Annotated in this window: 714 protein-coding genes, 7 tRNA genes, 3 rRNA genes, 12 pseudogenes, 4 CRISPR repeat arrays and 2 riboswitches (2 of these 742 running past the window's edge); of the genes and pseudogenes, 450 read left to right on the top strand and 286 right to left on the bottom strand. The window is 73.5% G+C overall.

What is annotated here, in order from left to right; translation table 11 throughout:
* The 4 genes from ACVWNX_RS09835 to ACVWNX_RS09820 form a co-directional block, all read right to left on the bottom strand.
* A protein-coding gene (locus ACVWNX_RS09835; RefSeq protein ID WP_454413517.1) for a multifunctional oxoglutarate decarboxylase/oxoglutarate dehydrogenase thiamine pyrophosphate-binding subunit/dihydrolipoyllysine-residue succinyltransferase subunit crosses the window boundary here: on the bottom strand, positions 1–875 show its 5' portion. Its footprint begins 2,932 nt before the window's first position; 875 of the gene's 3,807 nt are visible here — the first part of the coding sequence; the start codon lies at positions 873–875; the stop codon falls past the left edge of the window.
* Between the two features lie 408 nt (positions 876–1,283).
* Positions 1,284–2,465, bottom strand: a complete 1,182-nt coding sequence (locus ACVWNX_RS09830) for a HAMP domain-containing sensor histidine kinase (RefSeq protein ID WP_454413516.1) — start codon at positions 2,463–2,465, stop codon at positions 1,284–1,286.
* 248 nt (positions 2,466–2,713) lie between these two features.
* Positions 2,714–3,454: a response regulator transcription factor gene (locus ACVWNX_RS09825; protein WP_454413515.1), complete on the bottom strand. Its 741-nt coding sequence runs from the start codon at positions 3,452–3,454 to the stop codon at positions 2,714–2,716.
* Positions 3,455–3,567: 113 nt separating this feature from the next.
* Positions 3,568–4,320: a spermidine synthase family protein gene (locus tag ACVWNX_RS09820; RefSeq protein ID WP_454413514.1), complete on the bottom strand. Its 753-nt coding sequence runs from the start codon at positions 4,318–4,320 to the stop codon at positions 3,568–3,570.
* Between the two features lie 320 nt (positions 4,321–4,640).
* On the opposite strand from ACVWNX_RS09820, the gene lon reads away from it, so the two are divergent.
* A complete protein-coding gene (lon, locus tag ACVWNX_RS09815; RefSeq protein ID WP_454413513.1) occupies positions 4,641–7,073 on the top strand; it encodes an endopeptidase La in 2,433 nt (810 codons plus the stop codon).
* 111 nt (positions 7,074–7,184) lie between these two features.
* Here the strand turns inward: lon and ACVWNX_RS09810 are convergent, their stop codons facing one another.
* Positions 7,185–7,982, bottom strand: coding sequence for a lysozyme (locus ACVWNX_RS09810; protein WP_454414695.1), 798 nt, complete (start codon positions 7,980–7,982; stop codon positions 7,185–7,187).
* Between the two features lie 602 nt (positions 7,983–8,584).
* On the opposite strand from ACVWNX_RS09810, the gene ACVWNX_RS09805 reads away from it, so the two are divergent.
* Positions 8,585–9,142, top strand: a complete 558-nt coding sequence (locus ACVWNX_RS09805) for a MarR family winged helix-turn-helix transcriptional regulator (protein WP_454413512.1) — start codon at positions 8,585–8,587, stop codon at positions 9,140–9,142.
* A 171-nt stretch (positions 9,143–9,313) separates the two neighbouring features.
* On the opposite strand, the gene ACVWNX_RS09800 is transcribed toward ACVWNX_RS09805, so the two are convergent.
* On the bottom strand, positions 9,314–10,090 hold the full coding sequence (locus tag ACVWNX_RS09800) for a protein phosphatase 2C domain-containing protein (RefSeq protein ID WP_454413511.1): 777 nt from the start codon (positions 10,088–10,090) through the stop codon (positions 9,314–9,316).
* Positions 10,091–10,484: 394 nt separating this feature from the next.
* On the opposite strand from ACVWNX_RS09800, the gene ACVWNX_RS09795 reads away from it, so the two are divergent.
* The 5 genes from ACVWNX_RS09795 to ACVWNX_RS09775 all read left to right on the top strand — a co-directional run bounded on the left by ACVWNX_RS09795 (position 10,485) and on the right by ACVWNX_RS09775 (position 16,783).
* Complete coding sequence (locus ACVWNX_RS09795) at positions 10,485–13,700, top strand: sensor histidine kinase (RefSeq protein ID WP_454413510.1); 3,216 nt, start codon at positions 10,485–10,487, stop codon at positions 13,698–13,700.
* 92 nt (positions 13,701–13,792) lie between these two features.
* The gene (locus tag ACVWNX_RS09790) at positions 13,793–14,329 is read left to right on the top strand and encodes a roadblock/LC7 domain-containing protein (RefSeq protein WP_454414694.1); all 537 of its coding nucleotides are present in this window, start codon (positions 13,793–13,795) and stop codon (positions 14,327–14,329) included.
* Positions 14,330–14,331: 2 nt separating this feature from the next.
* Complete coding sequence (locus ACVWNX_RS09785; protein ID WP_454414693.1) at positions 14,332–14,760, top strand: DUF742 domain-containing protein; 429 nt, start codon at positions 14,332–14,334, stop codon at positions 14,758–14,760.
* Positions 14,741–15,376: a GTP-binding protein gene (locus tag ACVWNX_RS09780; protein WP_454413509.1), complete on the top strand. Its 636-nt coding sequence runs from the start codon at positions 14,741–14,743 to the stop codon at positions 15,374–15,376. Before ACVWNX_RS09785 ends, ACVWNX_RS09780 begins: the two co-directional genes overlap by 20 nt.
* A gap of 150 nt (positions 15,377–15,526) precedes the next feature.
* Positions 15,527–16,783 (top strand): styrene monooxygenase/indole monooxygenase family protein, encoded by a 1,257-nt coding sequence (locus tag ACVWNX_RS09775; RefSeq protein WP_454413508.1) that lies wholly within the window; start codon positions 15,527–15,529, stop codon positions 16,781–16,783.
* 120 nt (positions 16,784–16,903) lie between these two features.
* Here ACVWNX_RS09775 and ACVWNX_RS09770 read toward each other — a convergent pair whose 3' ends face one another.
* On the bottom strand, positions 16,904–18,187 hold the full coding sequence (locus ACVWNX_RS09770; protein WP_454413507.1) for a C40 family peptidase: 1,284 nt from the start codon (positions 18,185–18,187) through the stop codon (positions 16,904–16,906).
* Between the two features lie 103 nt (positions 18,188–18,290).
* Complete coding sequence (locus tag ACVWNX_RS09765; protein WP_454413506.1) at positions 18,291–18,578, bottom strand: hypothetical protein; 288 nt, start codon at positions 18,576–18,578, stop codon at positions 18,291–18,293.
* Between the two features lie 391 nt (positions 18,579–18,969).
* Here ACVWNX_RS09765 and ACVWNX_RS09760 point away from each other — a divergent pair, with 391 nt between their 5' ends.
* Complete coding sequence (locus ACVWNX_RS09760) at positions 18,970–19,890, top strand: ADP-ribosylglycohydrolase family protein (protein WP_454413505.1); 921 nt, start codon at positions 18,970–18,972, stop codon at positions 19,888–19,890.
* Between the two features lie 104 nt (positions 19,891–19,994).
* Here the strand turns inward: ACVWNX_RS09760 and ACVWNX_RS09755 are convergent, their stop codons facing one another.
* The 4 genes from ACVWNX_RS09755 to ACVWNX_RS09740 form a co-directional block, all read right to left on the bottom strand.
* Positions 19,995–21,479, bottom strand: a complete 1,485-nt coding sequence (locus tag ACVWNX_RS09755) for a penicillin-binding transpeptidase domain-containing protein (protein ID WP_454414692.1) — start codon at positions 21,477–21,479, stop codon at positions 19,995–19,997.
* A gap of 56 nt (positions 21,480–21,535) precedes the next feature.
* Positions 21,536–22,957, bottom strand: a complete 1,422-nt coding sequence (locus ACVWNX_RS09750; protein ID WP_454413504.1) for an FtsW/RodA/SpoVE family cell cycle protein — start codon at positions 22,955–22,957, stop codon at positions 21,536–21,538.
* Between the two features lie 49 nt (positions 22,958–23,006).
* A complete protein-coding gene (locus tag ACVWNX_RS09745) occupies positions 23,007–23,501 on the bottom strand; it encodes an SH3 domain-containing protein (RefSeq protein ID WP_454413503.1) in 495 nt (164 codons plus the stop codon).
* A 496-nt stretch (positions 23,502–23,997) separates the two neighbouring features.
* Entirely contained in the window at positions 23,998–24,606 is a 609-nt protein-coding gene (locus ACVWNX_RS09740) for a TetR/AcrR family transcriptional regulator (RefSeq protein ID WP_454413502.1), read from the bottom strand.
* 95 nt (positions 24,607–24,701) lie between these two features.
* Here ACVWNX_RS09740 and ACVWNX_RS09735 point away from each other — a divergent pair, with 95 nt between their 5' ends.
* The gene (locus ACVWNX_RS09735) at positions 24,702–25,622 is read left to right on the top strand and encodes an alpha/beta fold hydrolase (protein WP_454413501.1); all 921 of its coding nucleotides are present in this window, start codon (positions 24,702–24,704) and stop codon (positions 25,620–25,622) included.
* Positions 25,623–25,840: 218 nt separating this feature from the next.
* Here ACVWNX_RS09735 and ACVWNX_RS09730 read toward each other — a convergent pair whose 3' ends face one another.
* Positions 25,841–27,097 (bottom strand): ATP-binding protein, encoded by a 1,257-nt coding sequence (locus ACVWNX_RS09730; protein ID WP_454414691.1) that lies wholly within the window; start codon positions 27,095–27,097, stop codon positions 25,841–25,843.
* A 71-nt stretch (positions 27,098–27,168) separates the two neighbouring features.
* Positions 27,169–28,029, bottom strand: coding sequence for a hypothetical protein (locus ACVWNX_RS09725; RefSeq protein ID WP_454413500.1), 861 nt, complete (start codon positions 28,027–28,029; stop codon positions 27,169–27,171).
* A 352-nt stretch (positions 28,030–28,381) separates the two neighbouring features.
* Here ACVWNX_RS09725 and ACVWNX_RS09720 point away from each other — a divergent pair, with 352 nt between their 5' ends.
* Positions 28,382–29,191, top strand: coding sequence for an NERD domain-containing protein (locus ACVWNX_RS09720; RefSeq protein ID WP_454413499.1), 810 nt, complete (start codon positions 28,382–28,384; stop codon positions 29,189–29,191).
* 76 nt (positions 29,192–29,267) lie between these two features.
* On the opposite strand, the gene ligD is transcribed toward ACVWNX_RS09720, so the two are convergent.
* On the bottom strand, positions 29,268–30,155 hold the full coding sequence (ligD, locus tag ACVWNX_RS09715) for a non-homologous end-joining DNA ligase (RefSeq protein ID WP_454413498.1): 888 nt from the start codon (positions 30,153–30,155) through the stop codon (positions 29,268–29,270).
* A 66-nt stretch (positions 30,156–30,221) separates the two neighbouring features.
* On the opposite strand from ligD, the gene ku reads away from it, so the two are divergent.
* Entirely contained in the window at positions 30,222–31,241 is a 1,020-nt protein-coding gene (gene ku, locus ACVWNX_RS09710; protein ID WP_454413497.1) for a non-homologous end joining protein Ku, read from the top strand.
* 46 nt (positions 31,242–31,287) lie between these two features.
* Here ku and ACVWNX_RS09705 read toward each other — a convergent pair whose 3' ends face one another.
* The 3 genes from ACVWNX_RS09705 to ACVWNX_RS09695 form a co-directional block, all read right to left on the bottom strand.
* Complete coding sequence (locus ACVWNX_RS09705; protein WP_454413496.1) at positions 31,288–31,761, bottom strand: NUDIX hydrolase; 474 nt, start codon at positions 31,759–31,761, stop codon at positions 31,288–31,290.
* Positions 31,762–31,795: 34 nt separating this feature from the next.
* Positions 31,796–33,232: a hypothetical protein gene (locus tag ACVWNX_RS09700; protein ID WP_454413495.1), complete on the bottom strand. Its 1,437-nt coding sequence runs from the start codon at positions 33,230–33,232 to the stop codon at positions 31,796–31,798.
* A gap of 62 nt (positions 33,233–33,294) precedes the next feature.
* Positions 33,295–33,516, bottom strand: a complete 222-nt coding sequence (locus ACVWNX_RS09695) for a hypothetical protein (RefSeq protein WP_454413494.1) — start codon at positions 33,514–33,516, stop codon at positions 33,295–33,297.
* A 191-nt stretch (positions 33,517–33,707) separates the two neighbouring features.
* Here ACVWNX_RS09695 and ACVWNX_RS09690 point away from each other — a divergent pair, with 191 nt between their 5' ends.
* Positions 33,708–33,932, top strand: coding sequence for a hypothetical protein (locus ACVWNX_RS09690; protein ID WP_454413493.1), 225 nt, complete (start codon positions 33,708–33,710; stop codon positions 33,930–33,932).
* A complete protein-coding gene (locus tag ACVWNX_RS09685; RefSeq protein WP_454413492.1) occupies positions 33,916–34,242 on the top strand; it encodes a hypothetical protein in 327 nt (108 codons plus the stop codon). Before ACVWNX_RS09690 ends, ACVWNX_RS09685 begins: the two co-directional genes overlap by 17 nt.
* A 33-nt stretch (positions 34,243–34,275) precedes the next feature.
* Here ACVWNX_RS09685 and ACVWNX_RS09680 read toward each other — a convergent pair whose 3' ends face one another.
* From ACVWNX_RS09680 to ACVWNX_RS09640, 9 genes are all read right to left on the bottom strand, one after another.
* Entirely contained in the window at positions 34,276–34,815 is a 540-nt protein-coding gene (locus ACVWNX_RS09680) for a TetR/AcrR family transcriptional regulator (RefSeq protein WP_454413491.1), read from the bottom strand.
* A 157-nt stretch (positions 34,816–34,972) separates the two neighbouring features.
* Positions 34,973–35,494, bottom strand: coding sequence for a YybH family protein (locus tag ACVWNX_RS09675; RefSeq protein ID WP_454413490.1), 522 nt, complete (start codon positions 35,492–35,494; stop codon positions 34,973–34,975).
* A 112-nt stretch (positions 35,495–35,606) separates the two neighbouring features.
* Positions 35,607–37,148 carry a hypothetical protein gene (locus ACVWNX_RS09670; protein ID WP_454413489.1) on the bottom strand — a complete coding sequence of 514 codons (1,542 nt, stop codon included), beginning with the start codon at positions 37,146–37,148 and terminating at the stop codon, positions 35,607–35,609.
* 351 nt (positions 37,149–37,499) lie between these two features.
* Positions 37,500–38,138: a hypothetical protein gene (locus ACVWNX_RS09665; protein ID WP_454413488.1), complete on the bottom strand. Its 639-nt coding sequence runs from the start codon at positions 38,136–38,138 to the stop codon at positions 37,500–37,502.
* The gene (locus ACVWNX_RS09660; RefSeq protein ID WP_454414690.1) at positions 38,135–40,297 is read right to left on the bottom strand and encodes a SulP family inorganic anion transporter; all 2,163 of its coding nucleotides are present in this window, start codon (positions 40,295–40,297) and stop codon (positions 38,135–38,137) included. Before ACVWNX_RS09660 ends, ACVWNX_RS09665 begins: the two co-directional genes overlap by 4 nt.
* 538 nt (positions 40,298–40,835) lie before the next feature.
* Entirely contained in the window at positions 40,836–41,438 is a 603-nt protein-coding gene (locus ACVWNX_RS09655) for a carbonic anhydrase (protein WP_454413487.1), read from the bottom strand.
* Between the two features lie 846 nt (positions 41,439–42,284).
* On the bottom strand, positions 42,285–42,944 hold the full coding sequence (locus ACVWNX_RS09650) for a response regulator transcription factor (RefSeq protein WP_351241080.1): 660 nt from the start codon (positions 42,942–42,944) through the stop codon (positions 42,285–42,287).
* Entirely contained in the window at positions 42,847–44,454 is a 1,608-nt protein-coding gene (locus ACVWNX_RS09645; RefSeq protein WP_454414689.1) for a sensor histidine kinase, read from the bottom strand. The genes ACVWNX_RS09650 and ACVWNX_RS09645 overlap by 98 nt, the downstream gene beginning before the upstream one ends.
* Positions 44,455–44,501: 47 nt before the next feature.
* Entirely contained in the window at positions 44,502–45,005 is a 504-nt protein-coding gene (locus tag ACVWNX_RS09640) for a hypothetical protein (protein WP_454413486.1), read from the bottom strand.
* A 524-nt stretch (positions 45,006–45,529) separates the two neighbouring features.
* Here ACVWNX_RS09640 and ACVWNX_RS09635 point away from each other — a divergent pair.
* Positions 45,530–46,642: a DUF5954 family protein gene (locus ACVWNX_RS09635; RefSeq protein ID WP_454414688.1), complete on the top strand. Its 1,113-nt coding sequence runs from the start codon at positions 45,530–45,532 to the stop codon at positions 46,640–46,642.
* A 262-nt stretch (positions 46,643–46,904) separates the two neighbouring features.
* Here ACVWNX_RS09635 and ACVWNX_RS09630 read toward each other — a convergent pair whose 3' ends face one another.
* Positions 46,905–48,449 (bottom strand): DHA2 family efflux MFS transporter permease subunit, encoded by a 1,545-nt coding sequence (locus ACVWNX_RS09630; RefSeq protein ID WP_454413485.1) that lies wholly within the window; start codon positions 48,447–48,449, stop codon positions 46,905–46,907.
* Positions 48,450–48,699: 250 nt separating this feature from the next.
* On the opposite strand from ACVWNX_RS09630, the gene ACVWNX_RS09625 reads away from it, so the two are divergent.
* Positions 48,700–49,314, top strand: coding sequence for a MarR family winged helix-turn-helix transcriptional regulator (locus tag ACVWNX_RS09625; protein WP_454413484.1), 615 nt, complete (start codon positions 48,700–48,702; stop codon positions 49,312–49,314).
* A gap of 135 nt (positions 49,315–49,449) precedes the next feature.
* On the opposite strand, the gene ACVWNX_RS09620 is transcribed toward ACVWNX_RS09625, so the two are convergent.
* Entirely contained in the window at positions 49,450–49,776 is a 327-nt protein-coding gene (locus ACVWNX_RS09620; RefSeq protein ID WP_454413483.1) for a hypothetical protein, read from the bottom strand.
* Between the two features lie 240 nt (positions 49,777–50,016).
* A complete protein-coding gene (locus ACVWNX_RS09615; protein ID WP_454413482.1) occupies positions 50,017–50,445 on the bottom strand; it encodes a hypothetical protein in 429 nt (142 codons plus the stop codon).
* 346 nt (positions 50,446–50,791) lie between these two features.
* On the opposite strand from ACVWNX_RS09615, the gene ACVWNX_RS09610 reads away from it, so the two are divergent.
* Complete coding sequence (locus ACVWNX_RS09610; protein WP_454413481.1) at positions 50,792–51,391, top strand: hypothetical protein; 600 nt, start codon at positions 50,792–50,794, stop codon at positions 51,389–51,391.
* A 61-nt stretch (positions 51,392–51,452) separates the two neighbouring features.
* On the opposite strand, the gene ACVWNX_RS09605 is transcribed toward ACVWNX_RS09610, so the two are convergent.
* Complete coding sequence (locus ACVWNX_RS09605) at positions 51,453–52,094, bottom strand: DUF1326 domain-containing protein (RefSeq protein WP_454413480.1); 642 nt, start codon at positions 52,092–52,094, stop codon at positions 51,453–51,455.
* A gap of 415 nt (positions 52,095–52,509) precedes the next feature.
* Between ACVWNX_RS09605 and ACVWNX_RS09600 the strand changes: the two genes are divergently transcribed.
* The 3 genes from ACVWNX_RS09600 (at position 52,510) to ACVWNX_RS09590 (ending at position 54,841) form a co-directional block, all read left to right on the top strand.
* Positions 52,510–53,238: a DUF4352 domain-containing protein gene (locus tag ACVWNX_RS09600; protein WP_454413479.1), complete on the top strand. Its 729-nt coding sequence runs from the start codon at positions 52,510–52,512 to the stop codon at positions 53,236–53,238.
* Between the two features lie 575 nt (positions 53,239–53,813).
* Positions 53,814–54,257, top strand: a complete 444-nt coding sequence (locus ACVWNX_RS09595; protein WP_454413478.1) for a GntR family transcriptional regulator — start codon at positions 53,814–53,816, stop codon at positions 54,255–54,257.
* 2 nt (positions 54,258–54,259) lie between these two features.
* Entirely contained in the window at positions 54,260–54,841 is a 582-nt protein-coding gene (locus ACVWNX_RS09590) for an HD domain-containing protein (protein ID WP_454413477.1), read from the top strand.
* On the opposite strand, the gene ACVWNX_RS09585 is transcribed toward ACVWNX_RS09590, so the two are convergent.
* Together ACVWNX_RS09585 and ACVWNX_RS09580 are read right to left on the bottom strand one after the other, a co-directional pair.
* Positions 54,829–55,302: an NUDIX hydrolase gene (locus tag ACVWNX_RS09585; RefSeq protein WP_454413476.1), complete on the bottom strand. Its 474-nt coding sequence runs from the start codon at positions 55,300–55,302 to the stop codon at positions 54,829–54,831. The genes ACVWNX_RS09590 and ACVWNX_RS09585 overlap by 13 nt on opposite strands.
* Positions 55,299–56,069, bottom strand: a complete 771-nt coding sequence (locus ACVWNX_RS09580) for a helix-turn-helix domain-containing protein (protein WP_454413475.1) — start codon at positions 56,067–56,069, stop codon at positions 55,299–55,301. Before ACVWNX_RS09580 ends, ACVWNX_RS09585 begins: the two co-directional genes overlap by 4 nt.
* A 708-nt stretch (positions 56,070–56,777) precedes the next feature.
* On the opposite strand from ACVWNX_RS09580, the gene ACVWNX_RS09575 reads away from it, so the two are divergent.
* The 18 genes from ACVWNX_RS09575 (at position 56,778) to ACVWNX_RS09490 (ending at position 68,364) form a co-directional block, all read left to right on the top strand.
* A complete protein-coding gene (locus ACVWNX_RS09575) occupies positions 56,778–57,026 on the top strand; it encodes a DUF6284 family protein (protein ID WP_454413474.1) in 249 nt (82 codons plus the stop codon).
* Positions 57,023–57,382: a hypothetical protein gene (locus ACVWNX_RS09570; protein WP_454413473.1), complete on the top strand. Its 360-nt coding sequence runs from the start codon at positions 57,023–57,025 to the stop codon at positions 57,380–57,382. The genes ACVWNX_RS09575 and ACVWNX_RS09570 overlap by 4 nt, the downstream gene beginning before the upstream one ends.
* Entirely contained in the window at positions 57,379–58,476 is a 1,098-nt protein-coding gene (locus tag ACVWNX_RS09565; protein WP_454413471.1) for a hypothetical protein, read from the top strand. Before ACVWNX_RS09570 ends, ACVWNX_RS09565 begins: the two co-directional genes overlap by 4 nt.
* 122 nt (positions 58,477–58,598) lie before the next feature.
* Positions 58,599–58,796: a hypothetical protein gene (locus tag ACVWNX_RS09560; RefSeq protein WP_454413470.1), complete on the top strand. Its 198-nt coding sequence runs from the start codon at positions 58,599–58,601 to the stop codon at positions 58,794–58,796.
* A gap of 93 nt (positions 58,797–58,889) precedes the next feature.
* Entirely contained in the window at positions 58,890–59,108 is a 219-nt protein-coding gene (locus ACVWNX_RS09555; protein ID WP_454413469.1) for a hypothetical protein, read from the top strand.
* Between the two features lie 14 nt (positions 59,109–59,122).
* A complete protein-coding gene (locus tag ACVWNX_RS09550; RefSeq protein WP_454413468.1) occupies positions 59,123–59,512 on the top strand; it encodes a DUF6251 family protein in 390 nt (129 codons plus the stop codon).
* 82 nt (positions 59,513–59,594) lie between these two features.
* Positions 59,595–60,017: an NUDIX domain-containing protein gene (locus ACVWNX_RS09545; RefSeq protein WP_454413467.1), complete on the top strand. Its 423-nt coding sequence runs from the start codon at positions 59,595–59,597 to the stop codon at positions 60,015–60,017.
* A 75-nt stretch (positions 60,018–60,092) separates the two neighbouring features.
* The gene (locus ACVWNX_RS09540) at positions 60,093–60,323 is read left to right on the top strand and encodes a DUF6257 family protein (RefSeq protein ID WP_454413466.1); all 231 of its coding nucleotides are present in this window, start codon (positions 60,093–60,095) and stop codon (positions 60,321–60,323) included.
* An 88-nt stretch (positions 60,324–60,411) separates the two neighbouring features.
* Complete coding sequence (locus tag ACVWNX_RS09535; RefSeq protein ID WP_454413465.1) at positions 60,412–62,490, top strand: cell division protein FtsK; 2,079 nt, start codon at positions 60,412–60,414, stop codon at positions 62,488–62,490.
* 148 nt (positions 62,491–62,638) lie between these two features.
* Positions 62,639–62,884: a hypothetical protein gene (locus ACVWNX_RS09530; protein WP_454413464.1), complete on the top strand. Its 246-nt coding sequence runs from the start codon at positions 62,639–62,641 to the stop codon at positions 62,882–62,884.
* Positions 62,885–62,908: 24 nt separating this feature from the next.
* Positions 62,909–63,097, top strand: a complete 189-nt coding sequence (locus ACVWNX_RS09525) for a hypothetical protein (protein WP_454413463.1) — start codon at positions 62,909–62,911, stop codon at positions 63,095–63,097.
* Positions 63,094–63,234, top strand: coding sequence for a hypothetical protein (locus ACVWNX_RS09520; protein WP_454413462.1), 141 nt, complete (start codon positions 63,094–63,096; stop codon positions 63,232–63,234). Before ACVWNX_RS09525 ends, ACVWNX_RS09520 begins: the two co-directional genes overlap by 4 nt.
* Before the next feature lie 20 nt (positions 63,235–63,254).
* A complete protein-coding gene (locus ACVWNX_RS09515) occupies positions 63,255–63,737 on the top strand; it encodes a hypothetical protein (protein WP_454413461.1) in 483 nt (160 codons plus the stop codon).
* A gap of 92 nt (positions 63,738–63,829) precedes the next feature.
* Positions 63,830–64,732, top strand: a complete 903-nt coding sequence (locus ACVWNX_RS09510) for a bifunctional DNA primase/polymerase (protein WP_454413460.1) — start codon at positions 63,830–63,832, stop codon at positions 64,730–64,732.
* Positions 64,729–65,031, top strand: coding sequence for a hypothetical protein (locus ACVWNX_RS09505; protein WP_454413459.1), 303 nt, complete (start codon positions 64,729–64,731; stop codon positions 65,029–65,031). Before ACVWNX_RS09510 ends, ACVWNX_RS09505 begins: the two co-directional genes overlap by 4 nt.
* Complete coding sequence (locus tag ACVWNX_RS09500; protein WP_454413458.1) at positions 65,028–66,422, top strand: DNA primase family protein; 1,395 nt, start codon at positions 65,028–65,030, stop codon at positions 66,420–66,422. Before ACVWNX_RS09505 ends, ACVWNX_RS09500 begins: the two co-directional genes overlap by 4 nt.
* A gap of 299 nt (positions 66,423–66,721) precedes the next feature.
* A complete protein-coding gene (locus tag ACVWNX_RS09495; protein WP_454413457.1) occupies positions 66,722–66,916 on the top strand; it encodes a helix-turn-helix transcriptional regulator in 195 nt (64 codons plus the stop codon).
* The gene (locus ACVWNX_RS09490) at positions 66,913–68,364 is read left to right on the top strand and encodes a tyrosine-type recombinase/integrase (protein WP_454413456.1); all 1,452 of its coding nucleotides are present in this window, start codon (positions 66,913–66,915) and stop codon (positions 68,362–68,364) included. The genes ACVWNX_RS09495 and ACVWNX_RS09490 overlap by 4 nt, the downstream gene beginning before the upstream one ends.
* A gap of 151 nt (positions 68,365–68,515) precedes the next feature.
* Here the strand turns inward: ACVWNX_RS09490 and ACVWNX_RS09485 are convergent.
* A tRNA-Arg gene (locus ACVWNX_RS09485) sits at positions 68,516–68,587 on the bottom strand.
* Between the two features lie 254 nt (positions 68,588–68,841).
* Here ACVWNX_RS09485 and ACVWNX_RS09480 point away from each other — a divergent pair.
* The 26 genes from ACVWNX_RS09480 to ACVWNX_RS09355 all read left to right on the top strand — a co-directional run bounded on the left by ACVWNX_RS09480 (position 68,842) and on the right by ACVWNX_RS09355 (position 98,704).
* Positions 68,842–69,327: a response regulator gene (locus tag ACVWNX_RS09480; RefSeq protein ID WP_454414687.1), complete on the top strand. Its 486-nt coding sequence runs from the start codon at positions 68,842–68,844 to the stop codon at positions 69,325–69,327.
* 95 nt (positions 69,328–69,422) lie between these two features.
* Complete coding sequence (locus ACVWNX_RS09475) at positions 69,423–71,138, top strand: DALR anticodon-binding domain-containing protein (RefSeq protein ID WP_454413455.1); 1,716 nt, start codon at positions 69,423–69,425, stop codon at positions 71,136–71,138.
* 17 nt (positions 71,139–71,155) lie between these two features.
* Complete coding sequence (gene lysA / locus ACVWNX_RS09470; RefSeq protein ID WP_454413454.1) at positions 71,156–72,547, top strand: diaminopimelate decarboxylase; 1,392 nt, start codon at positions 71,156–71,158, stop codon at positions 72,545–72,547.
* 199 nt (positions 72,548–72,746) lie between these two features.
* Positions 72,747–74,048, top strand: a complete 1,302-nt coding sequence (locus ACVWNX_RS09465) for a homoserine dehydrogenase (RefSeq protein WP_454413453.1) — start codon at positions 72,747–72,749, stop codon at positions 74,046–74,048.
* A gap of 6 nt (positions 74,049–74,054) precedes the next feature.
* On the top strand, positions 74,055–75,113 hold the full coding sequence (gene thrC, locus ACVWNX_RS09460) for a threonine synthase (RefSeq protein WP_454413452.1): 1,059 nt from the start codon (positions 74,055–74,057) through the stop codon (positions 75,111–75,113).
* A 739-nt stretch (positions 75,114–75,852) separates the two neighbouring features.
* Entirely contained in the window at positions 75,853–76,770 is a 918-nt protein-coding gene (gene thrB / locus ACVWNX_RS09455; protein WP_454413451.1) for a homoserine kinase, read from the top strand.
* Positions 76,771–77,144: 374 nt separating this feature from the next.
* A complete protein-coding gene (rho, locus tag ACVWNX_RS09450; protein WP_454413450.1) occupies positions 77,145–79,166 on the top strand; it encodes a transcription termination factor Rho in 2,022 nt (673 codons plus the stop codon).
* Between the two features lie 240 nt (positions 79,167–79,406).
* On the top strand, positions 79,407–81,377 hold the full coding sequence (locus ACVWNX_RS09445) for a trypsin-like serine protease (RefSeq protein WP_454413449.1): 1,971 nt from the start codon (positions 79,407–79,409) through the stop codon (positions 81,375–81,377).
* 119 nt (positions 81,378–81,496) lie between these two features.
* Positions 81,497–82,594 (top strand): LCP family protein, encoded by a 1,098-nt coding sequence (locus tag ACVWNX_RS09440; protein ID WP_454413448.1) that lies wholly within the window; start codon positions 81,497–81,499, stop codon positions 82,592–82,594.
* 378 nt (positions 82,595–82,972) lie between these two features.
* The gene (gene rpmE, locus ACVWNX_RS09435; RefSeq protein WP_454413447.1) at positions 82,973–83,188 is read left to right on the top strand and encodes a 50S ribosomal protein L31; all 216 of its coding nucleotides are present in this window, start codon (positions 82,973–82,975) and stop codon (positions 83,186–83,188) included.
* 187 nt (positions 83,189–83,375) lie between these two features.
* Positions 83,376–84,452: a peptide chain release factor 1 gene (gene prfA, locus ACVWNX_RS09430; RefSeq protein WP_454413446.1), complete on the top strand. Its 1,077-nt coding sequence runs from the start codon at positions 83,376–83,378 to the stop codon at positions 84,450–84,452.
* Positions 84,453–84,513: 61 nt separating this feature from the next.
* Positions 84,514–85,395 carry a peptide chain release factor N(5)-glutamine methyltransferase gene (gene prmC, locus ACVWNX_RS09425; protein ID WP_454413445.1) on the top strand — a complete coding sequence of 294 codons (882 nt, stop codon included), beginning with the start codon at positions 84,514–84,516 and terminating at the stop codon, positions 85,393–85,395.
* 50 nt (positions 85,396–85,445) lie between these two features.
* Positions 85,446–86,093: an L-threonylcarbamoyladenylate synthase gene (locus ACVWNX_RS09420; protein ID WP_454413444.1), complete on the top strand. Its 648-nt coding sequence runs from the start codon at positions 85,446–85,448 to the stop codon at positions 86,091–86,093.
* Positions 86,090–86,743 (top strand): arsenate reductase/protein-tyrosine-phosphatase family protein, encoded by a 654-nt coding sequence (locus ACVWNX_RS09415; RefSeq protein ID WP_454413443.1) that lies wholly within the window; start codon positions 86,090–86,092, stop codon positions 86,741–86,743. Before ACVWNX_RS09420 ends, ACVWNX_RS09415 begins: the two co-directional genes overlap by 4 nt.
* 90 nt (positions 86,744–86,833) lie before the next feature.
* A complete protein-coding gene (locus tag ACVWNX_RS09410) occupies positions 86,834–88,201 on the top strand; it encodes a serine hydroxymethyltransferase (protein ID WP_454413442.1) in 1,368 nt (455 codons plus the stop codon).
* 156 nt (positions 88,202–88,357) lie between these two features.
* On the top strand, positions 88,358–89,797 hold the full coding sequence (locus ACVWNX_RS09405; protein WP_454413441.1) for an MraY family glycosyltransferase: 1,440 nt from the start codon (positions 88,358–88,360) through the stop codon (positions 89,795–89,797).
* A 523-nt stretch (positions 89,798–90,320) separates the two neighbouring features.
* A complete protein-coding gene (locus ACVWNX_RS09400; RefSeq protein ID WP_454413440.1) occupies positions 90,321–90,758 on the top strand; it encodes a hypothetical protein in 438 nt (145 codons plus the stop codon).
* A gap of 222 nt (positions 90,759–90,980) precedes the next feature.
* Entirely contained in the window at positions 90,981–91,802 is an 822-nt protein-coding gene (gene atpB / locus ACVWNX_RS09395) for a F0F1 ATP synthase subunit A (RefSeq protein WP_454413439.1), read from the top strand.
* A 74-nt stretch (positions 91,803–91,876) separates the two neighbouring features.
* On the top strand, positions 91,877–92,116 hold the full coding sequence (locus tag ACVWNX_RS09390) for an ATP synthase subunit c family protein (protein WP_383783703.1): 240 nt from the start codon (positions 91,877–91,879) through the stop codon (positions 92,114–92,116).
* Between the two features lie 39 nt (positions 92,117–92,155).
* A complete protein-coding gene (locus ACVWNX_RS09385) occupies positions 92,156–92,701 on the top strand; it encodes a F0F1 ATP synthase subunit B (protein ID WP_454413438.1) in 546 nt (181 codons plus the stop codon).
* Positions 92,702–92,706: 5 nt separating this feature from the next.
* Entirely contained in the window at positions 92,707–93,522 is an 816-nt protein-coding gene (locus tag ACVWNX_RS09380) for a F0F1 ATP synthase subunit delta (RefSeq protein WP_454414686.1), read from the top strand.
* A 115-nt stretch (positions 93,523–93,637) separates the two neighbouring features.
* Complete coding sequence (gene atpA / locus ACVWNX_RS09375) at positions 93,638–95,233, top strand: F0F1 ATP synthase subunit alpha (RefSeq protein ID WP_454413437.1); 1,596 nt, start codon at positions 93,638–93,640, stop codon at positions 95,231–95,233.
* Between the two features lie 20 nt (positions 95,234–95,253).
* Complete coding sequence (locus ACVWNX_RS09370) at positions 95,254–96,171, top strand: F0F1 ATP synthase subunit gamma (protein ID WP_454413436.1); 918 nt, start codon at positions 95,254–95,256, stop codon at positions 96,169–96,171.
* The gene (gene atpD, locus ACVWNX_RS09365; protein ID WP_454413435.1) at positions 96,171–97,613 is read left to right on the top strand and encodes a F0F1 ATP synthase subunit beta; all 1,443 of its coding nucleotides are present in this window, start codon (positions 96,171–96,173) and stop codon (positions 97,611–97,613) included. The genes ACVWNX_RS09370 and atpD overlap by 1 nt, the downstream gene beginning before the upstream one ends.
* A 108-nt stretch (positions 97,614–97,721) precedes the next feature.
* A complete protein-coding gene (locus ACVWNX_RS09360; RefSeq protein ID WP_454413434.1) occupies positions 97,722–98,096 on the top strand; it encodes a F0F1 ATP synthase subunit epsilon in 375 nt (124 codons plus the stop codon).
* 128 nt (positions 98,097–98,224) lie between these two features.
* Complete coding sequence (locus tag ACVWNX_RS09355) at positions 98,225–98,704, top strand: DUF2550 domain-containing protein (protein ID WP_454413433.1); 480 nt, start codon at positions 98,225–98,227, stop codon at positions 98,702–98,704.
* 486 nt (positions 98,705–99,190) lie between these two features.
* Here ACVWNX_RS09355 and ACVWNX_RS09350 read toward each other — a convergent pair whose 3' ends face one another.
* From ACVWNX_RS09350 to ACVWNX_RS09340, 3 genes are all read right to left on the bottom strand, one after another.
* The gene (locus tag ACVWNX_RS09350; protein WP_454413432.1) at positions 99,191–101,026 is read right to left on the bottom strand and encodes a glycosyl hydrolase family 18 protein; all 1,836 of its coding nucleotides are present in this window, start codon (positions 101,024–101,026) and stop codon (positions 99,191–99,193) included.
* Between the two features lie 618 nt (positions 101,027–101,644).
* Positions 101,645–102,295, bottom strand: coding sequence for a response regulator (locus ACVWNX_RS09345; RefSeq protein ID WP_454413431.1), 651 nt, complete (start codon positions 102,293–102,295; stop codon positions 101,645–101,647).
* 4 nt (positions 102,296–102,299) lie between these two features.
* Positions 102,300–103,736 carry a sensor histidine kinase gene (locus ACVWNX_RS09340; RefSeq protein ID WP_454413430.1) on the bottom strand — a complete coding sequence of 479 codons (1,437 nt, stop codon included), beginning with the start codon at positions 103,734–103,736 and terminating at the stop codon, positions 102,300–102,302.
* Between the two features lie 195 nt (positions 103,737–103,931).
* Here ACVWNX_RS09340 and ACVWNX_RS09335 point away from each other — a divergent pair, with 195 nt between their 5' ends.
* On the top strand, positions 103,932–104,591 hold the full coding sequence (locus tag ACVWNX_RS09335) for a hypothetical protein (protein WP_454413429.1): 660 nt from the start codon (positions 103,932–103,934) through the stop codon (positions 104,589–104,591).
* Between the two features lie 663 nt (positions 104,592–105,254).
* Here the strand turns inward: ACVWNX_RS09335 and ACVWNX_RS09330 are convergent.
* The 3 genes from ACVWNX_RS09330 to ACVWNX_RS09320 form a co-directional block, all read right to left on the bottom strand.
* Entirely contained in the window at positions 105,255–105,827 is a 573-nt protein-coding gene (locus ACVWNX_RS09330) for a cob(I)yrinic acid a,c-diamide adenosyltransferase (RefSeq protein WP_454413427.1), read from the bottom strand.
* A 94-nt stretch (positions 105,828–105,921) separates the two neighbouring features.
* On the bottom strand, positions 105,922–106,680 hold the full coding sequence (locus ACVWNX_RS09325; RefSeq protein WP_454413426.1) for an ABC transporter permease: 759 nt from the start codon (positions 106,678–106,680) through the stop codon (positions 105,922–105,924).
* Between the two features lie 159 nt (positions 106,681–106,839).
* Positions 106,840–107,622 carry an ABC transporter ATP-binding protein gene (locus tag ACVWNX_RS09320; protein ID WP_454413425.1) on the bottom strand — a complete coding sequence of 261 codons (783 nt, stop codon included), beginning with the start codon at positions 107,620–107,622 and terminating at the stop codon, positions 106,840–106,842.
* A 97-nt stretch (positions 107,623–107,719) separates the two neighbouring features.
* Between ACVWNX_RS09320 and ACVWNX_RS09315 the strand changes: the two genes are divergently transcribed.
* The 4 genes from ACVWNX_RS09315 (at position 107,720) to ACVWNX_RS09300 (ending at position 113,718) form a co-directional block, all read left to right on the top strand.
* Complete coding sequence (locus ACVWNX_RS09315; protein ID WP_454413424.1) at positions 107,720–108,439, top strand: TetR/AcrR family transcriptional regulator; 720 nt, start codon at positions 107,720–107,722, stop codon at positions 108,437–108,439.
* 525 nt (positions 108,440–108,964) lie between these two features.
* Positions 108,965–109,813: a 3-hydroxyacyl-CoA dehydrogenase family protein gene (locus tag ACVWNX_RS09310; RefSeq protein ID WP_454413423.1), complete on the top strand. Its 849-nt coding sequence runs from the start codon at positions 108,965–108,967 to the stop codon at positions 109,811–109,813.
* Between the two features lie 432 nt (positions 109,814–110,245).
* Positions 110,246–110,569, top strand: a complete 324-nt coding sequence (locus ACVWNX_RS09305; protein WP_454413422.1) for an STAS domain-containing protein — start codon at positions 110,246–110,248, stop codon at positions 110,567–110,569.
* A gap of 239 nt (positions 110,570–110,808) precedes the next feature.
* Positions 110,809–113,718: an ATP-binding protein gene (locus ACVWNX_RS09300; protein WP_454413421.1), complete on the top strand. Its 2,910-nt coding sequence runs from the start codon at positions 110,809–110,811 to the stop codon at positions 113,716–113,718.
* Between the two features lie 341 nt (positions 113,719–114,059).
* Here ACVWNX_RS09300 and nucS read toward each other — a convergent pair whose 3' ends face one another.
* Positions 114,060–114,731: an endonuclease NucS gene (nucS, locus tag ACVWNX_RS09295; protein WP_454413420.1), complete on the bottom strand. Its 672-nt coding sequence runs from the start codon at positions 114,729–114,731 to the stop codon at positions 114,060–114,062.
* A gap of 211 nt (positions 114,732–114,942) precedes the next feature.
* Between nucS and ACVWNX_RS09290 the strand changes: the two genes are divergently transcribed.
* Positions 114,943–115,335: an SCO5389 family protein gene (locus ACVWNX_RS09290; RefSeq protein WP_454413419.1), complete on the top strand. Its 393-nt coding sequence runs from the start codon at positions 114,943–114,945 to the stop codon at positions 115,333–115,335.
* Positions 115,336–115,422: 87 nt separating this feature from the next.
* Here ACVWNX_RS09290 and ACVWNX_RS09285 read toward each other — a convergent pair whose 3' ends face one another.
* Positions 115,423–116,451, bottom strand: coding sequence for an LLM class flavin-dependent oxidoreductase (locus tag ACVWNX_RS09285; protein WP_454413418.1), 1,029 nt, complete (start codon positions 116,449–116,451; stop codon positions 115,423–115,425).
* 216 nt (positions 116,452–116,667) lie between these two features.
* On the opposite strand from ACVWNX_RS09285, the gene ACVWNX_RS09280 reads away from it, so the two are divergent.
* Entirely contained in the window at positions 116,668–117,000 is a 333-nt protein-coding gene (locus ACVWNX_RS09280) for an ATP/GTP-binding protein (RefSeq protein WP_454413417.1), read from the top strand.
* A gap of 213 nt (positions 117,001–117,213) precedes the next feature.
* Here the strand turns inward: ACVWNX_RS09280 and ACVWNX_RS09275 are convergent, their stop codons facing one another.
* From ACVWNX_RS09275 to mce, 7 genes are all read right to left on the bottom strand, one after another.
* Positions 117,214–118,071 carry an ABC transporter permease gene (locus tag ACVWNX_RS09275; RefSeq protein WP_454413416.1) on the bottom strand — a complete coding sequence of 286 codons (858 nt, stop codon included), beginning with the start codon at positions 118,069–118,071 and terminating at the stop codon, positions 117,214–117,216.
* On the bottom strand, positions 118,071–119,294 hold the full coding sequence (locus ACVWNX_RS09270) for an ABC transporter ATP-binding protein (RefSeq protein ID WP_454413415.1): 1,224 nt from the start codon (positions 119,292–119,294) through the stop codon (positions 118,071–118,073). The genes ACVWNX_RS09275 and ACVWNX_RS09270 overlap by 1 nt, the downstream gene beginning before the upstream one ends.
* Before the next feature lie 247 nt (positions 119,295–119,541).
* Positions 119,542–120,312: an ABC transporter permease gene (locus tag ACVWNX_RS09265; RefSeq protein WP_454413414.1), complete on the bottom strand. Its 771-nt coding sequence runs from the start codon at positions 120,310–120,312 to the stop codon at positions 119,542–119,544.
* A 1-nt stretch (position 120,313) separates the two neighbouring features.
* Positions 120,314–121,366 (bottom strand): ABC transporter ATP-binding protein, encoded by a 1,053-nt coding sequence (locus ACVWNX_RS09260; RefSeq protein WP_454413413.1) that lies wholly within the window; start codon positions 121,364–121,366, stop codon positions 120,314–120,316.
* 187 nt (positions 121,367–121,553) lie between these two features.
* Positions 121,554–122,489: a coiled-coil domain-containing protein gene (locus ACVWNX_RS09255; RefSeq protein WP_454413412.1), complete on the bottom strand. Its 936-nt coding sequence runs from the start codon at positions 122,487–122,489 to the stop codon at positions 121,554–121,556.
* Between the two features lie 610 nt (positions 122,490–123,099).
* Positions 123,100–126,957: a polarized growth protein Scy gene (gene scy / locus ACVWNX_RS09250; protein WP_454413411.1), complete on the bottom strand. Its 3,858-nt coding sequence runs from the start codon at positions 126,955–126,957 to the stop codon at positions 123,100–123,102.
* A gap of 1,026 nt (positions 126,958–127,983) precedes the next feature.
* On the bottom strand, positions 127,984–128,448 hold the full coding sequence (gene mce, locus ACVWNX_RS09245) for a methylmalonyl-CoA epimerase (RefSeq protein ID WP_454413410.1): 465 nt from the start codon (positions 128,446–128,448) through the stop codon (positions 127,984–127,986).
* A 158-nt stretch (positions 128,449–128,606) separates the two neighbouring features.
* On the opposite strand from mce, the gene ACVWNX_RS09240 reads away from it, so the two are divergent.
* Positions 128,607–129,830 carry an acetyl-CoA C-acetyltransferase gene (locus ACVWNX_RS09240; RefSeq protein ID WP_454413409.1) on the top strand — a complete coding sequence of 408 codons (1,224 nt, stop codon included), beginning with the start codon at positions 128,607–128,609 and terminating at the stop codon, positions 129,828–129,830.
* Positions 129,831–129,981: 151 nt separating this feature from the next.
* A complete protein-coding gene (meaB, locus tag ACVWNX_RS09235; RefSeq protein ID WP_454413408.1) occupies positions 129,982–130,941 on the top strand; it encodes a methylmalonyl Co-A mutase-associated GTPase MeaB in 960 nt (319 codons plus the stop codon).
* A gap of 63 nt (positions 130,942–131,004) precedes the next feature.
* On the opposite strand, the gene ACVWNX_RS09230 is transcribed toward meaB, so the two are convergent.
* Complete coding sequence (locus tag ACVWNX_RS09230; protein WP_454413407.1) at positions 131,005–131,775, bottom strand: PepSY domain-containing protein; 771 nt, start codon at positions 131,773–131,775, stop codon at positions 131,005–131,007.
* A 141-nt stretch (positions 131,776–131,916) separates the two neighbouring features.
* Here ACVWNX_RS09230 and ACVWNX_RS09225 point away from each other — a divergent pair, with 141 nt between their 5' ends.
* Entirely contained in the window at positions 131,917–132,582 is a 666-nt protein-coding gene (locus tag ACVWNX_RS09225) for a response regulator transcription factor (RefSeq protein WP_454413406.1), read from the top strand.
* Complete coding sequence (locus ACVWNX_RS09220) at positions 132,579–134,111, top strand: sensor histidine kinase (RefSeq protein WP_454413405.1); 1,533 nt, start codon at positions 132,579–132,581, stop codon at positions 134,109–134,111. The genes ACVWNX_RS09225 and ACVWNX_RS09220 overlap by 4 nt, the downstream gene beginning before the upstream one ends.
* Before the next feature lie 448 nt (positions 134,112–134,559).
* Here ACVWNX_RS09220 and ACVWNX_RS09215 read toward each other — a convergent pair whose 3' ends face one another.
* From ACVWNX_RS09215 to ACVWNX_RS09200, 4 genes are all read right to left on the bottom strand, one after another.
* Positions 134,560–135,036, bottom strand: coding sequence for a MarR family winged helix-turn-helix transcriptional regulator (locus ACVWNX_RS09215; RefSeq protein WP_454413404.1), 477 nt, complete (start codon positions 135,034–135,036; stop codon positions 134,560–134,562).
* A gap of 94 nt (positions 135,037–135,130) precedes the next feature.
* Positions 135,131–135,925 (bottom strand): AIM24 family protein, encoded by a 795-nt coding sequence (locus ACVWNX_RS09210; RefSeq protein ID WP_454413403.1) that lies wholly within the window; start codon positions 135,923–135,925, stop codon positions 135,131–135,133.
* Positions 135,922–136,572 carry an AIM24 family protein gene (locus tag ACVWNX_RS09205; RefSeq protein ID WP_454413402.1) on the bottom strand — a complete coding sequence of 217 codons (651 nt, stop codon included), beginning with the start codon at positions 136,570–136,572 and terminating at the stop codon, positions 135,922–135,924. The genes ACVWNX_RS09210 and ACVWNX_RS09205 overlap by 4 nt, the downstream gene beginning before the upstream one ends.
* Positions 136,572–137,210: an AIM24 family protein gene (locus tag ACVWNX_RS09200; protein WP_454413401.1), complete on the bottom strand. Its 639-nt coding sequence runs from the start codon at positions 137,208–137,210 to the stop codon at positions 136,572–136,574. The genes ACVWNX_RS09205 and ACVWNX_RS09200 overlap by 1 nt, the downstream gene beginning before the upstream one ends.
* A 298-nt stretch (positions 137,211–137,508) precedes the next feature.
* On the opposite strand from ACVWNX_RS09200, the gene ACVWNX_RS09195 reads away from it, so the two are divergent.
* On the top strand, positions 137,509–137,853 hold the full coding sequence (locus ACVWNX_RS09195; protein WP_454413400.1) for a DUF3817 domain-containing protein: 345 nt from the start codon (positions 137,509–137,511) through the stop codon (positions 137,851–137,853).
* Between the two features lie 21 nt (positions 137,854–137,874).
* On the opposite strand, the gene ACVWNX_RS09190 is transcribed toward ACVWNX_RS09195, so the two are convergent.
* A complete protein-coding gene (locus tag ACVWNX_RS09190; protein ID WP_454413399.1) occupies positions 137,875–139,119 on the bottom strand; it encodes an RNA-guided endonuclease InsQ/TnpB family protein in 1,245 nt (414 codons plus the stop codon).
* A 29-nt stretch (positions 139,120–139,148) separates the two neighbouring features.
* On the opposite strand from ACVWNX_RS09190, the pseudogene ACVWNX_RS09185 reads away from it, so the two are divergent.
* Both ACVWNX_RS09185 and ACVWNX_RS09180 read left to right on the top strand, forming a co-directional pair.
* A pseudogene (locus tag ACVWNX_RS09185) lies at positions 139,149–139,328 on the top strand (toxin-antitoxin system HicB family antitoxin); the annotation flags it as partial.
* Positions 139,329–139,412: 84 nt separating this feature from the next.
* A complete protein-coding gene (locus ACVWNX_RS09180) occupies positions 139,413–139,709 on the top strand; it encodes an MTH1187 family thiamine-binding protein (RefSeq protein WP_454413398.1) in 297 nt (98 codons plus the stop codon).
* Between the two features lie 79 nt (positions 139,710–139,788).
* Here the strand turns inward: ACVWNX_RS09180 and ACVWNX_RS09175 are convergent, their stop codons facing one another.
* Positions 139,789–140,826, bottom strand: coding sequence for an aldo/keto reductase (locus ACVWNX_RS09175; RefSeq protein WP_454414685.1), 1,038 nt, complete (start codon positions 140,824–140,826; stop codon positions 139,789–139,791).
* A gap of 245 nt (positions 140,827–141,071) precedes the next feature.
* Here ACVWNX_RS09175 and ACVWNX_RS09170 point away from each other — a divergent pair, with 245 nt between their 5' ends.
* Positions 141,072–141,458 (top strand): hypothetical protein, encoded by a 387-nt coding sequence (locus tag ACVWNX_RS09170; RefSeq protein ID WP_454413397.1) that lies wholly within the window; start codon positions 141,072–141,074, stop codon positions 141,456–141,458.
* Between the two features lie 104 nt (positions 141,459–141,562).
* Here ACVWNX_RS09170 and ACVWNX_RS09165 read toward each other — a convergent pair whose 3' ends face one another.
* The 4 genes from ACVWNX_RS09165 to ACVWNX_RS09150 form a co-directional block, all read right to left on the bottom strand.
* Positions 141,563–142,624 carry an NAD(P)/FAD-dependent oxidoreductase gene (locus tag ACVWNX_RS09165; protein ID WP_454413396.1) on the bottom strand — a complete coding sequence of 354 codons (1,062 nt, stop codon included), beginning with the start codon at positions 142,622–142,624 and terminating at the stop codon, positions 141,563–141,565.
* Between the two features lie 118 nt (positions 142,625–142,742).
* On the bottom strand, positions 142,743–143,756 hold the full coding sequence (gene sigJ, locus ACVWNX_RS09160; RefSeq protein ID WP_454413395.1) for an RNA polymerase sigma factor SigJ: 1,014 nt from the start codon (positions 143,754–143,756) through the stop codon (positions 142,743–142,745).
* Between the two features lie 46 nt (positions 143,757–143,802).
* Positions 143,803–144,801 carry an ArsR/SmtB family transcription factor gene (locus ACVWNX_RS09155; RefSeq protein WP_454413394.1) on the bottom strand — a complete coding sequence of 333 codons (999 nt, stop codon included), beginning with the start codon at positions 144,799–144,801 and terminating at the stop codon, positions 143,803–143,805.
* A 242-nt stretch (positions 144,802–145,043) separates the two neighbouring features.
* Positions 145,044–145,178, bottom strand: coding sequence for a hypothetical protein (locus ACVWNX_RS09150; protein WP_454413393.1), 135 nt, complete (start codon positions 145,176–145,178; stop codon positions 145,044–145,046).
* Positions 145,179–145,387: 209 nt separating this feature from the next.
* Between ACVWNX_RS09150 and ACVWNX_RS09145 the strand changes: the two genes are divergently transcribed.
* The 8 genes and pseudogenes from ACVWNX_RS09145 to ACVWNX_RS09110 all read left to right on the top strand — a co-directional run bounded on the left by ACVWNX_RS09145 (position 145,388) and on the right by ACVWNX_RS09110 (position 154,225).
* A complete protein-coding gene (locus ACVWNX_RS09145) occupies positions 145,388–146,662 on the top strand; it encodes an MFS transporter (RefSeq protein ID WP_454413392.1) in 1,275 nt (424 codons plus the stop codon).
* A gap of 20 nt (positions 146,663–146,682) precedes the next feature.
* A complete protein-coding gene (locus ACVWNX_RS09140; RefSeq protein WP_454413391.1) occupies positions 146,683–147,189 on the top strand; it encodes a MarR family winged helix-turn-helix transcriptional regulator in 507 nt (168 codons plus the stop codon).
* Between the two features lie 169 nt (positions 147,190–147,358).
* Positions 147,359–147,685, top strand: a complete 327-nt coding sequence (locus ACVWNX_RS09135; protein WP_454413390.1) for a DUF3817 domain-containing protein — start codon at positions 147,359–147,361, stop codon at positions 147,683–147,685.
* A gap of 91 nt (positions 147,686–147,776) precedes the next feature.
* A complete protein-coding gene (locus ACVWNX_RS09130) occupies positions 147,777–149,477 on the top strand; it encodes an acyl-CoA mutase large subunit family protein (protein ID WP_454413389.1) in 1,701 nt (566 codons plus the stop codon).
* A 226-nt stretch (positions 149,478–149,703) separates the two neighbouring features.
* Complete coding sequence (locus tag ACVWNX_RS09125) at positions 149,704–150,678, top strand: tetratricopeptide repeat protein (protein WP_454413388.1); 975 nt, start codon at positions 149,704–149,706, stop codon at positions 150,676–150,678.
* A 692-nt stretch (positions 150,679–151,370) separates the two neighbouring features.
* A complete protein-coding gene (locus ACVWNX_RS09120; RefSeq protein ID WP_454413387.1) occupies positions 151,371–151,988 on the top strand; it encodes a DUF6230 family protein in 618 nt (205 codons plus the stop codon).
* A 199-nt stretch (positions 151,989–152,187) separates the two neighbouring features.
* Positions 152,188–152,599, top strand: a pseudogene (locus ACVWNX_RS09115) (DUF6114 domain-containing protein); the annotation flags it as partial.
* A gap of 195 nt (positions 152,600–152,794) precedes the next feature.
* Positions 152,795–154,225: a hypothetical protein gene (locus ACVWNX_RS09110; RefSeq protein ID WP_454413386.1), complete on the top strand. Its 1,431-nt coding sequence runs from the start codon at positions 152,795–152,797 to the stop codon at positions 154,223–154,225.
* A gap of 114 nt (positions 154,226–154,339) precedes the next feature.
* Here the strand turns inward: ACVWNX_RS09110 and pyk are convergent, their stop codons facing one another.
* The 3 genes from pyk to pta form a co-directional block, all read right to left on the bottom strand.
* Positions 154,340–155,770 (bottom strand): pyruvate kinase, encoded by a 1,431-nt coding sequence (gene pyk, locus ACVWNX_RS09105; RefSeq protein WP_454413385.1) that lies wholly within the window; start codon positions 155,768–155,770, stop codon positions 154,340–154,342.
* Between the two features lie 273 nt (positions 155,771–156,043).
* Entirely contained in the window at positions 156,044–157,270 is a 1,227-nt protein-coding gene (locus ACVWNX_RS09100) for an acetate kinase (protein ID WP_454413384.1), read from the bottom strand.
* 71 nt (positions 157,271–157,341) lie between these two features.
* The gene (gene pta, locus ACVWNX_RS09095) at positions 157,342–159,441 is read right to left on the bottom strand and encodes a phosphate acetyltransferase (RefSeq protein ID WP_454413383.1); all 2,100 of its coding nucleotides are present in this window, start codon (positions 159,439–159,441) and stop codon (positions 157,342–157,344) included.
* Between the two features lie 338 nt (positions 159,442–159,779).
* On the opposite strand from pta, the gene ACVWNX_RS09090 reads away from it, so the two are divergent.
* On the top strand, positions 159,780–160,805 hold the full coding sequence (locus ACVWNX_RS09090) for a 6-phosphofructokinase (protein WP_454413382.1): 1,026 nt from the start codon (positions 159,780–159,782) through the stop codon (positions 160,803–160,805).
* 253 nt (positions 160,806–161,058) lie between these two features.
* A pseudogene (locus ACVWNX_RS09085) lies at positions 161,059–161,430 on the top strand (carboxymuconolactone decarboxylase family protein); the annotation flags it as partial.
* 47 nt (positions 161,431–161,477) lie between these two features.
* Here the strand turns inward: ACVWNX_RS09085 and ACVWNX_RS09080 are convergent.
* A complete protein-coding gene (locus ACVWNX_RS09080; RefSeq protein WP_454413381.1) occupies positions 161,478–162,608 on the bottom strand; it encodes an epoxide hydrolase family protein in 1,131 nt (376 codons plus the stop codon).
* 102 nt (positions 162,609–162,710) lie between these two features.
* Here ACVWNX_RS09080 and ACVWNX_RS09075 point away from each other — a divergent pair, with 102 nt between their 5' ends.
* Complete coding sequence (locus ACVWNX_RS09075) at positions 162,711–163,202, top strand: MarR family winged helix-turn-helix transcriptional regulator (protein WP_454413379.1); 492 nt, start codon at positions 162,711–162,713, stop codon at positions 163,200–163,202.
* 67 nt (positions 163,203–163,269) lie between these two features.
* Here the strand turns inward: ACVWNX_RS09075 and ACVWNX_RS09070 are convergent, their stop codons facing one another.
* The 7 genes from ACVWNX_RS09070 to ACVWNX_RS09040 form a co-directional block, all read right to left on the bottom strand.
* Complete coding sequence (locus tag ACVWNX_RS09070; protein ID WP_454413378.1) at positions 163,270–163,596, bottom strand: MazG-like family protein; 327 nt, start codon at positions 163,594–163,596, stop codon at positions 163,270–163,272.
* Positions 163,597–163,721: 125 nt separating this feature from the next.
* Positions 163,722–164,186 (bottom strand): hypothetical protein, encoded by a 465-nt coding sequence (locus ACVWNX_RS09065; RefSeq protein ID WP_454413377.1) that lies wholly within the window; start codon positions 164,184–164,186, stop codon positions 163,722–163,724.
* Between the two features lie 2 nt (positions 164,187–164,188).
* Positions 164,189–164,482 carry a hypothetical protein gene (locus tag ACVWNX_RS09060; protein WP_454413376.1) on the bottom strand — a complete coding sequence of 98 codons (294 nt, stop codon included), beginning with the start codon at positions 164,480–164,482 and terminating at the stop codon, positions 164,189–164,191.
* On the bottom strand, positions 164,479–164,997 hold the full coding sequence (locus ACVWNX_RS09055; RefSeq protein ID WP_454413375.1) for a hypothetical protein: 519 nt from the start codon (positions 164,995–164,997) through the stop codon (positions 164,479–164,481). Before ACVWNX_RS09055 ends, ACVWNX_RS09060 begins: the two co-directional genes overlap by 4 nt.
* A complete protein-coding gene (locus tag ACVWNX_RS09050) occupies positions 164,994–165,461 on the bottom strand; it encodes a DUF6302 family protein (protein WP_454413374.1) in 468 nt (155 codons plus the stop codon). The genes ACVWNX_RS09055 and ACVWNX_RS09050 overlap by 4 nt, the downstream gene beginning before the upstream one ends.
* A complete protein-coding gene (locus ACVWNX_RS09045) occupies positions 165,458–165,886 on the bottom strand; it encodes a hypothetical protein (protein ID WP_454413373.1) in 429 nt (142 codons plus the stop codon). The genes ACVWNX_RS09050 and ACVWNX_RS09045 overlap by 4 nt, the downstream gene beginning before the upstream one ends.
* Before the next feature lie 192 nt (positions 165,887–166,078).
* Positions 166,079–167,281, bottom strand: coding sequence for a helix-turn-helix domain-containing protein (locus tag ACVWNX_RS09040; protein WP_454413372.1), 1,203 nt, complete (start codon positions 167,279–167,281; stop codon positions 166,079–166,081).
* Positions 167,282–167,551: 270 nt separating this feature from the next.
* Here ACVWNX_RS09040 and ACVWNX_RS09035 point away from each other — a divergent pair, with 270 nt between their 5' ends.
* Both ACVWNX_RS09035 and ACVWNX_RS09030 read left to right on the top strand, forming a co-directional pair.
* Positions 167,552–167,866 carry a hypothetical protein gene (locus ACVWNX_RS09035; RefSeq protein ID WP_454413371.1) on the top strand — a complete coding sequence of 105 codons (315 nt, stop codon included), beginning with the start codon at positions 167,552–167,554 and terminating at the stop codon, positions 167,864–167,866.
* A gap of 17 nt (positions 167,867–167,883) precedes the next feature.
* The gene (locus ACVWNX_RS09030) at positions 167,884–168,465 is read left to right on the top strand and encodes a GNAT family N-acetyltransferase (RefSeq protein WP_454413370.1); all 582 of its coding nucleotides are present in this window, start codon (positions 167,884–167,886) and stop codon (positions 168,463–168,465) included.
* 82 nt (positions 168,466–168,547) lie between these two features.
* A CRISPR array of direct repeats spans positions 168,548–169,918; the repeat unit is 29 nt; unit sequence GGGACCACCCCCGCACGCGCGGGGAGCAC.
* A 465-nt stretch (positions 169,919–170,383) separates the two neighbouring features.
* On the opposite strand, the gene ACVWNX_RS09025 is transcribed toward ACVWNX_RS09030, so the two are convergent.
* The gene (locus tag ACVWNX_RS09025; protein ID WP_454413369.1) at positions 170,384–171,802 is read right to left on the bottom strand and encodes a cation:dicarboxylate symporter family transporter; all 1,419 of its coding nucleotides are present in this window, start codon (positions 171,800–171,802) and stop codon (positions 170,384–170,386) included.
* 343 nt (positions 171,803–172,145) lie between these two features.
* Between ACVWNX_RS09025 and ACVWNX_RS09020 the strand changes: the two genes are divergently transcribed.
* From ACVWNX_RS09020 to ACVWNX_RS08985, 8 genes and pseudogenes are all read left to right on the top strand, one after another.
* On the top strand, positions 172,146–173,900 hold the full coding sequence (locus tag ACVWNX_RS09020) for a sensor histidine kinase (RefSeq protein WP_454414684.1): 1,755 nt from the start codon (positions 172,146–172,148) through the stop codon (positions 173,898–173,900).
* Positions 173,897–174,574, top strand: a complete 678-nt coding sequence (locus tag ACVWNX_RS09015; RefSeq protein ID WP_454413368.1) for a response regulator — start codon at positions 173,897–173,899, stop codon at positions 174,572–174,574. The genes ACVWNX_RS09020 and ACVWNX_RS09015 overlap by 4 nt, the downstream gene beginning before the upstream one ends.
* Before the next feature lie 299 nt (positions 174,575–174,873).
* Positions 174,874–175,758 carry an NAD(P)-dependent oxidoreductase gene (locus ACVWNX_RS09010; RefSeq protein WP_454413367.1) on the top strand — a complete coding sequence of 295 codons (885 nt, stop codon included), beginning with the start codon at positions 174,874–174,876 and terminating at the stop codon, positions 175,756–175,758.
* A 238-nt stretch (positions 175,759–175,996) separates the two neighbouring features.
* Positions 175,997–176,485, top strand: coding sequence for a MerR family transcriptional regulator (locus tag ACVWNX_RS09005; RefSeq protein WP_454413366.1), 489 nt, complete (start codon positions 175,997–175,999; stop codon positions 176,483–176,485).
* The gene (locus tag ACVWNX_RS09000) at positions 176,482–176,814 is read left to right on the top strand and encodes a thioredoxin family protein (protein ID WP_454413365.1); all 333 of its coding nucleotides are present in this window, start codon (positions 176,482–176,484) and stop codon (positions 176,812–176,814) included. Before ACVWNX_RS09005 ends, ACVWNX_RS09000 begins: the two co-directional genes overlap by 4 nt.
* Positions 176,815–177,045: 231 nt before the next feature.
* Positions 177,046–177,837 (top strand): VOC family protein, encoded by a 792-nt coding sequence (locus ACVWNX_RS08995; RefSeq protein ID WP_454413364.1) that lies wholly within the window; start codon positions 177,046–177,048, stop codon positions 177,835–177,837.
* A 166-nt stretch (positions 177,838–178,003) separates the two neighbouring features.
* Positions 178,004–178,441 (top strand): annotated as a pseudogene (locus ACVWNX_RS08990) (serine hydrolase); the annotation flags it as partial.
* 359 nt (positions 178,442–178,800) lie between these two features.
* A complete protein-coding gene (locus ACVWNX_RS08985) occupies positions 178,801–181,053 on the top strand; it encodes a HelD family protein (RefSeq protein ID WP_454414683.1) in 2,253 nt (750 codons plus the stop codon).
* A 95-nt stretch (positions 181,054–181,148) separates the two neighbouring features.
* On the opposite strand, the gene glgB is transcribed toward ACVWNX_RS08985, so the two are convergent.
* The 5 genes from glgB to ACVWNX_RS08960 all read right to left on the bottom strand — a co-directional run bounded on the left by glgB (position 181,149) and on the right by ACVWNX_RS08960 (position 190,687).
* Complete coding sequence (gene glgB / locus ACVWNX_RS08980) at positions 181,149–183,854, bottom strand: 1,4-alpha-glucan branching enzyme (protein WP_454413363.1); 2,706 nt, start codon at positions 183,852–183,854, stop codon at positions 181,149–181,151.
* 328 nt (positions 183,855–184,182) lie between these two features.
* On the bottom strand, positions 184,183–185,769 hold the full coding sequence (locus tag ACVWNX_RS08975; protein WP_454413362.1) for a maltokinase N-terminal cap-like domain-containing protein: 1,587 nt from the start codon (positions 185,767–185,769) through the stop codon (positions 184,183–184,185).
* A 210-nt stretch (positions 185,770–185,979) separates the two neighbouring features.
* Positions 185,980–187,746, bottom strand: coding sequence for a maltose alpha-D-glucosyltransferase (treS, locus tag ACVWNX_RS08970; RefSeq protein ID WP_454413361.1), 1,767 nt, complete (start codon positions 187,744–187,746; stop codon positions 185,980–185,982).
* The gene (locus tag ACVWNX_RS08965; RefSeq protein WP_454413360.1) at positions 187,743–189,755 is read right to left on the bottom strand and encodes an alpha-1,4-glucan--maltose-1-phosphate maltosyltransferase; all 2,013 of its coding nucleotides are present in this window, start codon (positions 189,753–189,755) and stop codon (positions 187,743–187,745) included. The genes treS and ACVWNX_RS08965 overlap by 4 nt, the downstream gene beginning before the upstream one ends.
* Positions 189,756–189,928: 173 nt before the next feature.
* Positions 189,929–190,687 carry a helix-turn-helix domain-containing protein gene (locus ACVWNX_RS08960; protein ID WP_454413359.1) on the bottom strand — a complete coding sequence of 253 codons (759 nt, stop codon included), beginning with the start codon at positions 190,685–190,687 and terminating at the stop codon, positions 189,929–189,931.
* A 191-nt stretch (positions 190,688–190,878) separates the two neighbouring features.
* On the opposite strand from ACVWNX_RS08960, the gene ACVWNX_RS08955 reads away from it, so the two are divergent.
* On the top strand, positions 190,879–192,069 hold the full coding sequence (locus ACVWNX_RS08955; protein WP_454413358.1) for a cytochrome P450: 1,191 nt from the start codon (positions 190,879–190,881) through the stop codon (positions 192,067–192,069).
* 66 nt (positions 192,070–192,135) lie between these two features.
* Here ACVWNX_RS08955 and ACVWNX_RS08950 read toward each other — a convergent pair whose 3' ends face one another.
* Together ACVWNX_RS08950 and ACVWNX_RS08945 are read right to left on the bottom strand one after the other, a co-directional pair.
* Positions 192,136–193,161: an electron transfer flavoprotein subunit alpha/FixB family protein gene (locus ACVWNX_RS08950; RefSeq protein WP_454413357.1), complete on the bottom strand. Its 1,026-nt coding sequence runs from the start codon at positions 193,159–193,161 to the stop codon at positions 192,136–192,138.
* A gap of 135 nt (positions 193,162–193,296) precedes the next feature.
* A complete protein-coding gene (locus ACVWNX_RS08945) occupies positions 193,297–194,082 on the bottom strand; it encodes an electron transfer flavoprotein subunit beta/FixA family protein (protein ID WP_454413356.1) in 786 nt (261 codons plus the stop codon).
* 171 nt (positions 194,083–194,253) lie between these two features.
* Here ACVWNX_RS08945 and ACVWNX_RS08940 point away from each other — a divergent pair, with 171 nt between their 5' ends.
* From ACVWNX_RS08940 to glgP, 3 genes are all read left to right on the top strand, one after another.
* On the top strand, positions 194,254–195,048 hold the full coding sequence (locus tag ACVWNX_RS08940; RefSeq protein ID WP_454414682.1) for a TetR family transcriptional regulator: 795 nt from the start codon (positions 194,254–194,256) through the stop codon (positions 195,046–195,048).
* 169 nt (positions 195,049–195,217) lie between these two features.
* On the top strand, positions 195,218–195,622 hold the full coding sequence (locus tag ACVWNX_RS08935; RefSeq protein ID WP_454413355.1) for a Zn-ribbon domain-containing OB-fold protein: 405 nt from the start codon (positions 195,218–195,220) through the stop codon (positions 195,620–195,622).
* Between the two features lie 288 nt (positions 195,623–195,910).
* The gene (glgP, locus tag ACVWNX_RS08930) at positions 195,911–198,532 is read left to right on the top strand and encodes an alpha-glucan family phosphorylase (protein WP_454413354.1); all 2,622 of its coding nucleotides are present in this window, start codon (positions 195,911–195,913) and stop codon (positions 198,530–198,532) included.
* Positions 198,533–198,624: 92 nt separating this feature from the next.
* Here the strand turns inward: glgP and ACVWNX_RS08925 are convergent, their stop codons facing one another.
* Positions 198,625–200,688, bottom strand: coding sequence for a M4 family metallopeptidase (locus ACVWNX_RS08925; RefSeq protein ID WP_454413353.1), 2,064 nt, complete (start codon positions 200,686–200,688; stop codon positions 198,625–198,627).
* Positions 200,689–201,274: 586 nt separating this feature from the next.
* On the bottom strand, positions 201,275–201,694 hold the full coding sequence (locus tag ACVWNX_RS08920; protein WP_454413352.1) for a Dabb family protein: 420 nt from the start codon (positions 201,692–201,694) through the stop codon (positions 201,275–201,277).
* Between the two features lie 188 nt (positions 201,695–201,882).
* On the opposite strand from ACVWNX_RS08920, the gene ACVWNX_RS08915 reads away from it, so the two are divergent.
* Entirely contained in the window at positions 201,883–202,575 is a 693-nt protein-coding gene (locus ACVWNX_RS08915) for a TetR/AcrR family transcriptional regulator (RefSeq protein WP_454413351.1), read from the top strand.
* Positions 202,576–202,741: 166 nt separating this feature from the next.
* Here the strand turns inward: ACVWNX_RS08915 and ACVWNX_RS08910 are convergent, their stop codons facing one another.
* The gene (locus ACVWNX_RS08910; protein ID WP_454413350.1) at positions 202,742–204,616 is read right to left on the bottom strand and encodes an ABC transporter ATP-binding protein; all 1,875 of its coding nucleotides are present in this window, start codon (positions 204,614–204,616) and stop codon (positions 202,742–202,744) included.
* Complete coding sequence (locus ACVWNX_RS08905) at positions 204,613–206,511, bottom strand: ABC transporter ATP-binding protein (RefSeq protein WP_454413349.1); 1,899 nt, start codon at positions 206,509–206,511, stop codon at positions 204,613–204,615. The genes ACVWNX_RS08910 and ACVWNX_RS08905 overlap by 4 nt, the downstream gene beginning before the upstream one ends.
* A 778-nt stretch (positions 206,512–207,289) precedes the next feature.
* Between ACVWNX_RS08905 and ACVWNX_RS08900 the strand changes: the two genes are divergently transcribed.
* The 6 genes from ACVWNX_RS08900 to ACVWNX_RS08875 all read left to right on the top strand — a co-directional run bounded on the left by ACVWNX_RS08900 (position 207,290) and on the right by ACVWNX_RS08875 (position 213,617).
* A complete protein-coding gene (locus ACVWNX_RS08900; protein ID WP_454413348.1) occupies positions 207,290–208,495 on the top strand; it encodes a L,D-transpeptidase in 1,206 nt (401 codons plus the stop codon).
* Positions 208,496–208,882: 387 nt separating this feature from the next.
* Positions 208,883–210,187 (top strand): L,D-transpeptidase, encoded by a 1,305-nt coding sequence (locus ACVWNX_RS08895; protein WP_454413347.1) that lies wholly within the window; start codon positions 208,883–208,885, stop codon positions 210,185–210,187.
* A 164-nt stretch (positions 210,188–210,351) separates the two neighbouring features.
* Positions 210,352–211,119 (top strand): enoyl-CoA hydratase/isomerase family protein, encoded by a 768-nt coding sequence (locus tag ACVWNX_RS08890; protein ID WP_454413346.1) that lies wholly within the window; start codon positions 210,352–210,354, stop codon positions 211,117–211,119.
* A 404-nt stretch (positions 211,120–211,523) separates the two neighbouring features.
* Entirely contained in the window at positions 211,524–212,027 is a 504-nt protein-coding gene (locus tag ACVWNX_RS08885) for an ATP-binding protein (RefSeq protein ID WP_454413345.1), read from the top strand.
* 492 nt (positions 212,028–212,519) lie between these two features.
* Positions 212,520–212,732 carry an EF-hand domain-containing protein gene (locus ACVWNX_RS08880; protein ID WP_454413344.1) on the top strand — a complete coding sequence of 71 codons (213 nt, stop codon included), beginning with the start codon at positions 212,520–212,522 and terminating at the stop codon, positions 212,730–212,732.
* A gap of 207 nt (positions 212,733–212,939) precedes the next feature.
* Positions 212,940–213,617 (top strand): NADPH-dependent F420 reductase, encoded by a 678-nt coding sequence (locus ACVWNX_RS08875; RefSeq protein WP_454413343.1) that lies wholly within the window; start codon positions 212,940–212,942, stop codon positions 213,615–213,617.
* A 106-nt stretch (positions 213,618–213,723) separates the two neighbouring features.
* Here the strand turns inward: ACVWNX_RS08875 and ACVWNX_RS08870 are convergent, their stop codons facing one another.
* The 6 genes from ACVWNX_RS08870 to ACVWNX_RS08845 form a co-directional block, all read right to left on the bottom strand.
* Positions 213,724–213,981: a hypothetical protein gene (locus tag ACVWNX_RS08870; RefSeq protein ID WP_454413342.1), complete on the bottom strand. Its 258-nt coding sequence runs from the start codon at positions 213,979–213,981 to the stop codon at positions 213,724–213,726.
* 119 nt (positions 213,982–214,100) lie between these two features.
* Entirely contained in the window at positions 214,101–214,448 is a 348-nt protein-coding gene (locus ACVWNX_RS08865; RefSeq protein WP_454413341.1) for an SCO4225 family membrane protein, read from the bottom strand.
* A 61-nt stretch (positions 214,449–214,509) separates the two neighbouring features.
* A complete protein-coding gene (locus ACVWNX_RS08860; protein ID WP_454413340.1) occupies positions 214,510–214,863 on the bottom strand; it encodes an SCO4225 family membrane protein in 354 nt (117 codons plus the stop codon).
* Positions 214,864–215,112: 249 nt separating this feature from the next.
* Positions 215,113–215,670 (bottom strand): GH25 family lysozyme, encoded by a 558-nt coding sequence (locus tag ACVWNX_RS08855; protein ID WP_454413339.1) that lies wholly within the window; start codon positions 215,668–215,670, stop codon positions 215,113–215,115.
* Between the two features lie 302 nt (positions 215,671–215,972).
* Positions 215,973–217,088: an Acg family FMN-binding oxidoreductase gene (locus ACVWNX_RS08850; RefSeq protein WP_454413338.1), complete on the bottom strand. Its 1,116-nt coding sequence runs from the start codon at positions 217,086–217,088 to the stop codon at positions 215,973–215,975.
* A 218-nt stretch (positions 217,089–217,306) separates the two neighbouring features.
* Positions 217,307–218,020, bottom strand: a complete 714-nt coding sequence (locus tag ACVWNX_RS08845) for a GNAT family N-acetyltransferase (RefSeq protein WP_454413336.1) — start codon at positions 218,018–218,020, stop codon at positions 217,307–217,309.
* A 160-nt stretch (positions 218,021–218,180) separates the two neighbouring features.
* On the opposite strand from ACVWNX_RS08845, the gene ACVWNX_RS08840 reads away from it, so the two are divergent.
* A complete protein-coding gene (locus ACVWNX_RS08840) occupies positions 218,181–218,522 on the top strand; it encodes a VOC family protein (RefSeq protein ID WP_454413335.1) in 342 nt (113 codons plus the stop codon).
* Between the two features lie 65 nt (positions 218,523–218,587).
* Here the strand turns inward: ACVWNX_RS08840 and ACVWNX_RS08835 are convergent, their stop codons facing one another.
* The 6 genes from ACVWNX_RS08835 to gcvT form a co-directional block, all read right to left on the bottom strand.
* Positions 218,588–218,980 carry a type II toxin-antitoxin system VapC family toxin gene (locus ACVWNX_RS08835; protein ID WP_454413334.1) on the bottom strand — a complete coding sequence of 131 codons (393 nt, stop codon included), beginning with the start codon at positions 218,978–218,980 and terminating at the stop codon, positions 218,588–218,590.
* The gene (locus ACVWNX_RS08830; RefSeq protein ID WP_454413333.1) at positions 218,977–219,249 is read right to left on the bottom strand and encodes a hypothetical protein; all 273 of its coding nucleotides are present in this window, start codon (positions 219,247–219,249) and stop codon (positions 218,977–218,979) included. The genes ACVWNX_RS08835 and ACVWNX_RS08830 overlap by 4 nt, the downstream gene beginning before the upstream one ends.
* A 187-nt stretch (positions 219,250–219,436) precedes the next feature.
* Positions 219,437–220,804 (bottom strand): L-serine ammonia-lyase, encoded by a 1,368-nt coding sequence (locus ACVWNX_RS08825; RefSeq protein ID WP_454413332.1) that lies wholly within the window; start codon positions 220,802–220,804, stop codon positions 219,437–219,439.
* A gap of 432 nt (positions 220,805–221,236) precedes the next feature.
* On the bottom strand, positions 221,237–222,505 hold the full coding sequence (gene glyA, locus ACVWNX_RS08820; protein ID WP_454413331.1) for a serine hydroxymethyltransferase: 1,269 nt from the start codon (positions 222,503–222,505) through the stop codon (positions 221,237–221,239).
* A gap of 21 nt (positions 222,506–222,526) precedes the next feature.
* On the bottom strand, positions 222,527–222,907 hold the full coding sequence (gene gcvH, locus ACVWNX_RS08815) for a glycine cleavage system protein GcvH (protein WP_454413330.1): 381 nt from the start codon (positions 222,905–222,907) through the stop codon (positions 222,527–222,529).
* Between the two features lie 337 nt (positions 222,908–223,244).
* Positions 223,245–224,360 (bottom strand): glycine cleavage system aminomethyltransferase GcvT, encoded by a 1,116-nt coding sequence (gcvT, locus tag ACVWNX_RS08810; protein ID WP_454413329.1) that lies wholly within the window; start codon positions 224,358–224,360, stop codon positions 223,245–223,247.
* Between the two features lie 178 nt (positions 224,361–224,538).
* Positions 224,539–224,632, bottom strand: a riboswitch (glycine riboswitch).
* A 555-nt stretch (positions 224,633–225,187) separates the two neighbouring features.
* Here gcvT and ACVWNX_RS08805 point away from each other — a divergent pair.
* The 14 genes from ACVWNX_RS08805 (at position 225,188) to ACVWNX_RS08740 (ending at position 240,765) form a co-directional block, all read left to right on the top strand.
* The gene (locus ACVWNX_RS08805; RefSeq protein ID WP_454414681.1) at positions 225,188–225,955 is read left to right on the top strand and encodes an AAA family ATPase; all 768 of its coding nucleotides are present in this window, start codon (positions 225,188–225,190) and stop codon (positions 225,953–225,955) included.
* Between the two features lie 174 nt (positions 225,956–226,129).
* Complete coding sequence (locus ACVWNX_RS08800; protein WP_454413328.1) at positions 226,130–226,945, top strand: enhanced serine sensitivity protein SseB; 816 nt, start codon at positions 226,130–226,132, stop codon at positions 226,943–226,945.
* Between the two features lie 443 nt (positions 226,946–227,388).
* A complete protein-coding gene (locus ACVWNX_RS08795; RefSeq protein WP_454413327.1) occupies positions 227,389–228,171 on the top strand; it encodes an enhanced serine sensitivity protein SseB C-terminal domain-containing protein in 783 nt (260 codons plus the stop codon).
* Positions 228,172–228,548: 377 nt separating this feature from the next.
* Positions 228,549–229,550: an ABC transporter permease gene (locus tag ACVWNX_RS08790; RefSeq protein WP_454413326.1), complete on the top strand. Its 1,002-nt coding sequence runs from the start codon at positions 228,549–228,551 to the stop codon at positions 229,548–229,550.
* A gap of 62 nt (positions 229,551–229,612) precedes the next feature.
* Positions 229,613–231,394 carry an ABC transporter substrate-binding protein gene (locus ACVWNX_RS08785; RefSeq protein WP_454413325.1) on the top strand — a complete coding sequence of 594 codons (1,782 nt, stop codon included), beginning with the start codon at positions 229,613–229,615 and terminating at the stop codon, positions 231,392–231,394.
* A 70-nt stretch (positions 231,395–231,464) separates the two neighbouring features.
* The gene (locus ACVWNX_RS08780) at positions 231,465–232,463 is read left to right on the top strand and encodes an ABC transporter permease (protein ID WP_454413324.1); all 999 of its coding nucleotides are present in this window, start codon (positions 231,465–231,467) and stop codon (positions 232,461–232,463) included.
* Positions 232,460–233,557 carry an ABC transporter ATP-binding protein gene (locus ACVWNX_RS08775; protein WP_454413323.1) on the top strand — a complete coding sequence of 366 codons (1,098 nt, stop codon included), beginning with the start codon at positions 232,460–232,462 and terminating at the stop codon, positions 233,555–233,557. The genes ACVWNX_RS08780 and ACVWNX_RS08775 overlap by 4 nt, the downstream gene beginning before the upstream one ends.
* Positions 233,558–233,571: 14 nt before the next feature.
* Positions 233,572–234,870 carry an ABC transporter ATP-binding protein gene (locus ACVWNX_RS08770; RefSeq protein WP_454413322.1) on the top strand — a complete coding sequence of 433 codons (1,299 nt, stop codon included), beginning with the start codon at positions 233,572–233,574 and terminating at the stop codon, positions 234,868–234,870.
* Between the two features lie 487 nt (positions 234,871–235,357).
* On the top strand, positions 235,358–236,020 hold the full coding sequence (locus ACVWNX_RS08765; protein ID WP_454413321.1) for a trimeric intracellular cation channel family protein: 663 nt from the start codon (positions 235,358–235,360) through the stop codon (positions 236,018–236,020).
* 175 nt (positions 236,021–236,195) lie between these two features.
* Entirely contained in the window at positions 236,196–236,525 is a 330-nt protein-coding gene (locus ACVWNX_RS08760; protein WP_454413320.1) for a PadR family transcriptional regulator, read from the top strand.
* A gap of 2 nt (positions 236,526–236,527) precedes the next feature.
* Entirely contained in the window at positions 236,528–236,938 is a 411-nt protein-coding gene (locus ACVWNX_RS08755) for a DUF1048 domain-containing protein (protein ID WP_454414680.1), read from the top strand.
* A 202-nt stretch (positions 236,939–237,140) separates the two neighbouring features.
* Positions 237,141–238,367, top strand: coding sequence for a serine hydrolase domain-containing protein (locus tag ACVWNX_RS08750; RefSeq protein WP_454413319.1), 1,227 nt, complete (start codon positions 237,141–237,143; stop codon positions 238,365–238,367).
* 165 nt (positions 238,368–238,532) lie between these two features.
* Positions 238,533–239,393: a thioesterase family protein gene (locus ACVWNX_RS08745; protein ID WP_454413318.1), complete on the top strand. Its 861-nt coding sequence runs from the start codon at positions 238,533–238,535 to the stop codon at positions 239,391–239,393.
* A gap of 208 nt (positions 239,394–239,601) precedes the next feature.
* The gene (locus ACVWNX_RS08740; RefSeq protein WP_454413317.1) at positions 239,602–240,765 is read left to right on the top strand and encodes a cysteine desulfurase family protein; all 1,164 of its coding nucleotides are present in this window, start codon (positions 239,602–239,604) and stop codon (positions 240,763–240,765) included.
* A gap of 145 nt (positions 240,766–240,910) precedes the next feature.
* On the opposite strand, the gene ACVWNX_RS08735 is transcribed toward ACVWNX_RS08740, so the two are convergent.
* On the bottom strand, positions 240,911–241,648 hold the full coding sequence (locus tag ACVWNX_RS08735) for an N-acetylmuramoyl-L-alanine amidase (protein ID WP_454413316.1): 738 nt from the start codon (positions 241,646–241,648) through the stop codon (positions 240,911–240,913).
* A 60-nt stretch (positions 241,649–241,708) separates the two neighbouring features.
* Between ACVWNX_RS08735 and mnmA the strand changes: the two genes are divergently transcribed.
* Positions 241,709–242,830 carry a tRNA 2-thiouridine(34) synthase MnmA gene (mnmA, locus tag ACVWNX_RS08730; RefSeq protein WP_454413315.1) on the top strand — a complete coding sequence of 374 codons (1,122 nt, stop codon included), beginning with the start codon at positions 241,709–241,711 and terminating at the stop codon, positions 242,828–242,830.
* Positions 242,831–242,984: 154 nt separating this feature from the next.
* Here mnmA and ACVWNX_RS08725 read toward each other — a convergent pair whose 3' ends face one another.
* Positions 242,985–243,323 carry a DUF427 domain-containing protein gene (locus ACVWNX_RS08725; protein WP_454413314.1) on the bottom strand — a complete coding sequence of 113 codons (339 nt, stop codon included), beginning with the start codon at positions 243,321–243,323 and terminating at the stop codon, positions 242,985–242,987.
* A gap of 49 nt (positions 243,324–243,372) precedes the next feature.
* Between ACVWNX_RS08725 and ACVWNX_RS08720 the strand changes: the two genes are divergently transcribed.
* The 5 genes from ACVWNX_RS08720 (at position 243,373) to ACVWNX_RS08700 (ending at position 250,564) form a co-directional block, all read left to right on the top strand.
* Positions 243,373–243,912: an LOG family protein gene (locus ACVWNX_RS08720; RefSeq protein WP_454413313.1), complete on the top strand. Its 540-nt coding sequence runs from the start codon at positions 243,373–243,375 to the stop codon at positions 243,910–243,912.
* A gap of 104 nt (positions 243,913–244,016) precedes the next feature.
* Complete coding sequence (locus ACVWNX_RS08715) at positions 244,017–244,709, top strand: SDR family oxidoreductase (RefSeq protein WP_454413312.1); 693 nt, start codon at positions 244,017–244,019, stop codon at positions 244,707–244,709.
* A gap of 168 nt (positions 244,710–244,877) precedes the next feature.
* Positions 244,878–245,897, top strand: a complete 1,020-nt coding sequence (locus ACVWNX_RS08710) for a methionine synthase (RefSeq protein ID WP_454413311.1) — start codon at positions 244,878–244,880, stop codon at positions 245,895–245,897.
* A gap of 17 nt (positions 245,898–245,914) precedes the next feature.
* Positions 245,915–248,119, top strand: a complete 2,205-nt coding sequence (ligA, locus tag ACVWNX_RS08705; protein WP_454413310.1) for an NAD-dependent DNA ligase LigA — start codon at positions 245,915–245,917, stop codon at positions 248,117–248,119.
* 261 nt (positions 248,120–248,380) lie between these two features.
* Positions 248,381–250,564 (top strand): putative bifunctional diguanylate cyclase/phosphodiesterase, encoded by a 2,184-nt coding sequence (locus ACVWNX_RS08700; RefSeq protein WP_454413309.1) that lies wholly within the window; start codon positions 248,381–248,383, stop codon positions 250,562–250,564.
* Between the two features lie 366 nt (positions 250,565–250,930).
* On the opposite strand, the gene ACVWNX_RS08695 is transcribed toward ACVWNX_RS08700, so the two are convergent.
* From ACVWNX_RS08695 to ACVWNX_RS08685, 3 genes are all read right to left on the bottom strand, one after another.
* On the bottom strand, positions 250,931–251,536 hold the full coding sequence (locus tag ACVWNX_RS08695) for a GNAT family N-acetyltransferase (RefSeq protein ID WP_454413308.1): 606 nt from the start codon (positions 251,534–251,536) through the stop codon (positions 250,931–250,933).
* A 132-nt stretch (positions 251,537–251,668) separates the two neighbouring features.
* Positions 251,669–251,872, bottom strand: a complete 204-nt coding sequence (locus tag ACVWNX_RS08690; RefSeq protein WP_454413307.1) for a DUF397 domain-containing protein — start codon at positions 251,870–251,872, stop codon at positions 251,669–251,671.
* Positions 251,869–252,405, bottom strand: a complete 537-nt coding sequence (locus tag ACVWNX_RS08685) for a DUF5753 domain-containing protein (RefSeq protein ID WP_454413306.1) — start codon at positions 252,403–252,405, stop codon at positions 251,869–251,871. The genes ACVWNX_RS08690 and ACVWNX_RS08685 overlap by 4 nt, the downstream gene beginning before the upstream one ends.
* A 575-nt stretch (positions 252,406–252,980) precedes the next feature.
* On the opposite strand from ACVWNX_RS08685, the gene ACVWNX_RS08680 reads away from it, so the two are divergent.
* The 15 genes and pseudogenes from ACVWNX_RS08680 to ACVWNX_RS08610 all read left to right on the top strand — a co-directional run bounded on the left by ACVWNX_RS08680 (position 252,981) and on the right by ACVWNX_RS08610 (position 269,134).
* Positions 252,981–253,127 (top strand): albusnodin family lasso peptide, encoded by a 147-nt coding sequence (locus ACVWNX_RS08680; RefSeq protein WP_454413305.1) that lies wholly within the window; start codon positions 252,981–252,983, stop codon positions 253,125–253,127.
* 53 nt (positions 253,128–253,180) lie between these two features.
* Positions 253,181–254,905, top strand: coding sequence for an albusnodin/ikarugamycin family macrolactam cyclase (locus ACVWNX_RS08675; RefSeq protein WP_454413304.1), 1,725 nt, complete (start codon positions 253,181–253,183; stop codon positions 254,903–254,905).
* Between the two features lie 267 nt (positions 254,906–255,172).
* On the top strand, positions 255,173–255,511 hold the full coding sequence (locus tag ACVWNX_RS08670; RefSeq protein WP_454413303.1) for a lasso peptide biosynthesis B2 protein: 339 nt from the start codon (positions 255,173–255,175) through the stop codon (positions 255,509–255,511).
* Positions 255,512–255,522: 11 nt separating this feature from the next.
* Positions 255,523–255,684, top strand: a complete 162-nt coding sequence (locus ACVWNX_RS08665) for a hypothetical protein (RefSeq protein WP_454413302.1) — start codon at positions 255,523–255,525, stop codon at positions 255,682–255,684.
* Positions 255,685–255,696: 12 nt separating this feature from the next.
* Positions 255,697–255,939 (top strand): annotated as a pseudogene (locus ACVWNX_RS08660) (GNAT family N-acetyltransferase); the annotation flags it as partial.
* 127 nt (positions 255,940–256,066) lie between these two features.
* Positions 256,067–256,523: direct repeats of the CRISPR family, unit length 29 nt; unit sequence GGGACCACCCCCGCACGCGCGGGGAGCAC.
* 434 nt (positions 256,524–256,957) lie between these two features.
* Positions 256,958–257,254: an Asp-tRNA(Asn)/Glu-tRNA(Gln) amidotransferase subunit GatC gene (gene gatC / locus ACVWNX_RS08655; protein WP_454413301.1), complete on the top strand. Its 297-nt coding sequence runs from the start codon at positions 256,958–256,960 to the stop codon at positions 257,252–257,254.
* 5 nt (positions 257,255–257,259) lie between these two features.
* Complete coding sequence (gatA, locus tag ACVWNX_RS08650; protein ID WP_454413300.1) at positions 257,260–258,762, top strand: Asp-tRNA(Asn)/Glu-tRNA(Gln) amidotransferase subunit GatA; 1,503 nt, start codon at positions 257,260–257,262, stop codon at positions 258,760–258,762.
* A gap of 56 nt (positions 258,763–258,818) precedes the next feature.
* The gene (locus ACVWNX_RS08645) at positions 258,819–258,998 is read left to right on the top strand and encodes a hypothetical protein (protein ID WP_454414679.1); all 180 of its coding nucleotides are present in this window, start codon (positions 258,819–258,821) and stop codon (positions 258,996–258,998) included.
* A gap of 15 nt (positions 258,999–259,013) precedes the next feature.
* Positions 259,014–260,525, top strand: a complete 1,512-nt coding sequence (gatB, locus tag ACVWNX_RS08640; RefSeq protein ID WP_454413299.1) for an Asp-tRNA(Asn)/Glu-tRNA(Gln) amidotransferase subunit GatB — start codon at positions 259,014–259,016, stop codon at positions 260,523–260,525.
* Between the two features lie 432 nt (positions 260,526–260,957).
* Entirely contained in the window at positions 260,958–263,309 is a 2,352-nt protein-coding gene (locus ACVWNX_RS08635) for an MMPL family transporter (RefSeq protein ID WP_454413298.1), read from the top strand.
* Positions 263,310–263,409: 100 nt separating this feature from the next.
* A complete protein-coding gene (locus ACVWNX_RS08630; RefSeq protein WP_454413297.1) occupies positions 263,410–263,970 on the top strand; it encodes a GNAT family N-acetyltransferase in 561 nt (186 codons plus the stop codon).
* A gap of 187 nt (positions 263,971–264,157) precedes the next feature.
* Positions 264,158–264,805 carry a hypothetical protein gene (locus ACVWNX_RS08625; protein ID WP_454413296.1) on the top strand — a complete coding sequence of 216 codons (648 nt, stop codon included), beginning with the start codon at positions 264,158–264,160 and terminating at the stop codon, positions 264,803–264,805.
* 229 nt (positions 264,806–265,034) lie between these two features.
* Complete coding sequence (locus ACVWNX_RS08620; RefSeq protein ID WP_454413295.1) at positions 265,035–265,259, top strand: hypothetical protein; 225 nt, start codon at positions 265,035–265,037, stop codon at positions 265,257–265,259.
* Between the two features lie 323 nt (positions 265,260–265,582).
* Positions 265,583–268,834, top strand: coding sequence for a helix-turn-helix transcriptional regulator (locus tag ACVWNX_RS08615; RefSeq protein WP_454413294.1), 3,252 nt, complete (start codon positions 265,583–265,585; stop codon positions 268,832–268,834).
* 69 nt (positions 268,835–268,903) lie between these two features.
* The gene (locus ACVWNX_RS08610; protein WP_454413293.1) at positions 268,904–269,134 is read left to right on the top strand and encodes a DUF6191 domain-containing protein; all 231 of its coding nucleotides are present in this window, start codon (positions 268,904–268,906) and stop codon (positions 269,132–269,134) included.
* A gap of 280 nt (positions 269,135–269,414) precedes the next feature.
* On the opposite strand, the gene ACVWNX_RS08605 is transcribed toward ACVWNX_RS08610, so the two are convergent.
* Together ACVWNX_RS08605 and ACVWNX_RS08600 are read right to left on the bottom strand one after the other, a co-directional pair.
* Positions 269,415–270,581 carry a PQQ-dependent sugar dehydrogenase gene (locus ACVWNX_RS08605; RefSeq protein WP_454413292.1) on the bottom strand — a complete coding sequence of 389 codons (1,167 nt, stop codon included), beginning with the start codon at positions 270,579–270,581 and terminating at the stop codon, positions 269,415–269,417.
* 134 nt (positions 270,582–270,715) lie between these two features.
* Entirely contained in the window at positions 270,716–271,741 is a 1,026-nt protein-coding gene (locus ACVWNX_RS08600; protein WP_454413291.1) for an aldo/keto reductase, read from the bottom strand.
* Between the two features lie 194 nt (positions 271,742–271,935).
* Between ACVWNX_RS08600 and ACVWNX_RS08595 the strand changes: the two genes are divergently transcribed.
* The 6 genes from ACVWNX_RS08595 (at position 271,936) to serA (ending at position 283,115) form a co-directional block, all read left to right on the top strand.
* Positions 271,936–272,922: a 2-hydroxyacid dehydrogenase gene (locus tag ACVWNX_RS08595; protein WP_454413290.1), complete on the top strand. Its 987-nt coding sequence runs from the start codon at positions 271,936–271,938 to the stop codon at positions 272,920–272,922.
* A gap of 444 nt (positions 272,923–273,366) precedes the next feature.
* Entirely contained in the window at positions 273,367–277,164 is a 3,798-nt protein-coding gene (locus ACVWNX_RS08590; protein WP_454413289.1) for a putative bifunctional diguanylate cyclase/phosphodiesterase, read from the top strand.
* A 243-nt stretch (positions 277,165–277,407) separates the two neighbouring features.
* Complete coding sequence (locus ACVWNX_RS08585; protein ID WP_454413288.1) at positions 277,408–279,279, top strand: acetolactate synthase large subunit; 1,872 nt, start codon at positions 277,408–277,410, stop codon at positions 279,277–279,279.
* 40 nt (positions 279,280–279,319) lie between these two features.
* The gene (gene ilvN, locus ACVWNX_RS08580) at positions 279,320–279,844 is read left to right on the top strand and encodes an acetolactate synthase small subunit (protein ID WP_454413287.1); all 525 of its coding nucleotides are present in this window, start codon (positions 279,320–279,322) and stop codon (positions 279,842–279,844) included.
* 234 nt (positions 279,845–280,078) lie between these two features.
* On the top strand, positions 280,079–281,077 hold the full coding sequence (gene ilvC, locus ACVWNX_RS08575; protein WP_454413286.1) for a ketol-acid reductoisomerase: 999 nt from the start codon (positions 280,079–280,081) through the stop codon (positions 281,075–281,077).
* Between the two features lie 433 nt (positions 281,078–281,510).
* Positions 281,511–283,115 (top strand): phosphoglycerate dehydrogenase, encoded by a 1,605-nt coding sequence (gene serA / locus ACVWNX_RS08570; RefSeq protein WP_454413285.1) that lies wholly within the window; start codon positions 281,511–281,513, stop codon positions 283,113–283,115.
* Positions 283,116–283,193: 78 nt separating this feature from the next.
* On the opposite strand, the gene ACVWNX_RS08565 is transcribed toward serA, so the two are convergent.
* A complete protein-coding gene (locus tag ACVWNX_RS08565; RefSeq protein ID WP_454413284.1) occupies positions 283,194–284,924 on the bottom strand; it encodes an MFS transporter in 1,731 nt (576 codons plus the stop codon).
* A gap of 149 nt (positions 284,925–285,073) precedes the next feature.
* On the opposite strand from ACVWNX_RS08565, the gene ACVWNX_RS08560 reads away from it, so the two are divergent.
* Positions 285,074–285,694, top strand: coding sequence for a TetR/AcrR family transcriptional regulator (locus ACVWNX_RS08560; RefSeq protein WP_454413283.1), 621 nt, complete (start codon positions 285,074–285,076; stop codon positions 285,692–285,694).
* A 101-nt stretch (positions 285,695–285,795) separates the two neighbouring features.
* Here ACVWNX_RS08560 and ACVWNX_RS08555 read toward each other — a convergent pair whose 3' ends face one another.
* Positions 285,796–286,176 carry a MerR family transcriptional regulator gene (locus tag ACVWNX_RS08555; RefSeq protein ID WP_454413282.1) on the bottom strand — a complete coding sequence of 127 codons (381 nt, stop codon included), beginning with the start codon at positions 286,174–286,176 and terminating at the stop codon, positions 285,796–285,798.
* Between the two features lie 63 nt (positions 286,177–286,239).
* Here ACVWNX_RS08555 and ACVWNX_RS08550 point away from each other — a divergent pair, with 63 nt between their 5' ends.
* Positions 286,240–287,154 carry an NAD(P)-dependent oxidoreductase gene (locus ACVWNX_RS08550; RefSeq protein WP_454413281.1) on the top strand — a complete coding sequence of 305 codons (915 nt, stop codon included), beginning with the start codon at positions 286,240–286,242 and terminating at the stop codon, positions 287,152–287,154.
* Positions 287,155–287,232: 78 nt separating this feature from the next.
* Here the strand turns inward: ACVWNX_RS08550 and ACVWNX_RS08545 are convergent, their stop codons facing one another.
* The 4 genes from ACVWNX_RS08545 to ACVWNX_RS08530 all read right to left on the bottom strand — a co-directional run bounded on the left by ACVWNX_RS08545 (position 287,233) and on the right by ACVWNX_RS08530 (position 291,399).
* Entirely contained in the window at positions 287,233–288,342 is a 1,110-nt protein-coding gene (locus ACVWNX_RS08545; RefSeq protein ID WP_454413280.1) for a hypothetical protein, read from the bottom strand.
* Positions 288,321–288,899 (bottom strand): hypothetical protein, encoded by a 579-nt coding sequence (locus ACVWNX_RS08540; protein WP_454413279.1) that lies wholly within the window; start codon positions 288,897–288,899, stop codon positions 288,321–288,323. The genes ACVWNX_RS08545 and ACVWNX_RS08540 overlap by 22 nt, the downstream gene beginning before the upstream one ends.
* On the bottom strand, positions 288,887–289,501 hold the full coding sequence (locus ACVWNX_RS08535) for a hypothetical protein (protein ID WP_454413278.1): 615 nt from the start codon (positions 289,499–289,501) through the stop codon (positions 288,887–288,889). Before ACVWNX_RS08535 ends, ACVWNX_RS08540 begins: the two co-directional genes overlap by 13 nt.
* Before the next feature lie 437 nt (positions 289,502–289,938).
* Positions 289,939–291,399, bottom strand: coding sequence for a PucR family transcriptional regulator (locus ACVWNX_RS08530; protein WP_454413277.1), 1,461 nt, complete (start codon positions 291,397–291,399; stop codon positions 289,939–289,941).
* Between the two features lie 199 nt (positions 291,400–291,598).
* Between ACVWNX_RS08530 and ACVWNX_RS08525 the strand changes: the two genes are divergently transcribed.
* Both ACVWNX_RS08525 and pruA read left to right on the top strand, forming a co-directional pair.
* Positions 291,599–292,525, top strand: coding sequence for a proline dehydrogenase family protein (locus ACVWNX_RS08525; RefSeq protein ID WP_454413276.1), 927 nt, complete (start codon positions 291,599–291,601; stop codon positions 292,523–292,525).
* 44 nt (positions 292,526–292,569) lie between these two features.
* Positions 292,570–294,201, top strand: a complete 1,632-nt coding sequence (gene pruA, locus ACVWNX_RS08520) for an L-glutamate gamma-semialdehyde dehydrogenase (RefSeq protein ID WP_454413275.1) — start codon at positions 292,570–292,572, stop codon at positions 294,199–294,201.
* A gap of 266 nt (positions 294,202–294,467) precedes the next feature.
* Here pruA and ACVWNX_RS08515 read toward each other — a convergent pair whose 3' ends face one another.
* The 3 genes from ACVWNX_RS08515 to ACVWNX_RS08505 all read right to left on the bottom strand — a co-directional run bounded on the left by ACVWNX_RS08515 (position 294,468) and on the right by ACVWNX_RS08505 (position 296,964).
* On the bottom strand, positions 294,468–295,169 hold the full coding sequence (locus ACVWNX_RS08515; RefSeq protein WP_454413274.1) for a nitroreductase family protein: 702 nt from the start codon (positions 295,167–295,169) through the stop codon (positions 294,468–294,470).
* Between the two features lie 185 nt (positions 295,170–295,354).
* Positions 295,355–295,960, bottom strand: a complete 606-nt coding sequence (locus tag ACVWNX_RS08510; protein WP_454413273.1) for a dihydrofolate reductase family protein — start codon at positions 295,958–295,960, stop codon at positions 295,355–295,357.
* Positions 295,957–296,964 carry a metalloregulator ArsR/SmtB family transcription factor gene (locus ACVWNX_RS08505; protein ID WP_454413272.1) on the bottom strand — a complete coding sequence of 336 codons (1,008 nt, stop codon included), beginning with the start codon at positions 296,962–296,964 and terminating at the stop codon, positions 295,957–295,959. Before ACVWNX_RS08505 ends, ACVWNX_RS08510 begins: the two co-directional genes overlap by 4 nt.
* 276 nt (positions 296,965–297,240) lie before the next feature.
* Between ACVWNX_RS08505 and ACVWNX_RS08500 the strand changes: the two genes are divergently transcribed.
* From ACVWNX_RS08500 to ACVWNX_RS08465, 8 genes are all read left to right on the top strand, one after another.
* A complete protein-coding gene (locus ACVWNX_RS08500; protein WP_454413271.1) occupies positions 297,241–297,834 on the top strand; it encodes a GNAT family N-acetyltransferase in 594 nt (197 codons plus the stop codon).
* A gap of 100 nt (positions 297,835–297,934) precedes the next feature.
* Entirely contained in the window at positions 297,935–298,921 is a 987-nt protein-coding gene (locus ACVWNX_RS08495; protein ID WP_454414678.1) for an IS481 family transposase, read from the top strand.
* Between the two features lie 573 nt (positions 298,922–299,494).
* Positions 299,495–299,629: a hypothetical protein gene (locus ACVWNX_RS08490; protein ID WP_454413270.1), complete on the top strand. Its 135-nt coding sequence runs from the start codon at positions 299,495–299,497 to the stop codon at positions 299,627–299,629.
* A gap of 83 nt (positions 299,630–299,712) precedes the next feature.
* Entirely contained in the window at positions 299,713–300,753 is a 1,041-nt protein-coding gene (locus tag ACVWNX_RS08485) for a 3-isopropylmalate dehydrogenase (RefSeq protein ID WP_454413269.1), read from the top strand.
* Between the two features lie 444 nt (positions 300,754–301,197).
* Positions 301,198–302,283 (top strand): branched-chain amino acid aminotransferase, encoded by a 1,086-nt coding sequence (locus tag ACVWNX_RS08480; RefSeq protein WP_454413268.1) that lies wholly within the window; start codon positions 301,198–301,200, stop codon positions 302,281–302,283.
* Positions 302,284–302,724: 441 nt separating this feature from the next.
* The gene (locus tag ACVWNX_RS08475; protein WP_454413267.1) at positions 302,725–303,951 is read left to right on the top strand and encodes a TolB-like translocation protein; all 1,227 of its coding nucleotides are present in this window, start codon (positions 302,725–302,727) and stop codon (positions 303,949–303,951) included.
* Between the two features lie 487 nt (positions 303,952–304,438).
* A complete protein-coding gene (gene cimA, locus ACVWNX_RS08470) occupies positions 304,439–306,040 on the top strand; it encodes a citramalate synthase (RefSeq protein ID WP_454413266.1) in 1,602 nt (533 codons plus the stop codon).
* A 68-nt stretch (positions 306,041–306,108) separates the two neighbouring features.
* Positions 306,109–307,524, top strand: coding sequence for a hypothetical protein (locus ACVWNX_RS08465; protein WP_454413265.1), 1,416 nt, complete (start codon positions 306,109–306,111; stop codon positions 307,522–307,524).
* A 462-nt stretch (positions 307,525–307,986) separates the two neighbouring features.
* On the opposite strand, the gene ACVWNX_RS08460 is transcribed toward ACVWNX_RS08465, so the two are convergent.
* Entirely contained in the window at positions 307,987–308,592 is a 606-nt protein-coding gene (locus ACVWNX_RS08460; protein WP_454413264.1) for a YceI family protein, read from the bottom strand.
* Between the two features lie 314 nt (positions 308,593–308,906).
* Here ACVWNX_RS08460 and ACVWNX_RS08455 point away from each other — a divergent pair, with 314 nt between their 5' ends.
* From ACVWNX_RS08455 to ACVWNX_RS08435, 5 genes are all read left to right on the top strand, one after another.
* The gene (locus ACVWNX_RS08455) at positions 308,907–309,668 is read left to right on the top strand and encodes a hypothetical protein (protein ID WP_454414677.1); all 762 of its coding nucleotides are present in this window, start codon (positions 308,907–308,909) and stop codon (positions 309,666–309,668) included.
* A gap of 231 nt (positions 309,669–309,899) precedes the next feature.
* On the top strand, positions 309,900–313,802 hold the full coding sequence (locus tag ACVWNX_RS08450) for an endo-alpha-N-acetylgalactosaminidase family protein (protein WP_454413263.1): 3,903 nt from the start codon (positions 309,900–309,902) through the stop codon (positions 313,800–313,802).
* Positions 313,803–313,951: 149 nt separating this feature from the next.
* Positions 313,952–316,456 (top strand): polysaccharide lyase 8 family protein, encoded by a 2,505-nt coding sequence (locus tag ACVWNX_RS08445; RefSeq protein WP_454413262.1) that lies wholly within the window; start codon positions 313,952–313,954, stop codon positions 316,454–316,456.
* 154 nt (positions 316,457–316,610) lie between these two features.
* The gene (locus tag ACVWNX_RS08440) at positions 316,611–318,230 is read left to right on the top strand and encodes an acyl-CoA carboxylase subunit beta (protein WP_454413261.1); all 1,620 of its coding nucleotides are present in this window, start codon (positions 316,611–316,613) and stop codon (positions 318,228–318,230) included.
* A 46-nt stretch (positions 318,231–318,276) separates the two neighbouring features.
* A complete protein-coding gene (locus ACVWNX_RS08435; protein WP_454413260.1) occupies positions 318,277–318,489 on the top strand; it encodes an acyl-CoA carboxylase epsilon subunit in 213 nt (70 codons plus the stop codon).
* A gap of 145 nt (positions 318,490–318,634) precedes the next feature.
* Here ACVWNX_RS08435 and ACVWNX_RS08430 read toward each other — a convergent pair whose 3' ends face one another.
* The 9 genes from ACVWNX_RS08430 to ACVWNX_RS08390 all read right to left on the bottom strand — a co-directional run bounded on the left by ACVWNX_RS08430 (position 318,635) and on the right by ACVWNX_RS08390 (position 330,330).
* A complete protein-coding gene (locus tag ACVWNX_RS08430; RefSeq protein WP_454413259.1) occupies positions 318,635–319,162 on the bottom strand; it encodes a DinB family protein in 528 nt (175 codons plus the stop codon).
* A gap of 107 nt (positions 319,163–319,269) precedes the next feature.
* A complete protein-coding gene (locus tag ACVWNX_RS08425; RefSeq protein WP_454413258.1) occupies positions 319,270–319,851 on the bottom strand; it encodes a GTP-binding protein in 582 nt (193 codons plus the stop codon).
* Positions 319,832–320,413: a DUF742 domain-containing protein gene (locus ACVWNX_RS08420; RefSeq protein WP_454413257.1), complete on the bottom strand. Its 582-nt coding sequence runs from the start codon at positions 320,411–320,413 to the stop codon at positions 319,832–319,834. Before ACVWNX_RS08420 ends, ACVWNX_RS08425 begins: the two co-directional genes overlap by 20 nt.
* Positions 320,414–320,566: 153 nt before the next feature.
* Positions 320,567–320,980, bottom strand: coding sequence for a roadblock/LC7 domain-containing protein (locus tag ACVWNX_RS08415; RefSeq protein ID WP_381842007.1), 414 nt, complete (start codon positions 320,978–320,980; stop codon positions 320,567–320,569).
* Between the two features lie 10 nt (positions 320,981–320,990).
* On the bottom strand, positions 320,991–324,386 hold the full coding sequence (locus ACVWNX_RS08410) for a sensor histidine kinase (RefSeq protein WP_454413256.1): 3,396 nt from the start codon (positions 324,384–324,386) through the stop codon (positions 320,991–320,993).
* Positions 324,387–324,738: 352 nt separating this feature from the next.
* On the bottom strand, positions 324,739–325,317 hold the full coding sequence (locus ACVWNX_RS08405; protein ID WP_454413255.1) for a GTP-binding protein: 579 nt from the start codon (positions 325,315–325,317) through the stop codon (positions 324,739–324,741).
* Entirely contained in the window at positions 325,298–325,708 is a 411-nt protein-coding gene (locus ACVWNX_RS08400) for a DUF742 domain-containing protein (protein ID WP_454413254.1), read from the bottom strand. The genes ACVWNX_RS08405 and ACVWNX_RS08400 overlap by 20 nt, the downstream gene beginning before the upstream one ends.
* Positions 325,709–325,859: 151 nt before the next feature.
* On the bottom strand, positions 325,860–326,273 hold the full coding sequence (locus ACVWNX_RS08395) for a roadblock/LC7 domain-containing protein (protein WP_030787430.1): 414 nt from the start codon (positions 326,271–326,273) through the stop codon (positions 325,860–325,862).
* Between the two features lie 10 nt (positions 326,274–326,283).
* Positions 326,284–330,330, bottom strand: a complete 4,047-nt coding sequence (locus ACVWNX_RS08390; RefSeq protein ID WP_454413253.1) for a sensor histidine kinase — start codon at positions 330,328–330,330, stop codon at positions 326,284–326,286.
* A gap of 611 nt (positions 330,331–330,941) precedes the next feature.
* Between ACVWNX_RS08390 and ACVWNX_RS08385 the strand changes: the two genes are divergently transcribed.
* The 8 genes from ACVWNX_RS08385 (at position 330,942) to ACVWNX_RS08350 (ending at position 334,562) form a co-directional block, all read left to right on the top strand.
* Positions 330,942–331,124, top strand: a complete 183-nt coding sequence (locus ACVWNX_RS08385) for a hypothetical protein (RefSeq protein ID WP_454413252.1) — start codon at positions 330,942–330,944, stop codon at positions 331,122–331,124.
* 211 nt (positions 331,125–331,335) lie between these two features.
* On the top strand, positions 331,336–332,133 hold the full coding sequence (locus tag ACVWNX_RS08380; protein ID WP_454413251.1) for a fumarylacetoacetate hydrolase family protein: 798 nt from the start codon (positions 331,336–331,338) through the stop codon (positions 332,131–332,133).
* The gene (gene gltX, locus ACVWNX_RS08375; protein WP_454413250.1) at positions 332,126–333,601 is read left to right on the top strand and encodes a glutamate--tRNA ligase; all 1,476 of its coding nucleotides are present in this window, start codon (positions 332,126–332,128) and stop codon (positions 333,599–333,601) included. The genes ACVWNX_RS08380 and gltX overlap by 8 nt, the downstream gene beginning before the upstream one ends.
* 438 nt (positions 333,602–334,039) lie before the next feature.
* Positions 334,040–334,111 (top strand) — tRNA-Gln (locus ACVWNX_RS08370).
* 21 nt (positions 334,112–334,132) lie between these two features.
* Positions 334,133–334,205 (top strand) — tRNA-Glu (locus ACVWNX_RS08365).
* Between the two features lie 87 nt (positions 334,206–334,292).
* Positions 334,293–334,365, top strand: a tRNA-Glu gene (locus ACVWNX_RS08360).
* Positions 334,366–334,396: 31 nt separating this feature from the next.
* A tRNA-Gln gene (locus ACVWNX_RS08355) sits at positions 334,397–334,468 on the top strand.
* Between the two features lie 21 nt (positions 334,469–334,489).
* Positions 334,490–334,562: transfer RNA gene (locus tag ACVWNX_RS08350), tRNA-Glu, on the top strand.
* Between the two features lie 89 nt (positions 334,563–334,651).
* On the opposite strand, the gene ACVWNX_RS08345 is transcribed toward ACVWNX_RS08350, so the two are convergent.
* Positions 334,652–335,356 carry a MerR family transcriptional regulator gene (locus tag ACVWNX_RS08345; RefSeq protein WP_454413249.1) on the bottom strand — a complete coding sequence of 235 codons (705 nt, stop codon included), beginning with the start codon at positions 335,354–335,356 and terminating at the stop codon, positions 334,652–334,654.
* 83 nt (positions 335,357–335,439) lie between these two features.
* Here ACVWNX_RS08345 and ACVWNX_RS08340 point away from each other — a divergent pair, with 83 nt between their 5' ends.
* Positions 335,440–335,925, top strand: coding sequence for a DUF4188 domain-containing protein (locus ACVWNX_RS08340; protein WP_454413248.1), 486 nt, complete (start codon positions 335,440–335,442; stop codon positions 335,923–335,925).
* 75 nt (positions 335,926–336,000) lie between these two features.
* Here the strand turns inward: ACVWNX_RS08340 and ndgR are convergent, their stop codons facing one another.
* Positions 336,001–336,717, bottom strand: coding sequence for an IclR family transcriptional regulator NdgR (gene ndgR / locus ACVWNX_RS08335; RefSeq protein WP_352341376.1), 717 nt, complete (start codon positions 336,715–336,717; stop codon positions 336,001–336,003).
* Positions 336,718–336,904: 187 nt separating this feature from the next.
* Between ndgR and leuC the strand changes: the two genes are divergently transcribed.
* From leuC to ACVWNX_RS08315, 4 genes are all read left to right on the top strand, one after another.
* Positions 336,905–338,335 carry a 3-isopropylmalate dehydratase large subunit gene (gene leuC / locus ACVWNX_RS08330; protein WP_454413247.1) on the top strand — a complete coding sequence of 477 codons (1,431 nt, stop codon included), beginning with the start codon at positions 336,905–336,907 and terminating at the stop codon, positions 338,333–338,335.
* Between the two features lie 5 nt (positions 338,336–338,340).
* Complete coding sequence (gene leuD / locus ACVWNX_RS08325) at positions 338,341–338,934, top strand: 3-isopropylmalate dehydratase small subunit (protein ID WP_454413246.1); 594 nt, start codon at positions 338,341–338,343, stop codon at positions 338,932–338,934.
* A 292-nt stretch (positions 338,935–339,226) separates the two neighbouring features.
* Positions 339,227–339,454, top strand: coding sequence for an SCO5555 family protein (locus tag ACVWNX_RS08320; RefSeq protein WP_454413245.1), 228 nt, complete (start codon positions 339,227–339,229; stop codon positions 339,452–339,454).
* Positions 339,455–339,624: 170 nt separating this feature from the next.
* Positions 339,625–340,302 carry an HU family DNA-binding protein gene (locus tag ACVWNX_RS08315; RefSeq protein ID WP_454413244.1) on the top strand — a complete coding sequence of 226 codons (678 nt, stop codon included), beginning with the start codon at positions 339,625–339,627 and terminating at the stop codon, positions 340,300–340,302.
* 323 nt (positions 340,303–340,625) lie between these two features.
* Here ACVWNX_RS08315 and ACVWNX_RS08310 read toward each other — a convergent pair whose 3' ends face one another.
* Positions 340,626–340,829 carry a hypothetical protein gene (locus ACVWNX_RS08310; RefSeq protein WP_454413243.1) on the bottom strand — a complete coding sequence of 68 codons (204 nt, stop codon included), beginning with the start codon at positions 340,827–340,829 and terminating at the stop codon, positions 340,626–340,628.
* 9 nt (positions 340,830–340,838) lie between these two features.
* Positions 340,839–341,540: a 2-phospho-L-lactate guanylyltransferase gene (cofC, locus tag ACVWNX_RS08305; RefSeq protein WP_454413242.1), complete on the bottom strand. Its 702-nt coding sequence runs from the start codon at positions 341,538–341,540 to the stop codon at positions 340,839–340,841.
* A gap of 394 nt (positions 341,541–341,934) precedes the next feature.
* Between cofC and ACVWNX_RS08300 the strand changes: the two genes are divergently transcribed.
* From ACVWNX_RS08300 to ACVWNX_RS08290, 3 genes are all read left to right on the top strand, one after another.
* Entirely contained in the window at positions 341,935–342,744 is an 810-nt protein-coding gene (locus ACVWNX_RS08300; protein WP_454413241.1) for a lysophospholipid acyltransferase family protein, read from the top strand.
* Complete coding sequence (locus ACVWNX_RS08295; RefSeq protein WP_454413240.1) at positions 342,741–343,751, top strand: NAD(P)H-dependent glycerol-3-phosphate dehydrogenase; 1,011 nt, start codon at positions 342,741–342,743, stop codon at positions 343,749–343,751. The genes ACVWNX_RS08300 and ACVWNX_RS08295 overlap by 4 nt, the downstream gene beginning before the upstream one ends.
* A gap of 118 nt (positions 343,752–343,869) precedes the next feature.
* A complete protein-coding gene (locus tag ACVWNX_RS08290; protein ID WP_454413239.1) occupies positions 343,870–345,021 on the top strand; it encodes a D-alanine--D-alanine ligase family protein in 1,152 nt (383 codons plus the stop codon).
* A gap of 76 nt (positions 345,022–345,097) precedes the next feature.
* On the opposite strand, the gene ACVWNX_RS08285 is transcribed toward ACVWNX_RS08290, so the two are convergent.
* Positions 345,098–345,586, bottom strand: coding sequence for a DUF3515 domain-containing protein (locus tag ACVWNX_RS08285; protein ID WP_454413238.1), 489 nt, complete (start codon positions 345,584–345,586; stop codon positions 345,098–345,100).
* Between the two features lie 19 nt (positions 345,587–345,605).
* A complete protein-coding gene (locus ACVWNX_RS08280) occupies positions 345,606–345,839 on the bottom strand; it encodes an Lrp/AsnC family transcriptional regulator (protein ID WP_454413237.1) in 234 nt (77 codons plus the stop codon).
* 251 nt (positions 345,840–346,090) lie between these two features.
* Between ACVWNX_RS08280 and ACVWNX_RS08275 the strand changes: the two genes are divergently transcribed.
* Together ACVWNX_RS08275 and thiD are read left to right on the top strand one after the other, a co-directional pair.
* Entirely contained in the window at positions 346,091–347,056 is a 966-nt protein-coding gene (locus tag ACVWNX_RS08275) for a thiamine-phosphate kinase (RefSeq protein WP_454413236.1), read from the top strand.
* Positions 347,057–347,179: 123 nt separating this feature from the next.
* Positions 347,180–348,052 (top strand): bifunctional hydroxymethylpyrimidine kinase/phosphomethylpyrimidine kinase, encoded by an 873-nt coding sequence (gene thiD / locus ACVWNX_RS08270; protein ID WP_454413235.1) that lies wholly within the window; start codon positions 347,180–347,182, stop codon positions 348,050–348,052.
* 316 nt (positions 348,053–348,368) lie between these two features.
* On the opposite strand, the gene ACVWNX_RS08265 is transcribed toward thiD, so the two are convergent.
* Positions 348,369–349,409: a helix-turn-helix transcriptional regulator gene (locus ACVWNX_RS08265; protein ID WP_454413234.1), complete on the bottom strand. Its 1,041-nt coding sequence runs from the start codon at positions 349,407–349,409 to the stop codon at positions 348,369–348,371.
* 63 nt (positions 349,410–349,472) lie between these two features.
* Here ACVWNX_RS08265 and ACVWNX_RS08260 point away from each other — a divergent pair, with 63 nt between their 5' ends.
* Entirely contained in the window at positions 349,473–350,660 is a 1,188-nt protein-coding gene (locus ACVWNX_RS08260; protein ID WP_454413233.1) for an epoxide hydrolase family protein, read from the top strand.
* A gap of 108 nt (positions 350,661–350,768) precedes the next feature.
* On the opposite strand, the gene rpmB is transcribed toward ACVWNX_RS08260, so the two are convergent.
* Complete coding sequence (rpmB, locus tag ACVWNX_RS08255) at positions 350,769–350,954, bottom strand: 50S ribosomal protein L28 (RefSeq protein WP_003957616.1); 186 nt, start codon at positions 350,952–350,954, stop codon at positions 350,769–350,771.
* Between the two features lie 255 nt (positions 350,955–351,209).
* On the opposite strand from rpmB, the gene ACVWNX_RS08250 reads away from it, so the two are divergent.
* The 9 genes and pseudogenes from ACVWNX_RS08250 to mutM all read left to right on the top strand — a co-directional run bounded on the left by ACVWNX_RS08250 (position 351,210) and on the right by mutM (position 361,558).
* Positions 351,210–353,345: a DAK2 domain-containing protein gene (locus ACVWNX_RS08250; protein WP_454413232.1), complete on the top strand. Its 2,136-nt coding sequence runs from the start codon at positions 351,210–351,212 to the stop codon at positions 353,343–353,345.
* A 159-nt stretch (positions 353,346–353,504) separates the two neighbouring features.
* Positions 353,505–355,778, top strand: a complete 2,274-nt coding sequence (gene recG, locus ACVWNX_RS08245) for an ATP-dependent DNA helicase RecG (RefSeq protein ID WP_454413231.1) — start codon at positions 353,505–353,507, stop codon at positions 355,776–355,778.
* An 82-nt stretch (positions 355,779–355,860) separates the two neighbouring features.
* On the top strand, positions 355,861–356,463 hold the full coding sequence (gene rsmD / locus ACVWNX_RS08240; RefSeq protein ID WP_454413230.1) for a 16S rRNA (guanine(966)-N(2))-methyltransferase RsmD: 603 nt from the start codon (positions 355,861–355,863) through the stop codon (positions 356,461–356,463).
* Positions 356,464–356,489: 26 nt separating this feature from the next.
* Positions 356,490–356,984, top strand: a complete 495-nt coding sequence (gene coaD / locus ACVWNX_RS08235; protein ID WP_454414676.1) for a pantetheine-phosphate adenylyltransferase — start codon at positions 356,490–356,492, stop codon at positions 356,982–356,984.
* A gap of 213 nt (positions 356,985–357,197) precedes the next feature.
* Positions 357,198–358,088: pseudogene (locus tag ACVWNX_RS08230) on the top strand (ATP synthase subunit B family protein); the annotation flags it as partial.
* 844 nt (positions 358,089–358,932) lie between these two features.
* Positions 358,933–359,586, top strand: a complete 654-nt coding sequence (locus ACVWNX_RS08225) for a YceD family protein (RefSeq protein ID WP_454413229.1) — start codon at positions 358,933–358,935, stop codon at positions 359,584–359,586.
* Between the two features lie 2 nt (positions 359,587–359,588).
* Complete coding sequence (rpmF, locus tag ACVWNX_RS08220; RefSeq protein ID WP_006139588.1) at positions 359,589–359,762, top strand: 50S ribosomal protein L32; 174 nt, start codon at positions 359,589–359,591, stop codon at positions 359,760–359,762.
* 7 nt (positions 359,763–359,769) lie between these two features.
* Entirely contained in the window at positions 359,770–360,603 is an 834-nt protein-coding gene (gene rnc, locus ACVWNX_RS08215) for a ribonuclease III (RefSeq protein ID WP_454413228.1), read from the top strand.
* Between the two features lie 82 nt (positions 360,604–360,685).
* On the top strand, positions 360,686–361,558 hold the full coding sequence (gene mutM, locus ACVWNX_RS08210; protein WP_454413227.1) for a bifunctional DNA-formamidopyrimidine glycosylase/DNA-(apurinic or apyrimidinic site) lyase: 873 nt from the start codon (positions 360,686–360,688) through the stop codon (positions 361,556–361,558).
* 199 nt (positions 361,559–361,757) lie between these two features.
* On the opposite strand, the gene ACVWNX_RS08205 is transcribed toward mutM, so the two are convergent.
* The gene (locus ACVWNX_RS08205) at positions 361,758–363,338 is read right to left on the bottom strand and encodes a CAP domain-containing protein (protein ID WP_454413226.1); all 1,581 of its coding nucleotides are present in this window, start codon (positions 363,336–363,338) and stop codon (positions 361,758–361,760) included.
* A 137-nt stretch (positions 363,339–363,475) separates the two neighbouring features.
* Between ACVWNX_RS08205 and ACVWNX_RS08200 the strand changes: the two genes are divergently transcribed.
* The 4 genes from ACVWNX_RS08200 (at position 363,476) to ACVWNX_RS08185 (ending at position 369,844) form a co-directional block, all read left to right on the top strand.
* A complete protein-coding gene (locus tag ACVWNX_RS08200; protein WP_454413225.1) occupies positions 363,476–363,757 on the top strand; it encodes an acylphosphatase in 282 nt (93 codons plus the stop codon).
* A gap of 380 nt (positions 363,758–364,137) precedes the next feature.
* Positions 364,138–364,347, top strand: a complete 210-nt coding sequence (locus ACVWNX_RS08195) for a hypothetical protein (RefSeq protein ID WP_454413224.1) — start codon at positions 364,138–364,140, stop codon at positions 364,345–364,347.
* A 319-nt stretch (positions 364,348–364,666) separates the two neighbouring features.
* Complete coding sequence (gene smc, locus ACVWNX_RS08190; RefSeq protein ID WP_454413223.1) at positions 364,667–368,242, top strand: chromosome segregation protein SMC; 3,576 nt, start codon at positions 364,667–364,669, stop codon at positions 368,240–368,242.
* Positions 368,243–368,431: 189 nt separating this feature from the next.
* On the top strand, positions 368,432–369,844 hold the full coding sequence (locus ACVWNX_RS08185) for a sugar porter family MFS transporter (RefSeq protein WP_454413222.1): 1,413 nt from the start codon (positions 368,432–368,434) through the stop codon (positions 369,842–369,844).
* A 350-nt stretch (positions 369,845–370,194) separates the two neighbouring features.
* Here ACVWNX_RS08185 and ACVWNX_RS08180 read toward each other — a convergent pair whose 3' ends face one another.
* Positions 370,195–371,427, bottom strand: coding sequence for a GNAT family N-acetyltransferase (locus ACVWNX_RS08180; RefSeq protein WP_454413221.1), 1,233 nt, complete (start codon positions 371,425–371,427; stop codon positions 370,195–370,197).
* A gap of 810 nt (positions 371,428–372,237) precedes the next feature.
* On the opposite strand from ACVWNX_RS08180, the gene ftsY reads away from it, so the two are divergent.
* Positions 372,238–373,449, top strand: coding sequence for a signal recognition particle-docking protein FtsY (gene ftsY / locus ACVWNX_RS08175; protein ID WP_454413220.1), 1,212 nt, complete (start codon positions 372,238–372,240; stop codon positions 373,447–373,449).
* A 74-nt stretch (positions 373,450–373,523) separates the two neighbouring features.
* On the opposite strand, the gene ACVWNX_RS08170 is transcribed toward ftsY, so the two are convergent.
* A complete protein-coding gene (locus tag ACVWNX_RS08170) occupies positions 373,524–374,192 on the bottom strand; it encodes a bifunctional DNA primase/polymerase (RefSeq protein ID WP_454413219.1) in 669 nt (222 codons plus the stop codon).
* A 471-nt stretch (positions 374,193–374,663) separates the two neighbouring features.
* Between ACVWNX_RS08170 and nsdA the strand changes: the two genes are divergently transcribed.
* The 22 genes and pseudogenes from nsdA (at position 374,664) to ACVWNX_RS08060 (ending at position 397,329) form a co-directional block, all read left to right on the top strand.
* A complete protein-coding gene (gene nsdA, locus ACVWNX_RS08165) occupies positions 374,664–376,145 on the top strand; it encodes a transcriptional repressor NsdA (protein WP_454414675.1) in 1,482 nt (493 codons plus the stop codon).
* Positions 376,146–376,385: 240 nt separating this feature from the next.
* On the top strand, positions 376,386–377,750 hold the full coding sequence (locus ACVWNX_RS08160) for an ammonium transporter (RefSeq protein ID WP_454413218.1): 1,365 nt from the start codon (positions 376,386–376,388) through the stop codon (positions 377,748–377,750).
* Positions 377,747–378,085: a P-II family nitrogen regulator gene (locus ACVWNX_RS08155; RefSeq protein ID WP_454413217.1), complete on the top strand. Its 339-nt coding sequence runs from the start codon at positions 377,747–377,749 to the stop codon at positions 378,083–378,085. The genes ACVWNX_RS08160 and ACVWNX_RS08155 overlap by 4 nt, the downstream gene beginning before the upstream one ends.
* A 63-nt stretch (positions 378,086–378,148) precedes the next feature.
* The gene (locus tag ACVWNX_RS08150) at positions 378,149–380,656 is read left to right on the top strand and encodes a [protein-PII] uridylyltransferase (protein WP_454414674.1); all 2,508 of its coding nucleotides are present in this window, start codon (positions 378,149–378,151) and stop codon (positions 380,654–380,656) included.
* Positions 380,657–380,927: 271 nt separating this feature from the next.
* Positions 380,928–382,469, top strand: a complete 1,542-nt coding sequence (gene ffh, locus ACVWNX_RS08145) for a signal recognition particle protein (protein ID WP_454413216.1) — start codon at positions 380,928–380,930, stop codon at positions 382,467–382,469.
* Between the two features lie 757 nt (positions 382,470–383,226).
* On the top strand, positions 383,227–383,823 hold the full coding sequence (locus ACVWNX_RS08140; protein WP_454413215.1) for a hypothetical protein: 597 nt from the start codon (positions 383,227–383,229) through the stop codon (positions 383,821–383,823).
* 609 nt (positions 383,824–384,432) lie between these two features.
* On the top strand, positions 384,433–384,852 hold the full coding sequence (gene rpsP, locus ACVWNX_RS08135) for a 30S ribosomal protein S16 (RefSeq protein ID WP_454413214.1): 420 nt from the start codon (positions 384,433–384,435) through the stop codon (positions 384,850–384,852).
* Positions 384,853–384,856: 4 nt separating this feature from the next.
* The gene (locus ACVWNX_RS08130; protein ID WP_040247777.1) at positions 384,857–385,093 is read left to right on the top strand and encodes an RNA-binding protein; all 237 of its coding nucleotides are present in this window, start codon (positions 384,857–384,859) and stop codon (positions 385,091–385,093) included.
* A gap of 223 nt (positions 385,094–385,316) precedes the next feature.
* Positions 385,317–385,919, top strand: coding sequence for a ribosome maturation factor RimM (gene rimM, locus ACVWNX_RS08125; RefSeq protein WP_454413213.1), 603 nt, complete (start codon positions 385,317–385,319; stop codon positions 385,917–385,919).
* Positions 385,919–386,740: a tRNA (guanosine(37)-N1)-methyltransferase TrmD gene (gene trmD / locus ACVWNX_RS08120; protein ID WP_454413212.1), complete on the top strand. Its 822-nt coding sequence runs from the start codon at positions 385,919–385,921 to the stop codon at positions 386,738–386,740. Before rimM ends, trmD begins: the two co-directional genes overlap by 1 nt.
* Positions 386,741–386,874: 134 nt before the next feature.
* Positions 386,875–387,225, top strand: coding sequence for a 50S ribosomal protein L19 (gene rplS / locus ACVWNX_RS08115; RefSeq protein ID WP_454413211.1), 351 nt, complete (start codon positions 386,875–386,877; stop codon positions 387,223–387,225).
* Positions 387,226–387,547: 322 nt separating this feature from the next.
* Positions 387,548–388,300, top strand: coding sequence for a signal peptidase I (lepB, locus tag ACVWNX_RS08110; protein WP_454413210.1), 753 nt, complete (start codon positions 387,548–387,550; stop codon positions 388,298–388,300).
* Positions 388,293–389,349: pseudogene (gene lepB, locus ACVWNX_RS08105) on the top strand (signal peptidase I); the annotation flags it as partial. The gene lepB (ACVWNX_RS08110) and the pseudogene lepB (ACVWNX_RS08105), both read left to right, overlap by 8 nt.
* Complete coding sequence (lepB, locus tag ACVWNX_RS08100) at positions 389,276–390,238, top strand: signal peptidase I (protein WP_454413209.1); 963 nt, start codon at positions 389,276–389,278, stop codon at positions 390,236–390,238. The pseudogene lepB (ACVWNX_RS08105) and the gene lepB (ACVWNX_RS08100), both read left to right, overlap by 74 nt.
* Before the next feature lie 140 nt (positions 390,239–390,378).
* Positions 390,379–391,143 (top strand): signal peptidase I, encoded by a 765-nt coding sequence (gene lepB, locus ACVWNX_RS08095; RefSeq protein ID WP_454413208.1) that lies wholly within the window; start codon positions 390,379–390,381, stop codon positions 391,141–391,143.
* Positions 391,144–391,190: 47 nt separating this feature from the next.
* Positions 391,191–391,727 (top strand): NUDIX hydrolase, encoded by a 537-nt coding sequence (locus ACVWNX_RS08090; RefSeq protein WP_454413207.1) that lies wholly within the window; start codon positions 391,191–391,193, stop codon positions 391,725–391,727.
* Between the two features lie 55 nt (positions 391,728–391,782).
* A complete protein-coding gene (locus tag ACVWNX_RS08085) occupies positions 391,783–392,091 on the top strand; it encodes a DUF2469 domain-containing protein (RefSeq protein ID WP_073793326.1) in 309 nt (102 codons plus the stop codon).
* Positions 392,092–392,379: 288 nt separating this feature from the next.
* The gene (locus ACVWNX_RS08080; protein ID WP_454413206.1) at positions 392,380–392,742 is read left to right on the top strand and encodes a YraN family protein; all 363 of its coding nucleotides are present in this window, start codon (positions 392,380–392,382) and stop codon (positions 392,740–392,742) included.
* Entirely contained in the window at positions 392,742–394,364 is a 1,623-nt protein-coding gene (locus tag ACVWNX_RS08075) for a YifB family Mg chelatase-like AAA ATPase (RefSeq protein WP_454413205.1), read from the top strand. Before ACVWNX_RS08080 ends, ACVWNX_RS08075 begins: the two co-directional genes overlap by 1 nt.
* A complete protein-coding gene (gene dprA / locus ACVWNX_RS08070; RefSeq protein WP_454413204.1) occupies positions 394,361–395,512 on the top strand; it encodes a DNA-processing protein DprA in 1,152 nt (383 codons plus the stop codon). The genes ACVWNX_RS08075 and dprA overlap by 4 nt, the downstream gene beginning before the upstream one ends.
* A gap of 225 nt (positions 395,513–395,737) precedes the next feature.
* Positions 395,738–396,574: an RNA polymerase sigma factor WhiG gene (gene whiG, locus ACVWNX_RS08065; RefSeq protein WP_454413203.1), complete on the top strand. Its 837-nt coding sequence runs from the start codon at positions 395,738–395,740 to the stop codon at positions 396,572–396,574.
* A gap of 197 nt (positions 396,575–396,771) precedes the next feature.
* Positions 396,772–397,329, top strand: a complete 558-nt coding sequence (locus ACVWNX_RS08060) for a TetR/AcrR family transcriptional regulator (protein WP_454414673.1) — start codon at positions 396,772–396,774, stop codon at positions 397,327–397,329.
* Positions 397,330–397,349: 20 nt separating this feature from the next.
* Here the strand turns inward: ACVWNX_RS08060 and ACVWNX_RS08055 are convergent, their stop codons facing one another.
* A complete protein-coding gene (locus ACVWNX_RS08055; protein WP_454413202.1) occupies positions 397,350–397,829 on the bottom strand; it encodes a peptidoglycan DD-metalloendopeptidase family protein in 480 nt (159 codons plus the stop codon).
* 863 nt (positions 397,830–398,692) lie between these two features.
* Here ACVWNX_RS08055 and rpsB point away from each other — a divergent pair.
* From rpsB to ACVWNX_RS08010, 9 genes and pseudogenes are all read left to right on the top strand, one after another.
* Positions 398,693–399,610, top strand: coding sequence for a 30S ribosomal protein S2 (gene rpsB, locus ACVWNX_RS08050; protein ID WP_454413201.1), 918 nt, complete (start codon positions 398,693–398,695; stop codon positions 399,608–399,610).
* Between the two features lie 157 nt (positions 399,611–399,767).
* The gene (gene tsf / locus ACVWNX_RS08045; protein WP_454413200.1) at positions 399,768–400,604 is read left to right on the top strand and encodes a translation elongation factor Ts; all 837 of its coding nucleotides are present in this window, start codon (positions 399,768–399,770) and stop codon (positions 400,602–400,604) included.
* Positions 400,605–400,779: 175 nt separating this feature from the next.
* Complete coding sequence (gene pyrH / locus ACVWNX_RS08040; RefSeq protein ID WP_454413199.1) at positions 400,780–401,565, top strand: UMP kinase; 786 nt, start codon at positions 400,780–400,782, stop codon at positions 401,563–401,565.
* 187 nt (positions 401,566–401,752) lie between these two features.
* Positions 401,753–402,310 (top strand): ribosome recycling factor, encoded by a 558-nt coding sequence (frr, locus tag ACVWNX_RS08035; RefSeq protein WP_454413198.1) that lies wholly within the window; start codon positions 401,753–401,755, stop codon positions 402,308–402,310.
* A gap of 311 nt (positions 402,311–402,621) precedes the next feature.
* A pseudogene (locus tag ACVWNX_RS08030) lies at positions 402,622–403,677 on the top strand (phosphatidate cytidylyltransferase); the annotation flags it as partial.
* A gap of 303 nt (positions 403,678–403,980) precedes the next feature.
* Complete coding sequence (gene rlmN / locus ACVWNX_RS08025) at positions 403,981–405,087, top strand: dual-specificity RNA methyltransferase RlmN (RefSeq protein ID WP_454413197.1); 1,107 nt, start codon at positions 403,981–403,983, stop codon at positions 405,085–405,087.
* Positions 405,088–405,381: 294 nt separating this feature from the next.
* Positions 405,382–406,473 carry a thiamine ABC transporter substrate-binding protein gene (locus ACVWNX_RS08020; RefSeq protein WP_454413196.1) on the top strand — a complete coding sequence of 364 codons (1,092 nt, stop codon included), beginning with the start codon at positions 405,382–405,384 and terminating at the stop codon, positions 406,471–406,473.
* Positions 406,474–406,622: 149 nt separating this feature from the next.
* On the top strand, positions 406,623–408,233 hold the full coding sequence (locus ACVWNX_RS08015; protein WP_454414672.1) for an ABC transporter permease: 1,611 nt from the start codon (positions 406,623–406,625) through the stop codon (positions 408,231–408,233).
* Positions 408,233–409,303: an ABC transporter ATP-binding protein gene (locus ACVWNX_RS08010; protein WP_454413195.1), complete on the top strand. Its 1,071-nt coding sequence runs from the start codon at positions 408,233–408,235 to the stop codon at positions 409,301–409,303. The genes ACVWNX_RS08015 and ACVWNX_RS08010 overlap by 1 nt, the downstream gene beginning before the upstream one ends.
* A gap of 84 nt (positions 409,304–409,387) precedes the next feature.
* Here the strand turns inward: ACVWNX_RS08010 and ACVWNX_RS08005 are convergent, their stop codons facing one another.
* Entirely contained in the window at positions 409,388–409,789 is a 402-nt protein-coding gene (locus ACVWNX_RS08005; RefSeq protein ID WP_454413194.1) for a VOC family protein, read from the bottom strand.
* A gap of 309 nt (positions 409,790–410,098) precedes the next feature.
* Between ACVWNX_RS08005 and ACVWNX_RS08000 the strand changes: the two genes are divergently transcribed.
* Entirely contained in the window at positions 410,099–411,289 is a 1,191-nt protein-coding gene (locus tag ACVWNX_RS08000; RefSeq protein ID WP_454413193.1) for a serine hydrolase domain-containing protein, read from the top strand.
* 78 nt (positions 411,290–411,367) lie between these two features.
* On the opposite strand, the gene ACVWNX_RS07995 is transcribed toward ACVWNX_RS08000, so the two are convergent.
* From ACVWNX_RS07995 to ACVWNX_RS07980, 4 genes are all read right to left on the bottom strand, one after another.
* Positions 411,368–412,561 (bottom strand): hypothetical protein, encoded by a 1,194-nt coding sequence (locus ACVWNX_RS07995; RefSeq protein WP_454413192.1) that lies wholly within the window; start codon positions 412,559–412,561, stop codon positions 411,368–411,370.
* Positions 412,543–413,325: an ABC transporter ATP-binding protein gene (locus ACVWNX_RS07990; protein ID WP_454413191.1), complete on the bottom strand. Its 783-nt coding sequence runs from the start codon at positions 413,323–413,325 to the stop codon at positions 412,543–412,545. The genes ACVWNX_RS07995 and ACVWNX_RS07990 overlap by 19 nt, the downstream gene beginning before the upstream one ends.
* Before the next feature lie 236 nt (positions 413,326–413,561).
* A complete protein-coding gene (locus ACVWNX_RS07985; protein ID WP_454413190.1) occupies positions 413,562–414,956 on the bottom strand; it encodes an aspartate aminotransferase family protein in 1,395 nt (464 codons plus the stop codon).
* Positions 414,941–415,438, bottom strand: a complete 498-nt coding sequence (locus ACVWNX_RS07980; protein WP_454413189.1) for an Lrp/AsnC family transcriptional regulator — start codon at positions 415,436–415,438, stop codon at positions 414,941–414,943. Before ACVWNX_RS07980 ends, ACVWNX_RS07985 begins: the two co-directional genes overlap by 16 nt.
* A gap of 196 nt (positions 415,439–415,634) precedes the next feature.
* Between ACVWNX_RS07980 and ACVWNX_RS07975 the strand changes: the two genes are divergently transcribed.
* The gene (locus ACVWNX_RS07975; RefSeq protein ID WP_454413188.1) at positions 415,635–417,074 is read left to right on the top strand and encodes a gamma-aminobutyraldehyde dehydrogenase; all 1,440 of its coding nucleotides are present in this window, start codon (positions 415,635–415,637) and stop codon (positions 417,072–417,074) included.
* Positions 417,075–417,266: 192 nt separating this feature from the next.
* Here ACVWNX_RS07975 and ACVWNX_RS07970 read toward each other — a convergent pair whose 3' ends face one another.
* The 5 genes and pseudogenes from ACVWNX_RS07970 to ACVWNX_RS07950 all read right to left on the bottom strand — a co-directional run bounded on the left by ACVWNX_RS07970 (position 417,267) and on the right by ACVWNX_RS07950 (position 423,276).
* On the bottom strand, positions 417,267–418,454 hold the full coding sequence (locus ACVWNX_RS07970) for a serine hydrolase domain-containing protein (RefSeq protein WP_454413187.1): 1,188 nt from the start codon (positions 418,452–418,454) through the stop codon (positions 417,267–417,269).
* A gap of 207 nt (positions 418,455–418,661) precedes the next feature.
* A pseudogene (locus tag ACVWNX_RS07965) lies at positions 418,662–418,958 on the bottom strand (hypothetical protein); the annotation flags it as partial.
* Between the two features lie 172 nt (positions 418,959–419,130).
* Positions 419,131–420,264 (bottom strand): AraC family transcriptional regulator, encoded by a 1,134-nt coding sequence (locus ACVWNX_RS07960; protein WP_454413186.1) that lies wholly within the window; start codon positions 420,262–420,264, stop codon positions 419,131–419,133.
* 238 nt (positions 420,265–420,502) lie between these two features.
* Positions 420,503–421,549 carry an AraC-like ligand-binding domain-containing protein gene (locus ACVWNX_RS07955; RefSeq protein ID WP_454413185.1) on the bottom strand — a complete coding sequence of 349 codons (1,047 nt, stop codon included), beginning with the start codon at positions 421,547–421,549 and terminating at the stop codon, positions 420,503–420,505.
* Positions 421,550–422,244: 695 nt separating this feature from the next.
* Entirely contained in the window at positions 422,245–423,276 is a 1,032-nt protein-coding gene (locus ACVWNX_RS07950; RefSeq protein WP_454413184.1) for an adenosine deaminase, read from the bottom strand.
* A gap of 592 nt (positions 423,277–423,868) precedes the next feature.
* On the opposite strand from ACVWNX_RS07950, the gene ACVWNX_RS07945 reads away from it, so the two are divergent.
* Positions 423,869–424,390, top strand: a complete 522-nt coding sequence (locus ACVWNX_RS07945) for a DUF4190 domain-containing protein (protein WP_454413183.1) — start codon at positions 423,869–423,871, stop codon at positions 424,388–424,390.
* Positions 424,391–424,420: 30 nt separating this feature from the next.
* On the opposite strand, the gene ACVWNX_RS07940 is transcribed toward ACVWNX_RS07945, so the two are convergent.
* Entirely contained in the window at positions 424,421–424,702 is a 282-nt protein-coding gene (locus ACVWNX_RS07940) for a hypothetical protein (protein ID WP_454413182.1), read from the bottom strand.
* Positions 424,703–425,137: 435 nt separating this feature from the next.
* Here ACVWNX_RS07940 and ACVWNX_RS07935 point away from each other — a divergent pair, with 435 nt between their 5' ends.
* From ACVWNX_RS07935 to ACVWNX_RS07900, 8 genes are all read left to right on the top strand, one after another.
* The gene (locus ACVWNX_RS07935) at positions 425,138–426,661 is read left to right on the top strand and encodes a gamma-aminobutyraldehyde dehydrogenase (protein ID WP_454413181.1); all 1,524 of its coding nucleotides are present in this window, start codon (positions 425,138–425,140) and stop codon (positions 426,659–426,661) included.
* A gap of 240 nt (positions 426,662–426,901) precedes the next feature.
* The gene (locus ACVWNX_RS07930) at positions 426,902–428,143 is read left to right on the top strand and encodes an ABC transporter substrate-binding protein (protein ID WP_454413180.1); all 1,242 of its coding nucleotides are present in this window, start codon (positions 426,902–426,904) and stop codon (positions 428,141–428,143) included.
* Between the two features lie 192 nt (positions 428,144–428,335).
* Complete coding sequence (locus tag ACVWNX_RS07925) at positions 428,336–429,502, top strand: ABC transporter ATP-binding protein (RefSeq protein WP_454413179.1); 1,167 nt, start codon at positions 428,336–428,338, stop codon at positions 429,500–429,502.
* On the top strand, positions 429,499–430,455 hold the full coding sequence (locus tag ACVWNX_RS07920) for an ABC transporter permease (RefSeq protein WP_454413178.1): 957 nt from the start codon (positions 429,499–429,501) through the stop codon (positions 430,453–430,455). Before ACVWNX_RS07925 ends, ACVWNX_RS07920 begins: the two co-directional genes overlap by 4 nt.
* Positions 430,455–431,255, top strand: coding sequence for an ABC transporter permease (locus ACVWNX_RS07915; RefSeq protein ID WP_454413177.1), 801 nt, complete (start codon positions 430,455–430,457; stop codon positions 431,253–431,255). The genes ACVWNX_RS07920 and ACVWNX_RS07915 overlap by 1 nt, the downstream gene beginning before the upstream one ends.
* 85 nt (positions 431,256–431,340) lie before the next feature.
* Positions 431,341–432,759, top strand: a complete 1,419-nt coding sequence (locus ACVWNX_RS07910) for an NAD(P)/FAD-dependent oxidoreductase (protein WP_454413176.1) — start codon at positions 431,341–431,343, stop codon at positions 432,757–432,759.
* Positions 432,760–432,977: 218 nt separating this feature from the next.
* Entirely contained in the window at positions 432,978–433,442 is a 465-nt protein-coding gene (locus ACVWNX_RS07905; protein ID WP_454413175.1) for a hypothetical protein, read from the top strand.
* Between the two features lie 450 nt (positions 433,443–433,892).
* Positions 433,893–435,725 carry a chitinase gene (locus tag ACVWNX_RS07900; protein ID WP_454413174.1) on the top strand — a complete coding sequence of 611 codons (1,833 nt, stop codon included), beginning with the start codon at positions 433,893–433,895 and terminating at the stop codon, positions 435,723–435,725.
* A 158-nt stretch (positions 435,726–435,883) separates the two neighbouring features.
* Here the strand turns inward: ACVWNX_RS07900 and ACVWNX_RS07895 are convergent, their stop codons facing one another.
* Together ACVWNX_RS07895 and gabT are read right to left on the bottom strand one after the other, a co-directional pair.
* Positions 435,884–436,525 carry a phosphatase PAP2 family protein gene (locus ACVWNX_RS07895; RefSeq protein WP_454413173.1) on the bottom strand — a complete coding sequence of 214 codons (642 nt, stop codon included), beginning with the start codon at positions 436,523–436,525 and terminating at the stop codon, positions 435,884–435,886.
* Positions 436,526–437,083: 558 nt separating this feature from the next.
* Entirely contained in the window at positions 437,084–438,418 is a 1,335-nt protein-coding gene (gabT, locus tag ACVWNX_RS07890; protein ID WP_454413172.1) for a 4-aminobutyrate--2-oxoglutarate transaminase, read from the bottom strand.
* Positions 438,419–438,780: 362 nt separating this feature from the next.
* On the opposite strand from gabT, the gene ACVWNX_RS07885 reads away from it, so the two are divergent.
* From ACVWNX_RS07885 to ACVWNX_RS07835, 11 genes are all read left to right on the top strand, one after another.
* Positions 438,781–441,252, top strand: coding sequence for an ATP-binding protein (locus ACVWNX_RS07885; RefSeq protein ID WP_454413171.1), 2,472 nt, complete (start codon positions 438,781–438,783; stop codon positions 441,250–441,252).
* 101 nt (positions 441,253–441,353) lie between these two features.
* Positions 441,354–443,123 carry a PucR family transcriptional regulator gene (locus tag ACVWNX_RS07880; protein ID WP_454413170.1) on the top strand — a complete coding sequence of 590 codons (1,770 nt, stop codon included), beginning with the start codon at positions 441,354–441,356 and terminating at the stop codon, positions 443,121–443,123.
* Positions 443,124–443,357: 234 nt separating this feature from the next.
* On the top strand, positions 443,358–444,803 hold the full coding sequence (locus ACVWNX_RS07875; protein WP_454413169.1) for an aldehyde dehydrogenase family protein: 1,446 nt from the start codon (positions 443,358–443,360) through the stop codon (positions 444,801–444,803).
* A 321-nt stretch (positions 444,804–445,124) separates the two neighbouring features.
* Entirely contained in the window at positions 445,125–447,062 is a 1,938-nt protein-coding gene (locus ACVWNX_RS07870) for an acyl-CoA dehydrogenase family protein (RefSeq protein WP_454413168.1), read from the top strand.
* A gap of 107 nt (positions 447,063–447,169) precedes the next feature.
* The gene (gene dxr / locus ACVWNX_RS07865) at positions 447,170–448,447 is read left to right on the top strand and encodes a 1-deoxy-D-xylulose-5-phosphate reductoisomerase (protein ID WP_454413167.1); all 1,278 of its coding nucleotides are present in this window, start codon (positions 447,170–447,172) and stop codon (positions 448,445–448,447) included.
* Entirely contained in the window at positions 448,444–449,745 is a 1,302-nt protein-coding gene (locus tag ACVWNX_RS07860) for a M50 family metallopeptidase (RefSeq protein WP_454413166.1), read from the top strand. Before dxr ends, ACVWNX_RS07860 begins: the two co-directional genes overlap by 4 nt.
* Positions 449,746–449,919: 174 nt before the next feature.
* Positions 449,920–451,077 carry a flavodoxin-dependent (E)-4-hydroxy-3-methylbut-2-enyl-diphosphate synthase gene (gene ispG, locus ACVWNX_RS07855; protein ID WP_454413165.1) on the top strand — a complete coding sequence of 386 codons (1,158 nt, stop codon included), beginning with the start codon at positions 449,920–449,922 and terminating at the stop codon, positions 451,075–451,077.
* Between the two features lie 597 nt (positions 451,078–451,674).
* Positions 451,675–452,550: a siderophore-interacting protein gene (locus ACVWNX_RS07850; protein ID WP_454413164.1), complete on the top strand. Its 876-nt coding sequence runs from the start codon at positions 451,675–451,677 to the stop codon at positions 452,548–452,550.
* A gap of 652 nt (positions 452,551–453,202) precedes the next feature.
* Positions 453,203–454,051, top strand: coding sequence for a GNAT family N-acetyltransferase (locus ACVWNX_RS07845; protein ID WP_454413163.1), 849 nt, complete (start codon positions 453,203–453,205; stop codon positions 454,049–454,051).
* A 94-nt stretch (positions 454,052–454,145) separates the two neighbouring features.
* Positions 454,146–454,736 (top strand): GNAT family N-acetyltransferase, encoded by a 591-nt coding sequence (locus tag ACVWNX_RS07840; protein WP_454413162.1) that lies wholly within the window; start codon positions 454,146–454,148, stop codon positions 454,734–454,736.
* 123 nt (positions 454,737–454,859) lie between these two features.
* Positions 454,860–456,557: a proline--tRNA ligase gene (locus tag ACVWNX_RS07835; protein WP_454413161.1), complete on the top strand. Its 1,698-nt coding sequence runs from the start codon at positions 454,860–454,862 to the stop codon at positions 456,555–456,557.
* Between the two features lie 608 nt (positions 456,558–457,165).
* Here the strand turns inward: ACVWNX_RS07835 and ACVWNX_RS07830 are convergent.
* From ACVWNX_RS07830 to ACVWNX_RS07820, 3 genes are read right to left on the bottom strand one after another with little or no spacing between them, the layout of a single operon-like run.
* The gene (locus ACVWNX_RS07830) at positions 457,166–458,095 is read right to left on the bottom strand and encodes an aminoglycoside phosphotransferase family protein (RefSeq protein WP_454413159.1); all 930 of its coding nucleotides are present in this window, start codon (positions 458,093–458,095) and stop codon (positions 457,166–457,168) included.
* A gap of 29 nt (positions 458,096–458,124) precedes the next feature.
* A complete protein-coding gene (locus ACVWNX_RS07825) occupies positions 458,125–458,595 on the bottom strand; it encodes a ferritin-like domain-containing protein (RefSeq protein WP_454413158.1) in 471 nt (156 codons plus the stop codon).
* On the bottom strand, positions 458,592–459,122 hold the full coding sequence (locus ACVWNX_RS07820) for a hypothetical protein (RefSeq protein ID WP_454413157.1): 531 nt from the start codon (positions 459,120–459,122) through the stop codon (positions 458,592–458,594). Before ACVWNX_RS07820 ends, ACVWNX_RS07825 begins: the two co-directional genes overlap by 4 nt.
* Positions 459,123–459,297: 175 nt before the next feature.
* On the opposite strand from ACVWNX_RS07820, the gene rimP reads away from it, so the two are divergent.
* From rimP to ACVWNX_RS07780, 8 genes are all read left to right on the top strand, one after another.
* A complete protein-coding gene (gene rimP / locus ACVWNX_RS07815) occupies positions 459,298–459,828 on the top strand; it encodes a ribosome maturation factor RimP (RefSeq protein ID WP_454413156.1) in 531 nt (176 codons plus the stop codon).
* A gap of 2 nt (positions 459,829–459,830) precedes the next feature.
* The gene (gene nusA / locus ACVWNX_RS07810; RefSeq protein ID WP_454413155.1) at positions 459,831–460,826 is read left to right on the top strand and encodes a transcription termination factor NusA; all 996 of its coding nucleotides are present in this window, start codon (positions 459,831–459,833) and stop codon (positions 460,824–460,826) included.
* Positions 460,827–460,954: 128 nt separating this feature from the next.
* Positions 460,955–461,242 (top strand): YlxR family protein, encoded by a 288-nt coding sequence (locus ACVWNX_RS07805; protein WP_454413154.1) that lies wholly within the window; start codon positions 460,955–460,957, stop codon positions 461,240–461,242.
* A 145-nt stretch (positions 461,243–461,387) separates the two neighbouring features.
* On the top strand, positions 461,388–464,516 hold the full coding sequence (gene infB / locus ACVWNX_RS07800) for a translation initiation factor IF-2 (protein WP_454413153.1): 3,129 nt from the start codon (positions 461,388–461,390) through the stop codon (positions 464,514–464,516).
* Between the two features lie 199 nt (positions 464,517–464,715).
* Entirely contained in the window at positions 464,716–465,009 is a 294-nt protein-coding gene (locus ACVWNX_RS07795) for a DUF503 domain-containing protein (RefSeq protein ID WP_454413152.1), read from the top strand.
* 100 nt (positions 465,010–465,109) lie between these two features.
* Positions 465,110–465,592, top strand: coding sequence for a 30S ribosome-binding factor RbfA (rbfA, locus tag ACVWNX_RS07790; protein WP_454413151.1), 483 nt, complete (start codon positions 465,110–465,112; stop codon positions 465,590–465,592).
* Positions 465,589–466,494 (top strand): tRNA pseudouridine(55) synthase TruB, encoded by a 906-nt coding sequence (gene truB / locus ACVWNX_RS07785; RefSeq protein WP_454413150.1) that lies wholly within the window; start codon positions 465,589–465,591, stop codon positions 466,492–466,494. The genes rbfA and truB overlap by 4 nt, the downstream gene beginning before the upstream one ends.
* A 208-nt stretch (positions 466,495–466,702) precedes the next feature.
* Positions 466,703–467,650, top strand: a complete 948-nt coding sequence (locus ACVWNX_RS07780) for a bifunctional riboflavin kinase/FAD synthetase (RefSeq protein WP_454413149.1) — start codon at positions 466,703–466,705, stop codon at positions 467,648–467,650.
* A 258-nt stretch (positions 467,651–467,908) separates the two neighbouring features.
* On the opposite strand, the gene ACVWNX_RS07775 is transcribed toward ACVWNX_RS07780, so the two are convergent.
* The 7 genes and pseudogenes from ACVWNX_RS07775 to ACVWNX_RS07745 form a co-directional block, all read right to left on the bottom strand.
* On the bottom strand, positions 467,909–468,886 hold the full coding sequence (locus ACVWNX_RS07775; protein ID WP_454414671.1) for an ABC transporter ATP-binding protein: 978 nt from the start codon (positions 468,884–468,886) through the stop codon (positions 467,909–467,911).
* 566 nt (positions 468,887–469,452) lie between these two features.
* Positions 469,453–470,406: pseudogene (locus tag ACVWNX_RS07770) on the bottom strand (ABC transporter ATP-binding protein); the annotation flags it as partial.
* Positions 470,403–471,341 (bottom strand): ABC transporter permease, encoded by a 939-nt coding sequence (locus ACVWNX_RS07765; protein WP_454413148.1) that lies wholly within the window; start codon positions 471,339–471,341, stop codon positions 470,403–470,405. The gene ACVWNX_RS07765 and the pseudogene ACVWNX_RS07770, both read right to left, overlap by 4 nt.
* A complete protein-coding gene (locus ACVWNX_RS07760) occupies positions 471,338–472,384 on the bottom strand; it encodes an ABC transporter permease (protein WP_454413147.1) in 1,047 nt (348 codons plus the stop codon). The genes ACVWNX_RS07765 and ACVWNX_RS07760 overlap by 4 nt, the downstream gene beginning before the upstream one ends.
* Positions 472,377–474,290 (bottom strand): ABC transporter substrate-binding protein, encoded by a 1,914-nt coding sequence (locus ACVWNX_RS07755; RefSeq protein ID WP_454413146.1) that lies wholly within the window; start codon positions 474,288–474,290, stop codon positions 472,377–472,379. Before ACVWNX_RS07755 ends, ACVWNX_RS07760 begins: the two co-directional genes overlap by 8 nt.
* Before the next feature lie 465 nt (positions 474,291–474,755).
* The gene (locus ACVWNX_RS07750) at positions 474,756–477,923 is read right to left on the bottom strand and encodes an SCO5717 family growth-regulating ATPase (protein ID WP_454413145.1); all 3,168 of its coding nucleotides are present in this window, start codon (positions 477,921–477,923) and stop codon (positions 474,756–474,758) included.
* A 629-nt stretch (positions 477,924–478,552) separates the two neighbouring features.
* Positions 478,553–478,939, bottom strand: coding sequence for a DUF397 domain-containing protein (locus ACVWNX_RS07745; RefSeq protein ID WP_454413144.1), 387 nt, complete (start codon positions 478,937–478,939; stop codon positions 478,553–478,555).
* Between the two features lie 520 nt (positions 478,940–479,459).
* On the opposite strand from ACVWNX_RS07745, the gene rpsO reads away from it, so the two are divergent.
* From rpsO to ACVWNX_RS07720, 5 genes are all read left to right on the top strand, one after another.
* The gene (rpsO, locus tag ACVWNX_RS07740) at positions 479,460–479,747 is read left to right on the top strand and encodes a 30S ribosomal protein S15 (protein ID WP_147994107.1); all 288 of its coding nucleotides are present in this window, start codon (positions 479,460–479,462) and stop codon (positions 479,745–479,747) included.
* 470 nt (positions 479,748–480,217) lie between these two features.
* The gene (locus ACVWNX_RS07735) at positions 480,218–482,434 is read left to right on the top strand and encodes a polyribonucleotide nucleotidyltransferase (protein ID WP_454413143.1); all 2,217 of its coding nucleotides are present in this window, start codon (positions 480,218–480,220) and stop codon (positions 482,432–482,434) included.
* Positions 482,431–483,810 (top strand): M16 family metallopeptidase, encoded by a 1,380-nt coding sequence (locus ACVWNX_RS07730; protein WP_454413142.1) that lies wholly within the window; start codon positions 482,431–482,433, stop codon positions 483,808–483,810. Before ACVWNX_RS07735 ends, ACVWNX_RS07730 begins: the two co-directional genes overlap by 4 nt.
* Positions 483,811–483,845: 35 nt before the next feature.
* Positions 483,846–484,598, top strand: coding sequence for a 4-hydroxy-tetrahydrodipicolinate reductase (gene dapB, locus ACVWNX_RS07725; protein ID WP_454413141.1), 753 nt, complete (start codon positions 483,846–483,848; stop codon positions 484,596–484,598).
* 4 nt (positions 484,599–484,602) lie between these two features.
* Positions 484,603–485,055 (top strand): hypothetical protein, encoded by a 453-nt coding sequence (locus tag ACVWNX_RS07720; protein WP_454413140.1) that lies wholly within the window; start codon positions 484,603–484,605, stop codon positions 485,053–485,055.
* A gap of 82 nt (positions 485,056–485,137) precedes the next feature.
* Here ACVWNX_RS07720 and ACVWNX_RS07715 read toward each other — a convergent pair whose 3' ends face one another.
* Together ACVWNX_RS07715 and ACVWNX_RS07710 are read right to left on the bottom strand one after the other, a co-directional pair.
* Positions 485,138–485,695, bottom strand: a complete 558-nt coding sequence (locus ACVWNX_RS07715) for a hypothetical protein (RefSeq protein WP_454413139.1) — start codon at positions 485,693–485,695, stop codon at positions 485,138–485,140.
* Positions 485,696–485,903: 208 nt separating this feature from the next.
* On the bottom strand, positions 485,904–486,152 hold the full coding sequence (locus ACVWNX_RS07710; RefSeq protein WP_454413138.1) for a hypothetical protein: 249 nt from the start codon (positions 486,150–486,152) through the stop codon (positions 485,904–485,906).
* Between the two features lie 269 nt (positions 486,153–486,421).
* Here ACVWNX_RS07710 and thyX point away from each other — a divergent pair, with 269 nt between their 5' ends.
* The 8 genes from thyX (at position 486,422) to ACVWNX_RS07670 (ending at position 496,818) form a co-directional block, all read left to right on the top strand.
* Entirely contained in the window at positions 486,422–487,162 is a 741-nt protein-coding gene (thyX, locus tag ACVWNX_RS07705) for an FAD-dependent thymidylate synthase (RefSeq protein ID WP_454413137.1), read from the top strand.
* 195 nt (positions 487,163–487,357) lie between these two features.
* A complete protein-coding gene (gene dapA, locus ACVWNX_RS07700; protein ID WP_454413136.1) occupies positions 487,358–488,257 on the top strand; it encodes a 4-hydroxy-tetrahydrodipicolinate synthase in 900 nt (299 codons plus the stop codon).
* Between the two features lie 159 nt (positions 488,258–488,416).
* Positions 488,417–490,102, top strand: a complete 1,686-nt coding sequence (locus ACVWNX_RS07695) for a ribonuclease J (RefSeq protein WP_454413135.1) — start codon at positions 488,417–488,419, stop codon at positions 490,100–490,102.
* Between the two features lie 504 nt (positions 490,103–490,606).
* Positions 490,607–492,134, top strand: a 16S ribosomal RNA gene (locus ACVWNX_RS07690).
* 325 nt (positions 492,135–492,459) lie between these two features.
* A 23S ribosomal RNA gene (locus ACVWNX_RS07685) occupies positions 492,460–495,587 on the top strand.
* 93 nt (positions 495,588–495,680) lie between these two features.
* Positions 495,681–495,797, top strand: a 5S ribosomal RNA gene (gene rrf / locus ACVWNX_RS07680).
* The 16S, 23S and 5S rRNA genes sit together here, the layout of an rRNA operon.
* 120 nt (positions 495,798–495,917) lie before the next feature.
* Complete coding sequence (locus ACVWNX_RS07675; RefSeq protein ID WP_454413134.1) at positions 495,918–496,625, top strand: DegT/DnrJ/EryC1/StrS family aminotransferase; 708 nt, start codon at positions 495,918–495,920, stop codon at positions 496,623–496,625.
* Between the two features lie 120 nt (positions 496,626–496,745).
* Positions 496,746–496,818, top strand: a tRNA-Thr gene (locus ACVWNX_RS07670).
* A gap of 80 nt (positions 496,819–496,898) precedes the next feature.
* Here ACVWNX_RS07670 and ACVWNX_RS07665 read toward each other — a convergent pair.
* A complete protein-coding gene (locus ACVWNX_RS07665) occupies positions 496,899–499,592 on the bottom strand; it encodes a SpoIIE family protein phosphatase (protein WP_454413133.1) in 2,694 nt (897 codons plus the stop codon).
* A gap of 261 nt (positions 499,593–499,853) precedes the next feature.
* Between ACVWNX_RS07665 and ACVWNX_RS07660 the strand changes: the two genes are divergently transcribed.
* The 9 genes from ACVWNX_RS07660 (at position 499,854) to ACVWNX_RS07620 (ending at position 515,162) form a co-directional block, all read left to right on the top strand.
* Complete coding sequence (locus ACVWNX_RS07660) at positions 499,854–505,346, top strand: HAMP domain-containing protein (RefSeq protein WP_454414670.1); 5,493 nt, start codon at positions 499,854–499,856, stop codon at positions 505,344–505,346.
* A 261-nt stretch (positions 505,347–505,607) separates the two neighbouring features.
* Positions 505,608–506,285 carry a response regulator gene (locus ACVWNX_RS07655; RefSeq protein WP_454413132.1) on the top strand — a complete coding sequence of 226 codons (678 nt, stop codon included), beginning with the start codon at positions 505,608–505,610 and terminating at the stop codon, positions 506,283–506,285.
* A gap of 511 nt (positions 506,286–506,796) precedes the next feature.
* Entirely contained in the window at positions 506,797–509,565 is a 2,769-nt protein-coding gene (locus ACVWNX_RS07650; RefSeq protein ID WP_454413131.1) for a DNA translocase FtsK, read from the top strand.
* A gap of 474 nt (positions 509,566–510,039) precedes the next feature.
* Positions 510,040–510,900, top strand: a complete 861-nt coding sequence (locus ACVWNX_RS07645; protein WP_454413130.1) for a helix-turn-helix domain-containing protein — start codon at positions 510,040–510,042, stop codon at positions 510,898–510,900.
* 125 nt (positions 510,901–511,025) lie between these two features.
* The gene (gene rimO, locus ACVWNX_RS07640) at positions 511,026–512,531 is read left to right on the top strand and encodes a 30S ribosomal protein S12 methylthiotransferase RimO (protein ID WP_454413129.1); all 1,506 of its coding nucleotides are present in this window, start codon (positions 511,026–511,028) and stop codon (positions 512,529–512,531) included.
* Positions 512,528–513,421 carry a CDP-diacylglycerol--glycerol-3-phosphate 3-phosphatidyltransferase gene (gene pgsA, locus ACVWNX_RS07635; protein ID WP_454413128.1) on the top strand — a complete coding sequence of 298 codons (894 nt, stop codon included), beginning with the start codon at positions 512,528–512,530 and terminating at the stop codon, positions 513,419–513,421. Before rimO ends, pgsA begins: the two co-directional genes overlap by 4 nt.
* A complete protein-coding gene (locus ACVWNX_RS07630; RefSeq protein ID WP_454413127.1) occupies positions 513,418–513,939 on the top strand; it encodes a CinA family protein in 522 nt (173 codons plus the stop codon). The genes pgsA and ACVWNX_RS07630 overlap by 4 nt, the downstream gene beginning before the upstream one ends.
* 109 nt (positions 513,940–514,048) lie before the next feature.
* On the top strand, positions 514,049–514,423 hold the full coding sequence (locus ACVWNX_RS07625; protein WP_454413126.1) for a helix-turn-helix domain-containing protein: 375 nt from the start codon (positions 514,049–514,051) through the stop codon (positions 514,421–514,423).
* 268 nt (positions 514,424–514,691) lie between these two features.
* Positions 514,692–515,162, top strand: a complete 471-nt coding sequence (locus tag ACVWNX_RS07620) for a Dps family protein (protein WP_454413125.1) — start codon at positions 514,692–514,694, stop codon at positions 515,160–515,162.
* 351 nt (positions 515,163–515,513) lie between these two features.
* Here the strand turns inward: ACVWNX_RS07620 and ACVWNX_RS07615 are convergent, their stop codons facing one another.
* Positions 515,514–516,308, bottom strand: coding sequence for an Fpg/Nei family DNA glycosylase (locus ACVWNX_RS07615; RefSeq protein ID WP_454413124.1), 795 nt, complete (start codon positions 516,306–516,308; stop codon positions 515,514–515,516).
* Positions 516,309–516,477: 169 nt separating this feature from the next.
* Positions 516,478–521,241 carry an ATP-dependent helicase gene (locus tag ACVWNX_RS07610; protein WP_454413123.1) on the bottom strand — a complete coding sequence of 1,588 codons (4,764 nt, stop codon included), beginning with the start codon at positions 521,239–521,241 and terminating at the stop codon, positions 516,478–516,480.
* Between the two features lie 258 nt (positions 521,242–521,499).
* On the opposite strand from ACVWNX_RS07610, the gene ACVWNX_RS07605 reads away from it, so the two are divergent.
* The 3 genes from ACVWNX_RS07605 to ACVWNX_RS07595 are packed head-to-tail and all read left to right on the top strand — an operon-like array spanning position 521,500 to position 523,564.
* A complete protein-coding gene (locus ACVWNX_RS07605; RefSeq protein ID WP_454413122.1) occupies positions 521,500–522,366 on the top strand; it encodes an AraC family transcriptional regulator in 867 nt (288 codons plus the stop codon).
* Positions 522,363–523,250 carry an AzlC family ABC transporter permease gene (locus tag ACVWNX_RS07600; protein ID WP_454413121.1) on the top strand — a complete coding sequence of 296 codons (888 nt, stop codon included), beginning with the start codon at positions 522,363–522,365 and terminating at the stop codon, positions 523,248–523,250. The genes ACVWNX_RS07605 and ACVWNX_RS07600 overlap by 4 nt, the downstream gene beginning before the upstream one ends.
* Positions 523,247–523,564 (top strand): AzlD domain-containing protein, encoded by a 318-nt coding sequence (locus ACVWNX_RS07595; RefSeq protein WP_454413120.1) that lies wholly within the window; start codon positions 523,247–523,249, stop codon positions 523,562–523,564. Before ACVWNX_RS07600 ends, ACVWNX_RS07595 begins: the two co-directional genes overlap by 4 nt.
* Before the next feature lie 21 nt (positions 523,565–523,585).
* Here ACVWNX_RS07595 and ACVWNX_RS07590 read toward each other — a convergent pair whose 3' ends face one another.
* Positions 523,586–524,581, bottom strand: a complete 996-nt coding sequence (locus ACVWNX_RS07590; protein ID WP_454413119.1) for a hypothetical protein — start codon at positions 524,579–524,581, stop codon at positions 523,586–523,588.
* 79 nt (positions 524,582–524,660) lie between these two features.
* On the opposite strand from ACVWNX_RS07590, the gene ACVWNX_RS07585 reads away from it, so the two are divergent.
* Together ACVWNX_RS07585 and ACVWNX_RS07580 are read left to right on the top strand one after the other, a co-directional pair.
* The gene (locus ACVWNX_RS07585; protein WP_454413118.1) at positions 524,661–524,855 is read left to right on the top strand and encodes a DUF3046 domain-containing protein; all 195 of its coding nucleotides are present in this window, start codon (positions 524,661–524,663) and stop codon (positions 524,853–524,855) included.
* A gap of 372 nt (positions 524,856–525,227) precedes the next feature.
* A complete protein-coding gene (locus ACVWNX_RS07580) occupies positions 525,228–526,394 on the top strand; it encodes an AI-2E family transporter (protein WP_454413117.1) in 1,167 nt (388 codons plus the stop codon).
* A gap of 157 nt (positions 526,395–526,551) precedes the next feature.
* Here the strand turns inward: ACVWNX_RS07580 and ACVWNX_RS07575 are convergent.
* Positions 526,552–527,274 (bottom strand): annotated as a pseudogene (locus ACVWNX_RS07575) (class I SAM-dependent methyltransferase); the annotation flags it as partial.
* A 370-nt stretch (positions 527,275–527,644) separates the two neighbouring features.
* Between ACVWNX_RS07575 and recA the strand changes: the two are divergent.
* The gene (gene recA / locus ACVWNX_RS07570; RefSeq protein ID WP_454413116.1) at positions 527,645–528,763 is read left to right on the top strand and encodes a recombinase RecA; all 1,119 of its coding nucleotides are present in this window, start codon (positions 527,645–527,647) and stop codon (positions 528,761–528,763) included.
* 3 nt (positions 528,764–528,766) lie between these two features.
* On the top strand, positions 528,767–529,753 hold the full coding sequence (gene recX / locus ACVWNX_RS07565) for a recombination regulator RecX (protein ID WP_454413115.1): 987 nt from the start codon (positions 528,767–528,769) through the stop codon (positions 529,751–529,753).
* Between the two features lie 204 nt (positions 529,754–529,957).
* Here recX and ACVWNX_RS07560 read toward each other — a convergent pair whose 3' ends face one another.
* From ACVWNX_RS07560 to ACVWNX_RS07525, 8 genes are all read right to left on the bottom strand, one after another.
* Positions 529,958–530,479: a rhodanese-like domain-containing protein gene (locus tag ACVWNX_RS07560; protein ID WP_454414669.1), complete on the bottom strand. Its 522-nt coding sequence runs from the start codon at positions 530,477–530,479 to the stop codon at positions 529,958–529,960.
* Positions 530,470–531,015 (bottom strand): cupin domain-containing protein, encoded by a 546-nt coding sequence (locus ACVWNX_RS07555; RefSeq protein WP_454413114.1) that lies wholly within the window; start codon positions 531,013–531,015, stop codon positions 530,470–530,472. Before ACVWNX_RS07555 ends, ACVWNX_RS07560 begins: the two co-directional genes overlap by 10 nt.
* Before the next feature lie 125 nt (positions 531,016–531,140).
* Positions 531,141–531,212, bottom strand: coding sequence for a putative leader peptide (locus ACVWNX_RS07550; RefSeq protein ID WP_454414668.1), 72 nt, complete (start codon positions 531,210–531,212; stop codon positions 531,141–531,143).
* A 263-nt stretch (positions 531,213–531,475) separates the two neighbouring features.
* Positions 531,476–533,437: an FAD-dependent monooxygenase gene (locus ACVWNX_RS07545; protein ID WP_454413113.1), complete on the bottom strand. Its 1,962-nt coding sequence runs from the start codon at positions 533,435–533,437 to the stop codon at positions 531,476–531,478.
* 382 nt (positions 533,438–533,819) lie between these two features.
* Positions 533,820–534,830, bottom strand: coding sequence for an amino acid ABC transporter permease (locus ACVWNX_RS07540; protein ID WP_454413112.1), 1,011 nt, complete (start codon positions 534,828–534,830; stop codon positions 533,820–533,822).
* Positions 534,827–535,474 carry an amino acid ABC transporter permease gene (locus ACVWNX_RS07535; protein WP_454413111.1) on the bottom strand — a complete coding sequence of 216 codons (648 nt, stop codon included), beginning with the start codon at positions 535,472–535,474 and terminating at the stop codon, positions 534,827–534,829. Before ACVWNX_RS07535 ends, ACVWNX_RS07540 begins: the two co-directional genes overlap by 4 nt.
* Before the next feature lie 157 nt (positions 535,475–535,631).
* On the bottom strand, positions 535,632–536,543 hold the full coding sequence (locus ACVWNX_RS07530; RefSeq protein WP_454413110.1) for a glutamate ABC transporter substrate-binding protein: 912 nt from the start codon (positions 536,541–536,543) through the stop codon (positions 535,632–535,634).
* Positions 536,544–536,665: 122 nt separating this feature from the next.
* Positions 536,666–537,442: an amino acid ABC transporter ATP-binding protein gene (locus ACVWNX_RS07525; RefSeq protein ID WP_454413109.1), complete on the bottom strand. Its 777-nt coding sequence runs from the start codon at positions 537,440–537,442 to the stop codon at positions 536,666–536,668.
* A gap of 599 nt (positions 537,443–538,041) precedes the next feature.
* Between ACVWNX_RS07525 and ACVWNX_RS07520 the strand changes: the two genes are divergently transcribed.
* On the top strand, positions 538,042–538,737 hold the full coding sequence (locus ACVWNX_RS07520; RefSeq protein ID WP_454413108.1) for a response regulator transcription factor: 696 nt from the start codon (positions 538,042–538,044) through the stop codon (positions 538,735–538,737).
* A gap of 9 nt (positions 538,738–538,746) precedes the next feature.
* Positions 538,747–540,153, top strand: coding sequence for a sensor histidine kinase (locus ACVWNX_RS07515; RefSeq protein ID WP_454413107.1), 1,407 nt, complete (start codon positions 538,747–538,749; stop codon positions 540,151–540,153).
* 22 nt (positions 540,154–540,175) lie between these two features.
* Here the strand turns inward: ACVWNX_RS07515 and ACVWNX_RS07510 are convergent, their stop codons facing one another.
* Positions 540,176–541,171 (bottom strand): TAXI family TRAP transporter solute-binding subunit, encoded by a 996-nt coding sequence (locus tag ACVWNX_RS07510; protein ID WP_454413106.1) that lies wholly within the window; start codon positions 541,169–541,171, stop codon positions 540,176–540,178.
* 421 nt (positions 541,172–541,592) lie between these two features.
* Between ACVWNX_RS07510 and ACVWNX_RS07505 the strand changes: the two genes are divergently transcribed.
* The 3 genes from ACVWNX_RS07505 (at position 541,593) to ACVWNX_RS07495 (ending at position 544,741) form a co-directional block, all read left to right on the top strand.
* On the top strand, positions 541,593–542,261 hold the full coding sequence (locus ACVWNX_RS07505) for a polysaccharide deacetylase family protein (RefSeq protein WP_454413105.1): 669 nt from the start codon (positions 541,593–541,595) through the stop codon (positions 542,259–542,261).
* Positions 542,262–542,387: 126 nt separating this feature from the next.
* The gene (gene miaB, locus ACVWNX_RS07500) at positions 542,388–543,893 is read left to right on the top strand and encodes a tRNA (N6-isopentenyl adenosine(37)-C2)-methylthiotransferase MiaB (RefSeq protein WP_454414667.1); all 1,506 of its coding nucleotides are present in this window, start codon (positions 542,388–542,390) and stop codon (positions 543,891–543,893) included.
* A 110-nt stretch (positions 543,894–544,003) separates the two neighbouring features.
* Entirely contained in the window at positions 544,004–544,741 is a 738-nt protein-coding gene (locus tag ACVWNX_RS07495; protein WP_454413104.1) for a class III extradiol dioxygenase subunit B-like domain-containing protein, read from the top strand.
* A gap of 70 nt (positions 544,742–544,811) precedes the next feature.
* On the opposite strand, the gene ACVWNX_RS07490 is transcribed toward ACVWNX_RS07495, so the two are convergent.
* Both ACVWNX_RS07490 and ACVWNX_RS07485 read right to left on the bottom strand, forming a co-directional pair.
* A complete protein-coding gene (locus tag ACVWNX_RS07490; protein WP_454413103.1) occupies positions 544,812–545,171 on the bottom strand; it encodes an antitoxin in 360 nt (119 codons plus the stop codon).
* Between the two features lie 123 nt (positions 545,172–545,294).
* Positions 545,295–545,576 carry a hypothetical protein gene (locus ACVWNX_RS07485; RefSeq protein WP_454413102.1) on the bottom strand — a complete coding sequence of 94 codons (282 nt, stop codon included), beginning with the start codon at positions 545,574–545,576 and terminating at the stop codon, positions 545,295–545,297.
* Between the two features lie 180 nt (positions 545,577–545,756).
* On the opposite strand from ACVWNX_RS07485, the gene miaA reads away from it, so the two are divergent.
* The 5 genes from miaA (at position 545,757) to hflX (ending at position 553,604) form a co-directional block, all read left to right on the top strand.
* A complete protein-coding gene (miaA, locus tag ACVWNX_RS07480) occupies positions 545,757–546,695 on the top strand; it encodes a tRNA (adenosine(37)-N6)-dimethylallyltransferase MiaA (RefSeq protein WP_454413101.1) in 939 nt (312 codons plus the stop codon).
* A gap of 107 nt (positions 546,696–546,802) precedes the next feature.
* Positions 546,803–547,321, top strand: a complete 519-nt coding sequence (locus ACVWNX_RS07475) for a hypothetical protein (RefSeq protein ID WP_454414666.1) — start codon at positions 546,803–546,805, stop codon at positions 547,319–547,321.
* Positions 547,322–547,968: 647 nt separating this feature from the next.
* The gene (locus ACVWNX_RS07470; protein WP_454413100.1) at positions 547,969–550,113 is read left to right on the top strand and encodes a RelA/SpoT family protein; all 2,145 of its coding nucleotides are present in this window, start codon (positions 547,969–547,971) and stop codon (positions 550,111–550,113) included.
* 112 nt (positions 550,114–550,225) lie between these two features.
* Positions 550,226–551,830 (top strand): M1 family metallopeptidase, encoded by a 1,605-nt coding sequence (locus ACVWNX_RS07465; protein ID WP_454413099.1) that lies wholly within the window; start codon positions 550,226–550,228, stop codon positions 551,828–551,830.
* Between the two features lie 262 nt (positions 551,831–552,092).
* Entirely contained in the window at positions 552,093–553,604 is a 1,512-nt protein-coding gene (gene hflX, locus ACVWNX_RS07460; protein ID WP_454413098.1) for a GTPase HflX, read from the top strand.
* Between the two features lie 130 nt (positions 553,605–553,734).
* Here hflX and ACVWNX_RS07455 read toward each other — a convergent pair whose 3' ends face one another.
* Positions 553,735–554,955: a trypsin-like serine peptidase gene (locus ACVWNX_RS07455; protein ID WP_454413097.1), complete on the bottom strand. Its 1,221-nt coding sequence runs from the start codon at positions 554,953–554,955 to the stop codon at positions 553,735–553,737.
* 319 nt (positions 554,956–555,274) lie between these two features.
* Between ACVWNX_RS07455 and ACVWNX_RS07450 the strand changes: the two genes are divergently transcribed.
* From ACVWNX_RS07450 to ACVWNX_RS07420, 7 genes are all read left to right on the top strand, one after another.
* Complete coding sequence (locus tag ACVWNX_RS07450; protein ID WP_454413096.1) at positions 555,275–555,736, top strand: DUF4259 domain-containing protein; 462 nt, start codon at positions 555,275–555,277, stop codon at positions 555,734–555,736.
* Positions 555,737–556,033: 297 nt separating this feature from the next.
* A complete protein-coding gene (locus ACVWNX_RS07445; protein ID WP_454413095.1) occupies positions 556,034–556,252 on the top strand; it encodes a hypothetical protein in 219 nt (72 codons plus the stop codon).
* A 421-nt stretch (positions 556,253–556,673) separates the two neighbouring features.
* Positions 556,674–558,035, top strand: coding sequence for a diaminobutyrate--2-oxoglutarate transaminase family protein (locus tag ACVWNX_RS07440; protein ID WP_454413094.1), 1,362 nt, complete (start codon positions 556,674–556,676; stop codon positions 558,033–558,035).
* Positions 558,036–558,477: 442 nt separating this feature from the next.
* Positions 558,478–560,388: an IucA/IucC family protein gene (locus ACVWNX_RS07435; RefSeq protein ID WP_454413093.1), complete on the top strand. Its 1,911-nt coding sequence runs from the start codon at positions 558,478–558,480 to the stop codon at positions 560,386–560,388.
* A 65-nt stretch (positions 560,389–560,453) separates the two neighbouring features.
* A complete protein-coding gene (locus ACVWNX_RS07430) occupies positions 560,454–561,299 on the top strand; it encodes a GNAT family N-acetyltransferase (protein WP_454413092.1) in 846 nt (281 codons plus the stop codon).
* 151 nt (positions 561,300–561,450) lie between these two features.
* Positions 561,451–563,454 carry an IucA/IucC family protein gene (locus tag ACVWNX_RS07425; protein ID WP_454413091.1) on the top strand — a complete coding sequence of 668 codons (2,004 nt, stop codon included), beginning with the start codon at positions 561,451–561,453 and terminating at the stop codon, positions 563,452–563,454.
* 100 nt (positions 563,455–563,554) lie between these two features.
* The gene (locus ACVWNX_RS07420) at positions 563,555–565,579 is read left to right on the top strand and encodes an ATP-dependent DNA helicase (protein ID WP_454413090.1); all 2,025 of its coding nucleotides are present in this window, start codon (positions 563,555–563,557) and stop codon (positions 565,577–565,579) included.
* A gap of 155 nt (positions 565,580–565,734) precedes the next feature.
* Here ACVWNX_RS07420 and lexA read toward each other — a convergent pair whose 3' ends face one another.
* Positions 565,735–566,520 carry a transcriptional repressor LexA gene (gene lexA, locus ACVWNX_RS07415; protein WP_454413089.1) on the bottom strand — a complete coding sequence of 262 codons (786 nt, stop codon included), beginning with the start codon at positions 566,518–566,520 and terminating at the stop codon, positions 565,735–565,737.
* An 821-nt stretch (positions 566,521–567,341) separates the two neighbouring features.
* On the opposite strand from lexA, the gene nrdR reads away from it, so the two are divergent.
* A complete protein-coding gene (nrdR, locus tag ACVWNX_RS07410) occupies positions 567,342–567,875 on the top strand; it encodes a transcriptional regulator NrdR (protein WP_454414665.1) in 534 nt (177 codons plus the stop codon).
* A 165-nt stretch (positions 567,876–568,040) separates the two neighbouring features.
* Positions 568,041–570,941: a vitamin B12-dependent ribonucleotide reductase gene (locus tag ACVWNX_RS07405; RefSeq protein WP_454413088.1), complete on the top strand. Its 2,901-nt coding sequence runs from the start codon at positions 568,041–568,043 to the stop codon at positions 570,939–570,941.
* A gap of 154 nt (positions 570,942–571,095) precedes the next feature.
* Here the strand turns inward: ACVWNX_RS07405 and ACVWNX_RS07400 are convergent, their stop codons facing one another.
* On the bottom strand, positions 571,096–571,593 hold the full coding sequence (locus ACVWNX_RS07400) for a diadenosine tetraphosphate hydrolase (RefSeq protein ID WP_454413087.1): 498 nt from the start codon (positions 571,591–571,593) through the stop codon (positions 571,096–571,098).
* 145 nt (positions 571,594–571,738) lie between these two features.
* Positions 571,739–572,278 carry a TerD family protein gene (locus ACVWNX_RS07395; RefSeq protein WP_454413086.1) on the bottom strand — a complete coding sequence of 180 codons (540 nt, stop codon included), beginning with the start codon at positions 572,276–572,278 and terminating at the stop codon, positions 571,739–571,741.
* A gap of 245 nt (positions 572,279–572,523) precedes the next feature.
* Here ACVWNX_RS07395 and ACVWNX_RS07390 point away from each other — a divergent pair, with 245 nt between their 5' ends.
* From ACVWNX_RS07390 to ACVWNX_RS07365, 6 genes are all read left to right on the top strand, one after another.
* On the top strand, positions 572,524–573,129 hold the full coding sequence (locus ACVWNX_RS07390; RefSeq protein ID WP_454413085.1) for a YdbC family protein: 606 nt from the start codon (positions 572,524–572,526) through the stop codon (positions 573,127–573,129).
* Positions 573,130–573,262: 133 nt separating this feature from the next.
* The gene (locus ACVWNX_RS07385) at positions 573,263–573,922 is read left to right on the top strand and encodes a histidine phosphatase family protein (RefSeq protein WP_454413084.1); all 660 of its coding nucleotides are present in this window, start codon (positions 573,263–573,265) and stop codon (positions 573,920–573,922) included.
* A gap of 12 nt (positions 573,923–573,934) precedes the next feature.
* The gene (locus ACVWNX_RS07380; RefSeq protein ID WP_454413083.1) at positions 573,935–574,876 is read left to right on the top strand and encodes an ADP-ribosylglycohydrolase family protein; all 942 of its coding nucleotides are present in this window, start codon (positions 573,935–573,937) and stop codon (positions 574,874–574,876) included.
* Between the two features lie 614 nt (positions 574,877–575,490).
* Positions 575,491–576,900: a DUF4153 domain-containing protein gene (locus ACVWNX_RS07375; protein WP_454413082.1), complete on the top strand. Its 1,410-nt coding sequence runs from the start codon at positions 575,491–575,493 to the stop codon at positions 576,898–576,900.
* Between the two features lie 52 nt (positions 576,901–576,952).
* Positions 576,953–577,654: a ribonuclease HII gene (locus ACVWNX_RS07370; protein WP_454413081.1), complete on the top strand. Its 702-nt coding sequence runs from the start codon at positions 576,953–576,955 to the stop codon at positions 577,652–577,654.
* Positions 577,655–577,723: 69 nt separating this feature from the next.
* Positions 577,724–578,368: a hypothetical protein gene (locus tag ACVWNX_RS07365; protein ID WP_454413080.1), complete on the top strand. Its 645-nt coding sequence runs from the start codon at positions 577,724–577,726 to the stop codon at positions 578,366–578,368.
* 270 nt (positions 578,369–578,638) lie between these two features.
* Here the strand turns inward: ACVWNX_RS07365 and ACVWNX_RS07360 are convergent, their stop codons facing one another.
* The gene (locus ACVWNX_RS07360) at positions 578,639–579,280 is read right to left on the bottom strand and encodes a hypothetical protein (RefSeq protein WP_454413079.1); all 642 of its coding nucleotides are present in this window, start codon (positions 579,278–579,280) and stop codon (positions 578,639–578,641) included.
* A gap of 556 nt (positions 579,281–579,836) precedes the next feature.
* The gene (locus tag ACVWNX_RS07355; RefSeq protein WP_454413078.1) at positions 579,837–582,017 is read right to left on the bottom strand and encodes a RecQ family ATP-dependent DNA helicase; all 2,181 of its coding nucleotides are present in this window, start codon (positions 582,015–582,017) and stop codon (positions 579,837–579,839) included.
* A gap of 134 nt (positions 582,018–582,151) precedes the next feature.
* Here ACVWNX_RS07355 and ACVWNX_RS07350 point away from each other — a divergent pair, with 134 nt between their 5' ends.
* The 6 genes from ACVWNX_RS07350 (at position 582,152) to ACVWNX_RS07325 (ending at position 591,229) form a co-directional block, all read left to right on the top strand.
* Positions 582,152–583,660: a DUF4192 domain-containing protein gene (locus ACVWNX_RS07350; protein WP_454413077.1), complete on the top strand. Its 1,509-nt coding sequence runs from the start codon at positions 582,152–582,154 to the stop codon at positions 583,658–583,660.
* A gap of 321 nt (positions 583,661–583,981) precedes the next feature.
* Positions 583,982–584,731, top strand: coding sequence for an NUDIX hydrolase (locus ACVWNX_RS07345; RefSeq protein ID WP_454413076.1), 750 nt, complete (start codon positions 583,982–583,984; stop codon positions 584,729–584,731).
* 167 nt (positions 584,732–584,898) lie between these two features.
* Positions 584,899–586,902 carry an ATP-binding cassette domain-containing protein gene (locus ACVWNX_RS07340; RefSeq protein ID WP_454413075.1) on the top strand — a complete coding sequence of 668 codons (2,004 nt, stop codon included), beginning with the start codon at positions 584,899–584,901 and terminating at the stop codon, positions 586,900–586,902.
* A 163-nt stretch (positions 586,903–587,065) separates the two neighbouring features.
* Positions 587,066–587,947 carry a FadR/GntR family transcriptional regulator gene (locus ACVWNX_RS07335; protein ID WP_454413074.1) on the top strand — a complete coding sequence of 294 codons (882 nt, stop codon included), beginning with the start codon at positions 587,066–587,068 and terminating at the stop codon, positions 587,945–587,947.
* A 760-nt stretch (positions 587,948–588,707) separates the two neighbouring features.
* Entirely contained in the window at positions 588,708–590,246 is a 1,539-nt protein-coding gene (locus tag ACVWNX_RS07330; protein ID WP_454413073.1) for an RNA polymerase sigma factor, read from the top strand.
* A 131-nt stretch (positions 590,247–590,377) separates the two neighbouring features.
* Positions 590,378–591,229 (top strand): S1 family peptidase, encoded by an 852-nt coding sequence (locus ACVWNX_RS07325; protein ID WP_454413072.1) that lies wholly within the window; start codon positions 590,378–590,380, stop codon positions 591,227–591,229.
* Positions 591,230–591,406: 177 nt separating this feature from the next.
* Here the strand turns inward: ACVWNX_RS07325 and ACVWNX_RS07320 are convergent, their stop codons facing one another.
* Positions 591,407–591,637, bottom strand: a complete 231-nt coding sequence (locus ACVWNX_RS07320) for a DUF7455 domain-containing protein (RefSeq protein ID WP_454413071.1) — start codon at positions 591,635–591,637, stop codon at positions 591,407–591,409.
* 447 nt (positions 591,638–592,084) lie between these two features.
* Here ACVWNX_RS07320 and ACVWNX_RS07315 point away from each other — a divergent pair, with 447 nt between their 5' ends.
* The gene (locus tag ACVWNX_RS07315; protein ID WP_454413070.1) at positions 592,085–594,208 is read left to right on the top strand and encodes a DNA gyrase/topoisomerase IV subunit B; all 2,124 of its coding nucleotides are present in this window, start codon (positions 592,085–592,087) and stop codon (positions 594,206–594,208) included.
* A 101-nt stretch (positions 594,209–594,309) separates the two neighbouring features.
* Here the strand turns inward: ACVWNX_RS07315 and ACVWNX_RS07310 are convergent, their stop codons facing one another.
* Positions 594,310–595,020, bottom strand: coding sequence for a response regulator (locus ACVWNX_RS07310; protein ID WP_454413069.1), 711 nt, complete (start codon positions 595,018–595,020; stop codon positions 594,310–594,312).
* Between the two features lie 505 nt (positions 595,021–595,525).
* Here ACVWNX_RS07310 and ACVWNX_RS07305 point away from each other — a divergent pair.
* Positions 595,526–595,786 carry a hypothetical protein gene (locus ACVWNX_RS07305; RefSeq protein WP_454413068.1) on the top strand — a complete coding sequence of 87 codons (261 nt, stop codon included), beginning with the start codon at positions 595,526–595,528 and terminating at the stop codon, positions 595,784–595,786.
* A gap of 129 nt (positions 595,787–595,915) precedes the next feature.
* Here ACVWNX_RS07305 and ACVWNX_RS07300 read toward each other — a convergent pair whose 3' ends face one another.
* The 8 genes from ACVWNX_RS07300 to ACVWNX_RS07265 form a co-directional block, all read right to left on the bottom strand.
* Complete coding sequence (locus ACVWNX_RS07300) at positions 595,916–596,590, bottom strand: response regulator (protein WP_454413067.1); 675 nt, start codon at positions 596,588–596,590, stop codon at positions 595,916–595,918.
* Complete coding sequence (locus ACVWNX_RS07295) at positions 596,587–598,227, bottom strand: ATP-binding protein (protein WP_454413066.1); 1,641 nt, start codon at positions 598,225–598,227, stop codon at positions 596,587–596,589. The genes ACVWNX_RS07300 and ACVWNX_RS07295 overlap by 4 nt, the downstream gene beginning before the upstream one ends.
* 96 nt (positions 598,228–598,323) lie before the next feature.
* Positions 598,324–599,259 (bottom strand): sucrase ferredoxin, encoded by a 936-nt coding sequence (locus ACVWNX_RS07290; protein WP_454413065.1) that lies wholly within the window; start codon positions 599,257–599,259, stop codon positions 598,324–598,326.
* Positions 599,260–601,061: 1,802 nt separating this feature from the next.
* Entirely contained in the window at positions 601,062–601,394 is a 333-nt protein-coding gene (locus ACVWNX_RS07285) for a hypothetical protein (RefSeq protein WP_454413064.1), read from the bottom strand.
* Between the two features lie 939 nt (positions 601,395–602,333).
* Positions 602,334–603,605, bottom strand: coding sequence for an AAA family ATPase (locus ACVWNX_RS07280; RefSeq protein WP_454413063.1), 1,272 nt, complete (start codon positions 603,603–603,605; stop codon positions 602,334–602,336).
* A gap of 612 nt (positions 603,606–604,217) precedes the next feature.
* Entirely contained in the window at positions 604,218–605,069 is an 852-nt protein-coding gene (locus ACVWNX_RS07275) for a helix-turn-helix domain-containing protein (RefSeq protein ID WP_454413062.1), read from the bottom strand.
* Positions 605,070–605,100: 31 nt separating this feature from the next.
* The gene (locus ACVWNX_RS07270) at positions 605,101–605,847 is read right to left on the bottom strand and encodes a DUF6879 family protein (RefSeq protein ID WP_454413061.1); all 747 of its coding nucleotides are present in this window, start codon (positions 605,845–605,847) and stop codon (positions 605,101–605,103) included.
* Positions 605,848–607,256: 1,409 nt separating this feature from the next.
* Positions 607,257–608,966: a recombinase family protein gene (locus tag ACVWNX_RS07265; RefSeq protein ID WP_454413060.1), complete on the bottom strand. Its 1,710-nt coding sequence runs from the start codon at positions 608,964–608,966 to the stop codon at positions 607,257–607,259.
* Between the two features lie 62 nt (positions 608,967–609,028).
* Between ACVWNX_RS07265 and ACVWNX_RS07260 the strand changes: the two genes are divergently transcribed.
* Positions 609,029–610,156 carry a CobW family GTP-binding protein gene (locus ACVWNX_RS07260; RefSeq protein ID WP_454413059.1) on the top strand — a complete coding sequence of 376 codons (1,128 nt, stop codon included), beginning with the start codon at positions 609,029–609,031 and terminating at the stop codon, positions 610,154–610,156.
* Between the two features lie 27 nt (positions 610,157–610,183).
* Here ACVWNX_RS07260 and ACVWNX_RS07255 read toward each other — a convergent pair whose 3' ends face one another.
* The gene (locus tag ACVWNX_RS07255) at positions 610,184–612,637 is read right to left on the bottom strand and encodes a DNA gyrase/topoisomerase IV subunit A (protein WP_454413058.1); all 2,454 of its coding nucleotides are present in this window, start codon (positions 612,635–612,637) and stop codon (positions 610,184–610,186) included.
* Positions 612,638–612,946: 309 nt separating this feature from the next.
* On the opposite strand from ACVWNX_RS07255, the gene ACVWNX_RS07250 reads away from it, so the two are divergent.
* The 4 genes from ACVWNX_RS07250 (at position 612,947) to ACVWNX_RS07235 (ending at position 618,087) form a co-directional block, all read left to right on the top strand.
* Positions 612,947–614,308, top strand: a complete 1,362-nt coding sequence (locus ACVWNX_RS07250; protein ID WP_454413057.1) for a M16 family metallopeptidase — start codon at positions 612,947–612,949, stop codon at positions 614,306–614,308.
* A 23-nt stretch (positions 614,309–614,331) separates the two neighbouring features.
* On the top strand, positions 614,332–615,699 hold the full coding sequence (locus ACVWNX_RS07245) for a M16 family metallopeptidase (protein ID WP_454414664.1): 1,368 nt from the start codon (positions 614,332–614,334) through the stop codon (positions 615,697–615,699).
* 326 nt (positions 615,700–616,025) lie between these two features.
* Positions 616,026–616,187: riboswitch (cyclic di-AMP (ydaO/yuaA leader) on the top strand.
* 13 nt (positions 616,188–616,200) lie between these two features.
* On the top strand, positions 616,201–616,989 hold the full coding sequence (locus ACVWNX_RS07240) for a M23 family metallopeptidase (protein WP_454413056.1): 789 nt from the start codon (positions 616,201–616,203) through the stop codon (positions 616,987–616,989).
* 369 nt (positions 616,990–617,358) lie between these two features.
* Entirely contained in the window at positions 617,359–618,087 is a 729-nt protein-coding gene (locus ACVWNX_RS07235; RefSeq protein WP_454413055.1) for a GntR family transcriptional regulator, read from the top strand.
* A gap of 428 nt (positions 618,088–618,515) precedes the next feature.
* On the opposite strand, the gene ACVWNX_RS07230 is transcribed toward ACVWNX_RS07235, so the two are convergent.
* The gene (locus tag ACVWNX_RS07230) at positions 618,516–618,797 is read right to left on the bottom strand and encodes an HPr family phosphocarrier protein (protein ID WP_454413054.1); all 282 of its coding nucleotides are present in this window, start codon (positions 618,795–618,797) and stop codon (positions 618,516–618,518) included.
* Positions 618,798–619,012: 215 nt separating this feature from the next.
* On the opposite strand from ACVWNX_RS07230, the gene ACVWNX_RS07225 reads away from it, so the two are divergent.
* The 4 genes from ACVWNX_RS07225 (at position 619,013) to ACVWNX_RS07210 (ending at position 624,998) form a co-directional block, all read left to right on the top strand.
* A complete protein-coding gene (locus tag ACVWNX_RS07225; RefSeq protein ID WP_454413053.1) occupies positions 619,013–622,207 on the top strand; it encodes a bifunctional acetate--CoA ligase family protein/GNAT family N-acetyltransferase in 3,195 nt (1,064 codons plus the stop codon).
* A 248-nt stretch (positions 622,208–622,455) separates the two neighbouring features.
* Entirely contained in the window at positions 622,456–623,043 is a 588-nt protein-coding gene (locus tag ACVWNX_RS07220; RefSeq protein ID WP_454413052.1) for a DUF5998 family protein, read from the top strand.
* The gene (locus ACVWNX_RS07215; RefSeq protein ID WP_454413051.1) at positions 623,043–624,230 is read left to right on the top strand and encodes an alkaline phosphatase family protein; all 1,188 of its coding nucleotides are present in this window, start codon (positions 623,043–623,045) and stop codon (positions 624,228–624,230) included. Before ACVWNX_RS07220 ends, ACVWNX_RS07215 begins: the two co-directional genes overlap by 1 nt.
* Before the next feature lie 99 nt (positions 624,231–624,329).
* Positions 624,330–624,998 carry a thymidine kinase gene (locus ACVWNX_RS07210; RefSeq protein ID WP_454413050.1) on the top strand — a complete coding sequence of 223 codons (669 nt, stop codon included), beginning with the start codon at positions 624,330–624,332 and terminating at the stop codon, positions 624,996–624,998.
* A 55-nt stretch (positions 624,999–625,053) separates the two neighbouring features.
* Here the strand turns inward: ACVWNX_RS07210 and ACVWNX_RS07205 are convergent, their stop codons facing one another.
* On the bottom strand, positions 625,054–625,848 hold the full coding sequence (locus tag ACVWNX_RS07205) for a VOC family protein (protein WP_454413049.1): 795 nt from the start codon (positions 625,846–625,848) through the stop codon (positions 625,054–625,056).
* Positions 625,849–626,037: 189 nt separating this feature from the next.
* On the opposite strand from ACVWNX_RS07205, the gene ACVWNX_RS07200 reads away from it, so the two are divergent.
* Positions 626,038–626,865, top strand: coding sequence for a sulfurtransferase (locus ACVWNX_RS07200; protein WP_454413048.1), 828 nt, complete (start codon positions 626,038–626,040; stop codon positions 626,863–626,865).
* Positions 626,866–627,157: 292 nt separating this feature from the next.
* Here ACVWNX_RS07200 and sepH read toward each other — a convergent pair whose 3' ends face one another.
* On the bottom strand, positions 627,158–628,177 hold the full coding sequence (sepH, locus tag ACVWNX_RS07195; RefSeq protein WP_454413047.1) for a septation protein SepH: 1,020 nt from the start codon (positions 628,175–628,177) through the stop codon (positions 627,158–627,160).
* 485 nt (positions 628,178–628,662) lie between these two features.
* Here sepH and ACVWNX_RS07190 point away from each other — a divergent pair, with 485 nt between their 5' ends.
* On the top strand, positions 628,663–629,634 hold the full coding sequence (locus ACVWNX_RS07190; protein ID WP_454413046.1) for a hypothetical protein: 972 nt from the start codon (positions 628,663–628,665) through the stop codon (positions 629,632–629,634).
* Positions 629,635–629,652: 18 nt separating this feature from the next.
* Here the strand turns inward: ACVWNX_RS07190 and ACVWNX_RS07185 are convergent, their stop codons facing one another.
* Both ACVWNX_RS07185 and ACVWNX_RS07180 read right to left on the bottom strand, forming a co-directional pair.
* Positions 629,653–630,963, bottom strand: coding sequence for a D-arabinono-1,4-lactone oxidase (locus tag ACVWNX_RS07185; protein WP_454413045.1), 1,311 nt, complete (start codon positions 630,961–630,963; stop codon positions 629,653–629,655).
* Positions 630,932–632,167 carry an MFS transporter gene (locus ACVWNX_RS07180; RefSeq protein ID WP_454413044.1) on the bottom strand — a complete coding sequence of 412 codons (1,236 nt, stop codon included), beginning with the start codon at positions 632,165–632,167 and terminating at the stop codon, positions 630,932–630,934. The genes ACVWNX_RS07185 and ACVWNX_RS07180 overlap by 32 nt, the downstream gene beginning before the upstream one ends.
* A 288-nt stretch (positions 632,168–632,455) precedes the next feature.
* Here ACVWNX_RS07180 and ACVWNX_RS07175 point away from each other — a divergent pair.
* Together ACVWNX_RS07175 and ACVWNX_RS07170 are read left to right on the top strand one after the other, a co-directional pair.
* Positions 632,456–633,589, top strand: a pseudogene (locus tag ACVWNX_RS07175) (ferrochelatase); the annotation flags it as partial.
* A gap of 62 nt (positions 633,590–633,651) precedes the next feature.
* Positions 633,652–634,467 carry an inositol monophosphatase family protein gene (locus tag ACVWNX_RS07170; RefSeq protein WP_454413043.1) on the top strand — a complete coding sequence of 272 codons (816 nt, stop codon included), beginning with the start codon at positions 633,652–633,654 and terminating at the stop codon, positions 634,465–634,467.
* A 407-nt stretch (positions 634,468–634,874) separates the two neighbouring features.
* Here ACVWNX_RS07170 and ACVWNX_RS07165 read toward each other — a convergent pair whose 3' ends face one another.
* Positions 634,875–635,054 carry a hypothetical protein gene (locus tag ACVWNX_RS07165; RefSeq protein ID WP_454413042.1) on the bottom strand — a complete coding sequence of 60 codons (180 nt, stop codon included), beginning with the start codon at positions 635,052–635,054 and terminating at the stop codon, positions 634,875–634,877.
* Positions 635,055–635,479: 425 nt separating this feature from the next.
* On the opposite strand from ACVWNX_RS07165, the gene ACVWNX_RS07160 reads away from it, so the two are divergent.
* From ACVWNX_RS07160 to ACVWNX_RS07145, 4 genes are all read left to right on the top strand, one after another.
* Positions 635,480–636,133, top strand: coding sequence for a response regulator transcription factor (locus ACVWNX_RS07160; RefSeq protein WP_454413041.1), 654 nt, complete (start codon positions 635,480–635,482; stop codon positions 636,131–636,133).
* 5 nt (positions 636,134–636,138) lie between these two features.
* Positions 636,139–637,383: a sensor histidine kinase gene (locus tag ACVWNX_RS07155; RefSeq protein ID WP_454413040.1), complete on the top strand. Its 1,245-nt coding sequence runs from the start codon at positions 636,139–636,141 to the stop codon at positions 637,381–637,383.
* A gap of 397 nt (positions 637,384–637,780) precedes the next feature.
* Positions 637,781–638,077, top strand: a complete 297-nt coding sequence (locus ACVWNX_RS07150) for a DUF4193 domain-containing protein (RefSeq protein ID WP_351243711.1) — start codon at positions 637,781–637,783, stop codon at positions 638,075–638,077.
* Between the two features lie 13 nt (positions 638,078–638,090).
* Positions 638,091–639,098 (top strand): hypothetical protein, encoded by a 1,008-nt coding sequence (locus ACVWNX_RS07145; protein WP_454413039.1) that lies wholly within the window; start codon positions 638,091–638,093, stop codon positions 639,096–639,098.
* 97 nt (positions 639,099–639,195) lie between these two features.
* Here ACVWNX_RS07145 and ACVWNX_RS07140 read toward each other — a convergent pair whose 3' ends face one another.
* Positions 639,196–639,654: a DUF3093 domain-containing protein gene (locus ACVWNX_RS07140; protein ID WP_454413038.1), complete on the bottom strand. Its 459-nt coding sequence runs from the start codon at positions 639,652–639,654 to the stop codon at positions 639,196–639,198.
* A 148-nt stretch (positions 639,655–639,802) separates the two neighbouring features.
* Between ACVWNX_RS07140 and ACVWNX_RS07135 the strand changes: the two genes are divergently transcribed.
* The 8 genes from ACVWNX_RS07135 to ACVWNX_RS07100 all read left to right on the top strand — a co-directional run bounded on the left by ACVWNX_RS07135 (position 639,803) and on the right by ACVWNX_RS07100 (position 647,583).
* On the top strand, positions 639,803–640,387 hold the full coding sequence (locus tag ACVWNX_RS07135) for a PaaI family thioesterase (RefSeq protein ID WP_454413037.1): 585 nt from the start codon (positions 639,803–639,805) through the stop codon (positions 640,385–640,387).
* Positions 640,384–640,929, top strand: a complete 546-nt coding sequence (gene dut / locus ACVWNX_RS07130) for a dUTP diphosphatase (protein WP_454413036.1) — start codon at positions 640,384–640,386, stop codon at positions 640,927–640,929. Before ACVWNX_RS07135 ends, dut begins: the two co-directional genes overlap by 4 nt.
* A gap of 1 nt (position 640,930) precedes the next feature.
* A complete protein-coding gene (locus tag ACVWNX_RS07125) occupies positions 640,931–641,704 on the top strand; it encodes a DUF3710 domain-containing protein (RefSeq protein WP_454413035.1) in 774 nt (257 codons plus the stop codon).
* 195 nt (positions 641,705–641,899) lie between these two features.
* The gene (locus ACVWNX_RS07120) at positions 641,900–642,571 is read left to right on the top strand and encodes an ABC transporter ATP-binding protein (RefSeq protein WP_454414663.1); all 672 of its coding nucleotides are present in this window, start codon (positions 641,900–641,902) and stop codon (positions 642,569–642,571) included.
* 318 nt (positions 642,572–642,889) lie between these two features.
* Entirely contained in the window at positions 642,890–645,433 is a 2,544-nt protein-coding gene (locus ACVWNX_RS07115; RefSeq protein ID WP_454413034.1) for an ATP-binding protein, read from the top strand.
* An 85-nt stretch (positions 645,434–645,518) separates the two neighbouring features.
* Positions 645,519–646,202, top strand: coding sequence for a response regulator (locus ACVWNX_RS07110; RefSeq protein ID WP_454413033.1), 684 nt, complete (start codon positions 645,519–645,521; stop codon positions 646,200–646,202).
* Between the two features lie 163 nt (positions 646,203–646,365).
* Positions 646,366–646,770, top strand: a complete 405-nt coding sequence (locus ACVWNX_RS07105) for an OB-fold nucleic acid binding domain-containing protein (RefSeq protein WP_454413032.1) — start codon at positions 646,366–646,368, stop codon at positions 646,768–646,770.
* 3 nt (positions 646,771–646,773) lie between these two features.
* Positions 646,774–647,583, top strand: coding sequence for a DUF3159 domain-containing protein (locus tag ACVWNX_RS07100; protein ID WP_454413031.1), 810 nt, complete (start codon positions 646,774–646,776; stop codon positions 647,581–647,583).
* A 227-nt stretch (positions 647,584–647,810) separates the two neighbouring features.
* Here ACVWNX_RS07100 and ACVWNX_RS07095 read toward each other — a convergent pair whose 3' ends face one another.
* The gene (locus tag ACVWNX_RS07095) at positions 647,811–648,491 is read right to left on the bottom strand and encodes a potassium channel family protein (protein ID WP_454413030.1); all 681 of its coding nucleotides are present in this window, start codon (positions 648,489–648,491) and stop codon (positions 647,811–647,813) included.
* Entirely contained in the window at positions 648,491–649,159 is a 669-nt protein-coding gene (locus ACVWNX_RS07090; RefSeq protein ID WP_454413029.1) for a potassium channel family protein, read from the bottom strand. The genes ACVWNX_RS07095 and ACVWNX_RS07090 overlap by 1 nt, the downstream gene beginning before the upstream one ends.
* A gap of 458 nt (positions 649,160–649,617) precedes the next feature.
* On the opposite strand from ACVWNX_RS07090, the gene ACVWNX_RS07085 reads away from it, so the two are divergent.
* Both ACVWNX_RS07085 and ACVWNX_RS07080 read left to right on the top strand, forming a co-directional pair.
* Positions 649,618–651,819, top strand: a complete 2,202-nt coding sequence (locus tag ACVWNX_RS07085; RefSeq protein WP_454413028.1) for an APC family permease — start codon at positions 649,618–649,620, stop codon at positions 651,817–651,819.
* A 277-nt stretch (positions 651,820–652,096) separates the two neighbouring features.
* Positions 652,097–653,425: a class I SAM-dependent RNA methyltransferase gene (locus ACVWNX_RS07080; RefSeq protein WP_454413027.1), complete on the top strand. Its 1,329-nt coding sequence runs from the start codon at positions 652,097–652,099 to the stop codon at positions 653,423–653,425.
* A gap of 113 nt (positions 653,426–653,538) precedes the next feature.
* Here ACVWNX_RS07080 and ACVWNX_RS07075 read toward each other — a convergent pair whose 3' ends face one another.
* The 14 genes from ACVWNX_RS07075 to ACVWNX_RS07010 all read right to left on the bottom strand — a co-directional run bounded on the left by ACVWNX_RS07075 (position 653,539) and on the right by ACVWNX_RS07010 (position 688,953).
* Complete coding sequence (locus ACVWNX_RS07075) at positions 653,539–654,408, bottom strand: alpha/beta fold hydrolase (RefSeq protein WP_454413026.1); 870 nt, start codon at positions 654,406–654,408, stop codon at positions 653,539–653,541.
* Complete coding sequence (locus tag ACVWNX_RS07070) at positions 654,405–659,153, bottom strand: amino acid adenylation domain-containing protein (RefSeq protein ID WP_454413025.1); 4,749 nt, start codon at positions 659,151–659,153, stop codon at positions 654,405–654,407. The genes ACVWNX_RS07075 and ACVWNX_RS07070 overlap by 4 nt, the downstream gene beginning before the upstream one ends.
* Before the next feature lie 86 nt (positions 659,154–659,239).
* A complete protein-coding gene (locus ACVWNX_RS07065; protein WP_454413024.1) occupies positions 659,240–659,464 on the bottom strand; it encodes an MbtH family protein in 225 nt (74 codons plus the stop codon).
* A gap of 121 nt (positions 659,465–659,585) precedes the next feature.
* Positions 659,586–661,310 carry an ABC transporter ATP-binding protein gene (locus ACVWNX_RS07060; RefSeq protein WP_454413023.1) on the bottom strand — a complete coding sequence of 575 codons (1,725 nt, stop codon included), beginning with the start codon at positions 661,308–661,310 and terminating at the stop codon, positions 659,586–659,588.
* Entirely contained in the window at positions 661,307–663,118 is a 1,812-nt protein-coding gene (locus tag ACVWNX_RS07055) for an ABC transporter ATP-binding protein (RefSeq protein WP_454413022.1), read from the bottom strand. Before ACVWNX_RS07055 ends, ACVWNX_RS07060 begins: the two co-directional genes overlap by 4 nt.
* The gene (locus tag ACVWNX_RS07050; protein WP_454413021.1) at positions 663,115–664,350 is read right to left on the bottom strand and encodes an MFS transporter; all 1,236 of its coding nucleotides are present in this window, start codon (positions 664,348–664,350) and stop codon (positions 663,115–663,117) included. Before ACVWNX_RS07050 ends, ACVWNX_RS07055 begins: the two co-directional genes overlap by 4 nt.
* 103 nt (positions 664,351–664,453) lie before the next feature.
* Positions 664,454–665,458, bottom strand: coding sequence for an ABC transporter substrate-binding protein (locus ACVWNX_RS07045; RefSeq protein WP_454413020.1), 1,005 nt, complete (start codon positions 665,456–665,458; stop codon positions 664,454–664,456).
* A gap of 64 nt (positions 665,459–665,522) precedes the next feature.
* Positions 665,523–666,332, bottom strand: coding sequence for an SDR family NAD(P)-dependent oxidoreductase (locus ACVWNX_RS07040; protein ID WP_454413019.1), 810 nt, complete (start codon positions 666,330–666,332; stop codon positions 665,523–665,525).
* Positions 666,319–672,546 carry an amino acid adenylation domain-containing protein gene (locus ACVWNX_RS07035; protein WP_454413018.1) on the bottom strand — a complete coding sequence of 2,076 codons (6,228 nt, stop codon included), beginning with the start codon at positions 672,544–672,546 and terminating at the stop codon, positions 666,319–666,321. Before ACVWNX_RS07035 ends, ACVWNX_RS07040 begins: the two co-directional genes overlap by 14 nt.
* Positions 672,547–672,595: 49 nt before the next feature.
* The gene (locus ACVWNX_RS07030; RefSeq protein WP_454413017.1) at positions 672,596–673,771 is read right to left on the bottom strand and encodes an acyl-CoA dehydrogenase family protein; all 1,176 of its coding nucleotides are present in this window, start codon (positions 673,769–673,771) and stop codon (positions 672,596–672,598) included.
* Positions 673,764–679,889: a type I polyketide synthase gene (locus ACVWNX_RS07025; protein WP_454413016.1), complete on the bottom strand. Its 6,126-nt coding sequence runs from the start codon at positions 679,887–679,889 to the stop codon at positions 673,764–673,766. The genes ACVWNX_RS07030 and ACVWNX_RS07025 overlap by 8 nt, the downstream gene beginning before the upstream one ends.
* Positions 679,886–681,244, bottom strand: coding sequence for a SidA/IucD/PvdA family monooxygenase (locus tag ACVWNX_RS07020; protein WP_454413015.1), 1,359 nt, complete (start codon positions 681,242–681,244; stop codon positions 679,886–679,888). Before ACVWNX_RS07020 ends, ACVWNX_RS07025 begins: the two co-directional genes overlap by 4 nt.
* A 79-nt stretch (positions 681,245–681,323) precedes the next feature.
* Positions 681,324–687,971, bottom strand: a complete 6,648-nt coding sequence (locus tag ACVWNX_RS07015) for an amino acid adenylation domain-containing protein (protein WP_454413014.1) — start codon at positions 687,969–687,971, stop codon at positions 681,324–681,326.
* 109 nt (positions 687,972–688,080) lie between these two features.
* The gene (locus ACVWNX_RS07010) at positions 688,081–688,953 is read right to left on the bottom strand and encodes an aspartyl/asparaginyl beta-hydroxylase domain-containing protein (protein WP_454413013.1); all 873 of its coding nucleotides are present in this window, start codon (positions 688,951–688,953) and stop codon (positions 688,081–688,083) included.
* A gap of 644 nt (positions 688,954–689,597) precedes the next feature.
* Between ACVWNX_RS07010 and ACVWNX_RS07005 the strand changes: the two genes are divergently transcribed.
* On the top strand, positions 689,598–690,263 hold the full coding sequence (locus ACVWNX_RS07005) for a GNAT family N-acetyltransferase (RefSeq protein WP_454413012.1): 666 nt from the start codon (positions 689,598–689,600) through the stop codon (positions 690,261–690,263).
* A 482-nt stretch (positions 690,264–690,745) separates the two neighbouring features.
* Here ACVWNX_RS07005 and ACVWNX_RS07000 read toward each other — a convergent pair whose 3' ends face one another.
* The 3 genes from ACVWNX_RS07000 to ACVWNX_RS06990 are packed head-to-tail and all read right to left on the bottom strand — an operon-like array spanning position 690,746 to position 693,857.
* The gene (locus ACVWNX_RS07000; RefSeq protein ID WP_454413011.1) at positions 690,746–691,624 is read right to left on the bottom strand and encodes an ABC transporter ATP-binding protein; all 879 of its coding nucleotides are present in this window, start codon (positions 691,622–691,624) and stop codon (positions 690,746–690,748) included.
* The gene (locus tag ACVWNX_RS06995) at positions 691,621–692,781 is read right to left on the bottom strand and encodes a FecCD family ABC transporter permease (RefSeq protein ID WP_454413010.1); all 1,161 of its coding nucleotides are present in this window, start codon (positions 692,779–692,781) and stop codon (positions 691,621–691,623) included. Before ACVWNX_RS06995 ends, ACVWNX_RS07000 begins: the two co-directional genes overlap by 4 nt.
* The gene (locus ACVWNX_RS06990) at positions 692,778–693,857 is read right to left on the bottom strand and encodes a FecCD family ABC transporter permease (RefSeq protein WP_454413009.1); all 1,080 of its coding nucleotides are present in this window, start codon (positions 693,855–693,857) and stop codon (positions 692,778–692,780) included. Before ACVWNX_RS06990 ends, ACVWNX_RS06995 begins: the two co-directional genes overlap by 4 nt.
* 438 nt (positions 693,858–694,295) lie before the next feature.
* Between ACVWNX_RS06990 and ACVWNX_RS06985 the strand changes: the two genes are divergently transcribed.
* The gene (locus ACVWNX_RS06985) at positions 694,296–696,434 is read left to right on the top strand and encodes a DUF2075 domain-containing protein (RefSeq protein ID WP_454414662.1); all 2,139 of its coding nucleotides are present in this window, start codon (positions 694,296–694,298) and stop codon (positions 696,432–696,434) included.
* Positions 696,435–696,491: 57 nt separating this feature from the next.
* Here the strand turns inward: ACVWNX_RS06985 and ACVWNX_RS06980 are convergent, their stop codons facing one another.
* The gene (locus ACVWNX_RS06980; RefSeq protein WP_454413008.1) at positions 696,492–696,620 is read right to left on the bottom strand and encodes a DUF6408 family protein; all 129 of its coding nucleotides are present in this window, start codon (positions 696,618–696,620) and stop codon (positions 696,492–696,494) included.
* A gap of 255 nt (positions 696,621–696,875) precedes the next feature.
* The gene (locus ACVWNX_RS06975; protein ID WP_454413007.1) at positions 696,876–698,747 is read right to left on the bottom strand and encodes a DNA/RNA helicase domain-containing protein; all 1,872 of its coding nucleotides are present in this window, start codon (positions 698,745–698,747) and stop codon (positions 696,876–696,878) included.
* A gap of 544 nt (positions 698,748–699,291) precedes the next feature.
* Between ACVWNX_RS06975 and ACVWNX_RS06970 the strand changes: the two genes are divergently transcribed.
* Positions 699,292–700,893: a cellulose binding domain-containing protein gene (locus ACVWNX_RS06970; RefSeq protein WP_454413006.1), complete on the top strand. Its 1,602-nt coding sequence runs from the start codon at positions 699,292–699,294 to the stop codon at positions 700,891–700,893.
* A 60-nt stretch (positions 700,894–700,953) separates the two neighbouring features.
* Here ACVWNX_RS06970 and ACVWNX_RS06965 read toward each other — a convergent pair whose 3' ends face one another.
* The 4 genes from ACVWNX_RS06965 to ACVWNX_RS06950 form a co-directional block, all read right to left on the bottom strand.
* Positions 700,954–702,048 carry a DNA alkylation repair protein gene (locus ACVWNX_RS06965; protein ID WP_454413005.1) on the bottom strand — a complete coding sequence of 365 codons (1,095 nt, stop codon included), beginning with the start codon at positions 702,046–702,048 and terminating at the stop codon, positions 700,954–700,956.
* A 138-nt stretch (positions 702,049–702,186) separates the two neighbouring features.
* Complete coding sequence (locus tag ACVWNX_RS06960; RefSeq protein ID WP_454413004.1) at positions 702,187–702,495, bottom strand: hypothetical protein; 309 nt, start codon at positions 702,493–702,495, stop codon at positions 702,187–702,189.
* 5 nt (positions 702,496–702,500) lie between these two features.
* Positions 702,501–703,421 carry a serine hydrolase domain-containing protein gene (locus tag ACVWNX_RS06955; RefSeq protein WP_454413003.1) on the bottom strand — a complete coding sequence of 307 codons (921 nt, stop codon included), beginning with the start codon at positions 703,419–703,421 and terminating at the stop codon, positions 702,501–702,503.
* A gap of 155 nt (positions 703,422–703,576) precedes the next feature.
* Entirely contained in the window at positions 703,577–704,377 is an 801-nt protein-coding gene (locus tag ACVWNX_RS06950; RefSeq protein WP_454413002.1) for a TetR/AcrR family transcriptional regulator, read from the bottom strand.
* Between the two features lie 283 nt (positions 704,378–704,660).
* Here ACVWNX_RS06950 and ACVWNX_RS06945 point away from each other — a divergent pair, with 283 nt between their 5' ends.
* The 3 genes from ACVWNX_RS06945 to ACVWNX_RS06935 all read left to right on the top strand — a co-directional run bounded on the left by ACVWNX_RS06945 (position 704,661) and on the right by ACVWNX_RS06935 (position 708,656).
* A complete protein-coding gene (locus ACVWNX_RS06945) occupies positions 704,661–706,892 on the top strand; it encodes an MMPL family transporter (RefSeq protein ID WP_454413001.1) in 2,232 nt (743 codons plus the stop codon).
* A gap of 277 nt (positions 706,893–707,169) precedes the next feature.
* Positions 707,170–707,538, top strand: coding sequence for a hypothetical protein (locus ACVWNX_RS06940; RefSeq protein ID WP_454413000.1), 369 nt, complete (start codon positions 707,170–707,172; stop codon positions 707,536–707,538).
* A complete protein-coding gene (locus ACVWNX_RS06935) occupies positions 707,535–708,656 on the top strand; it encodes a coiled-coil domain-containing protein (RefSeq protein WP_454412999.1) in 1,122 nt (373 codons plus the stop codon). Before ACVWNX_RS06940 ends, ACVWNX_RS06935 begins: the two co-directional genes overlap by 4 nt.
* 57 nt (positions 708,657–708,713) lie before the next feature.
* Here ACVWNX_RS06935 and ACVWNX_RS06930 read toward each other — a convergent pair whose 3' ends face one another.
* From ACVWNX_RS06930 to ACVWNX_RS06910, 5 genes are all read right to left on the bottom strand, one after another.
* On the bottom strand, positions 708,714–709,478 hold the full coding sequence (locus ACVWNX_RS06930; RefSeq protein WP_454412998.1) for a nicotinamide mononucleotide transporter family protein: 765 nt from the start codon (positions 709,476–709,478) through the stop codon (positions 708,714–708,716).
* Between the two features lie 149 nt (positions 709,479–709,627).
* On the bottom strand, positions 709,628–710,116 hold the full coding sequence (locus ACVWNX_RS06925) for a riboflavin kinase (RefSeq protein ID WP_454412997.1): 489 nt from the start codon (positions 710,114–710,116) through the stop codon (positions 709,628–709,630).
* Entirely contained in the window at positions 710,109–710,642 is a 534-nt protein-coding gene (locus ACVWNX_RS06920) for a flavin reductase family protein (RefSeq protein WP_454412996.1), read from the bottom strand. Before ACVWNX_RS06920 ends, ACVWNX_RS06925 begins: the two co-directional genes overlap by 8 nt.
* A gap of 35 nt (positions 710,643–710,677) precedes the next feature.
* Positions 710,678–712,024 (bottom strand): NtaA/DmoA family FMN-dependent monooxygenase, encoded by a 1,347-nt coding sequence (locus ACVWNX_RS06915; RefSeq protein WP_454412995.1) that lies wholly within the window; start codon positions 712,022–712,024, stop codon positions 710,678–710,680.
* 41 nt (positions 712,025–712,065) lie between these two features.
* Positions 712,066–712,986 carry a ribokinase gene (locus ACVWNX_RS06910; protein WP_454412994.1) on the bottom strand — a complete coding sequence of 307 codons (921 nt, stop codon included), beginning with the start codon at positions 712,984–712,986 and terminating at the stop codon, positions 712,066–712,068.
* Positions 712,987–713,111: 125 nt separating this feature from the next.
* Between ACVWNX_RS06910 and ACVWNX_RS06905 the strand changes: the two genes are divergently transcribed.
* From ACVWNX_RS06905 to ACVWNX_RS06890, 4 genes are all read left to right on the top strand, one after another.
* A complete protein-coding gene (locus ACVWNX_RS06905; protein WP_454412993.1) occupies positions 713,112–714,110 on the top strand; it encodes a LacI family DNA-binding transcriptional regulator in 999 nt (332 codons plus the stop codon).
* A gap of 734 nt (positions 714,111–714,844) precedes the next feature.
* Positions 714,845–720,511 (top strand): DEAD/DEAH box helicase, encoded by a 5,667-nt coding sequence (locus ACVWNX_RS06900; protein ID WP_454412992.1) that lies wholly within the window; start codon positions 714,845–714,847, stop codon positions 720,509–720,511.
* Positions 720,512–720,516: 5 nt separating this feature from the next.
* Positions 720,517–722,805, top strand: coding sequence for a hypothetical protein (locus tag ACVWNX_RS06895; RefSeq protein ID WP_454414661.1), 2,289 nt, complete (start codon positions 720,517–720,519; stop codon positions 722,803–722,805).
* Positions 722,806–722,973: 168 nt separating this feature from the next.
* Positions 722,974–728,868, top strand: a complete 5,895-nt coding sequence (locus tag ACVWNX_RS06890; RefSeq protein WP_454412991.1) for a hypothetical protein — start codon at positions 722,974–722,976, stop codon at positions 728,866–728,868.
* Between the two features lie 141 nt (positions 728,869–729,009).
* Here the strand turns inward: ACVWNX_RS06890 and ACVWNX_RS06885 are convergent, their stop codons facing one another.
* Positions 729,010–729,912, bottom strand: a complete 903-nt coding sequence (locus ACVWNX_RS06885; RefSeq protein WP_454412990.1) for an AfsR/SARP family transcriptional regulator — start codon at positions 729,910–729,912, stop codon at positions 729,010–729,012.
* A 400-nt stretch (positions 729,913–730,312) separates the two neighbouring features.
* Between ACVWNX_RS06885 and ACVWNX_RS06880 the strand changes: the two genes are divergently transcribed.
* The 3 genes from ACVWNX_RS06880 to ACVWNX_RS06870 all read left to right on the top strand — a co-directional run bounded on the left by ACVWNX_RS06880 (position 730,313) and on the right by ACVWNX_RS06870 (position 733,895).
* A complete protein-coding gene (locus tag ACVWNX_RS06880; protein WP_454412989.1) occupies positions 730,313–732,541 on the top strand; it encodes an MMPL family transporter in 2,229 nt (742 codons plus the stop codon).
* 92 nt (positions 732,542–732,633) lie between these two features.
* On the top strand, positions 732,634–733,740 hold the full coding sequence (locus ACVWNX_RS06875; RefSeq protein ID WP_454412988.1) for a metallophosphoesterase: 1,107 nt from the start codon (positions 732,634–732,636) through the stop codon (positions 733,738–733,740).
* The gene (locus ACVWNX_RS06870) at positions 733,728–733,895 is read left to right on the top strand and encodes a hypothetical protein (protein WP_454412987.1); all 168 of its coding nucleotides are present in this window, start codon (positions 733,728–733,730) and stop codon (positions 733,893–733,895) included. The genes ACVWNX_RS06875 and ACVWNX_RS06870 overlap by 13 nt, the downstream gene beginning before the upstream one ends.
* Here the strand turns inward: ACVWNX_RS06870 and ACVWNX_RS06865 are convergent.
* The 10 genes from ACVWNX_RS06865 to ACVWNX_RS06820 form a co-directional block, all read right to left on the bottom strand.
* Entirely contained in the window at positions 733,873–735,585 is a 1,713-nt protein-coding gene (locus ACVWNX_RS06865) for a sensor histidine kinase (protein ID WP_454412986.1), read from the bottom strand. The two genes, ACVWNX_RS06870 and ACVWNX_RS06865, sit on opposite strands and share 23 nt — an antisense overlap.
* Positions 735,582–736,358 (bottom strand): response regulator transcription factor, encoded by a 777-nt coding sequence (locus tag ACVWNX_RS06860; protein ID WP_454412985.1) that lies wholly within the window; start codon positions 736,356–736,358, stop codon positions 735,582–735,584. Before ACVWNX_RS06860 ends, ACVWNX_RS06865 begins: the two co-directional genes overlap by 4 nt.
* 304 nt (positions 736,359–736,662) lie before the next feature.
* Positions 736,663–738,456 carry a CotH kinase family protein gene (locus tag ACVWNX_RS06855; protein WP_454412984.1) on the bottom strand — a complete coding sequence of 598 codons (1,794 nt, stop codon included), beginning with the start codon at positions 738,454–738,456 and terminating at the stop codon, positions 736,663–736,665.
* Positions 738,456–739,139 carry a DUF4956 domain-containing protein gene (locus ACVWNX_RS06850; RefSeq protein ID WP_454412983.1) on the bottom strand — a complete coding sequence of 228 codons (684 nt, stop codon included), beginning with the start codon at positions 739,137–739,139 and terminating at the stop codon, positions 738,456–738,458. The genes ACVWNX_RS06855 and ACVWNX_RS06850 overlap by 1 nt, the downstream gene beginning before the upstream one ends.
* Positions 739,136–740,032, bottom strand: a complete 897-nt coding sequence (locus ACVWNX_RS06845; RefSeq protein WP_454414660.1) for a polyphosphate polymerase domain-containing protein — start codon at positions 740,030–740,032, stop codon at positions 739,136–739,138. The genes ACVWNX_RS06850 and ACVWNX_RS06845 overlap by 4 nt, the downstream gene beginning before the upstream one ends.
* 506 nt (positions 740,033–740,538) lie before the next feature.
* Entirely contained in the window at positions 740,539–741,297 is a 759-nt protein-coding gene (locus tag ACVWNX_RS06840) for an iron ABC transporter ATP-binding protein (RefSeq protein WP_454412982.1), read from the bottom strand.
* A complete protein-coding gene (locus ACVWNX_RS06835) occupies positions 741,294–742,457 on the bottom strand; it encodes an iron chelate uptake ABC transporter family permease subunit (protein WP_454412981.1) in 1,164 nt (387 codons plus the stop codon). The genes ACVWNX_RS06840 and ACVWNX_RS06835 overlap by 4 nt, the downstream gene beginning before the upstream one ends.
* Entirely contained in the window at positions 742,450–743,412 is a 963-nt protein-coding gene (locus tag ACVWNX_RS06830) for an ABC transporter permease (protein ID WP_454412980.1), read from the bottom strand. The genes ACVWNX_RS06835 and ACVWNX_RS06830 overlap by 8 nt, the downstream gene beginning before the upstream one ends.
* 71 nt (positions 743,413–743,483) lie before the next feature.
* Positions 743,484–744,479 (bottom strand): ABC transporter substrate-binding protein, encoded by a 996-nt coding sequence (locus ACVWNX_RS06825; RefSeq protein WP_454412979.1) that lies wholly within the window; start codon positions 744,477–744,479, stop codon positions 743,484–743,486.
* A 173-nt stretch (positions 744,480–744,652) separates the two neighbouring features.
* Positions 744,653–745,069 (bottom strand): hypothetical protein, encoded by a 417-nt coding sequence (locus ACVWNX_RS06820; RefSeq protein WP_454412978.1) that lies wholly within the window; start codon positions 745,067–745,069, stop codon positions 744,653–744,655.
* A gap of 170 nt (positions 745,070–745,239) precedes the next feature.
* Between ACVWNX_RS06820 and ACVWNX_RS06815 the strand changes: the two genes are divergently transcribed.
* Positions 745,240–746,091, top strand: a complete 852-nt coding sequence (locus tag ACVWNX_RS06815; RefSeq protein WP_454412977.1) for a metallophosphoesterase family protein — start codon at positions 745,240–745,242, stop codon at positions 746,089–746,091.
* Positions 746,088–746,753: a 4'-phosphopantetheinyl transferase family protein gene (locus ACVWNX_RS06810; protein WP_454412976.1), complete on the top strand. Its 666-nt coding sequence runs from the start codon at positions 746,088–746,090 to the stop codon at positions 746,751–746,753. Before ACVWNX_RS06815 ends, ACVWNX_RS06810 begins: the two co-directional genes overlap by 4 nt.
* A 104-nt stretch (positions 746,754–746,857) precedes the next feature.
* On the opposite strand, the gene ACVWNX_RS06805 is transcribed toward ACVWNX_RS06810, so the two are convergent.
* From ACVWNX_RS06805 to ACVWNX_RS06790, 4 genes are all read right to left on the bottom strand, one after another.
* Positions 746,858–747,016, bottom strand: a complete 159-nt coding sequence (locus ACVWNX_RS06805; protein ID WP_454412975.1) for a hypothetical protein — start codon at positions 747,014–747,016, stop codon at positions 746,858–746,860.
* Positions 747,017–747,163: 147 nt separating this feature from the next.
* The gene (locus ACVWNX_RS06800) at positions 747,164–748,417 is read right to left on the bottom strand and encodes an oxygenase MpaB family protein (protein WP_454412974.1); all 1,254 of its coding nucleotides are present in this window, start codon (positions 748,415–748,417) and stop codon (positions 747,164–747,166) included.
* Between the two features lie 126 nt (positions 748,418–748,543).
* The gene (locus tag ACVWNX_RS06795) at positions 748,544–749,626 is read right to left on the bottom strand and encodes a polyprenyl synthetase family protein (RefSeq protein WP_454412973.1); all 1,083 of its coding nucleotides are present in this window, start codon (positions 749,624–749,626) and stop codon (positions 748,544–748,546) included.
* A 227-nt stretch (positions 749,627–749,853) separates the two neighbouring features.
* Complete coding sequence (locus ACVWNX_RS06790) at positions 749,854–750,393, bottom strand: hypothetical protein (protein WP_454412972.1); 540 nt, start codon at positions 750,391–750,393, stop codon at positions 749,854–749,856.
* A 1,193-nt stretch (positions 750,394–751,586) separates the two neighbouring features.
* Here ACVWNX_RS06790 and ACVWNX_RS06785 point away from each other — a divergent pair.
* The 14 genes from ACVWNX_RS06785 (at position 751,587) to ACVWNX_RS06720 (ending at position 770,670) form a co-directional block, all read left to right on the top strand.
* On the top strand, positions 751,587–753,458 hold the full coding sequence (locus tag ACVWNX_RS06785) for a non-ribosomal peptide synthetase (protein WP_454412971.1): 1,872 nt from the start codon (positions 751,587–751,589) through the stop codon (positions 753,456–753,458).
* Positions 753,459–753,460: 2 nt separating this feature from the next.
* The gene (locus tag ACVWNX_RS06780) at positions 753,461–756,550 is read left to right on the top strand and encodes a condensation domain-containing protein (RefSeq protein WP_454414659.1); all 3,090 of its coding nucleotides are present in this window, start codon (positions 753,461–753,463) and stop codon (positions 756,548–756,550) included.
* The gene (locus ACVWNX_RS06775; RefSeq protein WP_454412970.1) at positions 756,547–756,900 is read left to right on the top strand and encodes an acyl carrier protein; all 354 of its coding nucleotides are present in this window, start codon (positions 756,547–756,549) and stop codon (positions 756,898–756,900) included. Before ACVWNX_RS06780 ends, ACVWNX_RS06775 begins: the two co-directional genes overlap by 4 nt.
* 17 nt (positions 756,901–756,917) lie before the next feature.
* Positions 756,918–760,400 carry a thioester reductase domain-containing protein gene (locus ACVWNX_RS06770; RefSeq protein WP_454412969.1) on the top strand — a complete coding sequence of 1,161 codons (3,483 nt, stop codon included), beginning with the start codon at positions 756,918–756,920 and terminating at the stop codon, positions 760,398–760,400.
* A 125-nt stretch (positions 760,401–760,525) separates the two neighbouring features.
* Positions 760,526–761,353, top strand: coding sequence for a 3-hydroxyacyl-CoA dehydrogenase family protein (locus ACVWNX_RS06765; protein WP_454414658.1), 828 nt, complete (start codon positions 760,526–760,528; stop codon positions 761,351–761,353).
* On the top strand, positions 761,350–761,616 hold the full coding sequence (locus ACVWNX_RS06760) for an acyl carrier protein (RefSeq protein WP_454412968.1): 267 nt from the start codon (positions 761,350–761,352) through the stop codon (positions 761,614–761,616). Before ACVWNX_RS06765 ends, ACVWNX_RS06760 begins: the two co-directional genes overlap by 4 nt.
* Positions 761,609–762,799 carry an acyl-CoA dehydrogenase family protein gene (locus tag ACVWNX_RS06755; RefSeq protein ID WP_454412967.1) on the top strand — a complete coding sequence of 397 codons (1,191 nt, stop codon included), beginning with the start codon at positions 761,609–761,611 and terminating at the stop codon, positions 762,797–762,799. The genes ACVWNX_RS06760 and ACVWNX_RS06755 overlap by 8 nt, the downstream gene beginning before the upstream one ends.
* Positions 762,796–763,815 carry a 3-oxoacyl-[acyl-carrier-protein] synthase III C-terminal domain-containing protein gene (locus tag ACVWNX_RS06750; RefSeq protein ID WP_454412966.1) on the top strand — a complete coding sequence of 340 codons (1,020 nt, stop codon included), beginning with the start codon at positions 762,796–762,798 and terminating at the stop codon, positions 763,813–763,815. The genes ACVWNX_RS06755 and ACVWNX_RS06750 overlap by 4 nt, the downstream gene beginning before the upstream one ends.
* Before the next feature lie 2 nt (positions 763,816–763,817).
* Positions 763,818–764,927 carry an HAD-IIIC family phosphatase gene (locus tag ACVWNX_RS06745; protein WP_454412965.1) on the top strand — a complete coding sequence of 370 codons (1,110 nt, stop codon included), beginning with the start codon at positions 763,818–763,820 and terminating at the stop codon, positions 764,925–764,927.
* Positions 764,924–766,552 carry an AMP-binding protein gene (locus tag ACVWNX_RS06740; RefSeq protein WP_454412964.1) on the top strand — a complete coding sequence of 543 codons (1,629 nt, stop codon included), beginning with the start codon at positions 764,924–764,926 and terminating at the stop codon, positions 766,550–766,552. Before ACVWNX_RS06745 ends, ACVWNX_RS06740 begins: the two co-directional genes overlap by 4 nt.
* A complete protein-coding gene (locus tag ACVWNX_RS06735; protein WP_454412963.1) occupies positions 766,536–767,777 on the top strand; it encodes an MFS transporter in 1,242 nt (413 codons plus the stop codon). Before ACVWNX_RS06740 ends, ACVWNX_RS06735 begins: the two co-directional genes overlap by 17 nt.
* Positions 767,778–767,804: 27 nt before the next feature.
* Entirely contained in the window at positions 767,805–768,872 is a 1,068-nt protein-coding gene (locus ACVWNX_RS06730) for a MupA/Atu3671 family FMN-dependent luciferase-like monooxygenase (RefSeq protein ID WP_454412962.1), read from the top strand.
* Positions 768,869–769,861: a 3-oxoacyl-ACP synthase III family protein gene (locus ACVWNX_RS06725; RefSeq protein ID WP_454412961.1), complete on the top strand. Its 993-nt coding sequence runs from the start codon at positions 768,869–768,871 to the stop codon at positions 769,859–769,861. The genes ACVWNX_RS06730 and ACVWNX_RS06725 overlap by 4 nt, the downstream gene beginning before the upstream one ends.
* Positions 769,858–770,670: a thioesterase II family protein gene (locus ACVWNX_RS06720; RefSeq protein WP_454412960.1), complete on the top strand. Its 813-nt coding sequence runs from the start codon at positions 769,858–769,860 to the stop codon at positions 770,668–770,670. The genes ACVWNX_RS06725 and ACVWNX_RS06720 overlap by 4 nt, the downstream gene beginning before the upstream one ends.
* A 94-nt stretch (positions 770,671–770,764) precedes the next feature.
* On the opposite strand, the gene ACVWNX_RS06715 is transcribed toward ACVWNX_RS06720, so the two are convergent.
* Positions 770,765–771,682 carry a helix-turn-helix transcriptional regulator gene (locus ACVWNX_RS06715; protein ID WP_454412959.1) on the bottom strand — a complete coding sequence of 306 codons (918 nt, stop codon included), beginning with the start codon at positions 771,680–771,682 and terminating at the stop codon, positions 770,765–770,767.
* A gap of 206 nt (positions 771,683–771,888) precedes the next feature.
* Here ACVWNX_RS06715 and ACVWNX_RS06710 point away from each other — a divergent pair, with 206 nt between their 5' ends.
* From ACVWNX_RS06710 to ACVWNX_RS06690, 5 genes are all read left to right on the top strand, one after another.
* Positions 771,889–772,725: a class I SAM-dependent methyltransferase gene (locus tag ACVWNX_RS06710; RefSeq protein WP_454412958.1), complete on the top strand. Its 837-nt coding sequence runs from the start codon at positions 771,889–771,891 to the stop codon at positions 772,723–772,725.
* A gap of 222 nt (positions 772,726–772,947) precedes the next feature.
* Positions 772,948–773,088 (top strand): hypothetical protein, encoded by a 141-nt coding sequence (locus tag ACVWNX_RS06705; protein ID WP_454412957.1) that lies wholly within the window; start codon positions 772,948–772,950, stop codon positions 773,086–773,088.
* 235 nt (positions 773,089–773,323) lie between these two features.
* Positions 773,324–774,475, top strand: coding sequence for a nuclear transport factor 2 family protein (locus ACVWNX_RS06700; RefSeq protein ID WP_454412956.1), 1,152 nt, complete (start codon positions 773,324–773,326; stop codon positions 774,473–774,475).
* A 200-nt stretch (positions 774,476–774,675) separates the two neighbouring features.
* A complete protein-coding gene (locus tag ACVWNX_RS06695; RefSeq protein ID WP_454412955.1) occupies positions 774,676–776,325 on the top strand; it encodes an MFS transporter in 1,650 nt (549 codons plus the stop codon).
* Positions 776,326–776,393: 68 nt separating this feature from the next.
* Positions 776,394–777,698 carry a sugar ABC transporter permease gene (locus ACVWNX_RS06690; RefSeq protein WP_454412954.1) on the top strand — a complete coding sequence of 435 codons (1,305 nt, stop codon included), beginning with the start codon at positions 776,394–776,396 and terminating at the stop codon, positions 777,696–777,698.
* A gap of 31 nt (positions 777,699–777,729) precedes the next feature.
* On the opposite strand, the gene ACVWNX_RS06685 is transcribed toward ACVWNX_RS06690, so the two are convergent.
* Together ACVWNX_RS06685 and ACVWNX_RS06680 are read right to left on the bottom strand one after the other, a co-directional pair.
* Positions 777,730–778,944 (bottom strand): GDSL-type esterase/lipase family protein, encoded by a 1,215-nt coding sequence (locus tag ACVWNX_RS06685; RefSeq protein WP_454412953.1) that lies wholly within the window; start codon positions 778,942–778,944, stop codon positions 777,730–777,732.
* A gap of 174 nt (positions 778,945–779,118) precedes the next feature.
* On the bottom strand, positions 779,119–780,381 hold the full coding sequence (locus tag ACVWNX_RS06680; RefSeq protein WP_454412952.1) for an acyl-CoA dehydrogenase family protein: 1,263 nt from the start codon (positions 780,379–780,381) through the stop codon (positions 779,119–779,121).
* 178 nt (positions 780,382–780,559) lie between these two features.
* Here ACVWNX_RS06680 and ACVWNX_RS06675 point away from each other — a divergent pair, with 178 nt between their 5' ends.
* Positions 780,560–782,419: a CoA transferase gene (locus ACVWNX_RS06675; protein WP_454412951.1), complete on the top strand. Its 1,860-nt coding sequence runs from the start codon at positions 780,560–780,562 to the stop codon at positions 782,417–782,419.
* Positions 782,416–784,242: a class I adenylate-forming enzyme family protein gene (locus ACVWNX_RS06670; RefSeq protein WP_454412950.1), complete on the top strand. Its 1,827-nt coding sequence runs from the start codon at positions 782,416–782,418 to the stop codon at positions 784,240–784,242. Before ACVWNX_RS06675 ends, ACVWNX_RS06670 begins: the two co-directional genes overlap by 4 nt.
* Positions 784,243–784,391: 149 nt before the next feature.
* Here ACVWNX_RS06670 and ACVWNX_RS06665 read toward each other — a convergent pair whose 3' ends face one another.
* The 4 genes from ACVWNX_RS06665 to ACVWNX_RS06650 all read right to left on the bottom strand — a co-directional run bounded on the left by ACVWNX_RS06665 (position 784,392) and on the right by ACVWNX_RS06650 (position 787,209).
* Positions 784,392–785,264 carry a metal ABC transporter solute-binding protein, Zn/Mn family gene (locus tag ACVWNX_RS06665; RefSeq protein ID WP_454412949.1) on the bottom strand — a complete coding sequence of 291 codons (873 nt, stop codon included), beginning with the start codon at positions 785,262–785,264 and terminating at the stop codon, positions 784,392–784,394.
* Positions 785,162–786,088, bottom strand: a complete 927-nt coding sequence (locus tag ACVWNX_RS06660) for a metal ABC transporter permease (RefSeq protein WP_454412948.1) — start codon at positions 786,086–786,088, stop codon at positions 785,162–785,164. The genes ACVWNX_RS06665 and ACVWNX_RS06660 overlap by 103 nt, the downstream gene beginning before the upstream one ends.
* Positions 786,085–786,720: a metal ABC transporter ATP-binding protein gene (locus ACVWNX_RS06655; RefSeq protein ID WP_454412947.1), complete on the bottom strand. Its 636-nt coding sequence runs from the start codon at positions 786,718–786,720 to the stop codon at positions 786,085–786,087. Before ACVWNX_RS06655 ends, ACVWNX_RS06660 begins: the two co-directional genes overlap by 4 nt.
* A gap of 204 nt (positions 786,721–786,924) precedes the next feature.
* Complete coding sequence (locus ACVWNX_RS06650) at positions 786,925–787,209, bottom strand: hypothetical protein (protein ID WP_454412946.1); 285 nt, start codon at positions 787,207–787,209, stop codon at positions 786,925–786,927.
* Between the two features lie 918 nt (positions 787,210–788,127).
* Here ACVWNX_RS06650 and ACVWNX_RS06645 point away from each other — a divergent pair.
* The 5 genes from ACVWNX_RS06645 to ACVWNX_RS06625 all read left to right on the top strand — a co-directional run bounded on the left by ACVWNX_RS06645 (position 788,128) and on the right by ACVWNX_RS06625 (position 792,260).
* Complete coding sequence (locus ACVWNX_RS06645; RefSeq protein WP_454412945.1) at positions 788,128–789,375, top strand: ATP-binding protein; 1,248 nt, start codon at positions 788,128–788,130, stop codon at positions 789,373–789,375.
* Positions 789,372–789,776: a roadblock/LC7 domain-containing protein gene (locus ACVWNX_RS06640; protein WP_454412944.1), complete on the top strand. Its 405-nt coding sequence runs from the start codon at positions 789,372–789,374 to the stop codon at positions 789,774–789,776. Before ACVWNX_RS06645 ends, ACVWNX_RS06640 begins: the two co-directional genes overlap by 4 nt.
* Positions 789,773–790,147 (top strand): DUF742 domain-containing protein, encoded by a 375-nt coding sequence (locus tag ACVWNX_RS06635; protein ID WP_454412943.1) that lies wholly within the window; start codon positions 789,773–789,775, stop codon positions 790,145–790,147. The genes ACVWNX_RS06640 and ACVWNX_RS06635 overlap by 4 nt, the downstream gene beginning before the upstream one ends.
* The gene (locus ACVWNX_RS06630; protein ID WP_454412942.1) at positions 790,122–790,712 is read left to right on the top strand and encodes a GTP-binding protein; all 591 of its coding nucleotides are present in this window, start codon (positions 790,122–790,124) and stop codon (positions 790,710–790,712) included. Before ACVWNX_RS06635 ends, ACVWNX_RS06630 begins: the two co-directional genes overlap by 26 nt.
* A gap of 153 nt (positions 790,713–790,865) precedes the next feature.
* On the top strand, positions 790,866–792,260 hold the full coding sequence (locus tag ACVWNX_RS06625) for a cytochrome P450 family protein (protein ID WP_454412941.1): 1,395 nt from the start codon (positions 790,866–790,868) through the stop codon (positions 792,258–792,260).
* 231 nt (positions 792,261–792,491) lie between these two features.
* Here ACVWNX_RS06625 and ACVWNX_RS06620 read toward each other — a convergent pair whose 3' ends face one another.
* Positions 792,492–793,925 carry a helix-turn-helix domain-containing protein gene (locus tag ACVWNX_RS06620; protein ID WP_454414657.1) on the bottom strand — a complete coding sequence of 478 codons (1,434 nt, stop codon included), beginning with the start codon at positions 793,923–793,925 and terminating at the stop codon, positions 792,492–792,494.
* Between the two features lie 682 nt (positions 793,926–794,607).
* On the opposite strand from ACVWNX_RS06620, the gene ACVWNX_RS06615 reads away from it, so the two are divergent.
* The 6 genes from ACVWNX_RS06615 to ACVWNX_RS06590 all read left to right on the top strand — a co-directional run bounded on the left by ACVWNX_RS06615 (position 794,608) and on the right by ACVWNX_RS06590 (position 800,416).
* The gene (locus ACVWNX_RS06615; RefSeq protein WP_454412940.1) at positions 794,608–795,957 is read left to right on the top strand and encodes a M64 family metallopeptidase; all 1,350 of its coding nucleotides are present in this window, start codon (positions 794,608–794,610) and stop codon (positions 795,955–795,957) included.
* Between the two features lie 444 nt (positions 795,958–796,401).
* Positions 796,402–796,809, top strand: a complete 408-nt coding sequence (locus ACVWNX_RS06610) for a pyrophosphohydrolase domain-containing protein (protein ID WP_454414656.1) — start codon at positions 796,402–796,404, stop codon at positions 796,807–796,809.
* Positions 796,810–796,943: 134 nt separating this feature from the next.
* Positions 796,944–797,327, top strand: coding sequence for a cell division protein SepF (locus ACVWNX_RS06605; protein ID WP_454412939.1), 384 nt, complete (start codon positions 796,944–796,946; stop codon positions 797,325–797,327).
* Between the two features lie 421 nt (positions 797,328–797,748).
* Positions 797,749–798,945, top strand: a complete 1,197-nt coding sequence (locus ACVWNX_RS06600; protein ID WP_454412938.1) for an AAA family ATPase — start codon at positions 797,749–797,751, stop codon at positions 798,943–798,945.
* Between the two features lie 74 nt (positions 798,946–799,019).
* Positions 799,020–799,334 carry a nucleotide pyrophosphohydrolase gene (locus tag ACVWNX_RS06595; protein WP_454414655.1) on the top strand — a complete coding sequence of 105 codons (315 nt, stop codon included), beginning with the start codon at positions 799,020–799,022 and terminating at the stop codon, positions 799,332–799,334.
* A 614-nt stretch (positions 799,335–799,948) separates the two neighbouring features.
* Positions 799,949–800,416 carry a DUF6099 family protein gene (locus ACVWNX_RS06590; protein WP_454414654.1) on the top strand — a complete coding sequence of 156 codons (468 nt, stop codon included), beginning with the start codon at positions 799,949–799,951 and terminating at the stop codon, positions 800,414–800,416.
* 475 nt (positions 800,417–800,891) lie between these two features.
* On the opposite strand, the gene ACVWNX_RS06585 is transcribed toward ACVWNX_RS06590, so the two are convergent.
* On the bottom strand, positions 800,892–801,815 hold the full coding sequence (locus tag ACVWNX_RS06585; protein ID WP_454412937.1) for an LLM class F420-dependent oxidoreductase: 924 nt from the start codon (positions 801,813–801,815) through the stop codon (positions 800,892–800,894).
* A 501-nt stretch (positions 801,816–802,316) separates the two neighbouring features.
* On the opposite strand from ACVWNX_RS06585, the gene ACVWNX_RS06580 reads away from it, so the two are divergent.
* Complete coding sequence (locus ACVWNX_RS06580; protein WP_454412936.1) at positions 802,317–803,087, top strand: phosphotransferase enzyme family protein; 771 nt, start codon at positions 802,317–802,319, stop codon at positions 803,085–803,087.
* A gap of 434 nt (positions 803,088–803,521) precedes the next feature.
* Here ACVWNX_RS06580 and ACVWNX_RS06575 read toward each other — a convergent pair whose 3' ends face one another.
* Positions 803,522–806,149: a polynucleotide kinase-phosphatase gene (locus ACVWNX_RS06575; protein WP_454412935.1), complete on the bottom strand. Its 2,628-nt coding sequence runs from the start codon at positions 806,147–806,149 to the stop codon at positions 803,522–803,524.
* Positions 806,146–807,723 (bottom strand): 3' terminal RNA ribose 2'-O-methyltransferase Hen1, encoded by a 1,578-nt coding sequence (locus ACVWNX_RS06570; RefSeq protein WP_454412934.1) that lies wholly within the window; start codon positions 807,721–807,723, stop codon positions 806,146–806,148. The genes ACVWNX_RS06575 and ACVWNX_RS06570 overlap by 4 nt, the downstream gene beginning before the upstream one ends.
* 500 nt (positions 807,724–808,223) lie before the next feature.
* Here ACVWNX_RS06570 and ACVWNX_RS06565 point away from each other — a divergent pair, with 500 nt between their 5' ends.
* Both ACVWNX_RS06565 and ACVWNX_RS06560 read left to right on the top strand, forming a co-directional pair.
* The gene (locus ACVWNX_RS06565) at positions 808,224–808,829 is read left to right on the top strand and encodes a hypothetical protein (RefSeq protein ID WP_454412933.1); all 606 of its coding nucleotides are present in this window, start codon (positions 808,224–808,226) and stop codon (positions 808,827–808,829) included.
* A gap of 249 nt (positions 808,830–809,078) precedes the next feature.
* Positions 809,079–809,804 carry a class F sortase gene (locus ACVWNX_RS06560; RefSeq protein ID WP_454412932.1) on the top strand — a complete coding sequence of 242 codons (726 nt, stop codon included), beginning with the start codon at positions 809,079–809,081 and terminating at the stop codon, positions 809,802–809,804.
* On the opposite strand, the gene ACVWNX_RS06555 is transcribed toward ACVWNX_RS06560, so the two are convergent.
* The gene (locus tag ACVWNX_RS06555) at positions 809,788–812,214 is read right to left on the bottom strand and encodes an FtsX-like permease family protein (protein ID WP_454412931.1); all 2,427 of its coding nucleotides are present in this window, start codon (positions 812,212–812,214) and stop codon (positions 809,788–809,790) included. The two genes, ACVWNX_RS06560 and ACVWNX_RS06555, sit on opposite strands and share 17 nt — an antisense overlap.
* Entirely contained in the window at positions 812,208–813,155 is a 948-nt protein-coding gene (locus tag ACVWNX_RS06550; protein WP_454412930.1) for an ABC transporter ATP-binding protein, read from the bottom strand. Before ACVWNX_RS06550 ends, ACVWNX_RS06555 begins: the two co-directional genes overlap by 7 nt.
* 268 nt (positions 813,156–813,423) lie before the next feature.
* On the opposite strand from ACVWNX_RS06550, the gene ACVWNX_RS06545 reads away from it, so the two are divergent.
* From ACVWNX_RS06545 to argF, 4 genes are all read left to right on the top strand, one after another.
* Complete coding sequence (locus ACVWNX_RS06545) at positions 813,424–814,680, top strand: sensor histidine kinase (RefSeq protein ID WP_454412929.1); 1,257 nt, start codon at positions 813,424–813,426, stop codon at positions 814,678–814,680.
* A 191-nt stretch (positions 814,681–814,871) separates the two neighbouring features.
* Positions 814,872–815,507, top strand: coding sequence for a response regulator (locus tag ACVWNX_RS06540; protein WP_454414653.1), 636 nt, complete (start codon positions 814,872–814,874; stop codon positions 815,505–815,507).
* Between the two features lie 92 nt (positions 815,508–815,599).
* Positions 815,600–816,841: an arginine deiminase gene (locus tag ACVWNX_RS06535; RefSeq protein WP_454412928.1), complete on the top strand. Its 1,242-nt coding sequence runs from the start codon at positions 815,600–815,602 to the stop codon at positions 816,839–816,841.
* Positions 816,842–817,049: 208 nt separating this feature from the next.
* The gene (argF, locus tag ACVWNX_RS06530; protein ID WP_454412927.1) at positions 817,050–818,072 is read left to right on the top strand and encodes an ornithine carbamoyltransferase; all 1,023 of its coding nucleotides are present in this window, start codon (positions 817,050–817,052) and stop codon (positions 818,070–818,072) included.
* Between the two features lie 62 nt (positions 818,073–818,134).
* Here the strand turns inward: argF and ACVWNX_RS06525 are convergent, their stop codons facing one another.
* Together ACVWNX_RS06525 and ACVWNX_RS06520 are read right to left on the bottom strand one after the other, a co-directional pair.
* A complete protein-coding gene (locus ACVWNX_RS06525) occupies positions 818,135–818,908 on the bottom strand; it encodes a S1 family peptidase (protein ID WP_454412926.1) in 774 nt (257 codons plus the stop codon).
* A gap of 313 nt (positions 818,909–819,221) precedes the next feature.
* Positions 819,222–819,671, bottom strand: coding sequence for an ATP-binding protein (locus ACVWNX_RS06520; RefSeq protein WP_454412925.1), 450 nt, complete (start codon positions 819,669–819,671; stop codon positions 819,222–819,224).
* 551 nt (positions 819,672–820,222) lie between these two features.
* On the opposite strand from ACVWNX_RS06520, the gene ACVWNX_RS06515 reads away from it, so the two are divergent.
* From ACVWNX_RS06515 to ACVWNX_RS06480, 8 genes are all read left to right on the top strand, one after another.
* Entirely contained in the window at positions 820,223–821,416 is a 1,194-nt protein-coding gene (locus ACVWNX_RS06515) for an alanine racemase (RefSeq protein WP_454412924.1), read from the top strand.
* A gap of 109 nt (positions 821,417–821,525) precedes the next feature.
* Positions 821,526–822,905, top strand: a complete 1,380-nt coding sequence (locus ACVWNX_RS06510) for a diaminobutyrate--2-oxoglutarate transaminase (RefSeq protein ID WP_454412923.1) — start codon at positions 821,526–821,528, stop codon at positions 822,903–822,905.
* Positions 822,902–824,500, top strand: coding sequence for a pyridoxal phosphate-dependent decarboxylase family protein (locus tag ACVWNX_RS06505; RefSeq protein WP_454412922.1), 1,599 nt, complete (start codon positions 822,902–822,904; stop codon positions 824,498–824,500). The genes ACVWNX_RS06510 and ACVWNX_RS06505 overlap by 4 nt, the downstream gene beginning before the upstream one ends.
* Entirely contained in the window at positions 824,497–826,287 is a 1,791-nt protein-coding gene (locus ACVWNX_RS06500; protein ID WP_454412921.1) for an IucA/IucC family protein, read from the top strand. Before ACVWNX_RS06505 ends, ACVWNX_RS06500 begins: the two co-directional genes overlap by 4 nt.
* Positions 826,284–827,654: a lysine N(6)-hydroxylase/L-ornithine N(5)-oxygenase family protein gene (locus ACVWNX_RS06495; protein ID WP_454412920.1), complete on the top strand. Its 1,371-nt coding sequence runs from the start codon at positions 826,284–826,286 to the stop codon at positions 827,652–827,654. The genes ACVWNX_RS06500 and ACVWNX_RS06495 overlap by 4 nt, the downstream gene beginning before the upstream one ends.
* A complete protein-coding gene (locus ACVWNX_RS06490) occupies positions 827,651–829,075 on the top strand; it encodes a hypothetical protein (RefSeq protein WP_454412919.1) in 1,425 nt (474 codons plus the stop codon). The genes ACVWNX_RS06495 and ACVWNX_RS06490 overlap by 4 nt, the downstream gene beginning before the upstream one ends.
* Positions 829,072–830,880, top strand: coding sequence for an IucA/IucC family protein (locus ACVWNX_RS06485; RefSeq protein WP_454412918.1), 1,809 nt, complete (start codon positions 829,072–829,074; stop codon positions 830,878–830,880). The genes ACVWNX_RS06490 and ACVWNX_RS06485 overlap by 4 nt, the downstream gene beginning before the upstream one ends.
* Positions 830,877–832,238, top strand: a complete 1,362-nt coding sequence (locus tag ACVWNX_RS06480) for a glutamine synthetase family protein (protein ID WP_454412917.1) — start codon at positions 830,877–830,879, stop codon at positions 832,236–832,238. The genes ACVWNX_RS06485 and ACVWNX_RS06480 overlap by 4 nt, the downstream gene beginning before the upstream one ends.
* Positions 832,239–832,415: 177 nt before the next feature.
* On the opposite strand, the gene ACVWNX_RS06475 is transcribed toward ACVWNX_RS06480, so the two are convergent.
* A complete protein-coding gene (locus ACVWNX_RS06475; RefSeq protein ID WP_454412916.1) occupies positions 832,416–833,369 on the bottom strand; it encodes an ABC transporter substrate-binding protein in 954 nt (317 codons plus the stop codon).
* A 995-nt stretch (positions 833,370–834,364) separates the two neighbouring features.
* Between ACVWNX_RS06475 and ACVWNX_RS06470 the strand changes: the two genes are divergently transcribed.
* The 11 genes from ACVWNX_RS06470 (at position 834,365) to cas2e (ending at position 848,552) form a co-directional block, all read left to right on the top strand.
* Positions 834,365–835,162, top strand: a complete 798-nt coding sequence (locus tag ACVWNX_RS06470; RefSeq protein ID WP_454412915.1) for an ATP-binding cassette domain-containing protein — start codon at positions 834,365–834,367, stop codon at positions 835,160–835,162.
* Positions 835,159–836,442: a DUF7224 domain-containing protein gene (locus ACVWNX_RS06465; RefSeq protein WP_454412914.1), complete on the top strand. Its 1,284-nt coding sequence runs from the start codon at positions 835,159–835,161 to the stop codon at positions 836,440–836,442. Before ACVWNX_RS06470 ends, ACVWNX_RS06465 begins: the two co-directional genes overlap by 4 nt.
* Positions 836,412–837,050 carry a hypothetical protein gene (locus ACVWNX_RS06460; RefSeq protein WP_454412913.1) on the top strand — a complete coding sequence of 213 codons (639 nt, stop codon included), beginning with the start codon at positions 836,412–836,414 and terminating at the stop codon, positions 837,048–837,050. The genes ACVWNX_RS06465 and ACVWNX_RS06460 overlap by 31 nt, the downstream gene beginning before the upstream one ends.
* A 231-nt stretch (positions 837,051–837,281) precedes the next feature.
* A CRISPR array of direct repeats spans positions 837,282–838,126; the repeat unit is 29 nt; unit sequence CGGTTCACCCCCACCCGCGTGGGAAGCAC.
* A 144-nt stretch (positions 838,127–838,270) separates the two neighbouring features.
* A complete protein-coding gene (locus tag ACVWNX_RS06455) occupies positions 838,271–841,228 on the top strand; it encodes a CRISPR-associated endonuclease Cas3'' (protein ID WP_454412912.1) in 2,958 nt (985 codons plus the stop codon).
* A 544-nt stretch (positions 841,229–841,772) separates the two neighbouring features.
* Positions 841,773–843,431, top strand: a complete 1,659-nt coding sequence (gene casA, locus ACVWNX_RS06450; RefSeq protein WP_454412911.1) for a type I-E CRISPR-associated protein Cse1/CasA — start codon at positions 841,773–841,775, stop codon at positions 843,429–843,431.
* 135 nt (positions 843,432–843,566) lie between these two features.
* Complete coding sequence (casB, locus tag ACVWNX_RS06445; RefSeq protein WP_454412910.1) at positions 843,567–844,298, top strand: type I-E CRISPR-associated protein Cse2/CasB; 732 nt, start codon at positions 843,567–843,569, stop codon at positions 844,296–844,298.
* A gap of 101 nt (positions 844,299–844,399) precedes the next feature.
* A complete protein-coding gene (gene cas7e / locus ACVWNX_RS06440) occupies positions 844,400–845,548 on the top strand; it encodes a type I-E CRISPR-associated protein Cas7/Cse4/CasC (protein ID WP_454412909.1) in 1,149 nt (382 codons plus the stop codon).
* The gene (gene cas5e, locus ACVWNX_RS06435; RefSeq protein ID WP_454412908.1) at positions 845,545–846,471 is read left to right on the top strand and encodes a type I-E CRISPR-associated protein Cas5/CasD; all 927 of its coding nucleotides are present in this window, start codon (positions 845,545–845,547) and stop codon (positions 846,469–846,471) included. Before cas7e ends, cas5e begins: the two co-directional genes overlap by 4 nt.
* Positions 846,468–847,166 (top strand): type I-E CRISPR-associated protein Cas6/Cse3/CasE, encoded by a 699-nt coding sequence (gene cas6e, locus ACVWNX_RS06430; protein WP_454412907.1) that lies wholly within the window; start codon positions 846,468–846,470, stop codon positions 847,164–847,166. The genes cas5e and cas6e overlap by 4 nt, the downstream gene beginning before the upstream one ends.
* 89 nt (positions 847,167–847,255) lie before the next feature.
* Complete coding sequence (gene cas1e / locus ACVWNX_RS06425) at positions 847,256–848,176, top strand: type I-E CRISPR-associated endonuclease Cas1e (protein WP_454412906.1); 921 nt, start codon at positions 847,256–847,258, stop codon at positions 848,174–848,176.
* A 61-nt stretch (positions 848,177–848,237) separates the two neighbouring features.
* A complete protein-coding gene (gene cas2e, locus ACVWNX_RS06420; protein ID WP_454412905.1) occupies positions 848,238–848,552 on the top strand; it encodes a type I-E CRISPR-associated endoribonuclease Cas2e in 315 nt (104 codons plus the stop codon).
* Positions 848,553–848,674: 122 nt separating this feature from the next.
* A CRISPR array of direct repeats spans positions 848,675–850,595; the repeat unit is 29 nt; unit sequence CGGTCCACCCCCGCTCGCGCGGGAAGCAC.
* A 545-nt stretch (positions 850,596–851,140) separates the two neighbouring features.
* Here the strand turns inward: cas2e and ACVWNX_RS06415 are convergent.
* Together ACVWNX_RS06415 and ACVWNX_RS06410 are read right to left on the bottom strand one after the other, a co-directional pair.
* Positions 851,141–852,670 (bottom strand): helix-turn-helix domain-containing protein, encoded by a 1,530-nt coding sequence (locus tag ACVWNX_RS06415; protein WP_454412904.1) that lies wholly within the window; start codon positions 852,668–852,670, stop codon positions 851,141–851,143.
* Positions 852,671–853,052: 382 nt separating this feature from the next.
* Positions 853,053–853,583, bottom strand: coding sequence for an SgcJ/EcaC family oxidoreductase (locus tag ACVWNX_RS06410; protein WP_454412903.1), 531 nt, complete (start codon positions 853,581–853,583; stop codon positions 853,053–853,055).
* 330 nt (positions 853,584–853,913) lie between these two features.
* Between ACVWNX_RS06410 and ACVWNX_RS06405 the strand changes: the two genes are divergently transcribed.
* The gene (locus ACVWNX_RS06405) at positions 853,914–854,576 is read left to right on the top strand and encodes a TetR/AcrR family transcriptional regulator (protein ID WP_454412902.1); all 663 of its coding nucleotides are present in this window, start codon (positions 853,914–853,916) and stop codon (positions 854,574–854,576) included.
* 341 nt (positions 854,577–854,917) lie between these two features.
* Here ACVWNX_RS06405 and ACVWNX_RS06400 read toward each other — a convergent pair whose 3' ends face one another.
* On the bottom strand, positions 854,918–855,523 hold the full coding sequence (locus ACVWNX_RS06400) for a hypothetical protein (protein WP_454412901.1): 606 nt from the start codon (positions 855,521–855,523) through the stop codon (positions 854,918–854,920).
* Between the two features lie 247 nt (positions 855,524–855,770).
* The gene (locus ACVWNX_RS06395; protein ID WP_454412900.1) at positions 855,771–856,649 is read right to left on the bottom strand and encodes a TioE family transcriptional regulator; all 879 of its coding nucleotides are present in this window, start codon (positions 856,647–856,649) and stop codon (positions 855,771–855,773) included.
* Positions 856,650–856,748: 99 nt separating this feature from the next.
* On the opposite strand from ACVWNX_RS06395, the gene ACVWNX_RS06390 reads away from it, so the two are divergent.
* Complete coding sequence (locus tag ACVWNX_RS06390; protein ID WP_454412899.1) at positions 856,749–857,942, top strand: erythromycin esterase family protein; 1,194 nt, start codon at positions 856,749–856,751, stop codon at positions 857,940–857,942.
* Positions 857,943–858,072: 130 nt separating this feature from the next.
* Here ACVWNX_RS06390 and ACVWNX_RS06385 read toward each other — a convergent pair whose 3' ends face one another.
* Positions 858,073–858,534: a DUF1801 domain-containing protein gene (locus tag ACVWNX_RS06385; protein ID WP_454412898.1), complete on the bottom strand. Its 462-nt coding sequence runs from the start codon at positions 858,532–858,534 to the stop codon at positions 858,073–858,075.
* A gap of 584 nt (positions 858,535–859,118) precedes the next feature.
* Between ACVWNX_RS06385 and acnA the strand changes: the two genes are divergently transcribed.
* The gene (gene acnA / locus ACVWNX_RS06380; protein WP_454412897.1) at positions 859,119–861,833 is read left to right on the top strand and encodes an aconitate hydratase AcnA; all 2,715 of its coding nucleotides are present in this window, start codon (positions 859,119–859,121) and stop codon (positions 861,831–861,833) included.
* Between the two features lie 177 nt (positions 861,834–862,010).
* On the opposite strand, the gene ACVWNX_RS06375 is transcribed toward acnA, so the two are convergent.
* A complete protein-coding gene (locus tag ACVWNX_RS06375; protein ID WP_454412896.1) occupies positions 862,011–865,376 on the bottom strand; it encodes a GH92 family glycosyl hydrolase in 3,366 nt (1,121 codons plus the stop codon).
* A 504-nt stretch (positions 865,377–865,880) separates the two neighbouring features.
* On the opposite strand from ACVWNX_RS06375, the gene ngcE reads away from it, so the two are divergent.
* From ngcE to ACVWNX_RS06360, 3 genes are read left to right on the top strand one after another with little or no spacing between them, the layout of a single operon-like run.
* On the top strand, positions 865,881–867,332 hold the full coding sequence (ngcE, locus tag ACVWNX_RS06370; RefSeq protein ID WP_454412895.1) for an N-acetylglucosamine/diacetylchitobiose ABC transporter substrate-binding protein: 1,452 nt from the start codon (positions 865,881–865,883) through the stop codon (positions 867,330–867,332).
* A 50-nt stretch (positions 867,333–867,382) separates the two neighbouring features.
* Positions 867,383–868,312, top strand: a complete 930-nt coding sequence (locus tag ACVWNX_RS06365; RefSeq protein WP_454412894.1) for a carbohydrate ABC transporter permease — start codon at positions 867,383–867,385, stop codon at positions 868,310–868,312.
* Positions 868,312–869,226, top strand: coding sequence for a carbohydrate ABC transporter permease (locus tag ACVWNX_RS06360; RefSeq protein WP_454412893.1), 915 nt, complete (start codon positions 868,312–868,314; stop codon positions 869,224–869,226). The genes ACVWNX_RS06365 and ACVWNX_RS06360 overlap by 1 nt, the downstream gene beginning before the upstream one ends.
* A gap of 84 nt (positions 869,227–869,310) precedes the next feature.
* On the opposite strand, the gene ACVWNX_RS06355 is transcribed toward ACVWNX_RS06360, so the two are convergent.
* A complete protein-coding gene (locus ACVWNX_RS06355) occupies positions 869,311–869,988 on the bottom strand; it encodes a response regulator transcription factor (RefSeq protein ID WP_454412892.1) in 678 nt (225 codons plus the stop codon).
* A 444-nt stretch (positions 869,989–870,432) separates the two neighbouring features.
* Between ACVWNX_RS06355 and ACVWNX_RS06350 the strand changes: the two genes are divergently transcribed.
* From ACVWNX_RS06350 to ACVWNX_RS06320, 7 genes are all read left to right on the top strand, one after another.
* Positions 870,433–871,653, top strand: coding sequence for an ROK family transcriptional regulator (locus tag ACVWNX_RS06350; RefSeq protein ID WP_454412891.1), 1,221 nt, complete (start codon positions 870,433–870,435; stop codon positions 871,651–871,653).
* A gap of 122 nt (positions 871,654–871,775) precedes the next feature.
* Positions 871,776–872,894, top strand: coding sequence for a substrate-binding domain-containing protein (locus tag ACVWNX_RS06345; RefSeq protein WP_454412890.1), 1,119 nt, complete (start codon positions 871,776–871,778; stop codon positions 872,892–872,894).
* 25 nt (positions 872,895–872,919) lie between these two features.
* Positions 872,920–873,708, top strand: a complete 789-nt coding sequence (locus ACVWNX_RS06340; RefSeq protein WP_454414652.1) for an ATP-binding cassette domain-containing protein — start codon at positions 872,920–872,922, stop codon at positions 873,706–873,708.
* Between the two features lie 209 nt (positions 873,709–873,917).
* Positions 873,918–875,228 carry an ABC transporter permease subunit gene (locus tag ACVWNX_RS06335; protein WP_454412889.1) on the top strand — a complete coding sequence of 437 codons (1,311 nt, stop codon included), beginning with the start codon at positions 873,918–873,920 and terminating at the stop codon, positions 875,226–875,228.
* A gap of 128 nt (positions 875,229–875,356) precedes the next feature.
* Positions 875,357–877,267 (top strand): 1-deoxy-D-xylulose-5-phosphate synthase, encoded by a 1,911-nt coding sequence (gene dxs / locus ACVWNX_RS06330; RefSeq protein ID WP_454412888.1) that lies wholly within the window; start codon positions 875,357–875,359, stop codon positions 877,265–877,267.
* A gap of 169 nt (positions 877,268–877,436) precedes the next feature.
* Positions 877,437–878,963 (top strand): amino acid permease, encoded by a 1,527-nt coding sequence (locus ACVWNX_RS06325; protein WP_454412887.1) that lies wholly within the window; start codon positions 877,437–877,439, stop codon positions 878,961–878,963.
* Positions 878,964–879,022: 59 nt separating this feature from the next.
* Entirely contained in the window at positions 879,023–879,388 is a 366-nt protein-coding gene (locus ACVWNX_RS06320; RefSeq protein WP_454412886.1) for a PIN domain-containing protein, read from the top strand.
* A gap of 43 nt (positions 879,389–879,431) precedes the next feature.
* Here ACVWNX_RS06320 and ACVWNX_RS06315 read toward each other — a convergent pair whose 3' ends face one another.
* The 5 genes from ACVWNX_RS06315 to ACVWNX_RS06295 all read right to left on the bottom strand — a co-directional run bounded on the left by ACVWNX_RS06315 (position 879,432) and on the right by ACVWNX_RS06295 (position 886,123).
* Positions 879,432–881,561, bottom strand: a complete 2,130-nt coding sequence (locus tag ACVWNX_RS06315; RefSeq protein WP_454412885.1) for a 3-hydroxyacyl-CoA dehydrogenase NAD-binding domain-containing protein — start codon at positions 881,559–881,561, stop codon at positions 879,432–879,434.
* Positions 881,558–882,778, bottom strand: coding sequence for a thiolase family protein (locus ACVWNX_RS06310; protein WP_454412884.1), 1,221 nt, complete (start codon positions 882,776–882,778; stop codon positions 881,558–881,560). The genes ACVWNX_RS06315 and ACVWNX_RS06310 overlap by 4 nt, the downstream gene beginning before the upstream one ends.
* 276 nt (positions 882,779–883,054) lie before the next feature.
* The gene (locus ACVWNX_RS06305; protein ID WP_454412883.1) at positions 883,055–884,356 is read right to left on the bottom strand and encodes an HRDC domain-containing protein; all 1,302 of its coding nucleotides are present in this window, start codon (positions 884,354–884,356) and stop codon (positions 883,055–883,057) included.
* A 77-nt stretch (positions 884,357–884,433) separates the two neighbouring features.
* Positions 884,434–885,096, bottom strand: a complete 663-nt coding sequence (locus ACVWNX_RS06300; RefSeq protein ID WP_454412882.1) for a LuxR C-terminal-related transcriptional regulator — start codon at positions 885,094–885,096, stop codon at positions 884,434–884,436.
* Positions 885,097–885,451: 355 nt separating this feature from the next.
* Positions 885,452–886,123 carry a DUF3000 domain-containing protein gene (locus ACVWNX_RS06295; RefSeq protein ID WP_454412881.1) on the bottom strand — a complete coding sequence of 224 codons (672 nt, stop codon included), beginning with the start codon at positions 886,121–886,123 and terminating at the stop codon, positions 885,452–885,454.
* Positions 886,124–886,226: 103 nt separating this feature from the next.
* Here ACVWNX_RS06295 and hemE point away from each other — a divergent pair, with 103 nt between their 5' ends.
* Positions 886,227–887,303: a uroporphyrinogen decarboxylase gene (gene hemE, locus ACVWNX_RS06290; RefSeq protein WP_454412880.1), complete on the top strand. Its 1,077-nt coding sequence runs from the start codon at positions 886,227–886,229 to the stop codon at positions 887,301–887,303.
* 188 nt (positions 887,304–887,491) lie between these two features.
* Here the strand turns inward: hemE and ACVWNX_RS06285 are convergent, their stop codons facing one another.
* Complete coding sequence (locus tag ACVWNX_RS06285) at positions 887,492–888,877, bottom strand: FAD-dependent oxidoreductase (protein ID WP_454412879.1); 1,386 nt, start codon at positions 888,875–888,877, stop codon at positions 887,492–887,494.
* Positions 888,878–889,107: 230 nt separating this feature from the next.
* A complete protein-coding gene (locus ACVWNX_RS06280; protein ID WP_454412878.1) occupies positions 889,108–890,184 on the bottom strand; it encodes a DUF4349 domain-containing protein in 1,077 nt (358 codons plus the stop codon).
* A 239-nt stretch (positions 890,185–890,423) separates the two neighbouring features.
* Between ACVWNX_RS06280 and hemG the strand changes: the two genes are divergently transcribed.
* Complete coding sequence (gene hemG, locus ACVWNX_RS06275; RefSeq protein WP_454412877.1) at positions 890,424–891,899, top strand: protoporphyrinogen oxidase; 1,476 nt, start codon at positions 890,424–890,426, stop codon at positions 891,897–891,899.
* 5 nt (positions 891,900–891,904) lie between these two features.
* A complete protein-coding gene (hemQ, locus tag ACVWNX_RS06270; RefSeq protein WP_454412876.1) occupies positions 891,905–892,633 on the top strand; it encodes a hydrogen peroxide-dependent heme synthase in 729 nt (242 codons plus the stop codon).
* Between the two features lie 45 nt (positions 892,634–892,678).
* On the opposite strand, the gene ACVWNX_RS06265 is transcribed toward hemQ, so the two are convergent.
* The 5 genes from ACVWNX_RS06265 to ACVWNX_RS06245 form a co-directional block, all read right to left on the bottom strand.
* Entirely contained in the window at positions 892,679–894,364 is a 1,686-nt protein-coding gene (locus tag ACVWNX_RS06265; protein ID WP_454412875.1) for an alpha/beta hydrolase, read from the bottom strand.
* Positions 894,365–894,717: 353 nt separating this feature from the next.
* Positions 894,718–895,593, bottom strand: coding sequence for a TIGR04222 domain-containing membrane protein (locus ACVWNX_RS06260; protein ID WP_454412874.1), 876 nt, complete (start codon positions 895,591–895,593; stop codon positions 894,718–894,720).
* Positions 895,594–896,257: 664 nt separating this feature from the next.
* Complete coding sequence (locus tag ACVWNX_RS06255) at positions 896,258–897,658, bottom strand: MbnB/TglH/ChrH family RiPP precursor modification enzyme (protein WP_454414651.1); 1,401 nt, start codon at positions 897,656–897,658, stop codon at positions 896,258–896,260.
* A gap of 361 nt (positions 897,659–898,019) precedes the next feature.
* Complete coding sequence (locus tag ACVWNX_RS06250; RefSeq protein WP_454414650.1) at positions 898,020–898,787, bottom strand: DUF4142 domain-containing protein; 768 nt, start codon at positions 898,785–898,787, stop codon at positions 898,020–898,022.
* Positions 898,788–900,343: 1,556 nt separating this feature from the next.
* Complete coding sequence (locus ACVWNX_RS06245) at positions 900,344–901,150, bottom strand: peptidyl-tRNA hydrolase (RefSeq protein ID WP_454412873.1); 807 nt, start codon at positions 901,148–901,150, stop codon at positions 900,344–900,346.
* A 159-nt stretch (positions 901,151–901,309) separates the two neighbouring features.
* Between ACVWNX_RS06245 and ACVWNX_RS06240 the strand changes: the two genes are divergently transcribed.
* Both ACVWNX_RS06240 and ACVWNX_RS06235 read left to right on the top strand, forming a co-directional pair.
* On the top strand, positions 901,310–902,338 hold the full coding sequence (locus tag ACVWNX_RS06240; protein WP_454412872.1) for an ATP-binding cassette domain-containing protein: 1,029 nt from the start codon (positions 901,310–901,312) through the stop codon (positions 902,336–902,338).
* Positions 902,335–903,003 carry an ABC transporter gene (locus ACVWNX_RS06235; protein WP_454412871.1) on the top strand — a complete coding sequence of 223 codons (669 nt, stop codon included), beginning with the start codon at positions 902,335–902,337 and terminating at the stop codon, positions 903,001–903,003. Before ACVWNX_RS06240 ends, ACVWNX_RS06235 begins: the two co-directional genes overlap by 4 nt.
* 225 nt (positions 903,004–903,228) lie before the next feature.
* On the opposite strand, the gene ACVWNX_RS06230 is transcribed toward ACVWNX_RS06235, so the two are convergent.
* The 3 genes from ACVWNX_RS06230 to ACVWNX_RS06220 all read right to left on the bottom strand — a co-directional run bounded on the left by ACVWNX_RS06230 (position 903,229) and on the right by ACVWNX_RS06220 (position 905,340).
* The gene (locus ACVWNX_RS06230) at positions 903,229–903,447 is read right to left on the bottom strand and encodes a hypothetical protein (protein WP_454412870.1); all 219 of its coding nucleotides are present in this window, start codon (positions 903,445–903,447) and stop codon (positions 903,229–903,231) included.
* Between the two features lie 139 nt (positions 903,448–903,586).
* Positions 903,587–904,471: a polysaccharide deacetylase family protein gene (locus tag ACVWNX_RS06225; protein ID WP_454412869.1), complete on the bottom strand. Its 885-nt coding sequence runs from the start codon at positions 904,469–904,471 to the stop codon at positions 903,587–903,589.
* Positions 904,472–904,650: 179 nt separating this feature from the next.
* Positions 904,651–905,340 (bottom strand): alpha/beta fold hydrolase, encoded by a 690-nt coding sequence (locus ACVWNX_RS06220; protein ID WP_454412868.1) that lies wholly within the window; start codon positions 905,338–905,340, stop codon positions 904,651–904,653.
* 126 nt (positions 905,341–905,466) lie between these two features.
* Between ACVWNX_RS06220 and ACVWNX_RS06215 the strand changes: the two genes are divergently transcribed.
* Complete coding sequence (locus ACVWNX_RS06215) at positions 905,467–906,630, top strand: LacI family DNA-binding transcriptional regulator (RefSeq protein WP_454412867.1); 1,164 nt, start codon at positions 905,467–905,469, stop codon at positions 906,628–906,630.
* Between the two features lie 135 nt (positions 906,631–906,765).
* Here the strand turns inward: ACVWNX_RS06215 and ACVWNX_RS06210 are convergent, their stop codons facing one another.
* The 4 genes from ACVWNX_RS06210 to zapE form a co-directional block, all read right to left on the bottom strand.
* Complete coding sequence (locus ACVWNX_RS06210; RefSeq protein ID WP_454412866.1) at positions 906,766–908,364, bottom strand: alkaline phosphatase PhoX; 1,599 nt, start codon at positions 908,362–908,364, stop codon at positions 906,766–906,768.
* A 384-nt stretch (positions 908,365–908,748) separates the two neighbouring features.
* Complete coding sequence (locus tag ACVWNX_RS06205; RefSeq protein ID WP_454412865.1) at positions 908,749–910,287, bottom strand: SulP family inorganic anion transporter; 1,539 nt, start codon at positions 910,285–910,287, stop codon at positions 908,749–908,751.
* A gap of 313 nt (positions 910,288–910,600) precedes the next feature.
* Positions 910,601–911,134 (bottom strand): hypothetical protein, encoded by a 534-nt coding sequence (locus ACVWNX_RS06200; RefSeq protein WP_454412864.1) that lies wholly within the window; start codon positions 911,132–911,134, stop codon positions 910,601–910,603.
* Positions 911,135–911,872: 738 nt separating this feature from the next.
* Positions 911,873–912,970: a cell division protein ZapE gene (gene zapE, locus ACVWNX_RS06195; RefSeq protein ID WP_454412863.1), complete on the bottom strand. Its 1,098-nt coding sequence runs from the start codon at positions 912,968–912,970 to the stop codon at positions 911,873–911,875.
* 37 nt (positions 912,971–913,007) lie between these two features.
* Here zapE and ACVWNX_RS06190 point away from each other — a divergent pair, with 37 nt between their 5' ends.
* The 4 genes from ACVWNX_RS06190 (at position 913,008) to msrB (ending at position 916,442) form a co-directional block, all read left to right on the top strand.
* On the top strand, positions 913,008–913,832 hold the full coding sequence (locus ACVWNX_RS06190; RefSeq protein WP_454412862.1) for a pyrimidine reductase family protein: 825 nt from the start codon (positions 913,008–913,010) through the stop codon (positions 913,830–913,832).
* A 133-nt stretch (positions 913,833–913,965) separates the two neighbouring features.
* Positions 913,966–914,439 carry an indole-3-glycerol phosphate synthase gene (locus ACVWNX_RS06185; RefSeq protein ID WP_454412861.1) on the top strand — a complete coding sequence of 158 codons (474 nt, stop codon included), beginning with the start codon at positions 913,966–913,968 and terminating at the stop codon, positions 914,437–914,439.
* A 141-nt stretch (positions 914,440–914,580) separates the two neighbouring features.
* The gene (gene murC, locus ACVWNX_RS06180; protein ID WP_454412860.1) at positions 914,581–915,966 is read left to right on the top strand and encodes a UDP-N-acetylmuramate--L-alanine ligase; all 1,386 of its coding nucleotides are present in this window, start codon (positions 914,581–914,583) and stop codon (positions 915,964–915,966) included.
* A 68-nt stretch (positions 915,967–916,034) separates the two neighbouring features.
* Positions 916,035–916,442: a peptide-methionine (R)-S-oxide reductase MsrB gene (gene msrB / locus ACVWNX_RS06175; protein ID WP_454412859.1), complete on the top strand. Its 408-nt coding sequence runs from the start codon at positions 916,035–916,037 to the stop codon at positions 916,440–916,442.
* Positions 916,443–916,622: 180 nt separating this feature from the next.
* On the opposite strand, the gene ACVWNX_RS06170 is transcribed toward msrB, so the two are convergent.
* Positions 916,623–918,698 carry an APC family permease gene (locus ACVWNX_RS06170; protein WP_454412858.1) on the bottom strand — a complete coding sequence of 692 codons (2,076 nt, stop codon included), beginning with the start codon at positions 918,696–918,698 and terminating at the stop codon, positions 916,623–916,625.
* 317 nt (positions 918,699–919,015) lie between these two features.
* Here ACVWNX_RS06170 and ACVWNX_RS06165 point away from each other — a divergent pair, with 317 nt between their 5' ends.
* Complete coding sequence (locus ACVWNX_RS06165; RefSeq protein WP_454412857.1) at positions 919,016–921,373, top strand: terpene synthase family protein; 2,358 nt, start codon at positions 919,016–919,018, stop codon at positions 921,371–921,373.
* Positions 921,374–921,764: 391 nt separating this feature from the next.
* On the top strand, positions 921,765–922,746 hold the 5' portion of the coding sequence (locus ACVWNX_RS06160; RefSeq protein ID WP_454412856.1) for a M24 family metallopeptidase. It continues 146 nt past the right edge of the window; only the first 982 of its 1,128 coding nucleotides appear in the window; the start codon lies at positions 921,765–921,767; the stop codon falls past the right edge of the window.

Here is a 922,746-nt window from a genome sequence, read left to right as displayed (position 1 = left end):
AGCTTGTTGTCCCGGGCGCGGCGGACGATGTCCTCGTACGCCTGCCAGAACTCGAAGAAGTTGAGCGTCTCGGCCTTCTTGATGGCCGCGACGACGAGCTGGCGGTCGCCGTTCGGCTTCACCAGGTCGATCGCCAGCCCGAGGTTGACGTGCTCGGGCTTGACCAGGGTCGGCTTGCCGTCCTTCACCGTGAAGGAGTTGTTCATCGACGGCATGGCCTTGACGGCCTGCACCATCGCGTACCCGATGAGGTGCGTGAAGGAGATCTTCCCGCCCCGGGCGCGCTTGAGGTGGTTGTTGATGACGATGCGGTTGTCGAACAGCAGCTTCACCGGGACGGCGCGCACGGACGTGGCCGTGGGCAGCTCCAGGGAGGCGTTCATGTTCTTGGCGACGGCGGCCGAGGGCCCCCGCAGCGTCACGAACTCGGGGCCCGAGGGGGCCTCGGCGGCGGGTGCCGGAGCGGGCGCGGCGGCCTTGGCCGGAGCACCCTGTGCGGTGGTGCCCGGGGCCGGGGCGGCCGGAGCCCGTACGGCGGGCGCGGCCGGGGGGGCCGCGGCGGCCTTCGGAGCCGGGGCGGGCGGGACGGCCGCGGCCGGGACGACGGGCTGGGCCGCCTCCGTGACCGGGGCGGTGGTCTCCGCCGGGACCGGGGTCGCGGCTGCGCCCGGCTTGTAATCGGCGAAGAAGTCCCACCAGGCGCGGTCTACCGAGTCCGGGTCCTGGAGGTACTGCTGATAGATCTCGTCGACGAGCCACTCATTGGCACCGAACGCCACGGCGGGGTCCTTGCCCTGCCCGGGGTGTTCGGTCGTGGGTGCACCTCCCGGCCGGGGGCTGGGGGAGCTCGAGTTACTGGGGGACTGTGGCGACACGGCGGCAACCGCCCTCTTCCGCTTCACAAGATGATGGACAGCGGGAATCAAGGCTACGCCTTGCGGGGCCAGGAGTGCAGGCGGGACGGGTGATCCGTCGCGTAAGTCACACTGGAACCCGTGTTTCGGGGAGGGGAATGGCGGGAAACAAGCGGGGTTCCCTGTCATCAGTGGGGCAAACGCGCACGTCAGGGCGCGGCAGGTCGACCCGTGAGGCGCTCGGAGCGCCCTGGGTGACGGCTCTCGTTCGTACTGGATCGTGTCAGCACGTCGGATGCTCGGCAGCGTCCGGAATCCGATCGATTCGGTTCCGGGCGCGACCGGAATGGACGGGAAGACCCACGGAACCGCTCCCACGAGCACGGGGAGGGGACCGTTGGACCTGGCCTGTCGCCCCGAACCCTAACGTCAACCGGGGCCACGGGACAGCCCCGGAAGGATGACCTGGATCCGGCAGCCCCGCGAGGACTCGGCCACCCCGATCCGTCCCCCGTGCAGTTCCACCGCCCAGCGGGCGATGGCGAGCCCCAGTCCGGTGCCGCCGTCGCTGCTCCCCGGCCCCGGGGGCGGCGGCACCGGGGACCCCGGACCGCCGCCCGCCGGGTCGGTGTACGGCCCCCGGTTGAACCGCTCGAAGACCCGGTGCCACTCCGACTCGGGGATGCCGGGGCCCTCGTCCACGACCTCCAGGGTCAGCGACTCGGGCCCCTCGCCGCGCCGCGCCCGGACGGTCACCCGGCCGTGCGGGGGGCTGTGCTTCACCGCGTTGTCGATCAGGTTGGCGACCACCTGGTGGATGCGTTCCGGATCGGCGTGCGCGGTCAGCTCGGGAGGGGACACGTCGAGGTGCAGATGGACGTCCGTGCGGGTGTGGCTGCCGGAGCCGGAGGCGATGCCCGCGCGCGCGGAGGAGACCATGTTGGCTTCCTTCAGCACCCCCGACAGATACGGCCACACCTCGAAGCGCCGGGTCCGCAGCGGCACCACCCCGTTGTCCAGCCGGGAGAGGTCCAGCAGGGTCTCCACCAGCCGCCCGAGCCGTTCGGTCTGCTTCAGGGCGGTGCGCATGGTCTCCGGGTCGGCCGCCGAGACCCCGTCCACCACGTTCTCCAGCACCGCCCGCAGCCCCGCGATGGGGGTGCGCAGCTCGTGCGAGACGTTGGCGACGAGTTCCTTGCGCTGGCGGTCCTGGGCCTCCAGGTCGTCGGCCATCCGGTTGATGGTGGCCGCGAGGTCGCCCAGTTCGTCGCCCCGGTCGTGGCCCCGGACCCGCCGGGTGTAGTCGCCGTGCGATATGGACCGGGCGACGGTGTTCATCTCGTCCAGCGGCGAGGTCAGCGAATGCGCCACGAACTGGGTGAGCAGCAGGGTCGCGATCACCGAGAACACCGTGATGAACCGCAGCTCGGTCTCGGTGCGCACGGCGATCATCAGCAGTCCGGTGGTGATGAACACCGAGACCACGACCAGGGTGCCGAGCTTGGTCTTGATGGAGAACGGGCGCAGTCCGCGCGCGGCGGGGGCGCGGTGGCCGTCCGCCGGGCCGCCGGGGCGGTCCGTGGTCCGGTCCTCCGAGGTCCGGCTGTCCATGGTCCGGCTGTCCGCGATCCGGACGTCCGTCGTCCGGTCGTCCGGGGCGGGGTGCCGGTCTCCGGGGCCCCGGAGGCCGGGGGGAGCGTCCCGGGCGGCGGCGGGACGGCCGGGGCCGTTTGAGGGGCGGTCGGGTCCGGCGGCGGGACGGCCGGGGGCTTCCGGGGGGCGGTCGGGTCCGGCGGCGGGGTGCCCGGGGCCGTGGGGCGGCCGGGCGGGGCCGTCGGGGGTCCGGGCGGCGGGCCCGCTCACGGCGTCGGGGTCTCCAGCGCGTACCCGACCCCGTGGACGGTCCGGATGCGCTCGGCGCCGATCTTGCGGCGCAGGGCCTTGATGTGGCTGTCGACGGTCCGGGTGCCGGAGGCGTCCGCCCAGTCCCACACCTCGGCCAGCAGCTGTTCCCGGGAGAGCACCGCGCGCGGGGTGTTCGCCAGGCACACCAGCAGCTCGAACTCGGTGGGCGTCAGATGCACGTCCGCGCCCCGGATGCGCACCCGGCGCTGGGCGTGGTCGATCTCCAGCTCCCCGAGGCGCAGCGAACCGCCGCGCGGGGTGGTCGCCGCGAGGGCGGCCCGTTCGACCCGGCGCAGCAGCACGTGCACCCGGGCGGCCAGCTCCCGCATCGAGAACGGTTTGGTCATGTAGTCGTCGGCGCCCACGCCGAGCCCCACCAGCATGTCCGTCTCGTCGTCGCGGGCGGTGAGCATCAGCACCGGGACGGGGCGCTGGGCCTGGACCCGGCGGCAGACCTCCAGCCCGTCGAAGCCGGGCAGCATCACGTCGAGGATCAGCAGGTCGGGCTGCCACGCCTGGGTGGTGTCCACGGCGGTGGGCCCGTCGCCCGCGGTCTGGACGAGGAAGCCCTCGGCGCGCAGCCGGGCGGCGATCGCCTCGACGATCGTGGCGTCGTCCTCCACCACGAGCACCCGCCGCTGCGCGCCGCCGGGTACCGGGGCGCCGCCTTGCTGGGTGGTGTGTGTCTGCTCCATCGCCCGCCCCTGACTGAGCTGTTCGGAATCCGTGGGGTGAACCCATGGCTGTGCCCGGCGCCCCGGTGATCGGCGCGCCGGTGTGCAGACTAAGGGCACGGAGCGCGCCCCGGCTATCCAGCTCTGACGGCGAGGTGGACGACGTCCGGAACGCCCCTCGCGACGGCGATTTCATGGGTACGGACCGCTTGGAACCCCGAATTCCGCAATGTTCCTTCGAAATCGGCGGAGGGTTGCGCGGACCACACCGCGAGCACTCCGCCGGGTCGCAGCCGCGCCCGGCACAGGGCGATCCCGGTGGGCGCGTAGAGCCCGCCGTTGTCCTCGGTGACGGTCCAGTCGGGTCCGTTGTCGATGTCGAGGCAGAGGGCGTCGTAGCTCCGGTCCGTGGCGCGCAGGTGCTCCAGGAGCCCGGTGTGGAGGACCTCGGTGCGGGGGTCGGCGAGGGCGGTGCGGGTGAGGGGGGAGAGCGGGGCGCCTTCGCGGTGCCAGCCGATGACGGCGGCCTCGCGCTCGACGACGGTGACCCGGCCCCAGCGGGGGTCGGCGGCGGCGTGGGCCAGGCTGAAGCCGACGCCGAGCCCGCCGACGAGGACGTGGCCCCCGGGCGCGGCGCCGCCGTCCGCGAGGGCGTCGGCCGCCGCGTCCACCAGGAGGCGTTCAGAGCGCCCGTCGGAGGTGTCCATCAGGAAGCAGCCGTTGGCGATGATCTGGAGCAGATCGCCGTGGCGGCGCAGGACCACCTCGCCGTGGGGGCCGGTGCGGCGGTCGAGGACCTCCGGGGCGTCCGTCGGTCCCGCCGGGGCGGCCGTCGGGGCGGCACTCGGGAGGGTCGTGGGGGCGGTGGTGGGGTGCGGATGCGGCATGGGGGGCATTGTCGTGGGCCCGGCGCGGCGGATGGCGTGATCCAGCCGGTCGCGGAAGGGCTCCGGCGTGTCCCCGGAGGTCGGGGGAGAGGGCTCCGGAGCTGTTGCCGGAGGTTGGCGGAGGGGGTTCCGGAGCGGTTCCGGAGGTCGGGGAAGAGGGCTCCGGAGCGTGTCCCGTCGCGCCCGGGGAAGGAGGCTCCGCGGCGGTCCCGGATGTTTGCCCTGAGCGAACGGCGGGCCGTGGGCGGGGGAGCGGGAACAATCGGGGAGCCCCGCGCATTGAGTCGGCATAGCTCAACTTGAATGCCGAAGGGGAGATCATGGCTGCTGAGTCTGTTGGTTCCAAGGGCACCGCACTGTCGCTGCCGGTGCTGCCCCTCGACGACGAGGTGGTGCTGCCCGGCATGGTCGTCCCGCTGGACCTCAACGACCCCGACGTCCGCGCCGCGGTGGAGGCCGCCCAGGCCGCCGCCGGTTCCGCGCCGGGCAAGCCGCGGCTGCTGCTGGTCCCCAGGATCGACGGCACCTACGCCGGAACGGGCGTGCTCGGCACCGTGGAGCAGGTCGGACGGCTCGCCGACGGCGACCCCGGCGCCCTGATCCGGGGCCGGGAGCGGGTCCGCATCGGCGCCGGGACCACCGGACCGGGCGCCGCGCTCTGGGTCGAGGGCTTCCGTATAGAGGAGAGCGCGCCCGACCCGCTGCCCGGTTCCGTCACCGAACTGGTCACCGCGTACAAGGCCCTCGCCACCAGCTGGCTGCGCAAGCGCGGCGCCTGGCAGGTCGTGGACCGCGTCCAGCAGATCGAGGACGTCTCCCAGCTCGCCGACAACTCCGGCTACTCCCCGTTCCTCACCGTGCAGCAGAAGGTCGCCCTGCTGGAGACCGCCGACCCGGTCGCCCGGCTCAAGCTCGCCACCGAACAGCTGCGCGAGCACCTCGCCGAGCAGGACGTGGCCGAATCCATCGCCAAGGACGTCCAGGAGGGCGTCGACAAGCAGCAGCGGGAGTTCCTGCTCCGCCGCCAGCTGGACGCGGTCCGCAAGGAGCTGCGCGATCTGAACGGCGACCCGGACGGCGAGGCAGAGTCCGACGACTACCGGGCCCGCGTCGAGGCCGCCGACCTGCCGGAGAAGGTCCGCGAGGCCGCGCTCAAGGAGGTCGACAAGCTGGAGCGGGCCAGCGACCAGTCCCCCGAGGGCGGCTGGATCCGCACCTGGCTGGACACCGTCCTGGAGCTGCCCTGGAACGAGCGCACCGAGGACCGCTACGACATCGCGGGCGCCCGGGCCGTGCTGGACGCCGAGCACGCGGGCCTCGCGGACGTGAAGGACCGCATCACCGAGTACCTCGCGGTGCGCAAGCGGCGCGCCGAGCGCGGCCTCGGGGTGGTCGGCGGACGGCGCGGCGGCGCGGTGCTCGCCCTCGTCGGCCCGCCCGGCGTCGGCAAGACCTCGCTCGGCGAGAGCGTGGCGCACGCCATGGGCCGCTCCTTCGTCCGGGTCGCCCTCGGCGGCGTCCGGGACGAGGCGGAGGTCCGCGGCCACCGGCGCACCTACGTCGGCGCGCTGCCCGGCCGGATCGTCCGCGCGGTCAAGGAGGCCGGGACGATGAACCCGGTGGTCCTGCTGGACGAGATCGACAAGGTCGGCTCCGACTTCCGGGGCGACCCGGCCGCCGCCCTGCTGGAGGTCCTGGACCCGGCGCAGAACCACACCTTCCGGGACCACTACCTGGAGGTCGAGCTGGATCTGAGCGATGTGGTCTTCCTGGCCACCGCCAACGTCCTGGAGGCGATCCCGGAGGCGCTGCTGGACCGGATGGAGCTGGTCCGCCTCGACGGCTACACCGAGGACGAGAAGGTCGTCATCGCCCGGGACCACCTGCTGCCGCGCCAGCTGGAGCGGGCGGGCCTGGCCGCCGGGGAGGTCACGGTCGACGAGGGCGCGCTGCGCGCGCTGGCCGGCGAGTACACCCGGGAGGCCGGGGTGCGCACCCTGGAGCGGGCGATCGCCCGGCTGCTGCGCAAGGTCGCCGCCCGGCACGAGCTGGGCGAGCGGGAGCTGCCGTTCGCCGTCACCCGGGAGGAGCTGCGCGGGCTCATCGGACGGCCGCACCACGTGCCCGAGTCCGCCCAGGACCCGGCCGAGCGCCGCACGGCGGTGCCCGGGGTCGCGACCGGACTGGCCGTGACCGGCGCGGGCGGTGACGTCCTCTACGTGGAGGCGTCGCTCGCGGACCCGGAGACGGGCGCGGCGGGACTGACCCTCACCGGCCAGCTGGGCGACGTGATGCAGGAGTCGGCGCGGATCGCGCTGAGCTTCCTGCGCTCGCGCGGCGCCGAGCTGGAGCTGCCGGTCGGGGACCTCAAGGACCGGGCCGTGCACGTCCACTTCCCGGCGGGCGCGGTCCCCAAGGACGGCCCGAGCGCGGGCGTCACCCTGACCACCGCGCTGGCCTCGCTGCTCAGCGGACGGCAGGTGCGGCCGGACGTGGCGATGACCGGCGAGGTCTCGCTGACCGGCCGGGTGCTGCCGGTCGGCGGGGTGAAGCAGAAGCTGCTCGCCGCCCACCGGGCCGGGATCACCACCGTGGTGATCCCCAAGCGGAACGAGGCCGATCTGGACGACCTGCCCGCCGAGGTCCTGGCGAAGCTGGACGTCCACCCGGTGACGGACGTCCGCCAGGTCCTGGAACTGGCGCTCAGTCCGGCGACCCACCGGGCCGCCCCGGCGGTCCCGGCCGCGGCCTGACCCCCGGCGTCCTCCGAAGGCGCCCCTCACGTCCGGAACCCGCCCTCCCCTTCTTCTCTCCCGGGGAGGACGGGTTCCGGCCCGTCCGGGGTCATGCCCCGGACGGAGGGGTCAGCCGGTGGCCAGGGCCTGGACCCGGTCCAGGGCCCCGTTGAACCGGTTGTGGTCCCCGACGAGGGGACCGGTGGAGGTGTACTGCCACATGGTGTGGGTCGCCCAGCCCGCCGGGAGGGGGCCGGGGGCGGCGGCGTAGCGGGCGATCCACAGCGGGTTGACCGCGCCGAAGGCGGGGGAGCCGCCGGTGCACTGGGTCCACCAGTTGGTGGCGGTGTAGATCACCGCGTCCCGGCCGGTGCGCTGGCGGTAGCGGTCCAGGAAGTCCCGGATCCAGCCGGTCATCTGGGCGGGCGTCTTGCCGTAGCAGGCGTCGCCGTACGGGTTCCACTCGATGTCCAGCACCCCGGGCAGGGTCCGTCCGTCGCCCGACCAGCCGCCGCCGTTGTCGGCGAAGTAGTCCGCCTGGACGGCTCCGCTCGTGGTGTCCGGGGTGGCGAAGTGGTACGCCCCCCGGATCATGCCGACGGCGTACGAGCCGTTGTACTGCTGCGGGTGGTACGGGTTCTTGTAGTACGTGCCCTCGGTGGCCTTCACATAGGCCCAGCGCACCCCGCTGTCCCACAGGGCCGGCCACGCCACGTTGCCCTGGTGGCTGCTGACGTCGACGCCCTCGGTCTGCGCCACCCGCGTGGACCGGTTCTCCGGCACGGCTTCCGGGCCGGCGCCCCCGTCGTGGGCGAGCACCCCGATGCCCATGTGCGCGGAGCCGCGCGGCGGCACGGTGGGAAGGGCGGGGACAGGGGGGACAGCGGGAACAGCGGGGTCGCCCGGTACGGCGGGTTCACCGGGCACACCGGGTTCGCCGGGCGGGACGGTGATCCCTGGGCCGGTGGTGCCGACAGCGCCGGTGATGCCGGTGACGCCCGTAGTGCCGCTGGTGTCCGTGGGGGGAGCGGGAGGCGTGGAGCCCAGCGGCGCGGTGGGGTCGGTGTGGAGCGTCGGGTCCACAGGCGCGGTGGGGTCCGTGTGGAAGGTGTGGTCGGGAGGAACCGGCGGCGTCACCGGGACGGCGGACGCGGCGGTGGTGACGGTCGGGTCCCCGGGCGCCGGGCCGTCCTCGGCGACGGCCGTGGCGGCGGGCAGCAGTGTTCCTATCGTCAGGAGCGCGGTGAGGAACGGCCGCCGGGGCAGCGGCGACCGGAAGGGGCGTCCGGAGCGGTCGCCGGTCCGGGAGCGGGACGTGGTGCGGGTTCGGTGCACGGGGGCCTCCGTCGGCCTGGGGAACGCGGGCTCGGATACCAGGACTACGGCGCCCGGCGCCGGGGCGCGCGTCGGAGACGGCCGGTCGCCGGACGGGGAACACCCCTTCGGCGGGACTGCGAAATACTGGGGGGACCGGGCGGCGGAGCCGTCCGGGGGAGCAGCGGGGACCACGGGAACGGGGAAGACGGGGCATGGACACGGACGTGGACGAGGTCCGGGACGGAACGGGTCCCGGCCGTGACCGGGCGGACGGGACGGGCGGCGCGACGGGCCCGGCCGGGGAGCCCGGACCGCCCGGCGGGGATGCCGCCGACCTGGTACGGGTGGAGTTCCTGGCGCTCGAACGGGAACTGACGGTGTTTCTGCGCCGGGCCCGCGCCGCCTCCGGGGAGATCGCCCGGGCGGTCCATCCGGAGCTGGAGCCGGGGGCGTACGGGCTGCTGGTGCGGCTGGACGAGAGCGGGGCGCTGCGGGCGACCGACCTCGCCGGTTACGTGGGGGTCGGCAAGGCCACGATGAGCCGACAGCTCAAGGTGCTGGAGTCGCTGGGCCTGGTGAGCCGGGACCCGGACCCGGCCGACGGCCGGGCGTCGTTGATCCGTTTGACTGACGCGGGACGGTCCCGGGTGCACCGGGTCCGGGAGGCACGGCGGGCCCGGTACGTCAGCCAGCTGGCCGACTGGGCCCCGTCCGAGGTCGCCGAACTGGCCCGACTGCTGCACCGCCTCAACAGCTCGACCTCGGTCTAGCCCCGGTCGCGGTCCTGGCTCCAGCCCCGGCCCTGTCCCTGGCCCTGTCTCGGGCCGCGCTTCCCGGACCCGGCGCACCCGGGCCTACCCATCGGTGGGGTCTCCGCCCCGCACGGCCCGTGCCGTCCTGAGGAACCGTGACGTCCGGCGGCGCCCCCGCCCCGGGAGGGGTCAGAGCACCGCGTACACGGCCGTCGCGTCGTCGTGGCGCTTGCCCCGGGCGGGCTCCGGCCCGGCGTTCTCCGCCGCCCGGACCCGGTCCACCAGTGCCTGGGGTCCCCGTTTGGCGAGGAGGTCGTGGCACTCGGCCCAGTCGCCGAGGCCGAACCGTTCCACCCAGCGCGACGCCCCGTCGGTGAGCGCGGCCAGGGAGCGCACCGTCTCGCGGGGCAGTTCCCCGGTGAGCGCCCGGGCCGTGACCCCGGGGTCGGCGGCGGCGGTGAAGAAGCCGCCCTCCTTGTTGCGGAGCAGGGTGTCGGTGGCCTCCACGGAGCGGAGGACCTCGCGGGGCGCCCGGTCCAGCCGGTCGTCCAGGACGGCCTCGACGCCCCCGTCGACGCGCTCCAGGAGCAGCACCGAGTCGGACAGCACCAGGTACTCGACCCTCGTGCGGTCCCACCGGGCGAGGACCACCGTCGCCTGGGGTGTTCGCACGTGAGAAAGGTCACACGTCTGACGGTGCGCGTCCGCGGTCCTACGGATCGCGTGCGAAAGCACCTCCCGCAGCGTCAGATCTCCTCGCGAAACGGACAGTTCGCCGAGGGTGCCGCCGAGGCGCGCGGTGAACCAGGGAACCCCGTGCAGGCATCCGTCGTCGCCCGGCGGCGGAGTGACCCCGTCCAGTACGACCAGCGTTCCGCCTTGTCCGGAGGCCGGGGCCGCCGTCGAGACGAAGTCCTCGTTGGGCCGGTCGGGGTTGCCGGGCGCCGTGGCGATTTCCATCCGCATCGGACCAGTCTGCACGAGCGCCCACCGATGCCCATGAATCGGTGGCGGGGGTGACGCAGAGGTGAACGAAGGTCAACGGTCCGCCGGTCGTCCGCCGGGGGATCCTGACTGGTTTGCGGAGGAATGGTGTGTTCCGTCGAGACGTGGTGGGGCATCCTGCCAAACGCCGCCGATCACGTCCAACCGACCCACCGCGCACCGGGGGTGACGCGTGCCACGGGAACTTGCCGCTCAACTCCCGGTCGATGTTCACTCCTTCGGGTGGCGGGTCCGGTGATGCGCGACCACTCCCCACCAGCGCTGGAATGGTCAGGTTCCGAATCCGGCGGAACCGGTGGCTGACGGTCCGTCATCCGGACCCATGAGTGCCGGAACCATGGGTAGTCGACTCAGAATGCGAGCACCGGTGCAGAAGATGCGGCCTCGGCGCAAAGGCGGGCGGACGGCCCCGGAGCAGAGCGCGGTTCCGTCCCCGTCCGGTCCACCCGGCACGCCCGGGGGGCCCTCCGGCGTGCCCGGCCCGCCGCCGTCCGCGACCCCGCCGACCGGTACCGGTCCGGACGGCGGCCCCGCCGGTCCGCCGCCGTCAGGGGGACCCGCCGTCCGGGGGAACCCTCCGTCCGCCGACGGGGCGCCCCGCAAGCGCCGCGCCCGGGTCCGCAACCGGCTCCTCGTCTCCGTCACCGTCGTCGCGGCGGCCGTCGCGGGTGCCGGGGCCCCCGCCCTGCTCACCGCCTCCACCGACCTCCGGGACGCCCAGCGGCTCGTCACCGCCGCCGAACGCGCCCGCGAGGGCAGCGCCCTCGCCCACGCCCTCGCCGCCGAACGCGACGAGATCATCGCCTTCATCGCCGCCGGACGCCCCGAGGGCGAGGGACTGTCCGAACAGCGCGCCGCCCGCGTCGACCGGCGCGTCCAGGAACTGCGCGCCGACGCGCCCCCCGCGCTCCGCGCCGACCTGGACGCCGTCACCGCCGCCCGCCGCGCCGCCCTCACCGGCGAGGGCGGCGCCCTCAAGGCCCACGAGGCGTACGCCCGGGTCATCACCGAACTCCACCGGCTCGCCGAGGACGTCGCGGCCCGCACCCCGCCCGTCGCCGCGCCCGGCGCGCGGTCGCTGGCCGACCTGGACCGGGCCGTGGAGCAGACGTCCGCCGCCCGGGGGCTGCTGCTCGCCGCGCTCGCCGTGCCCCGTTCGACCGCCACCCGGATCAACCCCACCACCGGACTCACCGAGACCGTCCCGCACGAGACGGCCCGGGACGCGGCCAAGCGCCTGGAGCTCAGCTCCGCCGCCCAGCGCGCCCACCACCGCTCCACCGCCGCGCTCGCCGACTTCCGGGACGTGGCGCCGTCGGCTGACCTGGACTCCTACGAGGCCACCGTCAACGGCGCCGAGGTCACCACCGCCGAGCGCCACCTCAACCGGCTCACCGACGAGGCCCGGCTCAGCACCGCCGACCTCGGGCTCGACGCCGGGAAGGTGGCCGCCGCGCTCACCTCCCGGGTCGATCTGATGCGGAGCGCCGAGGCGTCCCTCGCCAAGGCGCGCGCCGACCGGCTGGCGGAACTCCGCGACGACGCCGTCACCGATCTGGAGATCCGGGTCGCCGTGGTCGGCGCCCTGCTGCTGATCGCCGTGGGCTTCTCCATGGGCATGGCGCGCTCGCTGACCCGGCCGCTGGCCGTGCTGCGGCTCGGCTCGGCCCGGGTCGCCGCCGACCCGGCCGTCGAGGAGCCGGTGAAGTTCACCGGACGGAACGACGAGTTCGCCGAGGTCGTCCGGTCGGTGAACGCCCTCCACGCGCACGCCGTCGCCCTGCACGAGCGGCTGACCACCCTGGAGGGCGACCGCAAGCACCTGGTCGGGGAGCGCCAGGCGATGGCCGACCGCACCGCCGAGCTGCGCGCCGAACTCGCGGAGGCGTCCGCCCACCTCTCCCGGGTCCGCCAGGGCATCCAGGGCACCTTCGTCAACCTGGCCCTGCGCACCCTCGGACTGGTGGAGCGTCAGCTCGCCGTCATCGAGGGGCTGGAGGAGCGCGAGCAGGACCCCGAGCGGCTCGCCACTCTCTTCCGCCTCGACCACTTCGCCACCGTCATGCGCCGCCACAGCGAGAACCTGCTGGTCCTCGCCGGGGCCGACCACGGCCACCAGCACCCTGGCCCGGTCCCGCTGGTGGACGTGGCGCGGGCCGCGGTCAGCGAGATCGAGCGGTACGAGCGGGTGCGCATCACCTCCCTGCCGCCGCACACCCACCTCGCCGGGTTCGCCGCCGACGACCTCAGCCATCTGCTCGCGGAACTGCTGGAGAACGCCACCTCGTTCTCCCCGCCGGACGCCACCGTCGAGGTCTCCGGCTGGCTGCTGGAGAGCGGCGAGGTGATGCTCTCGGTGCAGGACGAGGGCATCGGGATGACCGCCGAACGGCTGCGCGAACTGAACCTCCGGCTCTCCGGCTTCGACCCCGAGGACCAGAACGCCGGGCCCGAATCGGGCGACGGGCTGGGCCTCGGGCTGTACGTGGTCGCCCGGCTCGCCCACCGGCACGGCGTCCGCGTCCAGCTGCGCGAACAGCAGCAGGGCGGGGTCACCGCCGTGGCCGTGCTTCCCAAGGGGCTGCTGGCGGCCGAGCCCGCCGACACCCTGGCGGCCCCGCCGCCCGCGCCCCGGACCCCGGGGGGCGGACCCGCGCTGCGGCTGCCCGGCTCCGAGGCCGAGGCCAACGCGAACGTGCTCGGGGAGCGGAGCGGTCAGGGCGACCCCCTGATCGCCGCCGCCGAGCGGGCCGTCCGCGAGGCGGAGGACGGGGGGACCGGCCCGGGGAACGGGGAGACCGGTGGGACGGCGGCCGGGCGTCCGTCCGAGATCACGATGGAACTGGCGCTCCCGCCGGAACCGGAGCCCGAGCTGGGACCGGGGAAGACGGCGGGGGCCGCATCCGGGCCCGCGTCGGACACCGCCGCCGGGACCGGCGTCGCGGCGGACGGCACACCGCCCCCCGGGGCCGGCGCCGCCGAGGACGACAGCCCGACGGCCGGTGCTCCAACGGCCGGTACTCCGATCGTCAGTACTCCTACCGTCAGTACTCCGACCGTCGGTGCTCCGGCGGCCGGGACCCCGGCGGGGAGCGTCCCCACCGGCTACCCCCCGGCGGCCGACGAGGCCGGGCACCACGCCCGCGCCCATGACGAGGCACCCTCCGCGCCGTCCGCCCGGGCGGTCCCGCCGGAGGCGACGGCGCCCGGGGCGGCGCACGACGCGGCACCCGCGCCCCTCGGCGCGGAGGAGCTCCCCGTCGCGCCCCCCACACGCCCGGCCGACGGGGGCGACCCGTCCGCCGTTCAGGGGGACGCGCCCCGGCGGACCCGGCTGACCGCCAAGGGCCTGCCCAAGCGGACGCCTAGGATCAGTGAGCCCGTCACCGTGGCCCAGCCCAGAGGAGGGGGCGTCGACGCGGACGCCCTGCGGCGCAAGCTCGGGGGCTTTCACCAGGGGGCCGCGGCCGGTCGCCGGGACGTCGCCGTCGAGATCGGCGGCGCACCGGAGGAACCGACCGGACGCGGAGCGGAACCACAGGGGGACACAGTCGAGGAGGGAAGCAGTTGACTGCGCCCAGCAGTACATCGCCCGGTACCAGCACCCCGTCCCGCACCGCGCCGCCGAGCGCCGCGCCGGACCGTTCCACCACCGGACGGGGGCTGAGCCGCGAGGCCCGGAACCTGCGCTGGCTGCTGGCCAACCTGGTCGAGGAGGTGCCCGGTCTGCTGTCGGTGGCGGTCGTCTCGTCGGACGGACTGCTGCTGCTCTCCTCCGACCCCGAACGGGCCGAGGAGGCCGCCGGAGCCGACCGGCCCCGGGGCCCGCGCGGTTCGTCCGCCGACCTCGCCACCATCGTCTCCGGCCTCGGCAGCCTCACCCTCGGCGCCGCCAAGCTGATGGACGGCGGCGGGGTCAAGCAGACGGTGATCGCCATGAGCGAGGGCAGCGTGCTGGTGATGTCCATCAGCGACGGCTCCCTGCTCGGGGTGCACGCCACCCCGGACTGCGACATGAGCGTCGTCGCCTACCACATGGCCCTGTTCGTGGGCCGCGCCGGACACGTCCTCACCCCCGAACTCCGCAGCGAGCTGCGTCAGTCGGTGGAGGCGCTGGCCCAGGGCGGGGAGACCCCCGAGGTGCCCCGGCCGCGCGGGCCCCAGGAGACCGGTTCCCCGACCGCGGGGAGCGCCCAGTGACCGTGCCCGGTCCCTCGACCCCCGCCACCACGACGCCCTCCGGCAAGTTGCCGGTGCGCGGCGCCGACAAGCGCCCCGCGCGGGTGCGCCCCTACTCCCTGACCGGCGGCCGGACCCGGTTCGGACACGTCCTGCTGGTCGAGACGTTCGTGGCCGCCCTGGAGGCGCCCGAGGAGCGGCGGGAACTCCCCAACGGCTCGCTGGCGACCCGGGTGATGCCGGAGATGCGGGCCATCGTGGAGCTGTGCCGCCGGATGCGGACGGTGGCGGAGATCTCCGCGCTGCTGAAGATGCCGCTCGGCGTGGTCCGGGTGCTGCTCAGCGACCTGGCGGACCAGGGCAAGATCCGTGTATATGGAACCGGCCAGGGCCAGGGCCAGCCGGACCGCGCGCTGCTGGAAAGGGTGCTGAGTGGACTCCGTCGTCTCTGAACCGCTGCCGTCCGCCCTCGCAGACGACGACGGCGAATCCCTCAAGGCGTGGCAGAGGGACCGCACCCGGGCGCCGGTCGCCACCAAGATCGTCATCGCGGGCGGCTTCGGGGTCGGCAAGACCACCCTGGTCAAGGCGGTCTCCGAGATCGAGCCCCTCCAGACGGAGGCGCTGATGACCGAGGCCAGCGCCGACACCGACGACCTGTCCGCCACTCCGGAGAAGACCACCACCACGGTCGCGATGGACTACGGGCGCATCACCCTCGACGACGACCTGGTCCTCTACCTGTTCGGCACGCCCGGACAGCAGCGGTTCTGGTTCATGTGGGACGACCTGGTGCGCGGAGCGATCGGCGCCGTCGTCCTCGCGGACACCCGGCGGCTGGAGGACTGCTTCCCCGCGCTCGACTACTTCGAGAGCTGCGGGCTGCCCTACGTGGTGGCGGTCAACCACTTCGACGGCAGCGAACGGTTCGACGAGGAGGACGTGCGCGACGCGCTCACCGTCCCCGCGCACGTCCCCGTCCTGATCATGGACGCTCGGGAGCGGATATCCGCCGTAGAAACGCTGCTGGCCGTCGTCCGTCAGGCCCTGGAGTTCAGCCCGGCCTAGCCGGTACACCTCCCCCGCGGTGCCGGCGGACCGACCGTCCGGCGCCCGGGGGACACCTGTCTCCGGGCGGATCCGGCGGGCCAACCCCCCGCTCCGTCCCGGACGTTCCGCTCCCAGAGGTTCGACCAGGTTCGACAGGAGAACGCGCGTATGCGGAGAATACTGATAGTCGGAGCCGGTCAGTCCGGTCTTCAGCTCGCCCTCGGCCTCCAGTCCCGGGGGTACGAGGTCACCCTGATGTCCAACCGCACGGCCGACGAGATCCGTTCCGGTCGTGTCATGTCCACTCAGTGCATGTTCGACACCGCGCTCCAGCACGAGCGCGACCTCCAGATCAACTTCTGGGAGTCCCAGGCCCCCCGGATCGAGGGCCTCGGCGTCTCCGTCGCCGGACCGCCCCCCGAGGGCGCCGACGACGGCCCCCGCCCCCGGGTCATCGACTGGCTCGGACAGCTCGGCGGCTACGCCCAGTCCGTCGACCAGCGGGTCAAGATGGCGGGCTGGATGGACACCTTCGCCCAGCGCGGCGGACAGCTCGTCATCCACGGCGCCGCCGTCTCCGACCTCGACTACTTCTCCCGCGCCTACGACCTCGTACTCGTGTCAGCGGGCAAGGGCGAGCTCGTCTCGATGTTCGCCCGGGACCCCGAGCGCTCCCCGTACGGCGAACCCCAGCGGGCGCTGGCCGTCGCCTACGTCCACGGCCTCGGAGTCCGGCCCGAGCACCCCGGACAGGACGCGGTCCGCTGCAACCTGGTGCCCGGGGTCGGCGAACTCTTCGTGATGCCCACGCTCACCACCTCCGGCCGCGCCGACATCCTCTTCTGGGAGGGCCTGCCCGGCGGGCCCCTGGACGTCTTCAAGGGCGTACGGGACCCCTCGGAGCACCTCGCGCTCACCCTGGAGCTGATGGAACGGTTCACCCCCTGGGAGTACGCCCGGGCCACCAAGGTGGAACTGACGGACGCCCACGCCACCCTGTCCGGGCGGTACGCGCCGACGGTCCGTCACCCGGTGGGACGGCTGCCCGGCGGGGGAGCGGTGCTCGGCGTCGCGGACGTGGTCGTCGCCAACGACCCGATCACCGGCCAGGGCTCCAACTCCGCCGCCAAGTGCGCGGCCTCCTATCTGGAGTCGATCGTGGAGCACGGGGACGCCGAGTTCGACGAGACGTGGATGCGGAGCGCGTTCGACCGGTACTGGGAGACCGCGAGCCACGTCACCCGGTGGACCAACGCGATGCTGGCGCCGCCGCCGGAGCACGTGCTCAACCTGATCGGCGCGGCCGGTCAGCTCCAGCCGGTGGCCGACCGGATCGCCAACGGGTTCGACGATCCGTCCGACTTCGACCACTTCTTCTTCGAGCCCGACAAGGCGGGCGCGTACCTGGCGGAGGTCAGCGGCTGACCTGACTGCTCCTCCCGGTGGCCGGGCCGCGCGCCCGGCCACCGGTGCCGTACCCACCGGTGCCGTACCCCGCCGGGCCGCCGGAGCCCGGGGCGGCCGTCCGCCGGGGGCGGGGTGCCGTCAGCCGTCGGCGGGCGCGGTGGCCGAGCCGTCGTACCCCGTGTCCGAGCCGTCCCGGGCGCCCTTTGGCAGCACCGGGGGCGTGTACCGGGCGAGCGGTCCGGCGGACGGATCGGGGCGCACCGCGCCGAGCACCGGGTTCGCCGTGACGGGGGAGACCTTCACCCGGCCGCCGGGCCGGGGCGCGTGCACCACCGAGCCGTCGCCCAGATAGATCCCGACATGGGTGGCCCCGGGGAAGTAGACGACCAGGTCACCCGGGCGCAGCGCGTCCAGCGGCACCCGGGTCAGCGTCCGCCACTGCTCCTGGCTGGTGCGCGGCAGGGTGGTGCCCGCCACCGCCCAGGCCCGGGAGGTGAGCCCCGAGCAGTCGAAGGTCCCGGGCCCCTCGGCACCCCAGACGTACGGCTTGCCGATCTGCGCCACCGCGTACCGCAGCGCCGCCGCCCCGCCCGCCGAGGGGGCGCGCGACGCCGCCGGTGCGCCGGGCGGGCCCGCGGCGGGCGGCCCGGCGGCGGGGAGCCCCCCGGCACCGCTCATGGATCCGGTCCCGGTCCCGGCCTCGCCTTCGACCCCGGCTTCGCCTCCGACCTCGGCCTCGCCTCCGGCTCCGGTTCCGGTCGCGGCGGCGGTCTCCAGCCGGGCCAGTTCGGCCAGCTGGCCGGCGGTGAGGGAGGCCAGCAGCTCCTCGACCTCGTCCAGCCGTTCGTCGACCTCCTCCCGGGCAGCCCGCCGCCGCTCGGTGAGCACCTGCTGCTCGTCCAGGGCGGCCCGGGCCCGTCCGGCCAGTACGGCGGTGTGCCGCTCGTCGGCGGCGAGCCGCTCCACCGTGGCGGTCCAGTGCCGGGCGGCCCGGTCCAGGGCGTGCCGTTCGGCGAGCGCCCGCAGCGGGTCACGGCCCGTCAGCAGCCTCAGGTACGGGGAGAGCGCGTCGCCGTCGCGGTACTGGCGGCGGGCCAGCAGCCCGGCGGCGTTCCGGCTCGCCCGCAGCGCGCCCCGGGCGTCCGCCAGCCGGGTCTGGAGGGAGCCGACCTCGCCCCGGCGCCGGGTCAGCAGCTCCTCGGTGGCGTGGAAGCGGTCCGCCGCCGCCCCCGCCTCCCGGTACAGCCGCTGAAGGTCCGTCAGCAGGGCCGAGACCGGGCGCTCCGGCGGGGCGGGCAAGGCGAGCGCGGCGCCGGACGGACCCCAGGGCGCGGCCAGTGCCACCGCCGCGAGGACGGTCACCGCCGCCCGGGCCGCCCGGCGCCGACGGGCGGGAGCCCGGTGGGGAAGGGGTCCTGACATGCCGTCACCTCCGCCTCGGGGGTGCCCCGCGCGCCCCGCAGGGGGAGCCTGCGGGCGCCCGGCGCTCCGCGCGCGGCGGACTGGGCGGAACGGAGCAGTCCCGTCACCCGGAGTCGGTACCGGGGTGCGGGCGCGGCTTGCTCCACGGCCACCGGGGGCCCACCGGGCCGCCCTCGGGGTCGTACTCGTACTTCCAGCCCCGGTGGAGCACCAGCCGACGGCCGCCCAGGACGGAGACCCGCCGGTAGACCAGGACGGTCGGGGGTCCGCCGTCCGGGCCGGGGACCGGCACCTGGTAGACCTTCGGGGGATGGCCGGTCGGCCCCACCAGGACCGGGATGACCCGGCCGTCCAGGGGACCGCCGACGAACGGGGTGTCTTCGCTGCGCACGTCACGCAGTGTCCCATCCGTCCGGTTCGACGGCGCGGACCCGTCCGGGCCGGAGGCGCGTGCCGGTCCGGTGCGGAGGTGTGGACCCGTCCCGTGGACCCGTCCCGTCCTGGGTGCCGCACCCGTCCCGCTCCGTACGCGCCCCCCGGGCCGCGTGCCCCGGCGCACGCGCCCTCTCCACGGGCTCGTCCCGCCCAACGCGTCCGCCCCCGCACGCCGTTCGGCCCCACCGCTCCCCGCGCCCCCTTCCTCACCAGCCGTGACCGTCCGCGCACCTGAACGGAGGACGTCTGCCAGGGAAAGGGAATCCGACGCCCACATGTCGGCAAGGCTTACGGAAAGCCGGGCAAAGGACCGCGCTCCCGGGGTGATCAACTGGCACCATGACGCCATGAACGAAGCCCTCGCCCCCGCGGACCGCCGTGCCGCCGCACACGACAGCATCGACGCGCTCGCCCTCGGGGACGCGTTCGGCGAGCGCTGGCTGCCGCCGCTGAGGGAGCCCGGACAGGCCGTCGAGGAGATCCGGGGCCGCCGTATGCCGCGCGAGCGGGAGTGGCGCTGGAGCGACGACACCGCGATGGCGCTCGCCGTGCTGCGGGTGATCGAGGAGCACGGGGAGATCGCCCCGGTGGCCCTCGCCGCCGCCTTCGGCGCCGACCACGCCGCCGACCCCGACCGGGGCTACGGCGCCGGGATGCGCGCGCTGCTGCCCCGGCACGCCGAGCGGCCCGAGGCGTGGCGGGAGTCCGCCGCCGCGCTCTTCGAGGGCGGCAGCCTCGGCAACGGGGCCGCGATGCGGGTCGCGCCGCTCGGCGCCTGGTTCTCGGACGACCTCGACCGGGCCGTCGAACAGGCCGCCCTGTCCGCCCGGGTCACCCACGCCCACCCCGAGGCCGTCGCGGGCGCGGTCGCCGTCGCGGTGGCCGCCGCGCTCGCCGCCCGGGCCCGGCTGACCCTCGCGGCGGTCGCCGAGCGGGTCCCGCCCGGCGCGGTCCGCGACGGGCTGCTCGCCGCCGACCGGCTGCCGTTCGCCACCGAGCCCTGGAAGGCCGCCGAGGTGCTCGGCAGCGGGGCGCGCTCCCGCGCCGACGACACCGTCCCGTTCGCGCTGTGGACCGCCGCCCGGCACCCGGACGACCTGGTCGCCGCGCTCTGGGCCACCGCCGAGGGCCTCGGCGACGCCGACACCACCTGCGCGATCACCGCGGGCGTGGTCGGCTCCCGCACCGGTACGGCCAGCGTCTCCGAGGCATGGCTGAAACGGCGCGAGGCCCTCCCGGAGTGGGCCACCCGGGGCACGGCGGGCTGAACCTGACGGTGCCGTTCCCCGTGGACATCGACCTCACCGCGATCCACCCCCGCCGCCCCGGTCCGGGCCGGGCGGCGGACGGGACGGCGTAGCGCGCCGGGGGGTCAGCCGGGGCCGTCGGCCCGTGCCGTGGCGGAGGACAGGACCGCCTCCATCACCGACCGGGCGATCGGGGCCGCGTCGCCGCCGCCGCTGATCTCGCCCCGGACCGCCGAGGCGTCCTCCACCACCACCGCGACCGCGACCTCCGGGCGGGTCGCCCCCTCCGACTCGGCCCAGGAGATGAACCAGGCGTAGGGGACGCCCGTGTTGCCGACGCCGTGCTGGGCGGTGCCGGTCTTGCCGCCGACCGTCGCGCCCGGGATCGCCGCGCGGGTGCCCGTGCCCTCCTCGACCACCCCCGTCATCAGCTCCCGCAGCCGCTGCGCCGTGCGCGCGTTCATCGCCTGGCGGGAGCGGCGCGGCGGGGCCGTGCGGAGCGGGGTGCCGTCGGCGGTGGTGGTGCGGTCGACCAGGTACGGGGTGCGCAGCGTGCCGCCGTTGGCCACCGCCGACGCCACCATCGCCATCTGGAGCGGGGTCGCCCGGGTGTCGAACTGGCCCACCGAGGAGAGCGCCAGCTGCGCCCGGTCCATCCGCCGGTCGAAGGTGCTGGTGGCCACCGCGAACGGGATCCGCAGCCCCGGCTCGTTGAAGCCGAACTCCCGGGCCGCGCCCACCATCCCGGACAGTCCCACCCGGGTGCCGAGCCGGGCGAACACCGTGTTGCACGACCAGGTGAACGCGTACCGCAGGGTGGCGTCCGCGCAGCCGTCCACCTCGTTGGTGAGGGAGGTGGTGGTGCCCGGCAGCCGGTAAGGGTCGGGGGCGCCGGTCGGTTCGTCCAGATCGCGGACGGCACCCGACTCCAGCGCCGCCGCCGCCGTGACCACCTTGAACGCCGAGCCCGGCGGATACGTCTGACGGACCGCCCGGTTCAGCATCGGCTGGTCCGGCGAGGCGTTCAGCTCCCGCCACGCCTCCCCGGCCTCCGGGCCGGTGCCGGACAGCGCCCCGGGGTCGTACGACGGCGAGGACACCAGGGCGAGGATCCGGCCGGTCTCCGGCTCCAGGGCGGCCACCGCGCCCTTGCGGCCCGCCAGTCCGGTGTACGCGGCCCGCTGCGCCGCCCCGTCCAGGGTGGTCTCCACCCGGCCGCCGGGGCTGCGGGACCCGGTCAGGTCGTGCCAGAACGGCAACGGCGCCAGCATCGGGTCGCTGCCCGACAGCACGGCGTCCTCCGCGTGCTCCAGGAACGTCGTCCCGTACACCTGGGAGGAGAAGCCGGTCACCGGGGCGTACAGGGGGCCGTCCCGGTAGACGCGTTCGTACCGCAGGTGCTCGCGGGTGTCCACGGAGCCGGTGACGGACCGTCCGTCCACCAGGATCTCGCCGCGCGGCCGGGCGTAGCGGTCGATCGCGGCGCGGCGGTTGGCCGGGTCGTCGTCGAGCGGGCCCGCCTCGACGAGTTGCAGCCGGGCCGTGTTCACCAGGAGCGCGGCGAGCAGCGCCAGACAGCCGAGGGCGGTGTGCCGGGCGCGGCGCCGCATGGCGAGCGGCGCGCGCGGGGTGCCGACCGGGCGGTGGCCGGGGGGCGCGGGCGCGGTCACCGGACGGGCTCCGGGGCCTGGTCCGGGGTGGCGTCCGGCGGGGGGGCCGGGACGGGGTCGTCGGGCGGGGGCGGTCGCCGGGCCGAGTCGCTGAGCCGGATCAGCAGGGCGACGATGATCCAGTTGGTGACGACGGAGGAGCCGCCCTGGGCCAGGAACGGCATCACCATGCCGGTGAGCGGGATCAGTCCGGTGACCCCGCCCGCGATCACGAACGACTGGAGGGCCACGATCGAGGCGAGGCCCACCGCGAGCAGCAGCCCGAACGGGTCCCGCAGCCGGAGCCCGGCCCGGAACCCGCGCTCCACCAGCAGCGCGTACAGCAGGAACAGCGCGCAGAGCCCGGCGAGTCCGAGTTCCTCGCCCGCCGTCGCCAGGATGAAGTCCGACTTGGCGGCGAAGCCGATGAGGACGGAGTCGCCCCGGCCGAGCCCGGTGCCGGTCAGCCCGCCCGCCGCGAACGAGAACAGCGACTGGGCGAGCTGACGGGGGCCCTCCCCGGCCTCGATGGAGGCGAAGGGGCTCAGCCAGTCCTCGATCCGGGCGTGCACATGCGGTTCCAGATGGCCGACCGCCGTCGCGCCCGCCGCCGCCAGCAGCAGCCCCACCACGATCCAGCCGGTGCGGCCGGTGGCCACGTACAGCAGGACCACGAAGAGGAAGAAGAACAGCAGCGAGGTGCCGAGGTCGCGTTCGACGACCAGGACGAGGACGCTGAGCGCCCAGACCGCGACGATCGGTCCGAGCACCCGGCCGGTCGGCAGCTGGAGCCGCCACACCCGGCGGCCGGTGCAGGCGAGTGCGTCCCGGTGGGCGGCGAGGTAGCTCGCGAAGAACAGCGCCAGCAGGACCTTGGCGAACTCGCCGGGCTGGAAGGAGAGTCCGCCGAACCGGATCCAGACGCGGGCGCCGTTCACGGCGGGGAAGAAGACCGGGACCACCATCAGCACCAGGGCCGCGGCCATGCTGAGGTACGCGTAGCGCCCGAGGACCCGGTGGTCGCGCAGGACCAGGACGACCACGGTGAACAGGGCGATCCCGACGGCGGACCAGACGAGTTGGGCGGGAGCCGCGAGGTCGCCCGGGGTCTCCAGGTCCAGCCGGTGGACCAGGACCAGGCCCACCCCGTTGAGGAGGACCGCGATCGGCAGCAGCAGCGGGTCCGCGTACCGGGCGCGCAGCCGGACCGCGCCGTGCGCGAGCAGGGCGAGGGCGCCCAGCCCGGCGCCGTGGCGCAGCAGCCCGGGCGGGACCTCGCCGGTCCTGCCGAGGCCCGCGGCGCAGTGGCCGAGGACCGCCAGCAGGACCGCGGGGACCAGCAGGGCCAGTTCGGTGCCCCGGCCCGCCGGGCGGCGGACGGCGGTGGCCGGGCCGGTGGGCGGGGCCTGCGCCGTCGTTCCCGTTCCCGTTCCGGTCATGCCGGGAACGTAGCAAGTCGACCGGTGGATGTCGCGTTATGTCAGTTCATCAGCAGTAGTGCGGCACTTTGCCGATGTTGTCGATGTAGTGGGCGGCGCCCCAGGCCCAGGTGCCGTCCGTCAGCAGGTACCAGAGGTCGTTGCCCTCCACGCGGTCGCCGCGCGTCTTGCAGTAGATGCTGACGATCGCCCCGTGCGGCTCCTTGCGCAGCACGCGGCTGCCCCGGGTGGGGGAGTCCCTCAGCAGCAGTCCGCTCCGGGCGGTGATCCGGCCCTTGTAGTAGTGGTGGCGGTCTTCGTTCCCGGTGGCGGCGCCCTGGGGCGCGGTGGACGCCGCGCCCGGTGCGCCGGTGGTGACGGGCGCGTCCGGCGCGGGGGTCGTGGTCGTGGTGTGCGTGGCGCCGGTCGGGCTCGTGGCGCCGGTGGTGACGGCCGTGGCGTTCGCGTCGTCCGGCGCGGCGGTGGCGGGGACGGCTGCGGCGAGCGCGAGGGCGACCGCCGCGGCGGCTATCGCGGTGGCGCGCGCGGGCGTGCGGAGGCTCATGGGGCTCCTCGGGTGGGGGGTGGATACCGGTTTCACCCTAGGAAGCGGGGGCGGGCCCCGCGCGTTGCGTTCCGCCATCGGGTGGCGTCCGGCGCGGGGCCGGGTGCCCCGGGGCCGCGCGGCCGGGTCGTCCGCGTCCCGGGGAGGCGTCGGTACCGGCCCCGGCGGCTGGGGGTGGGGCCTTGGGGCGCTGGGTTGTCCGGGGCGCGGGGGCACCGGCGGCGGGGCCGTCCGCGTCCCTCCGGGGCGTCGATACCGGCCCCCCCCGGCGGAGGGCGGGGCCTTGGGGTCCGGGCCGTCCGGGGTGAGGGGGGCGCCGGTGGCCGGGCCGTCCGCGTCCCCCCGGCGTCGATGCCGGCCCCCGGTGGAGGGCAGGGTCTTGGGGCGCCGGGCTGTCCGGGGCGCGGGGACACCGGTGGCCGGGCCGTCCGGGTGTTCCCGGGGGCGGGCGCGGACCGGCCGCGCCTCAGAGCGCGGGCGACCGGGCCGCCCCGCCTCAGGGGCGGACGACCAGGCCGTCCAGGAGGCGTTCCAGGGCGGCGGTCATCTCCACCCGGGCCGCCTCGGGGTCCTCCGCGTGGGCGACCTTGAGCGCCGCCTCGTCGAGGGCGCCCAGCAGCAGATGGGCCAGCGGGGCGGCGGGCTGCCGGGCCAGCGCCCCGGCGGCGATCGCCGCTTCGAGGGCCGCGGTGACCACGCCGAGCCCGTACTCCTGGCCGATCTCGCGCCAGCGGGCCCACCCCAGGACCCCGGGGGCGTCCAGCAGCAGGATCCGTTCGGTCTCCGGCGCGGCGAAGGCGTCGAGGAAGGCGCGCGCCCCGGCCCGCAGGGCCGCCACCGGGTCGTCGGCTTCCGCCATGGCCCGCCCGGCGATCCGTTCGGTCACCTCCGCCTCCACCGTCCGCACCACGGCGTCGAACAGGTCGGTCTTGTCGCGGAACTGGTGGTAGAGCGCGCCCCGGGTGACCCCCGCCGCCCGGACGATCTCCTCCGTGCCGACGCCCGCGTAGCCGCGCTCGCCGAACAGCCGTCGGGCGGCGGTCACGAGCGCGGTCCGGGTGGCCCGGGACCGCTGGGCGTGCTTGCCGGTGTTGGCGGATTCCATCCGACCCCCTTGATTTCCGTACAGCGTGCACGCATTCTACGTACCGACAGCACGTACAGACAGTCTGTATGTGAATTTGGATGAGGGGTCGCGCCGTGCCGCAGATCGCACTTCCGCAGGGGACCGTCCACTACCGGGACACCGGTACGGGTGAACCGGTGGTCTTCCTCCACGGCTATCTGATGGCCGGGGAGCTCTGGGACCCGGTCGTCGACCTGCTCGCCCCGGGGCTGCGGTGCGTCGTCCCGGACCTGCCGCTCGGTGCCCACCGCACGCCCATGGACCCCGGCGCGGAGCTGGACCTCCCGGGCCTCGCCCGGCTCGTCGCCGACTTCCTGGACCGGCTCGACCTGCGCGGGGTGACCCTGGTCGGCAACGACTTCGGTACCGCCGTCGCCCAGAACGTCGCGGCCCGGTACCCCGGGCGGATCGGCCGTCTGGTCCTCACCGGCGGCGAGTGCTTCGACAACTGTCCGCCCGTCTGGTTCAAGACGATCGTCCCGGCGGCCCGGGTGCCCGGACTGCTCGGACTCGCCTACCGGACCCTCCGGCTGCGGGCCGTGCGACGGCTGCCCTTCGCCTACGGGCTGCTGACCAAGCGTCCGCTGCCGCACGACCTCATCGACCGCTGGGTGGCGGCGTTCGGCGCCGATCCGGGGATCCGCCGCGACTGCGAGAAGGCCACCCTGGGGTACGACCCGGTGCCGCTGAGGGCCGCCGCCGACCGGCTGTCCTCCTTCGACCGGCCCACCCTGGTCGCGTTCGCGCCCGAGGACCGGATCTTCCCGTTCGCGCACGGGGAGCGGCTCGCGGAGCTGATCCCCGGGGCCCGGCTGGAGGCGGTGCCCGACAGCCGCACCTGGCTGATGCGGGACCAGCCCGGGCTGACCGCCCGGCTGATCGGGGACTTCGTCCGCTCCACCGGGACGGGTGCCGGGGGCGCGACCGGTGCCGCGACCGGGACGGGGACCGGTACCGGAGCGGTTCCGGGGCGGTGGTCGTCGGATCCGGCCTGACCGGACCCGGACCCGGGCCCGTCGGACCTGGCCTGACCAGACCTGACCAGGCCAGGCCGGACCGGGTTCGCCGGGCCCGGTGCCGTCGGGGTTCCCGTCCCGAGGGGCCCGTTTCCGACGGGGCACCCGGCCCGGTTCCGTCACCGTCACGGCGCCCCGTTCGGTTCCGCCCGATCCCGGCCCCGACCCCGTCGCGCCCGTCCGGTCCCGGCCCGGCCTCAGCCCTCCGGCAGGACCAGGGTCGCCACCGCGCCGTGGTGCGGGGCCGGGGCGTTGGCGAAGGAGAGCCGGGCGCCCAGCGCGGTGGCCTGGCCCAGGGCGATCGTCAGCCCGAGCCCGTGGCCCTTGGCGCCGCCCTCGGTGCGGAACCGTTGCGGGCCGTGCTGGACCAGGTAGTCGGGGTAGCCGTCGCCGTGGTCCCGGACGGTGATCCGGGGGCCGTCCACGGTGACCGTCACCGGACCCCGGCCGTGGGTCAGCGCGTTGGCCATCAGATTGCCGAGCACCCGCTCCAGACGGCGGCGGTCCGTCTCCACGCAGACGTCCCGGACGACGACCACGGCGACCGGGCCGGTCTCCTCCTCGGTGCGCGCCCCGGCGCCCCGGGCGACCCGTTCCGCGAGCGGGCCCAGCCGGTGTTCGCCCAGGTCGGGGCGTTCGCCGCCGGAGTCCAGCCGGGAGATCTCCAGCAGGTCCTCGGTGAGGGTGCGCAGCGCGGCCACCCGGTCCCGCACCAGTTCGGTCGGGCGGCCCGGCGGCAGCAGCTCCGCCGCCGCGTGCAGTCCGGTCAGCGGGGTCCGCAGCTCGTGCGCCACGTCCGCCGTGAACCGCCGTTCGCTCTCCAGCTTGCCCTGGAGCGAGGCGGCCATGGAGTCCAGCGCGGCGGCCACGGCGGCGACCTCGTCCTGGGCCCGGGCCGGGTGCTTGGTGCGGGGGTCGTCGACCCGGGCGTCGAGGTCCCCGGCGGTGATCCGCCGGGCCACCCGCGCGGTGGCGTGCAGCCGCCGGGTCACCCGGGTCACCGCGAACGCGCCGACCAGCAGGGTCGCCCCGATCGCCAGCGCGGAGGAGCCGAGGATCGCCCGGTCCAGCCCGGCGATCGTGCTCACCCCCTGCGAGTAGTCGACCGCCACGGCGATGACCCGGTCGCCCTCCGCCGGACCGGCCGCCCACATCGTGGGGCGCGGGGAGCGGTCGCCGACCATGGTGCCGCGCTCTCCGTCCAGCGCCAGCCGCCGCAGGGTGCGCGGCAGCTCCGGCGGGTCCAGGGCGGCCCCCGGACCGAGTTGTCCGCCGTCCTCGTACGCCCGGGTCGCCGCCGTCAGCAGGGTCAGCGCGCGTTCCCGCGCCTGGCCGACCGTCTGGTGGGTCACCGAGGCGTGGACGAGCACGCCCAGCAGCGCGGCGAGGGCGCAGCACATCACCGTGATGAACACCGCCGCCTTCCACGGCAGCGAGGCCGTCCACGAGCGCAGCCGCCGTACCGCGCCGCGCCCCGGGCCCTTCGGACGGACCGGGCGCGCGGGGGACGCGGGGCGCGACGGGCTCACGAGGCGCTCCCCGGGAGGGAGGACGACGGCGGGGCGACCGGCGGTGCCGTGCCGGACGAGGAGGGGAACGGGGGCGCGGCCGGGGCGGCCACGGACGGGGAGGGCGCCGGGGACGGCCGGGCCGGGGACGGGCGGGGCGGGCCGGAGGGGGTGGCGCCGTCGGGTCCGTCGCCGTTGTCGTCCACCCGGAGGAACTCGTCCTTCGTCGGCAGCACCGCCCGCTGGTGCCGGTCCCAGGACCACACGGTCCGGTACTCGTAGCCGGGGATGCCGGACACCGCCCGGATGACCAGGTCCCGCCCCGCGAGCTGCACCCCGGTGACCGCGTCGGAGGTGTGCATGACCTGGGTGAGCCCGCCGCCCTCCTGGGAGAAGACGCGGACCGCGAGCTGTCCGTCCGGCAGCCGGACGCCGATGATCGCCTCGTCGCGGTCGTCGCCCGTCAGGTCCCGGTACTGGGGCGTCAGCACCGGGCAGTCCCCCCGGCCCGCGCCGCCGCGCTCGCACCGGGCGATCCGCCCGGCGGTCTCCCCGTCCAGGGCGCCCGGACCGGTGGAGCCGTCCGGGGTCCGGGCGGCCTGGGCCTTCAGCAGGGTGACGGGATCGAGGCGGCGCAGGTCCCCGCGAGGGACGGTGACGCCCTCCACGGCCTCCGTGGCGGCCTCGCCGTAGTCGAAGGCGGGCGTCGAGGCGGGGGGCAGATCCGGCCACAGCCGGGTCGGGGCCACGGCGGTCGGGGTGGCGCCCGCGCTCTCCAGGCCGCCCGGGTCGCCGCAGCCCGCCAGCGCCGCCCCGGCCAGGCCCAGGGCGGCGGTCAGCCGGACCGCGCGGGACCGGCGGACTCTGCGGTGGGACACGGGGCGCACTCCTGCGAACGGACGAACGGGACTCACTCCTTCAGTCCGCCACGGTACGGGACCCCGCGCCGGACTCCTCAGCGTGGACGTTCCCCCCGGCCGCTGACACGTTCCGGCCACCTTCGTGGTTCCCGCTCCGGCGGGAGGGCGCGTCGCGGGGGCGCGCGGTCCGTCCGGGCACCCTCCACACGCTCCGGTGAGCGGTACGCGGCACGGACCGTACCGCCGCCCTCCGCTCCACCCCCGTCCGCCCCTCCCGATCCCCTGGATGGCCGGTTCCCGCCCCTGCCTCCGGCCGGTGCCTTGCGGCCCGCGTTCCCCGCCTGCTCCCATGGGGCGACGGGGGTGAGCCATGACCGGTCTGCGCGTGGTACCGACCCGGCGCCACGGCCGGAACCTGCTCCACGTCACCCTTCCGTCCGGCCGCACCCTCGCCTGGTACGACCACGACAGCGCCCGGGTGACGGTCCTCAGCACCCCCGACACGGACGCGGTGCTCACCGCCCTGACCCCGTATCTGAGCGGCCGGGTCACCATCGGTCCGCCGCCCGTCCCCACCGCCGCGGACCTCGCCCGGCTGGCGCTGCACCCGGACGACGACCTCGCCCCCAACCGCCCCGGCGAGGCCCTGCGGATCGCGCTGGACCGGGACCCCGCGCCGCCCCGGCTCCTGGCCCGTACCGACCCCCGGCGGGCGGCGCTCACCGCCGAGGAGGCCACCGGCGCCGCCCTGGACGCCCTGGAACCCGGCGGCTGGCGGGTGCTGCACTCCGTGCCGCTGCCCGGCGGGGACCGGCTGCCGCATCTGGCGATCGGCCCGGCGGGACCGTTCGCGGTGCACGTCCTGGCCGTCCGGGGGCGGCGGGTCAGGATCGCCGATCCGGAGGTGACGGTCGGCCGGGCCGCGCCCCGGCCGCTGCTGGGGGCGGTCCGCTCCCTCGCGGAGCGCGCCGCGCACGCGCTGACCGCGCACGTCACGCCCGTCCTCGTGGTGGTCGGGGCCACCGACGTCACCGGGCCACCGGCCGCCGGTGACGTCCGGGTGCTGGGGGACGCCGCCGGGCTCGCTGGGCTGGGCCGCGCGGGCGGGGTCCTCAAGCCGGAGGAGGTGGCGGCGCTGTACGCCACCGCCCGGGACCGGGGCGCCTGGCGTCACCTCTGAGCGGGGCCGTCCGTCCGGCGCCCGCCGGTCCGGGGCGGGTCCGTCCCGGGCGGGGCCCTCGTGAGGTGGCCGTACGTCAGGAGTCCGGCAGCGCTCCGGCCCGGTCCGGGTCGTACAGGGGCGCCAGCAGGTCCCCGTACCGCTCCAGCCGCCCCGCCAGGTCGTCGGCCCGGACGACCAGATCGGCCGGGTCCCGGCACGCCTCGGTCTCCGCCCAGGTCAGCGGCGCGGAGACGGTCGGCTCGGGCTGGGCGCGCAGGGTGTAGGGAGTGGCCGTGGTCTTCGCGGCGGCGTTCTGGCTGAAGTCCACGAAGACCTTGCCGGGCCGTAGCGCGCGGGTCATCCGATGGGTGACGAGCGCCGGTGCCGCCCGCTCGGCGGCCACGGCGAGCCGTCGCGCGTACGCGCTGACCTCGGCGGACGGGGTCGGCTCCAGTGCCACCAGCAGATGCAGCCCCTTCGCCCCCGAGGTCTTGACGTACGCCTCCAGCCCGTCCGCGGCCAGCCGCTCCCGTAGCCACAGGGCCACCTCGCAGCACTCCACCACCGTCGCGGGCGGCCCCGGGTCCAGATCGAACACCAGCCGGTCGGCGCGGGCGTACGCGCCGTCCCGCCACTGCGGGGTGTGGAACTCGGTCACCAGGTTCGCCGCCCACATCAGCGAGGCCAGGTCCTGGACGACCACCTGCCGCTGCCCGCCGTCCGAATGGGGGACCTCGGCGGTGCGCACCCAGGAGGGCGTCCCCGGCGGCACGTTCTTGGTGACGAACCGCTGGCCGTCCGGCCCGTCCGGGTACCGCAGGAACGACACCGGACGGTCCCTGAGCTGGGCGAGCAGCGGCCCGGCCGTGGTCGCGTAGTAGTGCAGCAGCTGCCCCTTGGTGAAGCCGCTCGCCGGGTACAGCACCTTGTCGAGGTTGCTGAGCGTCAGCCGTCGCCCCTCCACCTCGGTGATCGGCGTCATACGATGAGACTGCCATGAAACGGTACGAACCGGTCAGGTGGCACCGGCTCCCGGAAGGCGGCGGACGTGCGCTCGATCTGGAACGGCTCCCTCGCCTTCGGCCTGGTCAGCGTCCCCGTCAAGGTCATGGGCGCCACCGAGAGCCACGCGGTGTCCTTCCGGCAGATCCACACCGAGGACGGCGGCCGGGTCCGCTACCGCAAGGTGTGCGAACTGGAGGACGAGGAGGTCTCCGCCGCCGACACCGTCCGGGGCTACGAGATGCCGGACGGCACGGTCGTCGTCGTCACGGACGAGGACCTGGCCGCGCTGCCGCTGCGCACCGCCAAGACCATCGAGGTCGTCTCCGTGCTGCCGGCCGACCGGATCGACCCCCTCCAGATGGACACCCCGTACTACCTCGCCGTCCACGGCCCGGACGCGGGCAAGCCGTACGTCCTGCTCCGCGAGGCCCTGCGGCGCACCGGCACCGTCGCCCTCGCCAAGTTCGCCCTGCGGGGCCGCGAACGGCTCGCCATGCTGCGCCCCCTGGACGACGTCCTCTGCCTCCACGTGCTGCTGTGGCCGGACGAGATCCGCGCCACCGACCACATCGCCCCCGAGGGCCGGATCACCGTCAGGGACGCCGAACTGGACCTGGCGGACGCCCTGATGGACACCCTGGGCGAGGTCGACCCGGACACCTTGCACGACCACTACCGGGCCGCGCTCGACGAACTGATCACCGCGAAGCTCTCCGGCGACCTCCCCGCCCCGGCCCGCCCCGGGGAACCGGTGGGCGCGGAGGTGATCGACCTCGCGGCGATCCTGGAGCGGTCGGTGGCGGCGGCCCGGGAGAAGTCCGCCCCGAAGGCGAAGAGGGCGAAGAAGGCCGCGAAGGGGACGGCTCCCCGGAAGGCGGCCGGGAAGACCGCCGCCGCGAAGAAGACGGCGAAGGGCACGGTGAAGACCGCCAAGTCCGCGACGGTTGCCAAGTCCGCCAAGTCCGCCAAGACCGCCAAGACCGCCGAGTCGGCCGGACCCGCCAAGTCCGCCGGGAAGGCCGCGGCGGCCAAGAAGGCCGCGCCCCGCAAGCGCAGCGCCTGACCCGGGAGGCGGGGAGGCGTCCGCTCAGGGCTGGCTCGGCGCCGGCTCAGTGCTGGAGCAGCCCGCCCACCGGGACGGGCGGTACGTGGCCGGTCGGCGGGCGGGTCCGGGCCAGGGCGAGGCCCACGTCCACCAGGGTGGACCGGCGCAGGGCGGTGACCTCGGGGAGCGGGGTCCACACGGCCTCCGCGACCTCGTCGCCCGGCCGGGGACGCGATGGGCCGTCGCTGACGCGGACCTCGTAGAAGACCCCGACGTTCTGGTGCTCCGGTCCGCCGGGGACGGCGCGTTCGGCCGCCGGGACGATCCGCGAGTCCACGCCCAGCAGCCGTGCCACCTCCGCGTCGTGGCCGGTCTCCTCCGCGACCTCCCGCACCACCGCGTCGAACGGGTCCTCGCCGTGCTCGACCCGCCCGCCCGGCAGGGTCCAGGTGCCCACCCCGTCCGGCGACACATGACGGGCCAGCAGCACCCGTCCGTCCACCACGCACACGGCGTACGCCGCCAGTCGGAAACTCATCCCGGGACGGTATCCCACCCGCTCCCGGCGCCCGTCAGGTGTCCAGCACCGGGTTGCGGTGCCGGATCACCTCCCAGCCGTCCGCCCGGTCGACGGCGGGCCGCTTGCTCTCCCCGCACACCACCATCGCCGCCAGCACCGCCGCCAGCGACAGCCCGCACAGCGTCCAGGACAGCGCCCGGGTGGACGGGGTGAGCAGCACCGGCAGCACCAGCGCCCACGCCAGGGCCAGCGTCCCCAGCCAGGGCAGCCGGGCGGGCAGCAGACCCGCGTCGGTGCGCGCCGCCACCGGCCGCACCCGGCGGTCGGCGGAGGTCTCCACCGAGGTGTTGCCGAGGACCGCCTCGAAGGTCCGCCGGTTGAGGAAGAGCCAGAGGGCCTCGCCGTCGTCGGTGACGAACACGACGGGCTGGCCCCCGGACAGCGTCCGCCACCGCTCAGCGCCCATCAGCCAGCCGGGCCGTCCGGCCAGTTCGACGGCGAGCGAGGCCGAGGCGGTCGGGTGGTGGTGCATCGGACTGACGTCCACGACGGTGCCGTCCGCGCACTCCAGCCGCAGCCAGTGCGACGTCTTGACCTCGGTCCTGCCCGGCTCGGAACCCACGGTGGTGTACTCGTCCCGGACACCCGTGACGACCTCGGCGCGTATCGCGGGGACCCGGTCGGCCCGGGCGACGTCCGCGCGCAGGAACCGGGCCGAGGGGTCGCGGCGCGCCCCGGTGCCCGCGAAGAACAGGGCGAGCAGGGCGAGGAAGGCGGAGACGACGGCCGCCTGACCGCCGCCGGACGCGGTGGGCGTGCGCTCCAACCAGGGGCCGTAACCCCCGGCGTACAGCGCCACGTTGCCCGTCTCGTCCACGAAAGCGCCCAGTTCGGGGGCGTCGGGCGCGTAGAGGACGGTCACCTCCCAGGGGGACGCCATCGGGCCGAGCAGGACGCCCCGCACGGTGAGCGACAGCTCCGTGCCCGGCTTCCGGCCCGGTATCAGGACCTTGGCGTCACCCCGGTAGTGGATGTTCCGCCAGGCCCGGCCGTCCGGGCGTAACCGGTAGTCGTCCCGAGGGGAGACGTGACCCTGGACGGTGCGGGCCCCGGCCTCCTGGATCGCCGCGATCAGACGCGCGTGGTCCCCGTCGGGGCGGGTGCCCAGCTCGACGTAGGCCGCCGGGACGAAGGCGAGCAGCGCGAGGATCACCCGGCTCAGCACCACGTCGGGCACCCGGTGCGGCAGCCGTCGCGGAGGCGCGGGCACCTCCGCCGGGCCCGTCGGGGCGGGCCGGGGCCGCCGGTTCGCCCGGACGCCCGCCGCCACCCAGCCCGCCGCGCACAGCAGCGCGGCGCCGCTCAGCACGGCGACGTCCACGCGCGGGACGCCCGCGCCGGACCGGAACAGGGAGCCGAACACCGTCAGCGCGGTCAGCAGCAGCGCCGCCCCGCCCCACAGCCGCGTCCCCCAGGTCACTCTTCCCATGAAGATCCCCCATGACGAATCCTCCCGCCGCCCGGCTCCGTCCGTCCGGTCCGGGCGTGCGCTCAGCCGCGTCCTTCGCCGCCGCCGTTCCTGATCCACGGCCAGACGGCGAAGCAGACGACGGGCGGGCCGATGAGCATGGTCAGTACCCAGAGGCCCACGCTGGCGGGCGAATACACGTAGTAGTGCCAGTCGGTGGGGAGCAGCGCCGAGGGCGCGAGCACCGCGAGCAGCAGGACCGTCCAGGTCCCCAGGACCGCTCCGGCGAGGCGTGCCACGACCATCGCCCCCACCTCGTTTCTCCGGTCAGCTTTCGAACGGAACGTCGAACAGGGCCCACCGTAGTCGGCACCTCTGACAGGCCGCCCGGGAGGGTGCCGGACCCGGGCGGCGCGGGACGCGGGGCGTTAGCTCGTCCGGGTGGTCCGTTCCCCGGTGGCCTCCGCCGCGCCGGTGCGGGGACTAGGAACGCGGTATGGCAAGCGGAGACCGTCACCAGAAGAAGGACGTCGAGGCGGCGCTGAAGCGGGCGGAGGCGGCGGGCCTCAAGGTGACGCACAAGAAGAGTGGCCACACCTGGGGATACGTCGTCTGCTGCCCCTGCGACGATCGGCTGGGCATCTCATGCACCCCCAGGAGTACCGGAACCGAAGCGAAGAGGATCTATGAGTTCGTCCGTGAACATGAACGATGCGTCTGAACGCGACTGGCACTTCAACCTGGTGCTGGACGCCCCGCTCAGCGAGGAGCAGATCCGCACCCTGGACCACCTCGACCGCTTCCACCACGGAGACATGGGGCTGGCCGAGAGGCCCGGGTACTCCCGGTTCATCTGTGCCGTCCGGGCCGCCTCCCTCACCGGGGCGATCGCGGACGCCCTGGGGCGTTTCGAGGACTTCCCGGGTGTGCTGGTCCGCAGCGTGGAGCTGAACCCGGTCGCGTTGAGCGAGAACGGGATGGCGACCCCGGCCGTCGTGCCCGCGCCGCCCCCGCTCGCCGAGGTGCCCTGAGGGGTCCGTCCGCCCGCCGGGCGCCCGGCGGGGTCAGCGCAGCAGCGCCGCCGCGATCGCCTGGGCCCGGTACGCGGGCCGGGCGTCGCGTTCGCGCAGCGCGGTGACGATCGCCCCGTCGATCAACAGCAGGAACTGCCGGGCGAGTTCGACGGGTCGGGGGGCGCCCGCGATGGTGAGCAGCCCGGTCAGGTACCGCACCACGTCGTCCTTGTGGTCGGCGGCGACCCGGTGCGCGGCGCTGTCCGGATCGGCGCTCTCGATGATCGTGTTGATCGCCGCGCACCCCCGGAAGTCCGACTGCGCGAACCGGTCGGCCAGGGCGTCGAACACCGTCAGCGGATGACCGCCGCGCACCGCGACGTCCCGCGTCAGCCAGTCGAGGAACCGGGTGCCGTACGTCTGGAGCACGGCGACGACCAGCTCGTCCTTGCCCGCGAAGTGCCGGTAGAACGAGGCGCGGCCCACGCCCGAGGCGGTGAGCAGCCGCTCCACCCCGACCGCGCGAACCCCTTCCGCGTAGAACAGTTCCTCGGCGGCGGCCAGGAGACGTGCGCGTGCGTGCGTCGGCATGTACCGACTTTAGCCGCGCGCGCGTTCCCGGCGCCGCGCGTCAACCGGACGCGCTCGGCGTCCCCGCCGCGCAGGGGACCGGACTCCGTACGGGGGACCGGGAGGCAAGCCTGCTTCGGGCCCGTGCACGGTGGTGTCCGCGTCGGACCGGAGACCTTCAGCCGCGTCCGGGGGCGAAGTCGTCCAGGCCGTTCTCCCGGGTGTTGTGGGCGGCCCGGATCAGCCAGCGGCCGTCCCGCCGCACCATCAGCAGGGTGACGAGCCCCCGGCGGTCCTCCGGCTCCCCGGCGCCCGGGAGCCGGTGCTCCGGCCAGCTCCAGACGGTGTGGACGAGGGCCACGTCCGGGGCGACCGCCTGGACGCCGACCACCTCCTGTCCGTAGTTCGCCTTCTGGGCGAGGACCTCGGGGGGCACGTCCTTGTGTCCCGCCACGTTCGCCTCGCGGGAGGTCCACCACAGCCCGCGATGGGTGATGAAGTCGGAGTCCTCGGTGAAGAGTTCGCCCCAGGCGTCCATCTCGTGGCGCTTCCACAGATCGGTGTAGACGTCCAGGGTCTTCCTGATGTCCCGCTCGTCCTGCTCATCCCGTTCGTTCCGTTCATCTCGCTCGGCCCGGGCCGTCGTGGCGGTCATGGCGGTGTCGTCCCGGGTGTCCGTGCCCGTGTGGGGGATGTCCATACCGGCAGCCTGCTTCCTCGACCCCGGTTGAGGTCAACCCGGCCGGGCCCGGCCGACGGAGCCTCCCGGGAAGGCGCGTTGGGCACCGCCACCGCCACCGCCACCGGCGCCGTCACCGTCCGTCGGCGGCCCCGGAACCGCCGGACGGGCTCCCGAACGCCCGCAGCACCCCCGGCAGGGCGGCCCGCACCGAACCGTTGTGGTCGGTGTCCCCGAGGTCCGTGAGACGGTGGTCGGCGCCGTGCGCGGCCAGTTGCCCGGCGCAGTGCTCCGCGTGGTCGATGACGACGTCCCGGTCGCCCCGGGCGTGGAAGAGGTGGACGGGGACGTCCGGCCGCCAGTCGCAGGTGGAGTCCAGTTCCGTCAGCCGTCGGCGCAGCTCGCCGGTGGGGTGGCGGACCCGGTCGAGGAACTCCGGGGTGAACAGCTCGCGGGAGGTCGCGGGCAGCGCGGCGGCGATCCGGGCCGTGGTGTGGTGCCCGTCGAACAGCTCCTCCACCACCGTGTCGTAAGGGGCGCGGAACACCTCGCCGGGACTGTCGTACAGCCCGTACATCCGCTGCCAGGCGGTGGCGAAGTAGGCCAGGTACAGCGAGGAGCGGACCACCCGGTCGTCGGCGGCGGCCGCCTCGAAGGCGCTCAGGTGGAACGGGCCGCCGACCGGGGCCAGCGCCCCCGCCCGGAAGTACCGGTCGGCGCCGCCCTCCAGCGCCCGGCCCAGCATCATGGTGGCGGGCCCGCCCTGCGAGAAGCCGCCGACCCGGACCCGTCGCCGCAGTTCACGGCCGTCGTCCCGGCGGACGGACGCCCGCGCCGCCCGCAGCCCGTCGAGCGCGGCGGACACCGTCGCCTCCGGGTGCCCGTACGGATGGAATCCGGGGCCCTCGCCCAGCCCGAGGTAGTCGGGCGCGGAGACCGCGAACCCCGCCCCGGCGAACAGGAACGCCACCGCCCGGTCCGTGGCGCGGTCGTTCACCGAGGCCACGTCGCCCCGGTACACCGTGGTGCCGTGCAGCCAGGACACCGTCCGCAGCGCCCGGGGGCCAGAGGTGTCCCGCCTAGGCACCACGACCAGCTGGCTGGCGGTGGTGGGACGGCCCCCGGCGTCGACCGTGCGGTACACCACCCGGTGGGCCCGCACCCCGTGGCGCACCCGGTCCGTCGCGAAGCCCGCCTCCCTGACGCGCGCCGCGACCCGCTCGGCGTCGAGGTCCGCCACCAGGGTGGCCGAGACCACCGTGCCGCGCGTCCGGTCGGCCCACGGGTCCTTCCCGTCCTCCCCGGTGGTGGCGGGCCGGTCCCCACCGGCGGTGACCGTGGCCGGTGGAGTGGCGGGCGTGGCGTGGCCCGGGGCGCTCAGCAGGGTCACCGCGCAGAGCAGGGCGAGCGCGGCGGGGACGGCCAGCCGTGCGGCGGCCCGGGCTCCGGTCCCGGTGGTGGCCGTGGACCGGGAGGCCGCCCCGGTCGTGATCGCGGCACCGGCCCTGGTTCCGGTCCCGGCACCGGACCCGGTCCCGGCCATGGGCGTCGTCCCGTACGGGGTGGCGGTCCCGGCGGCGGGCGCGGTCCCGGACGAGGAGCCGGTACGGGTATGAGCACGGGCACGGGCACGGGCATGGGCATGGGCACGGGTACGGAGGGGGATACGGGTCATGGACGGGACTCTGCCCGGTCCGGTCCCCGTCGCGCAGTGCGGTGGACCCGCCGGTGGAGCGGGGGTTCTCCCCCTCCGCCGACCCGTGGGGGACCCGTCGGACGGTGGGTCCCGCGGAGGTCGGCGGAGCACGGCGGCCCCCGGGTACCGGCGGGCCTCGGAACGCGCCGATACCCGGCAACAGAGGGCCCCGGCAACAGAGGGTCCCGGCAACAGAGGGCCCCGGGAGCAGACGGCCCCGGGAACAGAGGGGCGCCGGAGCCCCCATGGGCCAAGGGGGCTCCGGCGCGGGCCGGTCGGTCGGCGGTTCCGACCGGCGGGGAAAGGGCACTTGAGCGGAGGAGGATCCGCTCAACCCCCTCGTGCCGCTTTGGCTTCGGCTTCCGCCGCCGCCTTGCGGGCCTCGACCCGGGCGGCGGCTCCGGCGCGGTCCCGCTTGGGCAGCGGGGTCGCGGGACTGTCCCCGGGGACCTGACCGGCCGGGGCCGGGTGGTCCCGGGCCGGTTCGTCCGGGGTCGCCGCCGGACCGGTGGCGGCCGGTCCGGCGGCAGTCCGGGCGGCGGGCCGCACCGGGTCCGTGGCGTGCGGGCCGCCCGCGACCGGGGTCGCCGTCGGGGCGGTGCTCCGCGCGCCGGTGGACGCGTGGTGGTGGTGGCGCGGCCCGCCGGGGGCCGGGGCCTCCGCCGGGGGGTGCCCGGCGGAAGCCTCGTGGTGGGGGTGCGCCGAGCGGACCGGCTGGTCCTGGTCCGCGTCGGCGGGGTGGGCGTGCGCCGGGTGCGGCGCGGTGGACCGGGCGTACGCGTGGGAGTGCGTCGGCCGGGGTCGGGGGGACGGGACGCCGTTCAGGGGGGCGGCGGCGGTGCCGTCCTCCTTGAGGTGCGGTCGCAGCTCGGGGCAGGTCTCGTCCTCGCACGCGGTCAGGAACGTGTGCAGCGAACGCAGTAGCTGGAACAGACCGTCTTCTTCGTCGGCCGTCAGCTTGATCCTCATCGCCTGCTCCCCTCCCCGTGGGACTGGCCCGCCCACTCGTCTCCGGGACCCCAGTGACCGTTCTGGGCGGCCTCGCCGTACACCGGCTGCTGGCCCGTCGAGTCGTGTGCCGGGAACTGCTGGGTCTGGTGCTGCGCCTGCTGCGCCGGAGCCGGGTAGCCGGGCGTCTGCGCCGGGTACGGCTCCTGGTACTGGTAGTGGTGGTGGTAGTGGTGCACCTGGCTCGGGTGGGTCTGACCCGGGTGGGCCTGGCCGGGGTGGGTGGCGTAGACCGCCGGGTGCTGGCCCGTGTGGGCCTGGCCCGGGTGGTACTGCAGGTGGTGCTGGGCCTGGTGCGCCGCGTGCTGCGGCTGAGGCTGGGCCTGCTGGTGCGCGGGCTCCGGCTGCGGCATCGGGACGTGCCCGCTGTGCTGCGGGTGCGGCCGGGCGTGCGAACCGGTGTGGTGATCGGAGTGGCCGTGTCCCTGGTCGGCGGCGAACCGCTGGACCGCCTCCTGGTAAGGACGGGACCGCTCGTGGGTCGGCGGCAGGGTGTCGGTGAAGTCCGCCGCGGAGGCGGCCTGGTGGCCACCGGGGTAGGCGCCCGGTCCGGCGTTCTCGCCCACGCCGGTCCCGACTCCGACCCCGACGCCCACGCCGACCCCGCTGCCGGGGAGTTCCGCGGTGACCTCGACGTCGGTGTGCTCGTCCAGGCTCCGCGCCGGCTCCGGCTCGGTGACGTCACCGGGCTTGACGCCCGGCTCGGGCAGTCGGATGTCCACGTGGAGGGCGCCCGCCTTCTTGCGCTGCTCGCCCCACTCCTCGATCTGGCTGCGGCAGGCGAGGTCCAGATGGGCCAGCCGGGTGGCGTCCACGTGCACCCGGGGCTTGTCGGAGATGGCCTCCAGGGCCTCGATCAGCCGGGGCAGCCGCAGGAAGGTCGCGTTGCCGCGCAGCTCCAGCCGTCCGGTGTCGCCCTTGACGGTCTCCTTGATGCTCATGTGCGACATCCGCAGCGCCACCAGGACGACGGCGAGCGCGAGACCGGCGAGCACGCCCTCCAGCAGGTTGGCGAAGAAGATGGCGGCCGTCGTGATGATCATGACGATGCCCTCGCCGCGGTCCGTCTTCCACATCTTGACGAACGCGGGAGGGTTGAACAGCTTCCAGCCCGCGTGCAGCAGCACACCGGCGAGGACGGCGATCGGGATCAGACCCAGCAGACCGGGCAGCAGCAGACCGAAGCCCAGCAGCCAGACACCGTGCAGGATGCGGGACAGCTTGGTCTTGGCGCCCGCGTTGACGTTGGCGGCGCTGCGCACGATCACCGCGGTGAGCGGCATCGCGCCGAGCGCTCCGGAGGCGGCGTTGCCGACGCCCTGGGCGAACAGCTCGTGGTTGTACTTGGTGCGCGGGCCCGTGTGCATCCGGTCCACGGCCGCCGCGCTGAACAGCGACTCGGCCGAGGCGATCACCGTGAAGGTGATGATCATGACGAGGACCGCGGGGTCGAAGATGTGCGACAGCGCGGCCGGGGTGGTGAAGTTGATGGCCTCGATCATGTTGCCGAACTCGACCTTCTTGACGTCGAATCCGGGCATCGCGCCGACGACACAGCCCAGGATCACCGCGATCAGGGGCGCGGGGACCTTGTTCAGCGGCGCGGGAACCTTGTACCAGACGAAGCAGAGGATGATGGCCATCAGACCGAGGGCCAGCGCCGCGACCTTCTGCGGGCTGCCCGCGACGGCCGTCGCCAGGTCACCGAGGCCGCCGACGTTCTTCAGCGGGGTGCCGAGCTGCTTGGAGTCCACCAGCGCGTACATCTGGCTGAGGATCAGCGGCAGACCGATGCCCGCCAGCATGCCCTGGACCACCGAGAGCGAGATGGACTGGAAGAGTCCGCCCGCCTTCAGCACGCCCAGGACCATCTGGATGATGCCGCTCATCAGCACCACCGGGCCGAGGAGTTCGACGCCGTGCTTGGTGGTGAACTCCAGGACCAGGACGGCCAGACCGGCCGCCGGGCCGGAGACCTGGAGATTGCTGCCGGGCAGGAAGCCCACGATCAGACCACCGATGATGCCGGTGATGATGCCCAGGGCGGCCGGGACGCCCGAGGCCGCCGCGACACCGATGCAGAGGGGGAGCGCGACCAGGAAGACCACGATCGACGCCATGAAGTCGGTGCCGATGGAGTCCTTCATCGACGGCTCGTCGCTCGCCATCCGGGGACCGCCGGTGCCGTCCTGGGGGGAGTCGGTTCCGGAGCCGGGGCTCCGACGCGCATGGCGTCCCGTACTTCCTTCGCGTATTCGGTCAGTTGACACAGCGATCGTTCCTTTCGCCGCATCCGGGCCGTCGGCCGGGGGGCGCCATGGGGGAGCGCGGACCTGACGACCTGGTGCGTCCGTGGGGGGTTGGGGTGAGGGAGCGGAACCCGTGGGGGGCGGGTCCCGGGGACCGGCGCGGAGGCCGGTTCACAGGGGTTGGCGTGCGGGTGGGTCGGGGTGAACCGGTACGGGACGGGGACACGGTCCGCGCGCGAGTGCTGTCCGGGCCGTACGCACGGGGGACGTGGTCCGTCCCGTACCGGGGTGCGGGGCGTGGGAGCCCCGCCGGAGCCGGGCCGTCCCGGGGGTCCTGACGGTCGGGTGAGCGGCCTGAGCCCTGGCCGGTCGTCCGTCCGCCGGGTCCGGAAGCGGCCCGGCCCCGCGCTCAGTGGCGGTGGAACGCGCCGTCGTTCTCGTCCAGCTCGTGGATCTCACAGGTGTCGACCCGGTAGAACCAGCCGTGCAGCCTCAGCCGGCCGTCGGCGATGCCCGCGTGCACCTCGGGGTAGCCGCGCAGCGTCTCCAGCTGGGAGGCGACGTGCGACTGGACGAAGCCCGAGAGGGTGGGGTCCTCGGGCGGGGTGCCCAGCATCGGGGCCAGGCCGGGGCGGGCGAAGGAGACCCACTCGGCGACGCTCGGCAGGGCGGTCAGGTCCTGCTCCTGGGCGACGGCCGCGATGGCACCGCAGTGCGAGTGGCCGCAGACGATGATGTCCTGGACCCGCAGCACCTCCACCGCGTACTGGACGGTGGCGGCCTCGCCGGACTGCCGTCCGGGGCGGTACGGCGGGATGATGTTGCCCGCGTTGCGCAGTTCGAAGACCTCCCCCGGCGCGGAGCCCAGGATGTTCGAGGGCACGATGCGCGAGTCGGAACAGGTGATGAAGAGGGTCCCGGGGCTCTGACCGGCGGCGAACTGCCGGTACGTCTCGCTCTCGGGTGCCACACGCTGCTGGAAGGTGCGTGCGTTGTCGAGAAGTTTCTTCATGGCATGCTCCTGGCTGAACCAGCGGCCGGGGCCTGTGAAAGGCTATGGCCGCTGCGGGAGTTGGGACATCCGGGGGTGGATGTCTTGGCCCGGAAGCATGCGGGTAGGTGATGAGTCAGCCGTGAGATCGCCGTGAGAGACCTCTCACCGGGCCGACAACGATGTCAGAGCGCCCTGCCGCCCACCTGAGCTGGTGCGGACATCCCCTGTCCGGCGGTGGGTGATCTCGGGTGATTCCGGTGTTGTGCCTGGTGGGGCCATCGATATCGGCGGGGCGGGCCCGGCACCGGGGCGGATGGGGCCGGTGGGGCGCGGCGACAGCACGGTGGCGGGGCGGCGGGGCCTTCGGCGGAACGGCCCCGTGGGGGACGGGGCCGTCGGGAGGGACGGCCCCCCGCCGGGGTCACCGGGTGGGGGCCGCTCCGGTCCGCCGTGGTCCGCCGTGGTCCGCCGTGGTCCGGAGGCCCGGGGCGCCGGTGGGGAGGGCGCCGGACCCGGTCGGTGCCGGGTCCCGGGGAGGGGGTGAGGGGCGGGCGGGCCCTGGAGGGGGTGGGGTTCGGGTCCCGCCGTGGGGGTGGGGTCGAAGCGTCAGGGGTGAGGGGGTGTGGGGTCGTGGGGGTGGCTGGTCTTTCCTGGGGGAAGTCGTCGGTCGGGGTCGGGACGGGGGCCGGGAGCGCGGTGGGGGTCGCGGTCACTGGCCGGGGGGGGGTGGGGAGAGGGCCGAGGGGGTGAGAGGGTCGAGGGGGGTGTGGGGGTTCGGGCGGAGGGGGGAGATGAGAGGGCGGCGAGGGGAGAGGAGAAGAAGATGAGAGAACGGGACGCGCTGCCGCGGGGGTTCCGGAGCGGTCAGGCCCGGAGCCGGTAGCCGACGCCCCGGACCGTCTCCACCCGGTCGGGGCCCAGCTTGCGCCGTACGTAGCGGACGTACACGTCGACGATGTTGGACCCGGGGTCGTAGTCGAACCCCCAGACCCGGCTGAGGAGCTGCTCACGCGTCAGCACCTGGTCGGGGTTGCGCATGAACACCTCCGTCAGCGCGAACTCCCGGGCCGACAGCTCCGCCACCCGCCCGTTCACATGGACCCGCCGGGTGCGCAGGTCCAGGACCAGGTCCCCGGCCCGCAGCAGCGAGCCCTCCGGACCGCCCTCGGCGCGCAGCCGCAGCCGCACCCGGGCGAGCAGCTCCTCGAAGGCGAACGGTTTGGAGACGTAGTCGTCCGCGCCGCCCTCCAGACCCGCGACCACGTCGGAGACGCTGTCCCGGGCGGTGAGGATCACCACGGGCAGGGTGACCCGCAGTTCGCGCAGCTTGCGCAGGACGGTGAGACCGTCCACGGCGGGCAGCCCCAGGTCCAGGATCATCAGATCGCAGTTCCCGGCGCGGGCGTGCTCGTACGCCGACAGCCCGTCACCCACCACGGAGGTGGCGAATCCATATCCCCTTAAGCCTCTTTCCACGAAAGAGGCGATTCCCGCCTCGTCCTCCGCTATGAGAATCCGGTGCATGGTGTCCTTCCTCCCAGGGGTAGTACGCCGGCAGATCCAGGACGAACCGGGCTCCTCCGGTCTGGGCGTCCTCCACCCAGGCCGTGCCGCCGTGTCCTTCGGCGATCTCCCGGACGATGGCGAGTCCGAGCCCGATGCCCGTCCCCGCCCGGCCGGAGCCCGACTTGCCCGCCGCGCCGATCAGATTGGCCTGGGCGAACCTGTTGAATATCCGTTCCTTGTCCATCGGTCCGACGCCCGGCCCGGTGTCCCGGACCCAGAGCAGGACCCGGTCGTCCCGGATGGTCGAGCCCATCTCGATGAGGTCGCCGTCCAGAGTGTGCCGTACCGCGTTGGAGGCGAGTTGGATCAGGGCCTGGGTGAGGCGCTGGCCGTCCACCAGGACCGTCTCCTCCGAGACCGCGGCGACCCGCCAGTGCCGGTTGCCCAGCGCGCGGGCCTTGGCGACCACGTCGACGATGAGATCGGTGAGGTTGGTCTCACCGATGCTCAGGAAGTCGGGCCGCTCGGCCTTGGCGAGGGTCAGCAGGTCGTCCACGATCCGGCTCATCCGGTCGAGTTCGTCCAGGACCAGGGCCCGGGTGGCGGCCCGCTCCTCGGGACCCAGCTCCCGGGGCCCGCCGTTCCACGGGGACCAGGCGTCCAGCACCGGGACCTGCCCCTCCCAGGCGGGCCCGCCCGGGGTGCCGCCCCGGACGCCGCCGCCGGTCGCGGTGACCCCGTCCATCAGCTCCAGATGGCCGCGCACCACCGTGATGGGGGTGCGCAGTTCATGGCCGACCTCGTCGAGGAAGCGCCGCTGGGCGGTGAACGCCTGCTCCAGCCGGTCCAGCATCCGGTTGAAGGTGTGGGCGAGGGCGGCGACGTCGTCGTGCCCGGTCACCGTCAGCCGCTGGGTCAGATCGGACTCGCTGATCCGCGCGGCGGTCTGACGGACCAGCCGCACCGGGGCGAGCACCCGTCCGGCGACCACCCAGCTGGCCAGCCCCGCGAAGACCAGCGCGCCGAGCCCGGTGGCCAGCAGCATCTTCGCCAGCCGCCGCTGCTCGACCAGTTGCCGGTCGCGGAACTCGATGAGCACCAGCCGTACGTCCTGGGGGTCGCCCTTCACCCGGACCGGGACCACGCCGTAGCGGACCCGGCCCTTCTCGGTGTCGAGCCAGCCGGTCTGGGTCTTCGAGTTGTCGAGCGCCGCAAGTTGCCGGACCACCTCCGGCCTGTTGTCCAGCCGGAGCGGCGGGGTGACGGAGCTGCGGCGGTCGGCGCGCCCGTCCACGATGCTGAAGAACGTCTCCTCGCGGTTGGGCAGATTGGTCGTCATGAACCGGGTGAGCAGCACCGAACCGTCCGTCCAGCGCTGCCCGTTGTTGTCGGTGTGCTTCGCGAAGTGGCGGAGGTTCGCGACCTCGCGCTGCAGCTGTTCGTCGAGCTTGGCGTCGAGCTGGGCCTGCCAGACGACGATCAGCCCGACGGTGGGCGCCGCGATGGCGGCGCCCACCAGGAGCATCATCCAGCCCACGATCCTGGACCGTGCGCTGGCGGTGTGCTTACGCACTCCTAATCGTCCCCTCCTTCTCCGGAGTCACCGATGCTCACGTCGTCGTCGCCCTCGGATTCCTCGTTGCCGTCCTGTTCCTCGCGTTCGTCCTCGTCCTCCTCCTCGTGCTCGTCGTCTCCGGGCTCTTCGTGGTCGTGGGAGCTGTGCGGCGGTACGGGGGTCGGGACGGGCGAGCCGCCCGGGGGTCCGGTGGAGGCGGGGGGCGGTTCGGGTCGCTCCGGGGCGGGCGGCGGTGCCTGGGTGGGCAGGGCTGGCGCGTGGGGAGTGGCCTTCACCCGGGTGCCGGTGGGGGTGGGCAGGGGGGTCTTCGGGCCCTGGGGTGAGATGGGGGGCGGCGAGACCGTCTGCGAAGGGGTGACAGTGGTTCCGGGCTCGCGGACGTCGATCACGGGCCCCAGGTCAAGGGGCTCGCCTCCGTCCACCAGGGCCCGTCCGGCCACCATGCCGGCACCCGCGAGGGCTGCCACCACCGTGATCGCCAGATTGGCCTTCCTGAGTCTCATAGGGAGAGTGTCCAGTCCAATCAAACAGGTGACGGAAAAGAGGAGAGGATTCTCATGTCGTATGCGGCTGAAGTGGACTTTGGGTCATCAGGGGAGAGAGTTTCGGTCGTCGTGGGCGATGTTTTCGGCTGCCGCGCACCCCTGCGGCAGGCGCGCGACGTTGGGAGATACGTGGTGAGCGAGGTATCCGTTCAGTAGGGGCACGCGGGGGCGCGTGAGGAGTACAGGGGGCGGACGTTGATCTACTTCACGCCGGAGCGGGCGGGGAACGGGCCAGGCTTTCGAGCGGATTTGGAGGGATTCGCCAGCGCCGTTGTGAGAGGGCGCTCACCCGTTGTTCGAGCCCCGGCGGACCACCTCCACGAGGGCGCCCGGAGGGCCGTCGCGCGCCCCGGCGCACCCGGTGCGGAGCGTCCGGAGCGGTGGACGACGGATCGGTCTGGACGTGCACATGGCGAACAAGTCCGGTCAGTTGTGCAGATACGGCGGGCCCGGGCGCCCCGCGTCACGACAATGTGCGCATGATGGGCGACGACTGGAAGCGACGACTCGACCGGATCCACCAGGGTCTGGTGCAGCGGGACGACCCCACGGAGTGGGTGACCGAGGCGGACGCGGTGGAGGCGTCCTACCGTTATCCGAACCTCCTCCTGAGGGGCCCGGTCTTCGGGATCGCCGTCGGGGACCCGGACGGCGCCGGGGGCCACCGCTGGAGCCTGCTCTCCTCGGTGACCGACGGCCGCCCGCAGGAATCCCGGGACGCGCTCAACTCCCATCTGTGGTTCCACGCCAAGGACGACACCGACGACCCCGCCGAGCGGCGCGAACTCCTCGCCGCCGTCGCGCTGCTGGAAACCGAACCGGTCAACGAGGTGACCGCCCTCGGCCGCCGCTTCCGGATCGTCCGCGCCGACCAGTTCGCCCGGGGCGGCGAGAACGGACTCGAACCCCCGCGCCCCACCGACCCCGAACCCGCCGACGCCTCCTGGGAGTTCCAGGGCGGGCTCCCCGACCCGGAGGAGGGCGTCGTCCTGGACCCGGCCGCCGACCGGGGACTGATGGCGGCGGCGCTGAAACTCGCGCTGCGGGACTTCAGCTACCAGGGGGACTTCTTCTCCGACGACATGCGCGAGGACAGCGAACGGGCCGTGCTCACCCACCCCGAGGTGGCGCTGCTGCCGGTCGGGTTCTCCGTGGCGGAGCGCCAGGGCGACCGCTGGCGCCCCCGGGCCGGTCTGCTGTCCACCCCGCACGACGCCCGTCGGATGCTCTACGACGGGCTCAGCGACTTCTGGCCCCGGATGATGCGCCTCACCCCGCAGAAGAAGGCCGCCTACGCCCGCGCCGCGAAGCGGTTCCGCTCGGAGCGGCGGGCCGACGAGGTGCGGGTGGTGGGCGACCACTTCCGGATCTGCCGGATCGAACGGATGGTCCGCTGGGGCAGCGACGGCCCCGAGGGCCCGCGCCCCTCCGACACCGACACCCACGGCCCCGAGCAGATGCACCTCCGGATGGACGAGGACGGCACCATCCACTACGAGACGGACGGCGGCCCGGAGTCCGGGACGGACGGGGACCCGGAACCGGACGGCGGTCCGGAAACGGACGGGGGCCCGGAGCCCGAGCGGAAGTCCTGAACCCCGGATGCCCGGTACCGCTCCCTCGGCCCCGGGCCCTCAGCCTTGAGCCCGGGGCCCGGTGCCGTCTCGGTCCCGAGCCCCGGGGCGTCTCAGCCGCGAGCCCGGGTCCCGACTCCAGAACCCCTCCTACCTCTCCCGCTCTGTCCATCCCGTCCGTTCCGTCCGTCAGGCTCCTGTGACGCGGTCCCGGCCTCCTGAACGCGGAAGGTCCAGGAGGCCGGATACCGGATACCCGGGAGCCCGGGACGGGTTCCCGGGCTCAGCCCCGGTGCTCCGGTGGCCCGGCGGCCGGCTGGGGCGGGCGGACGCGGAACGGGCCGGGCAGGGCGAGGGCGGCGGGGACGGCGGCCAGGGCGAGGGCGACCACCACCGCGTACGCCCCGCCGAAGGCCCACGACGGGTCGCCCGCCGCGCCCGCCAGCCGGTGCTGGAGCACCACGGCGGCCACCGCGATGCCGAGGGCCCCGCCGAGCTGGTTGAACACGAACAGCGCGCTGGTCGCCCGGGCGGCCCTGGCCTCGCCGACCGCCCGGTACAGGAAGGCCATCGTCCCCGGGGCGGTGAGCCCGATCCCGAAGCCGGTCACCCCGAGCGCGACGGACAGCCGGCCCGTTCCGGTGCCGGGTCCCGCCAGGGCGAACACCAGGGCGCCCAGCGCGGTCACCGCCATGCCCACCGCCGAGGTGAGCCGCGCGGTCACCCGGTCGGCCGTCCGTCCCGAGACCACGGCCCCCACCGCGCCGAGCACCCCGGAGGGGATCAGCAGCAGTCCCGCGCGCAGCACCCCGGAGTCCCGTGCCTGCTGGTGGTAGAGCGGGGTCAGGAACAGCAGCGCGTTGGCGACCGCGCCGACCAGGAACATCAGGACGACGGCCAGCGCGAAGCCCCGCTCGGCGAACATCCGGACGTCGATCAGCGGGGTCACGGAGGCGCGCAGCGCGTGCACCGGGTACGCGACGAGCAGCGCCGTCCCGCCGACGAGGGCCGCCAGCACCCCGGGTGAGGCGGCGTCACCGCCGTGCGCCGCGCTGGTCAGTCCGTAGACGAGCGCGGCGAAGCCGGGGGAGAGCAGTGCCAGACCCACCACGTCCAGCCGCTGGCCGGGATCACCCCGGTGCGGACCGGCGGGCAGGGCGCGGACCGCGAGCAGCAGCGCGGTCGCTCCGAGCGGGAGGTTCACCAGGAACATCCAGCGCCAGTCGACGAGGTCGACCAGCGTTCCGCCGACGACCGGCCCCAGGACCGGCCCCAGGGTGAGGGGCAGGGAGATCAGCGCCATCGCCCGGGCGACCCGGGCGGGTCCGGCGGCGGTGGCGAGGACGCTCTGCACCACCGGCACGATCATCCCGCCGCCGAGGCCCTGGAGGACGCGGAACGCGATCAGGGACTCCACGCTCCAGGCCAGTCCGGCCAGCAGCGAACCCAGGACGAACACCGACACGGCCACCAACCACATGACGCGGCCGCCGTAGCGGTCGACGGCCCAGCCCGCGAAGGGGGTGGCGACGGCGACGGCCAGCAGGTACCCGGCGGTCACCCACTGGACGGTCGGCAGCGGCGCGCCGAACTCGTCGCTCAGGGTGCGCATCCCGACGTTGACGACGGTCTCGTCCAGCAGCGCCAGCAGCAGGGCGAGCAGCAGGACGGCCGCCATCCGCAGGAACGCGGGGTCGAGCCGGTCGTTTCCGCCGCTCCCGCCGCTCCCGCCGCGTCCGTCGTCTTCGGGTTCCGGCCGGGGGCGGGGAACCGGGGGCGGGTGCGGCGCGCCTCCGGTCGCGGGGGAGCGGGAGGTTCCGGGTGCCATGGCGTACCGCCTCGGTGTCGGAGGGCAGGGGGGAGCGGCGCGGGAAGCCGCGCTCTGAGATCCGCTCTTACGATAGATGCGAATGCGTGTGCATGCATCTAGTTGGGAAAAGTTTGGGAGCCTGACAGTGAGCGAGCCTGGAAAGCTGAGGATCTGTAGACGTCACCGGAGGTGCTGCGGTTGATAGCCCTGCCCCCCATGTATGCGTAAGCATGTAACGGCTCAAGGGGGTCCTATAGTGGGCGGCACGGTGACGGAGGGAGCGGGGATGGTGGTCGACGGCCCTGCCGGACGGCTCGACGAGTTCGGGCGCTGGCGACGGCTGACGTTGATGGTCGGGCAGCTGAACTCGGCGCTGGAGCGGGTCCTCGCCGCCGAGTTCCAGGTGTCCCTGCCGGAGCTGCTGGTCCTGATCGAGCTGCGGCACGGCCACACCCGGGGCACCCGGGTGCAGGAGTTGTCCGCGGCGGTCGGGCTCGACCAGTCGTCCATGAGCCGACTCGTCGGCAGGCTGGAGAAGAAGGGGCTCACCACCCGGGTGAGCTGTGAACACGACCGGCGCGGCGTCTACTGCCAGCTGACGCCCGCCGGGGCCGAGCGCGGGGAGCGGGCCGAGGCGCGCTGCCGTACGGAACTGGCCGGACTGCTCGACCTCGCCGCCTTCGACGACCGCTGGGCCGCGCTGGTCGCCCGGCTGCGCCACCAGCCGGGCCAGCCGGGAGCGGTCGTCGGGGAGGCCGACGGCGACCGGAGCGCTGGGAGCGGCGGAACCGACGGGGACACGGAAGAGGGCGGGGAGCCGGAAGGGGACGGGGACCCGGAAGGGGACGGGGACCCGGAAGGGGACGGGCCGATCGCTGGTTGAGCGACCCTCGCTTCACACCGGGCGCCGTTGTCCAGGGCCGCCCGCCACGCCCCCGTTCCGCTGGTCGGACCGGAAGCCGCAGGGGCCGAGGTGCCGCCGCCCCACCTCCTCACCACCGCTGTGGGCGGCCCCTCCTCAGGTCACCCACCGCCAGCGGCCGCCCCGGAAGGAGAGGACGAGCCCGTTCTCCCGCAGATGGAGGACGTCTTCCTCCCCGTCCCACTCCATGCGCATGACCTCGTCCGGCCGGTCCCGGCCGAGCGCCCGCCGCCACCCCGGCCGACGGGGACCGCCCGGGGTGTCCAGGGCGAGGGACTCCACGTCCTCCAGCACCAGCGTGACGGGCCCGAGCGGGCGGTACGGCTCGGTCGCTGACTCCGTGTACGCCAGGGCGAACGCCAGCTCGACCCGGACCGTGGCCCCGGTGGGCGTCACGGTCAGCCCGACCCCCTCGGACTCCACGTCCAGCTCCCCGGTACCGGGGATCCGCCATCCCCTCACCTCCCGCCCGGACCGCCCTGGTTCGTCGTCGAGGACGGGCTCACAGCCGTGCCACACGGGACGACCTCTCAGGAAGGGGAGGGGAGGGGGACGACGCCGAGAGGAAGGGGAAGGGGAAGGGCAAGGGGAAGGGGGAAAGCGGCCGGGTGCCCGGGGAACAGGGCGGGCTCCGGAACGGTCCGGCGCTCCGGCGCGCGCGGCTCAGCTCACCCCGCCGATCACGCACCGGCCCTCGGTGGCCGCGGCGGCGAAGAACGGCACGAGGTCGTCCAGGTCCTGGTCCTCGCGCCGGACGTCCCAGTCGGCGGCCCGCACCGAGCGGCTCCAGTGTTCGCGCGCGAGCCCTGCGGCGACCTCCCGCACCTCGGCCGTGCCGAGGGTGAACGCGGGCCCGTACCGGAACCCGAACCCGTCGACGACCTCGCATCCGCGTCCGGTCGCCCGCGCCAGCCACGGGTAGGCGGCCTCCCAGACGGGGGAGTCCCCCTCCACCCGCGCCCGGTCCTCGGCGAGTTCGATCAGCGAACGGTAGTCGTGCCCGAACGAGTCCCCCACCGGGCGGAACCCGTCGGGTGCCGGACCGCCGCCCCCGCCGAAGAACACGGCGTCGAGCACTTCGTGCCGGATCAACGCCTCCGTCAACAGGGACGGCCGGACTTTCACGAGACTCAGCCACATGGACACGGTGACGCTCTCCCCCTCACACGGTCGGGCGGCCGGGACCGCCGCCGTCGGCCGTGCCGGGCCGCCCCGGTTCCGAGGACCGTACCTGAAGCGGCACGGCGGGCGGTCCTCCGTCCACGGGGCCGCGCCCGGCCTCCTCCCGCAGGTCGGCCGCCCTGCCGCCCCGCGTACCGCAACGGCCCGCCGCGCGCCCCCGGCCTCTTGCGATCCGCCCTCTCCCGGCGCACGGTTGTCGGGGAACGGAACGCTGCTCGGCACCCCCGGGTGCCCCGAGGGGGAGGGCGGTACGACCATGGGGACGGTGTCCCGCTGGGCGGGGGAAACCTTCGGTGACGTGGCGGACCGGCTGGCCGCCCTGATCCCCGCGAGCCTGGCCCGGGCCCATGCCAGGGCGCGCGACGGCCACGAGGGCGTGCACACCCAGACCCTGGAAGCGTACGGACACGGGCTCTACGCCGCTCAGTACGAGGAACTCGCCGTCAGTCTGGCGGCCCTCCCGGAAGCCGTCCCCGTACGGCTCCAGGGACGCACCCTGGTGGTCGTCCGGGACCGGGTGATCTACCCGCTGCGCTACGCGAAGCGGGACGTCCCCGTGACGGCGGCCCGGCTGCGCCGCACCAAGGGCTTCCGGGCCGACCTGATCCGCCGTCATGGACCGGAGCCCCTGCAACAGGAACTGGACCTGGGCCTCGACGAGCCGGAGCCACCGGACCCCCATCCGGACCTCGCCCTGCTCCCGGACGACGTGCGCCTCGTCCTGGTCGCCTACGCGTGCTCGATGGCGGACGGGGTGATGCGCGCGGAGTGGGGCTCGGCGGAACTGCGCCGGGAGGACCGGTACCTCGTCTGGCACCACCACGAGCCCCTGTATCCGGCCCCTTCGAGGAGCTAGCGCCGGGCCCGTCCCGTCCCGCCCCGTACGGGCAACGGGTGCGGGAACGGACCCGGTCGGGTCACGCGTCGGGACGCCAGTCGAACGGGAAGTGCTTGCTGGAACCGCCGCGGTATGCGCGGGAGAAGTCGAACCCCTCGGCGCGGTCCGCGCTCACCACGCCCCAGGTGGCGATCTGTCCGGGGCCCACCTCCGCCCCGGGCGCGTTGACGAGCTGGACCCGGCGGGTGGGGTCCGAGGTGGGGCCGGTCAGCGCGACGGCGCCGACGTCCACCCGGTCGGGGACGGTGGCGCCCCAGTACGCGAGGTCCGGCGCGGCCTCGAACCGGACCGGGGCGTAACGCACTTCGCGCACCTCGCTGATGAGCGAACCGAACTTCCCGGGCCAACCGCCGACGTTCCCCCGGAAGATCGTCTCCAGCGCGTCCCGCTGCTCCGACGTCCCCTCGGCGTCGATGTAGAACATCACCGACATCGTGGCCCCGGGGTCGTCCACCCACATGTTCCCGGCGAACTCACCGAGCGCCACGACGCCCAGCCCGTCCAGCCGCACGTCCCCGAAGTGTCCCTCGTGGACCTGCCACACCAGTGTGAACCGACAGGCCCCACCCGTCGGAGCCTGCGCGAACGTACAGGGACAGGGCATCGAACAACTGCACACGTCGAACCACTCGCCCTTGAGGTGCCAGTCGGTCCCGCTCATCGGCGCTCCCTTCTCTCTATACCCTAGGGGGGTATCTGATCCCGAAAGGGAGGCTAAATCTCCTCCCGCTGCCCTGTCAAATACCCATGGGGGGTATTGAGTTGGGTGAGGTGGATGTGGTGAGAGTGAGGTGAGTGGCGATCGATGAGCCCCAGGATCAGCCGCGAAGCTGTCAGCGCCACCCGGTCCGACGCCTCCCGCGTCCTCCCGGTCCTCGCGCGTGCAGCCGGCTCCGGTGACCGCCCTTCCGCGCCGCGCTCGTTGCCGCCCAGGTGCCCGGCAGGCGCGCCGGTAGGCGGGAGTCGGGAGTCGGGAGGCGGAGCCGTGCGGGAGCGTCAACGGGGGATCCGCGCGATGATTGTCTACCCGTGAACTCCCGGCCCATCCCGGGTTCGCACCTCAGGAGTCCCCTGCCATGATCCCGCCCAAGCCCGCCGACGCCCCGGCTCCCCCTCCGGCCCCCGCGCCCACCGGACCCCGGTTGTCCCGCCGCGCGGTTCTGCTGCTCGCCGCGTGGACGGTCGTGGTCGCCGGGGTGTCCTCCGGCGTCACCGTCGCCCTCGTGGGCGACGACAGCAGCCCGGACGCGATGCCCGCGACGGAGTCCAGCGCGTCACCATGGCAGGACACCCGGACGTATCCCGAGGATGCCGGGCGGGAGACGGAAGGGCAGCCCAGCGCCTCTCCCACCGTCGAGAGCCATGCGATGGGGAAGAAGGTCAGGAGCGGCGGCGCGACCGTGGTCGTCGAGAAGGTCCGCGAGTCCCCGACGGTGGTCATCGACGACTTCGACGGGACCAAGACCCTCAAGGCCAGCGAGGGCGCGAAGTACGTCACCGTGGAGACCACCGTCTACAACGACGGCGACGAGTCCTTCGACCCCGTCTGCGGTGGCGGGATCTCGCAGGGTCTCGTCGACGCCGAGGGCAGGACGTTCGACGTGATCGAGAACGTGTACCAGATCAAGGAGAACCAGAAGGCCAAGGCGTGCGGCGAGGAAGTGCAGCCCGGGTTCAAACGGGACGCGCACTTCGTCTACCGGATTCCGGCTGACGCCAAGCCCGCGCTGTGGAAGTTCTCCGGCTCCCAAGGAGCGGACGACGACCTGGCCCTCGTCAAGATCGCCGGTTCCGTTTCCCGCTGACGGCCCACCCCGCGCCCCTTCGTACGGCCGGGCGGCCCTGACGACGTGCAGGGCCCCCGCGAGGCGGCCGGGAAACCGTCGGGCCGGCGCGGGCGGTCCGCGTCGAGTTGCTGACCGTTCGGGACGGGCCGTCCGCCCCCGTCCCAAACGAACGGTCCAGCTCTCGACAACCCGGCACGACCCGACGCGTATGCGTCCGGAGAGACGAAGAAGCCCCCGACCCGCATCGCTGCGGATCAAGGGCTTCTCTCGGCACTTCTCGCGAAGTGCCCCCGGCAGGATTCGAACCTGCGCACACGGCTCCGGAGTGATCGTGCCGATCGTTTCCCGCACCATCTCTGACCTGGGCGGCAAGCCGACGACGAACTCCGGGAAGCTCAGGTGTGTCGGAGGTGTGTCGCGACGGTCCTCCGCTCTCGCTGGGACCCCGGCACCGTGCGAGGCCCCTACCGCTGGCAGAAGGCCACGGCCGCGTCGTCGCCGGACTTGTGCCGGGACCACCGTTGCCCGGTCGGGTCGGTTGCCTCCGCCACGTGCGACCCTGGCAGCAGTCGTCACTCCCGGAAGGAGGTGCCGTGCCGGAGGCCAGCCCGCGCGGAACCTATCTGCTGATCGCCGAGGCACTGCGGAAGGACATCGAGAAGGGGCTCGACGGAGACCCGCTTCCGTCCGAAGCCGCTCTCATGCGGACGCACGACGTCTCGCGCAACACCATCCGGCGCGCGCTCAAGATCTTGGAGGCGGAGAAGCTCATCACCTCTGTCCCCGGTGTCGGCTGGCGGGCGTCCAGCACGCCTATCAGGCCGCTCGTGGACCGCATGACCGATCTGATCACGGGAGATTCGCTGGCGGTGGGCGATACCTACCCGTCGGAGTCGAAGCTGCGCGAGCGCTTTGACGCATCCCGCACGGCGGTCCGACACGCCCTCGCTCAGATGGAGGGAACGGGCCTGCTGGCTACGGTCCACGGCAAGGGCCGTACCGTTCGCGCTCTCCCGACGAACCTGGAGGATACGTAACCTTGGCAGCCGTGGGGCTTACCGCCTGGGCGTACTCGCTCTCCGAATTGATGCTGTCCGACCCGTTGCCGCGCCGCTGGGCACACTCCCTCGGTGTCGCCCGGCGGGCCCGTTCCCTGAGCCCGATCCTCGGACGCGATACTGAGCTTCTGGAAGCCGCCGCCGTCCTGCACGACGTCGGTTACTCCCCCCCCATCGCCACGACAGGCTTCCACCCGCTCGACGGCGCCCGGTTCCTCCGCGACCAGGAGGGTGCTGACGAACGGGTCGTACGGCTCGTGGCCCATCACTCCTGCGCGCTCTTGGAGGCCGAGGAGCGTGGGCTCAGGCATGAGCTGGAGTCCGAGTTCGAGCTGGAGCGCCCGGAGCTGGTGGACGCGCTCATCGTCTCCGATATGACCACGACCCCGTACGGCGAGCACACCACGCCGACAGCCCGCCTGAACGAGATCGTGGAGCGCTACGGACCGGACACGATCGTTGGCCGTTTCATCCAGCGGGCGGCGCCGGAGATCCATGCCGCGCACGAGCGAGTGGAACTCCGAATGGCTTCCGCCGTAGCCCGCAGTCATCAGCCGATGTAGGGCTCCCGCCGGTTCTCGTCCAGGCCGTGCGTGATGCGGAGGCGCATGGAGGGATGGATTTCCAGGCCATCGAGGTCCGCAGGGTCCACCCAGCGGACCTCTTTCGATTCGCTGCTGGTCCGGAGAACGCCCCCGACCGGGTGGGCCCTGAAGCAGATGGAGAACTGCTGCCGAACCTCGCCGTCGTCATAGGCGAGGACGTGATCCGGGTCGGTGTAGAGCCCGACGATGTTGTCGACCTCGACGTGGATTCCGGTCTCTTCCTCGACTTCACGGACGGCTGTTTCTCCGATCCGTTCGCCAATGTCGTGGCCGCCGCCGGGAAGCGCCCACAAGCCGTTATCCGTCTTGTGGATCAGAAGGAGGCGCCCGTGGTCATCACGGACCACGACCGTCACGGACGGCACCACCGAGTTGGCCTCGGGCGCCATGGGGTCACGGAAGTAGTCGATCCGGCTCATGCGCCCGATCCTCCCAGGTCGGTGTGCGAGGAAATGGGACGGGCGCTTTCCCAGACGCGTTCGACGCTCTCCGCGTAGGCATCGAACAACTCCCCTCCTGCAACGCGCTGAAGGTGCAGGACAGGCGCCATGTACGCGCCCACGCCGTACAGGTGCCCGTTCGCGAGCATCACGTCATCGGCACGGTAGATCGAGTTGTAGAGCGTGGTGGAGTGCAGCCTGAACTCCACACCAGGAAGCCTGAACAGCGGCGCATAGTTGACCAGCGCGTTGCGAATCTTGCTCGCCATCGCGCCGCCGATGCCCTCGTCCTCGCCTCGGACAGCGACGGCCGCCGAGACGGGATCGCCGAGCATGAACCGGATTCGTAGGCCATCGGCTGATTTCTCCTTCACGACCTGGTGGAACGCAGCATCTTCGGTGAGCCAGAGGCCTGAGTAGACCAGCACGTCAAAGTGCCGCGTGGCACCGGCGTAGAGCTGCGGCCACAGTTGGTTCGGCACGACGGAGCGGTGCGGGTAGAGCTGGACCAACTCCGCGTTACCTGCCTTGGTGACCTCTGCCGATGTCCGTTCCTGAGGCCAGAGGTAGGACACCTCCCGCCTGAGAAGGGATGCCGTCGCGTACTTGTACCGGCGGTACGGCTGGCGCTGGGGCTCGTTGACCCAGCGCTCCACGGTCTTCGCCGATACCCCCAGGCGCTCCGCAATCTGATCCAGCGTCATGCCGCTCTCGACGATCGCGCCGCGCAACCGCTCGTTGGCCATGCCGTGCTCTCTCCCTGAGGGACGACTTGGGACGACTTCACCGTAGCCAAGACGTCCTGGAGTTGGGCAAGCGCGGAGTTCATCGTCGTGCCTGATCAAGCCACGCTTTAGGTACCTCAGGGCGGCGGGCTCGCGGAGCCGAAGGAAGTGAAGGACTTGACACCGCGTACCGCCCGCTCCATTCTGAGGTACAGGTACTACATGTACCTCATGAGGTGGCTCGCGGAAGCGGGCTGCTTCGACAGCGCGACAAGGGGCCCGGGACAGAGCGGGCCGAGGGTCCCGGATCCCTGGTCAACCGGAGGGCAAGACCGAAAGGTCACCGTCTCGCATGCCTACAACGGGAGCTCGTGTTCCTGAAGGCGAGACACCTGCACGACCTGCACATGTCCGACCTGTTCCGGGAGGTTGATGTGTACCAACGAAGAAGACCGTGGGGCCCCCGTTGCTTGACCAGCACGGCGGCCGTGCCCACAGCGTCCCCCTGATCCGTCGCTTCGGCGCACCGGGCCAGCCGGTGATTTGCGGATGTCAGGTCACCTGCGCAGCGGTGCTGCGGCCGGTTGCCTCCCTCGCCCGTCCGGGCCCCTTCTACGGGGGTGCGTACGGGCGGGGCTGAGGGGAGCCGGATGGTTCCCAACGGCATGAACCCCCGGGGCGGCCACCCCGGGGGTTCGTCGGGCCGTTCCTGTCTCGAAGGGACAACCCATGAACATCATCCTCCCCGTGTCGAGTGCGGGGCTCGCATTCGACGGTGAGCCGTCGGACGCGGAGCTGGACGCGATTGACCGTGAGCTGCCGCTGGTCCTCGCGGAGGTGGACCACCTTGACGCCGTGATCAGCGTCCTGGACCGGCCCGTCACCGAGCTGGACGACCGGCGTATCCGCCGGGCCGCCCGCCGCGTCCTCGACGCCCGCCGCGCCCTGACCGCCAGCGTCCCGAGGGAGGCGGCATGACCACCACCCTTGCGGTGCTGGATGGTCTGTCCGTGCCGCTGCGGGCCCTGCGCCTGCTGTCCGCCGACCACCCGGCCCTCCCCGCCCCGACCGTGTCGGTGTCCCCGGTCGTGCCGGACCGGCTGGAGCTGGCCTTCCACACGGGCAGGTACGGGCCCCCGCCGATGTCCGCGTTCGAGACGTGGCGGGAGGAACTGGGGATCTCCCCGGACACCGTCACCCACCGGGTGCTGGCCAGCGGCACGTGGGTGCTGCACGCCGCAGGCGAGTACGCGGGCGCCCAGGTCGAACTGGCCGCGTTCGCCGACGTCTCCCCCGACGACGTCCCTTCCGGGGACGTCGGGGAGGCGGGATGACGGCCGGGACGGATTACCGGGCGGAGCGGCGGGCTGATCACGCCGCTGAGGCGGAGCAGCGGCGGTTGGACGCCGCCGCTGCCGATGCCCGGCGTGCTGAGCGGGAGCGGGCCGCCGATCAGCGGGCCGCCCGGCTGCGGGAGGAGCGGCGGGCCGAGGGGGCGCGGGAGCGGGAGGACCGTGCCGCCGCCCGTGCGGCGCGGCGCCGGGCGCGGGCGGGGCAGCTCACGCCGGAGAACGTGTACCGGCGGGGGACGCTGGCGCTGGTGGTCGCGTCGGGGCTGGCTTCGCTGCCCGCCCAGGTGCTCCACTTCGTGCACATCTCCCCGATGCTGCTGCCGCTGCCGTTCGCGCTGGAGGGCGCGGCGTGGGTGATGGCGGCCGGTGTCGCCTACGCCGACGCACGCGGCCTGCCCGGTTGGGTGAGGTGGCTTCTTCGGGGGCTGGTGCTGGCGGCGGCCGGGTTCGCCGCCAGCGTCAACTACTCCTACGGCATCCACCTGGAGGGCCTGTCGTCCTCGGACGCCCAGGCGGCCGGGGTCGGGCTCGCGGCGGTGACGCTGTTCGGCCCGCTCCTGTTCGAGGTGCGGCAGTGGGTGTCCACCCTCGCCGCCCGCGACGGAACCGACCGCGCCGCCCGGCGCCACGCCGCCGCCCGCCGTCGGCACCACCGCCAGGTGCACCGGCTGGCGGTCCGGCTCGTGTCCGCCGCGCCCCACGGAACGCTCACCGCCGAGGACGCGTGGGCGCACGCGTGGGAAGTGGTCCACGGACCCACCGCCCCAGGCATGACACCCGACCTGGTCCACCGCGCCCGGAAGTCCGCCACCCGCCTCGCCGAGGCCCGCACACCCGGCCCCGACGAGATCGGACAACGCGTCCGCGCCGGACTCGGCCCTGAGCCGTTCGTGCTGCCGCCACTGGCCGACGTCGTCCCGATCCGGACCGTAAAACCGCAGGTCACTTCCCAAATGCCCCCCAAGGCTGAAGGGAAGAAGCCACGCCCGCCGCGCCGCCGCAAGGGCGACACCCCCACCTACCACCGCGCCGCCCGCACCGCCGCAGCGGACACCGCCCGCCGCACCCCCGCCTGACTGGCTTCTGCCCGTCACACACAGCCCCGGCAGCACGCCGCGACGGCCCCGGACCGAATCCGGCCCGGGGCACTCGGGACACCGGCTCCCGGCGTCCCCCACCCACCCGGAAGGAACCCGCAATGTTCGGTAAGCGCAAGCGCGAGACGACCACCCCGGCCATCCCGACCGCACAGTCCGACCAGTACCGCCTGAAGGACAGCGGCCGCCAGGTCACCCTCCTGGAACACCTCGGCGACGGGGACGTCCGTATCGCCATGGACAGCGGCAACGTCACCCGGGACGACATCGTCAGCGCCCGCGACATCACCCCCGCCTGACCCAGCAGGCCAGCCCCCGTCCAGCCGCGGCGGCGCCGGATCGAATCCAGCCGGGGGCACCCCGCAACGCCCGCCCAAGCCTGAGGAGACACCGTGTCCACCAACCAGCCGCAGCAGGGCTCACACCAGTACGTGCTCACCCTGGACCTTCCCGGCAGGGCCATGTCCACCTGGACCGGCACCCTGACCCCCGGCACCAACGACACCCGCCACGACGTGTACCGGTGGCTGCGCGACCAGATCACCGCCGACAACCCCACCTTCACGACCGGCACCGTCACCTTCTTCTCCCTGGAGCCCAACCAGCTCTGAAAGGAGCAGCCACCATGACGAACCTCCCCGAGGTGCCCCGGGTCGTGCAGCTCCCCGACGGCACCCACACCTACACCCACCCCCACCACCTCCCCGCCCCGCACCAACCCCCGTCCGCGCCGCAGCCGCTGCCGCAGGTGGTGCACATCCACCAGGCGCCCCCGGACCGGACGGTTCAGCGGGTCGCGCTCGGCTCGGGTATCGGGGCGGGGGCGGTGGGTGCGGGGGTGTACTTCGGGCCGCTGCTCGTCGGCGCCCTCACCGCCATCGCCGCCAACCTGGCCCTGCTCGCGTTTCTCGCCGTGGCCCTCGCGTGGGGCGTCGTCACTGTCGTCCGCTCCATCGGCGGACCCGAGGGCACCACCGCCGCGAAGAACCTCGGCACCCTCCGCCGCAAGGGCTGACGGCTGCCCGCACCGCCCCCGGGACCACGGTTCCGGGGGCGGTAAGGGGAGCCGGGACAGCCCCGGCCCGAAGGGGGCATAGATGACTGAGACCGAGACGTTCGAGACCATCCGCCTGACCTCCGATGTCGTCGCCGTCGACCCCGCCGGACGCGTGCTCCTCATCGAGCGGGGCTGGGCCCCGTACGAGGGCTGCTGGGCGCTGCCCGGGGGGCACGTCGACCAAGGGGAGACGTCGCTTGAGGCGGCCGGGCGGGAACTGGCCGAGGAGACCGGAGTCCGGGTGGACCCGTCCGCTCTGCGGCAGATCGGCGTGTGGGACCAGCCCGGCCGCGACCCGCGCGGACGGTACGTGACCATCGCCTACCTCGCCACCGTGCCGGACGGCACGACCGCGATCGCCGGGGACGACGCCCGCGCCGCCCGCTGGTGGCCGCTCACGGCCCTGCCCCCGCTGGCGTTCGACCACGCCGACATCATCCGCGCCGCCGTCGCCCACCGCTGACGGTTGCCCGATCCGCCCGACCCCGTTCGGGCGGTGAGGGGAGCCGGGACAGCCCCGGCCCGGAAAGGGCCGAACATGCCGCACCCCAACCCGAACCAGCGCCGGTCCGACGTGAAGCTGACAGCCGGTGAGAAGGCCGGCCTCGCGTGGCTGGTCGCCCGGATGGCCAAGCGGGGCCTCGCGGACCCCGACCGGACCGGCACCGGCACGGTCGACCTCTCCGACCTCCAGCGCAAGGCCGACCGCATCTACGAACGCGCCGCCCACCGCGAGGACACCAACCGCAGGCGCGCGAAGAGGAAGTAGCCACCCCCCGGGGACGGCGATGCCTTGGCCGGACGGCCGTCCCCGGGGGTCTGCCCTCCCACTCTTCCGAGCAGCAGGAGCATCCAGCATGACAAACACGCCCACGGCGGCGCACCTGCGTCCCGTGCCTGACATAGACGATGACGGCGGGACGTCCGCCGTGCCGGTCGCGGTGGACAACCCGCTTCTGCCCGGTCCGGGCGTCACGGTGGAGAAGCGTAGGCCGGTGCTGGCCGGGTGGCTGACGAACCGCCGGGACTTCCTGGCGACCGCCCGCCACACGGGTGCGAACCTCGGCTACGCCGCCCTGTACCACGGTGTCCGTGCCCCGGTGTATGCCGGTCGGCTCGCGCTGATGGCACCGCGGGGAGCGTGCCGGTTCGTCGCGTCGACCAACCGGTGGGTGTGGGACCGCGAGGCCGCGCCCCTGCGTGACCACGCGGTGCGTGCCGAAGACGTCGAGGAGTACATGCGTCTGGCGAGGCTGCGGGCCGGTCGTATCCGGCTGCGCGGTCTGGTCACCCTCGTCGCCGCCGTGTTCGGCACGGGGTTCGCCCTGTGGCTGTACGTCGTCGCCCCCGCGTTCCTGTACGCGTTCGCGGCGGGCGGGGTCCTGCTGCTGGGCGCGGCGGGGCAGCAGCCCGACGCCCCGGTCGTCGGCCCGGCCGTGCTGAAGACCGAGGTGCAGAAGCTCACCGGGTCGATCGTGCTGCGCGGACTCGACTCGATCGGCAACTCGCGGGTGTCCGCCGCCATCAAGAAGGGCGGCGACATGAACGGTCTGCGGTTCACCAGCGAGATCGTGCGGGACGGCCCCGGCTACCGGGCCGACCTCGACCTGCCCTACGGCGTCACCCCGGACGACATCATGGACGCCCGCAAGCCCCTGGCCTCCGGTCTGCGCCGCAAGGTCGGCTGCGTGTGGCCCTCCCCGGACCCCGCCGAGCACGACGGGCGGCTGGTCCTGTGGGTCGGGGACAAGCCGATGAACGAGACCACCAAACCCGCGTGGCCGCTGCTGAAGACCGGGACGGTGGATCTGTTCCGTCCGGTGGTGTTCGGCAACGACCAGCGCATGCGGGACGTCGCCGTCACGCTGATGTTCGCGGCCGTCGTCGTCGGCTCCGTCCCCCGCATGGGCAAGACCTTCCTCATGCGGCTGCTCCTCCTGATCGCCGCCCTCGACCCACGCGCCGAAGTCCACGCGTTCGACTTCAAGGGCACCGGCGACTTCGGCGCCCTGGAACCCGTCTGCCACCGCTACCGCGCCGGGGAAGAGGACGACGACATCGCCTACGTCGTCCAGTCGCTGCGCGAACTGAAAGAGGAGCTGCGGCGGCGGGCGAAGGTCATCAAGTCCCTGCCGCGCTCGCGCTGCCCGGAATCGAAGGTCACCCCCGCCCTCGCCGACGACAAGTCCCTCGGGCTGTGGCCGATCGTGGTCGGGTTCGATGAGTGCCAGGTGCCGTTCGAGCACCCCGAGCACGGCGCGGAGATCGAGGCGATCTGCACCGACCTGGTCAAGCGGGGCCCCGCGCTCGGCATCGTGACCCTGTTCGGAACCCAGCGCCCCGACGCCAAATCACTGCCCACCGGGATCAGCGCGAACGCTGTCCTGCGGTTCTGCCTGAAGGTCATGGGCCAGCCCGCCAACGACATGGTGCTGGGCACCTCGATGTACAAGTCGGGATACCGGGCAACCATGTTCTCCCGCTCCGACCGGGGAATCTGCTGGATGGCCGGTGAGGGCGACGACCCGCGCATCGTCGCCTCCGCGTTCGTCGACGCGGTCGCCGCCGAACAGGTCGTGGCCCGCGCCCGCCAGGCCCGCGAGGAATACGGCAACGTCACCGGCCACGCCATCGGCAAGGGCCCCGACAAGACCGCCAGCACCGACATCCTCACGGACGTCCTCGACGTCATGGCCGAGGGCGAGAAGGCCGTGTGGTGCGAACGCATCGCCACCCGCCTGGCCTCCCTGCGGCCCGACACCTACACCGGGTGGAAGGGCGAGAACGTCACCGCCGCCCTCAAGCCCTACGGCATCAAACCCGGACAGGTCTGGAGCACCACCGACGACGGCAAGGGCGCCAACCGGCGCGGCATCGACCGCACCGACATCACCGCCGCCATCACACGCCGTAACACCGACCGGGCCGCCGCCTGACCCCACGCACCCGCTAGACCTAGCGGCCCCGGCCGCTAGGTCTAGCAGCCGCACTAGCGCCCTAAACGGCCCCTGAACAGCCACCTAGCGTCTAGCGGCCCACCTGCGGAAACCCCTGCACCCAGCCCTGGAAGGGGAAAGGCACCCCATGCTCACCGCTAGTGCCCTCATCGCACTCACCACCCTCGCCGGTTACGCACTGTTGTGCGCGGTCGCGCCGTTCGGAACCTGCCGCACATGCCGGGGCTTCGGCCACAAGGTCATCACCGACCGCAAGGGACGCCCCAAGCGCGACAAGCCCTGCCGCCGCTGCAAGGGCCACGGCAAACGCCTCCGCCTCGGCCGACGCCTCACCAACCACACCCGCGCCATCCACGCCGCCGGTACCCGCTGAACCACCCACCGAAGGAGACACCACATGGCCATCACCATCTCCCTCGTCGCCCTCTTCGGACTCGTCCTCTTCTTCCTTCTCCGGGGCGGCTCCCTCACCCCCACCGCCGCCTTCACCGCCACCGGCTTCGGATTCTTCCTCGCCTCCACCGGCGCCGCCGACCCCATCAACCACCTCACCACCACCCTCATCAACACCATCCCCACCCTGTGACAAACCAGAAGAAGAACCCCGGAACCTGCACCCGCGACGACTGCGACAGCGGCATCGTCCCCAACCCCGACTGGCCCGGCGAACTCACCATCTGCAGCGACTGCGACCCGTACTACGAGCCGCCGACCGGCGACTGATCCAACAACGTAAGGAACCCATGACCCGATGGATCGATGACCCGTCGCTGGAACCCCCTGATGGCCACCGCTGGGTGAGGGCCGCGCCGGACGACTGCCCCTCCTGCCCCTGCCACACCGCCCGCACGTGTGAGGCCCTCGCCTGGCACCGTGCCGGACGGCCCTCCTACCCCGACGGCACCCCCTACACCGAGCCCTGCCCCTGCGAGCAGCGAGAGGAGGAACGGGACCTCTCGGTGACCGTCTGGGTGGGCGGCGTCCAGCACGAGGTCACCGCGACGTACCGCCACGGGGCCCTGATCACCGAGCGGATCTGGCAGGGCGTCACCCCCGACCACCAGGAGACGACCGCCCCGGCGCGGCTCGCGATGGCCCTGGTCCACCCCGACATCGGCGGACACGGCATCACGGCCACCGACAGCCTCGGACGCGAGTGGACCCAGCACCCCTACGCCAGCCACGACGGCGTCACCTACCTGATCACCCACCGCCACCCCCAGTAACCCCCCCACCTCACCAACAGCAACGAGGGCGGCCCCCGTCTCGGCAAAGTCCGGGGCCGCCCTCAACCAGCACTGAACTGGAGGACTCCAGCATGACTCAACCGACCCCCCGTCCGCGACCCCCCGCCCGGGTTCCCCGCCTCTTGACCACCGCGCTCGACCTGGGGCGGCGCGGGGTGCCCGTGCTGCCGCTCCGCGCGGGCAAGCTCCCCGTCGGCAACTGCGCCGACTGCGCGGACCTCGAGTGCGGCGGGCGCCCGAACATGCTGACCCCGGGCCCCTGCGGGTGCCCCCGGCCGTGCCACGGGTGGGCCGCAGCCACCACCGACCCGACCATCCTCACGTCACCCGAATGGGTGGCTGTGTGGCGGGAGGCCGGTGCGGTAGCCTACGCCCCCGGCGAAGCCGGGGTGACGGTGGTGGACCTCGACAACGACGAGGCAATCGGCTGGGCCCGTCAGGTGCTCCCTCCGACGCGGACCGTGCCCACCACTCGGGGCCAGCACTGGATCTACCGGGGCACCACACGGTCCTCGAACGCCGTCCGACCCGGCGTCGACATCAAGTCGTTGATGGCCTACGTCCGCTGGATCGCCCCTGGCACCGGCCCCGTCGCCGCTCTCCCGGAGTCCGTCCGCGCCCTCGTCGTCAGGGAAGACGCCACCCCCGCCCGCGACCGGGTGGCCTCTTCCACGCATGCCGCCCGGTGGGACCGGACGGTGGCCACCGGGTGCCGCCACACCGTCGGCTACGTCCGCACCGGCCTCGACACCGGGACACGCAGGGTCCTCGGCCACACCGAGACCGGAGCCGGATCACAGGCGTACGGGGTCGCGAAGTTCCTCGCCGCCCAGCACGCCCGGTGCCCCGGCCCGTGCGGACTCGACCGGATCGGGGACGAGATCGTCGCCGCCGCCGTCACCGTCGGCGTCCCCGAGCCCTACGCCCGCCGCGCCGTCACACGCGGCCTCGCCGCCGCCGGAGCCACCGCGTGACCGCCGACCAGCCCGCGCCCCGGCAGACCGTAGGCGCCCCGGAGAACGCCGTCCGCAAGGGCGTCCCCTCTTCCTGTCGCCCGGACCCGCGCCCGGCGCGGGGCGCCCGCCAGGTCATCGGTGGTCTCCGTATCACCGCCCGGGGGCGCGGGGCGACGCCGACGGCCAGGTCCTGGTGCGTGTGCGGCCGGGACCGGTTCGCCGCCGGTGAGCAGCGCGTCCTCGCCCTCATCACCGACCACCACGACCACACCGCCGCGTGCCCCCGGCATGCCGGGGAAGCCGGGGCCGCCGCATGACCGCTATGGAGGAACTTCCGCCGCCGACCCACCCGATGGCCGTCGCGCGCCGTCTGCTGCCCGACTGGCAGACCGGGGACGGGCAGCTCCTCTACCGGCGCTGGCGCGCGTCGTGGATGCGGTGGACGGGCACGTGCTGGCGGGAGACCGACGAAGCCCAGATCCGCGCGGCGATGTACGAGCGTTTGGAGCACGCCGTCTACCGGGCCCCCGGCAAGGACGGGGAGACGGAGGAACGGGACTGGGCCCCCACTAAGCAGAAGATCAGCAACCTGCTGGACGCCCTCGGCTCGATCGTCCTGCTGCCGACCGAGACCGACGACCCGTCCTGGCTCGGCGACCAGGAAGCCGCCGGGCACGATCACGGCCCCATCGTCGCGTGCGCCAACGGGCTCCTGCGGATCAAGGACCGGGCCCTGCTCCCGCACACCCCCGGGTTCTTCAACATCGTCTCGGTCCCGTTCGCGTACGACCCGGACGCGACCGCACCGACGTGGGACAGCTTCCTCGCCCAGGTCTGGCCCGACGACCCCGCCTCCGTCACCGCCCTCCAGGAATGGTTCGGCTACGTGATCTCCGGCCGCACCGACCAGCAGAAGATCCTGCTCGTCTTCGGCCCCTCCCGCTCAGGCAAGGGCACCGTCGCCCGCGTGCTCAAGGCGCTGGTCGGCAAGGAGAACCTCGCCGGGCCCACCCTCGCCGGACTTGGCACGAACTTCGGACTGTCCACCCTGGTCGGCAAGCCCCTCGCGGTCATCTCCGACGCCCGCCTGTCCGGCAACGACAGCACCCAGATCGTGGAACGGCTGCTCACCATCTCAGGCGAGGACACCATCGACGTGGACCGCAAGTACCGCGAGCAGTGGACCGGGAAGCTCCCCACCCGGCTGGTGATCCTCTCCAACGAACTGCCCCACTTCGGTGACGCGTCCGGCGTGATCGCCAACCGGTTCATCCTGCTCAACACCCGCCTGTCGTGGCTGGGCAAGGAAGACCCCACGCTCACCGACCGGCTGACAGCGGAGATGCCCGGCATCCTCAACTGGGCCCTCGAAGGACTCGCCCGGCTCCGGCGCACCGGCCGCATCACCGAACCGGCCTCCACCCGCGACGCCGTCACCACCATGCGCGACACCGCCAGCCCCACCAGCGCGTTCGTCCGCGAACGCTGCACCACCGGCCCCACCCACCACGTCCCCGTGGACACCCTGTGGGCCGTCTGGCGCGAATGGGCCGAGGACAACAACGTCAAACCCGGCACGAAGCAGGTGTTCGGCCGCAACCTCCTCTCCGTCGTCCCCCAGCTCAGCCTCACCCGACCCCGCGACGGCAACACCCGCGTCCGGACCTACACCGGCCTCGCCCTGCGCCCACCCGGCACCCCCGAGTAGCCCCGCCCACAATCCGCCGGGTCGCGGACCATCGCGGACCACCCCACCTGACCTGCACAAACACCACCCCCCGGAATGGGACCATCGCGGACCATCTACACACGGGCGGTCCGCAGTGGTCCGCACGCCACCCCGCGCAAAACCCCAGGTCAGCACCCGTGGTCCGCGATGGTCCGCGACCCACGACATTGTGGCGCCCACTCACCCCGCATCTTCCTTCGCGCCGCTGCGGCCGGGGTGGCGGGTCCAACAGCACAGCCGTCCCTCTTTGGCTCCCGCAACTGATTGGAGGCACTCTCATGACTGCCCGAGCGATGGACGAAAAGATGACCATCAAGGAAGTCCTGTCTGACCTCAAGATTCCCCTGTCAACGTTCTATCGATGGCGTCAACTCGGGAAAGCCCCCCGCTCGATCAAGCTCCCGAATGGGGATATTAGAATTCGCCGCTCTGAGTATGAGCGTTGGCTTGCCGAGCGGGAGACTACTGCGTGAGTGATAGGCGCGACAACCTGGCCGGGCGTCCACAAGGTTCTGCCCGGCCGGGCTTCACGTTTGATGTGAAGCTGTGGAAGATTGCCGAGACCGGCCGTAAGTCCCGCCCTTGGCGTGTGCGTTGGGTTGTGGCAGGGCGTGTGTGGACGGAAACGTTTTCCACATACCCGCTCGCTGAGAGTCGACGCAACGAAATCTGGCACTCCATGAATCGGCGTGGTGAGCCGTTCGAAATCGACACCGGCCTGCCTGAATCAGAAGTTCGTAACGCGGAAGCGGCTGCGGAGGCGGAGCGGAAGGAAGACCCCACGTGGTGGGAGTTCTCGCGGGAGTTCATGAAACGTCGTTGGCGTACAGCGGCGGCTAAGACGCGAGAGGGGTTCGCTGACAGCCTTGCTTCCGCAGCTCTGGGGATGATGGGAGATCAGCCTGATCCCCCGGACCTGACGGTAGTGCGTCGGGCCATCAGGTGGGCTGTCGTACCGGCTCATGAGAGCGAGGATCCTCCTGCGGAGCTACGGTCGGCGTGTGAGTGGCTCGCTGAAAGCTCTCTCAATCTGTCGGCATTGATGAAGCCCGCAGTCGCCGAGGATGTCCACTATCGAATTGCCTACAGGCTTGATGGGAAGCTTGCGGCAAGGGACACGTACAAGCGACGTCGGCGTAACTTCAATGCGGCGATGGATTACGCGATCAATCGCGGATATATCGATGGGAACCCGGTCGCCGCAATGGAGCGGCCCGCCACTGCTCGTCAGGGGCCAATCGATCCGCGCATCCTGATGAACCCAGTGCAGGCACGTGAGCTTCTGGTCTCCGTTTCCTATGTGGGGTCGGTTCACAGGCATAGGGGGCGACGTCTGGTGGCCTTCTTCGGGTGCATCTTGTACGCCGCCATGCGTCCGGCTGAGGTCGTTGCATTGCGACGGTCTGACTGTGAATTGCCCGAGACTGGCTGGGGTTTGCTCACTCTCCGAAAGACGCGCCCCGTCGCGGGAAAGAAGTGGACCGATTCGGGGGAGCGGCACGACCGGCGAGGGTTGAAGATGCGCGACCCCGACGCGGATCGCCCAGTGCCGATTCCTCCAGTGCTGGTAGCCATGCTTCGGGCCCATCTGAACGAGTTCGGCACGGCCGGGGACGGTCGGGTCTTCCACAACGAGCGGGGTGGTCTGGTGGGGTCGACTTCCTACTACCGGGTCTGGGTTGAAGCGAGGCAGTACGCCTTCCCGGAGCCCAAGCTGCACAGTCCACTGGCGGAGAACCCGTATACCGGTCGGGCCTTCGCCATCACCCAGTGGCTCAAAGCGGGAGTCGCGATCGCTGAGGTGGCACGTCGCGCGGGTACCTCCCCGGAGGTGATCGACCGGCACTACGCGGGCCTCATCGACAACAGCGAGGAGGAGGACAACAAGAAGATCGAGAAGAGCATGGGGGTGGGGGAGTGAGGAGCACGCCGACGGCTGGCAGTGTGTCGGAGGTGTGTCGCGGGCACTGAGAAGGAATGAGAAAGAGCGGGAGTCAGTGAGACTGACTCCCGCCCTTTTTCTTCGGCATCTGCCCTGTTCAGAACCTGGTTCCAGGTGTCTGACCGGCGAGTGCCCCCGGCAGGATTCGAACCTGCGCACACGGCTCCGGAGGCCGTTGCTCTATCCCCTGAGCTACGGGGGCGTTGTCGCTGCCTCAGCGGCGGCGACGGGTAGAACACTACCAGCTCAGACCGGGTGGTCATGAACGGGTTTCGCCGATCCTCCCGACCCGTGTCCACCGCCCCGCCGGACCAGCGTGGACCACCGTGGACCGGCCGCCGGACCGCTGCCGATGCGCGCGTCGCCTCCGCGCGGTGGCCCCGGTCGTCCGCCGGGCCCGGCGGACCCGCCGCGCGTGGCCGTCCGACCCGGTCGGGGTACCCCGGTGGGGTGGAAGTGCGGAAAAGCCGGACGCGGCCCTCCTTGCCCACCTACTCTCGACGTGTGCCAGGCGCCTCGGGCCGGGTGCTTGTTGTGGACGACAACAAGGTCATCCGGCAGCTGATCAGGGTCAATCTCGAACTGGAGGGGTTCGAGGTCGTGACCGCGGCCGATGGTGTCGAAGCCCTCGACGTGGTGCACGAGGTCCGTCCGGACATCGTCACCCTCGACGTGGTGATGCCCCGGCTGGACGGGCTGCGCACCGCCGCCCTGCTCCGTGCCGACCCGCGCACCGAGCATCTGCCGCTGATGATCGTCAGCGCCTGCACCCAGCACGAGGTGGAGAGCGGTCTCGACGTGGGCGTCGACGCCTTCCTCTCCAAGCCCTTCGAGCCCGGCGAACTCGTCGGCATCGTCCGCAGCCTGGTGGCGCGCGGCGGTGATCCCGGCCCCGGACCCGAGGAACCCGAGCCCGCCCCCGTCGGCGGCGAGCACGAGTAGCCGGACGGGCCCCGGTAGGACACCGGGAACTCCGTCCCGTCCCACACCCCGAAACCCCCGCGCACCCCACCTCCCACCTCCCCTACCCTGGTTCCGTGACCCCCGTCGAGCTGTCCCGGACCGTGCTGCGCGCCGTGCGGTCCGCCGTGGACGCCGGGGAACTCGCCGTCGGGGGAACGGGGATTCCCGGACGGATCACCGTGGAGCCGCCCCGGCCCGGCGGACACGGCGACTACGCCACGAACGTCGCGCTCCAGCTCGCGCGCCCCGCCGGACGGCCCGCGTCCCAGGTCGCCGAGGTCATCCGACGGCGACTGTTGGACGAACCCGGCATCGACCGCGTCGACATCACCGGACCCGGGTTCCTGAACCTCACCCTCGACCCCGAGGAACACGGCGACGCCGCCCTCGTCGCCCGGGTCCTCGACGAGGGCCCACGCTACGGCCACGCGCCGGACGCCTTCACGGCATCGGACGTCCCCACCGTGCCGGACGTCCCCACCACGACGGGGGCATTCACCGCGTCGGAGGCCCCCGCCCCACCGGACGCCCCCGTCGAGCGGCACGCCGCCATCGGACGAAGCCCTCTGCCGGACCCCGACGCCTCCGCCGGACGGCACGGCCTCCCCGCCGGACGCGACGGCGCCTCCGCCCCGCCGGACGTCGTCCTCCTCGTCTCCGACGAACTCCGCGCCCGCGTCATCGCGCGGGCCGTGGTGCGGCTGCTCGCCACCCAGGGGGTCCGTGCCGTCCCGCGCGACGAGCGGTCCGCGCCGCCTGATCCCCACCGTGCCGCCAGGCCCACGGACCCCGCCGCACCGACCGGCCCCTTCCCGCCAGTGGCCCCCGACGCGTCGACCGGCCCCCTCCGGCCGTCCGCCCCCGTCCCGTCGACGGCCCCCGGCGAACCGACCGGCCAAGGCGCACCGACCGCCCCCGGTGCGCCGACCACCGCTGGCGCACCGACCTCGCCGACCGCATCCGGTGTGCCAACCACCTCCGACGCGCCGACCGCCCCCGTGCGCACCGTCCTCCCGCGCCCCGTGCCCGTCCGGGGCGTGTCCGGGGAGCCCGCCGCCGAGGACGCGCCCGCCCGCGCCGCCCTGCGCTGGGCCCTGCTGCACCCCGCGCCCCACGACCCGCCCGGTGACCCCGTGGTCCACCTCCCGCGTCGCGAGGGCAACCCGCTCTTCCGGGTCCAGTACGCCCACGCCCGTACCCACGCCCTGCGCCGCAACGCCCGTGACCTCGGGTTCTCGGCCCGGCCGGGGGAGTGCGTGCCCCGCACCACCCCGCACGGCGCGCCCTACGGAACCCACCACGACGCGCGCCGGGACACGCCCCCCGGCACCCGCCACGGCACCCACCGGAGCCCGGACACCGCCGGTCACCCCGACGATCCGGCCCTCGACGATCCGGCCCTCGACGATCCGGCCCTCGACGGTCCGGCCCCCGACGGGCCGGTGGTCCTCGACAGGCCGGTGGTCCTTGACGGGCCGGCGGCCCCCGGCGGCCAGGTCCCCGTCGCCCCCGACGCCACCGCCGCGCGGGACCTCGCGCGGTTGCTCGCCGAGTACCCCCGGGTCCTCGCCTCCGCCGCCCGCGACCACGCGCCCGACCGGCTCGCGCGCCACCTCGTGGACCTCGCCGACGGCTTCCTGCGGTTCCAGGCCGGGTGCCCGGTGCTGCCCGTCGGGGACGAGAAACCCTCGGCCGCCCACCGCGCCCGGCTCGCGCTCGCCGAAGCCGCCGGGACGGTGCTCGCGGGCGGCCTGACCCTGCTCGGCATCGACGCACCCGAACACCTCTGAGAGAAGCGCACGCAGACATGAGTCGTTCCGCCCACCCCGCCGGGCCCCGCCACGCCGACGTCCTCCCCGAGGGCCACTACACTGCCCCGCCCGCCGACCTCAACGCCCTCGACCCCAAGGTCTGGGCCCGTACCGTCACCCGGGACGAGGACGGGACGCTGACCGTCGGCGGGCTGCCCGTCACCCGGCTCGCCGAGGAGTTCGGGACGCCCGCCTACGTCCTGGACGAGAGCGACTTCCGGGCCCGGGCGCGCGCCTGGCGCGACGCCTTCGGGGCCGACGCCGACGTGTTCTACGCGGGCAAGGCGTTCCTGTCCCGGGCCGTGGTGCGCTGGCTGCACGAGGAGGGGCTGAACCTCGACGTCTGCTCCGGCGGCGAACTGGCCACCGCCCTGTCCGCCGGGATGCCCGCCGAACGCATCGCCTTCCACGGCAACAACAAGTCGGCCGCCGAGATCGAGCGGGCGATCAGCGCCGGGGTGGGGCGGATCGTCCTCGACTCCTTCCCGGAGATCGTCCGGGTCGCGCACGCCGCCGACCGGCTCGGGGTGCGCCAGCGGGTGCAGCTGCGGGTGACCGTCGGCGTCGAGGCGCACACCCACGAGTTCATCGCCACCGCCCACGAGGACCAGAAGTTCGGCATCGCGCTGGCCGGGGGACAGGCCGCCGAGGCGGTGCGCCGGGCGCTCAAGCTCGACGGCCTCGAACTCGTCGGCGTCCACTCCCACATCGGCTCGCAGATCTTCGACATGGCCGGGTTCGAGGTGGCCGCCCGCCGGGTGGTCGGTCTGCTCGCCGAGGTCCGCGACGAGCACGGCGTGGAACTCCCCGAGATCGACCTCGGCGGCGGCCTCGGCATCGCCTACACCTCCGCCGACGACCCCCGCGAGCCGCACGAGATCGCCACCGCGCTGCGGGCGATCGTCGCCCGGGAGTGCGAGGCCGCCGGGCTCCGCACCCCCCGGATCTCCGTCGAGCCGGGCCGGGCGATCGTCGGCCCCACCGCCTTCACGGTGTACGAGGTCGGCACCGTCAAGCCGCTGGAGGGGCTGCGCACCTATGTGTCCGTGGACGGCGGGATGTCGGACAACATCCGCACCGCGCTGTACGACGCCGAGTACAGCGTGGCGCTGGTCTCCCGCACCTCGGACGCGGAGCCGGTGCTCTCCCGGGTGGTCGGCAAGCACTGCGAGAGCGGCGACATCCTCGTCCGGGACGCGTTCCTCCCCGCCGACCTGGCACCCGGCGACCTCGTCGCCGTGCCCGCGACCGGCGCCTACTGCCGGTCGATGGCCAGCAACTACAACCACGTCCCCCGCCCGCCGGTGATCGCCGTCGCGGACGGTGCCGCCCGGGTGATCGTCCGCCGTGAGACGGAGGAGGACCTGCTCCGCCTCGACGTGGGCTGACCGGCCCTCGCGGGGGCGGGACCGGTGGTGGGTGACGTCGGTCACCACCGGTACGGCACGGTGCCCGGGACGCCGAAAGATCTGCGTTTCCGGGTACCGCCCGTCATGAAATTGATGTCTCATGATGCGGACAATGGGCAGAAACTCCCGTCCGGTGAGTGAGACTGGACCAACCGTGGAAGACGAGAAGCGAGGTCGGATGATGCGTACGCGTCCGCTGAAGGTGGCGCTGCTGGGCTGTGGAGTAGTCGGCTCAGAGGTGGCGCGCATCATGACGACGCACGCCGATGACCTCGCCGCGAGGATCGGCGCCCCCGTGGAGCTCGCCGGGGTCGCCGTCCGCCGTCCCTCCAAGGTGCGCGCCGGGATCGACCCCGCGCTGGTCACCACCGACGCCACCGCCCTGGTCAAACGGGGCGACATCGACGTCGTCGTCGAGGTGATCGGCGGCATCGAGCCCGCCCGCTCCCTGATCCTGACCGCCTTCGAGCACGGTGCCTCCGTCGTCTCCGCCAACAAGGCGCTGCTCGCCCAGGACGGCGCCGCGCTGCACGCCGCCGCCGAGGAGCACGGCCGCGACCTCTACTACGAGGCCGCCGTCGCCGGGGCGATCCCGCTGATCCGCCCGCTGCGCGAGTCGCTCGCCGGGGACAAGGTCAACCGCGTCCTAGGGATCGTCAACGGCACCACCAACTTCATCCTCGACAAGATGGACTCCACCGGCGCCGGGTACCAGGAGGCCCTGGACGAGGCCACCGCGCTCGGTTACGCGGAGGCCGACCCGACCGCCGACGTCGAGGGATTCGACGCCGCCGCCAAGGCCGCCATCCTCGCCGGGATCGCCTTCCACACCCGGGTCCGGCTCGACGACGTGTACCGCGAGGGCATGACCGAGGTCACCGCCGCCGACTTCGCCTCCGCCCGCCAGATGGGCTGCACCATCAAGCTGCTCGCCATCTGCGAGCGGGCCGCCGACGGCGGTTCCGTCACCGCCCGGGTGCACCCCGCGATGATCCCGCTCAGCCATCCGCTGGCCTCGGTGCGCGGCGCCTACAACGCGGTCTTCGTGGAGGCCGAGGCGGCCGGACAGCTGATGTTCTACGGGCCCGGCGCGGGCGGCGCCCCCACCGCCTCGGCGGTCCTCGGCGACCTCGTCGCCGTCTGTCGCAACAAGCTCGGCGAGGCCACCGGCCCCGGCGAGTCCGCCTACACGCGTCTGCCGGTGAGCCCGATGGGCGATGTCGTCACGCGTTACCACATCAGTCTCGACGTGGCCGACAAACCGGGCGTCCTCGCCCAGGTGGCGACGGTCTTCGCCGAGCACGGGGTGTCCATCGACACCGTCCGCCAGCACGGACGGCCCGACGGGGACGGGGACGCCTCCCTGGTCGTCGTCACCCATCGCGCGCCCGACGCCGCCCTCGGCGGCACCGTCGAAGCGCTGCGCCGACTCGACACCGTGCGGGGTGTCGCCAGCATCATGCGGGTTGAAGGAGAGTAACCAGCAATGACCCACCAGTGGCGCGGAATCATCGAGGAGTACCGGGACCGTCTCCCGGTAACCGATAACACTCCGGTCGTGACGCTCCGCGAGGGCGGCACGCCCCTCGTTCCCGCACAGGTCCTCTCCGAGCGCACGGGCTGCGAGGTGCACCTGAAGGTCGAGGGCGCCAACCCGACCGGGTCCTTCAAGGACCGCGGAATGACCATGGCGATCACCCGGGCTAAGGAGGAGGGCGCGCAGGCCGTCATCTGCGCCTCCACCGGCAACACCTCCGCCTCCGCCGCCGCCTACGCGGTGCGCGCCGGAATGGTCAGCGCGGTGCTCGTGCCCCGGGGCAAGATCGCCCTCGGCAAGATGGGCCAGGCGCTGGTGCACGGCGCCAAGATCCTCCAGGTCGACGGCAACTTCGACGACTGCCTCACCCTGGCGCGCGGGCTGTCCGACAACTACCCCGTGGCGCTGGTGAATTCGGTCAACCCGGTGCGGATCGAGGGCCAGAAGACCGCCGCCTTCGAGATCGTGGACGCGCTCGGGGACGCCCCGGACATCCACGTCCTGCCGGTCGGCAACGCCGGGAACATCACCGCGTACTGGAAGGGCTACGGCGAGTACCTCGCGGACGGCCCGGCCACCCGCACTCCCCGGATGTGGGGGTTCCAGGCGTCCGGCTCGGCGCCGATCGTGCGCGGCGAGGTCGTCAAGGACCCCTCGACCATCGCCACCGCCATCCGGATCGGCAACCCGGCGTCCTGGCAGTTCGCGCTCGACGCGCAGCGGGAGTCCGGCGGGTTCATCGACGAGGTGACGGACCGTGAGATCCTGCGCGCCTACAAGCTGTTGGCCTCCCAGGAGGGCGTGTTCGTGGAGCCCGCCTCCGCCGCCTCGGTCGCCGGACTGCTGAAGGCCGCCGAGCAGGGCAAGGTCGACCCGGGCCAGACCATCGTCTGCACCGTCACCGGCAACGGCCTCAAGGACCCGGACTGGGCGGTCGCCGGGGCTCCGCAGCCCGAGACCGTGCCCGTCGACGCGGAGACGGCCGCCCGCCGCCTCGGCCTGGTCTGATCCCCGCGCCCCCCCATGGTCCGGTGCGCCCCACGGCGCCCGGACCCGGGGGAGGGGAGACGCGGGGAGGCGGGTACCGTCCGGTGCCCGCCTCCGTTCGTCCGCAGTCCGCAGTCCGCAGTCCGCAGTCCGCAGTCCGCAGTCCGCAGCCCGCAGCCCGCAGCCCGCAGTCCCGCGTCCCCGTTCCGCCACTCCACGCCTCCGTCCACGCCTCCGTTGTCCCGTCGGCCGGACTCCGTTCCGCGCCGGGAACCCGTTGCGTGCCGGTGTCCCGTCCGGGGCCGTCCCGTCCCGGAGCGTCCGGCACCGGGAACGTCCGGCGACGGCCCCCCGAGTGGCGGGATTCCGCCGACTTCCGTGCTCCCGGGGTGATTTCGCACCCCTGGACGCCCTCGAATACCCCCGGATACCCCTGGACGCTCCCGGATCGTCTCCGTGTCGTCTCCGGGACCTGTCCGGTTCGCGTCCCGGGCGATGGCCGGTAAGGGGCCCCGGGCGGCTCAGGGCGGGGCGGAACGCCGGTCTTGTCGGGTTCCGCCGGTTCGGGGTGCATGGGGGGCTTGCGACACGCATCGTGCGCCTCCTGTGCGCCCTATGTCGCGACGGAACCTTCCTTCGATAGGCTGTACCGAACCCGTCCGCGCGCATATGCCGCGGCGCCGCCCTCCGTGGGCCCCACGGGTGTCCCCCGCACGTCAGTTCAAGAACCCCCCAGTAGCTCAAGGAGAGTCGTCGAGCGATGGCCGGTCCCGCCTTCCGTGCCGCCGCCGTCCGGGTGCGCGTCCCCGCCACCAGCGCCAATCTCGGTCCGGGCTTCGACGCCCTGGGCCTCTCGCTGGGGCTCTACGACGACGTCGTCGTCCGGGTGGCCGACTCCGGACTGCACGTGGACATCGCCGGTGAGGGCAGTGAGACCCTCCCCCGCGACGAGAGCCATCTGCTCGTGCGCTCGCTGCGCACCGCCTTCGACCTGCTCGGCGGTCAGCCGCGCGGTCTGGAGGTCGTCTGTGCCAACCGCATCCCGCACGGCCGGGGCCTCGGCTCCTCCTCCGCCGCGATCTGCGCCGGGATCGTCGCCGCCCGCGCGGTGACCATAGGCGGGGACAGCCGTCTCGACGACGCCGCCCTGCTGGAACTCGCCACCGAGATCGAGGGACACCCCGACAACGTCGCGGCGTGCCTGCTCGGCGGCTTCACGCTGTCCTGGATGGACGGCGGCGCGGCCCGCGCGATCAGGATGGACGCGGCCGATTCCATCGTTCCGGTGGTTTTCGTCCCCGCGAAGCCCGTGCTCACCGAAACCGCCCGGGGACTGCTGCCGCGCACCGTCCCGCACGTGGACGCCGCCGCCAACGCGGGCCGGGCCGCACTGCTCGTCGAAGCCCTGACCAGGCGTCCCGAGCTGCTGCTGCCCGCCACCGAGGACCGTCTCCACCAGGAGTACCGCGCCCCGGCCATGCCGGAGAGCGCCGCCCTCGTCGAGCGGCTGCGCGCGGACGGCGTCCCCGCGGTGATCTCCGGCGCGGGCCCCACGGTCCTCGCGCTCGCCGACGAACAGGACGCCGACAAGGTCGCCGCCCTCGCGGGCGAGGGCTGGGCGGCCAACCGCCTCGCCCTCGACGACGCGGGAGCGAGCGTGCTGCCGCTTGCCCACTGACCCAGGCTTGCCGGATTTGGAGAGGGGGAATGTTTGTTGGGTCCGGTAGTGTTAATCTCAAGTCTGCACCCGACCCCACCATGACGAGGTGCTTCGTGTCCCTCTCCGGGACGACCATTCTTCCGGGAGCCTCCCAAACCACTCCGCGCGTCGCACCGCGCGGTCTGCGTTAAACGCTCCGGAAATCGGCACCACCCAGCCGCGCGGCACGCGATTCCGTGGCACGGCTCCGGGTAGCGCCACCCAGAAATCTCCTCCGCCGCTTTGGCGGACCACCGCCCCGGCACGGTCCACACCGCACGGGCCACCAGCCGGACAGCACAACCGGTCGCCGAGCCAGACAGGCCGACGTCCGCTCCAGGGAAGGACCCTTCGTGAGCGACACCACCGATCTGATGGGCGTGAGCGCCGACAGCACGGTCGACACCGCTGCCGCGCCCGCCACGGACGCCTCCGCCGCGTCCGCCACCGGTGCTTCCTCCGGGCGGCGCCGTCGCGGCACCGGCCTTGAGGGCATGGTGCTGGCGGAACTCCAGCAGGTCGCCTCGGGCCTCGGTATCAAGGGCACCGCGCGGATGCGCAAGAGCCAGCTGATCGAGGTCATCAAGGAGGCCCAGGCCGGTGGCGGAGCCCCGGCCAAGAGCGCCGACGCCCCCGCCGCCGAGGTCAAGCCCAAGCGCCGCGCCACCTCCAAGGCCCGCACCGTCGAGGCCCCCGCCGCCGACGCCCGGGCCGAGCAGAACGACCACGCCGAGGCCGCCCCCGCCGCCAAGGCCGCGACGGCCACGGCCGAGCCCGCCGAGGCGCCCGCCGCCCGCAAGGCCGTCGCCCAGCAGCAGATCGAGATCCCCGGCCAGCCCGCCAGCGAGGACGCCCCCGCCGGTGAGCGCCGCAGGCGCCGCGCCACCGCCGAGGCCGGCAGCCCCGAGACCGTCACCGCCGAGGTCCGCGCCGAGGCGTCCGGAGACGAGGGCGCCGAGGGCCGGGGCGGCCGTCGTGACCGCCGTGGTCGCGACCGCGACCGCCGTGGCAAGGGCGACGACCAGGGCCAGCAGGGCGGTGGCCAGCAGCGTCAGCAGCAGGGCGGCCGTCAGGACCGCCAGGAGCGCCAGGAGCGTCAGGACCGCAACACCGGTCCGCAGGACGACTTCGACGACGAGGCCGGTGGCCGCCGTGGCCGCCGTGGCCGCTACCGCGACCGCCGGGGCCGTCGTGGGCGTGACGAGATCGGCGGCGTCGAGCCGCAGATCAACGAGGACGACGTCCTGATCCCCGTCGCGGGCATCCTCGACATCCTCGACAACTACGCGTTCATCCGCACCTCCGGCTACCTGCCCGGCCCCAACGACGTCTACGTGTCGCTGGCCCAGGTCCGCAAGAACGGTCTGCGCAAGGGCGACCACATCACCGGCGCGGTCCGCCAGCCCAAGGACGGCGAGCGCCGCGAGAAGTTCAACGCGCTGGTCCGCCTGGACTCGGTCAACGGCATGGCGCCCGAACTCGGCCGCGGCCGCCCCGAGTTCACCAAGCTGACCCCGCTCTACCCGCAGGACCGGCTCCGTCTGGAGACCGACCCCGGGGTGCTCACCACGCGGATCATCGACCTCGTGTCGCCGATCGGCAAGGGCCAGCGCGGTCTGATCGTGGCCCCGCCGAAGACCGGCAAGACCATGATCATGCAGGCGGTCGCCAACGCCATCACGCACAACAACCCCGAGTGCCACCTGATGGTCGTCCTGGTCGACGAGCGTCCGGAAGAGGTCACCGACATGCAGCGGTCGGTCAAGGGCGAGGTCATCTCCTCGACCTTCGACCGTCCCGCCGAGGACCACACCACCGTCGCGGAACTGGCCATCGAGCGGGCGAAGCGCCTGGTCGAGCTGGGCCACGACGTGGTCGTGCTGCTCGACTCCATCACCCGTCTGGGCCGTGCCTACAACCTGGCCGCGCCCGCCTCCGGCCGCATCCTGTCCGGTGGTGTCGACTCCACCGCGCTGTACCCGCCGAAGCGGTTCTTCGGCGCGGCGCGCAACATCGAGGACGGCGGCTCGCTGACCATCCTCGCCACCGCGCTGGTCGACACCGGCTCCCGGATGGACGAGGTGATCTTCGAGGAGTTCAAGGGCACCGGCAACATGGAGCTCAAGCTCGACCGCAAGCTCGCCGACAAGCGGATCTTCCCCGCGGTGGACGTGGACGCGTCCGGCACCCGCAAGGAGGAGATCCTGCTCAGCGGCGAGGAGCTGGGCGTCGTCTGGAAGCTGCGCCGGGTGCTGCACGCCCTGGACCAGCAGCAGGCGATCGAGCTGCTGCTGGACAAGATGAAGCAGACGAAGTCCAACGCGGAGTTCCTGCTCCAGATCCAGAAGACCACCCCGTCGTCCTCCAACGACTGACCGTCGGCCGACGGGACGGCGACCGACCGGTCGCCGTCCCGGTCCGCTGACGGACGCCCGGCCCCGGGCCGCCTCGCGCGGCACCGGGGCCGCGTCGTTCCCGGCCCGCCGGACGGCGCCCCGGGAGGTCCCGACGACGGCGGTTCCGACGGCACCCCGAGCGGTCCCGACCCGTAGCGTTCCGACGGCGTCCCGAGCGGTTTCGGGGGATACGCGACCGCTGGATAGGATCGGCGCGCTGTGGACGTGGACGACGTGGACGTGGTGGACACCGGGCGGGTGGGAGCGGGCGTGGGAACGGGACAGGGCGGCGCGCGACGCCGTCCCCGGACGGGGCGGCTGCTGCCCGCCGTGGCGACCGCGCTGGCCCTGCTCGGCGCCGGGGTCCTCGCCGTCACCGCGCAGGAGGACCCGCCCGGGCCGCCGCCGCTGACCGGGGAGGTCGTCAAACCGCCGCCCGGCGCCGCGCTCGTCACCCCGGCGCCCGCGCCCGCGCCCTCGCCCGGCACCGGCGGCTCCTCCCGAGGCGGTCTGGGCAGCGACAGCACCGCCTCCTGGATGGTGCAACTCGTCTACACCGACCCGGAGTACGGCAGGCACTTCGTGTGCGGCGGCACCCTGGTCGCCCCGGCGAAGGTCCTCACCGCCGCGCACTGCCTGACCGACCCCGCCACCGGGGAACCCCGCGACTGGGCCGCGAACGGAGAGGTCGCCGTCGGCACCGCGCGCGGGGTGACGGCCGCCAACGACGCCCGGTGGGTGGGGGTGCTCCGCGCCTGGACCCATCCCGGCTACGACCGCGCGACGGCCGCCCACGACCTCGCGCTGCTCACCCTGGCCCGCCCGGTCGCCCAGACCACGCTGGAACTGGCCGGACCCGGCGATGACGCCCTCCACCGCCCCGGCACCGAGGCCATCGCCTACGGCTGGGGCGTGACAACCCCCCGCGCCGGAACCGCCGCCGAAGCGTCCGCCGGAGCCCCTGCCGGGACCACGGCCGAAGCCACCTCCGAGGCCACCGGGGCCACGGCCGGACCCACCGCCGGAACGAAGACCGCCGCTGGAACGAAGACCGCCCCCGGAACCACCCCCGGGACGACCGCCGGGACCGCCGTGGTCACCCCGGTCCTCCAGAAGGTCAGCCTGCCGCTGCGCGCCGACGCGGAGTGCCGTACCGCGCTCGGACCCGGGTACCGCGCCGACACCACCCTGTGCGCGGGCGCCTCCCCCGCCGACGCGGCCACCACGAAGGCCCCCACCACGGACGAGACCCCCGCCGACGGCGTCCTCTGCCCCGGTGACACGGGCGGCCCCCTGGTCGCCGGTGGCAAGGTCGTCGGCGTGGTCTCCGGGAGCGCCCGCGACGGGGACTGCCGCACCGCCGGGACGCACCGGGCGTTCGGCGAGGTCGCGGCGGCCCAGCCCGTGCTGCGGCCCCGGATCGACGACGCCGACCCCGCCGCCCGTGACGGCCGCGCCGACCTGGTGCTGCGGGACCGCGAGGAGGGCACCGCCCACGTCATGGAATCCGTCGGCGGGGGCTTCGCCGACCCCGTCGGCCTGCCCGGCGACTGGGACGGCTACAACGTCGTCCTCCAGACGGACCTGGACCGCGACGGCCACCAGGACTTCGTGCTGCGCCGTCCCACCGACGGAACCGTCCTGTGGCGGCACCGCCCGGCCGTGGACGCCCCCTGGGAGGACACCCGGATCGCGCGCGGCTGGGCCGACCGCAGGTTCCTCGCCGTCCCCGGCGACGTGACCGGGGACCGGCTGCCCGACCTGCTGTCGGTCACCGCCGACGGCACCCTCTACGTGTACCCCGGCAACGGCGACGGCTCGCTGGCGGACCGGGTGCGCGCGGGGGAGGGCTACCGGGCCTACAACTCGCTGCGCGGCCGGGGCGACTTCACCGGCGACGGCCGCACCGACCTGTTCGCCCGCACCCGGGACGGACGGCTGCACCTGCTGGCGGGCACCGGACGGGCCGAGGACCCGTTCGCCGCGCCCCGGGCCGTCCGGGACTGGACCGGCTACAACGCGCTCGCCGCCCCCGGCGACGTCACCGGCGACGGACTGCCCGACTTCGTGGCCCGCTCCCGGGCCGGGAACCTGTTCCTCTACCCGGGCACCGGACGGTCCTCCCGGGACGTGTTCGGTCCGCCGGTCCGGCTCGGCGGCGGATTCCAGCGCTACGACCTGATCGGCTGACGGCCCGTGTCCGTCACCCCCGGTGACGGACACGGACGGCCCGGCCGGGCTCGGCCGACTGGTGGACGCCCGGCGCCGGGCCGACCCTGGGGGGAGGACCCCCGAGAGCCGAGGTACGGATGTCCGACGAGAGCCCGGACGGCCAGGACCCCGGGTCCGGCGCGCCGCCCCGCCGGGGCCGCCGCCGGGCCCTGGTCGTCACGGCCTGGACGGTGGCGGGGCTGGTCGTCCTCGGCGGCTCGGGGCTCGGCTACCTCTACGCGCGGCTCAACGGCAACATCCGGGGCGTCGACATCAGCGGCGTCCTCGGCACCGAGCGGCCCGGCGACCGCGACGACGGCTCCCTGGACGTCCTGGTCCTCGGCTCCGACTCCCGGTCCGGGGCCAACGCCGCGTACGGCCGCCCGGACGGCGCGGGCCGCTCGGACACCGCGATGGTCGTCCACGTCCACCGGGGCCACCGGAAGGCCACCGTGGTCTCCATCCCCCGGGACACCCTGGTGGACCGGCCCGCCTGCGCCGACGGCCGTGGCGGTACGGTTCCGGCCGCCGCCTCGCGGATGTTCAACACCGCCTACGAGGTCGGCGGGCCCGCCTGCGCGGTGAAGACCGTCGAGGCGATGTCGGGCCTGCGGATGGACCACTACGTCGAGGTCGACTTCACCGGGTTCACACGGCTGGTGGACACCCTGGGCGGGGTGCCGGTCACCACGACCCGGGCGATCGACGACCCCAAGAGCCATCTGCGGCTCGCCCCCGGCACCCACACCCTCGACGGGGAGCGGGCGCTCGCCCTGGTCCGCACCCGGCACGGCGTCGGGGACGGCAGCGACCTGGGCCGCATCGAGCTCCAGCAGGCGTTCCTGAAGGCACTGGTCGCCCGGATCGACGACCTCGGCCTCTTCTCCGACCCGGTCAAGCTGTTCAAGGTCGCGGACGCCGCCACCAGCGCCCTCACCACCGACTCCGAACTGGACTCGGTGACCCGGCTCGCGGGGTTCGCGGGCACGCTGAAGCACATCGGCGCCGGGGACCTCACCCCGCTCACCCTGCCGGTGGCCTACGACCCGGCCGACCCCAACCGGGTGCTGCCGCTGGCCCGGCAGGACGCCCTGGTCTGGTCCGCCCTCCGCGCCGACCGGCCCGTCCCCGCCGAGGCGACGGAGGGCTCGGCCACCGGCCGTGGGGACGCGGGCCGGGTGATCACCAGCCCCTGAGCGCCGAGGCCCGTCCCCGGCGCGGGTGACGGCCCGGGCCCGTCACCTGGGACCGCCCCGCGACCGCACCCGAACGGCCCGGAACCGAAGCGTTCCGGAACCGCGCCATCACCGATCGGAGCCGGTCCGCGAACGGTCACGAAAGGCCCCCGTCGAGTCGCCCGACGCCACACGGCATCATCCAGCGTCACCCGAGGTCACCCAACGTCACGCACGGGCCCGGGTTGCGGGCCTTCCCGGACCGGTCGGGAATATCCGGTCCCCAGGGCCGGTTTTGGGGGATGCGGCCAGTCCTGGCAGACTGGTACGTCGGCCCCGGTTCACGCCCCGCGCAGCAGGCGCTGGCGACCCGGAGCCCTCCCGAACCTAGGAGACACCTTGAAGCGCGACATCCACCCCGAGTACGTCGAGACCCAGGTCAGCTGCACCTGCGGCGCGTCGTTCACCACCCGCAGCACGATCCAGGCCGGTTCCGTCCGCGCCGAGGTCTGCTCCGAGTGCCACCCGTTCTACACGGGCAAGCAGAAGATCCTCGACACCGGTGGCCGCGTGGCCCGCTTCGAGGCCCGCTTCGGCAAGGCCGCCAAGAAGTAGCGAGCCCCCTGCGCCGGTCCACGGCCGCCCCCGGGCGGGCCGGGACCGGCGTTTTTTCCTGGCGCGGCCCGACCGCCGCCCGGCCCCCGGCCCCGGAGCGGACCCGCCCGGCCCCCCGGGCCCGCCCGCACCCGCCCCCGTGGCCCGCCCCGGCCGCACCCCGCAGCAGCAGATCAGGAGCCCGGAGATGTTCGAGGCCGTCGCGGAGCTCGTCGACGAGCACACCCACCTGGAGCATCAGCTCGCCGATCCCGGGGTGCACGCCAACCAGGCCAACGCGCGCAAGCTCAACAAGCGCTACGCCGAGCTGACCCCGATCGTCACCGCGTACCGCTCCTGGCTCCGGCTCGGCGACGACATCGCCACCGCCCGCGAGTTCGCCGCCGACGACCCCGACTTCGCCGCCGAGGTCAAGGACCTGGAGCGGGAGCGCGAGGCCCTCACCGAGAAGCTCCGGCTGCTGCTGGTGCCCCGCGACCCCAGCGACGACAAGGACGTCATCCTGGAGATCAAGGCGGGCGCCGGGGGCGACGAGTCCGCGCTGTTCGCCGGGGACCTGCTGCGCATGTACCTGCGCTACGCCGAGCGGGTCGGCTGGAAGACCGAGATCATCGACGCCACCGAGTCCGAGCTGGGCGGCTACAAGGACGTCCAGGTCGCCGTCAAGACCAAGGGCGGCCAGGGCGCCACCGAGCCCGGCCAGGGCGTCTGGGCCCGGCTGAAGTACGAGGGCGGCGTCCACCGGGTGCAGCGGGTGCCCGCGACCGAGTCGCAGGGCCGCATCCACACCTCCGCCGCCGGTGTGCTCGTCACCCCGGAGGCCGAGGAGGTCGACGTCGAGATCAACCCCAACGACCTACGGATCGACGTCTACCGCTCCTCCGGCCCCGGCGGCCAGTCCGTCAACACCACCGACTCGGCCGTCCGCATTACCCATCTGCCGACCGGTGTCGTCGCCTCCTGCCAGAACGAGAAGAGCCAGCTCCAGAACAAGGAGCAGGCCCTGCGCATCCTGCGCTCCCGGCTGCTCGCCGCCGCCCAGGAGGAGGCCGAGCGGGAGGCCGCCGACGTCCGCCGCAGCCAGGTGCGCACCGTCGACCGCTCGGAGAAGATCCGCACGTACAACTTCCCCGAGAACCGCATTTCCGACCACCGCGTCGGTTTCAAGGCGTACAACTTGGACCAGGTGCTCGACGGGGACCTCGACACGCTCATCCAGGCGTGCGTCGACGCGGACTCCGCCGCCAAGCTCGCCGCCGCCTGACCCCCCGGGCGCCGACCAGCCCACCGCGCCCGACACCCAGCCCAGCCCCGGAGGACCTCGCGTGCAGCCACCCATTGGGGGTCGCCCCCCAGGCCCCCGCAGTCTGCTGCTCGCTGAAGTGGCCCAGGCCACCCAGCGGCTGGCCGACGCGGGCGTCCCCTCGCCGCGCAACGACGCCGAGGAACTGGCCGCCTTCGTCCACGGAGTGAAGCGGGGCGAGCTGCACACCGTCGCCGACTCCGACGTGGACGCCCGCTACTGGGAGGCCATCAACCGCCGGGTCGCCCGCGAACCCCTCCAGCACATCACCGGCCTGGCCTACTTCCGGTACCTGGAGCTGGAGGTCGGCCCCGGGGTGTTCGTGCCCCGGCCGGAGACCGAGTCGGTGGTCGGCTGGGCCATAGACGCGGTGCGCGCCATGGACGTCGTCGAGCCGCTCATCGTCGACCTGTGCTCCGGCTCCGGCGCCATCGCCCTCGCCATGGCCCAGGAGGTGCCCCGCTCCCGGGTGCACGCCGTGGAGCTGTCCGAGGACGCCCTGGCCTACACCCTCAGGAACGCCGAGGGCTCCCGGGTCCACGTCCACCAGGGCGACGCCCTGACCGCCCTGCCCGAACTGAACGGACAGGTCGACCTCGTCATCTCCAACCCCCCGTACATCCCCCTCACCGAGTGGGAGCACGTGGCGCTGGAGGCCCGCGAGTACGACCCGCAGATGGCGCTGTTCTCCGGCGACGACGGCCTCGACACCATCCGCGGCCTGGAGCGCACCGCGCACCGGCTGCTGCGCCCCGGCGGCATCGTCGTCGTGGAGCACGCCGACACCCAGGGCGGCCAGGTCCCCTGGATCTTCAGCGAGGAGTCGGGCTGGGCCGACGCCGCCGACCACCCCGACCTCAACAACCGGCCCCGATTCGCGACCGCGCGCAAGGCACGCCCGTGACGTCCCGGCCCCCGAACCACATTCCGCACGCGCACGAGGAGGCCCGCTAGATGGCACGGCGATACGACACCAACGACGCGACCGACCGCATCACCGGTCTGCGCGAGGCCGGGTCCGCCGTCCGCCGGGGCGAGCTGGTCGTGCTGCCGACCGACACGGTGTACGGCATCGGCGCCGACGCCTTCAGCGCCGACGCCGTCGCGGAGCTGCTGGACGCCAAGGGCCGCGGGCGCAACATGCCCACCCCCGTCCTCATCGGCTCCCCGAACACCCTGCACGGGATCGTCACCGACTTCTCCGAGATGGCCTGGGAACTCGTGGACGCCTTCTGGCCCGGCGCCCTCACCCTGGTCGCCAAGCACCAGCCCACCCTGGCCTGGGACCTCGGCGACACCCGGGGCACCGTCGCCGTGCGGATGCCGCTGCACCCCGTCGCCATCGAACTGCTGACCGACGTCGGCCCGATGGCCGTCTCCTCCGCGAACCTCACCGGCCACCCCGCCCCCGAGGACTGCGACGCCGCCCAGCGGATGCTCGGCGACGCCGTCTCCGTCTACCTCGACGGCGGCCCCACCCCCGGCATCGTGCCGTCCTCCATCGTGGACGTCACCGGGGAGGTGCCCGTCCTGCTGCGCGCCGGCGCCCTCGACGCGGACGAGCTGCGGAAGGTCGTACCCGGCCTCGAGGTGGCCAATTGACGGCCCCTGAGGGGCGTGGCATAGGCACGCGGGCCGTCGGTACGGGGGACACGTTCCGCATACTCCACGTCAGCACCGGCAACGTCTGCCGCTCGCCCATGACCGAGCGGCTGACCCGGCACGCCCTCGCGGGGCGGCTGGGCGACCCGCTCGGCGGCGGCGTCGTGGTGGAGAGCGCCGGCACCTGGGGCCACGAGGGCGCGCCCATGGAGTCCAACGCCGAGACCGTCCTCGCGGACTTCGGCGCCGACCCCAGCGGCTTCACCGGCCGGGAACTCCTCGACGACCACGTCATCCGCGCGGACCTGGTGCTCACCGCCACCCGCGACCACCGGGCCCAGGTCATCTCCATGGGGCACTCGGCGGGACTGCGCACCTTCACCCTGAAGGAGTTCACCCGGCTGGTGCGGGCCATCGACCCGGCGACCCTGCCCGACCCGCGCGACGAGGGCGTCGTCCAGCGCGCCCGCGCCCTGGTGCGGGCCGCCGCCGCGCTGCGCGGCTGGCTGCTCGCCCCGTCCGCCGACGCCGACGAGGTGTTCGACCCGTACGGGGCGCCGCTGCCGTTCTTCCGCTCCATCGGGGACGAGATCCACGAGGCCCTGGACCCCGTCGTCACCGCGCTGACCGGCGTCAACGCCCGCCGCTGACCGGCCGCCGGGCCGGGCGTCCGGCGGCGGCATACAGTGGAACCGGACGCGCCCCCCGCGCCCGGCGGAGGCCGTCCGACGGAGGCCGTCATGACGGTCGTGCGGCACGATCCCGGCGGCCGGACCGGTCGGACCGGCCGGGCCGCCCCCTCCGACGACCCCCCGCGCGCGGAACCCTCACCCGGGAGCCCCTCACCCGGGGGCTCCACGCCCGGGGGCTCCACGCCCGGGGACCCCTTCCGCGCGGACCTCTTCCGCGAGGACCCGGAGGTGGCCGGAATCCTCGCGGCCGAGCGGGCCCGGCGGCGCGACGGCCTCCAGCTCACCGCCGCCGAGAACTTCAGCTCGCCCGCCGTCCTCGCCGCCCTGGGCTCCGCCCTCGCCGACAAGTACGCCGAGGGCCATCCGGGCCGCCGCTTCCACGGCGGCTGCGAGATCGCCGACGCCGCCGAACGGCTCGCGGCACAACGGGCCCGGGCGCTCTTCGGCGCCGACCACGCGCAGGTCCAGCCGGACTCGGGCTCCGCCGCCGTACTGGCCGCCTACGCCGCGCTGCTGCGCCCCGGGGACACCGTCCTGGCGCTCGGCCCGCACGACGGCGGACACCTCACCCACGGCTCGCCCGCGAACTTCTCCGGCCGCTGGTTCGACTTCGTCCCCTACGGGGTGGACCCCGCCACCGGCCGCACCGACCCGGACGCCCTGCTCGCCCTGGCCCGCCGGACCCGGCCGAGGGCGATCGTCTGCGGCTCCACCGCCGCCTCCCGCCACCCGGACCACGCGGCGTTCCGCGCCGTCGCCGACGAGGTCGGCGCCTTCCTGATCGTGGACGCCGCCCATCCGACCGGGCTGATCGCCGGGGGAGCGGCCCCGAACCCCGTCCCGTACGCGGACGTGGTCTGCGCGACCACCCACAAGGTGCTGCGCGGCCCCCGGGGCGGGCTGCTGCTGTGCGGGGCGGACCTCGCGGAACGGATCGACCGGGCGGTGTTCCCGTTCACCCAGGGCGGCGCCCAGATGAACGCGGTCGTGGCGAAGGCCGTCGCGTTCGGCGAGGCCCAGACCCCCGCCTTCACCGCGTACGCGCACCGGGTCGTCGACAACGCCCGGGTGCTGGCCGCCGCCCTGGACGCGGAGGGACTGCGGATCGCCACCGGAGGCACCGACACCCATCTGATCGTCGCCGACCCGCTCCCGCTCGGCCCCGACGCCCGCACCGCCCGGGGACTGCTGGCCGCCGCCGGCGTCACCCTCGACACCTGCGCCCTGCCCGGCACCGACCGCCGCGCGCTGCGGCTGGGCACCGCCGCGGTCACCACCCAGGGCATGGGCGCGCCGGAGATGGCGAGGATCGCGGTACTGTGTGCCGCGGCGCTGCGCGGCAAGATCGTCGGGACGTCCGTCCGCGACGGGGTCCGCACCCTGGTCCACGGCTTCCCGCCACCCGGGGACCGGTGAGGGCGGGACGGGGTCCGCGCGGGCCGGGACCGGACGGCGGCGGTGGGAGCCGCCCGCCGACCGTGCGACGATGCTCGCTATCCGGCCGTCCCACCCGCCCGCGCCCGGAGCTAGGCTGTGGGGCTGAGCTGGCCGAAGACACTTGTGGGGAAGCCTGTGCGTGAATACCTGCTGACGCTCTGTATCACGGCCGCGGTCACCTACCTGCTCACCGGCCCGGTGCGGAAGTTCGCCATCGTGGCCGGGGCGATGCCGGAGATCCGCGCCCGTGACGTGCACCGGGAGCCCACGCCCCGGCTCGGCGGGATCGCGATGTTCTTCGGGCTCTGCGCGGGCCTGCTCGTCGCGGACAACCTCACCAACCTCAGCGAGGTCTTCACCGAGTCCAACGAACCCCGCGCCCTGCTCTCCGGGGCGGCCCTGATCTGGATCGTCGGGGTGCTGGACGACAAGTACGAGCTGGACGCGCTGATCAAGCTGGGCGCCCAGATGATCGCCGCGGGCGTCATGGTGATGCAGGGCCTGGCGATCCTGTGGCTGCCGATCCCCGGCGTCGGGATGGTCGCGCTCACCCAGTGGCAGTCCACGCTGCTGACGGTGGCGCTGGTCGTCATCACCATCAACGCGGTCAACTTCGTCGACGGTCTCGACGGTCTCGCCGCGGGCATGGTGTGCATCGCGGCCCTCGCGTTCTTCCTCTACGCCTACCGCCTCTGGTTCGGCTACGGGGTGCAGGCCGCCGCCCCGGCGACGCTGTTCGCGGTGCTGCTGGTGGGCATGTGCCTCGGCTTCCTGCCGCACAACATGCACCCCGCGCGGATCTTCATGGGCGACTCGGGATCGATGCTGATCGGGCTGGTCCTGGCGGCGGGCGCCATCTCCATCACCGGCCAGGTGGACCCGGACGCCCTCACCACCGAGGACGGCGGCTTCGGCCAGGTCCGCGAGGCGGTGCACGCCACCGTCCCCGTCTACATCCCGCTGCTGCTGCCGCTGACGATCATCGCGATCCCCGCCGCCGACCTGGTCCTGGCGATCGTCCGGCGCACCTGGCGCGGCCAGTCGCCGTTCGCCGCCGACCGGGGCCATCTGCACCACCGGCTCCTCGACATCGGCCACTCGCACAGCCGCTCGGTGCTGATCATGTACTTCTGGACGGCCCTGATCTCGTTCGGGACGCTCGGGTACTCGGTGAACGCCGCGTCCATGTGGATCGTGCTGGCGGTCGCGGTACTCAGCGCGGTCGGTCTGGTGCTGCTCCTGCTGCCCCGGTTCACCCCCCGGGCGCCCCGCTGGGCGGAGAGCTTCGTCCCGCCCCGGTACCGCCGACGGAAGGTGGTACCGGCCACCGGCGAGAGCGTGGAACCGGCCACCGGACCCGTCGCCGAACCGTCCTCCGAGACCCCGGGAACGGCGGAGACGGCCGCTTCCGGGCCCGGGGCGACGGAGCCCTCGACGGGGTCCGGGACGGCGTCCGCCGCGCCTTCCGTCACCCGTGGCCGGGCGGGGGCGAAGCCGCACGGCAGCACCGCCCTCTCCGAGCGGACACAGACCCCGGCGGCCCCTGCCCGCACCCGCGCCCGCGAGCGCACCTGACCTCTCCACCGGTCCAACTTCCTTCCGCCATACGGCGGTTAGGTGGCCGGAAAGCGTCGATCAGATGGCCGTGGGGTGACCTCCGTCCCGCTCGCGGGCGTTCCGGCGGCCCCGTTCCCCCGTGTGCGCACCGTGCGGGACGGGCCACCCTGTGTGGTCCGTCGAGGCGTGAGGGCGCCCCGGGGCGGTCCCCGAGTGGTGTGCACCGATCACTTTGCGTTGACGGCGAAGGTAAGGATCTGGCTAAGGGGAGACCAAGTCCCGCCAGGCGAAGCGCCCTATTACCAGACAGACCGACCTCGGTGCCGCACAAACGAGCCGGTTCACTCTCATGTGCGACACCTGGCACACTTCACAGGTAAAGACCTCATCAAATAGTTTGTGATACCGTTCACGAGAACCCGGGACAACACCAAGGGGCCGTAGTGCGACGGCCTGTCGGAGTCGAGTTTCTGTCTCGATTTCCGGGTTTACGCTCGTCCATGACGACACCTGCCCCCATCCAGTAAGCGGAGTTGCCGCCATGCCGTCCCAAGACGCACGCACCGTCCTCCATGCCGCCGTACCCACCGCTGCCGTGGGTGCCATCGCCGCAGGCGTCAGCGCCGCGGTCGCCGGGGGCAAGGGAGCGATCGGAGCGGCGGTGGCGACCGTCGTCGTGATCCTCTTCATGGGTATCGGGCTCGTGGTGCTCCTGCGCATCGCGAGGTCCCTCCCGCAGCTGTTCCAGGGCATGGGTCTGATGCTCTACACGACGCAGATCCTGTTGCTCTTCGTGTTCATGGCCACGTTCAAGGACACCGACCTCTTCAACCCGAAGACGTTCGCGGCCACGCTCGTCGCCACCACGCTCGCGTGGATCGGGGCGCAGGCCCGCGCCCATATGAAGGCCAAGATTCTCTACGTGGAACCCGAGGATTCAAAGGCTGAGAAGCCCGCGAAGACCGGTTCCCCGTCGTGAGGGGTAGGGCCGGTATAAGGGCGGGACGGACTTACTGCTATCGTCCGGTGCCAACTGCGGCATCGCGGGCGCGGGCATCCAAGCTGACGCCTGCTCTAGCGCGAGGCTTGATGCCCGACCGCCGCCCCCACACCCGTAACACCAGTCCAGTGCCGTATTGCGGCTGCGCGCCGCGCCGACACAACGAGGTTGCCGTACCTATGCGCCACGAAGGAGCCCGCGGTGAGTGCTGATCCGACGCAGGTGCTCGCCTTCGAGACCGACTGCCACATCTTCGACGGTTGTGGTTTTCCGGCTCCCGGCCTGCACTCGTTCCTGTTCAAGCCCATCTGGGGCGACGCGGACAGCAACCTGTACTTCAACAAGCCGATGCTGCTCGCGATCCTCGGATCGATCATCATCGTCGGTTTCTTCTGGGCCGCCTTCGCCAAGCCGAAGGTCGTCCCCGGCAAGCTCCAGATGATCGCCGAGACCGGCTACGACTTCGTCCGTCGCGGCATCGTGTACGAGACGATCGGCAAGCGCGAGGGCGAGAAGTACGTCCCGCTGATGGTCTCGCTGTTCTTCTTCATCTGGATCATGAACCTCTGGGCGATCGTCCCGCTGGCACAGTTCCCGGTGACCTCGATCATCGCTTACCCGGTGGTCCTGGCCCTGATCGTCTACGTCGTCTGGGTCTCGCTCACCTTTAAGCGCCACGGGTTCGTGGGCGCCTTCAAGAACTTCAGTGGCTACGACAAGTCGCTCGGCGCGGTGCTTCCGCTGGCCATGACGATCGAGCTGTTCTCGAACCTGCTCGTCCGGCCCTTCACGCACGCCGTGCGACTCTTCGCGAACATGTTCGCGGGCCACACCCTGCTGGTGCTCTTCACCATCGCGTCCTGGTACCTGCTCAACGGCATCGGCATCGCCTACGCGGGCGTCTCGTTCATCATGACCCTGGTCATGCTGGCCTTCGAGCTCTTCGTCCAGGCCCTGCAGGCGTACGTCTTCGTGCTCCTGTCCTGCAGCTTCATCCAGGGCGCGCTCGCCGAGCACCACTGAGCGCCCACGCTCCCGGCTCAGAACCCGTCCGGTGGCCAACCCCCACCGGTCCGTAAAGAAAAGGAAGAACTGGCATGTCCCAGACTCTCGCCGCTGTCTCCGGTGACCTCAAGGCTCTCGGCTCCATCGGCTACGGCCTCGCGGCCATCGGCCCCGGCGTCGGCGTCGGCATCATCTTCGGCAACGGTACGCAGGCCCTCGCCCGCCAGCCCGAGGCCGCCGGTCTGATCCGCGCCAACCAGATCCTGGGCTTCGCCTTCTGTGAGGCGCTCGCCCTCATCGGTCTGGTTATGCCGTTCGTCTACGGCTCCTGATCCAGCCGACAGTCAGCCCACTAGACGAAAGGCACTGATATGAGCCAGCTGCTCATTCTGGCGGCCACCGAGGAGCAGAACCCCCTCGTTCCGCCGATCCCTGAGCTCGTCATCGGCCTGATCGCCTTCGTCATCGTCTTCGGCATCCTCGCCAAGAAGCTCCTCCCGAACATCAACAAGGTTCTGGAAGAGCGCCGTGAGGCCATCGAGGGCGGCATGGAGAAGGCCGAGGCCGCCAAGACCGAGGCCCAGAGCGTGCTGGAGCAGTACAAGGCCCAGCTCGCCGAAGCCCGGCACGAGGCCGCGCGACTGCGTCAGGACGCGCAGGAGCAGGGTGCCACGCTCATCGCCGAGATGCGCGCGGAAGGCCAGCGGCAGCGCGAGGAGATCGTCGCCGCCGGTCACGCGCAGATCGAGGCCGACCGCAAGGCCGCCGCGCAGGCGCTGCGCCGGGACGTCGGTCAGCTTGCCACCGAACTGGCCGGCAAGCTCGTCGGGGAGTCCCTTGAGGACCACGCCCGGCAGAGCCGCACCATCGACCGGTTCCTCGACGAGCTCGACGTGAAGGCCGAGGCCGCCCGGTGAGTGCGCTGCACGGAGCCAGCCGTGAGGCTCTGGCCACGGCACGTGAGCGTCTCGACGCGCTGACGGACAACACGTCCGTCGACGCGACGCGGCTCGCTGACGACCTGGCCTCGGTCACCGCGCTGCTCGACCGCGAGGTGTCCCTGCGCCGGGTCATCACCGACCCGGCGCAGTCCGGGGACGCCAAGGCGGGCCTGGTCGGCCGCCTCCTGGACGGTCAGGTCAGCGGCGAGACGGTCGACCTGGTCTCCGGCATGGTGCGGTCCCGCTGGTCGCGTTCGCGCGACCTGGTGGACGGCCTGGAGGAACTGGCGGACACCGCCGACCTCACGGCCGCGCAGCGGGCGGGCACGCTCGACGACGTGGAGGACGAGCTGTTCCGGTTCGGCCGGATCACCTCCTCGGACACCGGGCTGCGCTCCGCCCTCACCGACCGGTCCGCCACGGCGGCCGCCAAGGAACAGCTGCTGAGCACCCTGCTCGGCGGCCGTGCCCGGGCGCAGACCACGCGACTGATCACGCGACTGGTGACCCGGCCCCGGGGACGTAGCCTGGAAGCGGGACTCGAGTCCCTGTCCAAGCTCGCCGCGGACCGTCGTGGCCGCATGGTCGCGATCGTCACCTCGGCCGTCCCGCTGAGCGATCAGCAGAAGCAGCGTCTGGGTGCGTCCCTGGCGAAGCTGTACGGCCGCGAGATGCACCTGAACCTGGACGTGGACCCCGCGGTCCTCGGCGGAATCCGGGTGCAGGTCGGTGACGAGGTCATCAACGGCGCCATCGCCGACCGCATCGACGAGGCCGGCCGCCGCGTGGCCGGCTGAGCAACAGAACAACGTACGTCCGACGGCCCTGGTTGGGCCGTGCAGAAGGATTCCTGGGGGTCGCCCCCAGACCCCCAAAGAACTTCGGGCCCAACAAGGAGAGCAGGGAACCCAGATGGCGGAGCTCACGATCCGGCCGGAGGAGATCCGGGACGCGCTGGAGAACTTTGTCCAGTCGTACCAGCCGGACGCGGCCTCGCGCGAGGAGGTCGGTACGGTCACCCTTGCCGGCGACGGCATCGCGAAGGTCGAGGGACTTCCCTCGGCCATGGCCAACGAACTGCTGAAGTTCGAGGACGGCACCCTCGGCCTCGCGCTCAACCTCGAAGAGCGCGAGATCGGTGCCATCGTCCTCGGCGAGTTCAGCGGCATCGAGGAGGGCCAGCCGGTGCAGCGCACCGGTGAGGTGCTCTCCGTCGCGGTGGGCGAGGGCTACCTCGGCCGCGTCGTCGACCCGCTCGGCAACCCGATCGACGGCCTCGGCGACATCGAGACCAGCGGTCGTCGCGCCCTTGAGCTGCAGGCCCCCACGGTCATGCAGCGCAAGTCCGTGCACGAGCCGATGGAGACGGGCTACAAGGCCGTCGACGCGATGACCCCGATCGGCCGCGGCCAGCGTCAGCTGATCATCGGTGACCGCCAGACCGGCAAGACCGCCCTGGCCGTCGACACCATCATCAACCAGCGCGACAACTGGCGCTCCGGTGACGTGAACAAGCAGGTCCGCTGCATCTACGTCGCCATCGGCCAGAAGGGCTCCACCATCGCGTCCGTGCGACGCGCCCTGGACGAGGCCAACGCGCTGGAGTACACCACCATCGTCGCCGCCCCGGCGTCCGACCCGGCGGGCTTCAAGTACCTGGCCCCCTACACCGGTTCGGCCATCGGCCAGCAGTGGATGTACGAGGGCAAGCACGTCCTCATCATCTTCGACGACCTCTCGAAGCAGGCCGACGCCTACCGCGCCGTGTCCCTGCTGCTGCGTCGTCCGCCGGGCCGTGAGGCGTACCCCGGTGACGTCTTCTACCTGCACTCCCGTCTGCTGGAGCGCTGCGCCAAGCTCTCCGACGAGATGGGCAAGGGCTCGATGACGGGCCTCCCGATCGTGGAGACCAAGGCCAACGACGTCTCGGCGTTCATCCCGACCAACGTCATCTCCATCACCGACGGCCAGTGCTTCCTGGAGTCCGACCTGTTCAACGCCGGTCAGCGCCCGGCCCTGAACGTCGGCATCTCGGTCTCCCGCGTCGGTGGCTCCGCCCAGCACAAGGCGATGCGCCAGGTGTCCGGCCGGCTCCGCGTCGACCTGGCCCAGTTCCGTGAGCTGGAGGCGTTCGCCGCCTTCGGTTCCGACCTGGACGCCGCGTCGAAGGCGCAGCTGGAGCGCGGTCAGCGTCTGGTCGAGCTGCTGAAGCAGGCGCAGTACCAGCCGATGGCCACCGAGGACCAGGTCGTCTCCGTGTGGGCCGGTACCACCGGTCGCATGGACGAGGTCCCGGTCGCCGACATCCGTCGCTTCGAGACCGAGCTCCTCGACTACCTGCACCGCGACGAGCAGGGTCTGATGACCTCCATCAAGGAGGGCGGGAAGATGTCGGACGACACCATCACCGCCATCTCCGACGCGGTCGCGGCGTTCAAGAAGCAGTTCGAGACCTCGGACGGCAAGCTGCTCGGCGAGGACGCGCCTGCCGTCAACGTCTCCAAGTGACGTAGGAAGGGACCTGACTCATGGGAGCCCAGCTCCGGGTCTACAAGCGTCGCATCCGATCCGTCACCGCGACCAAGAAGATCACCAAGGCGATGGAGATGATCGCCGCCTCGCGTGTCGTCAAGGCGCAGCGCAAGGTGGCGGCCTCCGCGCCGTACGCGACCGAGCTGACGCGCGCGGTCACGGCGGTGGGAACGGGTTCGAACACCAAGCACCCGTTGACCACGGAGGCGGAGACGGCGACCCGTGCCGCGGTGCTGCTCCTCACGAGCGACCGCGGTCTGGCCGGCGCCTTCAACTCCAACGCGATCAAGGCCGCGGAGCAGTTGACCGCGCGCCTCGAGGCGGAGGGCAAGGAGGTCGTCACGTACATCGTCGGCCGCCGTGGTGTCGCCCACTACAACTTCCGTGAGCGCAAGGTCGCGGAGCAGTGGACCGGCTTCACCGACGAGCCCACGTACGCGGACGCCAAGAAGGTCGCCGGACCGCTCATCAGCGCGATCGAGCGGGACACGGCCGAGGGCGGGGTCGACGAGCTGCACGTCGTCTACACGGAGTTCGTGTCGATGATGACGCAGAGCGCGATCGACGACAGGCTGCTGCCGCTGAGCCTGGAGGAGGTCGCCGAGGAGGCGACCACCAAGGGCCAGATCCTGCCGCTGTACGACTTCGAACCCTCGGCGGAGGACGTCCTCGACGCCCTGCTGCCGCGGTACGTCGAGAGCCGGATCTACAACGCGCTGCTCCAGTCGGCCGCTTCCAAGCACGCCGCCACCCGGCGTGCGATGAAGTCGGCCACCGACAACGCGGGTGAGCTGATCAACACGCTCTCCCGACTTGCCAACGCGGCCCGCCAGGCCGAAATCACCCAGGAAATCAGCGAGATCGTCGGCGGCACCGCTGCCCTTGCCGACGCGAACGCGGGGAGTGACAGGTAATGACGACGACAGTTGAGACGGCCGTTGCCACGGGCCGCGTCGCCCGGGTCATCGGCCCGGTCGTCGACGTGGAGTTCCCCGTCGACGCCATGCCCGAGATCTACAACGCCCTTCACGTCGAGGTCGCCGACCCGGCCAACGAGGGCGAGAAGAAGACGCTGACGCTCGAGGTCGCCCAGCACCTCGGCGACGGCATCGTCCGCTCGATCTCGATGCAGCCCACCGACGGCCTGGTCCGCCAGGCCCCGGTGACGGACACCGGCAAGGGCATCACGGTGCCGGTCGGCGACTTCACCAAGGGCAAGGTGTTCAACACCCTCGGCGAGGTGCTGAACCACCCCGAGGAGAACGCCAACGTCGGCGAGCGCTGGGCGATCCACCGCCAGGCCCCGGCCTTCGACCAGCTCGAGTCGAAGACCGAGATGTTCGAGACCGGTCTGAAGGTCGTCGACCTCCTCACCCCGTACGTCAAGGGTGGAAAGATCGGTCTGTTCGGTGGTGCCGGTGTCGGCAAGACCGTGCTGATCCAGGAAATGATCATGCGTGTCGCCAACCTCCACGAGGGCGTCTCCGTCTTCGCGGGCGTCGGCGAGCGCACCCGTGAGGGCAACGACCTCATCGACGAGATGGAGGAGTCCGGCGTCCTCGACAAGACGGCGCTGGTCTTCGGTCAGATGGACGAGCCCCCGGGCACCCGTCTGCGCGTGGCCCTCGCCGGTCTGACCATGGCGGAGTACTTCCGCGATGTGCAGAAGCAGGACGTGCTGTTCTTCATCGACAACATCTTCCGCTTCACCCAGGCCGGTTCCGAGGTGTCGACCCTGCTCGGCCGGATGCCCTCCGCGGTGGGTTACCAGCCGAACCTGGCCGACGAGATGGGTCTCCTCCAGGAGCGCATCACCTCGACCCGTGGTCACTCGATCACCTCGATGCAGGCGATCTACGTCCCCGCGGACGACCTGACCGACCCGGCCCCGGCCACCACCTTCGCCCACCTCGACGCGACGACGGTGCTCTCCCGTCCGATCTCGGAGAAGGGCATCTACCCGGCCGTGGACCCGCTGGACTCGACGTCCCGCATCCTGGACCCGCGGTACATCGCGAAGGACCACTACGACGCCGCCATGCGCGTCAAGACGATCCTTCAGAAGTACAAGGACCTCCAGGACATCATCGCGATCCTCGGCATCGACGAGCTGGGCGAGGAGGACAAGCTCGTCGTCCACCGTGCCCGTCGCGTCGAGCGCTTCCTGTCGCAGAACACCCACGCCGCCAAGCAGTTCACCGGCGTCGACGGGTCGGACGTGCCGCTGGACGAGTCCATCGCCGCGTTCAACGCGATCTGTGACGGCGAGTACGACCACTTCCCGGAGCAGGCGTTCTTCATGTGCGGTGGTCTCGAGGACCTCCGCAACAACGCCAAGGAGCTGGGCGTCTCCTGAGCCCCCGTGCTCGGGGCGAGGGGGCCGCGCCCGGCCCCCTCGCCCACGCCTCTACACTTTTGACCCAACACCCGGCACGTCCGCCGGGTGGTGACCCGAGGAGCACCCTTGGCTGCTGAGCTGCACGTCGAGCTGGTCGCCGCGGACCGTAGTGTCTGGTCCGGCGAGGCCACCCTGGTCGTCGCGCGCACCACCTCCGGCGACATCGGCGTCATGCCCGGTCACCAGCCGCTGCTCGGTGTGCTGGAGTCGGGCCCGGTGACGATCCGGACCACGGAGGGCGCCACCGTCGTGGCCGCCGTCCACGGCGGGTTCGTTTCGTTCGCCGACAACAAGCTGTCGCTGCTGGCCGAGATCGCCGAGCTGTCGGACGAGATCGACGTCCAGCGCGCCGAGCGGGCGCTGGACCGCGCGAAGAGTGACGCGGACGCCGCCGCCGAGCGACGCGCCGATGTCCGCCTGCGTGCGGTGGCGGTGCGCTGACCTGGCGCATTGTGTGACATGACTCAGCCGCGGCACGGTCCGGAGACTCTCCGGCCCGGGTCGCGGCTGAGGCGATGCTGGATCCATTCCGCTGTTCCGTTACTGATGAGGCGAGGAGGTCGATGCCGATGCTCCTCGCTCTTCTCGTAGGCGGTGTCGCGCTGGTCGTGCTGGTTGTGGTGGGGCTCTTCGCCTTCGGGCTGCGGCGAAGACTGATCCAGCGGTCGGGGGGCACCTTCGACTGTTCCCTCCGCTGGGACGCGCCCGTTCCCGTCGAGGAGGACGGGGACGGGGAGGGCGCCGCCGACACCTCGGGCAAGGGGTGGGGGTACGGCATCGCGCGGTACAGCGGCGACCGGATCGAGTGGTTCCGGGTCTTCTCGTACGCGCACCGGCCGCGCCGGGTGCTGGAGCGTTCCGCGATCGAGGTCATCGGCCGTCGGGCCCCCGAAGGCGAGGAGGAGCTGGCGCTGCTCTCCGACGCGGTGGTCCTGGCCTGCGCCCACCAGGGCGTCCGGCTGGAGCTGGCGATGAGCGAGGACGCCCTGACCGGCTTCCTGGCGTGGCTGGAGGCCGCGCCGCCCGGACAGCGGGTGAACGTCGCCTAGAGGCTCGTCCCGGCATTCGTCAGACTGACACGAATCACTTCCGCGGGTGGTCCCCGTGGGCCGTCCCCCTCCGCCGCGGCGGTGGCGGGGACGACCCACGGGGACCACTCGTTTCCGCGTCCGGTCCGGTTCCTCCGCGGGTCCTGTCACCTGACGGTCGCCGTCCCCCGCCGGTTCCGCTTCTCCGCTCCGGTGCCAGCTTCCCCGTCAGTGCTTCTCCGCCCTCCGGTCCCTGCCCCTGCCCCGTACCACGGGCCGGACGGCGGGACCTCGTGGACCCGTGGTGCCGGTCGGTGCGGAGCCCTGCCGGTGGTTCCGGCGCGGCCCCGGACATGAGTGTGCCCGGTACGCGCTGGGCGTACCGGGCGGGAAGCCGGGGAGGCGGGGGGCGTTCCTGACTCCCCGGCTTCGTCTCTGCGGCCGGTCTGGGACCGGCCCGCCGTGGCCGGGGGCGCCGATGTGGGACCGGCACCCCCGACGACGGGTTTACTTCAGACCGGCGTCGAGCGCGGTGATGAGCTCGCCGTTGGCGGTGTCGCCGTCAGCGGACCAGAAGAAGGCGCCGCCGAGCTTCTGGTTCTTGGCCCACGCCATCTTGGTCTTGATGGTGGCGGGGGTGTCGTAGCTCCACCAGTTGTTGCCGCACTTGGCGTAGGCGGTGCCGGCGATGGTCCCGGTCGACGGGCAGGTGTTCTTGAGGACCTTGTAGTCCTCGATGCCCTGCTCGTAGGTGCCCTGGGCGGGCCCGGTGGCGGTGCCGCCCGGCGCGTCCTGGGTGACGCCCGTCCAGCCGCGGCCGTAGAAGCCGATGCCGAGCAGGAGCTTCTTGTCCGGAACGCCCTGGGCCTTCAGCTTGCTGATGGCGTCAGCGGAGGTGAAGCCCTCCTTCGGGATGCCGTTGTACGTCGTCAGCGGGGAGTGCGGGGCCGTCGGGCCCTTCGCCGCCCAGGCGCCGAAGAAGTCGTACGACATGACGTTGTACCAGTCGAAGGACGCGGAGGCGCCGGCGTAGTCGGTCGCGTCGATCTTGCCGTTGGCGGAGCCGTCAGCGGTGATCGCGGCGGTGACCAGGTTGTTGGCACCGAACTTGGCACGGGTGGCCGAGGCCAGCTTCTTCAGGGCGTCCCGGCCGCTGGTGTCACAGGTGAGACCACAGGCGTTCGGGTACTCCCAGTCCAGGTCGATGCCGTCGAAGACATCGGCCCAGCGGGGGTCCTCGACCATGTCGTAGCAGGACTGCGCGAAGGCGGTCGGGTTCTGCGCGGCCTGGGTGAAGCCGCCGGACCAGGTCCAGCCACCGATGGAGAAGAGGATCTTCAGGTGCGGGTACTTGGCCTTCAGCTTGCGCAGCTGGTTGAAGTTACCGCGCAGGGGCTGGTCCCAGGTGTCCGCGACACCGTCGACGGACTGGTCCGCCGTGTACGCCTTCTCGTAGTCCGCGTACGCGTCGCCGATGACACAGCGACCGTTCACGACGTTGGCGAACGCGTAGTTGATGTGCGTGATCTTCGCCGCGGTACCGGAGGTGTCCAGGTTCTTCACGTGGTAGTTGCGCCCGTAGACGCCCCACTGGGTGAAGTAACCCATCTTGATCTGCTTGCCGGGGTTGCCGCCCGGGTCGCCACCGGTGGTGCGGACCGCGACGGCGCCACTGACCGGACCGGTCTGGTTGCCGGTGTCACGGGCCTGCACGGTGAAGGAGTAGTCCGTGCCCGCCACGAGCTTGTTGTCCGTGTAGGTCACGTCGCCGGTCGCGGGGTGCGGGACGGTCGCGACCGTCGCACCGTCACGGATGACGTCGTACTCCTTGACGCCCTTGTCGTCCTTCGAGGGCGCCCACGTCAGCTTGGCCGAGGTGTCCGTCACGGCGGAGGCGGTCGGGGTGCCCGGAGCCGTGGGGGGCTCGTCACCCGGGACGACCACGCCGTCACAGGAGTTGCCGTTCAGAGAACAGTTGCTGGGGGAACCCGGGCCGATGCCGTTGAACCCGAAGGTGAGCGACTTGCCCGGGTCGATCGACCCGTTCCAGCCGAGGTTCTTCGCGGTCCAGCGGTTGCCGTTGTTGGTGACGGTGGCGTCCCAGGCCGAACCGACCTTGGTGCCAGTGGGGAAGTCCCACTCCACGGTCCAGGAGCTGAGCGCGGTGGTACCGGTGTTCTTGATGGTCCAACTGCCGCCGAAACCGCTGCCCCAGTCCTGGGTCTTGGTGAAGGTGGCGGTGGCACTGGTCGCCGCAGCGGCCGGCGTAGCCAGGCCGACCATAGCGGCAAAGGGCAGTGCCAGGGTCGCGAGCCCTGCCACAGCCTTGTGTCTGAAGCGCATGCTGCGCCTCCTTGGGATGAGTCCGGTATGTGGGGATGGTGGAACCCAAACCTGCGCCGCCCGTGAGTACGCGCCGTAATGGCTCTCATGGCCATGACACGCTCACCGCAGTGCCGCGAGAATAGAAAGGTCTGGACCATCGGTCAAGAGGTCTGGACCAGAGAGGAGAGGGGTTCGCAGGTCAGGGCGTTGGGAACACCAAGACTTCCCCAACTGACGCCTGCTCACCATCCGTCACACAAGACGGTGATGCCCCCCGGTCTCTTCCAACTCCCGGCTTCGCGACCCACTGTGACACTCCGGGGCGCGCCGCACGCGCCACTTCCGGGTATCGCCCGCCGCCGGGGACCGTACGGAACGCGTCATCCCAGGTCCGGGGCGGTGGGTGGCGCTCGTCACACCGGGGCTGAGGGGGCGCCGGCGCCGTCACCGGGTGTTTCCGTCACCGGCCGTCCCGGTCGGTGACGTCGCGTCGGTTCCGGGCGCCGGCGGGGTGCCGACGCGTCCGGTGGGGGCGTCCGGCGGGGTGGGCGGCGGGGTGCGGTGCGCCTCCGCCGGCCGGGGCGCGGTTCCGGGGCCGGACGCTCACGGTGGGTCAGCGGCGCGGGGCCCGGGACGTCAGCACAGGCCCAGCTCCCGGGCGAGCACCGCCGCCTGCACCCGGCTGCGCAGCGCCAATTTCCCCAACATCCGGCTGACATGCGTCTTGACCGTCGCCTCGGCCATCTCCAGCCGCACCGCGATCTCCGCGTTGGACAACCCCTCCCCGAGGCACCGGAACACCTCCCGTTCCCGTCGGGTGAGCGGGTCCAGCACCGTCAGGTCCGGCGCGGGGACACCGAGGCCGGGGCGGGGGCTGGCGAACTCCGCGATCAGCCGCCGGGTCACCGCCGGGGCGATCATCCCCTCGCCGCGTCCCACGGTCCGCACCGCCGTCAGCAGCTCCCGGGCCTCGCTGTTCTTCAACAGGAACCCCGAGGCCCCGGCGCGCAGCGCCCCGAACACGTACTCGTCCAGGTCGAAGGTGGTCAGGACCAGGACGTCCGCCAGCGACTCCGCGACCACCTGCCGGGTCGCGGACACCCCGTCGAGCACCGGCATCTGCACGTCCATCAGCACCACGTCCGGCCGTAGCTCCCGGGCGAGTTCGACGGCCCGCTGCCCGTTCTCGGCCTCGCCCACCACCTCGATGTCCGGCGCGCTGCCCAGGATGAGGACCAGTCCGGCCCGGACGGCGGACTGGTCCTCGGCGACGAGTACACGGATCATGGGGTCACTCTCCTTGGCCGGACGGGACCGATGGGTCACCCGTGCCGGACGTGTCTCTCGTGCTGGACGTGCCGGACGCGCTGTTCGGGGCGCCCGGCGGGTCGGACGGGCCGGTGGTGCCGTTCTCGGGGCCGGTGGCGTGGACCGGGAAGACCGCGCGGACGTGCCAGACCTTGCCGTCCGCCAGGCAGGCCGGTGCGCCCGGGACGTCGGGGCCGGTGCCGCCGTCGGGACTCCCGCCCCGGCCGGTGCCGTCCGGGCCCCCGCGCACCGCCTCCGGGCCCGCCTGGAAGCTGCCGTCCAGCAGCGCCACCCGCTCCCTCATGCCGATCAGTCCGGCCCCGGAGCCGGGCGCCCGGGGACCGTCCCGGTGCCCGAACGGGCTGATGACCGCCACGGTCAGGGCGTGGGCGTCACGGGCCAGCCGGACCCTCACCCGGCCGGGCGCGGCGTGCTTGAGGGCGTTGGTCAGGGACTCCTGCACGATCCGGTACGCGGCCAGTTCCACCGGCGCGGGCAGCCGGGACCCGTGCGGGGGGCGCGCGTCCTCCAGCGTGACGTCCAGCCCGTTGGCGCGGGCCCCGTCGACCAGCGCCTCCAGCCCGTCGAGGGTGGGTGCCGCCGCGGGCTCCAGATCCCCGGAGGAGTCCCTCAGCAGCCCGATCAGACGGCGCATCTCGGCCAGCCCGGCGACGCTGTTCTCCCGGATGACGCCCAGCGCGGTCCGGCTGGTGGACTCGTCGTCCAGGGAGAGCGCGGCCGTCGAGTGGATGGCGATGGCCGACAGGTGGTTGGCGACCATGTCGTGGAGTTCACGGGCCATCCGGGCGCGTTCGGCGCTCACCGCCTGGGTGCGGTCCATCTCGGCGAGCAGCGCGGTCTGCTCGGCGCGCAGCCGCTCGGCCTCCGCGATCTCCCGGTTGTTGCGGACCAGCACCCCGGTGGTGGCGGGGAAGACGGAGACCACGGCCGTCATCACCCCGATCAGCAACGCCTCGGGGCTGCGGAACCAGGCCAGGAAACCGATCGTGGCCGCCACCGAGATCAGTACGCACCGCACCGGGATGCGGCGGGCGTCCGTGGGCGTGCCGTAGAGGACGGCCGCGTAGACGAGGTCGGTGAACATCACCAGGGTCGCCAGGCTGCCGGTGGTGAACTGGTCGGCGACCAGCGCGAGGGTGCCGATCTTGAGCGCGAGCGACGGCCGGATCTGCCGCTGGGTCTCCATCGCCGCCATCACGATCAGCGGCACCAGGACCCAGGCCCCGCCGAGCGGCCGGTCCGGCTGGGTGTGCAGTCCCAGCGCCCACATCACCAGCCCGCCGAGCAGCCCGGACAGCCCGACGACGTTGCCGAGCCGCTGGGCGTCGGCCGTCAGGAACGGGGGCAGTCGGCGGCTGCGCCGGTTCCAGGGGGCGGGCGAATCGGACGAGGACGGCATACCCCCTATCCAACACGCACCCGGCCGCGCGGTCATCGCCGGACGGTCGGAGCGGGGCGCGGCGGCAGTACACCCAAGGATGCAGTGGCACCTCGGCCCCGGTGACGACGATCCGGGCCGTTCCGGAGCCGAGCATGGGAACAGGCCCGGCGGGGAGCGTCCGGGGTCACACGGGGTCGACGGAGGAAGCGGACCGTGATCGTCACACTGATCGTCATTTGTGAGGTCGGTTTCTGGGTCCTGCTGGGGCTCGGGCTGGTCCTGCGGTACCTGGCGGGGATGCCCCGGCTGGGCGCGGCCGTGCTGCTGTGCGAGCCGCTGCTCGAAGTGGTGCTCCTCGTCGTCACCGCAGTCGATCTGAGCAACGGGGCGGAACCGGACTGGAAGCACGGGCTCGCCGCGCTCTACATCGGCTTCACCGTCGGGTACGGGCACTACATGATCACCCGGGTGGACGCCCGCTTCCAGCACCGGTTCGCGGGCGGTCCGCCGCCGGTCGCGCCCCCGAAGTACGGGCGGGCCCGGGCCCGCCACGAGTGGTCGCTGTGGGTGCGGACGCTGGTGGCCGCCGTGGTGGCCTGCGCGCTGCTCCAGGGCGCCGTCTGGTACGTGGGGGACTCCGGGGACGTCTCGTCGCTGCGGGGCTGGCAGGGCGCGGCCGTCAGGGCCGCCCTCATCCACGGGATCGTCGCCCTCGTCTACACCGTCTGGCCCGCGAAGGCCCCGTCGGGTGGTGACGCGTCCGGAGGCGGCGCGTCCGACCGCGACCCCTCGGACGGCTCCCCGCCGGACGGCCCCCGGCCGGGCGGTCCGGTGGACGGGAAGTCCATGGACGTCGGGTCCCGGAGGGACTGAGGTACCGAGGTGCTCGGACGCCCGGGGAGTGTCTGACGGACACCCCCTGGGGGCCGGGCCCGGGGAACCGGTCCCTCCGGCGGGGGCTCGGGGTGCCCGGCGGTTGTGCCGGGCGAGGGCGTGGAACGAGAGCTTGGGCTCCCAGCGGTAGGGCGAGCGCGGGTCGGAGTGCTCCCGGCGGATCGCCTTCACCACGGAGAAGGAGCCCGTGTCCAGGTCGCGGCGGGGGTCCGCGGAGTGGGGCAGGTCCGGCGCGACGAACCCGTACACGGTGGACGCGAGGAAGCCCTCCCGGTCGAAGACCCGGAGCATGTTCGCGAGGTGCGCGGCCTGCTCCCGCTCGTCCCGCACCACACTGTCCCTCGGTGAGGGGGCCGACCGCGTCGGGCGGAAGTCGCGGGCAAGGGTGACGGAAGGAGGGACGGGCCGGTGGCCGCGCGGACTTTGGACGGAGCGGGCCGTGACCTCCGGAGGGGCCGGGTCCGTTGGCGGGGCCGGGTCGGCTGAGGGGCGCGTCCGTTGCCGCCTGAGGTCGCGTCCGCTGGAGGGGCTGCGGCCTCCGGTGAGGACGCGTCCACCGGAGGGAACCCGGGCCGCCCGCTCAGCCCTCCGTCCGGAGCGGGCCCGGGGGCCCGTCCTCCCTTCCGCCGCCCGGGACGGGCCTCAGCGTTCGCCGCCGGGCACCCACAGCACGTCGCCGTTCTCGGTGTTGGCGACCCGGGCCAGGATGAACAGCAGGTCGGAGAGACGGTTGAGGTAGGTGGCGGTGAGCGGGTTCATGGTCTCGCCGTGCGACTCCAGCGCCGCCCAGGTGGACCGCTCGGCCCGGCGGACCACGGTGCACGCCTGGTGCAGCAGCGCCGCGCCGGGGGTGCCGCCCGGCAGGATGAAGCTGCGCAGCTTGCTGAGCCGTTCGTTGAACCGGTCGCAGTCCTCCTCCAGTCGGTCGACGTAGAACTGCTCCACCCGCAGCGGCGGGAACTCAGGGGCCTCGACCACGGGGGTCGAGAGGTCGGCCCCGACGTCGAAGAGGTCGTTCTGCACCCGGGTGAGGACGGCGACGACGTCCTCGTCGAGGTTGCCGAGGGCCAGGGCGGTGCCCAGGACCGCGTTGGCCTCGTTGGCATCGGCGTAGGCGGCGATGCGGAGATCCGTCTTGGCCGTGCGGCTCATGTCTCCGAGGCTGGTGGTGCCCTGGTCCCCGGTCCTGGTGTAGATGCGCGTCAGATTGACCATGGGTCCAGCGTAATGACGCCCGGCGCGCCCCGTCCGTCCGGTCCGCCTGGTCTGTCCGACCGTCTCCTGCCGTCCGGTCGGGCACTCCGCCCGGTCACGCCCGGCCTTCCCGGAAGACCCGGGTGCCCACCGCCATGGCCACCAGGGCCGTCCCCAGGGCGACCAGCGTCCCGTACAGCATGTCCCCGGTGGCGTACCGCCCCGCGTATCCGTCGCGCACCGCCTCCACCAGGTAGCGCAGCGGCACCGCCCGGGACAGGGCGTCCAGCCATCCGGGGGCGAGGGACATGGGCAGCATCAGCCCCGACAGCAGCATCACCGGAAGGGCCACCGCGTTCACGGTCGGCGCGAACTGGTGGGCCGCCGTGATCCGCAGCGCCAGCGCGTACGACAGCGAGCCCAGCGCCACCGTCAGCACCGCCACGAACGCGAACCCTATGAGCACCCCCGCGAGCGGCGCGCGCAGCCCCATCGCCAGGGCGGCCAGGACCACCAGGACCGATTGGGTGGTCAGCAGCGCGGCGTCCAGCAGCACCCGCCCGAGGAGCAGCGCCAGTCTGCTGACGGGGGTGGCCCGCATCCGGTCGGTCACCCCCTGGCCCTTCTCGACCATCACGGAGAGCCCGGCGAAGGAGGCGCCGAACAACGCCAGCTGGAGCAGCAGTCCCGGGGTCAGCACCCGCCAGGAGTCCGCCCCCTCCCCGAGCGGTAACCCGGTGAGCAGCGGGCCGAAGAGGACGAGGTAGAGCAGCGGCATCGTCAGCCCGAACAGCATCTGGAACCGGGAGCGCAGCAGTTTGCGGGCGTACCGGCCGAAGATCAGCGCGGTGTCGGTGAACAGGGCGGCGGGCACGAGGCTCCTCCGGGAGACGGGAGACGGGAGACGGGAGACGGGAGGCAGGCGGTTGGCCGGGACCAGGGACCAGGGAGCAAGGGGCGAGGGCGAGGGGCCAGTGCAGGGGAGGGTGCGCGGGTGGCGCGGGGCTCGCGCGGGAGATGAGGAGGCGGTTGGTCAGACGGCGAGCGGGGCGGGGTCGCGGGAGAGCGCGGTCCGTCCCGTGAGGGCCAGGAAGGCGTCCTGGAGGGAGGCGTCGATCGATCCGGCGTGCGCCAGTTTGAGCGCGGTCGGGGTGCCGTCCGCGACGACCACGCCCCGGTCGATGACGACCAGCCGGTCGGCGAGGGCGTCCGCCTCGTCGAGGTAGTGGGTGGTGAGGACGACGGTGGTGCCGTGGGTGTCGCGCACCGAGCGGACCAGCTCCCACAGCAGGGCGCGCCCGGCCGGGTCGAGTCCGGTCGTCGGCTCGTCCAGGAAGAGGACTTCGGGGTGGTGGACCAGTCCCATCGCGAGGTCCAAGCGGCGCCGCTGGCCGCCGGAGAGGGCGCCGCAGGGCCGGTCGAGTACTCCCTCCAGCCCCAGTTCGGCGGCGAGCGCGGCGGCGCGGGCCACGGCCTCGTCCCGGCCCAGCCGGTGCAGCCGGGCCTGGGTGACCAGCTCCTCCCGGGCGGTCAGCGCGGGATCGAGGCCGCCGGACTGGGCGACGTATCCCGAGCGGGCGCGGACGCCCGCGGGGTCGGCCGCCAGATCGTGGCCCGCGACGGTGGCGGAGCCGGAGGTCGGCGGCAGCAGGGTCGTCAGCATCCGCAGGGTGGTGGTCTTCCCCGCGCCGTTGGGGCCGAGGAGTCCGAGGATCTCGCCGCGCCGGACGGTGAGGTCGACGCCCCGGACGGCTTCCACCGGTCCCCGGGGCGTGGCGAAGGTCCGGGCGAGGCCGGACGTGGTGATGGCGGTCATGGATCCAGGAAAACAGGGTCCATTGAATTTTGCAATGCCTCCAAGATTGGGGTCACTCGAACGAGGGGGATGCCTCCGGGCTCGCTAGGGTGGCGCCATGGCTGACGCGCGGACGGGCACACCGGGGGAGACGGACACGCCGGGAAGGGCGGAAGCGCCAGGTGGGGCGGAGGGTGCGCGTGAGGGGCTGCGGGAGCGCAAGAAGCGCCGGACCCGGCAGCACATCTCGGACACCGCGACCGGACTCTTCCTCGAACGCGGCTTCGACGCCGTCACCATCGCGGAGATCGCCGAGGCCGCCGACGTCTCGGTCAACACCGTGTACAACTACTTCCCGGCCAAGGAGGACCTGTTCCTCGACCGGGCGCCCGACCTCGTGGACCGGCTCGCCGGATGGGTGCGCGGCAGACACCCGGGGGAGTCCGCCGCGCGGGCCGTCCTGCGGCAGCTGCGCGCGGAGGTCGAGGCGGTCTCGCCCCGGGTCGGACTGGCCGAGGGGTACGACCGGTTCCTCGTCGTGATGGAGGACGCGGCGGCGCTGCGCGCCCGGGTGCACCTGCTGGACCAGCAGATGTTCACCCACCTGGAGCGGACCCTCCGGGAGGAGACCGGCGCCGCCACCGGGGACCGGCTGCCCGGCCTGATGGCGGGGCAGATCGACTGGGTGCACCGCACGGTGATGGAGGTCATCCGCGGCGGGCTCATCGGGGGCGGCACCCCCGAGGCGGTCTCCCGGGACGCCCTGGACGCCCTCGACGACATGGAGGAGCTGCTCGGCGAACGGGTCCTCAACTACGCCGTCCGCGACGAGGGATGACCCGGGTCGCGCGGGAGGGCGGTGAGCGGGCGCGGCGCGCGGCGGTCCGGACGGGGCAAGCGGTGTGATCTCCGTCATTCGGGGCGTGACACGCATCTCTTCCCCTCCACGGGGGCCTTCGGGGCCGCTAAGGTCCGCCGGAAGGGCGCTGTGGTGAGCGCGGGCGGACACCGGGTGACACCGGCGCGCGTCCACGCGACGGACGTCCGGCGGTGCCGGAGGGATCCGGCGGGCGCCGGGTGACCCGGACGCCCCGGCAGGACAGGACGACCGGCGCCGACCGGCGCGGGACGACCGGGGGGAACGACCAACGGCCCCCGGCGGACCGCACGGGAGCGACGGCGCCACCGACGAGACGGCGCCGACGACACGGACGCGGGAGCGGACGGTCGGCCGGCGGCGAGGCGGCAGGCGCGGTCGGCGCGTACCGGGCGCGGACGGCGTACGGAGAGACGAAGGACGCGGACGGCGCGCACAACGCGGACGACGCGGAGAACACACGTCAACAGCGGTGAGGGGTGCAACGTGGCACGGAAGCTGGCCGTCATCGGAGCCGGTCTGATGGGTTCCGGAATCGCGCAGGTGTCCGCGCGGGCGGGCTGGGACGTCGTCCTGCGCGACGTCACGGACGAGGCGCTGACGCGCGGTACCGACGCCATCGAGGCGTCGTACGGCAAGTTCGTCGCCAAGGGCGAGCTGGACGCCGCCGACGCGGGGGCCGCGCTCGCCCGGATCACCACCACCACCGATCTGGACGCGGTGGCCGACGCCGATCTGGTGGTGGAGGCGGTCTACGAGAAGCTGGAGGTCAAGCACGAGATCTTCCGCGCCCTCGACCGGCTCGTCCGGGACGACGCCGTCCTCGCCTCCAACACCTCGGCCATCCCGATCACGAAGATCGCGGCGGTCACCGAGCGCCCCGAACGCGTCGTCGGCACCCACTTCTTCTCGCCCGTCCCGCTGATGCGGCTGTGCGAACTCGTCCGCGGCTACAAGACCAGCGACGAGACCCTGGCCACCGCCCGGGAGTTCGCCGAGTCCGTCGGCAAGACCTGCGTCGTCGTCAACCGCGACGTCGCGGGCTTCGTCACCACCCGGCTCATCTCCGCCCTCGTGGTCGAGGCGGCCAAGCTGCACGAGGCGGGGGTGGCCAGCGCCGAGGACATCGACCTCGCGTGCAAGCTGGGCTTCGGCCACGCCATGGGGCCGCTGGCCACCGCCGACCTCACCGGGGTCGACGTCCTGCTGCACGCCAGCGACAACATCTACACCGAGTCGAGGGACGAGAAGTTCGCCGCGCCCGAGCAGATGCGCCGCATGGTCGACGCCGGTGACCTCGGCCGCAAGAGCGGCCGGGGCTTCTACACCCACTGAGCACCCACGAAGCACCCATCGAGCACCCACCGGGCATCCACCGAGCACTCCTCGGCGAGCACCCACCGAGCACCCGTCGAGCGCTCGCCCAGCAGTACCGGGCGCTCACCGAGCGACCACCGGCACCCCCGCCGGACACCCCTCGGCGCCCTCCGCCGACGCACCGGCCGAACGGCCCGCGCGGTCCCGGCGGAGGGGCGGCGCGGACCCGTGGTCCGGGGGCGGGCGACGCCCCGGACCGCGGCACCGGTATGACACCGCGTCACCCCGGGGATCACCCCTCGGAGTGAATTCGATATCGGTTCGCTTACAACCAGCAACTAGGGTCGCTCACCGGCAGTCAGTTGCAGTGACATAGCCGGACAGCAACGGATCACCCATACGGACCACATCGCCGACCACGGTCACGGCCACGGAACACGGGGAGCGCATATGTACATCAGGGGCGACCACGCCGAGCTGGTCGTCGGGGGCCGCCTCGACGTCCGCAGCGCGGCGGACGCCCGTACGGTCCTGCACGCGGCGGTCGACGACGGCACCGGTGACCTGGTGCTCGACCTGTCCGAGCTCGACTCCTGGGACGCCACCGGCCTCGGCGTCATCATGGGCGCCCACCGGCGCGCGGGCCGCAACGGCCGTCGGCTCGTCCTGCGCGACGTCCCTCCCCAGATGCAGCGGCTCCTGGTGGCCACCCGGCTGCACCGCATCCTCGCCATCGAGGGCGGCATCGGCCTGGAGTCGCTGCCCCGCGTATGACCGCGCGTTCGATTCTCATCGGACTGTGACGTCCACGGCCCCCCGTAGCACGTCCGTTCGGGGATACTGTCGCGAGATCCAGTGCCCCGACCCCCGTCCCGTCCGCCGCCCGTGCGGACGGACCGACGGGGAGGGGGAACCGCGCCCGTGCCGACGCGCCGGGCGCGGGCCGCCGGGCGGGGCGCGGTTCCACGGCGCTCTTGCGCGGTACCACGAGGCTCTTGGGGGGCTGAGGAAGCATGGACCCGACGAACCGGGAACCGGAGCGGCACGGTCAGGACGGCTCCGGCGACCGGACGGCGCGCGGCGCCGGACCCGACCGTCGCGTTCCGGCCACTTCCGGCCCCGACGGCCCCCGGCACCCGGACCCGTCCCACGGGCCCTCCGACAGCCCGCACGACGACGCCCCGTACGACAGCCCGCCCGGCGGTGCGCCCCGGGGCGTGCAGGCCGCCGCGTCCGTCGACGGCCCGCCCCGGCCCTCCGCGCCGCCCGCCCGGCCCGCGCCGCCCGCCCTCCGCAAGCCCGCCGCCCCGCCGGTGCCCGTCGCCCCCCGGGCCCCCGAGCCGATACCCGGCCCCGTGGCCGCGTCCCGTCCCCGGCCGCCCCGCGACCCGCTCACCCCCGACCCCGGCGCCCCGCACACCGCCCGCGGCCCGGTCCGGCTGATCGCCGGGGACCTGCTGCTCACCATCAACCCGGTGGACGGCAGCGAGATCGAGACCTGCCCGCCCGGCGAACTCCCCGGGCCGCCCGTCCGGTACGGCGCCGAGGCCCGCCAGGAGGCCCGTCGCTCCGCCACCGCGCCCGTCCCCTCCGGCCCCGCCCCCGACCGCCCGGTCCTGCTGGAGCGCGAGGACGAGCACGACCGGCTGGTCGAACTCCTCTCCCAGGGCCGCTCGGTACGGCTCGGCGGAGCCGCCGGATCCGGGCGGACCGCCCTCCTCGACGCCGTCGCGGAGGCGTGCGCGGACCTCGCCCCGGACGGCGTCGTCCGGCTCACCGGCTACCGCAGGACCGCCACCGACCTGCTGTACGAGCTGTACGCGGCCGTCTTCGACGGCACCGGCCACCGGCCCGACCGGGCCGCGCTGCTCGACCGCGTCCGGGACATCGGCGCCGTCGTCGTCATCGACGACCTCGCCTTCGGCGGCGGCCCCCTCGACGAACTCCTCGACGCCACCCCCGAGTGCGCGTTCCTCTGCGCGGTGGCCCCCGGCACCCCCGCCCCCTCCGCCGACGCCCCCGTCGACGAACTGACCCTGGCCGGTCTGAGCCGCGCCGCCAGCACCGAACTCCTGGCCCGCGCCACCGGACGCGCCCTCACCGAGGCCGAGACCAACTGGGCCGGAGACCTCTGGTTCGAATCCGAGGGACTGCCCCTGCGGTTCGTCCAGGCCGGGGCGCTGCTGCGGCACCGCGACGCGGCCGTCGCCGCGGACGTGGCGGACGCCGTGGACACCGACGACGAGGCCACGGCCGCCGCCACCGGGACCCCCGGGGACCCGGACCGGGCGGACGACGCCCCCGGCGACCCGGCCCCGCCGCCGCTGCCCTCCCTCGCGGAGGGCGCCGCGCCCGCCGCGCTGCTCGCCGCCGGGCTCAGCGAGGCGGCGCGCGCCGCGCTGCGGTTCGCCGTCGTCCTGGACGGCGAGGTCCCGCACCAGGCCCATCTGCCCGCCCTGATCGGCGACACCCACGCCGACGCCGCGCTCACCGAACTCGTCACCGCCGCGCTGGTCACCCCCGTCGGCGCCCGGCACCGCCTCGCCCCCGGGGTCCGCGCCCAACTGGTGGCCGCCGGATACCCCGACGACGGCACGGACGCCCCCGACGACACCACCGGACGGCACGCCCTGGTCGTCGCCCGCCACTACGCCTGGTGGGCCGGACACCCCTCGGTCGCGCCCCGCCGGGTCGCCGCCGAGGGGGACGCCGTCCTCGCCGCCCTGGCCGCGCTCACCGCCGCCGGGGCGGGCGACGGCCGGGCCGAGCCGCTGGACCCGGCCGCTGACGACGGCCCCAGCGCGCCCGTCGGACTGGCCCGGGCCGCCGCGCCCGTCCTGGCCGCCGGGGGCGACTGGAGCGCCTGGGAGGCCGTGCTGCGCCTCGGCGTCGAGGCCGCCCGGCACACCGGGGAGATCGGCGAGGAAGCGTACTTCCACCACGAGCTGGGCGTCCTCGCGCTCTGCGCGGGCCAGTTCGGGCGGGCCCGCGCCGAACTGGAGGCGTCCGTCGCGATGCGCGCCGCGGTCGCGGACCGGCGCGGAGCCGTCGCCGGACGCCGGGCGCTGGCCCTGCTGACGGACCGCTCCGGCGGACCCGCCGGTCCCCTCGCGGGGTCCGCCACCGCTCCGGAGGACCCGACCGTCCTGGTGGCGCGGTACGGACCGCGTCCGGTGCCGCCCGCCGCCACCCGGGCCGTCCCGCTGGTGCCCGGCGCCCCCGGGACGCCGAAGGCACCGGGCACCGGGGGAGTCTCCGCGCGGCTGCGCGGGCTGCGCCGGACCGTCCTCCAGGGGGCCCGCCGCAACCTCGCCGCGACGGGCGCCGGGGCGCTGCTCGCGGCGGTCCTCGGCACGGTGGTGACGCTGGGGGTGATCTCCGACGACACCGGTTCCCCCGCCGAGCGGGTCAGCCCGGACCCGACGGTCAGCCGGAGCGTGGACGACGCCCCGGACGACGACACCCCCGAGGCCGCCGAGGACCCGGTCGCCCCCGCGACCACCCAGGACACCCGCAACGTGGCCGAGGAGGTCGACCAGCGCACCGGCTCCACCGCCCGGCCGGTCCGACCCGCGCCGACCCCGTCGACGGTGCCCTCCGCCCCGAGCCTCCCGACCAGCCCGGCACCCGGGACGAGCGGGGCGTCCAGCCCCGGGGGGAGGCCCACGGAGCCCACCGGCCGCCCCAGCTCCCCGACGACCCGGCCGGGCACCCCGACCACGCCCGCCTCGCCACCGGTGAGCACCCCGTCGAGCCCCGGACCGACGGCCCCGACCTCCTCGGCCCCGACCCGTCCGACCCGGCCGCCCATCACGCCCCCGACCCGCACCCCGACCCGGCCCTCCACCTCCGACGGCTCGATCGCCCCGTCCGGCGGCGCCCCCGTCGCCGTCCCCGACGAGGCGACGCCCCCGACTCCGTGACGGAACGTCCCGTCGGGGTGCGCACTCCGGCGGGACGTTCCGGACCCCTCCGGGCGGACGGCGCGCCCCGCAGGGGCCGGGCGTCCCGGAACGGGACACGCGGCCTGCGGGAACCGGACGCCCGTCGGAACGCGGAACGCCCGGCCACCGAGGGGTGGCCGGGCGAGGGAGAGACGGGCGGGCGGAGCGGTCCGGCGGCGGCCGGAGCGGTTCCAGGACGGCCGGGGCGGGCGGCGCGGCCCGGGCGGTGGTCACGGAACCGCCGGAGGCGCAGCCCGTCGGAGCGGCCCGGGCGGTCACGGAACCGTCGGACCGCCCCGGCGGCGGAGCCGGTGAGCAGGTCAGAACAGCCGGAGCTTGTCGTCCTCGATGCCGCGCAGCGCGTCGTAGTCGAGGACCGCGCAGCCGATGCCCCGGTCGGTCGCCAGCACCCGGGCCTGCGGCTTGATCTCCTGGGCGGCGAACACCCCGCGCACCGGGGCCAGGTGCGGGTCCCGGTTCAGCAGCTCCAGATAGCGGGTCAGCTGCTCGACCCCGTCGATCTCGCCCCGGCGCTTGATCTCCACCGCGACGGTGGCGCCCTGGGCGTCCCGGCACAGGATGTCCACCGGGCCGATCGCCGTCGGGTACTCCCGGCGGATCAGGGTGTAGCCCTCGCCCAGGGTCTCGATGCGGTCCGCGAGCAGTTCCTGGAGGTGGGCCTCCACCCCGTCCTTGATCAGCCCGGGGTCCACGCCCAGCTCGTGGGAGGAGTCGTGGAGGACCTCCTCCATGGTGATGATGAGCTTCTCGCCCGCCTTGTTCACCACCGTCCACACCGCGCTGTCCTCGCCGGTGCCCTCCTTCAGGACACAGGGCGGTGACATCCAGTTGAGGGGTTTGTAGGCGCGGTCGTCCGCGTGGATGGAGACGCTGCCGTCCGCCTTGACCAGGATCAGGCGGGGGGCGGAAGGAAGGTGGGCGGTGAGCCGGCCGGCGTAGTCCACGGAACAGCGGGCGATGACGAGACGCATGGTCGGCAACGCTACTGGACACCGGGCGCCCGACGCGATTCGCCCTGGAAGGCCCCCGTACGCGAGTGGCCGGTTGTGGCCGCGTTCTTCTGGTGCCGCCCGGCCACGATGCTTACCGTGGACGCGGGAGGTCGCGGAGCGTGCACCCTGCGTAGGCGGACTCCCGCCCTGTCCGTGAACCCCCGGCACCGGGGGTGCGAGAGGAGAACCCATGTCGCTCGACGTCTCACCGGCCCTCCTGGAACAGGCCGAGCGAGGCGAGGTCGACGAAGCCGCCTTCGTCGACTGCGTCCGGACCTCCCTGCCCTTCGCCTGGGAGATGATCAGCTCCCTGGTGGCCCAGCTGAAGGTGGACGGCGGCGCGTTCGCCGACAACCAGACGCCCCCGCCGGACGAGCACGCCCGTGGCCAGCTGCTGCGCGCGCTCGCCAGCGACGCGATTCGCGGCGCGCTCCAGCGGCACTTCGGCGTACGGCTGGCGTTCCAGAACTGCCACCGCGTGGCGGTGTTCCCGCTGGACCCGGCGGTGGACGAGACGCTGGCCCGTTTCACCTCGATCCGCAACCAGCTCCTCAACCAGTCGCCGGAGCTGCGGGACTGCTGACTGATCCGTGCGAACTCGCTGTTCCGGACCGGCACCACCACGACAGGTCCGGAACGGTGAGGGCGAGGCGGCCGGAGCCGCCCGGGGTCACCGCAGCTGGGGCAGCACTTCGGCGCCCAGCCTGCGGACGTTCTCCTCGGTGGCCGCCAGCTCGCCCGACCCCTCCGTCAGCAGGGCGAACCGGGTGATCCCGGTGCGCTCCGAGGTGGCCGCGAGGACGTCGGCGCAGTACTGCGGGGTGCCCACCGGGTGCAGTGAGCACAGCAGTTCCGTGTAGGCGACCGGATCGCGCATCGAGCGGGCCCGGCCGTCGACGGTGACGTGCGCGGCGAGCCCCTGCCGCAGCCAGCCGGGCATCGCCTTGCGCAGGGTTTCGGACGCCTCGGCGTCCCGGTCGGCGATCTGGACGACGCCCGCCGAGACGTGCGCCGCGCCCAGCACCTCCTCCGCCGGGCGGCCGTGGGCGCGGGCGTGGGACCGCCACAGCGAGAGCATCCCGGCCTTCTCCTCGTCGGAGGCGTGCATCCCGAGCAGCATCGGCAGCCCCCGCTCGGCGGCGAGCCGCACCGAGGCCGGGGAGGTGCAGGCGACGACGACTTCCGGTCCCTTCCCGTCGGAGGACGCCTGCGCCGACTGCGGTACGACGTCCACCGGACGGAACTGGAACCGCTCCGTCCGTGCGCCGACCCTGGCCTCCGTCAGCCAGCGCAGCAGCAGATCGAGGGACTCGGGGAAACCGCTCTCGTACGCCTCCAGGCCCGCGCCGAACACCTCCAGGTCGACCCAGGGCCCGCCGCGCCCCACGCCCAGGGAGAAGCGTCCGCCGGAGGCGAGGTGCAGCAGCGCGGTCTGTTCCCCGAGGGCGACCGGGTGGGCCGTCGGCAGCACGCTCACCGCCGTCCCGACCCGGAGCGTCCGGGTGCGTCCCAGCAGCAGCGCGGCCAGGGTGACCGCCGAGGGGCAGGTGCCGTACGGCACGAAGTGGTGCTCCGCGAGCCACACCGAGTCGAGCCCCGACTCCTCGGCGACCTCCGCCGTCCGCACCGCCCGGTGCAGTGCCTCCCCCTGGCCCTGGCCCGGGAACTGGGCCGCCAGTACGAAACTTCCCACGCGCATGCCGTCGCCTCCTCCGCACCGTGTTCCGGTGCTCCCCCTCGTTCCCTCACCCGGCATCAACGCCCCACGCGCGCCGAGGGCACGGCCGAACGGAAGATTGACGGATTGTCGGGGTATTACGGGCCGATGGCGTACCCATGAGACCGCCCCCGGCCCTCCTGGTCGGCGCGTACGCTTGACGGCGCGTCCGTTGTTCCCGAGACCGAGAGGTGCCCCGTGTCCCCGCGCCACAATCGCCCCAAGGGCGGCAAGGACTCCGCAGAGAGGGGCTCCGCCGACGACCACGACCGGTACGGCGGTTTCGAGAGCACCCAGACCTGGCGCGGCGAGGAGTGGTCCGTACGCCATGTGGCGGGTGCCAGTACGGCGGGGAAGACGTACCGGTGCCCCGGTTGCGACCAGGTGATCGGGTCGGGGGTACCGCATGTGGTCGCCTGGCCGCAGTACGCGGGCGTGGACGACCGGCGGCACTGGCACAAGGCGTGCTGGGGGGCCCGCGACCGCCGGGAGAGCCGCGCCCAGCGCGGTCGGGGCACCCCGCGCCACTGAGCCGCGACGCTGACCGGGTGTCCGCGCGCGACGTCCTCGGCGGCACCGGTCCCGTACGCGCTTCACACCCGTGCGCGCGCCTCGCCCCCTCACTCCGTGCCCGGTGGACCCGCCGTCTGACGGGTCCCGCTCTCGTCCCGGTCTCCCGGGTGAAACGGCCGGGGGCCGCCCGGGGAGGTCCCCGGACGGCCCCCGGCCGTGGAGCGTGGACGGTCAGACGTCCCGGCGGTCGAGCAGGGTGAAGGCGCCCGCGACCGCGGCGGCGGTGAGCACGATCAGGAAGACCAGCTGCGAGGTGCCGCTGCCCTCGCCCGGGTTCAGTCCGAAGATCTCCGCCAGGGCGTTGGGGGCGGCGTAGTCGATCATGGTCTCGCCGATCTTCGCCGTGCTGGGGGAGAACATCAGGAACGCGGGCAGGATCGCCGGGACGAGCACCGCGCCGAGCATGGTGGTGATCGCGCCCGCCGAGTGCCGCAGCATCGCGCCGACCGCGACCGACAGCACCCCGACCAGCGAGACGTACAGGGCGCCCTTGAAGACGCTGGGTGCCCAGGAGATCTTGGCGCTGCCCTCGTGCATCCCGGCGGTCACCAGGCCGACGAAGCCGATCGCGAGGACCGACACCGAGAACGCCACCGCGAAGAAGATGATCAGCTTCGCCGCGAGCACCCGCCAGCGCGCGGGGGAGGCGGTCAGCGTGGTGCGGATCATGCCGGTGCCGTACTCGGAGGAGATCACCAGCACGCCCAGGGTGATCAGACAGATCTGCCCCAGGATCAGCCCGAAGAACGCGGGGACGGTGTACGGCACCTCGGAGTAGTTCTCGTTGGTGGTCTCCCCGGCGACCGCCAGGCCGATGCCGACGACCAGCAGCAGGAACACCCCGAGCGTCCACATCGTGGAGCGCACCGACTTGATCTTCGTCCACTCGGAGGCGAGGGCGTGTCCCAGATGGGTGCGGGCGATCGGGATCGGCGAGGTGTACACGCCGCCGGGCTGCGACGGCCATCCGGCGGCCGGGGCCTGGGCCGCCGGGACCTGCTGCTGGGGCGGCGTGGACGGCGTGCTCATCAGGAGACCTCGGGGGTGTGCGTCGGGGCGGTGGCCGGGGGAGCGGCCGGAGCGGCCGGGGGCGCGGGGGCGGCCGGGACCGGCGGGGCGGCCGGGGGCGCGGGGGCGGCCGGAGCGGCCGGGGCCGCGTACGGGTTCGGCTGGGCGCCGGGGCCCGCGGGCGGCTGCGGCGCCGCGAACGGCTGGCCGCCCTGCTGGGGCGGCGGCGGGGCGTACCAGCCGGGCTGGCCCTGTCCGGCGACCGGCATCGCGGGCTGCGGCACCGCGCCGGGCGGCAGCGGCTGCTGGAGTCCGGCGCGCTGGTCGTCGGTGGAGCGGTAGTCGACGACGCCCTGCGTCATCCGCATGTACGCCTCCTCCAGCGACGCCTGGTGCGGGGACAGCTCCCAGAGCCGGACGTCCGCCCCGTGCGCCAGCTCGCTGATCCTCGGCATCTTTAGCCCCATCACCCGCAGCGCGCCGTCCGGCTCGGACAGCACCTGGCCGCCCGCCCCGGTCAGCGCGGCCGTCAGCTTCTCGCGCTGCGCGGGCTCGCCGTCGGGGGTGCGGACCCGGGCGAAGTCGGCGGAGTTGTGCGAGATGAAGTCCCGCACGCTCATGTCCGCGAGGAGCTGGCCCCGGCCGATCACGATGAGGTGGTCGGCGGTGAGGGCCATCTCGCTCATCAGATGGGAGGAGACGAAGACCGTGCGGCCCTCGGCGGCCAGCGACTTCATCAGGTTGCGCACCCAGAGGATGCCCTCCGGGTCGAGACCGTTGACCGGCTCGTCGAAGAGGAGCACCTGGGGGTCCCCGAGGAGCGCCGCGGCGATCCCGAGCCGCTGTCCCATGCCCAGCGAGAAGCCCTTGGAGCGCCTGCGGGCCACCTCCTGGAGGCCCACCACCCCGAGCACCTCGTCCACCCGGCGGGCCGGGATGCCGGAGAGCTGCGCCAGACAGAGCAGGTGGTTGCGGGCGTGCCGTCCGCCGTGCACGGCCTTGGCGTCGAGCAGTGCCCCCACCTGGCGCGGCGCGTTCGGCAGCTGGCGGTACGGGTAGCCGCCGATGGTCACCCGGCCCGCGGTGGGGTTGTCCAGCCCGAGGATCATCCGCATCGTCGTGGACTTGCCCGAACCGTTGGGGCCGAGGAAGCCCGTCACCGAACCGGGGCGCACCTGGAAGGAAAGGTTGTACACGGCCGTCTTGGCGCCGTAGCGCTTCGTCAGGCCGACTGCCTCGATCATGCTCCGCACCCAATCAGCAGGCTCAGGACGACGGGGCAGACGCCCCCCGTAAGGATTAGGAGGATATCCGGGGCTTGACGGTTCCGGCCAAAACGGAACGTTCCGTGGGATGGCCGGAACCCGCTGTAGGGGCCCGGTGGGCCGCCCTCGGGGCGTGCCGGGGGGTCTTCGGGGGCCGTCGGGCGGCGTGCGGGGCCGCGACGCGCGCGGGCCGAGGCGCGCGGGTGCGCGCCCCCGCCGCCCTGGCTCAGGCGTCCCGGCGCTTGAGCAGCAGATATCCGCCCAGCAGGGCCACCACCACCCACACGACCATGATCGTCAGCCCGCCCCAGGGGCCGTAGGGGGTGTCGTCGCCCGGCGGCCGGACCACCTCCATGATCTTGCTGCCCGCCTGGTCGGGGAGGAACTGCCCGACCTTCTTCGTCGCGGACACGTTGCCGAGGATGGCGGAGATCAGGAAGAAGAACGGCATCAGGATGCCGAGCGCCAGCATCGGACTGCGCAGCATCGTGGCGACGCCCATCGAGAACACCGCGATCAGCGTCATGTACAGCCCGCCGCCGATCACCGCCCGCAGCACCCCGGGATCGGAGAGCGCGGCGCGGTGCTCCCCGAGCGCCGCCTGCCCCAGGAAGAACGAGGCGAAGGCGGTGAGCACGCCGACCACCAGGGCGAGCGCCGTCGCCACGGTGACCTTCCCGGCCAGGAACACCCCGCGCCGGGGCACCGCCGCCAGCGAGGTGCGGATCATTCCGGTGCTGTACTCGTTGGAGACGACCAGCACCCCGAACACGATCATCGCGAGCTGTCCCAGGGTCATCCCCGCGAAGCTCACCAGCGTCGGGTCGAACGACAGCCGGTCGCCCGGACTCAGATTGTCGAACTCGTTCCGGGCCAGCACGCTGATCAGCACACCGAGCCCCACCGTCACCACGAACGTCAGCGACAGCGTCCAGACCGTGGACGCCACCGACCGGATCTTGGTCCACTCCGAGCGCAGGACCTGGGCCGCCGCCATCTCAGCCCCCCTCCCCGCCGGAGCGCCGCCAGCCCTCGCCCCACCCGGGCCGGGCCGGTGGCGCCCCGCCCCCGACCCCGTCCCCGCCCCCGACCCCGTCCCCGACCCCGACCCCGTCCCCGCCGCCGTCCCCGGAGCCGGGGACGGCCGGGTCGTGCGCGTGGTACTCCACCGCGCCCGCCGTCAGCCGCATGAACGCCTCCTCCAACGACGCCTGCTGCGGGCTCAGCTCGTGCAGGGTCACCCCGTGCGCCCCGGCCAGCTCGCCCAGCCGCTCCGGTCCGTGCCCGTCCACCTCCAGCACCCCGTCCGCCGCCTCCACCACCGTGATCCCGGCGCCGCTCAGCACGTCGAGCAGCCGTTCCCGGTCGGGGCCGCGCAGCCGGACGTAGGAGCGGGAGTTCTCCCGGATGAAGTCCGCCATCGAGGTGTCCGCGAGCAGCCGCCCCTGCCCGATGACGACGAGGTGGTCGGCGGTGAGGGCCATCTCGCTCATCAGATGGGAGGAGACGAAGACCGTGCGGCCCTCGGCGGCCAGCGACTTCATCAGGTGCCGGATCCAGTGGATGCCCTCCGGGTCGAGCCCGTTCACCGGCTCGTCGAACATCAGGATCCGGGGGTCCCCGAGGAGCGCCGCGGCGATCCCGAGCCGCTGTCCCATGCCCAGCGAGAAGCCCTTCGCCTTCTTCCGCGCCACCGCCGTCAGCCCGACCGCGTCCAGCACCTCCCCGACCCGGGACCCGGGGATGCCGTTGGACTGCGCCAGACACAGCAGATGGTGGTAGGCGCTGCGTCCGCCGTGCATCGCCTTGGCGTCCAGCAGCGCGCCCATCGCGGTGAGCGGATCCGGCAGCTCCTCGTAGGAGTGGCCGTCGATGCGCACCCGGCCCGCCGTGGGGTGGTCGAGCCCCAGCATCATCCGCATCGTGGTCGACTTCCCCGCCCCGTTGGGACCGAGGAAACCGGTGACGGTCCCCGGTCGCACCGTGAACGTCAGCCCGTCGACCGCCAGCTTGTCACCGAACCGCTTCGTCAGACCCTCCAGCTCGATCATCCCCCTACGCTAAGCCGTGGGGTTCGCCCGTGCCTGTTGTGCGGCACGGGCGTACCGGGGCACCCGCCGGCGTCCGCCCCCGGACGCACCCGTGCCCGGCGCGGCCACCTGGGCCGTGCCGGGCACGGGACGGAACTCCCCGCGCGAGGGACGCGGGGGACCGGACGATCGGCTTCCTACGACACGGCTAGCGGGTCTGCTGGGCCGGAACGCCACGCGAGACGGTCTCGTCCTCCACCGGGGAAGCGGCGGCGGCGACCGCCGCGCCCGTGAGGGTCGCCAGCATCTCGCGCACATTGGTGAGCTGCGCGTTGATCGAGTCGCGGCGGTTGGTGAGGGCCGCCAGCTCCCGCTCCGATTCGCTGCGGATGCGGTCCGCCTTGGCGTTGGCGTCGGCCACGATGTCCTCGGCCTGGCGCTGCGCCGTCTCCACGGTCTGACGGGCCCGGCGCTCGGCGTCGGTGCGCAGCTTCTCCGCCTCCAGACGGAGCTGCTCGGCGCGGTGCTCGATCTCGGCGAGACGCTTCTCGGCCTTCGCCTGACGCGACGCCAGGTCGCGCTCGGACTGCTCGCGGCGCTTGGCCAGGTTGGTCTCGAAGTCGGCGGCGGCCTGCGCGGCCTTCGCCCGGGTCTCCTCGAAGAGGGCGTCCGCCTCCTCACGCTTCGACTGCGCGTCCTTCTGCGCCTCGGCCCGCAGAGTGGACGCCTCGCCCTTGGCCTTCTCGACGATCCGCAGGCCCTCGTCCTCGGCCTTCGCCTTGCGGTCCGCGGCGAAGGTCTCGGCGTCGTTGCGCACCTGCTGGGCGGCCGACTCGGCCAGCTCGCGGTGCTGCTCGGCGGCGCGCCGGGCCTCCTCGCGCAGGTCCTTCGCCTCCTCCTCGGCCAGCCGCAGGATCTTCTCTACGCGCGCGCCGAGTCCGGCGTACGACGGCTCGGCGTCGCTGACCTGTGCCTGCGCGTTCTGCGTTTCGAGGTGGAGTTCCTCGATCCGCTTCTCCAGCGCGGTGATCCGGGTCAGGGCACTGTCGCGATCGGAGACGAGCTTGGAGATCCGTTCGTCCACCTGAGCGCGGTCGTACCCACGCCGCACAAGCTCGAAGCCGTAGGGGGAAGTGTCGCTCATGGGGTTCCTGTCGAAGAGACCGGTGAGGTGATAGGGGGAATCCTAGGGGGCGGAACGGCGTGTCATCGAGCGGATACAGTTTTGCCGCGGAGAATGACACCCCTTTTGGGTGGCGGAGCCCATCGGCGGGGCTCCGAGGCACCGTCAACCACAGGAAACAAGGCCGGACATCGGCGGTGCAAGGGCCCGGACGTCACGAGACGGCTTCCCCGGCCGGATCGCGACGAGCCCTCAGCGACCCCGTCCGGCCCGCCCCCGGACCACCGGCCCGGTACGCGTCCGATGACCGGACCGTACGGACCCGCTGACCGGATGTGACCGACCGGCTGCCGGTGGGCCCCGGGCGCGAACGCCTCCGGCCCCTGCCCGGTGCCGAGCCGTCCGTCAGCCAGCCGTCAGCCGACCGGAACGGGACGGGACCGGTACGGGGAACGGACCCGGCCCGACGGAACGGCACCGGGAACCGAACGGAAGCCGACCGGAGGGACGGGACCGGGAACCCGTCGGCCCGGACGCCCTGCCCGCCCGCCCCGGCGGAACGGCCCCCGAGCCCCCGGCGGACGGTCCAGCCCCCGGCGGTCGGAACGCCGCGCGGAACCGACCGCCCCGCTCAGTTGCCTGACGGTTTGCCACCCGACCGGGTGCCCCCGGCCGCCGCGCCCGCCTTCACCCCGGGACCGCCGCCCGCGGGCTTGCCGCCGGGCGGCGCCTCGAACGACTCCAGCGCCTCCAGCACGTCCTGCACCCGGGAGATCTCGGCGTTGATGTCCTGCCGTCGACGCGTCAGGACGTCCAGCTCCCGCTGGCCCTCGTCCACCGTGTGCTTGGCCCGCTGCTCCGCCTCGTCCCTGATGCGTTCGGCCTCGCGGGTCAGCGCGGCCTTCTTCGCGGCGGCCTCCTTCAGCAGGCCCTCGGCCTTCTTCACGGCCGCGATCCGCACCCGGCTGGCCTCCGAGTCGGCCTCCGCCTTCAGCTCCTCGGCCTTGGCGCGCGCCGTGGTCAACTGCTCCTCGGCGGCCTTCACCAGGGCGTCGCAGCGCTCGCCGGTGGAACGCATGGCCTCCGCCGACTCCCGCCGCGCCCGCTCGTGCAGTTCCTCGATCTCGCCGGTGATCCGCTCCCGCAGCTCCTCGGCCCGCTCTCTTATCGCCGTGGCGTCCCGGCGCGCGCCGACCAGCAGCTCGTCCGCGTCGGTACGGGCCCGCTCCACCAGCGAGTTGCCCTCGACGGTGGCCTCCGCGACGATCCGCTCGGCCTCCCCGCGCGCCGCGCCGACCATCGTGTCGGCCTGCTCCTCGGCCTCGGCCGTGGTCTTGTGGGCCTTCGACTGGGCGTCGGTGGCGAGCTTGTCGGCCTCCGAGACGGCTTCCGTGATCAGCGCGTCGACCTGCTCGGCCGCCTCCGAACGCCGCTTGTTGGCGTCCTTGCGGGCCTGGTCCAGCGCCCGTTCGGCGGCGTTCCGGGCCTCGCCCACCACCCGCTCCGCCTCGGTACGGGACTCGGTGCGGGTGCGCTGGGCCTCCGCCCGGACCCGTTCCGCGTGCTGACGGGCCGACGCGACGGTCTCCGACGCCTCCGCGCGCAGCCGCTCGGCCTCGTCGGTCGCCTCCGACACCCGGCGCTCGGCCTCCGCGGTGGCCTCCGCGCGGACCCGTTCGGCCACGGCGGTCGTCTCCGTGCGCAGCCGTTCGGCCTCCCGGGTCGCCTCCCCGACCAGCTGGTCGGCCTGGGCGGCGGCCTCGGAACGGATCCGGTTGGCGTCCTCCCGGGCCTCCGCCCGGGTCCGCGAGGCGTTCTGCTCGGCCGTGGCGATGCTGTTCGACGCCTCGGTGCGGGCCCGCTGGGCGTGCTCGGAGGCGTCCGCCCGGGCGCGCTCGGCCTCGGCGATGGCCTCGGCGACCGTGCGCTCCGCGAGGGCCTTGGCGGCCTCCGTCTCCTCCCGGGCCTCCCGTCGGACGCGGGCCGCGTCCTCCCCGGCCCGCTCGCGCTCCGCGTAGGCGTCGGAACGGACCCGGTCGGCTTCTTCCTGGGCCTCGGTACGGGTGCGCTCCGCCGCGTGCTCGGCGGCGCTGCGCAGCCCCGTGATCTCCTCCTGGGCCTGCTCCTGGAGCCCGGCCACCGCGTCCCGTACCGACTGGGCCTTCCGCTCGGCGCCGCTCACCAGGTCGGTGGCGCGCCGGTCGGCCTCCTCGGTCAGCCGGACCGCCTCGGCCTGGGCCTCCTCGACCCGGCCGCGCGCCGAGGCGAGGAGTTCCTCGCTCCGCTCGCGGGCGCGTTCCCGTTCCTGGTCGGCCTCGGTGCGGGCGGCGCCCAGCAGTTGCTCGGCCTCGCGGCGGCGGCGGGCCGCCTCCTCCTGGGCGGCGGCCAGCGCCTCGGCGGCCTCGGTGGCGGTCCGCTCGGCGGCGGCGGTGGCCTCGGCGCGCAGCCGGTCGGCCTTCTCCCGGGCCTCGACCGTCAGCCGCTCGGCCTCCGCGGCGGCGTCCGAACGCAGCCGGACCGCGATGTTCTCGCCCTCGGCGCGGGCCGTGGAGGCGTCGGCGGCGGCCTCGGTGCGCAGCCGGTCGGCCTCCGCCCCGGCCTGGGCCTGCAGGGCGCGGGCCTTCTCGGTGGCCTCGGCGCGCAGCCGGTCGCTCTCCTCGGAGGTCTCCCGCCGCAGCCGGGCGGCCTCCTCGCGGGCCTCGGTCAGCGCCTGCTCGGCGGCGGTGCGGCGCTCCTCGGCCTCGGCACGCAGCCGGGCCAGTTCCGCGTCGCTCTCCGCGCGCGCGGCGGCGGTGGCCCGTTCGGTCTCCTCGCGCAGTTCCCCGGCCGCCCGTTCGGCGGCGGCGGTGGTCTCCCCGGCCCGCTCGGCGGCCTCCTCGCGGGTGCGCTCGGCCTCCTCGCGGGTGCGCTCCAGGGTCTCCTCGGCCTGTTTGCGCAGCGCGGTGGCGCGCTCGATGGCCTCGGTGCGGACCCGCTCCGCCTCGGTCTGGGCGGTGCCGCGCAGCTCGTCGGCGTCGGTCCGCGACTTGGCGAGGATCTCCTCGGCGGTCTTGGCCGCCTCCTCGATCTGCTGGACGGCCTCCCGCCGGGCCTCGCCCCGGATGCGCTCGCCCTCCGCGACGGCGTCGGCGCGCAACTGCTCGGCCTCGCCGCGCAGTCGACGGGCCTCCTCCTGGAGTTCGACCGTCTTGGCCCGGTACTCCTTGGTGTCGTCCTGGGCCGCGCCCTTGAGCTGCTCGGCGATGTCGTTGGCCTCGCCGCGCAGCCGGTCCGCCTCGGCCTCGGCCTCCTTGCGCAGCCGCTCGGCCTCCTCGGCGGCGGCCTTGGTGGTGGCCTTGGCGTCCTCGGTGGCCTTGGTCAGCACCTCCTCCGCCGTCCGGGCCGCCTTGCCGAGCTGGGAGGCGGTCTCCTCGGCGGTGACCGTGCGGGCCTTCTCGGCGGCCTCCGCGATGATCTTCTCGGCCTCGGCGCGGGCGTCCGCGACGGCCTGCTCGGCCTCGGCGCGGGACTCCTCGGCGTCCTTGGTCGCCTCCGCGACCAGCCGCGCGACCTGCTCCTTGGCGGTGCGGGTGCGCTGCTCGTTGGCGGACTCGGCGGCCGCGAGCCGTTTCGCGGCGGCGTCCTTGGCCTCGGTGAGGGCCTTCTCCGCCCCGGTCCGCGCCTCGCGCAGCGCGGTCTCGGCCTCCGCCATCCGCTCGTCGGCGGCGCGCGCCAGTTCGGTGGCCTGACGGCGTGCCTGATCGGTCTCGGCGGTGGTCGTGGTACGCAGCCGCTCGGCGTGGTCGGTGGCCTCCTGGGCCTGCGCGGACGCCGTGTTCAGCATGCGCTCGGCGTCGGCGCGGGCCCGCCGCAGCAGGGCCTCCGCCTCCGCGCGGGCGGTCTCCGCCTCGGCGGTGACCCGCTGCCGGGCCTCGTCCGCGACCCGCTGCCCCTCGGCGCGGGCGGCGGCCAGCGCCTGCTCGGCCTCGGTGCGCGACTCGTCGAGGAGCCTGCGGGCCTGCTGCTCGGTACGGGCGCGTAGTTGCTCGGCCCAGGCGACGTTCTCGTTGACGTGGGACTCGACGGTGGCGCGGCGCTCCGACAGCTCCTGGTCCAGCTGCTGACGGCGGGACACGGCCTCGGCGTGCAGTTCGGACTGGAGCCGGGCCTGCTGCTCGGCGTGCTCCTGACGCATCCGCTGCGTCTGGGCGCGCACTTCGCGCAGTTCGCGCTCGGTGTCGGTGCGCAACTGCTCCGCCTGCATCTGGGCGTTGCGCATCATCTGCTCGGCCTGGTAGCCGAGGTCGCCGCCGTCGTACGCGGGGCGGGTCGCGAGGGTGCGGCGCGCCTCGTGCAGCTTGGCGCGCAACACCTCGACCTGGTAGCCGCGGTCCTCGGCGTGCTGAACGGCCTTCTCCCGCTCGGTCTTCAGCCGTTCCATCTCGGCCTCGAACCGAGAGAGGTGGTCGACGTCAGCCCGCTCTCGCTCCTGGCGTTCGTAGCCCCGCACAGCGCGGTCCCATCCGTCCCCTGGTCGTAAACCTCTCCAACGAGCACCGTTCATCCGCCCGAACGGGGCCCCCGGGGAATGGTGTCAGATCACCGGCGGAGCCTGGGCGACCGCCCCGACGCACGCCCCGACACCCGGACCCCGGCCATGGCCGCCCCACACGTGGCGGCCGTGGCCAACCCTACCGGCCCCCGTCTCCCTCTTGGCCTGGGCGACGACCTTTTCCCGCCGGGACGCGCGGGGCGCGGCCGGTGCGACGGGGGCGCGCGGGCCCCTCCGGGGCGGGGGAGGGAGGGAGCGCGGAGAGGGGAAAGCGCGGGGAGAAGGGCGGGGAGGGCCTGGTGGCGGGGTGGGCGCGGCGGCCCGTACGGGGCGGGCGGCCCGGGGCGGGGGCGGCCGCGCGGGGCGCCCGGTCCGGGTGCGGACCGGGCGCGCCGTTACCGCCGTACGGGCGGTCCCGGCCGGTCCGGTCCGGGACAGCCGGGGCACGAGGTACGGCGAGGTGGGGCGGTGGCCCGGGTGGGGCTTACGGCGGTGGGGTGCGCGGAGGGACGGCGGTGCCGCGCGGTCCGGCGGGGACGGTATCGCCCGGTGGGGCGTACGGCGGTGGTGCGGCACGGCGGCACGGCGGGACGCTGGCGGGGTACGGCGGTGGTGCGGCACGGCGGGACGCTGATGGGGTGGGGTGTACGGCGCACGGCGGGACGGTGGCGGGGTGGGGGTACGGCTGCACGGCGGGATGGTGGCGGGGTGAGGCGTACGGCGGTGGTGCGGGACGGCGGGACGGTGGCGGGGTGTACGGAGGCGCGGAGAGTCGGTGGTGCGTGGCGGCGGGCGGTGGCGCGCGGAGGCGGGAGCGGTCCGTCGCCGGGCGGTCCGGGCGGGGCGCGCCCAGGGGTACCGGTTCCGGCCCCTTTCCCGTCCTCGTCTCCGTCCTCGCCGTTTCCGTCCGCGTCCCGGGCTCCGCGTCCCCCGGCGCGGGAGGAGCGGGAAGGAAGAAGGAGCCGGGACGGGGGCGGAGGCGGTTCAGTGCGCGGTGCCGTCGTCCTCCGGCCGGTCCCGCCCGGAGGCGGGGGCGGAGGTCACGAGTTCGGTGAGGACGCCGTGGCAGTCCTTGGGGTGCAGGAAGGTGATCCGGGAGTCCATCGAACCGCGCCGGGGCTCGTCGTACAGCACCCGTACGCCCTTGTCGCGGATGAGCGCGGCGTCGCCGTCCACGTCGGCGGTGCCGAAGGCGACGTGGTGGACGCCCTCCCCGTTCTTCGCCAGCCACTTGCCGACGGCGGAGTCCTCCCGGGTCGGTTCCAGGAGCTGGAGGTAGGTGGCGCCGCCGTCGTCCGTGCCGTTGATCCGCAGCATGGCCTCGCGGACGCCCTGCTCCTCGTTGATCTCGGAGTGGTACACCTCGAAGCCGTACGTGGCGCGGTAGAACTCGACCGTCCGGTCGAGGTCGAAGCAGGCGATCCCGATGTGGTCGATGCGCGTCAGCATGCCCCCAGTGCACCGCCTCCCGGACGGTCACGCAACGTGCGCGCCGTCACACGGACCGGGCGGTGACCCCGGGCGCCGCCGCTCAGTACATTTGAGGTGAACCATCGTTCACTCGGTCGTCCCGCCGGACCGGCCGGACTGGAAGGGGCCCGCCCGTCATGTCGCGCACCACCGGTACCACCTCAGTGATCGTCGCGGGCGCCCGGACGCCCATGGGACGGCTCCTCGGCTCCCTGAAGTCCTTCTCCGCCGCCGACCTCGGCGGCTTCGCGATCAGGGCCGCGCTGGAGCGGGCCGGGATCGGCGGGGACCAGGTCCAGTACGTGATCATGGGGCAGGTGCTCCAGGCGGGCGCCGGACAGATCCCCGCCCGGCAGGCCGCCGTGAAGGCGGGCATCCCCATGGACGTGCCCGCGCTCACCGTCAACAAGGTCTGTCTCTCCGGGCTGGACGCCGTCGCCCTCGCCGACCAGCTGATCCGCGCGGGCGAGTTCGACGTCGTCGTCGCGGGCGGCCAGGAGTCCATGAGCAACGCCCCGCATCTGCTGCCCAAGTCCCGCGAGGGCTACAAGTACGGGGCGGTCGAGGTGCTCGACGCGATGGCCCACGACGGGCTCACCGACCCGTTCGAGTCGATCGCGATGGGCGAGTCCACCGAGCGGCACAACACCCGGCTGGGCATCGGCCGCGCCGAGCAGGACGCGCTCGCCGCGCGGTCCCACCAGCGGGCCGCCGCCGCCCGGAAGAACGGGCTCTTCGAGGCCGAGATCGTCCCGGTCGAGGTGCCCCAGCGACGCGGCGAACCGGTGCTCGTCAGCGAGGACGAGGGCATCCGGGACGAGACCACCGCCGAGTCGCTCGCCCGGCTGCGCCCCGCCTTCGCCCCCGACGGCACGATCACCGCCGGGTCCGCCTCCCAGATCTCCGACGGGGCGGCCGCCGTGGTGGTGATGAGCAAGGCCAGGGCGGTGGAACTCGGACTGGAGTGGATCGCGGAGATCGGCGCCCACGGGAACGTCGCCGGGCCCGACAACTCGCTGCACTCCCAGCCCTCCCGCGCGATCCTGCACGCCCTGGAGAAGGACGGCACCGACCTCGCCGACCTCGACCTCATCGAGATCAACGAGGCGTTCGCGGCGGTCGCGTACCAGTCAACGCGGGATCTCGGGGTGTCGGCGGAAAAGGTGAACGTCAACGGGGGAGCCATCGCCCTCGGCCACCCGATCGGGATGTCCGGCGCCCGGCTGGTGCTGCACCTGGCGCTGGAGCTGCGCCGGCGCGGCGGCGGGGTCGGCGCGGCGGCGCTGTGCGGGGGCGGAGGCCAGGGCGACGCGCTGATCCTGCGGGTGCCGGGGCCCGGTGCCACCGCCACCGGGGCCTGAGCCGTACCGGGGCCGGTCCCGTGCGGGGCCGTGTGCGAGGGCCGCTCCGCGTGGGTCCGGCCGTACCGTCGGTGGCGAGAGCGTCCACGGGCCGACGTCCGTGGACGAGCGGTCCGAGTGGTCCGAGTGTCCGAGGAAGGGAACCGCACGCGTGAACCAGGACGTCGCCGCGCTGGTGGCGCAGGCCCGGCAGGGGCGGCCCCGGGCCGTCGCCCGGCTCATCACCCTGGTCGAGGGGGCGTCGCCGCTGCTGCGCGAGGTGATGGCCGCGCTCGCCCCGCTCACCGGCAACGCGTACGTCGTGGGGCTCACCGGCCCGCCGGGGGTCGGCAAGTCCACCACCACCTCGGCGCTGGTCGCCGCCTACCGGCGGGAGGGCCGCCGGGTCGGGGTGCTGGCCGTGGACCCGTCCTCCCCGTTCTCCGGCGGCGCGCTGCTCGGGGACCGGGTGCGGATGTCCGAACACGCCGGTGACCCGGGCGTCTACATCCGTTCCATGGCGACCCGGGGCCATCTCGGGGGGCTCGCCTGGGCCGCCCCGCAGGCCATCCGGGTGCTGGACGCGGCCGGGTGCGACGTGATCCTGGTGGAGACCGTCGGGGTCGGCCAGTCCGAGGTGGAGATCGCGGCGCAGGCCGACAGCTGCGCGGTGCTGCTCGCCCCCGGGATGGGGGACGGCATCCAGGCCGCGAAGGCGGGGATCCTGGAGATCGGCGACCTGTACGTGGTGAACAAGGCCGACCGGGACGGGGCCGACGCCACCGCCCGGGAGCTGAACCACATGCTGGGCCTCGGGGAGGCCCGGGGCCCGGGGGACTGGCGGCCCCCGATCGTGAAGACCGTCGCCGCCCGGGGCGAGGGCGTCGACGAGGTGGTCCGGGCGCTGGAGAAGCACCGCGCCTGGATGGAGGAGCGGGGGGCGCTCCTCCACCGCAGACGGGCGCGCGCGGCCCGGGAAGTCGAGACGATCGCCGTCACCGCGCTGCGGGAACGGCTCGCCGACCCGCACCGGGACCGCCGTCTCCAAGGCCTCGCCGAGGACGTCGTCCGGGGCCGTACCGACCCCTACACCGCCGCCGACGTGCTGACCCGGGAGCTGACCGGCGGCTGACGCCCGGGCGGGGGGTTTCCCCGGGCGGCGGCCACCGGTCGGTCCTGGCCGGACGGGCGTCCGTCAGTCGTCGTCGCCGTCGGTGTCGTCGGCGCCGTCCTTGGCCGGGACGGCCTTGGCGGTGTCGAGGGAGACGGTCCAGTCGCGCTCGTGGGAGCCGCTCACGGTCTCGACGTCCCAGACGGCTCCGGAGGAGCGCTCGGTGTCGAGGTCCAGGGAGGTGACGGGACCCTTGGCGGCGGCGGCCTTCGCGGCGTCCACGGCGCTCACCGGGGCGGCCTTCGCGGCGGCGAGGTCGGCCTTGACCTCGTCCCGGTCGTCGCCGTCGTCGTCCTTGTCGAGGGAGGAGCCGAGCACCTTGCCGTTGCCCGGGTCGATCACCACGGTGTAGACGTCGCGCTTGCCGTCGATGATCTCGACGTCCCAGGCGACCTTGCCGCCGTCCTCCTCCAGGTCCACGGCGACCGCGGTGCCGGAGCGCTCGGCCAGCGCGGCGGTGATCGCGTCGGCGGCGGAGAGCTTCACCCCGGACGGGAGCCGCTCGTCACCGTCGCGGTCGTCGCGGTCGTCGTCCCGCTCGTTCTTGTCGTCGTCGCGGTCGTCCCTGTCGTCCCTGTCGTCCGCGTCGTCGTTCCGGTCGTCGCGCTCGTTCTTGTCGTCCGCGTCGTCGTCCCGGGCGTCCTCGCGGGCCTCGGCTTCGGTCAGCCGGACGCTCGACTCCCGCACCGTGCGGTCGTCGCCTCCGTCGCCTCCGGCGACCGCCACGGCGGTGGCGGTGCCCCCGCCCACCAGCAGTGCGCCGGCGATGGCGGCGATCAGGACCTTGCGCTTCATGGAACCCTCCCGAGTCCGCTGTCGGTCCGCCGTGTTTCCGGCGTCTCCGTCGTTCGTTGACACCAATCTGCGCCAGGCATGCTGAAGCGACGCTGAAGGATGCTGAAGGGATCTTCAGCTTCCGTTTGGGACCCTGTCCCCATGCGCCTTTTGATCGTGGAGGACGAGAAGCGGCTCGCCCTGTCCCTCGCCCGTGGACTGACCGCCGAGGGCTACGCGGTGGACGTGGTCCACGACGGGCTGGAAGGGCTGCACCGGGCCGGTGAGGGCGACTACGACCTCGTCATCCTGGACATCATGCTGCCCGGGATGAACGGCTACCGGGTCTGCGCCGCCCTGCGCGCGGCGGGCCACGAGGTGCCGATCCTGATGCTCACCGCCAAGGACGGCGAGTACGACGAGGCCGAGGGGCTCGACACCGGGGCCGACGACTACCTCACCAAGCCGTTCTCGTACGTGGTGCTGGTCGCCCGGGTCAAGGCGCTGCTGCGCCGCCGGGGCCGGGCCGGGGGCTCCCCGGTGCACGTCCTCGGCGACCTCGTCGTCGACACCGCCGCCCACCAGGTGCGCCGGGGCAAGGACGAGGTGCCGCTCACCGCGAAGGAGTTCGCGGTGCTGGAACAGCTGCTGCTGCGCTCCGGCGAGGTGGTCTCCAAGAGCGAGATCCTGGAGCACGTCTGGGACTTCGCCTACGAGGGCGACCCCAACATCGTCGAGGTGTACGTGAGCGCGCTGCGGCGGAAGCTGGGCGCCTCCCTCATCCGCACCGTGCGCGGCGCGGGCTACCGGCTGGAGGCCGGACGGTGAGACGGCTCTTCGGTTCGGTCCGGGCCCGGGCGGCCCTCGGCGCGACGCTCGTGGTGGCGGTCGCGCTGGTCGCGGCGGGCGCCGGGGTCGTCCTCGCGCTGCGCATCAACCTCACCGACCAGGCGGGCACCGAGGCGCAGGCCGCCGCCAACCGGGTCGTCTCCCAGCTCGCCACCGGCGTCCCGGACGGCGACCTGGACCTGCCCGACGCCGAGGACAGCCCGGTCCAGGTCCTCGACGAGGACGACCGGGTGATCGCCGCCAGCGAGGGCCTGGAGCGGATCAGCGGCACCGGCTCGTCGCAGGTCGGCCCCGAACGGACGCCCGGCTCCGGCGACGGCGGCGACTCCGACGGCAAGGACCACGACGGCAAGGACTCCGGCGACGGGGACTCCGGCGACGGGGACTCCGGCGGCAACGGGGACTCCGAGGACGACCGGGACGACGACGCGGACCCGGAGGGCGACGGGGAACGGGAGCCGGTGGAGGTCTCCGAGGACGTCGACTGGAGCGACGGCTCCGCGACCGTCAACGGCGACACCGCCGAGTACCGGTTCGCCCGGATCACCCTGGACGTGCCGGACCGGGGCGAGCTGCGGGTGTACGCGGGCGGCCCGCTGTCCGCCGAGCGCAGCGCCGTGGGGACGGCGACCACCACCATGCTCATCGGCTTCCCGCTGCTGCTGGTCGTGGTGGCCGGGGTGACCTGGCTGGTGACCCGGCGGGCGCTGCGTCCGGTGGAGGGCATCCGCCGGGAGATGGCGGCGATCACCGCCTCCGAGGACCTGCGGCGCCGGGTCCCGGAGCCGGACACCCATGACGAGGTCGCCCGGCTGGCGCGCACCACCAACGCCACGCTGGCGGCCCTGGAGGAGTCGGTGGAGCGCCAGCGGCGGTTCGTCGCCGACGCCTCCCACGAGCTGCGCAGCCCGATCGCCTCGCTCCGCACCCAGCTGGAGGTGGGCGCCGCGCACCCCGAGCTGCTGGACGTGGCGGGCGCCGTCGAGGACACCGTGCGGCTCCAGCAGCTCGCGGCGGACCTGCTGCTGCTCGCCCGGCTGGACGCGGGGGAGCGGCCCGGGGACGCCCGGCTGGACCTGGCGGCGACGGCCCGCGAGGAGCTGTCCCAGCGGGTGGGCGACCGGCTGCCGGTGACGGAGGACCTCGACCACGCCGAGGTCGCCGGTTCCCGGGGGCAGCTGGTCCGGGTGCTGGGCAATCTGGTCGACAACGCGCAGCGGCACGCCGCGACGGGCGTGACGGTGACGGTGCGGGCGGGGGACGGCGTCGCGGTGCTGGCCGTCGGGGACGACGGCGACGGGGTGCCGGAGGCCGAACGGGAGCGGATCTTCGAGCGGTTCGTCCGGCTGGACGACGCGCGCAGCCGGGACGACGGCGGGGCGGGTCTGGGGCTCGCGATCGCGCGGGACGTGGCGCGGCGGCACGGGGGCACCCTCACGGTGCGGGAGTCGGCGTCGGGCGGGGCCCTGTTCGAGCTGACGCTGCCGCTGGCCCCGTCGTCCTCCTGACCGCGCCGGGGTCCGGGGCGCGGGGGCGCTGTTCGGCGGGCCCGTCCCCCGTCCCTCACGGGTCGTTCCGCGGACGGTGTTCCGTCGGCGCTGCTCCCGGGGACGCCGCGCCGGTTCCGGGGAGGGGGTGCAGGTCCGGGTGACGGTGCTCGCGCGGTGTTCCCCGGACGGTGATCCGGGGCGTCGGTTCCGGGCGGTGTCACCGGCCTGTGTGCTCAGCCGGTGTGCCCAGCCGGTGGTTCCCCGGTGCCTCTTCGGGTGGTGCCACTGGTGGCGCCTCCGGCGGGGCGGACCCGGGCGGGTCCGGGCGGGCCGGGTCGGGGCGGACGGCCGCGGGTGTCTCCCGCGCGGCTGCGGTACCGCCCCGGTGCCGCCCCCGGGCGGGTTGGCCCGGGGGACGGTGAGCGGGTCTGGCCCAGGCCCGCTCTCGCGGTCCGGTCGGCGCGGGTCAGAGCCTGCCGCGCTGGACGCGGAGGTGTTCCGCGATGGGGGTGAGCGCCTTGTGGAGGGTTTCGAGGTCCTCCGGACCGATCAGGTCCATGAAGTGCCGTCGTACGGAGGCGACGTGGTACGGCGCCACCTTGCGCATGGTCTCCAGGCCGTGCTCGGTGAGCACGGCGTACAGGCCCCGGCGGTCGGACTCGCAGTGCTCCCGGCGCACCAGTTCCGCGTTCTCCATGCGGGTGATCTGGTGGGAGAGCCTGCTCTTCGACTGGAGCGTGGAGGCGGCGAGGTCGCTCATCCGCATCCGGTGCTCGTCGGACTCCGAGAGGTTGACGAGGATTTCGTAGTCGTTGATCGTCAGGCCGAACGGCTGGAGGTCCTTCTCCAGCTGGTGCTGTAGAAGCCGGTTGACCTCCAGGTGGGTGCGCCAGGCGCTCTGCTCGGCGTCGGTCAGCCAGGGGGTAGCCGTCTCGGTCTCCATGAATCCTATTCTACCCTAAGAGGTTGAATTGTTAACGAAACTGGGGGATGTGACGCTGCGCACGCGTTCGATGTCACACTCCGCAGACTACCGCTCACAGCCCGAAGCGACGCTGCAGGTCGCCCAGCTGTCCGGGAAGGCGCGGTACCCCGTGCGCCGGTCCGCCCCGCCCCCCGGGCACCCCCGTCTGGTGCGGCACCGCCCCCGTGTCCCGCTCGGCCCTCACCCGCTCGCTGGACTGCAACAACACGGTACCCGCCCCCACGAACTCGAACTGGTGCTCCTCGCCGGACACCCCGCCGACGCCCGTCAGCGCACGTAGACCGCCCATCACCCCCGCCATGTACGCGTGGTCGTAGTGGTGGCACGGCGAGGGGCAGTCCGCCCAGCCCACCAGGGCCTGCGGATCCACCCGCAACGGAGGCTCCAGGAACACCACCGGCCCGTTCGACGCGGCGACGAACTTCCCCGTCCCGATCAGGGTCAGGAACCCGGGCACGATCGACTGCTTCAGCGCGAGACTTGGCTGAAAAGCGAGCAGGTTCCCCGAGCGGATCGTCAGGTTCCCGTCGTCCAGGTCGAAGGAGTTCACGTCGAACGCCCGGTCGGCCAGGAGGAATTTGCCTGATCCTGACGCCACCACCCAGTCACCCGCGTGCAACGGCGAATGGAACGAGGCGCGCACCAGCCGGTCCAGCCGCCCGTGGCCGATCCCGTCGAACCGCATCGTCCCGTAGTAGGCGATCATCTTGCCCTTCTGCAGGAACCACTCGCTCCCCGAGAGTTCCACGCAGAAGGTGTAGGCGTTGACGTTGTCGTCCGACGGCAGCGTCTCCGGGTCGTACGCGACCGGCCCGTCGGGCTTTCCGGATGCCTGCGGTGTGGTCACAGCTTCTCCTCCGACGCCTGGACGTACACCACGCCCAGACCGCTCAGTTCCAGCTGGAACGCCTCGCCCGAACCCCGTCCCACCATGTCCCGCCAGCCCAGTGCCGTCGAGAGGCCGCTGCGCAGCTCGCCCCGGTGCGCCACGTACGCCTGCGGGTCCACGTGCACCGGACGCCCCGGGGCCACCGGCACCTCGATCACCCCGCCGTGCGCCATCACCGCCACCGAGCCCCGGCCCTGGAGCGTGGTGGTGAACAGGCCCTGCCCCGTCATCTGGCCGCGCACCACGCCCATCACCCCGCCCTGCGCGCCCAGGAACAGCGTGCCCTGGCGCAGCGTCCCGTCGAAGGCCAGCAACCGGTCCGCCTCCACGTACAGGGTGTCGTCGGACAGCTCCACCACCTGGACGTGGTGTCCGCCGTGCCCGAACATCACCGTCCCCGAGCCCTCGACCGTCATCAGCGGCGTCGCCTCCCCGGCGACCCGGCGCCCGATCATCGACGTCAGCCCGCCCTGACCGCCGCCCGCGTTCGGGGTGAACGTCACCTCGCCCCGGTAGGCGAGCATCGCCCCGCGCTGGCTGAACAGCCGCCGTCCGGGCGCCACGGTCGCCTCGACCACCTTCGCGTTCACCGCGCGGAACGGCATCAGACGTCCCCTCCGACCGTAGTCCGCTCGCTGGGCTGCACGTACACCAGGCCGTCCCCCTCGAACCGGACCTGGAACGCCTCGCCGCCGCCCTCCCCGACCAGGGTCCGGAACGTCACCCCCGACTGGAACGACTGCCGCAGGTTCCCCTGGTGCGCCACGTACGCCCCCGGGTCCACCGACAGCGGGTACCGGGGGCTCACCCGCAGCACCACCGCCGGACCGTCCGAGGTCAGCGCGGCCTGCCCGGTGCCCTCCACCGTGGTGGTGAAGAACCCGCCGCCCTGGGCCGCGCCCCGCAGCCCGGTGAAGGTGGTCCCGGTGCGCAGTCCCGGGTCGGTGGCGAGCAGGTTGTCCGCCTCCACGTGCAGCGTCTCGCCCCGCAGCCGCACCAGGGTGATCTCGCTCGCCCGGTCCGCGAACCAGCAGGTCCCCTCGCCCGTCACCTCCATCACGGTGAGCTGCTCGCCGGTGAGGCGCCGGGTGACCGCGCCGCGCAGTCCCTCGCCGCCGCCGCTCAGCTTCCGGAAGCCCATCCGGCCGTCGTACGCGACCATCGAGCCGTTCTTCGCCCTGACCGAGTCGCCGGACATGTCGACGGCGAGCACTCTGCTCCCTTGGAGCCGGAACGTTGCCACCCGGGGACCGTAGCCCGCGTCCGGCGCTCCCGGACAGGGGTCCCGGCGCGCGGGCCGCCCGCGCGTGCCCCCGTCCGCCACCGGCGCCCCGTCCGCCCCCTCCGTGGCGCGGGCGAGGCCCGGGCGCGAGGCGGGTGCGAGGCGGGTGTGACGCGATCGTCAGCGTCGGTGGGCACCCCGGGCGGGGAGGAGCCGGACACCGGTGCCACAATGGGCCGAACGCTTGTGCACGCTTTCACAAAGCGTGCGGCGTCGTTCCGCCCCTCCGAAGCCCGAAAGTCCGAAGGTGACCTCCCCCGTGGACATCAAGACCGCATCCGCACTCCGCCGTCTGCGCCTGGTCTCGGCGCCCGAGGCCGTGTCGTTCCTGCTGCTGCTCGTCTGCTCCGTGCTCAAGCGGACCACCGAGTTCAACGCGGTGCCCGCGATGGGCGCGATCCACGGCGTGCTGTTCGTCGTCTACGTGCTCTTCTGGCTGGACGCCTGGAACCGCACCAAGTGGTCGCTCGGCACCGCCGCCCTGTACTTCGTGTGTGCCGTGGTGCCCTTCGGCGGGTTCGTCGCGGAGCGCCGCCTCAAGCGCGAGGCCGAGGACGAGGTCATCGCCGCGCGGGCCCGTCGCGAAGGGGTCGTTGAGGCTTGACATCCTCCCTCTCCCTCAAGCTCAAGGGAGGGGATTCCTGGCTCGGGCTGCCTCTGGGAGCGGCGCTCCCGGGGGTCTTCCGCCGTCAGCGCCAGCCGGGTTGAGACCGGCCCGGACCAGCATCACGCGGGCGGAGTTCTTGTCCCTGGGCGAGACGGTTCCGCATGCGGTGCAGGTGTAGGTGCGTTCGGAGAGAGGTAGTGCGTGCTTGGTTCTCGCTCCGCACGACGCGCAGTCCATGGTGGTGTGCGCGGGGTGTACAAGACGGATGTCCCGTGCGTGTTTGCGGCCCATGTCGATCAGGGCCGCCTTGGTGGCGCCGATCGCCGCGTCCGCGGCCTTGCGGGCCATGGTGGTCTTCGCGAGGAACTTCGGACGGAAGTCCTCGACGGCGATCGCGTCGTGGTCCCGGACCACGGACTTGGCCCATTTGCGGGCGGTGTCCTGACGCTGCCGGGCGACCTTCTTGTGCGCCTTCGCGGTCTGCCGCCGTGCTTCGCGGTAGCCCTTGGAGGCGGCCTGGCCGCGCGCGGGGCGGCGGCGGGCCATCATCCGCTGGTAGCGGGCGAGGCGCTGAGTGGCCTTCGCGCCGTGCCCGGGGTGCGGGAGGTCGTGAGTGTCGGATGTGGTGGTGGCGGTTTCCCTGACGCCCCAGTCCACGCCCAGGACGCGGCCGGTGGTCGGGAGCGGCTGTGCCTCGGCGGCGACGACGAACGAGGCGTACCAGCGCCCCAGGGCGTCCTGGTGGACCCGTACCGAGGTGGGGGCGGCCGGAAGGTCGCGGGACCACACGACCGTCAGCGCGATACCGCCCGCGACGTGGAGGCGGCCGTCTTTCAGGCGGAATCCGCGCCGGGTGTAGTTCATGGTGGGCAGCGCGTCGCGCTTGCGTTTGACGCGGGGCATCCCGGCGCGCTGCCGGACCGGCAGCTTCGCCTTGATGTCCTTCAGCGCCTTGGCGCGGGACCTGGCGAAGTCGCGGATGGTCTGCTGCTGCGGCACCGAGGCACCCTCACGCAGCCACGCCATCGAGGCGCGGGCCTCAGTCAGCATTCTGTCGAGCTGCGCCGGGCCACATGTGGTCTTGCTGGCGGTGTCCCGGTTCGCGGTGTGGACTTTTCGGGACGTGGCAACGCATTCGTTCCAGATCCACCGACAGCGCGCCCACTCGGCCATCAGGCCCGCACGGGCGGTCGACGACACGCGGAGCCGGTAGCTGTACCGGGCGTGCCCGACGTCCCCCGGAACCTTCGATGGTGTCGCCATGACACCACTTTAGCACTGGCAAGCCACCCGGAACCCACTATTCTGAGGTCATGGATGAAGAGAAGCGCATCACGCTCCGCCTGCCCTCCGACCTCCACACATGGCTGGCCGCTCAGGCAAAGTCCGCCCGCAGATCCCTCAACTCCGAGATCGTCTACCGACTGGAAGCCGAGCGCGCCACCATCGCGGCCGACACCGAATCACCCTGACAGTGATCCGGCTTCCCCCGCCCCACTCCGCAGGAATCCGATTTCTCCCCGGTCTGAAGACCGGGGCACCCCTGGAGGAACCTGGTGATCGTCGCGTTCTCCGTCACCCCGCTCGGCGTCGGCGAGGACGTGGGGGAGTACGTCGCCGACGCCGTCCGGGTGGTCCGCGAGTCGGGGCTGCCGAACCGCACCGACGCGATGTTCACCTCCGTCGAAGGCGAGTGGGACGAGGTCATGGACGTCGTCCGGCGGGCCGTCGCGGCGGTCGAGGCGCGCGCTCCCCGGGTCTCCCTGGTCCTCAAGGCCGACATCCGCCCCGGGGTGACCGACGGCCTCACCTCGAAGGTCGCGACGGTGGAACGGCACCTGGCGGAGGGCTGAGCGCCCCGCCCACCGCTCCGCACGACGGCCGCTCCCGGGTTCCGGGGGCGGCCGTCGGCGTGTCCGGGCGCCCCCTCCGCTACCCGGCCCGGCGGGGGGCGGGGCGCGAGCGCTCCCGGGGACGGGCGAGCACGTCGTAGGGGTGCGGCAGCGGACGGTCGCTCGCCGCCGTCAGCCGGGCGTCCTGCTCCGGCGTCAGCTCCCAGCCGCTCGCCCCGAGGTTGTCGGTCAGCTGTTCCGGGGTGCGGGCCCCGATGATCGGCGCCGTCACGCCCGGACGTTGCAGCAGCCAGCGCAGCGCCACCTGGGCGGGGGTGCGCCCGGTCTCGTCGGCGACGGCGCGCACCGCGTCCACGACCCGCCACGTCTCCTCGGTGTCCCGGTCCCGCCAGCTCTCCCGGCCCTGCCGCTCCTGGACGACGGCCTCGCGCGAGCCGACGGGCGCCTCGGTCATGCCCCGCCGGTACTTGCCCGACAGCCAGCCGCCCTGGAGGGGGCTCCACGGGATGACCTCGACGCCCTCCGCCTCGCTCAGCGGCAGCAGCTCCCACTCCAGCTCCCGCGACAGGAGGTTGTAGAGCGGCTGGAGACAGACGAACGGCTCCCACCGGTGGGACCGGGCCACGTCGAGCGCCTTCTGCAACTGCGACGGCGTCACGCTGCTCGCCCCCAGATAGCGCACCTTGCCGTCCCGCACCAGGGTGTCCAGGGTCGACAGGGTCTCCTCGACCGGGGTCTCCACGTCCCACATGTGCGTCTGGTACAGGTCGATGTAGTCCGTGCGGAGGCGGCGCAGACTGCCCTCCACCGCCGCCAGGAGGTGCTTGCGGCTCAGTCCCGAGTCGTTTCCGCCGCCCTCGCCCGTCGACCCGAAGACCTTGGTGGCGATGACGAGTCCGTCGCGGTTGCCCCGGGCCTTCAGCCAGCGGCCCAGGACCTCCTCGGAGGCACCCCGCCCGTAGATGTCCGCCGTGTCGACGAAGGTGCCGCCCGCCTCGGTGAAGGCGTCCAGCATCCGGTGCGAGGTCGCCTCGTCCGCGCTGTCGCCGAACGTCATGGTGCCCAGGCACAGTTCGCTGACGCGTAACCCCGTTCCGCCCAGGAACCGCTTCTCCAGAGGCTGTTGGCGTTCCATCGTTTTGGGCTCCGCTCCCTCGGTGGCTGATGGGGCCACTCAAATACGGTGAGCCGGAGGGGAGCAAGCCGGTTTTTCCGGGGCCCATGCGGCTACCCGGCCGGTCGGGGGTACGGCGTGTCCCCGTTCGGCGGGGGCCGGTTCCGGTCCCGTGGTACACCGGAACGGTCGACCGACCGCGATCCGAACCGGGGGGACCAGCCATGGGCCGACCGAACAGCGCACCGTTGCCGCGTGACACCGGCGTCCTGACCGTCGGGCTGCACCCCGGCGCGCTCGACTACGGCTCCATGCCCGACAGGATCGACGAGGCCGCGCTCACCGCGCGGATCGCCGCCGGGCGGGCGGCCCTGCGGGACGCCGGGTTCGACACCGTCTCCTGTCTGGTCGACGCCGATCCCGAGCGGGCCGAGGCGGCCCTGCGCGAGCGGCTCGGGGAGCGTTCCTTCGGGCTGGTGATGATCGGTGCCGGGGTGCGGATGATCCCCGAGCACACCCCGCTCTTCGAACGGCTGCTCAACGTGCTGATCGAGGAGGCGCCCGGGACACGGGTGTGCTTCAACACCTCCCCGGAGAGCACCCTCGACGCGTTGCGGCGGTGGATCGAACCGTAGGGGGAGGGGGAGGCGGGTGGGACGGCGGGCGGTCGTTCCGGTCGTCGTCCCGGCCGCCCGTCCGTTCCACCTGTCCCTCCGTCCGGCCGTCCGCTGTGGGCGGCTCACGCCGTCGGGGTCACCGCGCGGACGATCGCCGCCTTGGCCAGCCGTCCCAGCGTCCCGGTCAGTACGGTGGTCCGCATCGAGTCGTCGCCGCGCACCAGTTGGAGCATCCCGTCCCGGCGGCCGAGGCTCAGGCACTGCGCCACGTACGAGAAGGAGTACGGCGCGGTGGTCCGTCCGCTCAGGACCCGGCCCAGATAGGTGCCCATCGGCAGGGCGGTGGCGCAGCCCATCCGCAGTTCCCCGGTGCCCGGCAGGGTGACGGCGGCGGCGTCCCCGATCGCGTACACCTCGGGGTGCGACACCGAGCGCAGCCGCTCGTCCACCACGACCCGGCCGTCCGCCGTGACGGCGAGTCCCGCCTCGGCGGCCAGCGGGTGGGGCTCCAGCGACGCCGTCCAGACCACGTGCCCGGCCGGGACCGGACCCCGGTCGGTCTCCACGCCGTCGGCGGTGACGGCGGTGACGGTGCGGTCCTCGTCCAGGGTGACGCCGAGGCGCTCCAGGGTCCGCCGTACGTGGCGCTCGCCCTTCGGGGAGAGCCAGCCGCCGATCCGGCCCGCCGAGACCAGCCGCACCCGGCGGCCGGGGTGCGCCTCGGCCAGTTCGGCCGCCGTCTCGATGCCCGTGGCGCCCCCGCCGACCACGGCGACCGGTCCGTTCCCCGGGGCCGCCAACCGCTGGTGCAGCGCGGCGGCCCGTTCGGCGGGGAAGGCGTGCTCGGCCGCCCCGGGGACCTCGTGGAAGGCGGTGCGGCTGCCGAGGGCGTACACCAGGACGTCGTATCCGACGGTCTCGCCGGTGTCGGTGCTCAGCTTCCGGGCCGCCAGGTCGATCCCGGTGACCCGGGCCCGTACCCGGGTGATCCGGCCGCGGCGGACCAGATCGGCCAGGGCCGGGCGCCGTTCGGGGTGACCGGCCGCCGTCTCGTGCTGGCGGACCCGGTGGAGGAAACGGTCCTCGGGGGCGATCAGGGTCACCGGACGGCTCCTGCCCGCCCGGGTGGCCGCCGCCAGCCCGGCGTAACCCGCGCCGATCACCACGATGCGCTCGCCTGTCATGTCTCCTCCTGTGGTGCGCCGGGCGCGCCGGTGGAGCGCGCTTGCACAAGAGGGACGACGCGGCCGGACGGTGTGTGACGGTGACCCCCGTCACACACCGTCGGCGTCTCCGGCCACCTCACAGATGGGTGAGCTTCTCCGGGTTGACCACGGCGTAGGTCTCGGCGATCAGGCCGTCGACCACGGTGAACGCGAGCACGCCCTGCACCCGGCCCGCGATCGACCAGACCAGCCCGGGTTCCCCGTTGACCAGGGTCGGGGCGATCGTGAGCTCCGGGGTGAGGAAGCGTTCGACCAGCCCCAGCACCAGACGGCCCACCTTGTCCGCCCCGTACACCGGACGGGTGCTCGCGGACACCAGTCCGCCGCCGTCCGAGTGCCAGACCACCCGGGGGTCCAGGACCGTCAGCAGCTTCCCCAGGTCGCCGCCCGCGGCGGCCTCCGCGAAGGCCCGGACCGCCTCGCGGTGCTCGGCGGTCGGCACCGGGCCCCGGTACCCGTCCGCCCGCAGCCGCCGCCGGGCCCGGGAGGCCAGCTGGCGGACGGCCTCGGGGGAGCGGTCCAGTGCGGTGGCGATCTCGTCGAAGCCGATCGAGAAGAGGTCGTGCAGGACGAACGCCGTCCGCTCCGCCGGGGTCAGCCGCTCCATCAGCGCCAGTACGGCGAGCGACACCGACTCACCCAGCTCGGCGTGGTGCGCGGGCTGGTCCTCGTCGCTCAGCAGCGGCTCGGGCAGCCACTCGCCCACGTACGACTCCCGGCGGACCCGGGCCGAGCCGAGCAGGTCGTAGCAGAGCCGGGTGACGACCGTGGTGAGGAACGCCCTCGGCTCCCGCACTCCGGAGCGGTCGACGGCGCGCCAGCGCAGCCAGGCGTCCTGCAGCACGTCCTCGGCGTCCGACAGACTGCCCAGCAGCCGGTAGGCCACCGCCCTCAGATAGCGCCGCTGGGCCTCGAAGGCGGCCAGCCCGTCGGGGTCTTCGGACGCGGCGTGTGGTGCGTCGTGCGCGTGCGGTGCGTGTGGTGCGTCGGGGTCGTCGGGGGTGTTGAGCGCGTCGGGTGCGTGGGGGCCGTCGGGGCCGAGGGGTGCGGGGGGCCCGTCGGGTCTGTCGCCCGGTCGTTCGTCGTTCACCCGGGCACGATAACCGGGGCCGAACGCGGTGCCCAGGGCGCCCCGTTCACCGTCCTGCGGCGAGGAGGGCCTCGCCCAGTGGGGTCCGCGCGTAGCGGACCTGGTGGCCGTGGCGGTGGGCGGTGAGCAGGCCCGCGTCCCGCAGCGCGGTCAGATGCGCGGACACCGAGGACGGGGCGAGCCCCAGACGGCGCGCCAGGACCGTGGTGTTCGCGGGCCCGTCCAGCGCTTCGAGGACGCGCGCCCGGTTCCCGCCCAGCAGCCGGGCCAGCGCCGAGGGCCCCGCCGGGGTCCGTTCCCGCGCGGTCCCCCCGCCCCACAGCGCGCCGAGGCCCCGGACCGGATAGGCGAGCGTCGGCTGCCAGGGCGCGTCGTGTCCGCCGATCACGTCCGGCCAGGAGAAGACGCTCGGCACCAGGACCAGTCCCTGTCCGGTCAGCCTGCGTTCGTGGTCGCCGTGGAAGGCGACGGTGAGGGTCGAGTCCGTCCAGACCAGCCGTCGGTCCAGCTCCCCGAGCAGCGTTCCGAGGCCCACGTCCGCGAGCCGTCGCGCGCGGTACGCGACGTCGGCGTCGAGCAGGGCGCGCAGCCGGGGCCAGTCCGGCTCCACCAGGATCCGCCAGGCCCGTTCCAGCAGGTCCGCCAGCCGGTGCACGGCGCGGGCCGGGTCCGCGAGCAGTTCCCGGGCCAGCGGGGTGCCGGCGGCGCCCGGGGTCCCGCCGAGGGACGCCTCCATCTCCGCGCGGGCCGCCCCGGGGTCGGCGGCCCGCACCCTCGCGATCTCGTCCTCGAACCGGGCCGCCGGGCCGATCGGCGGCGGGCCCAGCCAGTCGGGGCTGTGCCCCCGCCGGGGCATCAGCAGCCACAGCGGACGCAGATCGAGGTGCCGTCCGGCCTCCTCGGCGCGTCGCAGCCAGCGCGGGTGGTAGGCGTGCCGGTCGGGCCGTCCGAGGGTGCGCACCGCCTCCTGGGTCTCCCACAGCGGGGAGACGGCGAACCTCGACGTCAGCAGGTCGTCCGGGGTGAAGTGCAGACGCAACGGCACGGAGGTCTGTCTCCCTGGGCGCGGCGGTGGTGTCGGCCGTTGTCGGCGGTGACGATGGTGACGGGCGGTGTCGGTGGTGTCGGCGGGTGGGGCGCGGGGTGTGCGGGGGTGCGCGGGGTGGGGCCCGGGCGGGGCGGGATGTGCGGGGCAGGACGGGCCGGGCGTGTGGTGCGGTGCGGGCGTGCGGGCCGGGATGGTGCGGGAAGGCGCGTCGGGCCGTTGCCGATTCGGCCCACGCCGAATCAGTATGCCGGGCGGGGGCGGGCGGCCAGGGTGGGGTGCCATGACGTCGCCACCGCCACCACCCCCACCGCCACCACCCCCACCGCCACCACCCCCTTCGCCGCCATCGTCCCCTTCGCCTCAGCCGCCGTCATCCCCTCCGTCGCCGTCGCCGTCGCTGTCCCCTTCGCCTCAGCCGTCGACGTCCCCTCCGTCGTCGGCACCCCCGTCGCCGGGTCTTCCGGAACCGTCCGCCGGGAGTCCGGAACCGTCCGCCGGGAGCCCGGGAGGGACCGCCGGGAGTCCGGAGCCGTCCGGGAGCCCGGGAGGGGCCGACGGGCGCGGTTACCGGGACGTGTTCCGGGTGGCGGAGTTCCGCTGGGTGTTCGCGGCGCACCTGTTCTCGCTGCTCGGCGTCGTCGTCAGCGAGATCGCGCTGACCGTGCTGGTGTACCGGCTGACCGGCTCGCCGTTCCTGAGCGCGCTGGCCTTCGCGCTCGGGATGCTGCCCTATCTGGTCGGCGGGACCCTGCTGGCCGGGATCGCCGACCGCTACCCGGCGCGGCGGGTGCTGGTCTGCTGCGACCTGGTGTGCGCGGCGTGCGCCGCGCTGATGGCGCTGCCGATGACCCCGGTGGCGGCGCTGCTGGCGCTGCGCTGCGCGGTCGCGGTGGTCTCGCCCGTCTTCCAGGGCACCCGGATGGCGACCCTCGCGGACGTCCTCGGCACCGGCGACCGCTTCGTCCTGGGACGCTCCCTGCTGCGGATCGTCTCGCAGAGCGCGGTGCTCGCCGGGTTCGGACTGGGCGGGCTGCTGCTGACCGTGGTGTCGCCGCGCGGGGCGCTCGTCGTCACCCTGGGGACGTTCCTGCTATCGGCCCTGCTGCTGAGGGCGGGCACCCGGCGGCGTCCCGCCCGGACGGGGCGAGGGGGGCCGCTGACCCGGTACTCCCTGGCGGGGGTGCGCGCGGTGCTCGGGCACCGACGGCTGCGCGCGCTGCTGCTGTTCCTGTGGGTGCCGCCGATGTTCGTGGTCGTCCCGGAGTCGCTGGCCGCCGTGTACGCGGACCGGATCGGCGCGTCCACCGCGACGGTGGGACTGCTGATGTGCGCGATGCCCGCCGGGACGGTCCTCGCCGAGCTGTATGTGGGCTCCGCGCTGTCACCGCGTGCCCGGGAACGGATCGCGCTGCCGCTCGGCGCCCTTCTGCTGCTGCCGCTGACCGGGTTCGTCCTGGTGCCCGGGGCGGGCTGGGCGGCGGCCCTGCTGGCGCTGTCGGGGGCCGGGTTCGCGTACACCCTCGGGGCCGACCGGTGGTTCGTGGACGCGGTGCCCGAAGAGTTGCGGGGCCGGGCGATGACCGTGCACACGGCCGGGCTGATGACGCTCCAGGGGGTCGGGATGGCGCTGGGGGGCGCGGCCGCCGAGGTCGTCGGGGTCGGCGCGGTCGTGGCGGGCGCGGGGGTGCTGGGCACGGTGGTGTCCGTACTGCTCGCCGTCGAGGTCCGGCGCTCGGCGCGGGGCGGTCCGGACGGTCCGGAGGCCGGGAAGGGCGGTCCCGGGCGGGGCGGCGGCGCCCCCGCCGGGCGGCGGGGAGGGGCCGGACCGAAGGGCGAGACGGGGCTGACCGGCATATGACCGGCCGGTAGGGTCGGATCGTGCCGAAGCCCCTGAGTCTCGCCTTCGATCCCATCGCCCGCGCCGACGAACTCTGGAAACAGCGGTGGGGCAACGTGCCCTCGATGGCCGCGATCACCTCGGTGATGCGCGCGCACCAGATCCTGCTGGGCGAGGTGGACGCGGTGGTCAAACCGTACGGGCTGACCTTCGCCCGGTACGAGGCGCTGGTGCTGCTCACCTTCTCCAAGGCGGGCGAGCTGCCGATGTCGAAGATCGGCGAGCGGCTGATGGTCCACCCGACCTCCGTCACCAACACCGTGGACCGGCTGGTCCGCTCCGGACTGGTGGAGAAGCGGCCCAACCCCAACGACGGCCGGGGCACCCTCGCCTCCATCACCGACAAGGGCCGCGAGGTGGTCGAGGCGGCCACCCGGGACCTGATGGCGATGGACTTCGGGCTGGGCGCCTACGACCCGGAGGAGTGCGCGGAGATCTTCGCGATGCTGCGCCCGCTGCGGTCCGCCGCCGGGGACTTCGAGGACTAGTCCGGTAGAGGACCAGTCCGGTAAGAGACGGCCCGCGCCCTCGCCACCCCCGCCCCCCGGGACGGGGGTGGCGTCCTTCCGGGGACGCGCGGAGCGCCGCGTTCCGGGCGCCCCGCGCGGGCCCGGACCCGCGCGAAGATCGGGCCCCCGCGGTGGTTACGCTCGGGCCATGAAACAAACCGTGCTGACGCGCTACCGGGTGATGGCGTACATCACCGCCATCTGGCTGCTGGTGTTCACCGTGGCCATCATCCTGAAGTACGGCTTCCAGACCGGCGACACCATGGTGATCTCGCAGATCCACGGTGTGCTGTTCATCATCTACGTGGTCTTCGCCTTCGACCTCGGCACCAAGGCGAAGTGGCCGTTCGGCAAGTTGCTGTGGGTGCTGCTGGTGGGCTGCATCCCGGTGGCGTCCTTCTTCGTGGAGCCGAAGATCAGCCGTGAGACGCGGGCGCTGGTCACGGACCGCGCCCCGGAGCCCGCCAAGGCGTGAGCGCCCTCGGATGACCCCCGCCGGGGCCCTTCGACGGGCTCCCGGCGGTTCACCGTCGACAGATACTAGGACGTCCTAGTAAATTCGAAGCATGGACGCTGACGCCATCCAGGAGGGCCGCCGCCGCTGGCAGGCCCGCTACGACGCCGCCCACAAGCGCGACGCCGACTTCACCACGCTCTCCGGCGACCCCGTGGAGCCCGTCTACGGCCCCCGGCCCGGTGACACCTACGAAGGCTTCGAGCGGATCGGCTGGCCCGGGGAGTACCCCTTCACCCGCGGGCTGTACCCGACCGGCTACCGGGGCCGCACCTGGACCATCCGCCAGTTCGCCGGCTTCGGCAACGCCGAGCAGACCAACGAGCGGTACAAGATGATCCTCGCGGCGGGCGGCGGCGGCCTCTCCGTCGCCTTCGACATGCCCACCCTCATGGGCCGCGACTCCGACGACGCCCGCTCCCTCGGCGAGGTCGGCCACTGCGGGGTCGCCGTCGACTCCGCCGCCGACATGGACGTCCTCTTCCGGGACATCCCCCTCGGGGACGTCACCACCTCCATGACGATCAGCGGGCCCGCCGTCCCCGCCTTCTGCATGTACCTGGTCGCCGCCGAACGCCAGGGGGTCGACCCGGGCGTCCTCAACGGCACCCTCCAGACCGACATCTTCAAGGAGTACATCGCCCAGAAGGAGTGGCTCTTCCCGCCCGAGCCCCATCTGCGGCTCATCGGCGACCTGATGGAGTACTGCGCGCGGCGCGTCCCCGCGTACAAGCCGCTCTCCGTCTCCGGCTACCACATCCGCGAGGCCGGTTCCACGGCCGCCCAGGAGCTGGCGTACACCCTGGCCGACGGCTTCGGGTACGTGGAACTGGGCCTCTCGCGCGGGCTCGACGTGGACACCTTCGCCCCCGGGCTGTCCTTCTTCTTCGACGCGCACCTGGACTTCTTCGAGGAGATCGCCAAGTTCCGGGCGGCCCGCCGGATCTGGGCCCGCTGGCTGCGCGACGTGTACGGCGCCCGCACCGCCAAGGCCCAGTGGCTGCGGTTCCACACCCAGACGGCGGGCGTGTCGCTCACCGCGCAGCAGCCGTACAACAACGTCGTCCGCACCGCCGTGGAGGCCCTCGCGGCGGTCCTCGGCGGCACCAACTCGCTGCACACCAACGCCCTGGACGAGACCCTCGCCCTCCCCTCCGAGCAGGCCGCCGAGATCGCGCTGCGCACCCAGCAGGTGCTGATGGAGGAGACCGGCGTCGCCAACGTCGCGGACCCGCTCGGCGGCTCCTGGTACGTCGAGCGGCTCACCGACCGGATCGAGGCCGACGCCGAGCGGATCTTCGAACGGATCCGGGAGCGCGGGGAGCGGGCCCACCCCGACGGACGGCACCCCGTCGGCCCGATCACCTCCGGCATCCTGCGCGGCATCGAGGACGGCTGGTTCACCGGGGAGATCGCCGAGTCCGCGTTCCGCTACCAGCGGTCCCTGGAGAAGGGCGAGAAGCGGGTCGTCGGCGTCAACGTCCACCACGGCTCCGTCACCGGGGACCTGGAGATCCTGCGGGTCGGCCACGAGGTGGAGCGCGAGCAGGTGCGCCTCCTCGCCGACCGCCGGGCGAAGCGGGACGGGGCCCGGGTGCGGGACGCGCTGACGGCGATGGTCGCCGCCGGACGGAGCGGCGACAACATGATCGAACCCATGCTGGACGCGGTGCGCGCCGAGGCCACGATGGGGGAGATCTGCGACGCGCTGCGCGCCGAGTGGGGCGTCTACACCGAGCCGCCCGGCTTCTGAGCGGCCCGGTGCCGGGTCCGCGCGCCCGCTCCCACGGGGGTGCGCGGCGCCGGCGGTCGGCCGGGGCGACCGGGGCTGACACGGGTCGGCGGGCGGGGCTGACACGGGTCGGGCGGGCCGGGGCGGCCGGGTCGGCGCGGGCCGGGCGGGCCGGGGCTGGTGGGGCTGATGGGGTCAGCCCCCCACCGCTTTTCGTCGTGCCGCGCCCAGGGGGGAGAATGAGCGCATGCAGCCACGGAACATGTCCATGAGCGGGGTCGTCGACCTGGGCGCGGTGAAGGCCGCCCAGGAAGCCAAGACGAAGGCGGAGCAGGCCCGGGCCGAAGCGGCCCGGCAGGGCGGTGCCGGGGCCGTCGGCCCGTCCGCCCTGGTGATCGACGTCGACGAGGCCGGTTTCGAGAGCGAGGTGCTCCAGCGGTCCACCGAGGTGCCCGTCGTCATCGACTTCTGGGCCGAGTGGTGCGAGCCGTGCAAGCAGCTCGGCCCGCTCCTCGAACGGCTGGCGGTCGAGTACAACGGCCGGTTCCTCCTCGCCAAGATCGACGTCGACGCCAACCAGATGCTGATGCAGCAGTTCGGGATCCAGGGCATCCCGGCGGTCTTCGCCGTGGTGGCCGGGCAGGCGCTGCCCCTGTTCCAGGGCGCGGCCCCGGAGGCGCAGATCCGTCAGACGCTGGACCAGCTGGTCCAGGTCGCGGAGCAGCGCTTCGGGCTGACGGGTCTGAACGTCGACCCGGACGCTGCCACGGCCCCCGCCGACGGCCCCGCCGCCGTCCCGGCCGGACCGTACGACGCGCTCCTCGAAGCCGCCGCGCGGGCCCTGGACTCGGGTGACCTCGGCGGCGCGGTGCAGGCGTACAAGAACGTGCTGGTGGAGGACCCGGCCCACCCGGAGGCCAAGCTGGGGCTCGCCCAGGCCGAGCTGCTCCAGCGGGTGCAGGGCGCCGACCCGCAGACCGTCCGCCGGGAGGCCGCGGACCGTCCGGCCGATTCGGCCGCGCAGATCGCGGCGGCCGATCTGGACCTGGTCGGAGGACACGTCGAGGACGCCTTCGGGCGGCTCGTCGACGCGGTGCGCCGGACGGCGGGCGACGACCGCGAGGCGGTGCGGCTGCGGCTGCTGGAGCTGTTCGAGGTCGTCGGCGCCGACGACCCCCGGGTGGCCGCCGCGCGCAAGGCGCTGGCCCGCGCCCTGTTCTAGCCGTCACCTCTTCTCCGCTCCCGCCGTCTTCGTCGTCCCTCGCGTCCCCTTCGGGGTGGTGCCGTCGGGTGCGGGTCCGTTCGGGCAGGGGTCCGACTGGCCGTTCTTCGAAAGGCAGTTCGCACAATCGGTGATCTTCACTGAATCTTGACAAGTCCGGCCACGGTCACCCCGCGTGAGACGTGGCCGGACTTCTGTCATGGTTCGCCCTCGATGGCCGTGTGCGCGCCCCGGGGGTGGCGACCCTCCGTCGTGGAACCGTGCCACCGGCTCGCGGAACGGCCGACTTTCGATTACCTGTGGGTAACGACGCCCCTTGTGCGGGCCGCCCCGATCCACCACGATCGGTCACGCTCGGTCATCCCCCACCGCCCGGCGGCCAGCCCGGGACCGTGACCCTGGGACCCCCGGCCGGGCGGCCGGTGTCCGACCGGTCGGGGCAGACGGTCCTCGCGGCTCGACGGAGTCCGTCCGGCGGAGTCCGTCCGGTGCCCGTGCCGTCGTGGGGCGCGGCCGTGACCGACGCCCGGGACGACCCTGGGCGCCCCGGCGCGGACGGCCTCCTTCCGGTGCGCGCCGCGTCCGCCTTCCCCGTCCGGCTCGTCGCGTCCCCGCGCGTCCGCGCGGACGGCGCGGCCGGGCCCGGCGGACGTGCGTCCGGAAGGGCGGGCGGTACCACGAGGAGGAGAGCGATGGAGTCCGTGGCGCGTGGCGGTACCCGATGGAAGCGGTTCGCCGTGGTCATGGTGCCGGGTGTCGCGGCGTCCGCCGCGATGGGCGTAGCCGTCTCGCAGGGCGCCCTCGCGGCCTCGTTCAGCGTGTCGGGCCAGAAGTTCAAGATGTCCGCCGTCCGGGTCGACGGCACCGGGGTGGTCCAGTACGGCGCGGTCGGCGGCGGGGTGACGGGACGGCACCCCGTGACCGTCATCGGCATGGAGGACGCCCTGATCACCGATCTGTGCCAGTCCGTCGTCGTCCCCGTGGGGATGTTCGGCGACCTCTCGCTGAAGCTCACGGCGGGACGGCCGGGCGGCCCCCGGGTCGAGGCGAACCGGCTCTACGTCGACACCGAGGAGTTCCGGGCCAACGCCACCTACCGGAAGGTCGACATCGGGGTCTCCGTGGACGGCACCACCAAGGGGCCCGGCCCGGCGCCGGGGGACCGCTACGAGCCGGGCTCCTTCGCCCAGCAGGCCGAGTCGGTGGTGTTCACCGACGTCGAGCAGCGGGCCCTGGCCACCAGCGCGGGCACCCTCAAGCTCCCGGGGATGACGATGTCGGTGCACCGGGGCAAGGACGAGTGCTACTAGACGGGTTCCGCCGCCGTTCCCGTCCGCCGTTCCGCCGTTCCGCCGTTCCGCCGTTCCGCCGTTCCGCTGTTCCGTCGTTCCTTCCGTCCGCTGTTCCTTCCTTCCGTCGTCGCATCCGTCCGCCGTCCCGGTACGCGGTCCCGGTCCGTGGTTCCGGTCCGCCGTTCCCGTCCGTCGTTCTCCGAGGAGTCGTACGCCCATGACCGTCCACGCGCACGGAGGGGCGGGCGACCGCCCGGCCGGACGGACCCACGGCTGGCGCCGGTCGTTCTGGCGGTGGCGGGGCGAACGTCCCTTCTGGGCCGGGACGCTGACCCTGCTCGGGGGACTGCCGATCATGTACTTCCCGTACGCCAACCTCACGTTCGGCACGGTGACGATCCGGATGGCGACCACCGCGGGCGCCGGTTCGCTGATCATCGGGGTGCTGCTGGTCGTCCTCGGGCTGACCATGTGGTTCCAACGGCACTCGCGGGTCTTCGCCGGGATCGCGGCCATCCTGCTGGCACTGGTCTCCCTGGTCGTCGCCAACTTCGGCGGTTTCGGCGCGGGATACGCGCTGGCGCTGGTCGGCGGGGCGATGGCCCTGGCGTGGGCCCCCGGCCGTCCCGCCCCGGACCCGCTGGCGACGGCCGCCGGGGGACACCGTGCGGGCTGAGGGGGCGTCCGGCGCTCCGGGCGTTCCCGATGCCCCGGGTGTCCCGGGTGCCTCCGGTGCTTCCGGTTCCTCGGGTGCTTCCGGTGCTCGTGGTGCCGTCCCCTTCCGGGCGCGGACCGGGCCCCGGCACGCCGCCCCCAGGAAACCGTTGCTGACCCGGTTGCACCTGCCCGCCGGGAAGGCGTTCGCCCTCGCCACCATGCCCGCCGCCGTCCTCATGGGCATGGGGCTGACCCCGATCCTCGCCCAGGGCCGTCCCCTCCTGCCGGAGCACCCCTTCCTGGAGGGGCCGCCCTGCGCTCCGGCGGGGGAGGGGGTTCCGGACGGCGCGAACGGCCCCGGTGGCTCCAACCGTTCGGGTGGCTCCAACGGCTCGGGTGGTCCGGGTGCGGAGGGCGGGGCGACGGACCGTGGTCGCTGGAGGGTGCAGGAACGATCCGCCGCCCCGGCGGCCCGGGACGGCCGGGCAGGAGCGGGACGCGTCGCCGTGCCCCGGCCCGTCGCGTCCCCGACGGCTCCCGTCCGCCCCCGGCGCCCCCCGGGCGTCCTCGACCCGATGGCGTCCCGGAACGGGGACCGCGACCCGGTCGATCCACTGGCCGCCCCCTCGGACCGGCTGGCCCCCTCGGACCCGCTGGAGTCCCTGGACCGGCTGGCCCCCTTGGACCCGCTGGAGTCCCTGGACCGGCTGGACCCCCTGGACGATCCCCTGGGCGTCGGTGACGCCGTCCGGGACCTGCTCTCCCCGCTCCGCCCCGGGCGCCCCTCACCCACCCCTGGCCCCACCTCCACCACGGGACCGACCTCCCGCCCCGGACCCGCCCCCACCCCGGACCCGGTCCGGCCCCGTCCCACCGGAGAGCCGGGCGACGGCGGTCGGCCGGGTGGCGACCCCGACCGGCCGGGCGGCGCTCCGGCCCCGGCCCGGGACCCGGGCGGCGACGGGAACAGCGACGGCGCCGGCGACGGCGACAGGGACGGGACCGGGCGCGGGAACGGTGGGCGGGCCGATCGTCCGCGTGCCTCCGCCCCGTCCCCGGACGGCCGGGCGCCCGACCCCTGCGAGGACGACGGCAACGGCGGGAACGACGGGAACGGCGGGAACGGCGACGACGGGCGGCGGACGGCGGACGACGGCGCCGTGGAGCCGGTCCCCGAGGTCCCGGAGCGGCCCTGGCTGCTGGAGGCCAGCTCCCTGGTGCTGCGCGGGCTGGACTACCACGGGGTGGTGGCGCTCAGGACCCCCGACGGCCGCGTCAAACGGGCGCTGAAGTTCACCGTGGACGGCGGGGCGGACATCGGTGACCTGCGCTTGAGCGTGGACGCCCCCGACGGCCTGACGTACCGGGTCCGGGCGGCCCCGGGGTCCACGTCGACCCTGCGCGGCGGACGGGTGACCATGTACACCGAGCGGCTGGAGGGACGGCTCCCCGGGGCGGCGCCGGTGGTCTTCGACCCGGAGCGGCCGCCTCCGTCGGACCTCCCGGTGGCCTCCTTCACCCGGGTCCGGCTGGTGCAGGCCGGGCAGTTCGGCGGCGATCTGACCGTGCCGGGGCTGCGGCAGTCCGTCACCGGCTGAGGGCGGACGCGCGGCGGGAACGCCGGAAGGGGCGCCCCGGGAACGGGGCGCCCCTTCCGAGGCGTTCGGGCGGCGCGGGCCCTCGACGTCAGGGCGCGGCGCGGTCCGGGAGCGTCAGTCGCGCTCGCCGTTGCCCAGGTGGTGGACGCGCACCATGTTGGTGGTGCCGGGGACGCCGGGGGGCGAACCGGCGGTGATGACGACGGTGTCGCCGTCCTGGAACCGCTTCAGCCGCACGACCTCGGTGTCGACCAGGCCGACCATCTCGTCGGTGGTGTTCACGTGCGGGACGATGGAGGCGTCCACGCCCCAGCTCAGCGTCAGCTGGTTGCGGGTGCCCTCGTCGGTGGTGAAGGCGACGATCGGCTGCGCGGCCCGGTAGCGGGAGAGGCGGCGGGCGGTGTCACCGGACTGGGTGAAGGCGACCAGGCCCTTGGCGCCCAGGAAGTCCGCGATCTCGCAGGCGGCACGTGCCACCGAGCCGCCCTGGGTGCGCGGCTTCTTGCCGGGCACCAGCGGCTGGAGGCCCTTGGAGAGCAGCTCGCCCTCGGCCGCGACGACGATCTTCGACATCGTCTTCACGGTTTCGATCGGATAGGCGCCGACCGAGGACTCGGCGGAGAGCATGACCGCGTCCGCGCCGTCCAGGATCGCGTTGGCGACGTCGGACGCCTCGGCGCGGGTGGGGCGGGAGTTGGTGATCATCGATTCCATCATCTGGGTCGCCACGACCACCGGTTTGGCGTTGCGGCGGCACAGCTCGATGAGGCGCTTCTGGACCAGCGGGACCTTCTCCAGCGGGTACTCGACGGCCAGGTCGCCACGGGCGACCATGACCCCGTCGAACGCCGCCACGACGGCCTCCATGTTGGCGACCGCCTGCGGCTTCTCCACCTTGGCGATGACCGGGACGCGCCGCCCCTCCTCGTCCATGACCTTGTGCACGTCGTCGACGTCGGCGGCGTCGCGGACGAAGGACAGGGCGACCAGGTCGCAGCCCATCCGCAGGGCGAAGCGCAGGTCGTCGACGTCCTTCTCGGACAGGGCCGGGACGTTCACCGCCGCGCCGGGCAGGTTGATGCCCTTGTGGTCGGAGATCACCCCGCCCTCGACGACGATGGTGCGCACCTCGGGGCCCTCGATCCCGGTGACCCGCAGCTCGACGTTGCCGTCGTTGATCAGGATCGGGTCGCCGACCGAGCAGTCCCCGGGCAGGCCCTTGTAGGTGGTGCCGCAGATGGTCCGGTCGCCCGGCACGTCCTCGGTGGTGATGGTGAACTCGTCACCGCGGACCAGCTCCACGGGGCCCTCGGCGAAGGTCTCCAGCCGGATCTTCGGCCCCTGGAGGTCGGCGAGGACGCCGACGGGACGGCCGGTCGCGTGCGCCGCCTCCCGGAGGCGGTCGTACCGGGCCCGGTGCTCCTCGTGGCTGCCGTGGCTCATGTTGAAACGGGCCACGTTCATCCCGGCCTCGATGAGCGTCTTCAGTTGCTCGAACGAGTCGACGGCGGGACCCAGGGTACAGACGATCTTGGAACGGCGCATGGGGCTCATCCTATCGGTTTGTTTCAATGCGGAATTTTCCGCCTGGTGGAAGCTACAAATGGGCGGACCTCCGCTCAGGCGTGCCCTGGACGGATGCCTTCCCCGGACGTCCGCCCCGGACGCCGTGGACGCCGGGATGCGCCCGGACGGCGGCCGGACCGGACGGGCGGCGTCCGGGCCGGCGTCCGGGCCGGACGGGCGGAGCGGCCGGGCGGCGGCGGGCCGGACGGGCGCGGGCCGGAAGTCCGGGGCCCCGCCCGCCGCCGCCCCGGTTCAGCCCCGGACCAGCGCGTAGGTCTGCGTGGCGATCTCCAGTTCCTCGTCCGTCGGCACCACGGCGACCGCCACCCGGGACCCCTCGGGCGAGATCAGCCGGGGCCGGTCGCCGCGCACGGCGTTCAGCTCCCCGTCCACCGACAGGCCCAGCTCCCCGAGGCCCTCCACCGCCGCCGCCCGCACCGGCGCCGCGTTCTCGCCGACCCCGGCGGTGAACACCACCGCGTCCACCCGGCCCAGCACCGCGTAGTAGGCGCCGATGTACTTCTTCAGTCGGTGCGTGTAGACGTCGAACGCCAGCGCCGCCGCCGCGTCGCCCTCGTCGATCCGCCGCCGGATCTCCCGCATGTCGTTGTCGCCGCAGAGGCCGACCAGCCCGCTGCGCTTGTTCAGCAGCTCGTCGACCTCGTCGGTGTCCATGCCCGCGACCCGCTTCAGATGGAAGACCACCGCCGGGTCCACGTCCCCCGACCGGGTGCCCATCACCAGGCCCTCCAGCGGGGTCAGCCCCATGGAGGTGTCCACGCACACCCCGCCGCGCACCGCCGACGCCGAGGCGCCGTTGCCCAGGTGCAGCACGATCACGTTGACCTCGGACGGGTCCTTGCCCAGCAGCGCGGCCGTCCGCCGGGACACGTACGCGTGCGAGGTGCCGTGGAAGCCGTAGCGACGGATGCGATGGGCGTCGGCGGTCGCCACGTCGATGGCGTAGCGGGCCGCCGCCTCCGGCATCGTGGTGTGGAACGCCGTGTCGAACACCGCGACCTGCGGCAGATCGGGCCGCAGCTCACGGGCGGTGCGGATGCCGGTGAGGTTGGCCGGGTTGTGCAGCGGCGCCACCGGGATCAGCCGCTCGATCTCCGCGACCACCGCCTCGTCGACGACGGTCGGCTCGGTGAAGTGGCGACCGCCGTGCACCACCCGGTGCCCGATCGCCGCCAGCTCCGGCGAGTCCAGCCCCAGCCCGTCGGCCGCCAGCTCCGCCGCCACCGCCTTCAGCGCCGCCGCGTGGTCGGCGAAGGGTTCCACCCGTTCCCGGGTGACGGCCGCCCCGCCGGTGAGCGGGGTGTGCGCGAGCCGGGAGGTCCGCTCCCCGATCCGCTCCACCAGCCCGGAGGCCAGCCGCGAGCTGTCCCGCATGTCGAGGAGCTGGTACTTCACCGACGACGAGCCGGAGTTGAGGACGAGGACGCGGTGCGGAGCGACGGGAGCGGGAACGGTCACGGATCGGACGCCTTCTGGTGCGGGGACGGGGACGGGGGAGGGGACGGGGACGGGGACGGGAGCGGAGGAGGTCACGGGGCGGGCGCGGGGACGGGGGCGGCGGCCGGAGCCTGGGCCTGGATCGCGGTGATGGCCACCGTGTTGACGATGTCCTGGACCAGCGCGCCGCGCGACAGGTCGTTCACCGGCTTGCGCAGCCCCTGGAGGACCGGGCCCACCGCGATCGCCCCGGCCGAGCGCTGCACGGCCTTGTAGGTGTTGTTGCCGGTGTTGAGGTCGGGGAAGACCAGCACGCTCGCCTGGCCCGCCACCGGGGAGTCCGGCAGCTTGGTCGCCGCCACCGAGGGCTCGACGGCCGCGTCGTACTGGATCGGCCCCTCGATCCGCAGGTCGGGACGGCGCTCGCGGACCAGTCCGGTGGCCTCGCGGACCTTGTCCACGTCGGCGCCCGAACCGGAGGTGCCCGTCGAGTAGGACAGCATCGCGATCCTCGGGTCCACCCCGAACTGCGCGGCGGTCGCCGCCGACTGGATGGCGATGTCCGCGAGCTGCTCGGCGTCCGGGTCCGGGTTGACCGCGCAGTCCCCGTAGACGAGGACCTCGTCGGCCAGGCACATGAAGAACACCGAGGACACGATCTTCGCCCCCGGACTGGTCTTGATGATCTCGAACGCGGGCCGGATCGTCGCCGCCGTCGAGTGCACCGAACCGGACACCATGCCGTCCGCCAGGCCCTCCTGGACCATCAGCGTGCCGAAGTAGTTCACGTCCGTGACCACGTCGTACGCCAGCTCCAGGCTCACCCCGCGATGCGCCCGCAGCTCCGCGTAACGGGCCGCGAACCGGTCCCGCAGCTCGGAGGTCTGGGGGTCGACGAGGTCCGCGTCCGCGAGGTTCACGCCCAGGTCGGCGGCCTTCTTGCGGATGGTCTCCACATCGCCCAGCAGGGTGAGGTCGCAGACCCCGCGCCGCAGCAGCACGTCCGCCGCCCGCAGCACCCGCTCCTCGGTGCCCTCCGGCAGCACCACCCGCCGCCGGTCGGCGCGCGCCCGCTCCAGCAGCTTGTGCTCGAACATCATCGGGGTCACCCGGGTGCTGCTCGGGGCCGACACCCGGCCGCTCAGCTCCTCGGTGTCCACGTACCGCTCGAAGAGGCCGAGCGCGGTCTCCGCCTTGCGCGGGGTGGCCGCGTTCAGCTTGCCCTCCAGCCCGGACAGCTCGGCCGCGGTGGGGAAGCTGTTGCCCGGGACGGAGATCACCGGGGTGCCGGGGGCGAGCCGGGCGGCCAGGGTGAGGATCTGCTCCGGCGGGCGCTCCCCGAGGGTGAGCAGCACGCCCGCGATCGGGGGCGTGCCGGAACTGTGCGCGGCGAGCGAGCCGACGACCAGGTCCGCGCGGTCCCCGGGGGTGACGACGAGACAGCCCGGGGTCAGGGCGGGCAGGAAGTTCGGCAGCATGGCACCGCCGATGACGAAGTCGAGGGCGTCCCGGGCCAGCCCCGAGTCATCGCCCAGCAGAACCGTTCCGCCGAGCGCGGCGGTCACCTGTGCCACGGTCGGCGCCGACAGCGCGGGCTCGTCCGGCAGCACCCAGCACGGCACCGGCAGCCGGGCGGCCAGCCGCTCCTGGACTACCTCGCGGTCCCCGGGCTCGACCCGGTTCACCACCAGGGCCAGCACGTCGCAGCCGAGCGCCTGGTACGCGCGGTACGCGTTGCGGGCCTCGGCGCGCACCGACTCGGCGCTCTGGCCCCGGCCGCCGACCACCGGCAGCACCGACGCCCCGAACTCGTTGGCCAGCCGGGCGTTCAGCGCCAGCTCGTCCGGCAGCTGGGTGGCGGCGAAGTCGGTGCCGAGCACCAGCACGACCTCGTACTCCGAGGCCACCCGGTGGAACCGCGTCACCAGCCGGGACACCAGCTCGTCGGTGCCCTGCTCGGCCTGGATCGTGGACGCCTCGTGGTAGTCCATGCCGTACGCGGTCGCCGGGTCCTGGGTGAGCCGGTAGCGGGCGCGCAGCAGGTCGTACAGCCGGTCCGGCCCGTCGTGGACGAGCGGACGGAAGACGCCCACCCGGTCGACCTGACGGGTCAGGAGCTCCATCACTCCCAGCTCGACGACCTGGCGGCCGTCACCCCGGTCGATCCCGGTCACGTACACGCTGCGCGTCACGCGCGTCCTCCGTTCGGTCGCCGCGCCAGCTTTCGCATGCGTCCGACTCGTGATCGTTCGGGCGCGGTCGGTATATGGTTCTTATTCCCCTCTTGACAATACCTGTGCGTGTCGATAAGACGCCCTCCGGAGTCCCCCCTTCCCTTCCACCGGGCGGACCGACCGCGTGACGGCCGGGCGGACCGCCGTGCCACCGTGCCCCGGTGATCCCGATATCACGAGCGTGGTCCGGACCAATGTGGTGGGAGTGCCCACGGGAAGGGCACCCCGTATGCCACCGTGGAAGAATCAGGGCGGGCACACACCGGACCCCAGCAGCGAGCAGGAGACAGAGCACGATGCGCATCGGAGTACTCACGGCGGGCGGCGACTGCCCCGGTCTGAACGCGGTGATCCGTTCGGTCGTGCACCGGGCCGTCACCCACCACGGCGACGAGGTCATCGGCTTCGAGGACGGCTACGCGGGACTCCTCGACGGGCGCTACCGCCCCCTCGACCTCAACGCGGTGAGCGGCATCCTCGCCCGTGGCGGCACCATCCTCGGCTCCTCCCGGCTGGAGCGCGACCGCTTCCGCGCGGCCTGCGAGAACATCCGGTCGCTCGCCACCGAGATCGGCTTCGACGTCCTCATCCCGATCGGCGGCGAGGGCACCCTGACCGCCGCCCGGATGCTCGCCGACGCGGGCCTGCCGGTGGTCGGCGTCCCCAAGACCATCGACAACGACATCTCCTCCACCGACCGCACCTTCGGCTTCGACACCGCCGTCGGCGTCGCCACCGAGGCGATGGACCGGCTGAAGACCACCGCCGAGTCACACCAACGGGTGATGGTGGTCGAGGTCATGGGACGGCACGCCGGATGGATCGCCCTGGAGTCCGGGATGGCCGCCGGGGCCCACGGCATCTGTCTGCCGGAGCGCCCCTTCGACCCCTCCGACCTGGTCGCGATGGTCGAGGACCGCTTCGCCCGGGGCAAGAAGTTCGCCGTGATCTGCGTGGCCGAGGGCGCCCACCCCGTCGAGGGCACCATGGACTACCAGAAGGGCGAGATCGACCAGTTCGGGCACGAGCGGTTCCAGGGCATCGGCACCGCCCTCGCCTTCGAGCTCCAGCGCCGCCTCGGCAAGGAGGCCAAGCCGGTCATCCTCGGCCACGTCCAGCGCGGCGGCACGCCCACCGCGTACGACAGGGTGCTCGCCACCCGCTTCGGCTGGCACGCGGTCGAGGCCGCGCACCGGGGCGAGTCCGGCAAGATGACCGCGCTGCGCGGCACGGACGTCGTGATGGTCCCGCTGGCCGACGCGGTCACCGAACTCAAGACGGTCCCCAAGGACCGGATGGACGAGGCCGAGTCGGTCTTCTAGCCCGGCCTCCGTACGACCTCGTTCCGTACGACCCCGTTCCCTGCGGCTCCGTTCCGTACGGGCACGCCTTCCGTACGGCCCCGGAAAGCACCACGCCACGGCCCCGTCGCCCCGCCCGGAGCGACGGGGCCGTGGCGTACCCGTCGGACGGGGCGGGGAGGCGGGTGTTTCCCGTGCGGGAGTGTCACATCCCGGAGTCCGCCGGTGTCTTCATGCCGTACGAGCGCACGAGCCCCAGACACAGGGAGACACCATGGCACTCCGGGTACCCAAGGCGGAACTGACCGGCGAGCTGGGCGAGCGGCTGGCCGAGCGGCTCGGCGTCGTCCCCGAGCCGGTGGAGGTGATGCTCCACCACCCCGCCGTGACCGAGTCGGTCGTCGGCTTCGGTGGCGCGGTGGGCGAGTGGGACTCCGTCGACGAGAGCCTCAAGTCCTTCGCGCACATGGCCGTCGCCTCGCAGCTCGGCTGCGGCTTCTGCCTGGACTTCGGCTACTTCCAGGCCCGGAACAAGGACCTCGACCTGACCAAGGCGAGCCAGGTGCCGCGCTGGCGGGAAGCGGAGGCGTTCACCCCGCTGGAGCGGGACGTGATGGAGTACGCCGAGGCCATGACCGACACGCCCGCCGACCGTCACCGGACCGGACCGGTGACAGTCGGCGGCGTACGTCCTCACGGGGACGTACCGTCCCCCTCGGCGAGCCGGACGCCATCGCCCGACGGGTTCCCGAGTCCGAGGAAGAAGTCCCGGACGTCCCCCGCGAACGCCTCCGGCACCTCCATCGCGGCGAAGTGGCCGCCGCGTTCGAACTCCGACCAGTGCCGGACGTCGTACAGCCGCTCGGCCAGCGGCCGTACCGACCGGGTGATGTCGTGCGCGAAGACCGCCACGCCGACCGGTACCGGGCAGGACGCCGGCCTCCGTACGGCGTCGTGGTGCAGCCGCGCGGAGGAGGCGGCGGTGGCGGTCAGCCAGTACAGCGAGACGTCGGTGAGGATCCGCTCGTCGTCGACCGGCGAACGGGGATCGGTCCACTGGGCGAACCGCTCGGCGATCCAGGCGAGTTGGCCGACCGGAGAGTCGGTCAGGGCGTAGCCGATGGTCTGCGGGGTGAGCGCCTGGAGCGCCTGGTACGGCGGACGGTTCGCCATCAGCGCCCTGATCCCGTCGAGCCGTTCCCCGTCGGACGCGGACAGTTCGACGTCCACGCCCGGGACCGGCGGGGTCGGCAGGTAGTTGACGTGCACCCCGACGACCCGGTCGGGCGCCACCGTGCCGAGCGCCAGGGAGACGCCCGAGCCGAAGTCGCCGCCCTGGGCGCCGTAGCGCTCGTAGCCGAGGCGGCGCATCAGCTCGGCCCAGGCCCGGGCGATCCGGACGAGGTCCCAGCCGCGCTCGTGGGTCGGTCCGGAGAACCCGTACCCGGGGAGGGAGGGGATCACCAGGTGGAAGTCGCGGGACAGCGGCTCGATCACCTCCAGGAACTCCAGGAAGGAACCGGGCCAGCCGTGGGTGAGGACCAGCGGGAGGGCGTCCGGCCTGGCGGACCGGACGTGGACGAAGTGGATGTCCTGGCCGTCGATCCGGGTGCGGAAGTGGGGGAGCCGGTTCAACCCGGCCTCGTGCGCGCGCCAGTCGTACCCGGTGCGCCAGTGCTCGGCCAGCTCCTTGAGCCTGGCCAGCGGGAAGCCGTAGTCCCATCCGGCGTCGGCGACCTCGTTGGGCCAGCGGGTCCGGGCGAGACGGTCGGCGAGGTCGTCGAGATCGGCTTGGGGAACGGCGACGCGGAACGGTTCGATCACGGTCTTCACTCCAGGGGACGAATGATTGGCGCGGCAAACGTTTGTGTGGCCAACGGTATACCGGAATCGTAGGTGCGCCAAACGATTAGTTAGACTCGCCCCATGGAGAACCCGCCCGGGACGTCGCCCGAGGAACCGTCCACCCGCTGGAAGGGCAGCTGGGAGGCCCTGCCGGGCTGGCTGCTCGCCCGCACCGCCGCGCACGCCCACCGCCTGCTCACCGAGGGGTTCGCGACCGTCGGCGCCCGTGGCTACCACTACCGGCTGCTGGCGACGCTGGAGGAGTCCGGCCCGGCCAGCCAGGCCGTACTGAGCCGCCGCAGCGGCATCCACGTCAGCGACGTCGTCGCGGCGCTCAACGAACTGGCCGCCGACGGACTGATCGAACGCGCCCCCGACCCGTCCGACCGCCGGCGCAACGTCGTCTCCCTGACCCCGGCGGGCGAACGACGCCTACGACGGCTGGCGGAGTCGCTGACGGAGTCCCAGGAGACGCTGATGGCACCGCTGTCACCGGAGGAACGCCGGGAACTGACCGGGCTGCTGTCCAGACTGCTGGACCACCACGACGGGCGGACGGGGACCGAAGCCTGAACGGTGGCGCGCGCCGTATCCCCCAGCCCCCGCCCTGGCTCGGGAGTGCGGGCCCGGACCTCTGAGGTCAGAGTGACCGCTTGACGACGGCGTCCAGGCGCTGCTGGAAGACCTTCGCCGCGTCCGGAGTGAGCGTGAGCAGCGCCACCATGCTGGACAGCATCACGTCGCACAGCTCGTCCCGCACGTCCTCCCAGGTGTGGGTCCGGCCCTTGCGCGGGTTGGCGTTGGCGGCGCCCATCGCGGCCCGCGCGACCTCGCCGACCTCCTCCTGGACCTTGAGCAGGCGAAGGAGCCGGGCCTGCTCGGGCGTGGCGTTGTCCTTCGCGTCCAGCCAGTCCTTGAGCCTGCCGACCGCCGTCCACGTCTCCTCGCCAACGTTGTTGTCGGTCATGCGGGATCTCTCCTCAGGTCGTGGTGCGGGTACGGAACCCGGCCGGGCGCACCCAGCGGTCCGTTCGCTGTTCGTGGGGGCCCGGAAGCCGCTCGCGTTCGGGGCGGACGGGTGGATCCGGGCGGTCAGGTGACGCGGACCGCCACGGTGCCGATGGCGGCGGCGATCAGCAGGGCGAAGGTCGCGGCCACCACGAGGGTCAGCCGGGGGCGTCGGCGGTGCGGGGTCCGCCGTGCCCCGCGTCCGGGGCGTCCCTCCGTGTCGACCCGGACGCCGAGCCCGGGCCCGGACGGTTCGACGCCCCTCGGGTCGGGGACGGCCGGGGCGGGACCGGACCGGGCGGGCACGGCGGTGGGCGGCGGCTGGGTCCGGTAGGGCCGGACGACCGGCTCGGGCAGGGGGACGACCGGTGTGTGCCGGGCCAGGACGTGCTGGCGGGCCCGCTGTTCCACGGCGGTCAGACAGCCCTCGCACAGGTACACCGGAGCGTGGTGGCCCGCCCATCGTGCGGGCCCCACCCAGGTGACGAGGAGCGACCGGTCGCACCTCCAGCACTCGCCGGTGAGCCACTCGACCAGGACCGTCGTCACCGTCACCTCCCGGCCCGCGTCTCGTCCCGGCACGCGCACGGGCACGCGGCGGGACGCTCGTCCAGGCGGACGTCGACGGCGAAGTGGCCGTCGCGTACGGCCAGTCGCCCGGGCGACCATCCCGCGCACGCGTGCGCGGGATGGTCGAGGATCTTCGCGGCGAAGCACGGCCCGCAGGGCACGGCGCGGACCGGTCGGCGCTCCCCGTGGAAGACCCCGGGCGGGACGACCGCGCGCCGACGGCCCGTGAGCCGCAGACGGGCTCGTTCCCACCAGGGGACCGGGTCCGGCGTCACCGGCCGGACTCCTCGGCTTCGCGCAACCGGTCCAGTCCCCGGGCGACCAGGGCCCGCAGGGAGTCCACCGGGCAGTCGCGCCGCACCACGGGCCCGGCCCAGAACGCCCGGCTCTCCGGCGCCCGGGCCGCCGGGGACAGGAAGAGGTCGAGGCGGGGGACACCGAGGTAACACCCGTCGCCCAGGTGCTCGACCTGGGGCGTCCGGCCCTCGGACGGCCAGCTCCCGCACCCGGTCAGCGCGTAGACCTGCCGCGCGTACCGGTCCAGGAAGACCGGGCCTCCCTCCAGCGCGCGGTGCAGCAGGGCCGAGGCCCGGCGGTCGTCGGCGGCCGACACCGCGACGCGCACCAGGTCGCACGGCACCCGGACCGCGTCGAAGACCCGTCCGCAGGAGAGCAGCGCCACATCGCGCGTGGTCCACTCCGCGTAGCCGGTCAGCGGGTCGTCGGCGGCGCTCAGCAGCCACCGCGCGATCGCGTCCACGCTCTGACCCGACCTCAGCACGGGGCTCATCGGCAGCCCTCCGGGTGCTCGGCCGTGTACGCGGCGACGCCGTCATCGGTGTAACCGAGCGCGCGGGCGCGGACCTCGGGGGCGCGGTCGGGCTCCACGCCCCACTCCACCCGTCCCGTCGCGGGGTCGTCGCCGGGGGCCGGGTGGGTGGAGTGCGGGTGCGGGTGCGGGTGGCGCACCCGTACCCGGGAGAACCCTCCGACCGCCCTGTCCTCGACCTCCAAGGCGTACAGCACCGACGCCAGGAGCCCCCTCGGGACCTGTACGTATCCGCACACCCGTGTGCCGCCGAGCGGCACCGCCAGCCCGCTCCACGGGACTTGCGGGTGACCGGCGTGGGTCCGTTCGAGGGCCATGCCGACGGCCCCGTCGAGCAGGCCCGGATCGTCCAGCCGGGCGGCGAGCTTCGCGCGCTCCTCGTCGAGGGCCCGGCGGAGTCGGTCGTCCAGCGGCGGGCGGCTCACGCGGGCTCTCCGACCGTGACGCTGGTGGACTCGGCGAGGGCGGCGAGGGCCCGCAGGACCAGGGCCAGCCGACGGTCACCGAGACGCCGCAGCCCGCCCAGCGGCAGGGGCGTGCGCAGGGCGATCGCCAGGACGAGGGCGAGGAACGCGGCGTCCTGGGCGGGCAGCCGCTCCAGCAGCGTCGACCGGCGGCCGACCCGCTCCCAGTCGCAGCCCACCTCGCCGTCCCGCGTCACGACGAGCGCGGCGCGGACCGCCTCCCGGCGGACGAGATCCCCGTCCGCGACGAGCGCCGCCACCGCCACCCGGTCCGCCAGACTCTCCCGCCGCGCCCACTCGGTCAGGGCCACGGCGGTCTTCGACGCGGCGCCGCTCCCGTTCCTCTCGGTCAGGGGCCCGGGGGCTTGCTGCAGTTCAGTGTTCAAGGTGTTGTCCTCATGCCTGTTGGGGGTGAGGTGAGCAGCCCGGTCCGGACGGCAACGGCAGCCGGAGCAAGCGGAAGCGGAGGGTGCGACCGCACCCCCGGACCCTCCGTAATCAGGCAACTACAAATCCAAGGGCCCGGCTTTCACGGTTTGTGAAAGCCGGGCCCCGTGACCCCAACACCACTGGTTGGCTTAGTACTTGACGCCCGCCCAGTGGGCATAGCCGAGCAGACTCTCCGGTGCGGACTGCCTGCTCGCCCGGACCAGACCGGCAACCACCTCGTGAACCTGGGGGTTGTACCTGGCGACCTCGGGGGACTGCTTGCGGGCCCTCTGGAGGGCTTCCAGCGCGCCGGCGCCGTTCCCCACCCACATTTCGCTCCGCGCCACCGTGACCGAGAGGCGGGCCCGCCTCGACGCGGGCCACGACGGGGGTGGCGCCACCGTCCTGGCCCGCTTGACGGCCTTGCCCGCCTGGCCGGCGTCCGTGAGGACCCCGACCTCGTGCACCGCGACGTTCGTGGGTCCCCACCCCATCCAGAAGACGTCAGGCTGCTCGCCCGTGCGCGCGGCGATCCGCCCCGCGTCCTTGAGCAGCGCCAGGGCCGTGTCCACGGCTCCGGCCCTGGCGTGGAGAAGCGCGGACCCCAGGAGCAGTTGGCCGCGTACGGGTGCGGTCCACGCGGCTTCGTCCGCACCGTCGAGCGCCTTCATCCCGGCCTCGGTCATCCGCAGCCCGGTCGCGTAGTCACCGGCCTTCATGTGGATCAGCGACCTCTGGTACTGGCGCATGCCCCGCAGGGGAGCCGCCTCCAGGTCGTGGGCCCGCTGAGCGGCCCAGTCGACCCGGTCGAGGGCGATCCGGGCCAGGTTGTGGAACCCGAACCGGATGCCGACGTCATAGGCGCCCCGGTACACCTGGCTCAGCAGCCCCCACAGCCGCTGGTCCGTGCGGAACAGGGCGGCCGCCCGGATCTCCTCGGCCAGCGGGGCGATGCGCTTCGCCATCGTGGAGAAGCCGCCCTCGTCGTGCAGCTTGCCCAGGGCCCGGACGTCTGAGGCCAAGTCCTCGTAGCGGCGGGGTCTGATGTCCTCGTCGGGGTCGAGGTCGTACCAGTCGAGCGCCGTGGTGACGGGCTCCAGCAGTCGGTCGATCCGGTCCTCCCGCAGCTTGTCCCGGTAGGGCTGGCCGTAGAGGTCCTGAGGGTCGACGGACAGGGCCCTGGCGCACGCGGCCACGAAGACCGGCGTCGCCAAACGCTTTCCCGAAGCGACCTTGGTGTAAAGCGAATACGAGACGCCCGCCTTGTCGGCAAGTCCACGCTGCGTCAGGTGACTTGCCTTGCGGAGCTGTTCGATGCGTGCACCAGTACCGATGTCCGTGGACGAAGACATGCCGGACTTCCTCCCGCTTAGTGGCCCCCATCGCAAGGTACCCCCACTTCACGGCATGTGGTATGGAGGGCCACGCCTCCCTGATTCCGCGCGCACAGCCTCGTGACACCGGCTGCACCCGCGACGACCTGCGGAAACTGATCGCGAGGGCGCGGAAGTCCCTCGTTCCGGCTTTCACATTTTGTGAAAGCCCCGGTTGCCCCGCCCGTAGCTCCTCGTCCCGTTGGCTCCTGCCCCAGCACCACGAGGGCCGACGGACCGGCGTGGGTCTTGGCGACCCCCGCAGGCGGGGAGTACGTGGGGTGCCAGGCCGTCCGGCTCCTGGTGCGATCTGCCGCGCTCCAGGCCATCGAACACTTCCGCAACCGAGGCATGTGCCTTGCCCAACTCGCCAGGTCGTCCTCTCCGACCGCCATTACGATCGCACGGCGGGCGCTGCCCTGGTCCCTGCGGCTCATCAAGGGCGGACAGTCGTCCACCCGCACCTGTCGACAACTCGCGGTCGCCCGGAACGACCTCGACGGGTGCAAGGTCAGCACATCGCTACGAGAGACGTTCGACCTGCTCACCCATCACATCGCCTGACCGAGGAGGCATCCCGCATGCCCGGACGCACCACACCCGCCCTTAGCTTCGCGCGCCTCACCGGCCAGACCGCGCCTGAGGTCATCACCGAACTCACGGAGGTCTACGCCCAGGTCTATGACGTGCCCCCGTACATCGGAGACCCGTTCTTCTCGATCGAGACGTTCGGGTCCCGTCTCACGGCCGCGTTCGGGATGGAGGGGTTCGAACTCGTCACGGCGCGCCTCTCGGACGGCACCCTGGCCGGGTACGTCCACGGCGTCACCCTGACCACGGACCGCCCCTGGTGGGTGTCCCTCCACGACGTCACCCCCGACAAGGCGAGGAAGGCCGCCGAGGAGGGGGATGTCTTCTGGCTCCGGGAGCTCATGGTCCTCGCGGAACACACTGGCCAGGGCATCGGCCGAGCCCTCCACGACCAGATGGTCAAAGGCCGTACCGAGTCCTGGACCACCCTCACCTGCATCACCGACAACCAGCCAGCACGCGACGCCTACCCGCGCTGGGGGTACGAGGTCCTGCCCCGGACGATCAAGCACGCCGAGGAGTCACCGGTCTACGACCCGATGCTCCTTCGCCCCGGGTCCTCTCCTCGCTGACGCGGAGCGAGCGGCCGGACCCGGTAGCTCCATGACGGGTGCGCGTGCTCCGGAGCAGCTATGCCGCTCTCGTGTCTCGGCAGGGGCCACCCCCGCACGCGCGGGGAGCACCGAGTTGATCACGATGTAGTCACGGTGGAGGGGGGACCACCCCCGCACGCGCGGGGAGCACCAGCGCGAGCTCTGGCTCGAAATGCAGCCGGGCGGACCACCCCCGCACGCGCGGGGAGCACGGTGCTGAAGGTGACAGCGGGAGGCAGTTCGCGGGACCACCCCCGCACGCGCGGGGAGCACGTGCCCCTCGTGAACGCCGCCGCCTACGGAGCGGGACCACCCCCGCACGCGCGGGGAGCACTCGCGCATGGAACCGCGCGAGGCCCTGACCGCGGGACCACCCCCGCACGCGCGGGGAGCACGACTCCAGCCCGCGCAGTCGGCTCTCGTGGTCGGGACCACCCCCGCACGCGCGGGGAGCACGCGAAGGACCGGTTCATCGCGGGATTCACCGCGGGACCACCCCCGCACGCGCGGGGAGCACATACTTGAACCCTCCCCCGCACTCGCATCGCGAGGACCACCCCCGCACGCGCGGGGAGCACACAGCTCAGACCGAGGAAGTCAGCGTCGACGAGGGACCACCCCCGCACGCGCGGGGAGCACTCCATGGGCCCCCGGTCCACGTGGCGCCGGGGGGGACCACCCCCGCACGCGCGGGGAGCACATCCCGGCAAAGGTCCTCAAGATGGCCGCGAAGGGACCACCCCCGCACGCGCGGGGAGCACCCGATCGAAACCAACCGCGCGACGACCTGCCTGGGACCACCCCCGCACGCGCGGGGAGCACTAGTCGCTCGTGCCGTCGAGCCTCGGCCAGCCGGGACCACCCCCGCACGCGCGGGGAGCACCGCGCCATGGTCATGGACCCGGCCGTGCGGGTGGGACCACCCCCGCACGCGCGGGGAGCACCGCGCCATGGTCATGGACCCGGCCGTGCGGGTGGGACCACCCCCGCACGCGCGGGGAGCACCGGTCAACCGCATCCCGTAGCGATGCCCCGCTGGGACCACCCCCGCACGCGCGGGGAGCACATCTCGGTGATCGTGCGCAGACGGGGCGTCGGGGGACCACCCCCGCACGCGCGGGGAGCACCTCGACAAGGCGCTCACCGGTTCCAGCACCGAGGGACCACCCCCGCACGCGCGGGGAGCACGCGGTCATCGACCGCATGATCGTCGTCTCCCCGGGACCACCCCCGCACGCGCGGGGAGCACCCGGACGGCGCGCAGGCCAGAGCGCCGAACCAGGGACCACCCCCGCACGCGCGGGGAGCACGTCGACGACCAGCTTATGTACGTACAGGGCGCGGGACCACCCCCGCACGCGCGGGGAGCACACCTACGATTTCAATGTCGCATGCTCTGTGGCGGGACCACCCCCGCACGCGCGGGGAGCACTCTTCCTGACCAGCGGTTTTATCTCGCCGTTCCCCGGTTTTTGGCAAGAACTCGAAACTCCGGCATTTCGCCCATCCGTCCCGCCTCGCCCCCGGCGATGCCTAGGACGCCACGTGCCGATCAGTCAGCCGTTCCACCCTATCCCCGTCCCCGTCCCCGTCCCCGAACCGTTTCCGTGGCCATCGGCGGACTGGTGGACCCGTGGGGACCGGTAGACCGGCCAACCTCCAGATCACCCACCGCGCTCCCTTCCCCGAAGCCCCCAAGGCCCCCAACCCGAAGAGCCCCGGACGTCGACCAGCGGACGTCCGGGGCCCAAGAGCCCGCGCGGGGAGGAGAAGGTGCGGAAGGAACGGGGGAGGCGGGGCCGTCAGCCCAGGGTCCGGGACCGGTCCCGCGCCCCGGTCCGAGCCCGGTCCAGGGCCCGGACCCGCGCCCTGTCCCGGGTCCACGCCCGGGCCAGGGTCACGCCGAGACGGACTTCTTGCCGTCCTCGTGCGTGGTGGGGGCGGTCCGGGGGGACGGCACGTCGTCGTCCTCGTCCCCGCCGGACGGCGCTCCGTGGGAGTCGTCCAGCAGCGTCCGCTCGTCGAACGGGATCTCGCCCGCGAGCACCTTGCCGACCCGCTCGCGGTCGACCTCCTTGGTCCACACGCCGATGAGCAGCGTGGCCACCGCGTTGCCCGCGAAGTTCGTGAGGGCGCGGGCCTCGCTCATGAAGCGGTCGATGCCGATGATCAGGCCGACGCCGTCGACCAGCTCGGGCTTGTGCGACTGGAGTCCGCTCGCGAGGACCGCGATGCCGGAGCCGGAGACCCCCGCCGCGCCCTTCGAGGCGATCATCATGAACAGCAGCAGTCCGATCTGCTGGCCGATGCCCATCGGCTCGCCCATCGCGTCGGCGATGAACAGCGAGGCCATCGTCAGGTAGATCATCGTGCCGTCGAGGTTGAACGAGTACCCGGTCGGGACGGTGATGCCGACGACCGGACGGCTCACCCCGAGGTGCTCCATCTTGGCGATGAGGCGGGGCAGCGCCGACTCGGACGACGAGGTGGAGAGGATCAGCAGGAACTCGCGGCCCAGGTAGCGGAAGAGGTGCCAGACGTTGACGCCCGCGACCACCCGGGTCAGCAGACCCAGCACCAGCACCACGAACAGCGCGCAGGTGACGTAGAAGCCGAACATGATCGTGGCGAGCGCCTTCAGGGCGTCCATGCCGGTCTCGCCGATGACGGCGGCGATCGCGCCGAACGCGCCGACCGGGGCCGCCCACATGATCATCGCGAGCACGCGGAACACCAGCCGCTGGATGTGCTCGATGCCGCGCAGCACCGGCTCCCCGCTGCGGCCCATGGCCTGGAGCGCGAAGCCGACGAGCAGCGCGACCAGCAGGGTCTGGAGGACCTCGCCCGCGGTGAACGCGGACACCATGGTGGCCGGGATGATCCCGAGGACGAAGTCCACCAGGCCCTTGCCCGCGTTCTCGGCGGCGGTGTGGCCGACCTCCTTGTCGGAGTCGGTCAGGTCCATCCCGGTGCCCGGGTCCAGCATGTTGCCGACGAGCAGGCCGATCGCCAGCGCGGCGACGGACATGACCATGAAGTAGGCGAGGGCGAGGCCGCCCACCTTGCCGATCTTCGCGGCCTTGCGGACCGAGCCCACGCCGAGCACGATCGTGCAGAAGATGATCGGCGAGATCATCATCTTGATCAGCGCGACGAACCCGGTGCCGAGGGGCTTCAGCTCCTTGGCGACGTCGGGGACGGCGAAGCCCACGGCGATGCCGAGGACCACCGCCACGATGACGGCGATGTACAGGTAGTGGGTGCGGTCCCGTCTGGCGGGCGGCGCGGCGGGCGCGGTGGCGGGGGTGTCGGTCACGGGGGTGCCTTCCTCGGCGACAACGGCGGCTTCGTCGATGGGCGCGGGGCTCTGCGGGAGGCCCGCGCGGGCCGGGAGGTACGTGGGGGATACCTCGCGGCCGACGCGCAGTGCGTGCGGCTCACGTCCTGGGCGGCGGAATCCCGGTGAATATCTCCTAGCCATGTGAGGGCGGTCACGCTTGCGTTCATTGAGTTCACATCGCCGCGACCCGGTCCGGGGACGATGCAGACTGTCAGGCATGCCCCTCGTCCGCGCCGCGCGCGTCCGCGTGCCCGTCGGCCCCGCGCCCCGTCCACCCCGCCTGCCCCGGCCGCGCAGCCTGGCCGGTCAGCTGTTCGCGATGCAGGTCCTGCTGGTCGCGGTGGTCGTCGCGGGCTGCGCGCTGTTCACGTACGTGAGCGACGGGCACCAGGCCGAGGAGGCCGCCCGCCGCCAGGCCGAGGCGGCGGCCCGCGCGGTCGCCGTCGCCCCGGCCGTCCGGGAGGCGGCGCGCGGCGAGGACCCGAGCGCCGCGCTCCAGCCGTACGCGGTGCGGGTGCAGCGCGACACCGGAGTCGACTTCGTGACGATCATCGGGCTGGACGGCATCCGCTGGACGCACCCCGACGCGAGCCGGATCGGCGGCCGGTTCCGGGGCCACATCGGCCCCGCGCTGCGCGGCGAGACGTTCTCCGAGACCCACCCGGGCACCCTCGGCCCCTCGGTGCGGGTGGTGACCCCGGTCCACGCCACCCCCTCCGGCGGCGAGGTCGTCGCCCTGGTCGCCGCCGGGATCACGGTGGAACGGATCAGCGCCGGGGTCCGGGAACAGGTCGTGGCGCTGCTCGGGGTCGCGGCGGGCGTCCTGGTCCTCGGCGGGATCGGCACGTACGTGATCAACGCCCGGCTGCGCCGCAGCACGCACGGCATGAACGCGACCGAGCTGAGCCGGATGCACGACTACCACCAGGCCACCCTGCACGCGGTCCGCGAGGGGCTGCTGATGCTGGACGGGCGGCGCAGGGTCGCGCTGCTCAACGACGGCGGACGGGAGCTGCTGGGCATCGACGGGAACGCGGTCGGCCGCTCCGTCGCCGACCTCGGACTGCCGCCCCCGCTCACCGGCGCCCTGTTGTCGGCCGAGCCCCGGGTGGACGAACTGCACCTGACCGGCAGCCGGGTCCTGGTCGTCAACACCCAGCCGGTCTCCAGCGGCGAGCGGCGCGGCACCGTGGTCACCCTGCGGGACCACACCGAGCTGCAGGCGCTGACCGGGGAGCTGGACTCCGAGCGCGGCTTCACCGAGGCCCTGCGCTCCCAGGCCCACGAGGCCGCCAACCGGCTGCACACGGTGGTCTCGCTGATCGAGCTGGGCCGGGTGGAGGAGGCCGTCGAGTTCGCCACCGCCGAACTCGAACTGGCCCAGGCGCTCACCGACCAGATCGTCGCGGCGGTCGGCGAGCCCGTCCTCGCCGCCCTGCTGCTGGGGAAGGCCGCGCAGGCCAACGAACGGGGCGTCGAACTGCTGGTCTCCCCGGACAGCAGACTGGACGACGGGGTGCTCCCGGACAGCCTGCCGCCCCGGGACGTGGTCACCGTCCTCGGCAACCTCATCGACAACGCGCTGGACGCCGCCCAGGACAGCGGGCCCGCCCGGGTCACCGTCACCGCCCGCGCCGACGGCGGACGGCTGATGCTGCGCGTCCACGACACCGGGGACGGCGTGGACCCGGCGCACGCGGAGGCCATCTTCGACCGGGGCTGGACCACCAAGCAGGAGGCCGGCCGGGGGCTGGGGCTGGCCCTGGTCCGTCAGACGGTGCACCGCCACGGCGGCACCCTCACGGTCAGCGCGCCCCCGGCCGGGGGCGCCGAGTTCACGGCCTCCCTGCCGCTCGCCGCCCCGGCCCCCCGCCCCGGCGGCACGGACGGGACGGACGGGGCGGACGGGACGCGTCCCGTCACGGTCGTGGGCACATCAGCCGCAACCGCGAACGCGGCCGCAACCGCAGCCATGGACGCAACCGCAGCCGCGAGCACAGGCACGGCCGCAGCCGCGAACACAGGCGCGGTCGCAGACGCGAACGCGGCCGTGGACGGGGAGGCGGTCCGATGACGGAGATCCGGGTCCTGGTCGTGGAGGACGACCCCGTCGCCGCGGACGCCCACGTCACCTACGTCCGACGGGTGCCCGGGTTCACGGTGGTCGGCGCGGTGCACACGGCGGCGGACGCGCGGCGGGCGCTGGAGCGGTACCCCGTCGACCTGCTGCTCCTCGATCTGTACCTGCCGGACGGCCACGGGCTGGCGCTCGCCCGCAGCCTGCGGGCGTCCGGGCACCAGACCGACGTCATCGCGGTGACCTCGGCACGCGATCTGGCGATCGTCCGGGAGGGCGTCTCGCTGGGCGTGGTGCAGTACGTGCTGAAGCCGTTCACCTTCGCCACCCTGCGGGACCGGCTGACGCGGTACGCCGAGTTCCGCACGGCGGCGGGGGAGGCCAGCGGACAGGACGAGGTGGACCGGGCGCTCGCCGCGCTGCGCTCCCCGGCCCCGGCGGGGCTGCCGAAGGGCCTGAGCGCGCCCACCCTGGAACGGGTGGTGCGCAGTCTGCGCGACGCGCCCGACGGGGTGACCGCCACGGGCGCCGCCGAGGCGGTGGGGATCTCCCGGATCACCGCCCGCCGCTATCTGGAGCACCTGGCCGCCACCGGACTGGCCGTCCGCAGCCCGCTGTACGGTCAGGTGGGCCGTCCCGAGCTGAACTACCGCTGGGCGGGCGGGAGATGACCCCCGGGTGATCCCTGGGGTGTCCCCTGGGCGTCCCCCAGGGCGTCCCCCGGGGTGTCCCCTCGGGAAGCGATCGCACCTCGGCCTCCTCCTCCCCGGACCCGGACGGCCCCGGGGCCCGGACGGCCCGCCACCCCGGACGGCCCGCCGCCCCGGCGGACCCCGCACGCGAGCACTTACCCACCGGTGAGTAACTGAGGGCGAGGTCCGTATCTGAGGGCAAAGTCCGTACTTGTGGGGGTAGTCGAGGCGGACGAGCATGGGGGCACCGCGAAACGATCTTCCGAAGGGAACCTCCGATGGCCGCCGACAAGACCTCCGTGACCGTGCTGGGACTCGGCGCCATGGGCCGGGCGCTCGCCGCCGCCTTCGTCCGGGCCGGACACCCCACCACGGTGTGGAACCGCACCCCCGGGCGGGCCGCCGACCTCGTCGCCCAGGGCGCCGTCGAGGCCGGTTCCGCCGCCGACGCGGCCCGCGCCTCCGAGCTGGTCGTGATGTGCCTCGTCGACCACCACGCGGCCACCGCCGTCAGCGAACTGGTCGTCGACGTGCTCAAGGGCACCGGCAGGACGCTGGTGAACCTGACCTCGGACACCCCCGAGCGGGCCCGTGAGACCGCCGCCTGGGCGGCCGAGAGGGGCGTCACCTACCTCGACGGCAGCGTGATGGTGCCGGTCGAACTGATCGGCACCCCGGACGCCCTGCTGTTCCACGCGGGCCCCCGGGAGGTCTTCGACCGGCACGCGGACGCCCTCGGCGCGCTCGGCGGGAAGATCGTGCACGTCGGCGAGGAGCCGGGCCGGGCCGCCGCCTACGACATGGCGCTGCTCGACTACTTCTACGCCAGCTTCTCCGGGGTGGTGCACGCCCTCACCCTGGCCGAGGCGGAGGGCGTGGCGCCGGAGGAGATCGCGCCGTTCTTCGGGACCATCACCTCGTTCATGCCGTTCCTCACGGCTGCCTCCGCCACCGAGATCGCCGGTCGGAGCTACTCCGGTGACGCGGCCAATCTGACGATGATGTCCGCGACCGTCGACCACCTGGTCGAGGTCTCGGAGGGGCGCGGACTCGACACCGGAGTCCTGCGCGCCATCCAGTCCCTGGCCCGGCGCACCCTCGCCCAGGGGCGCGGCGGGGAGAGCTGGACGTCCACGGCGGAGGCGGTGCGCGCGGCGGGCTGAGCGCCGGGCCGGGGCCGGAGCGACCACGCCCGGATGCGGCCCGGCCGGGGGCCCGTCCCCCGACGGCACCGGCGGACGGGTCGCCGCCGACGGCCGCCGGGACGGCCGCCGAAGGGCCCCCGGTACGCCCCCGGCCGCCCGCGGAACCGGTGGTGGTGACCCGGCCGCCCCTCCAGAGCCCTCAAGCCCTCACCCTCGCCCTTGCCCTGACGTCGGCGTCAAGGGTTAGCGTCCCGTCATGCGCATCGGCGAACTCGCGGCGCGGGCGGGCACCACCCCCCGGGCCCTGCGGTACTACGAGAGCCGCGGACTGCTGTCCGCGCGGCGCGGGGAGAACGGTCACCGCGTCTACGACGAGGACGATCTGCGGCTGCTGCGGCAGATCCGGGTGCTCCAGGAGTCGGGCTTCGACCTGGAGGAGACCCGTCCGTTCGTGGAGTGCCTGCGGGCCGGTCACGCGGAGGGCGACGTGTGCCCCGCGTCACTGGTCGTGTACCGCCGCAAGCTCGCCGAGATCGACGCCCTGATGGCCGAGTTGTCGGCGGTCAGGGCCCGGGTGGGCGAGCAGTTGGCGCGGGCCGAGCGGGCCCGGGACGAACTGGCCGCCGAGGCGCTGGTTCCGGGTGGGCCGGAACCCTTGTGCGCCGTGTCCTCAGGGATCGCGGGGCCCTTCGGGGCCTTCGGCGGCCCCGGGGGAGCGGCCGGGACGGAGGACGGACAGGGATGATCAGGACCGAGGGACTCGCGGAGGTCACGGACGCGGCGTTCGCGGACGTGGTGCTGGGGGCCGACCGGCCGGTGCTGGTGGAGTTCACGGCGGACTGGTGCCCGCCGTGCCGCCAGATCGCCCCGGTGCTCGCGGCGGTCGCCGCCGAGGAGGCGGACCGGCTGACGGTCGTCCAGCTCGACGTGGACGTCAACCCGGAGACCGTGGCCCGCTACCGGGTGCTGTCGATGCCGACGCTCATGGTGTTCCGCGACGGTGAGCCGGTGTGGTCGGTGGTGGGCGCGCGCTCCAAGCGACGGCTGCTCGACGAGCTGGCGGACGTGGTCTGACCCGGCCCTCCCCGCCGACCGGGACGACCACGCGACCACGGCGGGGGCGGCCGCGCGACCACGGCGGGGGCGGCTCCGCACCGGCACGGAAGGGCCCGCCCGGCCCCACCGGCGGGCCCACGGGCTCGGAAGGACAAGGGCCCGTGGCCGTGCCAGAGTGAGGGACGGGGGGTGACCCCGCGGCCCCCGTCACGGTGCCGCGTCCGCCCGCATTCCTGGAGGGCCCGCGAGATGCCCGAGATCAGCGAACCGTACGCGCCCGGCACCCCGTGCTGGGTGGATCTGATGGCGCAGGACCAGGACGCCGCGATGGAGTTCTACGGTCGGCTCTTCGGCTGGGGCGGCCAGGTCGGACCACCCGAGTTCGGCGGGTACGCCGTGATGGAGAAGAACGGCCGTCCGGTCGCCGGGATCGGTCCGGCGATGGCCCCCGAGGGACAACCGGAGCCCCCGCACGCCTGGACGACGTACCTGGCCAGCGACGACGCGGACGCGACCGCCCGCAGGATCGCCGACGCGGGCGGCGCGCTGCTCTTCGGCCCCGACGACGTGGGCACCCTCGGCCGGATGCTGGTGGCCGCCGACTCGACGGGCGCGGTGTTCGGGGTGTGGGGGCACCGGGACTTCATCGGCGCGGGCGTGGTCAACGAGCCGGGCGCGGTGATCTGGTGCGACTGCAACACCCGGGACCTCCCGGCGGCGGCCGCGTTCTACGAGGCGGCGCTGGGACTGGAGGCCCGGCGGATGGAGGAGGCGCCCGGCCCCTATCTGGGACTCTTCACCGCCGCGCGGCCCGACTACCCGGTGGCGGGGGTGGGGGACATGTCCGAGCGGTTCCCGCCGGAGGTGCCCGCGCACTGGATGACGACGTTCGCGGTGGCCGACCTGGCGTCGACGGTCGCCACGCACACCGCGGCGGGCGGCACGGTGGTCCAGGAGCCCACCAGCACCCCCTGGGGCGAGACGGCCGGGCTCGTCGACCCGTGGGGCGCCCACTTCGGGGTGATCCAGCCCGCGGGCTGACGAACGGTCGCAGGGCCGTCGCTCCCCGGGCCGCTGCTCCCCGCGCCACGGTCCTGAGCCTCCCCGCTGGGACTGCCCCGCCGGGACCGCCCCGCCCGGGACCAGCCCGCCCGGGTCCGGTCGGGGAGGGCCCGACAGGTGAGGCCCCGACCCGGCGGCCACCCGGGTCTACGACGTGACGTCGAACAACGGGTCCCAGTCCTGGGCGGACGGCGACATCATCTCCAGCGCCGCCGATCTGAACCGGTTCTTCCGGGCGCTGCTGGGCGGGCGGCTGCTGCCCCCGCGACAGCTCGCCGCGATGAAGACGACCGTGGCGACCTTCCCGGAAGCACCCGGGTTCCGCTACGGCCTCGGTCTGACCTCCGACCGGACCGGCTGCGGCGTCGAACTGTGGGGGCACGGCGGCGGCTGGATGGGCTCGCACACCATGGCCGCCAGCACCGAGGACGGCCGTCACTCCCTCGCCTTCAACCTGAACGCCGACTGGTACCCGCAGGGGCTGGGCTCCGTCATCGAGGCCGAGTTCTGCGGCACCGAGCCCACCGGGGGCGCGATGTCCGCCGGGGACGCCCGTGCCGGGGTGGTGCCGCCCCTGGACTGACGGGACGGCCTCCGTTCCATGCCCCGGCCGTCTCGACCAGCCGGGCACGGAGCCGGTGCCGAAGGCCGGGAGCCGGTCCGGAAAGAACCGGTCCGGAAAGCGGGGGAGGCCCTGGAAAGCCGCTCGGAGAACAACGGCAGAGCGCATGAAAAAACCCCTCGGAGGAATTGACGTCCGGGGGGTTTCCTGGCGTATATTCATGGGTTCGCGATTCCAGAAATGGGCATCGCAAACATCGCTACTGACGAAAGTCTATCCGGGTGGGAGCTGCATTGTCAAGCAAGGGAATTCCGGACGGAACGGAAACGAACGAAAGGGAACCGCGAACCGAAACGGAAAGCACGACCACGGACCGCGCACTGCGTGCCGAACAGGAATTCCTCGATGGACTCCACACCCGGATCGACACGCTGCGCGCCCACGCCGCGGCCTCCGTCCGGGGCGCCCTCGCCCCGGTCGGCAACGGCCTCCAGGCCCGGCTGGAACGGGACGTCCTGGTCCGCGAGCGCTCCGGGCTGCTGGCCGCGCTGGACGCCGTCGAGGGCTCCCTGTGCTTCGGCCGGATCGACCTCGCCTCCGGCGCCAGCCACCACATCGGCCGGGTCGGGGTGCGCGACGAGGACCCGGCCACCGGCGACCTCGTCCCCGTCCTGGTCGACTGGCGGGCCCCGGTCGCCCGGCCGTTCTACCTCGCCACCGGGCACACCCCGCTCGGACTGCGCCGCCGACGCCACCTCACCTGCGACGGCCGTACGGTCACCGCGCTGCACGACGAGGTCCTGGACCTGGGCGACACCGTCCGCAGCGGCCACGAGGACCCCACCGGGGACACCGTGCTGCTCGCCGCCCTGAACGCCGCCCGCACCGGACGGATGGGCGACATCGTCCGCACCATCCAGGCCGAACAGGACCGGGTGATCCGCGCCCCGCACCGGGGCGTCCTGGTCATCGAGGGCGGACCCGGCACCGGCAAGACCGCCGTGGCCCTGCACCGGGCCGCCTACCTGCTGTACGAGCACCGGGAACTCCTCGCCCGCCGCGCCGTCCTCATCGTCGGCCCCAATCCGGCGTTCCTCCGCTACATCGGGGAGGTGCTGCCCTCCCTCGGCGAGACCGGCGTGCTCCTCGCGACCGTCGGGGAGCTGTACCCCGGCGTCCACGCCACCGGCACCGACACCCCGCGCGCCGCCGAGGTGAAGGGCCGCGCCGCGATGGCGGAGGTGCTCGCCGCCGTGGTCGCGGACCGCCAGGCACCGCCCGGCCCGGCGCTCGCCGTCGAACACGACGGGGACGTCCTCCTCCTCGACGCCGACCTGGTCCGCGTCGCCCGGGAGCGCGTCCGCGCCCTGCGGCTGCCGCACAACGCCGCCCGCGAACACTTCGCGGGCCACGTCGTCAACACCCTCACCGACATGGTCGCGGAACGCGTCGGCACCGACCCCTACGACGGGACCAGCCTGCTCGACGCCTCCGACCTCACCCAGATCCGTGACGAGGTCGGCGCCAACCCCGGGGTGCTGGCCGTGATCACCGCGCTGTGGCCCCCGCTCACCCCGGAGCGCCTGGTCACCGAGTTCCTCGCGGACCCCACCCACCTCGCCCCCGAGGACGCCGACGCGATCCGCCGCGCCCCGTCCACCGCCCCCGACTGGACCCCCGCCGACGTGCCGCTGCTGGACGAGGCCGCCGAACTCCTCGGGGAGGACGACCGCGCGGCCCGCGCCGCCGCCGACCGCGAACGCCGCGAACGGATCGCCTTCGCCCAGGGCGTCCTGGACGTGTCCTACGCCTCCCGCACCTACGAGTTCGAGGACGTCGACGACGAGGACTCCGAGGTGCTCGGCGCGCACGACGTCATCGACGCCGAGCGGATGGCCGAACGCCACGAGGAGGAGGACCACCGCACCGCCGCCGAACGCGCCGCCGCCGACCGCACCTGGGCCTTCGGGCACATCATCGTGGACGAGGCGCAGGAACTCTCCGCGATGGCCTGGCGATTGCTGATGCGCCGCTCGCCCACCCGCTCCCTCACCCTGGTCGGCGACCCGGCGCAGACCGCCGAGGAGGCGGGCGTCGGCTCCTGGGAACGCGCCCTCGCCCCCTACGTCCAGGACCGCTGGGAGCACACCGTCCTCAAGGTCAACTACCGCACCCCCGTCGAGATCATGGAGACGGCGGCCCGGGTGCTGCGCGCCGCGCACCCCGGCTTCGCGCCCCCGGAGTCGGTCCGCTCCACCGGCGAGCGCCCCTGGCTCCGCGAGACGACTCCGGAGGCGCTGGCCGCGACGGTGGCCGCCGCCGCCCGCGAGGCCCTCCCCGCCGAGGGCCGCCTCGCGGTGATCGCCCCCCGCGCCCTCCACGCCGACCTGGCCGCCGTCCTGCCGGACGTCACGGCCGGCGCCGAACCCGATCTGACCCGGCGGACCGTGCTGCTGGACCCGCGCCAGTCCAAGGGCCTGGAGTTCGACACGGTGCTGGTGGTCGAACCGGGCGCGTACCGCACCAGCGACCTGTACGTGGCGATGACCCGGGCCACCCAGTCCCTGGGCCTGGTCCACACGGGCCGCCACCCCCTCCCGTGGCCCCCGGGAACCCTCCGCGACGTCCGGTGAGCGGGGAAGCGGGGCCGCCGGTCACCGCCCGACGGCCCCGCCCCGGTGCCGGTGCCCCGCACCGGTCGCGGGGCGGGGCACCGGCACCGGAGACCTCAGGCGGGCCGCAGCCACACCGTGGCCAGCGGCGGCAGCGTCAGCACCACGCTGGCCGTCCGCCCGTGCGCCTCCACCGGTTCGGGCCGGACCGGTGAGGCGTTGCCGACGCCCCCGCCCCCGTACCGTTCGGCGTCCGTGTTCAGGGTCTCCCACCAGGCCGGGACGGAGCCGGGGACGCCGAGCCGGTAGCCGTGCCGGACGACCGGCGAGAAGTTGGACACCGCCAGCAGCGGTTCCCCCTCCGCGTCGAACCGCAGGAACGCGAAGACGTTGTCCTCCGCCGCGTCCCCGACCACCCAGGCGAACCCCGCCGGATCGGTGTCCCGCTGCCACAGCGCCGGGGCGCCCCGGTACGCGGTGTTGAGGTCCCGCACCAGGTCCCGTACGCCCCGGTGGTCGGGCTCGGCGGCGTACGACGGGTCGAGCAGCCACCAGTCCGGCCCGTGCGCCTCCGACCACTCGGCACCCTGGGCGAACTCCTGCCCCATGAAGAGGAGTTGCTTGCCGGGATGCGCCCACATGAAGCCCAGGTAGGCGCGGTGCCCGGCCCGCCGCTGCCACCAGTCGCCGGGCATCTTCGACACCAGCGCCCGCTTGCCGTGCACCACCTCGTCGTGCGAGATCGGCAGCACGTAGTTCTCGCTGTACGCGTACACCATCGAGAAGGTCATCTCGTGGTGGTGGTACTTGCGGTGCACCGGCTCGTGCGCCACGTACCCCAGCGAGTCGTGCATCCAGCCCATGTTCCACTTGAGCCCGAAGCCCAGCCCGCCGAAGCCGCCCGCGCCGATCAGGTCGGTGGGCCGGGTCACCCCGTCCCAGGCGGTGGACTCCTCCGCGATGGTGACGACCCCGGGCACCCTGCGGTAGACGGTCGCGTTCAGTTCCTGGAGGAACGCCACCGCGTCCAGGTTCTCCCGGCCGCCGTACTCGTTCGGGGACCACCCGCCGCTCTCCCGCGAGTAGTCGAGGTAGAGCATCGAGGCCACCGCGTCCACCCGCAGCCCGTCGATGTGGAACTCCTCGCACCAGTACACCGCGTTGGCGACCAGGAAGTTGCGCACCTCGCGGCGCCCGTAGTCGAACTCCAGGGTCCCCCAGTCGGGGTGCGCGGCCCGCGCCGGGTCCGGGTGCTCGTACAGCGGACGCCCGTCGAACTCGGCCAGCGCCCAGGCGTCCCGGGGGAAGTGCGCGGGCACCCAGTCCATCAGCACCCCGATGCCCGCCCGGTGCAGCGCGTCGACCAGGTGCTTGAAGTCGTCCGGGGTGCCCATCCGCGAGGTCGGCGCGTAGAAGCCGGTCACCTGGTAGCCCCAGGACCCGCCGAACGGATGCTCCGCCAGCGGCATCAGCTCCACATGGGTGAACCCGAGGTCGCTGACGTACGCCGGGAGCTGCTCGGCCAGTTGACGGTACGTCAGCCCCGGCCGCCAGGAAGGCAGGTGCACCTCGTAGACGGAGAACGGCGCCTCGTGGACGGGCCGCGCCCCGCGCCGGGCCAGCCACTCCTCGTCCCGCCACCGGTGCCGGGAGACGTCCACCACCGACGCGTTCGCCGGGGGCACCTCGGTGCGGCGGGCCATCGGATCGGCCCGCTGGGTCAGCGACCCGTCCGGCCGGGCGATCTCGTACTTGTACAGCGCGCCCTCGCCGACGTCCGGCACGAACAGTTCCCACACCCCGCTGGAGCCCAGCGAACGCATGGGGTGCCCGGTGCCGTTCCAGTGGTTGAACGAGCCGGTCAGCCGCACCCCGCGCGCGTTGGGCGCCCACACCGCGAACCGGGTCCCGGTGACCCCCTGATGGGTGAGCACCCGCGCCCCGAGCGCCGTCCACAGCTCCTCGTGGCGCCCCTCGCCGATCAGATGGAGGTCGAAGCCGCCGAGCGAGGGCAGCAGCGCGTACGGGTCCGCCGTCTCCACCTCCGCGTCCTGGTACGCGATCCGCAGCCGGTACGCGGGGACCGCCGGGGCGTCCGGAACGGCCCGGGCGTCCGGGACCGTCGCCGCCCCGGTCCCGTCCGCCCCGGTCCCGTCCGGGCCGTCCGCGCCGGGGACCAGCAGCCCGCTGAAGAACCCCTTCCCGTCGTCGTGGAGCGCCAGCCGACGCCCGTCCTCCGTCACCACGGTGACCCCGAGCGCGTACGGGCGCAGCACCCGGACCGCCGTGCCGCCCGGTACGGGGTGCGCGCCGAGCACCGCGTGCGGGTCGTGGTGCGTCCCGCCGAGCAGCCGCCCCCGCTCGCCCTCCGGCACGGGCAGCGGGTCGTGGACCGGGACGGGCGCGGGGGCCGGGACGGGAGCCGCCGGGACGGAGGCCGCCGGGGTCGCGACGGCCGCCGCCCCGGCCGACGACCGGGAGGCCCCCGCGCCCTTCCCGGCGGCCGGACGCTTCGCGGTCCTCGCGGTTCTCGCGGCGCTCGGGGTCTTCGGGGTGCTCGGAGCGCTCGGAGTCCTCGGACCCTTCCCGGTCCCGGGCTCCTTCGGCTCCTTGGCGGTCTTCGTCGCCTTCGGGGCGGCCCGCGTCGCCTTCGTCGCCTCGGCCGCCTTCGGCGTGCTCGTGGGCGTCGCGCGCTCGGGGGCCCGTACCGCGCTCCTCGTCCGGGGCTTGCCCGTCCGGGCCGGTGCGGCGGCCGGGCCGGTGGCCGTGTCGGCATCGCCCGCAGTGGTCTCAGTGGTCGAAGTGGTGGGAGGACGGGGCACGGGGGTCTCCTGGAGGGGCCGGGTGGGGGCGCGTACGTGGGGGTGCGGGTGGGGACCGGCGGACGGGGACCCGGGGACGGGCCGGGAACGACGGAACGGACGGGTCGGGAACGGAGGCGACGGGATCGGGTGGACCCGGGGAACGGACGGGACGGGCCGGGAACGGAGGCGACGAGGTCGGCCGGACCAGGGCAACGGACGGGACGGGAGCGGACCTGGAGGGGAGGAGGGGATGGGGCCGGGCGGGACCCGACGGACGGGGGTGGGAACGGGCCGGGAACGGGCGGGACGGGATCGGGCGGACCCGACGGACGGGGCGGGGACGGGCTCAGCGGCCGGGACCGGGACCGGGGCCGGGATCGTGGCCGGGGGCCCCGGGCCACGACGGGGGCGGGGCGGGCGCGGCGAGGCGTTCCACCGCGGCGAGCGGGACGGGGAGCCAGTCGGGACGGTGCCGGGCCTCGTACAGGACCTCGTACACCGCCTTGTCCGTCTCGTAGGCCCGCAGCAGCACCGGCTCCTGGCGGGGGTCCCGCCCGGAGACGCGGGCGTACCCGTCGCAGTAGGCGGCGCGGCAGGCGTCGGCCCAGCCCGGGGACCAGGGGCGGTGCTGACGGGCCGCGTAGTCGAAGGAGCGCAGCATCCCGGCGACGTCCCGGACGGCGGGCTGGGGGAGACGGCGTTCGGTGAGCGGACGGGCGGGCTCGCCCTCGAAGTCGATCAGCGACCACTCGCCGTCCGGGCCGCGCAGGCACTGGCCGAGGTGGAGGTCCCCGTGGACCCGCTGGGCGGTCCAGGACCGGCCCTCCGCGCCGAGCAGCGCGAGGGCGTCGAACGCGGTCCGCAGCCCCCCGGCGTACGGGCGCAGCGCGGGGACGGCGCGCGCGGTCTCGTCCAGACGGCGGGTCATGCCCCGGGCCAGCGCCTCGATCCGGTCCCGGCCGAGGGTGACCGGCGGCAGGGCCCGGGCCAGCGCCCCGTGCACCTCGGCGGTGGCCCGGCCCAGCGCGCGGGCCTGCGCGGTGAAGTCCTCCCCCTCGGCGAGCGAGCCGAGCGCGGACTCCCAGCCGTCCCGGGCGCCCTTCAGGAACGGTTGCAGCACCCCGAGCACCAGCACCCCGTCCCGCCGTCCGTCCCGCCCCTCCGCCACCGGTGGCCCGGCCACCGCCCCGCTCGGGATCCCGTCCGTGGTGGTTCCGTCCGCCGGGGGGAGGAACCCGTCCGCCGCAGGGGGTCCGCCGCCGTCGGCCCCCGCGCTCCGGCCGCGCACGTCGGCGAGGAACCAGGCGACGGGCGGCGGGACCCGCCCGCACCCCTCGGTGGCCAGCGCCAGCGGCAGTTCGAGGTCCGGATGGGTGCCGGGCAGGATGCGCCGGAACAGCTTGAGGATGAACGTATCGCCGTACACCAGTGAGGAGTTCGACTGTTCGGCGCCGAGGACCCGGGGGGCGAGTCCGGAGGGGATACCGGCGCGCGCGGTCCGCTCGAAGCGCAGCTCCCCGACCCGGGCCCGCATCCGCAGCGCCTCCAGCAGCAGTTCCGCCAGCCGGGGGTCGTGCAGGGCGTCGTACACCGCGGCGCCGCGCAGCGGGCCCCGGTCGGGGCGGCCGATCAGGGCGGGGGCGAGCCGGGGTGGCAGGACGGGGCGGACGCCCACCAGGAGCTGGTAGCAGTCGGCGGTGGGGCCGTCGGGGGAGGGCTGTTCGGCGCGGACCAGCAGGTGCAGCAGCCGTGGGGAGCCGTCCGGGGGCAGCAGTTCCGTCGCGGAGACCAGGGTGAAGCCGTGCACGGGACGACCCTTGCCCGCGAACCACCGCTGCCGGGGCAGCCAGCTCCGCAGCAGCGGGCCGAGCGACTCGATCAGTCCGGGGCGGGCGACGGGCGCCCGGTCCGCCCGGGTCACGGCCTCCGACATGGGGTCGTTCCTTTCTGGCGGGTCACCGGCGCCGTCGCGCGGGCTCGTCCTGGGGCTTTTCCCACGGGGCTTGCCGCGCGGGGGCTTTCGTGCGGAGGTGCGGTGCGGGGCGTCCGGCCTCCCCGGGGCGGTGCGCGGTGGCGGGGAGGCCGGACGGCCGGCGGCGGCCGACCGGTCCGGTGGGCGACGGCGGTCTCCGGCGGCGGCGGGTCAGTCCGCCGGGCCCGGGACGGAGGGGCCGTCGTCCGCCCCGGTCCGGGTCCAGGCGCCCTCGCGCAGCCGGAACCAGTAGAAGCCGTGGCCCGCGAGCGTCAGCAGGTACGGCAGTTCGCCGATGGCCGGGAACCGCACTCCGCCGGTCAGCTCCACCGGGTGGCGTCCCCCGAACCGCCGCAGGTCCAGCTCGGTCGGCTGGGCGAACCGGGAGAAGTTGTGGACGCACAGCACCAGGTCGTCGCCGCCCCCGTCGCCGCCCGGGGCCTCGCGCAGGAACGCCAGGACGGCCGGGTTGGAGGACGGCAGCTCCTCGTAGGAGCCGAGGCCGAAGGCGGGGTTCTGCTTGCGGATCTGGATCATCCGACGGGTCCAGTGCAGCAGCGACGACGGCGAGGACATGGACGCCTCGACGTTGGTGACCTGGTAGCCGTGGACCGGGTCCATGATCGTCGGAAGGTAGAGCCGCCCCGGGTCGCAGGAGGAGAAGCCCGCGTTGCGGTCGGGGGTCCACTGCATCGGGGTGCGCACGCCGTCCCGGTCGCCCAGCCAGATGTTGTCGCCCATGCCGATCTCGTCGCCGTAGTACAGGATCGGCGAGCCGGGCAGGGACAGCAGCAGGGCGGTGAACAGTTCGATCTGTTTGCGGTCGTTGTCGAGGAGCGGGGCGAGCCTGCGGCGGATGCCGAGGTTGGCCCGCATGCGCGGGTCCTTGGCGTACTCCGCGTACATGTAGTCGCGTTCCTCGTCGGTGACCATCTCCAGGGTCAGCTCGTCGTGGTTGCGCAGGAAGATCCCCCACTGGCAGCCCGACGGGATCGGCGGGGTCTTGGCGAGGATCTCGGAGACGGGGTGGCGGGACTCCCGGCGCACCGCCATGAAGATGCGGGGCATCACCGGGAAGTGGAACGCCATGTGGCACTCGTCGCCGCCCACGGAGTAGTCCCCGAAGTAGTCGACGACGTCCTCCGGCCACTGGTTGGCCTCCGCGAGGATCACCGTGTCCGGGTAGTGGGCGTCGATCTCGGCGCGGACCCGCTTCAGCATCTCGTGGGTGGCGGGCAGGTTCTCGCAGTTGGTGCCCTCCGCCACGTGCAGGTACGGCACCGCGTCGAGCCGGAACCCGTCGATGCCGAGGTCCAGCCAGAACTTCAGGGCCGCGATGATCTCCTCCTGCACGGCCGGGCTCGCGAAGTTGAGGTCCGGCTGGTGGGAGAAGAACCGGTGCCAGAAGTACTGGCCCCGCACCGGGTCGAAGGTCCAGTTGGACGCCTCCGTGTCGACGAAGATGATGCGCGCGTCCTGGTAGCCCTTGTCGTCGTCGGCCCAGACGTAGTAGTCGCCGTAGGGCCCGTCGGGGTCGGCCCGGGACGCCTGGAACCACGGGTGCTGGTCGCTGGTGTGGTTCATGACGAAGTCGATGATCACGCGCATCCCGCGCTGGTGGGCCGCGTCCACGAACTCCACGAAGTCCGCGAGGTCCCCGAACTCCGGGAGCACGGCCGTGTAGTCCGACACGTCGTAGCCGCCGTCGCGCAGCGGGGAGGCGAAGAACGGGGGCAGCCAGAGGCAGTCGACGCCCAGCCACTGGAGGTAGTCCAGCCGGGCGGTCAGCCCCTTGAGGTCGCCGACGCCGTCGCCGTTGCTGTCCTGGAACGAGCGGACCAGGACCTCGTAGAAGACGGCCCGTTTGAACCACTCCGGGTCCCGGTCCCGGTCCGGGGTGTCCTCGAAGGTGTCGGGGACGGGTTCGTTGACGATCATGGTGTGGGTGACCCTCCGATCGGTGAGGACGGTCGCAGGAGCGTGAGGACGTGCGCGGGCGTACGGCCCGGTTCCAGGCGCACGTAGTTCGCCCTGCCCCAGTGGTAGGTCTCGCCGGTGAGCTCGTCGCGCACCGGTACGGGCTCGTGCCAGCCGAGTCCGAGTTGCGGCATGTCCAACGACACCGTGGTCTCCTGGGTGCGATGCGGGTCCAGGTTCACGACCACCAGGACGGTGTTGGGTCCCCCCTCGCCCACGGCGGTCTTCGAGTAGGCGATGATCGCCTCCTGATCGGTGTGGTGGAAGTGCAGATCCCGCAACTGCTGGAGGGCGGGGCTGCGTCTGCGGATCCGGTTGAGGGTGGTGATCAGCGGGGCGATGCCGAGCCCCGCCCGCTCGGCGCCCTCCCAGTCGCGGGGGCGCAACTCGTACTTCTCGGACCGCGCGTACTCCTCGCCGCCGCGCCGCAGCGGACGGTTCTCGCACAGCTCGTAGCCGCTGTACACGCCCCAGGACGGGGAGAGCGTCGCCGCCAGCACCGCCCGCGCCTCGAACGCCGGGCGCCCGCCGCGCTGGAGGTACTCGGGGAGGATGTCGGGCGTGTTGACGAACAGGTTCGGCCGCATCACCGCCGCCGACTCACCGGTCAGCTCGGTCAGGTACTCGGTCAGCTCGCGCTTTGAATTACGCCAGGTGAAGTACGTGTACGACTGCTGGAAGCCGACGGCCGCGAGGGTCCGCATCATCGCGGGTCGGGTGAACGCCTCGGCCAGGAAGACGATGTCGGGATCGGACGCGTTGACCTCCCCGATGACGCGCTCCCAGAAGACCACCGGCTTGGTGTGCGGATTGTCGACCCGGAAGATCCGCACCCCCCGGTCCATCCAGAACCGCAGCAGCCGCACGCTCTCCCGCACCAGCCCGTCCAGGTCCCGGTCGAAGGCGATCGGGTAGATGTCCTGGTACTTCTTCGGCGGGTTCTCGGCGTGGGCGATCGTCCCGTCGGCCCGGTGGTGGAACCACTCCGGACGCTCCGTCACCCACGGGTGGTCGGGGGAGCACTGGAGCGCGAAGTCCAGCGCGACCTCCAGCCGCAGCGCCCGGGCCCGGCGCACGAAGTCGTCGAAGTCGTCGAGGGTGCCCAGATCGGGGTGGACCGCGTCGTGTCCGCCCGCCGGCGAGCCGATCGCCCAGGGCACGCCGACGTCGTGGGGGCCCGCCGACAGGGCGTTGTCGGGACCCTTGCGGTGCGTCCCCCCGATCGGGTGCACGGGCGGCAGGTAGACCACGTCGAAGCCCATGGCGGCGATCGCGGGCAGCCGCTCGGCGGCGGTCCTGAAGGTGCCGCTGACCGGGGGCTCGCCGGGCACCACCCGGGCCCCCTCGGAGCGGGGGAAGAACTCGTACCAGGAGCCGAAGAGCGCGCGTCGCCGCTCCACCAGCAGCGGGGCGGACTCGGACACGGTCAGCAGCTCCCGCAGCGGGTACCGGTCGAGGACGCCGGTCACGGCGGGCGCCAGGGCGGCGGCGAGCCGTCCGGCCGCGGACCGGGAGCGGTCGCGCAGCGCGTCCACGGCGGCGAGCACGGTCTCCCGGCGGCCCTTCGCCTTGGGCACCCCCTTGGCGGCCCGCTCGTGGAGCAGGGCGCCCTCGGTCAGCACGAGTTCGGTGTCGATGCCCGCCGGGACCTTGATCCGCGCCTGCTGGCGCCAGGTCGCCAGGGGGTCGCTCCACGCCTCGACCGCGAAGGTCCACCGTCCCTCGGCGGTGGGGGTGACGGTGGCCCCCCAGCGGTCGGTGCCGGGCGCCAGCTCCCGCATCGGCGTCCGGGTCCCCGCCTTGCCGTCCGGGCCGGTGAGGACCACCCCGGCGGCGACGGCCTCGTGCCCCTCGCGGAACACGGTGGCACTGACCTGGAAGGACTCGTCCACCACGGCTTTCGCGGGCCGACGCCCGTGGTCGACCAGGGGACTGAGGTCCAGTACGGGAATACGTCCGATCGGCGACATCGCGGCATCACCCTGGGGCTCTGGTCCGAGGGACTCCGACTACGGCAGCCCCTCGAATTTATGCGGCTTTTGTCCTCTTTGTATCGGTGGCGGGGGGCTGACGGGCGGCACCCGGGGCTGGCCGCCGCTGCCCGCCGTCCCGCAGTTCACTCGTCCGGGTGTGCGATCCGCCCTCACCCGGGTGAGGGCGGACCGGCGACAGGGGGTCGGTCCTGTTCGTCAGGGGTGCCGAGGCGATCCGTCCGGCAGGGCGAGGGGTCGTCCGTCAGCAGGGGGCGCCAGTGAGCGGCGGACTCCAGCAGGTCCGTGGTGACCCGCTCCAGGAACGTCCCCGTCCTGGCCAGCCGCCGCCCCGCGGCGGTGCCGGCCCCCAGCGCCGCCACCCCCGCCATCGAGTGCCGCACCGCCTCCATCGTCCGCCGCGCGCTGATCTCGATCGACCGGTACCAGGCGTCGTCGTCGACCACGTAGACGTCGCGCCGCCGGGCGTCGCGCTCGCGCCGGACGTACCCCTGGTCGACCAGGAAGTTCACGGCCACCGAGACGGAGGCCGGACTGACCCGCAGTCTGCGGACCAGTTCGGCCGCGGTGCGGCGGCCGTCCTCGGACAGCAGCAGGTCCACGTGCACCCGCGCGGTGATCCTCGGCATCCCCGACCGGACCGCCAGCTCCACGATCTCCCGCTCCGCCGTGTCGACCGGCGGTCCGGCCGGGCGCGGGGGAGCCGGGGTGCCGCGCCGCGCCCGCCGGACCGCCGTCTGGTGCGCCCGCTCGGGCCGGTAGTCACGGGGGCCGCCGTTGCGGCCGACCTCCCGGCTGACCGTCGAGGTCGGCCGGTCGAGCCGTCTGGCGATCTCCGCGTAGGAGAGTCCTCGGGCGATTCCGGTCGCGATGCGCTGCCGGTCCCGCTGGGTCAAACGTCCTCCTGGCATCGCGTCAGTATCGCTTTCGCCGTCATTCGTTGCAATGCCCTATTGCATTCGAGGTCAGTGTCATTGCTTCATTTTCAAGACTCTGACCTGCGGAAACAAATTCCATCGCATTGACGGTCATTCTGGGCCGGGCATAGCCTTCAGGAAGTCGCGAACAAGTGATCGCCCGAGAACGGGAACGGAAGAAGGCCATGAGCGAATTACTCCACACCATCACGGAACTGCCGACCGCGCGTCAGCCCGGCTGCCCTTTCGACCCGCCCGCGGAACTGCTCGACGCCCGTCGGCACGCCCCCCTCAGCCGCTACACCCACATCTGGGGGAAGCGGGGCTGGCTGATCACCGGGTACGACCTCGTCCGGTCGGTCCTGGCCGACCCCCGGTTCAGCTCCCGCAAGGAGGTGATGAACGTCGGCGACTTCGCGCTCGACCCGGCGCCGCCCGGCGAGTTCCTCCTCACCGACGACCCCCTGCACGCGCGCTACCGCGAGCCCCTGGTGGGCAGGTTCACCGCGCGCCGGATGCGTCAGCTCACCGAGCGGGTGGAGGAGGTCACCGTCGGTCTCCTGGACGCCATGGAGGCGGCCGGACCGCCCACGGACCTGGTCACCGCGTTCGCCAAGCCCCTCCCCGCCGTCATCATCTGCGAGCTGCTGGGGGTGCCGTACGAGGACCGGGACTCCTTCCAGGAACAGGTCGAGGCGTTCCTCGGCGTGGAGCCCGACAAGGACAAGCAGGTGGCCGCCTACGCCGAGACCCGGCGCTACCTCGCGGAACTGGTGGTCGCCAAGCGCGCCCGTCCCACCGACGACGTGCTCAGCGAACTCACCCGGGGCGATCTGACCGACGAGGAGTTGACGGGGGTCGCCCTGATCCTGCTGGCGGCCGGGTTCGACACCACCGCCAGCACCCTGGCGCTGGGCACCTTCGCCCTGCTGCGCAACCCGGACCAACTGGCCGCGCTGCGCTCCGAACCCGCGCTCGCCGACCGGGCGGTGGAGGAACTGCTGCGGTACCTGAGCGTCGCCAAGACGTTCATGAGGACGGCGCTGGAGGACGTCGAGCTGGGCGGCCGGACCATCGAGGCCGGTACGACGGTCCTCCTGTCGTACCAGACGGCCAACCGCGACCCCGAGCGCTTCACCGACCCGCAGAAGCTCGACCTCCGGCGGCGGGGCGGCGGGCACCTCGCCTTCGGGCACGGCGCCCATCAGTGCCTGGGGCGCCAACTGGCCCGGATGGAGCTGCGGATCGCGCTGCCCGCGCTGCTCGCCCGCTTCCCCACGCTGAGGCCGGCCGTTCCGGACGACGAGATCGTCCTGCGGCCGGAGAGCGCCGACGTCCACGGGGTGATGAGCCTGCCCGTCACCTGGGACGCGTGAGCACGACGGGGTTCCCCGCGACCGTGGGGCGTCGCGGGGAACCCCGTCGTCCGTGGTCCGGTGTGGTCAGGCTTTGCGGTGGTTGACCTCGTCAGTGAGCTGGGGCACGACCGTGAACAGATCGCCGACCACCCCGTAGTCGACCAGATCGAAGATCGGGGCCTCCGGGTCCTTGTTCACCGCCACGATCGTCTTCGACGTCTGCATCCCCGCACGATGCTGGATCGCCCCCGAGATCCCCACCGCCACATACAACTGCGGCGACACACTCTTCCCCGTCTGACCCACCTGCGCCGCATGCGGATACCACCCCGCGTCCACCGCCGCCCTCGACGCGCCCACCGCACCACCCAACGCGTCCGCCAACCCCTCCACCACGGAGAAGTTCTCCGCCCCGTTCACCCCACGACCACCCGCCACCACCACAGCCGCCTCCGTCAGCTCCGGACGACCCGACACCACCCGCCCCTCACGCGACACCACCCGACCCGACAACCCCGCATCCGAGAACACCACCCCCAACTCCTCCACCACCACAGCCGCCTCCCCACCCGCGACCTCCTCCGCCGGCGCCGCATTCGGCTTCACCACGATCACCGGCACCCCCCGCGACACCCTCGACCGCACCGAGAACCCCGCCGCGAACACCGACTGCACCGCCACCGGACCCCCCACACCCCCCACCACATCCACCGCATCCACAATCACACCCGAACCACACCGCAACGCCACCCGCGCCCCCACCTCACGATTCTCCCCCGACGACGACAACAACACCGCCACCGGACCACCACCGTCAACGTCACCACCAGCAGCACCGTCACCATCACCACCGTCACCGGCGACCACACCCACCGCCGCCACCAACGCATCCACCTTCGGCACCACCAACAACTCCCCGAACACCACATCCTCCGACACCAACACCCGCACCGCACCATGCGCACCCAACACACCCACCGCACCCCGGGCACCCTCACCCACCACCACCGCCACCGGCTCACCCAACCGCCGCGCCACCGTCAACAACTCCAACGACGGCTTCCGCACCACACCACCCACATGCTCCACGAACACCACCACACCAGCCATGACACACCCCTTAAGCAGACGGAACGAACGAGACGAGACGAGACGAAACGAGAGAGGGAAAGCGAAGAGAAGCGAAGAGACGAGATCAGGAAGAGAAGGGGCAGAGAAGCCCCCGCACAGCCGGGAACCCGGGAACTACACGAACTTCCGCGACGCCAGGAACTCCGCGAGCGCCAGCCCGCCCCCGCCCGTGTCCGTGACGACGGTCCCCGCGACCCGTGCCGGACGCTCCGTGATCTCATCGACCACCGTGTACGCGCCCTGAGCGCCCACCAGCGACGCGTCCAGCCCCAGATCCGCCAGACCCCAGGACTCCACCGGCTTCTTCTTCGCCGCCATGATCCCCTTGAACGACTGGTACCGCGCCTCACCCGACTGGTCCGTCACCGACACCACCGCCGGCAGCACCGCCTCCACCACCTCCGACGCCACATCCCCGTCCCGACGCCCCCGCACCACCCCACCCGACACCGACACCTCCGACAACAACGACACCTGAGGCACCCCCAACCGCTCCGCCAGCAACGCCGGCAACACCCCCATCACCCCATCCGTCGACGCCATCCCGCACACCACCACATCGAACCCCACCCGCCGCACCGCCTCCGCCACCACCAACGACGTCCCCATCACATCCGAACCCGCGATCCCCTCATCCTCCACATGCACCCCACGGTCCACCCCCATCGCCAACGCCTTCCGCACCGCCACCCGCGCATCCTCCGGACCCACCGTCACCACCACCACCTCCGCATCCCCCGACGCCTCCCCCAACCGCAACCCCTGCTCCACCGCATACTCATCCAACTCCGACAACAACCCGTCCACCCCCTCACGATCCACCCGACCATCCCCCAGGAACCGCCGCTCACCCGCCGCATCCGGCACGTACTTCACACACACAACGATCCTCAGCGTCACGGCGACTCTCCTAGCGTGGGATGATTCGTCCTCCCACGCTATGGCACTCAGTACCCTCTGTAAAGGTACCTAGTGCCAAATAGGGGTTCGCGGTGTTACGTTCCCGGCATGACCGCAGACACAGATTCGACCGCCGTCGGACCGGGGGCGACCCGCGAGGGGAAGACCCCGATGCGCGAGGCGCTGGCCGAAGCCGCCTTCCAGCTCTTCCTGGAGCGGGGCTTCGAGCAGACCACGGTGGACGACATCGTGGCCCGCGCGGGGGTGGGGCGCCGGTCGTTCTTCCGGTACTTCCCGTCCAAGGAGGACGCGGTCTTCCCGGACCACGAGCGCTGTCTGGAGGACATGCGCGCCTTCCTCGCGGCGCACCCGGACGGTGACCCGGTGGCCAGGGTCTGCGACGCGGCCCGGCTGGTGCTGCGGCTCTACGCGGCGAACCCCGAGTACTCCGTCCAGCGCTACCGGCTGACCCGTGAAGTGCCGGGGCTGCGGACGTACGAGCTGTCGGTGGTCCGGCGGTACGAGGCGACCCTCGCCGGTTATCTGCGCGGGCGGTTCGGCGGCTCCCGGGACGGGGCGCTGCGGGCCGAGATGATCGCGGCGGCCGTGGTCGCCGCGCACAACAACGGGCTGCGGACCTGGCTGCGGGCGGGCGGCGCCGGGGGTCCGGAGGCCGAGGTGGACCACGCCCTGGAGCTGGTGCTGAGGGTCTGGCACGGAGCCGGGGAGGTGACCGGCCGCGCCCCCGCCCCCGTCGCCCCGTCCGCGACCCCGCAGACCCCCGCGCCCGCGACCCCGCCCGCGCCCGGCGACCGTGGCGACGAGCGGACCGGCGGCAACGGCGACGGCGACGACGCCCACGGGGTCGACGACGACGTGATCGTCGTCGTCGCCAAGCGGAACGCGCCGCTGTGGCGCGTGGTCCAGCGGATCGAGACCGCGCTGGACGGCCCGGATGGGCGCTGACCAGCACCCCGCACCCCGCGCCCCGCCCCCCCGGCCCCTCGGCCCGGGGACGGCGCGACGGTCGAGAATACGACACTCAGTGCCTAGTCATTTCGGCACTGAGTGTCATATCGTGCCGATGGTCGACGCGAGCCGATGCGCCACAGTGCCGAGCGCAAGGGGATCCGCCATGCCGCAGTCCGGAACCGACACCACGCCCGCCGCCCGCCCCGCCCTCCAAGGGGAACGGCCCGGCCTCACCTACCAGCGCTGCCGCTGGTGCGCCACGCCCTCCTTCCGGCGGCTGATCTGCCCCGTCTGCTCCTCCAGCGACCTGGAACCCGAGCACGGGACCGGCGAGGGCGTCGTCATCCGCTCCACGGTGGTCCACCGCTACACCCGGCTCGCCCGCAACGAGTCGCTGATCCGGTTCCCCGAGGGGTTCATGTTCCGCTGCCGGGTCATCGGCGCCGAACCGCACCTCGTCTGGGTCGGCGCCCGGGTCCGCTACGTGGCCGACGCGGACACCGACCCGACGGCCGGCGAGGTCGTCGTCGAACTGTGCGACCCCGGGATGCGCGAGGGCTGGAACTGAGCCGACGCCCCACCCCGGCCCGACGGCCCACTCCGGCCCCGAGGGCCCACTCCGGCCCGACGGCCCACCCCGCCCCGCCCCGACGACCCGGTCCGGGCCCGGCCCGCGCCGGATCGGGACGGGCCCGGACGGCCCCGGATGGGTCCGGACGTGTGACCTGCGGGCGGGGCCCTGTGCGCCGTGACCGGCGCGGCGCCCGCGCCGATACCTTCGAGGCTTGACGTGGAGCCGGGCCGTGGACAGCACGCGCGCGGCTCCCCTCCCGCGTTCAACTGCGAAGGTGGAAACGTGAAGGCCATCCGTCGCGTCACCGTCCGCCCCGTGCTCCCCGGACCGCTGGCCGCGCTGAACGACCTGGCCCGCAACCTGCGCTGGTCCTGGCACGAGGACACCCGCGAACTCTTCCGCTCCCTGGACCCGGCGGCCTGGGACGACGCCCACGGCGACCCGGTCCGGGTGCTCGGCACCGTCACCGCCGACCGGCTCGCCGCGCTCGCCGACGACCCCGCGTTCCTGGCCCGGCTCGCCGCGCTCGCCGCCGACCTGCGCGTCTACACCGAGGGCGAACGCTGGTACCGCACCCGCTCCGGCGGCGGCCGGGGCCCCGCCGCCGTCGCCTACTTCTCGCCCGAGTTCGGGATCGCCGCCGCCCTGCCGCAGTACTCCGGCGGGCTGGGCATCCTCGCCGGGGACCACCTCAAGGCCGCCAGCGACCTCGGCGTCCCCCTGATCGGCGTCGGACTCCTCTACCGGCACGGCTACTTCCGCCAGTCCCTGTCCCGGGAGGGCTGGCAGCAGGAGCACTACCCGGTGCTCGACCCCGACGAGCTGCCGCTGACCCTCCTCACCGAGGCGGACGGCGTCCCCGCCCGGGTCGCGCTGGCGCTGCCCGGCGGCCGGAGCCTGCGGGCCCGGATCTGGGTCGCCCAGGTCGGCCGGGTGCCGCTGCTGCTGCTCGACTCCGACCTGGAGGAGAACGACCCCGCCGGACGGGACGTCACCGACCGGCTGTACGGGGGCGGCAGCGAACACCGGCTGCTCCAGGAGATGCTGCTGGGCATCGGCGGGGTGCGGGCGGTGCGCGCGTACTGCCGTCTCACCGGGCACCCCGAGCCCGAGGTCTTCCACACCAACGAGGGCCACGCCGGGTTCCTCGGCGTGGAACGCATCCACGAACACGTCGTCCGGGGGCTCGACTTCGACGCGGCGGTGGAGGCGGTCCGCGCCGGGACCGTGTTCACCACCCACACCCCCGTCCCCGCCGGGATCGACCGCTTCGACCGGGACCTGGTCGCCCGGCACTTCGGCGCCGACGCGGAACTCCCCGGCATCGACGCCGACCGGGTGCTGCGGCTCGGCCGGGAGTCCTACCCCGGCGGCGACCCCGCCGTCTTCAACATGGCCGTGATGGGACTGCGGCTCAGCCAGCGCGCCAACGGGGTCTCGGTGCTGCACGGCCGGGTCAGCCGGGAGATGTTCGCCGGGCTCTGGCCCGGCTTCGACGCCGACGAGGTGCCCATCACCTCCGTCACCAACGGCGTCCACGCCCCGACCTGGGTCGCCCCCGAGGTGCTGCGGCTCGGCGGCCCCGGCCGGGACGACGCCCCGGGCGCCGGGGACGGGCCGGACGACGCCGACGGCGGAGCCGACCTGGACGGCGTCCCCGACGCCGAACTGTGGCGGCTGCGCCGCGCCCTGCGCGCCCGGCTCGTCGGCGAGGTCCGCGAACGGCTCTACCGCTCCTGGCGGCAGCGCGGCGCGGCCGCCGCCGAACTCGGCTGGATCGACTCCGTGCTCGACCCGGACGTCCTCACCATCGGCTTCGCCCGCCGGGTGCCGTCCTACAAGCGGCTGACGCTGATGCTGCGCGATCCGCAGCGGCTGCGGGAACTGCTGCTGCACCCCGAACGCCCCGTCCAGGTCGTCGTCGCGGGCAAGGCGCACCCGGCCGACGACGGCGGCAAACGGCTGGTCCAGGAACTCGTGCGGTTCACCGACGACCCCCGGGTGCGGCACCGGATCGTCTTCCTCCCCGACTACGGCATCGACCTGGCGCAACGCCTCTACCCCGGCTGCGACATCTGGCTGAACAACCCGCTGCGCCCGCTGGAGGCGTGCGGCACCTCCGGGATGAAGGCGGCGCTCAACGGCTGCCTCAACCTGTCGGTCCGCGACGGCTGGTGGGACGAGTGGTACGACCCCGACTTCGGCTGGACCATCCCCACCGCCGACGGGGACGCCACCGGCCCCGAGCGGCGCGACGACCTGGAGGCCCGGGCCCTGTACGACCTGCTGGAGCGGCGGGTCACCCCCCGGTTCTACGAGCGCGGCCCCGACGGACTGCCCGACCGGTGGATCGCGATGGTCCGCCGCACCCTCACCCGGCTGGGACCGAAGGTGCTCGCCGGACGGATGGTCCGGGAGTACGTGGAGCGGCTCTACGTGCCCGCCGCCGCCGCGCACCGGGCGCTGACCCCGGACGCCGCGCGGGACGTGGCCGGGTGGAAGGCCCGGGTGCGGGGCGGCTGGGCGCGGGTCGCGGTGGACCACGTGGAGGCGGTCGGCGCGGCGGGCGTCCCCGAACTGGGGGCGGTGGTGCCGCTGCGGGTCCGGGTGCGGCTCGGGGAGCTGACCCCGGGGGACGTCGAGGTGCAGGCCGTCGCCGGGCGGGTGGACCCCGACGACCGGATCGTGGACGGGGCGGTGGTCCCGCTGAAGCCGGTCGGCGGCGCCGACCTGGAGGGGTGCTGGGGGTACGAGGGGCAGCTCGCCCTCGACCGCACCGGGCCCTTCGGGTACACCGTGCGGGTGCTGCCCGCGCACCGGCTGCTCGGCGCGACGGTGGAACTCGGCCTGGTGGCGGCACCGGTCACCGGGACGGGCCCGGAGGCGGGCGTCCTGATGCGCTGACCCGCGCGCCCGGCCGACGCGAAGGGGGCGGGGAACCGTACGGTTCCCCGCCCCCGTTCCGCGTCGGTCTCGTGGCCTCCCGGCCGCGCGGCCTACGGGAAGGTCAGCTTCCAGCTGTTGATGTACCCGGTGTCCTGCCCGGCGACGTCCTGCACCCGCAGCCGCCAGGTGCCGTTCGCGGTCTCCGAGGAGGCGTTGACGGTGTACGTGGCGTTCACGTTGTCCGCCGAGTCGCTGCCGCTGGAGTTCTTCAGCCGGTAGGCCGTCCCGTCCGGGGCCACCAGGTCGATCACCAGGTCACCGCGCCAGGTGTGGACGATGTCCACGCCCACCGCCAGGTCGGACGGGGCGTTGCCGGTGCGCCCGGTCACGTTCACCGAGGAGGTGACGGCCGCTCCGGCGTCCGGGATCGCGACGTCCGTGGTGTTCTCGAAGACCGTCCCGGTGGGCGGCTCGCCGCCGCCGGGCCGGGCGCCGACCGCGACGCCCGCCCAGGCGTGCTGCACGGCCGCGTACTCGGGGCTCGTGGTGCCGTACAGCTCACCGGCGACCGCCAGCGTCCCGGTGCGGGCCGCCGCGTAGTTGGTGGACGAGGTGAACTTGGTGGTGAGCGCGCGGAACCAGATCAGCGCGGCCTTGTCCCGGCCGATCCCGGTCACCGGCTGCCCGTCGGAGGTCGGGGAGTCGTAGGCGACCCCGTTGACCGTCTTGGCGCCGCTGCCCTCGGAGAGCAGGTAGAACCAGTGGTTCGCCGGACCCGAGGAGTAGTGCACGTCCACCGAGCCGATGCCCGCGTACCAGTAGTCCTTGGAGGAACCGTCCCGGCTGGGGCGGTCCATGTACCGCAGCGGGGTGCCGTTGCCCCGGATGTCGATCTTCTCCCCGACCAGGTAGTCGCCCGGGTCGGCGGCGTTGTTGGCGTGGAACTCCACGGCCGCCGCGAAGATGTCGGAGGTGGCCTCGTTCAGCCCGCCGGACTCACCGCTGTAGACCAGGCCCGCCGTGTTCGAGGTGAGGCCGTGGGTCATCTCGTGCGCGGCGACGTCCAGCGAGGTCAGCGGCTTCTGGTTGTTGGCGCCGTCGCCGTACGTCATGCAGAAGCAGGAGTCCGACCAGAAGGCGTTGATGTACTTGTCGCCGTAGTGGACGCGGGAGTACGCGCCGACGCCGTCGCCCCGGATGCCGCTGCGCCCGTAGACCTCCTTGAAGTAGTCCCAGGTCTCGGCGGCGCCGTACGCCGCGTCGGCGCCCGCGGTGCCGGGGTTGGACGGGGTGCCGTCGCCCCAGGTGTCGCTGTTCTGCGAGAACAGGGTGCCGGTGCCGGAGGTGCCCCGGTTGAGGTTGTTGGTGCGGTGGTTGCCGCGCCCGGCGTCGGCCAGGGTGAAGTTGCCGCCCGCCGCGGTGGTGCCCAGGGTGACCTGGCCGCTGTACTGGGTGTTGCCGGTGCCGTTGACGATGGCCTGCCACTCGTACAGCTTCTCGCCGGTGCCGGCGTCGGTCACCACGTGCAGCTCGTTGGGGGTGCCGTCGTGCTGGAAGCCGCCCACCACGGTCTCGTAGGCGAGCACCGGCTTCCCGGACGCCATCCAGACCACCTCGCGCGGGGCCCGGTCGGCGGAGGTCTTCTTCGAGCCCTCCGCCGCCGCCTCGCGCACCGCCTGCTTCTCGGCCGTGGCGGCCTTGACGGCCGGGGCGGCGGCGATGCCCTTCAGTTCGGAGCGGGACGCCTTGGTGACGCCCTGCCGGGCACCGGACGCGGAGCTGTCGACCACCAGGTCGCCGCCGAGGACGGGCAGCCCGTCGTAGGTGCGCTCGTAGCGGGTGTGCGTGGAGCCGTCCCGGTCCTTGACGACGTCCCGGACGACGAGCTTCTCCTTGGCGCCCAGCCCCAGCTCCCGGGCGGTCGCCGCCGACTTCGCCTGGGCGGACCGGATCAGCCCGGCGCGCTGGGCGGGGGAGAGCTTGGCGGGCAGCGAGCCGGGGTCGGCCTTGGTCGGCGCGTACGGCGCGCGGCCCTCGGGGGCGGCGGTCGCGGCGCCCGTCTGCACGGCGACGGCCAGCAGCGCGGCGACGGCGACGAGCGCGCCCCCGGCGGTGGCGCGGCGACGACGCCGGACGCGGGACGTGGGGGGCGTCTGGGAGGTGGGTCTCAACACGGACTCCTTCTGCGTGGCCGCCGGTGTACGCGGCCGGGGGACCGGGCGGCGGATGGCCGTCCGGGCAGATCGGGGCGGAACCATGTGCGGCCGCGTCCCCGGGTGGGGGCGGGCGGTCGCCGCGCGGTGCGTGGGGGCCCGCGGGCGGTGGTGGCCCGGGTGGGCTGGGGGTCGCTGGGGTGGGGGGAGCCCCGCGTCACCGCGGGTGGTGCCGGTGGACCGGACCGGGTGCCGTACGGTGCCGCCGGGACGAGCGGGACGGACCGTGCGGTACGGCGGCCGAGGGGAAGACTGGCACTCCGGCGACGCACTTGTCAGGAGCGCGTCATTATCTTGGCTCGAAATGGTCCGCTGCCCGGAGGGGCGCGTCCGGTGGGCGGGGCGGTGGCTCCGTGAACGTCCCCCGAGGCCGGTGCGGCAACGGGTGCGTGGGGGACGCGGGACGGGTGGGGGGACGGTCCGGCGGCGGGGGACGGGGCGGGGGAGGTGGCCGAAACGCCATGGGTGCGGACGGGGGCCGGGGCCGTCCGGTGGGTGACCGGGCGGCCCCGGCCCCGGCGTGGGGGTGTCCGTGGAGGGCTCGGGGTCAGCGCACGGCGGCGCCGCCCGACGGCAGCCGGACGTCCGGGATGGCGTCGAGCGCCCGGGCCCACTCGGGGTACCGGGCGCGCTTGGCCAGGTGCAGCGCGGCGATCCGGTCCGCCAGTTCCGGGTCGGGGTCGTCCGACAGCCGGACGCTCGCCAGCCGGGCGAGCCGGGGGATGATCACGTCGTCGCCCCGGAGGTGGACCGGGTCGTGCAGATAGCGCTCCAGCGCGGCGAGGTCCGCGATGCCGACGCAGTAGGCGTGGGTGAAGCCCTCGGCGGGATCGCCGATGTCCCTGCCCACCGCCCCGAACGCGGTCGACTCCACCGCCGCCGTCCGCCGCATCGCGGCCAGCACCTCCTCCCGCTCCGCCGGGGTCGTGCCGTCCCGGAAGCTGAAGCGCAGTATGTGGACGATCATCCTTCGACCTCCTCCGCATGGGTCAACCGGCTTGTGGGGAAAGCTGGTTGGCCCGACTGAATGGTCTGGTCAGTAGAACATAGAAGGACGGTTGATTGAACCCGTGAGTTCAGTTAAGGGTTCGGTCGGGTCCGGTTCCGGAGCCGGGTCCGCAGCCGGACCCCAGGGCGTCGGGCTACCATGCGCGGATGGGGCGGACGACGACGGAACGCGGTGGACGGACGGGTGCCGCGCGGGGCGGGGCCACCGGCGGTGGCGGCGGGCACATCGACAAACGGCGGGCGATCCTCGACGCCGCGTTCACCGTGTTCGCGCGGCGGGGCTACGCCGGGGCCTGCGTCAAGGAGATCGCCGAGGTGGCCGGGGTGGCCAAACCCACGGTCTACAGCCACCTCACCGACAAGGAGAACCTCTTCCGGCACGCGATGGAGACGGCGGCGGAGGCGGTCGCCGAGGAGAACCTGGCCGTCCTGGAACGGCTCCGCGACCCGGGCGAGGACCTGGCGGCCGCCCTGGACGAGGTGGCCCAGCGGCTGTCGCGGATCTGCCGGAGCGAACGGTCCCTCGCGCTGCGACGGCTGACCCACGCCCAGGTGGGCGAGTTCCCGGAGCTGGTGACGGCCGTCCACGCGCGCACGGCCGTGCGGATCGCCGAGACCCTCGCCGACCGGCTGGCCCGGCTCTCGCTCGCCGGACGCCTCGCCCCCGGCGATCCCTCGCACGCCGCCGAGCAGTTGCTGAGTCTGCTCACCGGCCCGCTGGAGCTGCGCTCCCGGCTCGGCACCCGGCGGGTCACCGCCGCCGAGAGCCGGGAGATCGCCACCCGCGCCGTCCGCGTCTTCCTCGCCGCCCACGGCACCGGGGAGCGACCGGCCCCGTAGCCGACGGAACGACGGAAACGGCTGAGACGGAACGATAAAGACTGCGGAGACGATGGAAGGGCGGGTCACCGACCGGTGACCCGCCCCCGTCCTACCCGTGGACGTTCCGTGCCGAACGGGCCACGGGACCGGTGGGACGTGCCCCCGCTCCCGCGCCCGTCCCGCGTCAGCCGACCAGGCTCTCCCGCCAGGCCCGGTGCAGACTGGCGAACGACCCCGTACCGTCGATGAGTTCGGCGGGCGAGCCGTCCTCGATCACCCGGCCCCGGTCCATCACCAGCACCCGGTCCGCGATCTCCACCGTCGACAGCCGGTGGGCGATCACGATCGAGGTGCGGCCCCGCAACACCGTGTCCATCGCGTGCTGCACCGCCCGCTCACCGGGGATGTCCAGCGAGCTGGTGGCCTCGTCCAGGATCAGCACCCCGGGGTCGGCGAGCAGCGCCCGCGCGAACGCGACCAGCTGGCGCTGCCCGGCGGAGATCCGGCCGCCGCGCTTGCGGACGTCCGTGTCGTACCCCTCCGGCAGCGCGGCGATGAAGTCGTGCGCGCCGATCTCCTTCGCGGCCCGCTCGATCTCGTCGCGGGTGGCGTCGGGGCGGCCGATCGCGATGTTCTCCGCGACCGTCCCGGAGAACAGGAACGCCTCCTGGGTCACCATCACCACCCCGCTCCGCATCTCGGGGAAGGTCAGATCGCGCAGGTCCACGCCGTCCAGCAGCACCCGTCCCTCGGTCGGGTCGTAGAACCGGGCCAGCAGCTTCGCCAGCGTGGACTTGCCCGCGCCGGTCGCCCCGACCACCGCGACCGTCTGGCCCGCCGGGATCCGCAGGTCGAAGCGGGGCAGCACCTCGCCGCCGGTGCGGTACGCGAAGCCCGTGCCGTCGAAGACCACCTCGCGGCCCGGACGGTCGGCGTCCCGGGCGGGCAGCCCGTGCGGCTCGACCGGCTCCGCCACCGAGGGGCTCTGGTGCAGCAGACCCGCGATCTTCCGCATCGAGGCCGCCGCCGACTCGTAGGAGTCCAGGAACGTCCCGACCCGGTCGATCGGGTCGTACAGCCGCCGGATGAACAGCACCGACGCCGCCAGCACCCCCAGCTCCAGGGTGCCGCCCGCGACCCGGTAGCCGCCCCACAGCACCATCGCGGCCACGGCGGTGTTGGCGATCAGCCGGGAGAACACCACGTAGCGCGCCATCTCCAGCAGCGAGTCGCCGTTGGCGTCCTCGTGCCGGTGGTTGAGCTCCGCGAACCGCTCGTCGTTGATCCGCTCGCGCCGGAACGCCCGCACCGGACGGATGCCGTTGAGGGTCTCACCGAACTTTACGATCACCCCGGCGATGGCCGAGGAGCGCTCGTTGAACACGCCGGACGCGCGCCGCCGGTAGTACCGCACCGCGAAGTACAGCGGGACGAAGGACAGCACCGCCACCGAACCCATCGCCAGGTCCAGCCAGAGCAGCATCAGCGTGATGTAGGTGGAGGCGACCACCACCCCGATGAGTTCCTGGAGGCCCTCCTCCAGCAGTTCCCGCAGCGATTCCACGTCCGAGGTGGAGCGGGATATCAGCCGCCCCGAGGTGTACCGGTCGTGGAAGTCGACGCTGAGCGCCTGCCCCTGGCGGAAGATCCGGCCGCGCATGTCCAGCAGCACGGCCTGGTTGACGAGGGCGGAGAACCGGATGAACCCGAACTCCGCGACCCCGCCCAGCGAGGCCGCCAGCAGATAGCCGACGGCCACCGCGATCAGCGGTCCGTAGTCGCTGGCGCGGAACGCGGGCACCCCGCTGTCGATCGCGTACGCCGCGATCAGCGGGCCCGCCTGTACGCACGCCTGCTGGAGCAGCAGGGAGAGCGCGGTCAGCACCACCAGCTTGCGGTGCGGGCCGAGCAGCGAGCGCAGCAGGACGCCGGTCGCGCCCCGGGGGATGGGCAGGTCGTCCCGGTCGAACGGGTCCCCGACCGCGGCCGGGATGTCGTCCAGATGGTCCGGTCCGGACTTCCGCTCCGCGGGCCGGACCTGTTCGCTGGTCGTCGTCATCGGGTGGTGCCCCCCTCGTCGAGCCCCTGCGGGCGGTCGTCGCCGGACATCAGATGCCGGTACTCGGCGTTGTCACGGAGCAGTTGGTGGTGGGTGCCCACGGCGGTGATCCGTCCGCCGGACAGCAGCGCCACCCGGTCGGCCAGCAGCACCGTGGACGGGCGGTGGGCGACGACCAGCGCGGTCGTCTGGGCGAGGACCTCCCGCAGCGCGGCCTCGACGGCCGCCTCGGTGTGCACGTCCAGCGCCGACAGCGGGTCGTCCAGCACCAGGAAGCGGGGGTCGCCCACCACCGCCCGGGCGAGTGCGAGCCGCTGCCGCTGCCCGCCGGAGAGGCTGAGCCCCTGCTCGCCGACCTCGGTCGCCGCGCCCTGGGGGAGGTCCGCGACGAACCCGGCCTGCGCGACGGCCAGCGCCCGCTCCAGCTCCGGGTCGGCGGCCCCGGCGGGGAGCCGTTCGTCGGAGGCGGAGCCGTTGCCCATCCGGACGTTCTCCGCGACCGAGGTGGAGAACAGGGTGGGCTCCTCGAAGGCCATCGACACCAGTCCGCGCAGCTCGTCGCGGTCCATGGCGGTGATGTCCCGGCCGTCCAGGGTGATCCGGCCGCCGCTCAGCTCGTGGAGCCGGGGCACCAGCGCGGTCAGGGCGGTCTTGCCGCTGCCCGTCGCGCCGACCAGGGCCAGCGTCTCGCCCCGGCGGATGTGCAGGTCCACGCCGTCCAGGACGGGGACCGAGTCCGGCTCGGCGTCGGGGAAGCGGAAGGTGACGTCCGTGAAGCGCAGCCCGTCCCCGTCGGTGCCGTTGGCGTCCGTGCCGTTCGCGGCGGTGCCGGTGCCGGTGCCGGCGGTGGCCGGGGCGGGGCCGGGCTCCTCCTCCGGGGCGTCCATCACCTCGAAGTACCGGCGGGTGGCCGAGGCGGCCTCCTGGCTCATGGCGATGAGGTAGCCCAGGGACTCCACGGGCCAGCGCAGCGCCAGCGCGGTCGACAGGAACGCCACCAGGGTGCCCGCCGACATCGCCCCGTCGGCCACCTGCACCGCCCCGGCGACCAGCACCGAGCCGAGCGCCAGCTCGGGGAAGAAGGTCAGCGCCGTCAGCAGGACCGCCAGCAGCCGCGCCTTGTGCAGTTCGGTGTTCCGCAGCTTCACGCTCAGCTCGCGGAAGACCCGGGCCTGGCTGCGGTGGCGGCCGAAGCCCTTGATGACCCGGATGCCGAGGACGCTCTCCTCGACCACCGTGGCCAGGTCACCGGCCTGGTCCTGGGCCTGCCGGGTGACCACCGAGTAGGTGCCCTCGAAGCGGTAGGTGATGTAGATCATCGGAAGGGCCGCGACCAGCAGGATCATCCCGAGCCGCCACTCCTGGACCAGCAGCACCGCGAACCCGGCGATGATCGTGACCCCGTTGACCACCAGGAACGTCAGCGGGAAGGCCAGGAACATCCGGATCACCGAGAGGTCGGTGGTGCCCCGGGACAGCAGCTGACCGGACGGCCAGCGGTCGTGGAAGGCGATCGGCACCCGTTGCAGGTGCCGGTACAGGTCCGCCCGCATCGCCGCCTCCACCCGGGCCAGCGGCCGGGCCACCAGCCAGCGGCGGAACCCGAAGAGCACCGCCTCCACGACACCGAGCGCCAGCAGCAGCGCGGCGCCGATCCAGACGCCCCGCTGGTCCCGGTCCGCGATCGGGCCGTCCACCAGCCATTTCAGGACGAACGGGAAGACCAGCGACAGACAGGAGGCGACGATGGCGACGCCCGCGGCGAAAAACCAGCGTGCGCGTACGGGGCGGACGTAGGGCCACAGCCGCAGCAGGGTAGGGATGGCAGGGGAAGCGCTGACAGGTGTCGGCGCGGGCGTCTCCACCGGCTCGGCCGGTGCTTCTATGGTGGGCATCAAATGCGACTTTACGTCCCGGACCTCCCATGCCCCACCGGGTTAACGTCCGCCTTACCCCACCCCCGGACCCCCCTCTGGCCTTGGATTTCGTCCCGTGGGCAACCATCGGGGCGAGGGACGCATCCCAGGCGGTCACCCCGGCCGCCGGCCCTCCGGACCCGTCCCGGGACCCCGCGTCCGTCGTCCGTTTCGCTCGCCGCAACCCCACCCGGGAAACCGTCCGCGCGTGCTGTTCGCACGGTCAGCGGGCACTCGGCGCGTAGTCGGCGGACACCCTCCGGATAGCCGTCCGTCCGCCTTCGCCGGGTCCCGACCGCACGGTCGGCCGGTGCCCGGCGAGCCATGACGCGACGGTACGGGACTGGACGCTGCAGGGGCCCATCGGCGTATGGCCCCTCCCCCCGGCGCCTCAACAGCCGTCAGGGGAGGGCTCGAACGAAACACGATGTGAGGCCAGCGCGTCCATCTACGTACAGCGGCCCGTCGAATCCGACGGATGCAGTACCCACCACTACTGCGAAGATCCCCCCGCACCCTGGGCGACCATCGATCGCTCCCGGATCTGGCCCGCTTCCGCCGAGGTGGCGACCTTTCAACCGTTGAACCTTGTTGCATTCCCTGGGAGAACCCCCGGGAAACAGGGGGTGACCCCATCTTATTGACACGTGCCCGCACCCGTCGTGCCCGGTCCGTACCCCCGGTGTCCCCGGTGTCCCCGTGCCCCGGGTGGCTCGCACGTACGTTTCCCCCGGCGGGCGCCGTCGTTGGGCGGGACGTGATCCGACCCCTGAGACGCGCCCCGCGCGCCGGAGCGGCCCTCGCCGCCGTGACGTCCCTGTCCCTGTTCGCCGGTGCGGCGTCCTGCGGCCCCGAGGGGCTGGCCGGAAAGCCCCGTTCGCCCCGGGACGCGGTCCGGGTGCTGCCCGCCGACGCCCGCCGTGACGTCCCGGTCACCGAGCCGCTGGTCGTCCGGGTGCCCGGCGGACGGCTGGAGTCCGTCCGCGTGGTCCGCTCCCGGGACGCCCGGGACCAGCCCGTCCCCGGCCGGATCTCCGCCGACGGACTCAGCTGGCGCCCCGACGCGCCGCGCCTCGCGCCCGCCGCCGCGTACCGGGTCGACGCCGTCGCCCTCGACGGCCACGGCCGCCGGATCGCCCGGCACACCACCTTCCGCACCGAGGTCCCCGACGAACGGTTCGTCGCCTACGCCGCGCCGGAGAACCGCTCCACCGTCGGCACCGGGGCGATCGTCTCCCTGGAGTTCAGCCGGGAGGTCACCGACCGGGCGGCCGTGGAGCGCGCCGTCGAGGTCACCACCGTGCCCCGGACCGAGGTCGTCGGGCACTGGTTCGGCGCCGAACGGCTCGACCTGAGGCCCGAGCGGTACTGGAAGCCCGGCACCGAGGTGACCGTGCGGCTGAAGCTGCGGGACGTCGAGGCGGCGCCCGGCGTCCACGGCCTCCAGGACCGCGCCTTCTCCTTCACCGTGGGCCGCGACCAGCGCAGCCTCGTCGACGCGGCCGACCGCACCATGGAGGTCCGGCGCGGCGGACGGGTCCTCGCCACCCTCCCGATCACCGCGGGCACCGACGAGTCCCCCACCTACAACGGGAAGATGGTCGTCACCGAGATGCACGAGACGACCCGGATGAACAGCCGCTCGGTCGGCTTCGGCGGCGAGTACGACATCCCGGACGTCCCGCACGCCATCCGCCTCACCACCTCCGGCACCTTCCTGCACGGCAACTACTGGGCGGGCGACGCCTTCGGCCGGGAGAACGTCAGCCACGGCTGCGTGGGGCTGCGCGACGTCAAGGGCGGCAGCTCGCGCACCCCCGCGGGCTGGTTCTTCGACCGGACCCTGATCGGTGACGTCGTCGAGGTCCGCCACAGCGACGACCGCGTGGTCGCGCCGGACAACGGACTCGGCGGCTGGAACCTCGACTGGGCCGCCTGGCGCGCCGGCTCCGCGCTGAGCTGACCCGAGCCCCCGGCCCCGGGCCCCCGGCCCCGGCCCCGGGCGCCGAGCCCCGGGTGCCGGGCCGTTCCGTCGCCCCTCGTTCCCCGTCGCCCCCGCCGTGCCGTCCGGGAGCCGTCCCGGAGCTGTCCGGCGGGGGCACGTCCGTGCGGTCCGGCGGGGCGCGCCCGTGCCGTCCGGCGGGGGCGTGCGCCCCCGGTCCGCCGCGCTCCGCTGTCCGTCCGCTGTCCTCTCGCTGTCCGCCCCCTGTGAGCGGGATCCGCGCAGGTCATCGCAGGTGCGGAAGCCGGGACCGAACGGTGACGTCCGGGGTGCTCCCCGGGGGGCGCGCGATGGCTAGGGTGCTCCCCAGCGCGCGCCAGGCGCGGGGGAGCCGGTCCGGTTGGGGCCGTGCGAGGGGAGAGAACCGTGAAGACCGTCACGAGGGGACCGATATCCGGTGCGGACGGCCGGGGCCGGGGGAGGCCGGGGACACCGGGGAGACAGGGCGGCCATCGCGTCGGGCTCGCCGTGGTGGCGCTCTCGACGGCCCTCGCCCTGGTCACCGGCTGCGCCGGGGGAGGCGGCGGGAAGCCGGACCGGGACGGGGCCGGTGACGCCAAGCGCCCCGGCGGCTCCTCGGCCCGGGCCGACACCGCCCCCTCCCGGGCCCTGGTGCGGATCTCCCCCGCCGACGGCGCCAAGGCCGTCCCCACCCAGGGGCGGCTCAAGGTGACGGCGGCCCGTGGCGAACTCCGCGAGGTGCGGGTCCGGGACGCCAAGGGGAACGCGATACCCGGCCGGATCGCGGCGGACGGCTCCCGGTGGACCCCCGGACGCCACCTCTCCTCCGGCACCACCTACCGGGTGCACGCCGTCGCCGTGGACGCGGAGGGCCGGGAGTCGGCCAAGGAGTCGACGTTCACCACCTTCGTCCCCGAGCACACCTTCGTCGGGATCTTCACCCCCGAGGACGGCTCCACGGTCGGCGTGGGGATGCCGTTCTCGCTGAACTTCACCCGGGGCGTCACCCGTCCCGAGGCGGTGGAACGCGCGATCCGGATCACCACCCGCCCGTCCGTCCCGGTCCGGGGCCACTGGTTCGGCAACGACCGGCTGGACTTCCGCCCCGAGGAGTACTGGAAGCCGGGAACCGAGGTCACCGTGGAACTCGGGCTCGACGGGGTCGAGGGCCGGCCCGGCGTCTACGGCAAGCAGTCCAAGACGGTCTCCTTCACCATCGGCCGCTCCCAGGTGTCGACCGTGGACGCGAAGAAGAAGCGGATGACCGTGGTCCGTGACGGGAAGACCGTCAAGACCCTCCCCATCAGCGCGGGCGCCCCGGCGACCACCACCTACAACGGGAAGATGGTCATCAGCGAGAAGCACGAGGTGACCCGGATGAACGGCGCCACCGTCGGCTTCGGCGGGGAGTACGACATCAAGGACGTCCCGCACGCCATGCGGCTCTCCACCTCCGGCACCTTCATCCACGGCAACTACTGGGCGCCCGACGCCCCGGGCCGCGCCAACGTCAGCCACGGCTGCGTGGGTCTGCGGGACGTGCGCGGCGGCCGGGACAAGACGACGCCCGCGGCCTGGTTCTTCCACCACTCGCTGATCGGGGACGTGGTCGTCGTCAAGAACTCGGACGACAAGCGCATCCAGCCGGGCAACGGACTGAACGGCTGGAACATGCCGTGGTCGAAGTGGTGAGCGGAGCCCGCGGCGGGCGGCCGGACGCACGGGCGACCGCACGGGAGGATGCACGGACGACCGCACGGATGACCGCACGGACGACCGCACGGATGACCGCACGGACGACCGCACGGACGTCCCGGGGGGCGACCCGGACGTGAACGGTCGCTAACCTGCTGGGCATGACCGTACATCTCGAAGTCGCCGACGGCGTCGGCACGATCCGGCTGGACCGGCCCCCGATGAACGCCCTGGACGCCGCCACCCAGGACCGGTTGAAGGAGTTGGCGGAGGAGGCCGCCCGCCGCGACGACGTGCGGGCGGTCGTCCTGTACGGCGGGGAGCGGGTCTTCGCCGCGGGCGCCGACATCAAGGAGATGCGGGCGATGGACCACGCGGCGATGGTGCGCAGGTCCGGCGCCCTCCAGGACTCGTTCACCGCCGTCGCCCGGATCCCCAAGCCGGTCGTCGCGGCGGTCACCGGGTACGCGCTCGGCGGCGGTTGCGAACTCGCGCTCTGCGCGGACTTCCGGATCGCCGGGGAGGGCGCGCGGCTCGGACAGCCGGAGATCCTGCTGGGGCTGATCCCCGGCGCGGGCGGCACCCAGCGGCTGGCCCGGCTCGTCGGTCCGTCCAAGGCGAAGGACCTCATCTTCACCGGTCGTCACGTCCGCGCGGCCGAGGCGCTGGCCATCGGGCTGGTGGACCGGGTGGTCCCGGACGGGGAGGTCCACGAGCGGGCGCACGCGTGGGCCGCCCAGCTGGCCCGGGGGCCCGCCCTCGCCCTGCGGGCCGCCAAGGAGAGCGTCGACACGGGCCTGGAGACGGACATCACCACCGGCCTCGCCGTCGAACGCACCTGGTTCGCCGGTCTGTTCGCGACCGAGGACCGCGAGCGGGGCATGGACAGCTTCGTCCGGGAGGGGCCGGGGAAGGCCGAGTTCCTCTGAGGGGGCCGTCGCCGGGTTCCGCCGTGCCCGGGCGGACGTCGGTCTCCGCTCCGGCGTGCGCTGATGACGTCTCGTCAGAAACCCTTCTCCTGGCGGGAGGAGGGTCCGACGGGATCGCCGTGAACCCTTCCCCGCCCCGTACGGGCGAAAGGGCGGTACCGGGCGCCTCGGCCGTACTCCGATGGTGCGGTCGGTCACGCCGGGGAGCGCGCCGGGGGGACGCCGGGCGGGCCGTCGGTGGCGAGGATATGGCGGGTGGCGGGTCGCCGCAGGTCAGATGAGGTGACCGAAGGCGGGACCGGTTTTGGTCCGTACCAAAGACCTCCAGCGGAAGGGTCGGTTCCGCCCGTGTCAATCCACGGGAACGGCCCCGGCCCCGCCATCGGACGGCCATGATGGGGGGCATGGCGGGGCTGGAGGGCATCGAACAGCCGGGACGGCACGGGGGCGCGACCGCGGCACGATGGTCTCCCGCCGTTCCCGACGAACAGGCCGTGAAGGCCATCGAGTTATGGGGCGACCCCACCGAGGGCGAGGTCTGGTTCCCGTCCCGTCCCCAGTCCGCCGCGCGGGCCCGGCGGCTGGCCCAGATGGTCGTCCTGCGGCGGTGGGGGCTCTCCGAGAAGCTGACCGAGGACACCGTGCTGCTCGTCTCCGAACTGGTGGGCAACGCCGTACGGCACACCGGCGCCCGTCACTTCGGACTGCGCATGGCGCGGCGGCGCGGCTGGATCCGGGTCGAGGTGCGCGACCCCTCGCGCGGACTGCCCTGTCTGATGCCCGTCCGGGAGCTGGACCTGTCCGGGCGCGGACTCTCCCTGGTGGACAAGTTGTCCGACCGCTGGGGGGTGGACCTGCTGCCCCGGGGCAAGACGACGTGGTTCGAGATGCGGGTCTCCGACCGCTGACCGTCCGGCGCCCGCCGGAGCGGCCGGGACGCGCGGTGCCGGGATGCACAGAGGCCCCCGTCGTCACCGTTGTGCGGTATCTCGCGGGGGCCTCTGTGGAGCGCCGGGAACGCTTCGGGGGTGTGGTTCCCGGCTGCTTTCGGAGCGACCGTGGCCCGGGTCAAGGGGGGTCGTGACTCCGACTATGGCAGACCGGTGCGGGGAACCCAAGGGGTGAATAAATGGCAGAAGACTCCAAATTATGACATATCGGATGTGAATCATCGGTGAGATGAGCCACTTGCCTGGTAAACGGTGGGTTGCACGCCCGTGAATGACGAGATCAAGAGGAGCGGAGTGTCCGGTGTGGGGGGATCTGGGGTGGCGCGCCCCCGGTGTCCGGCGCGGGCGGGGCGCCCGGGGCGTCCACGGGGACGCGGCGTGCCGGGCGCGGCGGCCGGGCCGATAATCTGGGCCCCGTCAGACAGGACGAGAACTTAAGGGGTGGACCTGGTGGCGGACATCGAGGCGGCGCGCAAGGCGTTCGACCGGTTCGACGCGGACAACGACGGCTACATCACGGCCGCCGAGTACAAGACCGCGATGGCTCAGCTCGGCGACTGGAACGTCACGGAGGCGGTCGCGGAGGCGATCATCGGCGAGCGGGACACGAACAAGGACAAGCTGCTCTCGTTCGACGAGTTCTGGGCCCACCTCAACAAGTAGGCCCCATCGGGCCGGTCCCGGAGCCTCCTGGCTCCCGGGCCGGCCCTCCGTCGTTCCCGGGCCCGGAGGGCGGGACGGGGTCGGACCGGGGCGGGGCCGGACCGGGACGCGGCGGGCCGGGAAAAGTTCCGGGCGGGCGGAATACCCCACGGGTAAGCGGAGGTTCCCTCCGTGTAAGACTCACCGCATCGACCCAAGGGGTTCGCCATGAAGATCGGCATCATCGGCTCGGGGAACATCGGCAGCCAGCTGACCCGTCGTCTGACCGCGGTGGGGCACACCGTCAGCGTCGCCAACTCCCGTGGCCCGCACACCCTGACGGAGCTGGTCGAGGAGACCGGCGCCACGGCGGCGGCCAGCGCGCCGGAGGCGGTCCGGGGTGCCGAGGTGGTCGTCGTCACCGTTCCCCTGAAGGTCGTGCCCGAGCTGCCGTCCGGGCTCTTCGCGGAGGCCGCCGACGGGGTCGTCGTCATCGAGACCCACAACTACTACCCCCGGGAACGCGACGGTCTGATCGCCGAGATCGAGGACGGTCTGCCGGAGAGCCGCTGGATCGAACGGCACCTCGGCCGTCCCGTGGTGAAGGCGTTCAACGGCACCTACGCCGAGGACATCACCGCCCGGGCCCGTCCGACGGGGGACCCCGACCGGATCGCGGTGCCCGTCGCGGGCGACGACGAGGCGGCCAAGCGGACCGTCCGGGCGCTGATCGACGAGATCGGGTTCGACACGGTGGACGCGGGCGGTCTGGACGACTCCTGGCGCCAGCAGCCCGACACCCCGGTCTACGGACTGCGCGCCGGGGTCGAGGCGGTCACCAAGGCCCTGGCCGAGGCGTCGCCGGAGCGTCCGGCCGCCTTCCGCGCGGACCGCGGCCAGGAGTAGAGGCCGCCCCGCGTCCGGGGCCGGACGCCGCGTCAGACCGTGTCGGGCCGCGTCGGACCGGGCCGGACCCGACCGGATCGGGCCGGACCGTGTCGGGCCGGTCGGGCTACTTCGGGGCCCACAGGGTGTAGGGGGGGTACGTGTCGCACCTGAAGTCGGTGAGGAGCCAGATGCTCACCAGGTAGGTGCCGATGCTCACACAGTGCGTGTACGAGGTGTGCGTCGCGATGGGCACCCACGCCGAAGCGCGCGGCGGGGCGACGGGGGCGGGTGCGGCCTGTGCGGCCGGGGCGGTCAGGGCGGCGGCGGTCACCAGGGCCGCTGCCACGCCCGCGGCGGAGAGCGTTCCGCGTAACGACTTCATGTGCGCGCTCCTTCTTCACCGGAGCCCCGGGGCCGTAGCCCGGGGTCGCTCCGAAGCTTCCCGCCGACCGGACCGGGTGGCAACGGGAAGCGCGCGTTCCCGTTCCGTCCGGCCCGGACTCAGGCGGCCGGGTGCGACAACCGGGCCCGCACCCCACGGGCGAGCGTCCCGAGCAGCGCGGCGTTGACCAGCCCGGCCAGCGCGCCGGTCGCGGTGAACAGCAGCGGGGAGACCCAGGCGAACGAGGAGTCCCAGGCCTGTGCCGGGACCGCCAGGCCCAGGGCGCCGAGCGGGGCCGTGGTCAGGAGCGGGACGACCGCGGCGAACCCCGGGTCGGGCGCGAGGTACGAGGCGTGGAGGAAGAAGCCCAGCGAGGCGGCGACCACCGCGAGGTAGCCACGGGCGGGCCAGTTGTCCGTGGCGAGCGCGAGGAACCTGCGGAGGCGGGGGCGGGCGGCACCGGTCATGTCGTCGTCCTTCGTGAAGCGGCTGGTGGAACGCGGGGCGGAAGGGAGAGGGGGGAGGGGGTCACGCGGTCCGGAGGCCGCGACGGCCCCGGAGCTGGTGGGCCAGGGCTCCGACCACGGCGGCGTTGACCAGGGCGCTCAGCAGGAACCAACCGGCGCCGAGGGCGGCGGACGCCGCCTGGCCGACCAGGCCGCCCCCGGCGACGAGCCCGAAGGGCAGGAAGCCGCCCATCGCGGAGAGCGGGGCCGTCAGCACGAAGGGGAGCATGGCGTGGACGCCCGTCGGGTCGAGGAGCGAGCCCGCGAAGGAGACGGCGACCACCGCGAGGTAGCCACGGGCCGGCCAGTTGTCCGTGGCGAGCGCGAGGAGCGCGCGGGTGCGGGGCAGACGGCGAGGGCGGAGGGTGTGCGGCATTTTCGTTCCCGGGGGTCGTTCCGTGTGGTTCCTCCACTGTGGAACGGACCGCGCGCCGGGACATGAGTACGGGTGCTCATCTCCTGGTGGGGAGCCTGACGGGGGCGGAGCCCCGTCGTTCACCCGGGGAGGCCGGCGTCCGGCCGGGGGCCGCCGGTGGCGCGACGGTGCGAGGCGCCGCGCCACCGGCGGACGGGGCCGTCCGCCGGGTCGCCGGGGACCCGGCGGGCGGACGTGCCGGACGGTTCCTCACACGTCGTTCACCCAGCGCCGGAACGCGGCCTCCGAGGTGAAGTCGCCGACGTTCTTGTCGATGGGGTCGTCGGTGTACTGATGGATCTTCCAGTCGGCCTTGATGCGGGGGGTGCCGGGGACGTTGGTGTAGTCCGCGATCCAGAGTCCGTCCCCGGCGTACGAGGTGTCGTCGTGGTTGAGCCAGAAGTCGCGGTTGCAGTAGAGCAGCACCCGGTGGGTGGGGCGCAGCCGCTTCACCTCCTTGATGAAGGCGTCCTTCTCGGCGTTGCTGGCCCGGGTGTTCTCGCTGGTCCACTCCCAGTCGGCGGCGAGCAGATCGGTGCCCCGGGAGGCGCACTCCTCCACGAAGTACGCGGCCTGCGCCTTGATGTTCCCGGGCCACAGGAAGTGGTAGAAGCCCACCACACAGCCCGCGTCGCGGGCCTGTTTGGCCTGTGCGTACTGCCGGGGGTTGATGTACGAACGGCCCTCGGTCGCCTTCACGATGACGAAGGTCAGTCCGTCGGTGTCGAACGACGACTGATAGGCACTCACGTCGATGCCGCGGATCATGTTCGTCCTTCCCGGACCGGGGTCGTTCGGGCCGGCCCGGCTTCCAGCGTGCCCGTCCTGTGTACCGTGCACGGGCGGTCGCCGTCCGGGCCACTCGAAACGGTGAATTTACCGGAAGGGATGGCATTCACGGCTTTTGTAGTAACCCACCCCTTCGGCGATCTCGCTCCCGAAACGGCGCGCCCGGGGCCGCAGCCTCCCGCACGGCACACCGAAACCCTGACGGCGCACCATGGTTGACACGCTGTCAGGGTCGCGGAGGGGATGGTGGCGGCGGGCTCCGGTCGTCGTCCCGCCCGGGTTCAGCCGCCGGTCCCGGTCCCGGAGCCCGTGAAGGTCAGCACCTCCGAGACGGGCCGCCGGGGTGCTCCCGGCCCCGGCTCCCCGTAGCCGAACCGGATCACCATCTGGACGTGGCTCATCGCGGAGAGCGGATCGCGCACCGCCCAGCGCAGTTCGTCCCACTCCAGGGCCTCGGAGGCGAGGGAGGTGACGAGTCCGTCCAGGGTGGCCTCCAGGAGCACCCGTTCCAGGGCCTGCCCCGCGTGCAGCCAGTCGGAGGGGGAGTCCCCGTGGGTGCCGAGCAGCGCGAGCTGGGGCGTGTGCTCGAAGTCCGCGGTGGGGGGCGGTCCGGTCCGGCCCGCCCCGAAGTCCCGCACCGGGGCGTACCCGGTGCGCGACCGGGGGCCGAAGGCGGCGGCCGGGACGCCGTCCGCGGCGCGGGTGTCCCCGGTCCAGGCGGCCAGCTCCGCGTGCAGCGCCGCGTCGGAGAGCGTCCGCCGCTCGGCCTCGCGGCCCAGTTCCAGCACCGTCTCCCGGTGGAACTCGTCGGGGAACGCCAGCCGGGCGCCCTCCAGCAGCGCGGCCCGGCGCAGGGTGTCCAGCAGTTGCGCGTCGATCGGCTCGTCGCTGAAGGGCGTCCGGGTGGTCCGCCGCCGGCGCAGCGCGGGGTGGAGGTCGGCCAGTTCGTCGTAGGCGTCGGCGGTGCCGTCGTAGGGCTGGCCGGACCGCCGGTAGGTGGCCGTGGTCTTGTGGTACGGCTCGCGGGTCGCGTCGTACAGGGCCCGCCCGCCGTCCAGGGTGAGCTCCGCGAGGGCGTAGGGGTCGGCGCGGTCCGGGAGCAGCCGGGTCACCGGTTTCCATCCGGCGTGGGCCGCCGCCACCCGGAGGTTGAACAGCGCGGCGGCGCACCCCAGATGGGTGGCGCGGCCCTCGGGGTCGGACAGCTCGATCCGGCGGCCGGGGTCCGCCCGTACCTGGATCACGCCCCGGTCCCGGTCGTAACGGAACAGCCAGGGCTGGGCGTTGTGCAGGGAGGGTGCCGTGATCGCGTCGGCGACCAGGGAGGCGATCGCGTCCGGTGTGGGGTCCGCCGGGGCGGAAGGAACGTCTGTCTCTGGTGCGGCGTGCGTCTTCACCGTTACCGCGGCCTCCTCGGGGATCACCCGGTCTGCGGGCTCTCGGTCAGGGACTTCCGGAGCCCGTGGCACCGGCCCCTCCCTCCTCCAGGTTCCCGGCTCCCCGGACGGACCGCGAGGGGGCGAAGGTCCCGTGCCCGGATAAACCCCCGGTCGGGTAAAGGGAGGTCAAAGCCGGTCGGGGGTGGTGCGCGGCGGTCGGCGGTGCCGGGGTGGCGTCACGGTCCGGGGGTGGTGCCCCCGGGGTGCCACATGGCGGTGGTGGTGAGCGGGCCCACGGGCAGCCGTCGCACGGTGGTGAAGCCGAAGCGCCGGTACAGCGCCCTGTTGTCCGGGTCCGCGGTGGTCAGGAAGACCCCGGCGGGTGCGGGCAGGGTGGCCAGGACGTGGTCGAGGAGACGGCGGGCCATACCCCGTCCGCGCTGCTCCGGGACGACGCCGAGGAACTCCAGGGTCCAGGCCCCGGGCGGCACGGCGGCCTCGGCGGCGTCCAGGTAGCGCAGGGTCCGGACCAGGGCGGCGGGACCGCAGCCCAGCGCGGCACGGGCCGCCCACGCCGCCCGGGCCCGTCCCGGCGGCGAGCCGTCCGGTGGCGTCAGCACGGCCGCCGCGACCGGCTCCGCCCCCCGGTCGAGGGTGAGCCGGAGCGCGCCGGGGAGGGTGTCGTGGGCGGCCAGGGTCGCGGCGAACCAGCGGTCCCGGACCCCGGTGGACCCGCCGCAGATCCAGCGGGTCGCGGGCTCGTGGGCGAAGGCGGCGGTCAGCACGGTGCGGACCGCGTGCGCGGAGGCGGAGCCGTTCAGGGCGACCGGGGCGCCGCGCCCGGCCGTGGCGGGGAGGGGCGGGACGGGCCCGGCCGTGGCGGGGAAGGACGGGACGGGTCCGGCCGCCGGGGAGTGGGGCGGGAGGGGCTCGGAAGGGGAGGGATTCATGCCGCCGTATGGTACGGCCTACTGGGGTGCACCACCAGTGCACCCCAGTAGTAAATGAATAGGGGGTCCCGCTGGCCGTCGAACTGCCCCCGGCCCCGGCCCGTCCGGCGCCCGGCTTCCCCCGGGCCCTCGGGGGCCGGGCGCCCCTACGATGGAGGACATGGCCCTGGACCTCTTCGCGGGCATCCCCGTCACCGACTACCCGGCGGCACTGGCCTGGTACGAACGGCTGCTCGGCGCCCCTCCCGCGTTCGTCCCGAACGACACGGAGGCGGTGTGGGAGCTGGCGGAGCACCGGTACGTGTACGTCGAGCACCATCCCGAACGGGCCGGGAACGCCTCGCACACGGTCTTCGTCGACGACCTCGACGCCCGGGTCGCCGGGATCGCCGACCGGGGCCTGGAACCCCGGACCCGCGAGACCTACGCCAACGGCGTGCGCAAGGTGACCTACCGCGACCCGGACGGCAACCGGATCGGATTCGGCGGCGCCCCGCTCTGACCGCGACCGTGACCGTGACCGGGGCCCCGCCCCGGGCGGGTTGGGCCACGACGTGGTCTCGCGGGTCAGACCTTCATGACGCGGACGCCGGGGCCGCAGAGCATGAGGAGGTCTTCGGGGTCCGAGGTCAGGACGGTCACCGGGGCGGGCGAGGAGAGGGCGGTGGCGGCGACGATGGCGTCAAGGGCGTACTTGTGACCATGTAGTCCGGCTGCGGCCAGGAGCTTGCTCGCCTGGCGGGCGATGGCTTCATTGGGCGGGACGATGTTCACGCGGGACACTGCGTAGTCGAAACGGGCCTGGTTGACCTTGGGGTCGCGCGCTTCGACGAGGGTGACGGAACTGGTGACGACGCGAATGTCCATGGCTTCTGCGGCCGTCAGCCACTCGGTGATCTCAGGTGTGCGGCGTACCAGTCCGGACAGACCTTCGCAGTCCAGGACGAGCGTTCCGGTCACGCGGCGTCCGCCGAGTCGGCTGTCTCGCCTAGGAGGATCGCACATTTGGCGTCGACGGCTGACTGGGCGACCGGGCCGTGCTCGGCTTCCGCGTCCTCGATGAGCTCACGCAGTCGATCCCGTTCCAGTTGGCGCTGGATGAGGGACTCGACATAGGCGGACATGCCTCGTTTGCCTGTGCGTGCCTTGAGGGCGGCGATGGTGCCTTCGTGGAGCGAGACCGAAACGGGCCGGACGGGTCCTTCGCCAGGCGCTGAGGAAGTATCCATGGAGTCCATTTTAACAAGACTCTTGTTATTGGGTGAGGTGATTGTTCGGTCTGTTCTGCCCGAGGGAGGGCTCCCTCGGGTCTGTGTCTATCCCGAAGGGCTCCGGGAGCTTTTGCCGCTTGGGTACGGCGAGCCTCAGCGACGACGGAATGCCGAAGCGCTGCTCAGGGCCGACCGGGACGGCGCCTCAGCACTCGATGATGTTCACCGCGAGCCCGCCCCGAGCCGTCTCCTTGTACTTGACGCTCATGTCGGCGCCGGTCTCCTTCATGGTCTTGATGACCTTGTCCAGGGAGACCAGATGGCTGCCGTCGCCCCGCATCGCCATCCGCGCGGCGGTCACCGCCTTCACGCCCGCCATTCCGTTGCGCTCGATGCAGGGGATCTGCACCAGCCCGCCGACCGGGTCGCAGGTGAGGCCGAGGTTGTGCTCCATGCCGATCTCGGCGGCGTTCTCGACCTGCTCGGGGGAGCCGCCCAGCACCTCGGCCAGGGCGCCCGCCGCCATCGAGCAGGCGGAGCCCACCTCGCCCTGGCAGCCGACCTCGGCCCCGGAGATGGAGGCGTTCTCCTTGAACAGCAGCCCGATCGCCCCGGCGGCCAGCAGGAAGCGGACCACGCCCTCGTCGTCCGCGCCGGGCACGAAGTTCACGTAGTAGTGGAGCACGGCGGGGATGATCCCGGCCGCGCCGTTGGTGGGGGCGGTGACGACCCGCCCGCCCGCCGCGTTCTCCTCGTTCACGGCCATCGCGTAGAGGGTCACCCACTCCATCGCGTGCGCCGCAGGGTTCCCCTCGACCCGCAGCTGCCGGGCCGCGCCGGGTGCCCGGCGGCGGACCTTGAGTCCGCCCGGCAGGATGCCCTCCCGGTTCATCCCCCGGGACACACAGGCCCGCATGACCTGCCAGATCTCCAGCAGCCCGTCGTGGATCTCCGCCTCGGTGCGCCACGCCTTCTCGTTCTCCATCATCATCGAGGAGATCGACAGACCGGACTCACGGGCCATCCGCAGCAGCTCGTCACCGGTCCGGAACGGGTACTTCAGCACCGTGTCGTCGAGCTTGATGCGGTCCGCGCCGACCGCGTCCTCGTCGACGACGAACCCGCCGCCCACCGAGTAGTACGTCTTCTCCAGCACGGCCCGGCCCTCGGCGTCACGGGCGCGCAGGATCATCCCGTTGGCGTGGTAGGGCAGGGTCTCGCGACGGTGCAGGACCAGGTCGTCGTCGAAGGAGAACGGGATCTCGTGGGCGCCCAGCAGACTGATCCGGCCCTCCGCCTTGATCCGCTCGACCCGTTCGTCGGCGTGCTCCACGTCCACCGTGCGCGGGGACTCGCCCTCCAGCCCGAGGAGCACCGCCTTGGGCGTGCCGTGGCCGTGACCGGTGGCGCCCAGGGAGCCGTACAGCTCGGCGCGCACGGAGGCGGTGTGGGCCAGCAGCCCGTCGTTCTTCAGCCGCCGCGCGAACATCCGGGCCGCGCGCATGGGGCCGACCGTATGGGAGCTGGACGGGCCGATGCCGATCGAGAACAGGTCGAAGACCGAGATGGCCACGGGAGGACTCCTAGCTGGTGGCCGGTGGACGTCGTTGTCCACCGGGTGGTGCGGACCCGCCGGCCCGGTGGGACCGGGCGGGTCGTCGGGCGGGCGGGGCCGGTGGTGACCGGCGGCCGACCGGGGGTCGGTGCGATCGGGAGGATCGTTTCTGCAAGGCGCTTCGAGGCGTTTCGAAGTGCTTCGAGACCCCTCGGAGCGGCCTCGAAGCCGAGTCGCTTCGGAAGCACTTCGGAAGCACTTCGGAGGGGCTCGGGGGGCTCGTCCGGGTTTCCCCGGCCGGGCCCCGCGTTCCCGAAGGCGCTCGCTCCTTCAAGTGTCACCCGTCGTGGCCGGGACCAGCCGGGGCGACCGGCACGGGCCGGTGGACCGGTGGACCGATGGGCCGGTGCCGCCCCGGCCGGATCGCGGCCGGGGCGGCACCGGAGGGGACTACAGCCCCGGGTACAGCGGGTGCTTGTCGGCCAGGGCGGTGACCCGGGCCTTCAGCGCGGCGGCGACCGTCTCGTCGAACGACGGCTTCAGCGCCTCGGCGATCACGTCGGCGACCTCGCGGAAGTCGTCCGCGGTGAAGCCCCGGGTGGCCAGCGCGGGGGTGCCGATGCGCAGACCGGAGGTGACCATCGGGGGGCGCGGGTCGTTCGGGACCGCGTTGCGGTTCACGGTGATCCCGACCTCGTGCAGCCGGTCCTCGGCCTGCTGGCCGTCCAGCTCGGAGTCGCGCAGGTCGACCAGGACGAGGTGCACGTCCGTGCCGCCGGACAGCACGTTCACCCCGACGGCGCGGGCGTCGTCCCGCACCAGACGCTCGGCGAGGATGCGCGCGCCGTCCAGGGTGCGCTGCTGGCGCTCCCGGAACTCCTCGGTCGCGGCGACCTTGAAGGCGACGGCCTTCGCGGCGACCACGTGCTCCAGCGGACCGCCCTGCTGGCCCGGGAAGACCGCCGAGTTGATCTTCTTCGCCAGCTCCTGGGTCGACAGGATGACGCCGCCGCGCGGACCGCCGAGGGTCTTGTGCGTGGTGGTGGTGACGACATGGGCGTGCGGCACCGGGTTGGGGTGCAGCCCGGCCGCGACGAGACCCGCGAAGTGGGCCATGTCGACCATCAGGTAGGCGCCGACCTCGTCCGCGATCCGGCGGAACGCGGCGAAGTCCAGCTGACGCGGGTAGGCGGACCAGCCCGCGACGATCAGCTTCGGCTTGGACTCCTTGGCGAGCCGCTCGACCTCGGCCATGTCCACCTGGCCGGTGGTCTCGTCCACGTGGTAGGCGACCACGTCGTAGAGCTTGCCGGAGAAGTTGATCTTCATGCCGTGGGTCAGGTGCCCGCCGTGGGCGAGGTTCAGACCCATGATGGTGTCGCCCGGCTTGAGCAGCGCGAACATCGCCGCCGCGTTGGCCTGGGCACCGGAGTGGGGCTGGACGTTGGCGTGCTCGGCGCCGAACAGCTCCTTGATCCGGTCGATGGCGATCTGCTCGATCACGTCGACGTGCTCACAGCCGCCGTAGTAGCGGCGGCCCGGGTAGCCCTCCGCGTACTTGTTGGTGAGCACCGAGCCCTGGGCCTCCATGACGGCGACCGGGGCGAAGTTCTCCGACGCGATCATTTCCAGGGTCGACTGCTGGCGGAGCAGTTCGGCGTCGACGGCGGCGGCGACGTCCGGGTCCAGCTCGTGCAGAGGGGTGTTCAGAAGCGACATCAGATGATCCCTAGTTGTGGGTCAGCCCGCGGAAAAGGCGGTGTAGTCGTCGGCGGAGAGCAGATCGTCCGGCTCGCCCGTGACGCGCACCTTGAACAGCCAGCCGCCCTCGAAGGGCGCGGAGTTCACCAGGGACGGGTCGTCGACGACGTCCTGGTTGGACTCCGTGACCTCGCCGCTCACCGGGGAGTACAGGTCGCTGACCGACTTCGTCGACTCCAGCTCGCCGCAGGTCTCGCCCGCGGTCACCTGCTGGCCCACCTCGGGGAGCTGGGCGTAGACGACGTCGCCGAGCGCGCCGGCGGCGAACTCGGTGATGCCGACCGTGGCGACGCCGTCACCATCGGGAGCCGACAGCCACTCGTGCTCCTTGCTGTAGCGAAGCTGCTGGGGGTTGCTCATGGTGGGAATTCTCCTGTACGCGGGGGAGTGCTGAGGAACGGGACGTCTTGGCATGCGAGACGGACGGCGGGACGCGCGGGGGAACGCGCGCTCCGGCGGCCGTGGACGAGGAGTCCGTGGGCGGATCGGAGTGGTGCGGCGGTGCGGGTGGGCCGTGGGGCGCGTGGGGCGTGAGCCACAGGTGACCGTGGGTCCTACGGGTCCATGGGTCCTGTGAGGTCCGTGGGCTGCGGGGCGACCCGGGACGGGCGGATGCCGGGTGTGACCCGTACCGTCCGTCCGGCGGTGGCCCGCTGCCCGGCGGTGGCCCCGAGCGGGCCCCGCCCGGCCCGGTGGGCTACTTGGCGCGCCGGTAGAAGGGCAGGGCCACGACCCGGTACGGCTCGTGGGTGCCCCGGATGTCCACGCCGACCCCGACGGCGCCCGGCTCGGCGTGCGCGGCGTCCACGTAGGCCATGGCGATCGGCTCGCCGAGGGTGGGGGAGGGGGCGCCGGAGGTGACCTCGCCGATCACCGCGCCGTCCGCGACCACCGCGAACCCGGCGCGCGGCACCCGGCGGCCCTCGGCGACCAGTCCGACCAGCTTGCGGGGCGGGTGGGCGGCGGCCTTGGCGGCGGCGGCCTCCAGCGCGGCCCGGCCGACGAAGTCGCCCTCCTTCTCGAACTTCACCACCCGGCCGAGCCCGGCGTCGAAGGGGGTCAGCGCGGTGGTCAGCTCGTGCCCGTAGAGCGGCATGCCCGCCTCCAGGCGCAGGGTGTCCCGGCAGGACAGCCCGCAGGGCACCAGCCCGACCGGGGCGCCCGCCTCGGTGAGCGCCGTCCACACCCGCTCGGCGTGCTCCGGGGCGACGAAGAGCTCGAAGCCGTCCTCGCCGGTGTAGCCGGTGCGGGCGATCAGCGCGGGGACGCCCGCGACCGTGCCGGGCAGCCCGGCGTAGTACTTCAGACCGTCCAGATCGGCGTCCGTGACCGCCTTGAGGATGCCCGGCGACTCGGGGCCCTGCACCGCGATCAGCGCGTAGGCGTCCCGGTCGTCGCGGACCTCGGCGTCGAAGCCGGCCGCCCGCTCGCGCAGCGCGTCGAGGACGGTCTGGGCGTTGCCCGCGTTGGCGACGACCAGGTACTCGGTCTCCCCGGTGCGGTAGACGATCAGGTCGTCCAGGATGCCGCCGTCCTCGCGGCAGATCATCGTGTAACGGGCCCGTCCGGCGCCGATCGTGCCGATGTTGCCGACCAGCGCGTGGTCCAGCAGCCGCACGGCTCCCGGTCCGGTGACGGTGATCTCCCCCATGTGGGAGAGGTCGAAGAGCCCGGCGCGGGTGCGGACGGCCTGGTGCTCGTCGCGCTCGCTGCCGTAGCGCAGGGGCATGTCCCAGCCCGCGAAGTCGGTCATGGTCGCACCGAGCGAACGGTGCAGCGCGTCGAGCGCGGTACGGCGTGGGGCGGTGCTCATAGAAGGGTGCTCCCAGGGCATGACGGCAGGGCATGACGGCGAGGTGATCCTCCCCATCTGTCATCGGACCTGAGAGGTTCGCCGGGAGCCACGCCGTTGACGGCGGGTCTCTCGCCCGGTTTGCACCTTGGGTGGGACCGCGCGCTCTCCGGCGGCGCGATCCGCTTTTCAGATGTGCCTCGCCCGCGCGGTATCTGGGCCTGAGAGATTCAAGGGAGGGACTTGCTCCTTCGGCGCCCCGGTGTGGCCGGGGGCTCTCCCGCGCGGATTCAAGCGGCCGGTATGCAGTTGGTTGGCGGGCTCATCATTGCACGCATTCGCCGTGGTGGGCAGGGCGGAGTCCGCCGGATCCGGAGGACGGGGCGGGGACGGGGCGCGCCGGACCCGGGAGGGCGCGTCCCGCCGCCCCCGGAATCCAGGCCCCCGTCGGGATCCCGGCGGCGACCCCGACGGGGTTCCCGTGGGGGTGGGGCGCGGCGGCCGGGCCCGGGTGCGCGCCGGGGCGTGCGGAGGCGTTCGGCCGGGGACCGCGACGGCCTCCGCCGGGTGGTCGCGCCCCCGCTCCGGTCCGCCGCTCCCGCCCCGCTGGCCGCTCCGATCCCGTCCCGTGCGGCCCTCCGTTCCCGCCCCGCCCGGGCTCGGGGGCGGCCGACGCGGGTCCGGGGACGGTCCGGCCCGTGCCCGGGACGCGGCCCGGGACGTGGCCCGCCATGTGCCCGGGATTCCGTGACGGTCCTGTGGCGGGATCCGTACGGAAACGCCGTTGTCCGAAATTACCCGCTCTTTACACTCGACGGGGAAGGCTCACGTGACCGACGGAGGGGACGATCACGGTGAACAGGACCAGGGTGTATGTGAGCGCTTCGGGCGTCGCGCTGCCCGAGCAGCCGGGGGCCCGTGCCCGGAAGGCGTGCGGGGGCCGGACCGTCAGGATCGTGCGGGACCTGCGGGAGCGGGCGGGCCGGGGGCCGCGCGCCCTCCGGTTCGCGGCCGGTGACCTCGTGGTGGTCTCCGGGCTCCCCGGCAGCGGCAAGTCCACCTTGATGTCCCGGGCGGTCGACCCCGCCCCGCCGTCCGCCGCCGCCGAGGAGGACGAGGACCCCGACCCCGGCGGACCGCCCGCTCCCGACCGGCCCCCCGCCACCCTGCGGGTGGACTCCCAGGACACCCGGGACCGCTGGGCGGCCCGGATGCCCCCGGCGGTCCCCTACGCCCTGTACCGGCCGCTGGTGCGGCTCGCCCACTTCGCCGGGCTGCGCCGGGCGTTGCGCTCCGGGGCCAGCGTCGTCGTCCACGACTGCGGGTCCCAGGCGTGGGTGCGCCGCTGGCTGGCCCGCGAGGCCCGGCTCCGGGGCCGGGCACTGCACCTGCTGCTGCTCGACGTGGCGCCGGACACCGCGCTCGACGGGCAGCGGTCGCGGGGCCGGGGGGTCTCCCGGTACGCCTTCGCCCGGCACCACCGGGCGGTCGGACGGCTGGTGCGGGACGCGGAGCGCGGAACGCTGCCGCCGGGCTGCGCCTCCGCCGTGCTGCTGGACCGGGCGGCGGCCGACGCGCTCCGGTCCATCCGGTGCGACGGGACGCCGCACGGATAGCCGCCGTCCGGCGCCCGTTCCGTCACCGGCCCTTCTCCCGGGGGACTTTCCCGCACGGCCGCTGCGGCGGGCCGCTCCGGCCGGTGCGGGCACGGGAACGCGGCCCGGGGGCCCGTCGGCTTCGCATAAGGTGCCTGCGCAGACGCAGCGCGGTACCGAGCAGGTGGTTGACGTATGGAGATTCCGGCCCAGGCCCCCCACCCCGCGCCCTCCGGGGCGCCCGAGTCCCCGGTCCCCCCGGACGCCCCCGGTGCGGGGACCGGCTGGCCGGTGAACGAACTGGAGGAGGCGCTCGCCGCCTCGGTGGGGGTGCCGTCCGCCGCCGGGCGGATCATCGAGGTGCTCGGCCGCAGCCGGGTGTGGGTGCCGCTGCCGGACGGCGGCGGTCCCGACAGCGGCACGCTGGACCTGCCCGCCCTGGAGATCGACGGTCAGGGCTACGTCCCGGTGTTCACCTCCGCCGAGCAGTTCCGGCGGGTCGTCGGCGACCGGATGGGCGGCACGGTGGCGCCCGCCGTCGAGTTCGCCCGGGGACTCCCCCCGCAACTGGGCATCGTCCTCAACCCGGACGGGACGGTGGGCGTCCCGCTGCCCCCGGCCGCCGTCGCCGAGCTGTGCCGCGCGGGCCGCACCGTCCTGGACGGTCCGGTCAGCGGCGGGCGGGTCCGGCTCTTCCAGCCCGACTGGAAGGAGGATCCGGTCGACTTCCTCACCGCCGCCGCCGCCGAGTTCGCCGCAGTGCCCGCGGTCACCACCGCCCGCCGCTGTCTGGCGAGCGTGGAGGGCGGAGAACCGGCCCTTTTCGTCGGGGTCGAGCTGGACCGCTGGGAGGACGAGAACCGCGAGCGGCCGCTGGACGCGCTCGGCCGGGCGCTCGGCCGGGTCCCCGTCCCCTGGGGCGTGAACCTGGTCCTCCTGGACGTGGCCCAGGACCCGGTGGCCGACTGGATGCGCGAGCGGGTGCGGCCCTTCTACACCCGCGAGCCCTGACCGGACGCCCCGGCCCGGTGCCCTGACCGGACGCCTCGGCCCGGTTGCCCGGCCCGACCGGCGCGCCGACCAGCGCCGCCGTGCCGCCCCGCCTGCGGCCCGCCGGTCTCCCAGCCCCGCACGCCCCGCAGGCCGGTCCGCCCCGTGCGCAGGTCCGCCGCCCCGCGCCCCACCGCCCCGCCCCGCGCGGAACCGGCCACCAGCGAACGCCCGTCCCCCGTCCGGGACCGCTGGCGCGCGGGGCGGGGCGGGGACGGGTCCGTCCGGGTGACTCCGTGAGCTGTGACGGACCTGGGACCGGCGGGTCAAGTCCGTCCGGGCGGCGGCGCTTAAGCTGGTTCCATGGTCCGGGCGGGGGCCGTGGCGCCCGCCCGGACCATGGCGGGTGTATCGGGTACGGAGCCGCGTCGCGCTGCTCCGACGGGTCGAAGGGGCGGTCAAGGGTGAGTGCGTCGGGCACGGCTGCGGCCGGGCGGATCGAGCACATGCTGCGCCAGGTGACCCCCGGGCGCTATGACGCGTACGAGGCGCTGCTGCAGGCCCTCGCCGACCCCGAGGGCGGCCGGGTCCGGATGCTGCTGTGGCACGGCGCCCCGGGCTCCCCGGACGCCCAGTACGGCAACATGGACCTCGACGGCCTCGGCTACGCCCCCTGCGTCACCTCCGCCCAGGAGCTGTCCGCGAGCGGCTGGAACCGCGCCCACGAGACGCTGCCCGTCACCGAGGTGGCGCGGGCGCTCTACCCCGACCGGTACGGCCTCTGGCTCAACCCGCACGCTCCGGACGGCGGGATCGGCATCCCCTGGCTGGATCTCCGCCGGATCGCCCTGGGGCTGGACCGCCAGCCCGCCGGACCGCTCCGGATCTCCGACCCGGCCATCGAGATCCCCCAGTTCTACGCCGTCCTCGGACAGAACGCCCATCGCACCCCCGCCGTGCGCGCGCTGAACCGGGGGTGGGTGCAGCCCGCGCTCGGCGCCCCCTACCTGGCCATCGGGCTGGACGTGTACGACGCCGGGCCCGAGGCCGTCGAGGCGGTGCGGGTGATGATGCGGCAGTCGATCGGGGCGGTGCCCGAGGGGCTCGCGGTGTCCACGGTGGCCCTGGGCGACGAGTACGACCCCGTCGCGATGTGGCTGAGAGCGAACGCCCGACCGTTCTACGACCGCGAATCGCACGTCGCTCCGGCCGCCCCTACCGCCGGGTACGGTTACCCGCCGCGCTAGCGATTGACTCGTCCTCCCTTGTCGGGCAACAGGTGTTGTGTTCCTGTTGCCCGTTTCCTTTGTCTCTGACGTCCCTTGGGCGGGATGTCTCGTGGTTCTACGCGCGTTTGGCCGAAAAGCTCAACTCCGGCCCGTCCGGGCTGCGTTACCCGCCGTTCGAATAACGGAACCCCACGGACCGCATCACGGTTGCGCATCCATTCAGGACCAGGTCTGGCTACGGATCGCGGCAGCGATGAAGACTCCCGCACCAGAGGTCGCGCGGCCCCGCTCGCCGGGGGTGCCGGTCCTCGCGTACGACGGACCGTCGTACCGTCCGCCCCCGGCGGCAACTACGGGCCGGTCACCGCCGGTTGAGAAGAGGGGTCCCTGCCACGATGACGGCACCATTGCACGAGCCGACCGCCGAAGCGGCCCCGCCCCCCGCCGGGGAGGCCGTGGCGGTCCAGGGGAAAGCGGTGCAGGGGCGCTCGCTCGGGCGCATCGCCTGGGAGCGCCTGAAACGCGACAAACTCGCCCTGTCCGGGGGAGTGGTGGTGCTGCTGCTGGTCCTGGTCGCGGTCTTCGCCCCGCTGATCACCAAGCTGTACGGTCAGGACCCGAACGTCTACCACGAGGACCTGATCGACCCGCTGATGTCCACCCCGGTCGGCTCGCTGGGCGGGATGAGCGGTGAGCACTGGTTCGGCGTCGAACCGGTCAACGGTCGCGACATCTTCGCCCGGATCGTGCACGGGGCGCGGATCTCGCTGCTGGTGGGCTTCGCCTCGGCGCTGGTCGCCGTGGTGATCGGCACGGTGCTCGGGGTGCTCGCCGGGTACTTCGGCGGCTGGCTGGACGCGCTCGTCAGCCGGGCGATGGACCTGCTGCTGTCCTTCCCCCAGCTGCTGTTCATCATCGCCCTGGTCTCCGTGATGCCGAACGAGATGCTGGGACTGACCGGGACCGGGGTCCGGGTCTTCGTGATGATCCTGGTGATCGGCTTCTTCGGCTGGCCCTACGTCGGCCGGGTGGTGCGGGGCCAGACCCTGTCGCTGCGCGAGCGCGAGTACGTGGAGGCGGCCCGCAGCCTCGGCGCGGGGCGCTTCTACATCCTCTTCAAGGAGCTGCTGCCCAATCTGGTGGCTCCGATCATCGTGTACATGACGATGATGATCCCCACCAACATCCTCACGGAGGCGGCCCTCAGCTTCCTGGGTGTCGGCGTCAAGCCGCCCACCTCCTCCTGGGGCGACATGCTCTCCCTGGCGGTGAACTACTACGAGTCCGACCCGATGTACATGGTCATCCCGGGTCTGGCCATCTTCGTCACCGTCCTCGCGTTCAACCTCTTCGGCGACGGCGTGCGTGACGCGCTGGACCCGAAGGGCTCCCGCTGAACTGCCGTACCCCTCAAGCGCCCGTCACCGACGGGCGACGATCACACGGAGGAACCGACATCGTGACTACCCACAGCAGAGGACGGCGCAAGCAGGTCGCGGCGGCGACGGCCGTGGTCGCGGCGCTGCTGGCCACGGCGGCGTGCGGCGGCGGCGACAACGATGGCAAGGGCGGCGGCGGCAAGGCCGCGGGCTTCGACGCGGCCAACAACAAGGTCGCCAACGCCTCCACCAAGAAGGGCGGCACCCTCAAGTTCGCGGGCGCCCAGGACGCCGACTCCTGGGACACCACCCGCGGCTACTACGGCTTCGCGTGGAACTTCATGCGCTACTACAGCCGTCAGCTGGTCACCAGCCAGACCGAGCCCGGCAAGGCGGGCTCCGACCTGACCCCGGACCTCGCCACCGCGCGCGCCGAGGTCAGCGACGACGGCAAGACCTACAAGTACACCCTGAGGGACGGCATCACCTGGGAGGACGGCAAGCCGATCACCTCCAAGGACGTCAAGTACGGCATCCAGCGCGTGTGGGCGCAGGACGTGCTGGCGGGCGGCCCGATCTACCTGAAGGACGTCCTCGACCCCAAGGGCGAGTACCCGGGCCCGTACAAGGACAAGTCCAAGGACAAGCTGGGCCTGAAGGCGATCGAGACGCCCGACGACAAGACGATCGTCTTCAAGCTCCCCGAGGCGAACAGCGACTTCGAGGAGATGCTCGCGCTGACCTCGGCGTCCCCGGTCCGCCAGGACAAGGACACCAAGTCCAAGTACCAGCTCAAGCCGTTCTCCTCGGGCCCGTACAAGTTCGAGTCGTACACCCCGAAGAAGGAACTGACCCTCGTCCGCAACACCGAGTGGAAGCAGTCCTCGGACCCGGTGCGCAAGGCGCTCCCGGACAAGATCACGGTCACCTTCTTCTCCAACGCCAACGAGATGGACAACCGCATCCTCGCGGGCGACTACCACCTGGACATCAACCAGACCGGTCTCTCCCCGCAGGGCCGCATCAAGGCGCTCAAGAGCCACAAGGGCAACCTGGACAACCCGGTCTCCGGCTACATCCGCTACGCGGTGTTCCCGCAGACGGTCGCCCCGTTCGACAACATCGAGTGCCGCAAGGCCGTCATCTACGGCGCCGACCACAAGTCCCTCCAGACCGCGCGCGGCGGCCCGATGGCCGGTGGCGACATCGGCACCAACATGCTCCCGCCCTCCGTCCCGGGCTCCGAGGGCCAGAAGTACGACCCGTACGGCCTCGCCAAGAACGACGGCAAGCCGGACCTGGCCAAGGCCAAGGACGCGCTCAAGAAGTGCGGCAAGCCGAACGGCTTCGACACCACCATCGCGGTCCGCAACAACAAGCCGGTCGAGGTGGCCACCGCCGAGTCGCTGCAGGCGTCGCTGAAGGCGATCGGCGTCAACGTCGAGATCGACAAGTACGACGGTTCGCAGACCTCCGGGATCATCGGCAACCCGAAGATCGTCAAGGAGAAGAACTACGGCATCATCATCATGGGCTGGGGCCCCGACTTCCCGTCGGTGCAGGGCTACGGCCAGCCGCTGTGGGACAGCAAGTACATCCTCGACAGCGGCAACAACAACTTCGCCATGATCAAGGACAAGGCGATCGACGCCAACTTCGACAAGTTCGTCACCGAGCTGGACGACGCGAAGAAGGAGCAGATCGCGACCGAGATCAACCACCAGGTCATGGAGGGCGCGTACTACCTGCCCTTCGTCTTCGAGAAGTTCATCAACTTCCGCTCGTCCGCGCTGACGAACGTCTACACCACGGACGCCTACAGCGGTCAGTACGACTTCATCAGCCTGGGCCTGAAGAAGTAACACCCCCCGGCACACCCGCCGTACGGCACGAAAGGCAGGTGAAGGCCGGGAGCGGTCGGGCCGAAGCGCTGTGCTCGCATACCTCATCAGGCGGTTCATGGCCGCCGCAGTGATGCTGGTGGTCATCGTCGTGGTGGTCTTCGGCATCTTCTTCCTCATCCCCCAGTGGGCGGGCGTCGACCCGGCCACCATGTACGTGGGCAAGCAGTCCGACGACGCGGCCGTGGAGGCCGTCCGCGAGAAGCTCCAGCTGGGCGACCCGATCTACGCCCAGGTCCTGGAGTTCTTCAAGGGCCTGTTCGCCGGGCGCACCTACGCGGCGGGCGGCGAGGTCACCCACTGCCCGGCGCCCTGCTTCGGCTACTCCTTCCGCAGCGAGCAGGCCATCTGGCCGGTCCTGACCGACCGGCTCCCGGTGACCCTGTCGCTGGCCCTCGGCGCGGCCGTGCTGTGGCTGCTGCTCGGCGTCGCGGCGGGCGTGCTCTCCGCGCTCAAGCGGGGCACCCTGTGGGACCGCTCCGCGATGGTCGTGGCGCTCTCCGGCGTCTCCCTGCCGATCTACTTCACCGCGCTGCTCTCGCTCGCCGTCTTCGACCACGGCCTGGGGCTGATCGACGGTCAGTACCAGGAACTCGCCGACGGCCCCGGCGGCTGGTTCCAGGGGATGCTGCTGCCCTGGGTCACCCTCGCCTTCCTGTACGCCGCCATGTACGCCCGCATCACCCGGGCCACCATGCTGGAAGTGCTGGGCGAGGACTACATCCGCACCGCGCGGGCCAAGGGCCTCACCGAGCCGGTCGTCATCGGCAAGCACGCGATGCGCTCCACGATGACCCCGATCCTCACCATGCTCGGGATGGACCTCGGCGCGCTGATCGGCGGCGCGATCCTCACGGAGACCGCCTTCAACCTGCCCGGCCTCGGCCAGGCCGTGCTCAACGCGATCAACGAGCGGGACCTGCCGATCATCCTCGGCGTCACCCTGGTCACCTCGCTCGCGGTGATCGTCGCCAACCTCGTCGTGGACGTCCTCTACGCCGCGATCGACCCCCGAGTGAGGCTCGCATGACCCGATCCCGTACGCCCGGGGCGGCCCTCGGCGAACCCGTCGCCGGGTCCCCGGCGCCGACCGCGTTCCTCGACGTCCGCGATCTCAGGGTGCACTTCCCCACCGACGACGGCCTGGTCAAGTCCGTCGACGGGCTGAGCTTCACCCTGGAGAAGGGCCGCACCCTCGGCATCGTCGGCGAGTCGGGCTCCGGCAAGTCGGTGACCTCGCTGGGCATCATGGGCCTGCACACCGCGGGCCAGTACGGCAAGCGCAAGGCCCGGCTCTCCGGGGAGATCTGGCTCGACGGACAAGAGCTGCTGTCCGCCGACCCCGAGCGGGTGCGCGCGCTGCGCGGCCGCGAGATGGCCATGATCTTCCAGGACCCGCTGTCGGCGCTGCACCCGTACTACACGATCGGCCAGCAGATCGTGGAGGCGTACCGGGTCCACCACAAGGTCGACAAGAAGACCGCCCGGAAGCGGGCGGTCGAGATGCTCGACCGGGTCGGCATCCCCCAGCCGGACAAGCGGGCCGACAGCTATCCGCACGAGTTCTCCGGCGGGATGCGCCAGCGCGCCATGATCGCCATGGCGCTGGTGAACAACCCCGAACTCCTCATCGCGGACGAGCCGACGACCGCCCTCGACGTCACCGTCCAGGCGCAGATCCTCGATCTGATCCGCGACCTCCAGAAGGAGTTCGGCTCGGCGGTCATCATCATCACCCACGACCTGGGCGTCGTCGCGGAACTCGCGGACGACCTGCTGGTGATGTACGGCGGTCGGTGCGTGGAACGCGGCCCCGCCGAGCGGGTGTTCTACGAGCCGCGCCACCCCTACACCTGGGGACTGCTCGGCTCGATGCCCCGGCTGGACCGCGAGGAGACCGAACGCCTCGTCCCGGTCAAGGGCTCCCCGCCCTCGCTGATCAACATCCCGGACGGCTGCGCCTTCAACCCGCGCTGCCCGTACGCGGACCTCCCCAAGGACAACGTCACCCGCACGGTCCGCCCCGAACTCTCCGAGGTCGGCGGCGCCCACTGGGCCGCCTGCCATCTGCCCAAGGAGCGGCGGGAGCGCATCTGGGCCGAAGAGATCGCCCCCAAGCTGTGAGCGAGGACACCACCGTGACGAGCGACGACCAGGGCTCCGCGCCGGTCCCCGCCCCGCGCCCCGGCGGCGCCGCCCTGACGAAGGACGCGGCGCCCGGCGAGGTGCTGCTGAGGGTCAGCGGGCTGCGCAAGCACTTCCCGATCCGCAAGGGGCTGCTCCAGCGCCAGGTGGGCGCGGTCAAGGCGGTCGACGGGATCGACTTCGAGGTGCGCGCGGGGGAGACCCTGGGCGTGGTCGGGGAGTCCGGCTGCGGCAAGTCGACCATGGGACGGCTGATCACCCGGCTGCTCGAACCCACCTCCGGGAGCGTCGAGTTCGGGGACCGGGACATCACCCACCTCGGGGTGGCGGGGATGCGGCCGCTGCGGCGCGACATCCAGATGATCTTCCAGGACCCGTACTCCTCGCTGAACCCCCGGCACACCATCGGCACCATCGTCGGCGCCCCCTTCCGGCTCCAGGGGGTCACCCCCGAGGGCGGGATCAAGAAGGAGGTGCAGCGGCTGCTGGAGGTGGTCGGCCTCAACCCCGAGCACTACAACCGCTATCCGCACGAGTTCTCCGGCGGCCAGCGCCAGCGCATCGGCATCGCCCGCGCGCTGGCGCTGAAGCCGAGGCTGGTCGTCGCGGACGAGCCGGTGTCGGCGCTGGACGTGTCGATCCAGGCGCAGGTGGTCAATCTGCTGGACGACCTCCAGACCGAGCTGGGCCTCACCTACGTGATCATCGCGCACGACCTGTCGGTGGTCCGGCACGTGTCGGACCGGATCGCGGTGATGTACCTGGGCAAGATCGTCGAGCTGGCGGACCGCAAATCGCTGTACTCGGCGCCGATGCACCCGTACACCAAGGCCCTGATGTCGGCGGTGCCGATCCCGGACCCCCGGCGGCGGACCGCCAAGAGCGAGCGCATCCTGCTCAAGGGCGACGTCCCGTCCCCGATCTCCCCGCCCAGCGGCTGCCGCTTCCACACCCGCTGCTGGAAGGCGACGGAGGTCTGCGCCGTCCAGGAGCCGCCGTTCCTGGAGCTGGCCCCGCAGCGGTTCGTGGCCTGCCACCACCCGGAGAACGCGCCCGACCAGGCGCCGGGGGAGACCGTCCGGCTCACCGGGGCCGCCGAGGCGGTGGAGGTGGTCACGGTCGGCAAGGACACCCCGGAACCGTCGGGCACCGAGCCGTCGGGCACCGAAGCGTCCGGCACCGGTCCGTCCGGCACCGAACCGTCCCGGGTGCCGACCTCCACCGGGGAGGCCACGGCGGACCCCGCCACCGACGCGACCGGCCCCGACACGACCGGCACCACCGGCGGCTGAGCCGAACCGCCGCGTCCGGCCCGCGTCCGGCCCGGTGGCCGCCCCTCCCCAGGGGCGGCCACCGGGCTGTTGGTGTGTCCGGGGCGCGGTGGTGCTGGCGCTGGTGCCTGGTACGGGGCGGGGGCGTGCCGTACGGGCGCCCGGGGTGCGTGGGCGCGCGGGTGCGCCGTACCGGTCCGGGCGCGAGTGCGCCGTACGGGCTCGGGGCGTACGGGGGTGTGCCGTACCGGCCCGGAGCGCGGGTGCGCGTGCGGAGCCGGGGCGCGGCCGGGTCCGGCCGCACCCGACCGCACCCGGCGGGGTCGGCCGCGCTCGGCGGGGGTGGCCGCACCCGGCCGCGCTCGGCGAGGGCCGCCGGGCGCCGGTGGCTCCGGTGGGATCCGGCGCGGCGCGGCCGGGCGCGGCCCGGCCCCGTGGCCGGGGTCCGTGCGGGCGTACCGGGATGTCCCGGGCGAAGGGGGTGTCCGGTCCGGGGGAAAATGACCCGGTGCTCCACGATCTCTTCAGCCCCACCGTCCAGCACGTGCTGGACCTCGCCGGAATCTTCGTCTTCGCGATCTCCGGCGCCCTGCTCGCCGTCCGCAAGAACTTCGACGTCTTCGGCATCGCCGTGCTCGCCGAGGTCACCGCCCTCGGCGGCGGGCTCTTCCGCGACCTGGTGATCGGCGCGGTGCCCCCGGCCGCCTTCACCGACCTCGGCTACTTCCTGACCCCGCTGGTGGCAGCGGCCCTCGTCTTCTTCCTGCACCCCGAGGTCGAGCGGATCCAGAACGGGGTGAACGTCTTCGACGCGGCGGGCCTCGGGCTGTTCTGCGTCACGGGCACCACCAAGGCGTACGAGTACGGGCTGGGCCTGACCTCGTCGGCGGTGCTGGGCCTCGCGACGGCGGTCGGCGGGGGAGTGCTGCGGGACGTGGTCGCGAACGAGGTCCCGTCCCTGGTCCGCTGGGACCGCGACCTGTACGCCGTCCCCGCGATCGTGGGCGCGACCATCGTGGCGCTCTGTCTCAAGTACGACGCCCTCAACGGGGTGACCAGCGTGATCGCGGTCGTCACCGCGTTCGCGCTGCGGCTGCTCGCGATGCGGTACCACTGGCGCGCGCCGCGCGCCTGGAACCGCCGCTCGACGGCGGTGGAGGCCACGGAGTAGCCGTGTCCGGCGTCCCGTGGGGCGCGCGGACGCGTGCCGGGCGGGCGGGGCGGGGAGCGGACGGCTCTCCGCCCCGCCCGCCGCTTTGCTATTCGGTCTTGCTAGGTACCACTAGTCAGCGTTACTGTGTACCAGTACTCAATGACGCTGATGAGCGCGGGAGGTGAGGTGTTCCATGGCCAAGCTGGAGACGGAGATGCTCAAGGGCACGCTGGAGGGCATCGTCCTCGCGTCCCTGTCCGGCCGTCCCGCCTACGGCTACGAGATCACGGCACGGCTGCGGGAACTGGGCTTCGCCGGGATCGCCGAGGGGACCGTCTACGCGCTGCTCCTGCGGATGGAGAAGCGAGGGCTCGTGGACGTGGAGAAGGTCCCGTCCGAGAAGGGGCCGCCGCGCAAGGTGCACTCCCTCAACGCTGAGGGACGGGAGTACCTCGAAGAGTTCTGGAGGGCCTGGAGCTTCCTCACGGAACGACTGGACCTGCTCCGCGAAGGGGGAGAGTGACCATGTCCGATGCCGGGGAGAACGGAATCCTCGCGAAGGTGATCGGTCCCAAGAAGCGCTGGCGGGCGTACAAGGCGCGCGTCAAGGAGCTTCCCGGAGGCCACCGCGAGGCGGTCGGGGCGGTCGAGCGGTACCTGATGCACTTCGTCCCGGCCGACGCGGAGAGCAGCGTGTCCATGTTCGAGGACCTGGCCGACCTGTTCGAGCAGGCGGCGGTCGGCGGGACGCCGGTCCGCGAGGTCGTCGGGGAGGAACCGGCCGGGTTCGCGGAGGAGTTCGCCCGCGCCTACACGGAGGGCGGCTACGTCCCCGCCCGGGCCCGCGAGCGGCTGGCCGAGGAGATCGAGCGGGCCGCCGCCGTGTCCGGCGAGGCCGGCTCCTCCGGTGCCGAGGGTGCCGACGGGGCGGTCTGACCCGTCCGCGGGGCGTGCCGTCGCCCCCGTGCGGAGAGGGGCGACGGCGAAGGCGCCCCGGGGGCACCCGCGTCGGTCCCCCGTCCCCCCTCTCCGCCCGCGTTCCGCTGTTCCGTGCCACGGCCGTGGGTCCGCCCCGGCCGCCCTCCGCCGCGCGTCCGCGCGGCGTCGAGGCCCACCGACACGCACGAGGAGAACGACCATGACCGAGAACGGCTTTTCCACGACCGGGCTGCGCAGGCTGCGCGGAGTGCTGGAGCGGCACGTGGAGTCCGGGCGGATACCCGGGCTCGTCGCCCTGGTCAGCCGGGGCGGGCACACGCACGTCGAGGCGCTCGGGACGATGCGCCACGACGGCGGCCCGCCCATGAGCCGGGACACCATCTTCCGCATGGCCTCCACCACCAAGCCGGTCGGCGCCTCCGCGGTGATGGTCCTGCTCGACGAGTGCCGTCTGCGGCTGGACGATCCGGTGGACCCCTGGCTGCCCGAACTGGCCGACCGGCGGGTGCTGCGGCGGGTCGACGGCCCGCTGGACGACACCGTGCCCGCGTACCGCCCGATCACCGTCCGGGACCTGCTCACCTCCACCTGCGGGCTCGGGCTGGACATGACGGCGCGGGACTCCCCGATGATGGCCGAGTTCTTCACGCGGGGGATCTACGGCACGGAGTGGCTGCTGCCGTCCGTGGGGCCGGACGAGTGGATGCGCCGTCTGGGCGGGCTGCCGCTGATGCACCAGCCCGGCGAGCGGTGGCTCTACAACGTCAGCGACGACCTGATCGGCGTGCTGGTGGCCAGGGTCACCGGGCGGTCCTTCGAGGAGTTCCTGCGCGAACGCGTCTTCGGGCCGCTGGGCATGGTCGACACCGGCTTCCACGTGCCCGCCGACAAGATCCACCGGCTTCCGCCGCTCTACGCGCCCGATCCGCTGACCGGGGAGTTCGTCGTGGGGGACGAGGCGGAGGGCGGACGGCACAGCGCGCCGCCCGCGTTCCAGTCCGGCGGCGGCGGGCTCGACTCCACCGTCGACGACTACCACGCCTACTTCCGGATGCTGCTGGACCGGGGCGCGCACGGCGGCGGGCGGGTGCTGTCCCGGCCCGCCGCCGAGCTGATGACCACCAACCGCCTCACGCCCCGCCAGACGTCCGACCTCCAGGACTGGGCCCGCCGGGTCGTCCATCTGTCCCACGGGCAGGGGCAGACCGGCGGCTGGGGCTTCGGGATGACGGTGCGCGCCTACCGCGGCGACTACGCGCCCGTCGGCCAGTTCGGCTGGGACGGCGGAGCCGGGACCACGGTCTACGCCGATCCCCGGTACGGGGTCGTCGGCATCCTGCTCACCCAGACGGGGATGAGCACCCCGGACTCGGCGCGGGCCATCCAGGACTTCTGGACCACCCTGTACCAGGCGATCGACGACTGACCTGCCCGTCGTCCGCCCGGCCAGTCGCCCGCCCGTCCATCCGGCCCGTCCGCCCCGTCCGGACGGGGCGGCGGGGTCGGGGGCGGAGTGCCGGGCACCCGTCCCGGGGTGCCCCCGTCCGAACAAAAGCTACCGCTCAGTAGGTGATTGTTGTACCGTGCCGCCATGGCAGATGCACCGGTAAGGGCAACCGTCGGCACCAGCGAGTTCGACCGCGACACCGCGGTCGTTCCGCGCCCCGGCCACCCGGGCGTCTACGACGCCGACCTCGCCGCGGGCTGGACGATCATCTCCGCCGTCAACGGCGGCTACCTCCTCGCCCTCGTCGGCCGCGCCCTGGCGGACGCCCTTCCGCACCCGGACCCCTTCACCATCACGGCGCACTACCTCACCGCCTCCCGCCCGGGCCCCGCCGTCGTCCGCACCGGGACCGTCCGCACCGGCCGCACCCTCTCCACCGGGCAGGCGTCCCTCCTCCAGTACGACGACGAGGGCCACGAGGTCGAACGGCTGCGCGTCCTCGCCTCCTACGGCGACCTCGACGCCCTGCCCGACGACGTCCGCACCACCGCCGTCCCGCCCGTCCTGCCGCCCTTCGAACGGTGCCCCGGCCCCCGGGACGCCCCCGGCGGCAGCCCCGTCCCCGGCAGCGACGCGCTCACCGAACGGCTCGTCATGGGGCTCGACCCGGCCACCCTCGGCTGGGCCGTCGGCGCCCCCTCCGGGCGGGCCGAGTCCCGTGCCTGGCTGGGCTTCGCGGACGGCCGCGACCCCGATCCGCTGGCCCTGCTGCTCGCCGTGGACGCCCTGCCCCCGACCGCCTTCGAGCTGGGACTGAAGGGCTGGGTCCCCACCGTCGAACTCACCGCGCACGTCCGCCGCCGCCCCGCGCCCGGCCTGCTGAGGGTCGCCGTCACCACACGCAACCTCGCGGGCGGGTTCCTGGAGGAGGACGCCGAGGTCTGGGACAGCGCGGGCCACCTCGTCGCCCAGTCCCGCCAGCTCGCCCGCGCGCCCCTCGGCTGAGACCGGCCGCCGCGCCCCGCGCCGCCCGCCCGGCGCCGCCCGCCCGGCGGGGCCCGTTCCCGAGGCGGACCGGGCCCGGCCCGGGTGAACGGGCCCGAGGGCGACGGATCCCGGCGCGCGGGTCCGGCGAGCGGATCAGGGCGAGCGGGCCGGAAGCGGACCGGGCCGGGGAGAGGGGGCGGGACCGGGCTCGTAGAATCGACGCACCATGGCCTACCTCGACCACGCAGCGACCACTCCGATGCTTCCGGAGGCGATCGAGGCGCTGACCGCCCAGCTGACCGTCACCGGCAACGCCTCCTCCCTGCACGCCGCGGGCCGCCGGGCCCGCCGCGTCGTCGAGGAGGCCCGCGAGACGTTCGCCGCCGCCCTCGGCGCGCGCCCCAGCGAGGTCGTCTTCACCTCCGGCGGCACCGAGGCCGACAACCTCGCCGTCAAGGGCCTGTACTGGGCCCGCCGGGACGCCGACCCGGCCCGGGTCCGGGTCCTCGCCAGCCCCGTCGAACACCACGCCGTCCTGGACGCCGTCCACTGGCTCGGCGAGCACGAGGGCGCCACCGTCGAGTACCTGCCCGTCGACGCCCACGGCCGGGTCCACCCCGACGCGCTGCGCGCGGCGATAGCCGCCAACCCGGCGGACGTGGCGCTGGTGACCGTGATGTGGGCGAACAACGAGATCGGGACCGTCCAGCCGGTCCGTGAACTCGCCGCGGTCGCCGCCGAGTCCGGGGTGCCCATGCACGCGGACGCGGTCCAGGCGGTCGGCCAGCTCCCGGTCGGCTTCGCCGACTCCGGCCTCGCCGCGCTCACCGTCTCCGGCCACAAGATCGGCGGCCCCTACGGCATCGGCGCGCTGCTGCTCGGCCGCGAGTGGACGCCCGTCCCCGTGCTGCACGGCGGCGGGCAGGAACGGCACGTGCGCTCCGGCACGCTGGACGCCCCGGCCGTCGCCGCCTTCTCCGTCGCCGCCCGGATCGCCACCGAGCGCCAGCCGTGGTTCGCCCGGGAGATCGGGGGCCTGCGCGACGAACTGGTGCGCGTGGTGCGCGAGGCCGTCCCGGACGCCGTCCTCGGCGGCGATCCGGTGGACCGGCTGCCCGCCAACGCCCACTTCGCCTTCCCCGGCTGCGAGGGCGACTCGCTGCTGCTGCTGCTCGACGCCCAGGGCATCGAGTGCTCGACCGGCTCGGCCTGCACCGCGGGCATCGCCCAGCCCAGCCACGTCCTGCTCGCCACCGGCACCGACCCGGACCTGGCCCGGGGCACCCTGCGCTTCTCCCTCGGCCACACCTCCACCCGTCAGGACGTGGCCGCCGTCGCCGAGGCGCTCGGCCCGGCGGTGGCCCGCGCCCGTTGCGCCGGACTCAGCTGACCCCATGGACGGCCGGGGCCGTCGCGTCGAGGGCCCCGCGCGAGGGCCTCCGGACGCCGACCGCCCCGCTGCCCCGCTGCCGTCGGCTGTCGGTCGTCGAGGACGGGCCCGGACCCGGGGACGCGTCAGCCCGAGGCGCGGCGCGTCAGCCCGAGGCGCGGGTGGCCTCCGGTGACGCCGAGCGGCCCGGAGCACGGCTCGGCGCCGACTCCAGCCGCTTCACCTCGGCCCGCACCAGCGGCACGTACCGCTTCCAGTCCCAGTGCGGCCCCGGATCGGTGTGCGTGGCCTCCGGCACCTCCACGTGCCCGACGATGTGCTCACGGTCCGGCTCGATGCCGTACCGGACGCAGATCCGCGCCGCCAGCCGCGCCGACGCCGTGTACATGGCGTCCGTGAACGACGAGGGCCGGTCCACCCACCCCTCGTGCTCGATGCCCACACTGCGCTGGTTGTAGTCCCGGTTCCCCGCGTGGTACGCCACGTCCAGCTCCCGGATCATCTGCGTGACGTGCCCGTCCTTGCGGACGATGTAGTGCGCGGCGGCCCCGTGCCCAGGGTCCTGGAACGCCCGCACCGCGCTGTCGAAGCCGCCCTGCGTGACGTGCACCACGATCCGGTCCACCCGGTAGTCGTCGGGACGGTCGGCCCGCCGCCAGTTCGCCGAGGACGCCGCCACCCAGCGCGCCCCGGTGAAGTCCACCGCCCCGTCCACCCGGGGCCGGGACACCCCCGGAGCCCGCCACCACAGCTCCGACAGCTCCTCCCGGAACCCCACCCCCGCGCCGACGACCGCCACCCCGCCGCCGACGAGCAGCGTGCGCCGCCCCAGCCGTGGGCCCTCCCCCGTGGCGGCCGCCCGCCGCTTCCTCTGTTCCGCCATGCGAACCACAACGCGCACGCGCCGGATTCGGTTCCCGGGGCCCCTTACCCTGGAGTGGTGATGACTGAGACCCCGCGGCGTCCCCTCCGCGTCCTGGCCGCCATGTCCGGCGGGGTGGACTCCGCCGTAGCCGCCGCCCGCGCCGTGGAGGCGGGGCACGACGTGACCGGCGTGCACCTCGCACTGTCCGCGAACCCGCAGTCGTTCCGCACCGGAGCGCGCGGCTGCTGCACCATCGAGGACTCCCGCGACGCCCGCCGCGCCGCCGACGTGATCGGCATCCCGTTCTACGTCTGGGACCTCGCCGAACGTTTCCGCGAGGACGTCGTCGAGGACTTCATCGCCGAGTACGAGGCGGGGCGCACCCCCAACCCGTGTCTGCGCTGCAACGAGAAGATCAAGTTCGCCGCGCTGCTGGACAAGGCGCTGGCGCTCGGGTTCGACGCGGTGTGCACGGGCCACTACGCGCGCGTGACCGTCCTCCCGGGCGGCGGCCGCGAACTGCACCGGGCCTCCGACATGGCCAAGGACCAGTCCTACGTCCTCGGCGTGCTGGACGAGCGGCAGCTCGCCCACGCGCTGTTCCCGCTGGGCGACACGGTCACCACCAAGGAGGAGATCCGCGCGGAGGCCGAGCTGCGCGGGCTCGCCGTGGCGAAGAAGCCCGACAGTCACGACATCTGCTTCATCGCCGACGGCGACACCCAGGGCTTCCTCGCCGACCGCCTGGGCCGCGCCGAGGGCGACATCGTGGACGAGTCCGGCACCACGATCGGCACCCACGACGGCGCCTACGGCTACACCATCGGACAGCGCAAGGGCCTGCGCATCGGCCGCCCCGCCCCCGACGGCAAGCCCCGCTACGTCCTCGACATCTCCCCGGTCACCAATACCGTCACGGTCGGTCCGGTCGCCTCCCTCGACGTCACCGCCCTGACCGCGGTGCGCCCCCGCTGGTGCGGGGCTGCGCCCACCGGCCCCGCCCCGTACACCGCGCAGCTGCGCGCCCACGGCGGCGAGACCGAGGTCACCGCGGAGCTGGTCGACGGGGAGCTGCGGGTCAGCTTCGGGGAGCCGGTGCGCGGGGTCGCCCCCGGCCAGGCGATCGTCCTCTACGACGGCACCCGCGTCGTCGGCTCCGCGACCATCGCCACCACCCGCCGGGCCACCGTCGACGCCTGAGCGCCACCGCGCCGCCCTCCCGGACGGTCCCGGGGAGCGGCGCGGACGGCGTGCGGACGGGGTGAACGGACGGCGTCACCGACCGGGTTCCGGGCGGCTCGGCCCCCGGCCCGCCTCCTCCGTCCCGGTGTCCGCCTCAGGTACCGGTGTGCGCTCAGGTACCGGTGTCCCCGGCGAGTTCCGTCTCGTAGAAGCACAGGTGGTCCCGGATCGCGGCGACCTCCGGCAGGGGCTCCGGGTAGGACCACACCAGGTCCGGGGCGTCCGGCAGGGACCAGTAGGAGGCCGTCCCCTTGAACGGGCAGTGGGTGCGGGTGTCCGACGCCGTCAGCAGCTCCAGCCGGACGTCCTCGCGCGGCAGGTAGTACCGCACCGGACAGCCCGTCTCGCGCAGCAGCAGCGGGCGTCGCGACGCGGCGAGCACCACCCCGTCGCGCACCACGCGCACCGGGTCGGTGCCCTCTTCGATCGTGATCGTGTGTCCTCGGCTCATACCGGGTACAGCGTCCGGGGCCGCGCCGTTCTTCCCCTACCGTTGCCCCATGAACATCTGTGTCTTCCTCTCCGCCGCCGACCTCGACGAGCGCTACACCGGCCCCGCGCGGGAGTTCGCCGCGCTCCTCGGCCGGGGCGGCCACACCCTGGTGTGGGGCGGCTCCGACAAGGGCCTGATGAAGGTCGTCGCCGACGGGGTGCAGGAGGCCGGGGGACGGCTGCTGGGGGTCTCCGTGGAGTTCCTGGCGGAGTTCACCCGTCCCGGCACCGACGAGATGGTCATCGCCCGCGACCTCGCGGAACGCAAGGCGCTGCTGCTGGAGAAGGCCGACGGGATCGTGGTGATGGTGGGGGGCATGGGCACCCTCGACGAGGCCACCGACATCCTGGAGCTGCGCAAGCACGGCAAGCACGCCAAGCCCGTCGTCGTCCTCAACACGGCCGGCTTCTACGACGGGTTGCGGCAGCAGTTCCAGCGGATGGACGCCGAGGGCTTCCTGCCGCTGCCGCTGACCGAACTGGTGCTCTTCGCGGACGAGCCGGTGGGCGCGCTGGCCCATCTGGAAGAGGCGTTCGGGCTGGTCTGACCGGGCCCGGAGGCCGCCCCGGGCGGGGACGGGGCCGGGGAGGTACCGGGCCGGGGCCGGGGCGCGGCCGGGGGAGCGGCACCGCCGGGTGCGACGATGGCCCCATGGCAACTCATCTGATCACCGGGGCCGGATCGGGCATCGGCGCGGCCGTGGCACGACGGCTCCACGCGCGCGGGGACGACCTCGTGCTGCTCGCCCGCGACGCCGGACGGGCCAAGGAACTGGCCGCCCTCTTCCCGGGCGCCCGCACCCTGGTCGGGGACCTCGCCGACCCGGACAAGCTGTCCTGGGCGTTCTCCCACCAGACGCTGCCCGACCGGATCGACTCGCTGATCCACAGCGCCGGGGTCATCGACCTCGGCGCCGTCGGCGAACTGACCCCGAAGACCTGGCGCCACCAGCTCAACGTCAACCTGATCGCGCCCGCCGAGCTGACCCGGCACTTCCTGCCCCAGCTGCGCGTCACCCAGGGCCACGTGGTCTTCGTCAACTCCGGCTCCGGGCTGCGCGCCCGGGGCGACTGGTCGGCGTACGCGGCCTCCAAGCACGGGCTGCGGGCGCTCGCCGACGCGCTGCGCGAGGAGGAGCAGGGCACCGGCATCCGCGTGACCTCGGTCTACCCCGGCCGCACCGCCAGCGCCATGCAGGCCCGGGTGCACCAGCAGGAGGGCAAGGAGTACGACCCCGCCCGCTGGAGCGACCCGGACACCATCGCCACCACCGTCCTCACCGCCCTCGACCTGCCCCGGGACGCGGAGATCAACGACCTGTCGGTGCGGCCCACCGCCCACTGACCGCGCCCGGCGCGGCGGCGGAGGCACGGGAGCGGGGCCGGGGCGTGCGGCCGTGAGCGGCGGGGACGTCAGGGGCGGGGACCCGAGGCGGCGGACCGCCCGGACGCGAGAGGGCACGGGAGCCGGGCGCCGCGCACCGGTGACGGCGCGGTCTCGTAGGCTTCCGGGGTGAGCGACAACGACACCACGGAGTTCCGGCCCGGCCCCGCCACCGGCGTCGGTTCCCTGCCCGGTCAGGACGTCCAGGAGGCCGTCAAGACCGTCGTCGGCACCTTCGCCGACGGCCAGGGCACCCCGCACCTGCCGGAACTGCCCGCGCGCGGCCCCGGCGCCGACATGATCGGCCGGACCGCCGGACTGCTCGTGGACCTCTACGCGCGCGTGGAGCCCAGCGGCTGGCGGATCGGCGACCGGCCCGGCCGCGACACCCGCCGCGCCCACGCCTGGCTCCGCCAGGACCTCGACGCCCTGGAGGAGCACACCCAGGGATACCGGGGCCCGCTGAAGCTCCAGGCCGTCGGACCGTGGACGCTCGCCGCCGCCCTGGAGCTGCGCGGCGGCGAGGCCGTCCTCTCCGACCCCGGCGCCTGCCGCGACCTCGCCGGATCGCTCGCCGAGGGGCTGCGCGAGCACATCGCGGAGGTCTCCCGCCGCGTCCCCGGCGCCCAGGTGGTCCTCCAGTACGACGAGCCCTCGCTCACCGCCGTGCTGCGCGGCCGGATCAGGACGGCCAGCGGCTACCGCACCCACCGCGCCGTGGACCGCCAGACCGTGGAGGCCGTGCTGCGCGAGCTGTTCGCCGTCCACGGGGGCCCGGTCGTCGTCCACTCCTGCGCCCCCGACGTGCCCTTCGCGCTGCTGCGCCGCTCCGGAGCCGACGCCGTCTCCTTCGACTTCTCGCTCCTCACCGAACGTGACGACGAGGTCATCGGGGAGGCCGTGGAGGCCGGGACCAAGCTGTTCGCCGGTGTCGTGCCCGGCACCGACGCCCCGTTGTCAGACCCGGCCGGTAGCGTCGGGGGTGTCAGAACGCTGTGGCGCAGGCTGGGGCTGCGACCGGGACTGCTGAGTGACGCCGTCACGCTCACCCCGGCCTGCGGTCTCGCGGGCGCCTCGCCGGAGTACGCCCGGCGGGCCCTCGCCCACTGCGTCCGGGCGGCGAGATCCCTCGCGGACAACCCAGAGTGACGAACGGGAGGACAGACGTGGTCGGCGAAGAGCACGCAGAGACCGAGACCGGGACCGGACCGGTGCCCGCCGGAGCGCGTGAGCGGCACGCACGGCTCGCCGAGGAGATCGAGGAGCACCGCTTCCGCTACTACGTGAAGGACCAGCCCGTCGTCAGCGACGCCGACTTCGACCGGCTGATGCGGGAGCTGGAGGCGCTGGAGGAGGAGCACCCCTCGCTGCGCACCCCCGAGTCGCCCACCCAGCGGGTCGCCGTCGCCTACGAGACGGACCTCGCCGAGGTGCGCCACCGCGAGCGGATGCTCTCCCTGGACAACGCGTTCGACGACGAGCAGCTCGACGCCTGGGCCGAGCGCGTCGCCCGGGACGTCGGCACCCCCGACTTCCACTACCTGTGCGAGCTGAAGGTGGACGGCCTCGCCGTCAACCTCACCTACGAGCACGGCCGTCTCACCCGCGCGGCCACCCGGGGCGACGGACGCACCGGCGAGGACATCACCCCCAACGTCCGCACCATCGCCGAGATCCCGCACCGCCTCCAGGGGGAGCGCGTCCCCGACCTGGTGGAGATCCGCGGCGAGGTCTACTTCCCGATGGCCGCCTTCCTGGAGCTCAACGAACGCCGGGTCGCCGCGGGCGAGAAGCCCTACGCCAACCCCCGCAACTCCGCCTCCGGATCGCTGCGCCAGAAGGACCCCAAGGTCACCGCGACGCTTCCGCTGCACATGGTGGTGCACGGCATCGGCGCCCACGAGGGCCTGGAGATCGACCGCCTCTCCCAGGCGTACGGACTGCTCCACGAGTGGGGTCTGCCGACCGCCCGCCACAACGAGGTCGTCGACTCCCTGGAGGGCGTCCGCGCGTTCATCGCCCACTACGGCGCGCACCGCCACTCGATGGAGCACGAGATCGACGGGGTGGTCGTCAAGCTGGACGAGATCCCCCTCCAGGGACGGCTGGGCTCCACCTCCCGCGCCCCCCGCTGGGCCATCGCCTGGAAGTACCCGCCGGAGGAGGTCAACACCAAGCTCGTCAACATCCGCGTGGGCATCGGCCGCACCGGCCGCGCCACCCCCTACGCCCAGGTCGAGCCGGTCGTGGTGGCGGGTTCCGAGGTCGAGTTCGCGACCCTCCACAACCAGGAGGTCGTCAAGGCCAAGGGCGTCCTCATCGGGGACACCGTCGTCATCCGCAAGGCCGGTGACGTCATCCCCGAGATCCTCGGCCCCGTGGTCGACCTGCGCGACGGCAGCGAGCACGCCTTCGAGATGCCCGCCGAGTGCCCCGAGTGCGGCTCGCGGCTGGAGCCCGCCAAGGAGGGGGACATCGACTGGCGCTGCCTCAACGCCCGTAGCTGTCCGGCCCAGTTGCGCGAACGCCTCTTCTACCTGGCGGGCCGCAAGTCCCTCGACATCGACCACTTCGGCTATGTCTCCGCCGCCGCGCTCACCAAGCCCCTGGAGCCCGCCGAACCGCCCCTGAGGGACGAGGGCGACCTCTTCGACCTCACCATCGAGAAGCTGCTGCCCATCAAGGCGTACGTCCTCGACCCCGACAGCGGACTGCCCAAGCGGGACCCGGAGACCGGTCTGGAGAAGATCGCCACCGTCTTCGCCAACCAGGAGGGCGAGCCCAGGAAGAACGCGCTCGCGATGCTGGAGAGCATCAAGGCCGCCAGGGAACGCCCCCTGGCCCGCTTCCTGACCGGTCTGTCGATCCGTCACGTCGGCCCGGTGGCCGCCGAGGCGCTCGCCCGGGAGTTCCGCTCCGTCGACCGGCTCGCCGCGGCCACCCTCGACGAACTCAAGGCCACCGACGGGGTCGCGGACACCACCGCCGCCGCCGTCCAGGAGTGGTTCGGCGAGGAGTGGCACCAGGAGATCGTCCGCAAGTGGAAGGCCGCGGGCGCCCGGATGGAGGACGCCTCCGCCGGGGAGGACGAGGGCCCCCGTCCCCTGGCGGGCCTCACCGTCGTCGTCACGGGCACCCTCGCCCGCCACACCCGCGACGGCGCCAAGGAGGCCCTTCAGTCGCTCGGCGCCAAGGTGACCGGATCGGTATCGAAGAAGACGTCTTTCGTCGTCGTCGGTGACAATCCCGGATCGAAATATGACAAGGCGATGCAGCTGAAGGTTCCGGTCCTGAACGAGGACGGCTTCGCGACCCTCCTCGAAGAGGGCCCCGATGCGGCCCGGGAAGCGGCCCTCCCGGTCGAGGAGTAGCCGGTCCCGCCGCCCTCGCGGAACGCCCCCGCGCCACCTCGCAAGGACACCCGTTCGGCGCATATCAGATGGTTAGGGGTGGCCCGGTCGCATTCGGGCAACCGCCGCCGACCGCTGCCCCTGGACGGGGTCCGCGGCCTACTGTGGGAATAAGCACCTGCCGTGCCCCCCTGCGTGGCGGGTCGTCAGACGCGGGTTTCGATGGCGGTGCGCGGCGGGCCGACGCGTGGTGCGGGCACCGCCTGCTGTGAGAGGGACGGAATGGAATCGAGCGAGAGGGCCGCCCCGGACGCGGGCGCGCGCGCCCGCCGTATCCCGCGCGCCTGGCTCACCGGCCGCAGACCACCGGCCGGTCCGCCCGTCACCCACGGCGCCCGCCCCTATCCCGAGACGGACCCGGCCGCCGCGCGCGGCGCCTGGTCCCTGCTCGCCCTGGCGGTCGTCCCGTTCGCCGCCGCCGTCCTGGGCCTCGGCGCCTGGAGCGCGATCGGCGGCGACCGGGCGCTGTTCCCCTCCGGCACGGCGGGCTGGTCGCTCGCCCTGCTCACCGGACTGACGGTCGGTCATCTGGTGGCCCTCGGCCGGGGCCGCTGGTGGGGGGCGACCGGTTCCGGCTCCGCGCTCACCCTGGCGGTGCTCCTCCTCTACGGGTGGATCCCCGCGGGCATGGTCAGCCTCACGGTCGTGGTGCTCGTCGGGATCGTCCGCTGGGGCCGCTGGCGACAGGGCTTACTCCACGGCGCGGTGGACATCCTCGGCATCGGCGCGGGAGCCCTGCTCCTCGCCGCCTGCGGGGTCGTCCCCACCGTCGAACGGCCGTGGCGCCCCGAGAGCTGGGACCTCTCCACCGTCCCCGTGGTCACCCTGGCCGCCGCGGCGTACCTGACCGTCACCCGGCTGCTGCTCTGGTACCTCCACACCCCGAACCCGGCGGGCCTGCCCACCATCGCCCGCACCGCGCTGGCCCGGCAGTCCCTGGTGGGTGCCGCGCTGCTCGGGATAGCCCCGCTGATCTGCGTGGTCGCCGTGGCGATGCCGGTGCTGCTGCCGCTGTTCGTCGTCCCCCTGGTCGCCCTGGACTCCACCCTCTGGATCGCCCGCGCCCGCGCCGAGGAGCAACTGCGCGACCCCCTCACCAAACTGCCCAACCGTCAGTGGCTCCTTGAACGCACCTGGGCCGCCATCGACGAAGCCGACCGGATCGGCGCGCGGTCCGCACTCATGCTGATCGACCTCGACCGGTTCCGTGCCGTCAACGACACCCTTGGGCACCTCGCCGGCGACCGGCTGCTCCTCCAGATCGCCGACCGCCTCCGGCTCGCCCTGCCCCGGGGCGCCGAGGCCGCCCGGCTCGGCGGCGACGAGTTCGCGGTGCTCCTGCCCATCGCCGACTCCACCACCTCCGCCACCCGGGTCGCCCGCTCGGTGGTCACCGCCCTCGGCTCCCCGCTCGACCTCGACGGGCTCACCCTCGTCCTGGAGGCCAGCGCCGGACTCGCCGTCTTCCCGGACCACGCCCTCGACGCGGAGGGCCTGCTGCGCCGCGCCGACGTCGCCATGTACCAGGCCAAGCGGGACCGCACCGGGGTGGAGGTCTACGAGTCCAAGCGGGACTCCAACACCCCCGACCGCCTCGGTCTCCTCGGCGATCTGCGGCGCGCCCTGGACACCGGCGACGTCCAGCTCCACTACCAGCCGAAGGTCCGGTTCGACGGCAAGGTCGCCGGACTGGAGGCCCTGGTCCGCTGGGTGCACCCGGAGCGCGGCCGGGTCCCCCCGGACGAGTTCATCGCGATAGCCGAGTCCTCCGGACTGATGCCGCACCTCACCGAGTACGTCCTGGAGACCGCGCTCGCCCAGGTCGCCCGCTGGCGCTCCCAGGGACTCCAGGTCCCGGTCGCCGTGAACGTCTCCCCCCGCGACGTCCACACCCCCGGCTTCGCCGGAGCGGTCGCCGGACGCCTCGCCCGGCACGGGGTCCCCGCCGGGGCGCTCCAGCTGGAGATCACCGAGCACGTCCTGCTGGAGGACCCGCAACGGGCCGCCGACACCCTCGCCGGACTCGCCGGACACGGGGTGAAGATGTCCCTCGACGACTTCGGCACGGGTTACTCGTCCCTCGTCCACCTGCGACGGCTCCCCGTCAGCGAACTCAAGATCGACCGTTCCTTCGTGGCCCGCCTCGCCGTCGACAACGAGGACGCGGAGATCGTCCGCTGCACGGTCGACCTGGCGCACTCGCTGGGCCTGCTGGTCGTCGCGGAGGGCGTCGAGGACGACGAGACCTGGGAACGGCTGCGCGACCTGGGCTGCGACGCGGTGCAGGGCTGGCTGGTCGCCGCGGCGATGCCCCCGGACGAGGCCACGGCCTGGCTGCTCGCCCGGGGCGCCCGGGGCTGGCAGCGCCCCCGGGCCACCACCCTCCCGGCGACCGAGACCGAGTGACCCGCCCCGCCCTACGGCCCCCGGACACCTCACGGGGTGACCGACGGGCCGGGCGGGCACGGACGGCGCCACACACCGACCACCTCGGCCACCGCAACGGCCACCGCCCAGAGGCTCCGACCCGGACGTCCGGACCGTCAGCCGTCAGCCGTCAGCCCCGGTCCGGCCGGCCGCCCGCCCGCCCGCCGACCACCGTCCTCGGGACGGACGACCGCTAACCGCTGGCCTCGGGACGGATGACGTCAGGTCAGGCACCAGCTGCGGAACGCACTCCTGGTCATGCACGACTTCCTGTCCGGACGCCCGTCGGACACCGGCTCCGGGACGCACGATGCCAGCTACTACCGCCTCATCTCCGGACGCCGGTCAGGTACCGGCTGCGGGCTGCGGCTCCCGCCACATCGACCACAGCGTCGGCCCGCCCCCGGGCAGCTCCAGCTCCTCGCGTACGACGAAGCCGAAGTGCTCGTACACCGGGATGTTGGACTCCTTGGAGGACTCCAGATAGGTCGGCAGCCCCGCCGAATCCGCCCGGGCGAGCCCCGCACGCAACAGCGCCCCGCCCTGTCCCCGCCCCCGGACGGCGGGGTCGGCCCCGATCAACGCCAGCGCCCAGTGCGGTTCCCGCGGCGCGTGCCGGGCGGCCGTCTCGACGGCCTCCCCGAACAGCCCGGCCCGGTCGCCGAGGATGTCCCGCAGTCGCCCGATGGTCTCCGCGTCCGGAACGGCCCGCGCCCGCTCCGGCGGAACCCAGAAGGCGACGGCCCCGTCCGTGCGCTCGCACACACCGTTGTGGAGGTACTGCCGAGTGAAGATCGTCTCGAAGTAGGCGGCCATCGACGTCTCCCGCGAGCCGTCCTCGGGAAAGAACCACCGCATCATCGGATCGTCCCCGAACGCCCGGGCCAACACCCGGCCGATCAGCGGGGCATCGACGACGGCGGCCGCTTCGATCATGTGTGTTCGCGACATGCATGCATTCTGCATCTAGCGATCTTCGGGGGGTGGGGCGGGGTGGGGGACGTGCTTCACGTGAGGTGAGCATCTGAACGGCCCCGCCCTGGTTGCCACGGCGGCGAAGGGAGAGCCGTGATCGTCGACGAGTCAGTCGTCGTTCTTCGCCAACTGGACGAGTCCGGTAAAGGCGTGGGCGGTCAGGACGAGATGGGGGCCGTGCGGGTTCTTGCTGTCGCGGAGCAGGTACTCGCCCGTGGCCGCGGCGTGGCGAGGGGCCCACTGAACGCATTCGCCGGCGTTGCCCGCACTGTGGGAAGAACCGGTCCAGTCCGGGATGTGGACGTGGGTCATGAGTAACAGTCCTTCACCAGGGAGTCGAGGAACTCCGCCGTCTCACCCGGCGGTGCGGCCGTTGCTACCAACAGATCATAGGCTTCTTGTGCCCGGGTTACATCGTCCGAGTCGGCCAGGAGATACCCGCGGGGGAAGCCGTCCACGTGCACGATGTCGGCCCCCTCGGAGAAGGACAGGATCCCGAACGGGCTGGGAGCGAGATGGAGCGTTCGTCTCATGGGGACGATCTGAACGCGGTGGCGGGGGGTCTCGGCGAGTGCGCGCAGGTGTCGAAGCTGTTCGCGCATGGTCGCCGCGTCTCCCACGGGGTTGCGCAACGCCGATTCGTTTAGGACCAGCCAGAGGTGCGCCGGTGCTTCGGCGCGGATCAGGATGTGCTGCCGATGGAGTCTGGCCGTGACGAGGTCCTCAAGGTTGGACGGTCGCCCCGAGCGGAGAACCTCCTCAGCGTAGGGGCGCGTCTGGACGATGCCTGGCAGCAGGGTCGGGTTGAAGATGCGGAGGGCGCTCGCCTTGGCCTCCAACTCCACGTACGGCCGGAACCATGAGGGTACGTGCTCTTGACCACGAGTTCCCACAGCCGCACGAAGCGTCCGTTGGAGTGCGGGAACACGAGATCGCAAGCTTCCGCGAACTCTCTGGGAGGTGCGCGGTCACCGCTCTCGACCTTGGCCACCAGCGAGTAGCCGCAGGTGGCCGCCGCGCCCAACTCGGCGCGCTTGATGTGCAGCCGTTCGCGTTCGAGACGCACCTCCCTGCCGAAGTGCTTGAGCGGAGACGTGGTAGGGCCATTCGCGTCGTAGGACTGGTTTTCGACAGTCAAGCGAACTCCCGCGGGGGACATGGACAGTTGAAGTTGTCCAACGTGACTACCTGGTCAGCGTACGCCGCGAACGTCACAGTGGGTTGCGTTCCGTGCACGCAGAAGGACATGGGTGTAGGGCCGGTTCCGTGGAGCCCCCTGCCCCCGCGCTTCGCGACCGCTGACCGGCCACCTCCGGGCAGTGGTCCGAATGAGCCCGACCGGATCTTCCCTTGAGCACGACGGTGGGCGGTTCCACCAGGCAAGGGGTTGTCCTGTCACACGTGGTTGAGGAGGAACCGTATGTCGCAAGAGCCCACTACAGCGGGTGCGGTGGAAGAGGGCCGGGCCCTTGCCGCACCCCTGGTCATCGTTCTGGGAGACGCCGCGGAGCTGACACGTGGCAGTGACCAGAACAGCGTCGAGTCCAAGCAGAACCCGTACGACTGATGAACGATGGAGGCGGCTCCTGCGCGGTACGGGGGCCGCCTCCGCTCCTGGCGGTGAACGGGAAGACCGGGACGGAGGCACGTGAAATGCGTTGGTTCGGCGGGAGCGCGCCCGGCGGGCGGCTCACGGTGATTCCGATGGGAGCGCGTCTGGTGTGGGGCGACCCGGCGCTGTGGGTTTCCACTGACGAGGAGCAGAGGCATGTGAGAGCCCTGGAACGCGGTGCCGCGCGGATCGCCGTGTTCGGTCCGTGCTCCGCTTCGGACCGTGAGGTCATTGACGCCCTGTCCCGCCCTGACCTGGCATCGGCCACCCGCTCATGGGCCGGTTCACACACGGTGGTGCGCACCCGCGTCCCCGGAAGCGTCGAAGTGCTGACCGACGCGGCTGGTGCTTCTCCCCTCTACACGGTGGACACGCCGGGCGGGGTGGTGTGGGGGTCGAGTTCATGGGCTCTGTCGTCGTTGTCCGGTGGGCGGGTGGACACCGAATGGCTCACCACGTTCCTCAGGGACAAGCACGCGACCGCTCCTGACCGTAGCGCGTGGAAGGGCATGAGGCCGGTGCCGGCCGGACACTTGCTCACGCTGGACAGGGCATCCGGATTGTCGCTGCGCTCATGGTGGTCCTCGATCAGACGGTCGCCGACCCAGGCTTCGGCGGCGCTCCGCCGCGCGCTCGGGGAAGGCGTGCGGGTACGAGTGGAGGGGGCTCGCGCCACCACGGATCTCGCAGGCATGGATTCCACCACGCTGGCTCTGCTCGCGGCGAGGCACGGGCGCGTCATCAGCGTGACATCGCATCCGGAAGGGGTGACACACGGTGGGGACCTGGACTACGCGCGAGCGTTGACCCATCCCTGCGTGAACCGGATGTTCTTCCCCCTCGGTGCCCGCCACTTGCCATTCGCTCCGACCGGTGTCCCGATGCCCGCCACGGATGAGCCCGCCCCGTCCACCGCTGTGTGGTCGATGTTCTCGGAGCAACTCCGGGCGATGGCCACGGAGGGTTCCATGTGCCACTTGACCGGTGACGGTGGGGACAATCTGTTCCTGCCCGCCCCTGCCCATCTCGCGGGTCTGGCCAGACGGGGGCGCTGGCTACGGATGCTCGGGGACGCGATGGGCTGGGCACGGCTACGCAGACAGAGCCCCATGCCGCTCATCTCGGCGGCCTTCAGGGGGGAAACCGTCGGCATCGGCCACACGCCAAGGCCGCAACCCCGTTGGCTCAAGCCGCCGCTGCCGCTTGGGGGTCTCTCTGCCGGGGAGGGCGCGGAGACGGTGTTCGTCGGATCCTTCCGGAGCGTGGCGCGATCAGCCCGCGCAGACGTTCAACTCGCGGATTCGCTGGGGATCCGGCTTCACAACCCCTACTTCGACGGTGCGGTTCTTGACGCTGTGGTTTCAGCGCCCGTCGAGCAACGGTTCTCCACCCGCCGGTACAAGCCCATGCTCGCCGACACCTTCGCCGACCTCCTGCCCGAGCCCCACCGTGAGCGAGCGACCAAAGGGCTGTTCGTGGGTGACTTCCACCAAGGCGTGCGTCTCAATCTGCCTCACGTTCTCGACCTCGCGGACGGACGGCTGGCCGCACTGGGCGTCGTCGATCCCGAGCCCTTGCGGGCCGTGATGCGCGGGGCGGCGCTGGGTGCGCAGACGGTCTGGCCGCCTTTGCTCTCGGTGCTCGCTGCCGAAGCGTGGTTGGAAGCGGTGGGGAGAGCGTCGCGTACCGAGTGGACAGAACGATCCGCCCCGGCACCGGAAGGTGAGCGATGAGCCGTACCAACACCGTGGTCGCACTCACCCGTCATGTCTGCGTGCTGATCGACTACGACACGGGACGCACCGAACTGCGCACCGCTTCTGACGAGGCCGCGACCATGGGCGCGACCGTCGTCAGGCTCCCTGATGTCGTCCCCTCATGGGGAACTGCCGAACAGCCGGCAGTCCTTCCCGGTTCGGGGCACGTACCTCTGTTGTGGCGTTTCGGCGTTGTGCCGGTCGTACTGGCCGCTGCGGTGATGCGGACTGTCGGTCCCCGTCGTGGCCGGTTCTCCCGACTGGTGCGACTCGCTGGCGTGGGCCGTGAGCTACCTCCAGCCACGGTGCGTCAGGCTCGCCTACGCTGTGCGCGCGGTTCGCTGGGCCGCCTGGGTCATGCCGATGCGTTGGGCGTGTCTGGAGGATTCGGTGGCCGCCGCGCTGCTGCTGGCGGTTACCCGACGGCGGGCTGAGTGGCGGCACGGGGTCGCCACCGACCCGGTACGGTTGCACGCCTGGATCACCGGTCCGGACGGGGAGCCGGTCGAGGAATCAGCGGACATCGCTTTCTATACCGCCACGTACACACCAGACGGACCGGCCACGCAAGGGCCGGAATGAGGAGTACGACCGTGAGTGACCCGCACGTTCTTCTGTCCGGCGAGACCTTGGCGCTCGGGATGCCCCGGCAGGACATGCTGCCCAAGTACCACGTGTGGGAGAACGACGCCCGGACCATCCTCGGGTACGGCAATCAGTGGGCTCAGTCGTGGGAGGTCCGCGCCGCCGGATAGGGGTACGCGGCAGAAGCCGCACGGCTCACTCTGGACTGGGCGTTCCATCTGGCTGCACTCAGGATGGTGTGGCTGAAGGTGCTGGAGCCGAACGCGGCCGGGATCGCCGCGTACGAGAAGGCCGGGTTCCGTCCGTCCGGGAGACTCCGGCAGTCGGGGTACTGGCTCGGCGAGCCGGTGGACGAACTGCTCATGGACGCGTTGCCCGAGGACTTTCCCGGATCCTCCGCTGTCACCGCCGCTCTCGGCGATTGACGGTTTGGGCGCGGGGACCACTCCCTTTCGAAACCGTCTCCACACACGCGGGGCTTCATGGTTTACCGCGGTAAACCATGAAGCCCCGGTGGGGAGCCGATCTGCTCGTGTCCCTGAACGGCGACCGGGGACCACCCCCGCACGCGCGGGGAGCACTCGCGGTGGTCGAATGCGATGCGGACCTCTCCGGGACCACCCCCGCACGCGCGGGGAGCACGCGTTCTACCGCTGCCCGGACTGTCACCGGCAGGGACCACCCCCGCACGCGCGGGGAGCACACGCCGCCGGGGGAGACGACCAGGTGGTCCACGGGACCACCCCCGCACGCGCGGGGAGCACGTCCAGCCGCGGCGCTTCCGCAGCGCGCGCAGGGGACCACCCCCGCACGCGCGGGGAGCACAATCGGTAGGTGACTGCGCGGCCGTGCTTGAGGGGACCACCCCCGCACGCGCGGGGAGCACTGCCGAGCAGCGCCAGCACGACGACGCCGACAGGGACCACCCCCGCACGCGCGGGGAGCACTCGTTGACTCGTTGACCCCTGGTCGACGCTCTGGGGACCACCCCCGCACGCGCGGGGAGCACTCTTGCCGACCTGCGGTTTTATGGAGCCGACTGCCGGTTTTTGGCAAGAACTTCAAACTCCGGCATTGCGCTCGCATCGCCGATTTCGCGCATACCGACTCTCGCCGTCAAGCGGGCCTCCTTCGCTCTTCCGCACAGGTTAAGACAGTCCTCTCCGGGATGGAGGCGGCTTGCCGCCGTCTCCGCTCCTCCTCCGCCCCCCGTCCCGCGCCCCTGCGGAGAGCCCGCCCGCGCTGGGAGTCCGGCCCCGGCCCCGTCCCGCCGGGAGCGACGGTGCCCACCCCGGGGGGTTCCGGAGCGGGGGGCGTTCGTCGTGTCCGTATGGGAGGTCGTGGCCGGGTGGGGGAGGGGGTGGGGGTAAGGGTTTCGCGGAGAGGGGGGCGGGCCCCATAGGATTGGGCCGAAACCCATCACTCACCCCAGAGGAACGACGCATGCCTGGCATCACGCGCGAGGAGGTCGCCCACCTCGCCCGGCTGGCACGCCTGGACCTGAAGAGCGAAGAACTCGACCACTTCGCCGGTCAGCTCGACGACATCATCGGCGCGGTCGCCCGCGTCGCCGAGGTCGCCGACCAGGACGTCCCGCCGACCTCCCATCCGCTGCCGCTGACGAACGTCATGCGCGCGGACGAGGTCCGTCCGTCGCTCACCCCCGAGCAGGCGCTGTCCGGGGCTCCCGCCCAGGAGCAGCAGCGTTTCAAGGTTCCGCAGATCCTGGGGGAGGACTGATCGCCATGGCCGACAGCAACACGATCATCCGGCTGACCGCGGCCGAGACCGCCGCGCGGATCGCCTCCGGCGAGCTGACCGCCGTCGAGGTCACCGAGGCCCATCTGGCCCGGATCGAGGCCGTCGACGAGAAGGTCCACGCGTTCCTGCACGTGGACCGCGAGGGCGCCCTCGCGCAGGCCCGCGCCGTGGACGCCAAGCGCGCCGCGGGCGAGGAGCTGGGACCCCTTGCGGGCGTCCCCCTCGCGCTGAAGGACATCTTCACCACCGAGGGCGTTCCGACCACGGTCGGTTCGAAGATCCTCGAAGGCTGGATCCCCCCGTACGACGCGACCGTCACCCGGCGGCTGAAGGCCGCCGACGTCGTCATCCTCGGCAAGACCAACATGGACGAGTTCGCCATGGGGTCCTCCACCGAGAACAGCGCGTACGGGCCCACCGGCAACCCGTGGGACCTGACCCGCATCCCCGGCGGCTCCGGCGGCGGTTCCTCCGCCGCCCTCGCCTCCTTCCAGGCGCCGCTGGCGATCGGCACGGACACCGGCGGCTCGATCCGCCAGCCCGCCGCCGTCACCGGCACCGTCGGCGTCAAGCCCACCTACGGCGGGGTCTCCCGCTACGGGATGGTCGCCTTCTCCAGCTCGCTGGACCAGGGCGGACCCTGTGCCCGCACGGTGCTCGACGCGGCCCTGCTGCACGAGGTCATCGCCGGGCACGACCCGCTCGACTCCACCTCCATCGACGCCCCGGTGCCGCCGGTGGTGGAGGCCGCCCGCAACGGCTCGGTGGCCGGCCTGCGGGTCGGCGTCGTCAAGCAGTTCCGCGGCGAGGGCTACCAGGCCGGTGTCGTGCTGCGCTTCGACGAGTCGGTGGAGCTGCTGAGGGAGCTGGGCGCGGAGATCGTCGAGCTGGACTGTCCGTCCTTCGACCTGGCGCTGTCGGCGTACTACCTGATCGCGCCGTCCGAGTGCTCCAGCAACCTCGCCCGGTTCGACGCCATGCGCTACGGCCTGCGGGTCGGCGACGACGGCACCCGGTCCGCCGAGGAGGTCACCGCGCTCACCCGTGAGGCGGGCTTCGGCGACGAGGTCAAGCGCCGCGTCATGCTCGGCACCTACGCGCTCAGCTCCGGCTACTACGACGCGTACTACGGCAGCGCCCAGAAGGTCCGCACCCTGATCACCCGGGACTTCGAGAAGGCGTTCGAGCGGGTGGACGTGATCGTCTCGCCGACGACGCCGACCACGGCGTTCCCGATCGGCGAGCGCGCCGACGACCCCATGGCGATGTACCTCGCGGACCTGTGCACCATCCCGACCAACCTGGCGGGCAACGCGGCCATGTCGCTGCCCTGCGGCCTCGCTCCGGAGGACGGCCTCCCGGTCGGCCTCCAGATCATCGCCCCCGCGATGAAGGACGACCGCCTCTACAAGGTCGGTGCCGCCGTCGAGGCCGCGTTCGTGGAACGCTGGGGTCACCCGCTCCTTGAGGAGGCTCCGTCGCTGTGAGCGCACTGTCCAAGGCCAAGGGCTTCAAGAAGTCCAAGTCCGGCACGTACCTGTCCATGGCCACCACGGCGTTCGGCGCCGTGAGCGTCGCCAAGCAGGCCCGCAAGGCCCGCTCCGAGAACGACACCCTGCGTCTGATCGACGCCGCCGTGTCCGCCGCCGCCATCGTCACCGGCCTGGCGATCCTCTACCGGGAGCTCAAGCGCCTCGGTGACGACGACGTCCTGCTGGGCTGAGAGGGAAGTTTCACCGTGACTGTCACGACCGACCTGGTGGCGTACGAGGACGCGCTCGCGTCGTACGACCCCGTCATGGGCCTGGAGGTCCATGTCGAGCTGGGCACCAGGACCAAGATGTTCTGCGGCTGCTCCACCGAGCTGGGCGCGGAGCCCAACACGCAGACCTGTCCCACCTGCCTCGGCATGCCGGGCTCCCTCCCGGTCGTCAACGCGACCGGCGTCGAGTCCGCGATCAAGATCGGTCTCGCGCTGCACTGCGAGATCGCCGAGTGGTGCCGCTTCGCCCGGAAGAACTACTTCTATCCGGACATGCCGAAGAACTTCCAGACCTCCCAGTACGACGAGCCGATCGCCTTCAACGGCTACCTGGACGTCCAGCTGGAGGACGGCGAGGTCTTCCGCGTGGAGATCGAGCGCGCCCACATGGAGGAGGACACCGGCAAGTCGACCCACGTCGGCGGTGCCACCGGCCGCATCCACGGCGCCTCCCACTCGCTCCTCGACTACAACCGCGCGGGCATCCCCCTCATCGAGATCGTCACCAAGCCGATCACCGGCGCCGGTGAGCGCGCTCCCGAGGTCGCCAAGGCGTACGTCGCCGAGCTGCGCGAGCTGATCCGGGCCCTCGGCGTCTCCGAGGCCCGGATGGAGATGGGCCAGATGCGCTGCGACGTGAACCTCTCGCTGATGCCCAAGGGCACCGAGACGTTCGGCACCCGCAGCGAGACCAAGAACGTCAACTCGCTGCGTTCCGTCGAGCGCGCCGCCCGCTTCGAGATCCAGCGGCACGCGGCGGTCCTCAACGAGGGCGGGAAGATCGTCCAGGAGACCCGGCACTTCCACGAGGACACCGGCTCCACCACCTCCGGCCGGATCAAGGAGGAGGCCGAGGACTACCGGTACTTCCCCGAGCCCGACCTGGTCCCCGTGGCCCCGGCCCGCGCCTGGGTCGAGGAGCTGCGCGCCACCCTGCCGGAGCTGCCCCGGGCGCGCCGCAACCGGCTGCGCGAGGAGTGGGGGATCTCCGAGCACGACATGCAGTCGATCCTCAACGCGGGTGCCGTGGAGCCGATCGCCGCCACCATCGAGGCGGGTGCCGGCTCGGCCGCCGCCCGCAAGTGGTGGATGGGCGAGCTGGCCCGCAGCGCCAACGAGTCCGGGCGCGCCCTGGACGAGCTGCCGATCACCCCGGCGCAGGTCGCCCGGGTCGCGGAGCTGGTCGCCGCCGGTGACCTCAACGACAAGCTGGCCCGCCAGGTCATCGAGGGCGTCCTCGCGGGCGAGGGCGCGCCTGACGAGGTCGTGGAGAAGCGGGGCCTCAAGGTCGTCTCCGACGACGGCGCGCTGACCGCCGCCGTGGACGAGGCCATCGCCCAGAACCCCGGCGTCGCGGACAAGATCCGCGGCGGCAAGGTGGCGGCGGCGGGCGCGCTGGTGGGCGCCGTCATGAAGGCCACCCGTGGTCAGGCCGACGCGGCGCGGGTCAAGGAGCTGATCCTGGCCCGGCTCGGCGTCGAGGGCTGACACCGAGCGGTACGCGCATCCGCCGAGGGGCGGTGACCGGAACTCCGGTCACCGCCCCTCGGCGCGTTCCGGGGGCTGGTCCGGGACCGTCCGGTAGGGGACCGGTCGGGTACGGGTGCCCTCGGCGCCGGTGCTCAGATGTGAGCTTTCGTCCACTTGCGTGAGGAGAGTCACGAATGAGGCAAATGATCTCTTCATCCTGCGAAAGTGTTATCAGCCAGTCCAGCGGCCGGTCCGCGCGCCCAGCGCGCGCCGGGATTCCGCCCCTGGCCCGCGCGTCGCCTCCGCTGACGCGTGCGTTCCTGTGGTCACCCGTTCTCCGCGCGTGGTCCCGGACGGCCCGCCGCCCCTCGTGGCCGGGCCGGTCCCGCGACCCCGGCGGGGTACCGGCGGGTCACGAGAAGACCCGACGAAGCACCCGGGAGCCCAGCGGTGGCAGCACTCGCACGATGGTGTGTCCGACACCGCCTCGCGGCCGTCCTCATCTGGCTGGCCACCCTCGGCGGCACCGCCGCCGCGGCGGTCGTGGCGGGCACCGCGTACTCCAACGACTACGAGGTCCCCGGCACCGAGTCGGGCCGCGCCGCCGAACTCCTCGCCGAAGGCTTCCCCGGCTCCGGCGGCGACAGCGACACCATCGTCTGGCACACCGAGCACGGCACCGTCCGGGCCGCCGACGTCGAGCGGACCATGACCCGCGCCCTGGCGGAGGTCGCCGCCCTGCCCGCCGTCGCCGGGGTCAGCCACCCGTACGAAGACGCGGCGGACGCGACGGGCACCGCCCGCGCCACGGACGACGCGGGCGCCACGGGCGCCACGGGCGCCACCGGCGCGGCGGGCGCGGCGGACTCAGGGGACGCGGCGGACTCCGGGAGCGACGAACGGATCAGCGCCGACGGCCGCACCGCCTACGCCACCGTCACCTTCGACCGGCCCGTCGGCGACCTCACCGCCGCCGACGCCCGGGCCGTGGTGGACACCGCCTCCCGCGCCGCCGCCGACGGCCTCCAGGTGGAGCTGGGCGGCGCCGCCGTCGCCCTCGCCGAACCGCGCGGCGGCCACCTCGCGGAGGCCGTGGGCGTCGCCGTCGCCGCCGTGGTGCTCTTCGTCGTCTTCGGCTCGCTCGCCGCCTCGCTGCTCCCGATAGCGACCGCCCTGGTCAGCGTCGGCACCGCGTACGCGGGAACCGTGCTGCTCGGCCACGTCATGACCGTCGCCGACTTCGCCCCGATGCTCGGGCTGCTCATCGGCCTCGGCGTCGGCATCGACTACGCGCTGTTCATCGTCACCCGCCACCGGCAGGGGCTGCGCCGGGGGCTGTCGGTCGGCGAGGCCGCCGAACGGGCCGTCGCCACCACCGGCCGCGCGGTCGTCTTCGCGGGGGCCACCGTCTGCATCGCCCTGCTCGGCATGCTGGTGCTGCGGCTCGGCTTCCTCAACGGGGTCGCCATCGCCGCCTCGCTGACCGTCGTCCTCACCGTCGCCGCCTCCGTCACCCTGCTGCCCGCGCTGCTTTCCTGGATCGGCCCGCGCGCCCTCGGCCGCCGTGAGCGCCGCCGTCTGGCCGAGCACGGTCCGGTGACCGGCGCGGAGGCCCCGAGCGGGCTCGCCGCCCGCTGGTCCGCCCTGGTGGAACGGCGCCCGAAACTGCTGGGCTCGCTGGCCCTCGCCGCCGTCACCGTCCTCGCGCTGCCCGCCCTCTCGCTCCACCTCGGCACCTCCGACCAGGGCAACAACCCGGAGGGCTCCACCACCCGCCAGGCGTACGACCTCCTCGCCGACGGCTTCGGGCCCGGGGTCAACGGTCCGCTCACCCTGGTCACCGAGGTGCGCGGGGCCGCCGACCGGGCCGCCCTCGACGCGCTCGCCGCCACCGTCCGCGACACCGGGAACGTCGCCTCCGTCGGTCCCGTCACCTACAACGCGGACCGGGACACCGCCCTGCTCACCGTCGTCCCCGAGTCCGCCCCCCAGTCCGAACGGACCAGCGAACTCGTCGACCGGCTGCGCACCGACCTCCTCCCGCGCGCCGAACAAGGCACCTCTCTGGACGTCCAGGTCGGCGGGGTCACCGCCGGGTACGACGACTTCGCGGCGCTGATCATCGGCAAGCTGCCGCTGTTCGTCGGGGTCGTCGTCGCCCTCGGCTGCGTGCTGCTCCTGCTGGCCTTCCGTTCGATCGGCATCCCCCTGAAGGCCGCCGCCATGAACGTGGCCGCCGTCGCCGGGGCCTTCGGCGTGGTCGTCGCCGTCTTCCAGTGGGGCTGGGGCACGGAACTGCTCGGACTCGGACGGGCGGGCCCCATCGAACCCTTCCTGCCGGTGATCATGGTCTCGGTGCTCTTCGGGCTCTCCATGGACTACCAGGTCTTCCTGGTCAGCCGGATGTACGAGGAGTGGCTGGCGACCGGGGACAACCGCCGCGCGGTCCGGGTCGGCCTGGCCGAGACCAGCCGGGTGATCAACTCCGCGGCCGTCATCATGATCGCGGTCTTCCTCGCCTTCGTCCTCAGCGGCGACCGGGTCATCGCCATGTTCGGCATCGCGCTCGCCGCCGCCGTCGCCCTCGACGCGTTCGTGCTGCGCACCCTGCTGGTGCCCGCCCTGATGCACCTGCTCGGCGGCGCCAACTGGTGGCTGCCCCGCTCCCTGGACCGGATCCTGCCCCGCATCAGCATCGAGCCGCCCGAATGCCGTCCCGAGGACCCGCGCGGACGTGCGAGGATTCCCGGGCGACGCGCCGGGCCCGCGCGCACCGGGGCCCCCGTCGACGCGGACGTCTGACGCGGACGTCTGGTCCGCCGGCCCATGGGCCCGGGTGTCCGCTCGTCCACCCGCCATCCGTGCGCGCCGCCCGCGCCGGACCGTTCGAGGAGCACCGCAGATGTACACCAGACCGCTGGGTGACGACGGGGCCGAACTGCGCCCCCTAGAGCCCTGGCACGCCGAGGAGTTCCTCGCCCACGTCGACCGGGGCCGTGACTTCATCGGGCGGTACATCGCCTTCGGCGAGCAGGTCCACGACACCGCCTCCGCACGCGTCCTGCTCCAGGCGTACGCCGACAAGCGCGCCGCCGACAACGGCTCCCTGCACGGCGTCTGGCTCGACGGCACCCTGGTGGGCGGGCTGCTGTTCCGGATCTTCGACGCCGACAGCGGCAACTGCGAGATCGGCTGCTGGCTGGAACCCGCCGCCGCCGGACGGGGACTGGTCACCCGGGGCGCCCGCGTCCTGCTCGACTGGGCCTTCGGGGAGCGCGGGATGCACCGCGTCGAGTGGGTCACCTCCAGCGCCAACGAGCCGAGCCGCCGGGTCGCGGAACGGCTCGGGATGCGACGGGACGGAATCCTCCGCGAGAGCTACCCGTACCGGGGCGTGCGCCACGACATGGAGGTGTGGTCGGTGCTGGCGCCCGAGTGGCGCGCGGCGGAGCGGGACGGCTAGCGGGTCCGCCGCCCGTCCCCCCCCGCTCGCCCGCCGACCGCCCGCCGATGGTCGGCTGACCATCGGCTGACGGGCGGTGGCCCGTACCGGACGGCTGACGGTCGCGATCCCGTGCCGTGACGGCCATGACCGCCGGGACGGAAGCCGTTTAAAGGAACCTCTCAGACGGCGTCCGTACGGTGCCCGCATGGCAACGCAGACCGAGAAGACCGCCGCTCAGACCGGCACCGCCCCCGGGACCGGGGAGGACCGCGCCGACGACGGGTCCACCACCGCCCCCGCCGACAACGACCGGTCCGCCCCCGACCGGGCCGTCCCCGACCGCGGCGACGGAGAGCCCGGGGCCGAAGGGGACGGCGACGGCACCGGGTCCGGGCTGGTGGAGGGCGACGAGCCCGGCGCGGACGACGGCACCGGGCCGTCCGGGCGCGGGGCGTCCCAGGGCGTCGGCGCGGGCGCGGCCGCCGTCGTCTCGGCCGCCCTCGCGGTGGTCTCCCTCAGCGGTGGCTGGCTGGGCACCGTCGCCTCCGCCCGGCAGTCCGTCATCGGACAGCTGGAGGCGGCCGGTTCCGGTGGTGACGTGGCCCGCCAGGTCGAGATCGTCTACGGGGACGCCTGGCAGGCCGCCGCCCTCGTCGGCGGCCTCTTCGCCCTCGTCGCGCTGGTGATCGGCGCGGTGGTCGTCGCCCGGCCCGCCTTCGGCACCCCCGGCCCGGAGCGGGCCCCGTGGATCGCGTCGGTCGCCTGGGCCGGGGTCGTCCTGGGCGCGGTGGGGCTGCTGCTGGCCATCGCCAAGTACACCGACCTGCTGCTGGGCCTGCCCTCCGTCACCTGAGCCCCCGTCCCGGAGAGGGCCCGAGGCGGACCGGTCCCCGAGGCCGACTGGGTCCCCGAGGTCGGCCTGGTCCCCGAGGCCGACCGGGTCCCTAAGGCCGGTCCGAGCCGCCTTAGGTCCTCTCCGGCCGGACCGCCCCCGCCCTAAGGCACCCCGTGCCGCACGGGATGCGGCACCCGCCCGATGCGGGGGCACCCCCCTGACGGCGAGAGTGGAGACGTCGCCGAGAGTGCGACGACCACCACTCACCCAGGGGAACCAGATGTTCGCGTACGAACTGCACCAGCTCCACGCCACCGACCTCCGCCGCCGGGCCGCCCGCCACCGCCTCGTGCACGAGGCGCGGCGCGCCCTCCGGGAACGCCACGCCCGGCGCGGGGGCCCGTCCGGCGGCCAACCCGGCCTTCCCGTCACCCGGGACCGGGGTCCCGACGGCTTCACCCGGGCCGCGTGAACCCCGGGGGCCGCGCACCCTCCCGCGCGGCGAACCGCACCACCCCGGTCGGGGCGTCGCACACCGGCGCCCCGACCGGCGCGTCCGGCCCCGCTCCGGCACTCGCCCCCACGGCCTCCGGGTCTCCCGAGGGGAATCCCGCCCCGGAGCGTCCCCGAGGGCCGACGGGCGTCTCGACGGGCACCTCCGCGGCGGTACCGACGGAGGTGTCGACAGCGACACCGGCACCAGCACGAGCACCTGCACCGGTTCCACCACGAGCACCTGCACCAGCGCCACTACCAGCAGGGATATCCGCTGGGGAAGCCGCGCCCCGCTGTGCGATGCTCGGCGCTGTGGAGACCAGGTCCGTCAGTCCCGTGTTCGTCGGCCGCGCCGCCGAGATGGCCGCGCTGCGCGAGGCGCTGGCCCGCGCCGAGGAGGGCGAGCCGCAGGCCCTGCTGCTCGGCGGCGAGGCCGGGGTCGGCAAGACCCGGCTCATCGAGGAGTTCGCCCGTGCCGCCCGTGACGGGGGCGCCGTGGTGGCCATCGGCGGCTGCGTCGAGATCGGCGCCGAAGGGCTGCCCTTCGCCCCCTTCTCCACCGCGCTGCGCGTGCTGCGCCTCCGCGTCCCGGAACAGCTCGCCACCGCCGCCGCCGGACAGGAGGAGGAACTCGCCCGGCTCCTGCCCGAACTGGGCCGCACCCCCGGCGCGCGCCACGGCGAGGAGGACATGGCCCGCCTCTTCGAACTGACCGTCCGGCTGCTGGAACGGCTCGCTGCCGACCGCACCGTCCTCGTCGCGCTGGAGGACCTGCACTGGGCGGACGCCTCCACCCGCCACCTCCTCGCCTACCTCTTCCGCACCCTGTGCCGAGGCCGGATCATCGTCCTCGCCAGCTACCGCGCCGACGACATCCACCGTCGTCATCCGCTGCGCCCCCTGCTCGCCGAACTCGACCGGCTGCGCACGGTCCGCCGCATCGAACTCGACCGCTTCAGCCGGGCCGAGGTCGGCGCCCAGATGGCCGGGATCCTCGCCGCCGAACCCGATCCCACCCTCGTCGACGAGATCTTCGACCGCTCCGACGGCAACCCCTTCTTCGTCGAGGAGCTGGCCGTCGCCGCCGGGGAGAACCGCTGCCCCCCGCTCTCCGACTCGCTGCGCGACCTGCTGCTGGTCCGGGTGGAGAACCTCCCCGACCACGCGGGACGCGTGGTGCGGGCCGTCGCGGAGGGCGGCTCCACCGTCGGACACGCGCTGCTCGCCGCCGTCGCCGGACTCGGGGAGGACGACCTCATCGAGGCGCTGCGCGTCGTGGTCGGCGCCAGCATCCTCCAGTCCACGCCCGACGGCGACGGCTACCGCTTCCGGCACTCCCTGGTCCGCGAGGCCGTCAGCGACGACCTGCTGCCCGGTGAGCGCACCCGGCTCAACCGCCGCTACGCCGAGGCCCTCGAAGCCGAACCGGCCCTCGTCCCCGCCGACGAGCGCGCCACCCGCCTCGCCAGCTACTGGTACCACGCGCACGACCCCGCCAAGGCCCTGCCCGCCGTCCTCGACGCCTCCGCCGAGGCCCGCGACCGGCACGCCTACGCCGAGCAGTTGAGCCTGTTGGAGAGGGCCACCCAACTGTGGGACGACGCCCCCGGGGAGGTCCGCGCCCGGCTGCGGGCGGGCGACTACATCGGGCGGTACCTGCCCTGCGACCCGGACCCCGCCGCCACCCCCCTCACCTACCACGACGTCCTCGCGGAGGCCGCCGTCGCCGGACGGCTCTGCGGGGAGCGCGACCGCGCGCTGAAGATCACCAAGCGGGCCCTGCGGCTGCTGGAGGACGAGCCCGACGCGCTGCGCGCCGCCTGGTTCTGGGTGCAGCGCTCCATCCTGGTCCAGGCGCTGGCCCGGGGCGACGGCTGGCGGGAACTCGCCACCGCCCAGGACCTCGTCCGCGGTCTGCCGCCCTCCCGGGTGCACGCCGAGGTGCTCACCCGGGTCGCGGCCTGGTCGATGATCCACGAACCCGGCCCGGACAGCCTCGCCACCGCCGAACGCGCCGTCGAGTACGCGCGGATGGTCGGCGTCGACGAGATCGAGCAGAACGCCCGGCTCACCCTCGGCACCCTCCTGGTGGACGCCGGGGAGGTCGAGACGGGCCTCGCGCAGATGTACGCGATCAAGGAGAACGCCCTGGCCCTCGGTCCCGGCGGACTCGGCCGCGTCTTCGTGAACCTGCCGTCCGCCCTGGAAGGCGTGGGACGCTCCCGGGAGGCCGTCGCCATCCTCGACGAGGGCGCCGGGCTCGCCCGCCACTACGGACTGCGCGAGACGGAGGCGTGGATCTGGGGCAACCGCGCCGAGTCCCTCTACACCCTGGGACGCTGGGACGAGGCCGCCCGCTCCATCGAACGGGTCGACCACCCGGGCCACGGCTCCGGCCCCCGGGCCACCGCCGCCGTCTACGCCGCGCACCTCGCGCTCGCCCGGGGGGACGTCGCCGGGGCCGCGCGCCAACTGGCCGAGGCCCGCCGCCGGTACGGGACCCACGACCCGGTGCCGCAGACCTCCACCCTCCTCGCCCTGGTCGCCCTGGGCGTCGCGGCGGGCGAGGGCCGGATCCTGGACGCCCGGACCGAACTCGACGCCGCCCTCGCCGCCGGTTTCCCGCCCGGGACCCAGCGCTACGGCTGGCCCCTGCTGCGCGCCGCCGCCACCGTCGAGGCCGGGGCGCGCGGGCTGGCGGTCGCCGGGCCCGGCCGCGCCGCCGCCGTCGCCCGGATCCGCGAGGCCGCCCGGCGCCTCGCCACCGGCGCCCCCGTCTGGGAGGCCCACGACCACTGGGTGCGCGCCGAACTCCGCCGCGCCGAGGGCCGGGCTACCCCCGCCGACTGGCGCGCGGTCGTCGCCGCGCTCACCCCGCTGGAGCGCCCCTACGACCTCGCCCAGGCCCGCTACCGGCTCGCCGAGGCACTGCTCGGGGCGGGTTCCGCCACCCGGGACACCGCCTCGGGCGGCGGGGCGACGACGGACGCGGCGGACGACGGCACCACGACGGAAGCCGGAAACGGGACGGAAGCCGGGACCGGGACCGGGACCGGGACCGGAGACGGAGACACGACCGGGACCGGTACGGGAGCCGGGGACGGCACCGGGGCGACGCCCGGAAACGTCACCGGGGCCGACGGCGGCGCGCGGTGCGACGGCGGTGACGACCGCGCGCGGGCGGCGGAACTGCTGCGCCAGGTGGCCGCGTTGGCACGGCACCTGGGCGCGGCGCCGCTCGGCGCGGCGGCGGACCGGCTCGCCCAGCGGGCCCGGCTCTCCCTGACCTGCGCCCCGGCCGAGGCGCCCGACGACCCGCTGACCTCCCTCGGCCTCACCAACAGGGAACGGGACGTCCTGCGGCTGGTGGCCGCCGGGCGCAGCAACCGGCAGATCGCGGAGGAACTGTTCATCTCCCCGAAGACGGCGAGCGTCCACGTCTCCAACATCCTCGGCAAGCTGAGCGTCTCCGGCCGGGGCGAGGCCGCCGCGCTCGCGCACCGGCTGCGGCTCTTCCCGCCGGAGCCCCGGGCGGTCGGGGCGGGCGTCTGACGGCGGCCCCCCCCGGGACGCCCCAGCGTTCGCCTACGCTGGACGGACGGACCGACCAGGGAGGGCACCGTGTTCAACCCGATAGAGGAAGTCTTCGCACCCGGTCACCAGCACACCGACGAGGAACGCAAGCGTCTGGAACTCACCCGGGTCGACCTCGCCGACGGCGATCCGGGACGCGGACCGATCGACCTCACCTCCGGCGCGGTCACCATCCGCCCCCCGCGCCCGGCCTCCCCGCCGCCGGACGACCCGGACGGACCGGACCCCTCGGACGATCCGGCCGCCCCGCCCGCCTGACCCTCGGCCGGAGGCCCCCGCCGGACCCGGAGACGGAGGCCCCCGCCTGGCCGGGGACGGGCACGCCCCCTCCGGCCGCAGACGGGACGGCCGCCGGGCCGGAGCGGGAGCCAGCCGCCCGCCCGAACCGCCCGCCCGAACCGCCTGCCCGAACCGCCCGCCCGAACGGCCTGCCCGACAGCCCGCCTGCCCGAACCGGGCGCCCCCGGACTCCCGGGTGACCGGACGGCACGATGGGCGACCGGCCACCCACCGCCCCCGCCCCCGTGGCCGGGCCCGGTCAGCCGACCTTCAGCTCCAGCACCCGGTCGTCGCCCCGCTCGGGCGTCCCCCGGCCGTCCGTCTCGCTCGTGGTGAGCCACAACCGGTCGCCGCCCGCGGCCACCACCGTGCGCAGCCGCCCGTACTCGCCCTTGAGGAACGCCTCCGGCTCCGCCGCCGCCCCCTTCCCGTCCCCGACGGGCACCCGCCACAGCCGCTCGCCGCGCAGCCCCGCCATCCAGACGGTGCCCTCCGCGTAGGCGATGCCGCTGGGGGAGGCGTCCGAGGTGGGCCACTGGGCGAACGGGTCGCGCAGCCCCTTCCCGCCGCCCTTGCCCTCGGCCTCGGGCCAGCCGTAGTTCCCCCCGGGCACGATCTCGTTCAGCTCGTCCCAGGTGTCCTGGCCGAACTCCGCGGCCCACAGCCGTTTCCTCCCGTCCCAGGCGAGCCCCTGCACATTGCGGTGACCGTACGAGTAGACGTAGGAGTCGTCGCCCAGCGGGTTGCCGGGTGCCGGTTCGCCCTCCGGGGTCATCCGCAGGACCTTCCCCGCCAGGGACGTCCGGTCCTGCGAGAGTCCCGTCCGGCCGACCTCGCCCGTTCCGGCGTAGAGCATCCCGTCGGGGCCGAAGGCGATCCGGCCGCCGTTGTGGATCGTGCCCTTGGGAATGCCGCGCAGCACGGTGTCCGGAGCGCCGAGCTGCCGCCCCGAGGGCTCGTTCCCGTCGTACCGCATCCGGACGATCCGGTTGTCCGAGGCGGTGGTGAGGTACGCGTAGACCATCCGGTCCGAGGCGAAGGACGGGGAGAGCGCGAGGCCGAGCAGCCCGCCCTCGCCGCCCGCCGCCACCCCGGGCACCCGGCCCAGCTCCACCCGCGCGCCGGTACGCGTGTCGATCCGCCCGATCGTGCCCTCGTCGCGCGAGGAGACCAGCAGACCGCCGCCGGGCAGCGCGACCGCGCCCCACGGGGAGGCCAGCTTCTCGGCGACCGTGCGGACCACCTCCACCGACCCCTCCGTCCCGGCGGTCTCCGCCGGGGCCGGGGGATCGACCGGGGAGGCCCCGGAGGACGCCGGGCCGGACCCGCCGCGGTCGGCGGGCTCGGCGCCGCCGTCCGGGGAACAGCCGGACGCGAGCAGCAGGGCGGCGGCGGTCAGGGCGGCCGCGCGGACTGGACGTGACACGTTCTCGGTCCCTTCGACGTGACGGGTCGCTCTCGCGCCGGGCCCCGGAAGGCCCCGTCGCCGGGGCAACGAACCACCGGGCGCTCCCGTTCCCGCCGCCCGCGAGGGGACGGCGGGACGGCGGAACAACGGGGTCAGTCCCAGGGGTCCCAGGACTCGCGGACCGGCGGCAGACCCGCGATCTCGGCCCGGTCCGCGTCGTCGAGCCGCAGCGCCGCCGCCCCCGCGTTCTCCGTCACCCACCGCGCCCGCTTGGCCCCCGGCACCGCCACCACGTGCGGACCCCGCTCCAGCACCCACGCCAGCGCCACCTGCGCCGGGGTCACCCCGCCGCGCCCGGAGCCGTCGCCGCCGTGCCGCCGGGCGACCCGGCGCAGCCCGGCCACGATCGCCTGGTTCGCGGCCATCACCTCGGCGGTGAAGCGCGGGTGCATGGCCCGTACGTCGTCCGGCTCGAACCCCTGGCCCGGGGTGAGGGTCCCGGTCAGGTACCCGCTGCCGAGGGGACGCGCGGCGAGGAACCCGACGCCCCGCGCCTCGCACCACGGCAGCAGCACGTCCAGCGCCTCCGGCGACCAGACCGACAGCTCGGCCTCCACCGCCGCCACCGGGAACACCTGCTGCATCCGCTCCAGCTGACGCACCGTCGCCTCGTGCGGACGGCCCCCGGCCCGGCCCGGCGGCCGGGCGCCCACCGCGCACACCCCCAGCGCCCGCACCTTGCCCGCCCCCACCAGCTCCGCCATCGCGCCCCAGGTCTCCTCGACGGGCACCTCCGGGTCGGCCCGGTGCAGTTGGTAGAGGTCGATCACATCGGTCTGGAGCCGTCGCAGCGAGGCGTCGCAGGCCCTGCGCACATACCGGGGACGGCCGTTGGCCACGATGTGCTGATCGCCCACCAGCAGCCCGCACTTGGTGGTGACGAACGCCTCCGCGCGACGCTCCTTGAGGACCCTCCCGATCAGCAGCTCGTTGGTGAACGGCCCGTACATGTCGGCGGTGTCGAGCAGGGAGCAGCCCAGGTCCAAAGCCGTGTGCACGGTGCGCACGGACTCGTCGCCGCGCCGCCGGGAGGCGGAGTACGCCCAGCTCATCGGCATGCAGCCGAGCCCCACCGCGCCCACTTCGAGTGCCGTCGCGCCGATCGTCCTGCGCTCCACCTCGCCGTACCCTCCCGTGCCGTCCGAGCGGCCCCCAAACTAACCTCTGCGCGACCCCGGTCCGCGCCCAGGCCGACTTCAGTGGATCTTCAGCCCGCCCGCGCGTCCCCCGCTCCGCCCGCTGGTCAGGGCCGCTCGGAGCCGCTCGGGACCGGTCCGGCCCGGTCGCCGGGGGAGCGCATAGCCTCGACGCCATGACTGGTGACGTGTGGCTGCCCTACCCGCCGGAAGAGATCGACGGCCTTCCCGACGGCCTCTCCTACCGCTTCTACGACGGCGGGGAGGACGGCGCGCAGGAGTACCCCGCCGACCCCGGGGAGTGCGTCTTCTACGCGGTGCCCTATCTGAAGCGGCCCTCGGTGAAGGTGGGCGCGCTGCCCCTGATGCGCCGTCTGGAGGTCGTCCAGGCGCTCACCGCGGGCGTGGACGACCTCCTCCCGGCGGTGGCGTCCCTGCGGCCCGGCGTCCGGCTGCACAGCGCGCGCGGAGTGCACGACGCCAGCACCGCCGAACTGGCCCTCACCCTGATCCTCGCGTCCCTGCGCGGCGTCCCCGGCTTCGTCCGCGACCAGGACCGGGGACACTGGGGGACCGCCTTCCGGCCCGCGCTCGCCGACCGTTCGGTGCTCGTCCTCGGCTACGGCTCGATCGGCGCGGCGGTCGAGGAACGGCTGCTGCCCTTCGAGGTCGCCCGGGTCACCCGGGTCGCCCGCCGGGCCCGCACCGCCGACCGGGGCCCCGTGCACGGGCTGGCCGACCTGCCCGCGCTGCTGCCGGACGCCGACGTCGTGGTGGTCGTCACCCCGCTCACCGAGAGCACGCGCCACCTGGTGGACGCCCGCTTCCTGGCCCGGATGAAGGACGGCGCGCTGCTGGTGAACATCGCGCGCGGGGCCGTCGTGGACACCGGGGCGCTGCTCGCCGAACTGGCCACCGGACGGCTCACGGCCGCGCTCGACGTGACCGACCCGGAGCCGCTGCCCGGGGACCACCCGCTGTGGCGCGCGCCGGGCGTGCTGATCACCCCTCACGTGGGCGGCCCCTCCAGCGCGTTCGAGCCCCGGGCCAAGCGGCTGCTGGCCGCTCAGCTGACCCGGTTCGCGGCCGGTGAGCCACTGGCGAACGAAGTGCCCGTCACCGGGCGGGGCACCGGCGCACACGGAGCGCCAACAGCGCACTGAGGCGTGTCGAGCACCCCCTGACGGAGCACGCGCCCTCCGGTTCCGCCGCCCGCGCCCCCGCGATGCCGTGCCCGACTCGGTACGGAGGGTGTGAACCTCCGCCGCCTCCGGACCGTCCCCAGAGGAGGAGGTGCTTGCGTTGGTCACGGAGAGTAGAGGAACTATGTCCCTGAGTGACCAGATTGGTGTATCGTCGCCGGGAGGGGCTGCGCCACGCACTGTGCGGCGCGGGGGACGGGACAGTGGAACGCGAGGGGGGCGATCGTTGATGCACGGCCTATGGAACGACCATCCGACACGCAAGGAAATCAGACGGTCCGCGCGCACGCTCACACGCCGACGCCGGTCCGACGGTGACGGCGCCCACCACGCGTCCGCCCGGCCACCCCACCGATGCGGACGCGGACCGCACAGCCGCGCCCGCTCCCGGCCGGGGAGCGACCGGTGAACGCCCCGGGCGCCGTCCCCGCCCGCCGCACCGGCGGCGGCACCGGCCTGGTGACCCAGATCCTGCTGGCCGTCGTCTGCGGCGGCTACGCGACCGGGGCGGCCCTCGACTGGGGCTCGCCCGAACTGGCGCTCGTCATGGGTGACTTCGGTCTGAGCGCCGCCGCGGCCACCGCCGCCGTGTCCTGTCTGCTGTACGCCCGCACCCGCCGCAGCCGGTCCCGCACGGCCTGGTACCTGTTCGCCCTGTCGTCCGCGATGGCGTCGCTCGGCAACGGCGTCTGGGGCTGGTACGAGGTGGTCCTGCGGGTGCCCGTGCCCAGCCCCAGCTTCGCCGACCTGTTCTTCCTGTGCTTCGCCCCGCCCGCCATCGTGGGGCTGCTGCTCCTCGCCAAACGGCCCGTGACCAGGGCCGGATGGATCTGCCTCGGACTCGACACCTGGCTGGTCGGCGGCTCCCTGCTCACCCTCTCCTGGAGCCTGGCGCTCGCCCACACGGCCCGCTTCGAGGGGGAGAGCGTCGCCCACGCGGCGCTCTCCCTCGCGTACCCGCTGCTGGACATCGCCCTGGTCAGCATCGTCCTGGCGCTGCACTACCGCCGCACCGCCGTCAACCGCTCCGCGGTGAACACCGCGCTCGTCGCCCTCGCCGTCACCGTCGTGTGCGACGCGCTGTTCAGCTCGCCGATCCTGCACGCCAGCTACCGCTCGGGGCAACTGCTCGACGCGGGCTGGTTCGCCGGTTCGCTGCTGCTCGCCTACGCGCCCTGGGCCTCCACCGCCGATCCGGAAGGCCCGGCCGACCCCGTCGGACGCCCCGACCGGGCCTCCCCGTGCGCCGGGGCCGACGGGACCGACCAAGGCGCCGGGGCCGACGGGACGGATGGGGCGGATGGGACCGACGGGGCCGGCCGGGCCCCGGGCCCGGCCCGGGCGCCCGGGGAGCGTCCTCGCCCCATCAGGGCCGCCGCCCTGGTGAGCGCGACACCGGGCCCGTCGCGCCCCACCGTGCCCTTCGTGCTCTTCCCGTCGCTCCGGCTGCCGCACCAGCGCGCGGGCACCGACAGCGGCGGTGACGACGGCCCGGTGCCGTCCGGCGCCCCGGCCGGAGTCCCGGTCACCGGAGTCCCGGCCGCCGCCGGACGCCACGAGGGAGCCGCCCGCCACGGCCGCCCGTACGGCGACCCGGGCCAGTGGACCACCGACCGTCCCCGGCGCCGCCCCGCCCACGGCCACGAGGCGTACGGCCACGGGAGCCACGGCCACGCGTCGGTGGACCTCGCGTTCCTCCACGACCCCGACCACGACCGCGACTCCGGTCGTGACCACGGCCCCGACCCCGGCCGCGATTCCGATCGTGACCCCGGCCGTGACCACGGCCGCGCCGACCGGTCGGCCGGGCGGTCCGCCGAGTCCGCCCTCCGGGCCCGCGAGCCCCGTGCCGGCGGACCGGCCCAGGAACCCCCGGCCGCCACCCCGCGCCCCCGGGCCGGGCGGGCGCCAGGGGCCTGGTCCGGCCCGGTGTCCGGACCCGCTCCCGACCCCTGTCAGGACGGTGGGCGCGAGGGGGCCGACCCCCGGCCCACCGCCGGGTCCCTCACCGCCCTCGCGCCCTACCTCGCCGCCACCGTCTGCACCCTCGGCATCCTCTACAACGTCCTCAACGACCGCAGCGTGGACCGCGTGGTACTCGTCACCGCCTGCACGGTCGTCCTCGCCCTCGTGGTCCGCCAGGGCATCATGCTGATGGACAACATCACCCTCACCCGGGAACTCGCGGAACAGGAGAACCACTTCCGCTCCCTGGTCCAGGGCTCCAGCGACGTGATCATGATCGCCGCGCCCAGCGGCGTCCTGCGGTACGTCAGCCCCGCCGCCGCCGGGGTCTACCGGCGGCCCGCTGAGGACCTCGTGGGCAGCGAACTCGCCTCGCTCATCCACCCGGAGGACCTCAGCGGGGTCGTCCACGAGATCCGCAGGTTCCTCGCCGCGAGCCCGGCCGAGGAACCGACCACCCGCATCGAGTGCCGCTTCCGCTCCGGTGACGGCCAGTGGCTGCACGTGGAGTCCACCGTCAACCGCCACCACGGAGGACTGCTGTTCAACAGCCGGGACGTCACCGAACGCGTCCGGCTCCAGGCCCAGTTGCAGCACAGCGCCGAACACGACGCGCTCACCGGACTGCCCAACCGGGCGCTGTTCACCCGCCGGGTCGCCCGGGCCCTCGGCGGCCGTCGCTCGGCCGACCGCGACCCGGGCACCGCCGTGCTCTTCATCGACCTCGACGGCTTCAAGGCCGTCAACGACACCATCGGCCACCAGGCGGGCGACGCGCTGCTGGTCGAAGCGGCCCGCAGGCTCCAGGAAGCGGTCCGCCAGGGCGACACCGCCGCCCGCCTCGGCGGCGACGAGTTCGCCGCCCTCGTCCTCGGTGACGGCACCACCGACCGGAAGGCCCGGGAACACCACCTGGTCGAACTCGCGGACCGGCTGCGCACCCGGCTCTCCCAGCCCTACCCCATCGACGGCAACGACGTCCGGGTCGCCGCCTCCATCGGCATCGCCTTCGCGGAACCCGGCGTCGGGGAGGGTGAACTGCTGCGCAACGCCGACCTCGCCATGTACCGGGCGAAGGCGGCGGGCAAGGGGCGCGTCGAGCTGTACGCCCCCCAGCTGCGGGCCGACGCCGTCCGCCGCACCCAACTGGCCGGACGGTTGCGGGCGGCGCTGGACGACGGCGAGTTCGCGCTGCTCCACCAGCCCGTGGTGCACCTCGCCAGCGGGACGATCGGCGCCGTCGCCGCCCAGGCCCGCTGGAGATCCGGCCAGGGCGTGCTCTTCACCCCGGCCGAGTTCCGGCGCATGGCCGAGGAGCCGGGCGCCGACCGGGCGGCCGAGCTGGGGCGCTGGACCCTGGAGGAGGCCGTCCGCCGGGCCGCCGACCGCTCCCGTGCCGGGCACCCCGTCACCGTGGTCGTCCGGGTCGGCGCCCGCGCCCTGCTGGAACGCTCGCTGCCGCCGAGGACCGTCGAGGAGCTGCTGACCCGGCACGGGCTCCCCTGCGCCGAGCTGATGATCGAGCTGACCGACGGCGATCCCGCCGTGCCGTTCGACGCGCTGGAACCCCGGCTGACCGCCCTGCGCGGACTCGGGGTGCGGATCGGCCTCGACGGCTTCGGCAGCGGACACGCCGCCGTCGCGGCGCTCAGACGGCTCCCCGTCGACGTCCTCAGACTCGACCGGAGCCTGGTGGAGGGGGTCCTCACCTCCAGCCGCCTCCACAAGATCACCAGCGGACTGCTGAGGATCGCCACCGACCTCGGACTGGAGTCCGTCGCCGACGGGGTGGACCTCCCGGAGCAGATCACCGCACTGCGCGCGATGGGCTGCACCCACGGCCAGGGCACGGCGTTCTCCGGCCCGCTGGACGAGCACCGGCTGCGCCGGGCCCTGACGACCGGCCGCTACCCGGTGCCCCCGGAGCCCCCCGACCCCGGCCGGGGCCCGCTGGAGCCCGTCCACGACGGCCGGGAGGCCCATCAGCCCCTGGACGGCGGCATGGACGGGGCGGACGGCCGGAACGGCCTGGGGGCACCCGTACTGACCGGCGGCCGGGGTCCGTCCCGTACCGCCCGCGAACCGCGCGGCGCGCTCGGCCCCGCCCCCCGCGACCCCCGTGGCCAGCCCGGATACGGAGCCCTGGGCCCGGGCGGCCATCCGGGACCGCCGTCCCCCGCGCACTGCCGCACCCCCACCGTCCGCTCACATAATGAGACCCACGTCCCACCCACTTGACAGGGGTTGAGTGCGGGGGAGAGGGTCTGAGCCATGCGCACCCGAATTCTCGTACTTGGACAGCGCGTCGGCTGAAGCCGGGTCGTTCCGACACCTGGCTGACCGCACCGGCGCGCTCCCCTCGCTTGCCTCACGGCACGAGGGGTTTTTTGTTGCACCGGCACCGTGCCGGTCGCCCGACCAGACCGCAGCACTCCGTACAACTCTCGCAAAATCCCCCTCAGCATCGAGAAGAGAATGCCGATGACCGAGCAGGCCACCGGGGCCCACCATCCGCAGCCGCGGCCCCGTTCCGGAGGACAGTCCGTCACCGTCGAGCACGTCACGGGCGCGCAGTCCCTCATCCGCTCCCTCGAGGAGGTCGGGGCGGAGACGGTGTTCGGCATCCCCGGCGGCGCGATCCTGCCCGCGTACGACCCGATGATGGACTCCACCCGGGTGCGGCACGTCCTGGTCCGGCACGAGCAGGGCGCCGGTCACGCGGCCACCGGGTACGCGCAGGCCACCGGCAAGGTCGGGGTCTGCATGGCCACCTCGGGCCCGGGGGCCACCAACCTGGTCACGCCCATCGCGGACGCCCACATGGACTCGGTCCCGCTGGTCGCGATCACCGGCCAGGTCGCCTCCGCGGCGATCGGCACCGACGCCTTCCAGGAGGCGGACATCGTCGGCATCACCATGCCGATCACCAAGCACAACTTCCTGGTCACCAAGGCCGAGGACATCCCCCGGACCATCGCCGAGGCGTTCCACATCGCCGCCACCGGCCGCCCCGGCCCCGTCCTCGTGGACATCGCCAAGGACGCCCTCCAGGCCCGGACCACCTTCAGCTGGCCGCCCGCCCAGGACCTGCCCGGCTACCGCCCGGTGACCAAGCCGCACGCCAAGCAGATCCGCGAGGCCGCCAAGCTGATCACCCAGGCCAAGCGGCCCGTGCTGTACGTCGGCGGCGGGGTCATCAAGGCGGGCGCGACCGCCGAGCTGAAGGTCCTCGCGGAGCTGACCGGCGCCCCCGTCACCACCACCCTGATGGCGCTCGGCTCCTTCCCCGACAGCCACCCGCAGCACCTGGGCATGCCCGGGATGCACGGCTCGGTCGCCGCCGTCACGGCGCTGCAGAAGGCCGACCTGATCGTCGCCCTCGGCGCCCGCTTCGACGACCGCGTCACCGGCAAGCTGGACAGCTTCGCCCCCTACGCCAAGATCGTGCACGCGGACATCGACCCGGCCGAGATCGGCAAGAACCGCACCGCCGACGTGCCGATCGTGGGCGACGCCCGCGAGGTCATCGCGGACCTGGTCCAGGCCGTCCAGAAGGAGCACAGCGACGGTCACACCGGCGACTACACCGCCTGGTGGGACGACCTCGGCCGGTGGCGCGACACCTACCCCCTCGGCTACGACCAGCCCGCCGACGGCTCGCTCTCCCCGCAGCAGGTCATCGAGCGCATCGGACAGCTCGCCCCGGCGGACACGATCTTCACCGCGGGCGTCGGCCAGCACCAGATGTGGGCCGCCCACTTCATCCGCTTCGAGCAGCCCGCGACCTGGCTCAACTCCGGTGGCGCCGGGACCATGGGCTACGCAGTGCCCGCCGCGATGGGCGCCAAGGCCGGACAGCCGGACCGCACGGTCTGGGCGGTCGACGGCGACGGCTGCTTCCAGATGACCAACCAGGAACTCACCACCTGCGCCCTCAACAACATCCCCATCAAGGTCGCCATCATCAACAACGGCGCCCTGGGGATGGTCCGCCAGTGGCAGACCCTCTTCTACAACCAGCGCTACTCCAACACCGTCCTGCACAGCGGCCCCGAGGACCCCCAGGCCGACGGCGTGGCGGTCCCCGGCAAGCCCGCCGGAGGCACCCGGGTCCCCGACTTCGTCAAGCTGGCCGAGGCCATGGGCTGCGTGGCGCTGCGCTGCGAGTCCCCCGACGACCTGGACAAGGTCATCGCGGAGGCCAACGCCATCAACGACCGGCCCGTCGTCGTCGACTTCATCGTCCACGAGGACGCCATGGTCTGGCCGATGGTCGCGGCCGGGACCTCCAACGACACCATCATGGCCGCCCGGGACGTCCGCCCCGACTTCGGCGACAACGAAGACGACTGAGGCCCGGAAGACGTATCGAGGCAGGAAGACAATGACCGTCATGTCCAAGCACACGCTCTCGGTCCTGGTCGAGAACACCCCCGGCATCCTCGCCCGGATCGCCGCGCTGTTCTCCCGCCGGGGATTCAACATCGACTCCCTCGCGGTCGGTGTCACCGAGCACCCCGACATCTCCCGCATCACCATCGTGGTGAACGTCGAGGACCTCCCCCTCGAACAGGTCACCAAGCAGCTCAACAAGCTCGTCAACGTGCTGAAGATCGTCGAGCTGGAGCCCGGTTCGGCGGTGCAGCGCGAACTCGTCCTGGTGAAGGTCCGCGCCGACAACGAGACCCGCTCCCAGATCGTGGAGATCGTCCAGCTGTTCCGCGCCAAGACCGTGGACGTCTCCCCGGAGGCCGTCACCGTCGAGGCCACCGGGTCCAGCGACAAGCTGGAGGCCATGCTCCGGATGCTGGAGCCGTTCGGCATCAAGGAGCTGGTCCAGTCCGGCACGATCGCCATCGGCCGGGGCTCCCGTTCCATCACGGACCGCTCGCTGCGGTCCCTGGAGCGCTCCGCCTGATCCTCCGGCGGGGGCCCACCGGCCCCCGCCTCCAAGCCCTCGTGTGCGCGGGACCCTCCGCGCGCGTGGGGCGGTGGGCCGCCACGGCCGACCGCGGCGACGCGGACGGCTCGCGCGCGTACCACCCCACGCGCGCGCCCGCATCGCGAGACCCCGCCCCTTCCCTTCCCCCGCCCCCCGTACGGTGGGACGCACAACCCGCCGCGACACCGGCAGAAACCAAGGAGAAACCCAGTGGCCGAGCTGTTCTACGACGCCGACGCCGACCTGTCCATCATCCAGGGCCGCAAGGTCGCCGTCATCGGTTACGGCAGCCAGGGCCACGCCCACGCGCTGTCCCTGCGGGACTCCGGTGTCGACGTCCGCGTCGGCCTGCACGAGGGCTCGAAGTCCAAGGCCAAGGCCGAGGAGCAGGGCCTGCGCGTGGTCACGCCCGCCGAGGCGGCCGCCGAGGCCGACGTCATCATGATCCTCGTGCCGGACCCGATCCAGGGCAAGGTCTACGAGGAGTCCATCAAGGAGCACCTGAAGGACGGCGACGCGCTGTTCTTCGGGCACGGCTTCAACATCCGCTTCGGCTTCATCAAGCCCCCGGCCGGCGTCGACGTCTGCATGGTCGCCCCCAAGGGCCCGGGCCACCTCGTGCGCCGCCAGTACGAGGAGGGGCGCGGCGTGCCCTGCATCGCCGCCGTCGAGCAGGACGCCTCCGGCAACGCCTTCGCGCTCGCCCTGTCCTACGCCAAGGCCATCGGCGGCACCCGCGCGGGCGTCATCAAGACGACCTTCACCGAGGAGACCGAGACCGACCTCTTCGGCGAGCAGGCCGTTCTCTGTGGTGGCGCCTCCGCCCTGGTCAAGGCCGGTTTCGAGACCCTGGTCGAGGCCGGTTACCAGCCGGAGATCGCCTACTTCGAGTGCCTGCACGAGCTGAAGCTCATCGTCGACCTCATGTACGAGGGCGGCCTGGAGAAGATGCGCTGGTCGATCTCCGAGACCGCCGAGTGGGGCGACTACGTGACCGGCCCGCGGGTCATCACGGACGCCACCAAGGTCGAGATGAAGAAGGTCCTGGGCGAGATCCAGGACGGCACCTTCGCCAACAACTGGATGAAGGAGTACGAGGCCGGTCTGCCCAAGTACAACGAGTACAAGAAGGCCGACGAGAGCCACCTGCTGGAGACCACCGGCAAGGAGCTGCGCAAGCTCATGAGCTGGGTGGACGAGGAGGCGTAAGCCCCTTCGCCGCGCGCCCGTCCGTGCGCGGGTGCCCGGGGCCGCGCGCCCCGGGACCGCTCCCGTGCGCGGCCGTGCGACCGTGCGCCGGTGCCGCCCGTCGGCACCGGCCCGGGGCGCGGCCGGACCGCCCGGACCCGCTTCCGGGGCCGGAGGAGGGGCCGGATCACACGATCCGGCCCCTCCCGGCGTTCCCGGGCGTCCACTCCCCGGACGACGGCCGGAGCACGGGTGCCGGGACGTTTGTCCAGTCCGGCCAGCCACGGAAGGGTGATCCTTCCGGTGAGGCGGAAAACGTCCCCCGTTCCGCCACTACACTGCACAGCACATACGCGTCAGGCCCACAGCGTCGTGCGTCTTCCACGCGGCAAGCCAACCTCCACCGCCTGCGGCCGTCGGGACGGCCGTCCGCAATGGACTTGTGAGGACTCACGTGAGCACTGCTGCCAACGGCAAACCGGTCGTACTCATCGCTGAAGAGCTGTCGCCCGCGACTGTCGACGCGCTCGGACCCGACTTCGAGATCCGGCACTGCAACGGCGCCGACCGCGCCGAGCTGCTGCCCGCCATCGCGGACGTCGACGCCATCCTGGTCCGCTCGGCCACCAAGGTGGACGCCGAGGCCATCGCCGCCGCCCGCAACCTGAAGGTCGTCGCCCGCGCGGGCGTCGGTCTCGACAACGTGGACGTCTCCGCCGCCACCAAGGCCGGCGTGATGGTCGTCAACGCCCCCACCTCCAACATCGTCACCGCCGCCGAACTGGCCTGCGGTCTGCTGGTCGCCACCGCGCGCAACATCCCGCAGGCCAACGCCGCCCTGAAGAACGGCGAGTGGAAGCGGTCCAAGTACACCGGTGTCGAGCTGGCCGAGAAGACCCTGGGCGTGGTGGGCCTCGGCCGGATCGGCGCGCTCGTCGCCCAGCGGATGTCCGCGTTCGGGATGAAGGTCGTCGCCTACGACCCGTACGTGCAGCCCGCCCGCGCCGCGCAGATGGGCGTCAAGGTCCTCTCGCTGGACGAGCTGCTGGAGGTCTCGGACTTCATCACCGTCCACCTGCCGAAGACGCCCGAGACGCTGGGGCTCATCGGCGACGAGGCGCTGCACAAGGTCAAGCCCACCGTCCGGATCGTCAACGCCGCCCGTGGCGGCATCGTGGACGAGGAGGCGCTGTACTCGGCGCTGAAGGAGGGCCGCGTCGCGGGCGCCGGGCTGGACGTCTACGCGAAGGAGCCGTGCACCGACTCCCCGCTGTTCCAGTTCGACCAGGTCGTGGCCACCCCGCACCTCGGCGCCTCCACCGACGAGGCGCAGGAGAAGGCCGGCATCGCCGTCGCCCGCTCGGTGCGCCTCGCGCTCGCCGGTGAACTGGTGCCGGACGCGGTGAACGTCCAGGGCGGCGTCATCGCCCAGGACGTCAAGCCGGGGCTGCCGCTGGCCGAGCGGCTGGGCCGGATCTTCACCGCGCTCGCCGGTGAGGTCGCCGTCCGTCTGGACGTCGAGGTCTACGGCGAGATCACCCAGCACGATGTGAAGGTGCTCGAACTGAGCGCGCTCAAGGGCGTGTTCGAGGATGTCGTGGACGAGACGGTCTCCTACGTCAACGCCCCGCTGTTCGCCCAGGAGCGCGGTGTCGAGGTGCGGCTGACCACCTCCAGCGAGTCGCCCGACCACCGCAACGTCGTCACCGTGCGCGGCACCCTCGGCGACGGCCAGGAGGTCTCCGTCTCGGGCACCCTGGCCGGGCCGAAGCACCACCAGAAGATCGTGGCGATCGGCGAGCACGACATCGACCTCGCCCTCGCCGACCACATGGTCGTCCTGCGCTACGCGGACCGTCCCGGTGTCGTCGGCACCGTCGGCCGGGTCCTCGGCGAGGCGGGCGTCAACATCGCGGGCATGCAGGTCTCCCGCGCCGCCGCCGGTGGCGAGGCCCTCGCGGTCCTCACCGTCGACGACACCGTCCCCGCCTCGGTCCTGGCGGAGCTGGGCGAGGAGATCGGCGCGGCCTCGGCCCGCGCGGTCGACCTCACCCACTGAGTCACCCTCCCGCCCGCCCCGGTGTGCGCCGGGACGGCGGGGGCGCGCCTTCCCGACGGGCGGGTGCCGGTCGATCCCTCATCCGGATCGACCGGCACCCGCCCGTCGGCGCGTCCGGCCGGTGCGGTCGGCCGTGGGGGTCCCCGGTGCTTCTGGTGATCCCGGCGTCCCCAGCGTCCCTGGTGCTTCCGGTGCTTCCGGTGCTTCCGGTGTCGTCGGTGCCGGGGCCGCCGTCGGCGCGTCCGGGGTTGTTGGTGCCGTCGGTCCGGCCGGGGGCACCCGACGCAGTACGGTCAGCGCGCAGACCGCCGCCAGCAGCAGTACCGCCGTCCCGCCGAGGGCCGCCGCGCGCATCCCGTCCGTGAACGCCCCACGGGCCAGTGCCGTCAGCGCGCCGCCGGTGGCGCCGGGCAGCTCCCCGGCCACGGCGAGGGCCCCGCCCAGCGTCTCCCGGGCCGCCTCCGGCAGCCCGGCCGGGACGGGCCCTCCGGGATCGTCCATCCGGTCCCGGAAGACGGCGGTGCCGAGGGAGCCGAGGAGGGCCATCCCGAGCGCCCCGCCGAACTCCTGGCCCGTCTCCAGCAGCGAGGACGCGGTGCCCGCGCGCTCCGGCGGGGCGGCGCCCAGGGCCGCGTCCGTCATCTGCGCCATCACCGTGACGACCCCGCAGGCCAGCACCCCGGACCCGGCCAGCACCAGCCACAACGCGTCCGTGTCCGCCGTGGCCAGCAGTCCGAAACCGCCCGCCGCCAGCAGGAAGCCGCCGGTGACCACGTGTCCGCGCGGGGTGCCGCGCCCTACCAGCGCGGTGGTCGCGGGCGCCGCGAACCCGATCAGCGCCGAGGGCAGCAGGGACCACAGCGCGGCCTCCACGGCGCTCTTGCCGAGGACGGACTGGAGGTACTGGGTGGTGAAGTAGGCGGAGCCCATCATCGCGAACATGGCGAGCGAGTTGAGGCAGACCGCCGGGCCGAAGCCCCCGCCCCGGAACAGGGCGGGCGGGACCAGCGGCGCGGCGGCCGTGCGCTGCCGGACGACGAAGAGCGCCGCGCACACCGCCCCGGCGAGCAGGGAGAGGGAGGCCGGGGCGGTGAAGCCCTCCGAGGGGATCTCCTTCAGCCCGTAGACCAGCGGGAGCACCGCCGCCATCGACAGCGGCACGCTCAGCGGGTCGAAGCGGCCGGGGGCGGGGTCCTTCGACTCGGGGATCAGCAGGGGCGCCAGCACCAGCAGCAGGGCCATGGCGGGCAGGTTGACCAGGAAGACCGAGCCCCACCAGAAGTGTTGGACCAGCACCCCGCTCAGCACCGAGCCGAGGGCGACCCCGCCGGTCATCACGGCCGACCAGACGCCGATGGCCCGGGCGCGCTGGCCGGGGTCCCGGAACAGGGTCCGCACCAGGGCCATCGTCGAGGGCATCAGGGCGGCCCCGCCGACGCCCAGGAGCGCCCGGGCGGCGATCAGCGTCCGCGCGTCGCCCGCGTAGGCCGCGCACAGCGAGGCCGCGCCGAACGCCACCGCGCCGATCAGCAGCAGCCGTCGGCGGCCGACACGGTCGCCGACCGCGCCCATCGTCATCAGCAGTCCCGCCAGGACGAAGGCGTAGACGTCGAAGATCCACAGGAGTTGGGTGCCGCTCGGAGCGAGGTCGGCGCTGATCGCCGGAACGGCGAAGTAGAGCACCGACACGTCCATGGAGACCAGCAGCAGCGGAAGCATCAGAACCGCCAGGGCGGTCCACTCACGGCGTCCCGCCCGGGGCGGGGGCGGACCGGAGCCCGGGGCGCCGGGCGGCGCGGGAATCGTCATGCGGGGACTGTACGAGCGTATTAAACGTTTGTCTATGACGAGCGTATAGATCGGCTGCCGGAGAGGCCGCCCGATCACGGTCGCGACCGTGGTGACCAGCGGGGGAGCGGGCCGGGGAACGGCCGTGCGGCACCGGTACGCTGCGCGTCATGGGACACCGCGAAGAACTGCTGGAGGGCGCCAAGCGCTGTCTGCTGGCGAAGGGATTCCTCGGCACCACGGCCCGGGACGTCGTCCGGGAGTCGGGGACGAACCTGGCGTCCATCGGCTACCACTACGGCTCCAAGGACGCGCTCCTGGCCCAGGCGTACGTGGAGCTGATCGAGGACGTCAGCCTCGCGTTCGACGAGGCGGGGGAGGGGGACGACGCCACCGCCGCCGGTTCGCTCGCGCGCTTCGAGCGGTCCTGGGAGAACGTGCTGCGCACCTTCACCGAGAACCCGTCGATCTGGCGGCTCGGGCTGGAGGTGACCCTCCACTCCGACCGGCTCCCCGGGGTCCGCGAGCACCTCGTCCGGGCGAGCGGCGCGGCGCGCGGGGGACTCGTCGCGATGTTCCTCGGCGGCCCCGAGCCCGACCCCGCCGATCCGCTCTCCGTGACGGCGGGCGGCTTCTACTCGACGCTGCTCCAGGGGCTGATGGTGCAGTGGTTCTTCGACCCGGGCACCACGCCCACCGCCGCCGAACTCACCGACGGGCTACGGCGGGTGATGGCCGCGGCCCGGGACGACCGGGCCGGTGCGGAGACCGGGGACGGGCCCGGCTCCTGATCCCGCCGGGCTGGTCGGTCCTGGTGCCGGCCCGGGCGGGCGGGGCAGCCGGGCCGGACGTCGCCCGGGGCGTGGGGCGTCCCGCCGGGGCCGACGGGACGTCAGCCCGTCGTGGTGGTGGACGCCTCCGGGTGCGGGGTGCCCGCGATGATGCGGTCCAGGGCGGTGCGGGCGGCCATCAGGTCCTCGATCGAGGCGTCGAGCCGCTCCCGTTCCCTCAGCAGTCCGGGCAGCCAGCCCGAGCAGACGGGCACCGGTCCCTGTCCCTCGTCCACGGTGCAGGGCAGCAGGTCCAGGATCGTCCGGGTGCTGAGCCCGGCCGCCAGCATGGTCCGGATGCCCCGCACGGTGCGCACGTCGGTCTCGTCGTACTCGCGGTACCCGCTGGGCAGCCGCCGGGGTGTCAGCAACCCCTGTTCCTCGTAGTACCGCAGCAGTCGCTGACTGACCCCGGTCCGCTTGGACAAGGCGCCGATGCGCATGGTGACGAGCCCCCTCGGTTCCGCTTGACCCTCACACCGATGTCAGACCCTAGCGTGCGGTCCATGACGACACAGAACACGATTTCCGCGTCCGGACTTCCCGTATCCCTCCTCGGTCTGGGCCCGATGGGGCTCGCCCTCGCCCACGCCCTGCTCGACGCGGGCCGTCCGCTGACGGTCTGGAACCGCACCCCGGGCAAGGCCGACGCCCTGGTGGCGAAGGGCGCGCGGCGGGCGGAGAGCGCCGTCGCCGCGCTGGCCGCGAGCCCCGTCACCCTGATGTGCCTCAAGGACTACGCCACCCAGTACGAGATCCTCGGCGACGCGGACGGCGTCCCGCGCGGCCGGACCCTCGTCAACCTCAACTCCGGGACCCCCAAGGAGGCCGTCGAGGCGGCGGCCTGGGCCGCCGGGCGGGGCCTCGACTACCTCGACGGGGCGGTCATGGTGCCCCCGACGCTGATCGGCGGACCCGGTTCCGTACTGCTGTACAGCGGTTCCCGTGAGGTCTTCGACCGGCACCGGCCCGTTCTCGACGCCCTCGGCGACCCCCGCTACCTGGGCGCCGACCCCGGGCTCGCGGTGCTGTACAACACGGCCCTGCTGGAGATGATGTACACCACCATGAACGGCTGGCTGCACGCCAGCGCGCTGGTCGGTTCGGCGGGGGTCCCGGCGACCGAGTTCGCGGAACTCGCCTTCGGCTGGTTCGCGCCCACGGTGCTGGCCCCCGAGGGCTTCCTCGCCATGGCGCCCCAACTCGACCGGGGCGAGTACCCCGGGGACCTCGGGACCCTGGAGATGAACCTCAACGCGCTCGACCACATCGCGGCCACCAGCGCCGAGCGGGGCGTCGACACCGGCCAGCCGGAGTCGCTGCGGGCGGTCGCGGCGCGCGGGGTCGCCGAGGGCCACGGCCGGGAGAACTACCTCTCCCTCTTCGAGGTCCTCCGCGTGCCCGCCCCGGACGTCCGCTAGTCGGGGCGGTCGGGGCGGTCGGGGCGGTCGGGGCGGTCGGGACTGCGGGCCCGTGGCGCGGGGGCGTATGGCGGGGCGTCAACTGTCCTTGGGCGTAACGGTGTCGGAGTCATCCCGGCGCAGCGCGGTGACCACGTGCCGGAAGAGCACCCGTCCGCCGTCCGTCGTGGCCTCGGCCCGCACCAGGACGCCCGTCGCCGGGTCCACGGTGAAGCGGCAGGTCAGGGACTCGTCCGGGGCCCAGGCGCTGAACGGGAAGGCGCGCAGCGGGCGGACGGTGGCCTCGACGGAGTCCGGCGCGGTGGCCGTGACGCGCGCCAGATGGGCCACGATCCGTGCGGGGGAGAGGAGTTCGGCCAGCCGGGCCGCCGCCGGAGCGGTGCGGTCGGGCGCGTAGTCACCCGTCATCGCCGTCCCGGTGCCGGTGCCGGTGGTGACCGTCCACGAGCGGTCCGGTGAGCCGGGGACGTGGGACCGGTCCCGGTGCGGATCGGCTTCGACGCGGACCTCGGCCGTCAGCCGGACCGGCTCCAGCAGGGTGCGGGCCATCCGGGCCAGGACGGTGCCCGCCGGGCCGGACGGGGGCGCGTCGCGGACGTCCAGCGTCACGGCCCGCGCGGCCGTCAGGACCCCCTGCCCGTCGTGGAGGACGGCGGACCGCAGGAAACCGGTGGCCGGGTCGACCCGCACGGTCAGGGAGCGCGCGCCCGGCGGCAGCCAGGGGTCGGCGGGGTCCGCGAACCACGGGTGCGGGGTGACGGTGAGTTCGACGCACCCGTCGACGGCGCGCGCCCCGGTGACCGCGCCGACGCCCCGCAGCAGCCGGGCCGGGTCGAGCAGCGCGGCCCACGGCTCACCGGGGTCGTCCTCGCGCAGCCGGAGCGGGGAGACCCCGGGGAGCCGGAAGGTCCGTCGCCGCCCCGGCCGCCGGTCCGGGCCGTCCTGTCGTTCGTCCCCGTCCCCGTCCCCGTCCCCGTCCCCGTCCCCGTCCCCGTCCCCGTCCCCGGTGCCGGTGCCGGTGAGGTCGCCGAACCGGCCGCCGAGGTCCGGGGCGTTCGCGCGGGCGGCCTCCTCGATCTCGATCACCGCGTCCACCGGGGTGTCCTCGGCGGCGGTCGCCGCGAGCCGGGACAGCGCCCGCGCGGCGAGTCCCGAGGGGGCCGCGTCTAGCCGGTGGGAAGCTGCCATGAGGCCCAGGTCTCCTCGGCGCCGGGACGGTGGGGTGCCCACTGTACGTACAGGACGCGGTACGGGTGCCCGGCCGGGGGCGCGCCCAGGACCTCGATGGTGTGGGTGCCGTTCCGGTGGTCCGTGATCCGGCAGCCCGGGGACTCGATGCCGACCCCGCAGGCCAGCACCTTCTGCCGCCGGGTGTCCTCGTCCGGGATGCCGGAGCCGTCGATCCGGCTGTGCGCCATGAACGAGGCGTACGAGGGCGGCGCGGCGGCCGTGACCGTGACCTTGACGGGCCGTCGGTCGCCCGCCGGGTCGGGGCGCTCCCAGGTGAGCCGCCGGGGCGGAGTCTCGCCCCGTCCCTCGCTCCATCGTCCCGCCACCAGGCGCAGCACGGAGCCGTCGGTGCCCCGTGCGGACGGCGGGGCCTGAGTGGTGGCGGTGGCGGACTTCGCGGGAGAGGGCTTCCGGGCGTCGGACGTTCCGTCCGGCGGTTGCCCGCAGGAGCCCAGCAGGGCGACGGCGCAGACCGCCGCCGCCCCGCTGGTGAACCGGTGGGTCAGCCGGTGCACTTGATCTCGCTGTCGTTCTGGTTGTAGACGTGCGCCGAGCCGTTGCCCTGCGGTCCCGACACGTAGAAGCGGGCCTGGCCCTTGTAGCGGTACCAGGTGTCCTTCTTGCAGCCCTTGGGGGCCACCACGCGCAGACTGCGGGTGTGGGACTTGCGGCCCTTGCCGGTGGTCAGGTGCTCCCAGCCGTACCAGCGGGACCGGGACAGCGAGCCCTCGGTGCTCAGATTGGGGGCCACCTGGCCGCACTTGGTGTCGAAGTGGACGTTGATGGTGCCGGGGGTGGTGTGCGAGTTGTGCGGGTAGTCCACCGAGGCCCGGCACAGATACGGCAGCCGTGGGGCCGCCGCGGCGAGGGCGCCCGCGGTACCGGGGACGGCCGGGTCCTCCACCAGGTCCTCCGCGCCGTTGATCGCGTCGCCGGTCGGCAGCTCCTGGTCGGGCGTGGTGACGTCGACGACCTCCGTGGTGTCCGTCCCCTCGGCGTCGGCCGGGAGCGGGGCGGAGGCGACGGCCACCCCGCTGACGGTCAGGGTCAGTCCGGTGGCGAGGGCGGCGGCGGACAGGGCGATGGAGCGCAGTCTCGGGCGTGCGGTCGTGGTCATACGGTCCCCCCGTGGGTTCGGAGCGGTGGCGCCGGACGGTGACCGGCGCTCGTTCGTGGGGCCGCTGGCGCGCCCCGGCCGTCACTCTGATCTCCCGGGATCACCGGGCCAAGACCTTTTCGGCCCCAGGAGCCGGATATCGCCAGGGCATGCCTGGGGAGGAACCGGACAGGTCGGTCGTGGAGTTCCGGCCAGATCCCTTGGTGTGCGGGGGAGTCGACTGGTGAAGGGGGGTGGGCTCGAAAAAGTGATGTTGGCGCGTACTCGTCCCTGGAGGGGTGGATTCCGCCATGAGTGGCACACATCCGGACGGGGTCGGTCCGGAGGGAGGGCGAGCGGGGCCGGACGGGCGGACGGGTGGGGCGGGCGTGGTGGGCCCGGGTGGGCGCGCCCGCCGGAGAGCGCCGTCGGTCCGGCTCCAGGCCGTAAGAGACGGCCTAGAGCCGGGCCGCCTTCAGGGCCATGTGGAGCAGCAGCCGGTCCTCGCCGTCGTCCAGGTCCAGGCCGGTGAGCTGTTCGATGCGGGACAGCCGGTAGTACAGGGTCTGGCGGTGGACGCCCAGTTCGGCGGCGGTGCGGGCGGCCTGGCCCGCCCGGTCCAGGTACACCTCCGCGGTGCGCGCCAGCTCGCGGTGCGCGGGTGCGAGCAGCTCACGGACGACCGGGTCGCGCGGGGCGCCGTCCCCCGGCGGGGGCAGCGCGGTCAGCAGCCGGTACGGGCCGATGCCGGACCACTGCGCCACCGGGGCGAACCGGGGCTCCGCGCGGGCCGCGCGGGCCGCCGCGGCGGCTTCCCGCCAGGCGTCCGGCAGCTCGGCGAGGTCCCGGCGGGCGGCGCCGACCCCGGCGGTGGGCGGCCCCGGACTCTCCCCGGTCCGCCCGGCGCCGTCGACCTGTCCGGTGCCGTCCGCCTGCCCGGTCGTGTGCCCGTCGGTCCGTGCGCCCGTGCGTCCGTCGGCGCGTCCACCCGTGCGTCCGTCGGCGCGTGCGCCCGTGGGCCCGGTCGTCCGTCCGTCGGCGCGTGCGCCCGTGGGCCCGGTCGTGCGTCCGTCGGTCCGTCCCGCTGTGCTGCCGTCCGGCCGACCGGTCGTGTGCCCGGCTGCGCGGCCGTCCGTCCGGCCGTCCGGGTGGCCGGTCGTGCCGGGGCGCGCGTTCGTCTCCGCCGTGGTGCGCAGCCGGTCCGCGACGGTCAGTGCCGGGTCCGGCACGTCGGCGGCCCGTAGCCGCACCAGGACGCCGAGGGCCTGCGCGGACGGGCCCCAGGGCACCGCGCACAGCGCCGTCACGGCGGGCAGGGCGCGGGCCGAGGGCAGTGGCGGGACGGTGCCGCCAGGACCGGCCCAGGGGGCCACGCAGACCACCGCGTGCGGGCCCTGGGCACGGGTCCCGAGGGCGGTGCGCAGCGCGGCCACCGCCATGTCCCGCTGCCAGCCGCGCTCCGCCGTCAGCACCGCCCGCAGCTCCCGCGCCAGATCGGCGCCCGCCCGCTCCTCGTCGGCCAGCAGCACCCCGATCCGCTCGGTGACCTCCATCGCGGCGGCCAGCCGCTCCTCGGTCGGGCCCGGGTCGTCGTCCAGCAGCCAGACGTAGCCGAGGACGACACTCCGATGGCGCACCGGCAGACAGATCCGGCCCCGGTTCACGCCCGCCTCGGGGGCCGCCGGGATGCGCACCGGACCGGTGGCCCGGGTGATGCCGAACCCCTCGAACCAGGCGCGGACCGCGGCCGTGGAGCCCCGGGTGAGGATCGAACGGGTGCGGACCGGGTCCATCGCCCGGTCGTCGTCGCTGTCGTGGGCGCCGAACGCGATCAGCCGGAAGTCCCGGTTCTCCAGCGTCGCCGGGGCCCCGAGCAGCGCCGATACCTCGTCGACGAGGTCCTGGTAGTCGCCCTTCACGGGTCCATTCTCCGGCACCCGCGCCGGTTCCTCATACAGATGTCTGAGAATCCGGTCGCGGATGCGTGACAGCTGTAGATGGCCGACGATCGGAGCGATCCCTAGGTTTCACGGTGGTTCTCCTCGCCGTACCCGGACCGTCCGCCCCGTGCTGACCCCCGGGCCCACGGCCTGTCCGTTCTCTCCGTGGAGGTGGCCCGTGCTGGGTCCCGTGATTCTCGCCGCGTCGCGCAGCGACAGGATGCGCCGATTCGTGTCGGCGGCTCCGGGCACCAAGCAGGTCGTCGCCCGGTTCATCGCCGGTGAGACCGTCGACCAGGTGATCCCGATCGTGCGGGAGGCCGCCGAGCGGGGCCTGGAGGTCACCCTCGACGTCGTCGGCGAGGACATCACCACCGTCGAGCAGTCGTACGCCGCCCGGGACGCCTACCTGGAGCTGATCGGCCGCCTCGAGGAGCTGGGGCTCGGCGAGCGCGCCGAGATGTCGGTGAAGCTGTCCATGTTCGGCCAGGCCCTGGAGGGCGGCCACGAGCTGGCGCTCGCCAACGTGCGGCCCGTCGTGGAGGCCGCCGACGCGATCGGCACCACCGTCACCCTCGACGCCGAGGACCACACCACCCTCGACTCGATGTTCGCCATCCACGGCGAACTGCGCCGGGACTTCCCGAAGACCGGCTGCGTCATCCAGGCGTACCTGTTCCGCACCGAGGAGGACGCCCGCCGCCTCGCCGCCGAGGGCTCCCGGGTGCGGATCGTGAAGGGCGCCTACAAGGAGCCCGCCTCCGTCGCGTACCAGGACAAGGCCGAGATCGACAAGGCGTTCGTCCGGATCCTGCGGGTGCTGATGGAGGGCGAGGGCTACCCGATGATCGGGTCCCACGACCCGCGTCTGGTCGCCATCGCCCAGGACCTCGCCCACCGCGCCGGACGCAAGCTGGACGAGTACGAGTTCCAGATGCTGTACGGCATCCGCGGCGAGGAGCACGTGCGCCTCGCCGCCGAGGGCCACCGGATGCGCGTCTACACCGCGTACGGGACCGACTGGTACGGCTACTTCATGCGCCGTCTCGCGGAGAAGCCCGCCAACCTGCTCTTCTTCGCCCGCTCCATCCTCACCAAGGGCTGAGCGCTCCCCGACCCCTCCCGACCCACTTAGGAGACACGGAAACCATGGACGCTGTGACCCAGGTCCCCGCACCGGTCAACGAGCCGGTCCACGGCTACGCGCCCGGCTCCCCGGAGCGCGCCCGGCTGGAGGGCAAGCTCAAGGAGCTGGCCGAGAACCCGATCGACCTCCCCATGACGATCGGCGGCGAGCGCCGGATGGGCGGCGGCGACGCCTTCCAGGTCGTGCAGCCCCACAACCACCGCGCGGTGCTCGGCACCTACCGCAACGCCACCCAGCAGGACGCCCGGGACGCCGTCGACGCGGCCCTGGCCGCCGCCCCCGCGTGGCGCGCGATGTCCTTCGACGACCGCGCCGCGATCATCCTGCGCGCCGCCGACCTGCTCGCCGGACCGTGGCGCGAGACGCTGGCCGCCTCCACCATGCTCGGCCAGTCCAAGACCGCCCAGCAGGCCGAGATCGACACCCCCTGCGAACTGGTCGACTTCTGGCGCTTCAACGTCAAGTACGCCCGTGACCTGCTCGCCGAGCAGCCCCCGGCGAACTCCCCCGGCGTCTGGAACCGTCTGGACCACCGCCCGCTGGAGGGCTTCGTCTACGCGATCACGCCGTTCAACTTCACGGCCATCGCGGGCAACCTGCCGACCGCGCCCGCGCTGATGGGCAACGTCGTGGTGTGGAAGCCGTCCCCGACGCAGACCCACGCCGCCGTGCTGCTGATGCGCCTGCTGGAGGAGGCGGGGCTGCCCAAGGGCGTCATCAACCTCGTCACCGGCGACGGCATCGCCGTCTCCGAGGTCGCCCTGCGCCACCGCGACCTCGCGGGCATCCACTTCACCGGGTCCACCCCGACCTTCCAGTACCTGTGGAAGACGGTCGGCGAGAACATCGCCTCGTACCGCACCTACCCGCGGCTCGTCGGCGAGACCGGCGGCAAGGACTTCGTCGTCGCGCACCCCAGCGCCGACCGCGCCGTCCTCAAGACCGCCCTGACCCGCGGTGCCTTCGAGTACCAGGGCCAGAAGTGTTCCGCGACCTCCCGCGCGTACGTTCCCGCCTCGATCTGGAACGACGGGTTCAAGGAGGAGTTCGCGGCCGAGGTCGACGGGCTCGCCATGGGTGACGTCACCGACCTGTCGAACTTCATCGGCGCCGTCATCGACGAGCGGGCGTTCGCCAAGAACAAGGCCGCCATCGACCGCGCGCGGGCCGCCGCGAACTGCGAGATCGTTGCGGGCGGCACCTACGACGACTCCGTGGGCTACTTCGTGCGCCCCACCGTCGTCGAGTGCTCCGACCCGACCGACGAGGTCTTCACCACCGAGTACTTCGGTCCGTTCCTCGCCGTGCACGTCTACGAGGACGACCAGTACGACGCGATGCTCGACCAGATGGAGTCGGTGTCCGACTACGCGCTGACCGGTTCCGTCATCGCCGGTGACCGTGCCGTCGTCGCGCACACGATGGAGAAGCTGCGGTACGCCGCGGGCAACTTCTACATCAACGACAAGTCGACCGGCGCCGTCGTCGGCCAGCAGCCCTTCGGCGGCGGCCGTGCCTCCGGCACCAACGACAAGGCGGGCGCCCCGCAGAACCTCTCGCGCTGGACGCTGACCCGGGCCATCAAGGAGACCCTGGTCGCACCGACCGACTACACCTACCCGCACATGGGCTGATCCCGGTCCAGGGCGGCCCTCACCCGGCCGCCCTCCCCGGCGGTGGCACCTTCCCAGCCCGGCCACCGCCCCGCCCGCGCGCAGGGCCGCCCCCGGCCCGCGCGCGGGCCCCACGACACCGCCCCGTTCCCCGGTCCCCCAAGCCAGGGTTCGGGGCGGTCTCCATCTCCGGGCGGGTCGGGGGGAGGGGCGGCTCCGGCCGGACCCCGGCCGGAGCCGCCCGCCCGCCCGCCCGCCCCGCCGTCCCGGGCCGTGTCCCGTGACGGTCAGACCTCCACCAGCACCTGGTCCAGCGACTTGCGCACCAGCGACGGGACCACGCAGTCGTCGGCCGGGTAGCCCACCGGGATCACCGCGAACGCCTTCTCGTGCGCCGGGCGTCCCAGCACCTCCCGCAGGAACCCCATCGGGCTCGGGGTGTGCACCAGGGCGGCCAGCCCGGCCAGGTGCAGCGCGGTGAGCAGCATCCCCACCGCGATCCCCACCGACTCGTCCACGTAGTAGTGCTTGCGCCGGGTGCCGTCCGGCCCCACCCAGTAGCGCTGCTGGAAGACGACGATCAGCGCGGGCGCGTCCGTGAGGTGCGGCTTCACCTCGTCGGTGCCCAGCGGACGCAACGCCGCCAGCCACTCCTCGCCCAGCCGTCCGTCGTAGGAGAGCCGTTCCTCCCGCTCCGCCTCCCGCCGGATCAGCGCCCGCACCTCCTGGTCGCGCACCAGGACGAACGTCCAGGGCTGCTGGTGCGCCCCGGACGGCGCGGTGCGCGCGCACGCCACCGCGTCCCGCACCACCTCGGGCGGCACCGGGTCGGACGAGAACATCCGGACCGTCCGCCGCTCCTCCAGCCGCCGCCGTAGCCGGGCGGCCCGGGCCACCGAGACCTCGGCGGGGGGACGTTCGGGCCGGTACGGCTCGGGGCGGTAGGGCTCGCCGTGGGTCGGGGTCCAGCGCTGCGGGGTCTGCGTCATGCCGGGAGTGTGGCGGTGGGGGAGGGGGCCCGGGGAGACAGCGCGGGGCGATAGCCCCGGACTGTCACCCGCGCGTTCCCCCGTCCGCGTGCCCTTGTCGCCGGGCGGCGCCTCCGGGGCCGCCGCCGGAGTGACGGCCGGGAGCCGTCGGTTCCGGGACCCGTGAGCGGGCCCGGACCGAGGGCTCAGCGGACGCGGTCGTAGACCAGGGCTATCTCGCCCAGTGCACCGGTCTCCTGGTGCGCGAGCCGCCACCGGGTGGACGGCAGTCCGTCCTCGAACAGCCGCCGCCCGCCGCCGGTGATCTCGGGGAAGACCATCAGGTACAGCCGGTCGACCAGGTCCGCCGCGAGCAGCGGCCGGATGACGCTGGGGCTGCTGTTGACGAGGATGTCGCCCCCGCCGGCGGTCCGGAGGTCCGCGACGACCTCGGCGGCGGGGGCGTCCACCACCCGGGCGCGTTCCCAGGGAGCCTCGGTCAGGGTGGTCGAGAGGACCACCTTCTCCGTGCCGACCAGCCACCGCGCGTAGGCCCGGTCGCGGGGATCGGCCTCCTCGTCCACGGCGACCGTGGGCCAGTACGTCAGGAACCCCTCGGCGTTGACCCGGCCGAGCAGCGCGGTCGTGGCGCCCTCCCAGATCCGGGTGAGGTGGTTCCGCGCGACCTCGGTGGTCACGTACGGGGCGAACGCGCCGAAGTCGTCGGGCCCTTCGGGGCCGTGGTACCGCCCGTCGAGGCTGAGACCCAGGTTCGCCGTCACCCGGCGTCCGGCGGTGGTGGTGCTGGTCATCCCGTGCTCCTCGGGTCGGCGGAACGCCCGGTGCCCGGGGTCCCTTCGGCGGTAAGGGTGGGGCGGGTGGCGTTCTGAGCGCCGTGGTGGGTTCCGGCTCCGGTTCCGTCGGCGTCTTCGGCGGCTTCGGTGCCGTGGTGGATTCCGTCGGCCAGGACCGCCACCAACCGGTCGAGGCTCTGCCCGAAACCGATCTCGACGCCCGCGACGAAGTCGGCGGACTCCACCGTGGAGTCGGTGACGCGGAAGTCGACGACCAGGTCCGTCACGGGCCCGGCCGGGGTGCCCCCTCCACTTCCGGTGCCGTCGTCGGCGGCGGTGCCGTGCGGTCGGAGGTCGAAGGTGACGTGGGCGGTGAAGGCGGGGGTGCCGTCCGCCAGCAGCGGGGAGAGCCGGTAGCCGAGGCGTTCGCCGGGGCGCGCCTCCTCGACGGTCCCCTCCGCCCGTCCGACCACCCGGTCGTGCCCGTCGACGTCCTCCACGTCGCGGTACTCCTGGACGATCCGTCCGCCCGGCCGGGCCTCGAAGGCCAGCTCGGAGACGCGCAGGTCGTCGGGGGTCCACCAGGCGGCGAGCAGAGCGGTCTCGGTCAGTTGGCGCCAGACCCGGGCGGGGTCCGCCGCCAGCGACCGGGAGAAGGCGAAGACGCGGCCGTCGGCCCACCCCGCCTCCAGGGCGGCGGCCCGCTCCGTCCGCAGCCCCAGCCCGTAGCGGTCGAAGGTCGCGTGCGACCCGCCCGAGCGGTCCACGGTGTCCGCGAGGCCCCCGAGCGCCGCCGCCAGCTCCCGCAGGGGAGCCGACACCAGCGCGTAGACGCGGCGCTGCCCGCTGCGTTCGGAGGTGACGACACCGGCGCGCTCCAGGGTCTGGAGGTGCTTGGTCGTCTGCGGCTGCCGGGCCCCGGCCAGCCGGGCGAGTACGCCGACCGGGCGGGGCCGCTCGGCCAGCAGCGTCACGAGCCGCCAGCGAGCCGGGTCGGCCAGGGCGGCGAGGAGTGCGTCCATGAGAACGAGTATTCGCCACGACGAATATTCGTGTCAAGGAATATATGGGGGGGTGTGACGGCGGGGCGCGGCGCGGTGGTGCGGCCTCCGTCGCCGTCGCGGCTGGGGGCGGGCCCGGGGCCCAGGGTTCAGGGTCGGTGCCGGGGCGCCGGGGGTCCGGTCCGGCCGGGTGGCGGTGGGGCCGGTACCGAGGCCGGTGTCGGGGCGGGTGCGGGCGTGGGTGGCGCGGGGGTTATCCGGGTGCGCGCCCCGTCCCCTGCGGCCGATACTGACCCGATGTCGAGCATCCTCCCCACCGCCCGTCAGGCCGCCCCCTCCGCCTTCCCCGTGCCGGGACTCGCCCACACCGCGCAGCTCACCGAGGAGGAGTTGCGCGGTCTGAGGGCCTTCCTCGACACGGCCTTCGACGGGGACTTCGCCGACGAGGACTGGGAGCACACGCTCGGCGGTCTGCACGCGCTGGCCACCGACGCGCACGGGATCGTCGCGCACGGTTCCGTGGTCCAGCGCCGGGTGCTGCACGCGGGGCGCTCGCTGCGCTTCGGGTACGTGGAGGGGGTCGCCGTCCGGGCCGACGCGCGCCGCCGGGGGCTCGGCGGGCGGCTCATGGCGGCGCTGGAGGAGGTCGTCGCGCGGTCCTACGCGTACGGCGCCCTGTCCGCGAGCGACGCGGGCGCCGCCCTGTACTCGGGGCGCGGCTGGCGGGTGTGGCCCGGCCCGCTGGGGGTCCTCGGTCCGGACGGTGAGCGGCGGCTGCCCGAGGAGGAGGGCACCATGTACGTGTGGTCGCCGCGCCGGGACGGGGGTCTCGGGGAACTGGACCCCGCGCTCCCGCTGCTGTTCGACTGGCGGGACGGGGACGTCCTCTAGGTGTATTGATCACGAGCGTTGTTAACGCTGGTTGGTCTTGATCATGGCGAAGACCTCCGGTGTGGTGGAGGTGTCTAGGCTTCACCACACGGAGGTCTTCGTGTCCCACCGTAATGCCCGGCTGACCGTTCACGGCAGACGGATCCTGGTCGAACGTGTCCTCGCCGGCCGCCCTGTCGCGCATGTGGCCGCGGAGATGGGCATATCGCGTCCCACCGCCCACAAATGGCTCCGCCGCTGGCGGTTCGAAGGAGAGGCGGGCCTGCACGACCGTTCCAGCCGACCCCGCACCACCCCGCACCGCACGTCCGCCACGGTCGAGGCACGTGTCTGCCAGTTGCGGACCAGCCGCAAACTCGGCCCGGCCCGGATCGGCCCGATCCTGGGCCTGCCCGCCTCCACGATCCACCGGATCCTGGCCCGCCACGGCCTGAACCGGCTGGCCTGGCTCGACCGGCCCACCGGCGAACCGATCCGCCGCTACGAACGCGACCGGCCCGGCGAACTGGTCCACGTCGACATCAAAAAACTCGGCAACATTCCCGACGGCGGCGGCTGGCGCATCGTGGGCCGCACGGCCGGAGACCGCAACCGCCAGGCCACCACCGGCCAGCGCAGAAGCAGCACGCCAGTGATCGGCTACAGCTACATCCACTCCGCCGTCGACGACCACTCCCGCCTGGCCTACAGCGAAGTCCTCACCGACGAACGCAGGCACACCGCGATCGGCTTCTGGCAGCGGGCGAACGCGTTCTTCGCCGCCCACGGCATCACCGTCGAACGCGTCCTGACCGACAACGGCTCCTGCTACAAAGCCAAGCTGTTCACCCAGACCCTCACCCCCGCGGCCGGTATCGCCCACAAGAAGATCCGGCCCTACCGGCCGCAGACCAACGGCAAGGTCGAACGCTTCAACCGCACCCTCCTCGAGGAGTGGGCCTACCAGCGGCCCTACACCTCGAACACCGAGCGGACAGCAGCCCTGGCAGACTTCCTCCACACCTACAACCACCACCGCTGCCACACCGCACTCGACGGACACCCGCCCATCAGCCGCGTCAACAACACTCCGGGTCAATACATCTAGGCCGTCGTCCGGCAAGGCTCGTCACGCGGTCGACTCTCGGCCCATCGGCCTGCCGTCCGTTGCCCGTCGCTCCGTTGCCCCGTCGGCCTGCCGGTCGGCCGCCCGTCGTCCGTCGCCCCGCCGGCCCGTCACTCCGCCCTCTGCCCTGGGGCGCTCCCGGGGCGGTCCGCCCAGCCGGGCCCCCGCAGGCCTCCGTCCCGTCCCGGGCCCGGTGCGGCCCGGGGGGCCCGTGCCGCACTGCCCCGTCCCGCCCTCCGGCCGCGCCGTCCGCCTTTTCCTTACCGCTCCTGACCTGCGCGTACGTGCCCACCGTCTCAGATAGTAGGAAGTCCGACTATTTGTAGAGACAGATCAGCGGTCCTCCCTTAGCTTTGTAGGGAGCCGAACGTCTCGCTCGACCGAGCGAACGCGGATGCGAGCCGGTGCCCGAGCAGGCGACCCCTGTGGCCCCGCTCCCCGCCCCTCCGGCGTTCCCGTCGGCGTCCGTCGGCCTCCGGTCCCCGGTCGTTCCCGGGACCGGTCGCCCCGACGGTCCCCGCACCGCACCCTCCGCACGTCAAGGAGCAGTCCGTCATGGCCGAGACCACCATCCGCCGAGTCCGCCACGTCCGCTCGAACGACGCCGAGCGCAAGAACGCCGCCGCCGCCCTCCAGCGCTCCCTCGACCGCCGCGACAACGGTGGCTCCACCGGTCACCGACCCTCGTGACCCCCTGCGGGGCCGCCCCACCTGGGATGTCCACATGTTGGACCCTTGGTGTCATCCCCTGGGACGCGGAGTAGGGTGCGGCCATGTCTCGCAGCATCAATCTCGCAGTGATCCCCGGTGACGGCATCGGCCAGGAGGTCGTAGCCCAGGGGCTCAAGGTCCTCAACGCCGTCCTCCCCGAGGACGTGAAGCTGGAGACCAAGGAGTACGACCTCGGCGCCCAGCGTTGGCACCGCACCGGGGAGACCCTTCCCGACGCCGAACTGGCGGCCCTCAAGGGGCACGACGCCATCCTGCTCGGCGCGATCGGCGACCCCTCGGTGCCCTCCGGAGTGCTGGAGCGCGGACTGCTCCTGAAGCTGCGCTTCGCCTTCGACCACTTCATCAACCTGCGGCCCTCGAAGCTCTTCCCCAACACCGCGACCCCCCTCGCCGGAAGCCCCGAGATCGACTTCGTGGTCGTCCGCGAGGGCACCGAGGGCCCCTACACCGGCAACGGCGGCTCCCTGCGCACCGGGACGCCCGCCGAGGTCGCCACCGAGGTCAGCCTCAACACCGCCTACGGTGTCGAGCGGGTCGTCCGGGACGCCTTCGAGCGCGCCAACGCCCGTCCCCGCAAGAAGCTGACCCTGGTCCACAAGAACAACGTCCTCGTGTACGCCGGGCACCTGTGGAAGAACACCTTCGACCGGATCGCCGCCGAGTACCCGGACGTCACCACCGACTACCTGCACGTCGACGCCGCGACGATCTTCTTCGTCACCCAGCCCGAGCGCTTCGACGTGATCGTCACCGACAACCTCTTCGGTGACATCCTCACCGACCTCGCCGCCGCCGTGACCGGCGGAATCGGCCTGGCCGCCTCCGGCAACATCAACCCGACGGGCGCCTTCCCGTCGATGTTCGAGCCGGTGCACGGCTCCGCGCCCGACATCGCGGGCCAGGGCAAGGCCGACCCGACCGCGACGATCCTCTCGGTCGCCCTGCTGCTGCGCCACCTCGGCCACGAGTCCGAGGCCGCCCGGATCGAGGACGCCGTCTCCGCCGACCTCGCCGAGCGCGACGGCACCCCGCGCACCACCGACCAGATCGGCGACGCGCTCGCCGCCCGCGTAGCCGGCTGACCCGGCGCGCCACACGTCCCGGGCCGAGCCCGGACCCCCGGGGTCGCCCCGGAACGAGAAGCCGCCGGAGCCCGAGGCCCCCGGCGGCTTCTCGTGTGCCGTACCGGAGTCGTCATCGCGGCCCCGGCACGGCCCCTGCACCCCGGTGCCGTCACCGGACCCTGGTGCGGCCCCCGGAACCGGTGTCACCATCGGGCTCCGGGGGCACCCCGCCCCGCACCGGACCGCCCACACCCCCGCGGCCCGTCCGGCGGCCCGTTCCGCTCCGCCGGTTCCCGTTCTCCGCCGCCCCCGCGCGATACTCGAAGCCAGGGGTCGCGCATCCATCGCGTACCCACCCGTACACGGTGAAGCTCGGACGTCCTAGTATCGTCACGCGGCGCCGTGGACGTGCGGACGGACGGGACCCGGCCCCCGACAACCAACGGTGAAGGACAACCAGTCATGACGACGCCCACGATCGAGCTGAAGCCCTCCGCGCACCCGCTGTCGGCGGAGCGGCGCGAGGAGATCCTGCGCAACCCCGGCTTCGGCCGTCACTTCACCGACCACATGGTGACCGTCAAGTGGACCGAGGGCCGGGGCTGGCACGACGCCGAGCTGGTGCCGTACGCCCCGCTCTCCATCGACCCGGCGAACATGACCCTGCACTACGCGCAGACCATCTTCGAGGGCCTCAAGGCGTACCGGCGGCCCGACGGCTCGGTCGCCACCTTCCGGCCCGGGGCCAACGCCGAGCGGTTCCAGGCGTCCGCCCGCCGCCTCGCCATGCCCGAACTGCCCACCGACCTCTTCGTCGCCGCCTGCGACGCCCTCGTCACCCAGGACAAGGAGTGGGTGCCCGCGCACGGCGAGCAGTCCCTCTACCTGCGGCCCTTCATGTTCGCGACGGAGGCCGGGCTGGGGGTGCGGCCCGCCGACGAGTACCTGTTCCTCGTCATCGCCTCGCCCGCGGGCGCCTACTTCCCCGGCGGGGTCAAGCCCGTCTCGGTGTGGCTGTCCGAGGACTACGTCCGCGCGGTCAAGGGCGGCACCGGCGCGGCCAAGACCGGCGGCAACTACGCGGCGTCCCTCGTCGCGCAGAAGGAGGCCGCCGCCGAGGGCTGCGACCAGGTCGTCTGGCTCGACGCCGTCGAGCACCGCTGGATCGAGGAGATGGGCGGGATGAACCTGTACTTCGTGTACGGGGACCGCATCGTCACCCCCGAACTGACCGGCTCGCTGCTGCCCGGCATCACCCGGGACTCGCTGCTCACCATCGCGCGGGACCTCGGCTACACCGCCGAGGAGGGCCGGATCTCCACCGAGGACTGGCGGCGGGACGCCGCGAGCGGTGCGCTGACCGAGGTCTTCGCCTGCGGCACCGCCGCCGTCATCACCCCGGTGGGGACGGTCAAGTCCCGGTCCGGCGAGTGGACCCAGGGCGGCGGGGAGCCCGGTGAGGTCACCATGCGGCTGCGGGGCGCTCTGCTCGCCCTTCAGTCCGGGGCCGCCGACGATCCCTACGGGTGGATGCACGAGCTGGGCTGACGGCGCGGGTCGCCGTACCTGGGCGGTACGGCTCGGTCCGGTCGGTTCGCTCCCGCCTCTTCGGTTTCCGGGTGCGGGGCGTGGGGGGTCGCTCGCGCAGTTCCCCGCGCCCCTGAAGGGGCCTCCGGCCTGGCCGGGTTCCGGCCGATGGCCGTTGGGTCCGGTCGGTTCGCTCCCGCTTCTCCGGTTTCCGGGTGCGGGGCGTGGACGGTTGCTCGCGCAGTTCCCCGCGCCCCTGACGGGGGCTCCGGGGGTGGTTGCCCGTGCCCCTGGCGGGGGCTCCGGGGGTGGTCGCCCCGCGTGGCTGGTGGGGGCTTCGGGGCGGGTAACTTCCTTGCCTTGGTGGCTGGTTCGGTGGTTGACCCGGTTCGGGGTGAAGGGTTGGATCTTTTCGTGGCCTGGGTCCGCCGATCCCGGCCGAGGCGTGCGCGAGGGGGAAGCGTGAAGCTCGTCGTCCGGACCGCGGTCCGTGAGCCGCTGTGGGCGACGGTGGCCACCGCCGCCGTCCTCGCCCTGACGGTGCCTGCCGCCCATGCGACGGGTCCGGGTGCGCCGGGCGTCGAACGGGTCAGCCTCGGCGCCGACGGCAGCCAGCTCACCGAGGCGTCCTTCGGGCCCTCCGTCACCGCCACCGGGGCCGTCGCGTATACCTCGGACGCCCCGGTGCGGCCCGTCGACACCAACGGGCACTCCGACGTGTACCTGGGCACCCGGGCCGTCAGCGTCAACGCCGGGGGCACCGCCACCGGGGACGGCCGCTCCTACGACCCGTCCGTCTGCCGGGGCGGACGGCTCGTCGCGTTCGTCTCCGAGGCGACCGACCTGACCCGCGTCCCGCGCGCCGACACCGCCGCCCTGGTGCATCTGCGGGACGTCCGGGCGGGCCGGACCCTGAGCCTGCCGCGCGTCCACCGGGGGACGCCGCTGACCTCGATGGGCGCCCCCGCGCTGAGCGCCGACTGCCGCTGGCTCGCCTTCACCGCCACCTCGTCCGCCGCCGACGGCCGGACCGTCCAGCGGGTGTACCGCTACGGGGTCAGGAACGGGAGGCTCGAACCCGTCAGCGAGCCGTCCACGACCCGGGCCGCGGGCGCGCCCGCCGTCAGCGCCGACGGGAACCGGATCGCGTACCAGTCCGCCGTGCCGTACCCCGGCGGTCCGGCGCCCGCCGGTGAGGTCCTCGTCCGGGACCTGACGACCGGCGCGCTGGAACTCGCCTCGGCGGCGCGCGGCGGGACGGCGGACGGCGCGTCCACCGTGCCCTCGATCAGCGCGGACGGCACCAGGGTCGCCTTCCAGTCGTACGCGTCCAACCTGGTCCGGGGCGACGTCAACGGTTCGGCCGACGTCTTCGTCCGGGACCTGGCGGCGGACCGCACCCGGCTGGTGCGCGGCCCCGGTCCCGACCACGCCGGGACGGAACCCGCGCTCAGCGGCGACGGGGCGACGGTGGCACACGTCGTCACCCCGCTCGCCGACCCGGCCGCGCCCGCCCGGGTGTGGCGCACCGACCTGCGGTCCGGGAGGTCCGTACCGGTCAGCGCGGGCGCCGCTTCCGGTCCCGCGCTCTCCGCCGACGGGCGGACCCTCGCGTACGAGAGCTGGTCGCCCGACGAGGTGCCCGGCGACACCAACGGCACGACGGACGTCTTCCGCGCCGTCCGGTGAGCCCGATGGCCCGACGGTGAGGTGACGCGGCGGTCCGGCGGCGCGGTGGCACGGTGGTGCGGTGATCCGGCGGTGCGGGCGGTACGGGCGCGGGGGAAGCGGGCGGGGCGCGCCGGGGCGAGGGGCGAAGCGGCGGGGCGCACCAGGCGCGGGGGCGGGTGGGGTGCCGTCCGGCCGGTGAGTGAGGGGGCGACGTCCAGCCAGTGAGACCGTGCCCTCGTCCCGTCGGGAACTGTGGCACACTGCCCGCGTGCTTTCGTTCGCCATGATTATCGGCAACAGGCGCGCCGGTCCGCAGGACCGCTGACCCGACACCATCCGGTGTTCAGCGGCCCCGTGCCCCAGACCCGCGCGCAGACCTCTCGCACCCGCGAGGGGTTTTTTCGTTTCCCGGACCCCAACCCCACCGGAGGCGGACGGCACGCGAGGATGGGGGCAAGTGGAGCCAGTACTTCCGGAGCCACGCACCCGACAGGAGTCACCCCGCATGAGCAGTCAGGCCACAGACGACAGTTTCCACGTCTTCGACACCACCCTGCGCGACGGAGCGCAGCGCGAGGGCATCAACCTCACGGTGTCGGACAAGCTGGCCATCGCCCGGCACCTCGACGACTTCGGCGTGGGATTCATCGAGGGCGGCTGGCCGGGCGCCAACCCCCGGGACACCGAGTTCTTCGCCCGGGCGCAGAAGGAGATCGACTTCCGCACCGCGCAGCTCGTCGCCTTCGGCGCCACCCGTCGCGCGGGCGGCAAGGCGTCCGAGGACCCGCAGGTCCGCGCCCTGCTGGAGTCCGGCGCCCCGGTGATCACCCTGGTCGCCAAGTCCCATGACCGGCACGTGGAGCTGGCCCTGCGTACCACGCTGGACGAGAACCTGGAGATGATCCGGGACACCGTCTCCCACCTGCGGGAACAGGGCCGCCGGGTGTTCCTCGACTGCGAGCACTTCTTCGACGGCTACCGGGCCAACCCCGAGTACGCCAAGGCCGTCGTCCGCACGGCGAGCGAGGCCGGGGCCGACGTCGTCGTCCTCTGCGACACCAACGGCGGCATGCTCCCCGCGCAGATCAACGCGGTGGTCTCCACCGTCCTCGCCGACACCGGGGCCCGCCTCGGCATCCACGCCCAGGACGACACCGGCTGCGCGGTCGCCAACACCCTGGCGGCCGTCGACGCGGGCGCCACCCACGTCCAGTGCACCGCCAACGGCTACGGCGAGCGGGTCGGCAACGCCAACCTCTTCCCGGTGGTCGCCGCCCTGGAGCTGAAGTACGGCCGCCGGGTGCTCCCCGAGGGACGGCTGCGCGAGATGACCCGGGTCTCGCACGCCATCGCCGAGGTCGTCAATCTGACGCCCTCCACCCATCAGCCGTACGTGGGGGTCTCCGCCTTCGCCCACAAGGCCGGACTGCACGCCTCCGCGATCAAGGTCGACCCCGACCTGTACCAGCACATCGATCCCGAGCTGGTCGGCAACCGCATCCGGATGCTCGTCTCCGACATGGCGGGCCGCGCCTCGATCGAGCTGAAGGGCAAGGAGCTCGGCGTCGACCTCGGCGGGGACCGCGAGCTGATCGGCCGGGTCGTCGACCGGGTCAAGGAACGCGAGCTGCGGGGCTACACCTACGAGGCGGCCGACGCCTCGTTCGAGCTGCTGCTGCGCGAGGAGGCGGAGGGCCGGGCCCGCCGCTACTTCCGCACCGAGTCCTGGCGCGCGATCACCGAGGACCGCCCCGACGGCAGCCACGCCAACGAGGCCACCGTGAAACTCTGGGCCAAGGGCGAGCGGATCGTCTCCACCGCCGAGGGCAACGGTCCGGTGAACGCCCTGGACCGGGCGCTGCGGCTGGCCCTGGAGCGGCTCCACCCCGAGCTGGCCTCCTTCGAACTGGTCGACTACAAGGTCCGCATCCTGGAGGGCCGCCACGGCACCCAGTCGACCACCCGGGTCCTGATCTCCACCAGCGACGGCTCCGCCGAGTGGTCGACGGTCGGCGTCGCCGACAACGTGATCGCCGCCTCCTGGCAGGCGCTGGAGGACGCCTACACCTACGGGCTGCTGCGCGCGGGCGTGGAGCCCACGGAGTAGCGCGCGACCGGCCGCCGGGGCCGCCGTCGACGGAGTCACCGGCCCCCGATGGGGGTAGCGTCGAGGACATGGACACCGTGCGGTTCCGAGGACTCCGGGCGCTGGGTTCCGCGCTCGCCCTGCTCACCGCCGTGGTGGCGGCCTCGGTCACCACCACGGCCGGGGCCGTGGCCGCCCCGCCACCCGTGGCGGCCCCCGCCGCGGTGACGGCGATCGACGAGGTCGCCGCCGCCCTGCGCGAGGGGCCCGTCTACGTGGACCCGGCGGCCTCCGGCCAGCTCTCCCGCGCCGACGCCGACGCCCTCGCCCGGAAGATCGAGGACGCGGGCAAGCCGGTGTTCGTCGCGGTGCTCCCGGCGGACCATCCCACCGGGAGCCTCTTCACCGATCTGCGCACCGCGACCGGGATCACCGGGCTGTACGCGGTCCGGCTCGGCGACCGGTTCGACGCCCACGCCGACACCGCCGTGATGTCCCGGACGGCGGTCGGCAACCTGGTCCGCAGCGTCGAGGGCGAGAGCGGGGCGGCCGCCCAGCTCGACGACTTCGTGGACCGGGCCCTGCCCTCGGTCCGGGGCGGGGCGCCCGCCTCCTGGAACACCGCCGCCGCCGACGACGGTGCGACGGCGGTCGCCGTCCTGGTCATGGTCGGCGCGGTCGTCGTCCTCCTCGGCGGCGGTCTGTACGCGGCCGCCCGCCGCAAGCGGCGCCGGCACGAGGAGGCCCGGCGGGCCGCGCTCGACCGGCTGCGGGTGGTGGTGGACGAGGACGTCACCGCCTTCGGCGAGGAACTCGAACGGCTCGACTTCCACCCCGCCGAACCGGGTGCCGACGACGCGCGGCGCGCCGACTACGAGGCCGCCCTCGACTCCTACGACCGGGCCAAGTCGCTGATGGCGGCGGCCCGTGGCCCCGAGGACGTGCGGCCGGTCACCGAGGCGCTGGCGGACGGGCGCTTCGCGCTGGCGTCGCTGGCCGCCCGCCGCGAGGGACGGCCGCTCCCCGAGCGCCGCGCCCCCTGCTTCTTCGACCCCCGGCACGGTCCGTCCACCGGGAACGTCCGGTGGGCGCCGCCGTCCGGCGCCGAGCGCGAGGTGCCGGTGTGCGCGGCGGACGCGGCCCGGCTGCGGGACGGCGAGGAACCCCTGGTCCGCGAGGTGGACACGGTGGGCGGGCGGCGCCCCTACTACGACGCGGGCCCCGCGTACGGGCCCTGGGCGGGCGGCTACTTCGGCGGTGCGCTGCTGCCCGGTCTGCTGGTCGGCACGGCCCTCGGCGGTCTGATGGCCAGCCCCTCGTACGCCGCGGACTACGGCTCGGGGTACGGGGACTTCGGCCCGGACGCCGGGTACCAGGGCGGGGACGTCTCCGGCGCGGAGTTCGACCCCGGTGACTTCGGCGGGTCCGGCGGGGACTCCGGCGGCTTCGGCGGCGGTGACTTCGGTGGCGGGGGAGGGGACTTCGGCGGGGGCGGCGGGTTCTGACCCGCCTGCCCCCTGCCCCCCCCAGATCCGTCCCCCCGCCCCCCCCAGATCCGTCCCCCTCGCCCCCCGGGATCAGTACCTCTCGCCCGCTGGGTCCGTCCGCCCGCTCCCTCCGCCGGTCCGTCCGGTCGCCTCCTCCGCTGGTCCGTCTCCCGTCCGCAGCGGGGGAGACGCGTCCCGTCCAGGGTGGTGAACGCGTTCCGTGTGCCCCGTGGTGAACGCGCGAGCGCCCGCCCTCTCGCTCGGGGGAAGCGGAAGGCGGGCGCGCTCGGAGGGGACCCTCGGGGTCCGGGTGCGGGTGGTGCGGGCTCGGGGCCGGAGACGGCGCTCCGACGGGCCGGGCGGCACCGGGTGGTGCGGGTGTGGTGCCAGGTGGCACCAGGTGGTGCCGGGTGTGCGGGTGGCACCGTGTGGTGTGGCGGTCCGGGCGGCTGGACCGCCGTGACGGTCCGGGCGGCCGGCTCAGGCGGCGTTCTTGATCGCGGAGATGTCGAAGTTCAGCTTGATCTTGTCGGAGACCAGGACGCCGCCCGTCTCCAGCGCCGCGTTCCAGGTCAGGCCCCACTCGGAGCGCAGCAGCTCGGCCCGGCCCTCGAACCCGACGCGCTCGTTGCCGAAGGGGTCGGTCGCGACGCCGTTGAACTCCAGGTCGATGCTGATCGGCCGGGTCGTGCCGAGGATCGAGAGGTCACCGGTGATCCGGAAGTCCTCGCCGCCGAGGTGCTCGGTCCGGGTGGAGCGGAACGTCATCGTGGGGAACTCCTCGATCCGGAAGAAGTCGGAGCCCCGGAGGTGGCCGTCGCGGTCGGCGTTGCCGGTGTCGATGCTGGCCATCTGGATGTCGAGGGCGGCGGCGGACCTGCTGGGCTCGGCGCCGTCCAGGTCCAGGGTGCCGCTGACGTCCTGGAACGCGCCCTTGACGTTGGTGACCATGGCGTGGCGGGCCACGAAGCCGATGGTGGTGTGGGCGGGGTCGAGGCTGTAGCTGCCGGTCAGCGGGGTGAAGTCGGTGGCGGCCGGGGTGGCGACGGCGGTGGTGGACTCGTTCTTGCGGCCGAAGATGCCCATGACGTTGCTCCTGTGCGTAGGGGGTGGCGACCCGGGACGGCCGCTTTGGTTGAACCTTGAACTTTCAACAGGGACGACTCTAGAGGTATTCCGTTCAACTTTCAACTGAGAGCGTGGGGTGTGCGGTGCGTCGCTTTCCGTGACGGTGGCGGTCGGGTCCGTGTGGACCTCCGGGCACCAGCGGGGGCGTGCCGGAGCCCTCCGGAGCCGTCCGGAGGGCTCCGGGGAGGGCTCCGGGGAGGGCCCCGTCCGGCCCCGCCGGGAAAAGGACTCGCTCCCGCGTCGCGAAACGGTCATGCTCCGCACTCATGAGCATCAAGACGACACCGGAATCCCTGGTCAGGGCTGCCGCGCGGGACAACGCCGAGTGGTGTGCCGCGATGAGCCGGACGCACGGAGTGGCGGGGGCGTTCGGGGAACGCGTCTGGACCGCCCCGGTCCGTACCCCGCCCTACTACCCCGACGCGGTCACCCTCGCGCCCGGCACCTCCCCCGACGAGGTGCTCGCCGGGATCGACTCCGGGCCGGGTGCCACCGTCAAGGACTCCTTCGCGGACCTCGATCTGACGGCGGCCGGGTTCCGGGTGCTGTTCGAGGCCCGGTGGATCCACCGCCCCGCGGGCCCGCCCGCCACCGCGCCGCGCCCCGGCTGGGAGGTGGTCGACGGCCCCCGGGCGCTCCACGAGTGGGCGCTGGCCCAGGGCGGGCCGGACGGCGCGGACCTCTTCCGTCCCGCCCTGCTCGACGACCCGGCGGTGCTCGTCCTCGCCGGACGGTCCCCCGGCGGCCGGGTGACGTCCGGGGCGGTGCTGAGCCACGGCGGCGAGGTGCTGGGCGTCTCCAACGTCTTCGCCGACGCCGACGCGGACACCGAGGACCGCGCCGAGGGCGACGCCGGTGCCGGTGCCGGTGCCGAGGGCGGCCCCGCCCCGGCCTGGCCGGGAGCGCTGGCCGCCGCGCACCGGCTGTTCCCGGGCCTTCCGGTGGTCGGCTACGAACACGGCGAGGACCTGGCCGCCGCCCTGCGGCACGGGTTCGCGCCGGTCGGCCCGCTGCGGATCTGGCTGCGCGGCTGACGTCCGGCACGCCCGTCACCGGAACGGCCGGTCCGGACCGGCCGCCCCGGCGACGGGCGGTCGGACGGCCGGACCCCGGCCGGGCGTCGGGCACCCTCCGGCCGGGGCACCGCCCCGACCACCCGCCCCGGGGCGACGACTTGGACTAAACGACGGCGGTACTTGGACTGCTCCCGCCGTGCCGGGTCCCGTCCGTTGACCACGTGTCACCGCCGCCGCTAACCAGTCCCCATGTCCCGAAGAATCCGTACGGCGTGTGCGCTGGCAGCAGCCTCATCCGCCGTCTTCGCCCTGGCGGGCCCCGTCGCCGCCGCGCCCACCGCGCCGGGCACGGCGGCCCCCGTCGCGGCCGACCCCGTCAGCGGTCCCACCCTCCGCTCCGCACGGCTCTCGGTCACCGTGGCCGAGGACTTCCCCCGGGTCCTCGCCTACACCGACCGGGCCACCGGAGCCCGTCTGCTCGGCTCCACCGCCCCCATCACCGAGGTCACCCTGAACGGCGAGCCACGGGCCGTACGGCTCGCGTCCGCCCCGGAGACCGGCCGGACCAAGGCCGCCTACACCCTCGCCTTCCCCGGGCTGCCCGGCGTCGAGATCGACACCGAACTGCGGGTCAGCGGCCGGACCGTCACCTTCCGGGTCACCGCCGTCCGCGACACCGAGGCGTTCCGGGTCGGCACCCTCGACATCCCCGGCCACGACCTGGTCTCGGTGGGCAGCGGGGACGGCGGCGCCGCGACCGCGTTCACCCGGCTCGACCCCGACTCCACCCGCACCGCCGACGTCTTCGCCCGGGTGACCGCCGACACCCCGGCCGACACCGCCCCGCGCGGCGCGGCCTACGCCCTGGTCAACACCGACCGGCTGGCCGCCGCCGTGGAGTCCAACTCGGCCTACGACAAGCCCTCCGGGGCCACCGACGGGGACGACGCCCGCCTCTGGCGCCAGGCCCGCGAGGCCGCCGACGGCTCCACCCGGGTCGGCGTCTGGTCCGGCCAGTGGACCTACCGGGGCGCGGGCTCGTCCACCCCCGCCCGGGGCGAGGACCTGCCCTGGGCCAAGGTCGTCGTCACCCCCGACGCCAACGGGGACCGGACGGTGGACTGGCAGGACGCCGCCGTCGCCTTCCGGACCATCGGGGTGAAGGCGCCCGGCGCCGAACTGACCCCCGACCGGGTCGTCACCCACATCCCGTTCAACTTCGCCAGCCAGGCCACCCACCCCTTCCTGCGCACCCTGGACGACGTCAAGCGGATCTCCCTCGCCACCGACGGCCTCGGCCAGCTCGCGCTGCTCAAGGGGTACGCGTCCGAGGGCCACGACTCCGCGCACCCCGACTACGGCGGGGACGTCAACAAGCGCGCGGGCGGTCTCAAGGACCTCAACGCGCTGCTGCGCGGCGGCGAGAAGTGGGGCGCCACCTTCGGCGCGCACGTCAACGCGACCGAGGCGTACCCCGAGGCGGAGAACTTCAGCGAGGAACTCGTCGACAAGGACCGGCCCGGCTGGAACTGGCTCAACCAGAGCTACTACATCGACCAGCGGCGGGACGTGAACAGCGGGGACCTGGCCCGCCGGTTCAAGCAGCTCCGCGACGAGACCCACCGCAACCTCTCGCTGCTGTACGTGGACGTCTACTACTCCCACGGCTGGATCGCCGAGCGGACCGCCCGCGCCATCCGCGACCAGGGCTGGAACCTCTCCACCGAGTGGGCCGACAAGTTCGAGCGGCAGTCCCTGTGGTCCCACTGGGCCAATGACCTCAACTACGGCGGGGTCACCAACAAGGGCCTCAACTCGAAGATCATCCGTTTCATCCGCAACAGCGAGAAAGACGTCTGGAACGACCACCCCGTCCTCGGCCAGACCATCCTGGAGGACTTCCAGGGCTGGACCGGCGAGAACGACTGGGACGACTTCTACGCCGCGATCTGGGAACGGGACCTGCCCGCCAAGTTCCTCCAGCAGCAGCGCATCCTGCGCTGGAACGACGACGACATCACCTTCACCGGCGGGGTCCGGGGCACCGTCGAGGACGGCATCCGCACCTACTACGACCGGGGCCGCAAGGTCCTCAGCGGCGACACCTATCTGCTGCCCTGGAAGGGTGCGGCACCCGGCCGCGCGGGCAAGGGCGGCAAGGGCGGGGCCGTCGACAAGCTCTACCACTTCAACAAGAAGGGCGGCACGACGACCTGGGAGGTGCCGGGCTCCTCGTACACCGTGTACGAGCTGACCGACAACGGCCGGGTCGAGACCGGTACGGTCCGCGCCCGGGACGGCCGGATCACCCTCACCGCCGAGGCCGGACGGCCGTACGCGCTCTTCGCGCGGGGCGGCGCCCCGAAGGCCGTCGACCCGGCCTGGGGCGAGGGCAGCGGGGTCCGGGACCCCGGCTTCAACGACGCCCGGCTCGACGACTGGCGCACCACCGGACGGGTCGTCCGCGACACCGACGACCACGGCCGCAACAGCGCCGCCCTCAGCGGCACCGGACGGGCCGCCGTCGCCCAGCGCCTGACCGGCCTCACCCCCGGAAAGCGGTACACCGCCTCCGCCTGGCTGGAGGTCGAGCCCGGCGAGGAACGCCGCACCACCCTGAGCGTCCAGGGCGCCTCGGTCTCCCTCGACCGCTCCGCCCTGCGCAACACCGTGGCCGCCAGCGACTGGCACGGCACCTCCATGCAGCGCGCCAAGGTGACCTTCACCGCGCCCCGCGACGGCCGCGCCACCCTGCGCGTCGAGGCGGCGGCCGGACCGGACGCCACGGTCCGGGTGGACGACGTCCGGGTGGTCCGCAACGACCCCGCGACCAAGGCGGGCACCGTGGTCTTCGAGGACTTCGAGGACGTCGACCAGGGCTGGGGCCCCTTCGTCAAGGGCGCCGCCGGCGGGGTCACCGACCCGCGCACCCACATCGCCCAGAAGAACGCGCCCTACACCCAGTCCGGCTGGAACGGAAAGCTGGTGGACGACGTCCTGGAGGGCGGGGAGTCGCTGAAGACCCACGAGGGGAACAAGGGCGGTCTCGTCTACCGCACCACCCCCGCCTCGGTGCCGCTGGAGGCGGGCCGCGCCTACCGGATCGACTTCGACTACCAGTCCAGCCACGCCGACTCCTTCGCCTGGGTCACCGGCTACGACCAGACCGCGGGCGGCTCCGCCAGGTCCGTCGAGACCCGGGTCACCCCGGTGCCCGAACGGCGTGCCACCACCCGCTTCAGCGAGCGGGTCACCGCGGGGTGCGGTGACACCTGGGTCGGCCTGAGGATGCGTCAGGACGCCGACGACAGCGCCGACTTCGTCCTGGACGGCTTCACCGTCACCGACCTTGGCCCGGCCGCCGAACGACCGGCCTGCGCCCAGCTCAAGGTCACGGGCGGCGCCACCCTGGAGCCCGGCGCGGCCAACGAGGTCACCGCCACCTTCACCAGCTTCGAACGGGCCGAGGCGCGCGACCTCCGGGTCGCCCTGGAGCTGCCGGAGGGCTGGCGCGCCGAACCCGCCGGACCCGTCACCCCGGAGCCGGTCGCCCCGGGCGGCGAGACCAAGGCCACCTGGCGGGTCACCCCGCCCGCCGACGCCCCCTACCGCCCGTACCGGCTCACCGCGAAGGCCGAGTACGCGGTGGACGGCGGGAACCGCGCGCTCACCGCCGAGACCACGGTGCGCACCCTGCCCCCGCCGCCCACCGCCGACGCCTGGGCCAGCGACCTGGACTGGACCGAGGCCGACAACGGCTGGGGCCCGGTGGAGCGCGACGGCTCCAACGGCGAGACGGGCACCGGTGACGGCTCCCCGCTGAAGATCGGCGGCGTCTCCTACGCCAAGGGCCTCGGCACCCACGCCCCCTCCAAGGTCCGCTACTTCCTCGGCGGCAGGTGCACCGCGTTCACCGCCGAGGTCGGGGTGGACGACGTGCAGACCAGCCGGGGCAGCGTCCGGTTCCGGGTCCTCGCGGACGGCACCGAGAAGGCCGCCTCCCCGGTGCTGAGGGCCAGCGACTCCGCCTGGTCACTGACCGCCGACGTCACCGGCGCCCGTTACGTCGAACTGCTCGTCGGCGACGGCGGCGACGGCATCGGCAACGACCACGCCGACTGGGGGAACGCCCGCTTCCGCTGCACGGGCTGACCCGTCCCGGTCCACGTCCGGTCCCCGGGCCGGGCGGCGCGCACCCCGCGTCGCCCGGCCCGGTGTGCCGCCCCCGGTACGGGTGACGCCCCGCCGGGTACGGGTGAAGACCCGTACCGCCCCCGCCCCGCCCGGGTACCAGGACCGGTATGACCCCCACCCGAGGGACCTCCGGCCAGCCGGGCCCCGCCCACCCGGCGTCCGTCCGGCAGCCCCCCACCCGTCGGGCCGTCCTGCTCGCCGGAGCCGCGAGCGCCGTCCCGTACGCCCCCCACCGCCCGGAGGAGCGCCCGCCCGCCTCCGCGCCCCCCTCCCCGGTAGCGCCCCCAGCGACCCCTCCCGTCCCCGCCCCGCCCGCCGACCGGTCCGGCGACCCCGCCGCCGACCCGTTCGCCGTGCTGCGGACCCGCTGGCTCGGCCTCGCCCTCGGCACCGGCTACGACCCGGCCGCCGAGCCCTACGCGAGCCGGCTGCGCGCCACCGCCGAGCGGGCCCGGAGCTGGGAGGAGTCCATGGCCCCGGACGCCACCGCGCTCTGGCCGGACCAGCCGTTCGCCCGGCCCGCCGCGATCACCCGCAGCCACACCCGGCTGTGGACGATGACCCGGGCGTACGTCCAGCCCGGCACCGGCCGCACCGGGGACCCCGCCCTGCTCGCCGCCGTGCTGCGCGGCCTCGACCACCTCTCCGACACCGTCTACCACCCGGGCACCGAGCCCCACGGCAACTGGTGGGAGTGGCGCGTGGGCACCCCCCGCCCGCTGCTGGACACCGCGCTCGCCCTGGACGGACATCTCACCGACGCCCGGCGCGCGGCGGTCTGCGCGGCCGTCGACCACTTCGTCCCCGACCGGGCGCTCGGCGAGTACACCGGCACCTCCACCGGGGCCAACCGGGTGGACCAGTGCCGGGTGGTCGCCCTGCGCGGCGTCCTCGGCCGGGACGGCGACCGCCTCGCCCTCGCCCGCGACGCGCTCTCCCCGGTCTTCCCGCACGTCACCGAGGGGGACGGGCTGTACGCCGACGGCTCCTTCCTCCAGCACGGCTCCGTCCCGTACACCGGCACCTACGGCCAGGTCATGCTGGACGGGCTGGCCCGGCTGCTGGTCCTCCTCGACGGCTCCCCGTGGGAGGTGACCGACCCGGCCCGGGGCACCGTCGCCGACAGCGTGGAGCGGACGTTCGCCCCGCTGCTCCTCGACGGGCTGATGATGGACGTGGTCAACGGCCGCGCCGTCAGCCGGGGACTGCCCGCCCCCGGTTCCGACGACGCCGTCCCGCGCGGCGACCACTACCACGGGCACGCCGTCATCGCCTCGATCGCCCTGCTCGCCGGGGCTCCCGGAACGGGGGAGGGGTACGGGGTGACCCCGGCCCGGCGGGACCGCTGGCACGCCCGGATCACCGGCTGGACGGCCCGGGACACCGTCCTGCCGGTGCTCGCCTCGCCCCAGTTCGGCACCGCCGACCTCGCCCGGCTGCGCGCGGTGGCCGCCCGTGGGCTGCCCGCCGCCCCGGAACCCGTCGGGCACACCCTGTTCGCGGCGATGGACCGCGCGGTGCACCGCCGCCCCGGCTTCACCGCCGCCCTCGCCACCGCCTCCCACCGGACCTCGTACTACGAGTGCGGGGCCGGGGAGAACCCGCGCGGCTGGCACACCGCCGCCGGGCTGCTCCAGTGGTGGCCCGCCGGACGCCCGGCCGACCAGTACACCGACTGGTACTGGCCCACCGTGGACTGGTACCGGCTGCCCGGCACCACCGTCTCCACCCTGCGGCTGCCGGACCGGGCGGGCGGCGAGTGGGGCGCCCCCCGGCCCCCGGGCCGCTGGGTCGGCGGCGTCACGGACGGCGTCCTCGCGGCCTTCGGCCAGGACCTGTACGGGCTGGGCTCCACCCTGCGGGCCAGGAAGTCGTGGTTCTTCCTGGACGACGCGGTGGTCTGTCTGGGGGCCGCGATCACCGCCCGGGACGGCGTCCCCGTGGAGACGGTGGTGGACAACCGGTCGCTGGGCGCCGGGGGCACCGCACGGCTGCTCACCGGCCCGGACGGACCCGGCGCCCGCTGGGCGCACCTCGAAGGGCACGGCGGCTGGGTGCTCTCCGGCGGCCCGGAGCTGCGCACCCTGCGGGAGGACCGCACCGGGGCCTGGGCGGACATCAACGAGGGCGGGTCCCCCGAGCGCCGCACCCGCCGCTGGCAGACCCTCTGGCTGGACCACGGCACCGACCCCACGGCGGGGGAGTACGCGTACACGGTGCTGCCGGGGGCGCGGGCCGCCACCGTGGCCGCCCGGGCCGCCGACCCCCACTGGCTGTCGGTCCCCGTCAACGACGGCGACCGGCAGGCCGTCGTGGTCCGGTCGCTGGGCGTGCTGGCCGCGAACTTCTGGCGGGCGGGCGCGGTGGGGCCGCTCGCGGTCTCGGCGCCCGCCGGCGTCCTGGTCCGCGCCCGGGGCGGCACCGTCACGCTGTGCGTGGCCGAGCCGCCGCGTACCGGGCGGCCCCTGGAGGTGGTGTGGGACCGTCCGGTGCGGCGGGTCACGGCCTGCGGCCCGGGGGTGGAGGTGCTCGCCGCCGGACGCGCCCTCAGGCTGCGCGTCACTCCCGGCACCGCGTGCGCCACCCGTCACTGCACGGTGACCATCCACTGACCGTCTTGTAGAGACCCCACAACACCATGGGTCCTCGAACAGGAGGGTCGGAACGGTCATCCGGCGGATCTGTTCGGGGGTACCAGGAAAACGGTCCCGAGACTGTGAGGAGTCAACGGGCGGATTTCCTTGGTCGGCTTCGTATGGTCGCTACATGACCGTTTTGGACGAGACTGGTTCCGCTGGCTCATCGGACGCCTCCGGACTCACGGGGGACGAGCCGACCGACGCGCGCGGTCGGGTGGCCGAACTGAGGGCCATCCGCGAGCTGGCGCTGCGCGGCCCGAGCGAGAAGGCCACCGAGGCCCAGCACGCCAAGGGCAAGCTGACGTCCCGCGAGCGCATCGAGCTGCTGCTGGACGCGGGCTCGTTCCAGGAGGTCGAGCAGCTCCGCAGGCACCGCGCCACCGGCTTCGGGCTGGAGGCCAAGAAGCCCTACACCGACGGCGTCGTCACCGGCTGGGGCACCGTCGAGGGCCGCACCGTCTTCGTCTACGCGCATGACTTCCGGATCTTCGGCGGGGCGCTGGGCGAGGCCCACGCCACCAAGATCCACAAGATCATGGACATGGCGATCGCGGCGGGCGCGCCGCTGGTGTCGCTGAACGACGGGGCGGGCGCCCGGATCCAGGAGGGCGTCTCGGCGCTCGCCGGGTACGGCGGGATCTTCCAGCGCAACACCAAGGCGTCCGGGGTGATCCCGCAGATCAGCGTGATGCTGGGCCCGTGCGCGGGCGGCGCGGCCTACAGCCCCGCCCTCACCGACTTCGTCTTCATGGTCCGCGAGACCTCGCAGATGTTCATCACCGGCCCGGACGTCGTCAAGGCCGTCACCGGTGAGGAGATCACCCAGAACGGGCTCGGCGGCGCCGACGTCCACGCGGAGACCTCCGGCGTCGCGCACTTTGCGTACGACGACGAGGAGACCTGCATCGCCGAGGTCCGCTACCTGCTGTCGCTGCTGCCGCAGAACAACCGCGAGAACCCGCCGCGCACCGTCGCCGAGGACCCGGCCGAGCGCCGCTCCGAGGTGCTGCTCGACCTGGTGCCCGCCGACGGCAACCGCCCCTACGACATGGCCAAGGTCATCGAGGAGCTGGTCGACGACGGCGACTACCTGGAGGTCCACGAGCGCTGGGCGCGCAACATCATCTGCGCCCTGGCCCGGCTGGACGGCCAGGTCGTCGGCATCGTCGCCAACCAGCCGCAGACCCTCGCCGGGGTGCTGGACATCGAGGCGTCGGAAAAAGCTGCGCGTTTCGTCCAGATGTGTGACGCTTTCAATATCCCGATCGTGACCCTGCTGGATGTTCCGGGCTTCCTCCCCGGGGTGGACCAGGAACACGGCGGGATCATCCGGCACGGCGCCAAGCTGCTGTACGCCTACTGCAACGCCACCGTGCCGAGGATCTCGCTGATCCTGCGCAAGGCGTACGGAGGTGCGTACATCGTCATGGACTCCCAGTCCATCGGCGCGGACCTCACCTTCGCCTGGCCCACGAACGAGATCGCGGTCATGGGCGCGGAAGGGGCCGCCAACGTCATCTTCCGCCGCCAGATCGCCGGTGCCGCCGACCCGGACGCCATGCGCACCCGGATGGTCAAGGAGTACAAGTCCGAGCTGATGCACCCGTACTACGCGGCCGAGCGCGGCCTCGTGGACGACGTCATCGACCCCACCGAGACCCGTGAGGTCCTGATCCGCTCGCTCGCGATGCTGCGGTCGAAGCACGCGGACCTGCCGTCCCGCAAGCACGGCAACCCGCCGCAGTAGCCGTCCGTCCCCTGCCCGCCACCCTCACTCCCAGGGAAGTGCACCCATGACGACCTCCGTCACCGCGACCGACCACGGTCTGCTGCGCGTAGAGAAGGGCGATGCCGGACCCGAGGAGGTCGCGGCCCTCACCGCGATCCTGCTGGCCCGGGCCGCCGCCCCGGCCGCCGAGGCCGCGCCCGCGCCGCCCGCCCGTCCGGGCTGGCGCCGTCTGGAGCGCCAGTACGGCTTCCAGGCGCCGCACAGCTGGCGGGTCTGAGCCGCCGGGCCAACAGGCCACGGCAGGCGGGGTCCGACCCGCCCGCCCCTCGCACGCCGTCCGTCGGCCCGCACCGGATCCCGGTGCGGGCCGACGGCGTTCCCGGACCGGGAGCCCCCTCGGGGGCGGGACCCCGCCGGGCGGATCAGACGCCGGTGCGGCCGTCCACCCGTTCGCGCAGCAGGTCCGCGTGCCCGTTGTGCCGGGCGTACTCCTCGATCAGGTGCAGCAGGATCCAGCGCAGCGACACCCGGTCGGTGCCGAGCGCCTCGGCGTTCTCCGGGGAGAGCCGTCCCAGGTCCTCCAGCCGGGCGCCGACGGTCACCGCGCGCCCCCGCCCGATCTCGGCCCGCCAGTCCGCGAGGGCCCGTTCCAGTCCCCGTTCCGGGACCAGGCCGAAGCCGTCGTCCCCGGAGTCCGGGTACACCCGGCCCTCCTCCCGGCCCGCGAACACCCGCTGGAACCAGTTGCGTTCGACCTCCGCCAGGTGCTGCACCAGACCGAGCAGCGTCATGCTGGACGGCTCGGCCGAGGCGGTCCGCGCCTGGATGTCGTCCAGGCCCCGGCACTTGAGCGCCAGCGTCTCCCGCTGCAGGTCCAACCAGCTCTCCAGCATGGTGCGTTCGTCCCCGCTCGGGGGCGGCACCCGGCGTCCGTCGGGAAGGGTAGTCATGCCCCCACCCTCGCACGCGGACGCCCCCGGCACGGCGGGGGCACACGGAAAGAGCCGCGCCGGTACGGGTACCGGCGCGGCTCGTCCGAGGTGAACACGGCCGTGGATCAGCGCAGTCGGGCCATGAGGGCGTGTTCGACGAGGGTGATGAGGGCGCTTTTGGCGTCGGCGCGGTGGCGTGCGTCGGTGGTGATGATGGGGGTGTCGGGGCCGATCTGGAGTGCTTCGCGGACTTCGTCGGGGGTGTAGGGCTGTGCTCCGTCGAAGCCGTTGAGGGCGATGACGAAGGGGAGGCCGCTGTTTTCGAAGTAGTCGACGGCGGGGAAGCAGTCGGCGAGGCGTCGGGTGTCGACGAGGACGACGGCGCCGATGGCGCCGCGGACGAGGTCGTCCCACATGAACCAGAAGCGGTCCTGTCCGGGGGTGCCGAAGAGGTAGAGGATGAGGTCCTGGTCGAGTGTGATGCGGCCGAAGTCCATGGCCACCGTGGTGGTGGTCTTGTCGCCGGTGTGTGTGAGGTCGTCGATTCCCGCGCTGGCGGAGGTCATGACGGCTTCGGTACGCAGCGGGTTGATCTCCGAGACCGCGCCGACGAACGTGGTCTTGCCCACGCCGAAGCCGCCCGCCACCACGATCTTCGCGCTGGTGGTCGACCGGGCGGATCCGCCGCTAGAGCTTGCGAAGTCCACTGAGCACCCTTTCGAGCAATGTCACGTCTGGCTGGCCCCCGGCGTTCTCGTCGCCGCCGGGCTGATGAATGGCGACCAGTCCCGCCTCCGCCAAGTCGGCGACGAGGATCCTGGCCACGCCGAGAGGGATCGTCAGCAGCGCCGAGACCTCGGCGATCGACTTGACCTCACGGCAGAGATTGCAGATCCGCTGGTGCTCCGGCAACTGCCCTTGGAGCTGGTGCGGTTGTGCGGTGGTGCTCACCAACGCCTCGATGGCGAGCTGGTACCGCGGCCTGGTCCGGCCGCCGGTCATGGCGTACGGACGCACGAGGGGGTTGCTCGCGGAGCCCGAGGGCGCCGGGTGGGGCGACCTGCGGGGGTACACGGGGGAAACGCGTGGTGCGTGCGGCTGCCGCGGCGCGTAGGGCGAGGGACCCTGGGGCTGCTGCGGCTGCGGGGAGAAGGACCGCTGCTGCGGCCGGTTGCTCGGGGCGGAGGGGAAGTCGTACCGGTTCCGCGAGCCGTCGCCCGGCTCCTGGCCGTAGGGCCAGCCCGGGGAACCGTCTGGGGATGTCGCCACTTCTTCCTCCTCCTGCTGTGCCGGGCACCCGACCGTGTGGAGCCGTCCCGAAACCTTACGGCCCCGGGACGGACGTCCGCACCGCCTGGCTGTCGGTGAGGGGCATGCCGTCCGGGAAGTATCCCTCTTCTCGGAACGTCCCGTGGACGCCGCTCAGTTGAGCAGGCTGCCCTGGAGTTCGGCGCGCAGGTCCGGGGTGAGCACCGAGCCCGCGCGGTCCACGAGCAGGGCCATCTCGTACCCGACCAGACCGATATCGGCCTCGGGGTGCGCCAGCACGGCCAGGGAGGAGCCGTCCGAGATCGACATGATGAAGAGGAAGCCGCGTTCCATCTCCACCACGGTCTGGTTCACGCTGCCGCCCTCGAAGATGCGGGAGGCTCCGGCGGTCAGCGAGGTCAGTCCGGACGCGACCGCGGCGAGCTGGTCGGCCCGGTCCCGCGGAAACCCTTCGGACATCGCCAGAAGGAGTCCGTCGGCGGAGACCACCACGGTGTGGGACACCCCGGGGGTGTTGTCCACGAAGTTGGTGATCAACCAGTTCAGGTTCTGTGCCGCCTGGCTCATCGGGCTCACACTAACGCTCCTGGTGGTAGCTGCTCCCAGAACCACTGTGGTCGTCCCCAGTGGTCTGGCCGTTCATCTCACTTCCCGCCTGGCGCCCCTGCTGGACGCCCCGGCGCAGGTTGCTGAGCCTGCCCCGGACGTCCTCGGGAGCGCGGGAGACCTGTGGTCCGCCCTGCGGTGTCTGTTGCGCGGCGCCCTCGACCAGATTGGCCTTGGGCACCCGGCGCGGCAGTCCGGAGGAGGTGACTCCGTCGGCCTGGGGCCTGCGGAGCTGTTCGGCGCGCTGCCACCGGTCGTCGTTGGCCGAACGCCAGTCACCGCCGTTCCCGCTCCCGTCGTCCCCCGTCCGCTCGTCACGCGGACCGCCGTGGCCGGTTTCCGACCGCCACCCCGGACCTCCGTCCAGGAGACCGCCGCCGCTCGTCTGAGAGTCACGGCGGGGCAGCCCGGGGCCGGTCAGCGGATGGCCGTCGGGCCCGGTCGGTTCCGGATGGTGGAAGCCTACGCGTTCCCCGGTGTCCGCGTCAGCGGGCCGGAAGGATTCCGGATGCCCCGCTCCGGCCTGCGGAAGGTCCGTCGGGTACGCGTCCGGGGTCCGCCAGTCGGGCTGGTGGGACAGGTCCTCATAAGCACCGAATGGTTCGCGGCCGAATCCGTCCGGATCCTGTCGGTCGGCTTCCGGATGTGACTGTTCCGGGTAGCCCTCGGGGGCCTGAGGAGAGGGGACGCCGTAGGGATCGCCCACGGGGATCCGCTGTCCGTAGCCCTCCGGGACGGGTGTCGGATATCCGTTCGCCCCGGGTGCCCGGTACCCGGACCCGTCCTCCTGGTGGGGGAGGAGCGGCTGGTGGCCCGGGGACCCCGGCACGTCCCCACCGGTTCCCGGAACGTTTCCGCTGGGGGAGCCGGCGAACGGGTCGTGCGGGAGGTCCGTCGTTCCCGGACGGGTTCCGGGGCCCTGGAGGGGGCTTCCGTGCTCCGTGCCGGACGCGGTGCGGTCCACCGGGTCCAGGTCCCGGGCGTCATCGGGGACCCGGGGGTAGCGGCTGTCGTCGAAGCCCAGCTCCGCGGCGGTCCTGGGTCCCGTTCCCGGGCCCCCGGCCGACGGGCCCCCGGGGGAGAACCCGCCCGGACCGCCGCCGGTGAAGCCGGTGGAGGGGGCGGAGGGGACGGACCCGACGGGCCCCGCGGGTCCGGTGGTCCCGACGGGCCCGGTGGTCCCGGGGGACCCGTCCCCCGCGAAACCGCCCGCCGTGCCCGGACCGCCGTCCATCGGGGCGCCCTCGTCCGGCCGTCCGGCGTCACCGTGGGTGAGCGCGTCCGGGAGCATGACCAGCGAGGTCGTCCCGGCCTGTTCGCCGGAGGGCCGCAGCTGGACCCGGATGCCGTGCCGGTCGGCCAGCCTGCCGACCACGAAGAGGCCCATGCGCTCGGAGACCGCGGCGTCCACGCTCGGCGGGCTGGCGAGGCGGTGGTTGATGTCCGCGAAGTCCTCGGGGGTCAGCCCGATGCCCTTGTCATGGATCTCGATCATGATCCGGCCGTCGGGCAGCCGGGTCGCGGTGACCCTGACCTTGGTCTGGGGGGAGGAGAACGCGGTGGCGTTCTCCAGCAGTTCGGAGAGCAGGTGCACCAGGTCGGTGACGGCCCGGCCGGTGATCTCGGCCTCGGCCACCCCGGACAGCTCGATGCGCTCGTACTGCTCCACCTCGGAGGAGGACGCGCGGAGCACGTCGACCAGCGGGATCGGCTGGTCCCAGCGGCTGCCGGGCTCCTCGCCCGCGAGGATGAGCAGGTTCTCGCCGTTGCGCCGCATCCGGGTGGCCAGATGGTCCAGCCGGAACAGGCTCGCCAGCTGGTCCGGGTCGGCCTCGTTGTTCTCCAGCTCGGTGATCAGGGTCAACTGCCCCTCGATCAGCGACTGGTTGCGGCGCGAGAGATTGGTGAAGATCGCGTTGATGTTGCCCCGCAGCAGGGCCTGCTCGGCGGCCAGCCGCACCGCCTCGCGGTGCACCTGGTCGAAGGCGCGGGCCACTTCGCCGATCTCGTCGGTGCTGTGCACCGGGAGCGGCTCCACCCGGGTGTCCACCCGCCCGGGCTCGGCGCGCGAGAGCTGGTCGACCAGCATCGGCAGCCGCTGCTCGGCGATCCCGAAGGCGGCGCCGCGCAGCAGGCTCATCGACCGGCTCATCTGCCGGGCCATCAGCCCGGCCAGCAGGAAGGCGGTGAGCAGGGCGATCACCACGGCCGCGCCGGTGAGGAAGGTGTCGCGCTGGGCGTCGTCCGCGATCTGGGCGGCCTCGTTCACCGCCTTGTCCGCGAGGTCGGCCTCGATGGAGCGGTAGCCCTCGAACTTGAGGGTGGTCACGCCCCACCAGTTGTCGGCGGTGACGCCGTCCCCGGCGAGCCGGGCGCGGGCCGCCCGCCCGGTGTCCGGCAGCGCGGCCATCCGGGCGATCATCTCGGTGGTGGAGGGCGGCGGGGCGTAGGCCTTGCCCCGGGCGTCGGCGGCGTCGGCGGCCTTCTCGGCCATCTTCTCGGCGTCGGCCTCGGCCTTGAGGGTGACCCGCTTCAGGATCTCCATGTCCTCGGGGGTGCCGCCGCCCGCGTACTCGTCCATGGCGATGCGTTCGAGATACGCGTAGCTGCCGATGGCGAGCTTCTGCTCCTCCAGGTGCGCGGCCCGGGGACCGGGCGCGACCAGCAGATGGGTGCCGACCGAACGCTGGAGCGAGACGGACGCCTTGCCCAGCGAGATGGCGTAGACGGTCCGCCCGAAGGTGGTGATGTTGCTGGTGCCCAGCCCGAGTTCGTTGGCGAACTCCATCAGCGGGTGCTGGATCTCGATGTACGCCTCTTCGGTGCGGATCCCGGGCAGCCGGCCCGTGTACGCGGAGGAGCGCAGTTCGGCGAGGTCGCCCTCGACCGCGCGGAAGGTCTCCAGACGGCGCTGGAGGCCGGGGGTGTCCGGCATGTCCTCGGCGGCCCGGTCGAACTCGGCGGCGGCGGCGTCGCTCGCCTTGCGGGCCCGGTCGATGACGGGGTCGTCGACCTTGCCCCGGAGCAGCGGGGCGGCCGTGAGGTCGCGTTCGTCCAGCAGCCGGTTGGCGTAGGTGAGGGAGGCCCGGACCAGCCGGGCGGTGGCCTCGGCGTCCTCGGCCTCGTGCCAGGTGTCCACGGACCCCTTGACCTGGAAGCCGCCCATGACCAGGCCGACCAGGACGGGGATCAGCAGGATGGCGTTGAGCCGGGTGGGCACCCGCCAGTTGCGCGGGGAGAAGCGGCCTCCGGAGGGAGCGGGCGGTTCCGCGCCGGGTCCGTCCGAGGGGGCCGTCGCCGCGCGGGACGGCGGGGTGAAGTTGCCCCGCGCCGACGGCTCGGGACCACTGTTCTTGCCTCGCCTCACTCGACCAACAACCTCTCGGCGCGGCACCGTTCGGTCTGCCGCATCGTCTCCGTGCCGCCCCTGTCTACTGGGCAGTTCAGCGCATTCCAGCACGTGGGGCTGTGCGAATCCAAACAGTCGGAAGCGTTGGTTCCGGAGCGAGGTGACCGCAGATAAAACGGTCATAAAGAGCGAGCCCCGCCAAAAGGCGGGGCTCTGGTGGCGCAGTGGCACCACATGACTGCTGCACGTGGTGATGTCGCCGCAATTCTCTTTCGAAATGTTATGAACACGCTCACTCAGCGTGTCCCACTCCACAGCGGCCTTCCGTTTGCCTACGGCAACTTCCGTAGGCCGGGCACCCTTTGGATCACTACCGCAGTCGGGCCATGAGGGCGTGTTCGACGAGGGTGATGAGGGCGCTTTTGGCGTCGGCGCGGTGGCGTGCGTCGGTGGTGATGATGGGGGTGTCGGGGCCGATCTGGAGTGCTTCGCGGACTTCGTCGGGGGTGTAGGGCTGTGCTCCGTCGAAGCCGTTGAGGGCGATGACGAAGGGGAGGCCGCTGTTTTCGAAGTAGTCGACGGCGGGGAAGCAGTCGGCGAGGCGTCGGGTGTCGACGAGGACGACGGCGCCGATGGCGCCGCGGACGAGGTCGTCCCACATGAACCAGAAGCGGTCCTGTCCGGGGGTGCCGAAGAGGTAGAGGATGAGGTCCTGGTCGAGTGTGATGCGGCCGAAGTCCATGGCCACCGTGGTGGTGGTCTTGTCGCCGGTGTGTGTGAGGTCGTCGATTCCCGCGCTGGCGGAGGTCATGACGGCTTCGGTACGCAGCGGGTTGATCTCCGAGACCGCGCCGACGAACGTGGTCTTGCCCACGCCGAAGCCGCCCGCCACCACGATCTTCGCGCTGGTGGTCGAGCGCGCGCCTGAGTCAGAGCTTGCGAAGTCCACTGAGCACCCTTTCGAGCAGTGTCACGTCCGGCTGGCCACCGGCGTTCTCGTCACCACCGGGCTGGTGGATCGCGACCAGTCCGGCCTCCGCCAGGTCGGCGACGAGGATCCGGGCCACGCCGAGCGGCATGGACAGCAGCGCCGAGACCTCGGCGACCGACTTGACCTCGCGGCACAGGTGGCAGATCCGCTGGTGCTCGGGGAGCAGCCCCATCAGCGCGGCGGGGTCGGCGGTGGTGCTCACCAACGCCTCGATGGCGAGCTGGTACCGCGGCCTGGTCCGGCCGCCGGTCATGGCGTACGGACGCACCAGCGGCTGGTCGCCCTCCTGCCCGTACGGGGCGTGGTGTGAGGCTCCGTACGGATCGTGAGAGGCGGATGGCGGGGTCATGAATCCTCCGGGGACAGCAGGGAGTCTGCGTGCCGTCTGACAGAGCCGGTGGGGGGACCGATGAGCGGCCTGACGGTGGCGAGGTCGGTTCGGTTCGGTCGGCTGGAGTGGGTCGGACGGGACAGACGTGGTGGGAGACGAGAAGGCGGCGTCAGTGGAGCAGACTGCCCTGGAGTTCGGCGCGCAGGTCCGGGGTGAGCACCGCACCCGCGCGGTCGACCAGGAGTGCCATCTCGTATCCGACGAGGCCGATGTCGCACTCGGGGTGCGCCAGTACGGCCAGGGAGGAGCCGTCGGAGACCGACATGATGAAGAGGAAGCCGCGTTCCATCTCCACCACGGTCTGCGTCACGGTACCGCCCTCGAAGATCCGGGAGGCTCCGGCGGTCAGCGAGGTCAGTCCGGACGCGACCGCGGCGAGCTGGTCGGCCCGGTCCCGCGGAAACCCTTCGGACATCGCCAGAAGGAGTCCGTCGGCGGAGACCACCACGGTGTGGGACACCCCGGGGGTGTTGTCCACGAAGTTGGTGATCAACCAGTTCAGGTTCTGTGCCGCCTGGCTCATCGCGCTCAACTTAGTGCTCCTGCTGGTGAGTGGGGCGGGGATGACTGCCGGTCGACGGGCCGTTGCCGGCCTGCCGTCCCTGCTGGATGCCCCTACGGAGATTGGTCAGCCGGCCGCGCACGTCGTCGGGGGCGCGCGAGACCTGGGGTTGACCGGGCTGGTGCTGTTGCTGCTGAGCCGTACCCGCGACGAGGTTGGCGCGGGGGACCCGTCGGGGCAGTCCCGAGGTGGTGACGCCGCCCGCGCTGGGCTGGCGCACCCGCTCGGCCTGCCGGACGAGCTCGTCGTTGGGGGAGGTCCGCCAGGAACCCGGGGCGGCGCCCGGCTCCGGGGCGTTCCGTCCGTCCTGGTCCGCGCCGGAACGCTCCTCGGGGAGCGACGGGTGCTCCGGAGCCCCGGAGGCGGGACGCCCGGCGTCGGACGGCTGCCCGTCGGCCCGCTGGCCACGGAACCAGTCCGTCTCCAGGGTGTCGAACAGCGGGGTCCGGCCGTCGCCCGGGCCCGCGGGCGGCAGCGAGTCGCCCTGGGGCCGGACCGGCTGTCCGGCTCCGGGACCCTGGAAGCCCTGCGGCTGCCCGTACGCCGGACGCTCGTACTGACCGGTGGTGTCGGCGGGGGCGGGCCGCTCGTAGGAGCCGGTGTCCTGCCCGGGCCGTTCGTACTGACCGGTGTCGTGGGACGGGCGCTGGTACGGGCCGTCGTCCTGACCCGGCCGCTCGTACTGACCGGTGTCCTGGCCGGGACGCTCGTACTGACCCGTCTCGTGCGCCGGGCGCTCGTACGCCCCGGTCTCGTGGGCGGTGCGGTCGTACGGACCGGTGGTGCCGGTGGGCGCGGGCCGCTCGTAGGAGCCGGTGTCCTGGCCGGGCCGCTGGTACGGGCCGGTGTCGTGGGACGGCCGCTCGTACTGGCCGGTGTCCTGGCCGGAGCCGTCGTACCCGTCGGTCCGCGCGGGGAGTTCGTACGCCCCGGTCTCGGTGACCGGACGCGGGAACTGCCCGGTGTCCGCCGGACCCTGGCCGTAACCGGGGGCGGACCGCCCGCGGTCGTCGTACCCGGTCGGCTGGACCGCCGGGAACTGGCCGGTGTCGGCGGGCCCCTGGGCGCCGCCCTGGTCCGCCGGAGCGCCGAAGACGTCGGAGCGGACGAAGGGACCGTCCTGGCCCTCGCCGGGACGGGTGAACCCGGAGTCCTGACGCGGGGCCTCGCCCCCGGACCGGGGGAACTCCGGCGTGCCGCCGGGGCCCCGGCCGTCGACCGCCGGAAGGGCGGCCGTCCCGCCGGGGCGCTCGTCGAAGCGCGGGTACGACGGAGCCGCACCGGGCTCCTCGTGACCGCGCGGGGTCTCGCCGTGGGTGCCCGCGCCGGGCAGTTCGGCCCGGGGGCCGCCGCGCGCCGGGAGCTGCGGACGAGGGCCGGGCTGGCCCGCCGGTCCCCGCTCGGGGCGTCCCGGACGGGAGTCGGCCGGACCGCCGGAGCGGTGCCCGAACCCGTCGAACGCGTCACCGCCGGAGAAGCCGTCCTGACGGCCGCCGCCGAAGGGCGCGCCCACGGGCGGCTGACCGCCCTGCGGACGGGCACCGGGCCGCCCCGCGCCGGACGGCTGACCGCCCTGGCCGAAGCCACCGGCACCGGGGGCCGGACGGCCCTGCGGGCCACCGGCTCCGCCGCCGGGGCGGGCCGCCCCGGGCAGCGCCGTGCGGGGACCGCCCGGCAGACCCGGGCCGTTCTGGCCGCCGGGCCGGTTCTGGCGCGCGGCCGGGGCGCCGAGCGAGGCCTGCGCGGTGGCGGGACCGCCACCGGGGAAGCCCGCGGGGGCACCTCCGCCGGGCGCGCCGGGACCGCCCGGCTTGCCGACCGGGCCCCGCTTGCCGCCCTGCGCGACGTCGACCGGGAGCATGACCAGCGCGGTCGTGCCACCGGAGTCGGAGGGGCGCAGCTGGATCCGGATGCCGTGCCGCTGGGAGAGCCGGCCGACCACGAACAGACCCATGCGCCGGGAGACCGAGACGTCCACGATGGGCGGCGAGGCGAGCCGCTCGTTGATCGCGGCCAGGTCCTCCGGGGAGAGGCCGATGCCGGTGTCGTGGATCTCGATGAGCACCCGGCCGTCGGGCAGCGCGTGCCCGGTGACCTTGACCTTGGTCTGCGGGGAGGAGAACGAGGTGGCGTTCTCCAGCAGCTCGGCGAGCAGGTGCACGAGGTCGTTGACGACCCGGCCGGCGACCTCGGTGCCGGGCACCGAGGAGAGTTCGATCCGCTCGTACTGCTCCACCTCGGAGGCGGCGGCGCGCAGCACGTCCACCAGCGGGACCGGACGGGTCCAGCGGCGGCCGGGCTCCTCGCCCGCGAGGACGAGGAGGTTCTCGCCGTTACGGCGCATGCGGGTCGCGAGGTGGTCGAGCTTGAAGAGCGAGGAGAGCTGGTCGGGGTCGGCCTCGCGGGACTCCAGCTCGGAGATGAGCGAGAGCTGGCGCTGGATGAGGCCCTGGGACCGGCGCGAGAGGTTGGTGAACATCGCGTTGACGTTGCCCCGCAGCAGGGCCTGCTCGGCGGCGAGGCGGACCGCCTCGCGGTGCACGTCGTCGAAGGCCGCGGCCACCTGGCCGATCTCGTCCCGGGAGTGCACGCCGACCGACTCCACGGAGGTGTCGACGTCCTGCGGGTCGGCCTCGGAGAGCTGCTTGATCAGCTCGGGCAGCCGGTCCTGGGCGACCCGGGTGGCCGTGTCCTGGAGGCGGCGCAGCGAGCGGATCATGGAGCGGGCCACGACGAACGCGCCGACCAGCGAGACGCCGAGGACGAGCAGGATCAGCGCACCGCTGATGATCGCGCCGCGCTCCGACTCGTTGCGCAGTTCGCGGGCCTTCTGCTCCATCTCGTCGAGCAGCGTCCGCTCGATCTTGGCCATCGCGTCGATCTTGGTGTTGCTCTCGTCCAGCCAGTCCTTGTAGGACCGCGGGTCGACCCGGGCCGCGCCGTCCTTGTCCGGGAGGAGGCGGTCGGCGTAGTAGTCGCTCTCCTTGATGCCCGGTTCCTGGCCGTCGATCGGCCGCAGCAGCTCCGCGTTGTTCTGGTAGAGGTGCTCGAAGGAACGCAGCTCGGAGTCCGCCTTGACGCCCAGGTTCAGGGCGTGGCTGCGGTCCAGCTCGGAGATCTTGGGGCGGGACTTCTTGTTGGGCGGCAGCGAGGCGGCGATGATCGCCCGCTGCATCGAGGAGTACTCCTTGGAGGAGGCGAAGGCCGCGAGCGCACGGGTCCGGTGGACCATCTCCGGATTACTGGTGGCCTGCGCCATGTCCTGGGAGAGCGCGAGCAGCTCTTCGACCAGTCCGTTGTACTCGTCGACGGTCGTCGAGTAGGCCTCCGGGTCCTGGAACGCGTTCGCACGGGTCTTGCTCAGGTTCATGAGCTGCCCGGCGATGGCCTGGACGCTGGCGTTGACGCCCTCCAGACCTTCGCGGTCCCCGGCCTCCTCGACGGCCTTGGTCCCCTGGAGGAAGGCGTCGCGGGCCCGGTCGGTACGCGCCCGGGGGCTCTTGATCTCCAGATCGGTGCCCTTGACCCCGTTGGCGAGGGGACCGGCCGTCTGGTCGCGCTCCTTCTGGAGCGCGGTGGCCAGCTGGATGGCCTGCTTGGTGATGTCCGTCAGCAGCCGCATGTTGTCGAGCCGCTGGATGTCGTCCATCGACTGGTTGATCCGCACCGCGCCCAGCGAGGTGGCCGCGACCACCGGGAGGGCGAGCAGCGACACCAGACGGGTCGAGATGCGCCAGTTGCGGAGCGCTATTCGCGATCCGGGACCCACCGGGTCCTTGGCCTTGGGCTTGGGGGCGGGCGGCGGGGTGCCGCCTGGCCCGGGCGGGCCTCCGGACGGGCCCTGGGGGCCGGTCGGGGCGGGCGCCGCGCCATGGGCGTGGGCGCCGTTGTCGCCGTTGCTCACCACGGACACGGGTCCCGGGTTCTGGGCGTGCTGGGGCGAGGAGCCACGGTCGGTCCCGCCGCGCGGTTCCGGCTCGGCCGGACCGCTGTCATCCCTCTTGAAACGTCCCTGCACTAGCGTCGCAACCTCTGGACCAGGCGTCCCCCCGCGATGCGGTGGGACGGTGTCGGCGTCGTTCGGGGGCCGCGGTGTGCTGCCGCCCCCGGGGGGTGGTCGTGGAGTGACCGGCGCCGTCCTCATTCCGCCGCTCACGTCGGCGCTTCCTTGCGCCCCCCGTGCGCCGGTCTGGTTCCCGCGGCGGTCCGTGGAATTCCAGCACAGTGCCGGACCTCCAACAAGAGCGGAGGGGCAGCCGGTGAGCTCGGTGACAGGGCGTGAGTCGCGGGTCACCTGACGTAGAGGCTTATCCGGTGCAGAACGGGCACAAAGGTACGAGTTGCTGAGGGTGTCAGGGTGTCCCAGTCGCCATGATCGGCAGCGGAATGATCGCTTAGGTTGATGAATGTCCGTTTCGCGGGCACCCGGGTGATCTAGGAAATGCCGGAAATTTCTTTCAACTCGTGAGCAAAATCACACCCTTGCCCCCGCGTTGGACGCCCGTCGGCGGGGAATGGCGCGTTTAGCCTGACGCTTTACAACGATTGCACAAATGACAACCCGCGCGCCGGGAGCGCCCCGTGGCGGCGCGGCGGCGTGCCCGAGCCCAGGACGGGTCCGCACCTCAGATGACGACGACGCAGCGCACCACCGCCAACCCCCGCCGGACGACGCTGGCCCACCTCGAGGACGCCACCGGTCTCGCCCCGTTCGAGGCCCGGACGCACTCCGTCGACCTCCCGGCCCAGACGGCCAACCCGCGGCGCACGATCCTCATGGAGATCCCCGCGCCCGCCACCCCCACGCCGTAACCTCCGCCGCCCCCCACCCAGGGGGGCGCACCCGTCCCGGGAGACCGTCCGACGGGGGCGGCCCGGCACCGCCGGAGCGACGCTCGCCGCCCCGCGCCCCACGGCGCCCCGTCCGGCCTTCCCGGCGCCGGGAGCCGCCCGGACCCCCCGGGGAGCCCGCGTTAGCCTGGACCCCCAACCTCCACCAGCGACAAAAGGGGCCCGAGCCACCGTGCGCATCGCCAGGTTCTCCATCGACGGCAACGTGGCCTTCGGAGCGATCGAGGGCGACGCCCCGCCCGGTTCCACCGACGGCCTGGTCGTCAACATCATCAAGGGCATCCCGTTCGCGGACTTCGAGCTGTCGGGCACCCGCGTCCCCCTGGGCCAGGTGCGCCTGCTGCCCCCCGTGCTCCCGAGCAAGGTCATCGGCATCGGCCGCAACTACGCCGAGCACGCCGCCGAACTGGGCAACGAGGTCCCGGCCACCCCGGTCAGCTTCCTCAAGCCGAGCACCTCCGTCATCGGCCACGGCGACTCCGTCGCCTACCCGGCCTTCTCTCAGGAGGTCCACCACGAGGCCGAGCTGGCCGTGGTGATCGGACGGCTCTGCCGGGACGTCCCCCGGGAGCGGGTCAAGGACGTCGTCTTCGGCTTCACCTGCGCCAACGACCTCACCGCCCGTGACGTCCAGCGCGCCGACGACCAGTGGACCCGCGCCAAGGGCTTCGACGGCGCCTGCCCCCTGGGCCCCTGGGTGGAGACCGGGATCGACCTGGCCACCGCCGCGGACCTCACCGTCCAGTGCACCGTCAACGGCCAGCAGCGCCAGCTCGGCTCCACCAAGGACATGGTCAGGTCCATCGAGGACCTGGTCGTCCACCTCACCGAGGCCATGACGCTGCTGCCCGGCGACGTCATCCTCACGGGCACCCCCGCGGGGGTCGGCCCCCTCAACGTCGGCGACGAGGTCGCCGTCACCATCGAAGGCATCGGCACTCTCACCAACAAGGTGATCCAGCGTGGTTAACGGCCCCGTCCGTGTACGTTTCTGTCCCTCGCCGACCGGCAACCCCCATGTGGGCCTGGTCCGCACCGCCCTGTTCAACTGGGCCTACGCCCGGCACCACCAGGGCACCCTCGTCCTGCGCATCGAGGACACGGACGCCGCCCGCGACTCCGAGGAGTCGTACGAGCAGCTCCTCGACTCGCTGCGCTGGCTCGGTCTGGACTGGGACGAGGGCCCCGAGGTCGGCGGCCCGCACGCCCCCTACCGGCAGTCGCAGCGCATGGACGTCTACGCCGACGTCGCCGCGAGGCTGCGCGCGGCGGGCCACGCCTACCCCTGCTACTGCTCCACCGAGGAGCTGGACGCCCGCCGCGAGGCCGCCCGCGCCGCCGGGAAGCCCTCCGGGTACGACGGCCACTGCCGCGACCTCACCGAGGACCGGCGGGCCGCCTACGAGGCCGAGGGCCGTACGCCGATCATCCGCTTCCGGATGCCCGACGAGCCGATCACCTTCACCGACCTGGTCCGCGGCGAACTGACCTTCACCCCGGAGAACGTCCCGGACTACGGCATCGTCCGGGCCAACGGCGCCCCGCTGTACACCCTGGTCAACCCGGTGGACGACGCCCTGATGGGCATCACCCACGTGCTGCGCGGCGAGGACCTGCTCTCCTCCACCCCCCGCCAGATCGCCCTGTACCGGGCGCTGATCGAGCTGGGCGTGGCCGAGGGGGTCCCCGCCTTCGGCCACCTCCCGTACGTGATGGGCGAGGGCAACAAGAAGCTCTCCAAGCGCGACCCGCAGTCCTCGCTGAACCTGTACCGCGAGCGCGGGTTCCTCCCCGAGGGCCTGCTGAACTACCTGTCGCTGCTCGGCTGGTCCCTCTCCGCCGACCGGGACGTGTTCTCGATGGCCGAGATGGTCGCCGCCTTCGACATCGCCGACGTCAACGCCAACCCGGCGCGCTTCGACCTCAAGAAGGCCGAGTCGATCAACGCCGACCACATCCGGCTGCTCGACGGGAAGGCGTTCGCGGAGGCGTGCGAGCCCTGGCTGCGCGCCCCCCACGCGCCCTGGGCGCCGGAGGACTTCGACCCGGCCGCCTGGGAGGCGATCGCGCCCCACGCCCAGACCCGGCTCACCGTCCTCTCGGACATCACCGCCAATGTGGACTTCCTCTTCCTGAAGGAGCCCGTCCAGGACGAGGCGTCCTGGCAGAAGGCCATGAAGGAGGGCTCGGCCGACCTGTTGCGCACCGCCCGCGCCAAGCTCGCCGACGCCGACTGGGACAGCCCCGAGTCGCTCAAGGACGCCGTCCTCGCGGCGGGCGAGGAGCACGGGCTCAAGCTCGGCAAGGCCCAGGCCCCGGTCCGGGTCGCCGTCACCGGCCGCACGGTCGGACTGCCCCTGTTCGAGTCCCTCCAGGTGCTCGGCCGGGAGCGCGCCCTGGCCCGGATCGACGCCGCGCTCCCGAAGCTCGGGGGCTGACGGGGCGGCGCCCCCGTGTGACCCCTCGCGAGGGCCCGTCCAGCGGTGCGTGACCGCCGGACGGGCCCTCGCGCGTCTCCCGCCCTCCCCGGACCCTCCCGGGCCCACGGGCGGGCGTGACGTTCCGCGACCGCCCGTGCGCCGGGTGGTCACCGGCGGGGGCGTTCCCGGACCGGTGCGGCCGGCCGGCCCCGTCGGCCGCGCCCGGTCGGCCGCGAGCCGTCCGGCCCGGCCCGGGCGCTCGGGCGGTCGCGGTGCCCGCCGGACCGCCCGGATCGCCTCGCTCGCCGAACTCCCCGCGCTACCGCCCGGGGATACCCGTTTTGGAGCGCCGTCCACCTTCGGGTAATGTTCTTCCTGCGCCGCCCGAGAGGGCCGAAGAGGCCCGGCGGGAAGCGCAGTACCGAACAAGGTCCCCGGCAGGGGATTGCGTCACGGTGGCCTATGGTGTAATTGGCAGCACGACTGATTCTGGTTCAGTTAGTCTAGGTTCGAGTCCTGGTAGGCCAGCTCGCAGAGCTCATCTGCAAAGCCCCCGTTGTGTAGCGGCCTAGCACGCTGCCCTCTCAAGGCAGTAGCGCCGGTTCGAATCCGGTCGGGGGTACTGATCCATCCCGCGTGTTCATCGGGTAGCTCCCGTGATCGAGCGGTGACATCACCCGGCCCGCATGGGCCGGGTGGGATCGCCAAGGCCCCCGTTGTGTAGCGGCCTAGCACGCCGCCCTCTCAAGGCGGTAGCGCCGGTTCGAATCCGGTCGGGGGTACGCATTCGGTCAACGATTTCCAGACCGACTGTGGCCTATGGTGTAATTGGCAGCACGACTGATTCTGGTTCAGTTAGTTTAGGTTCGAGTCCTGGTAGGCCAGCTCGCGGACCTCATCCGCAAGGCCCCCGTTGTGTAGCGGCCTAGCACGCCGCCCTCTCAAGGCGGTAGCGCCGGTTCGAATCCGGTCGGGGGTACAGCAGGACGGAGGGCTCCACCCGGTGGGTGGGGCCCTCCTTCGTACGCCCCCCGCCATGTGCGGAGGAGGGGGCGAACCCTCCCCGCCTCAGTCGGCCGCCGCGTCGACCGGCCCGCCGGTCGCCGCCCCGGGCTCCGGCGGGGCGAAGCGACGGTGCGACTCCAGGGCGTCGGCCAGCCGCCGCAGGCTCAGCAGCACCGGCTCGTAGAGCACCGTCAGGGCCACCGCCGCCTCCACCTGCTCCTCCGGCGACGGACGGCCCTCCACGTGGTCCAGATCCGTCACCGCCGTCTCCCGCGCCAGCCGCGCGTACGGCGCCAGCCGCCCGGAGTCCCAGGGGTAGCCGAACCGGTCCAGCCGGACCAGCGCCTCCACCAGCATCCGGAACGCGGGCGCCTGCGGGGAGTGCCCGCCCGGCTCCGTGCCCCCCGACGGCCAGCCCATCAGTTCCAGCAGCTCACCGGCCACCCGGTGGGCCTCCGCCGTCACCGCCGGGTCCGCGGAGTCGTCCCCCGTCCCGTGCGGAAGGGAGCACACCGCCGCCCCCAGCCGGTCGTGGTGGTCCAGCGATGGATCGTCCATCGACGCCAGCACCTCGCGCACCCGGGCCACCGGCACCCGGCCCACCTGGATCATCGCCCGGACCAGCCGCAGCCGCCGCAGATGCCCCTCGTCGTAGTCCGCCTGGGTCGCGCTCAGCCGACGGCCGGGCGGCAGCAGTCCCTCCCGCAGGTAGTACTTGATCGTCGCGGTCGGCACCCCGCCGCGCTCGCTCAGCTCCGCCAGCCTCATTCCCCTTGCGCCCCTTCTTGGAGAGTGGCACTATCCAAGTATTAGATAGTTCAGCTATCCAACCACTGTACGGGGGATGCGTCATGGGCGTGGAACTGATCGAGGGGCGGGTCGCGGCGGACGCCGAGGGGGAGGTCGTCGTCTTCCTGATCGGCATGCGGATCAACCGGTGGCGGGCGGTGCGCGATTGGCTGCCCGCGGCGCGGGCGATGCCCGCGATGATCCGGGAACTGGTCGCGGATCCCGCGTCGGGGCTGCTCGGGCACCAGCGCCTGCGCGGCGGGGCGCGGCTGTTCTACCTCGTCCAGTACTGGGAGTCCCGGGAGAAGCTGCTCGGGTACGCCGCCCGGCCGGACGCGCTGCACCGGCCCGCCTGGGCCGCGTTCAACCGCCGGGTGCGGGACGGCCGGGGGAGCGTGGGGGTCTGGCACGAGACGTACGTCGTCCCGGCCGGGGCCCACGAGAGCATCTACGTGGACATGCCCGCCTTCGGGCTGGGAGCGGTCCACGGGACGGTCCCCGTGGAGCGGCGGGGGAACCGGGCCCGTGAGCGGTTCGCCGCCGGGTGACGGCCGTCCACGCGTGACGAAGGGTCCCCTCGGGCGGCGACGCCCGAGGGGACCCTTCGTCACGCGGCGGGGTCTTCAGCCCGTGCGCCGCAGGGCCTCCGAGAGCCGGGCCGCCGCGTCGATGACCGCCTGGGCGTGCATCCGGCCCGGGTGCCGGGTCAGCCGCTCGATCGGACCCGAGACGGAGACGGCGGCGACCACCCGGTTCGACGGGCCGCGCACCGGGGCCGAGACCGAGGCCACGCCCGGCTCCCGCTCCCCGATGGACTGCGCCCAGCCCCGGCGGCGGACGCCGGACAGGGCGGTGGCCGTGAAGCGGGCCCCCTGGAGGCCCCGGTGCAGCCGCTCCGGCTCCTCCCAGGCCATCAGGATCTGCGCGGAGGAGCCCGCCTTCATGGTCAGCGTGGAGCCCACGGGTACCGTGTCCCGCAGGCCGGACAGCCGCTCGGCGGCGGCCACACAGATCCGCATGTCACCCTGGCGCCGGTAGAGCTGCGCGCTCTCGCCCGTCATGTCCCGGAGATGGGTCAGCACCGGCCCCGCCGTGGCCAGCAGCCGGTCCTCGCCCGCGGCGGCGGCCAGCTCGGCCAGACGCGGACCCAGGATGAACCGGCCCTGCATGTCCCGTGCCACCATCCGGTGGTGCTCCAGGGCGACCGCGAGGCGGTGGGCCGTCGGGCGGGCGAGTCCGGTCGCCGCGACCAGCCCGGCGAGGGTGGCCGGACCGGACTCCAGGGCGCTCAGTACCAGAGCGGCCTTGTCGAGTACGCCGACCCCACTAGAGTTGTCCATGCAACGATATTCGCGTCTCACTCTGTGAAACGCAAGTTCAATTCTCCAGGGAACTTGTCACCCTGTACCCACACGCCGCCCGCCGACCGAGCGGGACCGGCGGTCGCTGTCCGGCACGAGGGGTACGGGCGGCGACGCTCACACACCTAGTTGGGTCGGCCAACGACGGACGACCGGAGGGAAAGCGATGGGTAGGACACTCGCGGAAAAGGTCTGGGACGACCACGTCGTCCGGCGCGCCGAGGGCGAGCCCGACCTCCTCTTCATCGATCTGCACCTGCTGCACGAGGTGACCAGCCCGCAGGCGTTCGACGGGCTGCGGCAGAACGGCCGCCCGGTGCGCAGGCTGGACCTCACCATCGCCACCGAGGACCACAACACCCCGACCCTCGACATCGACAAGCCGATCGCGGACCCGGTCTCGCGCGCCCAGCTGGAGACGCTGCGCCGCAACTGCGCCGAGTTCGGGGTGCGCCTGCACCCGCTCGGCGACGTCGAGCAGGGCGTCGTCCACGTGGTCGGCCCGCAGCTGGGGCTGACCCAGCCCGGGATGACCGTGGTCTGCGGCGACTCGCACACCTCCACCCACGGCGCCTTCGGCGGTCTGGCCTTCGGCATCGGCACCTCCCAGGTGGAGCACGTGCTGGCCACCCAGACGCTGCCGATGGCCCGTCCGAAGACCATGGCCATCACGGTCGACGGCGAACTGCCCGAGGGCGTCACCGCGAAGGACCTGATCCTCGCGATCATCGCCCGGATCGGCACCGGCGGCGGCCAGGGCTACGTCCTGGAGTACCGTGGCGCGGCCATCGAGAAGCTCTCGATGGAGGCCCGGATGACCATCTGCAACATGTCCATCGAGGCCGGCGCCCGCGCGGGCATGATCGCCCCCGACGAGACCACCTTCGCCTATCTGAAGGGCCGCCCGCACGCCCCCGAGGGCGAGGACTGGGACGCCGCCCTCGCGTACTGGCGCACCCTGCGCACCGACGACGACGCCGTCTTCGACGCCGAGGTGGTCATCGACGCCGACGCGCTGTCGCCGTTCGTCACCTGGGGCACCAACCCGGGCCAGGGCGCCCCGCTGTCCGCGAGCGTCCCCGACCCGGCTTCGTACGAGGACGCTTCGGAGCGGCTCGCCGCGGAAAAGGCCCTGGAGTACATGGGGTTGACCGCGGGCCAGCCGCTGCGCGACATCCAGGTGGACACCGTCTTCGTAGGTTCCTGCACCAACGGCCGCATCGAGGACCTGCGGGCCGCCGCCGCCATCGTCCAGGGCCGCAAAGTCGCCGACGGCGTACGGATGCTGGTCGTCCCCGGTTCGGTGCGGGTCGGACTCCAGGCCGTGGACGAGGGCCTGGACAAGGTCTTCAAGGACGCCGGGGCCGAATGGCGGCACGCGGGCTGCTCCATGTGTCTGGGCATGAACCCCGACCAGCTCGCCCCCGGCGAGCGCTCCGCCTCCACCTCCAACCGCAACTTCGAGGGGCGGCAGGGCAAGGGCGGCCGCACCCACCTGGTGTCCCCGCAGGTCGCCGCCGCCACCGCGGTGCTCGGCCACCTGGCCTCCCCGGCCGACCTGGCCGGAGCCGACGTCGCCACCCCCGCAGGAGTCTGAGAGCCATGGAAGCCTTCACCACCCACACCGGCCGGGCCGTCCCGCTGCGCCGCAGCAACGTCGACACCGACCAGATCATCCCCGCCCACTGGCTGAAGAAGGTCACCCGCGACGGTTTCGAGGACGGGCTCTTCGAGGCGTGGCGCAAGGACCCCGAGTTCGTCCTCAACCGTCCCGAGCGGGCGGGTGCCACCGTGCTGGTCGCGGGCCCCGACTTCGGCACCGGCTCCTCCCGTGAGCACGCCGTCTGGGCCCTCCAGAACTACGGCTTCAAAACGGTCGTCTCGTCCCGCTTCGCCGACATCTTCCGGGGCAACTCGCTGAAGAACGGCCTGCTCACCGTGGTGCTCGACCAGAAGGTCGTGGACGAGCTGTGGGCCCTGACCGAGGCCGACCCGCAGGCCGAGATCACGGTGGACCTCCAGGCCCGCGAGGTGCGCGCCGAGGGCGTCACCGCCTCCTTCGAGCTGGACGAGAACTCCCGCTGGCGGCTGCTGAACGGGCTCGACGACATCAGCATCACCCTGACGAACGAGGCCGACATCGCCGCCTACGAGGCGCGGCGTCCCTCGTACAAGCCGCGCACGCTCGCGGTCTGACCCCTCGGGGGAGCCTCCACGGCTCCCCGGGGCGCTCCCCGCGCCCCCTCGGAGCACTCGATGTACCCCCATCCGTCCCACGGTTGGGGGTACATCCGTGTGCGCTTCCGCAGCCCGTCCGCGGGGCCTCCGCCGGACCCGGCGCGGACCGTCAACTCCCCGCCGTCCAGGGCCACAAGAGGCCGAAAGACGCCTTGTGGAACAGCCCTCGGGGATACTGGGAAACGGCCCCGGAGCCGGGTAGTTACCCCCTGGGCGGGCGACAACTCGCCCTAGATGGCACAATCGGTGCATGGATCGCGATGACCAACTCCAGCTCTACGGGGTCGTCGCGGACCGGTTGAAGGAGGCGCACGCCAAGGTGCGCGCACTGCAAGTCCCGGAGGGCGTACGGATGGCGCTGACCCGGAAGCTGCTGGTCATTACGGCCGCGGCCAAGCACGATCTCGCCGATGCGGCAAGGCGTCTGGAGCGATTGAGTGTGGACCTCGACGAGGGTCGTTTCCCTGAAGGCGACTGAGTGGCACCGGCATCGGGCCGTGCCGCGGGCCGACCGCGCGGGCAGCGGTCGAGTTCATTGCGGCACAAGGGTGATTAGCCCGTTTCGTGTTTGATTTGCGGTATATATCTGCCTAACGTGCGAAAAAGCTTGAACGGATACGTTCGGGCAATGTTTCCGAAGGGGAAGACGTGAACAAGGCGCAGCTCGTAGAAGCCATTGCCGACAAGCTCGGCGGGCGTCAGCAGGCCGCTGACGCCGTGGACGCCGTACTGGACGCCATCGTGCGCGCGGTCGTTGCGGGGGACCGGGTTTCGGTCACCGGCTTCGGCTCGTTCGAGAAGGTCGAGCGGCCGGCCCGCTACGCCCGCAACCCGCAGACCGGGGAGCGGGTCCGGGTCAAGAAGACCTCCGTGCCCCGCTTCCGCGCGGGTCAGGGCTTCAAGGACCTGGTGAGCGGCTCGAAGAAGCTCCCCAAGGGTGGCGAGGTCTCCGTCAAGAAGGCCCCCAAGGGCAGCCTGACCGGGGGTACCAAGACCACCGCCAAGGCCGCCGCGAAGAAGGCCACGGCCAAGAAGACGACGGCCCGCAAGACCACGGCCACCGCGGCGAAGAAGACCACGGCCGCCAAGAAGGCCACCACCAAGGCCGCCGCGAAGAAGACGACGACGGCGAAGAAGGCGGCGCCCGCGAAGAAGGCCACCACGGCGAAGACCACGGCGGCCAAGAAGACCACGGCCGCCGCGAAGAAGACGACCGCGGCGAAGAAGACCGCCCCGGCGAAGAAGACCACCGCCAAGAAGGCCCCGGCCAAGAAGTCGACCGCGCGCAAGACCACCGCGAAGAAGACCACCGCCCGCAAGCGGTAGCCACCGGACCGCCACGGTCATCCACGCGCCGGGCCGGACTCCCTCCGGGGAGCCCGGCCCGCGGGCTGTCCGGAGCCCCGGGCCGTCCGGGACGTCCGGGACGGCCGGGACGGCCGAGCCGGTCGAGGCGACCGGGGCGAGGGGGCGGCCGGGGCGAGCCTGGGAGGCGCGTTCGGGCAGACGCGTCCCGGACCGGCGCGGACGGGGCGTGGGCGGCCCTGGAGGGGCCGGAGGGACCCGCGAGCCCGCAGAGCCCGCAGGCCGCGAAGCCCGCGCGGCCGGAGTCCGGAAGCCCCGGCGCCCGTCTCCGGGACGGGAGGGGGCTAGAACGTCTGGAGGGTCACCAGGGTGACCTCGCGGGAGGCGCCCTCGCCGGTGACCTCGATCCGCACCCGCTGCCCCGGCCGGAGCAGCAGCAGCCCGCCCGCGTCGAACGCCCCGGCGCCGAACGGGACCGGGGTCCCGTCGTCCAGCAGGACGCTGCCGCTGCGGGTGTCCGGGTCGTACGTGTACGCGGTGGCTTGCATGAGGGCAGCCTAACGCCGTGGGCCCGGCAGCGGACCCGGCCCCCGGGGCCCCGCCGGATCGCCCGGGACGGGCGCCGGGGACCCCGTGGGCGGCGAGGGCACCGCCCGCAGGGTGTACGGGCCCACCCCCAGCGCCAGCGCGGCGCGCAGATCGGGCCCGGTGTCCACGTCCCGGCGCACCGAGTCGGTGTCCGCCAGCAGCAGTTCCACCGCCCCCGAGGCCCGGTGCCGGTCCCGGGACGTGCCGCCGAAGAGCGGACGCAATTCCGTGCCGGGCGACGCGGTCAGCAGGGTGGTCCCGATTCCCGAGGAGTCCGGGAGGAATGCGCGGGGGAATTGCGCGGCCCGGTCGAGGACCCGGGTCAATTCCCCCGGGCGCAATGCGGGGAGATCGGCGTTCAGCGTGGCCACCGGGGCGCCGGGCCGTTCCCGCCGTACGGCCGCCGCCCCGTGCGCGAGCGCCGCGTTCAGCCCGCCGTGGCGGGGGTCGGGAAGGGTTTCCGCGCCGAGGACCGCCAGTTCCCGGGCGGCCAGCGGATCGTCCGTGACGACCACCACATCCCGGACCGCCCGGCTGGTCAGCGCCGCGGCCACGGTGTCCTGGGCGAAGGCCAGGACCAGCGCGGGCCGGATCGCGTCCGGCACGGCGTCCGAGAGTCTGCTCTTGGCGCGGGCCAAGGGTTTCAGCGGGATGACCAGGGTCCATCGCACACGTGCTCCGTCGCCACACATCGCGTCCATTGTCCCCCGCGTCCCGGCCGCCCCGGACGCGAGGGCGCTCCCTCACCCGTGTGTGCGGGCGGGGCCCGTCGTACCCCGGGCGTACCGTGTCCTCGACACAGCGGCGCCCCGGAGCCACACTTGGGCCCCTGACCTGGCCGGGCCCGGGCCGGGGCGGGTGCCGTCAAGGACGACGGCGGCCGCCCGGGGACGGCGCGGCCACCGCCTCCGCCGGGTCCCTGCCGGCCCCGCGCGGGCGGGACACGGCGGGGCCGGGCAGGACGAGCGGTAACGAGCAAGACGCGATACGACGGAACGGGACGGACGCGGCGAACGCGGCCGGACCGCCCCGCGAGAGCTACGGGAACTACAGGAAGGTGTTCGAGTGTCCCGCCGAAAAGTCGGCTTCTGGTACCGCCTCGCGGCGGTCCTGTGCAAACCGCCGCTGGTGGTGCTGTTCAAGCGGGACTGGCGAGGAATGGAGAACATTCCGGCAACCGGCGGATTCATCACCGTGGTGAACCACAATTCCCATGTGGACCCGCTCGCCTACGCCCACTTCCAGTACGACACCGGCCGCGTCCCGCGTTTCCTCGCCAAGCACGGGCTGTTCCGCAAGGGGTTCGTCGGGGCCGCGATGCGCGGCACCGGACAGATCCCCGTCTACCGCGAGAGCGCCGACGCGCTGAGCGCGTTCCGGGCGGCGATCGACGCCGTCGAACGGGGCGAGTGCGTGGCCTTCTACCCGGAGGGCACCATCACCCGGGACCCCGACCAATGGCCCATGACCGGCAAGACGGGGGCCGCCCGGGTCGCCCTGACCACCCGCTGCCCCGTGATCCCGGTCGCCCAGTGGGGCGCCAACCTGCTGCTGCCCCCGTACGCCAGCAGGCCCCGCCCGTGGCCCCGCAAGACCCACCGGGTGCTCGCCGGACCGCCGGTGGACCTCTCCGCGTACTACGACCGGGAGCCCACCCCGGAACTGCTCAAGGAGGTGACCGCGGTCATCATGGCCGCGATCACCGCCCAGCTGGAGGTGCTGCGCGGCCGGAAGGCCCCCGCCACCCCCTACGATCCGCGTCAGGCGCGCGTCCAGCAGCGTCTGACGTCCGAGTCCGAACGGGCTGTCGCCCGGCGGACCGGACCGGCCGGACCGGCCGCACCGCACCACGACGACCCGGAGGACGGCACGTGACCAGCACCGTGAAGGCGGCCGTCTTCGGCACCGGTTCCTGGGGCACGGCCTTCGGGATGGTCCTCGCGGACGCGGGCTGCGAGGTCACCCTGTGGGGCCGCCGCCCCGAACTCGCCGAAGCCGTCAACTCCACCCGCGTCAACCCGGACTACCTCCCCGGGGTCCAACTGCCCGACGGACTGCGGGCCACCACCGACCCCGCCGAGGCCGCCCGCGACGCGGACTTCACCGTCCTCGCCGTCCCCTCCCAGACCCTGCGCGGCAATCTGGCCTCCTGGGTGCCGCTGCTCGCGCCCGGCACGGTCCTGGTCTCCCTGATGAAGGGCGTCGAACTGGGCTCCGCGATGCGGATGAGCGAGGTCGTCGAGGACGTGGCGAAGGTCGGCGCCGAGCGGGTCGCCGTCGTCACCGGGCCCAACCTGGCCCGGGAGATCGCGGCCCGGATGCCCGCCGCCGCCGTCGTCGCCTGCGCCGACGAGGGCGTCGCCCGACGGCTCCAGACGGCCTGCCACACCGCGTACTTCCGCCCGTACACCAACACCGACGTGGTCGGCTGCGAACTGGGCGGGGCGGTCAAGAACGTCATCGGACTGGCGGTCGGCATCGCGGACGGCATGGGCCTCGGCGACAACGCCAAGGGCTCGCTGATCACCCGGGGGCTCGCCGAGACCACCCGGCTCGGCCTCGCGATGGGCGCCGACCCGCTGACGTTCTCCGGACTCGCCGGTCTCGGGGACCTGGTCGCCACCTGCTCCTCGCCGCTCTCCCGCAACCACACCTTCGGCACCAACCTCGGCAAGGGCATGACGCTCCAGGAGACCATCGCGGTCACCCGGCAGACCGCCGAGGGCGTCAAGTCCTGCGAGTCGGTGCTGGATCTGGCCCGCAGGCACGGCGTCGACATGCCCATCACCGAGACGGTCGTCGGCATCGTCCACGAGGGCAAGCCGCCGGTGGTCGCGCTGAAGGAGCTGATGTCCCGCAGCGCCAAGCCCGAACGGCGCTGACGCCGGGCGCCGGACGGCGCCCGGCGCCCGTCCGGCACCCGCCCTCACCCGGGTGCCGGACGTCCACCCTGCCGCGGGCGCTGACCCACGGCGGGGCAGCGGGTACGCTCGACCCGTTATGAGCAGCGAGACCTCACCCCAGAGCCACAGGCTCCGCAAGCCGCGCGTGGCCGTCGTGTTCGGCGGCCGCAGTTCCGAGCACGGCATCTCCGTCGTCACGGCGGGCGCCGTCATGCGCGCCATGGACCGCGACGTCTACGACGTGCTGCCCATCGGCATCACCCAGGACGGGCGCTGGGCGCTCACCGCCGACGACCCGGAACGGATGGCGATCAGCGACCGCCGGGTCCCGAACGTCGACGAACTGACCGATTCCCCGGAGGGTTCCGTGACCCTCTCGGTGGACCCGTCCAGCCGCGAGGTCGTCTACCAGGAGCCCGGCGCCGTGCCGAAGGTCCTCGGCGACGTCGACGTGGTCTTCCCCGTGCTGCACGGCCCCTACGGCGAGGACGGCACCCTCCAGGGACTGCTGGAGCTGTCCGGGACGCCGTACGTGGGCTCCGGTGTGCTCGCCTCGGCCGTCGGCCAGGACAAGGAGTACATGAAGCGCGTCTTCGTCTCCTTCGGTCTGGCGGTCGGCCCCTATCTGGTGGTCCGGCCGCGCGAGTGGGAGAGCGACGAGGCGGGCGCCCGGCGGCGGATCGCGGAGTTCGCCGGGGAGCACGGCTGGCCGCTGTTCATCAAGCCCGCCCGCGCGGGCTCCTCGATGGGCATCACCAAGGTGGACTCCTTCGAGGGCCTCGACGAGGCGATCGAGGAGGCCCGGCGCCACGACCCCAAGTTCCTCGTCGAGTCGCTGCTGCGCGGCCGGGAGATCGAGTGCGGGGTGCTGGAGTTCGAGGACGGTCCGCGGGCGAGCGTGCCCGCCGAGATCCCGCCCGTCCAGTCCCACGACTTCTACGACTTCGAGGCGAAGTACATCGACTCCGCCGCCGGGATCGTGCCCGCCCCGCTCACCGGGGAGCAGACGGCCGAGATCCAGCGGCTGGCCGTCGCCGCGTTCGAGGCGGCCGGGTGCGAGGGGCTGGTCCGCGCGGACTTCTTCCTCACCGAGGACGGCACGTTCGTGATCAACGAGATCAACACGATGCCGGGCTTCACCCCCATCTCCATGTACCCCCGGATGTGGGAGGCCAGCGGCGTCCCCTACCCGGAGCTGGTGGACCGGCTGGTGCGGGCCGCGCTGCGGCGGCCGACCGGACTGCGCTAGCGGAACGCTCCCGTCCTCCCCGGGAACCGGCCGACCGGGCCCGGGGGAGGGCGGCCCGGGCGGCGGACCCGCCGGTTCAGTCCGCGATGCCCTTGGGCACGGTCGCCAGCACGGCCGGGGCGAGGTCGGTGAGCGGGCCCATCCCACGGTCCTTCCGGGCCTTCGGCAGGGTCACCTCGACGTAGGCCAGACGCAGCGCCGTGGTGAAGCGGAACGACCCGTCGTCCCGCTTCTCCAGCAGCCAGCCCACCCCGTCCACCTCGACGCCGTCCGCCTTCGGATCGGCCATCCGGGCGGGCCGGGGCACCCCGCAGCGCAGTATGATCGCCGGATCGCCCCAGGCCGCGGTCAGCTCGGACGCGGGCGCCGGGTCGGCCCGGTCGAGTCCGTCCACCCGCTTCGGCAGTTCCCCGTCCAGGTCCCGGCAGAGCCGGTCGGCCTCCGGCGCGGGGGAGGGGACCGCAGCCGTCACCGGCCCGCCCGCCGGGGAACAGCCGACGACGGCGCAGAGCAGGGCGAGGGCGGACGGCCCGAACAGACGGGACCGGCGACGCGGAGAGTTCACCGGCCAAGGGTAGACGGGGCTACAGATGGACGACCGGGCAGGTCAGGGTACGGGTGATGCCGTCCACTTGCTGGATCTTCGCGACCACCATGCGGCCCAGCTCGTCCACGGTCCGCGCCTCGGCCCGGACGATCACGTCGTACGGCCCGGTCACGTCCTCGGCCTGGAGCACTCCGGGGATCTTGCTGATGGTCTCGGCGACGGCCGACGCCTTGCCGACCTCCGTCTGGATCAGGATGTAAGCCTGTACCACGGAACCTCCAGGGCGGCCACGAGGATCATGCGGGGGAAAGGGACGCCACGTTATCGCGTCGCCGTGCGCCACGGGGAGACCCGCGGGCGCTGCGGCGCGCACGGGGTGCACACGCGGTGCGGGTTGACGGCCTGGTCCGCCCGCCGCGACGCCCCCGCAACCAGGACAGGGCCGATCCGGCGACCGGCGCGCGGCGCGCGTCCCGCCACCGGAACGCGGGTACGCCACCTCGGCGCGGAAGGGGCAGGACGATGAAGGGCACCGTGGGCGAACTGGGGGAGTTCGGGCTCATCAGGGAACTGACCGCCCGGCTCACCACCACCCCGGCGGTACGGCTGGGACCCGGGGACGACGCCGCGGTGGTGACCGCCCCGGACCGCCGGGTCGTCGCCAGCACCGACGTCCTGCTGGAGCACCGCCACTTCCGCCGCGACTGGTCCACCGCGTACGACGTGGGCCGCAAGGCCGCCGCCCAGAACCTCGCGGACATCGCCGCCATGGGCGCGGTGCCCACCGCGCTGCTCCTCGGGCTGGTGGTCCCCGCCGAACTGCCGGTGACCTGGCCGACCGAACTGATGGACGGACTGCGCGACGAGTGCCAGGTCGCGGGCGCCGCCGTGGTGGGCGGGGACGTCGTCCGGGGCGAGACGATCACCCTGTCGATCACCGCGCTCGGCGATCTGCGCAACCACGAGCCGGTCACCCGCGCCGGGGCCCAGCCCGGTGACGTGGTCGCCGTGACCGGTTGGCTCGGCTGGTCCGCCGCCGGGCACGCGGTGCTCTCCCGGGGCTTCCGCTCCCCGCGCGCCTTCGTGGAGGCCCACCGCAGACCGGAGCCGCCCTACCACGCCGGTCCGGCCGCCGCCGCGCTCGGCGCCACCGCCATGACCGACGTCAGCGACGGGCTGATCGCGGACCTCGGGCACATCGCCGAGTCCAGCAAGGTCCGCATCGACATCCGGTCCGCCGCCGTCGACGTGCCCTCCCAGATGAACGACATCGCGGCCGCCGTCGGCGTCGACCCGCTGCTGTGGGTGCTCACCGGCGGCGAGGACCACGCGATCGTGGCGACCTTCCCGCCGGACGTGAAGCTGCCCGCCCGCTGGCGGGTCATCGGCGAGGTGCTGCACCCCTCCGCGCTGCCCCAGGTCACCGTGGACGGCGCGGCCTGGACCCGGGCGGGCGGCTGGGACCACTTCGGCGACGGCGAGGGCTGACCCCTCCCGGCGACGGACTCCACCGGTCCGCACGGAACGGCGCGCCGCCCCGTCCGGACCACCGCACACCGCGCCCCGCACGGGAACCGGGGCGCCCCGACCGGACCGAGGACGACGATCACCATGACACCACCGCCCGCGCCCGCCTCCCCGGGACCGATACCCCGTCCCGCGCCGCCGCGCGTGCTCACCGTCGCCGGGTCCGACTCGGGCGGCGGGGCGGGCGTCCAGGCCGACCTCAAGACCATGCTGGCGCTCGGCACCCACGGGATGAGCGTGCTGACCGCCGTCACCGCGCAGAACTCCCGGGGCGTCCAGGGCGTCTGGGAACTGCCCGTCGCGGCGGTCCGCGCCCAGTACCGCAGCGTGGTCGACGACATCGGCGTCCAGGCGGTGAAGACCGGGATGCTCTCCTCCGCCGAACTGGTGGAGACGGTCGCCGGACTGCTCGCGGCCACCGACGCGCCCGTGGTGGTGGACCCGGTCGGGGTCTCCAAGCACGGGGACCCGCTGCTCGCCGCCTCGGCGCTGGACGCGGTGCGCCGGGAGCTGCTGCCGACGGCGACCGTCGCCACCCCCAACCTGGACGAGGTGGCCCAGCTCACCGGGATCACGGTGGTCTCGGAGGACGGGATGCGCCGGGCGGCCGACGCGGTGCTCGGCTTCGGCCCGCGCTGGGCGCTCATCAAGGGCGGACACCTCGCCGGGGACGCCGTCGACCTGCTCACCGACGGCGCCGAGGAGCACTGGCTGCGGGCGCCCCGGCTGGACAACCGGCACACCCACGGCACCGGCTGCACCCTGGCCAGCGCCATCGCCGCCCGGCTGGCCCACGGCGACCGGGTGCCGCGCGCGGTGACGGCGGCCAAGGCGTACGTGACCGGGGCGATCGGCGCCGGGTACGCGCTGGGCGCGGGCATCGGCCCGGTGGACCACGGCTGGCGGCTGCGGGACGCGGCGAGGGGCCCCGAGGGGGAGGCCACGGGGCCGGTGTAGGACCCGTCGGCCGGAGCCGGTCGCGCGGTTCCGGCACCGGCCGTTCCCGGCACCGGCCGTTCCGGCACTGGCCTTCCGGCACCGGCCGTTCCCGGCCCCGGACGGGTCGGGTGCCCGGGCGGCCGACGGCTGGTCCGTCCGGCCCCGACACGGGCCCGGCCCCGACACGGGCCCGGCCTCGGCCCCCGGTCGGTCCCCGGCCTCGGCCCGGTACCGGCCCGGCCTCGGCCCCCGGTCGGTCCCGGCCCGTCCCCCTACGGCCCGTCCGCACCCGGTCCGTCAGCCTCTGACCCGTCCGGCTCCGGAGCCCCGACCGCTACTCCTGGACGTCCGCGTCCGGCCCGTCCCTCTCCGGCCCGTCCGCCTCTGGCCCGTCCGGGTCCGGAGCCCCGTCCGGCTCCGGCGCCCCGGCCGCCGCCTCGGCCAGCCGGGCCGAGAGGCCGCGCAGCCGGGCCACCAGCTCTGGTGGCCCGTGCACCGTGAACCGGGCCCCCAGCAGCCCCACCCACAGGGCCAGCTCGTCCAACGAGTCCGAGCCCGCCGTCAGCAGACAGCTCCCCTCGTCCAGCGCCTCCACCGTCGCCGCCGACGGGGACGTCCGCTCCGCCACCCGGGCCGCCGGGGCGTACACGGTGAAGCGTCCCCGGTAGCGGTAGGGGGCGGTGGACAGCCCGCGCGAGGCGTAGTCGGCCAGATCGGCGGCGGGCGGTTCGCGCGGGACGAAACGGGGGCCGTTCGGGACGCGCGGGGTCAGCCGGTCCGCGCGGAAGGTCCGCCAGCCGGACCGGGACGGGTCGTACGCGACGAGGTACCAGCGGCGTCCGGTGGCGACCAGCCGGTGCGGCTCGACCTCCCGCCGGGACACGGTGCCGTCATGGGACCGGTAGTCGAACCGCAGGCCCTCGTGGTCCCGGCAGGCCGCCGCCAGCGCGGTCAGGATTCCGGGGGCGACCGTCGGCCCGCCGTCCGGCACCGCCACCGTCATCGCCCCCAGGGCGCCCACCCGGTGCCGCAGCCGGGACGGGAGCACCCGCTCCAGCTTGGCGAGCGCCCGCACCGAACTCTCCGCGACGCCCTCGACCCCGCCGCCCGCCGTGGCGCGCAGCCCCACCACGACGGCCACCGCCTCCTCGTCGTCCAGCAGCAGCGGAGGCAGCCGGGCCCCGGCGCCGAGCCGGTACCCGGCCACTCCGGCGCTGGCGTGGACGGGGTAGCCGAGGTCGCGCAGCCGCTCCACGTCCCGGCGGACGGTGCGCGGGGTGACGCCGAGCCGGGCGGCCAGCTCCGCGCCCGACCGGTCCCGGTGGTCCTGGAGGAGTGAGAGAAGTCGCAGCAGTCGTGTCGAAGTCGTTTCCACGGGTTCCACTCTGCCCGCCACCTAGGACACATCCTGTCCTCACCCCCGCCTACTGTCCTCCTCATGACCACCGAGAACGGCGCACGGCGCGACCAGCGGACCAACCACCCCGGCACCCACCCCGACCCCGAGAGCGACGGCACGGCGATCCGGCCCTTCCGGATCGCCGTGCCCCAGAGCGAGCTGGACGACCTGCGCGACCGGCTGCTGCGCACCCGCTGGCCCCGGGAGGTCCCCGGACAGGGCTGGCGGCGCGGGGTCCCCGTCGACTACCTGCGGGAGCTGGTCGCCCACTGGGCCGACCACTACGACTGGCGCCGCTGGGAGGCCCGGCTCAACGCCCACCCCCAGTTCACGACCACCATCGACGGCCAGGACGTCCACTTCCTGCACGTCCGCTCGGCCCGGCCGGACGCGCTGCCGCTGGTGCTGACCCACGGCTGGCCCGGCTCGGTGGTGGAGTTCCTGGAGCTGGTCGAGCCGCTGTCCCGCGACTTCCACCTGGTGATCCCGTCCATCCCGGGCTTCGGCTTCTCCGGCCCCACCACGGAGGCGGGCTGGTCCACCGAGCGGATCGCCGCGGCCTGGGCGGAACTGATGCGCAGGCTCGGCTACCGGCGGTACGGGGCGCACGGCGGCGATTTCGGCAGCGGGATCTCCCGCGCCCTCGCCGCGCTCGCGCCGGAGAACGTCGTCGCCCTGCACGTCAACGGCGGCACCACCTACCCCAGCGCCGCCGAGGACGACCCGACCCTCACCGAGCGGGAGCGGGCCCGGGTCCGCCGGATGAACACCTTCATGAACGAGGCGGGCGGCTACCTCGCCGTCCAGTCGACCCGTCCGCAGACCCTCGCGTACGGGCTCACGGACTCACCGGTCGGCCAGCTCGCCTGGATCGCCGACAAGTTCCGCGACATGACGGACCTGGCGAAGGACCTCCCCGACGAGGCGATCGGCCGTGAGGTGCTCCTCACCCATGCCACCCTCTACTGGCTCACCGCCACCGCCGGGTCCTCGGCGGCCCTGTACTACGAGGACGCCCGGAGCTGGGGCGAGCCGCAACCTTTGGAGGTGCCGCTCGCGGTCGCCCAGTTCACCGTCCAGGACATCGCCCTGCGCCGGGACGAGGAACGCCTCAACAACCTCGTCCGCTGGACCGACCACGACCGGGGAGGACACTTCGCGGCGTTGGAGGCGCCGGACCTGCTCCTGGCGGACCTGAGGGAGTTCTTCGCGGACTACCGACCGTGACGGGACCGTCCCGCTAGGAGACCGTCCGCGCACACGAAGAAGCCGGTCCGCCCCGAAGGGTGGACCGGCTTTTCAGCAACCAGCAAGTGGCCGCGCTAAAGCTTTACGTCAGCGCGAGACCTTGCCGGCCTTGATGCACGAGGTGCAGACGTTGAGCCGCTTCGGCGTCCGACCGACCACGGCACGCACGCGCTGGATGTTGGGGTTCCAGCGACGGGACGTACGGCGGTGCGAGTGGGAGATGTTGTTGCCGAAGCCCGGCCCCTTGCCGCAGACGTCGCAGTTGGCAGCCACGGGTCACTCCAAAGACTTCAGATGCACTTACGGTTGAACCCGGCATGCCGGGATCAGTGATCGGGTGGCGGTGCCAGGGGGAAGGCCCGATGTGTATCGGGCAACCGGAGCAGCATACTACGGCCGCGTCGGTAGAACGAAACTACCATGGTCGCCCCGGACCCACCTCGGCCACCGCCCCCGGTGCCGTCCCGTCCCGGTCGTCCCGGGGTCTACGCTGCGTCGCAGTCCGGATGGCCGAAGAGAGGCGAGCAGGTGCCCCAGATCCTCGACGCCGTCACGGTGCGTGCCTGGTGCGCGCGGTCCCTGGAGGCGCTGGGCCGGGCCCGCGAGGAGATCGACGCGATCAACGTCTACCCCGTCGCGGACGGGGACACCGGGACCAACCTCTATCTGACGCTGGAGTCCGCGACCCGGGCCGTGGAAGCGGTGTTCGCCGGGCACGAGCCGGACCTCCCGGCCACCTCCGAGGTGGTGCGCGCGATGGCGCACGGCGCGCTGATCGGCGCGCGCGGCAACTCCGGCACGATCCTCGCCCAACTGCTGCGGGGCATGTCCCAGGTGCTCGCCGCCGACCCGTCGCAACCGTCCGACCCTTCCGCCCGGCCTGCCCCGTCGGCCCTGTCCGGCCCGTCGGCCCCGTCCGGCCCGTCCGGTCCATCGCGGCCGGGCGTCCCGTCGGGCCCGTATCCGTCCGGTGCTCCGGGAGCTCCGGGGGAGCCGGGGCCCCGCGCCGGGGAGCCCTCCGGGGACGGGCCCCGGCTGCGCCGGGCGCTGCGCCGGGCCGCCGAGTCGGCGTACGAGGCGGTGGCCCACCCCGTCGAGGGCACCGTCCTGACCGTGGCCACCGCGGCGGCGGACGCGGCGGACACCGCCGGGGACGACTGCCGCGCCGTGGTGCGCGCCGCGTACCGGGGCGCCGTGGCCGCGCTGGAGGCCACCCCCGGACAGCTCGCCGTCCTCGGCCGGGCGGGCGTCGTGGACGCCGGGGGCCGGGGCCTGGTGGCCGTCCTCGGGGCCCTGGTGGAGGCGCTGACCGGGGAGCGGCCGGTGCCGGTCCCGCCGTCGGGCCCCGCGCGCGCCGGGGCCGTCCCCCTGGAGGGCGCCGGGGCGGACACCGGAACCGGCACCGGGACGGACGGCGGAACAGGCGCCGGAGCGGACGCCGGGGCGTGCGACGAGACCGGTGATCCGGCCGGATCGGCCTACGAGGTGATCTACCTGCTGGAGGCCGCCGACGCCCCCGTCGAACGGCTGCGGGCCCGGCTGGACGCCCTGGGCGACTCCCTGGTGGTGGTCGGCGGGGACGGGCTGTGGAACGTCCATGTGCACGTGCGCACCGCGGGCGACGCGGGCGCCGCCGTGGAGGCCGGGGTGGAGGCGGGCCGCCCCTACCGCATCCGCCTCACCCACTTCGGTGCCGACGACGCGCACACCGCCAGGCCCGGCGGCCCGGCGGCGGACGCCGCCCCCGTCCAGCGGGCGATCGTGGCCGTGGTCTCCGGCGAGGGACTGGCGGAGCTGTACGCCGAGGCCGGCGCGGTGCCCGTGCTCGCCCGCCCCGGGGAGCCCCCGGCCAGCGGGGAACTGGCGCAGGCCGTCGTCCGGTCCCGGGCCCGCGAGGTGGTGCTGCTGCCCAACGACGCCGGACTGCGGCACGTGGCCGCGGCGGCGGCCGAGCAGGCCCGCGCCGACGGGGTGCGGGTCGCGCTCATCCCCACCCGGTCCGTGGTCCAGGGCATCGCCGCGCTCGCGGTCCACGAACCGGGCCGCCGCTTCGACGAGGACGTGGTGGCGATGACCTCCGCGGCCGGCGCCACCCGGTACGGCGAGCTGGCCGTCGCGGAACGGCAGTCCTGGACCATGGCGGGCATCTGCCAGGCCGGGGACGTGCTGGGCCTGATCGACGGGGACGTGGCCGTGATCGGACCGCCCACCGGCCCCGGCCCGGGAACCCCGGACGCGCCCCCGGCCCCGCACGCCGACACCGCCCCGGCCCCGGCCCCGGCCCCGGCCCCGGACCCTGCCCCGGCCCTGGACCCCGGCCCGGTCCCGGGCCCCGCCCCGACCCCGGACCCCGGCACGGACCCCGCCCCGCCCTCCGTCGCCGACGGCGTCCCGGACCCGGCGGGGGAGCCGGAACGGCCCCGGGCGGCGGGGGAACCCACGACGGCCCCCGACCCCGAACTGCTCGCCCGGACCGCCGTCACCGTCCTGGACCGGATGCTCGCGGCGGGCGGCGAACTGGTCACCCTGGTGCTCGGCGACGACGCCCCCGACAGCGTCGCGCGACGGCTGGAACGCCATGTACGGGACGCGCACCTCGCGGTGGACACCGTCGTCTACCGGGGCGGCCGTCACTCGGCGCTGCTCCTCATCGGGGTCGAGTAGCCGACCCGGGCGCGCCGCTGGCCCGCGGCCGGTCCCCGGGGTGACGGGAACGCCTCCCGAAACGAACGAACGCGGACGGAATCGACGGAACCGGGCGAACCCGCCCGCACCGGGGGTGGCGCGGGGCGCGCTGTCAGTGGCGTGGTGTGCAATGGACGGGTGTCCGCGCTCGAAGAACCGCTGAAGAAGGACCTGGGAGCCGCCACCGCGAAGGTGCTCGCCGAGGGGCTCGGCCTGCGCACCGTCGGCGACCTCCTCCACCACTACCCCCGGCGCTACGCCGAGCGCGGCGAGCTGACCCGGCTCGCCGACCTCCCCCTGGACGAGCACGTCACGGTGGTCGCCCAGGTGGAGACCGCCCGGGTGCTCCGGTTCAACGGGGGCAGCGGGCAGCGGCTGGAGGTGGTGATCACCGACGGTGGCGGGCGCCTCCAGCTCGTCTTCTTCGGCCGGGGCGTCCACAAGCCCCACAAGGACCTGCTGCCCGGCACCCGGGCGATGTTCGCGGGCAAGGTCTCCCTGTTCAACCGCAAGCTCCAGCTCGCCCACCCCGCCTACGCCCTGCTGCACCGCGACCCGGACGCCCCGGAGGACGACGGGGAGGGGGCCGCCGTCGACTCCTGGGCGGGAGCCCTCATCCCGATCTACCCGGCCACCGCCAAGATGGAGTCCTGGAAGATCGCCAAGGCGGTGGACACGGTCCTCGCCAAGGCGGCGGAGGCGGTGGACCCGCTGCCCCCCGCGCTCCGCGAGGGCCGTGGCCTGATCCCGCTGCCCGAAGCCCTGCGCCTCATCCACCGTCCGCGCACCAAGGCCGACGTGGAACGGGCCCGGGCCCGGCTGAAGTGGGACGAGGCGTTCGTCCTCCAAGTGGCGCTGGCCCGCCGCCGCCACAGCGACACCCAGCTCCCCGCCACCCCCCGCGCGCCCGGCCCGGACGGGATCCTCACCGCCTTCGACGCCCGGCTGCCCTTCACCCTCACCGAGGGACAGCGGAAGGTCAGCGGCGAGATCTTCGCCGACCTCGCCACCCGGCACCCCATGCACCGGCTGCTCCAGGGCGAGGTCGGCTCCGGCAAGACCCTGGTGGCCCTGCGGGCGATGCTCGCGGTGGTCGACGCGGGCGGACAGGCCGCGATGCTCGCGCCCACCGAGGTCCTCGCCCAGCAGCACCACCGCTCCGTCACCGAGATGATGGGCGAGCTGGCCGAGGGCGGGCTGCTCGGCGGCGCCGACCACGCCACCAAGGTCGTGCTGCTCACCGGCTCCATGGGGACGGCGGCCCGCCGCCAGGCCCTGCTGGACCTGGTCACCGGGGAGGCGGGCCTGGTGATCGGCACCCACGCCCTGATCGAGGACAAGGTCCGCTTCCACGACCTGGGCCTGGTCGTCGTCGACGAACAGCACCGCTTCGGCGTCGAACAGCGCGACGCCCTGCGCGGCAAGGGCCCCGCCGGGGACGACGGCGAGCGGCGCGTCCCGCACCTCCTGGTGATGACCGCCACCCCCATCCCGCGCACGGTGGCGATGACCGTCTTCGGGGACCTGGAGACCTCCGTCCTCGACCAGCTGCCCGCCGGACGCTCCCCGATCGCCAGCCATGTGGTGCCCGCCGCCGACAAACCGCACTTCCTCACCCGGGCCTGGGAACGCGTCCGCGAGGAGGTCGCCAAGGGCCACCAGGCGTACGTGGTGTGCCCCCGCATCGGTGACGAGGCCGACCGGGCCGCGGCCTCCGGCACGGAGGGCGGCGCCAAGGCGGCGAAAGCGGCGAAGGCCGCGGCGGCCCGCGAGGAGGCGGAGGCGACCGCCGACCGGCGGCCCCCGCTGGCGGTCCTGGACGTCGCCGCCGACCTCGCCCGGGGCCCGCTCGCCGGACTCGCCGTCGAGGTGCTGCACGGACGGATGGCCCCCGAGGACAAGGACGCGGTGATGCGCCGGTTCACCGAGGGGCGCACCCAGGTCCTGGTCGCCACCACGGTCATCGAGGTCGGCGTCAACGTCCCCAACGCCACCGCCATGGTGATCATGGACGCCGACCGCTTCGGCGTCTCCCAGCTGCACCAGCTGCGCGGCCGGGTCGGACGGGGCTCGGCGCCCGGGCTCTGTCTGCTGGTCAGCGAGATGCCCGAGGCGAGCGCCGCCCGGGCCCGGCTGGAAGCGGTCGCCGGCACCCTGGACGGCTTCGAGCTGTCCCGGGTCGACCTGGAACAGCGCCGGGAGGGCGACGTCCTCGGCCAGGCCCAGTCCGGGGTGCGGTCCTCGCTGCGGGTGCTCACCGTGCTCGGCGACGAGGACGTCATCGCCGAGGCCCGCCAGGAGGCCACCGCCGTGGTCACCGCCGATCCGGAGCTGACGGCGCTGCCCGGGCTGCGGGTGGCGCTGGACGCGCTCGTCGACGAGGAACGCGAGCGCTACCTGGAGAAGGGCTGACGGCGCGCCCGGCCGCCTCCGGCCCCGTACGCCTATCGTGGGGGTGTCCGCACCGACCGCACCACGAAGGACCCGACCGCACATGACCCGCGTGATCGCCGGGCTCGCCGGAGGACGGCGGCTGGCCGTCCCCCCGGGCAACGGCACCCGCCCCACCTCGGACCGCGCGCGAGAAGGGCTCTTCTCGACCTGGCAGTCCCTGCTCGGCACCCTCGACGGCATCCGGGTGGCCGATCTGTACGCCGGGTCCGGCGCCGTCGCCCTGGAGGCGCTGTCCCGGGGCGCGGCCCACGCGCTGCTCGTCGAGGCGGACGCCCGCGCCGCCCGGGTGGTCCGGGAGAACGTCCGGGCGCTCGGACTGCCCGGCGCCGAGGTCCGCGCCGGACGCGCGGAACAGGTCGCCGCGGGCCCGCCGCCCGCCGCCCCCTACGACGTCCTCTTCCTGGACCCCCCGTACGCCGTCACCAACGGCGATCTTGAGGAGATCCTGCTCACACTCCGGGCCGGGGGATGGCTCGCGGCCGACGCGCTCGTCACCGTGGAGCGCAGCACCCGGGGCGGTGCGTTCCCCTGGCCCGACGGCTTCGAGCCACTCCGGTCCCGGCGCTACGGCGAGGGGACGTTTTGGTACGGTCGCGCCGCCGCCACCAGCGGTACCGCCCCCACGTGCGACCACGCACCATGACCGGACCGGAGAGCGAGGAACCACAGTTGCGCCGCGCCGTCTGTCCGGGGTCCTTCGACCCCATCACCAATGGCCACATCGACATCATCGCCCGTGCCTCCAAGCTGTACGACGAGGTCTACGTCGCGGTGATGATCAACCAGTCCAAGCAGGGGCTGTTCGAGGTCGACGAACGGATCGCCCTGATCCGCGAGGTCACCGCCGAGTACGCCAACGTCCGGGTGGAGTCGTTCCACGGACTCCTGGTCGACTTCTGCAAACAGCGCGAGATCCCCGCCATCGTCAAGGGACTGCGGGCGGTCAGCGACTTCGACTACGAACTCCAGATGGCCCAGATGAACATCGGCCTCTCCGGTATCGAGACCCTCTTCGTCCCCACCAACCCGACCTACAGCTTCCTGTCGTCCTCCCTGGTCAAGGAGGTCGCGGCCTGGGGCGGCGACGTCTCCCACCTGGTCCCCCCGACGGTGCTCGACGCCCTGGTGGGCAGGCTCCGGGAGCGCCGCGAAGCGGGCCGCTGACGACGCCCGGGGCACCGGTGCGCCCCCTGGCGGGGCGCACCCCCGGCGGAGCGCGCCCCCACGCCCGGCGCGCGCCGTCCCCGCGCTGTCCGCCGCTGTCCAGCGGGTGCCGTCCGGCGCCCGGACGGCACCCCGGGCCCGTACAGTCGCCTTGTCCGTCTTCGACCGGGACGCGTCGGGACACGTCGAGGCACAGGGAGTGGCGAGCACACGGTGGACGTGCAGAAGAAGCTGGATGAGATCGTCGCGACCGTCGGCAACGCCCGCTCGATGCCCATGTCCGCCTCGTGCGTGGTCAACCGGGCCGAACTGCTCGCGCTGCTCGACGAGGTGCGCCGGGCCCTGCCCGGTTCCCTGGAGCAGGCCCGCGAACTCCTCGGCGACCGGGAGGGCATGGTCGCCGGGGCCCGCGCCGAGGCCGAGCGGATCATCGACGCCGCCCACCGGGAGCGCGGCTCGCTGATCGCGGACACCGAGGTCGCCCGCCGCTCCCGGCAGGAGGCCGACCGGATCCTCGACGACGCCCGCCGGGAGGCCGGGGAGGTCCGCGCCGAGGCCGACGACTACGTCGACTCCAAGCTGGCCAACTTCGAGGTCGTCCTCACCAAGACCCTCGGTTCGGTCGGCCGGGGCCGGGAGAAGCTGCTGGGCACCGGGACGGGCCCCGGCCCCGACGGACGCGAGGACCCCGACTACGCGGAGGCCCCCGAGCGCAGCCCCGACCCGGAGACCCAGCGCCGCCGCGCCGACCAGTACGTGGACGCCAAGCTCGGCGCGTTCGAGGCGGTGCTCGCCAAGACCCTGGAGGCGGTCGGCCGGGGACGGCAGAAGCTGCACGGCCGGGTCGCGGAGGACGAACTGGGCCTGCTCGCGGACGGCACCGACGCCCCCCGCCCCACCAGCGACGCCGACTACCTGGCCGACCTCGCGGGCCTCGCGCCCGGCGCCCCGGCCGTCCCCCCGCCCCCGCGCCCCGCGCCGCCCCTCCCGACGGAACCCGCCGCCGCGCGGACCCCGTCCCCGGCCGGTGACGGGTACGGGACGGACGGTCCGTACGGCCAGGACGGTCCGTCCGAGCGGGACGGCGCGTACGCCCCGGCCGGCGACGGGTACGGCCGGAACGACGTCCACGCGCGGGACGGCGTCCACGCCCAGGGCGCCGGACACCGCCGGGACGACGTCCACGGCCCGGCCGACGGGTACCACCGGGACGGACCCGCCGACGGACCGGCCGGGACCTACGTCCACGGCCGGGCCAGCACCTACGGCCGGGACGGCATGTACGTGCGGGACGACGTCTACGGGCCGCCCGGCGACGCGGGACGGCCCGTGGCCGCCGCCCCGCACGACCCGCGCACCGTCTACGGCCACCAGGACCCCTACGGCTACCCGACGCCCGGCTACCCGGACCCGTACCCGTCCGCCGGAAACCGGGACGACGGTCACGGGACCGGCCGCTCCCCGTCCACCGGCACGCCCCTGGAGACCCCGGACGGCCCGGGCGCGGCCCCTGACGGTCACGGCGGTCCCGGCCGTCACGGAGGCCCCGTCGTCGGTCACGGAGGGCCGCCCCCGCTCCCGGCGCCCCGCCCCGCCGCCCTCGACGAGGCCAGCCTGTTCGACACCGGCATGATCACCCCCGACCAGCTCCGCCGGTACGAACAGGGCCGCTGACCGGCCCCGCCGCCCGGACCGGGCCCGCCCGCCGACGTCCCCTCCCCGGACCCGGCCCCGTCCGGTTCATCCGGTCCGTCCGGACCCGATCCTCGTCCGCGCCCCCGGCGGACCCCTCCCCGGGCCCCCTCCGGAGCGGGAACGGGGAGCGCGATTGGGACCAGGGGGAAAGGTCCAGTATCCTGGCTCTTCGGTCGTGTGCGTCGAGCGCGCGTCCGTCCCCTTCGCAGCTCGCCGGGCCCTTCCGTGTGGGCACCGACGACCGAAAGCAGTCATGGCCCTGAACGCCCGCCTGGATCATCGCGACCCCCTCGTGTTCGACACGCACGAGCTGGGGCGGCGTCCCGGTGGACTCCAGCGGCTGACCCGCACGGTCGACGCGCCCTCCGGGGACGCCGTCTTCGGTGTCCCCGGGGTCATCGGAGTGCCCGCGGGCGCCCCGGTGCGACTGGAACTCCGGCTGGAGTCGGTCATGGAAGGGGTGCTTGTCACAGGCACCGCCCATGCCACCGCCGAGGGGGAGTGCGTAAGGTGTCTGGAGCCGCTGGAGCTGGAGCTCACGGCGGACTTCCAGGAGATGTTCTCGTACCCCGAGACCGACAACCGGGGCCGTGTGACCACGGAGCCGGAAGACGGTGACGAGGAGGGCGAGGACAGGCTCTTCATCGAGGACGGCCTGATCGGCCTCGAAGCCGTGCTGCGCGATGCGGTGGTGCTCGCACTGCCCATGCAGCCGGTGTGCCAGGACGACTGTCAGGGCCTGTGCTCCGAGTGCGGAGTGCGGCTCGCGGACGACCCGGACCACCAGCACGACGCCGTCGACATCCGTTGGGCGGCACTGCAAGGACTCGCTGACTCCATCCAGGACGGCGAGAAGGACGATTTGAGCGGCGCCGAAGCGGGCGTCGACGAGAAGCAGGAGAAGTAGCTGTGGCTGTTCCGAAGCGGAAGATGTCGCGCAGCAACACGCGCCACCGCCGGTCGCAGTGGAAGGCTGCGGTCCCCACTCTGGTCGCGTGCGAGCGCTGCCACGAGCCCAAGCTGCAGCACATCGCGTGCCCGGCTTGCGGCACCTACAACAAGCGCCAGGTCCTCGAGGTCTGAGCGGCTGGTGAGGGGCACGATGCCAGACGCCAAGAAGAGTGACCCCCGTCAGACCGGGGGTGGCCCGGCGGCTTCGTCCCACACGCTTCTGGAAGGGCGGCTCGGCTATCAGCTCGAGTCCGCCCTTCTCGTGCGTGCGCTGACCCATCGCTCGTACGCGTACGAGAACGGCGGTCTGCCGACCAACGAGCGGCTGGAGTTCCTCGGGGACTCCGTGCTCGGCCTGGTCGTCACCGACACGCTGTACCGCAGCCACCCCGATCTGCCCGAGGGGCAGCTCGCCAAGCTGCGGGCCGCGGTGGTCAACTCGCGCGCGCTCGCGGAGGTGGGGCGCGGTCTTGACCTCGGCGCGTTCATCCGGCTGGGCCGGGGCGAAGAGGGCACCGGCGGCCGGGACAAGGCGTCGATCCTCGCCGACACCCTGGAAGCGGTGATCGGCGCGGTCTATCTCGACCAGGGACTCGACGCGGCCGCGGAGCTGGTCCACCGGCTCTTCGACCCGTTGATCGAGAAGTCCTCCAACCTCGGTGCCGGACTGGACTGGAAGACCAGCCTCCAGGAACTCACCGCGACCGAGGGCCTCGGGGTCCCGGAGTACCTGGTCACCGAGACCGGGCCGGACCACGAGAAGACCTTCACCGCTGCCGCCCGCGTCGGAGGCGTCTCGTACGGCACCGGCACCGGCCGCAGCAAGAAGGAAGCGGAGCAGCAGGCCGCCGAGTCGGCCTGGCGGTCCATCCGCGCCGACGCGGACGCCCGCGCGGCCGAGGCGGCCCGGGCCGCCGAAGCCGAAGCGGTCGAGGCCGAGGGGAACGCCGACACCTCCTCGGCCACCGCCTGACCCGCTTCCCGTGAGCGCCCGCCCCCACCGGGGCGGGCGCTCACGCCGTCCCTCCCCCGACCGCGCCGACCGAGGACCACGCATGCCCGAACTGCCGGAAGTCGAAGTGGTGCGGCGCGGACTGGCCCGCTGGGTCGCCGGGCGGACCGTCGCCGAGGTCGAGGTGCGCCATCCGCGCGCCGTGCGCCGCCACCCCGCCGGAGCGGGGGACTTCGCCCTGCGCCTCACCGGCGAGCGGATCGGGGAGCCCCGGCGCCGGGGCAAGTACCTGTGGCTGCCGCTCACCGACCCCGACGGCGGCACCGGCACCGCGGTCCTCGCGCACCTGGGCATGAGCGGTCAGCTCCTGGTCCAGCCGCAGGACGCCCCCGACGAGCGGCACCTGAGGGTCCGGGTCCGCTTCGACGACACCACCGGCACCGAACTGCGCTTCGTCGACCAGCGCACCTTCGGCGGGCTGAGCCTCCACGACACCACCCCGGACGGCCTCCCCGACGTCATCGCGCACATCGCCCGCGACCCCCTGGACCCGCTCTTCGACGAGACGGCCTTCCGCACCGCGCTGCGCCGCCGCCGGACCACCGTCAAACGGGCCCTCCTGGACCAGTCGCTGATCAGCGGCGTCGGCAACATCTACGCCGACGAGGCGCTGTGGCGCTCCCGGCTGCACTACGACCGCCCCACCGCGACCCTCACCGCCCCCCGGACCACCGAACTCCTCGGCCACGTCCGGGACGTGATGAACGCGGCGCTCTCCGTCGGCGGCACCAGCTTCGACAGCCTCTACGTCAATGTGAACGGGGAGTCCGGGTACTTCGACCGCTCCCTGGACGCGTACGGACGGGAAGGGCTGCCCTGCCACCGCTGCGGCACCCCGATGCGGCGGAGCCCCTGGATGAACCGGTCCAGCTACTACTGCCCGCGCTGTCAGCGCCCGCCCCGCGCCACGGACTGACGCCCGCCCCCCGGTGCGCCCGGCCCCGGACGGGGAACGGGCGCACCCGGTCCACCGGCCGTCGCGACCCGCTTCCGGACCCCGGCTTCCGGACGTCGGAAGCCGGAGTCCGGCGGGCCGGAAGCTCGGAGCGGGAGCCCGGTGGCCCGGAAGTCCGGAGCGGGAGCCCGGCGGGCCGGAAGCCGAAGCGGTCCGGGTGTCAGAAGCCGAAGTTCTGGGTCCACCACGGGCCGCCGGACGCGAAGTGCGCGCCCACGCCCAGCGTGGTGAAGTCGCAGTTCAGGATGTTGGCCCGATGCCCCGGGCTGTCCATCCAGGCGGCCATGACCGCCGCCGCGTCGCTCTGGCCCCGGGCGATGTTCTCCCCGCCCAGCTCCACGCCCGCCGCCTTCGCCCGGTCCCAGGGGGTGTCCCCGTCCGGGTCGGTGTGGTCGAAGAAGCCCCGGGCCGCCATGTCCTTGCTGAAGTCCTCTGCGAGGCGCGCCAGCCCGGCGTCGGCGGTGACCGGACGACAGCCCACCTTGGCCCGCTCCTGGTTGACCAGTGCCAGCACCTGGGCCTCCGGGGTTCCGCCGGAGGGGACCTCGGCGGGGGGCGGGGGCGCCGCCGGGGTGGACGGCGCGGGCTTGGTGGCCGGGGCGGTGGCGCTCGGCGCCGCCTTCGGCGGGGTGGACGGGCGGGTGGTGGGCGCGGTGGTCTTCGGCGCGGGCGCGGACTCCTTGCGGGGGGCGGGCGCGGAGGGCTTCGCCGACGAGCGGGACGGCCGCTCGTCCCCGCTCCGCTCCCGGTCCGCCGCCGCCCGGTCCCCGGCTCCGGCTCCGGCGGAGGGCGTGGCGGGCGTGGGGGAGGAGGGCTTCGCGGGGGCGCTCGGCCCGCCGTCGGCCTCCACCGCGCTCGGTCCGGCGCCGGTCTCCACCCGCTCGGCGGCCCCGCCGCCGTACGAGGTGGGGGAGTCGCCGCCCGGCAGCACCCCGGAGGCCATGGCCACCGCGCCGAACGCCACGGCGGCGGACACCCCGAGCAGTCCGGTGCGCACCGGGGTGGACATCCGCTTGCGGGACCCCCGGCGCGCGGACGCGTCCCCGGCCGGGGACGGGACCAGCGGCAGGGCCGTGGTCGCCGCGGTCGGGTCGTCGTCGGGGGTGTCGGGGAAGGTGCCCGGGACGGTCAGATCGGGGAAGCCGTCGGCGGCGCTCCGGCCCGTCCCGCCCGTGCCCGGCGCGGCGCCGTATCCGGCGAGGCCACGACCGTACGCGGAGGAACCGCCGTACGTCTCGTCGTAGCGGGGGACGGGCGCGGTGTCGTCGTAGTAGGGGGACGGGTACGGGTCGTCGTGGCCCCAGGCGTCACTCCGGTCCCAGGCGTCCTCGTGACCCGTGGGGTCGCCGTGGCCCACCGGGTCGGGGTGGCCGCCGCGCGCGTACGGCTCCGGGTGCCCCGTCGCCAGGGTCCCGCCGCCGTGGGAGGGGACCCCGCCGGAGTGCGGGGCGTCGTCGTACGGGAAGCCGCCGGGGTACGGGGCGTAGGGGCGCGCCACCGGGTTCCCGCCGTCCGGAGCGTCACCCGGGAACGCCGCGCCGGGCAGGTCCCCCTCGGGCCCGGGGTACGGGGCGTACCCGTCGTACGCCGGGTCGGCGTCCGGCGCGTCGGCGCGCAGATAGGCGGCCGACGGAGCGGACGCGCCCTCGCCGGGCGCCGTTTCGGGCCGGTACGGCGTGGTGCCGTCGGTACCGGAAACGGGTCCGGTGGGTCCCGCGGCGGAGCGTCGGTGACGTCCCATGGTCCTGTCCCGGCCTTTCTGTTCCTCGCTGTCAATGCGACTCCCCCATTCGGGTGAGCCTCATTGCGTGGGGACGCTACCCCATGCCACAAGAGGAGGAAGTGCCCAAAGGCCATTTCGCCGGTTACCGTGCGCCCATGAAGGAAGAAGCGAGGCTCACGGCATGGGTACGCGGCCGTGTACAGGGAGTGGGTTTCCGCTGGTACACGCGGGCCAAAGCGCTGGAGATCGGCGGGCTGAGTGGTTTTGCTCTCAATTTGGACGACGGCCGCGTCCAAGTGGTCGCGGAAGGCCCCCGCGACGCCTGCGACACCTTGCTGGAGTGGCTCGACCGGGGCGACACGCCGGGCCGGGTGGACGGGGTGACCGAGATCTGGGGCACACCGCGCGGTGGGTACGACGGCTTCGCGATCCGCTGAGGGAGAGGCCCAGGGCGGCTCCCGGGCGCTCCGGAGGGGAGCGTTCCGGGGGCCGTGCCGCAGGGGAAAGCCGCTGGTGGTTGCCGAGGGGGACGGGCCGTGACAGGCTCGGCGGAGGGGGCGGACCACACGCTCCCGGGGCCCCGAGGACGGTGCCCGGCCGGTCCGTTCCCGGCCCGTAGCGCCCCGGCGGCCCATCGGCACGGGGTGTGATCGTGTTGACCGTCAAACTTTTTGGTGAGACTCTGGAAGCCCCGCGCACCTTACCTGTTTGGCATGCAGAACGGCAGCGAGAACTCAAGAGTGCCAAGCACCGCGGGTGCGAATCCCTCTCGACCCAACCGCTTCGGTCGGTCACTCATTGTGGAGGACCATCCATCATGGCAAAGGCGCTTCTCGGTTACGTCGGCGGCTCCGACCCGCGACTCCTCGCCGAGATGCGACGGCTCCAGCAGCGCGTCCAGGATCTTGAGTCCGAGCTCGTACGGATTCAGGCCGAGAACGACGCGCTCGCGGCTGCCGCTTCTCACGACAGCGAATCGCTCCTCAAGAGCATCGACGTTCCCCAGGCGGAGCCTGCGCTCACCTGACCACTCGCTGAGCACCGCTTGACACGTGGTCGGGCCCGCCCAACAACCGCTATACCGTGATCGCTCGCCCGATCTGCAAGGGACGCTTCGGCGTCCCTTCTGTCATGTGGTCCCCGTTCCGGCAGCCCCCTCCTTCGCCGTTACTTTCTGATGTGCCCTGCACATTCCCCGGTGAAACCGCGATATCCCCGCCGGAGCCCGTCGGCCCCGCCCCGCACCGGGGAACCAGGGGCCCGGAGCCGCCCCCGCGCACCGGGCCGGTAATCCCGGCGCCCGGCCTCACCGGGGCTTCGGCGGGAGGGCGGTAAAGTCCGGGGGCGTGCACCTCAAGGCCCTGACCCTGCGCGGTTTCAAATCCTTCGCGTCCACCACGACGCTGCGATTCGAACCCGGCATCACCTGCGTCGTCGGACCGAACGGCTCCGGCAAGTCCAATGTCGTCGACGCCCTGAGCTGGGTCATGGGCGAACAGGGCGCGAAATCCCTGCGCGGCGGCAAGATGGAAGACGTCATCTTCGCCGGAACCACCGGCCGCCCCCCGCTCGGCCGGGCCGAGGTCTCCCTCACGATCGACAACTCCGACGGCGCCCTGCCCATCGAGTACGCCGAAGTCACCATCACCCGGATCATGTTCCGCAACGGCGGCAGCGAATACCAGATCAACGGGGACACCTGCCGACTCCTCGACATCCAGGAATTGCTCTCCGACTCCGGAATCGGCCGCGAAATGCACGTGATCGTCGGCCAGGGGCAACTCGACTCCGTCCTGCACGCCGATCCCACCGGCCGCCGCGCCTTCATCGAAGAGGCCGCGGGCGTCCTCAAACACCGCAAGCGCAAGGAGAAGGCGCTGCGGAAACTCGACGCGATGCGGGCGAACCTCGCCCGGGTCCAGGACCTCACCGAGGAACTCCGCCGCCAGCTCAAACCCCTGGGACGGCAGGCCGCCGCCGCCCGCCGCGCCACCGTCATCCAGGCCGAGCTGCGCGACGCCCGGCTGCGGCTGCTCGCCGACGACCTCGTCACCCTGCGCGCCGCCCTCGCCGCCGAGGTCGCCGACGAGACCGAACTGAAGCGCCGCCAGGAGGAGGCCCGGGCCGCCCTCACCGCCGCGCTCGCCCACGAGGGACGGCTGGAGGACGAGGTCCGGCGGCTCACCCCCCGCCTCGAACGCGCCCGGCGCACCCACTTCGACCTCTCCCGCCTCGCCGAACGCGTCCGGGGCACCGTCTCCCTCGCGGACGCCCGGATCACCAGCGCCACCACCGCCCCCGAGGCCGAACGCCGGGGCCGGGACCCCGAGGACCTGGAGCGCGAGGCCGCCCGCATCCGCGACCAGGAGGCCGAACTGACGGCCGCCCTCGAAGCCGCCGCGCACGCCCTGGAGGACACCGTCGCCCACCGGGCCGACCTGGAACGGGCGCTGCTCGCCGAGGAGCGCCGGCTCAAGGACGTGGCCCGCGCCGTCGCCGAACGCCGTGAGGGGATCGCCCGGCTCGGCGGCCGGGTCGCCGCCGCCCGCAGCCGGGTCGCCGCCGCCGAAGCCGAGGCCGAACGGCTCGCCGCCGCCCGTGACGCCGCCCGGGACCGGGCCGCCACCGCCCGCCGGGAACACGAACGGCTGCGGACCGAGGTCGACGGCCGGGGCGCCGGGGACGCGGAACTCGACGCCCGCCACGAAGCCGCCCGCACCGCCCTCGCCGCCGCCGGGACCGCCCTCGCCGAGGCCCGCGACGCGGCCACCGCCGCCGACCGCCGCCGCGCCGCCGTCGCCGCCCGCCGGGACGCGCTCGCCCCCGCGCTGCGCGGCGCCGACGGCACCGCCGCCCTGCTCGCCGCCCGGGACGCCCTCACCGGGGTGCTCGGCCCCGCCGCCACGCTGCTCACCGTCGAGAGGGGCCGGGAGGTCCCCGTCGCGGCCGTCTTCGGAGCCGCCGCCGACGCCCTCGCCGTCACCTCGCCCGCCCAGGCCGCCGAGGCCATCCGGCTGCTGCGCAAACAGGACGGCGGCCGGGCCGCGCTGCTCCTCGCCGACGCCCCCGAACCGGCGGGGACGGCCCCCCGCCCCGCCCTGCGCGGCGACTGGCGGTACGCGGCCGACCTGGTGCGCGGCCCCGGCGAACTGATGCCCTCGGTACGGCGGCTGCTCGCCGGATACGTCGTGGTGGCCACCCTGGAGGACGCCGAGGACCTGGTCCGCGCCCATCCCGGGCTCACCGCCGTCACCGCCGAGGGCGATCTGCTCGGGGCGCACTTCGCGCACGGCGGGTCCGCCGGGGCGCCCAGCCTCCTGGAGGTGCGGGCGGCGGTCGACGAGGCCACCGCCGAACTGACCGCGCTCGACGAGCGGTGCGCGGTCCTCGCCGACGAGGAGCGCGCCGCCCGGGAACGGCGCGCCGAACGCACCGCGCTGGTCGAGGAGCTCGCCGCCCGGCGCTCCGAAGCCGACCGGGCCAGGTCCTCGGTCGCCCAGCGGCTCGGCGCGCTCGCCGGACAGGCGCGCGGCGCCGAGGAGGAGGCCGCCCGCGCGGTGGCCGCCGCCGACCGCGCCGGGGAGGGACTGCACCGGGTCCGCGAGGAGGCCGCCGAACTCGCCGAACGCCTCGCCGTCGCCGAGGAGCACGCCGCCCTCGCCGACGAGGACGAGGAGGACGGCGGCACCCACGCCCGCGACCGGCTCGCCGCCGACGGGGCCAACGCCCGGCAGACCGAGATGGAGGCCCGGCTCCAGGTCCGCACCCACGAGGAGCGGGTCAAGGCGCTCGCCGGACGGGCCGACGGACTCGACCGGGCGGCCCGCGCCGAACGCGAGGCCCGCGCCCGCGCCGAACGCCGCGCCGCCCGGCTCCGCCACGAGGCGTCCGTGGCGACCGCCGTCGCCTCCGGCGCCCGGCAGCTCCTCGCCCACGTCGAGGTCTCCCTGACCCGGGCCGAGGGCGAACGGATCGCCGCCGAACGGGACCGGGGGGAACGGGAAGGGGAGCTGACCGGCGCCCGGACCGCCGCCCGCGAACTGAAGACCACGCTCGACCGGCTCACCGACTCGGTGCACCGGGGCGAGGTGCTGGGCGCCGAGAAACGGCTGCGCGTGGAACAACTGGAGGCCCGGGCGCTGGAGGAACTCGGCGTGGAGCCCGCCGCCCTCGTCGACGAGTACGGTCCGGACCGGCCGGTGCCCCCGCCCCCGCCCGCCGACGGCGGACCCGCCGGGGACCCGGCCGGTCCGCGCGACGGTCCGCGCCCCTTCGTCCGAGCCGAACAGGAGAAGCGGCTGCGGGCCGCCGAACGCGCCTACCAGCAGCTCGGCAAGGTCAACCCGCTGGCGCTGGAGGAGTTCGCGGCACTGGAGGAACGCCACCGCTTCCTCGGGGAACAGCTCACCGATCTGCGCAAGACCCGCGCGGACCTGCTCCAGGTGGTCAAGGAGGTCGACGAACGGGTCGAACGGGTCTTCGCGGAGGCGTACCGGGACACCGCCCGGGAGTTCGAGGGCGTCTTCGCCCGGCTCTTCCCCGGCGGCGAGGGACGGCTCGTCCTCACCGACCCGGACTCCCTGCTGACCACCGGGGTCGACGTGGAGGCCCGGCCCCCCGGCAAGAAGGTCAAACGGCTGTCGCTGCTCTCCGGCGGGGAGCGCTCGCTGACGGCCGTCGCCCTGCTGGTCGCGATCTTCAAGGCGCGGCCCAGCCCGTTCTACGTGATGGACGAGGTCGAGGCCGCCCTCGACGACACCAACCTCCAGCGCCTCATCCGCATCATGCGGGAACTCCAGGAGGCGTCCCAGCTGATCGTCATCACCCATCAGAAGCGGACCATGGAGGTCGCGGACGCGCTGTACGGGGTGTCGATGCAGGGCGACGGGGTGTCCAAGGTGATCAGCCAGCGACTGCGCTGAGCCCGTCGGGCGGCGGCCCGGCGCGGGGGAGTACCAGGGCGCCGGGCGGGTACGCGGACCCCGTCGTTCACCCGTTCAGGGGGAGCCCGGGTCCCTCCCGGGGCACCCCGGCCGTCCCCCGGTGGTGGGGGGTGCCGAGCTGTGCCCCACTGGAAGGACTCGCCCGCCCCGTGGCCCCAGGAGTGAGACGTGACCAGTGCGGCGACCCCGCCCCCCGCCCGCGAGGCGCCCCCCGAACACCTCGGCCACGTCGTCTTCATCGCGGCGTCCGCCGCCATGGGCGGCTTCCTGTTCGGCTACGACAGCTCCGTCATCAACGGGGCCGTCGAGGCGATCCGCGACCGCTACGACATCGGCTCCGCCGCGCTCGCCCAGGTCATCGCCATCGCCCTGATCGGCTGTGCGATCGGCGCGGCCACGGCGGGCCGGATCGCCGACCGGATCGGCCGCATCCGCTGCATGCGGATCGCGGCGGCCCTGTTCATGGTGAGCGCCGTCGGCTCGGCGCTCCCGTTCGCCCTCTACGACCTGGCGTTCTGGCGGATCGTCGGCGGCTTCGCCATCGGCATGGCCTCGGTGATCGGCCCCGCGTACATCGCGGAGGTGTCGCCGCCCGCCTACCGGGGACGGCTCGGCTCGTTCCAGCAGGCCGCGATCGTCATCGGCATCGCCACCTCCCAGCTGGTGAACTGGGGCATCCTCCAGGCCGCCGACGGCGACCAGCGCGGCGAACTGCTGGGGGTGGAGGCGTGGCAGGTGATGCTCGGGGTGATGGTGCTCCCCGCCGCCCTCTACGGGCTGCTGTCCTTCGCCATCCCCGAGTCGCCGCGCTATCTGATCTCGGCGGGCAAACGGGACCGGGCCCGGACCGTGCTGCGCGAGGTCGAGGGCGACGACGTGGACCTGGACGCCCGGATCGACGAGATCGAACAGAAGCTGCGCGGCGAGCACAAGCCCACCTTCCGGGATCTGCTCGGCGGCCGGTTCTGGTTCCTGCCGATCGTCTGGGTCGGCATCGGGCTCTCCGCGTTCCAGCAGCTCGTCGGCATCAACGTGGCGTTCTACTACTCGTCGACGCTGTGGCAGTCGGTAGGGGTGGACCCCACCGAGTCGTTCTTCTACTCCTTCACCACGTCGATCATCAACATCGTCGGCACGGTGGTCGCGATGGTCTTCGTGGACCGGATCGGCCGCCGTCCGCTGGCCCTCATCGGCTCGGTCGGCATGGCCGTCGGCCTCGCCCTGGAGGCGTGGGCCTTCAGCTACGACCTGGTGGACGGCAAACTGCCGGAGACCCAGGGCTGGGTGGCGCTGGTGGCCGCCCACTGGTTCGTGTTCTTCTTCGCGATGTCCTGGGGCGTGGTCGTCTGGGTGTTCCTCGGCGAGATGTTCCCCAACCGGATCCGCGCGGCGGCCCTGGGCGTCGCCGCCTCCGCCCAGTGGATCGCCAACTGGGTCATCACCGCGACCTTCCCGTCCCTGGCCGACTGGAACCTGTCCGCCACGTACGTCATCTACGCCTGCTTCGCGACCCTCTCCATCCCGTTCGTGCTGCGCTTCGTCCGGGAGACCAAGGGCAAGACCCTGGAGGAGATGGGCTGACCCCGCCCGTTTCCGGTCCGGCCCCGGGCCGTGACGGGTCGCCCGCGCGATTCCCCGCGCCCCTGACGGGCGCCCGACAGGGGCGCGGGGAACGGCGCGGGCAACATACGACGGGCCGCGCCCGGGAAACGACCCCAGGGCGTACGGCGTGTCCGAAAAGGGGCGCGGGGAACGGCGCGACCAGCCACCACCGGGCCCGCACCCGCGAACGCGCCCCCGGAAGCAGGACCCAGGGGCGCGGGGAACCGCGCGAACGGCCACAGCGGGCCTGCGGACCGGAGGCCCCTTCCGCCATGGCGCGGGGGAGGGGCCGGTGCCCGGTGCCCGGGGACCGGGTGCCGTCGGACGGGTCAGAACTCGTCGGTGGTGTGCGGCAGCAGCGCGGTGCGGGAGGCCGCCCCGAACAGCGCGGCGGCACCCGGACGGTGCTCGGTGAGCAGCCCCGCCCGCAGCAGCGCGGCCGGGTCGGTGCCGCCCAGATAGCAGGCGGCCAGCTCCCGGACGTCCACCGTCAGGTCCGGGGCGTCGTCGGTGCGGACCGCCCGGGCCCGGTGGACGTCCCCGTCCGGCTTCGCCGTCAGCCGGTAACGGCCCGCGTTCCCCGGCACCCCCCGGTCGGTGACCTCCAGGACCAGGTCCAGCGGGGCCGACCAGGTACGGCCCTCCAGCGCGGCCGGGACGTCCGCCAGCCGCACCCACAGCGCCGGGAACTCCCGCACCACGTCGACCTGGTCGCGGTCGGCGAACCGGAGCAGCGGATCGTCCAGCGGACGGCCCCAGGCCCGCACCTTGTCGACCAGGTCGATGGAGACCAGGTACCGCCACAGGGCGGCCGCGACGCGCGGCGACTCGGCCTCCAGCTCGGCCACGTGCGCGGTGCCGCGCCCCTCGTCGTCGCTCTTGGTGCGGTAGACCACGTACCCCGCCGGGGGTTCGCCCGGCTCGCCCAGGGTCACCACCCGGGGCTCTGACATGTCCTCGTCCTCCTCCAGCGTCTCCGGCAGGACGTGGGTGCGCCACCACCACTCGGGGCGCGCGACCCGGCCCGCCCGCTCCCGGCGGGACGCCTCGTGCCGGGCCCCGACGACCTCGTGCGCCGTGGCGAAGGGCACCAGCCGCAGCGGCCGCTCGTCCGGCTCGATCCGCAGGTCGAGGGGATAGGTGGCGTCGATGGTCACCGTGTAGGCGTGGGTCGCGGGCTCGAAGCCGAAGCGCCCGTAGATCGCCGTCTCCGAGACCCACAGCGCCGCCAGCGGTCTGCCCTGGGCGGCGCAGCGCCGCCACAGCTCGTCGACCATGCCGGTGAGGACGCCGCGACGGCGGTGGGTGGGCGCCACCGAGACGAAGGTGACGCCCGCGGCGGGGAGCGAGCCGCCGGGGACGGACAGGTCGAGGTCGTGGGCCGCGAGCAGTCCGACGAGGTCGTCGCCGTCGTAGGCGCCGATCCGCTCGCAGCGGGCGAGCATGTCCCGGTGGACGTCGCGGGTCTCGTCCTCCGGGGTCTTCTCCAGGAAGACCAGGTAGTGCAGGGTCAGGGCCCGGTCCAGATCGGCCTCGGGGATCGTGCGGTACTCCAACGTCATGGCCGCGACGCTAACCCGGGTCCCCGGGGTGGGTCATCGGGTTTTCCGGGGGCGCGGACGCGTCCTTCCCCTCGGGCCGCCGGGGCTCCCCGCCCCGGCCCTGAGCGCGCTTGACGGCTGGTCGCGCGGTTCCCCGCCCCCCCGACGGGGCTGGTCCGTCTGTGACCGCGGCCCGGTGGTGGCTGGTCGCGCCGTTCCCCGCGCCCCTGGCGGGGCGCTGTCCGGGGCCGGTGTTCTGCCTCGGGTCGTGGTGGGTCGCTCGCGCCGTTCCTCGCGCCCCTGACGGGGCTGCCCCTGTGGCTGCGTTCTCGTGTGCGGGTGCGTCTGGGCCGGTCGCGCAGTTCCCCGCGCCCCTGTTGGGCGCCCTACGGGGGCGCGGGGAACTGCGCGCCCAGCCACCACCGGGCCCGCACCCGTAAACGTGCCCTCCGGGCCAGGACCCAGGGGCGCGGGGAACGGCGCGAGCAACCCACCACGGGCCGCGCCCGGGGAACGCCCCCGGGGTGGACGGCGTGTCCGTCAGGGGCGCGGCCACCACCGGGCCCGCACCCGTGAACGCGCCCCCGGGGCAGGAACCAGGGGGCGCGGGGAACTGCGCGGGCAACGCGCGACGGGCCGCACCCGGGGAACGACCCCGGGATGGACGGCGTGTCCGTCAGGGGCGCGGGGAACTGCGCGAACGGCCACGGCGGACCCGCGCTGACCCCACGGCCGGAGGCCCTCGGCGCGCCGGGCCCCGCAGGGACGGCGGACCCCGTCGGGGCCGTCTCACCCCTCCCCGGGGCCGGGTAGTCGATACTGGGGGGCGTTATGGACATCGTCATTCTTGCTGTACTCATCGCCGTGGTGGTGCTCGGAACCATCGGCGGACTGGTGGTCGGCAGCCGCCGCAAGCGCCCGCTGCCCCCGCCGCCCGTCACCCCCGACCTCACCGCCCCCCCGGCCGAGCCGCACGTCGGCGACGAGGCCGAGACCCCCCGGGACGAGCCCCGCCGCACCGTCGACGAGGTCGCCCTGCCCACCGAGGAGCGGACGGCCCCCGCCGGTACGGAGGCGGAGGCCGAGGAGGCGCCCCCGCTGCCCCCGGTCGAGGTGCCGGAGCCGACCGCCGGACGGCTGGTGCGGCTGCGCGCCCGGCTCTCCCGGTCGCAGAACGCGCTCGGCAAGGGCCTGCTCGCCCTGCTGTCCCGGGAGCACCTCGACGAGGACACCTGGGAGGAGATCGAGGACATCCTCCTCACCGCAGACGTGGGCGTGCAGCCCACCCAGGAGCTGGTGGAGCGGCTGCGCGAGCGGGTCCGGGTGCTCGGCACCCGCACCCCCGAGGAGCTGCGCGCCCTGCTGCGCGAGGAGCTGCTGACCCTCCTGGTGCCCGACTTCGACCGCACGGTGAACACCGAGTCGGGGCTGGACACCCCCGGCGTCGTGATGGTCGTCGGCGTCAACGGCACCGGCAAGACCACCACCACCGGCAAGCTCGCCCGGGTGCTCGTCGCGGACGGCCGGAACGTGGTGCTCGGCGCGGCCGACACCTTCCGGGCCGCCGCCGCCGACCAGCTCCAGACCTGGGGCGACCGGGTGGGCGCCCGCACCGTGCGCGGCCCCGAGGGCGGCGACCCGGCGTCCATCGCCTTCGACGCCGTCAAGGAGGGCATCAAGGAGGGCGTGGACGTCGTCCTCATCGACACCGCCGGACGGCTGCACACCAAGACCGGCCTCATGGACGAGCTGGGCAAGGTCAAGCGGGTCGTCGAGAAGCAGGCCCCGCTCGACGAGGTGCTGCTGGTCCTCGACGCGACCACCGGACAGAACGGCCTGGTCCAGGCGCGGGTCTTCGCGGAGGTCGTGAACATCACCGGCATCGTGCTGACCAAGCTGGACGGCACCGCCAAGGGCGGCATCGTGATCGCGGTCCAGCGGGAGCTGGGCGTGCCGGTGAAGCTGGTCGGTCTCGGCGAGGGCCCGGACGACCTCGCCCCCTTCGAGCCCGAGGCGTTCGTGGATGCGCTTATCGGGGAGTAGCCCGGGCGGGGTGCGGCACACCGCGCCCCCGTCGGGCGTCCACCGGGCCCTCGTCGTCGGTGCCCCCGGCCGGTTCAGCGGCGGCTGCGGTGGGCCGCGTAGGCCAGCGCGCCGAGCAGCAGATGGGCCCCGGGCGGCCGGGCCGGGTCCAGCCCGGGCGCCCGCAGCCAGCGCACCGGACCGAGGCCGCCCCGGTCCGACGGCGGCGCGGTGACATGGTCGCCGGGCCCCAGCACGCGCAGGTCGAGGGCGGCCCCGTCCCAGCCGGTGCGGTAGAGCAGCCCGGGCAGATCGGCGGCGGCCCCGGGCGCCACCAGGAACTGGGCGCGGCCGTCGGGGGTCACCGCCACCGGGCCCAGCGGCAGCCCCATCCGCTCCAGCCGCACCAGGGCGCGCCGCCCCGCCGTCACCCCCACCTCCAGCACGTCGAAGGCGCCGCCCACCGGCAGCATCACCGTGGCGCCGGGGAACCGCGCCCAGGCCCGGGTGACCTGGTCGAGGGTGGCCCCGGCGGGGATCACCGGCGCGTGCTCCAGGGGGTGCGCGCCGGGGGCCGGGCAGCGGCGGCGGCCGTCCGCGCCGTCCCGTCCGCAGGAGCAGGCCCCGGCGACGCGCCGGGCGCCGGGCACCACGTCCCAGCCCCGCAGCCCGGTGAACTCCGCCGCCGCGGTGCACTCGCCGGTGCGGCCGCGGCGCCGCGCGCCCGGCCGGATGTCACGGATGCCGCCGATCGTGAAGTCCATGACTCCTCCAACAGGTCCCGCGCGCCGGGGGTTACGACGCCACGGCCGGGCCCGGTCGCGCGGGGACGCGGTGGGCGACCGTCCGATGTCGTCATGCCCCGTCAACACGGGTGTCCGACGGCGTCCGGGAGCACGTCCGGTGGTGTGTACGGATTTCCGCGCCCCGGTACGCGTCTCTCCGCCCCTGCTGGCGGATGCGTGTCAAGTCAAGCGCGGGGAAAGGGAGTCGAGTTCATTCGAAGGGGTGGCGAATGGTGGCGTTTCCGTGAATCGCCTCCCCGAAGGTGTGATCGTCGGATTACTTTCGGTGTGGTTCCCCGACGGAGTTTCCGGCCCGTCGGTTGAGCGGGAGCGGCCCGGTCCCCCGTTCGAAGGGTGACAAGCGCCGGACAAAGCGCTGTGACGCACGGCATGCTGATAGGGCTTGACCAGTAGTAGTGAACACATGGCGTGACGGATGGGGGCGTTCCGGTGGGCGGCAACGGTGAGGGCGTTTCGAACGCGGAGAAGCGCCCGAACGAGATGCTGGGCTCGTGGTTTCTCCGCAGCGGGTGGTCCAAGGGCGAGCTCGCCCGGCAGGTGAACCGCAGAGCACGGCAGTTGGGCGCCAACCACATCTCCACCGACACCTCCCGGGTGCGGCGCTGGCTCGACGGGGAGAACCCCCGCGAACCCATCCCGCGCATCCTCTCCGAACTGTTCTCCGAACGGTTCGGCTGTGTGGTGACGGTCGAGGACCTCGGGCTGCGCACCCCGCACCAGACCCCCTCCGTCGCCGGGGTGGACCTCCCGTGGACCGCCCCCCAGACGGTGGCCCTCATCGGGGAGTTCTCCCGCAGCGACCTGATGCTGGCCCGGCGCGGCTTCCTCGGCGCCTCGCTCGGACTGGCCGCCGGACCCGCGCTGATCGAACCCATGCAGCGCTGGCTCGTGCCCACCCCCGCGGCCCCCCGCGCCGAGCCCGACCCCGGGGGCCCGCCGCGCGGCAACCGGCTCTCCCAGCCGGAGCTGGACCTCCTGGAGTCCACCACCCGGATGTTCCGGCAGTGGGACGCCCAGTGCGGCGGCGGCCTCCGTCGCAAGGCCGTCGTCGGCCAGCTCCACGAGGTCACCGACCTGCTCCAGGAGTCCCAGCCCGAGGCCACCGCCAAACGGCTGTTCAAGGTCGCCGCCGAGCTGGCCGAACTCGCCGGCTGGATGAGCTACGACGTGGGGCTCCAGCCCACCGCGCAGAAGTACTTCGTGCTCGCCCTGCACGCCGCGAAGGAGGCCGGGGACAAGCCCCTCGGCTCGTACGTCCTGTCCAGCATGAGCCGCCAGATGATCCACCTCGGCCGCCCCGACGACGCCCTGGAACTCATCCACCTCGCCCAGTACGGCAGCCGCGACTGCGCCGGGGCCCGCACCCAGGCGATGCTGTATGCGATGGAGGCCCGCGCCTACGCCAACATGGGCCAGCCCGGCAAGGTCAAGCGGGCGGTGCGGATGGCCGAGGACACCTTCGCCGACGCCGAGGACGGCGGCGAGCCCGAGCCCGACTGGATCCGCTTCTTCAGCGAGGCCGAGCTGCACGGCGAGAACTCCCACTCCTTCCGGGACCTCGCCTACGTGGCGGGCCGCAGCCCCACCTACGCCGGACAGGCCGAACCCCTGATGCGGCGGGCCGTCGAACTCTTCTCCCAGGACGCCGACCACCAGCGCTCCTACGCCCTGAACCTCATCGGCATGGCCACCGTCCACCTCCTCCAGAAGGAACCCGAGCAGAGCGTCCACCTCACCGACCAGGCCCTCGCGGTCGCCCGCAAGGTGCGCTCCGAACGGGTGAACACCCGCATCCGCAAGACCGTGGACAACGCCGTGCGCGAGTACGGGCACCTCACCGAGGTCGCGGAACTGACCGAGCGGCTCGCCGCCCAGCTCCCGGAGAACTCCGAGGGCGCCGCCCTGGTCTGAGGCCGGGGCCCGGCACCCGGTCCGGGCCCCGCGTTCCGGGGGTGTTCACCCGCGCGTAACACCCCCGACCCCTTCGTCACTGGCGCGAAACAACGGGTGGCATCCGTGGAAACGGCGCCGCGCGAGTCTCTGGCGCACAAGAGGGCGATCGGGCGCCACCACGGCGCCCCTCGCGGCCCACCCCCTCACGCCACCCTCGGTCCCGCCCTCACGGGACCGTTCCACGACGAGGAGACGCCGATGCCCCCAGGCATCACGCTTGCCGCAGACGCCCCGACGCTGTCTGCCGCCAACACCGGGTTCATGCTCATCTGCTCCGCGCTGGTCCTGCTGATGACCCCCGCGCTCGCCTTCTTCTACGGAGGAATGGTCCGCGTCAAGTCCACCCTCAACATGCTGATGATGAGCTTCATCAGCCTGGGCGTCGTCACCGTCCTGTGGGTGCTCTACGGCTTCTCCGTCGCCTTCGGCACGGACAGCGGCGGCCTCATCGGCTGGTCGTCCGAGTACGTCGGCCTCAGCGGCATCGGTCTCAACGAGCTCTGGGACGGCTACACCGTCCCCGTGTACGTCTTCGCCGTCTTCCAGCTGATGTTCGCCGTCCTCACCCCCGCCCTGATCAGCGGCGCCCTCGCGGACCGGGTCAAGTTCGGCGCCTGGACCCTGTTCATCACGCTGTGGGCGACCGTCGTCTACTTCCCCGTCGCCCACTGGGTGTGGGGCGCCGGGGGCTGGGCCTTCGAACTCGGCGTGATCGACTTCGCGGGCGGCACCGCCGTGCACATCAACGCGGGCGCCGCCGCCCTCGCCGTGATCCTGGTGATCGGCAAGCGGGTCGGCTTCAAGAAGGACCCGATGCGCCCGCACTCCCTGCCGCTCGTGATGCTCGGCGCGGGACTGCTGTGGTTCGGCTGGTTCGGCTTCAACGCGGGCTCCTGGCTCGGCAACGACGACGGCGTCGGCGCGCTGATGTTCCTCAACACCCAGGTCGCCACCGCCGCCGCGATGCTCGCCTGGCTCGGCTACGAGAAGCTGCGGCACGGCGCCTGCACCACCCTCGGCGCCGCCTCCGGCGCCGTCGCCGGACTCGTCGCCATCACCCCCGCCGGGGGCTCCAGCTCCCCGCTCGGCTCCCTCGCCATCGGCGCCGTCGCCGGAGTGCTGTGCGCCATGGCCGTCGGCCTCAAGTACCGCTTCGGCTACGACGACTCCCTCGACGTGGTCGGCGTCCACCTGGTCGGCGGCATCGCGGGCTCCGTCCTCGTCGGCTTCTTCGCCACCGGCGGCGGCCAGTCCGACGCCAAGGGCCTCTTCTACGGCGGCGGCCTCGACCAGCTGTGGAAGCAGCTCGCCGGCGTCGGCGGGGTCCTGGCCTACTCCTTCGTGGTCTCCGCTCTGCTGGCCCTGATCCTCCACAAGACCATCGGCATGCGGGTCAGCGAGGAGGACGAGGTCGCCGGGATCGACCGCACCGAACACGCCGAGACCGCCTACGACTTCAGCGGCGCGGGCGGCGGCACCGTCCCCCGGACCACCCCCGCCCGCCCGACCACGCCCGCCGCGGCCCCCGCGGCCGGCGCGCCCCAGGAGAAGGTGGACGCATGAAGCTCATCACCGCCGTCGTCAAGCCGCACCGGCTCGACGAGATCAAGGAAGCCCTCCAGGCGTTCGGCGTCCACGGCCTGACCGTCACCGAGGCCAGCGGCTACGGCCGCCAGCGCGGCCACACCGAGGTCTACCGGGGCGCCGAGTACACCGTGGACCTCGTCCCCAAGATCCGCGTCGAGGTACTGGCCGAGGACGACGACGCCGACCAGCTCGTCGACGTCATCGTCCAAGCCGCCCGCACCGGCAAGATCGGCGACGGCAAGGTCTGGTCCGTCCCCGTCGACACCGCCGTACGGGTCAGGACCGGGGAACGCGGCCCCGACGCCCTCTGACCCGGCCCCGGCCGGACCGATGACCGTGGGGGAACGAGAGAACGGAGCCGCTGGGTGACCACCGTGGACCAGCACCGCACGACCCCGGAATCCGGCGAGCCCTCCGGGGGCCCGTCACCCAGCGGCTACGCGGCGGCCCGGGTGCGGCTGCTGCACGGCCGGTCACGCACCGGACCCGAACGCCGCGCCGCCCTCTCCGCCCTCACCGACGACTGGCTGGCCGCCCTGTTCGGCGCCGCCGCCGACGACCCCCGGGGCGTCAGCCTCGTCGCCGTCGGCGGCTACGGCCGCGGCGAACTCTCCCCGCGCAGCGACCTCGACCTGCTCCTGCTCCACGAGGGCGGCGACCCCCGCCGGACCGCCGCCCTCGCGGACCGCCTCTGGTACCCCGTCTGGGACCTCGGCCTCGCCCTCGACCACTCCGTGCGCACCCCCGCCGAGGCCCGCCGCGCCGCCGACGACGACCTCCGCGTCCACCTCGGCCTCCTCGACGCCCGGCACCTCGCGGGCGACCCCGCCCTCACCGCCCGGGTCCGGGCCACCGCCCTCGCCGACTGGCGCAACCAGGCCGTCACCCGGCTGCCCGCCCTGCGCGGACTCTGCGCCGAACGCGCCGCCCGCCACGGCGAACTCGCCCACCTCCTCGAACCCGACCTCAAGGAGGCCCGCGGCGGTCTGCGCGACGCCACCGCGCTGGCCGCCGTCGCCGCCTCCTGGCTCGCCGACGCCCCCCGCCACGGCCTCGCCGACGCCCGCCGCCGCCTCCTCGACACCCGCGACGCCCTCCACCTCGCCACCGGCCGCGCCACCGACCGCCTCGCCCTCCAGGAACAGGACCAGGTCGCCGCCGCCCTCGGCCTCCTCGACGCCGACGCGCTGCTGCGCCAGGTCTACGAGGCGGGCCGGGTCCTCTCCTACGCCGCCGACGTCACCTGGCGCGAGGTCGGCCGCGTCGTCCGGGCCCGCACCACCCGGCCCCGGCTGCGGGCCCTCCTCGGCGGCGGACGGAACGCGTCCGGCCCCGCCGACCGGGTCCCCCTCGCCGAAGGCGTCGTCGAACACGACGGCGAGGCCGCCCTGGCCCGCACCGCCCGCCCCGAACGCGACCCCGTCCTCCCGCTGCGCGCCGCCGCCGCGGCCGCCGGGGCGGGCCTCCCGCTCTCCCCGCACGCCGTCCGCCACCTCGCCCGCTCCGCGCCCGCCCTGCCCGTCCCCTGGCCCGCCGAGGCCCGCGACCGGTTCGTCGCCCTGCTCGGCGCCGGGCGCCCCGCCGTCCCGGTCTGGGAGGCGCTGGAGGCGGGCGGGCTGATCGCCCGGCTGCTGCCCGACTGGGAGCGGGTGCGCTGCCGCCCCCAGCGCAACCCCGTCCACACCTGGACCGTGGACCGCCACCTGGTGGAGACCGCCGTCCGCGCCGCCGCCCTCACCCGCCGCGTCGCCCGCCCCGACCTGCTGCTCGTCGCCGCGCTGCTGCACGACATCGGCAAGGGCTGGCCCGGCGACCACTCCACCACCGGCGCCACCATCGCCCGGGACACCGCCGCCCGGCTCGGCTTCCCCGACGCCGACGCCGAGGTCCTCGCCACCCTCGTCCGCCACCATCTGCTGCTCGTCGACACCGCCACCCGGCGCGACCTCGACGACCCCGTCACGGTGAGCACCGTCGCCGACGCCGTCCGCACCACCGGCACCCTGGAACTGCTGCACGCCCTCACCGAGGCCGACGCCCTCGCCACCGGCCCCGCCGCCTGGTCCGCCTGGCGCGCCGCCCTCGTCACCGACCTGGTCCGCCGGGTCGCCGCCCGGCTCGACGGCGCCGCCCCCGCGCCGCCCACCGCCGGACCCCCCGAGCCCACCGCCGAACACGAGCGGCTCGCCGTGGAGGCCCACCGCACCGGCGGCCCCGTCCTCGCGCTGCGCGCCCAGCCCCCGACCGGCCCCGAGGACGCCCCCGGCCCCGCCGACCCGGACGCCGACCCCGAGCCCCTCGGCGTCGAACTGCTCATCGCGGTCCCCGACCGGCCCGGGGTGCTGCCCGCCGCCGCCGGGGTCCTCGCCACCCACCGGCTCACCGTCCGCACCGCCGAACTCCGGGCGCTGCCGCTCGCCGCCGTCCTCGGCGCCGACGGCCCGCCGGACGGGTCCGTGCTCCTCCTCGACTGGCGGGTCGCCGCCCAGTACGGATCGCTGCCGCAGGCCGCCCGGCTCCGCGCCGACCTGGTCCGGGCGCTCGACGGCACCCTCGACGTCGCCGCCCGCCTCGCCGAACGGGACGCCGCCCACCCCCGCCGCCGGGGCGCCCCCGCGCCCCCGCCCCGGGTCACCGTCGCGGACGCCGCCTCCCACCAGGCCACCGTCATCGAGGTCCGCGCCCAGGACGCCCCCGGACTGCTGTACCGCATCGGACGCGCCCTGGAGCACGCCGGGGTACGGGTGCGCAGCGCCCACGCCGGAACCCTGGGCGCCAACGCGGTGGACGCCTTCTACGTCACCGACCCGGCCGGGGCGCCCCTCGCCCGCGACCGGGCCACCGCCCTGGCCCGGGACCTGGAGCACGCGCTGCGCGGATGACCGCGCCGGGGGCGCCCGGCCGACGACCCGGTGCGCCCCCCGGTCCACCGGCGCGCACCGGAGACGGCCCGGGCGCCCCGGCCGTGCCGCGCGCCACCGGGTTCCCGGTACCGGGACACGGGCCACCGGCGACACGGTCACCGCGCCGCCGGCCGACCGCGCTCCGCGTCGCCGTGTTCCGGGCCGTCAGGGAGGGTTCTGCCGGGGGCGTGACCGATTACCCTGGGGGACGACCTGTCCGCCACCTTCGACCCGAGGATTCGCGACCGCCGTGTTCGACACTCTCCAGGATCGCCTCGCAGCGACATTCAAGAACCTCCGCGGCAAGGGTCGCCTCAGCGAGGCGGACATCGACGCCACCGCGCGCGAGATCCGCATCGCCCTGCTGGAGGCGGACGTCGCGCTGCCCGTCGTCCGGGCCTTCATCAAGCAGGTGAAGGAGCGGGCCGCCGGCGCCGAGGTGTCGCAGGCGCTCAACCCCGCCCAGCAGGTCATCAAGATCGTCAACGAGGAGCTGATCGGCATCCTCGGCGGGGAGACCCGCAGGCTCCGGTTCGCCAAGACCGCGCCCACCGTGATCATGCTCGCCGGTCTCCAGGGCGCGGGCAAGACCACCCTGGCCGGAAAGCTGGGCCACTGGCTGAAGGGGCAGGGCCACTCCCCGCTGCTGGTCGCCTGTGACCTCCAGCGCCCCAACGCCGTCAACCAGCTCAGCGTGGTGGCCGAGCGCGCCGGGGTCGGCGTCTACGCCCCCCAGCCCGGCAACGGCGTGGGCGACCCGGTCCAGGTCGCCAAGGACTCCATCGAGTACGCCCGCTCCAAGCAGTACGACATCGTCGTCGTCGACACCGCCGGACGCCTCGGCATCGACCAGGAGCTGATGCGCCAGGCCGCCGACATCCGGGACGCGGTCTCCCCGGACGAGGTGCTGTTCGTCGTCGACGCGATGATCGGCCAGGACGCCGTCAACACCGCCGAGGCGTTCCGCGACGGCGTCGGCTTCGACGGCGTCGTCCTCTCGAAGCTGGACGGCGACGCCCGTGGTGGTGCCGCGCTGTCGATCGCGCACGTCACCGGCCGTCAGATCATGTTCGCCTCCAACGGCGAGAAGCTCGACGACTTCGACGCGTTCCACCCCGACCGGATGGCCTCCCGCATCCTGGGCATGGGCGACGTCCTCACGCTGATCGAGAAGGCCGAGCAGACCTTCTCCCAGCAGGAGGCCGAGCAGATGGCCTCCAAGCTCGCCTCCAGCAAGGGCAAGGACTTCACGCTCGACGACTTCCTGGCCCAGATGGAGCAGGTCCGCAAGATGGGCTCCATCAGCAAGCTGCTCGGCATGCTCCCGGGCATGGGGCAGATCAAGGACCAGATCAACAACCTGGACGAGCGGGACGTGGACCGCACCGCCGCGATCATCAAGTCGATGACGCCGGGCGAGCGCCAGGACCCGACGATCATCAACGGTTCGCGACGGGCCCGGATCGCCCGGGGTTCCGGGGTCGAGGTCAGCGCCGTCAAGAACCTCGTGGAGCGGTTCTTCGAGGCCCGCAAGATGATGTCCCGGATGGCGCAGGGCGGCGGGATGCCCGGGATGCCGGGCATCCCGGGGATGGGCGGCGGCCCGGGCCGTCAGCGCAAGAAGCAGAAGACCGCCAAGGGCAAGCAGCGCTCCGGCAACCCGATGAAGCGCAAGCAGCAGGAGGAGGCCGAGGCCGCCCGGCGCGAGCAGGGCGCGGGCGCGTTCGGCCTGCCCGGCCAGGCCCCGCAGGACTTCGAACTGCCCGACGAGTTCAAGAAGTTCATGGGCTGACACCAGCCTGACCGAGGGGGCGGCCGTCCGGCCGCCCCCTCGGCGTTTCCGGCCACCGGGCCCCCTCGGGTCCGGCACCCGGTCACCTGTACCGGCCGCCCCGGTCCCTCCGGGCTCCCCCCAGGACTCCGCCCCGCCGTGGAACGCTTCCGCGTGACGCCGGACACACCCGGCCCGGCACGACCGCTATCCTGGCCGCTCACCGGGCGTTCCCGCCGCACCGGGCCGAACGCCCGCCCTCCCGCCCCGCCGACGCCACCAGCGTCCCGGAGCCGGTGGCCGTCCCGACCGACGGCCGGGCCTCCGGTCGCCTTCAGGCCGTCTTCCGGCCAACCGGTCGGCCAGGGGAGCGGACGCCGGACCGGCGCCCCGGACCCGGCGCCCGCCACCCCGGGCCCGCCCGAGAGGCGCCGACCCGCGCCCGACCCCGCCCCTCCCGGCCCGCCGCGACCCGGCCGCCGCCCCGCCGACCGTGCGGTACCCGTCCCATGGAGCGGGCGGCATCCCGCCTCCCGATCCGCCCCCGTTCCGCGTCCGGGACGGAACCCGGCACGTCACCCACCCGTCAGACCTCAGGGGCACCCTGCGGCGACCCGCACCCCTTCTCCCCACATATGCGCAGATCAGCACACCCGGACGGGTCCCTGTGGATCGGCTATGGAAACGCCGGGGAACCATGCGAACTGACGGGTACGTGCAAAATATTTGGGATGCCCCGGAATAGGAACACAGAGGCCCCCCGGCTCGTTGTCACGACGTGAGCACGACACCACCAGTTCTCGCCGCAGAGCTGGCAGCCGCGTGGGCCGACATTCAGCGGTACCACCCCGAGCTGCCGGACCTGGCCGCGCCCGAATCACTGATCGGGGAGTCGTCGTCCGCCTGCGGACACGCCCTCTCCTTCGAGCGACTCCTCCACGAGGCAGTCCACGGCATCGCCGCCGCCCGAGGTGTCCGCGACACCTCGCGCGCCGGCCGCTACCACAACCGCAGGTTCCTCGCGATCGCCGAGGAACTGGGTCTCGACCACCCGGAGGAGCCGCATCCCAGCAGCGGCTTCTCCCTGGTCACCCTGAACTCCGAGGCGAAGAAGCGCTACCGCCCGACCATCGAGCGCCTCCAGCGCGCCCTCAAGGCGCACACGGCGGCGACCGAGTCGGACAACGTGGCCCGCACGTTCCGCGGCCCCGCCGCGCGGCACGGCTCCTCCGGGGGCGGCGTCCGCGTCAAGGCCGTCTGCGACTGCGGGCGCAACGTCAGGGTGGTCCCGTCGGTCCTCGCGCAGGCGCCGATCGTCTGCGGGGGGTGCGGGAAGCCGTTCCGCATCCCCGAACCCGTCGCGGTGGCCAGCTGACGGCCACGGCGACCGGATGAGGGCGGACCGCGCGACCGGCGAACGCCGGGCGGGACCGTCCGGAGCGCGCGGGTGGACACCAGGTGACGTGGGGACGTCGCCCGGGGACACCACCGGCACTCCGACCTGACGCAGGGGGCGTCGGGGCTCAGTGGGGGGACCACGACAAGGATTCCGGCGCGCGGTGCGCGCGGGCCCGCCCGACCCGGAAGGGTCCACGGCGGACCCGCTCCCGCCGTTCGCCACGGCGGCCGGTCAGGACGGCCGCGCCGGACCGTCCGCGAGGGCCGCGGACGGTCATCCGGCACCCGGCGGGGCCACGCGGCACCGGCGCCTTCAGGAAGCGCCGGACGATCACGCCGCGGAGGCCGCCGCCGTCGACCGGCGGGCGGCACGGACCCCGTGCCAGCGCCGGTCAGTGCCCGTGCGGGGCGTCCGGAGGCGATTCGGGCGCCCCTTCATGGTGTGGCACAATGGCTAGCTGTACTCGACGGCCGCACAGGAACCCTCTCTCCTCCGGCTGACGCGTCCATCGGGCACTCGGGTACCGCAACCCCACGCGGCGTCCCGCCCGTGCCCACCCCGTCAAGACCAGGAGACACCACTTCCGTGGCAGTCAAGATCAAGCTGAAGCGTCTGGGCAAGATCCGTTCGCCTCACTACCGCATCGTCGTCGCCGACTCCCGTACCCGCCGTGACGGCCGGGCCATCGAGGAGATCGGTCTGTACCACCCGGTGCAGAACCCGTCGCGCATCGAGGTCAACGCCGAGCGCGTCGCGTACTGGCTGGGTGTCGGCGCGCAGCCGACCGAGCCCGTCCTCGCCATCCTGAAGAAGACCGGCGACTGGCAGAAGTTCAAGGGCGAGCCCGCCCCGGCGCCGCTGCTCGTGGCCGCGCCCAAGGCCGAGCGCCCCTCCTTCGACTCCCTCGGCGGCGAGTCGGACGGCAAGGGCGAGGCCATCACGCAGAAGAAGAAGGCTGACAAGAAGGACGAGGCCGCGGCCGAGTCTGAGTCGACCGAGGGCTGACGAGATGCTTGAGGAGGCTCTTGAGCACCTCGTGAAGGGCATCGTCGACAATCCGGACGACGTGCAGGTCGCCTCGCGCAACCTGCGCCGCGGACGCGTCCTCGAGGTGCGGGTACACCCCGACGACCTCGGCAAGGTGATCGGCCGCAACGGCCGCACCGCGCGCGCCCTGCGGACCGTCGTGGGCGCCATCGGCGGCCGTGGCATCCGCGTCGACCTCGTCGACGTCGACCAGGTCTGATCCGCCCGCTGAGCGGGACCGCCCCCTGTTGCGACAGGGCGCGCGGCCCGCTCGCGGCGGCTCTCACAGTGATGGCTGAAGTACTGGGGCCGGGGGTGGACAACCCCCGGCCCCAGGCCGTATCCGGTGCCGTCCGCCGGGCCCCGAACCGTGCGCCGGACCGGCGCGTTCCACCGCCCGTGGGCCCCGCTTCGCGCCCACCCCCTCATCAGGAGCAAGACACGTGCAGCTGGTAGTCGCGCGGATCGGCCGCGCCCACGGGATCAAGGGCGAGGTCACCGTCGAGGTGCGGACCGACGAACCCGAACTGCGGCTCGCCCCCGGTGCCGTCCTCGCCACCGAACCGGCCGCCACCGGCCCCCTCACCATCGAGACCGGCCGCGTCCACAGCGGACGGCTGCTGCTCCGCTTCGCCGGGGTCCACGGCCGCGACGGCGCCGAGGCGCTGCGCAACACCCTGCTCATCGCCGAGGTCGACCCCGACGAGCGCCCCGACGAGCCGGACGAGTACTACGACCACCAGCTCATGGACCTCGACGTGGTCACCGTCGACGGCACCCCGGTCGGCCGGATCACCGAGATCTCCCACCTGCCCTCGCAGGACCTGTTCATCGTGGAGCGCCCCGACGGCGACGAGGTGCTGATCCCGTTCGTCGAGGAGATCGTCGTCGAGATCGACCTCGACGAGCAGCGCGCCGTCATCGACCCGCCGCCCGGCCTGGTGGACGACCGCGCCGAGGTCGCCTCCAGCCGGGACGCCGGGGCCCCCGCCGCGCCGGACGCCCCCGCCACCGCGCCGGACACCGCGCCGGGGGACGACGTCTGATGCGGATCGACGTCGTCACGATCTTCCCCGAGTACCTGGACCCCCTCGACGTCTCCCTGGTCGGCAAGGCCCGCGCCCAGGGACGGCTCGACGTCCACGTCCACGACCTGCGGAACTGGACCCACGACCGGCACCACACCGTGGACGACACCCCCTACGGCGGCGGCCCCGGCATGGTCATGAAGACCGGCCCCTGGGGAGAGGCCCTGGACGAGGCCCTGGCCGACGGCTACGAGTCCGGCGCCCACGGCCCCGCCCTCGTCGTCCCGACCCCCAGCGGACGCCCCTTCACCCAGGAGCTCGCCGTCGAGCTGTCCGCCCGGCCCTGGCTGCTCTTCGCGCCCGCCCGCTACGAGGGCATCGACCGCCGGGTCACCGACGAGTACGCCACCCGGATCCCCGTCTACGAGGTCTCCATCGGGGACTACGTCCTCGCGGGCGGCGAGGCCGCCGTCCTCGTCGTCACCGAGGCCGTCGCCCGGCTGCTGCCGGGGGTGCTCGGCAACGCCGAGTCCCACCGCGACGACTCCTTCGCCCCCGGCGCCATGGCCGACCTGCTCGAAGGCCCCGTCTACACCAAGCCACCCGAGTGGCGCGGCCGGGGCATCCCCGAGGTGCTGCTCAGCGGCCACCACGGGAAGATCGCCCGCTGGCGCCGGGACGAGGCGCTGCGCCGCACCAGCCGCAACCGCCCCGACCTCATCGAGCGCGCCGACCCGGCCGCGTTCGACCGCCGGGACCGGGAGACCCTCTCGATCCTGGGCTGGGCCCCGGGCCCCGACGGCCGATTTGGGCGGACCGCGCCCGACGTGGAAGAATGAGCCGTTGTCGTACGCCGCTCGGCGTGCGCCCCTGCCACAGGGGGACACGACGCCCGCCCCGGCGGGTACGACACCCACTCACCTCCCGAGATTTCCGCCGATGACCTGTGGCATGGGCGAGGAAGCAGACGATCATGTCCCACCTGCTCGACACCGTCGACAGCGCTTCGCTGCGCACCGACATCCCGGCCTTCCGCCCGGGTGACACCGTCAACGTCCACGTGCGCGTCATCGAGGGCAACCGCTCCCGTGTGCAGCAGTTCAAGGGCGTCGTCATCCGTCGTCAGGGCTCCGGTGTCCGCGAGACCTTCACGGTCCGCAAGGTCTCCTTCTCCGTCGGCGTCGAGCGCACCTTCCCGGTGCACACCCCGATCGTCGAGAAGATCGAGCTCGTCACCCGCGGTGACGTGCGTCGCGCGAAGCTCTACTACCTGCGCGACCTGCGAGGCAAGGCCGCGAAGATCAAGGAGAAGCGCGACAAGTAGTCGTCGCGCCGTCCGTTCCCTCCGCCGTGGCACTCAGGTGTCACGGCGGTCCGGGTGACGGGCGTCACGGTGACGCGCGCCCGCGGGTCCACAGCCGTGCCGGATACCATCGGGCACCGTTATGGACACCGCAGCACAGCGATCGGAACGCGACCGTTCCTCCCGCCCTCCGGCGTCCGGGCCCAGCCCGGAACCGGAGGACCAGGAGGGACGGTCGCGTTCCGTTTCCCCCGGGAGCCCCGACCCCGGGAGTCCCGGCGCGTCGCCAGGACCCGCCCCCGACCCGGGCGCCGCGTCCGGGGGCCCGCCGGACGACGGCCCGGTGAACGGTGACCCCGGGGACGGGCGCCCACCGGACGGGAAGGCCGCCGCCCCGGCGGCCGGGGACGGGGAAGCCGGGGACCGGACGGCCCGGGGCGCGGCGGCCGACGACCGGACGGCCGACGGCCCGGCGACCGGGCGGGAACCCCGGACACCGCTCTCCGAGTGGCTGCCCGGCGGCCGGTTCACCCTGGCCCTGCTGACCGCCCCGCTGGTCCTGCTGCTGATCACCACCTTCGTGCTGAAGCCCTTCGCGATCCCCAGCGCCTCCATGGAGCCCCTGCTGCGCTCCGGGGACCGGGTCCTCGTCAACAAGCTCGCCTACCTGGGGTCCGAGCCGCGCCGGGGGGACGTGGTGGTCTTCGACGGCACCGGCTACTTCGGCGACGCGGACTACGTCAAACGCGTCGTCGGCACCGGGGGCGACCGGGTCGTCTGCTGCGACCGGCGCGACCGGATCGAGGTCAACGGGCACGCCGTGGACGAGCCCTACGTGGCCCCCGGCGACAAGCCCTCGCGGGTGCCCTTCGACGTGGTCGTGCCCCCCGGCAGCCTCTTCCTCCTCGGCGACCACCGCTCGGCCTCCAGCGACTCCCGGGACCATCTCGGCTCGCCCGGCGGCGGAATGGTCCCGCTCTCCTCGGTCATCGGCCGCGCCGAATGGATCGCCTGGCCCCCCGGCCGGATGGCGGGCGTCGACCGACCGGACGGTTTCGCCCGCGTCCCCGCCCCGCCGGACCGCGGCCATGGGTAGACGCGGACGCCCCCGCTCCGCCGCCGACCCCCGGCTGCCCACCGGCACCCGGCCCACCGGGCCGCCCGGCCGGCCCGGCCGCGCCGAGCGGCGCAGGCTCGAACGCAAGCTCAGACGACGGCGCCGCCGCTCCGCCCTCAAGGAGATACCCCTGCTGCTCGGGGCGGCCGCGCTGATAGCCCTGGTCCTCAAGACCTTCCTGGTCCAGGCGTTCGTGATCCCCTCCGGCTCCATGGAGCAGACGATCCGGATCGGGGACCGGGTCCTCGTCGACAAACTGACGCCCTGGTTCGGCAAGCGTCCGCAACGCGGTGACGTCGTCGTCTTCAAGGACCCGGGCGGCTGGCTGGGGAAGGAGGACCCGGTCCCCGACGACCCCGTCATCGTCAAACAGGTCAAACAGGGCCTCGGCTGGATCGGTCTGATGCCGTCCGCCGACGAGCGGGACCTGATCAAACGGGTCGTCGCCGTCGGAGGCGACACCGTGAAGTGCTGCGACCCCGACGGACGCGTCACCGTCAACGGCGCCCCGCTGGACGAGCCGTACGTCAATCCCGGCGACAAACCATCCGAAATGACGTTCGAAGTGCGGGTCCCGCAAGGCCGTCTCTGGGTCATGGGCGACCACCGCGCCGACTCCGCCGACTCCCGCTACCACCGTGACGGCACCGCCGACGGCACCATCTCCGAGAAGAGCGTGGTCGGCCGGGCCCTGGTCATCGCCTGGCCGATCGGCCACTGGCGGCGGCTCGACGAACCCGGTGCGTACGCCTCCGTCCCCGATCCGCCGACCGGTCCCGCAGCCCCCGGCGGCCCGGACGCCGCCGTGGCCGTGACAACCGCGTCGCATAGGGTGTCCAGCGCGGATCACAACGGATTGATCCCCCTCCCGACCCCTGCGGAACTCCCGCTCGTTATGGGAGTGGTGGGCCTGCCGCGGACGGGGCGGGCACCGGTACGGACTGAGGAGTGGATGTGGGGGATGTGGCGGTCGGCGCGCGTTCCGGTCACGAGGGTCCCGAGGAGCGTCCCGGACGCCCCGGCGGCTTCCCGCCGGGCCCTGGCGGTCCCGGAGCCGGACCCGGGCAGCGCCGGGACGACGGTCCCGTAGGCGCGGGCGGGGGCGGCGGGGGCGAGGACGTCCCGGAGGACGAGGAGGCGCTCGGCGGCAGGCCGAAGAAGCCGCGCTCCTTCTGGAAGGAACTGCCCCTGCTGATCGGCATCGCCCTGGTGCTGGCGCTGGTGATCAAGACCTTCCTGGTGCAGGCGTTCTCCATCCCCTCCAACTCGATGCAGAACACCCTCCAGACGGGTGACCGGGTGCTGGTGGACAAGCTGACGCCGTGGTTCGGCTCCGAGCCGGAGCGCGGCGAGGTCATCGTCTTCCACGACCCGGACGACTGGCTGGCGGGCGAGCCCGTGCCGCAGACCAACGCCATCCAGAAGGGTCTGAGCTGGATCGGCCTCATGCCGTCCGCCGAGGAGAAGGACCTGATCAAGCGGGTCATCGCGGTCGGCGGCGACACCGTGGAGTGCAAGGGCACCGGCCCGGTCCGGCTGAACGGCGAGCCCCTGGACGAGCCGTACGTGTTCCCGGGCAACACCCCGTGCAGCGTGGACGAGCACGGCGGCCAGTTCAAGAAGAAGGTGCCCGAGGGCATGGTGTGGGTCATGGGCGACCACCGCCAGGACTCCCTCGACTCCCGCTACCACCAGAACGACAGCAACCAGGGCTTCGTCCCCGTGGACGAGGTCGTCGGCCGCGCCGTGGTGGTCGCCTGGCCGCCCACCCGCTGGTCCACCCTGCCCGTCCCCGACACCTTCGACCAGCCCGGGCTGAACGCGGCCCTCGGCGCGGCCCCCGGCGTCCTGGGCCTCGCGGGCGCGGTGCCGATCGTGCTGTGGCGGCGCGCCGCCGTGCGACGGCAGGTCCGGTAACACCCGCTCCGCCAGCGCCCCACGACGGGATCCGGCCCGCGAGCGCCCTACCAGCCGGTAGGGTGCCGCCCGGACCGTCGGCGGGGCGCTTTCGCGCGTCCGGGACCGTACGGACCGGGTCGGCGCGGACGGGGGCGGACATGAGCGGGACCGGGGGAGCGGCGCCGGACGGTGCCACCGGCGGCGGGACGCCCCGACGGGAACCCGGCGCGGTGCTCTCCGGAACGGCCGTCGCCCTCGGCGCCGCGCTGTTCCTCGGGGCCTCCCTCTGGTGCGCCCTGGTCTACCGGCCCTACACCGTCGCCACCGGGTCCATGGCGCCCGCCATCGGGGCCGGGGACCGGGTCCTCGCCCAGCGCGTCGACGGCGCGGCGGTGCGCCGGGGCGACGTCGTCGTCTTCGACCGGCCCGTCTGGGGGGACCTGCCGCTGGTCAAGCGGGTGGTCGCGGTGGGCGGCGACACGGTCGCCCGGGTGGACGGCGGGCTCCTCGTCAACGGCGCCGAGGTCGACGCCGCCTCCCCCGCCGGGCCCCCGGCCGCCGACTTCCCGGCCGTGGTCGTGCCCACGGGACGGCTGTTCCTGCTCGGCGACGCGCGCGGCGACTCCCTCGACTCCGCCAGCCACCTCCGGGACGGGCGCGACGGCACCGTGCCCCGGGACGCCGTGCTGGCCCGGGTCGACGCCGTCGTCTGGCCGCCCGGCCCGGTGACCCGCCCCGCCGCGTTCGCGGAACTGCCCGGGGGGACCTCCCGCCCCGGCCCGCTGCGCCCCCTGCTGACGGCGGCCGGGACGGGCGCGGCACTGGTCCTCGGCGGCGCGGCGTACGGCCCGCTCGCCCGCCGGGCCGCCCGCCGCTCCACCCGGGGCGGGTCCGGGACGCCCCGGAACCGAACCCTGGCGTGACCACGGGTTGGGTACGGTGACCTCATGGGCCGGGAGGGGCGGACACGATGAGCGGCACACCGGAGAACACCCGGGACGTCGATGACGACGACCCGGTGGGACGACCGCTGCGCAGAGTGGCGCGTGTGGTGCTCCTCGATCCGCGCGACCGGATCCTGCTGCTGCACGGCCATGAACCGGACGATCCCGCCGACGACTGGTGGTTCACCCCGGGCGGCGGGGTGGAGGGCGACGAGACCCTGGAGCGGGCCGCGCTGCGGGAACTCGCCGAGGAGACCGGGATCACCGACGTCGAACTGGGCCCCGTGGTCTGGCGCCGCCGCTGTTCCTTCCCGTTCGCCGGGCGCCGCTGGGACCAGGACGAGTGGTACCACCTCGCCCGCACCGCCCAGCCGGTGACCGGCGGTACCGGTCTGACGGAGCTGGAACGGCGCACGGTCGCCGGAGCACGTTGGTGGACGTGCCGGGAACTCGCCGGAACGCGTGAGACGGTGTACCCGACCAGACTCGCCGGGCTGCTGCGCAGGCTGCTCGACGAAGGCCCCCCGGTCACTCCCGAGGTCCTGGACACCGAAATCGTCTAGGACGCCCCGGGGCTGACGCACAATGGGGGGACGCACGGCTGAAGGGGAACATGCCATGAGCGCCGAGGACCTCGAGAAGTACGAGACCGAGATGGAGCTGAAGCTCTACCGGGAGTACCGCGACGTCGTCGGGCTGTTCACGTACGTGATCGAGACCGAGCGGCGCTTCTACCTCACCAACGACTACGAGATGCAGGTGCACTCGGTCCAGGGCGAGGTCTTCTTCGAGGTCACGATGGCCGACGCGTGGGTGTGGGACATGTACCGCCCGGCCCGGTTCGTGAAGCAGGTGCGGGTCCTCACCTTCAAGGACGTCAACATCGAGGAGCTCAACAAGAGCGACTTGGAGCTGCCGGGCAGCTGAGCCCGGAGACTCCGCCTGCGTCCCGGAGACTCCGCGACTCCGCTGAGGCCCTGAGGCCCTGAGGCCCTGAGGCCGTTCGGGCCCCGGGCGATCGTGCGGCCCGCTCCGCCTCGCCCGGCCTGCGCACCACCTCCGCCCCGCCCCTGCCCCGTACGGTCCTGCCGCCCCTTCATCCGGGGCGGAATCACTCGAACGGGTGCCGCTGTTATCCACAGCCGTCCGGTTGTCCACCAAGATCCACAAGGATCGGTGCGGTGCCGGAGCGTGGGTGCCGGAGGTGGTGCCGACATGAACGCACGAGGCGCGCTCGGCAGGTACGGAGAGGACCTGGCCGCGCGGCGGCTGACCGAGGAGGGCTGGGACGTCCTGGCCCGCAACTGGCGCTGCGGCCGGACGGGCGAGGTCGACATCGTGGCCCGCGACGGGGACGTCCTGGTGATCTGCGAGGTCAAGACCCGGCGGGAGCGGACCTTCCAGCACCCGCTGGCCGGAGTGACCCCCGGCAAGGCGGAGCGGTTGCGCGACCTCGCCCAGCGCTGGCTCCAGGAACACGGGGGAGCCCCGCCGGGCGGGGTCCGGATCGACGTGGTCGGGGTGCTGGTGCCCCGGCGCGGGGCGCCCCGGGTGGAGCACGTGCGGGGAGCGGCGTGATGGGCTTCGCGCGGACGGGGGCGGTGGCGCTCGTGGGCGTCGAGGGAGTGGTGGTCGAGGTCCAGGCGGACCTGGAGCCCGGGGTGGCGTCGTTCGCCCTGGTGGGCCTGCCGGACAAGAGCCTGGTCGAGAGCCGGGACCGGGTCAGGGCGGCGGTCGTCAACTCCGGCGCCCCCTGGCCCCAGAAGAAGCTGACGGTCGGACTCAGCCCGGCCTCGGTGCCCAAGGGCGGCAGTGGGTTCGATTTGTCCGTCGCCAGCGCGGTGCTCGGCGCGGCCGAGCGGATCGACCCCCGGGTCCTGGCCGATCTCGTGATGGTCGGCGAGCTGGGCCTCGACGGCCGGGTGCTGCCCGTCCGGGGCGTCCTCCCGGCGGTCCTGGCGGCGGCCGACGCCGGATACCGGCAGGTCGTGGTCCCGGAGCGGTCCGCCGCGGAGGCGTCGCTCGTGCCCGGGGTCGCGGTCCTCGGCGTCCGCAGCCTGCGCCAGCTGATCGCGGTCCTCACCGACGCGCCGGTCCCCGAGGAGGAACCCGACGAGCCCGGCCGTCCCGAGGGGGCCCTGGCCGGACTGCTCCTGCCCGGTCAGGGCTTCGGCACCGGACTCGGCGTCCCGCCGGACCGCCGGGAGCACGTGCCCGACCTCGCGGACGTCGTCGGCCAGTACGCGGCGCGCACCGCGATGGAGATCGCCGCCGCCGGAGGACACCACGTGTACCTCCAGGGACCGCCCGGCGCGGGCAAGACCATGCTGGCGGAACGGCTCCCGGGCATCCTGCCGCCGCTGACCCGTCAGGAGTCCCTCGAAGTGACCGCGATCCACTCCGTCGCCGGGACGCTCCCACCGGACCGCCCGCTGGTCGAGGTCCCGCCCTACTGCGCCCCGCATCACTCCTCGACCATGCAGGCCTTGGTCGGCGGCGGCCGGGGCACGGCCCGCCCCGGAGCGGTCTCCCTGGCTCACCGGGGAGTGCTTTTTCTGGATGAAAGCGCTGAATTCAGCGGGCACGCCCTCGACGCGCTCCGCCAGCCCCTGGAGTCCGGGCACGTGGTGATCGCCCGGAGCGCGGGGGTGGTGCGGCTGCCCGCCAGGTTCACGATGGTGCTCGCCGCCAACCCCTGCCCCTGTGGACGCTTCGGCCAGCGGGGCGCCGGATGCGACTGCCCGCCGTCCGCCGTCCGGCGCTACCAGTCGAGGCTCTCCGGACCGCTGCTGGACCGGATCGACCTCCGGGTGCGGGTCGAGGCGGTGACCCGGGCCGAGCTGGCGGCCCTGGGGGAGCGCGGCGAGAGCACCGAGGCGGTGGCCGAGCGGGTGCTGGCCGCCCGCGCCCGGGCCGCCGCCCGGTACGCGGACACCCCCTGGCGGACGAACGGCGAGGTCCCCGGCCATGAGCTGCGCACCCGCTGGCATCCGGCGCCCGGCGCGCTGGACGGCGCCGAACACCGTCTGGAACGCGGGCTGCTCACCGCGCGCGGACTGGACCGGGTGCTCCGGGTCGCCTGGACGGTGGCCGACCTCGCCGGGCACGACCGTCCGGACGTCAGCGACGTCACCCTCGCCCTGCGACTGCGCACCGGCGCCGTGCCCGGTACCGCACTCGCCGTCGGGCCCCGGCCGTGACCGCCGGGGAGGCGGAGCGGCGGGCGCGGGCCGCCCTGACCCGGGTGATCGAACCGGGCGACGGAACGGGCGGACGCTGGTTGCGGGAGTACGGGGCGGTGGAGACCGCCCGGCGGCTGGGCGGCGGCGGAGGTCCGCTGCCGGGGGTGTCGGCGGTGCGGTGGGCGGGTCTGCGGAACCGGGCCGGACGGATGAGCCCGGACGCCGACCTCGCCCGGGCGCGGGAGAGCGGCGTCCGCTTCCTCTGCCCCGGGGACGCCGAGTGGCCCGCCCAGCTCGACGACCTCGGGGACGCCTGCCCGATCGGACTCTGGGTGCGCGGGCGGCCCAGCCTGCGGCTGTGGGCCCTGCGCTCGGTGGCGGTCGTCGGCGCCCGCGCCTGCACCGAGTACGGGGCGCGCACCGCCGCCGGGCTCGCCGCCGAACTCGCCGCGCGGGGCTGGGTGGTGGTCTCCGGCGGCGCCTACGGGATTGACGGCGCGGCCCACCGGGGAGCCCTCGGCTCGGACGGCGCCACCGTCGCGGTCCTCGCCTGCGGGGTCGACCGCCCCTATCCGCCGGGCCATCGGGCGCTGCTCGACCGGGTCGCGGAACAGGGCCTCCTGGTCGGGGAGTTGCCGCCGGGCGATCACCCCACGCCCAGCCGCTTCATCCTGCGCAACCGGGTGATCGCCGCCCTCACCCGGGGCACGGTCGTGGTGGAGGCCGCGGTGCGCAGCGGCGCGTTGGCCACCGCCCGGTGGTCCGGACGGCTCGGGCGGTTCGTGATGGGCGTTCCCGGCCCGGTGAGCAGTTCGCTGTCGACGGGCGTCCACGCGCTCCTGAGGGATCAGGCCGTGCTGGTCACCGACGCGGCGGAGGTCGTCGAACTCGTCGGTGAGATGGGTCAGCTCGCTCCTTCGCGCCAGTCCCCGCTGATCCCGAGGGACCTGCTGGACACCGTCACGGCACGGGTGCTGGCCGCGCTCCCGGCCGTCGGCACGGCGCCGCCGGGGGCCGTCGCCCGGGAGGCGGCGACCACCGAGGACGAGGCGATCGGCCGACTGTACGAGCTTCACTCCCTGGGGTTCGTCGAACGACACGGCGACGGCTGGCAGTTGACACGCCGAACGCGCGGGACGCCCTCCGGGCCCGGGCACGGAGCGTGATTGACGCCCTGTTTGTCACCCGCACGTGTGCCGTGCCCCTGTGAATCAAGGACCTTGGGGGTGAGGAGGGGTCACCGAGAGCGACGCCCGCGACCCGCGCGGGCCACCAACGGAACGTATCTGCGCACAGATGATCCCAGAGCCTTCGCACACCGCGACACTCCAGTCACGCTACGCTCACGAGGAATCCCACCCAGTTCACGGCAGAACGGCACAAGGCGACGAATGCCCCAGCACACCTCTGGGTCCGACCGGGCGGCCGCTCCCCCCGCCGCTCGCGGGAGCGTGCGGCCTCCCGCCCCCTCGACGCTCGACGAGCTGTGGAGGTCGTACAAGGAGACGGGCGACGACCGCCTGCGCGAGCAGCTGATCCTGCACTACTCGCCCCTGGTCAAGTACGTCGCGGGCAGGGTGAGCGTCGGGCTGCCGCCCAATGTGGAACAGGCCGACTTCGTGTCGTCCGGGGTCTTCGGGCTGATCGACGCGATCGAGAAGTTCGACATCGAGCGGTCGATCAAGTTCGAGACGTACGCGATCACCCGCATCCGGGGCGCCATGATCGACGAACTACGCGCCCTGGACTGGATCCCCCGCTCCGTCCGGCAGAAGGCCCGCAGCGTCGAGCGCGCCTACGCCAGTCTGGAGGCCCAGCTGAGGCGGACCCCGACGGAGAGCGAGGTCGCCGCCGAGATGGGGATCGCGCTGGAGGAACTGCACGCCGTCTTCAGCCAGTTGTCGCTGGCCAACGTGGTCGCCCTGGAGGAACTCCTCCACGTCGGGGACGAGGGCGGCGACCGCCTCAGTCTGATGGACCGGCTGGAGGACACCGCCGCGGACGACCCGGTCGAGGTCGCCGAGGGCCGGGAGCTGCGCCGCTTCCTCGCCCGCGCCATCAACACCCTCCCCGACCGAGAGAAGACGGTCGTCACCCTCTACTACTACGAGGGTCTGACCCTGGCCGAGATCGGTCTCGTCCTCGGGGTCACCGAGAGCCGGGTGAGCCAGATCCACACCAAGTCCGTCCTCCAGCTCCGCGCCAAACTGGCCGGATTCGGTCGCTGACCGCGAACCTGGCCGAAACCAGCCCGCCAGCACCCTTCTGGCGGGGCTTCCGGGTCCGCTGGGGCGTCCGTGACGCCCGGCCGGACCCGCTCCGACGGTCACCGGGGTGGTCCACGACGTGCCGTGAGGGCGACCGGCTCCCGCGTCGGCCACGGCGTCCGTAAAGTGGAGGGGTGCCAAGGATTCGAGCGGCCTCAGTGGCCGAGCACCGTTCGATGCAGCGCGCCGCCCTGCTGGACGCCGCGCGGTCCCTGCTGTCCGAAGGGGGGACGGAGGCGCTGACCTTCCCCGCCCTGGCCGAGCGCACCGGACTCGCCCGGTCCTCGGTGTACGAGTACTTCCGCTCCCGTGCCGCCGTGGTCGAGGAGCTCTGCGCGGTGGACTTCCCCGTCTGGGCCGCCGAGGTCGAGGGCGCGATGGCCCTCGCCGACGGCCCCGAAGGCAAGATCGAAGCCTATGTGCGCCGCCAGCTCGACCTGGTGGGCGACCGCAGGCACCGGGCCGTCGTCGCGATCTCCGCGAGCGAGCTGGACGACGGCGCGCGGGAGAAGATCCGCGCGGCCCACGGCGGACTCGTGACGATGCTCGCGGAGGCCCTGCGCGACATGGGGCACCACGAACCTCGTCTCGCGGCGATGCTGCTCCAGGGCATCGTCGACGCGGCCGCCCGCCGGGTGGAGCTGGGCGCGGCGGAGGCGCCCGCCGCCATCGCGGACGCCGCCGTCGCCATGGCGCTGCGCGGGGTCAACGGCTGATCTCCGGGGACGGCGGCCCGCTACCGGGCCGTCGTCGCCCGCGCCGACCTCGCGGGCGGGGTCAGCGGCAGCAGCCGGGGCGGGTCGCCCCGCAGCAGTCGGGGCGGCAGCAGTGACAGGGGATCGTGGTACGTCCGGCCCCTCAGCAGCCCCCAGTGCAGACACGGGACGGCGCAGTGCGAGCCTGTCCGCTCCACCCGGCCCAGGACCTCGCCCGGGGACACCCGGTCACCCCGGTGCACCCGGGTGGTCACCGGCTCATGGGTCAGCCGCAGCGGGGGCGTCCCCGTACCGCTCAGCTCCACGGTGACCACCCCGCGCCCGGCGACCCGGCCCGCGTGGGACACCCGCCCCGGGGCCACCGCCCGCACCACCCCGTCCGGGCCGGCCGCCAGATCCGCTCCACGGTGACCCGCCGCGTACGGGGTGGGCGGCGGCTCCCAGCCCCGCAGGACCGCCGGGCGGGGGTCCAACGGCCAGCGCACGGCCACGGCGGGCACCCCGTCGACTCCATCATTCCTGTCGGCCCTGTCGGCCCTGTCGGCCCTGTCGGCCCTGTCGGCCCTGTCGGCTTCGGCGGCCCCGTCGGTCCGGGCGGTCCCGTCAACCCGGTCCGTCCCGTCCACCTCGCTCACCCGTTTCACCCTTGCGGAGCCCTCCGTCCTGCTCGCTTCGGCTGTCCCGCCCGCCCCGCCAGCCTCACCGGCCCCCTGGGGCCTCTCCGCTCCGGCGGTGCTCGCCGTCCCGGCGGCGGGGACCCACCCGGCCGGTCCGTCCCGTCCGGTCCCGCTGAGTGCCCCCACCGTCACCCACGCCAGCGGCACGACCAGTGACAGCGCCGTCACCGTCGCGATCGCCGCCCTCGTCGCCCGCGATCCCGCCGCCGCCCGGGCCGTCAGCGCGCGGTGGGCCGACCTCGGTCCGCCCCCGTGTCCTCGCCGCTCGCGCGGCCCTCGCCGTACCCGCCGTGCCCACGGTGCTCGTCGCATTCCGGACCCCCGTACTCCCGCGTTCCGCTCCTCCCCGTCCCGGCGCGCGGGCCCGCCCCGGACGGCCGGGGAAGGGGCCGCCCGGGGCGGGCCGTCGCTTCCCACGGTGCAGTGGCGGGGGCGTCCGCGACGGCCCGGCGGCGGATCTGTGGACAACCGGGCGCTTGTGGACAGGGGCGTCACCCGGAAGGTTCAGGGTCCCGTACACTTCATGTGGCGACCCGGGTCATCGGGTCGACTTCGCACGCCCCGACATTCGCCCCCAGTGTGTGGCGGTGTCCGCGCTTCTCGGTCCTTCGTGGCACAGCGCACCGGGCGTCAGGCGCGCCCGCCGTCCGGCGGACGCACAACCGAGTACCAAGGAGAACACGGCCATGGCCGTCGTCACGATGCGGGAGCTGCTGGAGAGCGGCGTCCACTTCGGTCACCAGACCCGTCGTTGGAACCCGAAGATGAAGCGCTTCATCTTCACGGAGCGCAACGGCATCTACATCATCGACCTGCTCCAGTCGCTGTCGTACATCGACCGCGCCTTCGAGTTCGTCAAGGAGACCGTCGCCCACGGCGGCACGGTCATGTTCGTCGGCACGAAGAAGCAGGCGCAGGAGGCGATCGCCGAGCAGGCGACCCGCGTCGGCATGCCCTACGTCAACCAGCGCTGGCTGGGCGGCATGCTCACCAACTTCTCGACCGTCTACAAGCGTCTGCAGCGCCTCAAGGAGCTTGAGCAGATCGACTTCGAGGACGTCGCCGCGTCCGGTCTGACCAAGAAGGAACTCCTCGTGCTCTCGCGCGAGAAGGCCAAGCTGGAGAAGACCCTCGGCGGTATCCGCGAGATGCAGAAGGTGCCCAGCGCCGTCTGGATCGTGGACACCAAGAAGGAGCACATCGCCGTCGGCGAGGCCCGCAAGCTGAACATCCCGGTCGTCGCGATCCTGGACACCAACTGCGACCCCGACGAGGTCGACTACAAGATCCCGGGCAACGACGACGCGATCCGCTCCGTCACGCTGCTCACCCGCGTGATCGCCGACGCCGTCGCCGAGGGCCTCATCGCCCGCTCCGGTGTCGCCACCGGTGACTCGAAGCCGGGCGACAAGGCCGCCGGCGAGCCGCTCGCCGAGTGGGAGCGCGACCTGCTGGAAGGCGAGAAGAAGGCCGACGAGGCCCCCGCCGAGGCTCCGGCCGCCGAGGCCCCCGCGGCTGAGGTCGCCGAGACCGAGGCTCCGGCCGCCGAGGCCGCCGCCGACGCGCCCGCCGCCGACGAGGCCCCCGCCGCCGAGCAGGGCTGACCCACCCGGCTGAGGACCTGAAGGGGGGACGGCGGAACGGGTTCCATCCCGTTCCGCCGTCCCGCCCATCCGGGTCCGGCTCTCCGTGGCCCGTCCGGCCGTCCGGCCGGGGACCCGGAGACCTCGATCGTCCAGACTTCGAGAAAGACTCAGACTCATGGCGAACTACACCGCCGCCGACGTCAAGAAGCTCCGCGAGCTCACCGGCGCCGGCATGATGGACTGCAAGAAGGCCCTCGACGAGGCCGACGGCGACGTCGAGCGCGCCGTTGAGCTGCTCCGCGTCAAGGGCCAGAAGGGCGTCGCCAAGCGCGAGGGCCGCTCCGCCGAGAACGGCGCCGTGGTGTCCGTCGTCGCCGACGACAACGCCTCCGGCGTCATCCTCGAGCTGAAGTGCGAGACGGACTTCGTCGCCAAGGGCGAGAAGTTCCAGGCCGTCGCCAACGCCCTGGCCGCGCACGTCGCCGCGACCTCCCCGGCCGACCTGGAGGCCCTGCTCGGCTCCGAGATCGAGCCCGGCAAGACCGTCCAGGCGTACGTGGACGAGGCCAACGCCAACCTCGGCGAGAAGATCGTCCTCGACCGCTTCGCGCAGTTCGCCGACGGTTACGTCTCGGTCTACATGCACCGCACCATGCCCGACCTGCCCCCGCAGATCGGTGTCCTGGTCGAGCTGGACAAGCCCAACGCCGAGGTCGCCAAGGGCGTCGCGCAGCACATCGCCGCGTTCGCCCCGAAGTACCTCTCCCGTGAGGACGTCCCCGCCGAGGTCGTCGAGGCCGAGCGCCGCGTCGCCGAGGAGACCACCCGCGAGGAGGGCAAGCCCGAGGCTGCCATCCCGAAGATCGTCGAGGGTCGCGTCAACGGCTTCTTCAAGGACGCCACGCTCCTGGGCCAGCCGTACGCGCTCGACGCCAAGAAGTCCGTCCAGCAGGTCCTGAACGAGGCCGGTGTCACCCTGAAGCGCTTCGCGCGCATCAAGGTCGGCATCTGAGTCCCTGACCGCGATCCGCCGTGGACCCCGCTAGGGTCTACGGAGGTCGCCCGCGTACGGACCGCGTACGCGACGGAGGACCGCAGATCTGACGAGGAGGCCATTGCCGAGCACGGGTTGTCACACACCCCACCGGCAATGGCCTTCTTCGCATGTGCACCACGAGGAGAACCCCATGACCACCCAGGCCGAATCCGGCGAGAAGGGCGCGAAGAGCGCGAAGAACGACGGCGGCCAGGTCGCCGGACGGTTCATGCTGAAGCTGTCCGGTGAGGCGTTCGCCGGTGGCGGGGGGCTCGGCGTCGACCCCGACGTGGTGCACAAGATCGCCCGGGAGATCGCGGCCGTCGTCCGCGACGGCTTCCAGATCGCCGTCGTCATCGGCGGCGGCAACTTCTTCCGGGGCGCCGAACTCCAGCAGCGCGGCATGGACCGGGCCCGCTCCGACTACATGGGCATGCTCGGCACCGTGATGAACTGCCTCGCCCTCCAGGACTTCCTGGAGAAGGAGGGCATCGACTCCCGGGTGCAGACCGCGATCACCATGGCGCAGGTCGCCGAGCCGTACATCCCGCTGCGGGCGGTGCGCCACCTGGAGAAGGGCCGGGTCGTCATCTTCGGCGCCGGCATGGGCATGCCCTACTTCTCCACCGACACCACGGCCGCCCAGCGGGCCCTGGAGATCGACGCCGAAGCCCTGCTCATGGGCAAGAACGGCGTCGACGGCGTCTACGACTCCGACCCCAAGGCCAACCCGGACGCGGTGAAGTTCGACTCCCTCGGCTACGGCGAGGTCATCACCCGGGACCTGAAGGTCGCCGACGCCACCGCGATCACCCTGTGCCGCGACAACCGGCTGCCCATCCTCGTGTTCGAACTCCTCGCGGAGGGCAATATCGCGCGCGCGGTCAAGGGTGAGAAGATCGGCACTCTGGTCGGCGACCAGGGCGCCCGGGCCTGACCCGCCCCACCGGCACAACCGGTCCGTGCCCGCACGGGTACCGCCGCGGGGGGTTCCTCCCGGGGGTCCGAGTGGCACGGACAGGGGATGGACAAAGCCCTGACGGTCGGACACCGTGCAGGGGACAGACGCGACGCGGCCGGCCCGTCACCGAGCCGGGCCTACTCAAGACACGCAGGAGCAAGTGGTGATCGAAGAGACCCTCCTCGAAGCCGAGGAGAAGATGGAGAAGGCCGTCGTGGTCGCCAAGGAGGACTTCGCCGCGATCCGCACCGGGCGTGCGCACCCGGCGATGTTCAACAAGATCGTGGCGGACTACTACGGCGCGCTGACGCCGATCAACCAGCTCGCCTCGTTCTCCGTGCCGGAACCGCGCATGGCCGTCGTGACGCCGTTCGACAAGAGCGCGCTGCGCAACATCGAGCAGGCCATCCGCGACTCGGACCTCGGCGTCAACCCGAGCAACGACGGCAACATCATCCGGGTGACCTTCCCCGAGCTGACCGAGGAGCGCCGCCGCGACTACATCAAGGTCGCCAAGGGCAAGGCGGAGGACTCCAAGATCTCGATCCGCGCGGTCCGCCGCAAGGCCAAGGAAGCGATCGACAAGCTCGTCAAGGACGGCGAGGTCGGCGAGGACGAGGGCCGCCGCGCCGAGAAGGAGCTGGACGACACCACGGCGAAGTACGTCGCCCAGGTGGACGAGCTGCTGAAGCACAAGGAAGCCGAGCTGCTCGAAGTCTGATGAACGACTCTTCCTGGGGAGCGCCCCGGCGGGCCGGACAGGCCGGGTCCGGGCTCCCGACCGATCAGGGGCCCGTCACCGGGCCCGGCCCGGGGCCGACTCAGGACCACGGGCCCGCCCACGGGTACGGGTACCGACCCGCCCACGGGGGTCCGGCCGCTCCGGCTCAGGGGCTCGGTCCCGCTCCGGCGGGGTTCCCGTCCGGCGCGGGCCCGTCGCCCGCCCCGGCGGCGGCCTCCCGGCAGGCCGGGACGTACGCTCCCGCGACCCTTCCGGCGCCCGGCGCCGCCACCTCCGGCGGCGGTCGAGCGGCGGCACCGGCCGCGCCTGCGTACGATGCGCATGATCTCGTGCGGTCAGGACAGACCCAGCCCATGCCGGTCGTGCCCGGCGTGCCCGTCGGTGGCGGGGGACCGGACGACCGGGCAGCCGCTTCGCCGGGCGGCGGTCCCGGCGACCCCGGCGCCCGCCGGATCCCGCACCAGACGGCGCCGCAGATGCCACAGGAGCCCATGCCCAGCGCACCGCAGCCGCCCCCCGCACCGCGGAAGAAGAGCGCGGGACGTGACCTGGGCGCGGCCATAGGGGTCGGCGTCGGGCTCGGCGCGGTGATCGTGGCCTCGCTGTTCGTGGTCAAAGAGGTGTTCGTCGGGGTCCTCGTCGCGGCGGTCGTCGTCGGACTGCGGGAGCTGACCAGCCGCCTCAAGGAACGCAAGGGCATCGACGCCCCGCTCGTCCCGCTCGCGGTGGGCGGCGCCGCCATGGTCGTCGCCGGGTACGCGGGCGGCACCGAGGGGGCGTGGGTGGCGACCGCGCTGACCGCGCTGGCCGTCCTCGTCTGGCGGATGACCCGGCCTCCGGACGGCTACCTCAAGGACGTCACGGCCGGGGTCTTCGCGGTCTTCTACGTGCCGTTCCTGGCGACGTTCGTGGCGCTGCTGCTCACCGCCGACGACGGTGCCTGGCGGGTGCTGACGTTCCTGGTGCTGACCGTCGTCAGCGACACCGGCGCCTACGCGGTCGGCTGGCGCTTCGGCACCCACAAGCTCGCGCCGCGGATCAGTCCTGGCAAGACCCGGGAGGGCCTGTTCGGGGCGATCGCCTTCGCGATGGCCGCGGGCGCGCTGTGCGTGGAGTTCCTCATCGACGGCGGCACCTGGTGGCAGGGGCTGCTGCTGGGCCTCGCCGTCGCGGTGAGCGCCACGCTCGGCGACCTCGGCGAGTCGATGATCAAGCGGGACCTCGGCATCAAGGACATGGGCACGCTGCTGCCCGGCCACGGCGGCATCATGGACCGCCTGGACTCGCTGCTGCCGACCGCTCCGGTGGTCTGGCTGCTGCTGGTGGTCTTCGTCGGATCCGGCTGAGCGGACCGCGTGGGGCGGTGACCCGCGCGCACGCCAACGGAAGGCCCGCCGTCCCGGACGGCGGGCCTTCCGCCGTTCCCGGCGCCCGTGATTCCCCGGGAGGGCGGGCCTCCCCTCGTCTCCGGTACCCGCGTCCCCGCGCGTCGGGCCTCGCGCCCGGTTTCCGGCACCCGCGGTTCCGGGCCGCCGTGGGGCCGTCCGGGGCCGTCCGGGAGCGTCCGGGACCGCCCGGTCGGGCGGGTGAACGGGGTCCTCCCGTTCGATTCCGGATCGCCGGGCTCCGTCTGCGACACTGGAGTCACCATGCCCAAGCCCGGAGAACTCACTTTCGTCGCCCCGCGCGGAGCCAAGAAGCCCCCGCGGCACCTCGCCGACCTGTCGCCCGCCGAGCGCAAGGAGGCCGTCGCCGCCATCGGCGAGAAGCCGTTCCGCGCCAAGCAGCTCTCGCAGCACTACTTCGCGCGGTACGCCCATGACCCCGCCCAGTGGACGGACATCCCGGCCGGGGCCCGCGACCGGCTGCGGGAGGCGCTGCTGCCCGATCTGATGTCCGTGGTGCGGCACATCAGCTGTGACGACGACACCACCCGCAAGACCCTGTGGCGGCTGTTCGACGGCACCCTCGTGGAGTCGGTCCTGATGCGCTACCCGGACCGGGTCACCATGTGCATCAGCTCCCAGGCCGGGTGCGGGATGAACTGCCCGTTCTGCGCCACCGGCCAGGCCGGACTGGACCGCAACCTGTCCACGGCTGAGATCGTCCACCAGATCGTGGACGGGGTCCGCGCGCTGCGGGACGGGGAGATCCCCGGCGGCCCGGCGCGGCTGTCCAACATCGTCTTCATGGGCATGGGCGAGCCGCTGGCCAACTACAACCGGGTCGTCGGCGCGATCCGGCGGCTCACCGACCCGGAGCCGGACGGCCTCGGCCTCTCCCAGCGCGGGATCACCGTGTCGACGGTCGGGCTGGTCCCCGCCATCCACCGCTTCGCGGACGAGGGCTTCAAGTGCCGTCTCGCGATCTCCCTGCACGCCCCCGACGACGAGCTGCGCGACACCCTCGTCCCGGTCAACACCCGCTGGAAGGTCCGCGAGGTCCTCGACGCGGGCTGGGAGTACGCGGAGAAGTCCGGTCGCCGCATCTCCATCGAGTACGCGCTGATCCGGGACATCAACGACCAGGCGTGGCGCGGTGACCGGCTCGGACGGCTGCTCAAGGGCAAGCGGGTGCACGTCAACCTGATCCCGCTGAACCCCACGCCGGGCTCCAAGTGGACGGCGTCCCGTCCCGAGGACGAGAAGGCGTTCGTGGAGGCCATCGCCGCCCACGGGGTGCCGGTGACGGTCCGGGACACCCGGGGCCAGGAGATCGACGGTGCCTGTGGACAGCTGGCGGCGTCCGAACGTTAGAGCGGTAGTCTTGTCCCGTACGCCCGCATAGCGGCCCGTACGCGGCGGGCGTCTCCTCACCGGGACGACCGCGTCACCCAGACAACTGCATTTTCCGACAGGGGAGCGCCACAGCGCTGAGAGTGCGGCAACCGGCTTCGGCCGGAGGGCCGCAGACCCTCTGAACCTCGCCCGGGTCATTCCGGGTAGGAAGTTCGGTCACCACTCAAGCTGTTGCGCCCTGCCCGCGCCCCGCTCCCGGGGTCGCGGGCGGGGCCGCGTCTCTTCCTGGTCCGTTCCAGGAGGAACCATCACGTGAGCACCACCAAGAAGGTCACCGCCGCCGCCCTCGCGGCCGGGCTGGGCATCGCCGCCCTCTCCGGCTGCGCCGGGAGCGAGGAGGACGCGCACGCCGACGGCGGGCCCAAGACGGTCACCCTCGTCAGCCACAGCTCGTTCGCCGCCTCCAAGGAGGTGCTGGCCGAGTTCGAGAAGGAGTCCGGCTACACCCTGAAGGTCCTGGAGGACGGGGACGCGGGCGTGGCCGTCAACAAGGCGATCCTCACCAAGGGCAACCCCCAGGGCGACGTCTTCTTCGGCATCGACAACACCCTGCTCTCCCGTGGCCTCGACAACGAGCTGTTCGAGCCGTACGAGGCCCACGGCGCCGACAGCGTGCTGCTCGCCAAGCGGCCCCTGCTCGACAAGCAGGACCGGGTCACCCTCGTCGACACCGGGGAGATCTGCGTCAACTACGACAAGAAGTACTTCGCGGACAAGGGGCTCACCCCGCCGGAGACCTTCGAGGACCTGGTCAAGCCCGCGTACGAGAACCTCCTCGTGGTGGAGAACCCGGCCACCTCCTCGCCCGGGCTGGGCTTCCTCATGGGCACCGTCGCCGACCGGGGCGGCGACGGCTGGGCCGACTACTGGAAGAAGCTGCGGGACAACGGCGTCAAGGTCGTCGACGGCTGGGACCAGGCGTACAACGAGGAGTTCTCCGGCTCCGCCGGTGGCAAGAAGGCGGGCGGCGACCGTCCGCTCGTCGTCTCCTACGCCTCCTCGCCGCCCGTCGAGGCGATCTACTCCGACCCCAAGCCCGCCGAGGCCCCGACCGGGGTGTCCACCGGCACCTGCTTCCAGCAGGCCGAGTACGCCGGGCTGCTCGCGGGGGCGAAGAACCCGGAGGGCGGCAAGGCCCTGCTGGACTTCCTGAGCGAGCGGACCTTCCAGGCGGACATGCCGCTGAACATGTTCGTCGACCCGGTCCACCAGGACGTCAAGGTGCCCGAGGACTTCGCCGCCTACGCGGTGAAGGTGCCCGCCCCGCTGACGATGGACCCCGAGCGGATCGCCGACAACCGTGACCAGTGGGTCAAGCAGTGGACCTCGCTCGTCGTGAAGTAGGCGGCGGCGCCGACCCGGTGGAGGACCGTCCCGGCGTCCCCCGGGACGGTGCCCCCGCCGCCACGGCCGTCCCCTCCGCCACCGCTCCCGCCGCCTCCGGGCCGCGGGGGCGGGCGGCGCGGCGGGCCGCCGTGCTCCGGGGCGCGCTGATGGCGCTGCCGATGGCGTTCTTCGCGCTGTTCTTCGCCTATCCGGTGGCCGCGATCGTCACCCGGGGGCTGCGCCCCGACGGCGCCTGGCGCCTCGGCGGGATCGGCGAGGTGCTGGCGCGGCCGGAGATCCGCGAGGTGCTGTGGTTCACCACCTGGCAGGCGCTCGCCTCCACCGCGCTCACCCTGGTGATCGCGCTGCCCGGCGCCTACGTCTTCGCCCGGTTCGCCTTCCCCGGCAAGCAACTGCTGCGGGCCGTGGTCACCGTGCCGTTCGTGCTGCCCACCGTGGTCGCCGGATCGGCGTTCCTCGCCCTCCTCGGACGCGGCGGACTGCTGGAGCGGACCACCGGCACCCGGCTCGACACCACCGTGTGGGCGATCCTGCTCGCCCACGTCTTCTTCAACTACGCCGTCGTCGTGCGGACCGTCGGCGGACTGTGGGCGCAGCTCGACCCCCGGCAGGAGGAGGCCGCCCGGGTGCTGGGCGCCTCCCGGCTCACCGCTTGGCGGACCGTCACCCTGCCCGCGCTGCGGCCCGCCGTCGCGGGCGCCGCGCTGATGGTCTTCCTCTTCACCTTCACCTCCTTCGGCGTGGTGCAGATCCTCGGCGGCCCCGGGTTCTCCACCCTGGAAGTGGAGATCTACCGCCAGACCTCCCAGATCTTCGACCTGTCCAGCGCCGCCGTCCTCACCCTGGTGCAGTTCGCGGCCGTCGGACTGGTCCTCGCCGTCCACGCCTGGACCGTGCGGCGCCGGGAGAGCGGACTGCGGCTGGTGGACGCCTCGCTCACCGCCCGCCGGCCGCGCGGCGCGGGCCAGTGGGCCCTGCTCGCCGGGGTGCTCGCGACCGTCGCCGGGCTGATCGTGCTGCCGCTCGGGGTGCTGGTCGCCCGCTCCTTCCAGGACACCGACGGCGCCTTCACCCTCACCTACTACCGGGCGCTGACCTCGGCGGAGGGCGGCGCGTTCCTGGTGCCGCCGATCGACGCCATCGGCAACTCCCTGCTCTACGCGCTCGCCGCGACCGCCATCGCCCTGGTCGTCGGAGGGCTCGCGGCCGCCGCGCTGACCCGGCGCGCGGGCCGGTTCGCGCGCGGGTTCGACGCGCTGCTGATGCTGCCTCTCGGGGTGTCGGCGGTGACCGTCGGCTTCGGCTTCCTCATCACCCTCGACGAGCCTCCGCTCGATCTGCGGGCCTCCTGGTGGCTGGTCCCCCTGGCCCAGGCCCTGGTCGGGGTGCCGTTCGTGGTGCGCACGATGCTGCCCGTGCTGCGGTCCGTCGACGGACGGCTGCGGGAGGCCGCGGCCGTGCTCGGCGCCTCCCCGGCGCGCGCCTGGCGCGAGGTGGACCTCCCGCTGGTCCGGCGGGCGCTGCTGATCGCCGCCGGGTTCGCCTTCGCGGTGTCGCTGGGCGAGTTCGGGGCCACGGTCTTCATCGCCCGCCCCGACGAACCGACCCTCCCCGTCGCCGTCGCCCGGCTGCTGGGCCGCGCCGGGGAACTCAACTACGGCCAGGCCATGGCCCTCTCGACGCTGCTGATGGTGGTGTGCGCCGTGTCGCTGCTGCTCCTCGAACGCCTCAGGACCGACCACGCGGGGGAGTTCTGATGACCGCGCACGCCACGAAGACCACCACGGCCGCCACCGGGGCGGTGCCCGCGCTGCGGCTCGACGCGGCGACCGTCCGCTTCGGGGCCAGGACCGCCCTGGACGGCGTCGCCCTGGAGGTCGCGGAACGGGAGATCGTCTGCGTCCTCGGCCCCAGCGGCAGCGGCAAGTCCACCCTGCTCCGGGCGGTCGCCGGGCTCCAGGACCTCGACGCGGGCCGGGTCCTGCTCGGCGGCCGGGACCGCACGGGCGTCCCCGCGCACCAGCGGGGCGTGGGGCTGATGTTCCAGGACCACCAGCTCTTCGGCCACCGGGACGTGGGCGGCAACGTCGCCTTCGGGCTGCGCACGCGCGGCGCCGGACGGGCCGAGCAGGAGGCCCGGGTGGCGGAGCTGCTGTCGCTGGTGGGGCTGCCCGGGGCGGCGCGCCGGGCCGTCGTCTCGCTCTCCGGCGGCGAACAGCAGCGGGTCGCCCTGGCCCGGGCCCTCGCCCCGAGCCCCGGGGTGCTCCTCCTCGACGAGCCGCTCGGCCAGCTCGACCGCACCCTGCGGGAACGGCTGGTGGAGGAGTTGCGGGAGTTGTTCCGCGCGCTGGGCACCACCGTGCTCGCGGTCACCCACGACCAGGGCGAGGCGTTCGCGCTCGCCGACCGGGTGGTGGTGATGCGGGACGGCGCGGTCGCCCAGACCGGGACCCCGCTGGAGGTGTGGCAGCGTCCGGCCGACGAGTTCGTCGCCCGGTTCCTCGGCTTCGGCAACCTGGTCCGGGGCGAGGTGTCCGGCGCCGTGGCGGTCACTCCCTGGGGCCGGGTGCCCGTGCCGGAGGGGACGGCGGCGGGGGAGCGGCTGGTCCTGGTCCGTCCGGCCGGGGTCCGGCCGGTCGACCCCGGGACCGGACCGGTGTTCGAGGTGGCGGCCCGGACCTTCCGGGGCACCCACGTCGCGCTGCGGCTGCGTCCCGGGGGCGACGGCCCGCCGCTGGAGGCGGCGTGCGGACTGCGGGACGCGCCGGAGACCGGCAGCCGGGTCGGGGTCGTCTTCGATCCGGCGGAGACGGTCGTCCTCGACTGACCGGCGCCCACCCGCATTCACCCCGAGCCCACCCGCGTCCATCGGCGCCCATCGGGCCGAAGGGCCGGGACGGGCCGGACCGGCTCAGAGCGCGGACTCGTCCATCCAGATGACCTCCCAGGTGTGGCCGTCCGGGTCGTCGAAGGACCGGCCGTACATGAACCCGTGGTCCTGGGTGTCGCCCGCCGGGGAGCCGCCCCCGGTCAGCGCGGTGTCCACCAGGGTGTCCACGGCGGCGCGGCTCTCCGCGCTCAGCCCCAGCAGCACCTGGCTGGTCCGGTGGGCGTCCGCGATCTCCTTCTTCGCGAACGTGGCGTACCGCTCGTGATCGAGGAGCATCACCACCAGGGCGTCGTGGACCACGACGCAGGCCGTGTGCTCGTCGGAGAAGGTGGGGTTCAGCGCGTAGCCGAGCCCGGTGTAGAACCGCTTCGACGCCTCCAGGTCGGAGACGGGAAGGTTCACGAAGAACATCTGCCGCTGCATGGGGTGCCCTGCTCTCTCGTCGCGCGTTTCGCCTTCGCCCCTCCCACGGTGCCGCCGGGGGCGCGCCGCCGCTCGGGGAGCGGGCGGCGGGCCGCCGGGCGGCGGGTCGTGGGCCGTTCGAGGGGTAGACGGCCGTCCGGGGGAGAACTCATCGGCGTTCCACGGACTTCTTTCCGCGCGTCCGGAGCGGTCGGGCGCGGTGCGCCGGTCGCACGGACGTCCGAGGCCGTCCGGTACCGTGCGCCGGGCGGTGCCGCGAGGCACCGGCGCACCGGCACGGACCGTGGACCCCGACCGAGAGGCCGCCCGATGACGACCGACTCCGCCCGCCCCGACCCCGCCACCGGCTCCGGGCTGGCCGATCTGCTGCGCCCCCGGGTCGCCGAGGGCTCCCTCCCCGGGGCGGTGGCCCTGGTGGCGCGCGGGGGACGTACCGAGATCGCCGTGGTGGGGACGGCCGACGCCGGGGGCACCGTCCCGCTGGCCAGGAACAGCCTCTTCCGGATCGCCTCGCTCACCAAGCAGGTCACGGCCGCCGCCGTGCTGGCCCTGGTCGAGGACGGCGTCCTGACCCCGGACGCCCCCGTCGCGACCTGGCTGCCGGAGCTGGCGTCCCCCGTGGTGGTGCGCGACCCGTACGGTCCGGTGGACGAGGTGGTGCCCGCCGTCCGGCCGCTCACCGTCGCCGATCTGCTGTCCTCCCGCGCGGGGTACGGCTTCGCCTCCGACTTCACGCTGCCCGCCGTCACCCCGCTGATCACCGAGCTGCGCCAGGGGCCGCCGGACCCCGGGCTGACGCTCACCCCCGACGCCTGGACGGCGACGCTGGCCCGGCTGCCGATGCTCGCCCAACCCGGGGAGCGCTGGCTGTACAACACCTCCTCCGACCTCCAGGGCGTGCTGGTCGCCCGGGCCTCGGGCCGTCCGCTCCCCGACTACCTGGCGGACCGGCTGTTCGCCCCGCTGGGGATGACGGACACCGCGTTCCACGTCCCGCCGGACCGTCACCACCGGTTCACCCACCAGTACCGTCCCGCCGAGGACGGTTCGCTGGTGCCGGTGGACGCCCCGGACGGGACGTGGGGCCGTCCGCCGTCCTTCCCCTCGGGGGCCGGGGGGCTGGTCTCCACCCTCGACGACTGGTGGACGTTCTGCCGGGCGCTGCTCGCGGAGGGGACCGCCGCCGACGGCCGCCGGGTGCTCTCCGCGGAGTCGGTGCGGCTGATGCGGACCGACCACCTCACCGCCGCCCAGCGGGAGGACGGCGCGCTCTTCCTGGAGGGCCGGGGCTGGGGGTACGGGGCCGCCGTCGACCTGCCGTCGGACGGCGCCCCGTGGAACGTGCCCGGCCGCTACGGCTGGTCGGGCGGCACCGGGACGACCGCGCACATCGTGCCCGCCACCGGGACCGTCGCCATCCTGCTGACCCAGGTGGAGATGACCGGCCCCGAGGCCCCGCCGCTGATGCGCGACTTCTGGACGTACGCGGCCGCGTTCTGAGCCCCGGCCACGGGCCCGGCGCGCGCCGTCCGGTCCGCGCCGTGCGGTCCGGTGGAGCGGGGCTCCGGTCCGGTCGGCTCAGCGGGCCAGTGGCGCGGCGGCCAGTTCCGCGATCGCCCAGGTGAGCGGGGCGAAGAGGAGGAACAGGGCGAGCGCGCGCAGCGCGGCCGCCGCGCGCAGGGCGGTGACGGGCGCCCCCTGGCGCAGCAACGCGCCGGTGATCCGGGCCCGGGACTGCCGGGCCTCGACCGCGGCCAGCGCCAGCGCGGCGACCGCGCACCCCACGACCAGCCCCGCGCCCAGGGCGCTCAGCGGCCCGGTGTCCGGCTCGCCGCCGGTGTACAGGACGGCCGCCGCGTAGGCGCCCGACGCCACCGCGCACACCACGCCGAGGGGCCGGCCGATCCGCCGGGCCTCCCGTTGCAGCACCCGTCCGGCCAGCAGCCGTACCGGGCCCGGCCGCACCGCCTGGAGGGCCCGGCCGCACAGCCGGGTCAGTCCGGGGCCCGCGAGCGCCAGCCCCACGGCGGTCAGCGTCCAGCCGATCAGGACGCTCAGCGAGCCGCCCGCCAGCCCGCCGGGCAGCCGCAGCCCGGGGGAGGGCGCCGAGCCGCCCGTGTACGCCTCGATGGTCAGGCCCACCGCGAGCAGGGTGACCCCCCAGGGCAGATCGGTGGGGGTGGCCGGGGGAGTGCCGTCGGTGTCCTCCGGGTCGCCGGGCCCGTCGGGCCCGTCGGGGTCCTCGGCGTGCGCGGCGGCCGGGTCCGCCGGGCGCAGCAGCAGCGCCGTGGTGACGGAGGCGGTGAGGGGCACCAGCGCGAGCAGGGTGAGGACGGCCGCCAGCGGCAGCTCCCAGCCGGCGGCCAGCAGCTCGGCGGCGCCGCCCGCGAACGGCAGCGGGGCGAGGTCGCCCCGCAGGTACAGGAAGACCACCAGGGCCACCAGGGATCCGGCGGCGGTCGCCGCCGCCGTCGACACGGCCGCGAGGGCCGCGCGCCGGGCCGGGCCGAGGCCCACCGCCGACATGCCTCGCCGGGGCCGGGTGGCCGGGTCGGTGCGGGCGACGGCCACCGCCAGGTACGCGGTGGCGGCGAGCGGGGCCGCGCACCAGGCGAGCCGCAGCGAGGAGCCGAGGGCGGCGGCCGGGTGTCCCAGCGCGTAGCCGAAGGTGCACAGCAGCAGCAGTCCGGTGCCCGCCGAGGCGGTGGCCACCAGCAGCCGCCGGGCCTGGACCGAGGGGTCGGCGCCGCGGGCTAGACGGAGAGCGAGCACGCGGCCCGGCCTTCCGGTTCGCCCGCCGCCGGGCGGGCGGCGGGGGAGAGCCGTCCGTCGACGAGGGCCACCACCCGGTCGGCGAGGGCGGTGGTGGCGGGGTCGTCGGTGGCGAGGACGACGGTGATGCCGTGCGAGCGGGCGGCCGTGGTCAGGGTCCGCAGGACGTGCGCCCGGTCGGCGCGGTGCAGGGGGGCGGTGGGTTCGTCGGCGAAGACCACGGACGGCTCCCCGACCAGGGCGCGGGCGAACGCCACCCGCTGGCGCTGGGCCCGGAGCAGGGCGTGCGGACGTTTGCGGGCCAGGTCCGCGATGTCGAGGCGGGCCAGCCACTCCAGGGCGGCGGCCTTCGCCCGCCGCCGGGGCGCCCGGGCGAGCATCAGGGGCAGGGCGGCGTTCTCCCAGACGGTCAGCTCGGGCACCAGACCGGGCCGGGGGTCGATCCAGCCGAACCGGTCGCGGCGCAGCCGTTCGCGGGCGGCCGGGGTCATGGTGTGCACGGGGGTGCTGTTGAACCACACCTCGCCGCCGGGCCGGGGGAGCAGTTGCCCGGACAGCAACCGCAGCAGGGTGGTCTTGCCACTGCCCCGGGGGCCGGTGACGGCGAGCACCTCGCCCTCGCGGACCCCGAGCGACACCCCGCTGAGCGCGGGCGAGCCGTGGTGGGCGTAGCTCAGGGACCGGGTCCGGAGCACGTCGTTGTCCGGTGGGGCCGACGGGCCCGAGGGGGGCGAGGAGGGTGACGGGGGCGACAGGGCCGTCATGGCGTGCACCTCGGTTCAGTTCGGCGTCGTTCCCCCGTACGAGGGAACGAACCCGGGGCCGATCGGTCACTGGGCACCGTAGGCAGCCGGGCCCCCGCTCCCCGCCCGGCACACGGCCCGGGCGCCCCCTTCTCACTCGGAAGGGTGCGCCCGGGCCGGGGTGCCGGACGGCCGGACGGCGGGGTGGTGGCCCCGTCGCGGGAGCCGTGGTCCGCGACGGAGGAGCCGTGGTCCCGTTACAGGAGGGTCCACGCCTCCTGGAGCACGCCGCGGATGATCTGCTCCATCTCGTCGAAGGTCGACTGGTCGGCGGTCAGCGGCGGCGAGAGCTGGATGACCGGGTCGCCACGGTCGTCGGCGCGGCAGTACAGACCGTTCTCGAAGAGCTTCTTCGAGACGTGGCCGTACAGGATGCGCTCGGACTCCTCGTCGTTGAACGACTCCTTGGTGGCCTTGTCCTTCACCAGCTCGATGCCGTAGAAGTAGCCGTTGCCCCGGACGTCGCCGACGATCGGCAGGTCGTGCAGCTTCTGGAGGGTGGAGAGGAACGCGCTCTCGTTGTCGAGCACGTTCTGGTTGAGCTTCTCGCGCTCGAACAGGTCGAGGTTGGCGAGGGCGACGGCGGCGGAGACCGGGTGGCCGCCGAAGGTGTAGCCGTGCAGGAAGGTGTTGTCGCCCTTGTAGAACGGCTCGGCGATCCGGTCGGAGACGACGCACGCGCCGATCGGGGAGTAGCCCGAGGTCATGCCCTTGGCACAGGTGATCATGTCCGGGACGTAGCCGAACTTCTCACAGCCGAACATCGTGCCCAGCCGCCCGAAGGCGCAGATGACCTCGTCGGACACCAGCAGCACGTCGTACTGGTCGCAGATCTCGCGGACCCGCTGGAAGTAGCCGGGCGGGGGCGGGAAGCAGCCGCCCGCGTTCTGCACGGGCTCCAGGAAGACCGCGGCGACGGTCTCGGGGCCCTCGAAGAGGATCTGCTGCTCGATCTGGTCGGCGGCCCAGCGGCCGAACGCCTCCGGGTCGACGCCGGAGCCGTGGTCGAGGAAGGCGGGCGCCCGGTAGAGGTTGGTGTTCGGGACCTTGTGGGCGCCCGGCACCAGCGGCTCGAAGGGGGCCTTCAGCGCGGACAGCCCGGTGATGGACAGGGCGCCCTGCGGGGTGCCGTGGTAGGCGACCGCGCGGGAGATGACCTTGTGCTTGGTGGGCTTGCCCTGGAGCTTGAAGTACTGCTTGGCGAGTTTCCACGCGGTCTCGACGGCCTCGCCGCCGCCGGTGGTGAAGAAGACCTTGTTCAGGTCGCCGGGGGCGTGGTGCGCGATGCGCTCCGCCAGCTCGACGGCCTTGGGGTGGGCGTAGGACCACACGGGGAAGAAGGCCAGCTCCCGGGCCTGCTTGAAGGCGGTCTCCGCCAGCTCCGTGCGGCCGTGCCCGGCCTGGACGACGAACAGACCCGCGAGACCGTCCAGGTAGCGCTTGCCCTTGTCGTCGTAGATGTAGGTGCCCTCGCCCCGCACGATGGTGGGAACGGGCGCGTTCTCGTACGACGACATGCGCGTGAAGTGCATCCAGAGGTGGTCGTACGCGGTTCGGCTGAGGTCCTTGCTCACGGCTATCGGGTTCCCCACATATAGGTCTGCTTCTTGAGCTTCAGATAGACGAAGCTCTCGGTGGAGCGCACTCCGGGCAGGGCCCGGATGCGTTTGTTGATCACTTCCAGCAGGTGGTCGTCGTCCTCGCAGACGACTTCCACCAGGAGGTCGAACGAGCCCGCGGTCATCACCACGTACTCGACCTCCGACATGGCGGTCAGCGCGTCGGCCACCGGGTCCAGATCGCCCTCGACGGTGATGCCCACCATCGCCTGTCTGCGGAAGCCCACGGTGAGCGGGTCCGTGACGGCGACGATCTGCATCACGCCCTGGTCGAGCAGCTTCTGCACCCGCTGCCGCACGGCCGCCTCGGAGAGGCCGACGGCCTTCCCGATCGCGGCGTACGGCCGGCGGCCGTCCTGCTGGAGCTGTTCGACGATGGCGAGGGAGACGGCGTCCAGAGGGGGAGAACCGCTCCCGCTCCGGGAGCCCCTGGGGTCTGCGCTACGACTGGCCACGTCTCCCACTGTGCATGAGGACTCGTCCGTTTTGCAAGGGTAGATCGATGAAATCCGTTGTCTGTGGTGCTCGCGTGTGCGGATTTCGTAGTGGCTAGGGGGCGGGTATGTTGAAAGCGTCGGTCGCTGACTAGCATCGGCACCCGGTGGGTGTCTCACCCACCGGACACTGACCATCTGACTGGAGGGCCTGGCAGTGAGCACCCAGCTGCGTCGTCTGCGCAACTACATCGACGGGGAGTTCCGGGACGCCGCCGACGGACGGACCACCGAGGTGGTCAACCCCGCCACCGGCGAGGCGTACGCGACCGCCCCGCTGTCCGGACCGTCGGACGTCGACGCCGCGATGGCCGCGGCCGCCGAGGCGTTCCCCGCCTGGCGCGACCTCACCCCGAGCGAGCGCCAGAAGGCCCTCCTCAGGATCGCCGACGCGATCGAGGAGCGCGCCGAGGAACTGATCGCCGCCGAGGTCGAGAACACCGGCAAGCCGATCGGTCTGACCCGCACCGAAGAGATCCCGCCCATGGTCGACCAGATCCGGTTCTTCGCCGGGGCGGCCCGGATGCTCGAAGGCCGCTCCGCGGGCGAGTACATGGAGGGCATGACCTCCATCGTCCGCCGCGAGCCCATCGGCGTCTGCGCCCAGGTCGCGCCCTGGAACTACCCGATGATGATGGCCGTGTGGAAGTTCGCCCCGGCCCTCGCCGCGGGCAACACCGTGGTCCTCAAGCCCTCCGACACCACCCCCGCCTCGACCGTGCTGCTCGCCGAGATCATCGGCGCCGTGGTGCCCAAGGGCGTCTTCAACGTCGTCTGCGGCGACCGCGACACCGGCCGCGCGATGGTGGAGCACCCCACCCCCGCGATGGCCTCCATCACCGGCTCGGTCCGCGCGGGCATGTCGGTCGCCGAGTCCGCCTCCAAGGACCTCAAGCGGGTCCACCTGGAGCTGGGCGGCAAGGCCCCCGTCGTCGTCTTCGAGGACACCGACATCGCCAAGGCCGTCGAGGACATCTCCACCGCGGGCTACTTCAACGCCGGTCAGGACTGTACGGCCGCCACCCGCGTCCTCGTCCACGAGTCCATCCACGACGAGTTCGTGGCCGAACTCGCCAAGGCCGCCTCGGCGATCAAGACCGGTCAGCCCGACGACGAGGACGTCCTCTACGGCCCGCTGAACAACCCGAACCAGCTCCAGCAGGTCGCCGGGTTCATCGAGCGGCTGCCCGCGCACGCCAAGGTCGAGGCGGGCGGCCAGCGCGTCGGCGACCGGGGCTACTTCTACGCCCCCACCGTGGTCTCCGGGTTGAAGCAGGACGACGAGATCGTCCAGAACGAGGTCTTCGGCCCCGTCATCACCGTCCAGTCCTTCACCGACGAGGCCCAGGCCCTCTCCTACGCCAACGGCGTCGAGTACGCCCTCGCCTCCTCCGTCTGGACCAAGGACCACGCCCGCGCGATGCGGATGTCCAAGGCCCTCGACTTCGGCTGTGTGTGGATCAACACCCACATCCCGCTGGTCGCCGAGATGCCGCACGGCGGCTTCAAGAAGTCCGGCTACGGCAAGGACCTCTCCGCGTACGGCTTCGACGACTACACGCGGATCAAGCACGTGATGACGTCCCTCGACGGCTGAGCACGCGCTTCCCCGGTGCGGGGCGGGCGGGCCGGACCCCCACGACGGGTCCGGCGCGCCCGCCCCGCACGGGTGTGACGGGCGGTGTCCGTCCGCACGCGCGGGGCGGCGCCTTCGGCACGGACGGTGCGGCGGCGTCCCCGTCGCGGTGGGTCGGTGTCCGTCGTCACGGGTCGGGCGGGGCGGTGGCCGTCAGAGGCCGAAGGCCGCCCGGGCGATGGCGTAGGCCACCGGGTTCATGTCCGGCCCCTTCGCGTCGGTGCTGGTGACCGAGTGCACCAGGGTGCGGGAGCGGTCCCCGTCCACCGCGACCATCGTGTGGTACCCGTGCCGTCCGCCGGTCTTCAGCCACACCACCCGGCCGCCGGGGGCCTCGTACCGCTGGAAGCCCGCGCTCATCGTGGCGCCCGCCGGGTCCGTCACCTCCGGGACCGTGAACATCTCCGCCAGCTGCGGCGCGGGAACCACCTCGCCGTCCAGCAGCCCGTTCAGCAGCCGCTCCAGATCGGCGGTGGTGGAGACCATGTCGCCCGCCGCGAAGCGGTCGTACTGGTTCCACCGCGTCACGTCGACGTACTCCGTGGTCCCGTCCGGCTTCGGCACCGCCTGGTACCCCCGGTTGTGCGGGCCCCGCAGCCGGGGGTCGGCACCGGGGAAGGACGTGTCCCGCATCCCCAGCGGACGGAGGATCCGCCGCTCGGCCTCCTTCGCGTACGGACGTCCCGTCACCTCCTCGATCAGCAGGCCGAGGACGGTGTAGTGGATGTTGGAGTACCGCTGGGCCGCGCCCGGGTCGTGCGCGGGTCCCTTGGCGACGCCCGCGGCCACCACCGCGCGGTAGTCGACCGTCTCCAGCCGCTCCGCGTACTCCCGGGACCAGGACTTCGGGGGTCCGCCCGGTGACTGGATGCCGCTGGTGTAGTTCAGCAGGTGCCGGACCGCCACGGGCTTGAACTCCGGCCCCAGCAGCCCCGGCAGATAGCGCTGGACCGGCGCGTCCAGGTCGACGCGGCCCTCGGCGGCCAGCTGGAGCACCAGCGCACTGGTCACGATCTTCGTCGTGGACCCGGCGCGGAACCGGCCGTCGGGGACGGCGGCCCGGCCGGTGGTCAGATCGCGGACCCCGGCCGAGCCCCGCCAGACCGCGTCGCCGCCCACCCTGACCTGGGCGGAGGTCGCGTCCGCGGACGGCAGCCCGGAGACCGCCCGGCGCAGGGCCGCCCGGTCCAGGGCCGCCTTGCCCGGGGCGTCGTCCACGGTGGTGACCGCCGGGCCGCCGTTCCCGGTGCCGGCGGGCGCGGCGAGGGCCGGGCCGGCGGCCAGCCCCGCGCACAGCGCCGAGGCGACGACGGCGAGGGCGGTGCGACGGTTGCGTTTCATGGTTCCTCCGGACGGGGACGCTGGGTGACCCCCTCATCCTCGGGGCCCGCCCGGCACCGCCCATCGTCGTCGGGGAGGGCCCGCGACCCTGGTTCACCCCGGGGTGGACGGCTCCGTGGACGGGGGACGTCTCGGGGTTGTCCCCCATTCCGGCGGCCGTCCGCGCGGTTGTTCCCCGGGGCTCCGGGGACGGTCGCCCCGCGCGGCGGGACGGTCCCGGTCGGCCGCCCAGCGGGTGAGGTCATGGGCGAGGTCGTGGGCGCTGGTCGAGACGGCGGCCGTGTGTTCGTCCCGGACGGTGTCCTGGCGGACGACCTCGTAGCGGTCCGGGCCGAGCAGGGTCACGGAGACGGACCACCCGGGGTCGTCCCCGTCCGGCCGCACCACGAGGAAGGTGTTCCCGGGGTCGTGGAGGTCGCCGAGCATCATGAACAGCGCGTCCTCGGACGGATCGTCGATCCGGTCGCCGTCCTCGCTGTGGGCTCCGTAGTACGTGGCGCTCATCGGTGTGCCTCCGCTCCCGTTCCGGACGGATTCCGTCCCCCCGGACCCCCCGGACCCCCTGGATCCGACGTGGTTCCAGCTTGGCACGGGGCACTGACAGTCACGCCGGCTGTGGCGGCGGTGGTCGGGTTCGGCCCGGAGGGGCCGGTCGTGCGACCGGCCCCTCCGGCGGTCAGCGGGCCGGGCCCTCGGCGCCGACCGCCGCACCCCGCGCGGCCGACGCCGATGACGCGCTGAGGTTGCGGTGTTCGCGGGGGGTGAGGCCGTAGGCGGTGCGGAAGGCGCGGCTGAAGTCGGCGGGGCGGGGGTAGCCCCAGGTGGCGGCGATGGTGTGGATGGGGGTGGCGCGCAGCGCGGGGTTGGCGAGGTCGGCGTGGGCGTGTTGGAGGCGGAGGTTGCGGATGAGCGCGCCGACGGTGGTGCCTTCTTCGCGGAACAGCCGGTGGAGGTGGCCGATGGAGATGTGGTGCGCGGCGGCGACGGTGGTGGGCGTGAGGGTGGGGTCGCCGAGGTTCTGCCGGATGAAGGCCCGGATGCGCAGCACCAGGGTGCGGGTACGGGTCTGCGGCTCCAACTCACCCTCCGCGTCCACGGCGTTCGCGAACATGCCTGCCACCAGATCGGCGATGACCGAGCCCAGCCGGGGGGCGTCGGCGGCGCCGTACATGAGGTCCTTCCGGGCCAGTTGGACGAGCAGGGTGCCCAGGAGCGCGCCGAGCCCGTGCCGACTGGTCATCGGCAGCCCCATGGCCCGCTCGGCCTTCGCCGTGGGCAGGGGCAGCGACGCCTTGGGGACCTCCAGCCCCACCGACCGCATCTTCCGGCCGTTGGTCCTGATGTCCCAGGCCCGCGAGGAGTCGTTGGTGTGGTAGTCCAGGGTGCGGACGCCCGCCTGTTGCCGTCTCCAGGAGACGTCCGCCGTTCCGCTCAGGACCAGCGACAGATGGAAGGTCCCGGGGTCGCACCGGCGGACGCACCCGGGCGTGCGGTGGAAGGTGGCCGGCTGGAACACGGACGGCCACGCGATCACGGCACCGAGCTGAACCAGCCGCAGCCGGGCGTGGAAGTCCTCGGCGTGCTCGCTGGTGAGCCGCATCGGTGCGTGGGCGTCGCTCATCAGATCGCACCAGTAGGCGAAACGGTCCGCGCGCCGTACGTCGTCGCTGAGGAACGTGGTGACGGGCAGGTCGCCCGTGGACGGTGCGGTGTCCCCGTCCGTGACGCTCGCGGTGTCCCCGTCCGCGGTGTTCGAGGGGACGCGGTCCGCGCCGTCGGCGGTCCGGGAGGGCGTACCGGTTCCTGGCATGAGTCCTCCTTCGTGGTGGGCTGTCGGCCCGGCCCGGGCGCGTCGTCGTGGACGTCGTCCGGGTGCCGGGGGCCGTGTGCCCGGGCGGGAGTGGATCCGGCCGGGGAGCGCCGTCGCTCCATGGGTGTCCGTGGCCTTCGCGGTGTGGACGCGCGACGGAGGGCGCCGGGCCCCACGGGGCGCGGGCCGGAGACCGGGACGGACCGGGCCGGACCGGTGGTGGTGCGGGCGTCGGGCCTCAGGGGCGCGCGCCGTCCCCGTGGGGGGACGTTCTGGCCGTCGGCCCGGGGAGGGGGCCGAGGTTGCGGTGTTCGCGGGGGGTGAGGCCGTAGGCGGTGCGGAAGGCGCGGCTGAAGTCGGCGGGGCGGGGGTAGCCCCAGGTGGCGGCGATGGTGTGGATGGGGGTGGTGCGCAGCGCGGGGTTGGCGAGGTCGGCGTGGGCGTGTTGGAGGCGGAGGCTGCGGATGAGCGCGCCGACGGTGACGCCCTCCTCGCGGAACAGCCGGTGGAGGTGGCCGACGGAGATGTGGTGCGCGGCGGCGATCGTGGTCGCGCTGAGGCCCGGGTCGCCGAGGTTCTGGTGGATGAAGGCCCGCACGCGCAACGTCAGGTTGTGGGTGCGGGTCTCGGGCGCGAGGCCGTGCTCCGCGTCGACGGCGCTCGCGAACATCCCCGCGACCAGGCTGGTCGCCACGGAGCCCAGCCGGGCGGCGTCGGAGGCGCGGTAGGGGATGGTGTCCCCGGCGAGCTGTGCCAGGAGCGCGCCGAGCACGGCGCCGAGCCCGCTGCCGCTGTCCAGCGGCAGTCCGACGGCCCGCTCGGCCCGGGCCCGGGGCAGCGGCAGCAGGTCCTTGGGTATCTCCAGGCTCACCGTACGACAGGTCCGGTCACCGATCGCGATCTCCCAGGGCCGGGAAGAGTCGTTGGCCAGGTAGTCCCACGCGGACAGCGCGCTCCGCCGCTGCCCCCAGGAGACACGTCCGGATCCTTCGAGGAGCAGGGACACATGGAAGCTCTCGGGGTCGGACCTCCGGATGAGTGCCGGGGTGCGCTGGACGGCCAGCCGCCGGTACCCGGAGACCCACGCGAACACCTCTCCCAGGGGGATCAACCGCTGACGCGCGTGGAAGCCGGTCGAGTGCTCGCTGGTCAGACGGAGTGGCGCGTGGGCGCAGTCCATCAGTTGGGACCAGTGGCCGAACTGCTCCTCGTGCGGGACGTCCTCGCCGCGGAACCCGGTCGCGGTGAGTCCGCCGGGACGCGGTACGGAGGTCTGCCCGTCCATACGGTGGTGCGGAGCCCGCCGGGACGGGCGGACGGACGGTCGTGGCGATCCGGCTCCTGACATGAACTCCCCCTTGACGTCTGCCGGGGGCGGCGCGGCCGTACGCGCCGACGGTCGTCGGCTCACCGGTTCCCTGTCGTGGGGAACCGGTCGGGCGCTCCGGCAGAACGGAAGCCCGTCATCGGTTGCGCGAAGGACGGGACTCCAGGCGTCTTCCGCCACGTTCCGTCGATGCACCACCGCCCCCGGTGACGCAATCTTGCCCCTCCCGGCCCGCTCAGGGGCACCGGGGACCGGGGGAATGGCCAAAACCGTCCCTCCGGTCGCGACGGGCCCCCACCGGCCTTCGGAGCGGGTGCCGTCCGGAGGCCGGAGCTTTCCGGAGGACCCGAAGGAGCCCAGGTCAGCGGGGTGCGCCGGAGCGGTCCCCGGGAAGGTGAGTGGAGCGTTCCGCCGGGCCCTCCCGCCGGTCGAGGTCACTGATCGACAGGAACGTGGGTACGCGGTGCGCAGAGCGTGTGAGGGTCCTGTGACCGGTAAAAGTCTTGGGATGACCCCCCGAACGGGGGGTGGGGGTCATCCTGTGCGTGGTGCGTCGGAGGCGCGCCAGGGGACCGTGACGGCGGAAGGGGCGGTACCGGTCGGCACCGCCCCTTCCGTCCGTCCGCCCGTGGGCGGTCACCGTGTGCGGAGGATCACCTCGCGAGCCACGCCCGGGTGTACGCGTCGATCTCCCCGCCCAGCCGCTCCTTGCCCGCCGGGTCGAGGAAGGACGCCTCCACGGCGTTCAGGGCGAGGTCCGCGACCCCGCGCTCGTCCAGGGCGAGCAGCCGCGCCGCCACGCCGTACTCGCTGTTGAGGTCCGTGCCGAACATCGGCGGGTCGTCGGAGTTGATGGTGACCAGCACCCCGGCCTCGACCATCGCGGCCAGCGGGTGTTCGTCGAGGCTGGGCACCGCCCGGGTGGCGACGTTCGAGGTCGGGCAGACCTCCAGGGGAACGCGGTGCTCGGCGAGGTGCGCGAGGAGCCGCTGGTCGCGGACGGCGCTGGTGCCGTGGCCGATCCGCTCGGCGCCCAGGTGGCGCAGCGCGTCCCAGATGGTCTCCGGCCCGGTGGTCTCGCCCGCGTGCGGGACGGAGCGCAGGCCCGCCGCGACGGCCCGGTCGAAGTACGGCTTGAACTGCGGACGCGGCACTCCGATCTCCGGTCCGCCGAGCCCGAACGCCACCAGCCCCTCGGGCCGCAGCGAGTCCGTCACGGCCAGCCGGGTGGTCTCCTCGGCGGCCTCCAGACCGGCCTCCCCGGGGATGTCGAAGCACCAGCGCAGCACGACGCCCAGCTCGGCCTCGGCGGCCTTGCGGGCGTCCTCGATGGCGGCCATGAACTCCCGCTCGTCGATGCCGCGCCGCACCGAGGAGTACGGGGTGATCGTCAGCTCGGCGTAACGGACGTTCTGCCGTCCCAGGTCGCGGGCCACCTCGAAGGTGAGCAGCCGGACGTCCTCCGGGGTGCGGATCAGGTCGACCACCGAGAGGTAGACGTCGATGAAGTGGGCGAAGTCGGTGAAGCTGAAGTAGTCCGCGAGGGCCTCGGGGTCGGTGGGGACCTTGGAGTCCGGGTGCCGGGCGGCCAGCTCGGAGACGATCCGGGGAGAGGCGGAGCCCACGTGGTGGACGTGCAGTTCGGCTTTCGGCAGCCCCGCGATGAAGGCGTGCAGGTCGGTCAAGGTTCCTCCCCGGAACGGCGCCCCAGGGGGCGCTGGTGATCGGCTGATCGGTGTGACGACGTCCATCGTAGGCGGCGGTGGGCGGCTCCGCGCCGGGCTCCGGGGGGTGTCCGTCGGACACCCCCTAGCATGGGCGGACGCGTGTCGGAGGGGGCCAGCGGTGACTGAGGAGCGGAGCGGGCCGGGCGGGGTGCCCGGGTCTTCTGAACTGCCCGGGGCTTCTGGAGGCGGGGTCTCCGGGGACGGGGCCTCCGGGGAGTCCGGGGAGTCCGGGGCTTCTGGGGTGTCCGGGGCATCTGGGGCGTCCGAGGCGTCCGATCCATGGGCGCCCCCCGTGTCCCCACCGACCTCGCCGACTTCACCGGCCCCGTCGGCCCCGGGGTTCCCGCCTCCGCACGCCCAGCCGACGGTGACCTCCCTGCCCCGGCCCGTCCTCCAGCCGCCGTCCCCGGCCGGTCCCGGTCGGTGGGACGGCGGCTCACCGGGAGCGGGCGCGCCGTCCGGTCCCTTCGCCGGGGGTCCCGTCGCGCACCCGCCCGGCCCCGTCGGACCGTGGGCCCCGCCGGGGTCCCGTGCCGCCGGACCCGGGCCGGTGACGAGCCCGGTGCCCCCGCCGCCGATCGGCCCCGAGGGTCCGGGGCCGTCGCCCGGGTACCCCGCCGGGTACCCCTCGCATCCGTCGCACCCGGCGTACGGCACGGGCGGCGGTCCGGCGCCGTACCCGGGCGGGGCCGCGCCGTACGGGTACCCGGGCGGGGCCGGAGTGGGCTGGGGCGGTGGGGTCCCGCCCGCCAGGGACGGCCTCGGGGTGGCCTCGCTGGTGCTCGGCATCCTCTCGGTGTGCGTCTTCGTCCTGTGGCCGCTCGCGATCGTGCTGGCCGTCCTCGCGGTGGTCTTCGGCGGGGTGGCCCGCTCCCGGGCGTCGAAGGGCCTGGCCGTGAACCCCGGACAGGCCCTGGCCGGGCTGATCTGCGGGCTGGTGGGTTTCCTGCTGGCGGTGCTCCTGGGGGTCGCGGTGATCGCCACCGCCCGCTCCGGGCCGGTGGCGGACGCCCTCCCCGGCGCTCCCGCCGGTCCCGTCCCGTCCGCCTCGCCGGTGGCCGCGTTCCGCTGACCCCGGACGGGCCGGAGTCCGGCGGTCCGGTCAGCGGCCCAGGGCCGACCGTGGGGTCACCCCGTGGCGACGGCTCAACCGCCGCACCTCCCAGACGGACAGGGCGGTCACCGACAGGGGACCGCCCAGCAGGAACGAGTACAGCACCAGGGGCGGCGCCGCGACGTCGGGCGCGTCGGTGAGTCCGGGAACCGCGCTCCGTACCGCGGCCCCGACCCACGACCCCTGCCCCGTACCGAACCGCGCACCGGTCGCGTACCGGTCGGCCACCAGCCACCAGCCACCAGCCACCAGCCACCAGCCACCGGCCACGGACCGGCCCGCGCACCCGCCACGGCGGTCTTCGACCGTCCGACACCCGCCGCGCACCGGCCATCGACCGGCCACTGCCCGGCCGCGCACCCGGTCGCCCCACGGGTCCGCGCACCGACCGCCTCCGCCGGGCCCCTCGACCAGCCCCCTCCGCCGGGCACCCGCCAGGGACGGCCGGGGGCGCCCAGGACGGCCGGGACGCCCGGGACGGCTGGGGCGACGGGGCCATGCACGCCCCCCGTCCCGCACACCACGGACACTCCGTCCCGGGATTCCTCGCGTGACTCGACATCTGGTCGACAGATTCCGTCGCGTAACCAAAAGGCAACAACGGAATCACTTGTTGGAGCTGGGGGCCCATGTCAGGATCGGCACTCAAATCGAGCCGAAGCTACGCCGAACCCCGTCAACGGGGCATCGGCGGAGGAGAGTGCCATGCACAACGCGGGCCACCGCTTCGAGGCACAGGACCGTTTCGCCGACGGCGCCCAGTACATCGGGGGCCACCCGGCGAAGGGCACCTCTGGGCGTACCCACACCGTCGTCGACCCCGCCACGGGCGACGCGGTGTACACGTACGAACTGGCGGGCACGGCGGACGTGGACGCCGCGGTCGAGGCGGCCGGGCGGGCGTTCCCGGGCTGGGCGGGGGCCACCCCCGGCGAGCGCTCCGACGCGCTGCACCGCTTCTCCGCCGTGCTCGCGGACCGGGCCGACGAGTTCGCCCGTGCCGAGTCCCTCCAGTGCGGCAAGCCGATCAAGCTCACCCGGGAGTTCGACGTCCCGGGCACCATCGACAACACCTCGTTCTTCGCCGGTGCCGCCCGGCACCTCCAGGGCCAGTCGGCGGGGGAGTACTCCGGCGACCACACCTCGTACGTGCGCCGCGAGCCCATCGGGGTCGTCGGCTCGATCGCCCCCTGGAACTATCCGCTCCAGATGGCCGCGTGGAAGGTGCTCCCGGCCATCGCGGCGGGCAACACCATCGTGCTGAAGCCCGCCGAGCTGACCCCGCTGACCTCGTTGATGTTCGCGGAAGCGGCCACCGAGGCGGGGCTCCCGGACGGGGTCGTCAACGTCGTCACCGGCGCCGGGCGGGAGGCGGGCGAGCACCTGGTGGGCCACCCCGGGGTGGCGATGACCTCGTTCACCGGGTCCACCGCGGTCGGCAAGCGGGTCGCGGAGATCGCCACCGCCACCGTCAAGCGCCTCCACCTGGAACTGGGCGGCAAGGCCCCGTTCGTGGTCTTCGACGACGCGGACCTGGAGGCCGCCGTGCACGGCGCGGTCGCCGGGGCGCTCATCAACTCGGGCCAGGACTGCACGGCCGCCACCCGCGCGTACGTCCAGCGCCCGCTGTACGAGGCGTTCGTCTCGGGGGTGGCCGACCTGATGGCGGGCGTCCGGCTCGGTGACCCCTTCGACCGGGCCACCGACCTCGGCCCGCTGGTGTCGTACGCGCACCGCGACCGGGTCGCCGCCCTGGTGGACCGGGCGCGCGGCTACGCCCGGGTGGTGACCGGCGGCGAGGCGCCCGGCGGCGACCTGTCGAGCGGCGCCTTCTACCGGCCCACCCTGATCGCGGACGCCCCGCAGGACAGCGAGGTCGTCCAGGCCGAGATCTTCGGCCCGGTGCTGGTGGTGCTCCCCTTCGACGAGGACGACGAGGGCATCCGCCTCGCCAACGACACCCCGTACGGACTGGCCGCCTCGGCGTGGAGCCGGGACGTGTACCGGGCGGGCCGCGCCACCCGGGAGATCAAGGCGGGCTGCGTCTGGATCAACGACCACATCCCGATCATCAGCGAGATGCCGCACGGCGGTTACCGGGCCTCCGGGTTCGGCAAGGACATGTCCGTGTACTCCTTCGAGGAGTACACCCAGGTCAAACACGTCATGTTCGACAACACCGCGGTGGCCAGGAAGGACTGGCACCGCACGGTCTTCGGGGACCGCTGACCCGGCGCCCCGTCCCGTCCATCCCGCCCGTACCTCCGTCCCCGGCCCTTCCCTCAGTCCCTCAGCCCCTCCGGCCGTCCGGCACCGACCGGGGAGGGGCCCCGAACCGACGGCCCGTCCCGTCGGCACCGCTCCACCGCGCCCGTCCCCCACGCCCCGGGTCCCCCCTCAGCACCCCCGTCCCGTACCCCTCCCAGGGTTCCCCCGATCCCAGGGCTCCACCGAAAGGGCGTCACGCGCATGCAGCACGAGCCCGAGACCCTCTCCCCGGCGCAGGTGGCCGCCATGCGGCGCAGCCTCCGCGGCGGCAGGGCCGCCCTCTCCCGGCGCACCCTGCTGCGCGCCACGACCGGGGGCGCGCTCGCCGTCGGCGCGACCGCCGCGCTGAGCGGCTGCGGCATCCCGCCCGCCGCCCGCTCGGGGGGCGTCGACTCGGAGGACTTCTCCGACGAGGAGAAGCGCGTCGTCTTCTCCAACTGGACCGAGTACATGGACGTCGACGAGAGCGGCAAACGGCGGCCCACCCTGGAGGAGTTCCGGAAGCGGACCGGGATATCCGTCAAGTACACCGAGGACATCAACGACAACGTCGAGTTCTTCGGCAAGGTGAAACCGCAGCTCGCGGCGGGTCAGGACATCGGACGGGACCTGATCAACGTCACCGACTGGCTGGCCGCCCGGCTCATCCGGTTCGGCTGGGTGCAGAAGCTGGACCCCGCCAACCTGCCGAACGCGTACGCCAACCTCTCCCAGCAGTTCCGCAGCCCCGACTGGGACCCCGGACGCGCCTACTCGTACCCGTGGACGGGCATCCCGGCGGTCATCGCGTACAACCGGAAGGCGCTCGACGGGCTGGAGGTGCGCTCGCTCGGCGACCTGCTGGACGAGCCGAAGCTCAAGGGACGGGTCTCGCTGCTGTCGGAGATGCGGGACACCATGGGGCTCACCCTGCTGGACATGGGCAAGGACCCGGGCAAGGTCACCGACGACGACTTCGACGCGGCGATCGCCCGGGTGCAGAAGGCCGTCGACCGGGGCCAGGTGCGCCGCTTCACCGGCAACGACTACACCTCGGACCTCTCCAAGGGGGACATCGCCGCCTGTGTCGCCTGGGCCGGTGACGTCGTCCAGCTCCAGGCCGACAACCCGGACATCGGCTTCGTGATCCCGGACAGCGGCTACATGATCGCCACCGACAACCTGCTGGTCCCCAACCGGGCACGGCACAAGCGCAACGCCGAACGGCTCATCGACTACTACTACGAGCCGGGACCGGCCGCCCGGCTCGCCGCGTACATCAACTACGTGTGCCCGGTGGACGGCGTCCGGGCGGAGCTGGCGAAGATCGACGCGGACGCCGCCGACAACCCGCTGATCATCCCCGACGGGGAGATGGCGTCGAAGTCGCACTCCTTCCGTTCGCTGTCCTCCAAGGAAGAGACGGCGTACGAGACGAAGTTCGCCAAGCTGACCGGAGCCTGAGCCACGACCGGGGCCCTTCCGCCGGGCCCCGGCCCCGCCGACCGCCCCCGGCCCTCCGCACCGCCCCGGCCTCCGCACCGCACCGCCCCCGGCTCTCCCGCCGGGCCCGCGCCGGCCCCGGCCCCGGCTCCCGCTCTCCGGAGCCCTCCCGCCCTCCGGGCGCTCCCCGCCCCTCGACCCCCGGGACCCACCATGACGACCGACCACGGCGGCGACGTCCGCCTCACCGGGATCAGCAAGACGTACGGCTCCTTCACCGCCGTCCATCCGCTCGACCTGACCGTGCCGCAGGGCTCCTTCTTCGCGCTGCTCGGCGCCTCCGGCTGCGGCAAGACGACCACCCTGCGGATGATCGCGGGCCTGGAGGAGCCGACGACCGGCACCGTCGTCCTCGGCGACCAGGACGTGACCGCCCTGCCGCCCTACAAACGGCCGGTGAACACCGTCTTCCAGTCGTACGCGCTCTTCCCGCACCTCGACGTCTTCGAGAACGTGGCCTTCGGACTGCGCCGACGGGGCATCCGCTCGGTGAAGAAGCAGGTCGGGGAGATGCTCGACCTGGTGCAGCTGGGCGACCTCGCGCGCCGCAAGCCGCACCAGCTCTCCGGCGGCCAGCAGCAGCGCGTCGCGGTCGCCCGCGCCCTGATCAACCACCCCCGGGTGCTGCTGCTCGACGAGCCGCTGGGCGCCCTGGACCTCAAGCTGCGCCGTCAGATGCAGCTGGAGCTGAAGCGCATCCAGACAGAGGTCGGCATCACCTTCGTGCACGTCACCCACGACCAGGAGGAGGCCATGACGATGGCCGACACGGTCGCGGTGATGAACAAGGGCCGGGTCGAGCAGCTCGGCGCCCCCGCCGATCTGTACGACCGGCCGACGACCACGTTCGTGGCGAACTTCCTGGGCACCTCCAACCTCATCGACGCCTCCGTGGTCTCCCGTGACGGCGGGGACCTGGTGGCGGGGGTCGCGGACGGCACCCTGCGGCTGCCGGTGGCGCGCTGCGCGGGCCGGACCACCGAGGGCGGCCGGATCCTGGTGGGCGTCCGTCCGGAGAAGCTGTCCCTGGTCCACGAGGACGACGCGGCGGACGTCCCGGCCGGACGGAACCGGGTCGCCGGGACCATCACGGCCACCAGCTTCATCGGGGTGTCCACCCAGTACCTGGTGGAGAGCCCGGTGAGCGCGGTCAGCTCCGGCGGTCCGGGCTTCGAGGTGTACGTGCAGAACGTGGAGCGGGACGCCCGGCTGGTGCCCGGCGCCCGGGTCGTCCTGCACTGGAACCCGGAGCACGGCTTCGGGCTCGACGCCGCCCAGGACGCCGACGCGGGCACCGAGCCGGTGGGGGAGGCGGCGTGAGCACCCTCACCGACCCCGCGAAGGCCGGGGAGCCCGCCGGGGCCGAGGTCCCCGCGCCCGCCCCGCCGTCCCCGCCGCCCGGCCCCCGACCGCGCGGCCGGTTCGTTCCGTACTGGCTGCTGCTGCCGGGACTGCTGTGGCTGCTGGTGTTCTTCGTGCTGCCGCTGGTCTACCAGGCGTCGACCTCGGTCCAGACCGGCTCCCTCGAAGAGGGCTTCACCGTCACCTGGCACTTCGCCACCTACGTCGACGCCTTCACCGAGTACTGGCCGCAGTTCCTGCGCTCGGTGCTGTACGCGGGCTCCGCGACCGTGCTGTGCCTGCTGCTCGGCTATCCGCTGGCGTATCTGATCGCGTTCCGCGCGGGCCGCTGGCGGGGACTGCTGCTGGTGCTGGTGATCGCCCCGTTCTTCACCAGCTTCCTGATCCGCACCCTGGCCTGGAAGACGATCCTCGCCGACAGCGGACCGCTGGTGGAGCTGCTGGACGCGCTGCGGATCCTGGACGTCACCAGCTGGCTGGGGATGACGGACGGGGACCGGCTGCTGGCCACCCCGCTCGCGGTGGTCTGCGGACTGACGTACAACTTCCTGCCGTTCATGATCCTCCCGCTGTACACCTCCCTGGAGCGGATCGACGGACGGCTGCACGAGGCGGCGGGCGACCTGTACGCCCGCCCGTTCACCACCTTCCGCCGGGTGACGCTCCCGCTGTCGATGCCGGGCGTGGTCTCCGGGACGCTGCTGACCTTCATCCCGGCCTCCGGCGACTACGTCAACGCCGACCTCCTCGGCTCCACCGACACCCGCATGATCGGCAACGTCATCCAGACGCAGTTCCTGCGGGTCCTCGACTACCCGACGGCCGCCGCGCTGTCGTTCCTCCTCATGGCCGCCATCCTGGTGATGGTCACCTTCTACATCCGCAAGTCGGGGACGGAGGACCTGGTCTGATGGCCCCTCTGCGCTGGATCCGCCGCCATCTCGTCGTCATCGCCGGGCTGCTGACCCTGGGCTATCTGCTGCTGCCCAACGTGGTCGTCATGGTGTTCTCCTTCAACAAGCCGAAGGGCCGCTTCAACTACGAGTGGCGGAACTTCTCCACCGAGGCGTGGCGCGACCCGTGCGGGGTCGCCGATCTGTGCGGCTCGCTCGCGCTCAGCCTCCAGATCGCCGCCTGGGCCACCCTGGGCGCCACCGTGCTGGGCACGATGATCGCGTTCGCGCTGGTCAGATACCGCTTCCGGGCCCGGGGGGCGGTCAGCGCGCTGATCTTCACCCCGATGGCGATGCCCGAGGTCGTGATGGCCGCCTCGCTGCTGACGCTGTTCCTCAACATGGGAGCCGAGCTGGGCGTCACCACCGTGCTCATCGCCCATGTGATGTTCTGCCTCAGCTTCGTGGTGACGGCCGTCAAGGCCCGGGTGATGTCCATGGACCCCCGGCTGGAGCAGGCCGCCCAGGACCTCTACGCCGGACCGGTGCAGACCTTCCTGCGGGTGACCCTGCCGATCGCCGCCCCGGGCATCGCGGCGGGCGCGCTGCTCGCCTTCGCGCTCTCCTTCGACGACTTCATCATCACCAACTTCACCGCGGGCTCCACGGTCACCTTCCCCATGTTCGTCTGGGGCTCGGCGCAGCGCGGAACGCCCGTTCAGATCAATGTCATCGGGACGGCCATGTTCCTCGTCGCCGTACTGTTCGTGCTGATCGGCATGGTGATCGGCAACCGCCGGCGGCGCCAGCGCGCGTGACGCCCGGCACCACCCGTCCCCGGTCCGCGCACCACCGCGGCGCGGACCCGTACACCCGGCACCACCCTGGTAGGGAGTTGACATCATGGCCGCAGGCGCCATGAACCGCTGGACCGCGTCCCTCGCCGACGCGCGACCCCTCGCCTTCTGGCTCGACGACCCCGGCAGGCCCCCGGCGCTGCCCGCGCTCACCGCCACCGAGCAGTGCGATCTGCTGGTGGTCGGCGGCGGCTACAGCGGGCTGTGGACCGCGCTGCTCGCCAAGGAGCGCGACCCCGGCCGGGACGTGGTCCTGATCGAGGGCCGCGAGGTGGCCTGGGCGGCGTCCGGCCGCAACGGCGGCTTCTGCGCCGCCTCGCTCACCCACGGCCTCGACAACGGCCTCAGCCGCTGGCCCCGGGAGATCGGCGCGCTGGAGAAGCTGGGCGCCCGCAACCTCGACGGCATCGAGGAGGCCGTGACCCGGCACGGCATCGACTGCGACTTCGAGCGGACCGGCGAGATCGACGTCGCCACCGAGCCGTACCAGGCCGTGGAGCTGCGCGACTGGCACCGCGAGATGCGCGGCCGGGGGCTCGCGGACGGCGTGGAGTTCCTGGACGAGGACGCCGTCCGCGACCAGGTGGACTCCCCGCTCTTCCGGGCCGGGCTCTGGGACCGCGACGGGGTGGCGATGCTCAACCCGGCGAAGCTGGCGTGGGGCCTCAAGGCCGCCTGTCTGGCCCTCGGCGTCCGGATCTACGAGCACACCCCGGCCCTGTCGCTGATCCGCCGGGGCGCGGGCATGGGGGTGCGCACCCCCTACGGCCGGATCCTCGCCCGTCAGGTGGCCCTCGGGACGAACGTGTTCCCCTCGCTGGTCAAGCGGGTGCGCCCGTACACGGTGCCGGTCTACGACTACGCCCTGATGACCGAGCCGCTGACCCCGGAGCAGCTGGACGCGATCGGCTGGCGGGGCCGTCAGGGCCTCAGCGACGTGGCCAACCGCTTCCACTACTTCCGGCTCTCCGCCGACAACCGGATCCTGTGGGGCGGCTACGACGCGGTCTACGCGTACGGGGGCCGGGTGCGCGCCGAGCACGACGAGCGCCCGGAGACCTACGCCCGGCTGGCCCGGCACTTCTTCGGCTACTTCCCGCAGCTGGAGGGGGTCCGCTTCAGTCACGCCTGGGGCGGCGCGATCGACACCTGTTCGCGGTTCTCGCCGTTCTTCGGCACCGCCCACGACGGCCGGGTGACCTACGCGGCCGGGTACACCGGGCTGGGGGTCGGGGCGACCCGGTTCGGCGCCGAGGTGATGCTCGACCTGCTGTCCGGGGAGTCCACCGAACGCACCCGGCTGGAGATGGTCCGCCGCAAGCCGCTGCCGTTCCCGCCGGAGCCCTTCGCCTGGACGGGCATCGCCCTCACCCAGTGGTCGCTGGCCCGCGCGGACGGGAACCAGGGGCACCGCAACCTGTGGCTGCGGACGCTGGACCGGCTGGGCCTCGGCTTCGACAGCTGAGCCGCGCGCCCCTCGCGCCCCCACGGGCACGAGGGGCGCGCACGGCGTGCGGGAGGTGGCCCGGCCGTCCCGCGCGCGGGAACGTTCCTCCTGGCCACCCCCCGTGTGACCCAGTTCACTACCGATAAGTAGCCCGGACCCGCGTAATGCTCCCGGTCCCCGCTCCTCTCCCCACGGAACCGCACGGCGCGGTTCGCGGAGACGACGGAGGACACGACATGACCGGGCTCTGGGCCACGTCCGCGGTGGAATGGCTGGTGTCGGTGGCACCCGACCCCGACGCCTGCCGCTGGGAGTGGGAGCGCAACCCCCTCGGGGTCGCCCTGCTCCCGGCGGGACGGCGCTGGGACGTGCTGATCCTGCCGGGTGCGCTCGGCTATCCCACCCTCGACGTGCTGACGCGCGTCCTCGACCGGCCCGGCCCGGTGCTCGCCGACTTCGGCGACCTCCGCACCGGCTTCTTCGTCCCGCCCGGCACGGCCTCCCGCTGGCTCGGCACCGGGGTGCGCGGCGCCGGGGCGGGCACCTGGATCGTGGTGCCGTACCCGGGCCGCGCCACCGGCAAGATGCGCTGGCTCGTCCCCCCGGACGGCTCGGGCACCCTCACCGACCCCACCCTCCTCGAACTCGCCATGCACGAGGCGGCGGCGGGGCGGGCCGGGGGGAGCGGGGCCGGGGACTGAACGGGCCCGGTGGACCGGGCGGGGCCCCGCGGGCCGGTCCGGTCCGGGTCCGCGCGCCGGGTCGGGTGCCGGGACGGTTCGGCACCCGTCCCGTGCCCGTCCGGGCCGTCGGGAGCGTCGCCCGTTCCGGTCGCCGCGCCGCCCGTCCGGGCCGTCGGGAGCGTCGCCCGTTCCGGTCGCCGCGCCGCCCGTCCCGGCCGACGGGAACGCCGCCCGGCCCGGTCGGGGCGCCGACCGGAACGGCCGTCGGGAACGTCGTCCGGCAACGGGCCGGGGGCGGTCCCGGCCCACGGGAGCACCGCCCGGAACGCCCCCGGACCACCGCACGCCGACCGGCCGGGAACGGCGGATCGGCGCGCGGGGTCTTGACAACGGAATTGGTCTGAACCAAGTTGAGCGCGCTCCACGGCACACGTCCTGCTTCACCTTCCCCCATGTCCGGAGGATGTAGTGGAACGCACCAGACGACGCGCGCGTCCCCCCGTGCGCGGCTTCCGTCCCAGACTGCTCGCCGTGCTCGCGGCCCTCGCGCTGGCCGTCCTGCCCGGCCTCACCGTCAACGCCCAGGTGGCCCGAGCCGCCGACGCCGACCTCGCCCGCAACGGCGGCTTCGAAGCCGGGCTCGACGGCTGGAACTGCTCCGCCGGGAGCGGAGCCGCCGTCACCACCCCGGTGCGCACCGGGACCTCCGCGCTGCGCGCCACCCCGTCCGGCGGCGACAACGCCCGCTGCTCCCAGACGGTCACCGTCAAGCCCGACGCGCAGTACACCCTCAGCGGCTACGTCCGGGGCAGCTACACCTACCTCGGCGTCACCGGGACCGGCACCACCGACGGTTACGACTGGACCCAGTCCGCCGCCGACTGGAAGCGCCTCGCCGTCACCTTCCGCACCGGTCCCACCACCAACAAGGTCACCCTCTACACCCACGGCTGGTACGGCACCCCCGCCTACCACGCCGACGACATCACCCTCGTCGGTCCCGCCGTCGACCCGGGGCAGCCGCCGCCCGTCCCCACCGGGCTGGCCGCCACCTCCATCACCGCCTCCTCGGCCCGGATGAGCTGGAACGCGGCGACCGGCGCCACCAGTTACCACCTCTTCCTCAACGGCCAGCGGGCCCTGACGACGAGCGCCACCAGCGGCACCCTGACCGGACTGGTCCCGCTGACCTCCTACGACGTCCAGATCGTCGCCTCCAACGACGCGGGGGACTCCCCCCGGTCCCAGGCCGTCAACGTGCGCACGACCGACGGACCCGCCGACTCCCTGCCGGCCAAGGCCCTCGTCGGCTATCTGCACGCGAGCTTCGCCAACGGCTCCGGCTACGTCCGGATGGCCGACGTCCCGGACAGCTGGGACGTCATCCACCTGGCGTTCGGCGAACCCACCTCCGTCACCTCCGGCGACATCCGCTTCAACCGCTGCCCGGTGACCGAGTGCCCGAACGTCGAGAGCGACGCCGCCTTCAAGGCCGCGATCAAGGCCAAGCAGGCCCAGGGCAAGAAGGTCGTCATCTCCATCGGCGGCCAGAACGGCCAGGTCCAGCTGAACTCCACCGCCGCGCGCGACGCGTTCGTCACCTCCGTCTCGAAGATCATCGACGAGTACGGGCTGGACGGCCTCGACATCGACTTCGAGGGCCACTCGCTCTCGCTGAACGCCAACGACACCGACTTCAAGAACCCCACCACGCCGGTGATCGTCAACCTGATCCAGGCCATCAAGACGCTCAAGGCCAAGTACGGCGCCAAGTTCGTGCTGACGATGGCCCCCGAGACGTTCTTCGTGCAGCTCGGCTACCAGTACTACGGCACCGGCCGCTGGGGCGGTCAGGACCCCCGCGCGGGCGCCTACCTGCCGGTCATCCACGCCCTGCGCGACGACCTCACCCTGCTGCACGTCCAGGACTACAACTCCGGCCCGGTCATGGGGCTGGACAACCAGTACCACTCCATGGGCGGCGCGGACTTCCACATCGCCATGACGGACATGCTGCTCACCGGGTTCCCGGTCGCGGGCGACACGAACAACGTGTTCCCCGCGCTCCGTCCCGAACAGGTCGCCATCGGCATGCCCGCCTCGGTCAACGCGGGCAACGGCCACGTCTCCTCCACCGAGGTCAACAAGGCCCTCGACTGCCTCACCAAGGGCACCGGTTGCGGCTCCTACCAGACCCACGGGGTCCGGCCGAAGCTGCGCGGGCTGATGAGCTGGTCCATCAACTGGGACCGGCACAACAACACCGAGTTCTCCCGCAACTTCGACACCTGGCGCCGCTGACCCGTCGTCACCGCCCCGGGCCCGCCCCCACGCGGGCCCGGGGCACCACCATCCGCCGTACCACCGATTCCACCCGCCACGGCGGCCACCTGCCACGGCGGCCACCGGTCACCGGCCACCGGCGACCGGTCACCCGTGACCGCCCGCCGCGCCCGCCGTCACTCCGGGGCGGACCCCCGCCCGCCACGGTCCCCCGGACCGCTCCCCGGACCCCCGCGCCCCCGCCGCGCCAGCGCGAACGCCACCAGCGGCGCCGCGAACAGCGCCCAGCTCCCCACCACGTCCAGCGGCCAGTGGTAGCCCCGGCGCACCAGTCCGTACCCCACGGCCAGCACCAGCGCGACGCACCCCGCCACCAGCGCCCGGCGCGCCCCGCGCCCCCGGGTCCAGGGCAGCAGGAGCAGCACCGCCGCCCCGTACGCCACGACCGCCGTCGCGGTGTGGCCCGACGGGTAGTAGCCGGTGCCCGCCGCCCCCGGGGGCCCCGGCCGGGCCAGCGCCAGCTTCAACGGCACCACCAGCAGCGGCACCACGGCCATCGCCCCCGCCGCCGCGAGGGCCCCGGCCCACCAGCGGGGCCGCCCCGCGCGCCGCGCCCGCCACGCCGCGTACCCGGCGACGGCCGCGAGCACCGGGACCGCGACGGCCACCCCGCCGAGGTCGGCGAGCACCTCCGCGACGCCCTGGGGCAGCCCCCGCGCGCGCAGTCGGGCGGCCAGCGCCGCGTCCCGGGCCAGCAGCGGCCCCCGGACGGCGACCTGCCAGGTGACCAGCGCGAACACGGTCAGTGCCAGGACCACGACGGCAGCCGGGAGCAGGACGGCGCGGGGGGCGGCGGGGGACGGGTGCCGGAACGCGCTCGGCCGCCCGGGAACAGAGGGATCGGTTCCGGGGCGGCCGAAGGGCCGGGCGGACCGGGTGCCCCGGGAGATGGGGGGCGGTCGTCCGTCCGACCGGTGAGGAGTTCCGGGGCCGGGGGCCCCGGTGGTGTGCGCGAAGCCACCACCGGCACGCGACCGGGGAGGCCGCGCACCGGATTCGCCCGGGGACCTCCCCGGACGGGGTGTTTCACTCATCTGTTTCCGAACCTACGTCAGGGAACGCCGCCAGGACAGCGCGAACGGTACCCCGCCATGGGCCTCCCACAGCATCTTCACAGCTCCGCCGCCCGGCGCGCCGACCCACCGCGCCGGGGCCGGCGTCGAGGACCGCGTCGAGGCCGGACCGGGGCGGGCCGGGGCCGGCCGAACGCGACGGCCCGCCCCCCGGACGCCTCGGCGCGCGGGGGACGGGCCGTCGGACCGTCAGCGGTGGGCGCCCCCCCGCGGCACGGCGGGGGCGCCCCAGGGGCAGGGACCTCAGAGGCGGCCGAACGCGCCCTCGATGATGTCCAGACCCTCGTTCAGCAGGTCCTCGCCGATCACCAGCGGCGGCAGGAAGCGCAGCACGTTGCCGTAGGTGCCGCAGGTCAGCACGAGCAGGCCCTCCGCGTGGCACGCCTTGGCGAGGTCGGCGGCGGCCTGCGGGTGCGGCTCCTTGGTGGCGCGGTCCTTGACCAGCTCGATAGCGATCATCGCGCCCCGGCCCCGGATGTCGCCGATGATCTCGAAGGACGCGGCCATCGCGGCCAGCCGGGCCTTCATGACCTCCTCGATGCGCCGGGCGCGCGCGTTGAGGTCCAGCTCCTTCATCGTCTCGATCGCGCCCAGCGCGCCCGCGCACGCCACCGGGTTGCCGCCGTAGGTCCCGCCGAGGCCGCCCGCGTGCGCGGCGTCCATGATCTCGGCGCGGCCCGTGACGGCCGCCAGCGGCAGCCCGCCCGCGATGCCCTTCGCGGTGGTGATCAGGTCCGGGACGATGCCCTCGTCCTCACAGGCGAACCACTGGCCGGTGCGGCAGAAGCCGGACTGGATCTCGTCCGCCACGAACACGATGCCGTTCTCCGAGGCGAACCGGCTGATCGCCGGGAGGAAGCCCTTGGCGGGCTCGATGAAGCCGCCCTCGCCGAGGAGCGGCTCGATGATGATCGCGGCGACGTTGTCCGCGCCGATCTGCTTGGTGATCCGGTCGATCGCCTCGGCGGCGGCCTCCGGACCGCAGTTCTCCGGGCCGGTCGCCCAGCGGTACGCGTACGCCACCGGCACCCGGTACACCTCGGGCGCGAACGGACCGAAGCCGTTCTTGTAGGGCATGTTCTTCGCGGTCAGCGCCATCGTCAGATTGGTCCGGCCGTGGTAGCCGTGGTCGAAGACGACGACCGCCTGGCGCTTGGTGTACGCGCGGGCGATCTTGACGGCGTTCTCGACGGCCTCGGCGCCCGAGTTGAACAGCGCCGACTTCTTGGCGTGGTCACCCGGGGTCAGCTCGGCGAGCGCCTCGGCGACGGCCACGTACCCCTCGTAGGGGGTGACCATGAAACAGGTGTGGGTGAAGTCGGCGAGCTGCGCGGACGCCCGGCGCACCACGGCCTCGGCGGAGGCGCCGACGCTGGTCACGGCGATGCCGGAACCGAAGTCGATCAGCCGGTTGCCGTCGACGTCCTCGATGATGCCGCCGCCCGCGCGGGCCGTGAAGACCGGCAGCGTCGAGCCCACGCCCGCCGCGACCACGGCGGTGCGCCGGGCCTGGAGTTCCTGGGACTTCGGGCCGGGAATGGCGGTGACGACGCGGCGCTCCTGCGGCAGTGCGGTCATGGCGGGCTCCTGAGGGGTGTCACGGGCGCACGGGGCGCGGCGGGGATCCGGCGGGACCGGGACGCGGTCCGGGCGGGGCCGGGGGCCGCCGGTCGCACGGGTCCGGTGGGCGGGTGATTCCCGGGGTTCTTCGGGTTTCCTCCGCAGGCTAGGGCGGGTGCGCGGTGGGCGGCATGCGCCACCGGGGCGTTGTTCGGACGGGCGATTGTCCGCCATGGACATACTCCCCCGGGACGCCCCCGCCGTCGCGCCGGGCGCCCCCTTCCCGGTCCGGCGGGCGCGTAAGCGGTGAAGTACCCGGGCGGGGGCACTAGATTGACGCCCGGAACGCAGGGGACCGGCAGGTCAGGGGGCAGAGGTCCATGAATCGCGACGGACACGACGGACACGACGGCGGCGAGGGCGGGCGGGACGCGCGCGGCACGCACGCGACACCCGTGCCACGACCGTCCCCGCCACCCGTCACCCCGCCCTCCGCCACTCCGCCGGGCGCCGTCCCGCCGGGCGGCACCCCGCACGGTGGCACCCCGCACGGTGGCGGGCCGGGCGGCACCGCCGTGCCCGGGGCCCCGTCCGCGCCCGCCTCCGCGCGCCCCGCGCCGGACGGCCCCGGCCCCCGGCCCCCCGCGCCGCCGGTCCGCCCCCCGGTGCCCCCGCGCCCGGCCACCGCCCCGGGCACGGGCGACGGCGCCCACCACGGCGCCCACCACGGCGACCCGGCCGCGAACCGGTACGAGGCCCCGTACGGCGGCAGCGGACACGCCGGGGGGACCGGGTACGGCGGCACCGACGGCCACGGGATCCCCGGCGGCGCCCCGGCCCCGGACGGCGACGGCGGGTTCCTGACCTGGCTGCGCACCCCGCGCCCCGAGGCCGCGCCCGGCGTCTGGCGGTTCGGACACGTCCCCCGCCCCGACGAGGAACCCGAGCTGACCCCCGCCCGCCAGCTCTTCACCGGGGCGCTGATCGCCTTCCTGGTCGGCTGGCTCCTCTGGTCGCTGCTGTGGAACGGCTACCTCGGCGGCTACTGGATGTGGCCGTACTACGTCCTCACCCCCGAGGAGTGGACCCTGCCGCACACCCCCGGCGAGGAGCGCGCCGGGTTCGTCGCCTCCACCGTCTACTACCTGCTGGTCGGCGGCGGCATCCTGGCCACCGTCGCCCGGATGGGCCGCTGGTCCGAGATCTGGCGCCGCTACCTCGCCCCCCGGCTGCGCCGCCCCGCCGCCGCCCCGGGCGCCCCCGCAGCCCCCGGGGAGGACCCCGCCCGCTGGCCCCAGCTGCGGGCCGCCGGGCTCACCGCCGCCGCCGACCGGCTCACCGCCGACGCCCACGCCGGAGCGATGCGCGACATCGACCACGCCCGGCTCGTCCGCGCCTGGCAGGGCGTGCGCGGCGGACGCGGGGGAGCGGCCGAGTTCGCCGCCGCCGTCGCCGAGCGCGGCGCCGCCGCCTGCCCGCACCCCTCCGGCGTCCGGGACCTGCCCGGCCGCTCCGTCCCGCACGACCTGCTCACCGGACAGGTCCGGGTCGGCACCACCGCCGACGACCCCCGCAACCCGTACCGCTTCCGGGGCGTCGGCCTCGGCCTCGGACCGGAGCTGCTCGGCACCTCCCTGCTGGCCGTCGGCCCGGCGGGCTCCGGCAAGACCGGACACCTGGTGTGGCCCGTCGCGGAGTCCCTGTGCCTCCAAGCGCTCGCCGGACGCGCCGCCATGGTCGTCGTCGGCGCCGAGGGGGCCGGGCTCGGCCCCGCCGACGGCTACGACGTGGTGATCCGGCTCGGCCGCCCCGACTCCGTCTACGACCTCGACCTCTACGGCGGCGCCACCGACCCCGACGAGGCCGCCGCCGTCCTCGCCGAGGCCCTGGTGGGCGACCTCGCCCAGCCGCACTCCGGCGCCGACACCCGTCGCTCCACCACCGTCCTCGCCCAGCTGCTCGGCCCCTTCCGGACCGTCCACGGACGTTTCCCGTCCGTCCCCGAGCTGCGCGCGCTCCTCGACGGGGCGCCCGGCCCGCTGGAGGAACTCCGCCGCGCCCTCACCGCCTCCGGACAGGACGCGATGCTGCGCGAGCTGGACGCCCGCGCCCGCCAGACCGCCCACCCCGGCGACGAGGGCGGGGTCCTCGCCGACCGGATCGCCCTCCTGGACCGGCCCGCGTTCGCGTCCTTCTTCAACGTCACCGGGGAGAGCCGCCCCTTCTCGCTGCGCGCCCTCGACCATCCCGTCCGGGTCCGGGTCGACCTGCCCCGGCGCGGCCACGCCGACGCGTCGAAGATCATCACCAGGCTGGTCCTCGCCCAGTTCACCGCCGCGGTCGCCGCCCGCGAGGACCGCTCGCTCTTCGCCTGTCTGCTCCTCGACGACGCCACCGGGGTCGTCACCCCCGAGACCGTGCGCGGCCTCCAGCGGCTGCGCTCCGCGCACGCCGGGGCCGTCCTCACCCTGCGCACCCTGGACGACGTGCCCCGCCCGCTGCGCGGCCCGCTGCTGGGCGCCGTCGGCTGCCGGGTGGCGCTGGCCGGACTGACCCCCTGGGACGGTCAGGACTTCGCCGAGGTGTGGGGCAAGGAGTGGACCGAGGCCCGCGACGTCACCGACCGGCAGATCATCGCCGAGACCCCGCTCGGCAAGGGGGCGCACGCCCTGCGCCGCATGATCACCGGCCGGGCGCCCACCGCCCGCGCGGTGACCGTCCGCCAGGTCGAACGGGAACGCTGGTCGGCCTCGGAACTCGCCCACCAGGTGCCGCCCGGACACGCGGTGCTCTCGCTGACCACCGTGCGCGGCGAGCACGCCCCGCCCCTCCTGGTGGACCTGCGCGGATGAGCCCCGGGCCCCGGTGAGGCAGAATCGGCGGTGGGCCGTCCCCGGACGCCCGCCGCCGGTTCCCCGGAACATTGGGGGACGCCGTCCGCCCTGAAGGTCCCATGCCACCGACGCTCGCCTCCCTCGTCCAGCACTCGGCGCTCAGACTCGCCGTCCGGGCGGGCGGGGACCGGCTCGACACCCCCGTCCGCTGGGCCCACGTCAGCGAGCTGGCCGACCCGGTGCCGTACATGGAGGGCGGCGAGCTGCTGCTGATCACCGCGTTGAAGCTGGACGCGGAGGACCCCGTCGAGATGCGCCGCTACGTGCGGCGGCTGGCCCGCGCCGGGGTCGTCGGCCTCGGCTTCGCCCTGGGCGTCCACTACGACGACATCCCCGACGCCCTGGTGGAGGCGGCCGGCGCCGAGCACTTCCCGCTGCTCGCGGTGCCCCGCCGCACCCCGTTCATCGCCATCAGCAAGGCCGTCTCCGAGGCCATCGCCCGTGAGCAGTACCGCGCCGTCACCGCCGGGTTCGCCGCCCAGCGCGAACTCACCCGGCGGGCCCTCGCGGACGGCCCCGAGGGCGTCCTCGCCGGACTCGCCGCCCAGGTGGACGGCTGGGCCGCGCTCTATGACGCGTCCGGCGCGGTGCTCGCGACGGCACCCGGCTGGGCCGCCCGCCGCGCCGCCCGACTCACCCCCGACGTGGTCCGGATGCGCCGGGGCGCCGCCACCGCCAGCGCCGTCGCGGGCGGCCCCGAGGACCGCGTCGAACTGCACGCTCTGGGCACCGGACGCGGCCCCCGCCCGGCGCTCGCCGTCGGCACCGGGTCCGCGCTCGGCACCGCCGACCGGTACGCCGTGCACGCCGCCATCGCCCTGCTCGCCCTCACCACCGAACGCTCCCGCGCCCTGCGCGCCGCCGAACGGCGGATCGCCGCCGCCGTGCTGCGGATGCTGCTCGCCGGGGAACCCGACCACGCGCGGGCCGTCGCCGGTGACCTGTACGGGGCCCTGCTGGACGCCCCCTTCCGGATCGCCGTCACCGAACGGGACACCGTCCCCGGCGCCACCCGGCCGAAGGCCCTTGACGGTCCGAAGGCCGACGACGGCTCGAAGGCCCTGGACGGCCCGAGCGGCGGGGGCGCCCGGGGAGGCCCGGGAAGCGGCCCGGGCGGGTCGGCGTCCGGCCCGGGAAGCGACCCGCTCACCGCCCTCGCCGAGACCGTGGAGGCCGTGGCGGCGGGCGCCGGGGAGACCGTGCTGGTCGTCCCCGGGCACCCGGAGCGCTCCGGGCGGTCCGACGGCCCGGGCGACGGCCGGGAGCGGCTGGTCGTCGTCGTCCCGGACGGCGGGGCCGCCGCCGCGGCCGTCACCGCGTCCCCCGCCGGGCCCGGCCCCGACGGCCCCGACGGGGCGCCCGCCCCGGCCGGGCCCGCGACGGTCACCGGCGTCTCCGCGCCCACCACCCCCGAGGACGCGGCGGACGCCCACCGCCAGGCCCTGCGGGCGCTCTCCGTCGCCCGGCGGCTCGGCCGGGACCGGGTCGCCTACGACGAGGTCACCGAGGGCACCCTGACCGCGCTGCTGTCGGACGACGCGGTGCGGGCGTACGCCGACGGGCTGCTGCGCGGACTGCGGGCCCACGACGCCACCGGCCGCGGCGATCTCGTCGCCTCGCTGCGGGCCTGGCTCTCCCGGCACGGCCAGTGGGACGCGGCGGCGGCCGACCTCGGGGTGCACCGCCACACGCTGCGCTACCGGATGCGACGGGTCGAGGAGATCCTCGGCCGCTCGCTCGACGACCCGGACGTCCGGATGGAACTGTGGCTCGCCCTCAAGACCGCCGACGACCCCGCCCCGCCCGTCCCCCCGACCCCGCCCGCCTGACCCGCCCGCCCGCCTGACCCGCCCGCCCCCGGCCCCGCCCGTGCGCTCGGCCTCGCTCGTCTGACCGGCGCCGCCTGTCCGACCGGCACCCCAGCCCGCCACGCCCCCCGCGACCCGCCGAAGTGGCGCGCCCGCCACCCGTTTCCGTACGCGGCGGACAAGGGACCCGTACCGGAGCGCGTCCTACCGTGGTGGGGACACCGCACCACGACTGGGAAGGGCCGGATTCCGGACATGACCTCCACCCACGCCTTCTGGCTGGCCGGCCGACCGGCCACCGGCGACACCACCTTCGACGTCACCTCCCCCTGGGACGACCGCCTGGTCGGCGTGGTCAGCGTGCCCACCGAAGCCCAGGTCGAAGAGGCCGTCGCCAAGGCCCACGCGGCCCTGGAGGTCTTCGCCGCCACCCCCGCGCACACCCGCGCCGCGGCCCTGCTGCACGTCTCCGAGCGGCTCGCCGAGCGCACCGAGGAGATCGCCCGGCTGATCTCCGCCGAGAACGGCAAGCCCGTCAAGTGGGCCCGGGGCGAGGTCGGCCGCGCCGTCTCCGTCTTCCGGTTCGCCGCCGAGGAGGCCCGCCGCTTCAACGGCGGCGAGGCCCAGCGCCTCGACACCGACGCGGGCGGCCAGGGCCGGCTGGCGCTCACCCGCCGCTTCCCCAAGGGCGTCGTCCTCGGGATCGCCCCGTTCAACTTCCCGCTGAACCTGTGCGCCCACAAGGTGGCCCCCGCCATCGCCGCCGGTGTCCCGATCGTCCTCAAGCCCGCCCCGGCGACCCCGCTGTCCGGGCTGGTCCTCGGCGAGCTGCTGGCCGAGACCGAGCTGCCCGAGGGCTCCTGGTCGATCCTCCCGGTCACCAACGACCGGATGCCCGCCCTGGTCCAGGACGAGCGCCTCCCGGTGATCTCCTTCACCGGCTCCGAGACGGTCGGCTACGCGATCATGGACTCGGTGCCGCGCAAGCACTGCACCCTGGAGCTGGGCGGCAACGGCGCCGCCGTCGTCCTCGCGGACTGGTCCAGCGACGCCGACCTCGACTGGGCGGCCCAGCGCATCGCGACCTTCTCCAACTACCAGGGCGGCCAGTCCTGCATCTCGGTGCAGCGGGTGATCGCCGACGCCAGCGTCTACGACCGGCTGGTGCCGCGCGTGGTCGCCGCCGTCGAGGCCCAGGTCACCGGCGACCCCTCGGACGCCGCCACCGACGTCGGCCCGCTGGTCAGCGAGGCCGCCGCGCGCCGCGTGGAGTCCTGGGTGGACGAGGCCGCCGCGGCGGGCGCCACCGTCCTCACCGGCGGTGAGCGCCAGGCCGCCACCTACGCCCCGACCGTCCTCGCGGACGTCCCCGACCAGGTCACCATCGCCCGCGAAGAGGTCTTCGGACCCGTCCTCGTGATCCAGAAGGCCGACGGCGAGGCCGCCGCGTTCGCCGCCGTCAACTCCTCCAAGTACGGGCTCCAGGCCGGTGTCTTCACCCATGACGTCCAGGCCGCCTTCCGCGCCCACCGCGCCCTGGAGGTCGGCGGCGTGATCATCGGCGACGTGCCGTCCTACCGCGCCGACCAGATGCCCTACGGCGGCGCCAAGCTCTCCGGCGTCGGCCGCGAGGGCGTCCGCTACGCCATGGACGACTACACCTACGAGCGCGTTCTCGTCCTCACCGGCCTGGCCCTGTGACGACGCGCTCCTGACCCGGGGCGGCCCCACCGGCCGTCCCACTCACCGGGCGTCCCCGTCGGCGGACGGCGGACCACCGGTACCGGCGGCCGGAACCCACTGTGCGGGGGTTCCGGCCGCCGTCGTCCCTCCCGCCCCGAACGGCCCCGCCCCACGGGCCCCCGGGACCCGCCGTGGTTACCGTCGAGGAGCGCGCCGGACCCGTCGTCCCGGCCCCCCGCCGGGCGACGACGACGGCGCCACCACAGGACCCGGGGCGCGCCCGGCCCGCCCGGGCACCCGCACCCGCGTCCGGGCCCCACCGAGCGGCGAGGTGTCCCCATGACCGCATCACCCCCGAAACCGGCCGTCACCGCCCGCGACGCCCGACGGGTGGCCGAGGCCGCGCGGGAACGCGACTGGCGCGGCCCGAGCTTCGCCAGGGAACTCTTCCTCGGCCGCTTCCGCCTCGACCTGCTCCACCCCCACCCGGTGCCCGGTGACGACGAGGTGCGGCGCGGGGAGCAGTTCCTCGCCCGGCTGGAGGAGTTCTGCGCCCGGGAGGTGGACTCCGCCCGCATCGAACGGGAGGCCCGCGTCCCGGACGCGACGGTGAACCGGCTGCGCGAACTGGGCGCCTTCGGAATGAAGATCGACACCCGGTACGGGGGCCTCGGCCTCACCCAGCTGTACTACAACAAGGCCCTCGCCCTCCTCGGCTCCGCCAGCCCCGCGCTCGGCGCGCTGCTCTCCGCCCACCAGTCGATCGGCGTCCCCCAGCCGCTGAAGCTCTTCGGCACCCAGGAGCAGCGCGACCGGTTCCTGCCGCGCTGCGCCAAGGGCGGGATCTCCGCGTTCCTGCTCACCGAACCCGACGTCGGCTCCGACCCGGCCCGGCTCGCCACCACCGCCGTGCCCGACGGGGACGACTACGTCCTCGACGGGGTGAAGCTGTGGACCACCAACGGCGTGGTCGCCGACCTGCTGGTGGTGATGGCCCGGGTGCCCCGGTCCGAGGGTCACCCCGGCGGCATCACGGCGTTCGTCGTGGAGGCGTCCGCCGAGGGGATCACGGTCGAGAACCGCAACGCGTTCATGGGGCTGCGCGGCATCGAGAACGGCGTCACCCGCTTCCACCGGGTGCGCGTCCCGGCCGCGGACCGGATCGGCCCCGAGGGCGCGGGCCTCAAGATCGCCCTCACCACCCTCAACACCGGCCGCCTCTCGCTGCCCGCGATGTGCGTGGGCGCGGGCAAGTGGTGTCTGCGGATCGCCCGCGAGTGGTCGGCCGCCCGGGAGCAGTGGGGCAAGCCGATCGCCCGGCACGAGGCCGTCGGCGGGAAGATCGCCTTCATCGCCGCGACGACCTTCGCCCTGGAGGCCGTGCTCGACCTCTCCTCGCAACTGGCCGACGACGGCCACCACGACATCCGGATCGAGGCCGCCCTCGCCAAGCTGTACGGCTCCGAGATGGCCTGGCGGATGGCGGACGACCTGGTCCAGATCCGTGGCGGCCGGGGCTACGAGACGGCCGAGTCGCAGGCCGCCCGGGGCGAACGGGCCGTCCCTGCCGAGCAGTTGCTGCGCGATCTGCGGATCAACCGGATCTTCGAGGGCTCCACCGAGATCATGCACCTGCTGATCGCCCGGGAGGCCGTCGACGCCCATCTGGCGGTCGCGGGCGATCTGATCGACCCCGACACCTCCCTCCAGGACAAGGCGCGGGCCGGGGCGCGGGCGGGCGGCTTCTACGCCCGCTGGCTGCCGGGGCTCGTCACCGGCCCGGGACAGCTCCCCACCGCCTACGCAGAGTTCCGTCCCAGCGGTCACCCCGACCTCTCCGGTCATCTGCGGTACGTGGAGCGGACCTCCCGCAGACTCGCCCGGTCGGTGTTCTACGGGATGTCCCGCTGGCAGGGGCGGCTGGAGACCAAGCAGGGCTTCCTCGGGCGGATCGTGGACATCGGGGCCGAGCTGTTCGCGATGACGGCGGCCTGCGTCCGGGCCGAGCACCTGCGCCGGCGCGGGGAGCACGGCCGGGAGGCGTACCGGCTCGCCGACGCCTTCTGCCGCCAGGCCCGGGTCCGCGCCGACGAGCTGTTCCACCGGTTGTGGACCAACGCCGACGCCGCCGACCGACGGCTGGTGGCCGAGGTGCTCGACGGCTCCCACACCTGGCTGGAGAGCGGGATCGTGGACCCCGGCGGCGAGGGCCCCTGGATCGCGGAGACCGCCCCGGGCCCCGCCACCGGACCCGATCTGCACCGGCCGATCCCCTGACCTGGGCCCGGGCGGAGCGGGCGGCGCGCCGTCCCGCGCCGCCCGGGGACACGGGGAAAGCCCCGGGGCCGCGTCGGACGGCCCCGGTGACCCGTAAGAATGGGGGGATGACCGACAGCCCCGCCCCCCTCGCAGACCCGCACGCCGTCTTCGACTCCGGCCCCGAAGGGGGCCGCAGGGACGTCGTGATCCTCGGTTCCACGGGATCGATCGGCACCCAGGCCATCGACCTCGTGCGACGCAACCCCGACCGCTTCCGGGTCACCGCCCTGTCCGCCGCGGGCGGCAACGTCGGCCTCCTCGCCGAACAGGCCGACGTGCTGGACGTGGCCGTCGTGGCGGTCGCCCGCGAGGAGGCCGTCCCGGCGCTGCGGGAGGCCCTGGCCGCGCGGTACGGCGCCGGACGCCCGCTGCCCACGGTCCTCGCGGGACCGTCCGCCGCGGCCGAGCTGGCCGCCTCCGACTGCCACACCGTGCTCAACGGCATCACCGGTTCCATCGGTCTGGCCCCGACGCTGGCCGCGCTCCGGGCGGGCCGCACCCTGGCGCTCGCCAACAAGGAGTCGCTGATCGTCGGCGGCCCCCTGGTGAAGGAGCTGGCGGCGCCGGGACAGATCATCCCGGTGGACTCCGAGCACGCCGCCCTGTTCCAGGCGCTGGCCGCGGGCACCCGCGCCGACGTCCGCAAACTGGTCGTCACCGCCTCCGGCGGCCCGTTCCGGGGCCGGACCAAGGCGGAGCTGGCCGACGTCACCCCGGCGGACGCCCTGGCGCACCCCACCTGGGCGATGGGCCCGGTGATCACCGTCAACTCCGCGACCCTCGTCAACAAGGGCCTGGAGGTGATCGAGGCCCATCTGCTCTACGACATCCCCTTCGAGCGGATCGAGGTGGTGGTGCACCCCCAGTCGTACGTCCACTCGATGGTCGAGTTCACCGACGGCTCCACGCTCGCCCAGGCCACCCCGCCCGATATGCGCGGCCCGATCGCGATCGGCCTCGGCTGGCCCGCCCGGATCCCGGACGCCGCCCCCGCCTTCGACTGGAGCACCGCCTCCACCTGGCAGTTCTTCCCCCTGGACACCGAGGCGTTCCCGTCCGTGGGGTTGGCCCGGCACGTGGGGACGCTCGCGGGAACGGCCCCGGCGGTGTTCAATGCCGCCAACGAGGAGTGCGTGGACGCGTTCCTGAACGGGGGACTCCCGTTCAACGGCATCATGGAGACCGTCACCGAGGTCGTCACCGAGCACGGGGTCCCGGCCACGGGAACCTCCCTCACCCTGGCGGACGTCCTCGACGCGGAGACCTGGGCCCGCGCCCGGGCCCGTGAACTGACGGCCCAGGCGACCCGGACAGCGAAGAAGACCGCGGAGGCGCGTGCATGACACTCCTGATGACCATCCTCGGGATAGTGGTCTTCGCCATCGGCCTGCTGATCTCGATCGCCTGGCACGAACTCGGCCATCTGTCGACCGCCAAGCTCTTCGGCATCCGCGTCCCGCAGTACATGGTCGGCTTCGGCCCCACGCTGTGGTCCCGCAAGAAGGGGGAGACGGAGTACGGCGTCAAGCTGATCCCGTTCGGCGGCTACATCCGCATGATCGGGATGTTCCCGCCCGGCGCGGACGGCCGGGTCGAGGCCCGCTCCACCTCCCCCTGGCGCGGCATGATCGAGGACGCCCGCTCCGCCGCCTACGAGGAGCTGGAGCCCGGCGACGAGAAACGCCTCTTCTACACGCGCAAGCCCTGGAAGCGCGTCATCGTCATGTTCGCCGGACCGTTCATGAACCTGGTCCTGGCCGTGGCGATCTTCCTCAGCGTGCTGATGACCTTCGGCATCGAGCAGCAGACCACCACGGTCGGCGCGGTCTCCGACTGCGTCATCCAGCAGAGCGAGAACCGCTCCGAGTGCGCCCCGGGCGACCGGGCCGCCCCCGCCAAGGCGGCCGGGCTGCGCGCCGGGGACAAGATCGTCGCCTTCGACGGGGAGGCCGTCTCCGACTGGTCGGCCCTCCAGTCCCGCATCCGGGACACCGTCGGCCCCGCCACGATCACCGTCGAGCGCGACGGACGCCGCGAGGAACTCAGCGCCAGCCTGATCGAGAACCAGGTCAGCAAGACCGACGGCGAGGGCGGCTACGTCAAGGGCGAGTACGTCACCGCGGGCTTCCTCGGCTTCACCCCGGCCAGCGGGATCGTCGAGCAGTCCTTCGGCCAGTCCGTGGACCGCATGGGCGACATGATGGAGAACGGCGTCGAATCGCTGATCGCGCTGCCCTCCAAGGTGCCCGCCCTGTGGGACGCGGCCTTCGGCGACGGCCCCCGCGAACCCGACTCCCCGATGGGCGTGGTCGGCGCGGCCCGGGTCGGCGGCGAGGTGCTGAACCTCGACGTCCCGCCGGAGAACCAGGTCGCGATGATGCTGTTCCTGGTCGCGGGCTTCAACCTCTCGCTGTTCCTGTTCAACATGCTGCCGCTGCTCCCGCTGGACGGCGGGCACATCGCGGGGGCCCTGTGGGAGTCCGTCCGGCGGACCACCGCCCGGGTGTTCAAGCGGCCCGACCCGGGTCCGTTCGACGTGGCGAAGCTGATGCCCGTCGCCTACGTCGTGGCCGGGGTCTTCGTCTGCTTCACCCTCCTCGTCCTGATCGCCGACCTCGTCAACCCGGTCCGCATCTCCTGACGACCCCCGAGCACTCCTCGGTCCCGGGCGACCGGACAGCACGTCTGTCCGGTCGCCCACCCGTGCGGTGCCTTCGGTGGCGCGATGTGCCCGGGGCGGTGCCGGTGCCGTAATCTCGGGACCGGAGCCCGCTGATGACGGGACCTCGATCCACACCTTGGGGTTGCACAGCAGATGACTGCGATTTCGCTCGGCATGCCGTCCGTTCCGACCAAGCTCGCCGAACGCCGGAAAAGCCGGCAGATCCAGGTCGGAACCGTCGCGGTGGGCGGCGACGCGCCGGTCTCGGTCCAGTCCATGACGACCACCCGCACGTCCGACATCGGGGCGACGCTCCAGCAGATCGCGGAGCTGACGGCCTCCGGCTGCCAGATCGTCCGGGTCGCCTGCCCGACCCAGGACGACGCCGACGCGCTGTCGATCATCGCCCGGAAGTCCCAGATCCCGGTCATCGCGGACATCCACTTCCAGCCGAAGTACGTCTTCGCGGCGATCGACGCGGGCTGCGCCGCGGTCCGGGTCAACCCGGGCAACATCAAGCAGTTCGACGACAAGGTCAAGGAGATCGCCAAGGCCGCGGGCGACGCGGGCACCCCCATCCGGATCGGTGTCAACGCGGGCTCCCTGGACCGCAGGCTCCTCCAGAAGTACGGCAAGGCCACCCCCGAGGCCCTGGTCGAGTCCGCGCTCTGGGAGGCGTCCCTCTTCGAGGAGCACGGCTTCCAGGACATCAAGATCTCCGTCAAGCACAACGACCCGGTCGTCATGGTGAACGCCTACCGGCAGCTCGCCGCCCAGTGCGACTACCCGCTCCACCTCGGCGTCACCGAGGCGGGCCCGGCCTTCCAGGGCACCATCAAGTCGGCCGTCGCCTTCGGCGCGCTGCTGGCCGAGGGCATCGGCGACACCATCCGGGTCTCCCTGTCGGCGCCCCCCGCCGAGGAGATCAAGGTCGGCATCCAGATCCTGGAGTCCCTCAACCTCCGCCAGCGCCGTCTGGAGATCGTCTCCTGCCCCTCCTGCGGCCGCGCCCAGGTGGACGTCTACAAGCTCGCGGAGGAGGTCACCGCCGGTCTGGAGGGCATGGAGGTGCCGCTGCGGGTGGCCGTGATGGGCTGTGTGGTGAACGGCCCCGGCGAGGCCCGCGAGGCCGACCTCGGCGTCGCCTCCGGCAACGGCAAGGGCCAGATCTTCGTGAAGGGCGAGATCATCAAGACCGTCCCCGAATCCATGATCGTCGAGACCCTGATCGACGAGGCCATGAAGATCGCCGAGCAGATGGAGAAGGACGGCGTCGCCTCCGGCGAGCCCACGGTCGCGGTCGCGGGCTGACCCCGCGCCCGGCGGGACCACGGGGGCGGGCCTGACCGGCCCTGTTCCTGCCTGAGCCGTCGCCCGGTCCCGCTGGACCCAGCCAGCGACCTGGCCCCGGTCCCCGCTGGACCCAGCGGCCGGGCCCCGGCTCCCGCCGGAGCCAGCCGCCCGGACCCGCCGCCCGGACCCGCCGCCCGGACCAGCCGCCCGGGCACCGGCTCCCGCCGGTCCGCCGCCCGGTTTCGTCCCGCCGGACCACGCCCTGCCTCGTCTCGGTCGCGGGCCGGACCATAGCCCGGCCCCGACCTGCCAGGACTTGGCCCCGGTCGCGGGCCGGACCACGGTCCGGTCTCCCCGACCGCACGTGCCGGACCGCACCCTCGCGGACTACACGCCCCCGGCCGATCGGCCGGGGGCACTCGCGCCCCGGGACACCGCCTCCGCGGCCCCGGGGCGCACCCGTGCCCGCGGCCCCATCCGACGACGGGGGTCACAGGCTCCGCGCCCCCACCGGAAGCCCCCGTTCCGCTGCTGGGTAAGGTGACCCTCACCAGGGGGAAGGGGACCGCCGCGCCGACGGGGACCGGGGCCCGCTCCCGGCAGAGAGGCGCACCCGTGATCCACGCGGAACTCCGTGTCACCGCCGTCACCGACGTCACTCCGGGCATGCGCCGGATCACCCTCACCGGAGAGGGCCTCGCCGACTTCGCCGACGTCGCCCCCGACCAGCAGGTCAAACTCTTCTTCTCCCGCGACGGAGGAGCCCCGAAGCTGCCCGAGCCCCCGGCCGACCGGGACCCCCTCACCTGGTACCAGCGCTACCTGGAGATCCCCGAGCCCGAGCGCCCCTGGATGCGGACCTACTCGGTGCGCCACCACCGCCCCCGGGAGCGCGAGATCGACGTGGACTTCGTGCTGCACGGCCCCGGCGGCGGCGAGGGCCCCGCCGCGCGCTGGGCGTACACCGCCCGCCCGGGAGCGGTCCTCGCCCTGGTCGGCCCCGCCGCCAGCAACGCCCGGGTGGCCGAACGCCCCGACTGGAAGCTGTTCGTCGGCGACGAGACGGCGCTGCCCGCCATCGGCGCCCTGCTCGACGCGCTGGCCCCCGGCGAGCGCGCCCTGGTGATCGCCGAGGTCGCGGACGCGGGGGAGGAGCAGACCTGGACCGGTCCGGGCCTGGTCGAGACCCGCTGGGCGCACCGGGGCACCGCCGCGCCGGGCGCCACCGCCGTCCTCGCCGACGCGGTGCGCGCGGCGGACTTCCCCCCGGGGGAGGTCTTCGCCTGGGTCTCCGGCGAGGCGTCCGCCGTCCGCGAGGTCCGCCGACACCTGGTCGCCGACCGGGGCGTCGACAAGCGGCACATCGCCTTCACCGGCTACTGGCGCCACCGGCTCGCCCAGGACGACGCGCTCACGGCCGAGGACACGGCCGAACGCGAGGAACTCGCGGCTGACCTGGCCCGCGAACAGGACGCCCCCCGCCCCGCCTGACCCCCGCCCCTGGGCCTGCCCCGGGGGGCGCGCGTTCGCGGCCTGCGGCCCGCCGGTGGTCGCCCGCGCGGTTCCCCGTGCCCCTGGCGGGGCTGCCTGCGCGGGCGCGTTCTCGTGTGCGGGTCCGCTGTGGCCGTTCGTGCAGTTCCCCGCGCCCCTGAGGGGGCTGCCTCCACGGGCGGGTCCTCGTGTGCGGGTTCGCTGTGGCTGGCCGCGCAGTTCCCCGCGCCCCCATCGGGCGCCCAATAGGGGCGCGGGGAACTGCGCGAGGCACCCACCACGACGGAAACTGGACACCCGACCCCAGGCCACCGCCCCGCCAGGGGCGCGAGGAACGCACCACGACCCGAGGTCGGACATCCGCCTGGGCACCGCCCCGTCAGGGGGCGTCGCGGGCAACCCACCACGACCCGAGGACGGACGCTCGCCCAGACACCGTCCCGCCAGGGGCGCGGGGAACCGCGCGAGCGCCCCGCCACGGCCCGAGGCTGGACATCCGCCCCGCGACCGGCCCCGTCCGGCCCGGGAATGGCCGGACTCCTCCGGTGCCCGGTCGCCCGGAACCGGGCACCGGGGCCACCGCGCCCCCGCACCGCGCCCCGCCGGGTACAGTGCGAAGACCAGCAGCCCACCCCGTGAGGCCCCCGCACCCGTGTTGACCCAGACCACCACCAGGGTCCTCGAACCGAGCGACCTGCCCGCAGCCCTCGCGGTCCTCGACCGCGACCCCGTGGCGAACGCGTTCGTCACCTCCCGGGTCCAGGTCGCGGGACTCGACCCCTGGCGGCTGGGCGGCGAGATGTGGGGCTGGTACCAGGACGGCGTCCTGGAGTCCCTCTGCTACGCGGGCGCCAACCTGGTCCCGCTCTGCGCCACCCCCCGCGCCGTCCGGGGCTTCGCCGACCGCGCCCGCCGCGCGGGCCGCCGCTGCTCCTCCATCGTCGGCCCCGCCGAGACCACCGCCGAACTGTGGCGGCTGCTGGAGCCCTCCTGGGGCCCGGCCCGCGAGGTCCGCTCCCGCCAGCCCCTGATGGTCACCGACCGGCTCCCCGACGACATCACCCCGGACCCCTACGTCCGGCGCGTCCGCAAGGACGAGATGGCGACGATCATGCCCGCCTGCGTGGCCATGTTCACCGAGGAGGTCGGCGTCTCCCCGCTCGCCGGGGACGGTGGACTGCTCTACCAGGCCAGGGTCGCCGAACTGGTCGGCGCGGGCCGCTCCTTCGCCCGGGTCGACCGGGACGGCAAGGTCGTCTTCAAGGCCGAGATCGGCGCCGCCACCCCCCGCGCCTGCCAGATCCAGGGCGTGTGGGTCGCCCCCGAGTACCGGGGCCGGGGCCACGCCGCCCCCGGCATGGCGGCGGTGCTGCGCTACGCCCTCGCGGACGTCGCCCCCCTCGCCAGCCTCTACGTCAACGACTACAACACCGCCGCCCGCGCCACCTACCGCCGGGTCGGCTTCCGGGAGACCGGCGCGTTCATGAGCGTCCTGTTCTGAGACGTCCCGTTCCGCCCGGAGCCTCCCGTTCCGGGACCCGGACCCCACGACCGCGCCCCGGACCCGCGCGCACGCCCCGGGGTACGCTCCCCGCATGCTGCGGATTCCCGGATTCGGCTCGCGTACCCCCGATGACGTCACCATCGGTCCGCTGGACCTCGCCGCCCGGGTGGACGAGGCGCTGGCCGTCCAGGCGGACGCCTTCGGACTCGGCCGGGACGAGGTCAACGTCCGCCGCCAGATCGTCGTCCGGCACATGAACCACCCCGGCGCCCGCGCCTACGGCGCGACCCTCGACGACGGACGGCTCGTCGGCTTCGTCTACGGGATGCCCAACGACCGCACCCACTGGTGGTCCACCGTGGTCCAGCCCTATCTGCGGCTCCAGGGCAACGACGGCTGGCTCGACGACGCCTTCGTGATCACCGAACTGCACGTGCGGACCCGCGACCAGAACCGTGGCATCGGCCGCGCCCTGATCACCACCCTCACCGACGCCGCCGACCAGCCCCGCTCCATCCTCTCGGCCATCGACACCGAGTCCCCGGCCCGCGCGCTGTACCGGGCGCTCGGCTACCGGGACCTGGCCCGCCAGGTCCACTTCCCGAGCGCCCCCCGCCCCTACGCGATCATGGGCGCCCCGCTGCCGCTGCTGCGCGGCGGACCCGCCCGGCCCGCGCCCTGAACACCCCGCCCGGCCCGGTCCGCGCCCTCCGCTCCGGCGCCGCCGCGCGGAGAACCGATTTCCGCGCGCCCGCCGGGCCCGGCTAACCTCCTGCCCATCACCCTTTCCACGCAGGAGTTCACCATGGTCCAGGTCCAGCGCATGTCCCGCTTGATGGTCAAGACACTGCGCGACGACCCGGCGGACGCCGAGACGCTCAGCCACAAGCTGCTGGTCCGCGCCGGTTACGTGCGCCGCAACTCGGCGGGCATCTGGACCTGGCTGCCGCTCGGCAAGAAGGTCCTCGACAACATCTCGCGGGTGGTCCGCGAGGAGATGGACGCCATCGGCGCCCAGGAGGTCCTGCTCCCCGCCCTGCTGCCCAAGGAGCCCTACGAGGCGTCCGCGCGCTGGGAGGAGTACGGCGACCTGCTGTTCCGCCTCAAGGACCGCAAGGGCGCCGAGTACCTGCTCGGCCCCACCCACGAGGAGATCTTCACCCTCCTGGTGAAGGACCAGGCCGCGTCCTACAAGGATCTGCCGGTCATGCTCTACCAGATCCAGACCAAGTACCGCGACGAGGCCCGTCCCCGCTCCGGGGTGCTGCGCGGCCGAGAGTTCCAGATGAAGGACTCGTACTCCTTCGACACCACCGACGAGGGTCTGGCCGAGTCCTACGCGCTGCACCGCCAGGCGTACCAGAAGATCTTCGATCGCCTGGGCCTGGACTACCGGATCGTCTCCGCCGTCTCCGGCGCGATGGGCGGCTCCGCCTCCGAGGAGTTCCTGGCCCCCGCCGCCGCCGGTGAGGACACCTTCGCGGACTGCCCGGCCTGCGACTACGCGGCCAACACGGAGGCCGTCACCTTCGCGCTGACCCCGGTCACCGACGCGGAGCACGGCCCCGCCGTGGAACTCGACACCCCCGACACCCCGACCATCGAGACGCTGGCCGAGCACCTCGGCGTGCCCGCCTCCGCCACCCTGAAGAACCTCCTGGTGAAGGTGGACGGCGAGATCGTCGCCGTCGGCGTCCCCGGCGACCGCGAGGTCGACCTCGGCAAGCTCTCCGAGCACCTCGCCCCGGCCGTCGTGGAACTGGTCACCGCCGAGGACTTCGAGGGCCGCCCCGACCTGGTGCGCGGCTACGTCGGCCCGCAGGGCCTGGAGAAGGTCCGCTACCTCGCCGACCCCCGGATCGCGCCCGGCACCGCCTGGATCACCGGCGCCAACAAGCCCGGCACCCACGTCCGCGACGTCGTCGCCGGCCGCGACTTCGAGGTGGACCGCTACCTGGACGTCGTCGTCGTCCAGGAGGGCGACCCCTGCCCCAACTGCGGCACCGGCCTCAAGCTGGACCGTGCCATCGAGATCGGCCACATCTTCCAGCTCGGCCGCAAGTACGCCGACACCTTCCAGCTCGACGTCCTCGGCCAGCAGGGCAAGCCGGTCCGGGTGACCATGGGCTCCTACGGCATCGGCGTCTCCCGCGCGGTCGCCGCGCTGGCCGAGCAGACCGCCGACGACAAGGGCCTGTGCTGGCCCCGGGAGATCGCCCCGGCCGACGTCCACGTGGTCGCGGCGGGCAAGGCCGCCCAGACCGAGCTGGCGCTCGACGTCTCCGAGCAGCTCGCCGCGCTGGGCGTCCGCGTCCTGGTGGACGACCGCGCGGGGGTGTCGCCCGGCGTCAAGTTCACCGACGCAGAGCTGATCGGCGTGCCGACCGTCGTGGTCGCGGGGCGCCGCACCGCCGAGGGCGTCGTCGAGGTCAAGGACCGCCGCACCGGCGAACGCGAGGAACTGACCGTCGCCGAGGCCGTCACCCGCCTCACCACCACCTGATCCCTGCCGGGACCACCCCGGCACCGCCCAGGGCGCGGCGAACCGCACGGTTCCCCGCGCCCTGCGCGTTCGTGACCTGCGGCTACGGCACTGACCGCCCGCGCGGTTCCCCGTGCCCCTGGCGGGGCTGCCTGCGCGGGCGCGTTCTCGTGCGCGGGTCCGCCGTGGCCGTTCGCGCAGTTCCCCGCGCCCCTGAGGGGGCTGCCTCCACGGGCGGGTCCTCGTGTGCGGGTTCGCTGTGGCCGTTCGCGCAGTTCCCCGCGCCCCCATCGGGCGCCCAATGGGGGCGCGGGGAACTGCGCGAGGCACCCACCACGACGGAAACTGGACACCCGACCCCAGGCCACCGCCCCGCCAGGGGCGCGAGGAACTGCGCGAGCAACCCACCACGACCCGAGGTCGAACAGCCAGCCGGGCCACCGCCCCGTCAGGGGCGCGGGGAACGGCGCGAGCAACCCACCACGACCCGAGGTCGGACACCCGTCCCAGGGCACCGCCTCGTCAGGGGCGCGGGGAACGGCGCGGGCAACCCACCACGACCCCGAGCCGTCCGCACGGACGGAACGCGCCACCGAAGACGGCCCGCCGCCCAGGCGACAGCGTGTCGCCTACGACGACAACCAGCTCGCGTACTCGAACAACAGCTCGGCGTCCCCGTACCGCCCGGCCCCCGCGGCCCTCCGCGCCGACTCGACGGCGCGGAACAGGGCCCACCCCCGCACCCGCTCGGCGTCCAGCTCCAACGACTCCGCCAGCCTCCGCACCCGCCGCCGCGCGGTCCCCGCCCCCGACGCCGTGGCGACCAGGTCCTCCACCCGGTCCCGCACCAGCCGCGCCAGGTCGTACGCGGGCTCGCCCACCAACGGCTCCGGCCCCACCGCCAGCCACGGCGCGCGGTCCCCGGCCAGCGCCTTGCTCTGCCGGAACGTCCCGTGCAGCAACCGCGCCTCCGCGCCCACCGCCACCAGCGCGGCCCGCGCGTCGACCGCCGCCGTCACCAGCTCCGCGACCCCCGGAACCCCGGGATCCGGCTCCCGCACCAGGGCGTCGGCCTGCCGCTCCGTCCGCCCGGCGACCGTGTCGAACCCGTGCTCCGGGGGCGGCTCGACCCACAGCCGCCGCAGCACCCCCGCGGCCTCCAGCATCGCCTTCGCCTCCGGCAGCGACCGCACCGGCACGTCCGGCCGCAACCGCTCCAGCAGCATCCCGCCGACGGCCGGGCCACCGGGCAGCACCCGGACCGCGCCCACCCCGTTCCAGTGCTCCAGCGCCGCCCGCTCCCGATCCGGCCGCGCGCCCGGCGGCGCCAGCTTCAGCACGGCGGGCGTCCCGTCCGCGAGCCGCGCCAGCACCACCAGGGAGCTGCGCCCGCCGGGCAGCCGCACCCGCTCCACGCTCAGCCCGGCGCCGTCCACCGCCGTGTCGAGGAGACCGGGCAGCGCGTCGAGCCACGCCCCGTCGTCCCCCGTGTCACGGGTGCCGTCCGGGCGTGCCTCGGCGAGCGCCCGGACCAGGCGTTCCGGCGCTGCGAAAACCATGGGCGGGGAGTGTCCTTCCTGACCTCGGCCTACCGGGGGGCCCGCGGGGACGGTGAACCGTCCGGGCCCGCGGCCCGCTCGGCGAGCCCAGGGAAGGCTACGCTGCCGCCCCGCCAGCGTGCCGCGCGGACCGCCGTCTCCCGCAACGCGTCCACCGCCGCGCGCCGCCGGGTCCCCCCACTGGCCCGCACCAGGTCCGCGTACACCCCGGCCAGCCGGTCCTCCAGCCGGGCCGCCAGCCGGACCGCGTCCCCGGCGTCCCGGACCGGGAACGGCAGCGCGTAGGCGGCGGCGGCCTGCCCGGGCTCCTCGCCCAGGTCCCGCACCGCCCGCGCCAGCTCGTCGCGCCGGGCCCGGTGGGCGTCGAACGCCGAGCGGGCCTCGTCGCTCCGCCGCGCGGGCGCCTTCCCGCCGACGACCCCGTAGCCGTAGACGGTGGCGTGCTCGGCGGCCAGCGCCGCCCGCAGCGCCGTCAGTTCGGCGGCCCTCTGGTCCGTCACTTGTCGTCCTCCGTCAGCAGATACGCGTGCGCGGCGCCCGCCGCCGCGACCGAGGCGAGCAGCCGGGCCAGCTCGCCGGGGACCTCCAGCGCCCGTTCGGTCCGGGCGGTGGCCAGTTCCCGCTCCCGTCCGGCGAGCGCGGCGAGCGCCGCGCGCGGCTGGTCCGGCACGGGCTTCCCGGCGGCGGACCCGTCCGACGGCGGGGCGGCGGAGGCGGTGGCGCCGGACCCGGCGCCGGTGAACGCCCGCTCGTGCCGGACGACCTCGGCCCGCAGCGGGGCGAGCCGTCCCGCCAGCGAGGGGTGCGCGGCGATCACCGCGTCGTAGCGGCCGGCCAGCTCCCGGCTCTCCCGGGCGCTCGTCCGGCGGGCCGGTCCGGCCGCGGACTCGGCCCGCTCCGCCGCCTTCGAGGCGCCGTCGTCCCGGTCCGTCGTACACCCGGTGACCAGCGCGGCGCCCGCGAGACCCGTGAACAGACTCCTTCGGCTCGGTCCGGACCGGTCGCGCGACGGCAGGGGGAACGGCATGGCGGACGTCCTCGGGGGCTCGCGGTGGCGGGACGGGAGGGACGGGCGGTACGCCCTTGATCACCGTACCCGGAGCACGGGGGACCACGGACGGCAACACCCTCCGGGAGCGGATACCCTTTGACCGGACACAGGACCTTCCCACAACAGCAGACGCGGCCGAGGAGTCACCCGGATGAGCACCACCCAGAGCGAGAGGCTGCGCGAGCTGCTGGAACCGCTCGTGACCGCCCAGGAACTCGATCTCGAAGAGGTCAGCGTCTCCCCGGCCGGAAAGCGACGGGTGCTGCGCGTGGTGGTGGACTCCGACGAGGGCGTGCTCCTGGACACCTGCGCGGAGCTGAGCCGGAGCATCTCGGACGCCCTCGACGCCGCCGACGCCATGGGCTCCGGCGAGTACGTCCTGGAGGTCACCTCCCCCGGCGCCGACCGGCCGCTCACCGAGCACCGCCACTACGCGCGCGCCACGGGACGGCTGGTCCGCTTCCATCTGACGGCGGGCGGCGAACTGACCGCCCGGATCACCGCGGTGGACGGGGACGGCCTCGACCTGGAGGTCCCCGGAGTCAAGGGCCGCAAGCCCACCACCCGCCGGATCGCCTTCGACGGGATCGAGCGCGCCCGGGTGGAGATCGAGTTCAACCGCAAGTCCACCGGCCCCGCCGGTGACGGTACGCACGACAGCACGGAAGAAGAGGAGGCGTAGTCGTGGACATCGACATGAGTGCCCTACGGGGTCTGGTGCGTGAGAAGGAGATCTCCTTCCCGCTGCTGGTCGAGGCGATCGAGTCGGCCCTCCTCATCGCCTACCACCGCACCGAGGGAAGCAGGCGCCGGGCGCGCGTGGAACTCAACCGCGAGACCGGTCACGTGACCGTCTGGGCGAAGGAGGACCCCGAGGACCTGGAGGAGGGGCAGGAGGCCCGCGAGTTCGACGACACCCCGTCGGACTTCGGCCGGATCGCCGCCACCACCGCCAAGCAGGTGATCCTCCAGCGGCTGCGGGACGCGGAGGACGACGCGACGCTCGGCGAGTACGCGGGCCGCGAGGGCGACATCGTCACCGGTGTCGTCCAGCAGGGCCGCGACCCGCGCAACGTCCTGGTGGACATCGGCAAGCTGGAGGCCATCCTGCCGGTGCAGGAGCAGGTCCCCGGCGAGGAGTACCCGCACGGCACCCGGCTGCGGACCTACGTCGTCCGGGTGGCCAAGGGCGTGCGCGGTCCGTCCGTCACCCTGTCGCGCACCCACCCCAGCCTGGTGAAGAAGCTCTTCGCGCTGGAGGTGCCGGAGATCGCGGACGGGTCCGTGGAGATCGCGGCGATCGCCCGCGAGGCCGGACACCGCACCAAGATCGCGGTGCGTTCGACGCGGGCCGGGCTCAACGCCAAGGGCGCCTGCATCGGCCCCATGGGCGGCCGGGTCCGCAACGTCATGGCGGAGCTGAACGGCGAGAAGATCGACATCGTCGACTGGTCCGACGACCCCGCCGACATGGTGGCCAACGCGCTGTCCCCCGCGCGGGTGACCAAGGTCGAGGTCGTCGACCTCGCGGCGCGCTCCGCCCGGGTGACCGTGCCCGACTACCAGCTGTCGCTGGCGATCGGCAAGGAGGGGCAGAACGCCCGCCTCGCCGCCCGCCTCACCGGGTGGCGCATCGACATCCGCCCGGACACGGAGCCGCAGGAGGCCCCGGACGCGTGACACCGGGGCGGCCCCGGGAGCGGAACCCTCCGCTCCCGGGGCCGCGCCCGTCCGTCGACGTGGAGAAGTATCAGGTGAGTGAGCCCGCCCCGCAGGAATGGGGTCGGTTCGGGGAGGTAGAATAGAGCGTGTCTGGCCGGACGCATGCCCGCGCACGCCCTGAACGCACCTGTGTGGGGTGCCGGGAGCGAGCGGCCAAGAGCGAGCTGCTGCGCATCGTGCGGGAAGGGGACGCTTGTGTCCCCGATCCACGCGGTACGCTGCCCGGCCGGGGTGCGTACGTCCACCCCGACCCGGCCTGTCTCGATCTGGCGGTGCGCCGTCGCGCGCTCGTCCGGGCCTTCCGTGCCCGGGGGCAGCTCGACACCGGGGCACTGACCCGGATGGTCACAGGTGAAGCAGGCAAGAACACGTAACGAAGAGGCGCCGTGCGAACCCGTGCGGCCCGTACCTCGCGAGTCGGAAGTAGGTCGAGATTGCGATGAGCACTCGATGAGTACGCGATGAGTACGCCCATGAAGTAGCGACGGTCCGGCGTAACCCGGACCTCAAAGGAGCGAAGTGGCTAAGGTCCGGGTATACGAACTCGCCAAGGAGTTCGGTGTGGAGAGCAAGGTCGTCATGGCCAAGCTCCAGGAACTCGGTGAATTCGTCCGTTCGGCGTCCTCGACGATCGAGGCGCCGGTCGTGCGCAAACTGACTGACGCATTCCAGGGCGGTGGCTCCGGCAGGTCCGGCGCCAAGCCCTCGGCCCCCAGGAAGGCGACGCCGCGGCCCCCGATGCCGTCGGCGCCTTCGGCGACCCCTGGCCCCACCGGTGGCCAGAACACCCCCGCGCAGGCGGCCCGCCCGGGCCCCCCGCGCCCGGCGGCTCCCAAGCCGCCCGCGGCGGAGCGCCCCGCCCCGCCCGCCCCCGGCCCGCGGCCGGCCCCGGCCCCCAAGGCCACCGCCCCGCGCCCCGGTCCGGCCGCCCCGGCGACGCCCGCCCCGGGCGTCCCGGAGTTCACCGCGCCTCCGGCGGCCCCCGCCGCGCGTCCCGCCGACGGACCCCGCCCCGGCGGCCGTCCCGACGGCCCGCGCCCGGGTGCCCGTCCCGGCCCCGCGCAGGGCAACCAGCCCCGTGGCGGCGACCGCTCCGGTGGTGACCGCTCCGGCGGCGCTCCGCGTCCCGGCGGCGCCCAGGGCGCCCGTCCCGGCGGTCAGGCCCCGCGTCCCGGTGCCCGCCCCGCGGGCCCGCGTCCGGGCAACAACCCGTTCACGTCCGGCGGCTCCACCGGCATGGCGCGCCCGCAGGCGCCCCGTCCCGGCGGTGCCCCGCGTCCCGGCGGCCCCGGTGCCCCCGGCGGCGCTCCGCGTCCCCAGGGCGCCGGTCAGGGCGGTCCCCGTCCGCAGGCCGGTCCCGGCGGCGCGCGTCCGACCCCGGGCGGCATGCCCCGTCCGCAGGCCCCGCGTCCCGGCGGCGGCCCCGGCGGCAACCGTCCGAACCCCGGCATGATGCCGCAGCGTCCCGCTGCCGGTCCCCGTCCCGGCGGCGGCCCCGGTGGCCGCGGTCCCGGTGCGGGCGCCCGTCCGGGCGGTGGCGGCGGTCGTCCCGGTGGCGGCGGCTTCGCCGGCCGTCCCGGCGGCGGTGGCGGTGGCGGCGGTGCCCGTCCCGGTGGCGGCGGCGGTTTCGCCGGTCGTCCCGGTGGCGGCGGCGGCTTCGGTGGCGGCGGTGGCCGTCCCGGCTTCGGCGGTCGTCCCGGCGGCCCCGGTGGCCGTGGTGGCACGCAGGGCGCCTTCGGCCGTCCCGGCGGTCCGGCCCGTCGCGGTCGCAAGTCGAAGCGGCAGCGGCGCCAGGAGTACGAGGCCATGCAGGCCCCGTCGGTCGGCGGCGTGATGCTGCCCCGTGGCAACGGCGAGACCATCCGCCTGTCGCGCGGCGCGTCGCTCACCGACTTCGCGGAGAAGATCGGCGCCAACCCGGCGTCCCTCGTCGCGGTCATGATGAACCTCGGCGAAATGGTCACCGCGACCCAGTCCGTCTCCGACGACACGCTGGTCATGCTGGCCGAGGAGATGAACTACACGGTTCAGGTCGTCTCCCCCGAGGAGGAGGACCGCGAGCTCCTGGAGTCCTTCGACCTGGAGTTCGGCGAGGACGAGGGCGGCGAGGAGAACCTCGTCTCGCGTCCGCCGGTCGTCACCGTCATGGGTCACGTCGACCACGGAAAGACCCGGCTGCTCGACGCCATCCGCAAGACGAACGTCATCGCGGGCGAGGCCGGCGGCATCACCCAGCACATCGGTGCCTACCAGGTCGCGACCGAGGTCAACGGCGAGGACCGGAAGATCACCTTCATCGACACCCCGGGTCACGAGGCGTTCACCGCCATGCGTGCCCGTGGTGCCAAGTCGACCGACATCGCGATCCTCGTGGTGGCGGCCAACGACGGTGTGATGCCCCAGACGATCGAGGCGCTGAACCACGCCAAGGCGGCCGACGTGCCGATCGTGGTCGCGGTCAACAAGATCGACGTCGAGGGCGCCGACCCGACCAAGGTGCGCGGCCAGCTCACCGAGTTCGGTCTGGTGGCCGAGGAGTACGGCGGCGACACCATGTTCGTCGACATCTCCGCCAAGCAGGGCCTGAACATCGACAGCCTGCTGGAGGCCGTCGTCCTCACCGCCGACGCCTCCCTCGACCTGCGGGCCAACCCGGAGCAGGACGCGCAGGGCATCGCGATCGAGGCCCGTCTCGACCGGGGCCGCGGTGCCACCGCGACCGTCCTGGTCCAGCGCGGAACGCTGCGGGTCGGCGACACCATGGTCGTGGGCGACGCCTACGGCCGGGTCCGTGCCATGCACGACGACCAGGGCAACGTCCTGGACGAGGCCGGTCCGTCCACCCCGGTCCAGGTCCTGGGTCTCACCAACGTGCCCGGCGCCGGCGACAACTTCATCGTCGTCGACGAGGACCGCACCGCCCGTCAGATCGCGGAGAAGCGCGCGGCGCGCGAGCGCAACGCGGCCTTCGCCAAGCGGGTCCGCCGCGTCTCCCTCGAGGACCTCGACAAGGTGCTCAAGGCCGGCGAGATCCAGCAGCTCAACCTCATCATCAAGGGCGACGCGTCCGGTTCGGTCGAGGCCCTCGAGTCCTCGCTGCTCCAGCTCGACGTCGGCGAAGAGGTCGACATCCGGGTCCTGCACCGCGGCGTCGGTGCGGTCACGGAGTCCGACATCGACCTGGCGATGGGCTCGGACGCCATCGTGATCGGCTTCAACGTGCGCGCCGCCGGGCGCGCGGCGCAGATGGCCGAGCGCGAGGGCGTGGACGTCCGCTACTACTCGGTCATCTACCAGGCGATCGAGGAGATCGAGGCGGCCCTCAAGGGCATGCTCAAGCCGGAGTTCGAAGAGGTCGAGCTGGGCACGGCGGAGATCCGCGAGGTCTTCCGCTCGTCCAAGCTGGGCAACATCGCCGGTGTGCTCATCCGGTCCGGCGAGGTCAAGCGCAACACCAAGGCCCGACTGCTCCGCGACGGCAAGGTCATCGCCGAGAACCTCAACATCGAGGGCCTGCGCCGCTTCAAGGACGACGTCACCGAGATCCGCGAAGGCTTCGAGGGCGGTATCAACCTCGGCAACTTCAACGACATCAAGGTCGACGACGTCATCGCGACGTACGAGATGCGCGAGAAGCCGCGCGCCTAGTGCGCCCGGCGGCCGCCCGGCTCCGTGCCGGGCGGCCCGCGTCACGCGGTCCGGGGCCGGTCGGCGGGAGAAATCCCGTCGAGCGGCCCCGGTCGTCGCGTGTACGGTTCAAGGGCCCCGCCGTGCGCTCGGCGGGACCCCCGGCCGGCCGCCCGGCGGCCCGGCCTTGAACCCGAACCGGCGGGACATCCGGACATCCATGTATGTGGGGACGCTGTCCTTCGACCTGCTCCTCGGCGACGTCCACTCGCTCAAGGAGAAGCGCTCACTCGTCCGGCCTATCGTCGCGGAACTGCGGCGGAAGTACGCGGTGAGCGTCGCGGAGACCGGCAACCAGAACCTCCACCGCAGGGCCGAGATCGGCCTGGCGGCGGTGTCCGGGGACACCGGACACCTCTCCGACGTCCTCGACAGCTGCGAACGGCTGGTAGCGGGACGACCGGAAGTGGAACTGCTGTCGGTACGGCGCAGGCTCCACCGGGACGACGACTGAGTCCGTCCCCCAGGCGCCGCGACCGGTGCGCACCGGTCGCGCCGCGCCGTACACCCAACAGCACACGCGATACGCAAGGCTTTCGAGAAGGAGCGGACCAGTGGCCGACAACGCGCGGGCCAAGAGGCTGGCGGACCTCATCCGGGAGGTGGTCGCCCAGAAGCTCCAGCGCGGGATCAAGGACCCCCGGCTGGGCACCCACGTCACCATCACCGACACCCGGGTCACCGGTGACCTCCGGGAGGCGACCGTCTTCTACACCGTGTACGGGGACGACGAGGAGCGGGCCGCCGCCGCGGCCGGGCTGGAGAGCGCCAAGGGCGTCCTCCGCTCCGAGGTGGGCCGCGCCGCGGGCGTGAAGTTCACCCCGACCCTCACCTTCGTCGCCGACGCCCTCCCCGACACCGCCAAGACCATCGAGGACCTCCTCGACAAGGCGCGGAACTCCGACGCCGCGGTCCGCGAGGCGTCCGCGGGCGCCGCCTACGCGGGCGGGGCTGACCCCTACCGCAAGCCCGCCGACGAGGAAGCGGAAGCCGGGGACAGCGAAGGCGACCAGGACGGCGGCGGCTCCCGGGCATGACTGGCAAGCACCCCGTGCCCGACGGCCTGGTCATCGTCGACAAGCCGTCGGGCTTCACCTCGCACGACGTGGTCGCCAAGATGCGCGGCATCGCCCGCACCCGGCGGGTCGGCCACGCCGGAACCCTCGACCCCATGGCCACCGGGGTCCTGGTCCTCGGCGTCGAGCGCGCGACCAAGCTCCTCGGTCACCTCGCGCTCACCGAGAAGGAGTACCTCGGCACCGTCCGGCTCGGTCAGAGCACCGTCACCGACGACGCCGAGGGCGACGTCATCGCCTCCGTCCCCGCGACCGGGATCACCCGGGACGCCGTGGACGCCGGGGTCGCCGCGCTGACCGGGGACATCATGCAGGTCCCCTCCAAGGTGAGCGCCATCAAGATCGACGGCAAGCGCTCCTACAAGCGCGCCCGGGAGGGCGAGGACTTCGAGATCCCCGCCCGGCCGGTCACCGTCTCGTCGTTCACCGTGTACGACGTCCGGGAGGCCGAGGCCGAGGACGGCACGCCCGTCCTGGACCTGGTGGTCTCGGTGGTGTGCTCCTCCGGGACGTACATCAGGGCCCTCGCCCGCGACCTGGGCGCCGGGCTCGGAGTGGGCGGTCACCTCACCGCGCTGCGCCGCACCCGGGTCGGCCCCTACAAGCTGGACGCCGCCCGCACCCTGGACGACCTCCAGCGCGAACTGGCCGTGATGCCGGTCGGCGAGGCCGCGGACGCCGCGTTCCCCCGTTGGGACGTCGACGCCAAGCGCGCCGGGCTGCTCCTCAACGGGGTGCGGCTGGAGATGCCCGAGGAGTACGCGGGCGTCGGCGCCGTCGCCGTCTTCGACCCCGACGGCCGGTTCGTGGTGCTGGTGGAGGAGTCCAAGGGCAAGGCCAGGAGCCTGGCCGTCTTCGCCTGAACCCCCGCCCGTCCGGGCCCGCTCCGGTGTGTGCCGGGGCGTGGCCCGGGGCAGGGGAAGAGGGCGCCCGCGACGGATGCCGATGCCGGTCGGGCGGACGGGACATGGCACTCTTAGACCTGCGGATCCGTCACGGCGGATCCGGCGGGGACCGCGGTCCCGCGGACCGCCACAGGGTGCGACAAGGAATGCGACAAGGAGCGGCACAGTGCAGCGCTGGCGTGGCTTGGAGGACATCCCCGAGGACTGGGGGCGCAGCGTCGTCACGATCGGGTCCTACGACGGGGTCCACCGCGGACATCAGCTGATCATCGGACGGGCCGTGGCCCGCGCCCGTGAACTGGGCGTCCCCTCCGTCGTCGTCACCTTCGACCCGCACCCCAGCGAGGTCGTCCGGCCGGGCAGCCACCCCCCGCTGCTCTCCCCGCACCACCGGCGGGCCGAGCTGATGGCGGGCCTGGGGGTGGACGCGGTGCTGATCCTGCCGTTCACCGCCGAGTTCTCGAAGCTGTCGCCCGCCGACTTCGTGGTCAAGGTGCTCGTCGACAAGCTGCACGCGCGGGCCGTGGTCGAGGGCCCCAACTTCCGCTTCGGCCACCGGGCCACCGGGAACGTCGGCCTGCTGGCCGAACTGGGCCACGACTACGACTACGAGGTCGAGGTCGTGGACCTCTTCGTCAGCGGTGACGCGGGCGGCGGCGAACCCTTCTCGTCCACGCTGACCCGGCGGCTGGTCGCCGCGGGGGACGTGGCGGGCGCCGCCGAGATCCTGGGCCGTCCGCACCGGGTCGAGGGCGTCGTGGTCCGGGGCGCCCAGCGGGGCCGCGAGCTGGGCTACCCCACCGCCAACGTCGAGACCCTGCCGCACACCGCGATCCCGGCCGACGGGGTGTACGCGGGCTGGCTCCAGGTCGGCGAGGAGCGGATGCCCGCCGCGATCTCCGTCGGCACCAACCCCACCTTCGACGGGACCTCCCGCACCGTCGAGGCGTACGCCATCGACCGGGTCGACCTGGACCTCTACGGGCTGCACGTCGCCGTGGACTTCCTCGCCTACGTGCGCGGCATGGCCAAGTTCGACTCCATCGACGACCTGCTGGTCGCGATGGCCGACGACGTCCGCCGCTCCAAGGTCCTGATCGCCGACGCTTCCTGACCCCGCCCCGGGCCGTCCGGCTCGTCACGGGGTCCTGATCCCGTCCGGGCCGTCCGGCTCGACGCGGGGTTCCGGTCCCGCCGGGGCCGTTTCCGTTCGGTGCGGGGTTCCGATCCCGCCCGGAGCCGTTCCGTTCGGCGCGGGGGCCTTGGCACGGGTACCCGGCCGTCCCGTTCGCCCCTCGGCCGCCCGTTCGCCTCCGGGGGCTCCTGTTCGTTTCCGACCGGACCCGGACCCGTGCCGGGCGCGGGTCCGGTGTCACTCCGGGGCCGCCGCCGGGGTCGCCGCCCAGTGGCAGGCCGGTCGGGCGGTCGGGGCGGCGGACAGCACCGGGGGGTCGTCGGCGCGGCAGGCCGTCGCCACCCCCGCGCGCTCCGCGCGCCCGTCCGCGAGGACCGGGCAGCGCACGTGGAACCGGCAGCCGGACGGCACCCGGGACGGGTCCGGCGGCTCACCGGACAGCACCACCGCCTCGCCCGGCGCCTCCGGCAGCACCGACAACAGGGCCTGGGTATAGGGGTGCCGGGGCGCCGTCAGCACCCGCTCGACCGGTCCCGTCTCCACGATCCGCCCCAGGTACATCACCGCCACCCGGTCCGCGATGTTCCACGCCAGGCCCAGATCGTGCGTCACCACCAGCGCGGACAGCCCCAGTTCGGCGCGCAGCCGCAGCAGCAGCGCCAGGATCTCCCCGCGCACCGAGGCGTCCAGGGAGGCCACCGGCTCGTCCGCGACCAGCAGTTCGGGGGAGAGCACCAGGGCGCCCGCGATCACCACCCGCTGCCGCTGACCGCCCGACAGCTCGTGCGGGTAGCGCAGCAGGAACCGTTCCGGGGGCCGCAGCCCCGCGCGGGCCAGCGCCCCGGTCACCGCCGCCCGCTCGTCGCCCCCGTGGCGGTGGACGCGCGGCCCCTCGGCCACCGCCTCGTACACCGTGTGCCGGGGGTTCAGCGCCCCGGTGGGGTCCTGGAGCACCAACTGCGCCCGCGCGCGGTACGCCTTGAGGGAGCGGCCGTCGTACGCCAGCGGCGCGCCCGCGTAGCGGACCTCGCCCGCGGTGGGGCGGACCAGCCCCAGCAGCGCCCGGGCCAGGGTGGACTTCCCGCAGCCGGACTCCCCGACCAGGGCGACGATCTCGCCCCGGCGGACGTCGAGGTTCACCCCGTCCACGGCCCGCGCCGGGGCCGCCCCGGGGCGCCCGGGGAAGACCACGGAGAGGTCCCGGGCGCTCAGCAGCGCCTCGTGCTCCGGGGGCGGGTGTCCGCCACGGCCCCGGAGCGCGGGCCCGCCGTGGTCGGTCGGAACGGGCCCGGCGTGGTCCGGGGGAGCGGGCCCGTCGGACGGGACGGGTCCGTCCGGCGGGGCGGGTCCGGTGGTGGGCGGGGGGAGACCGGTCACGGGGTCGTCGCGCTCCTCACTCCGTCGTCGTCCGGGTCGGGGCCGGGAGCGTCCCGGCCCGGACCGGGGTCACCGGGGCCGTCGAGGGGGAGGGAGGCGCCGGGGGCGGTGGCCGTGCTGGCGGCCGGGGGGCCGGACGGGTGCTCCAGGTACCCGGGGACCCCGGCCGTGACCCCCGCTCCCGCCGTTCCTGCGCTCCCCACTCCCGCGCCCGCGCCCGTCGTTCCCGCGTTCCCCACCCCCGTGACCTCCGTCCCCGTGACCCCCGTCCCCGCCACCCCCGCGCCCTCCGGATCCGCGTCCTTTGGGCCGGAGGGCTCCGGAGCCAGGGCCTCCAGGACCGCCGCCTCCCCGTCCAGGTCCTCCAGCTCCGGGACGGCGCCGGGTGCCGGGACCCCGCCGACCCCGACCAGCACGCACGCCGCCCGGCGGTCCTCGCCCGGGGCCTCCCGCAGCGCCGGATCGACGCGCCCGCAGTCGTCGAGGGCCACCGGACAGCGCGGCCGGAACGCGCACCCCGGGGGCAGTGCCAACGGGTCCGGAGGATCGCCCGGCAGCCCGCGCGGGGCGTACCGCGCGGCCGGGTCGCCGATCCTGGGGAAGGCCGCCGACAGCGCCCGCGCGTAGGGGTGCAGCGGGTCCTCGTACACCCGGCGGGCCGGGCCCTCCTCCACGGTCCGGCCCGCGTACATCACCGCGAGCCGGTCGCAGGTCTCCGCGAGCACCGCCAGATCGTGGCTGATCATGACCAGTCCCACCCCCCGGTCGGTCACCAGCCCGTCCAGCAGCCGCAGGACCTGCGCCTGCACCATCACGTCCAGCGCGGTCGTCGGCTCGTCCGCCACGATCAGCCGGGGGTCGCAGGCCAGCGCCATGGCGATCATCACCCGTTGCCGCTGGCCGCCGGAGAGTTCGTGCGGATAGGCCCGCGCCCGGGCGGCGGGCAGTCCGACCCGTTCCAGCAGCTCCGCCGCCCGCCGCCGGGCCCCGGCCGGGGTCGCCCGGCGGTGCAGCAGCACCGGCTCGGCGATCTGGTCCCCGACCCTGCGCACCGCGTTCAGCGCGTGCATCGCCCCCTGGAAGACGATCGACGCCCCCGCCCACCGCACCGCCCGCAGCCGCCCCCACCGCATCGTCAGCACGTCCTCGCCGTCCAGCAGCACCGTGCCCCGGGTCACCGTGCCCGGCGGGAGCAGCCGCAGCAGGGCCAGGGCCAGCGTCGACTTGCCGCACCCCGACTCGCCCGCCACCCCCAGCCGCCGTCCCGCCGCCAGCGTCAGGTCCACGCCCCGGACGGCCGCCGCCCCGCCCGGATAGGTCACCGACAGGTTCCGCACCTCCAGCAACGGTCCGCTCATTCCGCCGCTCCCAGCCTCGGGTTCAACACCGACTCGACGGCCCGCCCGCACAGGGTGAACGCCAGCGCCACCCCCGCGATGGCCACCCCCGGCGGCACCAGGTACCACCAGTGGCCCGCGCTGACCGCCCCGGCCTCCCGCGCGTCCTGGAGCATCCCGCCCCAGGAGGTGACGGTCGGATCGCCGAGCCCCAGGAACGCCAGCGTCGCCTCGGCGAGGATCGCGCCCGAGATGCCCAGGGTGGTCTGCGCCAGCACCAGCGGCATCACGTTCGGCAGCACGTGCCGCGTCATCACATGACGGTGCCCGCCGCCCAGCGCCCGCGCCCGCTCGATGTATGGGCGGGACTCCACGGCCATCGTCTGCGCCCGCACCAGCCGGGCCGTCGTCGGCCAGGTGGTCACCCCGATCGCCAGCACCACCGTGCCCAGCGAGCGGGAGAGCACGGTGGCCAGCGCGATGGCGAGGACCAGGGTCGGCATCACCAGGAACCAGTCGGTGACCCGCATCGCCACCGTCCCGTACCAGCCCCGGAAGTGGCCCGCGGTGATCCCGACCAGCGCCCCGATCGCCACCGACAGCACCGCCGCCAGCAGCCCCACCATCAGCGACACCCGCGCGCCCCACACCAGCAGCCCGAACAGGTCCCGCCCGAACTGGTCGGTGCCCAGCCAGAACGCCCGGCTCGGCCCCTCCATCGGGCCGCCCGTCGCCCGGGTCACGCTCCGCACGTCCTCGCCGACCGTCAGCGGCGCGGTCAGCGCGAGCAGCGCGCACACCACCAGGGCGGCGAGTCCCAGCAGCCCCGAGCGGTGCGCGCGGTAGCGGCTCCAGAACCGGGCGGCGGCCAGTCGCCGCCGCTGCCGGGCGAGCGCCCGTGGACCCGGCCCGGGCGGCGGGGGAGCGACCTCGGCGCCCTCCTCGAACGTGGTCATCGGCCCACCCGGGGATCGAGCAGCGGACAGAGCAGGTCGGCCACCGTGTTCATCAGGATCACGGCCGCCGCGAACACCAGGAACAGCCCCTGCACCAAGGGCAGGTCGGGCACGCTCAGCGCCTGGTAGAATAGCCCGCCCAGGCCCGGCCAGGAGAACACCGTCTCCACCAGGATGGTGCCCGCGACGATCCGTCCCAGATTGACGAAGACCAGCGTCACCGTGGGCAGCACCGCGTTGGGCACCGCGTGCCGCCGCCGCACCCGTACGTCCCGCAGCCCCTTGGCGCGGGCCGTCGTCAGATAGTCGGCGCCCACCTCGTCCAGCAGCGCCGACCGGGTCACCAGCAGCGTCTGCCCGTACTCCACCGCCACCAGCGTCACCACCGGCAGCACCAGGTGGTGGGCGACGTCGAGGACCCGGGCGAAGCCCTCGGTCGTCCCCGACTCCATCCCGCCGGTCGGGAACAGCCCCGGCACCGGTCCCGCGCCCACCGAGAACACCACGATCAGCAGCAGCCCCAGCCAGAACGAGGGCACCGAGTACAGCGTCAGCGCCAGCCCGGTGTGGAACCGGTCGCCGGGGCCGCCCCGGCGCCAGGCCGCCCGGGTGCCGAGCACCACCCCGAGCACCGTGTACAGGACGAACGCCGTCCCGGTGAGGAGCAGGGTGTTCGGCAGGGCCTCGGCGATCTTGTCGATGACCGGGGTCCGGAACTGGTACGAGGAGCCGAGGTCCCCGGTCAGCGCCTTGCCGCAGTACTCCGTGAACTGCCGCCACCACGGCAGGTCCAGTCCGAACTCACTCCGGTAGGCGGCCAGTTGCTCCGCCGAGACCGGACGGCCGCCGGTCATGAACTTCACCGGGTCGCCGGGGATCAGCCGGAACAGGAAGAACCCGGTCACCAGCACCGCCAGCAGCGACACCGCCGCCCCCGCCAGCCGCCCCGCCGCGTACCGGGCGTAGCCGGAGCCCGCCGCCCCCCGGCCCGCTCCCGACCGGCGCGCCCCGGGCCGCTCCGCCACCCCCGTCGCGCTACTCACGGTCGTCCGCCGTCGCCCGGCGCCGCAGCGCCACCGCCCCCGCCCCGCCGACGAGGAGCGCGCCCGCCGTCGCCAGTCCGGCGAGCACCCCGCCCGGCGCCGCGCCCGTGTCCGGCCGGTACGGTCGCGCCGGGGTCGCCGACCACCAGCTCCAGTAGCCGTCCTGGCCGTAGATGTTGCCCGCCGCCGCGGGCATCGTCAGCACCGATCCGATCCGGTCCGACCGGTACGCCTCCACCGCGTTCGGGTACGCCAGCACGTTCATGTACCCGGTGTCGTACAGCCGCGACTGCGCCCGCCGCACCAGCTCCGCGCGCGCCTCCGGGTCGTACTCGGCGAGCTGGCGCGCGTACAGCTCGTCGTAGCGCCGGTCGCAGATGAAGTTGTCGGTGGCGCCCGGCACCCCCGGGGACTCCGGCAGCGCCCCGCAGGTGTGCAGCGACAGCACGAAGTCGGGGTCCGGGTTGACCGACCAGCCGTCGAAGGCGAGGTCGTACTCCCCGGCCGTCCAGGGATCGGTGACGTTGTCCAGGCACCGCACCTCCACCCCGATCCCCAGCTCCGCGTACCACTCCTGGAGGTAGCGGCCGATCGCCTTGTCGTTGGGGTCGGTGGCGTGGCACAGCAGCCGGTACGTGATCGGCTCGCCGTCCGCGCCGAGCCGCCGCCCCCGGTCGTCCACGCGGTACCCGGCCTCGTCGAGCAGCCGGGCCGCGCCCGCCGGGTCGTGGGGCACCCGCTGCCGGGCGGACGGCCGCCAGTGGTAGGCGGTGAAACGGGGCGGGAGGTACCCCTCGCCCTCCACCGCGTGCCCCTGGAAGACCCGGTCCACGAGCATCCCCCGGTCCACCGCCATGAACAGCGCCCGTCGCACCCGGGGGTCCAGCAGGGAGGGGTGACCGTCCCCGAACCGGCGGCCGTCCCGGGTCCGGGCGCCCGGGTTGGTGGCGAGCGCGTAGAAGCGGCGGCCCGGCGCGTCGTTGACGGTGACGCCCGGCTCGTCGGCCAGCGCCCGCGCCTGGGCGGGCGTCAGCCCCTGCACGAACGACACCTCGCCCTTGCGCAGCGCGGCCACCGCCGCGTCCCCGTCCTTGTAGTAGCTGAGGAGCAGTTCGTCGAACTCCGGCGCGCCCCGCCAGAACGCCGGGTTGGCGCGCAGCCGGACGTAGCCGTCGGGCTGGTAGCCGGTGAGGACGAACGGTCCGCTGCCGACGACGGGGAAGCGGTCGTCGTTGGTGACCGCCGCGACCTTCCCGGCCCGCGACCAGACGTGCTCGGGCACGATCGGGACGTCCAGCGCGGTCATCGTCGCCTGCGGCCGGTGCAGCCGGATCACCAGCCGGTGCGGGTCCGGCGCGGTGACCTCGCGGAAGTTGCCGACGAAGCTGCCGTTGGCGGCGCCCGCCGCCTCGTCGGTCATCATCGTCCGGAACGTCCACGCCGCGTCCCGGGCGGTCACCGGCACCCCGTCCGACCAGTGCGCCCCGGACCGGATCGTGTACGTCCAGGTCAGCTTGTCGGCGGACGCCTTCCAGGCGGTGGCGAGCCCCGGGACCGCACGGCCGTCGACGGGGTCGTAGTTGGTGAGGTACTCGTACATGAGCCGGTGGACGCTGGTGCTGATGAGCCGTGAGGCGAGGAACGGGTTCAGGGAATCGACGCTCTGCGACACGGCGATCTTCAGGGTCCGGCGGGGCTCCGCCGCCGTGACGGCTCCGTCGCCCCGCTGGGCCGGGCGGTCCGGCCGCGCTGGGGCTCCCGGCGCCGGGGGAGCGGTCGTGAGGGTCAGCGCCAGCGTCGAGACCAGGGCGGTCACGAGCGCGGCGCCCCGCCCGCCGGTCCGGGCCGCGCGGGGCGGGACGGCGCGCGCGGGGCGGGGGACGGTACCGGGGGGTTCGGTCTCCATGGACGTGACCTCGCGTCGTGGCTCGCGGGGAACGGCGGGTCCCGGGGGCGGGGAGGAAGGGGGGCACGGGAGTACGGGAGTACGGGAGTGCGACGGATACGGGGTGCGGGAGGTGCGGGGGAGGGGGTACGGATGTGGGAGGGGCACCAGGAGGGCGGGGCGTACAGGGGAGTACGGGGTGATGATCCGACATAAGGGGGCGGGTCAGGCGTGTCTATCAACGCCCGCACCCCGGGTCAACGACCGCCATGCCCCTCGTACCCCCCTTGGCCTGCGCGAACAGGGCCGACAGCGCATAAGGGTGAAGGGTGCTCAACAGCGCGTACGAGGGGCGCGTTCTGTCATCCACGCGCGCCCTCCAGGGCGGCGCGCCCCGGAGGGGAACGACGAGAGGTCCCGTTCCGGCGGACGGAACGGGACCTCGGGTCTGGTGGTGGAGGGCCTGGCGGGACGCGGCCCGGTCGGCTACGCCCCGGGCGGGGGCGCCGACGGACCGGGCTGCGGGGGAGGACCGGCGGACGGGTCCTCGGGACCGCCCTCGGGAGCGGCGGGCGCCGGTGCCCCCGGCTGCCCCGGCCAGGGGCCGGGTGACGCGGGCGCGCCCGGCGGGAACCCGTACCCACCGGGCTGACCGGCGGCGACCGGCTGCCCCGGGACCCCGGGCGCCCCCGGCGGGGGCCCGCCCGGAACGCCCTGCTGACCGGGGAACGGACCCGGACCGGGGTACCCGCCCTGCGGCTGCTGCTGCGGCCAGCCGTACGGAGCGGCGGGGGGTCCGGGCTGGTGGCCCTGCTGCCCCGGTACCTGGGGGTACGGCTGCCCCGGCGGGAACCCGTACCCGCCCGCGCCCGGCTGCCCCGGAACGCCACCGTGCTGACCGGGCAGCGGCTGCCCGGGCTGTCCCGGCACCTGCTGTCCCGGTCCCGGCTGTCCCGGCTGACTGGGCTGACCAGGTACCTGCTGACCGGGCTGTCCGCCCTGGCCGGGCATCGGCGGCGCGAGCTGGGGCGGCGGGTTCCCGTCCGAGGTCCACAGCCCCTGCACCTGCTGGGCGCGGACGAAGTCCTCGGCGACGAGCGCCGACAGGTTGAAGTACGCCTCCCGGACCTTGGGCCGCATCATGTCGAGGTCGACCTCCGCGCCCGCCGCCAGGTGCTCGTCGAAGGGCACGACGATGACGCCCCGGCAGCGCGTCTCGAAGTGGCTGACGATGTCCTCGACCTTGATCATCTTGCCGGTCTCGCGCACTCCGGAGATCACCGTCACCGACCGGGACACCAGCTCGGCGTACCCGTGCGCGGCCAGCCAGTCCAGGGTGGTGCTGGCGCTGCTCGCCCCGTCCACCGACGGCGTCGAGACGATGATGAGCTGGTCGGCGAGGTCCAGCACCCCGCGCATGGCGCTGTACAGCAGGCCCGTGCCGGAGTCGGTCAGCACGATCGGGTACTGCTTGCCCAGCACGTCGATCGCGCGCCGGTAGTCCTCGTCGTTGAACGTGGTGGACACCGCGGGGTCCACGTCGTTGGCGATGATCTCCAGCCCCGAGGGCGCCTGGGAGGTGAACCGCCTGATGTCCATGTACGAGTGCAGGTACGGGATCGCCTGCACCAGGTCGCGGATGGTCGCCCCGGTCTCCCGCCGGACCCGGCGGCCGAGGGTGCCCGCGTCGGGGTTGGCGTCGATCGCGAGGATCTTGTCCTGACGCTCGCTGGCGAGCGTCGCCCCCAGCGCGGTCGTGGTGGTCGTCTTGCCGACACCGCCCTTGAGGCTGATCACCGCGATGCGGTAGCACGACAGCACGGGCGTGCGGATCAGTTCGAGCTTGCGCTGCCGCTCGGCCTCCTCCTTCTTGCCGCCGAGCCGGAACCGCGAACCGCCCCCGACGGGCCTGCCGCTCTTCGGCCGCTGCTTCCTGCTGTTGAGCAGCCGCTCCGAGGACAGTTCCATCGCCGCCGTGTACCCGAGGGGGGCACCGGGCGCGATCTGCTCCCGCTGGTCGTGCTGGAGCGGCTGCGGCCAGGCGGCCCCGGCCCGGGGATCGACCGGCTGCTGCGGCTGCTGCGGCTGTTGCTGCTGGGGCGGCTGGTGATGCTCCGGTTGTCCGTACGCGGCGGGAGGGGCGCCGTACGCCGCCGGAGGGGCGGGTGCGGCGGGAGGCGACTGGAACGGCGCGCCCTGCTGCGGGTACGGCCACGCGGGTGCGGCGGGTGCGGCGGGTGCGGCCGGCATGGCGGTGGCCGGGGGTGCCGGGGTTCCGGGCAGCGGGAGGTCACCCGGGTGGGCCGACGGCGACGGCTGTTGCGGCGGACCCTCACCCCGGGGCGACGGGACCTGTGGCGCGTGCGGCGCCCACGCGGCGTACGGGGGCTGCTGGTCGGCCGCTCCGGGGACGGGCGCGGGAACGACCGGGGGCGCCACCGAGGGATCCGGCGCGGGCGGGACTGCTGGTGTGACGGGCTCGGGCGACGGTACGGGCGGCGGGGGGAACCCGTAGCCACCGGGCACCGGCTGGTATCCGGGCGTGGCGGGCGGCGTGCCCCAGCCGACGGGTGCGCCCGGCGGTGCCTGCGGGGGCTCCGACACCGGTGGGGCGGTCGGCTGCCGGGCCTCCGGACGCTCGGCCACGGGCGGCTGCGGGGCGGGCGGAGCCGACCGCGCCTGCCACGGGTGGGCGGCATCGGGCGCGGCCGGTGAGAAGGCGGGCGGCAGCGGTGGGAACGCGGCCGGCGGGAAGGCGGGGGGCAACGGCGGAAGCGCGGTCGACGCGGCGGCCGTCCCGGGGACCGCGTCCGTCGGGGACGCGTCGGTGGGGACCGGCGCCATGGGGACCGGGCGCGCCGGGTCCGGGTTCCGGGGCGCCTCCGGCGGCTCCACCGGTCCGGGTACCGCGTCCCCCGCCGCCGCGTCCACGGGGGACGCGTCCTGGGGGACGGGGTCGGCCTCCCCCGCGCGGTGCGCCGTGTCGTACGGGACCCCGGGGGCCACCGGGGCGTTCCCGGCGGGACCGTTCGGTCCGGTGCCTCCGTCACCGCTCCCGGCCGCCTCGGCGCCGACGGCGTCCACGGGGGGCACGGTGTCCGAGGGTTCCCGGAGCCGCTCCTTCAACGAGGCGAGGGAGAACCGCATGGTGGCACCGCTCCCCAGGTCCCCGTCGGAAGGCGCCCCGGCGCCTCCGGGCGCGCCGGTCTCCGCCGGGTCCGGAGGCGCGGCGGCCCCGCCGGGCGCACCGGTGCCCGAGGGGGCGTCAACGGCGTCGACCGGCGGGAACCCGCCGGGCGTCGGACCGCCGGGCGCCCCGTCGGCCGCGCCGCCGCCCTGCAAGGCGAAGCCCGGCGGGGGCGGCGGCACCGGCGACCGGGCGGGCTCCGGCGTACCCGCGCCCTCCGGTGACACCACGGGCGCGAAGGGCGCCGGGGGAGCGGCCACGGGCGGTTCCCCGGCAGCCGGGGAGAGGGGCGCCGGGGAAGGGGACGGGACCTCTTCCGCGCTCCCCGGCGCGTTCTGCGTGTACCAGGCGGGAGGGGCGTAGTCGATGGTGAACTCGCCCGTCGTCTCGACAGCGGACTCGGCGTCGGACGGGTCGTCGTCGGGCGTGGCCCAGCCCTCGCGCTTCCCGTCCCGATCGCTGTTCACAATTCCTCCTGGTGTGGTCGAGCGCACTGCTAGCCGCGATGGTGGGGCACCGCTCCCGGACTCCGGACGCCTCGCCGGTCGGCCGGTTCCGCCCTGTCCACGGCGACCGCTCGTGAGGAACGAGGGCGCGCCCGGTCCCAGCCTAATCACCCAAAGCGCCGGTACGGCAGGTCCGTCCACCGCCCGTGACCACCACCGGGCCGCCCCGATTCCCGCATCACCCCCCATTCAGAACCGATATGCGGGCAAAGGTGGCCAAGTCTCCCCGTGGCGCCAGTCCTTGACCACGGACCGGGCGGGCTCGCGCGCGTGAGCGCGCCCGCCGCCCCACCCTCCTCGGGTGACCGCGCGGGAACATCTGTACCGGGCGTCCCTTCCCGGGCGTCGAGCTGCCGATCTGTCAGAGAACGGCTCCGCCGGGAAACGGTGACGCCGCCGAACGCGACGGCGCTCCCGTCCCCGGGAGCGCCCCCTCCGCGCGGGGCGGGGAGAGCGAGGCGAGGGAAAGAACAAGGTGAAGAGAGATGGGGGGAAGAGGTAAGAGAGGGAAAGAGGAAAAAGAGGAAAGGGCCGGGGCGAGCGCCTCCCGCGCACGCTCGCCCCGACCCCCGTGGTCCGGTCCCCCCGGGCTACCGGCCCGTCTGGGTGTCCTCCCCCGGAGCGGCCGGCCCGCCGCCGTCCTCGGCGGGCTCCAGGTCGAACTCGCCGTCCCGGGCGCCGAGGACGAACGCGTGCCACTCGGCCTCCGTGTACCGGAGCACCGTCTCCTTGTCGAGGGAGGACCGCATCCCCACGCCCCCGCCGGGCAGGTAGGCGATCTCCACCCGCTCCTCGTGCTCCTCGGTGCCCGGCGCGCCGAGCCACTCGACGCCGGAGATGTCCCGTCCGTACAGCTCGTCCTTCTCCCGCTCCTTGCGGGCCCGCGTCTCCTCCGCGGTCTCCGTCGCGGCCACGGCCTCCGCCGCGGTGCCGCCCTCCGTGACGGTGACGTCCGCGGACCCCTGCCCCTCGGTCATGCTCCGACCCCTTCCGTTCCGTTTCAGTGCCGTCGTGCCCGCCCGCGTCCACCGGCCGGCCTCACGCGGGCCTCACCCTAGTGGCGTTCCCGGGGGCCGGTAACCCAGAGCACCGGAAGCGTTCCGCAGCGTGCTTCCGGCCCCGTCCCGTCGGTGACGGTCATCGCGACGGCGGGCCGGACCGCCCGTTACCCTCACAGGAGCGCGCCGGGCGCCTGCCCACGGGCGGCCCGCCACCCGGCCCGGCCGGGAAACCGCCCCGGAAGCCGCGCGCCGGGAGCCCGGACCCCGAAGCCGGGCGGAAGGCCGGGAGCCGGGAGCCGGAGCCCGCCGCTCCCGGGGGCTGATACCCTGGTCGACGGCCGTTTGCGTACGCACCCCCGGAACCCCCGTGGATCTGGCGGCAGCGCCCAGCGGACCCCGCCTCCCGAGTAACGGAAGATCCCCTGCGCTGTGTCAGGGGCACTCGGCGGCCCGTGGAGCGGACGACGCCCCACGAAGACGAGACCAAGGAGTACGAGTGTCGCTCGACACCGCCACCAAGAAGCAGATCATCGCGGAGTTCGGCACCAAGGAAGGTGACACCGGCTCCCCCGAGGTCCAGGTCGCCATGCTGTCGCGCCGGATCTCCGACCTGACCGAGCACCTGAAGACCCACAAGCACGACCACCACTCGCGTCGTGGTCTGCTCATCCTGGTCGGTCAGCGTCGCCGTCTGCTCCAGTACCTGGCCAAGAAGGACATCCAGCGCTTCCGCGCCCTGGTCGACCGCCTCGGCATCCGCCGTGGCGCGGCGGGCGCCAAGTAGCACGCCGTGAAGGGAGCGGTTCCCACCCCAGGGGACCGCTCCCTTCGCCTTTGCCGACCGGACTCCGGCACCGCGGCGGTCACCCCGACCGGCCCGGACGGGCCACCCGGGGCGAGCACGACGGCACACCCGTCGTACCCGCTCTGCGTGCGCCGGACCACCACGCCTTTGTAGTCTGGTCGCAGTACCACCACGCACGACCCGGACGTGCCGTGGCGCCCAGCGCCCCGGCCTCCGCGAAGCCGGGAGCACGAGACCGTGCCCCCGGCGCCCGCGCCACCGCACAGGGCGGTTCCGCGCGGCGCACGACGACGAGGAGAAGCGCCCCCGCCGCGCCGGTCCTCGGTAGTGGCTCCCGGGGTCGTCCCCGAGGGCTTCGATCGAAGACCGGCAAGCACCCACGGCGCGCTTCTCCGCCCCCCGTCCCCCGCCACACGGGCGCGCGGGACGCAGACGAGGAGACACCGCTAGTGGAGAACGAGACCCACTACGCCGAGGCCGTCATCGACAACGGCTCCTTCGGCACCCGCACCATCCGCTTCGAGACCGGTCGCCTGGCCCGCCAGGCCGCCGGTTCCGCGGTGGCGTACCTGGACGACGACACCATGGTGCTGTCGGCCACCACCGCCTCCAAGAACCCCAAGGACCAGCTCGACTTCTTCCCCCTCACGGTGGACGTCGAGGAGCGCATGTACGCGGCCGGGAAGATCCCCGGTTCCTTCTTCCGCCGCGAGGGCCGCCCCAGCGAGGACGCGATCCTCACCTGCCGGCTGATCGACCGCCCGCTGCGCCCGTCCTTCAAGAAGGGCCTGCGCAACGAGATCCAGGTCGTCGCGACGATCATGGCCCTCAACCCGGACCACCTGTACGACGTCGTCGCGATCAACGCCGCGTCCGCGTCCACGCAGCTCGCCGGGCTGCCCTTCTCCGGCCCGATCGGCGGCGTCCGCGTCGCCCTCATCCGTGGCCAGTGGGTGGCGTTCCCGACGCACACCGAGCTCGAGGACGCCGTCTTCGACATGGTCGTCGCGGGCCGCACCCTGGAGGACGGCGACGTCGCGATCATGATGGTCGAGGCCGAGGCCACCGACAAGACCATCAAGCTGGTCGAGGGCGGCGCCGACGCCCCCACCGAGGAGGTCGTCGCGGCCGGTCTGGACGCCGCGAAGCCCTTCATCAAGGTCCTGTGCAAGGCCCAGGCCGACCTCGCTGCCAAGGCCGCCAAGCCCACCGGCGAGTTCCCGATCTTCCTGGACTACCAGGACGACGTCCTGGAGGCCCTCACGGCCGCCGTCCGCGACGAGCTGGCCCAGGCCCTCACCATCGCGGGCAAGCAGGAGCGCGAGACCGAGCTGGACCGCGTCAAGGGCCTCGCCGCCGAGAAGCTGCTCCCGCAGTTCGAGGGCCGCGAGAAGGAGATCTCCGCCGCGTACCGCTCGCTGACCAAGTCCCTGGTCCGTGAGCGCGTCATCAAGGAGAAGAAGCGCATCGACGGCCGCGGTGTCACCGACATCCGCACCCTGGCCGCCGAGGTCGAGGCCATCCCGCGGGTCCACGGCTCCGCCCTCTTCGAGCGCGGCGAGACCCAGATCCTCGGTGTGACCACGCTGAACATGCTCCGCATGGAGCAGCAGCTGGACACGCTCTCCCCGGTCACGCGCAAGCGCTACATGCACAACTACAACTTCCCGCCGTACTCCACCGGCGAGACGGGCCGCGTCGGCTCCCCCAAGCGCCGCGAGATCGGCCACGGCGCCCTCGCCGAGCGCGCCCTGGTCCCGGTCCTGCCGACCCGCGAGGAGTTCCCCTACGCGATCCGCCAGGTCTCCGAGGCCCTCAGCTCCAACGGCTCGACCTCCATGGGCTCGGTCTGCGCCTCCACCATGTCGCTGCTGAACGCCGGTGTGCCCCTGAAGGCCCCGGTCGCCGGCATCGCCATGGGTCTGATCTCCCAGGAGATCGACGGCGAGACCCACTACGTCACCCTCACCGACATCCTCGGTGCGGAGGACGCCTTCGGCGACATGGACTTCAAGGTCGCGGGCACCAAGGAGCTCGTCACCGCGCTCCAGCTCGACACCAAGCTCGACGGCATCCCGGCCTCCGTCCTGGCCGCCGCCCTCAAGCAGGCCCGTGACGCCCGGCTGCACATCCTCGACGTGATGATGGAAGCCATCGACACGCCGGACGAGATGTCCCCCAACGCCCCGCGGATCATCACCGTGAAGATCCCCGTGGACAAGATCGGCGAGGTCATCGGCCCCAAGGGCAAGATGATCAACCAGATCCAGGAGGACACCGGCGCCGAGATCACGATCGAGGACGACGGCACCATCTACATCGGTGCCGCCGACGGCCCGGCCGCCGAGGCCGCCCGCACCACGATCAACAGCATCGCCAACCCGACCATGCCGGAGGTCGGCGAGCGCTACCTGGGCACGGTCGTCAAGACCACGACCTTCGGCGCGTTCGTCTCCCTGCTCCCGGGCAAGGACGGCCTGCTGCACATCTCGCAGATCCGCAAGCTCGCCGGCGGCAAGCGCGTGGAGAACGTCGAGGACGTCCTCGGCGTGGGCCACAAGGTCCAGGTCGAGATCGCCGAGATCGACTCCCGTGGCAAGCTCTCCCTGATCCCCGTGATCGAGGGCGAGGACGCCGAGGACGCGAAGGACGACGCCGCCAAGTGACGTCCCGTAGTTTCCGCGCGACGGCCCGTGTCTCCTCGGAGACGCGGGCCGTCGCCCGTACCCAAACCCTGCTCAAGGGCAAGGACGGCATCGGCACGGTCCGCCGCACGACCCTGCCGGGCGGCCTGCGGGTCGTCACCGAGACCCTGCCCTCCGTCCGCTCGGCGACCTTCGGCATCTGGGCCAACGTCGGCTCCCGCGACGAGTCGCCGGCCCTGAACGGCGCCACCCACTACCTGGAGCACCTGCTCTTCAAGGGCACCCACAAGCGGTCCGCGCTGGACATCTCCGCCGCGCTCGACGCGGTCGGCGGCGAGATGAACGCCTTCACCGCGAAGGAGTACACGTGCTACTACGCACGGGTGCTCGACACCGACCTGCCGCTCGCCATCGACGTGGTCTGCGACATGCTCACCGGCTCCCTGATCCTCCAGGAGGACGTCGACGCCGAGCGCGGCGTCATCCTCGAAGAGATCGCGATGACCGAGGACGACCCCGGCGACTGCGTGCACGACCTGTTCGCGCACACCATGCTCGGTGACGGCCCCCTCGGCCGCCCCGTCCTCGGCACCGTCGACACGGTCAACGCCCTGACCGCCGACCGGATCCGCCGCTTCTACAAGAAGCACTACGACCCCACCCACCTCGTCGTCGCCGCCGCGGGCAACGTCGACCACCAGAAGGTCGTCCGCCAGGTCCGCGCCGCCTTCGAACGGGCGGGTGCCCTCGGCCGCGCCGACGCGGTGCCCGCCGCCCCCCGCTCGGGCAGCCGCGCCATCCGTGCGGCGGGCCGCGTCGAGCACATCGGCCGGAAGACCGAACAGGCCCATGTGGTCCTCGGCGTCCCCGGCCTGTCCCGCACCGACGACCGGCGCTGGGCGCTCAGCGTGCTCAACACCGCCCTCGGCGGCGGCATGTCGTCCCGGCTCTTCCAGGAGGTCCGGGAGAAGCGCGGCCTCGCCTACAGCGTGTACTCGTACACCTCGGGCTTCGCCGACTGCGGACTCTTCGGCGTCTACGCGGGCTGCCGCCCCAACCAGGTCGGCGACGTCCTCGCGATCTGCCGCGAGCAACTGGACGAGGTCGCCGAGCACGGTCTCAGCGACGACGAGATCGCCCGCGCCATCGGCCAGCTCTCCGGCTCCACGGTCCTCGGCCTGGAGGACACCGGCGCCCTGATGAACCGCATCGGCAAGAGCGAGCTGTGCTGGGGCGAGCAGATGTCCGTGGACGACATGCTCGCCCGGATCGGCGCCGTCACCCCGGACGAGGTCCGCGCCGTCGCCCGCGACGTGCTGGGCCACCGCCCCTCCCTCTCGGTCATCGGCCCGCTCAAGGACAAGCAGACGGCCGCGCTCCACGCGGCGGTCGGCTGACCCGTCGTCGTCCCCCACCCGTAAGGAACAAGCACATGAGCAAGTTGCGTGTCGCGGTCATCGGCGCCAGGGGCCGCATCGGCTCCGAGGCGGTACGGGCCGTGGAGGCCGCCGAGGACCTGGAGCTTGTCGCCGCGCTCGGCCGCGGCGACAAGCTGGAGACCCTGGTCGAACGGGACGTCCAAGTCGCCGTCGAGCTGACCGACCCCGGTTCGGTCATGGGCAACCTCGACTTCTGCGTGCGCCACGGCATCCACGCCGTCGTGGGGACCACCGGCTGGACGGACGAACGACTGGCCCAGCTCGGCACCAGCCTGGCGGCCTCCCCGGCCACCGGGGTCCTCATCGCGCCGAACTTCTCCATCGGCGCGGTGCTGACCATGAAGTTCGCCCAGATCGCCGCGCCCTACTTCGAGTCCGCCGAGATCGTCGAACTCCACCACCCGAACAAGGCCGACGCCCCCAGCGGCACCGCGACCCGCACCGCCCAGCTGATCGCCGCCGCCCGCGCCGAGGCGGGCAGCGCCCCCCAGCCGGACGCCACGGTCACCGCGCTGGACGGCGCGCGCGGCGCCGACGTGGACGGGGTCCCGGTGCACGCGGTGCGGCTGCGCGGGCTCCTCGCCCACCAGGAGGTCCTGCTCGGCGGCGAGGGCGAGACCCTCACCATCCGGCACGACTCGCTGCACCACAGCAGCTTCATGCCGGGCATCCTGCTCGGCGTGCGCCGCGTGGTGGACGTCCCGGGCCTCACCTTCGGCCTGGAACACTTCCTGGACCTCGGCTGATCCGATGCGCGCCAAGATCACTTACGCCCTCGCGGCCGCCGTCCTGGTCGTCTACTTCGTCCTGGTCGGCAGCCGTGGGGTGTTCCTCCTCCAGACCGGCACCCCGCTCACCGTCACCTTCGGGATCGCGGTCCTGGTCCTGCCGCTGATCGGCCTCTGGTTCCTCTGGAAGAACACCCAGTTCGCCCGGAAGGCCAACCGCCTCGCCGCCGTGCTCGAACGCGAGGGCGGACTGCCCGTCGACGAACTGGTCCGCACCCCCAGCGGACGCGTCGACCGGAACTCCGCCGACGCGGTGTTCGCCAAGCGCAAGGCGGAGACGGAACGGGCCCCGGAGGACTGGCGCTGCTGGTTCCGGCTCGCGGTCGCCTACCACGACGCCCGTGACACCCCGCGCGCCCGCAAGGCCATGCAGCGCGCCATCGCCCTCCACGAGGGCCGTCAGCCGGTCGGCTGACACCACGGCGGCCCCCAGCGCGACGGCCCGCCCGTTCCCTCCGGAAACGGGGGAACGGGCGGGCCGGTCGGTTCGGGGCGGCTCAGACCCGGCGGTACTCGTCCGCCCACACCTCGACGCCGTCGGCCGCCCGGTCGAAAGCGTGCCCGCGCGCCAGGAAGTCGGCGTTGTGCGTGGTCAGCAGCGGCACCACCGCGTCGCTCCGGTCCCCGGAGCGGGTGAGCAGGAGCGCCTGCCCCTGCACGGTCCTCGGCAGCCCCAGCCACCGCACCGGCTGCTGCGCGGTCCGCAGCGAGCCGACCTTCTCCCAGGGGAACGTGACCGTGGTCAGGAAACCGACCCGGCGCACCCCCCGCGCACTGACCCAGGCACCCATCCGCAGCAGCCGCAGCGAGACCGCGATCACCAGCAGCGCCACGGCGACGCACACCGCGGCGCCGGGCAGCGAGTCCGCCACCGCCATGATCATGGCGGCGAAGAGCACGTACGAGGCGAGCAGCAGCAACAGCGCGGCGGCGCCCACCCGCCAGGGCCCGGGACGGTAGGGGCGCCGCCAGCGGTCACGGTCGTCGAACGGCAAAGCGACGTCGTCCGACACCTCGTCGAAGGCGCGATCCGCCGTCAGAAAGGGCAGGGGCACGGCTGGTCCTCACTCGATCAACGCACGGTTCCGTGCCCGTGAGGCTATCCATACGTGACCGGACCGACCACCCTCGGGGGGCCGGACGAGTCACTCCGCCGACGAGTGCGCAGGTCAGCGAGGTGCCTCCGAAAGCCGACCACTCCGTCCCGCTGATCGCCCGTCACGTTCGGTGACGGGCCCCCGGGTGGGCCGTGGGCCGTACCGCTCACCGCCCCTTGACGGTGGCCTCGGACTGCTGGGTGCGCGCGGGCCCCTCCTCGGGCGACAGCGCGGGCGTCCCGAACACCAGCGCGCCGACCAGCCCGCTCGCCAGCGTCAGCCCCAGCAGCGCGCGCCCCGCGAGGACGCCGGCGGGGGGTCGTGGTCTGGGCGGGGGAGCGACATTGCTGCGGAAGTCGTCGGCCTCGGCCTCCGCCACGAAGGCGAAGGGCACGGACTCGCGCCGACGGGACATGGTGACTCCTCTCCCGGATCTCCCGGAGTCGAACGGAAAGCCGTCACCCCTACAGACGCGCGAACCCCCCGGGAGGTGCACCGTTTCACCGAATTCATACGAAGTTCGACGGACTTCGTAGAGGTGTGCCGGGTTCCTTCGGCTACGACACGATTCGGCAACGGAACCGGCCGCGCCACCACCGCCCTCCGCCGCCGCCCGGGCCCGCGGCCGCCGGGACGTAGAGTGGTCGCCGCCCCAGTGATGTGATGGGAAGGACTCCCCAAGCCGTGACCGACACCCCCGCCGACGATCAGAAGCCGAGCTTCCGCAGCGACGTCACCGTCGAACTCGTGAAGCACACGGCGAGCGACGCGGACGTGCTGTTCGCCGCCCGCGTCTCGACGGTCGGAGAGCAGTCCCTGGACGAGCTGGAGAAGGACCCCGCCCGCTCCAAGGGACTGATCAACTTCCTGATGCGCGACCGGCACGGCAGCCCGTTCGAGCACAACTCGATGACGTTCTTCATCAGCGCCCCGATCTTCGTCTTCCGCGAGTTCATGCGGCACCGCGTGGGCTGGTCGTACAACGAGGAGTCGGGCCGCTACCGCCAGCTGCAGCCCGTCTTCTACGTCCCCGACGAGTCCCGCAAGCTCGTCCAGCAGGGCCGCCCCGGCAAGTACGTCTTCGTGGAGGGCACCGAGGCCCAGCAGGAGCTGGCCGGCCGCGCCATGGAGGACTCCTACCGGCAGTCCTACGAGGCGTACCTGGAGATGCTGGAGGCGGGCGTCGCCCGCGAGGTGGCCCGCTCGGTGCTCCCGGTCGGCATGTACTCCAGCATGTACGCCACCTGCAACGCCCGTTCCCTGATGCACTTCCTCGGTCTGCGCACCCAGCACGAGCTGGCCCGGGTGCCGTCGTTCCCGCAGCGCGAGATCGAGATGGTGGGCGAGGCCATGGAGCGGCACTGGGAACAGCTGATGCCGCTCACCCACGCCGCCTTCAACGCGAACGGCCGAGTGGCTCCGTAGCGCCCGTCCCGCGGAGCCTCGCCCCACTCCGGCGAACTGTCCGGATTGCAGCATTTGGCGAAGTTCATCTAGCCTGATCAGACGGACCCGGCACTGCTTGAACCCCCGAGCAGGCAGTGCCGGGCTCCACCTTTCCCGCAAGCCCGCGTCCCCCGCATGGGGACCACGCGCTGAGCAGCGAGTAGCGTGTTACCCATGGCTCCGACCTCCACTCCGCAGACCCCCTTCGGGCGGGTCCTCACCGCCATGGTCACGCCGTTCACGGCGGACGGCGCACTCGACCTCGACGGCGCCCAGCGACTCGCCGCCCACCTGGTGGACGCGGGCAACGACGGCCTGGTGCTCAACGGCACCACCGGGGAAGCCCCCACCACCAGCGACGCGGAGAAAAGCCAGCTGATCAGGGCGGTACTCGAAGCCGTCGGCGACCGCGCCCACGTCATCGCGGGCGCCAGCACCAACGACACACGGCACAGCGTCGCCCTCGCCCGCGAGGCGGAACGCGCCGGAGCCCACGGCCTGCTCGCCGTGACCCCGTACTACAGCAGGCCCCCGCAGGAGGGTCTCTACCAGCACTTCACGGCCATCGCGGACGCCACCGGCCTGCCCGTGATGCTGTACGACATCCCCGGCCGCAGCGGCGTGCCGATCGACACCGAGACGATCATCCGTCTCGCCGCGCACCCCCGTATCGTGGCCAACAAGGACGCCAAGGGCGACCTCGGCCGCGCGAGCTGGGCCATCGCCCGCTCCGGACTCGCCTGGTACTCCGGCGACGACATGCTGAACCTGCCGCTCCTGTCGGTCGGCGCCGTCGGCTTCGTCTCCGTGGTCGGCCATGTCGTCACCCCGGAGCTGCGCGCCCTCGTGGAGGCGTACACCTCGGGTGACGTCCAGAAGGCGCTGGAGATCCACCAGCGGCTGCTGCCGGTCTTCACCGGCATGTTCCGGACCCAGGGCGTCATGACCTCCAAGGCCGCGCTCGCCCTCCTGGGACTGCCCGCCGGACCGCTGCGGCTGCCGCTGATCGGGCTCACCCCCGAGGAGACCACCCAGCTGAAGAAGGACCTCGCCGCGGGCGGGGTGGAGCCGTAGGCCCCACGGGGTAAGGCTCACACCACAGACTTCACAACTGAATAAGCGCCACCGCCGGACCGGCCCCGGTCCGGCCGACCACACGACAACTGCTTTTGCACGAACGTCACGCGCGCCACGTGCCACCGGGTACGTGGCGCGCGTGGTGAGGAGAGTCTTTTGAGTCATCCGCATCCTGAACTCGGCGCCCCGCCCAAGCTCCCGAAGGGCGGCCTGCGGGTCACCCCGCTCGGCGGCCTGGGTGAGATCGGCCGCAACATGACCGTCTTCGAGTACGGCGGACGCCTGCTGATCGTCGACTGCGGAGTGCTCTTCCCCGAGGAGGAGCAGCCCGGAATCGACCTGATCCTGCCGGACTTCTCGTCCATCAGGGACCGTCTCGACGACATCGAGGGCATCGTCCTCACCCACGGTCACGAGGACCACATCGGCGGTGTCCCCTACCTCCTCCGGGAGAAGCCGGACATCCCGCTGATCGGCTCCAAGCTGACCCTCGCCCTGATCGAGGCGAAGCTCCAGGAGCACCGCATCCGCCCCTACACCCTGGAGGTGGCGGAGGGGAACCGCGAACGCATCGGCCCCTTCGACTGCGAGTTCGTCGCCGTCAACCACTCCATCCCGGACGCGCTGGCCGTCGCCATCCGCACCCCGGCGGGCATGGTCGTGCACACCGGCGACTTCAAGATGGACCAGCTCCCGCTGGACGGCCGCCTCACCGACCTGCACGCGTTCGCCCGGCTCAGCGAGGAGGGCATCGACCTCCTGCTGTCGGACTCCACGAACGCCGAGGTCCCGGGGTTCGTCCCGCCCGAGCGGGACATCTCGAACGTGCTGCGCCAGGTCTTCGCCGGCGCCCGCAAGCGGATCATCGTGGCCAGCTTCGCCAGCCACGTCCACCGCATCCAGCAGATCCTGGACGCCGCCCACGAGTACGGGCGCAGGGTCGCCTTCGTCGGCCGTTCCATGGTCCGCAACATGGGCATCGCCCGTGACCTCGGCTACCTCAAGGTCCCCGCGGGCCTGGTGGTGGACGTCAAGACCCTCGACGACCTGCCGGACAGCGAGGTCGTCCTCGTCTGTACGGGCTCCCAGGGCGAACCGATGGCCGCGCTCTCCCGGATGGCCAACCGCGACCACCAGATCCGGATCGTCCAGGGCGACACGGTGATCCTCGCGTCGTCGCTGATCCCCGGCAACGAGAACGCGGTCTACCGCGTGATCAACGGCCTGACCCGCTGGGGCGCCAACGTCGTCCACAAGGGCAACGCCAAGGTCCACGTCTCGGGCCACGCCTCGGCCGGTGAGCTGCTGTACTTCTACAACATCTGCCAGCCGCGCAACCTGATGCCGGTCCACGGCGAGTGGCGCCACCTCCGGGCCAACGCCGAGCTGGGCGCCCTCACCGGAGTGCCGCACGACCGGATCGTCATCGCCGAGGACGGCGTGGTCGTCGACCTGGTCGGCGGCAAGGCCAAGATCGTCGGCAAGGTCCAGGCCGGTTACGTCTACGTGGACGGCCTCTCGGTCGGAGACGTGGGGGAGCCCGCGCTCAAGGACCGGAAGATCCTCGGCGACGAGGGCATCATCTCGGTCTTCGTCGTGGTGGACGCCAGCACCGGGAAGATCACCGCCGGTCCGCACATCCAGGCCCGCGGCTCCGGCATCGAGGACGCGGTGTTCGGGGACGTCATCCCCAGGATCACCGAGGTCCTGGAGCGGTCCGCCCAGGACGGCGTGGTCGAGCCCCACCAGCTCCAGCAGCTGATCCGCCGCACCCTCGGCAAGTGGGTCTCGGACAACTACCGACGCCGCCCGATGATCCTGCCGGTCGTGGTCGAGGTCTGACCTGACGGAGCGCCAACCTGGGGCGGGGCACCTCGATTTGCATCGGGCGCCCCGCTCCAGTACGTTTACGGCTCCGCCTGAGAGGGAAGCCCCCGACGCTCACTACGCGTTGGAGCCCACCGCATCGGGCGGGGGAAATCGACTCAGAATCTTCTGATAAAGTCGAAATCGCCGGAAAGGAAAGCGCGGAAGCGCTGGACTGGAAAGCACCGAGGAAATCGGATCGGAAAGATCTGATAGAGTCGGAAACATCGAAGGGAAGCGCCCGGAGGAAAGCTTCAGCCGAGAGGCTGGGGTGAGTACAAAGGAAGCGTCCGTTCCTTGAGAACTCAACAGCGTGCCAAAAGTCAACGCCAGATATGTTGATACCCCGTCACCTAGACCGCTAGGTCTGGTGATGAGGTTCCTTTGAAGAAATACACAGCGAGGACGCTGTGAACAGTCGGGGATATTCCTCCCCGGTTTGTTCCGCTCTCGTGGTGTTCACCCGATTACGGGTACACATTCACGGAGAGTTTGATCCTGGCTCAGGACGAACGCTGGCGGCGTGCTTAACACATGCAAGTCGAACGATGAACCGGTTTCGGCCGGGGATTAGTGGCGAACGGGTGAGTAACACGTGGGTAATCTGCCCTGCACTCTGGGACAAGCCCTGGAAACGGGGTCTAATACCGGATATGACCTGCCCCTGCATGGGGGCGGGTGGAAAGCTCCGGCGGTGCAGGATGAACCCGCGGCCTATCAGCTAGTTGGTGAGGTAACGGCTCACCAAGGCGACGACGGGTAGCCGGCCTGAGAGGGCGACCGGCCACACTGGGACTGAGACACGGCCCAGACTCCTACGGGAGGCAGCAGTGGGGAATATTGCACAATGGGCGAAAGCCTGATGCAGCGACGCCGCGTGAGGGATGACGGCCTTCGGGTTGTAAACCTCTTTCAGCAGGGAAGAAGCGAAAGTGACGGTACCTGCAGAAGAAGCGCCGGCTAACTACGTGCCAGCAGCCGCGGTAATACGTAGGGCGCGAGCGTTGTCCGGAATTATTGGGCGTAAAGAGCTCGTAGGCGGCTTGTCGCGTCGGTTGTGAAAGCCCGGGGCTTAACCCCGGGTCTGCAGTCGATACGGGCAGGCTAGAGTTCGGTAGGGGAGATCGGAATTCCTGGTGTAGCGGTGAAATGCGCAGATATCAGGAGGAACACCGGTGGCGAAGGCGGATCTCTGGGCCGATACTGACGCTGAGGAGCGAAAGCGTGGGGAGCGAACAGGATTAGATACCCTGGTAGTCCACGCCGTAAACGGTGGGCACTAGGTGTGGGCAACATTCCACGTTGTCCGTGCCGCAGCTAACGCATTAAGTGCCCCGCCTGGGGAGTACGGCCGCAAGGCTAAAACTCAAAGGAATTGACGGGGGCCCGCACAAGCGGCGGAGCATGTGGCTTAATTCGACGCAACGCGAAGAACCTTACCAAGGCTTGACATACACCGGAAAGCATCAGAGATGGTGCCCCCCTTGTGGTCGGTGTACAGGTGGTGCATGGCTGTCGTCAGCTCGTGTCGTGAGATGTTGGGTTAAGTCCCGCAACGAGCGCAACCCTTGTCCCGTGTTGCCAGCAACGGTTTCGGCCGGTTGGGGACTCACGGGAGACCGCCGGGGTCAACTCGGAGGAAGGTGGGGACGACGTCAAGTCATCATGCCCCTTATGTCTTGGGCTGCACACGTGCTACAATGGCCGGTACAATGAGCTGCGATACCGTGAGGTGGAGCGAATCTCAAAAAGCCGGTCTCAGTTCGGATTGGGGTCTGCAACTCGACCCCATGAAGTCGGAGTCGCTAGTAATCGCAGATCAGCATTGCTGCGGTGAATACGTTCCCGGGCCTTGTACACACCGCCCGTCACGTCACGAAAGTCGGTAACACCCGAAGCCGGTGGCCCAACCCCTTGTGGGAGGGAGCTGTCGAAGGTGGGACTGGCGATTGGGACGAAGTCGTAACAAGGTAGCCGTACCGGAAGGTGCGGCTGGATCACCTCCTTTCTAAGGAGCACTTCTTACCGTGGTCGTCTTCGGATGATCCCGGTCAGAGGCCAGTACACCGGCGAATGTCCGGTGCTGGTTGCTCATGGGTGGAACGTTGACTATTCGGCCTGTTATTCGGGCCGGAGGCCGCTAGTACTGCTCTTCGGAGTGTGGAACGCGTGATCTTCGGACGGGTACGGGCCGGGCATGCTGTTGGGTGTCTGAGGGCACGGCCGTGATGGCTGGGTCTTCGGTTGCCGACCCCGGTAAAGGTCTGTTTCGGCGGGCTGTGACGGGTGGTTGGTCGTTGTTTGAGAACTGCACAGTGGACGCGAGCATCTGTGGCCAAGTTTTTAAGGGCGCACGGTGGATGCCTTGGCACCAGGAACCGATGAAGGACGTGGGAGGCCACGATAGTCCCCGGGGAGTCGTCAACCAGGCTTTGATCCGGGGGTTTCCGAATGGGGAAACCCGGCAGTCGTCATGGGCTGTCACCCTTGCCTGAACACATAGGGCATGTGGAGGGAACGCGGGGAAGTGAAACATCTCAGTACCCGCAGGAAGAGAAAACAACCGTGATTCCGGGAGTAGTGGCGAGCGAAACCGGATGAGGCTAAACCTTGTATGTGTGAGACCCGGCAGGGGTTGCATGCAGGGGGTTGTGGGATCTCTCTTTTACAGTCTGCCGGCTGTGAGGTGAGTCAGAAACCGTTGATGTAGGCGAAGGACATGCGAAAGGTCCGGCGTAGAGGGTAAGACCCCCGTAGCTGAAACATTGACGGCTTGCTTGAGAGACACCCAAGTAGCACGGGGCCCGAGAAATCCCGTGTGAATCTGGCGGGACCACCCGCTAAGCCTAAATATTCCCTGGTGACCGATAGCGGATAGTACCGTGAGGGAATGGTGAAAAGTACCCCGGGAGGGGAGTGAAATAGTACCTGAAACCGTGTGCCTACAAGCCGTGGGAGCGTCGCACAGGGAAGCTTGCTTTCTTGTGTCGTGACTGCGTGCCTTTTGAAGAATGAGCCTGCGAGTTTGCGGTGTGTTGCGAGGTTAACCCGTGTGGGGAAGCCGTAGCGAAAGCGAGTCCGAATAGGGCGTTTGAGTAGCATGCCCAAGACCCGAAGCGGAGTGATCTAGCCATGGGCAGGTTGAAGCGGCTGTAAGAGGTCGTGGAGGACCGAACCCACCAGGGTTGAAAACCTGGGGGATGACCTGTGGTTAGGGGTGAAAGGCCAATCAAACTCCGTGATAGCTGGTTCTCCCCGAAATGCATTTAGGTGCAGCGTCGTGTGTTTCTTGCCGGAGGTAGAGCACTGGATAGGCGATGGGCCCTACCGGGTTACTGACCTTAGCCAAACTCCGAATGCCGGTAAGTGAGAGCGCGGCAGTGAGACTGTGGGGGATAAGCTCCATGGTCGAGAGGGAAACAGCCCAGAGCATCGACTAAGGCCCCTAAGCGTACGCTAAGTGGGAAAGGATGTGGAGTCGCAGAGACAACCAGGAGGTTGGCTTAGAAGCAGCCACCCTTGAAAGAGTGCGTAATAGCTCACTGGTCTAGTGATTCCGCGCCGACAATGTAGCGGGGCTCAAGCGTACCGCCGAAGTCGTGTCAATCCAGCATATAGGGCCAACGCCCGCTGGGTTGGGTAGGGGAGCGTCGTGTGCCGGGTGAAGCCGCGCCGGAAGGCAGTGGTGGACGGTTCACGAGTGAGAATGCAGGCATGAGTAGCGATACACACGTGGGAAACGTGTGCGCCGATTGACTAAGGGTTCCTGGGTCAAGCTGATCTGCCCAGGGTAAGTCGGGACCTAAGGCGAGGCCGACAGGCGTAGTCGATGGATAACCGGTTGATATTCCGGTACCCGCTGTAGAGCGTCAAACATTGAATCCTCTGATGCTAAGCCCGTGAAGCCGCCTGCCTCCAGTTTTGCTGTGGGTGGGAGTGGTGGAGCCGGTGACCCGAGGTGGTAGTAGGTGAGTGATGGGGTGACACAGGAAGGTAGTCCAGCCCGGGCGGTGGTTGTCCCGGGGTAAGGGTGTAGGCCGAGTGGTAGGTAAATCCGCTACTCAATAGGCTGAGACCTGATGCCGAGCCGATTGTGGTGAAGTGGATGATCCTATGCTGTCGAGAAAAGCCTCTAGCGAGTTTTATGGCGGCCCGTACCCTAAACCGACTCAGGTGGTCAGGTAGAGAATACCGAGGCGTTCGGGTGAACTATGGTTAAGGAACTCGGCAAAATGCCCCCGTAACTTCGGGAGAAGGGGGGCCATTTCTGGTGATGGGCTTCGCGCCTTGAGCTGGGGGTGGCCGCAGAGACCAGCGAGAAGCGACTGTTTACTAAAAACACAGGTCCGTGCGAAGCCGTAAGGCGATGTATACGGACTGACGCCTGCCCGGTGCTGGAACGTTAAGGGGACCGGTTAGCTGCATTTCGGTGTGGCGAAGCTGAGAACTTAAGCGCCAGTAAACGGCGGTGGTAACTATAACCATCCTAAGGTAGCGAAATTCCTTGTCGGGTAAGTTCCGACCTGCACGAATGGCGTAACGACTTCTCGACTGTCTCAACCATAGGCCCGGTGAAATTGCACTACGAGTAAAGATGCTCGTTTCGCGCAGCAGGACGGAAAGACCCCGGGACCTTTACTACAGTTTGATATTGGTGTTCGGTTCGGCTTGTGTAGGATAGGTGGGAGACTTTGAAGCGGCCACGCCAGTGGTTGTGGAGTCGTTGTTGAAATACCACTCTGGTCGTGCTGGATGTCTAACCTGGGTCCGTGATCCGGATCAGGGACAGTGTCTGATGGGTAGTTTAACTGGGGCGGTTGCCTCCTAAAGAGTAACGGAGGCGCCCAAAGGTTCCCTCAGCCTGGTTGGTAATCAGGTGTTGAGTGTAAGTGCACAAGGGAGCTTGACTGTGAGACCGACGGGTCGAGCAGGGACGAAAGTCGGGACTAGTGATCCGGCGGTGGCTTGTGGAAGCGCCGTCGCTCAACGGATAAAAGGTACCCCGGGGATAACAGGCTGATCTTCCCCAAGAGTCCATATCGACGGGATGGTTTGGCACCTCGATGTCGGCTCGTCGCATCCTGGGGCTGGAGTCGGTCCCAAGGGTTGGGCTGTTCGCCCATTAAAGCGGTACGCGAGCTGGGTTTAGAACGTCGTGAGACAGTTCGGTCCCTATCCGCTGCGCGCGTAGGAGTCTTGAGAAGGGCTGTCCCTAGTACGAGAGGACCGGGACGGACGAACCTCTGGTGTGCCAGTTGTCCTGCCAAGGGCATGGCTGGTTGGCTACGTTCGGGAGGGATAACCGCTGAAAGCATCTAAGCGGGAAGCCTGCTTCGAGATGAGGGCTCCCACCCACTTGATGGGGTAAGGCTCCCAGTAGACGACTGGGTTGATAGGCCAGATATGGAAGCCGGGTGACCGGTGGAGTTGACTGGTACTAATAGGCCGAGGGCTTGTCCTCAGTTGCTCGCGTCCACTGTGTTGGTTCTGAAACCACGAACAACCAGCATCCCTTCCCACAGATGGGGTGTGCTTGGTGTGTGTTTCGTAGTGTTTCGGTGGTTATAGCGTTAGGGAAACGCCCGGTTACATTCCGAACCCGGAAGCTAAGCCTTTCAGCGCCGATGGTACTGCAGGGGGGACCCTGTGGGAGAGTAGGACGCCGCCGAACTAAAATTGCATGAAGCCGTGTGTCCCGGAGAGAAGTTTTTCTCTCCGGGACACACGGCTTTTTCGCGTGCGCTTCTTCCTGGTCATCCCGTGTTCATGTTCCGCGACGAGCATCACCGGCATGGGGACAGTCGCAGAACTGCGTGCCGCCGGAATCGGGGCGGGAGACGAGGTCGTCGTTCCGGCCTTCGGGGACGCCGGAGTGGTCCGGGACGTCATGAGCGTCGGGGCGGTGCCCGTCTTCGCCGACATCGATCCCGTGACGTACTGCCTCGCACCGGCCTCCGTGGCCGCCGTGGTGGGGCCGAGGGCCTTCGCGGTCGTCGCCGTTCACCGGTTCGGGCGACCGGCCGACACCGACGAGCTCGTGGAACTGGGGCGCCGGTACGGGCTGTTGACGCTGGGGCGCGGGGACGACGAGCTTCCCGGGCGGGACGGGGACGTGGGAAGGCGCCGGGAACACGCGGCCTATCTCGACCGTAGGCTCCGGGGCGTCCGCGTCCCCCCGGGCGGCACGGGGCACACCTACCAGCAGTACGTGGTCCGGGTACCCGGCAACGGGCGGCCCGACCGGGACGCGTTCGCCCGGGCGTTGAGGGCCAGGGGCGTGCCCTGCCGGATACCCGTGCGGACGCCGCTGCACCGGTCCCCGGAGTACCGGACGGACGTGCTCCTGCCGGAGACCGAGCGGGCCGTGGACGAGACGCTGGCCCTGCCCGTCGGCGCCGCGCTCGACCGTGGCCAGCTGCGACGGGTGGTCTCGGTGTGCAACGCCCTGGGCGGTGCGGTCCGCCCGGGCCCCGCCGGTTGGGTGGCCGCCGCGTTCTGAACGGCCGTCAACGACCGGCGGGCGAATCCGACGGTCTGGAAGACGGTCGGATGGTTCGGACCACCCCCGTTTCGGGGTATGATCTATCTCGTTGCAAGGCGGGAAACCGCAAGGCGACAGGCCCCTATAGCTCAGTCGGCAGAGCGTCTCCATGGTAAGGAGAAGGTCAACGGTTCGATTCCGTTTGGGGGCTCAGACAAGAAGAAGCCCCCGGCCTGATGGCCGGGGGCTTCTTTCGTATGCCGGGGACCCGGAGGGCGCGCCCCCTGTTCCTCAGACGTCGAGGCCGGGGACGCGCATCACCAGGATGGCCATGTCGTCGGACGGGGCGTCGCTCGCGAAGCGTTCCACGGCGCGCATCACCCGGGCCGCGACCGCGCCCGCCGTCAGCCCGGTGGACGAGGCGAGCACCTCGGTGAGACCCTCGTCACCGAGCATCCGGGTCCCCTCGCGGCGCTCGGTGACCCCGTCCGTGACGCACAGCAGGACGTCGCCCGGGTCCAGGGTGACGGTCTGCTCGTACAGCTCCAGGTCCTCCATCACGCCCAGCAGCGGCTGGGATTCCGCGGCGGTCTCCACCGTGCCGTCCTGGCGCAGCCGCAGGGGCAGCGGATGGCCCGCGCACACCACCTTCAGCAGCGCGCTGCCGTCCGGCTGCGGCCACAGCTCCCCGTAGAGCAGGGTGAGGAAGCGGCTGCGGGCGCCCTCGTCGAGGATCGCGGCGTTCAGCCGCTCCAGGACCGCGGGGCCGCCGAAGCCCTCGCGGGCCAGCAGCCGCAGCGCGTGCCGGGCGAGGCCCGTGACGGCGGCCGCCTCCGGGCCGGTGCCGCAGACGTCGCCGATGGCGAAGCCGTAGGCGCCGTCCTGGATGGGGAACAGGTCGTAGAAGTCGCCGCCGACCTCGTTGCCCTCACCCGCGGCACGGTAGATGACCTCCACCTCCACACCGGGGATCTCCGGGGTCTGCGGAGGCAGCAGACTGCGCTGGAGCGACTGGCTGATGGCGGTGCGCTCCGAGTACAGCCGGGCGTTGTCGAGGGCGAGGGCCGCCCGTCGGGACAGGTCCTCCGCCAGCTCCAGCACCTCCTGGCGGAAGTGGTCGTCGGCGGGGCGGCCCAGGGTGAGCATGCCGATGACGCGGTTGCGGGCGACCAGCGGCAGGACGACGGCCTCCCCGCCCGCCGTGCCGGTCGCGCCGTACCCGGCCGGGCCGCCGGAGCGCCCGGCCGCCTGGGCGGCCTCCCGCGCGGCCCGCCCGGGGGCGTGCCACACCCGGGCGCCGGGGGTGGGCACCTGGTCGGGCGGGGCGATCCGGGAGAGCAGTTCCTTGAGCCCGTCGATGCGGTCCTCGTCCTCGTGGAGGACGAACGACAGCGAGGGGTCCGAGGTCTGGTCGGCGATCGTATAGACCGCGCACCAGGTGGCCAGGGTCGGCACCGTCATCTGGGCCATCAGGGCCAGTGTCTGGTCGCGGTCCAGGGTGCCCGCCAGCAGGTCGGACGCCTCCACGAGGAAGCTGAGGGAGCCGCGCCGCAGCCGTTCCAGCTCGCCCAGGCGCGCGGACTCCACGGCGAGGGCGATCCGGTCGGCGGCGAACTGGAGGCGCAGGGCCTCCTCGTTGGAGTAGCGGTCGGGGGACTCGGCGGCCACCCCCAGGGAACCGGTGAGCCGGCCCTCGACCTTCAACGGGACCGTCACCACCGAGCGCATGCCCGTGCCGCTGAGCAGCGGTACGGCGCCGGGGACGACCGAGAGGTCCTCGTGGACGGCGGGCATCCGCGCGGAGCCGTAGCGGCCGGGGCCCGCCTCCACGGGGACGCGGGCGAAGCGCTGGCGGGCCGACGGCAGTCCGGTGGAGGCGCGGACCTCCAGTTCCGTCTCGTCGTCGGTGGCGAGCAGCAGGAACGCGGCGTCGGCGTCCAGCATGTCGCGGGCGCGTTCCACGGTCCGCTGGAGGAGTCCGTCGAGGTCGTCGGGGGCGGGGGAGCCGATGAAGACCTCGAACGGGTCCGCCGGGCCGGAGTCGACGGCGGTGCTGGTGTCCGGGGCGGAGACCCGGACCGGGGTCTGGATCACGGCCCGTTCGTGGTCGCGGACCAGCAGACAGACGGTGGACGGTTCGCCCTCGGTGTCGCGGACCCGCAGATGGGAGGCGTAGACGGGGACGACCCGGCCCGTCGTGCCGCGGATGCCGTAGCTGCCCTCCCAGCGGGAGAGGCGGAGGGCGTCGGCGATGCCGGTGCCGGTGCCGGGGGTGTGGGGCCAGGCGGCGAGGTCGGTCAGGGGTTTGCCGATGACCTGCTCGGCGGTGTGCCCGAAGACGGCCTCGGCGTCCTCGTTCCAGGCGCTGACCGCGCCCGCGCCGTCGACCTGGAGCACGGCGACCCTGACCCGGCCGTCGGTGACCGGCAGCAGCCCGGTGGGCAGGCTGGGGCCCGCGGTGCGGGTGCCGACGGGGCGGTCCGGCAACTCCATCTGGAACCACACCCGTTTGTGGGTGGGCGTGTACTCGACGCCCCAGCGTCCGGCGAGCGCGGCGCACAGCTGGAGGCCCCGCCCGCCCTCGCGGTCGGGGCTGCGCAGGGCGCCGTGGGCCTGCTGGAGCGGGATCTCCCGTTCCGGGTAGCGGTCGGCCACCTCGACGCGGACGCTGTCGCCGGAGCGCAGACACAGCACCTCGGCGGAGGTGCCCGCGTGGATGACCGCGTTGGTGACGAGTTCGCTGGTGAGGACCACCGCGTCGTCGATGAGGTCGGTGAAGCCCCAGCCCTGGAGCGTGTCCCGGACGAAGGAGCGGGCCGTGGCCACGGACCGGCTCGCGGGTGGGAAGGCGGCTGCCGCGCGCGCGGTGATCACAGAACTCCTCGTCCGGTCTTCGTCGTGCCGTGCTCCCCGGCCCTCGGTCTGCCGAGGCGGACGGGGGTCGTCCGGGGATTGCCCCCCGGGAAGTTGCAGTCCGGTGGTCATGCTGGGGCCGCCCTCCGATGCCCGCTCGTACTCCTGCCACCGTCCTGGCCGGGCGGACCGGGTGGGTGGACAGCCGCATGCCAGGTTACTTACCTTCGCGGTCCATGCGGATGCCGCCCGATGGAGTTTCCGCCCCCAGGGGGTGCGGAGCTTGTGCGAAGCTGCCGAACTGTTATGGCCTGGTTCCGCCGGGGTGAAACACTGGGCAGGCTTGATGAGGACGGTCCAATGCACGAGATCGACCCCTGCGGGAGGGACACGGTGGAGTCTGGCGCGTCGGCGCGTGGCACGAGCACGCGCGCGAAAGGCGGAGCGCCCGTGAGGAAGGCGCGTTCGGCGCACCGGGGGACGACCGCCGTGCAGACGGCGGAGTTGAACCGGTTGCTGGTGGCGTTGGAGGCGATGCGGGACGGCAACTTCCGCAAGCGGCTCCCGGTCACCGGCGACGACGTGCTCGCCGAGATCGCGGCCGTCTTCAACGAGGTCGCCGACCGGAATCTCCACCTCACGGGTGAACTGGCTCGGGTGCGGCGGATGGTCGGACGTGAGGGAAAGATCACGGAACGGCTGGAGCCGGGACAGTGCGAGGGGTCCTGGGCGGCCGCCGTCGACGCCTCCAACGCCCTGGTGGACGATCTGGTCCGGCCGGTGTCCGAGGTGGGCCGGGTGCTGTCCGCGGTGGCGGAGGGCGATCTGGAACAGCGGATGGAGCTGCGTCCGCACGGGGTGAACGGGGCCGGTCCGCAGCTGCGCGGCGAGTTCCTGAAGGTCGGGCGGACGGTCAACAACCTGGTCGACCAGTTGTCGACGTTCACCGACGAGGTCACCCGGGTGGCCAGTGAGGTGGGCACCGAGGGCAAGCTCGGCGGTCAGGCCAGGGTGCGCGGGATGTCCGGTTCGTGGAAGGACCTCACGGACTCCGTCAACACGATGGCGGACCGGCTGACGGCCCAGGTGCGGGACATCGCGCTGGTGACGACGGCGGTGGCGCGCGGCGATCTGTCCCGCAAGGTCACCGTGCACGTCGACGGCGAGATGCTGGAGCTGAAGAACACCGTCAACACGATGGTGGACCAGCTGTCCTCGTTCTCCTCGGAGGTGACCCGGGTCGCCCGGGAGGTCGGCACCGAGGGCGAGCTGGGCGGTCAGGCCCGGGTGCCCGGGGTCGCGGGCGTCTGGAAGGACCTCACCGACTCGGTGAACCTGATGGCGGGCAACCTCACCGCCCAGGTCCGGGGGATCGCCCAGGTGACGACGGCGGTGGCCAACGGCGACCTGTCGCGGAAGGTGACGGTCAGCGCGCGCGGCGAGATCGCGCAGCTCGCCGAGACGATCAACCAGATGACGGAGACCCTGCGGACCTTCGCGGACGAGGTCACCCGGGTCGCGAACGAGGTCGGCGCGGAGGGGCGGCTCGGCGGCCAGGCCCAGGTGCCGGGCGCGGCCGGGACGTGGAAGGACCTGACGGACTCCGTCAACACGGTGTTCCGCAACCTCACCACGCAGGTGCGGGACATCGCGGCGGTGACGACGGCGGTGGCCAACGGCGACCTGTCGCAGAAGGTCACGGTGGACGTGGCCGGGGAGATGCTGGAGCTGAAGAACACCGTCAACACGATGGTGACGCAGCTGTCGGGGTTCGGCGCCGAGGTGACGCGGGTCGCGCGCGAGGTCGGCGTCGAGGGCGAGCTGGGCGGTCAGGCGCACGTCCAGGGCGCGGCGGGCACGTGGAAGGACCTGACGGACTCCGTCAACACGGCGTTCCGCAACCTCACCGGGCAGGTGCGCAACATCGCCCAGGTGACGACGGCGGTGGCCAACGGCGATCTGTCGCAGAAGGTCACCGTCGACGTGTCCGGCGAGATGCTCCAGTTGAAGAACACCGTCAACACGATGGTGGACCAGCTGTCGAGCTTCGCGGACCAGGTGACCCGGATGGCCCGGGACGTGGGCACCGAGGGCCGGCTCGGCGGTCAGGCGCGGGTGGACGGCGTCAGCGGCACCTGGAAGGAGCTGACGGACTCCGTCAACTTCATGGCGGGCAACCTCACGTCCCAGGTGCGGCAGATCGCGCAGGTGACCACGGCGGTGGCGCGGGGTGATCTGTCGCAGAAGATCGACGTGGACGCGCGCGGTGAGATCCTGGAGTTGAAGAACACCATCAACACCATGGTCGACCAGCTGTCGGCCTTCGCGGACCAGGTGACCCGGGTCTCCCGGGACGTGGGCACCGAGGGGCGGCTCGGCGGCCAGGCCCAGGTGCCGGGCGTCGCGGGGGTGTGGCGGGACCTCACCGACTCGGTGAACAGCATGGCGGGCAATCTGACCACGCAGGTCCGCAACATCGCGCAGGTCGCCACGGCGGTGGCGCGGGGTGATCTGTCGCAGAAGATCGACGTGGACGCGCGCGGTGAGATCCTGGAGTTGAAGAACACCATCAACACCATGGTCGACCAGCTCTCCAACTTCGCGGAGCAGGTCACGATGGTGGCGCGCGAGGTGGGCACCGAGGGCATCCTCGGCGGTCAGGCCGAGGTCCAGGGCGTCTCCGGGACCTGGAAGGACCTCACCCAGTCCGTCAACTTCATGGCGAACAACCTGACGATCCAGGTGCGCAGCATCGCCGAGGTGACCACGGCGGTCGCCCGGGGCGATCTGTCGAAGAAGATCACGGTCGACGCCAAGGGCGAGATCCTCGAACTGGTCACGACCGTCAACACGATGGTGGACCAGCTGTCCAACTTCGCGGAGCAGGTCACCCGGGTGGCCCGGGAGGTGGGCACCGAGGGCAACCTGGGCGGCCAGGCGCGGGTGCCGGGCGTCACCGGCATCTGGAAGGACCTCAGCGACAACGTCAACCTGATGGCCAACAACCTGACCAGTCAGGTGCGGAACATCTCCCAGGTCTCCGCAGCGGTGGCCAACGGCGACCTCACCAAGAAGGTCACGGTGGAGGCGCGCGGCGAGGTCGCGCAGCTCGCCGACACCGTCAACACCATGGTGACCACGCTGTCGTCGTTCGCGGACGAGGTCACCCGGGTCGCCCGCGAGGTGGGCACCGACGGCATCCTGGGCGGGCAGGCGCGGGTGCCCGGGGTGTCGGGCACCTGGAAGGACCTCACCGAGTCGGTGAACTCGATGGCGTCCAATCTGACCGGTCAGGTGCGCAACATCGCCATGGTCACCACGGCCATCGCCAAGGGCGACCTCACCAAGAAGATCGACATCGACGCCCGGGGCGAGATCCTGGAGCTGAAGACGACCATCAACACCATGGTCGACCAGCTGTCCTCGTTCGCCGAGGAGGTCACCCGGGTCGCCCGCGAGGTGGGCACGGAGGGCCAGCTCGGCGGTCAGGCCCGGGTGCGGGACGTCGACGGGACCTGGCGCGACCTCACCGAGTCGGTGAACGAGATGGCCGGGAACCTGACCCGTCAGGTGCGGGCCATCGCCGCGGTCGCCACCGCGGTGACCCGGGGCGATCTCAACCTGAAGATCGACGTGGACGCGGCGGGGGAGATCCAGGACCTCCAGGACAACATCAACACGATGATCGCGAACCTGCGGGACACGACCATCGCCAACAAGGAGCAGGACTGGCTCAAGGGCAATCTGGCCCGGATCTCCGGTCTGATGCAGGGCCGCCGCGACCTCGACGACGTGGCCGGGCTGATCATGACCGAGCTGACGCCGGTGGTGTCCGCGCAGCACGGCGCGTTCTTCTTCGCGGTGCCGGACGACGGCCACAACCTCGTCACCACCCAGGAGGACGGCGAGGACGGCTACGAGCTGCGGATGCTCGGCTCGTACGGCTACTCGATGGGGACGATGCCCACCTCGTTCCGGCCCGGGGAGACCCTGATCGGGACGGCGGCGAAGGAGAAGCGGACGATCCTGGTGGGGAACGTCCCGCCGGGCTATCTGAAGATCTCCTCCGGACTCGGCGAGGCGCCGCCCGCGCACGTCATCGTGTTGCCGGTGCTGTTCGAGGGGACCGTGCTGGGGGTGATCGAGCTGGCGTCGTTCCAGCCGTTCACCCACATCCAGAAGGACTTCCTCAACCAGATCGCGGAGATGATCGCGACCAGCGTCAACACGATCAGCGTCAACACCAAGACGGAGGTCCTCCTCAAGCAGTCGCAGGAGCTGACCGAGCAGCTGCGGGAGCGTTCCGCGGAGCTGGAGAACCGGCAGAAGGCGCTCCAGGACTCCAACGCGGAGCTGGAGGACAAGGCCGAGCTGCTCGCCCAGCAGAACCGCGACATCGAGGTGAAGAACACCGAGATCGAGGAGGCGCGCCAGGTCCTGGAGGAGCGCGCCGAGCAGCTCGCGGTGTCGATGCGCTACAAGTCCGAGTTCCTCGCGAACATGTCGCACGAGCTGCGGACCCCGCTCAACTCGCTGCTGATCCTGGCGAAGCTGCTGGCGGACAACGCGGACGCCAACCTCACCCCCAAGCAGGTGGAGTTCGCGGACACGATCCACGGCGCGGGCTCCGACCTGCTCCAGCTGATCAACGACATCCTCGACCTGTCGAAGGTCGAGGCGGGCAAGATGGACGTCTCCCCGACCCGGATCGCGCTGGTCCAGCTGGTGGACTACGTGGAGGCCACCTTCCGGCCGCTCACCGCCGAGAAGGGGCTGGACTTCTCGGTGCGGGTCTCGCCGGAGCTGCCCGCCACCCTGCACACCGATGAGCAGCGGCTGCTCCAGGTACTGCGCAACCTGCTGTCGAACGCGGTGAAGTTCACCGACTCGGGGGCGGTCGAGCTGGTGATCCGCACCGCCGGGGCGGACGTCCCGGTCACCATCCGCGAGCAGTTCCTGGAGTCGGGGGCGCTGACCGACCCGGACGCCGACCTGATCGCGTTCTCCGTCGCCGACACCGGCATCGGGATCGCCGCCGGGAAGATGCGGGTCATCTTCGAGGCGTTCAAGCAGGCCGACGGGACCACCAGCCGCAAGTACGGGGGCACCGGTCTCGGACTGTCCATCAGCCGGGAGATCGCCCGGCTGCTCGGCGGGGAGATCCACGCGGCGAGCGAGCCGGGCCGCGGGTCGACGTTCACGCTGTACCTGCCGCTGCACCCGAGCGCGCTGCCCGCGCCGGGACACCCGGTGGCGGCCGTGGCCGACCCGGACGCGATGGACGGCGGGCCGCGGCTGACGGAGACCCCGCCGGAGGTGCGCTCCTACCGGGACGCCCAGCACGGTCCGGCCGCCAACTTCCGGCGCCGCCGCAGGCCGTCGGTGCCCCGGGCCGCGCTGCCCGCCCCGGCGGAGCGCCCGGCGGACCGGGGCGGCGCGCCCCCCGCGCTGCGGGACGGGGCGCGGGGCGCGGCGGTGGACCAGCCCGTGGAACGGCGGAACTTCGGCTTCGACGGGGAGAAGGTCCTCATCGTCGACGACGACATCCGCAACGTCTTCGCGCTGACCAGCGTCCTGGAGCAGCACGGCCTGTCGGTGCTGTACGCGGAGAACGGCCGGGAGGGCATCGAGGTCCTGGAGCAGCACGACGACGTGACGCTCGTGCTGATGGACATCATGATGCCGGAGATGGACGGGTACGCCACGACCACCGCGATCCGCCGGATGCCGCAGTTCGCGGGGCTGCCCATCATCGCGCTGACGGCGAAGGCGATGAAGGGCGACCGGGAGAAGGCGATCGAGTCCGGTGCCTCCGCCTACGTCACCAAGCCGGTGGACCCGGACCATCTGCTGACGGTGATGGAACAGTGGATGCGGGACGAGTGAACGGGGACGCCCGGGGCGCGGCCAACCGCCGTGCCCCGGGGAAAGACTGACGGGCCGTGGCCGATCCCGTGTAGAAGTGCGGGATTCGGGGAACCTTCTGGTCCCCCGCGGCGTTTCCGCTACGTGCACAGTGACATCGCGGTGACAGGGTGTGGCGACAGGCGGGGTGCGGCTACCATGACCGGCACGAGAACGGACGGCGTGACAGAGTCGTCCCCTGGGGCGGCGCCCGGTGCACTGCCGGGACGAGGAGGGCGGGCCATGGTCCAGAAGGCGAAGATCCTCCTGGTCGATGACCGGCCGGAGAATCTGCTCGCGCTGGAGGCCATCCTCTCCGCGCTCGATCAGACGCTGGTGCGGGCATCGTCCGGGGAAGAGGCGCTGAAAGCGCTGCTCACCGATGACTTCGCGGTCATCCTGCTGGATGTCCAGATGCCGGGCATGGACGGGTTCGAGACCGCCGCGCACATCAAGCGGCGGGAGCGGACCAGGGACATCCCGATCATCTTCCTCACCGCGATCAACCACGGTCCCCACCACACCTTCCGCGGTTACGCGGCGGGCGCCGTGGACTACATCTCCAAGCCCTTCGACCCCTGGGTGCTGCGGGCGAAGGTGTCGGTGTTCGTGGAGCTGTACATGAAGAACTGCCAGCTGCGGGAGCAGGCGGCGCTGCTGCGCCTCCAGCTCGAAGGCGGCGGTTCGGGCACCGGGGGCAAGGAGTCCGTGGGGCTGCTCGCCGAGTTGTCGGCGCGGCTGGCCGCGGTGGAGGAGCAGGCCGAGGCGCTGTCGAAGCAGCTCGACGACGACGCCGGTGACGCCGCCGCCGTGGCGACCGCCGCCCACCTCGAACGGAAACTGACCGGACTGCGCCGGGCCCTCGACGCGCTGGAGCCCGGAACGGGCGCCGGAGCCGCGTCCGTTCCCTCCCCGAGCTGACGGCTCGTCCCCTCCGTACCGGGTTCCTCCGCACCGTCCTGATGCCGGGTGTTCCGCCCGGCTCGTCATCGTGCCTCCTCGTGCCCCGTCATGGGGCTTCCCGGCGTGCGCTGGGCGGAGAGCGCGGAGCGGGGCGCTCGCCAAGGGCGCGAACGGATGTGTGGGGCTGAGCGTGGCCGCCGGTTCCTGGTGGAACCCCGGTCCATGAGGGCGCGCCGGAGGGCGCGAACGGGACGCTGAGGACGGTAGGGGAGACCAGCGGTCCCGGCGGGGGAGCCGGGGCGTGGGGTGCTGTGCGGGCTTGTGGGGTACTGAGGGGTGGGCGTGGGGGCGCTCATGGTGTGGGGTGTGCGTTCGTGGGGCGTGGGACGGGTGCGTCGCACGGGGGCTGACGGGGCGCCAGGGGCGTGGGCCATCCGGGCGTCAAGGAGTGCCCCCGGGGAGAACGACACGAACGGGTGAAGCTGTGCGACGCGTGTCCCGCACGGGCCGCACCGGTAACCTCACACCCATGGCCTCACGTCAGCCCTCAGCCAAGAAGTCGCCCGCCAAGAAGGCGGCAGCACCGGCGAAGGCCCCGGCGAAGAAGGCCGCGGCCCGCAAGCCGCCGCCCCGCAAGACCCCGGCGAAGGCACCCGCCCGGAAGACGGCCGCCGGGAAGTCCGCCGCCAAGCCCGCGCCGAAGCCCGCTCCCAGCCCCACCAACGGGCTCTACCGACTCGTCCGGGCGCTCTGGCTCGGCACGGCCCACGCCGTAGGCGCCCTGTTCCGGGGGGTGGGACGCGGCGCCAAGGGCCTCGACCCGGCCCACCGCAAGGACGGTCTGGCGCTGCTCCTGCTCGGCCTCGCGCTGATCGTGGCCGCGGGCACCTGGTCGAACCTGCGCGGCCCGGTCGGCGACCTCGTGGAGATACTGGTCACCGGTGCGTTCGGCCGTCTCGACCTGCTGGTGCCGATACTGCTCGTCGTCATCGCCGTGCGCTTCATCCGCCACCCCGAGCGCCCCGACGCCAACGGGCGCGTCGTCATCGGGCTCTCCGCCCTGGTGGTCGGGGTCCTCGGCCAGGTGCACGTCGCCTGCGGCTCGCCCGCCCGCGCCGACGGCATGCAGGCGATAAGGGACGCCGGGGGACTGGTCGGCTGGGGCGCGGCGACCCCGCTGACGTACACGATGGGCGAGGTGCTGGCCGTTCCGCTGCTGGTGCTGCTCACGGTCTTCGGGCTGCTCGTGGTCACGGCCACCCCCGTCAACGCCATTCCCCGGCGGCTGCGGCAGCTGGGCGCCCGGCTCGGCCTCGTCGAGCCCGTCGCCGACCCCGACGCGTACGCCGTCGACGGGGACGACGACGAGCGGTACGAGGACCAGTGGCGCGAGGCGCTGCCCGGACGGCGTCCCACCGCTCCGGGCGGGTACGACCCGGAGCGGGCCGAGGACGAGGCGCTGCTCCGGCGGCGCGCGCCCCGTCGGCGCACCGCGCGCCCCGCGCTGGACCAGCCGATGGACCCGGTCGACGTGGCCGCCGCCGCGGCCGCCGCGCTCGACGGCGCCGTGCTCAACGGGATGCCGCCCTCCCCGCTGGTCGCCGATCTCACCCAGGGCGTCGCCGTCGACCGGGACCCCGAGCCGACGCCGTCCGTGCCGCCCGCGCGCGGCCGGGCCGCCGACGCCCCGGTGGGCGACGTCCCGGTGTCCGGTGCCCCGGCCGCCGCGCGCCCCGGCGCCCTGGTGCCCGATCTGACCAAGTCCCCGCCCGAGGCGCCCCGGGACCTGCCCCCGCGCGCGGAGCAGCTCCAGCTGCGCGGCGACATCACCTACGCGCTGCCCTCCCTGGACCTGTTGGAGCGCGGTGGCCCCGGCAAGGCCCGCAGCGCCGCCAACGACGCCGTGGTCGCCTCGCTCACCACCGTGTTCACGGAGTTCAAGGTCGACGCCGCGGTCACCGGCTTCACCCGGGGGCCGACGGTCACCCGGTACGAGGTGGAGCTGGGCCCCGCCGTGAAGGTCGAGCGGATCACCGCGCTGACCAAGAACATCGCCTACGCCGTCGCCAGCCCCGACGTGCGGATCATCAGCCCCATCCCCGGCAAGTCCGCGGTCGGCGTGGAGATCCCCAACACCGACCGCGAGATGGTCAACCTCGGAGACGTGCTGCGGCTCGCGGACGCGGCGGAGGACGACCATCCGATGCTCGTCGCGCTCGGCAAGGACGTCGAGGGCGGCTACGTGATGGCCAACATGGCGAAGATGCCGCACGTCCTGGTGGCCGGTGCCACCGGCTCCGGCAAGTCGTCCTGCGTCAACTGCCTGATCACCTCGGTGATGATGCGGGCGACCCCCGAGGACGTCCGGATGGTGCTGATCGACCCCAAGCGCGTCGAGCTGACGGCCTACGAGGGCATCCCGCACCTCATCACCCCCATCATCACCAACCCCAAGCGCGCCGCCGAGGCCCTCCAGTGGGTGGTCCGGGAGATGGACCTGCGCTACGACGACCTGGCCGCCTTCGGCTTCCGGCACATCGACGACTTCAACCAGGCCATACGGAACGGCAAGGTCAAGGCCCCCGAGGGCAGCGAACGGGAGCTCCAGCCGTACCCGTACCTCCTGGTGATCGTGGACGAGCTGGCCGATCTGATGATGGTGGCGCCCCGGGACGTGGAGGACGCGATCGTCCGCATCACCCAGCTCGCCCGCGCGGCCGGAATCCATCTGGTGCTCGCGACCCAGCGGCCCTCGGTGGACGTCGTCACCGGCCTCATCAAGGCGAACGTGCCCTCCCGGCTGGCGTTCGCGACCTCCTCGCTGGCCGACAGCCGGGTCATCCTGGACCAGCCGGGCGCCGAGAAGCTCATCGGCAAGGGCGACGGCCTCTTCCTGCCGATGGGCGCCAACAAGCCGACCCGGATGCAGGGCGCCTTCGTCACCGAGGACGAGGTGGCCCTGGTGGTCCAGCACTGCAAGGACCAGATGACCCCCGTCTTCCGCGAGGACGTGGTGGTCGGCGGCCAGCGGAAGAAGGAGATCGACGAGGACATCGGCGACGACCTCGACCTGCTCTGCCAGGCCGCCGAACTGGTCGTCTCCACCCAGTTCGGCTCCACCTCGATGCTCCAGCGCAAGCTGCGCGTCGGCTTCGCGAAGGCGGGCCGTCTGATGGACCTGATGGAGTCCCGGAACATCGTGGGGCCCAGCGAGGGCTCCAAGGCGCGTGACGTCCTGGTGAAGGCCGACGAACTGGACGGGGTGCTGGCGGTCATCCGGGGCGAGACGGAAGGCTAGCCCGGCCTTGGCCCCGGGCCCGGCCTAGGGCCCAAGGCCCGACACCCCGGTCCGCCCTCGTCGTCGGAGCCTCCTGACCGCCCTCGGAGCCCCCTCCGGCCCCGCTTCCGGAGGCCCCGTAGGGGTCCCGCCGGGGGGCCGTTCCGTCGGCCTTCCGGTGGCCTCCCCACACGGCCCTCGCCCGCTCCCGTCGAACGGCGGGGGCGGGCGGTTGACCCGCTGTTGACACCCCCCGACCGGTCGGTGACCTTCCCGGTCGTCTCTCACCCGTTCGAGATCCGAGGGCAACCGTTTCCTCATCACGTTCGTCAAGTTGGGGGGAGGGACAATCAGCACGTCATCACCTTCGGTGGGGGCGGCCAATCCGGCGGCGTACAAATGGCGTACAAAGTCGTCATCACCGGTTGCCCCGCCCTTTCACACCCCCCCTAGACTGAACCTCCAGCAGGTGGCTCACGCTCGAAAGGCGCCCCCGTGTCCATCGGCAACTCCCCCGAAGACGACCGGCCGGCCGACGACCCCGGCCCCGTCGATCCCCCGGCAGACGACCGTCCCTCGATCGGCCGTGTCCTCCAGCGGGCGCGGCTCGACTCCGGGCTGACCGTGGACGAGGTCAGCACCGCCACCCGGGTGCGCGTCCCGATCATCCACGCCGTCGAGCAGGACGACTTCAGCCGGTGCGGAGGGGACGTCTACGCGCGCGGGCACCTCAGGACGCTGGCCCGCGCGGTCGGCCTGGACCCCGCCGAACTGCTGGAGCGCTTCGACGCCGACCGCGGCGGTCGCCCCGCCCCGACCCCGGCCGCCCCGCTCTTCGAGGCCGAACGGATCCGGCCCGAGCCGCGCCGCCCCAACTGGACCGCCGCCATGGTCGCGGCGATCGTCGCCGTCATCGGTTTCGTCGGCTTCACCGCCTTCAAGGGCGACGACGGGGGCAAGGACCGCGAGCGGACGCCGGTGGCCGGCAGCGGTTCCACCTCCGCCGCCGGGACCACCAAGACCAAGTCCGCCCCGCCCAAGCCCGCCGACCCCAAGCCCGCCCCGTCCGACAGCGCCCTCGCCGCCGTCCCCCAGGACAAGGTCACCGTCAAGGTCACCGCCCCCGACGGCCGCAGCTGGATCTCGGCCAAGGACCACAACGGGCGCACCCTCTTCGACGGGCACCTGGAGCGCGGCGAGTCCAAGACCTTCCAGGACAAGCAGCGGATCGACCTGGTCCTGGGGGACGCGGGCGCCATCGAGCTGTTCGTCAACGGCAAGGCCATCGAGGACGACTTCCAGCCCGGCCAGGTCGAACGTCTGAGCTACACCAAGGGCGACCCCCAGGCGGGCTGACCCACCCCGGCGGGGGCCACCGAGGCCCCCGCCGGACGGACCGCCCCCGCCCGCGCGCCGTCCCCGGCCCGGAGAGGGTGCCCGAGGCGCGAGGGGTGTCACCGGGACGAAGTAGTCTTGAGCCCATGCCCGAACGCCGCACCGTCGCTCTCGTCACTCTTGGCTGCGCCCGTAACGAGGTGGACTCGGAGGAGTTGGCAGGCCGCTTGGAGGCGGACGGCTGGCAGCTCGTCGAGGACGCCGAGAACGCGGACGTCGCCGTCGTCAACACCTGCGGCTTCGTCGACGCCGCCAAGAAGGACTCCGTCGACGCCCTCCTGGAGGCCAACGACCTCAAGGGACACGGGAGAACGCAGGCCGTGGTGGCCGTCGGCTGCATGGCGGAGCGGTACGGCAAGGACCTCGCGGAAGCCCTCCCCGAAGCCGACGGCATCCTCGGCTTCGACGACTACGCGGACATCTCCGACCGCCTCCAGACCATCCTCAGCGGCGGCGTCCACGCCTCCCACACCCCCCGCGACCGCCGCAAGCTGCTCCCCGTCAGCCCGGCCGAGCGCCAGGCCGCCGGATCCGCCGTGGCCCTGCCCGGACACGCGCCGGTGGACGCCCCCGCGCCCCGCGACCTCCCCGAGGGGCTCGCCCCCGCGTCGGGTCCCCGCGCGCCGCTGCGCCGCCGCCTCGGCTCCTCGCCCGTCGCCTCCGTGAAGCTGGCCTCCGGCTGTGACCGGCGCTGTACGTTCTGCGCCATCCCCTCGTTCCGGGGCTCCTTCATCTCGCGCCGCCCCTCCGACGTCCTCGGCGAGACCCGCTGGCTCGCCGAGCAGGGCGTCAAGGAGATCATGCTGGTCTCCGAGAACAACACCTCCTACGGCAAGGACCTGGGCGACATCCGCCTCCTGGAGACGCTGCTGCCGGAGCTGGCCGCCGTCGACGGCATCGAGCGGGTCCGCGTCAGCTATCTGCAGCCCGCCGAGATGCGCCCCGGCCTGATCGACGTGCTCACCTCCACCGAGAAGGTCGCCCCCTACTTCGACCTGTCGTTCCAGCACTCCGCCCCCGGGGTGCTGCGGGCGATGCGCCGCTTCGGCGACACCGACCGCTTCCTGGAACTGCTCGACCAGATCCGGGGCAAGGCCCCCGAGGCCGGGGTGCGGTCCAACTTCATCGTCGGGTTCCCCGGCGAGACCGAGGACGACCTCGCGGAGCTGGAGCGGTTCCTCACCCATGCGCGCCTCGACGCCATCGGGGTGTTCGGTTACTCCGACGAGGAGGGCACCGAGGCGGCCACCTACGAGGTCAAGCACGACGAGGACACCGTCGCGGACCGTCTCGCCCGGGTCTCCCGGCTGGCCGACGAGCTCACCGCCCAGCGCGCCGACGAGCGCCTCGGGGAGACACTTGAGGTACTGGTCGAGTCCCTCGGCTCCGACGACGAGGACGACCCGGCCGTGGGCCGTGGCGCCCACCAGGCGCCGGAGACCGACGGCCAGGTGCGCTTCACCGGCGCCGCCGGGCTCGCCGTGGGCCGTATGGTCAGGGCGAAGGTGGTGGGCACCGAGGGCGTCGACCTCCTGGCGGAGGTCATGGAGCTGACCACGAGCGGCGTGTGTTCCGAGGAGGCGGCCAGATGACGGGAGTCCCGGCATCCGCGACGGACGGTCCCGGCCGTCCGGTGCGCGGCGGCAAGCTGGGCGCCGCGGCCGTCAACCAGGCCAGCCTGTGGAACATCGCCAACATCCTCACCATGGTCCGGCTGCTCCTCGTGCCGGGCTTCGTGGCGCTGATGCTGGCCGGTGGCGGCTACGACCCGGCCTGGCGCTCCCTCGCCTGGGCGGCGTTCGCCATCGCCATGATCACCGACCTCTTCGACGGTCATCTGGCGCGGACGTACAACCTGGTCACCGACTTCGGCAAGATCGCCGACCCCATCGCCGACAAGGCGATCATGGGCGCCGCGCTGATCTGCCTCTCCTCGCTCGGCGATCTGCCCTGGTGGGTCACGGGTGTGATCCTCGGCCGTGAGCTGGGCGTCACCCTGCTGCGCTTCATCGTGATCCGCTACGGAGTGATCCCGGCGAGCCGTGGCGGCAAGATGAAGACCCTGGCCCAGGGCACCGCCGTCGGGATGTACGTACTGGCGCTCACCGGTCCGCTCGCCACCCTGCGGTTCTGGGTGATGGCCCTCGCCGTCGTCCTCACCGTCCTCACCGGCCTCGACTACGTCCGCCAGGCCGTGGTGCTGCGCCGCCAGGGCATCGCGGAACGCCGTGCCCAGGCCGCCGAGAGCCTCGCCGCCGCCGAACGCGAGGCGGCCCGGCGGGAAGGGCGCGCGGTGCCCGAGGCCGTGACTCCCGGGACCGGGGCCGCCGGGGACGGGGCGCCGGGCGGGACGTCCGCCGCCCGTGGCGCGACCGGGCCGGATGACCCCCAGCGGGGAGCCGGAGCGCGGGAGCGCGTGGAGGGCGGAACGCCCGGGGGCGCGAGCCCCCGGCTGACCGTCGAGCGGGACGCCGAACGGTGAGCGGGGCGGCTGCCGGGGCCCTGCGACTGCTGCGGGAACGGGGGGAGACCCTCGCCGTCGCGGAGTCGCTGACCGGCGGTCTGGTCGCGGCGGCCCTCACCGACGTACCGGGCGCCTCACGGGCCTTCCGCGGCTCGGTCACCGCCTACGCCACCCCCGTCAAGGAGCGGCTGCTCGGCGTCGACGGCGGGCTGCTGGCGGCGCGGGGGGCCGTGGACGGCGAGGTGGCGCTGAGCATGGCGGACGGGGTCCGCCGGGTCCTCGGAGCGGACTGGGGGATCGCCACCACGGGGGTCGCGGGCCCCGAGCCGCAGGACGGGCGGCCGGTCGGCACGGTGTACGTCGCCGTGCGCGGGCCACGGGATGGCGGCAAAGTGGTCGCATTGCGGTTGAACGGCGACCGGACGGAAATCCGTAGGGAGAGTGTACGCAGCGTGCTCGGTCTCCTGCTGGAGCTGCTGTCGGGCCAACCGGTGAACGACCGCGCACAGGATACGGAACAGAACGGGGGGACTTGATGTTTGCAGCCCTGAGTGAACACGACATCGCTCCCCGCACGGCCGCGGCACGAGGCGGTACGGTGGGGCGTGAAGGATGCGGCTACACGGTCCGAGGAGGGAGCAACCGATGATTCTGCTCCGTCGCCTGTTGGGTGACGTGCTGCGTCGGCAGCGCCAGCGCCAGGGCCGTACTCTGCGCGAAGTCTCCTCGTCCGCCCGAGTGTCACTCGGCTATCTCTCCGAGGTGGAGCGGGGGCAGAAGGAGGCTTCCTCCGAACTGCTCTCCGCCATCTGCGACGCGCTTGACGTACGGATGTCCGAGCTCATGCGTGAGGTGAGCGACGAGCTCGCCCTCGCCGAGCTGGCCGAGTCGGCGCGGGCCAACGAGTCGGTGCCCGCACCGGTGCGCCCGATGCTCAATTCCGTCTCGGTGACCGGCGTGCCACCGGAACGGGTCACGATCAAGGCGCCCGCGGAGGCGGTGGACGTGGTCGCGGCCTGACGGCACGCGGCGTCCCCGGTACACGGCGTCACCGGCTATTCACCAGGGCCCCGGCCCCGGACCCCCCGAACGGGGGCGGTCCGGAACCGGGGCCCTCGCCGTGTCCGGACCTCGCCCCCTCCGGTCGTCCGCCCTGATCCGGACCGGCCGACGGGCCCCGGTGGCCTGCCTGGCCCAGGCGGGAAGGCCCCGGTTTGGGTGACCCCTTTTGGGTAGGTGTGCCATGGTTGAAGTGGCCTGATCCCGATCGTGGAACCGGAGGACCGGCATGTACGTCGTCAAGAGTCCGCTGTCCGATGCCGACATGAAGACCGTCGCCGAGGCCCTCCAGGGCGCGCTGGTGGATCTGGTGGACCTCTCGCTGGTCTCCAAGCAGATCCACTGGAACGTCGTCGGCCCCCGCTTCCGCTCCGTGCACCTCCAGCTCGACGAGGTGGTGGACACCGCGCGGCTGCACTCCGACACGGTCGCCGAGCGCGCCTCGACCCTGGGCGTCCCGCCGGACGGCCGTGCCGAGACGGTGGCCCGCACCTCCGGCGTCGGCCCGGTGCCGGACGGCTGGATCAAGGACACGGACGCGGTCGGCACCCTCGTCACCGCGCTGGCCTCGGTGATCGGCCGGATGCGCGCCCGGGTCGACGCCACCGCCGACGCCGACCCGGTGAGCCAGGACATCCTCATCCAGATCACGGCCGACCTGGAGAAGCACCACTGGATGTTCCAGGCGGAGAACGGCTGAGGCCCCGCCGCGCGTGGTGGCGGTGCCGGGGCGGCGGGGCGCGGTCCGGGCCGTCGCCGTGGTGGGCGGCGCGCTCTGGTGGTGGGCGGCGCTGAGGCTGGCCCTGGCCCCTTCGGCGGGGGCGCTGGAGGCGACGGTGGCCGCCGGTGGATGGGGGCTCAGTCTGCTGCCGGTGCACTGCGCGCCCGCGCCCGCCGCTGCCCGCGTCCGGCGGCGTGGACGGCCCCGGACGGGTGGACGGCTCCGGGAGGCCGGACGGCTGCATAAGGGTGGACGGCTTCGGCGGGGCGGACGGCGTGACGGGCCGGAGGGCGGGCCGGTGGGCACCGGCCGGGTCTCAGGGGCGTCCGGTCATGGTGAGGGGCCGGACTGGCAGCCGGGACACCAGTAGACGGGACGGACCCGGGAACCCTCGCCCCACTCGGTGCGGCGTACCGGGGTGCCGCAGCGGGGGCAGGGGCGCGGGGCGCGGCCGTAGACGAACAGCGGTTCGCGGTCGTGACCGGTGGTGACGCGCCGGGGACGGTCGCGGTTCGCCGTCAGCAGCCGCCGGGCGAGCGCGGGCAGCCCGGACAGGCGGTCGGCGGGCAGTTCCCCGACCGGCAGCCAGGGCGTCGCGCCGACCAGGAAGCACAGCTCCGCCCGGTAGACGTTGCCGATCCCGGCGAGGACGCGCTGGTCCAGCAGCGCCTCCCCGAGGGGCCGCCCGGGAACCGCGAGCAGGTTCTCCCGCACCCGGTCCGGGTCCCAGTCCGGGCCCAGTGGATCGGGCCCGAGATGGCCGACCACCCGGGCCTCGTCGCGGGTGCGCAGCAGATCGAGCACGGGCAGCCGGTAACCGACCGCCGTGGCCGTCGCGGTGCCGAGGACGGCCCGGATCTGGTGCGTGGGCCCGCCGCGCCAGCGTTCACCGGGGCGGTACACCCGCCATGCGCCGTCCATGCGCAGATGTGAGTGGAGGGTCAGCCCGCCCTCGACACGGGTCAGCAGGTGTTTGCCCCGAGGAGCCACCTCCAGGACCGTGCGGCCCGTCAGATCCACCGTGGCGAGCCGGGGAACCCGCAGGTCGGAGCGGACGAGTGAATGTCCGGCGAGCGCTTCGTCCAGCTCGCGCGCCGTCCGCCACACCGTGTCGCCCTCGGGCATGCGTCAAGCCTGCCATGGAACCGGCCCGGGCCGCCGTGCCCGTTCCCCGGGGTGGTGTGGTGCGGCCTCTGTGCGGGAGCGGACGGGACGTGCGGCCGGTGCGGGCGGGGCGTGCGGCCGGTGCGGGCGGGGCGTGCGGGCGCCGGGGTGCGTGGGGCGTGAGCATTGCTCATCCGCGCAGACGGAGCCCCCGGGGGGTGGCGTGGAACCCCGCGCCCTCCAGAACGGTGCCGAACGCCGAGGTCAGCGCGGGTTCCCTGTTGACCCGCTCCACAGTGAGGGTGCCCAGCGCGCCGTCCCGGGCCGCGCGGGCGACCGCCCCGGCCGCCGCCGTCAGCCGGGGGTCGTCCGGTCCGGGGCCGCTGTCCGGGTGGGTGGGCCAGGCCAGCAGGGTCTTGCCGCCCCGTTCCAGGTAGAGCGTCAGCTCGCCGTCGACCAGGACGACCAGCGATCCCGCCTTGCGACCGGGTTTGTGGCCCGCTCCGGCGGGCGGCTCGGGCCAGGGCAGGGCCGCGCCGTACGCGTTGGCGGGGTCGGCGGCGGCCAGCAGGACCGCCCGTGGGCCGACGCCGGGGGCGGGGGGCCGACCGGTGGGGGGCGGGGCGTGACCGGGGTCGGCGGGGAAGTCGGGGATGCCGCCGGTGCGGGGGACGGACGGGTCGTCGGGGAAGGGCTCCGGGGAGCGCTCGCCGCGTTCCCGCGCGGTGGCCGTCGCCCGGAGCCGGTCCACCGCGCCGTCCATGGCGAACTGGGCTCCGCCCAGCCCCTCGACCACATAGCCGCGCCGTGCCTGACCGCTCTCCTCGAACGCCGACAACACCCGGTAGGCCGCCGAGAAACCGCCCTCGACGCCCTCCGCCGCCACGGCGCCCCGGGTCACCACCCCGTGCCGGTCCAGCAGGGTGCGGGCCAGGGCGTGGGCGCGCGGCGTCGGCTCGGTCTCCGCCGCCGGGAGCAGGGACCAGCGGCCGCCGACCGTCGGGGGACCGCTCCGGGAGGCCGGTCGGGCGGCGGCCGTCAGGGAGCCGTAGCGGCCGCGCGGGACCGTCCGCCGGGCGCGGTGCGCGGTCGAACCGGCGGTGCGGCCCGAGCCGAGCAGGGCCCGCAGCGGGGCGAGGGTGTCATTGGTCAGCCGTCCCGACCAGGTGAGGTCCCAGATCGTGTCGGCCAGCTGGGGGTCGGTGGCCTCCGGGTGGGTGGTGGCCCGTACCCGGTCGGCGATCTGGCGGAAGAACAGGCCGTAGCCGCCGGAGAGGGCGTCGAGGACGGACCGGTGGAGCGCCGTCTCCTCCAGCGGGTGGGGCGGGGGCAGCAGCAGGGGCGCCGCGTCCGCCAGGTACAGGGAGATCCAGCCGTCCTTGCCGGGCAGGGCGCCCGCGCCGGCCCACACCACCTCGCCCGAGGCGGTCAGCTCGTCCAGCGTCGCGGGGGTGTAGCCGGTGACCCGGGACGGCAGCACCAGCCGCTCCAGTGCGGAGGCCGGCACCGACGCGCCTTGGAGCTGTTCGACCGCCCGCGCCAGGCCGTCCGTGCCGCGCAGCCCCCCGCGGTCCCCGATGTGCTGCCACCGGGGGAGGAACTGGGCGAGGGCCGCCGGGGGGACCGGTTCCAGCTCCTGGCGCAGGGCGGCCAGCGAACGGCGGCGCAGCCGTCGCAGGACCGCCGCGTCGCACCACTCCTGGCCGATGCCCGCCGGGTGGAACTCGCCCTGGACGACCCGGCCCGCCGCCGCCAGCCGTCGCAGCGCGCCGTCCGTGACCGCGCCGCCCAGTCCGAAGCGGGCCGCCGCCGTGGTCGAGGTGAACGGTCCGTGCGTCCGGGCGTACCGGGCGAGGAGGTCGCCCAGCGGGTCCTTGACCGGTTCCGTGAACGCCTCGGGCACCCCGACCGGCAGCGCCGTGCCCAGGGCGTCCCGCAGTCTGCCCGCGTCCTCGACCGCCGCCCAGTGCTCCACCCCGGCGATCCGGACCCGGATCGCGCGCCGGGCCGCCGCCAGCTCCCCGGCCCACCCGTCCTCGGCGCCCCGCTCGGCCAGCTCCCCGGGCGTCAGCGGGCCGAGCAGCCGCAGCAGGTCGGCGACGCCCTCCGCGTCCTTGACCCGACGGTCCTCGGTGCGCCACTGGAGCTCGGCCTCCAGCTCGGCCAGCACCTCGGGGTCCAGCAGCTCCCGCAGCTCCGCCTGACCGAGCAGCTCCGCGAGCAGCCGGGAGTCCAGGGACAGGGCCGCCGCCCGGCGCTCCGCCAGCGGTGAGTCGCCCTCGTAGAGGAACTGGGCGACGTAGCCGAACAGCAGGGACCGCGCGAAGGGCGAGGGCTCCGGGGTGGTGACCTCCACCAGCCGGACCCGTCGGGCTTCGATGTCGCCCATCAGCTCGGTGAGCCCGGGGACGTCGAACACGTCCTGGAGGCACTCGCGGACCGCTTCGAGCACGATCGGGAAGGACCCGAAGTCGCTCGCCACCTCCAGGAGCTGGGCGGCGCGCTGGCGCTGCTGCCACAGCGGGGTGCGCTTGCCGGGGCTGCGGCGGGGCAGCAGCAGGGCCCGGGCCGCGCACTCCCGGAACCGGGACGCGAACAGGGCCGACCCGCCGACCCGTTCCGTGACGACCTGGTCCACGTCGCCCCGGTCGAAGACCACGTCGGCGGCGCCCACGGGGGCCCGCTCCGCGTCGTACTCCGTGCCCGTGCCGCCCGGGCCGCCGGGGTCCGCGTCGAGGAGGTCCAACCCCATCAGATCGGCGTCCGGGAGCCGGAGCACCAGACCGTCGTCGGCGTGCATGACCTGCGCGTCCATGCCGTACCGCTCGGTGAGCCGGGCGCCCAGCGCGAGCGCCCAGGGGGCGTGCACCTGCGCACCGAACGGGGAGTGCACGACGATCCGCCAGTCGCCCAGCTCGTCGCGGAACCGCTCCACCACGATGGTGCGGTCGTCGGGCACGTGCCCGCAGGCGGCGCGCTGCTCGTCCAGATAGGCGAGGACGTTGTCGGCGGCCCACGCGTCGAGTCCGGCGGCGGTCAGCCGCCGCCGGGCGTCTTCCCGGGGCAGGGCGCCCACCTCGCGCAGGAACGCGCCCACCGCCCGGCCCAGCTCCAGCGGACGGCCCAGCTGGTCGCCCTTCCAGAACGGGAGGCGGCCCGGGACACCGGGGGCGGGGGAGACCAGCACCCGGTCCCGGGTGATGTCCTCGATCCGCCACGAGCTGGTGCCGAGGGTGAACACGTCCCCGATCCGCGACTCGTAGACCATCTCCTCGTCCAGCTCGCCCACCCGGCCGCCGCCCCGCTTGGGGTCGGCCCCGGCGAGGAACACCCCGAACAGGCCCCGGTCGGGGATCGTCCCGCCCGAGGTGACCGCCAGCCGCTGGGCGCCGGGGCGGCCGGTGACCGTCCCCGCGATCCGGTCCCACACCACGCGCGGGCGCAGCTCCGCGAACGCGTCGGAGGGGTAGCGGCCCGCGAGCATGTCCAGCACCGCCGTGAACGCCGACTCCGGCAGCGAGGCGAACGGGGCGGCCCGCCGGGCCAGTGCCAGCAGGTCGTCCACCTGCCAGGTGTCCATCGCGGTCATGGCGACCAACTGCTGCGCGAGCACGTCCAAGGGGTTGGCGGGCACCCGCAGCGACTCGATCGCGCCCGTGCGCATCCGCTCCGTGACCACCGCCGACTGCACCAGATCGCCCCGGTACTTCGGGAACACGACCCCCGTCGACACCGCTCCCACCTGGTGCCCCGCCCGGCCCACCCGCTGGAGCCCGGAGGCCACCGACGGCGGCGACTCCACCTGCACCACCAGGTCGACCGCGCCCATGTCGATGCCCAGCTCCAGACTGGACGTGGCGACGACGGCCGGCAGCCGTCCCGCCTTCAGGTCCTCCTCGACCAGCGCCCGCTGCTCCTTGGAGACCGAGCCGTGGTGCGCCCGCGCGATGACCTGAGGGGCGCCCAGGACGGCGCCGGAGCCGCCCATCACCTCGGCCGGGGCGTGGGACTCCGCCAACGGGACGCCGGTGGCCCGCTCGTGGGCGATCTCGTTCAGCCGGTTGCACAGCCGTTCCGCCAGGCGCCGGGAGTTGGCGAACACGATCGTGGAGCGGTGGCTCTGCACCAGGTCGGTGATCCGCTCCTCCACGTGCGGCCAGATCGAGGGCCGCTCCCCGTCCTCGCCGGCCTGCGACGCGGGCGAGCCGCCCAGTTCGCCCAGGTCCTCCACCGGGACGACCACCGACAGGTCGAACTCCTTGCCCGAGGGCGGCTGGACGATCTCCACCTTCCCGCGCGGGGACAGATAGCGGGCCACCTCGTCCACCGGACGGACCGTCGCGGAGAGCCCGATCCGTCGCGCGGGCCGCTCCAGCAGCTCGTCCAGCCGCTCCAGGGAGAGCGCGAGGTGCGCCCCCCGCTTGGTGCCCGCCACGGCGTGCACCTCGTCCAGGATGACCGTCTCCACCCCCGCCAGGGCCTCCCTGGCGGACGAGGTCAGCATCAGGAACAGCGACTCCGGAGTGGTGATCAGGATGTCCGGCGGGCGGGTGGCCAGCGACCGGCGCTCGGCGGCGGGGGTGTCGCCCGAGCGGATGCCGACCCGGACCTCCGGCTCCGGCAGCCCGAGCCGCACCGCCTCCTGCCGGATGCCCGTCAGCGGGCTGCGGAGATTGCGCTCCACGTCCACCGCGAGGGCCTTCAACGGGGACACGTACAGCACCCGGCACCGCTTCTTCGGCTCGGCCGGGGCCGGGGTGGAGGCCAGCCGGTCCAGCGCCGCCAGGAACGCCGCCAGCGTCTTGCCGGAGCCGGTGGGCGCCACGACCAGCACGTCCGAGCCCTCGGCGATCGCCCGCCACGCGCCGCTCTGGGCGCTCGTGGGCGCGGAGAACGCCCCCGAGAACCAGCCGCGGGTCGCGGGGGAGAACGTGTCGAGGGCGGACGTCACCATGCCCCCATCCTGCACCCGACCACTGACAATCGCTCCGACCTGCGCGAACGCCCCGCTCCTCGGGTGCTCGACCCCGTCAGTCCCCGCCCGGCGTGCCCGCCCGTCCCCGGCTGTCCCCGCCCCGGCCGGGTCTGGCCGGGGCGGGGACGGCTCGATCCGGCCGCGTCCGCCCGTCGGGTCGCCTCCAGCCCGGCCCGTCCCGCCCTGCGGGAACCGCCCCGACACCGGCCCGGGTCCCGCGCGGCGCAGAATGGGGACATGGCCGGTCAGGGGGAACGCGCGCGGCACTGGCGGTATCCGGAACTGCCCGGGGTGGACCTGCTGCGGGCCCGGTACGTCCGCAAGACCTTCGTGCGCCACACCCACGAGGACTTCGTGATCGCCGCGATCAGCGAGGGCGTGGAGGTCTTCCACCACGGCGGCGCCGACCGTTACGCGGGCCCCGGCGCGCTCGCCCTGGTCAACCCCGACACCCCGCACACCGGACGGGCCGGGGTCCCCGAGGGCTGGCGGTACGGCGCGGTCTACCCCGCCCCCGGGCTGGTCGCGGAGATCGCCGCCGAGACCACCACCCTGCGCGGTGCCCCCGGCTTCGTCAGCCCGGTCCTCGACGACCCCCACGCCGCCGCCCTGGTGCACCGGGTGCTGCGCGCCGCCGACGAGGGCGACGCGCTGGCCGCCGACACCCTGCTGAGGGTCACCGTCACCCGGCTGCTGCGGCGCAACGGCGGGCCGCTGCCCGAGCGGGCCGTCCACTCGGCGGGTGCCCGTACCGCCGCCCGGGCCCGTGCCGCGCTGGAAGAGCGCATGGACCGGCCGCCGACCCTGCACCGCCTCGCCGCCGAACTCGGGACCAGCCCGTTCGCCCTGCTGCGCGCCTTCCGGGCGGCCTACGGCATGCCCCCGCACACCTGGCTCACGGACGCCCGGGTGCGCCGCGCCCGCCGTCTCCTGGACGCCGGTACGCCACCCGCCGAAGCGGCGCTCGCCGTCGGCTTCACCGACCAGCCCCACCTCAACCGGCACTTCACCCGGATCGTGGGGGTCCCGCCGGGCGCCTACCAGCGGGAGCGCAGGAACGTACAAGAAACGCCCGCCGGGCCCGTCGTACCGTCGAGGGCGTGACAGAACAGACGACACCCGCCGGAGCGGGCATAGCGGGCACCCCGGGTGACCCGGGACCCGGATCCGGGCCGGGGGCGCCGCCCCGCGACGACACCGCCGTGATCAGGGACTCCCTCGGGGTGGGCGTCGCGGTGGGGCTGTCCGGCTTCGCCTTCGGCGTGACGGCGGCGGGCAGCGGACTCACCCTCCTCCAGGCGTGCGCCCTGAGCCTCCTGGTCTTCACCGGGGCCTCCCAGTTCGCCCTGGTGGGCGCCCTCGCTGCGGGCGGCAATCCGCTGACCGCCGCCGCTGGGGCGTTCTTCCTCGGCGTCCGCAACGCCTTCTACGGACTGCGCCTGTCCCAGGTGCTCGCCCTCCCGCGCGCGGTGCGTCCGTTCGCCGCGCACTGGGTCATCGACGAGACCACCGCCGTCTCCCTCGCCCAGCCCACCCGCCGGGCCGCCCGGGTCGGCTTCACGGTCACCGGGATCACCCTCTACGTGCTCTGGAACCTCACCACCCTGCTGGGCGTCCTCGGCGCGGAGGCCATCGGCGACACCGGCGCGTGGGGGCTCGACGCCGCCGGACCCGCCGTCTTCCTCGCCCTGCTGGCCCCCATGCTCCGGACCACCGCCGAACGCGCCGTCGCGGGCCTGGCGGTGCTGCTCAACCTGGGTCTGCTGCCGGTGCTGCCCGCCGGGGTGCCGGTCCTGCTCTCGGCGCTCGCCGCGCCCGTGGTCCTGTACGTCAGCGGACGCGCCGCCCGCCCGGACGGCTCCCGGGCCCCGGACGCCGACCCCCGCCGGGACGCTCCCGGCACCGGACCGGACCCGGCCGGCGGTACGGACGACGCGGACGGTACGGACGGAACGCACGACACGGAAGGAAGGCGGGCCCGCCGATGAGCACCACGACCGTATGGATCGCGATCGGGGTCACCGCCGTCGGCTGCTACGCCGTCAAACTGCTCGGACTCCTGGTGCCCGCGGGCGCCCTGGAACGCCCCCTGGTGCGACGGCTGGCCGCCCTGGTGCCCGTCGCGCTGCTCGCCGCCCTCACGGCGCAGCAGACCTTCTCCGAGGGACGGACGCTGGTCCTCGACGCCCGGGCCGCCGGGCTGGCCGCGGCGACCCTCGCCCTAGTCCTCAGGGCGCCCTTCCTGGTCGTCGTGGGGACGGCCGTCGTCGTCACGGCCGGGGTGCGGGCGGTGACCGGCTGAGCCGGTCACCGGGGCGGGCGCTCAGCCGATGGGCCGCCCGTACGCCCGCAGGGTGCGCAGCGCCTCCAGGGTGACGATGGGACGCCACTCAAGCGCCGTACCGGGCGCCCACAACCGCCACTGGATCGGCCAGCCCCCGTCGCCCTGCTGCTGCGCCGCCAGCACGTCCAGGGAACGGTTCATCTCCGTGTCCGTGAACCACCGGCGCGCCAGCGAGCGCGGGGAACGCGCGAAGTGGTGCGGGTAGTGGTGCTCCTTGGGCGCGTACCCGGGCGCCACCGGGTAGTCGTCCAGGCGCGCGGGATCCAGCACCGCGAGGCGCTGCTCCCGCACCAGGCGCCCCAGCCGGTCGGCGGCGGCCTCGGCGCGGGAACGGTCCGGTACGGCGTCCAGGAACACGATCGCCGCCTCGACCTCGTAGGGATGCGACTTCTCCAGGGACTCCACCGCGTGCCAGCAGAAGTCGGTGGCGCGGAACAGCCAGGCGTGCCAGACGTCGTTGCGGTGCAGCAGGCCCACCACGGGGCCCGTCGCGAGGAGGTCGCCGGCCGGATGGTCCACCACCGGCACGAACGGCGCCGCCGGGTAGGCCCGCTGGGTCGGCAGCACCGACGGCAGGGCGCCCTCGGAGGTCGACACCGACGTCAGATGGCGGCACAGCCGCTCCACCCGCTGTCCGCCGCACCGCCCGATGGCGTCGAGCACCCGCAGCGCGTGCGCGGCGTGCAGCGGCTGGCTCACCGGGCCCCTGAGGTCCGGTTCGAGGCCGTGGCCGTAGCCGTCGTCGTCGGTGCGGTACGCGTCGAGCGCGGTCTCCACCGCGTCGGCCTCGGCCGTGCCCAGGAACTCGTACGCGAACCTGCGCTGTTCCAGCACCCGGGCGGTGAGCCACAGGAAGTCCGCCGCGCGGGCGAGCGGGGTGTGCGCCGGGGCGGGCCGTGCCGCGCCGGGCGTCGGGACGGCGCCGCGGGTCGCGGCGGGCTGCGGGGGCAGGGGGAAAGCTCCGGATTCGGCCATGTCATGACCGTAGAGGCCGATTCGCGCGCGGGGAGGCGTACCGGCCCGGCTGCACTCTCAGGGGCGGGATACTGGGGTCATGCGGTTGACGGTTTTCTGGCAGCGGATGGCGGACCACTTCGGGGCGGCCTACGCCGAGTCCTTCGCCCGTGACCACGTGATGGCCGAGCTGGGCGGACGCACGGTGCACCAGGCGCTCGCGGAGGGCTGGGAGGCCAAGGACGTGTGGCGGGCGGTCTGCGAGGCGGTCGGGGTGCCCCAAGGGCTGCGCTGACCCGCGTGCCGGACGGCCCCGTACGGAGCCCCGGAGGGGCGGGCGGACACGGGGCGGAGGCCGGTCACCGTCGGGGTGACGGCCGTCCACCGGAGCGCCCGCGCGCGGGACGGCCGGTCACGGTGCGCGGACCCGGCCCACCGGTTTCCCCGGGCCTCCGCGCAGCGGGATCGCGACCGGTGGGGGACCGTTCCGGACGGCGTAGTCCAGACTTGCCCCGTGGCATCCATAGACGACACGGACGACAACGCGCGCGAGACGGGCAACTCACCCGGCCGGGGGGCCGGCGCCGGAACCATCCGGACGCCTCCGGAACCCGGCCCCGGGCAGGACCCGCCGCCCGCTGTCACGGCGGCTCTCCACGGTGCCCGGATGCCCCGCTGGCTGCCCAGGGCCATCGCGCTCGCGCTCGCCCTCTACGGCTGCTTCCAGCTCGGCAGCTGGGCGTTCCACCAGCTCACCGGGCTCCTCGTCAACATCCTGATCGCCTTCTTCCTGGCGCTGGCCATCGAGCCCGCCGTGAGCTGGATGGCGGCGCGCGGAATGCGCCGGGGCCTCGCCACGGCCACGGTGTTCCTCGGCCTGGTGGTCGTCACCGCGGGCTTCGTCACCATGATGGGGTCGATGCTCGCCAACCAGATCGCGAGCATCACCGAGGACTTCCCGAAGTACCTCGACTCGGTCATCAATTGGATCAACCTGACGTTCGAGACGGAACTGAACCGCGTCAAGGTCCAGGACAGCCTCGTCCACTCCGACTGGCTCCAGAAGTACCTCCAGAACAGCGCGACCGGTGTGCTCGACGTCTCCGCGCAGGTGCTGGGCGGGCTGTTCGAACTGCTCACCGTGCTGCTGTTCTCGTTCTACTTCGCGGCCGACGGGCCCCGGCTGCGGCGCGCGCTGTGCTCCGTCCTGCCGCCCGCCCGGCAGGCCGAGGTGCTGCGCGCGTGGGAGATCGCCGTCGACAAGACGGGCGGCTACCTCTACTCGCGCGGTCTGATGGCGCTCGCCTCGGGCATCGCGCACTACGTCCTGTTCCAGGCGCTGGAGGTGCCCTACGCACCCGCGCTGGCGGTGTGGGTCGGGCTCGTCTCGCAGTTCATCCCGACCATCGGCACCTATCTCGCGGGCGCGCTGCCCATGCTGATCGCGTTCACGGTCGACCCCTGGTACTCGCTCTGGGTGCTGATCTTCGTGGTGGTGTACCAGCAGTTCGAGAACTACCTCCTGCAGCCGAAGCTGACCGCGCGGACCGTCGACATCCACCCCGCCGTCGCCTTCGGCTCGGTGATCGCGGGCACGGCGCTGCTCGGCGCGGTCGGCGCCCTGATCGCCATTCCGGCGGTCGCTACCCTCCAGGCGTTCCTCGGGGCGTACGTGCGGCGGTACGACGTGACGGACGACCCCCGGGTGCAGGGCCACCGGGCGAGGACGTCACCGGGCGGCGCGCTCGCCCGGGTCCGCGCGCTGTTCGGCGGTTCGGCGGCCCGTACCGCCGAGGTGCCCGCGAAGGCCGACGGGGCCTCCACGGGCGGCTGAGGCGGCCCCTGAGCGCCGCCGGGGCGCGGGCGCGGCCGGGAGCGTGTCCGTGCCGCCCGCGCCCGGCGGCGGGGACGGTCATCCGCGAGGGCCGTCGGCCGCGAGGGTACTGGCCGGTCCCGGCAGGCCCGTGTCCTGCAGGCCGTCGCCGGGTGGCGGGGCGCCGGGCGAGGAAGACGAACTCCCGGCCCGGCCGGTCGGGCGCGTCCCGCACCTCCCGCACCAGGTAGCCGTGGGCGGCCAGGTCCGCCTCGACCTCCTCGCGTTCCCGGAAGCGCAGCGTCGAGTCCGACGTCAGCACCCGCCCGTCCGCCGCGAAGACGTAGGTCCAGCGGAAGGTCACCAGGGGCGGTGCCACCTCGACCAGCCGGACCCAGCTGCGGACGGCGCCGACCCCGGGGACCTCCGTCACGCGGTGGGACCTCTCCGGGGTCCATTCCTCCCAGGCGCGCCCGGCCGGATCACGGGTCTCGAAGACCAGGTCTCCACCGGGCCGCAGCGCCTCGTGGGCGCCCCGCAGGGTGTTCCGCCAGGCTCCCGGGTCGACGACGGCCTGGGCGACGTTCGCCGTCATCGTCACCAGGTCGACCCGCAGCGGTGGAAGGGCCGTGGCGTCCCCGTGGATCCAGCGCACCCGTTCGGCGCCCGGCTTGGCCCGCGCGACGTCGAGGGACGCGCGGGCCGGGTCGACCCCGACGACCTCGATCCCCCGGTCGGCCAGGAGGAGCGCGAACACCCCGGTGCCACAGCCGATGTCCAGCACCCGGCGCGCCCCGGACTCCGCCGCGATCCGGAGGTAGGCGTCGAGGTCGCCGCGGTCGGGGTCGAGCGGGTCGTAGATCGCGGCGAGCCGCGGATGTCCGAAGCAGTCGTCAACCATGTGCCCGGAGGTTCGCAGAGCCGACGTCCGAGGGCCACCGGGTTTCACCGCGCCGCCGGGTTCACCGGACCGACGGCCGGGGTCGTTCTCCCCTCGGGTGCCTTCGGTCGGTGGTGCCCGGCTGCCGGAAGGCCCCGCGTGGCGCGCTTGACACTAAAATCGAACATCTATTCTGATGGGGGAGGTCCGCTGCCGCACGGCACCGGCTCCCGGCCCGAACGCCGGGGACGGGTGGGTGCGGGGAGCGTTCTCCGGCGGGCGTGTCGCCGGAGTTATCCACAGGTCGGACCGGCGTCGGGGCGCGTTGTCAGTGGCAGGCGTTAGCGTCTTGGACGTGAAGCGATCGACTCAAGCAAACCGGGTGGAACCCATGGCAGGAACTGACCGCGAGAAGGCGCTCGACGCCGCGCTCGCACAGATCGAACGACAATTCGGCAAGGGCGCGGTGATGCGCCTGGGCGAGCGGCCGAACGAGCCCATCGAGGTCATCCCCACCGGGTCGACCGCACTCGACGTCGCCCTCGGGGTCGGCGGACTGCCGCGCGGCCGTGTGGTGGAGGTCTACGGGCCGGAGTCCTCCGGCAAGACCACCCTCACCCTCCACGCCGTGGCCAACGCCCAGAAGGCCGGTGGCCAGGTCGCCTTCGTGGACGCGGAGCACGCCCTCGACCCGGAGTACGCCAAGAAGCTGGGCGTCGACATCGACAGCCTCATCCTGTCCCAGCCCGACAACGGCGAGCAGGCCCTGGAGATCGTGGACATGCTGGTCCGCTCCGGAGCCCTCGACCTCATCGTCATCGACTCCGTCGCCGCGCTGGTGCCGCGTGCGGAGATCGAGGGCGAGATGGGCGACTCCCACGTGGGTCTCCAGGCCCGGCTGATGAGCCAGGCCCTGCGGAAGATCACCAGCGCGCTCAACCAGTCCAAGACGACCGCGATCTTCATCAACCAGCTCCGCGAGAAGATCGGTGTGATGTTCGGCTCCCCGGAGACCACGACCGGTGGCCGCGCCCTGAAGTTCTACGCCTCGGTCCGGATCGACATCCGCCGCATCGAGACGTTGAAGGACGGCACGGACGCGGTCGGCAACCGCACCCGTTGCAAGGTCGTCAAGAACAAGGTCGCCCCGCCGTTCAAGCAGGCCGAGTTCGACATCCTCTACGGCCAGGGCATCAGCCGCGAGGGCGGTCTGATCGACATGGGCGTGGAGCACGGCTTCGTCCGCAAGGCCGGCGCCTGGTACACGTACGAGGGCGACCAGCTCGGCCAGGGCAAGGAGAACGCGCGGAACTTCCTCAAGGACAACCCCGACCTCGCCAACGAGATCGAGCGGAAGATCAAGGAGAAGCTCGGCGTCGGAGTGAAGCCCGAGGCGACGGCCGCCGAGCCGGGCGCGGACGGTGCCGCACCCGCGGAGGAGGCCAAGACGGTCCCCGCCCCGGCGGCCAAGACCACCAAGGCCAAGACCGCCGCGGCGGCCAAGAGCTAGTCCGTGACACGGCGAACCGAATGGCCTGTCCCCGGGGGCCCCGAAGACCCCGGGAGGGCCGGTCCGGACCCGGCGGGCCCGGACGGGACCGGTCCGGACGACGGGCTCTGGAGGCCCTGGGACCTTGAGGAACCAGGGGAACCGGAAGAAGCGGCGGAGCTGGCGGAACCGGGGGGATCCGCACCGGGAGGAACCGGGGTCCCCGGGGGAACCCGGAGGCCCCGGGGGAGCCGGTTCTCCGGTCGCTCCCGGCGTCCGGCGGACGGGGGTCTCCCGGACCCGGACGTCCAGGCCGACGGTCCGGGGGACGACGACCGGTCCGGACGGACCGCCGGGCGTACCGCGTCCCGGAACGAGGCCGGAGGGGAACGAGGCCGTGGCACCCGCCGCCGCGGTCGGCCCCGTGGCCACCACGACAGCGACTCCCCCTCTCCGTCGAGGGCCGGTCAGGGGGAGTCGCCCAGGGACCCGGCGGAGCGGGCGCGGGCGATCTGTCTGCGCCTGCTCACCGGGACCCCCCGCACCCGAAGACAACTCGCGGACGCCCTGCGCGAGCGGGACGTCCCCGACGAGGTCGCCGAGGAGGTGCTGACCCGCTTCGAGGAGGTGGGGCTCATCGACGACGGCGCGTTCGCCGGAGCCTGGGTCGAGTCCCGTCATCACGGGCGGGGCCTCGCCCGGCGGGCGCTCGCCCGGGAACTGCGCACCAAGGGCGTCGACTCCGAACTCATCGACCAGGCCGTGGCCCGGCTCGATCCGGACCAGGAGGAGGCCACCGCCCGCGCCCTGGTGGCCCGCAGGCTGCGCGGCACCCGGGGGCTGGACCGTGACAAGCGCGTCCGGCGTCTCGCGGGTGTCCTCGCCCGCAAGGGCTACTCCGAAGGGCTTGCCCTGAGGGTGGTCCGGGAGGCCCTCCGGGAGGAGGCCGAGCACGACGACGGGACTTCCCCGGAGTCCGCGCCGGAGGAGTGGGACAACGGGGAGGACTGAACCGGACCGCCGGAGAAACCCTCTCCGTCCTCTCCGTCCCGGTGACCGTCCCGACCGGGGTGGGGACGGTCACCGGGGGCCGGAGGGAGACCGGCTCCCCTGCCCACCAGGTGCCAGCGTCTCGCCTCCGGCGCCATGACCTCCGGTGGAGCGCCCTCGGCGAGGGGGCGTCCACCGGAGGAGCCGGGGCCGGAGTGCCCGGAGTCAGACCCCCGGGGCGTCAGAGACGTCCGAGGTGCCAGGGGCGTCCGGACGGTCCCGGGCCACCGATGACCACAGGGGCGGTGTGGGCGCGTGCGGGCCCGCCGGGAACCTGACGGGCAGCCCCGCCGCACGCCACGCCTGGAAGCCGCCCACCAGATCGGTCGCCCGGTCCAGCCCGAGCCGCCGCAGCGAGTCGGCCGCCAGACTGGACGCGTACCCCTCGTTGCAGATCACCACCACCCGCAGGTCATGACCGGTCGCCTCGGCCACCCGGTGGCTGCCGAGGGGGTCGAGCCGCCACTCCAGTTCATTGCGCTCGACGATCAGCGCGCCCGGGATCAGACCGTCACGGTCGCGCAGTGCCGCGTACCGGATGTCGACCAGTACGGCGTCGCCCGCCCGGGCCGCCTCGTACGCCGACCCGGCGGTGATCCGGTCCAGTCCGGAGCGGATCCGCTCCAGCCGGGTGTCTATGGACACCGCCGGAGCGGCCGGGGGAGTGCCGTGGCCGCTCACTGCCAGTCCTCCGGACGCTCGACGTGCTCCAGCCGCATCACCTGGCCCGATCGGCTGAAACGGCGGATCTGGGAGAGCGGCGGGTAGTAGGCGTGCACGGAGACGGCGTGCTCGGTCGTCGACTCGTTCAGCACCTCGTGCACATGGTGCCGTCCGAAGGCCCGCCCCCGTCCCTCGGACAGCGACCGGGTGCGGTCCAGACCGTCGGTGAGTTCGAGGGTCCGCCAGCCCTCGGCGGGCAGCCGGGCGCTGAGGGAGTGCTCCCGCAGTTCACCGCGCGCGGTGAGGAAGGCGCCGACCGAGTCGGCGTGGTCGTGCCAGCCGGTGCCCGTGCCGGGCGGCCAGCCGATCAGCCACGCCTCGCTGCCGTCCGGCCCGTCGAGACGCACCCAGGTGCGGCCTTCGGGGTCGAGCGGGAGGGAGGCGACGAGGTCGGTGTCCGCGGCGGTCCGGCGGACGAAGTCGAGGAGGTCGGCCTGGGTGGGCCCACGGCCGGAGGCGGTGGGGGACTGGGCGGGCGCTGTGGGGGTGGAAGGGGACACGGGTGCCGTCCTGAGGAGTTCGCGGGAACCACGTGCCCACCGCGGGACGGGACGCGGCGCACGGAAGCGCTACGCGTACGGAGACCGGTCCGGGCGGCGGCGACGTGAAAGGAGGAGAGGCGAAGTCAGCGGGAACGGCGACACACGCAGCCCGCGTAGCGGACCAGGTCCATGTGGACCCTCCGCCACAGGCGCACATCGGTGTCGGTCACGATCCGGAGTAGACCACGCTGCCGGAAACCGGGTCAACCGAGTGTCACAGGACGGACGTGTCCCGTGGGGGAGCGGGGTTCCACGGGCCGGACGGGCCCTGGAACGGCGCGCCCCGGCGTGCGCCCCCACCTCGATCCGCCGGAAGGGTCACCGTCTGTTGGAGGGGGTCAGGCCTTCCCCGTCGGGCCGGGGCGGCGCTTCCGGGTCGCCGCCCCGCCGCGCGTCCGGGCCGTGCGTCCGGGTCCGCTCAGCCGGACCCGGACGTGGACCTGGCTCCGGACCTGGCTCCCGGTCCGGTCCCCGATCCTGTCCCGGCCGCCCCGGCCGCGGACGCTGCCGCGGCGGAGGGGCCGGGGACGGAGGGCCGGGGGCTGGAAGCCCCAGAGGCCCCGGGAGAACCAGAGGCCCCCTGAGAGCCGGAGGTCCTGGAAGAACCAGAGGCGGCAGAAGAACCAGAGGCGGCAGAAGGTCCAGAGGCGGGAGAAGGGCCGGAAGGGCCGGAGGAATCAGGAGCACCGGAGGAGTCCGAAGGCCCGGAGGGCCCAGAGGGACGGGGAGAACCGGAAGCGGCGGTGGACGGACCGGGGTTCGCGACCGACGGACCGGGGGCGGAGTCCGGTGCGGACCCCGTCGGGGCCGGGTGCTCCCCGGCCCCGCCCAGCGCGGTGTCGGCCGCGGCGTACAGCTCGGACGGCCGCACCCCGTCGAAGGCGGCGACCAGGTACCCGTCGGGCCGGACGAGGAGCACGGTGTGCGGCGCCGCGTCGTGGTACGCCTCGGTGACGAGGAGCTCCGCCCGGCAGGGGAGCGCGGCCACGGCCGCCGCGAGCCGGGGCATGATGCCCGCGCTCGCCCAGTGGCGTCGTTCCCACACCCCGGTGCCCGGCGCGACGAGCAGCACGATCAGATGGTCACGGCCCAGCCGCTCCCGGAGCCGTACGAAGGTGCCGTCCTCGGCGGTGACCCGGACGTCGGTCACCGGCTCGCCCGGCGTGGTCCCGACCTCCGCCACCGAGGGGAAGGGCGCGGGCGTGAGCGGCGAGCCCGCGTACGCGCCGGGTGAGCCGAGCGCCCCGCGCCCCAGATGGCTGTCGGTGAGCAGGGCGTCCTTGCCCCGGGCGGCGCCGGGGACGTACGAGCGCAGACCGCCCCCGCCGCGCAGCAGGGGCAGCGACTGGTCCGCGGCGCGCAGCCGGGCGGCGACGGCGGCCCGGCGTTCGGTCTGGTAGCTGCTCAGCAGTTCCTCGGCGGGGCCGTGGTGCCAGGCGTGGGCGAGCTTCCAAGCGAGGTTCTCCGCGTCCCGCAGCCCCTCGTCCAGCCCCTGGGTGCCGAGCGCGCCGAGGAGGTGGGCGGCGTCCCCCGCGAGGAAGGCGCGGTCGACCCGCCAGCGGCGGGCCAGTCGGTGGTGCACGGTGTGGACCCCGGTGTCCACGAGTTCGTAGGCGGGGGCGCTGCCCCCGTTCCAGCCCGTCAGGGTCTCGTGGACCAGGGCGACCAACGCGTCCGGGGTGACCAGTTCGTGCTGCGGGGGCAGCAGCCAGTCCAGGCGCCACAGCCCGTCGGGCAGGGGCCGTCCGGTGACCTCGTCGCCCGCCAGCCGCCAGGGCGGCGACCGGTGCAGCAACGCCTCGCCCGGGTGCGGGAGTTCGGTCCGCAGGGTCGCGACGGCGTGGCGCTCGACGGCGGTCCGGCCGGGGAAGCGGACGTCGAGGAGCTTGCGGACCGTGGAACGGGGGCCGTCGCAACCGATCAGGTAACTCCCGCGCCACCAGGTTCCCTTGGGCCCCCGGGTGTGGACGCCGACTCCGTCCGCCTCCTGCTCGATCCGGTCGACGCGGCTCTCCGTCGCGACCCTGACCAGGTCCTGTTCCCCGATGGCGTCGCGCAGTACGGCGGTCAGGGCGTGCTGCGCGAGGTGGAGCGGGGCGGGGGCGCCGTCCTCGAAGGCGAGGTGCTGCGCGGAGTGCTTGCGGCGCAGGGTGCGCCAGCCCGTCCAGCGGGTTCCGGTGCCGGACGCGGCGAACGACGCGCCGGTCAGCCGTTCCACGAACTCCACGGTGTCGTCGCGCAGCACCACCGTGCGCGCGGCGCGCGGCTCGTCCTTGCCGGGCCCCTCGTCGAGCAGCACGGAGGGGACGCCGCACCGCGCGAGCGCCAGGGCGAGTGTCAGCCCGACGGGGCCGGCTCCGACAACGATCACCGGGTCCACAGCGTGCTGCCCCCTGCCCGAAGAGGAGTCCGCGACGTCTGGTCAGGTGTACGGAACGTACTGCGGCGGAACGGGGGAGCGGGGTGCACGATCACAGAACGTATGCAACCTACTGCCAGTGCTTGCGTCAAGCGATCGGGACGGTGGCGGTACCCCCACTGCCGCCATGGCTCAACCCACAGGTCACGGGAGGTCCGCCGTCCACGGTACGCGATCGGACCGCCGCCGCCCAGACCGCCTCGGAGCGCCGGGAGCGGTGGCCCGGGCGGTTCCGGCGGTCCGGGACGTCGGCGGTCGACGGGTGGTCGACGGATCGTGGGCGGGCTGGGTGTGCTGGTCAGCGGTGGTCCCGTCAGCTTCGGTCGGGCCCGGTCGGCTTCGGTCAGCTCCGGTCGGTCTGATCGGTGCGCCCCGTCTGCCCTGTCTGCCCCGTGCGCCCCGTCCGCTCCGTCCCCGACGCGTCGGAGCGCGGAATGGGGACCGCCCCGGTGGCGGCCGTCGCGGCGGACCCGTCGCCGTCCGTCCCGCCGTCCGTCGTCGCGGGGGCGGCCTTCGGCCCGCGTCGCGCCCGGCTGCCCCGTCGCTCGATCCAGTTCGCGAGCGAGGACAGGGCGAGGCACAGCGCGATGTAGATCGCGCCGACCACGATGACCACCGCGGTGATCGGGTTCTCGCCGTTCACGATGATCCGGTTGGCCATCTCCCGGGCCGCGTAGAGGAGTTCCGGGAAGAGGATGATGTAACCGAGGGAGGTGTCCTTGAGGGTCACCACCAGCTGGCTGATCACCGACGGCAGCATCGAACGGACGCCCTGCGGCAGCTGGACCACCGTCAGCACCTGCGACTTGCGCAGGCCCAGGGCGTAGGCGGCCTCCACCTGTCCGCGCGGCACGGCGTTGATGCCCGCGCGGAGCACCTCGGCCTGGACCGACCCGTTGTAGACGGTGAGCCCGACCACCAGCGCCCAGAAGCCGGTGTTCTCGCCGATGAACCCGAGGTCCGCGCGGTAGGAGAGCAGCAGCACCCAGAGCGCGTAGATGGTGATCAGCAGCGGGACGGCCCGGAACAGCTCGATGAACCCGGTCGCCGCGATCCGCACCGGCTTGTGGTCGGAGAGCCTGCCGACCGCGAGCAGCAGTCCGAGCAGCAGCGACAGCGCGCCCGCCACGAAGAACACCTTGAGGGTGGTCAGCAGACCGTCGCGGATGTCGGCGCGGACGCCCGCGTTGTTGAAGATGTCCCAGACCTCGGGCTCCAGCTGGCCCTTGGCGTGCAGCCGGTAGACCGCGAAGACGACCAGCCCGGCCACGGCCACCGTGCCGAACACGGACAGGATCCGGTTGCGCAGCCGTGCCCGGGGACCCGGTGTGTCGTACAGGACGCTCGAACTCATCGTGCGACCCCCATGCGTCGCTCCAGCAGCCGGAAGGCGCCGCTGATGGTGAAGGTGATGACCAGGTAGCCGAGGGCCACCCACAGGAAGATCAGGGAGATGGCGAAGCCCTTGTCGCTGAGCAGCTTCTGCACTCCGAACAGCTCGGCCGTGCTGAACGCGCCCGCGATGGCGGAGTTCTTCGTCAGCGCGATGAAGATGGAGCTGAGCGGCGGCAGCACGGTCCGGGTGGCCTGCGGCAGCACGATCAGCCGCAGCGTCTGGAAGAACGTCATCCCGATGGAGCGGGCCGCCTCGGCCTGTCCCACGGGGACCGTGTTGATGCCCGAGCGGACGGCCTCGCAGACGAACGCCGAGGTGTAGCACCCCAGCGCGAGGAGCGCCTTGGCCCAGGGGCTCAGGCCCGGCATGAAGATGACCGGCACCACGAACCAGACGACGAGGAAGAGCAGCGTCAGGGGCGTGTTGCGGAACAGGGTCACCCAGGCGGTGCCGAGGAGCCGTAGCGGAGGGACGGGGGAGACCCGGAATCCGGCGACGATGACGCCCAGCACCATCGCGAGCAGCCCGCTGGCGAGTGTCAGCAGGATGGTGCCGATGAACCCCTCGCGGAACTCCGGGAGATGGTCGAGCAGTACGTTCACGGGGATGTCCTCGTGGGCGGCGGGCGGGCGGGGAGGTCCACCGCCGGGCGGCTCCCTGGCGGGTGCCCGGGCGCGGCCGGTGCGCCGCCGGTGGACCGGTGACGTCGGGCGGCGGCGCGATGGGTTCGCCGCCGCCCGACGGGACAGTGAGCGGCCGTCAGTAGCGTTCGAGCGCCGGGGGCTCGGTGTAGGCGGAGCCGGACAGTCCGAGCGTCGCCTCGTACGCCTTCTTGTAGTCGCCGTTCTTCTGGTGGGCCTCCACCGCGTCCGCGACGGCGTCCCGCAGGGTCTTGTCGTCCTTGTCCATGCCGATGCCGTACGGCTCCTTGGTGAACGTCTCGCCGATCACCTTGAGCTTGGTGGGACGCTGGGCCGCGTAGCCCTTGAGGATGGCGTCGTCCGTGGTGACCGCGTCGACCTCGTTGTTGACGAGCTGCTGCACGCACTCGGAGTACTTGGACAGCTCGACCGTCTCGGCCCCGTACTTGGGCTTCTTGATCTCCTGGAGCGGGGTGGAGCCCTTGATGGAACACACGGTCTTGCCCTTGAGGCTGTCGGGACCGGTGATGGCCGTCTCGTCCTTGCGGACCAGCAGGTCGGCGCCGGCGAGGAAGTAGGGACCGGCGAAGCCGACCTGCTTCTTGCGCTCGGGGTTGATGGTGTAGGTGCCGACGTACAGGTCGACCTCGCCCTTGGAGATGGCGGTCTCGCGGACGTTGGAGTCGACGGTCTTGAACTCCAGGTCGTCGGTGCCGAACCCGAGGTCGGCGGCGACCATCTTGGCGATCTCGATGTCGAAGCCGGAGCGCTTGCCGTCGGTGTCCTCGAAGCCCAGGTAGGGCTGGTCGCTCTTGGCGCCGATGACGAGCTTGCCCTTCTCCTGGGCCTTCTTCAGCACCGGCGAGTCGATGCTGACGTCCTTGGCGACCGCGTAGGTGGGCAGCTTCGGGGCGTCCTTGGCCGGGGTCCCGGCCTTGTCGCCCGCGTTGCCGGACTCGCCGCCGCAGGCGGTGGCGGTCAGGGCGAGGACGGCGATCGCCGCCACGGCGGCGGACTGGCGGAGCTTCATGGTGAGGTCCTTCGGGTCGGCGGGATCGACGGTCGGTGGGGGACCCGTCCGGTCGGCGGGTCGGGTGCGCGCGGCCCGGCGGCACGGCCGTGGGCCGGGGCGGGCCCGGGCGCGACGGCGGCTCAGTGGTGCAGGATCTTCGACAGGAAGTCCTTGGCGCGGTCGCTGCGCGGGTTGTTGAAGAACTGGTCCGGGGTGGCCTCTTCGACGATGCGGCCGTCGGCCATGAAGACGACCCGGTTGGCCGCGGAGCGGGCGAAGCCCATCTCGTGGGTGACGACGACCATGGTCATGCCGTCCCGGGCGAGCTGCTGCATCACGTCCAGCACCTCGTTGATCATCTCCGGGTCGAGGGCCGAGGTCGGCTCGTCGAAGAGCATCACCTTGGGGTCCATCGCCAGGGCCCGCGCGATGGCGACGCGCTGCTGCTGGCCGCCCGACAGCTGGGCCGGGTACTTGTCCGCCTGGGTGCCGACGCCGACGCGGTCGAGGAGGGCGCGCGCCTTGTCCTCCGCCGTCTTCCGGTCCGTCCGGCGGACCTTGGTCTGACCCAGGGTCACGTTCTCCAGCACGGTCTTGTGGGCGAAGAGGTTGAACGACTGGAACACCATGCCGACGTCGGCCCGCAGCCGGGCCAGCTCCCGGCCCTCCTGCGGCAGCGGACGGCCGTCGATGGTGATGGCGCCCGAGTCGATCGCCTCCAGCCGGTTGATCGTCCGGCACAGCGTGGACTTGCCCGAGCCCGAGGGTCCGATCACCACGACCACCTCGCCGCGGGCGATGGTCAGATCGACGTCCTGGAGCACGTGCAGGCTGCCGAAGTGCTTGTTGACGTTCCGCAGCGTGACCAGTTCCCCGGCCGCGGGTACGGCGTCGTCGGTCACCGTTCCATCAGTCATCGGCCATCGCTCCGTCCTCCTCGGTTGTTGAGGACAGTAATGACGCGCCGATGCCATCGTCATTACATCTGAGGGGAACTTGAGCATAACGATCCGATAGCAACACCTCACTGTCCGTGATGATCTCTTGAGGGGCGCGTACCGGGTGCGTAACGGTCCGCGTTCGTGGTTCCATCCCCCTTGACGTCGTCCTTTCCGATCCGCGTGGATGCTGTGGGACACCTGTGAACACCCGTACGTCCGCATTCCGGACGGCCGCTCCGGGGCTGACCCCGGGACCGATGGATCCGCCGCCGACGCTCCGACCGGCGAAGGGCGGCGATCCGGCCGGGCCGTCGGCGACGACCGGGCGACCGGGACGACGGGGCGGTGGACCGCCCACGGGGAGCGGGTGCGGACGTCCCGGGCAGCCGGGGAGCCCCGGGGAGTGGGGAACCCCCGCGGACGGGGAACCCCCGTGGAGACAGACGGAGACGACGGGGAACGGGGAACGACGGCCGCTCGGCGCGCCGTCGGGGGGAGAACACGATGGACGACAAGTCGGTGACGCCGTGCGGACGGCGTGACCCGGAAGCGGACGCCAACCGGAGGGAGCCGGTATGAGACTCCTGCTCGTGGAGGACGACGACCACGTCGCCGCGGCGCTGTCGGCGGTCCTGGCGCGGCACGGCATCAGCGTCGTCCACGCCCGCAGCGGCGAGGAGGCGCTGCGCGCGCTGCTGCCCACGACCACGGCGGACGAACCGCCGTTCGCGGTGGTCCTGCTCGACCTGGGGCTGCCCGACCAGGACGGCTACGAGGTCTGCGGCAAGATCCGCAAGCGCACCAGCATCCCCGTGATCATGGTGACCGCGCGTTCCGACGTGCGCTCCCGGATACACGGCCTCAACCTCGGCGCCGACGACTACGTGGTGAAGCCGTACGACACCGGCGAACTCCTCGCCCGCATCCACGCCGTCAGCAGGCGCACCGCCCCCGGCGAGGACGAGCCGAGCGGCGACGACCTGGCCCTGGGGCCCGTGCGCATCGAACTGCCCAACCGGCGGGTCAGCGTGGACGGAACCACCGTGCAGCTCACCCGCAAGGAGTTCGACCTGCTGGCCCTGCTGGCGCAGCGCCCCGGTGTGGTGTTCCGCCGCGAACAGATCATCAGTGAGGTGTGGCGCACGAGTTGGGAGGGGACGGGACGCACCCTGGAGGTGCATGTGGCGTCCCTGCGCTCCAAGCTCCGGATGCCCGCCCTGATCGAGACCGTACGGGGCGTGGGGTACCGGCTCGTCGTCCCGGCGCCGTAGGGGACCAGGGTGCGCGCACGTCTCCTTCCGCTGCTCATCGTGCTCATGGCCGGTGTGCTGCTCGCCCTCGGCTTTCCGCTGGGGGCGAGCGTGGCGGCCCAGAAGCAGCAGGAGGTCGTGATCGACCGGGTGGACGACACCGCCCGGTTCGCGGCCCTCGCCCAGTTCGTCACGGCCCGTGGGGTGGGCTCGCGGGTGGCGACCACCGACGAACGGCAGGAGACCCTCCAGCAGGAGCTGTCCCGCTACCACGAGGTGTACGGCATCCGGGCCGGCGTCTTCTACCGGGACGGCACCGAGATGGCGAAGGCCCCCGGGGACTGGTCGCTCCCCGCCGAGGGCGATCTGCGCGACACCTTCGAGGAGGCGCGGCTGTCCCGCCCCGGCCACGACCCCGCCCAGGTCTGGCCGTGGCAGCGCGGACGGCTGGTGGTGGCCTCGCCGGTGATCCGGGACGGGGACGTCATGGCGGTCGTCGTCACGGACTCCCCGACCGGTCAGATGCGCTCCAAGACCCTGCGCGGCTGGCTGCTGATCGCCGCGGGCGAGGCCGCCGCGATGCTGGTCGCGGTGGGGGCCGCGCTCCGGCTGACCGGCTGGGTGCTGCGGCCCGTGCGGGTCCTCGACGCCACCACCCACGACATCGCCACCGGCCGTCTGAAGTCCCGGGTGGCCTCCTCCGGGGGGCCGCCGGAACTGCGTCGGCTGGCCCGCTCGTTCAACGAGATGGCGGACAACGTCGAGGCGGTGCTGGAACAGCAGCGCGCCTTCGTGGCCGACGCCTCCCACCAGCTGCGCAACCCCTTGGCGGCGCTGCTGCTGAGGATCGAGCTGCTCGCCCTGGAGCTGCCGGAGGGCAATGCCGAGGTGGCCTCGGTGCGCGCGGAGGGCATGCGGCTGGCGCGGGTCCTGGACGATCTGCTGGACCTGGCCCTGGCCGAGCACGCCGAGGCGGACCTGCGGCTGGTCGACGTGGGCGAGCTGACCGCCGAGCGGGTGGACGCCTGGCGGCCGCTGGCCGAGGACCGGGGCGTCCGGCTGCGGGGGCGCACGCCCCCGGTGACGGCGTGGGCCGACCCGGTGGCGCTGTCCAGCGTGCTGGACGCGGTCATCGACAACGCCCTGAAGTTCTCCCCCCGGGACGCGGAGGTCTCGGTGGAGACCGCCGCCGAGGGCACCCGGACGCGGATCGTGGTCACCGACGCGGGACCCGGCCTCACCGACGAGGAGCTGGGCCGGGTGGGGGACCGGTTCTGGCGCAGCCCGCAGCACCAGAACGTCAAGGGATCGGGGCTCGGGCTGTCCATCTCCCGCACCCTGCTGGCCCCGGGCGGCGGCACGATCGCCTACACCCGGGCCGAGCCGCACGGGCTGCGGGTGACGGTGAGTGTTCCCCGGACCCGGGACGGCTGCTGAGCGGTCCCGGAGGGGGCCGGGATCAGGGCTTCACGGACCGGTAGTAGTCCTGGGCGCCGTCGTGCAGATCCAGGGGGGCCGTGTACAGCGCGGTGCGCAGGTCGACCAGTTGCGCGGCGTGGACGCGGCTACCGATGTGGTCGCGGCTCTCTATCACCGTGCGGGTGAGCCGCTCGGTGAGTTCGGTGCTGGTGCGGTCGGTCGTGACGAGGAGGTTCGCCACCGCCAGGGTGGAGACCGTCGCGCCCTGCTGGGCCGAGGGGTAGGCGTCGGCGGGCATCACCGACGCCCGGTAGTAGCGGGAGGCCCCGCCCCGGGCGTGCAGCGCGTCCACCAGGCCGCCTAGTTCCACGAACCGGATGTCGTACTCCTCGGACAGCGTCCGCACGGAGGCGGTGGGCAGTCCGCCGGACCAGAAGAACGCGTCGATGTCGCCCTGGCGCAGGGCGCTCGTCATGGTGTCGATGCCGATGGACACCGGCTCGATGTCCTCGTCGAGGTCGAGCCCGGCGGCGTTCAGCACCCGGTCCGCGATCAGCCGCACCCCGGACCCCATCTGTCCCACGGCCACCTTCTTGCCCCGCAGTTGGTCGACCGTGTACACGGCGGAGTCACGCGGGACGACCAGCTGGACGTAGTCGTCGTAGAGCCGGGCGCAGCCGCGCAGCCGCTCGGCGCCGGGGCGGCGGTCGAGCCGGTAGGTCTCCACGGCGTCGGCGGCGGCGACGGTGTAGTCCGCGTTCCCGGAGGCCACCCGTTCGATGTTCTGCCGGGAGCCCTCGCTGGGCCGCAGCCGGACGTCGAGGGCGGGCATGTCCTGGTTCAGCTGGGCCTTCAGCAGCAGGCCGTAGCGCTCGTAGACCCCGGAGCGCACCCCGGTGCTCACCGTGATCCGTCCGCTCGGCGCCTCCTCGTCCAGCGGGAGCGCCCACCACAGCAGCAGACCGAGCACGACGAGCGCCGCCGCGCCGCCCCGGAGGGCGTGCCGACGGCCGGAACGGGTCAGGGCCGGGAGCATGGCGCGATCCTGTCAGGTGGAAGGCGCGGCTGGCCAGGGCTCAGGGCTCACGGCGCCCTAGGCCCGCGCGGGCCCAGGTCCGTCCACTGCGGCCCGGTCCCGTCCAGGCCGGCTGGGGGGTGGTCCGCTCGGTCCTGGTTCTGGCCCCGTCCGCGTCGGTGGCGGGCGGACCCCCGCTGCCTTGTCGCGGCCCCCGGCCCCGGCCCCCCGGCCTCCAGACTCCGGCCCCTTGGCCTCGCCCCCGCGCCTGGCCCCTGGCCCCGGCTCCGGGGCAAAGCGGCGGCCACCAGTGGGTACCGGCGCCCTTCCGGCCGCTCCGGACTCGCCCGCCCCCGCCCGGGACCGCCCCCCGTCCGGGGTCAACTCCCGCCGCCGGACGGACCATTGACACCACCGTTGGACTGGACCAATGATGCGGGCCATGCCGAGAACCCGAGCAGCGCTGGCTGCCCTCGTCCCCCTTCTCATCCTGCTGGGCGTGCTCGCGCCCACCCCGGCGACGGCCGCCTGGCCGCCGCCCGCCCCGGTCCTCAACCGGGTCGAGACCCAGGACCCCGTCGTCTTCGTCACCATCGACGACGGCTGGTACCACGATCCGGCCGCCGCCAAGATCCTGCTCGACCGGCAGGTGCCCGCGTCCCTCTTCGTCCTCCCCGGCGCCTACTCCTGGGACGCGGCCTACTACCGCAAGCTGCTCGACCACGGACCGTCCCGGCTGGAGAACCACGGCCTCACCCACACCGACCTGGCCGGTCTCGACGCGGCGGGCCAGCGCGCCGAGCTGTGCGGGGCCCGCTCCCAGCACCTGGCCGGATTCGGCTACGAGCCCCGGCTGACCCGGCCGCCCTACGGCTCGTACAACCAGGACACGCCCGTCGCCGCCCGCGCCTGCGGCTCCAAGGCCGTGGTCACCTGGACCCATGACCAGACCGACTGGGGCACCACCCCCGCCGCCCCCGTCCTGCGCCGGGGCGACATCGTCCTGCTGCACTTCACCCCCAGCCTCGCCCAGGACCTGACCCGGGTCCTCGCGGCCGCCGACGCGGCGGGTCTGAAGCCCGCGCCCCTGCGCGACTACGTCCGCGACTGACCGACCCCCGCCCTCCGGCCCGCCGGGACCTCCGGCGGGCCCCGGCCCGGGTACCGCCCGCCCGGGACCGCCGCCCGGAGCCCTTACCCTGGACGGGTGAGCGGTAACGACGTGGCTGGTGGAACAGTGGACGGATTGAAAACGTACGAAGTGCGCACCTACGGGTGTCAGATGAACGTCCACGACTCCGAGCGCCTGTCGGGGCTGCTGGAGGGCGCCGGATACGTCCGTGCCCCCGAGGGCTCCGACGGTGACGCCGACGTGGTCGTCTTCAACACCTGCGCCGTCCGCGAGAACGCCGACAACCGCCTCTACGGCAACCTCGGCCGCCTCGCCCCCATGAAGACCAAGCGCCCCGGCATGCAGATCGCGGTCGGCGGCTGCCTCGCCCAGAAGGACCGCGACACCATCGTCAAGCGGGCCCCGTGGGTCGACGTGGTCTTCGGCACGCACAACATCGGCAAGCTGCCCGTCCTGCTGGAGCGCGCCCGCGTCCAGGAGGAGGCGCAGGTCGAGATCGCCGAGTCGCTGGAGGCCTTCCCCTCCACCCTGCCGACCCGCCGCGAGTCCGCGTACGCCGCCTGGGTCTCGATCTCCGTCGGCTGCAACAACACCTGCACCTTCTGCATCGTCCCGGCGCTGCGCGGCAAGGAAGAGGACCGCCGTCCCGGCGACATCCTCGCCGAGGTCGAGGCGCTGGTCGCCGAAGGCGTCTCCGAGATCACCCTGCTCGGCCAGAACGTGAACGCCTACGGGTCCGACCTGGGCGACCGCGAGGCCTTCAGCAAGCTGCTGCGCGCCTGCGGCGGGATCGAGGGCCTGGAGCGGGTCCGCTTCACCTCCCCGCACCCGCGCGACTTCACCGACGACGTCATCGCCGCCATGGCGGAGACCGCGAACGTGATGCCGCAGCTGCACATGCCGCTGCAGTCCGGTTCGGACCCGGTCCTGAAGGCCATGCGCCGCTCGTACCGGCAGGAGCGCTTCCTCGGGATCATCGAGAAGGTGCGCGCGGCGATCCCGCACGCCGCCATCTCCACCGACATCATCGTGGGCTTCCCCGGCGAGACCGAGGAGGACTTCCAGCAGACCATGCACACGGTGCGCGAGGCCCGCTTCGCCAACGCGTTCACCTTCCAGTACTCCAAGCGCCCCGGCACCCCGGCCGCCGAGATGGACGGGCAGATCCCCAAGGACGTCGTCCAGGACCGCTACCTGCGCCTGGTCGCCCTCCAGGAGGAGATCTCCTGGGAGGAGAACAAGAAGCAGGTCGGCCGGACCCTGGAGGTCATGGTCGCCGAGGGCGAGGGCCGCAAGGACGGTGCCACGCACCGGCTCTCCGGCCGGGCACCCGACAACCGCCTCGTCCACTTCACCAAGCCCGACGCCGAGGTCCGCCCCGGTGACGTGGTGACCGTCGGGATCACCTACGCCGCCCCGCACCACCTGCTCGCCGAGGGCGACGCCCTCGCGGTGCGCCGCACCCGCGCCGGTGACGCCTGGGAGAAGCGCAACGCCCGGGAGGCCGCCAAGCCCGCCGGGGTGCTGCTCGGACTGCCGGGCGTCGGCGCCCCGCCGCCGCTGGCCGCCGCCCCGGGCGGGGCCTGCGGCAGCGCCTGCGACGCGGGCTGAACCGGACTGGCCCCGGGCTGAACCGACAGGTCCCGGGCGTTCCCGGACGTTCCCGGGGGGGGGCACCCCCGCCCCCCCCGGGCGCCCCGTGGCGGACTACCCTGCCGCTCATGCTTGTCGCCGCAGCCGTCTGCCCCTGCCCGCCCCTGCTCGTCCCCGAGGTCGCCTCGGGAGCCGCGCCCGAACTCGACGGGCTGCGCACGGCCTGCGACGAGGCGCTGCGGGGCGTGCTCACCGCGCGCCCCGAGCTGATCGTGGTCATCGGTCCGGGGCCGGACGAGGCCGTCCACGCGCGGGGCGCGCTCGGCACCTTCCGGACCCTCGGCGTCCCGGTGGACGTCCGGCTGGGGAGCCCCGCGCCGGACGCTCCCGACGAGGAGCCCACCGCCCCGGACGCCCCCGGCGCGTCCCTGCCGCTGTCCCTGGCGGTCGGCGCCTGGCTGCTCGACCGGGCGGAGTGGACGGGCCCGGTGCGCGGGCTGGAGGTGCCGACCGCCCGTGACTGGTCCGCCAACCGGGCCGCCGGGGCCGAGGCGGCGGCCCTGGCCGACCGGGTGGGCTTCCTGGTGCTGGGGGACGGCAGCGCCCGCCGCGACCTGAAGGCCCCCGGCTACCTGGACGAACGCGCCGGACGGGCCGACGCCGACATCGCCCGGGCCCTGGCTCGCGCCGACGACGAGGCGTTCCTGCCGTGGCTGGACGCGGACCTCGCACGGGACCTGATGATCTCCGGCCGCTCGCCCTGGCAGGTGCTCGACGGCGCGGCGGACGGCTGTGCCCTCACCGGCCGTCTGCTGTACGACGAGGCGCCCTACGGGGTCGGGTACTTCGCGGCGCTCTGGAACTGAGGCCCCGCCCCCTCCGACGGGCGGCGAGGGATGACGAGGGAAGGGGAGGGGCGGGGAGGCCGTCGAACGGTCAGGCGGCGGGCGGAGCGGCACCTCCAGGGGCGCCGCCGCCCGGAGCCCCCGGCCCGGGCGGGGGAGTGCCGTCACCGCCGGGCGGGGTGCCCGGAGCGCCCGGGGTGCCGTGAGCGGAGTCCCCGGCGGTCGCGGTGTCCGGTGCCGCGCTCTGCGCGGCGAGCTTGTCCAAGGCGCCCTTGGCCTTGTCCGCACCCGAGTGGATCTTGTCGCTGTACTTGCCCTTGGTCTTGTCGTCGACCAGTCGCGCCGCCTTGTCCAGGCCGTGGTCGATCTTCTCCCCGTGCTGCCGCGCGAGGTCCGAGACCTTGCCCTTGGCGGGGGCCAGCTTGGCCTTCAACGTGTCCAGGATGCTCATGGTCCACCTTCGCTCGACGGGGCCGCCGCAACCCGGACGGCCGTGGTGGGGGCCGTCGCCGCGATGACGGACGTCCCTGGCCGTACGCACCCGCCCGGAAGGACTTCCGGGCGGTCGCGCGTCCTACCTGCGGGCTCCCTCGCCCGTCTCGTTGTCGGCGGCCCGCTCCGCGGACTGCTGCTGGGGGATCTCCAGCACCTCCACCGCCTCCCCGGCGTCCGCTCCGGCGGTCACCGGGCAGCCGGAGGGGGCGGGAGAGCCGTCGGACGCCTTCGCGGCCGGGGCGTCCGTGGCGGGAACCGGAGCCGGTTCCGCCGCCGGGGCGGCCGGTTCCGGGGCCGTGACGGCCTCCGCCGGATCCACCGCTTCCTTCGACCTGCGGAAGAACCGTGTGAAAACGCTCATAGATACTCCATACCCTACTCGTTCGGGTGAAATCCCTCGCCGCCCGGTGCGCCCCATTGCGGCGCCCGGGCCCCCGTTCCCGATCACCGGCGCCAGAACCTCGAACAGGCAACGACGCCCGCGCGGGTGCCGTCACGTAACCCGTTCGGGAAGCGCCGGGAGGTTTGGGAGACTGGGAGGGTGAGTACCGCACCCCCCGCACCGCGGGTCATCGCCGTCGTCGGGCCGACCGCCGCAGGAAAGTCCGATCTGGGCGTCTTCCTCGCCCGGGAGCTGGGCGGCGAGGTCGTCAACGCCGACTCGATGCAGCTCTACCGCGGGATGGACATCGGTACCGCCAAACTGACGCCCGAGGAGCGCGGCGGGATCCCGCACCGGCTGCTGGACGTCTGGGACGTCACGGTCACCGCCAACGTCGCCGAGTACCAGCGGCTGGCCCGCGCCGAGATCGACCGGCTGCTCGCGGCCGGACGCTGGCCGGTCCTCGTCGGGGGGTCCGGACTGTACGTGCGCGGAGCCCTCGACAACCTGGAGTTCCCGGGCACCGACCCCGTGGTGCGGGCCCGGCTGGAGGAGGAGTTGGCCCTGCGCGGCCCCGGCGCCCTGCACGCCCGGCTGGCCGCCGCCGACCCGGAGGCGGGCCGGGCGATCCTGCCCGGCAACGGCCGCCGCATCGTGCGCGCCCTCGAAGTGATCGAGATCACCGGCCGGCCCTTCACCGCCAACCTCCCCGGTCATGACGCGGTCTACGACACCGTGCAGATCGGGGTGGACGTGCCCCGCCCCGAACTCGACGCGCGCATCGCCGACCGGGTGGACCGGATGTGGGAGGCCGGACTGGTGGACGAGGTCCGCGCGCTCCAGGAACGGGGACTCCGTGACGGCCGCACCGCCTCCCGGGCCCTCGGCTACCAGCAGATCCTCACCGCGCTCGCCGGGGAGTGCGACGAACGCGAGGCGCGCGACGAGACCGTGCGCGCCACCAAACGCTTCGCGCGCCGTCAGGATTCGTGGTTCCGCCGCGATCCCCGGGTGCACTGGCTCAGCGGCGCCCTCGTCGACCACGGGGAACTCCCGGGACGGGCGCTGGCGTTGCTCGAACGAGCGGTCACAGCCTGATCACGTGATGGCATCGGGACGCCCCGCCCGTCATCGGGGCACCCCGCGTCGTGCCATCATCAAGCGACGATCGGGTAGTGGAGTGCGGAGTGGGAGGGCGCGTGGCGATGGAGGCCGGCCCCCAACGTGACGCCGCGCCGGAGGAGCACCGGGACACCGTCCCCGGACCGCTCCGGCCGCCCCGCCTCCCCGCCCCGGCCACCGACGGACTCACCCCGGACGGCCCCGGCACCGAGGACGACGCCGTCACCGCCGACGGGCTCACCGCCGTGGGCGCGGACACCGGCGGCGAGGTCGAGGTGGACCTGCGCCCGCCGCGCCGACTGGGACTGTGGCACCTCGCCCCCATCGTGGGGCTCGGCACCCTCGGCTCCCTGATGTTCGCCTTCCCGCTGGCCTTCGAGTTCGGTGACGGGGGAGCCGTCGTCGCCATGCTCGGCCTGCTGATCTGCTCCTGCGCCGCGGGGTGGGGCATGATGGCCGCCCGCCGCGTCGGCCACACCTGGCCCGGGCTCTCCCCGCGCGGCCCCGACCGCCGCGCCGACTGGCGGATCGTGGCCCTGTACGCCGTCGTGGTCGTCGCGGTGACGGTGCTCGCGGTGTGGCGCGTGGCGCGACTGCGCTGACCCGGTCCGCCACGGCTCCCGATCACCGGGACGCCTGGGTGGTCACCCGCGCTTCGGACGGGCGGGACGCTCTCCGCCCGCTCCCCGTTTTCCGGCCGTCCGTCCGACACTTCGAGCACTCCGTCCCGTTGCCGGGTCGCGCGCCGTATCCACGCCAGTGCCCGCGAGCCCCGCGCCCTCACACGCGGCCCGTCCCGTCCCCCTGCGGGCGGACACCTCTCCCGCCAGGCTCACGCGCCCGCGTGCGTGCGTCCGCGCGCCTGGCGAGTGCGCCCCTCGCGCCGCCTCCGCTTCGATCCGCGACCCCCGGTGCCGCACCGGGCCCGGCCCGCAGGCGCCCACCTCCGCGTCCGGCCGGTTCCCACGGGGCCGTCAGTTCCCGAGCAGGAAGAAGGGCGTTCACCCGAACGGCGTACCCGACGGTCGATGGCCGGAACACGTCCCCGCGTTTCCGCAACCGCCAACCCGGGACGCCTCCCTCGAATGGGTGATCCGTTTCACGCTCGACGGGAGCGGGACATGGGCGCGTGATGGGCTCGGTAGCATCAAGCACCGGCCCGGACGGGAGACCACCCGCAGACCTCCCGCAGCGCGTACGCCTGGAGGCGACCGCTCCGCACCGCCGGTCGACGCTGCCGGAGGTGCCCATGAGCGCGGAGGCCACAAACCCTGCGACCCCGTTTTCCCTCACGCCCGGAGCGCACCGCAGGCGCGGCCGCCCCCGCCTCGACCTCCGACGACTGGGCCGGGCCGCCCTGTTGGGGCCCGGCACCCGGGGCGGACTCCCGGACGCCATCGGCCACGTCGCCGAGGCCCATCGCGCCCACCACCCGGACGCCGACCTCGAACCCCTGCGCCGCGCCTACCTCCTGGCCGAGTCCTCGCACCGCGGCCAGATGCGCAAGAGCGGCGAGCCCTACATCACCCACCCGCTGGCCGTGACGCTGATCCTCGCCGAACTCGGCGCCGAGATCACCACGTTGACCGCCTCGCTGCTCCACGACACCGTCGAGGACACCGAAGTGACCCTGGAACAGGTGCGCGAGGAGTTCGGCGACGAGGTCTGCTTCCTGGTGGACGGCGTCACCAAACTGGAGAAGGTCGACTACGGGGCCGCCGCCGAACCGGAGACCTTCCGCAAGATGCTCGTCGCCACCGGCAACGACGTCCGCGTGATGTCCATCAAACTCGCCGACCGGCTCCACAACATGCGCACCCTCGGGGTGATGCGCCCCGAGAAGCAGGAACGCATCGCCAAGGTCACCCGGGACGTCCTCATCCCGCTCGCGGAGCGCCTCGGCGTCCAGACCCTCAAGACCGAACTGGAGGACCTCGTCTTCGCGATCCTCCAGCCCGAGGAGTGCGCCCGGACCCGCTGTCTGGTCAGCGCCAACGCCGCCCGCCCGGACGACCCCCTCGCCGGGACCGCCGACGAGGTCCGCGCGGTCCTCAGGGAGGCGGGCATCCCGGCCGAGATCCAGATCCGGCCCCGCCATCTGTTCTCCGTCGACCGGGTCCGCCGCAAACGCGGTGAACTGCGCGGCGCCGACTTCGGACGCCTGCTGGTCCTCGTCGGCGAGGACGCCGACTGCTACGCGGTCCTCGGCGAACTGCACACCTGTTTCACCCCGGTCGTCTCGGAGTTCAAGGACTTCATCGCCGTACCGAAGTTCAACCTCTACCAGTCGCTGCACACCGCCGTGGCCCGGACCGACGGCGAGGTCGTCGAAGTCCTCGTCCGCACCCACCGGATGCACCGCACCGCGCAGGCCGGAGTGGTCGCCCTCGGCAGTCCCCACGCCACCGGGACCGACGAGCCGCCCGCCGCCCCCGGCGACCGGGCCGCCCCGGCGGACCCCCTGGACGACGGCGAACGCACCGACCCCACCCGCCCCGGCTGGCTCTCCCGCCTCCTGGAATGGCAGCGCTCCGCCCCCGACCCCGACACCTTCTGGTCCGCCCTGCGCGAGGACCTCGCCCAGGACCGCGAGATCACCGTCTTCCGCACCGACGGCCGCACCCTCGGCCTCCCCGCCGGGGCCACCTGCGTGGACGCCGCCTACGCCCAGTACGGCGAGGACGCCCGCGGCTGCGTCGGCGCCCGGGTCAACGGCCGGCTGGTCGCCCTCGGCACCGTCCTGCGCGACGGCGACACCGTGCAGCCCCTGATGAGCCAGGACCCGACCGCGGGCCCCTCCCCGGAGTGGCTCGACCACGCGGTGTCCCCCGGCGCCCGGATCGCCATCCAGCGCTGGCTCACCGACCACCCCGACAGCGCGGAGGCCCCCGGCCCCGCCCCCCGCGCCTCCCACACCGCGCCCTCCGCGCGCCCGGCGGGCGCGGGCGCCCTCGCGGACCTCCCGGGCGCCTCCGTACGGCTGGCGGGCTGTTGCACCCCCGTACCGCCCGACGCGATCACCGGGTTCGCCGTGCGCGGGGGAGCCGTCACCGTCCACCGGGTGGCCTGCCCCGCCGTGGCGCGGATGAAGGACGTCGGACGGCCCGAGATCGGGGTGCGCTGGGGCGACACCGCCGAGTACCGGGTCACCCTCGTCGCCGAGTCCTTCGGCCGCCGCCACCTCCTGGCCGACCTCACCGAGGCCATCGCCCAGGAGGGCGTCGCCATCGTCTCGGCGGTGGTCGAGCCCCCCGCCCGCCAACAGGTCCGTCACACCTACACCCTCCAACTGCCCGACGCGGCACGCCTGCCCGCGCTGATCAAGGCCATGCGCAACGTCCCCGGGGTCTTCGACGTCAGCCGTGCCCAGCAGCCGGCGGCGGCCGCCACCTGACACCACGGCGGGCGCCCCGTCCGGACCGGCGCGCCCGCCACCCCCGATCCGTTCGGGTGGGGGCGGCGCGCGCCACCACCGGCCGCCGGGCCCCCGCTGATAGCGGTAGCCCATGCCGCTGATCAACCGCACCGGGACTCCCCGGCCGTCCTTCCGGCCCCCGGCCCGCACCGCAGCACCCCGGACCGGGCGCGCGCTGCTCGCCGTCGCCACCGCCGTGTGCCTGGTCGCCGCGGGCGCGCCCGCGCCGGTCGCCCCCCTCGGCGTCGGCGACCGGCTCTTCCCGCACCTCGGCAACCCCGGCTACGACGTCCACTCCTACGAGGTGGACCTCGTCTACACCGCGCCGGAGGAACCCCTGACGGCCGTCACCCGGATCGACGCCCTCGCCACCGCCCGGCTGGAGCGGTTCCACCTGGACTTCGCGGACGGCGAGGTGCGCGGGGTCGAGGTCGGCGGCGTCCCCGCCCGGTTCACCACCACGGGCGAGGACCTCGTGGTCACCCCCGCCGCGCCCGTCCCCTTGGGCGGTCGCCTCGACGTCACCGTGCGCCACACCAGCGAACCGGCGCGCGGCGCCAAGGGCTGGATCCGCACCGCCGACGGACTGGTGACCGCCCCCCAGCCGGACGGCGCCCACCACGTCTTCCCGTGCAACGACCACCCCTCCGACAAGGCCGGGTTCACCTTCCGGGTGACGACCCCCGGCACGCTCACCGCCGTCACCAACGGCCTCCCCGCCGGGGTCCGGGAACAGCACGGCACCACCACCCGTACCTTCCGCACCGTCCACCCCATGGCCACCGAACTCGTCCAGGTCTCCATCGGCGACTCGTCCGTCGTGCACCGCGCCGGACCGCGCGGGCTGCCGCTGCGGGACGTGGTCCCCCGCCGGGACCGCGAGGCGCTGGAACCCTGGCTGCGCCGCACCCCCGACCACCTCGTCTGGATGGCGGGCAAGGCCGGGGACTACCCCTTCGAGACGTACGGGGTGCTGGCCGCCGATGCGGACACCGGGTTCGCGCTGGAGACCCAGACCCTGAGCCTGTTCGCACGCGGCCTCTTCCTGGACGGCCGCTACCCGGACTGGTACGTGGAGTCGATCATGGTCCATGAACTCGCCCACCAGTGGTTCGGGAACAGCGTCGGACCGCGCGTCTGGTCGGACCTCTGGCTCAACGAGGGACACGCCACCTGGTACGAGGCGCTCTGGGCCGACGAACACGGCCACCGGTCGCTCGACACCCGGATGCGCGACGCCTACCGCAGGTCCGACGGCTGGCGGGAGGCTTCGGGGCCGCCCGCCGCCCCGGAGCCGCCCGCCCCGGGCGGCAGCATCTTCCGGCCGATCGTCTACGACGGTGCCGCCCTGGTCCTGTACGCGCTGCGGCAGGAGATCGGACACCGCGCGTTCGAGCGGCTGGAACGCCTCTGGACGGCCACCCACCGTGACTCCACGGCCACCACCCGGGACTTCGCCGACCTGGCCTCCGCCGTCGCCGGACGGGACCTGAGCGGTTTCCTGGACGGCTGGCTGTACGGGCGGGTCACCCCGCCGATGCCCGGCCACCCCGAGTGGAGCGCCGCCGGGCCGACGGCGGAGCCGGTGTCCGGGTCCGTGTCCGGCCCGGCACCGGGTCCCACGGCCGGTCCGGAGACGGGGCGGGCGTCTGGCCGAGAGGCGGGGCGGACGTCCGGAGCCGGTGCCGCCCGATGATCCCCGGCCCTTCCCCGACGGTCCGGGAAGGGCCGGAGAACTGAGGAAAACCTCAGTGACGAGACGGCCCGTGCCGTGCGACCATCATCAGGTCGGCGGCACCGCGGACCGGGAGGAAACCCCCGGTCCGGAGCGTGGGGGCCCGGTGTCCGGGAATCTCCGGACCCTCCCACACGTTCCCCGAGTGACGGGCCCGTGTGCCCGCCGTCCGGCCGGGGTCCCCACCCCGACCCCGCACCGCCCTCATCGACGTAAGGATCCAATGACCTCCTCTTCTTCCCCTTCCCAGGACACGCAGAGTTTCCCGCTGAACAGCACCGAGGGTCTTCGGGCCGATGCCCTGATGGAAGAGGACGTCGCCTGGAGCCACGAGATCGACGGAGCACGGGACGGCGACCAGCTCGACCGCTCCGACCGCGCGGCCCTGCGGCGCGTCGCGGGCCTCTCCACCGAGCTGGAGGACGTCACCGAGGTCGAGTACCGGCAGCTCCGGCTGGAGCGGGTCGTCCTCGTCGGCGTCTGGACCTCCGGCACGGCCCGGGACGCGGACAACTCCCTCGCGGAGCTGGCCGCCCTGGCCGAGACGGCGGGCGCCCAGGTGCTGGACGGGGTGATCCAGCGCCGCGACAAGCCCGACGCGGCCACCTACATCGGCTCCGGCAAGGCCCGTGAGCTGCTGGACCTGGTGGTGGAGTCGGGCGCCGACACCGTCATCTGCGACGGCGAGCTCTCCCCGGGCCAGCTGATCCACCTGGAAGACGTCGTCAAGGTCAAGGTCATCGACCGTACGGCCCTGATCCTCGACATCTTCGCCCAGCACGCCAAGTCCCGTGAGGGCAAGGCGCAGGTCGCGCTCGCCCAGATGCAGTACATGCTGCCCAGGCTGCGCGGCTGGGGCCAGTCGCTGTCCCGTCAGATGGGCGGCGGCAAGGGCGGCGGCCTCGCCACCCGAGGCCCCGGTGAGACCAAGATCGAGACGGACCGCCGGCGGATCCGCGAGAAGATGGCGAAGATGCGCCGGGAGATCGCGGAGATGAAGACCGGCCGCGAGATCAAGCGCCAGGAACGCCGGCGCAACAAGGTCCCCTCGGTCGCCATCGCGGGCTATACCAACGCCGGGAAGTCCTCGCTGCTCAACCGGCTCACCGGCGCGGGCGTCCTGGTCGAGAACGCCCTGTTCGCCACCCTCGACCCGACCGTGCGCCGGGCCGAGACCCCGGGCGGCCGGGTCTACACCCTCGCCGACACCGTCGGCTTCGTCCGGCATCTGCCCCACCACCTGGTCGAGGCGTTCCGCTCCACCATGGAGGAGGTCGGCGACTCCGATCTCATCCTCCATGTCGTGGACGGTTCCCACCCGGCCCCGGAGGAGCAGCTCGCGGCGGTCCGCGAGGTCATCCGTGACGTGGGCGCCACCCAGGTGCCCGAGATCGTGGTGATCAACAAGGCCGACGCGGCGGACCCGCTGGTCCTCCAGCGGCTGCTGCGGGTGGAGAAGCGCTCCCTCGCGGTCTCCGCCCGTACCGGCGAGGGCATCGAGGAACTCCTCGCGCTGATCGACGCCGAACTGCCCCGGCCCGAGGTCGTGGTGAAGGCCCTGGTGCCGTACACCCACGGCAAGCTGGTCGCCCGCGCCCACGCCGAGGGCGAGGTGGACTCCGAGGAGCACACCCCGGAGGGCACCCTGCTCAAGGCCCGGGTCCACGAGGAACTGGCGGCCGAACTGGCGCCGTACGTCGCCGCGGCCGGTCCGGCGCGGGCCGTCACCGCCTGAGTCCACCCCAAGGACCTCAGGGCGGCGGTGGGCCCGACGGGCCGTACCGCTCCGGTCATCAGCGTGCCCCGTTCCCCTCCCCTCAGGAGGCGAACGGGGCACGCTGGCGTCCCGGGTCATCGCCCGGCGGCTACCGCCCGGCGAACTTCTTGCTCACCGCTTCGTAGATGCCCTTCGCCTCGGCCCCCAGATGGGGACCCGCCAGCCAGCCGGACGTCACCGGGCCGATCGAGGTGTTGGAGATCAGCGCGGGCTGACCGTCCGAGCCCTTGGCGACCCAGCCGCCCCCGGAGGAACCGCTGGTCATGGTGCAGCCGATCCGGTACATCGTCGGCGCGTCCGCCTCCAGGGAGAGCCGCCCCGGCTTGTCCGGGCACTGGAACATCCGCTGTCCGTCGAAGGGCTCCGCCGCCGGATAGCCCTTCGCCGTCACGGTCTCGATCTCCGCCATCGCCGGGGCGTCGAAGTCCACCGGCAGCGCCGCGCCCACCGTCTCCTCCAGCGACTTGCCGTCGCCGCCGCCCTCGGGCGTCACATGCAGCACGGCGAAGTCGTAGGGAGCGCCCGCGCCCCCGGTCGGGCCGCCCTGCTCGATCCACTGCGTCGAGGTCTGCGCCCAGTTGGACCACCACACACCGAGCGGGGCGACGTCCTCCCGGGACGCGTTCTCCAGCTCGGCCGCCGACTTGCCCTCGCCGTTGTAGGACGGCACGAACGCGATGTTCCGGAACCAGCCGCCCTTCTCGCCCGCGTGCACGCAGTGCCCCGCCGTCCACACCAGATTGGACTTGCCGGGGTTCGCCGGGTCCTTCACGACCGTCGCGGAACAGACCATCGAGCCGTCCGGACCGTCGAAGAACACCTTGCCCGCCTCGGCCGCGCCCGACTGGTACGGGGCGGCGACCGCCTGGGCCTCCACCTTCCGGGGCGTCGGGTCGGTCACGCCCTGGTCGTCGGAGATGTCGCTCTCCTCGACGCCCTGGTCGGGCTGCTCGGCGTCCCGCATCCGGTCCTCGTCCCACAGACCGTCGATGATGGGGTTGACGAAGTCCTGGGCCTCACGCAGCCAGGTGTCCTTGTCCCAGTTCTTCCACTCCCCGTCCCGCCACTTGTCCAGGTCGATCCCGTGGTCCTTGAGACGGTTCTTGATGTCGTCGGGGATCTGGATCTTGCCGTCGTCGGCCGGGGTCGTCTGCGCCGTCCGCTCGCCACCCGCGGTGTCGTCCCCGTTGCCGCACGCCGTGGTCGTGAGGGCGAGGGCCGCGCCGAGCGCGACCGCGGCCGTCACCGGGCGTCTGCGGCGCGCGCTCCCTCCCCGGCGCGCGGTGAAGAGCGGGCGTATGGATCGCATGGTGTGACTCCCCTGGTTCGGGATGACGGGCAACTGCGGTCGGCGGAACGGCCCCGGTGCCGCACCCCGTCCAACGGACGGGACCGGCGGGGCCGTTCGGGCGGGGCGCCGAGAACACGGCGCCACCCGGCCCTTCCGGCCGAACGGCTTCCCCACACTATGCCGACCCCGTACGGGAGGACCCACGGAACGGCAACGGTTCGGATACAGCCGTCTGACCTGGCCTGCGGCCGGTGCTCCGGCCGGGGAGGCGCGCGGCGGGGCCCGTTGTCAGTGGTCGGTGCGAGGATCATCCACACACCGACACGAGGAGCGCACCATGGGGACTTGGGACATCGGCCCCTTCGAGAACGACGCGGCCGCGGACTTCGGTTCCGACGTGGACGCGACGGCCCGCGACGAACGCGAGGCCCTGCTGCGGGCGAAACTCGTCCGCGTCGCCCGCACCCCGGTCTCGGAGTTCCTCGACAGCTGGTACGGGGAGGTGGCCGTCGCGGCCGCCGCCCTCATAGCGGCGGGGTGCCCGGGCGGTGAACCGGTGCGCACGAGCTACGGCCCCGAGGAGGCCCTCCCGGTCTTCGCGGACGACCTCCGCCCGCTCGCCGTCGAAGCGCTCGACCGGGTGCTGGCCGGGGAGTCGGAACTCGCCGAACTCTGGGACGAGACGTCCAGCGGCCCCCAGTGGCGGGAGGGCGTGAGCCGTCTCCGCCTCGTCCTCGCACCCGAGGCACGCGACGCACCGGAGCCGGGAGCCCGGGAGGCGGCACCGTCCGGCCGCTGAGCGGACGTCCCGGTGTCCCGGGGCGCGGAGGTCCACGGCGGGAACCCTCCTGGTGAACGCCCACGGGCCCGCCCCGAGCGAGCGGTGACGGACGTCCCCGCTCGCCGCGCGCGGCCATGGACGGGGCCGACGGCCCGCCCGCTTGCGGAGTGCCCGGCCCCGCGCTTGGGTGGAAGGAAACCGCCGCCGTACCGGAGGACCGCCCCGCCGACGCCGCCGTCCGGCGCCGGGACGGATCCCTCCCGAGGCGGGCCCGCCGGGCCCGGGTCGCGGCGCGGACGCGTGAGGAGGCCGGACATGGCACATCACCACAAGTCCAACCGGGACGTGGAGGGCGACCCGTACTCCGGCCACGGCAGGGGGCTGCCCCGCCGACCGGACCAGGACGAACTCGCCGAGCGCACGGCACACGAACGACGGGTGACGGGTCTGCGGGGCGGTTCCCGGGGCGCACCGGGAACCCGGAACCGCACACCGGAGGACGACGGATCCCGCGACGGCCTCCAGAACGGCTGACCGGCCCGCTCCCCGCTCCGGTCCCCGGCCCGACGGACGTCCCGGCACCCGTGCCGGGGAGCGGCCTCCCGCCCCCCGGACCCGGCCGCCCGGAGCCGCTTGCCGCAGGGACCGGCCCGCCGTCCGGGACCGCTTCTCCTGAGGTGGGCCCGTCGCCAGGAACCACCCCCTCCCGCGCACCAGGGAGCCGACCCACTGTCCGGGCCCGACCCACTGCCCGGGCCCGGGACGCCGTCCCGCCGGGGAACACCGGCGACACGGGGAACGCGGGGAACACGGCGGCAAGGATCTTCGGATTGCCCCGTGATCCCCGGCACCTCCCGTCGTTGGTACGTACGGGGGACGCCGACCGCCGTGTCCCCGGGCCGCCCCGCCCCAGCGAACGGGCGTCGGCCCCGACCTCGCGGGAGGAACGACAGTCGTGGCCGTGACCGAGCCGGCGCCCTCGGCGGTGACCATCGCGCACGAGGGAATCCTGCACCGCCAGTCCACCCGGGAGTCGGCGGCGCGCACCTACGCCCGTGCCCTGCCGATCGTGCCCGTGCGCGCCCGGGGGCTCACCATCGAGGGCGCCGACGGACGCCGCTACCTCGACTGTCTCTCCGGAGCCGGCACCCTCGCCCTCGGCCACAACCACCCCGTCGTCCTGGAGGCCATCAGAGGCGTCCTCGACTCCGGCGCGCCCCTGCACGTCCTCGACCTCGCCACCCCCGTCAAGGACGCCTTCACCACCGAACTGTTCCGCACCCTGCCCCCCGCGCTGGCCGCCCGCTCCCGGGTCCAGTTCTGCGGACCGGCCGGAACCGACGCCGTCGAGGCCGCCCTCAAGCTCGCCCGCACCGCCACCGGACGCGAGGGCCTCCTCGCCTTCACCGGCGCGTACCACGGCATGACGGCGGGGGCGCTGGACATCTCCGGGGGAGCGCGGGAGGTCCGGGTCACCAGACTGCCGTACCCCCAGGACTACCGCTGCCCCTTCGGCGCCGGGGGCCCGCGCGGCGCCGAACTCTCCGCGCGCTGGACCGAGTCGCTCCTCGACGACCCCAAGTCCGGGGTGCCGCACCCGGCCGCCATGATCCTCGAACCCGTCCAGGGCGAGGGCGGCGTCATCCCCGCCCCCGACGACTGGCTGCGCCGGATGCGGATCCTCACCGAGGACCGGGACATCCCGCTGATCGTCGACGAGGTCCAGACCGGCGTCGGACGCACCGGTGCCTTCTGGGCCGTGGAACACAGCGGAGTCGTCCCCGACATCATGGTCATGTCCAAGGCGATCGGCGGGAGCCTGCCGCTCGCCGTCATCGTCTACCGCGACGACCTCGACGTCTGGCGGCCGGGCGCCCACGCCGGGACCTTCCGGGGCAACCAACTGGCCATGGCCGCGGGAACGGCCACCCTTGCCTACGTCCGGGAGAACGGCCTCGCCGAGCGCGCGGACGTGCTCGGCGCCCGGATGCTCGGCCAGCTCCGGGCGCTGGCCGCCGAGTGTCCCTGGGTCGGGGACGTACGGGGGCGCGGGCTGATGATCGGGGTGGAACTCGTCGACCCCACGGCCGAGGTGCTCACCGCCCCCGGACCGCCGCCCGCCGCCCCCGCCCTCGCCGCGGCCGTCCAGCGCGCCTGTCTCCAGCGCGGGCTCATCGTCGAACTCGGCGGCCGGGACTCCAGCGTGCTGCGGCTGCTGCCCCCGCTCACCCTCACCGACGAACAGGCGTCCGCCGTCCTCGACCGGCTGACCGACGCCGTCCTCACCACGGTCCGCGCCCACCACCCCACCCAGTGAGGTCCCGCCCCCGGGACCCCCGTGCCCGGGAGCGCCCCGTCCCCTGACGGCCCGCCCCTTCGGGACGCGGCCTCCCGGAGCACGGACCCGCGCACCCGGTCTCCCCGAGTCACGCCCGGCACCGGCCTCCCACCGGACACCGGGCCATCCACCACCCGGACCGCGCCCCTCCGTGGGCCCGGCCCCGGGCAGCGGTCCGGCTCCCCGTCGCGACCGGTTCCGGCCCGGCCGGAAACCGGACCCCGCCAGCACCCGGCCCCGCCGGGAACCGGAGCGATCCGCACAGCACGAACAGCACGACCCCCGCACAGCACGAACAGCACGGCCATCCGCGCGGCCGAGCGACACGAGTCGCGGCAGCGACCGGAACAGCGAGCGACAAGAACGACGAACGACCCGGCCCGTCACCCCACGGGCCGGACAACCCCCCAAGGAAGCCCTGTTGAACGCCACCCCCGCACCCGACCGCCGTCCCCACCCCCCGACGCGGGGCCTGTGCGCCGCGCAGCCCCCGCTGGAGACGGAGCCCGGTACGGTCCCCCGGCAGAAGGGAGGAAGCCGCGACGCCGAACGACTGCGCGGTGCCACCGCCGATCTGCTCGACCACCCCGATCCGCGCACCGCCGCCCAGGCCGCCGCCGTGGAGAACCTCCTCCGCTGCTGGGTCCGGGAGAACGACCTCCCCGCCCCCGAACGGGGCACCCTGCGCCTGGTGCTGCGCGCCAGCGCCCTCACCCTGCTGGTCCCCGTGCAGTACTGGTCCGTCACCGGCTGGCACCGCTTCGGCCCGCCCTACGTCGAGGGCGCCCCGGAGTCCGCGCCCCCGCTGGACGCGGTCACCCTGGCCGCCCTGCTCGGCCGGGAGGGCGGCGCCCAGGACGACGGGGGCGACCTCGTCGGACGGGTCGCCGACTCGGTCCGCCGCACCACCACGTTCCTCACCGACCGGCGGCGCCACCCCGAGGACGGCCCCGACCCCTTCCTCTCCGGTGAACAGGCCCTGCTCCTCGGCCACCCCCTGCACCCCACCCCCAAGAGCCGCGAGGGCCTCTCGGACGCCGAGTCCGACCGCTACTCGCCCGAGTCGCGCGGCTCCTTCCCGCTCCACTGGCTCGCCGTGGCCCCCTCCCTGCTCGCCCAGGACTCGGCGTGGACGGAACACGGCGGGACGGTGTCCGCCGCCGGACTCACCGCCCGTCTCGCCGCCGGGCCCCTGCCCCTCCCCGACGGCTACGCCGCGCTGCCCCTGCACCCCTGGCAGACCCATGAGCTGGCGCTTAGGCCCGACACCCGTGAACTCCTCGACGCGGGGCTGCTGCGTCCGCTCGGTGCCCACGGCCCCCACTGGTACCCCACCTCCTCCGTGCGGACCCTCTACCGGCCCGGCGCGCCCGCCATGCTCAAGCTCTCCCTCGGACTGCGGATCACCAACTCCCGCCGGGAGAACCTCCGCAAGGAACTGCACCGCGGGGTCGAGGTGCACCGGCTGCTGGGCCGGGGCCTCGCGGACGAGTGGCGGGCCGTCCACCCCGGCTTCGACATCGTCCGCGACCCGGCCTGGCTGGCCGTCACCGCAGCCGACGGGCGGCACGTCCCCGGCCTCGACGTGATGATCCGTCACAACCCCTTCACCGACGGGGCCGACGCCGTGTGCGTGGCGGGCCTCGTCTCCCCCCGGCCCGCCGCCGGGCGTCGTCCCGCCGGGCACGGCTCCCCGGCCGCCACCACCCCCATGCGCTCCCGGCTCAGCGAGATCGTCACCCGCCTCGCCGGACGCACCGGACGCGCGCGCGGGGCGATCGCCGCCGAGTGGTTCCTGCGCTACCTCCACCAGGTGGTGCGCCCGGTGCTCTGGCTCGACGGCGAGGCGGGCGTCGCGCTGGAGGCCCACCAGCAGAACACCGTGCTGCTCCTCGACCGGGACGGCTGGCCTGTCGGCGGCCGCTACCGGGACAACCAGGGCTACTACTTCCGGGAGTCCCACCGCGCGGCCCTGGAACGGCGGCTGCCCGGCATCGGCGAGCACAGCGACACCTTCGTCTCCGACGAGGTCACCGACGAACGCTTCGCCTACTACCTCGCCATCAACAACGTCCTCGGCCTGATCGGCGCCTTCGGCTCGCAGCGCCTCGCCGACGAACGCCTCCTGCTCACCGTCCTGAAGGGCTTCCTCACCGAGGCCGCCACCGGACCCGGACGGCTGCGCTCCGCCCTGCCCGCGCAATTGCTCGACACCCCCGTCCTGCGCTGCAAGGGCAACCTCCTGACCCGGCTGCGCGGCCTGGACGAACTCGTCGGCCCCGTCGACACCCAGTCCGTCTACGTCACCATCGCCAACCCCCTCCACTCCTGAGGAACCCGCGCGCCGGCCCTCCCCAGCGGGGGTCGGCGCGCCGCGCACCCCGAGAGGACGCCTCCGTGCCTCCCCCCACCCCCACCGGTACCGGCCCCGGGGCCCCCACCGCCGCGCCGTACGGCGCGGACCCCGCCCCGTGGTCCGGCACCGGACGGCAGGCCCCACCCGCCCCGGCGGGACGCCCCGCCTCCGGGCCAGCCCCCGCCGCCGGACCCGGACCTGGCGACCCCGGATCCGGACCTGCCGGTCCGGAGGTGCCCGTGTCCACGGCCGGGTCCCGACCGTCCGCACCCGTAGCCCCCGGGCCCCGCCCGTCCGCGCCCCCGCCCCCGCCCGTCGGCCTCCTGGACGACATCACCCGCTGGGCTCCCGTCACCACCCCCGTCGGGACCTTCCGGCTGCTGCCCGTCTCGCTCGCCCGGGACCTCCCGCTGATCACCGACTGGATGAACGAGCCCGAGGTGGCGGCCTTCTGGGAACTGTCCGGGCCGCCGTCGGTCACCGAGCGGCACCTGCGCCCCCAGCTCGACGGCGACGGACGGAGCGCCCCCTGCCTCGGGCTGCTCGACGGCACCCCCGTCAGCTACTGGGAGGTCTACCGGGCGGACCTCGACCCCCTGGCCCGCCACTACCCCGCCCGGCCCCACGACACCGGTGTGCACCTCCTCGTCGGCGGGGCCCACCGCCGGGGCCGCGGCCTCGGCTCCCTGCTGCTCGGCGCCGTCGCCGGGCTGATCCTCGACCACCTCCCCTCCTGCGCCCGTGTCGTCGCGGAGCCGGACCTGCGCAACGCCCCCTCCCTCGCCGCCTTCCGGCGCGCGGGCTTCCGGTCCGCCGCCGAGCTGGCCCTGCCCGGGAAACGGGCCGCGCTGATGATCCGGGACCGGGACCCGCGCGTTCCGTCATGACCCCGCCCACCGAGCACACCGCCCGACCCGAGGAGTACCCGTGCCGAGTCCGTCCGCCGGACATACCTCCGGCGACCCCGCCACACCGTCCGTCCCCCATGAGCTGACCCGCGAGAACTGGGACCGGGCGGGCCGTCGCCTGCTCGCCAAGATGCTCGCGGAGTTCGCCTACGAGGAGATCATCACCCCGGTGCCCGGCCGGGACCCGGTCGTCCGGGCCGCCCCCGCGCCCACCCGGCCGGGAACCGCGAGCGGCCCCCACCCCTCCCCGGCGGGCCCGTACGCCCCCGCCGGGGACCCGTGCGCCGCGCCTCCGGACCCCTGGGACACCCGTCCCGCGCCCCCGCGCGCCACCACCCGCCCCCCGCACACCCCGGGCGCCGTGCCGCACGCCCCCGGCGGCGCCCCGGAGGACGCCACGGCCCCCGCCGACCGCACCGGGGCCGACCCGGCGGACGACCCCCTCTGTCCGCTCCCGGACCGGGCCCGTGACCTCGCCCCCCACACCCTCGTCCTGGACGCCCCCTCCAGCCACCTCACCTTCCACGCGCGCCGCCACGCCTACGGCGGCTGGCACGTGGACCCCGAGACCATCACCCTCACCGACGCGGGCGCCTGGCCCCGCGCCTTCGGCGACCCGCTGGAGTTCCTCGCCCGCGCCCGCCGCACCCTCGGCATCGACGGCGCCACCCTCGGCCACGTCATCAGGGAACTGACCGCGACCCTCGCCGCAGAGGCCCGCCTCGACCACACGGCCGTCCCCGCCGCGGCCCTCGCCGACCTCTCCTACGCCGAGCTGGAAGGCCACCAGACCGGCCACCCCTGGCTGGTCCTCAACAAGGGCCGCCTCGGCTTCTCCGCCTCCGACTCGGCGCGCTGGGCCCCCGAGGCCCGCCTCCCGGCCGTCCTGCCCTGGATCGCCGTCCACACCGACCTCGCGACCTACCGGGGCGTCCACGGCCTCGACGCCTCCGACGACCTGTACGCCCTCGAACTCGACGCCGGGACCCGCGAACGGTTCGCCGGGGTCCTGCGGGCCCGGGGCGCCGACCCCGCCGACTACCTCTACCTGCCCGTCCACCCCTGGCAGTGGGACGACATCGTGCTCCCGCTGTTCGCGCCCTCCGTGGCGGCCGGCGCGATCGTCCCGCTGCCCAGCGACGGCGACCAGCGGCTGCCCCAGCAGTCCATCCGCACCTTCCTCAACCTCAGCCGTCCCGAGCGCCACACCGTCAAACTGCCGCTGTCGGTGCTCAACACCCTGGTCTGGCGGGGACTGCCCACCGAGCGCACCCTGGCCGCCCCCTCCGTCACCGGCTGGATGCTGGGCCTGCGGGACGCGGACCCCTTCCTGCGCGAGGAGTGCCGGGTCGTCCTGCTGGGCGAGATCGCCTCGGTCACCGTCGAGCACCCCGTCTACGACACCCTCCGGGAGGTCCCGTACCAGTACAAGGAACTGCTGGGGGCGATCTGGCGGGAGCCCGTGGGACGCCACCTCGCGCCGGGGGAGCGGGCCCGCACCCTCGCCGCCCTGCTCCACGTGGACCCCGACGGCCGGTCCTTCACCGCCGAACTCGTCGCCCGCTCCGGACTGCGTCCCGACGTCTGGCTGCGCCACCTCTTCGCGGCGCTGCTGCCCCCGCTGCTCCGCTTCCTCTACAAGTACGGAACCGTTTTCTCACCGCACGGCGAGAACACCATCGTGGTCTTCGACGACCGGGACGTCCCGGTGCGGCTCGCCGTGAAGGACTTCGTGGACGACGTCAACGTCAGCTCCGGGCGACTGCCCGAACACGCCTCGATGCCCGACGAGGTCCGCGAGGTGCTGCTGACCGAGCCGCCCGGGTTCCTCACCCAGTTCATCCACTCGGGGCTCTTCATCGGGGTCTTCCGCTATCTGGCCCCGCTGTGCGAGCAGCAGCTGGGAGTGGCCGAGCGGGACTTCTGGGCGCTGGTCCGCGCCGAGGTCCTGCGGCACCACGCCCGCTTCCCCGAGCTGAAGGAACGGTACGAGGCGTTCGACCTGCTGACCCCGGAGATCGCCCGGCTCTGCCTCAACCGCAACCGTCTCCACCTGGACGGTTACCGGGACCGCGCCGAGCGCCCGCACGCGGCCGTGCACGGCACCGTGCCCAACCCCCTCCACGCCCCGTGACCGCCCCCGGGACCCCGTCCGGGCGACCGGCGCGCCCGGGCCCGGCGGGCGCTCCGTCCGGCCGCCCGCTGTCACCCCCACGGACTAGGGTGGACGGCCTATGACCAAGTCCTCTCTCCCCGAGCTCCTGCACGCCGCCGTCGCCGCCGTCGGCGGAACGGAACGCCCCGGTCAGGTGACCATGGCCGAAGCGGTGGCCGAGGCCATCGACGACGGCACCCATCTGCTGGTCCAGGCGGGCACGGGCACCGGGAAGTCCCTCGGCTACCTGGTACCGGCGCTCGCCCACGGGGAGCGCGTCGTGGTGGCCACGGCGACCCTCGCGCTCCAGCGCCAGCTGGTGGAGCGGGACCTGCCCCGCACGGTCGACGCGCTGCACCCGCTGCTGCGCCGCCGCCCCCAGTTCGCGATGCTCAAGGGCCGGTCCAACTACCTCTGTCTGCACCGGCTCCACGAGGGGATGCCCCAGGACGAGGAGGAGGGGCTCTTCGACCAGTTCGAGGCGGCCGCCCCGTCCAGCAAGCTCGGTCAGGACCTGCTGCGGCTGCGGGACTGGTCCGGCGAGACGGAGACCGGGGACCGCGACGACCTCACCCCGGGGGTCTCCGACCGGGCCTGGGCCCAGGTGACGGTCTCCTCCCGGGAGTGCCTGGGCGCCACGCGCTGCGCGTACGGCGCGGAGTGCTTCGCCGAGATGGCCAGGGAGCAGGCGAAGCTCGCGGACGTCGTCGTCACCAACCACGCGCTGCTCGCGATCGACGCCATCGAGGGCGCCCCGGTGCTGCCGCAGCACGAGGTGCTGATCGTGGACGAGGCCCATGAGCTGGTCTCCCGGGTCACCGGAGTGGCCACCGGCGAGCTGACCTCCGGGCAGGTCAACCGCGCGGTGCGACGCTCCGCCAAGCTGGTCAACGAGAAGATCGCCGACCAGCTCCAGACCGCCGCCGAGGGCTTCGAACGGCTGATGGAGCTGGCGCTGCCGGGGCGGCTGGAAGAGGTTCCCGAGGACCTCGGCTACGCCCTGCTGGCGCTGCGCGACGCGGCCCGCAACGTCATCGCGGCGCTCGGCGCGACCCGTGACAAGTCGGTGCAGGACGAGGACGCCGTGCGCAAGCAGGCCCTCGCCTCCCTGGAGACGGTGCACGCGGTCGCGGAGCGCATCACCCTGGGCTCCGAGTACGACGTCGTCTGGTACGAGCGGCACGACCGCTTCGGCGCCTCGCTCAGGGTGGCGCCGCTGTCCGTGTCCGGGCTGCTGCGGGAGAAGCTCTTCGCGGACCGCTCGGTGACCCTGACCTCGGCCACGCTCAAGCTGGGCGGCGACTTCAACGGGGTGGGCGCCTCGCTCGGGCTCGCCCCGGAGGGCACGGCCGTGCCCGGGGACGAGGAGCGGCCGGTGTGGAAGGGGGTGGACGTCGGCTCGCCGTTCGACTACCCCCGGCAGGGCATCCTCTACGTGGCCCGGCAGCTGGCCCGCCCGGCCCGGGACGGGGACCGGGGGGACATGCTGGACGAGCTGACCGAGCTGATCCAGGCCGCCGGGGGGCGCACCCTGGGCCTCTTCTCGTCCATGCGCGCCGCCCAGAACGCCGCCGAGGAGCTCCGCTCGCGCATCCCCGAGTACCCGATCCTGCTCCAGGGCGAGGAGACGCTGGGGGAGCTGATCAAGAACTTCGCGGCCGACCCGAGGACCTGTCTCTTCGGCACCCTGTCGCTCTGGCAGGGCGTGGACGTCCCGGGGGCGAGCTGTCAGCTGGTGGTCATGGACAAGATCCCGTTCCCGCGCCCGGACGATCCACTGATGAGCGCCCGGCAGAAGGCGGTCGAGGAGGCGGGCGGCAACGGCTTCATGGCGGTGGCCGCGACCCACGCGGCGCTGCTGATGGCCCAGGGAGCGGGCCGCCTGGTGCGGGCCTCGGGGGACCGGGGCGTGGTCGCGGTCCTCGACTCCCGGCTGGCCACGGCCCGCTACGGGAGTTATCTGAAGGCGTCGCTCCCGGACTTCTGGTCCACCACGGATCCGGGGCAGGTCCGCCGTTCCCTGGCGGCGATCGACGCGGCGGCCCGGCAGCGCGAGGACGCGGACGGCGACGGGGAAGCGGACGGCGACGGAGCGGCCGTCTGACCGTCCGGCACCGGACGGACACCCCGGAGGCATGAACAGACCCCGGAACCAGGCGCAGGAGGTTCCGGGGTCGGCCAGGGGGAGCGGTCGCACCGTTCGAACGTGTTCGCACGTCCGGGAACGGGGGAGCGACCTACGGGAAACGGGCGATGGGCTCAGACGCGGCGGAGCACGGCCACGACCTTGCCGAGGATGGTCGCCTCGTCGCCGGGGATCGGCTGGTACGCGGCGTTGTGGGGGAGCAGCCAGACATGGCCGTCCTCCCGCTTGAAGCGCTTGACCGTGGCCTCGCCGTCCAGCATGGCGGCCACGATGTCGCCGTTCTCCGCGACCGGCTGACGGCGGACGGTGACCCAGTCGCCGTCGCAGATCGCGGCCTCGATCATGGAGTCGCCGACGACCTTGAGCACGAACAGCTCACCGTCGCCCACGAGCTGCCGGGGGAGCGGGAAGACGTCCTCGACGGACTCCTCCGCCAGGATCGGGCCACCGGCGGCGATCCGGCCCACCAGCGGTACGTAGGAGGCGGCGGGCTTGCCCGCGGTGTCGGCGGGCTGGCTGGTGGGCTGGTCGGAGCCGCGCACCTCGTAGGCGCGCGGACGGTGCGGGTCACGGCGGAGGAAGCCCTTGCGCTCCAGCGCCATCAGCTGGTGCGCCACGGAGGAGGTGCTGGACAGCCCGACGGCCTGGCCGATCTCCCGCATGGACGGGGGGTAGCCCCGCCGCTGCACCGAGTCCCTGATGACTTCGATGACCCGGCGCTGGCGGTCGGTGAGCCCCGAACTGTCCGCGCGGATGCCGGGAGGACGTCCCGGCAGGGAGCGTGTGGGCTTGGGGCCCTCCGCGTTCGTGGCCGGGTCCGTCAGGGCGTGCACCGACTCCAGTCGGCCCTGGACACGGTCGTGGGTGGTGATGGTGACGCTGTCTGCGGTGGTGGTCATGTCGGCAGCCCCTCTCGGATGTTCTCCCTAGCTAGCCAACGGTAGTTGCTTTCGAAAGGTTGCGCCAAACACACGTTCGAGTGAAAAAACAAGGAGCGCCTTACGCGATCAGGTGCCCGGGTGTATGGCCGACGTCAGAGTGTGCGGACCCGCGCCAGGGGCTTCCGGGGTTCCCGGTGGGAGGTCGCGGGCCCGGGGGCGCGGTGGGGTCCCGGCGGTGCCGTCGTGGGGCCAGTCTGTCACCCGGGAGGGTCGGTGGGCGGGACGCCCCGGTCGGTGGTCGCTCCGGACCGGCGGCTACGGTGTCCCGGTGCGCCGGACCGGTGCGCCGGAGCGGCCCCGGTCGGCGCCCGGGCCGTCCGGAGGGAGGCCCGGCCTCCCTCCGGGCGGGGTGCCGCGATGCCCCGCCGCCTCGCTGATCACGGTGAGTGACCGGCGGGTGGGTTCCGGGGGTCGGTGGCCGCGCGGCCCGCCCCCTCGTCCGTGCCCGGGGCCGTGTGCCGCGCCGTGTCCGTGGCGTCGCTCCGCTCCCCCGGGCGGCCCGGGTCGTGACGCCGAGTGAGGGTGTGCGGGGCCGGTGGGCCTTCGGGTGCCGCTCCGGCCCGGCTCCACCCCCCGAAACAGGGGTCGAATCACGACACGCGTAGACGGTCAATTGCGGCCAAGTACCAGATGTAGTGGTTGGATTGCGGAGGCGGCCCAGAAGTTGTGGTCCCTGGGTCTCAGGTGGTCCGGGCATCGCCTATGCTGGGGTCTGCTTCAAGGGGGTCGAGTGCCCTCGCGAGGCCATGGAGACGTGCCCTGAAGGAGGCTTGAACGACATGCACTGCCCCTTCTGCAGGCACCCTGACAGCCGTGTCGTCGACAGTCGGACCACCGACGACGGCACGTCGATCCGCCGACGCCGTCAGTGCCCGGACTGCTCCCGTCGTTTCACGACCGTGGAGACGTGCTCACTGATGGTGGTCAAGCGCAGCGGGGTGACGGAGCCCTTCAGCCGGACGAAGGTCATCAACGGCGTGCGCAAGGCGTGCCAGGGGCGTCCCGTCACGGAGGACGCCCTCGCCCAGCTCGGCCAGCGGGTCGAGGAGGCGGTGCGGGCCACCGGGAGCGCCGAGCTGACCACGCACGACGTGGGGCTGGCCATACTCGGCCCGCTGCAGGAACTCGACCTCGTCGCCTATCTGCGGTTCGCGTCCGTGTACCGGGCGTTCGACTCGCTGGAGGACTTCGAGGCTGCCATCGCGGAGCTGCGGGACCAGCCCGGACGGCACCCCGACGGTCAGGTCGCGGACGGCGACCCCACGGACGGCGGACGGGGCGCGGTCCCCGCGCCCGCCACGGCCGGAGGCTGATCCCGCCCCCGACCGGACGGGCCGTCCGGCCCGGATCCGCGGGGAGCGGCGACCACGTATTTCGCCGAGGGTGCCCACCGGGGTGCCCACGGCGCCGAACAGCACACCGTGCCACGGGAAGAACGCGGCACTTCAGGGCGTTATCGCCCGATACAGGGAGGCGGCATGACAGAGACGGCGAGCGGCTCGGCACGGGGTTCCCGGGCCAAGGGGGCGAAGGTCACCAAGGGGCTGCGCATGGAACGCATCCACACCACTCCGGGCGTGCACCCGTACGACGAGGTGGTCTGGGAACGCCGTGATGTCGTCATGACCAACTGGCGCGACGGCTCGATCAACTTCGAGCAGCGTGGCGTCGAGTTCCCCGACTTCTGGTCGGTGAACGCGGTCAACATCGTCACCAGCAAGTACTTCCGCGGCGCGGTCGGCACCCCGCAGCGCGAGACCGGGCTCAAGCAGCTCATCGACCGGATCGTGAAGACGTACCGGAAGGCCGGTGAGGACTACAAGTACTTCGCCTCGCCCGCCGACGCCGAGATCTTCGAGCACGAGCTGGCCTACGCGCTGCTGCACCAGATCTTCAGCTTCAACTCCCCGGTGTGGTTCAACGTCGGCACGCCCCAGCCGCAGCAGGTCTCCGCCTGCTTCATCCTGTCCGTCGACGACTCCATGGAGTCGATCCTCGACTGGTACAAGGAAGAGGGCATGATCTTCAAGGGCGGTTCCGGGGCGGGCCTCAACCTCTCCCGCATCCGTTCCTCCAAGGAACTGCTGTCCTCCGGCGGCAACGCCTCCGGTCCGGTCTCCTTCATGCGCGGCGCCGACGCCTCCGCCGGAACGATCAAGTCGGGCGGCGCCACCCGTCGCGCCGCCAAGATGGTCATCCTGGACGTCGACCACCCCGACATCGAGGACTTCATCGAGACCAAGGTCAAGGAGGAGGAGAAGATCCGCGCCCTGCGCGACGCGGGCTTCGACATGGACCTGGGCGGCGACGACATCACGTCCGTCCAGTACCAGAACGCCAACAACTCGGTCCGGGTGAACGACGAGTTCATGCGCGCCGTGGAGAACGGCGGGAAGTTCGGACTGCGGGCCCGGATGACCGGTGAGGTCATCGAGGAGGTCGACGCCAAGGCGCTGTTCCGCAAGATGGCGGAGGCGGCCTGGGCGTGCGCCGACCCGGGCATCCAGTACGACGACACCATCAACCGGTGGCACACCTGCCCCGAGTCCGGGCGGATCAACGGCTCGAACCCGTGCAGCGAGTACATGCACCTGGACAACACGTCCTGCAACCTCGCCTCGCTGAACCTGATGAAGTTCCTCAAGGACGACGGCAAGGGCAACCAGTCCTTCGACGCCGAGCGCTTCGCCAAGGTCGTCGAGCTGGTCATCACCGCGATGGACGTCTCCATCTCCTTCGCCGACTTCCCGACCCGGAAGATCGGCGAGAACACCCGCGCCTTCCGCCAGCTCGGCATCGGGTACGCCAACCTCGGCGCCCTGCTGATGGCGACCGGCCACGCGTACGACTCCGACGGCGGCCGTGCCCTCGCCGGAGCGATCACCTCGCTGATGACGGGCACCTCCTACCGCCGCTCCGCCGAGCTGGCGGCCGTGGTCGGCGCGTACGACGGGTACGCCCGCAACGCCCAGCCGCACCTGCGGGTGATGGAGCAGCACGCCGACGCCAACACCAAGGCCCCGCGCGTGGACGACCTGGACACGGCGATCTGGGCGGCGGCCACCGAGGCGTGGCAGGACGTGCTCCGCCTCGGCGAGAAGAACGGCTTCCGCAACGCGCAGGCGTCCGTGATCGCGCCCACCGGCACCATCGGGCTCGCCATGTCCTGCGACACCACGGGCCTGGAGCCGGACCTCGCGCTGGTCAAGTTCAAGAAGCTGGTCGGCGGCGGCTCGATGCAGATCGTCAACGGGACCGTCCCGCAGGCCCTGCGCCGCCTGGGCTACCAGGAGGAGCAGATCGAGGCGATCGTCGCCCACATCGCCGAGCACGGCGTGGTGGTGGACGCCCCCGGTCTCAAGACCGAGCACTACGAGGTCTTCGACTGTGCGATGGGCGAGCGCTCCATCTCCGCGATGGGTCACGTCCGGATGATGGCGGCGATCCAGCCGTGGATCTCCGGCGCGCTCTCCAAGACCGTGAACATGCCGGAGTCCGCCACCGTCGAAGAGGTCGAGGAGATCTACTTCGAGGCGTGGAAGATGGGCGTCAAGGCCCTCGCGATCTACCGCGACAACTGCAAGGTCGGCCAGCCGCTCTCCGCGAAGAAGAAGGAGGACGAGGTCAAGGCCGAGGTGACCGAGAAGGCCGAGGAGACCATCCGGGCCGCGGTCGAGAAGGTCGTCGAGTACCGCCCCGTGCGCAAGCGGCTCCCCAAGGGCCGTCCCGGCATCACCACCTCCTTCACGGTCGGTGGCGCCGAGGGGTACATGACCGCCAACTCCTACCCGGACGACGGTCTCGGCGAGGTCTTCCTGAAGATGTCGAAGCAGGGTTCGACCCTCGCCGGGATGATGGACGCCTTCTCCATCGCCGTCTCGGTCGGCCTCCAGTACGGGGTGCCGCTGGAGACGTACGTCTCGAAGTTCACCAACATGCGCTTCGAGCCCGCGGGCATGACCGACGACCCGGACGTCCGGATGGCGCAGTCGATCGTCGACTACATCTTCCGCCGTCTGGCGCTGGACTTCCTGCCCTTCGAGACCCGGTCCGCGCTCGGCATCCACTCCGCCGAGGAGCGCCAGCGCCACCTGGAGACCGGCTCCTACGAGCCGGCCGACGACGAGGTGGACGTCGAGGGCCTCGCCCAGTCGGCGCCCCGGCAGACCGAGACGCTGAAGGTCGTGGCCACGCCCAAGGCCGAGGCGCCGGTGGCGGAGCCCGCTCCGAAGCAGGCGCACACCAGCGCCGAACTGGTGGAGATGCAGCTCGGCATCCAGGCCGACGCGCCGCTGTGCTTCTCCTGCGGGACCAAGATGCAGCGCGCCGGTTCCTGCTACATCTGCGAGGGCTGCGGTTCCACCAGCGGCTGCAGCTGACCCCGGGCGGCCTGGCGTCCCCGGCGGCGGACCTCCGCCGCCGAGGGCGCCGGGCCCCGGGTGGGAGAGGGTGCCGACCACCGGTCGGCACCCTCTCCGGCGTTCCGGCGCGGGCCGGGGCGTTCCCCCGCGGTTCCGGTGTTCCGGGCGCCGCTCATCCGGGGGTGGTGGGCGGTCCGCCGGGCGGCGTCCCGTCCAGTTCCGCCACGATCGCCCGCCGTAGTTCCTCGTGCGGCGGGCCCAGGGCGAACCGTCCGTCGCTCCAGTGCTCCCTGGGGTACAGCCACACCGGCCTTCCCACCAGTTCGGCGGGCTCCCAGTCGTACCGTGGCCAGACATGGGCGTGGAGGAAGGCGTCGGTGTTGCCGAGGATCTCCAGGTTCACCCGGCGGAAGGCGGGGTCGAGGCGGCGGCAGGCGCGTTCGACGGCCTCGCCGAGCCGGTCCATGTCGGAGAGGAAGGCGAGCCGCTTCGCCCTCGGCAGGTCCGAGAGGCGGTCCGCGTCCGGTTCGTCGGCCAGCAGCACCGAGTAGCCGGGCAGGAACTGGACGTCCCCGATCACGGCGAATCCCGCCGTCAGCCGTCGCAGCACGGTGGGGTTCGCGCCCCTCAGGGCGCTGCCGATCCGGTCCTCGCGCCAGTCGTCCGTCATGCCGGGAACCTACCCGGCGAAGATCGTCGGTTTCTTCGCACGGCAGCGGAGGGCCCGTCGTCGGTGCTGGTGCTGGTGCCGTCGTCGGCGCCCGGGCCGGAGTGGGCCGGGCGCCGACGACGGGTGATCCGCGGGTGGGCGGGCGTCAGACGGGAGGCAGGGCCTGGCCCATCCGTTCGGCGAAGGTCGCCGGGTCCGCGTCGAAGCCCCGGACGAACCTGACGTACTGCCAGGTTCCCGCTCCGTCGCGGGTGAACTCCGCGACCGTGGTGGCGTTGCGGTCCAGCACCTCGGCGAAGTCGTGCTGCGCCAGCTCGGTCGCCCCGCTGCGGATCCGGACCGCCGCGTTCACGACGTCCCCGAAGGTCAGCTCCCGGCCGGGCTGCTGGATGGCGATCCCGACGATCACCCGCTCGTAGCGGGGCGCCAGCCGGTCCAGCTCCAGCACCATCACCTCGTCGTAGCCGAAGCCCTGGCCGGTCCGGCTGTCCCGGTTCAGCGTGATCGTGCCGTCCGGGGAGCGGCTGCCGAAGTGGACGAGGTACTCGGGGGCGCCGTAGGGGGCGTCCTTGGTGTAGGTCGCCGCGATGACGTCCAGGTCGTGCGGCGTGGTACCCGAGGGACTCGGGTCCCAGCGGACGCCCACCTCGACTTTCGCGAGCCCCTTGTTGAGACCACCGCTCACCAGTTCCCCCTCCGGTCCGGACCGGTTTCCCGATGCCTTCTGCGTGTCGTCCCATGGTGCCACGGACCACGGACAGTGCCCGCCCGGACGCCGGGAGTGGGCGGGGGAACCGGGGGACCGGGCCGGAACCCGACCGGGCGTACGGCGGTGCACGGGCCCGCGCACCCCATGAAGTGGGGGCGTGCGGGGGGCGCACTGCGCCGGAGCGTGGTCCCAGCCACACTCCGTGGCCTTACCATGGCGCGGTGCTGGTCAAGTGGACGCGCTGCACCGTGGTGGACCGCCGGGGGTTCGAACGGGGGCAGCGCAAGTGGGCGGGACTTCTCGGCGAGCCGGGGTTCCGGGCGCAGGGCGGCGGTTGGAGCCGCACCCGGCCCGGTGTCGCCCATGTGTTCACGTTCTGGGAGAGCCGGACGTTCTACGACTCGTTCATGGCGAGGTCGCACGACCGGCTGGCCGCCTCCCAGTCCGGCACCTTCACCCGCGCCCAGGTCAAGCTGTTCGACCACCGGTTCGACGTGAAGACCGGCTTCGAGCCCCGCTTCACCGACAGCGACCTGCTGAGGGTGGCGCACTGCCGGGTGCACCCCGAACGCGCGGAGCACTTCGCCCTGATGCAGGAGAAGGTGTGGAACCCGGCCATGGCGGGGTCCCCCGGCATGGTGCGCGGACTGTTCGGGGAGGCCCCGGGCGACGAGTTCCTGATCCTGTCCATGTGGAAGGCCGAGGCCGAACACGGCAAGTACCGCGCCGAGCGGGTGGAGCGGCTCTCGCTGCGCGCGCAGACCGAGGTCGACATCGCCGCGCTGACCGGCGACGTCGTGGACATGGAAGGGGCCTGGACGGTGTGACGCGCGGAGAGCGCCCCGGGTGCCGAGCCATGTGCCCGTACGTCCGTACGGAAACGGTTCCCCTGGCGGCGGCGACCCGCCGTAGGGTGTCCGGACCACCACTCGAACATCGAACGCGATCTAGGGTTTCCGTATGGTAAGACCACGGCGTATCGTCCTCGTCCGGCACGGGGAGTCGAAGGGCAACGCCGATGACACCGTGTACGAGCGGGAGCCCGACCACGCGCTCCCGCTCACCGAGAGCGGCTGGCAGCAGGCCGAGCGGACCGGCAAACATCTGCGGGACCTCTTCGGACGGGAGCGCGTCAGCGTCTACGTCTCCCCGTACCGGCGCACCCACCAGACGCTGCGGGCCTTCACGCTCGACCCCCGGCTGGTCCGGGTCCGCGAGGAGCCCCGGCTGCGCGAGCAGGACTGGGGCAACTGGCAGGACCGGGAGGACGTACGCCTCCAGAAGACCTACCGCGACGCCTACGGACACTTCTTCTACCGCTTCGCCCAGGGGGAGTCGGGGGCCGACGTCTACGACCGGGTGGGCGCCTTCCTGGAGAGCCTCTACCGCAGCTTCGAGCAGCCCGACCACCCCCCGAACGTCCTCCTCGTCACCCACGGCCTCACGATGCGGCTGTTCTGCATGCGCTGGTTCCACTGGAGCGTGGCCGAGTTCGAGTCGCTGTCCAACCCGGGCAACGGCGAGGTGCGCGTCCTGGAACTGGGCGCCGACGGCAAGTACGCGCTGGACCGCCCGTTCGACCGCTGGCGGGAGCCGGAACCGTACGGAATCACCGGATAGGGTGACGATGTCATGACCGTACCGCCACCGCCCTCCGCCGCGCCGCCCGAGCCCGCTGGGTCCGCCGACCCCCGACTGGCGCGCGCGCTCGCGAGCCTGCGCGGGCTGTCCGTGGGGGACGCGCTCGGCTCCCGGTTCCTCGTACCGGCGCACTACCCCCTCCTCGGTCGCCGCGTACTGCCCGAAGGCGACTGGCGGTGGACCGGCGACACCGAGATGGCCTGTTCCGTCGTGGCCGTGCTCGCCGCCCACGGACGGATCGACCAGGACGCCCTCGCCGCCTCGTTCGCCGCCCGGCAGCACCCCGACCGTGGCTACGGACCCGTGGTGAACCGTCTCCTCGCGGGGCTGCGCGACGGCGGCGACTGGCGCGAACTCGCCTCCGCGCTCTTCAACGGACAGGGCACCTGGGGCAGTGGCGCGGCGACCCGCGCCGCGCCCATCGGCGCCTGGTACGCCGACGACCCCGAGCAGGCCACCCACCAGGCCGAGATCTCCGCTTACCCCACCCATCAGCACCGGGAGGCCGTCGTCGGAGCGATGGCGGTCGCCGCCGCGGCGGCCCTCGTGGCCTCCCCCGCCGGGCGTCCGACGCCCGAGGCCCTGCTCGACGGAGTCCTCGCCCTGATCCCGCGCAGTGCGGTCGAGGCGGGGCTGCGCCGGGCCCGGGACATGCTCGACTACGGCGATCCGGGGACCGTCGCGGCGGTCCTCGGCCGGGGTCGGCGCACCGGCGCCCACGACACCGTCCCCTTCGCCCTGTGGGCCGCCGCCCGGGGCCTCGGGGACTATCCCCGCGCCTTCTGGGAGACCGTCCGGGTCGGCGGGGACACGGACACCACCTGCGCGATCGTCGGCGGGGTGGTGGCGGTGTCCGGGGACTCGGGCGCGCCGCCGGGCGAGTGGCGGGACCGGACCGATCCGCTGCCGTCCTGGGTACTCGTCGGAGCGTAGGTTCGCCTGTGGCCCTGTGGCCCTGTGGCCCTGTGGCCCTGTGGCCCTGTGGCCCTGTGGCCCTGTGGCCCTGTGGCCCTGTGGCCCTGTGGCCCTGTAGGCCCGTCCGGACTGGGCGGTGCGGGGTGTTGGTGCGCGGGTGCGTCGGCGCGCCGGGGTGCGCGGGCGTGCCCGGGCGTCGTGCGCTCGCGTCCCCCACTGTCACGGTCGTGCCACAGGCACCACGCCCATCTGACGCCCCGTCGGACCCGCGCCCTAGGCTGACGCCACGCCGCCGGTCGGTCACGAGGGCGCGCGTTCCGTACGAGACACCGCGTCCCGGCGGGGGCCGCCCGCTGTCCCGTCCGTCCGCCGGGCGGTCTGGGGGGACCATGTCCGAGAAACCGTCCGTGCCGTCCGAACCGTCGCGGCCGACCACCCCCGAAGGGGCCCCGGGAACCGGGCCGATGACGGACCGGCCGTCCCTCCCCGGCGCCGGGGAACGCGCGCGGGCCCGGTCCGCCGACCCGTCGGATCCGTCGCCGGGACCGCTGTCCGCAGGGCCCCCCGACCCCTGGGCCGACCGTCTGCGCGGCGACCCACCGCCCCCGGTCCGGTCGGGAACCCTCTGGTCCGTGCTGGCCACCGGCGTCCTGAGCATGCTGCTCCTGGGGGACGGCGTCGGACCCAACCTCCTCCTGGTCGCCCTCGCGGCGGCCGCCGCCGCGGGCCACGCGGCCACCCGGGTCGGCCGACGGCCCCGGCCCTGGACCCTGGTCTGGGGGGCCGGTGGGCTCCTCCTGCTCGCCGTGCCGGTGGTCCGCGACGCCTCCTGGCCCTCCTTCCTCGCCGTCGCGGCGGCGCTCTGCCTGGGCGCGCTCGCCCTGCACGGCTCCCGGTCCTGGGCCGGGGTCGCGTTCGGGCCGTTCGGACTGCTGGAAGCCGTTCCCCACGGGCTGCGCTGGGGCTGGCGGGGGCTGCGGGAACGGTACGGAGCCTCCTCCGGGCGGGTCGGCCCCGTCCTGCGGGCCGCCGGGGTGGCCGCGGGACTGCTCCTCGTCTTCGGGGCGCTGTTCGCCGCGGCCGACGCCGCCTTCGCGGATCTGCTGGGCGGTCTGGTCCCGGAGACCTCCGCCGCCGAGGGGCCGCTGCGCCTCCTCTTGTTCGCCGCCGGAGTGGCCGGGGCCCTCGGCGTCGTGTACGCCGCCGCCTCCCCGGTCCGCTGGGACCGGGTCCGGTTCGCCCCGGGACGGGCCCGTGGGCGCGTCGAGTGGGCCCTGCCCCTGGTGGTGCTCAACGCGCTCTTCGTCGCCTTCAACGCCGTGCAGCTGGCGGTGCTCTTCGGCGGTCACGACGGCGCGCTGGAAGCGACCGGCCTCACCTACGCCGAGTACGCCCGGCAGGGCTTCTGGCAACTGCTGCTGGTCACGCTGCTGGTGCTCGTGGTGATCGTCGCGGCCCTCCGCTGGGCGCCGCGCGGCGGCCCCCGGGACCGGCCGCTCGTCCGCGCGGTCCTCGGCACCCTCTGCGCGCTGACCCTGGTCGTCGTCGCCTCCGCCGTCCGGCGCATGGACCTGTACGTCGAGGCGTACGGGCTGACCCGGCTGAGGATCTCCGTCGTCGCCGTCGAACTGTGGCTGGGCGCGGTGCTCCTGCTGATCATGGCCGCCGGGGTGTGGGGCGCCCGCTGGCTGCCACGGGCCGTCACCGCCAGCGCCGCCCTCGGCGTGCTCGTCTTCGGAACGGTCTCCCCGGACGCCCTGATCGCGGACCGGGCCGTCGAACGGCACCGGCAGAGCGGTCACCTCGACCTCGACTACGTCCGGGAACTCTCCGCCGACGCGGTGCCCGCCCTCGACCGGCTCCCCGAACCGCTGCGGTCCTGCGCGCTCCAGGTGATCGACGGGGAACTGCGCGCGGCGGACGAGCCCTGGCACGCCACCAGCCTGGGTGAGACCAGGGCCCGGGCGATCCTCAAGGGCCGCCCGGTGGAGGCGACATGGGAGCGGTGCCGGACGGCCGGGTGGACCGCCGGGCACCGCTGACCGGGACCGGGGTGTCGGCCGCCGGGACCGGCGGCGTAGGCTTGTGGGTGCCATGCCATACGAAGCACCCACCCACACCGTCGAGCGCTCACTGCGCGCCACCACCGGGGCGAAGGTCATCGCGGGCGTCGACGAAGTGGGACGTGGCGCCTGGGCCGGTCCCGTCACCGTCTGCGCCGCCGTCACCGGACTGCGCAGGCCCCCGGAGGGGCTGACGGACTCCAAACTCCTCACCCCCAAGCGGCGTGCCTCGCTCGTCCTGGAACTGGAGGACTGGGTGACGGCCCACGCCCTGGGGCACGCCTCCCACGAGGAGATCGACGCCCTGGGCATGACGGCCGCGCTCCGGCTGGCCGCCGTGCGCGCGCTGGAAGCCCTTCCGGTGCGGCCCGACGCGGTCATCCTCGACGGCAAGCACGACTACCTCGGCGCACCCTGGCGGGTACGCACCGTGATCAAGGGTGACCGTTCCTGTGTGGCGGTGGCCGCCGCGTCCGTGATCGCGAAGGTCCGGCGCGACAAAATGATGGCCGAACTAGGCTTCGAACATGCAGACTTCGACTTCGCGGCCAACGCCGGTTACCCGTCGCCGGTGCACCGGGCCGCGCTGGCGGAACGGGGTCCCACCCCGTACCACCGGCTGACGTGGGCGTATCTTGACGCGCTGCCCCAGTGGCGGCACCTCAAGAAGGCCCGTAGCTGGGCGGACGAAAGCGCTCCGGAGATCGAGGGCCAGCTGGGTTTCGATTTCTGACGTTCTCGCTCGCACTGATGTACCACCCGCCGGGGGCGAGTCGCACCGGCGTTTGATAGATATCAGCCCATGCCTCTCATTCCCGAGGAGCCTCAGATTCACGAGAGTGCCCAGGGTCCCCGCGCTACCCCGGCCAGTGGCCCCGCGCCGACCCCCCGTCCCGTACCCGGTCCGCGTCCCGCGGCGCCACCGCGCCCCGGCCGTCCGGGTCCGCCGCGACCCGCTCCGCCCGCGCAGCGCACGCCGCGCGAGTCGTCGGCCGCCGCACCGAAGCCCGACACGGCCGCCACCGCGGTCCCGTCGGCCCCCGCCCCCGTGTCCCGGGCCGCCGGTTCGCCGCAGCTCCAGTTGGTCCCGGCCTCGGCCGAGGGCGCGCTGGACGCGGTGGAGGAGGCCGTCGACCTGCTGCTGGACTCCGGCAGACCGCCCGGGGAGATCCTCGTGGTCACCACCGGGGAGCAGCACCCCTGGGCGGTGCACGAGCTGTCCTTCGGCGAGGCCGCCTACTGGGCCCAGCACGACGCCGGTGACGACGTCTTCTACGCCGACGCGGCCGTGCTGGACCGGGCGGGGTCCCGTCCGGTCGTGGTCACCGCGGTCAACGGCGGAGACGTTTCCGCCGCGCTGCCGCTCGCCCTGGCCAAGGCGGACGCCCTGCTGATCGTGTGCGGGGACGCCGAGCAGGTCAACGCAGTCCTGGGTACCCGGGTCTGACACCTCCGCCACGGCGGGTGCCCGGACGGTCGTCGTCCGGGCACCCGCCGTGGTGCGGACCCGTCGTCATGATCTCCGTGGTGGCGGGTGCGGGGCCCGGCGGGAGGGCCCGCCCCCTGACGAGCGGCCGACGGCCGACGCTTTCCGGGACCTGGACCCCGGGCCTCCGGGCGCCGGGCGGGAACGGGGCCGCTCCCCGTGGTCGGCCCGGCGACGGAGGCCCGGACGGTCGTGAGTGAGGCGGTGCCGGTCCCGTCCGGGCGACAGGACCTAACGAGCGGCCGCGCGGCGCAGCAGCTCGGAAGCGGCTCCCCCCGCGCGTGGCTGGAGCGGGGTGAGATCGGCGGCGAAGTCCTGGGACGACGAGAGGGAACTGGGACGGCGACCGCCCCGGCCCTCCCCCAGGACCTGCCAGCCGTCACGGGTCAGAGTGATGTAGGCGCCGCAACGCAGCCCGTGCAGGGTGCAGGCGTCACGGAGCCCCCACATCCAGGCACCGTCCTCCTGCGTCCAGCGGGCGTCCCCGTCCCGGCAGTACAGCAGCACCGCCGTGCGGGCCGGTGTGCGCCGCCGGAGGTCGTGCGGGATCACCCGGCGGAGCTGGGCGAGCAGCGCGTTGCGGAACACCCACCCGTCGGCCGTGGTGGCCCGTCGGGTGAACGAGGCGCTGGCTCTGAGGCGTTCATCCGGATCGAGGACCGCGACGACCGCGGTGGCGGGCGTCGGCCGGTGGCGGGCGTGGAGTCCGCTGACGACTTCGCGGGGGTTGCGTAGCAGGGGGATCCCGGCCGCCGCCCATTCCGCGGGTTCAAGCATCCGGGCCAGTTGGTTGGCGGCATCGGTCGGCAGGTCTTCACGCGTCGGGGACGCAGACATCGATGCCGCCTTGGACGGAGCAAATCCGAAGGTCACGGCCCTCCCTTCGGCTACGCGCCCACATTCGGGGCGGAAACGGACGTGGGGGAGCGCACCACGACATAGCCCTCTTGGGAGACGGGCGAGCCGCAGGGGAGCAAGGCCAATTCTTCCCGGCGTATTGGCTTGCGGCAACGAGCAATTGGGACCGTCGACCTATTCCTTACTATTCGTCTCTTATATCCCTGGCGTCAGATCTCATGACACCGCGTCCACCGCCCCTCCTCCGTCGCGCTCCGTAGTCCTCCGCGCGCGGGGTCGCCGGCTGTGCTCCGCTCGCCGCCCCCGGTGCCCGGACCCGCCCGGCGCGATCGGCCCGGCCGGACGTCGAGGGACAGGTCCGGGCCGACGGCGGCTCCCCTCTCCGGACCGACGAGGCCGCTCCGGAAAAACGTCGGCGGGGGAGGCCGTGTCGCCGGGACGAGCCGAGCCGGCCGTACCGTCGAGCCGCTCGGCCGGGGTGGCCGTACCGGACCGGGGCGGTCAGGCCCGGCCGGTCGGCTCGGGGTGGCCGGACATCCAGCCCGGTGCCCTGGTGCGGCGAGGCCGGAGGCTACCCGGGCAGGGCCAGCACCAGCGGCAGGACCTCGGTCGCGCCCGCTCGTCTGAGGAGTCGCGCGGCGACGGCGAGCGTCCATCCGGTGTCGGTCTGATCGTCCACCAGGAGTACTGGTCCCTCAGCGGACTTGACCGCGAGCGCCAGCTCGTCGGGGAGGGTGAGCGCGCCGTCGAGGACCCTGAGCCGCTGGGCGCTGTTGCTCCGGGGGGTGTGTGCCGGTTCATGGCCGGGGGCGTACTCCAGGGAACCCAGCAGGGGGAGCCGGCCCACCTCCGCGATCCGGGCGCCCAACGAGTGGATCAGCCGGGGGCGGCCGAGCGAGGCCATCGTGATCACCCCTACGGGCCGGGCCGCCGCGTCGGCCGATCCGGACGCCCAGCCGCCGGGTCCCTTGGCCCAGTCGGCGAGCACCTCCACCACGGCCCGCGCCACATCGTCCGGAACCATCTGGTCCGGTGCCTGGGCGGCCAGCATCGGCCGCAGCCGGTTGCCCCAGCCGATGTCCGACAGCCGCCCCAGCGCGCGTCCCGTCGCCGCCTGCTCGGTGACGGGGATGCGGCCCTTGAGGCCGATGCCCACGGCGGCGAGCCCGGTGGGCCACATCCGGCGCGGTTCCACCTCCACTCCGGGACGTCCCAGCTCGTCGCGCGCGGAGTCCAGCGCGGAGGCCGAGACCACGTCCCCGAACCGGGCACCGGCGCAGTTGTCGCAACGGCCGCAGGGCGCGGCCTCCTCGTCGTCCAGCTGACGGCGCAGGAACTCCATGCGGCATCCCGTGGTCCGGACGTACTCCCGCATGGCGTCCTGCTCCGCCGCCCGCTGCCGGTTCACCCAGGCGTAGCGTTCGGTGTCGTACGCCCAGGGCTCGCCGGTGGACACCCAGCCGCCCTTGACCCGCCGTACCGCCCCGTCGACGTCCAGGACCTTCAGCATCGTCTCCAGCCGGTTGCGCCGCAGCTCCACCAGGGGCTCCAGCGCGGGCAGCGAGAGGGAACGCCCCGCGTCGGCCAGGACCTGCAGGGTCCTGCGCACCTGCTCCTCGGGAGGGAACGCCAGCGAGGCGAAGTACTGCCAGATGGCCTCGTCCTCCCGACCCGGCAGGAGCAGCACCTCCGCGTGCTCCACCCCACGGCCCGCCCGTCCCACCTGCTGGTAGTAGGCGATGGGGGAGGCGGGCGACCCGAGGTGGACGACGAACCCCAGATCGGGTTTGTCGAAGCCCATGCCCAGCGCCGAGGTGGCGACCAGTGCCTTGACCCGGTTGGCGAGCAGGTCCTCCTCCGCCTGCTGGCGGTCCGCGTTCTCCGTCTTGCCGGTGTACGAGGCCACGGTGTGCCCGCGCTGGCGGAGGTAGGCGGTGACCTCCTCCGCCGCCGCGACCGTGAGGGTGTAGACGATGCCCGACCCGGGGAGGGCGCCGATGTGCTCGGCCAGCCACGCGAGGCGGTGGGCGGCGTCCGGCAGCGAGAGGACGTTCAGGCTGAGGCTGGACCGGTCCAGCGGGCCGCGCAGCACCAGGGCGCCTTCCGTCCCCGGCGCGCCGTCCGCCGGGTGGCCCCCCGTCCCGAGCTGCTCCGCGACGTCCGCCGTCACCCGGGCGTTCGCCGTCGCCGTGGTGGCGAGGACCGGGACGCCGGGCGGCAGATCGGTCAGCATCGTCCGCAGCCGCCGGTAGTCGGGGCGGAAGTCGTGGCCCCAGTCCGAGATGCAGTGGGCCTCGTCCACCACCAGCAGTCCCGTGGCGGCGGCCAGCTCGGGCAGGACGCCGTCCCGGAACTCGGGGTTGTTCAGCCGTTCGGGGCTGACCAGCAGGACGTCCACGGTGCCCGCGCCGATCTCGGCCCGGACCGTCTCCCACTCCTCGGGGTTCGAGGAGTTGATCGTGCGGGCGTGGATGCCCGCGCGGGCGGCGGACTCCACCTGGTTCCGCATCAGGGCCAGGAGCGGGGAGACGATCACGGTGGGTCCGCTGCCGCGCTCCCGCAGCAGCGCGGTCGCGACGAAGTACACCGCGGACTTGCCCCATCCGGTGCGCTGGACCACCAGGGCCCGGCGCCGGTGCGCCACCAGCGCCTCGATCGCGCGCCACTGGTCCTCCCGGAGGCGGGCGGCCGGCGCGCCGACCAGTCGGGCGAGGACGGCGTCGGCCGCTGTGCGGAGATCTGCGTTGCTCATGCCTCCATGCAACCCGATGGGTCCGACATCGCGCGACCACCCCCGGCTGACCTGTGGACAACTCCTGTCATGGTCCTGACCGTGGTTATCCACAGGGCAAACCGGAATTTTGCATTCCGCGAGATGGTCGATCCATGACGAACCACAACGACGCGACGGGCCCCGCCGACCAGGGGCGGGACGACCACCGGTCCGAAGCGGACGGCCGTCCCGGCCACGGCTCCGCGCACCTCTCCGGCCCTCCGGCGCCGGACGGCACGGGCCGACTGCTCGACGGCCCGGACTTCGACGAACCGATCAAACTGCGCTCGGCGGCCGAACTGGCTGACGCGCTTCCGTACATCCTCGGATACCGGCCGGAGGACTGCGCGGTCCTGGTCGCCCTGCACCGGCAGGAGGAGTGCAGCCGGTTCGGCGGCCGGGTGCGCGTCGGCATCCCCCAGCAGTCCGCCGACTGGCAGGCGGCGGCCCGGGAGCTGGCCAGGTGCCTGGTCGTCGGATCGGACCGGCGCGGTTCCCCGGCCGACGCCATCGTCGCCTTCGTCTGCCGGGAACCCGGCGCCGACGGGACGGGGCGCGCCGTGATGGAGCGGCTGAGGCCGCTGGTCCAGTCCCTGCGGCGCGAGTGCGGAAGCCTCGGGGTCCCCGTGGTCGAGGCGCTGTGCCTGTCCGGAGGGTCGTTCTGGTCCTACTGCTGCCCCGACGGCCGCTGCTGCCCCGGGGAGGGCACCCCGCTGGGACTGCCCGGCTCCTCCGCGCTCGCCGCGGCGGCCACCTACGCCGGGATCCGGGTGCGGGGTTCCCTCAAGGAGCTCAGGGACCGGCTGGTCCCGTGGGAGGGGCCCGGCGCGCGGGACCAGGAGTCCGCCCTCGACGCCGCCCGTGCCCGGCTGGTGCCCGAAGGCGCGGAGGGCCCCGACGCCCCGGAGGCGGACGCCGCGACGATCGCCCTCGCCCGGGTCGCGCTGGCCCGGATCGGCGCGGTGCCCCAGCTCCCCGACCCGACCGCCGCGGACCGCGCGGACGACGCCCTGGTCACCCATGACGAGGCGGCGGCCCTCATCGTCGGCCTCCAGGACCGGAACACCCGGGACCGCGCGGCGGAATGGATGGAGGGACCCGACGCCCTCGGAGCGCTCCGGCTCTGGCGGACGCTGGCCCGCCGGTGCGTCGGCCCCTACGGCGATCACGCCGCCGCCCCCCTGACCCTCGCCGGATGGGTCGCCTGGTCCACCGGTGACGATCTGGAGGCCCGTGAAGCCCTGGCGATGGCCCTCGGCGCCGACCCGTCCTATCTGTTCGCCAGGCTGCTGCACACGGCGTGCAACGACGGTCTGGAGCCGGAGACGATCCGCGAGTGCATCCGGCAGGGCCGCGCGGAACGCGAGAGGCCGGCGGCCGTCCCCGCGCCGGACGGCGGCCCGGGGGCCCGTACCCCGGTCCCCAGGTCGGTGCGCACCGCGGCGGCGCTCCGCCGCGCCAAGGCCCGGCAGCGGGCGGCGGGAGGCGCGCGGGGGCCGCTGCCCAGTGGCCCTCCCTCCCGCCCGACGTCCCGCCCCCGTCCGCTCGCCCGCCCCCGCCCGGTCTCCCGTCCCGGCCCGGGGCGCCCCACCGCTCCGGGCGGCGGTCGGGACGACCGCTGAGAACGGGGGAACGGCGTGACGGCGTCCGGGGCCGGGACGGCGGAGGGCCGGGGCTGACGCGGTGGGTGACGGCCCGGTCGTCCCGCCGCCCGGCCGGGCTCAGTCCGTTCCGCCGCCCCAGCCCCGCCGGGCCCACGAGGGCGTGGACTTCCCGCTGACGGGACGGGAGGCCGGGCGGGCGTGGGCGAGCGGCCAAGGGGGCGCCCAGGGCCGGGACGGGAACGGCAAGGCGCGCGGCGGCCCGTGCGGCGCTCGTGAAAAGGATCTGGCGGGACGAGGGAAAGGAGTGTTTATCGTCAGGAAGACGACTATGATCGCGGCATGCCGCCCTACGACCCGTCAGCCTTCCCGGCCTTCGCCGTCACCGTCGATCTGGTGGTGCTGACCGTCCGGCGCCACGCGCTGTGCGCGCTGGCGGTCCGGCGGGGCGAGTCCCCGTTCCAGGGGCGCTGGGCGCTCCCCGGGGGTTTCGTCCGGGCCGACGAGGACCTGTCGGCGGCGGCCGCCCGTGAGCTGGTGGAGGAGACCGGACTCTCCGCCCACGACCCGGCCGCTCCGGCCCGCCCACACGGCGCGCACCTCGAACAGCTCGCCACCTACGGCGATCCCGACCGCGATCCCCGGATGCGCGTGGTCAGCGTCGCCCATCTCGCCCTGGCACCTGATCTGCCCGCGCCCCGGGCGGGCGGCGACGCCAGCAACGCCCGCTGGGCACCCGTGGACGAACTCCTCGGGCGGGAGGGTCACGAACAGGCCGCCCCGCTCGCGTTCGACCACGCGCGCATCCTCTCCGACGGGGTGGAGCGCGCCCGGTCGAAGATCGAGTACTCCTCCCTCGCCACGGCGTTCTGTCCGCCGGAGTTCACCGTCGGGGAGCTGCGCAGGGTCTACGAAGCGGTCTGGGGGGTCGCCCTCGATCCGCGCAACTTCCATCGCAAGGTGACGGGGACGCCCGGTTTCCTGGTCCCCACCGGGGGGACGACCACCCGTCAGGGCGGCCGTCCCGCGCAGCTGTTCCGCGCGGGCGGCGCCACGCTCCTCAACCCGCCCATGCTGCGTCCGGAGGTCTGAGGGCCGGACGCTTCCGGTCCGGAGTCGGGAGGCCCGGCCTCCGCCGCTTCGTGAATGTCCGAAAAGTCTTTATTGTCGCGCTATCTTGCTCGGGTGCCCATGGCGCCCGTCCGTACCGGACGGGACCCGTCGGCCGCCAAGCGGTCTCACCTCCCGGGGGAGAAGCGATGATCCAGGCCATCGGAGTGACCAGCGTTCCGCGCGAGGAGCTTCCGCCGACCGCCGCCGACGTCTCGTTCGAGGCGCCGACCGGTCGGATCACCGCGCTGCTCGGCGGCGAGGGGTCAGGCAGGTCGACGGTCCTCAGATTGATGCTCGGACTCCAGCCGGGCCGGGGGACCGCCCACTTCCGGGGCCGTCCCCTGCACCGCGTCCCGGATCCGGCCCGCGAGGTGGGGGCGGTCCTGGGGGAGGTGCCCGGCCACCCCGCCCGAACGGTCCGGGGGCATCTGCGGATGCTGGGCGCGGCGGTCGGCGCGACCGGGCGCCGCGTCGACGAGGTGCTGACGACCGTGGGCCTGGAAGGTCTGGAGGGCGAGCGGCTCGGCGACCTCTCCCACGGCACCGACCGCCGACTGGCGCTCGGCTGCGCCCTCCTCGCCGCTCCGCACGCACTCGTCCTCGACGCCCCCGCCGACGCGCTGGCCGCCCGGGAACGAGCCTGGCTGCACGGTCTGCTGCGGACGCACGCCTCCCTCGGCGGCACGGTCCTGTTCGGCACCGACGACGCCAAGGAGGCCGCCCGGCATGCCGACCGCGTGGTCACCCTGGTGGACGGCCGGGTCGTCGCCGACCAGGAAGCGGCCGACTTCGCCCGCACCCGGCTGCGCCCCCGGGTCGCCGTGCGCAGTCCGCACGCCGTGCGGCTCGGCCAACTCGTCGTCAGCGAGGCCCGTGCCGCCCGCCGTCCGGTCGAGGTCGTCACCGAAGGCGGCAACCACCTCGCCGTGTACGGCGGCAGTTGCGCCGCCGTGGGGGAGGTCGCGTACCGGCACGGCATCCTCGTCCACCGCCTCGCGGACGAGACCGGGGACGACGGCCCCGGGACCCACCCCCACCCCGCGCCCCTTCCCGTCCCGACGACCTCCGCCGCTTCGACGGCCCTCACCGCCCGGAGGGCTCCGGCGGCCCCTACCGCCTCGGACCTCCCGACGGCCACCGGGGGGCGACGCCGCGACGACCCGCCCGCGACGAGGTCCGGCGCAACGGGCGCCGAACGGACCGGTCCGCCGGCGACCGGCCCCTCACCGGCGACGGCGCACCGGCCGGAAGGGGAGAAGAAGGTGGCTGCCGCAGCGCGGGACACGGGGGCTGCCGCGGTGACGGAAACGGCCGGGGTGACGGCGCCGACGCCCTCGCCGACGGCCGTGGCGGGGGCCTCCTCGCCCGTCATCACGGTCCGGCCGCCCCGCAGTCCGCTCCACCCCGTCCGGTACGAACTGCTGCGGGCCACGGGCGTCGCCACCGGCTACCGCACCGGTGCCGCCGTGCTCGTCGTGTCGGCCCTCCTCGCCGTCGTACTGGCCAGGACCGGCCATGTGCCCCAGGCCCGGTGCCTCGCGGCCTGGCCCGGACAGCTCCCCCTGCCGCCTGCGGCCCTGGGCGCGGGGCTGCTCGGCGCGCTCGCCTCCGGGGACGAGTTCCGGTACCCGGCCCTCGCCCCCGCCCGGGGTGCCGTCCCCCGCCGACTCGGGCTGCTCGGGGCCAAACTCGTCGTCGCGGCGGTCACCGCCCTGCTCCTCGCCCTCCTGGTGGCGGCCGGGAACCTGGCACTGCTCCGGCTCGTCTACGGAGGAGAGGTCGGTGCCCTCCCGGAGCGGTGGCCCGCCCTCGTGGCGAGTTGGTGCGCCCTCGTCACCGGCTGCGCCTGGGCCGGAGTGCTCGCGGCCGGGCTCTTCAAGTCGACGGCCGCCGGGCTCGCCGCCGTTCTGGCGGTGCCCCTGCTGGTGGTTCCCGGAGTGCAGCGGTTCCTCACCGGAGCGTCGGTCCGCACCGCCGCGGGCTTCCCGGCCCGGCTGCACGCGTACACGATGTGGCCGTTCGGCACCGAGCGGTATCTGGCGGCCGCGCTGCGCGCCGTCGCCCAGCCGGTCGGCGGCGCGCTGGCCCTGTCGCTCGCGGTGTTGCTGTCCGCGTACCTCCTCACGATGGGCCGTGGCAGGGCCCGTTGAGGACCGGTCCCGCCCCAACTGGTCGGGCTCCGCACACGACTTCCCGGGCGGCGTTCACTTCTTTCCGATAAGGCGTCAATTGCGAAGGGGTGAGCGATCACCCTTTCGTGTGCTTTTCACCAAAGACCTCAAGGCGCTTGACGGCAAGGCCGACAAAGGTTCCGTGAGTACCCTTGCGCACACCATGATGACCACCGCCCGCGCCGCAGATTCCGGCCTCGCCGGACCGGGCGGACTCGACCGCTACCCCTACCCGGAGGCCGCCCCGGACCGTGGCGCGCCCGTCTGGGACGGCCCCGACCAGGAACTCGGCCGCGTCGGCAGGCGGGCCGCGGGCAGTCGCGGCCGCGGCCTGCACGGCCAACTCGTCCAGCAGCTGGGCCAGATGATCGTCTCCGGCGACCTCGGCGCGGACCGCCCGCTGGTGCCCGAGGAGATCGGCCAGCGGTTCGAGGTCTCCCGCACCGTCGTCCGCGAGTCCCTGCGGGTACTGGAGGCGAAGGGACTGGTCAGCGCCCGCCCCAATGTCGGCACCCGGGTGCGTCCGGTCAGCGACTGGAACCTCCTCGACCCGGACATCATCGAGTGGCGCGCCTTCGGGCCGCAGCGGGAGGACCAGCGCCGCGAGCTGAACGAACTGAAGTGGACGATCGAGCCCCTCGCGGCCCGGCTCGCCGCCGGGCACGGACGCGAGGACCTCCAGCAGCGCCTCACGGACATGGTCGAGATCATGGGGCACGCGCTCGGCCAGGGCGACGCCGTCACCTTCGCCCGGGCGGACGCCGAGTTCCACGGACTGCTGATCCAGGCGGCGGGCAACCGGATGCTGGAGCACCTGTCGGGAATCGTTTCGGCCGCGCTCCAGGTCTCCGGCGGTCCCGTGACGGGCTGCGACCGTCCGCACGAGGGGGCGCTGGTCCACCACGCCCGCATCGTCGACGCGCTCGCCCAGGGGGACGGCGCCGCGGCCGAGACCGCGATGCGGCAGCTGCTGACCGCCCACCCCGAGGTGGAGCGCGTCGTCCCCGCCCCCCGGGAGCACTGAGCGGCCCCCGCCGTTCCCTCGACGCGTGCCCGGGGACGCCGTCGGACCGTGCGAGCCGCTCACGGACCGTACGCGCGTTCGCCGGATCCCGCCCCGACGCCCCGGGAAGCCGGGGCGACCGGCCGTCGGCCGCCCGCCGACCGCCGACCGCCGACCGCCGCAGCGCGGCCGTGGCGCTTCCCGCCTCGCCTCACCCACCCCCTGGGAAGCCAGGAGACAGCGCCATCCGGAGCCGCACGGACGGGGAACCCCCACCCCTCTCCGTGCCTCCCGGCCGCGTGGACGGCGCCCGTCACGCCCGGGCCGGACCGGCGGACGTCGCCCCCCCCGGGCACTCCGGTCCGACCGCGCGAGGACGCCGTCCGCGCGGCCGGATCATCGGCTCGGGTCCGCTCAGGTGAGCGCCCCGCTCCGGTCGGCACGCCGCTCCGTCAGGTCAAGAACCTGACGGAGTACGGCGACGTCGGACCGAGCTGGGGCAGACAGTCGCAAATCCTGACCGCTTCTGGTCGGATGTAGCGGCTTTTGTATGCTTACGGGGTGTGACCCGGGCCACGTAGATTGACCGTAACGCTCCTGGGAACTGTGCGATGACCTAAGAGGTGACAGCCGAGGAGGAAGTGCGGCAGCCGTCGAGGCGCCGCGAGTCCCCTGGGCCCGAGCCCGCGCGCCGTCGGCACATCCCCAGTCGGCGGTCGTCGACTCCCGTCCCTCACGGGCGGAGTCGGAAGCCGTTTTCCAACGTTCCGAGAGGTTGTTCGTGTCGGCCAGCACATCCCGTACGCTCCCGCCGGAGATCGCCGAGTCCGTCTCTGTCATGGCGCTCATCGAGCGGGGAAAGGCTGAGGGGCAGATCGCCGGCGATGACGTGCGTCGGGCCTTCGAAGCTGACCAGATTCCGGCCACTCAGTGGAAGAACGTACTGCGCAGCCTCAACCAGATCCTCGAGGAAGAGGGTGTGACGCTGATGGTCAGTGCCGCGGAGCCCAAGCGCACCCGAAAGAGCGTCGCAGCGAAGAGTCCGGCCAAGCGGACCGCGACCAGGACCGTCGCCGCCAAGACGGTCACCACCACCAAGAAGGCCGTTTCCCCGTCGGCCGCCGCGGGCACGTCCGCCGACGCCGAGACCGCGCCCGCCAAGAAGGCCGCGGCGAAGAAGACCGTCGCCAAGAAGGCCGTCGCGAAGAAGACGGTCGCCAAGAAGACCGCGGCCAAGAAGGCGACCACCAAGAAGGACGCCGACGAGATCCTCGACGACGAGTCGGTCGAGGAGACCACGGGCGGTCCCGGCAAGCCCGGTGACGAGCCCGCCGAGGAGGGCGCCCAGGGCTTCGTCCTGTCCGACGAGGACGAGGACGACGCCCCCGCGCAGCAGGTCGCCGCGGCCGGTGCCACCGCCGACCCCGTCAAGGACTACCTGAAGCAGATCGGCAAGGTCCCCCTCCTCAACGCCGAGCAGGAGGTGGAGCTGGCCAAGCGCATCGAGGCCGGGCTGTTCGCCGAGGACAAGCTGGCCAACGCCGACAAGCTGGCGCCCAAGCTCAAGCGCGAGCTGGAGATCATCGCCGAGGACGGCCGCCGCGCCAAGAACCACCTGCTGGAGGCCAACCTCCGCCTCGTGGTCTCGCTGGCCAAGCGGTACACCGGTCGCGGCATGCTCTTCCTGGACCTGATCCAGGAGGGCAACCTCGGTCTGATCCGCGCGGTCGAGAAGTTCGACTACACCAAGGGCTACAAGTTCTCCACCTACGCCACCTGGTGGATCCGTCAGGCCATCACCCGTGCCATGGCGGACCAGGCCCGCACCATCCGCATCCCGGTGCACATGGTCGAGGTCATCAACAAGCTCGCGCGCGTGCAGCGCCAGATGCTCCAGGACCTGGGCCGCGAGCCCACCCCGGAGGAGCTGGCCAAGGAACTCGACATGACCCCGGAGAAGGTCATCGAGGTCCAGAAGTACGGCCGCGAGCCCATCTCGCTGCACACCCCGCTGGGCGAGGACGGCGACAGCGAGTTCGGTGACCTCATCGAGGACTCCGAGGCCGTCGTCCCGGCCGACGCGGTCAGCTTCACGCTCCTCCAGGAGCAGCTGCACTCGGTGCTCGACACGCTCTCCGAGCGCGAGGCGGGCGTGGTCTCCATGCGGTTCGGCCTCACCGACGGCCAGCCCAAGACCCTTGACGAGATCGGCAAGGTCTACGGCGTCACCCGTGAGCGGATCCGCCAGATCGAGTCCAAGACCATGTCGAAGCTGCGCCACCCCTCCCGTTCGCAGGTCCTCCGGGACTACCTGGACTGACCGGTAGGCGTACCTCCGCGGAGGCCCGGATTCCCCACGGGGATCCGGGCCTCTCGGCGTGGTGCGGGTGCGGGGCCGCCCCGGTTCGTCGACGCTGGGTGAGTCGCCGCAACCCTGGGTGAGGAGAGCGCATGCCCCGTTCCCGCGTCCGTGCCCTGGCGGGTGCGCTGTTCCTGGCCGCCGTGGGCACCGCGCTGCCGCCGGGCGGCGCGCCGTCCGCGTCCGCCGACGCCTTGGTCGTGGGCGGGCACCAGGCCGACGTCGCGCACAGTCCGTGGGTGGTGGCCCTGGCCAGCCGTGACCGGTTCGGCGGTACGCGGTCGGGGCAGTTCTGCGGCGGGGTGGTGGTGGGCCCGACGACCGTGCTGACCGCCGCCCACTGTCTGGGGCCGGAGGCGCTCGGTCCGGCGCCGGGGCCCGGGGACCTCGCCGTGATCGCGGGCCGGGGTGATCTACGGGACACCACGGGCGTGGAGGTTCCGGTACGGGAGTTCCGGGCGAGTCCGGCCTACGACCGCACGACCAACGCGTGGGACGTGGGGGTGGTGACCCTGGCGCGGCCCCTGCCGGAGGCGTACGTCATCGGTGTCGCCGCGACCGGGGATTCCGCCTACACGGAAGGGACGCCCGCCACGGTGTACGGCTGGGGGGACGCCACGGGACGCGGGGAGTACGCGTACGCGCTGCGGTCCAGTGAGGTCGAGGTGCTCTCCGACGATCTGTGCCGACGGGCCTACCCCGGTGGGCCCGAGGGGCGCTACCTGCCCGAGTCGATGCTGTGCGCGGGGGCGCCGTACGGCGGGCGGGACGCCTGCCAGGGGGACAGCGGCGGTCCGCTGGTGGCGCGGGGGCTGCTGATCGGGCTGGTCTCCTGGGGGAGCGGCTGCGGCAGGGCGGGCAGTCCCGGTGTCTACACCCGGCTCTCCGCCGTGGTGACGCCCGCCGCCCCGGAGGAGTCCCCCGCCGACTCCGACGACGACTGAGGGCGCCGGGAGGGGCGCGCACGGGGCCCTGGGGGACGGGGCCGGGCCCGGACGGGGAGCCGTCCGGGACGGACCGTGCCGGGGCGTGCGCGGAACGCAAGCGGGCGGGCCCCGTCACACGGGGACCGCCCGATTCGCCGGCCTGGGCCGGTGCTGGCTCGTCGTTGATGCGAAGTGTCAGCGTTCCTCGGACTCGGCCGAGGCCGGGACGGCGTTCAGGCGCTCCGTCTCGTCCTGTATCTCAGCGGCGATCTTCTTGAGTTCCGGCTCGAACTTGCGACCGTGGTGGGCGCAGAAGAGCAGTTCACCGCCGCTCAACAGGACCACACGGAGGTAAGCCTGGGCGCCGCAGCGGTCGCAGCGATCGGTGGCCGTCAGCGGGGTCGCGGGGGTCAGAACAGTAGTCACGTCGCCTCTTCTCTAGCTCGACGAGCTGTCGTACCAGGGTCAACATCCAACCAGGCCGAAAACGTTCCCGCTCGCGGCTTCTCCTCGAAAAAATCTTTTCGACTCCCCGAGGTGGGTGTCTGCTGCCGGGTGGCGGCGAATGTGCCGTATTGCGTGTCTTCGTGTCTTACGGGTTCGCGCGTTGTGCCGGTTCGGTCCTCCCGGCTGGTTGCCGGTTGTTCATGAGGACGTGCCCGGAGCCTAAATGGTTCATGCGTGGAAGGGAACGTGATGTGTACTTCACCCCATCGAGCGATCGAACACGCATGCGACTCTCGGCTAGGCTGAAGTCCTTGTGAGGGTGGCGTGACAACGGCTCTACCTGGGCTGGGTACCCTCTGTGCGGCGACCGAAGCCGCGGCCTTACCCTCATGGGCCCCATCTGAAATTCAGCGAGGAGCGAACCGCGTGACCGCCGATACGTCCGTGCCGTCCACTGCGCTGCTGACCGGAGCAGACCGGGACGGTTCCAACTACACCGCGCGGCACCTGCTCGTCCTGGAGGGCCTGGAGGCGGTACGCAAGCGGCCCGGCATGTACATCGGGTCGACGGACAGCCGCGGCCTGATGCACTGCCTCTGGGAGATCATCGACAACTCCGTCGACGAGGCCCTGGGCGGTTACTGCGACCGGATCGACGTCGTCCTGCACGACGACGGCTCCGTCGAGGTCCGTGACAACGGCCGGGGCATCCCCGTCGACGTCGAGCCCAAGACCGGGCTGTCCGGCGTGGAGGTCGTCCTCACCAAGCTGCACGCGGGCGGCAAGTTCGGCGGCGGGTCCTACGCGGCCTCCGGCGGTCTGCACGGCGTCGGCGCCTCGGTGGTGAACGCGCTGTCGGCGCGGCTGGACGTCGAGGTGGACCGGAACGGCAGCACCCACGCGATCAGCTTCCACCGGGGCGTGCCCGGGGCCTTCACCGGGACGGGGCCGGAGGCGCCCTTCGAGCCGGCGGGCGGGCTGCGCAAGGCCAAGCGGGTGCCGAAGACCCGCACGGGCACCCGGGTGCGCTACTGGGCCGACCGGCAGATCTTCCTCAAGGACGCCAAGCTCAACCTGGAGACGCTCCACCAGCGCGCGCGCCAGACCGCGTTCCTGGTGCCCGGGCTGACGATCGTCGTCCGTGACGAGTGCGGCCTCGGCGAGGGCGGCAGCAAGGGCGAGGAGTCCTTCCGCTTCGACGGGGGCATCAGCGAGTTCTGCGAGTACCTCGCCAGCGACAAGGCCGTCTGCGACGTCCTCCGGTTCTCCGGGCAGGGCACCTTCAAGGAGACCGTCCCGGTCCTCGACGAGCGCGGTCAGATGACCCCGACCGAGGTCACCCGTGAGCTGGGCGTGGACGTGGCCATGCGGTGGGGCACCGGGTACGACACCACGGTCCGGTCGTTCGTGAACATCATCGCCACCCCCAAGGGCGGCACCCACGTCACCGGTTTCGAACGTTCCGTGGCCAAGACGGTCAACGAGGTGCTGCGGGCGCAGAAGCTGCTGCGGGTCGCGGAGGACGACGTCGTCAAGGACGACGCCCTGGAGGGGCTCACCGCGGTCGTCACCGTGCGCCTGGCCGAGCCCCAGTTCGAGGGGCAGACCAAGGAGGTGCTGGGCACCTCGGCCGCGAACCGGATCGTCGCCGCGGTGGTCGCCAAGGAGCTGAAGACCTTCCTGACGGCCACCAAGCGGGACGCCAAGGCGCAGGCCCGCGCGGTGATGGACAAGGTGGTCGCGGCCGCCCGCACCCGGATCGCCGCCCGCCAGCACAAGGACGCCCAGCGCCGGAAGACGGCCCTGGAGTCGTCCACCCTGCCCGCCAAGCTCGCGGACTGCCGCAGCGACGACGTGGGCCGCAGCGAACTGTTCATCGTGGAGGGCGACTCCGCGCTCGGCACCGCCAAGCTCGCCCGCAACTCCGAGTTCCAGGCGCTCCTGCCGATCCGGGGCAAGATCCTCAACGTCCAGAAGTCCTCTGTCTCGGACATGCTGAAGAACGTCGAGTGCGGGGCGATCATCCAGGTCATAGGAGCGGGTTCGGGGCGGACCTTCGACCTGGACGCGGCCCGCTACGGGAAGATCATCCTGCTGGTGGACGCCGATGTGGACGGCGCGCACATCCGCTGTCTGCTGCTGACGCTCTTCCAGCGGTACATGCGGCCCATGGTGGAGGCGGGCCGGGTGTTCGCCGCGGTGCCCCCGTTGCACCGGATCGAGCTGGTCCAGCCCAAGAAGGGGCAGGACAAGTACGTGTACACCTACTCGGACCGGGAACTGCGCGAGACCCTGCTGGAGTTCCAGCGCAAGAACGTGCGCTACAAGGACGCCATCCAGCGGTACAAGGGCCTCGGCGAGATGGACGCCGACCAGCTGGCCGAGACGACGATGGACCCCCGGTTCCGCACCCTGCGCCGGATCAACATCGCCGATCTCGACGCGGCGGAGCAGGTCTTCGACCTCCTCATGGGCAACGAGGTGGCGCCGCGCAAGGAGTTCATCACCAGCTCCGCGGCCACGCTCGACCGTTCCCGCATCGACGCCTGAGACCGCCGGCGTCCGAGGCCGGGTCCCCGGAGGCCCCGGCCTCCGGGGACCCGGCCGTCCGTGCCGCGCGCCCGGGCGGCACCTCCCGGTGACGGCCCGCCCTACCGTTCGGGGCCGTTGCCCGGGGCCACCCAGGCGTAGCGGTGTTCGGGACGGCCGGTGTCCCCGTACCGCAGGGTGAGCTGGAGACGGCCCGCCTGTTCCAGGTGCCGCAGATAGCGCTGCGCGGTGGACCGGCTCAGGCCCGTGCGGGCGGCCACCTCATGGGCGGACAGCGGCTGCGCCGCCTGGTGGAGCACCCCGCAGATCAGGTCCGTGGTCGGCAGGGAGTGACCGCTCGGCAGCCCCTGGGACGGGGTCGGGGTGGTGGTGCGCAGCGCGCCGAAGATCCGGTCCACCTGTTCCTGGGCGGCCATCCCGCTGCCGCCGACGCGGTCCACCGTGCGGCGTAGTGCGGCGTACGCCTCCAGCCGGGCGCGCAGGGCGTCGAAGGTGAATGGTTTCACCAGATAGTGCAGGGCGCCTAGACGCATCGCGTCCCGCACGGTGGTGACGTCGCTGGCCGCCGTGATCATGATGACGTCGGTGCGGTGGCCGAGCTGGCGCATGTGCTGGACCAGGGACAGTCCGGTGCGGTCGGGCAGGTAGTGGTCGAGCAGGACGAGGTCTATCCCCTCGCGTTCCACCGCCGCGAGGGCCTGGGCCGCGTCATGGGCGCGACCGGCCACCCGGAAGCCCGGGACCTTCGCCACGTAACGGGAGTTGATCTCCGCGACGCGGAAGTCGTCGTCCACGACCAGGACGTCAATCATCGGCCGGGCCTTTCTGGTTCAAGCCCATGGTGGGGCTCCGTCGTTCTCGCGCGCGCAAAACGGGCACAACAAGGTTTCGCGAGCAGAAGGCGGTCCAGCGCGCACAAGGATCGCCCCGTGGCCCGTGCCCCCTTACGGTGCCGGGCCATGAACACAGATACCAGTCGGAGAACCGGACGGAGGTCCGGTTCCGGTCAACCCGCGCGGTGCGGAAGGCCGGTGGCGAGGTCCTGCCGGTCCGTCACCGCCCGCTGACCCTTCCTCCGGAACGGGCGGTCCGGTCCGGTCCGCGCGTCCGGGCCACCGTCCCGCCGTCCGCCTCCCCCCACCGTCTCCCGTCGATCCCTCGCCGTCCCCTGACCGTCAGGGCACCCGGCAGAGCCCCTGTACGCCCGCTGAAGGCCCGGCGGCACCTCCCCGCTCCCCCGGGGCGGTCCGTCGCGTCCGAAGCCCCGACACGGCCGCCACGGCGGTCGGTCGATCCCCCCACGAGGACGTGATGCGCGTGCGAAGCAGCGGTAGGTGGGCGTCGGCGGTCTGCGCGGGGGCGATGGCGCTGGGCGGGCTGGTGACGCTGTCCTCGGTGAGCGGTGGATCCGGCGACGACGGGGTGCGCACCCCGCAGCGCTCGGAGATCACGGTCGACGAGGCCGAGAACCGCGACTCCTCGCCACGGGGCGGTTCGGCCCCGGTCCTGCCCAGCGACTACCGCGACGCCGACGCGCCCCGGGCCGTCACCGCCCCGGTGGTGGTGCGGGCGGGCTGATCAGCGGCCCGCGCCCGGGGCCCCGCACGTGAGCCCCCGCGCTACTTCCCCCGCCGCGCGGGGGCTCACCCCACGGACCCGTCCGTCGGTCGCGGGCGCGGCCCACGCCCGCGACGCCCACTTGTGGGCTCAGCCGCGGACCCACTCGTAACGGTGTTCAGGGCGTCCCGTCTCGCCGTACTTCAGGCTGAGCCGCACCCGGCCCGCCCGCTCCAGGAGCTTCAGATAGCGCTGGGCGGTCTGCCGGCTCAGCCGGGTGTGGTCCGCCAGCTCCTGCGCCGACACCGGTCCCTCGGCGGACATCAGCACCCGGCGCACCAGCTCCGCCGTGGTGGGGGAGTGCCCCTTCGGCAGCTCCGGCTCCCGGGACACCGCGAGCGCGCCGAAGATCCGGTCCACCTCGGCCTGTTCGGCCTCGCCGCCGCCGCGCAGGGTGTGCTGGAGCGCCGCGTACGCCTCCAGCTTCGTCCGCAGTCCCGAGAAGGCGAACGGCTTCACCAGGTACTGGAGCGCGCCCAACCGCATCGCGGCCTGGACGGTGCCCACGTCCCGTGCGGCGGTCACCATGATCACGTCGGTCTGGTGGCCGCGCTCGCGCAGTCTGCGGACCAGGTCGAGGCCCGTCTCGTCGGGCAGGTAGTGGTCCAGCAGGACCAGGTCCACTTCGCGGTGCTCCACGCAGTCCAGCGCCTCGGCCGCGTTGTGCGCCTTCGCCGTCACGTGGAAGCCGGAGATCTTCGCCACGTAGGCGGCGTTCACGTCCGCCACCCGGATGTCGTCGTCGACGACCAGTACCTCGATCACCGCGCCTCCTCCGCGTCCGCCAGTTCCGTCTCCGCCAGGGCCTCGGGCAGCCGCACGGTGAACTCCGCGCCGCCGTCCGGCGCCCCGCCGACCTCCGCGTGCCCGCCCTCGCGCTCGGCGAGCCTGCGGACCAGGGCCAGTCCGATGCCGCGCTTGCCGCGCGCGGGCGCCTTCTTGGTGGTCCAGCCCTCCGTGAAGATGGCCTCCCGCTGTTCGGGCGGCACTCCCGGACCGGTGTCGCGCACCCGCAGCACCGCCGCCCGCTCCTCCGCCCGCAACTCGACCTCCACGCGCGCGTGCGCCGACCCGGAGGCGGCGTCCAGGGCGTTGTCCACGAGGTTGCCGACGATCGTGACCAGCCCCCGGGGGTCCACCAGCAGGTCCGGCAGCCAGGTGTCGGGGGACACCGCCAGCGAGACGCCCCGCTCGGCCGCCACCGTCGCCTTGCCGACCAGGAGCGCGGCCAGCAGCGGGTCGTGCACCTTCTCGGTGATCTGCTCGGCGGTGACCCGGTGGGCTCCGGCGACCTCCCCGACGAACTCCATCGCCTCCTGGTACATCTCCAGCTCCAGCAGCCCCAGCAGGGTGTGCATCCGGTTGGCGTGTTCGTGGTCCTGCGCGCGCAGGGCGTCGATGAGGCCCCGGGTGGAGTCCAGCTCGCGGCCGAGCTGCTCCAGCTCGGTGCGGTCGCGCAGGGTCGCCACGGCGCCGCCGTCGTCGGTGGGCATCCGGTTGGCGATCAGCACCCGCTGCCCCCGCACGGTCACCAGGTCGGTGCCGGTCACCCGCCCGGCCAGCACGTCGGTGGTGCGGCCGGGGCCCAGCGTCGCGTCCAGCGGCCGGCCCACCGCGCTCGGGCCCAGGTTCAGCAGCCGCTGGGCCTCGTCGTTGAGGAGCCGCACCCGGCCGTCGCGGTCCAGGGCCACCACGCCCTCGCGGATGCCGTGCAGCATCGCCTCGCGCTCCGCCAGCAGCGCGGAGATGTCCGAGAAGGCCAGGTCGCGGGTCTGCTTCTGGACCCGTCGGGAGATCAGGTACGCGGCCAGCGCGCCCACGGCCATCGCCCCGCCCGCGTAGGCCAGCAGGCTGGGGATCGTGTGGATCAGCCGGGCGCGCACGCTGTCGTACTCGATGCCGACCGACACCGCGCCGATGATCTCGCCCCGCGCGTCCCGCAGCGGCACCTTCCCGCGCGCGGAGCGCCCGAGGGTGCCGTTGTCGATCTCCATCACCTCGCGGCCCGCCAGCGCGGCGCTGGGGTCCGTGGAGACGACCTTGCCGATCTGGCGGGGGTCGGTGTGCGACCAGCGCACTCCGTCCGTGTTCATGATCACGACGTACTCGGCGCCGCTCGCCCGCCGGATGCGTTCCGTGACGTCCTGGACCGGTCCGCCGGGCGTCGGCAGCGACGCCTTCACGTCCCGGGCGATCTGCGGCTGCGCGGCGGTCGTCTGCGCGATGGACAGGGCGCGCCGCATCGCCTGGTCGTCGAGCTGGTCGCTGAGCGGCGCCAGGAACAGCCCCGTGGCCAGCACGGCGACGCCCGCGGCGATCGCCAGCTGCATCAGCAGGACCTGGGAGAACACCCGCCTGGGCAGTCCGAGCCGCAGACGGCGCGTGGGGGGAGACGTGCTCATGGAAGGAAACGGTACGGGGCCCGGGACGGTGTTCCGTAGTCCCTGTGGTGGGGATCTCGTGAGCACCGGCACGGTCCCACGCTCCGTGAGCGGGGCTCACCGCCGTGTCGCGGAACCCACCTCACGGACGGCGACGACGTCCATACGGGCCGGGGTCGCCAGGGCCGCGCCGCAGCTCTCCGGCCGGGGCGGCAGCGAGGCCCCCCGGGCGACGGTGACGTGCCACCGGCGGCCGTCCACGTGGTCCACGGTCACCTCCCAGCGGGGTGCCTCCCCGCCGGTCCCGGTGACGCGCAGGACGTCCGCCGCGCTCTCCCCGGCCGCCGTGCGCACCGCCAGCTCGGCCGCCTGCCCCGGACGCTCCCAGGCGGAGCCGCCCCGGCAGCCCTCGGTGACGACCCGGCCCGCCGCGGCCTCCGCCAGGACCTCCTTCAGCAGCGGCGCCCCGACCCGGCCGTAGGCGTACCCGTACGGCAGCACGAGCACGGTGGGGGAGAAGCGGTGGCCGCCGAGGTGGGTGACCTCCCAGACGCCGGGGGTGCCCGATTCGGCCAGCTCCCGGGCGAGCGGACGGCCGAGCAGCGCGCAGCAGCGGTCGCGCCTGCCGTTGGTGCAGACGAGGGCCAGCGGGTCGCCCCGGTGCGCGGTGGCGCCCACGGCCCGGTCGAAGCCGGTGGGGTCGCCCGCGCCGAGCGCCCGGAAGTCGACGTCCAGCAGACGGGCCGGGTCGCCGTGGGACGCCTCCCGCAGCCAGGTGGCGCCCGGGACGGTGTGGGCCGCGTAGAGGCGGCGCGGTCCGTCGGTGTGCCGGTCTGCGTGGCGGCCCGGTCGGCGGATCAGCGCGACGCGCGTCCCGGTGCCCTGGGCCGCCGCCTCCAGGGCGCGGCCGAGCACGGGGTCCAGATGGCTCTGGGTGAGCGCCTTGGCGCCCCAGGGGCCGGGCTGTTCCACGAGCAGCCAGGTCCGGGCGGTGGCCGCGGTGGCGGCGAGGGGCTCCCGGGAGTCCCGCGAGACGTTCGTGCACGTGCTCACGGAGGCGAGCCTAACCTGACCCGCCCCGGCGGGACTTCCCGGACCCGTCGGGGCGGGTCCGGGAAGTCCCGCAGCCCGCCCCCGCCCGTCCCGCCTCCGCGTCTGTTCCTCCCGCGCCCACGGCTCAGCGCGGCCGGTCCTCGGTCGGCAAGGGAAGCCGTACCTCCCGGGAGGCCCCCGCGAGGTCCAGGAAGGCCGTCAGGGGCCGCCAGGATCCCGTTCCGGCGGGCGGAGGGCTCCCGGGGGCCCCGGGCCCTGACAGCGCCTCCAGATGGCCGCTGCGGGGCCAGGAACCCGTCACGGTGCTCGTGCCGGTGCCCGTCGCGGCGCTCGTATCCTGGTCGTCCGAGGGTCCCCGTGGGTCCGCGCCTCCCGGGCCGGACCGGACGGCGGGGCGGTGTGTGAGGGCGGGTCGGGCCGGGCGGTCCGACCCGGCGGGAGAGGGCGCGCGTTGGATTTGCCACAGGTTCCGGTGATCGTGCTCGCGGGCTTCCTGGGGTCGGGCAACCCCAGTACTTGCTAGCTACCTACAGGCTAGCTCGGCGTTTCAAGATCGCGCTTCCGTTGTTTCCATGGTCATCATTGGTTCGATGTGATCACGCGCGTTGATCTGTTTCGTTGATCTTGTCGCAAGAGTCTCGACCCCCTTGTCTCGTCTTGCGCAAGGTGATCTTGAGAGACCTCACGTCGCTCGACAGACGCCCGAACTTGACACCGGCTGAACCTCCCCCCACCACGTGACCGCAAGACCGTCACGCGGGCACACAGAGGGGTCTTATCCCCAGGGGGGAAGGAGGTTGGGAGGTTGGTAGTCGGGTCGGTGTGTGGTGAGTAGGTGGGTTCGGGGGTCGGGTGGTGTCAGTGTTGATCTGTTGTTGATCTTCGTTCAGTTCATTCGATTCATTTCGAAGGTTATTTCATTTCGGTTCAAATGTTTCGTTGAAACAGCTCACACAAAGGGAGTCGGGGTGAGTCGGTCTCGGTGTGGGTTGGGGTGGTAGGTGGGGTGGAGGTGAGGTGATGGAGGGTGAGGGTCAGGGGTCGAGGTCTCGTCAGTGTCTTGTCACGTTTCACGCAATGTGTCGAGGTCAGAGGGTGTAGATACAAGATCAAGAAAGTTCTTCGTCTCGATTCTTCGTCAATTCTCGAAACGCAATGCATTATCGACTTCAAACGGAAAATGAAATCAAATGAGGAGAAGAAATCCCCGAAGGTAATGGGGTCTCCTTCCGCTTGTCGGTTTGAGGTGATTTCGATTCCGGGTACCTAGATGATCATGGGCGGTGGCACCCAATGATCAGAAAATTCAACCCTCCATATCGCCTATAATTGAGTCAGGGGAAAATCCCCCATAACGCTCGAATGTAGTGCGGGAGGAAAGCGACGCATGGGACAGAGGAAAAAGAGACCTGTCGGCCCGTTGGCTGGCACGTCTGATGGAATCGACTTCAACGAATACGGGATTCCCGTCGACTATGACAGCAACAGGGCTAGGTACGGCCCGCTGTTACAGCGATGCCCGCACTGCGGCCGGGCGAAGCCTGAGTGGGCATTCACGGCCTTTGCCTGGGGGAGTCGAGGGCAGTACTGCCGTACTTGCCGTATCGAGGACTCGCGCAAGCGCCGGATTCTGAGAGAAATGTCTGAGCGGGGTCACGTGTAATTCAGATCCGGTATAATTGGAAGCGGTGACGGTGAAAAGGCTTCCTGCTCAAGTTGCCATGCGTATCACATGCAGAAAAGGTCCCACCTTCCAGGAGCATTCGCCCTGTGCTGGTGGGGCCTTTTCTATGCCTTCATGCTCACAGAAGGTCTTCCGGGTTGATTCCTAGGCGGCGGAGTTGGGTCAAGGCTTCCTTGCGCTTGGCTTCCTTGTCGGCCTCAGAAGCTGCCTGGTCGGCTTCGAGTTTATCTGTGAAAGCCTTGATGCTTCCTGCGGCTTGTACGCCTTTCTGGCGGCTGTAGGACCGGTTCTCGGCTCTGGTCGCCGCGCGTTCTTCGATAGCTAATCTGAAGTGACCGGCCGCATGTAGTTGTGAGATTTCCTCGTGCTTGCCTTCGGCCTTGAGGCTCTGGAGGTATTCGTACGAGTACTGCTCTACCTCGCTGGAAGGGTCGTTGTACTTGCTGCCCATGATTCCTACTCCGTCTCTGTGATGGTTTCCCCTGTAGCGGGGAAGTGCGAAACCTTTTTCACGGCTCCGCCGGTTCGCTTGTTCACTGGAATGATGCCTCCTGCCCCATCGGGGATGAGGCAGGTTCGCCCTATCACGATTTTGCCGCCGTCCCATGTTCCCCGGGTCCACGGGCGGTGTAGATGCCTTTCACAGGAGAACGGGTCATGGTCAAACTCTGTGGAATCTTCGGATTCGAGGGAGGCATTCAATTCCGCGAGTGTCAGCGGGTCAGGCTTCCTCTGTCGTTTCATCGGTGTTTGACTTCCTTGCTGTCTTTCCGTACGGACCTCTCGTCCTGCGGTAGCGCCGATATGGTAAGTGTGCTTCCTCGATGGCTTTAGCGGCTTTGTCCAAGTTGGACTCCGAGAACCACTTGATGAATCTCCACCCGCACTCGCAGACGTAGTAGCAGACGACGGTATTGGGTTTCGAGGAGGGCTCAATCTTCTGCGGGACCACCCGATGGCCTCTACGGCAGACCGGGCACTCTCCTAAGCGGCTTGGGTTTTCATGCATACAGACAGTCCTCACACTGGCAGATGCGGGCGTGAGCAATTTCCCGGTACTCGGCCATTCCCGTGTCCCAGTCCTGACAGATCGGGTGACTGCACTTCGGGTCGTCGCATACATCCTGGTAATCGCTGTTCAGGGCTGCTAGTAGTTTCGCCGCTGCGTACTTCGCCATAGTTGATCATGTGTTCCTCAATGCCCTCGTGAGGTTTAGTTAGTTGGTGTCCAGCGCCCGGTAGAACGGGCAGGTGGGGTCATGCTTGATTTCCAAGAGGTGGAGGCCGGGACGGATCTCCCGTAACTCTTGTTCCGCCGGACAGTCCTCACACCCGGCATTGGGACGGAGGAATACTGCGGCCTCTGCTAGAAGTTGGGCAACATAGTCGTTCACGCTGCCTCCTGGCCTCGAATGATACGAGCGACTTCGGATGCTTTGGCTCGGCGGATTCCCAGAACGCTTTGGACGTTGGAAACGGTCGGCCTGTCGTCTGAGAGTTGCTGGAATCTCTCCGCAAGCCCTTCGGGGGTCTCGGACCCGGACCCGGCTCCGTCAGCCGGCTCGCAGGGAGCCGAGCCAACTGCACTCTTGAGCTTAGGAGTTGGGGATACGAGAACGACCGATGTCTCAGGAGATCCCCAATAGTCCGTGAGGCCGTTGACTTCCTGAATGACAGGCTCTAGGACAACCTTTCGAGAGGCGGCATCTTTGGCCTTGTCGGTGGATACAGTGACCAGATTTAGCTTCCTGTCCCGCTTCACAAAGATTTCTGATTGCAGGGCCGCTCTGACAGCACCTGCGCCACGACCCTTTAGGGTGCTTCCGTTTGTGCTCTGGTCACCTGTCGAGTGGTGAACCAAGCACACAGCCACACCAGTAGCAGCTATCAGCTTGTCGAGAGTGGCGACGACTTGGGCCATCTCCCGATTGGAGTTCTCCTCTAACCCGACTGTGCAACGCGACTGCGTATCAAACACCACAAGGTCAATCCCGTTTTCCTTGACGGCGGTTGTGAGTTGCTGCCAGTCTCGGCTTCCAGGATCGATCTGGATCGCTCGGGTTAGGAAGTAGACGTTCTCTAACTTGCGTCCGTGGAACTGCTCCAGGGCGAGCTTCCGGGCCTTGATGCCCTCGCTGCCTTCGGCCACCACCATCAAGGTCTTGACCCCCTGTGACTGAACACGGCATCCGTGCCAGTCCTCGCCCCATCCCATGTGCGCTGCCATGCTGAGCATTACGAACGACTTCATCGACGCGCTATGGCCTACTACGCGGGACAGGGTCTTCCGGTAGAAGATTCCTTCAAGTAGCGGCACAAGTGGCGGAATGTCGTCCAGGGATTCACTGTCGTGCCAGAAACCTGGGAAGGGTGGACGATGCTTGGCTTTGTGATCTTTGAGGATCTGGCCGATCTCGTCTTTGATCTCATCCGGCCACTTGGTGCACCAGTAGTCGTGTACGTGGTGACCTTCTGGCCAATCGTCCCCTAGCTCCATTTCCACAGCCACTAGGCCGCAGTGATAGGGGCGCTGGTGATTCTCTGGGTTGTAAGTGAGTGCGAGGTCCGGGCGACCTCGCCTATAGGCGTCGAAGATCTTGCCGGAAAGCTCTTTCTCCTCTTCCGATAAGTCCTCTTGATTTCGTAATTCGTAAAGTGTCATGTGGCTTCCTGACCATCCATGCCCTTCCGTTTCGCCCTAGCGCTTGCCGCGCGCCTGATTGAGGAACAAGTACTGCTTGATGGCCTCACGGCCTACGTGACTCATGCTCCGTGAGTCCTGGTCGGCAAGGGTTCTCAGCTCGTTAAACATGGACTCAGGCATTGCCACCTGAATTACTTTTGTGGCCTCTCCGTCGACTAACGGACGCTGACCTCTCTTTGTCATTCCTGCTTCCTTCCGATGGTGTGGCGGTATTAATTCCCGCGCTCCACTAATGATATCACACAATTCGGACATGTGTAAAATTCAACGAGTTTATGGGGTGCGCCTTCGAGGGAAATGGAAAAACCCCTAGATCCTCAATGTGTGAGGTCTAGGGGTTGGTGTCGCGGAGCGTGCACGTCAGCTCCACAGGGGGCAGCTCGAACCTTGCCCCGACGTGGGAACTCGCAACACCCGGACCGCTTGATGGTCCGAGGGGGAGCCTGCGTGTCGAGCGGATCTACGATGCCCGGCCGTAGGAAGGGGAGGTTGGAAACCCATGTCACGCCTGGCCTGCGGGTGTTCGCCGGCTCATGGGCCTGCGAAGCGCGATCGTAGGTGCGGGGTGGGTCAGGCGACGTTCAATGAGCGCCGGACTCGGCTGATGATCCGATGGGCCTCAGCGCCGTACGCGGCGGACCGGTCCAGCGACTCCCACACCCGCCGGTACAGCGCGACTGTGTCCGCGTCGTCCAGCCACAGCTCGGCGTGCCAGTCCTCCGTGATCACCAAGCGGTCATCGAAGATCCAGAACGCATTGGCGGGAGGAACGTGCAGAACGGCGTCCAGGGGCACTATCCCGAGCCTGACGGTATCCATGCCCACGGCACCCATGAGGCGGTCTAGCTGGCCCGCTAGGACCTCCGGAGGGCACACCTGTCCACGTAGCGCCGCCTCCCACAGCAGGACGTGCAGCCGGTTGCCCGAGCGGTACAGCCACTCTTGCCGCCTCATCCGGGCCCGTACCGCGTCCTCGGTGTCGGGGGGTGAGTTCTGAAGGGTGGAGTAGTGCGCGAAGACGTGTCGGGCGTAGTCCGGGGTCTGGAGGAGACCGTTCACGACGAACGATTCCCAGACGTGCAGTACGCGGGTCTGGTCGGTCACCGTGCTCCAGTTCTCCTGCACGGGACGGTGCCCTGCCGCGAGCTGCCGACGCCACGACCGAATGTGCGACTCGAAGCCCTTCAGGCGGCCGTGCAGCTCCGCGTACGCCCCCGGATGCCCTGTGGCATCCACCCATGCCCGGAGGTCTTCCGCAGTGGGGGTCTGGCGGCCGTTCTCCAGTTTGCTGATCTTCGACTGTGGCCAGTCGAGCAGCAGCGCCAGGGCGGTACCGGTGATACGGCCGTGAGGGCTCTCGGAGCGCAACTCCCTTAGTCTCCGCCCCAGTTCTTCGCGCGCCCGCTGATAGTCCGTGCTCACCGGTACCCGTCCCTGTTCCCTGCTCTTGCTTCTACTTGCCTGACTCTGTGGTGAACTCCCCGTACGGCACTGCGTGATGCCATGCAGCATCGCGCACCGTGGCGTACCGGACGACTTCAGCCGGCTCGGTGATCACTTCCACGTCCACGAGGTTGTCATCGTCGTCGAACCGCAGGAGCGCGACGAACCGACTGTCGAACAACCAGAAGTCCTCTGGGGGGAGTTGCTGCGCATCGGCGTCCGACCGGGACAGGTTGCGGATGTCCTCACCGACAGCGCAGTTCCGCTTGGCGTTGTCGAGCAGGTAGAGCTGCCCCGGGGTGGCCGGACTGTCCACGATCCGCACGCGCTCGAACCGCTTGCCCTGGGCTGTCTGGGCGCGGACGTTCGTGCACCAGTCGTCCTCGTAGTCCCACTCGATCGGCTCACCCCGGAGGAACTGCGCGTACGTCTCCGTGGCCTCGTCCGACGCGAACCGCCGACGGGTCTCCAGCCGCCACGCGGTGTGCTCGAAGGTCTCGAAGAGCTTGCCGAACGCGTCAAGGTCGATGATCCGGGCCTGCCGCGTCCTGTCCTTCGGCGTCCAGTCCGTCAGCAGGTCTCGCGGAACCACTACGGCCACCTCGCCGGGCGACAGGTGCCGGAGCTGGGCCACATCCTTCGGGTCCGTCAGCGGTGCCCCCTGAACGATCACCTCGCCCGAGTCCAGATCCTCATGGATCGCCGGGCAGCCTCCGCCACCCGAACCCGTGCCGTTGAACCGCAGCCTGCGCGTCATGCCCCGATCACCTCTCCTGATGAGTCGAACGACGAGAGACAGGGTCTCCGGGGCCGCTTGCGAATGTCGAGGGATCTCAAGGTGCCGCGCGAGAATAACCGAGAATAATCCTCTCCCGTCTCAACTCCCCCTCCCTACGGTCGAACCGCCAGCCACAATCGACTATGGCGGGGAGCACCCATGGCCACCACGTCCGCAGACACCGACGCCAGCCGCTGGGAGTACGTGACCTACGCGCCCCGGGGTGAGATCTGCCCGGAGTGCGAGAAGCCCATCACCTCGTTGGACCTGTGCAGGCGCGGGTACATCTCACGCCCTGATGCTCCGCCTGTGGCCGTTTACAAGCACACCGACTGCCCGGAGGGTTGACCAAAGGTTCCCGTACGGCTGTGGCCCGGAAGCGCCGTCGGTCAACCCCGAACCCACAGGAGGACCGGAGAACGGCTGCCGAGATCGCGGCGGCTCTTTGGTACTGGGGCACGCTCTGCGGCATCTGCGCCGGTCGTGGGGGCGTCTGGTGCCATGACTGTGGCGGACCCGGCTGCCCGGCCTGCGTGGGTACCGGTCGTACCCCCTGCCTGCGGTGTGACGGCACGGGGGAAGCGATCGAGCGGGCAAAGCCCTCGTAGGCCGCCCGGAAGCGCGCTGAGGGGCTCCCCCCTGTGGGGCTGTGGTCCGGTCCGCCGGGGGACATCTGCGGGTGGCGTGGGCCCGTAAGCCGGGAGGACCGGAACCCTGTCCTGCGCCCTCTGGCGCGCGCCTGTGCGCCGGAACGTTCCCGTGGTTCCCGCCGCAAGGCTCGCCCCCTCGGTTCCCGGTTCCCGTCCTAACGGACGGGGAACCTGCGGGAACCAGGAACCGCGAGGGCAAGCAGAAGCCTTCTGACCTGCGGTTTTGTGCGGTTCCCACGGTTCCCGGAACGGTTCCCGAGCAGTTCCCGGAACCATGGTCGGGAACTATCCGGGAACCGTTTACGGAACCTTTCCGGTACCGCTTGCGGAATCACCGAAGAGCCATAGGTACGAACGCGGGGCAACCTCGCTCCGGCTGCCCTTCGCAAGGGGTAAACGTGCAGGTCGGGGGCGGTTTCTGCGCTGTGGGGACGGAGGGTGAGTGGCTGCGATATGAGGGAAATGCTTGCCCGTGATCTTGTGATTCCAAGGTCAAATTTGCATATCACTTACAGAAATGCAGGAGTGGGGCGGTCTGGGGTGTTATCCCCACAGGTTGGGAGCCGCTTTCGCCTTCGAATCCATTTGATCTTGGTTGCTTCTGACTGTGAATCAAAGGATCTTCGGTCTGGGTTTCGGCTCTATTTGATGTGGCGTCAAGTTCCTCCCCGGTAGCTTGACGGGCAATAGGAAGGACCCGCCTTCGGTAGACGGGCCCTTCCTGTGGGGTGGTTTCGGTTATGCGGCCATCGGAAGATCCGTCGTCAAATCCTCTGTGGTCAGAAGTGCAGGTGAACTTCCCTCTGTTGAAGTCGAGTTGGGGACTTCCGGGGTCCGTACGTGGAACCGTTCAGGTTCCCAGCGCAGCGGGCGGCGGCCACTGTGCGGGCCGACGGTGAAACCCATCGGGATGACCAGCTTCAGCAGGGTTCGCTTCCCCGCCGGGTCGGCGTTATCCCACAGTGCGACGAGTCCCGCCGTGTCCTGTCCGGTGATCAGCGCCCGGAGCTTCGGAGGGAGGAGAGACGTACGGCCGGTCGGAGTGTCGGCGCGGGTCTTCAGGGCCGCCAAACGCCGGTCAACGATTGACTTCATCTCCCGGTAGGAAGCAAGGTCGAGTTCCTTGCGTGCCCACATGAGATTGAGTTCGGAGCGCTGGCGTTCGTCCTCTGCTATCTGACGCTTGAGATCCGTCGCCCCGACGGACAGTTCCTCTTTCTCAAGCTCCTGCATTTGGGCGTTCATGTACGCGCTCCACTCAGGGCGGGAAACAATCCCTTTCCAGTAGTTTCCGAGCAATTCGTGTGTGTCCTCGGCGTTCACGCTGGTCTTTCCGCACCCGCCCTTGGGGGTGGCGCACCAGTAGCGTCCCTGCCGGATTTTGGTTCCGCGCCGGTAAGACCCGCCGGACCAGCCGTGCAGTGTCTTGCCGCAGGCGTAGCAGTGCAACGACTGTGAAGCCCAGCGCTTCAGTACGCGGAGCTTCCCCACAGCACCGTGGACCATGGCGCGGTCCGAAATCGTCTCGCAGAGTTCGGCCCACTCGGCTTCGGTGAGGATCGGTTCCCAAACCGCCTTACCGACAACCTTCCCCTTGTAGACCCGCAGGCCCGCAATCGCGGGTTTGGTGATGGCACCGGTCAGCGTGCGAACCTGCCATGTGGTCTTTCCGCTCACTGTGGGGATGCCCCGGGCGTTCAGGTCGAGACAGATCCGTTCGAGGCTGTGTCCCCGCTGGTCACCGTGCTTTCGGGTCGCATTGACCCATTCGCCCTTACAGCAAATCCGCTCGTAGATCTCACGGATGATCGCCGCTTCGGCCGGAATGACATTCCAGTCGGTGTCATATCCGAATGCCCGGTAGCCACCGCCGGACGGACGCCCCTGATGGGCACGGCTGGCCGCTGCTCGCGCTACGCGTCGGCTGGTGTCACGGCTCGACTTGTTGGCGACGGCGACCATGACCCGCGCCATGGTGATCTCTGCATCTGTGGCGAGCGACAGAGACCCCGTGACAGACCGGACCGGTACACCCCGGGTCTCGATTACGTCGATGAGGTCTTCGAGGTCACGCGGGTCACGCGCGGTGCGGTCGAGGTCGTAGACGATGAGGCCGTCGGCTTCACCGCTGGCGAGCAGAGCCAGCGCCCGGCGGAAACCCGGCCGGACAGTGCGGAGCGCGGTCGTCCCATCGGGCAGCCGCGTCTTTTTGCGCTTGAACGCGCTGACGCTGTCCTCAACGATGACGTGCGTTGCTTCAGGCCCGATGCCCCAACCGAGACGGGCGGCGAGTTCGTACCCGTCGGATTTCTGGTTGGTGATGCTCCGGCCGAACCGTTCACGGTCATCGGCGCTGGAGTCCTCTTCCGGGCCGGTACGGTCCTCGGAGATCCGGGCGAGGAGGATCGCGCGGGTGGGCTTGTGGTCCCGATCTTGACGGTGGTGCATGGTGCTGTGCCCCTGTGTAGGTGGTTCCTACTGGGGACCTGACCCGCCGGGACGAACAATCCATGTGGCACGTAGGTAGTCATCTACCGATGGGGAAGACCACCCTGCTCAACCATCTGCTCCACAGCAGCAGGGGCAGCCGGATCGGCGCGGTCGTCAACGACTTCGGGTCCATCGAGATCGACGCCATGGTGGTCGCCGGTCAGCTCGGGGACTCCACCGTCTCGCTGGGCAACGGCTGTCTGTGCTGCGCGGTCGACGTCACCGAACTCGACGCCTATCTGGAGCGCCTCACCCGGCCCGCCGCCCGGATCGACCTCATCGTCATCGAGGCCAGCGGACTCGCCGAGCCCCAGGAACTGGTCCGCATGGTCCTGGCGAGCGAGAACCCCCGGATCGTCTACGGGGGACTGGTGGAGGTCGTCGACGCCGTCGAGTTCGACGCCACCCGGGAACGCCACCCGGAACTCGACCGCCATCTGCGGATCGCCGACCTCGTGGTCGTCAACAAGGCCGACCGGGTCTCCCCCGGGGAACTGCGGCGGGTCCGGGACACCGTCGACGGGCTGGTGGACCGGGCCGCCGTGGTCACCGCCGACTTCGGACAGGTCGACCCCGGGCTGCTCTTCGACCGCAAGCCCGTCGAGGAACGGACCGGCCAGCTCTCCTTCGACGACCTGGGCGCCTGGGGGGACCCGGCGGACCGGGACGCCGACGGCTCCGGGCACGCGCGCGGGGCGGACCGTCCGCACCTCCACACCGCCTACCAGGCGGTGGCGTTCCGTTCCGACGGCGGACTGCACCCGCGTCGGCTGATGGACGTCCTCGACAGCAGGCCCGAGGGGCTCTACCGGATCAAGGGCCACGTCGACTTCGGCCCCACCGATCCCGACCACCGGTACACGGTCCACGCGGTGGGTCGCTTCCTGCGCTTCTTCCCCGAGCCCTGGGCGCCCGGCGCCGGGCGCGGCACCCAGCTCGTCCTCATCGGGTCGGACATCGACGAGGAGCTGCTCACCGCGCGGCTCTCCGAGTGCCGGATCGCCCCCGGGGAGGGCACGCCCCCCGAGCACACCCTGTGGGGCGTCCTGCGGTACGTGGACGGACCCGCCGACGACCACCGGGGCGCCGACGAGGAGCCCCACCCGGTCGGGGACCCCGAGGAATCCGGGATCCCCGACCGCGTGTGAACGCCGGGCGCGAACGCGGCGGGGCGGTTACACCGGGCCCGCGACCACCGAGACCGGCTTGCCCAGGGACAGTCCGGACCCGTCCCGGCGGGGGTCGGTCTCCGGCAGGTCCACCGGGGTCCCGTCGCGCTGTGCCGCGCGCGCGGGGGAGGGCCCGGCCCAGCCGAGGCTCAGGCAGTCCTCGCCCTTCAGGAACCGCTGGCAGCGCACCCCGCCGGTGGCCCGGCCCTTGCGCGGGTACTGGTCGAACGGCGTCAGCTTCGCCGTCGTCTGCACCGAGTCGTCCAGGGTGCCCCGGGAGCCGGCGACCGTGAACACCACCGCGTCGGCCGCCGGATCGACCGCGGTGAACGAGATCACCTTGGCGCCGTCCGCCAGCTTGACGCCCGCCATGCCGCCCGCCGGACGCCCCTGCGGACGCACCTGGGACGCCTGGAACCGCAGCAGTTGGGCGTCGTCCGTGATGAAGACCAGGTCCTCCTCGCCGGTCCGCAGTTCCACGGCGCCCACGATCCGGTCGCCCTCGCGCAGTCCGATGACCTCCAACTCGTCCTTGTTGGACGGGTAGTCGGGCACCACGCGCTTGACGACGCCCTGTTCGGTGCCGAGCGCCAGCCCCGGCGACGACTCGTCGAGGGTGGTCAGACAGACGATCTTCTCGGCGCCCTCCAGGGTGAGGAACTCCGCGATCGGCGCGCCCCCGGACAGGACCGGCGCCGACGCGGTGTCGGGCAGCTGCGGCAGGTCGATCACCGAGAGCCGCAGCAGCCGTCCCCCCGAGGTCACCGCGCCGACCTCGCCGCGCGCGGTGGCGGCCACGGACGACACGATCACGTCGTGCTTGACCCGGCGGCCCCCGTCCTCCGAGGACGGTCCGGCGGTCGCGGTGCGCGCCAGCAGCCCCGTGGAGGACAACAGCACCCGGCACGGGTCGTCGGCGACCTGGAGCGGCACCGCGGCGGCCGGGGCCGCGCCCGCGGACTCCAGCAGCACCGTGCGCCGGGGGGTGCCGAACTTCTTGGCGACCGCCGCCAGCTCGGTGGAGACCAGCTTGCGCAGCTCCGCGTCGGACTCCAGGATCCGCGTCAGCTCCGCGATCTCCCCGGTCAGCCGGTCCCGCTCGGTCTCCAGCTCGATGCGGTCGAACCTGGTCAGCCGGCGCAGCGGGGTGTCCAGGATGTACTGCGTCTGGATCTCGCTCAGGGAGAAGCGCTCGATGAGCCGCTCCTTGGCCTGCGCGCTGTTGTCGCTGGAGCGGATCACCTGGATGACCTCGTCGATGTCGACGAGCGCCACCAGCAGGCCCTCCACCAGGTGCAGCCGGTCGCGCCGCTTGCTCCGGCGGAACTCGCTGCGGCGGCGGACCACGGTGAACCGGTGGTCCAGATAGACCTCCAGCAGCTCCTTGAGCCCCAGGGTGAGGGGCTGGCCGTCCACCAGGGCGACGTTGTTGATGCCGAAGGACTCCTCCATCGGCGTCAGCTTGTAGAGGTGCTCCAGGACCGCTTCCGGGACGAACCCGTTCTTGATCTCGATGACCAGCCGCAGTCCGTGCTCGCGGTCGGTGAGGTCCTTGACGTCCGCGATGCCCTGGAGCTTCTTGGAGCCGACCAGGTCCTTGATCTTCGAGATGACCTTCTCGGGGCCGACCGTGAACGGCAGCTCCGTCACCACGATGCCCTTGCGGCGGGCCGTCACCGGCTCCACCGAGACGGTGGCGCGGATCTTGAACGTGCCCCGGCCGCTCTCGTAGGCGTCCCGGATGCCGGACAGCCCCACGATCCGGCCGCCGGTCGGCAGGTCGGGCCCCGGGACGTGCCGCATCAGCGTCTCCAGGTCGGCGCCCGGGTAGCGGATGAGGTGGCGGGCGGCCGCGATGACCTCGCCCAGGTTGTGCGGGGGCATGTTCGTCGCCATGCCGACCGCGATCCCCGAGGAGCCGTTCACCAGCAGGTTCGGGTACGCCGCCGGGAGGGCCACCGGCTCCCGCTCCTGGCCGTCGTAGTTCGGCGCGAAGTCGACGGTGTCCTCGTCGATCGACTCCGTCATCAACGAGGTGGCGTCCGCCATCTTGCACTCGGTGTACCGCATCGCGGCGGGCGGGTCGTCGTTGCCCAGGGAACCGAAGTTGCCGTGCCCGTCGACCAGGGGCACCCGCATCGAGAAGGGCTGGGCCATCCGCACCAGCGCGTCGTAGATCGACGCGTCGCCGTGCGGATGCAGCTTGCCCATGACCTCGCCCACGACGCGGGCGCACTTCACGTACCCCCGCTCGGGGCGCAGGCCCATCTCGTTCATCTGGTAGACGATCCGGCGCTGCACCGGCTTCATCCCGTCCCGGGCGTCGGGCAGGGCGCGCGAGTAGATGACCGAGTACGCGTACTCGAGGAAGGAGCCCTGCATCTCGTCGACGACGTCGATGTCGAGGATCCTCTCCTCGAAATCGTCGGGCGGCGGGGTTTTCGTGCTGCGGCGGGCCATCGCTGCTGCGGCTCCTTCACAGTGTGTGCCAGGGCATGGGAACGGGATCGGACGCCGACCATTGTGGACCGACGTACTGACAACACGGACCGCGACCCGTCCATAGGTCCCGCCGTAGCCCCGCCGTCGTCCCGTGGACGGGCGGTGGACGGACGGTTCCACGGCGGCGCGACGGCGGGCACCCGGCCCCCTCGCGCCGCTCGCTCTCGGCGTAGCCCGGCCGGGAACTTCGCCACGCGTCAGCCCGCTTGCATACAGTGGCGGGACCGGCAGAACGAGTTCCTGCCCTCCGCGATCGAAGGGACGTACATGCCCATGGGTCACACGGCCACGCAGGCCGGCTCCGGCGGCCTGACAGCAACAGAGCACCGCCTGGCCAACGGCCTGCGCGTGGTGCTCTCCGAGGACCACCTGACCCCGGTCGCCGCGGTCTGTCTCTGGTACGACGTCGGCTCCCGCCACGAAGTCAAGGGCCGCACCGGTCTGGCTCACCTCTTCGAGCACCTGATGTTCCAGGGCTCGAAGCAGGTCCAGGGCAACGGCCACTTCGAGCTGGTGCAGGGGGCGGGCGGCTCCCTCAACGGCACCACCAGCTTCGAGCGCACCAACTACTTCGAGACGATGCCCGCGCACCAGCTGGAGCTGGCGCTGTGGCTGGAGGCCGACCGGATGGGCTCGCTGCTCTCCGCGCTCGACCTGGAGTCCCTCGACAACCAGCGGGACGTCGTCAAGAACGAGCGGCGCCAGCGCTACGACAACGTCCCCTACGGGACCGCGTTCGAGAAGCTGACCGCGCTCGCCTTCCCGGACGGACACCCGTACCACCACACGCCCATCGGTTCGATGGCCGACCTGGACGCGGCGACCCTGGAGGACGCGCGGGAGTTCTTCCGCACCTACTACGCGCCCAACAACGCCGTCCTGTCCGTGGTCGGCGACATCGACCCGGAGCGCACCCTCGCCTGGATCGAGAAGTACTTCGGCTCCATCCCGGCCCACGACGGCAAGCCCGCCCCGCGCGACGGGGCGCTGCCCGAGACCATCGGGGAGCAGCTGCGGGAGGTCGTCGAGGAGGAGGTGCCCTCGCGCGCGCTGATGGCCGCCTACCGGCTCCCGGAGGACGGCACCCGGGCGAGCGACGCGGCCGACCTGGCGCTCACCGTCCTCGGCGGCGGCGAGTCCTCGCGCCTCTACAACCGTCTGGTCCGCCGGGACCGCACCGCCGTGGGCGCCGGGTTCGGACTCCTGCGCCTGGCGGGCGCCCCTTCCCTCGGCTGGCTGGACGTGAAGACCTCCGCCGGGGTGGAGGTGCCCGCCATCGAGGCCGCCGTCGACGAGGAGCTGGCCCGCTTCGCCCAGGAGGGCCCGACGCCCGAGGAGATGGAGCGCGCCCAGGCCCAGCTGGAGCGCGAGTGGCTGGACCGGCTCGGCACGGTCGCCGGACGCGCCGACGAACTGTGCCGGTACGCGGTCCTGTTCGGTGACCCGCAGCTCGCCCTGACGGCCGTCCAGCGGGTCCTGGACGTCACCGCGGAGGAGGTCCGGGAGGTCGCCGCGGCGCGGCTGCGGCCCGACAACCGCGCGGTGCTCGTCTACGAGCCGGTGGAGCACCCGGAATCCGACGGGGACGCCGACGCCGACCAGAACGTGAACAAGGAGGCGGCCAAGTGACCGCGGCCGGACCCACCGTGACCATGGACTTCCACCCCCAGCCGCAGCCGGGCGAGGCCAGCCCCTGGGCCTTCCCGCAGCCCGCCCGCCAGACCCTCGGCAACGGGATCACGGTGCTGCGCAGCGACCGCCCCGGCCAGCAGGTCGTCGCCGTGGAGGTGCTGCTCGACAGCCCGCTGGACGCCGAACCGGCCGGGCTCGACGGCATCGCCACCATCATGGCGCGGGCCTTCTCCGAGGGCACCGACAAGCACTCGGCGGAGGAGTTCGCCGCCGAGCTGGAGCGCTGCGGCGCCACCCTGGACGCGCACGCCGACCACCCCTGCGTCCGGATCTCCCTGGAGGTGCCCGCCTCCCGGCTGCCCAAGGCCCTCGCCCTGCTCGCGGACGCCCTGCGCGCCCCGGCCTTCGAGGACAGCGAGGTCGAGCGCCTGGTCCGCAACCGGCTGGACGAGATCCCCCACGAGCTCGCCAGCCCCGGCCGTCGCGCGGCCCAGGAGCTGTACCGGCGGCTGTTCCCGGCGGAGGTGCGGATGTCCCGCCCCCGCCAGGGCACCGAGGAGACCGTCGCCGCCATCGACGCGGCGGCCGTCCGCGCCTTCTACGAGCGGCACGTGCGCCCCGCCACCACCACGGTGGTCATCGTGGGCGACTTCACCGGCGTCGACGTGGACGAGGCCCTCGCCGACACCCTGGGCACCTGGACGGGCGGCGCGGCCGAGCCCCGCGCGGTGCCGCCGGTGACCGGCGACGACACCGGGCGGGTCGTCATCGTGGACCGCCCCGGGGCCGTCCAGACGCAGCTGCTCATCGGCCGCGTCGGCGGCGACCGGCACGACCGGGTGTGGCCCGCCCAGGTCCTGGGCGCCTACTGCCTCGGCGGCACCCTCACCTCCCGGCTGGACCGGGTGCTGCGCGAGGAGAAGGGCTACACCTACGGGGTGCGGGCCTTCTCCCAGGTGCTGCGCTCCACGGCCCAGGGGACGGGCGGCGCGCTGCTCGCCATCTCCGGCTCCGTGGACACCGAGTCCACCGGGCCCGCTCTGGAAGACCTCTGGACGGTGCTGCGCACGCTCGCGGCGGAGGGCCTGACGGACGCCGAACGGGACGTCGCCGTGCAGAACCTGGTGGGCGTCGCCCCGCTGAAGTTCGAGACCGCGGCGGCCGTCGCGGGCACCCTGGCCGACCAGGTCGAGCAGGAACTGCCCGACGACTACCAGGGGCAGCTCTACCAGCTGCTGGCGGCCACCGGCACGGTGGAGGCCACCGCCGCCGTCGTGAACGCCTTCCCGGTGGACCGGCTGGTGACGGTCCTGGTGGGTGACGCGTCGCGGATCGAGGAGCCCGTCCGGGCGCTCGGCATCGGAGAGGTCACCGTCGTCACCGGCTGACCCGCCGTCCGGAGCCCCTCCGGTGGGCCGTCCCGTCGTCCGACGGGACGGCCCACCGGCGCGTCGGGCACGGTCCACGGGCGCGCCGCCGGTGGGTCCGGGCCGGTCCGCGGGCGGGCCGACGACCCGTTGGCCGGGCGGCCGGTCCACGGTCCGTCAGGGGAACCGTCCGACGGGTCCGTTCCCTGATGTCCCGAAAGCCGGGGACGTTGCGGTCCGGGGTGTGGCATGCGCAACAAACGAGCCGTTCCGTTTGTCGTACGAAAGATCTTCCGCTTAGCGTCAGGGCGACTGTCCGTCGTGCGGTACGCCGCAGCCGCGGCACCGGGCGGTCATCGCCGAGTCCCCGTGGCGCGAGTCAGGGGAGCCGGGGACCCGTGTCGTCCCTGGGGTGAATCGGACGCCCGCCGCTCACGCGGAGGGGGCCCGTAGGAGACCTTCCTGCTCCGAACCCGTCAGCTAACCCGGTAGGCGAGAAGGAAGGAAAGGACCGACCACTTCATGGCGTTCACCCGCGCCACCGGGAAGCACCGCCGCCCCACGCGCGTCTCGCGGACCACCGCGAACGTCGCCGGCGTCGCCACCCTCACCACCACCGGAGTCATCGGCACCCTCGCCTCCCCGGCCCTGGCCTCGGAAGAGCCCTCGCTGGAGGACACCGGCCTCACCAAGACGGTCTCCATCGGCGACGTGGTCGCCGAGGAGATCGACGCGCAGGCCGCGGCCCAGCAGATCGCCGCCGACGAGGCCGCCGCCCTGGAACTGGCGGAGGCCGAGGCCAAGCAGCGGGCCGCCGAGATGAAGCGCCGGGCCGAGGCCGAGGCCGCCAAGGAGCGCGAGGCCCGGGAGCGCGCCGCCCGCGAGGCCGAGCGCAAGCGGCTGAACACCTATGTGAGCCCGATCGACGGGAGCCACGTCTCCACCTCCTACGGCGCGGGCGGCGGCATCTGGTCCTCCGGCACCCACACCGGCATCGACTTCCACGCGGACACCGGCACCCCCGTGCGGTCCGTCGGCTACGGCACCGTGATCGAGGCGGGCTGGGGCGGCGCCTACGGCAACAACGTCGTCATCAAGATGCACGACGGCACCTACACCCAGTACGCCCACCTGGTCTCCCTGGGCGTCACCGCGGGGCAGAAGGTCACCGCGGGCCAGCAGATCGGCCTCGCCGGGGCCACCGGCAACGTCACCGGCGCGCACCTGCACTTCGAGGCGCGGGCGACCGCCGAGTACGGTTCCGACCTGGACCCCGTCAGCTACCTCCGCTCGCACGGCGTCAGCCTCTGAGCCACCGCCCCGCCAGTCCGGGGCACCCACGGCGCGCGTCCGCGTGACGCGCCGCCCGTGTCCGGCGACGCGCCCCCACCGCGTCGCCGCCGAGTGCCGGTGCGGGACCAGGGACGCCCCGCCGTCACCACGCGCACCGAAAGCCCCGGCCGCCCGCCGGGGCTTTCGCGTTTCCCGGCGGCCTTCCCGGAGGCCGCCGCCCGGAAGCCGTCTCCGGACATCCGTACGACTTTCCCGTCAACTCCGGCAGACTGTCCGAAAATCCCATCGAATTCAGGAAGGTGGTCGGAAATCCCGGCGACCTGCAATAGAGTCGCCGGATCAATGTCGATCGACCGCGTTTCGCGGGAACAAAGCGGAGGTCCGGTCATGCGCATTCCCGCACACGCGGTATGCACGGCCATTCGGGACGACATCGTGAGCGGGGTCCTGGAGCGCGGGAGCCGTCTCACCGAGGAGGTCCTGGCCCGCCGCTACGGCGTCTCCCGGGTCCCGGTGCGCGAGGCCCTGCGCACTCTGGAGGCCGAGGGGTTCGTGGTCACCCGGCGGCACGCGGGCGCCTGCGTCGCGGAGCCGACCGACCGCGAGGCCGCCGATCTGCTGGACGTCCGTCGCCTCCTGGAGCCCCTCGGGGCGTCCCGCGCCGCCGAGCGGCGCACCGAGGCCCATCTGAAGGTGCTGAGCGGTCTGGTGCGGCTGGGGCGGGAGCGCGCCGAGAACGGCACGGCGGACGAGCTGCGCTCCCTGGGCTCCTGGTTCCACGAGACGCTGGACCAGGCGTCCGGCAGTCAGGACCTGGCCTCCATGCTCACCCGCCTCCGGCACAAGACAGCCTGGATGTACACGGTCGAACCGGCGGCGCGGCCCGTCGAGGAGTGGGCGGAGCACGGGCTGATCGTCGACGCGGTGGCCCGGGGGGACGCCCGGCGGGCCGGAGCGCTGATGGCCGAGCACACCGAACGCGGCATCGCGGCGCACCGTCGCCGGGTCCCGCGCCCGGCCGGGGAGTGGGCCCCGGAACGTCCGGCGGGCCGGACGGGTGCGGCGGGGGCCCTGAGGCCGGTGGGGGCGAGGGGTTCGGCGGATCCCGCGCATTGAGCCGGTCCGGTGGATCCGGCCGGTCCGACGGGTTCGAAACATTCCGTCAACACGGGGAGCCCCTCCCGGTAACAGAAGGGCCGTATACAAAGGGGAAGGGAATCCACCGGGATATCTGGCGGTGGTGTGGATTTCAGCGGTGCGCGGTATCCGTGGTCTATCCCGCCGGGGTTTATTCCGTCGCTCCCGCCCATTCCCACGGGGAAGGCGATGCGCTGTTCCGAGCGAGGGACGCGTCGCGTACGGGGAATTCACGTTCCGCTCCGGATTTCACCGGCCGGTGGGGTGGAGTGGAGTGGGTGAGAAAGGGAAGGGCGGTACCGGCCCGCACGCCGGACGCCCGGATGTCGCTCGTCCCGAGGGCGCTCGTCCCGAGGGTGCCCGTCCCCCCCCCACAGGGTCACCGGGCACGCGCGGGGTCACCGCGCTCACACGGTCTCGGGAAGCTCCTCCAGCCCCTCGGCCACCAGCTTCGCCAGCCGGTCCAGCGCCGCGTCCGCGCCCTCCGCGTCGGAGGCGAGGACGACCTCCTCGCCGCCGTGCGCGCCGAGCCCGAGCACCGCGAGCATCGAGGCCGCGTTGACCGGGTCGGCGCCGCCCTTGGCGATCGTCACGGGGACGCCGGTCGCCGAGGCGGCCCGGACGAAGATGGAGGCGGGGCGGGCGTGAAGCCCCTCGGCCCAACCGACGTTGACGCGTCGCTCTGCCATGTGATGCTGCCCTTCGGGTGTTCTGCAGTGGTATGGCGCTGTTTGGTTGTCTAGACCAGTGTCCCACAGGGGAGGCCCCCGTTCCCCGGGATCCAGGGGAACCCGGGGAGCCGCCCGCGCGCCCGCGACCGCCCCCGGCCCGGGGCCCGGACCGCCCCGGACGCCGTCCCAGCCTGCCCCGCGCCCGCCCGGACCGCGACCCGTACGCTGGCCCCATGCAGACCCCGCCGGACCGGCACGACTACCCCTCCCACTGGGAAGCCGACGTGGTGCTGCGCGACGGTGGCACCGCGCACATCAGGCCCATCACCACCGAGGACGCCGACCGGCTGGTCAGCTTCTACGAGCGGGTCTCGGACGAGTCGAAGTACTACCGCTTCTTCGCCCCGTACCCGAAGCTCTCCGACAAGGACGTCCACCGCTTCACCCACCACGACTTCGTGGACCGGGTCGGACTCGCCGCCACGATCGGCGACGAGTTCATCGCCACCGTGCGCTACGACCGCATCGACACCCACGGCCGGTCCGCGTCCGTCCCCGCCGACGAGGCCGAGGTGGCCTTCCTGGTGGAGGACGCCCACCAGGGCCGGGGCGTCGCCTCCGCCCTCCTCGAACACATAGCCGCCGTGGCCCGGGAACGCGACATCCGGCGCTTCGCCGCCGAGGTCCTCCCCGCCAACACCAAGATGATCAAGGTGTTCACGGACGCCGGGTACCGCCAGAAGCGCAGCTTCGAGGACGGCGTCGTCCGGCTGGAGTTCGCCATCGAGCCCACCGAGGCGTCGGTCGCCGTGCAGCGCGCCCGTGAACAGCGCGCCGAGGCCCGCTCCGTCCAGCGGCTGCTGCGCCCCGGCTCGGTGGCCGTGATCGGGGTGGGCCGGGCCCCGGGCGGGGTCGGCCGCGCGGTCCTCGACAACCTGGTGACCGCCGGGTTCACCGGCGACCTCTACGCCGTGAACCACGCGTTCCCCGAGGACCTCAAGGCCCTGGGCGCCGTGCCCGCCCACCGGTCGGTGGCCGGCATCGGGGCGGACGTCGACCTCGCCGTGGTCGCGGTCCCGGCCGAGCGGGTGCCCGAGGTCGTCGAGGAGTGCGGGGCGCACGGGGTCCAGGGACTCGTCGTCGTCTCCGCCGGATACGCCGACCGGGGCGAGGAGGGCCGCGAGCGCCAGCGCGAACTGGTCCGCCAGGCGCGCTCCCACGGGATGCGCCTCATCGGCCCCAACGCCTTCGGGATCATCAACACCTCCCCGGCCACCCGGCTCAACGCCTCGCTCGCCCCCGAGGCCCCTCGCCCCGGCCGGATCGGCATGTTCGCCCAGTCCGGAGCGATCGGCATCGCCCTGCTCTCCCGGCTGCACCGCCGGGGCGGCGGGGTGACCGGCGGCCCCGGGGTGACCGGGATCTCCACCTTCGTCTCGGCGGGCAACCGGGCGGACGTCTCCGGCAACGACGTCCTCCAGTACTGGTACGACGACCCCGACACCGACATCGCCCTCATGTACCTGGAGTCGATCGGCAACCCCCGCAAGTTCGCCCGGCTCGCCCGCCGCACCGCCGCCGTCAAACCGCTGGTCGTGGTGCAGGGCGCCCGCCACCGGGGGGTCTCCCCGCTGGGGCACGCGGTCCCGGCCACCCGGCTGCCGCACGCCACCGTCGCGGACCTGCTGCGCCAGGCCGGGGTGGTCCGGGTCGACACCATCACCGAACTGGTGGACGTCGGTCTGATGCTCGCGGGCCAGCCCCTGCCCGCCGGGCCCCGGGTCGCGATCCTCGGCAACTCCGAGTCGCTGGGCCTGCTCACCTACGACGCCTGCCTCTCCGAGGGACTGCGCCCCCTGGGCCCGCTCGACCTCGGCACCGCCGCCAGCCCGGCGGAGTTCCAGGAGGCGCTGGTCCGGGCGCTCGCCGACCCGGAGTGCGACGCGGTGATCGTCACCGCCATCCCCCGGGTCGGCGAGGGCGGCGGCTCCGACGAGGAGCTGGCCGCCGCCCTGCGGGCCGCCGCGGCCACCCGGCCCGCCAAGCCGGTCGCCGTCGCCCATGTGGAGCTGGGCGGACTGGCCGAGGCCCTGGCGGCGGCCACCGTCACCGCCCCCCGCCCCGCCGACGGCCAGCCGCCCGCGCCCCCCACGGCGATCCCCGCCCCGGGAGCCCAGACAGCCCTGGGAGCCTCGGACACCCCGAGCGCCCCAGGCACCCCGAGCACCCCAGGCACCCCGAGCGCCCCCGACGCCCCGGGCACCCTGGACACCCCGGGCCCGTCGGACACCCCGGGCGCCTCCGACGCTCCAAGCGCCTCAGGTTCCCCCAGCACCTCAGCCGCTCCAGTCGCCCCAAGCATCCCAGCCGCTCCCGCCATACCGGGCTCCCCGAGCGCCTCGGGCACCCCTCACACCCCCACGAGCCCCCCGTCCCCACCCGACGCCCCGGCCCTGAGCGGCACCCCGGCCGCTCCCGGCGCTCCAGCGACTCCCGGCACCCCGACCGCTCCGACCGCTCCGACCGCTCCGAGCCCCCAGCCCCCCGCCGTCGCGGGCATCCCCGCCTACCCCGCCACCGAACGGGCGGTGCGGGCGCTCGGGGAGGCGGTCCGCTACGCCCGCTGGCGCCGCGAGGCCGCCGACCCCGGACGGGTGCCCGAGTTCGAGGACGTGGACGGGCCCGGCGCGGCCGAGCTGATCGAGGGCCTCCTGGACGCCGCCCCCGACGACGACCCGCGCGGCTTCGCCCTCCCCGACGACCGGGCCCGCACCCTGCTCGCCCGCTACGGGATCACCGTGCACGCCACGCTCCCCGCCGCCGACCCGGACGAGGCGGTCGCCGCCGCCCAGCTGCTCGGCTACCCGGTCGCGCTCAAGGCCACCGCCCCGCATCTGCGCCACCGCGCCGACCTGGGCGGCGTCCGCCTCGACCTGGCCGACGAGGACCAGCTGCGCCGCGCCTACGGCGAACTCACCGACTCCTTCGGCACCCCGCCGGGACTGCGCCCCGTGGTCCAGGCGATGGCCCCGCGCGGCGTGGACACCGTCGTCCGGACCGTGATCGACCCGGTCGTCGGCGCGGTGCTCTCCTTCGGGCTCGCCGGGGCCGCCTCCGAACTGCTCGGCGACACCGCGCACCGGCTGATCCCGGTCACCGACCGGGACGCGCGGTCGGTGGTGCGGGCCATCCGCACCGCCCCCGTGCTCTTCGGCTGGCGCGGTTCGGCCCCCGCCGACACCGCCGCCCTCGAAGAGCTGCTGCTGAGGGTCTCCCTGCTGGTGGACGAGCACCCCGAGGTCGTCGGCATCGCCCTGGAGCCGGTCGTGGTGGCCGAGTACGGGCTGTCGGTGCTGGGAGCCTCGGTCCGGCTGGCCCGCCCGCCCGCCCGCGACGACCTGGGACCGCGCACCCTGCCCGCCTACTGAGACCGTCTCCCGAGCCCGAGCCCGAGCCCGAGCCCGGGGCCCGCACCCGCCCCGGGGCCGTCCGAGGGCCGCGCCCGGGAGCCCCACGAGCCGCACCCGCCCCGGCCGCCACGGCCGTGCCGGGGGCGGGGGGAACGGTCGCTCACCCCTGGCGTGAACCTTTCCCATGTGTGGCCCCGCCCACTCCCGCCCACCAGGTCACCTCGTGCGTCACCTGCGGCACGTGCGGGGGCCGTAGGATGGGCGCCATGGCCAAGACCAGTACGACGACCCAGGGGCTGCGCACGGCGATCGAGCGCAGCGGCTACTACCCGGCTCTGGTGGCCGAGGCGGTCGAGGCCGCGGTCGGCGGCGAGCCGATCGGCTCGTACCTGGTCCACCAGGAGACCACCTTCGACGCCAACGAGGTCCGCAGGCACGTCACCGTGCTCGTCCTCACCGGCACCCGCTTCATCGTCAGCCACACCGACGAGCAGGCCGCCGACGGCACCTCCCCGACGCCCTTCGCGACCACCTCCACGGAGTCCGTGAAGCTGGACCGCATCTCCTCCGTCGTGGTCAGCCGGGTCGTCGCCAACCCGGAGGCGTACACCCAGGGCACCCTGCCCCGCGAGGTGGTGCTCACCATCGGCTGGGGCGCCGTCTCCCGGATCGACCTCGAACCGGCCGCCTGCGGCGACCCCAACTGCGAGGCCGACCACGGCTACACCGGCAGCACCACCGCCGACGACCTCAGCCTGCGGGTCAGCGAGGCCGGTGACGGCCTCGACGCCGTCCGGCAGACGCTCGCCTTCGCCCAGGCCCTCTCCGAGGCGACCGTGGAGACCGGCCGCTGATGACCCAGTCCGCCTGGGACGCGGTGGAGCCCCTCTCCGTCGCCTCCGCCCCCGTGCCCGCCTACGGCTCGGGCTCGCTCGCCGATCTGCTGCCCACGCTCGCCGCGGGCATGGGAGTCCCCGGGACGACCGGCACCCTGCCGGAGCTGACCCCCGCCGACCGCAACTGCGTCTTCCTCATCGACGGCCTCGGCTGGGAGCAACTGCGGGCCCACCCCGAGTACGCGCCGTTCATGACCTCCCTGATCGAGAGCTCCCTCGGCGGCACCGGACGCCCCCTGACCACCGGCTACCCGGCCACCACCGCCACCTCGCTGGCCTCGGTGGGCACCGGACTGCCGCCCGGCCAGCACGGTCTGCCCGGCTACGCGGTGCGCAACCCCGGCACCGGCGAGCTGATGAACCAGCTCCGCTGGTACCCCTGGACCCCGCCGCACGACTGGCAGCCCCATCCGACGGTCTTCCAGCGCGCCCACGCCGCGGGCGTGCACACCGCGCAGGTGTCCTCCCCCCAGTTCCAGAACACCCCGCTCACCCAGGTCGCCCTCAGCGGAGGCACCTTCCACGGGCGGCACTCCGGCGAGGACCGGATGGACCTCGCCGCCGAACAGCTCGCCGCCGGGGACCGCTCCCTGGTCTACACGTACTACTCCGAGGTGGACGGCAACGGCCACCGCCACGGAGTGGACTCGGACGCCTGGCGCGGCCAGCTCTCCTACGTCGACCGGCTGGTCCAGCGGCTGGCGGAGCAACTGCCGCCGCGCAGCGCCCTGTACATCACCGCCGACCACGGCATGGTGGACGTCCCGCTCGACCCCGAGCACCGCTTCGACGTCGACGAGGACTGGGAGCTGCGCGCCGGGGTCGCCCTGCTGGGCGGCGAGGGCCGCGCCCGGCACGTCTACGCCGTCCCCGGTGCCGAGTCCGACGTGCTGACCGTGTGGCGGGAGGTGCTGGGGGAGCAGTTCTGGGTCGCCGGACGCGATGAGGCCATCGCCGCCGGATGGTTCGGCCCCTCCGTGGACCCCCGGGTCCACGGCCGCATCGGCGACGTGGTGGCCGCGGCCCGGGACGACGTCCTCATCATCGCCAGCGAGCGGGAGCCCAAGGAGTCGCTGCTCATCGGCAACCACGGCTCCATGACCCCTGCCGAACAGCTCGTCCCCCTCCTCGAAGTACGCTCCTGAGGGCCGGTCCTTCCCCCGCCCCGTTCCCCCCGCTCCCCGGTGACGCCGTCACGCCCCGGCCCGCCGTGCGCCCCGCCTCCGAAAGGTGCTCACCTCCCCATGCCCGAGCTGGTGTTCTTCAGCGGAACCATGGACTGCGGAAAGAGCACCCTGGCGCTCCAGATCGAGCACAACCGGTCGGCGCGCGGACTCCAGGGCCTGATCTTCACCCGCAACGACCGCGCGGGCGAGGGGAAGCTGTCCTCCCGGCTGGGCCTGGTCACCGACGCGGTGGAGGTGGCCGGGGACCTGGACCTCTACGCCTATCTCGTCGGCGTGCTCTCCCAGGGCCGTCGGGCGGACTACGTCATCGCGGACGAGGCGCAGTTCCTCTCCCCGGAACAGATCGACCAGCTCGCGCGCGTGGTGGACGATCTGCGGGTCGACGTCTACGCCTTCGGCATCACCACCGACTTCCGTTCCAAGCTGTTCCCCGGTTCGCAGCGTCTGGTGGAGCTGGCCGACCGGGTGGAGGTGCTCCAGGTGGAGGCCCTGTGCTGGTGCGGGGCGCGGGCCACCCACAACGCGCGCACCATAGGGGGACGGATGGTGCTGGAGGGGGCCCAGGTGGTGGTCGGTGACGTCAACCAGGCCGCCGACGAGGTCGGTTACGAGGTGCTGTGCCGTCGTCACCACCGCCGTCTGATGACCGCGGCCACCGCCCGCGCGGGTGCCCTCTCCCCGGACGTGCTGCCCGTGGACACCCAGGACGGCCCGCCCGGCGGCTGACCGGCCGCAGCCCCGGGCCGTCCGCCCCGCGCGGAGGGACGGCCCGGAGGAGCCCTCAGCCCCGGGCGAGCAGCCCGAACACGGCGCCGTCGGGATCGGTGACGGTCGCCGACCGGCCCCGCGCCCCGTCCGCCGGCGGCGCGAGCACCCGTCCGCCCAGCGCCGTGATCCGGTGGACCGACGCGTCCACGTCCCCGACGGCGAAGTACGTCAGCCAGTGGGCGCCCCGTCCACGCGCCGCCTCGTCCGTTCCGGTCAGTTCCGCCACGGGCGTCCCGTCCGCCAGCAGCGTCAGCGCGTCGGGACCGCCGCCGTCACAGGGCACGGCGGTCAGCCCGAAGACGTAGCCGTAGAAGGCGGCCACCCCGACGGGGTCGGGGGAGCGCAGCGCGTGCCAGACCGGTGTCCCGGGCACCCCGGTGGCGGCGGTGCCGCCGGGCGCGCCGGGTCCGATCCCGAAGACGGCGCCGCCCGGATCTGCGGCGATGGCCAGCCGTCCGTCGTCCACGGTCTCCAGCGGGCCCACCGCCACCGTGCCGCCGCAGTGGCGCACCCGGTCGGCGGTGGCGTCCACGGCACCGCAGGACAGCTGGGGCGTCCAGGCCGGTGCGAGGCGCCGGTGACCCGGTGACGGGCCGATCCCGGCGACCTCCCGTCCGTCGAGCAGGGCCCGCACGGAGCCGTCGGGCCGCGTCCCCGGCCGGAACTCCCAGCCGAACAGCGCGTGGTAGAAGTCCTGGGTCGCGGTCGTCCCGTGCGTCCGCAGGCTCACCCAGCAGGGGGTGCCCGTGGTCCGCGTGGTCCGCTCCGCGCCGTCCCGTCGGCCGGCTTCCTGCCGTGCCTCGGTCATGGTCGGTGTCTCCTCCGTCTGCTGGTGGCCACCCAGCGATCAGTGAGCGAAGTCCTCGGTCATCGTCACGCCCCGCGCGATCGATGCTGATCTTTTGTACACCGGGTGCGGAGGGGCGTACAGCGTGTGCCCGGCCAAGCCGGGGCCGGGACGGACCACACGGGCCGGTCCGTACGCCAGGATGGGGGCATGAACGCCATCATCTCCGCGTCCCGACTCGCGCGGGACCTGGCCGGACCCACTCCGCCGGTCCTCCTCGACGTCCGCTGGCAGCTCGGCGGCCCCCGGCTGCGGGACGCCTACGAGGAAGCCCATCTGCCCGGTGCCGTCTTCGTCGACCTGGACGCCGAACTCGCGGGACCCGCGGGCCGGGCCGGACGCCATCCGCTGCCGGACGTCGAGGAGTTCGGCGCGGTGATGCGGTCGGCCGGGGTCTCGGCCGACCGGGACGTCGTGGTCTACGACGGCGGCCAGGGCTGGGCGGCGGCCCGCGCCTGGTGGCTGCTGCGCTGGACGGGGCACCCCTCGGTACGGGTGCTGGACGGCGGACTCGCCCACTGGGACGGCCCGTTGGAGTCGGCGGTGCCCGCTCCGGAGCCGGGCACCTTCGTCCCGGTCCCGGGCGGGGTGCCGCTGCTGGACGCGGACGGGGCCGCCGAACTCGCCCGCTCCGGGCTGCTGCTGGACGCCCGGGCGGGGGAGCGCTACCGGGGCGAGGTCGAGCCGATCGACCCGGTCGGCGGCCACATCCCGGGCGCGGTCTCCGCCCCGACCAGCGAGAACGTCATCGAGGGCGGACGGTTCCGCCCGGCCGGTGAGCTGACCGACCGGTTCGCCGCACTGGGCGCCGACGGCACGTCCCCGGTGGGGGTGTACTGCGGTTCCGGGGTGTCGGGCGCGCACCAGGTGCTGGCCCTCGCGGTCACGGGCGTCCAGGCCGCCCTGTACGTGGGGTCCTGGTCGGAGTGGAGCGCGGACCCCGCCCGCCCGGTGGCGACGGGCCCCGAACCGGCTTAGGCCCTCAAGCGGAGGACCGGCACCGACCACTTCCAGGGGGACGGACGGGGGACCGGCCGGGTACGGGAACGAACCCGTCCCGGCTACGGTCCCGTGTCCGTCGCCGCTGTGGCCCCGGGCGTAGGGGTCTCGATGACGCGTCCGGACGCGCGGCGCGCACGGGGGGAGTCCGGCCGGGGAGCACCCCGGGCAGGGGGCGTCGTCGTGCTTCCGGTACAGGGGGCACCGGAACGGACGAGGCCGGTGGGGGAGGAGCGACGCCCGACGCGGTCCCGCCGCGCCGGACGTCCGGTCAGTCCTGCTTCTTGCGGCGGGTGCCGAAGACGATCTCGTCCCAGCTGGGCACCGCCGCTCGGCGGCCGGGGCGGACCCCGTCGGCCTCGGCCTGCCGGTCGGTCGCGCCCACCAGCCGGTCGCGGTGGCTGCCGACCGAGCGCGGCATCAGGACGTCGGCGTAGGCGGACCCGGCACCGGCCGAGGCGGCGGGCGCCGGAGGCTCCTCGACCTCGGACTCCGTCTCGGGCTCGTCGTCGGAGGGATCCGGGGAGAGCCCGCGTTCGGGCACCACCAGGTCGCCCCGGAAGCTGGGCACCGCTTCCAAGAGGCTCGTCAGGGAGTCGCGTCCCTCACCGGACTCGTCGGACTCGGCGGGCGGCAGGGCGGCCCGTTCCGTCGACCGGTCCCGGGGCAGCCGGGCGATGCGCGGCACGAACGGGAAGCTCGGTTCGGGCGCGCCCGTCTCACCGGACTCGCCGATCAGGGAGCGGGCCTCGTCGTCCACGGCCTGGACGAGTCGGCGCGGCGGGTCGTACGTCCAGCTCGCGGAGTGCGGTTCACCGGCGACCAGATAGACGAGCAGGACCTCCCAGGTGCCGTCGTCGCGGCGCCAGGAGTCCCACTGCACGCTGTCCTTCTCGGCGCCGCGCAGCACCAGCCGTTCCTGGACGGCCTCGCCGAGCTGGGGGCCCGCGTTCTCGCCGGGGCGGCGGACGGGCGTCTTCCGGGCACGCTCGGCCATGAAGGCGCGCTCGGCCAGTACGGGGCCCTCGAAGCGGCGGACGCGGTCGACGGGGATGCCCGCGAGCTGGGCGACCTCCTCGGCGCTGGCACCGGCTCGTATCCGGGCCTGGATGTCACGGGGCCTGAGGTGGCTCTCCACCTCGATCTCGATCTGGCCGAGGCGGGGGCGGTCACCGCGGACGGCGGCACGCAGCCGCTCGTCGATGGCAAGCGTGTACTCCGTGCTGTCCGCAGCCTTGAGCACCAGCCGTGTGCCGTCATTCGAGACGGCCACGACACGCAGTTCCGGCATGGGGACCTCCCGGGTGGTGCCTGCCGACGTCACGTGCGTCGCTGCTTCCGCTAGTCGAGTGTGGCCTGCCCGGGTGCAGCCTGCCACAACCTTGCCGGGTTGCCCGGCGTGTCGGGCGGGGGGCCCGGGAGTGCCACGAGGGCACGGTACTCGTTCGCAACGCTAAGTGACCGTAATGGTCGCCCTGTGCAACGCGTTCCCTCCCGGATGGTCTGGACGGCTCCGGGCATCCCTCAGGAAGACCGGTACCCAGGGCTCGCAACAGTACTCCATTCGGGCCACTCGGGGAGACCGGCGCGCCGCCGAACTTCGCCGGGAAGTCATGAGTTGGCGTGAGTCGGCACCCCGTTTCCGGCCGCGTCCAGTCGGTGTGGACGGACGGTGAACGTGGCATGTTTCACGCAATCCCCCTAAACGGAACTATTCAGTTCGGGTCCACGTCCCTTTCTCATGCGTTAGTCGAGAAGGATGGACAAGGTGCCGAGATGGGCGGTAAGCCGGATATCGACGATCGACGGTGGTCGCGAGGGGAGGACGGGGGAGACGAACACCACGGAGGGCGCCCGTCGTACGGCGCCGCCTCCGGACCGGAGCGCGGAACCGTCGCGGGGGACACGGAGGGTGACGGTCGGCGGAAGCTGGACCTGAGCGTCCCTCAGGTCGCGGCCAGCGCGATCGCCGCCGTGGCCGCCGCCAAACTGGCCTCCAACGCGGGCGTCTACGGCACGATCCTCGGCGCCGGGCTGGTCAGCGTGGTGGTCACCTGCGGCGGTCCCGTCCTCCAGCACCTCTTCGCCCGCACCGGTGAGCGGCTGCGGGGCGGAGCCGTCCCGCCGGGGCCGGACCGCTCGCCGGACGTCCCGCACGGGACGCCCGCGTGGGACGTCCCGCCCCTCGGCGCCCCGGTGCCGGGGGAATACGGGGAGGCCACCGTGCACCGGGCGCGGGTCCGCTCCTGGAAACGGCCGCTGATCGGCGCGGCACTGGTCTTCGGGGTGACGATGGGCGGCATCACCACCTACGAGCTGGCCTCCGGCGAGAGCTTCGGCGGCGGCGGGGGGACCACCCTGGGCGAGGCCGTCACCGGCGGGGGCGGCGCTTCCCGCCCGGACCGCCCCGAGGGCCCGGGCCGCACGGACCCCGGACCCGACGGGGAGACGTCCCCGGACCCCGGGCGCCAGGACGGGCGGGACCCCGCCCCGGACGGGACCGCGGACGACGCGTCGCCGGACGCGGAGGGCGGTGCCCAGGAGCGGCCGGACGGGGAGTCCCCGGCGGTGCCGTCCCCGTCCCCGAGCCGGGAACCCGGCCCCGGGACCGGGCAGGGCACCGGGCCGGAGGACGCTTCCGGCACCCCGGTCCCGGAGGCCACCGCGCCCACCGGGCCTCCCCCGGCTCCGTCGGGGACGGTCCCGGCGCCGGAGGGGAGCCGGGCCGCCGTGGAGCCCGCCCCCTGAGGGCGCGGCCCCCCGGGCTCACTCCCCGAGGACCCGCCGCAGGTGGTCGTTGCCGAACAGCCGGTCGGGGTCGAGCCGGTCGCGCAGCGCCGTGAACTCGCCGAAGCGGGGGTAGACCCCGGCCAGGTAGTCCGCGTCACGGGTGTGGACCTTGCCCCAGTGGGGTCGTCCCCCGTGGGCGGTGAAGACGCGTTCGGCCGCCGTGAAGTACGCCTGGTAGGGCACGCCCCGATAGAGGTGCACGGCTATGTAGGCGCTCTCCCGCCCGTACGCGGTGGACAGGGTGATGTCGTCGGCGGGCGCGGTGCGGACCTCCACCGGGAAGCCGACGCGCAGCCCCGACCGTTCGACCACGGACCGCAGTTCCCGCAGCGCGTCCATGGCCGCCGCGCGCGGCAGCGCGTACTCCATCTCCATGAAGCGCACCCGGCGCGGGCTGGTGAAGACCTTGTACGGGATGTCGGTGTAGTCGCGTGAGGAGAGCGCCCTGCTGGTGACCTGGGCGATCGCGGGGACGGTGGCGGGCGCCGCCCGGCCGAGGGAGCTGACGGCCTGGAAGAGGCCGTTGGAGAGCAGTTCGTCCTCGACCCATCCGGCCACCGGGTTCACGGGTCGCGCCGGGCCCGCCGAACGGTTGTTGCGCTTGGTGGCGCAGCGGGAGGTGTGCGGAAACCAGTAGAACTCGAAGTGTTCGTTCTCCGTCACCAACTGCTCGAACTCCGCGGTGACCCGGTCGAATTCCATTGGTTCCTCGCGGGCGTGGAGCAGGAACAGCGGCTCCACCGCGAAGGTGATCGCCGTGATCACCCCGAGCGCCCCCAGTCCGATCCGGGCGGCGGCGAAGACCTCCGGGTTCTCCGTCGCGGAACAGGTCAGCACCGAGCCGTCGGCGGTGACGAGTTCGAGGCCCCGGATCTGGGCGGCGATCGAGGCCGAGTCCCGGCCGGTGCCGTGGGTGCCGGTGCTGACGGCCCCGGAGACGGTCTGCTCCATGATGTCGCCCATGTTCGTGAGCGACAGGCCCTCGCGGGCGAGGGCGAGGTTCAGCCGCCGCAGCGGGGTGCCCGCCTCCACCGTGACCGTCATGGCCGCGCGGTCGATCCGCCGGACGCCGGTCAGCAGCCCGGGACGGACCAGCAGCCCGTCGGTCACGGCGACCGGGGTGAACGAGTGCCCCGAGCCGACGGCCCTGACCCGCAGCCCGTCCGCCGAGGCCGCGCGCACGGCGTCGGCGAGTTCGTCCACCGAGGCGGGCGTGACCTCCCGGGCCGGCCGGGCCCGGACGTTGCCCGCCCAGTTACGCCAGGTGCCGTTCCCTGCTCTCGTCATCCTCCCGGGCCCCTCCCCGCTGTGGCGCAGGCCGGCTCAGCCTGCGGTACCCGAGGAACCCGACGGCCACCGCGGCGGCGCCGGATACCCCCGACACCCCGTACCCCGCCGCGGCGCCCGCCGCGTCGATGACCCAGCCCGCCGCCGAGGACCCGAGCGCGATGCCCACCGCGAGTCCCGTCGTCGTCCAGGTGATGCCCTCGGTCAGCTTCGTGCGCGGCACGTGCTGTTCGACGAGGGCCATCGTCGTGATCATCGTGGGCGCGATGGCGAGCCCCGCGACGAACAGCGCCACGGCCAGGAGCGTCAGGTTCCCCACCAGTTGCAGCGGGATCATACTCACGCCCATCCCGACGACCCCCAGCAGCCACCGGCGGGGGGCCTCACCGGTGAACCGCGCCAGCCCGAACAGCACCCCCGCGAGGCAGGAGCCCGCCGCGTACAGCGCCAGCACCACGCTCGACAGGGCCTTGTGGCCCTGCTCGTCGGCGAAGGCCACCGTCACCACGTCCACCGAACCGAAGATCGCCCCCGTGGCCACGAACGTCGCCACCAGCACCTGGAGTCCCGGTGAGCGCAGCGCCGACTCCCGGGTGTGCTGCTCCTTGGGGTGCGGCACCGGTTCGGTGGCCCGCAGGGAGGTCAGCCAGAAGACGCCGATGCCCAGGAAGACCGCCGCCAGCAGCGGCCCGGCCGCCGGGAACCAGACCGTGGAGAGTCCGATGGAGATGATCGGGCCGAAGATGAAGCAGATCTCGTCGATCACCGATTCCATCGAGTAGGCCGTGTGCAGGTGCGGGGTGTCCCGGTAGAGGACCGCCCAGCGGGCCCGGGTCATGGAGCCGACGCTCGGGGTGAAACCGATGAACGCGGAGAACAGGAACAGCGTCCAGTCCGGTGCCGACAGGGTGGCCGAGAGCAGCAGCCCCGCCGCGGCGAGCAGGGTCACCAGGGCGGCCGGGCGCAGCACCTTCCGCTGACCGTGCCGGTCCACCAGCCGGGAGACCTGCGGTCCGATGACGGCCGCCGACAGCGCGATGGTCGCGGACAGGGCGCCCGCCAGCCCGTAGCGGTCGGTGAGCTGGGACACCATGGTCACCACGCCGATGCCCATCATCGACAGGGGGAACCGTCCGATGAGGCCCGCCGCGGTGAAGGAGCGGGTGCCGGGGGCGGCGAAGATCACGCGATAGGGGCTGGGCACGGCACGCTCCGTTGCGGGGCCGCTGCGGAGCGGGTCCGGGCGGTGGGTGGGACTGGGCGGGAACCGGGTGGTGCGGGTGGGAGGCGGTGAACACCGCCGGCGGGACGGAAGGATGGGGATATGAATGGCTAATACAGCTTATTGGTCCGGTCAGCTTACGCGGCACGGAAAGGATCACCTTAGGCACGGTCCCCGAGGGGGACGAGCGGGTTTCGGACGGGCCCGCCGCCCCGCCGGGGGAGCACCGCCGCGTCCGCGCCGTCAGCCCCGGATGGCAGGATCACGGGTATGTCCGACGCGTGCGATCCCCCCCGGTCCCCAGCCCCGTACGACGCCCTGCTGCTGCTCTCCTTCGGCGGCCCCGAGGCCCCCGACGACGTGGTCCCGTTCCTGGAGAACGTGACCCGGGGCCGGGGCATCCCCAAGGAACGGCTGAAGGAAGTCGGACAGCACTACTTCCTGTTCGGCGGGGTCAGCCCGATCAACGACCAGAACCGGGCCCTCCTCACGGCCCTCCGGAAGGACTTCGCCGAGCACGGCCTCGACCTGCCGGTGTACTGGGGCAACCGCAACTGGGCCCCCTACCTCACCGACACCCTCCGCGAGCTGGTCCGGGACGGTCACCGCCGGGTGCTGACCCTGGTCACCAGCGCCTACGCCTCGTACTCCGGCTGCCGCCAGTACCGCGAGAACCTCGCCGACGCCCTCGCCGCCCTGGAGTCCGAGGGGCTGCCCGTCCCCCGGGTCGACAAGCTGCGGCACTACTTCAACCACCCCGGCTTCCTGGAGCCCGTCGTCGACGGGGTGCTGGCCTCGCTGGCCGACCTCCCCGAGGACGTGCGCGACGGCGCCCACCTGGCGTTCACCACCCACTCCATCCCCCTCTCCGCCGCCGACTCCTCCGGGCCCGTGGCAGGGCACGGCGACGGCGGCGCGTACGTCGCCCAGCACCTGGACGCGGCCCGGACGATCGCCGCCGCCGTACGGGAGCGCACCGGCCGGGACCACCCCTGGCGGCTCGTCTACCAGTCGCGCTCCGGAGCCCCGCACATCCCGTGGCTGGAGCCCGACATCTGCGACCACCTGACGGACCTCCACGCCGCCGGGGCCCCGGCGGCCGTGATGGTCCCCATCGGGTTCGTCTCGGACCACATGGAGGTCGTGTACGACCTCGACACCGAGGCCACCGCCAAGGCCGCCGAACTGGGCCTGCCGGTCCGCCGCTCGGCCACCGTCGGCGACGACCCCCGGTTCGCCGCCGCGGTCCGTGAGCTCGTCGGGGAACGGGTCGCCGCCGTCACCGGGTGGCCGGTCGAGCGCTGCGCCCTCGGCGCCCTCGGCCCGGGCCACGACCTGTGCCCCGTCGGCTGCTGCCCGGCCCGGTCCCCCCGGCCCGCCGCGGCGGGTGAGGACAGCCCCTACCCCGCGGTGACCGCCACCGCCTCCACCACCTCCACCGCCTCCACCGACGACGGGACGACCCGATGAGCGGCCCGCGCGCCACGTCCGATCTGACCGCGGAACTGCTGGCGGTGGCCCTGGAGGCCGCCCGCCGCGCGGGTGACCTGCTGCGCGACTCCCGCCCCGCCGACCTGGGCGTCGCGGCCACCAAGTCCAGCGCCGTGGACGTCGTCACGGAGATGGACCTCGCCTCCGAGAAGCTGATCACGGGACTGCTCGCCGAACGCAGGCCCGACGACGGGGTGACCGGCGAGGAGGGCGCCGCGCGGACCGGCTCCTCCGGCGTCGAATGGGTGGTCGACCCGCTCGACGGGACCGTGAACTACCTCTACGGACGGCCCGCCTGGGCGGTGTCCATCGCCGCCCGCAAGGACGGCGAGACCCTGGTCGGGGTGGTGCGCGCCCCGATGCGGCGCGAGACCTGCCACGCGGTGCTCGGCGGCGGCGCGTTCGTCAACGGCGAGCCCGTCCGTACCCGCCCCGCGCCTCCGTTCGAACGCGCGCTGCTCGGCACCGGGTTCGGTTACCTCGCGGAACGCCGGGCCCACCAGGCGGAGGTGGTCGCCCGGCTCATCCCCGTGGTGCGCGACATCCGCCGGGGCGGTTCGGCGGCCATCGACCTCTGCGACGTGGCCACCGGCCGGCTGGACGCCTACTACGAACGCGGGCTGCACCCCTGGGACCTGGCGGCAGGGGACCTCGTCGCCCGCGAGGCCGGTGCCCGTACCGGCGGCCGCCCCGGGGAGCCCGCCTCCGGGGAGCTGACGGTGGCCGCCCCGCCCGGCCTCTTCGAACCCCTCCAGACCCGTCTGGAGGAACTGGGCGCCTGGCACGACTGACCCCCGACGGGGCCGGTGGCCCGCCCGACCCGGTGGGGGCGCCTGTCGGCCCGCCGGACCGGGTCCCCGCCCCCGGCGGCCCGAGCACCCGTCCAGTCGGACCGACACGCCCCCGTCGGGCCGAGCGCACCCGCCCCGACGGGCGCCCGACGGCCTGTACGGCCGCTGAGCCGCTTCCCGGGCCCTCCAGGCCCCCAGGAGGTCCGACCGGCTCCCGGGGGCCGTGAGCCCCCGTGGAGCCCGCGCACGCCCCCGGGAACGGCTCGGGGGCCGGACTCCGTGTCCCGGACACGCCCGTGGGCCCCGGCCAGGACGGCCGGGGCCCACGGGGTTCCGCGCACCGGGACGGCGCGCTAAGGGGGCCCGCCGTCGGACGGCGTCCCGGACGGGCTCCCCGGACGTGCGGATCAGACGCGCGCGGCGCCCGGTTCGACGGTGACGCCGTGCTCGGCGGCCAGTCGGCGGAGGTCGTCCAGTTCGGACTGCTCCACCTCGACAAGGAAGTCGTCGCCCGTCTCACGGGCACGGCTCAGGTCGGACTCGGTCGTCCTGATGCGCTGCAGAAGTCCTGCGGTGAATGCGTCCATGGTTGCGCCCCCTCGTCCTGGGTCGTGGGTCGGCGGCACGGGATGTGCCCTGGGGAGGGGCGATCACGTCGGACCCCGGCCCTGCGGAAGCCGGTCGTGGCGTGCCACGGCACCAAGGTGATCGCGGATGTGTGTGGTCGTCCTCCCCCCGCGCCCCGCCGGGGAAACCTCCGCCGGGCCGGAAAGCCCGGGAAGCGCCCCCGTGCCCGCCCCGCCGGGCACGCCCCGCGCCGACCGGGACGGCGCCCGCGCGCGCCCCGGCCGGGGCCCCGTCCCCGGCCCCCCGTTCCATCGGCCCCACCGCCGCCCGATCCCGTCTTACCGCCGGTTTATGAGCGAACGAGGCAGGATGGACGTCTCACCCCACGACATTCACGTCCCGGCGCGCTCAGGGGTGCCCGGATGCCAGAGGAAGGACCAACGACGTGCGCGTACTCGTCGTCGAGGACGAGCAGCTGCTCGCCGATGCGGTGGCCACCGGACTGCGCCGGGAGGCCATGGCCGTGGACGTCGTGTACGACGGCGCCGCCGCCCTGGAGCGCATCGGCGTGAACGACTACGACGTCGTGGTGCTCGACCGCGACCTGCCGCTCGTCCACGGGGACGACGTCTGCCGCAAGGTCGTCGAGCTGGGCATCTCCACCCGGGTGCTGATGCTCACCGCCTCCGGCGACGTCAGCGACCGGGTCGAGGGCCTGGAGCTGGGCGCCGACGACTACCTGCCCAAGCCGTTCGCGTTCAGCGAGCTGATCGCCCGGGTCAGGGCGCTCGGCCGCCGCACCAGCGTGCCGCTGCCGCCGGTGCTGGAGCGCGCCGGGATCAAGCTCGACCCCAACCGCCGGGAGGTCTTCCGGGACGGCCGGGAGGTGCAGCTCGCGCCCAAGGAGTTCGCGGTCCTGGAGGTGCTGCTGCGCAGCGAGGGCGCCGTGGTCTCGGCCGAACAGCTCCTGGAGAAGGCCTGGGACGAGAACACCGACCCGTTCACCAACGTGGTCCGGGTCACCGTCATGACGCTCCGCCGCAAGCTCGGCGAACCCGCCGTGATCATCACCGTGCCGGGTTCCGGCTACCGGATCTGATCCGCATGGCCTCGACGCCCCCGCCGCCCTCCGCGCCGCCCAAACCGACCTGGCCCCCCCGGCGCCCCGTCCCGCCCTTCCCGTGGCTGCGCCCGACCATCCGGATACGGCTCACCCTGCTGTACGGCGGCATGTTCCTGATCGCGGGCATCCTGCTGCTGTCGATCATCTACCTGCTGGCGGCCCAGGCGGTCCACGCGGGCAACGCCCTGCCGTTCAAGCTGCTCGAAGGCAGCGTGAAGCCCACCTCCAGCTGCCCCAACCTGCTGGTGGGGCCCGAGAAGAACATCGACGTGTTCAACAGCGCCGTGAACACCTGCATGGAACACCAGCGGCAGCGCGCCCTGGACGACCTCCTCAGCCGCTCCCTGATGGCCCTGCTGGGGCTGAGCGTCATCGCCTTCGCCTTCGGCTACGCGATGGCCGGGCGGGTGCTGTCCCCGCTGGGACGCATCACGCGCACCGCCCGCCGGGTCGCGGGCTCGGACCTGACCCGGCGGATCGAGCTGGACGGCCCGGACGACGAGCTGAAGGAGCTGGCGGACACCTTCGACGACATGCTGGAACGCCTGGAGCGCGCCTTCACCGCCCAGCAGCGCTTCGTCGGCAACGCCTCCCACGAGCTGCGCACCCCGCTCGCCATCAACCGCACCCTGCTGGAGGTCCACCTCTCGGACCCGGGGGCGCCGCCGGAGCTGCACCAGCTCGGCAAGACCCTGCTGGCCACCAACGAGCGCAGCGAACAGCTGGTGGAGGGGCTGCTGCTGCTCGCCCGCAGCGACAACCAGATCGTGGAGCGCAAACCGGTGGACCTCGCCGAGGTCGCCTCGCGCGCCGTCGAACAGGTGCACGCCGAGGCGGAACAGCGCGAGGTGGAGATCCGGGGCACCCGCGCACCGGTGGTGGTCCAGGGCAACGGGGTCCTGCTGGAACGGATCGCGCTGAACCTGGTGCAGAACGCGGTCCGCTACAACGTCCCCGAGGACGGCTGGGTGGAGGTCTCCACCGAGGCCCAGCACGGGCAGGCGGTGCTGGTGGTGTCCAACACGGGACCGGTGGTGCCCGCGTACGAGATCGACAACCTCTTCGAGCCCTTCCGGCGGCTGCGCACCGAGCGGACGGGCAGCGACAAGGGCGTGGGACTCGGCCTCTCGATCGCCAGATCGGTGGCGCGGGCCCACGGGGGACGTATCATCGCGGAGCCCCGCGAGGGTGGAGGGCTCGTGATGCGCGTCACGCTCCCGATCTGACACACTGCCCCCCGACACACAGAGGGATGTTCGCTTTGCGCGGAATTTTCGGGATCCGTTCCCGGGAAATCACTGTGTGATCGATCACAGACGCGGGATTCCAGCCGTCTACTCTGCGTGATCAAGACGGTCCGTCGGAAGCCGGGAAAGTCCGGGTTTTCGGGGGTCCCGATCACGGGAAGTACACGGGGTGGTGCCCGTGAGCAGCAACGACCGGACCGTATAGGGTCCCCATCGCCATCCACTCGGATCACCCCACGGGGCTCCGGTTGGGTGTCGATTGAGTAACAGACCTTGATGTGAGGCAAAATCTCCGCCTCAGGTCGGGCACAAGACCGGCCTCCCACGCGTTACGTGCGCTGGAGACACCCGCAGACACCCAGAGGGGGAGAGCGATATGGCAACGGACTACGACACCCCACGCAAGACCGATGACGACCTCAACGAGGACAGCATCGAAGAGCTGAAGTCCCGGCGGAACGACAAGTCGGCGTCCACCGTCGACGTCGACGAGTTCGAGGCCGCCGAGGGCCTGGAGCTTCCCGGCGCGGACCTTTCGAACGAGGAGCTGGCCGTCCGGGTCATGCCCAAGCAGGCGGACGAGTTCACCTGCATGAGCTGCTTCCTCGTGCACCACCGCAGCCAGCTGGCCAGGGAGAAGAACGGCCAGCCGATCTGCCGCGACTGCGACTGAGGCGGGGTCGGCCGTGACAGGCTCGACCCCGTTCCGGAAGCGCCTCTTCCCGAAGCGGGGAGCGGCCGCGGCGCCGTCGGAACCGGCGGAGCGGCCCGTGAGCGCGGGTGACGACGAGCGGGGCCGTCCGGCCTCGCTCGAAGCCCGCGACGGCGTGCCGGACGCCTCCGGGTCCCCGGACGGCCCGGTCCGGGACGACGCGGGGGTGTGGGCGGACGCCCTGCTCGCCGTCGCGGGCGGCCCCGGTGCCGTCCCCGTGGTGGCCGACGACCCCGTCCCGGAGCCCCAGCGGCCCTCCAGGGGCCGGGTGGCGGCCGTCCGGGACGGCGTCAGGGAAGGCGTCCGCAAGAGCGGTGGACGCGCGAAGGCGGGTCTCGGATACCTCGCCGACCGGATCATCGAGAACGCGCCCCGGGTGCCGGTCCGCGATCTGGCGACCCTGCGCCGCCAGTTCCCCGGGCTCACCCCGGAGCGGCTCGCGGACAAACTCGTCACCGGGGCGGCGAACGCCACCTCGACCGTCGGCGCCGGAGTCGGCGCCGCCGCCATGCTGCCGGTGCCGCCCGCCATGCCCGCGGAGCTGGCGGCCGAGATCACCGGTGTCGCCGCGATCGAGCTGAAGCTGATCGCGGAGCTGTACGAGGTCTACGGGCAGCGACCGCCCGGCGGCCTGCGGGAACGCACCGCCGTGTATCTGACCACCTGGTCCGAGGAACGCGGCATCGACGTGACCAAACCGTCGACGGTCAACGCCGCGCTCGGCGTCCACATGAAGCGCGAACTGCGTCAACAGATCATGAAGCGGATGGTGCGCAACCTCCCCAACCTGATGCCCTTCATGGTCGGGGCGGCGGTCGGCGCGGTCATGAACCGGCGGGACACCCACAAACTGGCCCGCCGCATCCGCGAGGACCTGCGCCTGCGCCAGGTCTCCTGGGAGGAGCTGGCCGCCTTCCCCGCGCCCGACGACGGCCCCGGCCTCCTCGGCCCGAAGCCCGCCCGCCGCGAGATCGGGTCCTGAACCCCGTCTGGGACGCCTCCCGCGGCCCGTCGGGCGCGGTGAGGCGGTCCAGCCACCGCAGGGGCGCCTGATGCCCCCGGGAAGGCCGCGCGGGCTCTCAGGCCGCGCGGGAACCCGTCAGGGCCTCGGCCAGTGCCCGAGGCGACCGCGTGGACACGTACACGTAGGGCGTCGGGTCCGCGGGGTCGGTCACCGGCACGCGCAGCGCCGTCGGGACGTACCCCCGCAGCAGCATGAACGCCCGGGGGTCCGCCTTGTGCGTCCGCCAGGCGCGGGCCTCCTCGGGGTCCAGCACCTCCGGCTCGCCCAGCGCCGAGAGCGGGATCCGGGCGTCCCCCGCGACCAGTGAACCGCCCACCACCCTGATCCGCGCCGACCCGTACGAGCTGGTGATCACCGCCGCCAGCGCGGTGCCGCCGACCAGGCCCCCGAGCATCGCCAGCGCCCCGAACGGCAGCCCGATCAGCCCCAGGGAGACCCCGGCCAGCAGGGTCACCAGCCACCACGAGCGCGGCGCGGTGAGGCGTTCTTCGTAGGGCACTGCCGAAAGGTCCATGGACGCTAGCTTGGCACGCGCGCGTGCGCGCCCGGAGCGGGGCCCGTCCGTCCGCGCGGGACCGGGCCGAGCGGGAGGTGGCGGGCCCGGACGCCCGTGGGGCCCGCGCGTCCGGCCGGGACCGGACGGACGGGTAAGGTCTGCGCCTGTGAGTGGTACTTCAACGGCCTTGACGCCGCCGCCGGACGCCCTGGCGCCGGTGCGGCACCCCGACGCCCCCGCGCCCGGCGAACCCCTCGGTTCGCACTACGGGCGGTGTTTCGGCTGCGGGGAGGACCAGCCGCACGGACTGCACCTCGCGGCCCGCGCCGAGGAGGGCGTGCGGATCACCGCCGAGTTCACGGTGCGCCCCGCGCACCAGGGCGCCCCCGGGCTGGCCCACGGCGGCGTCCTCGCCACCGCGCTGGACGAGACGCTCGGCTCCCTCAACTGGCTGCTGCGGGTCATCGCCGTCACCGGACGCCTGGAGACCGACTACCTCCAGCCCGTGCCGGTGGGCACCGTGCTGCACCTCGACGCCGAGGTCACCGCCGTCGCCGGACGGAAGATCTACTCCCGGGTCTCCGGGCGCATCGGCGGCCCCGACGGACCCGAGGCGGTACGGGCGAAGGCCCTGTTCATCGAGGTCAAGGTGGACCACTTCATCGACAACGGCCGCGCCGAGGAGATCCAGGCCGCGATGAGCGACCCGGACACCGTGCGCCGCACCCGCGCCTTCGAGGTGAACCCGTGACGACGGACCGCGAGGCCCCCGGACGCCCGGAGCTGCCCGTCCTCATCCGACGGCTGGACCCCGAGGTCCCGCTGCCCTCCTATGCGCTGCCCGGCGACGCCGGTGCCGACCTGCGGACCACCGAGGCCCGTGAGCTGGCGCCGGGGGAGCGGGCCGTGCTGCCCACCGGGGTGGCGATCGCGCTCCCCGACGGCTACGCGGCCTTCGTGCACCCCCGTTCCGGGCTCGCGGCCCGGCTCGGTGTCGCTCTGGTGAATGCCCCGGGGACGGTTGATGCCGGGTACCGTGGGGAGATCAAGGTGATCGTGGTGAACCTCGATCCGCGCGAGAGCGTGCGGTTCGAGCGCTTCGACCGGATTGCCCAACTGGTTGTCCAGCAGGTCGAGAGGGTCCGCTTCCGGGAGGTCGCGGAACTTCCCGGTTCGGCGCGGGCCGAGGGGGGCTTCGGGTCCACCGGTGGCCATGCCTCGGTGGACGGCCCGGGTGGGCTCGCGGGTGGGAATCAATACGCATCGGTCGGAACCGACCGGGAAGGACGATGACGTGTTCGGACGTCGCAAGAAGATGAGCTCCCCCGAGGACGCGGCAGACGCGGCGGCGGTGGACGCGGCGGGCGAGGCCGAGCAGGTCGACGGCGCCGACGCGGCGGACGAGGCGGAGCGCGTACGGCTGGAGCCCGAGCCGCGTCCCGACGGCCCCTGGGACAGCACCGAGGTCGGCGACCCGGCGGAGGGCCGGGTGGACCTCGGCGGACTGTTCGTGCCCGGGGTCGAGGGCATGGAGCTGCGGGTCGAGGTCGCCGGGGACGCGATCGTCGCCGCGACCGTCGTGCTCAAGGACAGCGCCATCCAGCTCCAGGGCTTCGCCGCCCCCAAGAAGGAGGGCATCTGGGGCGAGGTCCGCGAGGAGATCGCCTCCGGCATCACCCAGCAGGGCGGTGTCATCGACGAGGTGCAGGGCCCGCTCGGCTGGGAGCTGCGCGCCCAGGTCCCCGTCCAGCTGCCCGACGGCACCGGCGGCTTCCAGGTCGTGCGGTTCGTCGGGGTGGACGGCCCCCGCTGGTTCCTGCGCGGCGTCATCTCCGGCCAGGGCGCGGTGCAGCCGCAGGCCGCCGGTCTGCTGGAGCAGATCTTCCGGGACACCGTGGTGGTCCGGGGCGACGGCCCGATGGCCCCCCGCGACCCGATCGTCCTCCAGCTCCCCAACAACGCGCAGATGGTGCCCGAAGGGGTGCAGCAGGAGGACCAGGCCGGTTCCCGGTTCTCCGGCGGGATGGGCCAGCTGGCCCGTGGCCCGGAGATCACCGAGATCCGCTGACCCGGCCGTCCGTGCCGTGACCAGGGCGTCACGGCACGGCACGTCGTCCGTCGTCCGCCCCGCCGACCGTTGCCCCCGGTGGCGGGGCGTGCCCATACTGTCGGGCGAGTCGCACGACGTAGGGGAGTGGATATGACGCGGGGGGCCACGGGACCGGCGGGAGCCGCCGTGATCGAGGGGGCCGGAGAGGGCCCCATGGTGCGGGTGGAGGACCTGCGGCGTTCCTACGGCACCGGGGCGGCCGCCGTCCACGCGCTCAAGGGCGTCTCCTTCAGCGTCCCGCGCGGCGAGCTGGTCGCCCTCAAGGGCCGGTCCGGCTCGGGGAAGACCACCCTGCTCAACCTGGTCGGCGGTCTCGACGCCCCCGACGGGGGATCCGTCCACGTCGACGGGTACGACCTCGCGACCCTGGGCGAGGACGGTCTGCTGGAGCTGCGCCGGGACCGGATCGGCTTCGTCTTCCAGTCCTTCGGGCTCATCCCCATCCTCACCGCCGCCGAGAACGTCGGGGTGCCGCTGCGGCTGCGCGGGGCGGACCCGGCGGAGCGGGAGGAGCGGGTGGCCCTGCTGCTGTCGCTCGTGGGGCTCGCCGACCACGCCCTCCAGCGCCCGGGGGAGCTGTCCGGCGGACAGCGGCAGCGGGTCGCGATCGCCCGGGCCCTCGCCAACCAGCCCTCCCTGATCATCGCCGACGAGCCCACCGGCCAGCTCGACGCCGAGACCGGGCACGCCGTGATGGAACTGCTGCGGGCCGTCGTCCGCAGCGAGGGCGTCACCGCGCTGGTGGCCACCCACGACCTGGCCCTGCTCGACCTGGCGGACCGGGTCCTCGAACTCGGCGACGGGGAGATCACCGACAACGGGTGACCTCCGCCCGGGGCCACCGGTAACGGGTGATCCCCCGCGGTGTCCGATCGCCCCCCAGTGGCTTCCGATCCTCCGTGGCGTCGCCCGACGGCCCCTCCCGCCCTGGTCCCCCCGCCGCCCCGCGCCCTCCGCTTCCCTCCCCTCTCCCCGCCCCGCACCCCTCGTTCCCGCCCCCTCCGGGGCCGCGACCTGGGGTATCAGGGTTGCGTCAAGGAGGGGCGATCATCGATCACCCGTCCGATTTGTCGGACTTCTGGGTTGTACCGTCGGAGCGCGGTCGGCGCGGTGCGCGGACTTCTAGTGGAAGACAATGGAGCCATGGGACGAGGCAGGCTGCGGATTTATCTCGGTGCGGCGCCGGGTGTGGGGAAGACGTATGCGATGTTGTCGGAGGGGCATCGTCGGGTGGAGCGGGGGACGGATTGTGTGGTGGGTTTTGTTGAGCATCATGGGCGTCCTCGGACGGAGGTGATGTTGCGGGGTTTGGAGGTGGTGTCCCGGTTGGAGGTGGGGTATCGGGGTGGGGTGTTTGGTGAGATGGATGTGGAGGGGGTGTTGGCTCGGCGTCCTTCGGTGGTGTTGGTGGATGAGTTGGCGCATTCGAATGTGCCGGGGTCGCGGAATGGGAAGCGTTGGGAGGATGTGGAGGAGTTTCTGGCGGCGGGGATTGATGTGGTGTCGACGGTGAATATCCAGCATTTGGAGTCGCTGGGTGATGTGGTGGAGTCGATTACGGGGGTGCGGCAGCGGGAGACGGTGCCGGATGAGGTGGTGCGGCGGGCGGATCAGATTGAGTTGGTGGATATGTCGCCGGAGGCGTTGAGGCGGCGGATGGCGCATGGGAATGTGTATGGGGCGGATCGGGTGGATGCGGCGTTGTCGAATTATTTCCGTCCTGGGAATTTGATGGCGTTGCGGGAGTTGGCGTTGTTGTGGGTGGCGGATCGGGTGGATGGGTATTTGCGGCGGTATCGGGGTGAGCATGGGATTGTGGGGACGTGGCAGGCGCGTGAGCGGATTGTGGTGGGGGTGACGGGTGGTCCGGAGGGTCGGACGTTGATCCGTCGTGCGGCGCGGTTGGCGGAGAAGGGGGCGGGGGGTGAGGTGTTGGCGGTCTATATTTCGCGGAGTGATGGTTTGACGGCCGCGTCGCCGAAGGAGTTGGCGGTGCAGCGGCGGTTGGTGGAGGACTTGGGGGGCACCTTCCACCACGTCGTCGGGGACGACATCCCCGCCGCGCTGCTGGAGTTCGCCCGGGGGGTCAACGCCACCCAGATCGTCCTCGGCTCCTCCCGCCGCAAGGCGTGGCAGTACGTCTTCGGCCCCGGCGTCGGCGCGACGGTGGCCCGGGAGTCGGGACCCGACCTCGACGTCCACATCGTCACCCACGACGAGGTCGCCAAGGGACGCGGACTGCCCGTCGCCCGGGGCGCCCGGCTGGGACGCCAGCGGATCATCTGGGGCTGGCTCGTCGGGCTCGTCGGCCCGGTCGTCCTCGCCCTGACGCTCACCAACGTCGACGCGGACCTCGGTCTCGCCAACGACATGCTGCTCTTCCTGTCGCTGACCGTGGCCGCCGCGCTGCTCGGCGGACTGTTCCCGGCCCTCGCGTCGGCCGCCTTCGGCTCCTTCCTCCTCAACTGGTTCTTCACCCCGCCGCTGCACCGCTTCACCATCGCCGACCCCAAGAACATCGTGGCGATAGTGATCTTCGTGGGGGTGGCGGTGTCGGTGGCGTCGGTGGTGGATCTGGCGGCGCGGCGGACGCATCAGGCGGCACGGTTGCGGGCGGAGTCGGAGATCCTGTCGTTCCTGGCGGGCAGTGTGCTGCGGGGGGAGACCTCGTTGGACGCGTTGCTGGACCGGGTCCGCGAGACCTTCGGCATGGAGTCGGCGGCGCTGCTGGAGCGGGCCGGTGACACCGCCCCCTGGACCCGCGCCGGCAGCGTCGGGCCGGCCCCCGTCCAACGCCCCGAGGACGCCGACGTCGACGTACCGGTGGGGGACCACATGGCGCTGGCGCTGTCCGGTCGTGTGCTGCCCGCCGAGGACCGCCGGGTGCTCGCCGCCTTCGCCGCCCAGGCCGTCGTCGTCCTCGACCGCCGACGGCTGCGGGAGGAGGCCGACCGGGCCCGCGCCCTCGCCGAGGGCAACCGCATCCGCACCGCGCTGCTCGCCGCCGTCAGCCACGATCTGCGCACCCCGCTCGCCGCGATCAAGGCGTCGGTGTCCTCGCTCCGCTCCGACGACGTCGCCTGGTCCGAGGAGGACGAGGCGGAACTCCTCGCCGCCATCGAGGCGGGCGCCGACCGCCTGGACCAGCTCGTCGGCAACCTGCTGGACATGTCCCGCCTCCAGACCGGCACCGTCCGGCCCCTGATCCGCGAGGTGGACCTGGACGAGGTCGTCCCGATGGCGCTCGGCGGCGTCCCCGAGGGCAGCGTCTGCCTCGACGTCCCGGAGACCCTGCCCATGGTGCGGGTCGACCCCGGACTCCTGGAGCGCACCGTCGCCAACATCGTCGAGAACGCCGTCAAGTACAACCCCGGGGGCCGCGCGGTCCTCGTCGCCGCGAGCGCCCTCGGCGAACGCGTCGAGCTGCGGGTCGTGGACTGCGGACCGGGGGTCCCCGAAGAGGCCCGGGAGCGCATCTTCGAACCGTTCCAGCGCTACGGCGACGCCCCGCGCGGCGCCGGGGTCGGCCTCGGCCTCGCCGTCGCCCGGGGCTTCGCCGAGGCCATGGGCGGCACCCTCGCCGCCGAGGACACCCCCGGCGGCGGACTCACCATGGTGCTCACCCTCACCGCCGGGTCCGGCGGCGCCCGCCCCAGGCCGGAGCTGCCCGCCCGGGTCACCTCGTGACCCCGTACCCCGCCCGGGCCGCCACGGCGCCGGGCGCACCGGCCCCGGACGCCCGGGCCACGGACAACCAGAAAGGCAGGCGCTCATGACCCGGGTGCTCGTGGTCGACGACGAACCCCAGATCGTCCGCGCGCTCGTGATCAACCTCAAGGCCCGCAAGTACGAGGTGGACGCCGCGCCCGACGGGGCCACGGCCCTCCAGCTCGCCGCCGCGCGCCACCCCGACGTGGTCGTCCTCGACCTCGGGCTGCCCGACATGGACGGGGTCGAGGTCATCAGGGGGCTGCGCGGCTGGACCCGGGTGCCCATCCTGGTGCTGTCCGCGCGGCACAGCTCCGACGAGAAGGTCGAGGCGCTGGACGCGGGCGCCGACGACTACGTCACCAAGCCGTTCGGGATGGACGAGCTGCTGGCACGGCTGCGCGCGGCGGTCCGGCGGGCCGAGCCGACCGGCGGCGGGGAGGACGACGTGGTGGTCGAGACGGCGGACTTCACCGTCGACCTCGCTGCGAAGAAGGTCAACCGGGCCGGGCGGGACGTCCGGCTCACCCCCACCGAGTGGCATCTGCTGGAGGTGCTGGTGCGCAACACGGGACGGCTGGTGAGCCAGAAACAGCTGCTCCAGGAGGTGTGGGGGCCGTCCTACGGGACCGAGACCAACTACCTGCGGGTCTACATGGCCCAGCTGCGCCGCAAGCTGGAGGCCGACCCCTCCCACCCCCGGCACTTCATCACCGAGCCGGGCATGGGCTACCGCTTCGAACGCTGACCCGGGGCCGGCGCGTCCCGCCCGGTCGGGTCCGGGCCCGCCCCGTCGCGTCCCGGTCCGCCCGGGTGGCGCCGGGCGGGCCCCCGGTGCCACCCGGCCGCCCCGCCGGGCACCGGACGGCTCGGCGGGGCGCCCCGGACGGGCGACTGGGTACCCTTCCCCTATGAGCGCTCCACGTTCCGACAAGCCGGCGGGCCGCTTCCGGCGCATGCTCGGCAAGCTCGCCGACATATCGGCGTCCCAGGAGGACCTCGAATCCGAGGAGCTGCGCGAGGACGCGGAAACGACCGGCTGCGTCCGCATCGGTGACTGCCGGGACCGTCAGATCGTTACGGTCACTGGTACCTTGCGCACGGTCACCCTCCGCCCCCGGGCGGGGGTGCCCGCCCTGGAAGCGGAGCTCTTCGACGGTTCGGCCGCGCTCGACGTGGTCTGGCTCGGCAGACGCTCCATCGTCGGGATCGAGCCGGGACGCAGGCTGATCGCGTCCGGACGGATCGCGATGAGCCGGGGCCGCCGGGTGCTCTTCAACCCGAAATACGAACTCAGACCCCTTGGACGGGAGTAGCCGGTGACGTCCCTCGACAAGCCGACCGACCACCGGAGCACGGCCCAGGACGGCACGGGGCCCGCGGCCTCCGGTGACGCCCCGGGCGAGGACTCCAGGACCGTGACCGAGGCGGCGCTCTTCGAGGCGTTCGGCGGGGTCCGCGGAATGATCGAGACGGTCGTTCCCGGGCTGCTCTTCGTCACCATCTACACCATCAACAAGGACCTGCACCTCTCCGCGATCGCGGCCCTCGCCGTCTCGATCCTGATGGTCGTGGTCCGACTGGTGCGCAAGGACACCGTGAAGCACGCGTTCAGCGGTGTCTTCGGGGTCGCCTTCGGCGTCGTCTTCGCGATGATGACCGGCAACGCCAAGGACTTCTACCTGCCGGGCATGCTCTACACGCTCGGCCTCGGCCTCGCCTACATCGTCACCACCCTCGCCGGGGTGCCGCTGATGGGGCTGGTGCTGGGCCCGGTCTTCAAGGAGAACCTCTCCTGGCGGACCCGCAACCCCGGTCGCAAGAAGGCGTACGCCAAGGCCAGCTACGCCTGGGGCGGCATCCTGCTCGCCAAGTCCGCGATCCTCTTCCCGCTGTACTGGTGGGCCGACACCACCCAGCTCGGCTGGGTCCTGGTCGCCCTGAAGATCCCGCCGTTCCTGCTCGCCGTCTGGCTGACCTGGGTCTTCCTCGCGAAGGCGCCCGCCCCCATCGACGTGTTCGCCGAGATGGAGGAGCGGGAGGCCGCCGAGAAGGCCGCCAAGGAAGCGGCCGCCCGGCCGCGCGGGGCCCAGGACGGCGCCGACGCCGGGGTGGCGCGGACCGAGTGACCGCGCGCGGGGGCGTGACCGCCGGTCCCGGCCCCCACCCGGTGCTCCCACGCCGCGCCGTGTGCGGCGTGCGGCCGGGGTGCGGCGTGCGGCCGGAGCGAGACGTAGTGGTGCGCGCGCCGGAGCGAGACGTGTGAGAGGGGCGCCCGGAACATCCGGGCGCCCCTCTCACACGTCCCCCCGCCCTTACGGGAGCGGATTCACGTCCCCGGGACGGGGAAGGGCGGTCAGTCCTCCTCGCCGGGCGCGCGCCGCACCGACAACAGGTCCTCCAACTGCTCCTCGCGGGCCTGCGCCGCGACGAACAGCAGCTCGTCGCCCGCCTCCAGCGAGTCCTCCCGGGTGGGGGTGAGCACCCGGGTGCCCCGGATGATCGTCACCAGGGAGGTGTCCTGCGGCCAGGCCACGTCCCCGACCCGGGTGCCCGCGAGCGCCGACTCCGGAGGCAGCGTCAGCTCGACCAGGTTGGCGTCGCCGTGGCTGAAGCGCAGCAGCCGCACCAGATCGCCGACGCTCACCGCCTCCTCGACCAGCGCCGACATCAGCCGGGGGGTCGAGACGGCCACGTCCACGCCCCAGGACTCGTTGAACAGCCACTCGTTCTTGGGGTTGTTCACCCGGGCGACCACCCGGGGCACCCCGTACTCCGTCTTCGCGAGCAGCGACACCACCAGGTTGACCTTGTCGTCACCGGTGGCGGCGATGACCACGTTGCAGCGCTGGAGCGCGGCCTCGTCCAGCGAGGTGATCTCACAGGCGTCGGCGAGCAGCCACTCCGCCTGCGGGACGCGCTCGACCGAGATCGCGGTCGGCGCCTTGTCGATCAGCAGGATCTCGTGGCCGTTCTCCAACAGCTCACCGGCGATGGAGCGGCCCACCGCCCCGGCCCCCGCGATGGCGACCCTCATCAGTGACCGCCTTCCTCGGGGCCCTGCGCGAACGCGGCCTCCACCGTGTCGACGTCCTCCGGACGCATCACCACGTGCACCAGGTCCCCTTCCTGGAGCACGGTCTGAGAGGTCGGCAGGATCGCCTCGCCCAGCCGGGTGAGGAACGCCACCCGCACCCCCGTCTCGTCCTGGAGACGGCTGATCTTGTTGCCCACCCAGGAGGTGGGCGTGTGCACCTCGGCGAGCTGGACCCCGCCGGTCGGGTCCCGCCACAGCGGCTCCGCGCCGGACGGCAGCAGCCGTCGCAGCATCTGGTCGGCGGTCCAGCGGACCGTGGCCACGGTCGGGATGCCCAGCCGCTGGTAGACCTCGGCGCGGCGCGGGTCGTAGATGCGGGCGGCGACGTGCTCGATGCCGAACATCTCCCGGGCCACCCGGGCCGCGATGATGTTGGAGTTGTCCCCGCTGGAGACGGCCGCGAAGGCGCCCGCCTCCTCGATCCCGGCCTCCCGCAGGGTGTCCTGGTCGAAACCGACGCCGGTGACGCGCCGCCCGCCGAACCCGGAGCCCAAGCGCCGGAAGGCGGTGGGGTCCTGGTCGATCACGGCGACCGTGTGCCCCTGCTGCTCCAGGGTCTGGGCGAGAGCGGAACCCACTCTGCCGCAACCCATGATGACGATGTGCACGACCGTCCTTCCGACTGTCGATCTCTCGTGGGCTCTCGTCGAGCCCGTCGTTCCGGTTGTCCCGGATGCTGGTCTGACTGAAGTTGTGACGTCCACGACGGTGCCGGGGTTGTCCGGCGTCGGTGACGGACAGGGCGCCCGCGCGACCCCGGGGACCCGTGGACCACGTGCCGTGGAACCGTCCGCGGAGTCGTCGGGCCACCCGCCCTCGGAGTCGTCGGCGGTCGGCGCACCCCGGCTGCCAGCGGACTTGACGCGGGCTTGACCCGGGCTTTACCAAGTCCCCGCCGAACGCGACGACTCAGGCTTAACAGGGTCTCAGACCGGGCCCCAAGCTACACACGCGCGGTCGTTCCACGGCACCCTCCCACGCGGGAGGAACGCCGGTGTGAATCGGCACCACCAGTTCTGGGGTGGTGGGTGGGCGACCCCCCGTTCGAACGCTTACGATCCTCTGCGTGTCCAAACTGACCGACGTGCCCAAACGGATCCTGATCGGGCGCGCACTGCGCAGTGACCGGCTGGGGGAGACCCTCCTGCCCAAGCGCATCGCCCTCCCCGTCTTCGCGTCCGACCCGCTCTCCTCCGTGGCGTACGCGCCGGGCGAGGTGCTGCTGGTCCTCTCCATCGCGGGCGTGTCGGCCTACCACTTCAGCCCCTGGATCGCGCTGGCGGTCGTCGTGCTGATGTTCACCGTGGTCGCGTCGTACCGGCAGAACGTCCACGCCTACCCCAGCGGCGGCGGCGACTACGAGGTGGCCAACACCAACCTCGGCCCCAAGGCGGGCCTCACCGTCGCCAGCGCCCTGCTCGTCGACTACGTGCTGACCGTGGCCGTCTCGATCTCCTCCGGGGTGGAGAACCTCGGCTCCGCGATCCCGTTCGTGGTCGAGAACAAGGTGCTCGTCGCCGTCGGGATAATCGTCCTGCTGACCCTGATGAACCTGCGCGGCGTCCGGGAGTCCGGCAAGCTCTTCGCGATCCCCACCTACGTCTTCGTCGTCGCGGTCTTCGCGATGATCGCCTGGGGCGCCTTCCGTGGCCTCGTCCTCGACGACACGCTGAAGGCGCCCACCGCCGACCTGGAGATCCAGGCCGAGCACCAGGGGCTCGCCGGGTTCGCGCTGGTCTTCCTGCTGCTGCGGGCCTTCTCCTCCGGCTGCGCCGCGCTCACCGGCGTCGAGGCCATCAGCAACGGCGTGCCCGCCTTCCGCAAGCCCAAGTCGCGCAACGCGGCCACCACCCTGGCCTTCATGGGCCTGCTCGCCGTCACCATGTTCTGCGGGATCATCGGCCTCGCGATGGCCTCCGACGTGCGGATGGCCGAGAACCCGGGCAAGGACCTGCTCCAGGACGGCACCCCGGTCGGCGACTCCTACATCCAGGACCCGGTGATCTCCCAGGTCGCCGCCGCGGTCTTCGGGGACGGCACCTTCCTCTTCGTGCTGCTGGCCGCCGCCACCGCGCTGGTGCTCTTCCTCGCCGCCAACACGGCGTACAACGGCTTCCCGCTGCTCGGCTCGATCCTGGCGCAGGACCGCTATCTGCCGCGTCAGCTCCACACCCGCGGCGACCGGCTCGCCTTCTCCAACGGCATCGTCGTCCTCGCGGGCGCCGCCGCGCTCCTCGTCGTCGTCTACGGCGCCGACTCCACCCGGCTGATCCAGCTCTACATCGTGGGCGTCTTCGTCTCCTTCACCCTGAGCCAGACCGGCATGGTCCGGCACTGGAACCGGCTGCTGCTGACCGAGCGCGACCCCGACAAGCGCCGCCACATGAAGCGCTCCCGGGCGATCAACGCCTTCGGCGCGTTCTTCACCGGTCTGGTGCTCGTCGTCGTCCTGGTCACCAAGTTCACCCACGGCGCCTGGGTGGCCTTGCTCGGCATGGTCATCTTCTACGCCACGATGAGCGCGATCCGCCGCCACTACGACCGGGTCGCCGAGGAGATCAGCGCCCCCGAGGAGCCCACCGACGACGTGGTGCGCCCCTCCCGGGTGCACTCCATCGTCCTGGTCTCCAAGCTCCACCGGCCCACCCTGCGGGCCCTGTCCTACGCCCAGCTGATGCGCTCCGACACCCTGGAGGCGCTCAGCGTCAACGTCGACCCCGGCGAGACCAAGGCGCTCAAGGCCGAGTGGGACCGGCGCGGCATAGACGTCCCCCTCAAGGTCCTCGACTCGCCGTACCGCGAGATCACCCGGCCGATCATCGAGTACGTGAAGGGCCTGCGCCGCGAGTCGCCGCGCGAGGCCGTCAGCGTGATCATCCCCGAGTACGTGGTGGGCCACTGGTACGAGCACCTGCTGCACAACCAGAGCGCGCTGCGGCTCAAGGGACGGCTGCTGTTCACCCCCGGGGTGATGGTGACCTCGGTCCCCTACCAGCTGGAGTCCTCCGAGGCGGCCAGGAAGCGGGCCCGCCGCCGTCAGGACTGGAACGCGCCCGGGGCGGTGCGGCGGGGCCCGGTGGAGAAGCGGGCGAAGGAGCCGACGGGGGCGGCGGGCCGCACGGACGCCTCCGCCCCGCCCCGGCGGGGGGACGGGTCCGGCCCGTCGGGTGCGCCGGGCTCCTCCGGTTCTTCCGGTTCTTCCGGTTCTTCCGGGGCGCAGGGTCCGTCGGGCCCGTCGGGTTCCTCCGGGGCGCAGGGCCGGGGCTGACGGGCGCCGCACCGCTCGGGGCTTTGGGACTGTAGGGCCTTGGGGCCGTAGGACCGTAGGGCCTTGAGGCCGCCGGTCCCTGGGGTCGCCGGGCGCCGCGCCGCCCGGCTCCAGGGCGCGCGTCCTCCGGCCCCGGCCGCACGGGCGCCCTCCTGCTCCGGACCGCTCCGGACCGCCGCGCCTCGGCCCGGTCCGGGGCACGGCACCGCCGCCGGGGACGTAGACTGGTGGGCTGTTGTTCCGCAGCCTTCCCCCATCCCCGTGGAGTCACCCCGCCATGCAGGCAGAACCGAAGAAATCGCTGGTGGGCCAGGAGTACGAGGTCGAGGTGGGCCCCGTCGCCCACGGCGGCCACTGCGTCGCCCGCACCGAGGACGGCCGGGTGCTGTTCGTGCGCCACGCGCTGCCCGGCGAGCGGGTGCTCGCCCGGGTCACCGAGGGCGACGAGGACTCCCGCTTCCTGCGCGCGGACGCGGTCGAGGTGCGGGACCCGTCCAAGGACCGGGTGACGGCGCCGTGCCCGTTCTCGGGTCCGGGGCGGTGCGGGGGCTGCGACTGGCAGCACGCCAAGCCGGGTGCCCAGCGGCGGCTCAAGGGCGAGGTCGTCGCGGAGCAGCTCCAGCGGCTGGCGGGGCTCACCCCCGAGGACGTCGGCTGGGACGGCACGGTGATGCCCGCCGAGGGCGACAAGCTGCCCGTCGGCGAGGTGCCCGCGTGGCGCACCCGGGTGCAGTACGCCGTCGACGAGGAGGGGCGCGCCGGGCTGCGGCGGCACCGTTCGCACGACGTCGAACCGGTCGACCACTGCATGATCGCGGCGCCCGGGGTCACCGAGCTGGGCGTCGAGGCCCGCCAGTGGCCCGGGATGGCATCGGTCGAGGCGATCGCGGCGACCGGCTCCCAGGACCGCCAGGTGATCCTCACCCCGCGTCCGGGCGCCCGGCTCCCGCTGGTCGAGCTGGACCGTCCGGTGTCGGTGCTGCGCGTGGACGAGAAGGACGGCGGGGTGCACCGGGTGCACGGGCGCCCCTTCGTCCGGGAGCGGGCGGACGACCGGACATACCGGGTCGGCAACGGCGGCTTCTGGCAGGTCCACCCCAAGGCGGCGGACACCCTGGTCAAGGCCGTGATGCAGGGCCTCCTGCCGCGCAAGGGCGACACCGCCCTGGACCTCTACTGCGGCGTCGGCCTCTTCGCGGGCGCGCTGGCCGACCGGGTCGGCGAGCTGGGCGCGGTCCTCGGCGTCGAGTCGGGCAAGCGGGCGGTGGAGGACGCGCGGCACAACCTGCGGGACTTCCCCCGGGTACGGATCGAGCAGGGCAAGGTCGAGCAGGTGCTGCCCCGCACCGGCATCACCGAGACCGACCTGATCGTCCTCGACCCGCCCCGCGCGGGCGCGGGCCGCTCCACGGTGAAGCACCTCGCCGCCCTGGGCGCCCGCCGCATCGCGTACGTGGCCTGCGACCCGGCGGCCCTCGCCCGCGACCTCGGCTTCTTCCGCGAGGCGGGGTACCGGGTGCGGACGCTGCGGGCCTTCGACCTGTTCCCGATGACGCACCACGTGGAGTGCCTGGCGATTCTGGAGCCGGTGAAGAAGGACGCCTGACCCGCGCCTTCCCCGGCGGTGCGGTGTCGGTCCTTTCCCGCCCGGCTGGTGAGGGCGGGAACGTGTCAGCCCGGCAGGCGTTGCTTGCCGGGCTGACGTGTCGTGAGCGGGGGCTACCGGCTGGTGGTTTGCGCTGTGCGGTGGTGTTCTCCGCGGGGGCGGTCGGGGGAGGGGCTGGTGAGGAAGTCCACCAGGAGGGCGTTCACCTCCTCGGGGCGTTCCAGGTAGCCGAAGTGGCCGGTTTCCGGGAGCACTTCGCAGCGGGCGCGCGGGATGGCCTCGGCGACCTCGATGCCCAGGTGCGGTGGGGAGAGCCGGTCGTCGGCGAAGGCGAGCACCAGGGTGGGGGCGGTGATCCAGCCCAGTTCGGAGACGCTGTGGGGGAAGTGGGTCAGCGCGGCCTCGAACTGGCCCCGCACTCCCGCCGACGGGGTCGGGGGCGCCATGCTCAGCATGGCGAGCCAGTCCTCGGCGGCGGTTTCGTCGCGCAGGCTCGCGGGGGAGAGGTTGGCGAGCGCGTTCAGGGCCACCGACACCTCCGGGGGCAGGGTCAGGCCCTGCCGCTGGACCGCGATCTGGGCGTGCGCGTAGGTGGTCAGAGCGGCGTCGGCGCGTCCCCTGGTCGCCAGCAGGGCGAGCCGGTCGACCAGTTCCGGCCGGGTCATCGCCAGTCGTTGGGCCATCCGGGCGCCGAGGGAGGTGCCGACCACGTGCGCGGTGCCGCCCGCGACCTGTTCGATGACGGCGGCGAGGTCGTCGGTGAGGTCGGCGAGGGTGAATCCGCCGGGGCACGGGGAGCTGCCGCCCACTCCCCGGTTGTCGAAGGTGATCACCCGGAACCCGGCCGCCACCAGTGCCGGTACCTGGTACGGGCGCCACACCCTCCCCGGGGAGCCCGCGCCCATGACCAGCACGACCGGCTCGCCGTCGCCGGTCTCCTCGTAGGCGAGGGTGACTCCGCCCGCTTCGATGGTTCCGCTCATTCCTCGTTCCTCTCCTGCCGCTGGGCGGCCCGGGCCAGCACGGCCACGGCCCGCACCCAGTACCGGGCCAGTTCCTCGATGTCGGCGGTCGCCACGACCGCGGGGTCGTGGCGCCAGGCCGCCTCGAACTCCGGTCCGTCCGGGCCCGGATGCACCGCTGTGATGAGTTCCAGCGCGAACGCCTGCCGGAGTCCGGGTTCGCTGTCCTCGGGGAACTCCCGGACCAGTGCCTCGTCGGCGACCACGGTCCAGGGGTGCTTCCCCGTGCCGTCCGGGGCCGACAGGCGGTCGACGCGGCCGAGATAGCTGAAGAGGACGTCCGGTCCGGGCCCGTCGGCCGGCGGGGCCGACGGGTGGTCGAAGCCGCCGTGCGGTACGGCCTCCAGTTCCCCGTGTACGGAGGACAGCAGCCGCAGTGCCGTCGCGGTGTCGCGTTCGGCGTGTTCCAGGGTGGTGCGCGGTGCGGCGCGGTCGATCACCAGTGGGTGGAGCACGTTGAACCAGCCGACGGTGCGGGAGGTGTCCACCGGCCTGCCGTCCCCCGCCTGGAGGTAGGGCTCGATCAGTTCGTCGCGGCGGCCGTGGCCCTCCCGGACCAGGGCCAGACCGGTGCCGGTGCCGGTGGCGTGGGCGGTGCGCCAGGTCGCTTCGGCCAGGGCCGTGGCGGCGAGCAGCGCCGCCTCGGGGGTGGCGGCCGGGTGGCGCAGCAGGATCGCCGTGGAGTCCGCGTCCGCGCGGACGCGGTGGGAGCGCAGCGCACCCCGGGTGCCGGTGAGGGGCCAGGTCGTGGCCGGTGCCAGCCGGGGCGCCCCGGCCACGGCCTGGTGCACGCCCTGCCAGTACCGCCGCTGCCGGGCCGGTTCCGGGCCCTGGGCACGGAGGGCCAGTCCCCGGGACCAGGCCGCCATGGAGGTGTGTTCGGGTGGAACGTCTATCGCGGTGCGTCCACCGTTGCTGTCGTTGCTGTCGTTGCCGTCGCTGTCGGCGGTGGTGGTGGCGGTGGCGGTGGTGGCCAGGTCCGTGAGGATGATCTGCCAGGAGACGAGGTCCGCCGCGGCATGGTGGGCGGCGAGGAACAGCAGGTCCCGCCCGGTGGCGCTCTCCCGCAGCAGCACGCCCGTCAGCATGGCGCCCTCGGCCGGGTCCAGGCGGTCCCAGGCGCGGCGGGCCGCCGCGAGCACCGTGGGAGGCGTCAGTTCCGCATGGGTCTCCTCGGTGAGGACCTTCGGTGGTGTGCCGTCCGGCACGGTTCCGGGCGGGCGGTTCACCAGGCGCAAGCGCCCGTCCGCCCCGGTGACCGCGCGGGCCGACAGCTGGGGGTGCGCGCGGCGTACCGCGTCGAGCAGTGCTTCGGCCCGGTCCAGGGCGAGGCCCGGCGGCAGGGTGATCAGCTGAGAGAGGGCGAAGCGGCGGTGGTCGCCCAGCCCGTGCAGCCAGTCCAGGACCGGGGTGGCCACTTCCTGTTCCTGGGTGTCCTCGTTCCCGGTGTCCGCCCCGGTGTCCGTCGGGGTGTCCGTCCCGGGGGGCCCGGCCGGGGCGGGGGTGGCGTCGATCGCTCGGGCGAGCCGGCTGACGGTGCGGTGCGTCATCACCTGGCGGGGAGTGCAGGGCAGCCCCGCCCGGCGCAGCTCGCCGACGAGGGAGATGGTGGCGATGCTGTCCAGGCCGTGGTGGAAGAGGTCCTCCTCGCAGCCGAGGTCCGACGCCTCCAGCAGGGCCCGCGCCGCCCGGTGGACGGCACGCTCGGTGGCGGTGCGGGGCGGCCGGGCGGTGCCGTCAGCCGCCTGGTCACCGGTGGGCCGGGGCAGCGCCCGCAGGTCGGTCTTGCCGTTGACGGTCAGCGGGACGCTGTCCAGCACGGTGACGCGCGCGGGGATCAGATAGGCCGGGACCCGCCCGGCCAGCTCGTCGCGGAGGGCCACCGGGTCCAAGGGGCGGCCCGTCTCCCTGAGCGCCAACGAGGCGACCACGTACGCGGCCAGGGCCTTTCCCCGTCCGTTCGCGAACGGGACGACGACGGCCTTGGCCACGTCGTCGCTCGCCTCCAGAGCGGCCACCACCTCGGCGAGTTCCACCCGGTAGCCACGGATCTTCACCTGCTCGTCCGCGCGCCCCAGGAAGACCAACCGTCCGGCCGCGTCCCGCCGTACCACGTCCCCGGTGCGGTAGAGGCGCTCGCCGGTCTCCGGGTCGGGGACGAAGCGCTCGGCGGTCAGCGCGGGGCGGGACTCGTAGCAGCGCGCCACCTGGGCTCCGCCCAGGTACAGCTCGCCCCGGGTGCCCAGCGGCACGGGCCTCAGATCGGGCCCCAGGACCAGGGCGCGGGAGCCCGGGGCGGGCCTGCCGATGGCGGGTTCCTCCCCCGCCCGCACCCGGGCGTTGACGGCCTCCACGGTGATCTCGGTGGGGCCGTAGAAGTTGTGGACGCGGGTGCCCCGCAGGCCCGCGAGCGTGTCCCAGACGGAGCGGGAGATCTCCTCCCCGCCCAGCGCCAGGATCCGCAGCGGGCAGCGGCCGTCCTCGATCAGCCCGGCCTCGGACAGCCGGGCGAACATCGACGGCGAGGTGTCCAGCATGTCCACGCCGCGCTCGCGGATGCCGCGCACCAGCCGGGCCGGGTCGTGCTGGTCCTCCTCGTCGAACAGCTCCAGGGTGTGTCCGCTGAGCAGGGCCAGCTGCGGCTGCCAGGCGGCGTCGAAGGCGAAGGACCAGGAGTGCCCGACCCGCAGCGGCTCGGAGGTCTCCGCGGTCACCGGGTGGTAGATCTCGGCCCGGTGGGCACGCAGCAGGGTGGCCAGCCCCCGGTGGGTGGCCACCACGCCCTTGGGCTCGCCGGTGGAACCCGAGGTGAAGACGGTGTGGACGGCCTGCTCCGGGTGGGTGACGCCGGGGAGCGGCGCGGCGGCGCCGGGAGCGTCGCCGTCGGCGGGGGCGCCGGGGGCGCAGCGCGGGCCGGTCCACCAGTCCTGCTCCCCGGGCAGGGCGATCAGCACCTGGACGCGGGCGAGGCGCACGATGGTGGTGTTGCGGTCGATGGGGGCGGCCAGATCGAGCGGCACCAGCGTGCCGCCCGCCTTGAGCACGGCGAGCAGCGCGGCCAGGTAGTCCCGGGTGCGCGGCAGGGCCAGGGCGACCCGGGTCTCCGGACCGACGCCGAGGGCGCGCAGCCGTCGGGCCAGGGCGTTGGACCAGCGGTCGAGCTCGCCGTACCGGACCTCGGAGCTGCGGTCGCGGACGGCGACCCGGTCCGGGTGCCGGGCGGCGGCCCGTTCGAACTCGCGGTGCACCCCGTGGTCCGGCTCCTGACGCGCCCCGTGGTCCGTGTCCCCTTCCGGACGTTCGGAAGGCCCGGAAGTCCCGGAAGGCGCGGGGAGGCGGGGGCCGTCGGCCAGGCGGGCCAGTTCGGCCCGCTCCCCGGGGAGGAGGACGTCCAGCTCCCGGTGGGTGCGGGAGGGGTCGGCGGCGATGTCCCGCATGATCTGGAGGAGGCGTTCGGCCAGCCGTCCCGGGTCGAGCCCGCCGAGGAGGGCGTCGATGTGGTCGACGTTGACGTAGAGCCGGTCGTCCAGCAGGAACGGCACGACGGTCAGCGGGTAGTGCGTGTAGCTGTCCATCGAGACCGGCGACATGCTCACCCCACCCCCGAGCGGCAGGGTGTCCCGGGCGGCTCCCTTGGGGGTGTTGTGGAAGATCATCAGGGTGTCGAAGAGGTCGCCGCAGCCGTTCGCGCGCTGGATCTCGCTGAGCCCGGTGTAGCCGTGGGACCGTTGCCGGGCGGCGTCGCGCTGGATGCGCCGGCACAGCTCGATCAGCGGTTCGTCGCGGTCGAGGGTGACCCGGGCGGGGAGGGTGTTGATGAACAGCCCGATGGCGGACTCGATCCCCGGCACCTCCTCGGGCCGCCCGGAGACGGTCACGCCGAACACGACGTCCTCACGCCCCGTCAGCCGGTTGAGCAGGACGGCCCAGGCGGCCTGGGCGACGGTGTTGACGGTCAGGTTGGCGGCGCGCACCCGGGACAGCAGCGCCTCCAGGGGCGGTCCCTGGAGGGAGCGCATGGTGAGGGTCGCCCGGTGCGGCTCGCCGTCCACCCGGGTGCGGGAGGCCACGACGGTCGGTTCGCCGACTCCGCTCAGGGCCCGCTTCCACTCGGCGAGCGACGCCGCGCCGTCCTGACGGCGCAGCCAGCCGATGTACTCCCGGTAGGCGGGATGGGGCGTGACCGGTCCGGGGCCGTCCTCGGCGTAGGCCGTGGCGAGTTCGTTCCAGAAGACGGGTACCGACCACCCGTCGATCACGATGTGGTGGAAGACGCAGAGCAGCCGGTGGTGTCCGGACCCGAGCCGGGCGAGGGTGACGCGCAGCGGCGGTCCGGCGGTGAGGTCGAACGGGGCCTCGCGTTCGGCCTCGACGTGGGCGGCGAACTCCTCGGGCGTCATCCGGACGACGTGCCAGGGCACGTCGACGGTCGCGGGCACGAGCTGCACCGGGTGGGGCAGGTCCTTGTCCCGGAAGCTGGCCACCAGTTGGGGGTGACGGGTGAGCACGGTGCGCAGCGCGCGGTGCAGCCGGTCGGTGTCCAGCGGGCCGTGGAAGTCGGTCAGGACGGCGATGGCGTAGCCGTCGGCCTCGGGTCCCGAAGCGTGTGGATGGTCGTGGTGGAGACGGTTGAGTGAGTACAGCCCGCGCTGGAGCGGGCCGAGCGCAAGGATCTCGGCTATGTCGTGCCTGCCGGTGAAGGACACCGCGGGTTCCTCGTCGTTCGCTGGGGCGGTGGGTCGTCGTCTTCGGACGGGAGGGGGGCGGCGGGTTCCGCCCCCCTCCCGGCGCGTCATCCCGCGGTGTCGGCGGCCATCGCCTCCCGCAGGCTGCGGGGGCGCATGTCGGTCCAGGTGTTCTCGATGAACTCCAGGACCTCCTGGCGGCTGGCCTCCCCGTGGACGGACCGCCAGCCCTGGGGGATCTCGCGGAAGGCGGGCCACAGGGCGTACTGGTCCTCGTCGTTGACCATCGCGTGGAAGCGGCCGTTGTCGTCGTCGAAGGGGTTGGTGCTCATGGAGTGACTCCGTTCTCGGGTGGGGTGGGGTGGGGTGGGGTGGGGTGTCGGGGGTCCGGGGTCCGGGGTTCGCGGACCCGGAGGCCCGGGGTTTCCGGGCCGGGGGAAAGGCGGGGCGGGCTCAGCCGGTGCCGGTGAGACGCCAGGCGGCGGCCTGGCGGCGGCGGTCGACGAAGCGGCTGTAGACGCCGCCGAGCCGCAGGAGTTCCTGGTGGGAGCCGGACTCGGTGACGCGGCCGTCGTCCAGCACCAGGATCCGGTCGGCGCCCTCGACGGTCTCCAGCCGGTGGGCGACCACCAGCACCGTGCGGTCGGCGGCGAGCCGGGTGACGGCCTGCTGGACCAGCCGCTCGTTCACGGCGTCGAGGGAGGAGGTGACCTCGTCCAGCAGCACGATCGGGGCGTCCTTGAGCAGGGCCCGGGCGATCGAGACCCGCTGCCGCTCGCCCCCGGAGAGGGTGGCTCCGCCCTCTCCGACGCGGGTGTCGAGGCCGTCCGGCAGCCGGGCGGCGATCTCGTCGACGCGGGCCAGCCGGACCACCCGGTCCAGTTCGTCGGGACCGGCGTCCGGCCGGGCGCGCAGGATGTTCTCGGCGATGGACTCCTCGAAGAGGTACGGGCGCTGGGAGACCAGGGCGATCCGGCTCAGCAGCCGCTCGGTGCCCAGCTCGCGCACGTCCCGGTCGCCGACGAGCACGGTGCCGCCGTCCGGGTCGTGGAAGCGGGCGATCAGGGAGAGCACGGTGGACTTCCCGGCGCCCGAGGGCCCGACCAGCGCGGTCAGCGTGCCGGGTTCGGCGCGGAAGGACAGCGAGCGCAGGACCGGGCGGCCCGGGGCGTAGCCGAAGTCCACGTCCCGGAACTCCACGGACGGCGGCCCGGGGGTCGCGGGCGAGCCGGGCTCCGGCAGCGGCGGAACGTCCAGCACCTCGCGGAAGCGCCGCAGCCCCACGGTGGCGATCCGCAGCCCCCCGGCGACCTCGGCCACGGCCGTCAGCGGCTCCACGAAGCGCACGGCCAGCACCATCACGGCGATCAGCACCGCGATGTCGCCCCCGCCGTCGAGGGCGAGCAGGACGGTGAGGGCCAGCACCGCGGTGAGCACCGTCTGCAGGGCCAGGAAGAGCGGCGCGGTGGCCGCCGAGTTGCCCAGGACCATGCTCCGGGCGCCCGCGTCCTGGTCGGTCAGGGCCCGGTCCAGGGCAGCGCCGCCGCCACCGTAGGACCGGAGCACCGGCTGCTGCCGCGCGTATTCCAGGACCCGCTCGGACGCGCGGTTGGTGCCCGCCTCCCAGGTGTCCTCGACGCGCTCGATGACCCGGAGGTAGAGACGGTAGGCGAGCAGCGGCAGCGGGGCGCCGAGCAGCAGGGCGAGCCCGATCTGCCACTGCACGGCCAGGGTGACGGCGATGATGGTCGCCGGGGTGGCCACCGCCGCCACCACCGGGGCCACCAGATGGGCGGGGGCGGTGGCCACGTCGACGGCGGTCTTGGTGACCAGCCGGTTGACGGTCGCCGCGCGTCCTTCGGCGAACCATCCCAGCGGGATGCGGGTCAGGGCTTCGCCCAGCCGGGCGTGGAGCAGCCGCAGCAGGGCGCTGGACAGTTCACCGGCGTGGCGGTGGTTGCGCAGCATCACCGCGTGGTGGACCAGCACCAGGCCCGCCAGGGCCGCGGCCCAGGTCCACACCGCGTCCCAGTCGTCGGTGAACAGCGCGCCGAGCAGCGGGATGAGGACGCAACCGGCCAGCCCCTGGAGGACGGCCGCCGCGCCGACGCGGATCAGCAGGGCGCGCAACTGGCGGCGGCCCGCCGGGTCGAGCAGGGCGAACAGGGAGCGGATCATCGGTTCGACAGCTCGCTTTCGGTGGTGGCGTCGGGCCGCCGGGACGCTTCGTCGCCCTGGTGGGCGGCCCACAGGGCCCGGTAGTGGGTGCCGCTCTCCAGCAGCTCCTCGTGGGTGCCCCGTTCGACGACGCGACCGCCGTCGAGGACCGCGATGGTGTCGGCACCGCGCACCGTGTGCAGCCGGTGGGCGATCACCAGGAGGGTCCGGCCCGCGCTGAGCGCGCTGAGCGCCTGCTGGATGGCCGCCTCGCTGTCCGGGTCCACCGCCGAGGTGGCCTCGTCGAGGACGAGCAGCGGCCGGTCGGCGAGGACGGCACGGGCGATGGCGATCCGCTGGCACTCGCCGCCGGACAGCACGGCGTCGTCGCCGATGACGGAGTCCAGGCCCCGGGGGAGGCGTTCGATCACCTCGGTGAGCCGTGCCGCGGACGCCGCGCGCAGGACCTCGGTGTCGTCGGCGTCGGGGCGGGCCAGCCGGATGTTGTCCCGGACGGAGACGCGCAGCGGGGTGGTGTCCTGGAAGACGAAGCCGATGTGGGCGTGGAGGTCGTCGAAGGAGAGCGCGCGCAGGTCGGTGCCGCCCAGGGTGATCCGTCCCGCCGACGGGTCGTGGAAGCGGGCGGCCAGCTTGGCGAGGGTCGACTTGCCCGACCCGGAGGCGCCGACGAGGGCGGTCACGGTTCCGGGGCGGAGCGTCAGATCGACGCCGCGCAGGGCGGCGTGGCCGTCGTAGTCGAAGTCCACGGACTCCAGGCGCAGGGTGGCGTCGGCGTCCGGCGCGGCCGAGGGCGCGTCCGGTGCGGGGAGCACGGGCTCGGCGAGGATCTCCCGGACCCGGGCGGCGGCGCCCCGGGCGGCGAGCAGGGCGTGGTAGTTGAAGCCGACGGCGAGCACCGGCGCGGGGATCGCCAGCCCCAGGACGACGAAGGGCAGCAGTTCCAGCGGACCCCCGAGGTGTCCGGAGCGCACCAGGGCTCCCCCGGCGAGCACCGTGGTCAGCAGCAGGGTCATCGGCGAGAGCGCCAGTTCCATGAAGGTCGCCCCGGCGGAGCTGGAACGCATCCAGTCCCGGTGGCGGTCGTCGAAGTCCTCGGCGGCCTCCCGGTAGGCGTCGTGGGCCCGGCCGAGGGTGCCGAACGTCTTGACCTCGGTGATGCCGTCGGCGAACTGCACGGCGGCGGCTCCGAGGCGGGCCTGCGAGCCCACGTACCCGATGAGCTTCTCCGTGGCGCCCCGGGTGGCGATCTTGAGGCCGAGCATGCCCGCCGCCACCGGGACCAGGGTGATGACGGTCATCAGCGGGTCGGACAGCAGCAGATAGCCGACGATCACGGTCGGCACCACCAGCGCGGTGGTCAGTTCGGTGACCGAGTGCGCCACCAGGTGGTGCAGGGCGCCGACGTCGTCCTGCACGGCCTTCTTCACCAGGCCGGAGTTGCGCCGGGTGAACCAGCCCAGCGGAACACGGCCCAGATGGTCGACGACCCGGCGGCGGAGCAGCGACCCCAGCCGGACGTCGGCCAGGTGGGAGACGGTGGAGGCGGACAGCAGCAGCACCAGCCGCAGGGCCAGCGCGGCGGCGGCGACGGTGACGGCGGTCCAGGCCGCGCCCTCGTCGACGGGGTCCCCGGTGAGACCGGGCAGCAGGATCCGGGCGAGTTCCACCAGGCAGACCAGGGGCACCACCGAGGCCACGGCGGCCACCGCCGAGCACAGCGCGGTGAGGACGAGCCGCCCCAGGACGGGGCGCAGCAGGGCGCCCAGCGTGGTGGCCTCGGGCGTCGGGTCGGGGGGCGGCACGCTCACTGGGCGGCTCCGTCTCGCTGGACCGGGCCCGGGCGGGCGCCGGTGTGGTGCGGCCCTCGGAAGGCCGTGGTGATCAGGAGCAGGGCCAGCGCCGAGGTGACGGCGGTGGCGGCGGGCAGCCACCCGGCGTCGGCGTGGGCGACGATCACGCCGCCCAGGGCGCCCCCGGCGGCTATGCCGAGGTAGCCGAAGCTGGTGTTCAGGGCGAGGGCCTGGGCGGTGAGGTCCCCCGCCACCTGGTGCAACCGGGTCTGCACGGCGGGCGCGCTGAGGTAGGCGGTGACGCCCCACAGGGCGATCAGCGCCAGCACCACGGCCGGTGGCACGGGGCGCAGCAGCCAGAGCGTCCCCAGCGCGAGCATCAGCAGGGTGAAGACGCCCAGGCCCCAGCCGATGGTGCGGTCGGGGCCGAGCCGGTCGGTGGCGTAGCCGCCCGCGAAGACGCCGACGGTGCCCGCCACCCCCAGCACCGCGAAGACGGCGCCGCGCACGCCGTCCGGCCCGGTCAGCACTCCCTCCAGGAAGGGAACCAGGTAGGTGAGCAGCATGACCGAGCCCATGACGGCCAGGCCGCCGCCGGTCAGGGCCAGGAGGACGGGGCGGGCGGCGAGCGCCCGCAGCTGCTCGCGGACGGGCAGGGGCGGCTTGGGGGCGGTGGCGGGCAGCGACAGGGCCACCAGCACCAGGCACACCGCGCCCGAGGCCGCCATCGCCCCGAAGGTGGCCTGCCAGCCCCAGGAGGTGCCGATCCAGCTTCCGAGCGGGACGCCGAAGGCGATGGAGCCGGTGACCCCGACGGCGAGCGCGGACAGATAGCGCCCGCGCCGGGCCTCGGGGGCGAGTTCGACGGTGACGGCGAAGACCAGCGGAGTGGCCGCCGCCGCGGCCAGGGCGGCGACGACCCGCAGCGCGGCCATCGCGGCGTAGTGGTCGACGGCCGTCGCGGCGAGGTTGGCGAGGGTGAACACGGCGAGGGCCGTGAGCACCACGGTCCGGCGCGCGGTGGCGGCCAGCAGCAGACCGGCCACCGGAGTGGCGACCGCGACGGTGAGGGAGAAGACCGTCACCAGTTGGCCGGCCATCGCCTCGGAGACGGAGAGGCCGGCCGCGATCTCGGGCAGGATGCCCGCGATCACGTGGTCGTCCGTGTAGAAGGTGAATATGGTCAGGAAGAGCACGGGGAGCCACAGCGGTACCGCCGTGCTCTTCCCTTTCGTCGTGTCGGTGGCCATCGCCGGTTGATCGTCTCCTCGGCCTGTCGTCTCGGCTGGTGGCGCGGTGCCCCCGTGGCCACGGGGGCACCGCGTGTCCGCCGCGGTGCGGCGGCTCCCGGGATCAGCCCTTGGTGGCTTCCCGGTAGGCGGCCCAGATGTCCTTGATGTTGTCGGCCGAGCTGAGTTCGCCCTTGCCGGAGGCGAGCGCGCGCAGGTCGTGGGCGGACGCGTAGAAGGCGAAGCCGGACATGCCGAACCACACGTCGGCGTCCGGGGTGACGACCTTTCCGGTGGCCTTGAAGGCCGGGTTCTTGGTCAGCGCGTCAGGGGTGTAGAACTCGCCGCGCGGGATGACGATGAGCTCGGCGTCCTGCTCCGGCAGGTACTCCTTCGACAGCGGGACCGAGTACCCCTTCGCCTTCTTCTGCTGGAAGGCGGGACGGGTGAAACCGGCCTCCGCGATCAGCGTGGAGATGGGCACGTGCGGCGGCATGGTGAAGTCGTTGGCGCCGAAGGAGTTGCCCAGCAGGGAGAGGGTGCGCTTGCCCTTCACCGCGTCCTTGGCGGTGCGCAGCACGGTCTCGGCCGCGGTGATCTGAAGCTTGCCGGTCTCTTCCTTCCCGAAGAAGCCGGCGGTCTTGCGCACGATCTCGCGCCACTCGCCCTCGATGGGCAGCACGACGGTGGGGGCCAGCCGGCTGAGGCTCTTGTAGTTCTGCCCGGTGGCCCCGGCCGCGCCGGTGCCGACCAGCAGGTCGGGCCCGTCCTCGGTGAGCTTTTCCAGTTCGGGCGTCTTACCGACCTCGATCTTGCGCAGTTCCACGCCGTTGGCGGTGAGGATCTCCTGGGCGCGCGGCTGCGCGCTGGCCAGGTAGACCGCGTCGGGCTTGATGCCGAAGGAGAGCAGGGTCAGTCCGGCGACCTCGTCGAGGGCGATGACGGCTTCCGGCTTGGTGGGCACCTTCACGGTGCCGAGGTCGTGCGTGATCTCGCGCAGGGCCGGGGCGCTCTGGGCCTTGGCGTCCTTGGTGGCCTTGGCGGGCGCGGGGTCGCCGTCGCCGCAGGCGGTCAGCAGGAGCGGAAGGGCGGCCAGCGCGACTGCGGCGAAGGCTCGACGGGTTCTCATTCTGGGGTTCTTCGCTTTCTTAGTGGTGCGTTGCCACGGGGTGCGGCAAGGGGTGGTCGTGGGGTCAGGCCCGGGCGCCGGCGTTGCCGAGCATCCGGTTGACGCGTTGGGCGAGCGGTCGGGGCAGCCGGGACACCACCGCGATGAAGGTCTTGTTGCGCAGTCCCGGCAGCGAGAAGGTCCGACCGCGTGCCACGTCCGCGAGGCACCGGTCGACGACGTCGCCCGGCTCCATCCACCAGCCTTCGGAGACCTGGCGGACGTCGATTCCGGCCCGGGCGTGGAACTCGGTGCGGACGAAGCCCGGGCACAGCACCATCACCCGCGTCCCGGTCCCCCGCAGGGCCTCGCTCAGCCCCTGGGAGAAGTAGCGGGTCCACGCCTTGGCGGCGGCGTAGGTGGACCCCCGGCCCGGGATCAGTCCGGTGATGGAGGACAGGTTGACCACGGTGCCGCCGCCGCCCGTGAGCATGGTCCGCACGGCGGCGTGGGTGAATTCCAGCGGCGCCGTCACATTGACGGCGAGCTGGTCCTCCAGGGCCTTCCGGTCCAGCTGCCAGAAGCTTCCGGAGAGGCCGTAGCCCGCGCCGTTGACCAGGAAGTCCACCCCCTCCTCGATGCGCTCGGCCACCTTCCGCCGGTCGGCGGCGGACGTGAGGTCGGCGACGAGCACGACGCAGTCCGCCCCGTGGTCCTCCCCGGCCCGCCGGGCGACCTCGGCCAGCCGCCCGGCGTCGCGGGCGACCAGGACCAGGTCGTGCCCGTCCCGTGCCAGCCGGTCGGCGAAGGCCGCTCCGAGGCCCGAACTGGCCCCGGTGATCAGGGCGCGCGGCCGGGTTCCGCGCGTTCCGGGCGCCGGGTCAGTCGTCGGCACGGGACCCCTCCTCCTCCAGATAGACGTCCAGGTCGTCGTCGGTCATCGCGGAGATCTCCCGGTACAGCCCGGCGATCTCCGTCAGCCGGTCGGGGTGCTCCTCCGTCCGGCGCAGATGGGCGGCGAACTCGGCGGCGCTGCGGGTGGCGAAGACGCCGCCGGGGCGGACGCGCGCACCGGCCAGTACCTCCCGCAGCTCCACCACCACGCGGGAGACGGTCAGGGAGTCGCCGCCCAGCGCGAAGAAGTTGTCCTCGGGGCCGACCGGCACGCCGTCCAGATGGCGCGACCAGATCTCCCGGACCAGCCACACCAGGGCGTCCTCCGCCCCCGCCGGGGCTCCCTCCGGGGCGGTGGAACCGGCCCGGGCCTGCTCCTCCTCGTACCGGCGGGCCAGCGCCTCGCGGTCCACCTTCCCGTTGCGGGTGGTGGGCAGCGTGTCCACGACGACGATCCGCTGCGGGCGCAGCTGCGCGGGCAGTCCTCGCCAGGTCTCGGCCCGGACGGCTTCGGCCGCTGCGTGGGGGTCGGCGTCGCCGTCGACCACCACGAAGGCCGCCAGCCCCCGCACGGCGTGCCGCTCGCCCGGCGGCAGGGTCAGCACGGCCGACCGCCGCACCCCGGGGCAGCCGTTGAGGAAGGCGGCGAGCTCCCCGGGCTCGACCCGGTGTCCACGGATCTGGACCTGGTCGTCCCGGCGGCCGATGAACTCGATGACGCCGTCGCGCCACCGGCCCAGGTCGCCGGTGCGGAAGTAGGTCTCGCCGGTGGCGGGGTCCGTGCGGTGACGACGGCGGGCGTCCTGGGGGTCGGCCAGGTATCCCGGCGTCACCCCGGCTCCGGCGACCAGCAGTTCGCCGGTCGCCCAGTCCGGGCGGTCCGTCAGACCGTCGCCCACGACCCGGTAGCGGGTGCGGGAGATGGGACGGCCGTACGGGACGGAGGCCCACGCGCCGTTGTCGGCGTCCGGGTCGGGGACGGGGTGCCAGATGTTCCAGCCGGTGGTCTCGGTGGGGCCGCCGATGCTCACCGGCAGCACCCCGGGAGCCGCCCCGCGCAGCCGCCGCAACAGCGGCCGGGGCACCCAGTCGCCACCGGTGAGGACCAGCCGCAGGGACTCCAGGTCCCCGCCGGTTCCCGCGCCGTCGAGCAGCATCTCCACCACGGCGGGTGCCGCGCACAGCGCCGTCACCCGGTGGCGGGCGACCGCCCGCGCCCACTCCTGGGGGTCGGCGGCGCAGCCCCGCCCGCCCAGTACGGCCGTGCCTCCGGCGCCCAGCACCACGAACAGGTCGAACAGCGACAGGTCGTGGTGGAGCGAGGCGAGCGCCAGCGAGGTGTCGCCGGCGGTCAGCCCGAAGGAATCGACGGTGTGCTCCACGCAGTTGGCCAGCCCGCCGAGGGTGATCGGGACGCCCTTGGGCTCGCCGGTGGACCCCGAGGTGAAGAGCACGTAGGCCAGGTCCTCCGGCCCGCGCCCGTCGGCCGGAGGGGGACCGGAGGGCGGCGCGGCGTCCGGCCGGACCGTGGAGACGTCCACGGTCCGCACGCCTTCCAGGGCGGCGAGCCCGGCGGCCTTGGCGGTCGGGGCGTCGGTGACGACCAGACGGACGCCCGCCCGGCGCAGCACGGCGGCGATCCGCCCGGGCGGCAGGTCGTCGGCGAGGGGCAGATAGGGATGGCCCGCCTCCAGCACACCGAGGCAGGCGGCGTACTGCCGCCAGCCGCGTTCCAGCAGCACCGCGACCGGCTCGGACGGGTCGGCGGGACCGCCGCGCGCCGCGCCGACCGCCTCGGCCACCGCCCGGCGGGCGGCGGCGAGTCCGCCCCGGGTGACGGTGACCTCGCCGTCGACGAGCGCGGGCGCGCCGGGGTCGGCGGTCGCCAGCCGGTCGATCACGACGTGCGGCCAGACACCGGAGGGCTCGCGCTCGGGCCCCCGGTCGCGCTCCCCGGCCCGCTCCGCGGTGACGGCGGGGAGCGGACGGGCCGACCAGGCGGCGCCGTCCCGGGCCAGCACCTCCAACTGCCCGGCGAGCAGCCGGAAGACGCCGTCCACCACGGGCACCGGGAACAGCTCCTCGACCACGTCCCAGTTGAGGACCAGGGCCCCCTCGCGCTCCCGCAGCAGCAGGTCCATCCAGACCTGCGGGGTCTGGCTGAGCGCGAAGGTCTCGTGGAGGCGGCCGTCGAGGATCCGGTCCACGCCGTCGCCGACGCCGAGTTCGCTGGTCATCACGACCGGGGCGAGCGCGCCGGTGACACCGCCCCGGCGGCGGATCAGCTCGCGGGTGACGTCCATGCCGCTGAAGTGGCGGTGGTCCAGATCGCTCACCAGCCGGTCGCGGACCCGGGCGGCGAGTTCCTCGAAGGAGGAGACGCCCGAGGCGTCGACCTCCAGCAGGGTGAAGGAGGCGAACTCGCCCAGGACGTCGTCCACCCGGGGGTGGACGGGGTGCCTGCTCATCTGCGGCACGTTGAGGACGAAACGCGGCTCGTCGGCCCACTGCGCCAGTGCCCAGGCGTAGGCGGCCAGCACCACCGAGGTGGGGGTGAGCCCGCGTTCGGAGGCGGCCCGGCACACCCGGGACCACCGCTCCGCGCCGACGACATGGCGGCGGTTGACGAAGACGGGTGCGCCGGTGGAGACGTCCGGGCCGCCGCGGCGCGGCAGCCGGGGGCCCTCGGGCAGGGAGTCGAGCCGTTCGGCCCAGTAGGCGGCGGCCCGCCGGTACTCGGGGGTCTCGCGGATACCGGCGACGGCGGCGACGTAGTCACGGAAGGAGGGCGTCCCGGGACGGGCGGCGGCCCCACCGCGCAGCGCGGCGGCCCAGGAGTCGAACAGCACCTGGACCCCCCGCGCGTCGGCCAGCAGCGCGTCGATGCTCACGCACATCCGCAGCCGTCCGCCCGGCAGCCGCACGAAGACCACGCTGAACAGCGGGAAGACACCGGGCGGACGGGTCTCGTGGGAGAGCCGGTGGCGCACCCGGTCCGCCGCCGAGGGGTCGGCGACCGCGTCCACCGTCTCGCAGCGGTAGGGCGCCACCTCGGCGGGCGGCAGCACCCGCTGGGTCATGGTGTCCTCGTCGAAGACGGTGCGCAGCATGTCGTGCGCCTCGATGACCCGGCGCAGGGCCCGCTCCGCCTCCTGGACGTCCAGACCGTCGGGGTCGCCCGGACCGGTCGCCTCACGTCCCTCGTACTCCAGGTAGAGGTGGCAGGCGACGCCGCCGCCCTCGATGTCGCCGCCCCGGCCCATCAGATACGCCTGCTGCTGGTCGAGCAGGTCGAAGGGGGCGAAGCGCAGGTCGGGCCGGGCGACGAGGGCGAGCTGGCCGTCGTCCTCCCGGCTTCCCCGGGCGCGGTCCTCCACCAGGGCGGCGAAGTCCCGCAGCCGGGGGTGGGCCGTGATGTCCCGGACCCCGACGCGGACCCCGAAACGGGCGCGCACGGCGGCGACGACCGCGATGGCGGCCAGCGAACTGCCGCCCGCCTGGAAGAAGTCGTCGTCCGGGCCGGGCTCACCCGTCCCGATGGCCTCGGCCCAGATACGGGTGACCTCTCCGACGGTCCCGCCCGCGTCGGCGGCCACCGACGGCCGGGCGACGGACCCGGGTTCGGGCAGCGCGGCCTTGTCCACCTTGCCGCTGGGCGTCAGCGGCAGCGCGGCCACCGGCACCACGACGGACGGCACCAGGTACGGGGGGAGCGCGGCGGCCAGCCGGTCGCGCAGCCGGTCGGCCAGGTCCGGGGCACCACCGGCGGCCGGAACCACGTAGGACACCAGCACCTTGGCACCGCCGGTGGTGGTGCGGGCCACGGTCGCGGCGTTGGCCACCTCCGGCGCGTCCAGCAGCCGGGCGGTCACCTCGTCCGGCTCCACCCGATGGCCACGGATCTTGGTCTGGAAGTCGGCCCGGGCGACGTAGGCGAGCTGCCCGTCCGGCAGCAGCCGCACCAGGTCCCCGGTGCGGTACATCCGGGAACCGGGAGGCCCGAACGGGTCGGCGACGAAACGTTCGGCGGTCAGCGCCGCACGGCCCAGATAGCCACGGGAGAGCTGCCGGGCGGAGGCGTAGAGCTCACCGACCGCGCCCACCGCCACCGGCCGCAGCTCCTCGTCGAGCACCTGGGCGGCACAGGTGTCGAGCAGCGGTCCCAGGCGCACCGGGCCGCGCGCGTGGCCGCGCCCGCCCCGGGACAGCGGGAAACCCGTGATGACGTGGGTCTCGGTGGGGCCGTAGTGGTTGTGCAGGGTGACCTGGGGGTTGGCGTCCAGGAAACGGGCTATCCAGTCGTTCATCACCAGCGGCTCGCCGGACTGGTAGACGTGCCGCAGATCGGGCAGCGCGGTGGCGGTCTCCCGCGCGGCGCGGCACACCTCCTGGAGCATCACCTGGGGGCAGAAGTACTCGGTGACGCGCTGCCGGGCCAGCAGCCGCACCAGCGCCTCGGGGTCGGTGCGCTCCTCGTCCTCCGGCAGCACCAGGCACTTACCGGCGGCCAGGGCGGTGAGGATCTCCTGGCTGGCGACGTCGAAGTTGAGGCTGGCGAACTGCAGGACCCGGCCGTCCGCCTCGGCGGTGGCGGTGCGCCCGTGCCAGTCCACCAGGTTGCCGATGGCGCCGACGGTGTGCACCACGGCCTTGGGGGTGCCGGTCGATCCGGAGGTGTAGAGCACGTACAGGGCGTCGTCGGGGCCGGTCCGCGTCCAGTGCCCGTCGTCCGCGGCCGTGCCGCCCTCGGCGGCGAGGTCCACCGCGATGGTGGTCAGCTCCGGGTAGGCGGCCAGGGTGGTGCGGTCGCCGAGCACCGTCCGCACCCCGGAGTCCCGGGCCATGTGGTCGAGGCGGTCGCGCGGGTAGGCGGGGTCCAGCGGCAGATAGGCGGCGCCGACGCGGAGGATCGCGACGATCGCGACGACGGCGTCGACCGAGCGGGGCAGCGCGACCCCGATGACGCTGCCGCGTCCGTGGCCGTGCCGCCGCAGCAGCCCGGCCAGCGCGGCGGAACGCTCGCCCAGCGTCCGGTAGTCGAGGCGGCTGCCGCCCCGGACGACGGCGGGCGCGTCGGGCGTGCCGGTGATCCGGCGGGCGATGCGGACGGGCAGCGCGGTGGCGTCCGGCGCGGGCAGGTCCTCGCCCCGGGCGAGGCGCCCGGCCAGCCGGTCGGCGTCGGCCCGGGGAACGGCGGTGACGTCGTGGTCGACGACGGCGGTACGGCCGCCGTCGTCCCGGACGCGCACCTCGACGGTCAGCGGGTAGGCGTGCCGGGGGTCCTCGCTGTGCTCCTCGACGGTGACCGCACGGCCCGGACCCGCGGCGTCCCCGGGCAGGTCCAGTACCCAGGCCCGGTCCACCAGCAGCAGGGACCCGCCCTCGGGGTCGGGCGCGTGCGCCGTGCGCCAGGGCGCGTCGGCGGGGCCCTCACCGGCGTCGCGGACGCTTCCCGGCGAGGCCGCGGGCAGCAGCGCGGAGAGCCAGGAGCGCAGGCGCTCCTCCGGAATCCGGTCGGACACGGCGGTGTGGACGCGGCGCCGCTCGGCGTACCTCGGGCGCGGCGCGGAACCGGCGTCACCGGGACCGGCCTCACCGGAGCTGGCGTCACCGTCGGAACCGGCCTCACCGGACCCGGTGTCACCGTCGGAACCGGCCTGACCGGACCCGGTGTCACCGTCGGAACCGGCGTCACCGGACCCGGTGTCACCGCCGGAACCGGCCTGACCGGGACCGGAGTCACCGCCGGGACCGGCCTCACCCGAGCCGACGTCACCCGAGCCGGTGTCACCGCCGGGACCGGCGCCCCGGACCGCGTCCGTCACCGTGGCGGGCGCGCCGTCCCGGAGTCCGGCGCACAGGGCGACGGCCGCCGCGTACGGCAGATGGGCGGTGGCCGCCGACCGGGGCGCGGCCAACGAGACCAGGTGCGTTTCCCCGGGCTCCCCGGGCGCCCCGAGGCCGCCGGGGTCGTCGGGCTCGGCGGGCATCCGCACCACGCGCAGCGTCCAGTCGCCGTCCGGGCGGGACAGCGCGTCGTGCCACTGCTCCCGCTGCACCTCCCGGAAGGCGGACCGGGCCGCCGCGGGCTCCTGCCCGGAGAAGTCGGCGGTGGCGGTGTGCGCGGCCGGGCGGCCGTCCCCGCCGGGGGCGGTCGCCCAGCACCCGTCGGGCAGCTCGCCCCGGACGCGCAGCACCAGGTGGGCTATCGGCATCCCCATGCTCACTCCGACTCCGAACGATGACGTGACACAGTCGTGCTCCTCAGAAGATGGAAAGGTCGAGCGGCTCGCCCGCCAGATGCCTGCCGACGGAGTCGGCGGCGGCCGTCCGGCCGGGCGGGTGGAAGGCCAGGGCCCGGGCGGCGGACAGCAGATAGGCGGGGTCCGGGCCGGTGACGAAGGCGAGTCCGCCGAGCAGCCGGGCGAGCCGGGAGCACAGCTCGGGGAGCCGCTCCTCCACGTGCAGCCGGGCCAGCAGCGCGTCGGCCATGGCCTTCCCGGCGGGGGCGCCCGCGTCGAAGGTCGCGGCCGCGGCGGCGCAGACGGCCCGGCAGGCGTACAGCTCGGCGGCCGCCTCCCCCAGCGCCCGGCGATCGGTGCGCGGGGCGTGCGCGGCCCGGTCGAACAGCGCCTGGGCGGTGCCCAGGTACGTGCCGCAGGCGAGGATCTCGAACCAGATCCACGCCCGGGTCTGGAGCTCGTCCATGCCGCGTTCGGGGTGCCCTCCGGGCAACAGCATCACGGCGGGCACCCGCACCCCGTCGAGGACGATCTCCTCGCTCTCGGCGGCGGCCAGCACCGGACTGTTCCAGAACGGCCGCACCTCGATCCCGTCCAGACCGGCGGGGATGACCGCCAGGGCGACCGTGCCGTCCCGCTCGTCCTCGGAACACACCCGGACGCTCGTGGTGAGGATGTCCATCGAACGGGCCAGACTGCAGGGCTTCTTGGCGCCGCTCAGCAGGAACTCCTCCCCTCCCGCGACGGCGGTCGCGGTGGTCCGCGGCACGAGGGCGTCGTCGCCCCGGCGGGCCTCGGAGGAAGCCGAGGCGAGCAGCCGGCGGTCCCGGGCGACGGCGGCCAGCAGCGACCACTGCGGGGCGTCGTCACCCACGTGGACGCGCAGGTACTCCACGAAGGAGACCACCGCCAGGTGGTGCATCATCGTGCCCACGCCGAGCGAGGGGGAGCGGGTCGCGAGCGCGGACTGCACCCGCAGCGCCTCGCCGCAGTCCAGGCCCAGGCCGCCGTGGCGGGCGGGGATCAGCAGCCCGGGGCCGCCCGCCGCACGGAACAGCGGCAGTACCGGACTGCCGGACGATTCCAGCTCGGCCAGCGGGTACCCGGCCAGCCGGTCCAGCAGACCGGGCAGCCGTTCCTCGGTGAACGCGGCGTCGGCCGCGGTCAGTCCGGTCCATCGTGGTGCCGTCTCAGGCATCGCGCCGCTCCTCCTCGGTGGTGGTCAGCTGGTCCCGCACCCAGTGGGCGAGCCGTCGTGGGGTGTCCTGGGTCCGGAAGACGTCGACCGGCACCAGCACCCCGAGCGACTCCCGGATGCGGCGGCGCAGATCGATCGTGGTCAGCGAGTCCAGGCCCAGGTCCCGGAAGGACCGGTCGTCCTCCTCGGCCGCCCGGTCGCGCGGGAGCTGGAGCACCTCGGTGACCCGGGCCAGCACGGCCGCCTCGGCGTCCCCGCGGCCCGGCGCGGTGCCGGGGACGGCCTCCGTACCGGGCGGCGGCGAAGTCGGCGGGACCGGTGGGGCCGTCGCGACCGCCGGGACGGGCCGGGCGGGAGCCTGGGGGCCCGTCCGGACCCAGTACCGCCGGTGCCGGAAGGGCGTGGGCGGCAGGGCGACGGCCTCCCCGAGGGGACCTGCCCCCGGCTCCCCGGGCGACGCGCCGTCCCAGCGGACCGGGACGCCCTGGGTCCAGGCGTCGCCGAGCCGGGCGAGGAAGTCGCGGTGGCCGCCCTGGTCGCGGCGGAGGCTGCCGACGACGGGCACCGGCCGTCCGCCCAGACCGTCCAGCACCGCGGCGATCGGCGCGGTGAGCACCTCGTGCGGGCTGACCTCGACGAACGCGGTGGGACGGGCACCGCTGACGGCGGCCACCGCGTCCGCGAAGCGGACCGTGCCGCGCAGGTTCTCGTACCAGTAGCCCGCGTCCACCTCGGTGCCGGTGAGCCAGTCGGCCCGGGTGGTGGAGAAGAACGGGACGCGGGCCGGGCGCGGCACGATCCCGGCGAGCCCGTCGGCCAGCGCACCGGACACCGGTTCCACCATCGCGGAGTGCGAGGCGTAGTCGACGGCGACCGCGACGGTACGGATCCCGGCACGCCGGCAGTGCTCGGCCAGCTCCTCGACGGCCTCCGGCGGTCCGGAGACCACGGTGCTGCCCGGGCCGTTGCAGACGGCGACCTCCACGGAGCCGTCACCGCGTCCGGCCAGCAGCCGCCTAGTCTCGGCCTCGTCCAGGCCGAGCACGGTCATGGCGCCGGTGCCCGCCAGGGAGGAGAGCAGCCGCGCCCGGACGGCGACCACGGCGGCCGCGTCCCGGAGGGACAGGGCCCCGGCCGCGTAGGCCGCCGCCACCTCCCCCTGGGAGTGGCCGAGCACCAGGTCCGGCTCGACGCCGCTACTCCGCCACAGGGCGGTGAGCCCGGCCATCATCGTGAACAGCGCCACCTGGACGCCCTCCAGGGAGTCCGTGACACCGGCCGGTTCCTCCCCGGCGACCAGACGCGTGACGGAGAAGTCCACATGGGGAGCGAAGGCGTCCGCGCAGCGGGCCACCTCCCGGGCGAAGGCCGGGGCCTCCCGCAGCAGCCGTCGGCCCATCCCGGGCCATTGGGAGCCCTGGCCGGGGTAGACGAAGGCCACGGCGTGCTCACCCTGCGCGGTGCCGCGCGCCACCCCGTCCCGTGGCGCCCCGGTCCGTGCCGCCGCCAGCCCGGCGAGCAGCCCGGCGCGGTCGTGCGCGACGACGGCGGCCCGGTGCGGGAGCGCGGCCCGGCGGGTGGCGAGGGTGCGGGCGGCCTCCGGCAGCCCCGGGCCGGACCCGGCCAGTGCCGTGCCCAGTCGGCCCAGTTGCGAGTCGAGCGACTCCCGGTCGGCGGCGGAGACGACGAACGGCAGGGGGGTCCGGGACGGGCCGGTTCCCGGCGGGGGCTGCGGACTCCGGGACGGGGCCGGGCTCGCGCCCTGGTCGTCCGGGTCCTGGTCCGGATCCTCAAGGATGAGGTGGGCGTTGGTGCCGCTCATGCCGAAGGAGGAGACGGCGGCCCGGCGGACCCGTCCCCCGCGCGGCCACGGGACGGACTCGGTGAGCATCCGCACGGCGTCGGACGGCCAGTCCACCTTGGGCGTCGGCTCGGTGCCGCGCAGGGTCGGCGGCAGTTCGGCGCGGCGCAGCGCCTCGACGACCGTGATGACCCCGCCGATCCCGGCGGCGGCCTGGGTGTGCCCGGTCAGCGCCTTCAGGGAGCCGATGCGCAGCGGGCCCGGGTCGCCGTCCGTGCCCGTCCGGCGGGCGCCGTAGCTGTCGATCAGCGCCTGCGCCTCGACGGCGTCGCCCAGCACGGTTCCCGTGCCGTGCGCCTCCACGGCGTCGACGTCCGAGGGACGCAGACCGGCGTCGGCCAGCGCCCGCTCGATGACCCGCCGCTGCGCGGTGCCGCTCGGTGCCGTCAGGCCGTTGCTGGCCCCGTCCTGGTTGACGGCGCTGCCCGCGACGACGGCCAGCACCGGCAGGCCCCGGCGGCGCGCCTCGGAGCGGCGGGTCACCACCACCACTCCGGCGCCCTCGCTCCACACCGTGCCGTCGGCGTCGGCGGAGAAGGGGCGGCAGCGGCCGTCCGCGGACAGTCCGCCGAGCCGCTCGAAATCCCGGTACATCCTGGGCGTGGACATGACCGTGACCCCACCGGCCAGGGCGATCCCGCACTCTCCCTGCGACAGCGAGCCGACCGCGAGGTGCAGGGCGACCAGGGAGGAGGAGCAGGCGGTGTCGACGGTCAGCGCCGGTCCGGTCAGGCCCAGGTGGTAGGCGACGCGCCCGGAGAGGACCGCGTTGGAGGTGCCGGTCAGTCCGTGTCCGCCGAGTTCGTCGCCGACCTCGTGGGCGGCCTGCGCGTAGTCCCCCGCCATCGCGCCGAGGAACACCCCCGTCTCGGTGCCGCGCAGGGAGCGCGGGTCGAGCCCGGCGCGCTCCAGCGACTCCCAGCACAGTTCGAGCATGATCCGCTGCTGCGGGTCCATGGCGCGGGCCTCACGCGGCGAGATGCCGAAGAAGGGCGCGTCGAAGCCCGCCACGTCGGCCAGGAACCCGCCGGACCGCACCCGTATCCGCTCGTCGGACCAGTGCGGCCCCCGGTCCTCGGGGAAGTCCCCGACGGCGTACGGCCCGTGGGACGCCAGCCGCCACAGTTCCCCGGGGGAGGACACCGCGCCGGGGTACCGGCAGGCCGCCGCCGCGATGACCACGGGATCGGGCTCCGGCCCGGAGCCGGTGGAGCGCCGCACCGCTCGCGCGGGGGCCGGGGGACCCGAGGGTCCACCGGGGCGCCGCCCGAGGCGGGCGGCGATGTGCTCGGCCAGCGCCCGGGGGGTGGGGTGGTCGTAGACGAGGGACGCGGCGAGGTCCAGGCCGGTGCGCGAGGCCAGTTCGGCGCGCAGCTCCAGGCCGTCGACCGAGGTCGCTCCCAGGTCGGCGAGCGGGGTGTCGGCCGACCGGGCGTGGACGTCGGCGGTGTCCAGTACCTCGGCGATCACCGTACGGACCAGGGCCAGCGGGTCCCGCAGCGCCTCCGCCGACGGTTCCGGGGTCCCGGTCGCGGTGCCGGACGGGCGGGAGGCGGCCTCGGCCCGTCCGCCGGGCCCGTGGTCGTCCCCGGTGAAGCGGTAGGTGGGCAGCGGCGTCCAGCCGGGGGCGTCCAGACCCGGCAGCGCGTGCCACCGCACCGGGTGGCCGTGGGCCCCGGCGAGCGTCAACGCGTCCAGGAAGGCGGGGTATTCGGAGCGCTCCTCGTGCCCGAAGGACGCGGCGGCCGTCCCGGAGCCGTCCTCCCCGGCGGCCCTCACCAGGGGGGTGAGCGTACGGGTGGGACCGAGTTCCAGGCAGAGCCGGACGCCGTCGGCCCGCAGCGCGGCGAGGCCGTCGCCGAAGCGGACGGTGTGACGGACGTGCCGTACCCAGTAGTCGGCGGTGACCAGGTCCCCGCCCTCGGCGAACCGCCCGCTCAGGTTGGACAGCACCGGCCGCGTCGGCGCGCGGTAGGCGAGCGCGGCGGCGGTGGCGCGGAACTCCGCCAGCACCGGGTCCATGTGCCGGGAGTGGAAGGCGTGGCGGACCGGCAGGAGCCGGGTGCGGTGTCCACCGGCGCGCAGGGCCTCGGCGCAGGCGAGCACGGCGGCGCGGTCCCCGGAGACGACGGTGGAGGCGGGGCCGTTGAGGGCGGCGATCTCCACCTCGGAGCCCAGGGCGGCGAGCGTCTCGCGCACCTCGCCCTCCCCGGCCCGTACCGAGACCATCGCGCCGACGGGCCCGGCCCCGGCCATGGCGGCGCCGCGCGCGACCACCAGCCGTACGGCGTCGGCCAGGTCGAGCACGCCCGCCAGATGGGCGGCGGTCAGCTCTCCGACGGAGTGGCCGCCCAGCACCTCGGCGCGCACGCCGAGGTCCTCGGCGCAGCCGCTGAGCGCCACCCCGTGCGCGAACAGGGCGATCTGGGCGTAGCGGGTGTCGTGCAGCGGATGGTCGTCCGCCGCCCGGTCGCAGGCCCGGGTCAGCTCGCGCAGCGGGACGTCGAGCAGCGGGTCGGCGTGCGCCGCCACGGCGTCGAACCGCTCGGAGTAGCCGGGCAGTCCGAGGAGTCCGCCGCCCATCCCGGGCCGCTGGGCGCCCTGCCCGGGGAAGAGGAAGGCGGTCCGGGTGCGCGGCCCGTCGCCCGTGTGCACGGCAGGGCCCGGGACGCCCCGCGCGATCCGGTCCAGGCGGTCGGTGAGTTCGGCGGCCGAGCGGGCGGTGAAGGAGGCGCGCCGGGACAGCCGGGCGCGCCGGGTGGTGAGGGTACGGGCCACGGAGGCCAGGGCTCCGGGCCGGTCCAGCCGCTCGCCCCGCGCCCCGGCCCAGTCGCGCAGCGCGGCGGCGGTGGCCCGCAGCGACTCGGGGGAGGCGGCGGACAGGGTCACGGGAACGGCCTCGGGGGCGGGTGTCCCCGCTGCGGGGGAGGGGGCCGTGGCCACCGGCGGCGGAGCGAGCACCACATGGCAGTTGGTGCCGCCCATGCCCAGGGAGCTGACACCGGCGAGGGCTCCCGGCGGCAGCGGCACGGGGGACGCGGGCACGGTGATCCCGTCGTCGGCGAGGCGGCGGGCCAGGGCGCCGCCCCGGTGCCCTGCCGTGCCCGGCACCGTCCCCCGGGAGACCACCAGCACCGCCTTGACCAGGCCGAGGAGTCCGGCCGCGCCCTCCAGATGGCCCACGGTGGTCTTGACCGAGCCGACAGCGGGTCCGGTGCCACCGGGGCGGGCGAAGACCTGGCGGAGGGCGTCGGCCTCGGCGCGGTCGCCGACCGGGGTGCCGGTGCCGTGGAGTTCGACGAAGCCGACGGCGGCGGGGTCGGCCCCCGCCGCGGCGCAGGCCCGCCGGATGGTCCGGGCGTGCGCCTCGGGGGAGGGCACCAGCGGGGTGCCGGAGCCGTCGTGGGTGACGGCGCCGCCCCGGAGCACGGCGTGGACGCGGTCCCCGTCGCGCAGCGCGTCGGCGAGGGGGCGCAGCAGGACGGCCGCGCCGCCCTCGCCGCGCACGTAACCGTCGGCGTCGTCCTCGAAGAGCGTGGCGCGGCCGGAGGGCGACTGGCCCCCGAACGAGGCGGTGGCGGTGGCGTTCTCGGTGGAGAGGTTGAGGTTGACGGCGGTCACCAGCGCTCCGGCGCAGTCGCCCGCCCGGATGGCCTGCGCGGCGTGGTGGACGGCGACCAGCGCGGAGGACTGCCCGGTGTCGACGACGAGGCTGGGGCCGCGCAGCCCGAAGGCGTGGGAGACCCGGGCGGCGATCATCGAGGGGGCGGTGGCGGCCAGGGTCCCCGGGCCGATGGCGCGGCGGCCGGAGGCGTGTTCCATCGCCCAGTCGGCGCCCATGGACCCGACGAAGACGCCGAGGTCGCGCTCGCGCGGTGCCGAGGGGTCCTGACCGGAGTCCTCCAGGGCGGTCCAGGCCAGCTCCAGCGTCCACCGCTGGTGGGGGTCGATGGCGGCGGCCTCCCGGTCGGACACGCGGAAGAGACGGGCGTCGAAGCGCCCGGCGTCCGGGTGGTAGGAGCCCTGCCCGACCCGGGCGCGCACCTCGGCCGGGACGTCCGGGTCCGCGAAGCGGCCTTCGGGCGCGCGGCCTTCGGGGCGGCGGCCCTCGGCCAGCAGGCGCCACAGCCCGTCGGGGGTGTCGGCGCCGGGCACCCGGCAGGCGAGGCCGACGACGGCGATGTCCTGACGGGCCCGCCCCGGGGCGTCTTCCTTCCGGGCGCCCCGGTCCGGGGCACCCTGCTCGGGGTGGGTCATGCCTGCTCGCCGCCTTCCGGCAGGGAGACCCGTGACCGGGCGGCGGGCGCGGGGGCGCCCGGGTCCTCGGCCAGGACGCGGTCCGACAGCAGTCCCAGCGAGCTCAGGTTGGCGAACCCGGGGCCCTGCGCGTAGGCGGCGAGGGTGGGCAGCAGCAGTTTGGGCAGCAGGCCGTCGACGGAGAGGTCCGCGCGGATGTGCCGCTCCAGGGCTTCCGCGGGCTCCCGGGCGTCGCCGGTGATCGCCGCGACGGCGGCGCGGGCCCGGTCCCCCAGCAGGTCGAGGAACCAGTCGGGACGGGCTCCGGTGGCGTCGATGACCACGTCGAAACGGCAGGTGCGCTCGGCCCGGCCCGGGTTGCGCAGCGTCAGTTCCACCTGGGTGTCCGCACGGCGCACGGCGGTGACGGTGCCCTGCTGGTGCAGCACCGCCGCCTCGGTCGAGATGGCCTCGATGGCGCGGGGCGAGTACACCCCCCGGTCGGTACGGGCGATGACCTCGCGGCGGTCCCGCTCCGGCAGTTCGCGCCAGCGCTCGGGGCTGGAGTAGAGGGCGTTCTCGAAGAAGCCCTCGCCCCGGCTGTAGACCACGGGGTACGGGCTGATCACGGTGGTCCGGCCGGAGTGCTGGCGGATCAGGTCCTCGACGACGGCGGCGGCGGTCTCCCCTCCGCCGACCACGGCGACGCTGGGGTCGACCAGCGTGGTGTCCAGGCCGAGCCGCCAGAACTCCTCGATGCTGCAGACCGCGTCGCTCGCGAGCCGGCCGTCGTGCGGGCCCGGGCCGCTGATCATGACGCGGTCGGCCCAGAGCACGGCGGACCCTCCGGCGCTGCCCTCGACCGTGACCTCCCACTGGCCGCCGGAGGTCTCCAGCCCCCGCACCCAGCCGTTGACCAGGGGGAAGTCGACGTTCTCGGCGGCCCACCGCAGATAGGCGGCCCAGTCCGCGTGACGCGGGCTGGGGCGTCCGGCGTCGACCCAGGCCGCGTAGCGGCCGGTGGAGACCAGGAACGCCGTCCAGGAGAACTCCTGCATCCGCGTGTTGACCGCGGCGTCGATCCCGTCGCCGTGCCCCCGGGAGACGTAGGGGAACCCGAGGTCCTTCTCCGGGCTGGTGGACAGCCGGGGACGGCCGTTGGTACGGCCGCCGACGGCCGTCCAGTTGGCCCCGACGTCATAGGGTTCGACGACCAGCACGCGGGGCGCGTCCACGCCCAGCGCTCTGAGCACCTGGCTCTTGGCCGCAGTGGCCAGCGCCTTGGGGCCCGCGCCGACGACGCAGATCAGCCCCCGCGTCTCGGGTCTTCCGGCGCCGAAGCGCCGTTCGGCGTCCTGAAGGGACAGCGACTCCATCGGCTCGGTGCTCCAGCTTCCGTACGGTCCCGCCGGGGGCGGGGTTGCGTGGGTGTCGGGGGATGCCGCGGCGGGCACGTCAGGCTCGCTTCCAGCTGCCGAGCAGCGCCTGGAGGGTGTCCTTGTCGAGGCCGGATACCTCGGTGTCCGGGGCGGGCGTGCCCGGACCGGCCGCGCGGCCGGGGGCGTCGTCGGCCCCGGCGCGCTCGCACGCCTCGGCCAGTTCGGCGACGGTGGGGTTCTCGAAGACCATCCGCGCGGTGACCCGCAGCCCCTTGGCACGGGCCCGGCTGGCGAGCTGGACGGAGACGATGCTGTCCCCGCCGAGGGCGAAGAAGCCGTCCTCGCGCCCGATATCCGCCGTGCCGAGCACGTCCGCGAAGAGCGCGGCGACGGCCTCCTCGGTGGCGCCGCGCGGGGGCTGCCGGGTCCCGGAGGTGCGCGGGTCGGGCAGCGGCAGGGCGGGCCGGTTCAGCTTGCCGGAACCGGTCAGCGGCATGGCGTCCAGCACGGTGAGCACCGACGGATGCAGATAGAGGGGGAGTTCCCGGGCCAGGTGTTCGCGGACGGAGGCGAGTGCCGCGTCCCGGTCGGCGCCCGGGTCGGCCAGGGTGACGTACCCGGCCAGCAGGGTGGAGTCGTCCTGCTGGTGGACGCGGGCGGCGGCCAGCGCCACCTCGGGCGCCAGGCGCAGGACGGCCTCGATCTCACCGAGTTCCAGCCTGATCCCGCGCAGCTTCACCTGGTGGTCGGTGCGCCCCTCGAAGAGCAGCCGGCCGTCCCGGCTCCAGCGGGCCCGGTCCCCGGTGCGGTACAGCGGGGTGCCGGGGACGTCGCCGTAGGGGTCGGGCAGGAAGCGGGCGGCGGACAGACCGGGACGCTTCCAGTAGCCACGGGCCAGCTGGGGCCCCGCCGCGTACACCTCGCCGGGCACCCCGGGCGGGCAGAGGTTGAGGTGGCGGTCCAGGACCAGCACCCGTGCGCCGTCCACGGGGGTGCCCAGATGGAGCCCGTGACGGTGCATCGGCCCCCGGACGACGCCGCCGCTCAGCTCGGTGGCGCCGTAGTTGTTGACGACCTCCGCGTCCGGCGCCACGGCCCGCAGCCGTCGCAGCAGGGTCGCGGTCATGGGCTCGCCGCTGCTGATCCAGCGGGGCACCGAGCGGACCGCCTCCGGGGAGACTCCGATCAGCGCGTTGACGGCGGTGGGAACCGCGGTGACCTGCCCGATCGGGTTGTCCTCGATCAGACCGGTCAGACTGCCCACGTCACGGGCCTCGGCCTCGTCGGCGACGACCAGCCGGGCCCCGGCGATCAGCCCGGCGAGGATCTCGCAGCCGCCGTCGTGGAAGCTCAGCCAGCCCTGGCAGAGCCGGACGTCGGGCTCCGCCACGGGGTAGCGCACGGGCTGCCAGGACAGCCGGGCGGCGTAGGCCCGCTGGGTGCCGATCACGCCCTTGGGCACCCCGGTGGACCCGGAGGTGTAGAGGAAGTACGAGACGTTCTCGCCCCGGACCCGGTGGGACACCTCCTCGGGCAGCCGTTCGCCGGACTGCGCGGCGAGTGCGGCCACCGCCTCGGTGCCGTCCAGCACGAGCAGCGGCGCCGCGCCGCCGGGCAGGCCGTCCACGGCGTCGGAGCGGGTGAGCACGACGACGGGGGCGGCGTCGCCGATCATGAACTCCAGCCGTTCGGCGGGGAGCCGCAGGTCCAGCGGCAGATACGCGGCTCCGGTCTTCACCACCGCGAGCAGCGCGACCACCATGTCGATGGAGCGGGGTACGGCGAGGGCGACGAAGCGGTCCGGTCCGGCGCCGCGCGCCAGCAGCAGCCGGGCCAGCCGGTCGCTGCGCCGGTGGAGTTCGGCGTAGCCGATGGCGCTGCCCGCGCACTCCACGGCGGTCCGCTCGCCGTCGCCGGACAGGTCGAGCGCGGCCCTGGACCGTTCGACGAGCCGGGGCAGGGTGTCGGGGGTTCCGGGGGCCGCCTCCGGGCCCCGGCTCCACTCGTCCAGGATCAGCCGCCGCTCCGCCTCGGTGACCAGTTCCAGGGTGTGCAGCCGCCGTCCGGGCTCCCCGCCCATGGCGCGCAGCACCAGGCCGAGCCGGTCGGCCAGCTGGCGCACGGTGGCCTCGTCGTAGAGGTCGCGCCGGTAGATCAGCTCTCCGTGCCAGCCGCCGGAGTGCCCGCTGGGCTCGAAGTTGACGGAGAGGTCGTACTTGGCGGTGGCGGTGTGCTGGGGCAGGGAGCGCCAGCGCAGCCCGCCGCCCGCCAGGGTGAAGTCCTCCTCGTCCCGCAGCTGGACCAGTACCTGGAAGAGCGGGTTGACGCTCAGCGAACGCTCGGCCCCGGCGGCTTCGACCATCCGCTCGAAGGGCAGTTCGGCGTGCTGGTAGGCGTCCACGGCGCGGGCCCTGGCGCGGCGCACGATCTCCTCCAGGGTCGGGTCCCCGGTGAGGTCGTTGCGCACCACCAGCAGGTTGACGAAGAGCCCGACGGCCTCGGTCACCGCCTCGTCGGGCCGGTTGGCGACGGGGGTGCCGAGCGGCACGTCGTCACCGGCGCCGAGCTTGCACAGCAGGGTGGCGACGGCCGCCTGCAGCACGATGAACGGCGTCGCGCCCGTCGCCTCGGCGAGCCGTTCGACGCCCCGGCGGACGTCGGCGTCGAAGGCGAAGGGGACGACGCCACCGGCCGGGTCGGGCCGGGCCGGACGGGGCCGGTCCGGGGTCACGGCGGTGTCCTGCGGCAGATCGGCCAGATAGCCGCGCCAGAACTCCGCCAGCCGGTCGGCCGTGCCGTCCGGGGCGTCCAGCCGCTCCCGCTGCCACAGGGCGTAGTCGGCGTACTGGACGGGCAGCGGGGGCAGCACCGGGGAGCCGTCCCGGCCGCCGCCGTCCAGCCGGGCCGTGTACGCGCGGGTGAGGTCGTCGACGAGCAGGCGCGCCGACACCTCGTCGCACACGATGTGGTGGAGCAGCAGGGAGAGCACGTGGTGGTGCTCGGACACCCGGAACAGCGCGGCGCGCAGCGGCCGTTCGCCGCTGAGGTCGAAGGGGTGCGCGGCGGCCCCGGCGAGGGCGGCCTCCAGCTCCCCGGGGCCCGTCTCGGTCACCGGCAGTTCGACCCGGTGGTCGTCCAGGACCTCCTGGCGGCCGACGCCCTCGTGGTCGGGGAAGACGGTGCGCAGGCTCTCGTGCCGCAGCAGCAGATCGCCGAGGGCGCCGCGCAGCGCGTCGGTGTCGAGCGGACCGGTGAGGTCCAGGGCGATGGGCACGTTGTAGGTGGTGCTGTCGGTCTCGACCCGGTCCACGAACCAGACGCGCTGCTGGGCGAAGGACAGCGGGACGGTCTCCGGGCGGTTCCGGGCGGTCAGCGGCGGGGCGGAGCCGGAGTCCCGGTCGTCCCCGGCGCCGTCGCGGACCAGTTGGGCGAGCCCGGCGGGGGTGGCGTGGGCGAAGGCGTCCCGCACGGAGACGACGGTGCCGTACCGGTGGCGGACGCGCGACAGCAGACGGGTGAGCAGCAGCGAGTGGCCGCCCAGTTCGAAGAAGGAGGTGTCGGCACCGACCCGGCGTCCGCCGACCGTCGGCACCTCGCCGACCGTCGGCACGCCGATGCCCGCCGGGTCCCCGACCGGCGGTTCGTCGGCCGGTGCGAGGAGTTCGGCGAAGAGCGCGGCCAGCTCGCGTTCCAGGACGTCGTCGAGGGGGCGGAAGGCGGCGGTCTCCTCGGGCGGCGCCTCGGGCAGCGCTCGGCGGTCGGTCTTGCCGGCCGGGGTCAGCGGCAGCTTCTCCAGGACGACGAAGGCGCCGGGCACCATGTGGGCGGGGAGCACGGCGGCCAGCCGGGCCCGCAGGGCCGCCAGGTCGATGTCCCGGCTTCCCTCCGGGGTGAGGTAGGCCACCAGCCCGGTTCCGGTCTCCGCCTGGTCGCGGGCGACGACGACGGCCTGCTCCACGCCGTCCTGGGCGCGCAGCGCCACCTCGATCTCGCCCGGTTCCACGCGGAAGCCACGGATCTTGACCTGGTCGTCCGCCCGTCCGGCGAACTCCAGTTCGCCGTCCGCGCCGAAGCGCGCCAGGTCCCCGGTGCGGTAGAGCCGGTGGCCGGGGGTGAGCGGGCTGGGCACGAAGCGCTCGGCGGTGAGCGCCGGGCGGCCCAGGTAGCCACGGGCCAGCGAGCTGCCTTCGAGGTAGAGCTCTCCCGTCTCGCCCGGCGGGACGAGGCCGAGCGCGGAGTCCAGGACCAGCGCGGTGTTCCCCCACTTGGGCCGTCCGATGGGGACCGTGCGGTGCCCCTGCGGACCCTCGACGCGGTAGCCGGTGACGGACTGGGTGGTCTCCGTGGGCCCGTAGTAGTTGCCGAGGGTCAGCCTGCCACCGGTGCCGAACCGGGCGCGCACCCGGTCGGCCAGCTCGCCGGGCAGCGCCTCGCCGCCGACCGGCAGCCAGCGCAGCGAGGACAGCGGCCTCTTCGGCGCCGCCGCCGCCAGGTAGTTCAGGAAGGACGGCACGGCGTGGACGACGGTGGCCTCCAGCGCGGCCACCTCGGCGAAGAGCAGGTCGAGGTCGGTCTCGGCGCCCGCCCGGGGCACCAGCACCTCGCCGCCGACGCACAGCGGGCCCAGCAGCTCGCCGAGGGAGACGTCGAAGGCGGGGGAGGCCAGCTGGAGCCAGCGGACCTTCTCGCCTTCGGCGTGGGTGTCCCGGAAATGGCCGGTCAGCCACTCCAGGTGGTCGCCGAGGGCGGCGTGGGTGGTGCCCACCCCCTTGGGCGCGCCGGTCGACCCCGAGGTGTAGATGACGTACGCCAGGTTCTGCGGACGCAGCGGGCGCACCCGGTCGCGATCGGTCAGCTCGCCCAGGCCCGAGAACGGTTCCAGTCCGGCGTGCCAGGCGGGGGAGTCGACGACGGTCCGCGGCACCGCGCCCTCGGGTACCCGGTCGTCGGTGGCGGCGCTGGTGAACAGATGGCGGGGGGCCGCCTCGGCCAGCAGCCGCGCCAGGCGGTCGGCCGGGTGCGCCACGTCCAGGGGCAGCAGCGCCGCACCGGACTTCAGGACCCCGAGCGCGATCACGGCGCTGTCCACGGTGCGTCCCAGCGCGCAGGCGACCAGGTCCTCGGGGCCGATGCCCCGGGCGGCGATCCACCGGCCGACGGCCGCCGCGCGGTCGTTCAGCTCGCGGTAGGTCAGCGTGGACCCGGCCGTGCGCAGCGCGACCGCGTCCGGCTGGGCGGCGGCCCGGGCCTCGATCCGGTCCGTCGCGGAGCGCCAGGGCCCGATGAACGCCGGGGAGGTTCCCCGGCTCAGGAGCAGTTCGCGTTCCTCCCCGGTGACCAGCGGGAGTTCGGCGAAGGAGGTGTCCGGGTCCCGCAGGGCCGCTCGCAGCACCCGGAGGGTGGTCCGCGCCAGGGAGTCGATCCGGCCGTCGGGGAAGGCGTCTTCGAGGTACTCGAAGCGCAGCGTCCAGCGGCCGTCCGGGGCGCGGCGGGCCATCACGGACAGGGGGACCTGGCCGATCCCGCCGCGCGCCGCACGGGCCTCGACCGCCACGCCGGGCAGCGCGAGATGGACTCCGGCGTCCTCGACGCCGAAGCTGACCTCGATCGGGCGGGGCCGTCCGGCGGCGCCCAGCAGCCGTACCGCCTCGTCGTAGGGCAGGTCTTGGTGCTGGAGGGCGTCGGCGACGGTGCGCGCGGTGCGTTCCGCGAGGCTGCCCAGGCCGTGGCCGGCCGGGGCGGTGAGGGGCAGCAGCACGACGTTGCCGAAGTAGCCGAGGGAGCGGTCGCACAGTCCGTTGTCCCGCTGTGTCACGGGGGTCCCGATCACGGCCCGGTCGTTGCCCGTGTGGCGGTGCAGTCCCGCCGCGAAGGCGGTGAGCAGCACCACGAAGGGGGTGGTGGAGCGCTGTCTGGCGAGTTCCTCGACCGTCCCGGACAGGGACGCGTCCAGGGTCGTCTCGTGGGAGCGGCAGACGCCGGTGTGGTCCCGGGCCGCGGTGCTGCCGAGGCCGGTGGCCGGGTCCGCGCCCGCCAGGGCGTCCGCCCAGTGCCCGCGCAGGGCGGGCAGCGCCGCCGAGCGCTCCCGCTCCATGGCGTGGGCGGCCCGCGCGTAGGGGACCGCCGGGGCGAGGGCGTCTCCCCGGTAGGCGGCGGCGAGGTCGTCGAAGAAGATCGCCCAGCAGGCGTCGTCCCAGGCGATGTGATGGGCGGTCAGCAACAGGGTGTGGTGGTCGGGGCCCTCGGCGTAGAGGGTCAGACGCACCGGGTGGGAGGTCTCCAGGTCGAAGGGGACCCGCAGTTCGGCGGAGATCAGCGCGTCCAGGTCGCCGCCGTGGGCGTCGGTGACGGTCACCGGCAGCGTGTCGGCCGTCAGGTCGGGGACGGCCAGCAGTTCGCCCGTGCCGGTGAGGGTGTAGCGGGTGCGCAGGATCTCGTGGTGACCGGCGACCGCGCGGGCGGCGGCGGTCAGGGCGGGCACGTCGACGGGCCCGCGCAGGGTGAGGGCGGTGCCCACGTTGAGCGCGGCCCCGGTGGCGTCGGCGGCGTGCTGGAGCCACAGCCGTTGCTGCGCGGGGCTCGCCGGAGTCTCGGCTCCGGGTGCGAGGGGTTCGGGCTCCGTGCCTTCCGTCGTCGCGCCGCCGCTCTCGGCCACGCGCTTGCGCAGCGCCGCCAGTCTGCGTCTGCGGTCGCGCTCCGCCGCAGCGGTGTCCGTCGCGCCCATCGTGCCTCTCCTCATCACTCTTTCCCCGGCAGCGGGGCATCCGTCCTGTCGTCACCGCGCGCGGCGGTCCGCCCTGGGGTGCCGGGCGGCACCCCAGGGCGCCCGGCGCCTAGGCCCAGGAGTTCAACGAGAAGCGTTCGCTCAGCGTGCGGGCGCCGATGGCGTACTCGCGCAGCTCGGCGGCGTTGCGTACCAGCAGGTCGTCCCCGGAGGACTCGGCGATCGTGCGGAGCCAGCCGTAGGTCTCCTCGGCGGGCACGTCGTAGCGGAAGTGGACCTTGGAGAGGAGGAAGAGGAACTCCTTGAAGTTGGAGCGGTCCACCACCTCGCCGAGCTTCAGGATCGCCTCCCGCCGCTCGGCGGGGAGCTGCGGGCGCTCGATGATCCTGGGCTCGCCACCGGGCCGGTAGTAGGACTTGTCGCGGAAGATGTCGGCTTCCTCGTACGGGCCGTCGAAGGCGAAGTCGACGCAGAGCATCTGCCTGCTGTCCCCCGAGAAGTTGGCGGCGGCGTGCACCGCACCGGCGTCCAGGAACCAGATCTCCCCGGGCCGCATGTTGAGCACGGTGTCGTCCTCGGAGTGCAGCGCGGCGGAGTTGGGCTCCAGGAACATCAGCACCCGGAAGTACTGGTCGGCGTCCCGCTCCAGCTCGACGAAGTCCCGGTGGGGGATCACCACCGCGTCCACCAGGTTGCGGGTGCGGACCATGGTGATCCGGTCGGTGTCGAAGACGTTCTCGACCAGTTCCCGCAGATAGCCGACCCGCTTGCCGTGCTCGGTGAGCTGGGCGGGCGAGGTGGTGTCCCGGTACAGGTCGTCCCCGGCGTCACCGCTGGCGTTCCACAGCGGGAGGTTCTTCCAGTACCCGTTGCTGAACTCGTCGTAGCCCTCCTCCCCACGGGGCACGGAGGCGAGGTAGTCGAGGTCAGGGGCGAGCCGGCGGTCATCGAGTTCGATCTGTCCGAGGATGTGCGATCGCACGTGGAGGACACCCTTTCTGACACGGATTGGTGGCCGCGCGGGGCGGACGGGGAACGTCCGCCCTCCGGCAGCGCTGTGGTCGCGCGTTCGGACGGCGGCGCCTGACATCACGGAACTGGGGTCCGGCCGACCCTCCGTGCGGAACGGCACGGGCACCCGTGGGGCCGTGCCGGGGGACGACGTGGCGCAGGGGCACGTCTCTCCCTGCCAACTCATATTTCGAGTGGTTCAGTTGGCTGATTCTGGACGCTAATCGACCGAGAGCTACTTTGGCAAGCCTTACCTAAGTTGATCATCTCTCGTAAGGGAACGCCGCCACCACGGTCACCACCCCGGAAACCGCGGGCAGCGGCCCAACTCGCCTCCGCCGTCGAGGACATCGACCCCCGGGGGAGCGGCCGTACGTGATCTTCGCCTCACGGGGGCGCACTTGCCCCCGCCTCCCCCCGTGCTGAAAAATCCCCGGCAGCCGCCTCAGGACGTCCGGCCCCGTCCTGGGCGGCCGGACCACGTGGTCCCGGGCCCCCGGCCCGCACCACGTGCCGCAGGGCGGACGGAACGCGGCCGGTGCACCGGCCAGTCGTGGACGTCCCGCGCAGGAGCCCCGCACCTCGGACACCCGCCCCTTCCAAGGAGCCACTCCTGTGAACGCCACCGCCCCCGTGCTGCCCCGCTACACCACCGAGGGGCTGCCCGCCTCCTGGCTCGCCGTCCCGCCGCCGCCCACCGGCTTCCACCACGGCGAACTGCACTACCGCGACCTCCGCGTGGACGACGGCGAGATCGAGATGGTCTGCGAGTGGATGAACCGGCCGCACACCGCCAAGGGCTGGGAGTACGACTGGCCGCTGGAGCGCTGGGACGCCCACATCAGGGCCCAGCTGCGCGCCGACTACTCACGGCCCGTCATCGTGGAACAGAACGGACGCCCCATCGCCTACATGGAGTTCTACCGGATGGCCCAGGACATCGTCGGCCACCACTACCAGGCCCGGCCGCACGACCTCAGCGTCCACCTGGCCATCGCCGACCCGGCCGACACCGGCCGGGGCCTGGGGTCCCGGATCATCGGCGAGATCACCGAGGAGTTCCTGGACCGCGACCGTGACTGCGACGCCGTGGTGTTCGAACCCGACGCGGCCAACTCCGCCTCCCGCAAGATGATCGAGAACAACGGCGCCTCGCTGCTGGGCGAGGTGCGGGTGCGCCACCGCCACATCGCGCTGTACGCGCGGGTCCGCGACGGACGGCCGCTGCCCCGGATCGGACGGCCCGCGTGGACGGCGTCGGCCGAGACCTCCGCCGGCTGAACCGGCGCGCCACGGTGAGGCCCACCTCGCCCCGTGGGCGGGAGTGGGTCCTCGCCCTGTGGGCTGGGCGGGCCCTCGTGCCGCAGGCTGCGGCGGGCCCTCGTGCCGTGGGTTGGGGCGGGCCCTCGTGCCGGACCGGCACGCCTCCCGCACGCGCGACCCCGTACGGAGGCGTTCCCGCCCGTGCCCTGGGGACCCGCCCCCCCCGTGCTCCCGGGGCCCGCACCCGCACCCGCACCCGTGCCCGTGCTCCCGGGACCCGCACTCGGCGGGGCCGCCGACGGCAGGGAGGGGTGCGGCTCGGGAGCCTCGGCGTCCGGGGAGAGGCGCGGCTCGGGAGGAGTACGGCGTCCGAGAGGGGCGCCGCGTCCGGGGAGGGGCGCGGCCGGTTCATCGCTTCGGCCCCGGTCCGCCCGTCGCCCCGTCAGCCGCCCTCTTCCGTCCGTCGCCCTGTCAGCCGTCCCCTTCCGTCCGTCGCCCTGTCAGCCGTCCCCTTCCGTAAGGCGGCTGAGCGGGATCACCAGCGGGCAACCGGTCTCCTCGTCGTGCCGGACCCGGGCGCGCAGCCCGAAGACCTCCGCCAGCATCTCCTCGGTGAGCACGTCCCGTGGCGGCCCCTGCGCGACGACGCGCCCCTCCCTCATCGCCACCAGACGATCCGCGTAGCGGGCCGCCAGCGTCAGATCGTGCAGCACCACCACCACGGTGCGCCCGCCGTCCCGGTGCAGTGTCCGTACCAGGTCCAGCACCTCCACCTGGTGCGCCAGGTCCAGGTGGTTGGTGGGCTCGTCCAGCAGCAGCAGCTCGGTGTCCTGGGCGAGCGCCATGGCGATCCAGGCCCGTTGCCGCTGCCCGCCCGAGAGTTCGTCCAGGTCCCGCTCCGCCAGCTCGTAGGTGCCGGTGGCCCGCATCGCCCGGGCCACGACCTCCTCGTCCTCGCCGGTCCAGCGCCGGTACCAGCTCTGATGGGGATGCCGCCCCCTGGCGACCAGGTCGGCGACGCTGATTCCTTCCGGCGCCACGGGGGACTGCGGCAACAGGCCCACCAGGTGCGCGACCTGACGGGTCGGCATCCGGTGTATCGGGGTGCCGTCCAGCAGCACCTCGCCCGCGCGCGGCTTCATCAGCCGCCCGAAGGCCCGGAGCAGAGTGGACTTGCCGCAGCCGTTGGGGCCGATGACGGCGGTGAACGAACCGTCCGGGATCTCCAGGTCGAGCCCCTCGATCACCGGGCGTTGCGCATAGCCCAGGGTGAGCCCCCGCGCGCGCAGCCGCACCGGAGCGGGATCAGTTCCGGCCGCGCTCTCCCCCCGCGAGGCGGACCCCTCCGCCGCCTCGCCCAGCTTGATGGTCCCGGTCATGAGGTACGTGCCTTTCCGCTTCGGACGAGCAGGTAGAGCAGATAGGGCGCGCCGAGCGCGGCCGTCACGACGCCGACCGGCAGCTGTACGTCGCCGAAGGCGGTACGGCCCAGCACATCGGCCCACACCGTGACGGCCGCCCCCAGCAGGGCCGAGGCGAGCAGCGGCGGCGTACCGGTGCGGACCAGCCGCGCGGCCAGCTGGGGCGCGGCCAGCGCGACGAAGGCGACCGGACCGGCCGCCGCGGTGGCGGCGGCGGTGAGGAGCACGGCGATCAGGAGCAGGGCCACCCGGGCTCCGGTCATCCGCACCCCGAGGCCCCGCGCGGTGTCCTCGTCGTAGGCGAGGGCCCCGAAGGTGAAGGAGAGCACCAGGGCGACGGGCATCAGCACGGCCAGTGCCAGGGCCGTGGTCCGGACGACGGACCAGCTGGTGCCCTGGTCGAGGCTGCCGTTGAGCCAGACCAGCGCCCGGCCGACCTCCACGATGTCGGCCTTGACCAGCAGCCAGGAGAGCACGCTGCCGAGGACCGCGTTCACGCCGACGCCGACCAGCAGCACCCGGTAGCCGGAGATGCCCCGCCGGACGGCGAGCAGATGGACGGCCAGGGCGGCGGCCAGCGCACCGGCCACGGCGGCGGCGGGAACGCCGAGGTCGGCCGACAGGCCGCTGACGCTGCCGTAGGAACCGCCCAGGACGATGACGGTGACGGCGCCGACCCCGGCTCCGCTGGTGATCCCGAGGATGTCGGGGCTGGCCAGTGGATTGCGCGCGATGCCCTGGACGATCGCTCCCGCCAGTCCGAGCGCGCCGCCCACCAGGACGCCGATCAGCGCGCGCGGCAGGCGCAGTTCGAAGATGACGAAGTCGTGGTCCGGGGTGCCGCCGCCCAGCAGCCGCAGGGCCACCTCCCCGGCGGAGAGGGAACCGCTGCCCCGGGCGGTGCTCATGACGACGGCCAGGGCGAGCACCGCGGCGGTCAGCAGCGGCACCAGGGCCTGCCGGGGGCGCCAGCCGGCGGAGAGCGGACCGGCGCGCAGCGTCCGGCGGCCGGGAACGACCGTCCGGCGACCGGGCGGAGAACCGTTCCGCCCGGCGTCGGCGGTGGTCCCGGAGGGCGCCGGGGAACGCGGTCCGGGGGGCGTGGGGAAGGTCATGGCCGCACCGGCTTCCGGCGGTTCACCAGGTGGATGAAGACGGGGGCGCCGATCAGCGCGAGCATGATGCCGACCTGGAGCTCCCCGGGCCGGGCGACCAGTCGGCCGAGGGTGTCGGCGAGCACCACCAGGGAGGCGCCGAGGAGACCCGAGTAGACGAGGACCCAACGGTAGTCGGGTCCGGTGAAGTACCGCGCGATGTGCGTGGAGACCAGTCCGGCGAAGCCGATCGGTCCGCAGACGGCTACCGCAGTGCCGGTCAGCACGGTGATGGCCGCCATGCCGACCGCCCGGGTGAGCCCCACCCGCAGGCCCAGTGACCGGGCCACGTCCTCCCCGAGGGACAGGGCGTTCAGCCCGCCCGCGTTGGCGGCGGCCAGCACCAGGCCCACCAGGACGAAGGGGAGCATCTGTACGACGAGTTCCACCGGGCGGCCGGAGACGGTGCCCACCGTCCAGAACCGGTAGACCTCCAGGGCCTGCCGGTCGATCAGCACCATGCCCGCGGTGAGCGCCGTGAAGAGGGCGTGCGCGGCGGCACCCGCCAGCGCCAGGGTGACGGGGGTGGCGCCGCCCCGGGCGAGCCGCCCCACCGCGTGGACCAGCAGGCTGGCCCCGGCGGCACCGAGGAACCCGAACCACACGTAGCCGTGCAGGCCGGTGACGCCCAAGAGGAAGACGGCGGCGACCACGCACATCCCGGCCCCCGCGCTGATGCCCAGGACCACCGGATCGGCGATGGGGTTCCGGGTGTGGCCCTGCATCAGCGCGCCGGCCACCCCCAGCGAGGCACCGGCCACGAGCCCGAGCCAGGTGCGCGGCATGCGCAGGTCCCGGACGATGACGTCCGACTCCAGGCCCTTCGGACTCCACAGCCCGTGCCAGACCTGGCCCGGGGTGAGCGGCTTGGACCCCAGGGCGATGGAGAGCAGCACGGCCAGCGCCACCACTCCCAGCAGCACCAGGAGCCCGGCCCAGCGCCGTCGGCCACCGACTCCCGTCAGCCGCCGCCGCACCGGCCGGACCTCCGGGGGCACCCGGAGCCCGGAGCGGGCTTCGATCACGATCTCCTCCACCCCACACTATGATCAACTTAGGTGAGCCTACCCTTATGTTCCTTGGCTTGGAAGGGGTGGCCTGATGCGATCCGGAGGGGGCGCCGCGTCCGCGCGGGCGAAAAGGGGAGGACGTGACGGAGGCGCGGGCCTGGGGCGCCGAGCCGGAGATCCGGTTCGCCAGCGGAGTACGCGCCCCGCGCCCTCACGGATCCGCTCCAGCCCGTGCCACCCGGCTGAGGGAGGCGGACCGCCTCCTGGCCGCCCTCGCCCCGGTCGTTCACCCCGATCCGGTCACGATCGCCGTGGTTCAGGCCGACAGCGGTGACCGTGTTTCCCAGCGGGGCAAGGCCCTATCTAAGATCGCCACAACCGAATCGCGGCCCGACGGGCTTCCTGAACAGGACATGCCCCCACCCGCACGAGTCACTCGTGCCCTGGGGGAACCCTCTCGTGTCCATGCTGCTTCTCAGGCTGTCCGCGCAGGATCTGCTCACGCTCGACTCCCGGGACCGGATGGTGCCCCATCTTGCCGCCCGGTGGCAGCACTTCCGGGGATCAGACGCCACGGAATCGGAGCGGGGCGCATGGGCGGAGAGCCTGGTGAGTCTTGCCGGTGACTTGGTCGCGGCGGGGCGGGGCAACGTGGAGATGGTCGTCGAGTGCGCGGCCACTCTCGACGAGGCGGTGCGTTCGGGCGACCCGCGCCTCATCGATGTCGTTCTCGTGGGTCGTCATCCAGAGCGTCAGGTGCCCTCCGTGCAGTTGGTCGAGCTGAAACGATGGTCCACGGTGAGCCGGGCCGAGCGGGCGATCGCGGAACTTGTCCATGTGCCGGGCATCAAGAAAAAGAAGAAGCATCCGGCGCTGCAACTGGGTGTTTACTACGAGGCGTTCACGAGCTCACGGGGCCCGTTCCAAGGTGCCGACTTCGAATGCGGCGGTTTTGCCTATCTGCACAACGCCACTGACGAATCCGTCCGGACCCTGATCGATGTGGACGCGCCTACCGGACCCTACGCCCGCGTGTACACGAGCGACCGGCGTGAGCAGTTGTTGTCCGAGCTCAGGACGAACTTCGCCGAGGACGGTGCGGCCTCCATGGCCGAGAGGATGCTGCAGAGCATGGGCCTGCGCAACACTCCGCTGCTCGACGCCATGATCTGGTCCCGTGGAACCGACACCGTCTTCACTCTGCGCGGGCGCCAGAAGAAGGTCGCGGACCAAGTTCTGGAGACGGCTTCGAGGGTGCTGCCGGACCTTCACCGTCCCGCCTTGGTGCCCGACGAGCGCCGCGTCGTCTTCCTCGTCACGGGTGGGGCGGGCACGGGGAAGAGCACGATCGGTTTGCAGCTCAAGGCGGAACTGGAAGCCCAGGGCCGTACGGTCAAATACGCCAGTGGCAGCCGTGCCTTCAACGGGGCCCTCCAGGAACACGTCGGTTACGGGGATCGGGAGTTCAGGGAGACGTTCACCTATTTCAGTAGCTTCGTCACCCCGCCTGACCCTCCCTTGGACGTGCTGATCTGCGACGAAGCGCACCGGCTCCGGGACCGGTCGACCAGCCGGTTCTGGAAGCCGGAGCAGCAGGGCACGGGGCCGCAGATCGACGAACTCCTCGCGGCTTCCCGCTTGACGGTGTTCTTCCTGGACGAGGGGCAGTCCGTGAGGCCGAACGAGGTCGGGACCGTGGATCTGATCAAGGAAGCAGCCGAGCGGCACGATGCCCTCGTCATTCGGTACAAGCTGAGGGAACAGTTCCGGTGCGGGGGCAGTGACTCCTACGTCCGGTGGGTGAAGGCGTTGCTCGGAGTGGCGGGTGAGGGCCCCATCAAGTGGCGCCCCGATGGACTGATGCACATCGAAGTGGCGGACACCCCGGAAGAACTCGAGCAGGTCATACGCACGGAAGCGCTCGCCGGTGCGTCCGCGCGCATGGTCGCAGGCTACTGCTGGCCGTGGACGAAGCCGCTGGGCAAAGAGCGGAGGCTGGAAAAGGACGTCCGCATCGGGGATTGGCATCGGCCGTGGAACGCGGACAGCGAAAGCTTCTGTGCGGACCAGGCGCCGCCGTCGAGGATCTGGTCCGTGCACGAGAACGGCTTGGGCCAGATCGGCTGTGTCTACACGGCGCAGGGGCTCGAATGGGATTGGTGCGGCGTGATCATGGGGGACGACATGGTGCGTCGTGGTGACCGGTGGGTCTTTCGGCGGGGCAAGGGATTCAAGACGGCGGAATCAGGCGTCAAGCGGGTCGCGGAGCCGGGTTCGTTCGATCCCAAGGTGAAAGCCGGCAGCGTCGACGACGACGAGTTCGCGCGCCTCGTCCGCCACGCCTACCACGTGTTGATGACCCGTGCCAGCCGTGCCACGGTGCTCTACTCGACGGATCAGGAGACCCGGGACTATCTGAAGAGGCTCGTCGGCGAGGTCGAGATCCAAGGGTTGCGTCCCAGTTGGGAGAACTTGCCGGTGGAAGCCCGCAAACCGCATCTTCCCCGGCCGGGGGGTAGGGGCCGGGGAAAGGGAAGGGGCAAGAGCAAGGAAAGGCGCCAGAAGGGTGGAGGGCCACAGTTCTCCGAGGTGCCCTTGTTCTGACAGGAGTCGGCGTTCGAATGGGGGTGGCGGGCTCACCGGGCCCGCCACCGGCCTGCACTAGAAGAGCAGACCTGCGATCGCCACCAGGGACGTCACCAAGAGGTTGGAGACGACTGCGGCGGCGATCTCGATCAGGATCTCGCGGATCCGTTCACGACGCGTACGTTTGCACTCGACTGAGTTCACGGCCACTCCAAGCAATGAGATCGGAATGGCAGGGGGACGCCCTACCGGGCATCCACGCTCACGTCGGGTGTCACCACACGACGGGCACAACCGTTCCTCACTCACAGCTCACGGAGCGAGCTGGAGAACCGCAGCCTCGTACCTTCCGGGAAAGTGCGCAGCCCGGTCATCGTATCCCGTAGGTCCCGCGGGGGTTCGGGGATTTCCCGGTGGGCCGGGTCGGCGCCAGCACGTAGCCCTCAGCTCAGGCGGGGATCAGACCACTGCCGGGATCAGAGAGCGGAGCTTCTCACGGGTTTCGGGGTCCGTCGAGTAGACGACGGTCCCGATCATGCCCCGGGTCAGCAACACCTTGTAGGTGTTGCGGACGAGACGGTCGACGTCCTCGTCCGGCGTGGCCTTGGTGAAGGCCGGGTCCTTGGACGCGCCACGGTTCACCACCCAACGATCGGTACGCCACACGAGGTCCGGACCCATGATCACGCCGGACCAGTCGTACTCGAAGCCCTGGGCCGTGTAGACGCACCCGATCTGCCCGAATCCGGCGGGGTCGGTGGCCCACAGGGGGGCTGGAGGGGCACCGAGCAGGGCACGGTCACCGTAGAGGTTCCAGGGCCTGGCCCAGTCGCCGATGACCACGTCGGCGGGGAGCGAGTGCATGCTGGAGGTGATCTTCGTTGTCCATTTCCAGCAGTAACCCGCGGACAGGCGCGCGCTGTAGCCTTCGGACCGCCGGGCAGCGAGGAAGTCCTCCAACTCCTGCGGGTCGTCGGCGGTCAGGAGCCGTACCTTGTCGTCCGGCTCCCACGTGGTGGGCGCGTTTCCTTCGAGCCCCAACAGGTCGACCACCCATCGCAGATAGGCGTCACTGCCGCCGCAGCGGAACTGGCTGTCGAGCCTCACCACCGTGCAGTCGAGATCCTGTGTGGCTGCGGCTTCCCTGATCTGTTCCTCGGTGCCCATCTCACCAGGACGCACCACCTGGTGCTGGTCCAGGAGGAACACCGGAACCCGAGCGGCGTCCATCAGCTCTGCCACCTGTGGCCGACCGGTACGCAGAGTCGCCTTCGTATAGCGGTTGGCGGAGGTCTTGCGGAGCCGGTGCGCCTCATCGCAGACCAACACGTCGAGATCGTTGGGCTCCGCCTCCATGAAGCTGTTGAAGTAGCGGAAGAGCCGTTGGACCTCAGCCTTGCGCGCACCGGCGATCTTGCGCATCGTCTTGGTGAAGGACTGCGAACCCGTGGCGTGCAGGGCCGGCACACCGCGCCGGTAGAGGTCCCCCAACAGGGAGAGGGCGATCACGCTCTTGCCGGAGCCGGGCCCCCCGGTCACGATGACGACCTGCTTGCGGTTGGACCGCCGGGCCTGTCGTACTGCCGACATGACCGTTTCGTAGGCGAGTCGCTGTTCGTCCAGCAGTACGAACTGCTCGCGGTCGCGCACCTCCTCGGCGGCGACGCTCATCAACTGCCTGGACGGCCGTACCTTGCCCTGCAACAGCGCATCGGCCGCTTCGGCACCCGGCTTGGCCGCCAGCCTGGAGCGGAGGTAGCCGAGGAAGGCTCCCCGCTGGTCGCCGGTGAACATCCGGCCCCGATCGTCCTCGGTGACGGTACGGAGCCTCGCCACCTTGAGGTCGGTCGCGTTGTGCAGGTAGGCGACCCCCGCGACCGAGTCGGGAATCCGCTCCAACGCTCCGTTGAACGAGACGAGGTACTCGCAGTAGCCCCGCACCTGCTCGATCGGGTTGAGGACCGGATCCGGGTAGGCGGGGGTGTGGCACAGCAGCGGATCGTCCTCTCCGGGGTGGGCTTCGCTCCACTGCTTCAGCTCGACCACCACGTACGAGGGTTCGCCGGTGCCGGGATGGACACCGGCGAGTACCACGTCCGCGCGCTTGCTGGTCAGCGGCAGCGAGTACTCCAGCATCACCTCGACTTCGCCGAGCCCGGCTTCGATGAGCACATGGGTGAGTGCGGGGACGCTCCGTTCCCAGGAGCGCACTTCCGACGGCTGGGGTCGATGACGGTGTTTGTGCAGGAAGTTCTCGGTCAGGAGCTCGGCCAGCCGCCCTTCAAGGCGCGTGCGGTTGGCCAATGAGGCCGCAGACTCACGGAACAGCAAGGAAGTCCCCCAGGCAGCACGAAGTAACTCGTGCGGGTGGGGGCATGTCCTTCGGTTTCCACGGAAGTGGAGCGGAAGCCCGTCGGGCCGCTGAGATGGTTCTCGCCATCCTAGAACAGGACGCGGATCATGCCCCTGAGCTGGTCAGTAGCCTTGTGCGGGGGAATCGGTGAGGTCCTCCGGCATGCACGTTTCCCTTGTTCCGGCGAAATGGGGACGCCGTCTTGTGGCGTAGCCCGGTCTCCTGCTCCTCGCCGGTCTCCCTGGGGGCACAGGCTATGGGGAGGTCGCTCAGCGGAATCCGCCCGGTGGCCTCGGGGCCGACCCGGTGGCGCGCCCGACGCTGGACCTCGGGCTGATCGTGTGCCACCCGGCGGAGCCGGATACCGCGCGGAGCGGGACGACAGGGCCCCCGCGCAACAGGGCGTCTTGACGGGACCCCGGTCCGGGGGTAGGCAGGGCGGGCGCCATTGGTATGGGCCAAAGCGTGTCCGTGCTCCGCCCCGAACGGCATCCCCACTCCTTCCCCCACCGGGAGACAGCCATGCGAAGACCACTGACAGCCCTGATCACCTCGGTCGCCCTGGTCGTGCTCGCCCTGTTACCCGTTCCGACCGCCGCCGCGCGGGGGTCGGCGTCCGAGGCGGCGTCCGCCGGGGCGCCGCTGCTCGTGGCGGACTTCCGCAAGACCTCCGTCTGGAGCGGCGGCCACCAGGGCGCGTTCACCATCAGGAACATCGGCACCGCGCCGGTCACCGGCTGGACCCTGACGCTGCGGCTGCCCGCGGACACCGTCGTCAGCACCGTCTGGGACGCCCGCTTCAGCCGTGAGGGCGCCGTCCACACCTTCCGCGGCCACGACTACAACGCCACCCTCGCGCCCGGCGGGTCGACCGGCTTCGGCTGGGTGGCGAGCGGCGACGGTTCGCCCGGCTCCTGCACCGTCAACGGTTCCGCCTGCGGCTTCGACCCGGACGTCACCCCGCCGACGGTGCCGACGGGCATCACCTTCTCCGAGGTCGGCGACACCACCCTGACCGTCGGCTGGACCCGTTCCAGCGACGACCGCAGCTCCGTCCTCGACTACGAGGTCTCCGTCGACGGCGCGGCCCCGGTCACCGTCAAGGAGACCAACACGTACCGGGCGACCGGACTCAGCCCGGGCACGGCGTATCTGTTCCGGGTCCGTGCCCGGGACCAGGCCGGGAACGTCTCCGCGTACAGTCCGCCCGCCCGCGTCCTGACCGGGGACGTCCGCCCGGCCCCCAGGGCGATGCCCACCGCCCCCTACGTCGACATGGGGGCCTGGCCGACGCCGAGCCTCGCCGAACTCGCGGCGGGCAGCGGGCTGAAGAACTTCAGTCTGGGCTTCATCACCGCCACCACCTGCCGGGCGATGTGGTTCAACCAGTTCGATCCGCGCTCGGGCTGGGCATCCGACAACATCGCCGCGCTGAGGGCCCTGGGCGGTGAGGTGAAGGTGTCCTTCGGTGGCGCGGGAGGTCGCGAACTCGCCCAGACCTGCGATTCGGTGGACGCCCTCTTCACCGAGTACGACGCCGTGGTCAGGCAGTACGGCCTCACCCACGCCGACTTCGACATCGAGGGCTCCGCGACCACCGACCCCGTCTCGATCGAGCGCCGCTCGGCCGCGCTCGCCCGGCTCCAGCGCGCCCACCCCGCGCTGCGCGTCTCGCTGACCCTGCCCGTCACCCCGAACGGTCTGACCGCGACCGGGCTGTCGGTGGTGCGTTCGGCCCGGGACGCGGGCGTCACGCTCGACGTCGTCAACATCATGACCATGGACTACTTCACGGACGTGGACTACGGGGACGCCGCGCTCCAGGCCGCGCAGGGCGTCTTCGGCCAGCTCCGGACGCTCTTCCCCACGCTCTCCGACAGCGCCCTGTGGCGCCTGATCGGCGTCACGCCGATGCTCGGCGAGAACGACGACCACCGGATCTACGACCAGGTGGACGCACGGCAGTTGGTCGAGTTCGCGCGGAGCCGGAAGCTGGGCGTGCTCTCCTTCTGGGACGTCACCCGCGACCGCAACGCCTGCACCGGCGGGCACCTCTCGCGGTGCACCAACATCCCGCAGACCCCGTACGAGTTCTCCCGGATCTTCGACGGCTACCGGGGCTGATCCGACGCCGCCCTCCGTCCGGTACCCGGGCCACGGGTCCCGGACGGAGGGCGGCGTCCGTCATCCGGCGCGCAGCAGGAAGGCGGCCTGGTGGTGGGGGCGGCCGTTGACCTGGATCTGGACGAGGTGGCCGCCCGGGTGGTAGCGGCGGGTGGTGATCGGTCTGAAGGAGTGCCGACGGGTGGTCCGCCAGGTCTCGCCGGGGGCGAGCGAGCGGGTGCTCAGCTTGAACACCTTCGGGGTGAGGGCGCCGTTGGCCTTGCGGTGGTGGATGACGTAGTCGATGACCACGTCGGCCGTCCGGTCGGAAGCGTTGGTCACCGCGCAGTCGAACACCAGGTGGTCACCGACCCGGATTCCGGGCGTTCTGACGTGCGGGCCGTCGACGGTGACGGGGAGGTCGGGGGAGTGGCCCAGGAGGGTGAGCGCCCGGGGGTCGCCCGCCTTGACCAGGGTGCGCAGACCGTGGCGCACCACCCGGTCGGTGGTGGGCACGGGCGCGTCCAGCCAGCGGGCCGCCACCTCGACGGCCAGCGCGGGATGGTCACGGCTGATGTCGTTGAGGTGGTTCGCCACGGATCTGCGGACGTACTCGGACCCGTCCCGGTACAGGGCGTCCAGCAGGGGGATCGTCGGGGTCGGGTCCTGGACGAACGCGGGGAGCCGGGGCGCCCAGGGCAGCCGGGGCCGGGTGCCCTCGCTCGCCAGCCGCCGGACGTGCGGATCGGGGTGTCCGGTCCAGGGCGTCATGGCGGTGAGCGCCCGTTCCGGATCGGCCAGGAGGAACGGGCGCACCCCGGTCTCCGCGGTGAGCCGTGGGGTCAGGTCGGCGAGGAGGGCGAGGGCGGGTTCGAAGGCGTCCAGGCCGCGCACGGCGATCGCCTCGGCCACCGGGTAGGTCATCCAGCCGGTGAAGTCCCCGTCGCCCAGGGCGGTGCGCAGGATCCGGGCGAAGGCCGGGTAGTCGGGGGGCAGGTCGGCCAGTACGGCGTCCCGGATCGTGGTGACCCGGCCGGTGAAGCTCAAACCGTCCAGCGCGTCGCCGCAGGCCCGCGTCCGGGGCGCGGTGACGCCCTCGTGCCGACCCGCCCGGACGAGGCACCCGGCCAGGGCGGTGGTGGTGCCGGTGTTCAGCAGGCGCTCTGCCAGGGACACGGCCTGGCCTCCTCGCGGTACGGGGTACGCGTACACGGACGTGGTGTCCGCACCGACGGTGCCGGTACGGACACCATGTCACCCCCCACTGACATCGACGTCCGGGGAGCGACGGTCCCGTTTCGCGCGGGGACCCGTTCAGCGCGGGACGGGAGCCGTTCCCCTCGCCGTTCCCCTCGCCGGTTCCGGCGCCGTTCCCCGTGATGTTCCCCGTGCCGTCCCGGGCTCGACGCCGCAGAACTCGGCCTCCAGGACGTCGAGCATCCCCTCGGTGCTCCAGTCCCCGTTGAGGTTCATGGCGAAGGCGTGGCGGCCGCCCCCGGTCGTCGCCGCGAACGAGAGCGAGCCGATCCAGCCGCCCCCGTGCCCCCAGGTGGTCTTGCCGCAGCTCCACTCGTGCCGTTCGAGACCCAGGCCGTAGTCGGATCCGGGGGGCGTGGTCTTCATGGCCTTCAGCTGCCGGGGGAGAGGAGCCGGCCCTTCATCAGGGCGCTGTAGAAGCGGGTGAGGTCCCCGGCGCTGGAGATGATGTCGCCCTCGGCCCAGGTCTGGGAGGCGTTCTGCGAGGTGACGTCGTAGATCCTGGTCGCGGTCGGGTCCTCGGTCAGCTTGGAGTACGCCCGGCTGTTGGGGCGGGGCATCAGCGAGCTGTTCCCGGGCATGACGGTGGCGCGCAGCTTGAGCGGCTTGATGACGCGGTCGCGGACCTCGCGTTCGTAGGTGCGGCCGGTGGCCTTCTCCATGATCAGCGCGGCCAGCACGTAGTTGGTGTTCGAGTACGCGTAGTCCGTCCCGGGCGCGAACGTCGGGGGGTTGGCCATCGCCGCGTCGACCGCCTCCCGCGGCGTCCTGGTCTTGAAGCGGTTCACCCGGAAGCCGGGGTCGAGGTACTTCCGCGCGTAGGCCGGGTCGTTGATGAAGTCGAAGACCCCGCTGGTGTGGTTGAGCAACTGCCGGACGGTGATCTTCCGTCCGTCGTGTCCGTGGCCGCGCACCGTGCCCGGGAGCCAGGTCTCGACGCTGTCGTCGAGGTCCAGTCGGCCCTCGGACTCCAGTTGGAGCATGACGGTGGCGACGAACGTCTTGGTGATGCTGGCGACGCGGAACCGGTCGTCGGCCTTGCGCGGTGCGCCGGTCCTGAGGTCGCCGACGCCCGCGACGCCCCGCCAGACGCGGTCCCCGGTCAGGGCCTGTCCGGTGACACCGGGGATGCCGCCCCGGACGATGCCCTCCAGGGCCCGTTGGGTGGCCCGGTGGTCGTGCCCGGCGCCGCCCGGGTGGGCCCGCGCCGGTGCGGCGAAGGCGGAAGCGGTGAGTGCCGCCGCCACCAGACCCACCGCACCCGTCCGCGCCCTGCTCCGTCGTGCTGACATCTCTGCGGCTCCCTACCGTCCGCCGCGCCCCGAACGGCCCGGCATCCCGCGACAACACCGGGAAGGACCCCGTACGGGAGCGCGGGGTTGAGCCTGCCCCGGCCCCTGCCCCGGCCCCGGTCTGGTCGACCGGTGCCCGCACGGGCACGTGCGGGTCAGTGTGCGGGGCCGGGCGAAGGGGCGGTAGCAGGCGCGGGGCGGTCGCCGTCCGCCGCCGGGGCGCCGTCCGTGCCGGGTATCCGGCGGTGGACGTCCTGGAGCAGGTTGAGCATCCCCAGGCGGAAGACCTCGGCCTGGTGGTCGCCGAGGAACTTGGTGTGCCCGAAGACCTCCAGGACGACGAGGCCGTGCAGATGTCCCCAGCCGTCCAGGAGGAGGGCCGCCGCGGGGGGCGGCAGGGCGCCGGGGCCGTCCGACGGGAGCTGTTCCAGGTGCGCCCGGAGCGCGGGCGTCAGCGCGGGCGCGTCGGCCGCGGCGAGCTGGGCGGTGGTGAACCCGTCGAACAGCTCGTGCTGGAAGATCCGGGCCATCCGGAGCATCGCCCGGGTGGTCGGCCCGTCGGCGGGCGCCTGGTAGTGGGGCAGCGGTGTCCCGTAGAGGAGTTGGAACCGCTCGGGGTGGGTCAGCGCCCAGCGGCGGTACCCCTCGGCCGCGCGCACCAGGCGCGGCGGGGACGGGTCCTCCGCCGGGGCGTCGACGGCGTCCCGCACGGCGTCCGCCACCTCGTCGTACGCCTTGACGATGAGCGCCGTGAGGAGGTCCGCCCGGCTGGGGAAGTAGTGGTAGAGCGCTTGCACGGTCATCCCGAGGTCGCGGGCCACCGAGCGCAGGGACAGGGCCGCCGGACCGGACGCGTCGATGTGGCGCTCGGCGGCGTCCACGATCTCCCGGGTCGCGGCCGCCCGGCGCCGTTCGCGCAGGGAGAGCGGGGGCTTCCCCGGTTCTTCTGTGGACATGCGGTGACCCTACGCCGGAAACCGTCGTCGGGTGAGGGGTTCCCCGAAGGGCGTTAGAAAAATCTAACACTGCCAAAGGTTTTGGTTCCCCGCTAACTTCGTCAACGGCGACGGAGAGCGCGTGACCCCGAAGTCCGCCTCCGACGCGGTCGGGTGACCCGCCGGGCGCCGGGCGCACGCGTGGGGCGTGCGCCCGGCGTCCCCCGCGCACGCCCCGGGCCGACGCCGTCCGTTCCGGCCCGTTCGCCGGCCCCACCATCGGTACGCACTGAGGAGATCCCGCATGTTCGAACGCATGACCGAGTTGGTGATCCGCCGGGCCCGATGGGTCCTGGCCGTCGCCGCACTGGCCGTGATCCTCATGGGGGTGGCGGGCGCCGGTGCGTTCGGCAGGCTGCTGGAGGGCGGCTACGACGACCCGGCCTCGCCGTCCAGCCGGGCGGCCCAGGTCATCGACGAGGAGTTCGGCGGCGAGACCAACCTCGTCCTGCTGGTCACCCCCGCCGACGGCCGCCTCGACGCCCCGGCCGCCGAACGCGAGGGCCGGGCCTTGGCCGCCGACCTCAGGAAGGAACCGGGGCTGGAGAACGTGATCTCGTACTGGGACACGGACAACCCCGCCCTCCGCTCCGAGGACGGCGACGCGGCCCTGGTGCTCGCCCATGTGAAGGGCGACGAGACCGAGGAGGGCGAGAACGCCAAGGCCGTCATCGACGCCTACACCGGAACCTACGCGGACACCCTGACGGTCCGGGCGGGCGGCGCCGCCGCGGCGGGCGACGAGATGGGGAGCCAGGTGGGCGAGGACCTCATCCTCGCCGAGGCCATCGCCGTGCCCCTGACCCTGCTGCTCCTGCTGTTCGTCTTCGGCGGCGTGGTCGCGGCGCTGCTTCCGCTGGTGATCGGGGTCATCGCCGTCATCGGCACCTTCGCCCAGCTCTTCCTGCTCGGCGGGGTCACCGACGTCTCCGTCTTCGCCGTCAACCTGACCACCGCGCTGGGCCTCGGACTGGGCATCGACTACGCCCTGCTGACGGTCAGCCGGTTCCGTGAACACCTCACGGCCGGGGACGCCGTCGAGGACGCCGTCCGCCGGACCATGGCCACCGCGGGCCGCACCGTCGCCTACTCCGCCGCGACCGTCGCCGCCGCGCTCGGAGCGCTGCTGGTGTTCCCCCAGTACTTCCTCCGCTCCTTCGGCTACGCCGGGATCGGCGTCGTCCTCATCGCGGCCGTCAGCACCCTGGTCGTGATGCCCGCGCTCCTCGCCGTCCTGGGCCACCGGGTCAACAAGGGACGGCTCCCCTGGGCGCGCCCGGGACGCTCCGACGCCAAGGGCCGCGTCTGGGGGCGGCTGGCCCGCACCGTGATGCGGCGGCCCGCGCTCACCGCGCTGCCCGTGCTCGCGGTGCTCCTCCTCGCGGCGAGCCCCCTGCTGGGCATCACCTTCGGCACCCCGGACGAACGCGTGCTCCCCGAGGACGCCCAGAGCCGCCAGGTGGCGACGGTCCTGGCGGAGGACTTCGACGGCACCGACGAAGCGGCCCTCCACGTCGTCATCGACGCTCCCGTGGCCGAGGCGCCCCTGGAGTCCTACGCCGCGACGCTCTCCGGACTCGAAGGCGTCGCCCGCGTCGAGACCGGAGCCGGGACGTACACCGACGGAGGCTCCACCGCGACCGGCCCCGGCAACGAGGCCCTGACCCGCCCCGACGCGCACCGCGTCAACGTGGTGAGCGCCCTGACGCCGAAGTCGGAGGCCGCGCAGCGCCTGGTCGAACAGGTCAGGGCGGTCGACGCGCCCGACGGCACCCGGGCCCTGGTCGGCGGGACCGACGCGGTACTGGTCGACGCCAAGGACTCCATCGGCGACCGGCTCCCCCTCGCGGTGGCCCTGGTCGCCCTCACCACCTTCGTGCTGCTCTTCCTCTTCACCGGCAGCGTGGTGCAGCCGCTGCGGGCGCTGCTGCTCAACCTGGTCAGCCTGGGCGCCACCCTCGGCGTCATGACCTGGATCTTCCAGGACGGGAACCTCTCCTCCCTGCTGGGGTTCACCGCCCAGCCGATGGACGTCTCCATGACGGTGCTGATGTTCTGCGTCGCCTTCGGCCTCTCGATGGACTACGAGGTGTTCGTCACCAGCCGGATCAAGGAACTCCACGACCTCGGCGCGGACAACGAGTCCGCCGTGGTCGACGGCCTCGGACACACCGGCCGCATCGTCACCGCGGCCGCCTTCCTGCTCGCGGTGTCCTTCTTCGCCTTCGGAACGGCCGAACTCAGCTTCCTCCAGCTGTTCGGGCTGGGCAGCGGACTGGCGATCCTCATCGACGCCGTCGCGGTCCGGGGCGTCCTGGTGCCCGCCGCGATGCGCCTGCTCGGCCGCTCCGCCTGGTACGCGCCGCGCGTCCTGCGCCGGTTCCACGCGCGGTACGGGCTCAGCGAAGGGGGGCCCGCCGCAGGGACCGGGCCGGTGGGCGGGGCGCCGCTGGTGAAGACGTCCACGGGGGCCTGACCGCCCAGGGGCGTCGGCCGCCTCCGCCTGCCGGAGGCGGCCGTGGCGCGCACGGCCGGGCGCACCATGGCACCGCGCTCTTCGGCGCGGGACGCGGTGAAAGGGTCGCTCGCACCGGGACGGCAGCGACAACGGCGTTGCCCATCAAGGGAATTGGGTTACGGTGTGGGTGTTGTGGGCCCGGGAGATCGTATGCCTTCCGGGGGACCGGACTTTCGGGGGGCTTTCCTTGGATCCCTATGTGTTCACCTTGGCCGGGACCGTTGGTACGTCCTTGGTGACGTTGCTCGTCGGTGAGGGATGGCAGCAGACCCGGGACGGAGTGGTGACCGTCTGGCGCCGTTTCCGTCCGCAGGCCGCCGATGACGTGCGGCGGGAACTGGAGGCGTCCCGGGCGGCTGCGCTTGAAGCCGCCGGGGGCACCGACCCCACCGGGCGGCTGGAGGGTGAGTGGATCGGCCGGTTCGTGGCGCTGCTGGGTGAACATCCCGAAGCCGCCGACAGCCTCCGGGACCTGGTCGAGGAATGGCGGGGACAAGGGGCGGAGGGGCAGCGGATCGACGGAGGGGTGCGTCTGGTGGCGCGGGCCGGTGACCATGCTCGGATCTACCAGGCGGTCAGGGACCAGCACATCAGCGAACGATGAGCGCCCCGGACGGCTGGAGGGACGGCACGGGCGGGTTCCTTCCCGCGTACGGCCGGGCATCCGAGCGCGCGCAGGTCTATCAGTCCGGCGCCAATCAGTATGTGACCCACATCCACGTCACCGCAGAGGCCAGGGGCCGGGCCGCGCACAACGTGCGCCAACGGGCCGACGTGGTCGTCCAGGCGCTGACCCGCGCCCTCGGGGAGTTGGAGGCGCGCTGTCAGGAACTGGAGGAACAGGCCCGCAGAGCCAAGGCCGAAGGACGTGCCGAAGCCCACGCCGAGTTCGCCGAACGGCTGCGCGGTGCCGAACTGCACGTCATACAGGCCCAGCGGACGATGCGTCAGGCTGAGGAGGAACGGGCCAGAGCGGAGGCGCTGCTGGCCCAGGCGCAGCGGGAACTGGCCCGCCACCGGAGGGCCGCCGACCGGGGCGGGGAGGCAGAACCGCGTGACGCCGTCGGCCTGGACCGGGACGCCAGGGAAGCGGACCAACTCTCGGACCTTCTGGACCGGGCCGAGAGGGAACTCGGCTCCGTGCGCGAGGACTTGCGCCAGCTCGGCGAGGAGATCAACGGACGGGGCGGAGAGCGGGGCGCCTCGCGTGTCATCGAGGGGGAGTGGACGCGGCCAGCCGGTACCGACGCGCGGGCGGCTCCCGTTCTGGCGGACGCTCCGGACCGTGACGACTTCGCTCCTCCGGTTAGCCGTCCGTCCACCGGGAGTATGGAGCGGAACCCGGTGCCCGGTCCGCCCAGGCGCTCGCGGATCGGTGCGGTGTGGGTGGTCTGCGTGCTTCCGCCGTGGGTCCCGATGCTCGTCGTCACCACCGCCCGTGCCGCGTTCGCGTCGGACGCGAGCCTCTGGGGGGTGCTGCCGTTCGTCTCCGGCGCCGTCCTCGTGGGCGGGGTGGCGGTGGCGCTGGGTCTCTCCGCCGCGTTGCTGGCGGTCGGGGGGCTGAAGCGGGACTCGGAGCAGACCTCCGCCAGACTGGCGTTCGGGTGCTGCCTCCTCGGGTCGGTCGTCTTCTTCGTGGCCGGGTTCTTCACCCCGCCCGACTGGCCGGGTCCTGCCGGGCAATGGGGTTGGGCCCTGACGTCCGCCGTGGGTCTGGGATAGGCGCGCGGCGGACGGCGGCGGCGTCGGCCGGGCCCGTACGGGCCGAGCGCCCCGGCGTCAGCCCGTCGTGCCCGGGCCCTTCGCCGGTTCCGTGCCCGGCGCGGCGCCGGTGGCCGGGGTGGTGCCGGGGCGGCCCTCCGTGGTGGCCGAGGGCTCCACGGCGACCGCGGGCTCCAGCGGCGAGGCGATCTCCTGCGGCGTGCTGCGGGACGCCCAGTCACGGATGCCGACGAGCACCATGACGAAGAAGATCGCGTAGACGATGCCGGAGAAGTACAGCTCCGAGTGGATGGCGAGCGGCACCCCGACGAGGTCCACGGCCAGCCAGACGAACCAGAACTCGATGTACCGGCGGGCCTGGGAGTACATCGCCAGGATCGAGCCGACGAAGATCCAGGCGTCCGCGAGGACCATCCACCAGGGGGCGCCCGGGTAGAACGACGCGTCGGTCGACTTCAGCAGGGCGCCGAACGCCAGGGTCCCGGCGACCATGAGGACGAGCAGCACGATCCGTTCCCGCCAGGAGGCCCAGCGGACGTTGATGGTCCCCTCTCTCTCCCGGCTGCGCCGCCACGTCGCCCAGCCCCAGGTGGCCGATGCTATGATCACCACCTGGCGTGCCGCGTTCCCGCCGAGGTCCACGTTGAGACTGGCGATCAGCAGCAGCACCGATCCGAGGATCTGCACCGGCCAGGCCAGGAGCAGCCGTCGCAGCGCCAGCCCCACGGTCGCGAGCGCCAGGATGTTGCCGAGGAAGTCGGACCAGTACACCGGCAGACCGAAGAAGCTGAACTGCTCGTTCAACCACTGAAACGCACTCATTACTCACACCTTTGTTCGTTCGGAGCAAGGCTGGGAGTGGGGGGCTGGGCCCTTGGCCGGGCCGGTCTTGGAGCGGGGAGCTCCGGCGGTGCGCCGCCGGGTCCCGTGGGGAGGCCGCCTCCCGGACGAGGCCGGTCGGGCGGAGGCGGTCAGACGGGGGCGGTCACCCCGTGCGCGGCGAGCGCGGCGGCGAGCGTCCGGCGGCCGGCGGCCGAGTCGAGGAACCCCTCGGACCGCAGAACGTCCCGGCGCGCGGCGCGGACGAGGTCGTCGGCCGAGGCGAACCTCACCGTGTCCCTCAGCCGCGCCACGAACCACACGGCGACGCGCTCCCCGTAGAACTCGTCCGAGGTGTCGTGGCAGTGGACCTCGACGTGGACGTCCGGGGTGTCGCAGAAGGTGGGGTTCGTCCCGACGCTGATCGTCCCCCGGTGGACGGCGCCGGTGGAGTGCCGGACCACCCAGCCGCTGTAGATCGCGGCGGGCGGGATCCGCGCGCCCGGGTCCGCCGCGACGTTCGCGGTGGGGAAGCCGAGCCCGCGTCCCCGGCCGGCGCCGCGCACCACCACGCCCGTGAGGGGGACGCGCGGGGACGGGACGCCGGTCACGGGGGAGCGGCCCACCGGGACCTCAGTCATGGGGGAGCAGCTCACGGAACTGGCTGGTGTGGAAGACGAGGGGCTCCACACCGGAGAACAACTCCGCCGTCAGCAGCTCCATCAGGACGATCTCGTGGTCGCCGCCGTCGTAGGTCGCGGCCACCCGGGCCGTCAGCCAGAGCGCGGCGTCCTCGATCATCACCGCGCCGTCCGGCGTGGCCCGCCATCCGACGCCGTCGAAGCGGTCGACGTTCCGGGAGGCCAGCCGTCGGCACAGGGCGCCCTGGCCGTGGCTGAGCACGCTGAGCCCCAGGACCGGCGCCCCGGTCAGCCGGGGCCAGGTGGTCGAGGTGCGGGCCACGCTGACCGCGACCATCGGGGGGTCCAGCGAGATCGAGACGAACGAACTCGCCGCGAACCCGACCGGTTCGTTCCCGCGCAGCGCGCCGATCGCGACGACCCCGGTCGGGTACGCCCCGAACGCGCTTCGCAGCGTCGCCGCGTCGAGTCCCGTCGGCTCCCCGGGATCGGGCGCCACGGGCGGGTGGTGGGCGGAGATGGCCATGGCCTTCGACTTCCTCTCGTCGCGCGGTCGGCGGCTCAGTGCCGGAAGCGGGCCGCGGGGTGGTTGGCGGGCAGCGCCGGGTCGGAGGCGCCGGTGAGCCGCTCGCGCAGGCTCTCGCCCTCCGTGTACTCGCCGCGGAAGACACCGCGCTTGCGCAGGATCGGCAGCACCGACTCGACGAACTCCGTGGTCGAGGCGGGCTGGACCGGCGGGGACAGCAGGAACCCGTCCAGGTCGGCGCCCTCGGCGAGCGAACAGATCTCGTCGGCGATCTCCTCGGCCGTGCCGACGACGGGCCGCGCGCCGACGCCGTGGGTGTGCCAGTCGGCGAGGACGTCACCGACCGTCTTGCCCGCGAAACGGGCCACCTGGGTCTGCGACAGCTCGGTGGAGAGGTCCGTCATCGGCGTCTCGGGCGCGTAGGAGGAGAGGTCCAGCCCGGTGAACATGGCGTAGCTGGCGACGGTCACCTCCGGCCGCTGGGCGTCGAGGATCCGCTGGTAGCGCCGCTGGGCGTCGGAGGTCGTCGCCCCGACCACGCAGGAGAACGCCGACATCACCTTCACGTCGTCGGCCCGGCGGCCCGAGGCGACCGCCTCCCGCCGGATGGCGGCGGTGTGCCCGGCGAGCTGCTCGACCGAGCCGCTGCCCACGAACATGCACTCGCCGTGCCGCCCGCCGACCCGGCGCCCCGCGGGCGAGGCCCCCGCCTGGAACAGCACCGGCGTGCCCTGCGGGGAGCGCGCGGTGTTGCCGTACCCCTGGGAGCGGAAGAACGGGCCCTCGTGGGTGACCAGGTGCACCTTGGACGGGTCGGCGAACCGGCCCTCCTTGTCCTTCTCCAGGGCGTCCGGCTCCCAGGCGCCCTCCCAGTACTTGTAGACGACCTCCAGGAAGTCCTCGGCCATCTTGTACCGGTCGTCGTGGGCCACCATCTCCATGCCGAACGCCTTGACCGCGGTGTCGGCGGTGCCGGTCGTCACGACGTTCCAGCCGATCCGGCCGCCGGAGAGCTGGTCGAGCGTGGCGAGGCGGCGGGCGAACGCGTACGGGGGTTCCACCAGGACCGAGCCCGTCATGACGAGACCGAGGTGGGTCGTCGTGGACAGCAGCGCGGACGCCACCACGACCGGGTCCAGCCGGGGGAGGTCGAGGGTCTCCTCGGTGGCGATGGGCGGCCGGGTGCCGTCGATCTCGGACCAGCCCCACGCGTCGGCGAGGAAGAGGAAGTCCAGCTTGGCGTCCTCGCAGACGGCGGCGAGCTCCCGCCAGTAGTCGAGGGTGTCGAAGAGGTGCCGCCGGCTGTCGGGGTGGCGCCAGGTGGCCGTGCCGCTCGAATTCGTCTGCGCGTTCTCGAACAGGCCGATCTTGAGGTTCCTCATGGGTGGTTCTCCGTTGTGCAGATGGGCGACCCGGGGGAGGGTCAGGGAGCGGCGGTGGCCGCGGGTGCGTCGAGCTGGGCCGCGTACGGCATGGAGGTCTGCGCGCCGTGGCCGGTGGTGGCGTGCGAGGCGGCGCGCACCGCGCGTGCCACGGCGGCCGGGAGCGTGCCGCCCCGGCCGAGCGCGTCGGCCAGGGCCCCGCAGAAGGTGTCACCGGCGCCGACAGTGTCGACGGCGTCCACCGGGGGCGCGGGGACGTGCGCGGAGCGGGGGTCGTCCGCCTCCTTGAGGGCGGCGCCGTCCGCCCCCAGCGTCACCACCACGGCCCGGCAGGGGAGGGCGGCGCCCTCCAGCAGGGTCCGGGCGGCGTCGACGCCGTCGGGGCGGTCGGTGCCGAGCAGCGAGGCGAGTTCGCCGAGGTTGGGGACGAGGACGTCGACGGCGGCCAGCACCCGGGCGTCGACCGGGCGGGCCGGGGCCGGGTTCAGGACCACGAAGCCGCCCTGTTCCCGGGCCCGCAGGACCGCCGCCTCGACCACCTCGGGGGCGATCTCGTGCTGGACGAGGACGATCTCCCCCGGCGAGCGGACGAGCGGGTCCGGCAGGTCCGCCACGCCGAGGTCGGCGTTGGCCCCCGGGTTCACGACGATGGTGTTCTCTCCGGCGCCGTCGACGACCACCGCGGCGATCCCGGTGGTGGTCCGGTCGTCCGTCCGCACGGCGCTGACGTCGACGCCCTCGGCGGTGAGCGCGGCGAGGATGGCGTCCGCGTCCGCGCCGACCCGGGCGACGAGCCGCACCCGCGAGCCGAGGCGGGCGGCGGCGACGGCCTGGTTGGCGCCCTTGCCGCCGACCCCCTCCGCGAAGCGCCGGGCGAGCACGGTCTCACCCGGGTGCGGGAGGTCCTCGACGGTGAGGACGAAGTCCCGGTTCACCGAGCCGATGACGGTGATGGGCGACATGTGCCCTCCTTGGGAGATCGATTTCCGACATGCTGTACCAGCGCATCGGCGCCGTCAAGTAGCCTCGTCGTGCCCGTTCGCCCCGCCGCCGTGGCGCCCGCCCTCCGACCGAGAAGGACACCCACGTGACAGCGCCCCGACTCATCGACGTGGCCGAGGCCGCAGGCGTCTCCCGCGCCACCGCGTCCCGCGTGCTCGCGGGCACCCCGCGCAACGTCGACCCCGACCTCGCGCGCCGCGTCGAGGAGGCCGCGAACCGGCTCGGCTACCAGCCCAACCACTCGGCCCGCGCGCTGCGCACCGGCGCCACCGGCACCGTCGGCATCGTCCTGCCGACCCTCGCCAACCCGTACTTCGTCCAACTCGCCGACGCCATCGCCCGTCAGGTGCGCGCCGCCGGGGGCACCCTGGTGGTCTCCGACGCGGCCAACGACCCGGCGATCGAGGCCGAGCAGATCGAGACCCTGCTCGGCGGCCGGGTGGACGGACTGTTCGTGGTCCCGGTGTCGGCCGGTGCCTCCGGACCCGCCGTCCGCGACGCCGCCCGCCGCCGTCCCGTGGTGCTCTTCGACCGCTGGGCCAAGGGCTCCGGCACCGTGGCCGTCACCCTCGACAACGCCTCCGCGGTACGGCTCCTCGTCGACCACCTGGAGGGCATCGGACGGCACCGGATCGCCCTCGTCGCCGACCAGACCTCCTCCTCGGGCGCCGAGCGGGTGGCCGCCTTCGTCGAGGCCCAGGGCCCCGACGCCCCCACCATCCTGCTGCCCGGCTTCACCACCGACGGCGGGCGGACGGCGGGCCGCCGCGTCGTCGAGCAGCGCGACCGGGTCGACGCGGTCGTCTGCGGCGCGGACGTCCTCGCGGTGGGGCTCGTCAGCACGCTGCACCGCTCCTCGGTCGCCGTGCCCCGGGACATCGCCGTCACCGGGTTCGACGACACCGAGATGCTCGAACTCCTCGACCCGCCCATCACCTCCATCCGGCACCCGCTGTCCGCCATGGCGGAACGGGGGCTGGAACTGCTCCAGGCGCCGAGCCGCGAACGCGCCGAGCGGGTCGAGCGGTTCGCGCCCCGGCTCGTCGCCCGCGCCTCGACCTCCGTTCCGGCCGGGGACGTCTGACGGAGAAGGGGCTTGAGGAAACGGCGGCCGTGAATTCGACACCAGGCTGTGCGCGCGGACCTGGCCGTGTATCCGGCGATGTCGGTGGCTCTCCGGAATCGGGGCGGGCGCGGCAGCGGGTGAGGGCCGCGCACGGCGCCGACCCGTTCACCGACGTCTTCTCGTCAGTCCGTCACATCGGATCGCTCTTCGAACTGTCGTAGCAATCCAGGAATTTCCAAAGATGTCGATGATGGGGTGCTCCCGACCGCACTGGGCGTACAGTGGCGTTTCCCGGAGCGATGGCTTCCTCTGACCGTCGCGTTGTGCCTTCGTGCTCTTGCGCATGGACGTCTCGCCGACACCACAGCCACTCTCCTTCTCCCCTGCGCGGTAAGAGGAGCAGACAGTGATCAGGCGACGCGGTGATCAGGCATCGGGGGGAAGTCGTACGGAAGAGGTGTCTCATGGTCGGAGAACAGGCGATATCCGTCGCCGCGCGGAAGATCGTCGATCTGGTTCGTGCCCTTCCGGCGGGAATCTCCGAGCGTGAGCTCCTGGCGGAGGCCGCAAGGCGGTACGGACGGGTGCCGCGGCCGCGGTTGGCCAAGTTGCTCGAAGAAGCTGTCGAGGGCGATGCGCTGACCGTTTCCCACGGTCGTGTCCTGCTGGTCACGGTGCCGGATCCGGGGCCGGAACGGCCGTCAACGGGGGACGCACCGGCCCGCGACAGTGCGGTGGGATCCCGCTCGCCGGTGCTGAGGGTCGTCGCGCTCGACATCGAGAGCGTGGTGCGCACCATCCCGACCGCCCCCTACGTGGAGCGCGACGTCTACCAGGTCGCCGCTGTGAGGTTCGGTGCCGACCTCGCGTGGGCGGCCGCCGAGCCCCGTTGGCAGCGATACCTCAGATTCCCGGGTGACAGCGACGCGTTGCACGGACCCGTGCGGAACGCCGTCCTGGAGCATGGCATCCCGGCGCGGGACGGGTGGACGGAGTTACACAGCTTCCTGGCGGACGCGGACGTCGTCGTCGCCTACAACGGCACGGCGTTGGACTTCCCCGTCATCACCGAGGCGGCTGATCGGGCAGGCGCCGCCGACCCGCTCACCGCTGTACGTACCGTCGACGCCCTGTACCTCGCCCACTCCATATGGCCGTTCGCTCCCTCCCACCGGCTCTGGGACCTCGCGCGTGAACTCCGTCTGCCCGGAAGGGACATCCGCTCCCACACCGCAGACGGCGACACGATCATGCTCATCCGCCTCCTTGAGCGGGCCGCGTCGAAGTGGGCTGACACGCCGACGGAGGTCACCCAGCTCATCGCCGACGTCTGCCCGGACTCCGACGCCTGGCGGTTGCTGCGTGAACTCGCGGGGGAGCGGATGCCCGAACGGGAGCCTCTTGTTTGGGAGCCAGCGCACGTGGTTCGTCTGATGAGCGACGGACTCGCGGGGCACCCACCGCGCCGGAGCACTGACGGCACCCCGTCGAGGCGTGCCCCAGTCGTCGTTCCCGACGACCTGCGAGGCCCGGACGGTCGAGTGGATCCGACCGCCCTGGCCCAGGTCGTGCACGGTTCCCGCGTCCGAACCCGGCCAGCTCAAGAGCGGATGACACAGGCGCTGCACGACTGGACCGAACGAGGCGTCAGCGGACTGATCGAAGCCCCCACCGGCACGGGAAAGAGCTACGCGGTGCTGGCATCCGCGCTGGACTGGCTCGCGGGTGGCGCCGACCGAACGGCGGTGATCGCCACTTACACCAAACAGTTGCAGAGCCAGATGGCGAAGGACGTCCAAGAACTGGAGCGTGCGCTCCCCGGGGTCCTCGGCGTCTCTGATCTGGTCAAGGGCAAGTCCAACCGGCTCTCCCTCGCTGCCCTCACGAAGACCCTCGCGGAAGCGACACGGCGGAGCCACTCCCCGAAGACGATCCGTGGGCGCGCCCGCTTCTCGTGGGACCCCCTCTTCCGTGAACTCGCGGTCTTCCTCATGCTGCGTCTGCTCGCGGCCGAGGAGCCGTCACGGTCGTGGACGGCGAGGTCGGTCGACCCGGTGGACCTCCCCGCCTTCTTCGCCGACTACGTGGGGCCCGGGCGTGGGCTGTCCCTCTGGATGCAGTCCCTGTCCCAGAACGACGGAGACTTCGGGCCCGGCGCCGGGAACCCCCTCGCCGCACACACCGATACCGCGAGGGAGGCGATCGCTGGCCATCGCCTCATCCTCGCCAATCACGCGCTCGTGCTCTCCCACCTCGACGATATACGTGCTGTGGGCCCCGACATCCTCTTGGTGATCGACGAGGCACACGAACTGGAGACCGCCGCCACGTCCGCGTTGACCGTCGCGGTCGACTATCAGGACGTGGAAGCCGCCCTGTCGGAGCACCAGGCGTGGATCGCGGAGGCGCACCCGGGCACGGCACGGGACCAAGCCGTCGCCGCAGTCGCCGAACTGGACCGGCTGCTCGACGACGAACGGCTGCCACGAATGGCTGCACAGGCGTTCGACGCACAGGCGAAGGGGGTCGGCGTACGGATCGGCAGCCGGGCGACCACACTGGTCAGCCCCTACTCAGGGACCTCCGGTACCCGGGACACCCGGAGGCTGTCGCGGTTGCTGGCGCGCATCGCCAAGGCGCTCGTCGCCTGTCGCATCACCGTGGAACGGTACGCCGCCCAAGAGGTCGTCCGCGCCGATCCGTTGGTCGAGGAGAGGCTGAGCGCGGTCGCCGTACACACCGACCTGCTCGCCACCGCCCTGGACCGGGTGACGAGCGACATCGACGCGCTCCTTGACTCCGCCGCCACGCTGGACGACGCACTGCCTTCGCGCGTCGTCCACTTGGCGGAGCTGGCCGTGCCCAAGACGGAGCTGCGCTCCTACCGTTTCCGCGTCGCCAGCAGCCCCGTCGACCTGCCCGAGGACCCGGAGTGGCGGCGCTACCTGCAATCTTTCGTCCGGGTCCACTACGTGTCCGCGACGCTTCGGGTAGCGGACCGATGGGACTTCATGAGGAGTCGGCTGGGATTGCCGGAACACCTGCCCGCTCTCTCCCTGCCCTCCCCCTTCGACGTGCGGAACCAGGCCCGGGTGGTGTGCTTCTCGGACTTTCCGTCCTGGGCCGAGGAAGAGGAGGGAGCCCTGCGGACCGCCGCCCATCAGATAGCGGGTTTCGCCGCCGAGATGACGAGGCCGCGCCCTGACGGCAACGGATTCGACGGCGGCGGCATGGTTCTCACCACCGCGCGCTCGACTGCCGCCGGTATCGGCTTCCACCTCGCGGGGGAACTGCGCTCCCGTGCTCTGGACACCCCTGTCGTCGAGGCGCTCACACTCGGGAACGGCCGCGCCTACCGGGAGTTCACCGATCACCGGGACGGCGGCGGTTTCCTCGTCGGAACCAAAGGTCTCTGGCAAGGCGTCGATGTCTCCGACCCGGGGCGTTCGCGGCTCGTGTGGATCAACAAGCTGCCTTTCGCCTCCTTCGCGGATCCCGTCGTCGAGGCACGCCGCGCGGCGGTCGCCGAACGTGCCCGACGGGCCGGGCATCCCGACCCGGAAGGCGTCGCCACCGAGCACTACTACCTGCCGCTCGCCGCGCTCCAGCTCCGTCAGGCGGTGGGTCGGCTCATCCGCTCCGACCGGCATCGCGGTGTCGTCGTCATCAGTGACCGGAAACTGGCGGGGCAGAGCAGCCTGCGCCGTTCCTACCGGCGAGCCTTCCTCGGCAGCCTCGACGCCGGACTGGAACGCCCCGACGCGGAGACCGGGGACGTGGGCGCGGGCAACGTGATGACCATGGCTCAGGGGTGGCGTCACATATGGGAGTTCATGGCGGACCACGAGCTCCTCGACTCCGCTCGGGCCGCCGAGCTGTGCACCGATGCCGCCCTCGAACAGCACACCCTCCTGCCGCACACCCGGCGCATCCGGCAGCTGGCACTGACCCATGAGGAGACGCGCAAGCTACGCGAAGAAGGCCGGCTTGCCGAGGAGGTCGTGAACCGGTGCGCCCTCGTCGGCGGCCTGCTGAGGCTCTCCGACGAACCGGTGAGCCTCAAGCCGGCTCAGCGGACCGCCATCACCGCGGTGGCCGAGGGACGCAACCTCTTGGGGCTGCTCCCCACCGGCTTCGGCAAGAGCTTCACCTTCCAGCTGCCCGCGTTGGTCCTGCCTGGGGTGACCGTGGTGGTCAGCCCGCTGGTCGCCCTCATGCACGACCAAGCCCTCGAACTGAACCGTTCCATCGGTGGAGCGGTCCGCGCTCTGATCTCTCCGCTGCGGGAGTCCAGTAGCAGGGCGGGCAAGACGGAAGTCTCAGACCAACTCCTCGGCCGGGCCGACCACCGCATCCGGCTGGTCTACGTCAGTCCGGAACGGCTCTGCCAGCGGCGCTTCCGGGAGACGGTGCGGGCGGCCGCCGCCGCGGGCCGGGTGACCCGGATCGCGGTGGACGAGGCACACACACTCGCGCAGTGGGAGGACTTCCGACCGGCCATGCGCAGGGTCAGCCGGTTCGTGGACGAGTTGCGACGTGACCATGGGGTGGCGGTCACGGCGGTGACCGCCACCGCCAACCGGTCCGTCCATCAAGCCTTGCGGACAGGGCTGTTCGCCCTGTCCGCTGAGGTGCCCGATTCGGGATCAGCCGTGGCCGGAGCCGAGGCCGAGCGTCCCGGTGTCGTCGGGGGGCTGGTGACGGTGAGGGAGAACCCGATTCGCCCCGAACTCGCGGTCTTCCGCCGTTCCCTCGACCGGGCAGGCCAAGGCGGTGTCGCGGGGCTGGTGGAGCGCGTGGTCAGTGCGCTGGAGGGCCACGCCATCCTGTATTGCCTGACTGTCAAGGAGGTCAACACCCTCCACACGCATCTGCGTGAGTACGTGGGTGACGCGGGCATACGCGTGCTGCGGTTCCACGGGCGCCTCACCGAAGCGGAGAAAGCGTCCGTCATGACGGAGTTCCGGGAGGCACCGAGGGAGGGCGACGACGGCTTCGCCCCTGTGGTCATCGTCGCCACCTCGGCGTTCGGACTCGGGGTCAACCGGCCGGACGTGCGTACGGTGATGTGCGTGTCACCGCCCACCGACCTGGCCGCGCTGTACCAGCAGATCGGACGGGCCGGCCGGGACAGCGCGGGCCGCAACACAGCTGACGAGGGGCCGGTCAACAGTGCCCTCGCCCTGGCAACGAGCCGGGGCCTGCGCACGGTGCGCTTCATGACCGGCCAGGAACTCCCCTCCGCTCTGCTGCGGCGCATGGGAGCCCTGATCCTGGCGCAACGTGACGGCACGCTGGACCCGGTGCGGCTGGCCGGGGTCCTCATGGCCGAGGACGCGGCGACCGGCGCGCTGAGCCAGGCCGAACTGGAGGACGGCCACACCCAGGACCGCTACCAGGGTGGCGTCATGCGCGCCTTCAGCGCTCTCGCCGAACTGGGCGCGGTCGAGGACCTCGGTGACCATCCGCCGTACTGCGTGGTCAAGCCCGGCGATTTGGAGGGAGCACGGCCTGGCACAAGGCACTACGGCGCTTCCGGCAGCGTCACCGACGAGGAGGCCGACATCGCGCGGATCGAGCGGACCGTCGTCGCCACCGCGTTGGCGTGGGACCCGAGTCAAAGTGTCGACGTGCGACTGCTCGACAGGGAACTCGCCCACCACTGCCCCGGTTATCGTTCGGTGGCGGAGGGGCCGGCAGCCACCTGGGAGCTCCTGGCGGACCTGCACGACCGCGGACTCATGGACGTCTCCGCAGCACCCAGCCGCCGTCTTGTCACAGGGCTCGCCGTACGCGCCGGGGCACCACCTGAGGGCTACCTTCCGCTGCTCGGCAGGCGTCGCCACAGTGCAGCCGAGGAATTGGCCAGGTTGAAGGACTTCTTCGACTCGACGACGGTCTGCGCCCAGCGACTCTTCGCCGATTATTTCGGTGTGGCCGAGATTCCCGACGGCTCTTGCGCTACGGCCCGTTGCCGCTGCTCGTCATGCTGGGACAGCGGCTGCTGGCCTCTGGAGGAACGACGCCCCGCCGTCGCCGAAGCGTTCCACAGCCCGCGTGCGCGTGAGGGCGGACGTACGGACACCACGCTGCGTGATCAACGGGTCGATCGCCAGATCCATCGACTGCTGCAGTTGCAGCCGCAGGGCGCGCACCCGCGCAGACTCTGGCACGCGCTGCGCGGAGACGAGTCCTCCTACCATCCGGGCAGCCGGAGGATGATCTCCCTGCCGAAGGTGATACGGGAGAGCCGCCATTTCGGAGGCCGCTCTGACCTCACCTTTCCCGCAGTGGGGGAAAGTCTGACGCGGTTGGCCGCGCGTGGAGCGGTCGTCGAGGACCAAAAGGGCCTCTGGCACGCCACCCGCCCGGTGCACCGGAAGGACGACACGGCGGCACAACGGGAGGACGGAAAGTGATCACGATGCCCCTGGCGCCGACGGCCGTGTGGCGACCGTACGAGGACGAACCCGTGCTCACCCGGGCGATGACCGCAGGATACCGGGCGACACCTCCCGAGGAGATCGACCGGCTGCGCGTGTACCTGAACGCGGTCGTCGCCGACCGTCGGTGCCCGGTGCACACCGCGGTGGCCTTCAACGCCGTCTACTTCGGTTACGCGCTCGGCGGCGAAGGGTACGGCAACAGCCCCTTCGACCTCGATGCTTTCCCCTCCTTGGCGCTGGGGGACGAGGTACCCGCCCTTCCCGTGGGGGCACTTGCGAGGATCGAAACGGGCTCCGACCCCCTGTACGCCGAGATCGTCTACAAGGAGGGCAGGCATCCCGGTGTCGAGGAGGACGGCGGAGTGCCGGGCTGGGTGTCCGGCGCGCCGGCCGGTGCGCCGGAACCCGGACGGGAACAGGAGGATGCGGGGCCCGTCCGCCGGGAGCTGCTCGTCCCCGACTTCACGGCCTTCGGCCCCGCGCTCCAGCTGGGGGAATCCAAACTCAAGCGGTTCCGCGCCCGTCAGAGGTGGCTCGATCAGAACGGGCACGTCATCGTGGACGCCCGATACGCCTCCGCGTCCGCCGCCGGGTCCGATGGCACAACGGCTTTCGTCGACCATCTGCTGACCCACCAGCGGGAAGCGCTGCTGAGTCCGCTCGTCCCGGCGTCCGTCGCCCATCTCATCGGCAGCGGCGCACCGGAGCGGTTGCGGAGCGCCCTGACCGGGCTGATCGAGGTAGTCGATCACGCACTGCGCACCAGTGGAGCACTGCGTACCTGGCGCGGCTACGCGCTGACCCGCGAGCGGGTCGGAGCCGGTCTGAGCGACCCGGGGCCGCTCGGCGGGGCGGACCTTCACGCGCTCGCCGGTTCTCTGGAACGCGGTCCGGTCCCGAACGCCCGTCGGCGCCATGGCCTGACCGCTTCCCGGACCGTGTACACGGCGATCGGCCCCTGGATCCGGGGGGTGGCCGACGCTGAGCCGTCATTGACCGGGTTGGAGTACGCGGTCTCCGTCTGCCGGGCCAACCTCGCTGTCGCGGACTTCGTCCGCAACGACACGGACGGCGGACTGAGCGTCAGGAACAACGTCCGGGTCACCCTCGACGACGACTTCGAGAGCGGTGGCGTGTGGCGGTCCCACCACCCGGGCTTGGGGGAAGACACCGGCGATCCGCTGATCCCCGCAGGGCGCGGCTGGCGGGACGCTGCGGATCTGCCTGAAGTCCCCGCCCCGCTCCCGGACCCGGAGGAGCCGCAGAGTGCCCCTGCGGCCCCGGCCGACGGCCCCCTCGCCGATGACGGAAGCATCGGGTCGCCGAACTATCTGAGGATCAACGACAGCGAGGTCAGCTGGCAGGTGCCGCTGCGCCTCGCGCACCTCATGGAGGGCAGGCTGCCGCTGAGCCCGTCGGTCGCGGACGGGCTGCGCTATCTGCGGATGGACGCCCTTCCCGTACGGGTGGAACTGAACCATCCGGGGTCGGTGCTCGAAGCCGCAGAGGAGGTCCAGGAGGCGGTTCTCGACCTGAGCGGGGACACCGGTCTGCTCAGACGTGTCCAATGGCCCATCGACTTCTTTCCCGGGCTGCTCCTGCAGGTTCAATGGCCACGCGGGGGCAGGGTCTTCCGTCTCCACACGGTCGAACTGGAAGAGACGGTCGAGGTCGATGGAGAACACATCACGCACCGCTACGACCCTCTGGTCCTCACCCGTGAAGGAGCCCCGGGGAGCAGCCGGGACGGTGACTCGTCCGCGGGGCTGGACGTCCGGCGTCTCGTCCTGCGCGCGGTGCGGCGCTGCGGTCGGCTGACCGTCGACGGGCACGCCTTGCTGGACCGGACCATGCTGCCCGGAAGCGTGTACGACACGCCTCCCATCCCGGACCAGCTCACCGCGCTCGAACAGGCCGTCGACGAGCTCATCGCGGAGCGGGAGCTGTACGAGGCCGAAGGCAGCCGCGCCGCCGACGGCGAACCCCGTCACCCGGCACGGGACGGCGAACCGCGGATCCCCCTCATCGGCTACGACCCCCGCCCCGTGCCCGTGCCCCGGTCGGGTCCGGGTACGGTCGCCCCTCGACAGGCCCTGGGAGCCGAACACTTCGTCCACGGCTTCCTCCGGCGGCTTCCCCCCGGCCAGCACCCGACCGACGCGCAGCGCGCCGCCTATCGCGCGCATTGCCGCCGAGTGGGCAAGGCCGACGGTACCGAACTGCCCGGTGGCTACACCTTCGTCACCGCGCACGCCCGCCGCCGCTGACCTCTCCTGCCACGACCGCGTATCCGAATCCACCACCGGCACCACACGTCCAGCAGCGTCCAGCGCCGTACGTCGACACAGAGATCGGAACCCATGACCTTCAGCTATCCCGTGGTGGCGCAACCACCGTTCTCCCCACCAGGCACCCCGGTGGATCTGCTAGAGGAGTTGGCCACAGCACTTCAGGGACTGGGGCCGGTCCTGAGGCCGACGATCAGCGAACTCACCGTCGAGGAAGCGGAACTCGCGCTCAACTCCCTCGACCCCAAGAACCGGCATTCCATCATGCAGGCCCTCGGCTTCCGCAAGGTCGAGCCACGGCGCTTCGGGCACGTGCTGAGCGAGCAGGTCCTGAAGCGCGTACAGCGGCTGGAACGGGACGGGGAGCTCAGGCACGCTCTCGCGCACCTCACCGCCCGCGTCATCAGCGACGCCTACCGCGAAGCCGGGGAGTCTCCTTCCGTTCCCTCCCCGACGGGACTCCTGGAGCGGTGGGGCCCACGACTGCTGCGCCTGGCGCTCTTCTCCCATGTGGAGGCATCCGTCTTCGACGCCCATCTGCTGCTGTGGGCCGCGGATCACGAGCTGTTCGGTGTGGCGGCGAACGAGGCCGCCCGGGAGGCGGTGTACCGGGCCGCGCGGCGCATCACCGACGCGTCGGCCGATCTGGACCCGCGGGTCCTTTCCCCACGTGAGGGCACCACCGTCGAGCGCGGGTCGCGGGCCGTCGTCCCCGCGCAGCGGCCCTCACCGGAGGAGCCGCAGTCGGCGTCCACCAGTTCCGTCGCCGTGGGGGAGGTGCCTTCGGACGCGGAAATCGTATCGGTGCGGGAAGACCTCGGACGGACCGTCGAGGAGGCGTGCGACGCCGCCGATCGGGTCCGGGACACCCTGCTGGACGGGCGTCCACCTGCCGACTCCGACCTGGCGCGACTCGCCGCCGTCGCACCCGCGTTCATCCGCGCCCGGGACGTGTTGTCCTCGGCGGGCGTCACGACTGTCACCGACCGCCTCACCGAAGTCCGGTCCGCGATCGATGAATTCCGCGCCCTGACGCGGAGGAAGCAGCGGGACGACCGGATCCGGGGCGTCCTGGCGACGGTGCTGACCTTGGGCTGCTCCCCGGACAGCCCGGTCGCGGAGACGGTCACGGACGCTCGGCAGCGCGCGAGGACCCTGCTCGCGAAGGAGCGGTGGGACGAGCGGGACGACGCCGAAACGCGATTCCTCAGCCTGCTGGTTCAGCTCGTAGAGGTGAGCCGGAGCGGTGCCCACGAGACGATCGTCGACATCCAGCAGCAGCTGTCGTTGGCGCACCCTCCGTACTCGGTGGCTGCTGTCTTTCACCAACAGATCACGGTGACCGTCGAGTCAGAGCCCGAGGCCGAGGCCGCGGACGTGGCCCCAGCGACGGAGCCCGTCGATGCCGAGACGAGCTCCGACGGCCGGAAGGAGACGGAGCGCGGGGAGGACGGGACGGAGGAAGAGCGTTCCGATGTAGTACCTGCCGCCCCGGAGCGCCCCGCCGAGTCCGTACCGATAGGCGGGGGAGCCGCCACGCGCTCCGGGGAACTGAGGGAAGAACGGTCCCTGCCGCCCCTCACCGGACCGTCGTCCGCCGCCGATGTCGTCGCCGTCGCCGAAGCGGCTCCGGGCATCGTGCCGGAGGAGACCGAGCGGATTCTCGCGCGTCTCGTCACCGAACAGCGTTTCGGTCTCGCCGCCCACCTCTCGCGGACCCTTCACCGCTCCGTGGCCGAATCCGCCGTCCTGCGACTCGCGGCCGCGTCGGTGCTGCTGTCTTCCAGGACCGGCAGCGCGGCCCAGTTCATCGAGGAAGCACTGCACGACTGGGACACCGGGGAAGAAGGCGAGAGCGAGGAATTGTCCTTGCTGCTGCTGCCCACCCTGGTGCACTCCGCTCTGGTGACGGGAGCCCCGGTCGTCGGTGCGCAGTTGAAGCAGCTCGCCCCTCAATTGCCGGACGCGTTGCAGGAGACGGCTGTCGCGGTCGCGGAACCGACGCTGCAGAGCGCTCTTCTCATCGCGCCGCCGCACGCCGTCGTGGCGGACGTCTCGCAGACGGAGGGCAGGCTCCGGGCGGCGAGCGACGGCTGCCGTGCTCTGCTCGCCGTACCGAGGATGCGGTATCAGCGGGCGAGCGCCATGGTGCAGCGCTGGCTTGCTCCGACGGGTCGGCTGGGCAGTGTGCTGACGGCTATCGTGAGTGACGCGCCGACCGCCGAAGCGCGCGCGGACGAACTGCTGGAGAGCCTGGCCAGGCGGCCTCAGATCGAGTCGGCCATTGACGAGATGGACGACGCCCTGCGCAGCCCCGGACGGCCGGAGCTCCAAGGCGCGGGCCGCAACAACGTCCGCCAGTACGTGGAACGGGTCCGGGACGCCGTCCGGGAGTGGCGTGCCGTCAAGCGGGAGCTGGAGGCGGGGCGGTCGGAGGACAACGCCTGGGCCTTCCGCGCGGTGACTGATCTGCGGGTCTCTCTCCTCGGACTGCGAGAGCGCGTCATGGCCGACCTCACCGCGGCTGAACGCAGTTCCGACGCTCTGGTGAAGGCCGCCGCCTCGGTGGCACGCGTGTTGTTCGCGAAGGTCTTCGACGGACTGTCCGTCGGCAACCGGGCGCTCGACGCCGGATCCGAGCCCGAGGTGAGTCTGGTGCTGGACGCCGAGCTGTACAAGGTGTTCCGGAGCCGGTCCGACGAGACGCCCACCACGAACGATCTGATCCAGAGCGTGGACCGTACCTGGGACGAAGCGATCGACTTCCAGGTCGGCCGGGACGGCTTCGCAGTGGTGCGCACCATTGTCGACCTCGCGGATCTGGGCATGCTCCCCGCGCCGCACACGCTGACCCGTTCGCCGGAGCGCCGGGCGAGGCTCGTCGGGATGGAGCAGGAACGGCACATCGCGCTGGCCGCGAAGGCCAGTGAGCTCTCGGCGAGACTGCGGCGGTCCCAGGCGGACGAGGCCCTCACGGTCGAGCAGGACGTCAGCCTCCAGGAGTCACTGGCGGACGCCGGGAAACTGCTGGTGGGGGAGTCCCCGGACCTCGCCGCTGTCCGTCGCAACCTGGACCGGGTCGAGAAGCTGATGCCGCGCTACCGGAAGGAAGCGGCCGATCGGTTGCGCGCCAGGCTGGCGGCGTTGCCGGACGTGAGCGCGGAGGACCACGAGCGTGTCCAGCGCAATCTGGACACCGACAGTCTGGCTACCGCGGCGGAGCTCGTCTACTTCCTCGAACTGGGTGAGTCCGTACCGGAGATCAGGGCCGAGGACTCACATCTGGAGGCGTTTCTGCCCGCGGTGCCCGACGCGCTGCTGGGTGGTGTCGACGAGGACCTGGTCGAAGCCGTCCGGGCTCGCCGCCGCTACAAGGGTCACACGGTGCTGGACTACGCCCCGCTCTCCGAGGAGGAGGCCGAACGGGCTGCCGTCGCCCTCGACCTGTGGAGCAGACTGGCCACCACCAAGGACCGAATCAAGATCAACCCGCGGGAGAGCCTGACCCCCGCCCTGTCGCTGCTGGGGTACGAGGCCCGGCGGGCCAGGCCCCTGGATGAACTGCCGCGTGGCAAGGACTACCGTTTCTTCGAACTGGCGGACGTGCACGTCACCGGGCGGGCGTGGGCGCCCGCGTTCGGGTCGCAGATCAAGGACAGGGGAGGCAAGCTGCGCACCCTGCTCATCTGGGGGCGCCCCGCCGCCAAGCTCTTGATCAGCCGCATCCTCCAGGACCCCGACGAGAGCAGTCTGCTCGTGGTCCACTTCGGGACCCTGGACACCAAGGCCCGTACGGAGCTGGCAGCTGCTTCCCAGGTGACGACCAAGCCGATCATGGTCGTCGACGACGCCGCTCTGGCCTATCTCACGGCGCACGGCAACCGGAGGGTGGACGCCGCGACCGAGACGTTGCTGCCGTTCTCCTCCGTCAACCCGTACATCAAGGAGAAGCGCGGTCAGATCGGGCGGGAGATGTTCTACGGCCGGGACCGTGAGCGCAAGAGCATCCACGACCCCGCCGGAACTCAGATCCTCTACGGGGGAAGGGGGCTCGGTAAGTCCGCGCTCCTTGCGGACGCCGGTGACCGTTTCGAGGAACAGCGCCCGGGTGCCTACCGAACGATCTATCTCAACCTTGACAAGACTGGTATCGGCCGAGGAGCCGCGCTGGGCGCCGAGGCGATCTGGCCCACCCTGGATCAGGAGCTCACCCGGGAGGGCCTCCTGGAGGAGCCTCGGCGGCGAGGTCCGCGTCCGGAGGCATGGCAGAGGGTCACCACGGGCATCGCCCAGTGGCTCGAACAGGACCCCGACCGTCGACTCCTCATCCTGCTCGACGAGTGTGACCGCTTCTTCGAAGCGGACGTTCCCGAGTGCACGGAGACCCGGCGTCTGCGTGGTCTCGGTGAGGACTCCCGTGGCAGGGCGAAGGTGGTCTTCGCCGGGCTGCACTCCGTGCAGCGCTTCACCCGGCTCGCTAGGAACGGCCCCTTCAGCCATCTGGCGCAGACCCCGACGGTCGTGGGTCCGCTGGCTCCGCAGTTCGCCGCTGACCTGATCGTGCATCCGATGAGAGCCCTGGGCTTCGAGTTCGCCGATGTCGATCTCGTGAACAGGGTGCTCGGCTTCTGCTCCTACCAACCCTTCCTCCTGCAGATCTTCGGTAGTCGGATGGTGCAGGTCATGCAGAACAAGCGAGCCCGCCTTCCGCTGGTGCCGCCGCCCTGGACGATCGGCGAAGGCGACGTGGACGCCGTGGAACAGGACACCTCGTTGCGTTCGGACATCACTGCGGCCTTCAAGGACACACTCGCCCTCGACGACCGCTACCACGTCATCGCCAACGTCCTCGCCTGGCACGCCCGGGACGCCGGTCTGGAGATCAGGCTCAGTGACCGGGAGCTCCGTGACGAGTGCGCTTACTGGTGGCGTCAGGGCTTCGAGCAGCTGGACAGCGAGGGCTTCCGCGCCTACCTCCAGGAGATGGTCGGGCTCGGTGTCCTGGCACCCAACAACGACGGTCAGGGCTGGCATCTGAGGGGTCCCAACGCGTTGCGCATGATCGGCACCGCGCAGGAGATCGAGGCACGGCTCGTCGGCGCGGAGAAGGAGTCCCGGCTGGAAGAGACCGTCGTCCTGGAGAGTCGGCCCGTCCTGTCTGACGGCCGTTCCGGCCCGCTCACCGTCAATCAGATCGACTATCTGCTGGGGGAGGGCGGAAATCAGGTCCGTGTCGTCCTCGGTACGCGGGCAACCGGTGTCGCCGACGTGGAGCGGACCCTGAGGGAGACCAGCAGGATGACGGGCTGGTCGGCACCCGTCATCGGTAGCGCCAACACCTTCCGCAAGGAACTCGCTGTCGGTCGGGCCGGTGCGCGGAGGCTGCTCGTCAGCGACCTCGTCCGCGGCAGCGAAAGGTCTTGCCGGGACTCCCTCGACCTGGCGAAGTCGGTGCTTCCCGTGGCTGCCGGAGCCACCAGGTCGGTGGTCCTGGTGTCAGGGGAGGGACAGCTCGACTTCTGGTCCGACCTGTTCGTCGGAGCCGAGGCCGATCGCGAGACCGTGGTGGTGCTGCGCAGACACGACCTGCGGAGCCTCAAGGACTGGACGCAGCGTCACAGCTTGTGCGAGACGGACCAACGCCTTACCGCTCTCGCCTCGGCTACCGGAGGCTGGCCGTTCCTGCTGGACAAGGCGCTGGAACTGCGTGAGCGCCACCAGAACCAGGACAAGGTGCTGCAGGCGCTCGCTTCCTGGCGGGAGCAGCCCGACGGCGCGGGTGAGTTCGTGGACGCCGTGGGCCTGCCGGAGAGCGGCTCTCTCCAAGCCGGGTACTCCGCCGTCGTCGATCACCTCGATACCGAATGGCACGAGGGCGCCTACGTTGCGACGGCGGTCGAGATGGCGGGTTTCGCCCCTGATGAGGCGCGACGGACGGTCATGTGCCTGGAGGCGCTCCAGGTCCTGGAACGGGAAGGCACCCGACTGCGCGTGGAACCCGTGTTCCACGCGGCGCTGGGAGTCCTCGGAACTCAGGAGTAGCCCGCTGAACCCGTGGTGAGGGCCAGATACCGGTCCCCACCACGGGTCCACCGGGACGACCAGCGGCGCGGGTGCCGTCAGCGCTGGCCGTCTCCCCCGCCGTCCCGGGGCGAGGGCGGGCCGCCAGTGCCCCCGGCGACGTCAGGGTGTCGTCACCTCGGGAGCCTGGCCGGTGCTGGTCCGGTGTCCGCCCTCGGGCGGCGGGACCGTGGTGAGCGTCATCAGCGCGGGGTCCTGGGCGAGGATGCGGCGGTGCAGTTCCCGCAGGGCGAAGCCGGGGTCGGCGCCGAGTTCGTCGGCCACCCTGCGCTGGTAGCCGTGGTAGTGGGAGAGCGCGTCGGCGCCCCGGTCGGCGCGGAACAGGGCGAGCATCAGCAGCCAGCTGAAGCGTTCGCTCAGCGGGCGCCGGTGCAGGACGAAGTAGAGGTAGGGGATGGCGTTGCGGTGCCGTCCGAGGTCGAGTTCGACTTCGGCGCGCAACTCCATGTCGGCCAGGAAGCGTTCCTCCCGGTAGACGCGTTCACGGTCCAGTACGGGAGCCTCCAGCCCCTCGGCCAGGGGGCCGGTGACCAGGATCCGCGCGCCGTCCAGGTGCCGCGCCGCCCCCTGGAGGTCACCGGTGAGGGCCATGGTGGTGCCCTCCGACGCGAACCGTTCGTAGGCGTGCAGGTCCACCGTGGCGTCCCCGGTCTCCAGCCGGTAGCCGCCCGTGGTCCACACGATCCCGGGGGCCGCGCCCGGGACCTCCGCCACGGCGCCGGAGAGCACCCCGCGCAGCCCGGAGACGTACTTCTGCACCAGGTTCTTCGCGTACGCGGGCCGCTCCGTCCCCCAGAGGGCGGAGATCAGCTGATCGGTTCCGGTGGAGAGGCCGGGGCGCAGCAGCAGGGTCGCCAGCAACGCCCGCTGCTTCGGTGGGCCCAGGGCCACCGGATCGCCGTTCACCAGCATCTGGAGCGGGCCGAAGAGGATGAACCGGACACCCGGCCGGTTCCCGTCCCCGTCGCCCTCCGGACCCGTGTGCCTCAGCAGAACCGTGGACATCGTCCTCCCCCTCGTCGATCCGTCCGCCCCGCCCCGTCCCGCCTCATCCCGCCCGCCCGCCGGTCCGGTCCGCTCGTCCGACCCGTCCGACCCGTCCGTCCGCCCCGGTTCCGGGGCCGGACACCGCTTCTGACGATACGTCACCCATCCTTCCCGGGTTCTTCCCCATTCCTTCCGCATCTCTTCCCCGTTCCTTCCCCCGGCCCTCCCCGTCCCCTCCCGACGCGTACGGCGGTCCGCTCCAGCGTCTTCGGAGAAGGTGTGCGGACCTCACCGACACCGATCCGGACCGGGCCCCGGCCGCCCCGCCCCACGGCATCCCTCCCGTGCCCACGGGCGCCTCCGGGCGGACGACGTCCCGCCGGACACGGCCGGGCACCGAACACGAAGGAACGCACGAGTGGCCTCCACCTCCACGTCCCCCGCCGCCTCCCGGAACACGGCGGCACCACCCGGCGACGACACCGCCCCGCACCGCCTCGGCGCCGCCGTCGCCCGCCGCCCCCGCCCGGTGATCTGGCTGGGCGTGCTGCTCACCGTGCTCGGGCTCGCCCTCGCGTCCGGGACGATGGACCGGCTGGTCCTCAGCCGGTTCGAGAGCCCCGGCTCCGAGTCCCTGGACACCCGCGCCGTCCTGGAGCGGGAGTTCGGCACCGGAACGCCGAGCGTGCTGCTCCACGTCACCGCCAAGAACGGCGACGTGGACACGGACGCCGTCGCGGCGGCGGGCCGCGCCCTGGAACGGGAACTGGCCGACCAGGAAGGGGTGGCCGAGACCGCCTCGTACTGGTCGCGCGACGCCTCCCCGGTGATGCGTTCCGAGGACGGCGGACAGGCGCTGGTGATCGCCCGGATGGCCGGTACGGTCACCGAGGCCCGCACCAGACTCGCGGAGTTCGCCCCCGGGTTCGCCCGCGACGACGAACTGCTGCGGGTCGAGGTCGGCGGCGCCGACGAGGTCTTCCGGCAGGCCGCGGAGCAGGCCCGCACCGACTTCCTCCGCGCCGAACTCATCGTCTTCCCGCTGGTGCTGCTGCTCCTCGTCGTCATCTACCGACGGTTCAACGCGGCCCTGCTCACCCTCGGCACGGGCCTGTTCTCCGTCGTCACGACGCTCGCGCTGCTGCGGCTGCTGACCGGCTTCACGGACGTCTCGACCTTCGCCGCCAACCTCACCCTCGTCATGGGCGTCGGCCTCGGCGTCGACTACGCCCTCTTCGTCATCAGCCGCTTCCGGGAGGAACTCGCCGACGGACACGAGGTCCCCGAGGCGGTGCGGCGGGCCGTGGGGCGCGCGGGCCGCACGGTCGCCTTCTCCGGGCTGACCGTGCTGGTCTCCCTGTCCTGTCTGCTCCTCTTCCCGTTCCCGTTCCTGCGCTCCTTCGCCTACGCGGGCATCGCGACCGTCCTCACCTCGGTCTTCGCCGCCGTGGTGATCCTGCCCGCCGCCCTCGCCCGGCTCGGCCACCGCGTCCAGCGGAAGCGGCCCGCCCCGACCCGCGCCGACGGCGGCTGGTGGCACACCACCGCCCTGCGGGTGACCCGCCGCCCCCTGGTCCACGGCGGCTCCGCGCTCGCGGTCCTGCTCGTCCTCTCCGCCCCCGCCCTGGGCGTCGACTTCGGCACCCCCGACGACCGGGTCCTGCCCGCCGGGGCCTCCAGCCGGGTCGTCCAGGACCGGATCCGCGCCGACTTCACCGCCGAGGAGACGGACGCCCTCCAGGTCCTCACCCCCGGACTCACCGCCCGGAACGCCGTCGCGGACACCGCCCGCGACCTCTCCCGCCTCGACGGCGTCGCCCAGGTCGACGCGCTCACCGGCTCCTACGCCGACGGCCGCCGCGTCCGGGAACCGGGCGGGTCCGCCGAGCGGTTCGCGGGGGCCGACGCCACCTGGTTCTCCGTCGTCCTCACCCAGGACCGGCTCTCCGACGACCCGGACGCCGTCATCGCCGAGGTGCGCTCCACCGTCGCCGCCGGGGCCGCCACCGAGGTCCGGATCGGCGGCTACCCCGCCGAACTGGCCGACTTCCGCGAGGTGCTGGTCGACCGGCTGCCCCTCGTCTTCGGGCTGGTCCTCCTGGTCACCTTCGTGATCCTGTTCCTGATGACCGGCAGCCTGCTGCTCCCGGCCAAGGCCATCGTCCTCAACACCCTCTCCATGGCCGTCATGTTCGGCGCGCTGGTCTGGGTCTTCCAGGACGGCAACCTCTCCTCCGCGCTCGGCTTCACCGCCACCGGCAGCCTGGAGCCGTCCATCCCGATCCTGATGTTCTGCGTCGCCTTCGGGCTCTCCATGGACTACGAGGTCTTCATGCTGTCCCGGATCAAGGAGGAGTACCACCGGAGCGGCGACACCACGGCCGCCGTCGCCACCGGACTGGAACGCGGCGGACCGCTGATCACCTCCGCCGCCGTGATCCTCGCCGCCTCCTTCGCCACCTACGCCTCCTCCGGCATCGTCTACCTCAAGATGCTCGGGCTGGGCATGGTCGTCGTCGTCCTCGTCGACGCCACCCTCATCCGCGCCGTGCTGGTGCCCGCGCTGATCCGGCTGGCGGGCCGCGCCAACTGGTGGGCGCCCGCCCCGCTGCGCCGCCTCCACGCCCGCTTCGGCCTCGCGGACTGACCGGACCCGCACGTCCGGCGCACCACGGCGGGCGCCGTCGCCGGGACCTCCCGCGGCGGTGCCCGCCGACCGACTCAAGGAGCACTTCTCCCATGCTGGACATCGGCCTCTACGCGGCCATGGTCGTGGGCTCGGCCCTCTTCCACGCGTACCTCTGGGTGCGGCTGGTCCGCGACATCACCCGGCCCGCCACCCGGGGCCGTCGCCGGGGCACGGTCGCGATCGTGGTCTCCGCGGTGGTCGCCCCCGCGACCCGCGTCGTGACGCCCTACCTCGGGCCGGAGGACGGGCGGTGGCTCGCCTGGCCCGGATACCTCCTGATCGGCGTCCTCCTCTACCTCCTGACCGGACTCGCCCTGGCGGAGGTCCCCCGGGCCTTCTTCGTCCGCCGGATCCGGGCGGCGGAACGGGCCGCCGCCGGGCAGTCCGCGCGCGAAGCCGCCCGGGAGGTCGCGCGGGATGCCGTACGGGACCCCGCGCGGGAGGACTCCGGTACGGCATCCTTCCGGGCGGACGGAGCGTCGGGCAGGTCCCCCGGCACTCTGCGGATCACCGTGGGGCGTCCGAGGATCCAACCGGTCAGGCTGATGGACCGGCGGCTCTTCCTCGGCCGGACCGTCGGCACGGTGGTGGGTGCCACGGCCCTCGCCACCACCGGGTACGGCATGCGCACCGCCCTCGGCGGCCCGGTCGTCAAACGCGTCCCCGTCCGGCTGCCCACCCTCGACCCCAGGGCCTCGGGGCTACGCGTCGCCACCATCAGCGATCTGCACCTGGGGCCGCTCCTGGGCCGCTCCCACACCGAGCGCGTGGTCCGGATGATCAACCGGCTGGAGCCCGACCTGGTCGCGATCGTCGGTGACCTCGCCGACGGCACCAGCGCCCAACTCGGCGACGCCGTCGAACCGTTCAGAGCGCTGGAGTCCCGCCACGGGGCCTTCTTCGCCACCGGCAACCACGAGTACTTCTACGACGACGTCCAGGGCTGGGGGAATCGTCAGACACCCCCTAGGTCGAGGACGTCACCGGCGAGGAGCACGGCCGGGGCCCCGACTTCGACCGTGCCCTCGGCGGCCGGGACACCGGCCGTCCCGTCGTCCTCCTCGCCCATCAGCCCGTCCTCGCGGGCGAGGCGTCCGACCACGGGGTGGACCTGCGGCTCTCCGGCCACACCCACGGCGGCCAGATGTTCCCGCTGAGCGCCGTCGCCGCCCTCGCCAACCCGGTCCTCTCCGGGCTCGGCCGGGTCGGCGGCACCCAGCTGTACGTCACCAACGGAACCGGGTTCTTCGGCCCGCCGGTCCGGATCGGCGCCGCGCCGGACATCAGCGTCATCGAACTGGAGGGCCGCTGACCCCGGGTGCGTCGCGGCATCCCGCCCGGGCCGCCGTCACGTGCCCCGGGCGGGGCTCGGCGCGTCCCGGGCCGGACCCGGGGAGCACCAGCCGGAAGACGCTGCCCCGGCCGGGGGCGGTGTCGAGTTCCAGCCGGCCGTGGTGGGCCGTGGCGATGGCGGCGGCGATGGCGAGACCGAGGCCGGAGCCCGGGGGCATCGGGGAACGGGACGGTCCGGCGCGGTAGAAGCGGTCGAAGACGCGCGCGGCGTCCTCGGGGGCGAGTCCGGGGCCGTCGTCCACCACCTCCACCACGGACAGCGGGGTGCCCGGCGGCGGGGGCGGCCCCGTGGCCACCCGGCCGGGCCGGTCGGCGCCGTGGCGGGGGCCCGCCGGGGCGGCGCCGACCCGGACCCGCAGCCGGGTGCCGTCGGAGGTGTGCGTGACGGCGTTGGTCAGGAGGTTGCCGACGACCTGCGCCAGCCGGTGGGGGTCGCCGGTGGTCTCGGTGATGTCGAGGTCCCGCTCCCCGTCGACGGGACCGGGTACGGCGAAGGGGTCCACGCCGGGCGCTCCCGTGCCGAGCGGGTCCCGGTCGAGCGGGTCCCGGCCGGACGGTTCCGGACCGGGTGCTCCCGGGGCGAGCTGTTCCAGTGGTTCCAGGGAGATGGCGCGCCGGGGGTGGCGCAGCGCCGTGGTGGCGATGGCGTCGGCGCACAGCGAGAGCAGGTCGACGGTCTCCTGGTGGGGGTGCGGGGCCCGGCCGAGGGCGGCGAGCAGGAAGAGGTCGTCGACCAGCCGGCTCACCCGTTCCGCGTTCTGGCTGAGGAGGCCATGGGCCTCGTGGCGCCGCTCGTCGCTCATGTCCGGTTCGTGCAGCAGGAGTTCCGCGAACCCCTGGACGGCGGTCAGCGGGGTGCGCAGCTCGTGCCCGGCGTCCGCCAGGAAACGGCGCAGCTGCCGTTCGGAGTCCTCGGCGCGGTGCAGCGCCGCGCGCAGCCGGTCGAGCATGGTGTTCAGGGCCAGGCTGAGCCGTCCGACCTCGGTGTCCGGGTCGGGGACGGGGACGCTGAGCCGCAGGGCGCCGTCGGTGATCCGCTGGGCGGTCCGCTCGACCCGGGTGAGGGGACGCAGCCCGACCCGGACGGCGAGGTTCCCGAGGAGGCCGACCCCGACGGCGACCGCCGTGCCCAGCGCCACGCTGAACCACAGCAGCCGGGTGGTGGCCCCGTCGACGGTGTCCAGGGGAAGCGCGACCACGGCCCGCATCCCGTCGGGCCCCGCGTAGACGATCACCCGCCAGTCGGACCCGGAGCCGTCCGCCGGGCCGACCGTGGCGGCCCGGCCCGTGGTCGGCTCCAGCTCCGCCGTGGTGTCCGGCAGCCGGGGGCCGGGGGCGTCGTCGTGTCCCAGGACGGTGTCCAGCAGCCGTCCGTCCCGGCCGTAGAAGGAGACCCGGTAGTCGGAGGGCAGGGCGTTGTCGGGGCGGGGCCGCTGACGGAGCCGGCCGTCGGCGATGTCCCGGTACACCCCGTCCGGCGGCCGGAAGTGGGCGAGCCGCTCGTCGACCTCGTCGGTGAGCCAGCCGCGCATCACGGTGAGGCCGGCGGCCTGGCACAGGACGACCGCGCCGGTCGCCAGCAGCCCGGAGAGCAGGACGAGACGGCCGCGCAGCGAACGGGGGCGCGGTCGCCGGGGCCACCACCTCATGACGCGGCCGGGTCCGCGCCGTCGCGCGGCAGCCGCAGGCAGTAGCCGACGCCCCGGACGGTGTGGATCAGCGCGGGAGGGTCGCGGTCGATCTTGCGGCGCAGGTACTTGACGTAGGTGTCGACGATCCGGGTGTCCCCGGAGAAGCCGTACGCCCAGACCCGCTGGAGGATGTCGGCCTTCTCCAGCACCCGTTCGGGGTGCGACAGCAGACAGGACAGCAGCCGGAACTCGGTCGGGGACAGCCTCAGCGGCCGTCCGGCCCGGTGCGCCTCGTGGGTGCGTTCGTCCAGGGTGAGGTCGGCGTAGCGCAGCGGCGGGCGGACGGCGGAGGTCGACGCGGGCGCGCTGACCCGGCGCAGGATGGCGCGGACGCGCAGCAGGACCTCCTGGACGTGGAAGGGCTTGGCCACGTAGTCGTCGCCGCCCGAACTCAGTCCGATGATCCGGTCCTCGACCCCGGTGCGGGCGGTGAGGAACAGCACGGGGGTGTAGGTGCCCTGGGCACGCAGCTCCCGGGTGATCCGGTAGCCGTCGGTGTCCGGCAGCATCACGTCCAGCAGGATCAGGTCGGGCCGCCGGGCGTCGGCCTCCGCCATGGCCTCCCGTCCGGTGGCGGCGCTCGCCACGGTGTAGCCGGCGGCGCTGAGCGCGGAGGTCAGCAGGGTCCGGATGCTGGGGTCGTCCTCGACGACCAGGACGGTGTGCCCGGTCACGGAACCCGGTCCGGGAACGGATCCCGGCCCCGGGACGGAGCCGTGCTGGTCGATCATGGTGGGCACCTCGGGGACGACGGGCCGGACGGGCGGACGGACCGCTGGGCGTGACGCCGGAGCGGACCGGGTGGCGGGCTGACGGAGGGGCGGACGGGGACGTGGACGGGATCGCCCGGAGGGTGATGGTAAGCGCCGTTCCTGTGGGGTACGCCCGGTCGCGTCGGACCGCGTCGGGGGCGGGGCGGTGGGACGGACGGCGCTCCGGCCCGTCCCCGCACTGGGGGACGGGCCGGAACGCCGGTGGGGCCGCCGGTGCGGGTCCGGGCGGTGAGGCCCGGGCCGGGTGGGGTCGCGGGTGGACTCAGCCGGTGACCTTCATGTTCCCGGCGAGGGCCGTGGCCCGGTCCTTGAGGGTCCCGGTGAGCCGCTCCGCCGCGGTGTCCAGTTCCTCGCCACCGGCACCCGCCGCCCTGGCCCGTTCCGTGAGGGCCTTGAGTTCCTTCACGGCCGTGCCGGAGGCGTAGAACCGCTCGTACAGCTTCCGGTACGCCGTGAGGTAGACCTCCTCGAAGGCGTCGGACTCCAGGAACCCGGTCTTCAAGGGATGCCCCATGGCTCCGGCGCCCCCGCCCGGCCCACCGCCGGGACGGGCGTCCGGCGCGCCGCCGCCTTCCTCCTGGCCGCCGCCGTTCCCCCCGGGGAGCCCCTCGGGCGCGCCGCCTTCGGGGAAGCCCTCGGGCAGCCCTTCGGGCACGCCCCCCTCGGGGAAGCCCTCGGGAGGTCCCTGCGGCGGACCGTCCGGGGGCGCCCCACCGGTGCCTCCGGCGGTGCCCCCCGCTGGGGCGCCACCACGGCCCATGCCGACCGTGTCGTCCGGTCCGGCCGCCGTGTTCCCGCTGAAGGTCAGGTTGTAGTCCCAGCCCAGCACGGTGAACCGCTCGGTCTCCAGGTCGTAGCGGAGCAGGTAGTTCTTTCCGGGACCGGCCATGTCGTCGAAGTTCAGCAACAGGTTCTGCGTCGCCAGGTAGGAGGCCAGCGAGTCCACGTCCACGTAGTCGTCGAGTTCGCGGGCGAACTCCTCGTCCGAGGCGCGGTCGGCCCATCTGATCAGCCGCATCACCGGTTCGAGGTCCTGGCTGCCCTTCTTGTTCAACTGCTCGAAGGCGCTCTCGTAGTCCGTCGGGTCGTCCCCCCGGTAGGCGAAGGTGCCGCCCGCCTTCGCCTTGTACAGCACGGCGTCGCCCCCGCCGGACTCCCCGGCGTAGTCGGTGTCGGGGTTCTCGACCATCAGCCGGGTCACCACGGGACGGTCGTTGACCCGCAGCCGGGTGAAGGCGAACCGCTCGGAGGGCTGTCCGCCGCGTTCGGTGAGCGACAGCGACAGCGCCTCGTTCAGGGGCACCTGCCCGTCGCTCCCGGGGCGCAGGGAGATCTCCCGCTCGCCCTGGTACGCGCGGCCCTCCACGAACTCGTCGATCTTGACGAGCCAGGGCAGTTCCTCGGGCTTCTCCGCCGAGAGGTCGTACCGCGTCATGCCCCCCGGACCGCCCGCCGCCCCGCCCGGACCACCGTTCTGGCCGCCTGCGCCCTGGCCTCCGGCTCCGTTCTGGCCGCCGTTGCCCTGGCCCCCGGCGCCGTTCTGGCCCCCGGCGCCCTGGCCTCCGCCGTTCTGCGCGCCCCGCGGGGCCCCGGGCAGCTTCCGTCCGGCGTCCGGTCCGCCCGGACCACCCGGTCCGGAGCCGCCGCGCAGGGACATCAGGGTGGAGTTGCCCTTGAGCCGGATGCCCACGTCGTCGAGGCGCACCCCGTCGATGACCAGGTCGGCCTCGATGTACTCCTTGGTGCCGTCCTCGCGGAACTCCTTCATCATCTTGTCGAAGTCGGTCCGCTCGTAGGTGAGTCGGATGGAGTGCGCCACCGAGGTGTCGTACGGGTCGACCGTTCCGGGCACGTCGTCGGTGATGGCGTCGGCCTCCACCCGGGAGGCGGAGGTGACGTACGGGGCGATCCGGGTGTCCCCCAGGAACCACACCATCGTGGCCAGTCCGAGCCCGAGCGCGGCGACCGGCTTCCAGTGGTGCCGCAGCCGCACGGGCAGCCGGTCCCGCAGCCGCCGCCCCCGGCCGCCCCGGAGGGCGGCCGGGCCGTCCTTCATCACAGGTCCGTGGTGTCGTAGCCGGTCAGGACCGTCACCCGCTGCCCGGAGGTCCGTTCCTGGAGGGCGCCGACGAGTTCGCCCGGCTCGCGGCCCTTCTTGAGCCGCACCGTGTAGAAGACCTCGGTCAGCGCGCCGCCCCGGATGGTCTCGGTGCTCACCAGCTCGAACTCGCTGGTGTACTCGATCAGTACGTCACGGATGCCCAGGGTGTGGTCCTCACCGGCCGGGACCTGGACCTTGACGACCTGGCGCTGGACGTTGAGCGCGAACCAGTCGAACTTGAACATCACCAGGACGACGGCGCAGATGACCACCGCGCCGACCGCGGCCAGGGTGTAGAACCGGGCCCCGCAGGCCATGCCGATGGCCATCGCCAGGAACACGAAGCCGACGTCCCTGGTCTCCTTGATCGCGTTGCGGAACCGGATCACGGACAACGCGCCGACCAGCGAGAACGCCCGTGCCAGATTGGAACCGACGACCAGCATGATCAGGGCGACGACCATTCCGACGACGACCAGCGTCTGCACGTAGGACTGGCTGTAGGAGACGTTGCGGTGCGTGTAGCGGTACGCGTAGCCGATGAGGGTGGACAGGACGAACGACAGGGACATCGCCACCACCACGTCGGTGACGCTGAACGTGCCGCTCAGCTCCTGGAGTTCGAGGTCGAAGTTCACGGGGTTCCTCTCCGCGCCGACGCGTCCGGCGCCGTCCGGGGCGACAGGGGTGACAGGGGTGACAGGGACTGGGGTGACGGCTGGGGCCGTGGCTGTGGTGGCCGGGGGGACGGGAGCGGGTGGTGTCCCCCGGCGGTGGGCGGCGGGTGGTCGGCCTCGTCGACGTGGAAGACCGAGCGGGGCGCGAGCCCGAACGCCTCGATGGACTGGACGTACTTGGATATCCGCACCAGGTCGAGGTTCCGCCGGGCGGCCAGGTCGGTGATCCAGTACGGGGTGCGCTCGTTGACCTTGACCTCCATGACCGCCAGGTGCGGCGGGATGGTGAACCGGTTCTCCGGGGTCTCGGTGCCGAGGTGGAAGTCCCGGTCCCGGCCGCGCACCCGGCGGTCGAAGGTCACCCGCAGCCCGGTGTCGGCGCCCCGGCCCACCAGGGCCTCGCGCTGGTAGCCGGTGATCGCGGTGGCCCTCAGGTCCAGCCGCACGATCAGCTCCAGGACCTCCTGGACGAAGGCGCTCTCCCGCTCCGCGTGCGGGATCAGCCGCCGCCCGTCGCACAGCCGTCGCGCCTCGCCGTAGGGCAGGGTGATCCGGCGCTTCTGGGTCACGCGGTTGACGCGCTGCTTGATCTCCACGCACACCCGTGAGGCGTCGGTGATGCCGTCCGGGGTGCCGTAGTGGCGGATGCGCAGCTTGCGGCGGAACTTCAGGCCCTCGATCTTCTCCCAGTAGAACCTCAGCCGGGGGGTGTCGTAGTACAGGCTCCACACGCCGTACCCGCCCACCGGGCTGTGCGGGTCGCGGTCCATCCGCCCGGCCAGCTCGTCCCGGATCTCCGCCGCCCGCTCCACCGGCACCAGGTACTTCAGCTCGAAGCGGTTGAAGGCGTGCAGCCGGCTCGCGACGTGCGTCGTCGTCGTGCCGTCCGGGGGCCCGTCCCCGCGCCCGTTCCCCCGCCCGTCGTGCGGCCCGGTCCGGCCTTCCCCAGGGCTCCGGGGCTGCCCGCCGGTCCGGGGCCGCTCCCCGGGCTTCTCCGTCCGGGGTCCCCCGGACCGGTGGGGTCCGTCACCCGGGTCCTCGCGCGTTCCGACCGTGTTCGGCGGAATCACCACGCTCCTCCTCGCTCTCCTCCGCCGCGGGCGAACCGTCCTCCGGACGCCCGTGGACGTCCGTGGCCGGAGCGCCCGTGGACGTCCGTGGCCGAACCGTTCGGACCGGCCACGGACAAGCAACCAACGGGAGATGAGGAACGGGTGAGATTCCCGGGTGGACTCCAGGAGCGTTCGCACGGCGCCTCCGGAGGCCCTGTCCGGCCCAGGCGGAGGAACGCGTCGGCCCGTCCCGCCGGGCGGCGGAACGGGCTGACAGGGAAGGCGGGGAGAGGCGGGGCGAGGGGTGCTCAGCGGTAGTAGACGGCCGTCCGCTTCCCGTCGATCTCGTGCACCTGGACCGGGGTGTCGAACACCTCGGTGAGGACCTCGGCGCGCATCATCGCCTCCACGGTGTCGGAGGCGGCGACCCGGCCGTCGCGCAGGGCGATGATCCGGTCGGAGTAGGCGGCGGCGAAGTTGATGTCGTGCACGATCAGGACGACGGTCTTGCCCAGCTCGTCGGCGGCGCGCCGCAACTGGCTCATCATCCGCACCGAGTGCTTCATGTCGAGGTTGTTGAGGGGCTCGTCGAGCAGCACGTACCGGGTGTCCTGGGCCAGCACCATCGCCACGTAGGCGCGCTGGCGCTGACCGCCGGAGAGCTGGTCGAGGTAGCGGTGCTGGAGGTCGCCGAGGTGGAGGAAGTCCAGCGCCTCGTCCACATGGGCGACGTCCTCGCGGGTGAGCCTGCCCTTGCTGTGCGGGAAGCGGCCGTAGGAGACCAGTTCCCGGACCGTCACCCGGGCGGTGAAGTGGTTCTCCTGGCGCAGGATGGACAGCGTCCGGGCGACGTCCTGGGACTTGGCGCGGTGGACGTCGAGGCCGTCGACGGTGACGGTGCCCGAGGTCGGCTCGGCGAGGCGGCCGATGATCGTCAGCAGGGTGGACTTGCCCGCGCCGTTGGGGCCGACGAGCGAGGTGACGCCGCCCGCCGGGATCCGCCCGGAGACGGGACCGAGCACGACGTCGTCGCCGTACGCCTTGCGGATGTCGGTGAACTCGATCACAGGGTGCCCTTCCGGAGGAGGTGCGCGAGGAAGAGGGCCCCGCCGAGGAACTCGATGACGACGGTGAGCATGCCGGAGGCGTAGAACACGTGCTCCATCACGAACTGGCCGCCCGCCAGGGTGATCAGCCCGATGAGGAACGCCATCGGCAGGACGACGACGTGCCGGTGGGTGCCCGCCATCTGGTAGGCGAGCATCGCGGTCACGAACCCGAAGAAGGTCATCGGGCCCGCGAGGGCGGTGGACATCGCGATCAGCAGCGAGACGAGCAGCAGCATCACGGTCAGCTCGCGCTTGTGGGCGATGCCCAGGTTGGTCGCGGCGTCCCGGCCGAGCAGCAGGGTGTCCAGCCGGTAGCGGCGGCTCCAGACGACGGCGCCGACGATCAGGCACACCGCGCCCGCGAGGGGCAGGTACTCCGGCTCGGCGCTGCTCAGCCGTCCGAACAGCCGGGCCGAGAGCGTGTCGTACTCGGCGGGGGAGAGCAGCCGCTGGAGGAAGTCCGACAGGCTGCGGAAGGCGAGCCCCAGCACCACGCCGACCAGCAGCAGGACGTGGAGGCTGCCCCGGCGCCCGGAGAACAGCCAGCCGAACAGCAGCATTGTGAAGCCCGTCATCAGCAGCGTCTGGGTGACGAGCTTGGGCAGTCCGTCCGTCGCGGCGAGCACACTGCCGCCGAAGACGGCCACGAGGAGGGTCTGCATCAGGATGTAGACCGCGTCGAAGCCCATGATCGACGGGGTGAGCAGCCGGTTGTGGGTGATCGTCTGGAACACCACCGTCGCCACCGCCTGGGCGAAGGCGACCACCGTCATGGTGCCCAGCACGGTCAGCCGCCGCTCGAAGGCGAAGTCGAAGGACCCCTCGATGAAGAGGAAGAGGAAGGAGAGCACCGAGGCGACGGCGAGTCCGGCCGCCACGGCGATCCGGGTGCCGGGGGAGGGGTTCCACCGGGCACGGGCGGCACCGCCCTTCGGGCGTCCGGCGCCCTTCGTGGACGCGGCACCCTTCGCGGGCACGGTGGACGCGGCGGGTGCGGTGGACGAGCCCGACGAGCCCGACGAGCCCGACGCGTCGGACCCGGTGGACCCGGTGGAGGCGGCGGACGTGTCGGGTCCGGGGGAGGTTGCGGACGGGGGTGCCAGCGGACTCTCAGACATGGGCCTTCCCTCGCTGGCGCAGGATTATCGCGACGAACACGACCGCTCCGACGGCGCCCAGCACCACCGTCGCCGGGATCTCCAGCGGGAAGACGACCAGCCGCCCCACCAGATCGCAGACGATCATCAGGGCCACACCGCTGAGCACCACCCAGGGCAGGTTCCCCCGGATGTCGTCGCCGCGCGCCATGGAGACCAGGTTCGGCACGATCAGCCCGAGGAACGGGATGAACCCGACGACGACCGTGGTGACGCCGGTGGCCAGGGCGACCATGGTGAGTCCGATGAACATGATCCGCCGGTACGGCAGCCCCAGACTGGTGGCGGTGTCCCGGCCGAGCCCGGCGATGGTGAAGCGGTCGGCGGCCAGGTACAGCCCGACGACGATGATCCCCACCACCCACAGGGGCTCGTAGTTGCCGCGCACCACCGAGCTGAACCCGCCCGAACGCCAGGTGGCGATGGTCTGGAGGAGGTTGGTGGAGGAGGCGATGTACAGGGTGACCGCGCTCACCATCGCGCCGAGCATGATCCCCACGATCGGCACGATCACCTGGGACCGCAGGGCGATCCGTCCGAGGACGGTGAGGAAGACGAGCGCCCCGACGAAGGCGAAGACGCTGGCGGCGGTCATCTTCACCAGCGGGGAGGAGGCCGGGGCGAGCAGGGTGAGCAGCAGGACGCCGAGGGCGGCCCATTCGCTGGTGCCGGTGGTGGTCGGCTCGACGAAACGGTTCTGCACCAGCATCTGCATGATCACGCCGGAGACGGCCATCGCGGCCGCGGCGAGGATCAGCGCGAGGGTGCGCGGCACCCGGGAGATGAGGAACATGTTCCGGGCGTCGGGGTCGCTGACCAGGGTGCCCAGGTCGATGTCGTACCCGCCGACGAACAGCGAGGCGATCACCAGGGCCAGCACGCCGAGCGCGGCCAGCGGGAGGGAGAGTCGTCGCATGGGACTTCCGGGACGGATGGGGTGAGCGGCCCCGGGCGGGTGCCCGGGGCCGCTGCGGCGTGTGGAGGGGGTCAGCCGGCCGCGTTGAACGCGGTCGCGACCTGGTCGAAGGCGTCGGTGTACGCCTGGACGCCCTCGGTCAGGTAGAAGTCGGGGGCCAGGTAGATGGCCTGGTCCTGCTTGCGGAAGGTGGTCTTGTCCCACGCCTCCATGCCGTCGACGACCTTCTTGGCGGGCACGGCCTCGGCACCCTCGGCGCCCACGGCCGCGTCACGGTCGAGCACGATCAGCCAGTCGGGGTTCAGCTTGGCGATGGTCTCGGGGGCGAGTCCGGAGTCGTTGTGGACGGAGGTGCTGTCCTCGCCCTCGGCGCTGAGCACGTTCTTCAGGTTCAGCGGGTCGGAGAGGCGGCTGATGCGGCTGGCGCCGTTGTCGACCTTGCCGCCGCTGGCGACACCGAGGAACACGGTCTCGCCCTTGGTGGCGTCGACGGCGGACTTCTGGGCCTTGTCCAGGGCGCCGACGATCTCCTTCGCCTCCTTCTCCTTGGCGAAGATCTTCCCGAGCGTCTCCGTCTGGGTCTTCAGCGCGTTGACGTAGCCGCCCTCGGCCTCGTCGGAGGGGGCGATGTCCACGGTCTTGGCGATCTTGGACAGCTTGTCGTGGTGCTCGGTGAACCGGTAGCCGCCGATGATCAGGTCGGGCTCGGCGCCGTTGAGGGCCTCCAGCTTGGGCTCGTGGTGGGTGCCCACGTCCTTGATGGAGGAGTCGTTCTTCCAGTCCTCGAAGCCGTTGGGGAGCAGCGCCTTCGGCACCGCGACGGGCTTCACGCCGAACGCCTTGAGGGTCGCGAAGGAGGTGTTGTCGAGGGCGGCGACGCGCGCGGGCTCCCGGGGGACCTCGAGGTCGCCCTTGGCGGTGGCGACGGTGACGTTGCCCTTGCCCTTCTCCTCGCTCTTGCCCGAGGCCGAGGACTCCTCGGACTTGCCGCAGGCGCCGAGCACCATCCCGGCGCACAGGACCGTACCGGTCAGGACGAGGGTCTTGCGATAACGGACGGAACGCACGGGGGATGTCTCCAAGGGCCTCGTGGGCAGCCGGCAGCACGGCGGCGCCACTGCATTTAACGTGTAAGCATGCTTAGCCTAACCTAACTGCTTCGGGACCCCTCGATCGACCCCCTCCGGGTGGGGGGTGGGCCCCGGGGCGCTCGCCCGGTTGGGCCGGGTGCGGGGTGGTTTCAGGGGCAGGAGTCGAGCCGGACCTTGCGGACGGAGACCCTGAGGTCGATGGGCTTGGGGACGGTGAAGCGGTAGCAGGCCGGGCCGTCCGCGTAATGGACGAAGATCCGGATGTTCTTGGCGGTGCGGCGTACGTTCCACGGCCCGGCGTCGATACCGGCGCCAGCGGCCCGGGCGATCTCGGCATCGGTGAGGCGCTTGTCCAGCAGAGCCGACTCCATGTGCACCTTGGTGAAGTTCACCTGGGCGGCCAGATCGAGTTCTTTGGGCTCGTCCACGGGCCGTTCCAGCATCCGGGGAAAGAAGAAGACGAAGAACGCGGCGACGGCGAGGGTCGCCACGAACAGGGCGCATAAGAAGACGACGGCGCACCCGGCCAGCCAGGACCGGGCGCGCCGCGCGGGAAGGTCGGTCATCGGGCCAGGCTTCCACGGCGCTGTCTCCGTCGGGCGGCCGTCGACCGGAGGGGACCGCCCGAGGGGGTGGTGCGTTCGGGCGGGTGTCGGCATAGCCTCGGGCCATGCGTGGAGCGCGGGGGAGAGCGGCGACCCAGCCCGCCCCCGTCCCGAACGGAAGGAAGAGGTCCATGAGCACGGGCAGTCTGCTCGCCATCAGCGATCTGCACATCGCCTACCGGGAGAACCGCGAGCTGACCGAGGCGCTGCGCCCCCGGTCCGACGAGGACTGGCTGATCGTCGCCGGTGACGTCGCCGAGAAGTTCGCCGACGTCGAATGGGCCCTCGCCCTGCTGAGCCGCCGGTTCGCCAAGGTGATCTGGGCGCCCGGCAACCACGAACTGTGGACCCATCCGTCCGACCCCGTCCAGTTACGCGGACGGGAACGTTACGACCGGCTGGTCGAACTGTGCCGGGAGTACGGGGTGGCCACGCCCGAGTGCCCCTACCCGGTGTGGCACGGCGAGGGCGGCCCGGTGACGGTCGCCCCGCTCTTCCTGCTGTACGACTACTCCTTCCTCGCGCCCGGGGCCACCACCCCGGAGGAGTCGCTGAAGGTCGCCTACGACTCCGGGATCGTCTGCTCCGACGAGGTGTTCCTCCACCCCGACCCCTATCCGGACCGCGCCAGTTGGTGCCGGGCCCGGGTGGAGCTGACCCGTCGCCGCCTCGGTGAGGTGCCCGACGGGCACCGGACCGTCCTGGTCAACCACTTCCCCCTGACCCGGCTGCCGACGGAGATCCTGCGCTACCCCGAGTTCGCGCAGTGGTGCGGCACCACCCTGACCGCCGACTGGCACCGGGAGTTCCGGGCCGCCGAGGTCGTCTACGGGCATCTGCACATCCCCCGGGTCACCTGGGAGGACGGGGTGCGGTTCACGGAGGTGTCGGTCGGCTACCCCCGGGAGTGGCGCGGCCGGGCGGACCGCCCCGGGCTGCGGCGGATCCTCCCGGCGGAGGCGTCCGTGGGGGCGCCGCGATGATCGGGGAGATCGTGCCCGGCCAGGTCGTCACCGTCTGGCGGCCCGACGACGCCGAACCGGCCGCCCTCTTCCCGGAGGAGGCGGCGGTGGTGGCCCGCGCGGTCGGCCGCCGCAGACGGGAGTTCGCCACCGTACGGCTGTGCGCCCGGCGCGCCCTGGAGCGGCTGGGGCTCCCCGGGGGGCCCGTGCTGCCCGGTCCCCGGGGCGAACCGCGCTGGCCCGACGGGATCGTCGGGGCGATGACGCACTGCGACGGGTACCGGGCGGCGGCGCTGGCCCGGTCGGCGGAGGTGGTGTCGATCGGCATCGACGCCGAACCGGCCGGTCCGCTGCCGGACGGGGTGCTGGACATGGTGTCGCTGCCCGCCGAACGCGAACGGCTCGCCGCGCTGGCCGGATCGCGTCCGGACGTGCCCTGGGAACGGCTGCTGTTCAGCGCCAAGGAGAGCGTCTTCAAGACCTGGTACCCGCTGGCCCGGCGGGAGTTGGACTTCGGGGAGGCGGAGGTGCGGTTCGCCCCGGAGGACGGCACGTTCACGGCGCGGCTGCTCGTTCCGGGACCGGAGGTCGACGGGCGCCCGCTGGAGCGGCTCTCCGGCCGCTGGCTGGTCCGCGACGGACTGGTGCTCACCGCGATCGTGCTGCCCCGGGTCCCCGGCTGAGCCCGGAGCCGGGGGAGACGGGAGTCCGTCCGCCGTGGCCGAGCGGGATGGCCCGTCCCCGGACGGGTACCTCGGCGGGTCCGGGGACGGGTCCGGCACGGTGGTCAGGCGCGTTCCGTCCGGTGTTCCGGGACGCCGGACGGCGCGGCGGCGAGCGGGGGCCGTCGCGACTGCCGTAGGTCGGGCAGGAGCGTGACGAGGGCCAGGACGGCGAGCGCCGCGCCGAGCCACAGCGGCGCGGTGAGTTTGTGCGCTGACCGCACCCCTATGGAACGCTCAGAACGATATCGGTGACGGGCCCGGCGCCTCGCGGTCCCTCAGGGCACTTCGCCGTGTTGTGGTGGCCGGGGGCCGCGCTTGGTGCGACGGGCGCGCCACCGCTCCCCTCCTCGTCGCCGCCCGCGCCTTCCTCACCCTCCGGAGCCTGGCCCCGCCCATGAGCTCCCGCCCCGGAGACCGGGATCGGGGGTGAGCGGGGGCGGGACCCAGCGGTCGAGCCGGGACGAAGCGGACGTCATCCCGTACTCGTTCTTGAGCCGTTCGGGGATCGCGTACTGCATCACCCGCCCCCGGGTCAGCGAGCTGAGTTCGAACACGCTGGTGTGGTGGCCGAGGCGGTCCAGGGCCCAGGCGGCCAGCGGCGAGCGGTCCTCCAGCGTCTCCAGCACCCCGAGCAGCGCCGGAGCCGCCCGGATCGCCGAGTCCCACAGCGCCGACCGGGGCACCTCCAGCCAGTCCGCGGTGGTGTCCCCGATCAGATAGCGGATCATCGCGGGCACCACCGGGTCGAACACCGTCCCCGGGACCACCTCCTCGTACAGGTCGATCAGTTGGCGGGTGAGCCGCGCCCCCTCCGGAGAGGGCCCCGTGTGACGGCTCATGTACAGGTCCGAGAAGAGCCGGGCCCGCGCCAGGTCCTCCGGGATCCGCCCCGGGTCCAGGCCGAGCATGGTGCCGACCACCCGCCAGGCGTAGTAGTAGGCGTCCGCGCCCTCGTTGGAGACGTGGACGCCCAACCGGTGCAGGGCGTCCAGCACCTGGATCGAGAACATCATCTGCCCGCCGATCATGTCCTCCTGGCAGATCGGGACGCCCAGCCGCCCGACGTCCCAACGCCCCTCCCGCCGCAGGTGGTAGCGGATCGACGCGTGCAGCAGCCGTACCTTCTGCGCGGCCGGGATGAACCTGCTCCCCGCCTCGAAGGCGTCCGGCCGCATCAGATAGACGGTGAACTGTCCGGTCTCCGCCATCCGGCGGGACGGGTACTCCAGCGAGTGCGTCGCGCTCAGCAGCTTCGCCACGTGCGGCACCGCGTAGCAGGCGGGCATCGACGCGAACGACAGCGCCGTCGAGACGTGCACGTCGTTGTCGATGAAGAAGAGCCGGGCCCGTTCCATCTCGCCCCAGTCCACCCACGACGGCGGCAGCGCCGTGGCCTCCAGGTAGTCGCGGGCCACCCGGGGCAGCCCTTCGGGCAGCTCCTGCCCGGCCGTGGTGAACCAGCGCATCAGCGTGTTGAACGTGCCCACCTCGCCCCGGGCGAACAACTCCTCGACGGTGGCGTCGGCCAGTTCGTCGCCGATGTCGCGCAGGGCGTCGAGCGACGCCTCCGTGTACGCGGGGGTGTCCGGTCCAGCCACCTGGTCGGCACCGATGGGGTTCATGACGCTTTCCTCTCGGATCGTGCGCGGAAGAGAGAAGGGAAGAGAAGAGGAGGGGAGGGGGAGGAGGGGAGAGGGGGAGAGTGCGCGATGTGGACGGGGGACGGGGACGGGGACGGGTGCGGGGCGTCAGGAGGTGCGGGTCAGGCAGTGGTCCGTCAGGCGGTCCAGGGCCGAGGCTGCCTCCGGTGGCAGCAGGCCCCCGTCCAGCGCGGCGGCCACCGCCCCGGTGGCCGCTTCGGCCCGTACCGCGATCAGCCGCTCCACCTCGCGGCGGGCCCCGGTCCGCTCGGCGATCTCACGGAACCGGTCGAGCCGTCGCGGTCCCGCCCGTTCCCGCCGGTCCACCAGGGCGTGGATCTCCCGCCGTTCGGCCTCCGTCGCCCGCTCCCGCGCCAACGCCAGCAGCACCGTCGGCTTGGCCCCGCGCAGATCGTCGAGGTTGGACTTGCCGGTGACGTCCGGGTCGCCGAAGACGCCCAGCAGGTCGTCCCGCAACTGGAACGCCTCCCCCAGCGGCAGCCCGTAGGCGCCGCAGAGCTCCCGCAGCCCGGGCGGCCCCCCGCCCAGCAGGGCACCGATGGCCAGCGGATGTTCCACGGTGTACTTCGCCGTCTTGTAGCGGACGATCTGGAGCGACCGCGCGGCGCCCGCTCCCGGTCCGTCCCATGCGTCCGCGCGGTCCGCCCCGGTGCGCAGGACCTCCAGGCACTCCCCGGCGACCAGTTCGCGCGCGAGCGTCGCCCACAGCGGGCGCGCCCTGCGGAGATAGGCGCCGGGCAGTCCGCACTCCGTGAACAACTGCCCCGACCAGGAGATCAGCAGATCCCCCGCGAGCAGGGCCAGCGCACGTCCGGTGGCCCCCCGGCCGGTGCCCGGGGGCCGGTCGGCGCCGCGCGGACGGCCGGACCGGGGCGGGGCCAGCGCCCGGTGCGCGGTGGGCAGCCCGTGCCGCACCGTGCTGCGGTCGATGAGGTCGTCGTGGACGGTCGCCGCCGCGTGCACCAGTTCCAGGGCGGCGGCGGCCCGCACGATGTCCTCCCCGTCGTCCCGTCCGGCCGCCCGCCAGCCCCAGTAACAGAACGCCGCCCGCAGCCGTTTGCCCCGGCCGACGGCCGCCCGGAGCACCTCACCGAGCGGCTTCAGCTCCGGGTCCACCGCCTCCAGCAGTGCCGTCTCCTCCCGGGTGAACACCTCCAGCGCGTGGTCCACCCGGGCCTTCAGGGAGCCCGGTGGGGGTGGACCGGCGGCCGGTGCCCGGTGTTCCGTTCCCCCGGGCCGGGCGGTCGGCACCCGGTGGTCCGCCCCTCGGCGTCGGACGGTCGGCGCTTGTCGGTCCGCCCCTCCGTGTCCGACGGGCCCTCCCCGGTGCGGGGCCCCTTCGCGTTCCGCCGTCGGTGCCGTCGGTGCCGTCGTCGCGGTGGCCGTCGGTGCCGCCGTCACAGCGGGCACCCGGGCCCGCTCCGGTCCCAGCCCGGCCCGCCGTCCCTCCGGCCCGGGCCCCGGTCGTCGCCCCGGTCCGTACGGTCCGCCTGGTTCCCCCCGGCTGATCCGTTCTGTCCAGCCGCTCCGGCCGCTCCGGCCGCCCCAGCCGCTCCAGCCGGTTCGTCCGCCCCAGCCGGTTCATCCGGTTCGTTCGGCCTGTCCGGTCCGTCCGCCGGGTCACCGCCTTCCCTGCGGGGGCCCGGGTCCGTCCGGTCGACCCGGTTCCGCGCCCGGCGGGCCAGCAGTTCCGGATGCGGTGGCGCGGACATCACCCGCACCGGTCCGAAACCGCTGCCGCGCCCCCGCGCCACCAACTCCCGTCGCGCGTCCCGTGCCAGCTCGCCCAGGTCCGACCGGCCCAGCAGCGAACGCGCCCGCCGCAACGCGTCCTCCGCCCGCTCCAGCGCCAGATCCACCACCCCCGCCACCAACAGGACCGCCTCGTCGGAGCGCCGGTCCGCGCCGCCCGCCCCCACCGCGTTCTCCTCGGTCATCTCTCCCCAGCCTCTCCGTCCCCGCGGGCTTCGCCCGGACCGTTCTTCCGGCTCCCCGGGCGTTCCGCCGCCCGGCGGCCCCGGTGCGTCCCGGCTCCGTCGCGTCCCGGCCTCCGCGCTGGAGGACGCGGTCCCGTGACCGCTCCGGTAGGGGCTTCCCGCTGGCCGGGCGGCTAGCCGGAACGTCATCCGATCGGATAGCCGGCCCCCCGATCCGGTGCCCGGGACGGGCGGCTCTCTGCTAAGGCGTTCCCCAGGGGGCGTCCAGCCGAGGGGATGCGGACGACCGTGGGGCGGAGGCGGGGCGGGGCGGGGGCGGCTCACGGCGGGTCCGGCCGGCGGGGTGGGGAATTCAGTGGCTCTTCTCCATAATCCGCCGGTCGTGTGGGCCGGAAGACGCGGCTTTCCCGTGAATTCACCGACTCCCGGACGTTCTTGTGGTCTCCTTTCCGGCTTTCCGCGCCCGGGTTCCTCCGGGGGAATGCGTGAGCCGTCGGGAGGCGCGTGCGGGGCTCGTGGGCGCGCGGGGTCCCACGGGTCCGCGCCGGGCGTCCGGGGGAATCCCCCCAGGTGCCCGGCGGCGCTCGGTCCGGGGTGCCGCCGCGGGGGTCCGTCGGGTCGGGGCGGCGGAGGCGTCCGGACCCGGGTGGGGTGCCCAACCCCGTTTCGCAGAAGGGGGAACGGTCGGTCTCCCGCCCGTGGGTGAACTCCGTGGGCGGGGAGCGGACTCCGGCGGCCGGGGCCGCTCGGGCCGCCCGGGATGTCCGTTTCACCGGTCCGCATCATCGTGCGCCGCACAGGCGTGCGCTCATGTGTCGTTGATCCGGGCCCCCTCGGCCCACACCATGTGGAGGTCGTAAAGCGAACGCGGTCGAAAAGCCCAGCGGACCGCCGACCCGAAACGGAGTGAGATGGTTACCAGCCGACTCGCTGATTCCACCGGAATAGTCTTTTCGGCTCTTCTGTTCGCGGCCGCCTTCACGGTCGCCTTCGCGATTCCGGCCGGTACCGCCTCCCCCGGGAAGGGCCGTCAGATCGTGGCGGACCACGGCTGGGGCTGGAGGGTCGCCCCCGTTCCCGTGCCCCCCGACGGCCCCGTCGTCCCCGGCACCCCCGTCGTCCGGACCCAGGACCACGGCTGGGGCTGATCCGGGCGGGCGCGGTTCATTTCACATCGAGCGGAGAGGTGGGACATGGCGGCAGAGAGCGTGCACGAGGTCGTGGCACGGTGGGTCGAGCGGGAGCCTGACGCCCTCGCGGTACGGGAACCGGAAACCGGACGTTCGCTCACGTACCGGGAGCTGTGGCTCCGTTCCGGCTGGCTGGCCGCCGCGCTGGCCGCCCGGGGAGTCCGCCCGGGCGACCTCGTGCCGGTCGCCCAGGACCGCTCGGCCGATCTGATCGTCACCTTCCTCGGCGTCCTGCGCTGCGGCGCCGCCTACCTCCCGCTCGACGGGCTCGCCCCCACCGGCCGGCTCGCCGGCATCGTCGGCGAGTCCGGTGCGCGCGTCATCGTCCGCGCCCCCGGCGCCATCGGCCGGTGGGCCGACCTGGAGGCGTGGCTGCCGGTGGACGTCGAGCCGCTGGACCTGCCGGAGCGGGACCCGGGCCTGCCGGTGCCCGCGCCGCCCGCCGACCGCGACGCCCCGGCGTACGTGAACTTCACCTCCGGCTCGACCGGACGTCCCAAGGGCGTCGTCGTCCCGCACCGGGCCGTGCTGCGGCTCGCGCTCCACGCCCTGTTCTGCTCGGTCGAGCCCGGCGACCGGGTGGCGAGTTCCGCCAACCCCGCCTTCGACGCCACCACCTTCGAGGTGTGGAACGCGCTCTGCGGCGGCGCGACCGTCGTGGTCCTCCCGTCGGTCACCGAACTCCCCATGGACGACTGGGCCGGGCTGGTCCGCTCCGAGCGCGTCGACGCCCTGTTCCTCACCACCTCCCTCTTCCACACGGTGGCCCGGGAGAACGCGGACGCCTTCGCCGGGGTGGGCACCGTCGTGGTCGGCGGCGAGCAGCTGGAACTCGGCGCGGTGCGCCGGGTGCTGGCGGCCCGGGCGCCCGGACGGCTGGTCAACGGCTACGGCCCGACCGAGACGACGACCTTCGCGGCGTACTTCGACTGCACCGAGGAGAGCCTCGCGGGCCTCGACCGGGTCCCGGTCGGCTTCCCGCTCCAGGAGACCTCGCTGCACCTGCTGGACCCGGGGCTGAACGAGGTGGCACCGGGGGAGACCGGTGAGCTGTGCGTGGGCGGACCGGGCGTCGCGCTGGGCTACCTCGCCCGGCCGGAACTGACAGCGGAACGTTTCGTCACGCTGCCCTCCAGCGGTGAGCGGATCTACCGCACCGGCGACACCGGACGGCTGCTGCCCAGTGGCGCCGTCGAGCTGTCCGGCCGCACCGACCGCCAGGTCAAGCTGCGGGGCTTCCGCATCGAACTGGAGGAGATCGAGCGGGCCGTCACCGCCAGCGGGCTCGCCGACGCCGCCTTCGTCGAGAAGGTCGGCGAGGGCCCCACCGCCTCGCTCGTCGCCTTCGTCCTGCCCTCGCCCGGGGCCGCCGACGGCCCCGGCCGCGCGGAGCTGCCCGCCGCGCTCCGCCGGCGCCTCGGCGAGACCCTCCCCGGCTACATGCTCCCCGCCCGCTGGCTGGTCCTGGACCGGGTGCCGTTCGGCTCCACCGGCAAGGCCGACCGCGCCCGGCTGCTCGCCCTGCTCGACGCGCCCGACCCCGGCGCACCGGCCGCCCCCGCCCCCGCCGGGCCCCCGGCCCCCGCCGGAACGCCCGCCACCACCGGGCCCCCGGCCACCGACCCCGCCCCCGGCCACGCCAAGGCGCTCGCCGCGCTCCAGGAGATCTGGCGGGACGTGCTCGGCACCGACGCCGTCGCCCCCGACGCCAACTTCATCGACCTCGGCGGCAACTCCATCCTCGCCATGCAGGTGGCCGTACGGGTGCGACGCCACCTCGACGTGCGCGTCGACGCCGGTGCCGTCCTGCTCACCGACAGCCTCGACGAGCTGGCCGTCCACGTGGCCTCGACCCCCCTGGCGGCCGCCCCGTGACCATGAACCCGCCCGCACCGCTCTCCTCCGCCCAGGAGCGGCTCTGGTTCGCCGACGCCACCGCGCCCGGCAACCCCACGTACAACGTCCCGCTGTTCTTCCGCGCCCCGGGCCCGCTCGACCCCAAGGCCCTCTCCCTCGCCCTGGACGCGGTCACCGCCCGGCACGAGCCGCTGCGCACCGTCTACCGGCTCCTCGACGGCCTCCCCGTCCAGGACGTCCTGGCGCCCGGGCCGGTGCCCGTCGAGGTTGTCGACCTCACCGGCGTCCCCGACGCCGCCGCCCGCGCGGTGCGCGAGGCCCGAGAGCGCGGCCGCGCCCCCTTCGACCTGACCGCCGGACCGCTGCTGCGCTGCACCCTCTGGCAGGGCCCGCCCGACGGCGACGCCGTCCTGCTGACCGTCCACCACATCGCCGTGGACGGCTGGTCCCTCGCCCCGCTCTTCGACGACCTGGCCCGCGCCTACGCGGCTGCCCTCGCCGGTGACCCCGTCGAGCTGCCCCCGCTCCCCACCCGCTACGCCGACTTCGCCGCCCTCGAACGCGCCGCCGAGCACGACCCGGAGGCCGTCCGCGCCCTGGCGGACCGTGTCGCCGGGCTCCTGGACGTCGCCCCCGGTCTGCGTCTCGCGGGCCGCGCCGACCGGCCCGCCGCCCCCGACGGCACCCGGACCGGCGCCCAGCTCGCCCGCACCGTCCCGCCGACGGTCCGCGCCGGGGTCGACGCCCTCGCCCGCACCCTGCGCGTCACCCCGTACGTGGTGCTCGCCTCCGCCGTCCAGGACCTGCTGCGCCGCTGGTCCGGCCGTACCGACTTCCTGCTCGCCGCCATGACCGCCAACCGCGACCACCCCGGCCTGGAGGAGGCCGTCGGCTTCTTCGTCAACACGGTGCCGCTGCGCTGCCGGGTCGACCCCGCCGACTCCTTCCGCGCCCTGTGCGCGGCCACCCGTCAGGAGGCCTTCCGCTCCCTGACGCACCAGCGCGTCCCCTTCGACCGGCTCACCGCCGCCGTGGCCGCCGCGCACGGCACCGGCCGCCGCCCCCTGGCCGAGGTCGGCCTCGTCTACCAGAACGCCCCCGCCCCCCGCGCCGGGGCCACCGGCTGGAGCGCCCCCGCCGTCCTCGGGACCGGCACCGCAAAGTTCGATCTGCTGCTGATCCTGGAGGACGGGCCCGACGGCCTCTCCCTCACCGTCGAGTACGACACCGCGCTGTACGCCGCCGACACCGCCCATGCCCTCGCCGAGGGGTTCGCGGGCCTGCTCGACGCGGCGGTCGGGGACCCCGACGCGCCCCTGGCCGCACTCCCCGAACCGCCCGGCCAGCCCACCGCCGACGCCCTGCCCGCCGCACCGGCCGCACCCGCCCCACCGGACCGGGCGTCCCGTCCTCCGGCCGTCGCACCCGGCGCCGCCGCGCTCGGTCCGGCCGAGGCCCGGGCGGCCGGACTCTTCGCCGCCGTCCTCGCCCGGGGCGGCGGCCTCGGCCCCGCCCCCACGGCGGCCGAACTCACCCCCGAATCCGACTTCTTCGCCCTCGGCGGCCACTCGCTGCTCGCCGTCAGCATGCTCGCCGAGGCCAAGCGCCGGCACGGCCTCGTCGTCTCGCCGCGCGCCTTCCTGCCCCGGCCCACCGTCGCCGGACTCGCCGGTCTCCTCACCGAGGCCGAAGCCGGGGCCACCGCCGGGGCCGGTACCGGGGCCGGTGCCGGGTCGCGCGGCGGGGACGCCCCCCACCCCACCGACCGGCCCGGACCCCCCGCGCCCGCCGTCGCCGACGACGAGATCCACCCCGCCTCCCCGGTGCAGCAGCGCTTCTGGTTCCTCGACCGGCTGCCGTCGCTGCGCTCCGCCTATCTGATCCCCACCCTGGTCGAGTACGGCGGCACCGTCGACCACGACGTGCTGCGCCGCGCGGTGGACCTCGTCCTCGGCCGCCACCCCGCGCTCGCCTCGGTCTTCTGCCTCGACCGGCGCAGGCGCCACGTCTGCTACCGCACCACCGGCACGCCCCCGCCGACCGCCGTCACCGACGCCGCCGACTGGGACCCGGACGTCCTGCGCGGCCACCTCTCCCGGCTCTGCTGGGCCCCCATGGACCTCGGGCAGGAAGCCGCCGTCCGCGCCGAGGTCCTGACCCTCGGGCCCGACCGGACCGTCCTCGCCCTGGTCGTCCACCACATCGTCGCCGACGGCTGGTCCCGCGATCTGCTGCTCGCCGAGATCGGCACCGTCTACCGGGCCCTCGCCGACGGCACCGAGCCCGCGCTCGCCGCACCGGTCCACCCGGCCCGGCACGCCCCGGCCGCCGCCGTCGGCCCCGCCCGGGAGAAGGAGCGGGCCGCCGCCCTCCTGGAGCACCTGCGCGGCGTCCCCAACGACATCGCGCTGCCCCACGACCGGCCCCGCACCGAACTCCAGACCACCGAGGCGGGACTGCTCACCGCCGTGCTGCCCGCGCCGACCGCGACCCGGCTGCGCGCCGTCGCCGCCGCCGTCAACGGCTGCACGCTCTTCATGACCACCGCCGCCCTGCTCGCCGTGGCCCTCGCCCGGCGCGGCGGCCAGCGCGACTTCCTCTTCGCCTTCCCCTGGGCGGGCCGCGAGGAGCCGGACGCCACCGAGGCGGTCGGCATGTTCGTCAACACCCTGGTCCTCCGCCTCGACCTGCGCGGAGAACCCACCTGGCGGGAGATCCTCGGCCGGGCGCGGGAGTCCTGTTCCGTCTCCTACCGGCACGCCGACGTGGCCCTCGACGCCCTCGCCGACGAACTGCACCGCGACCGCGACCTCAGCCGCCCCGCCCTCACCCCGGTCTTCCTCAGCGCCCAGAGCGGCGCCCCGGGACCGGCCCCCCTGACCGGTGACACCACCGCCCGGCTCCTCCCGCTCGACCCGCTGCACATCAAGTACGAGCTCGAACTCGTCGCCACCGAGCCGACGGCCGACCGGCTGGAGCTCGCCCTGGCCCACGCCGTCCACCTCTTCACCCGGGAGACCGCCCAAGCGCTGCTCGACGAGGTGGTCACCGCCGCCGAGGACCTCGCGGCCGACCCCGACTCCCTTCCCTTCACCAGGAGCACTCCGTGAACGACACCGTCGCCACGACCCCGCCCACCGAGACCGAACTCCTCGACCGGGTCCGCCAGGCCTGGTCCTACGTCCTCGACCTGGACGGCGTCGACCAGGTGCCCGACGACGTCAACTTCCTGGAGGCGGGCGGCAGTTCGCTGCTCCTCATCATGCTCTGGGAGGAACTGGAGCCGCTGACCGAGCGGACCCTGAAGGTCTCCGACCTCTTCCAGCACAGCACCGTACGGGCCCAGGCCGCCCTGCTCGCCGACACCTCCGGCGCCGAGGACCCGCTGACCGCGCTCGGCGCCCGCAACCGCGGCGGCCTGCTCGGCCGCGCCCGCCGGGACCAGAGCCCTTCCGAGTGAGCGAGGAGAACCGGACCGTGACCGACAGCACCAACAGCACCAACAGCACCGACATAGCCGTCATCGGCATCGGCCTGCGCTACCCCGACGCCACCACTCCCGAGGAGTTCTGGCGCAACATCGACCGCGGCGTCGTCTCCATGCGCGAGATGTCCCCCGAGCAGCTCGGGGCCGCCGGGGTCACGGCGGAGACGCTCGCCGACCCCGCCTTCGTCCGCGTCGCCACCTCCCTGCCCGGCGTCGAGGACTTCGCCTCCGAGTTCTTCGGCTACCCGCCGCGCGAGGCCGAGACCATCGACCCCCAGCAGCGGATCTTCCTGGAGGCGTGCTGGGAGGCGCTGGAGAACGCCGGACACCCCGTCCGCAAGGGCGGCACCGGCCCCGCCGACCCGGTGGTGGGGGTGTTCGCCGGAAGCGCCGTCGGCAACTACTCCGCCGCCCTGCTCGCCGCCAAGGCCCGCGAGTCCGGCCTCCGGGCCGCCGTCGACGACCTCGGACTCACCGTCGGCGGCCAGGCCGACTTCATGACCTCCCGCGCCGCCTACAAGCTCGGCCTGCGGGGGCCCGCCGTCAGCGTCCAGACCGGCTGCTCCTCCTCGCTGTACGGGGTCCACTACGCCACCCTCAGCCTGCTCTCCGGCGAGTGCGACATCGCCCTGGCCGGTGGCGCCACCGTCCTCGAACCCTTCCGGGGCTATCTGCACCAGCCGGGCGGCGTGCTCTCCGAGGACGGCTACTGCCGCTCCTTCGACGCCTCCTCCACCGGCACCACCTACAGCTCCGGCGTCGGCGTCGTCGCCCTGCGCCGCCTCGACGACGCGCTCGCCGACGGCGACAACGTCCTCGCCGTCATCCGGGGCAGCGCCGTCGGCAACGACGGCGGCGACCGCCTCGGCTTCATCGCCCCCAGCCCGCGCGGCGTCGCCGACGTCGTCGCGGCGGCCCTCGGCACCGCCGGAGTCGGCGCCGACCAGCTCCGCTACGTCGAGGCCCACGGCACCGCCACCCCGGTCGGCGACAACATCGAACTCATCGCCCTCGACCGGGCGTTCCGCGCCACCACCGAGAAGACCGCCTACTGCGCGCTGGGCTCGGTGATGTCCAACATCGGCCACACCGGCCCCGCCGCGGGCATCGCCGGGTTCATCAAGGCGGTGCACGTCGCCCGCACCGGCACGATCCCGCCGCACCCCACCTTCGAGCGACCGCGCGACCCCGGCATCCTCGACGCCAGCCCCTTCTACGTCACCACCACCGGCGACGCCTGCGACGACACCGACCGGCACGTCCTGGTCAACTCCATGGGCGTCGGCGGCACCAACGCGGCCGTCGTGCTCGCCGCCCCGCCGGAGCCGGTCCGCGCCCCGGCCCCGCACCGCGCCACCGTGCGCCTCGTCGTCTCCGCCCGCACCCGCGCCGAACTCGACCAGGCGTGCCGCCGACTCGCCGACCACCTCGACGAGAGCGGCCCCGACGCCGGGGACCTCGCCCACACCCTGCGCGTGGGACGCGCCTCCTTCGAGGAGCGCCGCGTCGTCGCCGCGCCCCGCGAGCGGCTGGCCGCCGCGCTGCGGATGCCCCGCCCGCCCGCCGTCCGCACCGCGCGCGCCACCGGCCCCGGGCCCGTGCTGGTGCTGCCCCCGGCCGGTGCCCCGCGGCCGCCCGCCGCGCTCCTCACCCGGCTGCGCCGCGCGCTCCCCGCACTCGGCGAGCCGCTCACCGCCGGTGCCGACGCGCTCCCCGAGGGCCGGTTCCCGATCCTCCTCGGCCACGGCGCGCCCGGCCGGGGGCACCACGCCGTCGCGCTGCCCGACCCGGCCGACCCGGACGCCCTCGCCGACGTCCTCGACGACGTGGTCACCACCGCCTGGCTGCACGGCGCCGACGCCGACTGGTCCGTGCTGGCCGGTCCCACCGGCCGCCGCCTCGCCCTCCCCACGTACCCCTTCACCCGCAAGCGCCACTGGGCCCTCGACCGGCTGGTGTACGACGGCCCGGTCGCCGCCGCCGTCCCCGCCGCCACCTCGGACGCTCCCGAGGACAGCGTCGAGGCGGGCCTCGTCCAGGTGTGGAAGGACCTCTTCGGCCACGAGACCATCGGCCCCGACGACGAGTTCGCCGCGCTCGGCGGCACCTCCCTGCTCTCCGTCCAGCTCGTCCTGGAGATCCAGCGGCGCTTCGGCGTCCTGGTCAACATCCACCGGGCCGGTGGCAGCCAGGCCACCGTCCGCCGCCTCACCACCATCGTCGAGGGCCTGCTCGACGGCGCGGGTCTCGGCGACGAGGAGGTCGACCCGGCCGCCGACGGCGACGGCGCCCTCGTCGACGCCGACCTCCAGCTCCCCCTGGAGCCGCTCGCCGCCACGCCCGCCCCCGGCAAGGACGTCCTGCTGACCGGCGCCACCGGCTACCTCGGCGCCTTCCTCCTGGACGAGCTGACCCGCGCCTCCAAGGGCCGCGTCTACTGCGTCGTCCGCGCCGCCGACGAGGCCGGGGGCATGGACCGGCTCCGCGCCGCCGCCGCCAAGTTCGGGCTGCCCGAGCCCGACCCGGAGCGCGTCCACGCCGTCCCCGGCGACCTCCGCGACATCGCCGCCGTCTGCGCCGGGTACCGCGACGGCGAACTCGCCGACCGCGTCGGCCACGTCGTGCACTGCGCCGCCAAGGTCGTCTTCACCGAGCCCTACCGGATGCTCCGCGACGACAACGTCCTCCCGCTCGTCGCCCTGCTCAACTGGATGCGCCCGCTCGGCATCCGCGACGTCAGCTTCATCTCCACCGTCGCCGCCACCGCCCCCGCGACCACCGGCGGCCGTCTCATGGAGACCCGCGAGCAGCCACTCGACCCGCAGCTCGGCGGCTACGGCGTCAGCAAGTGGGTCGGCGAGCGCCTCCTGGAGCGCGCCGACCAGGACGGGATGCGGGTCCGGGTGTTCCGCCCCGGCCTCATCATGGCCTCCAGCACCACCGGCGCCTGCAACGACAAGGACCTCATCTGGTTCCTGCTCACCAGCGGCCTCGTCGTCGGCGCCCGCCCGGTCGACGACCGGGGCATGCCGGTCTCCCCGGTCGACGTCCTCGCCCGCGCCGTCGCCGAACTCGCCCTCTCCGCCAAGTCGGTGGGCCGCGCCTACCATCTCGTGGACGAGACGTCGCCCAGTCTGGAGGACCTCTTCGCCGCGCTGGAGGAGGCCGGGCTGCCCACCCGCACCGTGCCGCTCCCCGAGTGGCAGCGGCTGGTCGCCGAGCGCGCCACCGCCACCGGCAGCAAGGTCCTCGCCGCCACCGCCCTCTACGAGATGGAGGGCCACGAGCTGGACGAGGCCGGTGTCCAGGCCCGTGGCTGGCAGCCCTGGCTCCGCAAGGCCGGACTGTCCCCGCTGGTCACCGGGGGACAACTGCGCGACGGACTGGCCTTCCTGGCCGCCCGTACCGAGGACATCGGTTCGCTCCTCCCGGCCCTCGCGGCCGAGGGCGCGGCCGTCGAGGGGGAGAAGTGAGCGAAACGCCGAAGGACGTCCGCCCCGACGACGCCCCGGCCCACGGGAACCGCCGCGACGACGGCGCCCCGGCCCACGGACCGCGCCCCGACGGCGCCCCGGCCCGTCGGCACCGCCTCGCGGTCATCGGCGCCGGGGTCATGGGCACCGGCATCACCACCCTGGCCCTCGGCCGGGGCGTCGACGTGATCCTCGTCGACGTCTCCGAGGAACTCCTCGACAAGGCCCGCGCCGCCACCACCGGCCAGCTGCGCCTGGCCCGGCTGATGGGGAAGCTGCCCCGCGAGGGCGCCACCGGCGAGCTGGTCACCACCACCCGGATCAAGGACGTCGCCGACGCGACCGCCGTCGTCGAGGCCGTCACCGAACTGGCCTCGCTCAAGGCCGAGGTGCTCGCCGAGGTGTCGGCCGTGGTCGCCCCCGGCACCCTGCTGATCTCCAACACCTCGGCCGTCCCCATCGACGAGCAGGCCGACGCGGTCGCCCGGCCCGAGGACCTGGTCGGCATCCACTTCATGAACCCGCCCTACCTGATCCACACCGCCGAGCTGATCCGTGGCCCGCGCAGCGGCGCCGCCGCCGTCGACGCCGCCCGGGAGCTCCTGGACGCTCTCGGCCAGCGCGGCGTCCTGGTCGGCGACGGACCCGGGTTCGTCATCAACCGGATCCTCCAGCGCATGATCAACGAGGCCGCCCGGATCGTCGCCGAGGGGATCGCCGATCCCGAGTCCGTCGACGCCGCCTTCGAGGGCTGCCTCGGCCACACCACCGGCCCCCTCGCCACCGCCGACCTCATCGGCCTCGACAACGTCGTGGACTCCCTGCGCGTCCTGCGCGAACGCACCGGGGACCCGGGCTACGAGCCCTGCGCCCTGCTCCTGGACAAGGTCGCCGCGGGCGACCACGGCCGCAAGACCGGCCGCGGATTCTTCGCCTACGGAGGCACCTCGTGAGCGTCCCCACCCAGCAGGACACCGCCGCCATCCGGGAGACGCTCACCGCGTTCCTGGAGCAGCGCACCAAGACCGCCGTCGCCCCCGGCCTCGACCTCTTCGGCACCGGTCTCGTCACCTCCCTCTTCGCCATGGAACTGCTCGTCCACGTGGAGCGCTCGTTCGGCGTCCAGATCGGCGGCTCCGACCTCACGCTCGACAACTTCCGCAGCGTCGACGCGATGACCGCCCTCGTCCTGCGGCTGCGGGGCGGCGATGAGTGAGCCCACCACGGCCGACCCCGCCCGTACCACGGCCGACCCGGCCCGCACCGCCGTCGACCCCGCCCGTACCACGGCCGACCCCGCCCGCGCCGCCGTCGAACGGCTCGTCACCGGAGTGATCGGCGACCATGCCGACGCCTGGGACCGCTCCGGCGAGCTGCCGTCCGGGCCGCTCCGCGAGCTGGGCGCCAAGGGAGCGCTCTGCGCCCAGGTGCCCGTCGCCTACGGCGGCCTCGGCCTGAGCAGCGCCGACAACGGCGAACTCACCGCGCACACCGGCTCCCTGTGCTCCTCCGTCCGCAGCGTGATGACCTCCCAGGGCATGGCGGCCTGGACGGTCGAACGGCTCGGCGACGACGAGCAGAAGGCCGTCCACCTCGGCGCCCTCACCTCCGGCCGGCTCGCGGGCGTCGCCTTCAGCGAGCCCGGCGCGGGCAGCGACCTCGGGGCGATGACCACCACCCTGCGCACCGAGGGCGACACCGTCGTCGTCGACGGCCGGAAGTCCTGGATCACCGTGGGCGCCTACGCCGACCTGCTGGTCGTCTTCGGCCGCCACGGCTCCGGCGCCGGAGCCGTGGTCGTCCCCACCGACGCGCCCGGCGTGACCGTGCGGCGCGTCCCCGACCCGCTGGGCTGCCGGGCCGCCGGACACGCCGACATCACCTTCGACCGGGTGCGGCTGCCCGCCGACCACCTCCTCGGCGGCTCCGGACTCCCCGTCGACTGGCTGGTCACCTCCGCGCTCACCTTCGGCCGGGTCTCCGTCGCCTGGGGCTGCGTCGGCATCCTCCGGGCCTGTCTGCGGGCCGCCGCCCGACACGCCACCACCCGGCGGCAGTCCGGCGTCCCGCTCGCCGGCCACCAGCTCGTCGCCCGCCACCTCGCCGAGCTGTACGTCGCCCACGAGGCGTCGCTGCGCTGCTGCGAGCAGACCAGCCGCCACTGGGACGGGAACAGCCCCGAGCTGGTCGTCTCCGCCGTCACCGCCAAGCACCTCGCCGCCGGACACGCCGCCCGTGGCGCCGCCGCCGCGGTCCAGGTCCTCGCCTCGGCCGGTGCCCGGGACGGCGGCCCGGTGGCCCGCGCCTACCGGGACGCCAAACTGATGGAGATCATCGAGGGCAGCAACGAGATCAGCCAGCTGCTGCTCGGCAAGCACGCCGCGGCGGTGTGGTCATGACCGCCACCCGCCCCACCGGCACCGAAGTCGCCGACGACCGCGTCGGCATCGGCCTCGTGCACACCGTGCTGCCCACCGTCCGCACCCCCCTCGCCGACCTCCCCGAGTTCCCGGAACTCGACCCGGAGACGGCGGAGTTCGCGCGCGGCAGCGGCGTCGGGACCGTCGGCGTCCTGGACGACACCACCGCCGGTGACCTCGCCGCCCTCGCCGTCCGGGGCCTCCTCGACCGGCTCGGCGAGCAGGGTCCCGGCGCGGTCCGGCCCGACACCCTGATGCTCGTCGGCCCCCGCGCCCCCGACGTCCTGCTCGGCTCGGACGCCTGCCGCGTCCAGGCCGAGGCCAAGCTCGACGGCACCTTCGCCTTCACCCTCGACGGCCTCGGCTGCACCGGCTCCAGCGCCGCCTGGGCCCTCGGCCGTGACCTGCTGCTCGCCGACCCCAACCGGCAGAGCGTCCTCATCGCCCACGGCAGCCGCCCCACCGGACACGACCGGGTCCGGTACCCCGTCACCGTCATCGGCGACGGCGCCTACGCGATGACCCTGGTGCGCGGCGGCCGACCGGTGCTGCGCGCCCACCGCCAGGAGACCGACGGCACCTTCCACGACCTCTTCCGGGTCGACTACAAGCAGGTGCCCGCGTACGAGTGGCGCGAGGAGTGCGCCTCGCCCGACCGGTACCGCTTCGAACTGGCCATGAACAGCCGGATGCGGCTCTCCCGGATGGTCGACGAGGTCCTCGCGGACGCCGGAGTCGACAAGCCGGCCGTCGCCGCCACGCTGATGCAGAACGTCACCTCGGGCGCCTACCAGTTCTACGAGACGCTCCTCGGCCTGCCCCTGCACCCCGTCTGCGGCGAACACCTCGCCGCCTACGGCCACCTGGGCGCCATGGACGTGGTGCTCAACCTCGACCGGCTCCTCGCGACCGGCGGGCTCGCCCCGGGCGACCTGGTGCTCGTCCTCAACAACAGCCCCGTCGCGGCCTGGGCCGTGACCCTGTGGGAGGTGTGACCATGACCGAGCAGCCCGGGACGTCCGAGGCCGCCCCGACCGTCAAGTGCCTGGTGTGGGACCTCGACAACACCCTGTGGCGGGGCACCCTGCTGGAGGACGGCGAGGTCGTCCTCACCGACGAGGTCCGCGCGGTGATCACCACCCTCGACGAGCGCGGCGTCCTCCAGGCCGTCGCCAGCAAGAACGACCACGACCACGCCTGGGAGCGGTTGGAGAAGCTCGGCGTCGCCGAGTACTTCGTGCACCCGAGGATCGGCTGGAACCCCAAGTCCGGCTCCGTCCGCGAGATCGCCGAGCGCCTCGGCTTCGCCCTGACGGCCATCGCCTTCGTCGACGACCAGCCGGCCGAGCGCGCCGAGGTCGCCCACCACCTCCCCGAGGTCCGCTGCTACCCCGCCGAGGACGTCCTGGAGCTGACCGGACGCCCCGAGTTCAGCCCCGTCGTCACCGCCGACTCGCGCCGCCGCCGCGCGATGTACCAGGAGGGCTTCCGCCGCGAGACCGCCCGCCAGGACTTCACCGGCGCCGACGAGGAGTTCCTGCGCACCCTCGACCTCGTCATGACCATCCGGCGGGCCGCCGCCGACGACCTGGCCCGCGTCGAGGAACTCACCCTGCGCACCAGCCAGATGAACGCCACCGGCGTCCACTACGGCGACGCGGAGCTGCGCGCCCTGGTCGCCGACCCCCGCCACGAGGTCCTCGTCGTCGCGCTGCGCGACCGCTTCGGCGACCACGGGGCCGTCGGCATCGTCCTCCTGGAACGGCTCCCCGGCGTCTGGCACCTCAAGCTCCTCGCCACCTCCTGCCGCGTCGTCTCCTTCGGCGCCGGGACCGTCATCCTGCGCTGGCTCACCGACCGGGCCGCCGCCGCGGGCGTCCACCTCGCCGCCGACTTCCGCCGCACCGAGCGCAACCGGATGATGGAGGTGGCCTACCGCTTCGCGGGCTTCACCGGCGACCCCTGCCCCTGCGCCACCGCGGTCACCGGCCCCGGCCGGGACGGCATCGAGCTGCTGCACATCGAGCCCGCCCGCCAGGACCCGCCCACCACCATGCGCCTCGACGCCCCCGACCTGGCCGTTCCCCGTCCCGGAGGCGGCGCGTGACCGACACCGCCCCCGCCACCCTCCACGCGTGGTTCGACCGGACCGCCGCCCGCCACCCGGACCGGCCCGCCCTGGAGGCGGGCGGCACCGTCCTCACCTACCGCGAGCTGCGCCGCGCCGCCGAGCACGTCGCCGCCCGCGTCCTCGCCGCGCACGGCTCCGCCCCCCGCCGGATCTCCGTCATGGCGACCCGCTCCGTCGCCGTCCTCGCCGCCTATCTGGCGGGCCAGCGGCTCGGCGCGACCGTCACCCCGGTCAACCCCGGCTTCCCCGCCGCGCGCAACCGCGTGATCGTGGAGCTGTCGGGCGCCGAGGTCCTCGTCGCGGACGCCGCCGACGCCGTCCAGCTCGACGGCGAACTGGCGGGCGCGGTCCCCACCGAACTGCGCCTGGACTCCGCCGGGGTCGCCGCCGCCGGACGGGCCGCCGACACCGTGGACCCCGGCCTCCCGGCGCCCGCCACGGGCCCCGACGACATCGCGTACGTCCTGTTCACCTCGGGCTCGACCGGCCGGCCCAAGGGGGTGCCGATCCGGCACCGCAACCTCACCCCCTACCTGGCGCACAACATCGCCCGGTACGGCATCGGACCCGGCTGCCGCACCTCGCACACCTTCGACCTGACCTTCGACCCCTCGGTCTTCGACCTGTTCGTCACCTGGGGAGGCGGCGCCACCCTGGTGGTGCCCGGCCGGGCCGAACTCCTCTCGCCCGTCGACTACATCGCCGACAACGGCATCACCCACTGGTTCTCGGTGCCGTCCGTGGTCTCCGTCGGCGCCCAGCTCGGCAATCTGCCCGCCGGACGCGCGCCGAGCCTGCGCTCCAGCGTCTTCATCGGCGAGCAGCTCTCCTACGACCAGGCCCGCGCCTGGCACACGGTCGCCCCGCGGGCCACCATCGAGAACGTCTACGGACCCACCGAACTCACCGTCGCCTGCACCGAGTTCGCGCTCCCCACCGACCCGGCCGAGTGGCCCGCCACCTCCAACGACACCGTCCCCGTCGGGCCCGTCTACCCCTTCCTCGACCACCTGGTGCTCGACGAGGACGGCCGCCCCGCCGACGAGGGCGAACTGGTCGTGCGCGGCTCCCAGCGCTTCGACGGCTACCTCGACCCCGCCGACGACCGGGGCCGCTTCCTCTCCCACGACGGGCACCGCGCCGTCCCGTACGACGGGGAGACCCCCCTCACCGCCGCCCACTACTACCGCACCGGCGACCGGGTGCGCCGGGAGAACGGCCTCCTCGTCCACCTCGGGCGGCTCGACAACCAGGTGAAGATCCGTGGCTACCGCGTCGAACTCGGCGAGATCGAGGCCGCGCTCCGCCGCCACCCCGACATCGACCAGGCCGTCGTCGTCGCCCTCGGACAGGGCGACGGCACCGAACTCGTCGGCTGCCACACCGGCGCCCCCGTCGAACCCCAGCAACTCGGCCGCTGGCTGCGCAAACGCGTCCCGGTCCACATGGTGCCCCGGCGGTTCCGGCACCTGGACACCCTGCCGCTCAACCCCAACGGCAAGACCGACCGCCCGCGCATCGCCAGCGACCTCCAGACCCCCAACCTCGCCACGGCCGGACCGGCCGACGGCAACGGAGGCCACCATGGCGCTTCTCGATGACATCATCCCGCCGCCCGGCATCGTCCGGACCCTCTGTCTGAGCAACTTCGCCAAGACGGCGGGCCACGGCATCCTGATGGCCGTCAGCGTCCTCTTCTTCACCCGCACCGTCGGCATACCCGCCGAACAGGTCGGCCTCGCCCTCAGCATCGGCGCCGCCATGGGCATGGCCGCCAGCATCCCGGCCGGACGGCTCGCCGACGTGATCGGCCCCCGCAACACCACCGTCGGCTTCCTGCTGCTGCTCGGCGTCTTCGTCGGCGCCTACGCCTTCGTCGAGAGCTTCACCGCCCTCGTCGTCGTCACCAGCCTCGCCCTGATGGCTGAGTCCTCCACGGACGCCGCCCGCGGCGCCCTCATCGCCGGGCTCATCCCCCAGGAGGAGCGCGTCCGCGCCTGGTCCTACATGCGGGCCGTCAGCAACCTCGGCGTCACCCTCGGCGCCGGTGCGGGCGCCGTCGCCCTCTGGTTCGACGACCGCCCGGCCTACATCGGCCTCCTCGTCGCGGGCGGCGTGATGTTCCTGATCGCCGGTGCCGCCTATCTGACCGTCCCCCCGGTCGCCCCCGTGCCGAAGGAGCGCACCGGCCCCGCCTGGGTGGTCCTGCGTGACCTCCCGTACGCGGCCGTGGCCCTGCTCAACTCGGTCCTGGTGATGAACGTCGCCATCCTCACCGTCGCCCTGCCGATCTGGATCACCGGCCACACCGACGCGCCGAAGTGGCTCTACTCGATCATCCTCATCCTGAACACCATCGTGGTCGTCACCTGCCAGGTGCGGGCCAGCAAGGGCAGCGAGACCGTCCCCGGCGGCGCCCGGACCCTGCGGCGGTGCGGCGTCCTGCTCGCCGTCTGCTGCGCCCTCTTCGCGCTCGCCGCCGACCGCCCGGTCTGGATCGCCGTCGTCGCCCTGCTCGCCGGTGCCCTCGTCCACGTCGTCGGCGAGATGCTCTACAGCGCCGGTTCCTGGTCGCTCGCCTTCGGCCTCGCCCCCGACCACGCCCAGGGGCAGTACCAGGGCATGTTCGGCATGTCGACCCAGCTCGGCTCGATGGTCACCCCCGCGCTCGCCACCCTCCTCATCGTGAAGCTCGGCTGGCCAGCCTGGATCGTCTTCGCCGCCCTCCTCCTCGCCGCCGGTCTCGCCGCCCCCGCGGTGGCGTCCTGGGCGGAACGCACCCGCGCCTCGGCCCCCGGGACGGGCGCCGAGGCGGCCGCCACCTGACCGCGGTCCGATCGGAGAACGCACACCATGGACTTCAGCCTCTTCTACTTCGCCAACGACAGCACCGAGTCCACCAGCGGACGGTACGAACTCCTGCTGGAGGGAGCTAAGTTCGCCGACCGCAACGGTTTCAGCGCGGTCTGGACGCCGGAGCGCCACTTCCACCCCTTCGGCGGCCTCTACCCCAACCCGTCGGTCACCGGCGCGGCCCTCGCCGCCGTCACCGAACGCATCGGCATCCGGGCGGGCAGCGTCGTCGCCCCGCTCCACCACCCGCTGCGCATCGCCGAGGAGTGGTCGGTCGTCGACAACCTCTCCGACGGCCGGGTCGGCCTCTCCTTCGCCTCCGGCTGGCACGCCACCGACTTCGCGCTGCGCCCGGAGAACTACGAGAACCGCCGCGCGATCCTCCTGGAACAGGTCGAGCAGGTCCGCGCCCTGTGGCGCGGCGAGAAGATCGCCGTCACCGACGGCGTCGGCGAGGAGCGGCGGCTCGGGATCTACCCACCGCCCGTCCAGCCCGAACTCCCGGTCTGGGTGACCAGCGCCGGGAGCGTCGAGACCTTCCGCAACGCGGGCCGCTCCGGCTCCGGACTCCTCACCCACCTCCTCGGCCAGGACCTCGACGACCTCGCCGGGAAGATCGCCGAGTACCGTAAGGCGGTCGCGGAGCTGGGCCGCCCCGACGGCTGGACCGGCCATGTCGCCCTCATGGCGCACGCCTTCCTCGGCCCGGACGAGGACGCGGTGCGGGAGACCGTACGGGCCCCGCTCGGCGACTACCTGCGCAGCTCGCTGGGGCTGCTGCTCGGCTCCCGGCTCGACGGGCGGCGGATCGACGCCTCCCGCCTCCCGCCCGAGGACGTCGACTTCCTCGTGGCCCGCTCCTTCGACCGCTACTTCGACGACGGCGGCCTCCTCGGCACCGTCGACAAGGCGGAACGCATGGTGGAGCGGTTCCGCGCGATCGGCGTGGACGAGATCGCCTGCCTCATCGACTTCGGCCTGCCCACCCCGGCCGTCCTCGCGGGCCTGGAGCACCTGAACCTGCTGCGCGAGCGCACCGCCCGCCACGGGGAGGGCGTCCCGGCATGACCGAGCGCACCCCCCGGGCCCGCACCGTCGGCGGCATCCTCGACTTCGAGGTGGTCTTCCCCTCGTCGGCCGTGGACGCGCGCGAACTGCACGCCTCCTCCGGTGTCCCCCTCGCCGACATCCTCGCCATCACCCACACCGAACGGTTCCCCGCCCTCGACGAGGACGAGACCGCCTGGGAACTCGCCGCGACCGCCGGGCGCACCGTCCTGGAGCGCACCGGCACCGACCCGGACACCGTCGGCCTCGTCCTGTACGCCGGGTCGGGGGAGTGGGACCTGCCGTTCTGGTCACCGGCCGCCAAGGTCGCCGACGCCCTCGGCATCCGGCACGCCCACTGCTTCGAGGTGGCCAACTTCTGCAACGGCGGCATGACCGCGGTCCGCACCGCCCTCGCCGAACTCGCCCTGGGCGGCGCGCCGCACGCCCTCGTGCTCATCGGCGACCGGCTCAGCAGGCTCGTCGACCACGAGGACGCCGAGTCCAAGGCCCTCTTCAACTTCGGCGACGCACCGGCCGCGCTGCTCCTCGGCCGCGAGGACTGCCTCTTCGACGTGGTGGCCTCCTCGGCGCGCACCGACCCCTCGTGGGCCGACTACTACTCCGGCGACGTGGAGGACGACCGGGTCCTGATGCGCCGCCGGGGCCGTCGGCGGGGGCTCGGCGACGCCTACCTGGAGAACTTCCCGGCCCGCGCCGACGACGTGCTCGCCGCCCTCGGCAAGGACGCCGCCGACGTCGACTGGTTCCTCGTCAACCAAGGGGACCGGGGCATGCACGAGAAGCTGCTGGCCCGGCTCGGCGTCCCCCCGGAGAAGAGCGTCTTCAACTACCACCGCTACGGGCACATGGGCGGCTCCGACCCGTTCATCGCGCTCGGCGGCCTCCGCGCCGAGGGCCGCCTGCGCACCGGGGACCTGGTGCTCGTCGCCGCCAGCGGCATGGGCTTCAGCTGGAGCGTCACCGCGCTGGAGTACCGGGGCCGATGACCGCCGCCACCACGCCGTACGCGGGCTGGAAGGACCTGCGGCGGTACCTCGCCCCGGTCACCGGCCCCGCCGCCGACCCCTCCGGCGCGCCCTTCACCCTGCTGCTGCTCCACCACGCCGGGGGCTCGGCGACGGCGTTCGTCCCGCTGCTGCGGCACCTGCCCGCCGAGTGGCGGCTGCTCTCGCTCGACCTGCCGGGCCGGGTGATGGCGCCGGACGGGCGGCGCCCGCGCTCCACCACGGAGGCGGTCGCCTGGCTCGCCCCGGTGACCCGCGCGGTGCTGGACGGGCCGTACGGCGTCTTCGGCCACAGCATGGGCGCCCTCCTCGCGTACGAACTGGCCCGCGAACTGTCCCGGGACGGAGTCCCGCCCGTCTGGACGGGCCTCTCCGGCGCCCCGGCGCCGGGCCACCGCCCGGACCGGGAGCGGCGGGACCTGTGGCCGCCCGAGCGGCTCACCGGTCTGCTGCGGCGGCTCGGCGGCACCCCCGAGGAGGTGCTCGCCGTCCCCGGACTGGTCGCCCTCATGGTGGAGGTGCTCCGCGCCGACCTCGCGATCGTCGACACGTACGCGGAGCACCCGGGCCCGCCGCTGACCGGTCCGCTCTCGCTCTTCAGCGGCGACGACGACCCGGTCGCCCGTCCCGCGCTCGTCGCCCCCTGGGCCGCCCGCACCACCGCCCGGACCGCACGGCACTCCTGGCCCGGCGGCCACTTCTTCCTCTTCGAGCACGCGGCGGCGGTCGCCCGGGAGATCGCCCGGGACGTCCTCGCCGCCCGCGCCCCCCTCCCGGAGCGGCCGTCATGACCGCCACGGCACCCCGGTGAACCGGTCCCGCGCCCGCCGGGGGCGGCGGACCGGGGCGGGCGGGCCGTCGGACGGGACGGCCGCGGGCTGGCCGTCAGGACGGACAGGAATCCTGGTGCTCCGGCTCGGGCAGCAGCCCCTTGGTCGCGATCAGATAGCCGAGCTGGGCCCGGCTCACACTGCCGAGCCGACGGGAGATCCGGCTGATGTATTCGGCCACGGTCCGTCGGCTGATGCCGAGCCCCCGGGCGATCTTCTCCTCGGTATGACCGGCCACAAGGAAACGGATGATGCTCTGTTCCAGCTCCGAAACAACGTTTTCCGGCCGTTTACCCGCGGCGGGATCCACCAGGGTGCCACGTGCCCATGTGCATTCGAAGACATTGGCCAGGTAATGGACCACGTGCGGATCGCGGACCTCCAGCGCCTCGTTGGGCGAATGGGAAAGGGTGGGAATGAAGGCCACCTTGCGGTCGCAGATGATGACCCGGTCGAACATCTCGCCCACGGTCCGTATGCTTCCGCCCGCCTCCACGACCGTGCGAATGTAGTCCGCGGTCGGCGGGTGATTCCACACCGCGTGCTGATAAAGGGTCCGCTGCGCCACGCCCCGGGCCAGCAGGTCCAGATTGCGCCGGACCACGGTCTCCAGGATCTCCGGCGGACGCCGCCCGCCCGGCTGGGCGGTCAGCAGCTCCGCCTCGCACAGTCCCACCGCCACGTCGATCGTCTCCGCGATCTCCCCGGCGCCCCGCAGCACCCGCGAGTTCTGCGGGCCGTCCTGTCTGGCCTCGGAGTACACGGCCTCCGCCGTCGCGAACGACTTGGTCAGTGCTTCGAGCCGGAGCTGCCCCTCCGCCAGGGTCTGCTCCAGCGGGGCCAGGGCCCGGCCCGCCGCGATCGTCGGCGTGACGGGCGACAGCAGCCCGGGCTCGCCCGGCACCGGCACCAGCAGCCTCAGTCCGGTGGCACAGGCGACGGGTGGATCGGCCGGCGCGGTCCCGTTCGCCACGGCGCATTCGTAGCGTCTCAGTCCGGACGCGCACAGCCCGGGACCGCACACCGAGCCCTCACAACCTGTTTGTAACATTTGCCCCCCTGCGTGATCATGCGCTGCGCATACATGTTAGGTCAGTCAGTTGTTGAGGCAACGACTTGCCGGAAAACATGAGCGAACCGCTCCGACCCGCTTCCACCACGGTTTACCGAAGGACGGAAATGAATCATTCGATTCACAGCGAAGAGTTCCGCGCGGCGGTCGCCCGGCTGTCGGTTCCCGGAATGGGCACCGAAGTGGTCGGCCCGCTTCTCGCCAACCTCGTCCAGCTCCTGAGGCCCCGGCGGGTCCTGGAGGTGGGAATGGGTTACACCACTCCCTTCCTCGCCGCCGCGCTCGCCGAGGCGGAGCGGACCGCCGCCGCCGAGTCCCTCGCGCTCGCCGGGAAGACCCGCGCCCACCTCGACACCGGCCGCGCCCTCGACGACAGCTGGCTCCTCGCCGAACCTCCCCTCGTCACCCCCTCGCTCCACCTGGAGCCGTACCGCCCGGTCCTCGCCGCCGTCGACAACCTCTCCATCGCCGAGTCCTCCGCCGGTCTGGTCCGCGAGGTCCTCGCCGGACTCGGCCTCGACGAGCGGGTGACCGTCGTCAACGCCGACCTCAAGGACTCCCTGGACAAGCTCCCCGAGGAGCTGACCCCCATCGACTTCGCCTGGGTCGACGCCTGGGAGTGCCTGTGGTTCTTCGACCACTTCTGGCCGCTCATCGACCCCGACGGCGGCCTCGTCGTCATGCACTACCTGATGACCTACCCGGAGGGCGACGCCGTCCGCCGCTACATCGCCAAGTTCCAGGAGCGCCACCCGGGCGAACTGGAGGTCGTCAGCCTCCTGGAGTCGCAGAAGCTGATGCAGAACAGCGTCACGATCCTGCGCCGCACCTCCGGCGACCGCGCGCCCCGCTACGCGGGCCCCGGCGGCCGGGTCGACTACTCGGACCAGCTGCACAGCGACGCCCGCGAGCACCTGCGGCTGGTCGCCGACCGATCCGTCTGACCCTCCGTCAGCCCTGCTCACCCGCCCCGCCGTTCGCCCGCCCCCCGCCCCCGGCCCCCCGCCTCCGCCCTTCCCGCGTCCCCCGCCCTCCCTCCGTCCCCCGCCTCCGCCCTTTCCGCGTCCCCAGCCCCCGCCCTCCCGACCGTCCGGCTGCCCCCGCCCGGTCGTCCGACCGACCCCGCCCGACCATCCGACTGACCACGACGAGCAACGAGGACTGCCGTGACCGCCACGCTCGAACCGGTACGGAGCCGGAACTTCGCCTTCATCCTGGGCAGCCCGCGCGGCGGCGGCGCCACCGAGGCACTGGCCCGCGCGGCGGCCTTCTTCGACCCGGCGGGGGAGGGGGACCGGCGGGTGTAGACGGGTGTAGACGGGGGTGGACGGGGACGGCCCGGGGCGGGGTCCGGGTGGAGTTCCCGGCCCGGAGGCCGAGCGGCGCGACCGGGCCCGCGTCCGGTCACCGAGGTCCGTCGGCACCGCGGTTCCGGCCACGGCTCCGTCCACCGGCACGACCGGCGAGTATGCGCCGCGCGCGCGGGGGAGGTCTGCCGGATCTGCGCTTGTCGCGGCCCTGGGGGTGGGAGATCGTGACGGGATGACCGCACCACACACGATCGCCGTCCTCGGCCTCGGCCGCATGGGCGCGGCGATGGCCGCACGCCTCACCGACCAGGGCCACGACGTGGTCGGCTGGACCCGCTCGGGACGCGCTCCGGACGCCGTCAAGACGGCCGCCGACCCCCGGGAGGCGGTGGCGGGGGCGGACCTCGTCCTGCTGTCCCTGTTCGACGGCGCCGCCTGCCGCGAGGTCCTCGAAGCCGTCCGTGACGCGCTGCCGGCCGGCGCTCCGGTGGTGAACACCAGCACCGTCGCCCCGGCCGACGCGGCCGGACTCGCCGGACTGGTCGGCCCCGACGCCGTCCACGCGCCCGTCCTCGGCTCCGTCCCGGCCGTCGCGGGCGGCGCCCTGAAGATCCTCGCGGCGGGCGCCGCGCCCGCGCTCGACCGGGCCCGGCCGGTACTGGAGGCGCTCGGCACCGTGACCGAGGCGGACGACGCGGCCACCGCCGCCGCGCTCAAGCTGGTCGCCAACAACAGCCTGGCCGGAGCCGTCCTCTCGCTGCGCGACGCCCTGCGCCAGGCCGACGCGCTCGGCCTCTCCCGCGCCCAGGCCCTGGACGTCCTGGAACTGGGCCAGCTCGGCGGCCTCGTCGCCCGCAAGCGTCCCTTCCTCCTGGGCGAGGAGCGCGCGGCCGAGTTCACCATCGGTGCCCTGGCCAAGGACTCGGACCTGCTGGCCGACGCCACGGGGGTGCCGCTGCGCAGCGCCGCCGGTCTGACCGACGGCACCGCGGGCCCCGACGAGGACATCGCCGTCGCGGCCGTCGAGCCCGCCGTCCCGGACGAGGTCCTGGAGCCGCTCCGCGCCTACGTCCGGGGCCACGCCACCGGCGACCCCGCCCACTTCCGCGACGCGTTCCTCCCCACCGCCCATGTCGAGGGCGTCCGCGACGGCGTGTTCACCTCATGGCCGCTGGACGCCTACTGCGCCCTCTTCCAGGGCACTCCGGCCCCCGACGAGCCGACCCGGCTGCGCCGCGTCGACGCGGTCGCCGTCCACGGCACCGTCGCCACCGCGACGATGTCCCTGTTCCACGGCCCCGACACCTTCACCGACGTCTTCCTCCTGGTCCGCGTCGACGACACCTGGCGCATCGCCAACAAGGCGTACCACCGCCACATCTGACGGCTCCGCACGTCCGGCCGACCGTCCGCACGTCCGCCCGCCGACCGATCGCCCCGTCCTCGGCCCGAAGCGCCGGGGGCGGCGCGTCCGGCCGTGTGACGCGTCCCACAGCCACCCCCGGGAACCCGGACGCCCTCCGGTGCGACTCCTGTCCCCGGGCCGTTCCGACGGGGCGGTGCGAGGCGGGGAGGCGGACGGACATGGCGGCGCGCGAGGCGCGGGGCGCGAAGGACGGCACGGCGGCGGACGCCGGAGCGGGCCGGGCGTTGACCGCCCTGCTCACGGTGGCCATGGCCCTGTCCATGCTGCAACTGTTCCTGCTGGGCGTGCTCGGCCCCCGACTCATCGCCGACCTGGGCGTCTCGGTGACCGTCCTCGGCCTCACCACCACCATCGGCTTCGGCGCCGCCGCCGCGCTCTCCCCGGTCGGCGGACGGCTGGTGGACCGGATCGGGCCCCGCCGGGCCCTGGTGGCCCTGCCCCTGGTCACCGCCGCCGCCCTCGCGCTGATCGCCTCCGCCACCGGGACGGGCACCCTGCTCGCCGCCGTCGCCCTCGGCGGACTGCCGCAGGCGCTGGCGAACCCGGCGACGAACAAGGCGATCCTCGCGGCCGTTCCGCCCGCCCGCAGGGCAGCGGTCACCGGACTGAAGCAGTCCGGCGTCCAGCTCGGCGCCCTCGCCGCCGGACTCCCGCTGGCCGCGCTCGCCGCCTGGACCGGCTGGCGCGGCGCCGTGTGGACGGCCGCCGCGGTCGCCGTCGCCGTCGCCCTCTGGGCCGCCCGCGCCCTGCCGTCCGATCCGCCGCGCCCCGCCGCCCCGGCCGGACCCGCCTCCCTCGTCCCGCGTGGACACCTCGCCTGGCTCGCCGTCTTCTCCCTCCTCCTCGGCGCCGGGATCGCCTCCGTCAACACCTATGTGACGCTCTTCGGGGACCAGCGGCTCGGCCTCGGACCGACGGCCGCCGCCGCGCTGGTCGCCGTCCTCGGCGTCGCGGGCGTCGCGGGCCGGATCGGCTGGTCCAAGGCCGCCCGGCCCGCCCGCGCGCCCTGGCTGCCCGGCTGGCTCGCCGTCGGGTCCGTCGCCGCCGCGCTGCTGCTCGCCGCCGCGACCGGCGCCGCGCCGCTGGCCTGGCCCGCGGCCGTCGCCGTCGGGGTGTTCGCCGTCTCCGGCAACGCGGTCTCCATGGTCCTGGTGATCCAGCGCGCCGCCCCCGGCCGGGCCGGACAGGACTCGGCGCTGGTCGCCGCCGGGTTCTTCGCCGGGTTCGCGGTCGGCCCGCCGCTGTTCGCGCCGTTCGCGGAGGGCGGCCACTGGGCCGCCGGATGGCTGCTGGTGGCCGCCGAGTTCGCGGTGGCCGCGGCGGTGGCCCTCGGCTGGGCGGCCCGGGACCACCGGCGGCCCGCCGCCGGTTCCGTTGCCGGAGGGCCCGCCGGTGGGGCCACCGCTGGTGGGACGGCCGCCGTCGGGGAGAGCGCCACGGGTAGGGCCGCCGCCGGGGAGAGTGCTACCGGTGGGACCACCGCCGGAGCCGCCGCCGGGCCCGGCGCTGGAGGGCCCGCCGCCGGAGGGACCGGCACGGGGGAGAGCGTTGCGGGAGGGACCGGCACCGGGGGGAGCGCCGCCGGAGGGATCGGCACCGGGGAGAGCGCCGCCGGAGGTACTGCCACCGGGAAGAGCGCTGCCGGAGGGACCGGCACGGGGGAGAGCGCTGCCGGAGGGGCCGGTACCGGGGAGAGCGCCGCCGGAGGTACTGCCATCGGGGAGAACGCCGCTGGAGGGACCGGCACCGGGGAGAGCGTCACCGGAAGGACCGCCGCCAGGGAGGGCGCGGCCGGGGGGACCGGGTGAACCCCGGGGACCCGGCGGCGCCGGACCGGGCCGTGCGCGTGGACCGGTTCCCGTCGTCGGACCGTGCCTTGTCTTCGGACCGTGCCGTGTCGGCGGACCGGCTCCCCCCGGTGGACGGGCCCCCGCTGGCCGACCGGGTCAGGGGAGCGGACCGGTCCGTGGAGGACGCCCTGGCGGCGGTCCTGGAACGGGTGGCCGTGACCCGGAACGAGGTCGGGGACCGCTTCCCGCTCTTCGCCGACCCCTCCACCGGACGGTGGACGACGACCGCCCGGGGCTCGTGGACCGGCGGCTTCTGGTCCGGACTGCTGTGGCTGCGGGCCCGCTGGACCGGCGCCCCCGAGGACCGCGCCGCCGCCTCGGCCGTCACCCGGCGCCTCGCCCCCTGGGCCCGCGCCGACACCGCGACCCGGGGGCTCGTCGTCGGCTACGGCACCGCGCTCGCCGCCGGGGACCCGGACGCGACCGCGCTCCGGCAGACCGCCGCCCGGGAGTGCCTCGCCGCCGTGGACCCCCGCCTCGGGACGGTGCCCTGGGGTGCCGCCCTCGGCGGGGACCGGGCGCGGGCCCGCGCGGACGGCGTCCCCGGCATGGCCCCGCTGCTGGCCGTCGCGGGACCCGACGGAGTCACCGCCGCCGGGGAACACCTCCACCGTCACCTCGGCCTCTGCCTGGACGGCACTCCGCACCCGGCACCGGCTCCCGGGGACGGCGCGGCGCGGCGCGGTACCGGGCACCCCGGGCCCGGCCGCCCGTCCCGCCCGCCCCGGCAGGACCGGCCGGACCGGCAGGAGCGCCAGGAAGGGCAGGAGCGCCAGGAAGGGCAGGAGCGGCAGGAAGGGCCCGGGGTCCCGCTCGTCCCGGCCTGGCGGCACACCTCCGAGGGCTGGCTCCCGGACGACGACCCCCCGCCCGGCTGGAGCCGGGGCCGGGCCTGGCTGCTGCTCGCGGTCGCCGAGGCCGCCGGGCACCCCGCCGCCGGGCACTGGCGTCCCGCCGCGCTGGCCGGGGCGGCACGACGGCTCCCGGACGGGGACGGGACGCCGCTCGTCCCGCCCGCCGACCGGGCCCGCCCGGACGGCCCGTCGGACACCTCGGCCGCCGCGATCACCGCCGTGGCGCTGCTCCTCCTCGCCCGGTCGCCGGGGTACGGCACCCCGTGGCACACCGAGCGGGCCACTGCCGTACTGGACCGGCTGATCACGCGTCATCTGAGCGGCCCGGGCGGCGCGCGCCCCGCCGGGATGCTGCTCGACGGCTGCTACGACGCCGCCTCCGGCACCGCCGTGCGGCACGAACTGGTCTGGGGCGACTTCTTCCTGGCGCTCGGGCTGGCCCTGCGGACCGGACTCGTCACCCCCGGGGAGGTCTGACCCCGGGGGCGACTGTGGACGCCGGTCCGGTTCAGCGGCCGTCGGGACCGCTGCCGCGACCGTCCGTGCGGGGGTGCCCGGTGGGGGCGAACGGTCCGCCGGGGCCGAACACCAGCCGGGCGAAGTTCCCGCCGATGCGGCGGTGCCCGGCCTCGTCGGGGTGGAGCCGGTCCGGCAAGGGCAGTTCCGCGTGGTCCGCCTCCCCGTAGAGACGGCGGCCGTCGAGGTGACACAGCCCGGGGTCGTCCACCGCGCGTTCGGCGACGATCCGGGCGAGGGCCTCGCGGACGACGGTGAGCGTCAGCTTCCCGGCGGCCCGCTCGGCCGGGTCGCCCGTCGCCCGGAACCCCGGGGTGCCGTCGGTGAAGTCGGCCACCAGCGGACCGGGGGTGTCCTCCTGGAGCGGACACAGCACGGGCGACACCACCAGCAGCGGCGCGGTCGGATGGCCCTCGCGCACGGTGTCCAGGAAGCCGTGGACCGCGGGGACGAAGGCCCGCAGCCGCATCGCGTCGAGGTTGACGAGGTTGATGCCGATCTTCACGCTGATCAGGTCCGCCGGGGTGTCCCGCATCGCCCGGGCGGTGAACGGATCGAGCAGCGCGCTCCCGCTGAAGCCCAGGTTCACCAGCTCCACCCCGCCCCGGGCGGCGGCCAGCGCGGGCCAGATCGCGGTCGGCCGGGTGGCGTTCGAGCCCTGGCTGATGGAACTGCCGTGGTGCAGCCAGACCGGGCGCCCGGAATCCCGCGCGGCGAGGACCGGGGCGTCGGTGCGCAAGGCGATCAGTTCGGTGCCCTCGTTGTGGGGGAGCCAGATCTCCACGTCCTTGTCCCGCGCGGGCAGCCCAGTGAACAGGGCGGTGCCCGGCGGCCCCTCGTCCAGGGTGATCGCCCCGGTGGCGAAGTCCGTGGTGCGGACCCGCCCCCCGGACACCGTGGCCCCGGCGACGGTCTCGCCGTCGACCACCAGGTCGTACGTCCCGTCGGCGGGCGAGGGCAGCCCCCGGTAGGCCCGTTTCACCGCCAGCACGTCGAGGGCGACGGTGGTGGCCCGGGTGCGGAAGACCACCCGGACGCCGGACGGCTGGACCTCGGCCCCGGCCAACTGCTGATCCGGGATCTGACGGCGCGCCCGGGCGGGCAGCCGGTGCGGCAGCAGCCCGTGCGCGGTGCGTTCCACGTCGAGGGCGCCGCGCAGAAAGGCCGGGGTGAGCGGGGTGGTGATCAGGGCGTCCCCGACGCTCACGGCCGCCTCACCCGATCGGTCACCGACATCACATCTGCCACCTTCCCCACCGAATCTGACCGTAATGAATCAGACATGGCCGTATTGGACGGTACCGGACCGACCGTCGATCGAACGGTACTCAACCGACCCGGACCACGGCGAACGAATTCGACGCCGGGCCCGGGTGCCGGGCTACGGGCGGGGCCCCGCCCCGTACTCGTACCCGTACCCGCGCAGCACCCGTCGCGCCACCGAGGTGATGTGCAGTTCGTCCGGGCCGTCGAGGATGCGGGCGGCCCGGCCGGTCCGCAGCAGCGCGGGCAGGGCCGTGTCCGGGCCCAGCCCCGCCGCCCCGTGCACCTGCACCGCCGCGTCCGTCACCCGCTGGAGCATCCGGGCCGCCGCCACCTTCGCCAGCCCCACCTCGACCCGCGCGTCCCGCCCCGCGTCGATCAGCGTGACCGCCTCGCGCACCAGCGGCCGGGTGGTGCGCAGCGCCAGCAGCGCGTCGAACACGTGCTGCTGGACCAGCTGGTGACCGGCGAGCGGGCCGCCCGCCCCACCGCGCCCCACCGCCCGCTCGCACAGCAGGTCGAAGGCGCGCTGGGCCTGGCCGAGCCAGCGCAGACAGCGCAGCGTACGACCGGTCTGGAGCCGTTCGCCCGCGACCGCCAGCCCCCGCCCGCGCTCACCCACCAGATGACCGGCGGGCACCGCCACCCCGTCCAGCTCGATCTCCGCCTGCCCCGCCGCCCCGAGCACCGGCAGGTCCCGCACCACCCGGAACCCCGGCGATCCGGTGTCCACCAGGAACAGCGACAGCCCCGTCCGGTCCCCGGGCTCCCCGTCGGTCCGGGCGAGGACGGTGACGAGGTCCGCGTCCCGCGCCCCCGACACGAACCACTTGCGGCCCGTCACCCGCCAGCCGCCGTCCGGCCCCCGCACCGCCCGGGTCCCCGTCCCGAACGGATCGGTGCCCGGCACGTCCGGTTCCGTCATCGCGTACGCGCCGCGCAGCCCACCGGAGACCAGCCGCTCCAGATACCGCTCCCGGACCTCCGGCGAACCGTGCCGGGACAGCATCGTCACGTCCAGCAGCGAGGCCGACCCCAGGGCCGCCGGACCGTGGTCGCTGGCCCCCTCCGCCTCCGCCAGCTCCGCGTACCGGCCGAACGTCAGCCCACCGCCGCCCAGTTCCCGGGGCAGCGGCAGCGCCCACAGTCCCGCCTCCCGGGCCGCCGTCCGCAGCTCGCCCAGGGCCGCCGTCGCCGCCGGGCCGCCCGTGTCGAGCACCGGCTCCCACGGAACCACCCGGTCGCGGACGAACCGGGCGACCTCCTCCCGTACGGCGGCCGACCCCTCCGGACCGTCCACGGCGGCCCATCCCTGCGGGCCCTTCGCGGCGACCGGCCCCTCCGGGCCCTTCGCGGCGGCCCCGTCGTGGTGACGCGTCATCCCTCTCCCCTGTCCCTCGGAACTCCGGCCCGTCTCCCGGGAACTCCGGGGAACGTCCGTCCGACTGTCTCTGCGTGGAACGGGTCGGGCGCGCGCCCCACTTGGTTCCCGCGACCCGGTCCCCGTGCGTGACCGGACACGACCTCGGGCCGGGCACACCGGGCCGGAGAGGAGAGACATGGCGCCACGCGTCACCACCAGGGTGACCCGGCCGCTCGACGGGCTCCGCGGCACCACCTCGGGGCCCCCGGGGCTGATGACCGTCGTCGCCGACCACCTCCACCGCCTCGGTGCCCGCCCCGAGCCGGACTCCGGTCCGTACCCCGGCCGACCGGACGGCCGCGACGGCTCCGCCGGTCCCGACGGCCGCGACGGCGACGGCCCCGCCACCGGGGCGGGCGGCCGGGCCCGGCTCACCGGCGGCGGCTTCGCCCCCGTCCACGCCGACGTCCACTGGTCCGCGCCCGACGGCGGGACGACCGGCGGGATCACCGACGAGGCCACCGCGCAGGCCGCCACCGGGGTGATGGCCGTCCACGGCCGCCGCGACGGCGACCCGCGCGGCCTCGCCGTCGACTGGCTGGGCACCGTCACCGGCGTCCTCACCGTGCAGGGCCTGCTCGCCGCCCTCGTCGGCCAGGCCCGGGGCACCACCACCGACCGGGTCACCACCCGCGCCGACCACGCCGGACTGCTCACCGTCTCCCAGTACCTCGCCGCCGCCGGGGCCGAGGAGGCCGAGGCCGCTCCCCTGGAGCCGGGCGGACCGCCGTTCACCTCGGTGGACGGCGTCCTCTTCGAACTGGAGACCCTCGACCCGGGCGGCTGGGCCGCGTTCTGGCGCGCCCTCGGGGCCCCCGCCCACGCCGTCCGCGCGGGCTGGCGCCCCTTCCAGTTCCGCTACGCCACCGCCTGCGCCCCCTTCCCCCCGGAACTGCACACCACCACCCGGGCCCACTCCCTCACCGCGATCCGGCGGGCCGCCGCCCTCGCGGGCGTCGACGTCTGCCCCCTGCGCTCCCTCGCCGACCGCGCCGCCGAACACGACGGCGCCGACCCCTGGCACCTCACCCCTCTCGGCCCCGGCACCCCGCCGCCCGCCACCGCGCCCGCCACCCCCGACGGGCCGCTCACCGGACTCACCGTGCTGGAGGCGGGCCGCCGCATCCAGGCCCCCCTCGCCGCCCATCTGCTGGGCCTGCTCGGCGCGGACGTCGTCCGGATCGAACCCCCGGGCGGCGACCCGCTGCGCGGCATGCCCCCCGCCTGCTCCGGCACCTCCGCCCGCTGGCTCGCCCTCAACCGCCACAAACGGGCCGTCGAGATCGACATCAAGGACCCCGCCGACCGGGTCCGGCTGCGCGAACTGGCCGCCGGAGCGGATGTGTTCCTCCACAACTGGGCCCCCGGCAAGGCCGCCCAGCTCGGCCTGGACGCCGAGGACCTCGCCCGCGCCCACCCCGCCCTGGTGTACGCGTACACCAGCGGCTGGGCGGACCGCCTCGACGACGCCCCGCTGGGCACCGACTTCATGGTCCAGGCCCGCACCGGCGTCGGCGAGGCCGTCCGCCCCGGCGACGAACCCCCGGCCCCCAGCCTGATGACCCTCCTCGACGTCCTGGGCGGACTGCTCGGCGCCGAGGCGGTCCTGGCGGGCCTGCTCCTGAGGGAACGTTCCGGCCGGGGAGTGCGCGTCGACTCCTCCCTCCTCGGCGCCGCCGACACCCTGACCGCCGCCGCCCTCGGCCGCGCCGCCACCGGCGCCGCCCCCCGACGGCCCGCGGGCTTCCGGCGCCCCCTGCGCACCCGCGACGGCTGGCTCGCCCCCACCGACGCCGACGCCCCCGCCGCGTCCGCCCACGACCTGACCGCCCTTCCCACCGACGAGGCCCTCGCCCTGCTGCGCGCCCACGGAATCGCGGCCACCCGGGTCACCACCGACCTCGCCGCCCTCGCCCGGGACCCCCGGCTGCCCGGCGCGGTCGGCCGGGACCTCCACGGCGCCCCCACCGTCCCCACCCCCTGGAGCCTGGCATGAGCCCCGAACTGCGTGATCTGCTGCCCACCGCCCTCCGCCGCGCCTGGGCCGCCGACGGCACCACCCCCGACCTCGACCTCTACAGCCTCTACCGGGCCCGGGTGGTCGCCGATCCGCACCGCACGGCCGTCATCGACGACAAGGGGAAGCTCTGCTACACCGCCCTGGACCGCAGGGCGCGATGTCTGGCCACCGGGCTCAGAGACCTCGGCATAGCCCCCGGCGACGTGGTCGGCGTCCAACTCCCCAACCACCGCGACGCGGTCGCCGCCGACCTCGCGATCGCCGCGCTCGGCGCGATCGCCCTGCCCTTCCCGGTCGGCCGGGGCGGCCGGGAGGCCGCGTCGCTGCTGCGCCGCTCCGGCGCGGTCGCCGTGATCGCGGCCACCGGGCACCGGGGCGCCACGCCCGCCGCCGACCTGCGCGACCTCGCCCCCGGACTGCCCGCGCTGCGGCACGTCATCGCCGCGGGCCGGGGCACCGCCCCCGAGGGCACCGTCCCGCTCTCCCGGCTGACCCGCACCGACGCCACCGGGTTCGTCCCGCACCGGTCCGACCCCGACGGACCGGCCCGCATCCTCGTCTCGTCGGGTTCCGAGGCCGAGCCCAAGATGGTCGCCTACTCGGCCAACGCCCTGGCGGGCGGCCGGGGCAACTTCCTCGCCTCGCTGCTGCCCGGCGACACCCCGCCCCGCTGCCTCTTCCTGGTGCCGCTGGCCTCCGCCTTCGGCTCCAACGGCACGGCGGTCACCCTCGCCCGGCACGGCGGAACCCTCGTCCTGCTGGAGCACTTCACCCCCGAGGCGGCCCTGACCGCGCTCCGGGAACACCGGCCGACCCATGTGCTCGGCGTGCCCACCGTGGTGCGGATGATGCTCGACCGGCTGGAGGCCGGGGCCGCCACCGCCCATGAGACCGCCGGGACCGGTACCGGCGGCACCGGTCCCGACGACCGGAGCGAGCCGTACGCCGGGCCCACCGCGCTGGTCCTCGGCGGCGCGCCCCTCGACCCGGCGACCGCCACCGCCGCCGCCGAGGCGTTCGGCTGCGCCGTCGTCAACCTCTACGGCTCCGCCGACGGAGTCAACTGCCACACCGGCCTGGGCCACCGCACCCCGCCCACCGCCGACTGCGGGGTGGTCGCCGGACGCCCCGACCCCCGGGTCGCCGACATCCAGGTCCGGGACCCCGACACGCGTGAACCCCTGGCGGACGGCCGCACCGGGGAGATCGTCGCCCGGGGGCCCATGACCCCGCTGTGCTACGTCGGCGCCCCCGAACTGGACGCCCGCTACCGCACCACCGACGGCTGGGTGCGCACCGGGGACCTCGGCTTCCTCGACGACGAGGGCGTCCTGCACGTGGTGGGACGGCTCAAGGACGTGGTGATCCGGGGCGGCGCCAACATCAGCCCCGCCGAGGTGGAACGGGAACTCCACACCCACCCGGCGGTCCGCGACGTGGTGTGCGTCGGCGTCCCCGATCCGCTGATGGGCGAACGCCTCGCGGCCTGCGTCGTCGCCCGCCCCGGCCCGCCGCCCGCCCTCGACGCGCTCACCGCCCATCTGACCGTGCGTGGACTGGACCGGCGCAAGCACCCCGAACGGCTGCTGCTGGTCGCCGAACTGCCGCTGACCCCGGCGGGCAAACCGGACCGGGCGGCCCTGCGCGCCATGCTCGCCACCCCCACGACCGTCCCGGCGGAGCCCGTCACGACCGTCACGACCAGTGCGTCCGCTGCGACCGGCGTGACCGGCGTGACCGGCGTGACCGGCGTGGGCCCGACGGGGACCGCCGTGCCGTCCCTCGCCCCGACGGGCTGACGGGCCGGGGGCTGGGGGCCTGGGGAGCCCGCCGGGCCGCCCCCGGCCCCCGCCAGTACCCCCAGCCCCGCCAGTACCCCCGGTACGCCCGTGCCCCGGACGCGCGATCAGCGTGTCCGGGGCACGGGCGGTTGCGGGGCCGAAGGGGTTCAGGAACCGCCCAGGGCCTTCTCCAGGGCGTCCGCCGCGTTCTCGTACACCGGCAGCAGATCCAGGTCCTTCCCCGGGTAGTTGACGATGTCGACCTGACGGCTGCCCGAACCGGGCAGCACCTTCCCGGCCGTCATATGGGCGTTGTCGAGCACCAACGCGGGCTTGTGCCGGGCGAGTTCGGCGAGCCGCTTGGGGGTCACCGCCTCCGGTCCGAAGGTGCCGACGGTGTCGGCCCCCGCCAGCCCCGCCGCCCAGGTGGTGAACACCTGGCTGATCACGGTCGGCCGCTTCCCCTCCGGCCAGGCCGCCTTCAGGTCCCGGCCGAGCCGCTTCTGCTGGGCGTCGAACTTCCGCTGCCAGGCGACGGCGTCGTTCTCCGTGCCGAACAGCGCGGCCAGCCGCTTCACCTCGGCCCGGACCTTCGCCGGATCGTTGTCGAGGCCCACCTCGACCAGTTCGGCCTTCGACCCCGCGGCCTCCTTGATCTGCTCCGCGTACGGCTCGAACGGCGCGTACAGCACGAAGTCGGCCGCCGCGACCGCCGCCAGATCGGACGGCTTCGGCTCGTAGTCGGGCGCGTGCCCCACCGACGCGGGGACGAGCACCGTCACGTCCCCGGCCCCGGCGGCCTTGGCGAAGGCCCCCTCCCAGGTGGTCGTCACCACCACCTTCGCGCCGCCGCCCGCGCCGTCCCCGCCCTCGGCGGACTCCTCCCCGGCGCAGCCGCCGACCAGGGCGAGCGCCGCGCCCGCGGCGACGGCGGCGCTCAGCGTTCGGGCGCCGCGGCGGGGACGGCGCGGGGCGGCCGGGGCGGCTCCGGGTCCTTCCGGGCGGGCGGGGACGGGGGCGGGGACGCGGGTGCGCGCCATGGGCGGTGGCTCCGTTCGGGGAGGAGGTGGACCGCGAGGACGACGGCCCCCGCGGTCAGGACGAGGACCGGGCCGGGCGGCCAGTCCAGCCAGAGGGCCAGCAGGAAGCCGGTCGTGTTGACGCCGACGCCGATCCCGACGGCCCACAGCGTGATCGACCGCAGCGAGGTGCCCAGCCGGCGGGCGGCCAGCGCGGGCAGCAGGGTGAGGGCGTCGACCAGCAGCGCGCCGGTCAGGGTGATGGCCCCGGCGACGGACACCGCCACCAGGACCAGCAGCGCCAGGGTCAGACCCGCCACCGGCACGCCCGAGCACTGGGCGAGTTCACGGTCGTGCAGCAGCAGCGACAGATCCCGGCGGCGCCACCAGAACAGGGCGGGCACCAGCACGGCGAGGGTGCCGAGGACGACCAGGTCGGCCGGGCCGACGGAGAGCACGGACCCCCACAGCAGGGCGAACGCCCCGGAGGCGTTGACCCCGGAGACCGAGAGCAGCAGCAGGGCCCCGGCGATGGCGAGGCTCATCAACAGGCCCATCGCGCCGGACAGTCCGCTGGGCGTCCGCGCGAGCGGGGCCACCCCGGCGCCCGACAGCGCGCAGGCCACCAGCGCGCAGACCAGCGGGTCGAGCCCGGTGAGCAGTCCCACCGCGATGCCGAGCAGGGCCACGTGCATCATCGCGAAGCGCACCGGCATGATGTCCAGGCCGACGATGACCACTCCGATCACCGGCAGCGCGACCGCCGCCAGCAGCAGGGCGATCCCGGCCCGCTGCACCGGCACCAGCCGGAGCAGCTCCACCACGTCGGCCGCCGCGAGGATCACCGGACCTCCCGCAGCCGTCCGGCGGCCATCTCCAGCACCCGGTCGCACCGGGCCGCCAGGGACCGGTCGTGGGTCACCACGACGAGCGTCACCGGTAGCCCGGTCAGCACCTCGGCCGCCTCCTCCTGACCGTCGAAGTCGAGGGCGGCGGTCGGCTCGTCGGCCAGCAGCACCCGCGCCCCGGCGGCCACGCACCCCACGGCCCGGGCCAGGTACATCCGCTGCAACTGCCCTCCGGACAGGGTGTGCAGCGGACGTCCGGTCAGCGCGCCGACGCCGAGCGCCCGGGCGCCCTCCGCCGCCTCCCGGGGCGCCTCGCTGCTGGCCAGCAGCTCACCGCCGAGCAGCGGGAACCGTCCGGCGGCGGGCTTCTGCGGGATCCAGGCACAGGCGCGCCGCCGCCAGGCCCACTCCGCCGGGGTGCGGGTGGCCCGGCCGCCGACGGTGATCGTGCCGGTGGTCCTCCGGTGCAGCCCGAGCACGGCCCGCAGCAGAGTGGTCTTCCCCGAACCGTTGGTCCCGGTCAGCGCGACGCGTTCACCGGCCGCGATCTCCAGGTCGACACCGGTCACCGCCTCCACCCGGCCGTGACGGCACGTCACGTCCTCCATGCGCACATCCAGCCCGCCCATCGCCTGCCCTTCCGCCTTCCGTCCGCTGCCCGCACGTCCGCCGCGCCCGCCCGGCGGCGGGGGAGCGGAGGTGTCCCACCGGCAGTAGTCGGACCGGGGGACGGAGAAGTTCCCGCCGACCGCCCGGCGTTCCCGTCCGGCAGCCCGGCAGCCCGGCAGCCCGGCAGCCCGGCAGCCCGACGTGGCCGACGCGGCCGACGGCGGTCAGTGGCCGCCGGAGTGCCCGTCCCCGTCGTCGTGCCCGTCCTCGTCCCCGTCGTCCCCGGCGGGTTGGGCGGGTTGGGCGGGCTGCTCGGTGGGCCCGGCCGGGCCCGTGGGGTCGGTGGAGCGGACCGAGGGGCCCACCGGGTCCACCGACAGCCCGGTGGCGTACGCGGCGGAGAACACCGCGGCCAGCAGCAGGAGGAACGCGAGCACCGCCCGGTAGGGCGCCACCCGGCGCGGGGCGTCGGGAGCGTCCGGGGTGCGCGGGGTACGGGAGGCTGCCATCGCGACTCCAGGGGAACGGGCCGGTGCCGGACGGACGGCACCCGCGAAAGGAACGGCCGGGGACGGACAGGGGCGGACGGGGCGGACAGGAAGGTCCGGGGGCCGGAAGAACGGGCCGGGGCGCTGGCCGGGCCGTCCGGAGGTCCATGCTGGCACGGGACGGGTCCCGGCGCCCCCGTCGGCGGCCCGTTCCCGGCGTGACGATTCTCGCCGTGGAGCCGGGGAACTCCCGCCCCCCGCCGCGCGACCACCTGACGGGGTTCTCCCCGCGCTCCCCGCCCCCGTCCCCCGCCCCGCTCCTCCACGTTCCGCCCTTCCGCGTCCCGTCCCCGTCCCCGCCCCCGTTCCTGGTTCTCCGTTCCTGGTTCCCCGGGAACGCAACGAACCCTTAGCGAGGTGTTCACGAACGGGAAGACCGGCCGCCGACACCCCTCGGGGACCGTGGGACCGCGGCCGTCGCCCGCCGGTTCCCCCGCCCGTCCGGACGTCCGGTCCGTACCGCCCCCGCGCCCGGTCGGCGGCCCGTACCCCCCGGGTCCTGGGGTTTCGCCGGAACGGGCGACCCGGGGCGGGGAACCCCTCCGGCGAGCCCCCGTCCGACGCGGTGTCATATACCCGTGGAAAGACCGGAACGCCCGGTACCGGACGGCCCGTCCCGGTGCGGGGGGAGTGGCGCGGGGGCGGTGCGCGGGGCCGTGGACACTTGCGTGCGGGACGCGCCACGCTGATAAAGTGTGTGATCTTCATAGTGGGCTGACGGTGCGTTAGAGGCACCCGGGGGACGTCAGCCGATCGGGCCCCTTCCCGGAGGAACGTTCTCCGGCCTGGACTTGCACGGCCCGCGGTCCCTGACCGCGGACGCGCGCCAGCCGGAGGAGAGCGACCGTTCCCCCCGGGATGCCACTCGAAGAGAGTCTCATGACGTCATTTGTGCAGGACCCATTCTTCTGGGTTCTGGTCGCCGTGCTACTGGCCGCCTTCGGCGGAGTGGTACGCGCACGGCAAACGAACATCGGGCTGCGCAGACGCAACGCCGACCTCGCCGCCGAGAACGAGACGCTGCTCCAGCAGCGGCATGAACTCGGGGCGGCTCACACCCATCTGCGCAACCAGCACAGCCATGAACTGGCAGAGGTCCGCAAGGACGCCGAGGAGGAGACCAAGGCCGTACTCAAGTCGGCGATGCGCACCCTGCAGGGCCTCGCCGACGAACAGCAGGTGGTGATCGACAAGGTCCAGAAGAAGCACGGCGACGACCCGGACATGCTCGTCGACCTCATGGCCATCGACCACTCCAACAGCCAGTTCGGCCGTCGGGCACAGGGCATCGCCGTGCTGTGCGGAGGCTGGCTCGGCCGCCGGGAGACGGTCGCCTCCGTCTACGACGTGGCCCGCAGCGCCCAGGGGCGCATCCGCCAGTTCGACCGCGTCCAGATCCACACCCAGGCGAACTTCGCCCTGGTCAGCAAGGTCGTCGAACCGGTGGCGGTGGTCCTCGCGGAACTCCTCGCCAACGCCACCAACTACTCCGCCCCCGGCACCCCCGTCGAGATCAACATCCAGGCGGTGCCCAAGGGCGTGTGCCTGATCGTCGACGACGCGGGCCTCGGCATGGGCCAGGAGGAGAAGGACCGGGCGTCCGCCCTGCTGTCCCCGGCGCAGCCCGTCCACATCTCGGAACTCGGCAACCCGCCCCAGTTCGGCTTCGCGGTCTCCGGCATGCTCGCCGCCCGCTACGGCTTCAAGGTCTCGGTCGACTCGGTCTCCCCCTACGGAGGCGTCCGCGCGGTGATCCTGCTCCCCGACGAACTGCTCACCAACGACGCCCCGCCCACCTCCTGGGACGTCGACCAGGGCAGCCGGGGCAGCGTCCCGGTCATCCGGCAGCACCGGGGGGAACCCGCCGAGGGGCGCCCCGCGCAGCCCACCCCGCTGTTCGCGGCGGTGCCCGGCACCGAACCGGCCTCCCTGGTCCGCGGCACCACCGCCGGGGGCCTGCCCAAGCGCCGTCGCCAGCGGTCCGTCGCGGTGGTGCCGGAACCGTCCGCCGCCCCCGAGGTCTCCCGGAGCCAGGAGGAGACCGCGTCCCTGCTGGGCGCGTTCCAGCGCGGCACCCGCTCCGGACGCGACATCACGACCACCACGGAAGGACCCGACCACCAGTGAACCCCGATCTGTCGTGGGTGCTCAACGACGTGCTCCAGGTGCGCGGTGCCCGGCACGCGATACTCGTCTCCGCCGACGGCCTGCTGCTGGCGCACTCCAGCGCCATCGGACGGGACGACGCCGAGACGGTCGCCGCGGCCATGAGCTCGATGCAGTCGCTGAGCCGCGCCGTCGCGCCGTTCATTGGCAGTGGGACCACCGGCCGCTGGCGCCAGACCCTGCTGGAGTACGAGGACGGCTGGATCTTCCTCATCGCCGCGGGCAGCGGCGCCTACCTGGCCGCCGCCGCCTCCGCCGACGTGGACATGGAGGCCATGTCCTTCCGGATGCAGCAGCAGGTCGGCGCGCTCGGCAAGGCGATGACCTCACCGCCCCGCCATGACGCCGGGGGCGACATATGACCGCGCCCGGCGAGGAGCAGTCGGTCGCCGGGGGGTTCATCCGCTCCTACGTGATCACGGGCGGGCGCACTCTGCCCGACGCGGAGAACCTGTCCCTGGTCACCCTGGTGACCATCGCCGCCGACCGGACGCCCCCCGCCCGGCCCAGCCCCGAGGTCCGGGCCATCTGGGACCTGTGCACGGGCGGATACCTGTCGGTGGCGGAGGTCGCGGGACACCTGGGGCTGCCCGTGGGGGTGGTCCGGTTACTCCTGACCGACCTCGCGGACCAGGGGCACCTGCTCCGCCGCGCGGCACCCCCCGCCGCCAAGCTCGTCGACCGGAAGATCCTCGAAGAGGTGCTGCATGGACTCCAACGCCGGTTCGGCTGAGAGCGTCTACGTACCGGAAGCGGTCGTCACGGCCGCGAAGATCCTCGTCGTCGGCCACTTCGCCGTGGGCAAGACGACGTTCATCGGCACGCTGTCGGAGATCACCCCGCTGCGGACCGAGGAGAAGATGACGCAGGCGTCGGCCCACGTCGACGATCTGCGGGGGGTCACCGGCAAGGAGACCACCACCGTCGCCCTGGACTTCGGGCGGCTGACGCTGAGCGACGAACTGGTCCTGTACCTGTTCGGCACGCCCGGCCAGCAGCGGTTCATGCAACTGTGGGAGGACATGGCCCGGGGAGCGCTGGGCGCGCTCCTCCTGGTCGACCCGTCGCGGCTCAACGAGTCGTTCCCCGTGATCGACCTGATCGAGAAGTACGGGCTGGAGTACGCGGTCGCCGTCAACAGCTTCGAACCGGGCGACGCGCACGCCGAGGAAGAGCTGCGCGAAGCGCTCGACCTGCTGCCGCATACCCCCGTGGTGTTCTGTGACGCCCGTGACCAGGGCTCGTCGGCCCAGGCGCTGATCACCCTGGTCCAGCACCTGCTCGCCCGCGTGGGCTGACCCGCCCCCGGGCGGCACCCGCCCGGACCGGCACCCGCCCGGACCGCCCGGCACGCATGTGCCGGGCGGTCCGGGGCGAGCCGACCCCCCACACCTCCTTACACCCACCCTCCCGGGCCCGCACGGCCCCGGGACCACCATGAGGACTGACGCATGGACGCACAGCCGGGGTCCGCCCCGCCTTCCCCGCCCCCCGGGTGCCCGATGCACCAGCGGCCGCCGACCCCCCTGTACGGGGCGGAGTTCGCGGCCGACCCCGACCGCTTCTACGACGAGATGCGCCGTCAGGGCCCGGTGGCACCCGTCGAGCTGGCCCCCGGGGTGGAGGCCACCCTCGTCACCGAGCACGAGGCGGCCCTGCGGGTCCTGCAGAACCCGGCGCTCTTCGTCCGGGACTCCCGGCGGTGGCGGGCCCTCAACGAGGGCCGGGTCCCCCTCGACAGCCCCGTGCTGCCGATGATGTACTACCGCCCCAACTGCCTCTTCTCGGACGGTGCCGAGCACCTGCGGCTGCGCAAGGTCGTCACCGACAGCCTCGCCAAGATCAACATCAACCGGCTGGCCCGGGACGTCGAGCACATCGCCGACTACCTCATCGGCCAGTTCGCCGAGCGGGGCACGGCCGATCTGCTGAACGACTACGCCAAGTTGCTGCCGCTGCTGCTGTTCAACCAGCTCTTCGGCTGCCCGGGCGACCTGGGCGACCGGCTGACCCGCAGCTTCGCCGCGCTCTTCGACGGCGAGGACGTCGTCCGGGCCAACGAGGACATGACGGCCTGCGTGCTGGAACTGGTGGCCCTCAAGCGGCGTTCCCCCGCCGAGGACCTCACCTCCTGGCTGGTCCACCACCCGGCCGGGCTGACCGACGAGGAGCTGAAGGACCAGATCATCACCCTGGTCGGCGGCGGCGTCGAACCGACCAAGAACCTCATCAACACCGCCCTGTTCCTCATCCTGTCCCCCGAGACCCACCAGTTCGGCGGCCGGGGCGCGGGACCGCTGGTCGAGGACGCCCTCGACCACGTGCTCTGGAACGACTCGCCCATCGCCAACTACGCCACCCACTTCCCGGTGCAGGACGTCCTCCTCGGCGACGTCACGCTCACCGCCAACGACCCGGTGGTCATCAGTTTCGCCGCGGCCAACACCGACCCGTCGCTGACGGACGCGCGGCTGACCCTCAGCCGGGGAGCCCACCTGGCCTTCGGGGCGGGACCGCACGCCTGCCCGGCCAAGTCCCCGGCACGTGTCATCTCCCTCACGGCCATCGAGCGGATCCTCAACACCCTGCCCGACCTCACCCTGGCCGTGCCCGCGGACAAGCTGGAGTGGCGACAGGGCCCCTTCCACCGCGCCATGGCGTCCATGCCCGTCCTGTTCACCCCGGTCGCCGTCCGCCGTCCGGCCCGGGGCGTCCCGGCCCCGGCTCCGGCTCCTGCCCCGGCCTCGGAGCAGGTCAGCGCCCCGTACGACCAGCGGCAGCGGGAAGCCGCCCCGCGCAAGCAGCGGGGCTGGTGGAGTTCCTTCCTCGACGTCTTCCGCCCGTGACGGACCTTCCGCGACGGACCTGACGACCCCGGGGCGACCGGTCGCCCCGGCCGGTGATCCGGCGGCCCGGTGATCCGGTGACCGGTGACCCGGGGGTGACGCGACGCGGGCGGGCGTGACACGGCACCGCCCGCGTCACGCCCGTTCCGGGGTCCTCGCCGAGGCGGCGCCGCCGGGGGCGCCACGGGGGCGCCACCTCCGTCGGGGCTCACCGGACGGGATCGGCGGGGCTCACCACGGAGGGCTCGCGGGCGCCGGGCCCAGGGTCGTCGTCCCGGGCGCCGCCCGGTGGCCCAGCCCCGTGCGGTACGCGTCCAGGGCCGCCTCCGTCCGCCCCGACCGCCGCAGCAGATCGCCCAGCAACCGGCACAGGTCCGCCAGATCGCCCGCCGCCCCCGCGTGCTCCAGCAGCGCGAGCGCCCGCACGTAGTGCTCCTCGGCCGCCTCTGCGTCCCCCCGCCGCTCCGCCATCAGCCCCAGCAGCCGGTGCGCACCGCCCGCGTGCACCGAACCCCGGCCCGGGCTCAGCCCGCCCAGCAGCTCCCGCAGCAGCGCCTCCGCCTCGGCGTCCTTGCCGCGCCGGTGCAGCACGCCCGCCAGTTCCACCCCCACCTGATGGGTGTACAGCTCCGCACGCCGGGCCGTCAGCATCTCCCGGGCGGTCCGCAACTCCCGCTCCGCCAGAGCGAGGTGCCCGTCCTCTCCGTCCTCTCCGGCGTCCTCGGCCCCGGCGTCCCCGGCCCCGGGCCGCTCCCCGTCCATGGCGTCCATGACACCCGTGGCGTCCGTGACGTCCGTGGCGCGCTGGGCGTGGACGTACCCCCGCATCCAGTGGCACAGGGCCAGCTCGCCGTGGATCTGGAGCTGTTGGTAGTAGGCCGCCGCCTTCGCCAGGGCGGCGTCCGCCTCCGCCGAGCGGCCCTCCGCGATCAGCGTCCTGGCCACCCCCCGGTGCATCCGGGCCACCAGCGCGGGATCCGAGACCCGGGGCGCCAGCGCCAGCGCCAGCTCCGCCGCCCGCGCCGCCCTGGCGTGCGCGCCGAGGTCCATGTACGGGCCGATGGCCGCCGTGTACAGCAGCACCAGCGCGTCCGGGTCGTGCAGTCCGGACGCGTTCAGCTCGTCGAGGGTGCTCTCCACCAGGTAGCAGGCGTAACGCAGTTCCCCGGCCAGCAGATGGGCGATGACCCGCCCCCGGATCGCGGGCACCCGCCCGGGCAACGGCTCCCCCCGGGCCGCCAGCAGCCGCTCCGCCTCCTCGAAGCGCTCCCGCGCCCAGTCCAGTTCCCCCGTCTCCAGGGCGCACTGTCCGAGACCGACCAGAGCCGTGGCCCGTTCCGCGTCCAGCCCGTGCCGCTCCGCCTCGGCGGCGAGCGCGGCGTACCGGACGGCCGCGTCGGCGGGCTCCTCGGTGGCCAGGACGCGCCGCGCCTCGGTCAGCCGCAGCCGCAGGTCCGTGGCGAGATGGGCGGGCCGTCCGGTCGCCAGCTCCTCGTAACCGGTGCCGAGGCGCTCGGCGAGGTGCCGCAGCGCCCGCTCGGACGGCCTGGCCCGTCCGGACTCCACCGTGGACACGTACGCGGCGGTGTACGCGGGTTCGGCGAGCTGACGCTGGGTCAGCCCTCGGGCGGTGCGCAGCCGGTGCACCCGGCGGCCGACGGCCAGGGGGCTGTCGTCCGGGACGTCACCGGGTCCGGGCCCGGGGGTCCCGGAGCCGCTGGGTCCGCCGGGGCCGCTCCCGGGTCCACCGGGGCCGGTGTCCGGGGCCGGTGCCCGACGCGTCCGGTTCCCGTCCTCATCCCCGTTCCCGTTCCCGTTCCCGTCCTCGCCCCCGTTTCCGTTCTGTCCCGGTTCCAGCCCCGGTCCCTGACTCTGGCTGTCGCCGTGGCCCTGCGCCTGGTCCCGGCCTTGGTCGTGGTCCCGGCCTTGGTCCCGGTCCTGGTCACGGCTCCGCCCCGGGTCCGTCGCTCCGTCCCGGTCCGCCGTTCCGTCGCCCTGTCGCTCCGTCACCGTGCACTCATCTCCGCCGCGCTGGTCGTCCGGTCCGCACACCACGGTCCGGCGTCCCACCGGTTCCACCGTTTTCACCGTTCCCGGGATCTTGCGCCGAACGCCGGGCGATTCTAAGTTAATCCGCGAGTCAAGTGGAGTTAACAGATCACTTAACTCGCTGTCTCGCGGTCCCCGAACCCCTCCCGGGGCCGCTCCGCCCGACCCGGCACCGCGCCCGGCCCCACCAGGGCCGGAGCGGACCGGAACGCCCCCCACCCGGGACGGCTCCGGTCCGCGCCCCCCACCCGGCCAGGTGCGTCCCCTCCCCGAACCTCCCCTCCACCAGGAGCCCTCCGTGCGAATACGCACCCGTGCCGCCGCCCTCGGCGCGTCCGCGCTGCTCTGCGTCACCGCCGTCGCCGCCGCGCCCGCGCTCGCCTCCCCCGGCCCGACCGGCTCCGGCGGCCCGGCCGACCCCGGGGTCACCGTCGAGTACTTCCCCTCGCCCGGCGCCGAAGGCCGCTACACCGAGGTCCCCGCCACCGCCCCCGAGCGCCTCGCGCCGAAGGGACTGCGCGCCCCGCGGGCCGCGCCCGCCCGCGCCTCGGTCGGCACCATCCAGGACACCGGCCCCACCGACGCCCGGCTCGACCTCGTCGTCATGGGCGACGGCTACACCGCCGACCAGCAGGGCGACTTCCGCGCCGACGCCCAGGCCAAGATCGAGGCCGTCTTCCAGATCGAGCCCTACAAGAGCTACCGCGACCTCTTCAACATCTGGGTCGTCGACGCCGTCTCCCGGGACTCCGGCGTCTCCGGCGACCCCACCAAGGACATCGTCCGCGACACCGCGCTGTCCTCGTACTTCTGGTGCGGCGACATCGAACGGCTGCTCTGCGTCGACATCGACAAGGTCAGCGCCCACGCCGCCCAGGCCCCCGCCGCCGACATCGTCTTCGTCCTCGCCAACACCACCACCTACGGCGGCGCGGGCTACAGCGGAGTGCAGAACGCGGTCGGCTACGACGGCATCGCCACCATGTCGTCCGACAACGACCGCGCCACCCTGATCGGCGCCCATGAACTCGGCCACTCCATCGGCCACCTCGCCGACGAGTACACCTACGACAGCTACGGCCGCTACCAGGGCGCCGAACCCGCCGACCGCAACTCCTCCACCCACGACGCCGCCCACCAGGTCGCCAACCGGGTCAAGTGGTGGCGCTGGATGGGCGAGCAGGACCCGGCTGGCGGCACCGTCGGCACCTACGAGGGCAGCGGCTACCACCCCCTGGGCCTCTACCGTCCCACCGCCAACTCCCTCATGCGCAAGCTCGACACCGACGCCTTCAACCTCGTCGGACGCGAAGGCATGATCAACGGCTTCTACCGGTACGCCAAGGCGCTCACCAGCACCACCCCCACGGACCGCCCGGTCCGCGCCCAGCACCCCATCCGCGCCCGGCTCGCCTCCTTCGACCGCGCGGGCATCGCCCGGGTCCAGCTCCGCTGGTACCTCGACGGCGTCGAGGTCCGCCACGCCCGTGGCGAACGCGTCGTCACCCCGCGCCAGCTCGGCGTCCGCGGCCACGGACAGGGCCGCACCGTCACCGCCCGGGCCGTCGACGCGACCACCGCGATCCGCGACCCCCAGGTGCGCGAGGCCGCCACCAGCTCCCTCACCTGGACCGTCGGCCGCCGCTGAGCGGCCGTGCTCCACGGCGCTGGTCCACGGCTCCGGGGCGGTGGCGCCGGTCCGTGGTGTCGGCCCACCGGTCCGGTCCGGGTCGCTGGTCCACGGCAGCGGCTCGCCGCTCCGGTCCACGGCTCCGGTCCACGATGCTGGCCCAGCGGCGGTCTCCGGCCCGGAAGCCACCGGCCCCACCGCGCCCGCCCGGCCCCCTGGCGAAGGGGCCGGGCCCTTTCCCGGGGGCGGGGTCTCGCGAGGCGGGGGCACCGGGCCCTTCCCGGCGGGGCCGCGGGTCCTTCCCGCCCGGGGCCTCCGGCGCCGGGCGGTAGATTCGGCGCCGTGCGCACACCACCACCCCACCCCGTCGACCCCGTCCCCGCCGAGGAACCGAGGGCCAGGCCCGCCGACGGACCGCCCGCCGTCGCCGGCCCGCCCTCCGGCACCGGATCACCGGCCCGCTTGGTCCGCGAGTTCCACCGGGCGTTCGGGCTCGACGCCCGCCCCGTGCCCGAAGAGGTCCCGCCCCGGCTCGCCGCCCACCGCCAGGACCTCCTCGACGAGGAGGTCGCCGAAGTCGCGGAGGTCGCCGTGGACGGCCCCCTCGACCGGCTGGCCCACGAACTGGCCGACGTCGTCTACGTCGCCTACGGCACCGCCCTCGTCCACGGAATCGACCTCGACCGGGTGATCGCCGAGATCCACCACGCCAACATGAGCAAGCTCGGCCCCGACGGCGTCCCCCGCGTCCGCGCCGACGGCAAGGTCCTCAAGGGCGACCACTACCAGCCCCCCGACGTGGCCGCCGTGCTGCGCGCCCAGGGCTGGCGCCCCCCGACGGCCCCGGACGGCACCCCCACCGACAACTGACCCCGCGCCGGTTCCGTCCCGGTTTTTCCGCTCCTGAGCGACGACGTTCCGTGTCGTTGTTGGGCTGATCGGGTGAGTTGGCGTAAGAATGGTCAGGTGGGGAAGAAGAGCGAGAGCCAGGACGGGGTGGGCCGTTGAACAGCCACGACGTCACCGACGAACAGTGGGAAGGACTGGCCCAGGTGGTACCGCTCCGGGGACGCGACGAGTGGCCCTCGTGGACCGGCCACCGGACCGAACCGGAACGGGACGTGGAGCCCCGCCGCCGGTTCGTGGTGCTCCGCGTCAACGTCTTCTCGGACGCCCGTGAGGTCGCGGAGACCCTGATGTCCGGCATCCCGGTCCTGCTCGACCTCACCGGCGCCGAGACGGACACCGCCAAACGCGTGCTGGACTTCAGCAGCGGCGTCGTCTTCGGCCTCGGCAGCGGCATGCACCGCGTCGACCGCAACGTGTTCCTCCTCGCGCCGCCCGGCACCGAGATCCAGGGACTCGTCGCGGGCGCCGCCTTTCCCTGACCGTTCCGCCCGGCCCGTTCGGTTCCGTTCCGTCTGACCCGTTCCCCTCCGGTCCGGCCGGGTGGAACGGCCCGTTCGGCCCGGCCGGGTACGTGTTCCGCCGGTCCGTCCGTCCGACCGGCCCGCCCTCCGGGCCCGCTGGAACCCGGCGGCCCGGACCGTTGTGACCCGGACCGCTGTGGTCCGGTCCGGACCGCTGTGACGGGGTGGAGCGGGACGGGCGGACGGCGGGACGACGCGGGCGCGCGGAGAGCGGCTCCGGGGGCGCGGGAACGATCCGACGGCACGGGCGCGGCCCGGAGGCGCGCGGTGCGGGGCGGGTGACGACCGGGTGCGCCCCGGCGATCCGTTCCCCCATTCGTAGGAAGGGTGATCGGAGGGAACGGTTCGGCGGTCACCACCGTGCCTACGGTCCTGACGTATGACAGTACTCACCTCCGGTTCCACCGTGCCCGGCACCGGCGCCCTCCGGCCCGCCCTCACCGAACTGCGGCTCACCGCCCGCTCCCACCACCTCGGCACCACCCTCCCGATCGGCTCGTTCACCCTCCTGACCGGCCCCAGCGGCAGCGGCCGCACCACCCTCCTGGACGCCTACCGGGCCCTGGCCCGGCTCGCGGGCGGCGCCGTACTGGAAGACGCCTTCCCCGACCCCACCGCCTGGGCGCCCGAGCGCGCCGCCCCCGACGCCGAGGGCCGCCGGGGCTTCCGGATCGGCTGCACCGTCGACGGCCCGACCGGCCCCCTCCGCCTCGACCTCGCCGTCCAGACCCACCCCGAACTCCGCGTCGTCGGCGAACGGCTCACCGCGATCGACGGCACCGACCTCTTCGTCAGCGCCCTCCGCGACCCCGCCCGGCCCACCGTCCAGGCCGCCTGGCACACGGCCGGAGCCACCCCCGTCACCCGTGCCCCCCTCCCCGGCGACCGCCTCGGCACCGCACTGCTCCCGCTCCGGGTCGCCGGCCGGACCCCCGGCCAACGACGGGTCCTGGCCGCCGCCGAACAGATCGTTATCGCCCTCCGCTCCGTCTTCGACTGCGACCCCCGCCCCGAACGGATGCGCGCGCCCGCCGCACGGGACACCCCGTCGGCCACCGGGACGGCCCCCGACGCCGGACGGCTGCTGCCCGACTGCGGCAACCTCGCCGCCGTCCTGCGCCGCACCCGCGTCGAATGCGGCCAACGGCACGCCCGGCTGGTCGCCGCCGCCCGCGCCGGATGCGCCGGGCCCGTCACCGATCTGCGCACCGAGGACCTGCCCGACGGCACGGTCCGCGCGGTACTCGACCGGGGCGACGGCCGCCGCACCCCGCTCTCCCGGCTCGGCGACGGCGAACTGCGCTACCTCGCCCTGGCGCTCGTCCTCCTCACCGGACCCGGCGTCCTGGACGTGGACCCCGTCACCGAGATCCCGTCCGCCTACCAGTGCCTCACCGTCCTCGCCGACGACCTCGACCGCTCCCTCGACGCCCACCAGACCCGTGAACTCGTCCACCTCGCGGCAGCCATGTGCGCCCGTGGACACGTACGCCTGGCGGGCTCCGTGCGCCGGACGCCACCGGTGGGGGAGGACGCGACCGGAGCCCCGCTCGCGGTGGTAGACCTTGACCGGTGACCCCACCCCATCCGGCTCCGCCCGGCACCCCCGAACCGGCCCGTCCCGCGCCCTCCGGCACGGCGGACCCCACGCTGGCCGAACTGCGCCACAGACTGGTCGCGTTCGCCCGCGCCCGTGACTGGGAGCCGTTCCACACCCCGAAGAACCTCGCCTCGGCCCTCAGCGTCGAGGCGTCCGAGCTGGTCGAGATCTTCCAGTGGCTGACCCCGGAGGAGTCCGCCCGGATCATGGACGACCCCGAACGGGCCCACCACGTCCGGGACGAGGTCGCGGACGTGCTCGCCTATCTGCTCCAGTTCTGCGCGGTGCTCGACATCGATCCACTGGCCGCCCTGTCCGCCAAGATCGACCGCAACGAGAGCAGGTTCCCGGCGCCGGGCGCCTAGGGTCGGTCCGGTGCGGTCCGGACCCTCCCGCCGTCGGTTCGGGTTCCCGTTCCGTCGCGTCTCGTTCCGTTCCGCGCTGGCTCGGTGCGGGTGCGGGCTCCGGCCCGGCCCCGGTTCTGTTCTGTTCTGTTCGGTTCGGGACCGGACTTGGGCCGGGTCCGTCCGGTCGCCGTCGCGTGCGTGCTGCCCTCGCCCCCTGCCAGGCCGATCGGGGCGGCGGGGGCGGCGGGCCGCCCTGCTTGCCCGGGCGGCCCCGGGTCCTGGACACCGGGACCCGGGGCCCGGACCGGAACCGTCCGGACCCGGCGAAGGATCTGGCCAAACCCCACTGTTGACCGAGTGGCCCCCTGGATTCCCGTGAGGCGCTGGAGCCGGTGCGCCGCACCTGACCGGGCCCCACCGGAACGAGAGTTTCTCCGACTAGGTTCCCCCATCGGGCCATCTTCCCGAGACAGTCACTCTCCGGAGTGATCCAGTTTTCCCCAGCCGCCTTCTTCTCCACAGATTTCAGACATCCGCTGGCTTTCCGTCTCGACACCGCTCACTCTGGGTAATGAACAAAGTGAGTGCGATCGGACGCTCCTCCCAGCGTCCAGGAAGACGGGGGCAACGGCATGGACGCGCTGCGGCTCATCGGCATCAACAGGCAAGCGCTCGCGGGCAGCGACGACCCGGCGGGCATCATGGCGGAATCCTGGCAGGCCCAGGCCCTGGCCCAAGTGATAGGCAGCCGTTTGGCCGTCACGGGCCCACCCGAACTACGCGGCGAGGCCCTACGGCTGAGCGAGGTCGGCGGCCGGGGCTGCGGAGCGCTCGCCCACCCGTCGCTGGGCACCGAAGGCATACGCGCGGCCCGGCTCACGGGTATCGCGGACCCGCACACGGCCCTCCTCCGGCTCGGCAGTCTGCTTGGCGAAGTCGGCATCGCGCTCGTCGGCATCGCCAGCACCGCGGAGGACCAAGGGGCGTACTGGCAGTGCATGGAGGCGATCGACGCCGCTGACGAGTGCCGCGACCGGGTGCTGGACATGCTCCGCCGTCTCCCGGCGCTCACCCGGCCGCTACCCGACGGCGAACCATGAACGTGACCGGCCCTGGAGGTGAGAAGGCGGCACGACCCGGACGGCCGCGTCGGAGCGCCACGAACCGTTCCGGTCCCGGCGGAACCCGTGTGCCGTCCCGCGCGGAGGCCGGGGGCGTCCCCCGTCACGGGACCGGTGACTGACGACGCCACACGGGGACGCGAGAGCCGACCCGCTCTGCCACGAGCGGAGGCGAGGGGGAGGAGGGGAGGGAGGGGGAGGGGAGGGGGGGGAGGGCCCCCACCCGCTACGGCCCAGTGTCACCGCCCTCGGGCGCCGCCCGTCCCACCCTCAGCCAGACCGAGCGCGACAGCCGTCACGAGGGTGAGGACCGGACACCGACTCCGGCCCCGACCATGCCTGCGACCCGACCCGACCCGACCCGACCATGCCCCGGCCCGACCCACCCGCCCCCCGGTTCCGCCCCGAGGAGAAGTGGACGCGGGGAGCCAGGGGACAAAGAGGAGGGGAGGACTCATGCCACCTGCGGCATCACCGAGGAGGCGATCAGCTCCAGGTGGTCGAGGTCGTCGAGGTCCAGGATCTGGAGGTACACCCGCTGGGAGCCGACCGCGGCGTACCGGCCCAGCTTCTCGACCACCTCGGCGGGGGAGCCGGCGAGACCGTTCTCCTTGAGTTCGTCCACCTCACGGCCGATGGCGGCGGCCCGGCGGGCGACTTCCTCGTCCGTACGGCCGACGCAGACGACGAGCGCGTTGGAGTAGACGAGGTCGGAGGGGCGGCGCCCCCGTTCCTCGGCCGCGGCGCGTACCCGGCCGAACTGGCGGTCGGTGTCCTCGACCGATGCGAAGGGGATGTTGAACTCGTCGGCGTACCGGGCGGCGAGGGCGGGCGTCCGCTTGGCGCCGTGGCCCCCGATGAGGACGGGGAGCGGCGACTGCGCGGGCTTCGGCAGCGCGGGGGAGTCCTTGAGCTGGTAGTGGGTTCCGTCGAAGGAGAACCGTTCGCCGACGGGCGTCTTCCACAGTCCGGTGACGATGGCGAGCTGTTCCTCCAGCCGCCCGAACTTCTCCTTGGGGAAGGGGATGCCGTACGCGGTGTGCTCGTCCTCGTACCAGCCGGAGCCCAGACCGAGTTCGACGCGCCCGCCGGACATCTGGTCGACCTGGGCGACCTGGATGGCGAGGACGCCGGGCAGCCGGAAGGTGCCCGCGGTCATCAGGGTGCCGAGTCTGATCCGGCTGGTCTCGCGGGCCAGGCCCGCCAGGGTGATCCAGGCGTCCGTGGGGCCGGGCAGGCCGTCCACCGAGCCCATGTGGAGGTAGTGGTCGGACCGGAAGAACGCCCCGTAGTCCAGGTCCTCGGCGGCGCGGGCGACACGGAGCAGCGTCTCGTAGGTGGCGCCCTGCTGGGGTTCGGTGAAGATGCGGAGATCCATGGGCCCATCATGCCCGCCGCCCCGGAGGCCGCCGGGAGGACCCACCGGCCCCAGGCCCCGCCGACCCAGGGCCCACCGCCCCTGTGCGCCGCCGACCCCGGGGCCCGTCGCCCCTCTGGGCCACCGACCCCGGGCCCCGTCGCCTCTCTGGCCCACCTGCCCCGGCCCCCACCGCCCCCGGAAATGCGTTTGCGCGGCCCGGCGGCGCGATGAACTGATGGCACGCATGATGCCTCTGACGGAGATCAACGACATGGCCCACACGGTGGACGACGAGTGGCGCAGCCCGGTGGCCGACGCGGTGGCGGCCCGCTGGGGGTGCGCGCCGGGGGAGGCCCGTGGTGGCGGTCCAGCGCCTCGCACGTGTTCGTGGTGCCGGAGTTGCCAGAGCCGCTGGGGTCACCGGGGTCACCGAAGTCACCGGGGTCGCCGGGGGACGGGGCCCGGGCGTTCCTGAGGTTCGTCCCCGACACGTATCCCGCGTTCGCCCGGTTCGGTGCCGTGGCGGAGCTGATGGTGGCGCTGGGGGACCGGGGGGTTCCGCTGGCCCGTCCCGTGGCGGCGGTCTCGGGTGAGCTGGCGCCGACGGTGGTGACGCCGTCGGGCACGGTCCGGGCGATGTGCGTACGGGCCGCCGCCGGGGAGGAGACCGGGGCGGAGGAGCTGACGGAGGAACGGGCGCGGGCCTGGGGGCGGCTCCTCGCGGAGGTCCACGACCGGGCCGCCGGGCTGGGCGGTGACCTGCCCGACGGGTACGCCGGGCTGGCCGGGGCCCGCACGCTGTTCGCGGACGATCCGGATCTGGTGGCCGCGGTGGAACGGCTGCGGACCCGGCTCGGGGAGCTGCCCCGGGACGCGGGCCGGTACGGGGTCGTGCACGGGGACTTCGAGCTGGACAACCTGGTGTGGCGGGGGGACGCCCCGACGGCCTTCGACTTCGACGAGACGTCCCGTTCGTGGTACGCGGCCGACGTCGCGTCCGCCGTGCGGGACCTCACGGTCGCCGGGGTGCCGGGGTCGCCGGGCCGGGCCGCGCTGCTGGACGCCTTCACCGCCGGGTACCGGGACCGTCGGGCGCTGCCGGACGCGGACCTGGCCCTGCTGCCGCTGTTCACGGCGGCGAACGCCGCGCTGAGCCTGGTCGGGCTGTGTCCGGCGCTGCGTCCGTCCGGCGACGACCGGGAGAACAAGCTCGGCGGGCTGCGGGAGGACCTGTTGCGGTACCGGGAGGAGCAGCGGCGCACGGTACTGACGGTCGCGGCCGGCGGCTGACCCCGTTTCGCCGCGCCGCCGCCGCTCCCGTCCCTCCTCCCGCGTGCCCTCCTCCGGACCGGACGGGCGGTCCGCGTGACGCGCTTGCCGGATCGGACGTGCGGTCCGTGCCGCTCCCCTCCCGGAGGGGACGGTACGTGCGGCTCCCCTGCCGGACCGGGAGAGGTCCGTACGGCTCCCTCCCGGACCGAGGGGCGACCTGTGCGGCTCCCGGTCCGGGCCCACCCGCGCAACTCCCCGACCTGGGCGGCGGCCCGTGCGGCTCCCCGGTCCGAGCGGGCAGCCCGTGTGGTTCCCCGACCCAGGCGGGGCGGCCCGTGCGGTTCCCCGACCCGGGCGGGGCGGTCCGTGCGGTTCCTCCCCGGGCCGGAACGTCCGGCCCGTGCGGCTAGGCCCCGGGACGCCTCCCCGGGGCCCTCACCGGCCCCCCGGCCTCAGAGCCGTGGGTCCACCGGCTCCGACTCCAGCGCCAGGACCGCGAACACCGCCTCGTGGACCCGCCACAGCGGCTCCCCCGCAGCGAGCCGGTCGAGCGCCTCCAGACCGAGGGCGTACTCCCGCTGTGCCAGGGACCGTTTGTGGCCGAGGTGCCGGGAGCGGAGCCGGGCGAGGTTGTCGGGCCGGGTGTACTCGGGGCCGTAGACGATCCGCAGGTACTCGCGGCCCCGGCACTTGACGCCGGGCTGCACCAGCCGGTTCCGCTTGTCCAGGACCAGGGCGCCCAGCGGTTTGACGACCATGCCCTCGCCCCCGGCGTCGGTCAGTTCCCGCCACCAGTCGGTGCCCGCCCGGACGGACGCCTCGTCGCCCGGGTCGACGAGGAGCCGCCGGGTGGGGGCGAGCAGTCCGGTCGGATCGTGCTCGACGAGCCGGTCGACGAGGGCGAGCTGTTCGTCGTGGGGCAGTCCGGCCAGGGAGCGGCCCCGTACGGCGAGGAACTGGAACGGCGCGAGCCGTACCCCGTCGAGTCCGTCCGTGGTCCAGCAGTAGCGGCGGTACGCCTCGGTGAACGCGGTGGTGTCCTCGGCGCGGCCGCGCTGGCGGTCCAGGAGGTCCCCGACGGGGGCGCCCCGTTTGGCGGCGGCCTCCAGCGCGGCGACGGCCCCGGGCAGTACGGCGCCCGCGGCGGCGCCCACCGCCGCGTACTGGGTGCGCAGCAGTCCCCGGGCCTTCAGCGACCAGGGCATCAGTTCGGCGTCGAGGAGGAGCCAGTCGGTGTCCAGGGAGTCCCACAGGCCCGCCGAGGTGGCGGCGGCGCGGACCCGGCCGAGGACCTCCTCGGTGGTGGCGGGGTCGTCGAAGAACGGGCGGCCGGTGCGGGTGTAGAGGGAGCCGGTGGGGCCGTCGACGCCGAAGCGTTCCCGTGCGGCGTCGGCGTCCCGGCAGACCAGGGCGACGGCCCGGGAGCCCATGTGCTTCTCCTCGCACAGGACCCGGGTGACGCCGTCCCCGGCGTACTGGGCGAACGCCTCCGCGGGGTGTTCGAGGTGTCCGTCCAGCGCGGAGGTGGCGGTGGGGGCCATGGTGGGCGGGAGGTAGGGCATCAGCCGGGGGTCGACGGCGAAGCGGCTGACGACCTCCAGGGCCGCGGCGGCGTTCTCCTCCCGTACCGTGATCCGGCCGCCGTGGCGGGTCTCCACGCCGCGGCGGCCCCGGACGTCGGTCAGGGCCAGGGGGCGCCCTTCCCGTCCGCCGGGGGCGTCGGTGGTCAGGGGGCGCACCGGCTCGTACCAGACGCGTTCGGCGGGGACGTCCACGATCTCGCGTTCGGGGTAGCGCAGCGCGGTCAGCTTGCCGCCGAAGACGCAACCGGTGTCCAGGCACAGCGTGTTGTTGAGCCAGCGGGCCTCGGGGGTGGGGGTGTGCCCGTAGACGACGGCGGCGGCGCCCCGGTAGTCCTCGGCCCACGGGTAGCGCACGGGCAGCCCGAACTCGTCGGTCTCGCCGGTGGTGTCGCCGTAGAGGGCGTGGGTGCGGACCCGGCCGGAGGTGCGGCCGTGGTACTTCTCGGGCAGCCCGGCGTGGGAGACGACGAGCTTGCCGCCGTCGAGGACGTAGTGGCTGACCAGGCCGTCGACGAAGGCGGCGACCTCGGCGCGGAACTCCTCGCTCTCGGCGCCCAGTTGGGCGGCGGTCTCGGCGAGGCCGTGGGTGAGCCGCACGGTGCGGCCCTTCAGCCAGCGGCCGAGTTTGTTCTCGTGGTTGCCGGGAACGCACAGGGCGTTCCCGGTGGCGACCATGCCCATGACCCGGCGGAGCACTCCGGGGCTGTCGGGGCCCCGGTCGACGAGGTCGCCGACGAAGACGGCGGTGCGGCCGTCGGGGTGGACGCCGTCGGCGTAGCCGAGGCGGGTGAGCAGGGTCTCCAGTTCGCGGGAGCAGCCGTGGACGTCACCGATGAGGTCGAAGGGGCCGGTGAGGTGGCCGAGGTCGTTGTAGCGCTTCTCGATGACGATCCGGGCGGAGTCGACGGCCTCGGTGCCGCGCAGGACGTGCACCTTGCGGAAGCCCTCGCGTTCCAGTCCGCGCAGCGAGCGGCGCAGTTCCCGCTGGTGGCGGGCGATGACCCGGGGGTGCATCCCGGCGCGGTCGGGGCGGGCGGCGTTGCGGCGGGCGCATTCGGCCTCGGGCACGTCGAGGACGATGGCGATGGGCAGCACGTCGTGTTCGCGGGCCAGCCGGACGAACTGGCCCCGTGCGTCGGCGTGGGTGTTGGTGGCGTCGATGACGGTGCGGCGGCCCGCGGCGAGGCGTTTGCCCGCGATGTACCGCAGGACGTCGAAGGCGTCGCCGGAGGCCGACTGGTCGTTCTCGTCGTCGGAGACGAGCCCCCGGCAGACGTCGCTGGAGAGGACTTCCGTGGGCCGGAAGTGGGTGCGGGCGAACGTCGACTTGCCGGAGCCGGTGGCGCCGATGAGGACGATCAGGGACAGGTCGGTGACGCCGAGGACGCGCGGGGCCGGGGCGGGGGCGTCGTCGGGCCCGGCCGGGGCGGTGCGCCCGGTCCCGTCGGTCGGCTCGACCGGCCGGGTGGGCTCGACGGGCTCGCTGGTGCTGTTCATGCCGCGGTGTCCTCCTTCGGGGTCCGGTCGGCGGGGGCGCCGGTGGGCGGGGCGTCAACGGGCGGGGTCCCGCCCGGTCGGCCGCCGTCCGGTGGGGCGCCGGTGACGGTCGCGGCCCGGTGGAACAGGGCGAGCTGGGTCGGCGGGCCCACCTCGGGGTCGTCGGGCCCGACGGGCCGGAACGCGACGGTGTACCCGTACCGCGCGGCGACCCGGTCGGCCCAGGCGCGGAACTCGTCGCGACGCCATTCGAACCGGTGGTCCCGGTGGCGGAGCCGTCCGGCGGGCAGGGTCTCCCAGCGGACGTTGTACTCCGCGTTGGGGGTGGTGACGACGACGGTGGCGGGCCGGGCGGCGCCGAACACGGTGTGCTCGACGGTGGGCAGCCGGGCCGGGTCGACGTGTTCGACGACCTCGCACAGCACCGCCGCGTCGTAGCCCTCCAGGCGCCGGTCGGTGTAGGCGAGGGAGCCCTGGAACAGGGTGATCCGGCTGGAGCGCCGTTCGCCGGTGCGGCCCAGCCGCAGCCGTTTGGCGGCGAAGGCGAGCGCACGGGGGGACACGTCCATGCCGACGACCTGGGTGAACCGGCTGTCCTTCAGCAGTTCGCCGAGGAGCTGGCCTTGTCCGCAGCCGAGGTCGAGGACCCGGGCGGCGCCGCTCGCGGTGAGCGCGGCGACGATCGCGGCGCGGCGCTCCACGGCCAGCGGCACGGCCCGTTCCCCGGTGTCGGCCCCCTCGGCCCCCTCGGTGCCCTCGTCGACCGGGTCGACCGCGTTGTCCAGTTCGTCGACGTCGGTGTCGTCGCTCTGCGCGAGCCGTTCCAGGGCGAGGCGTTCCAGCGCGGAGCGGGCGAGCTCCCGCCGCTGGCTGAGGAACCGGTGGGTGATGGTCACGTGTTCCGGGTGGGCGGCGAGCCAGCCGCCCCCGGCGCGCAGCAGTTTGTCGACTTCGTCCTGGCCGATCCAGTAGTGCTTGCCGGAGTCCAGCACCGGCAGCAGCACGTACAGGTGCCGCAGCGCCTCGGAGAGAGTGCGGGCCCGGCCCTCCAGGACCAGTCGGACGTAGCGCGAGTCGCCCCACTCGGGGAACCGTCCGTCCAGCGGGACCGGGGTGGCCGTGACGGTCCAGCCGAGCGGCTCGAACATCCTGCGCACCAGCTCGGGCCCGCCGTTCGCGGGCAGCGCGGGGACCTCGATCCGCAGTGGCAGCGGGGCGGCGGCCCGTTCCGGCAGGGCCGGGCAGTGGCCCTTGAGCGCGCTGGTGAACACCCGGCTGAGCGCGACGGCGAGGAGCGAGGACGCGGCGTAGGGCCGGTCGTTCACGTACTGGGCGAGGGCGGTGTCGGGGGTGTTCCGGTCCGCGCCGCGCGCCTTGCGGACCAGGGCGACGGGGTCGACCTCCAGCAGCAGCGCGGCGGTGCAGCGCTCCACGGTGGCCTCCGGGTAGAAGACGTGCGCGGGCCCGTGCGCGGTGGAGAACGCCTGGCTCCGGTCCGGGTGCTTGTGCAGCAGGAACCCGAGGTCGGTGGCGGGACGCTCGGGGGTGCCGGTCGTGGTGATGGTGAGGAACACCCGTCCGAGTATTCCGACCGGCCGGGGGTCGTGGCGAGGGGATTTCCCGGGGCCGGGGCCTCGGGCGCGCCGTAGGGGCCGGAGCCCGGACGGGTGGCGGCCCCGCGCCGGACCGGAGCCGAAGCGCAGTCGGACCGGGGCCGGACCGGAGCCGGAGCGGGGCTGGAGCGGGGCTGGAGCGGTGGCGCCCGGCCGTGCTCCAGCGGAGGCCCGGCGGCGGTCCCGGGCAGTTCCGGCGGCGGTCCGGAAGCCCGGCCGGGGTACGGGATACCCGTGCGGACGCACTACCGGAAGATCACCCGAGTGCCCCGGGGAACCCTCGGTGACCTGCGGTGTTGCCGGACGGCACCCGGCCGTGGCGGGACCGTCCCGGTGGCGCCCGGACCACGGTGGAGATGCGCTCCGATCCGACGGACCGTCACATGAGGGGGCGACGGCACCGGCTCTCGTCAGCGCGCGGGCAAGGCCCCGCACGCGGCCGTTGCCTGACGGAGGATCATATGAACGCTCGACGCACGCTCGCCTCGGCCGGGGTGGCCGCGGCGGCGGTCGCCCTCGCCGCGCCCCTCGCCCTCGCGGCGGGCGCTCCGGCCGGGGGTGCCCCCGACCCCCGGCCCGGCGACCGGACCCTGTCGTTCTCGCCGGACCCGGTGCGGGCCGGGCACACCACCACCGTCCGGACGTTCTCCTGCGGGAACAGCGACACCGCCACGGTCAACGCCGAGTCCCTCGGGGTGCGCCACGTCCGGCTCACCCGCGACGGCCGGGACGCCCAGGACACCCGGACCGGGCAGGACCTCCGGACCGGACAGGACGTCAGGGACGGCGGCCAGGACCTGAGGGGCGCCCAGCAGTTCGGCCGGGAGCTGAGCGGCCGTCTGGAGGTGCCGTGGCACACCCGGCCCGGCCGCTACACCGTCCACGGCACCTGCGAGAACGGCGCGCACCTGGCCGGGGTGCTGGAAGTGGTGCCCGCGGGCGGCTCCCACGCCGGGTTCGGCGGCGACCGCGACGACACCCTCGCCACCGCCGCGGGCGGGGCCCTGGTCGTCGGGGCGGCGGTCGCGGGCGGATACCTGGTCCGGGCCCGGCGCCGGACCGTCTGAGCCCACCGCCCCGGGACGTCCCCGGCCGGTGGACCGCGCACCCCCACGCGCCCCACCGGCCGGAACCGCCCCCGCGAACGACCGCCCCGCCGCGACCGTTCGGGACGGGAAACGGGTGGCCGGACGGCAACGGCCGGACGGACCGGAACGGACGACCGCCCCGGAACGCGCCGGAACGATCCGGAACGGTCCGCGAGGACGGGAACGGGCGGGAGAGATCGGGAGAGATCGGGAGAGAGGGAGACACGGATGGACGACCGGTACCGGTACCCCGGACACCGCGCGGGAGGCGCCGCCCGGGGCGCGGCGCTGCTCGCCGCGTTCGACCCGCACCGTCTGGAGGGCCGCGCGGCCCGGAGCAGACGCCACCGGGCGGGCTGGTCCTCGGTGGCGCTGGCGGTCCTGATCGGGGTGCGGATGGTGCAGGGCGACCCGGTGACGGGACCGCCGCAGCCCGCCCCCGCGGCGGCGGTCCGCCCCGCCCCGGCCGCCTCCCCGGGCGGGGCGCCCGAGCCGCTGGCGGTCGCCCGTCCGGAACGCGTCCGGATCCCGGCGGTCGGGGTGGACGCCCCGCTCCAGGACGTCGGTTACGGCCCCGGGGGCCAGATCGACGCCCCCGAGGCGACCCGCCCGGACACCGCCGGATGGTTCGCGGAGGGCCCCGCCCCCGGTGAGCGGGGCACCGCCGTGCTCACCGGTCACGTGGACACCCGCGACGGCCCCGCCGTGTTCTACCCGCTGGGCTCGGTCGTCCCGGGGAACACCGTGGAGGTGACCCGTTCCGACGGCCGCACGGCGGTGTTCACCGTCGACGGGGTGGAGGTCCTGCCCCGGGACGCGTTCCCCGCCGAGCGGGTCTACGGCGACACCGGGCGTCCGGAGCTGCGCCTCATCACCTGCGGCGGCACCTACGTCGGCGAGGCGGGCTACGACGCCAACGTGGTCGTCTTCGCCCGGCTCACGGCGGTGCGCTGAGCGACGCCCGGACCGTCGCGGCCAGCACCGTCCCCACCGCCACCACCAGACCGCCCCCGGTCACCGCCGCCAGTCCCGCCCACGGCACCACCACCGTGACGGGGGCGCCCAGCAGCGCCAGTGCCGCCGCCAGCCCGCCGAGCTGCACGCCCGCGACCAGCGCGCCCAGCACCGCGCCGGTCACCACCAGCGCGGCGGCCTCCAGCGCCACGAACCGCAGCACCTGCCCCCGGCCCGCCCCCGCCCGGTGCAGCGCCCGCAGTTCGGGCAGCCGGTCGGCGGCGGCCGTCAGCGTGGAGTTGGCCAGTGCCAGCCCCGCGTAGACCAGCGCGATCCCGAGGACCAGCAGGAAACCGGTGCGGGTGGTGCCGTGGGAACGGGGCGCGAGGTCCCGGGCGTACTCCCGGCCGGTCCGGACGCGGGCGTCCCCGGCGGCGGCCCGCACCCCGGCGTCCACCCGGTCCGCCCGGGCCCCGGGCGCGGTCCGCACCTCCACCCGGTCCACCTCGGCGCCCGGCGCGTTCGCCGGGGTGACGTACGCGCCGTGCGAACCCGTCCCGGTGCGCAGGACAGCCGCGATCCGCAGCCGGACCGGGCTGCCGTCCGCCCGCCACACGGTGATCCGCTCCCCGACCCGGCGCCGTTCCCCCTCCTCGTCGACGACGATCGACCGGTCGTCCAGGTCCCGGAGGTCGCCCGCCGCGACGGGCGGCGCGGAGACGGCGGCGAAGACCGCCGGGTCCACCGCGCGGGCCTCGGAGCGCACCAGGGCGGTGCCCTCCTCCAGGACGTGCGTCTCGGTCGGCGCGCTCGGCGAGACGAGCGCTCCGGGCACCGCCCGCAGCGCGGCGACGGCGGCCCGGTCCACCCCGGTCACCACGTGGTCCGCCCTGGTGGCGCGGGCGATCTCGGCGCCCCGGGAGGCGTCCAGGGTGGCCGTCGTCCCCAGCAGCGAGCCGGTGAGCGCCACCGTCACCAGCGCGGGGGCCGCCACCGCCGCGCCCCGTCGCGCGGCGCCCGTCGCGCCCGCCCGCACCAGGAGTCCGCCCGCCCCGGGCAGCCGGGCCGGGAGCCAGGTCAGCACCCGGGCGGCCGTGCCCACCAGCACCGGCGTCAGCAGCGCCACGGCGGTGATCAGCAGCATCGGACGGCTGGTGTACGTCTTGCGGTGCAGCAGTTCGCCCGGCTCGACGACCAGGGTGTACCCGAGCAGCCCCAGCGCCGTCAGCAGCAGCCCGCCGCCCCACAGCGCACGACCCCCGGTCAGCGCGCCCCGGTCGGCGGGCGCCTCCCCGAGCGCCTCGGCGGGCCGGGCGCGCCCCGCCCGCCAGGACGCGGCGGCCACCCCCGCCAGCGCCACCACCAGCCCGGTCCAGAACGCCGCGTGGTACGGCCACCGGTCGGGCCCGATCCGGAACCAGCCGGGCGCCACCTGACGCTCTACCAGCCACCGTGCCAGCGGGGGAGCGGCCGTCCCGCCGAGCGCGCAGCCCACCGCCGAGGCGACCGCCCCCACGCACAGCCCCTCCGCGTACACCGCCCGGCGCACCTGCCCGGGGGTGGCCCCCGCCGCCCGCAGCAGCCCGAACTCCCGGCGCCGCCTGGCCACCGAGTAGGCGAACGTCGAGGCGACCACGGACACCGAGACGAAGCCGCTGACCCCGCCCGCCGTGCCCAGCAGCGCCACCAGCGCGGTGACGGCGGCCCGTTCCCTGGCGGTCCCGGGGTCGGCCTCCCGCCGGTCGCCGCCCGTCAGCACCCGCGCCGCCGCCCCGGCGGGGTGCTCCGCGACGGCGGCCCGGACGGCGGCGGGCGGCGCGTCCACGACGAGGTGGTCCACCCGGGGCGCCAGCCGGGCGGTGTGCCCGGCGGTGAGGAACGCGCTCCGCGCGCACCCGGCGGTGGCCGCGCCGGTGCCGACCACCCGCCAGTCGCCCCGGTCGGTGCGCAGCCGGTCGCCGGGCCGCGCCCGGGTGCCCGTGACGACCACCTCCCCGTCCCGCTGGGGCGCCCGCCCGGCGGTCAGCCGGCAGGACGCGAACGCCGCCGTCGGCCAGGGGCGGGCGACCAGCGCGCCCGCGCGCCCGGCGCGCACCGCCACCGACCGGTCCTCGACGACGGGGCCCAGCTCCGCCAACGCCCGGGCCAGCGCGGCCGGTACGGGGCGCGGGGCGCCGCCCGGCGGACCCTGCCGCGTCCCGCCCGGGGTCTCCACCCGCAGCGCGGCGGCTCCCGCCACTACCACGGGCGCCGCCGCGAACCGCTCCGGCTGCCGTTCGGGGGCCCGGGCCGCCGAGGCCAGCGCCAGCCCCACGGCGGTGAGCACCCCCACCGCGAGCGCCAGGGCCAGGAACCCGCCGAGGAAGGCCGTCCACCGGTCCCGCAGCCCGTTCACCACCACCCTCAGCACGCCGCCGCCCCCGTTCCGGCCTCCGTCGCCGTGCCCGGTCCCGTCTCCGGGCGGACCCCGGCGCGGCCCGCCGGTTCCCGGCTCCCGCCGGGGACCGGCGGACGGTCCCAGGAGGTCATCCGCCGGGCGACCGCCGCCGCGTCCGGCGCGGTCAGCTCCCCCGCGAGCGCCCCGTCGACCAGGAACACCACCCGGTCCGCCCACGCGGCGGCCACCGGGTCGTGGGTCACCATCACCACCGTCCGGCCCTCCCCGTCCACCCACTCCCGCAGCAGCGACAGCACCCGGTGTCCGGCGGCCGTGTCGAGGGCGCCCGTCGGCTCGTCCGCGAACACCACCGAGGGCCGGGTGACGAGGGCGCGCGCCACCGCGACCCGCTGGCGCTGCCCGCCGGACAGCTGTGCGGGACGGTGCCGGGCCCGGTCCGCGAGGCCGACCCGGGCGAGCGCCGCCCGCACCTCGCCCCGCGCCGGGCGGCGGCCCGCCAACCGCAGCGGCAGCGCCACGTTCTGCTCCGCCGTCAGGAACGGCAGCAGGTCGAAGGACTGGAACACGAACCCGATCCGCTCCCGCCGCAGCGGGGTCAGCCGCCGTTCGCCGAGCCCGGACAGTTCGGTCCCGTCCAGGACCACCGATCCGGAGGTCGGCCGGTCGAGCCCCGCCGCGCACCGGAGCAGCGTCGACTTGCCGGAGCCGGAGGGCCCCATCACGGCGGTGAACGTCCCCCGGCGGAAGGCCAGGGTGACCCCGTCCAGCGCGGTCACCGAGGGCCCGGCCCCGCTGCCGCCCCCGCCGCCCGGGCCGTTCCGGCGGAGCCCACGGGACCCACCGGGCTCACGGGACCCACCGATCCCGGCGAACGCCCCGAACCGGCCGCGTCCGCCGTCGGGGGACCCGTGCACCCGGGTCAGCGAACTCACTCTGATCACTTCGTCGTCCATGCCCTCCACCCCACCGTCCGGACCCCCTCCCGGTCAGCGGGGCGGAACGGAGAACCGGGGGTAGGGCCAGCCCTACCCCCGGCCTCCACCCCACGCCCTGGGCCCGCCCCGGCCCCCCGCCTACCGTGACCCCATGCGCACCGCCCCGGACCGCTGCCCCTCCGACCCCGATCCGGCCCCCGACCCGGACCCGGCCCCCGATCCTCATCCCGAAGCCGAAGCCGAAGCCCCCCTCCCAGGCTCGGTCCCCGTCCCAGGCTCGGTCCCCGTGTCCGTAGGGACCTGGCGGGCCGTCGGCTATCTGCTGACCGGCGCGCTGCTCGGGCCGCCGCTGCTGGTGGCCCTCGTCGTCACCGCCACGGCCGGACTCGTCCTCGCCCCGGTGCTCGTCGGACTGCCGCTGCTGGCCGCGCTGGCCCTCGCCGGGCTGCCCTTCGGCCGCTTCGAGCGGTGGCGGCTGCGGCTGGTGACGTCCGCCCCGCCGCCCGACCCGCACCGGCGGATCACCGCGCCGGGCCCGGGCGCCTGGGCCCGGGTCCGCTTCCGGGAGACGGCCACCTGGCGGGAGTCCGGGTACACGGCGCTGACCGCGCTGGCGCTGTGGCCGCTGGAGGCACTGGCGCTGACCTCCGCGCTGGCCGTCCCGCTGGCCCTGCTCGCCACCCCCCTCCTGCTGGCGGCCGACGGGGGTGGGGAGGTCCGGGTGCTGAAGCTGTGGCTCGTCACGTCCTGGCCGCCCGCGCTCGGCTGCGCCGTGCTCGGGGCGGTCCTCGTCCCCGCCGGGCTCTTCGCGCTCAGGGCGCTCGCCGGGCTCCGCGCCGCCGTGGCGCGGGCGCTGCTCCGCCCCCGGGACAGCGCGACGGACCGCGCCGTACGGGAGCTGAGCCGCTCCCGGGTCCGGCTGGTGGACGCCTTCGACGCCGAACGCCGCCGGATCGAACGGGATCTGCACGACGGCGCCCAGCAGCGGCTGGTCGCCCTGACGATGACCCTGGGCCTGGCCCGGCTGGACGCCCCGCCCGGCCCGCTGGCCGACACCCTGGCCCGCGCCCACGGCGAGGCGGAACGGGTCCTCGCCGAACTGCGCGAGCTGATCCACGGCATCCACCCGAAGGTCCTCACCGACCTCGGGCTGGACGCCGCCGTGCAGGACGCCGCCGACCGCTCGCCGGTCCCCGTCCACGTCGACGTCCGGGTGCCGGGGCGGCTGCCGGACGCGGTCGAGGCCGCCGCGTACTTCGTCGTCCGGGAGGCGCTCGCCAACGTCGCCCGGCACAGCGGCGCCCACCGCGCCGGGGTCACCGCCCGGCACCGGGACGGACGGCTCGTCCTGGAGGTCGCCGACGACGGGCGCGGCGGCGCCGACCCGGCGGCCGGGAGCGGGCTCACCGGTCTCGGCGACCGGGTGTCCGCACTGGATGGCACACTCTCCCTGTCCAGCCCGCCGGGCGGACCGACCCTGCTGCGTGTGGAGATCCCGTGCCGACCGACCGAGCGGAACCGACCGGCCGGACGGCACCGGTGACGGAACGGATCCCACCGGCCCGGCCGACCACGCCGACGACCGGACCGCCCGCGCGGCCGACCGCACCGCCCGGCCCGGCCGAGGCCCCCGGGACGGCCGCACCGACCACACCGACCGAGGCCCCCGGGACGACCGCGCCGACCGGAACGCCCGGGGCCCCCGGAACGCCCGGGGCTCCCCGTCCGCTGCGCGTGGTCCTCGCCGAGGACGGCGTCCTGCTGCGCGAGGGACTGGTGGGACTGCTGGCCCGGTTCGGCCACGAGACGGTGGCCGCCGTCGGGGACGCCGCCGCGCTCACCGCCGCCGTCGCCGCCACCGCCCCCGACATCGTCGTCACCGACGTCCGGATGCCGCCCGCCTTCGAGGACGAGGGGCTGCGCGCGGCGGTGGCGCTGCGCCGGGAGCGTCCCGGGCTGCCGGTCCTGGTGCTGAGCCAGTACGTGCAGCGCGCCTACGCGGCGGACCTGCTGGACTCCGGTGACGGCCGGGGCGTCGGCTACCTCCTCAAGGACCGGATCGGCCGGGTGGACCAGTTCGCGGACGCGGTGCGCGCGGTCGCGGACGGCGGCACGGTCGTGGACCCGGAGGTGGTCCGTCAGTTGCTGCGCCGCCGCCGGGACCCGCTGGAGCGGCTGACCCCGCGCGAACGGGAGGTGCTGGCCCTGGTGGCGGAGGGCCGCTCCAACGGGGCCATCGCCCGGGAACTGGTGGTCACCGAGGCGGCGGTGGTGAAGCACGTCGGCGGCATCCTGGCCAAGCTGGACCTGCCGCCCGCCGACGACACCCACCGCCGGGTCCTCGCCGTCCTCGCCTACCTCCGCGCCTGAGCGCGCCGGACGCCCGGCGCCCCCGCCCGCACGGCCACCCGAACGGGGAGCCGGGCGTCGTGCCGGGACGGATTCGGGGAAGGGTAGAGCACATGGGATTCCACGTTGACTCCGAGACCGGTCGGCTGCGCCGCGTCATACTGCACCGGCCCGATCTGGAGCTGAAACGGCTCACCCCCAGCAACAAGGACGCCCTGCTCTTCGACGACGTCCTGTGGGTGCGCCGGGCCCGCCAGGAGCACGACGGCTTCGCGGACGTGCTGCGCGACCGGGGCGTCACCGTCCATCTCTTCGGGGAACTGCTCACCGAGGCGCTGGAGGTGCCGGCCGCCCGGGCGCTGGTTCTGGACCGGGTCTTCGACGAGAAGGAGTACGGTCCGCTCGCCACCGGCCCGCTGCGCGCCGCGTTCGCCGGGATGCCCGCGCCGGAGCTGTGCGAGGCGCTGGTGGGCGGGGTCACCAAACGGGAGTTCCTGGAGGGGCACGCCGAACCGTCCTCGGTCCGCTTCCACGCCATGGAACTGGACGACTTCCTGCTCGGTCCGCTGCCCAACCACCTGTTCACCCGGGACACCTCGGCCTGGATCTACGACGGGGTGTCCATCAACGCGATGCGCTGGCCCGCCCGGCGGCGCGAGACCGTCCACTTCGAGGCGATCTACCGGCACCACCCGCTGTTCGCCGCCGACGGGGCGGGCCCGTTCCACCTCTGGTCCGAGGGGCAGGCCGACTACCCGTCCACCATCGAGGGCGGTGACGTGCTGGTCATCGGGGGCGGGGCCGTCCTCATCGGGATGAGCGAGCGCACCACCCCGCAGGCCGTGGAGATGCTCGCGCACAAGCTCTTCGCGGCCGGGTCGGCGCGGACCATCGTGGCGCTGGACATGCCCAAGCGACGGGCGTTCATGCACCTCGACACGGTGATGACGATGGTCGACGGCGACACGTTCACCCAGTACGCGGGGCTCGGCATGCTCCGCTCGTACACCATCGAGCCCGGGGCGGACGGCCGGGAGCTGAAGGTGACCGACCATCCGCCGGAGCACATGCACCGGGCCATCGCCTCGGCCCTCGGCCTCAGCGAGATCCGGGTGCTCACCGCGACCCAGGACGTGCGGGCGGCGGAACGGGAGCAGTGGGACGACGGCTGCAACGTCCTGGCGGTGGAGCCGGGCGTGGTCATCGCCTACGAGCGCAACGCCACCACCAACACCCATCTGCGCCGACAGGGCATCGAGGTGATCGAGATCCCGGGCAGCGAGCTGGGACGCGGGCGCGGCGGCCCCCGGTGCATGAGCTGCCCGGTGGAGCGCGACGCGGTGGACGCGGGCTGACGGACCGGGACGGACGGTCCGACCGCGACGGACGACCGCCGGGGACGGGCCACCGGGACGGGCGACCGCCGGGACGGGCGGACCGCACGGCCCGATGGACCGCGCAGCCCGACGGGACCGCACAGCCGGATGGATCGCATAGAAATGCTGTTCATCGTATACACTTCCAGATCGTCCGTCCGATCGATCTCGCGCCCTGGAGCCCCGCATGGTGACTGTCCCCACCGGTTTCGCCGGCCGCCACTTCCTGAAGGAGCTGGACTTCACCGCCGAGGAGTTCACGGCCCTCGTGACCCTGGCGGCCGAGCTGAAGGCGGCCAAGAAGGCGGGCACCGAGACGCCGCTGCTGCGCGGCCGGAACATCGCCCTGATCTTCGAGAAGACCTCCACCCGCACCCGCTGCGCCTTCGAGGTCGCCGCCGCCGACCAGGGCGCCTCCACCACCTACCTCGACCCCTCCGGCTCCCAGATGGGGCACAAGGAGTCCGTCCGGGACACCGCCCGGGTGCTGGGCCGGATGTACGAGGGGATCGAGTACCGGGGGGACAGCCAGGACGCCGTCGAGGAACTCGCCGCGTACGCGGGCGTCCCGGTCTACAACGGGCTGACCGACGACTGGCACCCCACCCAGATGCTCGCGGACGTCCTGACCGTCACCGAGCACTGCGCCAAGCCCCTGACCGACGTCGCCTTCGCCTACCTCGGGGACGCCCGCTTCAACATGGGCAACTCCTACCTGGTCACCGGCGCCCTGCTCGGGATGGACGTCCGGATCGTCGCCCCCGAGGCGTACTGGCCCGCCCCGGAGGTGGTGGCCCGGGCCCGCGCCCTCGCCGAGGCCAGCGGCGCCACCCTCACCCTCACCGAGGACGTCGCCGAGGGCGTGCGCGGCGCGGACTTCGTCGCCACCGACGTGTGGGTGTCGATGGGGGAGCCCAAGGAGGTCTGGGACGAGCGGATCGCCGCCCTCGGCCCGTACGCCGTCACCATGGACGTGCTCCGCGCCACCGGCAACCCGGACGTCCGCTTCCTGCACTGTCTGCCCGCCTTCCACGACCTGGGCACCCGGGTCGGCCGCGAACTGTACGAGCGGCACGGGCTGGAGTCGCTGGAGGTCACGGACGAGGTCTTCGAGTCGGAGCACTCGGTCGTCTTCGACGAGGCGGAGAACCGGCTGCACACCATCAAGGCGGTCCTGGTCGCCACCCTCGCGGACCCCGCCGCCGGCTGACGGGCGGCCTCCACCGAGGGGGCGACGGTCCGGTCCGGGCCGTCGCCCCCTCGGCGTCCGGGTCAGGAGGTGCGCAGTCCGAGTCCGGCGGCGACGGAGCTGACCCGGGTGAACACCGAGTCGGTGTGCAGGTCGTCGCAGTACTTGTTGCCGGTCGAGGTCACGCCGATCACCTTGCCCCCGGCGACGAGCGGGCCGCCGGAGTCGCCCCGGCAGATGCTGTCCTTGGTCCCGGTGGTGGGCGCCCCGCACACCTTCCGCGCCAGGGAGTCGCCGGGGCCGGTGAACGGCTCGCAGGTCCGCAGCGACGCCAGCTTCAGGGTCGCCGACTTCAGCCGGGTCGCGTTGGTGTCCCGGGCGGTCAGGCCCCAGCCCACCGTCTTCGCCTTCTTCCCGAGCGTGTACAGGCTCCCGTCCCGGGGGCCCGCGACGGGCAGCGGGGTGTACGGCATCCGCGCGGAGAGCGTCAGCACGGCGGCGTCGTACTCCAGGAAGCCGTCGTAGCGCGGGTGGAGCCGGACGGCGGTGACGGCGCGGACCGTGCCGTCGGTGGCGGCGAGCTTGGTGCGTCCGCCGACCACCGTGAACCCGAGGGCGGCGTCGACGTCGTTGACGCAGTGCGCGGCGGTGAGCACCTTGGTGGGGGTCACCAGCGTGCCGCCGCACACGTGCTCGCCGCCCGGGCCGCGCAGCTGCATCGCGTAGGGGTGGCTCCCGGTGGTGGCGTTCTGGCCGCCGTGGATGGCCTGCGCCGGGGAGCCGGTGGCGGTGAGCCCGGCTATCGCGAGCGCGGCGGCGGCGAGCGCCGAGGCGGTCCGCCTGATGGACGTGGACATGTGATCCCCCTGCCGAACGGGTCCGCGGGGTCCGTTCCCCCGCGCGTTCCGTACAACAGGACGGCGGGATCGCCGGGTGCGTTCCGCACGACGGTGATCTTCCGTGAGGGACCTCCGCGCACGGGCGGGGCGCGCGGGGCGCCGGGGCGGTCGGCCGGGGGCGCGGAACGGTGGGCCGGACGCGGGGGAGGCGCGGCCCGCCGGCGGGACCCGCCCGTCGGGGGGATGGCCGCCGATCGGGTGGGCGGGTAGCCCGTTGATCGGGGGGATGGGTGTAGACCTTCGGCCGCCGAGGCCGAGAAGTGACGTTTCCTCAGTGCGCGTGGCGGGGCCGGGGCACCGCGGGGAGGGTGAACCAGACGGCCTTGCCGGAGTCGGTGGCCCGGTGGCCGCAGGCCGAGCTGAGCGCCCGGATCAGCAGCAGTCCGCGCCCGTCCTCCTGCCAGGGGTCGGGCGGCTCCGGCGGTTCGGGGAGGGTGAGGAGGTTCCCCGGGGGACAGGGGTCGGGGTCGTGGACCTCGACCTGGCAGCCGCCGGGCAGCAGTGCCACGACCAGCTCGATGGGGTCCTCGCCGGAGGTGTGCTCCACGGCGTTGGCCACCAGTTCCGCGGTCAGCAGTTCCGCCGTGTCGCAGTCCGCGGTGTCCCCGGAACCGGAGGGGTCGGCGAGCGCCGTACGGACGAGCGCGCGGGCCACCGGGACGGCCGCCGTCGAATGCGGCAGCGCGATACGCCAGGAGGCGGAGGCGGATGGCTCGTACAAGGCGGGTCCGTTCGGGGGCGGAGATGGTCCGGCCGTCAACTTTATGAATGGTACGGGGTGGTCCCCGCCGGTCGGACGGGGGGCGCGCCGAGGGCCTCAGCCGCTGGTGGGAGGGGGTGGGGGCGGGCCGGTCGAACGGGTGGCCGGATGTCGCCCTCCGGTGCGCCCGCGAGGGTGGGATGTGGCGGTCGTCTCGTCGGCCGGGTGACGGGAGACAAAGCCGGGGCCATCAGGTTAGGCTCACCTAAGTGAAGGGCTCCGGTCGACGGGGCTCTCGCGCCCCTCGTAGGAGAGAAGTGTCGCATCCGGGCAACACCGAGAACGCATCGGCGCGTTCGCCCTCCGAAGCACCCCGACCCTCGGGCGCCTGTCCCGCAGCACCCCTCACCCGGAAGTGACGCTGAACCACCAGCCTCACCCCGCGCAGTCCCACGGCCTTCCCCCCACCCGGGCGTCGGGCCGTTCGCTGTGTCCGCTCACGACCCCAAGGCAGAGTGTTGTCCATTCAGTTGCCGCCGTCCTCCGCTCCGCGCTCCGTGTACCCGGTGGACGTGCTCCCCGGTAACGTCCGCGCGCGACTGCTGGAGCTGACGCGTCACGACGCTCCCGTGTCCGCCTACCTCTACGACGCCTCCGTGGCCGTCGACCGCGCCCGCCAGCTGCGGGCGGCGCTGCCCGACTGGGCCGCCGTGTACTACGCGGTCAAGGCCAACTCCTTCCACGGACTGCTCGAAGCGCTGGCCCCGCACGTCGACGGCTTCGAGGTCGCCTCCCGCTCCGAGGTCGAGGGCGCCCTGGCGGCCCTGGGCCGGGTCCCCGGCGAGGGCCCCGCCCCGCTGGTCGCGGCGGGCCCCGCCAAGTCGGTGCCGGTCCTCTCCGCCCTGGTCCGGGCGGACGCCGAGGCCATCAACGCCGAGAGCGCGCTGGAACTGCACCGCGTCAACCGCGTCGCCGGGGAGGAGGGCGTCCGCGCCCGGGTGGCGCTGCGGGTCAACCCCGCCGAGATCCCCGTCACCGGCTCCCTCCACATGGGCGGCACCGCCTCCCAGTTCGGGGTCGCCGAACCCGATGTGCCCGCGGTCCTCCGCGAGGCCCTGACCCTGCCCCACATCGACCTCGTCGGCTTCCACATCCACGCCGCCTCCAACAACCTCGACGCCGAGACCCACGCCGCCTATCTGCGCTGGTGCGTGGAGTGGAGCGTGCGGGCCGCCCGTGAGGCCGGGTTCACCCTGCGCCACGTCGACATCGGCGGCGGCGTCGGCGTCGCCTTCGAGGGGGAGAAGCCCTTCGACGTCACCCGGTTCGGTGAACTCGTCGCGGACGTCGAGGTCCCCGAGGGGGTGAAGGTCATCCTGGAGCCCGGCCGCTTCGTCGTCGCCGACTGCGGCTGGTACGCCGCCGAGGTGACGGACGTGAAGACCTCCTACGGGGAGACCTTCGTCGTGCTGCGCGGCGGCATCAACCACTTCCAGCTGCCCACCTCCTGGGACATCGTGCACAACGTCGCGGTGCTGCCCGTCGACGAGTGGCGGGAGTCCTGTCCCCGCCCCGTCGCCGAGGACACCCGGGTCACCGTCGTCGGTGAGCTGTGCACTCCCGAGGACACCCTGCTGCGCGACGTCCGGGTGGACCGGGTCCGCGCGGGAGACATCGTCGTCTTCCCCTACGCGGGCTCCTACGGCTGGGAGTTCGCCATGCACCGCTTCCTCGGGCACCCTGTGGCCGAACGCCACCTGATCTGAGGCGCCACCCTTCATCCGAGAACCGCACGGACGGGACCCCCACCCGGGTCACGGCCGCGCTCCTCGCTGCCCGCTCCCTCCTTCCGACCCCCACCAGGAGCAGATCACCATGACCGTGCACCCCGCAGAGCGCACCACGGACGCCTCCGCGATCCTGGAGCGCCAGCGCTCCCGCGAGTCCTCCGCCCGGACCTACGCCCGCACCTTCCCGATCGTCCCGGCCCGCGCCGAGGGCATGTGGGTCGAGGGCACCGACGGCCGCCGCTACCTCGACTGCCTGTCGGGCGCGGGCACCCTCGCCCTCGGCCACAACCACCCGGTGGTGCTGGAGGCCCTCCAGCGGACCCTGAGCAGCGGCGCCCCGCTGCACGTGCTCGACCTGGCGACGCCGGAGAAGGACCGCTTCACCGACGCCCTGTTCGCCACCCTGCCCAGCGGCTTCGCCGACAAGGCCCGCGTCCACTTCTGCGGCCCCGCCGGAACCGACGCCGTCGAGGCCGCGTTCAAACTGATGCAGACCGCCACCGGCCGCCGTGGACTCCTCGCCTTCAGCGGCGCCTACCACGGCATGACCTCCGCCGCCCTCGCCGCCTCCGGCGGGGTCACCACCAAGACCCCGGTGCCCGGCATCGCCGCCGACATCACCCGGCTGCCCTACCCGTACTCCTACCGCTGCCCGTTCGGGGTCGGCGGCGAGGCGGGGGCCCGGCTCTCCACCACCTACACCGAGCGGCTCCTCGACGACCCCAACGGCGGTGTCGTCCCGCCCGCCGCGATGATCCTGGAAGCCGTCCAGGGCGAGGGTGGCGCCGTCCCCGCGCCCGACGCGTGGCTGCGCGAGATGCGCCGGATCACCGCCCAGCGCGACATCCCGCTCATCGTCGACGAGGTGCAGACCGGCGTCGGCCGCACCGGCGCCTTCTGGGCCGTGGAGCACAGCGGGATCGTCCCCGACGCCATGGTGATGTCGAAGGCGATCGGCGGCAGCCTCCCCCTCGCCGTCCTCGTCTACCACGAGGACTACGACGGCTGGCTGCCCGGCGCCCACACCGGCACCTTCCGGGGCAACACCCTCGCCATGGCGGCGGGCGCGGCGACCCTGGAGTACGTCACCGAGCAGGGCCTGACCGAGCGCGCCGCCACCGTCGGCGCCCGGATCAAGGACCGGCTCACCGCGCTGCGCTCCGAACTCCCCGCGATCGGCGACGTCCGGGGCCGCGGCCTGATGATCGGCGTCGAGCTGGTCGACCCCGACGGCGAGCCCGACGCCGCCGGTTCCCTCCCGGTCGCCCCGAAGACCGCCGTCCAGGTCCGCACCGCCTGCCTGGAGCGCGGGCTCATCGTCGAACTGGGCGGCCGCTTCGACGCGACCGTCCGGCTGCTGCCGCCCCTGATCATCTCCGACGAGCAGGTCGAGGCCGTCCTGGACCGCCTCACCGACGCCATCGCCACCGTCACCGCGCTGCGCACCCCGGGAGCCTCGGCATGACCCACGACCTCACCCTCGCCCCCGGGGCCCCGGGCGGCCTCGTCACGGAATCCGAACCGGAGCCGCTCCGGGCCGTCCCCTCGCCCCCGGCCCCGGCGGCCCCCGACGACGGCCCCGGCCACCCGCACCCCACCGCCCTGTCCGGCGGCACCGGCGGCCCCGAGGCACTGGAGCCGCTGCTGCGCACGGTGCTGACGGCCCTCGCCCGGGGCGCCGCGCACCGCGCCGGACCGCTGCCCCAGGGCACCCCGCCCGCCCTGGCCGCCCAGGTCGCCCGGGCGTTCGCCACCGCCGAGGGCGAGGAGGCCCTCGGGCTGCTCACCGAGACCCTCGCGCACGGCACCGCCGACCCCGCCGACCCGCGCTGCGCCGCCCATCTGCACTGCCCGCCGCTGGCCGTCGCGGTCGCCGCCGACTTCGCGGTCTCCGCGCTCAACCCCTCCCAGGACTCCTGGGACCAGGCGCCCGCCGCCACCGCCCTGGAGACCGAACTCATCGCCGAACTGGCCGCGTTGGTCGGCTACGACCCGGCCGCCTCCTCCGGGGTGCTCACCTCCGGCGGCACCGAGTCCAACCTGATGGGCCTGATGCTCGCCCGGGACCGGGTCCTCGGCAAGGCGGCCGACCGCCAGATCGAGCGGGCGGGCGTCCCCGGCGGCCTCCGGCCCCGGATCTTCGCCTCCGCCGCCGCCCACTTCTCGGTGGCCCGCTCGGCGGCCCTGCTCGGCCTCGGCGAGGACGCCGTCATCGCCGTCCCCGTCGACCACGAACTGCGGATGCGGCCCGAGGCCCTCGCCGAGGCCCTCGCCGCCAGCGCCGCCCGGGGCGAGGTCCCGCTCGCCGTCGTCGCCACCGCCGGGACCACCGACACCGGCGCCGTCGACCCGCTGCGCCGCTGCGCCGACCTCGCGGCGGAACACGGCGCCTGGCTCCACGTCGACGCCGCCTACGGCGGCGGCGCCCTGCTGTCGGACCGGCTCGCCCCGCTCCTCGACGGGATCGCCCGCGCCGACTCCGTCTCCCTCGACTGGCACAAACTGGGCTGGCAGCCCGTCGCCGCCGGGGTCTTCCTCGTCCGCGACGCCGACACCTACGCCTCCCTCGCCCGCAGCGCCGTCTACCTCAACCCCCGCGACGACGAGGAGGCCGGATACCCCAGCCTGCTCGGCCTCTCGCTGCGCACCACCCGCCGCGCCGACGCCTTCTCCCTCGCCGTCACCCTGCGCACCCTGGGCCGCGCCGGACTCGGCGCCCTCGTCGACGACTGCCACGCCCTCGCCCTGCACGGCGCCTCCGAGGTCCGCGCCGAACCCCGGCTGGAACTCCACGCCGAACCCGTCCTCACCGCCTTCCTCTTCCGCTACCTGCCCGAGGCCGCCGACCCGGAGCGCGCCGACGAGCTCAACGCCCGGCTGCGCCGGCGGCTGCTGCGCGAGGGCCGGGCCGTCGTGGGCCGCACCGAACTGCCCGGCGAGGGCCCCGGCCGGGTCCGCCTCAAGCTGACCCTGCTCAACCCGCACACCACCCCCGGGGACGTCACCGCCCTGCTCGCGGCCGTCGTCGAGGCCGGACGTGCCGAGGAGGAGGGCCGGTGACCGCGCCCGAACACCCCCTCGGCCCCGACCCGCTGGACCACCCCGACCCGCTGCGGGCGGGCGACTCCGCCGCCACCGAGAGCCTGGTCCGCGCCTACGTCCGGGAGACCGGGACCGAGGTGCCCGCCGCCGGGGACCTCGTCCTCGGCCTCCCCGTCAGCGGCCTCACCCTCTCGGTGCCGGTGCGCCACCGGTCCACCACCGGCTGGCACCGCTTCGGCGTCCCCCGGGTCGGCACCGGCCCGGACGGCCCCGACGCGGACGCCTCCCTGGTCGCCGCCGCCCTGATCCGGGAGACCACCATCGGCCGGGGCATCGCCCCCCACCACGGCGGCGACGCGGCCGGACGGGTCCTCAACTCCGCCCGCCGCACCGCCACCCACCTCGCCCGGCGGCGCGCCGAACCCGCCGGGGACGGCCCGGCCGGGGACGGGTACGTCCCGTTCCTCGACGCCGAGCAGGCGCTGCTGCTGGGGCACCCGTTCCACCCCGCCCCCAAGAGCCGCGAAGAAGCGTCGGACGCCGAACTCGACGCCTACTCGCCCGAACTGCGCGGCTCCTTCCCGCTCCACTGGTTCGCCGCCCACCCCGACGCCGTCCTCGGCGACAGCGCCGACCGCCGCACCGTGCGGGAACTGCTCGCCCCGCTCGCGGCCGGACTCGACGTCCCCGACGGCTGGACGGCCGTCCCCGCGCACCCCTGGCAGGCCCGGGACGTCGCCAACCGCCCCGAGGTCGCCGCGCTGCTCGACGCCGGACTGCTGCGCCCGCTCGGCCCGGCGGGCCCCGCCTGGTACCCGACCTCCTCGGTGCGCACCGTCTACCGGCCGGACGCCGAGGTGATGCTGAAGCTCTCCCTCGGCATGCGGATCACCAACTCCCGTCGCAACAACCTGCGTTCCGAGATGCGCCTCGGGGTGCGGGCCAGCCAGCTGCTGGCCGCCGGGCCCGGCGACTGGCTGCGCGCCGAGCACCCCGAGTTCGGCGTGCTCCGGGAGTTCGCCTGGATCTCGGTGGGCACCGACCCCGACGGGCCGGAGACCGGCCTGGAGACCGCGCTGCGCGACAACCCCTTCCCCGGCACCGGCGGCCCCGAGGGACTCTGCGTCGCCGGACTCCTCGCCGAACGCACCGGCCCCGGCGACGGCACCCCGCCCCGCCACCGCGCGCTGCTCTGCGCCGCGGTGGAACGCGCCGCCCGCGCCCTGGGCGTCTCCCGCGCCGAGGCGTCCGCCCACTGGGTCGAGCGCTACCTCGCGGTGCTCGCCGTCCCGCTGATCCGGCTGCACGCCCGCTACGGCATCGCCCTGGAGCCCCACCACCAGAACGTCCTGGTCACCCTGGACGCCGACGGCCTGCCGTGCGCCGGCTGGTACCGCGACAGCCAGGGCTACTACCTGGCCGCCTCCCGCACCGCCGACGTCGAACGGCTGCTGCCCGGCGCCACCGACGGGGTGGAACTCGTCTTCGACGACGCGTTCGTCGACGAGCGGGTCGCCTACTACCTCGGCATCAACAACCTCCTCGGGCTGGTCGGCGCGTTCGGCGCGCTGGGCCTCGCCGACGAGGGCGCCCTGCTGGGCGTGGTGCGCGCGGTCCTGGAACGGCTGCGGGCCACCGAACCCGCCGCCAAGGGCCTGCTGGACCTGCTGCTGGACGCCCCCGTGCTGCGCTGCAAGGGCAACTACCTGACCTGCGTGGACGGCCTCGACGAACTCGTCGGCGACGTCCAGACCCAGTCCGTCTACATCGATCTCCCCAACCCCCTCACGGAGGCCCAGCGGTGACCGCCCCCACGCCCACCGAGCACGACGCGCCCTACGACCTCCTCGGGGTCGGCATCGGCCCGTTCAACCTGTCCCTGGCGGCGCTCGCGGACCCGGTCCCCGGCTTCCGGACCCTCTTCCTCGACTCCCGGCCCGGCTTCTCCTGGCACCCCGGGATGCTGATGACGGGCACCACCCTCCAGGTGCCCTTCCTCGCCGACCTGGTCACCATGGCCGACCCCACCAGCCAGTGGTCGTACCTCAACTACCTGCGCCACCACGACCGGATGTTCCGGTTCTTCTTCTCCGAGCGGTTCCACATACCGCGCCGCGAGTACGACGACTACTGCCGCTGGGTCGCCGAGCGCCTGCCCTCCTGCCGCTTCGGCGCCGAGGTCGTCGCCCTGGAATGGGACGAGCGCGCCGACGCCTTCGCGGTGGTGTACCGCTCCGAGGGCACCGAGACCCGGGTGCTGGCCCGCCAGGTCGTCCTCGGCGTGGGCACCGACCCCCAGGTCCCCGAGGCGCTGCGCCCCCTGCTGGGCGGCGAGCACGCCGGGCGGATCATGCACAGCGCCGACTTCCGCACCCACCGCGACGCGCTGGCCGCCCTCGACGACGTCACGGTCGTCGGCTCGGGCCAGTCCGGCGCCGAGGTCGCCCTCGACCTGCTGCGCCAGCAGGACGGCGACGGCCTCGGCGGCCCGTTCGTCCGCTGGCTCGCCCGGACCACGGCGTTCGCCCCCATGGAGTACTCCAAGCTCGGCCTGGAGCAGTTCACCCCGGACTACATCCGCTACTTCCGGGGGCTGCCCGAGCCCACCCGGGAGCGGCTGGTCGCCGAACAGTGGCAGCTCTACAAGGGCGTCAGCGGCGACACCCTCGGCGAGATCTACGACGAGCTGTACGAGCGCACCATCGGCGGCGGCGACCCCCGGGCCTCGCTGCACCCGGCCGTGGAGGTCGTGGCGGCCGAGGCGGCGGCCGACGGCTACGTCCTGACCTGCCGCGCCCGCCAGCAGGAGGAGACCTTCGAGGTGCGCACCCGCGCGGTGGTCTCCGCCACCGGCTACGCCGCCTCCCGGCCCGCCTTCCTCAAGCCGCTCGCCGACCTCGTCGACTGGGACGAGCGCGGCCGCTACCGGATCGACGGGGACTACCGGGTCGCCCTCGACCCCCGGATCAGCGGCACCCTCTACGTCCAGAACGCCGAACTGCACACCCACGGCGTGGGCGCCCCGGACCTCACCCTCGGGGCCTGGCGCTCCTCGGTGATCCTCAACGCCGCGGCCGGCCGCACCGTGCTGCCGATGGCCGACCGCCAGGCGTACACCACCTTCGGCGCCCCGCAGGGCGGCCCGGGGGACTCCACCGGCGGTCCACGGTGACCGTCACGGACCGCGCGCCCGGCACGGGGCGGCAGGCCAGGTCGGTGCTGCTGGCCGTCATCGGCCTGCACCTCGTCGCCGAGACCGCGCTGACCCCGTTCCTGCCCCAGCTGTTCGAGCGGCTCTACGAGATCGACGATCCGCAGGCGACCGGTGTCTACATCTGGATCTGCCGGATCGTCGGACTGGCCGCGCTGCCGCTGTGGGGCCTCGCCGCCCGGCGGTGGGCCCTGCACCGGCTGGTGCTGGTCGGGCTCTGCGGCTCCGCCGTCTTCGACCTGCTGCTCGGCATGGCCCCCAGCTACACCGCCTACACCGTGCTGTCCACCCTGGTGGTCGCCACCAACAGCGCCCTGCTGCTGGCCTACCCGGCGTTCATCGCGGAGCACGGCGCCGACGACGGGGACGGCGGCGGCAGCGCGGACGGCGAGCGGCGGCGACTGGCCGGGGTGTGCACCCTGGTCGTCGTCTTCCACCTCTCCGTGGTGGTGTCCACCCTGGTCGGCGCCGGGGTCCTGGCCCTGCCCAACCCCCGGTTCGGCATCTCCGCGTTCGCCGTGATCGATCTGCTGCTGGCCGCCTGGACCTACCGCATCCTGGGCCGCCGGGCGACCGGCCGGACCGTCCCCCCGGAGGCCCTGGACCGGGGCGCAGAGCCGCGCGCCACCGCCCCGGGCCGTCCGGCCGGGGACCGCCGCACCTGGCTCACCGTGCTGGCCTTCGCGGCCCTGATCGGCGTCACCTTCGACTTCTCCGTCAACGTGGCGCGGCCCTTCTTCACCGAGTTCGCCGAGGACCTCGGCAGCGGCTCGGCCGGTGCCGCGCTGCTCTTCTTCCTGCCGAGCGTGTCGGCGCTGGCCGTGCTGCCGCTGGTGCGGCGCTGCCACGTCCGGTTGGGGGAGCGGCTGCTGCCCGCCGCGCTCGCGGTGGGCACGGCCGGACTCCTGTGGTCCTGGCTCGCCGACTCCCTCCCCTCCCTGGTCGGCGGACGGCTGCTGTACGGCGTCGGCCTCGGCCTCGGACAGGTCGCCGTGGAACTGTGGGTGTTCCGCGCCACCGGCACCGAGGGCCCCATGTACACCGCGGTGGAGACCGTCCGCAACGCCGGACTGCTGGCCGCCCCGCTGGCCGCGGCCGCCGCCGTCTCCCACGACCTGGCGCTGCCGCTGATGGTCGCCGCCGCCGTCCAGCTGGTCGCGGTGCTCTTGTCCCTGCGCCGTTCGCGCGCGACGATCCCCACGGCACCCCGGGTGTCCGCCGCCGGGCCCGTCCCCCCTGTCCCCGATCCCGCCGGGTCCGTGCTCCGCGCCCCCGACCCCGCCGGAACCGTCCCCCGGGTCCCCGACTCGCCCGAGTCCGTCCTCCGCGCCCCCGACCCCGCCGTCACGGCCCCCGCCCGAACCAAGGAGAACACCGTATGAACAGCGCAGTCCGCGACGCCTGGGACGAGGCGGGCCGCCGCTTGCTCACCAAGGCCGTGGAGGAACTCGCCTACGAGGAACTGCTCGTTCCCGTCCCCGACCCGTCGGTGGGCGGCCCCGACGCCTACCGGCTGGACTTCGCCGAGGGCGTCCACTGGACCTTCCGCGCCGCCCGGGGCACCTTCGCCACCTGGCGGCTGGTCCCCGGCACCCTGCGCCGCCACCCCGCGCTCCCCGGCGACGTCCCGCCCGGCCCCGAGCACCTGCTGCTCGACGCCCGCCCCGGCCTCGGCTGGGACGGCCCCACCACCGCCGAGGTGCTGCGCGAACTCACCGCCACCCGCCGCGCCGAGGCCCAGCTGATCTCCCGCGCGCTGCCCGCCGCCGCCCTGGCCGACCTGAACCACCTGGACCTGGAGGCCCACCAGGACGGCCACCCCTGCATGCTGCTCAACAAGGGCCGCCTCGGGTTCTCCGCCTCCGACGCCGCCGCCTACGCCCCGGAGTCCGCGGGCGCCGTCCGGCTGCGCTGGGCGGCGGTCCACCGCGACCTCGCCGCCTACGCGGGCGTTCCCGGCCTGGACTCGGCGACCCTCCTCGCCGAGGAACTGGACGAGGAGACCCGGACCGCGTTCGCGGCGACCCTGGCCGCGGCCCTCGGCCCGGACGGCGACCCCGGGGACTACCACTGGCTGCCGGTGCACCCCTTCCACTGGGACGAGGCCGTCGAGACGCTGTTCGCCCCCTACCTGGCGGACGGCCGGATCGTCGCGCTCGGCGAGGGCCCGGACCGCTACCGCCCCCTCCAGTCGATCCGCACCCTGGCCAACCTGGACCACCCGCTGCGCCGCAACGTCAAGGTGCCGCTGCTGATCCGCAACACCCTGGTGTGGCGCGGCCTCTCGCCCCGCCCCACCGAGGCCGCCCCCGACGTCAGCGCCTGGCTGCACGCCGTCCGCGACGCCGACCCCTACCTCCGCGACGAACTCCGCTTCCACCCGCTGGGCGAGGTGGCGGGCGTCGCCGTCAACCACCCGCTGTACGAGTCGGTCGACGACGCCCCCTACCGCTACCACGAGCTGCTCGGCGCGGTGTGGCGGGAGCCCGTCACCGGACTGCTGCGCGAGGGCGAGCGGGCCCGCACCATGGCCTCCCTGCTGAAGGTCGGCTCCGACGGCCGGGCGCTCGCCGCGGAGCTGGTGGAGCGCTCGGGGCTCTCCGCCCATGCCTGGCTGGAACGATTCTTCGCGGCCCTGCTCCCCGGTCTGCTGCACTACCTCTACCGCTACGGGGTCGCCTACTGCCCGCACGGGGAGAACACCGTCGTCCTCTACGACGCCCGGGACACCCCGATCGGCATCGCCGTCAAGGACTTCGCCGAGGACGTCAACCTGCTCCCCGGCGACCACCCCGAGTACGCGGACCTGTCCCCGCGCGCCGACGCGCTGCTGCTGCGCTGGCCCGCCGGCGAACTCGCCCACTCCCTGCTGAGCGCGGTGTTCGCCGGACACTTCCGGTTCTTCGCCCCGCTCGCCGCCGACCACCTCGGCGTGCCCGAGGACACCTTCTGGGCGCTGGTCCGCGCCGAGATCGAGCGCTACCACGCCCGCTTCCCCGAACTGGCCGACCGGTTCGAGGACTTCGGACTGTTCGCCCCGGAGTTCGACCGGGTGGCCCTCAACCGCGAGCAGCTGCTCGGCGGCGGCTTCCACGACCGCTCCGAGAAGGACGAGGGCTTCGACGTCGTCCACGGCACCCTCCGCAACCCCCTCGCCCACCCCGCGGCCCCCCAGGAGCGGATATGACCACCGACACCCCCTACGAGCGGCTGCGCGCCGAGGCGGCGGCCGGACGCGTCGAGGAGGTCGTCCTCGGCGTCCCCGACCTCCAGGGCCGCCTCCAGGGCACCCGGATGTCCGTGCCGTACTTCCTGGACGACGTCGCCGGGGAGGGCGCGGGCGCCTGCGTCTACCTGCTTTCCACCGACGTCGAGATGGACACCCGCGAGGGCTACGCCATCGACGCCTGGGGCGCCGGGTTCGGCGACTTCGTCCTCCAGCCCGACCCCGCCACGCTCCGCGTCCTGCCCTGGGACGAGGGCACCGCCCTGGTCCTGGCCGACGCGGTGTGGCCGGGCGGCGCCCCGGTCGAGGTGGCCCCCCGCCATGTGCTGCGCACCCAGCTCGACCGGCTCGCCGCCCGGGGCCTGACCGCCTTCGCCGGGACCGAGCTGGAGTTCCTGGTCTTCGAGTCGACCTACCGCCAGGCGTGGGACCAGCGCTACGCCGGACTGCGCCCCGCCACCGCCTACAACGTCGACTACTCCCTCCAGGGCCTCGCCGGACTCGAACCGCTGGTGCGCCGCATCCGCCGGGAGATGGTCCGCGCCGGACTCACCATGGAGACCGCGCGCGGCGAGTGCCACCCGGGCCAGTACGAGATCGTCTTCCGCTACGACGAGGCGATGACCACCTGCGACAACCACGTCCTCTTCAAGTACGGCGCCAAGCGGATCGCGGAGCAGGAGGGCCTCGCCCTCACCTTCATGCCGAAGTTCGACGAGGGGGAGGGCAACTCCTGCCACATCCACCTCTCGCTGCGCGGCACGGACGGCTCGGCGGTCCTCGCCGACCCGGACGGCGAGGACGGCATGTCGGACCTGATGCGGCACTTCGTCGCCGGACAGCTCGCCTGTCTGCCCGACTTCGCGCTGCTGATGGCCCCGAACGTCAACTCGTACAAGCGGCTCCAGCCCGGGGCCTTCGCCCCCACCGGCATCGCCTGGGGCCGGGACAACCGCACCTGCCCGATCCGGGTGGTGGGCGCGGGCCACTCGCTGCGCATCGAGCACCGGGTGCCCGGCGGGGACGCCAACCCGTACCTGGCGGTCGCGGCGGCCGTCGCGGCGGGCCTGTACGGCATCGAGAACGAGCTGGAGCCCCCGGCCCCGCACGCCGCCAACGCGCTCGCGGACCCGTCGGTGACCCGGCTGCCCACCACGCTCACCGAGGCGCTGCACCGCTGGGAGAACAGCGAGCTGGCCACGAAGGTGTTCGGCCCGTCCGTGGTGAGCCACTACGCCCAGGCGGCCCGCACCGAACTGGCCGCGTTCGAGACCGCGGTCACCGACTGGGAGCGGGTCCGGGGCTTCGAACGGATGTGACCGCGCGGCCGGACCCGGGTCCCTGCCGGACCCGGGTCCCCCGTCGTGCCCGGGCCGCTGCGGCCCGGGCACGACGGGAGACCCGACCGCCGTCCGGCACGACGACGAGGGCCCGCCAGGAAACCGTCCCTGGCGGGCCCTCGTCGTCGTGCCGGACGGGCACGGACGCTACGAAAGCTACGACAGACGCTCGCTCATCTGGTCGAGGATCTGACCGGCGCCGGTGTAACCGATGCCGAGCATCCACAGGTTGTCGTCGACCTTGAAGGTCTTGCCCTTCTTCACCGCGTCCAGCTTCTTCCACAGCGGACCGCCGGTGATGGAGGTCTCCTTGGCCTTCGCAGGGTCGCCGTAGGTGGAGTAGAAGATGACGTCCGAGTCGGCCTCGTTGATGCGCTCGGGGCTGACGTCGAGGGAGAAGCCGGTCTTGTCGACGTTGCCGGGACGGCCGACCTTGAGGTCCTTCAGGATGCTGCCGACGAACGTGTCGTTCATGTACAGGCGGGTGTCGGCGCCCTCCAGGAAGCGGACGAAGCCGACCTCCGTCCCGGCGGCCTTGGCGGCGCCGCCGAGGGCCTCGGTCACCTCGGTGATCGACTTCTCGTAGTCGGCGACGACCTTGGCGGCCTCGTCCTTCTTGCCGAGGACGTCGGCGTGCAGGTCGAAGTTCTTGCGCCAGTCGGGACCGGTGGTCTCGGTGAAGACGGTCGCGGCGATCTTCGTCAGCTCGTCGTAGTTCTTCTCGTCGCGCGCCTTGCTGCTGATGATCAGGTCGGGCTTGAGGCCCGCGATGGCCTCCAGGTTGGGCTCGGAGATGAGCCCGACCTTCTTGACGCCCTTCAGCTTGTCCTCGGGCAGGTACGTGGACAGCGGCGCACCGCCCTCGGCGGTGACGGCGCCCACGGGGGTCACCCCGAGGGTCACGGCGGAGTCGAGGGCGTCGGTGTCGAGGACGACCACCCGCTTGGGCTCTGCGGGGACCTTCACCTCGCCCATGGCGGTGGCCACGGCGCGCTTCTTCTCGCCACCGGACTCCTTCTTGGACTTCTCCTCGTCGGAGCCGCAGCCGGAAAGGGCGAGCGCGGCCACGGCGGCGAGGGCCGCCGCACGGTGGATGCGAGTGGTCGACATGGGTGGAAACGCCTTTCCTGACAGGGTCACTGACCCGACAATCCTTAAGTAAGGTAAAGCTCACCTTAGTACGGTTGGTCGGGTGCTGACGGCCATCACGCCAACTCGTTACCGTCCTGGGGGTGATCGGTGACCCGGGACGGGGCCGGACGGCGGCACCGGGCTGGGCGTGGGGTCCACGGTGACGGTGGTGCCGTCGGGATTCCGCCCGAAGGCCGCCCGGAGCACCACGGGGAGGTCCGCCCCGGGGACCGGACCACGGACCTCCGCCAGGACGCGGCGGAAGGCGTCGTCCCCGGCCCCGTGCGGACCCTGGTGACCGGTGTGAGCCACTGACCGACGGAACGCCTCCCCGGCACGCTGACGCCGGGCTGGTTTCCGGCCCTGGGCGGAGTGGGGCGAAGCCGTCGGAGGGCCTTGCCGTGCGCCACCTGCGAGCCGGTGTCCGGGACGCCCGCGCCGATCCTGGGCGAGGGGCTGCGGAATCGGCCGTCCGGAGGTCGGGGCCGCTCGAAGGGGAAGGCGATGGGGGAAGGGTGATGGGGCGGCGAGGGCGGGTGGCCCGGCGGAGCACGCTTGGCGGGAGCGGACGCGAGCGTCGCCCCATGGTGCGCTTCCGGCCATTCTGTCGCGTCTGTGACTCCCCTCACTGGAGCCCTGGTGATCTCCGTTTATGTTCATCGAGCCCCACCGGCCAAGACCGACCAGAAGTCATGCGCATGTCCCTCGCCAAGAAGCACGTAGCGGCCGTCGGCCTCGTCACGCCCCTGCCGCTGTCTGCCCCCGTCGCCGCCGCTGACGGGTGCTCCGGCTGCCGTCTGTCCTTCTCCCCCGCGACGTCCGGCTGCACGGAGGGCGGCAACGCTGGCGCCCGGCTCGGGTCGCGCCAACGGCTTCGTGGCCGCCGAGAACCGGTCGGGACCGGCCGCCGGACCGGACGGGCCGGAAGGCAGGCCGGGAACCGGACGGCAGACCGGACGAACTGACAGGAAACCGTGTCCGCAGAGAGTCACACCACCGCAACCGGCGGCTCGCCGACCGCGACCGTCGAGGGGGCCACGGTCCGATACCGGACCGTGGTCGCCCTCGACGGCGTCCACGCGGAGTTCCACCCCGGCACCACCGCCCTGCTCGGGCCCAACGGCGCGGGCAAGACCACCCTGCTCTCGCTGCTGAGCACGGCCCGGCAGCCGGACGAGGGGGCGGTGACCCTGCTCGGCACGCCCGTCCACGGACGGGCCGGAGTGCGCGGAGTGCGCGAGCACATCGGCGTACTGCCGCAGTCCTTCGGCTACTACCCGCGCTACACCGTGCGGGAGTTCACCGAGTACGCGGCCTGGCTGCGCCGGGTGCCGCGCGCGGTGCGGGCCGAGCGGGTGCGCGAGGCGCTGGACCTGGTGGAGCTGGAGCGGTACGCGGACCGGCGGATGGGCGCCCTGTCCGGCGGAATGCTGCGCCGGGCGGGGATCGCCCAGGCGGTGGTCAACCGCCCGGCCCTGGTCCTGCTGGACGAACCCACTGTGGGCCTCGACCCGGTGCAACGGATCGGATTCCGCACCCTGATCCGGACCCTGGGGGAGCGCTCCGCCGTGGTGATGAGCACGCATCTCGCGGAGGACGCGGCGCAGGTCTGCGACCGCATCCACGTCATGCTGGAGGGCCGGATGAGGTTCACGGGGACGGCTGCCGAACTGTGCGCCAGGGCCGGAGGCCATGACGGGACGACGCTGGACGGCTCGGCGGTGGAATCCGGTTACCTGGCCGTGGTGGAGCGTGACGGGGTGTCGGCATGAGGCGTGTGCTGCTCACCGAAATGCGGCGCGGCGAGGCGGGGAAGGTCGCGCTGCTGTCGGGCGTGGCCGGTGTCTGGTACCTGCTTTCCGCGGACGCGGCGACCAGCGACTGGATCGGCTGGTGGAACCAGACGAGCATCAAGGTCCAGGTCTTCGGGGTCATCGTGATGGGCTCGCTGATGAGCGCCGCCGCGGCGTGGACCGCGGGTCGCGCCCGGCGGACGCGGGCGGACGCCTGGACCGACACCACACCCCGTGGCGGCTGGCCGCGGGCGGCCGCCTGGACGTGGTCGCTGCTGGTGTACGCGGTGATGACCCTCGTCGCCTTCCAGCGCACGGCGGCGGTCAGTGAGGTCACCGCGCCGGTGTGGAGTCCGCTGGTGCTGGGCGCCGCGATGACCGGGCTCCAGATCGCGGCGGGTGTCTGCGCGGGCACCTTGCTGCCGTCCCGGATCACCGCACCGGCCATCGGGGTGCTGTGGTACTTGGTGTTCGTCGTCTTCGCCTTCCTCCCGGGCATCTCCCTGGCACGGCTGTTCCCGGCGATCGACGAGCACTGGGACACCACGTTCCAGCCGCACACGGGCCGTCTGCTGACCGCGACCCTGTGGTGCGGCGCGGCGGCGCTCGTCCTGTTGGCGCTGCCCGCGCTGGTGCGGCACGTGCCACTCCCGCCGGGGCCGCTCGTCGCCGTACCGGCCGTGCTGGCGGTGGTGGCCGGCGGGACGCTGCTGGCCTTCCGCGCTCCGGTGTCCGAACCGTTCTGGGCGGTACGAGCCGACCAGCCCGCCGAGCCGGAGTGCGTGACGGAGGGCCGTGTCCGTGCCTGTCTGTGGCCGGACGACCGGCATCTGCTGCCCCAAGCACGTGAGGCGGCCCGGGCCGTGGACCGCGCGGTCGGCCCGCTGCCGGGGTTCCGCCGCGACTTCCACCAGACCGGGCTACGGCTGACCGGCCCGGACAGCGTCGAACTCCCGGTGTACCGGCCGGTCCTGGACTCGGGCGTGATGACCGAGGCCATGCTGGGCGCCGCCCTCCCGCCACGGCCGCCGGGGTGCGCGCCGAACGTCCTCCCGGAGATCGGGGGCTATCCCGACGCCTTCCTGGTGGAGGCCGTGGTCAACTCCCGCGCGAAGACGCCCGCGCCGTACTACGGGGACAAGTTCACCAAGGTCCTGGAGCGGGTTCTCGCCGCGCCGACCGCCGACCAGGACCGCTGGCTGTCCGCCGCCGCCGATGCCCTCGCGGTGTGCCGGCCCGTCCCCGCACCGCCCCGGTGACCCCCGCCCTCGCCTTCGCCCGCGGTCGCGACCTGCCCCGCGCGGCCGCCGTCGCGCTGGTGACCGCCCTGGCCACCGCCGTGTTCGCCGGGACCCGGGTCGAGATCCCGGACTTCCGCCACCTGGTCGACTACGGCATCCCGGTGGCGGCGGTCGTGCCGGTGGCCCACGCCGTCGTCCTGGGCAGCACGCTCCACTCGCCCATGGCCGACCTGGAGCACACCGCCGCCCAGCCCATGGCCCTCTTCCGACGCCTGCACCTGCTCGCGCTCACCCTGCTGGCAGCCGCGCTCTCCGCGCTGCCGGTCCTCTTCGGGCTGCCCGCCGACGTGGCCGCCGCCTCGGTCCGCAACGCGGTCGGCTATCTGGGCCTGGCCGGGATCAGCGCACGGTTCTTCGGCAGCGGCCTGGCCTGGCTGCTGCCGCTGGGCACCTTCGGCCCCACCCTGCTGCTCGGCGTGGCACAGGACAACACCCCGGAGTGGTGGGCGTGGTCGATCCACGCCCCCTCCGCCCCGGGCCCCCTGACGATCGCCGCCCTCCTATGGCTCACCGCCTTCCTCCTGCCGCCCGCCCCGCCCCGAACGGACGACCGCGCGGAGGCGTAGCACCGGACGTCTCTGCGGAAGTACGGCACCAGGCCCGCGACGAGCACCAGCGGAACGTGCCCCACCCGGGCCGACGGCGCCTGTACGCCCAAGGCACCCCTTGGGCAAGTGCTGGCTGATATCGGGGCGCGACAACGGCCGATGTCGCCCATCCGTGGGGCACCAAAATGGCCCGTCTACCTACTCGAGTGGGAAGCACCATCCCTCCGGACGTGATGCCAGTGCGGCGATCGGTTCACCCCCACCCGCGTGGGAAGCACGCGCGCTGCGTGGCGACGTCGTCCTCGGCCGCCGGTTCACCCCCACCCGCGTGGGAAGCACAGCTCCGGCGCCGAGGGCACCGCCCCCGTCCACGGTTCACCCCCACCCGCGTGGGAAGCACACCCAACAAGGAGAAAGCACCATGGAGTTCGACGGTTCACCCCCACCCGCGTGGGAAGCACGCCGCCGCGTCGCCACGCACTCCCCGGGGTGGCGGTTCACCCCCACCCGCGTGGGAAGCACGACCAAGTCCCCGGCGAGCGCCGGGTCGGCGCCGGTTCACCCCCACCCGCGTGGGAAGCACATGTCGGTGTAGCCGACCCGGGACGGCAGCGGCGGTTCACCCCCACCCGCGTCCACGGTTCACCCCCACCCGCGTGGGAAGCACTCACATGGCCGCCCGTCTTCGCAGGATGGCGGCGGTTCACCCCCACCCGCGTGGGAAGCACGCGCGGGGCGCTTCCCCCGCTCCGGGCGGGGGCGGTTCACCCCCACCCGCGTGGGAAGCACACGACTTCCTGGTCCATCCGGTAGGCGGTGTTCGGTTCACCCCCACCCGCGTGGGAAGCACGACGGCGGCCAGGACCCGCAGGACGGCGAGGTCGGTTCACCCCCACCCGCGTGGGAAGCACTCGCTGGCGCCCGGCGGCAGGATGACCGTGATCGGTTCACCCCCACCCGCGTGGGAAGCACTTCGCGGAGCTCCCCTCCGGGCACACCGGCCACGGTTCACCCCCACCCGCGTGGGAAGCACTCGGGCTCCTGCGGGTGGGGCGGGGGTTGTCTCGGTTCACCCCCACCCGCGTGGGAAGCACCCTTCCTGACCTGCGACTTCAGAGGGGCTTTGCCATCTGTTGGCCATCGCCCTTCCTCATCGCGGTCCATGATGTCAGACCCCTGTGCTGGAGTAGCCGGTCTGGCGGCGCACCCGAGGCGGTGCGCGGGGATGGGGGTACGGCGTGATCGACGCTCGGCTGCTGGGCAAGTCTCACGGGCTTGAGGAGCCGTATCCCCTGATGGGACATCTGCTGGATACCGCGATGGTCGCGGGGGCGGTGTGGGGGGAGGTTCTCACGGCGCCGCAGCGCGCCCAGATCGCCGCCGCATTGCGGGTGGAGGTGGAGGCGGCCAAGAGGATTGTGATGTTCTGGGCTGGCCTGCACGACTTGGGGAAGATCATTCCTCAATTCCAGAGGATGCTGGTTCGGGACAGGCCGGAATGCGGGGGCTTCCTCAAAGAGCCGACGTACACCGGTGGTGAGGGTCAGGCTCGGTTGCGGCATGAGGTGGCGACGAACCAGGCGCTGCCCCAGCTGCTGGACGAACTGGGGTACCCGATCGCCGGGCCGCTGGGCCGGTCGCTGGTTTCGCAGGTTGCGCAACTGTTGGGCGGCCATCATGGGCGGTATCCGCGAGGTGCCGAGGAGAAGGCGCTCAAGAAGCCGCTGAGCGTCTGTCCTGAACTGGGCGGCGACGGTTGGGACGTTCAGCGGCGCGAGCACCTGCGGGCACTCCAAGAGGTGCTGGAATTCCCGGAGGTTCCCCTCGGTGGCTCCGGGCGGCTCGGACCGGGGCGTGGGATGCCGCTCGCCCTGGCGGTGGTGGTCGCGGGACTGGTGATCGTGTCCGATTGGCTCGCCAGCCAGGAGCACGTCGTCATCGCACAGCAGAGGGTGCTCGGCCCCGGTCCGGAGCGCCTCGGGACGCCAGCGGCGTTACGGGCCCACGCCGAGCGGGCACGTGCCATGGCGCCCGGGTTGGTGTCCGCGGCGGGGCTCGGGCGGGCGGTGTTCCGGGAGGGACCGTTCACGGCCCTGTTCCCGGAGATCAGGAGCGCGTTTCCGCTGCAGGCGAGCCTTGAAGCTGACTTCCCCGCCGCGGTGGGGGCTGGCAGCGGCCCGGGTGTCCTGTTGGTGACCGCACCACCGGGTGAGGGGAAGACGGAGGCCGCGCTGTACGCGGCGACGGTCGCGGCAGCGAGGTTCGGGAGCGGCGGCCTGTTCTTCGCGCTGCCGACGCAGGCGACGGCGAACCAGATGTACGAGCGGGTGGCGCGTTTCGCCCGCCGGAACCTGCTGGACCCGGCGCAGTTGACGCTGCTGCACGGCGCGGCGGATCTGTACGAGGGGTACGCGGAGCCGGACGGGGAGCGCGGCGCGGACGGCGTGGAGCCGCGTGTGCTGTCCGATGAGGGCGAGGGCGGACGGAGCGGGGTTTCCGTGACGGCGTCGCGGTGGCTGCGGATGCGCGGGCGGGGCCTTTTGGCACCGATCGCGGTGGGGACGGTGGACCAGGCGCTGCTGGGCGTTCTGCCGGTGAAGCGGAACGCGCTGAGGCATCTGGGGCTGTCGGGCAAGACGGTCGTCATCGACGAGGCCCACGCGTTCGACGCCTTCACCCATGCGCTGCTGTTGCGCTTGCTGACGTGGCTGGGCGCGATGCGCGTTCCGGTGGTGCTGCTGTCGGCGACGGTGACGGGGCGGACTGCCACGGGTCTGGTGGAGGCGTATCTGGAGGGTGCGGGACGGCGCGGAAAGGGCAGGTACGTGCTGCCCGCAGCCGTGTATCCGGGGTGGCTGTACGCGTATGCCGAGCGGGTGACCGGGCCGACCGAACCGGTGGGGAGCGTGCGCTCACGGAGCTTGGACGTGGCGGTGCGGCGGGTGGTCCATACGTACGATGCGGCGGTCGCGGACGGTCGGCTGGCGGCGCTGACCGCCGAACTGCGCGGAGTGGTGGAGCAAGGCGGTTGCGCGGCGGTGATCTGCACGACCGTGGCCGAGGCGCAGAAGACCTACCAGGCGCTGCGCGAGCATTTCGACACCGTGCTGGGGCCGGGGTGGGCGGGCTGGGACGACCGTGACCCGGGTACGGGGGAGGCGGGCTCCGGCGAGGGCCCGAGCGCGGTGCGGCTCAGGCTCCTGCACGCGCGTTTCCCGGGGGCCCGCAGAACCGCGATCACGGCGGAGGCGGAGAGCTGGTTCGGACGGTTCGGCCGCGAAGGGGTGGAGCGGCCCCGAGGCGCGGTTCTGGTGTCCACGCAGGTCATCGAGCAGTCACTCGACTTCGATTTCGACCTGATCGTCTCCGACCTCGCCCCGATGGCGTTGCTGCTGCAGCGTGCCGGTCGGGTGTGGCGTCACACGGAGCCCGCTCCGCCCCGCCCGGAGTGGTGTGCCGGGCCCCGACTGGCCGTCCTCGCTCCGGTGGGCGACGACGGGGAACTCCGCCCGCCGACCGCCTGGGGGGACGTGTACTCCCCGTCGCTGCTCCAACGGACCCTGGAACTCCTGGAACGTCACCACGACGGGGTGCCCGTGGAGGTCCCCGAGGGGGTTCAGCGGCTGGTGGACGGGGTGTACGACGACGAGTTCGACTCCGGGGACCCCGAGACGCTGATGCGACGCGACATCGAGCGCAGGGGTGCGGAGCTGGCGGCGGAGGGGCTGGCGTCGATGGTGATGCTGCCCAAGCCCGCCAAAGACACGGACGGGCTGTTCCCGTTGACGACCAGTGACGCCGACGAGGATCTGATCGCCACCCGGCTGGGAGCGGAGACGGTGCGGCTGCTGCCGGTGTTCGACCGGGGTGACGGGGTCCGATGGCTCGATGAACAGTGCACTGTTCCGTTGCCGGTCCGTGGCGGACGCGGGGACGGCCGGTTCACGCGCGAGGAGGTACGCGGACTGTTGGGGTACGTGGTGCCGTGCGCGTACGGCCCCTGGATGAAGGCGCGTACACCGGCGAACGAGGTTCCGGCCTCCTGGGCGGAGGAGCCGCGCCTCGCCCGGCTGGTCCTGTTGCCTCACCAGATCCTGGCCGCGCCGCACACAGGCGCCCAAGGGCAGCAACTGGGTGACCGGTTGCTGTCCATGTCACACACGCTTGGCCTCGTCATGGACAGAAGCGAAAGCTAGGAGCTCAAACTTCAACCTTCTCCATGCAACGGATGCGGGCTCTTCGGGATTTCCTCTATGGTCATTTTTCGGACGGGTAGAAGCGGTCTCCGTAACCAACGGGGAGTGCCCTGCCTGCCGACTCCACTTTGTGGTGCTTCCTTCCAGCAGCCAGCTGGGAGGAAGCACCACAGGAAGGAGAGGTGCACAGTCGACTGCTGACCAGCCTGGCTGCGACTTCAAGAGTCGCCGTCTAGCTGTTCGTAAGAACCCCCGTTCACACGGGAAGCAGGAGCGGTCTGCGCTGGCAGCCCAATCCTCAACCGGTCCACCTCCACTCACGTGGAGAACCCTGCTTCCCCCGTCGAGGAGGTCGTCACGGGACATCAGGACGATGAGAGCAGAGCGACCAACTCTCCATAATCCATGGTCTAGTGCTCCGCATCTCCGATTTTCTCCATTCCGCAGGAGAATCTTCTCTTCCGTCTAGCCTGATGAGTCGATCCGGCTTCGGCCGCTGACGTCGTCGTATCCCGCCCCCTCCACCCCCGAGGTGTCCTCTGCCGTGTCCGCTTCCTTAGCCGGCGGTGACCCGTTCTGCCTGATCACCCGCCCGTGGATCCCCGTCCGGACGCTGCGCGGGGAATCGTCCGTGGTCGGTCTGCGTGAACTCTTCGCGGAGGCCCACCGAATCGAGGGGCTGGCGGTGGCGCTACCGCCCGCGGCGTCCGGACTGCTGCGCGTCCTATGTGCCATGGCCGCCCGCATCACCGGCCTCCACCGGGATCCGGCCGACCTCGACAGCGGGGACGACGAGGACAGCGAGGACACCGACGAGGAGCCGTATGACTGGTCGGACCTGCGCTACGTCGCGCTGCGGCGCGCGGATCAGGGCTTCGACCCCTCAGCGGTGGACTCCTACCTGAGCGCCCACCGGGAACGCCTCCGCCTCCACTGCCCCGAGCGACCCTTCCTCCAGGACCCGAGGCTCGCCGGACAGTGCCCGTCCCGTTCCGGGGTCAACAAGCTGGTGATGGCCCGTCCGGCTGGGAACAACCAAGTGTTCTTCGGCCATTTCCACGATGGCGAACAGGTCGCGCTTCCGTCGGCGGAGGCCGCTCTCCACCTCATCGCCCAGCTGTACTACGGCCCTTCGGGACAGTGCACCCCGCGTGTGGTGGACGGCCAGCGGTTCGGCAACACCCGGTCGGGTCCGCTGCGGCGGACGATGTCGTACCACCCGGTGGGGCGGTCGCTGTACGAGTCGCTGGTGCTCGGGATCCCCACCCCGGGAGCCTGGCCGCAGCACTCCAGCCGGGGCCCGGACGCCTGCCCCTGGGAGCGGGACGAGCTCCCCGACCCGATGGGCGTACCCGCCGGTCCCGTGGGTCCGCTGTCCGCGCTGACCGAGCGGTACCAGCACGCCGTGCTGCTGCACCCGGGCCCGGACGGGGAGACGGTGGTGGACGCGACCATCACCTGGGCCTTCCGGGAGAACCGCCCGGACCACAAGGACCCCTATCTGATCTGGGACGAGACCAAAGAGGGAACGCTCCGCGCCCGCGACGCCGAGGCGGAGCGCTCGCTCTGGCGTGACCTGGACGCCCTCGTCCTGAAGGAACGCGTCGGAAACGGGAACGGCCGGGCCGGGCGCCGCCCCGCGATCCTCGACGGACTGGCCGGTGCGGTGATCCCGGCAGAGGTCTTCGATTCCCTCCGGGTCTTCGCGTACGGATTCGACCAGGACGGGCAGACCCGTGACCGCACCTACTTCAGCGGCTCGACCCCACCCCTCCTCGCGCTCCTGGAAGAGTCGGACGAGCCGGACGGCATCAGGCTCGCCCTGGGTGTGCGGGACGGCCGGGACGCGGCGGAGAAGGCGGCCTGGCGACTGGAAGCGGCACTGCGGAACGCCTGGCGGGAGTACTCCACCCCGTTCGGCGGGGATTCGCCCGACAAGAAGAAGCGAGGCGCGAGCGGGCCGTGGTCCCGTACCGCGGCCGCGACGTACTGGCCCGCCGCGGAAGCCCGGTTCTGGGAATCCTTCCACGCGCGCGACTTCTCGGACGCGCGGCCCGTCTTCGCGCGGCTCGCGATCGACGTCTACGACGAGGTGACACTGCCCGTCGCCGGGACGCCGCGCGGGGCGAAGGCACGGGAGAACGCACGAGGACTCCTCACGAGTCTCCTCCACGACCCCGCCCAAGGGACGCCTTCCCCGTAGCGAACGGACCGCCGCCCCGGCCGGGTACCCGTGCGCGTGGACGGAGAGGCCCGGCACCTCGCGCCCGCCCCGGGGGCCTTCGACGGCCTTCCCACGGCATCGGCGGCCGCATCACGACGAAAGACGGGAAACGCCTTGAGTACACCCATCACCAGCCCGGTTCCGTCCGGGGACGTCTCCCCGGCGGAACGGCACTCCTCCCTGGAAGAACACGACGCCTTCGTCGAAGCGGTGGCGGCCGAGTGCCGGATCCCCGGGTCCCAGCAGGCACTGCGGCGCGCCCTGGGCAAACCGGTGAACGACGTCCCGACCCGTACGCACGCCGTCCTGCTGCGCGGCGGGATCCTCCCGGACACCGCGCGTGGCGAGGCCCGGCGGGCGCACTACGCGGTGGCGGCGCTGATCGCGGACCTTCCCCGGACCGAACTCCAGGGTGGCCGACGGCCCACGGCGCCGGTCGATCCGGACGACCGGGAGGGGGCCGACGGCCCGCCCCAGCCGTCCCCCGGGTTGTTCCACCCCGGCGGAACGAGCCTCGGCGAGACCCTGGCGAGGGCCGCGGCCCTCCGGAACCCGGACGTCGTGACGCGTGATCCCGGTGCGGAAGCCGCCAGGGTCACCGGACTTGAGGCCCGGCTCCACCTCATGGTCCGTCAAGACCTCGACGGTCTGCACCGGATGCTTCCCGGAGTGCTCCGCCAGATCGGTCCGGCCACCGTCCCGGTCGACTACGCGTGTCTCCTCAGGGACCTCCTCGCATGGCGCTGGCGCCGCGACGCGGTCGCGACGCGCTGGCTCACGGACCACTACCGCACGATCAACCGCGAACGCGCCGCCTGGAAGGCCCGTAAGAGCCGTCCGCAATAGGCCCGGCCGGCTCCGGCCGTCCGGCTGAGCCCCGACCCTCCACACCCACGGACCAAGACCACTTCTCGGTACCGCACCAGCCACGGAGAAAGCCCTCTTCCATGACCCTGCCCCGCACGCCGCGTTTCCTCGACATCCACATCCTCCAGACCCTCCCGTACAGCAACGTCAACCGGGACGACCTCGGCTCGCCGAAGACCATGACGTTCGGAGGGACCAGCCGTACCCGGGTCTCCAGCCAGGCGTGGAAGCGTCCCACCCGGCAGGCCGTCGAGGAGGTGCTGGGCGAGGAGGCCGTCCGCACCCGGAGGCTTCCCCAGCAGGTCGCGAGCGCGCTGACGTCCGAACGGCGGGGCTGGCCGCAGGAACTCGCCGAACTCGCCGGGGCACAGGTGATCCGGTCCGCCGAGACGAAGCTCGCGCTGGAGAAGGGCGACCGGGCCACCACGTCCCTGCTCTTCCTGCCCGACAGCGCGGTCGAGGCGCTGGCGGATCTCGCCGAGGCACACCGTCCCGCGCTGGAGAAAGCACTCGGGAACAAGGCCGCCTCCGCGAAGGCCGTCCTGCCGAAGGAGGCCGTGCACGAGGTCCTGCGCTCGCGCAACGGGTCGATCGCACTCTTCGGCCGGATGCTCGCGGAGATCCCCGGCGCCGGTGTGGACGGCGCGGTGCAGGTCGCGCACGCGTTCACCACCCATGAGACTTCCGTCCAGGCGGACTTCTTCACCGCGGTCGACGACGCGGACGAGTGGGCCACCGACGCGGGCAGCGCCCATATGAACACGGGCGAGTTCAGCAGCGGCGTCTTCTACCGCTACGCCACGCTCGACCTGGACGCCCTCGCGGGCAACATCGCCGACCCGGACACGGCACGCACCCTGGCCCGGGCCTTCGTGTCCGCGTTCGTCCACTCCCTGCCGGGCGCGAAGAAGACCTCCACCGCACCGCACACCGTCCCGGACCTGGTCCACCTCGCCGTCCGGTCGGACCGTCCGCTGTCCCTGGCCGCCGCTTTCGAGAAGCCCGTGCGAGCCCGGGAAGCGGGCTGGGGAACCGTCTCCCGCACGGCGCTCGCCGACTACGCGGAACGGATCGGAAAACTCCTCGGTGACACCGGTCTGCTCTACGGCGGGCACGCGACGGTCGACGACGAGAAGCGCGACGGACTCGGACGACGGATCGACTCCTACCCGGCGCTCATCGACCAGGCCATCGCCGCCTCGTGGTCACGGAACGGCACGACGGCATGACCCCGCCCACCACCCTGAAGCCGCCCGTCGCCCCCACCGAGGCGACCAGCACCGTGGCCCGGGTCGCCGCGCCGCCCCTGACCGACCGCCGGGATCCGGGTTTCCTGCTCCAACTCGGCGGGCCCCTGCAGTCCTGGGGCGAGCACAGCGACTTCGCCGCCGACCGCGACACCGTCGCCCATCCCACCCGATCGGGTCTCATCGGCATGGTCGCCTCCGCACTCGGAATCCCGCGCGCCGAGGCGACCACGGCCGAGGGCTCCCGCTTCGCCCGACTGACCCGACTGCGTTTCACCATCCGCGTCGACCGTCCGGGAACCCGGCTGATCGACTTCCACACCATCGGCGGCGGACTGCCCCAGCACCGCACGGTGCCCACGGCCAAGGGCGCCCGACGCCCCGCCGAGGGCGCGACCATGCTCACCCACCGGCACTACCTCAGCGACGCCGTCTTCACCGTCGCCGTCACCGCGCCGGACAGTGACACCCCGGCCCTGCTCACCGACTGCGCCCGGGCGCTGGTCGCACCGCACTGGCCGCTGTACCTGGGCCGACGGTCCTGCCCGCCCGCTCCCCTCCTCGTCCTCCGCGCCGAAAGCCCCGATCCCGTCACCGAACTGCTGGCACTCCCGCTCGCCCGCCCGGCCCCCTCCCGCCACGCCGAAGAGACCACCGTCACCGTGCGCTTCACCGCGGACACACCGTTCGCCGAGGCACCGCACCCGGCCTCCCACCGGACGGCGGTCACCACGCTCAACGACGAACCCGTACGCCTCACCTCCAGGAACCGCGTCCACCACACCCGTCCCGCCTACGCCACCAGCCGCGACCTGCCCGCCGCGCTGTGCGGAGGTTACGGAACCGACTACCTCGACGCGCTGACTGGCCATCTCCACGAGCGTCCCGGAGGAACCACCCCATGACCACCACCGAACCGGCCACGGCGACCGCGTGGCTCACCCGGCTCGTCCTCAACCCGGCCCACCGGCAGATCCACTACGACCTCGGCGACGCCGCCGCGCTCCACCGCCGCGTCATGACCCTGGTGCCGGACGGGCTCGGAGACAGTCCCCGCGCCCGGGCCGGAGTCCTCTTCCGCGTCGAACCGGACGCCCCGCACCGCAGCACCGGCGCCCCCACCGCACCTGTCGTCCTCGTCCAGACCCAGGTCCCCCCGGACACCAGCCGCCTCCCCGGCGGCTACGCCGCCCAGACCCTGACCCGGGACATGCGGCCCATGCTCACGGCGCTCCGGCCCGGACTCCCGGTCCGCTACCGCATACTCGGCAACGCCGTACGGCGCTGCGGCCCCAACAGCACCGCGGGAAAGTGGAAACAGCTGATCCCCCTGCACGGCGCCGAAGCCGACCAGTGGTGGGCCGAACGCTCCCACACCTGCGGGCTCACCCTCCACACCACTCGTTCCGAGACCGCCGCTTCCATCAGCACGCGCCGGGACAAGACCATCCGTATCAACCGTGCCGCCGTCCTCTTCGAGGGAACGGCCACCGTCCGCGACCCCGAGGCGCTGCGCACCGCGCTGTTCCAGGGCGTCGGCCGCAGCAAGTCCTACGGCTGCGGGCTGCTGAGCCTCGCCCCTGCCGGTACCGGGAGGTGACCGCGATGCCGTCCGGCACCACCACTCCGACCGGCCCGCGGCCGTCCCCGTCCACTGCCAGGCGCAGGATCGCCACGCCGACGCTCGCCATGCTCCCGCGCATCGGCGACTCCCTGTCCTTCCTCTACGCCGACGTCGTCCGGATCGTCCAGGACGACACCGGTGTCTGCGCGGAAACCACCTCGGCCGACGGCGACGTCTCCCGCGTCTACCTCCCGACCTCCCTCGTCTCCTGCCTCCTCCTCGGTCCCGGAACCTCCATCACCCAGCCCGCCCTCACCACCTTCGCCCGCCACGGCACCACTGTGGTCTGCACCGGTTCGGGAGGCGTCCGCTGCTACTCCGCCACCACGCCCGACTCCCTGACCACCCGCTGGCTCGAACGCCAGGTGGGCCGGTGGGCGGACCCGGACAGCCGCCTCGAAGTCGCCCGGCGGATGTACCTCATGCGCTTCACCGGGAAGGTCTCTCCCGGGACACCCCTGAACACGCTCCGGGGCCTGGAAGGCCAACGGATGAAAGCCCTCTACAAACTCCTCGCCCAGCGACACGGAATCGGACGGTTCCGCCGCTCCTACGACCCCGACGCCTGGGATCAGCAGGACCCCGTCAACCTGGCCCTCTCCTCCGCCAACACCTGCCTCTACGGAATCGTCCACTCCGCCCTCGTGGCCCTCGGATGCTCACCCGCGCTCGGATTCGTCCACCAAGGCAAGCAACACGCCTTCGTCTACGACATCGCCGACCTCTACAAGGCCGAGCTGACCGTCCCCCTGGCCTTCTCCCTCCACGACTCCACCGATCCCGAACGCGACGCGCGCCGCGACTTCCGCCGGGACCTCCACCTCTTCAGACTCCTGCCCCGCATCGTGAACGACGTCCAGACGCTCCTCGCTCCCGAGGAGTCCGAGCCTCTGGAGGAGGGTCAGGAAGTGGAACTGGTCAACCTGTGGGACCCCGAGACGGGTTCCGTACCCGCGGGCACCAACTACGCGCCCAACGGGGACTGACCCTCCGGCCCCTGACCACCGACGGCCAGCAGGCTCAGCAGAACGGAACCGGGAGACCACCATGCCGTCCATGACCGTCCTGTCCGCGACCGCCGTACCCGACCACGTCCGCGGCGCCCTCACCCGATGGATGATCGAACCCACCCCAGGGCTCTACGTCGGGACGATCTCAGCCCGGGTACGCCGTGAACTCTGGTCCATCATCAGCGCGTCTATCGGCTCCGGAGCGGCCACCTTGATCCACCCGGCGGCCAACGAACAGGGATTCGAACTGCACACCGCGGGAGACCGGCGGCGGATCCCCGTGGACTTCGACGGACTGACACTCATGGACTTCAGAGCACCAGAACACGACGACACCCCAGACCCTCGATAACCCCACACGACCACCAACCCACCGCGCACGCCGACGCCTCGGCCCCGTCTCGGATCCGGTGCCCGGACGAACGTTCAACCGCGCACCGCAAGCGTCTTGGGCGGGCGGGGGAGGTACCGATACGGTTCGCCCCCGCTCACGCGGGAAGCACAGAACACCGCGACCCCCTCCAGACCTATACGACGGTCCACCCCCGCTCGCGCGGGAAGCACGAAGAGGGCATCCCCAGCGACGGGGATGCCCTCTGGTCCACCCCCGCTCGCGCGGGAAGCACGGACTGCAATCCCGAGCGGAGCCACGGTGGGGCGGTCCACCCCCGCTCGCGCGGGAAGCACAGAAGCCCTTCTCGCCGACCATCGCGGAGCGTCGGTCCACCCCCGCTCGCGCGGGAAGCACCGTACCGAAGGCGACGGTGAGGGCCTTGACGGCGGTCCACCCCCGCTCGCGCGGGAAGCACACGCTGACGCTCCCGTCGGGGAGCGTCTCGACCGGTCCACCCCCGCTCGCGCGGGAAGCACTGGCTCGCTGCGGGCGGCACGCTCGCCGTGGTCGGTCCACCCCCGCTCGCGCGGGAAGCACGGATGACCGACGCCGACGACCCCGTGGTCGTGCGGTCCACCCCCGCTCGCGCGGGAAGCACCCAGCGGTTCACCCGTCTGAGTGGCCTGCGAGCGGTCCACCCCCGCTCGCGCGGGAAGCACAAGTTCTGGCGGCCGGGGAAGCGGGGCGCGGGCGGTCCACCCCCGCTCGCGCGGGAAGCACGAACACGCGGCGGCGGGCGGGGCCTGACGCCGCGGTCCACCCCCGCTCGCGCGGGAAGCACAGACGCATCTTGAAGGCGCCGTGCCGTTCGTGCGGTCCACCCCCGCTCGCGCGGGAAGCACCCCTCGAGCAGCCCCGCGCCCTCCGGGGGGACCGGTCCACCCCCGCTCGCGCGGGAAGCACACCAGGCTCCAGTGCTCTATCCGCAGCCGTGCCGGTCCACCCCCGCTCGCGCGGGAAGCACACCCCCTGAACGCGTCCAACCTTCAGCACCACCGGTCCACCCCCGCTCGCGCGGGAAGCACGCGATGGACGAGATCGCCCACCAGTACGGCGTCGGTCCACCCCCGCTCGCGCGGGAAGCACAACTGGTCCGTCGCCAAGGGCAAGGCCCGCGACGGTCCACCCCCGCTCGCGCGGGAAGCACAACTGGTCCGTCGCCAAGGGCAAGGCCCGCGACGGTCCACCCCCGCTCGCGCGGGAAGCACACCGCCCCTCACCCGGCCCCCGCCCGGACCGCCGGTCCACCCCCGCTCGCGCGGGAAGCACCGCGAGCACCTCGAGAGCCACGACCTCGTCGACGGTCCACCCCCGCTCGCGCGGGAAGCACACCTCCCGGTTGGCGGACAGATACGTCCCCAGCGGTCCACCCCCGCTCGCGCGGGAAGCACGACCTGCGGGGCAACAGCGGCCGGTTCGGGTACGGTCCACCCCCGCTCGCGCGGGAAGCACCGCAGCGAACCGCTCCCCGAGAACCACCTCGTCGGTCCACCCCCGCTCGCGCGGGAAGCACCCCTCGAGCAGCCCCGCGCCCTCCGGGGGGACCGGTCCACCCCCGCTCGCGCGGGAAGCACGCAGAAGCAGGCCCGGACAGCGGCCAAACCGGCGGTCCACCCCCGCTCGCGCGGGAAGCACCGCACTATGAACCGCAAGTCCTGGAGAGCCGCCGGTCCACCCCCGCTCGCGCGGGAAGCACTTGCTGATGACGCCGTCGATGTCGCCGAACGCCGGTCCACCCCCGCTCGCGCGGGAAGCACGCAGGCGTCGGCGGCGGACTCACCGGCAAGGGCGGTCCACCCCCGCTCGCGCGGGAAGCACGACAGGACCGCGCGCCGGGCGGTGGTCCCGAACGGTCCACCCCCGCTCGCGCGGGAAGCACCCGGTGGACCTGCCGCTGGGCCTGTCGCTGGACGGTCCACCCCCGCTCGCGCGGGAAGCACGATTCCGTGGTCTCGGTGACCCGCATCGCCCACGGTCCACCCCCGCTCGCGCGGGAAGCACCCTTTTTGACCTGCGGTTTCAGAAGGGCTTTGCCATCTGTTGACCATGCCGTCCGCTCATAGGAGTTCATAATGTCAGAGTGCGATGGCAAGCATGACCGCAGTGGTCGTAGGCGCACGGGAGGGCTGGGTGGAGCTCATCGCCCGCCTCCGGGTCGTGGAGTGCTGCGGACAGGCATCCGGTCCGGACAGCCTCAGGAGCCCCAGTTGAGCTGTGGTCAGGACCAGCACGTATGAGTTGCTCGTGTCCTTGCCGCGGACACGATTTGGTGAGCGGCGGTGTGCTGAGGGGCGGCGTGGTCGGGGTCTCCTCAGGAGCGGGACGCGTACCGGGGAGGTGCGCGTCCCGCTCCCGAGGAGACCCCCGGAGGGTGGTCGCGTGCCGTGACGGTCGTCAACCCTTCCGGGCGCACCGGAGGGCCAGTCGCTACGCCCGACCCAGAACCACGGCTGAGCCGCGCGGTTGCCGCCGTACCCCCGCCCGGTCCGCCGGGGCGAGGGTACGGACGGGGGTACGGCGACGCACCCGTACGGCGCGTCCGCGCGTCAGATGTCCCGGAACGTCTCGATCTGCGCCCCCACCGAGTTCAGTCGTTCCGCCAGCTCCTCGTACCCCCGGTTGATGACGTACACGTTCCGCAGGACGGACGTGCCCTCCGCGGCCATCATCGCCAGGAGCACGACCACCGCCGGGCGTAGCGCGGGCGGGCACATCATCTCGGCGGCGCGCCAGCGGGTCGGGCCCTCGACCAGGACCCGGTGGGGGTCGAGGAGCTGGAGGCGTCCGCCGAGGCGGTTGAGGTCGGTGAGGTAGATCGCCCGGTTGTCGTAGACCCAGTCGTGGATGAGGGTCTTGCCCTGCGCGGTCGCCGTGATGGCCGCGAAGAACGGGACGTTGTCGATGTTCAGGCCCGGGAAGGGCATGGGGTGGATCTTGTCGATCGGCGCCTCCAGTTTGGAGGGGCGCACGGTGAGGTCGACCAGCCGGGTGCGGGCGTTGTCGGCCACGTACTCGGCGGAGCGGTCGTGGTCGAGGCCCATCTCCTCCAGGACGGCGAGTTCGATCTCCAGGAACTCGATGGGCACCCGGCGGATCGTCAGCTCGGACTCGGTGACCACGGCGGCGGCCAGCAGGCTCATCGCCTCGACCGGGTCCTCGGAGGGCGAGTAGTCGACGTCCACGTCGATGGTGGGGACGCCGTGCACGGTCAGGGTGGTGGTGCCGATGCCGTCGACCCGGACGCCCAGCGCCTCCAGGAAGAAGCACAGGTCCTGGACCATGTAGTTGGACGACGCGTTGCGGATCACGGTCGTGCCGTCGTGCCGGGCGGCGGCGAGCAGCGCGTTCTCGGTGACGGTGTCGCCGCGCTCGGTCAGCACGATGGGCCGGTCGAGGTTGACGGTGCTCTCCACCTCGGCGTGGTAGAGGCCCTCCGTCGCGGTGATGTCCAGTCCGAACCGCCGCAGGGCGATCATGTGCGGCTCGATGGTGCGGGTGCCGAGGTCGCAGCCGCCCGCGTAGGGCAGCTTGAAGTGGTCCATGCGGTGCAGCAGCGGGCCGAGGAACATGATGATGGACCGGGTGCGGCGGGCCGCGTCCGCGTCGATGGCGGCCATGTCGAGCTGCGCGGGCGGGACGATCTCCAGGTCCACGCCGTCGTTGATCCAGCGGGTGCGCACGCCGATGGAGTTGAGGACCTCCAGCAGACGGAAGACCTCCTCGATCCGGGCGACCCGGCGCAGTACGGTGCGGCCCTTGTTGAGGAGGGTGGCGCACAGCAGGGCGACACAGGCGTTCTTGCTCGTCTTGACGTCGATGGAGCCGGACAGGCGGCGCCCGCCGACCACGCGCAGATGCATGGGGCCCGCGTACCCGAGGGACACGATCTCGCTGTCGAGCGCCTCGCCGATGCGCGCGATCATCTCAAGGCTGATGTTCTGGTTTCCGCGCTCAATACGATTGACGGCGCTCTGGCTTGTGCCGAGCGCCTCGGCGAGCTGACTCTGGGTCCAGCCGCGATGCTGCCGGGCGTCACGGATGAGCTTGCCGATGCGTACGAGGTAGTCGTCTGCCATGTGCCGCAGGCTATCTCAGATATGAGATGAGTTTACCCTCAGGGTGCGCCATTGGAGTTGAGGGGGAGGGCGAGACGGGTGACCGTGTCACCCGGCCGGACCGCCCCCTCGGCCGTGTCCGGCGAGTCGTCGCCCGGCCTCCGGTGGTTCGGCCGACCGGCGTCCCGGGCGGCCTCGGGGGTGGAGCCGGGCTCCGCGCCGGACGCGGAGCCCGGCTCCGATTGTTGGGCCGTCGACCCCCTCCCGGCAACCGGGCCCGGGCCGTCCGGGGCGGCGGGGGCGGGTGGGGTGAACGAGGTGCCGGGCGGGGTGGCGGCCGTGGGCGGACGAGGCGGATAGGGGTGGAGCGGAGTGGGGGAGGGTGGTGGCGTCGGGCGGGTGGTCAGCCCAGGATCGGCGTCGTCTGCGCGTGGCTGATCCTCCATCCGATGCCGGGCTTATCACTCTTCTCCATGACATAGGTGAGGGAACCGGATGTTCCGGGCAGGGGTCCGCCCTCGTCCTCGTCCCGCTCGTCCGAGACGTGCTTGACGCTCACCGCGATCGCCACGTCGGGCCGGACGAACCGGATGTCCAGTACCTCCACCGTCGTCAGGACCTTCGCCAGTGGCGAGGCGAGCGCCGCGCCCATGGCCTCTTCGAGGGCGTCCCGGCCGAGCACCCGCCGTCCGCCGAAGTTCACGACCGAGGCGTCCGGGGTGTGCAGCGGGAGGAAGCGCCCGGGGTCGCTCTGGTGCGCGCTGGCGTCGGCGATCACCTGCCGGATGGCGGCGGTGTCGGCGGCCCGTTCGGCCTCCGCCTCCCTCGCGGCTGTCCTCTCCTCCGTCTCCGTCGCTTCGTCCCTTCCTCCGTGTGTCGTGTCGGTGCCGGCCTCGGGTGCCGGGTGCCGGGGGGTCGTCCTGTCGGCGGTCATGGGTCCGCTCCTCGGTGTGTGCCGGCCGCGTGCGTGCGGACGTCGCGGGTCACTCTGCGGAGCGATTCGCTCCGATTGAATCCAGCGTAAGTGCGGAGTGAATCACTCCGCAAGGGGTGGAGGGTGGCGGATTCCCGCCCGCGCGGGGACGCGGAACGGCGGCCGTGGCGAGGTGGGTTGGAGACGTAGGCACCTCACCGGGAACGCCGGTCCGTGTCCTCGCGAACGGCCCCGGGGTGCGGTCCCGGAGAACCCGTCGGGCGCCTGGTACGCCCCCGGGAGCCCGCCGCGCCGGTCCCCGGCGCGGCCCGCCGATTACCATGCGGCCGTATGACGTCACCCGAACGACGAGGCCCCCGCCAGGCGGAGGCCGAGCGCAACGACCGCGCCCTGCTCCAGGCCGCGCGCGAGGTCCTCGCCGCCGAGGGCGCCCACGCCTCGGTCGCCGCGATCGCCGCGCGGGCGGGCGTCGGCATCGGCAGCCTCTACCGCCGCTACCGCACCAAGGAGCAACTGTTCCAACGGCTCAGCGAACTGTCCCTGGACCAGTGGACGGAAGCCGCCGAACAGGGGCTGGCGGACCCCGATCCCTGGTCGGGGCTGGCCGGATTCATCACGGCCTGCGTCGAGTTCGGCCAGGGCTCGCTGGGGCCGGTCGCCGGAACCATCGAGGTCACCGAACGGATGCGGGAGGCCAACGAGCGCTCCGACCGTCTCTTCGCCGAGCTGGTGGACCGTGCGCGCGTCGCGGGCGTCCTGCGTCCGGACGTCACCCCCGTGGACCTCGCGCTCCTCATCGAGCAACTCGGCACCTCACCGGTCCTCGACCAGCTCCGCACCCAGGGCCGCGACGCCCTGCTCCCCGAGGCGCGCCGGGCCCGGCGGCGGATCATCGCCCTCGTCCTGGACGGACTGCGCGCCCCCGGCGCGACCCCGCTCCCCGGTGAACCGCCGTCCGGCCGCCTCTTCACGGACCGCTGGGCCCGCGACTGACCGGACGCGCTCCCGGCGCCTCCGTACCTCCGCCGGGCGGCGCCGCGACGAGACCGATGAGGGACGGAACCCATGCGGGACGAGACCCGCGCGGGACGGGACCCCGTGGGGTACGGGACCGGCAGCGCACGGGACTCCCGGAGCACGGGACCCCTTCGACGGGCGGCCTCGCGGAGCGCGGGACGCCGGGGCGGTCGGACGACGCCGCAACCGCCGGACGGTGAGACGGTGTCACCTCCGGACGCGGTGCGGCGCGGGGCGTCCCGTCCGATCGCCCCGCCCGCCCACAGGCCGCTGAGACCCGCCCGCCCACAGGCCGACTGGGAACGGAGGCGGCGGGTTCAGCCCGCGAGGACCCCCGCCACCGCGAGCCGGGCCGCCCGGTTGGTGCGGGGCGCCAGCGGGGCGAGCCGCCCGACCGTGTGCCCGAGCCAGCCCGCGTCGCCGAGCCAGGCCGCGTGCCCGGCCTCGACGGTCTGCCGCAGCAGTTCCCCGACCAGCAGCACCTCGCTCACGGTGTAGGCCCGGTCCTGGTGGTGGGCGAACCGGCCCACCCACAGCTCATCGGGGTGCCCCAGGGTCGCCCGCAGACAGGAGCCCCCCTGACCGGGCGCTCCGCCCGGTACCCCCTGACCCGGCGTACCCGGTGCACCGTACGTACCCGGTGCGCCCGGCACGCCCGGTGCCCCGGCGCGGGGGTCGGCGGGCGGGCCCGCCGCGACCAGGGTGTCCAGATCGGTGAACCGCGCCCATGGAACGACCGGTTTCGGCGCCCCGCCGCCCCACGGCGCGATCCCGTCCGCCCGCAGTTCCAGGAAGGCGCCGCCCCGCACGGAGTCCCCGACGACCCACCGCGCCGCGTTCGCCGCGTTCGCGGTGGCGTTCGGCGCGACGGCGGCGTTCCCGCCGTGCGCGACCCACTCCAGCGGCCCCAGACGCGCTTGCATGATCCCCCCTGCTGTTCGTTCGGCACGAGGACTGTAACCGCCTCCGGGACCGGTCGGCGCCAGCACGTCCCCCGGCCGCCTCCGCCGGACCCCGCGCCCGGCGGTCATCGCGTCCGCGAAGGTCCGGACGGCCCGGGTGCCGTCGGACGATATCGACCGCGAAGAGCCGATGTGCCGGGACGTCGGACGACATCCACCGGGACGTCGGACGGCGTGGACCGGGCCGCCCGACGACGCCGACCGGACGTCAGACGGTACCCACCCGGGTGGACGCCGGAGTGTACGCCGACGGGGGCGGGGGACCGTCCGGACCGGTCGGGGAAGCACCCGGAACGGACCCGGCATCAGGGCTCTGGTCCTCCGGACGGCCGATGAGGCGTTCCGGACGGCCCTGGCCCTCCGGACGGCCGTGGTGATCCAGATAGGCGCCGAGCGCCCCCGCCCCCGTCAGCATCGCCAGCCCCCGGGTCGTCAGCCGGTCCCGCCACTCCCGCAGGGTCGCCCGCAGCGGCTCCGGCCCGCCCGCCGCGCGGACCCGTTCCAGGACCCGGGCGATGCTCTCCAGACCGTGCCCGCCGCGCCGCAACTGGTGGGCCAGCCGCGCGTCACGGACGTCGGCCGGGGTGTAGACGCGGTAGCCGGTGAGCGGATCGCGCCGGGGGAGGAGCAGCCCGGCCCGCTCCCACGCGCGCAGGGTCGAGGGACGGACGCCGAGCCGGTGGGCCAGCGGCCCGATGAACGTCACCCCCGGTTCCGCCGCCCGGGTCGCCGTCGGATCGCCCAGCGCCCGCTCCACCTCCGCCAGCACCTCCCGGTCCGCGGCCAGCCGGGCGTGGCTGTTGTCGATCAGCCGCAGCGCCTCCCCGACCCCGTCACCTCCCCCCGGTCCGTCCCCCTCCCCGTGCTCCCCGTGCACGGCCCGCATGACCGCCGTCGCGGTCGCGTGGCCGTGCCCGGGGACCAGTGCCAGGAAGGCCCGCAGCGCCGCCGCGTGGCGGGGGGCGTAGTGGCGGTAGCCGTGCGGCGAGCGGGCGGCGGGCGGCAGGATGCCCGCCTCCTCGTAGTTGCGCACCGCCTGGGTGGACAGTCCGTGCTCGCGCGCCAGATCGATGGGCCGCAACCGCATGTTGAAGGTTCTCCTCCGGGACGAGCCGGGAACGCGCCGCGCTACCGCGTGGGGAAGCGGAGAAGTTTACACCGGATCTTCAACGATACGGTTGAGGTCATGCCATCAGCAGCCATCCCCCGGGACGTCGCCCGTCCTTTCAGCGGCGGTGCGCTCACCGCCCTCCTGCCGCCCTCGGTCCGTCTCCTCGGTCTCGGCGAGCCCACCCACGGAGTGGAGGCGTTCCCCGAACTGCGCAACGAACTCTTCCGTCACCTCGTCGTCCACGAGGGTTACCGCGCGGTCGTCGTGGAGAGCGACTGCCTGGCGGCCCTGATCGCGGACGCCTACGTGGTCGACGGCACCGGAACCCTCGACGAGGCGGTGGAACGCGGCTTCAGCCACGGCTGGGGCGCCTCACCGGCCAACCGTGAACTCCTGCGCTGGGCGCGCGCCCACAACGAGGGCCTGCCCCGGGAGGAGCGGCTGCGCTTCTACGGGATGGACGGCCCCCTGGAGGTCACCGGCGCCGCCTCCCCGCGCGCCGCGCTGACCGCGCTGCACGACCACCTCGCCGCCCATGTGGAACCGCCCGTGGACCGCGCGGACCTCGACGCGCTGCTCGGCCCGGACGAACGCTGGACCGACCCCCAGGCGCTCGCCGACCCGGCCCGGTCCTTCGGCCGTTCGCCGGAGGCCGGACGGCTGCGGCTGATCGCCGACGACCTCGGGACGCTGCTGACCGCGCAGAGCCCGCGGCTGCTGGAGGCGACCTCGCCCGACGACCACTGGCGTGCCGGGCTCCACGCCCGCACCGCCCTCGGGCTGTTGCGGTACCACGCGGGGCTGGCCGCCACCGGGCCCGCCCGGCTCGACGCGGTGGTGGCCCTGCGCGACGCGATGATGGCGGACAACCTCGACGCCGTGGTGCGCCGCGAGGCCGGCCGGGGCCCCGCCCTGGTCTTCGCCCACAACGCCCACCTCCAGCGCGACCAGAGTGCGGTGGCGTTCGGCGGCCGGACGCTCCGCTGGTGGGGCGCGGGCGCCGTGACGTCCGCCCGGCTGGGGGACCGGTACGCCTTCGTGGCCACCGCCTTCGGGAGCCGGGGCGCGGACGACGTCCCGGGGCCCGAGACCCTTGAGGGAATGCTGTCGGCGCTGCCCCACGCCCGGTCCGTCGTCGACCCCGGACGGCTGACCGCGGCGCTCGGCCGGGTGCCGGAGCCCCGGGTCCCGGCCGACCACACCTACGGCCCGCTGGATCCGGCGACCGTGGACCTGGCGGACGCCCTGGTCTTCCTCCGGGAGATCTGAGCGGCCGGGACCGGGCGTTCACGGCGGCCTGAGCGCCTTGAACGCCCCGGGCGGGCCGGGGCGTTGATTCGGGGGAGTGCGGGGAGGCGTCCAGGGGCCCAGGGGCCCAGGGAGGTCCGGGCCCGGAGCGTCAGTCCACCGCCGCGCGGAGGAGGGCGGCGAGCGTCCGCTCGCCCCGCTCGTCCAGTCCGGTCACGGCGTACGAGGTGGGCCACAGTCCGCCGTCGTCGAGGCGGGCCTCGGGGGTGAAGCCGAAGGTCGAGTACCGCTCCTTGTCCGTGTGCCCGCTGCGGAAGAAGCAGACGACCTTCCCCCCTCGGGCGTAGGCGGGCTGCCCGTACCAGAGCTTGGGCGCCAGTCCGGGGGCGTGGGCGGCGACGAGGGCGTGGACGCGCCTCGCCACCGCGCGGTCCGGCTCCGCCATCCCCTCGATCTTCTCCAGCACCTCGCGCTCCTGGGCGGCCGCCTTGTCCCCGCGACCCCGGCGCGTCTCCTTCCGCACCTCCGCCGCGCGTTCCCGTACGGCGGCGCGCTCCTCGTCGGAGAGGCCGTCGGGGCTCTTCCCGTCCGTGCTGCCGGTGTCCGTGCCCATGGTTCCCGCTCCCGCCCGTGAGGGTCCGCGTCGGTGTCGGCACCGTCGGCGCCGTCGGTGTCCCGCCGCCCTCGGGCGTTCCGGTGCCCGCCGGAAGTCCGGCGGCGTCCGGTGCGGAGACGTTCCCGACGCTAGCCGTGGGGGGAGCCGTGTGCTTCTCGAATCCTGACCGGTCGCGTCCTGGTGGGCCGGGGCCGGGGACCGGCTGGAACCCGGCTGGTCGGAAGCTGACCGGTGGGGACGGGATCTGATCGGTCAGGTCCGGACTCGCACCGGCGGGGGACGGGTTCTGAACCGTTCCCAGGACCGTTCGGTCACGGTCGCCGACCCGCCCCGGACCATGGGGAAGCGGCCCCGGAGGGGCTCCCCGCGCGCGTGGGGGAACGAGGACGACGGGGTCCGGGCATGACCGAGCCGCCGCGATGTACTAGAGTTATCTCGACATCGAGATATCTGCCGAGGCGTACCGCAGCCGCCACCTCGGTAAGGTCAGCCTAACTTAGCCTTACCTTAGCGGATCGGCGAGAGGCCGTGGCGGCAGGATTGCGATTGCGGTAGTACGCGCAATGAAGAAGGAGACTGTCGTGTCGGCGAACAGCTTCGACGCCCGTGCCACGCTGAGCGTGGGTGACGAGTCGTACGAGATCTTCAGGCTGGACAAGGTCGAGGGCTCCGCGCGCCTTCCCTACAGCCTCAAGGTCCTGCTGGAGAACCTGCTCCGGACCGAGGACGGCGCGAACATCACCGCCGACCACATCCGGGCGCTCGGGAACTGGGACTCCCAGGCCCAGCCCAGCCAGGAGATCCAGTTCACCCCGGCCCGCGTGATCATGCAGGACTTCACCGGCGTGCCGTGCGTGGTGGACCTCGCCACCATGCGCGAGGCCGTGAAGGAACTGGGCGGCGACCCCGCCAAGATCAACCCGCTGGCCCCGGCCGAGCTGGTCATCGACCACTCCGTCATCGCCGACAAGTTCGGCACCCATGACTCCTTCGCCCAGAACGTGGAGCTGGAGTACGGCCGCAACCGCGAGCGCTACCAGTTCCTGCGCTGGGGTCAGACCGCGTTCGACGAGTTCAAGGTCGTCCCGCCCGGCACCGGCATCGTCCACCAGGTGAACATCGAGCACCTGGCCCGTACCGTGATGGTCCGGGGCGGACAGGCGTACCCGGACACCCTGGTCGGCACCGACTCCCACACCACCATGGTCAACGGCCTCGGTGTGCTCGGCTGGGGCGTCGGCGGCATCGAGGCCGAGGCCGCGATGCTGGGCCAGCCCGTCTCGATGCTCATCCCGCGCGTCGTCGGCTTCAAGCTGACCGGTGAGCTGACCCCGGGCACCACCGCCACCGACCTGGTGCTCACCATCACCGAGATGCTCCGCAAGCACGGCGTCGTCGGCAAGTTCGTGGAGTTCTACGGCGAGGGCGTCGCCGCCACCTCGCTGGCCAACCGCGCCACCATCGGCAACATGTCGCCGGAGTTCGGCTCCACCGCCGCGACCTTCCCGATCGACGGCGAGACCCTGAACTACCTGCGCCTCACCGGCCGCAGCGAGCAGCAGGTCGCCCTGGTCGAGGCGTACGCCAAGGAGCAGGGCCTCTGGCTGGACCCGGCCGCCGAGCCCGACTTCTCCGAGAAGCTGGAGCTGGACCTCTCCACGGTCGTCCCCTCCATCGCCGGCCCCAAGCGCCCGCAGGACCGCATCGTCCTCGCGAACGCCGCCGAGCAGTTCGCCGTCGACGTGCGCAACTACGTCTCCGAGGACGAGGAGGCGGGCAAGGAGTCCTTCCCCGCGTCCGACGCCCCGGCCTCCTCCAACGGCGTGCCGACCCGTCCGACCCTGGTCACGGCCCCCGACGGCAGTACCTACGAGATCGACCACGGCGCCGTCACCGTCGCCGCGATCACCTCCTGCACCAACACCTCGAACCCGTACGTCATGGTCGCCGCCGCGCTGGTGGCCAAGAAGGCGGTCGAGAAGGGCCTCACCCGCAAGCCGTGGGTGAAGACCACCCTGGCCCCGGGCTCCAAGGTCGTCACCGACTACTTCGACAAGGCGGGGCTCACCCCCTACCTCGACAAGGTCGGCTTCAACCTGGTCGGCTACGGCTGCACCACCTGCATCGGCAACTCCGGCCCGCTGCCGGAGGAGGTCTCCAAGGCCGTCAACGAGCACGACTTGGCCGTGACCTCGGTGCTCTCCGGCAACCGCAACTTCGAGGGCCGGATCAACCCGGACGTCAAGATGAACTACCTGGCGTCCCCGCCGCTGGTCGTGGCCTACGCGATCGCCGGTTCGATGAAGGTGGACATCACCAAGGACGCCCTGGGCACCGACCAGGACGGCAAGCCGGTCTACCTCCAGGACATCTGGCCCACCGAGGCCGAGGTGAACGACGTCGTCGCCAACTCCATCGGCGAGGACATGTTCAACAAGTCCTACAGCGACGTCTTCGCGGGCGACGCCCAGTGGCAGTCCCTGCCGATCCCGACCGGCAACACCTTCGAGTGGGACGCCGAGTCCACCTACGTCCGCAAGCCCCCGTACTTCGAGGGCATGCAGATGGAGACCACCCCGGTCACCGACATCTCCGGCGCGCGGGTGCTCGCCAAGCTCGGCGACTCGGTCACCACCGACCACATCTCCCCGGCCGGTGCCATCAAGGCCGACACCCCGGCGGGCAAGTACCTCACGGAGCACGGCGTCGAGCGCCGTGACTTCAACAGCTACGGCTCGCGCCGAGGCAACCACGAGGTCATGATCCGCGGCACCTTCGCCAACATCCGGCTCCGCAACCAGATCGCGGCCGGTACCGAGGGCGGCTACACCCGCGACTTCACCCGGGACGGCGCCCCGGTGTCGTTCATCTACGACGCGTCGCGCAACTACATCGACCAGGGCATCCCGCTGGTCATCCTGGCGGGCAAGGAGTACGGCTCCGGCTCCTCCCGCGACTGGGCCGCCAAGGGCACCGCGCTCCTCGGCGTCAAGGCCGTCGTCGCCGAGTCCTACGAGCGCATCCACCGCTCCAACCTCATCGGCATGGGCGTGCTGCCGCTCCAGTTCCCCGAGGGCGCCACGGCCGGGTCGCTGGGCCTCACCGGCGAGGAGACCTTCTCCATCTCCGGCGTCACCGAGCTGAACGAGGGCACCACCCCCCGCACGGTGAAGGTCACCACCGACACCGGCGTGGAGTTCGACGCGGTCGTCCGCATCGACACCCCCGGCGAGGCGGACTACTACCGCAACGGCGGCATCATGCAGTACGTGCTGCGGTCGCTGATCCGCAAGTAGCACGCGAGCGGCATCCGGGCGGACGGCGTCCGCCCGGATGACCGCGTGAGGGGCCGTGGCCCGGGTTCCGTCCCGGGCCACGGCCCCTCGTCGTGCGTCCGCCCCGGTTCCGCGACCGGGCGGACGCTCCCGCCCCGTCCCGTCCCGCCGTCGCCCGGCCCGGCCCCGGGCTCCCGCTCAGCGCAGCAGTTCCACCTCCGCCAGCGTCACCGGCCGGTCGAACAGCAGCCGGTAGCGCGGGTACGCCGGGGAGCGCGCGGGCGGCGCGAACGGCCGCACCTGCCGGTCCCAGCGGAACGACTCGCCCGCCCGCCGGTCCACCGTCCGCCACGGGCCGTCCGCCGCCGCTCCCTGGAGCACCCAGCCGGTGGGCGCCCGGGTCCGGTCCGCCGAGGTCAGCGTGTAGCGCACGGGCCGGACCGAGCCGGTCACCGGCAGCTCCACCGAGGTGACCCGGGCCGAGGTCGCGGAGGTGTCGTCGAACAGCTCCCCCGGGCCGCGCAGCGCGTCCCGGGGCGGCACCGGCGGCCGGTCGTCCCGGGTCACCGACACCGGGCCCGCCCCCGGGCCCGTCCCCCACTCCGAGGGCTCGGGCCCCATCACGAACTCCAGCTCCCCGCCCCGGGCCAGCACCGCGTGCGGCAGGGCCGTGGAGCGCCACGGCCTCCCGTTGACCCGCAGCTCCTGGACGTACACGTTCCGGGGGCTGTTGCGCGGCGCCCGCACCACCAGGACGCGGCCGTCGTCCCGGCGCACGGTCGCCTTGGTGAACAGCGGCGACCCCACCGCGTACTCCCCACCACCCGGGACCAGCGGATAGAACCCCAGCGCCGAGAACAGGTACCACGCCGACTGCTCGCCGTTGTCCTCGTCCCCGTGGTAGCCCTGCCCGATCGCCGAGCCCGTGTACAGCCGGGCCAGCACCTCGCGGACCGTCTCCTGGGTCCGCCACGGCCGCCCCGCCGCCCCGTACAGGTACGCCACGTGGTGCGCGACCTGGTTGGAGTGCCCGTACTGGCCCATCCGGGTGTCCCGGGCCTCCGTCATCTCGTGGATGACCCGCCCGTACGACCCGGGGAAGCGGGCCGTCTCCGGGGTCGTGAAGTAGGCGTCCAGCTTCTCCGCGAGGCGCTCCCGGCCCCCGTACAGGTTCGCCAGCCCCCGGGTGTCGTGCGGCGCGGGGAAGGCGTACCCCCAGCCGTTGGTCTCCGTGTAGTCGTGGCCCCACACCCGGGGGTCGTACTCGGCGGGCTCCCACCGCCAGCGGCCCCGTCCGTCGCGGCCCTGGAAGAACCCGGTCCGCGCGTCGAAGAGCAGCGGGTAGCCGCGCGCCCGGTCCAGGAAGTAGGCGGCCTCCTCCCGGTAGCGGGCCCGCCCGGTCCGCCGGTGCAGCTCCCCGGCCAGCCGGGCGATCGCGTGGTCGTTGACGTACCCCTCCACCGCCCAGGACAGGCCCTCCCGGACCTCCGTGCCGGTGTACCCGAGGAACGGGGAGGCGGCCATCCCCTTGCGGCCGGTGCCCGCCGTGGTGGGCACCACGGTCGCGTTCTTCAGCGCCGCCTCGTAGACGAGTTCCGCGTCCGCCCGCACCCCCTTGAGGTGGGCGTCCGCGAAGGCCGCGTCGGTGGAGGTGCCCGTCATCAGGTCCGCGTACCCCGGCGAGGACCAGCGGGAGGTCCAGCCCCCGTCCCGGTAGTGCTGGAGGAAGCCGTCCAGCAGGCCCGCCGCGTGCCGGGGGGTGAGGAAGGCGTACGCGGGCCAGACGGTGCGGTAGGTGTCCCAGAAGCCGTTGTTGACGTACACCCGGCCCGCGCGGACCCGGGCGCCGGTCCGGGTCGGCGTGCCGGGCCCCAGGGGCGGCGAGAACGGCGACGCGTACCGGTCGGCGCCGTCCACCGTCTCGTGTCCGGAGGAGGGGTAGAGGTACAGCCGGTAGAGGTTCCCGTACAGGGTCGCCAGCTGGTCGGGGGTCGCCCCCTCGACCTCCACCCGGCCCAGCAGCGCGTCCCACCGCCGCTGCGCCGCCGCCCGCACCTCCTCGAACGACCGGTCCGCCGGGACCTCCCGGCGCAGGTTCTCCCGGGCCCGCGCCACCGAGATCAGCGAGGTCGCCAGCCGCAGGGTGACGACGCGCTCTGGGCCCGCGTCCAGCCGCAGGTACCCGGTGGCCTTGCCGCCCGCGTCGCCGGGCAGCCCGCCCGACGCCCGCACCGGCCGGTCGACGACCCCGTACACGAACATCCGGGTCGCGCCCGCCGACAGCTTGGAGCGCACGTCGGAGTGGCCGGTGACCACGCCCCGGCCGGCGTCCAGGGAGAGCCCCGCCCGGTCCGTGACGTTGTCGAACAGCAGACTCGCGTCGTCGCCGGGGAAGGTGAACCGCAGGACCGCCGCGTGGTCGGCGGGGGCCACCTCGGCGCGCAGACCGTTCTCGAAGGTCACCGCGTAGTGGTGGGGGCGCGCGGTCTCGTTCCGGTGCCGGAACGCCAGTGCCCGCGCGGTCCGTCCGGCGTCCGGGACGCCGCGCGCGGTGGAGGGCATCACCTGGAACGTCTGCCGGTCGCCGATCCAGGGGCTCGGCCCGTGACTGGCGCCGAACGCCTGGAGCCGGGGCAGGTTGTCCGGGCCGTTGCCCCGGGCGTACGCGTAGGGCCAGCTCAGCGAGGAGGCGTCGGTGACCGGCGTCCACAGGGTGAAGCCGTGCGGAACCGCCGTGGCGGGCAGGGTGTTGCCCCGCGAGAACGCCCCGCTGGAGTGGGTGCCGCGCACCGTGGACACCAGGTCGGAGGGGCGGGTGCCGGGGGCGGGCGGCGGCTCGGCGGCCCGCAGCACGACGTCGTCGAGCCAGCCCTCCACCGGACCGGGGCCGCTCGGCGCCTCGTAGCCGAGGAGCACCCGGGCCACGGTCCGGCCGCGCGCCACCTCCCCGACCGGGGAGACGACGTCGTTCCACTGGTCGGGGTACAGGACCTTCGCGGCGCCCTGGCCGCGCGGGCTCAGCGGGAAACCGTGCCGGTCCCGGGCGCCGAGGTCGCTCAGCCGCGTGCCGTCGGTGAAGAGCAGGTCCAGGGCGACGTGGGTGGCGCGGTGGTCGGGCTCGTCGTCGGCCATCACCGGGAAGACCCGGTAGGCGAGTTCGGTGTCCGGGCCGACCGGGACGTCCACGTCGAAGACGCGGTGGGTGGCGTGGGCCCGTCCGGCGGCCCGGTGGGTCCCGGAGTAACGCAGCGCCCTGACCCCGGTGAACCCGGCCCCGGGCCGGGCGGTGGGGGCGCGGACGGGGCCCGGGCCGGTGCCGGTGGTGAGGTCGGCGCCCGAGGCCGCGGGGCGTCCGCCGGGGCCCGGTTCACCGGTGCCGGGGGCCGAGGGCCGGGGCTCCCCCTCCTCGAACGAGGAGGCGAACGCGACGCGTTCGCCGGGGCCCGGGCCGGGAACGGCGGTGGCGGCCTCGGGCGAGGCGGAGGCGAGGAGGGAAAGGGCGGAGAGGACGACGAGGACGGCGAAAGCGGTTCGTCGGGATTCGTACCGGAAAGGGCGGCGCATGCACGCTTCTCCACGGGGAGGCTGACAACGTTGTCCATTGCGGTGCGCAAGGAACACTAGCGTGACGGGTGATTCGTACCGGTAAGGGTGTTGCCCGTGGTGTCGCGGGTCGGACCGGATGCGCGCGGGTGGTGAGCCGGGCATTACCGGAGGTCACCGGATGTGCGATGGCGAATTCATCCCATGTCGGGCAGGGGGGCGAACCCGGCGCGTACCGCCCCGATATCCGGGAGGTCTCAACTAGGGAAAGACTGGCGGTGAAAGTCGCATTCGATCTTGCCCGGGCGTCCGCGAGTGGACTATACCTGTGCGCGTCCGCAGCGTTTCGAGCCGCGGACCGACCGGGGGGATGGGGGAGCGCGGGGCAGAGGTGTCTGGGGGACACCGGTTCCGTTTAATCCAGCCGATCCCGTGGTTTTGTGTTCGACCCCAGCTTCATCACACCGCGGTGCCGGGGAGGGTCCGGTTCACCGCCTGAGTCCTGGAGAAGGCGAGGACTTGAGCATGGGATCTTCTGCCCAGAACGAGCAGGGTGGCCTCGGCCGTCGCGATCTGATCAAGCGGTCCGCCGCGATCGGCGTGGTGGCCGTTCCGACGATGAGTTTCCTGTCCGCCTGCGCGAGCGGCGACAGCAGTGACGGTGGCGACAAGGTCACCAAGGGCAAGAAGACGGCGGAGAACCCGCTCGCCGTCAACGAGAAGGCGCAGCTGGAATTCGTCCTCTTCGACGGCGGCTTCGGCAAGGAGTACGCCGAGGACGCCAACAAGGTCTACGAGAAGAAGTTCTCCAAGGCGCCGAAGGTCAAGTTCCTTCCGACGCAGAAGATCCAGTCCACGCTCCAGCCCCGGTTCAACCAGGGCACCCCGCCGGACCTCATCGACAACTCCGGCGCCGAGCAGATGGACATGGGCGTCCTCGTCGGCAAGAACCAGCTGACGGACCTGACCCCGCTGCTGGACGCCCCGTCCGTCGACGACCCGAACAAGAAGGTCCGCGACACGCTGCGGCCCGGCATCATCGAGATGGGCCAGTTCGAGGGCGACAAGGTCTGGATCCTGTACTACGCCTACACCGTGTACGGCGTCTGGTACTCCCAGAAGGCCCTCGACTCCCTCGAGGTCGAGTACCCGAAGACCTGGGACGAGATGCTCGACGTCTGTAAGAAGGCGAAGAAGAAGGGCATCGCGGGCTGGACGTACGCGGGCAAGCACCCGTACTACCTGCCCTTCTCGCTCTCCCCGATGATCGCCAAGCGGGGTGGCCGCGAGGTCCTCGACGCGATCGACAACCTGGAGCCGAACGCCTGGAAGCACGCGGCGGTCAAGGAGTGCTTCGAGGCGTACTACGAGCTGTACAAGAAGGGTTACGTCCTCAAGGGCACGGCCGGTCTGGACCACATCCAGTCCCAGACCGCGTGGACCGAGGGCGAGGCGCTCTTCATCCCCAACGGCTCCTGGGTGGAGAACGAGGCGGCGAAGACCATGCCCGCCGACTTCAACCTGGCGGTCTCGGCGCCGACCGGCCTCGACGACTCCGACGCGATGCCCTTCGGCACCATCTGGGCGTCCGGCGGTGAGCCCTTCATCGTCCCGAAGCAGGCGAAGAACGCCGAGGGCGGCATGGAGATGCTCCGCATCATGCTGAGCGAGGCGTCCTCCAAGAACTTCACCGGCAAGGTGAAGTCGCTCTCCGCGCTCAACGGCGGCACCGACGGCCTCGACCTGACCCCGGGCCTCAAGGCCGGTGTCGCGGCGCTGGACCTGGCCGGCGACAACGTCGTCAACCCGCGGATGCAGGACTGGTACGTGCAGCTCCAGAAGGAGAAGATCGGCACCGCGGCCCTCGGTCTGATGATGTCCGGCGAGCTCACCCCCGCCGAGACCATCAAGAAGATCCAGGACTTCGCCGACGAGACGGCGAAGGACAAGTCGATCAAGCACTACAAGCACCAGTAAGCCATGGGTCACCAGCGGCGGCACCCGCTAGCGGATCGGGGTCGGTAGCAATGCAGCACGGTAAGTACCGGTTCATCGTGGGATTCCTTGTGGTCCCCATGACGTTGTACGCACTCTTCGTCATCTGGCCATTCATCCAGTCCATTTACTATTCGTTCACGGACTGGACCGGCCTGAGTCCGGACTTCAAAATGGTTGGCTTCGACAACTACACCAGGATGTTCGACGACGATATCTTCTGGAAATCGTTGCAGCACAGCCTGCTGTTCGCGTTGTTGCTGCCGCTGGTGACGCTCAGCCTGGCGCTGTTCTTCGCCTTTATGATCAATGTGGGCGGCCGGCGTCGAAAAGGCGGCCCCGTGGTCAGCGGAGTACGGGGTTCGGGTTTCTACAAGATCGTCTACTTCTTCCCGCAGGTCCTTTCGATCGCGATCGTGGCCCTGCTCTTCCAGTTCGCGTACAACCCCAGGAGCGGCGCGCTCAACTCCGCGCTCGGGGCCTTCGGGTACAACCCGGAGAACCCCATCCAGTGGCTGGGCGACCGGGACCTCGCACTCTGGTGCGTCATGGCGGTCCTCGTCTGGTCCACGGTCGGGTTCTTCGTGGTCCTCTTCTCGGCGGGCATGGCCTCCATCCCGTCGGAGCTGTACGAGGCGGCCCTGCTCGACGGCGCCAGCCGGGTCACGACCTTCTTCCGGGTGACCCTGCCCCTGCTGTGGGACACGGTCCAGTCCGGCTGGGTCTACATCGGCATCCTCGCGCTGGGAGCCGAGTCGTTCGCGGTCGTCCAGATCATGACGATCGGCCCGGGCGGGCCCGACTACTCCACCACCGTCATGGTGCTGTACGTGTACCAGAAGGCGTTCCGCGACGGTCAGGCCGCCTACGCAACCACGATCGGTGTCGCCCTGCTCGTCGTGACGCTGGCCTTCGCCGCCATCGTGATGAAGCTGGGCCGGCGCGAGCGGCTGGAGTTCTGATGAAGACCACCGAGACCCCCACCCCCGCCGTCCCCGCGCCCCGGGCCGCCAAGACGGGCGCCCCGCGCCCGGCCCCCCGGGAGAAGAAGGAGGGCCAGGTCCTCAACGTCTTCTCCCACGGCATCCTGGTCGTCTGGGCGATCCTGGTGGTCATGCCGCTGCTGTGGGCGGTCATGACCTCCTTCAAGGACGACAAGTCCATCTTCACCTCGCCCTGGTCGCTCCCGGACAAGATCCACTGGGAGAACTGGTCCCGGGCCTGGACCGAGGCCCACATGGCCGACTACTTCCTGAACACCATCCTGGTGGTGGGCGGGTCGCTGGTCGGCACCCTGGTCCTCGGTTCGATGGCGGCCTACGTCCTCGCCCGGTTCGAGTTCCCGGGCAACCGGTTCCTCTACTACCTGTTCGTCGGGGGCATGAGCTTCCCGGTGATGCTGGCCCTGGTGCCCCTGTTCTACGTCGTGAACAACATGGGGCTGCTGAACACCATCCACGGCCTCATCCTGGTGTACATCGCCTACTCGCTGCCCTTCACGGTCTTCTTCCTGACCGCGTTCTTCCGCACCCTGCCGGGTTCGGTCGCCGAGGCGGCGTTCGTGGACGGGGCCTCGCACACCCGGACGTTCTTCCAGGTGATGCTGCCGATGGCCAAGCCGGGTCTGATCAGCGTCGGCATCTTCAACTTCCTGGGGCAGTGGAACCAGTACATGCTGCCGACCGTGCTCAACACCGAGCCGGACAAGCGGGTGCTGACCCAGGGCCTGGTGCAGCTGGCGGTCAGCCAGGGGTACAAGGGCGACTGGTCCGGTCTCTTCGCCGGTCTGGTGATGGCGATGCTGCCGGTGCTGGCCGCGTACGTGGTCTTCCAGCGGCAGGTGGTCGCCGGACTCACCGCGGGCGCCCTGAAGTAGGGCCCGCCCGACGCGGACACGGCCGAGGGGCCCGGGGATCTCCCCGGGCCCCTCGTGTCGTTCCCCTCGGTGCCGCCGCCTCCGTCAGGAGGCGGCGGAGCCCGCCGGTCCGCAGGTCGCCAGCTGGGCCTCCCAGGCGAGCCGGGCGGCCAGCGTCCGGTTCGGGGTGCCCAGCCGGTCCAGGATGGTCTGGACGTGGTCCTTGACGGTGGCGGTGCCGACCGCGAGGGCGTCCGCGATCTCGGGGTTGGTCAGACCCTCGCTCATCAGCGTCAGCACCTCCTGCTGCCGGGGCGTCAGCTTCTCGCGGACCTCCTGCAGCGCGCGGTTGCCGTGCTCGCGGGCGCCGCCGCGCAGATAGCCCGTGACGACCGTCCGGGCCAGTTGCGCCGGGAGGGACCAGCCGCCCGCGGCGACGGTCCGCACGGCGTGGGCGAGGCTGGCCGCCCCGCCGTCCCGGTCGGTGATCCCGAGTGCGCCCGCCTCCAGCAGTCCGTGCAGCGAGATCCGCTCCTGGGCGGGGATCAGCAGCAGGACGGGCGGGGTGCCCATCCGCCGCAGCCGCCCGAGCGCGCCGAGCAGCTGCTCGTGCCCGCGGACGGTGCCCAGCAGAACGGCCTGCGGGCGGACGTGGCGCAATTGCGCCGTCGCTTCATGGACCTTTCCCGAAGCAACGACCTTGATGTCCGTTTCCTTGTTTAAAACGGCTTCGATCCCTGCTCGGTACACTTCGCTGTCGTCGAACAGCCCTATGTCGATCATGGCCCCCCCGGGTCTACATGAGCGCGTGTGCTACGTAAAAATGTGGTCACGTATACGTCTACACCACTGGCGGGCCATTACGCCCCATCCATCGGGGGGTAAGCCGGATCACGAACCCCCCGGACGGGGGGAGTGGGCGCGTTCCGGGGGCCGTTCGGCGTCCAGGCCCCCCTCCACTGCCACCTTCCCCTCCCGTGGACGTCTCCGGAGGGGGAGCGGGGTCGGGTATCGGCCTCTGTCGCGCCGCACGCGTGTCAGCCCTCGACAAACCGGCCCACACGTGCTGCACCCACCCGGAAGCCCCGTCGCCGCCCGTCCCGTCCCTTCACGGACTTGACCGGGAGGGGCCGTCCGGCGGAGTTTGGTGTTCATCACTTGTACGCACCGGTGATCCGGCACCCGGCGACCCGCCGTGCGCCGCCCACCGCACCCCCGGGAGGGGCCGTGGAGCAGACACCCGGATCACAGTCCTCGCTGCACCGGGCCAACCTGGAACGGGTGATCCGGGCGGTGCGCCGGGCCGGAGCGCTCACCCAGGCCGAGATCGCCCGCACCACCGGACTCTCCGCGGCGACCGTCTCGAACATCGTCCGCGAACTCGGCGAACGCGGAACGGTGCGGGTCACCCCCACCTCCGCCGGGGGCCGCCGGGCCCGCAGCGTCTCGCTCAGCGGCGACGCGGGCATCGTCATCGGCGTCGCCGTCGGCCACGACCTGCTGCGGGTCGCCCTCGGCAACCAGGCCCACCAGGTGCTCGCCGAGGAGACCGAACCGCTCGTCCCGCACGGCCCCCGCGCGCCCGGGGACCCCGCCCCCGGCTCCGCCGCGCACTGCCTGGACCGCGCCCGGGAACTCGTCGACCGCCTCATCGCCCGCACCGGGACGGACCGGTCCCGGATCAGCGGCGTCGGCCTCGGCGTCCCCGGCCCGGTGGACGTGACCACCGGCACCCTCGGCCCCACCGCCGCACTGCCCGGCTGGGCGGGCACCCGCCCCGCCGAGACCCTGACCGAACGGCTCGGACTCCCCGTCCACCTCGACAACGACGCCAACCTCGGAGCCCTCGGCGAACTCGTCTGGGGCGCCGGACGCGGAGCGCGCGACCTCGCCTACATCAAGATCGCCGACGGGGTGGGCGCCGGTCTGGTCATCGGCGGCCGGGTCCACCGGGGGCCGGGCGGCACCGCCGGGGAGATCGGCCACCTCACCCTGGACGAGTCCGGCCCGGTCTGCCGCTGCGGCAACCGCGGCTGCCTGGAGACCTTCACCGCCGCCCGCCACGTGCTGCCGCTGCTGAGCGTCAGCCACGGCGACGGACTCACCATGGCCGACGTGGTCCGGCTGGCCCGCGACGGCGACCCGGGCTGCCGCCGGATCGTCGCCGACGTCGGACGGCACGTGGGGCGCGGGGTGGCGAGCCTGTGCAACCTGCTGGACCCCGGCCGGATCGTCCTCGGCGGCGACCTGGTGGCGGCCGGGGAACTGCTGACCGGACCGGTGCGGGAGGCCGTCGCCCGCTACGCGGTGCCCAGCGTCACCGAACGCCTCGCCATCGTGCCGGGCGCCCTCGGCGAGCGGGCGGAGGTGCTCGGCGCCCTCGCCCTCGCCCTGGACGCCATGGGGGACCCCACCCTCGCGGACGCGTCCGTCCCGGTGAACCGCTGAGCCGTCGGGCACCGCCACCGGCCGCGCGGACCCGTCACGGCCTCCGGCCGCGGGTTTACTTCTCGCACGCCCGCCGGGCGCCGCCCGGCGGCCCGGCCCCCGCGTCCCGGGAGGTGCCCCGCGTGACCCCGCGCGCCCGCCGCGCCGTAGCCCTCCTCGGCGCCACGGCCCTGTCCCTCTCCCTGGCGCTGACCGCCTGCGGCCCGGCCCGCCAGGTCGGCGCTCTCCAGCGGCAGCGCGCCGACGCCCACCACGCCCCGCGCGTCGGACTGCTGCTGCCGGAGAACCAGACCGCCCGCTACGAACGGTTCGACCGGCCCCTGATCGAGGAGCGCGTCGCCGAACTCACCGACGGCGCCGGACGCGTCCTCTACGCCAACGCCCGGCAGGACGCCGCCCTCCAGAACCAGCAGATCGACACGATGATCACCCGCCGGGTCGACGTCCTGGTCCTCGACGCCGTCGACGCCCGGGCCGTCGCGGGGGCGGTCCGCCGCGCCGACGCCGCAGGCATCCCCGTCGTCGCCTACGACCGGCTGGCCGAGGGCCCCGTCGACGCCTACACCTCCTTCGACAACGAGGAGATCGGCCGGGTCCAGGGCCGGGCCCTGCTGCGCGCCCTCGGGGACCGGGCCGACGACGGGCTGGTCGTGATGATGAACGGCTCCGCCACCGACCCCAACGCCGCCCTCTACAAGCGCGGCGCCCACCAGGTCCTCGACGGCCGGGTCCGGATCGGCCGGGAGTACGACACCCGGGAGTGGAAGCCGGAGAACGCCCACTCCAACATGGCGAGCGCGCTCACCGCCCTCGGCCGGCACCGGATCACCGGCGTCTACTGCGCCAACGACGCCATGGCGGGCGCGGTCGTCCAGGCCCTCAAGACCGCCGGGCTCTCCCCGCCGCCCCCGGTCACCGGACAGGACGCCGAACTCGCCGCGGTCCAGCGGGTCGTCGCGGGCGAGCAGTACATGACCGTCTACAAGCCCTACGCGGCCGAGGCGCGCGCCGCCGCCGCGCTCGCCCTCGCCCTGGCCCGCGGCGAGAGCCCCGCCGCCCACACCACGACCACGGTGGACAGCGCCACCGCACGGGACGTGCCCGCCGTGCTGGTCCCCGTGGTCGCCCTCACCCGGGACGCCGTCGCGGACACCGTCCTGCGGGACGGCCTCCACACCCGCGACGAGATCTGTGTCCCCCGCTACGCGTCCGCCTGTGACCGGCTCGGCCTGCCCGGCTGACCGGTCCGCCCGGGAGGTGGCCCCCCTGTCCGCTCCGCCCGTCCTCGCCCTGCGCGGGGTCAGCCGCGCCTTCGGCGCCGTCCGCGCCCTGGACGGCGTCGACCTGGAGGTCCACGCGGGCGAGGTGCTCGCCCTGGTCGGGGACAACGGCGCCGGGAAGTCCACCCTGGTCAGGACGATCGCCGGAGTCCATCCCCCGGACGGGGGCGGGGGAGGCGTCCTGGAATGGGACGGCGTACCGACCCGGATCCGAGGCCCCCAGGACGCCCGGGCCCTCGGCATCGCCACCGTCTACCAGGACCTCGCGCTCTGCGACAACCTCGACGTCGTCGGCAATCTGTTCCTCGGCCGCGAGCGGCGCCGCCGGGGGCTGCTCGACGAGATCGCGATGGAACGCGGCGCCCGTGACCTGCTGGACTCCCTCTCCGTCCGGCTGCCGGACCTGAGGGCCCCGGTCGCCGGGCTCTCCGGCGGCCAGCGGCAGAGCGTCGCCATCGCCCGGGCGCTGCTCGGCGCGCCCCGGCTGGTCCTGCTGGACGAGCCGACCGCCGCCCTCGGCGTGGAGCAGACCGCCCAGGTCCTCGACCTGGTCGAGCGGTTGCGCGGGCGGGGCCTCGCCGTCGTCCTGGTCAGCCACGACCTGGCCGGGGTGCTCGCCGTCGCGGACCGGGTGGCGGTGCTCCGGCTCGGCCGGGGCAACGGGGTCTTCCGGGCCGCCGCCACCACCCAGGAGGAGATCATCGCCGCGATCACCGGCGCCACCGACAACGCCGCCGCCCGCCGCGCGGCCCGGACCGGGGCGGCTCCCCGGTGAGCAGCGCCACGGACCCGGGACCCCCGGTCCCCGACCCCCCGGTGAGCAGGACCACGGACCCGGGACCCTCCGCCTCCGACGCCTTGGCGGCCAGCGTCACGGACCCACGACCTCCCGTCCCCTCGGTGAGCGGGAGCACGGACCCGGGCCGCCCCGGCCCCCTCCTGAGTGGCGCCCCGGATCCGGGACCCTCCGTCCCCGGCCTCCCGGTGAGCGGGACCACGGGCCCGGGCCACCCCGCCCCCGACGCCCCGGTCAGCACGGTGGACGCGTCCACCACGCCCACCCCACCCGTCCCGGCCGCCCCCGGCCCCCGGTGGCCCCCGACAGCCGCGCCGCGCCTCCGGGGCCTCCGCCTCAACCTCCGTCACCGCCGCCGCGTCGGGGAGCCGGGCGCGCTGCCCGTGCTGGCGGGCCTCGCCCTGGTCGCGGTGGTCTTCCAGTCCCTGAACCCGGCGTTCCTGTCGGCGGAGAACCTCTCCCACATCGCCGTGGACACGGCGGGCCCCGGACTGATCGCCCTCGGCGTGGTGCTGGTCCTGCTGCTCGGGGAGATCGACCTGTCGGTCGGCTCGGTCAGCGGACTCGCCGGAGCCGTCCTCGCCGTGCTGAACGTCACCCACGGGGTGCCCGAGGCGCTGGCACTGGTCCTCGCCGTCCTCGCGGGCACCACGGCCGGACTCGTCCACGGGGTCCTGTTCGCCCGGATCGGCGTGCCCGCCTTCGTCGTCACCATGGCCGGGCTGCTGGTCTGGAACGGGCTGATGCTCCAGCTGCTCGGCGCGGACGGCACGGTCAACCTCGACGACACCGGACCGACCGCCCAGCTCACCCGCCACCACTTCACCGACGTCTCCGCCGCCTACGGCCTCGCCACCGCCGTCGTCGCCGGACACCTGCTGACCCGGACGCTCGACGCGCGACGGCGCCGCGCCGCCGGGCTGCCGCGCCCGTCGGCCGGACGGACGCTGGCGGGCACGGCGGCCCTCGCCGCGCCCTGCTACGGCGCGGCGTACGTCCTCAACCAGTACCTGGGGCTGCCGCTGGCGCTGGTGCTCCTCCTCGGGGTGACCGCCCTCACCGACCTGGTGCTGCGCCGCACCGTCCCCGGCCGCCGGGTGCTGGCCGTCGGCGGCGGGACGGAGGCCGCCCGCCGGGCCGGGGCCGACGTGGCGGCGGTGCGGACCGCGGTGTTCGCCGCCGCCGGGGCGCTGGCCGCGCTGGGCGGGCTGCTGATCGCCTCCCGGATCGCCGCCGCCAACCAGGGCGCGGGCTCCGGCGACCTCCTGATGAGCTGTGTGGCGGCGGCCGTGATCGGCGGCACCAGCCTCTTCGGCGGCCGGGGCCGGGCCTGGTCCGCCCCGCTGGGCGCGCTGGTCCTGGTCTCGGTCCAGAAGGGCCTCCAGATGGAGTCCCTCGCCGAACCCGTGAAGTACATGATCACCGGTACGGTACTGCTGGCGGCGGTCGTGACCGACTCCGTCGCCCGCCGGGGGCGTGGCGGCGCCGGGCGCGGGTAGTCGTCCGGCGCGGGGAACTGTGTTCCCCGGGTGAACGAGGAGGCCCTTCGGTGGCCGTCCGCCGGGGGAACATTAGACTCGACGGACCCGGCGAATAGGTCGAAGAGCTCTAATGCAAGGAGGCACGGGTGCCGCTGCTGACCCGCATCACGGGACCGCGCGATCTGGACCGGCTCAGCCCGGACGAGCTGACCCGGCTGGCCGGAGAGATCCGGACCTTCCTGGTGGAGGCCGTGTCGAAGACCGGCGGTCACCTCGGCCCCAACCTCGGCGTGGTCGAACTGACCATCGCCCTGCACCGCGTCTTCGACTCCCCCAAGGACCGGGTCCTCTTCGACACCGGCCACCAGAGCTATGTGCACAAGCTGCTCACCGGCCGCCAGGACTTCTCCCGGCTGCGGGCCAAGGGCGGTCTGTCGGGCTACCCCTCCCGCGCGGAGTCCGAGCACGACGTCATCGAGAACAGCCACGCCTCGACCGTGCTGGGCTGGGCCGACGGCCTCGCCAAGGCCAACCAGGTGCTCGACCGCGACGACCACGTGGTCGCGGTCATCGGTGACGGCGCCCTCACCGGCGGCATGGCCTGGGAGGCGCTGAACAACATCGCCGCCGCCAAGGACCGCCCGCTGGTCATCGTCGTCAACGACAACGAGCGCTCCTACGCGCCCACCATCGGCGGCCTCGCGGACCATCTGGCCACCCTGCGCACCACGGACGGCTACGAGCGCTTCCTGGCCCGTGGCAAGGACCTCCTGGAGCGCACCCCCGTCGTCGGCCGCCCCCTGTACGGCACCCTGCACGGCGCCAAGAAGGGCCTCAAGGACTTCATCGCCCCCCAGGGCATGTTCGAGGACCTCGGGCTGAAGTACGTCGGCCCCATCGACGGCCACGACATCGAGGCCCTGGAATCCGCGCTGTCCCGCGCCAAACGGTTCGGCGGCCCCGTGATCGTGCACTGCCTCACCGAGAAGGGCCGCGGCTACCAGCCCGCCGAACAGGACGAGGCGGACCGCTTCCACGGCATCGGCCCCATCCACCCCGACACCGGTCTGCCCATCGCCGAGGGCGGCATGGACTGGACGTCCGTGTTCGGCGAGGAGATGGTCAAGCTCGGCCACGAGCGCCCCGACATCGTCGCGATCACCGCCGCGATGCTCCAGCCGGTCGGACTGAAGAAGTTCGCCGACGCCTTCCCCGACCGGGTCTACGACGTCGGCATCGCCGAGCAGCACGCCGCGGTCTCCGCCGCCGGGCTCGCCACCGGCGGACTGCACCCCGTCTTCGCGGTGTACGCGACCTTCCTCAACCGCGCCTTCGACCAGCTGCTGATGGACGTGGCGCTGCACAAGTGCGGGGTCACCTTCGTGCTGGACCGGGCCGGGGTCACCGGCACCGACGGCGCCTCCCACAACGGCATGTGGGACATGTCGATCCTCCAGTGCGTCCCCGAGGTGCGGATCGCCGCGCCCCGCGACGCCGACCAGGTGCGGCTCCAGCTGCGCGAGGCCGTCGAGGTGAAGGACGCCCCGACCGTCGTCCGCTACTCCAAGGGCGCCGTCGGCCCCGCCGTGCGCGCGCTGCGCCAGGTGGGCGGCATGGACGTGCTGCGCGAGCCGGGCAGCGACCGCCCGGACGTCCTGCTGGTCTCGGTCGGCGCGCTCGCCCCGATGTGCCTGGAGATCGCCGGCCTCCTCGACAAGCAGGGCATCTCCACCACCGTCGTCGACCCCCGCTGGGTCAAGCCCGTGGACGAGGCGATGGCCCCGCTCGCGGAGTCGCACCGGGTCGTCGTCACCGTCGAGGACAACTCCCGGGCCGGTGGCGTCGGCTCGGCCGTCGCCCAGCACCTGCGGGACGCGGGCGTCGACCTCCCGCTGCGCGACTTCGGCATCCCGCCGCGCTTCCTCGACCACGCCTCCCGCAAGGAGGTCATGGCCGAGATCGGGCTGACCGCGCCGGACATCGCCCGCCAGGTCACCGGGCTGGTCGCCCGGCTCGACGAGAACGCCGCCCCGGCCGTGGAGTCCGCCCGCGACTGACGGCCGCCACCACCCGCCCACCGGGCCGGCGCGGCGCCCCCACCGGGGCGCGGCACCGGCCCGGTGGCCGTCCCGCCGCCCCGTCCGGGTGAACGCCCGCGCGCCGCGCCCCGCGCGCCCCCGGCCCGCTCGGTAGATGTCGGGGACGACACACGCGGGAGGTACGCCGATGAGCAGCACCCTCTTCCGGACCAAGACGGTCGAGCAGTCCATCCGGGACACCGAGGCGCCCGAGCACGCCCTCAGGAAGACGCTGTCCGCCCTGGACCTCACCGTGTTCGGGGTCGGGGTCGTCATCGGCACCGGCATCTTCGTCCTCACCGGGAAGATCGCCAAGGAGACCGCGGGCCCGGCGGTGGCCCTCAGCTTCGTGGTCGCGGGCGTCGTCTGCGCGCTGGCCGCGCTCTGCTACGCCGAGTTCGCCTCGACCGTGCCGGTGGCCGGTTCGGCGTACACCTTCGCCTACGCCTCCCTCGGCGAGTTCCCGGCCTGGCTGATCGGCTGGGACCTCATCCTGGAGCTGGCGCTGGGCTGCGCGGTGGTCGCCGTCGGCTGGTCCGGGTACATCCAGTCGCTCCTGGACACGGCGGGCGTCCGGCTGCCGCAGCCGCTGTCGGGCACCCACGACGGCGCGTTCGGCTTCGACCTGCTGGCGTTCCTGCTGGTCCTCGCGCTGACCGTGGTGCTGGTGGCGGGGATGAAGCTGTCCTCCCGGATCACCAGCGTGATCGTCGCGATCAAGGTCACGGTGGTGCTGCTGGTCATCGTGGTCGGCGCCTTCTTCATCACCGGCTCCAACTACGACCCCTTCATCCCCCCGTCCGAGCCGACGCCCGGCGGCTCCGGCATCACCGAACCGCTGATCCAGCTGATGTTCGGCTACGCCCCCGCCAGCTTCGGGGTGATGGGCATCTTCACCGCCGCGGCCGTGGTGTTCTTCGCCTTCATCGGCTTCGACATCGTCGCCACCGCCGCCGAGGAGACCCGAAACCCCCAGCGGGACGTGCCGCGCGGCGTCCTCGGCTCCCTGCTGATCTGCACGGTCCTGTACGTCGCCGTGTCGGTCGTGGTCACCGGGATGCAGAAGTACACCGACCTGACCGTCGCGGCGCCCCTCGCGGACGCCTTCAAGGCGGTGGGGCACCCCTTCTGGGCGGGGCTGATCAGCTTCGGCGCGGCGGTCGGCCTCACCTCGGTGTGCATGATCCTGCTGCTGGGCCAGACCCGGGTGTTCTTCGCGATGAGCCGGGACGGACTGCTCCCGAGGGCCTTCTCCCGGGTGCACCCCCGCTTCGGCACCCCCTACCGCTCCACGGTGCTGCTCGGGGTGGTGGTGGCGGTCGTCGCGGGTTTCACCTCCATCAGCGAACTCGCCGAGCTGGTCAACATCGGCACCCTGTTCGCCTTCGTGGTGGTCGCCGTCGGCGTGGTCCTGCTGCGCCGTCAGCGCCCCGATCTGCACCGCGCCTTCCGCACCCCGCTGGTGCCCTACGTCCCGGCCCTGTCGGTGCTGGCGTCGCTCTGGCTGATGCTCAACCTGCCCGCCGAGACCTGGCTGCGGTTCGGGCTGTGGATGGTCCTCGGGGTGGTCGTCTACTTCCTGTACGGCCGGGGGCACAGCCGGCTGGGCCGGGGCCTCGCCCGCCGTCCCTCGCCGCCGAACCGGGGCGACGACGGCCAGCTGCCGTACATCTGAGGAGCGGGGGCGATGATGGACCCGTGGACACCACGGGGAGCGGACAGGACGGTGCACGCGTGACGACGCTGCTGATCGTGGACGGGGCCAACGTCGTGGGCTCGGTGCCCGACGGCTGGTGGAAGGACCGGCGGGGCGCCGCCGAGCGGCTCCGCGACCGGCTGGCGGAGCTGGCCGGGCCGGGCACCGCCGGACTGCCGGGGCCCCTGGACGTGGTCCTGGTCGTGGAGGGCGCCGCGCGCGGGGTCGGCCCGGTGCCCGGGGTCCGGGTGGCCGAGGCGCCGGGCAGCGGCGACGACCTGATCACCGAGCTGGCCGCCGCCGCGACGGGGGAGTGCGTGGTGGTCACCGCCGACCGCGCGCTGCGGGAACGGGTGACCGCCGAGGGGGCCCGGACGGTCGGCCCCCGCACGGTGTACGGCTGAGGCGTGCGGCGGGGAGGGGGCCGCCCCCTCCCCGCCGCACGGGTCACACGGGGACGCTCGCCACGCCCGGCGCCAGGAACCGCGCGCCGTTCACCCGCTCGCTGACGCCCTCGCGGTCCAGGTACGGGGTGATCCCGCCCAGGTGGAAGGGCCAGCCCGCGCCGGTGATCAGACACAGGTCGACGTCCTGCGCCTCGGCCACCACGCCCTCGGCCAGCAGCAGCCCGATCTCCTGGGCCACCGCGTCCAGGACCCGGGTCCGGACCTCCTCCCCGGTGAGCACGGTGTCGCCCCGCACCAGGAGCGCGTCGACCTCGGGGTCCAGCTCCGGACGGCCGGAGTCGTACACGTAGAAGCCGCGCTTGCCCGCCTTCACCACGGCCGCCAGGTTGGGGGAGACCCGGAAGCGGTCGGGGAAGGCGCGGTGCAGCGTCTCGGAGACGTGCAGCCCGATCGCGGGCCCCACCAGCTCCAGCAGCACCAGCGGTGACATCGGCAGCCCCAGCGGCTCCACCGCCCGCTCCGCGACCTCGACGGGCGTGCCCTCGTCGATGACGTTCTGGACCTCGCCCATGAACCGGGTGAGGATCCGGTTCACCACGAACGCCGGGGCGTCCTTGACCAGGACGGCGCTCTTGCGGAGCTGCTTGGCCACCGCGAAGGCGGTCGCCAGCGAGGCGTCGTCGGTGCGCTCGCCCCGGACGATCTCCAGCAGCGGCAGCACCGCCACCGGGTTGAAGAAGTGGAAGCCCACGACCCGCTCGGGGTGCTCCAGCCCGTCCGCCATCGCGCTGACCGACAGGGAGGAGGTGTTGGTCGCCAGGATCGCGTGCGCCGGGACCACCGCCTCGACCTCGGCGAAGACCCGTCGCTTGACGTCGAGGTCCTCGAAGACGGCCTCGATGACGAAGTCCGCGTCGGAGAACCCCTCCGCCTTGTCCAGCACCCCGCTGACCAGGCCCTTGAGCCGGTTGGCCCGGTCCTGGTCGATCCGGCCCTTGAGCAGCAGCTTGTCGACCTCGGAGTGGACGTAGGCCACGCCCTTGTCGACCCGCTCCCGGTCGACGTCGGTGAGCACCACCGGCACCTCCAGCCTGCGCACGAACAGCAGCGCCAGCTGGGAGGCCATCAGTCCGGCGCCCACCACGCCGACCTTGGTGACCGGGCGGGCGAGGCTCCGGTCCGGGGCGCCCACGGGCCGCTTGGCGCGCCGCTGGACCAGGTGGAAGGCGTAGAGCCCGGCCCGCAGTTCACCGCCCATGATGAGGTCGGCGAGCGCGGTGTCCTCGGCGTCGAACCCGGCCTGGACGTCCCCGTCCCTCACCGCGGCGATGATGTCCAGCGCCCGGTAGGCGGCCGGGGCGGCGCCGTGCACCTTGCCGTCCGCGAGGGCCCGTCCCCGGGCGACGGCCCGGTCCCACGCCTCGCCCCGGTCCACCTCGGAGCGCTCCACCACGGTCTGGCCGGTGAGCACCCCGGCGGTCCAGTCCAGCGACCGCTCCAGGAAGTCCGCGCCGTCGAACAGCGCGTCGGCGATGCCCAGCTCGAAGACCTGGGCGCCCTTGAGCTGCCGGTTCTGGTTGAGCGCGTTCTCGATGATGACGGTGACCGCGCGGTCCGCGCCGATCAGCCGGGGCAGCAGGGTGCAGCCGCCCCAGCCGGGCACCAGCCCCAGGAAGACCTCGGGCAGCGAGAACGCGGGCACCGCCCGGGAGACGGTCCGGTAGGAGCAGTGCAGCCCGACCTCGACGCCGCCGCCCATGGCCGCGCCGTTGTAGTAGGCGAACGTCGGCACGGCGAGGGAGGAGAACCGCTTGAAGACGTCGTGGCCGCTGCGGCCGATGGCGAAGGCGTCCTCGTGCCGGGTCAGCAGCTCGACGCCCTTGAGGTCGGCGCCCACGGCGAAGACGAAGGGCTTGCCGGTGAGGCCGACGCCGGTGATCGTCCCGTCCGCCGCCTCCCGCTCGACCTGGTCGAGCGCGGCGTCCAGGTTGGCCAGCGAACGGGGTCCGAAGGTGGTGGGCTTGGTGTGGTCGAGGCCGTTGTCCAGGGTGATGAGCGCGAACCGCCCGGCCCCCCTCGGCAGCTCCAGGTGCCGTACGTGCGCCTCGGTGACGATCTCGCCGGGGAACAGTTCCGCGGCGCCCGTCAGCAGTTCGGTGGTGGTGCTCACGCGGTGCCTCCGTCGAAGTGGGGGTTCTCCCAGATGACCGTGGCGCCCATGCCGAAGCCGACGCACATGGTGGTGAGTCCGTAGCGGACCTCGGGCCGTTCCTCGAACTGGCGGGCCAGCTGGGTCATCAGCCGCACCCCGGAGGAGGCCAGCGGGTGCCCGTAGGCGATGGCGCCGCCGTACCGGTTGACGCGGGGGTCGTCGTCGGCGATGCCGTAGTGGTCGAGGAAGGCGAGCACCTGCACCGCGAACGCCTCGTTGACCTCGAACAGTCCGATGTCGGAGATGGCCAGCCCCGCCTTGGCGAGCGCCTTCTCGGTCGCGGGGACCGGTCCGTACCCCATGACCTCGGGCTCGACCCCGGCGAACGCGTACGACACCAGCCGCATCCCCACCGGCAGCCCGTGCTCCCGGGCGAAGTCCTCGGCGGCGATCAGCGCGGCGGTGGCGCCGTCGTTGAGGCCCGCCGCGTTGCCCGCGGTGATCCGGCCGTGGGCGCGGAACGGGGTCTTCAGCCCGGCCAGCGACTCCAGGGTGGTGCCCGGCCGCATCGGCTCGTCCCGGGTGGCGAGTCCCCAGCCGGTCTCCCCGGTCGCGGGGTCGGTCCGGCGGACCGCGATCGGCACCAGGTCCCGCTGGATCCTCCCGTCCGCGTACGCCTTCGCCGCCTTCTCCTGGGAGCGGACGGCGTACTCGTCGGCGCGGGCCCGGGTGAGGTGCGGGAAGCGGTCGTGCAGGTTCTCCGCCGTCATGCCCATGAACAGCGCGGACTCGTCCACCAGCTTCTCGCTGACGAACCGGGGGTGCGGGTCGACGCCCTCGCCCATCGGGTGGCGTCCCATGTGCTCCACGCCCCCGGCCACGACGACGTCGTAGGCGCCGAAGGCGATGGACCCGGCGGTGGTGGTCACGGCGGTCAGCGCGCCCGCGCACATCCGGTCGATCGAGTAGCCGGGCACCGAGGCGGGCAGTCCGGCGAGGATGCCCGCCGTCCGGCCGAGGGTCAGCCCCTGGTCGCCGATCTGGGTGGTGGCGGCGATCGCCACGTCGTCGATCAGGGCGGGGTCGAGTCCGGGGTTGCGGCGCAGCAGCTCCCGGATCGACTTCACCACCAGGTCGTCGGCCCGGGTCTCGTGATAGATGCCCTTCGGGCCCGCCTTGCCGAACGGGGTGCGGACACCGTCGACGAAGACGACATCCCTGACGGTACGAGGCACGATGGCTCTCCTCCAGACGCGAACTGGCACGACACGGCCCACCCCGCCGAAGGCACCGGCGCACCGCGGTACGCCTCATGCTACTTGCGAGTAACCAACCTGCCCAGCCCCCACCCCGCACCCGTGTCCCGGCCCTTCCCCCGGGAGCGGCCGTCCGCCCCCGGAAACACGGAAAGCGCCCCCTCGGGGGCGCGTGGCGGACGGTGCGGGTCCGGGGGCGGCGCGGAGCGCGGTCCCGTCCGGCCGGGGGCGCACCCCCGGCCGGACGGGCTCCGGTCAGTCCCCCGCGCCGGCGCGCAACGCCGTGACCAGCAGCGGTCCCACCTGCTCCACCTGCCAGGGCCGGGCCCCGTACGAGGTCAGGGCCGTGGCCACGGACTCGGCGGTCACCACCGCGGGCGGCTCCCAGCACACCCGGCGCACCGTGTCCGGCGCGATCAGGTTCTCCTGGGGCATGGCGAGCCGTTCCGCGAGCGCCGAGACGGCGGCCCGGGCCGCCGACAGCCGGGCGGCGGCGACCGGGTCCTTGTCGGCCCAGGCCCTCGGCGGCGGGGGGCCCGTCACGGTCTGGCCGGGCTGTGGCAGCTCCGCCTCGGGCAGCGCCCTGGCCCGGTCGACGGCCTCCTGCCACTGCTCCAGACGGCCGCCCCGGGCGGTCCGCCCCCCGAACCCGGGCAGCGCCGCGAGGGCCCGCGCGTTCGGGGGCAGCGACAGCGCGGCCTCCACGATGGCGGCGTCCCCCAGCACCTTGCCGGGGGAGACGTCGCGCCGTCGGGCGACCCGGTCCCGGGCCTCCCACAGCTCCCGCACGACCGCCATCTGCCGTCGCCGCCGGACCTTGTGCATCCCGGAGGTCCGCCGCCAGGGGTCCTTGCGCGGCGGCGCGGGCGGGGCGGCGGCGATGGCCGCGAACTCCTGACGGGCCCAGTCCAGCTTGCCCTGCCGGTCGAGCTCCTCCTCCAGGGCGTCCCTCAGGTCCACCAGCAGCTCGACGTCGAGCGCCGCGTACCGCAGCCAGGGGTCGGGCAGCGGGCGGGTGGACCAGTCCACCGCCGAGTGCCCCTTCTCCAGGGCGTAGCCGAGGACGTTCTCGACCATCGCCCCGAGCCCCACCCGGGGGAACCCGGCGAGCCGCCCGGCCAGCTCGGTGTCGAACAGCGAGGTCGGCGTCATGCCTATCTCCCGCAGACAGGGGAGGTCCTGGGTGGCGGCGTGCAGTACCCACTCGGTGCCGTCGAGGGCCCGGCCGAGGGCGGAGAGGTCGGGGCAGGCGACCGGGTCGATCAGGGTGGTCCCGGCGCCCTCGCGGCGCAGCTGGACGAGGTAGGCGCGCTGTCCGTAGCGGTAGCCGGAGGCCCGCTCGGCGTCGACCGCGACGGGGCCGGTGCCCCGGGCGAACGCGTCGACCACCCCGGCCAGCGCGTCCGCGTCGGCGACCACCGGGGGGACCCCCTCATGGGGCTCCAGGAGCGGTATCGGGTCACGGCCCGGGGTGACGCCGGTGACGTCGTCGTCCGGGGGAGCGCCCCCGGGGGTTCGCAGTGAGGTGTCTGCTGCGGTCTCTTGGGCGTCTGTCACCTGTCAAGAATACTTGCGAAAACACCACGTCCGCCGACGGAACGTTCCGTCGGCGGACGCGCGAGCGACCGGACCGGTCAGTGGATGATGCCGGTGCGCAGGGCCACGGCCACCATTCCGGCGCGGTCGCCGGTGCCGAGCTTGCGGGCGATGCGCGCCAGGTGGCTCTTGACGGTCAGCGCGGACAGTCCCATGGAGACCCCGATGGCCTTGTTGGACTGGCCCTCGGCGACCAGCCGCAGCACCTCCACCTCGCGGCCGGACAGCTCCCGGTAGCCGCCCGGGTGGCTCGGGGCGCCCGGGGGGCGGCGGTGCATCCGGGCCGCGGCGGCGCCGATCGGGGCGGCCCCGGGGCGGGTGGGCAGCCCGAGGTTGGTGCGGGTGCCGGTGACGACGTAACCCTTCACGCCCCCGGCCAGGGCGTTGCGGACCGCGCCGATGTCGTCGGCGGCGGAGAGGGCGAGGCCGTTGGGCCAGCCCGCGGCGCGGGTCTCGGAGAGCAGCGTGAGTCCGCTGCCGTCGGGGAGGTGGACGTCGGCGACGCAGATGTCCCGGGGGTTGCCGATCCGGGGGCGGGCCTCCGCGATGGACGACGCCTCGATGACATCGCGCACCCCGAGGGCCCACAGGTGGCGGGTGACGGTGGAGCGGACCCGTGGGTCCGCCACGACCACCATGGCGGTCGGCTTGTTCGGACGGTAGGCGACCAGGCTTGCGGGCTGCTCAAGGAGAACGGACACGGGGCCCTCCTGTGGTGGCGGGACGGGCCGGCACTGGGGATGGGGCCGGGATGAACCGTCGCTTTCAAGGTCACAGACGTCTTCGGCACCAAACCCGGTCGCCTTTAGAGAAAGATCACGATTTCGTGAGAACAAATCGTGCAATTCGGACGCTTGGTCGATCGTTGCGGGCGACTGTTCGCTCCGCCGCCACCGAGGTCGCCCGGGAGCCGTACCCGCCGCCCCGCCCCGTCACCGCCGCCCCCGCCGGACCCGACCGGCGCGCGCCCCGCGCGCGTCGCGCCCGCCCGGACGCCCCAGAGGCCCCGGGCACGGGACGCGGCGCGGGGAGACGGTCCCGGCGCCGCACCCGGGGTCACCGTCCCTGGGGGCCGCGTCGCTGGGGGAGGGTGACCACGGACGCGTCGCCCGGCGCCGTCGGGGGCAGACCGGCGACCTGCCCCAGCAGATCGCACCAGGCGGCCAGGTGCGCGGCGGTGTCCGGAACGCCCCCGGCGCCCTCCCGGGGCGTCCAGGACGCCCGGATCTCGATCTGGGACGCGGGCGGGCGCGCCGACAGCCCGCCGAAGTGGTGCGACCCGGCCCGGGTGACCGTGCCGCTCGGCTCCCCGTACCCGAGCCCGCGCCCCTCCAGCGCGCCGGTCAGCCAGGACCAGCACACCTCCGGCAGCAGCGGGTCCACCGCCATCTCGGGCTCCAGCTCCGCCCGCACCAGCGTCACCAGCCGGAACGTGCCCCGCCAGCCGTCGTGCCCCGCCGGGTCGTGCAGCAGCACCAGCCGCCCGTCCGCCAGGTCCTCGTCCCCGTCCACGACCGCCGCCTCCAGCGCGTACGCGTGGGGGGCCAGCCGCCGGGGCGGCGGGACCGGGTCGATCTCGACGCCCGGCCGGGGCCGGGCAGTCCGCAGCGCCTCGACCGCCGCGCGGAAGGCCGGTGGACCCGGGTCCACCGGGTTGCCCCCCGGCGTCCCGGCGCCCCCGTCCGTTCCGCCCGTGTCGTCCGACCGTCGTTCCTGAGCCGCAGCCATGCGGGGAAGGGTAAGGGGAAGCCGCACCCCGCGCGGGCAGGGACACCCCCCGGTGCGAGGGCTGTCCGGATCGCGCCCCCGGGCGCATGGGAGACTTTCCCGCGTGAGTGCCAACGAGATCCCCACGGACCGGTCGACCGCCCCGCGCGAGGGCGTACGGGAATCCGCCTTCCTCAAGGCGTGCCGCCGCGAGCCCGTACCGCACACCCCGGTCTGGTTCATGCGTCAGGCGGGCCGCTCCCTCCCGGAGTACCGCAAGGTCCGCGAGGGCATCGCGATGCTCGACTCCTGCATGCGCCCCGACCTCGTCACGGAGATCACCCTCCAGCCGGTCCGCAGGCACGACGTCGACGCGGCGATCTTCTTCAGCGACATCGTCGTCCCGCTCAAGGCCATCGGCGTCGAGCTGGACATCAAGCCCGGCGTCGGCCCGGTCATCGAGCGGCCCATCCGCACCCGCGCCGACCTGGACCGGCTGCGCGACCTCACCCCCGACGACGTCCCCTACGTCACCGAGGCCATCGGGCTGCTCACCGCCGAACTCGGCGCCACCCCCCTCATCGGCTTCGCGGGCGCGCCCTTCACCCTGGCGAGCTACCTCGTGGAGGGCGGCCCGTCCCGCAACCACGAGCACACCAAGGCGCTGATGTACGGCGACCCGCAGCTCTGGGCCGACCTGCTGGACCGGCTCGCCGCGATCACCTCCGCCTTCCTCAAGGTGCAGATCGAGGCCGGGGCCAGCGCCGTCCAGCTCTTCGACTCCTGGGTCGGGGCCCTCGCCCCCGCCGACTACCGCCGCTCCGTGCTCCCCTCCTCCCGGAAGGTCTTCGAGTCGGTCGCCGGGTACGGGGTGCCCCGCATCCACTTCGGCGTCGGCACCGGCGAGCTGCTCGGCGCGCTCGGCGAGGCCGGGGCCGACGTGGTGGGCGTCGACTGGCGCGTCCCGCTGGACGAGGCCGCCCGCCGGGTCGGCCCCGGCAAGGCGCTCCAGGGCAACCTGGACCCGGCCGTGCTGTTCGCGGGCACCGAGGCGGTGGCCGCCAAGACCGGCGAGGTGCTGGCGGCGGCCCGTGGACTGGAGGGGCACATCTTCAACCTCGGTCACGGGGTGCTGCCCGACACCGACCCCGACGCCCTCACCCGGCTGGTCGCGGACGTCCACGCCCGCACCGCCCGCTGACCGCCACGGCGGCCCCGCCTTCCACGCGGGGCCGCCGTCAAGCGTCGGTTTCCGGTCGTTCTGACGTCACCCGGACGGGTGCCCGTCGCGAACGGCTCCGGCCCGTCCGGTCACCGCCTGGGGTCACCGGGCCCCGGGCACGCCCCGGGCCGCCCGCCTCCGCTCACGCCCGGCGCCACCGCGCCCGGTCACCACCCCGCCTCCCGGACCGCCCGCACCGCCTTGCGCGCCGCGACCAGCACCGGGTCCCACACCGGGGAGAACGGGGGCGCGTACCCGAGGTCCAGCTGCGTCACCCCCTCCACCGTCATCCCGGCGGTCAGCGCCACCGCCGCGATGTCCACCCGCTTCGCCGCGCTCTCCCGGCCCACGATCTGCACCCCGAGCAGCCGCCCGGTGCGGTGCTCGGCCAGCATCTTCACCGTCATCATCCGCGCGTCGGGGTAGTACCCGGCCCGGCTCGTCGACTCCACGGTCGCCGTCACGTAGCGCAGCCCCACCGCGCGGGCGTCCTTCTCCCGCAGCCCGGTCCGGGCGATCTCCAGATCGCAGACCTTGGACACCGCCGTGCCCACCACCCCGGGGAAGGTCGCGTAGCCGCCCCCGACGTTGGTGCCGATGACCTGGCCGTGCTTGTTGGCGTGGGTGCCCAGCGGGACGTGCCGCTCCTGGCCCGACACCAGGTCCAGCACCTCCACGCAGTCGCCGCCCGCCCAGACCGCGTCCTCGCCGCGCACCCGCATCCCGAGGTCGGTCAGCAGTCCGCCGTGGGCGCCGAGCGGCAGTCCCGCCGCCCGGGCCAGTCCGGTCTCGGGGCGGACGCCCAGACCGAGCACCACCACATCGGCCGGATGGGAGCCGTCGGCGGTGGTCACCGCCGACACCCGGCCGTCGTCCCCGGTCTCGATCCCGGTGACCTCGGTGTCGTTGACCATGGTGATGCCGAGCCAGCCCATCGCCTCGCCCACCAGCCGCCCCATGTCCGGGTCGAGGGTGGACATCGGCTGCGGGCCCCGGTTGACCACCGTGACCTCGTACCCCCGGTTGATCAGCGCCTCGGCCATCTCCACGCCGATGTACCCGGCGCCCACCACCACCGCCCGGCGGCCCGGCACCCGCTCCAGGGTGTCGAGCAGCGCCTGCCCGTCGTCCAGGGTCTGCACCCCGTGCACCCCGGGCGCGTCGATGCCGGGCAGCGGCGGCCGCACCGGGCGCGCGCCGGTCGCGATGACCAGCTTGTCGTAGGACGTCCACTCCTCGGTGCCCGAGTCCACGCCCCGGGAGCGCACCCGGCGCCGCCCGGTGTCGATCTCCACCACCTCGGTGCGGGTCCGCAGGTCGATGGCGCGGGCCCGGTGCTCCTCGGGCGTCCGCGCGATCAGGTCGTCCCGCTCAGGCACCTGGCCGCCCACCCAGTACGGGATGCCGCAGGCCGAGTACGAGGTGAAGTGGCCCCGTTCGAACGCCACGATCTCCAGCTCCGCCGGGTCCCTGAGCCTGCGGGCCTGCGACGCGGCGGACATGCCCGCCGCGTCGCCGCCGATGACGACCAGCCGCTCCTTCGAATCGCTCATGCGCCCACGCTACGTGGACGGGGCGGTCCGGCTCCGTCCGGCCGGGTTCTGAACGCGGCGCTCCGGACCCCGGCCGGCCGGGGTCGGCGGCCTTCTCCGCCCCTTCCACCCCTTTCACGCCCTTCCGTGTGCTTCCCTCCGCTCCCGTCGGTGTCTCCGCCGGTCCGTTGTCCCCCGGCCCTGTCGCCCGTCGGTTCGCCGGGTCGTCGGGTCGTCCGTCTGTCGGTTCGTCAGTCCGTGTCGGGGGTTCCGGCGGGCGGTGCCGGTGCCGGTGCGGTCGCCGGGGAGTCGGTGACGGTCGCCGGGGCCGGGGCGACCGGGGCGGGCGGGGGCGTGGCCGTCGTGCGGCGGCGGGCCGTGCGGGGGCGGAGCAGCCAGCGCCACAGCGCCACCAGGGCCGCCGTCAGCGCCAGGAACGGCAGCGCGGCGCCCAGGGCGACCGTCAGCCACCGCAGCATCGCCGTGAACGCGTCCCAGCCGTCGCCGACGGCGGACAGGAAGCCGGACTCCCCGTCGTCGTCCCCGGCGTCGGAGCGCTCGGTCAGGGAGAGGGTGATCGTCGCCAGGGCGACCCGGTCGCCCAGCGACTCCCGCCGGGCGAGCAGCGACTCCAGCTCCGCCTGACGGCTGCTCAGCTCGCCCTCCAGCGCCACCACGTCACTGATCTTCGTCGCCTCGTCCATCAGCGCGCGCAGCCGGTTCACGCTGGCCCGCTGGTTCTTCAACCGGGTCTCCACGTCCACGACCTGTTCGGTGACGTCCTCGGCGGAGGTGTTGCGGCTGACGACCGTGCCCGTGTCGCCCAGCCGCTCCAGCACGTCGTCGTACTTCTCCTGAGGGACCCGCAGGGTGAGCTCGGAGTGTTCGCGGCCCTCGTCGTCGCGGTCCGTGGACTCCTCGCCGACCAGCCCGCCCACCGACTCGGCGGCCGCGCGGGCCCTCACCAGCGCCCGGGAGACGTCCTCGACCCGTATCGTCAGCTGCGCGGTGCGCACGATCTTCCGCTCGGCGAGCTGGTCCGACCGCAGCTTCGCCGCCTTCCCGTCCTCCTCGGCGGCCTCGGAGCCGGACCGCGGCCCGTCCGCCCGCGCGCCGCCGCCGTCCTCGGGCGAGTACGCCTTGGCGTTCGACAGATCACTCTTGGTCTCGCCCGCGTCCCCGCCCGATCCGCCGCATCCGGCGAGCGCCAGCGACGCGGCGAGCAGGACCCCGGCGACCGGCCGCGCCCGGTGCCGTGCGGCGCGGACGGGACGGGTGGTGCGGTCCTCGCGGTCCTTCGCGGGTTCGGGCCCTCGCGGAACACTCATCGTCGTCTCCCCCTGGGAAGTGGTGCGTGGTGCGACCGGTCGTCCGGTCACTTCTTCGACGGGCCGGACCGCCGTCGCGATGTCGCCGCCGCGTCGCGAACGCGTCACGGTTCGGACTCGCCTCCGCGCCTTGGACGAAGGGCCCGCCCCGAACCCGTTCGGCGCCGCTCCGCGCCGTTCCGTAGCCAGGGGACCAACGGCCCTGCGAACCGCCGTCCGCCCTCTGACAGAGTGGGGGCATGCCCGCAGAACGCCCCGCCCCGCCTCCGTCCCCCGTCTTCGTCGTGGTCGGCGGAGGGATCTCCGGTCTCACCGCGGCCCTGCGGCTGCTGCGCGCCGGGGCCCGCGTCACCCTGCTGGAGGCGTCCGGCCGGGTCGGCGGCAAGTTGCTGCCCGGGGAGATCGCGGGCGTCCGGGTGGACCTCGGCGCCGAGTCCCTGCTGGCCCGTCGCCCCGAGGCGCTCGACCTGGCCCGGGAGGTCGGGCTCGGCGACCGGCTCACCGCCCCGGCCACCACCACCGCCTCCCTGTGGAACCGCGGCGCGCTCACCCCGATGCCCCGCGGGCACGTGATGGGCGTCCCCGCCACCGCCGACGCCCTCTCCGGGATCCTGTCCCCGGAGGGGCTGCGACGGATCGAGGCCGAGGCGGAGCTGCCGCCCCTGGACCCGGACGCCCTCGGCGACGACGTGGCCGTCGGCGAACTGGTCGCCGCCCGGTTCGGCCGCGAGGTCGTCGACCGGCTGGTGGAACCGCTGCTCGGCGGGGTCTACGCGGGCGACGCCTACCGGATCTCGCTGCGCTCGGCGGTGCCCCAGCTCTTCGACGCCGTCCGCGCGCACCCCTCCCTGGCCGAGGCCGTCCAGGCGGTCCAGCGGCGCGCCGCCCAGGCGGCGCCCGCCGCCGGGCCCGTGTTCATGGGCGTCGAGGGCGGGGTGGGCACCCTGCCGCCCGCCGTGGCCGACGCCGTCCGGGCACACGGCGGAGAGATCCGGCTCGCCACCCCCGTCACCGGCGCCCACCGCACCGCCGACGGCCGCTGGCGGATCACCGTCCCCGGGGACGCCCTGGAGGCGGACGGCGTCGTCCTCGCGGTGCCCGCCCCGGTCGCCGCCCGGCTGCTCGCCGCCGAGGCCCCGGCCGCCGCGGCCGAGCTGGCGACCGTCGAGTACGCCTCCATGGCCCTGGTCACCCTCGCCTACCGGCGGACGGCGCTCACCCTCCCCGAGGGCAGCGGCTTCCTGGTGCCCCCGGTCGACGGACACACCGTCAAGGCGGCGACCTTCGCCTCCCGCAAATGGGGCTGGATCGCCGACGGCGACCCCGGCCTGCTGGTCCTGCGGACCTCCGTGGGCCGCCACGGCGACGAGGCCGACCTGGACCGCGACGACGACGGTCTGGTCGACGTCTCCCGCCATGACCTGGGCGCCGCCCTGGGCGTGACCGCGCGCCCGGTCGCCACCCGCGTCACCCGCTGGGACGACGGACTGCCGCAGTACCCGGTCGGCCACCACGCCCGGGTGGCCCGGGTCCGCGAACACCTGGCGAAGCTCCCCGGCCTCGCGGTCTGCGGCGCCGCCTACGACGGCGTGGGCGTGCCCGCCTGCGTGGCGGGCGGACGGGCCGCCGCCGAACTGCTCCTCGGCGATCCGGAGCGCACCGACCGGCTGATGAGGGACCCCGTGCAGAGCCGCCACGGCGGCGCAGGAGAATGAGGAACATGAGCGACGACGCCCCCGCAACCCCCGCAAGGATTCCGCACCGCGGCAAGCTGGCCAAGGACCTGAACGAGGTCATCCGCTACACGCTGTGGTCCGTCTTCACCCTCCGCGACGTCCTTCCCGAGGACCGCTCCGGATACGCCGACGAGGTCGAGGAGCTGTTCGAGCAGCTCGCCGCCAAGGACGTGGTGGTCCGGGGCACCTACGACCTGTCGGGTCTGCGCGCCGACGCCGATCTGATGATCTGGTGGCACGCCGAGACCGCCGACGCGCTCCAGGAGGCGTACAACCTCTTCCGCCGCACCCGCCTCGGCCGCGCCCTGGTCCCCACCTGGTCCAACATGGCGCTGCACCGGCCCGCCGAGTTCAACCGCTCCCACATCCCCGCGTTCCTCGCGGACGAGACGCCCCGCGACTACGTGAGCGTCTACCCGTTCGTCCGCTCCTACGAGTGGTACCTGCTGCCGGACGACGAGCGCCGCAAGATGCTGGCCGACCACGGCAAGATGGCGCGCGGCTTCCCGGACGTCCGGGCCAACACCGTCGCCTCCTTCTCGCTGGGCGACTACGAGTGGATCCTCGCGTTCGAGGCGGACGAGCTGCACCGGATCGTGGACCTGATGCGTCATTTGCGCGCCTCCGAGGCACGGCGGCACGTCCGCGAGGAGGTGCCCTTCTACACCGGGCGCCGCCGGGAGATCGCCGAACTGGTCGCCTCCCTCGCCTGACCCCGTCCGGACCCGCCGGGTCCGCACGCCGCTGCTCGCGGGACCTCAGCGCGGGTCCGTCCGGTACGCCGGGACGGGCCCGCGCGCCGCGTTCCGGGCTTCCGGCGCTAGCGCGAACGGACGGGGCTCCGGGTGGGCCGCGCACTCCGCGTCCGCCTCGGGCACCGTCCCCGCCAGGAGGTAGGCGTCGAGGTGGGCGTTGACGCAGGCGTTCGGTCCGCCGCCCAGCCCGTGCTGACCGGCGCCCCGCTCGGTCACCAGCCGTGACCCGCCCAGCCGGGCCCGGAGTTCCCGCGCCCCCGCGTACGGGGCGACCCCGTCCCGTTCGGCGGCCAGGATCAGTGTCGGCGCCAGCGCGCCCGCGTCCGCCCGCACGTCGACGGGTTGCCGCCGGGGCGCGGGCCAGTAGGCGCACGGCAGCCGGGTCCAGGCCCCCTCCCAGGTGTGGAAGGGGGCGGTGTCCGCGAGCGCCGTGTGGTCGGCGTCCCAGGTGGCGAAGTCCGTCGGCCAGGGCGCGTCGTTGCACTGGACGGCGGTGTGCACGGCGTGCGCGTTCTCCGTCTCGGCCGCCGCCCGGGGCACCGGCGCGGCCTGGGAGACCAGGGCGTCGGGCCACCCCTCCTGGAAGGCGTCCAGCGCGGCGGCCCGCGTCGGCCACTGGTCGTCGTAGTAGGCGGCCCGCAGGAACGCCGAGTGCAGTTGCCCCGGCCCGACCAGACCGTCGGCGGGCCGCGCCGCGACCTCGGCCCGCACCTCGTCGTACGAGCGCCGCACCGCCTCGGTGGTGGCGCCGAGCCCGTAGTGGTCGTCGTGCCGCGCGATCCAGTCGAGGAAGTCCGTCCAGCGCCGCTCCAGGGCGGCCGTCTGGTCGAGGCCGTTGGGGTACCCGATCCGTTCCGGACGCGGGTCCACCGCCGAGTCGAGCACCATCCGCCCCACGTGCGCGGGGAAGAGCGTCGCGTACACCGCGCCGAGGTACGTCCCGTGGCCCACGCCCATGAACGTCAGCCGGGACTCGCCCAGCGCGGCCCGCAGGACGTCGAGGTCCCGCGCGTTGTCCGCGGTCGTGTAGTGCCGCAGGGCGTCCCCCGCCCGGCGGGCGCAGCCCCGGGCGTAGGCGGTGGCCTCCGCGACGCGTTCCCTCTTGTACGACGCCGAGGGGTGCGCGGGCGCCTGGGTGGGCGCCTTCACGAAGTGCCCGGGCTCCTGGCAGGACAGCGGCGTGGAGCCCCCCACCCCGCGCGGGGCGTACCCCACCAGGTCGTACGCGGCGGCGATCCGTTCCCACTCCGGGACCGTGCCGGCCAGCGGGAAGTACACGCCGTTGGCGCCGGGCCCGCCCGGGTTGAACACCAGCGCCCCCCGACGGGCGACCGCCTCGCCCGCCGTTCCCCCGCCGGTGGCCCGGGTCCGGCTCACGGCGAGGGCGAGGCGGCGGCCGTCCGGGCGGGCGTAGTCCAGCGGCACCTCCACGGTGCCGCACTCGGCCGGGGCCGGGAGGCCCTCGTCGGCGCAGGGGCCGAAGCGGACGCCCAGGGCCCCGGCGCGGGCGGCGGCGGTGCGCGCGCCCGCCACCTCGGCGGTCTCCACCGCTCCGGTGGGCGTGTCGGCCGCCCCGGGGGGTGCGTCGGTCGGGGGCCGGGCCGTGGCGGTGGCGGTGGTGCCGGGGGCGGCGAGCAACGCCGACAGCACGAGGGAGGCGGCGGTGCCCCAGCGGACGGTTGCTCTCATCGCGCTCCTCGGCTTCCTCGGGCTTCCGGGTCGTCCCGGCCTTCCGGGCCGTCCGGACCGCCGGGGTGTCCCGACGGTCCGGGCCGCCCGGGCCGTCCATCCGTCCGGGGCTTCTGGGCTCGGACGGGGATGATCCGACAAAAGGGATGATTGGCCCGGGGGGTGGGGATGTAAAGCACCGGACGCGGTTGTCGGCTCGGTGTGTCGGCGGGGTCGGGGGCCGTCGCCCTCGCGGGGGAGCGGGGCTGTCGCCTTGTGGGGCGCGGGACGTCGACGGGCCTCCACGGGCCTCGCCGGGGACTTTGACGGGGGTGTGGTCCGGGTCGGGTCTGGTCCCGGTCCGGGCCGTCGTCTCAGCGGCCGTGGCGCGCGGAGCCCCGCTGCGGATCGTCCCGGTCGTCCCGTCCGGACCGTCCGGGGCGACCCGGCCGTCCGGGACCCGCGCCGGGCAGATGGTCGTCGGCCGCCGCCCGGCGGTCCCCGTCGGTGAACGCCGCCACCAGCCCCGGATCGCCGGCCGCGGACACCCCGCCCACGGCCACCGCCGTCAGATACGTCCGGTCGTCCCCGTCCGGGCGCGCCGACAGTCCGCCCAGCAGCCGTCGCCCGGACGCCGACGCCCAGCCGGTGTACGGGTGCGCCTCGACCCGGGCGATCAGCAGACAGCCCGTCGTCACCGCCAGCGGCAGCGCGAACCAGGCCGCGGCCGACCCCGCGCCGCCCGCCGACTCCGGGGTGGTGGCCAGCGCCACCGCGCCCAGCGCGAGGACCGCGAGGAGCGTGACCCGGACGTGCCGCACCGCGTCCGCGACGGTCCCCCGGGTGCCCTCCGGCACCGCGAGCCCCGCCGCCACCAGCCGGTCCGCGAGGGCGCGCACCGCGTCGGCGCGGGCGGCGGCGGCCCGCACGGGCGCTATCCGGGACTGGCCGCCGGAGCCGATCGCCCGGAGCACCGACCTCTCCAGGGAGTCCCGGCCGTGGGGGTCCACCACGGTCGCCCAGCCGGTGTGCGCGAGCAGCAGCCGTCTCTGGCGTGCCATCGAGACCATCGCCACGTCCGCGACGCGGTAGGGGCCGCCGGACAGGAACGCCGCCTCGTAGACGGTCAGCCGGTGCCCGTGGGGGAGGGGCACGCCGTCGGTGGCCGCCGCGCGGACGGCCGCGAGGCAGAGCCGGGTGCATGTGATGCCGACCACCGCACTGGCCGACAGGAGCAGGAGCCACAACATGGCGGCTTTCTATGCGAGGTGTCCCGGCGCCCGCCATGCCCCATCCGGAATGTGGACCAGCTGTTGTCGCGTCGTGACGTTCCGACGGCCTCCCGTGGCCGACACGCCGTTCCCACCGGTCGGCGGAGCTGGCCCGGCACGCCGGAGCGGGTACGCGGGGCCGTCCGGCCCGCTCCGCCGGAAGACGTACCGGGGCCGGGGCCACGTGCCCGCCCGGCGTCCAACGGCGTTCACCGGCGGGCTGCGGCGTCCAACGGCGTTCACCGGCGGGCTGCGGCGGGCTGCGGCGGGCTGCGGCGGGCTGTGGTGGCTCGGGCGGGCGGGCGGTGCGGTGCGCGTGCGGTGTCCGATGGGGTCGTGCGGTGCCGGGTGGGTCTGTGCGTGCCCGGTGGTCCGTGCGGTGCCTGGGCGGGCCTGTGGCGCCTGGGCGGGCCGGGCGGGCCGTGCGGTGACCGGTCGGTTGTCAGGCGTCGGGGTGGATCGTCAGGTTCCGGTGGGGATGGGGTGGCCGGGTGTCCGGGGGCGTGTGGTGCGGGGAAGGGTGCCTGGGCGTTCAGGGGCGTGTGCGGGACGGGCTGTCGGGGGTCCGGACGGTGCCCGTCAGGGTCCGGGGGCCGTGTCCCGGACCGGACCGGGCGTCAAGGCCGGGCGCCGGGCGGGGGCGTCACCTCACCGTGCCGGGGGAGCGCAGCGCGCGGGCGATCCGGACCGCGCGCGCCGCCCGCGCCCACGGCAGCCGGGACGGGGGCCGGGGACCGGACCGGTCCACCCACCACCCCGTCAGCTCCCGGCGCGTCCGCGCGTCATGGGGCCGTCCGGCCCGCAGCAGGTGCGCGGCGAACCCCAGCGCGTCGTGCCGGTACCCGGCGGTCATCGGCCGCCGGTGCGCGTACGCGAGGAACTCGGCGCGGTACGAGGTCCCGAGGATCACCCGGAGTTCGGGGGCGACCTTCGCCACCACGGACGCCCGCTTGGCCAGCAGCGCCCTGCTCTGCACCGAGATCCGGGCCCCGTCGAAGCCCTCGGGGACCGGGGTCCCGGCGACCAGCGCGGACAGCAGCGCCGTCTGCGCGAGGGCCACCCGCTGGCGGACGGGGCCGTCGGCCGCCGTGCCCGTGGACGTCCCGGTGCGGGCCGTCGGGGCCGTCCGGTCCTGGGTGGTTCCGTCCAGGTCGGTGCGGTGGGGAGCGGTCTTCGGAGGACGGGTGGGACGGGTAAGGCGGACCGGGTGGGCGGGACGAGTGGGGCCGGTGGAGCGGACGGCGGGGGAAGGGGCGGCGCTCCCGGGCGGGGTGGTCCGGCGCGCCCGGGACACGGCGGACCTGATCGCCGTCAGCTCCCGCGCCAGCTCCTCCGGCGCGGGGAAGTCCTCGTCCCGCTCCAGCAGCACGCCCGGCGGGTCCACCCGGGAGGCGAGTTCCGCGAGGACGTCGAGGACGGCCCCGGGCACCGGGTGCGCGTGGCTGTCGTGCCAGACGCCGTCCCGTTCGACCCCGCCCGCGACATGGACGTACGCGATGGCCTCCACGGGCAGCTCGTCCAGCGCGCGGACCGGGTCCTCGCCCCGGTTGACGTGGTTGGTGTGCAGATTGGCCACGTCGATCAGGAGCCGTACCCCGGTCCGGTCCACCAGGTCGTACAGGAACTGCCCCTCGGTCATCTCCTCGTGCGGCCAGGAGATCAGCGCGGCGATGTTCTCCACGGCGAGCGGTACGGGCAGCGCGTCCTGGGCGATCCGGACGTTCGCGCAGAGCACGTCGAGGGCGTCCCGGGTACGGGGCACCGGCAGCAGGTGTCCCGCCTCCAGCGCCGGGGAAGCGGTGAGTCCGCCCCCCGCCCGGACGAAGGCGATGTGCTCGGTGACCAGCGGCGACCCCAGGGCACCGGCCACCGAGGCGAGCCGGGCGAGCCGCTCCGGGTCGGGCCGCTCGGCGCCGCCCAGCCCCAGGGACACCCCGTGCGGGACGACCGTGACGCCCCGCTCGCGCAGCCGCAGCAGCGATCCGGGGAGGTGCCCGGAACAGAGGTTCTCGGCGACCGCCTCCACCCAGTCGACGCCGGGCATCCGCTCCACGGCGTCCGCGATCTCGGGACGCCAGCCGATGCCGGTGCCGAGCCGGACCGTTCCGGGCGGCGCGGTGACGCGCGTACCTGTGGCCGTGCCCGTACCGGTGCCGGTGTCGTCACCGGTGCGCGGTGGTGCGGTGGGCGGCGCGGGTGTGGTCATGGTCCCCTCCTTCGTGAGCCGTGCGCGTGCGTGGTGCCCCGTCGGCCTCGCGGACGTGTTCCGCGTTCCGGCCCGGTGAGCCGTTCGGGCCCGGCTGGTCCGCCGGGCCCGGCCGCGCGGGGCACGGAAGGACGACGCGGCGGCGCGTTGCGGGGTTCATGGCCCCGCCGGGTGCCGTCGAATCCAGGAAGGAGGATGTTCAGAGCTTGTTCTGAGGTTCCGCCCGTTCGGTGTTGACCGTACCCGGGGTGGTCGCGGAGGGGCGCGAGGTGGTGGAGATGCCCGCGTCGGCGGTGACCCCCGGCGCGGGCGGCGCGGCACCGCTGGGCGGGGGCGGGCCGGTGGGGCTGGCGGTGCCGGTGGCCGCCCCCTCGGCGATGGCGTCGAAGTCCACCATCCCGGTGTCCTCCAGTACCGTGATGTGGTCGAGGACCGTCTGGTTGGCGTCGGTGGCGAGCTGTCGCACCAGGGTGTTGCGGGTGCTGTCCCGGACCTGCGCGACCAGCGCGAACACCTTTCCGTGCGCGATGCGCAGCAGATTGGCGAAGTCCCTCTGGTACTGGGTTCCGGTGGCGGCGGTGAGCTGCCGGAGCCATGCCTGCTGCTGCTCGGTCGGCTGGTTGGGCAGCGGGACGGAGAGCTTCGCGGCCACCTCCCGGACCCGCTTGTCCAGGTCGGTGTGGCCGACGACGAGGTGGTCCCCGGCGGTCCTGATCGCCTCCGTCGGCGCGCGTTCGATCGCCTGCTGACCGGCGGGCAGTTCCCAGAGCCCGGCGAGCCGCACCCGGACGATGAAGTCCTGGTCGGTCGCCGTGAGCGGACCCCACGGGGTGGACACGGTTCCCGCGGCGAGGTTCGCCCGCGGGGTGCCGGAGCGGTCCGCGTACGACCACACGGGGAAGGCCAGTGCGGCGAGCGTCGCGGTCAGCGCCCCGATGATCAGTGCCGTGCCGTTGACGCGACGCAGCAAGGGAGCCTCCTGGAACGATGGTGCTGCACGCGCCCTGGGCGCGCGGGGTACCAGAACAGCCGTTGTCCGACGCGGGATCAACCCGTCGGACGGTATTGAGAGGTACGCAACCCCGGTCCCCCGCACACCGCGCGGGCCCGTGACTGACGTTCCGTCAGGCTGTCAGGGCCGGTTCTCTGTGCGGTTCCTGGTGTGACGGTGGCGCGACGGCGATGCGCGGCGGGGGCTGACGGCGGTGCGGTCGGAAGCGGGACGGGGCGTCGGGGGCGGATCGGCCGGAGGGGGGCGGGGACGGCCGGTCGGATCAGCCGGGCAGACAGATCCCCAGATCGAGGAGGGGCGGCAGACCGACCGAGAGGCAGGGCCGGGCGGGGTGTCCGGGCGGAGCGGTGGGCCCGGGGCCGGGTGGAGTGGGGGTTCCGGGCGTGCCGGACGCTCCCGAGGTCCCCGAGGTTCCTGATGCCCCTGACGTTCCGCCCGCTCCTGCGGTGCCCGGGGCGGGCGTAGGAGAGATGACCCCGCCGGAGCCGGAGCCGGAGCCGGAGCCGGAGCTGGAACCGGAGCCGGAGCCGGAACTGGAACTGGAACCGGAGCCGGAAGAGCCGCTACCGGTTCCGCTTGCGGCGCCTCCGCCGCTGTTGCCCGTGCCACCTGTCGTGCTGCCAGTGGCCCCCGTGCCCCCTGTGGCCCCCGTCGCGCCGCCGCTGTCACCACCGGTTCCGGTTCCGCTTCCGGCCGCGCTTCCGGCCGCGCTTCCGGCCGCGCCTCCGGACGAGCCGGGGGAGGCGCTGGTGCCGTCGCCCGCTTCCGTCGGCCGTTCCGCCCCGGCCTCGGTCCCGCTTCCGTCGCCCGGTCCGCCGTCCGCCGATCCGCTTCCGGAGTGCGCCGCTCCGTTCCCCGCGTCGCCCCGCCCGTTCTGCCGTCCGTCCGCGCCGGGCGCCGGGCCCGTTCCCCCGGAACCGGAAGCTTCGGCGCCCGTGGAGCCGGTAGGGCCGGTGGGGTGACCGGCCTCCGGAGTGCCGGAGGCGCCCTGGCCGGCCGTGCGCTGGTCACGACCCGCCCAGGGACCCCGTTCCTCCGTCGAACTCCGCCCGTCGCGACCCGTGGTGGGCCGGTCGGCGGTCGACAGGGCGGCGAGCGACACCACCGCGCACGCCACGGCCAGCGTGCCGCCGGACAGCGACAGCGCCACCCGGCCGCGAACGGAGCGCCTTCCGGTTCCGCCGGACCGTCCGGACCCCCCGGCGCCGGCTGCCCTCGCCCGCCCCAGCACCCACATCTGCCACAACAGCGTCAGCAGAACTAGCCCCAGTGCCCCCAGCACCGCCACGAACAGAACCTCGACCACCCGGAGTCCCCCGCACTAGCACGCTCCACGCCGGGTCGGCGGCCATCGCCGCCCCACCTCGACGCCCTTGCCGTCCGACGATCTCGCGGGGCGCCGTCCGGTGAGGCGTGGGTGACACATCGTCATCAAGGCGTTACTTTATGCGTCGGACGGGTGTGCGAGGTGCTTGACGGGTGCGCGCACGGTTCCGGCCGCTGGCGGTCCGTCAGCTCCCGTCGCTCCCGAACCCCCGGTACCCGTCGGGGACTACCGTGTCGCTGGGGGCGATCTCGGTGAAGCCCGCGTCCCGCACCACCGGCAGCCCGCTGACGACCAGCTCCCGCCACCGGTCGGGCTCCGCGGTCCGCACCGACAGCGGGAACCCGGCGGCGCGCCACGCCGCCCGCTCCGCCCCGGACTGGTCCCACCACGCGAGCTGGGCGCCGTGCCCCGCCTGGGCCATCGCCTTGCCCGCCGTCATGGTCACCCCCGGGCTCATCCACAGCACGGGCCGCCCCGGCTCCGGCGGGCCGGGGGGCCGGAGGTCCTCCAGTTCGGTCCCCGAGACCTGGAGCCGTGCCAGGTCCTTGGGCCAGCCGTCCAGCGGCACCGGCGGGAACACCCGCACCTGCGCGGACTTCCCGGTGACCGTGATGCCCGGCAGCGCCTCCGCCCGTCGCCACTCGGCTCCCCGGGCCCGTCGCACCACCTTGCGGATCCGCGCGTCCTGCCAGGCGCGGACCGCCCCGGCCCACTCGCCGTCGTCCAGCGCGCGCGGATCGCTCAGCAGGACGAGCACCGCCCGCGCCGCCGTCTCCAGCGCGTCCGTGCGCTCCGGAGGTTCGGCGCGCTCCAGCCGTACGACCATCGGCAGCACGAACTGCGGTGCCGTGTCGCGGGTGTCCGGCGCGTCCTCGGCGTGTGCGTCCGGCGCGGCGGGGACGGACCGCCCGGCGGTGACGGGGCGTTCGCCGGACGGGACGGTCCGGTCCTCGGGAACTGATTCCTCGGGTACGGCTTCCTCGCTGGTCATCCGACAAGTCTGCCAGGCACCCGCGCGTCCGCCGGGGCGCGCGGCACGCGCTCCGGCCACCCCGTACCCCGGCCCGGGCGCCGGTCCCGGGGCGGGTTGCCGCATGATGGGGTCATGCCGCCGCTCTCGACGTCCTTATCGACACGGTCGCGCGACGGGGTGGGCCCCCGGGCGCCGGAACTCCGGCTGACCGGGGTGGGCCGCCGTTACGGCCCGCTCGGTCCCTGGGTGCTGCGCCAGGTCGACCTGGCGCTTCCCGCCGGAAAGCTGGTCCGGGTGCGCGGTGCCAACGGCACCGGGAAGTCGACCCTGTTGCGCCTGCTCGCCGGACTGGACGCGCCGACCGAGGGACGGATCACGGGCCGTCCACGTACGGCCTACGTCCCCGAACGCTTCCCGCCCCGGCTGCCCTTCACCGCCGTCGGCTACCTCACCCACCTCGGCCGGGTGCACGGGCTGTCCCGTCCGGCCGCCGTCCGGGAGGCCCGTCACTGGCTGGAACGGCTCGGCGCCGCCGATCACGCCGCCACCCCGTTGTCCGCGCTGTCGAAGGGCACCTCCCAGAAGGTCGCGGTCGCCCAGGCCCTGCTCGCCGCGCCCGGACTGATCGTCCTGGACGAGGCGTGGTCCGGTCTCGATCCCGACGCCCACGCCGCACTCGACGCGGCCGTCACCGAACGGGTCGCCGAGGGTGCCGTGGTGGTCTTCGTCGACCACCGCCCGGCGGACCTCGCGGACCGGGTGGACCTGCTCCTGACCGTCACCAAGGGGAGGGTCCAGTCGTCGGCCCCGAACCCTCCGGCGGTCGCTCGAAGCGGGGAACCGGCCGCACCGCCCGGGACGGAGGCTCCGTCGTGGACGTCGCGGACGACGTCGTGGACGGAGATCGAGGCGGTGGGCCCCGACGGCTCCGGACCGCCCCCGCCCCCCGGCGGCTTCCCGCCCGTACGCACATCGCGGGGCACCCACCTCCTCACGGTTCCCGGCGACTCGTCCGACGAGGTTCTGCGCGCCCTGCTCACCGCCGGGCCGCCCTGGCACATCGTCTCGGTCCGTGGCGTGCCCCGGCCGACGCCTCCCCGAGCCCCCGCGCCCCAGGGCTCCCCGGACGTTCTCCCTGATCCTCCGCCTGATCGCGCCGACGGTGTCCCCGACCATCCCCACGGCCTCCCGGAGGAACACCGTTGATCGCGCTCCTGCGCTACCAGACGGCCCTGCTGCTGCGCTCGCGACGCTGGCTGCCGCCCGTGATCCTCTACTGCGGGGTACTGGTCGTCGGCGTCCGCGCCGGTGAGCCGGTGCTCGGTTCCCTGAGTATCGCCGCGGCGGCGCTACTGCCGGTGACCGCCTGGCTGGTCCGGGTCTGCGTCACCAACGAGCCGCCGGAGGCGCGGGAATGCGTCGCCGCGGCGGAGGGCCCGCCCCGCGCGCACCTCGCCTGTCTGCTGACCGCCGGGGGGTTCGCGGTCCTGCTGGGAACGGTCGCCGTGGTCGCGGTGACCGTGCTGAGCGCCGCCAAGGACGACGACGGCATCCGTGAGCTGTCCCGTCTCGCGGCCGGTGGCGCCGGGCTGCTCGCCGCCCTGACCTGTCTGCTGCTGGGCGCCGCGGTGGGGGCGGTCACCAGTTGGCCGCTGCTGCGGTCGCCCGAGCGGGCGGTCCTGGCGACGCTGCTCGCCCTGGTGCCCGCGCTGATCCTCCCCGGATCACCCGTCCGCTCGGTCCTCACCGCCCTGACCGTCGGCTCCAAGGAGGGGACGGTCCCGTTGCCCCTGCTGCCGGTGGCGTTCGCGTTCGCGCTGGCGCTGGGCGCCGTCGCCCTGGCCTGCGCCCGCACCGCCCGGGGCCGCTGACCGGCACCCGCGCCCGCCCGCCCGGACCCGGGTCGCCACTCGGATCCGCGTCCTGCCCGCCCCTCCGCCTGCGCCGCCCGTCCGGCCCGTGCGGGCTGCGCCGCCCGTGCGGCCCGTGTCGCCCGTCCGGGCTGAGCGGCCGGGTACCCCAAGCCCGCGTGGTCCGCGTAGCCGAGCCCGCAGGGCCCGAGCGGTCCGAGCGGGCCGAGCGACCCGAGGGGCCGCTCAGCCCGAGCAGGCCGAGCGCTGGGCCTCCAGCCACTCGCACCGGGGGCAGAGGGTGATGCCCTTGTGCGTCTCCGGGTACTCGGTGGGCTCCCGGCACAGCACGCACTCCGCGAACGGGACCGGCGGTCCGTCCGGGGCCGTCCGCTCCTCCGCGTCCGCCGTCGCGCCGGTGCCGGTGGTCCCGGAACGCGCGGGGCCCGCGCAGTACTCGTCCATGACACCAGGGTAGGCCCGCAGCCCGGACTCCCGCCCCGGCCCTGCCCTTGCCCCGCCTGGCCTGGACCCGTCCGCCCTGGGGCCTCCGGACTGTCCGGCCCTCCGGCACCCGTCCGGCCCTCCGGTCCGGGTGGTGGGCTCAGCGTCCGGGCGGTGCCGTCGCGACGGCCTTTCCGCTCCGTCCGATCAGCTCGGACACCTTCACGAACTCGTATCCGCGTCGGCGCAGCTCCGGTACGACCTCCCGGATCGCCCGCTCGGTCGTCGGGGCCGCGCTCCGGGTGCAGTGCAGGACGACCACCGAACCGGGCCGCACCCCGTCCAGCACCTCACGCGCCACCGCCTCCGGGTCCGTGGCGAACGCGTCCCCGCCGACCACGTCCCACTGCACCGCCGTCATCCCGGTCGGGACGATCGACCTGAGGGCGCGGTCGTCGTAACACCCGCCCGGAAAACGGAAGTAGGGCTTGGGATCGCTCACCCCCACCCGCGCGAACACCTGCTGGGCCCGTTCCACATCGGACCGCATCCGTCCGGGGGACACCGTCGGCAGGCCGTAGCAGTCGGCGGTGAAGGCATGGTGGCTGTACGAGTGGTTGGCGACCTCGAACAGCGGGTCCCGCCCGATCGAGCGGGCCTGGTCGGGGTACTGCTCGGCCCACCGTCCGGTCATGAACACCGTCGACGCGACCCGCAGTTCCCGTAGCGCCGCGATCAGTCCGGGGTTGTCGAAGCGCTCCCCCGAGTCCGCCCTGGGCCCCTGGTCCGCCGTCATGTCGGCGTCGAAGGTGAGTGCGACGGCCTTCCCCGCGTCCCGTCTCCCATGGCTGAACACCGGGGCCAGCCCCGCGGGGCCGGGGGCCAGCACGGGCGCGCCCGAGGGTGGTGAGGAGGGCGCGGGCGACACCCTGGTGGACGCCCGCTCGCCTCCGCCCGCCCCCTGGGAGGCGCGCTCCACCCCGCAGCCGGCGAGCAGACCTCCCAGCAGACCGACGGCGATGACTCTCCGCGCAGAAATGATCACATTCTGAACGTATCGTCATATGAAGAGGGTGGTGCCGAGGCATGGTGCGGCTCACCGGCGCGGCTCCTCGAACATCACCCGCTTACCGTCATCCCCCACCGTCGGCGGGCCCCGTCGCCCCCGTGTCCTGTCGCCGTCCCGCCCTCCGCTTCCGTCGCCACTGCTCCCCGGGGACCGGCTCAGATCCAGCCCTTCAGCGACTCCATGAACCCGGTGAAGTCGTCCCGGTGGATCGAGTGCCCCGCTCCCGGCACGGTCCGCACCTCGAAGCCCCGCTCGGCGAGCCGGGCGGCCAGCGACTCCGGTACCAGCTGGCTGGGGTCCGCCACCTGCACCAGCGACGGCACCACCGGCCGCTCCGGTATCCGGTCCACCGCGTTCACCCCCGTGAACCCCTCGACGGTCTCCGGATCCCACACCCGTACGGTCGCCAGTTCGACGTCCACGTCCGCCGGCTCCCAGTCAGGGCGGAGCGCCATGAGGTCGGCCCGGGTGGCGCCCCTGGCCCTCGCGAACGCCTCCCGGTCCAGCGGGGAGCCGCCGAGCCGCCACGCGGGATCGCTGTACACCGCCCGGGCGGGGGCGAGCCGCTCCACGGCCAGCGACAGCGCGAGCCCGCCCAGCGAGTGCCCCACCGCCAGTTCGGCGCCCGACGGCAGGGTCTCCACCAAGTCGTCGGCGAACGACTCGGCGCGGTACGGGCCGCGTCCACTGGCCCCGTGGCCGCGCAGATCGACCGCGATCACCCGGTACCCCCGGTCGGCCAGCGCGGGACCGACCCGCCGCCAGGTGCGGTGGTCGGACATGATCCCGTGCACCAGCACGGCGATCCGGTCGCCCGTGCCCCACTCGTGGGTGTGCAGCCGCATGGTGTGACGCCCTTCCGTCGACGGTCCCGCCGACCGGGTGACGGCGTGACACGTGTCGACATGTCTAACACCGCTCCGTCCCGCCGGGCGAGGGGTCCCCCGGGCTGTGCGAGGATGCGGAGCATCATGAATCCGCACGACGACGCGGTGCCCACCGGGCCTGTTCCCAGGCGGACTTCGGAACCGGGCACCACCAATCCGACGAGCGGCGCCCCCCGTTACCCGAAGCGGGGTGCCGTCGCCTCCAGGACATCGGCCGCGCCCCCGACGAGCGCGGCCGTCGCCAACCGGGCGGGGGTCTCCCGCGCGACGGTCAGCTACGTCCTCAACGGTCTGTCCGAGGGGCGCGTCAGCGAGGCCACCCAGGCCAGGGTGCGTGCCGCGGCCGAGGAACTCGGTTACGTTCCCCACGCGGCGGCCCGCACCCTGCGCTCGGGGCACAGCGGCCTCGTCCTGATCGCCGTACCGGCCGACCGCGCACCGGCGTTCGGGCCGCTCTTCGCCGGTTTCCTCGCGCACTTCCAAACAGCCCTCCAGGAGTTGGGGTACACCGCTGTCCTGCACGGCGGTCCGCTGGGCCGGGGCCCCGAGGCCGTCGCGCGGGCCTGGGCGGAGTCCCGCCCCGCGGCGGTCCTCGCGGCACCCGGCGCCCCGCTGACGCCCGCGTCGGTCGAGATCCTGAAACGCTCCGGAGTCCGGACGGTCCTCACCCTGGGATCTCCTCCGGTGCCCGGGACGCACGGGGTCGTCCTGGACCAGGAGGAGATCGGCGCGGTCGCGGCGCGGCATCTGCTGCGGACCGGTCGGCGCCGTATCGGTGTGGTCATGCCGGAGGAGCGCGGTCCCGGTCTCTTCGCCGCGCCCCGCCTGGCCGGGGTACGGGCGGTGGCCTCGGCGTACCAGGACGCCGAGGTGAGACCGCTGGATCTCGCCTACACGGAGGAGTCCGCGTACCGTCTGGCCGTCGGGTGGCGCGCGTCGGGTCTCGACGCGGTGTTCGCCTACAACGACGAGTACGCGATGCTCCTCATGCGCGCGCTCATGGACGAGGGGGTCGTCCTCCCCGCCGACACCTCCGTCGTGGGCGCCGGCGATCTGCTCATCGCCTCGCTGCTCCGGCCTCGCCTCACCTCCGTCCATGTCGACGTCCCTCCGGGCGACCGTGTCGCGAACCTGGTCGACCGGCTGATCCGGGAGCCCCGGACCGCCCCGGCGGTCCACTGGCGCTCGACCGCCCGACTCGTGCCCCGTGAGTCCAGCGCCGTCCGGATCGCTCGAATGGAGAACTGAGGAGCCCCGGGCGGAGTGCCGGATTCCGCCCTCTCGGCCCCGCTCTCGGGCCTTTTCACCTGTGTGGGTGGGGCGATGCGCGCGCTGTTGACGTGGGCGGGTCCCGGCGGGCAACGGCGCGGTGGGACGGGAGCCTCAGTGCCAAGGGCCGGTGATCGCGAACGTGGTGCCCGGCGCGTAGCAGTTCACGTACATCGTCGAGCCGTGCGGGGAGAACGTCACCCCGGCGAACTCGCCCCACGCGGGCGCCTCCGGAGTGCCGACGTTCTGTCCGTTCCGGGCCATCGGGTAGACCTCGCCGTCGCGGGTTACCCCGTACACGTGCTGGCCTCCGCCACCGTCCTCACAGACCATCAGGCCCCCGCCCGGCGCGAGACAGATGTTGTCGGGCCGCTCGCCGGGCAGCTCGGGGTCGGTGCCGGGACCGAAGACCACGACCAGGGTGAGTTCCCGGCGCCGGGGGTCGTACCGCCAGACCTGCCCGTGGTGGTCGGCGGCCGCCCCCTCGCGGCTGCGCGCGTACGACGACACGAAGTACACATGACGGCCGCCCCAGTAGCAGCCCTCCAGTTTCTGGGCGTGGGTGACGCCCCCGGGCCCGAAGTCCTGCAGACGGACGGGTGTCCCGACCGCCAGCGGGTCGGGCACGTCCACCCACACGACCCCGTCGAGACGGGTGCCCGTCTCCCGCACGGAGGACAGGTCGGCGACACCGGGCACCCGCATGGCCTGGAGCCGTCCCCCCGCGCGCAGCGAACCGGTTCCGCCCCGGGGCCGGTCCGGCAGGAAGCGGTAGAACAGTCCGAAGGGGTGGCGGAACGCGTCCTCCGTCTCGTAGACGGTGCCGTCCCGGGGGTCGACCGCGACGGCCTCGTGGGCGAAGCGGCCCAGCGCGGTCAGCGGCTCGGCCCCGGTGCGGCGCGGATCGACGGGGTCCACCTCGAAGACGAAGCCGTGGTCCTCGGCGTACCCGTTGGTCCCGGCCCTGTCCTCGGTCTCCTCGCAGGTGAGCCAGGTCCCCCACGGGGTGGGTCCGCCCGCGCAGTTGACGGCCGTGCCCGCGAGGGAGACCCGTTCGTCCAGGACGGTGTGCCCGGGGCCCAGGGTGAGGGTCGTGCACCCGCCCTTGCCCCCGGGGTCGTACGTCAGCCCGGGGACCGTGGGGACCGGAGCGGTGGAGGTGGCCCGGTTCTCGTGGTTGCGGACCAGCCGGACGTGGTCACCGTTGCGGCCGGGGTCCGCGAAGGCGGCCATGCCGTCGTGACGTCCGGGAACCGTCCCCTCGCCGGAGAGCAGCGGCGCCCCCTCGCGGGACAGCACCCGGTAACGGAAGCCGCGCGGCAGGTCCAGCAGCCCGTGCGGGTCGGGGACCAGGGGGCCGTAACCGTGTTCGCCGAGGCCCTCGGGGCCATGCGCGACGGCGGTGCCGGAGAAGAGCGCGGAGAGGTCGCCCGTGAAGGCGACGCCGAGTGCCAGCGCGCCCGTGCGGGCCAGTACCCGGCGCCTGGTCGTCGCCCCGGCGGGACGGTCGGGACGGGCGGGAGGGGTGGGCTTGGTCGCCGGTGAGGTGTCCGTCCGGGGAGACGTCGGGGGCGGGGTGCCGTCCCCCGTGGACGCCGGGGACCCGTCCGGGGCGGCGGCGGGCGGGTGGACGGTGTCCGGGGCGGGAACCGGCACGGGCCGGGCCGGGACGGTGCGGGCCTTCGGCGGGCCGTGGTGCCGCGCGGGTGCCATGGGGGGACCTCCTGTGGGTGGACAGGATCGTGACGACGCGGAAGCGCCCCCGTGTGTAGCACGCCCCTCGTGGTGCGGGTACCGCTCCTGCCCCGTGCGGCGTGTCCGGTGGCGTGACCGTCGCGTCCCTCCCCGGTACGGAGGTGGCGTGTTGACCACCCGTCCGCCGTCGCGGTTCCGTCAGTGGCGGCCGGGACCTCCGAGACCGCCGGGACGGGCTCGTGGGGTGGGTGCGGCGGGATCGCCGTGACGGGGACCCACCGTGCGTCGGTGCGGAACCGTCGGGGGTGTGGCTCCGGGCGTGAGGTGCGGGGTGGGCTGGACGGTAGGGGTGGGGTCCCGGAAACCCGGTCCGGGAGCCCACCCTGAGGGGGGCTCAGCCCCTCACACCCGGTCCTTCGCCGGGGTCACGGTCACCTGCTCGGGGCCGCCCGCCCCGTGCCGCGCCGACCAGTTCTCCAGCGCGGTGCGGCAGGCGTGGTCGAGGTGGTGGAGACCGGAGAGGTCCAGCTCCACCGGCCGGTCGTGGGGCAGCGCCTCCAGAGTGTCCAGGATGCGCGGCAGCCGGAGGAACGTCGCGTTGCCCGAGAGCCTCGCCCTGACCGGCCCCGTGCCCGTGTCGTGGACCTCCAGCCGTACGTGCGACGCCTCCCACGCGGTCTTCACCACCGCCATCGCCAGCCCGATCAGGACCCCCTCGAACATGCTGACCGCCACGATGGACACCGCCGTGACGCCGAGGATCACCACCTCGCCCCGGTGGTCGCGCCAGAGCGGGGGCAGCGCCCGGACGGGGACGAGCTTGGCGCCCGCGTGCACCAGGACGCCCGCCAGCGCGGGCAGCGGGATGACCGCCAGCGCCGCCGGGAACAGCGCGGCGAACAGCAGCAGCCAGACACCGTGGAGGATCCGGGACGCCTTGGTCCTGGCACCCGCCTGCACGTTCGCCGAACTCCGGACGATCACCGCGGTCATCGGCAGCGCGCCGAGCAGCCCGCAGACGGTGTTGCCCGCGCCCTGCGCCATCAACTCCTTGTCGTAGTCGGTGCGTCGGCCGTTGTGCATCCGGTCCACCGCCGCCGCGCTGAACAGGGACTCCGCCGAGGCGATCAGGGTGAACGCGAGGATCGTGCCGAGGACGCCCGCGTTGGCCAGCGCGGCGAAGTCCCCGGCCTCCGGCAGCCGTACGGAGTCCAGCAGCCCGGTGACCTCGACCTTCGCCACGGGGAGCGAGAACGCCGCCGACGCCACGGTGGCGAGGGCGACCGCGGCGAGCGGCGCGGGGACGAACCGGGCCGCCCGGGGCACCCGCTTCCACACCACGAGGACGACGATCGTGCCGACCCCGAGCAGCAGGGACGCGCGGGCCGTGGCGGAGCCGAGCGAGTCGGCGAGCAGCCCGGGCAGCCCGGCGATCTTGTCGAGTCCCGCGGCGGGGGCGTCCGCCCCGGCCATCGCGTACGCCTGGCCCGCGATGAGGACCAGACCGATCCCGGCGAGCATGCCCTCGACGACGGACACGGAGATCGCACGGAACCAACGGCCCCAGCGCAGCGCGCCCATGAGGAGTTGGAGCAGTCCGGTGGCCAGCACGATGACGCCGAGCGCGGCCAGTCCGTAGGCCCGCACGGCCTCCAGGACGAGCACGGTGAGCCCCGCGGCGGGACCGGACACCTGGAGGCTGCTGCCGGGCAGCGCACCGGCCACCAGACCGCCCACGATGCCGGTGACCAGGCCGAGTTCGGCGGGGACGCCGGAGGCGACGGCGACGCCCACGCACAGCGGCAGGGCGACGAGGAAGACGACGACGGAGGAGCTGAAGTCCTGGCGGAGGGCGGGGAGTCCCGAGGTGAAGGGGGAACGGGGGGAGCCCGGGGGGCCGGCGGACGCGGGGCGCTTGACGCGCCTGTTGAGGGTGTTCATACGGATGCCTCCTGCGCGCTGCGGAGAGCGCGTGCGCGGTGCGTGTGGGGGAGATCGGGGGGCAGGCGTGTGGGGCGGACCGGGCGGACGGAACCGACCGGGCCGCGCGTGGGCCGAGTATGGAGGGCCCACGGCCGGGCCGATGACGGTTCGACGGTGGTCCGGCCCGGGGCCGGACGCCGGCCTCGGACCCGGTGGCGTCGCCGTGCCGCCTGATCCGGGGCGCGGCGGGCTCAGTGCCGTCGACGGCCCGGGTGCCCGGTGTTGAGTCTTTCGGGTGAACCGGCGCGGGGTGAACCGGCCGGTGGCGCGCTCAGCAGCGGAAGACCTGGAGGGCGGCGGCCCGTCCGGCAGGTCTGAGCCGGACCGCGGGCCATTCGGCGGAGGGCTCCCCGGCGGTCGGGGCCGTGGTCATGGCCGTGGCCGGGTCGGATCCGAGGGGGTCCGGGGCCAGCGGGCAGCGCGGTGCGTACCCTTCGCCCTCGTCGCCGCGGCAGCGGTCGCGGGCCCGCAGCATCCGTACCGGTTCCTCGACCGGCGGTTCGTGGCCCAGCCGGTCCTGGAGCGCGGCCCACCCGGCGGCCCGGGCCGGGGACGAGCCCCGGCCTTCGCCCCGGGCCGTCGTGGTGTCGGGCCCGCCGAAGCCGCCCGGACCGCCAGGGCCGGGTGCCGTGGCGGGGGAGACGGGGCAGGCCGACGGAGCCGAATCGGCTCCGGACCAGGTGCGGGCCACCCGTTCGGAAACGTGTGCGGTCGCCAACGGGGACACGGGCGTGAACAGGTGGAGGGAGAACAGCAGTGCCGCCAGGACGCAGGGGCGCAGCCCTGCGTGGAGGCCGTCACGCATGTGTTCACCTCCCCATCGGTCCTGCGGCGTGCGCTCCCGGAACGTCGGTGGAACGGGGCGCCGGTGTTCGCCGACCTCAACGGCCGGGACGGGGCACCGCGTTCCCCATGGCAATCTCCACGTTAACGGCCCGGCCCGCTTATGTGGTTACCGTGGCGTTGCGTGCGAGTGATCGACCGGAAATGATCATGTGAAGAGCGATGATGACTGAAAGTCGGGGGCGCGTGGTCTTATTGGCGCGCCTCCTAACGCTTCCGCGCGCCTTGTGGCCGGATCGCGCGCCGTCGGGGGAACCACCCGATTGGCGGAATCGGTCCGCAGCCGGGAGCCGGGAGCCGGGAGCCGGGAGCCGGGAGCCGGGAGCCGGGAGCCGGGAGCCGGGAGCCGGGAGCCGGGAGCCGGGCCGCGTCGCGTGCCGACACCGGCTGGACGGGGACCCCGTAGCGCCAGGGAGTCCGGGCGGCCCGAGGCGTCCCGTGGGAGTCGCCCGAAACGGGAGGAAGGGCGAAGGGAAGGGGGGAAGAGTCAGGAGGCGGACCGGTCGGCGGGGGAGGGCTCCACGCGGGAGCCCGGGAGCCGGTCGGCTGACCTTCGGGCAGCGTCAGTGGGACCTCGGGACTGCCCGGGGGCGCGGAAGCGACCTCGGGACGGACTCCGGGCGGTTCCGGATCTGCCCCGGCCCGCCCCCGGCCCGACCCTCGGCTCGTTCCCAGGCCCGACCCCCGGCCCGCCCCCCGGTCAGCCTTCGGCGAGCCCCCGGGCGTCGCGCGCCAGCGCGGTCAGCCGGGAGATGGCCCGGAAGTACTTCTTCCGGTACCCGCCCTTCAGCATCTCCTCGCTGAACAGCCGGTCGAAGGGGACCCCGGACGCCAGCACCGGGACCTCGCGGTCGTAGAGCCGGTCGGCCAGGACCACCAGCCGCAGCGCGGTCGACTGGTCGGGCACCGGTTCGACGTCCGTCAGGCAGACCGCCTTGAGGTCGTCCGTGAGCGCCCCGTACCTGCTCGGGTGCACCCGGGCGAGGTGCTCCAGCAGATGCGGGAAGCTGTCCAGGGAGGCTCCGGGCGTCCGGTACGCGGCCTTGGCGACCACCTCGTCGGAGTAGGGCGGCGGGGCCTCGGGCAGCCCCCTGTGCCGGTAGTCCTCGCCGTCGATGCGCAACGGGTGGAACTTCGCGGACAGCCCCTGGATCTCGCGCAGGAAGTCCGCGGCGGCGAACCGTCCCTCGCCCAGCTTGCCGGGCAGGGTGTTGGAGGTGGCGGCGAGCGCCACGCCCTCGTCGACCAGCTTCCCCAGCAGGGTGGAGACGAGGACGGTGTCCCCGGGGTCGTCCAGTTCGAACTCGTCGATGCACAGCAGGCGGTGCTCGCTGAGGGTGCGCACCGTCTGCTGGAACCCCAGGGCCCCCACCAGGTTGGTCAGCTCCACGAAGGTGCCGAACGCCTTCCGGTCGGGCGCTGCCGGGGTCGCGTGCCAGAGGGACGCCAGCAGATGGGTCTTGCCGACGCCGTAACCGCCGTCCAGGTAGACACCGCGCGGACCGGCGGGCGCCGAGGGCTTCGCCCGGCCGCCGAACCACCTGCGGCGGCCGCTCCCCGAGGCGTGCGCCCCGCCCAGCCCCGCGGCGAACGCGCCGAGCACCCGTACGGCCTCGCTCTGGCTCGGCTGGTTCGGGTCCGGGAGGTAGGTATCGAAGCGCACCGCGTCGAAGCGGGGCGGGGGGACCATCTCGGCGACCAGACGCTCCGCGGGCACCTGGGGCTCGCGTGCGCAGAGCGACAGAGGGGCCGCGTCGGGTATGGGGCTGAGGCCCGTGGCTGCGGTGGATGACGACACGATTCCCCACTTTAAGCGCCGTGCGAGACTGCGGGACATGCGACGCCTGTTCCCTGTGACCGACCAGACACCCGTCCGTCCGGCATCCGGCCGTCCGTCCGTTTCGTCTGGTGCGTCCGACGCGGGCGCCGGGGCGGGCGCCGACCGGGAGTGGACCCTGGACGAGCTGGCGGACGCCTACGCCTATCCCGGGGGGCCCGCCGTGTGGCTGCGGGCCAACATGGTCTCCACCCTCGACGGGGCGGCCCAGCACGACGGCCGCTCCCAGCCCATCTCCAGCGCCGCCGACATGCGGGTCTTCGGCACCCTCAGGGGCCTCGCGGACGCGGTCGTGGTCGGTGCAGAAACGGTTCGCCAGGAGGGTTACCGCCCCGCCCGCGCGCGGGAGGCGTTCGCCGCCCGCCGGGCCGCCGCCGGACAGGGCCCCGCGCCCGCCGTCGTGGTGGTGAGCGCGGGACTGGACCTGGACTTCTCGCTGCCCCTGTTCACCGAGCCCCTGGTGCCCACCCTGCTGGCCACCGGCGCGGGCGCCCCCGCCGACCGGCTGGCGGCGGCGCGCGCGGCCGGGGTGGAGGTGGTGATCGCCGGGGAGGGCGCCGCAGTGGAGCCCGCCCGGCTGGTCGGCGCCCTGGCGGAGCGGGGACTACGCCGTCTGCTCACCGAGGGCGGGCCCCGGCTGCTCGGCCGGATCGTCGCGGACGGGGTGCTGGACGAGCTGTGTCTGACGCTGTCGCCGATGCTCACCGCCGGGGGCGCCCAGCGGATCGCGGGGGGACCGTCCCTGGCGGTGCCGGAACGATTCGCCCTGGGGTCACTCCTGGAAGAGGGCGGCTTCTTGTTCGCTCGGTACCACCGAGGCTGACATTCGGCGGAATGATCTGTTCCGCTTAGCTTCCTGAGGGCAGACTAAAACTGGCAGACCCCGTGTGGTCACGGGGCAGGATGGTTTCCGCAGGGGGCCTCGGAGGGCCCACGGATGGAGAAGGGCGCCCGACGTGTTCACGAGCGTACTGATGATCGAAAAGGCCCTCACGTCCGTCGACGTGGAGTTCGTCACGACCCTGCACGGCGAGGAGGGCGCCACCTTCCACGTGCTGCTCCAGCCCCGGGGCGACCAGGCGGACCGGCTGCTGCGCGCCATCGACGACGTGGCCCTGGGCGAGCTGGAGGAGGCCGCCCGGGAGCGGGACACCCCCGAGGGCGCCGAGGCCGTCGCCCCCGCGCGTCAGGCCCTGGACGTCTCCCTGGCCGCCCTGCGCGCCGCGGGCTGCCGGGCCGAGGGGAAGCTGGTCGAGGACCATCCGCTGGACGCCCTGAAGGCCCTGGTGGACGAGGTCGGGGCGGACGAGGTGATCGTCCTGACCGACCCCCATTACGTGGAGGAGTTCTTCCACCGGGACTGGGCCTCGCGGGCCCGTCACAAGGTGGGCGTCCCGGTGCTGAAGCTGTTCTCCCACAGCAAGGCATAGGGTGGGGGCGCCCCGGCCGCCCCACCAGCGGCTCCGGGCACCCCGGGCACGGACCGCACACGGACCGCGGCACGCGCGCGGGGGCGTCCAGTGACGAGCGACGGCGCGCGGAGCGCCACCCCAGCACAGGGAGAGACACAGATGGCACCCGGCCTTCCCCCCGCCATGGACCGACCGCACTTCATCGGCGTCGGCGGCGCCGGGATGTCGGGCATCGCCAAGATCCTCGCCCAGCGCGGGGCGAAGGTCGCCGGGAGCGACGCCAAGGAGTCCGCGACCGCCGAGGCGCTGCGGGCGCTGGGCGTCACCGTCCACATCGGGCACGCGGCCGAGCACCTCGCCGACGACGCCAGCTGCGTCGTCGTCTCCTCGGCCATTCGCTCCGACAACCCCGAGCTGGCCCGGGCCGCCGCCCTCGGCGTCCCCGTGGTCCACCGTTCCGACGCGCTCGCCGCCCTCATGACGGACCTGCGTCCGCTCGCCGTCGCGGGCACCCACGGCAAGACCACCACCACCTCCATGCTGGCGGTCGCCCTGACCACGCTGGGCCTCGACCCGTCCTACGCCATCGGCGGCGACCTGGACGCGCCCGGCTCCAACGCGACGCACGGCGCGGGCGCCATCTTCGTCGCCGAGGCCGACGAGAGCGACCGCAGCTTCCACAAGTACGCCCCCGAGGTCGCCATCGTCCTCAACGTGGAACTCGACCACCACGCCAACTACGCGTCGATGGACGAGATCCACGAGTCCTTCGAGACCTTCGCCGCCCGGATCGTGCCCGGCGGCACCCTGGTCGTCTCCGCCGACCAGGAGGGCGCCCGCGAGCTGACCCGGCGGGTCGAGGGCGTGCGCGTGGTCACCTACGGCGAGTCGGCGGACGCCGACGTACGGGTCCTGTCGGTGGTCGCCCAGGGGCTCAGGAGCGAGGTCACCGTCCTCCTCGACGGCCGTGAGCTGACCTTCGGCGTCTCGGTGCCGGGCCGCCACTACGCGCTCAACGCCGTCGCCGCGCTCGCCGCGGGCGTCGCCCTGGGCGTCCCGGCCGACGACCTCGCGACGGCGATCGGGTCCTACACGGGCGTCAAGCGGCGCCTCCAGCTCAAGGGGGAGCGCGGCGGCGTCCAGGTCGTGGACTCCTACGCCCACCACCCCACCGAGATGACCGCCGACCTGGAGGCCATGCGCTCCGCCGTCGGGGACGGCCGCATCCTGGTGCTGTTCCAGCCGCACCTGTTCTCCCGCACCCAGGAGCTGGGCAAGGAGATGGGCGAGGCCCTGGCCCTCGCCGACGCCTCCGTGGTGCTGGACATCTACCCCGCCCGGGAGGACCCGGTGCCCGGCGTCACCAGCGCGCTGATCGTGGACGCCGCGCGGGCCGCCGGGGCCGAGGTGCGGGCCGCGCACGACAAGGAGACCGCCCCCGAGGTGATCGCGGGAATGGCCGCCCCCGGTGACCTCGTTCTCACCATGGGCGCGGGCGACGTCACGGACCTCGGCCCGCGCGTCCTGGACCGACTCGCCGGATAGCCGGACGGACCGCGCCGCCCGGGCGCCGGGTCCGCCCGGGCCCGGCCGACGGAAGTGAGGAACGAACCATGGCGTACGACATCGAGAAGCCGGACGAACAGTGGCGCGCCGAGCTGAACCCGGCGGAGTACGCGGTGCTGCGCCAGGCCGGTACGGAACCCGCCTTCACCGGTGAGTACACGGACACCAAGACCCGGGGCGTCTACGCGTGCCGCGCCTGCGGCGCCGAGCTGTTCACCTCGGAGACCAAGTTCGACTCGCACTGCGGCTGGCCCTCCTTCTACGACCCGAGGGACAGCGACGCGGTCGAGCTCCTGGAGGACCGCTCGCACGGCATGACGCGGACCGAGGTCCGGTGTGCCCGCTGCGGGTCCCACCTGGGGCACGTGTTCGCGGGGGAGGGCTACGCCACCCCCACCGACCAGCGGTACTGCATCAACAGCGTCTCGCTGCGGCTGACGCCCGAAGAGGGCTGATTCCCGGGGTGGGCCGAGCGACGGGGCGGGGGCGCCCGGACCGGGCGCCCCCGCCCCGTTTCCGTTCGCCCGGGTCCCGGCCTCCGGGCTCCGGGCCGAGGGCACTCCCCGGCGTACGGCGACCCGTCCCGCCTCCCGTGGCCCGTTCCCGTCGCCCGCCGTCGGGGCCCACGGGGACCGTCAGCCCACGTGGACCCGGGGCCGCCGCCGGGGGTCCGGCTCCGCGCGCCGCAGCACCTCCCGGGTCACCGGGGCCACCTCGCCGACCCCGAAGACCAGGAAGGCCAGCAGCTGGGGCACCGGGTGCCCCTCGGTCCAGTCGAAGTAGACGTGCGGCACCCGTCCCGTGCGGTCCCGCAGGGCCAGCAGCACCGCGGCGACGGAGTTGGGGACGGCGGCGGCGCGCACCCGCAGCCGCCGGACGCCGTGCTCGTGGTCCCCGTGGACGGTGACCTCCTCGGTGAAGTCGGAGGAGTCCCGGACGGAGACCTCCAGGAACAGCACCGGACGGTCACCGGGCAGCCCCGCCTCCTCCCGCTGGACGCGCTCCTTGGCGCGGTAGCGGGCGGTGCCGTGCCGCCGGGGGTCATGGGCGATCAGCCGCAGCGGTCCCGTCGCGGCGGCCTCGTCGACCAGTCGCAGCGCCGCCGCGTCGAAGACGACCCCCGAGGTGCGCAGCTCGAAGGCGCGGTGGATCCGGGAGGCGAACGAGGTCACCAGGATGACCACGATGAACAGCGAGGCGATCTTGATGCCGTCGGGCCGTTCGATCACATTGGCGACCAGGGTGTACGCGAACACCGCCGTGATCACCCCGAAGAGGACCGACGCCCGGCGGTCGCCCGCGCGGTGGGTGGCGACCGTGGAGGCGAAGGCCGCCGACAGCATCAGCACCAGGACGCCGGTGGCGTAGGCCCCGCTCTGCGCGTCCACGCTGGCCCCGAAGTACAGGGTGATCAGCACGGCGACGGCCATGAACAGCAGCACCAGCGGACGGACCGCCCGGGTCCACTCCGGGGCCATCCCGTACCGGGGCAGGAAACGCGGCACCAGGTTCAGCAGCCCGGCCAGGGCGGACGCGCCCGCGAACCACAGGATCGCGATGGTGGACACGTCGTAGACGGTGCCGAAGGCCGCTCCCAGGTGCTCGTGCGCCAGATAGGCGAGCGCGCGGCCGTTGGCGGGGCCGCCCGCCCGGAACTCCTCCTGGGGGATCAGCAGGGTCGTCGCCAGGCTCGACAGCAGCAGGAAGCAGCTCATGATCAGCGCGGCGGTGGTGAGCAGTCTGCGGGTGTCGCGGATCCGCCCCAGGGGACGCTCCTCGGTGTCGGTGGCGTCCCCGCGCACCTGGGGCATCACCGCCACCCCGGTCTCGAAGCCGGACATCCCCAGGGCGAGCCTGGGGAACACCAGCAGGGCGATGCCGATCATCGCCAGCGGCGAGGAGTGCTCGGCGGAGAGCGCGGACGTCCAGTCGCCGACGAGGGCCGGTTCCTCCAGGACCAGTGCCACGGAGGTGCCCACGACCACCACGTTGAGCGCCAGGTAGACGCCCACCAGGACGACCGCGACCCCGATCGCCTCCTTGAACCCCTTGAGGAACACCGCCCCCAGCGCGCCGACGAGGACGAGAGTGATGCCCGTGTTGGCGTCCCGCAGCCAGGACGGGGCGAAGGGGTTCTCCACGACGTGCGCCGCCGCGTCCGCCGCCGACAGGGTGATCGTGATCATGAAGTCGGTGGCCGCGAACCCCAGCAGGACCAGGACGAACACCTTCCCCTGCCACCACGGCAGCAGCCGTTCCAGCATGGCGATGGAGCCCTCGCCGTGCGGGCTCTCCCGGGCCACCCTCCGGTACACCGGCAGCGCCCCGCACAGGGTCAGCGCGATGAGCACGAGGGTGGCGACGGGGGACAGCAGCCCCGCGGCGAGGGCCGCGATGCCCGGCTGGTAGCCGAGCGTCGAGAAGTAGTCCACCCCGGTCAGGCACATCACCCGCCACCACGGCTGGCCCGCGCGTTCCGGGCGGGGCGCCGCGTGCGGACCCCGGTACTCGGCGGTGTGGGTGCTGAGCCCCTCCAGCAGCCAGGAGCGGAACCGGCCGCCGCTTCCCGCGCCCGTCCCGTCGTCCGCCGGGCCGTCAGGGCCGTCAGGGCCGCCGGGGCCGCCGGGGCCACCGGGGGAGCCCGGGGTGCCCGGACCGCCCGGGACGCCGTCCGGCGGGCCGGAGGGGGCGGCGGCCTCGGTGCCGGTCATCGACGGGTTCCTCCTGTCGCCTCCCGGTGCGCCGGGGGAGGGCGGTCGCCCCATGCTCACCCGGCCCCGCGCGCCCGGCGAGCCGGTGGCGCCCGTACGGGGACGCCGTACGGGGACGGTGTCCGATCGGCCGACGGGACCGTGCTCCGGACGGCACCCCGGTATTCGTACGCAAGTCCGTACGGAGTGCGGATGTCCGACCGTCGAGCCGCCCCCGACCTGGGTGTTCGACGTCCGTCCGCTCGTCGTTTCACGCTATGGAGTGATCATGGGATGAGTCGTGGATGGTCCGGTGGGGGCGGGGTAGTGCGGGGGCCATGACCCAGCCGTTTCAGCTGCCGACGTTCTACATGCCGTACCGGGCCCGTCTGAATCCCCATCTGGAGGAGGCCCGGGCCCACACCCGTGAGTGGGCCCGGGGGATGGGGATGCTGGAGGGGTCCGGCATCTGGGAGCTCCGGGACCTCGAAGCCCATGACTACGCCCTGCTGTGCTCCTACACCCACCCCGACTGCGACGGCCCCGCCCTGTCGCTGATCACCGACTGGTACGTCTGGGTGTTCTTCTTCGACGACCACTTCCTGGAGGCGTTCAAGCGCACCCAGGACCGGGCGGGCGGCAAGGCGTACCTGGACCGGCTGCCGCTGTTCATGCCGATGGACCCGGCGGCCCCGGTGCCCGACCCGGTGAACCCGGTCGAGGCGGGCCTCGCCGACCTGTGGGCCCGCACCGTGCCGTCGATGTCCCGCGACTGGCGCGAACGGTTCGCGGAGAGCACCCGGAACCTGCTCAACGAGTCCCTCTGGGAGCTGTCCAACATCAACGAGGGGCGCGTCGCCAACCCCGTCGAGTACATCGAGATGCGGCGCAAGGTGGGCGGCGCGCCCTGGTCCGCCGGGCTCGTCGAGTACGCCGCCGCCGAGGTGCCCGCCGGGGTGGCGGCCACCCGTCCGCTGCGGGTCCTCATGGAGACGTTCTCCGACGGGGTGCACCTGCGCAACGACCTGTTCTCCTACCAGCGGGAGGTCGAGGAGGAGGGCGAGCTGAGCAACGGGGTCCTCGTCCTGGAGACGTTCTTCGGCTGCACCACCCAGGAGGCCGCCGGGATGGTCAACGACGTCCTGACCTCGCGTCTCCACCAGTTCGAGCACACCGCGCTCACCGAGACCCCGGCGGTCTGCGCGGAGAAGGGGCTCGACCCCGTGGAGTGCGCCGCCGTGGCCGCCTACGTGAAGGGCCTCCAGGACTGGCAGTCTGGCGGCCACGAGTGGCATCTGCGCTCCAGCCGTTACATGAACGAGGGCGCGGTGTCCGCGCGCGGGCCGCTCGACGGGCCGACCGGCCCGGGGACCGCGGCGGCGCGGGTCGGGGAACTGCTGGCCGCGCTGGGCGCCGAGCGGCTGCGCGCCCACGTCCACGTCCCCCACCGGGTGGGCACGCCGGTCCTGCCGGACTTCGAGCTGCCCTACCGGACGACGCCCAGCCCGCACCTGGCGGCGGCCCGGGAGACCGTCGTGGACTGGTGCCACGCCGTCGGCGTCACCGGGGAGGGGGTGTGGGACGAGGCCGCCCTCAGACGGTACGACCTGGCCCTGTGCTCCGCCGCGATCGACCCCACGGGCACCCGGGAGGCCATCGACCTCAGCGCGGCCTGGCTGGCGTGGGGCACCTACGGGGACGACTGGTACCCCCGGGTGTTCGGCCCCGCCCACGACCTGGTGGGGGCGCGGCTCCTCACCGAGCGGCTGAAGGCCCTCATGCCGCTCGACGGGCCCTTCCCGGCCCCCGTACCCGTCGCCCCCGCCCCGCTCCCCGTGGCCCCGGGACTCCCCGGCGGCCCGTCCTGGCGCTCCGCCGTCACCCCCCGGCCGGTACCGGCGCCGACCACGGTTCCGACCGCTGACGCGGGGGCCGGGGAGGTCGTCCCGGTGAACGCGCTGGAACGCGGGCTGGCCGACCTGTGGGCGCGGACGGCCGGTCCGATGGGCCGGGACGACCGGGTGAGGTTCCGCGACGCGGTCGGGGTGATGCTCGACTCCTGGCTGTGGGAGCTGGGCAACCAGGAGCAGCGCCGCGTCCCCGACCCGGTCGACTACCTGGAGATGCGCCGGGCGACGTTCGGCTCGGACCTGACCATGAGCTTGTCGCGGATCACCCGGGGGAAAACGATTCCGCGGGAGGTCTACGAGAGCGGTCCGATGCGTTCCCTCCAGAACGCCGCGATCGACTACGCCATGCTGGTCAACGACGTGTTCTCGTACCAGAAGGAGATCGAGTACGAGGGCGAGGTGCACAACCTGGTCCTCGTCGTACGGAACTTCTTCGGCTGCGGCTACCCGGACGCCGTCCGCGTCGTCCACGACCTGATGAACGGACGGCTCCGCCAGTTCCAGCACGTGAACGCCCACGAACTGCCCGTCCTCTACGACGACCTCGGCCTCGACGACCGGACGCGGGAGGCACTCGCGGAGTACGTCACGGACCTGGAGAACTGGCTCGCGGGCGTGCTGACCTGGCACCGGGAGTGCCGCCGGTACGCCACCGTCCACCTCTCCCACGGGGCGGGCCTGCCGAAGCCGCCGTCCGGGTGGACGCCGACCCGATCCCCGGTCCGGGCCGTACTGCCCGCGCGCCCGGCCCCGCTGTCCGCCCGGGGGACGGCTGTCGTGGGGTGAGCCCCGCTACCCCGCCCCACGGCCGGTACGGCCCGGAACGGACCGGGTAGGCCCCGGGGGCACGACGACCCGGCCCCCGGGTCGCGCCGTGCCCCGCTCCGCCCACGGCGCGCGTGCCCACGCCCGGCCCGGAGACGGCCCCCGGGGCCGGGAGACGGCCCCCGGGGACCGGGACGGTGACCGTCCGGCGCGGGGACGGGACCCGGCGGAGACGGCCATCGCCTCGCCCGGCGATGGCCACGCCCGGAGGCGGGCACGGCCCCGTGACGGACACGGGCGGGGTCCGGGAACCCGGTCGCGCCGACCGCCTCGCGCGGGCAGGATGCTGTCCGGGGCCGGTCCGCGCGCGGGGCCCTCCCGCCGAGCGGACCCCGGACGACGGGAGACGCCGATGGCCAGCAGCACCTTCGAGCCGTTCACGGCGGACGACTACGCGGCGCGCATGGCCCGGGCCGCGCGGGACGCCGCCGACGCGGGCCTCGACGGCCTCCTCGTCGCCCCCGGGCCCGACCTCGTCTGGCTCACCGGGTACCGGCCCACCGCGCTCACCGAACGCCTCACCGTGCTCGTCCTCGTCCCCGGCCGCGATCCCGTCCTGGTGGTCCCCACCCTGGAGGCCCCGGACGCGGCCAGGGCCCCCGGCGCCGCCGCCCTCACCCTGCGCGACTGGACCGACGGCCAGGACCCCTACGGCGCCACCGCCCCGCTGCTCGGGCCCCGGGGCCGCTATGGGATCAGCGACAACGCCTGGGCCATGCATCTGCTCGGCCTCCAGAACGCCCTGCCCGACACCGCCTACACGGCGCTCACGACCGCGCTGCCGATGCTGCGCGGGGTCAAGGACGCGGCCGAACTCGCCCGGCTGGAGGCCGCCGGGGCCGCCGCCGACGCGACCTACGAGGAGATCAAGAAGGTCGCCTTCGCCGGACGCCGGGAGACCGACGTGGCGGGGGACCTGGCGGACCTGCTCCGGGGCTTCGGCCACGAGCAGGTGGACTTCACCGTGGTCGGCTCCGGTCCCAACGGGGCCGACCCGCACCACGAGGCGGGCGACCGGGTCATCGCCGAGGGGGACATGGTCGTCCTCGACTTCGGCGGTCTGCTGCACGGCTACGGCTCCGACACCTCGCGCACCGTCCACGTCGGCGAACCGGACGCCACCGAACGGGCCGTCCACGACACCGTCCGCGCCGCGCAGGAGGCCGGGTTCCGGGCGGTGCGCCCCGGGATCGCCTGCCAGGAGGTCGACCGGGCGGCCCGCGCGGTCATCACGGACGCCGGGTACGGCGAGTACTTCATCCACCGTACGGGGCATGGGATCGGCGTCACCACCCATGAGCCGCCGTACATGATCGAGGGGGAGGAGCGTCCCC

Source organism: Streptomyces sp. JNUCC 64 (genome assembly GCF_054484115.1).
Note: the sequence above shows the minus strand (reverse complement) of the source record. Positions and strands in the feature narration are given on the sequence as shown.

What these genes read in the sequence shown, in the direction of transcription:
- ACVWNX_RS09385 (WP_454413438.1), top strand. Translation starts at nt 92,156, where the DNA reads ATGAGCCAGCTGCTCATTCTGGCGGCCACCGAGGAGCAGAACCCCCTC.
- ACVWNX_RS09525 (WP_454413463.1), top strand. Translation starts at nt 62,909, where the DNA reads ATGGCCATCACCATCTCCCTCGTCGCCCTCTTCGGACTCGTCCTCTTC.
- ndgR (WP_352341376.1), bottom strand. Translation starts at nt 336,717, where the DNA reads ATGGACAACTCTAGTGGGGTCGGCGTACTCGACAAGGCCGCTCTGGTA.
- ACVWNX_RS07015 (WP_454413014.1), bottom strand. Translation starts at nt 687,971, where the DNA reads ATGGGCGCGACGGACACCGCTGCGGCGGAGCGCGACCGCAGACGCAGA.
- ACVWNX_RS06910 (WP_454412994.1), bottom strand. Translation starts at nt 712,986, where the DNA reads ATGTCGCCCATCACCGTCATCGGCTCGGTGAACCGGGACTTCGTCCTC.
- ACVWNX_RS09015 (WP_454413368.1), top strand. Translation starts at nt 173,897, where the DNA reads ATGACGGAGATCCGGGTCCTGGTCGTGGAGGACGACCCCGTCGCCGCG.
- whiG (WP_454413203.1), top strand. Translation starts at nt 395,738, where the DNA reads ATGCCCCAGCACACCTCTGGGTCCGACCGGGCGGCCGCTCCCCCCGCC.
- ACVWNX_RS06735 (WP_454412963.1), top strand. Translation starts at nt 766,536, where the DNA reads ATGGCGCTTCTCGATGACATCATCCCGCCGCCCGGCATCGTCCGGACC.
- cimA (WP_454413266.1), top strand. Translation starts at nt 304,439, where the DNA reads ATGAGCAGTCAGGCCACAGACGACAGTTTCCACGTCTTCGACACCACC.
- ACVWNX_RS08435 (WP_454413260.1), top strand. Translation starts at nt 318,277, where the DNA reads ATGACGACCTCCGTCACCGCGACCGACCACGGTCTGCTGCGCGTAGAG.
- treS (WP_454413361.1), bottom strand. Translation starts at nt 187,746, where the DNA reads ATGATCGTCAACGAACCCGTCCCCGACACCTTCGAGGACACCCCGGAC.
- ACVWNX_RS09805 (WP_454413512.1), top strand. Translation starts at nt 8,585, where the DNA reads ATGGACACGGACGTGGACGAGGTCCGGGACGGAACGGGTCCCGGCCGT.
- ACVWNX_RS08085 (WP_073793326.1), top strand. Translation starts at nt 391,783, where the DNA reads ATGAGCGCCGAGGACCTCGAGAAGTACGAGACCGAGATGGAGCTGAAG.
- ACVWNX_RS09125 (WP_454413388.1), top strand. Translation starts at nt 149,704, where the DNA reads ATGCAGCCACGGAACATGTCCATGAGCGGGGTCGTCGACCTGGGCGCG.
- ACVWNX_RS08870 (WP_454413342.1), bottom strand. Translation starts at nt 213,981, where the DNA reads ATGAAGTCGTTACGCGGAACGCTCTCCGCCGCGGGCGTGGCAGCGGCC.
- ACVWNX_RS09030 (WP_454413370.1), top strand. Translation starts at nt 167,884, where the DNA reads ATGCCCGGACGCACCACACCCGCCCTTAGCTTCGCGCGCCTCACCGGC.
- ACVWNX_RS07045 (WP_454413020.1), bottom strand. Translation starts at nt 665,458, where the DNA reads ATGAGAACCCGTCGAGCCTTCGCCGCAGTCGCGCTGGCCGCCCTTCCG.
- ACVWNX_RS09230 (WP_454413407.1), bottom strand. Translation starts at nt 131,775, where the DNA reads ATGAAGCGCAAGGTCCTGATCGCCGCCATCGCCGGCGCACTGCTGGTG.
- ACVWNX_RS07505 (WP_454413105.1), top strand. Translation starts at nt 541,593, where the DNA reads ATGCCGAGAACCCGAGCAGCGCTGGCTGCCCTCGTCCCCCTTCTCATC.
- ACVWNX_RS07420 (WP_454413090.1), top strand. Translation starts at nt 563,555, where the DNA reads ATGACCAAGTCCTCTCTCCCCGAGCTCCTGCACGCCGCCGTCGCCGCC.
- cas2e (WP_454412905.1), top strand. Translation starts at nt 848,238, where the DNA reads ATGCCGTCCATGACCGTCCTGTCCGCGACCGCCGTACCCGACCACGTC.
- ACVWNX_RS07655 (WP_454413132.1), top strand. Translation starts at nt 505,608, where the DNA reads ATGGTCCAGAAGGCGAAGATCCTCCTGGTCGATGACCGGCCGGAGAAT.
- ACVWNX_RS06205 (WP_454412865.1), bottom strand. Translation starts at nt 910,287, where the DNA reads ATGAACACCCTCAACAGGCGCGTCAAGCGCCCCGCGTCCGCCGGCCCC.
- ACVWNX_RS08885 (WP_454413345.1), top strand. Translation starts at nt 211,524, where the DNA reads ATGGCGGGGCTGGAGGGCATCGAACAGCCGGGACGGCACGGGGGCGCG.
- ACVWNX_RS08555 (WP_454413282.1), bottom strand. Translation starts at nt 286,176, where the DNA reads ATGCGCATCGGCGCCTTGTCCAAGCGGACCGGGGTCAGTCAGCGACTG.
- ACVWNX_RS08500 (WP_454413271.1), top strand. Translation starts at nt 297,241, where the DNA reads ATGTCGAGCATCCTCCCCACCGCCCGTCAGGCCGCCCCCTCCGCCTTC.
- ACVWNX_RS08680 (WP_454413305.1), top strand. Translation starts at nt 252,981, where the DNA reads ATGTCGCAAGAGCCCACTACAGCGGGTGCGGTGGAAGAGGGCCGGGCC.
- ACVWNX_RS07875 (WP_454413169.1), top strand. Translation starts at nt 443,358, where the DNA reads ATGACCTCCACCCACGCCTTCTGGCTGGCCGGCCGACCGGCCACCGGC.
- ACVWNX_RS09630 (WP_454413485.1), bottom strand. Translation starts at nt 48,449, where the DNA reads ATGGCACCCGGAACCTCCCGCTCCCCCGCGACCGGAGGCGCGCCGCAC.
- ACVWNX_RS07245 (WP_454414664.1), top strand. Translation starts at nt 614,332, where the DNA reads ATGGACTTCCACCCCCAGCCGCAGCCGGGCGAGGCCAGCCCCTGGGCC.
- ACVWNX_RS09135 (WP_454413390.1), top strand. Translation starts at nt 147,359, where the DNA reads ATGAAACAAACCGTGCTGACGCGCTACCGGGTGATGGCGTACATCACC.
- ACVWNX_RS08465 (WP_454413265.1), top strand. Translation starts at nt 306,109, where the DNA reads ATGGACACCGTGCGGTTCCGAGGACTCCGGGCGCTGGGTTCCGCGCTC.
- ACVWNX_RS07295 (WP_454413066.1), bottom strand. Translation starts at nt 598,227, where the DNA reads ATGAGCACGTCTCCCCCCACGCGCCGTCTGCGGCTCGGACTGCCCAGG.
- ACVWNX_RS06700 (WP_454412956.1), top strand. Translation starts at nt 773,324, where the DNA reads ATGACCGCACCACACACGATCGCCGTCCTCGGCCTCGGCCGCATGGGC.
- ACVWNX_RS09285 (WP_454413418.1), bottom strand. Translation starts at nt 116,451, where the DNA reads ATGCGCGTGGGAAGTTTCGTACTGGCGGCCCAGTTCCCGGGCCAGGGC.
- ACVWNX_RS06955 (WP_454413003.1), bottom strand. Translation starts at nt 703,421, where the DNA reads ATGTCAGCACGACGGAGCAGGGCGCGGACGGGTGCGGTGGGTCTGGTG.
- ACVWNX_RS08000 (WP_454413193.1), top strand. Translation starts at nt 410,099, where the DNA reads ATGACGACCGACTCCGCCCGCCCCGACCCCGCCACCGGCTCCGGGCTG.
- ACVWNX_RS09670 (WP_454413489.1), bottom strand. Translation starts at nt 37,148, where the DNA reads ATGACCCGTATCCCCCTCCGTACCCGTGCCCATGCCCATGCCCGTGCC.
- ACVWNX_RS06395 (WP_454412900.1), bottom strand. Translation starts at nt 856,649, where the DNA reads ATGCGGTTGCGGCCCATCGATCTGGCGCGCGAGCACGGACTGTCCACC.
- ACVWNX_RS09225 (WP_454413406.1), top strand. Translation starts at nt 131,917, where the DNA reads ATGCGCCTTTTGATCGTGGAGGACGAGAAGCGGCTCGCCCTGTCCCTC.
- ACVWNX_RS09635 (WP_454414688.1), top strand. Translation starts at nt 45,530, where the DNA reads ATGGGCGACGACTGGAAGCGACGACTCGACCGGATCCACCAGGGTCTG.
- mce (WP_454413410.1), bottom strand. Translation starts at nt 128,448, where the DNA reads ATGCTGACGCGCATCGACCACATCGGGATCGCCTGCTTCGACCTCGAC.
- ACVWNX_RS06475 (WP_454412916.1), bottom strand. Translation starts at nt 833,369, where the DNA reads ATGTCGACCACTCGCATCCACCGTGCGGCGGCCCTCGCCGCCGTGGCC.
- ACVWNX_RS08935 (WP_454413355.1), top strand. Translation starts at nt 195,218, where the DNA reads ATGCCGCAGTCCGGAACCGACACCACGCCCGCCGCCCGCCCCGCCCTC.
- ACVWNX_RS06645 (WP_454412945.1), top strand. Translation starts at nt 788,128, where the DNA reads ATGACGTCATTTGTGCAGGACCCATTCTTCTGGGTTCTGGTCGCCGTG.
- ACVWNX_RS08170 (WP_454413219.1), bottom strand. Translation starts at nt 374,192, where the DNA reads ATGGACTTCACGATCGGCGGCATCCGTGACATCCGGCCGGGCGCGCGG.
- lexA (WP_454413089.1), bottom strand. Translation starts at nt 566,520, where the DNA reads ATGACCACCACCGCAGACAGCGTCACCATCACCACCCACGACCGTGTC.
- ACVWNX_RS06325 (WP_454412887.1), top strand. Translation starts at nt 877,437, where the DNA reads ATGAGCAGCACCCTCTTCCGGACCAAGACGGTCGAGCAGTCCATCCGG.
- ACVWNX_RS09605 (WP_454413480.1), bottom strand. Translation starts at nt 52,094, where the DNA reads ATGAGCGGGACCGACTGGCACCTCAAGGGCGAGTGGTTCGACGTGTGC.
- ACVWNX_RS09515 (WP_454413461.1), top strand. Translation starts at nt 63,255, where the DNA reads ATGACCCGATGGATCGATGACCCGTCGCTGGAACCCCCTGATGGCCAC.
- ACVWNX_RS08415 (WP_381842007.1), bottom strand. Translation starts at nt 320,980, where the DNA reads ATGAGCCAGGCGGCACAGAACCTGAACTGGTTGATCACCAACTTCGTG.
- gatC (WP_454413301.1), top strand. Translation starts at nt 256,958, where the DNA reads ATGCCTGGCATCACGCGCGAGGAGGTCGCCCACCTCGCCCGGCTGGCA.
- dapB (WP_454413141.1), top strand. Translation starts at nt 483,846, where the DNA reads ATGAGCAAGTTGCGTGTCGCGGTCATCGGCGCCAGGGGCCGCATCGGC.
- ACVWNX_RS08960 (WP_454413359.1), bottom strand. Translation starts at nt 190,687, where the DNA reads ATGCCAGGAGGACGTTTGACCCAGCGGGACCGGCAGCGCATCGCGACC.
- dapA (WP_454413136.1), top strand. Translation starts at nt 487,358, where the DNA reads ATGGCTCCGACCTCCACTCCGCAGACCCCCTTCGGGCGGGTCCTCACC.
- ACVWNX_RS09420 (WP_454413444.1), top strand. Translation starts at nt 85,446, where the DNA reads ATGGCACGGCGATACGACACCAACGACGCGACCGACCGCATCACCGGT.
- rlmN (WP_454413197.1), top strand. Translation starts at nt 403,981, where the DNA reads ATGCCCAAGCCCGGAGAACTCACTTTCGTCGCCCCGCGCGGAGCCAAG.
- ACVWNX_RS06830 (WP_454412980.1), bottom strand. Translation starts at nt 743,412, where the DNA reads ATGCGACGACTCTCCCTCCCGCTGGCCGCGCTCGGCGTGCTGGCCCTG.
- ACVWNX_RS08840 (WP_454413335.1), top strand. Translation starts at nt 218,181, where the DNA reads ATGGCCCTGGACCTCTTCGCGGGCATCCCCGTCACCGACTACCCGGCG.
- ACVWNX_RS07255 (WP_454413058.1), bottom strand. Translation starts at nt 612,637, where the DNA reads ATGGCCCGCCGCAGCACGAAAACCCCGCCGCCCGACGATTTCGAGGAG.
- ACVWNX_RS06930 (WP_454412998.1), bottom strand. Translation starts at nt 709,478, where the DNA reads ATGAGTGCGTTTCAGTGGTTGAACGAGCAGTTCAGCTTCTTCGGTCTG.
- ACVWNX_RS07530 (WP_454413110.1), bottom strand. Translation starts at nt 536,543, where the DNA reads ATGAAGCTCCGCCAGTCCGCCGCCGTGGCGGCGATCGCCGTCCTCGCC.
- ACVWNX_RS09575 (WP_454413474.1), top strand. Translation starts at nt 56,778, where the DNA reads ATGAACATCATCCTCCCCGTGTCGAGTGCGGGGCTCGCATTCGACGGT.
- ACVWNX_RS08995 (WP_454413364.1), top strand. Translation starts at nt 177,046, where the DNA reads ATGCCCGAGATCAGCGAACCGTACGCGCCCGGCACCCCGTGCTGGGTG.
- msrB (WP_454412859.1), top strand. Translation starts at nt 916,035, where the DNA reads ATGGCGTACGACATCGAGAAGCCGGACGAACAGTGGCGCGCCGAGCTG.
- ACVWNX_RS09370 (WP_454413436.1), top strand. Translation starts at nt 95,254, where the DNA reads ATGGGAGCCCAGCTCCGGGTCTACAAGCGTCGCATCCGATCCGTCACC.
- ACVWNX_RS09770 (WP_454413507.1), bottom strand. Translation starts at nt 18,187, where the DNA reads ATGTCAGGACCCCTTCCCCACCGGGCTCCCGCCCGTCGGCGCCGGGCG.
- ACVWNX_RS07835 (WP_454413161.1), top strand. Translation starts at nt 454,860, where the DNA reads ATGGTCCAGGTCCAGCGCATGTCCCGCTTGATGGTCAAGACACTGCGC.
- ACVWNX_RS08745 (WP_454413318.1), top strand. Translation starts at nt 238,533, where the DNA reads ATGGCAGATGCACCGGTAAGGGCAACCGTCGGCACCAGCGAGTTCGAC.
- ACVWNX_RS08005 (WP_454413194.1), bottom strand. Translation starts at nt 409,789, where the DNA reads ATGCAGCGGCAGATGTTCTTCGTGAACCTTCCCGTCTCCGACCTGGAG.
- ACVWNX_RS09720 (WP_454413499.1), top strand. Translation starts at nt 28,382, where the DNA reads ATGACCGGTCTGCGCGTGGTACCGACCCGGCGCCACGGCCGGAACCTG.
- ACVWNX_RS06815 (WP_454412977.1), top strand. Translation starts at nt 745,240, where the DNA reads ATGAGCACGGGCAGTCTGCTCGCCATCAGCGATCTGCACATCGCCTAC.
- ACVWNX_RS09205 (WP_454413402.1), bottom strand. Translation starts at nt 136,572, where the DNA reads ATGCCGTTCCGCGCGGTGAACGCGAAGGTGGTCGAGGCGACCGTGGCG.
- ACVWNX_RS09700 (WP_454413495.1), bottom strand. Translation starts at nt 33,232, where the DNA reads ATGGGAAGAGTGACCTGGGGGACGCGGCTGTGGGGCGGGGCGGCGCTG.
- ACVWNX_RS07200 (WP_454413048.1), top strand. Translation starts at nt 626,038, where the DNA reads ATGAACGCCATCATCTCCGCGTCCCGACTCGCGCGGGACCTGGCCGGA.
- ACVWNX_RS09535 (WP_454413465.1), top strand. Translation starts at nt 60,412, where the DNA reads ATGACAAACACGCCCACGGCGGCGCACCTGCGTCCCGTGCCTGACATA.
- ACVWNX_RS07510 (WP_454413106.1), bottom strand. Translation starts at nt 541,171, where the DNA reads ATGCTCCCGGCCCTGACCCGTTCCGGCCGTCGGCACGCCCTCCGGGGC.
- ACVWNX_RS06410 (WP_454412903.1), bottom strand. Translation starts at nt 853,583, where the DNA reads ATGACCGCCGACAGGACGACCCCCCGGCACCCGGCACCCGAGGCCGGC.
- hemQ (WP_454412876.1), top strand. Translation starts at nt 891,905, where the DNA reads ATGAGCGACGACGCCCCCGCAACCCCCGCAAGGATTCCGCACCGCGGC.
- rpsB (WP_454413201.1), top strand. Translation starts at nt 398,693, where the DNA reads ATGGCCGTCGTCACGATGCGGGAGCTGCTGGAGAGCGGCGTCCACTTC.
- ACVWNX_RS08860 (WP_454413340.1), bottom strand. Translation starts at nt 214,863, where the DNA reads ATGCCGCACACCCTCCGCCCTCGCCGTCTGCCCCGCACCCGCGCGCTC.
- ACVWNX_RS06865 (WP_454412986.1), bottom strand. Translation starts at nt 735,585, where the DNA reads ATGAGGTGGTGGCCCCGGCGACCGCGCCCCCGTTCGCTGCGCGGCCGT.
- ACVWNX_RS09660 (WP_454414690.1), bottom strand. Translation starts at nt 40,297, where the DNA reads ATGGCGTCGATCGTGGTCTTCCTGGTCGCGCTCCCCCTCTGCATCGGT.
- ACVWNX_RS07620 (WP_454413125.1), top strand. Translation starts at nt 514,692, where the DNA reads ATGTACGTCGTCAAGAGTCCGCTGTCCGATGCCGACATGAAGACCGTC.
- ACVWNX_RS09120 (WP_454413387.1), top strand. Translation starts at nt 151,371, where the DNA reads ATGGAGTCCGTGGCGCGTGGCGGTACCCGATGGAAGCGGTTCGCCGTG.
- ACVWNX_RS07465 (WP_454413099.1), top strand. Translation starts at nt 550,226, where the DNA reads ATGCCGCTGATCAACCGCACCGGGACTCCCCGGCCGTCCTTCCGGCCC.
- hemG (WP_454412877.1), top strand. Translation starts at nt 890,424, where the DNA reads ATGCCCGCAGAACGCCCCGCCCCGCCTCCGTCCCCCGTCTTCGTCGTG.
- ACVWNX_RS07340 (WP_454413075.1), top strand. Translation starts at nt 584,899, where the DNA reads ATGATCCAGGCCATCGGAGTGACCAGCGTTCCGCGCGAGGAGCTTCCG.
- ACVWNX_RS09075 (WP_454413379.1), top strand. Translation starts at nt 162,711, where the DNA reads ATGGAGAACCCGCCCGGGACGTCGCCCGAGGAACCGTCCACCCGCTGG.
- ACVWNX_RS09695 (WP_454413494.1), bottom strand. Translation starts at nt 33,516, where the DNA reads ATGGTCGTGGCACGCCTCGCCGGAGCGGTCCTGGGGACCTGGACGGTC.
- ACVWNX_RS09830 (WP_454413516.1), bottom strand. Translation starts at nt 2,465, where the DNA reads ATGGACAGCCGGACCTCGGAGGACCGGACCACGGACCGCCCCGGCGGC.
- ACVWNX_RS07880 (WP_454413170.1), top strand. Translation starts at nt 441,354, where the DNA reads ATGCCACCGACGCTCGCCTCCCTCGTCCAGCACTCGGCGCTCAGACTC.
- ACVWNX_RS08920 (WP_454413352.1), bottom strand. Translation starts at nt 201,694, where the DNA reads ATGATCGTCCACATACTGCGCTTCAGCTTCCGGGACGGCACGACCCCG.
- pruA (WP_454413275.1), top strand. Translation starts at nt 292,570, where the DNA reads ATGGACGCTGTGACCCAGGTCCCCGCACCGGTCAACGAGCCGGTCCAC.
- ACVWNX_RS06170 (WP_454412858.1), bottom strand. Translation starts at nt 918,698, where the DNA reads ATGACCGGCACCGAGGCCGCCGCCCCCTCCGGCCCGCCGGACGGCGTC.
- ACVWNX_RS06670 (WP_454412950.1), top strand. Translation starts at nt 782,416, where the DNA reads ATGAGCCCCGAACTGCGTGATCTGCTGCCCACCGCCCTCCGCCGCGCC.
- ngcE (WP_454412895.1), top strand. Translation starts at nt 865,881, where the DNA reads ATGGGATCTTCTGCCCAGAACGAGCAGGGTGGCCTCGGCCGTCGCGAT.
- ACVWNX_RS07935 (WP_454413181.1), top strand. Translation starts at nt 425,138, where the DNA reads ATGCACAACGCGGGCCACCGCTTCGAGGCACAGGACCGTTTCGCCGAC.
- ACVWNX_RS06465 (WP_454412914.1), top strand. Translation starts at nt 835,159, where the DNA reads ATGAGGCGTGTGCTGCTCACCGAAATGCGGCGCGGCGAGGCGGGGAAG.
- ACVWNX_RS06820 (WP_454412978.1), bottom strand. Translation starts at nt 745,069, where the DNA reads ATGACCGACCTTCCCGCGCGGCGCGCCCGGTCCTGGCTGGCCGGGTGC.
- ACVWNX_RS09820 (WP_454413514.1), bottom strand. Translation starts at nt 4,320, where the DNA reads ATGCCGCATCCGCACCCCACCACCGCCCCCACGACCCTCCCGAGTGCC.
- ACVWNX_RS07400 (WP_454413087.1), bottom strand. Translation starts at nt 571,593, where the DNA reads ATGACGGACGACTGGCGCGAGGACCGGATCGGCAGCGCCCTGAGGGGC.
- ACVWNX_RS07795 (WP_454413152.1), top strand. Translation starts at nt 464,716, where the DNA reads ATGTATGTGGGGACGCTGTCCTTCGACCTGCTCCTCGGCGACGTCCAC.
- ACVWNX_RS07860 (WP_454413166.1), top strand. Translation starts at nt 448,444, where the DNA reads ATGACACTCCTGATGACCATCCTCGGGATAGTGGTCTTCGCCATCGGC.
- dxr (WP_454413167.1), top strand. Translation starts at nt 447,170, where the DNA reads ATGACCGACAGCCCCGCCCCCCTCGCAGACCCGCACGCCGTCTTCGAC.
- ACVWNX_RS09290 (WP_454413419.1), top strand. Translation starts at nt 114,943, where the DNA reads ATGTCGCTCGACGTCTCACCGGCCCTCCTGGAACAGGCCGAGCGAGGC.
- ACVWNX_RS07930 (WP_454413180.1), top strand. Translation starts at nt 426,902, where the DNA reads ATGCAGCACGAGCCCGAGACCCTCTCCCCGGCGCAGGTGGCCGCCATG.
- ACVWNX_RS08275 (WP_454413236.1), top strand. Translation starts at nt 346,091, where the DNA reads ATGAAGGGCACCGTGGGCGAACTGGGGGAGTTCGGGCTCATCAGGGAA.
- ACVWNX_RS07915 (WP_454413177.1), top strand. Translation starts at nt 430,455, where the DNA reads ATGGCCCCTCTGCGCTGGATCCGCCGCCATCTCGTCGTCATCGCCGGG.
- ligD (WP_454413498.1), bottom strand. Translation starts at nt 30,155, where the DNA reads ATGACGCCGATCACCGAGGTGGAGGGGCGACGGCTGACGCTCAGCAAC.
- ACVWNX_RS08965 (WP_454413360.1), bottom strand. Translation starts at nt 189,755, where the DNA reads ATGTCGCCGATCGGACGTATTCCCGTACTGGACCTCAGTCCCCTGGTC.
- ACVWNX_RS08260 (WP_454413233.1), top strand. Translation starts at nt 349,473, where the DNA reads ATGACCACCGAGAACGGCGCACGGCGCGACCAGCGGACCAACCACCCC.
- nucS (WP_454413420.1), bottom strand. Translation starts at nt 114,731, where the DNA reads ATGCGTCTCGTCATCGCCCGCTGTTCCGTGGACTACGCCGGCCGGCTC.
- ACVWNX_RS06750 (WP_454412966.1), top strand. Translation starts at nt 762,796, where the DNA reads ATGACCGCCACCCGCCCCACCGGCACCGAAGTCGCCGACGACCGCGTC.
- ACVWNX_RS09000 (WP_454413365.1), top strand. Translation starts at nt 176,482, where the DNA reads ATGATCAGGACCGAGGGACTCGCGGAGGTCACGGACGCGGCGTTCGCG.
- ACVWNX_RS07755 (WP_454413146.1), bottom strand. Translation starts at nt 474,290, where the DNA reads ATGGAGACCGAACCCCCCGGTACCGTCCCCCGCCCCGCGCGCGCCGTC.
- ACVWNX_RS08450 (WP_454413263.1), top strand. Translation starts at nt 309,900, where the DNA reads ATGTCCCGAAGAATCCGTACGGCGTGTGCGCTGGCAGCAGCCTCATCC.
- ACVWNX_RS06295 (WP_454412881.1), bottom strand. Translation starts at nt 886,123, where the DNA reads ATGGCTGCGGCTCAGGAACGACGGTCGGACGACACGGGCGGAACGGAC.
- ACVWNX_RS08155 (WP_454413217.1), top strand. Translation starts at nt 377,747, where the DNA reads ATGAAGCTCATCACCGCCGTCGTCAAGCCGCACCGGCTCGACGAGATC.
- gatA (WP_454413300.1), top strand. Translation starts at nt 257,260, where the DNA reads ATGGCCGACAGCAACACGATCATCCGGCTGACCGCGGCCGAGACCGCC.
- ACVWNX_RS07285 (WP_454413064.1), bottom strand. Translation starts at nt 601,394, where the DNA reads ATGGGCAGCAAGTACAACGACCCTTCCAGCGAGGTAGAGCAGTACTCG.
- ACVWNX_RS08430 (WP_454413259.1), bottom strand. Translation starts at nt 319,162, where the DNA reads ATGACTACCCTTCCCGACGGACGCCGGGTGCCGCCCCCGAGCGGGGAC.
- ACVWNX_RS06855 (WP_454412984.1), bottom strand. Translation starts at nt 738,456, where the DNA reads ATGAAGGACGGCCCGGCCGCCCTCCGGGGCGGCCGGGGGCGGCGGCTG.
- ACVWNX_RS06625 (WP_454412941.1), top strand. Translation starts at nt 790,866, where the DNA reads ATGGACGCACAGCCGGGGTCCGCCCCGCCTTCCCCGCCCCCCGGGTGC.
- ACVWNX_RS09740 (WP_454413502.1), bottom strand. Translation starts at nt 24,606, where the DNA reads ATGGAATCCGCCAACACCGGCAAGCACGCCCAGCGGTCCCGGGCCACC.
- ACVWNX_RS07210 (WP_454413050.1), top strand. Translation starts at nt 624,330, where the DNA reads ATGCCCGAGCTGGTGTTCTTCAGCGGAACCATGGACTGCGGAAAGAGC.
- ACVWNX_RS07150 (WP_351243711.1), top strand. Translation starts at nt 637,781, where the DNA reads ATGGCAACGGACTACGACACCCCACGCAAGACCGATGACGACCTCAAC.
- ACVWNX_RS07885 (WP_454413171.1), top strand. Translation starts at nt 438,781, where the DNA reads ATGAATCGCGACGGACACGACGGACACGACGGCGGCGAGGGCGGGCGG.
- ACVWNX_RS06355 (WP_454412892.1), bottom strand. Translation starts at nt 869,988, where the DNA reads ATGATCGACATAGGGCTGTTCGACGACAGCGAAGTGTACCGAGCAGGG.
- ACVWNX_RS09550 (WP_454413468.1), top strand. Translation starts at nt 59,123, where the DNA reads ATGACGAACCTCCCCGAGGTGCCCCGGGTCGTGCAGCTCCCCGACGGC.
- ACVWNX_RS06835 (WP_454412981.1), bottom strand. Translation starts at nt 742,457, where the DNA reads ATGTCTGAGAGTCCGCTGGCACCCCCGTCCGCAACCTCCCCCGGACCC.
- ACVWNX_RS06730 (WP_454412962.1), top strand. Translation starts at nt 767,805, where the DNA reads ATGGACTTCAGCCTCTTCTACTTCGCCAACGACAGCACCGAGTCCACC.
- ACVWNX_RS06970 (WP_454413006.1), top strand. Translation starts at nt 699,292, where the DNA reads ATGCGAAGACCACTGACAGCCCTGATCACCTCGGTCGCCCTGGTCGTG.
- ACVWNX_RS07240 (WP_454413056.1), top strand. Translation starts at nt 616,201, where the DNA reads ATGGCGTTCACCCGCGCCACCGGGAAGCACCGCCGCCCCACGCGCGTC.
- ACVWNX_RS08915 (WP_454413351.1), top strand. Translation starts at nt 201,883, where the DNA reads ATGGGGCGGACGACGACGGAACGCGGTGGACGGACGGGTGCCGCGCGG.
- ACVWNX_RS06885 (WP_454412990.1), bottom strand. Translation starts at nt 729,912, where the DNA reads ATGTCCACGGTTCTGCTGAGGCACACGGGTCCGGAGGGCGACGGGGAC.
- ACVWNX_RS07650 (WP_454413131.1), top strand. Translation starts at nt 506,797, where the DNA reads ATGGCCTCACGTCAGCCCTCAGCCAAGAAGTCGCCCGCCAAGAAGGCG.
- ACVWNX_RS09265 (WP_454413414.1), bottom strand. Translation starts at nt 120,312, where the DNA reads ATGGCGGCGGCCCAGGTCCTGCGCTCGGAGTGGACCAAGATCCGGTCG.
- ACVWNX_RS07955 (WP_454413185.1), bottom strand. Translation starts at nt 421,549, where the DNA reads ATGGACGGGCAGACCTCCGTACCGCGTCCCGGCGGACTCACCGCGACC.
- ACVWNX_RS09795 (WP_454413510.1), top strand. Translation starts at nt 10,485, where the DNA reads ATGCGAGCACCGGTGCAGAAGATGCGGCCTCGGCGCAAAGGCGGGCGG.
- ACVWNX_RS09755 (WP_454414692.1), bottom strand. Translation starts at nt 21,479, where the DNA reads ATGCGGCGCCGCGCCCGGCACACCGCCCTCGGCTGTCTGGCGCTGCTC.
- sepH (WP_454413047.1), bottom strand. Translation starts at nt 628,177, where the DNA reads ATGCCGGAACTGCGTGTCGTGGCCGTCTCGAATGACGGCACACGGCTG.
- ACVWNX_RS08460 (WP_454413264.1), bottom strand. Translation starts at nt 308,592, where the DNA reads ATGGGCATCTTCGGCCGCAAGAACGAGTCCACCACCGCCGTCGCCACC.
- ACVWNX_RS06860 (WP_454412985.1), bottom strand. Translation starts at nt 736,358, where the DNA reads ATGATCGACCAGCACGGCTCCGTCCCGGGGCCGGGATCCGTTCCCGGA.
- ACVWNX_RS09020 (WP_454414684.1), top strand. Translation starts at nt 172,146, where the DNA reads ATGCAGGTCCTGCTGGTCGCGGTGGTCGTCGCGGGCTGCGCGCTGTTC.
- ACVWNX_RS06960 (WP_454413004.1), bottom strand. Translation starts at nt 702,495, where the DNA reads ATGAAGACCACGCCCCCCGGATCCGACTACGGCCTGGGTCTCGAACGG.
- ACVWNX_RS07830 (WP_454413159.1), bottom strand. Translation starts at nt 458,095, where the DNA reads ATGGTTTTCGCAGCGCCGGAACGCCTGGTCCGGGCGCTCGCCGAGGCA.
- ACVWNX_RS09345 (WP_454413431.1), bottom strand. Translation starts at nt 102,295, where the DNA reads ATGATCCGTGTACTCGTCGCCGAGGACCAGTCCGCCGTCCGGGCCGGA.
- ACVWNX_RS06535 (WP_454412928.1), top strand. Translation starts at nt 815,600, where the DNA reads ATGGGATTCCACGTTGACTCCGAGACCGGTCGGCTGCGCCGCGTCATA.
- ACVWNX_RS06810 (WP_454412976.1), top strand. Translation starts at nt 746,088, where the DNA reads ATGATCGGGGAGATCGTGCCCGGCCAGGTCGTCACCGTCTGGCGGCCC.
- ACVWNX_RS07925 (WP_454413179.1), top strand. Translation starts at nt 428,336, where the DNA reads ATGACGACCGACCACGGCGGCGACGTCCGCCTCACCGGGATCAGCAAG.
- ACVWNX_RS08225 (WP_454413229.1), top strand. Translation starts at nt 358,933, where the DNA reads ATGGCCCTGAACGCCCGCCTGGATCATCGCGACCCCCTCGTGTTCGAC.
- ACVWNX_RS07185 (WP_454413045.1), bottom strand. Translation starts at nt 630,963, where the DNA reads ATGACGAGAGCAGGGAACGGCACCTGGCGTAACTGGGCGGGCAACGTC.
- lon (WP_454413513.1), top strand. Translation starts at nt 4,641, where the DNA reads ATGGCTGCTGAGTCTGTTGGTTCCAAGGGCACCGCACTGTCGCTGCCG.
- ACVWNX_RS09690 (WP_454413493.1), top strand. Translation starts at nt 33,708, where the DNA reads ATGGCAAGCGGAGACCGTCACCAGAAGAAGGACGTCGAGGCGGCGCTG.
- ACVWNX_RS08320 (WP_454413245.1), top strand. Translation starts at nt 339,227, where the DNA reads ATGGATCGCGATGACCAACTCCAGCTCTACGGGGTCGTCGCGGACCGG.
- ACVWNX_RS06785 (WP_454412971.1), top strand. Translation starts at nt 751,587, where the DNA reads ATGGCGGCAGAGAGCGTGCACGAGGTCGTGGCACGGTGGGTCGAGCGG.
- ACVWNX_RS06265 (WP_454412875.1), bottom strand. Translation starts at nt 894,364, where the DNA reads ATGAGAGCAACCGTCCGCTGGGGCACCGCCGCCTCCCTCGTGCTGTCG.
- ACVWNX_RS07350 (WP_454413077.1), top strand. Translation starts at nt 582,152, where the DNA reads ATGACGAACCACAACGACGCGACGGGCCCCGCCGACCAGGGGCGGGAC.
- ACVWNX_RS06565 (WP_454412933.1), top strand. Translation starts at nt 808,224, where the DNA reads ATGAACGCTCGACGCACGCTCGCCTCGGCCGGGGTGGCCGCGGCGGCG.
- ACVWNX_RS06985 (WP_454414662.1), top strand. Translation starts at nt 694,296, where the DNA reads ATGCTGCTTCTCAGGCTGTCCGCGCAGGATCTGCTCACGCTCGACTCC.
- ACVWNX_RS07385 (WP_454413084.1), top strand. Translation starts at nt 573,263, where the DNA reads ATGGTAAGACCACGGCGTATCGTCCTCGTCCGGCACGGGGAGTCGAAG.
- ACVWNX_RS09610 (WP_454413481.1), top strand. Translation starts at nt 50,792, where the DNA reads ATGGGGACGGTGTCCCGCTGGGCGGGGGAAACCTTCGGTGACGTGGCG.
- ACVWNX_RS06665 (WP_454412949.1), bottom strand. Translation starts at nt 785,264, where the DNA reads ATGGCGCGCACCCGCGTCCCCGCCCCCGTCCCCGCCCGCCCGGAAGGA.
- ACVWNX_RS07370 (WP_454413081.1), top strand. Translation starts at nt 576,953, where the DNA reads ATGCCATACGAAGCACCCACCCACACCGTCGAGCGCTCACTGCGCGCC.
- ACVWNX_RS08720 (WP_454413313.1), top strand. Translation starts at nt 243,373, where the DNA reads ATGAACATCTGTGTCTTCCTCTCCGCCGCCGACCTCGACGAGCGCTAC.
- ACVWNX_RS07610 (WP_454413123.1), bottom strand. Translation starts at nt 521,241, where the DNA reads ATGGTGACGTCCGCCCTCGACACGTTCTCCCCCGCGACCCGCGGCTGG.
- ACVWNX_RS08830 (WP_454413333.1), bottom strand. Translation starts at nt 219,249, where the DNA reads ATGGATACTTCCTCAGCGCCTGGCGAAGGACCCGTCCGGCCCGTTTCG.
- ACVWNX_RS08550 (WP_454413281.1), top strand. Translation starts at nt 286,240, where the DNA reads ATGACGACACAGAACACGATTTCCGCGTCCGGACTTCCCGTATCCCTC.
- ACVWNX_RS08515 (WP_454413274.1), bottom strand. Translation starts at nt 295,169, where the DNA reads ATGACGCAGACCCCGCAGCGCTGGACCCCGACCCACGGCGAGCCCTAC.
- ACVWNX_RS09330 (WP_454413427.1), bottom strand. Translation starts at nt 105,827, where the DNA reads ATGGTCAATCTGACGCGCATCTACACCAGGACCGGGGACCAGGGCACC.
- ACVWNX_RS09320 (WP_454413425.1), bottom strand. Translation starts at nt 107,622, where the DNA reads ATGACCGCCATCACCACGTCCGGCCTCGCCCGGACCTTCGCCACGCCC.
- gabT (WP_454413172.1), bottom strand. Translation starts at nt 438,418, where the DNA reads ATGACCGCACTGCCGCAGGAGCGCCGCGTCGTCACCGCCATTCCCGGC.
- ACVWNX_RS08855 (WP_454413339.1), bottom strand. Translation starts at nt 215,670, where the DNA reads ATGATCCGCGGCATCGACGTGAGTGCCTATCAGTCGTCGTTCGACACC.
- ACVWNX_RS07310 (WP_454413069.1), bottom strand. Translation starts at nt 595,020, where the DNA reads ATGATTGACGTCCTGGTCGTGGACGACGACTTCCGCGTCGCGGAGATC.
- ACVWNX_RS09040 (WP_454413372.1), bottom strand. Translation starts at nt 167,281, where the DNA reads ATGTCTTCGTCCACGGACATCGGTACTGGTGCACGCATCGAACAGCTC.
- ACVWNX_RS06950 (WP_454413002.1), bottom strand. Translation starts at nt 704,377, where the DNA reads ATGTCCACAGAAGAACCGGGGAAGCCCCCGCTCTCCCTGCGCGAACGG.
- ACVWNX_RS09215 (WP_454413404.1), bottom strand. Translation starts at nt 135,036, where the DNA reads ATGGAGACCGAGACGGCTACCCCCTGGCTGACCGACGCCGAGCAGAGC.
- ACVWNX_RS06655 (WP_454412947.1), bottom strand. Translation starts at nt 786,720, where the DNA reads ATGGGCGGGCTGGATGTGCGCATGGAGGACGTGACGTGCCGTCACGGC.
- lysA (WP_454413454.1), top strand. Translation starts at nt 71,156, where the DNA reads ATGAGTCGTTCCGCCCACCCCGCCGGGCCCCGCCACGCCGACGTCCTC.
- ACVWNX_RS09800 (WP_454413511.1), bottom strand. Translation starts at nt 10,090, where the DNA reads ATGCGGATGGAAATCGCCACGGCGCCCGGCAACCCCGACCGGCCCAAC.
- ACVWNX_RS08310 (WP_454413243.1), bottom strand. Translation starts at nt 340,829, where the DNA reads ATGCAAGCCACCGCGTACACGTACGACCCGGACACCCGCAGCGGCAGC.
- ACVWNX_RS08290 (WP_454413239.1), top strand. Translation starts at nt 343,870, where the DNA reads ATGAGCAGCGAGACCTCACCCCAGAGCCACAGGCTCCGCAAGCCGCGC.
- ACVWNX_RS06375 (WP_454412896.1), bottom strand. Translation starts at nt 865,376, where the DNA reads ATGCGCCGCCCTTTCCGGTACGAATCCCGACGAACCGCTTTCGCCGTC.
- ACVWNX_RS08975 (WP_454413362.1), bottom strand. Translation starts at nt 185,769, where the DNA reads ATGTCGGAGGCCGTGACCCGGGCGGACCGGGCGCCCGTCGCCCGCCCC.
- ACVWNX_RS07625 (WP_454413126.1), top strand. Translation starts at nt 514,049, where the DNA reads ATGATTCTGCTCCGTCGCCTGTTGGGTGACGTGCTGCGTCGGCAGCGC.
- ACVWNX_RS06200 (WP_454412864.1), bottom strand. Translation starts at nt 911,134, where the DNA reads ATGCGTGACGGCCTCCACGCAGGGCTGCGCCCCTGCGTCCTGGCGGCA.
- ACVWNX_RS09585 (WP_454413476.1), bottom strand. Translation starts at nt 55,302, where the DNA reads ATGAGCCGGATCGACTACTTCCGTGACCCCATGGCGCCCGAGGCCAAC.
- ACVWNX_RS09580 (WP_454413475.1), bottom strand. Translation starts at nt 56,069, where the DNA reads ATGGCCAACGAGCGGTTGCGCGGCGCGATCGTCGAGAGCGGCATGACG.
- ACVWNX_RS07165 (WP_454413042.1), bottom strand. Translation starts at nt 635,054, where the DNA reads ATGGACGCATTCACCGCAGGACTTCTGCAGCGCATCAGGACGACCGAG.
- mutM (WP_454413227.1), top strand. Translation starts at nt 360,686, where the DNA reads ATGCCCGAACTGCCGGAAGTCGAAGTGGTGCGGCGCGGACTGGCCCGC.
- ACVWNX_RS08090 (WP_454413207.1), top strand. Translation starts at nt 391,191, where the DNA reads ATGAGCGGCACACCGGAGAACACCCGGGACGTCGATGACGACGACCCG.
- ACVWNX_RS07035 (WP_454413018.1), bottom strand. Translation starts at nt 672,546, where the DNA reads ATGCCGATAGCCCACCTGGTGCTGCGCGTCCGGGGCGAGCTGCCCGAC.
- ACVWNX_RS08385 (WP_454413252.1), top strand. Translation starts at nt 330,942, where the DNA reads ATGACGACGACGCAGCGCACCACCGCCAACCCCCGCCGGACGACGCTG.
- ACVWNX_RS09640 (WP_454413486.1), bottom strand. Translation starts at nt 45,005, where the DNA reads ATGAGACTCAGGAAGGCCAATCTGGCGATCACGGTGGTGGCAGCCCTC.
- ACVWNX_RS08160 (WP_454413218.1), top strand. Translation starts at nt 376,386, where the DNA reads ATGCCCCCAGGCATCACGCTTGCCGCAGACGCCCCGACGCTGTCTGCC.
- ACVWNX_RS07105 (WP_454413032.1), top strand. Translation starts at nt 646,366, where the DNA reads ATGAGCGCTCCACGTTCCGACAAGCCGGCGGGCCGCTTCCGGCGCATG.
- ACVWNX_RS09010 (WP_454413367.1), top strand. Translation starts at nt 174,874, where the DNA reads ATGGCCGCCGACAAGACCTCCGTGACCGTGCTGGGACTCGGCGCCATG.
- ACVWNX_RS09600 (WP_454413479.1), top strand. Translation starts at nt 52,510, where the DNA reads ATGATCCCGCCCAAGCCCGCCGACGCCCCGGCTCCCCCTCCGGCCCCC.
- ACVWNX_RS07050 (WP_454413021.1), bottom strand. Translation starts at nt 664,350, where the DNA reads ATGGCCACCGACACGACGAAAGGGAAGAGCACGGCGGTACCGCTGTGG.
- ACVWNX_RS08865 (WP_454413341.1), bottom strand. Translation starts at nt 214,448, where the DNA reads ATGACCGGTGCCGCCCGCCCCCGCCTCCGCAGGTTCCTCGCGCTCGCC.
- ACVWNX_RS07065 (WP_454413024.1), bottom strand. Translation starts at nt 659,464, where the DNA reads ATGAGCACCAACCCCTTCGACGACGACAACGGCCGCTTCCACGCGATG.
- ACVWNX_RS07910 (WP_454413176.1), top strand. Translation starts at nt 431,341, where the DNA reads ATGGCCGCAGGCGCCATGAACCGCTGGACCGCGTCCCTCGCCGACGCG.
- atpA (WP_454413437.1), top strand. Translation starts at nt 93,638, where the DNA reads ATGGCGGAGCTCACGATCCGGCCGGAGGAGATCCGGGACGCGCTGGAG.
- ACVWNX_RS06915 (WP_454412995.1), bottom strand. Translation starts at nt 712,024, where the DNA reads ATGAGGAACCTCAAGATCGGCCTGTTCGAGAACGCGCAGACGAATTCG.
- ACVWNX_RS08510 (WP_454413273.1), bottom strand. Translation starts at nt 295,960, where the DNA reads ATGACCAGCACCACCACCGCCGGACGCCGGGTGACGGCGAACCTGGGT.
- glyA (WP_454413331.1), bottom strand. Translation starts at nt 222,505, where the DNA reads ATGTCGCTTCTGAACACCCCTCTGCACGAGCTGGACCCGGACGTCGCC.
- ACVWNX_RS09260 (WP_454413413.1), bottom strand. Translation starts at nt 121,366, where the DNA reads ATGATCGAGCTGGAGGGTCTGACGAAGCGGTTCGGTGACAAGCTGGCG.
- ACVWNX_RS06165 (WP_454412857.1), top strand. Translation starts at nt 919,016, where the DNA reads ATGACCCAGCCGTTTCAGCTGCCGACGTTCTACATGCCGTACCGGGCC.
- ACVWNX_RS09465 (WP_454413453.1), top strand. Translation starts at nt 72,747, where the DNA reads ATGATGCGTACGCGTCCGCTGAAGGTGGCGCTGCTGGGCTGTGGAGTA.
- ACVWNX_RS07820 (WP_454413157.1), bottom strand. Translation starts at nt 459,122, where the DNA reads ATGCCGTTCCCCCTGCCGTCGCGCGACCGGTCCGGACCGAGCCGAAGG.
- ACVWNX_RS07215 (WP_454413051.1), top strand. Translation starts at nt 623,043, where the DNA reads ATGACCCAGTCCGCCTGGGACGCGGTGGAGCCCCTCTCCGTCGCCTCC.
- ACVWNX_RS07190 (WP_454413046.1), top strand. Translation starts at nt 628,663, where the DNA reads ATGGGCGGTAAGCCGGATATCGACGATCGACGGTGGTCGCGAGGGGAG.
- rplS (WP_454413211.1), top strand. Translation starts at nt 386,875, where the DNA reads ATGTCCCACCTGCTCGACACCGTCGACAGCGCTTCGCTGCGCACCGAC.
- ACVWNX_RS07765 (WP_454413148.1), bottom strand. Translation starts at nt 471,341, where the DNA reads ATGACCACGTTCGAGGAGGGCGCCGAGGTCGCTCCCCCGCCGCCCGGG.
- ACVWNX_RS06935 (WP_454412999.1), top strand. Translation starts at nt 707,535, where the DNA reads ATGAGCGCCCCGGACGGCTGGAGGGACGGCACGGGCGGGTTCCTTCCC.
- ACVWNX_RS08645 (WP_454414679.1), top strand. Translation starts at nt 258,819, where the DNA reads ATGGCCACCACGGCGTTCGGCGCCGTGAGCGTCGCCAAGCAGGCCCGC.
- ACVWNX_RS09340 (WP_454413430.1), bottom strand. Translation starts at nt 103,736, where the DNA reads ATGCCGTCCTCGTCCGATTCGCCCGCCCCCTGGAACCGGCGCAGCCGC.
- ACVWNX_RS07025 (WP_454413016.1), bottom strand. Translation starts at nt 679,889, where the DNA reads ATGACCCACCCCGAGCAGGGTGCCCCGGACCGGGGCGCCCGGAAGGAA.
- ACVWNX_RS06550 (WP_454412930.1), bottom strand. Translation starts at nt 813,155, where the DNA reads ATGGACGACGAAGTGATCAGAGTGAGTTCGCTGACCCGGGTGCACGGG.
- ACVWNX_RS08910 (WP_454413350.1), bottom strand. Translation starts at nt 204,616, where the DNA reads ATGACGACGACCAGCGAACAGGTCCGGCCCGCGGAGCGGAAGTCCGGA.
- cas6e (WP_454412907.1), top strand. Translation starts at nt 846,468, where the DNA reads ATGACCACCACCGAACCGGCCACGGCGACCGCGTGGCTCACCCGGCTC.
- ACVWNX_RS07020 (WP_454413015.1), bottom strand. Translation starts at nt 681,244, where the DNA reads ATGGAGTCGCTGTCCCTTCAGGACGCCGAACGGCGCTTCGGCGCCGGA.
- ACVWNX_RS09685 (WP_454413492.1), top strand. Translation starts at nt 33,916, where the DNA reads ATGAACGATGCGTCTGAACGCGACTGGCACTTCAACCTGGTGCTGGAC.
- ACVWNX_RS07110 (WP_454413033.1), top strand. Translation starts at nt 645,519, where the DNA reads ATGACCCGGGTGCTCGTGGTCGACGACGAACCCCAGATCGTCCGCGCG.
- ACVWNX_RS06575 (WP_454412935.1), bottom strand. Translation starts at nt 806,149, where the DNA reads ATGAACAGCACCAGCGAGCCCGTCGAGCCCACCCGGCCGGTCGAGCCG.
- ACVWNX_RS07270 (WP_454413061.1), bottom strand. Translation starts at nt 605,847, where the DNA reads ATGACGCGCAGGCTGCGGTTCAACGGCACGGGTTCGGGTGGCGGAGGC.
- ACVWNX_RS07745 (WP_454413144.1), bottom strand. Translation starts at nt 478,939, where the DNA reads ATGACCGAGGGGCAGGGGTCCGCGGACGTCACCGTCACGGAGGGCGGC.
- ACVWNX_RS07230 (WP_454413054.1), bottom strand. Translation starts at nt 618,797, where the DNA reads ATGGCAGAGCGACGCGTCAACGTCGGTTGGGCCGAGGGGCTTCACGCC.
- cas1e (WP_454412906.1), top strand. Translation starts at nt 847,256, where the DNA reads ATGCTCCCGCGCATCGGCGACTCCCTGTCCTTCCTCTACGCCGACGTC.
- ACVWNX_RS07675 (WP_454413134.1), top strand. Translation starts at nt 495,918, where the DNA reads ATGGGGACAGTCGCAGAACTGCGTGCCGCCGGAATCGGGGCGGGAGAC.
- ACVWNX_RS07475 (WP_454414666.1), top strand. Translation starts at nt 546,803, where the DNA reads ATGGAGGCCGGCCCCCAACGTGACGCCGCGCCGGAGGAGCACCGGGAC.
- ACVWNX_RS08205 (WP_454413226.1), bottom strand. Translation starts at nt 363,338, where the DNA reads ATGGGACGTCACCGACGCTCCGCCGCGGGACCCACCGGACCCGTTTCC.
- ACVWNX_RS09315 (WP_454413424.1), top strand. Translation starts at nt 107,720, where the DNA reads ATGGCTGACGCGCGGACGGGCACACCGGGGGAGACGGACACGCCGGGA.
- ACVWNX_RS07325 (WP_454413072.1), top strand. Translation starts at nt 590,378, where the DNA reads ATGCCCCGTTCCCGCGTCCGTGCCCTGGCGGGTGCGCTGTTCCTGGCC.
- ACVWNX_RS07030 (WP_454413017.1), bottom strand. Translation starts at nt 673,771, where the DNA reads ATGCCTGAGACGGCACCACGATGGACCGGACTGACCGCGGCCGACGCC.
- ACVWNX_RS07445 (WP_454413095.1), top strand. Translation starts at nt 556,034, where the DNA reads ATGGCACATCACCACAAGTCCAACCGGGACGTGGAGGGCGACCCGTAC.
- ACVWNX_RS08740 (WP_454413317.1), top strand. Translation starts at nt 239,602, where the DNA reads ATGGCCTACCTCGACCACGCAGCGACCACTCCGATGCTTCCGGAGGCG.
- ACVWNX_RS06925 (WP_454412997.1), bottom strand. Translation starts at nt 710,116, where the DNA reads ATGACTGAGGTCCCGGTGGGCCGCTCCCCCGTGACCGGCGTCCCGTCC.
- ftsY (WP_454413220.1), top strand. Translation starts at nt 372,238, where the DNA reads ATGGACATCGTCATTCTTGCTGTACTCATCGCCGTGGTGGTGCTCGGA.
- ACVWNX_RS09440 (WP_454413448.1), top strand. Translation starts at nt 81,497, where the DNA reads ATGTCCGACGAGAGCCCGGACGGCCAGGACCCCGGGTCCGGCGCGCCG.
- ACVWNX_RS06920 (WP_454412996.1), bottom strand. Translation starts at nt 710,642, where the DNA reads ATGGCCATCTCCGCCCACCACCCGCCCGTGGCGCCCGATCCCGGGGAG.
- rimP (WP_454413156.1), top strand. Translation starts at nt 459,298, where the DNA reads ATGAGCACCACCCAGAGCGAGAGGCTGCGCGAGCTGCTGGAACCGCTC.
- ACVWNX_RS09495 (WP_454413457.1), top strand. Translation starts at nt 66,722, where the DNA reads ATGACTGCCCGAGCGATGGACGAAAAGATGACCATCAAGGAAGTCCTG.
- ACVWNX_RS07075 (WP_454413026.1), bottom strand. Translation starts at nt 654,408, where the DNA reads ATGAGCGGAACCATCGAAGCGGGCGGAGTCACCCTCGCCTACGAGGAG.
- ACVWNX_RS06800 (WP_454412974.1), bottom strand. Translation starts at nt 748,417, where the DNA reads ATGAACCCCATCGGTGCCGACCAGGTGGCTGGACCGGACACCCCCGCG.
- ACVWNX_RS08615 (WP_454413294.1), top strand. Translation starts at nt 265,583, where the DNA reads ATGCTCGGCGCTGTGGAGACCAGGTCCGTCAGTCCCGTGTTCGTCGGC.
- ACVWNX_RS06895 (WP_454414661.1), top strand. Translation starts at nt 720,517, where the DNA reads ATGCCCCTGGCGCCGACGGCCGTGTGGCGACCGTACGAGGACGAACCC.
- ACVWNX_RS06720 (WP_454412960.1), top strand. Translation starts at nt 769,858, where the DNA reads ATGACCGCCGCCACCACGCCGTACGCGGGCTGGAAGGACCTGCGGCGG.
- prfA (WP_454413446.1), top strand. Translation starts at nt 83,376, where the DNA reads ATGTTCGAGGCCGTCGCGGAGCTCGTCGACGAGCACACCCACCTGGAG.
- ACVWNX_RS09530 (WP_454413464.1), top strand. Translation starts at nt 62,639, where the DNA reads ATGCTCACCGCTAGTGCCCTCATCGCACTCACCACCCTCGCCGGTTAC.
- ACVWNX_RS07260 (WP_454413059.1), top strand. Translation starts at nt 609,029, where the DNA reads ATGTGGCACGTAGGTAGTCATCTACCGATGGGGAAGACCACCCTGCTC.
- ACVWNX_RS06945 (WP_454413001.1), top strand. Translation starts at nt 704,661, where the DNA reads ATGTTCGAACGCATGACCGAGTTGGTGATCCGCCGGGCCCGATGGGTC.
- ACVWNX_RS09300 (WP_454413421.1), top strand. Translation starts at nt 110,809, where the DNA reads ATGGACCCGACGAACCGGGAACCGGAGCGGCACGGTCAGGACGGCTCC.
- ACVWNX_RS09545 (WP_454413467.1), top strand. Translation starts at nt 59,595, where the DNA reads ATGACTGAGACCGAGACGTTCGAGACCATCCGCCTGACCTCCGATGTC.
- rsmD (WP_454413230.1), top strand. Translation starts at nt 355,861, where the DNA reads ATGACCCGCGTGATCGCCGGGCTCGCCGGAGGACGGCGGCTGGCCGTC.
- ACVWNX_RS09090 (WP_454413382.1), top strand. Translation starts at nt 159,780, where the DNA reads ATGCGCATCGGAGTACTCACGGCGGGCGGCGACTGCCCCGGTCTGAAC.
- ACVWNX_RS06650 (WP_454412946.1), bottom strand. Translation starts at nt 787,209, where the DNA reads ATGGCAGCCTCCCGTACCCCGCGCACCCCGGACGCTCCCGACGCCCCG.
- ACVWNX_RS08890 (WP_454413346.1), top strand. Translation starts at nt 210,352, where the DNA reads ATGACCGTACATCTCGAAGTCGCCGACGGCGTCGGCACGATCCGGCTG.
- ACVWNX_RS07970 (WP_454413187.1), bottom strand. Translation starts at nt 418,454, where the DNA reads ATGAAACGCAACCGTCGCACCGCCCTCGCCGTCGTCGCCTCGGCGCTG.
- ACVWNX_RS09150 (WP_454413393.1), bottom strand. Translation starts at nt 145,178, where the DNA reads ATGACGGCGGCTGAGGCGAAGGGGACGATGGCGGCGAAGGGGGTGGTG.
- ACVWNX_RS08400 (WP_454413254.1), bottom strand. Translation starts at nt 325,708, where the DNA reads ATGACCCCGCCATCCGCCTCTCACGATCCGTACGGAGCCTCACACCAC.
- ACVWNX_RS06875 (WP_454412988.1), top strand. Translation starts at nt 732,634, where the DNA reads ATGCTGGACATCGGCCTCTACGCGGCCATGGTCGTGGGCTCGGCCCTC.
- ACVWNX_RS08080 (WP_454413206.1), top strand. Translation starts at nt 392,380, where the DNA reads ATGAACGCACGAGGCGCGCTCGGCAGGTACGGAGAGGACCTGGCCGCG.
- ACVWNX_RS07585 (WP_454413118.1), top strand. Translation starts at nt 524,661, where the DNA reads ATGCGGTTGACGGTTTTCTGGCAGCGGATGGCGGACCACTTCGGGGCG.
- ACVWNX_RS07720 (WP_454413140.1), top strand. Translation starts at nt 484,603, where the DNA reads ATGCGCGCCAAGATCACTTACGCCCTCGCGGCCGCCGTCCTGGTCGTC.
- ACVWNX_RS06675 (WP_454412951.1), top strand. Translation starts at nt 780,560, where the DNA reads ATGGCGCCACGCGTCACCACCAGGGTGACCCGGCCGCTCGACGGGCTC.
- ACVWNX_RS06245 (WP_454412873.1), bottom strand. Translation starts at nt 901,150, where the DNA reads ATGACCAGCGAGGAAGCCGTACCCGAGGAATCAGTTCCCGAGGACCGG.
- ACVWNX_RS09570 (WP_454413473.1), top strand. Translation starts at nt 57,023, where the DNA reads ATGACCACCACCCTTGCGGTGCTGGATGGTCTGTCCGTGCCGCTGCGG.
- ACVWNX_RS09500 (WP_454413458.1), top strand. Translation starts at nt 65,028, where the DNA reads ATGACCGCTATGGAGGAACTTCCGCCGCCGACCCACCCGATGGCCGTC.
- ACVWNX_RS09680 (WP_454413491.1), bottom strand. Translation starts at nt 34,815, where the DNA reads ATGCCGACGCACGCACGCGCACGTCTCCTGGCCGCCGCCGAGGAACTG.
- ACVWNX_RS09760 (WP_454413505.1), top strand. Translation starts at nt 18,970, where the DNA reads ATGAACGAAGCCCTCGCCCCCGCGGACCGCCGTGCCGCCGCACACGAC.
- ACVWNX_RS09165 (WP_454413396.1), bottom strand. Translation starts at nt 142,624, where the DNA reads ATGACAGGCGAGCGCATCGTGGTGATCGGCGCGGGTTACGCCGGGCTG.
- ACVWNX_RS07345 (WP_454413076.1), top strand. Translation starts at nt 583,982, where the DNA reads ATGCCGCCCTACGACCCGTCAGCCTTCCCGGCCTTCGCCGTCACCGTC.
- ACVWNX_RS08690 (WP_454413307.1), bottom strand. Translation starts at nt 251,872, where the DNA reads ATGACCCACGTCCACATCCCGGACTGGACCGGTTCTTCCCACAGTGCG.
- ACVWNX_RS08560 (WP_454413283.1), top strand. Translation starts at nt 285,074, where the DNA reads ATGGGACACCGCGAAGAACTGCTGGAGGGCGCCAAGCGCTGTCTGCTG.
- ACVWNX_RS06585 (WP_454412937.1), bottom strand. Translation starts at nt 801,815, where the DNA reads ATGGATCTCCGCATCTTCACCGAACCCCAGCAGGGCGCCACCTACGAG.
- ACVWNX_RS07520 (WP_454413108.1), top strand. Translation starts at nt 538,042, where the DNA reads ATGAGACTCCTGCTCGTGGAGGACGACGACCACGTCGCCGCGGCGCTG.
- ACVWNX_RS08940 (WP_454414682.1), top strand. Translation starts at nt 194,254, where the DNA reads ATGCGCGAGGCGCTGGCCGAAGCCGCCTTCCAGCTCTTCCTGGAGCGG.
- ispG (WP_454413165.1), top strand. Translation starts at nt 449,920, where the DNA reads ATGACTGCGATTTCGCTCGGCATGCCGTCCGTTCCGACCAAGCTCGCC.
- ACVWNX_RS07140 (WP_454413038.1), bottom strand. Translation starts at nt 639,654, where the DNA reads ATGGACCTTTCGGCAGTGCCCTACGAAGAACGCCTCACCGCGCCGCGC.
- ACVWNX_RS06870 (WP_454412987.1), top strand. Translation starts at nt 733,728, where the DNA reads ATGTTCCCGCTGAGCGCCGTCGCCGCCCTCGCCAACCCGGTCCTCTCC.
- ACVWNX_RS07080 (WP_454413027.1), top strand. Translation starts at nt 652,097, where the DNA reads ATGCAGGCAGAACCGAAGAAATCGCTGGTGGGCCAGGAGTACGAGGTC.
- ACVWNX_RS08395 (WP_030787430.1), bottom strand. Translation starts at nt 326,273, where the DNA reads ATGAGCCAGGCGGCACAGAACCTGAACTGGTTGATCACCAACTTCGTG.
- ACVWNX_RS09240 (WP_454413409.1), top strand. Translation starts at nt 128,607, where the DNA reads ATGTCGCGCACCACCGGTACCACCTCAGTGATCGTCGCGGGCGCCCGG.
- ACVWNX_RS09775 (WP_454413508.1), top strand. Translation starts at nt 15,527, where the DNA reads ATGCGGAGAATACTGATAGTCGGAGCCGGTCAGTCCGGTCTTCAGCTC.
- ACVWNX_RS07870 (WP_454413168.1), top strand. Translation starts at nt 445,125, where the DNA reads ATGACCGCATCACCCCCGAAACCGGCCGTCACCGCCCGCGACGCCCGA.
- ACVWNX_RS09560 (WP_454413470.1), top strand. Translation starts at nt 58,599, where the DNA reads ATGTTCGGTAAGCGCAAGCGCGAGACGACCACCCCGGCCATCCCGACC.
- ACVWNX_RS09565 (WP_454413471.1), top strand. Translation starts at nt 57,379, where the DNA reads ATGACGGCCGGGACGGATTACCGGGCGGAGCGGCGGGCTGATCACGCC.
- ACVWNX_RS08075 (WP_454413205.1), top strand. Translation starts at nt 392,742, where the DNA reads ATGGGCTTCGCGCGGACGGGGGCGGTGGCGCTCGTGGGCGTCGAGGGA.
- ACVWNX_RS07595 (WP_454413120.1), top strand. Translation starts at nt 523,247, where the DNA reads ATGAGCACCACGACCGTATGGATCGCGATCGGGGTCACCGCCGTCGGC.
- pyrH (WP_454413199.1), top strand. Translation starts at nt 400,780, where the DNA reads ATGACCACCCAGGCCGAATCCGGCGAGAAGGGCGCGAAGAGCGCGAAG.
- ACVWNX_RS08800 (WP_454413328.1), top strand. Translation starts at nt 226,130, where the DNA reads ATGGAGATTCCGGCCCAGGCCCCCCACCCCGCGCCCTCCGGGGCGCCC.
- pyk (WP_454413385.1), bottom strand. Translation starts at nt 155,770, where the DNA reads ATGCGCCGTTCCAAGATCGTCTGTACCCTGGGTCCCGCCGTCGACTCG.
- ACVWNX_RS06780 (WP_454414659.1), top strand. Translation starts at nt 753,461, where the DNA reads ATGAACCCGCCCGCACCGCTCTCCTCCGCCCAGGAGCGGCTCTGGTTC.
- ACVWNX_RS08905 (WP_454413349.1), bottom strand. Translation starts at nt 206,511, where the DNA reads ATGCCCACCATAGAAGCACCGGCCGAGCCGGTGGAGACGCCCGCGCCG.
- ACVWNX_RS08700 (WP_454413309.1), top strand. Translation starts at nt 248,381, where the DNA reads ATGGAATCGAGCGAGAGGGCCGCCCCGGACGCGGGCGCGCGCGCCCGC.
- ACVWNX_RS06600 (WP_454412938.1), top strand. Translation starts at nt 797,749, where the DNA reads ATGACAGTACTCACCTCCGGTTCCACCGTGCCCGGCACCGGCGCCCTC.
- ACVWNX_RS07095 (WP_454413030.1), bottom strand. Translation starts at nt 648,491, where the DNA reads ATGAGGGTCGCCATCGCGGGGGCCGGGGCGGTGGGCCGCTCCATCGCC.
- argF (WP_454412927.1), top strand. Translation starts at nt 817,050, where the DNA reads ATGGTGACTGTCCCCACCGGTTTCGCCGGCCGCCACTTCCTGAAGGAG.
- ACVWNX_RS08480 (WP_454413268.1), top strand. Translation starts at nt 301,198, where the DNA reads ATGACGACGCCCACGATCGAGCTGAAGCCCTCCGCGCACCCGCTGTCG.
- ACVWNX_RS08485 (WP_454413269.1), top strand. Translation starts at nt 299,713, where the DNA reads ATGTCTCGCAGCATCAATCTCGCAGTGATCCCCGGTGACGGCATCGGC.
- ACVWNX_RS07225 (WP_454413053.1), top strand. Translation starts at nt 619,013, where the DNA reads ATGCAGACCCCGCCGGACCGGCACGACTACCCCTCCCACTGGGAAGCC.
- ACVWNX_RS09675 (WP_454413490.1), bottom strand. Translation starts at nt 35,494, where the DNA reads ATGGACATCCCCCACACGGGCACGGACACCCGGGACGACACCGCCATG.
- ACVWNX_RS09825 (WP_454413515.1), bottom strand. Translation starts at nt 3,454, where the DNA reads ATGGAGCAGACACACACCACCCAGCAAGGCGGCGCCCCGGTACCCGGC.
- ACVWNX_RS09305 (WP_454413422.1), top strand. Translation starts at nt 110,246, where the DNA reads ATGTACATCAGGGGCGACCACGCCGAGCTGGTCGTCGGGGGCCGCCTC.
- ACVWNX_RS08750 (WP_454413319.1), top strand. Translation starts at nt 237,141, where the DNA reads ATGACCGAGAACGGCTTTTCCACGACCGGGCTGCGCAGGCTGCGCGGA.
- ACVWNX_RS06480 (WP_454412917.1), top strand. Translation starts at nt 830,877, where the DNA reads ATGACCACCGACACCCCCTACGAGCGGCTGCGCGCCGAGGCGGCGGCC.
- ACVWNX_RS07380 (WP_454413083.1), top strand. Translation starts at nt 573,935, where the DNA reads ATGACCGTACCGCCACCGCCCTCCGCCGCGCCGCCCGAGCCCGCTGGG.
- ACVWNX_RS06510 (WP_454412923.1), top strand. Translation starts at nt 821,526, where the DNA reads ATGACCGTGCACCCCGCAGAGCGCACCACGGACGCCTCCGCGATCCTG.
- ACVWNX_RS08490 (WP_454413270.1), top strand. Translation starts at nt 299,495, where the DNA reads ATGGCCGAGACCACCATCCGCCGAGTCCGCCACGTCCGCTCGAACGAC.
- ACVWNX_RS09510 (WP_454413460.1), top strand. Translation starts at nt 63,830, where the DNA reads ATGACTCAACCGACCCCCCGTCCGCGACCCCCCGCCCGGGTTCCCCGC.
- ACVWNX_RS08955 (WP_454413358.1), top strand. Translation starts at nt 190,879, where the DNA reads ATGAGCGAATTACTCCACACCATCACGGAACTGCCGACCGCGCGTCAG.
- ACVWNX_RS07220 (WP_454413052.1), top strand. Translation starts at nt 622,456, where the DNA reads ATGGCCAAGACCAGTACGACGACCCAGGGGCTGCGCACGGCGATCGAG.
- ACVWNX_RS06365 (WP_454412894.1), top strand. Translation starts at nt 867,383, where the DNA reads ATGCAGCACGGTAAGTACCGGTTCATCGTGGGATTCCTTGTGGTCCCC.
- ACVWNX_RS06210 (WP_454412866.1), bottom strand. Translation starts at nt 908,364, where the DNA reads ATGGCACCCGCGCGGCACCACGGCCCGCCGAAGGCCCGCACCGTCCCG.
- ACVWNX_RS08195 (WP_454413224.1), top strand. Translation starts at nt 364,138, where the DNA reads ATGGCAAAGGCGCTTCTCGGTTACGTCGGCGGCTCCGACCCGCGACTC.
- ACVWNX_RS06755 (WP_454412967.1), top strand. Translation starts at nt 761,609, where the DNA reads ATGAGTGAGCCCACCACGGCCGACCCCGCCCGTACCACGGCCGACCCG.
- ACVWNX_RS08445 (WP_454413262.1), top strand. Translation starts at nt 313,952, where the DNA reads ATGACCCCCACCCGAGGGACCTCCGGCCAGCCGGGCCCCGCCCACCCG.
- ACVWNX_RS06360 (WP_454412893.1), top strand. Translation starts at nt 868,312, where the DNA reads ATGAAGACCACCGAGACCCCCACCCCCGCCGTCCCCGCGCCCCGGGCC.
- ACVWNX_RS07405 (WP_454413088.1), top strand. Translation starts at nt 568,041, where the DNA reads ATGACAGAGACGGCGAGCGGCTCGGCACGGGGTTCCCGGGCCAAGGGG.
- ACVWNX_RS08565 (WP_454413284.1), bottom strand. Translation starts at nt 284,924, where the DNA reads ATGACGATTCCCGCGCCGCCCGGCGCCCCGGGCTCCGGTCCGCCCCCG.
- ACVWNX_RS07120 (WP_454414663.1), top strand. Translation starts at nt 641,900, where the DNA reads ATGGTGCGGGTGGAGGACCTGCGGCGTTCCTACGGCACCGGGGCGGCC.
- ACVWNX_RS08595 (WP_454413290.1), top strand. Translation starts at nt 271,936, where the DNA reads ATGACTGGTGACGTGTGGCTGCCCTACCCGCCGGAAGAGATCGACGGC.
- ACVWNX_RS08200 (WP_454413225.1), top strand. Translation starts at nt 363,476, where the DNA reads ATGAAGGAAGAAGCGAGGCTCACGGCATGGGTACGCGGCCGTGTACAG.
- ACVWNX_RS08760 (WP_454413320.1), top strand. Translation starts at nt 236,196, where the DNA reads ATGGCCAAGCTGGAGACGGAGATGCTCAAGGGCACGCTGGAGGGCATC.
- ACVWNX_RS07355 (WP_454413078.1), bottom strand. Translation starts at nt 582,017, where the DNA reads ATGAGCAACGCAGATCTCCGCACAGCGGCCGACGCCGTCCTCGCCCGA.
- ACVWNX_RS06390 (WP_454412899.1), top strand. Translation starts at nt 856,749, where the DNA reads ATGCCATCAGCAGCCATCCCCCGGGACGTCGCCCGTCCTTTCAGCGGC.
- ACVWNX_RS07960 (WP_454413186.1), bottom strand. Translation starts at nt 420,264, where the DNA reads ATGCCAGGAACCGGTACGCCCTCCCGGACCGCCGACGGCGCGGACCGC.
- ACVWNX_RS07250 (WP_454413057.1), top strand. Translation starts at nt 612,947, where the DNA reads ATGCCCATGGGTCACACGGCCACGCAGGCCGGCTCCGGCGGCCTGACA.
- ACVWNX_RS08345 (WP_454413249.1), bottom strand. Translation starts at nt 335,356, where the DNA reads ATGAGGCTGGCGGAGCTGAGCGAGCGCGGCGGGGTGCCGACCGCGACG.
- rimO (WP_454413129.1), top strand. Translation starts at nt 511,026, where the DNA reads ATGCCCGAACGCCGCACCGTCGCTCTCGTCACTCTTGGCTGCGCCCGT.
- ACVWNX_RS09350 (WP_454413432.1), bottom strand. Translation starts at nt 101,026, where the DNA reads ATGCGCTTCAGACACAAGGCTGTGGCAGGGCTCGCGACCCTGGCACTG.
- cas7e (WP_454412909.1), top strand. Translation starts at nt 844,400, where the DNA reads ATGACCCTGCCCCGCACGCCGCGTTTCCTCGACATCCACATCCTCCAG.
- ACVWNX_RS08180 (WP_454413221.1), bottom strand. Translation starts at nt 371,427, where the DNA reads ATGACGTTGGAGTACCGCACGATCCCCGAGGCCGATCTGGACCGGGCC.
- ACVWNX_RS06485 (WP_454412918.1), top strand. Translation starts at nt 829,072, where the DNA reads ATGAACAGCGCAGTCCGCGACGCCTGGGACGAGGCGGGCCGCCGCTTG.
- ACVWNX_RS06995 (WP_454413010.1), bottom strand. Translation starts at nt 692,781, where the DNA reads ATGACCTTCCCCACGCCCCCCGGACCGCGTTCCCCGGCGCCCTCCGGG.
- ACVWNX_RS09750 (WP_454413504.1), bottom strand. Translation starts at nt 22,957, where the DNA reads ATGACCGGAACGGGAACGGGAACGACGGCGCAGGCCCCGCCCACCGGC.
- lepB (WP_454413208.1), top strand. Translation starts at nt 390,379, where the DNA reads ATGAGCGGGACCGGGGGAGCGGCGCCGGACGGTGCCACCGGCGGCGGG.
- ACVWNX_RS08015 (WP_454414672.1), top strand. Translation starts at nt 406,623, where the DNA reads ATGGCGCTGCCGATGGCGTTCTTCGCGCTGTTCTTCGCCTATCCGGTG.
- ACVWNX_RS06725 (WP_454412961.1), top strand. Translation starts at nt 768,869, where the DNA reads ATGACCGAGCGCACCCCCCGGGCCCGCACCGTCGGCGGCATCCTCGAC.
- ACVWNX_RS08340 (WP_454413248.1), top strand. Translation starts at nt 335,440, where the DNA reads ATGGGCGTGGAACTGATCGAGGGGCGGGTCGCGGCGGACGCCGAGGGG.
- ACVWNX_RS07205 (WP_454413049.1), bottom strand. Translation starts at nt 625,848, where the DNA reads ATGACCGAGGCACGGCAGGAAGCCGGCCGACGGGACGGCGCGGAGCGG.
- ACVWNX_RS07840 (WP_454413162.1), top strand. Translation starts at nt 454,146, where the DNA reads ATGCTGCGGATTCCCGGATTCGGCTCGCGTACCCCCGATGACGTCACC.
- ACVWNX_RS07265 (WP_454413060.1), bottom strand. Translation starts at nt 608,966, where the DNA reads ATGCACCACCGTCAAGATCGGGACCACAAGCCCACCCGCGCGATCCTC.
- recA (WP_454413116.1), top strand. Translation starts at nt 527,645, where the DNA reads ATGGCAGGAACTGACCGCGAGAAGGCGCTCGACGCCGCGCTCGCACAG.
- ACVWNX_RS06285 (WP_454412879.1), bottom strand. Translation starts at nt 888,877, where the DNA reads ATGAGCGATTCGAAGGAGCGGCTGGTCGTCATCGGCGGCGACGCGGCG.
- ACVWNX_RS09005 (WP_454413366.1), top strand. Translation starts at nt 175,997, where the DNA reads ATGCGCATCGGCGAACTCGCGGCGCGGGCGGGCACCACCCCCCGGGCC.
- ACVWNX_RS09645 (WP_454414689.1), bottom strand. Translation starts at nt 44,454, where the DNA reads ATGATGCTCCTGGTGGGCGCCGCCATCGCGGCGCCCACCGTCGGGCTG.
- ACVWNX_RS07000 (WP_454413011.1), bottom strand. Translation starts at nt 691,624, where the DNA reads ATGACCGGGACCATCAAGCTGGGCGAGGCGGCGGAGGGGTCCGCCTCG.
- ACVWNX_RS07580 (WP_454413117.1), top strand. Translation starts at nt 525,228, where the DNA reads ATGCCCCGCTGGCTGCCCAGGGCCATCGCGCTCGCGCTCGCCCTCTAC.
- ACVWNX_RS06230 (WP_454412870.1), bottom strand. Translation starts at nt 903,447, where the DNA reads ATGGACGAGTACTGCGCGGGCCCCGCGCGTTCCGGGACCACCGGCACC.
- ACVWNX_RS09190 (WP_454413399.1), bottom strand. Translation starts at nt 139,119, where the DNA reads ATGGCGACACCATCGAAGGTTCCGGGGGACGTCGGGCACGCCCGGTAC.
- ACVWNX_RS08535 (WP_454413278.1), bottom strand. Translation starts at nt 289,501, where the DNA reads ATGACCACGACCGCACGCCCGAGACTGCGCTCCATCGCCCTGTCCGCC.
- ACVWNX_RS06695 (WP_454412955.1), top strand. Translation starts at nt 774,676, where the DNA reads ATGGCGGCGCGCGAGGCGCGGGGCGCGAAGGACGGCACGGCGGCGGAC.
- ACVWNX_RS08585 (WP_454413288.1), top strand. Translation starts at nt 277,408, where the DNA reads ATGACCGAGCAGGCCACCGGGGCCCACCATCCGCAGCCGCGGCCCCGT.
- ACVWNX_RS08755 (WP_454414680.1), top strand. Translation starts at nt 236,528, where the DNA reads ATGTCCGATGCCGGGGAGAACGGAATCCTCGCGAAGGTGATCGGTCCC.
- ACVWNX_RS06280 (WP_454412878.1), bottom strand. Translation starts at nt 890,184, where the DNA reads ATGAGTGTTCCGCGAGGGCCCGAACCCGCGAAGGACCGCGAGGACCGC.
- ACVWNX_RS07590 (WP_454413119.1), bottom strand. Translation starts at nt 524,581, where the DNA reads ATGGCCGAATCCGGAGCTTTCCCCCTGCCCCCGCAGCCCGCCGCGACC.
- ACVWNX_RS06680 (WP_454412952.1), bottom strand. Translation starts at nt 780,381, where the DNA reads ATGACGCGTCACCACGACGGGGCCGCCGCGAAGGGCCCGGAGGGGCCG.
- ACVWNX_RS06385 (WP_454412898.1), bottom strand. Translation starts at nt 858,534, where the DNA reads ATGGGCACGGACACCGGCAGCACGGACGGGAAGAGCCCCGACGGCCTC.
- ACVWNX_RS06525 (WP_454412926.1), bottom strand. Translation starts at nt 818,908, where the DNA reads ATGTCCACGTCCATCAGGCGGACCGCCTCGGCGCTCGCCGCCGCCGCG.
- ACVWNX_RS09055 (WP_454413375.1), bottom strand. Translation starts at nt 164,997, where the DNA reads ATGAGCCCCGTGCTGAGGTCGGGTCAGAGCGTGGACGCGATCGCGCGG.
- ACVWNX_RS07710 (WP_454413138.1), bottom strand. Translation starts at nt 486,152, where the DNA reads ATGTCCCGTCGGCGCGAGTCCGTGCCCTTCGCCTTCGTGGCGGAGGCC.
- ACVWNX_RS07280 (WP_454413063.1), bottom strand. Translation starts at nt 603,605, where the DNA reads ATGACACTTTACGAATTACGAAATCAAGAGGACTTATCGGAAGAGGAG.
- ACVWNX_RS09745 (WP_454413503.1), bottom strand. Translation starts at nt 23,501, where the DNA reads ATGAGCCTCCGCACGCCCGCGCGCGCCACCGCGATAGCCGCCGCGGCG.
- tsf (WP_454413200.1), top strand. Translation starts at nt 399,768, where the DNA reads ATGGCGAACTACACCGCCGCCGACGTCAAGAAGCTCCGCGAGCTCACC.
- ACVWNX_RS06405 (WP_454412902.1), top strand. Translation starts at nt 853,914, where the DNA reads ATGACGTCACCCGAACGACGAGGCCCCCGCCAGGCGGAGGCCGAGCGC.
- pgsA (WP_454413128.1), top strand. Translation starts at nt 512,528, where the DNA reads ATGACGGGAGTCCCGGCATCCGCGACGGACGGTCCCGGCCGTCCGGTG.
- ACVWNX_RS07425 (WP_454413091.1), top strand. Translation starts at nt 561,451, where the DNA reads ATGCTCGCGGAGTTCGCCTACGAGGAGATCATCACCCCGGTGCCCGGC.
- ACVWNX_RS09650 (WP_351241080.1), bottom strand. Translation starts at nt 42,944, where the DNA reads ATGCACCGGATTCTCATAGCGGAGGACGAGGCGGGAATCGCCTCTTTC.
- ACVWNX_RS06400 (WP_454412901.1), bottom strand. Translation starts at nt 855,523, where the DNA reads ATGCAAGCGCGTCTGGGGCCGCTGGAGTGGGTCGCGCACGGCGGGAAC.
- thiD (WP_454413235.1), top strand. Translation starts at nt 347,180, where the DNA reads ATGACACCACCGCCCGCGCCCGCCTCCCCGGGACCGATACCCCGTCCC.
- ACVWNX_RS09540 (WP_454413466.1), top strand. Translation starts at nt 60,093, where the DNA reads ATGCCGCACCCCAACCCGAACCAGCGCCGGTCCGACGTGAAGCTGACA.
- ACVWNX_RS06745 (WP_454412965.1), top strand. Translation starts at nt 763,818, where the DNA reads ATGACCGAGCAGCCCGGGACGTCCGAGGCCGCCCCGACCGTCAAGTGC.
- hflX (WP_454413098.1), top strand. Translation starts at nt 552,093, where the DNA reads ATGACCTCCTCTTCTTCCCCTTCCCAGGACACGCAGAGTTTCCCGCTG.
- ACVWNX_RS09355 (WP_454413433.1), top strand. Translation starts at nt 98,225, where the DNA reads ATGCTCCTCGCTCTTCTCGTAGGCGGTGTCGCGCTGGTCGTGCTGGTT.
- trmD (WP_454413212.1), top strand. Translation starts at nt 385,919, where the DNA reads ATGCGGATCGACGTCGTCACGATCTTCCCCGAGTACCTGGACCCCCTC.
- ACVWNX_RS07605 (WP_454413122.1), top strand. Translation starts at nt 521,500, where the DNA reads ATGGCCGGTCAGGGGGAACGCGCGCGGCACTGGCGGTATCCGGAACTG.
- ACVWNX_RS08440 (WP_454413261.1), top strand. Translation starts at nt 316,611, where the DNA reads ATGACCGTTTTGGACGAGACTGGTTCCGCTGGCTCATCGGACGCCTCC.
- ACVWNX_RS09665 (WP_454413488.1), bottom strand. Translation starts at nt 38,138, where the DNA reads ATGAGGATCAAGCTGACGGCCGACGAAGAAGACGGTCTGTTCCAGCTA.
- ACVWNX_RS07490 (WP_454413103.1), bottom strand. Translation starts at nt 545,171, where the DNA reads ATGAGCATCCTGGACACGTTGAAGGCCAAGCTGGCCCCCGCCAAGGGC.
- ACVWNX_RS06790 (WP_454412972.1), bottom strand. Translation starts at nt 750,393, where the DNA reads ATGACCGAGGAGAACGCGGTGGGGGCGGGCGGCGCGGACCGGCGCTCC.
- cas5e (WP_454412908.1), top strand. Translation starts at nt 845,545, where the DNA reads ATGACCCCGCCCACCACCCTGAAGCCGCCCGTCGCCCCCACCGAGGCG.
- ACVWNX_RS06255 (WP_454414651.1), bottom strand. Translation starts at nt 897,658, where the DNA reads ATGCCCGGCGTCGACTGGGTGGAGGCGGTCGCCGAGAACCTCTGTTCC.
- ACVWNX_RS08735 (WP_454413316.1), bottom strand. Translation starts at nt 241,648, where the DNA reads ATGGCGGAACAGAGGAAGCGGCGGGCGGCCGCCACGGGGGAGGGCCCA.
- ACVWNX_RS06630 (WP_454412942.1), top strand. Translation starts at nt 790,122, where the DNA reads ATGGACTCCAACGCCGGTTCGGCTGAGAGCGTCTACGTACCGGAAGCG.
- ACVWNX_RS06635 (WP_454412943.1), top strand. Translation starts at nt 789,773, where the DNA reads ATGACCGCGCCCGGCGAGGAGCAGTCGGTCGCCGGGGGGTTCATCCGC.
- ACVWNX_RS07060 (WP_454413023.1), bottom strand. Translation starts at nt 661,310, where the DNA reads ATGATCCGCTCCCTGTTCGCCCTGCTCGACCCGGCGGGCCGCCGCCAG.
- ACVWNX_RS09275 (WP_454413416.1), bottom strand. Translation starts at nt 118,071, where the DNA reads ATGAGCACGCCGTCCACGCCGCCCCAGCAGCAGGTCCCGGCGGCCCAG.
- ACVWNX_RS07365 (WP_454413080.1), top strand. Translation starts at nt 577,724, where the DNA reads ATGCCTCTCATTCCCGAGGAGCCTCAGATTCACGAGAGTGCCCAGGGT.
- ACVWNX_RS07470 (WP_454413100.1), top strand. Translation starts at nt 547,969, where the DNA reads ATGAGCGCGGAGGCCACAAACCCTGCGACCCCGTTTTCCCTCACGCCC.
- ACVWNX_RS06190 (WP_454412862.1), top strand. Translation starts at nt 913,008, where the DNA reads ATGCGACGCCTGTTCCCTGTGACCGACCAGACACCCGTCCGTCCGGCA.
- ACVWNX_RS09270 (WP_454413415.1), bottom strand. Translation starts at nt 119,294, where the DNA reads ATGATCGAGGCAGTCGGCCTGACGAAGCGCTACGGCGCCAAGACGGCC.
- ACVWNX_RS09130 (WP_454413389.1), top strand. Translation starts at nt 147,777, where the DNA reads ATGGACGCTGACGCCATCCAGGAGGGCCGCCGCCGCTGGCAGGCCCGC.
- ACVWNX_RS07495 (WP_454413104.1), top strand. Translation starts at nt 544,004, where the DNA reads ATGCTTGTCGCCGCAGCCGTCTGCCCCTGCCCGCCCCTGCTCGTCCCC.
- ACVWNX_RS07115 (WP_454413034.1), top strand. Translation starts at nt 642,890, where the DNA reads ATGGGACGAGGCAGGCTGCGGATTTATCTCGGTGCGGCGCCGGGTGTG.
- ACVWNX_RS06220 (WP_454412868.1), bottom strand. Translation starts at nt 905,340, where the DNA reads ATGCGGCTGCACACCCACGAGTGGGGCACGGGCGACCGGATCGCCGTG.
- ACVWNX_RS06710 (WP_454412958.1), top strand. Translation starts at nt 771,889, where the DNA reads ATGAATCATTCGATTCACAGCGAAGAGTTCCGCGCGGCGGTCGCCCGG.
- ACVWNX_RS08725 (WP_454413314.1), bottom strand. Translation starts at nt 243,323, where the DNA reads ATGAGCCGAGGACACACGATCACGATCGAAGAGGGCACCGACCCGGTG.
- ACVWNX_RS09390 (WP_383783703.1), top strand. Translation starts at nt 91,877, where the DNA reads ATGTCCCAGACTCTCGCCGCTGTCTCCGGTGACCTCAAGGCTCTCGGC.
- ACVWNX_RS07540 (WP_454413112.1), bottom strand. Translation starts at nt 534,830, where the DNA reads ATGAGTTCGAGCGTCCTGTACGACACACCGGGTCCCCGGGCACGGCTG.
- ACVWNX_RS08845 (WP_454413336.1), bottom strand. Translation starts at nt 218,020, where the DNA reads ATGAATCCCTCCCCTTCCGAGCCCCTCCCGCCCCACTCCCCGGCGGCC.
- ACVWNX_RS07525 (WP_454413109.1), bottom strand. Translation starts at nt 537,442, where the DNA reads ATGACTGATGGAACGGTGACCGACGACGCCGTACCCGCGGCCGGGGAA.
- ACVWNX_RS08505 (WP_454413272.1), bottom strand. Translation starts at nt 296,964, where the DNA reads ATGGACGCACTCCTCGCCGCCCTGGCCGACCCGGCTCGCTGGCGGCTC.
- ACVWNX_RS06215 (WP_454412867.1), top strand. Translation starts at nt 905,467, where the DNA reads ATGAATCCGCACGACGACGCGGTGCCCACCGGGCCTGTTCCCAGGCGG.
- ACVWNX_RS07155 (WP_454413040.1), top strand. Translation starts at nt 636,139, where the DNA reads ATGGCCTCGACGCCCCCGCCGCCCTCCGCGCCGCCCAAACCGACCTGG.
- nrdR (WP_454414665.1), top strand. Translation starts at nt 567,342, where the DNA reads ATGCACTGCCCCTTCTGCAGGCACCCTGACAGCCGTGTCGTCGACAGT.
- ACVWNX_RS08630 (WP_454413297.1), top strand. Translation starts at nt 263,410, where the DNA reads ATGTACACCAGACCGCTGGGTGACGACGGGGCCGAACTGCGCCCCCTA.
- ACVWNX_RS08775 (WP_454413323.1), top strand. Translation starts at nt 232,460, where the DNA reads ATGACCCGATCCCGTACGCCCGGGGCGGCCCTCGGCGAACCCGTCGCC.
- ACVWNX_RS06590 (WP_454414654.1), top strand. Translation starts at nt 799,949, where the DNA reads ATGGACGCGCTGCGGCTCATCGGCATCAACAGGCAAGCGCTCGCGGGC.
- ACVWNX_RS08625 (WP_454413296.1), top strand. Translation starts at nt 264,158, where the DNA reads ATGGCAACGCAGACCGAGAAGACCGCCGCTCAGACCGGCACCGCCCCC.
- truB (WP_454413150.1), top strand. Translation starts at nt 465,589, where the DNA reads ATGACTGGCAAGCACCCCGTGCCCGACGGCCTGGTCATCGTCGACAAG.
- ACVWNX_RS08875 (WP_454413343.1), top strand. Translation starts at nt 212,940, where the DNA reads ATGAAGATCGGCATCATCGGCTCGGGGAACATCGGCAGCCAGCTGACC.
- ACVWNX_RS08545 (WP_454413280.1), bottom strand. Translation starts at nt 288,342, where the DNA reads ATGGCAGCTTCCCACCGGCTAGACGCGGCCCCCTCGGGACTCGCCGCG.
- thrB (WP_454413451.1), top strand. Translation starts at nt 75,853, where the DNA reads ATGGCCGGTCCCGCCTTCCGTGCCGCCGCCGTCCGGGTGCGCGTCCCC.
- ACVWNX_RS08715 (WP_454413312.1), top strand. Translation starts at nt 244,017, where the DNA reads ATGGCAACTCATCTGATCACCGGGGCCGGATCGGGCATCGGCGCGGCC.
- mnmA (WP_454413315.1), top strand. Translation starts at nt 241,709, where the DNA reads ATGACTGAGACCCCGCGGCGTCCCCTCCGCGTCCTGGCCGCCATGTCC.
- ACVWNX_RS07905 (WP_454413175.1), top strand. Translation starts at nt 432,978, where the DNA reads ATGACCGGGCTCTGGGCCACGTCCGCGGTGGAATGGCTGGTGTCGGTG.
- ACVWNX_RS09070 (WP_454413378.1), bottom strand. Translation starts at nt 163,596, where the DNA reads ATGACCGACAACAACGTTGGCGAGGAGACGTGGACGGCGGTCGGCAGG.
- gcvH (WP_454413330.1), bottom strand. Translation starts at nt 222,907, where the DNA reads ATGAGCAACCCCCAGCAGCTTCGCTACAGCAAGGAGCACGAGTGGCTG.
- ACVWNX_RS09655 (WP_454413487.1), bottom strand. Translation starts at nt 41,438, where the DNA reads ATGAAGAAACTTCTCGACAACGCACGCACCTTCCAGCAGCGTGTGGCA.
- ACVWNX_RS08695 (WP_454413308.1), bottom strand. Translation starts at nt 251,536, where the DNA reads ATGTCGCGAACACACATGATCGAAGCGGCCGCCGTCGTCGATGCCCCG.
- ACVWNX_RS06560 (WP_454412932.1), top strand. Translation starts at nt 809,079, where the DNA reads ATGGACGACCGGTACCGGTACCCCGGACACCGCGCGGGAGGCGCCGCC.
- ACVWNX_RS08950 (WP_454413357.1), bottom strand. Translation starts at nt 193,161, where the DNA reads ATGGCTGGTGTGGTGGTGTTCGTGGAGCATGTGGGTGGTGTGGTGCGG.
- ACVWNX_RS06415 (WP_454412904.1), bottom strand. Translation starts at nt 852,670, where the DNA reads ATGGCAGACGACTACCTCGTACGCATCGGCAAGCTCATCCGTGACGCC.
- ACVWNX_RS07665 (WP_454413133.1), bottom strand. Translation starts at nt 499,592, where the DNA reads ATGACCACCGGACTGCAACTTCCCGGGGGGCAATCCCCGGACGACCCC.
- ACVWNX_RS07615 (WP_454413124.1), bottom strand. Translation starts at nt 516,308, where the DNA reads ATGCCCGAGGGCGACACGGTGTGGCGGACGGCGCGCGAGCTGGACGAA.
- ACVWNX_RS08130 (WP_040247777.1), top strand. Translation starts at nt 384,857, where the DNA reads ATGCTTGAGGAGGCTCTTGAGCACCTCGTGAAGGGCATCGTCGACAAT.
- ACVWNX_RS07235 (WP_454413055.1), top strand. Translation starts at nt 617,359, where the DNA reads ATGCGCATTCCCGCACACGCGGTATGCACGGCCATTCGGGACGACATC.
- ACVWNX_RS07170 (WP_454413043.1), top strand. Translation starts at nt 633,652, where the DNA reads ATGAGCGGCCCGCGCGCCACGTCCGATCTGACCGCGGAACTGCTGGCG.
- ACVWNX_RS07485 (WP_454413102.1), bottom strand. Translation starts at nt 545,576, where the DNA reads ATGAGCGTTTTCACACGGTTCTTCCGCAGGTCGAAGGAAGCGGTGGAT.
- ACVWNX_RS07990 (WP_454413191.1), bottom strand. Translation starts at nt 413,325, where the DNA reads ATGACGGCCCTGTCGCCCCCGTCACCCTCCTCGCCCCCCTCGGGCCCG.
- ACVWNX_RS09705 (WP_454413496.1), bottom strand. Translation starts at nt 31,761, where the DNA reads ATGAGTTTCCGACTGGCGGCGTACGCCGTGTGCGTGGTGGACGGACGG.
- ilvN (WP_454413287.1), top strand. Translation starts at nt 279,320, where the DNA reads ATGTCCAAGCACACGCTCTCGGTCCTGGTCGAGAACACCCCCGGCATC.
- ACVWNX_RS09400 (WP_454413440.1), top strand. Translation starts at nt 90,321, where the DNA reads ATGCCGTCCCAAGACGCACGCACCGTCCTCCATGCCGCCGTACCCACC.
- ACVWNX_RS07450 (WP_454413096.1), top strand. Translation starts at nt 555,275, where the DNA reads ATGGGGACTTGGGACATCGGCCCCTTCGAGAACGACGCGGCCGCGGAC.
- ACVWNX_RS09255 (WP_454413412.1), bottom strand. Translation starts at nt 122,489, where the DNA reads ATGAGCGACACTTCCCCCTACGGCTTCGAGCTTGTGCGGCGTGGGTAC.
- leuD (WP_454413246.1), top strand. Translation starts at nt 338,341, where the DNA reads ATGGAAGCCTTCACCACCCACACCGGCCGGGCCGTCCCGCTGCGCCGC.
- leuC (WP_454413247.1), top strand. Translation starts at nt 336,905, where the DNA reads ATGGGTAGGACACTCGCGGAAAAGGTCTGGGACGACCACGTCGTCCGG.
- atpD (WP_454413435.1), top strand. Translation starts at nt 96,171, where the DNA reads ATGACGACGACAGTTGAGACGGCCGTTGCCACGGGCCGCGTCGCCCGG.
- ACVWNX_RS08010 (WP_454413195.1), top strand. Translation starts at nt 408,233, where the DNA reads ATGACCGCGCACGCCACGAAGACCACCACGGCCGCCACCGGGGCGGTG.
- ACVWNX_RS09410 (WP_454413442.1), top strand. Translation starts at nt 86,834, where the DNA reads ATGACGGTCGTGCGGCACGATCCCGGCGGCCGGACCGGTCGGACCGGC.
- ACVWNX_RS07455 (WP_454413097.1), bottom strand. Translation starts at nt 554,955, where the DNA reads ATGCGATCCATACGCCCGCTCTTCACCGCGCGCCGGGGAGGGAGCGCG.
- thrC (WP_454413452.1), top strand. Translation starts at nt 74,055, where the DNA reads ATGACCCACCAGTGGCGCGGAATCATCGAGGAGTACCGGGACCGTCTC.
- ACVWNX_RS06505 (WP_454412922.1), top strand. Translation starts at nt 822,902, where the DNA reads ATGACCCACGACCTCACCCTCGCCCCCGGGGCCCCGGGCGGCCTCGTC.
- gcvT (WP_454413329.1), bottom strand. Translation starts at nt 224,360, where the DNA reads ATGAGCACCGCCCCACGCCGTACCGCGCTCGACGCGCTGCACCGTTCG.
- murC (WP_454412860.1), top strand. Translation starts at nt 914,581, where the DNA reads ATGGCACCCGGCCTTCCCCCCGCCATGGACCGACCGCACTTCATCGGC.
- ACVWNX_RS08790 (WP_454413326.1), top strand. Translation starts at nt 228,549, where the DNA reads ATGACGGCACCATTGCACGAGCCGACCGCCGAAGCGGCCCCGCCCCCC.
- ACVWNX_RS06260 (WP_454412874.1), bottom strand. Translation starts at nt 895,593, where the DNA reads ATGTTGTGGCTCCTGCTCCTGTCGGCCAGTGCGGTGGTCGGCATCACA.